At 71.7% G+C, this 894924-nt stretch carries 884 protein-coding genes, 9 tRNA genes, 1 other RNA gene, 7 pseudogenes and 2 riboswitches (2 of these 903 running past the window's edge); of the genes and pseudogenes, 319 read left to right on the top strand and 582 right to left on the bottom strand.

Annotation, left to right across the window (positions count from 1 at the left end; translation table 11 throughout):
- Window positions 1-617, bottom strand: partial view of a lysophospholipid acyltransferase family protein gene (locus tag HNR19_RS07215; RefSeq protein ID WP_343047093.1) — the 5' portion only. It extends 124 nt beyond the left edge of the window; 617 of the gene's 741 nt are visible here — the first part of the coding sequence; it begins with the start codon at window positions 615-617; its stop codon lies off the left edge, out of view.
- Window positions 618-693: 76 nt separating this feature from the next.
- Between HNR19_RS07215 and HNR19_RS07210 the strand changes: the two genes are divergently transcribed.
- Window positions 694-1347, top strand: a complete 654-nt coding sequence (locus tag HNR19_RS07210) for a CofC family guanylyltransferase (RefSeq protein WP_179667278.1) — start codon at window positions 694-696, stop codon at window positions 1345-1347.
- A gap of 54 nt (window positions 1348-1401) precedes the next feature.
- Window positions 1402-1920: a hypothetical protein gene (locus HNR19_RS07205; RefSeq protein ID WP_179667277.1), complete on the top strand. Its 519-nt coding sequence runs from the start codon at window positions 1402-1404 to the stop codon at window positions 1918-1920.
- Between the two features lie 66 nt (window positions 1921-1986).
- Here HNR19_RS07205 and HNR19_RS07200 read toward each other — a convergent pair whose 3' ends face one another.
- The 3 genes from HNR19_RS07200 to leuC all read right to left on the bottom strand — a co-directional run bounded on the left by HNR19_RS07200 (window position 1987) and on the right by leuC (window position 4815).
- Window positions 1987-2607 carry an HU family DNA-binding protein gene (locus tag HNR19_RS07200; protein WP_179667276.1) on the bottom strand — a complete coding sequence of 207 codons (621 nt, stop codon included), beginning with the start codon at window positions 2605-2607 and terminating at the stop codon, window positions 1987-1989.
- A gap of 179 nt (window positions 2608-2786) precedes the next feature.
- On the bottom strand, window positions 2787-3383 hold the full coding sequence (gene leuD, locus HNR19_RS07195) for a 3-isopropylmalate dehydratase small subunit (protein ID WP_179667275.1): 597 nt from the start codon (window positions 3381-3383) through the stop codon (window positions 2787-2789).
- Between the two features lie 13 nt (window positions 3384-3396).
- Window positions 3397-4815 (bottom strand): 3-isopropylmalate dehydratase large subunit, encoded by a 1419-nt coding sequence (gene leuC, locus HNR19_RS07190; RefSeq protein WP_179667274.1) that lies wholly within the window; start codon window positions 4813-4815, stop codon window positions 3397-3399.
- A gap of 101 nt (window positions 4816-4916) precedes the next feature.
- On the opposite strand from leuC, the gene HNR19_RS07185 reads away from it, so the two are divergent.
- Window positions 4917-5639 carry an IclR family transcriptional regulator gene (locus HNR19_RS07185; protein ID WP_028655929.1) on the top strand — a complete coding sequence of 241 codons (723 nt, stop codon included), beginning with the start codon at window positions 4917-4919 and terminating at the stop codon, window positions 5637-5639.
- Window positions 5640-5905: 266 nt separating this feature from the next.
- Here the strand turns inward: HNR19_RS07185 and HNR19_RS07180 are convergent, their stop codons facing one another.
- Window positions 5906-6385, bottom strand: a complete 480-nt coding sequence (locus HNR19_RS07180; RefSeq protein ID WP_179667273.1) for a methylated-DNA--[protein]-cysteine S-methyltransferase — start codon at window positions 6383-6385, stop codon at window positions 5906-5908.
- A complete protein-coding gene (locus HNR19_RS07175) occupies window positions 6385-7845 on the bottom strand; it encodes an AlkA N-terminal domain-containing protein (protein WP_179667272.1) in 1461 nt (486 codons plus the stop codon). The genes HNR19_RS07180 and HNR19_RS07175 overlap by 1 nt, the downstream gene beginning before the upstream one ends.
- A 108-nt stretch (window positions 7846-7953) precedes the next feature.
- Between HNR19_RS07175 and HNR19_RS07170 the strand changes: the two genes are divergently transcribed.
- The gene (locus HNR19_RS07170; protein ID WP_179667271.1) at window positions 7954-8376 is read left to right on the top strand and encodes a hypothetical protein; all 423 of its coding nucleotides are present in this window, start codon (window positions 7954-7956) and stop codon (window positions 8374-8376) included.
- Window positions 8377-8379: 3 nt separating this feature from the next.
- On the opposite strand, the gene HNR19_RS07165 is transcribed toward HNR19_RS07170, so the two are convergent.
- Window positions 8380-9111 (bottom strand): AIM24 family protein, encoded by a 732-nt coding sequence (locus HNR19_RS07165; RefSeq protein ID WP_179667270.1) that lies wholly within the window; start codon window positions 9109-9111, stop codon window positions 8380-8382.
- A 214-nt stretch (window positions 9112-9325) separates the two neighbouring features.
- Between HNR19_RS07165 and HNR19_RS07160 the strand changes: the two genes are divergently transcribed.
- A complete protein-coding gene (locus HNR19_RS07160) occupies window positions 9326-9832 on the top strand; it encodes a hypothetical protein (protein ID WP_179667269.1) in 507 nt (168 codons plus the stop codon).
- A gap of 56 nt (window positions 9833-9888) precedes the next feature.
- Here HNR19_RS07160 and HNR19_RS07155 read toward each other — a convergent pair.
- From HNR19_RS07155 to HNR19_RS07125, 7 genes are all read right to left on the bottom strand, one after another.
- Window positions 9889-9961 (bottom strand) — tRNA-Glu (locus tag HNR19_RS07155).
- 104 nt (window positions 9962-10065) lie between these two features.
- Window positions 10066-10137: transfer RNA gene (locus tag HNR19_RS07150), tRNA-Gln, on the bottom strand.
- A gap of 65 nt (window positions 10138-10202) precedes the next feature.
- Window positions 10203-11150 carry a CPBP family glutamic-type intramembrane protease gene (locus tag HNR19_RS07145; protein ID WP_179667268.1) on the bottom strand — a complete coding sequence of 316 codons (948 nt, stop codon included), beginning with the start codon at window positions 11148-11150 and terminating at the stop codon, window positions 10203-10205.
- Window positions 11137-12594, bottom strand: coding sequence for a glutamate--tRNA ligase (gltX, locus tag HNR19_RS07140; RefSeq protein ID WP_218910505.1), 1458 nt, complete (start codon window positions 12592-12594; stop codon window positions 11137-11139). Before gltX ends, HNR19_RS07145 begins: the two co-directional genes overlap by 14 nt.
- A 60-nt stretch (window positions 12595-12654) precedes the next feature.
- Entirely contained in the window at window positions 12655-13464 is an 810-nt protein-coding gene (locus HNR19_RS07135; protein WP_179667266.1) for a fumarylacetoacetate hydrolase family protein, read from the bottom strand.
- A gap of 48 nt (window positions 13465-13512) precedes the next feature.
- The gene (locus HNR19_RS07130) at window positions 13513-15870 is read right to left on the bottom strand and encodes a CARDB domain-containing protein (RefSeq protein WP_179667265.1); all 2358 of its coding nucleotides are present in this window, start codon (window positions 15868-15870) and stop codon (window positions 13513-13515) included.
- A 92-nt stretch (window positions 15871-15962) separates the two neighbouring features.
- Window positions 15963-18335, bottom strand: a complete 2373-nt coding sequence (locus HNR19_RS07125; RefSeq protein WP_179667264.1) for a CARDB domain-containing protein — start codon at window positions 18333-18335, stop codon at window positions 15963-15965.
- A 187-nt stretch (window positions 18336-18522) separates the two neighbouring features.
- On the opposite strand from HNR19_RS07125, the gene HNR19_RS07120 reads away from it, so the two are divergent.
- Window positions 18523-19425, top strand: a complete 903-nt coding sequence (locus HNR19_RS07120) for a 3-methyladenine DNA glycosylase (protein ID WP_343047092.1) — start codon at window positions 18523-18525, stop codon at window positions 19423-19425.
- 10 nt (window positions 19426-19435) lie between these two features.
- Complete coding sequence (locus HNR19_RS07115; protein WP_179667263.1) at window positions 19436-20947, top strand: FAD-dependent oxidoreductase; 1512 nt, start codon at window positions 19436-19438, stop codon at window positions 20945-20947.
- On the opposite strand, the gene HNR19_RS07110 is transcribed toward HNR19_RS07115, so the two are convergent.
- Both HNR19_RS07110 and zwf read right to left on the bottom strand, forming a co-directional pair.
- A complete protein-coding gene (locus HNR19_RS07110) occupies window positions 20935-22491 on the bottom strand; it encodes an MXAN_6640 family putative metalloprotease (RefSeq protein WP_179667262.1) in 1557 nt (518 codons plus the stop codon). The genes HNR19_RS07115 and HNR19_RS07110 overlap by 13 nt on opposite strands.
- 73 nt (window positions 22492-22564) lie before the next feature.
- Complete coding sequence (gene zwf / locus HNR19_RS07105) at window positions 22565-24010, bottom strand: glucose-6-phosphate dehydrogenase (protein WP_179667261.1); 1446 nt, start codon at window positions 24008-24010, stop codon at window positions 22565-22567.
- Window positions 24011-24157: 147 nt separating this feature from the next.
- Here zwf and HNR19_RS07100 point away from each other — a divergent pair, with 147 nt between their 5' ends.
- A complete protein-coding gene (locus HNR19_RS07100) occupies window positions 24158-24301 on the top strand; it encodes a hypothetical protein (protein ID WP_179667260.1) in 144 nt (47 codons plus the stop codon).
- Here the strand turns inward: HNR19_RS07100 and HNR19_RS07095 are convergent.
- The gene (locus tag HNR19_RS07095) at window positions 24298-24792 is read right to left on the bottom strand and encodes a TetR family transcriptional regulator (RefSeq protein WP_179667259.1); all 495 of its coding nucleotides are present in this window, start codon (window positions 24790-24792) and stop codon (window positions 24298-24300) included. The two genes, HNR19_RS07100 and HNR19_RS07095, sit on opposite strands and share 4 nt — an antisense overlap.
- Before the next feature lie 56 nt (window positions 24793-24848).
- On the opposite strand from HNR19_RS07095, the gene bioB reads away from it, so the two are divergent.
- Genes bioB through bioD form a run of 4 tightly spaced genes read left to right on the top strand, consistent with a single transcriptional unit; the run spans window position 24849 to window position 29115 of the window.
- Window positions 24849-26024 carry a biotin synthase BioB gene (gene bioB, locus HNR19_RS07090; protein ID WP_179667258.1) on the top strand — a complete coding sequence of 392 codons (1176 nt, stop codon included), beginning with the start codon at window positions 24849-24851 and terminating at the stop codon, window positions 26022-26024.
- 4 nt (window positions 26025-26028) lie between these two features.
- The gene (locus HNR19_RS07085) at window positions 26029-27312 is read left to right on the top strand and encodes an adenosylmethionine--8-amino-7-oxononanoate transaminase (RefSeq protein WP_179667257.1); all 1284 of its coding nucleotides are present in this window, start codon (window positions 26029-26031) and stop codon (window positions 27310-27312) included.
- A 7-nt stretch (window positions 27313-27319) separates the two neighbouring features.
- Entirely contained in the window at window positions 27320-28444 is a 1125-nt protein-coding gene (locus HNR19_RS22315; protein WP_218910178.1) for an 8-amino-7-oxononanoate synthase, read from the top strand.
- On the top strand, window positions 28441-29115 hold the full coding sequence (gene bioD, locus HNR19_RS22310; RefSeq protein WP_343047091.1) for a dethiobiotin synthase: 675 nt from the start codon (window positions 28441-28443) through the stop codon (window positions 29113-29115). The genes HNR19_RS22315 and bioD overlap by 4 nt, the downstream gene beginning before the upstream one ends.
- Window positions 29116-29321: 206 nt before the next feature.
- On the opposite strand, the gene HNR19_RS07075 is transcribed toward bioD, so the two are convergent.
- Window positions 29322-30746, bottom strand: a complete 1425-nt coding sequence (locus HNR19_RS07075) for an amidase family protein (RefSeq protein ID WP_179667256.1) — start codon at window positions 30744-30746, stop codon at window positions 29322-29324.
- 24 nt (window positions 30747-30770) lie between these two features.
- Complete coding sequence (locus HNR19_RS07070; RefSeq protein WP_179667255.1) at window positions 30771-31331, bottom strand: NADPH-dependent FMN reductase; 561 nt, start codon at window positions 31329-31331, stop codon at window positions 30771-30773.
- A gap of 75 nt (window positions 31332-31406) precedes the next feature.
- On the opposite strand from HNR19_RS07070, the gene HNR19_RS07065 reads away from it, so the two are divergent.
- Both HNR19_RS07065 and HNR19_RS07060 read left to right on the top strand, forming a co-directional pair.
- Window positions 31407-32024 carry a TetR/AcrR family transcriptional regulator gene (locus HNR19_RS07065; RefSeq protein ID WP_179667254.1) on the top strand — a complete coding sequence of 206 codons (618 nt, stop codon included), beginning with the start codon at window positions 31407-31409 and terminating at the stop codon, window positions 32022-32024.
- 100 nt (window positions 32025-32124) lie between these two features.
- Window positions 32125-34002: a hypothetical protein gene (locus HNR19_RS07060; RefSeq protein WP_179667253.1), complete on the top strand. Its 1878-nt coding sequence runs from the start codon at window positions 32125-32127 to the stop codon at window positions 34000-34002.
- A gap of 20 nt (window positions 34003-34022) precedes the next feature.
- On the opposite strand, the gene cimA is transcribed toward HNR19_RS07060, so the two are convergent.
- Window positions 34023-35636, bottom strand: coding sequence for a citramalate synthase (gene cimA, locus HNR19_RS07055; RefSeq protein WP_179667252.1), 1614 nt, complete (start codon window positions 35634-35636; stop codon window positions 34023-34025).
- 201 nt (window positions 35637-35837) lie between these two features.
- Here cimA and HNR19_RS07050 point away from each other — a divergent pair, with 201 nt between their 5' ends.
- Window positions 35838-36197 carry a hypothetical protein gene (locus HNR19_RS07050; RefSeq protein ID WP_179667251.1) on the top strand — a complete coding sequence of 120 codons (360 nt, stop codon included), beginning with the start codon at window positions 35838-35840 and terminating at the stop codon, window positions 36195-36197.
- Here HNR19_RS07050 and HNR19_RS07045 read toward each other — a convergent pair.
- Entirely contained in the window at window positions 36177-37844 is a 1668-nt protein-coding gene (locus HNR19_RS07045) for a protein kinase domain-containing protein (protein ID WP_179667250.1), read from the bottom strand. The two genes, HNR19_RS07050 and HNR19_RS07045, sit on opposite strands and share 21 nt — an antisense overlap.
- 136 nt (window positions 37845-37980) lie before the next feature.
- Here HNR19_RS07045 and HNR19_RS07040 point away from each other — a divergent pair, with 136 nt between their 5' ends.
- Together HNR19_RS07040 and HNR19_RS07035 are read left to right on the top strand one after the other, a co-directional pair.
- Window positions 37981-38463 carry an SRPBCC domain-containing protein gene (locus HNR19_RS07040; RefSeq protein ID WP_179667249.1) on the top strand — a complete coding sequence of 161 codons (483 nt, stop codon included), beginning with the start codon at window positions 37981-37983 and terminating at the stop codon, window positions 38461-38463.
- Window positions 38460-38807: an ArsR/SmtB family transcription factor gene (locus HNR19_RS07035; protein WP_179667248.1), complete on the top strand. Its 348-nt coding sequence runs from the start codon at window positions 38460-38462 to the stop codon at window positions 38805-38807. The genes HNR19_RS07040 and HNR19_RS07035 overlap by 4 nt, the downstream gene beginning before the upstream one ends.
- Window positions 38808-38815: 8 nt before the next feature.
- Here HNR19_RS07035 and HNR19_RS07030 read toward each other — a convergent pair whose 3' ends face one another.
- Complete coding sequence (locus HNR19_RS07030; RefSeq protein WP_179667247.1) at window positions 38816-39217, bottom strand: MmcQ/YjbR family DNA-binding protein; 402 nt, start codon at window positions 39215-39217, stop codon at window positions 38816-38818.
- Window positions 39218-39285: 68 nt separating this feature from the next.
- Between HNR19_RS07030 and HNR19_RS07025 the strand changes: the two genes are divergently transcribed.
- Both HNR19_RS07025 and HNR19_RS07020 read left to right on the top strand, forming a co-directional pair.
- Complete coding sequence (locus HNR19_RS07025; RefSeq protein WP_179667246.1) at window positions 39286-39918, top strand: SRPBCC family protein; 633 nt, start codon at window positions 39286-39288, stop codon at window positions 39916-39918.
- Window positions 39918-40241 (top strand): ArsR/SmtB family transcription factor, encoded by a 324-nt coding sequence (locus tag HNR19_RS07020; protein WP_179667245.1) that lies wholly within the window; start codon window positions 39918-39920, stop codon window positions 40239-40241. The genes HNR19_RS07025 and HNR19_RS07020 overlap by 1 nt, the downstream gene beginning before the upstream one ends.
- 3 nt (window positions 40242-40244) lie before the next feature.
- On the opposite strand, the gene HNR19_RS07015 is transcribed toward HNR19_RS07020, so the two are convergent.
- The 3 genes from HNR19_RS07015 to HNR19_RS07005 are packed head-to-tail and all read right to left on the bottom strand — an operon-like array spanning window position 40245 to window position 42618.
- Window positions 40245-41324: a branched-chain amino acid aminotransferase gene (locus HNR19_RS07015; protein WP_179667244.1), complete on the bottom strand. Its 1080-nt coding sequence runs from the start codon at window positions 41322-41324 to the stop codon at window positions 40245-40247.
- A 30-nt stretch (window positions 41325-41354) separates the two neighbouring features.
- A complete protein-coding gene (locus tag HNR19_RS07010; protein ID WP_179667243.1) occupies window positions 41355-42455 on the bottom strand; it encodes a 3-isopropylmalate dehydrogenase in 1101 nt (366 codons plus the stop codon).
- A gap of 10 nt (window positions 42456-42465) precedes the next feature.
- Window positions 42466-42618 (bottom strand): hypothetical protein, encoded by a 153-nt coding sequence (locus HNR19_RS07005; protein ID WP_179667242.1) that lies wholly within the window; start codon window positions 42616-42618, stop codon window positions 42466-42468.
- Window positions 42619-42884: 266 nt separating this feature from the next.
- On the opposite strand from HNR19_RS07005, the gene HNR19_RS07000 reads away from it, so the two are divergent.
- On the top strand, window positions 42885-43454 hold the full coding sequence (locus HNR19_RS07000) for a class I SAM-dependent methyltransferase (RefSeq protein ID WP_179667241.1): 570 nt from the start codon (window positions 42885-42887) through the stop codon (window positions 43452-43454).
- 10 nt (window positions 43455-43464) lie between these two features.
- Here HNR19_RS07000 and HNR19_RS06995 read toward each other — a convergent pair whose 3' ends face one another.
- Together HNR19_RS06995 and HNR19_RS06990 are read right to left on the bottom strand one after the other, a co-directional pair.
- Window positions 43465-44022 carry a TetR/AcrR family transcriptional regulator gene (locus tag HNR19_RS06995; protein WP_343047090.1) on the bottom strand — a complete coding sequence of 186 codons (558 nt, stop codon included), beginning with the start codon at window positions 44020-44022 and terminating at the stop codon, window positions 43465-43467.
- A gap of 28 nt (window positions 44023-44050) precedes the next feature.
- Window positions 44051-45037: an LLM class flavin-dependent oxidoreductase gene (locus HNR19_RS06990; protein WP_179667239.1), complete on the bottom strand. Its 987-nt coding sequence runs from the start codon at window positions 45035-45037 to the stop codon at window positions 44051-44053.
- 62 nt (window positions 45038-45099) lie between these two features.
- Here HNR19_RS06990 and HNR19_RS06985 point away from each other — a divergent pair, with 62 nt between their 5' ends.
- Both HNR19_RS06985 and HNR19_RS06980 read left to right on the top strand, forming a co-directional pair.
- Window positions 45100-45828, top strand: coding sequence for an FMN-dependent NADH-azoreductase (locus HNR19_RS06985; RefSeq protein WP_343047089.1), 729 nt, complete (start codon window positions 45100-45102; stop codon window positions 45826-45828).
- Window positions 45828-46151, top strand: coding sequence for a DMT family transporter (locus tag HNR19_RS06980; RefSeq protein WP_179667238.1), 324 nt, complete (start codon window positions 45828-45830; stop codon window positions 46149-46151). The genes HNR19_RS06985 and HNR19_RS06980 overlap by 1 nt, the downstream gene beginning before the upstream one ends.
- A 15-nt stretch (window positions 46152-46166) precedes the next feature.
- On the opposite strand, the gene HNR19_RS06975 is transcribed toward HNR19_RS06980, so the two are convergent.
- From HNR19_RS06975 to yczE, 11 genes are all read right to left on the bottom strand, one after another.
- On the bottom strand, window positions 46167-46955 hold the full coding sequence (locus HNR19_RS06975) for an FHA domain-containing protein (protein ID WP_179667237.1): 789 nt from the start codon (window positions 46953-46955) through the stop codon (window positions 46167-46169).
- Window positions 46956-46960: 5 nt separating this feature from the next.
- Entirely contained in the window at window positions 46961-48244 is a 1284-nt protein-coding gene (locus HNR19_RS06970) for a vWA domain-containing protein (protein ID WP_179667236.1), read from the bottom strand.
- A complete protein-coding gene (locus HNR19_RS06965; RefSeq protein WP_179667235.1) occupies window positions 48237-49484 on the bottom strand; it encodes a zinc-ribbon domain-containing protein in 1248 nt (415 codons plus the stop codon). The genes HNR19_RS06970 and HNR19_RS06965 overlap by 8 nt, the downstream gene beginning before the upstream one ends.
- Entirely contained in the window at window positions 49481-51901 is a 2421-nt protein-coding gene (locus HNR19_RS06960; RefSeq protein WP_179667234.1) for a serine/threonine-protein kinase, read from the bottom strand. The genes HNR19_RS06965 and HNR19_RS06960 overlap by 4 nt, the downstream gene beginning before the upstream one ends.
- Window positions 51898-53010, bottom strand: a complete 1113-nt coding sequence (locus HNR19_RS06955) for a hypothetical protein (protein ID WP_179667233.1) — start codon at window positions 53008-53010, stop codon at window positions 51898-51900. The genes HNR19_RS06960 and HNR19_RS06955 overlap by 4 nt, the downstream gene beginning before the upstream one ends.
- A gap of 7 nt (window positions 53011-53017) precedes the next feature.
- Window positions 53018-54043, bottom strand: coding sequence for a glutamate ABC transporter substrate-binding protein (locus HNR19_RS06950; protein ID WP_179667232.1), 1026 nt, complete (start codon window positions 54041-54043; stop codon window positions 53018-53020).
- Window positions 54040-55194 carry a hypothetical protein gene (locus tag HNR19_RS06945; protein ID WP_179667231.1) on the bottom strand — a complete coding sequence of 385 codons (1155 nt, stop codon included), beginning with the start codon at window positions 55192-55194 and terminating at the stop codon, window positions 54040-54042. Before HNR19_RS06945 ends, HNR19_RS06950 begins: the two co-directional genes overlap by 4 nt.
- Before the next feature lie 155 nt (window positions 55195-55349).
- Window positions 55350-57008, bottom strand: coding sequence for an AAA family ATPase (locus tag HNR19_RS06940; protein ID WP_343047088.1), 1659 nt, complete (start codon window positions 57006-57008; stop codon window positions 55350-55352).
- Window positions 57005-57526: a hypothetical protein gene (locus tag HNR19_RS06935; RefSeq protein ID WP_179667230.1), complete on the bottom strand. Its 522-nt coding sequence runs from the start codon at window positions 57524-57526 to the stop codon at window positions 57005-57007. The genes HNR19_RS06940 and HNR19_RS06935 overlap by 4 nt, the downstream gene beginning before the upstream one ends.
- A gap of 6 nt (window positions 57527-57532) precedes the next feature.
- A complete protein-coding gene (locus tag HNR19_RS06930; RefSeq protein ID WP_179667229.1) occupies window positions 57533-58759 on the bottom strand; it encodes a toxic anion resistance protein in 1227 nt (408 codons plus the stop codon).
- Between the two features lie 43 nt (window positions 58760-58802).
- Window positions 58803-59474 (bottom strand): membrane protein YczE, encoded by a 672-nt coding sequence (yczE, locus tag HNR19_RS06925; RefSeq protein WP_179667228.1) that lies wholly within the window; start codon window positions 59472-59474, stop codon window positions 58803-58805.
- A 61-nt stretch (window positions 59475-59535) separates the two neighbouring features.
- On the opposite strand from yczE, the gene yczR reads away from it, so the two are divergent.
- Window positions 59536-60987: a MocR-like transcription factor YczR gene (yczR, locus tag HNR19_RS06920; protein ID WP_179667227.1), complete on the top strand. Its 1452-nt coding sequence runs from the start codon at window positions 59536-59538 to the stop codon at window positions 60985-60987.
- Window position 60988: 1 nt separating this feature from the next.
- Here the strand turns inward: yczR and HNR19_RS06915 are convergent, their stop codons facing one another.
- Window positions 60989-61891: a glycoside hydrolase family 16 protein gene (locus tag HNR19_RS06915; RefSeq protein WP_179667226.1), complete on the bottom strand. Its 903-nt coding sequence runs from the start codon at window positions 61889-61891 to the stop codon at window positions 60989-60991.
- Between the two features lie 124 nt (window positions 61892-62015).
- Window positions 62016-63605, bottom strand: a complete 1590-nt coding sequence (gene serA, locus HNR19_RS06910; protein WP_179667225.1) for a phosphoglycerate dehydrogenase — start codon at window positions 63603-63605, stop codon at window positions 62016-62018.
- Between the two features lie 156 nt (window positions 63606-63761).
- Here serA and HNR19_RS06905 point away from each other — a divergent pair, with 156 nt between their 5' ends.
- The 5 genes from HNR19_RS06905 to HNR19_RS06885 are packed head-to-tail and all read left to right on the top strand — an operon-like array spanning window position 63762 to window position 67624.
- The gene (locus tag HNR19_RS06905) at window positions 63762-64484 is read left to right on the top strand and encodes a DUF4129 domain-containing protein (RefSeq protein WP_179667224.1); all 723 of its coding nucleotides are present in this window, start codon (window positions 63762-63764) and stop codon (window positions 64482-64484) included.
- Window positions 64484-64840 (top strand): hypothetical protein, encoded by a 357-nt coding sequence (locus HNR19_RS22625; RefSeq protein ID WP_179667223.1) that lies wholly within the window; start codon window positions 64484-64486, stop codon window positions 64838-64840. Before HNR19_RS06905 ends, HNR19_RS22625 begins: the two co-directional genes overlap by 1 nt.
- Window positions 64837-65805, top strand: a complete 969-nt coding sequence (locus HNR19_RS06895; RefSeq protein ID WP_179667222.1) for an AAA family ATPase — start codon at window positions 64837-64839, stop codon at window positions 65803-65805. The genes HNR19_RS22625 and HNR19_RS06895 overlap by 4 nt, the downstream gene beginning before the upstream one ends.
- Entirely contained in the window at window positions 65802-67082 is a 1281-nt protein-coding gene (locus HNR19_RS23460) for a DUF58 domain-containing protein (RefSeq protein WP_179667221.1), read from the top strand. Before HNR19_RS06895 ends, HNR19_RS23460 begins: the two co-directional genes overlap by 4 nt.
- A complete protein-coding gene (locus HNR19_RS06885; protein ID WP_179667220.1) occupies window positions 67079-67624 on the top strand; it encodes a hypothetical protein in 546 nt (181 codons plus the stop codon). Before HNR19_RS23460 ends, HNR19_RS06885 begins: the two co-directional genes overlap by 4 nt.
- 2 nt (window positions 67625-67626) lie before the next feature.
- Here the strand turns inward: HNR19_RS06885 and HNR19_RS06880 are convergent, their stop codons facing one another.
- Window positions 67627-68343: a DsbA family oxidoreductase gene (locus tag HNR19_RS06880; protein WP_179667219.1), complete on the bottom strand. Its 717-nt coding sequence runs from the start codon at window positions 68341-68343 to the stop codon at window positions 67627-67629.
- A 305-nt stretch (window positions 68344-68648) separates the two neighbouring features.
- Between HNR19_RS06880 and HNR19_RS06875 the strand changes: the two genes are divergently transcribed.
- Genes HNR19_RS06875 through HNR19_RS06865 form a run of 3 tightly spaced genes read left to right on the top strand, consistent with a single transcriptional unit; the run spans window position 68649 to window position 70852 of the window.
- A complete protein-coding gene (locus tag HNR19_RS06875; RefSeq protein ID WP_179667218.1) occupies window positions 68649-69548 on the top strand; it encodes an ABC transporter ATP-binding protein in 900 nt (299 codons plus the stop codon).
- Window positions 69545-70369, top strand: a complete 825-nt coding sequence (locus tag HNR19_RS06870) for an ABC transporter permease (RefSeq protein WP_179667217.1) — start codon at window positions 69545-69547, stop codon at window positions 70367-70369. The genes HNR19_RS06875 and HNR19_RS06870 overlap by 4 nt, the downstream gene beginning before the upstream one ends.
- Window positions 70370-70417: 48 nt before the next feature.
- A complete protein-coding gene (locus HNR19_RS06865) occupies window positions 70418-70852 on the top strand; it encodes an EamA family transporter (protein WP_179667216.1) in 435 nt (144 codons plus the stop codon).
- 15 nt (window positions 70853-70867) lie between these two features.
- On the opposite strand, the gene HNR19_RS06860 is transcribed toward HNR19_RS06865, so the two are convergent.
- Window positions 70868-71716, bottom strand: a complete 849-nt coding sequence (locus HNR19_RS06860) for a helix-turn-helix transcriptional regulator (RefSeq protein WP_218910175.1) — start codon at window positions 71714-71716, stop codon at window positions 70868-70870.
- Window positions 71717-71848: 132 nt separating this feature from the next.
- On the opposite strand from HNR19_RS06860, the gene HNR19_RS06855 reads away from it, so the two are divergent.
- The gene (locus HNR19_RS06855; RefSeq protein WP_179667215.1) at window positions 71849-72118 is read left to right on the top strand and encodes a putative antibiotic biosynthesis monooxygenase; all 270 of its coding nucleotides are present in this window, start codon (window positions 71849-71851) and stop codon (window positions 72116-72118) included.
- 122 nt (window positions 72119-72240) lie between these two features.
- On the opposite strand, the gene ilvC is transcribed toward HNR19_RS06855, so the two are convergent.
- From ilvC to HNR19_RS06835, 4 genes are all read right to left on the bottom strand, one after another.
- Complete coding sequence (gene ilvC / locus HNR19_RS06850; protein WP_179667214.1) at window positions 72241-73266, bottom strand: ketol-acid reductoisomerase; 1026 nt, start codon at window positions 73264-73266, stop codon at window positions 72241-72243.
- A gap of 107 nt (window positions 73267-73373) precedes the next feature.
- Complete coding sequence (gene ilvN, locus HNR19_RS06845) at window positions 73374-73916, bottom strand: acetolactate synthase small subunit (protein WP_179667213.1); 543 nt, start codon at window positions 73914-73916, stop codon at window positions 73374-73376.
- Window position 73917: 1 nt separating this feature from the next.
- A complete protein-coding gene (locus tag HNR19_RS06840; protein WP_179667212.1) occupies window positions 73918-75690 on the bottom strand; it encodes an acetolactate synthase large subunit in 1773 nt (590 codons plus the stop codon).
- A gap of 263 nt (window positions 75691-75953) precedes the next feature.
- Window positions 75954-76370 (bottom strand): VOC family protein, encoded by a 417-nt coding sequence (locus HNR19_RS06835; protein WP_179667211.1) that lies wholly within the window; start codon window positions 76368-76370, stop codon window positions 75954-75956.
- A 77-nt stretch (window positions 76371-76447) separates the two neighbouring features.
- Between HNR19_RS06835 and HNR19_RS06830 the strand changes: the two genes are divergently transcribed.
- Entirely contained in the window at window positions 76448-77431 is a 984-nt protein-coding gene (locus HNR19_RS06830) for a GDSL-type esterase/lipase family protein (protein ID WP_179667210.1), read from the top strand.
- Here HNR19_RS06830 and HNR19_RS06825 read toward each other — a convergent pair.
- The 7 genes from HNR19_RS06825 to ilvD all read right to left on the bottom strand — a co-directional run bounded on the left by HNR19_RS06825 (window position 77412) and on the right by ilvD (window position 84289).
- Window positions 77412-78272 (bottom strand): CHAD domain-containing protein, encoded by an 861-nt coding sequence (locus HNR19_RS06825; RefSeq protein ID WP_179667209.1) that lies wholly within the window; start codon window positions 78270-78272, stop codon window positions 77412-77414. The genes HNR19_RS06830 and HNR19_RS06825 overlap by 20 nt on opposite strands.
- 9 nt (window positions 78273-78281) lie before the next feature.
- Entirely contained in the window at window positions 78282-78968 is a 687-nt protein-coding gene (locus HNR19_RS06820; protein WP_179667208.1) for a GNAT family N-acetyltransferase, read from the bottom strand.
- 31 nt (window positions 78969-78999) lie between these two features.
- The gene (locus HNR19_RS06815) at window positions 79000-80367 is read right to left on the bottom strand and encodes an MFS transporter (protein ID WP_179667207.1); all 1368 of its coding nucleotides are present in this window, start codon (window positions 80365-80367) and stop codon (window positions 79000-79002) included.
- A 72-nt stretch (window positions 80368-80439) separates the two neighbouring features.
- Window positions 80440-80721 carry a hypothetical protein gene (locus HNR19_RS06810; protein ID WP_179667206.1) on the bottom strand — a complete coding sequence of 94 codons (282 nt, stop codon included), beginning with the start codon at window positions 80719-80721 and terminating at the stop codon, window positions 80440-80442.
- A gap of 37 nt (window positions 80722-80758) precedes the next feature.
- Window positions 80759-81625 (bottom strand): hypothetical protein, encoded by an 867-nt coding sequence (locus HNR19_RS06805; protein WP_179667205.1) that lies wholly within the window; start codon window positions 81623-81625, stop codon window positions 80759-80761.
- A gap of 2 nt (window positions 81626-81627) precedes the next feature.
- Window positions 81628-82596: a pyridoxamine 5'-phosphate oxidase family protein gene (locus HNR19_RS06800; protein WP_179667204.1), complete on the bottom strand. Its 969-nt coding sequence runs from the start codon at window positions 82594-82596 to the stop codon at window positions 81628-81630.
- A 10-nt stretch (window positions 82597-82606) separates the two neighbouring features.
- The gene (gene ilvD / locus HNR19_RS06795; protein WP_179667203.1) at window positions 82607-84289 is read right to left on the bottom strand and encodes a dihydroxy-acid dehydratase; all 1683 of its coding nucleotides are present in this window, start codon (window positions 84287-84289) and stop codon (window positions 82607-82609) included.
- Window positions 84290-84498: 209 nt separating this feature from the next.
- Here ilvD and HNR19_RS06790 point away from each other — a divergent pair, with 209 nt between their 5' ends.
- Window positions 84499-84810, top strand: a complete 312-nt coding sequence (locus HNR19_RS06790) for a hypothetical protein (protein WP_179667202.1) — start codon at window positions 84499-84501, stop codon at window positions 84808-84810.
- 7 nt (window positions 84811-84817) lie between these two features.
- Here HNR19_RS06790 and HNR19_RS23455 read toward each other — a convergent pair whose 3' ends face one another.
- Complete coding sequence (locus tag HNR19_RS23455) at window positions 84818-87679, bottom strand: AAA family ATPase (protein ID WP_179667201.1); 2862 nt, start codon at window positions 87677-87679, stop codon at window positions 84818-84820.
- A 160-nt stretch (window positions 87680-87839) separates the two neighbouring features.
- Between HNR19_RS23455 and HNR19_RS06780 the strand changes: the two genes are divergently transcribed.
- Window positions 87840-89744, top strand: coding sequence for a fibronectin type III domain-containing protein (locus HNR19_RS06780; RefSeq protein ID WP_179667200.1), 1905 nt, complete (start codon window positions 87840-87842; stop codon window positions 89742-89744).
- Window positions 89745-89798: 54 nt separating this feature from the next.
- Here the strand turns inward: HNR19_RS06780 and HNR19_RS06775 are convergent, their stop codons facing one another.
- Window positions 89799-90890 carry a WD40/YVTN/BNR-like repeat-containing protein gene (locus HNR19_RS06775; protein WP_179667199.1) on the bottom strand — a complete coding sequence of 364 codons (1092 nt, stop codon included), beginning with the start codon at window positions 90888-90890 and terminating at the stop codon, window positions 89799-89801.
- Between the two features lie 74 nt (window positions 90891-90964).
- Here HNR19_RS06775 and HNR19_RS06770 point away from each other — a divergent pair, with 74 nt between their 5' ends.
- The 4 genes from HNR19_RS06770 to HNR19_RS06755 all read left to right on the top strand — a co-directional run bounded on the left by HNR19_RS06770 (window position 90965) and on the right by HNR19_RS06755 (window position 94254).
- Window positions 90965-91837, top strand: a complete 873-nt coding sequence (locus HNR19_RS06770; protein ID WP_343047087.1) for an EamA family transporter — start codon at window positions 90965-90967, stop codon at window positions 91835-91837.
- A gap of 119 nt (window positions 91838-91956) precedes the next feature.
- On the top strand, window positions 91957-92904 hold the full coding sequence (locus HNR19_RS06765) for an alpha/beta fold hydrolase (protein WP_179667198.1): 948 nt from the start codon (window positions 91957-91959) through the stop codon (window positions 92902-92904).
- Entirely contained in the window at window positions 92901-94064 is a 1164-nt protein-coding gene (locus HNR19_RS06760; RefSeq protein WP_343047086.1) for a PQQ-dependent sugar dehydrogenase, read from the top strand. The genes HNR19_RS06765 and HNR19_RS06760 overlap by 4 nt, the downstream gene beginning before the upstream one ends.
- 25 nt (window positions 94065-94089) lie before the next feature.
- Window positions 94090-94254: a hypothetical protein gene (locus tag HNR19_RS06755; protein WP_179667197.1), complete on the top strand. Its 165-nt coding sequence runs from the start codon at window positions 94090-94092 to the stop codon at window positions 94252-94254.
- Window positions 94255-94272: 18 nt separating this feature from the next.
- Here HNR19_RS06755 and HNR19_RS06750 read toward each other — a convergent pair whose 3' ends face one another.
- On the bottom strand, window positions 94273-94518 hold the full coding sequence (locus HNR19_RS06750; RefSeq protein ID WP_179667196.1) for a hypothetical protein: 246 nt from the start codon (window positions 94516-94518) through the stop codon (window positions 94273-94275).
- A 341-nt stretch (window positions 94519-94859) separates the two neighbouring features.
- On the opposite strand from HNR19_RS06750, the gene HNR19_RS06745 reads away from it, so the two are divergent.
- From HNR19_RS06745 to HNR19_RS06735, 3 genes are all read left to right on the top strand, one after another.
- Entirely contained in the window at window positions 94860-95423 is a 564-nt protein-coding gene (locus HNR19_RS06745; protein ID WP_179667195.1) for a hypothetical protein, read from the top strand.
- 12 nt (window positions 95424-95435) lie between these two features.
- Window positions 95436-95768, top strand: coding sequence for a GIY-YIG nuclease family protein (locus HNR19_RS06740; RefSeq protein ID WP_179667194.1), 333 nt, complete (start codon window positions 95436-95438; stop codon window positions 95766-95768).
- 284 nt (window positions 95769-96052) lie between these two features.
- Window positions 96053-96268 carry a hypothetical protein gene (locus HNR19_RS06735; protein ID WP_179667193.1) on the top strand — a complete coding sequence of 72 codons (216 nt, stop codon included), beginning with the start codon at window positions 96053-96055 and terminating at the stop codon, window positions 96266-96268.
- Window positions 96269-96327: 59 nt separating this feature from the next.
- On the opposite strand, the gene HNR19_RS06730 is transcribed toward HNR19_RS06735, so the two are convergent.
- From HNR19_RS06730 to HNR19_RS06650, 17 genes are all read right to left on the bottom strand, one after another.
- Window positions 96328-96705: a VOC family protein gene (locus HNR19_RS06730; protein ID WP_179667192.1), complete on the bottom strand. Its 378-nt coding sequence runs from the start codon at window positions 96703-96705 to the stop codon at window positions 96328-96330.
- Window positions 96706-96714: 9 nt separating this feature from the next.
- Entirely contained in the window at window positions 96715-97719 is a 1005-nt protein-coding gene (gene cobC, locus HNR19_RS06725; protein WP_179667191.1) for an Rv2231c family histidinol phosphate aminotransferase CobC, read from the bottom strand.
- 2 nt (window positions 97720-97721) lie between these two features.
- On the bottom strand, window positions 97722-98297 hold the full coding sequence (cobO, locus tag HNR19_RS06720; RefSeq protein WP_179667190.1) for a cob(I)yrinic acid a,c-diamide adenosyltransferase: 576 nt from the start codon (window positions 98295-98297) through the stop codon (window positions 97722-97724).
- Entirely contained in the window at window positions 98294-99196 is a 903-nt protein-coding gene (locus HNR19_RS06715; RefSeq protein WP_179667189.1) for a cobalamin biosynthesis protein, read from the bottom strand. Before HNR19_RS06715 ends, cobO begins: the two co-directional genes overlap by 4 nt.
- Entirely contained in the window at window positions 99193-99984 is a 792-nt protein-coding gene (locus HNR19_RS06710; protein ID WP_179667188.1) for an ABC transporter ATP-binding protein, read from the bottom strand. The genes HNR19_RS06715 and HNR19_RS06710 overlap by 4 nt, the downstream gene beginning before the upstream one ends.
- Window positions 99981-101069: a FecCD family ABC transporter permease gene (locus tag HNR19_RS06705; RefSeq protein ID WP_218910173.1), complete on the bottom strand. Its 1089-nt coding sequence runs from the start codon at window positions 101067-101069 to the stop codon at window positions 99981-99983. Before HNR19_RS06705 ends, HNR19_RS06710 begins: the two co-directional genes overlap by 4 nt.
- Window positions 101070-101092: 23 nt before the next feature.
- Window positions 101093-102061, bottom strand: coding sequence for an ABC transporter substrate-binding protein (locus HNR19_RS06700; RefSeq protein WP_179667187.1), 969 nt, complete (start codon window positions 102059-102061; stop codon window positions 101093-101095).
- A 75-nt stretch (window positions 102062-102136) separates the two neighbouring features.
- Window positions 102137-102257: riboswitch (cobalamin riboswitch) on the bottom strand.
- 23 nt (window positions 102258-102280) lie between these two features.
- Window positions 102281-103120, bottom strand: a complete 840-nt coding sequence (locus HNR19_RS06695; RefSeq protein ID WP_425490648.1) for an ECF transporter S component — start codon at window positions 103118-103120, stop codon at window positions 102281-102283.
- Window positions 103108-104874: an ABC transporter ATP-binding protein gene (locus HNR19_RS06690; protein WP_179670139.1), complete on the bottom strand. Its 1767-nt coding sequence runs from the start codon at window positions 104872-104874 to the stop codon at window positions 103108-103110. The genes HNR19_RS06695 and HNR19_RS06690 overlap by 13 nt, the downstream gene beginning before the upstream one ends.
- Window positions 104875-104879: 5 nt before the next feature.
- A complete protein-coding gene (locus HNR19_RS06685; RefSeq protein ID WP_343047084.1) occupies window positions 104880-105983 on the bottom strand; it encodes an energy-coupling factor transporter transmembrane component T in 1104 nt (367 codons plus the stop codon).
- Between the two features lie 20 nt (window positions 105984-106003).
- Window positions 106004-106954 (bottom strand): hypothetical protein, encoded by a 951-nt coding sequence (locus HNR19_RS06680; RefSeq protein ID WP_179667186.1) that lies wholly within the window; start codon window positions 106952-106954, stop codon window positions 106004-106006.
- The gene (locus HNR19_RS06675) at window positions 106951-108474 is read right to left on the bottom strand and encodes a prenyltransferase/squalene oxidase repeat-containing protein (protein WP_179667185.1); all 1524 of its coding nucleotides are present in this window, start codon (window positions 108472-108474) and stop codon (window positions 106951-106953) included. The genes HNR19_RS06680 and HNR19_RS06675 overlap by 4 nt, the downstream gene beginning before the upstream one ends.
- Window positions 108475-108733: 259 nt before the next feature.
- Window positions 108734-109525 (bottom strand): NYN domain-containing protein, encoded by a 792-nt coding sequence (locus HNR19_RS06670; protein WP_179667184.1) that lies wholly within the window; start codon window positions 109523-109525, stop codon window positions 108734-108736.
- On the bottom strand, window positions 109525-111027 hold the full coding sequence (gatB, locus tag HNR19_RS06665) for an Asp-tRNA(Asn)/Glu-tRNA(Gln) amidotransferase subunit GatB (protein ID WP_179667183.1): 1503 nt from the start codon (window positions 111025-111027) through the stop codon (window positions 109525-109527). The genes HNR19_RS06670 and gatB overlap by 1 nt, the downstream gene beginning before the upstream one ends.
- On the bottom strand, window positions 111024-112535 hold the full coding sequence (gatA, locus tag HNR19_RS06660; RefSeq protein ID WP_218910487.1) for an Asp-tRNA(Asn)/Glu-tRNA(Gln) amidotransferase subunit GatA: 1512 nt from the start codon (window positions 112533-112535) through the stop codon (window positions 111024-111026). Before gatA ends, gatB begins: the two co-directional genes overlap by 4 nt.
- A gap of 14 nt (window positions 112536-112549) precedes the next feature.
- The gene (gene gatC / locus HNR19_RS06655; RefSeq protein WP_179667181.1) at window positions 112550-112852 is read right to left on the bottom strand and encodes an Asp-tRNA(Asn)/Glu-tRNA(Gln) amidotransferase subunit GatC; all 303 of its coding nucleotides are present in this window, start codon (window positions 112850-112852) and stop codon (window positions 112550-112552) included.
- Window positions 112747-114942: a putative bifunctional diguanylate cyclase/phosphodiesterase gene (locus tag HNR19_RS06650; protein ID WP_179667180.1), complete on the bottom strand. Its 2196-nt coding sequence runs from the start codon at window positions 114940-114942 to the stop codon at window positions 112747-112749. Before HNR19_RS06650 ends, gatC begins: the two co-directional genes overlap by 106 nt.
- A gap of 191 nt (window positions 114943-115133) precedes the next feature.
- Here HNR19_RS06650 and HNR19_RS06645 point away from each other — a divergent pair, with 191 nt between their 5' ends.
- The 11 genes from HNR19_RS06645 to HNR19_RS06595 all read left to right on the top strand — a co-directional run bounded on the left by HNR19_RS06645 (window position 115134) and on the right by HNR19_RS06595 (window position 129440).
- On the top strand, window positions 115134-116642 hold the full coding sequence (locus HNR19_RS06645; protein ID WP_179667179.1) for an amino acid permease: 1509 nt from the start codon (window positions 115134-115136) through the stop codon (window positions 116640-116642).
- Between the two features lie 104 nt (window positions 116643-116746).
- Window positions 116747-117499: a GntR family transcriptional regulator gene (locus HNR19_RS06640; RefSeq protein ID WP_218910172.1), complete on the top strand. Its 753-nt coding sequence runs from the start codon at window positions 116747-116749 to the stop codon at window positions 117497-117499.
- Window positions 117499-117774, top strand: coding sequence for a 4Fe-4S dicluster domain-containing protein (locus tag HNR19_RS06635; protein ID WP_218910171.1), 276 nt, complete (start codon window positions 117499-117501; stop codon window positions 117772-117774). The genes HNR19_RS06640 and HNR19_RS06635 overlap by 1 nt, the downstream gene beginning before the upstream one ends.
- 9 nt (window positions 117775-117783) lie before the next feature.
- Window positions 117784-119208, top strand: a complete 1425-nt coding sequence (locus tag HNR19_RS06630) for an ABC transporter substrate-binding protein (RefSeq protein ID WP_179667177.1) — start codon at window positions 117784-117786, stop codon at window positions 119206-119208.
- Window positions 119205-120086 (top strand): ABC transporter permease subunit, encoded by an 882-nt coding sequence (locus tag HNR19_RS06625; RefSeq protein ID WP_218910170.1) that lies wholly within the window; start codon window positions 119205-119207, stop codon window positions 120084-120086. Before HNR19_RS06630 ends, HNR19_RS06625 begins: the two co-directional genes overlap by 4 nt.
- The gene (locus HNR19_RS06620) at window positions 120083-120871 is read left to right on the top strand and encodes an ATP-binding cassette domain-containing protein (protein WP_179667176.1); all 789 of its coding nucleotides are present in this window, start codon (window positions 120083-120085) and stop codon (window positions 120869-120871) included. Before HNR19_RS06625 ends, HNR19_RS06620 begins: the two co-directional genes overlap by 4 nt.
- Window positions 120868-123567, top strand: a complete 2700-nt coding sequence (locus tag HNR19_RS06615) for a fumarate reductase/succinate dehydrogenase flavoprotein subunit (protein WP_179667175.1) — start codon at window positions 120868-120870, stop codon at window positions 123565-123567. The genes HNR19_RS06620 and HNR19_RS06615 overlap by 4 nt, the downstream gene beginning before the upstream one ends.
- Window positions 123568-123616: 49 nt before the next feature.
- On the top strand, window positions 123617-126397 hold the full coding sequence (locus HNR19_RS06610) for an FAD/NAD(P)-binding protein (protein ID WP_179667174.1): 2781 nt from the start codon (window positions 123617-123619) through the stop codon (window positions 126395-126397).
- Window positions 126398-126467: 70 nt separating this feature from the next.
- Window positions 126468-127646, top strand: coding sequence for a GGDEF domain-containing protein (locus HNR19_RS06605; protein ID WP_218910169.1), 1179 nt, complete (start codon window positions 126468-126470; stop codon window positions 127644-127646).
- A gap of 86 nt (window positions 127647-127732) precedes the next feature.
- Window positions 127733-128263 (top strand): SigE family RNA polymerase sigma factor, encoded by a 531-nt coding sequence (locus tag HNR19_RS06600; protein ID WP_179667172.1) that lies wholly within the window; start codon window positions 127733-127735, stop codon window positions 128261-128263.
- On the top strand, window positions 128256-129440 hold the full coding sequence (locus HNR19_RS06595) for a YncE family protein (protein WP_179667171.1): 1185 nt from the start codon (window positions 128256-128258) through the stop codon (window positions 129438-129440). Before HNR19_RS06600 ends, HNR19_RS06595 begins: the two co-directional genes overlap by 8 nt.
- Window positions 129441-129458: 18 nt before the next feature.
- Here HNR19_RS06595 and HNR19_RS06590 read toward each other — a convergent pair whose 3' ends face one another.
- A complete protein-coding gene (locus tag HNR19_RS06590) occupies window positions 129459-130496 on the bottom strand; it encodes an alpha/beta hydrolase family protein (RefSeq protein ID WP_246304170.1) in 1038 nt (345 codons plus the stop codon).
- A 107-nt stretch (window positions 130497-130603) separates the two neighbouring features.
- Between HNR19_RS06590 and HNR19_RS06585 the strand changes: the two genes are divergently transcribed.
- Complete coding sequence (locus HNR19_RS06585; RefSeq protein ID WP_179667170.1) at window positions 130604-130975, top strand: hypothetical protein; 372 nt, start codon at window positions 130604-130606, stop codon at window positions 130973-130975.
- Between the two features lie 4 nt (window positions 130976-130979).
- Here HNR19_RS06585 and ligA read toward each other — a convergent pair whose 3' ends face one another.
- Window positions 130980-133067, bottom strand: a complete 2088-nt coding sequence (ligA, locus tag HNR19_RS06580) for an NAD-dependent DNA ligase LigA (RefSeq protein WP_246303486.1) — start codon at window positions 133065-133067, stop codon at window positions 130980-130982.
- A 205-nt stretch (window positions 133068-133272) separates the two neighbouring features.
- Here ligA and HNR19_RS06575 point away from each other — a divergent pair, with 205 nt between their 5' ends.
- From HNR19_RS06575 to HNR19_RS06565, 3 genes are all read left to right on the top strand, one after another.
- On the top strand, window positions 133273-133878 hold the full coding sequence (locus HNR19_RS06575) for a TetR/AcrR family transcriptional regulator (protein WP_179667168.1): 606 nt from the start codon (window positions 133273-133275) through the stop codon (window positions 133876-133878).
- 37 nt (window positions 133879-133915) lie between these two features.
- A complete protein-coding gene (locus HNR19_RS06570; protein ID WP_179667167.1) occupies window positions 133916-135529 on the top strand; it encodes an MFS transporter in 1614 nt (537 codons plus the stop codon).
- A gap of 137 nt (window positions 135530-135666) precedes the next feature.
- Window positions 135667-136299 carry an MFS transporter gene (locus HNR19_RS06565; protein ID WP_179667166.1) on the top strand — a complete coding sequence of 211 codons (633 nt, stop codon included), beginning with the start codon at window positions 135667-135669 and terminating at the stop codon, window positions 136297-136299.
- A 153-nt stretch (window positions 136300-136452) separates the two neighbouring features.
- Here HNR19_RS06565 and HNR19_RS06560 read toward each other — a convergent pair whose 3' ends face one another.
- The 8 genes from HNR19_RS06560 to HNR19_RS06525 all read right to left on the bottom strand — a co-directional run bounded on the left by HNR19_RS06560 (window position 136453) and on the right by HNR19_RS06525 (window position 143730).
- Entirely contained in the window at window positions 136453-137001 is a 549-nt protein-coding gene (locus HNR19_RS06560; protein WP_179667165.1) for a type 1 glutamine amidotransferase domain-containing protein, read from the bottom strand.
- A gap of 87 nt (window positions 137002-137088) precedes the next feature.
- On the bottom strand, window positions 137089-137244 hold the full coding sequence (locus HNR19_RS06555; RefSeq protein ID WP_179667164.1) for a hypothetical protein: 156 nt from the start codon (window positions 137242-137244) through the stop codon (window positions 137089-137091).
- An 11-nt stretch (window positions 137245-137255) separates the two neighbouring features.
- Window positions 137256-138275, bottom strand: a complete 1020-nt coding sequence (locus tag HNR19_RS06550) for a uroporphyrinogen decarboxylase/cobalamine-independent methonine synthase family protein (RefSeq protein WP_179667163.1) — start codon at window positions 138273-138275, stop codon at window positions 137256-137258.
- Window positions 138275-139420 (bottom strand): tRNA 2-thiouridine(34) synthase MnmA, encoded by a 1146-nt coding sequence (mnmA, locus tag HNR19_RS06545; RefSeq protein WP_343047083.1) that lies wholly within the window; start codon window positions 139418-139420, stop codon window positions 138275-138277. The genes HNR19_RS06550 and mnmA overlap by 1 nt, the downstream gene beginning before the upstream one ends.
- Before the next feature lie 17 nt (window positions 139421-139437).
- Window positions 139438-140622: a cysteine desulfurase family protein gene (locus tag HNR19_RS06540; RefSeq protein WP_179667162.1), complete on the bottom strand. Its 1185-nt coding sequence runs from the start codon at window positions 140620-140622 to the stop codon at window positions 139438-139440.
- A 57-nt stretch (window positions 140623-140679) separates the two neighbouring features.
- A complete protein-coding gene (locus tag HNR19_RS06535; protein WP_179667161.1) occupies window positions 140680-141507 on the bottom strand; it encodes a carbohydrate ABC transporter permease in 828 nt (275 codons plus the stop codon).
- A gap of 1 nt (window position 141508) precedes the next feature.
- The gene (locus HNR19_RS06530; RefSeq protein ID WP_218910167.1) at window positions 141509-142393 is read right to left on the bottom strand and encodes an ABC transporter permease subunit; all 885 of its coding nucleotides are present in this window, start codon (window positions 142391-142393) and stop codon (window positions 141509-141511) included.
- A gap of 44 nt (window positions 142394-142437) precedes the next feature.
- Entirely contained in the window at window positions 142438-143730 is a 1293-nt protein-coding gene (locus HNR19_RS06525) for an ABC transporter substrate-binding protein (protein WP_179667160.1), read from the bottom strand.
- A gap of 160 nt (window positions 143731-143890) precedes the next feature.
- Between HNR19_RS06525 and HNR19_RS06520 the strand changes: the two genes are divergently transcribed.
- Window positions 143891-144895 carry a LacI family DNA-binding transcriptional regulator gene (locus HNR19_RS06520; protein ID WP_179667159.1) on the top strand — a complete coding sequence of 335 codons (1005 nt, stop codon included), beginning with the start codon at window positions 143891-143893 and terminating at the stop codon, window positions 144893-144895.
- Complete coding sequence (locus HNR19_RS06515; RefSeq protein ID WP_179667158.1) at window positions 144892-147261, top strand: beta-xylosidase/alpha-l-arabinosidase; 2370 nt, start codon at window positions 144892-144894, stop codon at window positions 147259-147261. The genes HNR19_RS06520 and HNR19_RS06515 overlap by 4 nt, the downstream gene beginning before the upstream one ends.
- 15 nt (window positions 147262-147276) lie before the next feature.
- Here HNR19_RS06515 and HNR19_RS06510 read toward each other — a convergent pair whose 3' ends face one another.
- The 9 genes from HNR19_RS06510 to HNR19_RS06470 form a co-directional block, all read right to left on the bottom strand.
- Window positions 147277-148200, bottom strand: coding sequence for an endonuclease/exonuclease/phosphatase family protein (locus HNR19_RS06510; RefSeq protein WP_179667157.1), 924 nt, complete (start codon window positions 148198-148200; stop codon window positions 147277-147279).
- 53 nt (window positions 148201-148253) lie between these two features.
- A complete protein-coding gene (locus tag HNR19_RS06505; protein WP_179667156.1) occupies window positions 148254-148841 on the bottom strand; it encodes a DUF6801 domain-containing protein in 588 nt (195 codons plus the stop codon).
- A 21-nt stretch (window positions 148842-148862) separates the two neighbouring features.
- Window positions 148863-149978 carry a glutamate 5-kinase gene (gene proB / locus HNR19_RS06500; RefSeq protein ID WP_343047082.1) on the bottom strand — a complete coding sequence of 372 codons (1116 nt, stop codon included), beginning with the start codon at window positions 149976-149978 and terminating at the stop codon, window positions 148863-148865.
- On the bottom strand, window positions 149975-151576 hold the full coding sequence (gene obgE / locus HNR19_RS06495; protein WP_179667155.1) for a GTPase ObgE: 1602 nt from the start codon (window positions 151574-151576) through the stop codon (window positions 149975-149977). Before obgE ends, proB begins: the two co-directional genes overlap by 4 nt.
- A 74-nt stretch (window positions 151577-151650) precedes the next feature.
- Window positions 151651-151911, bottom strand: coding sequence for a 50S ribosomal protein L27 (gene rpmA / locus HNR19_RS06490; protein WP_179667154.1), 261 nt, complete (start codon window positions 151909-151911; stop codon window positions 151651-151653).
- 35 nt (window positions 151912-151946) lie between these two features.
- Window positions 151947-152249 (bottom strand): 50S ribosomal protein L21, encoded by a 303-nt coding sequence (gene rplU / locus HNR19_RS06485; RefSeq protein ID WP_179667153.1) that lies wholly within the window; start codon window positions 152247-152249, stop codon window positions 151947-151949.
- A 177-nt stretch (window positions 152250-152426) separates the two neighbouring features.
- Complete coding sequence (locus HNR19_RS06480; RefSeq protein WP_179667152.1) at window positions 152427-155495, bottom strand: Rne/Rng family ribonuclease; 3069 nt, start codon at window positions 155493-155495, stop codon at window positions 152427-152429.
- Window positions 155496-155831: 336 nt separating this feature from the next.
- On the bottom strand, window positions 155832-156542 hold the full coding sequence (locus tag HNR19_RS06475; RefSeq protein WP_343047081.1) for a TIGR03936 family radical SAM-associated protein: 711 nt from the start codon (window positions 156540-156542) through the stop codon (window positions 155832-155834).
- Window positions 156543-156558: 16 nt separating this feature from the next.
- Window positions 156559-157740 (bottom strand): winged helix DNA-binding domain-containing protein, encoded by a 1182-nt coding sequence (locus HNR19_RS06470; RefSeq protein ID WP_179667151.1) that lies wholly within the window; start codon window positions 157738-157740, stop codon window positions 156559-156561.
- Between the two features lie 56 nt (window positions 157741-157796).
- On the opposite strand from HNR19_RS06470, the gene HNR19_RS06465 reads away from it, so the two are divergent.
- On the top strand, window positions 157797-158486 hold the full coding sequence (locus tag HNR19_RS06465; protein ID WP_179667150.1) for a DUF4190 domain-containing protein: 690 nt from the start codon (window positions 157797-157799) through the stop codon (window positions 158484-158486).
- A gap of 9 nt (window positions 158487-158495) precedes the next feature.
- Window positions 158496-159071 (top strand): hypothetical protein, encoded by a 576-nt coding sequence (locus tag HNR19_RS06460; protein ID WP_179667149.1) that lies wholly within the window; start codon window positions 158496-158498, stop codon window positions 159069-159071.
- A gap of 48 nt (window positions 159072-159119) precedes the next feature.
- Here HNR19_RS06460 and HNR19_RS06455 read toward each other — a convergent pair whose 3' ends face one another.
- Entirely contained in the window at window positions 159120-159845 is a 726-nt protein-coding gene (locus HNR19_RS06455; protein ID WP_179667148.1) for a calcium-binding protein, read from the bottom strand.
- Between the two features lie 133 nt (window positions 159846-159978).
- On the opposite strand from HNR19_RS06455, the gene HNR19_RS06450 reads away from it, so the two are divergent.
- The gene (locus HNR19_RS06450) at window positions 159979-160761 is read left to right on the top strand and encodes a hypothetical protein (protein WP_179667147.1); all 783 of its coding nucleotides are present in this window, start codon (window positions 159979-159981) and stop codon (window positions 160759-160761) included.
- 7 nt (window positions 160762-160768) lie between these two features.
- Here the strand turns inward: HNR19_RS06450 and HNR19_RS06445 are convergent, their stop codons facing one another.
- The 5 genes from HNR19_RS06445 to HNR19_RS06425 form a co-directional block, all read right to left on the bottom strand.
- Window positions 160769-161470, bottom strand: coding sequence for a hypothetical protein (locus HNR19_RS06445; protein ID WP_179667146.1), 702 nt, complete (start codon window positions 161468-161470; stop codon window positions 160769-160771).
- Window positions 161467-161637, bottom strand: coding sequence for a hypothetical protein (locus HNR19_RS22305; protein ID WP_218910899.1), 171 nt, complete (start codon window positions 161635-161637; stop codon window positions 161467-161469). Before HNR19_RS22305 ends, HNR19_RS06445 begins: the two co-directional genes overlap by 4 nt.
- A 707-nt stretch (window positions 161638-162344) precedes the next feature.
- Window positions 162345-162824: a GNAT family N-acetyltransferase gene (locus HNR19_RS06435; protein WP_179667145.1), complete on the bottom strand. Its 480-nt coding sequence runs from the start codon at window positions 162822-162824 to the stop codon at window positions 162345-162347.
- Window positions 162821-163381 (bottom strand): AAA family ATPase, encoded by a 561-nt coding sequence (locus HNR19_RS06430; protein WP_179667144.1) that lies wholly within the window; start codon window positions 163379-163381, stop codon window positions 162821-162823. Before HNR19_RS06430 ends, HNR19_RS06435 begins: the two co-directional genes overlap by 4 nt.
- Before the next feature lie 27 nt (window positions 163382-163408).
- A complete protein-coding gene (locus HNR19_RS06425; protein ID WP_179667143.1) occupies window positions 163409-164071 on the bottom strand; it encodes an NADPH-dependent F420 reductase in 663 nt (220 codons plus the stop codon).
- A gap of 64 nt (window positions 164072-164135) precedes the next feature.
- On the opposite strand from HNR19_RS06425, the gene HNR19_RS06420 reads away from it, so the two are divergent.
- The gene (locus HNR19_RS06420; RefSeq protein WP_343047080.1) at window positions 164136-164471 is read left to right on the top strand and encodes a winged helix-turn-helix transcriptional regulator; all 336 of its coding nucleotides are present in this window, start codon (window positions 164136-164138) and stop codon (window positions 164469-164471) included.
- Window positions 164472-164473: 2 nt separating this feature from the next.
- Here the strand turns inward: HNR19_RS06420 and HNR19_RS06415 are convergent, their stop codons facing one another.
- Window positions 164474-166435, bottom strand: a complete 1962-nt coding sequence (locus tag HNR19_RS06415) for a TIGR03960 family B12-binding radical SAM protein (protein WP_179667141.1) — start codon at window positions 166433-166435, stop codon at window positions 164474-164476.
- Window positions 166436-166505: 70 nt separating this feature from the next.
- On the opposite strand from HNR19_RS06415, the gene HNR19_RS06410 reads away from it, so the two are divergent.
- Window positions 166506-167624, top strand: a complete 1119-nt coding sequence (locus HNR19_RS06410) for a calcium:cation antiporter (protein WP_179667140.1) — start codon at window positions 166506-166508, stop codon at window positions 167622-167624.
- Between the two features lie 92 nt (window positions 167625-167716).
- A complete protein-coding gene (locus tag HNR19_RS06405) occupies window positions 167717-168592 on the top strand; it encodes a hypothetical protein (RefSeq protein WP_179667139.1) in 876 nt (291 codons plus the stop codon).
- Window positions 168593-168916: 324 nt separating this feature from the next.
- Here the strand turns inward: HNR19_RS06405 and HNR19_RS06400 are convergent, their stop codons facing one another.
- The 5 genes from HNR19_RS06400 to HNR19_RS06380 all read right to left on the bottom strand — a co-directional run bounded on the left by HNR19_RS06400 (window position 168917) and on the right by HNR19_RS06380 (window position 173741).
- A complete protein-coding gene (locus tag HNR19_RS06400; RefSeq protein WP_179667138.1) occupies window positions 168917-170566 on the bottom strand; it encodes a copper resistance CopC/CopD family protein in 1650 nt (549 codons plus the stop codon).
- Between the two features lie 8 nt (window positions 170567-170574).
- Window positions 170575-171315 carry a YcnI family copper-binding membrane protein gene (locus HNR19_RS06395; RefSeq protein ID WP_179667137.1) on the bottom strand — a complete coding sequence of 247 codons (741 nt, stop codon included), beginning with the start codon at window positions 171313-171315 and terminating at the stop codon, window positions 170575-170577.
- Window positions 171316-171391: 76 nt separating this feature from the next.
- A complete protein-coding gene (locus tag HNR19_RS06390) occupies window positions 171392-171937 on the bottom strand; it encodes a hypothetical protein (protein ID WP_179667136.1) in 546 nt (181 codons plus the stop codon).
- Window positions 171937-172278 (bottom strand): DUF6912 family protein, encoded by a 342-nt coding sequence (locus tag HNR19_RS06385; RefSeq protein WP_179667135.1) that lies wholly within the window; start codon window positions 172276-172278, stop codon window positions 171937-171939. The genes HNR19_RS06390 and HNR19_RS06385 overlap by 1 nt, the downstream gene beginning before the upstream one ends.
- The gene (locus HNR19_RS06380; protein WP_179667134.1) at window positions 172278-173741 is read right to left on the bottom strand and encodes a wax ester/triacylglycerol synthase family O-acyltransferase; all 1464 of its coding nucleotides are present in this window, start codon (window positions 173739-173741) and stop codon (window positions 172278-172280) included. Before HNR19_RS06380 ends, HNR19_RS06385 begins: the two co-directional genes overlap by 1 nt.
- 104 nt (window positions 173742-173845) lie before the next feature.
- Here HNR19_RS06380 and HNR19_RS06375 point away from each other — a divergent pair, with 104 nt between their 5' ends.
- Complete coding sequence (locus HNR19_RS06375; RefSeq protein ID WP_179667133.1) at window positions 173846-174214, top strand: cupredoxin domain-containing protein; 369 nt, start codon at window positions 173846-173848, stop codon at window positions 174212-174214.
- Window positions 174211-175530, top strand: a complete 1320-nt coding sequence (locus HNR19_RS06370; RefSeq protein WP_179667132.1) for a hypothetical protein — start codon at window positions 174211-174213, stop codon at window positions 175528-175530. Before HNR19_RS06375 ends, HNR19_RS06370 begins: the two co-directional genes overlap by 4 nt.
- Here the strand turns inward: HNR19_RS06370 and HNR19_RS06365 are convergent.
- Entirely contained in the window at window positions 175520-176731 is a 1212-nt protein-coding gene (locus HNR19_RS06365; protein ID WP_179667131.1) for a CpaE/TadZ family protein, read from the bottom strand. The two genes, HNR19_RS06370 and HNR19_RS06365, sit on opposite strands and share 11 nt — an antisense overlap.
- Window positions 176732-176736: 5 nt before the next feature.
- Window positions 176737-177405 (bottom strand): flagellar biosynthesis protein FlgA, encoded by a 669-nt coding sequence (locus HNR19_RS06360; protein ID WP_179667130.1) that lies wholly within the window; start codon window positions 177403-177405, stop codon window positions 176737-176739.
- Between the two features lie 100 nt (window positions 177406-177505).
- Between HNR19_RS06360 and HNR19_RS06355 the strand changes: the two genes are divergently transcribed.
- Window positions 177506-177754, top strand: coding sequence for a helix-turn-helix transcriptional regulator (locus tag HNR19_RS06355; RefSeq protein WP_179667129.1), 249 nt, complete (start codon window positions 177506-177508; stop codon window positions 177752-177754).
- Here the strand turns inward: HNR19_RS06355 and HNR19_RS06350 are convergent.
- The 3 genes from HNR19_RS06350 to sigE are packed head-to-tail and all read right to left on the bottom strand — an operon-like array spanning window position 177751 to window position 180179.
- Window positions 177751-179052 carry a trypsin-like peptidase domain-containing protein gene (locus tag HNR19_RS06350; RefSeq protein ID WP_179667128.1) on the bottom strand — a complete coding sequence of 434 codons (1302 nt, stop codon included), beginning with the start codon at window positions 179050-179052 and terminating at the stop codon, window positions 177751-177753. The two genes, HNR19_RS06355 and HNR19_RS06350, sit on opposite strands and share 4 nt — an antisense overlap.
- Before the next feature lie 57 nt (window positions 179053-179109).
- Window positions 179110-179592: an anti-sigma factor gene (locus tag HNR19_RS06345; protein ID WP_179667127.1), complete on the bottom strand. Its 483-nt coding sequence runs from the start codon at window positions 179590-179592 to the stop codon at window positions 179110-179112.
- On the bottom strand, window positions 179580-180179 hold the full coding sequence (gene sigE, locus HNR19_RS06340; RefSeq protein ID WP_179667126.1) for an RNA polymerase sigma factor SigE: 600 nt from the start codon (window positions 180177-180179) through the stop codon (window positions 179580-179582). Before sigE ends, HNR19_RS06345 begins: the two co-directional genes overlap by 13 nt.
- A 178-nt stretch (window positions 180180-180357) precedes the next feature.
- Between sigE and HNR19_RS06335 the strand changes: the two genes are divergently transcribed.
- Window positions 180358-181014, top strand: a complete 657-nt coding sequence (locus HNR19_RS06335; RefSeq protein WP_343047079.1) for an O-methyltransferase — start codon at window positions 180358-180360, stop codon at window positions 181012-181014.
- A gap of 1 nt (window position 181015) precedes the next feature.
- On the opposite strand, the gene HNR19_RS06330 is transcribed toward HNR19_RS06335, so the two are convergent.
- The 9 genes from HNR19_RS06330 to ileS form a co-directional block, all read right to left on the bottom strand.
- On the bottom strand, window positions 181016-181357 hold the full coding sequence (locus tag HNR19_RS06330) for a hypothetical protein (RefSeq protein WP_179667125.1): 342 nt from the start codon (window positions 181355-181357) through the stop codon (window positions 181016-181018).
- A complete protein-coding gene (locus HNR19_RS06325) occupies window positions 181354-182940 on the bottom strand; it encodes a M17 family peptidase N-terminal domain-containing protein (RefSeq protein ID WP_179667124.1) in 1587 nt (528 codons plus the stop codon). Before HNR19_RS06325 ends, HNR19_RS06330 begins: the two co-directional genes overlap by 4 nt.
- Window positions 182937-183104, bottom strand: a complete 168-nt coding sequence (locus HNR19_RS06320) for a DUF3117 domain-containing protein (RefSeq protein ID WP_179667123.1) — start codon at window positions 183102-183104, stop codon at window positions 182937-182939. Before HNR19_RS06320 ends, HNR19_RS06325 begins: the two co-directional genes overlap by 4 nt.
- A gap of 105 nt (window positions 183105-183209) precedes the next feature.
- On the bottom strand, window positions 183210-183473 hold the full coding sequence (locus tag HNR19_RS06315) for a DivIVA domain-containing protein (protein WP_246303485.1): 264 nt from the start codon (window positions 183471-183473) through the stop codon (window positions 183210-183212).
- A 9-nt stretch (window positions 183474-183482) separates the two neighbouring features.
- Entirely contained in the window at window positions 183483-184211 is a 729-nt protein-coding gene (locus HNR19_RS06310) for a TIGR00730 family Rossman fold protein (protein WP_179667122.1), read from the bottom strand.
- Entirely contained in the window at window positions 184208-185299 is a 1092-nt protein-coding gene (dapE, locus tag HNR19_RS06305) for a succinyl-diaminopimelate desuccinylase (protein ID WP_179667121.1), read from the bottom strand. The genes HNR19_RS06310 and dapE overlap by 4 nt, the downstream gene beginning before the upstream one ends.
- Window positions 185300-185307: 8 nt before the next feature.
- Window positions 185308-185616, bottom strand: coding sequence for an AzlD domain-containing protein (locus HNR19_RS06300; protein ID WP_179667120.1), 309 nt, complete (start codon window positions 185614-185616; stop codon window positions 185308-185310).
- Between the two features lie 27 nt (window positions 185617-185643).
- Window positions 185644-186306 carry an AzlC family ABC transporter permease gene (locus HNR19_RS06295; RefSeq protein WP_343047078.1) on the bottom strand — a complete coding sequence of 221 codons (663 nt, stop codon included), beginning with the start codon at window positions 186304-186306 and terminating at the stop codon, window positions 185644-185646.
- Window positions 186303-189506: an isoleucine--tRNA ligase gene (ileS, locus tag HNR19_RS06290; RefSeq protein WP_179667119.1), complete on the bottom strand. Its 3204-nt coding sequence runs from the start codon at window positions 189504-189506 to the stop codon at window positions 186303-186305. The genes HNR19_RS06295 and ileS overlap by 4 nt, the downstream gene beginning before the upstream one ends.
- Before the next feature lie 234 nt (window positions 189507-189740).
- Between ileS and HNR19_RS06285 the strand changes: the two genes are divergently transcribed.
- Both HNR19_RS06285 and HNR19_RS06280 read left to right on the top strand, forming a co-directional pair.
- Entirely contained in the window at window positions 189741-189881 is a 141-nt protein-coding gene (locus tag HNR19_RS06285; RefSeq protein ID WP_179667118.1) for a hypothetical protein, read from the top strand.
- A gap of 57 nt (window positions 189882-189938) precedes the next feature.
- Entirely contained in the window at window positions 189939-190733 is a 795-nt protein-coding gene (locus HNR19_RS06280) for an acyl-CoA thioesterase domain-containing protein (RefSeq protein ID WP_179667117.1), read from the top strand.
- A 7-nt stretch (window positions 190734-190740) separates the two neighbouring features.
- Here HNR19_RS06280 and HNR19_RS06275 read toward each other — a convergent pair whose 3' ends face one another.
- Together HNR19_RS06275 and HNR19_RS06270 are read right to left on the bottom strand one after the other, a co-directional pair.
- Entirely contained in the window at window positions 190741-191499 is a 759-nt protein-coding gene (locus HNR19_RS06275; protein ID WP_179667116.1) for an isocitrate lyase/PEP mutase family protein, read from the bottom strand.
- Window positions 191483-192895, bottom strand: coding sequence for an MFS transporter (locus HNR19_RS06270; protein WP_179667115.1), 1413 nt, complete (start codon window positions 192893-192895; stop codon window positions 191483-191485). The genes HNR19_RS06275 and HNR19_RS06270 overlap by 17 nt, the downstream gene beginning before the upstream one ends.
- 77 nt (window positions 192896-192972) lie before the next feature.
- On the opposite strand from HNR19_RS06270, the gene HNR19_RS22300 reads away from it, so the two are divergent.
- Window positions 192973-193617 (top strand): winged helix-turn-helix transcriptional regulator, encoded by a 645-nt coding sequence (locus HNR19_RS22300; protein ID WP_218910166.1) that lies wholly within the window; start codon window positions 192973-192975, stop codon window positions 193615-193617.
- Here the strand turns inward: HNR19_RS22300 and HNR19_RS06260 are convergent, their stop codons facing one another.
- Entirely contained in the window at window positions 193618-193959 is a 342-nt protein-coding gene (locus HNR19_RS06260) for a winged helix-turn-helix transcriptional regulator (protein ID WP_179667114.1), read from the bottom strand. It abuts the gene before it with no gap.
- Window positions 193960-194042: 83 nt separating this feature from the next.
- On the opposite strand from HNR19_RS06260, the gene HNR19_RS06255 reads away from it, so the two are divergent.
- From HNR19_RS06255 to HNR19_RS06245, 3 genes are all read left to right on the top strand, one after another.
- Complete coding sequence (locus tag HNR19_RS06255; protein WP_281366463.1) at window positions 194043-194957, top strand: NAD(P)-dependent oxidoreductase; 915 nt, start codon at window positions 194043-194045, stop codon at window positions 194955-194957.
- A gap of 75 nt (window positions 194958-195032) precedes the next feature.
- Entirely contained in the window at window positions 195033-195653 is a 621-nt protein-coding gene (locus HNR19_RS06250) for a ClpP family protease (protein ID WP_179667112.1), read from the top strand.
- Window positions 195650-196252, top strand: coding sequence for a ClpP family protease (locus tag HNR19_RS06245; protein WP_179667111.1), 603 nt, complete (start codon window positions 195650-195652; stop codon window positions 196250-196252). The genes HNR19_RS06250 and HNR19_RS06245 overlap by 4 nt, the downstream gene beginning before the upstream one ends.
- A 22-nt stretch (window positions 196253-196274) precedes the next feature.
- Here HNR19_RS06245 and HNR19_RS06240 read toward each other — a convergent pair whose 3' ends face one another.
- Window positions 196275-196589: a helix-turn-helix domain-containing protein gene (locus HNR19_RS06240; protein ID WP_179667110.1), complete on the bottom strand. Its 315-nt coding sequence runs from the start codon at window positions 196587-196589 to the stop codon at window positions 196275-196277.
- A gap of 74 nt (window positions 196590-196663) precedes the next feature.
- Here HNR19_RS06240 and dapD point away from each other — a divergent pair, with 74 nt between their 5' ends.
- Window positions 196664-197620 (top strand): 2,3,4,5-tetrahydropyridine-2,6-dicarboxylate N-succinyltransferase, encoded by a 957-nt coding sequence (dapD, locus tag HNR19_RS06235; protein WP_179667109.1) that lies wholly within the window; start codon window positions 196664-196666, stop codon window positions 197618-197620.
- Window positions 197621-197672: 52 nt separating this feature from the next.
- Complete coding sequence (locus tag HNR19_RS06230) at window positions 197673-198632, top strand: VldE C-terminal domain-containing protein (RefSeq protein ID WP_343047076.1); 960 nt, start codon at window positions 197673-197675, stop codon at window positions 198630-198632.
- A gap of 13 nt (window positions 198633-198645) precedes the next feature.
- On the opposite strand, the gene HNR19_RS06225 is transcribed toward HNR19_RS06230, so the two are convergent.
- The gene (locus HNR19_RS06225) at window positions 198646-200595 is read right to left on the bottom strand and encodes an ATP-binding protein (protein ID WP_179667108.1); all 1950 of its coding nucleotides are present in this window, start codon (window positions 200593-200595) and stop codon (window positions 198646-198648) included.
- Window positions 200596-200654: 59 nt separating this feature from the next.
- Between HNR19_RS06225 and HNR19_RS06220 the strand changes: the two genes are divergently transcribed.
- From HNR19_RS06220 to HNR19_RS06205, 4 genes are all read left to right on the top strand, one after another.
- Window positions 200655-201044 (top strand): cupin domain-containing protein, encoded by a 390-nt coding sequence (locus tag HNR19_RS06220; RefSeq protein ID WP_179667107.1) that lies wholly within the window; start codon window positions 200655-200657, stop codon window positions 201042-201044.
- An 80-nt stretch (window positions 201045-201124) separates the two neighbouring features.
- Window positions 201125-202525, top strand: coding sequence for a hypothetical protein (locus HNR19_RS06215; RefSeq protein WP_179667106.1), 1401 nt, complete (start codon window positions 201125-201127; stop codon window positions 202523-202525).
- A gap of 90 nt (window positions 202526-202615) precedes the next feature.
- Window positions 202616-202990 carry a hypothetical protein gene (locus HNR19_RS06210; protein WP_179667105.1) on the top strand — a complete coding sequence of 125 codons (375 nt, stop codon included), beginning with the start codon at window positions 202616-202618 and terminating at the stop codon, window positions 202988-202990.
- A gap of 107 nt (window positions 202991-203097) precedes the next feature.
- Window positions 203098-203592: a hypothetical protein gene (locus tag HNR19_RS06205; protein WP_179667104.1), complete on the top strand. Its 495-nt coding sequence runs from the start codon at window positions 203098-203100 to the stop codon at window positions 203590-203592.
- A gap of 1 nt (window position 203593) precedes the next feature.
- On the opposite strand, the gene HNR19_RS06200 is transcribed toward HNR19_RS06205, so the two are convergent.
- The 3 genes from HNR19_RS06200 to fdxA are packed head-to-tail and all read right to left on the bottom strand — an operon-like array spanning window position 203594 to window position 205811.
- On the bottom strand, window positions 203594-204352 hold the full coding sequence (locus tag HNR19_RS06200) for a PHB depolymerase family esterase (protein ID WP_179667103.1): 759 nt from the start codon (window positions 204350-204352) through the stop codon (window positions 203594-203596).
- A gap of 35 nt (window positions 204353-204387) precedes the next feature.
- Window positions 204388-205491, bottom strand: coding sequence for a succinyldiaminopimelate transaminase (gene dapC, locus HNR19_RS06195; RefSeq protein WP_218910477.1), 1104 nt, complete (start codon window positions 205489-205491; stop codon window positions 204388-204390).
- Entirely contained in the window at window positions 205488-205811 is a 324-nt protein-coding gene (fdxA, locus tag HNR19_RS06190) for a ferredoxin (protein WP_179667102.1), read from the bottom strand. The genes dapC and fdxA overlap by 4 nt, the downstream gene beginning before the upstream one ends.
- 89 nt (window positions 205812-205900) lie before the next feature.
- Here fdxA and HNR19_RS23450 point away from each other — a divergent pair, with 89 nt between their 5' ends.
- The 3 genes from HNR19_RS23450 to HNR19_RS06175 all read left to right on the top strand — a co-directional run bounded on the left by HNR19_RS23450 (window position 205901) and on the right by HNR19_RS06175 (window position 208241).
- Entirely contained in the window at window positions 205901-206836 is a 936-nt protein-coding gene (locus HNR19_RS23450) for a GNAT family N-acetyltransferase (RefSeq protein WP_179667101.1), read from the top strand.
- A 9-nt stretch (window positions 206837-206845) separates the two neighbouring features.
- The gene (locus HNR19_RS06180; protein WP_179667100.1) at window positions 206846-207691 is read left to right on the top strand and encodes a metal-dependent hydrolase; all 846 of its coding nucleotides are present in this window, start codon (window positions 206846-206848) and stop codon (window positions 207689-207691) included.
- A gap of 124 nt (window positions 207692-207815) precedes the next feature.
- Window positions 207816-208241 carry a hypothetical protein gene (locus tag HNR19_RS06175; protein WP_179667099.1) on the top strand — a complete coding sequence of 142 codons (426 nt, stop codon included), beginning with the start codon at window positions 207816-207818 and terminating at the stop codon, window positions 208239-208241.
- A 151-nt stretch (window positions 208242-208392) separates the two neighbouring features.
- Here HNR19_RS06175 and HNR19_RS06170 read toward each other — a convergent pair whose 3' ends face one another.
- The gene (locus HNR19_RS06170; RefSeq protein WP_179667098.1) at window positions 208393-209829 is read right to left on the bottom strand and encodes an HNH endonuclease signature motif containing protein; all 1437 of its coding nucleotides are present in this window, start codon (window positions 209827-209829) and stop codon (window positions 208393-208395) included.
- Window positions 209830-210294: 465 nt separating this feature from the next.
- Here HNR19_RS06170 and HNR19_RS06165 point away from each other — a divergent pair, with 465 nt between their 5' ends.
- Window positions 210295-211590, top strand: a complete 1296-nt coding sequence (locus HNR19_RS06165; protein ID WP_179670126.1) for an ISL3 family transposase — start codon at window positions 210295-210297, stop codon at window positions 211588-211590.
- Between the two features lie 179 nt (window positions 211591-211769).
- On the opposite strand, the gene HNR19_RS06160 is transcribed toward HNR19_RS06165, so the two are convergent.
- Window positions 211770-212276 (bottom strand): GNAT family N-acetyltransferase, encoded by a 507-nt coding sequence (locus HNR19_RS06160; RefSeq protein WP_179667097.1) that lies wholly within the window; start codon window positions 212274-212276, stop codon window positions 211770-211772.
- The gene (locus HNR19_RS06155; protein ID WP_179667096.1) at window positions 212273-213664 is read right to left on the bottom strand and encodes a cystathionine beta-synthase; all 1392 of its coding nucleotides are present in this window, start codon (window positions 213662-213664) and stop codon (window positions 212273-212275) included. Before HNR19_RS06155 ends, HNR19_RS06160 begins: the two co-directional genes overlap by 4 nt.
- A 60-nt stretch (window positions 213665-213724) precedes the next feature.
- Between HNR19_RS06155 and HNR19_RS06150 the strand changes: the two genes are divergently transcribed.
- Window positions 213725-214765, top strand: a complete 1041-nt coding sequence (locus tag HNR19_RS06150; protein ID WP_179667095.1) for a GDSL-type esterase/lipase family protein — start codon at window positions 213725-213727, stop codon at window positions 214763-214765.
- Window positions 214766-214775: 10 nt separating this feature from the next.
- On the opposite strand, the gene HNR19_RS06145 is transcribed toward HNR19_RS06150, so the two are convergent.
- The 6 genes from HNR19_RS06145 to HNR19_RS06120 form a co-directional block, all read right to left on the bottom strand.
- Window positions 214776-215417: a LuxR C-terminal-related transcriptional regulator gene (locus HNR19_RS06145; RefSeq protein ID WP_179670125.1), complete on the bottom strand. Its 642-nt coding sequence runs from the start codon at window positions 215415-215417 to the stop codon at window positions 214776-214778.
- On the bottom strand, window positions 215414-216637 hold the full coding sequence (locus HNR19_RS06140) for a sensor histidine kinase (protein ID WP_179667094.1): 1224 nt from the start codon (window positions 216635-216637) through the stop codon (window positions 215414-215416). Before HNR19_RS06140 ends, HNR19_RS06145 begins: the two co-directional genes overlap by 4 nt.
- 14 nt (window positions 216638-216651) lie before the next feature.
- Window positions 216652-217986 (bottom strand): FtsX-like permease family protein, encoded by a 1335-nt coding sequence (locus HNR19_RS06135; protein ID WP_179667093.1) that lies wholly within the window; start codon window positions 217984-217986, stop codon window positions 216652-216654.
- The gene (locus tag HNR19_RS06130; protein WP_179667092.1) at window positions 217983-218732 is read right to left on the bottom strand and encodes an ABC transporter ATP-binding protein; all 750 of its coding nucleotides are present in this window, start codon (window positions 218730-218732) and stop codon (window positions 217983-217985) included. The genes HNR19_RS06135 and HNR19_RS06130 overlap by 4 nt, the downstream gene beginning before the upstream one ends.
- Before the next feature lie 175 nt (window positions 218733-218907).
- Entirely contained in the window at window positions 218908-219777 is an 870-nt protein-coding gene (locus tag HNR19_RS06125) for a Bax inhibitor-1/YccA family protein (protein ID WP_179667091.1), read from the bottom strand.
- 118 nt (window positions 219778-219895) lie between these two features.
- Window positions 219896-220615: an SAM-dependent methyltransferase gene (locus HNR19_RS06120; RefSeq protein WP_179667090.1), complete on the bottom strand. Its 720-nt coding sequence runs from the start codon at window positions 220613-220615 to the stop codon at window positions 219896-219898.
- 90 nt (window positions 220616-220705) lie between these two features.
- Here HNR19_RS06120 and HNR19_RS06115 point away from each other — a divergent pair, with 90 nt between their 5' ends.
- Entirely contained in the window at window positions 220706-221890 is a 1185-nt protein-coding gene (locus HNR19_RS06115) for a family 43 glycosylhydrolase (protein ID WP_179667089.1), read from the top strand.
- 11 nt (window positions 221891-221901) lie between these two features.
- Here the strand turns inward: HNR19_RS06115 and HNR19_RS06110 are convergent.
- From HNR19_RS06110 to eno, 8 genes are all read right to left on the bottom strand, one after another.
- Window positions 221902-221975, bottom strand: a tRNA-Leu gene (locus HNR19_RS06110).
- A gap of 18 nt (window positions 221976-221993) precedes the next feature.
- Window positions 221994-222551, bottom strand: coding sequence for a peptide deformylase (locus tag HNR19_RS06105; RefSeq protein WP_218910164.1), 558 nt, complete (start codon window positions 222549-222551; stop codon window positions 221994-221996).
- 26 nt (window positions 222552-222577) lie between these two features.
- Window positions 222578-223102 (bottom strand): glycine cleavage system transcriptional repressor, encoded by a 525-nt coding sequence (locus HNR19_RS06100; protein WP_343047075.1) that lies wholly within the window; start codon window positions 223100-223102, stop codon window positions 222578-222580.
- Between the two features lie 22 nt (window positions 223103-223124).
- Window positions 223125-228497: a DUF7507 domain-containing protein gene (locus HNR19_RS06095; RefSeq protein ID WP_179667087.1), complete on the bottom strand. Its 5373-nt coding sequence runs from the start codon at window positions 228495-228497 to the stop codon at window positions 223125-223127.
- A 102-nt stretch (window positions 228498-228599) separates the two neighbouring features.
- Window positions 228600-229517 (bottom strand): Ppx/GppA phosphatase family protein, encoded by a 918-nt coding sequence (locus tag HNR19_RS06090; protein ID WP_179667086.1) that lies wholly within the window; start codon window positions 229515-229517, stop codon window positions 228600-228602.
- Window positions 229508-230011 (bottom strand): DUF501 domain-containing protein, encoded by a 504-nt coding sequence (locus HNR19_RS06085; protein WP_343047074.1) that lies wholly within the window; start codon window positions 230009-230011, stop codon window positions 229508-229510. The genes HNR19_RS06090 and HNR19_RS06085 overlap by 10 nt, the downstream gene beginning before the upstream one ends.
- Window positions 230012-230015: 4 nt before the next feature.
- Window positions 230016-230585 (bottom strand): FtsB family cell division protein, encoded by a 570-nt coding sequence (locus HNR19_RS06080; protein ID WP_343047073.1) that lies wholly within the window; start codon window positions 230583-230585, stop codon window positions 230016-230018.
- Window positions 230586-231863 carry a phosphopyruvate hydratase gene (gene eno, locus HNR19_RS06075; RefSeq protein WP_179667085.1) on the bottom strand — a complete coding sequence of 426 codons (1278 nt, stop codon included), beginning with the start codon at window positions 231861-231863 and terminating at the stop codon, window positions 230586-230588.
- Window positions 231864-231919: 56 nt separating this feature from the next.
- Between eno and HNR19_RS06070 the strand changes: the two genes are divergently transcribed.
- A complete protein-coding gene (locus HNR19_RS06070) occupies window positions 231920-233044 on the top strand; it encodes an exonuclease/endonuclease/phosphatase family protein (protein WP_179667084.1) in 1125 nt (374 codons plus the stop codon).
- Window positions 233045-233104: 60 nt separating this feature from the next.
- Here the strand turns inward: HNR19_RS06070 and HNR19_RS06065 are convergent, their stop codons facing one another.
- On the bottom strand, window positions 233105-233800 hold the full coding sequence (locus HNR19_RS06065) for a ferritin-like fold-containing protein (RefSeq protein WP_179667083.1): 696 nt from the start codon (window positions 233798-233800) through the stop codon (window positions 233105-233107).
- A 248-nt stretch (window positions 233801-234048) separates the two neighbouring features.
- Here HNR19_RS06065 and HNR19_RS06060 point away from each other — a divergent pair, with 248 nt between their 5' ends.
- On the top strand, window positions 234049-235455 hold the full coding sequence (locus HNR19_RS06060) for a DEAD/DEAH box helicase (RefSeq protein WP_425490645.1): 1407 nt from the start codon (window positions 234049-234051) through the stop codon (window positions 235453-235455).
- 7 nt (window positions 235456-235462) lie between these two features.
- On the opposite strand, the gene HNR19_RS06055 is transcribed toward HNR19_RS06060, so the two are convergent.
- The 3 genes from HNR19_RS06055 to HNR19_RS06045 all read right to left on the bottom strand — a co-directional run bounded on the left by HNR19_RS06055 (window position 235463) and on the right by HNR19_RS06045 (window position 238027).
- Complete coding sequence (locus tag HNR19_RS06055; RefSeq protein WP_179667082.1) at window positions 235463-236323, bottom strand: endonuclease/exonuclease/phosphatase family protein; 861 nt, start codon at window positions 236321-236323, stop codon at window positions 235463-235465.
- A gap of 44 nt (window positions 236324-236367) precedes the next feature.
- Window positions 236368-237153: a L,D-transpeptidase family protein gene (locus HNR19_RS06050; RefSeq protein WP_179667081.1), complete on the bottom strand. Its 786-nt coding sequence runs from the start codon at window positions 237151-237153 to the stop codon at window positions 236368-236370.
- Window positions 237154-237220: 67 nt separating this feature from the next.
- Window positions 237221-238027, bottom strand: coding sequence for a ParA family protein (locus HNR19_RS06045; protein ID WP_179667080.1), 807 nt, complete (start codon window positions 238025-238027; stop codon window positions 237221-237223).
- Window positions 238028-238079: 52 nt separating this feature from the next.
- On the opposite strand from HNR19_RS06045, the gene HNR19_RS06040 reads away from it, so the two are divergent.
- A complete protein-coding gene (locus HNR19_RS06040) occupies window positions 238080-238841 on the top strand; it encodes an SDR family NAD(P)-dependent oxidoreductase (protein WP_179667079.1) in 762 nt (253 codons plus the stop codon).
- 187 nt (window positions 238842-239028) lie between these two features.
- Here the strand turns inward: HNR19_RS06040 and HNR19_RS06035 are convergent, their stop codons facing one another.
- Genes HNR19_RS06035 through HNR19_RS06020 form a run of 4 tightly spaced genes read right to left on the bottom strand, consistent with a single transcriptional unit; the run spans window position 239029 to window position 241816 of the window.
- A complete protein-coding gene (locus tag HNR19_RS06035) occupies window positions 239029-239646 on the bottom strand; it encodes a MarC family protein (RefSeq protein ID WP_179667078.1) in 618 nt (205 codons plus the stop codon).
- On the bottom strand, window positions 239643-240512 hold the full coding sequence (locus HNR19_RS06030) for a PHP domain-containing protein (protein WP_179667077.1): 870 nt from the start codon (window positions 240510-240512) through the stop codon (window positions 239643-239645). The genes HNR19_RS06035 and HNR19_RS06030 overlap by 4 nt, the downstream gene beginning before the upstream one ends.
- Window positions 240513-240547: 35 nt before the next feature.
- Window positions 240548-241189, bottom strand: coding sequence for a DUF6758 family protein (locus HNR19_RS06025; RefSeq protein ID WP_246303483.1), 642 nt, complete (start codon window positions 241187-241189; stop codon window positions 240548-240550).
- A 51-nt stretch (window positions 241190-241240) separates the two neighbouring features.
- Window positions 241241-241816, bottom strand: coding sequence for a histidine phosphatase family protein (locus tag HNR19_RS06020; protein ID WP_179667076.1), 576 nt, complete (start codon window positions 241814-241816; stop codon window positions 241241-241243).
- Between the two features lie 80 nt (window positions 241817-241896).
- On the opposite strand from HNR19_RS06020, the gene HNR19_RS06015 reads away from it, so the two are divergent.
- Entirely contained in the window at window positions 241897-242400 is a 504-nt protein-coding gene (locus HNR19_RS06015) for a DUF6174 domain-containing protein (RefSeq protein ID WP_179667075.1), read from the top strand.
- Here the strand turns inward: HNR19_RS06015 and HNR19_RS06010 are convergent.
- Both HNR19_RS06010 and HNR19_RS06005 read right to left on the bottom strand, forming a co-directional pair.
- The gene (locus HNR19_RS06010) at window positions 242387-243430 is read right to left on the bottom strand and encodes a MaoC/PaaZ C-terminal domain-containing protein (RefSeq protein ID WP_179667074.1); all 1044 of its coding nucleotides are present in this window, start codon (window positions 243428-243430) and stop codon (window positions 242387-242389) included. The two genes, HNR19_RS06015 and HNR19_RS06010, sit on opposite strands and share 14 nt — an antisense overlap.
- Before the next feature lie 22 nt (window positions 243431-243452).
- A complete protein-coding gene (locus HNR19_RS06005) occupies window positions 243453-243641 on the bottom strand; it encodes a DUF5302 domain-containing protein (protein WP_179667073.1) in 189 nt (62 codons plus the stop codon).
- Between the two features lie 130 nt (window positions 243642-243771).
- On the opposite strand from HNR19_RS06005, the gene HNR19_RS06000 reads away from it, so the two are divergent.
- Together HNR19_RS06000 and HNR19_RS05995 are read left to right on the top strand one after the other, a co-directional pair.
- The gene (locus tag HNR19_RS06000; protein WP_179667072.1) at window positions 243772-244986 is read left to right on the top strand and encodes an acyl-CoA dehydrogenase family protein; all 1215 of its coding nucleotides are present in this window, start codon (window positions 243772-243774) and stop codon (window positions 244984-244986) included.
- A 14-nt stretch (window positions 244987-245000) separates the two neighbouring features.
- Window positions 245001-246020, top strand: a complete 1020-nt coding sequence (locus tag HNR19_RS05995; RefSeq protein ID WP_179667071.1) for a hypothetical protein — start codon at window positions 245001-245003, stop codon at window positions 246018-246020.
- Between the two features lie 6 nt (window positions 246021-246026).
- Here HNR19_RS05995 and HNR19_RS05990 read toward each other — a convergent pair whose 3' ends face one another.
- The 9 genes from HNR19_RS05990 to HNR19_RS05950 all read right to left on the bottom strand — a co-directional run bounded on the left by HNR19_RS05990 (window position 246027) and on the right by HNR19_RS05950 (window position 255985).
- Window positions 246027-247040: an endonuclease/exonuclease/phosphatase family protein gene (locus tag HNR19_RS05990; protein WP_179667070.1), complete on the bottom strand. Its 1014-nt coding sequence runs from the start codon at window positions 247038-247040 to the stop codon at window positions 246027-246029.
- Between the two features lie 4 nt (window positions 247041-247044).
- Window positions 247045-248148 carry a hypothetical protein gene (locus HNR19_RS05985; protein WP_179667069.1) on the bottom strand — a complete coding sequence of 368 codons (1104 nt, stop codon included), beginning with the start codon at window positions 248146-248148 and terminating at the stop codon, window positions 247045-247047.
- Window positions 248145-248414: a DUF6752 domain-containing protein gene (locus HNR19_RS05980; RefSeq protein ID WP_179667068.1), complete on the bottom strand. Its 270-nt coding sequence runs from the start codon at window positions 248412-248414 to the stop codon at window positions 248145-248147. Before HNR19_RS05980 ends, HNR19_RS05985 begins: the two co-directional genes overlap by 4 nt.
- A gap of 9 nt (window positions 248415-248423) precedes the next feature.
- Window positions 248424-249998: a LicD family protein gene (locus HNR19_RS05975; protein ID WP_179667067.1), complete on the bottom strand. Its 1575-nt coding sequence runs from the start codon at window positions 249996-249998 to the stop codon at window positions 248424-248426.
- A gap of 19 nt (window positions 249999-250017) precedes the next feature.
- Window positions 250018-250983, bottom strand: a complete 966-nt coding sequence (locus tag HNR19_RS05970) for a glycosyltransferase family 2 protein (RefSeq protein WP_179667066.1) — start codon at window positions 250981-250983, stop codon at window positions 250018-250020.
- Window positions 250980-252044: a hypothetical protein gene (locus HNR19_RS05965; protein WP_179667065.1), complete on the bottom strand. Its 1065-nt coding sequence runs from the start codon at window positions 252042-252044 to the stop codon at window positions 250980-250982. Before HNR19_RS05965 ends, HNR19_RS05970 begins: the two co-directional genes overlap by 4 nt.
- Before the next feature lie 5 nt (window positions 252045-252049).
- A complete protein-coding gene (locus HNR19_RS05960; protein WP_179667064.1) occupies window positions 252050-253960 on the bottom strand; it encodes a hypothetical protein in 1911 nt (636 codons plus the stop codon).
- Between the two features lie 122 nt (window positions 253961-254082).
- Window positions 254083-255486 carry a phospholipase D-like domain-containing protein gene (locus HNR19_RS05955; RefSeq protein ID WP_179667063.1) on the bottom strand — a complete coding sequence of 468 codons (1404 nt, stop codon included), beginning with the start codon at window positions 255484-255486 and terminating at the stop codon, window positions 254083-254085.
- 109 nt (window positions 255487-255595) lie between these two features.
- A complete protein-coding gene (locus tag HNR19_RS05950) occupies window positions 255596-255985 on the bottom strand; it encodes a hypothetical protein (RefSeq protein WP_179667062.1) in 390 nt (129 codons plus the stop codon).
- A gap of 136 nt (window positions 255986-256121) precedes the next feature.
- On the opposite strand from HNR19_RS05950, the gene HNR19_RS05945 reads away from it, so the two are divergent.
- From HNR19_RS05945 to HNR19_RS05930, 4 genes are read left to right on the top strand one after another with little or no spacing between them, the layout of a single operon-like run.
- Window positions 256122-257387, top strand: coding sequence for a magnesium transporter MgtE N-terminal domain-containing protein (locus HNR19_RS05945; protein WP_179667061.1), 1266 nt, complete (start codon window positions 256122-256124; stop codon window positions 257385-257387).
- On the top strand, window positions 257384-257911 hold the full coding sequence (locus tag HNR19_RS05940) for a DUF1003 domain-containing protein (protein WP_179667060.1): 528 nt from the start codon (window positions 257384-257386) through the stop codon (window positions 257909-257911). Before HNR19_RS05945 ends, HNR19_RS05940 begins: the two co-directional genes overlap by 4 nt.
- Before the next feature lie 11 nt (window positions 257912-257922).
- A complete protein-coding gene (locus HNR19_RS05935; RefSeq protein WP_179667059.1) occupies window positions 257923-259098 on the top strand; it encodes a P-loop NTPase in 1176 nt (391 codons plus the stop codon).
- Between the two features lie 31 nt (window positions 259099-259129).
- Window positions 259130-259468, top strand: a complete 339-nt coding sequence (locus tag HNR19_RS05930; RefSeq protein WP_179667058.1) for a sec-independent translocase — start codon at window positions 259130-259132, stop codon at window positions 259466-259468.
- Between the two features lie 3 nt (window positions 259469-259471).
- Here HNR19_RS05930 and HNR19_RS05925 read toward each other — a convergent pair whose 3' ends face one another.
- Both HNR19_RS05925 and HNR19_RS05920 read right to left on the bottom strand, forming a co-directional pair.
- A complete protein-coding gene (locus tag HNR19_RS05925) occupies window positions 259472-260959 on the bottom strand; it encodes a sulfatase family protein (protein ID WP_179667057.1) in 1488 nt (495 codons plus the stop codon).
- Window positions 260960-261064: 105 nt separating this feature from the next.
- Window positions 261065-261601: a hypothetical protein gene (locus HNR19_RS05920; protein WP_179667056.1), complete on the bottom strand. Its 537-nt coding sequence runs from the start codon at window positions 261599-261601 to the stop codon at window positions 261065-261067.
- A 123-nt stretch (window positions 261602-261724) separates the two neighbouring features.
- Between HNR19_RS05920 and HNR19_RS05915 the strand changes: the two genes are divergently transcribed.
- Window positions 261725-262420 (top strand): LysM peptidoglycan-binding domain-containing protein, encoded by a 696-nt coding sequence (locus HNR19_RS05915; RefSeq protein WP_218910163.1) that lies wholly within the window; start codon window positions 261725-261727, stop codon window positions 262418-262420.
- Window positions 262417-262917: an Rv3235 family protein gene (locus tag HNR19_RS05910; protein ID WP_179667055.1), complete on the top strand. Its 501-nt coding sequence runs from the start codon at window positions 262417-262419 to the stop codon at window positions 262915-262917. Before HNR19_RS05915 ends, HNR19_RS05910 begins: the two co-directional genes overlap by 4 nt.
- Here the strand turns inward: HNR19_RS05910 and secA are convergent.
- From secA to HNR19_RS05890, 4 genes are read right to left on the bottom strand one after another with little or no spacing between them, the layout of a single operon-like run.
- A complete protein-coding gene (gene secA / locus HNR19_RS05905) occupies window positions 262914-265793 on the bottom strand; it encodes a preprotein translocase subunit SecA (protein WP_179667054.1) in 2880 nt (959 codons plus the stop codon). The two genes, HNR19_RS05910 and secA, sit on opposite strands and share 4 nt — an antisense overlap.
- Before the next feature lie 30 nt (window positions 265794-265823).
- Window positions 265824-266210, bottom strand: coding sequence for a DUF4233 domain-containing protein (locus HNR19_RS05900; RefSeq protein ID WP_343047072.1), 387 nt, complete (start codon window positions 266208-266210; stop codon window positions 265824-265826).
- Window positions 266207-267553, bottom strand: coding sequence for a bifunctional tetrahydrofolate synthase/dihydrofolate synthase (folC, locus tag HNR19_RS05895; RefSeq protein ID WP_179667053.1), 1347 nt, complete (start codon window positions 267551-267553; stop codon window positions 266207-266209). Before folC ends, HNR19_RS05900 begins: the two co-directional genes overlap by 4 nt.
- The gene (locus HNR19_RS05890) at window positions 267550-268380 is read right to left on the bottom strand and encodes an AraC family transcriptional regulator (RefSeq protein WP_179667052.1); all 831 of its coding nucleotides are present in this window, start codon (window positions 268378-268380) and stop codon (window positions 267550-267552) included. Before HNR19_RS05890 ends, folC begins: the two co-directional genes overlap by 4 nt.
- A gap of 49 nt (window positions 268381-268429) precedes the next feature.
- Here HNR19_RS05890 and HNR19_RS05885 point away from each other — a divergent pair, with 49 nt between their 5' ends.
- Complete coding sequence (locus HNR19_RS05885; RefSeq protein WP_218910162.1) at window positions 268430-268858, top strand: DUF2000 domain-containing protein; 429 nt, start codon at window positions 268430-268432, stop codon at window positions 268856-268858.
- On the opposite strand, the gene HNR19_RS05880 is transcribed toward HNR19_RS05885, so the two are convergent.
- Window positions 268833-269744, bottom strand: a complete 912-nt coding sequence (locus HNR19_RS05880) for a GNAT family N-acetyltransferase (protein WP_179667050.1) — start codon at window positions 269742-269744, stop codon at window positions 268833-268835. The two genes, HNR19_RS05885 and HNR19_RS05880, sit on opposite strands and share 26 nt — an antisense overlap.
- 77 nt (window positions 269745-269821) lie before the next feature.
- Here HNR19_RS05880 and HNR19_RS05875 point away from each other — a divergent pair, with 77 nt between their 5' ends.
- A complete protein-coding gene (locus HNR19_RS05875; protein ID WP_179667049.1) occupies window positions 269822-271081 on the top strand; it encodes an esterase-like activity of phytase family protein in 1260 nt (419 codons plus the stop codon).
- Window positions 271082-271107: 26 nt separating this feature from the next.
- Here HNR19_RS05875 and HNR19_RS05870 read toward each other — a convergent pair whose 3' ends face one another.
- From HNR19_RS05870 to HNR19_RS05845, 6 genes are all read right to left on the bottom strand, one after another.
- On the bottom strand, window positions 271108-271719 hold the full coding sequence (locus HNR19_RS05870) for a LysE family translocator (protein ID WP_179667048.1): 612 nt from the start codon (window positions 271717-271719) through the stop codon (window positions 271108-271110).
- An 11-nt stretch (window positions 271720-271730) separates the two neighbouring features.
- The gene (gene metG / locus HNR19_RS05865) at window positions 271731-273524 is read right to left on the bottom strand and encodes a methionine--tRNA ligase (RefSeq protein ID WP_179667047.1); all 1794 of its coding nucleotides are present in this window, start codon (window positions 273522-273524) and stop codon (window positions 271731-271733) included.
- Window positions 273525-273537: 13 nt separating this feature from the next.
- On the bottom strand, window positions 273538-274749 hold the full coding sequence (locus tag HNR19_RS05860; protein WP_179667046.1) for an N-acetylmuramoyl-L-alanine amidase: 1212 nt from the start codon (window positions 274747-274749) through the stop codon (window positions 273538-273540).
- Between the two features lie 109 nt (window positions 274750-274858).
- Window positions 274859-275383 (bottom strand): TIGR03086 family metal-binding protein, encoded by a 525-nt coding sequence (locus HNR19_RS05855; protein WP_179667045.1) that lies wholly within the window; start codon window positions 275381-275383, stop codon window positions 274859-274861.
- Between the two features lie 22 nt (window positions 275384-275405).
- Window positions 275406-276059: a DsbA family oxidoreductase gene (locus tag HNR19_RS05850; protein WP_179667044.1), complete on the bottom strand. Its 654-nt coding sequence runs from the start codon at window positions 276057-276059 to the stop codon at window positions 275406-275408.
- 47 nt (window positions 276060-276106) lie between these two features.
- Window positions 276107-277765, bottom strand: a complete 1659-nt coding sequence (locus tag HNR19_RS05845) for a CHAP domain-containing protein (protein WP_179667043.1) — start codon at window positions 277763-277765, stop codon at window positions 276107-276109.
- Between the two features lie 188 nt (window positions 277766-277953).
- Here HNR19_RS05845 and pepN point away from each other — a divergent pair, with 188 nt between their 5' ends.
- Entirely contained in the window at window positions 277954-280524 is a 2571-nt protein-coding gene (pepN, locus tag HNR19_RS05840) for an aminopeptidase N (protein WP_179667042.1), read from the top strand.
- 10 nt (window positions 280525-280534) lie between these two features.
- Here the strand turns inward: pepN and HNR19_RS05835 are convergent, their stop codons facing one another.
- Window positions 280535-280978 carry a DUF5130 family protein gene (locus HNR19_RS05835; RefSeq protein ID WP_343047071.1) on the bottom strand — a complete coding sequence of 148 codons (444 nt, stop codon included), beginning with the start codon at window positions 280976-280978 and terminating at the stop codon, window positions 280535-280537.
- The gene (locus HNR19_RS05830) at window positions 280917-281285 is read right to left on the bottom strand and encodes a hypothetical protein (protein WP_179667040.1); all 369 of its coding nucleotides are present in this window, start codon (window positions 281283-281285) and stop codon (window positions 280917-280919) included. Before HNR19_RS05830 ends, HNR19_RS05835 begins: the two co-directional genes overlap by 62 nt.
- 85 nt (window positions 281286-281370) lie before the next feature.
- On the opposite strand from HNR19_RS05830, the gene HNR19_RS05825 reads away from it, so the two are divergent.
- From HNR19_RS05825 to HNR19_RS05810, 4 genes are all read left to right on the top strand, one after another.
- A complete protein-coding gene (locus tag HNR19_RS05825; RefSeq protein WP_179667039.1) occupies window positions 281371-282384 on the top strand; it encodes a mechanosensitive ion channel family protein in 1014 nt (337 codons plus the stop codon).
- A gap of 7 nt (window positions 282385-282391) precedes the next feature.
- Window positions 282392-282775 carry a globin domain-containing protein gene (locus tag HNR19_RS05820; RefSeq protein ID WP_179667038.1) on the top strand — a complete coding sequence of 128 codons (384 nt, stop codon included), beginning with the start codon at window positions 282392-282394 and terminating at the stop codon, window positions 282773-282775.
- Window positions 282776-282868: 93 nt separating this feature from the next.
- A complete protein-coding gene (locus HNR19_RS05815; protein WP_179667037.1) occupies window positions 282869-283564 on the top strand; it encodes a hypothetical protein in 696 nt (231 codons plus the stop codon).
- 149 nt (window positions 283565-283713) lie between these two features.
- A complete protein-coding gene (locus tag HNR19_RS05810; RefSeq protein WP_179667036.1) occupies window positions 283714-284244 on the top strand; it encodes a sigma-70 family RNA polymerase sigma factor in 531 nt (176 codons plus the stop codon).
- A gap of 9 nt (window positions 284245-284253) precedes the next feature.
- Here the strand turns inward: HNR19_RS05810 and HNR19_RS05805 are convergent, their stop codons facing one another.
- Window positions 284254-285150, bottom strand: a complete 897-nt coding sequence (locus HNR19_RS05805) for a thioesterase family protein (RefSeq protein WP_179667035.1) — start codon at window positions 285148-285150, stop codon at window positions 284254-284256.
- A 126-nt stretch (window positions 285151-285276) separates the two neighbouring features.
- Here HNR19_RS05805 and HNR19_RS05800 point away from each other — a divergent pair, with 126 nt between their 5' ends.
- Both HNR19_RS05800 and HNR19_RS05795 read left to right on the top strand, forming a co-directional pair.
- The gene (locus tag HNR19_RS05800) at window positions 285277-286491 is read left to right on the top strand and encodes an acetyl-CoA C-acetyltransferase (protein WP_179667034.1); all 1215 of its coding nucleotides are present in this window, start codon (window positions 285277-285279) and stop codon (window positions 286489-286491) included.
- Between the two features lie 43 nt (window positions 286492-286534).
- Window positions 286535-287065, top strand: coding sequence for a MarR family transcriptional regulator (locus HNR19_RS05795; RefSeq protein WP_179667033.1), 531 nt, complete (start codon window positions 286535-286537; stop codon window positions 287063-287065).
- 27 nt (window positions 287066-287092) lie between these two features.
- On the opposite strand, the gene ettA is transcribed toward HNR19_RS05795, so the two are convergent.
- Window positions 287093-288775 carry an energy-dependent translational throttle protein EttA gene (ettA, locus tag HNR19_RS05790; RefSeq protein WP_179667032.1) on the bottom strand — a complete coding sequence of 561 codons (1683 nt, stop codon included), beginning with the start codon at window positions 288773-288775 and terminating at the stop codon, window positions 287093-287095.
- Window positions 288776-288866: 91 nt separating this feature from the next.
- On the opposite strand from ettA, the gene HNR19_RS05785 reads away from it, so the two are divergent.
- Together HNR19_RS05785 and HNR19_RS05780 are read left to right on the top strand one after the other, a co-directional pair.
- Window positions 288867-289448 (top strand): SigE family RNA polymerase sigma factor, encoded by a 582-nt coding sequence (locus tag HNR19_RS05785; RefSeq protein ID WP_179667031.1) that lies wholly within the window; start codon window positions 288867-288869, stop codon window positions 289446-289448.
- Window positions 289445-290281 (top strand): hypothetical protein, encoded by an 837-nt coding sequence (locus tag HNR19_RS05780; RefSeq protein ID WP_179667030.1) that lies wholly within the window; start codon window positions 289445-289447, stop codon window positions 290279-290281. The genes HNR19_RS05785 and HNR19_RS05780 overlap by 4 nt, the downstream gene beginning before the upstream one ends.
- A 22-nt stretch (window positions 290282-290303) precedes the next feature.
- On the opposite strand, the gene HNR19_RS05775 is transcribed toward HNR19_RS05780, so the two are convergent.
- The 4 genes from HNR19_RS05775 to HNR19_RS05760 all read right to left on the bottom strand — a co-directional run bounded on the left by HNR19_RS05775 (window position 290304) and on the right by HNR19_RS05760 (window position 295437).
- Window positions 290304-290825 (bottom strand): single-stranded DNA-binding protein, encoded by a 522-nt coding sequence (locus HNR19_RS05775; protein ID WP_179667029.1) that lies wholly within the window; start codon window positions 290823-290825, stop codon window positions 290304-290306.
- A gap of 147 nt (window positions 290826-290972) precedes the next feature.
- Entirely contained in the window at window positions 290973-292592 is a 1620-nt protein-coding gene (locus tag HNR19_RS05770; protein WP_343047070.1) for a GTPase, read from the bottom strand.
- Window positions 292589-294319, bottom strand: a complete 1731-nt coding sequence (locus tag HNR19_RS05765) for a dynamin family protein (RefSeq protein ID WP_246303481.1) — start codon at window positions 294317-294319, stop codon at window positions 292589-292591. The genes HNR19_RS05770 and HNR19_RS05765 overlap by 4 nt, the downstream gene beginning before the upstream one ends.
- A complete protein-coding gene (locus HNR19_RS05760; RefSeq protein ID WP_179667028.1) occupies window positions 294316-295437 on the bottom strand; it encodes a PrsW family intramembrane metalloprotease in 1122 nt (373 codons plus the stop codon). Before HNR19_RS05760 ends, HNR19_RS05765 begins: the two co-directional genes overlap by 4 nt.
- Window positions 295438-295507: 70 nt before the next feature.
- Here HNR19_RS05760 and HNR19_RS05755 point away from each other — a divergent pair, with 70 nt between their 5' ends.
- Window positions 295508-296938 carry an aminopeptidase P family protein gene (locus tag HNR19_RS05755; protein ID WP_343047069.1) on the top strand — a complete coding sequence of 477 codons (1431 nt, stop codon included), beginning with the start codon at window positions 295508-295510 and terminating at the stop codon, window positions 296936-296938.
- Here the strand turns inward: HNR19_RS05755 and HNR19_RS05750 are convergent.
- The 3 genes from HNR19_RS05750 to HNR19_RS05740 form a co-directional block, all read right to left on the bottom strand.
- Window positions 296935-298020, bottom strand: a complete 1086-nt coding sequence (locus tag HNR19_RS05750) for a TIGR03857 family LLM class F420-dependent oxidoreductase (protein ID WP_179667027.1) — start codon at window positions 298018-298020, stop codon at window positions 296935-296937. The two genes, HNR19_RS05755 and HNR19_RS05750, sit on opposite strands and share 4 nt — an antisense overlap.
- 204 nt (window positions 298021-298224) lie before the next feature.
- Window positions 298225-299145 carry a hypothetical protein gene (locus HNR19_RS05745; protein WP_179667026.1) on the bottom strand — a complete coding sequence of 307 codons (921 nt, stop codon included), beginning with the start codon at window positions 299143-299145 and terminating at the stop codon, window positions 298225-298227.
- A gap of 80 nt (window positions 299146-299225) precedes the next feature.
- Window positions 299226-299759: a hypothetical protein gene (locus HNR19_RS05740; RefSeq protein ID WP_179667025.1), complete on the bottom strand. Its 534-nt coding sequence runs from the start codon at window positions 299757-299759 to the stop codon at window positions 299226-299228.
- A gap of 56 nt (window positions 299760-299815) precedes the next feature.
- On the opposite strand from HNR19_RS05740, the gene HNR19_RS05735 reads away from it, so the two are divergent.
- Window positions 299816-299891: transfer RNA gene (locus HNR19_RS05735), tRNA-Arg, on the top strand.
- Window positions 299892-299899: 8 nt separating this feature from the next.
- Here the strand turns inward: HNR19_RS05735 and HNR19_RS05730 are convergent.
- The 4 genes from HNR19_RS05730 to HNR19_RS05715 all read right to left on the bottom strand — a co-directional run bounded on the left by HNR19_RS05730 (window position 299900) and on the right by HNR19_RS05715 (window position 303164).
- Window positions 299900-300754: an SDR family oxidoreductase gene (locus HNR19_RS05730; protein WP_179667024.1), complete on the bottom strand. Its 855-nt coding sequence runs from the start codon at window positions 300752-300754 to the stop codon at window positions 299900-299902.
- A gap of 145 nt (window positions 300755-300899) precedes the next feature.
- Window positions 300900-301961, bottom strand: coding sequence for an adenosine deaminase (locus HNR19_RS05725; protein WP_343047068.1), 1062 nt, complete (start codon window positions 301959-301961; stop codon window positions 300900-300902).
- Window positions 301958-302686, bottom strand: coding sequence for a DsbA family protein (locus HNR19_RS05720; RefSeq protein ID WP_179667023.1), 729 nt, complete (start codon window positions 302684-302686; stop codon window positions 301958-301960). The genes HNR19_RS05725 and HNR19_RS05720 overlap by 4 nt, the downstream gene beginning before the upstream one ends.
- Window positions 302679-303164: a MauE/DoxX family redox-associated membrane protein gene (locus HNR19_RS05715; RefSeq protein WP_179667022.1), complete on the bottom strand. Its 486-nt coding sequence runs from the start codon at window positions 303162-303164 to the stop codon at window positions 302679-302681. Before HNR19_RS05715 ends, HNR19_RS05720 begins: the two co-directional genes overlap by 8 nt.
- Window positions 303165-303245: 81 nt before the next feature.
- On the opposite strand from HNR19_RS05715, the gene orn reads away from it, so the two are divergent.
- A complete protein-coding gene (gene orn / locus HNR19_RS05710; RefSeq protein WP_179667021.1) occupies window positions 303246-303884 on the top strand; it encodes an oligoribonuclease in 639 nt (212 codons plus the stop codon).
- A 51-nt stretch (window positions 303885-303935) separates the two neighbouring features.
- Window positions 303936-304011, top strand: a tRNA-His gene (locus HNR19_RS05705).
- A gap of 36 nt (window positions 304012-304047) precedes the next feature.
- Here the strand turns inward: HNR19_RS05705 and HNR19_RS05700 are convergent.
- Window positions 304048-305505, bottom strand: coding sequence for a hypothetical protein (locus tag HNR19_RS05700; protein WP_179667020.1), 1458 nt, complete (start codon window positions 305503-305505; stop codon window positions 304048-304050).
- A gap of 50 nt (window positions 305506-305555) precedes the next feature.
- Here HNR19_RS05700 and HNR19_RS05695 point away from each other — a divergent pair, with 50 nt between their 5' ends.
- Window positions 305556-306440 carry a bifunctional helix-turn-helix transcriptional regulator/GNAT family N-acetyltransferase gene (locus HNR19_RS05695; RefSeq protein WP_179667019.1) on the top strand — a complete coding sequence of 295 codons (885 nt, stop codon included), beginning with the start codon at window positions 305556-305558 and terminating at the stop codon, window positions 306438-306440.
- Here HNR19_RS05695 and HNR19_RS05690 read toward each other — a convergent pair.
- Window positions 306427-308358, bottom strand: a complete 1932-nt coding sequence (locus HNR19_RS05690; RefSeq protein ID WP_179667018.1) for a penicillin acylase family protein — start codon at window positions 308356-308358, stop codon at window positions 306427-306429. The genes HNR19_RS05695 and HNR19_RS05690 overlap by 14 nt on opposite strands.
- A 43-nt stretch (window positions 308359-308401) precedes the next feature.
- On the opposite strand from HNR19_RS05690, the gene HNR19_RS05685 reads away from it, so the two are divergent.
- The 4 genes from HNR19_RS05685 (at window position 308402) to HNR19_RS05670 (ending at window position 312045) form a co-directional block, all read left to right on the top strand.
- Window positions 308402-309982, top strand: a complete 1581-nt coding sequence (locus tag HNR19_RS05685; RefSeq protein WP_179667017.1) for an FAD-dependent oxidoreductase — start codon at window positions 308402-308404, stop codon at window positions 309980-309982.
- Between the two features lie 68 nt (window positions 309983-310050).
- Window positions 310051-310123, top strand: a tRNA-Lys gene (locus HNR19_RS05680).
- Between the two features lie 114 nt (window positions 310124-310237).
- Window positions 310238-311569 carry a TIGR04338 family metallohydrolase gene (locus HNR19_RS05675; protein ID WP_179667016.1) on the top strand — a complete coding sequence of 444 codons (1332 nt, stop codon included), beginning with the start codon at window positions 310238-310240 and terminating at the stop codon, window positions 311567-311569.
- 89 nt (window positions 311570-311658) lie between these two features.
- Window positions 311659-312045, top strand: a complete 387-nt coding sequence (locus tag HNR19_RS05670; protein ID WP_179667015.1) for a hypothetical protein — start codon at window positions 311659-311661, stop codon at window positions 312043-312045.
- A gap of 10 nt (window positions 312046-312055) precedes the next feature.
- On the opposite strand, the gene HNR19_RS05665 is transcribed toward HNR19_RS05670, so the two are convergent.
- From HNR19_RS05665 to HNR19_RS05650, 4 genes are read right to left on the bottom strand one after another with little or no spacing between them, the layout of a single operon-like run.
- A complete protein-coding gene (locus HNR19_RS05665) occupies window positions 312056-313174 on the bottom strand; it encodes a serine hydrolase (RefSeq protein WP_218910161.1) in 1119 nt (372 codons plus the stop codon).
- A complete protein-coding gene (locus tag HNR19_RS22600) occupies window positions 313171-314373 on the bottom strand; it encodes a M12 family metallo-peptidase (RefSeq protein WP_179667014.1) in 1203 nt (400 codons plus the stop codon). The genes HNR19_RS05665 and HNR19_RS22600 overlap by 4 nt, the downstream gene beginning before the upstream one ends.
- Before the next feature lie 30 nt (window positions 314374-314403).
- Window positions 314404-315405 carry a helix-turn-helix transcriptional regulator gene (locus HNR19_RS05655; RefSeq protein WP_179667013.1) on the bottom strand — a complete coding sequence of 334 codons (1002 nt, stop codon included), beginning with the start codon at window positions 315403-315405 and terminating at the stop codon, window positions 314404-314406.
- A complete protein-coding gene (locus HNR19_RS05650; protein WP_179667012.1) occupies window positions 315405-316346 on the bottom strand; it encodes a WYL domain-containing protein in 942 nt (313 codons plus the stop codon). The genes HNR19_RS05655 and HNR19_RS05650 overlap by 1 nt, the downstream gene beginning before the upstream one ends.
- A gap of 83 nt (window positions 316347-316429) precedes the next feature.
- Between HNR19_RS05650 and HNR19_RS22595 the strand changes: the two are divergent.
- Window positions 316430-317761, top strand: a pseudogene (locus HNR19_RS22595) (MFS transporter); the annotation flags it as partial.
- A gap of 16 nt (window positions 317762-317777) precedes the next feature.
- Here HNR19_RS22595 and HNR19_RS05645 read toward each other — a convergent pair.
- Window positions 317778-320219, bottom strand: a complete 2442-nt coding sequence (locus HNR19_RS05645) for a penicillin acylase family protein (RefSeq protein WP_343047067.1) — start codon at window positions 320217-320219, stop codon at window positions 317778-317780.
- Between the two features lie 74 nt (window positions 320220-320293).
- Here HNR19_RS05645 and HNR19_RS05640 point away from each other — a divergent pair, with 74 nt between their 5' ends.
- Window positions 320294-321127, top strand: a complete 834-nt coding sequence (locus HNR19_RS05640; protein ID WP_179667011.1) for an oxygenase MpaB family protein — start codon at window positions 320294-320296, stop codon at window positions 321125-321127.
- On the opposite strand, the gene HNR19_RS05635 is transcribed toward HNR19_RS05640, so the two are convergent.
- Together HNR19_RS05635 and HNR19_RS05630 are read right to left on the bottom strand one after the other, a co-directional pair.
- Window positions 321124-321558, bottom strand: a complete 435-nt coding sequence (locus HNR19_RS05635) for a VOC family protein (RefSeq protein ID WP_179667010.1) — start codon at window positions 321556-321558, stop codon at window positions 321124-321126. The two genes, HNR19_RS05640 and HNR19_RS05635, sit on opposite strands and share 4 nt — an antisense overlap.
- A gap of 19 nt (window positions 321559-321577) precedes the next feature.
- Window positions 321578-321877 (bottom strand): DUF1905 domain-containing protein, encoded by a 300-nt coding sequence (locus tag HNR19_RS05630; RefSeq protein ID WP_179667009.1) that lies wholly within the window; start codon window positions 321875-321877, stop codon window positions 321578-321580.
- Between the two features lie 135 nt (window positions 321878-322012).
- On the opposite strand from HNR19_RS05630, the gene HNR19_RS05625 reads away from it, so the two are divergent.
- The gene (locus HNR19_RS05625) at window positions 322013-322744 is read left to right on the top strand and encodes an SDR family NAD(P)-dependent oxidoreductase (protein ID WP_179667008.1); all 732 of its coding nucleotides are present in this window, start codon (window positions 322013-322015) and stop codon (window positions 322742-322744) included.
- Here the strand turns inward: HNR19_RS05625 and HNR19_RS05620 are convergent.
- The gene (locus HNR19_RS05620) at window positions 322713-323648 is read right to left on the bottom strand and encodes a LysR family transcriptional regulator (RefSeq protein ID WP_179667007.1); all 936 of its coding nucleotides are present in this window, start codon (window positions 323646-323648) and stop codon (window positions 322713-322715) included. The genes HNR19_RS05625 and HNR19_RS05620 overlap by 32 nt on opposite strands.
- 12 nt (window positions 323649-323660) lie before the next feature.
- Here HNR19_RS05620 and HNR19_RS22590 point away from each other — a divergent pair.
- A pseudogene (locus tag HNR19_RS22590) lies at window positions 323661-324575 on the top strand (DMT family transporter); the annotation flags it as partial.
- A gap of 135 nt (window positions 324576-324710) precedes the next feature.
- Here HNR19_RS22590 and HNR19_RS22585 read toward each other — a convergent pair.
- Window positions 324711-325325, bottom strand: coding sequence for a DNA alkylation repair protein (locus HNR19_RS22585; RefSeq protein WP_179667006.1), 615 nt, complete (start codon window positions 325323-325325; stop codon window positions 324711-324713).
- A 166-nt stretch (window positions 325326-325491) separates the two neighbouring features.
- Here HNR19_RS22585 and HNR19_RS05605 point away from each other — a divergent pair, with 166 nt between their 5' ends.
- From HNR19_RS05605 to HNR19_RS05595, 3 genes are all read left to right on the top strand, one after another.
- Window positions 325492-326265 (top strand): CPBP family intramembrane glutamic endopeptidase, encoded by a 774-nt coding sequence (locus HNR19_RS05605; RefSeq protein ID WP_179667005.1) that lies wholly within the window; start codon window positions 325492-325494, stop codon window positions 326263-326265.
- Window positions 326266-326407: 142 nt separating this feature from the next.
- Entirely contained in the window at window positions 326408-327733 is a 1326-nt protein-coding gene (locus HNR19_RS05600) for an HNH endonuclease signature motif containing protein (protein ID WP_179667004.1), read from the top strand.
- A gap of 121 nt (window positions 327734-327854) precedes the next feature.
- Entirely contained in the window at window positions 327855-329102 is a 1248-nt protein-coding gene (locus HNR19_RS05595; protein WP_179667003.1) for a hypothetical protein, read from the top strand.
- On the opposite strand, the gene HNR19_RS05590 is transcribed toward HNR19_RS05595, so the two are convergent.
- The 7 genes from HNR19_RS05590 to HNR19_RS05565 are packed head-to-tail and all read right to left on the bottom strand — an operon-like array spanning window position 329093 to window position 333417.
- Window positions 329093-329422: a GroES family chaperonin gene (locus tag HNR19_RS05590; RefSeq protein ID WP_179667002.1), complete on the bottom strand. Its 330-nt coding sequence runs from the start codon at window positions 329420-329422 to the stop codon at window positions 329093-329095. The genes HNR19_RS05595 and HNR19_RS05590 overlap by 10 nt on opposite strands.
- Before the next feature lie 14 nt (window positions 329423-329436).
- Window positions 329437-329685 (bottom strand): DUF3618 domain-containing protein, encoded by a 249-nt coding sequence (locus HNR19_RS05585; RefSeq protein ID WP_179667001.1) that lies wholly within the window; start codon window positions 329683-329685, stop codon window positions 329437-329439.
- A gap of 9 nt (window positions 329686-329694) precedes the next feature.
- On the bottom strand, window positions 329695-330921 hold the full coding sequence (locus HNR19_RS05580; protein WP_179667000.1) for an MFS transporter: 1227 nt from the start codon (window positions 330919-330921) through the stop codon (window positions 329695-329697).
- Between the two features lie 40 nt (window positions 330922-330961).
- Window positions 330962-331741, bottom strand: coding sequence for an ATP-binding cassette domain-containing protein (locus HNR19_RS05575; RefSeq protein ID WP_179666999.1), 780 nt, complete (start codon window positions 331739-331741; stop codon window positions 330962-330964).
- Window positions 331738-332406 carry a cobalt ECF transporter T component CbiQ gene (gene cbiQ / locus HNR19_RS05570; RefSeq protein ID WP_179666998.1) on the bottom strand — a complete coding sequence of 223 codons (669 nt, stop codon included), beginning with the start codon at window positions 332404-332406 and terminating at the stop codon, window positions 331738-331740. The genes HNR19_RS05575 and cbiQ overlap by 4 nt, the downstream gene beginning before the upstream one ends.
- A 1-nt stretch (window position 332407) precedes the next feature.
- Complete coding sequence (locus HNR19_RS22295) at window positions 332408-332728, bottom strand: PDGLE domain-containing protein (RefSeq protein WP_218910159.1); 321 nt, start codon at window positions 332726-332728, stop codon at window positions 332408-332410.
- On the bottom strand, window positions 332725-333417 hold the full coding sequence (locus HNR19_RS05565) for an energy-coupling factor ABC transporter permease (protein WP_218910158.1): 693 nt from the start codon (window positions 333415-333417) through the stop codon (window positions 332725-332727). The genes HNR19_RS22295 and HNR19_RS05565 overlap by 4 nt, the downstream gene beginning before the upstream one ends.
- Window positions 333418-333499: 82 nt before the next feature.
- Between HNR19_RS05565 and bcp the strand changes: the two genes are divergently transcribed.
- The gene (gene bcp / locus HNR19_RS05560; RefSeq protein ID WP_179666997.1) at window positions 333500-333988 is read left to right on the top strand and encodes a thioredoxin-dependent thiol peroxidase; all 489 of its coding nucleotides are present in this window, start codon (window positions 333500-333502) and stop codon (window positions 333986-333988) included.
- A 22-nt stretch (window positions 333989-334010) separates the two neighbouring features.
- Window positions 334011-334083 (top strand) — tRNA-Leu (locus tag HNR19_RS05555).
- Window position 334084: 1 nt separating this feature from the next.
- Here HNR19_RS05555 and HNR19_RS05550 read toward each other — a convergent pair.
- From HNR19_RS05550 to HNR19_RS05515, 8 genes are all read right to left on the bottom strand, one after another.
- Window positions 334085-334957, bottom strand: coding sequence for a DUF6910 family protein (locus HNR19_RS05550; protein WP_179666996.1), 873 nt, complete (start codon window positions 334955-334957; stop codon window positions 334085-334087).
- A gap of 17 nt (window positions 334958-334974) precedes the next feature.
- Entirely contained in the window at window positions 334975-335589 is a 615-nt protein-coding gene (gene rdgB / locus HNR19_RS05545; RefSeq protein WP_343047066.1) for an RdgB/HAM1 family non-canonical purine NTP pyrophosphatase, read from the bottom strand.
- Entirely contained in the window at window positions 335586-336293 is a 708-nt protein-coding gene (rph, locus tag HNR19_RS05540) for a ribonuclease PH (protein ID WP_179666994.1), read from the bottom strand. Before rph ends, rdgB begins: the two co-directional genes overlap by 4 nt.
- Window positions 336290-337090: a GDSL-type esterase/lipase family protein gene (locus HNR19_RS05535; RefSeq protein ID WP_179666993.1), complete on the bottom strand. Its 801-nt coding sequence runs from the start codon at window positions 337088-337090 to the stop codon at window positions 336290-336292. The genes rph and HNR19_RS05535 overlap by 4 nt, the downstream gene beginning before the upstream one ends.
- Before the next feature lie 81 nt (window positions 337091-337171).
- Window positions 337172-337972, bottom strand: coding sequence for an ABC transporter permease (locus HNR19_RS05530; RefSeq protein WP_179666992.1), 801 nt, complete (start codon window positions 337970-337972; stop codon window positions 337172-337174).
- Window positions 337969-338859, bottom strand: coding sequence for an ABC transporter ATP-binding protein (locus HNR19_RS05525; protein ID WP_179666991.1), 891 nt, complete (start codon window positions 338857-338859; stop codon window positions 337969-337971). The genes HNR19_RS05530 and HNR19_RS05525 overlap by 4 nt, the downstream gene beginning before the upstream one ends.
- A gap of 63 nt (window positions 338860-338922) precedes the next feature.
- Window positions 338923-339696, bottom strand: coding sequence for an ABC transporter permease (locus HNR19_RS05520; protein ID WP_179666990.1), 774 nt, complete (start codon window positions 339694-339696; stop codon window positions 338923-338925).
- The gene (locus HNR19_RS05515; protein ID WP_179666989.1) at window positions 339693-340583 is read right to left on the bottom strand and encodes an ABC transporter ATP-binding protein; all 891 of its coding nucleotides are present in this window, start codon (window positions 340581-340583) and stop codon (window positions 339693-339695) included. Before HNR19_RS05515 ends, HNR19_RS05520 begins: the two co-directional genes overlap by 4 nt.
- A gap of 129 nt (window positions 340584-340712) precedes the next feature.
- Here HNR19_RS05515 and HNR19_RS05510 point away from each other — a divergent pair, with 129 nt between their 5' ends.
- Both HNR19_RS05510 and HNR19_RS05505 read left to right on the top strand, forming a co-directional pair.
- Entirely contained in the window at window positions 340713-341885 is a 1173-nt protein-coding gene (locus HNR19_RS05510) for a sensor histidine kinase (RefSeq protein WP_343047065.1), read from the top strand.
- Window positions 341882-342535 (top strand): response regulator, encoded by a 654-nt coding sequence (locus tag HNR19_RS05505; RefSeq protein ID WP_179666988.1) that lies wholly within the window; start codon window positions 341882-341884, stop codon window positions 342533-342535. The genes HNR19_RS05510 and HNR19_RS05505 overlap by 4 nt, the downstream gene beginning before the upstream one ends.
- Before the next feature lie 4 nt (window positions 342536-342539).
- On the opposite strand, the gene HNR19_RS05500 is transcribed toward HNR19_RS05505, so the two are convergent.
- On the bottom strand, window positions 342540-343301 hold the full coding sequence (locus HNR19_RS05500) for an MBL fold metallo-hydrolase (protein ID WP_218910157.1): 762 nt from the start codon (window positions 343299-343301) through the stop codon (window positions 342540-342542).
- Window positions 343298-344143, bottom strand: coding sequence for a glutamate racemase (gene murI, locus HNR19_RS05495; protein ID WP_343047064.1), 846 nt, complete (start codon window positions 344141-344143; stop codon window positions 343298-343300). The genes HNR19_RS05500 and murI overlap by 4 nt, the downstream gene beginning before the upstream one ends.
- A 77-nt stretch (window positions 344144-344220) precedes the next feature.
- On the opposite strand from murI, the gene HNR19_RS05490 reads away from it, so the two are divergent.
- Complete coding sequence (locus HNR19_RS05490; RefSeq protein ID WP_179666987.1) at window positions 344221-345240, top strand: alkaline phosphatase family protein; 1020 nt, start codon at window positions 344221-344223, stop codon at window positions 345238-345240.
- 9 nt (window positions 345241-345249) lie between these two features.
- Here HNR19_RS05490 and HNR19_RS05485 read toward each other — a convergent pair whose 3' ends face one another.
- The 8 genes from HNR19_RS05485 to HNR19_RS05450 all read right to left on the bottom strand — a co-directional run bounded on the left by HNR19_RS05485 (window position 345250) and on the right by HNR19_RS05450 (window position 353034).
- On the bottom strand, window positions 345250-346686 hold the full coding sequence (locus tag HNR19_RS05485) for a diguanylate cyclase domain-containing protein (RefSeq protein WP_179666986.1): 1437 nt from the start codon (window positions 346684-346686) through the stop codon (window positions 345250-345252).
- Window positions 346683-346838, bottom strand: a complete 156-nt coding sequence (locus HNR19_RS05480; protein ID WP_179666985.1) for a hypothetical protein — start codon at window positions 346836-346838, stop codon at window positions 346683-346685. The genes HNR19_RS05485 and HNR19_RS05480 overlap by 4 nt, the downstream gene beginning before the upstream one ends.
- A gap of 12 nt (window positions 346839-346850) precedes the next feature.
- The gene (locus tag HNR19_RS05475; protein ID WP_179666984.1) at window positions 346851-348221 is read right to left on the bottom strand and encodes a glycosyltransferase family 2 protein; all 1371 of its coding nucleotides are present in this window, start codon (window positions 348219-348221) and stop codon (window positions 346851-346853) included.
- Between the two features lie 101 nt (window positions 348222-348322).
- Window positions 348323-349219, bottom strand: coding sequence for a DUF3152 domain-containing protein (locus tag HNR19_RS05470; protein ID WP_179666983.1), 897 nt, complete (start codon window positions 349217-349219; stop codon window positions 348323-348325).
- A complete protein-coding gene (locus tag HNR19_RS05465; protein WP_179666982.1) occupies window positions 349216-350166 on the bottom strand; it encodes a pyridoxal-phosphate dependent enzyme in 951 nt (316 codons plus the stop codon). Before HNR19_RS05465 ends, HNR19_RS05470 begins: the two co-directional genes overlap by 4 nt.
- 2 nt (window positions 350167-350168) lie before the next feature.
- The gene (locus HNR19_RS05460) at window positions 350169-350441 is read right to left on the bottom strand and encodes a MoaD family protein (RefSeq protein WP_179666981.1); all 273 of its coding nucleotides are present in this window, start codon (window positions 350439-350441) and stop codon (window positions 350169-350171) included.
- Between the two features lie 2 nt (window positions 350442-350443).
- Window positions 350444-350884, bottom strand: coding sequence for a Mov34/MPN/PAD-1 family protein (locus HNR19_RS05455; protein WP_179666980.1), 441 nt, complete (start codon window positions 350882-350884; stop codon window positions 350444-350446).
- 17 nt (window positions 350885-350901) lie between these two features.
- Window positions 350902-353034 (bottom strand): SpoIIE family protein phosphatase, encoded by a 2133-nt coding sequence (locus HNR19_RS05450; protein ID WP_179666979.1) that lies wholly within the window; start codon window positions 353032-353034, stop codon window positions 350902-350904.
- 90 nt (window positions 353035-353124) lie between these two features.
- Here HNR19_RS05450 and HNR19_RS05445 point away from each other — a divergent pair, with 90 nt between their 5' ends.
- Together HNR19_RS05445 and HNR19_RS05440 are read left to right on the top strand one after the other, a co-directional pair.
- Window positions 353125-358836 carry a HAMP domain-containing protein gene (locus tag HNR19_RS05445; protein ID WP_179666978.1) on the top strand — a complete coding sequence of 1904 codons (5712 nt, stop codon included), beginning with the start codon at window positions 353125-353127 and terminating at the stop codon, window positions 358834-358836.
- Window positions 358824-359432, top strand: a complete 609-nt coding sequence (locus HNR19_RS05440) for a response regulator (RefSeq protein WP_218910156.1) — start codon at window positions 358824-358826, stop codon at window positions 359430-359432. The genes HNR19_RS05445 and HNR19_RS05440 overlap by 13 nt, the downstream gene beginning before the upstream one ends.
- 6 nt (window positions 359433-359438) lie before the next feature.
- Here HNR19_RS05440 and HNR19_RS05435 read toward each other — a convergent pair whose 3' ends face one another.
- The 3 genes from HNR19_RS05435 to HNR19_RS05425 all read right to left on the bottom strand — a co-directional run bounded on the left by HNR19_RS05435 (window position 359439) and on the right by HNR19_RS05425 (window position 362832).
- Window positions 359439-360410 (bottom strand): acyl-CoA desaturase, encoded by a 972-nt coding sequence (locus HNR19_RS05435; RefSeq protein ID WP_179666977.1) that lies wholly within the window; start codon window positions 360408-360410, stop codon window positions 359439-359441.
- A 98-nt stretch (window positions 360411-360508) separates the two neighbouring features.
- Complete coding sequence (locus HNR19_RS05430) at window positions 360509-361198, bottom strand: response regulator (RefSeq protein ID WP_179666976.1); 690 nt, start codon at window positions 361196-361198, stop codon at window positions 360509-360511.
- Window positions 361198-362832 carry a sensor histidine kinase gene (locus tag HNR19_RS05425; protein WP_218910155.1) on the bottom strand — a complete coding sequence of 545 codons (1635 nt, stop codon included), beginning with the start codon at window positions 362830-362832 and terminating at the stop codon, window positions 361198-361200. The genes HNR19_RS05430 and HNR19_RS05425 overlap by 1 nt, the downstream gene beginning before the upstream one ends.
- Before the next feature lie 108 nt (window positions 362833-362940).
- Here HNR19_RS05425 and HNR19_RS05420 point away from each other — a divergent pair, with 108 nt between their 5' ends.
- The 4 genes from HNR19_RS05420 to HNR19_RS05405 are packed head-to-tail and all read left to right on the top strand — an operon-like array spanning window position 362941 to window position 366309.
- The gene (locus tag HNR19_RS05420; protein ID WP_179666974.1) at window positions 362941-363939 is read left to right on the top strand and encodes a Bug family tripartite tricarboxylate transporter substrate binding protein; all 999 of its coding nucleotides are present in this window, start codon (window positions 362941-362943) and stop codon (window positions 363937-363939) included.
- Window positions 363936-364418, top strand: coding sequence for a tripartite tricarboxylate transporter TctB family protein (locus HNR19_RS05415; protein WP_179666973.1), 483 nt, complete (start codon window positions 363936-363938; stop codon window positions 364416-364418). The genes HNR19_RS05420 and HNR19_RS05415 overlap by 4 nt, the downstream gene beginning before the upstream one ends.
- Window positions 364418-365926 carry a tripartite tricarboxylate transporter permease gene (locus tag HNR19_RS05410; RefSeq protein ID WP_179666972.1) on the top strand — a complete coding sequence of 503 codons (1509 nt, stop codon included), beginning with the start codon at window positions 364418-364420 and terminating at the stop codon, window positions 365924-365926. The genes HNR19_RS05415 and HNR19_RS05410 overlap by 1 nt, the downstream gene beginning before the upstream one ends.
- Window positions 365923-366309, top strand: coding sequence for a universal stress protein (locus HNR19_RS05405; RefSeq protein WP_179666971.1), 387 nt, complete (start codon window positions 365923-365925; stop codon window positions 366307-366309). Before HNR19_RS05410 ends, HNR19_RS05405 begins: the two co-directional genes overlap by 4 nt.
- Here the strand turns inward: HNR19_RS05405 and HNR19_RS05400 are convergent.
- Together HNR19_RS05400 and clpS are read right to left on the bottom strand one after the other, a co-directional pair.
- Entirely contained in the window at window positions 366299-366883 is a 585-nt protein-coding gene (locus HNR19_RS05400; RefSeq protein WP_179666970.1) for a DUF2017 domain-containing protein, read from the bottom strand. The two genes, HNR19_RS05405 and HNR19_RS05400, sit on opposite strands and share 11 nt — an antisense overlap.
- A 7-nt stretch (window positions 366884-366890) precedes the next feature.
- On the bottom strand, window positions 366891-367199 hold the full coding sequence (gene clpS / locus HNR19_RS05395) for an ATP-dependent Clp protease adapter ClpS (RefSeq protein ID WP_425490639.1): 309 nt from the start codon (window positions 367197-367199) through the stop codon (window positions 366891-366893).
- A gap of 106 nt (window positions 367200-367305) precedes the next feature.
- Between clpS and HNR19_RS05390 the strand changes: the two genes are divergently transcribed.
- Complete coding sequence (locus HNR19_RS05390; protein ID WP_179666969.1) at window positions 367306-367809, top strand: helix-turn-helix domain-containing protein; 504 nt, start codon at window positions 367306-367308, stop codon at window positions 367807-367809.
- Window positions 367806-369053, top strand: a complete 1248-nt coding sequence (locus HNR19_RS05385) for an MFS transporter (protein ID WP_179666968.1) — start codon at window positions 367806-367808, stop codon at window positions 369051-369053. Before HNR19_RS05390 ends, HNR19_RS05385 begins: the two co-directional genes overlap by 4 nt.
- Here HNR19_RS05385 and HNR19_RS05380 read toward each other — a convergent pair.
- The 8 genes from HNR19_RS05380 to HNR19_RS05345 all read right to left on the bottom strand — a co-directional run bounded on the left by HNR19_RS05380 (window position 369025) and on the right by HNR19_RS05345 (window position 376934).
- A complete protein-coding gene (locus tag HNR19_RS05380) occupies window positions 369025-369564 on the bottom strand; it encodes a DUF1697 domain-containing protein (RefSeq protein ID WP_179666967.1) in 540 nt (179 codons plus the stop codon). The genes HNR19_RS05385 and HNR19_RS05380 overlap by 29 nt on opposite strands.
- A complete protein-coding gene (locus tag HNR19_RS05375; protein WP_179666966.1) occupies window positions 369561-371675 on the bottom strand; it encodes a Fe(3+)-hydroxamate ABC transporter permease FhuB in 2115 nt (704 codons plus the stop codon). The genes HNR19_RS05380 and HNR19_RS05375 overlap by 4 nt, the downstream gene beginning before the upstream one ends.
- Complete coding sequence (locus tag HNR19_RS05370) at window positions 371672-372679, bottom strand: iron-siderophore ABC transporter substrate-binding protein (protein WP_218910154.1); 1008 nt, start codon at window positions 372677-372679, stop codon at window positions 371672-371674. The genes HNR19_RS05375 and HNR19_RS05370 overlap by 4 nt, the downstream gene beginning before the upstream one ends.
- A 36-nt stretch (window positions 372680-372715) precedes the next feature.
- Window positions 372716-373561 carry an ABC transporter ATP-binding protein gene (locus HNR19_RS05365; RefSeq protein ID WP_343047063.1) on the bottom strand — a complete coding sequence of 282 codons (846 nt, stop codon included), beginning with the start codon at window positions 373559-373561 and terminating at the stop codon, window positions 372716-372718.
- Window positions 373562-373632: 71 nt separating this feature from the next.
- A complete protein-coding gene (locus HNR19_RS05360; protein WP_179666964.1) occupies window positions 373633-375399 on the bottom strand; it encodes a DEAD/DEAH box helicase family protein in 1767 nt (588 codons plus the stop codon).
- Complete coding sequence (locus HNR19_RS05355) at window positions 375396-375665, bottom strand: DUF3039 domain-containing protein (RefSeq protein ID WP_179666963.1); 270 nt, start codon at window positions 375663-375665, stop codon at window positions 375396-375398. The genes HNR19_RS05360 and HNR19_RS05355 overlap by 4 nt, the downstream gene beginning before the upstream one ends.
- A 76-nt stretch (window positions 375666-375741) precedes the next feature.
- Window positions 375742-376305 carry a YqgE/AlgH family protein gene (locus tag HNR19_RS05350; protein WP_343047062.1) on the bottom strand — a complete coding sequence of 188 codons (564 nt, stop codon included), beginning with the start codon at window positions 376303-376305 and terminating at the stop codon, window positions 375742-375744.
- A 44-nt stretch (window positions 376306-376349) separates the two neighbouring features.
- The gene (locus HNR19_RS05345; RefSeq protein WP_179666962.1) at window positions 376350-376934 is read right to left on the bottom strand and encodes a hypothetical protein; all 585 of its coding nucleotides are present in this window, start codon (window positions 376932-376934) and stop codon (window positions 376350-376352) included.
- Window positions 376935-377074: 140 nt separating this feature from the next.
- On the opposite strand from HNR19_RS05345, the gene HNR19_RS05340 reads away from it, so the two are divergent.
- Window positions 377075-377827: a TetR family transcriptional regulator gene (locus HNR19_RS05340; RefSeq protein WP_179666961.1), complete on the top strand. Its 753-nt coding sequence runs from the start codon at window positions 377075-377077 to the stop codon at window positions 377825-377827.
- On the opposite strand, the gene HNR19_RS05335 is transcribed toward HNR19_RS05340, so the two are convergent.
- Complete coding sequence (locus HNR19_RS05335; RefSeq protein WP_179666960.1) at window positions 377811-378836, bottom strand: DUF3048 domain-containing protein; 1026 nt, start codon at window positions 378834-378836, stop codon at window positions 377811-377813. The genes HNR19_RS05340 and HNR19_RS05335 overlap by 17 nt on opposite strands.
- A gap of 90 nt (window positions 378837-378926) precedes the next feature.
- On the bottom strand, window positions 378927-379697 hold the full coding sequence (locus tag HNR19_RS05330) for an SDR family NAD(P)-dependent oxidoreductase (protein WP_179666959.1): 771 nt from the start codon (window positions 379695-379697) through the stop codon (window positions 378927-378929).
- A 101-nt stretch (window positions 379698-379798) separates the two neighbouring features.
- On the opposite strand from HNR19_RS05330, the gene HNR19_RS05325 reads away from it, so the two are divergent.
- Together HNR19_RS05325 and HNR19_RS05320 are read left to right on the top strand one after the other, a co-directional pair.
- A complete protein-coding gene (locus HNR19_RS05325) occupies window positions 379799-381232 on the top strand; it encodes a DUF1800 family protein (RefSeq protein WP_179666958.1) in 1434 nt (477 codons plus the stop codon).
- Complete coding sequence (locus HNR19_RS05320; protein ID WP_218910152.1) at window positions 381229-382476, top strand: DUF1501 domain-containing protein; 1248 nt, start codon at window positions 381229-381231, stop codon at window positions 382474-382476. The genes HNR19_RS05325 and HNR19_RS05320 overlap by 4 nt, the downstream gene beginning before the upstream one ends.
- Here HNR19_RS05320 and HNR19_RS05315 read toward each other — a convergent pair.
- From HNR19_RS05315 to HNR19_RS05305, 3 genes are read right to left on the bottom strand one after another with little or no spacing between them, the layout of a single operon-like run.
- The gene (locus tag HNR19_RS05315) at window positions 382466-382879 is read right to left on the bottom strand and encodes an HIT family protein (protein ID WP_179666957.1); all 414 of its coding nucleotides are present in this window, start codon (window positions 382877-382879) and stop codon (window positions 382466-382468) included. The genes HNR19_RS05320 and HNR19_RS05315 overlap by 11 nt on opposite strands.
- 29 nt (window positions 382880-382908) lie before the next feature.
- A complete protein-coding gene (locus HNR19_RS05310) occupies window positions 382909-384288 on the bottom strand; it encodes a M15 family metallopeptidase (protein WP_179666956.1) in 1380 nt (459 codons plus the stop codon).
- Window positions 384289-384302: 14 nt separating this feature from the next.
- Entirely contained in the window at window positions 384303-385427 is a 1125-nt protein-coding gene (locus HNR19_RS05305; protein WP_179666955.1) for a glycerophosphodiester phosphodiesterase, read from the bottom strand.
- A 73-nt stretch (window positions 385428-385500) separates the two neighbouring features.
- Between HNR19_RS05305 and HNR19_RS05300 the strand changes: the two genes are divergently transcribed.
- Together HNR19_RS05300 and HNR19_RS05295 are read left to right on the top strand one after the other, a co-directional pair.
- Window positions 385501-386163 carry an SDR family oxidoreductase gene (locus HNR19_RS05300; protein WP_179666954.1) on the top strand — a complete coding sequence of 221 codons (663 nt, stop codon included), beginning with the start codon at window positions 385501-385503 and terminating at the stop codon, window positions 386161-386163.
- Between the two features lie 420 nt (window positions 386164-386583).
- On the top strand, window positions 386584-388005 hold the full coding sequence (locus tag HNR19_RS05295; RefSeq protein ID WP_179666953.1) for an HNH endonuclease signature motif containing protein: 1422 nt from the start codon (window positions 386584-386586) through the stop codon (window positions 388003-388005).
- A gap of 152 nt (window positions 388006-388157) precedes the next feature.
- Here the strand turns inward: HNR19_RS05295 and HNR19_RS05290 are convergent, their stop codons facing one another.
- From HNR19_RS05290 to ftsE, 6 genes are all read right to left on the bottom strand, one after another.
- Window positions 388158-388388 carry a hypothetical protein gene (locus tag HNR19_RS05290; protein WP_179666952.1) on the bottom strand — a complete coding sequence of 77 codons (231 nt, stop codon included), beginning with the start codon at window positions 388386-388388 and terminating at the stop codon, window positions 388158-388160.
- A gap of 77 nt (window positions 388389-388465) precedes the next feature.
- Window positions 388466-388831: a transfer-messenger RNA gene (gene ssrA, locus HNR19_RS05285) on the bottom strand.
- A gap of 54 nt (window positions 388832-388885) precedes the next feature.
- A complete protein-coding gene (gene smpB / locus HNR19_RS05280) occupies window positions 388886-389389 on the bottom strand; it encodes an SsrA-binding protein SmpB (RefSeq protein ID WP_179666951.1) in 504 nt (167 codons plus the stop codon).
- Window positions 389390-389430: 41 nt separating this feature from the next.
- The gene (locus tag HNR19_RS05275) at window positions 389431-390639 is read right to left on the bottom strand and encodes a peptidoglycan DD-metalloendopeptidase family protein (RefSeq protein WP_179666950.1); all 1209 of its coding nucleotides are present in this window, start codon (window positions 390637-390639) and stop codon (window positions 389431-389433) included.
- A gap of 133 nt (window positions 390640-390772) precedes the next feature.
- Window positions 390773-391708: a permease-like cell division protein FtsX gene (gene ftsX / locus HNR19_RS05270; RefSeq protein WP_179666949.1), complete on the bottom strand. Its 936-nt coding sequence runs from the start codon at window positions 391706-391708 to the stop codon at window positions 390773-390775.
- A 55-nt stretch (window positions 391709-391763) separates the two neighbouring features.
- Window positions 391764-392453 (bottom strand): cell division ATP-binding protein FtsE, encoded by a 690-nt coding sequence (gene ftsE / locus HNR19_RS05265; protein ID WP_179666948.1) that lies wholly within the window; start codon window positions 392451-392453, stop codon window positions 391764-391766.
- 51 nt (window positions 392454-392504) lie between these two features.
- On the opposite strand from ftsE, the gene HNR19_RS05260 reads away from it, so the two are divergent.
- Complete coding sequence (locus tag HNR19_RS05260; RefSeq protein ID WP_179666947.1) at window positions 392505-393140, top strand: hypothetical protein; 636 nt, start codon at window positions 392505-392507, stop codon at window positions 393138-393140.
- Window positions 393141-393211: 71 nt separating this feature from the next.
- Window positions 393212-393349: a hypothetical protein gene (locus tag HNR19_RS05255; protein WP_179666946.1), complete on the top strand. Its 138-nt coding sequence runs from the start codon at window positions 393212-393214 to the stop codon at window positions 393347-393349.
- On the opposite strand, the gene prfB is transcribed toward HNR19_RS05255, so the two are convergent.
- Window positions 393346-394464, bottom strand: coding sequence for a peptide chain release factor 2 (prfB, locus tag HNR19_RS05250; RefSeq protein ID WP_179666945.1), 1119 nt, complete (start codon window positions 394462-394464; stop codon window positions 393346-393348). The genes HNR19_RS05255 and prfB overlap by 4 nt on opposite strands.
- 132 nt (window positions 394465-394596) lie before the next feature.
- Here prfB and HNR19_RS05245 point away from each other — a divergent pair, with 132 nt between their 5' ends.
- The gene (locus tag HNR19_RS05245; RefSeq protein ID WP_246303480.1) at window positions 394597-395064 is read left to right on the top strand and encodes an SRPBCC family protein; all 468 of its coding nucleotides are present in this window, start codon (window positions 394597-394599) and stop codon (window positions 395062-395064) included.
- A 26-nt stretch (window positions 395065-395090) separates the two neighbouring features.
- Window positions 395091-395582 carry an SRPBCC family protein gene (locus HNR19_RS05240; protein WP_246303479.1) on the top strand — a complete coding sequence of 164 codons (492 nt, stop codon included), beginning with the start codon at window positions 395091-395093 and terminating at the stop codon, window positions 395580-395582.
- Window positions 395583-395642: 60 nt separating this feature from the next.
- Here HNR19_RS05240 and HNR19_RS05235 read toward each other — a convergent pair whose 3' ends face one another.
- From HNR19_RS05235 to HNR19_RS05155, 17 genes are all read right to left on the bottom strand, one after another.
- Window positions 395643-396077, bottom strand: coding sequence for a pilus assembly protein TadG-related protein (locus tag HNR19_RS05235; RefSeq protein ID WP_343047061.1), 435 nt, complete (start codon window positions 396075-396077; stop codon window positions 395643-395645).
- Window positions 396074-396523: a hypothetical protein gene (locus tag HNR19_RS05230; RefSeq protein WP_179666944.1), complete on the bottom strand. Its 450-nt coding sequence runs from the start codon at window positions 396521-396523 to the stop codon at window positions 396074-396076. The genes HNR19_RS05235 and HNR19_RS05230 overlap by 4 nt, the downstream gene beginning before the upstream one ends.
- A complete protein-coding gene (locus HNR19_RS05225; RefSeq protein WP_179670100.1) occupies window positions 396520-396900 on the bottom strand; it encodes a TadE/TadG family type IV pilus assembly protein in 381 nt (126 codons plus the stop codon). The genes HNR19_RS05230 and HNR19_RS05225 overlap by 4 nt, the downstream gene beginning before the upstream one ends.
- A 5-nt stretch (window positions 396901-396905) precedes the next feature.
- Entirely contained in the window at window positions 396906-397100 is a 195-nt protein-coding gene (locus tag HNR19_RS05220) for a hypothetical protein (RefSeq protein WP_179666943.1), read from the bottom strand.
- 37 nt (window positions 397101-397137) lie between these two features.
- A complete protein-coding gene (locus HNR19_RS05215; RefSeq protein WP_179666942.1) occupies window positions 397138-398079 on the bottom strand; it encodes a type II secretion system F family protein in 942 nt (313 codons plus the stop codon).
- Window positions 398076-398930, bottom strand: coding sequence for a type II secretion system F family protein (locus HNR19_RS05210; protein ID WP_179666941.1), 855 nt, complete (start codon window positions 398928-398930; stop codon window positions 398076-398078). The genes HNR19_RS05215 and HNR19_RS05210 overlap by 4 nt, the downstream gene beginning before the upstream one ends.
- A 10-nt stretch (window positions 398931-398940) precedes the next feature.
- Window positions 398941-400224, bottom strand: coding sequence for a TadA family conjugal transfer-associated ATPase (locus HNR19_RS05205; RefSeq protein ID WP_179666940.1), 1284 nt, complete (start codon window positions 400222-400224; stop codon window positions 398941-398943).
- Between the two features lie 115 nt (window positions 400225-400339).
- Window positions 400340-401761 carry an FGGY-family carbohydrate kinase gene (locus HNR19_RS05200; protein ID WP_179666939.1) on the bottom strand — a complete coding sequence of 474 codons (1422 nt, stop codon included), beginning with the start codon at window positions 401759-401761 and terminating at the stop codon, window positions 400340-400342.
- Complete coding sequence (locus HNR19_RS05195; protein ID WP_179666938.1) at window positions 401758-403284, bottom strand: FAD-binding oxidoreductase; 1527 nt, start codon at window positions 403282-403284, stop codon at window positions 401758-401760. The genes HNR19_RS05200 and HNR19_RS05195 overlap by 4 nt, the downstream gene beginning before the upstream one ends.
- Before the next feature lie 42 nt (window positions 403285-403326).
- On the bottom strand, window positions 403327-404130 hold the full coding sequence (locus tag HNR19_RS05190) for an SDR family oxidoreductase (protein ID WP_179666937.1): 804 nt from the start codon (window positions 404128-404130) through the stop codon (window positions 403327-403329).
- Complete coding sequence (locus HNR19_RS05185) at window positions 404130-405611, bottom strand: aldehyde dehydrogenase family protein (protein WP_179666936.1); 1482 nt, start codon at window positions 405609-405611, stop codon at window positions 404130-404132. The genes HNR19_RS05190 and HNR19_RS05185 overlap by 1 nt, the downstream gene beginning before the upstream one ends.
- Complete coding sequence (locus tag HNR19_RS05180) at window positions 405608-406540, bottom strand: NAD(P)-dependent oxidoreductase (protein WP_179666935.1); 933 nt, start codon at window positions 406538-406540, stop codon at window positions 405608-405610. The genes HNR19_RS05185 and HNR19_RS05180 overlap by 4 nt, the downstream gene beginning before the upstream one ends.
- 20 nt (window positions 406541-406560) lie before the next feature.
- On the bottom strand, window positions 406561-407091 hold the full coding sequence (fae, locus tag HNR19_RS05175) for a formaldehyde-activating enzyme (protein ID WP_179666934.1): 531 nt from the start codon (window positions 407089-407091) through the stop codon (window positions 406561-406563).
- Entirely contained in the window at window positions 407084-408019 is a 936-nt protein-coding gene (locus HNR19_RS05170) for a glycine betaine ABC transporter substrate-binding protein (protein WP_179666933.1), read from the bottom strand. The genes fae and HNR19_RS05170 overlap by 8 nt, the downstream gene beginning before the upstream one ends.
- Before the next feature lie 96 nt (window positions 408020-408115).
- Window positions 408116-408922 carry an ABC transporter permease subunit gene (locus HNR19_RS22580; RefSeq protein WP_218910150.1) on the bottom strand — a complete coding sequence of 269 codons (807 nt, stop codon included), beginning with the start codon at window positions 408920-408922 and terminating at the stop codon, window positions 408116-408118.
- On the bottom strand, window positions 408919-409947 hold the full coding sequence (locus HNR19_RS05160; protein ID WP_343047060.1) for an ABC transporter ATP-binding protein: 1029 nt from the start codon (window positions 409945-409947) through the stop codon (window positions 408919-408921). Before HNR19_RS05160 ends, HNR19_RS22580 begins: the two co-directional genes overlap by 4 nt.
- Entirely contained in the window at window positions 409940-410644 is a 705-nt protein-coding gene (locus tag HNR19_RS05155) for an ABC transporter permease (protein WP_179666932.1), read from the bottom strand. Before HNR19_RS05155 ends, HNR19_RS05160 begins: the two co-directional genes overlap by 8 nt.
- A 111-nt stretch (window positions 410645-410755) precedes the next feature.
- Here HNR19_RS05155 and HNR19_RS05150 point away from each other — a divergent pair, with 111 nt between their 5' ends.
- On the top strand, window positions 410756-411625 hold the full coding sequence (locus tag HNR19_RS05150) for an IclR family transcriptional regulator (protein ID WP_179666931.1): 870 nt from the start codon (window positions 410756-410758) through the stop codon (window positions 411623-411625).
- Here HNR19_RS05150 and HNR19_RS05145 read toward each other — a convergent pair.
- Window positions 411622-412809 carry an epoxide hydrolase family protein gene (locus HNR19_RS05145; RefSeq protein WP_246303478.1) on the bottom strand — a complete coding sequence of 396 codons (1188 nt, stop codon included), beginning with the start codon at window positions 412807-412809 and terminating at the stop codon, window positions 411622-411624. The genes HNR19_RS05150 and HNR19_RS05145 overlap by 4 nt on opposite strands.
- A 36-nt stretch (window positions 412810-412845) precedes the next feature.
- On the opposite strand from HNR19_RS05145, the gene HNR19_RS05140 reads away from it, so the two are divergent.
- Entirely contained in the window at window positions 412846-413328 is a 483-nt protein-coding gene (locus HNR19_RS05140) for a nuclear transport factor 2 family protein (protein ID WP_179666930.1), read from the top strand.
- 104 nt (window positions 413329-413432) lie between these two features.
- Window positions 413433-414314, top strand: coding sequence for an Ig-like domain-containing protein (locus HNR19_RS05135; protein ID WP_179666929.1), 882 nt, complete (start codon window positions 413433-413435; stop codon window positions 414312-414314).
- 338 nt (window positions 414315-414652) lie between these two features.
- Here HNR19_RS05135 and HNR19_RS05130 read toward each other — a convergent pair whose 3' ends face one another.
- Entirely contained in the window at window positions 414653-415402 is a 750-nt protein-coding gene (locus HNR19_RS05130) for an Ig-like domain repeat protein (protein ID WP_179666928.1), read from the bottom strand.
- 241 nt (window positions 415403-415643) lie between these two features.
- On the opposite strand from HNR19_RS05130, the gene HNR19_RS05125 reads away from it, so the two are divergent.
- The 3 genes from HNR19_RS05125 (at window position 415644) to HNR19_RS23445 (ending at window position 423759) form a co-directional block, all read left to right on the top strand.
- Window positions 415644-419396, top strand: a complete 3753-nt coding sequence (locus HNR19_RS05125) for an Ig-like domain repeat protein (protein WP_179666927.1) — start codon at window positions 415644-415646, stop codon at window positions 419394-419396.
- Window positions 419393-422788, top strand: coding sequence for an Ig-like domain repeat protein (locus HNR19_RS05120; RefSeq protein ID WP_179666926.1), 3396 nt, complete (start codon window positions 419393-419395; stop codon window positions 422786-422788). Before HNR19_RS05125 ends, HNR19_RS05120 begins: the two co-directional genes overlap by 4 nt.
- Window positions 422789-422910: 122 nt before the next feature.
- Window positions 422911-423759 (top strand): helix-turn-helix domain-containing protein, encoded by an 849-nt coding sequence (locus HNR19_RS23445; RefSeq protein ID WP_179666925.1) that lies wholly within the window; start codon window positions 422911-422913, stop codon window positions 423757-423759.
- A gap of 129 nt (window positions 423760-423888) precedes the next feature.
- Here HNR19_RS23445 and HNR19_RS05110 read toward each other — a convergent pair whose 3' ends face one another.
- The 13 genes from HNR19_RS05110 to HNR19_RS05050 all read right to left on the bottom strand — a co-directional run bounded on the left by HNR19_RS05110 (window position 423889) and on the right by HNR19_RS05050 (window position 441974).
- Complete coding sequence (locus tag HNR19_RS05110; protein WP_179666924.1) at window positions 423889-424494, bottom strand: nucleoside triphosphate pyrophosphohydrolase; 606 nt, start codon at window positions 424492-424494, stop codon at window positions 423889-423891.
- Window positions 424495-424496: 2 nt separating this feature from the next.
- Window positions 424497-425162, bottom strand: coding sequence for a hypothetical protein (locus tag HNR19_RS05105; protein ID WP_179666923.1), 666 nt, complete (start codon window positions 425160-425162; stop codon window positions 424497-424499).
- Window positions 425159-428722: a transcription-repair coupling factor gene (gene mfd, locus HNR19_RS05100; RefSeq protein WP_179666922.1), complete on the bottom strand. Its 3564-nt coding sequence runs from the start codon at window positions 428720-428722 to the stop codon at window positions 425159-425161. The genes HNR19_RS05105 and mfd overlap by 4 nt, the downstream gene beginning before the upstream one ends.
- A gap of 21 nt (window positions 428723-428743) precedes the next feature.
- Complete coding sequence (locus tag HNR19_RS05095) at window positions 428744-429949, bottom strand: serpin family protein (RefSeq protein WP_179666921.1); 1206 nt, start codon at window positions 429947-429949, stop codon at window positions 428744-428746.
- 147 nt (window positions 429950-430096) lie between these two features.
- Complete coding sequence (locus tag HNR19_RS05090; protein WP_179666920.1) at window positions 430097-430936, bottom strand: phosphate ABC transporter ATP-binding protein; 840 nt, start codon at window positions 430934-430936, stop codon at window positions 430097-430099.
- A 92-nt stretch (window positions 430937-431028) separates the two neighbouring features.
- Window positions 431029-432597: an Ig-like domain repeat protein gene (locus HNR19_RS05085; protein ID WP_179666919.1), complete on the bottom strand. Its 1569-nt coding sequence runs from the start codon at window positions 432595-432597 to the stop codon at window positions 431029-431031.
- Window positions 432598-432658: 61 nt separating this feature from the next.
- The gene (locus tag HNR19_RS05080) at window positions 432659-433690 is read right to left on the bottom strand and encodes a sortase domain-containing protein (RefSeq protein WP_179666918.1); all 1032 of its coding nucleotides are present in this window, start codon (window positions 433688-433690) and stop codon (window positions 432659-432661) included.
- Window positions 433687-436308 (bottom strand): hypothetical protein, encoded by a 2622-nt coding sequence (locus HNR19_RS05075; RefSeq protein WP_179666917.1) that lies wholly within the window; start codon window positions 436306-436308, stop codon window positions 433687-433689. The genes HNR19_RS05080 and HNR19_RS05075 overlap by 4 nt, the downstream gene beginning before the upstream one ends.
- The gene (locus HNR19_RS05070; protein ID WP_179666916.1) at window positions 436308-437948 is read right to left on the bottom strand and encodes a substrate-binding domain-containing protein; all 1641 of its coding nucleotides are present in this window, start codon (window positions 437946-437948) and stop codon (window positions 436308-436310) included. Before HNR19_RS05070 ends, HNR19_RS05075 begins: the two co-directional genes overlap by 1 nt.
- On the bottom strand, window positions 437945-439225 hold the full coding sequence (pstA, locus tag HNR19_RS05065; protein ID WP_179666915.1) for a phosphate ABC transporter permease PstA: 1281 nt from the start codon (window positions 439223-439225) through the stop codon (window positions 437945-437947). The genes HNR19_RS05070 and pstA overlap by 4 nt, the downstream gene beginning before the upstream one ends.
- The gene (gene pstC, locus HNR19_RS05060) at window positions 439222-440235 is read right to left on the bottom strand and encodes a phosphate ABC transporter permease subunit PstC (protein ID WP_246303477.1); all 1014 of its coding nucleotides are present in this window, start codon (window positions 440233-440235) and stop codon (window positions 439222-439224) included. Before pstC ends, pstA begins: the two co-directional genes overlap by 4 nt.
- A 174-nt stretch (window positions 440236-440409) precedes the next feature.
- Window positions 440410-441186, bottom strand: a complete 777-nt coding sequence (locus HNR19_RS05055) for an SIP domain-containing protein (protein WP_179666914.1) — start codon at window positions 441184-441186, stop codon at window positions 440410-440412.
- A 14-nt stretch (window positions 441187-441200) separates the two neighbouring features.
- Window positions 441201-441974: an isoprenyl transferase gene (locus tag HNR19_RS05050; RefSeq protein WP_343047059.1), complete on the bottom strand. Its 774-nt coding sequence runs from the start codon at window positions 441972-441974 to the stop codon at window positions 441201-441203.
- 101 nt (window positions 441975-442075) lie between these two features.
- On the opposite strand from HNR19_RS05050, the gene HNR19_RS05040 reads away from it, so the two are divergent.
- Both HNR19_RS05040 and trhA read left to right on the top strand, forming a co-directional pair.
- Window positions 442076-443380: an AIM24 family protein gene (locus HNR19_RS05040; RefSeq protein WP_246303476.1), complete on the top strand. Its 1305-nt coding sequence runs from the start codon at window positions 442076-442078 to the stop codon at window positions 443378-443380.
- A 14-nt stretch (window positions 443381-443394) separates the two neighbouring features.
- Complete coding sequence (trhA, locus tag HNR19_RS05035; RefSeq protein WP_179666912.1) at window positions 443395-444135, top strand: PAQR family membrane homeostasis protein TrhA; 741 nt, start codon at window positions 443395-443397, stop codon at window positions 444133-444135.
- A 23-nt stretch (window positions 444136-444158) separates the two neighbouring features.
- Here trhA and rlmC read toward each other — a convergent pair whose 3' ends face one another.
- The 12 genes from rlmC to HNR19_RS04975 form a co-directional block, all read right to left on the bottom strand.
- Window positions 444159-445328, bottom strand: a complete 1170-nt coding sequence (gene rlmC, locus HNR19_RS05030) for a 23S rRNA (uracil(747)-C(5))-methyltransferase RlmC (RefSeq protein ID WP_343047058.1) — start codon at window positions 445326-445328, stop codon at window positions 444159-444161.
- A gap of 24 nt (window positions 445329-445352) precedes the next feature.
- Entirely contained in the window at window positions 445353-446345 is a 993-nt protein-coding gene (locus tag HNR19_RS05025) for an electron transfer flavoprotein subunit alpha/FixB family protein (protein WP_179666911.1), read from the bottom strand.
- Window positions 446342-447112, bottom strand: a complete 771-nt coding sequence (locus HNR19_RS05020) for an electron transfer flavoprotein subunit beta/FixA family protein (RefSeq protein WP_179666910.1) — start codon at window positions 447110-447112, stop codon at window positions 446342-446344. The genes HNR19_RS05025 and HNR19_RS05020 overlap by 4 nt, the downstream gene beginning before the upstream one ends.
- Window positions 447112-449643 carry an FAD-dependent oxidoreductase gene (locus HNR19_RS05015; protein WP_179666909.1) on the bottom strand — a complete coding sequence of 844 codons (2532 nt, stop codon included), beginning with the start codon at window positions 449641-449643 and terminating at the stop codon, window positions 447112-447114. The genes HNR19_RS05020 and HNR19_RS05015 overlap by 1 nt, the downstream gene beginning before the upstream one ends.
- Before the next feature lie 148 nt (window positions 449644-449791).
- A complete protein-coding gene (locus tag HNR19_RS05010) occupies window positions 449792-450730 on the bottom strand; it encodes an ABC transporter substrate-binding protein (RefSeq protein WP_343047057.1) in 939 nt (312 codons plus the stop codon).
- Window positions 450731-450816: 86 nt separating this feature from the next.
- Window positions 450817-452820, bottom strand: coding sequence for an ABC transporter permease (locus HNR19_RS05005; protein ID WP_179666908.1), 2004 nt, complete (start codon window positions 452818-452820; stop codon window positions 450817-450819).
- Window positions 452817-453851 carry a betaine/proline/choline family ABC transporter ATP-binding protein gene (locus HNR19_RS05000; protein WP_179666907.1) on the bottom strand — a complete coding sequence of 345 codons (1035 nt, stop codon included), beginning with the start codon at window positions 453849-453851 and terminating at the stop codon, window positions 452817-452819. The genes HNR19_RS05005 and HNR19_RS05000 overlap by 4 nt, the downstream gene beginning before the upstream one ends.
- A complete protein-coding gene (betA, locus tag HNR19_RS04995) occupies window positions 453848-455560 on the bottom strand; it encodes a choline dehydrogenase (protein WP_179666906.1) in 1713 nt (570 codons plus the stop codon). The genes HNR19_RS05000 and betA overlap by 4 nt, the downstream gene beginning before the upstream one ends.
- Before the next feature lie 13 nt (window positions 455561-455573).
- On the bottom strand, window positions 455574-457052 hold the full coding sequence (locus tag HNR19_RS04990; RefSeq protein ID WP_179666905.1) for an aldehyde dehydrogenase family protein: 1479 nt from the start codon (window positions 457050-457052) through the stop codon (window positions 455574-455576).
- Between the two features lie 118 nt (window positions 457053-457170).
- Window positions 457171-457938 carry an IclR family transcriptional regulator gene (locus HNR19_RS04985; protein WP_179666904.1) on the bottom strand — a complete coding sequence of 256 codons (768 nt, stop codon included), beginning with the start codon at window positions 457936-457938 and terminating at the stop codon, window positions 457171-457173.
- 63 nt (window positions 457939-458001) lie between these two features.
- Window positions 458002-458907, bottom strand: a complete 906-nt coding sequence (purU, locus tag HNR19_RS04980; RefSeq protein WP_218910149.1) for a formyltetrahydrofolate deformylase — start codon at window positions 458905-458907, stop codon at window positions 458002-458004.
- A 12-nt stretch (window positions 458908-458919) separates the two neighbouring features.
- Window positions 458920-460359 (bottom strand): trimethylamine methyltransferase family protein, encoded by a 1440-nt coding sequence (locus HNR19_RS04975; RefSeq protein ID WP_179666903.1) that lies wholly within the window; start codon window positions 460357-460359, stop codon window positions 458920-458922.
- 101 nt (window positions 460360-460460) lie between these two features.
- On the opposite strand from HNR19_RS04975, the gene HNR19_RS04970 reads away from it, so the two are divergent.
- The 6 genes from HNR19_RS04970 to HNR19_RS04945 are packed head-to-tail and all read left to right on the top strand — an operon-like array spanning window position 460461 to window position 466183.
- Window positions 460461-461231, top strand: a complete 771-nt coding sequence (locus tag HNR19_RS04970) for an IclR family transcriptional regulator (RefSeq protein WP_179666902.1) — start codon at window positions 460461-460463, stop codon at window positions 461229-461231.
- Window positions 461228-461893: a corrinoid protein gene (locus HNR19_RS04965; RefSeq protein ID WP_179666901.1), complete on the top strand. Its 666-nt coding sequence runs from the start codon at window positions 461228-461230 to the stop codon at window positions 461891-461893. The genes HNR19_RS04970 and HNR19_RS04965 overlap by 4 nt, the downstream gene beginning before the upstream one ends.
- Complete coding sequence (locus tag HNR19_RS04960; RefSeq protein ID WP_179666900.1) at window positions 461893-462768, top strand: dihydropteroate synthase; 876 nt, start codon at window positions 461893-461895, stop codon at window positions 462766-462768. Before HNR19_RS04965 ends, HNR19_RS04960 begins: the two co-directional genes overlap by 1 nt.
- Entirely contained in the window at window positions 462765-464720 is a 1956-nt protein-coding gene (locus HNR19_RS04955) for an ASKHA domain-containing protein (RefSeq protein ID WP_179666899.1), read from the top strand. Before HNR19_RS04960 ends, HNR19_RS04955 begins: the two co-directional genes overlap by 4 nt.
- Window positions 464653-465336 (top strand): DUF1638 domain-containing protein, encoded by a 684-nt coding sequence (locus tag HNR19_RS04950; RefSeq protein WP_179666898.1) that lies wholly within the window; start codon window positions 464653-464655, stop codon window positions 465334-465336. Before HNR19_RS04955 ends, HNR19_RS04950 begins: the two co-directional genes overlap by 68 nt.
- Before the next feature lie 4 nt (window positions 465337-465340).
- Window positions 465341-466183 (top strand): methylenetetrahydrofolate reductase, encoded by an 843-nt coding sequence (locus HNR19_RS04945; RefSeq protein ID WP_179666897.1) that lies wholly within the window; start codon window positions 465341-465343, stop codon window positions 466181-466183.
- A gap of 2 nt (window positions 466184-466185) precedes the next feature.
- Here the strand turns inward: HNR19_RS04945 and HNR19_RS04940 are convergent, their stop codons facing one another.
- Window positions 466186-466830: a UdgX family uracil-DNA binding protein gene (locus tag HNR19_RS04940; protein WP_179666896.1), complete on the bottom strand. Its 645-nt coding sequence runs from the start codon at window positions 466828-466830 to the stop codon at window positions 466186-466188.
- Window positions 466831-466873: 43 nt separating this feature from the next.
- On the opposite strand from HNR19_RS04940, the gene HNR19_RS04935 reads away from it, so the two are divergent.
- Together HNR19_RS04935 and HNR19_RS04930 are read left to right on the top strand one after the other, a co-directional pair.
- Window positions 466874-467626 (top strand): hypothetical protein, encoded by a 753-nt coding sequence (locus tag HNR19_RS04935; protein ID WP_343047056.1) that lies wholly within the window; start codon window positions 466874-466876, stop codon window positions 467624-467626.
- A gap of 86 nt (window positions 467627-467712) precedes the next feature.
- Window positions 467713-468264, top strand: coding sequence for a hypothetical protein (locus tag HNR19_RS04930; RefSeq protein WP_179666894.1), 552 nt, complete (start codon window positions 467713-467715; stop codon window positions 468262-468264).
- 9 nt (window positions 468265-468273) lie between these two features.
- On the opposite strand, the gene HNR19_RS04925 is transcribed toward HNR19_RS04930, so the two are convergent.
- The 3 genes from HNR19_RS04925 to HNR19_RS04915 are packed head-to-tail and all read right to left on the bottom strand — an operon-like array spanning window position 468274 to window position 471969.
- Entirely contained in the window at window positions 468274-469164 is an 891-nt protein-coding gene (locus HNR19_RS04925; protein WP_179666893.1) for a DUF1353 domain-containing protein, read from the bottom strand.
- A gap of 25 nt (window positions 469165-469189) precedes the next feature.
- Window positions 469190-469876, bottom strand: a complete 687-nt coding sequence (locus HNR19_RS23440) for a matrixin family metalloprotease (protein WP_179666892.1) — start codon at window positions 469874-469876, stop codon at window positions 469190-469192.
- On the bottom strand, window positions 469873-471969 hold the full coding sequence (locus HNR19_RS04915) for a thioredoxin domain-containing protein (RefSeq protein WP_179666891.1): 2097 nt from the start codon (window positions 471967-471969) through the stop codon (window positions 469873-469875). The genes HNR19_RS23440 and HNR19_RS04915 overlap by 4 nt, the downstream gene beginning before the upstream one ends.
- A gap of 137 nt (window positions 471970-472106) precedes the next feature.
- Here HNR19_RS04915 and HNR19_RS04910 point away from each other — a divergent pair, with 137 nt between their 5' ends.
- Complete coding sequence (locus HNR19_RS04910; protein ID WP_179666890.1) at window positions 472107-473585, top strand: alpha/beta fold hydrolase; 1479 nt, start codon at window positions 472107-472109, stop codon at window positions 473583-473585.
- A 15-nt stretch (window positions 473586-473600) separates the two neighbouring features.
- Here HNR19_RS04910 and HNR19_RS04905 read toward each other — a convergent pair whose 3' ends face one another.
- From HNR19_RS04905 to HNR19_RS04895, 3 genes are all read right to left on the bottom strand, one after another.
- Window positions 473601-477029: a S8 family serine peptidase gene (locus HNR19_RS04905; RefSeq protein WP_179666889.1), complete on the bottom strand. Its 3429-nt coding sequence runs from the start codon at window positions 477027-477029 to the stop codon at window positions 473601-473603.
- A gap of 92 nt (window positions 477030-477121) precedes the next feature.
- Window positions 477122-478066 carry a helix-turn-helix domain-containing protein gene (locus tag HNR19_RS04900; RefSeq protein ID WP_179666888.1) on the bottom strand — a complete coding sequence of 315 codons (945 nt, stop codon included), beginning with the start codon at window positions 478064-478066 and terminating at the stop codon, window positions 477122-477124.
- A 44-nt stretch (window positions 478067-478110) separates the two neighbouring features.
- A complete protein-coding gene (locus HNR19_RS04895) occupies window positions 478111-479751 on the bottom strand; it encodes a copper resistance CopC/CopD family protein (RefSeq protein ID WP_179670091.1) in 1641 nt (546 codons plus the stop codon).
- A 140-nt stretch (window positions 479752-479891) separates the two neighbouring features.
- Between HNR19_RS04895 and HNR19_RS04890 the strand changes: the two genes are divergently transcribed.
- Entirely contained in the window at window positions 479892-480119 is a 228-nt protein-coding gene (locus HNR19_RS04890) for a tautomerase family protein (RefSeq protein ID WP_179666887.1), read from the top strand.
- A gap of 67 nt (window positions 480120-480186) precedes the next feature.
- Here the strand turns inward: HNR19_RS04890 and HNR19_RS04885 are convergent, their stop codons facing one another.
- The 10 genes from HNR19_RS04885 to kduI all read right to left on the bottom strand — a co-directional run bounded on the left by HNR19_RS04885 (window position 480187) and on the right by kduI (window position 495877).
- Window positions 480187-486246, bottom strand: coding sequence for an Ig-like domain-containing protein (locus tag HNR19_RS04885; protein ID WP_179666886.1), 6060 nt, complete (start codon window positions 486244-486246; stop codon window positions 480187-480189).
- Window positions 486247-486374: 128 nt separating this feature from the next.
- Complete coding sequence (locus HNR19_RS04880; protein WP_179666885.1) at window positions 486375-487427, bottom strand: sugar kinase; 1053 nt, start codon at window positions 487425-487427, stop codon at window positions 486375-486377.
- Between the two features lie 10 nt (window positions 487428-487437).
- On the bottom strand, window positions 487438-488067 hold the full coding sequence (eda, locus tag HNR19_RS04875) for a bifunctional 4-hydroxy-2-oxoglutarate aldolase/2-dehydro-3-deoxy-phosphogluconate aldolase (RefSeq protein ID WP_179666884.1): 630 nt from the start codon (window positions 488065-488067) through the stop codon (window positions 487438-487440).
- On the bottom strand, window positions 488064-489566 hold the full coding sequence (locus HNR19_RS04870) for an aldehyde dehydrogenase family protein (protein ID WP_179666883.1): 1503 nt from the start codon (window positions 489564-489566) through the stop codon (window positions 488064-488066). Before HNR19_RS04870 ends, eda begins: the two co-directional genes overlap by 4 nt.
- A 56-nt stretch (window positions 489567-489622) precedes the next feature.
- Window positions 489623-490618, bottom strand: coding sequence for an ABC transporter permease (locus tag HNR19_RS04865; RefSeq protein ID WP_179666882.1), 996 nt, complete (start codon window positions 490616-490618; stop codon window positions 489623-489625).
- A 2-nt stretch (window positions 490619-490620) separates the two neighbouring features.
- A complete protein-coding gene (locus HNR19_RS04860; RefSeq protein WP_179666881.1) occupies window positions 490621-492138 on the bottom strand; it encodes an ATP-binding cassette domain-containing protein in 1518 nt (505 codons plus the stop codon).
- Window positions 492135-493142, bottom strand: a complete 1008-nt coding sequence (locus HNR19_RS04855; protein WP_246303475.1) for an ABC transporter permease — start codon at window positions 493140-493142, stop codon at window positions 492135-492137. The genes HNR19_RS04860 and HNR19_RS04855 overlap by 4 nt, the downstream gene beginning before the upstream one ends.
- A gap of 2 nt (window positions 493143-493144) precedes the next feature.
- A complete protein-coding gene (locus HNR19_RS04850; protein WP_179666880.1) occupies window positions 493145-494230 on the bottom strand; it encodes a sugar ABC transporter substrate-binding protein in 1086 nt (361 codons plus the stop codon).
- An 88-nt stretch (window positions 494231-494318) separates the two neighbouring features.
- Window positions 494319-495098 carry a 2-dehydro-3-deoxy-D-gluconate 5-dehydrogenase KduD gene (gene kduD, locus HNR19_RS04845; protein ID WP_179666879.1) on the bottom strand — a complete coding sequence of 260 codons (780 nt, stop codon included), beginning with the start codon at window positions 495096-495098 and terminating at the stop codon, window positions 494319-494321.
- Entirely contained in the window at window positions 495095-495877 is a 783-nt protein-coding gene (kduI, locus tag HNR19_RS04840) for a 5-dehydro-4-deoxy-D-glucuronate isomerase (protein ID WP_343047055.1), read from the bottom strand. Before kduI ends, kduD begins: the two co-directional genes overlap by 4 nt.
- A gap of 202 nt (window positions 495878-496079) precedes the next feature.
- On the opposite strand from kduI, the gene HNR19_RS04835 reads away from it, so the two are divergent.
- Window positions 496080-496871 (top strand): IclR family transcriptional regulator, encoded by a 792-nt coding sequence (locus HNR19_RS04835; protein ID WP_179666877.1) that lies wholly within the window; start codon window positions 496080-496082, stop codon window positions 496869-496871.
- Window positions 496872-497041: 170 nt separating this feature from the next.
- On the opposite strand, the gene HNR19_RS04830 is transcribed toward HNR19_RS04835, so the two are convergent.
- From HNR19_RS04830 to HNR19_RS04810, 5 genes and pseudogenes are all read right to left on the bottom strand, one after another.
- A complete protein-coding gene (locus tag HNR19_RS04830; protein ID WP_179666876.1) occupies window positions 497042-497551 on the bottom strand; it encodes a metallophosphoesterase family protein in 510 nt (169 codons plus the stop codon).
- An 8-nt stretch (window positions 497552-497559) separates the two neighbouring features.
- Window positions 497560-498577, bottom strand: a pseudogene (locus HNR19_RS23435) (hypothetical protein).
- 156 nt (window positions 498578-498733) lie between these two features.
- Complete coding sequence (locus tag HNR19_RS04820) at window positions 498734-499096, bottom strand: hypothetical protein (protein WP_179666874.1); 363 nt, start codon at window positions 499094-499096, stop codon at window positions 498734-498736.
- 143 nt (window positions 499097-499239) lie between these two features.
- A complete protein-coding gene (locus HNR19_RS23430) occupies window positions 499240-500649 on the bottom strand; it encodes an ImmA/IrrE family metallo-endopeptidase (RefSeq protein ID WP_179666873.1) in 1410 nt (469 codons plus the stop codon).
- Window positions 500631-501017 carry a hypothetical protein gene (locus HNR19_RS04810; RefSeq protein WP_179666872.1) on the bottom strand — a complete coding sequence of 129 codons (387 nt, stop codon included), beginning with the start codon at window positions 501015-501017 and terminating at the stop codon, window positions 500631-500633. Before HNR19_RS04810 ends, HNR19_RS23430 begins: the two co-directional genes overlap by 19 nt.
- Before the next feature lie 520 nt (window positions 501018-501537).
- Between HNR19_RS04810 and HNR19_RS23710 the strand changes: the two genes are divergently transcribed.
- Window positions 501538-501708: an Imm8 family immunity protein gene (locus HNR19_RS23710; RefSeq protein WP_179670089.1), complete on the top strand. Its 171-nt coding sequence runs from the start codon at window positions 501538-501540 to the stop codon at window positions 501706-501708.
- 119 nt (window positions 501709-501827) lie between these two features.
- Here HNR19_RS23710 and HNR19_RS04800 read toward each other — a convergent pair whose 3' ends face one another.
- Together HNR19_RS04800 and HNR19_RS04795 are read right to left on the bottom strand one after the other, a co-directional pair.
- The gene (locus HNR19_RS04800; RefSeq protein ID WP_179666871.1) at window positions 501828-502676 is read right to left on the bottom strand and encodes a type 1 periplasmic-binding domain-containing protein; all 849 of its coding nucleotides are present in this window, start codon (window positions 502674-502676) and stop codon (window positions 501828-501830) included.
- Window positions 502677-503143: 467 nt separating this feature from the next.
- The gene (locus HNR19_RS04795; protein ID WP_179666870.1) at window positions 503144-503614 is read right to left on the bottom strand and encodes a hypothetical protein; all 471 of its coding nucleotides are present in this window, start codon (window positions 503612-503614) and stop codon (window positions 503144-503146) included.
- A gap of 106 nt (window positions 503615-503720) precedes the next feature.
- Between HNR19_RS04795 and HNR19_RS04790 the strand changes: the two genes are divergently transcribed.
- Entirely contained in the window at window positions 503721-504155 is a 435-nt protein-coding gene (locus HNR19_RS04790; protein ID WP_179666869.1) for a hypothetical protein, read from the top strand.
- A 141-nt stretch (window positions 504156-504296) separates the two neighbouring features.
- Here the strand turns inward: HNR19_RS04790 and HNR19_RS04785 are convergent.
- The 4 genes and pseudogenes from HNR19_RS04785 to HNR19_RS04770 all read right to left on the bottom strand — a co-directional run.
- A pseudogene (locus HNR19_RS04785) lies at window positions 504297-504704 on the bottom strand (nuclear transport factor 2 family protein); the annotation flags it as partial.
- 52 nt (window positions 504705-504756) lie between these two features.
- Window positions 504757-505755, bottom strand: coding sequence for a hypothetical protein (locus HNR19_RS04780; protein WP_179666867.1), 999 nt, complete (start codon window positions 505753-505755; stop codon window positions 504757-504759).
- 376 nt (window positions 505756-506131) lie between these two features.
- Window positions 506132-506434 (bottom strand): annotated as a pseudogene (locus HNR19_RS04775) (hypothetical protein); the annotation flags it as partial.
- Window positions 506319-507203, bottom strand: a complete 885-nt coding sequence (locus tag HNR19_RS04770; RefSeq protein WP_179666866.1) for a hypothetical protein — start codon at window positions 507201-507203, stop codon at window positions 506319-506321. The gene HNR19_RS04770 and the pseudogene HNR19_RS04775, both read right to left, overlap by 116 nt.
- 371 nt (window positions 507204-507574) lie before the next feature.
- Between HNR19_RS04770 and HNR19_RS04765 the strand changes: the two genes are divergently transcribed.
- The gene (locus tag HNR19_RS04765; RefSeq protein WP_179666865.1) at window positions 507575-508339 is read left to right on the top strand and encodes a TIR domain-containing protein; all 765 of its coding nucleotides are present in this window, start codon (window positions 507575-507577) and stop codon (window positions 508337-508339) included.
- A 689-nt stretch (window positions 508340-509028) separates the two neighbouring features.
- Here the strand turns inward: HNR19_RS04765 and HNR19_RS23705 are convergent.
- From HNR19_RS23705 to HNR19_RS04740, 5 genes and pseudogenes are all read right to left on the bottom strand, one after another.
- Window positions 509029-509404: pseudogene (locus tag HNR19_RS23705) on the bottom strand (VOC family protein).
- A gap of 17 nt (window positions 509405-509421) precedes the next feature.
- Window positions 509422-509832, bottom strand: a complete 411-nt coding sequence (locus HNR19_RS04755; protein ID WP_179666864.1) for a nuclear transport factor 2 family protein — start codon at window positions 509830-509832, stop codon at window positions 509422-509424.
- A gap of 6 nt (window positions 509833-509838) precedes the next feature.
- Entirely contained in the window at window positions 509839-510375 is a 537-nt protein-coding gene (locus HNR19_RS04750) for a maltokinase N-terminal cap-like domain-containing protein (RefSeq protein WP_179666863.1), read from the bottom strand.
- A gap of 4 nt (window positions 510376-510379) precedes the next feature.
- Entirely contained in the window at window positions 510380-511186 is an 807-nt protein-coding gene (locus HNR19_RS04745; RefSeq protein ID WP_179666862.1) for an SDR family NAD(P)-dependent oxidoreductase, read from the bottom strand.
- Window positions 511187-511191: 5 nt separating this feature from the next.
- Window positions 511192-511569 carry an MmcQ/YjbR family DNA-binding protein gene (locus HNR19_RS04740; protein ID WP_179666861.1) on the bottom strand — a complete coding sequence of 126 codons (378 nt, stop codon included), beginning with the start codon at window positions 511567-511569 and terminating at the stop codon, window positions 511192-511194.
- Between the two features lie 137 nt (window positions 511570-511706).
- Between HNR19_RS04740 and HNR19_RS22290 the strand changes: the two genes are divergently transcribed.
- From HNR19_RS22290 to HNR19_RS04725, 4 genes are read left to right on the top strand one after another with little or no spacing between them, the layout of a single operon-like run.
- Window positions 511707-513227, top strand: coding sequence for an ABC transporter substrate-binding protein (locus HNR19_RS22290; RefSeq protein ID WP_218910146.1), 1521 nt, complete (start codon window positions 511707-511709; stop codon window positions 513225-513227).
- Complete coding sequence (locus tag HNR19_RS22285; protein WP_218910145.1) at window positions 513224-514177, top strand: ABC transporter permease subunit; 954 nt, start codon at window positions 513224-513226, stop codon at window positions 514175-514177. Before HNR19_RS22290 ends, HNR19_RS22285 begins: the two co-directional genes overlap by 4 nt.
- Window positions 514174-515004, top strand: a complete 831-nt coding sequence (locus HNR19_RS04730; RefSeq protein WP_179666860.1) for an ABC transporter permease — start codon at window positions 514174-514176, stop codon at window positions 515002-515004. Before HNR19_RS22285 ends, HNR19_RS04730 begins: the two co-directional genes overlap by 4 nt.
- Window positions 515001-516419, top strand: coding sequence for an ABC transporter ATP-binding protein (locus tag HNR19_RS04725; protein ID WP_179666859.1), 1419 nt, complete (start codon window positions 515001-515003; stop codon window positions 516417-516419). The genes HNR19_RS04730 and HNR19_RS04725 overlap by 4 nt, the downstream gene beginning before the upstream one ends.
- On the opposite strand, the gene HNR19_RS04720 is transcribed toward HNR19_RS04725, so the two are convergent.
- The gene (locus tag HNR19_RS04720) at window positions 516406-517578 is read right to left on the bottom strand and encodes an ROK family transcriptional regulator (protein WP_343047053.1); all 1173 of its coding nucleotides are present in this window, start codon (window positions 517576-517578) and stop codon (window positions 516406-516408) included. The two genes, HNR19_RS04725 and HNR19_RS04720, sit on opposite strands and share 14 nt — an antisense overlap.
- Before the next feature lie 94 nt (window positions 517579-517672).
- Between HNR19_RS04720 and HNR19_RS04715 the strand changes: the two genes are divergently transcribed.
- The 7 genes from HNR19_RS04715 to HNR19_RS04685 all read left to right on the top strand — a co-directional run bounded on the left by HNR19_RS04715 (window position 517673) and on the right by HNR19_RS04685 (window position 525615).
- Window positions 517673-519175, top strand: coding sequence for an ATP-binding cassette domain-containing protein (locus HNR19_RS04715; protein WP_179666858.1), 1503 nt, complete (start codon window positions 517673-517675; stop codon window positions 519173-519175).
- Window positions 519172-520194, top strand: a complete 1023-nt coding sequence (locus tag HNR19_RS04710) for an ABC transporter permease (RefSeq protein WP_179666857.1) — start codon at window positions 519172-519174, stop codon at window positions 520192-520194. The genes HNR19_RS04715 and HNR19_RS04710 overlap by 4 nt, the downstream gene beginning before the upstream one ends.
- The gene (locus HNR19_RS04705; protein ID WP_218910144.1) at window positions 520191-521294 is read left to right on the top strand and encodes an ABC transporter permease subunit; all 1104 of its coding nucleotides are present in this window, start codon (window positions 520191-520193) and stop codon (window positions 521292-521294) included. The genes HNR19_RS04710 and HNR19_RS04705 overlap by 4 nt, the downstream gene beginning before the upstream one ends.
- Complete coding sequence (locus HNR19_RS04700; RefSeq protein WP_179666856.1) at window positions 521295-522518, top strand: substrate-binding domain-containing protein; 1224 nt, start codon at window positions 521295-521297, stop codon at window positions 522516-522518. It begins immediately after the preceding gene.
- A gap of 88 nt (window positions 522519-522606) precedes the next feature.
- Window positions 522607-523464 (top strand): TIM barrel protein, encoded by an 858-nt coding sequence (locus tag HNR19_RS04695; RefSeq protein WP_179666855.1) that lies wholly within the window; start codon window positions 522607-522609, stop codon window positions 523462-523464.
- On the top strand, window positions 523461-524603 hold the full coding sequence (locus HNR19_RS04690; RefSeq protein ID WP_179666854.1) for a Gfo/Idh/MocA family protein: 1143 nt from the start codon (window positions 523461-523463) through the stop codon (window positions 524601-524603). Before HNR19_RS04695 ends, HNR19_RS04690 begins: the two co-directional genes overlap by 4 nt.
- A gap of 1 nt (window position 524604) precedes the next feature.
- Window positions 524605-525615 carry a sugar phosphate isomerase/epimerase family protein gene (locus HNR19_RS04685; protein ID WP_179666853.1) on the top strand — a complete coding sequence of 337 codons (1011 nt, stop codon included), beginning with the start codon at window positions 524605-524607 and terminating at the stop codon, window positions 525613-525615.
- A 28-nt stretch (window positions 525616-525643) separates the two neighbouring features.
- Here the strand turns inward: HNR19_RS04685 and HNR19_RS04680 are convergent, their stop codons facing one another.
- On the bottom strand, window positions 525644-526885 hold the full coding sequence (locus HNR19_RS04680; protein ID WP_179666852.1) for an oxygenase MpaB family protein: 1242 nt from the start codon (window positions 526883-526885) through the stop codon (window positions 525644-525646).
- A 1-nt stretch (window position 526886) separates the two neighbouring features.
- On the bottom strand, window positions 526887-527828 hold the full coding sequence (locus HNR19_RS04675) for a DUF5995 family protein (protein ID WP_179666851.1): 942 nt from the start codon (window positions 527826-527828) through the stop codon (window positions 526887-526889).
- A 44-nt stretch (window positions 527829-527872) separates the two neighbouring features.
- Between HNR19_RS04675 and HNR19_RS04670 the strand changes: the two genes are divergently transcribed.
- Window positions 527873-528472 carry a TetR/AcrR family transcriptional regulator gene (locus tag HNR19_RS04670; protein WP_343047051.1) on the top strand — a complete coding sequence of 200 codons (600 nt, stop codon included), beginning with the start codon at window positions 527873-527875 and terminating at the stop codon, window positions 528470-528472.
- Here the strand turns inward: HNR19_RS04670 and HNR19_RS04665 are convergent.
- From HNR19_RS04665 to mca, 3 genes are read right to left on the bottom strand one after another with little or no spacing between them, the layout of a single operon-like run.
- A complete protein-coding gene (locus tag HNR19_RS04665) occupies window positions 528453-529100 on the bottom strand; it encodes a LysE family translocator (protein WP_179666850.1) in 648 nt (215 codons plus the stop codon). The two genes, HNR19_RS04670 and HNR19_RS04665, sit on opposite strands and share 20 nt — an antisense overlap.
- Window positions 529101-529103: 3 nt before the next feature.
- Window positions 529104-529376 (bottom strand): hypothetical protein, encoded by a 273-nt coding sequence (locus tag HNR19_RS04660; protein WP_179666849.1) that lies wholly within the window; start codon window positions 529374-529376, stop codon window positions 529104-529106.
- A 4-nt stretch (window positions 529377-529380) separates the two neighbouring features.
- Entirely contained in the window at window positions 529381-530277 is an 897-nt protein-coding gene (mca, locus tag HNR19_RS04655; protein ID WP_179666848.1) for a mycothiol conjugate amidase Mca, read from the bottom strand.
- A 41-nt stretch (window positions 530278-530318) separates the two neighbouring features.
- Between mca and HNR19_RS04650 the strand changes: the two genes are divergently transcribed.
- Together HNR19_RS04650 and greA are read left to right on the top strand one after the other, a co-directional pair.
- Window positions 530319-530723, top strand: a complete 405-nt coding sequence (locus HNR19_RS04650; RefSeq protein WP_179666847.1) for a DUF4307 domain-containing protein — start codon at window positions 530319-530321, stop codon at window positions 530721-530723.
- A gap of 165 nt (window positions 530724-530888) precedes the next feature.
- Window positions 530889-531395 carry a transcription elongation factor GreA gene (greA, locus tag HNR19_RS04645; protein WP_179666846.1) on the top strand — a complete coding sequence of 169 codons (507 nt, stop codon included), beginning with the start codon at window positions 530889-530891 and terminating at the stop codon, window positions 531393-531395.
- A 258-nt stretch (window positions 531396-531653) separates the two neighbouring features.
- Here greA and ilvA read toward each other — a convergent pair whose 3' ends face one another.
- Genes ilvA through HNR19_RS04630 form a run of 3 tightly spaced genes read right to left on the bottom strand, consistent with a single transcriptional unit; the run spans window position 531654 to window position 535403 of the window.
- A complete protein-coding gene (ilvA, locus tag HNR19_RS04640; RefSeq protein WP_179666845.1) occupies window positions 531654-532877 on the bottom strand; it encodes a threonine ammonia-lyase in 1224 nt (407 codons plus the stop codon).
- Window positions 532874-534208 (bottom strand): AI-2E family transporter, encoded by a 1335-nt coding sequence (locus HNR19_RS04635; protein WP_179666844.1) that lies wholly within the window; start codon window positions 534206-534208, stop codon window positions 532874-532876. Before HNR19_RS04635 ends, ilvA begins: the two co-directional genes overlap by 4 nt.
- Window positions 534209-534242: 34 nt before the next feature.
- The gene (locus HNR19_RS04630) at window positions 534243-535403 is read right to left on the bottom strand and encodes a cystathionine gamma-synthase (RefSeq protein WP_179666843.1); all 1161 of its coding nucleotides are present in this window, start codon (window positions 535401-535403) and stop codon (window positions 534243-534245) included.
- A 108-nt stretch (window positions 535404-535511) separates the two neighbouring features.
- On the opposite strand from HNR19_RS04630, the gene msrA reads away from it, so the two are divergent.
- Window positions 535512-536150, top strand: coding sequence for a peptide-methionine (S)-S-oxide reductase MsrA (msrA, locus tag HNR19_RS04625; RefSeq protein WP_179666842.1), 639 nt, complete (start codon window positions 535512-535514; stop codon window positions 536148-536150).
- A 47-nt stretch (window positions 536151-536197) separates the two neighbouring features.
- Here msrA and HNR19_RS04620 read toward each other — a convergent pair whose 3' ends face one another.
- The gene (locus HNR19_RS04620; protein WP_179666841.1) at window positions 536198-537112 is read right to left on the bottom strand and encodes a PDDEXK family nuclease; all 915 of its coding nucleotides are present in this window, start codon (window positions 537110-537112) and stop codon (window positions 536198-536200) included.
- Window positions 537113-537283: 171 nt separating this feature from the next.
- Between HNR19_RS04620 and HNR19_RS04615 the strand changes: the two genes are divergently transcribed.
- A complete protein-coding gene (locus HNR19_RS04615) occupies window positions 537284-538627 on the top strand; it encodes an ABC1 kinase family protein (protein ID WP_179666840.1) in 1344 nt (447 codons plus the stop codon).
- A gap of 4 nt (window positions 538628-538631) precedes the next feature.
- Here the strand turns inward: HNR19_RS04615 and HNR19_RS04610 are convergent, their stop codons facing one another.
- The 5 genes from HNR19_RS04610 to HNR19_RS04590 all read right to left on the bottom strand — a co-directional run bounded on the left by HNR19_RS04610 (window position 538632) and on the right by HNR19_RS04590 (window position 545463).
- The gene (locus HNR19_RS04610) at window positions 538632-539414 is read right to left on the bottom strand and encodes a VOC family protein (protein ID WP_343047050.1); all 783 of its coding nucleotides are present in this window, start codon (window positions 539412-539414) and stop codon (window positions 538632-538634) included.
- 236 nt (window positions 539415-539650) lie between these two features.
- The gene (locus tag HNR19_RS04605; RefSeq protein WP_179666839.1) at window positions 539651-541261 is read right to left on the bottom strand and encodes a YncE family protein; all 1611 of its coding nucleotides are present in this window, start codon (window positions 541259-541261) and stop codon (window positions 539651-539653) included.
- An 84-nt stretch (window positions 541262-541345) separates the two neighbouring features.
- Window positions 541346-543418 carry a vWA domain-containing protein gene (locus tag HNR19_RS04600; RefSeq protein WP_179666838.1) on the bottom strand — a complete coding sequence of 691 codons (2073 nt, stop codon included), beginning with the start codon at window positions 543416-543418 and terminating at the stop codon, window positions 541346-541348.
- A gap of 2 nt (window positions 543419-543420) precedes the next feature.
- Window positions 543421-544833 carry a MoxR family ATPase gene (locus HNR19_RS04595; protein ID WP_179666837.1) on the bottom strand — a complete coding sequence of 471 codons (1413 nt, stop codon included), beginning with the start codon at window positions 544831-544833 and terminating at the stop codon, window positions 543421-543423.
- A gap of 9 nt (window positions 544834-544842) precedes the next feature.
- Window positions 544843-545463: a TetR/AcrR family transcriptional regulator gene (locus tag HNR19_RS04590; protein ID WP_179666836.1), complete on the bottom strand. Its 621-nt coding sequence runs from the start codon at window positions 545461-545463 to the stop codon at window positions 544843-544845.
- Between the two features lie 79 nt (window positions 545464-545542).
- Here HNR19_RS04590 and HNR19_RS04585 point away from each other — a divergent pair, with 79 nt between their 5' ends.
- Both HNR19_RS04585 and HNR19_RS23425 read left to right on the top strand, forming a co-directional pair.
- On the top strand, window positions 545543-546448 hold the full coding sequence (locus tag HNR19_RS04585) for a sterol desaturase family protein (protein ID WP_343047049.1): 906 nt from the start codon (window positions 545543-545545) through the stop codon (window positions 546446-546448).
- A gap of 67 nt (window positions 546449-546515) precedes the next feature.
- The gene (locus HNR19_RS23425; protein WP_179666835.1) at window positions 546516-547343 is read left to right on the top strand and encodes an adenylate/guanylate cyclase domain-containing protein; all 828 of its coding nucleotides are present in this window, start codon (window positions 546516-546518) and stop codon (window positions 547341-547343) included.
- 213 nt (window positions 547344-547556) lie between these two features.
- On the opposite strand, the gene HNR19_RS04575 is transcribed toward HNR19_RS23425, so the two are convergent.
- Window positions 547557-548111: a hypothetical protein gene (locus HNR19_RS04575; protein WP_179666834.1), complete on the bottom strand. Its 555-nt coding sequence runs from the start codon at window positions 548109-548111 to the stop codon at window positions 547557-547559.
- A 488-nt stretch (window positions 548112-548599) separates the two neighbouring features.
- Window positions 548600-551767 carry an Ig-like domain-containing protein gene (locus HNR19_RS04570; protein WP_179666833.1) on the bottom strand — a complete coding sequence of 1056 codons (3168 nt, stop codon included), beginning with the start codon at window positions 551765-551767 and terminating at the stop codon, window positions 548600-548602.
- 444 nt (window positions 551768-552211) lie between these two features.
- On the opposite strand from HNR19_RS04570, the gene HNR19_RS04565 reads away from it, so the two are divergent.
- Window positions 552212-553708, top strand: coding sequence for a hypothetical protein (locus HNR19_RS04565; protein WP_179666832.1), 1497 nt, complete (start codon window positions 552212-552214; stop codon window positions 553706-553708).
- A gap of 183 nt (window positions 553709-553891) precedes the next feature.
- On the opposite strand, the gene HNR19_RS04560 is transcribed toward HNR19_RS04565, so the two are convergent.
- Both HNR19_RS04560 and HNR19_RS04555 read right to left on the bottom strand, forming a co-directional pair.
- Entirely contained in the window at window positions 553892-555076 is a 1185-nt protein-coding gene (locus HNR19_RS04560; protein ID WP_179666831.1) for a lipid-transfer protein, read from the bottom strand.
- Window positions 555073-555510 (bottom strand): Zn-ribbon domain-containing OB-fold protein, encoded by a 438-nt coding sequence (locus tag HNR19_RS04555; protein ID WP_179666830.1) that lies wholly within the window; start codon window positions 555508-555510, stop codon window positions 555073-555075. Before HNR19_RS04555 ends, HNR19_RS04560 begins: the two co-directional genes overlap by 4 nt.
- A 196-nt stretch (window positions 555511-555706) precedes the next feature.
- Between HNR19_RS04555 and HNR19_RS04550 the strand changes: the two genes are divergently transcribed.
- On the top strand, window positions 555707-556282 hold the full coding sequence (locus HNR19_RS04550; protein WP_179666829.1) for a hypothetical protein: 576 nt from the start codon (window positions 555707-555709) through the stop codon (window positions 556280-556282).
- On the opposite strand, the gene HNR19_RS04545 is transcribed toward HNR19_RS04550, so the two are convergent.
- The 5 genes from HNR19_RS04545 to HNR19_RS04525 form a co-directional block, all read right to left on the bottom strand.
- Window positions 556264-556836, bottom strand: a complete 573-nt coding sequence (locus HNR19_RS04545) for a 2'-5' RNA ligase family protein (protein WP_179666828.1) — start codon at window positions 556834-556836, stop codon at window positions 556264-556266. The two genes, HNR19_RS04550 and HNR19_RS04545, sit on opposite strands and share 19 nt — an antisense overlap.
- 108 nt (window positions 556837-556944) lie before the next feature.
- Window positions 556945-558753, bottom strand: coding sequence for a VanW family protein (locus HNR19_RS04540; protein ID WP_179666827.1), 1809 nt, complete (start codon window positions 558751-558753; stop codon window positions 556945-556947).
- 9 nt (window positions 558754-558762) lie between these two features.
- Window positions 558763-559107, bottom strand: coding sequence for a hypothetical protein (locus HNR19_RS04535; RefSeq protein WP_179666826.1), 345 nt, complete (start codon window positions 559105-559107; stop codon window positions 558763-558765).
- A gap of 49 nt (window positions 559108-559156) precedes the next feature.
- Window positions 559157-560065 (bottom strand): N-acetyl-1-D-myo-inositol-2-amino-2-deoxy-alpha-D-glucopyranoside deacetylase, encoded by a 909-nt coding sequence (gene mshB / locus HNR19_RS04530; RefSeq protein ID WP_179666825.1) that lies wholly within the window; start codon window positions 560063-560065, stop codon window positions 559157-559159.
- 106 nt (window positions 560066-560171) lie between these two features.
- On the bottom strand, window positions 560172-560486 hold the full coding sequence (locus HNR19_RS04525; protein WP_179666824.1) for a hypothetical protein: 315 nt from the start codon (window positions 560484-560486) through the stop codon (window positions 560172-560174).
- 25 nt (window positions 560487-560511) lie between these two features.
- Between HNR19_RS04525 and HNR19_RS04520 the strand changes: the two genes are divergently transcribed.
- The 3 genes from HNR19_RS04520 to HNR19_RS04510 all read left to right on the top strand — a co-directional run bounded on the left by HNR19_RS04520 (window position 560512) and on the right by HNR19_RS04510 (window position 562887).
- Entirely contained in the window at window positions 560512-561543 is a 1032-nt protein-coding gene (locus HNR19_RS04520; RefSeq protein ID WP_179666823.1) for a hypothetical protein, read from the top strand.
- 26 nt (window positions 561544-561569) lie between these two features.
- On the top strand, window positions 561570-562037 hold the full coding sequence (locus tag HNR19_RS04515; RefSeq protein WP_179666822.1) for a deaminase: 468 nt from the start codon (window positions 561570-561572) through the stop codon (window positions 562035-562037).
- A gap of 235 nt (window positions 562038-562272) precedes the next feature.
- A complete protein-coding gene (locus HNR19_RS04510; RefSeq protein WP_179666821.1) occupies window positions 562273-562887 on the top strand; it encodes a histone deacetylase in 615 nt (204 codons plus the stop codon).
- A gap of 7 nt (window positions 562888-562894) precedes the next feature.
- On the opposite strand, the gene xdhC is transcribed toward HNR19_RS04510, so the two are convergent.
- Genes xdhC through rnhA form a run of 4 tightly spaced genes read right to left on the bottom strand, consistent with a single transcriptional unit; the run spans window position 562895 to window position 567919 of the window.
- Window positions 562895-563698 (bottom strand): xanthine dehydrogenase accessory protein XdhC, encoded by an 804-nt coding sequence (gene xdhC / locus HNR19_RS04505; protein WP_179666820.1) that lies wholly within the window; start codon window positions 563696-563698, stop codon window positions 562895-562897.
- Complete coding sequence (xdhB, locus tag HNR19_RS04500) at window positions 563695-565986, bottom strand: xanthine dehydrogenase molybdopterin binding subunit (protein WP_179666819.1); 2292 nt, start codon at window positions 565984-565986, stop codon at window positions 563695-563697. The genes xdhC and xdhB overlap by 4 nt, the downstream gene beginning before the upstream one ends.
- A complete protein-coding gene (locus HNR19_RS04495) occupies window positions 565983-567419 on the bottom strand; it encodes a xanthine dehydrogenase small subunit (protein WP_179666818.1) in 1437 nt (478 codons plus the stop codon). The genes xdhB and HNR19_RS04495 overlap by 4 nt, the downstream gene beginning before the upstream one ends.
- Before the next feature lie 44 nt (window positions 567420-567463).
- Entirely contained in the window at window positions 567464-567919 is a 456-nt protein-coding gene (rnhA, locus tag HNR19_RS04490; protein ID WP_179666817.1) for a ribonuclease HI, read from the bottom strand.
- A 109-nt stretch (window positions 567920-568028) separates the two neighbouring features.
- Between rnhA and HNR19_RS04485 the strand changes: the two genes are divergently transcribed.
- The gene (locus HNR19_RS04485; RefSeq protein ID WP_343047048.1) at window positions 568029-568511 is read left to right on the top strand and encodes an SRPBCC family protein; all 483 of its coding nucleotides are present in this window, start codon (window positions 568029-568031) and stop codon (window positions 568509-568511) included.
- Here the strand turns inward: HNR19_RS04485 and HNR19_RS04480 are convergent.
- A complete protein-coding gene (locus HNR19_RS04480) occupies window positions 568498-568956 on the bottom strand; it encodes an SRPBCC family protein (RefSeq protein ID WP_179666815.1) in 459 nt (152 codons plus the stop codon). The two genes, HNR19_RS04485 and HNR19_RS04480, sit on opposite strands and share 14 nt — an antisense overlap.
- Window positions 568957-569021: 65 nt before the next feature.
- Window positions 569022-569477, bottom strand: coding sequence for a methyltransferase family protein (locus HNR19_RS04475; RefSeq protein ID WP_179666814.1), 456 nt, complete (start codon window positions 569475-569477; stop codon window positions 569022-569024).
- Between the two features lie 70 nt (window positions 569478-569547).
- Between HNR19_RS04475 and HNR19_RS04470 the strand changes: the two genes are divergently transcribed.
- Window positions 569548-570045 carry a nucleoside deaminase gene (locus HNR19_RS04470; RefSeq protein WP_343047047.1) on the top strand — a complete coding sequence of 166 codons (498 nt, stop codon included), beginning with the start codon at window positions 569548-569550 and terminating at the stop codon, window positions 570043-570045.
- A 30-nt stretch (window positions 570046-570075) separates the two neighbouring features.
- On the opposite strand, the gene HNR19_RS04465 is transcribed toward HNR19_RS04470, so the two are convergent.
- The 8 genes from HNR19_RS04465 to HNR19_RS04430 all read right to left on the bottom strand — a co-directional run bounded on the left by HNR19_RS04465 (window position 570076) and on the right by HNR19_RS04430 (window position 576086).
- On the bottom strand, window positions 570076-570426 hold the full coding sequence (locus HNR19_RS04465) for a DUF1801 domain-containing protein (protein ID WP_218910143.1): 351 nt from the start codon (window positions 570424-570426) through the stop codon (window positions 570076-570078).
- Between the two features lie 191 nt (window positions 570427-570617).
- Window positions 570618-571055 (bottom strand): GNAT family N-acetyltransferase, encoded by a 438-nt coding sequence (locus HNR19_RS04460; RefSeq protein ID WP_343047046.1) that lies wholly within the window; start codon window positions 571053-571055, stop codon window positions 570618-570620.
- Window positions 571048-571851, bottom strand: coding sequence for an alpha/beta fold hydrolase (locus HNR19_RS04455; protein ID WP_179666810.1), 804 nt, complete (start codon window positions 571849-571851; stop codon window positions 571048-571050). The genes HNR19_RS04460 and HNR19_RS04455 overlap by 8 nt, the downstream gene beginning before the upstream one ends.
- 9 nt (window positions 571852-571860) lie before the next feature.
- Window positions 571861-572934: a redox-regulated ATPase YchF gene (gene ychF, locus HNR19_RS04450; RefSeq protein WP_179666809.1), complete on the bottom strand. Its 1074-nt coding sequence runs from the start codon at window positions 572932-572934 to the stop codon at window positions 571861-571863.
- A gap of 59 nt (window positions 572935-572993) precedes the next feature.
- Entirely contained in the window at window positions 572994-573227 is a 234-nt protein-coding gene (locus tag HNR19_RS04445; RefSeq protein WP_179666808.1) for a hypothetical protein, read from the bottom strand.
- Between the two features lie 122 nt (window positions 573228-573349).
- A complete protein-coding gene (locus HNR19_RS04440; RefSeq protein ID WP_179666807.1) occupies window positions 573350-574168 on the bottom strand; it encodes a M57 family metalloprotease in 819 nt (272 codons plus the stop codon).
- Between the two features lie 77 nt (window positions 574169-574245).
- Window positions 574246-575541 carry an MFS transporter gene (locus tag HNR19_RS04435; RefSeq protein ID WP_179666806.1) on the bottom strand — a complete coding sequence of 432 codons (1296 nt, stop codon included), beginning with the start codon at window positions 575539-575541 and terminating at the stop codon, window positions 574246-574248.
- A complete protein-coding gene (locus HNR19_RS04430; protein WP_179666805.1) occupies window positions 575538-576086 on the bottom strand; it encodes an ArsR/SmtB family transcription factor in 549 nt (182 codons plus the stop codon). The genes HNR19_RS04435 and HNR19_RS04430 overlap by 4 nt, the downstream gene beginning before the upstream one ends.
- 94 nt (window positions 576087-576180) lie before the next feature.
- On the opposite strand from HNR19_RS04430, the gene HNR19_RS04425 reads away from it, so the two are divergent.
- Window positions 576181-576963: an exodeoxyribonuclease III gene (locus tag HNR19_RS04425; RefSeq protein ID WP_179666804.1), complete on the top strand. Its 783-nt coding sequence runs from the start codon at window positions 576181-576183 to the stop codon at window positions 576961-576963.
- 48 nt (window positions 576964-577011) lie between these two features.
- Here the strand turns inward: HNR19_RS04425 and nagB are convergent, their stop codons facing one another.
- The 8 genes from nagB to HNR19_RS04385 all read right to left on the bottom strand — a co-directional run bounded on the left by nagB (window position 577012) and on the right by HNR19_RS04385 (window position 585443).
- A complete protein-coding gene (gene nagB / locus HNR19_RS04420; RefSeq protein ID WP_179666803.1) occupies window positions 577012-577797 on the bottom strand; it encodes a glucosamine-6-phosphate deaminase in 786 nt (261 codons plus the stop codon).
- Window positions 577797-578912, bottom strand: a complete 1116-nt coding sequence (gene nagA / locus HNR19_RS04415; protein ID WP_179666802.1) for an N-acetylglucosamine-6-phosphate deacetylase — start codon at window positions 578910-578912, stop codon at window positions 577797-577799. The genes nagB and nagA overlap by 1 nt, the downstream gene beginning before the upstream one ends.
- Window positions 578909-579820 (bottom strand): ROK family protein, encoded by a 912-nt coding sequence (locus HNR19_RS04410; RefSeq protein WP_343047045.1) that lies wholly within the window; start codon window positions 579818-579820, stop codon window positions 578909-578911. Before HNR19_RS04410 ends, nagA begins: the two co-directional genes overlap by 4 nt.
- Entirely contained in the window at window positions 579808-581226 is a 1419-nt protein-coding gene (locus HNR19_RS04405) for a glycoside hydrolase family 3 N-terminal domain-containing protein (protein ID WP_179666801.1), read from the bottom strand. The genes HNR19_RS04410 and HNR19_RS04405 overlap by 13 nt, the downstream gene beginning before the upstream one ends.
- The gene (locus HNR19_RS04400; protein WP_179666800.1) at window positions 581223-582065 is read right to left on the bottom strand and encodes a carbohydrate ABC transporter permease; all 843 of its coding nucleotides are present in this window, start codon (window positions 582063-582065) and stop codon (window positions 581223-581225) included. The genes HNR19_RS04405 and HNR19_RS04400 overlap by 4 nt, the downstream gene beginning before the upstream one ends.
- 7 nt (window positions 582066-582072) lie before the next feature.
- A complete protein-coding gene (locus HNR19_RS04395) occupies window positions 582073-582975 on the bottom strand; it encodes a carbohydrate ABC transporter permease (RefSeq protein WP_179666799.1) in 903 nt (300 codons plus the stop codon).
- The gene (locus tag HNR19_RS04390; protein ID WP_179666798.1) at window positions 582975-584243 is read right to left on the bottom strand and encodes an extracellular solute-binding protein; all 1269 of its coding nucleotides are present in this window, start codon (window positions 584241-584243) and stop codon (window positions 582975-582977) included. Before HNR19_RS04390 ends, HNR19_RS04395 begins: the two co-directional genes overlap by 1 nt.
- A gap of 75 nt (window positions 584244-584318) precedes the next feature.
- Window positions 584319-585443 (bottom strand): ROK family transcriptional regulator, encoded by a 1125-nt coding sequence (locus HNR19_RS04385; protein ID WP_343047044.1) that lies wholly within the window; start codon window positions 585441-585443, stop codon window positions 584319-584321.
- A 93-nt stretch (window positions 585444-585536) separates the two neighbouring features.
- Between HNR19_RS04385 and HNR19_RS04380 the strand changes: the two genes are divergently transcribed.
- Window positions 585537-585947, top strand: coding sequence for a DUF6542 domain-containing protein (locus HNR19_RS04380; protein ID WP_179666797.1), 411 nt, complete (start codon window positions 585537-585539; stop codon window positions 585945-585947).
- A gap of 3 nt (window positions 585948-585950) precedes the next feature.
- On the opposite strand, the gene HNR19_RS04375 is transcribed toward HNR19_RS04380, so the two are convergent.
- The 39 genes from HNR19_RS04375 to rpsJ form a co-directional block, all read right to left on the bottom strand.
- Window positions 585951-586568, bottom strand: a complete 618-nt coding sequence (locus tag HNR19_RS04375) for an L-threonylcarbamoyladenylate synthase (protein WP_179666796.1) — start codon at window positions 586566-586568, stop codon at window positions 585951-585953.
- Window positions 586569-586587: 19 nt separating this feature from the next.
- Window positions 586588-587589: a 4-hydroxy-3-methylbut-2-enyl diphosphate reductase gene (locus HNR19_RS04370; RefSeq protein WP_179666795.1), complete on the bottom strand. Its 1002-nt coding sequence runs from the start codon at window positions 587587-587589 to the stop codon at window positions 586588-586590.
- A 158-nt stretch (window positions 587590-587747) separates the two neighbouring features.
- Entirely contained in the window at window positions 587748-588407 is a 660-nt protein-coding gene (rplQ, locus tag HNR19_RS04365; protein ID WP_179666794.1) for a 50S ribosomal protein L17, read from the bottom strand.
- Between the two features lie 257 nt (window positions 588408-588664).
- On the bottom strand, window positions 588665-589687 hold the full coding sequence (locus HNR19_RS04360) for a DNA-directed RNA polymerase subunit alpha (RefSeq protein ID WP_179666793.1): 1023 nt from the start codon (window positions 589685-589687) through the stop codon (window positions 588665-588667).
- Between the two features lie 125 nt (window positions 589688-589812).
- The gene (gene rpsD / locus HNR19_RS04355) at window positions 589813-590421 is read right to left on the bottom strand and encodes a 30S ribosomal protein S4 (protein WP_179666792.1); all 609 of its coding nucleotides are present in this window, start codon (window positions 590419-590421) and stop codon (window positions 589813-589815) included.
- 30 nt (window positions 590422-590451) lie between these two features.
- A complete protein-coding gene (gene rpsK, locus HNR19_RS04350; protein WP_179666791.1) occupies window positions 590452-590856 on the bottom strand; it encodes a 30S ribosomal protein S11 in 405 nt (134 codons plus the stop codon).
- Between the two features lie 5 nt (window positions 590857-590861).
- Window positions 590862-591239 (bottom strand): 30S ribosomal protein S13, encoded by a 378-nt coding sequence (gene rpsM / locus HNR19_RS04345; protein ID WP_179666790.1) that lies wholly within the window; start codon window positions 591237-591239, stop codon window positions 590862-590864.
- 180 nt (window positions 591240-591419) lie between these two features.
- Window positions 591420-591533 carry a 50S ribosomal protein L36 gene (gene rpmJ, locus HNR19_RS04340; RefSeq protein ID WP_004008316.1) on the bottom strand — a complete coding sequence of 38 codons (114 nt, stop codon included), beginning with the start codon at window positions 591531-591533 and terminating at the stop codon, window positions 591420-591422.
- Window positions 591534-591578: 45 nt separating this feature from the next.
- Complete coding sequence (gene infA / locus HNR19_RS04335; protein ID WP_028656368.1) at window positions 591579-591800, bottom strand: translation initiation factor IF-1; 222 nt, start codon at window positions 591798-591800, stop codon at window positions 591579-591581.
- A gap of 172 nt (window positions 591801-591972) precedes the next feature.
- Window positions 591973-593028 carry an LLM class flavin-dependent oxidoreductase gene (locus HNR19_RS04330; RefSeq protein ID WP_179666789.1) on the bottom strand — a complete coding sequence of 352 codons (1056 nt, stop codon included), beginning with the start codon at window positions 593026-593028 and terminating at the stop codon, window positions 591973-591975.
- Window positions 593029-593321: 293 nt separating this feature from the next.
- The gene (locus tag HNR19_RS23420) at window positions 593322-595757 is read right to left on the bottom strand and encodes an FHA domain-containing protein (protein WP_179666788.1); all 2436 of its coding nucleotides are present in this window, start codon (window positions 595755-595757) and stop codon (window positions 593322-593324) included.
- 140 nt (window positions 595758-595897) lie between these two features.
- Window positions 595898-596932, bottom strand: coding sequence for a TerC/Alx family metal homeostasis membrane protein (locus HNR19_RS04320; RefSeq protein WP_179666787.1), 1035 nt, complete (start codon window positions 596930-596932; stop codon window positions 595898-595900).
- Window positions 596933-597121: 189 nt separating this feature from the next.
- The gene (locus HNR19_RS04315; RefSeq protein WP_179666786.1) at window positions 597122-597787 is read right to left on the bottom strand and encodes a FadR/GntR family transcriptional regulator; all 666 of its coding nucleotides are present in this window, start codon (window positions 597785-597787) and stop codon (window positions 597122-597124) included.
- A gap of 79 nt (window positions 597788-597866) precedes the next feature.
- Window positions 597867-598463: a 4'-phosphopantetheinyl transferase family protein gene (locus tag HNR19_RS04310; protein WP_179666785.1), complete on the bottom strand. Its 597-nt coding sequence runs from the start codon at window positions 598461-598463 to the stop codon at window positions 597867-597869.
- A complete protein-coding gene (locus HNR19_RS04305) occupies window positions 598460-599548 on the bottom strand; it encodes an isochorismate synthase (RefSeq protein WP_179666784.1) in 1089 nt (362 codons plus the stop codon). Before HNR19_RS04305 ends, HNR19_RS04310 begins: the two co-directional genes overlap by 4 nt.
- Before the next feature lie 27 nt (window positions 599549-599575).
- A complete protein-coding gene (gene map / locus HNR19_RS04300) occupies window positions 599576-600394 on the bottom strand; it encodes a type I methionyl aminopeptidase (protein ID WP_179666783.1) in 819 nt (272 codons plus the stop codon).
- Window positions 600395-600401: 7 nt separating this feature from the next.
- Entirely contained in the window at window positions 600402-600977 is a 576-nt protein-coding gene (locus tag HNR19_RS04295; protein ID WP_179666782.1) for an adenylate kinase, read from the bottom strand.
- A gap of 5 nt (window positions 600978-600982) precedes the next feature.
- Window positions 600983-602296 carry a preprotein translocase subunit SecY gene (gene secY, locus HNR19_RS04290; protein WP_179666781.1) on the bottom strand — a complete coding sequence of 438 codons (1314 nt, stop codon included), beginning with the start codon at window positions 602294-602296 and terminating at the stop codon, window positions 600983-600985.
- A gap of 132 nt (window positions 602297-602428) precedes the next feature.
- Window positions 602429-602869: a 50S ribosomal protein L15 gene (gene rplO, locus HNR19_RS04285; RefSeq protein WP_179666780.1), complete on the bottom strand. Its 441-nt coding sequence runs from the start codon at window positions 602867-602869 to the stop codon at window positions 602429-602431.
- Between the two features lie 5 nt (window positions 602870-602874).
- The gene (gene rpmD / locus HNR19_RS04280) at window positions 602875-603063 is read right to left on the bottom strand and encodes a 50S ribosomal protein L30 (RefSeq protein WP_179666779.1); all 189 of its coding nucleotides are present in this window, start codon (window positions 603061-603063) and stop codon (window positions 602875-602877) included.
- The gene (gene rpsE, locus HNR19_RS04275) at window positions 603063-603701 is read right to left on the bottom strand and encodes a 30S ribosomal protein S5 (protein ID WP_179666778.1); all 639 of its coding nucleotides are present in this window, start codon (window positions 603699-603701) and stop codon (window positions 603063-603065) included. The genes rpmD and rpsE overlap by 1 nt, the downstream gene beginning before the upstream one ends.
- 28 nt (window positions 603702-603729) lie before the next feature.
- On the bottom strand, window positions 603730-604113 hold the full coding sequence (gene rplR / locus HNR19_RS04270; protein WP_179666777.1) for a 50S ribosomal protein L18: 384 nt from the start codon (window positions 604111-604113) through the stop codon (window positions 603730-603732).
- A 2-nt stretch (window positions 604114-604115) separates the two neighbouring features.
- Window positions 604116-604655, bottom strand: coding sequence for a 50S ribosomal protein L6 (gene rplF / locus HNR19_RS04265; protein WP_179666776.1), 540 nt, complete (start codon window positions 604653-604655; stop codon window positions 604116-604118).
- A 30-nt stretch (window positions 604656-604685) separates the two neighbouring features.
- On the bottom strand, window positions 604686-605090 hold the full coding sequence (gene rpsH / locus HNR19_RS04260) for a 30S ribosomal protein S8 (protein WP_179666775.1): 405 nt from the start codon (window positions 605088-605090) through the stop codon (window positions 604686-604688).
- An 88-nt stretch (window positions 605091-605178) separates the two neighbouring features.
- Window positions 605179-605364, bottom strand: a complete 186-nt coding sequence (locus HNR19_RS04255; RefSeq protein WP_010831721.1) for a type Z 30S ribosomal protein S14 — start codon at window positions 605362-605364, stop codon at window positions 605179-605181.
- Between the two features lie 16 nt (window positions 605365-605380).
- Entirely contained in the window at window positions 605381-605959 is a 579-nt protein-coding gene (gene rplE, locus HNR19_RS04250; protein WP_179666774.1) for a 50S ribosomal protein L5, read from the bottom strand.
- Window positions 605960-605967: 8 nt separating this feature from the next.
- On the bottom strand, window positions 605968-606342 hold the full coding sequence (gene rplX, locus HNR19_RS04245) for a 50S ribosomal protein L24 (RefSeq protein ID WP_246303474.1): 375 nt from the start codon (window positions 606340-606342) through the stop codon (window positions 605968-605970).
- Window positions 606342-606710: a 50S ribosomal protein L14 gene (gene rplN, locus HNR19_RS04240; protein WP_179666773.1), complete on the bottom strand. Its 369-nt coding sequence runs from the start codon at window positions 606708-606710 to the stop codon at window positions 606342-606344. Before rplN ends, rplX begins: the two co-directional genes overlap by 1 nt.
- A 67-nt stretch (window positions 606711-606777) precedes the next feature.
- Window positions 606778-607053 (bottom strand): 30S ribosomal protein S17, encoded by a 276-nt coding sequence (rpsQ, locus tag HNR19_RS04235; RefSeq protein ID WP_179666772.1) that lies wholly within the window; start codon window positions 607051-607053, stop codon window positions 606778-606780.
- Window positions 607050-607295 carry a 50S ribosomal protein L29 gene (rpmC, locus tag HNR19_RS04230; protein ID WP_179666771.1) on the bottom strand — a complete coding sequence of 82 codons (246 nt, stop codon included), beginning with the start codon at window positions 607293-607295 and terminating at the stop codon, window positions 607050-607052. The genes rpsQ and rpmC overlap by 4 nt, the downstream gene beginning before the upstream one ends.
- Complete coding sequence (rplP, locus tag HNR19_RS04225; RefSeq protein ID WP_179666770.1) at window positions 607295-607714, bottom strand: 50S ribosomal protein L16; 420 nt, start codon at window positions 607712-607714, stop codon at window positions 607295-607297. The genes rpmC and rplP overlap by 1 nt, the downstream gene beginning before the upstream one ends.
- 3 nt (window positions 607715-607717) lie before the next feature.
- Window positions 607718-608539: a 30S ribosomal protein S3 gene (gene rpsC, locus HNR19_RS04220; protein WP_179666769.1), complete on the bottom strand. Its 822-nt coding sequence runs from the start codon at window positions 608537-608539 to the stop codon at window positions 607718-607720.
- Window positions 608539-608964, bottom strand: coding sequence for a 50S ribosomal protein L22 (gene rplV / locus HNR19_RS04215; protein WP_179666768.1), 426 nt, complete (start codon window positions 608962-608964; stop codon window positions 608539-608541). The genes rpsC and rplV overlap by 1 nt, the downstream gene beginning before the upstream one ends.
- Window positions 608961-609242, bottom strand: coding sequence for a 30S ribosomal protein S19 (gene rpsS / locus HNR19_RS04210; protein ID WP_136594898.1), 282 nt, complete (start codon window positions 609240-609242; stop codon window positions 608961-608963). Before rpsS ends, rplV begins: the two co-directional genes overlap by 4 nt.
- 16 nt (window positions 609243-609258) lie before the next feature.
- Complete coding sequence (gene rplB / locus HNR19_RS04205) at window positions 609259-610095, bottom strand: 50S ribosomal protein L2 (RefSeq protein ID WP_179666767.1); 837 nt, start codon at window positions 610093-610095, stop codon at window positions 609259-609261.
- Entirely contained in the window at window positions 610095-610397 is a 303-nt protein-coding gene (gene rplW, locus HNR19_RS04200; protein ID WP_179666766.1) for a 50S ribosomal protein L23, read from the bottom strand. The genes rplB and rplW overlap by 1 nt, the downstream gene beginning before the upstream one ends.
- Window positions 610394-611017: a 50S ribosomal protein L4 gene (gene rplD, locus HNR19_RS04195; protein ID WP_179666765.1), complete on the bottom strand. Its 624-nt coding sequence runs from the start codon at window positions 611015-611017 to the stop codon at window positions 610394-610396. Before rplD ends, rplW begins: the two co-directional genes overlap by 4 nt.
- A 5-nt stretch (window positions 611018-611022) precedes the next feature.
- Window positions 611023-611673: a 50S ribosomal protein L3 gene (rplC, locus tag HNR19_RS04190; RefSeq protein WP_179666764.1), complete on the bottom strand. Its 651-nt coding sequence runs from the start codon at window positions 611671-611673 to the stop codon at window positions 611023-611025.
- A 19-nt stretch (window positions 611674-611692) separates the two neighbouring features.
- Window positions 611693-612001, bottom strand: coding sequence for a 30S ribosomal protein S10 (rpsJ, locus tag HNR19_RS04185; protein WP_007078637.1), 309 nt, complete (start codon window positions 611999-612001; stop codon window positions 611693-611695).
- A 378-nt stretch (window positions 612002-612379) separates the two neighbouring features.
- Between rpsJ and HNR19_RS04180 the strand changes: the two genes are divergently transcribed.
- The 5 genes from HNR19_RS04180 to HNR19_RS04160 are packed head-to-tail and all read left to right on the top strand — an operon-like array spanning window position 612380 to window position 617553.
- On the top strand, window positions 612380-613492 hold the full coding sequence (locus HNR19_RS04180) for a hypothetical protein (protein WP_179666763.1): 1113 nt from the start codon (window positions 612380-612382) through the stop codon (window positions 613490-613492).
- A complete protein-coding gene (locus HNR19_RS04175; RefSeq protein WP_179666762.1) occupies window positions 613489-614121 on the top strand; it encodes a DUF4129 domain-containing protein in 633 nt (210 codons plus the stop codon). Before HNR19_RS04180 ends, HNR19_RS04175 begins: the two co-directional genes overlap by 4 nt.
- Complete coding sequence (locus HNR19_RS04170; protein WP_179666761.1) at window positions 614118-615257, top strand: DUF4350 domain-containing protein; 1140 nt, start codon at window positions 614118-614120, stop codon at window positions 615255-615257. Before HNR19_RS04175 ends, HNR19_RS04170 begins: the two co-directional genes overlap by 4 nt.
- Window positions 615254-616240, top strand: a complete 987-nt coding sequence (locus HNR19_RS04165; RefSeq protein WP_179666760.1) for an AAA family ATPase — start codon at window positions 615254-615256, stop codon at window positions 616238-616240. Before HNR19_RS04170 ends, HNR19_RS04165 begins: the two co-directional genes overlap by 4 nt.
- 11 nt (window positions 616241-616251) lie before the next feature.
- Window positions 616252-617553: a DUF58 domain-containing protein gene (locus HNR19_RS04160; protein WP_179666759.1), complete on the top strand. Its 1302-nt coding sequence runs from the start codon at window positions 616252-616254 to the stop codon at window positions 617551-617553.
- Window positions 617554-617801: 248 nt separating this feature from the next.
- On the opposite strand, the gene HNR19_RS04155 is transcribed toward HNR19_RS04160, so the two are convergent.
- A complete protein-coding gene (locus HNR19_RS04155; protein ID WP_343047043.1) occupies window positions 617802-618806 on the bottom strand; it encodes a stage II sporulation protein M in 1005 nt (334 codons plus the stop codon).
- A gap of 26 nt (window positions 618807-618832) precedes the next feature.
- Between HNR19_RS04155 and HNR19_RS04150 the strand changes: the two genes are divergently transcribed.
- The 7 genes from HNR19_RS04150 to HNR19_RS04120 are packed head-to-tail and all read left to right on the top strand — an operon-like array spanning window position 618833 to window position 624742.
- A complete protein-coding gene (locus tag HNR19_RS04150; RefSeq protein WP_179666758.1) occupies window positions 618833-619642 on the top strand; it encodes an RDD family protein in 810 nt (269 codons plus the stop codon).
- Window positions 619643-619666: 24 nt separating this feature from the next.
- A complete protein-coding gene (locus HNR19_RS04145; RefSeq protein WP_179666757.1) occupies window positions 619667-620686 on the top strand; it encodes an AAA family ATPase in 1020 nt (339 codons plus the stop codon).
- A gap of 8 nt (window positions 620687-620694) precedes the next feature.
- Complete coding sequence (locus tag HNR19_RS04140; RefSeq protein ID WP_179666756.1) at window positions 620695-621588, top strand: DUF58 domain-containing protein; 894 nt, start codon at window positions 620695-620697, stop codon at window positions 621586-621588.
- Window positions 621572-622069, top strand: a complete 498-nt coding sequence (locus HNR19_RS04135; RefSeq protein WP_179666755.1) for a hypothetical protein — start codon at window positions 621572-621574, stop codon at window positions 622067-622069. Before HNR19_RS04140 ends, HNR19_RS04135 begins: the two co-directional genes overlap by 17 nt.
- A complete protein-coding gene (locus tag HNR19_RS04130; protein WP_179666754.1) occupies window positions 622066-623145 on the top strand; it encodes a vWA domain-containing protein in 1080 nt (359 codons plus the stop codon). Before HNR19_RS04135 ends, HNR19_RS04130 begins: the two co-directional genes overlap by 4 nt.
- A complete protein-coding gene (locus HNR19_RS04125; protein ID WP_179666753.1) occupies window positions 623145-624056 on the top strand; it encodes a vWA domain-containing protein in 912 nt (303 codons plus the stop codon). Before HNR19_RS04130 ends, HNR19_RS04125 begins: the two co-directional genes overlap by 1 nt.
- Window positions 624053-624742 (top strand): hypothetical protein, encoded by a 690-nt coding sequence (locus HNR19_RS04120; protein WP_179666752.1) that lies wholly within the window; start codon window positions 624053-624055, stop codon window positions 624740-624742. Before HNR19_RS04125 ends, HNR19_RS04120 begins: the two co-directional genes overlap by 4 nt.
- Window positions 624743-624755: 13 nt before the next feature.
- Here HNR19_RS04120 and HNR19_RS04115 read toward each other — a convergent pair whose 3' ends face one another.
- From HNR19_RS04115 to HNR19_RS04050, 14 genes are all read right to left on the bottom strand, one after another.
- A complete protein-coding gene (locus HNR19_RS04115) occupies window positions 624756-625547 on the bottom strand; it encodes an SRPBCC family protein (protein ID WP_179666751.1) in 792 nt (263 codons plus the stop codon).
- A 94-nt stretch (window positions 625548-625641) separates the two neighbouring features.
- Entirely contained in the window at window positions 625642-626538 is an 897-nt protein-coding gene (locus HNR19_RS23415; protein WP_179666750.1) for an FAD binding domain-containing protein, read from the bottom strand.
- Window positions 626535-629024 carry a xanthine dehydrogenase family protein molybdopterin-binding subunit gene (locus HNR19_RS04105; RefSeq protein WP_179666749.1) on the bottom strand — a complete coding sequence of 830 codons (2490 nt, stop codon included), beginning with the start codon at window positions 629022-629024 and terminating at the stop codon, window positions 626535-626537. The genes HNR19_RS23415 and HNR19_RS04105 overlap by 4 nt, the downstream gene beginning before the upstream one ends.
- The gene (locus tag HNR19_RS04100) at window positions 629021-629512 is read right to left on the bottom strand and encodes a (2Fe-2S)-binding protein (protein ID WP_179666748.1); all 492 of its coding nucleotides are present in this window, start codon (window positions 629510-629512) and stop codon (window positions 629021-629023) included. Before HNR19_RS04100 ends, HNR19_RS04105 begins: the two co-directional genes overlap by 4 nt.
- Before the next feature lie 44 nt (window positions 629513-629556).
- Window positions 629557-630567, bottom strand: coding sequence for a UDP-glucose 4-epimerase GalE (galE, locus tag HNR19_RS04095; protein WP_179666747.1), 1011 nt, complete (start codon window positions 630565-630567; stop codon window positions 629557-629559).
- A complete protein-coding gene (locus HNR19_RS04090; RefSeq protein ID WP_179666746.1) occupies window positions 630564-631700 on the bottom strand; it encodes a glycosyltransferase in 1137 nt (378 codons plus the stop codon). The genes galE and HNR19_RS04090 overlap by 4 nt, the downstream gene beginning before the upstream one ends.
- Window positions 631697-632521, bottom strand: a complete 825-nt coding sequence (locus tag HNR19_RS04085; protein WP_179666745.1) for a polysaccharide deacetylase family protein — start codon at window positions 632519-632521, stop codon at window positions 631697-631699. Before HNR19_RS04085 ends, HNR19_RS04090 begins: the two co-directional genes overlap by 4 nt.
- Entirely contained in the window at window positions 632518-633999 is a 1482-nt protein-coding gene (locus HNR19_RS23105) for an oligosaccharide flippase family protein (RefSeq protein WP_179666744.1), read from the bottom strand. The genes HNR19_RS04085 and HNR19_RS23105 overlap by 4 nt, the downstream gene beginning before the upstream one ends.
- Complete coding sequence (locus HNR19_RS04075; RefSeq protein ID WP_179666743.1) at window positions 633992-635101, bottom strand: GNAT family N-acetyltransferase; 1110 nt, start codon at window positions 635099-635101, stop codon at window positions 633992-633994. The genes HNR19_RS23105 and HNR19_RS04075 overlap by 8 nt, the downstream gene beginning before the upstream one ends.
- A gap of 81 nt (window positions 635102-635182) precedes the next feature.
- The gene (locus tag HNR19_RS04070) at window positions 635183-636421 is read right to left on the bottom strand and encodes a helix-turn-helix domain-containing protein (RefSeq protein ID WP_179666742.1); all 1239 of its coding nucleotides are present in this window, start codon (window positions 636419-636421) and stop codon (window positions 635183-635185) included.
- A gap of 9 nt (window positions 636422-636430) precedes the next feature.
- Window positions 636431-637690, bottom strand: a complete 1260-nt coding sequence (locus HNR19_RS04065) for an XdhC family protein (protein WP_179666741.1) — start codon at window positions 637688-637690, stop codon at window positions 636431-636433.
- The gene (locus HNR19_RS04060) at window positions 637683-638816 is read right to left on the bottom strand and encodes a vWA domain-containing protein (protein WP_179666740.1); all 1134 of its coding nucleotides are present in this window, start codon (window positions 638814-638816) and stop codon (window positions 637683-637685) included. Before HNR19_RS04060 ends, HNR19_RS04065 begins: the two co-directional genes overlap by 8 nt.
- Window positions 638813-639694: an AAA family ATPase gene (locus HNR19_RS04055; RefSeq protein WP_179666739.1), complete on the bottom strand. Its 882-nt coding sequence runs from the start codon at window positions 639692-639694 to the stop codon at window positions 638813-638815. The genes HNR19_RS04060 and HNR19_RS04055 overlap by 4 nt, the downstream gene beginning before the upstream one ends.
- 58 nt (window positions 639695-639752) lie before the next feature.
- Window positions 639753-640337: a nucleotidyltransferase family protein gene (locus HNR19_RS04050; RefSeq protein ID WP_343047042.1), complete on the bottom strand. Its 585-nt coding sequence runs from the start codon at window positions 640335-640337 to the stop codon at window positions 639753-639755.
- 152 nt (window positions 640338-640489) lie between these two features.
- On the opposite strand from HNR19_RS04050, the gene HNR19_RS04045 reads away from it, so the two are divergent.
- Window positions 640490-640849, top strand: coding sequence for a DUF1801 domain-containing protein (locus HNR19_RS04045; RefSeq protein ID WP_179666737.1), 360 nt, complete (start codon window positions 640490-640492; stop codon window positions 640847-640849).
- A gap of 45 nt (window positions 640850-640894) precedes the next feature.
- On the opposite strand, the gene HNR19_RS04040 is transcribed toward HNR19_RS04045, so the two are convergent.
- From HNR19_RS04040 to HNR19_RS04020, 5 genes are all read right to left on the bottom strand, one after another.
- Window positions 640895-641662: a PDDEXK family nuclease gene (locus tag HNR19_RS04040; protein ID WP_179666736.1), complete on the bottom strand. Its 768-nt coding sequence runs from the start codon at window positions 641660-641662 to the stop codon at window positions 640895-640897.
- 274 nt (window positions 641663-641936) lie between these two features.
- The gene (gene groL, locus HNR19_RS04035) at window positions 641937-643562 is read right to left on the bottom strand and encodes a chaperonin GroEL (RefSeq protein ID WP_179666735.1); all 1626 of its coding nucleotides are present in this window, start codon (window positions 643560-643562) and stop codon (window positions 641937-641939) included.
- A gap of 206 nt (window positions 643563-643768) precedes the next feature.
- A complete protein-coding gene (locus HNR19_RS04030) occupies window positions 643769-645850 on the bottom strand; it encodes a hypothetical protein (RefSeq protein WP_179666734.1) in 2082 nt (693 codons plus the stop codon).
- Window positions 645850-646362: a SigE family RNA polymerase sigma factor gene (locus tag HNR19_RS04025; protein ID WP_179666733.1), complete on the bottom strand. Its 513-nt coding sequence runs from the start codon at window positions 646360-646362 to the stop codon at window positions 645850-645852. The genes HNR19_RS04030 and HNR19_RS04025 overlap by 1 nt, the downstream gene beginning before the upstream one ends.
- A gap of 47 nt (window positions 646363-646409) precedes the next feature.
- On the bottom strand, window positions 646410-647255 hold the full coding sequence (locus tag HNR19_RS04020; protein ID WP_179666732.1) for an ATP-grasp domain-containing protein: 846 nt from the start codon (window positions 647253-647255) through the stop codon (window positions 646410-646412).
- Between the two features lie 67 nt (window positions 647256-647322).
- Between HNR19_RS04020 and HNR19_RS04015 the strand changes: the two genes are divergently transcribed.
- Complete coding sequence (locus HNR19_RS04015; protein ID WP_179666731.1) at window positions 647323-647637, top strand: metalloregulator ArsR/SmtB family transcription factor; 315 nt, start codon at window positions 647323-647325, stop codon at window positions 647635-647637.
- Window positions 647634-648104 (top strand): SRPBCC family protein, encoded by a 471-nt coding sequence (locus tag HNR19_RS04010; protein WP_179666730.1) that lies wholly within the window; start codon window positions 647634-647636, stop codon window positions 648102-648104. The genes HNR19_RS04015 and HNR19_RS04010 overlap by 4 nt, the downstream gene beginning before the upstream one ends.
- A 52-nt stretch (window positions 648105-648156) precedes the next feature.
- Here HNR19_RS04010 and HNR19_RS04005 read toward each other — a convergent pair whose 3' ends face one another.
- The 10 genes from HNR19_RS04005 to HNR19_RS03960 form a co-directional block, all read right to left on the bottom strand.
- Window positions 648157-649875, bottom strand: coding sequence for an alkaline phosphatase D family protein (locus HNR19_RS04005; protein ID WP_179666729.1), 1719 nt, complete (start codon window positions 649873-649875; stop codon window positions 648157-648159).
- 145 nt (window positions 649876-650020) lie between these two features.
- Window positions 650021-651217 carry an FtsX-like permease family protein gene (locus HNR19_RS04000; protein ID WP_179666728.1) on the bottom strand — a complete coding sequence of 399 codons (1197 nt, stop codon included), beginning with the start codon at window positions 651215-651217 and terminating at the stop codon, window positions 650021-650023.
- On the bottom strand, window positions 651214-651912 hold the full coding sequence (locus HNR19_RS03995) for an ABC transporter ATP-binding protein (protein ID WP_179666727.1): 699 nt from the start codon (window positions 651910-651912) through the stop codon (window positions 651214-651216). Before HNR19_RS03995 ends, HNR19_RS04000 begins: the two co-directional genes overlap by 4 nt.
- A complete protein-coding gene (locus HNR19_RS03990) occupies window positions 651909-652991 on the bottom strand; it encodes a peptidoglycan-binding protein (RefSeq protein WP_179666726.1) in 1083 nt (360 codons plus the stop codon). Before HNR19_RS03990 ends, HNR19_RS03995 begins: the two co-directional genes overlap by 4 nt.
- Complete coding sequence (locus HNR19_RS03985; RefSeq protein ID WP_179666725.1) at window positions 652988-653560, bottom strand: hypothetical protein; 573 nt, start codon at window positions 653558-653560, stop codon at window positions 652988-652990. The genes HNR19_RS03990 and HNR19_RS03985 overlap by 4 nt, the downstream gene beginning before the upstream one ends.
- Before the next feature lie 116 nt (window positions 653561-653676).
- Entirely contained in the window at window positions 653677-655131 is a 1455-nt protein-coding gene (locus tag HNR19_RS03980) for an ATP-binding protein (protein WP_179666724.1), read from the bottom strand.
- On the bottom strand, window positions 655128-655829 hold the full coding sequence (locus tag HNR19_RS03975; protein ID WP_179666723.1) for a response regulator: 702 nt from the start codon (window positions 655827-655829) through the stop codon (window positions 655128-655130). The genes HNR19_RS03980 and HNR19_RS03975 overlap by 4 nt, the downstream gene beginning before the upstream one ends.
- 62 nt (window positions 655830-655891) lie before the next feature.
- Window positions 655892-656284, bottom strand: a complete 393-nt coding sequence (locus HNR19_RS23410) for a LuxR C-terminal-related transcriptional regulator (protein WP_179666722.1) — start codon at window positions 656282-656284, stop codon at window positions 655892-655894.
- A 113-nt stretch (window positions 656285-656397) separates the two neighbouring features.
- On the bottom strand, window positions 656398-657189 hold the full coding sequence (locus HNR19_RS03965; RefSeq protein ID WP_179666721.1) for a GDSL-type esterase/lipase family protein: 792 nt from the start codon (window positions 657187-657189) through the stop codon (window positions 656398-656400).
- An 11-nt stretch (window positions 657190-657200) separates the two neighbouring features.
- Window positions 657201-658082 carry an SGNH/GDSL hydrolase family protein gene (locus tag HNR19_RS03960; protein WP_343047040.1) on the bottom strand — a complete coding sequence of 294 codons (882 nt, stop codon included), beginning with the start codon at window positions 658080-658082 and terminating at the stop codon, window positions 657201-657203.
- Between the two features lie 228 nt (window positions 658083-658310).
- On the opposite strand from HNR19_RS03960, the gene HNR19_RS03955 reads away from it, so the two are divergent.
- Window positions 658311-658769, top strand: coding sequence for a hypothetical protein (locus HNR19_RS03955; protein WP_179666720.1), 459 nt, complete (start codon window positions 658311-658313; stop codon window positions 658767-658769).
- Between the two features lie 71 nt (window positions 658770-658840).
- Entirely contained in the window at window positions 658841-660451 is a 1611-nt protein-coding gene (locus HNR19_RS03950; RefSeq protein WP_179666719.1) for an AMP-binding protein, read from the top strand.
- Here the strand turns inward: HNR19_RS03950 and HNR19_RS22520 are convergent.
- The 3 genes from HNR19_RS22520 to thrC are packed head-to-tail and all read right to left on the bottom strand — an operon-like array spanning window position 660448 to window position 662559.
- Window positions 660448-660927, bottom strand: a complete 480-nt coding sequence (locus HNR19_RS22520; RefSeq protein ID WP_179666718.1) for an OsmC family protein — start codon at window positions 660925-660927, stop codon at window positions 660448-660450. The two genes, HNR19_RS03950 and HNR19_RS22520, sit on opposite strands and share 4 nt — an antisense overlap.
- A gap of 20 nt (window positions 660928-660947) precedes the next feature.
- A complete protein-coding gene (locus HNR19_RS03940) occupies window positions 660948-661226 on the bottom strand; it encodes a MoaD/ThiS family protein (RefSeq protein ID WP_179666717.1) in 279 nt (92 codons plus the stop codon).
- A gap of 31 nt (window positions 661227-661257) precedes the next feature.
- Window positions 661258-662559 carry a threonine synthase gene (gene thrC / locus HNR19_RS03935; protein WP_179666716.1) on the bottom strand — a complete coding sequence of 434 codons (1302 nt, stop codon included), beginning with the start codon at window positions 662557-662559 and terminating at the stop codon, window positions 661258-661260.
- A 10-nt stretch (window positions 662560-662569) separates the two neighbouring features.
- Window positions 662570-662710: riboswitch (SAM riboswitch) on the bottom strand.
- Between the two features lie 179 nt (window positions 662711-662889).
- Here thrC and HNR19_RS03930 point away from each other — a divergent pair.
- Window positions 662890-663264 carry a YciI family protein gene (locus HNR19_RS03930; protein ID WP_179666715.1) on the top strand — a complete coding sequence of 125 codons (375 nt, stop codon included), beginning with the start codon at window positions 662890-662892 and terminating at the stop codon, window positions 663262-663264.
- 2 nt (window positions 663265-663266) lie between these two features.
- On the top strand, window positions 663267-664493 hold the full coding sequence (locus tag HNR19_RS03925; RefSeq protein WP_343047039.1) for an RNA polymerase sigma factor: 1227 nt from the start codon (window positions 663267-663269) through the stop codon (window positions 664491-664493).
- 59 nt (window positions 664494-664552) lie between these two features.
- On the opposite strand, the gene otsB is transcribed toward HNR19_RS03925, so the two are convergent.
- The 3 genes from otsB to HNR19_RS03910 all read right to left on the bottom strand — a co-directional run bounded on the left by otsB (window position 664553) and on the right by HNR19_RS03910 (window position 666330).
- Entirely contained in the window at window positions 664553-665401 is an 849-nt protein-coding gene (otsB, locus tag HNR19_RS03920) for a trehalose-phosphatase (RefSeq protein ID WP_179666714.1), read from the bottom strand.
- A gap of 81 nt (window positions 665402-665482) precedes the next feature.
- A complete protein-coding gene (locus tag HNR19_RS03915) occupies window positions 665483-666022 on the bottom strand; it encodes a LytR C-terminal domain-containing protein (protein ID WP_179666713.1) in 540 nt (179 codons plus the stop codon).
- Between the two features lie 5 nt (window positions 666023-666027).
- Window positions 666028-666330: a DUF3263 domain-containing protein gene (locus HNR19_RS03910; protein WP_179666712.1), complete on the bottom strand. Its 303-nt coding sequence runs from the start codon at window positions 666328-666330 to the stop codon at window positions 666028-666030.
- 101 nt (window positions 666331-666431) lie between these two features.
- On the opposite strand from HNR19_RS03910, the gene HNR19_RS03905 reads away from it, so the two are divergent.
- Window positions 666432-667442, top strand: a complete 1011-nt coding sequence (locus HNR19_RS03905; protein ID WP_179666711.1) for a Gfo/Idh/MocA family oxidoreductase — start codon at window positions 666432-666434, stop codon at window positions 667440-667442.
- Between the two features lie 325 nt (window positions 667443-667767).
- Here HNR19_RS03905 and HNR19_RS03900 read toward each other — a convergent pair whose 3' ends face one another.
- Together HNR19_RS03900 and HNR19_RS03895 are read right to left on the bottom strand one after the other, a co-directional pair.
- Window positions 667768-668412 (bottom strand): response regulator, encoded by a 645-nt coding sequence (locus HNR19_RS03900; RefSeq protein WP_179666710.1) that lies wholly within the window; start codon window positions 668410-668412, stop codon window positions 667768-667770.
- On the bottom strand, window positions 668409-669707 hold the full coding sequence (locus HNR19_RS03895; protein ID WP_218910141.1) for a sensor histidine kinase: 1299 nt from the start codon (window positions 669705-669707) through the stop codon (window positions 668409-668411). Before HNR19_RS03895 ends, HNR19_RS03900 begins: the two co-directional genes overlap by 4 nt.
- Before the next feature lie 100 nt (window positions 669708-669807).
- On the opposite strand from HNR19_RS03895, the gene HNR19_RS03890 reads away from it, so the two are divergent.
- Entirely contained in the window at window positions 669808-671241 is a 1434-nt protein-coding gene (locus tag HNR19_RS03890) for an alpha,alpha-trehalose-phosphate synthase (UDP-forming) (RefSeq protein ID WP_425490633.1), read from the top strand.
- 17 nt (window positions 671242-671258) lie between these two features.
- The gene (locus HNR19_RS03885; RefSeq protein ID WP_179666708.1) at window positions 671259-672470 is read left to right on the top strand and encodes an alpha/beta fold hydrolase; all 1212 of its coding nucleotides are present in this window, start codon (window positions 671259-671261) and stop codon (window positions 672468-672470) included.
- 302 nt (window positions 672471-672772) lie between these two features.
- On the opposite strand, the gene HNR19_RS03880 is transcribed toward HNR19_RS03885, so the two are convergent.
- Window positions 672773-673060 (bottom strand): GNAT family N-acetyltransferase, encoded by a 288-nt coding sequence (locus tag HNR19_RS03880; RefSeq protein WP_179666707.1) that lies wholly within the window; start codon window positions 673058-673060, stop codon window positions 672773-672775.
- A gap of 124 nt (window positions 673061-673184) precedes the next feature.
- Here HNR19_RS03880 and HNR19_RS03875 point away from each other — a divergent pair, with 124 nt between their 5' ends.
- Complete coding sequence (locus HNR19_RS03875) at window positions 673185-673859, top strand: uracil-DNA glycosylase (RefSeq protein ID WP_179670074.1); 675 nt, start codon at window positions 673185-673187, stop codon at window positions 673857-673859.
- Between the two features lie 28 nt (window positions 673860-673887).
- Window positions 673888-674670 carry a dioxygenase family protein gene (locus HNR19_RS03870; protein WP_246303473.1) on the top strand — a complete coding sequence of 261 codons (783 nt, stop codon included), beginning with the start codon at window positions 673888-673890 and terminating at the stop codon, window positions 674668-674670.
- 135 nt (window positions 674671-674805) lie between these two features.
- On the opposite strand, the gene HNR19_RS03865 is transcribed toward HNR19_RS03870, so the two are convergent.
- Genes HNR19_RS03865 through HNR19_RS03855 form a run of 3 tightly spaced genes read right to left on the bottom strand, consistent with a single transcriptional unit; the run spans window position 674806 to window position 676706 of the window.
- The gene (locus HNR19_RS03865) at window positions 674806-675747 is read right to left on the bottom strand and encodes a carbohydrate kinase family protein (RefSeq protein ID WP_343047037.1); all 942 of its coding nucleotides are present in this window, start codon (window positions 675745-675747) and stop codon (window positions 674806-674808) included.
- Complete coding sequence (locus tag HNR19_RS03860; protein WP_179666706.1) at window positions 675744-676424, bottom strand: class II aldolase/adducin family protein; 681 nt, start codon at window positions 676422-676424, stop codon at window positions 675744-675746. The genes HNR19_RS03865 and HNR19_RS03860 overlap by 4 nt, the downstream gene beginning before the upstream one ends.
- 9 nt (window positions 676425-676433) lie before the next feature.
- Window positions 676434-676706 (bottom strand): MerR family transcriptional regulator, encoded by a 273-nt coding sequence (locus HNR19_RS03855; RefSeq protein ID WP_179666705.1) that lies wholly within the window; start codon window positions 676704-676706, stop codon window positions 676434-676436.
- Between the two features lie 102 nt (window positions 676707-676808).
- On the opposite strand from HNR19_RS03855, the gene HNR19_RS03850 reads away from it, so the two are divergent.
- Window positions 676809-677252 carry an Hsp20/alpha crystallin family protein gene (locus HNR19_RS03850; protein WP_179666704.1) on the top strand — a complete coding sequence of 148 codons (444 nt, stop codon included), beginning with the start codon at window positions 676809-676811 and terminating at the stop codon, window positions 677250-677252.
- 102 nt (window positions 677253-677354) lie between these two features.
- On the opposite strand, the gene HNR19_RS03845 is transcribed toward HNR19_RS03850, so the two are convergent.
- Together HNR19_RS03845 and HNR19_RS03840 are read right to left on the bottom strand one after the other, a co-directional pair.
- Complete coding sequence (locus tag HNR19_RS03845; protein WP_179666703.1) at window positions 677355-678941, bottom strand: succinic semialdehyde dehydrogenase; 1587 nt, start codon at window positions 678939-678941, stop codon at window positions 677355-677357.
- Window positions 678941-680590: a GMC family oxidoreductase gene (locus HNR19_RS03840; RefSeq protein ID WP_179666702.1), complete on the bottom strand. Its 1650-nt coding sequence runs from the start codon at window positions 680588-680590 to the stop codon at window positions 678941-678943. The genes HNR19_RS03845 and HNR19_RS03840 overlap by 1 nt, the downstream gene beginning before the upstream one ends.
- Before the next feature lie 141 nt (window positions 680591-680731).
- Here HNR19_RS03840 and pdxY point away from each other — a divergent pair, with 141 nt between their 5' ends.
- Window positions 680732-681595, top strand: a complete 864-nt coding sequence (gene pdxY, locus HNR19_RS03835) for a pyridoxal kinase PdxY (protein ID WP_179666701.1) — start codon at window positions 680732-680734, stop codon at window positions 681593-681595.
- A 15-nt stretch (window positions 681596-681610) separates the two neighbouring features.
- On the opposite strand, the gene soxR is transcribed toward pdxY, so the two are convergent.
- Together soxR and HNR19_RS03825 are read right to left on the bottom strand one after the other, a co-directional pair.
- Window positions 681611-682042 carry a redox-sensitive transcriptional activator SoxR gene (soxR, locus tag HNR19_RS03830; protein WP_343047036.1) on the bottom strand — a complete coding sequence of 144 codons (432 nt, stop codon included), beginning with the start codon at window positions 682040-682042 and terminating at the stop codon, window positions 681611-681613.
- A 51-nt stretch (window positions 682043-682093) separates the two neighbouring features.
- Window positions 682094-682166: transfer RNA gene (locus tag HNR19_RS03825), tRNA-Thr, on the bottom strand.
- Between the two features lie 157 nt (window positions 682167-682323).
- On the opposite strand from HNR19_RS03825, the gene HNR19_RS03820 reads away from it, so the two are divergent.
- The 5 genes from HNR19_RS03820 to HNR19_RS03800 are packed head-to-tail and all read left to right on the top strand — an operon-like array spanning window position 682324 to window position 685730.
- Window positions 682324-682524: a hypothetical protein gene (locus tag HNR19_RS03820; protein ID WP_179666699.1), complete on the top strand. Its 201-nt coding sequence runs from the start codon at window positions 682324-682326 to the stop codon at window positions 682522-682524.
- A gap of 25 nt (window positions 682525-682549) precedes the next feature.
- A complete protein-coding gene (locus HNR19_RS03815) occupies window positions 682550-683770 on the top strand; it encodes a DUF4032 domain-containing protein (RefSeq protein ID WP_179666698.1) in 1221 nt (406 codons plus the stop codon).
- 10 nt (window positions 683771-683780) lie between these two features.
- Window positions 683781-684920, top strand: a complete 1140-nt coding sequence (locus HNR19_RS03810; RefSeq protein ID WP_179666697.1) for an ATP-dependent DNA ligase — start codon at window positions 683781-683783, stop codon at window positions 684918-684920.
- A gap of 9 nt (window positions 684921-684929) precedes the next feature.
- On the top strand, window positions 684930-685442 hold the full coding sequence (locus HNR19_RS03805; RefSeq protein WP_179666696.1) for a hypothetical protein: 513 nt from the start codon (window positions 684930-684932) through the stop codon (window positions 685440-685442).
- 30 nt (window positions 685443-685472) lie between these two features.
- Window positions 685473-685730, top strand: a complete 258-nt coding sequence (locus HNR19_RS03800) for a hypothetical protein (protein ID WP_179666695.1) — start codon at window positions 685473-685475, stop codon at window positions 685728-685730.
- On the opposite strand, the gene HNR19_RS03795 is transcribed toward HNR19_RS03800, so the two are convergent.
- Window positions 685727-686287 carry a mycothiol transferase gene (locus HNR19_RS03795; RefSeq protein WP_343047035.1) on the bottom strand — a complete coding sequence of 187 codons (561 nt, stop codon included), beginning with the start codon at window positions 686285-686287 and terminating at the stop codon, window positions 685727-685729. The genes HNR19_RS03800 and HNR19_RS03795 overlap by 4 nt on opposite strands.
- Window positions 686280-687419 carry a DNA polymerase domain-containing protein gene (locus tag HNR19_RS03790; RefSeq protein WP_179666694.1) on the bottom strand — a complete coding sequence of 380 codons (1140 nt, stop codon included), beginning with the start codon at window positions 687417-687419 and terminating at the stop codon, window positions 686280-686282. Before HNR19_RS03790 ends, HNR19_RS03795 begins: the two co-directional genes overlap by 8 nt.
- A 103-nt stretch (window positions 687420-687522) precedes the next feature.
- On the opposite strand from HNR19_RS03790, the gene HNR19_RS03785 reads away from it, so the two are divergent.
- Complete coding sequence (locus tag HNR19_RS03785; RefSeq protein ID WP_179666693.1) at window positions 687523-689175, top strand: hypothetical protein; 1653 nt, start codon at window positions 687523-687525, stop codon at window positions 689173-689175.
- Window positions 689176-689188: 13 nt separating this feature from the next.
- On the top strand, window positions 689189-690502 hold the full coding sequence (locus tag HNR19_RS03780) for a hypothetical protein (protein WP_179666692.1): 1314 nt from the start codon (window positions 689189-689191) through the stop codon (window positions 690500-690502).
- A gap of 65 nt (window positions 690503-690567) precedes the next feature.
- Here HNR19_RS03780 and msrB read toward each other — a convergent pair whose 3' ends face one another.
- The 13 genes from msrB to sfnG all read right to left on the bottom strand — a co-directional run bounded on the left by msrB (window position 690568) and on the right by sfnG (window position 703961).
- Window positions 690568-690969, bottom strand: a complete 402-nt coding sequence (gene msrB, locus HNR19_RS03775) for a peptide-methionine (R)-S-oxide reductase MsrB (protein WP_179666691.1) — start codon at window positions 690967-690969, stop codon at window positions 690568-690570.
- A 27-nt stretch (window positions 690970-690996) separates the two neighbouring features.
- A complete protein-coding gene (locus HNR19_RS03770; protein WP_179666690.1) occupies window positions 690997-691737 on the bottom strand; it encodes a hypothetical protein in 741 nt (246 codons plus the stop codon).
- 50 nt (window positions 691738-691787) lie between these two features.
- A complete protein-coding gene (gene hemQ / locus HNR19_RS03765) occupies window positions 691788-692513 on the bottom strand; it encodes a hydrogen peroxide-dependent heme synthase (RefSeq protein ID WP_179666689.1) in 726 nt (241 codons plus the stop codon).
- A gap of 12 nt (window positions 692514-692525) precedes the next feature.
- Window positions 692526-693215, bottom strand: coding sequence for a response regulator transcription factor (locus HNR19_RS03760; protein WP_179666688.1), 690 nt, complete (start codon window positions 693213-693215; stop codon window positions 692526-692528).
- Window positions 693208-695295, bottom strand: coding sequence for a histidine kinase (locus tag HNR19_RS23405; RefSeq protein WP_179666687.1), 2088 nt, complete (start codon window positions 695293-695295; stop codon window positions 693208-693210). The genes HNR19_RS03760 and HNR19_RS23405 overlap by 8 nt, the downstream gene beginning before the upstream one ends.
- An 87-nt stretch (window positions 695296-695382) precedes the next feature.
- On the bottom strand, window positions 695383-696102 hold the full coding sequence (locus HNR19_RS03750) for a hypothetical protein (protein ID WP_218910139.1): 720 nt from the start codon (window positions 696100-696102) through the stop codon (window positions 695383-695385).
- 365 nt (window positions 696103-696467) lie between these two features.
- Complete coding sequence (gene hemG, locus HNR19_RS03745; protein WP_179666686.1) at window positions 696468-697823, bottom strand: protoporphyrinogen oxidase; 1356 nt, start codon at window positions 697821-697823, stop codon at window positions 696468-696470.
- Between the two features lie 60 nt (window positions 697824-697883).
- The gene (locus HNR19_RS03740; RefSeq protein WP_179666685.1) at window positions 697884-698513 is read right to left on the bottom strand and encodes an AmiS/UreI family transporter; all 630 of its coding nucleotides are present in this window, start codon (window positions 698511-698513) and stop codon (window positions 697884-697886) included.
- Between the two features lie 10 nt (window positions 698514-698523).
- Window positions 698524-699753, bottom strand: coding sequence for an acyl-CoA dehydrogenase family protein (locus HNR19_RS03735; RefSeq protein WP_179666684.1), 1230 nt, complete (start codon window positions 699751-699753; stop codon window positions 698524-698526).
- An 84-nt stretch (window positions 699754-699837) separates the two neighbouring features.
- Window positions 699838-700386 (bottom strand): flavin reductase family protein, encoded by a 549-nt coding sequence (locus HNR19_RS03730; RefSeq protein ID WP_343047034.1) that lies wholly within the window; start codon window positions 700384-700386, stop codon window positions 699838-699840.
- Window positions 700383-701546, bottom strand: a complete 1164-nt coding sequence (locus HNR19_RS03725) for an LLM class flavin-dependent oxidoreductase (RefSeq protein ID WP_179666683.1) — start codon at window positions 701544-701546, stop codon at window positions 700383-700385. The genes HNR19_RS03730 and HNR19_RS03725 overlap by 4 nt, the downstream gene beginning before the upstream one ends.
- Before the next feature lie 10 nt (window positions 701547-701556).
- On the bottom strand, window positions 701557-702828 hold the full coding sequence (locus HNR19_RS03720; RefSeq protein ID WP_179666682.1) for an SfnB family sulfur acquisition oxidoreductase: 1272 nt from the start codon (window positions 702826-702828) through the stop codon (window positions 701557-701559).
- A complete protein-coding gene (gene sfnG / locus HNR19_RS03715; RefSeq protein WP_179666681.1) occupies window positions 702828-703961 on the bottom strand; it encodes a dimethylsulfone monooxygenase SfnG in 1134 nt (377 codons plus the stop codon). The genes HNR19_RS03720 and sfnG overlap by 1 nt, the downstream gene beginning before the upstream one ends.
- A 177-nt stretch (window positions 703962-704138) precedes the next feature.
- On the opposite strand from sfnG, the gene HNR19_RS03710 reads away from it, so the two are divergent.
- A complete protein-coding gene (locus HNR19_RS03710) occupies window positions 704139-705053 on the top strand; it encodes a LysR family transcriptional regulator (protein WP_179666680.1) in 915 nt (304 codons plus the stop codon).
- A gap of 10 nt (window positions 705054-705063) precedes the next feature.
- On the opposite strand, the gene hemE is transcribed toward HNR19_RS03710, so the two are convergent.
- The gene (gene hemE / locus HNR19_RS03705) at window positions 705064-706107 is read right to left on the bottom strand and encodes a uroporphyrinogen decarboxylase (protein ID WP_343047033.1); all 1044 of its coding nucleotides are present in this window, start codon (window positions 706105-706107) and stop codon (window positions 705064-705066) included.
- Between the two features lie 66 nt (window positions 706108-706173).
- On the opposite strand from hemE, the gene HNR19_RS03700 reads away from it, so the two are divergent.
- Window positions 706174-706779, top strand: coding sequence for a DUF3000 domain-containing protein (locus HNR19_RS03700; protein WP_179666679.1), 606 nt, complete (start codon window positions 706174-706176; stop codon window positions 706777-706779).
- Window positions 706776-708191: a ribonuclease D gene (locus HNR19_RS03695; RefSeq protein WP_179666678.1), complete on the top strand. Its 1416-nt coding sequence runs from the start codon at window positions 706776-706778 to the stop codon at window positions 708189-708191. The genes HNR19_RS03700 and HNR19_RS03695 overlap by 4 nt, the downstream gene beginning before the upstream one ends.
- Here HNR19_RS03695 and HNR19_RS03690 read toward each other — a convergent pair.
- The 5 genes from HNR19_RS03690 to HNR19_RS23400 form a co-directional block, all read right to left on the bottom strand.
- Window positions 708083-709555 carry an extracellular solute-binding protein gene (locus HNR19_RS03690; protein ID WP_179666677.1) on the bottom strand — a complete coding sequence of 491 codons (1473 nt, stop codon included), beginning with the start codon at window positions 709553-709555 and terminating at the stop codon, window positions 708083-708085. The two genes, HNR19_RS03695 and HNR19_RS03690, sit on opposite strands and share 109 nt — an antisense overlap.
- A 261-nt stretch (window positions 709556-709816) precedes the next feature.
- Complete coding sequence (locus HNR19_RS03685) at window positions 709817-710410, bottom strand: hypothetical protein (protein ID WP_179666676.1); 594 nt, start codon at window positions 710408-710410, stop codon at window positions 709817-709819.
- A gap of 24 nt (window positions 710411-710434) precedes the next feature.
- Complete coding sequence (gene hrpA / locus HNR19_RS03680) at window positions 710435-714394, bottom strand: ATP-dependent RNA helicase HrpA (protein WP_218910434.1); 3960 nt, start codon at window positions 714392-714394, stop codon at window positions 710435-710437.
- A 3-nt stretch (window positions 714395-714397) separates the two neighbouring features.
- Window positions 714398-715876 carry an Ig-like domain-containing protein gene (locus tag HNR19_RS03675; RefSeq protein ID WP_179666674.1) on the bottom strand — a complete coding sequence of 493 codons (1479 nt, stop codon included), beginning with the start codon at window positions 715874-715876 and terminating at the stop codon, window positions 714398-714400.
- A 47-nt stretch (window positions 715877-715923) separates the two neighbouring features.
- Window positions 715924-717771, bottom strand: a complete 1848-nt coding sequence (locus HNR19_RS23400; RefSeq protein ID WP_179666673.1) for a FlgD immunoglobulin-like domain containing protein — start codon at window positions 717769-717771, stop codon at window positions 715924-715926.
- A 140-nt stretch (window positions 717772-717911) separates the two neighbouring features.
- On the opposite strand from HNR19_RS23400, the gene rocD reads away from it, so the two are divergent.
- Window positions 717912-719147 carry an ornithine--oxo-acid transaminase gene (gene rocD, locus HNR19_RS03665; RefSeq protein WP_179666672.1) on the top strand — a complete coding sequence of 412 codons (1236 nt, stop codon included), beginning with the start codon at window positions 717912-717914 and terminating at the stop codon, window positions 719145-719147.
- 90 nt (window positions 719148-719237) lie between these two features.
- A complete protein-coding gene (locus HNR19_RS03660; protein ID WP_218910138.1) occupies window positions 719238-719450 on the top strand; it encodes a hypothetical protein in 213 nt (70 codons plus the stop codon).
- A 3-nt stretch (window positions 719451-719453) separates the two neighbouring features.
- On the opposite strand, the gene HNR19_RS03655 is transcribed toward HNR19_RS03660, so the two are convergent.
- The 3 genes from HNR19_RS03655 to HNR19_RS03645 form a co-directional block, all read right to left on the bottom strand.
- A complete protein-coding gene (locus HNR19_RS03655; protein ID WP_179666670.1) occupies window positions 719454-720272 on the bottom strand; it encodes a hypothetical protein in 819 nt (272 codons plus the stop codon).
- Window positions 720269-720826, bottom strand: a complete 558-nt coding sequence (locus HNR19_RS03650; RefSeq protein ID WP_179666669.1) for a sigma-70 family RNA polymerase sigma factor — start codon at window positions 720824-720826, stop codon at window positions 720269-720271. The genes HNR19_RS03655 and HNR19_RS03650 overlap by 4 nt, the downstream gene beginning before the upstream one ends.
- An 82-nt stretch (window positions 720827-720908) precedes the next feature.
- Window positions 720909-721511 (bottom strand): TetR/AcrR family transcriptional regulator, encoded by a 603-nt coding sequence (locus tag HNR19_RS03645; protein WP_179666668.1) that lies wholly within the window; start codon window positions 721509-721511, stop codon window positions 720909-720911.
- Window positions 721512-721551: 40 nt separating this feature from the next.
- On the opposite strand from HNR19_RS03645, the gene HNR19_RS03640 reads away from it, so the two are divergent.
- A complete protein-coding gene (locus HNR19_RS03640; RefSeq protein ID WP_179666667.1) occupies window positions 721552-723063 on the top strand; it encodes a flavin-containing monooxygenase in 1512 nt (503 codons plus the stop codon).
- The gene (locus tag HNR19_RS03635) at window positions 723060-723896 is read left to right on the top strand and encodes an SDR family NAD(P)-dependent oxidoreductase (RefSeq protein ID WP_179666666.1); all 837 of its coding nucleotides are present in this window, start codon (window positions 723060-723062) and stop codon (window positions 723894-723896) included. The genes HNR19_RS03640 and HNR19_RS03635 overlap by 4 nt, the downstream gene beginning before the upstream one ends.
- Window position 723897: 1 nt before the next feature.
- Here HNR19_RS03635 and HNR19_RS03630 read toward each other — a convergent pair whose 3' ends face one another.
- Window positions 723898-725289: a threonine/serine exporter family protein gene (locus HNR19_RS03630; RefSeq protein WP_179666665.1), complete on the bottom strand. Its 1392-nt coding sequence runs from the start codon at window positions 725287-725289 to the stop codon at window positions 723898-723900.
- Between the two features lie 38 nt (window positions 725290-725327).
- On the opposite strand from HNR19_RS03630, the gene HNR19_RS03625 reads away from it, so the two are divergent.
- A complete protein-coding gene (locus HNR19_RS03625) occupies window positions 725328-725846 on the top strand; it encodes a DUF402 domain-containing protein (RefSeq protein WP_179666664.1) in 519 nt (172 codons plus the stop codon).
- Here HNR19_RS03625 and HNR19_RS03620 read toward each other — a convergent pair.
- From HNR19_RS03620 to HNR19_RS03610, 3 genes are read right to left on the bottom strand one after another with little or no spacing between them, the layout of a single operon-like run.
- Complete coding sequence (locus HNR19_RS03620; protein WP_179666663.1) at window positions 725833-726189, bottom strand: hypothetical protein; 357 nt, start codon at window positions 726187-726189, stop codon at window positions 725833-725835. The two genes, HNR19_RS03625 and HNR19_RS03620, sit on opposite strands and share 14 nt — an antisense overlap.
- Window positions 726186-727403, bottom strand: coding sequence for a fatty acid desaturase family protein (locus HNR19_RS03615; RefSeq protein ID WP_179666662.1), 1218 nt, complete (start codon window positions 727401-727403; stop codon window positions 726186-726188). Before HNR19_RS03615 ends, HNR19_RS03620 begins: the two co-directional genes overlap by 4 nt.
- A gap of 11 nt (window positions 727404-727414) precedes the next feature.
- A complete protein-coding gene (locus HNR19_RS03610; protein ID WP_179666661.1) occupies window positions 727415-728497 on the bottom strand; it encodes a ferredoxin reductase in 1083 nt (360 codons plus the stop codon).
- 104 nt (window positions 728498-728601) lie between these two features.
- On the opposite strand from HNR19_RS03610, the gene HNR19_RS03605 reads away from it, so the two are divergent.
- Window positions 728602-729696, top strand: coding sequence for an FUSC family protein (locus HNR19_RS03605; RefSeq protein ID WP_343047032.1), 1095 nt, complete (start codon window positions 728602-728604; stop codon window positions 729694-729696).
- 88 nt (window positions 729697-729784) lie between these two features.
- Window positions 729785-730915: a glutamate--cysteine ligase gene (locus tag HNR19_RS03600; RefSeq protein ID WP_179666659.1), complete on the top strand. Its 1131-nt coding sequence runs from the start codon at window positions 729785-729787 to the stop codon at window positions 730913-730915.
- Here HNR19_RS03600 and HNR19_RS03595 read toward each other — a convergent pair.
- Entirely contained in the window at window positions 730912-732054 is a 1143-nt protein-coding gene (locus HNR19_RS03595) for a DNA polymerase IV (RefSeq protein WP_179666658.1), read from the bottom strand. The genes HNR19_RS03600 and HNR19_RS03595 overlap by 4 nt on opposite strands.
- Before the next feature lie 57 nt (window positions 732055-732111).
- Window positions 732112-732522 (bottom strand): hypothetical protein, encoded by a 411-nt coding sequence (locus HNR19_RS03590; protein ID WP_179666657.1) that lies wholly within the window; start codon window positions 732520-732522, stop codon window positions 732112-732114.
- Window positions 732523-732684: 162 nt separating this feature from the next.
- On the opposite strand from HNR19_RS03590, the gene HNR19_RS03585 reads away from it, so the two are divergent.
- The gene (locus HNR19_RS03585) at window positions 732685-734232 is read left to right on the top strand and encodes a WS/DGAT/MGAT family O-acyltransferase (protein WP_343047031.1); all 1548 of its coding nucleotides are present in this window, start codon (window positions 732685-732687) and stop codon (window positions 734230-734232) included.
- Window positions 734233-734524: 292 nt separating this feature from the next.
- Here HNR19_RS03585 and HNR19_RS03580 read toward each other — a convergent pair whose 3' ends face one another.
- A complete protein-coding gene (locus tag HNR19_RS03580; protein ID WP_179666656.1) occupies window positions 734525-735709 on the bottom strand; it encodes a DNA methyltransferase in 1185 nt (394 codons plus the stop codon).
- A 105-nt stretch (window positions 735710-735814) separates the two neighbouring features.
- Here HNR19_RS03580 and HNR19_RS03575 point away from each other — a divergent pair, with 105 nt between their 5' ends.
- Window positions 735815-737071 carry a phosphodiester glycosidase family protein gene (locus tag HNR19_RS03575; RefSeq protein ID WP_179666655.1) on the top strand — a complete coding sequence of 419 codons (1257 nt, stop codon included), beginning with the start codon at window positions 735815-735817 and terminating at the stop codon, window positions 737069-737071.
- Window positions 737072-737081: 10 nt separating this feature from the next.
- On the opposite strand, the gene rimK is transcribed toward HNR19_RS03575, so the two are convergent.
- Window positions 737082-738272, bottom strand: a complete 1191-nt coding sequence (gene rimK, locus HNR19_RS03570; protein WP_179666654.1) for a 30S ribosomal protein S6--L-glutamate ligase — start codon at window positions 738270-738272, stop codon at window positions 737082-737084.
- A gap of 23 nt (window positions 738273-738295) precedes the next feature.
- Between rimK and HNR19_RS03565 the strand changes: the two genes are divergently transcribed.
- Both HNR19_RS03565 and HNR19_RS03560 read left to right on the top strand, forming a co-directional pair.
- On the top strand, window positions 738296-738823 hold the full coding sequence (locus HNR19_RS03565; RefSeq protein WP_179670067.1) for an ATP-dependent zinc protease family protein: 528 nt from the start codon (window positions 738296-738298) through the stop codon (window positions 738821-738823).
- Window positions 738823-739794, top strand: a complete 972-nt coding sequence (locus HNR19_RS03560; protein ID WP_179666653.1) for a succinylglutamate desuccinylase/aspartoacylase family protein — start codon at window positions 738823-738825, stop codon at window positions 739792-739794. Before HNR19_RS03565 ends, HNR19_RS03560 begins: the two co-directional genes overlap by 1 nt.
- On the opposite strand, the gene HNR19_RS03555 is transcribed toward HNR19_RS03560, so the two are convergent.
- Complete coding sequence (locus HNR19_RS03555) at window positions 739791-740261, bottom strand: hypothetical protein (RefSeq protein ID WP_179666652.1); 471 nt, start codon at window positions 740259-740261, stop codon at window positions 739791-739793. The genes HNR19_RS03560 and HNR19_RS03555 overlap by 4 nt on opposite strands.
- 57 nt (window positions 740262-740318) lie before the next feature.
- On the opposite strand from HNR19_RS03555, the gene HNR19_RS03550 reads away from it, so the two are divergent.
- Window positions 740319-740927: a uracil-DNA glycosylase family protein gene (locus HNR19_RS03550; protein ID WP_179666651.1), complete on the top strand. Its 609-nt coding sequence runs from the start codon at window positions 740319-740321 to the stop codon at window positions 740925-740927.
- Here the strand turns inward: HNR19_RS03550 and HNR19_RS03545 are convergent.
- Window positions 740908-741660 (bottom strand): hypothetical protein, encoded by a 753-nt coding sequence (locus HNR19_RS03545; protein WP_179666650.1) that lies wholly within the window; start codon window positions 741658-741660, stop codon window positions 740908-740910. The genes HNR19_RS03550 and HNR19_RS03545 overlap by 20 nt on opposite strands.
- 121 nt (window positions 741661-741781) lie before the next feature.
- On the opposite strand from HNR19_RS03545, the gene HNR19_RS03540 reads away from it, so the two are divergent.
- The gene (locus HNR19_RS03540; protein WP_179666649.1) at window positions 741782-742192 is read left to right on the top strand and encodes a hypothetical protein; all 411 of its coding nucleotides are present in this window, start codon (window positions 741782-741784) and stop codon (window positions 742190-742192) included.
- A gap of 13 nt (window positions 742193-742205) precedes the next feature.
- Window positions 742206-742712 (top strand): hypothetical protein, encoded by a 507-nt coding sequence (locus HNR19_RS03535; protein ID WP_179666648.1) that lies wholly within the window; start codon window positions 742206-742208, stop codon window positions 742710-742712.
- Between the two features lie 68 nt (window positions 742713-742780).
- On the opposite strand, the gene HNR19_RS03530 is transcribed toward HNR19_RS03535, so the two are convergent.
- Window positions 742781-743191 carry a MarR family winged helix-turn-helix transcriptional regulator gene (locus tag HNR19_RS03530; RefSeq protein WP_179666647.1) on the bottom strand — a complete coding sequence of 137 codons (411 nt, stop codon included), beginning with the start codon at window positions 743189-743191 and terminating at the stop codon, window positions 742781-742783.
- Between the two features lie 87 nt (window positions 743192-743278).
- Here HNR19_RS03530 and HNR19_RS03525 point away from each other — a divergent pair, with 87 nt between their 5' ends.
- From HNR19_RS03525 to HNR19_RS03510, 5 genes are all read left to right on the top strand, one after another.
- Complete coding sequence (locus tag HNR19_RS03525; protein WP_218910137.1) at window positions 743279-744736, top strand: MFS transporter; 1458 nt, start codon at window positions 743279-743281, stop codon at window positions 744734-744736.
- A gap of 132 nt (window positions 744737-744868) precedes the next feature.
- Window positions 744869-744997, top strand: a complete 129-nt coding sequence (locus HNR19_RS23100; RefSeq protein ID WP_281366458.1) for a hypothetical protein — start codon at window positions 744869-744871, stop codon at window positions 744995-744997.
- Between the two features lie 106 nt (window positions 744998-745103).
- Window positions 745104-745421: a WhiB family transcriptional regulator gene (locus HNR19_RS03520; RefSeq protein ID WP_179666645.1), complete on the top strand. Its 318-nt coding sequence runs from the start codon at window positions 745104-745106 to the stop codon at window positions 745419-745421.
- A gap of 27 nt (window positions 745422-745448) precedes the next feature.
- The gene (locus HNR19_RS03515) at window positions 745449-745892 is read left to right on the top strand and encodes an HNH endonuclease (protein WP_343047029.1); all 444 of its coding nucleotides are present in this window, start codon (window positions 745449-745451) and stop codon (window positions 745890-745892) included.
- 116 nt (window positions 745893-746008) lie between these two features.
- The gene (locus HNR19_RS03510) at window positions 746009-746425 is read left to right on the top strand and encodes an NUDIX domain-containing protein (RefSeq protein ID WP_179666644.1); all 417 of its coding nucleotides are present in this window, start codon (window positions 746009-746011) and stop codon (window positions 746423-746425) included.
- Here the strand turns inward: HNR19_RS03510 and HNR19_RS03505 are convergent.
- The 4 genes from HNR19_RS03505 to HNR19_RS03490 are packed head-to-tail and all read right to left on the bottom strand — an operon-like array spanning window position 746409 to window position 749548.
- Entirely contained in the window at window positions 746409-746993 is a 585-nt protein-coding gene (locus HNR19_RS03505) for a DNA-3-methyladenine glycosylase (protein ID WP_179666643.1), read from the bottom strand. The two genes, HNR19_RS03510 and HNR19_RS03505, sit on opposite strands and share 17 nt — an antisense overlap.
- A 22-nt stretch (window positions 746994-747015) precedes the next feature.
- Window positions 747016-747564: a hemerythrin domain-containing protein gene (locus HNR19_RS03500; RefSeq protein ID WP_179666642.1), complete on the bottom strand. Its 549-nt coding sequence runs from the start codon at window positions 747562-747564 to the stop codon at window positions 747016-747018.
- Between the two features lie 42 nt (window positions 747565-747606).
- The gene (locus tag HNR19_RS03495; RefSeq protein WP_179666641.1) at window positions 747607-748992 is read right to left on the bottom strand and encodes a GntP family permease; all 1386 of its coding nucleotides are present in this window, start codon (window positions 748990-748992) and stop codon (window positions 747607-747609) included.
- Between the two features lie 22 nt (window positions 748993-749014).
- The gene (locus HNR19_RS03490) at window positions 749015-749548 is read right to left on the bottom strand and encodes a gluconokinase (RefSeq protein ID WP_246303472.1); all 534 of its coding nucleotides are present in this window, start codon (window positions 749546-749548) and stop codon (window positions 749015-749017) included.
- 125 nt (window positions 749549-749673) lie between these two features.
- Here HNR19_RS03490 and HNR19_RS03485 point away from each other — a divergent pair, with 125 nt between their 5' ends.
- The 3 genes from HNR19_RS03485 to HNR19_RS03475 are packed head-to-tail and all read left to right on the top strand — an operon-like array spanning window position 749674 to window position 752335.
- Window positions 749674-750372: a FadR/GntR family transcriptional regulator gene (locus HNR19_RS03485; protein ID WP_179666640.1), complete on the top strand. Its 699-nt coding sequence runs from the start codon at window positions 749674-749676 to the stop codon at window positions 750370-750372.
- Window positions 750369-751658 carry an MFS transporter gene (locus tag HNR19_RS03480; RefSeq protein ID WP_343047027.1) on the top strand — a complete coding sequence of 430 codons (1290 nt, stop codon included), beginning with the start codon at window positions 750369-750371 and terminating at the stop codon, window positions 751656-751658. Before HNR19_RS03485 ends, HNR19_RS03480 begins: the two co-directional genes overlap by 4 nt.
- 59 nt (window positions 751659-751717) lie before the next feature.
- Entirely contained in the window at window positions 751718-752335 is a 618-nt protein-coding gene (locus HNR19_RS03475; protein WP_179666639.1) for a hypothetical protein, read from the top strand.
- Window positions 752336-752348: 13 nt separating this feature from the next.
- Here HNR19_RS03475 and HNR19_RS03470 read toward each other — a convergent pair whose 3' ends face one another.
- A complete protein-coding gene (locus HNR19_RS03470) occupies window positions 752349-753101 on the bottom strand; it encodes a hypothetical protein (RefSeq protein ID WP_179666638.1) in 753 nt (250 codons plus the stop codon).
- A gap of 261 nt (window positions 753102-753362) precedes the next feature.
- Here HNR19_RS03470 and HNR19_RS03465 point away from each other — a divergent pair, with 261 nt between their 5' ends.
- The gene (locus HNR19_RS03465; protein ID WP_179666637.1) at window positions 753363-753743 is read left to right on the top strand and encodes a YciI family protein; all 381 of its coding nucleotides are present in this window, start codon (window positions 753363-753365) and stop codon (window positions 753741-753743) included.
- A gap of 53 nt (window positions 753744-753796) precedes the next feature.
- Window positions 753797-754237 (top strand): hypothetical protein, encoded by a 441-nt coding sequence (locus tag HNR19_RS03460; RefSeq protein ID WP_179666636.1) that lies wholly within the window; start codon window positions 753797-753799, stop codon window positions 754235-754237.
- 52 nt (window positions 754238-754289) lie between these two features.
- Here HNR19_RS03460 and HNR19_RS03455 read toward each other — a convergent pair whose 3' ends face one another.
- The gene (locus HNR19_RS03455; protein WP_179666635.1) at window positions 754290-754691 is read right to left on the bottom strand and encodes a PLDc N-terminal domain-containing protein; all 402 of its coding nucleotides are present in this window, start codon (window positions 754689-754691) and stop codon (window positions 754290-754292) included.
- Between the two features lie 100 nt (window positions 754692-754791).
- On the opposite strand from HNR19_RS03455, the gene HNR19_RS03450 reads away from it, so the two are divergent.
- The 4 genes from HNR19_RS03450 (at window position 754792) to HNR19_RS03435 (ending at window position 757107) form a co-directional block, all read left to right on the top strand.
- Window positions 754792-755166, top strand: coding sequence for a VOC family protein (locus tag HNR19_RS03450; RefSeq protein ID WP_246303471.1), 375 nt, complete (start codon window positions 754792-754794; stop codon window positions 755164-755166).
- Window positions 755167-755231: 65 nt separating this feature from the next.
- Window positions 755232-755756 (top strand): class I SAM-dependent methyltransferase, encoded by a 525-nt coding sequence (locus HNR19_RS03445; RefSeq protein ID WP_218910136.1) that lies wholly within the window; start codon window positions 755232-755234, stop codon window positions 755754-755756.
- Window positions 755757-755770: 14 nt separating this feature from the next.
- A complete protein-coding gene (locus HNR19_RS03440; RefSeq protein ID WP_179666633.1) occupies window positions 755771-756619 on the top strand; it encodes an alpha/beta hydrolase in 849 nt (282 codons plus the stop codon).
- A gap of 23 nt (window positions 756620-756642) precedes the next feature.
- On the top strand, window positions 756643-757107 hold the full coding sequence (locus tag HNR19_RS03435; RefSeq protein ID WP_179666632.1) for an SRPBCC family protein: 465 nt from the start codon (window positions 756643-756645) through the stop codon (window positions 757105-757107).
- Between the two features lie 8 nt (window positions 757108-757115).
- Here the strand turns inward: HNR19_RS03435 and HNR19_RS03430 are convergent, their stop codons facing one another.
- Window positions 757116-757871 (bottom strand): class I SAM-dependent methyltransferase, encoded by a 756-nt coding sequence (locus tag HNR19_RS03430; RefSeq protein ID WP_179666631.1) that lies wholly within the window; start codon window positions 757869-757871, stop codon window positions 757116-757118.
- Window positions 757872-757936: 65 nt separating this feature from the next.
- Between HNR19_RS03430 and HNR19_RS03425 the strand changes: the two genes are divergently transcribed.
- On the top strand, window positions 757937-758968 hold the full coding sequence (locus tag HNR19_RS03425) for a hypothetical protein (RefSeq protein WP_179666630.1): 1032 nt from the start codon (window positions 757937-757939) through the stop codon (window positions 758966-758968).
- A gap of 52 nt (window positions 758969-759020) precedes the next feature.
- On the opposite strand, the gene HNR19_RS03420 is transcribed toward HNR19_RS03425, so the two are convergent.
- The 4 genes from HNR19_RS03420 to HNR19_RS03405 all read right to left on the bottom strand — a co-directional run bounded on the left by HNR19_RS03420 (window position 759021) and on the right by HNR19_RS03405 (window position 761740).
- Window positions 759021-759806, bottom strand: a complete 786-nt coding sequence (locus tag HNR19_RS03420) for a thrombospondin type 3 repeat-containing protein (RefSeq protein WP_179666629.1) — start codon at window positions 759804-759806, stop codon at window positions 759021-759023.
- 115 nt (window positions 759807-759921) lie between these two features.
- The gene (locus HNR19_RS03415; protein WP_179666628.1) at window positions 759922-760860 is read right to left on the bottom strand and encodes an NAD(P)-dependent oxidoreductase; all 939 of its coding nucleotides are present in this window, start codon (window positions 760858-760860) and stop codon (window positions 759922-759924) included.
- A gap of 1 nt (window position 760861) precedes the next feature.
- Window positions 760862-761518 carry a phosphodiesterase gene (locus HNR19_RS03410; RefSeq protein WP_179666627.1) on the bottom strand — a complete coding sequence of 219 codons (657 nt, stop codon included), beginning with the start codon at window positions 761516-761518 and terminating at the stop codon, window positions 760862-760864.
- Window positions 761519-761557: 39 nt separating this feature from the next.
- Entirely contained in the window at window positions 761558-761740 is a 183-nt protein-coding gene (locus HNR19_RS03405; protein WP_179666626.1) for a DUF1918 domain-containing protein, read from the bottom strand.
- 97 nt (window positions 761741-761837) lie between these two features.
- Between HNR19_RS03405 and HNR19_RS03400 the strand changes: the two genes are divergently transcribed.
- Together HNR19_RS03400 and HNR19_RS03395 are read left to right on the top strand one after the other, a co-directional pair.
- Window positions 761838-762230 (top strand): DUF2237 family protein, encoded by a 393-nt coding sequence (locus HNR19_RS03400; RefSeq protein WP_343047026.1) that lies wholly within the window; start codon window positions 761838-761840, stop codon window positions 762228-762230.
- A 10-nt stretch (window positions 762231-762240) separates the two neighbouring features.
- Window positions 762241-762507, top strand: a complete 267-nt coding sequence (locus HNR19_RS03395; protein ID WP_179666624.1) for a DUF4031 domain-containing protein — start codon at window positions 762241-762243, stop codon at window positions 762505-762507.
- A gap of 9 nt (window positions 762508-762516) precedes the next feature.
- On the opposite strand, the gene HNR19_RS03390 is transcribed toward HNR19_RS03395, so the two are convergent.
- Window positions 762517-762960, bottom strand: coding sequence for a TIGR03667 family PPOX class F420-dependent oxidoreductase (locus HNR19_RS03390; protein WP_179666623.1), 444 nt, complete (start codon window positions 762958-762960; stop codon window positions 762517-762519).
- Between the two features lie 128 nt (window positions 762961-763088).
- Between HNR19_RS03390 and HNR19_RS23095 the strand changes: the two genes are divergently transcribed.
- From HNR19_RS23095 to HNR19_RS03380, 3 genes are read left to right on the top strand one after another with little or no spacing between them, the layout of a single operon-like run.
- A complete protein-coding gene (locus HNR19_RS23095) occupies window positions 763089-763214 on the top strand; it encodes a hypothetical protein (protein WP_281366457.1) in 126 nt (41 codons plus the stop codon).
- Window positions 763211-763465 carry a hypothetical protein gene (locus HNR19_RS03385; RefSeq protein ID WP_179666622.1) on the top strand — a complete coding sequence of 85 codons (255 nt, stop codon included), beginning with the start codon at window positions 763211-763213 and terminating at the stop codon, window positions 763463-763465. The genes HNR19_RS23095 and HNR19_RS03385 overlap by 4 nt, the downstream gene beginning before the upstream one ends.
- 39 nt (window positions 763466-763504) lie before the next feature.
- Complete coding sequence (locus HNR19_RS03380) at window positions 763505-764335, top strand: tryptophan 2,3-dioxygenase family protein (protein WP_179666620.1); 831 nt, start codon at window positions 763505-763507, stop codon at window positions 764333-764335.
- Between the two features lie 15 nt (window positions 764336-764350).
- On the opposite strand, the gene HNR19_RS03375 is transcribed toward HNR19_RS03380, so the two are convergent.
- From HNR19_RS03375 to HNR19_RS03365, 3 genes are all read right to left on the bottom strand, one after another.
- Entirely contained in the window at window positions 764351-765049 is a 699-nt protein-coding gene (locus HNR19_RS03375) for a hypothetical protein (protein ID WP_179666618.1), read from the bottom strand.
- 165 nt (window positions 765050-765214) lie between these two features.
- Window positions 765215-766618, bottom strand: coding sequence for a LamG-like jellyroll fold domain-containing protein (locus HNR19_RS03370; RefSeq protein ID WP_179666616.1), 1404 nt, complete (start codon window positions 766616-766618; stop codon window positions 765215-765217).
- Entirely contained in the window at window positions 766597-767202 is a 606-nt protein-coding gene (locus tag HNR19_RS03365) for a hypothetical protein (RefSeq protein WP_179666614.1), read from the bottom strand. Before HNR19_RS03365 ends, HNR19_RS03370 begins: the two co-directional genes overlap by 22 nt.
- A gap of 330 nt (window positions 767203-767532) precedes the next feature.
- Here HNR19_RS03365 and HNR19_RS03360 point away from each other — a divergent pair, with 330 nt between their 5' ends.
- From HNR19_RS03360 to HNR19_RS03350, 3 genes are all read left to right on the top strand, one after another.
- Complete coding sequence (locus tag HNR19_RS03360; protein WP_179666612.1) at window positions 767533-767970, top strand: VOC family protein; 438 nt, start codon at window positions 767533-767535, stop codon at window positions 767968-767970.
- A gap of 326 nt (window positions 767971-768296) precedes the next feature.
- Window positions 768297-768668 carry a hypothetical protein gene (locus tag HNR19_RS03355; protein WP_179666610.1) on the top strand — a complete coding sequence of 124 codons (372 nt, stop codon included), beginning with the start codon at window positions 768297-768299 and terminating at the stop codon, window positions 768666-768668.
- On the top strand, window positions 768653-769159 hold the full coding sequence (locus HNR19_RS03350) for an RNase H family protein (protein ID WP_179666608.1): 507 nt from the start codon (window positions 768653-768655) through the stop codon (window positions 769157-769159). The genes HNR19_RS03355 and HNR19_RS03350 overlap by 16 nt, the downstream gene beginning before the upstream one ends.
- Before the next feature lie 32 nt (window positions 769160-769191).
- Here HNR19_RS03350 and HNR19_RS03345 read toward each other — a convergent pair whose 3' ends face one another.
- Window positions 769192-770025 carry a thermonuclease family protein gene (locus HNR19_RS03345; RefSeq protein WP_246303470.1) on the bottom strand — a complete coding sequence of 278 codons (834 nt, stop codon included), beginning with the start codon at window positions 770023-770025 and terminating at the stop codon, window positions 769192-769194.
- Window positions 770026-770028: 3 nt separating this feature from the next.
- Window positions 770029-770124 (bottom strand): annotated as a pseudogene (locus HNR19_RS23700) (DUF2510 domain-containing protein); the annotation flags it as partial.
- A 377-nt stretch (window positions 770125-770501) separates the two neighbouring features.
- On the opposite strand from HNR19_RS23700, the gene HNR19_RS03340 reads away from it, so the two are divergent.
- From HNR19_RS03340 to HNR19_RS03325, 4 genes are all read left to right on the top strand, one after another.
- Window positions 770502-770575 (top strand) — tRNA-Arg (locus HNR19_RS03340).
- A 31-nt stretch (window positions 770576-770606) separates the two neighbouring features.
- Entirely contained in the window at window positions 770607-771371 is a 765-nt protein-coding gene (locus HNR19_RS03335; protein WP_179666604.1) for an RtcB family protein, read from the top strand.
- Window positions 771262-772470 carry a tyrosine-type recombinase/integrase gene (locus HNR19_RS03330; protein ID WP_179666602.1) on the top strand — a complete coding sequence of 403 codons (1209 nt, stop codon included), beginning with the start codon at window positions 771262-771264 and terminating at the stop codon, window positions 772468-772470. Before HNR19_RS03335 ends, HNR19_RS03330 begins: the two co-directional genes overlap by 110 nt.
- Entirely contained in the window at window positions 772467-774860 is a 2394-nt protein-coding gene (locus tag HNR19_RS03325; RefSeq protein ID WP_179666600.1) for a tyrosine-type recombinase/integrase, read from the top strand. Before HNR19_RS03330 ends, HNR19_RS03325 begins: the two co-directional genes overlap by 4 nt.
- A 221-nt stretch (window positions 774861-775081) precedes the next feature.
- On the opposite strand, the gene HNR19_RS03320 is transcribed toward HNR19_RS03325, so the two are convergent.
- The 3 genes from HNR19_RS03320 to HNR19_RS03310 all read right to left on the bottom strand — a co-directional run bounded on the left by HNR19_RS03320 (window position 775082) and on the right by HNR19_RS03310 (window position 776682).
- Window positions 775082-775327, bottom strand: coding sequence for a DUF7669 domain-containing protein (locus HNR19_RS03320; RefSeq protein WP_179666598.1), 246 nt, complete (start codon window positions 775325-775327; stop codon window positions 775082-775084).
- A gap of 79 nt (window positions 775328-775406) precedes the next feature.
- Window positions 775407-775985, bottom strand: coding sequence for a hypothetical protein (locus HNR19_RS03315; protein ID WP_179666596.1), 579 nt, complete (start codon window positions 775983-775985; stop codon window positions 775407-775409).
- 55 nt (window positions 775986-776040) lie between these two features.
- A complete protein-coding gene (locus HNR19_RS03310) occupies window positions 776041-776682 on the bottom strand; it encodes a DUF7255 family protein (protein WP_179666594.1) in 642 nt (213 codons plus the stop codon).
- A 53-nt stretch (window positions 776683-776735) separates the two neighbouring features.
- Here HNR19_RS03310 and HNR19_RS03305 point away from each other — a divergent pair, with 53 nt between their 5' ends.
- Complete coding sequence (locus HNR19_RS03305; protein WP_179666592.1) at window positions 776736-777758, top strand: hypothetical protein; 1023 nt, start codon at window positions 776736-776738, stop codon at window positions 777756-777758.
- A 42-nt stretch (window positions 777759-777800) separates the two neighbouring features.
- On the opposite strand, the gene HNR19_RS03300 is transcribed toward HNR19_RS03305, so the two are convergent.
- Entirely contained in the window at window positions 777801-779768 is a 1968-nt protein-coding gene (locus HNR19_RS03300; RefSeq protein WP_179666590.1) for a competence protein CoiA family protein, read from the bottom strand.
- A gap of 177 nt (window positions 779769-779945) precedes the next feature.
- Between HNR19_RS03300 and HNR19_RS03295 the strand changes: the two genes are divergently transcribed.
- The gene (locus HNR19_RS03295) at window positions 779946-780359 is read left to right on the top strand and encodes a hypothetical protein (RefSeq protein WP_179666588.1); all 414 of its coding nucleotides are present in this window, start codon (window positions 779946-779948) and stop codon (window positions 780357-780359) included.
- A gap of 79 nt (window positions 780360-780438) precedes the next feature.
- Here the strand turns inward: HNR19_RS03295 and HNR19_RS03290 are convergent, their stop codons facing one another.
- The 5 genes from HNR19_RS03290 to HNR19_RS23695 all read right to left on the bottom strand — a co-directional run bounded on the left by HNR19_RS03290 (window position 780439) and on the right by HNR19_RS23695 (window position 788006).
- A complete protein-coding gene (locus HNR19_RS03290; RefSeq protein ID WP_179666587.1) occupies window positions 780439-782202 on the bottom strand; it encodes an AAA family ATPase in 1764 nt (587 codons plus the stop codon).
- Window positions 782203-782234: 32 nt separating this feature from the next.
- Entirely contained in the window at window positions 782235-784784 is a 2550-nt protein-coding gene (locus tag HNR19_RS03285; protein ID WP_179666586.1) for a DEAD/DEAH box helicase family protein, read from the bottom strand.
- Window positions 784781-786418, bottom strand: a complete 1638-nt coding sequence (locus tag HNR19_RS03280) for a DNA methyltransferase (RefSeq protein WP_218910135.1) — start codon at window positions 786416-786418, stop codon at window positions 784781-784783. The genes HNR19_RS03285 and HNR19_RS03280 overlap by 4 nt, the downstream gene beginning before the upstream one ends.
- A gap of 246 nt (window positions 786419-786664) precedes the next feature.
- Complete coding sequence (locus HNR19_RS03275) at window positions 786665-787750, bottom strand: YDG/SRA domain-containing protein (protein WP_179666585.1); 1086 nt, start codon at window positions 787748-787750, stop codon at window positions 786665-786667.
- A 1-nt stretch (window position 787751) separates the two neighbouring features.
- A complete protein-coding gene (locus tag HNR19_RS23695; RefSeq protein ID WP_425490632.1) occupies window positions 787752-788006 on the bottom strand; it encodes a helix-turn-helix domain-containing protein in 255 nt (84 codons plus the stop codon).
- Between the two features lie 315 nt (window positions 788007-788321).
- Here HNR19_RS23695 and HNR19_RS23390 point away from each other — a divergent pair, with 315 nt between their 5' ends.
- Entirely contained in the window at window positions 788322-789827 is a 1506-nt protein-coding gene (locus HNR19_RS23390; protein WP_179666583.1) for a tyrosine-type recombinase/integrase, read from the top strand.
- Window positions 789824-791098, top strand: a complete 1275-nt coding sequence (locus HNR19_RS03260; protein WP_179666582.1) for a site-specific integrase — start codon at window positions 789824-789826, stop codon at window positions 791096-791098. The genes HNR19_RS23390 and HNR19_RS03260 overlap by 4 nt, the downstream gene beginning before the upstream one ends.
- Window positions 791099-791689: 591 nt before the next feature.
- On the opposite strand, the gene HNR19_RS23690 is transcribed toward HNR19_RS03260, so the two are convergent.
- Window positions 791690-791932 (bottom strand): helix-turn-helix transcriptional regulator, encoded by a 243-nt coding sequence (locus HNR19_RS23690; protein WP_179666581.1) that lies wholly within the window; start codon window positions 791930-791932, stop codon window positions 791690-791692.
- Between the two features lie 151 nt (window positions 791933-792083).
- Between HNR19_RS23690 and HNR19_RS03250 the strand changes: the two genes are divergently transcribed.
- Together HNR19_RS03250 and HNR19_RS23685 are read left to right on the top strand one after the other, a co-directional pair.
- Window positions 792084-792479, top strand: a complete 396-nt coding sequence (locus HNR19_RS03250) for a hypothetical protein (RefSeq protein WP_179666580.1) — start codon at window positions 792084-792086, stop codon at window positions 792477-792479.
- Window positions 792480-792853: 374 nt separating this feature from the next.
- Window positions 792854-793207, top strand: a complete 354-nt coding sequence (locus tag HNR19_RS23685) for an RtcB family protein (RefSeq protein WP_218910134.1) — start codon at window positions 792854-792856, stop codon at window positions 793205-793207.
- Between the two features lie 31 nt (window positions 793208-793238).
- Here the strand turns inward: HNR19_RS23685 and HNR19_RS03240 are convergent, their stop codons facing one another.
- From HNR19_RS03240 to HNR19_RS03230, 3 genes are all read right to left on the bottom strand, one after another.
- The gene (locus HNR19_RS03240) at window positions 793239-796154 is read right to left on the bottom strand and encodes a vitamin B12-dependent ribonucleotide reductase (RefSeq protein WP_179666578.1); all 2916 of its coding nucleotides are present in this window, start codon (window positions 796152-796154) and stop codon (window positions 793239-793241) included.
- 149 nt (window positions 796155-796303) lie between these two features.
- Window positions 796304-796777: a transcriptional regulator NrdR gene (gene nrdR / locus HNR19_RS03235; protein ID WP_179666577.1), complete on the bottom strand. Its 474-nt coding sequence runs from the start codon at window positions 796775-796777 to the stop codon at window positions 796304-796306.
- Between the two features lie 315 nt (window positions 796778-797092).
- Window positions 797093-797692 carry a TetR/AcrR family transcriptional regulator gene (locus HNR19_RS03230; RefSeq protein ID WP_179666576.1) on the bottom strand — a complete coding sequence of 200 codons (600 nt, stop codon included), beginning with the start codon at window positions 797690-797692 and terminating at the stop codon, window positions 797093-797095.
- A 106-nt stretch (window positions 797693-797798) separates the two neighbouring features.
- Between HNR19_RS03230 and HNR19_RS03225 the strand changes: the two genes are divergently transcribed.
- The 5 genes from HNR19_RS03225 to HNR19_RS03205 all read left to right on the top strand — a co-directional run bounded on the left by HNR19_RS03225 (window position 797799) and on the right by HNR19_RS03205 (window position 801256).
- Window positions 797799-798791 carry a hypothetical protein gene (locus tag HNR19_RS03225; RefSeq protein WP_218910133.1) on the top strand — a complete coding sequence of 331 codons (993 nt, stop codon included), beginning with the start codon at window positions 797799-797801 and terminating at the stop codon, window positions 798789-798791.
- A 139-nt stretch (window positions 798792-798930) separates the two neighbouring features.
- Window positions 798931-799431: a hypothetical protein gene (locus HNR19_RS03220; protein WP_179666575.1), complete on the top strand. Its 501-nt coding sequence runs from the start codon at window positions 798931-798933 to the stop codon at window positions 799429-799431.
- A gap of 84 nt (window positions 799432-799515) precedes the next feature.
- The gene (locus HNR19_RS03215) at window positions 799516-799842 is read left to right on the top strand and encodes a hypothetical protein (protein WP_179666574.1); all 327 of its coding nucleotides are present in this window, start codon (window positions 799516-799518) and stop codon (window positions 799840-799842) included.
- A gap of 86 nt (window positions 799843-799928) precedes the next feature.
- A complete protein-coding gene (locus tag HNR19_RS03210) occupies window positions 799929-800495 on the top strand; it encodes a DUF6318 family protein (protein WP_179666573.1) in 567 nt (188 codons plus the stop codon).
- Window positions 800480-801256, top strand: coding sequence for a PKD domain-containing protein (locus HNR19_RS03205; RefSeq protein WP_179666572.1), 777 nt, complete (start codon window positions 800480-800482; stop codon window positions 801254-801256). Before HNR19_RS03210 ends, HNR19_RS03205 begins: the two co-directional genes overlap by 16 nt.
- A 167-nt stretch (window positions 801257-801423) precedes the next feature.
- Here the strand turns inward: HNR19_RS03205 and HNR19_RS03200 are convergent, their stop codons facing one another.
- On the bottom strand, window positions 801424-801786 hold the full coding sequence (locus tag HNR19_RS03200; RefSeq protein WP_179666570.1) for a LysM peptidoglycan-binding domain-containing protein: 363 nt from the start codon (window positions 801784-801786) through the stop codon (window positions 801424-801426).
- 311 nt (window positions 801787-802097) lie between these two features.
- Here HNR19_RS03200 and lexA point away from each other — a divergent pair, with 311 nt between their 5' ends.
- Together lexA and HNR19_RS03190 are read left to right on the top strand one after the other, a co-directional pair.
- Entirely contained in the window at window positions 802098-802808 is a 711-nt protein-coding gene (gene lexA / locus HNR19_RS03195) for a transcriptional repressor LexA (RefSeq protein ID WP_179666568.1), read from the top strand.
- Between the two features lie 55 nt (window positions 802809-802863).
- Entirely contained in the window at window positions 802864-804453 is a 1590-nt protein-coding gene (locus HNR19_RS03190; RefSeq protein ID WP_179666566.1) for an MXAN_6640 family putative metalloprotease, read from the top strand.
- Between the two features lie 32 nt (window positions 804454-804485).
- Here HNR19_RS03190 and HNR19_RS03185 read toward each other — a convergent pair whose 3' ends face one another.
- The 7 genes from HNR19_RS03185 to hflX form a co-directional block, all read right to left on the bottom strand.
- Complete coding sequence (locus HNR19_RS03185; RefSeq protein WP_179666564.1) at window positions 804486-806522, bottom strand: ATP-dependent DNA helicase; 2037 nt, start codon at window positions 806520-806522, stop codon at window positions 804486-804488.
- A gap of 59 nt (window positions 806523-806581) precedes the next feature.
- A complete protein-coding gene (locus tag HNR19_RS03180) occupies window positions 806582-807748 on the bottom strand; it encodes a calcium-binding protein (RefSeq protein WP_179666562.1) in 1167 nt (388 codons plus the stop codon).
- Between the two features lie 52 nt (window positions 807749-807800).
- The gene (locus HNR19_RS03175) at window positions 807801-808472 is read right to left on the bottom strand and encodes a GDSL-type esterase/lipase family protein (protein ID WP_179666560.1); all 672 of its coding nucleotides are present in this window, start codon (window positions 808470-808472) and stop codon (window positions 807801-807803) included.
- A gap of 79 nt (window positions 808473-808551) precedes the next feature.
- Window positions 808552-810075 (bottom strand): DHA2 family efflux MFS transporter permease subunit, encoded by a 1524-nt coding sequence (locus tag HNR19_RS03170; protein WP_179666559.1) that lies wholly within the window; start codon window positions 810073-810075, stop codon window positions 808552-808554.
- Window positions 810024-810566, bottom strand: a complete 543-nt coding sequence (locus tag HNR19_RS03165) for an NADPH-dependent FMN reductase (protein WP_179666557.1) — start codon at window positions 810564-810566, stop codon at window positions 810024-810026. The genes HNR19_RS03170 and HNR19_RS03165 overlap by 52 nt, the downstream gene beginning before the upstream one ends.
- 65 nt (window positions 810567-810631) lie before the next feature.
- Entirely contained in the window at window positions 810632-811408 is a 777-nt protein-coding gene (locus HNR19_RS03160) for a hypothetical protein (RefSeq protein WP_179666555.1), read from the bottom strand.
- 52 nt (window positions 811409-811460) lie between these two features.
- Entirely contained in the window at window positions 811461-813002 is a 1542-nt protein-coding gene (gene hflX, locus HNR19_RS03155) for a GTPase HflX (RefSeq protein WP_179666553.1), read from the bottom strand.
- 162 nt (window positions 813003-813164) lie between these two features.
- Between hflX and HNR19_RS03150 the strand changes: the two genes are divergently transcribed.
- Together HNR19_RS03150 and HNR19_RS03145 are read left to right on the top strand one after the other, a co-directional pair.
- The gene (locus HNR19_RS03150; RefSeq protein ID WP_218910132.1) at window positions 813165-813548 is read left to right on the top strand and encodes a hypothetical protein; all 384 of its coding nucleotides are present in this window, start codon (window positions 813165-813167) and stop codon (window positions 813546-813548) included.
- A gap of 54 nt (window positions 813549-813602) precedes the next feature.
- The gene (locus HNR19_RS03145; RefSeq protein ID WP_179666551.1) at window positions 813603-814256 is read left to right on the top strand and encodes a vWA domain-containing protein; all 654 of its coding nucleotides are present in this window, start codon (window positions 813603-813605) and stop codon (window positions 814254-814256) included.
- A 52-nt stretch (window positions 814257-814308) separates the two neighbouring features.
- Here the strand turns inward: HNR19_RS03145 and HNR19_RS03140 are convergent, their stop codons facing one another.
- Entirely contained in the window at window positions 814309-814674 is a 366-nt protein-coding gene (locus tag HNR19_RS03140; protein WP_179666549.1) for a winged helix-turn-helix transcriptional regulator, read from the bottom strand.
- 99 nt (window positions 814675-814773) lie between these two features.
- Between HNR19_RS03140 and HNR19_RS03135 the strand changes: the two genes are divergently transcribed.
- The gene (locus tag HNR19_RS03135) at window positions 814774-815637 is read left to right on the top strand and encodes an NmrA family NAD(P)-binding protein (protein ID WP_179666547.1); all 864 of its coding nucleotides are present in this window, start codon (window positions 814774-814776) and stop codon (window positions 815635-815637) included.
- A gap of 91 nt (window positions 815638-815728) precedes the next feature.
- Here the strand turns inward: HNR19_RS03135 and HNR19_RS03130 are convergent, their stop codons facing one another.
- The 5 genes from HNR19_RS03130 to HNR19_RS03110 all read right to left on the bottom strand — a co-directional run bounded on the left by HNR19_RS03130 (window position 815729) and on the right by HNR19_RS03110 (window position 822013).
- Window positions 815729-816589, bottom strand: coding sequence for a ThuA domain-containing protein (locus HNR19_RS03130; protein WP_179666545.1), 861 nt, complete (start codon window positions 816587-816589; stop codon window positions 815729-815731).
- Window positions 816590-816591: 2 nt separating this feature from the next.
- Window positions 816592-818298: a GMC family oxidoreductase gene (locus HNR19_RS03125; protein WP_179666543.1), complete on the bottom strand. Its 1707-nt coding sequence runs from the start codon at window positions 818296-818298 to the stop codon at window positions 816592-816594.
- Window positions 818295-819368 carry a gluconate 2-dehydrogenase subunit 3 family protein gene (locus HNR19_RS03120; RefSeq protein ID WP_179666541.1) on the bottom strand — a complete coding sequence of 358 codons (1074 nt, stop codon included), beginning with the start codon at window positions 819366-819368 and terminating at the stop codon, window positions 818295-818297. The genes HNR19_RS03125 and HNR19_RS03120 overlap by 4 nt, the downstream gene beginning before the upstream one ends.
- Before the next feature lie 62 nt (window positions 819369-819430).
- Window positions 819431-821017: an alkaline phosphatase D family protein gene (locus tag HNR19_RS03115; protein ID WP_218910131.1), complete on the bottom strand. Its 1587-nt coding sequence runs from the start codon at window positions 821015-821017 to the stop codon at window positions 819431-819433.
- Window positions 821018-821236: 219 nt separating this feature from the next.
- A complete protein-coding gene (locus HNR19_RS03110; protein ID WP_179666539.1) occupies window positions 821237-822013 on the bottom strand; it encodes an SDR family oxidoreductase in 777 nt (258 codons plus the stop codon).
- A 77-nt stretch (window positions 822014-822090) separates the two neighbouring features.
- Between HNR19_RS03110 and HNR19_RS03105 the strand changes: the two genes are divergently transcribed.
- A complete protein-coding gene (locus tag HNR19_RS03105) occupies window positions 822091-823044 on the top strand; it encodes a DUF4349 domain-containing protein (RefSeq protein ID WP_179666537.1) in 954 nt (317 codons plus the stop codon).
- Here HNR19_RS03105 and dapF read toward each other — a convergent pair.
- The 5 genes from dapF to miaA form a co-directional block, all read right to left on the bottom strand.
- A complete protein-coding gene (gene dapF / locus HNR19_RS03100) occupies window positions 823041-823904 on the bottom strand; it encodes a diaminopimelate epimerase (protein WP_179666535.1) in 864 nt (287 codons plus the stop codon). The genes HNR19_RS03105 and dapF overlap by 4 nt on opposite strands.
- Window positions 823905-823924: 20 nt before the next feature.
- Window positions 823925-825832: a gamma-glutamyltransferase gene (ggt, locus tag HNR19_RS03095; protein WP_179666533.1), complete on the bottom strand. Its 1908-nt coding sequence runs from the start codon at window positions 825830-825832 to the stop codon at window positions 823925-823927.
- A gap of 69 nt (window positions 825833-825901) precedes the next feature.
- Window positions 825902-826465, bottom strand: a complete 564-nt coding sequence (locus tag HNR19_RS03090) for a dihydrofolate reductase family protein (RefSeq protein ID WP_179666531.1) — start codon at window positions 826463-826465, stop codon at window positions 825902-825904.
- Window positions 826462-827382, bottom strand: coding sequence for a helix-turn-helix domain-containing protein (locus HNR19_RS03085; protein WP_179666529.1), 921 nt, complete (start codon window positions 827380-827382; stop codon window positions 826462-826464). Before HNR19_RS03085 ends, HNR19_RS03090 begins: the two co-directional genes overlap by 4 nt.
- A 188-nt stretch (window positions 827383-827570) precedes the next feature.
- The gene (gene miaA, locus HNR19_RS03080) at window positions 827571-828485 is read right to left on the bottom strand and encodes a tRNA (adenosine(37)-N6)-dimethylallyltransferase MiaA (protein ID WP_179666527.1); all 915 of its coding nucleotides are present in this window, start codon (window positions 828483-828485) and stop codon (window positions 827571-827573) included.
- An 81-nt stretch (window positions 828486-828566) separates the two neighbouring features.
- Between miaA and HNR19_RS03075 the strand changes: the two genes are divergently transcribed.
- From HNR19_RS03075 to HNR19_RS03065, 3 genes are all read left to right on the top strand, one after another.
- Complete coding sequence (locus HNR19_RS03075; protein ID WP_179666525.1) at window positions 828567-828764, top strand: Rv0909 family putative TA system antitoxin; 198 nt, start codon at window positions 828567-828569, stop codon at window positions 828762-828764.
- Window positions 828765-828766: 2 nt separating this feature from the next.
- The gene (locus HNR19_RS03070; RefSeq protein ID WP_218910130.1) at window positions 828767-829261 is read left to right on the top strand and encodes an NUDIX hydrolase; all 495 of its coding nucleotides are present in this window, start codon (window positions 828767-828769) and stop codon (window positions 829259-829261) included.
- A gap of 68 nt (window positions 829262-829329) precedes the next feature.
- Window positions 829330-829590 carry a hypothetical protein gene (locus HNR19_RS03065; RefSeq protein WP_179666523.1) on the top strand — a complete coding sequence of 87 codons (261 nt, stop codon included), beginning with the start codon at window positions 829330-829332 and terminating at the stop codon, window positions 829588-829590.
- Window positions 829591-829752: 162 nt separating this feature from the next.
- Here HNR19_RS03065 and HNR19_RS03060 read toward each other — a convergent pair whose 3' ends face one another.
- From HNR19_RS03060 to HNR19_RS03045, 4 genes are all read right to left on the bottom strand, one after another.
- Window positions 829753-830406, bottom strand: a complete 654-nt coding sequence (locus HNR19_RS03060) for a TetR/AcrR family transcriptional regulator (protein ID WP_179666522.1) — start codon at window positions 830404-830406, stop codon at window positions 829753-829755.
- A gap of 68 nt (window positions 830407-830474) precedes the next feature.
- Window positions 830475-831983 (bottom strand): tRNA (N6-isopentenyl adenosine(37)-C2)-methylthiotransferase MiaB, encoded by a 1509-nt coding sequence (gene miaB / locus HNR19_RS03055; RefSeq protein ID WP_179666520.1) that lies wholly within the window; start codon window positions 831981-831983, stop codon window positions 830475-830477.
- Between the two features lie 67 nt (window positions 831984-832050).
- The gene (locus HNR19_RS03050; protein ID WP_179666518.1) at window positions 832051-833181 is read right to left on the bottom strand and encodes a glycerate kinase; all 1131 of its coding nucleotides are present in this window, start codon (window positions 833179-833181) and stop codon (window positions 832051-832053) included.
- Window positions 833178-834209, bottom strand: coding sequence for a substrate-binding domain-containing protein (locus HNR19_RS03045; RefSeq protein WP_179666516.1), 1032 nt, complete (start codon window positions 834207-834209; stop codon window positions 833178-833180). The genes HNR19_RS03050 and HNR19_RS03045 overlap by 4 nt, the downstream gene beginning before the upstream one ends.
- Before the next feature lie 136 nt (window positions 834210-834345).
- On the opposite strand from HNR19_RS03045, the gene HNR19_RS03040 reads away from it, so the two are divergent.
- The 14 genes from HNR19_RS03040 to HNR19_RS02975 all read left to right on the top strand — a co-directional run bounded on the left by HNR19_RS03040 (window position 834346) and on the right by HNR19_RS02975 (window position 848942).
- Entirely contained in the window at window positions 834346-835581 is a 1236-nt protein-coding gene (locus HNR19_RS03040; RefSeq protein WP_179666514.1) for an amino acid ABC transporter substrate-binding protein, read from the top strand.
- Between the two features lie 21 nt (window positions 835582-835602).
- Window positions 835603-836481 (top strand): branched-chain amino acid ABC transporter permease, encoded by an 879-nt coding sequence (locus HNR19_RS03035; RefSeq protein WP_179666513.1) that lies wholly within the window; start codon window positions 835603-835605, stop codon window positions 836479-836481.
- On the top strand, window positions 836465-837601 hold the full coding sequence (locus tag HNR19_RS03030; protein WP_246303468.1) for a branched-chain amino acid ABC transporter permease: 1137 nt from the start codon (window positions 836465-836467) through the stop codon (window positions 837599-837601). Before HNR19_RS03035 ends, HNR19_RS03030 begins: the two co-directional genes overlap by 17 nt.
- On the top strand, window positions 837598-838347 hold the full coding sequence (locus HNR19_RS03025; RefSeq protein WP_179666511.1) for an ABC transporter ATP-binding protein: 750 nt from the start codon (window positions 837598-837600) through the stop codon (window positions 838345-838347). The genes HNR19_RS03030 and HNR19_RS03025 overlap by 4 nt, the downstream gene beginning before the upstream one ends.
- A complete protein-coding gene (locus tag HNR19_RS03020; RefSeq protein WP_179666509.1) occupies window positions 838337-839095 on the top strand; it encodes an ABC transporter ATP-binding protein in 759 nt (252 codons plus the stop codon). Before HNR19_RS03025 ends, HNR19_RS03020 begins: the two co-directional genes overlap by 11 nt.
- Before the next feature lie 55 nt (window positions 839096-839150).
- Window positions 839151-840305 carry a Gfo/Idh/MocA family protein gene (locus tag HNR19_RS03015; RefSeq protein ID WP_218910129.1) on the top strand — a complete coding sequence of 385 codons (1155 nt, stop codon included), beginning with the start codon at window positions 839151-839153 and terminating at the stop codon, window positions 840303-840305.
- Complete coding sequence (locus tag HNR19_RS03010) at window positions 840302-841474, top strand: dihydrodipicolinate synthase family protein (protein WP_179666507.1); 1173 nt, start codon at window positions 840302-840304, stop codon at window positions 841472-841474. The genes HNR19_RS03015 and HNR19_RS03010 overlap by 4 nt, the downstream gene beginning before the upstream one ends.
- Window positions 841471-842379 (top strand): sugar phosphate isomerase/epimerase family protein, encoded by a 909-nt coding sequence (locus HNR19_RS03005; protein ID WP_343047025.1) that lies wholly within the window; start codon window positions 841471-841473, stop codon window positions 842377-842379. Before HNR19_RS03010 ends, HNR19_RS03005 begins: the two co-directional genes overlap by 4 nt.
- A gap of 61 nt (window positions 842380-842440) precedes the next feature.
- Entirely contained in the window at window positions 842441-843148 is a 708-nt protein-coding gene (locus tag HNR19_RS03000) for a hypothetical protein (RefSeq protein ID WP_218910128.1), read from the top strand.
- A 29-nt stretch (window positions 843149-843177) separates the two neighbouring features.
- Window positions 843178-845472: a PQQ-dependent sugar dehydrogenase gene (locus HNR19_RS02995; RefSeq protein ID WP_218910127.1), complete on the top strand. Its 2295-nt coding sequence runs from the start codon at window positions 843178-843180 to the stop codon at window positions 845470-845472.
- Window positions 845473-845651: 179 nt separating this feature from the next.
- Window positions 845652-846398, top strand: coding sequence for an amino acid ABC transporter ATP-binding protein (locus HNR19_RS02990; protein WP_179666505.1), 747 nt, complete (start codon window positions 845652-845654; stop codon window positions 846396-846398).
- A 10-nt stretch (window positions 846399-846408) separates the two neighbouring features.
- Window positions 846409-847296 (top strand): glutamate ABC transporter substrate-binding protein, encoded by an 888-nt coding sequence (locus tag HNR19_RS02985; protein ID WP_179666504.1) that lies wholly within the window; start codon window positions 846409-846411, stop codon window positions 847294-847296.
- Between the two features lie 81 nt (window positions 847297-847377).
- Window positions 847378-848061: an ABC transporter permease subunit gene (locus HNR19_RS02980; protein ID WP_218910126.1), complete on the top strand. Its 684-nt coding sequence runs from the start codon at window positions 847378-847380 to the stop codon at window positions 848059-848061.
- Entirely contained in the window at window positions 848061-848942 is an 882-nt protein-coding gene (locus tag HNR19_RS02975) for an amino acid ABC transporter permease (RefSeq protein WP_179666503.1), read from the top strand. Before HNR19_RS02980 ends, HNR19_RS02975 begins: the two co-directional genes overlap by 1 nt.
- Before the next feature lie 157 nt (window positions 848943-849099).
- On the opposite strand, the gene HNR19_RS02970 is transcribed toward HNR19_RS02975, so the two are convergent.
- Together HNR19_RS02970 and HNR19_RS02965 are read right to left on the bottom strand one after the other, a co-directional pair.
- Window positions 849100-849576, bottom strand: coding sequence for a hotdog fold domain-containing protein (locus HNR19_RS02970; RefSeq protein ID WP_179666502.1), 477 nt, complete (start codon window positions 849574-849576; stop codon window positions 849100-849102).
- 67 nt (window positions 849577-849643) lie between these two features.
- A complete protein-coding gene (locus tag HNR19_RS02965) occupies window positions 849644-851470 on the bottom strand; it encodes a sigma-70 family RNA polymerase sigma factor (RefSeq protein WP_179666501.1) in 1827 nt (608 codons plus the stop codon).
- 226 nt (window positions 851471-851696) lie between these two features.
- Here HNR19_RS02965 and HNR19_RS02960 point away from each other — a divergent pair, with 226 nt between their 5' ends.
- Entirely contained in the window at window positions 851697-852752 is a 1056-nt protein-coding gene (locus HNR19_RS02960) for a hypothetical protein (RefSeq protein ID WP_179666500.1), read from the top strand.
- A 397-nt stretch (window positions 852753-853149) separates the two neighbouring features.
- Here HNR19_RS02960 and HNR19_RS02955 read toward each other — a convergent pair whose 3' ends face one another.
- Together HNR19_RS02955 and HNR19_RS23380 are read right to left on the bottom strand one after the other, a co-directional pair.
- The gene (locus tag HNR19_RS02955; RefSeq protein WP_179666499.1) at window positions 853150-853809 is read right to left on the bottom strand and encodes a response regulator transcription factor; all 660 of its coding nucleotides are present in this window, start codon (window positions 853807-853809) and stop codon (window positions 853150-853152) included.
- On the bottom strand, window positions 853806-855926 hold the full coding sequence (locus tag HNR19_RS23380) for a histidine kinase (protein ID WP_179666498.1): 2121 nt from the start codon (window positions 855924-855926) through the stop codon (window positions 853806-853808). Before HNR19_RS23380 ends, HNR19_RS02955 begins: the two co-directional genes overlap by 4 nt.
- A 190-nt stretch (window positions 855927-856116) precedes the next feature.
- Here HNR19_RS23380 and HNR19_RS02945 point away from each other — a divergent pair, with 190 nt between their 5' ends.
- Complete coding sequence (locus tag HNR19_RS02945; RefSeq protein WP_179666497.1) at window positions 856117-856743, top strand: hypothetical protein; 627 nt, start codon at window positions 856117-856119, stop codon at window positions 856741-856743.
- Window positions 856744-856762: 19 nt separating this feature from the next.
- On the opposite strand, the gene HNR19_RS02940 is transcribed toward HNR19_RS02945, so the two are convergent.
- Together HNR19_RS02940 and HNR19_RS02935 are read right to left on the bottom strand one after the other, a co-directional pair.
- Complete coding sequence (locus HNR19_RS02940; protein WP_179666495.1) at window positions 856763-857554, bottom strand: methyltransferase domain-containing protein; 792 nt, start codon at window positions 857552-857554, stop codon at window positions 856763-856765.
- Complete coding sequence (locus HNR19_RS02935; protein WP_179666494.1) at window positions 857551-858447, bottom strand: alpha/beta fold hydrolase; 897 nt, start codon at window positions 858445-858447, stop codon at window positions 857551-857553. Before HNR19_RS02935 ends, HNR19_RS02940 begins: the two co-directional genes overlap by 4 nt.
- Before the next feature lie 63 nt (window positions 858448-858510).
- Here HNR19_RS02935 and HNR19_RS02930 point away from each other — a divergent pair, with 63 nt between their 5' ends.
- Window positions 858511-859008 carry a MarR family winged helix-turn-helix transcriptional regulator gene (locus HNR19_RS02930; protein WP_179666493.1) on the top strand — a complete coding sequence of 166 codons (498 nt, stop codon included), beginning with the start codon at window positions 858511-858513 and terminating at the stop codon, window positions 859006-859008.
- On the opposite strand, the gene HNR19_RS02925 is transcribed toward HNR19_RS02930, so the two are convergent.
- From HNR19_RS02925 to HNR19_RS02905, 5 genes are all read right to left on the bottom strand, one after another.
- Window positions 859005-859388: a hypothetical protein gene (locus tag HNR19_RS02925; RefSeq protein WP_179666492.1), complete on the bottom strand. Its 384-nt coding sequence runs from the start codon at window positions 859386-859388 to the stop codon at window positions 859005-859007. The two genes, HNR19_RS02930 and HNR19_RS02925, sit on opposite strands and share 4 nt — an antisense overlap.
- A 149-nt stretch (window positions 859389-859537) precedes the next feature.
- A complete protein-coding gene (locus HNR19_RS02920) occupies window positions 859538-861379 on the bottom strand; it encodes an ABC-F family ATP-binding cassette domain-containing protein (protein ID WP_179666491.1) in 1842 nt (613 codons plus the stop codon).
- The gene (locus HNR19_RS02915) at window positions 861376-862323 is read right to left on the bottom strand and encodes a 4-(cytidine 5'-diphospho)-2-C-methyl-D-erythritol kinase (protein WP_246303467.1); all 948 of its coding nucleotides are present in this window, start codon (window positions 862321-862323) and stop codon (window positions 861376-861378) included. The genes HNR19_RS02920 and HNR19_RS02915 overlap by 4 nt, the downstream gene beginning before the upstream one ends.
- Before the next feature lie 42 nt (window positions 862324-862365).
- On the bottom strand, window positions 862366-863232 hold the full coding sequence (rsmA, locus tag HNR19_RS02910) for a 16S rRNA (adenine(1518)-N(6)/adenine(1519)-N(6))-dimethyltransferase RsmA (RefSeq protein WP_179666490.1): 867 nt from the start codon (window positions 863230-863232) through the stop codon (window positions 862366-862368).
- 20 nt (window positions 863233-863252) lie between these two features.
- Entirely contained in the window at window positions 863253-864671 is a 1419-nt protein-coding gene (locus HNR19_RS02905; RefSeq protein WP_179666489.1) for a sulfatase-like hydrolase/transferase, read from the bottom strand.
- A gap of 124 nt (window positions 864672-864795) precedes the next feature.
- On the opposite strand from HNR19_RS02905, the gene HNR19_RS02900 reads away from it, so the two are divergent.
- On the top strand, window positions 864796-865647 hold the full coding sequence (locus tag HNR19_RS02900) for an SUMF1/EgtB/PvdO family nonheme iron enzyme (RefSeq protein WP_343047024.1): 852 nt from the start codon (window positions 864796-864798) through the stop codon (window positions 865645-865647).
- Between the two features lie 60 nt (window positions 865648-865707).
- Here HNR19_RS02900 and HNR19_RS23090 read toward each other — a convergent pair whose 3' ends face one another.
- The 4 genes from HNR19_RS23090 to rsmI form a co-directional block, all read right to left on the bottom strand.
- Window positions 865708-866907, bottom strand: a complete 1200-nt coding sequence (locus HNR19_RS23090) for a resuscitation-promoting factor (RefSeq protein ID WP_343047023.1) — start codon at window positions 866905-866907, stop codon at window positions 865708-865710.
- Window positions 866908-867232: 325 nt separating this feature from the next.
- Window positions 867233-868075 carry a TatD family hydrolase gene (locus HNR19_RS02890; RefSeq protein WP_179666486.1) on the bottom strand — a complete coding sequence of 281 codons (843 nt, stop codon included), beginning with the start codon at window positions 868073-868075 and terminating at the stop codon, window positions 867233-867235.
- Between the two features lie 5 nt (window positions 868076-868080).
- Window positions 868081-868926, bottom strand: coding sequence for an alpha/beta fold hydrolase (locus HNR19_RS02885; protein WP_179666484.1), 846 nt, complete (start codon window positions 868924-868926; stop codon window positions 868081-868083).
- On the bottom strand, window positions 868919-869755 hold the full coding sequence (gene rsmI, locus HNR19_RS02880; protein WP_179666482.1) for a 16S rRNA (cytidine(1402)-2'-O)-methyltransferase: 837 nt from the start codon (window positions 869753-869755) through the stop codon (window positions 868919-868921). The genes HNR19_RS02885 and rsmI overlap by 8 nt, the downstream gene beginning before the upstream one ends.
- A gap of 264 nt (window positions 869756-870019) precedes the next feature.
- Between rsmI and HNR19_RS02875 the strand changes: the two genes are divergently transcribed.
- A complete protein-coding gene (locus HNR19_RS02875; protein ID WP_179666480.1) occupies window positions 870020-871807 on the top strand; it encodes a phospholipid carrier-dependent glycosyltransferase in 1788 nt (595 codons plus the stop codon).
- A gap of 20 nt (window positions 871808-871827) precedes the next feature.
- Here the strand turns inward: HNR19_RS02875 and HNR19_RS02870 are convergent, their stop codons facing one another.
- The 9 genes from HNR19_RS02870 to HNR19_RS02830 all read right to left on the bottom strand — a co-directional run bounded on the left by HNR19_RS02870 (window position 871828) and on the right by HNR19_RS02830 (window position 877806).
- On the bottom strand, window positions 871828-872103 hold the full coding sequence (locus tag HNR19_RS02870; protein WP_179666478.1) for a DUF7218 family protein: 276 nt from the start codon (window positions 872101-872103) through the stop codon (window positions 871828-871830).
- 60 nt (window positions 872104-872163) lie between these two features.
- Window positions 872164-872898: a hypothetical protein gene (locus HNR19_RS02865; protein WP_179666476.1), complete on the bottom strand. Its 735-nt coding sequence runs from the start codon at window positions 872896-872898 to the stop codon at window positions 872164-872166.
- A gap of 1 nt (window position 872899) precedes the next feature.
- The gene (locus HNR19_RS02860) at window positions 872900-874129 is read right to left on the bottom strand and encodes an NRAMP family divalent metal transporter (protein WP_179666475.1); all 1230 of its coding nucleotides are present in this window, start codon (window positions 874127-874129) and stop codon (window positions 872900-872902) included.
- A 7-nt stretch (window positions 874130-874136) separates the two neighbouring features.
- A complete protein-coding gene (locus HNR19_RS02855; protein WP_179666473.1) occupies window positions 874137-874583 on the bottom strand; it encodes a hypothetical protein in 447 nt (148 codons plus the stop codon).
- Window positions 874580-875113 carry a DUF6328 family protein gene (locus tag HNR19_RS02850; RefSeq protein WP_218910125.1) on the bottom strand — a complete coding sequence of 178 codons (534 nt, stop codon included), beginning with the start codon at window positions 875111-875113 and terminating at the stop codon, window positions 874580-874582. The genes HNR19_RS02855 and HNR19_RS02850 overlap by 4 nt, the downstream gene beginning before the upstream one ends.
- The gene (locus tag HNR19_RS02845) at window positions 875110-875334 is read right to left on the bottom strand and encodes a hypothetical protein (RefSeq protein ID WP_179666472.1); all 225 of its coding nucleotides are present in this window, start codon (window positions 875332-875334) and stop codon (window positions 875110-875112) included. Before HNR19_RS02845 ends, HNR19_RS02850 begins: the two co-directional genes overlap by 4 nt.
- Complete coding sequence (locus HNR19_RS02840; protein ID WP_179666470.1) at window positions 875331-875975, bottom strand: methyltransferase; 645 nt, start codon at window positions 875973-875975, stop codon at window positions 875331-875333. Before HNR19_RS02840 ends, HNR19_RS02845 begins: the two co-directional genes overlap by 4 nt.
- Before the next feature lie 97 nt (window positions 875976-876072).
- Window positions 876073-876948 carry an SDR family oxidoreductase gene (locus HNR19_RS02835; protein WP_179666469.1) on the bottom strand — a complete coding sequence of 292 codons (876 nt, stop codon included), beginning with the start codon at window positions 876946-876948 and terminating at the stop codon, window positions 876073-876075.
- Between the two features lie 225 nt (window positions 876949-877173).
- Window positions 877174-877806, bottom strand: coding sequence for a PAS and ANTAR domain-containing protein (locus HNR19_RS02830; RefSeq protein ID WP_179666468.1), 633 nt, complete (start codon window positions 877804-877806; stop codon window positions 877174-877176).
- Window positions 877807-878012: 206 nt separating this feature from the next.
- Here HNR19_RS02830 and HNR19_RS02825 point away from each other — a divergent pair, with 206 nt between their 5' ends.
- The 3 genes from HNR19_RS02825 to HNR19_RS02815 are packed head-to-tail and all read left to right on the top strand — an operon-like array spanning window position 878013 to window position 880392.
- The gene (locus HNR19_RS02825) at window positions 878013-878993 is read left to right on the top strand and encodes an iron-containing redox enzyme family protein (RefSeq protein ID WP_179666466.1); all 981 of its coding nucleotides are present in this window, start codon (window positions 878013-878015) and stop codon (window positions 878991-878993) included.
- Window positions 878990-879214: a CDGSH iron-sulfur domain-containing protein gene (locus HNR19_RS02820; protein WP_343047022.1), complete on the top strand. Its 225-nt coding sequence runs from the start codon at window positions 878990-878992 to the stop codon at window positions 879212-879214. The genes HNR19_RS02825 and HNR19_RS02820 overlap by 4 nt, the downstream gene beginning before the upstream one ends.
- Window positions 879211-880392, top strand: a complete 1182-nt coding sequence (locus HNR19_RS02815) for an alcohol dehydrogenase catalytic domain-containing protein (protein ID WP_179666464.1) — start codon at window positions 879211-879213, stop codon at window positions 880390-880392. Before HNR19_RS02820 ends, HNR19_RS02815 begins: the two co-directional genes overlap by 4 nt.
- A gap of 140 nt (window positions 880393-880532) precedes the next feature.
- On the opposite strand, the gene HNR19_RS02810 is transcribed toward HNR19_RS02815, so the two are convergent.
- From HNR19_RS02810 to HNR19_RS02760, 11 genes are all read right to left on the bottom strand, one after another.
- Window positions 880533-881414 carry a sigma-70 family RNA polymerase sigma factor gene (locus HNR19_RS02810; protein WP_179666463.1) on the bottom strand — a complete coding sequence of 294 codons (882 nt, stop codon included), beginning with the start codon at window positions 881412-881414 and terminating at the stop codon, window positions 880533-880535.
- A 166-nt stretch (window positions 881415-881580) separates the two neighbouring features.
- Complete coding sequence (locus HNR19_RS02805; RefSeq protein ID WP_343047021.1) at window positions 881581-882309, bottom strand: response regulator; 729 nt, start codon at window positions 882307-882309, stop codon at window positions 881581-881583.
- A 127-nt stretch (window positions 882310-882436) separates the two neighbouring features.
- Entirely contained in the window at window positions 882437-882802 is a 366-nt protein-coding gene (locus tag HNR19_RS02800; RefSeq protein ID WP_179666460.1) for a hypothetical protein, read from the bottom strand.
- A gap of 86 nt (window positions 882803-882888) precedes the next feature.
- Window positions 882889-885174, bottom strand: coding sequence for a methyl-accepting chemotaxis protein (locus HNR19_RS02795; protein ID WP_343047020.1), 2286 nt, complete (start codon window positions 885172-885174; stop codon window positions 882889-882891).
- Entirely contained in the window at window positions 885171-885662 is a 492-nt protein-coding gene (locus HNR19_RS02790; protein ID WP_179666459.1) for a chemotaxis protein CheW, read from the bottom strand. The genes HNR19_RS02795 and HNR19_RS02790 overlap by 4 nt, the downstream gene beginning before the upstream one ends.
- On the bottom strand, window positions 885659-888001 hold the full coding sequence (locus HNR19_RS02785; RefSeq protein ID WP_179666458.1) for a chemotaxis protein CheA: 2343 nt from the start codon (window positions 887999-888001) through the stop codon (window positions 885659-885661). The genes HNR19_RS02790 and HNR19_RS02785 overlap by 4 nt, the downstream gene beginning before the upstream one ends.
- 61 nt (window positions 888002-888062) lie before the next feature.
- The gene (gene csrA, locus HNR19_RS02780; RefSeq protein WP_179666456.1) at window positions 888063-888308 is read right to left on the bottom strand and encodes a carbon storage regulator CsrA; all 246 of its coding nucleotides are present in this window, start codon (window positions 888306-888308) and stop codon (window positions 888063-888065) included.
- A gap of 15 nt (window positions 888309-888323) precedes the next feature.
- Window positions 888324-888722, bottom strand: a complete 399-nt coding sequence (fliW, locus tag HNR19_RS02775; protein WP_179666455.1) for a flagellar assembly protein FliW — start codon at window positions 888720-888722, stop codon at window positions 888324-888326.
- A gap of 7 nt (window positions 888723-888729) precedes the next feature.
- On the bottom strand, window positions 888730-889620 hold the full coding sequence (locus tag HNR19_RS02770; RefSeq protein ID WP_179666453.1) for a flagellin N-terminal helical domain-containing protein: 891 nt from the start codon (window positions 889618-889620) through the stop codon (window positions 888730-888732).
- 9 nt (window positions 889621-889629) lie between these two features.
- Window positions 889630-891027, bottom strand: a complete 1398-nt coding sequence (flgK, locus tag HNR19_RS02765; RefSeq protein WP_179666452.1) for a flagellar hook-associated protein FlgK — start codon at window positions 891025-891027, stop codon at window positions 889630-889632.
- On the bottom strand, window positions 891027-891503 hold the full coding sequence (locus HNR19_RS02760; RefSeq protein WP_343047019.1) for a flagellar protein FlgN: 477 nt from the start codon (window positions 891501-891503) through the stop codon (window positions 891027-891029). The genes flgK and HNR19_RS02760 overlap by 1 nt, the downstream gene beginning before the upstream one ends.
- 255 nt (window positions 891504-891758) lie before the next feature.
- Between HNR19_RS02760 and HNR19_RS02755 the strand changes: the two genes are divergently transcribed.
- The 3 genes from HNR19_RS02755 to fliD form a co-directional block, all read left to right on the top strand.
- Entirely contained in the window at window positions 891759-892601 is an 843-nt protein-coding gene (locus HNR19_RS02755) for a sigma-70 family RNA polymerase sigma factor (RefSeq protein ID WP_343047018.1), read from the top strand.
- A gap of 158 nt (window positions 892602-892759) precedes the next feature.
- The gene (locus HNR19_RS02750; RefSeq protein ID WP_179666449.1) at window positions 892760-893548 is read left to right on the top strand and encodes a flagellin N-terminal helical domain-containing protein; all 789 of its coding nucleotides are present in this window, start codon (window positions 892760-892762) and stop codon (window positions 893546-893548) included.
- 135 nt (window positions 893549-893683) lie between these two features.
- Window positions 893684-894924: the 5' portion of a flagellar filament capping protein FliD gene (fliD, locus tag HNR19_RS02745; protein ID WP_179666448.1), read on the top strand. Its footprint extends 88 nt past the window's final position; 1241 of the gene's 1329 nt are visible here — the first part of the coding sequence; its start codon is at window positions 893684-893686; its stop codon lies beyond the right edge, outside the window.

Raw genomic sequence — 894924 nt, 5'->3', positions numbered from 1 at the left:
TCGTTGACGACCTCCGCGGTGCGCGGCTTCGCGGCGAGGTCCGCGAGGTCGACCGGCTCCCCGATGCTCATGGTGATCGGCTTGCGCGGGAAGAGGTGGGGCCGCTTCGTGTACGGCGGCAGGATCTCCTGCGCGCCCCACTGGCCGACCGGGATGACCGGACAACCGGTCTCGAGCGCGATGCGCGCGGCGCCGGACTTGCCGCGCATCGGCCACATGTCGGGGTCTCGGGTGATGGTCGCCTCCGGGTAGACGACGATGAGCTTGCCGGCGCGCACGGCGTCGACGGCGGCCGCATAGGCGCCCGCGCCGCCCGAGGACCTCTCGACCGGGATCTGGCCGGCGCCGTCGAGCAGCCGGCCGAGCAGCTTGTTGCCCCACAGGCCGGACTTCGCCAGGTAGCGCGGCAGCCGGCCGTAGTCGTAGACGACGTGCGCCGCGGTCAGCGGGTCGACGTGCGACAGGTGGTTCATCGCGATGACGCAGCCGCCCGTCTCCGGGATCCGCTCAGGGTGGAGCCAGCGGTGCGTGGTGGTCGCCAGCAGCGTCGGCTTCACGACGAAACCTGCGAGCCAGAAGGCCCATCCGCGCTTCTCACGCATCTTCCGCACCGTCACGGCTGCACAGTACTAGGGCGGTCGGACGTGGGTGACCGGCGCCACGCAGCTCCGGCGGCCCTGACAGAATCGCCGCGTGAGCGCTGCCGGGACGGGTTTCGTCGTCGTCGTCCCGGTGAAGTCGCCCGGTGTCGGCAAGTCCCGTCTCGGCGACCTCGACGGGATCGATCGCAGCCTGCTCGCAGCCGCCTTCGCGACCGACACCGTGGCGGCCTGCCTGCACACCGACGGTGTCGTGGGCGTGCTCGTGGTCACCGAGGACGCCGGCCTGGCCGCGACCCTGACGGCCCTCGGCGCCGACACGTGCGGCGACGGACCGGTGCCGGGCCTCAATCCCGCGTTGCGGCACGGAGCCGCCGTCGCGGCGGGGCGATGGCCCGACGCCGTCCCGGTCGCGCTCCTCGCCGACCTGCCCGCGCTCCGCACCGAGGACCTCGCGGCGGCGTTGGCTCAGATCGCCGGCCGGGCGCGGGATGCGGCGTCGTACGTCGTCGACGCCGACGGCACCGGCACCACGCTCTACGCGGCGCCGCACGACGCGTTCGACCCGCGTTTCGGGGTCGACTCCGCGGCGGCGCACGCTGCCGCCGGTGGGGTCGCGATCGAGGGCGAGCTCCTGACGCTCCGCCGCGACGTCGACGACGTCGGCGCGCTGTGGGCCGCGGCCGAGCTGGGAGTGGGTACGGCGACCCGCACGCTTCTCGGAGGACGCACGCAACCCCGGGTGTAGGCCGTGCGTCCCTCAGGTTGAGCCCACTAATCCGAGCCATCCGAGAGGAACCCCATGCGCCACCCCATCAGACTTCTCGCCACCGTCCTCGCGACACTCCTCGCGTGCGCGGCCCTGACGACGACCACGACGAGCCCCGCCGGGGCCGAGAGCGTCACGCTGTGGGACCCCGCCGGCGACGCCGACGGCTACGACATCACCAAGCTCCGGGTGCGGCACAAGTCGAAGCGGGTCACCTTCGAGCTGCGACAGGACCAGACGCCCTACTGGTACGAGATCCGCGTCGACACACCCGGCCCGAAGAAGACCTACGACTACGTCGTCACGTGGTCGATCTACGGACAGCGCAAGGTCTACGTGCAGACCAAGAAGGACTTCGAGGACGGGGGCAGCAACTACGTCTGCAGGAACAAGACGGCCGAGGTCGCCGACGACAACAGCGTCCTGACGTTCTCGGTCGCCCGGTCCTGCTTCGGGCCGCCGAAGTCCGTCCGCGTCAAGGCGATCGCGTGGGACGACCAGTTCGGCTGGAAGGACCGCACCGGCTGGACCGAGCGGGCAGGAGTCGCCTGAGACCCGAGGAAATGACGACGGGCCGCACTCCTGCTGGAGTGCGGCCCGACGTACGAGACGAAGGCGTCAGGACTTCTTCGCGGTCTTCTTGGCCGGGGCCTTCTTGGCGGGTGCCTTCTTGGCCGGGGCCTTCTTCGCGGGCGCCTTCTTGACCGGAGCCTTCTTCGCAGGCGCCTTCTTCGCGGGCGCCTTCTTCGCAGGCGCCTTCTTCGCAGGGGCCTTCTTCGCGGGCGCCTTCTTGGCCGGAGCCTTCTTCGCAGGCGCCTTCTTGGCCGGAGCCTTCTTCGCCGCGGCCTTCTTGGCGGGAGCCGCCTTCTTGGCCGGAGCGGCGGCCTTCTTCACCGCAGCCGCTGCCTTCTTCGCGGGGGCGGCGGCCTTCTTCGCGGGCTTCGGCAGGGCCGGGAGCTTCTTCGCGCCGGAGATGACGTTCTTCAGGTCGGCGCCGGGAGTGAACTTCGGCACCGCCTTCTTCTTCGTCTTGATGCGCGCACCCGTCTGCGGGTTGCGCACGAAGCGCGGGTTGCGCACGGCCTTCTCGAACGCGCCGAAGCCGGTGATGGCGACCTTCTCACCCTTCGCCACCTGGCGCGTGATGGTGTCGAGCACGGAGTCGAGCGCGTGGGCCGCCGCCTTGCGGTTGCCGTCGAAGCGTGTCGCCAGCTCGTCGATCAACTGAGACTTGTTCACTGCTGTGTCCTTCCGCCAGACCGGCATTCCTGCCGTTCCTGGGCCGGTTCCGGCCGGGCCCACGCCCGGCGCCTTGCTCGGCACGCTAGGCATTCGTGGGCACGGTCACAACGACATCGCCGTGTTTTCCGGGGTTTTTTCGCTCTACGGCGCCGAATTCGACCGATTCGGGTAGCCGATCAGTGCTGGGTGGCCGGCTTCCAGCTCGGACGCGTCGCCTCGTAGGCAGCGATATCCGCCTCGTGACCGAGGGTGATGCCGATGTCGTCGAGGCCCTCGAGCAGCCGCCACCGCGTGTAGTCGTCGATGTCGAAGCTGTCCTCGACAGATCCGTCGGCAGTGCGCACCGTCTTGCTCTCGAGGTCGACGGTGATCTCCCCGCCGGGGTTGTCATCGAGGTAGTCCCACAGTCGCTGCACGACCTTCTCGTCGACCTGGGCGGCGAGAAGCCCGGCCTTGCCGGAGTTGCCGCGGAAGATGTCGGCGAAGCGCGAGGAGATCACTGCCTTGAATCCGTAGTTCTGCAGCGCCCACACGGCGTGCTCGCGGGACGACCCGGTTCCGAAGTCGGGACCGGCGACCAGCACGGTGCCGGCCTTGTAGGCGTCCTGGTTGAGGACGAACTCCGGATCGTTGCGCCAGGCCGCGAACAGGCCGTCCTCGAAACCGGTGCGCGTCACGCGCTTGAGGTAGACGGCCGGGATGATCTGGTCGGTGTCGACGTTGCTGCGCTTCAGCGGGACGCCGACGCCGGTGTGGTGGGTGAACTTGTCCATGTCAGCGGTCCCTTCAGTTCGCGGCCGTGGCCGGCTCGAGGTCGGCGGGCGAGGAGAGCGTGCCGCGGATCGCGGTGGCGGCAGCGACCGGGACGGACACCAGGTGCGTGCGTCCGCCCTTGCCCTGCCGGCCCTCGAAGTTGCGGTTGGAGGTGGACGCGCTGCGCTCGCCGGGCTGGAGGGTGTCGGGGTTCATGCCGAGGCACATCGAGCAGCCCGCGCCGCGCCATTCAGCGCCGGCCTCCTTGAAGACCACGTCGAGACCCTCGTCCTGCGCCTGCATCCGCACCCGCACGGAGCCCGGCACCACGAGCAGTCGCGTGTCCGGGGCGACCTGGTGGCCCTTGATGATCTCGGCGGCGATGCGCAGGTCCTCGATGCGGCCGTTGGTGCACGAGCCGATGAAGACGGTGTCGACCTTGATGTCGCGCATCGGCGTACCGGCCTCGAGACCCATGTAGGTGAGCGCCTTCTCCGCCGCGATGCGGTCGCTGTCCTCCGCGAAGTCCGCGGGGTCCGGGACGTTCGCGGCCAGCGGCACGCCCTGGCCGGGGTTGGTGCCCCAGGTGACGAACGGCGTCACGTCCGCGGCGTCGAGGACGATCTCCTTGTCGAACTCGGCGTCGGCGTCGGTGACGAGCGTCTTCCAGTGGGCGACCGCGGCGTCCCACTCGGCGCCCTTCGGTGCCTCGGGGCGGCCCTCGATGTAGTCGAACGTCGTCTGGTCGGGCGCGATCAGTCCGGCCTTCGCACCCCACTCGATGGACATGTTGCAGATCGTCATCCGGGCCTCCATCGAGAGCTCCTCGATGGCCTGGCCGCGGTACTCGACGATGTAGCCCTGTCCGCCGCCGGTGCCGGTCTTGCTGATCAGCGTCAGGATCAGGTCCTTGGCGGTGACGCCGTCGGGCAGGCTCCCGTTGACGGTCACGGCCATGGTCTTCGGCTTCGCCTGGGGCAGGGTCTGCGTGGCGAGCACGTGCTCGACCTCGGAGGTGCCGATGCCGAACGCGATCGCACCGAACGCACCGTGGGTGCTGGTGTGGCTGTCGCCGCAGACGATCGTCATGCCGGGCTGGGTGAGGCCGAGCTGCGGACCGACGACGTGCACGATGCCCTGCTCGACGTCGCCGAGCGGGTGCAGCCGGACGCCGAACTCCTCGGCGTTCCTGCGCAGGGTGTCGACCTGCGTCTTGCTCACCGGGTCGGCGATCGGCTTGTCCCAGTCGACCGTCGGGACGTTGTGGTCCTCGGTGGCGAGGGTGAGGTCAGGCCGGCGAACGGTGCGGCCGGCGAGGCGCAGGCCGTCGAAGGCCTGCGGGCTGGTGACCTCGTGGATGAGGTGGAGGTCGATGAAGAGAAGGTCCGGCTCCCCCTGGGTCGACCGGACGACGTGCTCGTCCCACACCTTCTCCGCCAGGGTCTTGCCCATGACCTGTTCCTCCTGAATGTGATGGCGTTGCGAGGCCTGTTTGACCTGTGTCACCCACCCTACCTCTTGCATCCCATGATCTGAGACGGCAGTATTGCCATATGGACAACTCGAGCGGCGTGGGCGTGCTGGACAAAGCCGCCCTGGTTCTCACGGCTCTGGAGTCGGGGCCGGCGACACTGGCCGGCCTGGTGGCCGGCACCGGTCTCGCCCGACCGACGGCGCACCGGCTGGCGGTGGCGCTGGAGCACCACCGGCTCGTGGCGCGCGACATGCAGGGTCGCTTCGTGCTCGGGCCGCGCCTCGCCGAGCTCTCCGCCGCTGCCGGCGAGGACCGGCTGCTCGCGACCGCCGGCCCGGTGCTGGCACGGCTGCGCGACATCACCGGCGAGTCCGCCCAGCTCTGGCGGCGCCAGGGCGACCACCGCGTCTGCGTCGCTGCGGCGGAGCGACCCTCCGGCCTGCGCGACACCATCCCGGTCGGCTCGCAGCTCACCATGCGCGCGGGCTCCGCGGCGCAGGTGCTGCTCGCGTGGGACGACCCCGAGCGCATCCACCGCGGCCTCCAGAACGCTGCGTTCTCGGCAGCCGAGCTCTCCGCGATCCGTCGCCGGGGCTGGGCCCAGTCGGTCGGCGAGCGCGAGCAGGGGGTGGCGTCGGTGTCGGCGCCGGTCCGCTCCCCCGGCGGGAAGGTCATCGCCGCCGTGTCGGTCTCCGGTCCGCTCGAGCGGCTCTCGCGCCAGCCCGGTCGCATGCACGCCCCCGCGGTGCTCGCCGCGGCCGAGCGGCTGTCGGAGTCGCTACGGCGGGCGGCCGCTGAATAGTCGAATCGCCCCTCATGGCTGGTCGAATCGCCCCTCATGGCTCGTCGAGCTAGCCCTCATGGCTCGTCGAGCGAGCCCTCATGGCTCGTCGAGCTAGCCCTCATGGCTCGTCGAGATAGCCCTCATGGTCGATCGAGTTACGACGAGTGATTCGGCACGCCACCGCGGGTGACTCGGCGAACCATCGCGGCGGATTCGGCGAGCCATCGCGGCGGATTCGGCGAACCATCGCGGCGGATTCAGCGAACCATCGCGGCGGATTCGACTCAGAAGAGCGCGTCCTGCTCGAGCGACAACAGCAGCTGCTTGCGCTCGAGGCCGCCGGCGTAGCCGGTGAGGGTGCCGTCGGCACCGATGATCCGGTGGCACGGGATCACGATCGGGATCGGGTTGCGGCCGTTGGCGAGGCCGACGGCGCGCGAGGCGGCGTTGGTCATCCCGAGGCGCTTGGCGATCTCGCCGTACGACGCGGTCTCGCCGAACGCGACGCCGCGCAGCTGCTCCCACACCCTTTGTTGGAACGCGCTGCCGACCGGCGCGAGCGGCAGGTCGAAGGTGTCGAGCTCACGAGCGAAGTAGGCGTGCAGCTGGCGCACGGCCTCGACGAGCAGTGGGTGGTCGTCGGAGCGCTCGCCGCGCGGGCGGCCGTCGGCGTCGCGCCACGGCGCGAACTCGATGGCGGTGATCGCACCGTTCTGCTCGATGATCCGCAGGGGTCCTACGGGCGACTCGGTCACGGTCCACATCAGTTCTCATCCTCCAGTGACGTCCACAGGTGCATCAGGGCGTAGGAGCGCCACGGGCTCCATGGTGCTGGGTCGGTGTCGTCGCTCCCCATCCGGGTGAGGGCGTGCCGTACACCGACATCGGTCGGCAGGAACACGTCGGGGTGCCCGAGCGCACGCATCGCGATGTAGTCGGCGGTCCAGGCGCCGATGCCGGGCAGCGTCATCAACCGGCGCCGGGTCTCGTCGCGGTCGACCCCGCGGTCGAGCACCACCTCGCCGTCGGCGAGGGCGGCGCCGAGGGTCGCCAGTGCCCGACCGCGCGCCCGCGGCATCGGCAGCGACTCGGGATCGAGCGTCGCGACGGTCGCCGCGGACGGGAAGAGGTGCGTCAGCCCGGGGATGTCGGTGTCGACGGGGCGACCGTGCTCGGCGACCAGCCGGCCGGCGACGGTGCGCGCACCGGCGACACTGACCTGCTGGCCGAGCACGGCGCGCACGGCGAGCTCGTGGCCGGCGGGATGTCCCGGGACGCGCAGCCCCGGTCGGCGGGCGACGAGCGGGGCGAGGCCCGGATCGGTCGCGAGGTGCTCCCCCACCGGGACGGGATCGCAGTCGGCGTCGAGCAGCCCGCGCACCCGCGCGAGCGCCGCCGACGTGTCGCGCAGGTCCTGGAGCGCGAAGCTCGCGCGGACGAACGCGACGCCGGGCTCGACGAGGTCGTCGAGCTCGAGGCGCACGGTGCCGAAGCCGTGCGGCAGGTCGAGGGTCCGCGCATAGCTGCCCGAACCGTCGTCGCGCACGGACGCGACCTCGACGCCGGCGACCGCGCGATCGGCGAGGAACCGCAGCAGGGCGCGGCCGGCGTACGGCGTGCGCACGGCCAGCCGGAGGTCGACGGCACCCGGCGTGCGGGGGCCGCTCCGACGGCCGCGCAGCTCGGTCGGGCTGGCGTCGTAGACGGCGCGGATCGTGTCGTTGAACTGGCGGACGCTGGCGAAGCCGGCCGCGAACGCGATGTCGGCGAAGCCGAGCTCGGTCGTCTCGACGAGCACCCGGGCGGTCTGCGCCCGCTGTGTGCGCGCGAGGGCCAGCGGTCCGGCGCCGAGCTCGGCGGTCAGCAGCCGGCTGAGGTGGCGCGACGTGTAGCCCAGCCGGACGGCCAGGCCCTCGACGCCCTCGCGGTCGACGACCCCGTCGCTGATCAGTCGCATCGCGCGGCCGGCGACCGTCGCGGCGACGTCCCACTCGGGGCTGCCGGGCGTCGCGTCGGGCAGGCACCGCTTGCACGCCCGGAAGCCGGCGGCCTGGGCGGCGGCCGCGCTGCGGTGGAACGTGACGTTGCGGAGCGCGGGGGTGCGGGCCGGGCAGGACGGGCGGCAGTAGATGCCGGTGGTGCGGACGCCGGTGTAGAAGACGCCGTCGAACCGCCGGTCGCGCGACCGGACGGCCGCGTAGCACGAGTCGACGTCGAGGTTCATGCCCCCCATCCTGTACGACGCCGCCGACAGTCTCTCGCGGGAATCGGACATGACGGTCCGGCCCGCGAGATCCCGCCACGAGGGCCCGCGTTCTGCCACGCTGTCGGCATGCCCGACCCGATCGACATCCTCATCAAGTCGCAGCAGTCCGCCCTCAAGCTGGCGACCGACACCCTGCGCACCGTGAGGGACACGGCCGTCACCGGCGTCACCCAGCCGGACGAGCTGGTGCGGCAGGTCGGCGACCTCGCCGCGGCCGTGGCCGGGATGTCCACCGCGGTCACCGGACTCGCCGCCGCGACCGCGCAGCCGCTGCAGGACTTCATCGTCCGGCAGCGCGAGCTCGCCGACACCGTGGCCACGCTCGCCGAGGCGCAGGCCGAGCTCGCGTCCGTCGTCTCCGCGCTCGCCGACCGTCACGCCGACGCGGTGTCGGCGCTCGAGAAGGTCACCGCACCTGTCTTCGCGGTGGTCGGCACCCAGCCGACCCCGCCGAAGACCCGGGCCGCCAAGAAGGCGGCGAAGAAGTAGCGGTCAGCGCAGCAGGTTGCCGAGCCCGCCGAGCGGGCTCTGCTGCTGCACCTGCTGGCCGGCGTCCTGGGCGCCGCCGAAGCGCATGTTCTCGCTCGGCTGGACGATGACGAAGCCCTGGCCGTTGAACGCGAGCTGGAACTCCTCGCCCGACGTGCGGCCGAACAGCGCCTTCATGCCGATGTCGGCCTTGAGGTTGATCTGCAGGCCCGCCGACCAGCACACCGCGGCGTCGGGGTCGACGAACGTCGGCGCCTCGCCCGCGTTGAGCAGGATCGGGGTGCCGTCGGTGACGATCGCGACCTGGCCGGTGCCGGTGAGCGTGGTGTTGAAGAGACCGCCGGACATCATCCCGGCGCCGCGGACGAGCTGGATGTCGTCCTGGAGGGTGTCGGAGTAGGCGAGGATGTTGGCGCCGTTGCAGGAGATCGAGTCGTTCTCGAGCTCGATGACGTGCACGTCCATGCCGTTCTTGGCGAGGAAGATCTCGCCGGTGCCGGTCATCCGCATGATCGGCAGGCCCTCGCCGGTCACCTTCTGCTTGAGCCACTTGCCGACGCCGCCGGCACCCTGGTGCTCGAAGTTGACGTTGCCCTGGTAGGCGACCATCGAGCCCTGGAGGGCCTTCACGGTGCCCTGCGAGAGCTCGATCTTCATCATCTTCGAGTTCTGCTTGACGAAGTTGCCCGGGCCTTCGACTTCCTGGAGCTCCTGGGCGAAAAGATCACTGCGCATGGGTGACTCATCCTTTGTGGGTAGACCCGAGAGACGTGGCGGCCGACCGGTCCGGTCGGCGTACGGAGACCTGCTTACCCCTTCCTACGTGGCCGCAACCCGCGCCGCTGGAAAACCTGGGGACAAACCGTCCGCGAGGATGAGTCCGTGCGGTGCGACGCAACCTGACCGGCGCCCGCGCGTCTCCCCTGTGCAACCGACACAGGAGGAACCCATGGCGCACATCAGGAGCACCATCAGCGCGGCGCTCGTCGCGATCGTCAGCTGTCTCGCCGTCCTGCTCACCAGCAGCCCGGCCTCGGCCGAGCGCGTGGTGCTCACCGACGGCGCGGGCGAGGGCACCGGATCCGACATCACGGAGGTCGTCGTCCACCACAAGGCCGAGCGGATCAGGTTCAAGGTCGACCTGGCCGCGATGCCCGGTACGTTCGTGACGATGAACCTCGACGTCCCCGACGGCAAGAAGTGGGAGTGGCTCGTCTCGTTCGACAACCTCTCCTCGCGGCTGGTCTACGTCTACCCGCGCGACGGCGGCGCCGACGACTGGACGTGCCGCGAGCGACCCACCATCCAGTACCCGGAGGACGGCGGCGCCGTCTACCGGTTCGCGTTCGCGCGGAGCTGCTTCGACAGCCCGGAGAGCGTGCGCGTGAAGGTCCGCTCGGAGGACCGCGACTCCGGCGACGTCACGCGATGGAGCGACTGGGCGGAGAGCGCCTGACCGCCACCGTCCGAAATCGCAGGAAGCCCGCTCCGAGGAGCGGGCTTCCTGTCTTGTACCCCCGACCGGATTTGAACCGGCGTTACCGCCGTGAGAGGGCGACGTCCTAGGCCGCTAGACGACGGGGGCAACGTGTTGTCCGGCCGTGCGGCCTTCCAACGTGAGAACCTTAGCGACCCTTGGCGATCGGGGCCAAATCGGCCCTTGTTCCCTCGTTTCGCTGCGAGATCTCGCTGGTCTACTAGGACTCGAACCTAGACTAACTGGACCAGAACCAGTCGTGCTGCCAATTACACCATAGACCACTGTGTTACTGCTGTTCGGCTCTCCTCCGCGGCCTCCCGGCCGGTCGGTGAACCGAGGGGAAACATTACCGTCGGGACCCCGGGCCCTCCAAAACGCCCCCCTCCCAGGCGGTCTCCACGCCCCGGCGCCGGGCCGACCACAGGACCAGGCCGAGGAACACGAACGACTGGGTCAGCGTCCCCGGCAACGTCCACCAGGTGCCGCCGTCCGGCGTCAGCGAGGCGTCGAGGTCGCCGAACGCCAGCGCGAGACCGAACGCGGTCCAGTTGTTGAGCACGTGCATCGCGATCCCCGCCTCGAGGCCCCCGGTGAGGATCGTCAAGGCGCCGGCGACCAGCCCGAACGCCAACCGGTCCACGAACACCGGGGCGGACTGGGCGCCGTGCGCCAGCGCGAACAGCAGGGCCGGTACGGCGACCGCGACCGGCGCCGCGAGCCGGCCACCCACCAGGCCGCCGAACGCCTGGGTCAGGTAGCCGCGGAACGCGAACTCCTCCCCCGCGGCCTGCAACGGGGTCAGCAGCACGATCACGAGCACGAAGTCGCGGGTGCGCGCCGACCAGTCGTTGAGCTCGCCGCTGACCTCGGCGCCGGGCTGCTGCGGGAAGAACATCGAGACGACGATCGTGGCGACCAGGGCGACCAGGGACAGGCCGAGGCACACCACGAGCCAGCGCCACCGGACCCGGCCGACGACCGATGCGAGCCAGCCCGGCCGGAGTCCGTGTCCTGCGAACAGCGCGAGCCAGGTGACCGGGATCGCGACCGCCCAGACCAGGTTGAGCGCGGTCAGGCCGGCCGGTGTGACCGGGTCCGTCTCGACGGTGGTGCCCGCCAGGTCGGCGACCACCGCCACCGCCAGCACGACCACGTTCGCGGCGACGTACCCGACGACGACCGTGACGAACAGCGCGAGAGCCGACCAGCCGATCCCCTGGCGGCCGAGCCGGTGCAGCTGGTGGTAGCCGAGCGGCTCCTCCGGTCGCGCGGGCCCGGGGTCAGCCGAGAGCACGCCGGAGCCGACCCAGGCTGCGCTCCCGCCCGAGCAGCTCCATCGACTCGAACAGCGGCGGGCTGATCCGCTTCCCGGTCACCGCCACCCGAACGGCACCGAAGGCGACCCGCGGCTTCAGGCCCATGCCGTCGACCAGCGCGCCCTGCAGGGCCTCCTGGATCGCGGCCGTCGACCAGGTCGCCAGCCCCTCGAGCGCGGCGAGCGACGCGCGGACGACATCCTTGCCCTGCTCGTCGAGCAGCTTCGCGGCGTCGGCCTCGTCGAGCTCGAACGAGTCCTCGTCGACGAACAGGAAGCCCAGCATCGCGGGCGCCTCGCTCAGCTTGTTGATGCGCTCGGAGATGAGGGGCATCGCCAGCTCGAGCAGCTGCGCGTCGGAGTCCGAGACCGGGTCGTGCACGACGCCGGCGGCCTTCAGGTGCGGCAGCACCCGGTGGGTCATGTCGTCGAGGGACAGCAGCCGCATGTGCGAGGCGTTGATGGCCTCGCACTTCTTGAGGTCGAACCGGGCCGGGTTGGGGTTGACGTCGCCGATCTCGAACGCGTCGACCATCTCCTCGACGCTGAACACGTCGCGGTCGGCGGCGATCGCCCAGCCGAGCAGCGCCAGGTAGTTGAGCAGGCCCTCGGGGAGGAAGCCCTGGTCGCGGTAGGCCAGGGCATGCGCCTCGGGGTCGCGCTTCGACAGCTTCTTGTTGCCCTCCCCCATCACGTAGGGCAGGTGGCCGAACTCCGGCGTCGCCTTGGCCACGCCGAGGTCCTTGAGCGCCTCGTAGAGCGCGATCTGGCGCGGCGTCGACGACAGGAGGTCCTCGCCCCGGAGGACGTGGGTGATCTCCATCATCGCGTCGTCGACGGGGTTGACGAGCGTGTAGAGCGGGTCGCCGTTGGCGCGGCAGAGCGCGAAGTCGGGGACGAACTGGGTCTCGAACGAGATCTCGCCGCGCACCAGGTCGTTCCACGTGATGGTGCCGTCGGGCATCCGGAACCGCACGACCGGCCGGCGGTCGGCTGCCTCGAACTCCTCGACCTGGTCCTGGGTGAGCTCGCGGCAGAAGCCGTCGTAGCCCATCACCTTGGAGCCGGACGCCTTGCGGCGCTCCTCGACCTCGGCGTTGGTGCAGTAGCAGTCGTAGGTGTACGACGACGCGCGCAGCCGGTCGAGCGTCTCGACGTAGTAGTCGCTCCGCTCGCTCTGGCGGTACGGCGCGAACGGCCCGCCGACCTCCGGGCCCTCGTCCCACTCGAGCCCGAGCCAGTGCATGAGCTCGATCAGCGCGGCGTAGGACTCCTCGGTGTTGCGCTCCTTGTCGGTGTCCTCGATGCGGAACACGAACGTGCCGCCGGCGCCGTGGCGCTGGTGGTGCCGTGCGAACGCCCAGTTGTAGAGGGCGGTGCGCACGAGACCGACGTGCGGGCTGCCGGTCGGCGAGGGCGCCATCCGGACGCGCACGGGCTTGTCAGAGCTGACCACTGGAGACCACCTTGCTCACTTCTCGGTTCACTTCGCCTTGACGGTGTTGGTGAGCGTGCCGAGCCCCTCGATCGAGACCTCGACCTCGTCACCGACCTGCATGGGACCGACGCCCTCGGGGGTGCCGGTGAGGATGACGTCGCCCGGCAGCAGCGTCATCACGCTGCTGATGCGCTCGATGAGCGTGGGTACGTCGAAGACCATGTCGGCGGTGGTGCCGTCCTGGACGACGTCGCCGTTGAGGAACGTCTGCACCCGGCGGCCGACGCTGAAGTCGTGCGGGTCGAGGTCGGTCTCGATCCACGGGCCGAGCGGGCAGAACGTGTCGAAGCCCTTGGCGCGCGTGAACTGCACGTCGGACCTCTGGAGGTCGCGCGCGGTCACGTCGTTGCCCAGCGTGTAGCCGAAGATGACGTCGGTCGCCTGGGCCGCCGGCACGTCGCGGCAGATCCGGCCGATCACCACGGCGAGCTCGCCCTCGTAGTGCAGGTCCTGGGTCTGGGGCGGGTACGCGATCGCGTCGCCGGGGCCGATCACGCTGGTGTTGGGCTTGAGGAACATGAGCGGCTCGGGCGGCACCTCGCCGCCCATCTCGGCAGCGTGGGCGGCGTAGTTCTTGCCGATCGCGACCACCTTGCTGCGCGGGAGCACCGGCGCCAGCAGGCGTACGTCGTCGATGCGGTGCTGCTTCTCGAGCGGCCGGATGCCGGCATACATCGGGTCGCCCGCGAGCTCGACGATGACCGCGTCGTCGGACAGCTGGCCGTAGTCGTCGAGGTCGCCGGTCACGACGCCGTACGACGGCTCCTCCCCCGTGGTGAACCTTGCGATGCGCACCCGGCGAGCCTATCTGTGAGGCTCACCGGGTGCGCAGCCGCCGTTGCCTCAGGGATGGACCGTCGGCTCCGGCAGGAACGAGAGGTCGATCTCGTCCTTGTAGACCGTGAACTCCGCGTTGCCGCCGGTCGCCTTGACGGTCGGGCCGACCCGCCAGCCGACGTCGGTGATCTGGCCCTGGCTGTCGCTGGTGAGGTAGATCCCGGACTTGAAGCCCGCCTCCACCGGTCCCAGCTTGCCCGCGCCCTTCGAGCCCGCGAAGACGGTGAGCCGTCCGGTCTTGAAGTCGTAGATCACGTCCACGAAGACGTTGAGCAGCGGCAGCACCTCGACCGACAGCTGCTGCTCGACCTTCTCGCAGTTGATCTTGAGCTTCGTGGGCCCGAGCTTGGCGATGAGGGAGAGCTTGTTGCGGCCGCTCTCGAGGCAGTCCGGGGCGTCGGCGGTGGCCGCGTCGGGCGACGTCTCCACCTCGGCCTCGAGCGGGGTCACGCAGAGCCGCTCGTTGACCTTCTCCCACCGGGTCCAGTCGCGAGCCCACTGCACGAGCACGGCGTAGATCTCCTGCTCCTGGGCCTCGATCGCGAGCATGGCGATCCGGTGTGCCTCCTCGTCGAGGATGTTGGCGGCGATCCCGCTCATCCGCTTCGACTCCACCTCGAGCCAGTGGTCGCCGGCCTCCTGGAGGGCGTCGATGTCTTGGACCCACTGGTGGTGCGCCTGGGTGAGCGCCGGGCGGCAGGTCCGGTTCATCTCGGCCTCGTAGCAGGCGCTGAAGTCGGGACGCCCCGCACACAGGTCGCTCGCGTCCTTCGCAAGGACGGCGAACGTGCCGGGGTCGGGCGCCGTCGACGGCATCCAGAACTCGTCGTAGGTCTGCGTGACCTCGTCGAGCTGGTCCCAGAACGCCTGGGCCGCGGCCTCGACGTTGCCCTCGAGGTGCGCGCGGTAGACCATCGTGATCAGGCCCTGCCGACGTTCGATCTCCGCGCGGGTGCGGGCGTCGTCGGTGTCCTGCAGGTGCTGCTCGAGCTGGTTGCGCTCGGTGTTGTTGGCGTCGATCTCGGCGAGGAAGCCCTGGTGGACGCGCAGGTACTCCTCGGTCATGGCCACGCCCTGGGCGGGCGTCTCGGCGATCGGCAGCTGCCGCAGCGGCATGGCCGGACCGTCGGTGACGTCGATCGTCGGCTCCGGCTGCTCGGGGTCCTCGGTCGGCGGCGTGGGCGGCACCGGTTCGTCCGAGCGGACGCGAGCGCGGCGGGCGTAGCGCATCGCCAGCGCGTCCTTGCCCGTGCACGCCTCGACGGTGGCGAGCCCTGCGTCGGCCTCGCGGAGGAGGGGTGCGAGCTGCTTGGCGCCGGTGTACGCCGTGCGCGCGGCGGCGTACTGGCCGGTCAGCACGAGCGCGTGGCCACGGATCGCCAGTGCCGTCGCCTGCTGCGAGACGCCCATCGCCGGCCGGAGGAAGGTGCGGCCGACGGAGGCGTCGAGGAACGCGATCGCCTCGTTGGGCAGGCCGACCGACGCCGCGAGGGCGGCGGCGTTGACCAGGTGGCTGCCGCTGCGTGGATCGAGCCGGTGCGCCCGCAGCAGCGCGGCCAGGGCCAGTCCGGGCGAGCCGGCCGCGACCGCCGTACCGGCGAGGAGCTGGGCTTCCACGGCGGTGTCGGCCTGGCCCGAGGAGGCGACGCGGTCCAGCGCGTCGTTGCCGGCGAGCCCCTTCAGGTGGCTCTCCGCGGACGCGAGCGCGGTGGCGAGGGTGAGCCGCTTCGGAGCGACGGTGACGTCGCAGAACGCCTTGACGTACTGGACCGTGCCCTGCTCGTCCTCGGGCCAGAGCAGGGTGTCGGCGAACTGCTCCATGTGCAGGCCGTCGCTCCCGGCGGCCTCGCGGACCGTCACGGCGCCGGAGGCGGCTGCGCAGTTGTCGCGCTCGTCGCTCTCCTTGACCTGGCCACGGTCGTCGGCGCACGCGAGCACCTGGTAGCGACCGGCCGGCGTGCCGACGGGCACGACGACGGCGTACTGCTTGAGGACGACCTTGCGGCCGCGCCTGACGGCGGGGACGGGCTGCTCGCCCTCGAGTCGTACGTCGAGCAGCGACGACCGTGGGTTGGTCGTGCTCGTGCGACGGTCGGCGAGGCTGCGCTGGACGTCGGTCGAGAGGTAGAAGTGGGTGACGGACGCCTTCGCGTCGGCCTTGCCGCGGTTGACCACCGCGTGGGTGACCTTGATCCGGCCGCCCTCCTCGACGGTGCCGGACGCGGTGACGCCGGTGACCTGGAGGTCGGGCCGGGCCGCTGCGCCGGACGCCGGTGCCGGGACGGCGGCGAGCATCGCCGCGGCGACCGCCGCCGTCGCCAGGGCAGCGACGGCGGCGATCGGGGATCGCTGGGTGGTGTGCATGGTGGTCTCCGTGTTCGTGGCGGTTGCAGGGAGACTCCCGCGGTCCCCTTGGCATCGACTTGGGCGCGACTTGGGTCGTGCCCGGCGCTGGTCTACGGCCTCGTCGACGACGGGGAGGGCATGAACGAGAACGGGACCTCGTCCTTGTCGGCCTCCCACTCGATGACGCCCGCCGTGACCTCGACGCTGCGGCCCACCTTCCAGCCCACGTCGGAGATGTCGCCGTTGCGGTCGGCGGTGACGTAGAGACCCGACTTGAACCCGGCGTCGACGACGCCGAGCGGGTCCCCGACGCTGCCCTTGACGCCCGCCCAGACGGTCATCTTCCCGGTGCGCCACTCGTACTTCACGTCGACGTACAGGTTGATCAGCGGGATGATCTTGGTGGAGAAGCCCTGCTCGATCTCCTCGCAGTTGATCTTCAGCGTCGAGAAGCCCATCGTCACCTTGAACGACAGCTTGTCGAAGGCCTCCTTGCAGGTCTTGCCGGTCGCGCCCGGAGCCGTGGGCGGGTCGGGCCACACCGACGCGGGCTTGGGCTCGACGCAGTGGTCCCGGAAGAGCTTTTCGTAGTGGGTCCACTGCTGGGCCTGCTGCACCAGCCCGGAGTAGATGGCGTTCTCGGTGTCGTCGATCGCGAGCATCACCAGCCGGTGGGCGTCGGGGTTCTCCAGGTTCGCCGCCAGGCCGCTCATGCGCTCGGACATGATCGCGAGCAGCTCGTCGCTGAGCACCTGCAGCTCCTGCATCAGCACGCGCCACTCGCCGTGCTCGTCGTCGAGCGCCGGCCGGCAGCGGATGTTCATCTCGACCTCGAAGCAGTTCTGGGGGCCGCCGCCGGCGCACGCCGCGCGGGCCTGGTCGGCGAAGTCGTCGTAGAGGTACGGCGCCTCGCCGGTGCCGCCGCCCCAGAACGCCTCCTTGTGCTCGACCAGCTCGTCGAGCTTGGCGTCGACTGCCGCCCTGGCCTCCTCGACCACACCCTCGTCCCCGACCGAGTAGACGAGGAACATGATCCCCTTGCGGCGGTCGATCTCGGCCGGCTCGCGGTCGTCGTCGGTGTCGCGCAGGTGCTGCTCCAGCTCGGTCTGCACCTGGTTGCGGTCCTGGATCTCGCCGAGGAGCGAGGCCTGGATGGCGTCGTAGTCGTCGTGCCGCTCCGCGCCGACGTCCGACGTCTGAGGGAGGGGCAGCTGGCGCAGCGCGAGGGCCTGCCCCTTGCTGGTGTCGAGCATCGGGGTCGGTCCCTCCGGGTTCTCCGGCCGGTCCGGGTCCTCCGAGCGCACCCGGCTGCGCCGCGCGAGTCGCATCGCCGCCTGGTTGTCGCCCTCGCAGGCCGCGACCGAGGCGAGACCGGCGTCGGCCTCGCTCAGGATCGGCGCGAGCCGCTGGGCGCCCTGGAACGCGGCCTTGGCCAGCGCGTGCCGGCCGGTCGCCATGAGGGCCTGGCCGCGGGTGACCAGGGAGACCGCCTGCTGGGGGATCCCGGCGACCGGGCGGAGGAAGTTGCGGCCGACGGCCGCGTCCAGGAACGCGATCGCCTCGTTGGGCAGGCCCACGGCGGTGGCGACGCCGGCAGCGTTGACCAGGTGGTCGCCGCTGCGCGGGTCCAACCGGTGCGCCCGCAGCAGGGCGGCGAGCGCCAGTCCGGGCGATCCGCCGACGACCGCGGCGGCCGCCATGTCCTGGGCCTCCTCGGCGGTGTCGGCCTCGCCGGACTGGGCGACCTTCTCCAGCGCGTTGGCGCCGGCCTTGTCCTTCAGGAAGCTCTCGGCGCTGGTGAGCGCCGCGGACAGGGTCAGCCTCTTCACCGGGTAGGCGACGTCGCAGAAGGCCTTCATCCACTGCAGCGAGCTGGTCTCGTCGTCCGGCCAGCGAGCGGTGTCGGCGAACTGCTGGACCCAGAGGTCGTCGCTCCCCGGCGCCTCCTTCACGGTCAGCTGTCCGGAGGCCTTGCAGTTGTCCCGCTCGTCGCTCTCGGCGACGGTCCCGCGGTCATCGGCGCAGGCGAGCACGGTGTAGCGGCCGGGGGGCGTGCCGATCGGCACGACCACGCTCACGGCCGTCGCGCCGACGGACCTGCCGGGCCTGACCGCCTTGACCGGCTTCTCGCCCTGGAGGCGGATGTCGACCAGCGAGCTGCGCGGGTTGGTGGTGCTGGCCCGCCGGTCGGCGAGGCTGCGCTGCACGTCGGTGGTCAGGTAGAAGTGCGAGACAGTGGCCTTCGCAGGGGCCTTGCCTCGGTTGGCGACCGTGTGGCTCACCTTGATCCTGGCGGCCTCGGTGACGGTGGTCTTGTCGACCGCCACCTTGGTCACCTCCAGGTCGGGCTTCGGCGCGGCGGCGGTGGCGGCGGGCACCGCGGCGAGCACGCCGGTTGCGATCGCGGTGGCGACCGCGCCGGCGATCAGGACCCGGGTGGGCCGGGGCCGGCGACGCGCTTTGAGTGGGACTCGGGGGTGCATCGGGGATCTCCTACGGAATCGGGAACGGACCCACCGTCGTCCCCGTCACTTGAGAGCGACTTGTGGCCGACTCAAGCCTCTCGACGCCAGGGCCCGCGCGCTTCCGCCAACGGGACGGACACTGTGGTCCGCAGGGACGAACTGTGCGATTTCCCCGGCCGCCGGGTGCCGGTGCACCCTTGGCTGCGTGGAGACCGTGTCGACCGTGGTGCTGCCCGAGGAGGCCTGGCGTGAGCGCGCCGAGGCGCACCGGGCGCGCGTCGACGCGTACGTCGCTCCGCACCTCGCGCGCCGCGAGGCGAAGGTGAAGCACCCGGTCTTCGACTTCCTCTTCACCTACTACTCCCACCGACCCGCTCAGCTACGGCGGTGGCACCCGGGCTTCGGAGTGGTGCTGACGGGCGCAGAGGAGGAGTACGGCGGCGGCAAGGGCTACGCGCCGGGGCCGGTCACGGTCGCGGCGTCGTATGTCGCTTCACAGCAGCCGCTGATCGCCTCGCTGCACCGGCTCCTCACCGCGACCGCCGGGCGGGCACCGCACTTCGGCTGCTTCGGCCTGCACGAGTGGGCCATGGTCTACCGGCTCGCCGAGGACGAGACCCGCCACGCGGCCTGGCCGCTGCGGCTCGGGCCGGCCGGCACCGACGAGGTCGTCGAGTCGCACCGGATCGCGTGCTCGCACTTCGACGCCTTCCGGTTCTTCACTCCTCCCGCACGGCCGCTCAACACGCTCTCCCCCGGGCGCGACGACCGCCCCGCCTTCGAGCAGCCGGGCTGCTTCCACGCCGGCATGGACCTCTACAAGCACGCGTTCCGGCTCTCGCCGATGATCTGCTCCGATCTGGTGGCCGACTGCTTCGAGCTCGCCTGGGACATTCGGGTCATGGACATGCGCGCGGCGCCGTACGACCTCGCGGACCTCGGGTTCGAACCCGTGCGGATCGAGACACCCGAGGGCAAGCAGGAGTACGTCGCCGCGCAGCGCGACTTCGCCGAGCGGGCCGCGCCGCTACGGCAGCGGCTGATCGCGGAGTGCGAGCGGCTCGGTTCCTACCACGGTCGGATCCCGGGCTCTGCGGCTCCCGCCTAGGCTCGACGACGTGAGTCATCTCCACGACGCGGTCATCGTCGGCGCCGGCTTCGGCGGCATGGGCGCCGCGATCCAGCTGCATCGGCTCGGCTTCGACGACCTGGTGATCCTCGAGCGCGAGGACGACCTCGGCGGCACCTGGCACGTCAATCGCTACCCCGGGCTCGCCGTCGACATCCCGAGCTCGACGTACTCCTACTCCTTCGAGCAGAACCCCTACTGGTCGCGGCTGTTCGCGCCCGGTGCCGAGCTCAAGCGCTACGCCGACCACGTCGCGGACAAGTACGACGTGCGCCGGCACATGCGGTTCGGCGTCACCGTGACCGAGGCCGAGTGGGACGAGGCGAGCGCGACCTGGACGGTCACGACCGCGGCCGGCGAGGAGGTCCGCGGTCGCTACCTGATGACGGCGACCGGCTTCCTGTCGCAGCCCAAGCTGCCCGACATCCCGGGCATCGAGACGTTCCGCGGCACCACGATCCACACCGCGGCGTGGGACGACGACATCGAGCTCACCGGCCAGCGGATCGGCGTCATCGGCACCGGCGCCACGGCCGTCCAGCTGATACCCGAGCTCGCGAAGGTCGCGTCGCACCTGACGGTCTTCCAGCGCACGCCGATCTGGGTCAGCGCGAAGATCGACGGGCCGGTCCCGAAGGCGGTGCAGCGGCTGTTCGCCCGGGTGCCGCTCACGCAGCGGCTGGTGCGAACGGTCGGCACCTCGGTCCTCGAGGTGATGATGGTGGCCGGGGTGCTGCACTTCGCCGACCTGCGCACGGCCAACCGGATCGGCGAGAACGCGTGTCGAGCGCACCTGCGGCGCCAGGTCAGCGACCCCGAGCTCCGCCGCAAGCTGACGCCGACCTACCAGTTCGGGTGCAAGCGGCCGACGTTCTCGAACGACTACTACCCCACCCTCCAGAAGCCGCACGTGCACCTGGAGACCGGCACCATCGACCATGTCGACGAGACCGGCATCGTCACCGCCGACGGAACCCGCGCCGACCTCGACGTGCTGGTGCTCGCCACCGGCTTCGACCTCTGGGAGGCCAACTTCCCGGCGTTCCCGATCGTCGGCCGCGACGGCCGGGAGCTCGGGCGCTTCTGGCGGGAGACGCGTTTCTGCGCCTACGAGGGCGTGGCCGTGCCCGACTTCCCCAACTACGTCTCCCTCAACAGCCCGTACTCCTACTCGGGCCTGTCGTACTTCACGACGATCGAGACCCAGATGCGCCACCTCGACCGGCTGTTCCGCGCGATGCGCGCGCGGGGTGCCGACGTCTTCGAGGTGACGCAGGCGGCGTACGACGGCTTCCTGGAGCGGATGCGCGACCTGCTGGAGCCGTCGGTGTTCAACGCCGGCGACTGCTCGGGCTCGCGCAGCTACTACTTCAACCAGCACGGCGAGGCGACGCTGCTGCGGCCGACCTCGACGGTGGCCGCGTTCCGCGGCGCCGCCCGGTTCCCGCTCGACGACTACGAGCTCCGGACGGCGCCGCGACCCGTCGCTCAGGGACGGTAGGCCACCGGGTCGACCGACTGCCGCAGGTTGTCGTCGAGGGGGTTGCCGCCGTAGCAGGAGTACGGCGTGTCGCCGTCCCAGCAGTCGTTGAGGCGGCCGCTGAGGTTCAGCAGGGTCACCTCCACCGCAGCGACGCTGCTGCTGCTGAACGGCGCAGCGACGGTGGCGTCACCCTGGGCGTTGAGCTTCGCGTATCCGAGGAGGGTGCGCGTGCCGTTCTTCTTGACCACGGTCACCGCCGCGGCCGACCCCTTCGCCTTCGGCGCCAGGTCGAGCTTCAGACGGAGCTTCCAGTTCGACGCACTGAGGTTGCTCGGGCGGTAGCGGACAGTCGACGACGTGAGGTGGTCGAGCGTCTTCGTGTAGGCGCCCGGGTTCTTCGACTTGGACGAGACCGTGACGGACTTGGCCGGCGCCGTCGGGTAATCAGCGCCCTCCTCGTAGATCGCCTCGGGGGCGCGGTTGGCCAAGGAGTAGCCCGCGAAGGCTGCGCTCAGGCTGGTGCCGTGGTCGCCCAGCACTTCCTGCACGGCCTGGAGCGAGAAGCGGTCCGGCCCGCCGACGGACCCGTCCATGCTCTCCAGGAGCTCGCGCACCAGCGTCGGGATCCCGCCCTGCGCGGCGGGGAACCGCTCCGTGAGGTAGCGGAAGAACGTCCAGGCGCCGTACTTGAAGAGACTGCCGTTCTGGTCGCTGTCGAGCGGCGTCGTCGGATGAGCGATCGGTCCCGAGCCGTTGTAGTTGTAGTTGTCGTTGACGTCGTCGTAGAGCTCGTCCTCGGCCCAGGTGGCGGTTGCTTCGAGGATCCAGGAGTCCTCGAACGCGTCATACGCGTACTGCGTCGCGTGGAAGTACTCGTGCGCAGCGGTCACCTGCATGTTCTCCAACGGGGTGTTCGACGGGAACTGGGCCGCGGAGAAGTCGTCGTCGAACGCACAGTAGGCCCACAGGTCCCAGCCGGTCTCCGGGCTTGCCTGCTTGGGGTCGTCCGACGTGCAGTATCCGTAGAGGTTCTGGTCGCCGAGGTCCTCGAGGTAGACGTCGAACTTGGCGTCCCCGCCGGTGGTGCCGTCGGGCAGGGGCTCGCGGTAGCCGGCCGCCACATACTTGTCGCGGATGTCCTGGACGGTCGCCAGCACGTCGTTGACGTCGTACTCCCCGGACCCGATGTCGGCGCCTTGGAGGTGGTGGACGCAGACCTCGGTGTTGCAGGTCTTGACCCACGTGCCGCCCTCGTCGGGCGGGCGAAGCAACACCTCGTCCGCTCGCGCCGCCAGGTCGGCGGGCAGCGAGTCGCGCAGCATCCTGACGTCACGCAGCGCCATCGTGGCGCCCCGCGGGTCCTCGCTCGACGTACCGTCGAGCAGAGCCTCGGCCCGCTCGAGGGTGGCGACCGCGGCCACGCGCTCGGCGCGCTCCATGTCCGACTTGTCCGAGCCGGGATCACCGGCTCCCTTGTCGGCGAAGGCAGGGACGGCGGCAGCGGTGAGCGCGCCGGTCAGCGCGAGTGCGGTCAGGACACGACGGCGTCTGGGGATCGACATGGCCGCATGCTGGCAGCGCGCCTCGGCGCCACGCGTCGCTCTTGCGGATGAAATCCGGCGCCGAAAATTCTGGTCAGGAGCCGAGCGCGTCGGGGTCGCGCCACTGCCGCTCGAACGGCAGCCGCCAGGCGTACGGCGCGATCAGCTGGTGGATCTGGTTGGGACCCCAGCTGCCCTGCCGGTAGGGGCGGACCACCGGCGGGTTCTCGAGCAACGGCTCCGAGACCTCCCACAGGCGCTCGATGCCCTCGGCCGACGTGAACAACGTCTGGTCGCCGCGCGCGGCGTCGTAGATGAGACGCTCGTAGGCCTCGAGCACGGAGCCGGCCCAGTTGGTGTCGGCCATCGCGAACTGCATCGACAGCTTGTCGAGCTTCATGCCCGGGCCCGGCCGCTTGCCGTAGAACGACAGCGACATCTTGGCCTTGTCGGCGAGGTCGAACGTCAGGTGGTCGGGACCGTGGTCGCCGACGCCCGAGCCCTTCGGGAACATCGAGCGGGGCGGCTCCTTGAAGGCGATCGAGATGATGCGGGCGCCCTCGGCCATCCGCTTGCCCGTGCGGAGGTAGAACGGCACCCCGGCCCAGCGCCAGTTGTCGATGAAGCACTTGATGGCGATGAACGTCTCGGTCTCGGACTCTCGCTTCACGCCCTCGATGTCGCGGTAGCCCTGGTACTGCCCGCGCACCACGTTGGCCGGGTCGATCGGCACCATCGACCGGAAGACCTTGTTCTTCTCCTCGTTGATCGCGTCGGGCGACAGCGACGTCGGCGGCTCCATCGCGGTGAACGCGAGCACCTGGAACAGGTGGGTGACGACCATGTCCTTGTAGGCGCCGGTCGACTCGTAGAAGTTGGCGCGCTGGTCGAGCCCGAGCTCCTCGGGCACGTCGATCTGGACGTGGTCGATGTTGTTGCGGTGCCAGATCGGCTCGAACAGGCCGTTGGCGAACCGGAACGCGAGGATGTTCTGGGCCGCCTCCTTCCCGAGGAAGTGGTCGATCCGGTAGATCTGCGACTCGTCGAACGTCTTGTGCAGCTCGGAGTTGAGGTCCTTCGCCGTCGCGAGGTCGACGCCGAACGGCTTCTCCATGATGATCCGGCTGCCCTTGACGAGACCGGCCTCCTCGAGCGTCTTGACGACCGACAGCGCGGCCTTCGGCGGCACGCTCAGGTAGTGCAGGCGGGTGCGCCCGTCGGACTCGCTCTCTGCCTTCTCGACCGCGGCGCGCAGGCCGGCGGCGCCTTCGGAGCCGGGCGCCCAGTGCAGCCGCTTGGCGAACTCCGGCCAGGCCTCCATGTCGCCGTCGTTGCCGGAGAACTCCTTGACCGCCTCGTGCACGAACTCGATGAACGACTCCGTGGTGTGCTCGTCGAGCGAGGTGCCCACGATCTGCAGGTCGGGGATCAGGCCCGACTCCAGCAGGTGCAGCATCCCGGGCAGCAGCTTGCGCCGCGAGAGGTCCCCCGTAGCGCCGAACAGGACCACCGTCACGGGCTTGGTCTTCGACTTGGCCATGTCTTCCACAGTGCCTCCCGGGTGTTACCAGAACAATATCGGCCGGTGACGGGGCGGCGTGCTCCGCGTCACGCCACCGACGAGTGACCTCGATTCAGGTCGGCGCTTCGTGCAGCCGACCCATCGGCCCCGAAGCGGGTGCAGCGGATGATCCACAAGAAGATGGTGGCGAAGGGGCTCGTCAGCGTCTTCGACGACGACCCCTGGTACCGAGGGCTGATGGAGTTCACGACCTGCCTGGGCGGCTTGCCCTGCTTCTGGAGCAAGATCATGGGCATCTGGTGGGCCTAAGGCACACGGGTCCCCAGCCCGGCGAGCACGATCCCGAGACCGAGCGCGAAGTCGGCGCTGTCGTCGTGCACGTGGGACAGGACGAACCGCAGCAGGGTGCGCGCTCCGACGCGGGCGAGGTCGTCACCGGCCCCGCCCCGGCGGAGGGCGTCGGCCATCCGCTCCTGCGGCTCTCGGACGCCGCCGGCGTCGTACACCGCGGTGACGAGCGCCGCGCCGTCCCGGTGGGCGCGCATCCCGTCGCGCAGCTCCACGCAGGTCAGGCGGAGCTCGGCCTCCCACGCGACGATCTCGGTCGCACGCCGGCCGCGCCGGAGGATCTCGTCGGCGACCGCGGCCAGCAGAGCCGCCTTGTTGTCGAAGTGGTGGTAGAGCGCGCTGGCCCGGACGTCGAGCTCGGCGGCCAGGGTGCGCATCGAGAGGGCCGCCAGGCCGTGGGCGTCGAGGGCGTCGATCGCCCGGTCGACGATGTCCGCACGGCGGTAGCGCATCCGCATAGGTTAATCTGAACGCCGTTCAGTTTCGCCGCCGACGTCAGGATGCGCCCATGACCTCGCAGTTCGCTGCCCTCGCCGACCGGATCCTCGATGGTGGGGCCGCCACGCAGGAGGACGCCGTCGCCGTACTCCGAGCCGACGACGTCGCGCTGATGGACGTGGTCGCGGCCGCCGGCCGGCTGCGCCGCGAGCATTTCGGCAACACGGTCAAGGTGAACTACCTGGTGAACCTGAAGTCCGGCCTCTGTCCCGAGAACTGCAACTACTGCTCGCAGGCGCTCGGCTCGCAGGCGCCGATCCTCAAGTACTCGTGGCTGTCGAAGGACGAGACCCTGAAGCAGGCCGGCGCCGGCCTCGCCGGCGGCGCGACCCGCGTCTGCATGGTTTCCTCGGGTCGCGGTCCGTCCGACCGCGACATCGACAAGGTCGTCGAGATGACCGAGGCCCTCAAGGACTCCTACGAGGGCGTCGAGGTGTGCGCCTGCCTCGGGCTTCTCAAGGACGGCCAGGCGGAGCGGCTGAAGGCGGCGGGCGTCGACGCCTACAACCACAACATCAACACGGCCGAGTCCAACCACGACAACATCGTCCAGACGCACACGTACGACGACCGCGTGGACACGATCGGCAAGGCGAAGTCGGCCGGCCTCTCCCCCTGCTCGGGCCTGATCGCCGGGCTCGGCGAGACCGACGAGCAGCTCGTGGAGGCGCTGTTCGCGCTGAAGGAGCTCGACGCCGACTCGATCCCGGTGAACTTCCTGATGCCGTTCGACGGCACGCCGTACGAGAACACCTGGGAGCTCTCCCCCATCCGCTGCGTCAAGATCCTCGCGATGGCGCGCTTCGTGTGCCCCGACAAGGAGATCCGCATCGCCGGCGGCCGGGAGATGCACCTGCGCTCGCTGCAGGCGACCGCGCTGCAGGTGGCCAACTCGATCTTCCTCGGTGACTACCTCACCTCCGAGGGGCAGGACGCGCTGGCCGACCTCGAGATGCTGCGCGACAACGGCTTCACGATCCTCGGCATGGACGCGAGCGCGTTCGACGAGCTGATCGCCGCGCACGAGGCCGGTGTCACCCACCGCGCGCACGCCGCGACGGCGTGCGGCTCCGCCGGGGGCTGTGGCGACGGCTGCGGCGGCGCGTGCGGCTCGGCGGCGGCCGACGAGCACAAGCCGGCCATCCGCCAGCGGGGCGCGGGCACCGAGGTGCCGGCGAACGCGTGAGCGCGTGAGCCGCACCGACCGGGAGGCGCTGCTCGCGCACGACCGCGAGCACCTGTGGCACCCGTACACGTCGATGACCGACCCGACGCCGGTCCGCCTGGTCGACGGAGCGTCGGGCGCGCGCCTGCGCGTCGACGGCGAGTGGGTCGTCGACGGCATGTCCTCGTGGTGGGCGGCGATCCACGGCTACGCCGTACCCGAGCTCGACGCGGCCGTCGCCGCCCAGGTCGCGGACTTCGCCCACGTGATGTTCGGCGGGCTCACCCACGCACCCGCCGTGGAGCTGGGCCGCCAGCTGGTCGAGATCACCCCCGAGCCGCTGGAGCGGGTCTTCCTCGCCGACTCCGGGTCGGTCTCCGTCGAGGTCGCGATGAAGATGGTCCTCCAGCACCAGCGCGGCCTCGGCCGCCCCGAGCGCACCCGGATGCTGACCGTCCGCGGGGGCTACCACGGCGACACCTTCGACTGCATGAGCGTCACCGACCCCGACGGCGGCATGCACTCGATGTGGAAGGGCCTGCTCCCCGAGCAGGTCTTCGGCCCGCAGCCGCCGCGCCACGACGCGCCCGAGGACGAGATCACCGCGTGGGGTACGGCGCTGCGCGCCCTTGCGGCCGAGCACGCGCATGAGCTCGCGGGGATCATCGTGGAGCCGCTGTTGCAGGGCGCCGGCGGCATGCACCCCTACCCGAAGGAGTGCCTCCGCGTCTTCCGCGAGGTCGCCGACGAGCACGGCCTGTTGCTGGTCTTCGACGAGATCGCCACCGGCTTTGGCCGCACCGGCCACCTCTTCGTGAGCGAGCTCGTGACGCCCGACATCGTCTGCCTCGGCAAGGCGCTGACGGGCGGGTACCTGTCGATGGCCGCGGTGCTCACGACCGACGAGGTGGGTCGCGGCATCTCCGCGTCGGAGAGCGGCGTGCTGATGCACGGGCCCACGTTCATGGGCAACCCGTTGGCCTGCTCGGTCGCGCTGGCGAGCATCGACCTGCTGCTCGCCTCGGACTGGACGGGACGGGTCGGCCACATCAACCGTCGGCTCTCCGACGGGCTCGCGCCGCTGCGCGCGCTTCCGGGCGTGGTCGACGTCCGGACGATGGGCGCCGTCGGCGTCGTACAGCTCGACCACCCGGTGGACGTGGTGGCCGCGACGGACGCCGCGATCGCCGCGGGAGTGTGGCTGCGTCCGTTCCGCGACCTGGTCTATACAATGCCTCCTTACATGACGCCCGACGACGACTTGGAGCGGTTGATCGTCGGGGTCGAGCGAGCGGCGACGGCAGGATGAGCTGGGCATGATCTGGGGGGAATGGCTGGCGGCCAAGGCTGCCGACCGCGCCGAGCGCGGGCTGACGCGACGACTGACGCCTCGCGCCGTCGACGACCCGACGATCGACCTGGCGGGCAACGACTACCTCGGCCTGGCCCAGGACGCGGCCGTCCAGATGGCCGCGGCGCACGCGGCACTCACGTGGGGTGCCGGCGCCGGCGCCTCCCGGCTGGTCAGCGGCACGCTCGAGCTGCACGCCGAGCTCGAGCGCGAGCTCGCGTCGTACCTCGGACAGCCCACCGCACTCGTGTTCTCCACCGGCTATCACGCCAACCTCGCCGTGGTCACCGCGCTGGCCGACCCGACCTGCCGGGTGCTCTCCGACGCCCACGTGCACGCCTCGCTGATCGACGGCGTCCGGCTGTCGCGGGCGCGGGTCACCGTCGTGCCGCACAACGACGTCGACGCCGTACGCCGCGGGCTCGGCGAGGCGGCCGAGGCGGGCGAGCGCACCCTCGTGCTCGTCGAGTCGGTCTACTCCGTGCTCGGCGACGCCGCACCCCTGGCGCAGCTCGCCGACCTCTGCGAGGAGCACGACGCACTGCTGGTCGTCGACGAGGCGCACGGCCTCGGCGTGCACGGGCCCGGTCTGGTCGCCTCCAACGGCCTCGCGGGACAGCCCCACGTGCTGGTCACCGCGACGCTCTCGAAATCGCTGGGCAGCCAGGGCGGCGCCGTGGTCGGCCCGTCGACGGTCCGCGAGCACCTGGTCAACCACGCGCGGCCGTTCATCTTCGACACCGCGCTCGCGCCGGCGTCGGCGGCGGCCGCGCTCGCGTCGCTGCGCCTGCTCCGGGAGCGGCCGCAGCTCTCCCACCTGGTGCGACGGCGCGTCGGCGAGCTCGCCGGCGCGCTCGCCGTCGAGGTGCCGGACGGAGCGGTGCTGTCGGTGCCTCTGGGCTCGCCGGAAGCCGCGCTCGCCGCCCAGGCGGCTGCGCTCGAGGCGGGCGTCCGGGTCGGCTGCTTCCGGCCGCCGTCCGTGCCCGACGGGATCTCCCGGCTGCGGGTCACCGCCTCGGCCGGGATCGAGGACGACGACTGGCGCCGTGCCGTCGACGTGCTCCAGCAGGTGGTCAAGGAGCACCGGTGACGGTCACGGTCGTCACCGGCACCGACACCGGGGTCGGCAAGACGATCGCCGTCGCCGCCCTCGCGGCCCGCGCCGTCGCGGCCGGCCGTCGGGTCGCTGTCGTCAAGCCGGTGCAGACCGGCATCGGCGGCGACGAGCCCGACGTCGCCGACGCCACCACCGTGCACCGGCTCACCGGCGTCGACGTCCGTGAATTCACCGCCCTCGACGAACCCCTCGCCCCCGACACCGCCGCCCGCCGGCAGGGCACGACGATCCCGGCGGTGGCCTCCTACGCCGACGAGATCCTGCCGCTTCGCGACGACCACGACGACGTCATCGTCGAGGGCGCCGGCGGGCTGCTGGTCCGGCTCGACACGGACGGCGGCACCTTGGTCGACCTGGTCGACGCCCTCGGCAAGGCCTCGCCGGGCGTCGTCGTCGTGACCCGCGCCGGTCTCGGCACCCTCAATCACACCGAGCTCACCGTCGGTGCGCTCCGCGCGCGCGGCATCGAGCCCGCCGGCTTGGTCATCGGCTCCTGGCCCGAGGCGCCGGGCCTGGCCGAGACCTGCAACCTCGAGGACCTCCCCCGGGTCACCGGCGTCCCCCTGCTCGCCGTACTCCCCGACGGCGTCGGCACCCTCCCCCGCTCCGACTTCCTCTCCTCCGCCCCCGCCTGGTTCCGCTGACCCGTCGAATCCGCCCTCATGGTCAGCCGAGTCGTGCTCCATGGTCAGCCGAGTTGTGCTCCATGGTCAGCCGAGTTGTGCACGATGGTTCGCAGAATGGCGCTCGGGCCGACCCGCGGACCACGAGGGCGGGTTCGCCCCACCATGAGGGCGGATTCGGCCCACCATGAGGGCGGATTCGGCCCACCATGAGGGCGGATTCGGCATCACCAGAGGGGCGGGTGGCGGTCCTTCCAGGGCGCGGCCGCCTCGACCTGGGCGGCGACGGAGAGCAGGACCTCCTCCTCGGCGGGCCGCGCGGCCAGCATCACGCCGACCGGCAGGCCCTCGGGCGTCTGGTGCAACGGCAGGGTGATGGCGGGCATGCCGGTGACGTTCCACGCCGAGGTCCACGGCGTGAAGAGCTTCTGCGCCTCGAAGTCGGCGGCCGGGTCGTCGTCGTTGCGGATCGCGCCGACCGGCAGCGGCGGCTGCGCCAGCGTCGGCGTCAGCACGATGTCGTACGGCGCCAGGGCGACCAGCGCCTCGCCGGCGAAACGTCGCAGCGCGCCGACGGCGAGGCCGAACGCAGGGGCGCTGACCGCCTCGCCGCGCTCCCCCAGCCAACGCGTGAGCGGGCGGAGGAGCTCGCGCTGCGACGGCTGGAGAGGCGTGGTGGACAGCGCCGTCAGCACGGCCCAGCACGTCTCGAACACCGGCACCGCGTCGGCGGGGATCGGCACCGGCACGTCCTCGACGACGTGGCCCAGCGACGACAGCAGACGGCACGCGTCGTCGAAGGCCCGCTGCACCTCGGGGTGCACCTGGGCGTCGGCGATGACCGGGGTGTCGAAGCAGGCGACCCGCAGCCGGCCGGGCTCCCGCGTGGTCGCCTCGAGGAAGGTGCCCGCCGGATCGGGGGCCCAGCTCGGGTCGCCGGCGCGACGCCCCGCCAGCACGTCGAGCAGGGCAGCGGCGTCCGCGACCGTGCGGGCGATCGAGCCGGAGGTCGCGAGGCCGACCGGGTCGCCGTACATCGGGAAGCCGCTGATCCGGCCGCGGGTGGGCTTCAGGCCGACCAGGCCGCAGCACGCGGCGGGGATCCGGATCGAGCCGCCGCCGTCGGACCCGTGGGCGACCGGCACCAGCCCGGCGGCGACCGCAGCGGCGGCCCCGCCCGACGAGCCGCCGGCCATCCGGCGCGGGTCCCAGGGCGTGACGGCGGGTGGGCGGCCCTCCGGCTCGGTGTAGCAGGGCGATCCGAACTCCGGCGTGCTGGTCTTGCCGAGCGACACCAGGCCGGCCTCCTCGATCGACAGCGTGACGGCGTCGGAGACCTCGGGCACGTAGTCGGCGAACACGGGCGAGCCGAACGAGGTCGGCACGCCCTTGGTCAGGTTGAGGTCCTTGATCGCCGTCGGCACGCCCGCCAGCGGCGACGCCCCGTCGCCGACCGGGCCCACCGCCGCGACCGACCGCGCCCGATCGCGCGCCTCGTCGCCCCCCAGGTAGGCGAACGCGCCGGCGACGAAGTCGTCACCGGCGCGCTCGATACGGGCCAGGTAGTGGTCGGTGATCTCGGTGGGGTCGAGCTCACCGGTGCGGATCAACCGGCCCTGCTCGACGGCCGTCAGGTCGTGGATCTCGGTCACGACCCGATCATGCCGGGTCGCGGGTCAGGCAGCGGTGGTCGCGGGCTGGAAGTCGACGAGCTTCACCACGACGTCCTTGAGCTTGGCGTGCAGGTCCGCGTCGGTGGTGACGTCGACGCCGGGGGCCGGGTGCGAGACGGTGATGTCCTCGACGGCCACCGCACCGGCGATGCCGACCGAGCGGGCGGTGTCGGCGTGCGCCCACTTGCCGCCGTACGGCGTGGGGGTGGCGCCGGCGATGCCGACCGGCTTGCCGACGAGCGCGCCGGCGCCGTACGGACGGGAGAGCCAGTCGATGGCGTTGTTGAGGACCGCCGGCATCGTGCCGTTGTACTCCGGGGTCAGGACCAGCACCCGGTCCGCGCGGGCAACCCGCTCGCGGAGGGCGGCGGCGGTCTCCGGCGCGGCCTCGCCGTCGAGGTCCTCGTTGTAGAACGGGACCTGGTCGAGGCCCTCGATGATGTCGAGCTCGACGTGCTCCGGGGTGTCCTGCCGCAGGATCTCGGCGAGCTTGCGGTGGGTCGAGTCGGCACGGAGGCTTCCGACGAGTACGGCGACGCGGGTGGGCGTGGTGGTAGCAGTCATGACCTCCGAAACGGACCGCGGTCCGCTTATATTCCTGCGACCTGCCTCACGTCCTCCCTTACCTTGGGCAGCGCCATGGAATCCCCTCTCCCCCTCGCCGAGACCCGGCAGCTCCCCGTCGTCGGCAGCGAGCGTCCCGAGCGTCGCGATGCCGCGCTCAACCGCGAGACGCTCCTCCGCGCCGCCCACGAGCTGATCGAGGAGCTCGGGGTGCAGGAGGTGACGATGGACGCGGTGGCCCAGCGTGCCGGCGTCGGCAAGGGCACGTTGTTCCGGCGGTTCGGCAGCCGCGGCGGCCTGATGGCGGGCGTGCTCGACCGCTCGGAGCGGCACTGGCAGGAGGCGGTCATCGGCGGACCCCCACCTCTCGGCCCCGGCGCCCCGCCCCTCGAGCGGCTGCTCGCGTTCGGCGAGTCCCGGATGCTGCTCAACCTCCGCCACTTCGAGCTGATCGCGGCGGCGGCCTCGCCCGGCGCCCGCGCCTTCGGCGCCATGTCGTTCACGACCATGCACGTGCGCTACCTGCTGGGCGAGCTCGGCGTCACCGGCGACCTCCCCTACCTGGCCACCGCGCTCGTCGCGCCGCTCGACATCGTCGTGCTCCGCGAGCAGGTCGACAAGGCGGACATCCCGGTGGAGCGGCTGCGCGCCGGTTGGGCGGACCTCGTCACCCGGGTGGCCGCTCGCCCCTGAGCCGCAATCACTAGCAGCGGCGCGCCTTTCGGCCACGGTTGTGCTGCCATTTCCGCAAACCGCCGGTCTAGACGTGCCGTCTCACCTATCGTTCCGACCCGTGCGAGTGCGGCCCATCTTCTCGGTCTTCCTGATGCTCACGACCCTCGCGGTCGTGGCTGTGCTGATGCCTGCGCGGGCCTCCGCCGCCGACCCCGAGGGCCCGTCGCGGGCCGACCGCCGGACGCTGACGATCACCCAGCAGCGGCGCGACGCGGGCATCGTGCCGCGGGAGATCATCGGCGCGAACATGCGCTGGCTCAACACCGCCGACGGCGCCTGGGACCCCAAGCGGAACCGCCTCCGCGCGGACGTCGCCCGGCAGGTGCGCAGGATCGGCATCGGCAGCATCCGCTACCCCGGCGGCACGATCGCGAACGTCTTCAACTTCCGCAACGCCCTGGGCAAGCCGGGCTGCCAGGTCAGTGGCGGGCTGCTGCGGCCGGCGTTCGCCTCGATCTCGCCCGACAAGTCGGAGTACACGATCGGCCGGCACGCGGCGTTCGCCCGGATGGCCGGCGCGGGCACGAACATCATGATCCCGATGATCAACACGACCCCGGCCGACGCGGTCGCCTACGTGAAGGCGATGTCCCAGGCCACGGGGCAGAAGAAGTTCTACGTCGAGGTCGGCAACGAGCCGTTCCTGACGCGCCAGCGCTACTGGCGGGCCAAGCCCCTCGCGACGCGACTCAACGACTACATCCTCGGCGGCACGCGGATGCCGGACGGGATGCCCGGCGACCACAGCGTCTACCCGGTCAACGGCTGCAACCTGATGAAGCCGGCGAAGGCCGTCGGCGGCCCGAACCAGACCTACCGCCCCCGCTACACCCCGATCGCGCCGGGCACGCAGCCCAAGGTGACCGTGGTGACCCAGAGCCGCACCGACGTCTACGAGTACGTGCCGACCTTCAGCACCTGCGGGCTGCTCTCCCCGCAGCGGCGTGAGTACACCATCAGCGCCGACCGGACCCGCATCATCTTCGCTCCCGACCGCGGTCTGCTGTCCTCCTGCCCGCGACCGCCGCGGGGCGCCGAGATCAAGATCAGCTACCAGTCCGGGCGCCACCCCGGCTTCACCGACTTCTTCAACGCGCTGAAGAACATCCCCGGCATCGACGTCGAGGTGTGCAGCTCGTGGGCGAGCGTCGCGTTCGTCGAGCGGATGAACCAGCTCAACCGCGACTACGACTGCATCGCGGTCCACTCCTACGCCAACATCGGCGGCCCGACCCGGGTCAAGATGATGTACAACCAGCTGATGAAGGCGGCCAGGTCGCAGAACGCGCGGTTGGCCTACCTGCGCGACCAGATGCGCAGCTCGCCGTACCCCGGGGCCGAGGACCGCTACTTCAACGTCACCGAGTTCGGCGGCCAGCACAGCAAGCGGCCCGGCCTGCTGCAGTCGACGTTCATGCGCGAGATCGTGCAGGGCATCCACCTGGTCGCCCAGATCAACCAGGGCGTCCGGGTGTCCAACCTGTCCAACTTCCGCGCCATCTTCGAGCACTTCGGCGGCCGGGTCACGCTGTCCGGCCGCGGCTACCTGCTCGGGCTGGTGCGCCACCTCGTCGGCGAGCAGCCGATGATCGCGAAGGGCACGCCGAAGGGCACCTCCGTGGTGGCCACCCGCGACGGGCGCAAGGCATCCCTGCTGGTGGTCAACGCCAGCTGGGACAAGGACCGCAAGACCGCGATCGCGCTCCCGGGCCGCAAGGGAGCGATGTGCGTCGCCGTCCGCACCCTGCGCACGGAGCCGGACGGCTCGACCCGGCCGCGCAACGCGTCGGGCCGCCCGCTCTCGGTCCGCGCGCCGCGGTCGCTGGTGTGGAAGAAGAACGTCGACCGGCTCAGCTACAACTTCCAGTCGCACTCGATCAACCTGCTGACCTTCCGGCCGAAGACCGGGCGCTGCGGCAAGGTCGGCCCGCTCTAGGGACCACCGACTGAGGCGGCTCAGCCGACCTGGTGGCGGAGCAGCCCGTAGGTGAAGCCGTCGACGAGCGCCTCCCACGAGGCCTCGATCACGTTGGCGCCCACCCCCACGGTGACCCACGACGACTCGCCGTCGGAGGTCTCGATCAGCACGCGGGTGATCGCGTCGGTCCCGTGGCCCTGGTCGAGGATCCGCACCTTGAAGTCGATCAGCTCGAACTTCGCGATCGCCGGGTAGGCCTGCACGATCGCCGCACGCAGCGCCTGGTCGAGCGCGTTGACCGGGCCGTTGCCCTCGCCGGTGACGACGTAGCGGACGCCCGCGGCCTGGAGCTTCACCGTCGCCTCGGAGACCGCCTCCTCCCCCGGCACCGCGTGGGTGAGCGTCTCGGTGATGACGCGCCACGACTCGACGTCGAAGTACGACGGCCGCCGGCCCTCGGCCTCCTCGACGAGCAGCAGCTCGAAGGACGCATCGGCCGCCTCGAACGTGTAGCCGCGCGCCTCCATCTCCTTGACCCGCGCGGTGACGCGGCTGACGGTCTCCGGGTCGCCGCTGAGGTCGAAGCCGAGCTCCCTGCCCTTGAGCTCGATCGACGCGCGACCGGCCATCTCGGAGACCAGCAGGCGCATGTCGTTGCCGACGCCCGCGGGGTCCATGTGCTGGTAGAGGTCGGGGTCGATCTTGATGGCGCTGGCGTGCAGGCCGGCCTTGTGCGCGAACGCCGACGTGCCGACGTACGGCTGCCGGGAGGCCGGCGGCACGTTGGTCACCTCGGCGACCGCGTGCGCGATCCGGGTGGCCTCCTGGAGCAGTCCCGGCGGCAGCACCTGCCGGTCCAGCTTGAGCTCGAGGTTGGCCACGACGTTGACCAGGTCGGCGTTGCCCGTGCGCTCGCCGTAGCCGTTGATGCAGCCCTGCACGTGGGTCGCGCCGGCGTCGACGGCGGCGAGGGTGTTGGCCACCGCGCAGCCGGTGTCGTTGTGGCAGTGGATGCCGACCCGCACCCCGGTCGACTGCACGACGTCGTCCACGACGTCGGCGACCCAGCCGGGCAGCATGCCGCCGTTGGTGTCGCAGAGCGCGATCACGTCGGCGCCGGCGTCGTACGCCGTCCGCAGCACCTCGAGCGCGTAGGACCGGTCGAGCCGATAGCCGTCGAAGAAGTGCTCGGCGTCGAGGAAGACCTGTTGGCCCTCCGCGCGGAGGTGGCTGACCGTGTCGCGCACCATGGCGAGGTTCTCGGCGAGCGTGGTGCGCAGCGCCTTCTCGACGTGGCCCACGTGCGACTTCGCGACCAGGGTCACCACGCCCGCGCCGCTGTCGCGCAGCGCGGCCACCTGCGGGTCGTCGGCCGCGGCGACGCCCGCCTTGCGGGTGGCGCCGAACGCCGCGAGCCGCGCGTGCTGGAGGTCGAGCTCCTGCGCCGCACGGCGGAAGAACTCCGTGTCCTTGGGGTTGGCCCCCGGCCACCCGCCCTCGATGTAGCCGACGCCGAGGCCGTCGAGCTGGCGCGCGATCGTCAGCTTGTCCGCGACGGAGAGGTTGAGGCCCTCCTGCTGCGCGCCGTCGCGCAGCGTCGTGTCGTAGACGTGGAAGGCGCCGTGCAGGTCGAGCGCGGGCTGGTCGGTCATCGGTCTTCTCTTCGGCAGTCTGGGTGGGAACGTCCGGGCAAAAGAAAAGCCTCTCGGGTGCGAGAGGCTGCGCGTCGGGCTGGGCTCGACGCGCTAGGTAATGATGATGCTGGTGCTGGACACGGCCCCCATCCTGCCACGACCCGCCCGGCCGGACAGGGGGTCTCGCCATCCGGCGTCCCGCGCGGGCAGGATGCGGCCATGCCGTCGCTCTGGTCGATCCGCTCCCGCAACTCGATGCTCAGCATCGCCTCCAGCGAGTCGTTCATGTCGATCGGGTCGGCCGGCTCGGCCTTCTCCATCGGCTCGGTCGGCTCGTTCGCGTCCGCCGGGTCGCTCGGCTCCTCGATGGCCCTGCTCTCCGTCGGGTCGCACCAGTCCCGGTGGTCGATCGGCTCCGCGCAGTCCGACGGCGTGGTCGGCGGGTTCCAGGAGTCGGCGCGCCCGGCGCCGTCGCTCCTCGGCGCGATCGTCGGTGGCCTGGCCCTCGCCGGACTCGCCTGGTGGGCCGCAGGCGTCGCGATCAGGGCACTGGAGGCGTCACAGGCCGAACGGGCCTGACGCCGCGGGCAGCCACTCGATCCCGCGGCTCGCGACGACCGCGCCGAGCACGACGGCCGCGACGAGCAGCCCGCCGCACAGGGCCGACCACGGCACCCAGCCGCGGCTCAGCGGATGGACCACCCGCGAGAGCGGCCCGCGGAAGCGGCTGCTCGCGATGCCGGTCCACAGCGCGACGCCCAGCGCCGTACCGCCGGTGAAGAGCATCGTCGCGACCCCGGTCGCGAGGGCGTAGCAGATCAGCCCCGCGGCGGCGGCGATGCCGGCGCTCCACAGCACCAGCACGACGGTGCCGGTGATCGCGCGCACCAGGTGCCACGGGCTGGACACGACGAACCCGATCCCGTCGTGCCACTTGGCCCCGCGCGCGACCCGCTTGTGGGCGAGCGACGACGCCGCGAGCGAGCCCGCCCGGAGCAGCCACACGGCGACGAGGACGCCGGCGGCGGTGACGTACGGCGCCGCGGCCGTCGCCGCGCCGAGCAGGATCGCCCCGCACCCGACGGCGACACCGCGGCGCAACCGCTCCGCGAGCGGCGGCCTCGGCGCGACCGGCGGGTAGGGGGCGCCCCACTGCTCGTCCCACTCCTGCCCCAGCCGCTCCATCGCGTGCGCCGGCGGAGCCGGCGGACCGGGCTGGGCGGGACCCAGTGTCGGCGCCGCGGCCGGGAACGGCGCGGCCGGCGGCACCGGGCCGACCTCGGTCTCGAGCACCCGGGTGGGTCGGGCCGGAGGCGGCGGAGGCAGCACCGGTGCGGGCGCACCACCCTGCGCTGCGACCGCCAGCGGGAGCGTGAAGTCGTCGGCGACCGGAGGGTCGGCCACGGGCAGCTCGGGGCGGGTGCTCAGCGGCCGGATCCAGGCGAGGATCTCGTGCAGGCTCGGCCGCTCCAGCGGGTCGGGCGACAGGGCGGCGTCGACCACCTCGCGCAGCGACCCGGTCAGCCCACCGAGGTCGTGTTCGCCGCGGCGGGCGCGGTCCATGATCGCCATCGACGGTCCGCGGCCGTACGGCGCGCGGCCGTTGCCCGCGTAGGCCACCGTCGCCGCCCACGCGTGCACGTCGGACGCGGGCGTGGCGTCGTCGCCGTACAGGATCTCCGGCGCGAGGTAGCCCGGCGTGCCCAGCAGCCAGCCGGTCTGGGTGAGGCGCGGGTCGTCGGCGACGCGCGCGAGCCCGAAGTCGATGAGGATCGGGGTGCGGCCCTCCATCAGCACGTTGGACGGCTTCACGTCGCGGTGGAGCACGCCGGCGGAGTGCACCGCGGCGATCCCCTCGGCCAGGCACCCCGCGAGCCAGTGGAGGTCGCGGTCGGCGATCGGCCCCTCCTCCGCCACGTGGTCGTGAAGAGAGAGGCCCGGGACGTAGCGGGTGACGACGTAGGGCACGTCGGCCCACGGGTCGGCGTCGAGGATCTCGGCGATCCACGGGCTGCGCACCCTCTCGAGGGAGGCCACCTCCCGCGCCAGCCGGGCCCGCGCCTCGTTGTCGCCCACGACGTGCGGGCGCAGCACCTTGAGCGCCACCCGACGGCCGTCGGCCCCGCGGGCGAGGTGGACGATGCCCATGCCGCCCTCGCCGAGCTTGGTGAGCACGGCGTAGTCGCCGACGCGGGTCGGCTGCGCGCTCTGGGGCTGGCTCGTCACGCGCAAAGGCTACCCGCGGAGAGGCCGTCCGAAGCCCAGGCTGCGCCTGAGGCCCGCCGCGTCGCGCAACGCCGGGTTGCGCCGGCGTGCCCGCGTGGGTACCGTCTTCTGCAACCGGCGGTTGCAGGAGGCAGGAATGCGGACAGAGGGCACGGACACCGAGCTCGGCAGCATCGAGCGCGAGCTCTACATCGACGCGGCGCCCGAGGTGGTCTACGAGGTCATCAGCGACCCCGAGCACGTCAAGGAGTGGTGGCCCGACGACGCGGCGTACGACGTCTCCCCCGGCGCGACCGGCACGATCACGTTCGGCGACGTCGCCGACGGCGGCAAGGTCGTCACGCTGACGGTGATCGAGGCGATCCCGCCGCGGTCGTTCACGTTCCGCTGGATCCACGAGGCCGGCGAGGACGCCCGCGAGGGCAACTCGCTGCTCGTGACCTTCGAGCTGGTGCCGACGGGCAGCGGGACCACGGTGCGGTTCAAGGAGACCGGCTTCCGCGAGATGGGCTGGGAGGTCGCGCAGCTCGAGGAGACCTACTTCGACCACACGTCCGGCTGGGACTACTTCCTGCCCAAGCTGGTCGCCTACGCCCCGACCGCGGTCGCGCGGCGATGAGCGCCCAGCCGCGCACCGGGGTCGACGACGAGCTGTGGTCGGCGATCGGCGACCCGACGCGGCGCCGGATGCTCGACCTGCTGCTCAGTGACGGCGTCGGCACGGCGACCTCGCTCAGCGCCCAGCTCCCGGTGACCCGACAGGCGGTGACCAAGCACCTCGCGGTGCTCGACCGCGTCGGCCTCGTCGCCTCCAGCACCGCGGGCCGGGAGCGCCGGTTCCACGTCAACCAGGCCCAGCTCGAGCGGGCGGCCGCCCAGCTCGCCGCCGTCGGCACCGCGTGGGACGCGCGGCTGGCGCGCATCAAGCGGATCGCCGAGGCGGTCGAGCGCCGACAGAAGTAGGCAGGTCCTCAGCCGCGTGCGTCGAGCTCGGCGACCAGCCGCTTCGGCGCGACCCGCCGGTACGACGCATCCGCGAGCTCGGCGATCTCCGCCCAGTCGATGTCGGGCGAGGCCAGGTCGATCGCGCGGCCGCCGTACGGCCCGTAATAGGCGGGCACGAAGAAGCGCGGGTCCTCGTCGATCGCCGGCAGGTCGACGGCGTCGGGGGTGAAGATGAACGCGCTCGGCACCTGCCGGTGCTCCCCCGGCCGCAGCTTCTCGGACCCGCCGAACGCCGCGAAGATCTTGCCCGCGCGAAACGTCGGCCGGCCGTGGCTGATGCGCTCCTCGGCGCCGGGCAGCGCGAGGCAGATCTCCCGGAGCTCGGCGAGACCCGGGTCGTCGTCGCTGAACACGATCGGGTGGGCCATGCGCCCAGTGAACCATCGGCCGCCGACGACGCTGGCTTTATATCAGCGTTGCCTGATATAAAGCAGACATGACCTTCACTCCCGCCGACCACCTGGGCGCGGTCGACCGCGCCCTCTCCACCACGACGCGCGACGGGCAGGAGCTGCGCGTCCTCGTCGTGACCCGCACGTTCGACGCCCCGCCCGACGAGGTGTGGGACGCCCTCACCACGGCCGAGCGGATCGACCGCTGGCTGATGCCCGTCTCCGGCGACCTCCGCCTCGGCGGCCGCTTCCAGCTCGAGGGCAACGCGGGAGGCGAGGTCCTCGCCTGCGAGCCGCCCGAGCGGCTGTCGATCACCTGGGAGTACGACGGCATGAGCTGGGTCGACGCGACGCTGACGCCCGAGGGCGACCGCACGCTGCTCCGGCTCGAGCACTCCGCCCCGGTTCCGCCCGAGATGTGGGAGCAGTTCGGGCCGGGAGCGGTCGGCATCGGCTGGGAGATGATGCTGATGGGCCTCGGCGAGCACCTCGCCGCGCCCGAGTGGAGGCGCCCCGAGTCCCCGGAGGAGATGCCCGACCTGTCGGGCTTCATGGCCGGGAGCAGCGCCGCATGGGGCGAGGCGGACGCGGCCTTCGGCACCGACCCCGAGCAGGCCCGTGCCGCGGCGGCCCGTTGCCTGGCGGCCTACACCGGTGCACCGGACGACGGGGCCTGATGCACGCGTTCGACGTCCTCGGAGACCCGGTCCGCAGGCGGATCCTGGAGCTGCTGGCCGAGGGCGAGCACGCCTCCGGCGAGGTCGTCGCCGTCATCGCCGACGAGTTCGGCATCAGCCAGCCGGCCGTCTCGATGCACCTCCGCGTGCTCCGCGACAGCGGCTTCGCGACCGTGCGCCCCGAGGGCACGCGCCGGATCTACGCGATCGACGCCGCGCCGCTCGCCGAGGTCGACGCGTGGCTGCACCCGTTCCGGCGGTTCTGGGAGCAGCGACTCGACGCACTCGAGACCGAGATCGCGCGGGGACGCCGGTCGCGGTGACGCTCAGACGATGCGGTGCATCCAGCCGAAGGTGTCGTCGGCCCGGCCGAGCTGCACGTCGACGAGCGCCTGGCGGATCCGCATCGTCAGGTCCGTCGACGCGGGCGCCGGCGTCTCGCCGCCGTCCCACTTGAGCGAGCCGACCGGCGTGACCACAGCGGCCGTGCCGCACGCGAAGACCTCGGTGATCCGGCCGCTGGAGACGCCGTCGCGCCACTCGTCGATGCCGAACTTCCGCTCGGTGACGTGGTGGCCCATCTTGCCCGCCAGCTCGATGATCGACGAGCGCGTGATGCCCTCGAGGATGGTGCCGGTCTCGGGCGTGACGATCGAGCCGTCGTCGAACACGAAGTACATGTTCATGCCGCCGAGCTCCTCGACGTACCGGCCCTCCTGAGCGTCGAGGAAGACGACCTGGTCGCAGCCGTTGGCGTAGGCCTCCTGCTGCGCGACGAGCGACGACGCGTAATTGCCGCCCGTCTTGGCGGCGCCCATGCCGCCGCGGCCGGCGCGGGTGTACTCCTCGGTCAGCCACAGCGTCACGGGCTTCACGCCGCCCTTGAAATAGGCGCCGGCGGGGCTGGTGATCACCATGAACGTGACGTGCTCGGCGGGCCGCACGCCGAGGAACTTCTCGGAGGCGAACATGAACGGCCGCACGTAGAGGCTCTTCTCGCCACCCTCGGGATTGCCCGGCACCCACCGCTGGTCGACCTTCACCAGCTCGGTCACGGCCTGGACGAAGTCGTCGGGCTCGAGCACGGGCAGCGCCAGCCGGTGGCTGGAGCGCACCATCCGCTTGGCGTTCTCCTCGGGCCGGAACGACCAGATGGAGCCGTCGTCGTGGCGGTAGGCCTTCATGCCCTCGAAGGTCTCCTGCGCGTAGTGCAGCACGGCCGCCGCCGGGTCGAGCGTGATCGGGCCGTACGGCGTGATCCGCGCCTTGTGCCAGCCGTCGGCCGGCGTCCACTCCACCGTGAACATGTGGTCGCTGAAGTTGGTGCCGAAACCGGGGTTGGACAGGATCTCCGCGAGCCGCGCGTCGTCGGTGGGGTTCGCGGCAAGCGTGGTGGTGATCTCCATGGCGGCCACTTTAGTGGGACTTCCTAGTAATTACAGCCGGGCAGCGATCGCATCGCCGACCTCGGGGGTACGGCGCTGCGCGCCCGGCGTGCGGGCGGCGAGATCCGCGACGACGGCCTCCTCGATGCGGGCCGCCGCCTCGGGGTGACCGAGGTGGTCGAGCAGCAGCGCACCGGAGAGGATCGCGGCGGTGGGGTCGGCGACCAGCTGGCCCGCGATGTCGGGGGCCGAGCCGTGCACCGGCTCGAACATCGACGGCGCGGTGCGGTCGGGGTTGACGTTGCCGGACGCGGCCAGGCCGATGCCGCCGGTGATCGCGGCGGCGAGGTCGGTGACGATGTCGCCGAAGAGGTTGTCGGTGACGATGACGTCGAAGCGCTGGGGGTCGGTCGCGAGGTAGATCATGACCGCGTCGATGTGGCAGTAGTCGGTGGCGACGTCGGGGTGCTCGGCGGCGACCTTCTCGAACAGGCGCCACCACAGCGAGCCGGCGTTGACGAGCACGTTGGTCTTGTGGACCAGGGTGAGCTTCTTCCGCGGCCGGCGCTCGGCTCGGGCGAACGCGTCACGGATGACGCGCTCGACGCCGTACGCCGTGTTGACGGAGACCTCCGTGGCGACCTCGGCCGGCGTGCCGACGCGGAGCGCGCCGCCGTTGCCGGTGTAGGGGCCCTCGGTGCCCTCGCGGACCACGACGAAGTCGACGTCGCCCTTGGCGAGCACGTCCGCGGACAGCGGGGAGACCGCGCCGGGGAAGATCCGCGACGGGCGCAGGTTGACGTAGTGGTCGAGCTCGAACCGCAGCCTGAGCAGCAGGCCGCGCTCGAGGATGCCCGGCGGCAGGTTCGGGTCGTTGGGCTTGCCGCCCACCGCGCCGAGCAGGATGGCGTCGGCCCTGCGGATCTCCTCGAGCACCGAGTCGGGCAGCACCTCGCCGGTCGCCAGGTAGTTCTCGGCGCCCAGGGCGTAGTGGGTCTGCTCGAACTTCAGGCCCTCGGGGGCCGCGACCTCGAGCACCTTCAGCGCCTCGGCCGTGACCTCGGGACCGATGCCGTCGCCGGGGACGACGGCGAGCGCCACGCTCCCCTCTGCCGGGGTGGGACTGGTGCTCGGGGAGGACGTCTCGCTCATACGTCCGACGTTAGTTGTCGTCGGGGCGCAGGTCCGTCGCGTCTCGCAGGTCAGTCCCCTGCTCGAAGGGACCGGCGTCCTGGTGCAGCGGGTGGTCCGGGTCGTGGGCCGCGGGACCCCAGAACGTCGGGGCGGGGGTGCGGGTGAAGGCGGTGGTGCTCATGACGATGTCTCGCTCTCGGGACGGGCTTGTCAACGATTGTCGAGAAGCCCATGCCGGCGATGGTGGAGCAACGCCGCAGACACCGCGGCGAGGTGGCCTCTCTCAGGCCTCGCCGCGGCGTTCGATGGATACTGCGAGAGCAGCGAACGTCCGCATGGTGGGGCAAGCGTACGGCGGCCGCCGGCTCCTGTCGCGGGATTTCCGCAGCGTGTTCGCCATCCGAGATGCAGGTCACCCTGTTTGAACCGCCGGGGAAGACTGCTCTGGTGAGCGCGCCCCCAGACCTGCCTGACGTGGTGAGCCGCGCCTTCGACGTCTCTCGCCGCGCGGGCTACGTGTCGTTCTGCCGCAACGAGACCGGCCGGCTGCTGGCCATGCTGGCCGCGACGCGCAGCGGCATCATGGCCGAGTTCGGCACCGGTTGCGGCGTCGGCACCGCGTGGCTGCGGTCGGGCGTGCGCGACCGCAACGCCCGCATCATCACCGCCGAGCTCGACCCCCGCCTGGCCAAGGCCGCGGCCGAGATCTTCACCGACGACCCGCTCGTCGACGTGCTCGAGGCCGACTGGTCGACGCTGATGGACAAGGGTCCCTACTCGCTGCTCTTCCTCGACTCCGGCGACCCGGAGGCGGTCGCCGTCGACAAGCTCGCCGACCTGCTCGAGCCCGGCGGGATCGTCGTGCTCGACGACTTCTACCCGTGCGAGCTGTGGCCGCCCATCACCGGCGGCCGGGTCGACACCCTCCGCGAGCACTGGCTCACCGACGATCGCTTCACCGCGGTCGAGGTGATGGTCGCGCCCGACTCCTCAGCGATCATCGCCACCCGCCGCTGACCCGGCGGCCTCAGCCCAGCACGCGGTGCGCCATCTCCGCGAGGCTGTCCCGGATGCGCTGCTCGTCGAGCTTCAGCCGCCTGCGCTGGTGCAGGTAGACGTCCGGCGCGATCGGGGCCAGCAGGAGGTCGACCGTCGCCTCGGGGTCCGGAACGGCGCCTCCGCGAAGCAGGGCCAGCACGTGAGCTCGCCAGAAGCCGTAGGCCCCCACGGAGAACCGCTCGTGGCCGACCTCCGTGCCGAGGACGAGGGAGCCGTGCCGCTCGAGCAGGTCGACCATGGCGCCGTAGAACGCGGCCAGGCGATCGCCCGGGGGCGCGCCCGGGCCGAGCGGCGGCTCTCCCCGCATCATCCGTTCCTGCAGCTCGACCTCGTGCTCGCCCAGGAGCGCCGCGGCCACGGAGGCGAGGTCGGGGAACCGTCGGTAGAGCGTGGCCTTGCCGACGCCGGCGGCCTGGGCGATCTGCTCCATCGAGACGTCTGCCGGATCGTGCTCGGAGAAGAGGCGTGCGGCGGCGTCCAGCAGGCGCTCGGTGTTGCGCTGCGCGTCCGCTCGCTGCGCCCTCACATCGCAACCGTAGTGGACGGCCACCCCGTCACCCCTCCGCGACTGCCGGGCCGGCGAGGCTGTCGCTGAGCTGCCGCATGGTCACGGAAAGGCGCTCGGGTGGGAACAGCCAGAGTCCGACACTGTCCGCACCCGCGTCCAGCAGCGCCCCGATCCGCTCCGTCACGGTGTCGGGGTCGCCGGCGACGGCCAGGTCCCTGACCCAGTGGTCGGGCACGGCGTACGCGCCTCCGGTTGCCCGGCGCTCGGCGATCTCCGAAGCCAGGGACGATCGGGTCACGAGCGCGGTGTGTGCCTCCGCGCCGACGAAGAAGCCGACCGCGTCGCGGACCGCGTCCACGGCCCGGCGCTCCTCGTCGTCGACGGCGGCGAGCGCGAACGCGGTGACCCGCGGTACCGGCCGCCCGGCCTCCTGCGCGCCCGAGGCGATGACCCGCTTGGCCCACCGGACGTACGTCGGGCTCGCCAGGACCGAGAGGAGCACCCCGTCCGCCCTCGCGCCCGCGAGCCGCAAGGCCCGCTCGTTCACCGCGCCGATCCACAGCTCCGGGGGGCTCTGCGGAGGGAAGGCGAGCGCGATGTCGTCGAAGTGGTGCTGGCTCGTCGGCGTGTCGACGGCGTCGCCCCGGAGCAGACGTCCCACCGCGTCGTACGTCTCGGCGACCGTGGTGAGCGGTCGGTCCGGCAGGAGACCCATCTGCTCCAGCCAGTGACGGTTGCCTAGTCCGATGGCCGCCCGGGTGCGCCCGGGATGGAGGCGGGCGATGCCCGCGAGCTCCATGGCGAGGACTGCCGGGTGCCGGGTCATCACGCTCGCCAGACCCAGGCCGGCAGGGATCGACGAGGTCGACGACAGCAGCTGCGTCAGACCCGACATCCCGCCGGTGAAGAAGCAGTCCTCGGAGAACCAGAGCTCCCCGAAGCCCAGCTCCTCCGCGAGCCTTGCTCCGCTCGGCAGTGCCTCGGGCGGGGTCAGGCTGCCGAAGACGATTCCGATCTGGTGCAGGTCGACCATGGCGGTTCCTTCGTGTGAGTGGTGACGGCGTCCGTACGACGTCGTCGGGTTCGGAGGAATAAGTGGACGGTGCGTCCACTTATTCCTCCGAACTCACCACCCACCACCCATGCCAAAGGAGCTTGATCGTGCACCTACTTCATCTCGACTCGAGTGCTCGCAGGGATTCCGTCTCCCGTCGCCTGGGGCAGGAGTTCGCCTCGGTCTTCCGGACAGACCCGGGGGCCTCGGTCACGTACCGCGATCTCGCGGCGCAGCCGGTGCCGCACATCACCGAGGGATGGACCCGGATCTGCGACAACCTGCTCCGGGACCAGATCTCCGACCTCTCCGAGCTGCATCGCGGCGCACGCACCACGGAGGAGAGGGCCGCCTGGGCCGTCGTCGAGCCCCTGCTCGCCGAGCTGGTCGCGGCCGACGTCGTGCTCATCTCGGCCCCGATGTACAACTTCGGCATCCCGTCCTCGCTCAAGGCGTGGATCGACCAGGTCACCTTCCCGCGGATGAACCTGGGGCACCGGCGGTTCGTCGTGGCAGCGGCGCAGGGGGGCAGCTACACACCCGGCCGGCCGCGGGCACCGATGGAGCACCACGTCCGGTACCTCTCGGACTTCATCGTGGGTCACTACTCCGTGGAACCGCCGATCTCCGTCGTCGCCGAGCTCAACAACGCGAGGGTCGACCCTGCGCTGGCCCATCTCCAGGAAGCCCACGAGGCCTCGCTCGCGGACGCGATCGCGTCCGCGCGGGCGGCGGCACGGCAGGTCATCCCGCTCGAGGAGGTCCGGTGATGCACAGCTCTTGGTGGTGGCTCCTCGCCGCCGGATTGGTGGAGGTGGCCTGGACCCAGAGCATCAAGCCGACCGACGGTTTCACCAGGCCCGTTCCGACGATCGTCTGCTTCGTGCTCGGCGTCAGTGCGGTGTTCCTCCTCAGCCGGGCCATGGAGGGCCTCCCCGTGGGACTGGCCTACTGCGCCTTCACCGGGATCGGCGCCATCGGCGCGGTCGGGGTCGGTGTCCTCTGGAGCGGCGATCGGCTCTCCGCGGCGCGGTTGATGGGCCTCGCCCTCCTGATCTCAGGGCTGCTCGTCGTGCGGCTGGGCGAGGAGTGAGCCCGGCGGCGCGAATCAGACCTCGCCAGGCGTGGCGCGGCGCAGCACGATCCGCGTCCAGGCACCGAGGTAGACCTTGTCGTCGGGGGCGATCTCGCGCTTCTCCCCCGGCGGGACCGGCTGCTGGGGCAGCGCGCCGGTGGCGCCGCCGACGTACGTGCCGTTGGACGAGCCGAGGTCCTCGACCCACCAGCGCTTGCCGTCGGTCGTGAACTGGCAGTGGCGGCGGCTGATGCCGCTGTCGGTCGCCAGGTCGATGTCGGGGTGGATGTTGCGGCTGCGCGACGTACGCCCGACGAGGATCGACTTCGTCTTCAGCGGCACGACCGTCGGCACGCCGGCAGACGGGAGCGGGTCGTCGCTGTCCTGGTCGGCGTACCAGTCGGGGTCGATCCAGACCTCGGCCACCCACGAGTCCTCCAGCGGCGGCGCGACGGGCGTGGCCGGCTCGTCAGGAGCCGCGGCGGCCTCAGCCGTGGGCGGGTCGTCGGTGCCGGCGGACGGCGTCGTCACCGGCGGGGGCAGGCCGATGTCGAGCGACGACGGCTCGATCGGGCGCGGCATCGTGCCCGTGGTGAAGTCGTAGCCGCACGCCTCGCAGAACAGCGCGTTGGCCGGGTTGGCCGCCTGGCAGTTCGGGCACTCCGACGTGTCCGGCGCCGGCGCGGTCGCCGGGTCCGGCGCCGGCGGCGGCGCGTCGGGCGCGGCCGGCTGTCCCCCGCCACCGGCAGGGATGGGCAGCCCGCAGACGTCGCAGTAGTCGTCGGAGGCGGACTGGTGGCCCGAGGGACAGGTGCTGGTCACGAGACCTAGTTTTCCTTACGGACGCGAGTGGTCTTGGTCGAGGCGGTGTCGAGCGCCATCTCGTCGGCCTTGTCGACGGCCCGCTTGAGCCGCACCGTGCCCTCGGCCTCGCTGTCGATCTCGACGACCTTGCGGAGCTTGCTCGTCGCCTCCTCGTTGCCCGTCTCGGCGGCGAGCTGTACGGCGCGGCCGAGCTTGGTCGTGGCGGTGGCCTCGTCGCCCGCGGCCTTCGCCGCCAGCCCCTCCTGGATCGCGGCCGCGAGCTCGGTCTGCCCTGTGTAGTGGGCGACTTGCTGGTCGATCTTCGCGGTCAGCTCGGAGTTGTTGGACCAGGTCGCCTTGACCAGGCCCTGCGTGACGACGTCGTTGCCGAGGGCGAGCTGCACCCGTGCGGCGAGCTGCTCCTGCCCGATCGCCTTGGCGGCCACCCGGATCGCCACGTGGTAGTCGCGCGACTCGTCGGCCCACGCACCCGTCGGATAGTCGCCCGTGAGCGGGTTGACCGCGACCCGGCGGTCGGTGAGGTCCTCGAGCGTCGGCGCCACCTGGCGCACGAACAGGACCTGCGCGCCCTGCGGCGTCCAGACCCGGAGCGACGCGTCCGCGACCCCGCGCGACATCGCGTTGCGCATGATCTCCTGGAACTGCGCACGCATCTGCTCGGGCCTCGGGATGATGTCGACGGTGCCGAGCAGGGCCTGGGCGATGCGGCGGATCTCGGCGACCTGCCAGTCGGTGCCGGCGCCGCGGCAGTCGCACTGGAAGTAGCCGGTCGCGCGGCGGATCGCCTCGTCGAGCTTGCCGGGGCGCTCGCGGTTCTCGCCATCGGTGAGCAGGAGCGCGTGGCGCTGGGTCACCTCGGGCACCGAGGCGAACAACTGCCCCGCCAGGTCGAGCCAGGTGCTGATCGCCGTACCGCCGCTGCCGACGAAGCGCGAGATCGCCGCGGACGCCTCCTCGCGGACCCGGGTGTCCATGCGCACCATGCCGGGGCCGCTCGACACCGGCGGGTAGGCCAGCATCGCGCGGTCGGCGCCGGCGACGACGGCGAACCAGGTGCCGTCGACGATCTCGGCGAGGGCTGCCTGCGCGGCGTCCTTGGCGGCGGCCATGGTCGCCGGTCCCATCGAGCCGGACGTGTCGACGATGATGATCTCGCCCGCGTCGCCGGACCCGCTCTGGCCGGCGGTGCCGGCTCCCTTGCAGGTGATCGTGACGATCGCGTTGACGTCCGTCCCGCCGTCGGGCAGGAACTCGTTCTGGTAGACGGCGGCGGTGAACTCAGCCATCGGTGGGCGCTCCCTCTCCTGCTGCGGGCCCCGCGGTCGGCGGGGTGTCTGGTGCATTCTGCCCGACCGGCGGAGGCGGCGGCGGGGGTACGTCGGCCGCGGCCGGGGGTGGCGGGGGTACGTCGGCCGCGGCCGGCGGTGGCGGCGGCTCGACCGGCTCGGGCATCGCGCCGACCCGCGCCAGCGCGGCAGTGATGTTGTCGACGCCGCCGCAGCTGTTGGCGAAGTCGACCAGCTTGGCGGCGAGCGCGGTCGGGTCACTCGTGCCGGCCTTGGCGATCTCGTCCTTGAGCGCGCCCGGTTCCGAGGCGTAGTTCCACAGGCCGTCGGAGCACACCAGTACCCAGCCGTCGCCGGAGACGTCGATCGCGCCGGTCATCGGCACGATGTCCTCGGCGTCGCGGCCGAGCCACTTGGTGATCGCGTGCGCCTGCGGACCGGACTCGGCCTCCTTGCGCGGCATGCCGGCGGCGATCTGCGCCTGCGCGATCGAGTCGTCGACCGAGAGCTGCACGCCCGGCGCGTCGTCGGGCAGCCAGTAGGAGCGCGAGTCTCCGATGTTGGCGTAGTGCAGCCGGTTGCCCTCGAGCACCGCGGCGGAGAAGGTGGCGGACGCCGGGTTGGGCGAGTCCGGGTCGGTGACCGCGATGATCGCGGTGTTGGCGGCGGCCGCGGCGTCGTTGAACACCTTCGTGATGGCCGCCGACCTGCTGTCCGGCGTACCCATGCCCGACGGCAGCGGCATCCTCAGCACCTCGCGCGCGGCGCGCGCGCCGGCCAGCGAGGCGACGTCGGAGTCGATCGAGTTGGAGACGCCGTCCATCACGACGAGGACGGCTCGGGAGCCGGGCTCGGGCCCGGCCAGCAGGGCCATCGCGTCCTCGTTGCGGCTCTTGCCGACGCCCTTGTCACAGACCCCGCCGACCCACGACGCCGGGCTCTCCCGGAAGTGGTCGCGCTCGCTGGGCGCCTTGGTGCCGCAGGACATGCAGTAGAGGTCGGGTCCGACCTCTCCCCCGCAGTTCGGGCACGGCCGCCGACCGGGGTCGGGCAACGGGTCGGGCAGGGCGTCGTGGGGCCGCCGGGTGGGCGCGCTGATCGGCGCGTCGCCGAGGGGGTGGTCCTCGACCTGCTCGGGCGGCGTCAGCGGAGCGGGCGCGTCGGCGCCGACCTGGGCACCGCAGTTCTCGCAGAAGCGGGCACCCTCGGCCAGCGCCGTGCCGCAGGAGGGACAGGTCACGTGAGGCTCCAGTTCCGTACGGCGTTCGCCTGGTTGACCAGGTCGACGCGCTCCTTCAGGTCGTTGGTGTCGCGCGCGAGGCTGCGCAGCGCCGCCTCGATGCCGTCGCGGATGCCCGCCTCCGACGCCTGCACCGACCCGATGTGCACGCCGGCCCGGGGCGGGTTGGAGGCGACCACGGGAAGCGCCTCGCTGAGGATCCGCACGGTGAACCGCTGCCGTGTCGGGTTGTCGAGCTGCGCCCGCTCGATCGTGTTCATCGCCTGGTCGAGCACCGTCAGGTCCTGCGCGCTCCCCGCGAGCAGCACCTCCGCCCGCTGCTGGCGACTCTCGATGTAGCCCCGGCTGGTGTTGGGCACGAGGTCGAGCGCGGCGACGGCACCGGTCGTGTCGCCCTGGTCGGCGCGCACCCGCGCCATCCCGAAGGCGGCGGGCGCGACGTACGCCGCATCCGTGGATGCGCAGGTCTGGTAGAGACCCTCGGCGACCTCCGGCAGACCGCCGCGCTCGCACGCGAACGCCAGCGCCAGCTTGGGCGCGAGCTCGCCGGGGACCTGCTGGTAGACCGCGTTGAACGCCGCCTTGGCGGTGTCCCAGTCGGCGACCTGGACGGCGGCGAGGCCCTCACCCCAGAGCGCCCGCCACTCCCAGGGGTCGTCGGCGAGGAGCTTCGCGGCGAACTGTCTCGCGGCGGTGGCGTCGTTGGACTCCAGCGCCGCCTGGATGCGGGCGAGCCACACCTCGGCGGAGTCCTCCGGCGCGGCCGAGAGGTCCTTGAGCCGCTGGACCGGGTCCTCGGCGCCGATCGTCTGGAGCCAGCCGTGCTGCGGGTCGGTGGTGTCGGGGCGCAGCCTGGGCAGCTGGCTCCATTCCGCGATCGGACGCGCGGTCGCGAGCGGCTCGAAGAGGACTGACGCCGCCGACGTGGTCGCCGGTCCCGAACGTCGCCGAGCGACGACCTCGCGGAGCACACCGAGCACCTGGGTACGCAGCTCGTCGACGGAGGCGAACCGGTCGGCCGGGTCGGGAGCGCAGCACTTGCGCACCAGCCAGTAGAGCGAGTCGTACTGCTGGAACAGCGGCGTCGACTCCACCGGTGGCAGGCTGTGCAGGTAGGTGCCTTGGTAGCCGCGGAACTCCATCGTCAGCACCAGCAGGGTGCGGCCGATCGTGTAGATGTCGGACGCGACGCTGGGGCCGACCTCGGCCACCTCGGGCGCCTGGTAGCCGACGGTGCCGTAGATCGCGGAGTCCTGGTCGTCGATGCGGCGCACGCCGCCGAGGTCGATCAGCTTCATCGCGTCGCCGACCTGGATCATGTTGTCGGGCTTGAAGTCGCAGTAGACGAGCCCGAGGTCGTGCAGGTACTGGAACGCGGGCAGCAGCTCCAGGATGTAGGCGAGCGCCTGGTCCACCGGCAGCGGGTCGTAGGCGCCGTTGTTGGCGGCCATCCGCTGCTTGAGGATCTGCTTCAGCGACTTGCCGCCGACGTACTCCATGACGATGTAGCCGGCGCCCTCGTGGGTCACGAAGTTGTAGATCTCGACGATCGCCGGGTGCTCGACCTGGGCCAGGAACTGCTGCTCCGCGATCGCGGCCGCTAGGAGATCGGGGTCGACGGAGTTGAGCAGGCCCTTGAGCACGACCCACCGGTTGGACACGTTGCGGTCGCGCGCGAGGTAGATCCAGCCCATGCCGCCGTGCGCCAGCGCGCCGGCCACCTCGTACTGGTTGGCGACGAGGTCGCCCTGCTTGAGCTTGGCGCTGAACGAGAACTGGGTGCCGCAGTTGGGGCAGAAGCCCTCGCTGCGGCCGGGCTTCCCGTCGATGCTCCGGCCGACCGGCTTGCCGCACTTGGCGCAGCTGCGCTTGTCCTCCGGCACCTGGGCATTGGCCATGATCGCCTTCGCCGCGTCGACCGGCGGGGCCGGCGGCACCGTGGTGAGTCCGGCGCCGAGCCGGGCCGCGCGCATCCGCTGCGAGCCGGTGCGGGTACGCCGGGTCGCGCCGCTGCCGCCCGGAGCCCGCTTCGAGCCGATGGCCGCCGACTGCACGCGGCTGGCGGACGTGGCGACCGAGCCCTCGCCCGAGGAGAGCGGCTGCGCCTCGGCGACGGCAGCAGCCTCCTTGACCCTGGCGCCGGGCACGGCGGGCGACCCGCACAGGTCGCAGTAGCCGTCGAGGATCTTGCCGGTGCACCCGGGCTGCGTGCACGCGGTGCCGTTTGCCACGGGGGCGGCACCTCCGGCGGTTGAGCCTGTCGAAACCCCGGTCGCGGCCGTGCCGACCGCCGCGGTCGGGATGGGGCTCTTCGCCGACGCGGTGCCCTCCGGCGCGGCCATGCCGCACGTGTCGCAGTAGCCGTCGACGATCGTGCCGGTGCAGCCCGGCTGGGTGCAGGTAGCTCCACTGCTCATGACTTGTTGCCTTCCGTCTGGAGCCAGGTCTGGTAGGTCGCCACCATCTGCCGGGCGATCGCCATCGGCGTGGGGCGTCGGTCGAGCACGTCGCGAGCGGCCTTCTCGCTGGCGGCGAGGTCGGGGTGGTCGCCGATGCGCAGGGCGTGCGCCTTCGCGACGTAGGAGTCGAGGAGCGCGACCAGGTCGGTGTGCTCGGCGAGCGCGTCGGCGTACTTGTGCTGCGCGAACTCCAGCGCCTGCGAGACCCGGTCGAGCTTCTCGAGGTAGGGCCCGATCGCGTCCGGCGTCACCGGCACCGGACCGAGCGCCTCGACGTCGGGTACGGCGAACCGCGGCGCCGGCGAGACGGTGGCGACGCAGGTGGCGGCGAGCTTCTCGAGCGCGGCCTCGCGCTGCTCGAGGTCGGCGCGCAGCTCGCGGGCCGAGAGCACCTGGCTGCGCGCGTCGCGGCGACGGGCGTTGCCGACGATCAGGTCGCGCTCGAACATCGTCGCGTCGACCTCGAGCGGCCCGAGCAGGCCGCCGACGTCGGCGCCGCGCTCGGCGCGGTCGGCGATCGAGTCGAGTCGCAGCATCAGCCCGGCGAGCCGGTGCGCCGCGGACTCGCGGGTGCTGGCGGGCTCGAGGCCGACCTGGTCGCGGATCCGCTCGAGCTGGGCCCGCACGTCGCGGATCCGGCCGGCCGTCTCGACCGCGCCGGGCGCGAGCGAGAGAGTCGCGGTGAGCTGCCCGGTGAGCGCGTCGCAGAGCCGGCAGGCCTCGGGCATCGAGACCGCGAGACCACCGGGCATCTGCGCGGCTCCGTCGAGGCGCCCCCACACCAGCGCGGAGATCCGCTCCCGCTCCTGCTGCATCACCCGGCCACCGTCCCAGGTGGCGAAGACCAGCTGGTAGCGGTCGGAGATCGCCTGCCACAGCGCCAGCGCCAGCTGCATGTCGGACGCGACCTCGTTGCCCCGGCCGGCCGCGAGCGCGGTCTGGTCGAGGTCGTCGAGCTCGGCGCGACGGTCGCGCAGCCAGGTGTCCAGCTCGCCGAGGTAGCGCTGGATCGCCGCCGGCTCGAGCGCCTCGCCGAGCCGGCCCGGTGCGATGGGGGCGGTGGTCAAGCCGGGATCACCGCCCGTAGAGGGGCTCAGGCTGGACGGCACCCTCCTCGTTGACGTCCGGACCACCGAGGTAGGGAGCGAGCCACTTGTTGTACGCGGCCTGCCACGAACCGTCGGCGCGCATGTCCTCGAGGACCTGGTTGATGAACGCAGCGAGCTCAATATTCTCCGCATTCACGCCGACGCCGTAGGGCTCGCCGTATTCGCCTCCGAGCTGTGGCTGCACCTCGGGGACGATGGCGTAGGGGTCCTGAGCGGCGAGTCCGGCGAGCACGGTGTCATCACCCGTGATCACGTCGACGTCGCCGTTCTGAAGCTTGACCAGGCAACCGGTGTGGTTGGGAGCCGGCGAGATCACGGCCTCGGGCTCTTCTTCCGCCACGTTGTCGAGGCTTGTGGAACCAGTCGGTGCGCACACCCGAAGCTCGGCGAGGTCGGGCACCTGTGTCTCGTCTTCGACGCCATCACCGTCGGCGTCCACTGGCTCAGCGAGATCCGCGCGGACCAGCACCTTCTGGGTTGCGTGGTAGTACTCCGCCGAGAAGGCGATGTGCTCCCAACGGTCGCAGTTGATCGTCATGTTGCGTACGACCATGTCGAGCTCGCCCTCCTCCAGCAGAGGGATCCGCTGCCCGGCGGTGATGACGCGATACTCGATGTCGCGGCCCGGGTTGAAGTCGTCGCCGAAGATCTCCTCAGCGATCCGGGTCACGATCTCGATGTCGAAACCCTCGATCCGGTTGTTCTTCTCCGGGTTGGCCGCGGCCATCAGATAGGTGTCCGCCGAGACGCCGACCCGGAGCGTCCGGGGTCCGGACCCGTCCCCGATCTCCAGGTCTGCAGGGTCGACTGAGCCGGGTGCGTAGGACCGCTTGTCCGTTTCCACACTGTCCCGCTCGCACAGCAGCGGCGGCGGAGGCGCGGCTGACGAAGGCGCCGGGTCCTCGGGAAGGGGCGTTTCGTCATAACCGCAACCCGACAAGATGAGCGCCAGGGCGCCGAGGACTACGACAGGCCTCGAAATCCTCGTCATGCGTACTCCTTCCGGCGAGCACCGATACCTCGGGCAACCGCAACGGCGGCGACGATGCCGAGCAGCAGTGTGATGGCGGACCCAGCCAGAGCCAGCCCGCGGCCCGACCGCAGCTCGTCGGACGTCTTCGTGCCGTTGGTGTCGACCACCCGCTCGGACGCGTTGTCAAAGGCCTCGAACGCTGCAGTCGACGTGTCAGCCGTCTCGTTGTCGTCCTCGTCGCGCGCGGTTGCCTGGATGACTGCGCTGAACCAGCGGTCCCTCTCGTCGAGCTTCACGATCGCTTCGTGAAAGTCGGCGTATGCCGTCCACTCTTCGTCGGTACTGCCAACGGCCTTCTCAACGACCACTGCGGCCGCCGTGCGCCAGGGCTCCTCGTACAGCTCGCCGGACCCTCGCTTGATCAACCGCAGGCTCTCCAGCGCCTTCGCGTCGTTGCCGGCTGTGCGGGCGATGGCCTGGCGGGTTGCGGTGTCGAGTTCATCGCTCAACAGTGAGTCGTTCTGGCTGTCGCCACGGTAGGCGGCGGCAACGGCGACGAGCGTCACCACGAGCACGATGCCGGCGGCCACCGCGAACCCGACGTTGATGCGCCGGCGGAAGTGCTGAGCAAGCTGGCGGTTGAGCCACCACAGTCCCACCAGGGCGAGAACCCCGAGCAGCAGCAGCCAGATCGGGTGCTGCCCGCCCATCGCGTCCTCGGTGCGTTCGGTGTTGGCGTCGGCAAGGTTCGTGAGGATCGGCATTGCCTCGGCGCGCAGCGCCGCGCTGGCACCGCTCAGGTACTCGGCGCCGACCGGGAAGCCCTGACGGTTGTTGACCCGCGCCTGCGCGACGGCGTCGGTGTAGTCGTTGATCTCGACGATCAGCGCTGCAAGCGCCTCGCGGTCCGCCGGCTGCGCCTTCGCCGCATCGGTGATGTCGGTGAAGACGTCGTTGATCGCGGTGTCGTACTGCTCGCGCTGGTCCGGGTCCTCGAGGCCTCCGACGAGGAAGGCGTTAGTGGCGAGCGCGTCAGCGTGGAGCAGGTTCGACTCGACCGAGCGGATCCGGATGAGCTGCTCGGCATCGTCGGCCGCGCGGCCGTCCGACTGCCACGCGAGGAACTGGAGCAGCGCGCAGACCAGGCCGAAGACGATCGCGATGCTCACGCCGATGAGCTGCCAGCGGTTGAGCAGCGCGGGGGTGTCGACCACGGTGCGGCCGCCGGGCTGAGCGGCGGGGATCACGACGGGCGTGCCGGGGGCGGGCTGCTGGGCAGCGGGAGCCGGGGCGCCGGCCGGGGCCGGTGCGGGAGCGGGCTGACTCACTTGTCCTCCTGGGCCACGGCGTCGGCCTCCTCGGTGGGGGCCGCGTCGTCGGTCTCTGCCTCATCGAACGGTTCGACGGGTACGGCGGGTTCCGCATCGGCAGGAGGAGCCAGCTCGCCGTCCTCGGTGACGACGGGCTCGTCCTCGGCAGACTCGTCCTCGTCGGTCTCCACCACCAGGTCGTCCGGCTCCAGGCTGCGCAGCTGCTCGAGCGTGGGCTCGGCGATCTCGCGCAGGCGCCAGGCGTGGTGGCCGATCGCGGCCTCGAGCACGTTGCGCACGAAGCGCGCGTTGCCGAAGGACGGGCCGCGCTGGACGCCGGCGAGGATCTCGCGGAGGCGGGCGACGACCTCCTCCCCCGCGTCGTAGTCGGCGCCCTTCGCCATGCCGGCGAAGATCTCGGCGAGCTCGTCGTCGGTGTAGTCGGCGAAGTCGATCGTGGTGCGGAAGCGGCTCTCGAGGCCGGGGTTCTCGGAGATGAAGATCGCCATGGGGAGCGGATAGCCGGCGACGATCACGACCAGGTCGTCGCGCTTGTCCTCCATCTCCTTGACGAGGGTGTCGATTGCTTCCTTGCCGTACTGGTCGCCCGAGAGCGAGTAGGCCTCGTCGATGAAGAGAACGCCGCCCTCGGCGGACTTCACGACCTCCGCCGTCTTCTGGGCGGTCTGGCCGAGATAGCCGGCGACCAGCTCGGAGCGGTCGACCTCGACGAGCTGGCCCTTGGACAGCAGGCCGAGCGCCCGGTAGATGCCGGCGACCAGGCGGGCGACGGTGGTCTTGCCGGTGCCGGGATTGCCGTTGAAGACGAGGTGGCGGGTGATCGTGGGCGTCTCGAGACCTGCCTTCTTGCGCAGCCCCTCGACCCGCAGCACCGCGGCCTGGCGGTGGATCTCGGCCTTCACGTTGGCGAGGCCGGTGAGCGCGTCGAGCTCGGCGAGCAGCTCCTCGACGGTCTTGACGGGCTCCTCGGGCTCCGGCTCCTCGGCCGGCTTCTCCGCGGGCTCCTGGGTGGCGGTCTGTACGCCGTCCGTGCCACCGGAAGTTTCGAGGGTCGGCGCTGGCGCGCCTCCCGCCTCAACCACCGGCGGCGTCGGCAAGGCGTCGTTGAGGGCGCGCAGCTGTTGCTGGACCCGCTCCCCCATCGCGCGCACCTGGTCGAGCATCTCGTCGCCGACACCGGGCACCGGTTGGCGGCCAGCCGGTGGTTGAGGTGCGAGGTCGCCCAGCGACCGAGCCTCGAAACCTCCGGCGGCACCCTCCCCCAGCTGTGCAGCAGCGGCCATCGTGGCGGCGCCGACCGCGTCGGGTCCGGGCTGGCCCAGCATGCTGGCGGCGAGGGCGACCTCGCCGAGCGCCTTCGCGTACGCCGGGGCATGCTGCGACTTCTCGAGCGAGAGCTGCGCCATCGACGGGGTCGGGCCGGCGCGGAACCGGTTGCCCCGCTTGGCGGCGAGGAAGAACTCCTCGGCCGAGGTCGCCCGGCCGGTCTGCTCCGACCAGTCGACGAACGCACCCTTGGACCGCTCGGCCACGGTGGCGGCGAGCGCCTCTCCCTCGGCGCGGGCCGCGGCCTCGTCGAGACCCGCGCCCCGCGCGGCTTCCACGAGCGCGTCGAGGGCGCCGCTCAGCGTCGTACCGGATGAGTTCGTCACTGTGGCGTCCCTAGGTTGAGCTCCTGGCCACCGTCGTTGTGGTGGCCGAACTTGGCGTCGAGGAAGCGGCTGTGCGCGATCAGCGCCTGCGCATCGGCCCGGTTGGCCGCGTCGAGGATCTTGTCCATCGTCATGCCCAGCAGGTCGAGGGTCTCGATGAGCAGCACCAACGACGTCTTGTGGCCGTCGATCGGCCGGCTGTCGGCCCACTCGCGCGGCAGCCGCAGGTAGGAGCTCACGGCCTCGGGGAGGTACTCCGTCGCGGTCGCCACGACCGAGTAGCCCTCCTGGCTGCCGAGCCCGAGGTTGCGTATCCGCGGCAGCGTCTGGCTGATGGTGCGTGCGATCCGCACCACGCGCGAGACGACGACGGGCGGCGCGTTGCCCTCGCGGAGCATCGCGTTGACTCGGTTGAGCGCGGCGAGCACGTCCTGCTCCGTCGGAGGCGCAGGTACGACGTACTCCTGGTCGTCGTCCTTGTCGTCACCGAGCCGCTTGAACCACGACTTCAGACCCACCGAAGATCAGCCGATGTCCAGGGTGCCGGCGGCGTTGCGCTGGTCGTGCCTCTGCACGCGGTCGAGGTAGGCACGCGACTTCTGGACCTCCGACTCGAGCACGCCGATGGTCGTCGACATGTTGTCGAGCGCCTTCAGCTTGAACTCGTCGATGGAGTCCATCGTCATGTAGATGTTGTTGAACGCGGCCTGGAGCTGCTCCATGCCGATCGTCGACGACGCGGCCTGCTCCTGGATCGCCGCGGAGTTGTCGCGCAGCATCTCCGACGTCCGCTGGATCATGTTGGACGTCGTCGTGTTCAGCGCGGTGATCTGGTCGAGCACCAGCTTCTGGTTGCCGAGGGCCTGGGCCACGATGACGGCCGTGCGGAGCGCCGAGATCGTGGTGGTCGTGGCGCGGTCGACGCCCTTGATGAGCTCGATGTTGTTCTTGATGATGATGTCGATCGCCAGGTAGGCCTGGATCGAGACCGCGAGCTGGGTGAGCAGGTCCTGGTGCTTCTGGCGGACGTAGAACAGCACGTCCTGCGACATCGTCTTCGCGGCCTCGGGGTCGCTGAGCTCGAGCTCGGCGATCTTCGCCGACAGCTTCGCGTCGAGCTGCTCCGCGACGTAGACGTACTGGTTGAGGCGGCCCATGGTGGCCCAGAGGTTGGTCTTCTCGAGGTTGAGCGCGACGTTGTCCTTGGTCAGCTCGTCCTGACCGCTGCGCAGGCTGTGCAGGATGCCGTTGAGCTGGCTCTGCGCCGACTGGTACTTGCGGAAGTAGTCCTCGATCTTGTCGTTGAACGGGAGCATGTCCCAGAACTTCTTCGCGCCCTTGGCCTGGCCGGGGTCGAGGTCCTCGACGGTACGGCGCAGGTCGAGCAGCGTCTTGCCGACCTTCGAGCCCTGCGCGATGCCGCCCTCCTTGAGCGCGGTCACCGGCTTGTCGAGCATCCGGTTGGACGTCTCGGCCGCCTTGCGGATGTCGTTGTCGCCCATGGTGCGGACGTTCTCGGCCTGCTTGGCGAACTCCGGGCTGCCGACCTTCTGCGTGCTGAGGGCGGTCAGGAAGTTGTCGACCTTCGCGTCGAGCTCGGGCACCATCTCGGGCGCGACCTGGGGCGCCATCTTGGGGGCCTGCGTCTCGATGACGACGGCGGGCGCCTCGGGGGCGGTGAGCGTGAGGACCGGCTCGGGCGGAGCGAGCGGGCTCGGTTCGGGCGCGGCTGCGGAACCATCGGTGGTCATGGACCTGAGACTATCCACCGATACCCGGGTCCACACTCAGGATTCACCCTGAAATGTGCCGGTCTTCCAGGTCCACAAGAAACCACGGGAGCATCAGCTGGGTCAGCGGTCCGATCGCCAGCGCGAACACCACCGTGCCGATGCCGATCGCGCCGCCCAGGACCAGGCCGACCGCGACGACGGTGACCTCGAGCGCGGTGCGCACCAGCCGGATGGACAGCCCGGTACGGCGGTGCAGGCCGGTCATCAGCCCGTCACGCGGCCCGCGGCCGAGCTGGGCGCCGATGTAGACGGCGGTCGCCAGGGCGCACAGCACGACGCCCCCGACCATGAGCGCGACCCGGCCGACGAGCCCGTCGACCGGCCCGAGCAGCCACAGCGTGGCGTCGACCGAGATGCCGACCAGCAGCGCGTTGGCGACGGTGCCGATGCCCGGCACCTCGCGCAGCGGGATCCACGCCACGAGCACCGCGAAGCTCATCAGCACGACGGCCTGACCGAGCGTGATCGGCACATGCTGGATGAAGCCGGAGTGAAGCACGTCCCACGGGGCCAGGCCCAGGTCGCCGCGGAACATCAGCGCGAGGCTCACGCCGTACAGCCAGAGGCCGATGACGAGCTGCGGGAGACGGCGGCCGAGGCGGCCGGCGCGCAGCTGGGCGATCGGGCCGAGGTCGGCGAGGACGGGGGCGGTCGTGGGGACGGTGGTGCTCACCCTCCAAGGATCATCCCGATTGGACTGTTGTGAAATAGCCACTCGTGATCTACTGGACTGCATGAGCGAGGCCATTTCCGCCAGCCGCGTCGCCACTCTTGTGGGCGACTTCGACCGCTCCCCGGCGTACGTCGGCCTGGCCGAGGCGCTGCGCGAGCTGATCGGCGACGGCCGCATCGGCTACGGCACCCGGCTACCGAGCGAGCGCGACCTGACCGCGGCGCTCGGCGTCTCCCGCACCACGGTCACCCGCGCCTACGCGGTGCTCCGTGACTCGGCGTACGCCGAGGCCCGCCAGGGCGCCGGCACGTTCACGCGGCTGCCCGGCGGCCCGACGCGCGCGTACGACCGGGCGCTCTGGCCGACCGACGTCGCCGCCTCGAGCGGGGTGATCGACCTGGTCTGCGCCGCCGCGACCGCTCCCCCGGGCATCGCGGCGGCGTACGCCGAGGCCGTCGAGGAGCTCCCGGCGCTGCTGGGCGGCCACGGCTACTACCCGGCCGGGCTGCCCGCGCTCCAGGCCGCGATCGCCGCGACGTACGACGCCCGCGGCCTGCCGACCCGGCCCGAGCAGATCGTGGTGACCGCCGGCGCCCTCGCCGCGTCGGCGGTCGTCGGCACCGCGCTCGCCGGTCCGCGCGACCGGGTGCTGATGGAGTCGCCGACCTATCCCAACGCCGTGCAGGCGCTCCGGTCCGGCGGCGGCCGCCTGGTGTCGGTGCCGCTCGAGCACGACGGATGGGACCTCGGCGTCGTCGCGGGCGTGCTGCGCCGGCGGAGCCCGCACCTCGTGCACGTGATGCCCGACTTCCACAACCCGACCGGCCTGGTGATGCCGGCCGGGCAGCGCGCCGACTACGCCCGCCTGCTCGCGCGTCACGAGGCGATCGCGGTCGTCGACGAGGCCCACCACGCACTCCGCCTCGACGACGGCGACGACCAGCGCCCGTTCGCCACGTTCGCGAAGGACGCGGTGACCGTCGGCAGCGCGAGCAAGAGCATCTGGGGCGGGCTGCGCCTGGGCTGGATCCGCTCCCCGCTCCCCCTCGTCGACCGGCTCACCCGCGCGCGGGTCGGCCTCGACCTCGGCGCGCCGGTGCTCGAGCAACTGGTGCTCGCCCGGCTCCTCACCCACGGCCTGGACGAGCTGCTCGACGCCCACCTTGCCCGGCTGCGCGAGCAGCGCGACGCGCTGGCCGCGGCCGTCACCCGGGAGCTGCCCGACTGGCGGTTCCGGCTGCCCGCCGGCGGGATGGCACTGTGGTGCGAGCTCCCCACCACCGGCGCGACCGCGCTCTCGGCGGAGGCAGAGCACCACGGCGTGCTGCTCGCGCCGGGGCCGTCGTTCGCGCCCGAGGGCGGCCTCGACCGGTGGCTGCGGATTCCCTACACGGTCGCCCCGTCCGTCCTGGAGGAGGCGGTACGGCGTACCGCCACCGCGTGGCGGGCCGTGACCGAGGGAGCCGGCCGGCCGCCGCGGCCCGCCGGCTCGTCCGGGGTGCTCGTGGCCTGAGCTACCGCCAGACCCGGACGTAGTCGACGCGGGTCGTCGCCGGCAGCGTCGTGCCGGCCACCGGAGCATTGTTGCCGCCGCCCAGGGCCTGGGTCAGGATCACGAAGAACGGGTGGTCGAACGGCTGCGGAGCGGTCAACGGCGCGGCCGGCTTCCACGAGCGGGCGAAGCAGAGCCTGCCGTCGTAGAAGAACCGCATCTGCGTCGGCGTCCACTCGAGCACGTACTTGTGGAACCCGCTCGGCGACTCCACGAAGCAGTTCCACGCGGTGTCGGCGGCAGCGACCCGGCCTTCGTAGTGGAGCGACGGATAGACCTGTCCGGGCGTCTGGGAGAACCACTCGGCCACGTCGATCTCTCCCGAGACCCGGCCGGGGCCGTAGGTGTTGTGGCGGTGGTAGAGCCAGAGGTTGCTGTGCAGGCCGGGCTGCGTGGCGGCCGGGAACGCCGCGCGGAACTCGAACCGACCGTAGGTCTGGTCGAAGCGGTTCCAGGTCATGACGGTGCCGGCGGTGTACTGCGTGGTCCACGACGAGCCGCCTGCGGCGCAGGTGAACGGGGCCGCCTCCTTGCGCACCGTCAGCCGCAGCACACCCAGAGCGACCGACACGTTGCGCGGCGAGTCGACGTGGCACTCGCGGTTGACCTGGAAGCCGCTCAGCGCGGTGGTCTGCACCTTCCACTTGGCCGGGTCGAGCGTCGACCCCTTGAAGTCGTCGCTGAACGTGCACCGCCAGTAGCCGCCGCCGGGCTTGGGGACGGGCGCGCCGCAGGACGGCCCGCTGGTCGCGGCCTCGGTGCCGGCACGGTTGCGGTCGTCGTCGCCGCCGAGCGCGACCGCGCCGACGGCCCCGAGGGCCGTGACGAGAACTGCCGCGATGGTGCCGCCGACGCGCGTGCGCATGGGGATCATTGTCCTGGCAACCTCCGAGTTCGGTCCCAGGCGCGCGCTGGCTCAGCCCCCACGCGAGAAACGGCGCTCCTAGAACAAGTTCTCGCGAGAGGATGCCGTAAGTGCGACTCGGTGTCTAGACCAGATCCACGGCCCGGATCGAGGTCGCGTCGATCGCGGCCTCGATCTCGGCCAGTGTCTCGGCCGGGATCGCCGAGTCGACCGAGAGCGCCACGAGCGCCTCGCCGCCCTCGGTCTCACGGGAGACCTGCATGCCCGCGATGTTGACCTTCGCCTGCCCCAGGATCTGGCCGACGGTGCCGACCATGCCCGGGCGGTCGACGTAGGTGAAGAACGCGAGGTGGTCGGTGGGCTCGATGTCGATGTCGAAGCCGTTGACCTCGACGATCCGCTCGCGCTGGTGGATGCCGACGAGCGTGCCGCTGACCGACACCTGGGTGCCGTCGGCGAGGGTGCCGCGGATGGTGATCAGGTTGCGGTGATCGGGGCTCTCGGCGTCGGTCACCAGGCGGACCGCCGTGCCGCGCTCGGCGGCGAGCAGCGGCGCGTTGACGTAGGACACCTGGTCCTCGACCACGCTGCTGAACACGCCCTTGAGGGCGGCGAGCTCGAGCACCTTGACGTCGAGCTCGGTGATCTCGCCGCGCACCTCGACGTCGAGCTGCTGGGCGACCTCGCCGGCGACGCCGGTGAAGATCTGGCCCAGCTTCTCGGTCAGCGGGATGCCCGGGCGCACGTCCTCGGCGATGACGCCACCCTGGACGTTGACCGCGTCGGGCACAAGCTCGCCCGACAGGGCGAGGCGCACCGACTTGGCGACAGCGATGCCGGCCTTCTCCTGCGCCTCGTCGGTGGACGCGCCGAGGTGCGGGGTGGCGACGACGTTCTCGAGCTCGAACAGCGGGCTGTCGGTGCACGGCTCCTTGGCGAACACGTCGAGGCCGGCGGCCGCGATGCGGCCGGTCTTGAGCGCGTCGTAGAGCGCCGCCTCGTCGACGATGCCGCCGCGCGCCGCGTTGACGAGCACCAGGCTCGGCTTGACCTTCGCTAGCTGGTCGGCGCCGATGAGGCCGACCGTCTCCGGGGTCTTGGGCAGGTGGACCGACATGAAGTCGGCCTCGGCGAGCAGGGTGTCGAGGTCGACGAGGCGCACGCCCATCTGCGCAGCACGGCCGGCCTGCACGTAGGGGTCGTAGGCGATGACGTTCATGCCGAACGCGCTGAGGCGCTGGGCGACGAGGACGCCGATGCGGCCGAGGCCGACGATGCCGACGGTCTTCTCGTAGAGCTCGATGCCGGTGTACTTCGACCGCTTCCACTCGCCGTTCTTGAGCGCGGCGTGGGCGGGGCTGACGTGGCGCGCGGCGGCCAGCATCAGGGCGACGGCCAGCTCCGCGGCCGAGACGATGTTGGAGGTCGGCGCGTTGACGACCATGACGCCCGACTGGGTCGCGGCCTTGACGTCGACGTTGTCGAGGCCGACGCCGGCACGCGCGACCACCTTGAGCCGCTTCGCCGCGGCCAGGGCCTCGGCGTCGACCTTGGTCGCGGACCGCACCAGGATCGCGTCGACGTCGGCGATCGCCGGCAGCAGCTCCGCGCGGTCGGCGCCGTTGCAGTTGCGGATCTCGAAGTCCGGGCCCAGCGCCTCGACGGTGGCGGGGCTCAGCTCTTCGGCGATGAGAACGACAGGGCGGTCAGTCACAGCGGGGTCCTTTGCGTACGACGCGTGCGGGGTGAAGAGGTAACCGAGTGCACGACGCTGTGCCGAGACTCACGCTACCCGACGGCTCGGGTGTTACGAACTCATGAACGCGATTCGGACCTATCTCACAGTGGCCGACCGGGCTAGCGTTCCTTCATGGGGACGTCGTCGTGGACGACTTCGGTGCTGGCCGCGCTGGCGCTGGTCCTCTGCGCGGTCGTCGCGGCCACCTCCGAGCGGCCGCCATGGCCGGTCCTCGAGGCGCCGTCGTCACCGGAGCGGTCGACGCAGCAGGACGACGCGACCGGTGGCTCCGAGGGGCAGGCCGACCGGGGCGAGGAGCGTCCGGCTCCCGACGAAGACAGTGCCGGCGGCGGGGAGCCGGCCACGGCGGGCGGGCTGCTGACCCTCGCCGTCGTGGTGCTCGCCTCGGCACTGGTCGTCGTCGCCGCCCTCCGGCTCCGCCTGGTACGGCGACGCAGCCGGCTCACGCAGCGGGCGGGCCCCCGCACGGGCGCCCGCCCGTCGGTCGCCGAGGCCGACACCGACGAGGACGACCCACTGACGACGGCGCTCGACGCCGGCGTCCGGGCGGTCGGCGAGGGCGTGCCCCGCAACGCGATCGTCCGCGCCTGGCTCCGGCTCGAGGACGGAGTGGTGTCCGAGCACCTCCCGCGTCGGCCCGCGGACACGCCGACCGAGCTGGTCACGCGCGCGCTGACGGCGTACCGCCTGGACGCGGAGGCGATCCACCGCCTGGCCGAGCTCTACGAGGAGGCGCGGTTCTCCGCGCACCCGGTCACCGAGGCGCACCGGCGCGAGGCGGGACGCTGCCTGCACCGGCTGCTCGCGTCCGTCGGGGAGAAGGCGGTGCGGTGATGGTGGTCTGGATCGCGGCTCTGGTGGCGCTCGCCGCGGTGCTCGCGTTCGTGACAGCCGTCAGCCGCTCGGTGCTCGCCCCCGCGTGGCCCGACGAGGCCCCGCTGCAGGTGCGCGAGAGCCGGGCCGTCGACCAGCAGCTGCCCCACCTGGCCCGGCTGGTAGCGGCCGAGGACCCGACCGCCGCGCACCGGATCGTGCGCGAGGTGACCGCCGACCTGCTCGCCGCCGCGCACCTCTCCCCCGCGGACCTGGACCCGCGGGTCGCCGCGTTCCTCGCCGACCCGCCCCTGGCCTCTCCCGCGCGCTACCGCGCCGAGCTGGCCGCCGTGCTGGAGAGGATCGAGCGACTGTGACGACCATCGACTCCGTCACCGCGTCGCGGCGCGCGCGGGAGGTCCTCGACGAGGTGGAGACCGCCGTCGTCGGGAAGCGCGACGCGCTCACCCTCGTCCTCGCCGGCATCCTCGCCGGCGGCCACGTCCTCCTCGAGGACTTCCCGGGGCTCGGCAAGACGCTCGCCGCTCGCTCGTTCGCGCAGACCCTCGGCCTGGAGTTCCGGCGGGCGCAGTTCACCCCCGACCTGCTGCCCGCCGACCTCACCGGCTCGTTCATCTACGACCAGAGCAAGGGCGAGTTCGAGTTCCGCCCGGGGCCGCTGTTCACCGGCCTGCTGCTCGCCGACGAGATCAACCGGACGCCGCCCAAGACGCAGGCCGCGCTCCTCGAGGCGATGCAGGAGCGGCAGGTGACGATCGAGGGCCGCACGTTCGAGCTGGAGCCGCCGTTCCACGTGCTCGCGACGGCCAACCCCATCGAGTACGAGGGCACCTATCCGCTGCCCGAGGCACAGCTGGACCGGTTCCTCCTGCGGGTCGGCTTCGGCTACCCCGACGCCGACGAGGAGTGGGAGGTGCTGCGGCGCCGCCTCGAGCGCCGGCAGGAGGAGCAGACGCTGAGGCAGGTCACCACGCCCGAGGAGCTGCGCGACATCCAGGCGGCCGTCGAGGCGGTGACCGTCGACCCCGACATCGGCCGCTACTGCGTCGCGCTCGCCGGCGCGACCCGCTCCCACCAGCACACGCTCGTCGGCTCGTCGCCGCGCGGCGGGCTCGCGCTGATGCTCGTGGCGAGGGGGTACGCCGTGATCGCCGGCCGCGACTTCGTCGTGCCCGAGGACGTGAAGGCCGTCGCCGTGCCCGCGCTGGCGCATCGGATCACGATCCGCCCCGAGCTCTGGATGACCGAGATCTCAGGACGCACCGTGGTCGAGACGGTCCTCAACCAGGTGCCGGCACCGACCGCGCGGGAGCGGGTGTGAGCTGGCGGGCTACGTACGCCTACCTGCGCGCGGCGATCGTCGGGCTCGGGCTGCTCGTCGTCGGGGTCCTGCTGGGCCGGCCGGACGCGGTGGTGATCGCCGCGCCGCTCGTCGCGGCCGCGATCTGGGCGACCGCCGCCCGACCGAGCGTCGAGCCGGCCGTCTCCGCGCCGGGCGAGTCGCTCACCGTGCACGAGGGCGAGGAGCTCACGTGGCAGGCGGTCGTGACCGGGCTGCCGAGCGGCGGAGTCGTGGCCGCGCTGCACCCGGGCCAGCGGTGGCTCGACGTCGAGCCCGCCGAGGGCGTGCTGGTCGCGGCAGTGGAGGGGACGGCAGCCGCCGAGGCGGCGCTGCGGCCCACCCGGTGGGGCAGGCGCCGCCTCGGCGAGCCCGCGGTCGCCGCCTACGACCCGTGGCTCGCCTGGCGCTCGGGCCCCGTGCTCGCGGAGCCGTTGCGACTGACGGTGCTGCCGGTGACCTCGCCGCTGGAGATGGCGGCACCGGCGCCCCACCCGCGCGGGCTGGTCGGGCCCGAGCGCGCCGCGCGCACGGGCGAGGGCACCGAGTTCGCGAAGGTGCGGCCGTTCGCGCCCGGCGACCGGCTGCGTCGGATCCACTGGCCCGTCTCCGCGCGGACCGGACGGCTGCACGTGACCGCGACGTACGCCGACGAGGACGCGCACGTGGCGATCCTCGTCGACGCGGTCAACGACGTCGGCGAGAGCGCCGGCCTCGGCGGTGTGCACAGCTCGATGGACCTCGCCGTGCGGGCGGCCGCCGTGCTGGCCGAGCACTTCCTGCACCGCGGCGACCGGGTCGGCGTGCGGGTCTTCGGCGCCTGGGGCGTGAGCGTGGTGCCGGCGGCGACGGGCGGCACGCAGCTGCGCCGGATCCTCGACTCGCTCGCGCTCATCGAGCCCGGCACCGCCCGCGGCGAGGCGCCGCTCGCCGCGCGCCAGGGCCTGCGCGCCGGGACGCTCGCGCTGCTGCTGTCGCCGCTGATCGACCCGGCCGCGACCCAGCAGGTCGCGATCCTCAACCGCGCCGGCATCGACGTCGTGGTCATCGACACGCTGCCGCCCGGCGTCGGGGTCGAGGGCGGTACGACGCCGGCGGCGCTGGCGTGGCGGCTGCGGATGCTCCAACGGCGGGTCGAGATGGACCGGCTCGCAGCGCTCGGCGTGCCGTTCGTGCCGTGGGCCGGTGCACACAGCCTCGACCGGGTGCTGCGCGACCTCAGCCAGCGGTCCGCCGTACCCCGGCTGGTGCCGCGATGAGCGGCCTGGTCGTCCAGGACCGGGCGGGGCGGCGGATCGCGACGATCACGGTCGGCCGCACCCTCCTGCACGCGGCGGTCGTGCTGCCCGTGCTCGCGGCGGCGGCCGCGACGTGGGCGTCGTCGCCGGAAGGGGCCCGCGCCGGAGCGCCGCTCTGGCCGGCAGCCGTCCTCGTGGTGCTGGCGCTCGCGTCGGCCGTGGCGCCGGACAGCGGCGCGCCTCTCCTGACGCTCGCCGCGCTGGCCGCGTGGTGGCTGGTGGCTGTCCCCGACCCGGGCGCCGGGGCCACGATGGTCGTGGCCGGCTGCGCCCTTGCCTTCCACCTGGCGACAGCGCTCGCAGCGACCGGTCCGCCGGGCGTGGTGCCGTCGGTCGGTGTCGTCGGGCGCCTGCTGGCCCGGGCGCTGGTGCTGCTCTCAGCCGCGGCCGCGCTGGCAGCGTTGGTGGCGGCGGTCGAGGACCGCGCCGACTCTCCGTCGCTGCTGGTGGCGGCGACGCTGCTGCTCGCCGGGGCTCTGCCCTGGCTGGTCGCGCGCCGCTGAGATCAGATGGGGCAGCCGTCGGGGCCGCAGGCGTCGGCGTCCGCCGCGCCCGGAACGGTCTCGAGCACCGGGTGCGCGGCCGCCCACGCCCGCTCGAGCGCCTGCGCGAACAGCTCGACCGGCTGGGCGCCCGAGATGCCGAACTTCTGGTCGACGACGAAGAACGGCACGCCGGTCGCGCCGTACGCCGCCGCCTGCCGGATGTCGGCCTCGACCGCGTCGGCGTACTCCCTGCCCGACAGCACCTCGTCGACCCGGACCGGGTCGAGCCCGGCGGCGACCGCGACCTCGCGCAGCACGGCGTGGTCGGCGACGTTGCTGGCCTCGCCGAAGTAGGCGTGCAGCAGCGCGTCCTTGAGCACCGCCTGCCGCTCGGGGCCGCTCTCCGCGAGCGCGAGGTGGAGCAGCCGGTGCGCGTCGGCAGTGCCGACGAATGGCGACTCGCTGTGGCGGGTGAAGTCCATGCCCTCCTCGGCGGCGAGCGCGATCACCCGGCCCTGAGCCTCGGCGGCCTGCGCATCGCTCATCCGGTACTTGCGCGACAGCATCTGGCGTGCGGTCTCCGTCGGCTCGGTGGGGGCCGACGGGTCGAGCTGGAACGAGTGGTAGACGACCTCCACCTGGTCGCGGTGGGGGAAGCCGGCGATCGCCTTCTCCAGCCGCTTCTTGCCGATCGAGCACCACGGGCAGACGACGTCGCTCCACACATCGATACGCATGTGCGGCACAACGCCGTGCTCCGCCGGCGTGTTCCTCGGGCGAGCGGCGCCGGGGCTCGAGGGGTTACGGCCGGGCGATTTCGCGACGACGCGCCGGCGCCCCGCCCCCCGCGGCGGCCAGCCCGAGAGCGCCGCCGCGCGGCGGAGCGAGCAAGCCCGGCCGTGGCCCCTCGAGCCCCGGCGCCACACACCCGACCCTCACCTCCACCCCCCGCTCCCCCGAGACAACCTCAGGGGTCACTCAGGGACAGCAAGGGGGACAAGCCCGACGCGCGCGAGGCCCTCCCGCCGCGAGAGTTCTCGTCATGATCACCATCGAGTCACTCACCAAGCGCTACGGCGGCTACACGGCCGTCGACCAGGTCACGTTCTCGGCCGCACCCGGCCGCGTGACCGGCTTCCTGGGCCCCAACGGCGCCGGCAAGTCCACCACCATGCGGATCATGGTCGGCCTCACCCCGGCGTCGTCCGGGACGGCCACCGTGCTCGGCCGCCACTACGCCGACCTGCCCAACCCGGGCCGCGAGGTCGGCGTCCTGCTCGACGCCTCCGCCCAGCACGCGGGCCGCACCGGCCGGGAGATCCTCACCGTGGCCGCCCGCACCATCGGCGTCCCGAAGGACCGCGTCGACGAGATGCTGGCGCGGGTCAGCCTCACTGAGGAGGAGGCCGGCCGCCGGGTGCGCAACTACTCGCTCGGCATGCGGCAGCGCCTCGGCATCGCGACGGCGCTGATCGGCGACCCCGAGGTGCTCATCCTCGACGAGCCGGCCAACGGCCTCGACCCCGCGGGCATCCGCTGGATGCGCGACCTGCTCCGCGGGTTCGCCGACGAGGGCGGCACCGTGCTGCTCTCCTCGCACCTCCTGCACGAGATCGAGGTCATCGCCGACGACATCGTGGTGATCGGCAACGGCCGGATCGTCGCCGAGGGCAGCAAGGACGACCTCCTCGCCTCCGCCGGCACCCTGGTCCGCTCCGACGACCCGGTCGCTCTCGCCGCCGCGCTCACCGCGGCGGGCATCACCACCCACACCGGCGGGGACGGCGCACTCCGCGCCGAGGCCGACGCCGCAGCGGTCGGGCGTACGGCGTTCGCCGCCGGCGTCCCCGTCACCGAGCTCCGGGCGGCCGACGGCGCCGGCCTGGAGGAGATCTTCCTCGAGCTCACCGCCGAGACCCAGCGCGAAGGAGCAGCAGCATGAGCACCACCACCATCCCGGCCACGGCCTCGGGAGCCGCGGTCGCCGTACCGAAGCGGGAGCGGGCGGTCCCCGACCCCATCCCGTTCACCCGGATCCTCGCCGTCGAGCTCCGCAAGATGTTCGACACCCGTGCCGGCTTCTGGCTGATGGCGAGCATCGTCATCTCCTCCGCGATCGCCACCACGATCACGGTGCTGGTCGGCGACCGCGACGAGCTGAGCCTCGACTCGTTCGCAGCGTCCGTCGGCAGCCCGACGTCGATCATCCTGCCGCTGGTCGCCGCGCTGGCGGTGAGCAGCGAGTGGAGCCAGCGCACCGCGCTGACCAGCTTCACCCTGGTGCCGAGCCGCCGCCGGGTCATCGGCGCCAAGCTCGTCAACGTGCTCGCGCTCGGTGCGATCTCGATGCTGGTCGCGCTCGGCATCGGCGCCATCGGCAACCTGGTCGCCGCCGGCATCACCGGCAACGACCCCGTGTGGGACATCCCCGCCTGGAACATCGCGCAGATCGTGCTCGCCAACGAGCTCGGCATGCTCGTCGGGTTCACGCTCGGCCTGCTGTTCCGCAACTCCCCGGCCGCGATCGTCGGCTACTTCGTGTTCAGCCTGGTGCTGCCCGGCCTGTCCGAGGCCCTCGCCTCGGCACAGGACTGGTGGGCCGACAACGCCGCCTGGTTCGACCTCAACCAGACGCGGTTCCTCCTGTTCGACTCCGAGCTCAGCAGCCAGGACTGGGTGCAGCTCGGCCTGACCACCGGTCTGTGGGTGCTGGTCCCGTTCGTCATCGGGCTGCGTCTGGTGATGCGCAGCGAGGTGAAGTAGCCGCTCGACTTGCTCCCCACCACCGGGCCGAGGTGCGACCATCATCCGATGGATCTCACCTCGGCCTGGTGGTTCTGGGCGCTGCTGTCGGCCTTCTTCGCCGCGCTCACGGCAATCTTCGCCAAGGTCGGCGTCAAGGAGATCGACTCCGACGTCGCCACCTTCATCCGCACGATCGTCATCCTGGTGACGCTGGGACTGATCCTGCTGGCCGTCGGCAAGTTCCACTCCCCCGGCGAGATCAGCACCAGGACCTGGCTGTTCCTCGTCCTGTCCGGTCTCGCCACCGGCGCCTCGTGGATCTGCTACTTCCGGGCGCTGAAGGTCGGCGACGCCTCCCTCGTCGCCCCGGTCGACAAGCTGAGTGTCGTGCTCGTCGCGGTCTTCGGCGTCACGTTCCTGTCCGAGCGGCTGTCGGGACTCCAGTGGGTCGGCATCCTGCTCGTCGGCGGCGGCGCCGTACTCCTCGCCGTGACGGGGTAGGACACGCCCTAGGCGTCAGGTCCTGCTCTGCTCGAAGCTCTGGGTGCCGATGACCCGGAGCAGCTCCAGCTTCTCGCGCGCGTCCGTGCCCTCGACCGGGAGGAACGCCCGCACCCGCAGGTCCTCCTCGGGCGTGAAGAGGATCTCGCACGTGAGCTCGACCAGCCCGACCTCCGGGTGCACGATCGACTTCAGCGCGTGCCGGCGTACGGCGACCTCGTGGCGCTCCCAGAGCGCGCGGAACTCCGCGCTCCGCTCGAGGAGGTCGTCCACGAGCTCGTTGACGTCGGCGTCGCCGGCTCGCCTCGCATGGGTCGCGCGCAGGTCGGCGACGTGGGCGGCGGAGTGGATCGGCCAGTGCTCCTCGGGGAACGAGTCCCTGGCCCCTTCGACGGCGAACCACCGCCAGGTGATGTTGCTGTCGCGGCCGCCGCCGGGCTCCCGGTGACCGAGGATCGCGTCGGCGAGGGCGTTCTGCCAGAGCACCTCGTCGATGTCGGTGGCGATCACGAGAGGTACGTCGGTCAGCCGGTCGGCCAGTGCCAGCAGGCCGGGGCTGATGTGCCGCCCCGCGCGTCGGGCGGGTGGTGTCAGGTCGGCCAGGTGGTAGAGGTGGTCGCGCTCGTCGAGGTCCAGGCGCAGCGCCCGCGCGAGGGACGCCACGATCTGCTCCGACGGGTGCGCGCCGCGCTGCTGCTCGAGCCGGGAGTAGTAGTCGGTGGACATCCCGGCGAGCTGGGCGACCTCCTCGCGACGCAGCCCCGGCGCCCGCCGGCGGAATCCGGGCGGCAGCCCGACGTCCTCGGGGCGCAGCCCGTCGCGGCGCCGGCGGAGGAAGTCGGCGAGGCCCGCACGATCGATCATGGCCCCATCATGCGCCGTCCCCCGCTGCTCAGACAGGGACTGCCGGTCCCCGGTTGAGCTGTGCCTTCTCCGCCCGTGCCGGCGCGACGACCGTGGAGGCACCACACCACGAGATCACCCGAGGAGAAGTCGATGAGCACTCTCACCAACACCCCGTCCGGCACCGACCAGCCCACCGCCCCCGCGCCGGTCGGGCCGCCCACCCGGCTGCAGATGGCCGTCATGATCTGGCTCGCGGTCTTCCCGACCCTGACCGTGCTGTCCCTGGTCCTCGGCCCGTGGATCGGCGACATGAACCCGGTCCTGCGCACGTTCGTCCTGGCGACCATCGCCGTACCGACGATCGTGTTCGGCGAGATGCCCTGGCTCCAGCGTGCCCGCGTCTGGCTGCTGACCCGCTGATGCGCGAGTCGGCAGAAGGTCGCACCTGAAATCACGCGAGTCGGCAGAAGTTCGCACGCGCTGTGTGAACTTCTGCCGACTCGGCGCGTCTGCGACGCGAACTTGTGCCGACTCGGCGAGGACTAGCGGGCCGCGGAGCCCTCGGTGTAGTCGTCGTCGGACTGCTTCCAGGAGAAGTGGGCGCGCAGCGCCTTGCCGGTGGCCTCGATCGGGTGACCGGCCTCCTCCTCGCGGAGCTTGTTGAACTCGACGGCGCCGTTGTCCTGGTCGTCGATGAACCGCTGGGCGAACGCACCGGAGGTGATGTCGGCCAGCACCTCCTGCATACGGGCCTTCACCGACGCGTCGATGACGCGCGGGCCGGACACGTAGTCGCCGTACTCGGCCGTGTCGGAGACCGACCAGCGCTGCTTGGCGATGCCGCCCTCCCACATCAGGTCGACGATGAGCTTGAGCTCGTGGAGCACCTCGAAGTAGGCGATCTCAGGCTGGTAGCCGGCCTCGGTCAGGGTCTCGAAGCCCGCCTGCACCAGGTGGGAGACGCCGCCGCAGAGGACCGCCTGCTCACCGAACAGGTCGGTCTCGGTCTCCTCGGTGAACGTGGTCTTGATGACGCCGGCGCGGGTACCGCCGATCGCCTTGGCGTAGGACTTCGCGAGGTCCCAGGCCTGGCCGGAGGCGTCCTGCTCGACCGCGATGATGTCCGGGATGCCGCGGCCGGCGACGTACTCGCGGCGCACCGTGTGGCCGGGGGCCTTCGGGGCGACCATGATCACGTCGACGCCCTCGGGTGCCTTGATGTAGCCGAAGCGGATGTTGAAGCCGTGGCCGAAGACCAGGGTGTCGCCGGCAGCGAGGTGCGGCGCGATGTCGTCGGCGTAGATCTTCCGCTGGTGCTGGTCGGGGGCGAGGATGACGATCACGTCGGCCTCCTCGACAGCCGCCGCGACGGTGAGGACCTTCAGGCCCTGCTCCTCGGCCTTGGCCTTGCTCTTGGAGCCCTCCTTGAGGCCGACGCGCACGTCGACGCCGGAGTCGCGCAGGTTGAGCGCGTGGGCGTGGCCCTGGCTGCCGTAGCCGATCACCGCGACGTGCTTGCCCTGGATCAGGGACAGGTCGGCGTCGTCGTCGTAGAAAATCTCAGCCACTGGGGGCTTCTCCTTCTTCTGGGTTGGATGGTGCCTTGGTTTCGAGGTGGTTCCTGAGGTGCGAGCTTGCGAGCCTCGAAGGGCTCGGCCGCGGGCGGCCTCGCACCTCAACCAGCGGCGTTCGGCGATGGGACGGGGACGGCGACCGGGCGTGCTCGCTCGGAGATCGACCGCGGTCCGCGACCGATGCCGACCATGCCGGACTGCGCGAGCTCGCGGATGCCGAAGGGCTCGAGCACGCGGAGGAAGTCGGCGACCTTGCCTGCGTTGCCGACGACCATGATCGTGATCGCGTCGTTGGCGACGTCGATCACCTTGGCCTTGAAGAGCTGGACGCAGTCGAGCACCTGGCTGCGGGTCTCGGGCGTCGCGCCGACCTTGACCAGGACCAGCTCGCGCTGCACCGAGGCCTCGGGCTCGAGCTCGACGATCTTGATGACCTCGATCAGCTTGTTGAGCTGCTTGGTGACCTGCTCGAGCGGCAGCGACTCGAGGTTGACGACGATCGTCATCCGCGAGATCTCGTCGTGCTCGGTCGGGCCGACCGCCAGCGACTCGATGTTGAAGCCGCGGCGGCTGAACAGGGCCGCGATCCGGGCCAGGACGCCCGGCTTGTCCTCGACCAGGACGGACAGCGTGTGCTTGGACATGTCAGAGGTCGTCCTCGTCGAACTGGGGCGCGAGGTCGCGCGCGTACTTGATGTCGTCGTTGCTGGTGCCGGCGGCGACCATCGGCCAGACCATCGCGTCGCGGTGGACCCGGAAGTCGACGACAACGGGCACGTCGTTGATCTCCATCGCCTTCTGGATGGTGGCGTCGACGTCGTCGGGCGACTCGCACGCCAGCCCCACGCAGCCGTAGGCGTCGGCCAGCTTCACGAAGTCGGGGATCCGCTTCGAGTGCAGGTCGGTGTTGGAGTAGCGCTCGTTGTAGAAGAGCGTCTGCCACTGGCGGACCATGCCGAGCGACTCGTTGTTGATGACCGCGACCTTGATCGGGATGTTGTTGATCGCGCAGGTGGCGAGCTCCTGGTTGGTCATCTGGAAGCAGCCGTCGCCGTCGACCGCCCACACGGTCTGGTCGGGCATCGCGACCTTCGCGCCCATCGCCGCCGGCACGGCGTAGCCCATGGTGCCGAGGCCTCCGGAGTTGAGCCAGGTGTTGGGGCGCTCGTACTTGATGTAGTGGGCAGCCCACATCTGGTGCTGGCCGACGCCGGCGGTGTAGATCGTCTCGGGGCCGGAGATGACGCCCAGCCGCTCGAGCACCTTCTGCGGCGCCAGCGCACCGGAGGGCGGGGTGTCGTAGCCGAGCGGGTAGCTGCCCCTGACCCCCTCGAGGAAGCGGACCCAGCCCTCGTAGTCGCCAGTGTTGCCTGCCTCGGCCTCGGTGCGCAGGGTGGTGATCAGGTCGACCAGCACCTCGCGGACGTCTCCGACGATCGGCACGTCGGCGTGGCGGTTCTTGCCGATCTCGGCCGGGTCGATGTCGGCGTGGATGACCTTGGCCTGCGGGGCGAACGAGTCGAGGTTGCCGGTGACCCGGTCGTCGAACCGCGCGCCCAGGCTGATGATCAGGTCGCTCTTCTGGAGGCCGGCGACGGCCGCGACGGTGCCGTGCATGCCCGGCATGCCGAGGTGCTGCGGGTGGCTGTCGGGAAACGCGCCGCGCGCCATCAGCGTCGTGACCACCGGCATGCCGGTGAGCTCGGCGAGGGCCAGCAGCTCCTTGGACGCACCGCTGCGGATCGTGCCGCCGCCGACGTACAGGACCGGCTTGCGGCTCTCGAGGATCAGCCGGGCGGCCTCGCGGATCTGCTTGGCGTGCGGACGCGTCACCGGGCGGTAGCCCTGGAGCGAGATCTCGGACGGCCAGTCGAACGTGGTGGTGGCCTGGAGCGCCGACTTGGTGACGTCGACGAGCACCGGGCCGGGGCGGCCGGTCGAGGCGATGTGGAACGCCTCGGCGACGGTGCGCGGGATGTCGGCGGGGTCGGTGACCAGGAAGTTGTGCTTGGTGATCGGCATCGTGATGCCGCGGATGTCGGCCTCCTGGAAGGCGTCGGTGCCGATCATCGAGGCGCCGACCTGGCCGGTGACCGCGACCATCGGGACCGAGTCCATGTGCGCGTCGGCGATCGGGGTGACGAGGTTGGTCGCACCGGGGCCCGAGGTCGCCATGCAGACGCCCACGCGACCGGACGCGGCGGCGTACCCCTGCGCGGCGTGGCCGGCACCCTGCTCGTGACGCACCAGGATGTGGCGGATGCTGCTGTCCATCAACGGGTCGTAGGCCGGGAGGATCGCGCCTCCGGGAATCCCGAAGATGTCGGTGACCCCCGCCGCCTCCAGCGACTTGACGAGGCTCTGGGCTCCGGTGACGGAGGCCGAGCCCGCGGACGGGGTGCCCTGCTGCTCGCTCATCGGTTCGTCTCTCTCTCGGTGGTGCCGCGCGGCACTCCCGTACCCGTTGCACCCACAGTGTGGCCCAACAAAAAACCCCTCTGTTGCCGGGCAACGAGGGGTGGACGCGCTGGTCGCTTGAGTCGGTGACTCGCTAGCCGGCGCGCCCGGTGGATACGAGAATCTGCTGACGCATGGCGCTCACCCTACGCGGTCCACGCCCGCGGCGTGCGGCGGGTCCGCCGAACGTCCCGGATCGCGAGACGGCTGTCTCAAAAATGCCGTCAGGGCAGCACGACCTCGCCGATCGGCCCCGGGTTGTAGGCGATCTCCCAGCGGTAGCCGTCGGGGTCGCCGAAGTAGCCGGTGTAGCCGCCCCAGTCGCGGGTCTCCGCGGCGTGGACGGGGTCGGCGCCGGCGGCCTCCGCCGTCGCGAGCACGGCGTCGACCTCGTCGGTCGTGGCGACGTTGTGGGCGAGCGTGAACGGCGCGACGCCCTCCCCGACCGCGATCGGGCCGACCTCGGCCTCGAAGTGGGCGCGGTCCCACAGCGACAGCACCAGGTGCTCCCCCGCCCGGATCATGAGGACCTCGCCGGGCACGTCGAGGTCGGCGGTCCACCCCAGCCCGTCGAGGTAGAAGCGGCGGGTGGCATCGAGGTCGGCGACGGCGAGCGTGACGAAGCTGATCCGCTGGTCCATGGGTCCACCGTGGCACGCGACGCCGACAGGCGTCGTCCACGGGTGTGACGGCGGCCACGTTCGGTCGTTGAGGGAGCGTGCGCACCCCCCGGAAGCTGTTCGTCGCGTTGCCCGCGTTGCTCGCCGCGCTCGTCGCGTCGGTCGCGCTCGCCGCACCGGCCTCGGCGGACGACCGGTCCGGCGCCGGCTTCCGCGAGTACGTCGCCCTCGGCGACTCCTGGTCGGCCGACGTCGTGTTCCTCAACCAGCACGGCGGGCCCGACACCACGCACGCGCCGCTCGACTGCTTCCAGTCACGGGTGAACTACCCGAAGCTGGTGGCCGCAGCGCTGGGCGTGAAGGTCTTCCGCGACGCCACCTGCGGCTCGGCGACGACCGCGCACTTCGCCGGCCCGCAGACGGGCCTTCCGCTCGGCGGGACCAACCCGCCGCAGCTCGACCGCCTGACCCGTCGTACCGACCTGGTCACCGTGGGCATCGGCGGCAACGACGCCGGCATCGCGGCCGCCGCGATGACCTGCATCTCGGTCTCCCCGCTCGGCATCCCTGCCCCGCCGGTGCCGCTGCCCGACCTGCTGCCGCTCATCGACGAGTCGATCCTGCCGCTGGGCGCGTGCAAGGAGCGCTTCACCGCCGGCGGCGTCGACCGGCTGGCCCAGCAGATCCGCGACGCGCAGCCGCTCGTGGTGCGGGCACTGCGCCAGGTCCGCCGCCGCGCGCCCAACGCGCGGGTGCTGCTCGTCAACTACCTCGACGCGATCCCGGAGCGCGGCTGCTGGCCGATCGTCCCGATCACCGACGCCGACATGGGCTACCTCCACGACACGTTCGCGCGTCTCAACCGGATGCTCGCGCGCGCGGCGCGCAACGCCGGCGTCGAGCTCGTCGACACCCACCCGCTCAGCACCGGGCACCACGTCTGCTCGGGCCCGACCAACGCGTACGTCGAGGGCCTCGGCCTGGTGTCGGTCAACGACGTCGCCGTGGGCGTCCCGGCCCATCCGAACTCCGCAGGAGCCCGCGCCCAGGCACAGTCTGTGCTCAGGGCCCTGCGTCCATGACTGCGCGCCGCCGCTCGAGCTCGGCGAGAGCACCGGGGACGTCGCCGAGAGCGGCGGCGGCGCGCTGCTCGGCATGGGCGACGACCTCGAGGTAGGCCGGCGCGTCCGGGCCGGCATCCGGCAGGAGCCCGCGTACGCACTCGGCGAGGAGCAGCGCGTCGCGCTGGTCGCCGAGCAGTGACTGGATGCCCTTGCCGGCCTTGCCGAGCGCGGTCGCGGGCTCGCCGAGGACGTCACCCGGCTCCTTGGTCACCGCGTCCGCGACGTGCCGCAGCCGCCGGGCCGCCTTGCGCAGCGCGTGGCCCGCGTCGGGGTCCGAGAGGTAGTCCGCCTCGCGCGCCAGCGCACGGTCGGCCTGCGCGAGCAGCACCTCCTGCGCGACGACGCGCGCCGGGCGACCGCCGCCGACCACGGTGACCGCCCCCAGCTCGGACAGGCCCGCGATCTCCTCGTGACCGCCCACCCAGGCGACCAGCTTGGCGTGGGCCGTGCGGTGCGCCTCGGCGAGCGGCCCGACCAGTCGCGCGCTCGGACCCGCCCCCAGGCCGACGGCGGCGGCCGCTGCAGCCGCGTCGGCCGCACGCACCTCGAGGTCGCGGGCCCGACCGAGGCGGTCGCCGTACGACGAGAGCTGCGCGCGCACCGCGCCGACCGGACCCGGGTCGAGCAGGCCGCCGAACGCCGCGAGCACGTTGCGAAGCCGCCGCACCTCGGTGCGCAGCTGGTGGACTCCGTCCGGTGCGTCGGCCAGCGCCGCCGGCGTCCGCTCGGCGATCCGGCCGGCCAGGTCGTCCAGCACGACGGGCAGCAGCTCGCCCACGGTCAGGTCCGGCGCCGCCATGGATTCAGGCTAGGGCACCCGGAGCCTGCTCCTCTGCGACCCTTCGGCGTCGAAGTTGCTCGGGTCGAGCCAAGCCTCGTGAGCGGCGCGCACCCGGGGCCACTCGGCGTCGGTCACCGAGAACCAGTCGGTGTCGCGGTTGCGGCCCTTGATCACCATGTGGTTGCGGAACCGGCCCTCGTAGACGAACCCGAGCCGCTCGGCCGCGCGCCGTGACGGCTCGTTGAGGCTGTCGCACTTCCACTCGAAGCGGCGGTAGCCGAGGTCCTCGAACGCGTAGCGCATCAGCAGGTGGACCGCCTCGGTCGCCGCCCGCGTCCGCTGCAGAGTCCGCCCGAAGAGCACGCCCGCGATCTCCACCTGTCCGGTGCGCGGGTCGATGCGCAGGAACGACGCGAACCCCTCGGCGCGCCGGCCCTCCGGCAGGATCGCGAAGGTCAGGTCGGACTCGACCACACCGGCCAGGTGCATCCAGAGGTCGGGCAGCTTGGTCGGCTTCGCGATCGGGCGGTAGGTCCAGAGGGCGTCGTCGTCCTCGCCGCAGGTCGCCGCGAACAGGTCGGCGTAGTGCGCCGACGTCAGCGGCACAACCTTCGCGTAGCGGCCCTCGAGTTCCACCGGCTCGGGCGCGGATCGCGGCTCCCAGCCCGGGACGACGTCGCCGACCTGTTGGCCGTGCTCGTTGACTTCTGGCACGCGGGAAGCCTAGACGCGGGCTCGAGCGAGCTCACGGCGCGGAGGTCCGCGACGCCGCGACGACACCGAGGACGGCACCCGCCGCGGCCAGCGAGAACACGACCAGGAACGGGTCCTGGTCCGCACGCTCCGCCGCGGCGAAGGCCGCGCCCGCGACCGACAGGGCCAGCGCGGCGCCCAGCGAGTCGGCGATCGAGAGCGCCGAGGAGTTGAAGCCGCGGTCCTGGTCAGTCGAGGTCGCCAGCATCGCGACGCCGGTCCGCGGGTAGGCGAAGCCCATCCCTGCGCCGGCCAGGACGTACGCCGCGACGGGCACGACCGCGGACGGGCGGGCGCCGGACTCGAACGCCAGAACCGACCCGGCGAGCCCCGTGAGCGCGAGCAGCACGATCGACGTACCGATCACCATCGCGCGGGAGTGGGACACGCGCTCGCCGAGACGGGCCTGCACCTGGCTCGCGGCCGCCCACACCACGCCGACGCAGGTCAGCGCGATGCCGGCGCGCCCCGCCGAGAGGTCCCAATGCTCCTGGAGCACGTAGACGATGTAGGCCTCGGCGCAGAAGAACATGGCGGCCAGCAGCCCGCGCGTCGCGACCACCGCTGGCAGGCCGCGGGCGGCGACGCGGCTCCCGCGCGGCAGGAGCCGGCCGAGCGCGATCCAGACGACGGCGAGCGCGACGACACCGCCGACGGCGGCGGCACCGCGAGCCGAGCCGGCCAGCTCCAGCGCGAGCACCGCGGCGGCTCCCACGACCGCCCACCACAGACGGGAGTAGCCGCCGGGCTCACCTGCCTCGGCGCGCGGCTCGAGGCGCCGGAGCGCAGGGGCGAGCAGGACCAGCGCGAGAGCGACGAACGCGATCGTCCCGAGGAACACCCACCGCCACGTCCACACGTCGGCGACCAGCGCCGCGAGGCCGGGGCCGAACAGGGACGGCAGCACCCAGGCGGCCGCGAACGACGCGAAGACCGCCGGCTGCAGCGGCGGCGGGTAGACGAGCCCGACGAGGACGTAGAGGCCGACCGTGAGCGCTCCCCCGCCGAGCCCCTGGAGGACCCGGCCGACGAGCAGCATCTCCATCGACGGCGCGAGACCCGCCACCACCAGCCCGGCGGCGAACAGCGCCATCGAGACCAGCAACGGTGCGACGGGTCCGGTGCGGTCGCTCCACATCCCGGCGGCCACCATGCCGACGACGCCGCTCGCCAGCGGGGCTGCGAACGCCAGCGCGTAGAGGTCGAGCCCGTCGAGGTCCCTGGCGACGGTCGGCATCATCGTCGCGACGGCCATCGCCTCGAACGCGACGAACGCGATCAGGCCGAACATCCCGATCGTCGTGGCGACGTACGCCGGCGACAGGATGCGCTCGCGGGAGGCGACGGGCGTCGTGGTCACGCGCTGACGCTAGAACCTCAAGCCCACACGAGGTCAACCAGGTTTCTGAGGGTGCCCGCGGCCGCCGGGCTGCTACGCGTCGCTGGTCTCCAGCGCCTGCCCGACCCGAGGCCGTCCGTCACGCATCGCCGTCGCGGTCCGCACTGCCAGAACGACCCAGCAGCCGACCGCCACAGCCGCGAGCAGCGCCGGGATCCAGTGGTGCAGCAGGGAGGACGCGGCGACCGCGGACGCGAACGCCACCAGGTTGGCGACCACGTCGTAGACCGGGGCGACGAAGCGCCGGTTGGCCACGTGCGCGACCGCCACGAAGAGCCCGCACGCGAACGTCACCGAGAGGAGGAAGCTGACCACCAGGCGATTGTGCGGCCCGCACGCGGGCGTGACCGAATCAGGGACGCACTGCCGGCCCGTCGAAGCCCACGTGCACGTGGTCGCTGTGCGTGAGGTCGGAGAAGTACTGGCTGCCGTCGGCGTCCGGATCGACCGGGCCACCCACCTGGTAGGCACCGGTGTCCGCGGCGATCCCCATGACCCGACGGACCAGGCCCGCCGTGTCGGGGTCGACCACCAGTCGGCCGTCGATGCTCCCGATGTCGTAGGCCTGCCCGTCGGGGTGGTTGCTGCGTCGGTCGGTGCCGAAGACGTTCACCGGGTGCGCCGAGATCAGCACGCTGATGCCGATCCGGTGGTGCTCGGCCACGGCGAGCATCGACCTCAGCACCGGCTCGGCGACCAGTCCGGCGGCGACGTCCTTCCGGCCGGCCCAGGGCAGGTCGATCCGGTCGCTGTCCAGCACCCGGCGAGCCAAGCGCCCCGGCTCTTCCACTGGCGACAGGTCCGCCGCGGGCGTGACCGACGCGGTCCGCCAGCCCTCGGCGGTCTCGCGCAGCCGCACGTCGTACGTCGTGCCGCCGCCCGACCTGAAGTCGGCCTCGACCAGGATGCTTGCCTCGGGCGGGAGGTAGCCGAAGTACTGCGTGTAGGTCACCTGCCGCACCGCGGGCAGGGCCTCGACCGCGCGGGCGGCCACGCGCTTCGCGGCGCCGTCGACCTCGGCGGCGTGCGGCTCGTAACGGGTCGGACGCGGCCGCTCCGGCTCGGCGACGGTCGCGTCGTCGGTGGGCCGGTCCGGGGTCGCTGACGGGCTCGGCGGCTGGGCCGGGTCGTCGTCTCCGGCCGAGGACGAGCACGACGTCAGCCCGACAGGGGCGAACAGGGCGATCGCACCGACCATCAGCCGCGCGCGACGTGTCATCGTCAGACTGCCGCGCGGAGGGCTGCGTCGACCTCGGACGTGATCGGGTCGGTCAGGTCACGGACGAAGACGGCCGTCAGGGTGCCGCCTCCCCGCTCGTCGAGCCGGTCGCGGATCGCGCGCCAGGCGGCGAGGTTCGGGTGCTCGACCTCCGTGCAGGCGGTCGCCGGCGCGAGCGCGGCGATGACCTCGTCGAGCTGCTGCCGTGACATGTCGACCGTCGCGGAGCTGCCGTCGTGCTTCAGCACCGTCGCGAGCATGACCGACGCCAGACCGTGCTTGCCGCCGGGCAGGTTCACGTGCGGGATCTCGCCGTCGACCGCTACCGCCCACGTCACCGGCGCGACCCACCGGTCGATGAACGCCTCGAGCCGGCCCCGGATCGCCGCGAGTCCGTCGAGGGTCGACCACTCCTCGAGCGGGTCGAAGTCGAAGGCGGGCAGGCCGTCGATGCTCGTGCGGTTTTTGCGCCGGCGGTAGTCGGCCGAGCCCTCGACCCCACGGCGGCCGAAGTAGCGCGGCAGCAGGTCGCGCTCGCCCTCGAACGACATGAGCGGTACGCCGTAGCCGCACGCGTCGGAGATCCGCTCGACGTCGACCACGATCACCGCCCGCGCCCCGGGGACGTCGTCGAAGCGCGAGGCGAGCTCGTCGTACTCCTCGTCGTAGATCGTCACCACGCGGCCGGTGCCGTGGAAGCGCACGATGTTGGGCGGGCCCTCGAAGGCGCAGAACATCGCCACGACGCGGCCGTTCTCGCGGATGTGGGCGATCGTCTCGCTGCCGCTGCCGCTCGTGTCGACCCACGCGAACGTGTGGTCGTCGAGCACGCCGAACGTGCCCTTGAGGCCGCGCGGCGACACGTTGACGTGCCCGTCCGCCGCGAGCGGCGAGGTGGCGACGAAGAAGACGTGCTGCTTGTCGACGAACTCGCGGAGCCGACCCGAGATGCTCCCGTAGACCTTGGCCACGCGCGGACGATCAGCCGGTGACGGCGCCGTGGGCGGCCGACTGCACGATCTTGGCGTACTTGCCGAGGACGCCGCGGGTGTACTTCGGCGGGTTCGGCGCCCAGCCCTCCTTGCGCGCCTCGAGCTCCTCCGGCGCGACCTCGACCTCGAGGGTCCGGTTGAGCACGTCGAGCACGATCGGGTCACCGTCCCGGACGAACGCGATCGGCCCGGCGTCGACCGCTTCCGGCGCGATGTGGCCGACGCACAGGCCGGTGGTGCCGCCGGAGAACCGGCCGTCGGTGATCAGGAGCACGTCCTTGCCGAGGCCGGCGCCCTTGATCGCGCCGGTGATGGCGAGCATCTCGCGCATGCCGGGGCCGCCCTTGGGGCCCTCGTAGCGGATGACCACGACGTCGTTCGCGACGATCCGGCCCTCCTCGAGGGCGTCCATCGCGGCGCGCTCGCCGTCGAAGACCCGGGCGGTGCCGCGAAAGACCGTCTCGTCGAAGCCCGCGCTCTTGACGACCGCGCCCTCGGGGGCGAGCGAGCCCTTGAGGATGGTGATACCGCCGGTCTTGTGGATCGGCCGGTCGAGGCTGCGGATGACGTCGTCGTCGAGCGACGGCGGCGCGATCTCCTCGAGGTTCTCGGCCAGCGTCTTGCCGGTCACGGTCAGGCAGTCGCCGTGCATCAGGCCGGCGTCGAGCAGCGCCTTCATCACGACCGGGATGCCGCCGATCTTGTCGACGTCGTTCATGACGTACTTGCCGAACGGCTTGAGGTCGCCGAGGTGCGGCACCTTGTCGCCGACCCGGTTGAAGTCGTCGAGGGTCAGGTCCACCTCGGCCTCACGCGCGATGGCGAGCAGGTGCAGCACCGCGTTGGTCGAGCCGCCGAGGGCCATCACGACCGTGATGGCGTTCTCGAACGCCTCCTTGGTCATGATCTGGCGCGCGGTGATGCCCCGGCGCAGCAGGTTGACGACCGCCTCGCCCGACTTGTGGGCGAACCCGTCGCGGCGGCGGTCGACGGCCGGCGGCGCGGCCGAGCCGGGCAGCGACATGCCGAGCGCCTCGCCGACCGAGGCCATCGTGTTCGCGGTGTACATGCCGCCGCAGGCGCCCTCGCCCGGGCAGATCGCCCGCTCGATGCGGTCGACCTCCTCGCGGGTGATCTTGCCGGCGAGGCAGGCGCCGACAGCCTCGAAGGCGTCGATGATCGTGACGTCGCGGCCGTCGACGTTGCCGGGCATGATCGAGCCGGCGTAGAGGAACACGCTCGCGAGGTCGAGGCGGGCCGCGGCCATGAGCATGCCGGGCAGCGACTTGTCGCAACCGGCGAGCAGCACCGAGCCGTCGAGCCGCTCGGCGTTCATCACGACCTCGACCGAGTCGGCGATCACCTCCCGCGACACCAGCGAGAAGTGCATGCCCTCGTGGCCCATCGAGATGCCGTCGGAAACCGAGATGGTGCCGAACTCCAGCGGGTAGCCCCCGCCGGCGTGCACCCCGTTCTTCACGGCCTTGGCCAGCCGGTCGAGCGAGAGGTTGCAGGGCGTGATCTCGTTCCACGACGAGGCGACGCCGATCTGCGGCTTGGCGAAGTCCTCGTCCCCCATGCCTACCGCGCGGAGCATGCCACGGGCGGCGGCCTTCTCCAGGCCGTCGGTGACGTCGCGCGAGCGGGGCTTGATGTCGGGGGCGTCGGTCATGGCAGGAATCGTATGCGAGCGGGTGAGCGGCGTCGTCGGCGAGGAACGAGACGAGACGCTGGCCGCGAGCGAGCGAGCAGGGCGCGAAGCGCCCCGTCGGGGTAGCCCTGCCGGCCCGGCGCGGTCTCGGCGCCCGAAAATGTTGTTGATCCTTGTATCAGTGTTGTCCACGGATGTACGGCGACCGCGGCCGGCCCCACGCTGGTTCCGTGCCGACACTCCTCATCAGCCTCGACCTCGACCCCGCCCGGTCGGACGAGGTCGTGCGCCTGCTCCGCACCGAGATGGCGCCGTGGATGCGGCACCGCCCCGGCTTCCAGTCCAGCCGTTGGTTCCTCGCCGACGACCACCGCCACTGCACGATCACGGTGGAGTTCGACGACGAGCAGCACGCCACCGACGTCGCCGAGGCGACGCTGGCGCTGCCCGACACCCCGGCCCGGTCGTGGCACGTCGCCCGCTGCGAGGTGGTCGCCGACCTCGACCTGGCGCCGCGGCCCGGCGTACGGATCGACCCGTAGGCGGAGGTCACCCGGCGAACGCGCCCAGGCCGCCACGGTCGGCGGCGCCGGTGCGCTGGAGCAGCCGGGCGACGTGGGTCTCCACCGTGCGGACGGAGAGGAACAGCCGGTCGGCGATCTCCTTGTTGGTGCGGCCCTCGACGACGAGGCGCAGGACGTCGTACTCCCGTGCGGTGACTCCGAGCTGTTGGAGCGCCGCGGGCACCCGGTCTCCTCCCGCCGCCCGACGGGGTACGGCGAAGCCGGCCTCCCGCATCGCTACGCGGGTCGCCGAGGCGGCCTCGGTGAGGCCGAGGTCGACGAAGCCGTCGAGCGCCCGGCGGAACCAGCGCTCCGGCTCGCCCCAGCGGTCGGCAGCGGCGGCACGAGCGACCAACGCCCAGACGCACAGCTCGTGCCAGGGCTCGTCGCCGGGCATCGCACCGGCGGCGTCGGCGAACGTCTGCTCGGCGGTGGCGGCATCACCGGCCCGGCCGGCGGCGACGGCGTCGGCCGCTCCGAGCGCGAACCAGTTGAAGGGCGCGTGCACCTGCGGCCACGCCCGCACCTCGGCCCGCACGGCCTCGCCGTCGTGCAGCACCGTGTCGACCAGCGCGTAGAGCCCGCGCAACGAGAACGGCAGCCCGGGATGGCGCCGCAGCACCTCGTCGGCCGCCGCGAAGTGCGCGTGCGCCTCGTCGTACCTCCCCCGGGCGAGCGCGACCGGCGCCCGCACGTGGCCGGCGACCGACATCTCCACCAGCGGGTCGTCGGCGCCCAGCGCGAGGCCCTCGGCGAGGTCGGCCTCCATCGCGTCGGTGTCACCGAGCAGCCCGTGCGCGTGCGCGCGGAGCACGATGGTGATGGCGAGCTCGGCCTGCCGCAGCCGCCGCATGATCGCGACCGCCCGGTCCAGGCGGGCCAACGCGTCGGCGACGTCCATCAGCCGGATCCGGACGAGCGCGATGTCGAACTCCACCCGCGCCGCGGCCGGGACGGCGCCGATCTCCAGCAGCGCCGCACGGGCAGCCAGCAGCCGGTCGTCGGTCGGGCGGCGCCGGATGATGTCGAGGGAGCCGAGCTGGGCGAGGTTGCGCGCCCGCCACAGCAGCAGGCCATGCCTGTCCGCGATCCGGAAGCCCTCCTCGAAGGCCTCCTCCGACGCGACCACGTCGTGGCCGCGCAGCGCGCGGCCGAGCACCTCCCACGCCTCGCACGCGATCTCGGGGCGGTCCTCGCCGACGGCGGCGAGCGCCGCGCGGGCGCGCTCCCCGGCGAGGTCGTCGTCGAGCCGGCCGAGCGCGATCCGGGCGGCCAGCACGTGACCCAGCGCCGGGTCGTGGTCGGCGCATCCGGCGAGGCGCTCCTCGGCCTCGTCCCAGCGCCCGGCGGCGACGAGGATCCGCACCAGGCGCAGCTGCAGCTCGGCGAGCCGCGCCGGGTCGCTGGCGCTCCCGGTCAGCTGTTCGACGAGCGGCTCGGCCACCTCGAGCGCGGCCTGGGCGTCACCCGCCAGCGCGTGCACGCCGACCTGCGCCTCGCGCACCTCGACGGCGGTCGGGTGGTCGGCAGGGACGAGGTCCGCCGCGCGGGCGAGCGCCTCGCCGGCGCTGACGAGGGCGCCGCGCTCGGTCGCCGCGCGGCCCGCGGCGAGCCAGTGGGTCGCGGCGCGGACGTCCTCGCCCGCCGCCTCGAAGAGCTCGGCCAGCTGCTGGTGCGCCTCGTCGTCGGCAGCACCGACGACGCCGTCGGTGGAGGTGTCGCCGACCGTGCCCGCGATCGCCTCGGCGAGCACTCCCGCCAGCCGCACCCGGTCGGGCGGCAGCACCGACTCCAGCACCGCCTCGCGCGTCAGCGCGTGCCGGAACGCGAACCCGTCGGGCGGCGCGGGTACGACGAACCGCTGGTCCCGCAGCTCGCGCATCGCGGCGGAGAGGCCGCGGCCGTCGAGGCCGAGCGCGGCGCCGACGATGGTCCAGTCGAACTCGGTGCCGAGCATCGCCGCGGCCTCCAGCACGTCCCGCGCCGCCGGGCTCACCGCCTCGAGGCGGCCGGCGACCGAACGCGCGAACGAGCGCGGGACGACGAGCTCGGGCTGCTCCCCCGCCACCCAGGTGTCGTCGCGGCGTACCAGCGCTCCGCTGTCGCGGAGGTCGGCCAGCAGCTCCTCGACGAAGAGCGGGAAGCCCGCCGCGTAGCGCCGCACCAGGTCGGCGACCTCGGCGGGCGGCTCGCCGTCCAGGCATGCGCGCAGCATCGCGGTCACGTCGTCGTCGGCCATCGGCTCGAGGTCGACGACCTCGAGCGCGCCGCGGGCATGGAGGTCGGCGACCAGCTCGGTGACCGCGGCGACGTCGTGCGGCCGGGTGGTCGCGACGACGACGAGCGGCACGTCGCGGATGTTGTCGGCGACGTACTGGAGCACGTTGAGCGTCTCCGGGTCGGCCCAGTGCAGGTCCTCGATCATCAGCAGCGTGCCGCGCCCGCCGATCGCCGTCGCGAGCCGCAGCAGCGCCTCTCCGATCAGCACGACCGACGGCTCTCCGTCGTCGGCCGTCGTGCGGAGCTGGGGCGCCAGCCGGCCGAGAGCCGGGAGGAACGGCGCGAGCGCCGGGTCGTCGGGTACGGCGCCGCCGCGCAACCACGCGAGCAGGGCCTCGCCGAGGGGCCGCAGCGGCACCGGGGTCGCGGCCCGCACCGCCCTGCCGGCGAGGACGGCGAGCCCGCCAGCACGCGCCTCCTCGAGCAGCTCCCCCGCCAGCCGGGACTTGCCCACGCCCGGCTCCCCCCGCACCACCCAGACGCCGCCGCGGCCAGCCGCAGGCAGGGCGAGGGCGTCGCGGAGCCGGGTGAGCTCCTCGTTGCGGGACACGAGGACGGGGCAGCGCACGGTCGGAGGCTAGTCCGTTGACTAGACCGGCGCAGGAGGTTGGCTCGGTGTTGGTTACGTAGCCGTCGCCCTTGGATGCGTGGCGCGCTCGGATGTACGGCGCAGCCGCCGCGGGCAGCGTTGGGGACACCGATCCCGAACCTCCCGAAAGGCCCCACCCATGCGCACGCAGATTCTCGGTACTGCCGCCCTCGCGGCGATCACCGGAGCCGTCACCCTCGGCCTCCCGGCGACCCCCGCACAGGCCGACGCCTGGCAGCCGCTCAAGCCGGTCCCGTTCCCTGCCGGTGTCGCCACCGACCTCACCGTCGCGTCCACCGGACCCGGCGACGCCGTCGCCGCGGCGATCATCGGCGGCGACGTCCACGTCGCCACCGCCAACCACGGCACCTGGACCCACCACACCGTCGTCGCCGACACCGTGGCGACCGGCCTCCAGCTGTCGAGCAACGGCGCCGGCGACACGGTCGTCGCCTGGGTGCAGTCGATCAACGACAAGAACAAGCTGCGCGCGAGCCGCCAGCTCACGCCGGGCAGCTGGTCGGCGCCGCAGACCCTCGTCGGCGACGACCTCCCCGTCGACGGTCTCCCCGACATCGGGGTCGCCGGCAACGGCCGCGTGATCGCGACGACGGCAGTCAGCGGCGGCGACGTCGACCACCAGCTGGTCGTCGTCGAGTGGGCCGAGGGCCAGGCGCCGGGCGAGCCGAAGGTGCTCTCCGCCGCCGACTCGTGGAACCCGTCGCTCGACGTCAACGCCGCCGGCGAGGCGGTCATCGCTGCTCAGTACACCGGCCTCATCGACGACATCGTCGACGTGTACGTCCGCACCCCGGGCCAGGGCTGGGAGCTCTCGCAGAACGCGGGTGCCGACGGCAACCTGGCGTCGTCCGTCGACGTCGCGATGAGCGACAACGGCACGGCGCAGGTCGTCTGGAGCGCCGTGGACGACGGGACCTACCGGATCCAGACCAGCCGGGTGCATGCGGACGGCAACGTCACGAAGGCCGAGGGCTTCCTGTCCCCTGCCGACGAGAGCGCGAGCGATCCCAAGGTCGCGATCGACGCCGACGGGGCCGCCCTCTTCACCTGGGCGGCGTTCAAGAACGGCACCAAGTCCGTCCGCTACGCGACCGCGGCCAACAACGCCGGCCCGGGCACCTCGGTCCTGCTGCCGGGCACGCTCGACGAGGCGGCGGAGCCGACCCCACGCCTGAGCGACCACGGGCTCCGGCTGATCCAGCACCATGGGTCGGGCAAGGTCATGACCAGCTTCCGCACCGGGCCGCAGCTCTTCGACTCGATCACGACCGGCAACGGCTTCGGGCAGCACAACGCGGTCGACGTCGACACCGAGGGCAACGCGGTGATGGTCGGCTACAAGGCCGGCGACAAGGTCTACGCGCGGTTCTTCGACACCGCCGGGCCGCAGGTCGAGCTCACCGGCCCGCAGGGCGCGCAGCAGCTCGTCACGACGTTCCCGGTCAGCTGGACCGCCACCGACTCGCTCACCGCGATCAGCGGTGCGACGATCATCGGCCGGGAGGCGGCGTGGAACAAAACCGCCTTCACGGAGCCCGCCGTCCTGCAGCAGGCCACCGGGTCACCCGTGGACTTCTCCGGTGACCCCGGCACGACGTACTGCCTCGCGGTCCAGGCCAAGGACGCTGCCAACAACACCAGCGCCCGGACGCCCGAGCGGTGCACGACGCTCCCGCTCGACGACACCTCGCTGGTCGGCGGCAACGTCTGGAAGCGACAGAAGGAGGCCGGCCACTACCTCGGCACGGTCACCCGCACCGACCAGAAGGGAGCCGTCCTCACCCGCGGCGGTATCCGGGCCAAGCGCCTCGCGCTGGTGGTGCAGCGGGCGCCGAAGGGTGGCACTCTCCGGGCGACGTTCAGCGGCCAGCTGCTGGGGACCTTCGCGCTCAAGGGCACCGGCAAGCAGAAGCTCCTCACGCTGGCGAAGTTCGGCAAGATCCGCAGCGGGAAGCTGAAGCTGACCGTGGTCAGCGCCGACGGCCGGAAGGTCGCGATCGACGGTCTCGTCGTCGCCAAGTGACTCGCCCCCGCGGGCGGCCGATGTGGGGCGGCCGCTCGCGGGGTGCGACCCTTGCTAGCCCTCGTAGGTGCCGACCTTCACCGACATCACGTCGGGGAGGTCGGCGACGATGTTCCGCCAGGTGACGCCCTCGTCGGCCGACGCCCACACGGTGCCGTTGCGGGCTCCGAGGTAGAGCCCCGCCGGGTCGTGGTCGTCGGCGCACATCGCGTCGCGCATGACCGCGACGTAGAAGGACTCCGGCAGCCCCTCGCCGTACGGCGTCCAGGACTCGCCCGCGTCGTCGGAGCGCCAGACCAACGGCTTGGCGTCGGGCGGGAAGCGGCCGTCGCCCCCGGCCAGCGGGAAGACGTAGATCGTGTCCGGCTTGTGCGGGTGGACCACGATCGGGAAGCCGAAGTCGCTCGGGAGCCCGGCGCCGATGTCGGCCCACGAGCCGCCCTCGTCGTCGGAGCGGTAGACACCGCCGTGGTTTTGGGCGTAGAGCCGCTCGGGGCGGCTCGGGTGCCGGGTCACCTTGTGGACGCACTGCCCGAACTCGGGGTAGCGCTGCTCCTCGGGCAGGAAGTCGGCCCGGATGCCCTGGTTGCGCGGCTCCCACGACATGCCGCCGTCGGTCGTGCGGTAGACGCCTCCGGTCGAGATCGCGGCGGTCACCGACGCCGGGTCGGTCGGGTGCGGCAGCACGGTGTGGAACGCCTGCCCGCCGAAACCCTCGCCCCACTCGGGGCGCTGCGGGTGGTCCCAGAGCCCCTGCTCGAGCGCGAAGGTCTCGCCGCCGTCCTCGGACTTCCAGACCGCTCCGGGCTCGGTGCCGGCCCAGACCACGCCGTCGACGGCGCCGGGCATCAACTGCCAGACGCGCTCGACCGTGGCGTCGGCGCCCTCGGGGAACTTCACGCCCCCGCCCGCGGTCTCCTGCCAGGTCTCGCCGAAGTCGTCGGACCACCGCACCTGCGGGCCCAGCCACATGGACGATGCGCCGGCGAAGATCCGCGGAGTCCCGCCGCCGCGGTTGTCGACGAGGCCGGAGTAGACCTCCTCCATGTTGTGGTGGGGACCGGTGAAGGTCCACTCCTCGCGCCGGTCGTCGGACCGGCCGATCCACTGTCCCTTGCGGGTCCCGACCAACAAGACCGTGCCCATCGAGCACCACCCTTTCCCGTCGTCAGCAGGGCCTGCGTGCGGGCAGGCTCCCGCCCTCTCCCTAGAGTGACCCAGTGCCACCCCAGAAGTCATCGGTCCACCTCGAATCGGTGGTGCTGGTCCTCATCGGGATCGCGTCGGTGCAGCTGGGCGCGGGCATCGCGAAGACGCTCTTCGACGAGATCCCGCCGTCGGCGATCGTGTGGCTGCGCCTCGCGACCAGCACGCTCGTGCTCCTCGTCTGGGCGCGCCCGCGGGTGCGGGGGCGCGACCGGCTCGACTGGCTGACGGTGCTCGGCTTCGGCGTCTGCCTGGGCACGATGAACTGGGCGATCTACCAGTCGTTCTCGCGGATCCCGATCGGCATCGCGGTCACGATCGAGTTCATCGGGCCGCTCCTGATCGCTGCCTTCGGCTTCCGGCGGCCGCGCGACCTGGCGTGGGTCGCGCTCGCCGCGCTCGGCGTCGCGCTCCTCGGCGTCGAGCGCGCCGAGCTGGACCTGGTCGGCGTGGCCTTCGCACTGGTCGCGGGCGCCGGCTGGGCGGGCTACATCCTGCTCAGCGCCCGCACGGGCCAGCGGTGGGAGGGCTTCGACGGCCTCGCCCTCGCCAGCCTGGTCGCGGTCGCCCTGGTCACTCCGGCGCTGCTGACGACCGACGGCACCGACCTCCTCGACGGCCGGATCCTGCTGATCGGCGCAGCCGTCGGGCTGCTCAGCTCCGTCATCCCCTACAGCTGCGAGCTCGTCGCCCTCCGCCGCCTGAAGCCCGCCCTCGTCGGCGTGCTGATGAGCCTCGAGCCCGCCGCGGCCGCGCTCGCGGGCCTCGTCGTGGTGTCCGAGGAGCTCGGCGTGCTGCAGTGGACGGCGATCGCGTGCGTCGTCGCCGCCTCGATCGGCGCCACCCGCGCCACCACCACCCCCGTCGCCGCCCCCGCCCCCGACTGACGAACCGGCACGGTTGGCGGGCCGAACCGGCACAGTTGGCGGGCCGAACGGGCACAGTTGGCGGGCCGAACGGGCACAGTTGGCGGGCCGAGCCGGCGTACTCCGGCACAATCGACGTCATGTCAGTCCCCGCGCCCCGCCCTGCGACGACGCCGAGCGACCTGTCCGAGCAGGTGGGCTACCGCGACATCCTGTCCGACGACGGCACCTACCTGCGGGCCTGGACCAACGATCCCGAGGGCGTGATCGACGGACCCACGGTCGTGCTGTGCAACGGGCTCGGCACCAACCCCTACCTCTGGCCCGCGCTGCTCGACCCCGACTGCGGCGTGCGCGTGGTCTCGTGGAACCACCGTGGCGTCGGCGGGTCCGAGCGGCCCGCCGACAAGCGACACGTCGAGATCGAGCACTTCGTCGAGGACGGCCTGTCCGTGATGGACCACTTCGGCATCGACCGGGCGGTGCTGATGGGCTGGTCGATGGGCGTGAACACGATGTTCGAGCTGGCGACGCGCAACCCGGAGCGGGTGCGTGGCCTGTTCGCGGTCTGCGGCGTCCCCGGCGATACGTTCCGGACGATGCTCGCGCCGTTCCACCTGCCGCACCCGGTGGCCCGACTGCTGACGATCACCGGGTGTCGTGCCGCCCAGCTCGGCGGCTGGGCCGTCACCCCGATCACGACCCGGCTGCCCATCGGGCCGCGGACGATCAACCTGATCAGCCACACCGGCTTCATGTTCCCGGTCGCCGACCCGGTGCAGGCGGCGGTGGGGATCAAGGAGTTCCTGACCACGCCCGTGCAGTGGTACGCCCACCTCGCCCTCGGCACGTCCAAGCACGCACGCGTGTCGCTGAGCGGCATCGAGGCGCCCGCCCGGTTCGTGGCGGCGACGTACGACGTCCTCGCGGGCGCGCGCGACATGGCGACCGCGGCCGAGCGGCTCCGCGACGCCGACTACATCGAGCTGCGCGGATCGCACTTCATCCAGCTCGAGCAGCCCGAGCGGGTGCACGGGCTCCTGCTGGACTTCATCGAGCAGCTCTACGTGCTCGAGGACGCCGGGTGATCTTCCGCCGTACGGCGCCCGCGGCGGCATTGCTCGCGCTCGGCCTCGTCGTTGCTGCCTGCGGCGCCGACGACGACCCGGAGGCGGACCGGCCGTCGCCCACCCGGACGTCGGCGACCGCGACCGGCTCCGGCAGTCCGTCCGATCCGTCGAGCGAGCGGCCGTCCGTCCGTCCCGACGGCGCGCCCGACGTGGTCGCGACCGCCGCGACCGGACTCGACACCCCGTGGGGCCTGGACTTCCTGCCCGGCGGGCGAGCGATCGTCACCGAGCGCGACACCGCACGGGTGCTGCTCATCGACCCGCCCCGCGGCGACGCGCCCGGCGCGGTGGTCGAGGCGGGCACGATCCCGGAGGTCGTCGCCGAGGGCGAGGCAGGCCTGCTCGGCGTGGCGGTCTCCCCCGACTTCGCGGACGACCGTCTCGTCTACTTCTACGTCTGCACTGCCGACGACAACCGGGTCGTGCGCGCCACCCTCGACGGCGACGAGCTCGGCGCTCCCGAGCCGATCCTGACCGGCATCCCCAACGGGTTCATCCACGACGGCGGCCGGCTGGCGTTCGGGCCCGACGGGATGCTCTACGTCTCCACCGGCGAGACCGGCGAGTCGTCGCTCGCGCGCGACCGGTCGTCGTACGCCGGCAAGATCCTGCGGATCACCCCGGACGGCGACGCTGCGCCTGGCAACCCGTTCGGCACCGAGGTCTGGTCGTGGGGCCACCGCAACATCGAGGGCCTCGCGTTCGACGACGCCGATCGGCTCTGGGCCTCGGAGTTCGGGCAGGACGCGTTCGACGAGCTCAACCTGATCCGCAAGGGCGACGACTACGGCTGGCCTGACGTCGAGGGCGAGGGCGGGACGCAGCAGGGGTACGTCGACCCGCAGCTGACCTGGAGCGTCGACGAGGCGTCGCCGGCCGGCCTTGCCTACGCCGGCGGCTATCTCTGGATGGCGGCGCTGCGCGGCGAGCGGCTGTGGCGGATCACGGTCGACGGCGCCAACGCGTCGGAGCCGACGGCGTTCCTCACTGGCGAGCTGGGCCGGCTCCGCACCGTCGAGGTCGCGCCCGACGGCACGCTGTGGCTCACCACCAGCAACAACGACGGCCGGGGCGTGCCGGGGCCGGACGACGACCGGATCCTGGTCCTCGACCCCTAGCGACGGTCATGCATAGGATCTGCCCATGGACCTGGTGATCACGCTCGCGGTCGGGGTGCTCATCCTCGGTGGCCTCTTCTGGCTCGCCGCGCGGATCACCCGAAGCGGCAAGGACCATCCGCTCCCCAACGCCAACGACGGCTTCTTCAACAGCACGCTGCGCCAGGGCGAGGACCGCCCGTTCGACTAGGGAGCTACGCCCTCGGTGCTACGCGCGCCCCGCGTGCGCCTGCATGCCCAGCATCACCCCGAGCGCGATCACGGCGATCAACGACAGCACGCCGCCGAGCCCGAAACCGAGGATGCCGACGAGCATGACGGTCTGGTCGCCGCTCTCCACCGGGCCGGTCGCCTCGTAGTCGGTCCGCGGCGCCGCCAGGACGGCGACGATGCAGCAGACGACCTGGATGGCCAGGCCGGCCACGAGGAGGCCGATGATGCGGTTCGTCGCCATCGGTGAAGAGTAGAGCCTCGCCGGGTCGACCTTCGTCGGAAATATCGGACAGTGTGGCTGCTCGCCGCTTCGGGCGCGGTGCTTGGTTGCTCTACTGCGTGGGTTTCGGGCCGCCTGCGGTCGTCGTTCTGTGGTTGCAGTCATGACGGACACGGGCAGTTGGTGGTTGAGGCCGGCGGCCGTCTCCAGGGTGGTCGAGTAGCCCGAGCCGCTAGGCGAGGGCGTATCGAGACCCACTTCCCGTCCACACGCCGGGATCGAGAATTCCCTGTCCACAGGCGGGTTTCCGGCGTCTGGTTGTGTCGGTCCTCGGTAGTTCAATACGGGTTATGGATCTCGGGATGGCGCCTTTCTTCGACCTCCCGGCCGCACCCGCGGCCGGCGCGGTCGGCGTGCCGTTGACCGAGGCCCCGCTCTCCCGCGCCGACGAACTGCTGAAAGGGATCGCGCAGCGCCGGAGGATCATCACCGACCAGCAGCTCGGCGAGGTCCGCGACATCGCCGAATGGGCAATGCAGCACACCGTCGAAGTCCCGGAGGACGCCTCCACCCTCACCGAACGTGGCTTGGACACCGGGCTGCCGTTAGCGGGTGAGGGTGCGCCGTTGATCTCCGACTTCGCCGTCCTCGAGCTCGACGCCATCCTCTCCCGCGGCATCGACTCGGTCCGCAACTACGTCGGGCAGGTCGTAGAGCTCTCCCACCGCCTCCCCCAGGTCTGGGCCCGCGTCTTGGACGGACACGTCCCGGTGTGGAAGGGCCTGCGGATCGCCGCCTGCACCCGCGACCTGAACCCCGACGCCGTGGGGTTCGTGGATCAGCACCTGGCTCGGTTCGCCGACGGGCCGGTGGTTGAGGTGCGAGGCCGCCCGCGGCCGAGCCTCGAAACCTCCGGCCCCTACTGAGGCCACAGGTCGATGCCCTGGGCCTATCTGCTCGAGTGCGCTGACGGCACCTACTACGCCGGCAGCACCGTCGATCTCGACGCACGGATATGGCAGCACAACCACGACGACGACCTCGGCGCGGCCTACACGCGATCGCGACGCCCAGTGGTGTTGGTGTGGAGCGGCTGGTTCGACCGCATCGAGGATGCTTACGCCTTCGAGAAACAGATCCAGGGCTGGAACCGCCGCAAACGACAAGCCCTCATCAACGGCGAGTGGCACCAGCTCCCAGCGCTGTCCCGCCGCTCCGCTGTACAACGCCGCGACGCCGAGGCCGACCACCCCGACCCGCCATCCCGCTGAGGCCGGAGGTTTCGAGGCTCGGCCGCGGGCGGCCTCGCACCTCAACCACCGGCAACCCCCCGGTCACCGCGGAGCAGGTCCGCGAATGGTGCGCTGCGGCGGGCACCATCATCGTCCGGCCCGTCCTCGACGTCGCCGGCCACGAACCCACCGGCGCTTATGAGATCGCCGAACGCCAAGCCCGCCAAGTCCTGCTCCGCGACCAGACCTGCGTGTACCCGCACTGCAATCGTCCCGCCGAGGCCTGCGACCTGGACCACGCCATCCCCCATACCAAGGGCGGCGTGACCTGTCCGTGCAACCTGGCGCCGGTCTGCCGCGGCCACCACCGGTCGAAAACACACAGGGCCGGCTGGGCGTATCGGGTCCTCGCCCCCGGCGTCTACCACTGGCGCGGCCGCACCGGGCACCAGTGGCTGGTCACCCCCGGCGGCACCTACGCCCTCGACACCCAGCCCTGCCCCGGGCCTGCCAAGCCGACCGACCCGCCCGACGAGTAGCGACCACGCCCCGCACCCCCGCCGACCCCACCATCGGCGGGGACACAGGCATGTGCTGGTCAGTCCACCTCGAGCACGTGCAGGACCTCGATCCGGTTCCCGAACGGGTCATGCGTGTGGAAACGCTCGAAGGTCTCGGCGTTGTGCCGCTGCGACCAGTCGACGCCGTAGCCCAGCGCCTCAAGGTGGGCGGCCAGGCGCTCGAGCTCGGCCGTGGTTTCGACCTCGAGGCCGGGATGGGCCTTCCGCCCCTGCGCGGGCTCGTCGATCCCGAGATGGATCTCGGCGCCGCCCGGGTGCCGGAACCACGCGCCGCCGCGCTTGGCGAGCTCGGCCGGCTTCGGGATCTCCGCGAAGCCGAGGCCGTCGACGAAGAACCGCCGGCCCTCGTCCTCTCCCCCGGCCGCGCACGACAGCTGGACGTGGTGGAAACGCATGCCCGCAGGCTAGCCAGCCGAGACGAGCTCGGTAGCCAGAGCCTCGAGGAACCGATCGCGCGGCTCGCGCTCGGTGGGTACGGCGATCCGCACGTAGGTCCGGTCCAGCCCCGGGAACGTGTGCCCCTTCCGCACCGCCACGCCGTGGCGCAGCAACCGCTCGCGGAGGTCGGCGTACGGCGTGCGTAGCAGCGCGAAGTTGGCCGGTGATGCCCACGTCCGCACCGGCATCGCGTCGAGCGAGGCGAGCAGCTCGGCACGCGCAGCGGATACCAAGGCAGCGCGCTCGCGCCGCTCGGCCTCGGCCGCGCAGACCAGCTCGACGGCCCGGAGCGCCGGCGTGCTCGCGGGCCAGGGCTGGCGCGCGGCGGCGAGGCGCGCGACCAGCGCGCGGTCGCCGAGCAGGTAGCCGACCCGGAGGCCGGCGAGTCCCCAGAGCTTGGTCAGGCTCCGGATGCACACGACGCCCGGCAACCGCGCGCCGTGCAGCCCGCCGGCGTCGGGCAGGAAGTCGGCGAACGCTTCGTCCACGACGACCACGCGACCGGGGCGGCAGAGCGCCGCGACCACGTCGACCGGCTCGAGACGGCCGGTCGGATTGTCGGGACGGCCGAGCACGACCAGGTCCGCGTCGTCCGGGACCGCCGCGGGATCGAGCCCGAAGCCGTCGTCCGGGTCGCGCACGACGCGGTGTACCTCGACGCCGGCCGCGCGCAACGCGGCCTCGGGCGCGGTGAACGAAGGATGCACGCACGCGGCCAGCCGCGGCCGCAGCACGAGGGCGAGCAGCCAGAACGCCTCTGCCGCGCCGTGCAGCACCAGGCACTCGTCGGGTGTTGCGACGTGCCGCGCCGCGATCGCGTCGAGCGCGGCGCCCTGGTCGGGATAGGCGGTCAGGTCGACCCGAGCCAGCGCCTCCTTCAACCAGGGCGGCGTCGCGGCGAGCACGTTGACCGCGAGGTCGACGGCTCCGGGCGGCACCTGCCGATCGCCGTGGTCGAGGAGCGGGTCCATGCTCAGTAGTCGATGCCGCGGCGCGCGCGGACGCCGGACTCGTAGGCGTGCTTGACCTTCCGCATCTCGGTGACCGTGTCCGCGAGGTCGATCAGCGGCTGCGGGGCGTTGCGCCCGGTGCAGAACACCGTCGTGTGCTCCGCCCGCTCGCGGATCGCCTGCCACACCGCGTCCCCGGCGATCCACCCGTAGTTGATCGGGTAGGTGATCTCGTCGAGGACCAGCAGGCGGTAGTCCCCGGACGCGAGCTTCTCCGCCGCCGCCGCCCAGGCCTCGCGCGCGGTGCCCGCCGACCGGTCGAGGTCGTCGGACTCCCAGGTGAAGCCGTCGCCGATCGTCCACCAGTCCACGCCGAGCTTGCGGGCGACCGCCTCCTCGCCGACGCGCCACTTGCCCGACTTCATGAACTGAACGACGCCGACGGGCCACTCACGCGCGACCGCGCGCATGATCGTGCCGAACGCGGCGGTCGACTTGCCCTTGCCGTCGCCGGTGTTGACCAGCACCAGCGACGGCACGTCCCTCCGCTCGCGCTGGGGTTGCGGGCGGCAGACGCTGGGTTCCTGGGTGGCGCTCATGAGGCTCCTTGTCGGGGTGGGCGGGTGAGGACGTCGGCGGCGATGGCGACCACGGCCGCGGCGGTGGCGGCGCGGCGAGCGGCCCGGAGCCCGGCGGCGACGTCGCCGGGCCTCGGGTCGCGCGCGTCCGCGTTGAGCGCGTAGTGGCCGCGCTTGGTCAGGCGTACGTCGAGGCGCAGCGCCAGCGCAGCCATCGGCCACCCCGCGTTGGGCGAGGAGGTACGGCGCGCTTCGCGCCGCAGCCTGCGCCAGCGGGAGGGACCGACGAGCAGCGCCGCTGTCAGTCGCGCGGGCACCAGGTTCAGGAGGTCGTCGGCGCGGGCCGCCACCCTGCCGGCGTGCTCCCAGCGCGGGCTGCGATAGCCCCAGCACGCGTCGGCGGTGTTGGCGAAGCGGTAGAGGGCTGCGGCGGGCAGGCCGCCGACGGCGTACCAGGCGAGGGGCGCGACGAGGGAGTCCGACAGGTTCTCTGCGAGGGACCCGAGGGCCGCGCCGCGGACCTCCTCAGGCGTGAGCCCGTCGGTGTCGCGACTGACGATGCGCCCGAGTGCCTCCCGGCCCGCGGCCGGGTCGCGGTCGACGGCCGCGCCCACGGCCCGCACCTCGGCGAGCAGCATCCGGCCGGAGATCAGCGGCCAGAGCGCGACGCCCCGTAGCATCGCGCCCGCGACGCGACCGCGGCGGGCGGCGCAGCGCTCGACCACCACCGCGGTGGCCACGGCGACCGACGCGCCACCCAGCCAGGCGAGGCCGCCGGTGGCCAGCGCCCGGCCGGGAGGCGCCGCGGGCACGCGTTGCGCCACCAGGTCCAGGTAGCGCCCGGTCCACACCACCGGGTGCGCGCCCACGGGCGGCTCGGCGAAGCCGGCGTCGAGAGCCACCGCCGCCAGCACGCTCACGACGGAGTCCGCACCGGCAGCACCGCCGGCCCGTCCTCGCGGCGGAGGACCTCCACGCGAGCGCCGTACACCTCGGCGAGACGGGCGGGCTCCAGCACCTCCTCGGGTGCACCGTCCGCGACCACGCGGCCGCGGTGCATCAGCAGGATCCGCCGGCCGTAGTGGCCGGCCAGCGTCAGGTCGTGCATCGCCGCGACGACCGTGAGGCCGTCGGCGAGTCGCAACCGGTTGACCAGATCGAGAACGCTCTGCTGGTGACCGATGTCCAGGGCACTGGTGGGCTCGTCGAGCAGCAGCACCCGCGGCTCTTGCACGAGCGCCCGGCCGAGGACCACCCGCTGGAGCTCGCCGCCGGACACGGCCGTCGCCGGGCGGTCGGCAAGTTCCTCCAGCTCGAGCCGGTGCAGGGTGCGGTCGACCGCCTCGCGGTCGCCTAGGCTCTCGGAGCCGAACCGGCCACGGCGCGGCGTGCGGCCGAGCGCGACGAGCTCGCGCACCGAGATGCCTTCCGGCACGACGGGCCGTTGCGGCATCAGCGCCACCGTCCGGGCCATCTCGCGGCGGTGCGCGTGGGCGGGGTCGAGCCCACCCACGGTGATCTCGCCGGTCGCCCGGAGCAGGCCGGCCACGGCAAGGAGGAGCGACGTCTTGCCCGCGCCGTTGGGGCCCACGACCGCGACCCAGTCGCCGGGCTCGACCGCGAGGTCGACCCCCGCCACGACCTCGGCTCCGCCGCGCGTCACGCTGACGCCGCGGCAGGAGATCACGGGCTCGACCCTGCCGCTCATGCCGCACCCCGGTGCCGGCGCAGCACGACGAGGAAGAACGGCGCGCCGACGACGGCGGTGACCACGCCGATCGGCACCTCGGCCGGTTGCAGGGCGGAGCGGGCAACGACGTCGGCGAGCACGAGGAACGCGGCGCCGTACATCATCGCCAGCGGCAGCAGCGTGTGGTGGGCGGCGCCGAACAGCAGCCGCACGGCGTGCGGGACGACGATGCCGACGAAGCCGATCAGCCCGCTGACGCTCACCGCGGCCGCGGTGCCCAGGGTCGCGGCGAGGATCAGCACCAGCCGCACCCGGCCGGGGTTGACGCCGAGGCTGGCCGCCTCGACGTCGCCGACGGCCATCACGTCCAGGGTGCGGCGGTGCACGAGGATCACCGCGCAGGAGACCACCACGTAGGGCAGCGCGACCACCACCTCGGCCCAGCCGTCGGTGGACAGTCGGCCGAGCATCCAGGAGTAGACGGCCATCAGCGAGTCGTCGTACCGCTGCTGGATGAAGTTCTGCACGGCGTTGAAGAATGCGGAGACGGCGACGCCCGCCAGCACGATCACGACCGTGCCGCCGCGGCCGCCGACCGAGGTGCCCAGCAGGTACGTCGCCGCGACCCCCAGCACGCCGCCGGCGAACGCGAGCGGTGGCACGCCCACCGGACCGATCGCGCCGCCGGCGACGATGCCGAGCGTCGCGCCGAGTCCGGCGCCGCTGGAGACGCCGAGCAGGTAGGGGTCGGCGAGCGGGTTGCGGAACACGCCCTGGTACGCGGTGCCCGCCAGCGCCAGCGTGGCGCCGACGAGCACCGCGAGGACCACGCGCGGCAGCCGGATCTCCCAGAGGATCGCCTGCTGCATCTCGCTGAGACCGGAGTCGGCGCGCACCAGCGGCAGCGCGTCGACGAGCTCGAGGAGCACGCCGCGGACGTGCAGTCCGGCGGGCCCGACGAGCGACGACACCAGCACTGCGACGACCACCACGGCGAGCCCGAGCACCAGCTTGAGCAGGCGGGCCGAGGGACGCGTGGCGTACCACCGGATCGCCCGGGCACGCCGGGTCTCCGGCCGCGCCGCCACCATCTCCCCGGCCATCGTCCGCTCCGACTCCCGTCCGCTCAGCCCGCGTCGGCCGGCTGCTCGGCGAGCGTCGCGGCGATCGACTCGGCGAACTCGACCACGCGCGGTCCCCAGCGGCTGGCCACGTCCTCGTTGACCGGGAAGATCCGGTCCTCCTCGACGGCCTCCATCGAGTCCCAGCCGCCCCGGTCGGCGACCTGCTCGGGCGTCACGCCGCAGCACTCGCTGTCGGCGAGGAAGATGAGGTCGGGGTCCTCGGACACGACGAACTCCTCGGAGAGCTGCGGGTAGTCGTCGCCGCCCTTCGCCTCGTCGCCGATGCTCTCGAGGCCGAACAGGCCGTAGATCTGGCCGATGAACGTGTCGCTGGTGACGCTGTAGAGGCTGGGGTCGAGCTCGTGGTAGTAGGTAGTCCCGGCCGCGTCGGGCGCGTCCGCGACCGCCGCCTCCAGGCCCTCCTTCACCTCAGTGGTCAGCTCGTCCGCCTCGTCGGGGTGACCGGTGGCGGCGCCGAGCCGCTCGAACTGGCCGTACATCTCGTCGAGCGTGGTGGCCGCGGGCAGCACCAGCGTCGGCACGCTGACCCGCTCGAGGCCCGCGACGAGGTCACCGGAGTCGCCCGACGTGACCACCAGGTCCGGCTCGTAGCCGAGGATCGCCTCGACGTTGGGCTCGTAGCCGGACAGCTTCGTGACCGGCACGCCCTCCGGGTAGTCGGACTGGTCGTCGACCGCGACGACCTGGTCGCCCGCGCCGAGCTCCCACAGCATCTCCGTCGCGGTGGGGCTGAGGGAGACGATCGAGTCGGGCTGCTCCTCGATGGTGATCTCCTCGCCGTCCGCCTCGGTGCCCGAGAGGACGGAGACCGGGAACGCGTCGTCCCCGGCGGACGAGGCGCCGTCCCCGGCGTCGGCCTCCGACTCCTGACCGCAGGCCGACAGGACCCCCGCGAGGAGCAGGGACGCGAGGGCGGCGGTGCCGGCCCGGCGATGCGAATGCGTGGACATGGTTTCCTTCCCGCTGCTCAGCGGGAACGGCGAACCCGGTCGGGTGCCCCACCCGCTGCTTTCCGCGACAGCGTCTGGTTCAGGACGCCCGCGGCAGGCGGTCCGGCTCGCCGCTCTCCCTCGGGAGGACGGCCTACGGTTGCGGGTCAGCGCCGGACTTGGACCGGCTTCTCCCACCACGGGCGTGATTGATTTGTCGCCGCACCGTACCGCTCGACGTCAGGTGCGCTCGACACGGGCCCGCCTGGCGGAACGCCGGAGCGTCGTCAGCACCGCCGGACCGAGGAGCGCGATGGCCAGCGCGTTGGTGATCGCCCGGCCGGTGTCCCACCCGCCGGTCGACGTCAGGAGCGTGTAGAGCAGGAACCGGTGCAGGTTCTCGAGCAGCGGGGCGCCGGGCACGTAGGACAGCTCGGTGGAGTCCTGTCCGGGCACCTGGATGCCGACGATGAAGGGCCAGCCCCACAGGTTCATGAGCAGGCCGTAGACGTAGGCCGCGAGCACGCCGTACACGACCAGCAGGACGATCTCGGCGCGGCCGCCGACCCGACGCGGTAGGAGCCCCGCACCCATGCCGACCCAGCCGGCGACGAGCATCTGGAACGGCAGCCACGGCCCGACGCCGGCCGTGAGCAGCGCCGAGGCGAAGAGCGACGTGCAGCCGAGCACGAAGCCGAACCCCGGCCCGAACACCCGGCCGCCGAGGATCAGCAGGAAGAACACGAGCTCGATCCCGCTGGTGCCCGCGCTGACGCCGCGCAGCACGGCGTTGATCGCGCTGAGCACGCCGAGGATCGCCAGCACCCGCGCGTCCATGCCGCCCTCGCTGAGCTCGGCGAGCACCACCGCGAGGATGACCGGCAGCAGCGCCAGGAACAGGAACGGCGGGTCCACCCGGTCCCCGCTCCCCGGCTCGAGCACCAGCGGCCACCCGAGCATGATCAGCCCGATCACCGACGCGAGCGCCAGCACCACCGTCGACCGCAGCCCCACCGCCACCGCCACCTGCCCGCCCGCCGAACCGGCAGGGTTGGTCGCACGAACCGTCACGGTTGGCACTCCGAGCCGTCACGGTCGGCGAGCGCCGCCGCGACCTCGTCGACGTGGAGCCACGGCGCGCCGAGCACCTTCGTCACCTGCGGCGCGAACGCCGGTGACTCCGCCACCACCTCGCGCACCGGCCCGGCCGAGACGACCTCACCCTCGGCGAGTACGACGACGCGGTCGGCCACGTGGGCGACGAACTCGACGTCGTGGGTGGCGACGAGCACCGCGCGCTCCCCCTCCGGGTCGGTCGCCAGGTCACGCAGGATGTCGGCCAGCGCGGCCTTCGCGGTGTAGTCCAGGCCGCGCGTCGGCTCGTCGAGCAGCAGCACGGGCGGCCGCGCGGTGAGCACGATCGACACCGCCAGGGCGAGCCGCTGTCCCTCCGACAGGTCGCGCGGGTGGGTGTCCGGTTCGATGCCGGGCGCGAGCCGCTTGAGCAGTCCCGCACACGTGCCGGCGTCCGCGCCGGTCGACGCGTCCGCCGCCTCGCACTCCTCGGCCACGGTCTCGAGGTAGAGCAGGTCGGCCGGGCTCTGCGGCACCATCCCCGTACGGCGCCGCCGCTCCTCCGGCCGCGCCGCGTGCGGGTCGGACCCGTCCACGCGCACCACGCCCGACGTGGCGCCCAGCCGCCCCTGGAGCGTCCACAACAGCGTCGACTTCCCCGACCCGTTGCGCCCCATCAGCGCCGTCACCGTCCCCGCCTCCAACGCCACGTCCACCTCCCGCAGCGCAGGCACCCGCCCATGCATCACCACCACCCCGCGCGCCTCGACCACAGGCCCGACGTGGGCACCGGCGGAGTCGGCGAGGCGCGGGGTGACTTCCCGGCGATTTCGCGACGACGCGCCGGCGCCCCTACCCGCGTCAACCGCAACCCCAGAGCGCCGTAGCGCGGCGGAGCGAGCAAGCCGGGAAGTCACCCCGGGACTCGCCGACTCCGCCGGCGTCGGCGTCTCCAGCTCCCACCCCCGCGCCCACCGCCGAGCCTCCCTCACCGTCAGAGGCAGCGGCTCCCACCCCGCCACCCTCCCCAGCTCCACGATCGGCGGCGCGATCGGCGCGTCAGCGAGCACCGTCGCCGGCTCGCCGACCCGCAGCTTCCCGCCGGCCTCCAGCAGCGCCATCCGGTCGGCGAACGGCACCACCCGCTCAAGGCGGTGCTCGGCCAGCAGCACGCTCACGTCGAGGTCGTGGACGAGCCGGGTGATCGTCGCGAGCACGTCCTCGGCGGCGGTCGGGTCGAGCGCCGACGTCGGCTCGTCGAGCACGAGCAGACGGGGGTGCGTCGTGAGCACGGCACCGATCGCGACCCGCTGTTGCTGGCCTCCGGAGAGGGTCCGCAGGTCGCGGTGCCGCAGGTCGGCGATGCCGAGCAGGTCCAGCGTCTCCTCCACGCGCCGGCGCATCGTCGCGGGCGGCAGCCCCAGCTGCTCCATCCCGAAGGCGAGCTCCTCTTCGGCCGTGTCGGTGACGAACCACGCTGCCGGGTTCTGACCGACGTAGCCCACGGTGTGTGCACGGTCCCGCGCCGGCTGGTCGATCACGGAGCTGCCGTCGATCAGCACCTCGCCGCGGAGCGTGCCGCCGCTGAACGCCGGCACCAGTCCCGCGACCACACCGAGCAGCGTCGACTTGCCGACGCCGGTCGGCCCGGCGAGGACCACGAGCTCGCCGGGGTCGACGGCCAGGTCCACCACGTCGAGGACCCGCCGCGCATCGGGCCCGGCGCCGTACTCGAACGTGACGGAGCGCAGCTCCAGCAGCGGGCTCACGCGGCCACCACCAGCCGCTCGCGGCTCCGCACGGTCAACGGCGGCGGGGCCACCCAGACCGGCACCACACCGCAGAGCACGGAGGCGACGGCGAGCAGGCTCACCTCGGGCACGTCCTGCACGCCGGGGTGCGCGACGGCGTACTCCCACCGCTGCACGGCCCACAGCCCGACCCCGACGAGCACGCCGGAGATCGCAACGACGACCTCGGGGAGCCGCCAGCGATCCGCTCGATAGCGGGTACGGCGCACCCGCCGGCCCGCGACCACGAACCCGAGCACCGCGAGCAGCGACCCGAGCGCGAGCATCGGCCCGGCCAGGAGCCGCGGCGCGCTGGAGTCGAGGAAGGCGTAGGTGCCGACGCAGATGCCGAGAAGGCCCGCGACCATCAGCGCGCCGGTCCCCCGTCGCTGCGCGCGGCTGACGTCACCCGTCCGGCCGTAGCCGCGGGTGTCCATGCCCGCTGCGAGCGCCATCGACCGCTCGAGCGCGTCCTCCAGCACCGGCACCAGCAGCCGCCGCAGCCCGCGCACCCGCGCGAACCGCCCGCCCGGGCCGCCGCGCAGCTGCTGCGCGGCCCGCACGCGACGGGCGCTGTCGGCGAGCTGCGGGAGCACCGTGATCGCGACGACCATCGCGGTGCCGATCTCGTAGAGCGCGGGCGGCAGCGACTTCATCAGCCGCTTGGGGTTCGCCAGGGCGTTGGCGGCGCCGACCGCGAGCAGAAGCGCACCCAGCCGAAGACCCTCGTAGATCGCGGCCAGCAGCTCCTCGCGGCTGAACGGTCCCAGCAGCGAGATCCCCGCCGCCCAGTCGGGCAGCGGGATCTCCGGCATCGTGAACAGGACGTGCCCGGCGTCGTTGCCGCCGAGCAGGATCCGGAACAGCACCCGGACGACGAGGACCACCGCGGCCAGCCACAGGTAGAGCCGGAAGGACCGGGACCACGGCTGGTCGCCGCGGCACGCGTAGACGCACACCGCGGCCACCGCGATCAGCAGCGACAGCACCAGCGGGTTGGTCGTGCTGGACGCACCGGCCGCGAGGCCGATGGCCCAGCACCACCACGCGCCGGGGTGGAGGTCGCGCGGGATCCTCACGGTCTCCTCATCGCTGCTGCTCAGCCGGCCCTTCGCCGGATCAGCGGTACGGCGGCAGCGGCTCCGATCACGAGCACGGCCAGCCCGATCGCGATCCACGTCGGGAGTGACGAGCCCTCCTCGTCGGCCGTCGCCTCCGGGGGCGGTCCCTCGACCAGCTCGCCGACGTCGGTCGTCGGTGTGCTCGGGTCGGTCGGCGATGCCGCCGCGCCGTCTGTCTGCTTGTCCCGGCCCCGCTTGCGGTCCGCCTTGCCGGGCTTGCCGTCGCGCTTCCCGCCGGCGGCGTCGCCGGTCGGGCTCGCGCCGGGGGTCTCGGAGGGGTCGTCGGTCTCGGTCGGCGCGTCGCCGTCGCCCTCCTGGTCGCCGCCGCCGTCACCGCGGGGTCCCCGGTCGCCGCCGGAGCCGCCGTCACCTCCGGAGCCGCCGTCGCCGTTGTCGTCGGGGTCCTCGCTCGGCTCGGGCTCCTGGTGGACTGCCGGCGCGGCGCCGGGCGGCTGGGCCTGGCCGCCGCCCTCGTGCCACGAGAACGCGACCGAGCCACCGTCGGGCACGTCGAGGGTGTTGACGCCCTGGTTGGAGAAGACCCACTTGCCCGATGTTCCGTCGGACCACCACAGGCTCCAGAAGGAGTTGGTGTCGGTGCAGTCGCCGTCGGTGGGCTGGCCCTGGACCTTGCAGACGAACCCGTTCATGCCGTCGGCCTGGCTGTAGGAGATCGAGTAGCCGGCGTCGCCGAACACCTCGCTCGCCGGCCGTCCGCCGCCGTCGGGGTCGCATCCCGCGGTCGCCTGGTTGCCGCCCAGGCCGTTGAAGTCGACCACCGCGGTGACGCCGGTCGTCGATGAGCACATCGCCGCGGCCCGCGCGGGTACGGCGGCCGCCGTACCCGCGGGGACGAGCAGGACACCGGTCGCGGCGGCCAGTGTGGCCGCTGCGACCGGCCCGAGAATCCTGCGCAGCACGTCGATCACCCCACCAGGAAGGACTGGGTCGCGGTGCGGTCGGCGAACTGGCCGACGACCTTGACCTTGTGCGCGCCCGCCTTCCGGCCCACCGGGAACGACGCCCGGAAGGTGCCGTCGGTCGCCGCCTTGCCGCCGGCGACCTTCGCGCCGTCGTAACGGACCACGACGCGCTCACCGGAGTGCAGCCCGCGCACCTCCACCACCTGCTTGCCGCCGCGGCGGACCCGGTCCTTGAGGTCGAACGGCACCCGCTTCGCCGCCAGGACCGCGGTCTCCCCACCAGCACCGTCGTCAGCGGTCGCCGCCGTGACACCGATGAAGCCGGTGCGGTCCGGGACCTGCGCGTTGACCGTCGCCTTGCCATGGGCGTTGCCGCGCACCCAGGTGCGCTTCTTGCCGATCTTGAAGCAGGCACGCTCGCCCTCGCGGAGCCCGCTCACCACGAACCGGTGCGTGCTGCCACCGTCGAGGTACAGCGGGACGCCGAGGCCGAGGTGGTCGGTGTGTTCCGGCAGGAACGTGAGCGCCCCGTAGGCCTGGGCGGTGCTGTTCAGCCAGCTGCCCCGAACGGCGTCCCCGATGCCCTCAGTGGTGCCCTCGTCGTAGCCGTCGCCGTCGAAGGCCACCGCGCCGGACTCGGCGTCGAGCAGCGTCGCGCAGCCGGTGACGGCCGCGGCCTGGTGGTTGCGGATCCACACCGCGGCCTCGCCCGCGATCGCCGTCTCCCCCGCGGCGCCGAGCGCCCAGCCGGCGAGCCCCGAGCTGGGGCCGCTGCTCGTCGTGCCACCGGTGTTGACGCCCCAGTTGCCGAAGCCGCCGTCCGCCCGCTGCTGCGTCTTCATCCACGCAATCGCGCTCTCGACGGCCGGGCCGACAGCCGCGAGCTCGGCGTCGGGAAGGAGCGCGAGCACGGCGAGCGCCGTGCCGTCGATGTCGAGGGTGCCGGCGGCACACGAGGTGTCGAAGCCCCACGCCCCGTTCTCGCACTGTGCCTCGAGCAGGAAGTCCCGAGCCTCCTCCAGTTCCGCGCTGTTCCGGTTCCGGAGCGCGTTCACTGCATAGGCCTGGCTGTAGGGCCACGCCGAGGGCCCGAACTGCCCGGTCGTGTCGTCGACCATCCCGGCGAAGCGGTTGAAGAGGTCGGTCTCCGCCGGCGGGATCGCATCGACCGTGGCGTAGTAGTCCGCCGCCATTGCGACATTGATGGCAGTCCACTGCGACGGCGCCGGGTCCGCCGGCGGCAGGAAGTCCGCCAGGACGCCGTTGAGTCCGTTGGTCAGCGAGGTCAGGACCTCGGCCGGGCCGTCGGTCGCTGCGACCGCGAGGCCGTAGTCGATGGCCTCGCCGGCCTCGTCGCTGGTCAGCGTTGCGAACTCATCGGCGAGCCAGCCGGCGGCGTCAGCCGCCGGGCCGGGATCCGTCGCCGCGTGGGCGGCAGGTGCGGGGGCGACGGCCGTGAGGCCGGCGGCGAGGATCGCGGCGCCGACGGCCGCGGCTCCCGCCCGCTTGAACGAGGGGCTGGACATGCAGTTTTCCTTCCCGCTGCACGCAGCCGGGAAGGTCGATGCCCACCCGCTGCTTTCCGCGACAGCGTTGTGTCAGGACGCTCCGTGCCAGGCGCTCCGGCTCGCTGCGTCGCCCCGAGGGACGCGGCCTACGGTTGCGGGTCAGCGCCGGAATTCGACCGGCTTCCCCCGCCACGGGCGAAGTGAATTTGTCGTCGGCAGGCTACCGCCCGCGGGCGGAACCTGCCGCATCCGTCCGCCGTCCGGGAGGCGGGGCGGCCTAACGCGCCTTCGGATCCCGCACGGCGACCTGCGGCGTGCCCTCGCCACGCAGGTCGAAGAGGTCCATCGCGACGAGGAGCTTGGTCAAGGTCGAATAGCCGTAGTTGCGCCAGTCGAGCGACGACTGGTTGCGGATCTGCGACCCCACCTGGTTGACCAGGGCCCATCCGTCCTCGCCCGCGGCAGCACTGATCGCGTTGCGGATCAGCCCGACGAGCTTGCCGTCCGAGCGGAGCTTGTCGGCGGGCACCTGTCGGCCCGACTTCCGGCCAGCAGCCGCCTTCTTGCCTGCTGCGGCCTTCTTCGCGGCTCCCTTCGGCGGTACGGCGTCCGCCGCCTCCGCGTCCTCGAGCTCCTCGTCGCCCAGCTGCTCGAGCACCGTGAATCGCGTGCACGCGCTCTGGAACGGCGTCGGCGTCTTCTCCCGCCCGTAGCCGTAGACGGCAGCGCCGTGCTCGCGCAGGTAGTGGACGAGCGGCGTGAAGTCGGAGTCGCTCGAGACGATCGCAAACGCGTCCGGACGTCCCGTGTGCAGGAGGTCGACCGCATCGATCGCCAGCGCCATGTCCGAGGCGTTCTTCTGCGTCGTCAGGTCGAACTGCTGCATGGGGCGGATCGCCGAGTCGTGCAGCTCGGCGATCCAGCCCTTGAGCCCCGACTTCGTCCAGTTCCCGTAGGCGCGCCGGATGTTGCACTCGCCGTAGGTCGCGAGGTCGTTGAGGATCAGCCCGATCTTGCTGGCCGGCGCGTTGTCGGCGTCGATGAGCAGCGCGATCCTGGCCCGATCCATCAGCTCAGCTTCTCGAGCACGAGCTCCCGCACCCGGCCGGCGTCGGCCTGGCCGCGCATCTCCTTCATCACGGCGCCGATGAGCGCCCCGGCGGCGGCCACCTTGCCGTCGCGGATCTTCTGCGCGATGTCGGGGTTGGCGGCGATGGCGTTGTCGACGGCGGTCGAGAGCGCGCCGTCGTCGGACACCACCGCGAGACCGCGCTTCTCGACGATCTCGGCCGGGGTGCCCTCGCCGGCGACGAGGCCGTCGAACACCTGGCGGGCAAGCTTGTCGTTGATCGTCTTCGCGTCCACGAGCGACTGCACCTCGGCCACCTGGGCCGGCGTCACACCGACCTCGGCCAGCTCGACGCCGGCGTCGTTGGCGCGCCGCGCCAGCTCGGACAGCCACCACTTGCGGGCGGCCTGCGGGGCCGCGCCCGCGGCAACGGTCTCCTCGACGAGCGCGAGGGCCCCGGCGCCGACGGTGTCGCGCATCTCCAGGTCGGAGAAGCCCCACTCTTGCTGGAGGCGGGCCCGCTTCTGCGTCGGGTTCTCGGGCAGCGTCGCGCGGAGCTCCTCGACCCACTCCCGCGAGGGCGCGACAGGGACCAGGTCGGGCTCGGGGAAGTAGCGGTAGTCCTCGGCGTCGGACTTCTCACGGCCCGACGTGGTGACGCCGGTGTCCTCGTGCCAGTGCCGCGTCTCCTGGAGCACGGCGCCGCCGCCTCCGAGCACGCCGGCGTGGCGCGACATCTCGTAGCGCACCGCGCGCTCGACCGACCGCAGCGAGTTGACGTTCTTGGTCTCGGTGCGGGTGCCGAGCACCCCCGAGCCCTTCGGCGCGAGCGACAGGTTCACGTCGGCGCGGATCGAGCCCTGGTCCATCCGCGCGTCGGAGACGCCGAGTGCGACGATCAGGTCGCGCAGCTGTGCGACGTACGCCCTCGCGACGAGCGGCGCCTTCTCGCCCGCGCCGACGATGGGCCGGGTGACGATCTCGATCAGTGGGATGCCGGCGCGGTTGTAGTCGACGAGCGAGTGGCTGGCGCCGTGGATCCGGCCGGTGGCGCCCCCGATGTGGGTGGACTTGCCGGTGTCCTCCTCCATGTGGGCGCGCTCGATCTCGACGCGGAACGTCTCGCCATCGACGTCGACGTCCATCCACCCGTCGAAGCAGATCGGCTCGTCGTACTGCGAGGTCTGGAAGTTCTTCGGCATGTCCGGGTAGAAGTAGTTCTTCCGCGCGAACCGGCACCACTCCGCGATGTCGCAGTTGAGCGCGAGGCCGATCCGGATCGCTGCCTCCACGGCCTTGCCGTTGACCACCGGCATCGCCCCGGGCAGGCCGAGGCAGGTGGGGCAGACCTGCGCGTTCGGCTCGGCGCCGAACTCGGTCGGGCAGCCGCAGAACATCTTCGTGTTGGTGTTGAGCTCGACGTGGACCTCGAGCCCGAGGGCCGGGTCGTAGGCCTCCACGACCTCGTCGAACGGGATCAGGACGTCAGAGGTGGTGGTCATGCCGAGAGTCCTTCCAGCGCGGGCGCCTGCTCGAGCAGCTGCCCGCCCCACTTGTCGGTCAGGATCGTCTCCAGCGCCGCGCCGACCCGGTAGCAGCGGTCGTCGGCCAGCGCCGGCGCGAGGACCTGGACGCCCACCGGCAGCCCGTCCTCGTCGGCGAGGCCCGCGGGCACCGAGATGCCGGGCACACCAGCGAGGTTGGCCGGGATGGTCGCGAGGTCGTTGAGGTACATCGCCAGCGGGTCGTCGAGCTTCTCGCCCAGCTCGAACGCCGTGGTCGGCGCCGTGGGCGAGACCAGCACGTCGACCTGCTCGTACGCCGCCGCGAAGTCGCGCGAGATCAGCGTGCGCACCTTCTGCGCCTGCCCGTAGTAGGCGTCGTAGTAGCCGCTCGACAGCGCGTAGGTGCCGAGGATGATGCGGCGCTTGACCTCGTCGCCGAACCCGGCGTCGCGGGTGGCCTTCATGACCTCCTCGGCGCTCGGGTCGCCCTCGGGCACGACGCGCAGGCCGTAGCGCATGGCGTCGAACTTCGCGAGGTTGCTCGACGCCTCGGCCGGCAGGATGAGGTAGTACGCCGCGAGCGCGTGCACGAAGGTCGGGCACGAGACCTCGACGACCTCGGCGCCGGCCTTGACCAGCAGGTCGACCGACTCCTGGAAGCGGGTCATCACGCCGGGCTGCCAGCCGTCACCGGACAGCTCGGCGATCACGCCCACCTTGAGGCCGGTCAGGTCACCCGACGCGCCCTCCCGCGCGGCCGCGACGAGAGCCGGGACCGGCTGGTCGACGGACGTCGAGTCGAGCGGGTCGTGGCCGCCGATCAGCTCGTGCAGCAGCGCCGCGTCGAGCACGGTGCGGGTCACCGGGCCCGCCTGGTCGAGCGAGTTGGCCAGCGCCACGAGTCCGTAGCGCGACACCCCGCCGTACGTCGGCTTCACGCCGACCGTGCCGGTGACCGCGCCCGGCTGGCGGATCGAGCCGCCCGTGTCGGTGCCGATCGCGAGGGGGGCCTCGTACGCCGCGACCGCGGCCGCCGACCCGCCGCCGGAGCCGCCGGGGATCCGGCCGAGGTCCCACGGGTTGCGGGTCGGGCCGTAGGCGGAGTGCTCGGTGGAGGATCCCATCGCGAACTCGTCCATGTTGGTCTTGCCGAGGATCGGGAGGCCCGCCTCCTTCAGCCGCCGCACCACCGTCGCGTCGTACGGCGGCACCCAGCCCTCGAGGATCTTGGAGCCGCAGGTGGTGGGCAGGCCGCTGGTGGCGAGCACGTCCTTGACGGCGATCGGCACGCCGTCGAGCGCGTGCGCGGGCGAGCCGGCGGCGCGGCGCGCGTCGGACGCGGCAGCCTGCTCGAGCGCGCCCTCGGCGTCGACGTGGAGGAACGCGTGGACTCCACTCTCGGCCGTGCCGTCGACCGCCGCGATGCGGTCGAGGTGGGCCTGGGTCAGCTCCACGGACGTGGTCTCGCCAGCGGCGAGGGACTCGGCCTGCTCGGCCGCCGTCATCTTGATGAGGAGGCTCACTGCTCGTCCCCCAGGATCCGCGGCACCGAGAACCGCTGCTCGTCGCTGGCGGGCGCGCCCGCGAGCGCCTGCTCGGCGGTCAGCCCAGGCACGACGACGTCCTCGCGGAAGACGTTGGTGAGCGGGACCGGGTGCGACGTCGGCGGCACGTCGTCGTCGGCCACGCCCTGGATCGAGGCGACCGACTCGAGGATCACCGCGAGCTGCGGTGCGAGGTGGTCGAGCTCGGCGTCGTCGAGGTCGATCCGGGCGAGGTCGGCCAGGTGGGCGACGTCGTCACGTGAGATGGGCTCGGGCATGGGGCAATCCTAGGGAGCGCCGTCAGCACCTGGTCCTTCGGCATGCCTCGGCCGTAGCGGAAGCCCTGGACCTCGTCGCAGCCGCGAGCGGTCAGGTAGCTCTCCTGCTCGGCGGTCTCGACGCCCTCGGCGAGCACCTTCATCCCCAGCGCGTGAGCCATGACGATGATCGCGTCGACGATGGCGGCCCGGTCACCGTCGTCGGTGATCTCCTCGACGAACGACCTGTCGATCTTGATCTTGTCGATGGGGAACCGGGTGAGGTACGCGAGGCTCGAGTAGCCCTGCCCGAAGTCGTCGACCACGACGCTGACCCCGAGCTCGCGCACGGCGGAGAGGATCGCGACCGCGTCGCCGACGTCGGCGATCAGGAGGCCCTCGGTGATCTCGACCTCGAGGCTGGCCGGGTCGAGGCCGGAGTCGCGGAGCGCCGCGGTGACCGAGTCGAGCCACTGCTTGCCGCGGAGCTGGCGCGGCGAGACATTGACGGCCAGCCGCAGCGGCCGACCGACTGCGGCGCTGAGCGCCGCGACGTCGGCGCACGCCGTCCGCAGGACCCACTCGCCGAGCTGGATGATCATCCCGCCGTCCTCCGCGACGGGGATGAAGAGGTCGGGCGCCACCGACCCGTGCTCCGGGCTGGTCCAGCGGGCGAGCGCCTCGAAGCCGACGACCTCACCGGACTCCAGGTCGACCTGGGGCTGGTAGACGACGGAGACCTCGCCCCGGCCGAGCGCCTGGCGCAGCGCCGCCGAGAGCGCGATCCGGTCGTTGGTGTCCTCCACCATCCGGGTCTCGAACCACTGCGCGTTGTCGCGCCCCGAGGCCTTGGCCTGGTACATCGCGATGTCCGCGTGCTTGAGGAGGGTGGTGGGGTCGCCCCCGTGCAACGGGTAGACGGCGGCGCCGATGCTGCCGGTCACCGCGAGCTCGTAGCCCTGGACGCTGACCGGAGCGAGCACGGCATCGACGAGCGAGGCGATCCTGGCGGCCAGTGCGGACCGCCGGTCGGTGCGCCCGAGGACGATCACGAACTCGTCGCCGCCCAGTCGCGAGACCAGGTCACCCGGGCCTGCCCACGCCTGCAGGCGGGCGGCCACGTGGAGGAGCAGCTCGTCGCCGATGAGGTGGCCGAGCGAGTCGTTGACCCGCTTGAAGTGGTCGAGGTCGAGGAGCAGCAGGGCGAATCCAGGACCGCCGCGCTCGGCCGCGGCGATCACGTCGTCGAGGTGGCGGGTGAGGAGGAACCGGTTCGGAAGGTTGGTCAACGCGTCGTGGCCGGCGAGGAACTCGGCCCGCGCGCGGGCCTCGATCCGGCGGGTGATGTCGTAGGAGACCACGAGGAAGCCCGCGTGCTCGTCGCCGTCGCCGGGCAGCGGCACGATCGCCTCGCTGACCGGCACCCGCCCACCGTCCTTGCGGCGGTAGGTCCACTCGCTCTCCTCCGTGCTGCCGACCATGCTGCCGACGGCGGCGTGGAGGCCGGCGATGCTCTTGCGCGGCTCCCCGTCGATCTCGGCGACCGCGGCGCCCACGAGCTCGTCGCGGCGGTAGCCCAGGAGCTGCTCGGCCGCCGGGTTGGCGGCGACGATCGTGCCCTCCGGGTCGGTCGCGATGATGCTGAACGGGATCGAGTCGAGGATTGACCGGCGCAGCTGGTCCTCGCGCTCGGCGTCGGCGGCCGCCTGGCCCCTGAGCCGCTCGGTGATGTCGATGACCGACGCGAGCACGAAGTGGCGGCCGTCGAGCTCGATCGGGTTGAGCCCGATCTCGATCGGCATCTCGGAGCCGTCGCGCCGCAGCCCGTAGAGCTCGCGGCCCACGCCCATCCCCCGCCGGTCGGGCGTCGCGAAGAACCCGTCGCGGTAGGCCTGGTGCGCGTGGCGGAACCGGTGCGGAACCAGGTCCTCGACGTGGAGCGCGAGCAGCTCCTCGCGGGCGTAGCCGAACGACCGCTCCGCCTCGGAGTTCACCAGGACGATCCGGCCGCGGTCATTGACCATGATCATCGCGTTGGGCGCGGCCTCGACGATCAGCCGGAGCCGCTGATCGTGGCCGTCGCTACGGGAGGCGTCGTGTCCTTGCTCCATCCACCCTCCCCGGTCGCGCCGCGGCCGGGAGCCGGGACCTTCCGAGGTTAGGTGGACCTCGCCGTCACGGGAACCCGTCTGCGCGAGGTCCGACCGATCGGCCCCGTCCGGGTGGTCCGTTCGGGCCATGTCGCGAGCCATGCCCCAAGATGGGTGCCGTGACCAGAGGACCTCGGGGTACCGGTGACGGCATGAAGCCCCGCCACAGCCTGCTCCGCACGAAGACGGTCGAGCAGTCGATCGCCGAGACCGACGAGCCGGACCACCGGCTCAAGCGCAACCTCGGTGCCCTCGACCTCACCGTGTTCGGCGTGGGGGTGATCATCGGCGCCGGCATCTTCGTCTACACGGGCAGCGTCGCGGCGACGAACGCCGGACCGGCGATCGCGATCTCCTTCGCCATCGCGGGCCTGGCGTGCGCGCTGGCGGCTCTCTGCTACGCCGAGTTCGCCTCGACGGTGCCGGTCGCGGGCAGCGCCTACACGTTCAGCTACGCGACGTTCGGCGAGCTCGTCGCGTGGATCATCGGGTGGGACCTGATGCTGGAGTTCACCGTTGGCGCGGCAGCGCTGGCGACCGGCTTCTCCGGGTATCTCCAGAACGTCCTCGCCGGCACGCCGTTGGAGGTGCCCGCAGCGATCGGGTCGGCCGCCGACGGTGCGGTCGACCTCCCGGCGGTGCTGATCTCGCTCCTTGTGGCCGGCGTCCTGGCCGGCGGCATCAAGCTGTCCAGCCGCGTCAACCAGGTCGTCGTCGCGATCAAGCTCGCCGTCGTCGGGCTCGTGATCGTGCTGGGCATCACCTACATCAAGGCCTCCAACTACACGCCGTTCATCCCGGACAGCATCCCGACCCCGGACAGCGAGGGGTCGTTCTGGAAGACGCCGCTGGTCTCGACGCTGTTCGGCTGGGAGCCCGCGACGTACGGCGTGGCCGGGGTCATCGCGGGGGCCTCGATCGTGTTCTTCGCGTTCATCGGCTTCGACGTGGTCGCCACCACCGCCGAGGAGACGAGGAACCCGCAGCGCAACGTGCCGATCGGCATCCTCGGCTCGCTCGCGATCGTGACGGTGCTCTACATCGCGGTCAGCCTCGTGGTCACCGGCATGCAGAGCTACACCGACATCGACCCCGAGGACGCGGCTCCGCTGGCGACCGCGTTCGACGCCGTCGGCATCACCTGGATCGCCGACGTGATCGCGATCGGCGCCACGATCGGCCTGACCGTGGTCGTCCTGATCCTGATGCTCGGCCAGACCCGGGTCACGTTCGCGATGGCTCGCGACGGGCTGCTCCCCCAGTGGCTCGCCAAGGTCCACCCGCGGCACGGCACGCCGTACCGCGTCACGGCGGTGACCGGCATCGGCGTCGCGCTGCTCTCGGGCTTCGTCGACTTCGCGACTCTGGGCGACCTGGTCAGCATCGGCACCCTGTTCGCCTTCGCGCTCGTCTCGATCGGGGTGCTCGTCCTGCGCCGCACCCGGCCCGACCTGCCCCGCGCGTTCCGCACGCCCGCCGTCGGCGTCGTCGCGACCCTGTCGGTCCTGATGTGCGGCTACCTGATGCTCAACCTCATCGGCGAGACCTGGGTGCGGTTCCTCGTCTGGATGGGCATCGGCCTGCTCGTCTACGCCGTCTACGGCCGCACGCACAGCCGTCTCGTCTCAGGATCCGGGACACCGGAGGTGGCGGAGCGCTGACGGCCCCGCCCGTCTGCGCAGGTCAGGAGCGATTTCCCAGGTTTTCCGGTGGCGCATTAGTTTTGCGGGGCGGCTAACTCTAGTGACTTACTATGGTTACCGCCATGACTCACTCCGAGCTCGTGGCGGACCAGCGGCGCCGGGCCGACCGCGCCCGACAGGTCGCCGACGTCCTGCGGCGCCAGGTCCTCGCCGGCGTCTACGACGACGGCCCCCTCCCCGCCGAACCCGCACTAGTCGCTGAGTTCGGCACGACCCGCAACACGGTTCGAGCGGCCCTCGACCTGTTGCGCGCCGAGGGCCTGGTCGACCGCTGCCCGGGCGTCGGGACCACGGTGGTCAGCCGCAAGCACCACCACGGGCTGGACCGCCTGCTCGGCCTGGCCGAGGTCTTCGACGGCCTCGGCACGGTGCGCAACGAGGTGCGCACGCTCACCGTGACGCGGCCGCCGGCCGCCGTGCGGGACCACCTCCGGCTCGGCCCGGACGACGACGTCGTCTACGTCGAGCGGCTGCGCCACCTCGACGGCGTACCGCTGTCCCTGGACCTCACCTACCTGGTCCCCGACCTCGGCAGCGCGCTCCTGGAGCGCGACCTGGCGGGCAGCGACATCTTCGGCCTGCTCGAGGAGGTCGCCGGCCAACGGCTCGGCCACGCCGATCTCACGGTCGAGGCGGTCAGCGCGGACGCCCACAGCGCCGCGGTGCTCGGCACCCCGCGCCATGCGGCCCTGCTGATGGTCGAGCGGCTGACCCACCTCGAGGACGGCCGACCCGTCGACTTCGAGTTCATCCGCTTCCGCGGCGATCGACTGACGCTGCGGGGCACCACCCGACGCGACCCCCTGGAGGCGTGATGAGCATCCCGACCAAGAAGGCCACGTGCTCCGACGGGACCCAGCAGATCCCGCTCGTCGACCACCGGGCCCAGGTGCCGGTGTCCGTCGACCAGTCCCTGTGCATCGAGGGCTGCAACCTGTGCGTCCAGGTCTGCCCGCTCGACGCGCTCGCGATCGACCCCGAGACCAACAAGGCCTACATGCACGTCGACGAGTGCTGGTACTGCGGCCCGTGCGCGGACCGGTGCCCGACCGGCGCCGTCACCGTCAACATCCCCTACCTGCTGCGCTGAGGAGCCTCCATGAGAATCAACCGACCCGCCCTCGCCGCACTGGCTCTCGGCCTCGTCGCCCCCGGGCTCAGCGCCTGCTCGGTGGCCGGCGCCGACGACGCCGATGACGTGGTGACGATCGGCTACCAGTCGAAGACCATCAACACCGTCACCGCCGGGACCCTGCTGCGGGAGCTCGGCTACTTCGAGGACAAGCTCGAGGAGATCGACCCGGACCTCGAGGTCGACTGGCAGGACTACGACACCGGCGCCCCGATCACCGCCGAGATGCTCGCAGGCAAGATCGACATCGGCTCGATGGGCGACTACCCGCTGCTGATCAACGGCTCGCGGGCCGGCACCGGGGACGACGGGGACTCGATGATCGCCGTCACCGGCTACAACCCGCACGGGGCGCTCAACGGAGTCGTCGTCGGAGCCGACTCCGAGATCGAGTACCTCACCGACCTCGAGGGCAAGTCGATCTCCGCGAGCGTCGGGTCCGCCGGGCACGGCACCCTCGTCCAGGCGCTCGAGGCGGCCGGGATCCACCCCACGAAGGACGTCGCGGTCGAGAACCAGGACCCGCCCGTCGGCGCGTCTTCGCTCCAGGGCGGCTCGGTCGACGCGGTCTCCCAGTTCGTCGCGTGGCCCGGCCTGCTCGCCTTCCGCGACAACGCCCGACTGGTCTACGACGGCGGCCGGCTCGACCTGCCGACCCTGCACGGGACCGTGGTCCGCAACGAGTTCCTCGCGGAGGAGCCGGCGATCGCCCAGGCGTTCGTCGAGGCGCAGGTCGAGGCGACCGACTACCTGCACGACCACCCCCTCGAGGCGGCGGAGATCGTCGCGGAGGAGACCGGGCTCCCGGTGGAGGTGGTCTACCTCTACAACGGCCGCAACGGTGTCTCGACGTTCGACCCGACCATCAACGACGACCAGGTCGCCGCGCTCGAGCACGACCTGCCGTTCCTCGAGTCGATCGGCGTCCTCGAGGACCCGCTCGACCTCGAGGCTTTCGTCGACCCGAGCGTGGTCGAGGAGGTGTACGGCGCCGCGTACGACGCCGAGGTGGCGGACCGGGACAACCCGGCGGCGATCACCGGCACCGACGAGGTCTGCGGCACCGAGGTGACGGACCCGGCGCTCGCCGGTGAGATCTGGGTCGAGGGCGAGGACGACACCCGACCGACCGCGGACCCGGTGTGCCTGCTGCGCAACGCGCAGGCCGTGCTCGCCGACGGTGGCGAGCTTCGCGCGGCGTACGTGCCCGACGCCCTGACCGGCACCCGGTGGTTCGCCGACCGGATGATCTGGCTCCGGGACGGCGACGAGCTCCTGCCGTTCGCGACCCGGGAGTCTGCCGACGACTACGCCGGCGACCACAGTGGCACCCGCGAGCTCACCTGGGACCAGGCGCTCGAGCAGGCCGGCGACCTCGGGGACGCCCGGTGACCGCGGTGGAGGTGGCGGTCGCGGAGGTCGAGCCCGCGGAGGAGACCGGCCAGCTCGTGCCCGCGGCGCCGCCTCGTCGTCGCCGGACGCCTCGTGCGGTCACGGCGCGGCGGTGGGCCGTGCGCCTCGCCTCCGTCGCAACGGCGGTCGGGCTCTGGCACCTGCTCACGGCGCGCGACGTCGAGATGTGGCTCCGCTTCAACCGGCTGCCCGGCCCGGTCGAGGTGTTCGAGGCCTTCCAGGTGCAGCTCGGAAGCTCGCTCTACTACCAGGACCTGGCCCAGAGCGTGGTCCGCATCCTCTCCGGCTTCGCGATCGCCTCGGTCCTCGGCGTAGGGCTGGGCATCCTGCTCGCCCGGTCGCAGTGGGCGTCCGACCTGCTCCAGCCGCTGCTGGAGATCGCCCGCCCGATCCCTGCGATCGCCCTGGTGCCCGTCGCCATCCTCCTGTTCCCGAGCAACGAGCAGGGCATCGTCTTCATCACCGCGACCGCGGCCTTCTTCCCCATCCTCGTGAGCACGCGGCACGCCGTACGGGCGCTGCCGACCGTGTGGGAGGACGCGCTGCTGACGATGGGCGCGGACCGGCGGCACCTGCTCACCTCGGTCGTGCTCCCGGGCATCGTGCCGGGCATCTTCGGAGGCCTCTCGGTCGGCATGGGCGTCGCGTGGATCTGCGTGATCTCGGCCGAGATGATCTCCGGCGACTTCGGCCTCGGCTACCGCACCTGGCAGGCCTACACGATCGTCGACTACCCCAACGTCCTGGTCGGCATGTTGTCGATCGGCGCCATCGGCTGGATCACGTCCGGCTGCGTCGAACTCGTCGGCCGTCGACTGACCCGCTGGCTGTCCTCGGAACAAAGGAGCTCCTCGTGAACCAGCCGACCCCGGCCACCAAGCCGTCCGCCGTCCGCACCGAGGACCTCGCGCTGGGCTACGCCGGCGAGCCGGTCGTCGAGCACCTCGACCTCGACGTCTCCCCCGGCGAGATCCTCGTCGTCCTCGGGCACTCGGGCTGCGGCAAGTCCACGCTGCTGCGGGCGATCGCCGGCCTGGTGCGCCCGATCCGCGGCGAGATCGTCGCCGACGGCCGGACGGTCGAGGGACCGGCGGCCGACCGCGCGCTGGTGTTCCAGGACGACGCCCTCCTCCCCTGGCGGTCCGCCCGTCGCAACGTCGAGCTGCCGCTCGCCGTCCAGGGCGTCCCCCGCCGCGAGCGTCGACGTCGCGCCGAGGAGTGGCTCGCCCGGGTGGGCCTCACCCGCTTCGCCGACCGGCTGCCCGGTCAGCTCTCCGGCGGGATGCGCCAGCGCGTGCAGCTGGCGCGCGCGCTCGCCATCGAGCCCGGACTGATCTGCATGGACGAGCCGTTCGGAGCGCTCGACGCGCAGACCCGGGCCTCGATGCAGCGGCTCCTCATCGAAGCCTGGCGCGCCTCGGGATGCACGGTCGTCTTCGTCACGCACGACGTCGACGAGGCGCTGCTGCTGGCCGACCGCATCGTCGTGCTCGGCCGGCAGGGGATCGTCGGCGAGCACCCGGTGAGCCGTCCCCGCGACCCGGGCGCACCCCCGGGCGCGGAGTTCCGTGCCCGGGTGCTCGCCGACCTGTCGACCACCCGGTCGCTCGCTCCCATCGACGCAGGAAGGGCCGTCGCATGACCACCACGACCATCCCGCCCGTCCACGAGCGCCGCGAGCTGACCTGCGACGTGCTCGTCGTCGGCGGCGGCACCGCCGGCACGATGGCCGCGATCACCGCCGCAGAGGCCGGCGCGAGCGTCGTACTGCTGGAGAAGGCGCACGTGCGGCACTCGGGCGCCCTCGCCATGGGGATGGACGGCGTCAACAACGCGGTCATCCCCGGCAAGGCCAGGCCCGAGGACTACGTCGCCGAGATCACCCGCGCCAACGACGGCATCGTGAACCAGAAGACGGTCTGGCAGACGGCCAGCCGCGGCTTCGACATGGTCAAGCGCCTGGAGAAGTACGGCGTGAAGTTCGAGAAGGACGAGCACAACGAGTACGCCGTCCGGCAGGTCCACCGGTCCGGCAAGTACGTGCTGCCGATGCCCGAGGGCAAGGACGTGAAGAAGGTCCTCTACCGGGTGCTGCGCCAGCGTCACATCCGCGACAAGGTGACGATCGAGAACCGGGTGATGCCCGTGCGCGTGCTGACCGACGGCGGCCGCGCGGTCGGCGCGGTCGGCTTCGACACCCGCTCCGGCGAGTTCGTCACCGTGGCCGCCGGGTCGGTCGTGCTCGCCACGGGCGCGTGCGGCCGCCTGGGACTGCCGGCGAGCGGCTATCTCTACGGCACCTACGAGAACCCGACCAACGCCGGCGACGGCTACGCGATGGCCTACCACGCCGGCGCCGAGCTCAGCGGCATCGAGTGCTTCCAGATCAACCCGCTGATCAAGGACTACAACGGGCCGGCGTGCGCCTACGTCGCCAACCCGTTCGGCGGCTACCAGGTCAACTCCGAGGGCGAGCGGTTCGTCGACTCCGACTACTGGTCGGGACAGATGATGTCGGAGGTCAAGCGGGAGATCGACTCCGCGCGCGGCCCGATCTACCTCAAGCTCAGCCACCTCCCCGACGAGACCCTGACCGAGCTCGAGGGGATCCTGCACCACACCGAGCGCCCGACACGGGGCACGTTCCACGAGGGTCGCGGCCACGACTACCGCACTCACGACGTGGAGATGCACATCTCCGAGATCGGGCTCTGCGGCGGGCACTCCTCCTCCGGGGTGTGGGTGGACGAGAACGCGCAGACCACCGTGCCCGGGCTGTACGCCGCCGGCGACCTGGCGTGCGTGCCGCACAACTACATGATCGGCGCGTTCGTGTTCGGCGAGCTCGCCGGCACGCACGCAGCGGAGCACCACGTGCTCCCGGAGACCCTGCCGGAGGACCAGATCACGGCGGCGCACGAGCTGATCTACGCCCCCCTGCGACGGCCGGACGGTCCGCCGCAGCCCCAGGTGGAGTACAAGCTGCGACGCTTCGTCAACGACTACGTGGCGCCACCCAAGACGGCACGGAAGCTGGAGATCGCGGTCGAGTCGTTCGCCCGGATGGCCGACGACCTCGACGAGATGGGCGCCCGCACGCCGCACGAGCTCATGCGCTGCGCGGAGGTCTCCTTCATCCGCGACTGTGCCGAGCTCGCCGCCCGCGCGTCGATGGTCCGTGAGGAGAGTAGGTGGGGGCTGTACCACGAGCGGGCCGACCTCCCCGAGCGCGACGACGCCAACTGGTTCTTCCACCTCAACGTGCGGCGGCGCGCCGACGGCGCCATGGAGTTCGTCCGGCGTCCGGTCAACGACTACCTCATCCCGGTGCCCGACATCGAGGTGCCGGCACCCGTGGACGTCGGCGTGCTGTCCGTCGTCGAGCCGCAGCAACGGACCCGCGCCGCGCGCCCGTCGGGTGCGGCCGCGGACGCCGAGGCCCCGCGGTCCCCGCGGATCCTCGAGCTCCTCGAGCTCGCCGAGTCGGGTCCCACCGCGGCGGAGCTCGAGCCGTTCCTGACCGACCCGGAGGCGGAGGTCCGCCGTACCGCGGTGACGACGGTGACCGAGGTCGTGCCCGCCGGCACCGGCCTCCTGCTGGCGAAGGCCCTGGTCGACGACGACGAGGACGTACGCCGCGCCGCGGCCACCGCACTGCGCGAGCTGGTCGAGGTGCTGCCCGCCGAGCCGGCGCTCGCCGAGGCGCTCGGGCCGGCCCGGACGAGCGGCGACGCCCTCGTCCGGGCCGTGGTCCTCGATACGCTGAGGGCCCTGGAGCTCGGCGACGCCCCGTTGTTCCGCGAGGCCCTGGGCGACCCCGACCACCGGCCGCGGCTGCAGGCAGTGCGTGGCCTGGTCGCGCACGACGACGTCACAGGGGTGGCCGCCGCCGCCGGAGATCCCGAGCGCGAGGTCCGGGTCGCTGCCGCCCTCGGCCTCGGCCGGCTGGGAGCAGCCGATCCGGAGGGACTGGACGCGCTGGTGCGCCTCGCCGCGGACGACGAGCTGCTCGTCCGCGCGGCGGCTCTCGAGGCGGCGGCAGGCGCTCGCGGCGCCGCCGGTCTCGACCGACGATGCGCCGACGCGCTGGCCGACCCGGCGTGGCAGGTCCGCACCGGGGCGGCGCGCGGCCTCGGCGGCTGTGCCGAGGACATCGCCGTCCCGGCCCTTCTCACCGCGATCGCCGACCCGCATCTCGACGTGCGCAAGGCGGCGGTGATCGCGCTCGCGGGCTGGACGAGCCGGCCGGACGTGCGCGACGCGCTCGAGATCGCGACCAAGGACACCGACGCCGACGTGCGCGGCTATGCCCGGAGGCAGCTTCGCGAGGCTGTATAGTCGCCTAATCCAGTCGACATACTGATCTAGCGAGGATGGAGAGCCCGGCATGAGCCGTTCCGGCCGACGACCACGGATCCTGATCGTCGGTGCCGGAGCTGCCGGCACCCTGACCGCGCTCCACCTCACCCGGGAGGCGAGCCGGCGGTCGACTCCGGTCGAGGTCGTGCTCGTCGACCCCGCCGACCGCTGGGCCCGCGGCACCGCGTTCGGCACCACGGACGACCAGCACCTGCTCAACGTGCCGGCCTCGGGGATGAGCGCGCTCCCGCAGGACCCGAGCCACTTCCTCTCCTGGCGCCAGCGGCGCGGGCTCACCGCCGACGGCTACAGCTTCGTGCCCCGCCGCGACTGGGCGTGCTACCTCGACGACACGCTCGTCGAGGCCCTGCGACAGGCCGAGGGCGAGGTCGCTGTCGACCATCGACGCACGCGTGCGGTCGCCGTACGGCGCGACGAGCGCGGGGCAGCCGTGACGACGGCCGCCGGCGAGGAGATCACGGCCGACGCGGTCGTCGTCGCCACCGGGCTGCCGAGCGCGGGCCACCACTGGGCGCCGCCGAGCCTGCGCGACTCCGCCTTCTACGTCCCCGACCCGTGGGCGCCCGGCGCGCTCGACGTCGTACGGCGCGACCGCGTCGCGCCTCCCGGCGTCCTGCTCGTCGGAGCCGGGCTGACGATGGTCGACGTCGTGCTCACCCTCACGGCGGACGACCGCGCCGACCGGGTGCTGCACGCGGTCTCCCGGAGCGGCCGGCTCCCGCACGCCCACGCTCCGGCGCTGCGGCCGGTCGCGATCCCCGACGTCGCGGAGTGGGGCACCACGCTGGCCGAGATCCGCGCGCACGCCGCCGAGCACGTCGCGGGCGTCCGGCGCACGACCGGCGACTGGCGACCCGCCGTGGACGGGCTCCGGTTCCAGGTCGCCACGCTGTGGGACAGGCTCGACGAGGCCGACCGGGACACGTTCCTGGCCGAGGACGCCGGTGGCTGGAACGTGCTCCGCCACCGGATGGCGCCGTCCTCGGCCGCCGTCGTCGAGGGGCTGCGCGGGAGCGGCCGACTCGCGCTCGGCACCGGGCAGGTGCGCTCGGCGCGGCCGCTCCCGGAGGGCGGCCTCCGCGTGACGGTCGGCGACGGCGGCGCCGAGCGGACGCTGGACGTCGGGTGGGTCGTCAACTGCACCGGCCCCCGTCTCGACGTGCGCACCCTCGGCAACCGCTTCCTCGACGACCTCCTCCGGCCGCGCGACGAGGGTGCCCTCGCCGTCCCGGCGACCGCCGGCATGGGCGTCTGTACGGCGAACGGCCGGTTGGTCGACGAGCACGGCAGCGCTGCGGCGCCGCTGTGGACCCTCGGCGCCCTGCGCCGCGGCGAGCTGTGGGAGTCCACGGCCGTGCCGGAGATCCGCAGCCAGGCGCTCGCGCTCGCCACCGACGTCCTGGACGCCGTCGCCCCGCTCCCCCGCCGCCTCGAGGACGGGCGCTTGGTGCCGGGCACGCACCCGATCGCCCGGCCGCGTGACCCGCTCGGCCTGCCGCTGTCGACCACCGCCGAGGCCGCGGCCGCCTACAACGCCGGCCTGGAGCGGGTGATGCTGCTCAAGTCCGGCGGCGAGGACCTGATCCGCCAGGCCGCCGAGCTCGACCCGGGCTTCGCGCTGGCGCACGCCGCGCTGGCGATGCTCGGCCACGAGGCGGGGGCCGCGGCCGACGTACAGGCGTCCCTCGCCGCGGCCCGCAAGGCGATCCGCAAGCGGGGCGACGACCGCGAGCGAAGCCTGGTCGACGTGGTGGGCCGCCGCGTGCGGGACCCGCGCGGGTCGGGGGCGCGCGCCCTCCGCCGCCACATCGGGGAGCACCCTCGGGACGTGCTGGCCGTCTCCGCAGCGGTCCCGACGATCGCGTTCTCCGGCATCATCGACGTCCAGCGGGAGGCGTGGGAGGTCGTCGAGGGCCTGGCGCCGGCGTACGGCGACCACTGGTGGTACATCTCGCTGCTCGCGTTCACGCGGCAGGACCAGGGCCGGTTCGACGAGGCGGGACTGCTCGCCGAGAGCGCGCTGTCGTGCGAGCCCGCCTCGGGGCACGCCGTCCACGCCCAGACCCACGTGCTCTACGAGACGGGTCAGCACGCGACCGGCCAGGAGTGGCTGGACCACTGGGTCGCCGGCAGCGGGCGGTCGGCCAGCCATCGCGCCCACTTCTCGTGGCACGCCGCGTTGCACGAGCTGGCCCTCGGCGACACCGAGGCCGTGCGTCGCCGCTACTACTCGCAGCTCGCGCCCCCGGCCGTCACCGGCGTGCGCGCGCTCGTCGACACCGCTTCCCTGCTGTGGCGCTGGCAGGTCACGACCACCGCCTGGGACGACACGGAGGTGCCCGTGCCGCCGATCGACCCCGTGCTCGAGGCGATCGGGGACGACCTGCTCGACCGGCCCGGCACGCCCTTCACCGCCCTCCACGCCGCCCTCGCCCACGCCGCCAGCGGCGACCACCGCCGTCTCGCCGCCCTCGCAGCGCGGTGCCGGCGGGCGCGGCAGTCGCCGACCCGCACGGTCGTCGCGCCGTTCTGCGACGCCCTGCTCCAGGCAGGCGACCGCCGGTGGGACGAGGCGGCACAGGGGATCTCCGCCCTGCTACCGCACCTGGTCACGGTCGGCGGGTCGCTCGCCCAGCGGGAGGTGGTGGAGGAGACGCTCCTGCTGTGCCTGCTCAACGCGGGCCGGGCCGCCGAGGCCAGGGCGGTGCTCGACGCGCGTCTCGACCGGCGCCCGTCGCCTCTCGACCGGCAGCGCACCGGCGCGCTCTCCACCCCTGCTCCTGCCTGAGCGAACGCCTCGACCGGTCAGGTCGGGCCGCCCGCGGCCGATGACGGTGGTGAGGAGGAAGGAGACAGCGATGGACACCCTCACCCTGCGGATCGCGTTCGGCGTGGTCGCCCTGTGCGTCCTCGTCCTGTTCTTCGTCGCGACCTACCGCCCGACCCGGTCCGCCTACAGCGGCTGGTGGTGCGTCTCGCTCGCCGTCTTCCTCACCAGCGCGGTGCTCTTCCTGCTCAACGGCACCCCCGTGCAGGTGGTCGCCAACCCCCTCGGCAACGCCTGTGCGGTCTTCGGCGCGACCGGTGTCTGGGCCGCGGCGCGGTCTCTCCGCTCGCTCGAGGTGCCGCGTCGCGCGATGGTCGCCGCGCCAGCGGTCGTGCTCGTCGCGTCGCTGCTCGACGACCCGGCGAACGACGTCTGGACCGGCGGCCCGTTCTTCCTCTCCGGGATGGCGCTGGGCTTCGCCCTGGCGGCGCGCGAGCTCTGGCTGGTGCGCCGGGGAGCCACCCCCGAGGGGGCGAGCGGAAGCCAGCGGAGCGTGGCCGTCGCCTCCCTCTTCGCGATCTCCTCCGTCACCGCCGCGTTCTACGTGCTCCGCGGGGCGATGCTGGTCGCGGTGGGTCCGGAGCACCCCGCGTTCGCCTACGCGTTCGGCTCCCAGGTCACGACCCTGCTCACGATGATGATGCTGGTCGTGGTGACCTTCAGCATGGCGCTGCTCGGCCACGAGCAGCAGACCAGCGAGCTGCGCGTCCGCGCGACGCACGACGGCCTCACCGGGCTGCTCAACCGCGCGACCTTCCTCGAGCACGCCGAGCTCGCCTTCCGCGCTCGGCCCGACGGCGGCACCGAGGGCGCCGTGATGGTCGCCGACCTCGACGGCTTCAAGTCGCTCAACGACGACTTCGGTCACGCCGTCGGCGACCACGCGCTCACGATCTTCGGCACCGCCTGCCGCGAGGTCGTCGGCGACCACGGGGTGGTCGGCCGGCTCGGCGGTGACGAGTTCGCCCTGCTGCTGGCCGACGGCTCCCGCGCTGAGCTGGTCGCCGGTGCGATCAGCCGCCGCTTCCGCGCCGGCATCGACGACGGCCCGCGGACCACGATCAGCTTCGGCATCGCCCAGATCGACCGCGGCATCGGCGTGAGGGACACGATCATCCGGGCCGACGTCGCGCTCTACCAGGCCAAGGCCGCGGGCCGCGACCGCGCGGTGCGCTACGAGCCCACGCGGGTCGAGGCGATCCGGGTCTGACCGACCGCGGCAACCGCTGGATCCTGTTCCCAACCGGACCGCACCCCCACGGCATCTGACAGGGTGACCGAGGAAGGGACGGACGGATGACACGACCACCCACCGACGAGGACTTCGCCGAGCTGGTGCACGCCTGCTGGGCAGGCCTCTACCGAACGGCGTACCTCATGCTGGGCGACGCCGCCGATGCAGAGGACCTCGTCCAGACGGCGCTCGCGAAGACCTACGCCAACTGGCGGAAGGTGCGCAGCCTCGAGGCCGCACCGGGCTACGCCCGCACCACGATGGTCAACACGGCCAGCTCGTGGTTCCGGAAGAAGTCCTGGCGCAACGAGCTGCCCACCGAGACGCTTCCCGACACCGCGCACGCCCCGGGCGCGGCCGATCCGGCCGACCGCCCGACCCTGATGGACGCGCTCGCGCAGCTGCCGCCCCGGCAGCGTGCCGTGATCGTCCTCCGCTACTACGAAGACCTCAGCGTGGCCCAGGTCGCCACCGCCCTCGGGATCACCGACGGCACGGTGAAGAGCCAGACCTCGGCCGCGATCGACCGCCTCCGCGCCCTGCTGGGCGACCCGGAGCTGTCCGCCCTCCCGATCGGAGCGACCAATGCCTGACCTCCGCGAGCTGCTCACCCGTGAGGCCGAGGGCCTCGACGTCCCCGCGCCCCCCACCGGCGACGTGCTCTCCCGCGGCAAGGGCGTACGGCGCCGCCGACGCGTCGTCGCGGGCGCTGCCGCTGTGGCGGCCGCCGCCGTGGTCGGCGGCGCCGCCGTGCTCGGCCTCGGAGGGGGCTCGGACACCGATCTCGACACGGCCGGCATGCCCGAGCCGATGGTGGGGCCGGTGTTCACGGTCGGCACCACGCTCTACTACGGCGACGCGCTCGACACGGCCGAGATCGACGACAAGGCCGTGAAGTCGATCTTCTACACGTCCGCGGGCGTCGTGGTCCGCCACGGTGACAACTCCGCCAGCGACGGCGGCGGCCCCCAGCGGTTCTCCCTGGTCCAGGAGGACGGGAGGGTGACGAGGCTCGACCTGGTCACCGAGGACACGGTGCACGCGACCGACTCCGACCAGCCCTACGTCGCCTACGGCGAGAACGTCGACGGCACCCTCGAGGTGGTCCTCTACGACGTCGCCGCGGACCGCGAGGCGGCGCGGGTCGACGTGGGTCCCACGTCCGAGGGCTGGTTCCCCGTCTCGCTCGACGGCGACACGATCTTCGTGATGAACGGCTACGAGGGCGCGGTGAAGGTCGTTGACTGGCGGACCGGTGACGTCTCGGCGTCCGAGGTCCTCAGCTCGGTGTGGGAGGCCCACGGCGGCTACCTGGGCGACCACGAGGACGACGTGCCGGTCGTCCGCGACGGCCGGACGGGCGAGGTGGTCCTCAGGGGCCCGGCCGGTGGCGGCTACTTCGAGGTGTCCCCCGACGGCCGCTACGCCGGCCTCGTCGACGAGGAGGCGGAGATGGACGGCGAGCAGCCCGGCTACGTCGTCTACGACATCGCGACGGGCAGCTCGGTGACCATCGATGGCATGGCCTTCGACTTCGGCTGGACGCCGGACAGTGACCTGTTCAAGGTCGAGGACGATCTCGTCACGACGTGCGACACGGCGACCGGCAGCTGCACGGAGACCGAGGTCGACCTCCCCGAGGGCGTCGGCGAGATCCCCATGGGCACGACCTGTCGGTCCGTGGTGGGCAAGCCAGGTTCGGTCTGCGACGAGCCGAGCGGGCCGCAGCCGCCCGAGGTCCGGCTGGGCGGCCGCTCCTACGAGTCCTGAGGACCCTGCGGCAGCGCCTCAGCGCAGGTGCTGCCGCAGGAACCGCCCGGTCCGCTCCATGGAGGCGAAGAACTGCGGACCGAAGGCGTGCTCCTCGCCCTCGTAGACCTCGAACGTCACGTCGACTCCTGCCCGTTCCATCAGCCGCGTCGTCTCGTGGCTCCAGCGGATCGGGCAGGAGTCGTCGGACGTCCCGTGGTGGATCAGCACCGGCTCGGTGATCTCGTCGAAGTAGGTCCGCGCGCTGATGCCCTCCCAGAACTCCGGGTTGGCGCGCGGCGCGCCGTACCTCCGCACGATCTCGTCGGCGATCCCCTGCCGGGAAGGGTCGGGAGCGATCCACCGCTCGTAGTTGTCGACGGCGTCGGAGCTGACCGGCGCCCAAACCACCCCGGCGTCGACGAGCCCCGGCTGCGCGGTGAGCACGTTGTAGACGACGCCGCCTCCCATCGAACGGCCGCCGACCGCGACGCGCTCGTCGTCGACCGGGCCGTCCCACCTGCGCAGCGCGCGGACGGCGTTGATCACGTCCTCGGTGTAGCCCATCCGGAGGTCGAGCTCGCCGAGCCGGGTGTCGGACGACCCTGCGTGGTTGCGGTAGTCGACGTGGAGCGCGACGTAGCCCTGGCTCGCGAACCACTCGCGCTCGCGGGTCATCCCCTGGCCGTTCACGTAGTAGTCGGGGTCGATGTAGCCGTGGGCGAGCACGATCGCCGGGAACGGGCCGTCGCCCTTCGGCACCGCGAGCCGACCGGAGATGGTGAGACCGTCGCCGCGGTAGGTGACCTCGTACTGGGTCTGGTCGGCCGTCTCGAGGACGACGGGTCCGAGCCGCAGGCCGCGGCCGTCGTACCGCTGCTCCATCAGCGCGGGGATGCTGACCGGGTGCGGCCGCTCGCTCGGTGCGGAGGTCGGCGACTCCTCGGCCGGGCTGCTCGGCTCCGGCGAGGCCGGCGGCGCGGCGGAGCCGTCGGACGGCGTCGGTACGGCGTCCGGGTCCTCTGTGGCGGTCGTGCACGCCGTCAGCACCAGCCCGAGCACGACGGCCGGAATCATCCGCAGCACGCACCCAGTCTGCACCCGGGTTCCAGCGGCGGAAGCAACCTCCGGGCGTCGCCGCGCGTCCCTGATGCGTGAACCCCAACCGAGAACTAGGTGGAACGATGTCCCGACTGCTTGCCGTCCTCGCCGGCGCGCTGATGTGCCTGACCCTCACGAGCGCCCCCGCCGTCGCCGAGGAGGAGGGCTCGAACCTCACCCGGCGCGCCCACCACTTCGCGAACAAGTGGTTCGCCCACGTGGCGGACGGCGAGTGGGCGTGGGTGCGCCGCAGCACCAACACGCGCAACATCCCGATGAGCCAGGTCAGGAAGTTCGGCGAGATCGAGCTGGACAGCTGCTACAAGCGGCCCGACTTCGGCGGCGAGCCGCAGAAGCCGCACCTGCGCTACTGCTTCGCCGGCGGCGCGGAGTGGAAGGTCATCCGCCTCGACAACGGCTGGCTGCGGATGAAGGACGTCAACTGGTACCACTGATGCGTCAGAGCGCGTCGGCGCCACCCTCGAGCAGCTTCACGAAGCCGGCCTCGTCGAGCACCGGCACGCCGAGCTGCTCGGCCTTGTCGGCCTTCGAGCCCGCGTTGTCACCGACGACGACGTAGTCGGTCTTCTTCGACACCGAACCGGCGGCCTTCCCGCCGCGGGCGAGGATCGCCTCCTTGGCCGAGTCGCGGCTGAAGCCCTCGAGAGAGCCGGTGACAACCACGGTCAGGCCCTCGAGGGTGCGCGGCACGGACTCGTCGCGCTCGTCGGCCATGGCGACACCGGCGGCCTGCCACTTGTCGACGATCTCGTTGTGCCAGTCGACCTTGAACCACTCGATGACGGCCTCAGCGATCGTCGGACCCACGCCCTCGGCGGCGGCCAGCTGCTCCTCGCTGGCGGCGCGGATCGCGTCCATGGACCCGAACTCCGTCGCCAGCGCGCGGGCAGCCGTGGGGCCTACGTGCCGGATGGAGAGCGCCACCAGCACCCGCCACAGCGGGACCTGCTTGCGGGTCTCGAGGTTGCCGAGGAGCCCGACGGCGTTGGCGGTGAGCTGCGGCCCCTCCTCGTTCTTCTTCGGCGCACGGGTGAAGAGCGGCGCCCGCAGCAGGCTCTCCGCGGTGAGGTCGAAGACGTCGCCCTCGTTGACGACGACTCCGGCCTCGACGAGGGCGTAGGCCGCCTCCGACCCGAGGCCCTCGATGTCGAAGGCACCCCGGCTGGCGACGTGGTAGACCCGCTCGAGCACCTGAGCGCGGCAGCTGCGGTGGTTGGGGCACCGGAGGTCCTTGTCGCCCTCCTTCTGCTCGGCGAGCGTGGTGCCGCAGGAGGGACACTCAGTCGGCATCTCCCACTCGGGCAGGCCCTCGGGGCGCAGCGGCAGCACCGGCCCGAGGATCTCGGGGATCACGTCGCCGGCCTTGCGCAGGATCACGGTGTCACCGGGCCGGACGTCCTTGCGCCTCACCTCGTAGGCGTTGTGGAGCGTGGCCCGCTCGACGGTCGAGCCGGCCACCTTGGTGGGCTCCATGACGCCGTACGGCGTGACCCGCCCGGTGCGACCGACGTTGACGCGGATCTCGAGGAGCTTGGTGTTGACCTCCTCGGGCGGGTACTTGTAGGCGATCGCCCAGCGCGGCGCCCGGCTGGTGGAGCCGAGACGACGCTGGAGCGCGATGTCGTCGACCTTGATCACGACGCCGTCGATCTCGTGCTCGGTGACGTCGTGCCGGTGCTCGCCGTAGTGACCGACGAACTCCTTGACCTCGTCGAGCGTGGGCAGCACCCGGACGCGGTCGCTGGTCGGCAGGCCCCACGCGCGCAGCGCGTCGTAGGCGTGTGACTGGGCGACCGGCTCGAATCCCTCGCGCGCGCCGATGCCGTGGCACACCATGCCGAGGTCGCGGCTGGCAGTCACCCGCGGGTCCTTCTGCCGCAGCGAACCGGCTGCGGAGTTGCGGGGGTTGGCGAACATCGGCTTGCCGGCCTCGACCAGCGAGGCGTTGAGCTTGTCGAAGGCCTCGATCGAGAGGAACACCTCGCCGCGCACCTCGACCAGGTCCGGGACAGGGAACTCGTCGGAGGGCGTCAGCCGGTGGGGGATGACGCCGATCGTCTTGACGTTGGGCGTGACGTCCTCTCCCGTGCGCCCGTCGCCGCGGGTGAGCGCGCGGACCAGCCGGCCGCCCTCGTAGAGCAGGTTGATCGCCAGGCCGTCGACCTTGAGCTCGCACAGCAGCGCAGGCTCGCTGACGCCGTCACGGGCGAGCCGTGCGTACCACGAGTCGAGCTCCTCGAACGAGAACGCGTTGTCGAGGCTCTCCATGCGCTGGAGGTGGTCGACCGCGGTGAACTCGGTGGAGAAGGTGCCCCCGACCTTCTGCGTGGGGCTGTCGGGCGTCTGGAGCTCGGGGAACTGCTCCTCCAGCTCGTTGATGCGCCGCCACCTCGCGTCGTACTCGGCGTCGGAGAGGGTCGGCGCGTCGAGCACGAAGTAGCGCCAGCGCGCGTCCTCGATCTCCTCGGCCAGGAGCCGGTGCTCCTCGCGGGCCTCGCTGGTCGCGGTCGTCACCGGGTCGCTCATGAGGGCCATCTTGCCGTCTTCCGCCGACATCGGCGCGCCCGACCCGGCCCGCTGTCGGTGCCGACCGGCAGGGTCTGTCACATCCCCCGGCGCGGCGGTGTCCTATCTGCGAACGGGCGCCGGAAAGGACTTGCACGAAACGAAACAGTTCCGTACTCTCTCTTGAAACGAAACCGTACCGTTCTATCGATCGAGGTGTCTCGCCATGTCCCCGAAGAAGGCCCTGACCGCCGCCGCGTCGCACCTGCGACCCCGCGTCGAGGGCGAGCGGGAGCAGGAGATCCTCGACGCGACGCTCGACGTCCTGGCGGAGTTCGGCTACGACCGGCTCACGATGGACGCCGTCGCCGCGCGGGCCAAGGCGTCGAAGGCGACGCTCTACCGGCGTTGGAGCGACAAGGCGAGCCTCGTCATCGACGCGCTGATGTCCCAGAAGGAACCCAGCACCGTCCCCGACACGGGCTCCCTGCGGGGTGACCTGATCGCCAGCTACTGCGGCATGGGCGGCATGACCGACGAGCACCAGATGGCGGTGCTCGGCAGCGTGATGACCGCCGTCAGCCGTGACCCGGAGTTCGCCGCGGCCTGGCGCCGTGACTTCATCGGGCCGAAGGTCGCGATCAACGACGCGATCTTCGCGAAGGCCGTCGAGCGGGGTGAGATCGCCGAGGACACCGATCTCGACCTGCTCGGGCCCTGTCTGCCGGCGATCGTCCTGCACCGCCTGTTCTTCCTCGGCGAGCACCCCACCGAGGAGTCCATCACCAAGGTCATCGACCAGGTGATCCTCCCTGCCGCCACCCGCGGCTGAGCACCACTCCCCTCCCTCACACCCACGAAGGATTCTCATGACCAACGTCGAATCGCTCGACCCTGCGGACGTGACCGCGTCCGTCGTCGAGCCGCCCGTCGAGAAGGTGCAGCACCCAGGCCTTGCCCTGGTGCTCATCCTCGTCGCGCAGCTGATGGTGGTGCTCGACGCCACCATCGCCAACATCGCGCTCCCCTACATCGGCGCCGACCTCAACATCTCCCAGGCCAACCTGACCTGGATCGTGACCGGCTACGCGCTGGCGTTCGGTGGTCTCCTGCTGCTCGGTGGCCGTCTCGGCGACCTCTACGGCCGCCGTCTCCTGTTCATGACCGGTCTCACGGTGTTCGCCGTGGCCTCCCTCCTGGGTGGCCTCGCCCAGAACGAGGCACTGCTGCTCGGGGCCCGTGGCCTCCAGGGCCTCGGTGCCGCGCTCGCCGCTCCCGCGGCGCTCGCCCTCATCACCACGACGTTCCCGGCGGGCCCGGAGCGCAACCGCGCGATGGCGGCCTACGCCACGATGTCCGGCATCGGCGCCGCGATCGGCCTGATCCTCGGCGGCTGGCTCACCGGCATGGACTCGCCCCTCGGCGTCGACGGATGGCGGCTGACGTTCCTCATCAACGTCCCGATCGGCCTGCTCGCGGCCGCGGCCGCGCCGCGCGTGCTCAAGGAGTCCGAGCGGCACACCGGCTGGCTCGACGTCCCGGGCGCCATCACCGGCACCGTGGGCCTGCTCGGCATCGTCTTCGGCCTCTCGCGGGCCGGCGAGGAGGCCTACGGCTGGGACCACTGGCAGACCATCTCCTCGCTGGTCGTCGGCGCCGTCCTGCTGGTCGTGTTCGTGTTCATCGAGTCGCGGGTCGACCACCCGCTGCTGCCGATGCGGATCTTCGCCAACCGGACCCGGGCGACGAGCTTCGTCGCGATGATGATCGCGCCGGCTGCGATGTTCGCGATGTTCTTCTATCTGAGCCTGTTCATCCAGCAGGTGATGGGCTTCAGCCCGCTCGAGGCCGGCTTCGCGTTCCTGCCGTTCTCGTTCGGGATCGTCATCGGTGCCGGTGTCGCCTCCAACCTGGCCGGTCGGATCGACCCGCGCTACCTGGCGGGCATCGGGACCCTGCTCGCCGCGATCGCGCTGTTCATGTTCTCGCGGATCACGATCGACGACTCCCCGGCCGGCGCTCTGCGCTCCGTCACCGAGGGCTCGGTCAGCACGAGCTACTGGGCCGACGTGTTCCCGTTCGTCGCCCTGATGGCGGTCGGCATGGGCATGGTGTTCGTGCCCCTCACGCTGACGGCCGTGCACCACGTGCAGGCGGAGGACTCGGGCATCGGCTCCGGTGTCCTCAACACGATGCAGCAGGTCGGTGGCGCGCTCGGTCTGGCCACGCTGAGCACCGTGGCGCTGCACTACATCAACGACACCTCCGAGACCGCCGCCGGACCGATCGCCCAGGCGGCGACCGACCCCTCGCTCGTCCAGCAGGCCGTGTTCAACGTGTCGTTCACCGAGGGCGCTACCCATGCGTTCCTGGTGGGCTCGTTCATGATGCTCGCCACTTCGGTGATCATCTGGATCTTCCTCAACGTCAAGCACACCGAGCTGGCGACGGATGGTCCCGAGGGCGGCGTCCACGTGGGCTGATCCCCACCGCGTCACCCGCTGACGGCCCGCGCCCCGACCAGGGGGTGCGGGCCGTCGCACGTCCCGGGTGACTGCGACCCGCGAGTCCGGGTACCGCTCTTGTCGTGCCGTGACACCAACACGAGGAGCTGAGCACCGTGGACATACTGCACCGGCATCATCACAAGGACACCGACGTCGTCACCGAGGACCGCACCGGAACTCACCAGCGTGACGTCGTCCACGAGCGCCGCGCCCACGAGGCGCACGCGCACGAGCGGTTCGGAGGCGTCAACATCGGCGCCGCGTTCGCCGGGTGGCTGGTGGCCATCGCGCTGACCGTGCTGCTGACGAGCATCGTCGGCGCCGTCGCGTCGGCGATCGGTGAGAACACGAACTTCACCCAGTCCGACGCGCAGCGCGAGGCCAACACGATCGGCATCGCCGCCGCGGTCACCCTGGTCGTCGTGATGGCGCTCGCCTACTTCTTCGGCGGGTACGTCGCCGGCCGCATGTCGCGGTTCGACGGCGCGAGGCAGGGCATGGCGGTCTGGGTCATCGGACTGCTGGTCACCATCGTGGCCGTCGTGCTGGGCGTCGTCTTCGGCAACGAGTACAACGTGCTCGACCGGGTCGACCTGCCGCGCATCCCGATCCCGACCGACACCGCGACCTGGGGCGGCGTGATCGCCGGGGTCGCGCTCCTGGTCGTCACCCTGCTCGCCGCACTCGCTGGCGGCAAGGCCGGCCACAGCTACCACAACCGCGTCGACCGGGCGGCCTTCGGCTGACCACCGGAGCTGACCTGTCGACACTGAACGTCAAGGCTGAACGTCGAAGGGGCCGAGTCGGCGCGTGATCACGCGCCGGCTCGGCCCTTCTGGCGCGTGAAGACGAGCCGACTCGGCCCCTCCCACGCGTGAAGACGGGCCGGCTCGGCGTGGTCAGACCCGGGCGGCCTGGAGGGCCCGCTCGACCGCCTGCACGAAGGCGGGGACGTCGTCGGGCTTGCGGCTGGTGATCAGGAAGTCGTCGACCACGACCTCCTCGTCGACCCAGCTGGCGCCCGCGTTGCGGAGGTCGTCGGCAAGGCTTGCCCAGCTCGTGACCCGACGGCCCTCCACCACACCGGCGGAGACCAGGAGCCACGGGCCGTGACAGATCGCCGCGACGGGCTTCCGCTCCGCAGCGACCTTGCGCACGATCGTCTGCGCCTTGTCGTTCATCCGGAGGTGGTCGGCGTTCACGGTCCCGCCCGGCACGATCAGGGCGTCGAGCCGGTCGACGTCGATGTCGGCGAACGAGCCGTCGACCTCGACCTTCTGCGTCGGGTTCACGTCGCCCTCGGCCGCCTGGATCGGCTCACCGTCGGCGGAGTAGACCCGCACCTCGGCACCGCCCTCGCGCAGCATGTCCCTCGGCCCGACCAGCTCGGGTTCCTCGAAGTAGTCCGTCGCGATGATCGCCACGCGCTTGCCGGTCAGGTGGGTCATGGGGTGTCTCCTCAGGGGGTGGTGAGTGTCCCCCGCCCGGTACCCGCCGGCCGCCACGCCAGTCCGCGGACCCGGCCCCGACCCGACTCAGCCCGGAGAGCTCGCGCTGGGCGTCGGCTCCGGTACGTCGAGCTCGGGCGTGCCCTCGTCGGTCACCGCCCAGAACACGAGCGCACCGATGACGGCCAGGGCCACCAGCGCCACGACGACCCCGAAGACGGGCGAGCCCTCCTGTTGGTACATGGGCCCATCCTCTACGAGAAGGCGGCCGCGACCGAGCGGCAGGTCTCCAGGGCGCGGCGCGCCCAGCCCTCGCTGGCAGCGGCGAGTCCGCAGGCCGGGGTGATGACCAGGCGGTCCGCGACCTCGCCGGGGTCGAGGCCGAGCATGTCGAGCCAGCGCTGGACGCGCTCGACGTGCTCCTTGTCGCCGGGCGGCACCGGCGGCTCGGTCGTGGGCACGATGCCGAGCCCGACGCGCAGCCCCGCCTCCAGTGACTCCGCCAGCGCGTCGTGCCCGGACGCGTCGAGGAGGCCGAGGTCGACCATCAGCCCCTGCGCGCCCGCGTCGCGCAGCAGCGCGAGCGGGGCTCCCGCGGCGCAGCAGTGGACCCACGGCTCGGCACCGGCGTCACGGACCGCGGCCAGCAGCTCCTCGACGGCCGCGCTCGCCTCGGGCGGGTGGACCGTGCGGTGCTTGCCGAACCCCGAGGCGGTGGGCACCGCCCCCGCCATCACCGCGGGCAGCGCGGGCTCGTCGACCTGCACCACCAGCCGGTCGACGCCGGACAGGCGGCGCCGTACGTCGCGGACGTGGTCGGCGACGCCGAGGGCGAGTGCCTGGGCCAGCTCGCGCCGGGCGCCGTGGTCGGCGAGCAGCTTGTCGCCCCGCGGTCGTTCGACGGTCGCCGCGAGCGTCCATGGCCCCACCACTTGGATCTTGAAGGCGCCGGCGTAGCCCGTGGCCTGCTCCTCCACGGTGTCGAGGTCCTGGGCGAGCAGGCTCCGGGCGCGACGCTGGTCGAGCGCAGGCGCGCCGGAGGTGCCGGTCAGCCGCCAGCCGGCCGGCTGGAGGTCGGCGTCGAGCTCGGTGACCAGTCCGACGGTGCGGCCGACCATCCCGGCGGTCGCGCCGCGTCCGGGCACCTCGGGCAGGAACGGGAGCCCCGGCTCGTGCGCGCCGAGCTCACCCAGCACGACGCTGAGCGCCTCGTCGAAGGCGCGCTGGTCGGTCCCCGGGAAGGAGCCGACCCCGGTGGAGAGCGGGCCCGGCATCAGACGAGCGCGGCTCGGTCGGTGGCGGTGATGGTCGCCGAGCCGACCACGCGAGTGCCGTCGTAGATCACCGCTGCCTGGCCGGGTGCGATGCCCGACGCGGGATCGATCAGGTCGATCTCCATGGTCTCGTGACGGCCGCGGCCGGCCTCCTCGACCACCGAGGAGACCGACACCACTGCCCGGTGCTCGGCGCCGTGGGCGCGCAGCTGCACGGTGACGCCCGGCCCCTCCAGGCGGCTGCCGTCGGGCAGGGCCGCGCCGCACCAGCGGGGGCGGTCGGCGCGGATGCGGGCGACCGCCAGGTGCTCACGCGGGCCCACGGTCACGGTGCCGGACACCGGCTCGATGTCGAGCACGAACCGCGGCTTGCCGTCCGGAGCCGGTCGTCCGAGCCGCAGGCCCCGGCGCTGGCCGATCGTGAACCCGTAGGTGCCGTCGTGCCGGCCGAGCACCTCGCCCGAGGCCTCGTCGACGATGTCGCCGCCGTGGTTGGGGGCGCGGTCGCCCAGCTTCTCCCGGAGCCAACCGGCGTTGTCACCGTCGGCGACGAAGCAGATGTCGTGGCTGTCCGGCTTGTCGGCGACGAGCAGCCCGCGCGCCGCGGCCTCGCGGCGTACGTCGGACTTCGGCGTGTCGCCGAGCGGGAACAGCGAGTGGCGCAGCTGCCGCTCGTCGAGCACGCCGAGCACGTAGGACTGGTCCTTGCCGCGGTCGACCGCGCGGTGCAGCTCGACGCCCTCGGGGCCGCTCTCGAGCCGCGCGTAGTGGCCGGTGACCACGGCGTCGAAGCCGAGCGCGAGCGCGCGGTCGAGGACGGCGGCGAACTTGATCTTCTCGTTGCACCGCAGGCAGGGGTTGGGCGTCTGGCCGGCCGCGTAGGTGTCCATGAAGTCCTCGACCACGTCCTCGTGGAAGCGGTCGGACATGTCCCAGACGTAGAACGGGATCCCGATCACGTCGGCGGCGCGCCGCGCGTCGTTGGCGTCCTCGATCGTGCAGCAGCCGCGGGCACCGGACCGGTAGGACTTCGGGTTGCGCGAGAGCGCGAGGTGGATGCCGGTCACCTCGTGGCCCGCGTCGACCGCGCGAGCGGCGGCGACGGCGGAGTCGACCCCGCCGGACATCGCAGCAACGACCTTCACGACCTACCTCACGTACCTCAGGCGCGCGCGGCCCGCGCGCGCTCCACGCACGGACCGATCGCCTCGGCGAGAGCGGTCACGTCGGACTCGGTGCTGGTGCGGCCGAGGGTGAAGCGCAGCGAGCTGCGCGCCTCGGCCTCGTCGAAACCCATCGCGAGCAGCACGTGGGAGGGCTGCGGCACGCCCGCCGAGCAGGCCGAGCCGGTGGAGCACTCGATCCCGCGGGCGTCGAGCAGCATCAGCAGCGAGTCGCCCTCGCAGCCGGGGAAGCCGAAGTGGGCATTGCCGGGCAGCCGGTCCACGGGGTCGCCGTTGAGCACGGCGTCGGGCACGACCCGGCGCACCTCGCGCACCAGGTGGTCGCGCAGCTCCGCGAGGTGCACGGCGTGGTCGGCCTGCTCCTTGACGGCGACCTCGACCGCGGCGGCGAAGCCCGCGATGGCCGGCACGTCGAGGGTGCCGCTGCGCACGTCTCGCTCCTGACCGCCGCCGTGCAGGAGCGCGGTGAGGTCGATCTCGCGGCGTACGACGAGTGCGCCCACGCCGCGCGGTCCGCCGACCTTGTGCCCGGAGATCGAGAGCGCGTCGACGCCGGCGGCGGCGAAGTCGACCGACACCGCGCCGAGCGCCTGCACCGCGTCGGAGTGCACCGGGATGCCGTGGGCGGCGGCGATCTCCGCCACCCGGGCCACCGGCTGCGTCGTACCGACCTCGTTGTTGGCCCACATCACCGAGACCAGGCCGACCGAGGCGGGATCGCGCTCGATGGCGGCCGCGAGCGCATCGACGTCGAGCCGGCCGAGCCGGTCGACGGGCAGCAGCTCGAGCTCGGCCTGCTCGTGGTCGCTCAACCAGACCAGCGGGTCGAGCACCGCGTGGTGCTCGACGGACGTCGCGAGCACCCGCCGGCGCGCCGGGTCGGCGTCGCGGCGTGCCCAGTAGAGGCCCTTGAGCGCGAGGTTGTCGGACTCGGTGCCCCCGGACGTGAACACCACCTCGCCGGGCCGGCAGCCGAGAGCGCCGGCGATGGTCTCGCGCGCCTCCTCGACGACCCGGCGGGCGCGCCGACCGGATGCGTGGAGCGAGCTCGGGTTGCCCAGGTCGCCGAGGTGCGCCGTCATCGCCTCGATCGCCGCGGGCACCATCGGGGTGGTCGCGGCGTGGTCGAGGTAGACGGTGGGCACCGTCGGTGCAGCGTTCATCGCGTCTATAGCGTACGGCGCCGACATCCCCGGTCCGAAAGGGAGCCGTCGTGCGTGCTACTTGCCGAAGCCGGCGGTGAGGCCCGAGAGAAGGAACCGGCGGCCCACGAGGTAGACCGCGAAGATCGGCAGCATCGACAGCGCGATCGCCGCCAGCATCCCCGGGACGTTGGTGCCGTACTGGGTCTGGAACTCCGCCAGCCCGAGCGTCAGCGTGCGGTTCTCGGGGCTGTCGATGAGGACCAGGGGGAAGATGTAGCCGTTCCACGCCTGGAGGGCGACGAAGACGGAGACCACCATGATCGGCGGCTTGGCGAGCGGCAGCACCAGCGTGAGCAGCGTCCGCAGGGCCGAGGCCCCGTCGAGCGCCTGCGCCTCGTAGAGCTCGCCGGGGATGTCGCGCAGGCCGTTCACCAGGATCAGCAGCGACATCGGCAGCGCGAACGCCGCGGTCGGCAGGATCACGGCGTAGATCGAGTCGTGCAGCCCGATCTCGCTCATGATCAGGTAGACGGGCACGATCACGGCCTGGGCCGGGATGACCAGGCCCACCAGCATCAGCGTGAACGCGCGGCCGCTGAACCGCGACTTGCTGCGCACGACGGCGTACGCCGCCGGCACCGTGAGCATCAGCACGACCAGGACCGTGCCGAGCGTCACGATCACGTTGTTGACGAAGTAGGTCGGGAAGTTGCCCTCGAACACCTCGCGGTAGTTCTCGAGCGTCAGCGAGTCCGGGAGCCCGAGCGGGTGGCCGTCGCGGAAGTTCGCACGGGTGCGGAGGCTCGCCACGACCAGGAAGTACAGCGGCAGCGCGACGACCGCCAGCCAGGCGAGCGCGCCGAGGAACCCCAGGACGTTGGGCCGGGCACGGGTGGTGGCCATCTCAGAGTCCCTCCTGCTGGCTCTCCATGGACCGGAACCCGGTCACCTTGACCATCGCGAGCGAGAGCAGCGCGCCGAGCAGGACCAGGACCACGGCGATGGTGCTCGCGTAGCCGGCCTCGAAGCCGCGGAAGCCGGTGATGTACATGTGCAGCGGCAGGATCCGGGAGGCCTGGCCCGGTCCCCCGTCGGTCAGCAGCAGCACGGTGTCGAACGTCGTCAGCGAGCCGACGATCATCAGCACCGTCGAGGTGATGACCGTGTAGCGCAGCTGCGGGAGGGTGATCCGGAAGAACTGCTGGATCCTCCCCGCCCCGTCGAGGGTCGCCGCTTCGTAGAGCACGCCCGGGATGGTGCGGGCGGCGCTCTGGTAGAGCAGCGTGTGGAACGGGATGTACTGCCAGGAGACCGCGAACACCACCGTGTAGAGCACGATGTCGGGGTTGCCGAGGAAGTCGAGGTCGCCGATGACGGGCAGCGTGGCGGTCCAGCCGGCGTGGACGTCGAACGAGCGCCTCCAGAGGAGGGCGATCGCGGCCGTCGACATCAGGAGCGGCAGGAAGAACAGCGAGCTGAGCACCGCCCGGTTCTTCTGCGGGCCGGCGGACCAGACCCCGATGAGGAGCGCGATCGGGGTCTGGACCGCCCAGCAGATGCCGCCGATGAGGAACGTCCGCCACAGCGCGTCCCAGGCGTTGGTGTCCTCCCTGAGGCGCTCCCAGTTGTCCGCCCCGGTCCACTGCGGCTCGAACAACGGGTCGTAGTTGGTGAAGCTCAGGTAGAACACCAACCCCAGCGGCAGTACGGCGAAGAGCGCGAAGAACATCACCAGCGGTGCGGCGTACCACCCCGAGGGGCGGACCTCCCGGGACCTGCTCGTCTTCACCCGCTCCAACCTAGGTGGGGACGGTGCCTCCGTGGTGGTGAGGCTCAACTGCCCGCCATCGTGTCGACGAAGCCCTCGGGCGTCTGGTCGCCGAGGAACAGAGCGGTGAGCTGCTCGAGCATGAGCGTGGCCTCGTCCGCCGGCAGGTCCTGGTCCCAGGAGAGCTGGAAGCTCGCCGAGTTGAGCACCAGGTCGTAGAGCCACGTGGCGTGGTCGGCGTTGTCGGTCTCGGCCAGCTTGTCCTCGATGCCGACGACCACCGGCACGTCACCGATCTCGATGAGCTCGTCGACCCACTCGTCGGACGCCATCTGCTCGACGAGGTAGTCCTCCGCCGCCTCGGGGTTGCCCGACGCCTCGGTGACCGAGTAGAGGTTCGCCGGGTTGCCGACCAGGTTGCTCGGGTCGCCCGCGCCGCCCTCGATCGCCGGGAACGGTACGTAGCCGAGGTCGCCGGCCTCGACGAACTCCGGGCTCTCGCCGAGCTGGTTGGTGTACTCCCAGGTGCCCATCAGGTGCATCGCGGCGTCGCCGCTGGCGAGGATCGAGGAGGCGCCGCCCTCGTCATAGCCGACCGAGGCGAACTCGTCGCCGAACCCGCCCGCGTCGATCAGCTCCTCCAGCATCGTGAGCGCCTCGAGCACCTCCGGCTGCTCCCACGCGCCCTCCTCGCCGTCGCGGATCGCCTGGAACACCTCGGGACCGGCCTGCCGGTCGAGGATGTACTCGATCCACATCAGCTCGGTCCACGCCTGCGAGCCGGCCAGCGCGATCGGGGTCACGCCTTCGTCCTGGAACGTCTCCACGAGCGCCATCAGGTCGTCCCAGGTCTGCGGCGGCTCGACGCCGGCGTCCTCGAAGACGGCCTTGTTGTAGTAGAGGACGACGGGCTGCGTGCCCCGAGCGGGGACGCCGTAGTACTTGCCGTCGATGTTGCCCACCTCGAGCACGCTCGGGATGAACTTCTCCTTGAACTCCGGGTTCTCCTCGAACACCGCGGTCAGGTCGCGGACGCTGCCCGCGTCGACGTACTGCTTCAGGTTGCCGCCGCCCCAGTTGAAGAAGATGTCCGGCGCGCTGTCGGACCCGAGGGCCGTGCGCAGCCGCTCCTTGTAGGGGTCGTTGGCGTAGACCTGGAGCTCGGCCTCGACGTCGGAGCCCTCGTTGAAGCGCTCGATCGACGCGGTCTGGACCTCGTTGACGACGCCGTCCTCGAGCGCCCAGATGCGGATGCTGCTCGCGTCACCGGCGCCGCCGTCGTCACCGCACGCCGCGAGGGAGGTGAGCAGGCCGACGCCGATGGCCGCCGCCGTCAGCCGGGTTCGTGTGTTTCGCATCTTCGACACTTCCACTTCTTGTGAGGGGGTCGCGGGTCCGATATGTTTCGCAACCACCGGTGTGATGCGAGTTACTATGGTGCGCAAAATCCGCGCCTGTCAACGGCATCTACGGGCAGATGAGCACCGAAAACTTTCGAGATCCAGGAGGGTCCCCGGAATGGCCTCTCGCGCCGAGAGCCCCGCCACGCTGGCCCGTATCGCGGCCGAGGCGGGAGTGTCCCTGCCGACCGTCTCGAAGGTCGTCAACGGGCGGTCCGACGTCTCGCCGGCCACCCGCAAGCGGGTCCAGGAGCTGCTCGACCGCTACGAGTACCTGCCGGTCCGGCAGCGCAGCCGCCGCCACGACGCGCTCACCGCCGACCTGGTCTTCACCCACCTCGACAGCCCGTGGGCGGTCGAGATCATGCGCGGCGTGATGGAGTCCGGCCTCGACGTCGTGGTGTCCACGATGAAGGACCCGGGCGGTACGCCGTGGTCGGACCGCGTGGCGCGCGCCGGGCGCGGCGGGGCGATCCTGGTGACCAGCCACCTGACCGCCCACGACCGCAAGATCCTCGCCCGCGCCCACCTCCCCCTCGTGCAGATCGACCCGGTCGACCTGCCGTCCCCCGACATGCCCAGCGTCGGCGCCACCAACTGGGCCGGTGGGCTCTCGGCCACCCGGCACCTGATCTCGCTCGGCCACCGCCGGATCGGCATGGTCGGCGGGCCCGAGGACTTCCTGTGCAGCCGGGCCCGCATCGACGGCTACCGCGCGGCGCTCGACGGTGCCGAGATCCCGCACGACCCGACGCTGGTGCGGCACGGCGACTTCCACCACGAGGGCGGCTACCAACAGGCGCTCGAGCTCCTCGAGCGGGAGGATCGCCCCACCGCGATCTTCGCCGGGAGCGACGAGCAGGCGATGGGTGCGATCGAGGCCGCCCGCACGCTCGGGCTCTCCGTGCCCGGCGACGTCAGCATCGTCGGGTTCGACGACCTGCCGGTTGCGCGCTGGGCGTCGCCCCCGCTCACCACCGTCCGCCAGCCGCTGTCCGACATGGGCCGCGAGGCGGGCCGGATGCTGGCCCAGCTGATCCGGGAGGAGTCGCTCGACAACCATCGCGTCGAGCTCGCCACCAGCCTCGTCGTCCGCTCGTCGACCGCGGCGCCCCGCGCATGACCGCCTCGACCGGCACCGTCGCGCCGCGCTGGCGCGACCCCGCCGTACCGCTCCCGGAGCGGGTGGCCGCCCTCGTCGCCGACATGACGCTGGAGGAGAAGCTCGCGCAGCTGGTGGGGGTCTGGGTCGGCATCGAGGAGGGCGAGGACGTCGCCCCCGCCCAGCACGACTTCGCCGAGCCGTTGCCGCCGTGGGACGAGCTGACCCGGCCGGGCCTCGGCCAGCTCACGCGGGTCTTCGGTACGGCGCCGGTGGAGCCGGTCGCGGGCGCCCGCGCGCTGGCGCGCACCCAGGCCGCACTCGTCGCCGGCTCCCGGCTCGGGATCCCCGCCATCGCGCACGAGGAGTCGCTCACCGGGTTCACCGCCTGGCAGGCGACCATCTTCCCGACCCCGCTGGCGTGGGGGGCCGCCTTCGACCCCGAGCTCGTCGGCGAGATCGCCCACGACATCGGTCTCCTCATGCGGTCGGTGGGGATCCACCAGGCGCTCTCCCCCGTCCTCGACGTCAGCCGCGACTCCCGGTGGGGCCGCACCGAGGAGACGATCGGCGAGGACCCCTACCTGGTCGGCACCATCGCCGCCGCCTACACGCGTGGCCTGGAGGCGGCCGGGATCGTAGCGACGCTCAAGCACTTCGCCGGCTACTCGCTCTCCCGCGCCGGCCGCAACCACGCGCCGGTGTCCATCGGCCCCCGCGAGCTCGCCGACGTAGTGCTGCCGCCGTTCGAGATGGGGCTGCGCGAGGGCGGTGCCCGGTCGGTCATGCAGTCCTACTCCGACATCGACGGCGTCCCGCCCGCCGCCGACCCCGCGCTGCTGACCGGGCTGCTGCGGGAGCAGTGGGGCTTCGACGGGGTCGTCGTGTCCGACTACTTCGGCATCTCGTTCCTGGAGACCATGCATGCCGTCGCCGGCAGCCCCGGCGAGGCCGCCGTGCTCGCTCTCCGGGCGGGCGTCGACGTCGAGCTGCCGACCCTGCGCTGCTACGCCGAGCCGCTCGCCGAGCAGGTGCGCGCCCGACCCGAGCTGGAGGCGCTGGTCGACCGTGCTGTCGAGCGGGTGCTCCGCCAGAAGGGCGAGCTCGGCCTGCTCGACGAGGGCTGGGACCCGACCCCCGAGGTGCTGCGGGACAGGGAGCCGGGCGACGACGTCGACGTCGACTTCGACCCACCCGCCCAGCAGGTACGCGCGCGGCAGCTGGCCGAGCGCTCGGTCGTGCTGCTGCACAACCCCGACGGCGCGCTGCCGCTGCGTGCGCCGTCGTCGGTGGCGGTGGTCGGGCCGTGCGCCGACGAGGTGCGGGCGCTCATGGGCTGCTACGCGTTCCCCAACCACGTGCTCCTCCACCACCCGGGCGTGCCGCTCGGCCTGGAGTTCCCGACCCTGCTCGCCGCCCTCCGCGACGAGCTGCCGGGCTCCACGCTGACGGTCGAGCCGGGGTGCCCGGTGTCGGAGGCCGACGAGTCCGGCATCGCTGCGGCGGTCGCTGCTGCGAAGACTGCCGAGCGCTGCATCGCGGTCGTCGGCGACGTCGCCGGCCTCTTCGGCCGCGGCACGTCGGGCGAGGGCTGCGACGCCGAGACCCTCGCCCTCCCGGGCAGCCAGCAGGCGCTGCTCGACGCGCTCCTCGACGCCGGCGTCCGCCCGGTCGTGGTCGTCCTCTCGGGCCGGCCCTACAGCCTCGGTCGCGCGGCCGACGAGGCCGCCGCCGTGGTGCAGGCGTTCTTCGCGGGCCAGGGCGGCGCGGCCGCCGTGGCAGGCGTGCTCAGCGGCCGGGTGAACCCCTCGGGCAGGCTGCCGGTGCAGGTGCCGCGCGGCCCGGGAGGCCAGCCGGCGTCGTACCTCTCCCCGATCCTGGCGGGCCCCACCGAGATCAGCTCGGTCGACCCGTCTCCCCGCTGGCCGTTCGGGCACGGACTGTCGTACACGTCCTTCGAGTACGACGACCTGCGCGTCGACGACCAGCCGGCCGCCGGCGTACGCGAGGTGCCGACCGACGGCGCGGTGCGCGTCGCATGCACCGTGCGCAACACCGGCGACCGGTCGGGCGCGGAGGTCGTCCAGCTCTACCTGCACGACCCGGTGGCCTCCGTGGCGCGCCCGGTGCGGCAGCTGCTCGGCTACGCAAGGGTCGAGCTCGCCGCCGCGGCTGCGGCCCGGGTGGCGTTCGACGTCCACCTCGACCGCACCTCGTTCACAGGCCCCGACCTGCGGCGCATCGTCGAGCCCGGCCGGCTCGAGCTCCAGCTGGCGTCGTCGAGCCGCGAGGTGCGGCTGACCGCCCTTCTCGACGTCGTCGGCGAGATCCGCGAGGTCGGCCACGACCGGGTACTGACCACGCCGGTCACGGTGGAGCCGCTGTAGTCGGCCTCGGGCCGGTCAGTCGCGCTCGGCGACCTCAGCGACCAGGGCCAGGTGGTCCGCGCCGTCGATCTCGGTCGTCTCGGTGCTGAGCGCGGTCAGCCGCTCCCCCACGAGGACGTGGTCGATCGCGACGCTCGTGGGGATCGGGATGCCGCGGAACCCTCCCACCGGCCAGGTGGGCTGCCACCCGGCGCCGACCAGCTCCGCGGCGTCGCGCAGCCCGGTGTCGAGGATCGCCCGGAACGGCGCGTGGTCGTGGCCCGAGTTGAAGTCACCCACCACCAGGTCGGGGTCCTCGGCCTCGATCACCTCCCGGAGCAGCTCCTGCTCCGCACCCCACTCGTCGTGCAGCGGGTACGCCGGGTGCACAGCGATCGTGCGGAGGCCGGCGGTGCTGAGCACCCACGAGTCCGTGCCGGTGGCGATCGGAGCGACGTCGGTGATCGGCGTCCGCGAGAAGACCATGGTGCCGGTCGCGCCGGGCTTCGGCTCGCCGGCGCGATGCGGCAGCAGGTCGCCGATCCCGCCTTCCTCCAGCCGCGCCAGCGCCTCGGCGGTGATCTCCTGGACGAAGAGCAGGTCGACGTCGCGGTCCACCACCTCGCCGAGCACGTCCTCGGTGTCGGCCTGACCCAGCAGGATGTTGGTGGACATCACCGTGAGCCGCGGGGCGCCGTCGGCGGCCGGCGGGGCCGAGCCGACCAGCGAGGGCGCGAGCCACCACAGGTGCAGCGCGAGGCCCGTCACCAGCACGAGGCAAGCCGCAGCCACCGGCCTCCGGCGCGGCCCGACCGTCGCACGCCGTCCCAGCAGGGCCCCGAGGATCGCGAGCGCCGCGACGTACAGCGGGACGCCCCACGGCGCGAACGCCTGGGCGATCGCCAAGTTCTCGTCGCTGCTCCCGATCAGGCGGGCGACGGTCAGAGCGACCGCGGGCAAGGCGAGGAGCGCGGCGACGACGCCCAGCGCCGGCCGGAGGAGCGTTCGCGGGTTCAGCGGACGACGCGGAGCGAGGCGATCTTGGCGGGCGCGCCGGACGCCAGAGCGCACGACATCGTGAAGTCGAGGTCCCCGACGATCGGAACACCGTGGGCGGTCCCGTCGGCGGTGAACGCCTTCGGGACGAGCACGCTGTAGAGACCGGCTCGCCTGAACGTGTGGCCGGAAGCGGTCCCCGTGCCGATGAGCGTCATATCGCCTTCGGCGGGGACCGCCGTCTCGGGTACGACCAGATCGTTGATCGGCTTGACGATCGCCTTCGTACCGCGCTTCTTCAGGCGATAGGTCGCGTCATCGCTGGTGCCCTCGATCGAGTCGACGTCGTTCTCGCGCAGGGTGTCGACGAGGTCCGACGGGACGACGATCGTGACCTCGATCGGGCGCGCGCGAAGTCGCTCCCCGGCCTGCACTCGCTTCGGCAGGCCCACCGAGACGACACCCGCGGCAGTGCCGCCGCCGTAGGCCGACGTGCATGAGTAGGAGGTCTCGTGGTCGTAGTCGACTCCGTGGGCCGGAGGGCCGCCTGCTGCCACGAAGACCGTGGCGAGCAGGGCGAGGACAAGGATCCGCAGGCGCGTCATGCGCGAGATCCTAGGTGGACTTCACAGCAGGACGAGGTCGTCCCGGTGGATGACCTCGCGCTCGTAGGCCGCGCCGAGCTCCTTCTTGAGCTCCTTCGACGAGCGGCCGAGCAGCGCCGGCAGCTCGCCGGCGTCGAAGTTCACCAGGCCCCGGCCCACCGCGACACCGTCGGGCGCGAGCAGGTCGATCGGGTCGCCGGCGGTGAACTCGCCCTTCACGCCGGTGATCCCGGCGGCGAGCAGCGAGGCGCGCCGGTCCACGACGGCGCGTACGGCGCCCGCGTCGAGCGTGACGGCTCCCTTGGACTCCGTCGCGTGACGCAGCCACAGCAGCCGGGTCGGCCGACGCTTGCCGGTGGCGTGGAAGAGCGTCCCGACGGCCTCGCCGGCGAGCGCGGTCGCCGCGTTGGCGGCGGACGTCAGCACGACCGGGATGCCGGACTCGGTGGCGATCGACGCGGCCTCGATCTTGGTGACCATGCCGCCGGTGCCGACGCCGGCCGATCCCGCGGAGCCGATGGAGATGCCGGCGAGGTCCGCCTCGCCGCGCACGTCGCTGACGAGCCTCGCGCCGGCACGGGAGGGCGGTCCGTCGTACAGGCCGTCGACGTCGGACAGCAGGAGCAGCAGGTCGGCGTGCACCAGGTGGGCCACCAGCGCGGCGAGCCTGTCGTTGTCGCCGAAGCGGATCTCGGTGGTGGCGACGGTGTCGTTCTCGTTGACGATCGGCAGCACGCCGAGCTCGAGCAGCTTGGTCACCGTCTGGTGGGCGTTGCGGTAGTGCGAGCGGCGGGTGACGTCGTCGAGCGTCAGGAGGACCTGGCCCGCGACCAGCCCGTGTCGCGCGAGCTCCTCGGTGTAGCGGTGCACGAGCAGGCCCTGGCCCACCGACGCCGCCGCCTGCTGGGCGGCGAGGCCGCGCGGCCGCCGCTTCAGCCCGAGCGGCGCCAGGCCGGCCGCGATCGCTCCGGAGGAGACGAGCACGACCTCGGCGCCGCGCTCCCGGGTCTCCGCGAGCACGTCGACGAGTGCGCTCACGCGGGCGGGATCGATGCCGCCTGCGGCGGTCGTCAGCGAGGACGACCCGACCTTGACGACGACCCGGCGCGCGCCGGTCACGACGTCCCGGCTGGTCACCCCCGGTCCTCCGCGCCGTCGTTCGCGCCGTCCTCCGTGTCCGCTGCCGCCTCCGGGTCGTTCTCGAGCCACGCGTCCTCGTCGGACACGACGTCCGGGTCGTCCTCGGAGCCGATCTCGTACGACTGCGGACCGTACTCGTCGGGCCGGTCGATCCGGCGTGCCACGTCGGCGCGGGTCTCGGTCTCGCTCCGCTCGGGCAGCGCCTCCTGGATCTGCCGACGCCGCTGGGCAGCGGGCCGGTCCTCCTGGAAGCGGAAGTCCTCACCACGACGGGCCAGGTTCTCGGCACCGGCGTCGATGCCGGGCTTGAAGTCGAACACCACGGAGTCGTCGGGGTCGCCGATGAGCACCGCGTCACCCTCCTCAGCCCCGAGCTCGAGCAGGCGGGTCTCGACACCGAGCCGGTTGAGGCGGTCGGCGAGGAAGCCGACGGCCTCGTCGTTGCTGAAGTCGGTCTGCCGCACCCAGCGCTCGGGCTTGGTGCCACGCACCCGCCAGCCGGCGCCGGTCTTGGTCACGGTGAACTCCGGGCCGCCGACGGCCTTGGGCCGGAGCACGATCCGCTCCTCGACCTCGGTCTCCTTCTCGGCGCGGGCGGCCTTCACGATCTCCGCCATCGCGAACGTCAGCTCGCGGGTGCCCTCGCCGGACGCGGCGGAGATCTCGAAGACCCGCAGGCCGCGCTCGCGCAGCTCGTCGACGACCATCGCACCGATCTCACGCCCGTCGGGCACGTCGACCTTGTTGAGGGCCACCAGCCGCGGCCGGTCGTCGAGGCCGCCGTAGCGGTGCAGCTCGTTCTCGATCGTGTCGAGGTCGTCGACCGGGTTGCGCCCCGGCTCGAGGGTCGCGGTGTCGAGCACGTGCACGATCGCCGCGCACCGCTCGATGTGCCGCAGGAAGTCGTGGCCGAGGCCGCGACCCTCGGCCGCGCCCTCGATGAGGCCGGGTACGTCGGCGACGGTGAACGTGACGTCGCCGGCGGTGACCATGCCGAGGTTGGGCACGAGCGTCGTGAACGGGTAGTCGGCGATCTTGGGCCGGGCCCGCGAGATCGACGCGATCAGGCTCGACTTGCCGGCGCTCGGGAAGCCGACCAGGCCGATGTCGGCGACGACCTTGAGCTCGAGCACGATCTCGAGCTCCTCGCCGGGCTCGCCGAGCAGCGCGAAGCCGGGAGCCTTGCGGCTCTTCGACGCCAGCGCCGCGTTGCCGAGGCCCCCGCGCCCGCCCTGCGCGACGACCAGCTCCGCTCCGGGCCCGACCAGGTCGGCGAGGACCTCGCCACCGGGCACGCTGACCACGGTCCCGGACGGGACGGGCAGCACGAGGTCGGCGCCGTGGGCGCCGTTCTTGTGGTCGCCGGCGCCGTGGCCGCCGGACTCCGCCTTGCGCTTGGGGCTGTGGTGGTAGTCGACGAGCGTGGTGACGTCGGGATCGACCCGAAGGATCACCGATCCGCCGGGACCACCGTTGCCGCCGTCGGGGCCGCCGAGCGGCTTGAACTTCTCCCGGTGCACCGACGCGACGCCGTTGCCTCCGCTGCCCGCTGCGACGTGCAGCTGGACGCGGTCGACGAACGTGGGAACAGCCATGGGTTCAGTCTTTCAGGAGAAATGGAAGAAGGGCGTCCCAGAGGGACGCCCTTCCACGAGTCGCTGGGGGAACGTCAGTTGACGTCGCCCGGGACGATGTTGACGACCTTGCGGCCGCGCTTCTTGCCGAACTCGACCGCACCGGGGATCAGCGCGAACAGGGTGTCGTCGCCGCCACGGCCGACGCCGGAACCCGGGTGGAAGTGGGTGCCACGCTGGCGGACGATGATCTCGCCGGCGTTGACGACCTGGCCGCCGTACCGCTTGACGCCGAGCCGCTGGGCGTTGGAGTCGCGGCCGTTCTTGGTGCTAGCTGCACCCTTCTTGTGTGCCATCTGTTCAGTCCTTCAGGTGGAGTGAGCCGCGAGACTCAGAGCGTGATGTCGGTGACCTTGACCTGGGTGTACTTCTGGCGGTGACCCTGGCGCTTCTTGTAACCGGTCTTGTTCTTGTACTTCTGGATGACGATCTTCGGGCCCTTGGTCGCGCCGAGGACCTCGACCGTCACGCCCGCCTTGTCCAGACCGGTCGTGGTGACCTTGTCGCCGTCGACGGTCATGACCACGGGCAGGGTCAAGGTGTCGCCGACCGCCGTGGAGACCTTGTCGATCTCGATGACGTCGCCGACAGCGACCTTCTGCTGCTTCGCGCCTGCGCGCACGATCGCGTACACCGCGGTCTCCTCCGTCTGGTTTCCTTGAGCTTTGGTCTGCGGCACACGACGGTCCGACTCCCGTGAGGGACCCGGACCACGATGCCAGGCAGAAAGGCGCACCGGAGCGCACCGACGTTCAATAGTACGGGCGGGCGCCACCGACAGCAATTCGGCGGCGCCCCGTCCGGGCGCCGATCAGCGCTTGCGGGCGCCCTTCTTCTTGATGGGCACGTGCTCGACGTGAGGCTCCTCGCCCTGGTCCGCCGCGGGTACGGCGTCCGCCGGCTCCTGCGGCGGCTCCGGAGCCGCGTCGGTCGCGCTCTCGGCGGCCGGCGCGGGCGGTCCGGCAGGGCGGCTCGCCGCCCGGCGCCGGGTCCGGGTGACGACGGTCGGCGGGGCGGGCGGGGCCGGCTCCGGGGTCGGCTCGGGCTCCGGGGTCGGCTCGGGCTCGGGCGTCGGCTCGGGCTCGGGAGTCGGCACGGGCTCGGGCGTCGGCACCGGGTCGGGCTCCGGGGTCGGCGGGATGACGCCGGCCTCGGCACCTGCCTCGGCGCCGGCCTCGGGCTTGACGTCCGGCACCTCGGTCTCGGCCTCGACGCTCTCGACCACGTCGGCGACGACCGGCTCGACCTGGCCCTCGGCGCCCTCCTCCTCGGCGGCGGGCGGCTTCGCCATCGCGGCGACGTCCTTCGGCGAGGGGACGGCCTTCGACGCGGCCGGCGCGCCCTGCGAGCCGTTGTCGCCGTCGGACTGGCCCTTGCCCCGACGCCGGCGCGAGCGCCGGGCGTCGTCGTCGTTGCCACTGCCGCCACCGCGCGGTGCGACGGGCAGGTCGTGGACGATCAGGCCCCGGCCCTGGCAGTGCGAGCAGTTCTCGCTGAACGCCTCGAGCAGGCCGGTCCCGATGCGCTTGCGCGTCATCTGGACCAGGCCGAGCGAGGTGACCTCGGCGACCTGGTGACGGGTGCGGTCGCGACCCAGGCACTCGACGAGGCGCCGCAGCACCAGGTCGCGGTTGGACTCGAGCACCATGTCGATGAAGTCGACGACGATGATGCCGCCGATGTCGCGCAGCCGGAGCTGGCGCACGATCTCCTCGGCCGCCTCGAGGTTGTTCTTGGTGACGGTCTCCTCGAGGTTGCCGCCGGAGCCGGTGAACTTGCCGGTGTTGACGTCGACCACCGTCATCGCCTCGGTGCGGTCGATGATCAGCGACCCGCCGGACGGCAGCCAGACCTTGCGGTCGAGGCCCTTGGCGATCTGCTCGTCGACGCGGTAGGCGCCGAACACGTCGGCCCCGCCCTCGGTGTCGAACTTCTCGAGCCGGTCGGCCAGGTCGGGGGCGACCTGCCCGACGTACTCGCTCACGGTGTCCCAGACCTCGTCGCCCTGGATGACGAGCTTGCTGAAGTCCTCGGTGAAGAGGTCGCGGACCACCTTGAGGGTGAGGTCGGGCTCGCCGTAGAGCAGCTGCGGCGCGTTGCCCTTGGCGACCTTCTTCTCGATGTCCTCCCAGCGGGCCTTGAGCCGCTCGACGTCGCGGGTGAGCTCCTCCTCGGAGGCGCCCTCGGCCGCGGTGCGCACGATGACGCCCGCCGACTCGGGGACGATCTCCTTGAGCAGCGACTTCAGGCGGGCCCGCTCGGTGTCGGGCAGCTTGCGGGAGATGCCGCTGGTGGTGCCGTCGGGCACGTAGACGAGGAAGCGTCCGGCCAGGCTGACCTGGCTGGTGAGCCGGGCGCCCTTGTGGCCGATCGGGTCCTTGGTGACCTGCACGAGGATCGGCTGGCCCGACTGGAGCACCGACTCGATCTTGCGCGGGGTGCCCTCCTTGTGGCCCAGCGCCGACCAGTTGACCTCGCCGGCGTAGAGAACGGCGTTGCGGCCCTTGCCGATGTCGACGAACGCGGCCTCCATCGAGGGCAGCACGTTCTGCACGCGGCCGAGGTAGACGTTGCCGATCAGCGACGTCTGCGACTCGCGGGCGACGTAGTGCTCCACGAGCACCTTGTCCTCGAGGACGCCGATCTGGGTGAGGTCCTTGCGCTGCCGGACGACCATCACCCGGTCGACGGACTCGCGGCGGGCGAGGAACTCGGCCTCGCTGACGATGGGCGCGCGGCGCCGGCCGGCCTCGCGGCCCTCGCGGCGGCGCTGCTTCTTGGCCTCGAGCCGCGTCGAGCCGGACACGGCCGTGATCTCGTCCTCGGGCGAGCGCGCCTTGCGCACCCGGGTGACGGTGTTGGGGTCGTCGCCGCCGGAGTCACCGGCCTCGCCCTCGCGACGACGGCGGCGGCGCCGGCGGGACGAGGAGGAGCCGCCCTGGCCCTGCCCGTCGCCGTCGCGCGGATCGCCGTCGGCCTTCTCGTCGTCGGCAGGTACGGCGTCCGCGTCCTCCGCATCACCCTGCTCGCCGTCGGAGCCCTCGTCGTCGGCGTCGTCGCCGTTGTCGGCCCCGCCGTTGCCCGAGCCCGGCTTCCGGCGACGGCGGCCGCCGCGGCGCCGACGGCGCCGGCCGGAGGACGAGCCCCCTCCCTCGCCGCCCTCGCCGGACTCCTCGCCCTGGTCGCCGTCGGCCTGATCGGGCTGGTCGCCCTCGGCCTCGTCGCTGTCCGCGGCGTCGCCCTTGGCCTGCTTCGGCTTCTGGCCGGCCGACTTCTTCTGGCCGCCGGACTTGGGCTTCGGCTTCTCGCCCTGGGTCTCGCCGTCGGACTTCTCCTCGGACTTCTCGCCCTGGACCTTCTCGTCCTCGCCTGCTGCGGCCTTGGCAGCCGCGGCCTTCGGCTTGGACGCCGCCTTCTTCTTCGGCGCGACCTTCTCCGGTGCCTGGAAGAGCGGCAGCGTGCCGCTCGGGGTGGACTCCGCCTCGGTCGCCGCCTCGGTCGGGCTGTCGGTCGGCGTGTCGGTGTCCGACTCGGGAGCCGCCGCCTTCTTGGCAGCCGTCTTCTTGGCCGGCGCGCGCTTGCGGGTCGCCTTCTTGGCCGGGGCCGCGACGGGCGCGGCGGGCGTCTCGACGCCCTCAACGGAGGCAACCGCCTGCGCGGTCTCGTCGGCAGCCGCGGCGTCGGTGGGCTCGGCGGCTGGCGCGGCCTTCTTCTTGGCCGGGGCCTTCTTGGCCGCCGTCTTCTTCGCGGTGGTCTTCTTCGACGCCGCCTTCTTCTTCGGCGCCGGCGCTTCGGCGGTGGGCTGCGCCTCGGGCGCCGGGGAGCCGGTCTCGGGGACGTCGGTCTCGTTGTTGGTGTCGACGGTGCGGTCGTCAGCCATGTGCTGCTCCTCCACCGGAGCGGATGCGCCGGTGTGTCAATGCCGTGCGCGTGGGGAGCACCCGCCCGCAGCGGCTAAGCCTTCGGTGGCACGACACCCTCCGCAATGCGTCACCAGAGGGCGTCCCTCACCTGCCGCGGTCGCTCGGTTGCGTCGCGTCGGGTGGTGGATCACTCTCCGTTGTGCCGGTCCGTCAGTCTCCTGCGGGCCGGCGAGAACGTCGTCGGATCGATCGGCGCGATCTGGTGAGTTCGCGGCCGTGTCGACCTGTGGCGAGTATCGCACAACCGGGTGGAGCGGCCAGCATCCTGCCGGATCCAGCGCGCCCGGCACCGGTCAGGCCAGCGGATCGCCGACCTCGGCCGTCGCCTCGTCGAGCGGCCCCTGGGCGAGCCTGGTGAGCAGAGGGTGGGCCGGCACGTCGAGGCCCGTCACCGACCGGATCCCGCCGAGGACGTCGTCGGGCCGGACGGCCGGCACGGTGTGCCGCAGCACCAGGTCCAGGCTCACCGGGTCGGCGGCCGCCGTACCGAGTCGGACCACGGCCGCCCGGCAGTCGAACGTCCGCATTCCCTTCTTCGTCATCCGCTCGACCTCGACGGACTCGGTGGCGAGGAACGCGTCCACCGCCGCGGCGACGTCGCCCGCGGCGAGGTCGGGCAGGGCGATCTCCCACTCGCTGGCCTGCAACAGGTCGGCGATCGAGCCGCCGGGCGACTCGGCGACAGCGGCGACGTCGAGCCCGTCGGGCAGGGCCGCGTCGAGCTCGCGCCCGACCTCGTCGGGATCGCGTACCTCGGCCAGGCCGAGCTCCAGGTACTCGGCCTCGCTCGCGGCGCCCGTGGGCGACGCCCCGGCGTAGGAGATCCGCGGGTGCGGGTGGAAACCGGAGGAGTAGGCCATCGGCACTGCCGCCCGCACGACGGCGCGCTCGACCGCGCGGCTCACGTCGCGGTGGCTGCTGAAGCGCATCCGGCCGCGCTTGGTGTAGCGGACCCGGAGCCGCTGGACCGGCGGGGCTTGCTGCTCGGGCTGCTGACGACTCACGAGCGTTGATCGTAGGTCAGGGCAGGCGGGCGGACTTCATCTGCGGCGAGGCGTAGACGTTGGTGATGCGCACGCCGTCGAGCCAGGCGGTCAGCCGCTCCGCCTCCGCGGCGAGCGCCCGGCGACCGGCGGCGCCGACGTCGTCGCGCAGCACGGTGTGGACGACGCCGGCGTCGTCCTGGACCCAGCACCCGACGACGCGACCGTCCCACCACGCGGTGTTGCCGGCGTTGCCGTTGGTGTCGAACAGGTACGGCGTGTGTGCGGGGTCGAGGTAGAACCCGCGCTCGCGCCAGCCCATGACCGTGGGGTCGAGCGTCGGGAGGAGCGCCGCCCACGGCTCCACGGGGTCGACCGGGTCGACGTCGTCGGGCAGCACCCACCCCTGGCCGCCACCGTCGAGCCCGACCGCCACCGCGCCGACGTCGGCGAGCGCGCGGCGGACGATGGTCTTGGTCGCCCCCAGCCACCAGACGATGTCGGCCTCGGTGCCCGGCCCGAACGTGCGGAGCCAACGCCGCACCAGCTCGGCGTAGCCGGCGTCGGCGGCCCACGGCTCGTCGAATGTGCCGAGCCAGCGCTCGGTGGAGGTCCACGTCGGCCTGTTGAGCCGCCAGTGGCCGGCGTTGGTCGCCCGGACGACCCGTCCCCGTGCGCCCAGGGTGCCGATCACCCAGCGGCCGATCGGGAACTCGCCGCCCCACTTCTTGTCAACGGTGCCCATGACGAAGCGGCCGTCGAGGACGGGCACCTGAGCTCGCAGCTCGGCGGTGGAGCGCGGGACACCGTCGGCGAGGCACGCGAGGGTCGCCGCGTACGCCTCCGCCGCCCAGGCCTCGGGGTCGTCGGCGAACCCTCCGGCGGTCACGAACTTGATCACCTGCTGGTGCTGCTGGGCGGCGACGCGAGCCGCGGCACTCCCCCACGCCGCGGGCAGCAGGTCGCGGGGGAACACGAAGAGGGTGCGGCGCATCGCGAGCTGCTTCACGAGCGTGCGGTCGTCGTACAGCGCGGCGTCGACGTCGGCCACGGTCACCCCGGGCACCCGCGCCCACAGCGCCAGGTGGACGGTGGCCGCCTCGGTGGCGTGCAGCACGGTCATCGCGGTCGTGGCGGACAGCACGTCGGGGTGGCCGCCGACGAGGCCCGCCCGCCGGGCCAGGCGCGCCCGGCGCTCGTCGTCGTCGATGTGCCGCATGGGTTCATCCTGAAGGAGGCCGCCGACACGCGCCCGCAGGGTCTAGAGTGCGCGCCGTGAGCAATCCCTACGGCCCTCCGGGCGGCGACCAGAACCCCTACGGCCAGCAGCAGCCGCAGTACGGCGCGCCGCAGTACGGCGCCCCCGGCGGCGGTCAGTACGGCGCCCCCGGTGGCGGTCAGGCGTTCGGCTCGGAGCCGACCAAGACCGACGGCCTGTCCATCGCGGCGTTCGTCTCCAGCCTGGTGTGCTGCAGCCCGGTCGCGATCGTGCTGGGGTTCATCGGCCTCTCTCGCACCAAGAACGGGCAGCGCAAGGGTCGCTGGGCGGCCGTGCTCGGCCTGGTCCTCGGCATCATCGGCCTTCTCGCCGGCGCCGCCGTCATCGTCTTCGTCGTCATCCTCGGCAACACCCTGGTCACGCCCGGCAACGCCGAGGTCGGCCAGTGCGTCAACATCGACGAGGAGGACAACACGGTCACGATGACCAAGAAGGAGTGCACGGAGGAGCACGACGGCGAGATCGTCGCGACCACCACGGTCGACGACGACAACCGCGCCGACATCACCGAGCAGATGTCTCTCTTCTGCCAGACGCTGATCGACGAGGAGGACATGGCGACGCTCAACGAGCACCCGGACCTCGAGTACAACGCGGTCCTCGAGGACCCGGACAACGTCGAGAACGGCGACCACCTCGTCTGCTACGTCGAGAGCGAAGAGAAGCTCACCGAGCCGCTCCTCTAGCCACCCGCCATGAACACCCCGTACGGCGACGGCGGCGGCTTCACGCCGTACGAGCCGGCGGGGACGGCCGTCAGCGAGGAACCAGCGCCGGCCGTGCCGACCCGGCACACGGGACGGGCGGTCGCGATCATCATCGGGATCGCGATCGCCGTCGCGGGCATCGGCACGGGCGCCGTCATCGCGTTCGTCGCCGTGGTCGGCTCGGACGGTGACGGCGGCAGCGAGGAGCTCTTCGCCAACGACCTGGAGGCCGGTCAGTGCCTCATCGGCGCGGGACTCGACCTGACGAACGACGACCCGGTCTCCGACATGGAGGTCGTCGACTGCGCCACCTCGCACGACGCCGAGGTGCTCGCGGCCAACGTGCTCGATCGCGAGGAGGCGGCGTCGTACGACATGGACCGCGAGGGCCAGGCCGACGAGTACTGCCGCGACTTCTTCAGTCCCGAGCAGAAGGCGTTGCTGCGCCAGGACGCCTACGGGCTGCTCGCGCTCACCGAGCTCGCCGAGCCGGAGACCGGCGACAAGGTCGCCTGCCTGCTCGTCGACGCGGACGGCGATCCGCTGCGCGGATCGCACGGCTGATCCCACCGCCAGCGTCGGGCACCTGGCCGGTCCCGCTCCTCGGTGCGGTCACACCCAGTCGTCGGCGTCGCAGTCGCGCTCGACCTCGGCGACGCACACGTCGAACTCGTCACCGCCGCCGTCGGCGACGTCCCGGTCGTGCCCGCCGGCGAGGTCGTCATGGCCCGCTCCACCCAGGAGCACGTCGCGGCCCGCGCCACCGTGCGCCGTGTCCTGGCCGGGACCGCCGAAGACCTTGTCCTTCCCGCCCCCGCCCGCGAGGCCCGCGTCGCCGCCCGGCCCGCCGATGAGCACGTCGGCGCCGTCGCCACCGTCGAAGATGTGGCTCCCGTCCTGCCCCTTCATGAGGTCCGCACCCGGGCCGCCGAACACGCCCCATCGGGTGCCCCAGGTGTCCATGTGCTGCGTGCCGCGGAAGCGGATCAGGTCGTCACCGGCACCTCCGCGGATGAAGATGTAGGTCATCCCCGGGAGCGGCTCGTCGTACCCGATCTTGTCGTGGCCCGTCCCGGCGTCGACCCGGCGCGAGCCACAGACGAGGTCGTCGCCCGCGCCGGCGCGCACGATCGTCCGGACCGTCGTGGCGACGATGACGTCGTCACCGGGAGTGCCCTCGAGCTCGCCGTCACCGACGATCGTCGGCTCCTGGCCGAAGCAGCGCGCTGTCCCCTCCTGCCGGACGGCACTGGCATGGCCGTCCGGGGTCGCGGCGAGCGGGCCGCCGGCGGCGAGCAGGGCGACGATGACGCTGGCGGTTGAAAGGGCGCGTGGCATGGGATCCTCCGAGAGGTGGTCGGTCGTGTCCGTCGACGAGTGGACGCACGGACCCACCCGCGGGTTGCTCGGAGCCGGTCTGGTCTACGGTACGTCGCAGCGCCGCTCCGGCCCCCGGCGCCGAGGAGCATCAGTGAGCGACCTGACCCCGCCCGGACCGCCCCAGGACGGCCCGCCCCCGCCACCCCCTCCGCCGCCGGGTCCTCCGCCTCAGAACCCCTTCGCCTCGGCGCCGCCGCCACCCAGCGGCAGCACCGCCGGCGACACCGCGCTCGGCTGGACCGCCTTCGGGCTCGCGGTCGTGTGCTGCATCCCCGTGCTGCCGCTCGTGGCCGCGGTGCTCGCCGTCGTGACGCTCGTGCGCGGGCGGTTCCAGCCGCGGTGGCTCGCGGTGCTGACGCTGGTCCTCGGGCTCGCAGGCACCGTCGGCCAGGTCTTCCTCCTCACCAACGACGACTTCTGGGAGGGCATCCAGGACGGCATCAACGACTCCCTCGAGGAGGAGGCGGAGGACGCCCGCGAGTCGGGCGAGCCGACCCAGATCGCTCCCCTCAAGCTGCGGGAGCACGACTGCTTCAACGACCCGAACATGCGCACGGCCGGCGACGAGGTGATCTACTCCGACACCGTCACGCTGCTGCCGTGCAAGGACGAGCACGACCTCGAGGTCTACGCGACCTTCCAGATCCCCGGTGAGGACTATCCGGGGAAGGCCGCCGTGGACCGGGCCGTCCAGCGGTGCTTCCCCGCGTTCCGCGAGTTCGTGGGCACGTCCTACGCATCGTCGGAGCTCGAGATCTTCTACTACTTCCCGACCTCACGGTCGTGGAAGCTGCTCGGCGACAAGGCCATCACGTGCAGCGTGGGGCACCCGAAGCACCGGGTCCGGGGCAGCCTGGAGGGATCGAAGCGCTGATCGGCCGTCAGCGCTGGGGGACGATGGCCGTCCGGCCCTCCCACGAGCCGTGCTCCGAGAGCGGGCGGAACCGGTAGGTGGCGAACTCGTGGTGGAAGTCGCGGCGCCGCCGTTCGGCCATCGCAGCGGCGTGCCGCTCGGGCTCTGCGACCGCTGATCGACCGCGCACCATCTCCTCCATCTCGCGCACGGTCCGCCAGACCGAGAACGTCGAGATGGTCCGAGGCGGCCGGAAGCCGGCGAGCGCGAGCGTGGTGCCCGGATGGTCGCGCACGAGGCGTTCCACGGGTTTGCCCCACCTGAGGAACCGCGGCACCTCGGGGATCCGCATCCGCGCCACGGTGACGGCGACGACCGGCTCGTCCGGCTCCCAGGCGCCGGCGCGCACCGGCAGGTCGGGCAGCGCCGCAAGGGTCGACCACCGCCGGAGGTACTCCAGCCGAACGTGCCACCCCGCAGCGAGGTGACGACCGAGCGGGTCGTCGGCCAGGAAGCGGTCGACGGCGCCCTCGTCCTGCCACTGCGCGAACATCGCGAGCCGGCGCAGCTGGACCCGGTCCGGCGACACGGTGGGCGCCCCGAGCCGCATGAGCGCGAGGCTCTCCGCGTGGTCGAGGCCCGGGACGCTCGTCGCGGCCGGCGGACGGGACAGCGCGCGCACGCCGACGGCGGCCGGGACCTGGGCCAGGTGGAAGGTGTGGACGGTCACGTCGCTCGCTCCAGCTTGTAGTGCAGCCGCATCGCCCAGGTGGAGCGGAAGCGGATCTCGTGGTCGGTGCGTACGACGCCGGCGCCGTCGACGTACACCCTGAACGTCTCGTGGAGCGGCGCGCGCGACGCGTAGTCGGTGCCGTCCGGTCCGTCGCGGACGACCACGTACGCGCCGTCCGTTCCGAACCACCGGGCGGCGACTCCAGGACGAGCCCGCCGTCGTCGGTGATCGAGGGCCGGAGGAAGACCTGGACGTTGCCCGACTCGAGGGGGAACGCGACGTGCACGCTCGGCCGGTCGGCACCGGGCAGGCGGCGTGCCGAGTAGCTGCCACTGAACACGTGCCGGCCGCTGCTGCGCAGCCTCCGGAGCCACGCGGCCGCCGCCTGTGTGCCCTCGCGGTCCCGGATCAGCGTGATCTCGCTGCCCATGCCGTGCGCGACGTCGAGAGGTCGCATCGGCAGGGCGAGCTGCTCCACCCTCCTGCCGTACAGGCGCGCGACGAGCTCGCCCGCGGGCCAGAACACCGGCGACCAGCCGGTCCACACCTCCATCTGCCAGGCGGCCGTGTGCTCGTAGAAGTCGCGGATCTCCGGACGCAGCCGGGCCGAGTCGAAGCCCGGACCGTCGAGCACGGCCATCGTGGGGAGCAGCCCCGCGGCCGGGCTCCCGTGCTCCAGCCACCCACCCAGCCGCTGGGCCTCGGCCTCCAGCCACGCGTCGCCCACCGTCGCCGTCCGGCTGGTCGGCGCGGCGAGCCACGACTCGTCGCCCTCCAGATCGACCTGGCGACCGGTGACCCGCCAGAGCTTCCGCGAGGCGAGGTCGAGCAAGTGGCTCACGGGCGTGGATTCTGGCACGTCCGCTGTCGGTCAGGGATGCGGTGACGGGCGGACCATCAGGTCGGCGGCCGGCCGGAACCCGAGACGTCCGTAGAACGGGACCGACCGCTCGCTAGGCGCGAGCACGATCCGCGCGAAGCGGTTGCTGTCGGCGTGCTCGACGCACGCAGCGACGAGCTGCGCCCCGATGCCGGCGTTGCGCTGCTCGGCTCGCACGTAGACGTTCGCGACGTACCCCCAGCTGCCCGGCCGGTCGACGGCTCCACCCTGTCCCGGCCACGGCATCCGCTCGAACACGAGCATGTTCAGCATGCCGACCGGCTGCTCGCCGGCGACGGCGAGCCAGGTGATCCGCTGATCGCGCTCCCGGTCGGCCCAGGCTGCGAACCGCTCCTCGAACCCCGGGTCGTCGACCGGCCCGCCGTGGTTCTCCTCGGTCCAGGCCCGCCGTAGGTCGGCGATGAGCAGGTCATCGGCAGGCGCCGCGCGGCGTACGTCGATGCTCGTCACCGGATGATCCTGCCAGCGGCAGCTTCCTCGACCGCGGCGACCACCCGTCCATACGTGACGTCGATGTCGCCGTCCGCGTCCACGTGGATCGCATCCGGCGCACTGGCACTGACCAGTCGCCGCTCCCAGTCCTCGATCGCCGACCCGCCACCGTCCCGGTCGACGACGCCGCGGATCACCGCGTGCAGCGGGTCCGACAGCGACCGACCGTAGAAGCGCTCACCAGCCAGACCCGGGCGAGCGCGAAGCACGAGGTGCACGTAGGAGTGCCCTGCATCGACGGCAGCGGCGCGAAACCTCTCCCGCTCGTCGTCGCGCGCCAGCATCTGAGGAAGTACGACGTCGCGGCCTTCGTCGAGGTGAGCGCCAATCATCGCCAGCGCCACCGGGCGGATGAGCCCGCCCGTTGCCACGAAGTCCTCCCGCCAGCCCCCGATGAAGCACCGGAGCCTGTCAACGTCGCAGTTCAGGACCCCGGGATGCTCGGCGGCGTAGCGCTCGGCGATCGTGCTCTTGCCGACTCCGGGGGCGCCGTTGAGATGGATGAGCGTCGCCACGCAGCCAAGGTAGCGAGTCGCGACAGATCAGCCCGCCTGTCGGAGATCGGGGACCGTCAGGCGTGGGTTGCCGCCCGCCGCGGCGATCCGTGCGACGAACGCCGTCGCTTCCTCGGCTTGCCGAGCGGCATCGAGCCCGCCGACGACGAGGCTCCGCCCCCCGAGCGCCGTGACGGCGCGGCTCACGACCTCCAGCGCCTGCGGGTCGTCCCCACAGAGCGCGACTGTCCGCTCGGGGTCCGGGCTGTCGAGCCACATGTGCCCGGCGTACGTCTGAAGGCCTTTGACCACGAGGGAACCCGGTGCCCAGCGGGCGACCTGCTCGGCGAACGCACCACTCGGCACCAGGTGCCGGCCGGTCCCCCAATCGATCGCATTGGTGGTGTCGACCAACGGCAGCCCGGCGAGCGCACCGTCGGGTGCCCCGACGATCGTCAACGCCTCTTGGACGCCGTCCGGTGACACGGCGAGCACGACGAGATCGTGGGTCGGGACCGACGAAGCCGTGACTGCCGTGGCACCGATCTTCCTCGCCAGATCTGTTGCGCGGTCGAAGGAACGGCCGAAGACGGAGACGGCCTGGCCAGACCTGGCCCAGGCCTCTCCCAGCGTCGAGGCGAGATTGCCGGTGCCGATGAGTGCGATGCGAAGGCTGTCGGTGCGAAGTGTTTTGTTCGACGTGTTGGTCATGCCTGCGACGCTAGGAGAGTTGCTCCTACCGATCCGTAGGAGTCTTCGCGAGAGGATGGCGACCGTGCCCAGTGACGACTGCGTGCCCTTCGGGGCCGACTGCCATGTCCGCCTCGGCGCCGGGTTGATCTCCCACACCTGGGATCCGGTGGTGCTGGCGACGCTGCGCGGCGGCGCTGCACCGCGCCGGGATCTGCTGCGCAGCATCGGCGGCATCAGCGACAAGTCGCTGCACGAGTCGCTCGTCCGTCTCATCGACGCCGGACTCGTGAGCCGTGTTGCCGACAGCGGCTCCACCTACGACCTCACACCGTTGGGGACGTCGTTCGCGACCGGTCCCCTCCTGGCCCTGGCGCGTTGGGCCGAGGAGCACGCTGTCGACCTGGTCGGCGCAGCCTGAGCTCACACCACGCTGAGCGGAAGCAGCTTCTTCCCTGTCGGCCCGACCTGGATCTCCGTGCCCATCTCCGGGCACACGCCACAGTCGTAGCAGGGCGTCCAGCGGCAGTCCTCGACCTCGACGTCGGAGGAGCCGTCGGCGACTGCGAGGGCGTCCTCCCAGTCGGCCCACAGCCAGTCCTTGTCGAGGCCGGAGTCGAGGTGGTCCCAGGGCAGGATCTCGTCGTAGTCGCGCTCACGGGTGGTGAACCACTCGAGGTCGACGCCGGTGCCGGCGAGCGCCTGGTCGGCGGCGACCGTCCACCGCTCGAACGAGAAGTGCTCGCTCCAACCGTCGAAGCGGCCGCCCTCGCGCCAGACCTGCTCGATGATCCGGCCGACGCGGCGGTCGCCGCGGGACAGCAGTCCCTCGACGATGCCGGGCTGGCCGTCGTGGTAGCGGAAGCCGATGGCGCGGCCGTACTTCTTGTCGGCGCGCACGGTCTCGCGGAGCTTGCGCAGCCGCTCGTCGGTGGTCTCGTGGTCGAGCTGCGCGGCCCACTGGAACGGGGTGTGCGGCTTGGGCACGAACCCGCCGATCGACACCGTGCAGCGTATGTCGTTGCGACCGGAGACCTCGCGACCCTTCGCGATCACGCGCTTGGCGAGCTCGGCGATCTGGAGCACGTCGTCGTCGGTCTCGGTGGGCAGGCCGCACATGAAGTAGAGCTTCACCTGGCGCCAGCCGTGGGAGTACGCCGCCGCGACCGTGCGGATCAGGTCGTCCTCGGTGACCATCTTGTTGATGACCTTGCGCATCCGCTCGCTGCCGCCCTCCGGCGCGAACGTCAGGCCGGAGCGCCGCCCGTTGCGGGAGAACTCGTTGGCGAGGGTGATGTTGAAGGCGTCGACCCGGGTCGAGGGCAGCGACAGCGAGACGTTGGAGCCGTCGTAGCGGTCGGCTAGACCCTTGGCGACGTCGCCGATCTCGGTGTGGTCGGCGGAGCTGAGCGAGAGCAGGCCGACCTCCTCGAAGCCGGTCTTCTTGACGCCGTTGTCGACCATCGCGCCGATCGTCTCGATCGAGCGCTCGCGCACCGGGCGGGTGATCATGCCGGCCTGGCAGAAGCGGCAGCCGCGCGTGCAGCCGCGGAAGATCTCGACGGAGAACCGCTCGTGCACGGTCTCGGCGAGCGGCACCAGCGGGTTGCGCGGGTAGGGCCACGCGTCGAGGTCCATCAAGGTGTGCTTGCGGACCCGCTCGGGGGCGTCCGGGTGGTTGGGCACGACCGCCGCGATCGCCCCGCTGTCGTCGTACGACACATCGTAGAAGCGCGGCACGTAGACCGCGCCGGACGCCGCGAGCCGGCGCAGGATCTCGAGCCGGCCACCGGGGCTGCCCTCGCCCTTCCACTCGCGCACGACCTCGGAGATCTTGAGCACGACCTCCTCGCCGTCGCCGAGGACTGCGGCGTCGAGGAAGTCGGCGATCGGCTCGGGGTTGAACGCCGCGTGGCCGCCGGCGAGCACGATCGGGTGATCGTCGGTGCGGTCGACCGCGTGGATCGGGATCCCCGCCAGGTCGAGCGCGTTGAGCAGGTTGGTATAGCCGAGCTCGGTGGAGAAGCTGACGCCGAACAGGTCGAAGGCAGCGACCGGCCGGTGGCCGTCGACGGTGAACTGCGGAATCCCCTCGGCGCGCATGACCTTCTCCATGTCGGGCCACACGGCGTACGTGCGCTCGGCGAGGATCCACGGCCGCTCGTTGAGCACCTCGTAGAGGATCTGCACGCCCTGGTTGGGCAGGCCGACCTCGTAGGCGTCGGGGTACATCAGGGTCCAGCGGACCTCCACGTCGTCCCACGGCTTGCTCACCGAGTTGAGCTCGCCGCCGACGTACTGGATCGGCTTGGACACCGACAGCAGGTGCGGCTCGAGGCGGTCGAAGAGGCTCTCGACGGTCGGCTCGGTGGACAGGGAAGACATGGGTTCAAGGGTACGGCGAGGGGGCCCTCCGGACCGAGTCGGCGACCTCCGCCTCCCTACACTGACGCCCATGAACGCGACCACGTCCGGCCGGTTCGGGTGGACGGTGGTCGCGCCGGTGGTGGCGGCGATCGTCCTTGCGTTCTCCTGGGGCACCCACCCCGGCCCGATCGGCAACACCCTGGTCGGCGTGACCCTGGTCGCTGCCGTGCTGGCCGGTGTCCACCACGCGGAGGTGGTCGCGCACCGGGTGGGCGAGCCGTTCGGGTCGCTGGTGCTGGCGGTCGCGGTCACGGTGATCGAGGTCGCGCTCATCGTCACGCTGATGATCACCGGCAGCGGCGACACCTCGACGCTCGCGCGGGACACCGTGTTCGCGGCGGTGATGATCACCGTCAACGGCATCGTCGGGATCGCTCTCGTCGTCGGCGCCCTGCGCCACCGCCTCGCCGTGTTCAACCCGGAGGGCACCGGATCGGCGCTGGCCACCGTGATCGCGCTGGCCGGCCTCACCCTGGTGGTGCCGACGTTCACGACCAGCGAGTCCGGACCGGTCTTCACCGGCTCGCAGCTGGCGTTCGCCGCCGTCGCCTCCCTCGCGCTGTACGGCGTGTTCGTCTTCACCCAGACCGTCCAGCACCGCGATTTCTTCCTGCCGGTCGCGACCGGCGCCCCCGCCGTGGGCGCGAATCCCGCTGACGCCGACCAGGACAGCCACGCCGACCCACCGACCGATCGCGAGGCGCTGACGAGCGCCGGGCTGCTGCTGGTCGCCCTCGTGTGCGTCGTCGGGCTGGCGAAGGTCGAGTCCTACGCGATCGAGGACGCCGTCGCCGCGATGGGACTCCCCCACGCCGTCGTCGGCGTGGTCATCGCGCTGCTCGTGCTGCTTCCGGAGAGCATCGCGGCCGTCCGCGCGGCGGCCCGCGACCGCGTCCAGATCAGCCTCAACCTCGCCTACGGATCGGCGATGGCGTCGATCGGTCTCACCATCCCGAGCATCGCCGTGGCGTCGATCTGGCTGGACGGCCCGCTCGCCCTCGGTCTCGAGCCGCTCCAGCTGGTGCTGCTGCTCCTGTCGTCGGTCGTCGCGGTGCTCACGGTGGTGCCCGGGCGAGGGAAGCCGCTCAACGGCGCGGTGCACCTCGTGCTGTTCGCCGCGTTCCTGTTCCTGACGGCCGCGCCGTAGCGCGGCCGACGCGCCTCGGACGTCGCCGCGTTGTGATCCGGGGCACGTGCCCCGCTCCTTGCGCCGCGCTGAGGTGCGAGCACACTGGCTGCGTGCCGCGTCGTACCCCCTCCCTGCTCGCCGGACTCCTGGTCCTCGGCCTGGCCGCCGGCTGCTCCGACGAGGAGCCCGCCGCCGACCCCGACCGGATCGTGCTCACCCCGGCGGCCCCCGGTGAGGGTCACACGCACGCGCCCGGCCAGGAGCACGCCGCGGCGGGACCGCTCGGTGACGGCACGACCGAGGTCGCCGGCCGCTACCGGCTCGACGCCACCAGCATCGCGGGCCCGGCGTCGGGCACCCGGCGGCTCGGCTTCCGGATCCTCGGCCCCGACGGCCCGGTGACCGACTTCGAGGAGGAGCAGACCAAGCTCCTGCACCTCTACGTCGTGCGCACCGACCTGTCCGAGTTCCGCCACCTCCACCCCGAGCTCGACGATGACGGCACCTGGTCGACCCGGGTCGACCTCGGGCAGCCCGGGTCCTATCGGGTGATCGCGGAGTTCACGCCCACCGGCTCGCCACGCCCTGTCGTCCTCGGCACCGAGGTCGACGTGCCCGGCACCCCGGCGGGGACGACCGTCCCCACGACCGACGGCGACGACGGGGTGGTGCGGGTGACGTCCGACGGCGACGGCGAGGTCGGCCCCGACGGCCGGCTGCGGCTGGTCGTCAGCGACCTCGACGGCAACCCGCTCCAGCTCGGCAGCTATCTCGGCGCCGCCGCCCACGTGACCGGCTTCCAGGTCGACGGCGACCGGTTCGTGCACGTGCACCCGTACGGCGCGCCGGAGCAGACCGACGAGGGGACGGTCCTGACGTTCCACACGACGTTCGAGGAGCCCGGCGACTACCGGTTCTTCGTGCAGGTGCGGGTGGACGGGTTCCTGCACTCGGTGCCGGTGAAGGTGGCGGTGCGGGCTGGTTGATGCCGTCGGTCGCGGGCGCCGCGGTGGTTGCCCTTCAAGCGGCTGGGCACGACGGTGGGTCGTGTGCCTGAGGCCGTCGAGTGCGGGAGTCGTGTGCCGGAGGGCCTTGTTCTCGCGTGTGTCGTGTGCCCCACGACCCGCATTGCGCCGTTGCTGACGCGGTCGTGTGCCTGAACACCCGTCTCCGCGCGTTCTCGGGCACACGACCGGAGACCTCGCACCCGACCGCGGGCAGGGACCAACCGCGGTGCTCTCTCGTGCCCAGCCGCCTGAACCGCGACCACCGCGGCGCGCACAGCCAAGCACAGCCGCGGCGCAGCGAGCTCACTCCACCTCGACCGTCACCGTGGTGACCGGGTTCTCGAACTCCCCCACCCGCAGGCTCACCTGGACCTCCCACTCCCCCGGCGCCGGGAACGCGACCGCCGCGACGTAGGTGCCCGAAGCCACCGGCACCACGCGCACCGGGCCGAGGTCGACCTCGGCGTTGCGCAGCGAGACCTCCGGCGGCGCGGGGAGGTCGACGGGCTCGCCGGTCCGGTCCTGCACCTGGATCGACAGCCGGCGCTGGCGCCCGGCGGCGTCGTCGAGCAGCGCGAGCACCCGCAGGTCGTCGGCCGTGCCGGTCACGACGCCGGTGTCGGCGGTCGCCGGCGGCGCGCTCGCGTCGCCGGCGGGTGGCCGGCCGGTGAGGAACCCGGTCACCCCGAGCAGCGCCACCAGGAGCACGGCCTCGACCGCGACCGCGCGGCGCACCAGCGCCGACGCTCGCTTGCCGCGCTCGTGCGTGCCTCCCGCCGCGACGGCGGGCACCAGCCGGAGCCGGTTCCACGCGGCGACCGCCACCACGACGACCGCGATGCCGAGCTTCACCAGCAGGAGCCGGCCGTAGGTCGTGTCGACGAGTCCGCTCCAGGAGCCGAGGATCCGCCAGGCCATGAGCACGCCGGACACGACCAGCGCGGCCAGCAAGCCGGCCGCCACGGTCGAGAACCGGCTCACCAACCGCGCCGCCTCATGGGCCCGGCCGCCGAACGACGCGAGCGTGAGCACCAGGCCGACGAGACCGCCGAGCCACACGGCCGCGGCGGAGAGGTGGAGGGCGTCGGTGACGACGAGCAGCGAGACCGGCTCGTAGGCGCGCGTGTGGCCGACGAGAGCCGGCGACCACACCGCGACCGCCGCCCCGAGGTCGCCGACCAGGGACGGGGTCGCGCGCTCGCGCGCGGTCATCGCGACGGCCAGACCCAGCCCGGCCAGCTGCAGCACCAGCACCGTGACCTGGTCGCCCACGAGCGCCATGTCGTACGACGCCGCGTCCCCCAGGCCGCGCAGGCCGATCCCCTGCTGGTAGGCACCTGCGAGCGGCACCCCGAGCGCCGCCGCGGCGACGGCGAGGGCCGCACCGAAGCGCAGCACGAGCAGCAGGCGGCGCCGTACGACCTCGCGGAGCCGGATCCCGCGGGCGGTCCAGCCCAGGAAGACGACGAGGCCCGCGGCCACGAGCAGGCCGAGGTAGCCCAGCGCCTGCACGATCGCGATCGTCGTGCGCAGCCCGCCACCGTCGTCGGCGGTCGGTGTCTGCGGGGGCTGCACGCTCGCGCTCGGCTCGCCGACGTGGAACGTCAACGACCCCGCGATCGGGTGGCCGTCGGAGGAGACGACCCGCCACGTGACGACGTAGGTCCCGTCGTCGAGACCGTCCGGGAGGTCGGCGGTGACGACCGCGTCGCGGGCCGAGGCCTCGGCCTCGACCGGCTCACCCGCGGCGTCGTAGACCAACAGTCCGTCGGCGACCAGCGAGACGCTCTCGTCGAACGTGAACGTCACCTCGCCCGGCGCCTCCGGCAGCACGGCGCCGTCGGCCGGATCGGTGCTGACGAGCGTGGCGTGCGCCGACGCGGGCGCGGCCGTCCCGCCCACCGCGAGCACGGCGAGCAGGACGGCGGCAAGCAGTCGCGCCGGCGCACGCATGGTCATCCTCAGGACGACGTGCGGCCGCTCCGGACGAGCGCCGCGCCGCCGACGACGACGCCTGCGATGCCGGCCACCAGGCCGGCGATCGCCAGGCCGTCCGAGTCACCGGACTCGTCGGACCCCTCGGCGTCCGCGGAGGACCCTGCACCGTCGGAGTCGGTGTCCTCCTCCTCGGTCGCGGTCTCGGCGCCGTGACCGGCGCCGTCGGCTGCCGTCACGGTCAGCGCGGGCGCGGGGCGCTCGAGCTCCTCGGGGTCCTGCCCCTCGGCGGGGGTCTCGACCCAGCCGGTCTCGCCCTGCTCGCACTTCTGCACGACCGGGAAGGTCAGCGTCTCGCCCTCGGCGTCGGGCAGCTGGAGGGACAGCTCGAACGTGTCGCGGTAGCCGTCCGCCAGCGGCGTCCGGGCCGTGTAGACGACCTGGGCGACGCGCTCGGTGACCTCGTTGCCGTGGGCGTCGGTCACCGGCTCGTCGAGCTGCTCGGAGACCTTCTCGACGTCCCACGACGGGTTGCGGGTCGGCGTGACCTGGAGGACCTGCTCGGGCATCGCGATCTCGATCGCGGTGGTCGGCGAGCCCTCGCAGCCGTGGCCCACGCTGAACGTGAGCACGGCGTAGGAGCCGGCCGCCGTGGTGTCGGGAGTGACCGTCACGTGGGCCGAGGCCGGGGCGGCCGCGGTGGCGACGACGATGCCGCCGGCAGCGAGGGTCGGCAGCAGGGCGCGGCGGATGGAGCGGTGGTGCATGGTGGTTCCTTGTCTGTCGGTGTGAGGGTGGGCAGAAGCCACCGCCCGACCGACGGACAGGTGTCTCGGTGCTCGGTCAGGCGGTCGCGCGGGCGGCGACCGGAGGACCGCGCGTCGGCGCGACGGCAGCGAGCAGGCGAGCGACGAGGACGCGGGACGCCTCGACGACAGGGGCCGTCCGCAACGGGACGGCAAGACGGGGCTGGACCCGCCACGACAGGAGTACGGCGACCGCGCGCCGGCGCAGCGCCAGGGCGAGCGCGGTGACCGCGCCCGCGAGCACGTGGGCGGCGAGCATCGACCACGAGAGCCCGAGGACTCCCCCGACCGCCTCGTGCGCGGCGTGGCCGGCGTGCTCGACGGTGAGCGCGACGAGCCACGCGTGCAGCAGGACCTGGACACCGACCAGCGCCGGCACGGCGACGCGCAGGGGCGCCCGGCCCCGCAGCACGAGGCCCGCGGCGCCGTACACCGTCGCGGCGACGGCCAGCAGCCAGCCGCCGCTGGGGAGCTCGCCACCGGCGGCGGTGTGCGCGATCGCGAGGGCGGTCGTCGTCTCGGCGGCGGTGAGGCCGGCGGAGAGCCGCGAGCCGCCGCGCGGGACCTTGCGCAGGACCAGCATCAGCCGGCCCCGGCCAGCAGGTCGCCGACCTCCTGGGTGGCGAACCACGCGAGGTCGTCGTCGGGGTCCGTGAACGGCTCGGTGTCGGCGTGCACCGCGACGACGTCGGCCCAGGCGAGGTCGCCGCCGCCGTCGCCCGCGGTCTCTACGGTGATCACGACCCGGCGCCCGTCACCGGACACCGCCTCGGCCGACAGGTCGGCGGCGGTCATCAGCGCGGCGTACTCGGTCTCCTCGTCGTCCGCGGGCGCCACCACCCGCTCCGTGGCGGCCGGCACCCGGCCGGCGGCGACGTACTCCCCCAGCGTCGCAAGGGTGGCGGGGACGTAGACGCGCGGCATCAGGACTCCGCGCCGTCCGCGGGCTTCTTGGTACGGCGTCGCCCGCGCGGCGCGCGCTGACGGCCGGAGGACGAGGAGTCGAGCAGCTCGTCGAGCGCCTCGCGCAGGCAGATGCCGAGGAGGTCGGCGTCGGGGACCCAGTCGCGATCGGCGGTGATGCCGTAGTAGACGCCGCCGTCGTAGGACGTCACGCCGATGACCAGCGGGTGGCCGGCGACCAGCGGCGGCACCGGGAAGCTGGCCACCATCCGGGCGCCGGCGGCGAAGAGCGGCGCCTGCGGCCCGGGGACGTTGGTGATCGAGAGGTGGTAGCCGCGGCGCAGCTCCTCAGCCGCGACCCGCGATCCGATCGCGTGGAACGTCGTCGGCGCGAAGCCGGCGATGCCGGCGAGCCGGTTGGCGGCGACGCTGCGCCCGGTGTCCTTGTGGGCCTGGAACGAGTACGACACCTGGTGCAGCCGGACGATCGGGCTCGGCTCGCCGACGGGGAGGTCGACGAAGTGCGCGGCGATCTGGCTGCCGAGAGAGGTGGCCTCGAGCTCCTCGTCGATGACCGAGACCGGCACCACCGCGCGCACCTGGCGCATCCCGCCGAGCGACTCGGCGCGCGTCATCAGCCAGGCGCGGAGGCCGCCGGCGATCGTCGCGAGGATGACGTCGTTGATCGTGCCGCCGTGCGTGTCGCGGATCTTGCGGTAGTCGGCGAGCTTCGTGTCGACGGTGACGACCCGCCGCTGCTGGGACAGCGGGCCGCTCATCACCCCGCCGCCCTTGGGGCGGCGGCCGGTCACCGCGCCGAGGAACGCGCGGGCCCGGCGGGTGCGCTCCTCCGCCGTACGGCGCAGCGCGAGAGACGTGCCGCGGGCGGTGTCGAGCACGGCCTCCGGCTGCGTGAGCGTCTCCTGGAGGGCGTCGGCGACGAGCTTCGCGGGCGCGGGCGACTGGCGCGGCGCCCAGTCGTCGGCCTCGAGCTCGCGGGGCGTCGCCGACGCGTCGAGCAGCAGCTGGCCGAGGTCGACGGTGTGCACGCCGTCGACGAGCGCCTGGTGGGTCTTGGACAGGATCGCGACCCGGCCGCCCTGGAGGCCCTCGACGAAGTAGATCTCCCACAGCGGGCGGGTGCGGTCGAGCGGTCGCGAGACGATGCGCGAGACCAGCTCCAGCAGCTGGGCCGACGTGCCGGGCCGTGGCAGCGCCGAGCGCCGCACGTGGAACCCGAGGTCGAAGTTCTCGTCGTCGACCCACACGGGGTTCGCGAGCCGTCCCGGCACGGGCTGCACCCGCTGGCGGTAGCGCGGCACGAACGCGATCCGGTCCTGGATCAGGGAGACGAGGCGCTGGTAGTCGAGGCCGCCGCCGTCGGAGTCGGCACCCTCGAAGATCTCGATCGTCGCGTTGTGACGCGGGGTCTCGGGAGACTCGTCGGTGAGGAACGCCAGATCGCGCGGCCGCACTCGGTCCACGTCGTCCCCACCTTCCCGGCTGTCTTTGTCCCCGTGAGATTCTGACAGAGCGGCCGCTGGGCGCCCCCATCGGTCCGCGCACGCGAAACGAGAGAAGGACCACGTTGAGGACGCACCACCGCGCGACCCTTGCCGGCGCGCTGGCGACCGCCCTGCTGACCGGCCTGACGGCCTGCGGCTCCGACGACGACAACGGCTCCGGCGGCGGCGAGCCGGTGCGCGTCGAGATCACCTTCGCCGACGGCGAGGTGACCCCCGCCGGCGAGCGTGTCGAGGCCGAGGCCGGCGAGCCCATCGACCTCGTCGTCACCGCCGACGAGCCGGGCGCGCTGCACATCCATTCCGACCCCGAGCAGGAGCTCTCCTACCCGGCCGGCGAGAAGACGTTCGAGATCCAGGTCGACCGACCGGGCGTCGTCGACGTGGAGTCCCACGAGCTCGGCGTGGTGATCGTCCAGCTCGAGGTCTCGTGATCGACGCCCACGGGATCGGCGGTCAGAGCGACCTGCCGATCCCCCTCGAGCTCGCCGTCTCCGGGTCGGTGGCCGCGCTGGTGCTGTCGTTCGCGGTGCTCGTGCTGGCCTGGCGCCGGCCGCGGTACGCCGACCCCGCGGCGATCCGCGGGCTGCGGGCACCCGACCTCCTCTCACGACTGGTGCTGGCGCCGTACACGAAGGTCGCGCTGCGGGTCCTCGGTTTCGTGCTCTTCCTCTACACGGCGGCCTGCGCGGTCTTCGGCGTCGACCAGCTGACCAACCCGTTCTTCGGGATCGTCTACATCTGGTGGTGGGTGGGGCTGGTCTTCGCCTCCCTCCTGCTCGGCCCCGTGTGGAAGGCAATCAGCCCGGTCCGCACGATCAACGACCTGCTGCAGCGCCTCAGCGGCGGCGACGGCGACAACGGCATCCGCGCCTACCCGGCATGGCTGGGCTACTGGCCAGCGGCGTTCGGCCTCTACGCGTTCGTCTGGCTCGAGCTCGTCTACGAGCGCAGCGACGAGCTCGCCGACGTGCGCCTGTGGTGCGCGCTGTACGTCGCCGCGATGCTCGTCGGCGGCGCCGTCTTCGGAAGCCGCTTCTACGAGCACGCCGACCCGTTCGAGGTCTACTCCAGCCTCGTCGCGCGGCTGTCGCCCTGGCACGTCGTCGACGGCCGGGTCATGCTCCGCAGCCCGCTCGCCAACCTCGCGTCGACGCCGGCGAAGCCGGGCCTGGTCGCTGTGGTCGCCGTGCTCTTCGGCAGCACGGCGTTCGACTCGTTCAGCGAGTCGCCGTACTGGACCCGCTTCGTCTACGACGCCACGCTGACCGGCAACCAGCTGAACAACATCGCGCTGCTGGTGTTCTGCCTCGCCGCCGGACTGCTGTTCGCCGGCGGCTGCGCGCTGACCGGCGTCGCGGGCGACGTACGGCGCCGCGACCTCCCGCGTCGGCTCGCCCAGTCGATCGTGCCCATCGTCGCCGGCTACATCGTGGCCCACTACCTGACGCTGTTTGTCGACTCCGGGTGGCAGACCCTGGCGCGCGCCAGTGACCCGTTCGGCAAGGGCTGGAACATCCTCGGCACGGCGGGCCTGACGCCGTCGTACTGGTTCTCCTACCACCCGACCCTGCTCGCGACGCTCAAGGTGCTCGCCGTCGTCGTCGGACACGTGACCGCCGCCGTCGCCGCCCACGACCGTGCCCTGGAGGTGCTGCCGAAGCGGCACCAGGTCACCGGCCAGCTGCCGCTGCTGCTGACGATGGTGGCGTTCACCGCGGGTGGGCTCTACCTGCTCTTCAACGCCTGACGCTGCGCGCCGCGGCCGGCGCCCCCGCCATGGCGTCCACCAGCGCGCCGACGGCGCGGGTGAGCGGCGACTCGCCGCCCTCGAGCAGGGTGCGGCCGGCCACCAGGGCCCGGTCGACGGCGGCCTGGTCGTCGGGAAGGAAGTGCACGCCGACGTTGCTGCCGAAGCCGTCGAGCATCGCGGCGACGTCGACCTCTCGCCAGCCCAGCGTCGGCCGCATCCGGTTGACGACGACGCGCAGCCGGGGCGCGGCCAGGACGTCGTGCGCGTCGCTGACCGCCCGGGCGAGCCGCGCCAGCCCGACCGGGTCGGCGGAGCCGACGACGACGATGTCGTCGGCCACCTCGAGCGCCTCGAGGGTCAGGCCGTTGCGCTGGGCGCGGGCACCGAAGTCGGCCGCCGGGTCGTGCTCGAGGCTGAACCCGGTGTCGATGACGACCTGACCGTCGCGACGGGCGACGTCGACGATCTCGGCGAGCGCACCGGGCCGGACCTCCGACCAGCGGTCGGGGCGCGGCAGGCCGGTGACCAGGCGCAACCGGTCGGACAGCCGCCGCTGCACGGTCGGGAAGCGCTCGGCGAGGGTGCCGCCCGCGACCAGCCGGGCGGCGGACAGCAGGCCGGACACCTCGTCGAGGACACCGAGGTGCTGCGCGACCGCACCGCCGTAGGGATCCGCGTCGAGCAGCACGGTGGTGAGCCGGCGCCGGGCGAGCTCTGCGGCGAGCGCGACCGCGATCGTCGTACGACCGGGAGCACCGGCGGGTCCCCAGACAGCGACGACCCGACCAGCAGGTCCGCCGTCATCGGCCATCGCCTCGGTGGCCACCGGGGCTGGCAAGGTCGGCGGCGCGTCGGACATCAGGCCGGTGACGACGTCGGCCACGACGTCCACCCGGTCCTCCTCTAGAACCCCGTCCAGGCCCAGGTGGCCGGCACGGGTCCGCGCGACGTCGGCGTCGGCGGCGACGGCGAGCACGCGGACCCCGTGCCCGTGCAGGTCGGCGACGACCGTCGCGTCGAGCCCCGAGAGCTCAGCGCCGAGCACCGCGACCTGCGCCTGCCCGGCGCTCGCGGTCGCGAGGAGGTCGTCGACGTCGACGCACCGCTTGAGCACGACGACGCCGGGGTGCGCCGTCAGCGCGGCGAGCGCCGCGGACTCCCAGGCGGCACCGGTCGAGACGAGCAGCGCGACGATCATCGGCGTCAGGGCTCGAGGTGGACCGACAGCACCGGGTCGTCCATCGCCCCGACGACCGACTGGAACTCCGCGGCCCGGTCGGCGTCGACGGCGACCACGACCTGCCGGGTGCCGCTGACCGCGAACGTCTCCTCGAGGGCGGGCGCGTCGACCACGGTCACCGAGTCGAGCACCAGCCCGGCCTGCTGGCCCGAGCCGCGGCCGCGCCGGACGCGGTCGTCGGCGTAGACGTCGACGACGGAGCCGGTCGTCACCGCGGGCGGCATGTGGTGCGGCTCGACGGCGAGCGAGACCTGGAGCGTGCCCTGCTCGTCGGCCGGCCCGACGGCCGAGCGGGTCAGCAGCTCCCCCGCGCCGACGCCGTGCCGCAGGACCATGCCCTCGGGCACCGGCTCCGACGCGGCGAAGTAGAGGTCGAGGTCGGCGGGATCGGCGAACCGGACCCGCGTGGTCACCAGCGCGTCGGTGTCGACCGGGGAGCCCGCGCCCTGGTCTCCCGCGAACGCCCAGACCGCGACCGAGTCGTCGGCCGCCGCGAACACGCGGGCGCCGAGCGCGATCGACGCGGTGACCAGCACCACGCCGATCCACAGGCGGGGGTCGCGCCAGCCCGACCTCGCGGTGCGGGTCGCCGGGGGCACCAGGGGCGTGCCCGTCCCGAGATTCCTGGACACGGGCACATCATGACCCGCCGGGGCCGTTCCGTCACCTGTCCATCCACAGGTGGCCGCAGGGCGCTACGGATCCTGGACCGTCGGATGCGACGATGGGCCCATGGTCGAGCAGTCTCCCCGCTTCCTGACCCTGGCCGACGTTGCCGAAGTTCTCAACACCTCCACCGCCCAGGTCTATGCGCTGGTGCGCCGCGGCGAGCTCGTCGCGATCAAGATCGGCGGTCGCGGGCAGTGGCGGGTCGAAGCCTCCAAGCTGGAGGAGTACATCCAGGAGCAGTACACCAAGGCGCGCAAGTTCGTCGAGGCCCACCCGTACCCGGAGAGCGCCGACGAAGACGCAGAGGTCTAACCCACCTCGCCGTCGAGGGTCACCTCGACGGTCCGCTCGTCGCCGTCCCGGTCGACGGTGAACTCGATCTCCTCGCCCGGCTGGTGGCTGCGGATCATCACGATCAGGGCGATGCCGTCGGTGACCCGCTCGCCCTCGACGTGCGTGATGAAGTCGCCCTTCTTCAGGCCGGCGGCCTCGGCGGGCGAGTCCGGCACGACCTCCTCGATCTCGGCGCCCTCACCGTCGGGAGTGCCGCCGACGACGACCTGCGCGCCGATGATCGGGTACTGCGCCTCGCCGGTCTTGAGGATCTGGTCGGCGGTCACGACGACCTGCTCGACCGGGATCGCGAAGCCGACGCCGATGTTGCCGGCCTCGCCGTTGAACGTGCCGCCGCCGTTGGTCGCGATGGCCGAGTTGACCCCCACGACCTGGCCCCGGCGGTCGACGAGCGGGCCCCCGGAGTTGCCCGGGTTGATCGCCGCGTCGGTCTGCACCGCGTTGATGTACGACGACTGGTCCTCGGTGCCGTCGGTGCTGACCGGTCGGCCCAGCGCGCTGACGATGCCCGAGGTGACGGTCGCGCTCAGGCCGAGCGGTGAGCCGATCGCGACGACGGGGTCGCCGACCCGGAGCCGCTCGGAGCGGCCCAGCGAGGCGGGCTTGAGGTCGGTGGCGCCGTCGGCGTAGAGCACGGCGACGTCGTAGACCGGGCTGCGGCCGACGACCTCGGCCTCGTGGTGCTGGCCCTCCTGGTCGACGATCGAGATGGTGCCGCCGTCGGCGTCGGCGTCCGCCACGACGTGGTTGTTGGTGATGATGTGGCCCTTGCGGTCGAGCACGAAGCCCGACCCGGTCGCGCCGGTGCCGTCCTCGAACTCGGCGATGATCTGGACGGTGCTCGGCAGCACCTTGGCCGCGACCTGGGTGACCGAGCCGCCGTCCTCGAGCGGCGGCAGCTGGTCGACGTCCTCCTCGTCGAGCCCGTCGCCGATGGGGCCGGCGGACGTCGAGTCCGAGTCGTCGTCGAACCACTCGGAGTAGCCGGCGGCGCCCGCGACGCCGCCGATGACGCCGACGACGAGCGACAGCGCGGCCACGGCGGGCCAGATCCAACCGGACCGGCGCGGGGACCCGGCCGGTTCCCCGGCGTGCCCGGGCGCGCTCGACGGGGGCGGTCCGACGGGCATCGGGGAGGTCTGCGGAGGTGCGGGCGGCGGGGAGGTCGGCGGGGGCGGCGGCCACTGGTGCTCAGCCGACTGCTCCGAGGGCAGGATCGGCTGGGTCTCGTCGTGCTCGTCGCGCTCGTCGTTCACGGTCACATCATGGCCGATCGGCGGTGAACGCCCGGGGCGGGTCCGGTCGGCAATCGCCTACGGAACGAGCCGCGCGATCCAGGCGGGCACGGCCTCGCGGCCCGGGGTCGAGGCCTGCACCGTGGGCGTCGCCGCCGGGCTGTCGATGCGGGTGACGGGCGGGCGGCGGTCCGCGGGCGGCGAGGAGGCCGGCGCCGTACCGAGCGCGAGGACGCCGAGCATCGCGGCGCCGATGGCACCGCCGCCGAGCACGGCGACGCCCATGCCGCGACGGGCACCGCCCTGGGCGCGCGGGGCCACGAGGTACTGCTCGCCCGGCGTCACGCTGAGCAGCGAGCCCTTGAGGTCCATCGGCGCGGCGCCCGGGTCGCACGACAGGCCGGCGAGGCGGGTCTTGACCCAGCCCTCGCGCTCGACCAGGTCACGGCACGCGTGGCAGGAGTAGACGTGGGCCCACGCCTCCTCCGCCTCCTGGGCGCTCATCTGGCCGTCGAGGAGGGCGCTCACCCGGTTGCCGAGGTGGCCGATCACGAGCGCCACCCCGAGATCAGGGAGGCCCGCGGACCGGTGTAGCGGGTGCGGCCCTCGCCCGGGGCCCGGTGCGCGAGGGCGGTGCGCAGCATGGCGCGGCCGCGGTGGATCCGGGACCGCACGGTGCCGAGCTTGGCGCCGAGGATCTCGGCGATCTCCTCGTAGCTGAGGCCCTCGATGTCGCAGAGCACGACGGCAGCGCGGAAGTCGGGCGGCAGCGCCGCCAGCGCGGCCTCGACGTCGTCGTCGAACGTGCGATCGGCGTACGCCGCCTCGGGCGCCGCCGCGGTGCTGGCCAGCCTGGCCGCGCGCTCGTCGGAGAGCGCGTCGAAGCGGATGCGCTGCTTGCGACGCGCCTGGTCGAGGAAGAGGTTGGTGGTGATCCGGTGCAGCCAGCCCTCGAACGTGCCGGGCGTGTAGGTGTGCAGCGAGCGGAACACGCGCACGAAGACCTCCTGGGTGAGGTCCTCGGCGTCGTGGCGGTTGCCGGTCAGGCGCAGGGCGAGGCGGTAGACGCGGTCGGAGTGCTGCTCGACGATCGTCTGCCAGTCGGGCACCTCAGGCACCGTCTGCTCGCTCGCCGCCTGCTCGCTCATCGCTTCCGTCCTTCTGCCCAATCCCGACGCGACCTTCCTGTGGCTGTGACGCTAGACCCTCTTGCTGAGGGTTCCCTGTGAGAACTCTGAAGGTGCCAACGAACGCCGGAGCCGCGTTGTTCCTGTTCACCGGCCTGTGCTGCCGGGATCAGGGCGCCGGGAGCGTTACCTTGACCCCGTGGCCCTCCCACCGATCAACCCGACCAGCTGGACCTTCGCCGAGACCTACGTCGCCGAGGACGAGGTCCTCGAGGCGGCGCGAGCCCGCGCCGACGAGGTCGGCGTGGCGCCGCTCGGGTCCGGCGCCGGCGCGGCGCTGCGGTTCCTGGCGGCCGCGCTCGAGGCGCGCGCGGTCGTCGAGATCGGCACCGGCACCGGGGTCTCCGGGCTCTGGCTGCTGCGCGGGATGCGGCCCGACGGCGTGCTGACCACGGTCGACGTCGAGGCCGAGCACCAGCGGCTGGCCAAGGAGTCCTTCAAGGAGGACGGCATCGCCCCGCAGCGGGTGCGCACCATCGCGGGCGCGGCGCTCGACGTGCTGCCGCGACTGACCGACGGCCACTACGACCTGGTCTTCGCCGACGGCGACAAGCGCGAGTACGGCGCCTACCTCGACGAGGCGCTGCGGCTGCTCCGCCCCGGTGGCGTGGTGGCGTTCGACAACGCCCTGTGGCACGACCGGGTGGCCGACCCCGCCCAGCGCGACGACGACACCGTCGCGATCCGCGAGCTCGTGCAGCGGGTCAACACCACCGAGGGGCTGGTCCCGGCGCTGCTGCCGGTCGGCGACGGACTGCTCGTCGCCAAGAAGGAGTGGACCCCCGCGTCGGAGTAGGTCACTCCGCGCGCGGAGCGGCGGCGAAGCCCGCCGCGCCCTCGGCGATCGCGACGATCTCGCACGGCTCGATCAGCACCGGCGCACTGCCGATGATCTGCGAGCCGGGCGACTCGGCCGCGACGGCCGTGAAGCTCTCCTGGAACGCCGCCCGCGCAGCGTCGTCGGCGAAGACGTAGCAGCCCTCGAACCACTCGCCCGGCACCATCCGCCAGGTCTTGTAGGAGAGCCCGTCCTGCCCGGTGAAGCGGGCGTGGGACGTCTCGGCGACGTACGTCGCCAAGCGCTCCCCGACGTCCTGCGACGCCTCAGCGAGCGACCAGCGGACGGTGAGACCCCTCATGACGCGATTCCTTCCAGTGGATCGTGAACACCCAGCCAGGTGAGCAGCAGCCGCGAGCCGAAGCCGGACGGGCCCACCGTCCACTCGTGCCACTCCTTCTCGACGTCGCCGACCGAGGCGATGTCGAGGTGCGCCCAGGGCACCCCGTCGCGCTTGCCGCCGGGACGCACAAAGTGCTGCAGGAACAGGGCGGCCACGATCGCGGACGGACCGGGCGCGCCGTTGTCGGCGTCGGCCACCTTCGAGGCGATCTTCTCCTCGTAGCCCGCGAACAGCGGGAACCGCCACACCGGCTCGCCCGCACGGTCACCGGCAGCGCTGAGCGCGGCCGCGAGGCCGTCGTCGGTCGCGAAGAAGCCCCCGACCTGCTGGCCGAGGGCGACCTTCATGCCACCGGTCAGGGTCGCGACGTCGACCACGACGGTCGGGTCGAGCTCGGCGATCGCATAGGCGAGGGCGTCGGCGAGGACCAGCCGCCCCTCGGCGTCGGTGTTGGTGACCTCGGACGTGCGGCCGCCCCAGTGGCGGATCACGTCGCCGGGACGCAGCGCGCTGCCCGAGATCGCGTTCTCCGCGGCCGGCACCAGCCCGGTCACCCGCACCGGGCAGTCGACGTCGGCCAGCGCGGCCATGGTCGCCAGGACCACCGCGCCGCCGGTCATGTCGCGCTTCATGTTGACCATGCTCGGGCCGGGCTTGATCGAGAGACCGCCGGTGTCGAACGTGATCCCCTTGCCGACCAGCACCACGTGGGGCAGCGTCTTGGCCGCGCGGGCCGACAGCCCGGCCGGGATGTAGTCGAGCCGGATCAGCCGCGGCGGCGTCGCCGAGCCGCTCCCGACCGCGATGATCCCGCCGAAGCCCTCGGCGGCGAGGTCGGACTCGTCCCACACCCGGCACTTCAGGCCGGCCGCGGCCGCGATCGCCTCCGCCTGCTCGGCGAGCCACGACGGGTTCTTGAGGTTGGACGGCACGGTCGCGAGCATCCGGGACCGCCACCCGGCGCCGCCCAGTGCGACCGCCCGCTCGAGCAGAGACTGGTCGCCGCCCATGCCCGGCGCCGCGATCACGACACGGGCGACCGGCGTACGGCGGGGGCCGTCGGAGCGCCAGTGGAACTCGAACGACCCCAGCATCGCGCCGGCGACGAACGCCTCGAGCACCTCGGACACGTCGGCGTCGTCACCGACCGCTGACGGCACCGAGGTCGCGACGGCGGCACGGTCGCGCGTCGCCTTCGCCACCGCGGCGCCCGCCCGGCGCACGTCGGTGGGTGAGGCCGCGCCGACACCCACCAGGAGGACGAGCCGGAGGTCGGGGTTGCGGTCCGTGCCGGACGGCACCGGAAGGCTCGCGGTCTCCGCCGTCGCACCGGTCAGCCCGTGCAGCTCCGCGACCGCGAGCAGGTCGACGTCGAGCTCGTCGGCGAGCTCGGCCGCCCCCGGGCCGAGCAGCAGCGGGTCGCCCGGCGCCGGACCGGGCAGGACCGGGATCGCCACCACGTCGGCGCCGACGACCGCGGCGGGAGAGATGTCCCCGAGCGCGAACTCGGGAGGTGAAACCTGTGAGGGGAGCGAGGTCACCCGACGACGTTCTTGAGGGCGTCGCCCAGGTTGCCGGCCTCTTCGGCGTTCAGCTCGACCACCAAGCGGCCCCCACCCTCGAGCGGGACGCGCATGACGATGCCGCGACCTTCCTTGGTGACCTCGAGCGGACCGTCGCCAGTCCGAGGCTTCATCGCCGCCATGCGGCACCCCTCTTTCTACTTCTGAGGTTGTCGTGCGCAGGTGCGCGGAGCCATTATCGCGTATCCCGCCAACGACGCGCAGCCGGTGCGGGCTACCGGTGCGGACTAGTTGCCGCGCTCGCGCTCGGCGAGCTCCGCCGAGAGGCGCTCGAGCAGCGCGTCGACCTCGCTCATCCGGTAGCCGCGGAACGCCAGGGAGAAGCGCACGCGGCGCAGGTCGTCGGCGGCGAGCGGGCGGTCGGCCGGCACCACGGCGTCCGGGCGGTCGTCGTACGCCGGAGCCATCGGCTCGCCGCGTCCGGCCGCCAGCATGGCGATCGCACCCATGGCGAGCACGATCATCACGGCGAAGACCCACATCATCGTCATGGTCGTCGCCTACCCGTGCTCCTCGCGGGCCTTCACCATCAGGTCCACGGCCTCGTCGACGTCGTCGGTGACCGTGAGCATGTCGATGTCGGACTGCTTGATCCGGGCGTCCGAGAGCATCGTGCCCTGCATCCAGTCGAGGAGGCCGGTCCAGTGCTCGGTGCCCATCAGGACGATCGGGAACTGAGTGATCTTGAGGGTCTGCGAGAGCGTCATCGCCTCGAACAGCTCGTCCAGGGTGCCGAGCCCGCCGGGCAGCACGATGTAGCCCTGGGAGTACTTCACGAACATCATCTTGCGGACGAAGAAGTAGCGGAAGTTGAGGCCGAACGACACGTAGTCGTTGAGCTTGGCCTCCCACGGGAGCTCGATCCCGAGGCCGATGCTCTCGCCGCCCGCCTCGAGCGCGCCGCGGTTGGCCGCCTCCATCGCCCCGGGCCCGCCGCCGGTGATGACGGTGAAGCCGGCCTTCGCCAGGGCCGAGCCGACGCGGATGCCGATGTCGTAGGCGGGGTGCTCGGGAGGGATCCGTGCCGACCCGAAGACCGAGATCGCGGGACCGATCTCGGCGAGGTCGTTGAAGCCCTCGACGAACTCGGCCTGGATCTTCAGGACCCGCCACGGGTCGGTGTGGACCCAGTCGGAGTCGCCCCGGCTGTCGAGCAGCCGCTGGTCGGTCGTCGAGCCGACGGGGCGGCCCTTGCTCGGCCGCGGCCCCGGTCCGCTGCGGCGCGTCACGCGCCCGCTCCCGGCGCCTCGAGCCAGGCGCGCAGCTGCCGTTCGCAGCGCTCGATCTGCTCCACGGGCACGTGCTCCTCCTTGGTGTGCGCCAGGCTCGGGTCACCCGGACCATAGTTGACGGCCGGTACGCCGAGGACGGTGAACCGCGCGACGTCCGTCCATCCGAACTTCGGGTTCACGGTGCCGTCCGGGCCGCCGACGGCCTCGACGAACGCCTTCGCGGCCGGCCGGTCGAGGCCCGGCATCGCGCCCGGCGCGGTGTCGGTGACGGTGACGTCGTAGCCGTCGAAGAAGTCGCGGACGTAGGCCAGCGCCTCCGCCTCGCTGCGGTCTGGTGCGAACCGGTAGTTGACGGTGACCACGCACTCGTCGGGGATCACGTTGCCCGCGACCCCGCCGCTGATGAACACCGCGTTGAGCCCCTCGTGGTAGCGGAGCCCGTCGATCTCGGGCTCGCGCGCGACGTAGCTCCGCAGGCGGTCGAGGACGTCGCCGGCGGCGTGGATGGCGTTGACGCCCTTCCAGCTGCGGGCGGAGTGCGCTCGCTCCCCCGTCGTCCGGACCTCCACGCGGAGCGTGCCCTGGCAACCCGCCTCGACGACCGCGTTGGACGGCTCCATCAGGATCGCGAAGTCGGCCTCGAGGAGGTCGGGGTCGGACTCGCTCAGCAGCCGCAGCCCGTTGAGCTCCGACTCGACCTCCTCGGCCTCGTAGAGGACGTAGGTGACGTCGTGGACGGGTGCGGTCAGCGTCGCGGCCAGCTTGAGGATGACCGCGTCGCCGCCCTTCATGTCGCAGGTGCCGAGGCCGTGGAGCAGCCCGGTCGAGGAGTCGAGGCGGCTCGGCAGGTTGTCGTTCACGGGCACGGTGTCGAGGTGGCCGGCGATGACCACCCGGCTGCCGCGGCCGAGCTCGGTGCGGGCGACGAGGGTGTGGCCGCGCCGGGTGACGGTCAGGTGCGGGAGGGCCGCGAGCGCGGACTCGACCGCGTCGGCGATCGCCTGCTCGTCGCGGGAGACCGACTCGATGTCGACGAGCTGCCGGGTCAGGGTGACGACGTCGGTGGACAGGTCGAGGACGGGCATGGCGCCAGTCAACCAGCAAGCCGGGCAAGGGCCGCGACGGCCGCGGCGCCGAACACCACCAGCAGGAACGGCGCCCGCAGGAGCAGCAGCACGACGGCCGCGCCGAGCCCGAGGACCCGGGCATCGACCGTGAGCGACGGTCCGTCGCCGAGCACCTGCACCGCCACGAGCGCTGCGAGCAGTGCGACCGGGATGAGCGCGGCGACCTCGGCGGCAAGGGGGTGGGCCAGCACCCGCTGCGGCACGGACAGGCCGGCCACCTTCAGCAGGTAGCAGCCGACGGCGGTCACGATGATCGCGACCCACAGCCCGGTCATGCGGGCCCCTCGGGAGCCGAGGTGTCCCTACGCCGGAGCAGCAGCCCGACGACGACCGCCACGGCCCCGCCGACGATGACCGGCACCCCCGCCGCCGTCAGGGGCACCAGCCCGATCGCCGTCGCGGCGCCGACGAGGGCCACGAGGCGTTGTGGCCACGCGCTGAGCCGGGGCCACAGGAGCGGCACCGACGGCTGCGTCGAGGCCGTACGTCCGCGGGTCGCCCAGCGCCGTGCCGGCGGCGGCGCCGACCAGCGTCATCAGGTTCCAGAGCACGAAGACGGTCCACCCGGTCAGGTGGAACGCGAGTCGTGACTGCCGGTGGTCGTGCTGTCCCAGGCCCATCGCCGTCGACTCGTCGATCACGACCTGCGCCGCGGCCAGCCGCCGCCAGCCTCGGACCCGCAGCCGCGGCGCCATCGCGAGCCCGTAGAAGAGGTTGCGGCTCCCGAGCAGGAGCGCGGTCGCCGTACCGGCCAACGGCGCGCCGCCCGCCGCGACCACTCCGACGAACGCGAACTGGGACGCGCCGGTGAAGACGAGGAGCGACAGCGCGCACGCCTGCCAGACGTCCAGCCCGGAGGCGGTCGCGACGGCGCCGAAGGACACGCCGTACGCGCCGGTCGCCAGGCCGACGCCGAGCGAGTCGACGACGACCTGGCGGTCCGGCTGGTCCGGGGAGGCGCTCACGCCCTCGCGAGCGACACGGTGGCGAGCTCCCCGTCACCGAGCGGGATCTCGGTGCCGGTCATGTGCTCCTCGACGGCGTACGACGTCGCGAGGGTCTCGCGCGTGATCAGCTGCTCGTGGGCCCGGGCGGCCGCGACCACGGACGCCGTGCCGGCGAGCACCAGGTGGATCCGGTCGGACACGTCGAGGCCGGCGTCCTTGCGTGCCTGCTGCACCGCGCGCACGAGGTCGCGGGCGAGCCCCTCCTCGGCGAGCTCCGGCGTCACCACGGTGTCGAGCACGACGAAGCCGCCACCCGGCAGCATCCCGGTCGCCGCGCCGTCGGCAGCCGAGCCGACGACGGTCTCGAGCGAGTACTCGCCCTCGACGAGGGCGAGGCCGCCCGAGGTCACGGCGCCGTCGGGAGCGACCGACCAGTCACCGGACTTCGAGCCCTTGATCGCCGCCTGCACGTCCTTGCCGAGCCGCGGGCCGGCCGCGCGGGCGTTGACGGTGAGCTTCTGCTCCACGCCGTACGACGCCGCCTCCTCCGAGTCGGCGGCGACCAGGCGCACGGCCTTGACGTTGAGCTCGTCGGCGACGATGCCCGTGTAGGGCTCCAGGGCCGCCGGGTCGTCGACGACGACCGTCAGCGTGGCGAGCGGCAGCCGGTTGCGCAGCTTCGCGGCCTTGCGCAGCGCGGAGGTGGCCGAGCAGACCTCGCGCACCTGGTCCATCGCCGCGACCAGCGTCGCGTCCGCGGGCAGCGCCTCGGCGTCCGGCCAGTCCACGAGGTGCACCGACCGACCGCCGGTGAGTCCGCGCCAGATCTCCTCGGTGGTGAGCGGCAGCAGCGGAGCCACGGCACGGCACACGACGTCGAGCACCGTCGCCAGCGTGTCGAACGCCTCGGTGCGCCCCTCCCAGAAGCGCTCGCGCGAGCGGCGGACGTACCAGTTCGTCAGCACGTCGAGGAAGCCGCGCGTGGTCTCGCACGCGTCGGCGATGGCGTAGTCGTCGAGCTGGGCCGTGAGCTCCTCGACGTACTGCCGCGTCTTGGCGAGCACGTAGCGGTCGAGCGGGTCGTCGGACGTGGCGCCGCCGACGCGGGCGTCGTAGCCCTCGGCGTTCGCGTAGAGCGCCAGGAAGTACCAGGTGTTCCAGAGCGGGATCATCACCTGGCGCACCGCGTCACGGATGCCCTGCTCGGTGACGATCAGGTTGCCGCCGCGCAGGATCGGCGACGCCATGAGGAACCAGCGCATGGCGTCGGCGCCGTCGCGGTCGAAGACCTCACGCACGTCGGGGTAGTTGCGCAGCGACTTCGACATCTTGTTGCCGTCGGAGCCCAGCACGATGCCGTGGCTGATGCAGGACTGGAACGCCGGCCGGTCGAACAGCGCCGACGCCAGGATGTGCATCGTGTAGAACCAGCCGCGGGTCTGCCCGATGTACTCGACGATGAAGTCGCCCGGGAAGTGGTGCTCGAACCACTCGGCGTTCTCGAACGGGTAGTGCACCTGGGCGAAGCTCATCGACCCGGAGTCGAACCACACGTCGAGCACGTCGGCGACGCGGCGCATCGTCGACTTCCCGGTCGGGTCGTCGGGGTTGGGGCGCGTCAGGTCGTCGACCCACGGCCGGTGCAGGTCGGGCTCGCCGTCGGCGTTGAGCGGCAGCCGGCCGAAGTCGCGCTCGATCTCCTCGAACGACCCGTAGACGTCGACCCGCGGGTAGGCGTCGTCGTCGCTCTTCCAGACCGGCACCGGGCTGCCCCAGAAGCGGTTGCGCGTGATGGACCAGTCGCGGGCGTTCTCGAGCCACTTGCCGAACTGGCCGTCCTTGATGTGGTCGGGCACCCAGCGGATCTGCTGGTTGAGCTCGCCCATCCGCTCCTTGAACCTGGTGACCTCGACGAACCACGACGAGACGCCCTTGTAGATCAGGGGCTCGCGGCAGCGCCAGCAGTGCGGGTAGGAGTGGTCGTAGGTCTCTCGCCGCAGCAGCACGGTCCCGGGCGTGACGGACCCGGTGCGCGCCTTCAGGTCGTCGATGATGTGGAGGTTGGCGTCGAAGACCTGCATGCCGGCGTAGTCGTCGACGGGGGCGGTGAAGCGACCGTCCTTGCCCACCGGCATGACGGGCTCGATGCCCTCGCGGTCGGTCACCTCCTTGTCGACCTCACCGAACGCACCCGCGGAGTGGACCAGCCCGGTGCCGTCGGTCGTCGTCACCGCCTCGTCCGCCGCGACGACGCGGAACGCATTCGCGTGCCCGGCGTAGTACGAGAACGGCGGCGCGTAGGTGAGCCCCACCAGCTCGCTGCCCTTGCCACGCCAGACCACGTTGGGCTCCTCGCCGAGCTCGCGGGAGTACGCCGACAGCCGGGCCTCGGCGAGCAGGTGGCGGTCGCCGTACTCCTCGACGACGACGTAGTCGATGTCGGAGCCGACCATCACGGCGAGGTTGCTCGGGAGAGTCCACGGGGTCGTGGTCCAGATCAGCAGCTTGACGCCGGAGAACTGACCCTCGGTCGTGACCTCGAAGCCGACCGTGACCGCGGGGTCCTGCCGCACCTGGTAGACGTCGTCGTCCATCCGGAGCTCGTGGTTGGAGAGCGGCGTCTCGTCGTTCCAGCAGTAGGGCAGGACACGGAAGCCCTCGTAGATGAGGCCCTTGTCGTAGAGGCTCTTGAACGCCCAGAGCACCGACTCCATGAACTCGGGATTCATCGTCCGGTAGTCGTTGTCGAAGTCGACCCAGCGCGCCTGGCGGGTGACGTAGTCGCGCCACTCGCCGGTGTACTTGAGCACCGAGGCCCGGCAGGCGTCGTTGAACCGGTCGATCCCCATCTCGAGGATCTCGTCGGTGGTCTTGATGCCGTTGAGGCGCATCGCCTCGAGCTCGGCCGGCAGCCCGTGGGTGTCCCAGCCGAAGCGGCGCTCGACGCGCTTGCCGCGCATCGTCTGGTAGCGCGGCACGATGTCCTTGACGTAGCCGGTGAGCAGGTGGCCGTAGTGGGGCAGGCCGTTGGCGAACGGCGGGCCGTCGTAGAAGACGAACTCACCTGATCCGTCCGCGCCTGCGTCGCGCATCTCGATGCTCGCGCGGAACGTGTCGTCCTCCGCCCAGAAGGCGAGGATCCGCTCCTCGATCTCCGGGAAGCGCGGGCTCGACGGCACGTTGCCGGACGGGTCGGTGGTGACCTTGGGATAGGTCATCGGGCTGCTCCTGCGAGTGGTCGGGATTCGTCGGTCGGGCTTGTCGAACCCGGGGACGACTCACGCCGCGGTACCACCCCGCTTGCCGACAGCCCGAGGGAGCTGGCGACCACTCGTTGACGGCTGTGACGGGCCTACCCGCCGGGTTCTACTTGCCTCCGCTGGTGCTCGGGCTTTCTTCCCGGGGCTCGCCGCTGATGACGGCTCAGACGCCTGTGGTGCAGAGTCTAGGTCATGGCCGACATGTGGACCGAGCCGGAATCCGACCCGCGTACGCAGGGCAACCCCGAGGGTGAGAAGGCGACCTACGAGGAGTACCTCACCAACTACCGGCTCACGCTGCGGGAGTGCATCGACGGCCGCACCGGCCAGTGACCGGCGCCACCCGTCGCCGGTGATGCAAAACGACCGATCGGTCGGCAAGATGGTGGGGTGAGCTACCTCCTCGACACCGCCGTCGCGTCCGAGCCCCTCGGCGGGGGCGTCCACCGGGTCGTCGTCACCTCGGACTGGGACACCGCCAACAAGACGCCCAACGGCGGCTACATCCTGGCGCTGCTGCAGCACGCGACGATGCTCGAGTCGGCACACCCCGACCCGCTGACGATCGCGATCACGTACTTCCGTCCCGCGCAGCCCGGTCCGGCGGAGGTCCGCGTCCGCGAGGTCCGCAAGGGACGGCGGGTGTCGACGTACGACGCGATCCTCGTGCAGGACGGCAAGGAGGTCGCGCACGCCGTGCTCAGCACCCACGACTGGGACGCCACCGGCACGGCCGAGCACACGCCGCACGCCGCGCCCGGGATCCCCCGACCCGAGGACTGCGGCGACGCCAGTGACCTGGTGCCCGCGGGGATGGTGCCGATCCTCGACCGCTACGTCTACCGCAGCACCGAGCCGCCGGGGTGGCTCGTCGGCAAGCCCACCGGCGTCACCGAGTCGCTCGCGTGGATCCGTGCCAAGGACGAGCGGCCCGTCGACTCCCTGATGGCGGGAGCGATGACCGACGCGTTCCCGCCCGTCACCGCCGAGATCGGCCACCTGGCGTCGGCCACGATCCAGCTCACGGTCCACTACCGCCGCCGGCCGGAGACCCTCTGGGCCCTCGGCCACGTCCGGACCCGGCACGTCATCCACGGCTACCACGACGAGGACGTCGAGCTGTGGGACGAGCAGGGCCGGCTCATCGCGCAGAGCCGCCAGCTGGCGATCCTGGCCGAGGGCTGACGGCCTCCTAGCGGAGCCCCGCGAGGTCCCGTCCGAGGTTGGCGAGGGCGCTCCGGTAGAGCTGCGGGCCGAGCGAGATCCGCGCCACCCCGAGCGCGGCCACGTCGGCGACGGAGCCCTTCCCGAGCGGGAGGCCGCCGTTGACGGGCGCATCGACCTTCTCGACGATCGCGCGCACCGCGTCGGGGTCGGCGCCCGGCGGGAAGACGCAGTCGGCGCCGGCGGCGCGGTAGGCCGTGCCGCGCGCCACCGCATCGCCGAGCTTGTCGTCGTCAGCGAGCGGCGAGCTGGGGAAGAACGAGTCCACCCGGGCGTTGATCACGATCGGCACGCCGGCCCGGTCGGCCGCGGCGCGCATCTGCTCGATGTAGGCAGCGCGCACGTCGGGCGCGACCAGGCCGCCGTTGCGGTGGTCGGAGTCCTCGATGTTGCAGCCGACGACACCGAGGGCGATCAGCCGCTCGACCAGCTCCTCGGGCGGCAGGCCGTAGCCGGCCTCGGCATCGACCGTCACCGGTACGTCGACACTGGCCGCGATCCGTCCGGCGACGCGGAACATCTCGTCGACCGGCGCCCCCTCCCCGTCGTCGTAGCCGAGCACGGCAGCGACCGCGTTGCTGGCCGTGGCGACGACCGGGAACCCGGCGTCGACGACGGCGAGCGCGCTGCCGACGTCCCAGACGTTCGGCAGGACGACGGGGTCGCCCGGCACGTGCAGGGAGCGGAGGATCTCGGCCTTGCGGGCCAGGTCAGCGTGATCGGACATGGTTCTCCTTCGTGGTGGCGGGCTCGGGCGGGGGTTCGGGGGCCATCGTGCGCGCGGCCACCGACACCAGGGCGCCGAGCGCGACGAGGGCGCCGGCGACGACCACCCACCAGCCGACGCGGTACGTCGCCGCGAGCGCCAGGGAGCCGGTGCCGATCGCGGCCACCCAAGCGGCGGTCCCCACGGCGGAGCCGACCTGGCGGAAGACCGTGTAGATGGCGACGCCGGTGGCGAACCGGTGCGGGGGCACGCCCACCAGGGCGAGCGCGAGCAGGTTCGGGATGGCCGTGCCCGCGCCGATACCGGCGAGCAGCGAGCCGGGCAGGAACGTCCAGGCGTACGACGACGTGTCGCCCAGCGTGATCCCGAGGACGAGCGCGCCGGCGGCGAGCGCCGCGGTCCCGGCGAGCGCGAGGCGCAGCGGAGGCACCTTCCCGGCGAGGCGTCCGGCCACGGCCGCGGCCACCGCCGAGACGGCGGGGCCGGGCGCCATCCGCAGGCCGGCCTCGAGGACGTCGTACCCCCGCACCGCCGTCAGGTAGAGGCTGCTGGCCAGGAGCAGCGCGGCGAACGCTCCCCAGAACGCGGCGGTGCCGAGCATCGCGGCGCCGAAGCCGCGTCGGCGGAAGAGGTCGGGCTCCAGGATCGGGTCGGGGTGCCGGCGCGAGCGCAGCGCGAGCAGGGCACCCAGCACGGCCGCCACCAGGACGGCGCCGAGGACCCGAGCGTCCCAGCCCCAGCTCTCGCTCTGCGCGAGCCCGAGGGTGAGCGCCGCGATCGCAGCGGCCAGGGTCGCTGCTCCGACCCAGTCGGTGCGCGTCCCCTGCTCGGCCGGCGACTCGCGGATCACGCGAGCGATCAGCACCAGAGCGACCAGCCCCACGGGCAGGTTGACGAGGAAGATCCAGCGCCAGTCGACCTGCGCGAGGATGCCGCCGAGCGGCGGGCCGGAGGCGGCGCCGGACGCCGCGATCATGCCCCACACCCCGAGCACGGCGGGTCGTTGTCGTTGCTCGAACATCGGGAGCACCGCCCCGAGCGAGTTCGGCGTCGCCAGCGCGGCGCCGACCGCCTGGACCGCGCGCCCGACGAGCAGGACGCCGTACCCCGGCGCGATGCCGGCCAGCAGCGACCCGAGCAGGAACAGACCGAGCCCGGCGGAGAAGACCCGTCGACGCCCGAACCGGTCCCCCAGTCGGCCGGCGGGCACGAGCACCGCGGCGAACAGGATCGCGTAGATCGTGAGGACCCACGAGAGGTCCGCTGCTGACGTCGCCGCGAAGTCCGACCCGATCGCCCCGATCGCGACGTTGACGATGAACAGGTCGAGGATCGTCAGGTAGATCGCCGTGCCCGCGACGGAGAAGGCGAGCCAGGGACGGGGAGCCGCACTCATGACGGCGACCCTAGACCCGTTACTTCGAAAAGCAAAGTGACTTCTTTGATTTCAGCATCAGCCGGTAAGATGACCGCATGACCTCCCGGAGCTACGACGAGAGCTGCGCGCTCGCTCACGGCCTGGATGTCGTCGGCGATCGCTGGGCGCTGCTCGTCATCCGGGAGCTCATGTTCGGGCCGCGCCGCTTCACCGACATCCAAGCCCGGCTCAGCGGCGCCAGCAGCAGCGTCCTCACCGACCGGCTCCAGCAGCTGGTGGCCGCAGGCGTCGCCGACCGCCGCCGCCTGCCCGCCCCGGCGGCGTCCTGGGTCTACGACCTCACCGAGTGGGGCCGCGAGCTCCGTCCGGCCATGCTCGCGCTCGCCGCGTGGGGCCGACGCTCGCCCGGCAGGAACGGCTCGCTCACGACCACCCCCGCCGCGATCGCGATGGCGATCCTGCTCCACTTCGACCCCGCTCGGGCGGACGGTCTCGACGCCGAGGTCGACCTGGACCTCGACGGTGACCGCTTCCGCGCATCGGTGCACGATCGCGCGCTGGAGATCACCGGTCCCCGCGACTCCGCCGCCGCGGCGACCGTCCGCGCGGACGCGTCGTCGATGAAGGCGCTCATCGGTCCTCGGCGCCCGGGCAGCGCGCGGGGGTGGGCGGCGGTGGGCGTCGAGCTCGAGGGAGACCGCGCCCTCGCCGTCAGGCTCCTCGGGACGCTGACGGCCTGACTAGGACGCGTCGGCGCTCGCCCCGCTGAGGACCTCGAGGTGGGCATCGCCCCAGTCGGCCAGGGGCGCGAGTGCCGCGTCGAGCGCCCGCCCGTGCTCGGTCAGGGAGTACTCGACGTGGAGCGGGAACCCCGGCTGCTCACGCCGGCTGACCACGCCGTCGCGCTGGAGCTCCCGGAGCTGGGCGGCCAGGACCTTCTCCGACACCGGCCCGATCTCGCGGCGCAGCGCGCCGAACCGGCGAGGCCCCTGGCCCAGCAGCCACAGGATCGTGGGCTTCCACTTGCTGCCGACGACAGCGAAGGCGACGTTGACCCCGCAGGTCTCGTCCGGGTCCGACATGGTGAGCGCTCCTTACGTGGCGGTACGTGGTGACAACAAAGTGCGTACTGGTCACCGGCCGCGGCCGGTGCCACCTTCGTCGCATGAACCCGACAACCGACCGACCTCATTCCTCCCCCACCTCCCCGCGGCGTGTCGCGGTGCTCGGACTCGGCCCCATGGGCGCGGCGATCGCGCGGTCGCTGAGGACCGCCGGCCACGACGTGGTCGTGTGGAACCGGTCTCCCAAGGACCTCGGGGAGATCGGCCTGGCCGACGCTCCGCTGACGGCCGACCCCGCCGGCGCCGTGCGCGACGCCGACGCCGTGATCGTCTGCGTCCGCGACCACCACGCCAGCCGGGAGCTCCTCGAGCGGCTGGCGCCGGGACTCACCGCGGGCGTGCCGGTCGTCAACGTGTCCACCGGCACGCCGGAGGACGCGGTCGCGTCTGCGGACGCCGCGGCAGCCCTCGGCATCGCCTACGTCACCGGCGCGATCATGGTCCCCACGGCCCTGGTCGGCACCGAGCACCACCTGGTGCTGTGTGCAGGCGGCCAGGACGCCGTGGCCGCGGCCCGCCCCGTGCTGGCGGGTCTCGGTGGCGTGACCGACGTGCTCGGCGAGGACCACGCGGTCCCACCCGCCCTCGACCTGGCGATGCTCGACGTCTTCTTCGCGGGCATGTACGCGTTCCTCCATTCCGCCGCGCTGGTGCGCGCCCACGGCATCGAGCCCTCCGCCTACCTCCCCTACGCCACCGGCATCCTCGAGACCCTCGGCGCGGAGCTGCCGAACCTGGCCCAGGCGTTCGAGCTGCGGAAGTACGACCGCGGCCAGGCGAGCCTCGAGATGTGCCTGCGCGGTCTCGAGCACGTCGTGGCTGCCACCGAGGCCGCCGGGGTGGCCCCGGCGCTGCCGCGACTCGTGCGCGACGTCACGCGCGCACAGATGGAGCGGGCGAAGCCCGGGGTGGACTGGGAGTCCGTCGCCGAGGGCCTCACCGACCCGGCTCGCTGACCGGCCCTGCCGAGGGCAGAACCGCCCACAGCGGAATCGCTTGGGCGCCGGCGTCGTACGGCGGACCGTGGGTGCATGACCACGAACGCACCCGAGCGCCCGCTCGGCATGATCGACGACCAGCTCACCGCGCGGCTGCTCCAGCAGCGCATTATCGTCCTCGGCCAGGAGGTCGACGACCCGATCGCCAACCGCATCTGCGCCGCGCTCCTGCTGCTGTCCGCCGAGGACCCGCACCGCGACATCAGCCTCTACATCAACAGCCCGGGCGGATCGGTGTCCGCGGGTCTCGCGATCTACGACACGATGCGGATGATCCCCAACGACGTCAGCACGCTCGCGATGGGGCTGGCGGCGAGCATGGGCCAGTTCCTGCTCTCCGCCGGCACCCCGGGCAAGCGGTACGCCCTCCCCCACGCGCGGGTGCTGCTGCACCAGGGGTCCGCGGGCATCGGCGGCACCGCCATCGACATCGAGATCCAGGCGGAGAACCTGGAGCACACCAAGAACGTGATGATCGGGCTGATCGCCGAGCACACCGGCCAGCCGGCCGAGAAGGTCGAGAAGGACGCGCTGCGCGACCGCTGGTTCACGGCGGAGGAGGCCAAGGACTACGGCTTCGTCGACGAGATCATCACCACCGTCCCGCAGGTCGGCCCGGCCCGCTCGACCGTCGCGTTCGGGAGCCGGGCATGAGCAGCTACACGATCCCGAGCGTGATCGAGAAGACCCTGCACGGCGAGCGGGCCCTCGACATCTACTCGCGACTGCTCAGCGACCGGATCGTCTACATCGGCACCGAGATCGACGACGGCGTCGCCAACGTGGTGATCGCCCAGCTGCTGCACCTCGAGGCGGACAGCCCCGAGACGCCGATCAACCTCTACCTCAACAGTCCTGGCGGATCGGTCACCGCGATGCTCGGCATCTACGACACGATGCAGTTCGTCCGCGCACCCGTGTCCACGACCTGCATCGGGCAGGCGGCCTCGTCGGCGGCCGTGCTGCTCGCGGCCGGCGCGCCGGGACAGCGGTCGGTGCTGCCGCGGTCGCGGGTGATCCTCCACCAGCCGTCCGGCGGCGGGCAGGGCACGCTCCCCGACCTCGCCGTGCAGGCGAAGGAGATCGTCCGGTTGCGCAGCCAGATGGAGGACGTGCTCGCCCACCACACGGGGCAGACGGTGGAGCGGCTGCGCGAGGACACCGATCGCGACCTCATCCTCGATGCCGAGGGCGCGGTCGCCTACGGCCTCGCCGACGCGGTGCTGGAGAGCCGGAAGCTCGCCGTGGCGTGAGCCCTGGCCGGGAACGAGGCGGTCAGGCGGCGAGGCACACGGGGCCGTCGAGGCGCCGCGAGACCCGCAGGGTCAGCTCGGCCATCCGCAGCCCGAGCGCGCCGGTGACCGCGGACAGCACCTCCGAGCTCGGCTCCTTCAGCCCGCGCTCCACCTCCGACAGGTACTGCACGGAGATCCCGGACGTCCTCGCGACGTCGGACAGCGTCCGGCCGAGCCGGTGGCGCTCCTCCCGGAGCACGTCACCGGCGGCCTCCCGCCACAGGGGCTCGGGCCCCGGCGGCGCCGCCGGTTCGTCGTACGCCGGCCGGTCCGGGAACCTCAGCACGTCACCCATGCCCCGACCGTAGGCGCGTCCGCGACCGCGGCCCAGCGATTCCGCTGCAAGCAGAACGACTACGATCACCGCACGTGACTGCTGCCTGGGGCTACGGCCTGACCACGACAACCCAGACCGCCTCCGACTCCGGGGCCGTCCAGGTGCTCGACACCTGGTTCCCCGCCCCCGCGCTCGGCGCCAAGCCGGCCGACGTGACCGCGCCGGCCGACCTCGGCCTGCTGGAGGGCGCCGACGAGGCGCGCGCCGTACGGCGCAGCGTCACCCTCGTCGAGATCGCCGACCTGTCGGCGGCTCCGGTGGACACCACCGACGCCTGGCTGCGCCTGCACCTGCTGTCGCACCGGCTCGTGCGGCCGCACGAGGTCAACCTCGACGGCCTGTTCGGCCTGCTCACCAACGTCGTGTGGACCAGCGCCGGCCCGTGCGCCGTCGACGGCTTCGAGCTCACCCGCGCCCGGCTCAAGGCGGCCGGCCACACCGTCGCGGTCTACGGCATCGACAAGTTCCCGCGGATGGTCGACTACGTGCTGCCCACCGGCGTCCGGATCGCCGACGCCGACCGGGTGCGGCTCGGCGCGCACCTCGCCGAGGGCACGACCGTGATGCACGAGGGCTTCGTCAACTTCAACGCCGGGACCCTCGGCGCGTCGATGGTCGAGGGCCGGATCAGCGCGGGCGTCGTCGTGGGCGACGGCTCCGACGTCGGCGGCGGCGCGTCGATCATGGGCACGCTGTCGGGCGGCGGCAAGGAGGTCATCTCGATCGGCAAGCGCTGCCTGCTGGGCGCCAACGCCGGGATCGGCATCTCGCTCGGTGACGACTGCGTCGTCGAGGCCGGCTGCTACGTGACCGCGGGCACCAAGGTGACGCTGATCGAGGGCGGCCGGGCTCCGCGGGTGGTCAAGGCGCGCGAGCTGTCCGGCGCGAGCAACGTGCTCTTCCGGCGCAACTCCGTCAGCGGCGCCATCGAGGCGGTGCCGTGGCAGGGCGACGGCATCGCGCTCAACGAGGCGCTGCACGCCAACTGATCGCGCGTTGGCGCGAGTCCCCGGGTCACCACCCCCTCCCCACACTGGAGTCGTGAAGAACAGCACCGCGGCGATCGTCGTCGGCCTGGCCGCGATGGTCATCATCGCGGTGGTCGGCGTTGCCGTGCTGAAGTCTGCCGACGAGATCCTCGACGGCCCCAGCGGCGACTGCACGGTCACGGTCGCCAACCACGACGTGCGGGTCACCGGCGAGCAGGCCGAGAACGCCTCGCTGATCACCGCGATCGCGATCGAGCGCGGGCTCCCGGCGCGCGCGGTGTCGATCGCGCTCGCGACCGCCTACCAGGAGTCCGACCTCTACAACATCGACTACGGCGACCGCGACTCCGTCGGCCTCTTCCAGCAGCGGCCCTCGCAGGGCTGGGGCACGGTCGAGCAGCTGCTCGACCCCGCCTACGCGACGAACGCGTTCTACGACGCGCTCGAGCAGGTCGACGGCTACGAGGGCATGGAGATCACCGTCGCCGCGCAGACGGTGCAGCGCTCCGGCTTCCCGGACGCCTACGCGGACCACGAGGCCGACGCGCGCGCCCTGGCCTCGGCCCTCACCGGCTACTCCCCCGCCACGTTCTCCTGCGACCTCGACGGGGGCGCCCCCTCGGCGGACGAGGCGCTGCTCGACACCGGGCTCACGCCGCGTGCGGACGCCGTACGCCGCGACCTGCTCGACCGGTTCGGCGACCTGGCGCTCGGCGGGTTCGCGCCCGGCGGCGTCACCGACGGCCACATGGAGGGCTCGGCCCACTACGAGGGCCGCGCGGTCGACGTGTTCTTCCGGCCGATCAACGAGGACAACCGCACGCGGGGGTGGGCGCTCGCCCACTACCTGGTCGCCAACGCGGCCCGGCTCGACGTGCGCACGGTCATCTTCGACGACCGGATCTGGGTCGCCGGCCAGGACGGCTGGGAGAACTACGACCCGCCGTCGCGCTCGGGCGACCAGGCGGTGCTCGAGCACCGCGACCACGTGCACGTCGACGTCTTCGGCTGAGCCGCGACGGTCGTCAGCCGGTGACCTTCCACTCCAGCCGGGCGACGGGGTCCGGCTCGTAGCAGCAGCAGGTGCCGGTGCGGACCGTGCGGTCGAGGTGGGCGCCGAGGTCGGGGGCGACCTCGGACAGTCGCGCCAGCGCGTAGCGCAGCGACCGGGTGACGCTCGTCCGGGCGCGCTCCGCGGTACCGCCGGTGGTGCGCGCCCGCCCACCCAGCCCGGCAGCAGCGGTCAGCTCGGCCACGAGGTAGTCGCGGTCGCGCTCGGCGAGGCGCACGCGGGCCTCGTCGTGGTCGGCCTCGGCCTCCGCCAGGTCGGCCTCGACCTCCGCGAGACGACGGCGGTATGACGCCTTCGCCTCGTCGTCGAGCACCGGCAGGCCGGGAGCGACCGCTCCGGCGCCGGCGAGGTCGAGGACGTGGTGCTCGCGGCTTGGCGCGGAGAGGAGCCTGGCGAGGTAGGCGATGCCCTTCAGGTCGGGCAGCACCACGGCCCGGCCGTCGTACCGCACCAGCCAGTGGTCGCCGTCGCGCACCAGCTCCGCCACACCTCCGCTCGCGGCCGGAGCAGCGTCGGGCCGCACGGCCGCGACTCCGAGCCGCTGGTCGACGACCTGCACGGCCAACTCGGCGCCGAACGCCTCGAACCCACGCCGCGCCGCCTGCCACTCGAGCCGCGCCACGTCGGCATTGCCGAGGCGGTGCTGCGCGTCACCCGTGAGCGTGCGCGCGAGCGCGGCGTCGTACGGCGCGTCGAGGTCGATCCAGAGTGCAGCGGCCTCGCGTGCGACGCCGATCGCCCGGTCGGCGTCGCCCGCCAGTAGCGCGGCCCGTGCCTCCGCGAGCCGGACCGTCGCCCGCAGACCGTCGCTCGGGTAGGCCGCATGGACCGCGGCGAGCTCGGCCGCGGCGGTGGCCGCGGTGGCCGCGTCGCCCAGGTGCTCGGCGACCTGCGCCTGTGCCGCGAGCAGGGGCACGGCGCGCAGCCCGCCGAACGGTGGCCGCTCCTTCCACGGCACGTCGGTGGGGTGGCTCAGCTCGGCCCGGATCATCTCGGCGGCCTCGGCCGCCTCTCCCTGGGCGAGCCGGAGCAGCGCGAGCCCCGGTTGAGCACACCACGCACGGGCGTTCGCCTCGAGGAACGCCTCCTCCGCGCCGGCCAGGTCACCACGTCGCAGGCGGATGTTGCCGAGCTCGACCAGCGGCCAGCCGTACTCCCGGCGCATCCACGGGCGCAGCTCGTCGCAGGCCGCGACCGCCTCGGCCTCCGCCGCGGCGGCCGGCCCGGACATCCGGAGCAGCTCGGCGCGGTGCACGCGACAACGGCCGTGCGTGGCGCCGTACGCCGTGCCGTGGCGCCAGCGCTCCATGACCTCCGTCCACGCCCGGGCCAGGTCGTGGCGGCCGAGCCACTGCGCCACACAGATCAGCTCGCAGTAGACGTTGCCGGTGGTCAGCGGGTCGAACTCGCCCGCGGCGAGGGCGACCGCGAGCCGATCGAGCTGGTCGATCGCGTCGTCGACCTCGCCGGCATGGATGGCGAGCCGGGCGGCGGCGACCAGGCCGAGCCCCCGGGCGGGGTCGACGCCGAGCCGGGTGCCGAGCTCGACCGCCTCGCGCGCGGGCGCCGCCGCGCCCTCCGGGTCGCCGGAGAGGATGCGCTCGTACGTGCGGGTGATCGCCAGGATCGCGTGCGCCGGGCCCGTCGGCTCGCTCTCGAGCTGCTGGCGCGCCCGCGTCTCCCACGCGCGCACCGGCGCCATCAGCCCGGTCTCGCACAGCAGGTTGAGCGCGACCAGAGCCGCGGCGAGTGCCGCGTCCGAGCGGCGCCCGGCAGCGACGTGCACGGCGTACAGCTGCTCCCAGGCGGTGAGCGCCGCCTCCATCCGGCCGTCGCGGTAGGCCTCCTCGGCTCGCTCCGCGAGCGCCTCGGGGGACTCCGGATCTGGCAGGGAGCCGGCCATTGTCACAGTGTGACAGCGGATGTCACGCCTCACGGGCAAACCCCGAGAGGAGCACCACCATGCACATCGCCAAGCACGACCTCCCCGTGAAGATGAACGCCCTCGGCGCCGTCGCGCGCCACCTGCCCGACTTCGGTACGGCGCACGGCCCGCTCGCCGCCGAGTACTTCAGCCTCGCCGCGGGGGTCGACATCGCCCCGCTGCTGCGCGGCCTCGACGACGACGTGTGCTTCGCGCCGCACTGGGGCTACGTGCTCGCCGGCCGCGTCGTCGTCACCTTCGCGGACGGCGCCAGCGAGACCGACGTGACCGGAGACGTCTTCCACTGGCCCGCCGGCCACTCGGTCCGGGTCGAGGAGGACGCGGAGCTGGTGCTGTTCAGCCCGGCCGCCGAGCACCTCGCCGTGATGAACCACATGCTCGGCGTCCTCGCCACGGTCCCGTCATGAGCGCGCGGTCACGAATCTGGACCCGCCGGGTATCGATCGTCGACTGGTCGCGTCCGTCCGCGCGAGCAGATCGTCGAAGCATGAAGACCACCCACCGCTCCCGGAGCGCCACGGCGCTCACCCTCGCCATCGGCGCGACGCTCAGCGGCGTCGCGACCGCCGCGCCGGACAACGCGGTCTCTGCGCCCGGCAACCCGCAAGCCATCATCATCGACGCGCCGACCAACGCCGACACGGCGCAGAAGGCCAACCACTACCCGTCGACGACCACCATGTGGGGCATCGACGGGCCGATCACCGACGTCAACGTCGACCTCAACCAGGTGACCCACGGCTTCGGCTCCGACCTCGACATCGTGCTGAAGTCGCCGGCCGGCACCGCGGTGCTGCTGGTGTCGGACTCGTGCGGCGCGGGCCCGGTCATCCAGAACTACTGGACGATCGACGACGAGGCGGCCAGCCAGCTGCCCGGCTCCCAGTGCGCCTCGGGCTCCTGGAAGCCGAGCAACCCCGGCCTCTTCCCGACCCCCGACATCCTCCCCGCCCCGGCGCCCCTGTCGCTCAAGCACAGCCTGTCGGCGTTCAACGGCGAGAACCCGAACGGGACCTGGCAGCTGTTCGTCCACGACGACACCAACCGGTTCCCCAACGGCGCCGACCACGGCGTGGTGCTGCAGGGCTTCCGGGTCATCATCGAGACCGCGAGCCAGTCGATCGTGGTGCCCGCGGACGCGGACGGCGAGGGACCCGCCACGCCGTACCCGCTGACCATCCCGGTGTCGGGAAGGTCCGGCGTGATCGAGGACGTCGCCGTCAACCTGCACGGCATCGGGCACTCCCGCCCCGACGACCTCGACATCCTGCTGGTCGCGCCCGGAGGCCAGAAGATCTGGCTCATGTCCGACGCCTGCGGGCATTTCGCGCCGCCGCTCGGGAAGACCTGGCGCCTCAACGACCGCGACCCGGCGATGTCCGACAACGGCAACTGCAACCTCGGCGGGGCCGGCGGCGGCGGGATCAACTTCGCCCCGACCGCCTACGAGCCCGGCGACGTGATGCCGGCGCCCGCACCGGCCGGGCCGTACTCGACCGGGCTGCTCCGGTCGCTCTACGGCACCAACCCCAACGGGGACTGGAAGGTCTACATCAACGACGACTTCGCCGCGCACTCCGGCTACCTGAGCGACGTCTCCCTGTCGTTCGAGCTCGGCGCACCCGACGCCACCGCTCCCGACACGACGATCACGGCCGGGCCGGCCTCGCCGACGAGGTCCCGCAGCGCGGCGTTCTCGTTCAGCGCGACGGAGAACGGGTCGACGTTCCAGTGCAAGCTCGACGACCGGGCCTGGCGGGCGTGCACCTCGCCTCGCAGCTACGCGCGGCTCGCCCTCGGCCGACACGTCTTCCGGGTGCGGGCGACCGACCTCGCGGGCAACCGCGACGCCACTTCGGCCACCTGGACCTGGCGGATCCGGAATTAGTTCGAGATCGCCAGAACTTTCCTGGCGGCGGCTGCATCACACCTGGCATAAGCGCACACCGCGCTCCAGAACCCCCCGAGAGGAAACGTCATGAACACCATCACCCGCATCGCCGCCACCGTCCTCGCCGCCAGCGCCGCCACCGCGGTCGTCGCCGGCACCGCCACCTCCGCCCACGCCGCCGGCTCCCGGACGACGGTGACCATCCAGGCCGAGGGCACGGACCTGTCCGGCTTCGTCACCAGCAGCAACCCCGCCTGTGTCGAGGGCCGCAAGGTCATCGTCATCAAGCAGGTCGGCAGCCGTGGTGGCGGCGACGACGTGAAGTTCGCGTCCGACACCGCCGACAGCGACGGCAGCTGGAACACCGGCAACACCGGCACCGAGGGCTTCTTCTACGCCAAGGTCAAGGCCACCACCACGTGCGCCCGCGACCTCAGCCCGACGGTCCAGGCCGTCCGCTGACCGATGACCGTCAACCACATCACCCGCCGCGGCCACTAGCGGCACACCCCGGGACCGGGCATCGTGAGATGTCCGGTCTCGGGGCTCTCTCCTGAAGGGACACACCGATGACCTCCCGCCACCCGATCCCCCTCCTCCTCGCCATCGCCGCGACGGCCACCGCCCTCGCCGGCTGCTCCGGCTCCGACGAGCTCTCCCTGGGCACCGCCGCGGAGGTCGACTTCGGCACGGTCGCCGTGACCGACGTGCGCACCGGCTCGACCGACGAGCTCGAGGCCGGCGGCTTCAGCCTCGACCCCGAGGAGCAGGGCCAGCAGGTGTTCTACGTCGACGTGACGTTCGAGAACGAGAGCGACTCCCCCGTGGCCCCGGGCCGCCCGAGCGGCGAGGACGCCGACGAGAACCTGATCAGCCCGCTCGTCGTCATCGACATGGGCGGACCCGCCTTCACCGAGTGCGCCGGGGTGCCCGAGGAGATCGGCGCCGGCGAGACCGTCGAGGCGTGCACCATCCTGATGGCGCCGCAGGGCATCGACCTCGAGCGGATCTCTTACCTGCCGAGCGGCGGTGGGGACTTCATCTACTGGGAGACGGGATTGTGAGTCAGCCGCCGAGGCGGTGGGCCTCGAAGAACTCCCAGATCAGCCCCGTCGCCTCCCGCGGCCACTCGTGGCCCATCCGCGGCAGCTCGTAGACCGCGTGCACCGCCCCGTCGTCGCACTGGGCGATGGAGCGGCGCGCGGGTCCGCCGTACATCCGGATCTCGGCGACCTCCGGCTGCTCGCAGCCGGCGGCCTTCGCCCACGTCCTGTTGGTCGACGGGAAACCGGCGGCCAGGTTGTCGCGGCCGCCCTGGAAGGTGATCAGGGGTACGGCGCGGCGGGGCGAGAAGTCGCTGGGTGGGAGGCCGCTGACGGGTGCGAACGCCGCGATCCGGTCGGGAAGCCGAACGGCCAGGTCGTAGACCAGCGATGCCCCGCGGGAGAACCCGCCCGCGTAGACGCGCCGCGGGTCGACGCCCTCCTCGGCCACCAGGCGGTCGATCAGGTCGCGGAGCGCGCCGATCTCGAGGTAGGGATCGGGGTAGGCGACGACGAAGCCCTCCTCGTCGGCCAGTCGGTTGAAGCGGGTGTCCTGCGCCAGCTGCTCGGGCGCCCCGGGCGTGCCGTGGAAGAGCAGCACCAATGGCCGCTTGCCCTCGCCTCCGGGCGGCACGTGGAGCAGCAGGTCGTCCTCCGCCGCCTCGGTCGCCACGGCGGACGATGGCGACGCGGTCGGGCCGGACTCGCCACCGCTCCCCACCTCCTCGTCCGGAGAGCACGCGACGACCAACAGCAGCCCGATCACCCACAGCCAGCGCACGCGCCGACGGTACCTGCGGACGCGCCCGGACCGCGTCAGATCGCGGAGAGGCGTGCCACCGCGGCGTCGACCCGCTCATCGGTGGCCGTGAACGCGACCCGCACGTGGCTGCTGCCCGCAGCGCCGTAGAACGCGCCGGGGGCGACCAGGATGCCCCGCTCGGCGAGCGAGGCCACGGTGGACCAGCAGTCCTCGCCGCGGGTCGCCCAGAGGTAGAGCGACGCCTCGGAGTGCTCGATCGAGAAGCCCGCGGCCTCGAGGGCGGTGAGCAGCTTGGCCCGTCGTGCGGCGTAGCGCGCGTGCTGCTCCGCGACGTGCTCGTCGTCGTCGAGCGCCGCGATCATCGCGGCCTGCTGGGGAGCGGGCATCTGGAGTCCGAGGTTCTTGCGGACCGCGAGCAGCTCGCCCACGACGGCCGGGTCACCCACGACGAAGGCGCAGCGGTAGCCCGCCAAGTTGGAGCGCTTCGACAGCGAGTGGACCGCGAGGATGCCCTCGGTGCTGCCGCCGCAGATGTCGGGGTGCAGCACGGAGAGGGCCTCCCCCTCCCAGACGCACTCGATGTAGCACTCGTCGGAGATCAGCAGCACGCCGCGCTCGCGGCACCAGTCGACGACCTTCTTCAGGTGGTCCTTCGGCAGCACCCGCCCGGTCGGGTTGGACGGCGAGTTGATCCAGAGGATGCGCGGCGTCTCGGGGCCGAGAGCCGTCAGCGAGTCGGTGGCCACGGCGCGGGCGCCGGCGAGGGCGGCTCCGACCTCGTAGGTCGGATAGGCCAGCTCGGGGTAGGCGACCAGGTCGCCCGGGCCGACGCCGAGGTGCAGCGCCGCGGACGCGATCAGCTCCTTGGAGCCGATCAGCGGCAGCACGTTGCTGATGTCGAGGCCGGTGACGCCGTGGCGGCGCGCCAGCCAGTCGACGACCGCCTGGCGGCTCTCGGGACGCCCGATCGTCAGCGGGTAGCCGGGCGCGTCCGCCGCAGCGCGGAGCGCCTCCTGCACGACCTCCGGCGTCGGGTCGACGGGCGTGCCGACCGACAGGTCGACGATGCCGTCAGCGTGCGCGCGCGCCGTGGCGGCGTACGACGTCAGCTTGTCCCACGGGAAGTCGGGAAGCCGGCCGGAGACGGTCAGCGTCAGTCCTGGTTCTGCGGCGGCAGGGCCGCGATGAACTCGTGGTCCTTGTCGATCTCGCCCATCTTCGCGGCGCCCCCCGGCGAGCCGAGGTCGTCGAAGAAGTGGACGTTGGCGTCGTAGTACTGCTTCCACTCCTCCGGGGTGTCGTCCTCGTAGAAGATCGCCTCGACGGGGCAGACCGGCTCGCACGCACCGCAGTCGACGCACTCGTCGGGGTGGATGTAGAGCATCCGCTTGCCCTCGTAGATGCAGTCGACGGGACACTCGTCGACGCACGCCTTGTCCTTGACGTCGACGCACGGCTGCGAGATGACGTAGGTCATCGTGTGTTCCTCCTGGACCAGGGCTGCGGTACGGGGTGCTCGGGGACACGAAAGCCTTTCGTGTCGGCGGCCAGCCTAGTATCCCGGCCGTGAGCGACGCGCACGACCCTCAGGATCCGGGACGCCACCTCCTCGGCCCGCACGTCGTGGGCCAGCGGGTCGTCGTACGCCGCCTCGTCCGCGGCGAGACCGGACCGACCGGCGGGCCGGCGCTGACCGACCTGCTCGGCGTGTGCGTCGCGTGGGCTGACGGCGTCTGCGTGCTCCACCCCGAGTCGGGCGATCCGGTCACCATCCCGATCGCCGACATCGTCTCCGGCAAGCCGGTGCCGCCCCGCCCGTCTGTGCGGCACCGGGTCTCCGCGCGCGACGCCGAGCTGCACACCGCGTCCCTCTGGGCGACGGTCGAGACGACGCCGCTCGGCGAGTGGCTGCTGCGCACCGACGTCGCCCCCGTGGGCCGGCTCCGCCGGCGGGCGAACTCGTGCCTGGCCTTCGGCGACCCCGGCCTGCCGCACGTCGAGGCGGCGGCCGCCGTACGAGAGTTCTACGACGGCCGCCGGCGGCCGACGTACGTCCAGGTCGAGCTCGGCTCGGCCGAGGAGCAAGCCTTCCGGGACCTCGGCTGGACCGTCGACCCGACGGGGGACGCCGATCTCCGGCTCGCCTCGCTGACCCAGGTACGGCGCCGCCTGCGCGCGGTCGACGGGATGGCCGAGCTCGCGTCGACGGACGGCACCCGCGCGGTCGTCACGGTCGGCGACGGCTCGGCGACGTGGGCGCAAGGCGAGGCGGCGATCGACGGCGACTGGCTCGGGGTGCACGGCGTCGAGGTCGACACCGCGCACCGGCGCCAGGGCCTCGCCACCGCCGTCATGGGCGAGCTCCTCGAGTGGGGCGCGGAGCAGGGCGCCACCACCGTGTGGCTGCACGTCGAGGTCGACAACGCACCCGCGATCGCGCTGTACGACGCGCTCGGGCTGATGCCGCACCACACCTGTCGCTACCTCACCCCTCCGGGCTAGCCTCGACGGATGGACCGCCCGGAACGCGCGCTCCCCGTGCGCCGGATCCGCTTCCGCTACCCCGCAGGGTCGCTCCACCGGCACTACGTCGAGGACGACCTGATGATGAGCCACGTCGTGGCCGTCCTGTCGGCGACGTTCCCACCGGGCGAGGACTTCTTCATCCGGTCGGTGCGGCACTACGCCGGCCAGGTCACCGACCCCGTGCTGCGCGAGCAGGTGCGCGGGTTCATCGGCCAGGAGGCCACGCACGGTCGCGAGCACCGCGAGCTCAACCGGCGGCTCCAGGAGATGGGCTACCCGACCCACCGGGTGAGCCGGTTCGTGAAGGCCTCCCTCGCCTCGGCCACCAAGCGGGCCCCGGCCCGGCTCTGCCTCGCCTACACCGCGGCGCTCGAGCACTACACGGCCACGATCGCGGAGTGCCTCCTCACCAAGCCCGAGGCGCAGCAGCTGCTCGGCGACACCGAGGTGCGCAACATCCTGCTCTGGCACGCCCTCGAGGAGACCGAGCACAAGGCCGTCGCCTTCGACGTCTACCGGACGATCGGCGGCTCGGAGCGCGTACGGCGGCTCGGCTTCGCGATCCAGACCGTCGGGCTGCTCGGCACCGTGCTGATCGCGACGGTCCTCTCCATGCTGCGCGACCGCGCGACGTACAACCCGGTGCGCCTGGCCCGGAGCGTGTGGCGGCTGCGACGGTCGCCCTTCCTGCAGGCCGACGTCAGGCGCAGCCTCGCGGACTACTGGCGCGAGGGGTTCCACCCCTCCGACCATGACAACGAGGAGCTGCTCCGCGTCTGGACCGAGCGCCTGTTCGGTCCCCAGGGATCGCTGGCCGACCACCTGCGCTGACCGGCTCGGCCACGGCACTCGGCGGTTCCTAGATGGGACCGACGCTCCCGGGCGGTCGGGGCGCCCTACGATGCGCTACCTCGAGCGACGGCCGCACGAGATGTTCGGACCGAACGGAGCGCGGATGGGACGTCGCGACAGGTGGGGCCTGCTCACCGCTGGATTGCTGCTCTCGATCGGCACGGCCGCCTGTTCGGCCGAGGATCCCGAGGCGGCCCGAGAGCCCCACTTCGGCGAGCCGCCCGAGTCCCACACGATCGAGGACGTGCCGCTGCCCGCGGAGGCCTTCGCCGGGAACGTCGAGGCGGTCGCGCGCGAATACAGGAAGTGGGAGGTCGAGACGTCGATCGCCGGCTCACGACGCGAGGTGGTCGCGGCTGTCGACGCCGCTCTCACCGAGGCAGGTCTGCAGCGCTTTTGGTTCAGCCGGCGGTGGATGCGAGGCAGGTGGGTGGATGCAGGGGTCGACGTGACCGTCACCTTCGGCGTCGGAAGCTCGAGGTCGACGCTCGTCTCGTACCAGGTCACGGTCGATTCCCAGATGGGCTGATCGACGACTCCTGTAGACCGTCGGCGACGTAGGGGGCGAGCGGCCGGGCTGGACGCGGTTCGGGTCGCGCTCGAGGCCCGCTCCTGGTCGGACCCACGCATGCCCGTGCCCCCGCCGGTGGTGGGGTTCGGCGGGGTGCGGGGCGTGGGAGCTAGTCGGGTGGCGGGTCAGCCGCCTTAACAGGCCCGGGGCAGGGGTGGGTGTCGAGGGTGTAGGTGCCGCCGGGGGTGACCAGCCACTGGTGACCGGTGCGGCCGCGCCAGTAGTAGACCCCGGGCGCGAGCACCCGATACGCCCAGCCGGCCCTATGGGTCTTCAAGCGATGGTGGCCGCGGCAGACCGGGGCCAGGTTGCACGGACACGTCACGCCGCCCTTGGCGTGCGGGATCACGTGGTCGAGGTCGCAGGCCTCGGCGGGACGATTGCAGTGCGGGTACACGCACGTCTGGTCGCGCAGCAGGACTTGGCGGGCTTGGCGTTCGGCGATCTCATACGCGCCGGTGGGTTCGTGGCCGGCGACGTCGAGGACGGGCCGGACGATGATGGTGCCCGCGGCGGCGCACCATTCGCGGACTTGTTCCGCGGTGACCGGTGAGCGGGTGTTGTCCAGCCTGCCGACCGCGTCGAACCCTTCGACGGCGGCTTGGGAGAGGTGGACGGTGAGGTCCACGGTCCGACCGCGCGGGGTGTGCGGCAGGGCCGGCGATGGGGTCTCGTGAGGGCCGTGGCCGGTCTCCTCGACCACCGGGTCGGTGGGGTCGGTGAGGTAGTTGAGGGTGAGGTCGCAGCGGGCCATCTCGCCGAAGGCCATGGCGCGGCGTACGTCGAGGGGTTCGGTGCAGCCGAGCTCGGCGAGCTCGCGGGCGCGGTGGCGCAGGGCTTGTTCGGCGTCGAGGGCATCGGTGAGGTCGACCTCGCCGTGCAGGGGGACGGTGCCGTTGGTGCCGGCGCGGTCGAAGTCGATGTCGAAGTGCCGGGTCTCCGCCGCGGCGGCGCGTCTGGCTTCGGCGAGGTCGGGGTCGAAGCGGGTGATGGCTTCGTCGATGAGGCGTTCGACCTGGGCCCAGGAGCAGGTCGCAGCGAACCGAGCCAGATGCTGATCCACGAACCCCACCGCCTCCACGCCGAGGTCGCGGGTGCAGTCGGCGATCCGCAGGCCCTTCCACACCGGCACGTGGCCGTCCAGGACGCGGGCCCAGATCTGGGGGAGGCGGTGGGAGAGCTCCACGACCTGCCCGACGTAGTTGCGGACTGAGTCGATGCCGCGGGAGAGGATGGCGCCGAGCTCGAGGACGGCGAAGTCGGAGATCAACGGCGCACCCTCACCCGCGAGCGGCAGCCCGGTGTCCAGGCCGCGTTCGGTGAGGGTGGAGGCGTCCTCCGGGACGGCGACGGTGTGTTCGAGGGCCCATTCGGCGATCATCTTGACCTCGCCGAGCATCCGCTCGTTGATGCCGGCGCGGTTGTCCTTGATGTCTCGAAGGAGCTGGTCGGCGCGGGAGAGCGGGGCCTCGGTCAACGGCACGTCGACGGCTCCGGCCGCGGGTGCGGCCGGGAGGTCGAAGAGGGGTGCCGTCCCGAGATCCATACGAGAATTCAAGCACTCGGTTCCGACATCGAGGAACGTCGGGAACCCGCTTGTGGACAGGGGATTCTCGATTCTGGGCTGTGGAGGGGAAGTGGGTCTCGATACGCCCTCGCCTAGCGGCTCGGGCTACTCGACCACCCTGAACACGGCTCCTCGACCACCCTGGAGACGGCTCCTCGATCGTCCTGGATCGGTGGTTTCGAGGCTCGGCCGTGGCCGGCCTCGCACCTCAACCACCGACTACCCGTGTCCGTCGTAACCGCAACCACAGAACGTCGACCGCAGACGGCCTGAAGCCGGCGCAGTAGAGCAACCAAGCACCGCGACCCAAGCGGCGCGCGACCACGTAAATCTGGCTCCAATGACTCTTCCGTGGGTCGCTGATCGCGCCTGAACGACCACACGCCGCTCCCAGCCTAGGTTTCTGGCTTGTCGAAGGTCAGAAACTGCAGAGCGGAGAACGGCGTGCGAAACGCCAGCGTATGGCGCGCCCTGTTGGGCGTCGAGAACACCGTGGTCGAGGACGTCGAGTACGACGAAGAAGCCGAGGTCTTCGTGGCCCATGTCCGGCCGCGGCGCTCAGGCCACGGTCGATGTGGAAGCTGCGGGTCGAGAGCTTCTTGGTACGACCGTGGCGAAGGACGGCGCAGGTGGCGCGGGCTCGACATGGGCATGGTCCCGGTGTTCCTCGAAGCCGGCGCCCCGCGAGTGAACTGCCCCATCCATGGGCCAACGGTGCGGCAGGTCCCGTGGGCTCGGCACGGCGCTGGGCACACCCACACCTTCGACCAGCAGGTCGCTTGGCTGGCCACCCAGTGCTCCAAGACAGCGATCACCCAGCTGATGCGGATCGCCTGGCGCACCGTGGGCGCGATCGTCGCCCGCATTTGGGCCGACACCGCGGCCGGCATCGACGCCTTCGCTGGGCTGCGCCGGATCGGGATTGACGAGATTTCCTACAAGCGTCACCACAAGTACCTGACTGTCGTGGTCGACCACGACACTGGTCGGCTGGTGTGGGCCAGCCCCGGACGAGAACGTGCGACCGTCCATGCCTTCTTCGACGCGCTCGAGGAATCCGGCGAAGGTCGATGTGCCCAGATCACCCACGTCACCGCCGACGGCGCTGAATGGATCGCCGACGTCGTCGGCAAACGATGCCCGAACGCAGTGCGCTGCGCCGACCCCTTCCACGTCGTCGGCTGGGCCACCGACGCCCTGGACGCGGTCCGTCGCGACGCCTGGAACGAAGCGCGGCGAGCCGGTAACAGGAGGAACCGCGGCTGGGCCGACGGGCGTCGTGTCACGGTCGCGACCGGCAATGCCAGGGCGTTGAAGCACGCGCGGTTCGCGCTGTGGAAGAACCCGGAGAACCTCACCGACCGACAGCGGGTGAAACTCGAGTGGATCGCCAAGACCGATCCGCGGCTCTACCGCGCCTACCTGCTCAAAGAGGGCCTGCGGACCGTATTCAAGCTGCAGCCCGACGAGGCCGCTGACGCGCTCGACCGGTGGGTCGCCTGGGCGCGGCGGTCCCGCATCGAATCGTCCGTCCGGCTCCAGTCCCGGATCGTCTACTACCGCACAGAGATCCTGGCCTCGATCGAGCACGGCCTGTCCAACGGCCTCATCGAGTCGGTCAACACCAAGATCCGGCTCATCACCCGCATGGCCTTCGGCTTCAAGTCATCCGACGCGCTCATCGCCCTCGCGATGCTCAACCTCGGCGGCCACCGCCCGGTCCTCCCCGGCCGCCGCTGACCCACGGATCAGTCAGGAGAGCCGTAAATCTGTAAGCCCTGGCAGCGAGGGGTCTCGTGACGGCCGTAGCCGGCCTCCTCGACCACCGGGCAGGGTCTCGTGACGGCCGTGGGCGGCCTCCTCGACCACCGGGAGGGGTCTCGTGACGGCCGTGGACGGCCTCCTCGACCACCGGTGGGCTACTCGACCACCCCGGAACCCAGGGCGGCGAGCGCCTCCCCCGTCAGCCGATACGTGTGCCACTCCTTCATCGGCCGCGCGCCCAGCGCCTCGTAGAACTCGATGGACGGCTTGTTCCAGTCGAGCACGACCCACTCGACCCGCTGGTAGCCCCGCGCGAGGGCGATCCGCGACAGCGCCACGAGGAACGCCTTGCCGAACCCGCTCCCCCGCTGGCCGGGCTCGACGAACAGGTCCTCGAGGTAGATCCCGGGCACACCGGTCCAGGTCGAGTAGGTGCGGAACCACAGCGCGATCCCCACCACCTTGCCGTCGCTCTCGGCCACGAGGCACGACGCCACGGAGTCCTCGCCGAACAGCCACTCGCGCAGCCGCTCGGGTGTGTTCTTCACCGTCTCCGCCGGCTCGCGCTCGTAGTCGGCGAGCTCGCGGATGAGCCGCAGGATGTCGTCAACGTCGTCGGCGGTGGCGACGCGGATGCCGGGCGGCAGCTCGACGGCGGTCATCCGCGGGCGAGGAACGCGAGCAGGTCCTGCCGGGTCAGCACGCCGACCGGCTTCCCGTCCTCCTGCACGAGTACGGCGTCCGCGCCTTCGAGGAGCGCGACGGCATCGCGCGCCTCCTCCGTCGAGCCGATCGTCGGCAGCGGGTCGGACATGTGCTTCTCGACGGCATCGGTGAGCTTGGCCTGCCCGGCGTACAGCGCGTCGAGAAGAGCCCGGTCCGACACCGACCCGGCGACCTCGGCCGCGACGATCGGCGGCTCGGCGCGCACGACGGGCATCTGCGAGACGCCGTACTCCTGGAGGATCGCGATGGCCTCGGCGACGGTCTCGCTCGGGTGGGTGTGCACCAGGTCGGGCAGGGTGCCGGTCTTGCCGCGCAGCACCTCGCCGACCGTCCGGGACGTGGTGGGAGCGCCCGTCGCGAAGCCGTAGGTCGCGAGCCAGTCGTCGTTGAAGACCTTCGTCAGGTAGCCACGGCCGGAGTCGGGCAGCAGCACCACGATCACGGCGTTCTCGCCCTCGGGAGTGCCGTCGAGCTCGCGCGCGAGCTGCGCCGCGGCGAACGCCGCCATGCCGGAGGACCCGCCGACGAGCAGCGCCTGCTCGCGGGCGAGGCGGCGCGTGTAGGCGAACGAGTCGGCGTCGGAGACCTCGATCACCCGGTCGGCGACGTTGCGGTCGTAGGTGTCCGGCCAGAAGTCCTCGCCCACTCCCTCGACGAGATAGGGCCGCCCGGTGCCGCCGGAGTAGACCGAGCCGGCGGGGTCGGCGCCGACCACCTTGACGTCGGGGTTCTGCTCCTTGAGGTACTTCCCGACGCCGCTGATGGTGCCGCCGGTGCCCATCCCGGTCACGAAGTGCGTGATCTTGCCGTCGGTCTGCCGCCAGATCTCGGGCCCGGTCTCCTCGTAGTGCGAGCGCGGGTTGTGCGGGTTGGAGTACTGGTCGGGCTTCCAGGCGCCGGGCTGCGAGGCGAGCTTGTCGGAGACGTTGTAGTAGGAGTCGGGGTGCTCGGGCGGCACCGCCGTCGGGCACACGACGACCTCGGCGCCGTACGCCTTGAGCACGTTGCGCTTGTCCTCGCTCACCTTGTCGGGGCACACGAAGACGCACTTGTAGCCCTTCTGCTGGGCCACCATCGCCAGCCCGACCCCGGTGTTGCCGGAGGTCGGCTCGACGATCGTGCCGCCGGGCTGCAGCTCACCCGACTCCTCGGCGGCCTCGATCATCCGCGAGGCGATGCGGTCCTTCACGGACCCGCCGGGATTGAGGTACTCCACCTTGGCCAGCACGACCGGCCCCTTGCCGCTGGTCCCGAGGACCTCGTCGGAGAGCCGCACGAGCGGGGTGTTGCCGATGAGGTCCAGAAGCGAGTCGACGTACTCCATGCCCTCACCGTAGTGCCCATACCCGCACGACGCCCGAGGCCCGTTCCGTACAGTTACCGCGTGACCAAGGCCGCCGCTGCACGCAAGCTGGCCGCCGCTGCGCTGTACGGCGGCGGCGGGCTCACCGTCGCGGGTGCGGGGCTGTACGGCGTGCTCGTCGGCGAGGCCAAGCTGGCGCGCAAGACCATCGGCCCGGTGCTCGAGGATCCGCCGCCCGACGCCACCGGTTGGTACGGCCGGGGCCGCCCGGGGCCGGCGATCCGGATCGCCCTGCTCGGCGACTCCAGCGCCGCTGGCTACGGCGTCGACCGCGTGGAGGAGACGCCCGGCGCCCTCGTCGCGACCGCGATCTCCGAGCACACCGAGCGCCGCACCTACCTCCGCGAGTTCTGCGTCGTCGGCGCGAAGTCGTCCGACCTCGCTGCCCAGGTCGACCGCGCCCTGCCGATCGAGCCGGAGCTGGCGATCATCCTCATCGGCGGCAACGACGTCACCCACACGGTGCTGCCGTCGCAGTCCGTGCGCCACCTCGCCGAGGGGGTGCGCCGCCTGGTCGCCGCCGGCACCAAGGTGGTCGTCGGCACCTGCCCGGACCTCGGCACCGTGCAGCCGATCGCGCCTCCCCTCAAGCAGGTCGCCCGCGCCTGGTCGCGACGCCTCGCGGCCGCGCAGACGATCGCGGTCATCGAGGAGGGCGCGCGCACGGTCTCGCTCGGGTCGATCCTCGGACCCGAGTTCGCCGCGGCGCCGGCACTGCTGTTCGGACCCGACCAGTTCCATCCGTCCGCCGAGGGCTACCGCGCGCTCGCCAACGTGCTGATCCCGTCGGCGCTGGCCGCGCTCGGCGAGGTGCCCGACGAGGAGGCCGCGCTGGAGGCCTACCGCGGGGAGGGCGTGCTGCCGATCACCCGCGCCGCCGTACGTGCGGTCAACCAGCCGGGCACGGAGCTCGACGGCACCGAGATCGCCGGTCGCCGGGCCGGAGTGCGCGGCCTCTGGGTCGAGCTGCGGCACCGCCGCGGCCGCCGGCAGGTCGAGGGCGAGGCCCCGTCGGCGTCCGAGGCCCCCGAGCCGAGCGACCCGGTCGGCGAGAACGCCTGACCCTGCTCCCCTACTCGCCGTTCAGCCAGGCGAGCACGGCGAGCACGCGCCGGTTGTCGTCGGCGGCCTGCGGGAGGTCGAGCTTGGTGAAGATGCTGTTGGTGTGCTTGCCGACGGCCTTCTCGGTCACGAACATGCGTGCCGCGATGGCGGCGTTGGAGCGGCCCTCGGCCATCAGCGTGAGCACCTCGCGCTCGCGCTCGGTGAGCCGGTCGAGCGGGCGCTCGCGGCGGGTGACCAGGCTCGCGACCACCTCGGGGTCGAGGACGGTGCCGCCCCCGGCGATCTGGCGTGCGGCGGCGAGGAACTCGTCGACGTCGGAGACCCGGTCCTTCAGCAGGTAGCCGACCGCCCCCCGCCCATCGGCCAGCAGGTCGCGGGCGTAGAGCGGCTCGACGTACTGGCTGAGCACGAGGATGGGCAGCGCAGGCCGCCGTGAGCGGGCAGCGACGGCCGCAGCCAGGCCCTCGGTCGTGAACGTCGGAGGCAGCCGTACGTCGGTGACGGCGATGTCGAAGTCGTCGCGCTCGAGCGCGCGCTCGAGGCTCGGCCCGTTGTCGACGGACTCGATCACCTCGATGCCGCCGGCGGCGAGGATCCGCTCGAGCCCGACGCGCAGCAGCGCCTGATCCTCGGCCAGCACTGCCCTCAGGGCGTCGGGCACGGCACCTCCATCGTGATCGTCGTCGGCCCACCCGCGGGGCTGGTGACGGCCAGTGTGCCGTCGAAGGCGCCGAGCCGCTTGTGCACCCCCGTCAGCCCGGACCCGCCGGGGTCGGCGCCGCCCCTGCCGTCGTCACCGACCGCGATCCGCAGCCGCTCGCCGTCGTGGGTCGCGCGCACGAACGCCCGGGTGGCCTGCGCGTGCTTCACGGTGTTGGCGAGGCACTCGGCGACGGCGAAGTAGGCGGCGGACTCGATCGGCGCGGGCAGCCGCGGCACGTCGTCGAACGTCGTGGTCACCGGCAGCGGCAGCCCGATGGTGAGCGCCTCGACGGCGCCCGCCAGCCCCTGGTCGGCGAGCACCGGCGGCAGGATGCCGCGGACGACCGACCGCAGGTCCTCCAGCGCCGACACCGTGGTCTCGCGGGCCTCGCGCAGCAGTGCCGCGGCGGCCTCGGGGTCGGTCGCCATCAGCTTCTCGGCGAGGCCGACGTTCATGCCCACCGCGGCGATCCGCGCCTGCGCGCCGTCGTGGAGGTCGCGCTCGATCCGGCGGATCTCGGCGGCCGAGCTGTCGACCACCTCCGCGCGGCTCTCCTCGACCTCCTCCAGCCGGGCCTCCAGCCGCGACCGGCCGAGGATGCCGCGCTCCGCGAGCGCCCGCGCGCGCACCAGCGCAGGGGTCGTGACCCACCAGACGAACAGCAGCGGCCCGCTGAGCAGGGCCAGCCAGAACCACGCCCAGCTGGTGTCGACGACGAGACCGATCGCGTAGGTCACCGGGCCGGCGACCAGCGCCGCAGGCAGCAGCGAGAGGACGAAACCGCCCGTCGCCGAGAAGCAGAGGAACCCGAAGTCCCGCCACCGCTCGCCGTCCCGCAGCCAGACGAACGGCCGGGCGAGCACCGGCAGGTCGCTGGTGTCGCGGTAGGCGGCGGTGATCTCGTCGTCGAGCAGCAGGCCGCTGACGCGGCGGTGGGCGGTCGTGAGCGCCTGGGTCGCGGGCACGGCGGCGAGCGCGAGCAGGACGCCGACACCGGCCAGCCCGGTGGGAATCGCCACCAGGGTCACGATCGCCAGCGCCAGCGCGGGTACGGCGGCCGCGGCGTACCCGGCCGAGAACACGGTGAGCCGGAGCCGCTCGACGAGCGTGGGCACGTCGAGCGGCTCGGGTCGGAGGCCTCCGATGGGCGCGGACCAGTCGGTCATCGCGTCGAAGTGTGTCATTGGAGGGCGGTCCCGCGAGTGACCTTCTGTACGGCGCCGCGCGCGGAGCCGAGGGTCAGCAGGGCGATCCCGGCCGCGATGAGCGGCGGCAGCCAGAGCTGGCCGTCGGGCACCACGCCCTCGTCCCGCGCGATCGCGAACGGCACGATCGTGGTGAGCGAGGCGAGCAGGCCCACGATGATGCCGACACCCGCGACGATCCCCGCCTCGACGACGATCGAGCCACGGGCCTGGGCCCGGCTCGCACCGGCCAGCCGGAGCCGGCGGAGCTCGGCCCTGCGGTGGGCGATCGCCGCGGCGAACGCGTTGACGACCATGATCGCGGCGAACAGCGAGATCATCCCGGTGACCACGTAGTTGAGCATGTTGATGAGCTCACCGGCCTCCTTCTGCGCCGGGTCGTGCATCGTGCGGTTGTCGATCCCGACCAGCATCAGGGTGCCGACGGCGGCCGAGGTGAGCACGATGACCGGCGCGAGCACGCCGGCGAGCAGGTGCGAGCGACGGACGGCGTTGTGCGCTGCCAGATGTCCGCTCGGCGTCCAGCCCACGAGCGCGACGGCCGGCGCCGCGAGGCGGCGCAGCAGCCAGGGGGCCAGCACCGCGAGGCCGACACCGGCGTAGATCGACGCGGCGCCGGAGGTCGCCATCGCGGCGTACGGGTCCTCGGAGTCGCCGGTCACGGTCACCGTGATCACCGCGGTCACCACGCCGTACGCGGCCAGGAGACCGCCCACGACGATCCGCCACCAGTGCATGCGCCGAGGCTCGAGGTCGGCCTCGCGGAGCGAGGCGAGGGCGGACCCGCGGGTCGCGCGCAGCCCGGCGATCGTCGTCGCGGCCATCGCGGCCAGAAGCACCAGGACCGCCGCGGCGGAGAGCGCGATGAGACCGCCGTCGAAATCGGTGGCGGCGGACACCATCCCGCCCTCGCGCAACAGCGCGAACAGCGCCCGTCCTCCGCCGAGGGCGATGCCGGAGCCCAGCACCGCGGCGACCAGCGACACAGCGAACGACTCGCGCCCGATCAGCCGGCGCACCTGGCGAGGGGTCGCCCCGATCGTCCGCAGCAACCCGGTCTCCGCCGAGCGCTGGGTGGCGGTGATGCCGGCGGTGGACGCGACCGCGTAGAGCACGATCGCCGAGCCCCAGCCACCGACGACGGTGCCCATGATCATCAGGCTCTCGCGGTCGTCGCCGGACGTGTGGAACGCGGTCTCGGCGAGCATGGCGAACGAACCGATGAGCGCCGTGCCGAGGAGCACGGCGAGGAAGGTCGCGGTCGCGGCGGTGGGACGGTGTCGCAGCGAGCGCAGGGCCAGGCCGGTCACGACGTCACCCCGGCGACCAGCTCGTCGAGGTGGGCCATCTGGCCGGCGACGGCCTCGACAGTCGGGTGGTCCATCCGGCCCGCGGCGCGGCCGTCCACGAGGAACACGACGGAGTCGGCGAAGGACGCCGCGACCGGGTCGTGGGTCACCATCACGACCGTCGCGCCGAGCTCCGCGACCACGCTGCGGAGCAGCGCGAGGACCGACTGGGCCGTGTGCGAGTCCAGGGCGCCGGTCGGCTCGTCCGCCAGCACGACGGCCGGGTCGGTGACGAGCGCTCGCGCGATCGCGACCCGCTGCTGCTGGCCTCCGGACAGCTCGCCGGGCATGTGGCCGGCGCGATCGGCGAGCCCGACCCGGTCGAGCAGGTCGGCGACCCGGCGGCGGTCGGGCCGGCGCCCGGCGAGCCGGAGCGGCAACTCGACGTTCTGGCTGGCGGTCAGGTAGGGCATCAGGTGGAAGCCCTGGAAGACGAACCCGATGCGGTCGCGCCGCAGCCGGGTACGGCGGGTCTCGCCGAGGTCGGTGACGTCCTGGCCGTCGACGACGACCCGACCGCTCGTGGGGTCGTCGAGGAGGCCGGCACAGTGCAGGAAGGTGCTCTTGCCGGACCCGGACGGGCCCATCACCGCGGTGAACGTGCCGGCCGCGAAGGTGAGGTCGAGGCCGTCGAGGGCGGTGACCGCGGTCGGGCCCTCGCCGTAGACCCGGGTCAGCCCCTGGACCTCGAGTGCTGGTGTGCGCATGGCGTGTCTCCTGTGTCGGTGTGCTTGGTGCCTCCGACACTTCCGGAGCGCGGGCCCGCTCTCGATGGGCCCAGGCAGCCTCGTGGGGTGGAGTTTTCCCTACCCCACGACGACGCCCGGAGAAATGCCGAAGGGCCCCAGATCGCTCCGGGGCCCCTCGATCAGGTGGGGTCGATCAGTCCTGCTGGAGGATCGCCAGGATCCGGAGCAGGTTGGTGTAGATCCAGACCAGGCTGACGAGCAGGCCGAACGACGCCCGCCACGACTCCCGCTCGGGGAGGCCGTTGCGGATGCCCTGCTCGATGAAGTCGAAGTCGAGGATCAGCATGAACACGCCGAGCACCAGGCCGACGATCGAGAACACCAGGCCGAGGCCGCCGAACTCGAAGAGGCCCAGCTGGCTGCCGAACAGGCCGAGCACGAGCTCCATCAGGCTGAGCGCCACCATGCCGAACATCGCGGCGATCACGAACGTGCGGAACTTCTGCCCGACCTGGATGTTGAAGAACTTGTACGCCGCCAGCGTGCCCGCGAACGCCGCGAACGTGCCGACGACGGCCTGGACGACGATGCCGCCGAAGTCAGCGTTCTCGACGCCGAAGACCGCGTCGTAGAACTTGCTCAGCGCACCGAGCGCGACGCCCTCGGCGACGGCGAAGGCCATCACCAGCGCGGGGCTCACGATCCGCTTGAACGAGTTGACCAGCGACAGGATGAACGCCGCGCCGGAGCCGAGCAGCAGGGCGAGCGTCAGCGTGCCGACGGCCTCCTCGCTCTCGACGGCGGGCGTGAGGATCCAGGTCGCCGCGGCCGTGACGAGCACGATGCCGAGCGTGATGGCGGTGGACTGGACGACCGAGTCGATCGTCATCCGGCCGGTCTTCTGGGCCGGAGGAGCGACCGGGGCGCCGTACTCGTTGACCGGCTGCTGCGGCGCTCCGTAGCCCTGGTAGGGCGCGCCGTTGCCGCCGTAGGTCATGTTGCCGTAGGCGTTGGCTCGGTTGAACTCCTCCGAGCGACTGAACACAGGGTTGTTGCTCCGCATGGTCTCCTCCGAGGCCGAGGTGGCCGCCTCCCTGGCGGCTCACCACCTGCATCCATCCTAGGGATGCTCGTGTCAGGTTCAACGCCCCGACCCCTCGGGACGTTCCCGCGAGTCGCGATCAGCGACGCCGGAGCCGCACCACCGTGTCCTTGACCTCCATCGGCCCGTCCGGCGTCGCCTGCTCGCGGGGCTGCACCTCTGCCACCTCGACCTCCCAGTCGTCGGTCCCGAGCACGTCGGTGACCCGGTCCGGGCCGAAGAGCAGGCCGGGGCCGTGGGACTCGCGGGCTCCCGACTCGACGTCGAACGGGTGGTGCGCGACGACCAGCAACCGCCCGCCGGGCGCGACCGCGGCCGCGATCCGCCGATAGACGCCGGCGAAGTCGGGCTCCGGCACGTGCATGAAGTGCGCGCTGACGAGGTCGAAGCCCGGCCGGCCGTGCGGCTTGCGGGGCGACCGCTCGCCGAGCACGTCGTAGAAGCCGACCTCGACCCGCTCGTCGACCCCCTTCTCGATCGCGTGACGAGCGGTGCGCTCGAGCGCGACCTCGGAGACGTCGACGGCCGTGACCTGCCACCCCTGCTCGGCGAGCCAGATGGCGTCGGCACCCTCGCCACAGCCGACGTCGAGGGCCGTGCCCACCGGGAGGTCGGCGACCTGCTCGACCAGCCGCCGGTTGGGGTTGCCGCTCCACACCCGCTCGCTGCCGCCGTACCGCTCATCCCAGAACTCGGCGGTCAGCGCCTCGCGCTGCTCCTCGAGGGTCGGCTCGTGGTCGTGGTCACGGTGTCCGTGCTGGTGTCCGTGCTGGTGTCCGTGCTGGTGCTGGTGGGCCATGGGAGGAACTCTGCCGGTTCAGGTTGACCTGAAGGCAAGCCCGGGCGGCGTGATTGCCCTACCCTTTTGCCAACGGTGGAAGGGGGAGCCGTGGGAGCACCCGGATCTCGCGTCGGCGTACGACGCGCCGCGGCGTCCGTCGCGATCGCCGCCCTCGGCGTGCTCGCAGCGTGCTCCTCCGACGCCCAGCCGCGCGACGCCGCGCCCCGCGCGGACGCGACGACGAGCGAGGCGCCGCTGATCCCGGCGCCGAGCGACCTGCCGACCGAGCTGCCCGACGACGTGCTGCCGTCCGACGCCCTGTCGACCGAGGACGCGGCCAACCTCGCGGAGCAGGCCGAGCGCATCGCCGGCGAGGTCCCGCCGCAGAGCCGTCCGGCGCCGGTCGACGTCGGCTACGGCGGCGTGTTCGCCGATCCGGACATCGCGTTCCACCAGGGCACCTGGTACGCCGTCGCGACCAACACGGGCGGCGCCAACCTGCCCGTGCTCACCTCCACCGACCTCAGCCACTGGTCGGTCGCGGGCAACGGCCTGCCCGCGATGGCCGGGTGGGTACGCCGCTCCGCCGGCGGGCTGTGGGCGCCGAGCATCGCGCGCGTCGGCGACGGCTGGACCGCTGCCTACTCCGCACCCGGCGGCACCCTGGGCGGCGAGCGGCACAACTGCATCGGCCTCGCCCGCTCCGCCTCCCCCACCGGCCCCTACCAGCCGGTCGGCGAGCCGCTCTGCTACGGCCAGTCGTTGCTCGGCGTCATCGACCCGGACGTGTTCGTCGACGACGACCGGACGCCGTGGCTGCTGTGGAAGTTCTCCGGCATCCGCGGGCAACGGCCCGCCGGGATCTTCATCCGGGAGCTCTCCGCCGACGGCACCGGGTTCGCCGACGGGGCGGAGACCACCGAGCTGCTCACCCGCTCGCTGGCGTGGGAGGGCCGCACGATCGAGAACCCGAGCATGGTGCAGTTCCGCGGCGTCACCTACCTCTTCTACTCCGGGAACTCGTGGAAGACCCCGTCCTACGCCACCGGCTACGCGATCTGTGCCGGCCCCACCGGGCCGTGCGTCCGGCCCGGCGACGGCGCCCCGCTGCTGACCACCGCGAGCACCGGCAAGCTCGGGCCCGGCGGCGCGTCGGCGTTCCGCGACGGCGAGACGCTGCGGCTGCTCTACCACGCCTGGGCGCCCGGCCGGATCGGCTCGCTGCGCGGCCCGCACGTGGCCGGACTGTGGCAGCGGCGCGACGGGACGCTCGAGCTCGTCCACCCGGGCTGAGCCGGCCGAAGTGCCCCCGCTGGGACTCGAACCCAGACTGCAGCGCTTTTAAGGCGCCTTCCTCTGCCGATTGGGATACGGGGGCGTGATCACGAGCATGCCCCTATAAGTAGGTCTGGCGCGGGTAGATGGCGTGCGTGCCGGCGACCCGGTCCAGGAACAACAGCCCCTGGCAGTGGTCGATCTCGTGCTGGAGCGCCCGCGCCTCGAACGCGTCGGTCGCGAACGCGACCCCCTCGCCGGTGCCAGGCAGCTGTCCGCGGACCACGAGGCGGCTCCCCCGCTTCACGTCGCCGGTGAAGTCGGGCACGCTCATGCAGCCCTCGCGTGCCTTGTCGTTGCGGCTCGCCGTGACCACCTCGGCGTTGCAGAGCACGAAGGTGCCGTGCGTCGTACGGGCCTTGGCGTGCTCGGTCACGTCCACGCAGAACACCTGGGCGGCGACACCGACCTGCTGGGCGGCGAGGCCGACGCAGCCGGGGCTGACGCGCATCGTGGCCACCAGGTCGGCCGCCAGCTGCACGGTCTCCGGGGCGACGGGGTCGACCGCGTCGCCGACGGTCGCGAGCACTGGAGCCGGCGCGCGCACGACCTCGAGCACGTTGCCGTCGACGCCGAGGTCGGCCTCGGTCCACGCGGCGACGCGGGCAGAGCCGTCCAACAAGTCCTGCTCGTCGGGGCTGAGGCTCACAGCTCGTCGGCCTCGGCCGGACGCAGCGTGGCCGTCACCCCGACCTGCTCGGCGGCGGCCTTGATCGCGGCCTCCACGGCGGTCGCGTCGCCGTCCGCGGGCAGGTCGAGCTCGGCCACGAGCAGGTAGAGGTCGCCCGCGAGCCGCGTGGTGAGGTCGGTGATGTTGCCGCCGTACGACGCCACCGCGCCCACGACCGTGGAGACGATCCCGGCCCGGTCGCCTCCGTGGACGGTCAGCACCCACGAGCTGCCCGGCGCCGCGTGCTCGGGCCGGTCGGTCACCGGCCGCACAGCCACGTCGAGGTCACCCCCGGCGGTCAGCGGCGCGAGCGCCGCCTCGACCGCGTCGCGCTCGGCGGCCCCGCGACAGAGCAGCATCATCGCGAAGTGCCCGCGCAGCAGCGTCATCGTCGAGTCCTCGATGTTGAGGCCCAGGCCCGCGAGCGCGGCGGTGGTCTCGGCGATGATCCCGGGCCGGTCGTGCCCGAGGACGGTGACGGCGTGGAGGTCGGTGCTCACGAGCCCCATCCTCGCAGGCGCGTCAGCCGCCGAGCGCACCTCCACGCTTGTTGCCCGACGGGTTGCTCGGTCCTGAGTACACGACCGACGGGTCCGACAGTGACGCGACCTCGCGGCCGTCGCGGATACCGCCGTAGTCGGTGTCGACGTGGGCCGGGTCTGACCTGTGCCGGTCGTGGCGCTTGTTCTTGCGGCCCGTCACCTCGTCCTTGTCGGTGAGCCCGTCGTTGTCGGTGTCCCTGTCGACCGGGTTGGTTCGACGCAGCCCGAGCCAGTAGCTCTCGCCGTACTCGGGCCACACGAGGACCCGCTGCCCGATCGAGAAGCCGGCGATCTCGCGATCGTCACGGAGGCCGTCGCGGTCCGTGTCCGCCCGGCACGGGTTGGGACGGACCAGGCCGATCCGCGTGCGCCCGTTGCCGTGCCCGACCTTTGTGTAGACCACCTGGCGCACCCGGATCCCGTCGACCTCGTCGCCGTCGGAGAGGCCGTCGTCGTCGGTGTCGCGGTCGAGCGGGTCGGTCCCGCCGGTGCACGAGCCGGGACCCTCGATCTCCTCGCCGTCGTCGATCTCGTCGTCGTCGGTGTCGGGGTCGTCGGGGTCGGTCCCGTTGTCCTCTTCCTCCTCGTTGGGCACCCCGTCCTTGTCGGGATCGTCGTCGACCAGCGTCTCGGTGCTCGCGTCGTCCTCGACGACCTGGTTGCGGCGCGTCCCGGTCGCGATCGCGTGGTTGACGATGGGGTCACCGGCGTCGACGTCGTCCGCGGTGACCACGTAGGTCGCGGTGAACGTCGCGGACGCACCCGGAGCCAGGACCGCGGGCGGTGCGGGCGTGATGCCCGAGAGGCCAGGCAGCGCGTCGATGACCGTGATGTCGGTCAGGGTCACGTTGCCCGCGTTGGTCACGGTGAGCGTGTAGGTGATCACGTCACCCTCGTCACCCTTCCCGTCGTCATCACGGTCGGTCGTGATGTCGGATGTCTTCACCAGCGACAGCTCCGGCTCGGCGGGCTCGACCGGCACGACCACCTCGTCCGGGGGCGAGGTCAGCGGAGCCCCGTTGGGCTGGGTGCCCGAGGCCGTGGCGACGTTGCGCACCCGGCCGCTGTCCACGTCCGCCTGGGTGACGGTGTACGTCGCCGCGGAGAACTCCTGCCAGGCGCCGGGGGCGAGCGATGCAACTGATGCCGGCGCGATTCCGGTGACCCGCTCATCGGTGACGCTGACGTCCCGCTGGGTCTGGTTGCCGCTGTTGCTGACGACGAAGGAGTAGCTGATCCGCTCGCCGACGTCTGCGTAGCCGTCCCCGTCGGTGTCGTCGAGGTCGGCGGTCTTCACGATCACCAGGCCGCCCGTCGGCAGGGCGATCAGCGTCGTGGCCGTGTCGCTGGCCGGCTCGAGGGTGCCGCGCGCGGGGGTGCCGTCGGCCGTGGCGGTGTTGACGATCGGCTGGCCACCGTCGACGTCCGCCTGCGTCACGACGTACGGCTCGGCCGCGAACGTCTGGCTGTCACCGGGTCCCAGCGTCACGGCGGAGGGAGTGATCCCGGCGACCTTCGGGTCGTCGACCGCGACGTCGTCGATCGTCACGTTGCCGTTGTTGGTCACCGTGAACGAGTAGGTGATCATCTCGCCTGCGTCCGCCCGGCGGTTGTCGTTGGCGTCGACCAGGACAGCGGACTTGTCGATCTGGAGCTGCGGCAACGCCGGAGCGACCGGAGTCCTCGTGGAGTCCTGGACCGGGTCCAGCTCCCCGCGCACCGGGTCACCAGAAGCGATAGCGGTGTTGTCGATCGGGTCGCCCTCGTCGACGTCCGTCTGGGTGACGGTGTAGGTCGCCTGGAACTCCTGGTGGTCGCCGGGCGCGAGGGAAACCGGTCCTGCCGGAGTGATGGCGGACAGGCCGGTCATCTGGTCGTCGACGTCCACACCGTCGACCGTCACGTTGCCCGAGTTGGTGACCAGGAACGTGTAGGTGATCACCTCACCCGCGTCCGCTGCTCCGTTGCCGTCGGTGTCGTCGAGGTCGGCGGTCTTCTCGAGGGTCAGCTCCGGGGCGATGGCAGCCACCGGCGTCTCGGTCGCGTCCGGCGGGCTGGTGACCACTCCGCCGGGCCCGGTGCCGCTCGCGGTCGCAGTGTTGACGATCGCCGCACCAGCCTCGATATCGGCGTCGGTCACCGTGTAGGTCGCGGTGAACTCGGCATCCGTACCGGCCGCGACCATCGCGACCGACGCCGGGTTGATCGCCGACAGCCCCGGCAGGTCGTCGTCGATCGACACGTCCGCCGCCGCGCTCGGGCCGAGGTTGTCGACGGTGAACGTGTAGGTGATGACGTCCCCCGCGTCCGCCACGCCGGTCGTGCCTGCGTCGGTGGTGAGCTCGGCCTCCTTCACCAGCGCGAGCTCGGGGTCGGGCGGCGTGACGGCGAACAGCTCCGCGCACCGTCGGGTGGTGGTGGCCGCGATGGTCTGCGCGCTGCTCACGGTCAGGTTGTTGCAGCTCAGGTCACCGGCCGCCCCGTTGACAGGGTCCGTGGTCAGCACGACGGATCGGGAAGCGCCGATCGGCAGGCTGGCGGCGGTGAGCCGGACGGCGGCCGCTCCCGCAGCGGGAGCGGTCCAGTCACCCGCGCCAGGTGTCCGCGAGGTCGAGTAGCTCAGCACGATCCCCGCACCCACGTCCGTGGAACCCGCGAAGGTCTGGTCGAACTCGGAGCCTCGGCCGTCGCCGTCGTACGGCAGGACGTCGACGGCGACAGCGTTGGTGAGGTTGACGTTCCCGGAGTTCGTCATCGTGACGCGGTACTTGATCTCCTCGTCCGTGGGGAGCGCCACCGGGTCGGTCGGGCCGGCGACGACCCATTCGCAGCCGCTGGGCAGGGCGGGATCCGGGTCGCAGATCTCCTTGGAGACGGTGAAGCCGGGCAGCGCGGTGACGCGCACGTCGGAGGTGCTGTTGGTCCGTGCGAACTCCTCGGTCAGCTTGCTGTCCTGGTCGAGGTCCCCGGCGTCGACGTGAATCACCGTCGATGCCCGGAACTGGTTGTCGTTGAGGAGGTAGCCCTCACCGACAGCGTCGGTCCACGTGCCGCTCGCGTCACCGGCGACGGCCGCGGCGACGGCCTGCACGCCCGCGGGCGCCGTCGGCAGGGGTACGGCGGTGACGCTCATCGAGCCGAAGAAGTCGCGGACCGTCGTGCTCGGCGAAACCGGCCCGGGCCAGGTCGCGATCACGACCTCGCGCTGCACCCCGTCCACGGTGCGGGTGGCGTACTGCAGCTGCACACCCCCGGGTGCGTTGCCGCCCATCACGGCCGACCCCGGCTTGATCGTCCAGCCGGCGGGAGCGACGAACATCAGCTGTGGTGTGATCTGGGTGCCCGGCCATACGTCGTTCGTCGACCCGTTGATGCTCCACGTGACCTCGGTGCCGGGAGCAACGGCGGTGAGCGAGCCGCCGCCCGCGACGACGGGGTTCCCGTCGAACGCGGCAAGGAGGACCGGTGACGGCTTGGTGTACTGGACCGTCCGCACGGCGTCGCCTCTCGGCTCGACGTCCATGGGCGCTCCCGTAAGCGTCCTGATCGGCTGCTCACCCGGGTCGTTGCCGTAGCCCGGATAGGTCATCGTGATGTGAGCGGTGTTGGTGCGCCGCTGGCCGACGAACGGGATCGCGCCGTCGTCGACGGCGTACCGGAAGCTGACGACAGCACCTTCCTGGGTGTTGTCCGTGGGGAGCACCCGGCCGGGTGCGATCGGGTCCGTCGTCGCGGTCGCGCTCGTGAACCACCCGCCGGGCGGCGCGTTCAGCGGCGCGCCGCTGGCGCGGTAGTCGCTGCCGTTGGTGATGTTGCCGTTGCCGTCGACGGCCGACCACTCGATCCTGGCGCCGACGCTGGTCGGGGCTCCCGCCGCCGAGATGCCGGTCGGGGTGATCTGGTTGACCTTGATGTGGTCGTGGACGAGGTCGGGCTCCTCGATCACCGCGACCCCGGGGACGTTGCCGTGGTTGAACGCCGAGACCTGCCAGCTACGCACCACGGGCGGCTCGCCCGGTGCCGGCACGTTGGTCGCGTAGACGGCCGGGTTGCCGCCGAGGTTGCCGTCGCCGAACGCGAACTGCCCCGCGAGGCCGCCGGCGACGCGCTTGTCGACCCCCAGCCCGCCGAACGGCGAGACGCATGCAACCTTCGCGTTCATCTTCTGGCCGTTGATCGTCTTCGTGGTCCGCGCAGGATCCACGTAGGTCACCGACACGTCGAGCGAGCTCTGCACCTCCGCGGTCGGGAAGTTGCAGCCGGTCGCGTCAGCGCCGGGGAACTGCGTACCGTCGAACGTGACCCGGACCGAGCGGGGGTTCCAGAACGCCTGCGAATCCGGGTGTGCTCCGTTGTTCACGCCCGGACCGCCGCTGTTGAAGCCACCGAGCGAGGCGATCCCCCACGTGCCGCGGGCCCCGTACACCGGGTTGGGGTTCGTCCCCTTGGTCCACGTGACCGTGTGGTTGACGTTGTCGATGACCGCCGTCGGGTCGGGGTTCCCCATCAGCGTGACCGCCTCGATCGTCGCCTGGGGCGGCACCTGGTAGGTGATGGTGTAGTTGCCGACCGCGTAGCGATCAGCGCTGCCCGCGACGTTGGAGCCGGGGTTCACGACCATGTTGCCGCCGTTGACGGCGACCTGGAGGTTCACGGGGACGCCCGGGCGGAACGTCCCGCCGGCGGGACCCATCACCGCGGTGGGGCCGTACGGCGCCGCGCCGTTCGGCGAGTCGAGGTGCCAGGTGACATCGGCGGCGTTCGCAGTGACCGGTCCGGTCGCAGTGTCGGAGGAGATCACCGCCGACATGTCGATCGCGAAGCCCTCGGGGTAGAACGATCCGTTCGGGACCTCGCGGTTGGACGTCGACTGGTACCGGTAGGTGACCGCGAACGTGCCGGACGTGCCGGCCGCGAGGTTGCCGAGGCTGACCACCTTGCCGGTCGCGTCGGTGCCGGAGATCGTGCCGCCCGACGACCCGGCTGCGAACGCGTCGTACAGCAGGATGAACTGGCCGCTGGGCAAGAGGCCGAGGGGGTCGGAGGGCGGCGTGGACATCTGCACCCTCGTGTTGTCGCAGGCAACCACGCCGCAGCTGTACTGCACGAGATAGGTGATCCGGTTGTTGGTCGCGTATCCCGCTGGGCCGGCGCCGTTCCGCGCGTCGGTGACGAGCGAGTTGCCGTTGCTCGCGTCGACCGGCGTCATGGTCAGGTTGAGGACGCCGTCGCCCGCGGCCCTGGCCGGCGCGGCGAGGAGCCCTCCGGCACCGGCGAGCAGCACGACGAGGGCGACCAGATGGGCGAGCGCGCGACCGGACAGGGTGGTGGGCCGCATGGGGAACCTGTTCATGGGGGCCTGGTTTCCATGGGGAGCAGTGCCCACAGGAAACATCGATCGCCCGGAAGATGTGACGAATTTGCCGCAACTGGCCCAGACGACCGGGCGAATGGTCTAGACCAGGCTCCAAGCGATGCCGTCGAGGATGTCGGTCTCCGCGACGGTCATCGTCTCCAGCGCCGTACGGCGCAGTATCCGGTCGAGGATCAGGGCGCCGGCGTCGATCACGTCGGCGCGGCCGGGATGCATGTAGCCGAGCGCGCGCCGGTCGGCGACGGTCATCGCGACCAGCTCACCGGCGACCCGGTGCACGTCGGCGACCGCGAGCACCTGCCGGTCGATGCGCGACCGGTCGTAGGCATCGAGCCCCAGCACGCCGGCGGCGATGGTGGTGATCGTGCCGGCGATGCCGACGACGGAGGCGGCGCCGGCCGGGTCGACCGGGCAGGCATCGAGCGCCGCGTCGACGTCGGCGACGCACGCCGCGACTTGGTCCGTGGTCGCCGGGTCGCCGCCGAGGCGGCGCTCGTGCAGCCGCACCGACCCGATGTCCATCGAGTGCGCGGCCGTCGGGCCGCCGCGCGGATCGCCGACGATCAGCTCGGTCGACCCTCCGCCGATGTCGATCACCATCACCGGGTCGGCGAGGTCGTCGGCCAGCCACCGCACGGCGCCGGAGAACGCGAGCCGCGCCTCCTCGTCACCGGTGAGCACCTCCGGCACGATGCCGAGCCGCTCCTTGACGCCCTCGGTGAAGTCGGCGGCATTCTCAGCATCCCGGGTCGCCGACGTCGCACAGAAACGGATCCGGTCCACGCCCGCCTGCTCGATGATCGCGGCGTACTCGTCGATGGCGGCGAACGTCCGCGCCAGCGCCTCCGGCGCGAGCCGGCCGGTCGAGTCGACGCGCTGGCCGAGCCGCACCATCCGGCTCTCCCGGGTGATGCCGGTGGAGCCGTCGGGCGAGGCCTCGAGGTCGCCGACGAGCAGCTTGATCGTGTTGGTGCCGCAGTCGATCGCCGCTACGCGCATGGCCCGGTCGCCCAGAACTCGCCCAGCGCCTCGAGCACCTCGTCTCCCAGGGGGTTGACTCCCGGCCCCTTGGCGAGGGCGTGGGCGGCGAGCACGTGCAGGCACTTGACGCGCACCGGCATGCCGCCGGCCGAGATGCCCTCGATCTCGGGCACGACGGCGCCGACGGCCTCCCCGACGGCGGCGCGGTCGGCGAGGTAGGACTCGTGCGCCGCCCGGTAGGCGGCGGCGAGGTCCTCGTCGGTGGCGAGCCGCTCCTCCATCTCCCGCATCAGGCCGGACGCCTCGAGCGTGCCGATGCGCGAGTTCACCCGCGGGCAGGTGAGGTAGTAGGTCGTCGGGAACGGCGTGCCGTTGGGCAGCCGCGGCTCCGTGGTCACGACGTCCGGGTTGCCGCACGGGCAGCGGTGGCCGATCGCGTGCATGCCGCGCGGGGGCCGCCCGAGCTGGGCCGCGATGGTGGCCTCGTCGGCGGGGGTGACGGGTTCGCTCACAGGCCTACTCTGCACCGGTGTCGGTCAGGTGCTCGCTGGGCGGGGGCGGGATCTTGGTCGGCGGGTTGCCGGCGACCCGGGTCGAGGCCCACAGGTCGTCGATCCAGGTGCGCTCCTCCCCGCTGCCCACGCTGGCGGGGTCGGACAGCTCGGCGGCGGTCCCGAGCGGCTCGCCGTCCTCGCCGATGACGATGAACGGCTCGTCCCCGACGGCGACGTAGCCCAGCTCGCGGGCCCGCTGCGCGACGTACGCGTCGTCCTGCCAGCGCTTCTTCTCGTCCTCGAGCTCCTCGATCGCGGCCTTGCGCTCGGCGATCGTCGCCTCGAGCTCGTCGATGTGGTTGCGCTGCTGGAGGTAGGCGCGCAGGGACGACGCGAACGACACGGCGAGCACGGCCAGGACCAGCACGAGGATCGCGGCACGCCCGGTCAGGCGCGAGCGGCGACGCTCCTCGGCCCGTACGGCGGCGACCGCGGCGACGCGCTCGCGCTGCACCTGCCTGCGCCGGGAGCGGCCGGGGCCGTTGCCCGGCCGCCGCCTGCGGCGCTCGTCAGGTCCTTGCGATCTGCTCACTCACCCATTGAACCGGGGAAAGGCGCCCGATCCGGCATAACGCGCCGCGTCGCCGAGCTCGTCCTCGATCCGGAGCAGCTGGTTGTACTTGGCGACCCGCTCCGACCGTGCGGGCGCGCCGGTCTTGATCTGGCCGCAGTTGGTGGCGACGGCGAGGTCGGCGATCGTCGTGTCCTCGGTCTCGCCCGAGCGGTGGCTCATCATGTTGCGGAAGCCGTTGCGGTGGGCGAGCTCGACGGCGTCGAGGGTCTCGGTGAGCGAGCCGATCTGGTTGACCTTGACCAGCATCGCGTTGGCCTGGCCGCCGCTGATGCCGCGCTGGAGGCGCTCGACGTTGGTGACGAACAGGTCGTCGCCGACGAGCTGGGTCCGCGAGCCGAGCTGGTCGGTGATCGCCTTCCAGCCGTCCCAGTCCTCCTCGTTCAGCGGGTCCTCGATGCTGACGATCGGGTACGACGCGACGAGGTCGGCGTAGTAGGCGATCATCTCGCCGGACGACTTCTTGACGCCCTCGAAGGTGTAGCCGCCGTCCTCAAAGAACTCGGACGCGGCGACGTCGAGCGCCAGCACGATGTCCTTGCCGAGCTCGTAGCCGGCCTTGCCGACGGCCTCGGCGATCAGGTCGAGAGCCGCGCGGTTCGACTCGAGGTCGGGCGCGAAGCCGCCCTCGTCGCCGACGCCGGTGGCGAGGCCGCGGCTCTTCAGCACCGACTTGAGCGCGTGGTAGACCTCGGTGCCCATGCGCAGCGCCTCGCGGAAGCTGGCCGCGCCGATCGGCGCGATCATGAACTCCTGGATGTCGACGTTGGTGTCGGCGTGGGCGCCGCCGTTGAGGATGTTCATCATCGGCACGGGCAGCACGTGGGCGTTGGGCCCGCCGACGTAACGGTAGAGCGGGAGGTCGGCCGAGTCGGCCGCGGCGCGGGCGACCGCGAGGGAGACCCCGAGGATCGCGTTGGCGCCGAGCTTGGCCTTGTTGGGCGTGGCGTCGGCCTCGAGCATGGTCTGGTCGACGAGCCGCTGGTCGGCGGCGTCGAGACCCTCGAGGGCCGGGCCGATGGTCTGGATGACGGCCTCGACGGCCTGCTGCACGCCCTTGCCGGCGTAGCGGTCGCCGCCGTCGCGCAGCTCCACCGCCTCGAACGCGCCGGTGGACGCGCCACTGGGCACCGCGGCCCGGGCGAACGACCCGTCGTCGAGGAGCACCTCGACCTCGACGGTGGGGTTGCCGCGCGAGTCGAGGATCTCGCGGGCTCCGACGGCTTCGATGGCTGCCACTGTCTGCTCCTGGGGAAACCGGGGGTGCTGTCGCACGGCAGCCTAGACTCCACGCCGTGAACGAGCGCCGACCGGGTCCCGAGCAGAATCCGCTTCTGCTCGTCGGCGCGTTCGCGGTGGTCGCCGCCCTGCTGTTCGGCGTGTTCACGCTCGTCGAGCGCGGCGACGAGCCCGAGACGACCGGCACGACCCCCGGCGCGACGTCCGGCGCGACGTCGGCGGCACCGGACGAGGAGGAGTCCGAGCCCCGCGACCTGCGCGGCGACGTCGAGGACATCCAGCCCGGCGAGGCCCTGTCCATGCGGCCCGAGCGCAAGGAGAAGGAGCAGGTCCCGCTCGTCGAGCCCGGCCGCACCGGCCGGGTCGGCACCGGGCTGGCGCTCGGCGACATCCCCGACATCAAGGCGCCGGTGAGCGAGCCGGTGCAGGGCGCCGTGACGACCGCGGTCGCCAACATCCCCAACCGCACGGGCAACTCCGGGTTCGTGTCGTCGCTGCGGGCTCTGACCGGCCCCGGCACGGACTTCGTGATGCTCAACGAGGTCAGCCGCCACAGCAGCGACGGCATCCGGGCGGCCGCCCCCGGCTACGACGTCTACCGCGACCCGGCTCCCGACCGAGGTGCGGGCGGCGCCGGCCAGTCGATGAACAACGTGGTCATGTGGCGGGCCGATCGGTGGCGCCTCGTCGACGGCGGGCGGGTCAAGCTCGTCGAGAACGACCAGGGCTTCCACCACGGGCGCCCGTTCACCTGGGACCGCTACGCCACGTGGGCGATCCTCCAGCGCGACGACCGGGCCGTGGTCTCCGTGATCTCGACGCACATGATGACCAACCCCGGGAAGTACCCGAAGCAGCACGGCAACCCCGGTCTGAGCCGCGCCGGGCAGTACGCCCGCGGCATGGACGTGCTCCTCGCGCTCAGCGACACGCTCGCCCAGTTCGGCCCGGTGATCGTGGGCGGCGACATGAACTCCCACCCCGGCAGCGGCTCGTGGGCGGCGGCGCCGAAGATGCGCGCGGCCGGCTACCAGTACGCCAAGGACGCGGGCGTGATGTACCTGTTCTTCCAGCCGGGCGTCGAGCTCGCCAGTCACCGCCAGGTGCGGGTGGCCTCCGACCACGCCGCGATCGTGTCCGCCCTCGACATGAACGGCAAGGGCCCGACCCCGCTCAGGTAGTCGGCCGTACTCACCTGACGTGCCTGGCGCCCGGCGCAGCCAGGCGGGATGCCAGGTGCGTCAGGGGTCGAGGCCGAGCTCGGCCATCCGCTTGGAGTGGCGCTCGGTGAGCCGCGCGAACATCCGGCCGAGTGCGGCCAGGTCGAGGCCGGGGCGGTCGACGCCGCCGGCGAGCAGGGCGGTGAGGGCGTCGCGGTCGGCGGCGACCCGCTGGGCCTGGGTGAGCGCCTCCCCCATCAGGCGCCGGCCCCAGAGCGCGAGCCGGCCGCCGAGCCGCGGGTCGGCGCCGATGGCCTTGCGCACCCGGTCGACGACGAAGACCGAGTGCTGGGTGTCGTCCATCGCGCTCAGCACGACGTCACGGGTGTCGGGGTCGAGGTAGGCCGCGATCTCGCGGTAGAAGTCGCTCGCGAGCCCGTCGCCGACGTACGCCTTCACCAGGCCCTCGTACCAGTCGGCCGGGGCGGTGTGGGCGTGGAAGCCGTCGATCGCCTCCCGGAACGGCGCCATCGCCTCGAACGGGTCGCCTCCGAAGCTGCGGATCCGGTCGTTCAGCCCGTGCACGTGGCTGAACTCCGCGGACGCCATCGTCGCCAGCGCGAACTTGTCCTCCAGCGTCGGCGCGAGCTTGGCGTCCTCGACGAGGCGCTCGAAGGCCGAGATCTCGCCGTACGCGATCACGCCGAGCAGATCGACGACCGCCTGGCGGTACTCCGGGTCGGTGAACGCGACGGAAGCGTCGAAGGATTCAGCCACGGAGGCAGCGTACCGATACGATGGACCTTGGAAGCGCGGCCCAGCACCTGGCGGGCCCCTCCGTGTATGTGCGCGGCTGAGCTGTCAGCCGCATCGGAGATCGGCTGACAACTCACGAAAGCGACAAGACCCTGTCTACGGAAACCACGACCGAAACCAAGCCCACGTTCCGCGACCTCGGCGTCCACGCCGAGATCTGCGACTCGCTCGAGCGCGCGGGCATCACGACGCCGTTCGCGATCCAGGAGATGACCCTCTCCGTCGCGCTGCTCGGCACCGACCTGATCGGCCAGGCCCGCACGGGCACGGGCAAGACGCTCGCCTTCGGCATCCCGGTGGTGCAGCGCAGCGTCTCCCCGAAGGACCCCGACTACAGCGAGCTGCCCCAGGGAAAGCCGCAGGCGCTGATCGTCGCCCCGACCCGTGAGCTCGCGCTCCAGGTCTCCGGCGACCTCGAGGTCGCGAGCCGCGACCGGGGCCTGCGCGTCCTCACGGTCTACGGCGGCGTCGGCTACGAGCCGCAGCTCGAGGCGCTCGAGACCGGCGTCGACATCGTGGTCGGCACGCCCGGCCGCCTGATCGACCTGGCCAACCGCAAGGCGCTCGACCTCTCCCACGTGCACGCGCTCGTGCTCGACGAGGCCGACGAGATGCTCGACCTCGGGTTCCTCGACGACATCCAGAAGCTGATCCGGATGACCCCGGAGACCCGGCAGACGATGCTGTTCTCGGCCACGATGCCGGCCCCGATCGTCGCGCTGGCCCGCACCTACATGCGCCACCCGATGAACATCCGGGCCGAGTCGTCGTACGAGAACGCGACGGTGCCTGCCACCGCCCAGTTCATCTACCTCGCCCACGACCTCGACAAGCCCGAGATCATCGGCCGCATCCTGCAGGCCGAGGACGTCGGCAAGATGGTCGTCTTCACCCGCACCAAGCGCCAGGCCCAGCGCGTCGCCGACGACCTCGTCGAGCGCGGCTTCAAGGCCAGCCCGCTGCACGGCGACATGGCGCAGGTGGCGCGCGAGAAGGCGCTGACGAAGTTCCGCGAGGACAAGATCCAGGTGCTCGTCGCGACCGACGTCGCCGCCCGCGGCATCGACGTCGCCGGCGTCAGCCACGTCGTCAACTACTCCTGCCCGGAGGACGACAAGACCTACGTCCACCGGATCGGCCGCACCGGCCGCGCCGGCGCCTCCGGCATCGCGATCACGCTGGTCGACGCGACCGACGTGCACCGCTGGAAGATGATCAACAAGGCGCTCGACCTGCCGTTCGACGAGCCGGTCGAGACCTACTCGACGTCGGAGCACCTGTTCCACGACCAGGGCATCCCGCCGGGCACCAAGGGCCGCGTGGTCCCGCCCGCTCCGGTCGAGCGCAAGCCGCGCGAGGACCGTGGCGAGCGGCGCTCGGGCGACCGCCCCGCCGGCACCCGCAACCGCAACCGCACGCGCACCCGCGGCGGTCAGCCCGCCGCGGCCAGTGGTGGCGAGGCCCAGGGCGACGCCGCACCGGCCGCCGACGGCGAGCGTCCCGCCGGCGCCAACCGCAACCGGCGCCGCCGTCGCCGCCGCTCGGGTGGCTCCGGCGGTCAGGGCGGCGATGCACAGGGCACGTCGGCCGAGGCCCAGGCGCCCGCCGACGCGTAGAGGCGGGTCAGCGCCCGTCGGTGTTGAACCACACCTTGCCCAGCAGCATCGGGTGGTCGCTGATGTGGTTGTAGACCTTGCGGTACCTCGAGTAGTCGGTGCCGTTCCAGCTTCCGAGCATCCAGTCGGGGCCGCCGTGGTGGGGCACCGGGCACGGGCGGCGCTTGGTGCCGCCCATCGAGATCTGGTCGGTCTCGCGCGCCATCGTGCGGCAGAACTCGTCGCGCTCGTTCATGTCGCCGAGCACCAGCACCGGGCGACCCTTGTGGCGCTCGAGCTGACGCACCAGGTCGACCTCGCGAGCGGTCGAGATGTCCCGCTCGACCTCGTGCCCCCCGGGCGCGTTGTGGATCGCGACGACGAAGAACGTGCGGTCGGTGCCGCGGTGCTCGAGCTTCACCCACGGGATCGCGCGCTCCTTGCCGAGGAACGGGCGGTAGATCGCGCCCTGGTTCTTGACCCGGAAGTCGCCGGTGTGCCAGGCGACCTGGATGGCGGAGCTGTAGGGGCCGAGCGTGCGACCCGGGAAGAAGCGATAGCGCGGCAGCCGGTCACGCAGGACGCGCAGCTGGTCGCCGGCGACCTCCTGGAACGCGATCACGTTGCGGCGCGTCTGCTGGACCTGGTCGGCCACCCGGTGCGCGCGGTCGAGACCGCCGGAGGCCATGGCGCTGCTGAGGATGTTGAACGACATGACGCGCGCGCCGAAGCCGCGGACGCGCTCCCGCTCCTCGGCCGCGGAGGCCCCGGTGGGCTGGGTCGCGGAGACGAGGGTCAGGGCGAGGCCGAGCGCGATCAGGGGCGCGATCGGGGGCGCGAGCACTGGCGCGAGCAGGGCAGGGCGAAGCTTTCCGAGATTCCCGAGCATGCCCGGCACCCTAGGCAGAGGACCCGGGGCGGCCGCAAATCAGGTCAGGGGGTGACGACGACCGTGGTGCCGACCGGAGCGAAGTCCCACAGTGCGATCGCGTCGGCCTCCGCCTGCCGGATGCAGCCGTGCGAGAGCGGGGTGCCGAGCTGGTCGCGGGTCTGCACGGGCACGCCGTCGTCGACCGGGATCGTGTGGAACCCGATGGCCGCACCCTCGTCGCCGTGGGTGAAGCGCACGAAGTACTCCATCGTGCCGGAGTCGTCGATGCCGACGGCGTAGCGCGAGGTGGAGAAGACCTCGTAGGTGCCGGGGTCGAGGTTGTCGTAGACGCTGCCGGACGCCAGGTAGGTCCGCACGACCGTGCCGTCGTCCTCGACGAGCCACACCCGCTGCTGGGACTCGCTGAAGACCACCCGCCGTCCCTCGCCGGAACCGACCGGCAGCGGCGCCTCCGCGGAGCCGGGATCGTCGGTGGTCTCGGGCTCGGCCTCCTCCTCCGGCTCCCGGGTCGCGTCTGTGGTCGGCCCGCCGGTGTCGCCACGCTGGTCGAGCCGGCCACGGTCCACCGAGTCGCGCGTGCGCTCCTGCGGCGCGTCGCGGGGCCCCTCGGAGGCGGAGTCGGTGTCGGCACCCGGCTCGATGCCGGCGTTGGCGACCGCGAGCTGCGGGTCGCCCTCGGGCATCAGCACGCCGAAGCCGCCGAGCACGGCGACCGCGGTGACCGCAGCGGAGGACAGCGCGACCGCGATCCGCCCGTAGCGCGGCTTGACGACCCCGCGGTGCTGGGGTCCGGGCTCGACGGCCTTGCGGCGGCCGGGCTCGGGCACGCGTCGACGACGACCGGGCGGTTCCGGGCGATGGCGCCCGGGCTGCGGCGGCAGGTGCTTCACCGGCTCATCGCCCGGACCGGGCCAGCAGGTTGCCGGCCACCTCGCGGTAGGCCTGCGCGCCCTTGCTGCTCCTGCTCGTGGCCAGGATCGACCGCCCCGCGGCGGGCGCCTCGGCGAACTTGATGGTCTTCGGGATCGGCGGCTCGATCACGTCGAGGTCGTAGGTCTCGGAGATCGTCTCGAGCACCGTACGGGCGTGGTTGGTGCGGCCGTCGTACAACGTCGGGAGCACGCCCCACACCTCGAGGTCGCGGTTGGTGAACCGGCGGACGTCGTGGACGGTGTCGAGCAGCTGGCCCACCCCGCGGTGGGAGAGCGTCTCGCACTGGAGCGGGATCAGCACGCCCTCCGCCGCCGTGAGCGCGGCGACCGTCAGGACCCCGAGCGACGGCGGGCAGTCGAGGAGGATCCAGTCGTACCGAAGCCCCTTTGCAGCCATGTCGTCGACGACCGCACGCAGCACCTGCTCGCGGCCGGTGCGGGTGAGCAGGTCGGCCTCGGCGCGCGCGAGCTCGATCGTCGCGGGCATCAGGTCGACGCCGTCGTCGGTCTCGAGGATCACCTCGCCCGCCTCCGTGCCCTTGGTGAGCACGTGGTGGACGGACAGCTCGAGGTCCTCGGGGTCGATGCCCAGCGAGAACGTCAAGCAGGCCTGCGGGTCGAGGTCGACGAGGAGCACCTTCTGCCCCTGCTCCGCGAGCGCGGCACCGACCGAAGCGACACTCGTCGTCTTGGCGACGCCACCCTTCTGGTTGGCGACGGCCAGGACGGTGGTGTCGGCGTCGGGGCTCCGCCGGCTGTTCACGCTCATGTCAGAGGTCATCATGCCGTACCCACCACCCCGGTGCGGAAGACTGGGCGGCATGTCGACTGCCTTGGTCACCGGCGCCACCGCCGGCATCGGTCACGAGTTCGCCCGCCAGCTCGCCTCCCGGGGCGACGACCTCGTCCTCGTCGCGCGGGACGAGGCACGTCTGGAGCAGGTCGCGGGCGAGCTGCGGTCGGCGTACGACGTCGCGGCCGAGGTGCTCGTGGCGGACCTCACCGTGCCCGACCAGCTCGCCGTCGTCGAGGCGCGGCTCGCGGACCGCGATCGACCCGTGGACCTGCTCGTCAACAACGCCGGCTTCGGGCTCAAGGAGCGGTTCCTCGACAACCCCATCGACGCCGAGCAGGCCCAGCAGGACGTGCTGGTCCGCGCGGTGCTGCGGCTCAGCCACGCCGCCCTCGGCGGGATGACCGAACGCGGGCGCGGCGGCATCATCAACGTGTCGAGCGTGGCCGCCTTCCTCCCCCGCGGCACCTACTCGGCGGCCAAGGCGTGGGTCAACAGCTTCAGCCGGTGGGCGCACAACGAGTACGGCGACCGCGGCGTGACCGTGATGGCGCTGTGCCCGGGCTTCGTGAAGACCGAGTTCCACCAGCGGCTCGGCGTCGACCGCGACAAGTCGGCTCCGCGGCTGCTGTGGCTCGAGCCCGACCGGCTGGTGCGCGACGCGCTCGCCGACTTCGACAAGGGCAAGCCACTCTCGGTCCCCAGCAAGCGCTACAAGGCCATCGTCGGCGCCACCCGGGTGATCCCGGGGTCGGTCCAACAGCGGTTCCAGTCCTTGGGTCGTAAGTAGCGGCGAGGGGTGCCCGGCATCCGGCTGCGCCGACCGGACCACCTTCCCGGCTTGCTCGCTCCGCCGCGCAGCGGCGCTCTGTGGTCGCGCGCCGCTGTGGTCGGGGCGCCGGCGCGTCGTCGCGAAATCGCCGGGAAGGCGGCCCGCTCGGCTCCGCCGGCTCCCGGGCGCCACGGCCCGCGTCGGGTCAGCCTTCGCCAGCGATGAAGGCCCGCACCGCATCCGCCACCAGCTGCACCGCGATCGCCGAGAGCAGCAGGCCCGCGATCCGGGTGACGAGCAGCACGCCGCTGTCGCGGATGAGCCGCAGGATCGGCAGCGAGTAGCGCATCGCCAGCCACAGCGTGACGTGGACCCCGACGACGCCCAGCGCGACGGCGGCCAGCTCGGGGCCGTCGTCGATCTCCTCGACGAAGAGCATGGTGGCGACGATCGCGCCGGGACCGGCGAGGAGCGGGGTGCCGAGCGGCACGAGCGCGATGTTGGCGTCGGCGTTGGCCGTCGCCATCTCGTCCTCCTTGCCGGTCAACAGCTCGAGGGCGACCAGCAGGAGCAGCAGGCCCCCGGCGCACTGCAGCGCCGGCAGCGAGATGTGCAGGTAGCTCAGGATCTGCTGGCCGAAGAAGGCGAACAGGGTGATCACGAAGAACGACACCGCGACGGCCTGCCATGCCGCCCGGCGCGCGGTCGCGCCGCTGCGTCCGGCGGTCAGTGACAGGAAGATCGGGACCGTGCCGACGGGGTCCATGATCACGAAGAGCGTCACGAAGACCTCGACCACGAGCACGGTGTCGACGAAGCTCATGCAGCGTCCCCGATCACGGTCGTGGAGGAGCCGAGCTCCGCGGCGCGCGCCACGATCCGGCGGTAGGCCTCCGGCGAGGTCGTTTCACAGCCGAGGTCGTGGTCGACCTTGCCGAGGCCGTGGTGGTCGCTCGACCCGGTGACGACCAGCCCGAGGTCGTCGGCCAGGGCGCGCAGCGCCGCCCGCTGGGTCGCGTCGTGGTCGAGGTGGTCGACCTCGATGCCGAACAGCCCGGCGTCGGCGAGCAGCCCGAACGCGGCCGCGTCGAGCACGCCCGCGCTCTCCCGTCCCCAGGGGTGCGCGACGACGGGCACGCCGCCGGCAGCGGTGACCAGCTCGAGCATCGCCACCAGGTCGGCGGCGTAGCGGTCGACGTACGCCGGCCGCCCCGGCCGGAGGAACCGGTCGAACGCCTCCGCACGATCGGTGACGACCCCGAGGCGCACCAGCAGGTCGGCGACGTGCGGGCGGCCGGTGGCCGCGGTGTCACCGGTGATCTCGGCCAGCGCCTCCTCGGTCGCGGGGATCCCCAGCTCCCGGAGTCGCGCGAGCATCGCGGGCACCCGGGCCTCCCGGCCCTCCACGACACGGGCGAGCTCGGTCATCAGGGGCACGTCGTCGCCCGAGGGAAGGTAGGCGAGCAGGTGGACGCCGGACCCGCGGAAGCGGGTGCTGATCTCGATGCCGCGCACCAGCGTGACACCTGCACTGACCGCGGCGGCGGCTGCTTCGTCCCAGCCTGCGGTGGAGTCGTGGTCGGTCAGCGCGACGACGTCCAGGCCTGCGGCAGCCGCGGCGGCCATCACCTCGGCCGGCGGCTGGGTGCCGTCGCTCGCCGAGGAGTGGGTATGGAGGTCGATCCGCACCCTCGAAGGCTAGTGGGAACGAGGCCCGGTCCGGGTCACCACGAGGGGCCGGGGCCGCCGAACGGCAGCGCGAGCAGCTGCGGGCCGGTCGCGGAGACGTCGCGCAGGATCCACTCGTCGCGGAGCAGGAGGATCGCCGACGCCGGCCGGAGCACCAGCCACAGCCAGCGCCCCTGCGCCTCGCCGGCGAGCACCGACCGGTCCCACTCCCCCGGCGACGTGCTGACCGAGACCGGCCACAGGCCGGCGGCATGGGCCTCCAGGCGCACCTTCACCGAGGGCGGGCCGACGCCCACCTCGTCGCCGGGGTCGGAGCGGTCGGTCAGGCCCGCGACCCGGGCGCCGAGGCCGGTGCCGACCTCCTCGCTGACCACGATCACGTCGACCGGGCCGTCGAGCACGCTCGTGCCCGACACACAGGTCATCGTGGCGACGGCGGTGCCGTCCTTCGGCGCGACCGCGGCGAAGTCGGTGACGGTCCAGCCCGGCCCCAGCGGCCACGGCAGGAACGTCGGGAACGAGCCGGCGCGCCCGAGGTGGGCGGCGAACTCGTCGTACGACGAGGTCACCGGCTGCCACAGCGGGACGATCTCCCCGTGCTCGGGACACGCCCAGCCGCCGGTCCCCGTCTCGCCGACGGGGGTCGGGCACCGAGGGCAGCCGACGCGGAGCGACATGCCTGCCACCGTGCTCGCGGACGCGGCCCACGTCAAGCAACCGCGCGGGGGTCAGCTGTTCCAGCGCAGCACCACGGGCGTCTCGCGCTCGAAACCGAGGACCGAGACGGTCGCGGTGTCGAGGCGCAGCAGCCTGCCCTCGGACGGGGCGAGGCCCAGCCAGCGCGCGGCGAGCACCCGCAGCGAGTGCCCGTGGGCGAACACCAGGGTGCGGCCGTCGACGGCCCGCGCTCGCGCGACGACCCGGTCGAGCCGGGTCGCGACCTGGGCGGCGGTCTCGCCTCCGGGCGAGGGGTGCGTCCACACGGTCCAGCCCGGCACCGACGCGCGGATCTCGGGAGTCGTGAGCCCCTCGTAGTCGCCGTACGCCCACTCCACCAGGTCCTCGTCGACCTCGGCGTCCGCGAACCCCGCCAGCTCGGCCGTACGGCGCGCCCGCGCCCGCGGGCTGGTCAGGACCTGCGCGAAGTCCACCTCTGCGAGCCGCTTGCCGGCCGCGACCGCGTCCTGCTCGCCGTCGGCCAGGAGGGGCAGGTCGGTGACGGAGGTGTGCCGGCCCGCCCGGCTCCACTCGGTCGGGCCGTGCCGGACCAGCCAGAGCTCGCTCCCGTGGGTCGCCTCGTGCATGGCACCAGCCTGCCAGTGCGTCGGGACCGAGCGCGCGTCGCTCGCGGAACCGGCCACGATGCGGCATCGTCGTAACCACCATGAAGAACCTGCTCGCCGCCGGCGCCGCCGCCCTCGCCCTGACCGTCCTCGCCGCGTGCGGCGGCGAGGACACCAGCACGGCCGAGGACCCGGTCGACGACCCGACCACGGCGGAGTCGTCGACGCCGGTCGACGGCTCCACGGCTGAGCCGGGCGGCTTCCCCGCATTCGCGCCGGAGGACTACAGCTACGTGCTCGAGGTGATCTGCTACTGCCCGCTGACCGGGCCGGTCGAGGTCACCGTCGAGGGCGGCGAGGTCGCCTCCGCCGTCTACACCAAGGGCGGGCACGGCCTGACCAAGGGCGACGAGGCCCCCGACTTCATGCGCAAGACGATCAACGACGTCATCGACGCGGCCAACGACACCGACGCCGCCGAGGTCGACGTGACCTGGCCGGAGGGCCAGGACTACCCGCGCAGCGTCTCCGTCGACCAGGACAAGCGGATGGTCGACGAGGAGATCACCTACATCGTGCGCCGGGTGCAGGTCAGCGCGGGATGAACGCCCAGTAGTCGAGGTCGAGGAGCACGCCGGCGGCGTACTTCTGCTTGTCGTCCTCGGTGACCTTGAGCGTCATCGACTCGTCGCGCCCCTTGGTCGCGACGAGTCGCAGCCGCAGCGCGGCCACGCCGGGCGCGGTCGTCTCGGCCTTGTCGAGCACCTCCGACCACGCGTAGACCGTGTCGCCGGCGAACGCGGGCGCGACGTGCGAGCCGCCGTTGATCGCCGCGATCAGCTGGGCGTTGGCGAGACCGTTGAACGAGAGCGCGCGGGCCGTCGAGATGACGTGGCCGCCGTAGATCAGCCGGTTGCCGTCGGGTCGAGCCTCGGTGTTGAAGTGCACCTTCGCGGTGTTCTGCCAGAGCCGCGTGGCCAGCATGTGCTCGGCGTCGGTGAAGGTGACGCCGTCGACGTGGTCGATCTTCTCGCCGACCTCGTAGTCGTCGAACCGGTGCGGCTCGCCGGCGGCGGTGAAGTCGTAGGAGCTGAAGTCGAGCCCCTCCGGGACGACGAGGTCCTCGGCCGCGACGACCGGCGCGAGGTCGGGAACGACCGTCTCCGGGGCGGGCGCCTCGGTGTCGCGCTTGTGCACCATCACCCAGCGGCACCAGTCGAGCGCGACCTCGCCGCGCTGGTTGGTGGCCGTGGAGCGGACGTAGACGACGCCCGTCTTCCCGTTGGAGTTCTGCTTGAGGCCGATCACCTCGGAGCTGGTGTGCAGCGTGTCACCGGGCACCACCGGCCGGTGGAACCGGCACTCCGCGTAGCCGAGGTTGGCGACGGCGTTGAGCGAGACGTCGGGCACCGTCTTGCCGAACGCGACGTGGAATGCGATCAGCTCCTCCACCGGCGCCGGGCGCAGGCCGACGGACTCGGCGAACTCCGCCGACGAGGGGATCGCGAACCGCGTCGGGTAGAGGGCGCCGTACAGCGCCCGGTCGCCCTCGGTGATCGTGCGCGGCGTCGCGTGCTCGATCACCTCGCCGACGGTGAAGTCCTCGAAGAAGTTGCCCGCATTCGTCTTGCTCACGGGCCGCCATTCTGCCCGAGCGTCAGGAGCCGCCGCCCCCGGCCTTGCGCCGGTGCATCTTCGGAGCGCCGCCCACCACCTCGGGACCGTGGGCCTTCTCGTGGACCGGGCCGTCCTGGTGGACGCCCTTCTCCTTGTCGTTCTTGCGCTGGAGCGCCTCGCGCATCTTGGCCTTGAGGTCCTCGTTGGTCGAGTCGTTCCCGGCAGCCATGAGCAGTCCCTTCGAGAGCAAGATGTGGTCCACACCACCTTGTCACTCCCGCCCAACGGATCGCGACGGGTTTACGTCGTACTCGCCGGTAGAGTCGGCCCGGTTGTCCCGAAGCGGAAAGAGGAGCGCGATGTCGCGACTGTGCCAGACCGAAGGCCTCAACGAGGACCAGACCGAGATCCTCAAGGCCGTCCGGACGTTCGTCGACGAGCAGATCATCCCGGTCGCCCAGGAGCTCGAGCACGCCGACGAGTACCCGACCGAGATCATCGAGGGCCTCAAGGAGCTCGGCGTCTTCGGCCTGACCATCCCCGAGGAGTACGGCGGCCTCGGCGAGTCGCTGCTGACCTACGCCCTCGTGGTGGAGGAGATCGCGCGCGGCTGGATGAGCGTGTCCGGCGTCATCAACACCCACTTCATCGTGGCCTACATGCTGATGCAGCACGGCACCGAGGACCAGAAGCAGAAGTACCTCCCCCGGATGGCCACCGGCGAGGTCCGCGGCGCGTTCTCGATGTCCGAGCCCGGGCTCGGCTCCGACGTGTCGGCGGTCTCCACCAAGGCGACGGTCTCGCGCCACGAGGCCGACGGGACCGTGGCCGAGTACAGCATCACCGGCCAGAAGATGTGGCTGACCAACGGCGCCACGTCGACGCTGGTCGCGCTGCTCACCAAGACCGACGAGGGCGCCGACTCGGTCTACAAGAACATGACGACCTTCCTCGTCGAGAAGGAAGCCGGCTTCGGCGAGACCGCCCAGGGCGTCACGGTGCCCGGCAAGATCGACAAGATGGGCTACAAGGGCGTCGAGACGACCGAGCTCATCCTCGAGGACCACAAGATCTCCGCCGGCCAGATCCTCGGCGGCGAGCCGGGCAAGGGCTTCTTCCAGATGATGGACGGCGTCGAGGTCGGCCGCGTCAACGTGGCGGCGCGCGCCTGCGGTCTGGCGTGGCGCGGCTTCGAGCTCGGCGTGGCCTACGCCCAGCAGCGCAACACGTTCGGCAAGCCGATCGCCCAGCACCAGGCGATCCTGTTCCGCCTCGCCGACATGGCGACCAAGGTCGAGGTGTCCCACAACATGATGGTGCGCGCCGCGCGCCTGAAGGACACCGGCCAGCGCATGGACGTCGAGGCCGGCATGGCCAAGATGGTCGCCGCCGAGCACGCCAACGAGGTCGTCGAGGACTCCTTCCGGATCCACGGCGGCTACGGCTACTCCAAGGAGTACGAGATCGAGCGGCTGATGCGCGAGGTGAAGTTCATGCTCATCGGCGAGGGCACGTCCGACATCCAGAAGATGATCATCGGCCGCCGCCTCCTCGAGGACTACAAGCTCCGGTAAGGCTGGATCGAGCGATGGCCAAGCGCGTCGTGCTGCACGTCGGCACCATGAAGTCGGGCACCAGCTATCTGCAGGCGATGCTCTTCGCCCAGCAGGAGCGCCTGGCCGCCGCCGGCGTGCTCGTGCCCGGCAAGGTCTGGGGTGACCAGGTCGCCGCCGTGCAGCACGCCATCTCGAAGGGCGGCCCGCGCCACCACTGGGAGGCGATGACGGCGGAGATCAACGCCCACCCGGGCGACGCGGTCATCTCGATGGAGTTCCTCGGCCCGGCGCGGCCGCCCGCCGCCGCCCGCGTGCTCGAGCCGTTCGCCGGCACGCCCGTCGAGATCGTCGTCACCGCACGCGACCTCAACCGCACGCTGGTCTCGCTCTGGCAGGAGACGGTGCAGAACGGCCGCAGCTGGACCTGGGAGGACTACTACGCCGCCGCGCGCGACGCCGCCCCCGGCAGCGACCGCGGCCACGAGGACCGGGCCACCCCTGCCGGCACGTTCTGGCGCCAGCAGCACCTGGTGCGGATCCTCGGCGACTGGGCCGACCGGGTCGGCACCGACAACGTCACGCTGGTGACGCTCCCCCACCCGGGCGCGCCGTCGTCGACGCTGACGGAGCGGTTCGCGGAGGCGACCGGCTTCCCGATCGACCCGAGCCTGCCGGTCCCCCGCGCCAACGAGTCGCTCGGTCTGGCCTCGGCGCTGGTGCTCCGCGAGCTCAACGAGGCGCTCGACGCCCACGACCTGGCCTGGCCGCAGGGTCAGCGGCTCCGCAAGCAGGTGATCGCGAAGACGGCGCTCGCCGCGCTCGCGAAGGAGGAGCCGCGCCTCGGCCTCCAGGTCGCCGACTGGGTGCGCACCCAGACCGAGGCGACGGTCGCCGAGGTGGGCAACCTCGGCGTCCGAGTCGTCGGCGACCTCGCCGACCTCGACCCGGTCGACGTGCCCGGGATCACACCCGCCGAGGTCGACGTGGCGCTGATCGCGCGGGCAGCCCAGACGGCGCTCGCCGCGTCGGTCGTGGACAAGCTAAAGAGCTAAACCCCCTCAGCCGTACAGGTCCCCGCACACCTTCGCGGCCACCCCGTCGACGGCGTACGTCGCCCGCACCGCCCGATGGTCGGAGTTGGTGGCCGGCAGCACGTCGGAGCTGATCGCGGTGATGCCGTCGCCGCCGTGGAGCAGCAGGTCGATGCGGCCGCGCGGGTTGGACGACGGGTGCGTCAGGCCGGAGCCGATGCCGACCGCTCCCCACGTGTCGGTCATGCCCGCTCCCCCGATGATCGTGCTGAGCGGGGTGTCGCCCACCATCGAGTTGAAGTCGCCACCGAGGATCCGCGGCCGGTCGTCGGCGGCGATGATCGGGGCGATCGCCCGCGCCTGAGCGACCTTCAGGTAGTCGATCTTGTTCTGCAGGTGGGTGTTGTAGAGGCTGACCTCCACCCCGTCCACGTCGATCACGGCGTGGAGCAGGCCGCGCTGCTGGCCGCCGGGGCCGTTGGGCAGGTGGGTGTTCTCCGAGCTGAGGATCGGGTAGCGCGAGATGATCGCGGTGCCGTAGAGCCCGCCCCCGTAGTCGACGTTGGCGCCGAACGCGTCGTACCAGCCACCCAGGTTGTCGGCGAGCCAGCCGGCCTGGTCGATCTGGTTGGAGGTGTGCCGGAACTTGTCGACCTCCTGGAGGAGCACGACGTCGGCGCCCGAGTTGGCGATGACGCCGAGGTAGGCGCCGATGCCGCCCCCGATCCGGGCCGACTTGATGTTGTAGGACAGCACGGTGATCTCGGTCTCGACCTGCACGTCCTCGCACACCGGGGCGGGCACCGGCTCGAGGGTGAGCCCCTGCTGGACCTTGGCCTCCGGCTCCGTGGTCGGTGCCGTGGTCGTGGCCGAGGTCGTCGTCTCCGACACGATCGCGGCCGTCGGCTCGGCGTCGCCGCCGCCGGGGTCGACCACCTTGAACAGCCCGAACAGCAGGCCCGCGACGAGGACGAACCCGAGGATCAGGAGCAGCGGGGACTGCTCCGCCGGGGCGCGGTGACTGCCTGCCTGACCTGCCACGTCGTCACCGCCTGACGTCGCGGCCGGTCAGCCGGCGGGCGAGCAGGTGGCGAAGGCGCGGCGGGGCCGGCTGGTGGCGCGCGGCCTCGGCGTCGAGGGTGCGGCGGCGTACCTCCTCGACCAGGCGGGCGTTGAGGCGCACCGACGCCGCCAGGACCTCGGCCTCTGTCACGTCGGAGGGGTGCCGGCGCGGTGGCAGGTCGGCCGGGACCCGCAACCGCTCGGCGTCGCCGACCACGTCGTAGCCGCCGGCTCCGACCAGGTCCAACGCGCGGTCGCCCCGGCGCCGAGCGTCGGCCACCTGGTCGTCGCCCGGCCAGTAGCGCTCGGCACTGTCGGTGACGAGCAGCCCGTCGGCGAGGAAGGTGCGGATCCACCGCGCGCGTTCGCGGGCGCTGCGGACGTCGGTGAGGTGCGCGTTGAGGCGGCGGAGGAGCTCGGCCTCGACGACGCCCATCGAGGCGTTCGGGAACGCGTGCTCGTGGGGTACGGCGTCGGGGTCGACCCCGATCACGCCCGCGAACCGGCGCCACAGCTCGTCGCGCGGGTCCTCGGGCCCGGGCCCGACGATGACGTGCACGCGCTCGTCGGGTACGGCGCCGCGCAGTCGCTCGAGCACCAGCCCGAGGTCGAGCGCGCGCCAGTCCCAGATCTCCCGGGGGTCGTCGGACTCCGACCGTCCGTAGTCCGCCATCGGGGTGGTGCTCTTGTTCTTCAGCGACTCCTGCCAGCTGGAGGTGAACAGGCCGAGCGGCTCGCGAGCGGTGACGACGACGTGCACCTCCGCCGGCGCCAGGTCGTCGACCATCCGCTGCCACTGCTGCGCGCTCGCCGAGCAGAAGAACTCGTGGCTGATGACGGAGGTGCCGGGGTGGGCCGCCACCTGGGCCCGCACGACGTCCCACGCCTCCTCCGCGCCCGGGCCGCGGCGCCGTACGGCGTCGTCACCGCGGACGATGAGCGAGGACAGCAGGTGGTCGCGCTTTTCGCGGCCGGGCACCAGGACGCCGAGCTCGGCCAGCCGCCCCCGGTGCGGCCAGATGATCGACTGCAGGTAGGACGTGCCGGTCTTCGGGAGCCCGATGTGGACGAAGACCTTCTCGCTCATCGCTCGTCGGCGCCGAGCTCGTCGCTGAAGCGTCGCACCAGCTCGTCGACCTTCGCGGTGTCCTGCTGCGCCATGGGCACCAACAGCTCCTGGACGAGGTCGATCACCTCGGCCAGCCTGACGTGCGTCGTCTGGTAGTTGTGCAGCTCCTCCTCCAGCGTCGCGATCCGCTGCTCGAGCTGCTTGAGCCCGACCATCCGCCGGAACGTCCCCGCCAGCAGGTAGCGGCTCCCGGTCAGCTGCTCGTCCTTGTCAGCCTTTGCCATGCTCGTTCCTCACCTCCAGCTCACCGTCATCCGACATCCTCGCGGCTTCGGGTCCCATCCGCCCGTCAGCCACGGCAGCTCGAACCAGTTCGGGTCGAACCAGCTGATGTCCTCGACCGTGCCGCCGTATCGCTCGGCCAGCGCGACGATGTCACGGTGGTCGACCTCCCACACCAGGTCCTCGCGGTCATACTGGCGCGGATCGTCGCTGTCGAAGAACTCGAGGTAGAGACGGCCGCCGCCCCGCAGCACCATCGACGAGAAGCGGAACAGGCCTTCGCGACCGCGGTTGGGCGTCGCGTTGACGAAGTGGCGGGCGAGGACGGCCCGCGGGCCCTCGATCTCCCGCGCGAGCCGCGCGCCCCACGACAGCGAGTGGCGCAGCTCGAGGAAGTTGACCGTGTGCACGGTCAGCGGCCAGCCGTGCACGGCGGCGCGCTCGAGGTGGTGATCGATCGCCTTGAGCGAGTAGTCGAGACCGATCGTCGGGTGACGCTCGCTGGCGAAGAACGAGACGTCCTGCCCCCGCCCGCAGCCGACGTCGATGATCGTCGCGCCGCGCTCGGCGCGGTGGACCAGCCGCGCGATGTGGTGCGGCTTGAGGTAGGGGCGGTCGTTGCGGATCGAGAAGTACCACCGGTCCCAGCGGTTGCGACCCTCGCGGACGCCGCGGAACCAGCGGCCGAGCACGTCCCGCGCCGTCGTCTCCGGGTCGAAGGCGAAGGTCGGGTCGGGCACCCGCCAGCCGGGGCCGTACATCTGCTCCAGCAACCGCTCGGGAGCCGCCGGCGCCGGGAACTCGTGGCCGGCGAGCGTGACCGTCGACCGGGGGGTGATCCACTCCCGCTCGAAGGGGGTGTAGATCTCGCCGAGGAAGGCCAGCCGGTCGCCGTGCCAGAAGCCGCCGAAGATGTCGAGGCCGCGCCGGACCCCGACGGCGTCCTCGACGAAGACCTTGAGGCCGGCGCCGCTGTAGCGCTCGACGTGCATGCCGGCGCGGACCAGCGCGCGCTCGAGCCTGATCGACTCGAGGACGACCTCCACGGGCTGGGTCTTGGAGCTGACGTAGCCGAGGTCGACGTCGTTGTCGTGTCCGATGAACTGGCCCTCGCGCACGGCCCCGAGGAGGGTGCCGTAGGCGAGGAAGCCCTCGAGTCCACGGCTCTCGAGCAGGTCGAGCACGGTGTGGGTGGCGTCGAGCAGTGCCGTCGTCGACTCGGTGTCGGCCTCGAACGGCAGCGAGAGCCGGCCCTTGGAGTCGAGGACGAGCAGCCGACCCTCGCGGTCCTGGACCCGCACCCGGGTGTCGGCGGAGGTGAAGCGGATCTCCTCCTGGGCGAGCACGGTCCGGCCGGGGTCGCGAACCGTCACCTCCGCGGAGCCGTGGAGGAACCGGCGCAGCTGGTCGGGCCACGGCACCGCCCACTCGTCGCGACCCTTGCGGCCGCCCGGGCGCAGGGTCCCCACCTGGTCGGCGCGGAAGGACCAGACGCGGCGCTCGTCGAAGAGCACGTCCAGCGCCTGGTCGGGTCGACCGCTGACCGTGAGCCCGTCCTTGTCGAGCCGGATGATCACCTCGTCCATCGAGGGCACACCTCCCCCCTCATACGAGGTCGGCGAACCGGTGGGGGATCTTCGTGAACGGCCGCTTGTGCATCGCCAGCACCTGGCCGTCCCCGGTCGCCTTCCACATCTCGCCGCGGATCTCGACGATGCTCTCGAGCTTCGACACCTTCGGGCGGAAGCGCATGACCGCGTCGGGGTCGAGGCCCTTGTTGACCTCGGTGAGGATCTCGACCATCGCGTCGCCGGGCTGCTCCCAGCTGGTGCCGGGGGCCCGGTTCTCGTCCTGGTTGAGCGCATGCCGGTTCGCGGCGCTCGCCTTCAGCTGGTCCATGTCGGCGAACTTCATGTGGAACATGATGAGGTCGGGATCGATCTCGTAGGGGCACTTGATGCCGTGCGAGGCCCGGCCCCAGTCGACCCGGCTCCACTTCAGGCTCGGCTTGCACATGAGCGGCACGAACTTCGCGAACTGTCGCTGCCGCAGGAGGGGCTGGTCGAAGCGCAGCGGCGCCTCGCGGGCGAGGTCGTGCACGACGTTGTAGCCCATGACGCCGACGGCGGCGCGCCCCTCGGTGGTGGCGACGAACTCGCGGAGACCGGCGTGCCGGGCGGGGTCGGCGACGACGAACTCGTCTGCATCGGCGAACAGCACTGCGTCGTAGACGTAGAGCAGGCTGTGCGCGAGTCCGTTGAGGATGCCGAGGCGGGAGACCTCGAAGCTGTACTTGCGCAGGTAGGGGTAGCGGAGCACGGTCGCCGGCAGCCCGTCGGTGGACCCGTCGGAGCTGTGGTCGTCGATGACGTAGACGTTCTCGGCACCGAGCTGTCCGGCGTAGTGCTGGGCCCAGCGGCGGATCATCGGGCCCTCGTCGCGGGCCATCGTGATGGCGGCCACCAGCGGCAGCTCACCCGGCTCCCGCTGCCGTACGGCGGCCGCGGCCTCCGCATGGTGTGCGTCGCCGTTGCGGCGGGGACCCCGCTCCCACGGGGTGCGCAGCCTCATCCGTCCGCCTCGCGACGGCCGCGGCCCTGGCGCCGGTGCGCCCGGTCGGACTCTGCCCACGAGTCCAGCGACCGCGCCAGCGCCGAGACGGTGGCGTCGAGGACCTCCGCCTGGGAGACCTTGTCGGCGTGGACACCCTTGACGGGCACGGGGCGCAGGTCGAACAGGTCGCCGACGACACGGTGGCCGGCCTTCTGCAGCCGCTCGATCTGGCTCTCCCCCGCCTTGACGACCCAGGAGGCGTCGAGCCCGAGCTTGGGCTCCTCCTTGCTGCGGAAGACCATGCCGCGCTTGGCGAGCTTGTGCTTGACGTAGGTGTCGTAGATGGGCGGCATCGCGCCGTACTGCTCGTGGTAGGCCTGGTTGAGCCGGAGCAGCACGAGCGCCGAGGTCAGCCCGATCGAGGGGTTGGCGCGGACGTCGAGGTCGTAGCCCTCGGGATCGATGCCAATCGCCTCGCAGAAGCGCCGCCACAGGACGTCCGGGCCGGCACCGGGCTGCGGCAGCGTCACGAGCGTCAACCGGTCGTGGCCGAGGCTCTTGGCCCAGCGGGAGGCGATCTCGGGGATGCCCTGGTGCTTCCAGAAGTTGCGGGCGACCCGGTCGCCGGACTTCCGCTGCCGCACGGAGTCGAGGTACTGCCCCCACGGGGTGACGCCGCCGTTCTGGACGGCCTCGAGCCACATCGCCGGGATGTTGCGCCCGAGATCGCGGCAGGTGAGCACCGCCTCGACGGGGGTGTCGGGGAAGTCGGCGAGGATCTGGGCGATCTTGGCCTCCGACCGCGGTGCCAGGAACTCCATCGAGATGACGGCGGTGCCCTCCCACGCGTCGATCTCGCGGACCAGGCGGCGCCAGGGGCCGTCGTCGGCCAGCGGCGGCTGACCCGGGCCGCCCGCGGCGATCAGGTCGCGCACGGCCGTGACCTGGGCGCGCCACCGGGGGCCCGCGAAGAGCACGCCGCGCTCGGCCATCTGGTCCTTGTGCCGCCCGAGGACGTTCTGCAGGAAGCTGGTTCCCGACTTCATCGAACCCAGGTGCAGGACCAGCCGACTCGCCACGCGCGTCAGGGTACCCGGACGGTCGCCATGGGCACCCAGTGGTCGGTGGTGAGCCGGACCATCGGCGCCTTGCTGAACTGGAAGTTGCTCCAGTCGGTCTTGCGGGAGCCGAAGAGCCAGTCGACGCGCATCAGCCGCGGCGGGCGGCACTCGCCGTCCCTGGTGATCCGGCCTCCGTGCGCCGCCTCGAGCCCGGTGCGGGTGCGCACCTTGCAGAAGATCGTCCGCTTCTCGTTGAAGTCGCCGATGTAGTAGACCGGCAGGCCGGACTCCTCGAGCTCCTTGATCTTCGCGATCTGCTCGCGGACGGCCATGTTGCGCTTGCGCTGCATGTCCCAGCCGGCGTTGTGGATCGCCATCACCCAGAACTCCCGGCCGGTGGCCCGGTCGCGCAGCTTCACGTAGGGCCGTGGCAGCTCCCGCGAGATGAACATGGTCCGGATGACCTTCTTCTTCACCGCCTCGAACCGGGTCTTGTTCCAGAACAGGGTCGACTCGGTGTGCTGCGGGTCCACGGCCGGGTCGGGGAAGGACGCCAGCCGGCCGTCGCCCGCCCGCAGGATCGCCTCGACCTGGCCGCCGGACGCCTCCTGGACCCCGATGACGTCGAGCTTCTGGTTGAAGATCCCCTGCACCATCCACTCCGCGCGCAGCCGGCTCGGCGCGAAGCGGTCGGCGTCGCGGTAGGGCCCGGAGTGGTGCTCGCCGAGGGCGTTGAACGTCGCGATCCGGAACGAGAGGGCGGCGCCGCGCCGGCCCGGCAGCGGGCCGTCGGCGTTCGTGGGCCGGACGTACGCCGTACGGCGGCCCAGCTGGCTGCGCTCGTTGCTGCCCCAGCACACGACGGCGGCGTCGCGCAGGCCGCACGTGTGCAGCCAACCCGCGCTCAGCTCGCGGTAGGTGCCGGGCCGCTGGCGCGGCCTCGTGTAGGAGCCCTGGGTGCCGCCCACCTGGTGGTAGCGGTTGTCGCCCCAGCAGAACGTCTTGCCGGCGGTGTCCAGCAGGCAGCCGCCTCCCTCGAAGACGGAGATCCGGCTCGCCTGGTGGCCGCCCAGGACCGGGGTCGGGCGGTTGCGCGCGTCGCGGGTGCCGTCGCCCACGCCGCCGCGGTCGTTGCGGCCCCAGCAGTGGACGGATCCGTCGCCGCGGCGCGCGCAAGCGCTGGTCCAGCTCATCTCGACCTGCGACCAGCGGGCGTCGCCGCCGATCTTGACCGGGCGGGTGCGGTCGGCCCAGCTGCCGTCGCCCACCTGGCCGAGGAGGTTGCGGCCCCAGCACCACAGGGACCGGTCGTGCTTGATGCCGCAGGTGGTCCAGCCGTCGGTGCGCACGGAGTACCACCGGCCCCGCACGCGGTGGAGCTTCAGGTCCTGCTTCGTGTTGCCCTGACCCAGCTCGCCGTACTGGTTGTCGCCCCAGCAGTAGAGAGCGCCGCCCTCGCGGATGCCGCACGCGTGGAACCAGCCGACGTCGACGGCGCGCCAGTCCCGACCGGGCGCACGGCGCGGGTTGACCCGGACCTCGCGGGTGCCGTCCCCGACCTGGCCGCGGTTGTTGAGCCCCCAGCAGAACAGCCGGCCGGCGTCGCCGCGGATCCCGCAGGTGGTGGCGCCGCCGGCGGCCACCCTGCGCCAGTTGGTGCGGTCACCGACGCGCGTCGGCTCGTCGACCGACTCGGTGCGCTCCCCCGTGCCGACCTGGCCCCAGGTGTTGCGCCCCCAGCAGAAGAGCGAGCCGCCGATGATGCCGCAGGTGTACTCACCTCCCGCCGAGATCCGGTCGTAGCCGGACAGCGCCGGCCCCTTCCGGGCGTAGCGGTCGGCCTCGTCGGCCCCAGCGGGCACGCCCGCAGCGACCGAGAGCACGACGGCGAGGACGGCGGCGAGTGCGGCCGGGACGCGCGCGAGCGAGAACAACGGGGGCCTCCAGACAGATCGGGGAAGAGATCGGTTGGCCGCCATCGATCCTAAGAAGACGAACGCCGGGCGGGCCGCATTCGGCCCACCCGGCGTTTCGTCGCTGCGGTGAGGTGAGAGCGTCAGCCCTGGTGGCCCAGCTCCAGCTCGAGGCCCGCGTAGGGGTTCTCGACACCCTGGCGACGGAGGTACTCCGTCGTCACCAGGCGGCCGCGCGGAGCACCGTTGTAGAGGCCGGTGATCCACTTGCCGTACTTCTTCTCGAGGCTGTTGCGCCGCACGATCATGCCCTGCTCGTCGGAGATCGTGCCGATCGTCGACCAGTTGGCGCTGCCGTTGAAGACGACCCGGGCGCTGCGGTCGCCGCGCCAGTTGCCGCTGATGGTCATCGCCTTCATGTGCAGGTAGTTGTCGTAGGCACCGTCGCCGTCACCGTCGTAGGCGAGGTGGCGGACCGGGACGCCCTGGAGGATGCCCATGACCTCGTTGGTCGACAGCGTGTAGACCATGCGGATGTTGCAACCGCGGTTGTGCAGGTCCTTGATCTTGTGAGCGATCCGCTGCCCGCGGCTGTTCTGGATGACCGCGGAGGCGATGCGGATCGCCGTGCGGCCGCGGATGCCGGCGTCGCGGGCGCCCTTGCACTGCACGTCGTTGAGCATGTCCAGGACCAGGTCCTTTCGACCACCGCGGGGAGCGAACCACGCGAGGGTGTCGCCCTCGCGCACGGTGAACGCAGGAGCCTTGCGGTCCCGTGCGGACTCGCGGAAGATCCGCTGGTAGGCCTCGTAGATCCGGTTCCTGCCGACGGTCGTGAACCAGTCGTTCCACTGGTTGACCGAGGCGGGACCGGTCAGGTTGGCCGAACCCTGCATGACGATCTTGCGGCTGCGGCCGGCCTTGCTGATCGTCACCCACTTGGAGTGCATCGCGCCGCCCTTGCCGCGGCAGGAGTTGCTGCAGGTGCGGGTCCAGCTGCGCATCGCCTTGGGGCGCTTGCGGTTGCCGGCCTTGAGCGCGTCGGTGAGCCGACGGAACTCGTGGTTGACGAGCGTGCGGGCCATGAACACCCGGACGCTCACGCCGCGGCGGTGCGCCGCGATCAGGTCGTTGGTCAGCCCCACGGCGCTGAAGTTCCAGCTCATCACGCGGATCTTCTCGCCCTTGGGGGTGTGCCGCAGTGCGCGGCTGATCTTGTTCTTGATCGGGTACTGCTTGCCGAAGGGGCTGTTGAACGTCACGCCCGGCGCCAGGCGGAACCTCGCCCGGCGGCCGTCGCGGTCGCCCTTCCGGCCATCGCGGTCACCGGACCGGTCGCCCTCGCGGCCGTCGCGGTCCCCCGTCCGGTCGCCCTTGCGGCCGTCGCCGCTCCGGTCCCTGTCCTCGCTCCGCAAGCTCTGGGTGCCGGACTCGTCACGGTCCCGCTCCTCGGTGATCGGCGTCGGTGCGCCTGCCTGGGCCGGAACGGCCAGTGCCGGCGTCGCCAGCACAGCCGCGGTCACCACTGCGGCGACGTACTTCCTCATTGCGTTTCACCACTCCTCGACTCGGCACTCATCGTGTCGCGCGTTCGGGGGGCGACGCGTGCGCGCCGGAGCCGCGGCATGCCTGCGGCAGGTCCCCCATCGGGGTTGATCATGCCAAACAGGACTGCTTGGCCGAACGGTAATGCGAATCCTGGGCAAGACCCTCGGTCTCGTTGACCGGGCCGCCGACCACGGCGTAGAAGAGCTCGTCGTAGGTCACCAGCACCTGACCGGACGAACACATCTGACGGTCGGCCTTGACCGCCGTGTCACCGTCGAGGCACCCCTTGTAGCCCTGCGGCAGGGTGGCCTCGGCGACCCAGACCTCGGCGCACGACGGCCAGTCGGGCACCTCGGTCGTCTCACCCTCGGTGGGCTCCGACGCCGACTGGTCCGGCTCGGCCGACGGGTCCCTCGCGGTCGTCGGCTCGTCGTCGCCGCAGGCGGCGAGCAAGGTCAGGATCGCCGCTGCCAGCGCGGTCCCAGCGGTCCGTCGCACGGTCCCCTCCATCCGGTTCGGGTCATTGCCACACTAAGAGCATGACGTCCTAGACCGTCAATCGGTTGCGTCACGCTCCCCCGGGCGTGGCGCGGGGTGCGCGGCCGGACGGACGTCTCCCACTACCGTTGCCCTCGTGAGTGTCACCCCGTCGCGTGTCTACGCCGCCCGGCTGGTGGGCCTCCCGATCTTCGACCCGCAGGGCGACCAGGTCGGGAAGGTCCGCGACCTCGTCGTCAGCATGCGCAGCGAGTCCGCGCAGCCGCGCGTGCTGGGCATGGTCGCGGAGGTGTTCGGCCGGCGCCGGATCTTCGTGCCGATGACCCGGGTGACCAACATCGACAGCGGGCAGGTCTACACGACCGGCCTCCTCAACATGCGGCGGTTCGAGCAGCGCTCGACCGAGACGCTGGTGATCGGCGAGATGCTCGACCGCACGGTCACCGTGATCAGCAGCGGGGTGTCCGGCACGGTCTACGACGTCGCGATGGAGCGGTCGCGCACCCGCGACTGGGTGCTCAGCCGGGTCGCCATCCGCGAGCCCTCCAAGGCGCTGCGGCGGCGCGGCCAGACCCACGTCGTGGAGTGGAACGACGTGCGCGGACTGGCGCGCACCGACGAGAAGCAGGGCGCGACCCACCTCGTCGAGGCCCTCAACGACATGCGTCCCGCCGACGCGGCGAGCATCCTGCACGACCTCCCCGTCGAGCGGCGGACCGCGGTCGCGCTCGCCCTCGACGACGAGCGCCTGGCCGACGTGCTCGAGGAGCTGCCCGAGGAGGACCAGGTCGGGATCCTCGAGCGGCTCGACTCCGAGCGTGCGGCCGACGTCCTCGAGGAGATGTCGGCCGACGACGCCGCCGACCTCATCGCCGACCTCCCGCCGGAGACGCAGGAGGTGCTCCTGCGGCTGATGGAGCCCGACGAGGCCGAGGACGTCCGCCGGCTGATGAAGTACGTCGAGAACACCGCCGGCGCGATGATGACCCCGGAGCCCGTGATCCTCGGCCCCGACGCCACCGTCGCCGACGCGCTAGCCCACGTGCGCAACCCGGACCTCACCCCGGCGCTCGCGTCGATGGTCTACATCTGCCGTCAGCCGCTGGAGACCCCCACCGGCAAGCTGCTCGGGGTCGCCCACATCCAGCGGCTGCTGCGGGAGCCGCCGTCGTCGCTGGTGGCCGGCGCCGTCGACGACACCCTCGAGCACCTCCGCCCCGAGGCGACGATCGACCAGGTCGCCGCGCACCTCGCGACCTACAACCTGGTCGCCGCGCCCGTCGTCGACGAGGACCGCCGCCTGCTGGGCGCCGTCACGGTCGACGACCTGCTCGACCACATGCTGCCCAACAACTGGCGCGACCGCGCCGCGAGCTCGGGCAACCCGGGGGTGACGCCGTGACCGAGCGTCGCGGGGAGCGGCTCGACACCCCGACCGGCGCCCGCCGGCAGCTCGTCCGCCGCCCGACCTTCAGCTCCGACGCGTTCGGGGTCTTCGCCGAGCAGTTCGCGCGGTTCATGGGCACCGCCACGTTCCTGATCTACATGACCCTGTTCGTGGTGATCTGGGTCGGCTGGAACGCGCTCGCGCCCGAGGACCTGCGCTGGGACGACTACCCGTTCATCTTCCTGACCCTGATGCTGAGCCTGCAGGCGTCGTACGCCGCCCCGCTGATCCTGCTCGCGCAGAACCGGCAGGAGGCGCGCGACCGCGTCATCGCCGAGCAGGACCGGCAGGCCGACGCCCGCGCGCACGCCGACATGGAGTTCCTCGCCCGCGAGGTCGCGTCGCTGCGGATGGCCGTCGGCGAGGTCGCCACCCGCGACTTCCTCCGCTCGGAGCTGCGGGCGCTCCTGTCGGACCTGGAGGAACGCGACGAGTCTCACGCTGACGGCGACGACGGGACGGCAACTCCCGGACCGTAGACTCGGGTGTCGTGAGCACCCCTCCGTCTGTCCCGTCCGTCGACCAGGTCACCGCGGCCCTGGCAACGGTCAACGACCCCGAGATCAAGCGGCCGATCACCGAGCTCGGCATGGTCGACTCCGTGGACGTCGCCGACGACGGCGTCGTCAAGGTCCGGGTGCTGCTCACGGTCGCCGGCTGTCCGCTCAAGGACACGATCAACCGCGACGTGACCGCAGCGGTGAGCGCCCTCGAGGGCGTCACCCGGGTCGACCTCGACCTCGGCGTGATGACGGCCGAGCAGCGCTCCGGCCTGCACGAGACCCTGCGCGGCGGCCAGGCCCAGCGGGAGATCCCGTTCGCGCAGCCCGGCTCCCTGACCAAGGTGTTCGCGATCGCGTCCGGCAAGGGCGGCGTCGGCAAGTCCTCGGTCACCGTCAACCTCGCCCTCGCGCTGGCGCGGGCCGGCCGCAAGGTCGGCATCGTCGACGCCGACATCTACGGCCACTCCGTGCCGGCCATGCTGGGCGTCGCGGACTCCCGGCCCACCCAGGTCGACGACCTGATCATGCCCGTGCCGACCGCGTCGGGCGTCTCCGTCATCTCGATCGGCATGCTCAAGCCGAAGCGCGAGCAGGTCGTCGCCTGGCGCGGCCCGATGCTCGACCGCGCGCTGGTGCAGATGCTGGCCGACGTCTATTGGGGCGACCTCGACGTGCTGCTCCTCGACCTGCCGCCCGGCACCGGCGACATCGCGATCTCGCTCGGCCAGCACCTGCCGGGCGCCGAGGTCGTCGTGGTCACCACTCCGCAGGAGGCGGCCGCGGAGGTCGCCGAGCGGGCCGGCACGATGGCGTCGATGATGCACCAGCGGGTGGTCGGCGTGGTCGAGAACATGAGCTATCTCCCCTGCCCCCACTGCACGCCCGAGGGCAAGGACCACCGGCTGGAGGTCTTCGGCTCCGGCGGCGGCGAGCGCGTCGCCACGACGCTCTCGGCGCGGTTCGGCTACGACGTGCCGCTGCTCGGCCGGATCCCGCTCGACCTGTCCCTCCGCGAGGGCGGCGACGTCGGCAAGCCGATCGTCGACGCGGACCCCACGGCCCCTGCCGCCGAGGCGCTCGCCGACATCGCCGACCGCCTGGCCGGTCGCGGCCGCGGCCTGGCCGGCATGCAGCTCGGCCTCACCCCGAGCAACCGGTTCTAGCGCGGGCCGCGAGGGCCCGTAGGATCACGCCGTGTTCGGAGTCGGCCTGACCGAGCTTGCGGTCATCGCGTTCATCGCGGTGTTGGTCTTCGGCCCCGACAAGCTGCCCGAGCTCGCCAGGCAGGCGGGCCAGCTCCTCCGGCAGGTCCGCCGGTTCGCGACGTCGGCCCGCGACGAGCTGCGCTCCGAGCTCGGTCCCGAGTTCGCCGACCTGGAGCTGCGCGACCTCGACCCCCGGACGATCGTGCGCAAGCACATCGCCGAGGCGATGGCCGAGGACGACCTCGACGACGAGCCGCGGGCGCGGCGGGCCGGTCAGCGTCCGCTCGGCGTGGGCGAGCGGCCGCCGTACGACGTGGACGCGACGTAGCGGTCAGCGCCGCCGGGCCTTCGTCCGCGCGGGCGACTCCGTCGGCCCCGGCACCGGCCCGAACGACTGGTTGCACTCCGCGCCCCGGCAGTCGGCCAGCTCGACCAGGCGCCGGCGCAGCTCCGCCTGCGTGGCGGCGTAGCGCGGGTCGCCGTAGACGTTGTCGAGTGCCCACGGGTCGACCTCGCGGTCGAACAGCAGCCCGACCGAGGGGTCGCCCGGGTGGGTCGCATAGAGGTAGCGGTCGGTCGTGACGCCCCGGTAGCGCCAGCCGTGGTCGGCGTCGCGCTCACCGTCGCCGGCCTGCACCAGCACGGTGTCGCGCTCGGCCAGGGCGGTGGTGTCGAGCAGCGAGAGGCCGTCGGACGGCCGGTCAGCCGACGGCTCGGCGCCCGCCCACTCGAGGATCGTGGCGGCGAGGTCGACCAGGGTCACCGTCTCGTGGTTGGTGGCGCCGGCGGGCACGCCCGGGCCGCGGACCAGCAGCGGGATGTCGAGCGACTCGTCGACCAGGTAGTTCTTGCCGTGCATCCGGTGCTCACCGAGGACGAACCCGTTGTCGGAGGTGAACACGAGGATCGTGTTGTCGAGCTCGCCGGACTCCTCGAGGTCGGTCACCAGCTGCTGGATGCTGTCGTCGACCGAGCGCAGGGCGCGGGCGCGGGCCCGCGCGCGGACGAGCTCGTCCTTCTTGGTGAAGTCGGCCTCGAACAGGTCGCGCGGCAGGTCCGCGACGTCGTCCTCGTAGAACGAGGGCCGGTCCATGAACTCCGGGCGGAGGTCGAGGTACTCGTCGTCGTACCGGGGCTGGGTCGCCGGCTTCTTCACCAGGCCGCCGCTGCGGCCGTGGGGCGCGGTGTGGTTGACGACCATCATGAACGGGTCGTCGCCCGAGAGGTCGTCGACCATCCCGCCGACGCGCTCGGACGTCACGTCGGTGATGTAGCGGTCCTCGTAGACGTCGCCGTCATACCACTCCGAGCGCCAGTAGGCGTAGGTCGTGCCGCCGACGATCGGGTCCCAGGCGTCCCAGCCGGCCGGGCGACCGAGCGACCGTGTGTAGCCGTTGAGGTACTTGCCGTGGTAGCCCGTGCGGTAGCCGGCGAGGTCCAGCCAGCGGCCGATCGTGTCGTCGGGGCGCCGCAGCGCGTCGATCCCGCCGTACGGGCCGAGGTTGTGGCGGACGCCGTTGTTGTGGCCGTACTGGCCGGTGACGAGCTCGGCCCGGGCCGGGCAGCAGATCGGGTGCGGCGAGATCGCGTTGGTGTACGTCGTGCCGCCGCTCGCCAGGAACTGCTGCGTGAACGGCAGGTACTGCATCTCGTCGGTGCGCATGTCGTCGGTGAGGATCACCACGATGTTGGGTCGCACGTCCGCCTCGTCACCCGGCGCCATGCTCGGCACCAGGCCCCGAGTGCTCGCGCCCTGGAGCAGGAGCGCGGTGATCGCGATCAGCACCAGGGCGGCAGGAAGCAGTACCCGCGGTCTCAAGGTCGTCCATCCTCAACTGGTTGGGGACAGGGCGATGAAGGGACCGCCCCGAGAGAGTCGTCCGAGCCCGACCTCGGGTCGGCCGGACTCCCTTCCGATTCTAGGTCAGGCCCGTGACTGGGCCGCAGCCAACGCCGAGAACGCGACGAGAACCACACGGCGCTCCTCGCCCTCGGCCAGCTCGCAGAAGTCGGCGCCGATGCGGCGCAGCGTGCCCTCATGACGGCTGCCGTCGCGGAGGTGCAGCAGGCAGCGCTCGCCGGACTCGGAGATCCGGCGCAACGCGGACCCGAGCCCGAGACGCGTCAACGGGGACCATGCGACCTCCGGGATGGAACGGACCGACGCTCCTTGGACGGCCAGCACCCCGGCGAGGTTCACCACCCAGTCGTGCTCACCGGACGACATCAGCAGCCACGCCGCAGCCACCCGCTCGACGGTGCCGCTGAGCTGTCCGATGCCGTCGACCGTGAGCGTCACCTCGGTCCCGGTGGACGCCATCAGCCGGCTGGCGAGGGTGACCTGCTGGTACTCCGCGCGGCTCCGGTCGGCGATCTCGGCCTCCCGCTCCGCCGCGTAGAGCGCGCCGGCCTCGCCCTCCAGGTCGTCGAACAGCGCGAAGAGCTCGTCCTCCCATCCCATGCCGGTCAGCCAATCACGGTCCGCGCGGCCCGACGCCATCCGGGCCTGTGGAGGACCGATTGACTTCACGCCTCAATGGGCGTTGACTGACGCAAACGGACGCAAACGCAAGGATCTCTCGGGATGTACCACTCCTCGCGCTGGGCGCCGCGTGCTCGCGCAGCGACCCTCTGGACCGCGGTGACCGCCGCCGCGCTCGCCCTGGCGCGCCTTGCCGCGACCACGATCCCCGGCGCGCTGGGCCCCGCTCCGGAGCCGGCCTTCGCCGATCTCCTGGTCGCGGGCAGCGCCGCGGCGGCGGCGTTGGCGACCGGGTGGCTCTGGGTGATCACGACAGCGGTCGCGGTCGACGTGCTGCGGGCGGGCGCCGGAGCTGGAGCGGCAGCCGCCGTCGGTCCCGTACGCCGGGCCCTGCTCGCCGCCTGCGGGGTCGCCGTCCTCGTCGCCGCGCAGCCCGCAGCAGCTGACACCGGGCCGGACGCGCCGGCGCCGGCGGGCTCGCGCGGCGGGCACCCCCTCACGGGGCTGCCGCTGCCCGACCGGGCGACCGGTGGCGACGGCTCGCGGATCGAGGAACGCGACCGCTCGCGGGCTGCGCCGCACCTGACGGCGACCGTCCGGGTGCGGCCCGGCGACTCGCTGTGGGCGATCGCCCGCTCCGCACTGGGGCCCGACGCGACCACCGCCGAGGTCGCCGCGCACTGGCCCCGCCTCTATCGCGCCAACCGCCGCGTGATCGGCGACGACCCCGACCTCATCCACCCCGGCCAGCGGCTCGACGTACCGCCGCGCCCCACACCACCAGGAGGAACCTCATGACCATCGACGCCGAGGGCGACCGGACCCCGGTCCCGGTCGCCACCACCCAGGGCACGCTCGCGCTGGCGCTGCTCCCCCGCAGCGAGCCGCCGGGCCCCGTGACCCGGCCTCGCCCGCGCGGCGCGACCGTCGTGCCCATCGAGCGGCGCCTCCGGCACTCGATCGAGGAGTGGACGCGGCGCTACGCCCAGGCCAGCGTGGAGATCGTCGGCGGCGACCGGCCGGTCTCCCAGCTGCTGCGCTGGAGCTCCCCGGAGGTCTACGCCGACCTGCACCGCCGGGCGCTCCTGGTCGCCCGCGCGGGCGGCCACCAGCCGGGCCTCGGCCGCGTGCAGCAGGTGCGGCCCGTCGTGCACAGCGTGCACACCTGCTTCATCACCCACGACGTGGTCGAGGCCGGCGTCCACGTGCGCTACGGCGCGCGGTCCCGTGCGCTGGCCGCCCGCTTCGAGCGGGTTGACCAGCGCTGGATCTGTACGGCGCTCGACTTCTCCTAGGAGACGCGCGCGGTGGTGCCCGTCGGGCCGCCCGGAGCGCCGTGGCAGCGCTTGTACTTCTTGCCCGAGCCGCAGGGGCAGAGCTGGTTGCGGCCGATGTCGGCGAACTCGTCGTCCGTCTTGCTGGCAGTGGTGCCGGCGACGACCTCCTCGCCGGTCTCGTCCGGCGCCGAGTAGGACAGGTTCTGCGGGACCTTCGGCCGCTCGAGGCCCTTGGCCCGGATCTGCGGCATCGCGCCACCGGCCGGCGGCGGCTCGGCGAAGGCGCCGGCATGGACCGGACCGGCGTGCCGGGAGCCGTCGGCGTGGTAGTGGAACTCCCCCTCGTCCTCGAACTCCGCCTCGAACTCCTCGAGGTCGACGCCGGCCTCGCCGTCCTGCTCCACCTGGACCTCCAGGTTGAACAGGAAGCCGATCGTCTCCTCCTTGATGCCGTCCATCATCGCGGCGAACATGTCGTAGCCCTCGCGCTGGTACTCGACCAGCGGGTCGCGCTGCGAGTAGGCGCGCAGGTAGATGCCCTCGCGGAGGTAGTCCATCTCGTAGAGGTGCTCGCGCCACTTGCGGTCGAGCACGGAGAGCAGGACGCGGCGCTCGAGCTCGCGCATGACCTCCTCGCCGACCTCGGCCTCGCGGGCGTCGTAGGCGGCGTGCGCGTCGGCCTTGAGCTTCTCGATCAGCTCGTCCTTGTGGAGCGACGCGTGCGCGCCGGCGCCGTCGACGATGTCCTTGTGGTCGATGGAGACCGGCCAGAACTGCTTGAGGTCGGTCCACAGCTGGTCGAGGTCCCAGTCCTCGGAGAACTCGTCGAGCGAGCCGGACACGTAGCCGGTGACGACGTCGTCGAGGAAGGTGCGGATCTGCTCCTCGAGGTCGACGCCCTCGAGCACCTCGCGGCGCTCGCCGTAGATCACCTTGCGCTGGCGGTCCATGACGTCGTCGTACTTGAGGACGTTCTTGCGGGACTCGAAGTTCTGCGCCTCGACCTGGCCCTGGGCGTTGGCGATCGCGTTGGTGACCCGCTTGTTCTCGATCGGGACGTCGTCGGGGATCTTGAGCATCAGCAGGACCCGGTCGACCCAGTCGGACTTGAACAGCCGCATGAGCTCGTCCTGCAGCGACAGGTAGAAGCGGGACTCGCCCGGGTCGCCCTGACGGCCCGACCGGCCGCGCAGCTGGTTGTCGATGCGGCGCGACTCGTGGCGCTCGGTGCCGATGACGTACAGACCGCCGAGCTCCTTCACCTCGTCGTGCTCCTCGGCGACCTGCTTGCGCATCCGCTCGACCATCGCCGGCCAGGCGGCGTCGTAGTCCTCGGCAGTGTCGCCGCTGGGCTCGAGGCCCTGCTTGCGCAGCTCCTGGTCGGCGAGGAACTCGTAGGAGCCACCGAGCATGATGTCGGTGCCTCGACCTGCCATGTTGGTCGCGACGGTGACCGCGCCCTTGTGACCGGCGAGGGCGACGATCTTCGCCTCCTCCGCGTGGACCTTCGCGTTGAGGACGCTGTGGGCGACGCCGCGCTTCTTCAGCGCCTGCGAGAGGTACTCGGACTTCTCGACCGACACGGTGCCGACGAGGACCGGCTGGCCCTTCTCGTGGCGGGCGACGATGTCGTCGACGACGGCGTCGTACTTCGCCTCCTCGGTGCGGTAGACGAGGTCGGGCTGGTCCTTGCGGATCATCGGCTTGTTGGTCGGGATCGGGACCACGCCGAGCTTGTAGATCTTGTCGAACTCCGACGCCTCGGTCATGGCCGTGCCGGTCATGCCGGAGAGCTTCTCGTAGAGGCGGAAGTAGTTCTGGAGGGTGACGGTGGCGAGCGTCTGGTACTCCTCGCGGACCTTCACGCCCTCCTTGGCCTCGATCGCCTGGTGCAGGCCGTCGTTGTAGCGGCGACCCGCGAGCATGCGGCCGGTGTGCTCGTCGACGATGAGCACCTCGCCGTCCATGACGACGTACTCCTTGTCGTTGCGGAACAGCTCCTTGGCCTTGATCGAGTTGTGCAGGAACGAGATGAGCGGGGTGTTGGCCGACTCGTAGAGGTTCTCGATGCCGAGGTGGTCCTCGACCTTGGTGATGCCGGCCTCGAGGACGGAGATCGTGCGCTTCTTCTCGTCGACCTCGTAGTCGACGTCGCGGGTGAGCTTGGTGGCGATCTTGGCGAACTCGCCGTACCACTTCACCTCGTCCTGGGTGGGACCGCTGATGATGAGCGGCGTGCGCGCCTCGTCGATGAGGATCGAGTCGACCTCGTCGACGATCGCGAAGTTGTGACCGCGCTGGACGCACTCCTCGAGCGAGGAGGCCATGTTGTCGCGCAGGTAGTCGAAGCCGAGCTCGTTGTTGGTGCCGTAGGTGATGTCGCACGCGTAGGCCTCGCGGCGCGCCGCCGGGCGCATCTGCGGCAGGATCACGCCGACCTCGAGACCGAGGAAGTGGTGGATGCGGCCCATCATCTCGGACTGGAACTTGGCCAGGTAGTCGTTGACCGTGACGACGTGCACGCCCTTGCCCTCGAGGGCGTTGAGGTACGCCGGCAGCGTCGACACGAGGGTCTTGCCCTCACCGGTCTTCATCTCGGCGATGTTGCCGAGGTGGAGCGCGGCGCCACCCATGATCTGCACGTCGTAGTGACGCTGGCCGAGCACGCGCTTGGCGGCCTCACGCACCGTGGCGAACGCCTCGGGCATGATGTCGTCGAGGGTCTCGCCATCAGCGAGGCGCTTGCGGAACTCGTCGGTCATCCCCCGCAGCTCGTCGTCGGACATCGCGACGAAGTCGTCCTCGATCGCGTTGACGGCCTTGGCGATGGCTTCGAGCTGGCGAAGGATCTTTCCCTCGCCGATGCGGAGCAGCTTGTCGATGATGACGGGCACCCCGTCACTCTACCGACGCCGGGCTAGGCGTCAGATTCGCGGCGGCTCATCCTCAGCAGACTCTTGGTTTCGGGCGTGCTCGGCGTACGACGCAGCGCGCTCGCGCTCGATCTTGCGGCCCAGCCAGTAGGCCGTGCCCCAGAGAAGAGCGAAGATCGGCCCGAGCACGAACATGAAGGGCACGACGACGCCGAGCGCGATCGCCGCCACCTGGATCAGGTGGCCCAACCCGTACGCCCACTCGGCCCGGAGCAGGCCGGCGGTCAGGATGCAGAGCAGCGCCAGGCCGAGCCCGATCGGGAGGGCGGTGCCGGGCTCGACGTCGGCGATGGTGATCATCACCGGCGTCGTCAGCCCGAGCGTGATCGCCTCGAGCGTGAGGATCGCCGCGCACATCGACCGCCGGGCGTTGTTCACTTGGGCCCGCCCAGCAGCACGCGGGCCTCGCCGACCGTGACCACCGAGCCCGTGACCAGCACCGCGCCCGAGGACAGCGAGTCGCCGCTGTCGGCCTCGGCCAGCGCGGCCGCCTCCGTGATCGCGTCGATCAGGCGCGGCACCACGGTGACCCGCTCCTCGCCGAAGACCTCGCGGGCGGTCACGGCGAGCTCCTCGGCCGGCATCGCCCGCTCGGTGGCGTTCTGGGTGATCACCACGTGGGTGAGGTGCGGCTCGAACGCCGCGAGCATGCCCTCGTGGTCCTTGTCGGCCATCACCCCGATCACGCCGACGAGCGGGTCGAACCGGAACGAGTCCTCGAGCGCGGCCGCGGTGGCCTCGGCGCCCGCCGGGTTGTGCGCCGCGTCGAGGACGATCGTCGGGCTGCGCCGGACGACCTCGAGCCGGCCGGGCGAGGTGACCTGGGCGAAGGCCTCGCGGACGATGTCGTCACCGATCGGGTGCTCGACGAGCGCCTCCACCGCGGCGAGCGCGAGCGCGGCGTTCTGCGCCTGGTGGGCGCCGTAGAGCGGGAGGAAGACCTCGTCGTAGCGGCCGCGCAGGCCCTGGAGGCTCACCGACTGGCCGCCGACCGCGGGCACCCGGTCGATGACCCCGAACTCCATGCCCTCCCGGGCCACGGTCGCGCCGACCTCGGCGGCCCGGCGGAGGATGACCTCGGCCGCCTCCACGGGCTGCTGGGCCACGATCGCCGTGGCACCCGCCTTGATGATCCCGGCCTTCTCCTCCGCGATCGCTGCTGGCGTGGGCCCGAGGTAGTTGGCGTGGTCAACGGCGATGGGCGTGATCACTGCGACGTCGGCGTCGATGACGTTGGTCGCATCCCAGGAGCCGCCCATCCCGACCTCGACGACCGCGACGTCGATCGGGGCGTCCGCGAACGCGGCGTACGCCATCCCGACGACGGTCTCGAAGAACGACAGGGGGTGCGCCTCGGACTCGTCGACGAGGTGGGTGTACGGCGCGACGTCGTTGAACGCGCGCACGAAGGCCTCGTCGTCGAGCGGCTCGCCGTCGATGCTGATCCGCTCGCTCATCTTCTCGACGTGCGGGCTGGTGAACCGCCCGGTGCGCAGGTCGAGGGAGCGCAGCAGGGTGTCGACCATCCGCGCCGTCGACGTCTTCCCGTTGGTGCCGGTGAGGTGGATCGAGCGGTAGGCCCGCTGCGGGTCGCCGAGCAGCTCGGTGAACGCGAGGATCCGGTCCAGCGACGGCTCCAGCCGGGTCTCGGGCCAGCGCGACAGGAGCGCGTCCTCGGCCTCGGCGAACGTCTGGGCGGGGCGCGCGGCTGACTCACTCATGGCGGCCCGAGTCTACGGCGCACCGCGCATCTGCCCGACGCGGCGTACGCGCCCGGGGTCACGCCGATCAACCGCCGGAAGTGCCGGGTCAGGTGGGACTGGTCGTAGAAGCCGACGCCGACCGCCACCTCGGCGACGGGCTCCCCCGCCAGCAGCCGGCGGCGGGCCCGGTCGAGGCGCAGCCCGGTCAGGTAGCGGTGCGGCGCGACCCCCATCTCGCGACGGAAGGCGCGGACCAGGTGCGTGGGGTGGGCGCCGAGCGTCGCGGCGGCCTCCTCGAGGGTGATCCCGTCGACGACGTGGGCGTCGAGGAGGTCGCGCAGCCGGCGGGCGAGTCCGGGTGCCCGCGGCTCTGGGGCGACCGGGTCGACGCCCGCCAGGTGGCGGGACAGGCGGTCGGTGACGAGCGCCAGCCTGCTCTCCGCCTCGAGCTCGTCTCCGGGTCGCGAGAGCACCCGGTGCACGCGGTCGAGCTCGGCGCGGAGCACGGGGTCGCCCCAGTCGGGCCGGTCGACCGCCCGGCCGGTGCGGGCCGGGTCGATCCGGTCGGCGTCGAGGTAGAGCACCCGCTTGCGGAAGCCGTCGCCGGCTACCGAGCGGCCGTCGTGGGCGACGCCCGGCGGGAGCAGCGTCACCAGCGTGCTGCCGGTCGCGTGCTCGTGCCGTTCGAGGTCGTAGCGGACCGTGCCGGCATCGACCATGAGCACGGTCCAGGTGTCGTGGACGTGCATCGGGTAGGCGTGCCGGGGGAAGTGCGCGTGCAGCACCTCCGCGACGCCGGGCACGTCGGGACGCCAGGCGCGGATCGAGGGCGGGGGCCCGTCCATGTCAGGAACGTACAAGACGCGGCCCGCCCGGCGCCCGACGATCGTGCGCATGAGCGACATCCTGGTCCCCCCGTTCGACGCCAAGATCGCGATCGTCGTCCGCGACGACCTCGAGGTGTGGCAGCGGCTGAACGTCACCGCCTTCCTGGCGAGCGGGATCGCCGCCGAGCACCCCCAGCTCGTGGGCGAGCCCTACGCGGACGCCGACGGGACGGCGTACCTCCGGCTGCTCGGGATGCCGGTCCTCGTCTTCGAGGGTTCGAAGGAGAGCATCGGCGCGGCGCGGGAGCGTGCCGTGCGCCGGACCTTGCCGACCGCGGTCTACACCTCCGACATGTTCCGCACCGGCCACGACGAGGCCAACCGTGAGGTGGTGCGCGCGGTGCCGGGCGCCGACCTCGACCTGGTGGGGCTCGCCGTCTTCGGCCCGAAGAACGCGGTGGACAAGACGCTCAAGGGGTGCGCGCTGCACCGGTGAGCCGGAGCTCGACGGTGTCGACGACGGCGCGGTAGCCGAGCCGTTGGTAGAGCTCGTTCGACACCGGGTTGGCCTGGTCGGTGAACAGGATGACCCGGTGCCCGAGGTCGCGCAGCAGCGCCGAGACGGCGGCCACCGCGGCGCCGCCGTACCCGCGACCGCGGTGCTCCTTCGGCGTGAAGACCGGGCCGACGCGGGCGACGCCGAACGCCGGTGGGTTGGCTCCGGTCAGGTGCAGCGGCCGGTCGGCGTGGTCGACCCAGAACCAGTAGGTGCCGTCGTCGATCTTGCGGTGGACGTCGTCGAGCGTGAAGCTCTCGGGGTCGTGGCCGGTGCCGGGCGCGCGGCCGGCCTGCTCGTCGGCGTCGAGCAGGAACTGGCGGGTCCAGGCCAGCGCGAGGTCGGCCTCCTCCCGCCGCACGCTGCGCAGGTGACCCGGCGGCGGCTCGGGCGCGAGCAGCTCGCCGAGCTCGAACAGCCTCGTGTGCATGCCGACCTCGACCGCGCTGCCCGAGTGGTCGGCGATGCGGGCCATCAGCACGTCGGCAGCCGGGCGGGAGCCGTTGACGCCACCGACCTCCTCGCCGCGGTCGAGGAGAGCGTCGGCGAGCGCCGTCGCGGCGCCGTCCGGCATCGACAGCACGTAGGGCGGGTACGGCGCGAACGGCGCGGTGCGCATCGCGACGCCGACGATGCCCGTGTCGTCGGCGACGGTCGCGAACCAGCAGTACGGCGCCCCGGACCAGGAGTCGGGGTGGGCTGCCTTCCGCTGTGCCACGGTCGCGATCACGGTCGCCTGCACGGGGTCGGCGACGAGCGCGTCGGACGCCTCCGCCAGGAACGCCGCAGGGTCGTCGAAGAACGTCACCTCGAAGCCGTTGCCCATGAGTGAACCCTTCCAGCAGAACCGATGTTCACCAAGCGATTAGTTCGGCGTCACCGGCGAGCGATGGGGTGTCCCCCATGCGCAAGAGCATCGGGCTCGCCGCGATCGCGGCCCTCGCCCTCCCCGTGACCCTCTCCACCTCCGACGCCGTCGCCAAGCCGACGCAGCCCGACCCCGCCGAGGCGACCCTCGTCGGCTGGTCGGCGCTTCCCACCGAGACCTACGTGCCCGGGAGCGCCCCGAGCGGGCACTGGACCACCGGCAACGCCAGCGTGCGGGCGCCGTACCCGGGCCAGCCGGTGCAGGGCTTCTCCGGCACCCACGCGCTGCCCGACGGCACGTTCCTGGTGATGAGCGACAACGGCTTCGGCTCGAAGGCCAACAGCGCCGACTTCGAGCTCGCCGTCCACCGGATCGCTCCCGGCGGCGAGTCCGGGGAGACCACCTACCTGGGGCGCGAGTTCAACCTCAGCGACCCCGAGGGCCACGTCCCGTGGCCCATCTGGCGCGACGGCGGCTGTGACGCCGCGGCGTCGCTCCCCGCGGGCTACACCTGCCCCGAGTCCGACCGGATCCTCACCGGCTGGGACTTCGACCCGGAGTCGATGCAGGTCGCGGCCGACGGCACGTTCTGGTTCGGCGAGGAGTTCGGCCCCTTCCTCCTGCACACCAACGACGAGGGCGAGCTGCTCGAGGCGCCGATCGCGACGCCCGGCGTGCAGTCGCCGTCCAACCCGACCCTCGCGGGCGCGACGCCCAACCTGCCGAACTCCAAGGGCTACGAGGGCATGGCGATCGCCCCCAACGGCAAGGTGCTCTACCCGATGCTCGAGGGCGCCACGACCGACGACGTCGCAGCCGGCCTCGCCAGCGACCTGCGCATCTACAAGGTCGTCAACGGCCGCTTCACCGACACGGTGCTGCGCTACCGGATGGAGTCCCCGGCCCACGCCCTCGGCGACTTCATCATGATCAACGCCCACCAGGCGCTGGTCATCGAGCGCGACAGCCTCCAGGGAGACGCCGCGAGGTTCAAGCGGGTCTACCTCGCCGACCTCGGCGACGACGACGGCGACGGCTACGTCGAGAAGACGCTGCTCGTCGACCTGATGGACGTGCGCAACCCCGAGGGTCTCGGCGGGTTCGGGGAGACGTTCACGTTCCCCTACTTCACCATCGAGGACGTCGAGATCCTCGACGCCGACACCATCGTGGTGATGAACGACAACAACTTCCCCGCCACCGGTGGTCGCGGCGCGACCGTGCCGGACGTCAACGAGTACCTCGAGATCGACCTGTCGGCGCCGCTCAAGGTCAGCCCGAAGCTGCTGCCCTGATCAGCCGACCCGCCGGTCGGCCCGCCTCACCGCGACTCGAAGGCGAGCCGGCCGGCCAGCAGGGCGAACGTCGCGGCGAAGACGCGGCGCATCCAGTCGAGGACCCGCGGCCGCATCAGCACGTGGTCCCGTACGGCGGCCGCGGCGGCGCCGTACGCGGCGAAGACGAGGAACGTCAGCGCCATGAAGACCGCGCTCAGCGCGAGCATGGTCGGCACCGCGTCGCCGCCGGCGGGCACGAACTGCGGCAGGAACGCGAAGAAGAAGATCGTCAGCTTCGGGTTGAGCAGGTTGAGCGTGATGCCGGCGCCGATCACCTTCCAGAAGGACGGCCGCTCCGCGGATCCCTCCTCCACCGAGAGCGCACCCCGGTCGCGCCAGGTCGCCCACGCCATGTAGAGCAGGTAGGCGACACCGGCGTACTTCACGACCGCGAAGGCGACGCCGCTCGCGTGGAGCAGCGCGGCGAGCCCGGTGATCGCCGCCACCAGGTGCGGCACCGTGCCCAGCGTGCAGGCGAACGCCGCGAGGATGCTCGCGCGCGTGCCGCGGGTGAGGCCGGCAGCGATCGTGTAGAGCGCGCCGGTGCCCGGCGTGGCGACGATGACCAGCGACGTGAGCAGGAACGCGAGCGTCATGCCAGCGCAGGCTACCCGCCCAGCCGAGCCAGCTCCTCCTCCACGACCGACGGGTCCAGCTTGGTGAACACCGGAGTGGGCTTGCCGACCTTCGTGCCCGGCTCGACCGGGTGGCGGCGCCACTCGGGGAAGTCGGAGTACTCCCCCGTGATGATCGGGTACGGCGCGCCGCCGTCGAGGTCGTCGACCTCCTCGACGCGCGGCATCGGCGCGAGGTCGCCCGAGCCGCCCAGTGCCTCGTCGACCGCGTTGGCCGAGAACGGGAGGAACGGCGAGAGCACCAGGTTGAGGTCGGCGACGCACTGCGCGGCGACGTGCAGGATCGTGCCCAGCCGCTCCCGCTGGTCGTCGGCCTTCAGCTTCCAGGGCTCGTGGTCGGAGACGTACTTGTTGACCTCGCCGACGGCCCGCATGGCCTCGCCGATCGCCTGCTTGAACCGCCGGCGGCCGATCAGGTCGCCGACGGTGTCGAACGCGGCCTCCGTCGAGGCGAGCACGGCCTCGTCCTCGGGGGTCAGCGCGCCCGCAGCCGGGATCTCGCCGAAGTTCTTGTGGATCAGGCTGGCGGTGCGGTTGACCAGGTTGCCCCAGCCCGCGACGAGCTCGTCGTTGGTGCGCCGCACGAACTCGGCCCAGGTGAAGTCGCTGTCCTGGTTCTCCGGCCCGGCGGCCGCTACGAAGTAGCGGAACGCGTCCACCTGGTAGCGCGAGACGAGGTCGCGGACGTAGATCACGACCTTCTTGGAGGACGAGAACTTCTTGCCCTCCATCGTGAGGTACTCCGAGCTGACGACCTCGGTCGGGAGGTTGAGCTCGCCGTAGCCGCGCGGGCTGCCGCCCTTGTCGCCCTTGCCGTTGTAGGCGAGCAGCTCGGCCGGCCAGATCTGGGAGTGGAACGTGATGTTGTCCTTGCCCATGAAGTAGTAGGACAGCGCCTCCGGGTCGGTCCACCAGTCGCGCCACCGCTCCGGGTCACCGATCCGCCGCGCCCACTCGATGGTGGCGGACAGGTAGCCGATGACCGCGTCGAACCAGACGTAGAGCTTCTTCGTGGGGTTCTCGCGCCATCCGTCGAGCGGGATCGTGATGCCCCAGTCGATGTCGCGCGTCATCGCCCGTGGGCGGATCTCCTCGAGGATGTTCTTGGAGAACCGGATGACGTTGGGCCGCCACGAGCCGTCGGCCTCGCGACCGTCGAGCCACTCGCTGAGCGCCTCGGCGAGCGCAGGCAGGTCGAGGAAGAAGTGTTGGGTCTCGACGAACTCCGGCACCTCGCCGTTGATGCGCGAGCGCGGGTCCTTCAGGTCCTGCGGGTCGAGCTGGTTGCCGCAGTTGTCGCACTGGTCGCCCCGCGCGCCGTCGTAGCCGCAGATCGGGCAGGTGCCCTCGATGTAGCGGTCGGGCAGCGTGCGACCGGTCGACGGGCTGATGGCGCCGTAGGTCGTCTGCTCGAGGAAGTAGCCGTTCTCGTAGACGCCGTGGAACAGCTCCTGCACCACGGCCTCGTGGTTGCGCGTGGTGGTGCGCGTGTAGAGGTCGTAGGTCATGCCGAGGGCCGCGAAGTCCTCGACGATCAGCCGGTGGTTCTTGTCGGCGAGCTCCTGCGGCGACAGGCCGGCCTCGTCGGCGGCGATGAGGATCGGCGTCCCGTGCTCGTCAGAGCCGGACGCCATGACGACGTCGTGCCCCGCCATCCGCATGTACCGACTGAAGACGTCGGCGGGCACGTACACCCCGGCCACGTGGCCGATGTGACGCGGGCCGTTGGCGTACGGCCAGGCGGTGAAGGAGAGGACTCGACTCATGGCCGAATCCTATTCAGCCCTCGTTGAACCGCCGGATCCGCGTGTGCACCCAGCGCCGGATGCGCGGCAGCTCGGCGTAGAGGTGCTTGCCGGGGCACGCCGTGTCGTTGGTGTCGCGGTGCCCGTCGATCACCGGGAGCCACACGGTCTCTCCCGGGGCGTAGTTGTCACTGCCCTGGGACTTGCGCTTGATCGTGTCGCGCGGGCGCAGGTCGTAGGCGTCGACGCGCCACGCCGCCAGCTGCACGATCGCGCGGACGATCTTGTCGTTGGGCCGCTTGACCTCGAAGTTGCCGATCACCGCGACGCCCATCGAGCGATGGTTGAACCCGAGCGTGTGGGCGCCCTTGACGAGCTTGCGGCCGCTGTCCTTGCGGCCGATCCAGATGCGGCCGAACCGGTCGACGAGGAAGTTGTAGCCGAGGTCGGACCAGCCCAGGCCCTTGGTGTGGTAGCGGTACATGCCACGGATCAGGCCCGGCACGTCGCTGCGCGCATAGCTGTTGCTGTTGACCGTGTGGTGGAGGTGGACCTGCTCGAGGTCGCGGTTGACCACCTGGGTGCCGTCGCGCAGCTTCGGGTTCGCGCCCCAGGCCCTGCGCGTCAGCAGACGCGGCTTCGGCGTGCGGTCGCGGTCGCCCGTGGCGGTCCGCGCGACGGTGTCGTCACGCTCCGCCTCGGGTACGGCGACCGCGTCCTCCGCGCGGCGGCCCGGGTCGATCAGCATCAGCACGGGCTGCTGGGCCCAGCCGGTCACCTCGACCTGGAGGGCCTCCGCCCGCCCGACCCACATCGGCTCGGTGCCGCCGCGTGCCCGCCGGCCCTCTGCGGACCCGGTGTCCGGGCCGTCGTGCATCCGCGCGACGGACTCCCAGTCGCTCCACCCGCCCGCGGCGCGGCGTACCCGCACCCGGACGTGGCCCGTGCCCGACGCCCAGGTGACGCCGAGCATCGAGAAGCCGGTGGTCTCGATGACGGCGGTGCGGACGGTGCCCGCGGAGCGGGTCACCCCGGCGTGCTCGGCGAGCGGCAGCTCGGCGGCGCTGACGACGGAGCCGGCGTCACGCCGGAGCCTGACCCGGCCGCCGGACCCCGGCGGTGTGGCGCCCGCCGGCGCGGGCGGGACCGCGGCGGCGACAGCGGGCACGGCGACGGCGCCGGCGATCAGGCGCGCGAGTCGTCGGCGGGACAGCGCAGGCGGGAGCAATGAGTCCGAGATACTCATGGACATCGAGCATGCGCCATCGGAGCAGCCTCGCCGGTTATCTGCGACCGCGTGTTCCCAACTGCCTCACTAGTCACACAAGTCCCACAAGTCACAGGTCACACCGGTCTCACAGCTCCCGGCCCGCGAAGGCCGCCAGCTCCTCGTAGGGACCCGCGCCCGGCGGCGCCGGACGTTCGGCGTCGAACACCTCGCCGCGCATCTCGGGCTTGAGGCTGGCCCGGAGGAAGTCGACCGCGACCCGGGCCACCTCCGGGTCGAGCTCACCGATGGGGCGGCCGAGCGCGGTGGCCAGGTCCCACGTGTGCACGGCGAGCTCCGCGACCTGCATCCCGGCCGGGACCGGCGGGTCACCGTCGAGCTCGTGCCAGTGGTGCGCCAGGTCGTCGGCGTGCGTCCGGAACTCGCCGCCCCATCCCTCGCTCAGCTCGGGCGGGGGCGCGGACCAGTCGGGCTGCTCGCCGCGCATCATCGTCAGGAAGTTGCCGGGCGTCGCCACCAGGTGGGCCGCCAGCGCCCCGACGTTCCAGTCGGTGCAGGGCGTCGGGGCGTCGACGTTGTCGGCGTGGACGTGGTCGAGCACGTCACCCGCCTGGTCGAGAGCATTCACGAGGACCGGCACCAGGGCGTCCATGCCCCCACCGTAGGACGGCGGCTCAGCTGAAGTCGAGGTCTCCGGTCCGCGTGCGCTTCAGCTCGAAGAAGTACGGGAACGACGCGACGGAGACGCAGCCGTCCCACAGCCGGCCGGCCTCCTCGCCGCGCGGGATCCTGGTCAGGACCGGCCCGAAGAACGCGGTGCCGTTGACGGCGATCGTCGGCGTGCCGACGTCGTCGCCGACCTGGTCCATCCCCTCATGGTGGGAGCGGGCGACGGCCTCGTCGTACGACCCGTCGTCCATCGCGTCGACCAGCTCCGGCTCGAGACCGACCTCCTCGAGCACCTCCGCGATCAGCGCCCGGCCGCGGTCCTGCTGCTCGTGCAGCTTGCGGCCCTCGATGTGGATGCGCTGCCCGAACGCGTCGTACATCGGTCGCAGCACCTTGTCGCCGTGCTTCTCGGCGGCGGCGATCAGGACGCGGACCGGGCCCCAGGCGGGCGCGAGCATCGCGCGGTAGTCGTCAGGGATGTCCCGGTCCTGGTTGAGGTAGGCCAGGCTCATCACGTGCCAGTCGACCTCGATGTCGCGGACCTTCTCGACCTCGAGCAGCCAGCGCGAGGTGATCCACGCGAACGGACAGAGGGGGTCGAACCACAGGTCGGCCCTGTTGTTGCCGGTCTCCCGAGCGAGTGCGACGTCAGCAGTCATGTACGTCGCAACCCGCTACCTGCCGACGCGCATTCCCTCCGCGCCGACTACCTGAGGACGCGGACGCTCGTCGTCGCCCGGGCAGCCTCGACCGTCGGCGTCCCGTCGTAGCGAACCCAGACGGTACGGCGGCCGGGCGCCAGGTCGTCCAGGACGACCCGCGCGCGCCCGGCGACCAGCTGGACGGTGCGGGTCTCCTTGGCGACCGTGATCGTCACGCGGCCGTCCACGGCCTCCAGCCCGGGAGCCGTGACGCGCACCCGCACGACCGCGCGGCCACGTCGACCGACCGCGTCGACCGTGGCGGCGGCCCGCGTCGTCACGATGCCCTCGGGCCCCAGGCGAACCGTGCGGGTCGCGTAGTTGCGTCGGGTCAGCGTCACCTGCGCCCGCAGCCGGGCGCCGAGGTCGGCGCCGGTGACCTCGTACGTCGTGCCCGTCGCCCCGGCGATCGGCACGCCGTCGCGCAGCCACTGGTAGGCGGGAGCCGCGTCCGTCGGCCGGTAGGAACCGGGGGTGAGGATCAGCTGCTCGCCCACCTGCGGAGACCCGCTGACGGCGTACTCCTGGTCGAGCTCGATGGCGCCGACGACGACCGGTCCCGCCGGGGCGGAGCGGACGGGCGCGTTCTTGTAGCCCTCGCGGCGCGCGGCGGTGGTCGCCTGGATCGACTTGCCGACCATGGCCTTCGTGAGCGTCAGGGTCGGCCCGTCGGCGCCTTCGAGGATCTCGCCGTCGACGAGCCACCGGTAGACGGTCGTCTGCGGGGCCGGCGACCAGGTGGCCGGTACGGCGCGCAGCGTCTCGTCGACCATCGGCTGCCCCTCGATCGTCGTCGGCTGCTCGACGGCGAACTCACCTGCGGTCACCCGGGCCGTCGGCGCCGACAGCGCCGTCGTGGGGTCGAAGTCCGGCTTGCGGGCGGTGACAGACACCCGGATGTTGGTACCGCGCTGGGCGGCCGTCGGCGTGAACGTCTGCTGGGTGGCTCCGGCGATCTCGACGCCGTCGGCGAGCCACTGGTACTGGAACGTCTCCGCGGACGGCTTCCAGTTGCCGGTCGACGCGCGCAGCTGGGCGCCCACCTGGGGCGTGCCGAAGATGGTCGGGGCGACCTCGTTGGTCATCGCCTTGTCGACGAAGTGGATGAACCCGCTCGGCCACCTGCCGCTGTCGCGGGTAATGCGGCGCCAGTGGAAGTCACCGCTCCAGCTGTCCTCGGAGATGACGATCTCGTCAGCGGACACGACCTTCTCGACGTAGGCCACGTGGCCGCTGGAGCCGATGCCGCCCTCGTAGCGGTCCCACCAGGCGATCGCCCCGACCGCCGGGCGACGGTCGGTGATGTCCGCCATGGCGTGGCCCCAGTTGTAGGCCATGCCGCTCCCGCTCCACGGGCGCTCCTCGGACATCCCCGCCTTGATCATCCGGTACGCCGCGTAGTTGGTGCAGTTGTGCCCGGAGTACATCCGCCAGTACATGCGGCCGCTGCGCGAGCCGTAGCCCGCGTCGGAGTAGCCGGCGTCGCGACACCCGGCGTAGCCGGTGCAGAGGTAGGACGAGCCCATCGCGGCGGGCCGCGAACGGAGGGTCTCACCGCGGTCGGGTGGCTGGTGCGCGATCCCGGTGACCACGAGCAGGGTCGCCATCAGGGCGCTGGACAGCAGCGCGCATCCGTAACCGAGCAGTCGACTCCCCCGGGGCATGGCCAACACCCTGAACCACAACGGGTCCCATTCGCAACAAAAACCCCAAGAAACCCATGCGTCACCGGCGTGTCGCGCTTGACTTTCCGAAGTTACACGTCTGTAGTTCGCCGTCGCGCTCATCCGGAAGGACGAATCCGCTGCCGCCGGTGTCTGACAATCCCCACCCCGGTGACAGGATGATCGGCATGCCCGGAACCAACCTGACCCGCGACGAGGCCACCGCCCGCGCCGCGCTCATCGACGTCACCTCCTACACCGTCGACCTCGACCTCACCCTGGCCGAGCAGGACGGTGTCGAGACGTTCGGCTCGACCACCACGATCGCGTTCACCTGCCGCGAGCCGGCGGCCGAGACCTTCGCCGACCTGGTCGACGCCACCGTCCACGAGGTGACCCTGAACGGGGTCGCCCTCGACCCGGCCGAGGTGTACGCCGACAGCCGCCTCACCCTGACGGGGCTCCAGGCCGACAACACCCTCGTCGTGCGGGCCGACTGCACCTACTCCCACACCGGCGAGGGCCTCCACCACTTCGTCGACCCCGCCGACGGGAGGGTCTACCTCTACTCCCAGTTCGAGGTCCCCGACGCCCGCCGGGTCTTCACGACATTCGAGCAGCCCGACCTCAAGGCGCCGTTCACGTTCAACGTCACCGCGCCCGCCCACTGGAAGGTCGTGTCCAACTCGCCGACGCCGGAGCCGGTGCCGGGCGACAGCGGGTTCGCCACCTGGCACTTCGCGCCCACCAAGCCGATGTCGACGTACATCACGGCGATCGTCGCCGGCGACTACTACGAGGTGCAGGACGTCTACGAGGGCGCGCACGGCGTCATCCCGATCGGCCACTTCTCCCGGCAGTCGCTGAAGGACCAGCTCGACGCCGAGCGCGAGGAGCTGGTCAGCCTCACCCGGCAGAGCTTCGAGTTCTTCGAGCGGGAGTTCGGCTTCCCCTACCCGTTCGGGAAGTACGACCAGCTCTACGTGCCGGAGTACAACATGGCCGGGATGGAGAACGCCGGCACGGTCACCATCCGTGACGAGTACCTCCCGCGGTCGCGCCAGCCGCGCTCGTTCTACGAGTTCCGTTGCTCGGTGATCACCCACGAGATGGCCCACATGTGGTTCGGCGACCTGGTGACCATGAAGTGGTGGGACGACCTCTGGCTCAACGAGTCGTTCGCCGAGTGGGCCTGCTACTGGGCGCAGGTCGAGGCCACGCCGTACAAGGAGGCGTGGACCGGCTTCACCAACGCCCGCAAGCAGACCGGCTACCGGGCCGACGCGCTGCCGAGCACCCACCCGATCGCCACCGACATGGTCGACCTGCACGCGGTCGAGGTGAACTTCGACATGATCACCTACGCCAAGGGCGCGTCGGTGCTCAAGCAGCTGGTCGCCTGGGTTGGGCTCCAGCCGTTCCTCGCCGGTCTCCGGCAGTACTTCCAGGACCACGCCTACGCCAACACCGAGTTCACCGACCTGCTCAGCGCGCTCGAGAAGTCGTCGGGCCGTGAGCTGAGCGGGTGGGCCCAGGAGTGGCTCCAGACCGCCGGCACCAACACGCTGGCACCGGCCTTCGAGGTCGGCGCCGACGGCGCCTACACGTCGTTCGCGGTCACCCAGTCCGCCCCGGCCGACCACCCGACGCTGCGCCGCCACCGGCTCGGCATCGGCCTCTACAACACCAACGCCGAGGGACGTCTCGTGCGCGACGACTACGTCGAGGTCGACGTCGAGGGCGAGCGCACCGAGATCGCCGAGCTGGTCGGGAAGACCCAGCCCGACCTGTTGCTGCTCAACGACGGCGACCTCACCTTCGCCAAGATCCGTCTCGACCCCGCCTCGCTGGCGACGGCGGTCGCCGGGCTGTCCACCATGGACGACTCCCTCGCCCGCGCCCTGATCTGGGGTGCCGCGTGGGACATGACGCGCGACGCCGAGATGCGCGCCACCGACTTCGTCGAGCTCGTGCTGGGCAACATCGGCGCGGAGACCGACTCGTGGGGCGTCAGCCGGATCCCGGTCTACGCCGCCCAGGCGGTCACGGTCTACAGCGCGCCCGCGGGCCGCGCCGCCCTCGCCGGCCAGTGGGAGCGGGGGCTGCGCAAGCTCCTCGAGAACGCCGAGCCCGGCACCGACCACCAGCTGACGTTCGCCCGGTCCTACGCCGCCGCCGCGCACTCCGACGACGCGGCTGCCGACCTCGAGGCGCTCCTCGACGGCACGCTCTCGTTCGAGGGCCTGTCGGTCGACAGCGAGCTGCGGTGGGCGCTGGTCAACAACCTCGCCCGTCTCGGCCGCGCCGACGACGCGCGGATCGACGCCGAGCTCGAGCGGGACAACACGATCACCGGCAAGGAGCACGCGGCGGCCGCACGGGCCGCGATGCCGACCGCTGCGGCGAAGGACCGGGCCTGGCAGCAGGCGATGCTCGATCCCTCGACGCCCAACGAGACCGCGCGCAGCGTCGTGAACTCGTTCATGCGGGCCGGCCAGGAGGAGGTGCTGGCGCCGTACGTCGACCGCTACCTCGCCGACACCGCTGGAGCCATCGACCGGCTCGGGTTCCACCGCGCCTCGGTGGCGCTGGAATTCATCTTCCCCCGGGTCCTCGCCACCGAGGAGACCCTCGCGAAGGTGGACGACTGGCTCGAGAACCACTCCGCGGGCGTCGACCCCGGGGCGCTGCGCTACGTGCGCGAGGGCCGAGCCGACATCGCCAGGTCACTGGCCGCGCAGGCCAAGGACGCGGAGTAGCAGCAGGAGGTCAGGCGCGGGCGTGGTCCGCCAGCAGGCGGATCCCCCGCGTCAGGCCGCCCGCGAGGTCGCCGTCGGCGAAGGAGCGGGTCATCTCCTCGACCGCGAGGGCAGTCTCGTCGTCGGTGAGGTTGCGCCGGACGTAGCCGCCGGTGACGACCTCGACGACGTGCCGCTCGGGGTCGACCATGATCAGGATGCTGCGCGCGGGCGCGACCAGCGTGTTGTGGAGGCTCGTCGCGAAGGCCCGGGCGTCGTCGCCGTCGACCTTGCCGACGTAGACCGAGATCTCGGCGCGGCACAGCTGCTCGGCCGAGCGGATGGTCGCGTCGAGCGCGGCCCGATCCTTCGTGGTCAGCTCCATGCTCACCCCCGCTCCCCCGGGCGATCCGCTACCAGCGGCCGCCGGCGCCGCCGGCCTGCGAGCCCTCGGCGTCGGGCGCGGCGAGCTCACCGGCCGCCTTGCGCGGTCCGCCGAGCCACTGGGAGTCCTGCTCGCCGCCACCCGGCGCGAGCGACTCGCCACGCGCTAGCGACGGCCCGAGCACGAGCGCCGCGACGACCACGAACACGAGCAGCGGCACACCGGCGAACAGCAGGGCCGCGCTGACGAAGTCGACCGGGTCGCTCTCCTCCCACACCGCCGGCGTGCCGGCGGCCGCCGGTCCGGCGAGGACGACGGAGAGCGCGAGCGCGGCCGGCACGGCGATGGCGGCGGCGAGGGCGCGGCGTACGACGGGGCTGGTCCTGGCGCTGGTCACGAGGCGAAGACTATCGGTCGCGGCTCACCACCGGCATCCCGGCCCGACCCGTCCCCGGCGCTCGCCGCTTTGGTTCACTGGAGCAATGCCGATCAACGCCCTCACCCCCGTCCTGACGGCGGCCGCGGCCGCGGAGGAGGCACCGAGCCCCTGCGCCGACGGCGAACGCACCTGCCAGCTGGTCTGGGACTGGACCGGCAACGAACGCCTGGCGAACTGGTCCGACGTCCTCATCGGGAAGCCGCTGGCGATCCTCGGGCTCGTCGTGTTCGGGCTGCTGCTGCGGTGGCTGCTCCACAAGATCATCGGGCGGATCGCCCGCCGGGCCGAGACCGGCGTGCTGGGCGAGCGCGTCGAGTCCGCCGTGACCGCGCGACGCAAGCAGCGCGCGGCGACGATGGCCGGCGTCCTCGGCAGCATCGTCACCGTGATCATCGTCGCGGTGATCGGCACCATGATCCTCAGCGAGCTCGGCGTCAACATCGCGCCGATCATCGCCAGCGCGGGCATCATCGGCCTGGCGCTCGGCTTCGGGGCCCAGTCGCTGGTCCGCGACTTCCTGGCCGGCATCTTCATCTTCATCGAGGACCAGTACGGCGTCGGCGACGTGGTCGACGTCGGCGAGGCCAACGGCACGGTGGAGGCCGTCACGCTGCGGATGACCCGGCTGCGCGACCTCGACGGCACCGTCTGGTACGTCCCCAACGGCGAGATCGTGCGGGTCGGCAACAAGAGCCAGAACTGGTCGCGGGCGGTGGTCGACGTCGGTGTCGGCTACGGCGAGGACCTGATCCGTGTCCAGCAGGTGCTGCGCGAGATCGCGCACGACCTGTGGGAGGACGAGGACTACCGCCACGTGATCATCGAGGAGCCGGAGGTGACCGGCGTCGAGATGCTGAGCCCCGACTCGGTGACGCTGCGCGTGCTCATCAAGACCGCACCGCTCGAGCAGTGGGCCGTCGCCCGGGCGATGCGCCAGCGCATCAAGACCCGCTTCGACCACGAGGGCATCGAGATCCCGTTCGCGCAGCGGGTCGTGTGGCACCGCGACGAGCGGAAGCCCGACCAGTCGCCGACGTCCACCACCGACGCGGGATGATGGTGCGGTGACCGAGGAGCAGTCCTTCTACGACGAGATCGGCGGGTTCGAGACCTTCCGCACGATCGTGGCGACCTTCTACAAGGGCGTGGCCGACGACGAGGTGCTCCGTCCGCTGTATCCCGAGGAGGACCTGGGCCCCGCGGAGGAGCGCTTCCTCCTGTTCCTCGTGCAGTACTGGGGCGGCCCCACGACGTACTCCGACCAGCGCGGTCACCCGCGGCTGCGGATGCGGCACGCCCCGTTCGAGGTCAACCTCGAGGCGCGCGACCGGTGGCTCACCCACTTCCGCGCCGGCCTCGACGCCGTCGACCTCACCCCGGAGCAGGACGCCCGGTTCTGGGAGTACGTCGAGCACGCCGCCAACTTCATGGTCAACACCCCGGGGTGACCGCGACCGCTGTGTGACGCGGACCACGTCGATCCGGGCGAATTCGAGGCGACATGGAAGTAACGCCACGGTCCTCCGGCGACAGGTAGGGGTGTGACGAGCAAGTTCGACAGGAAGCAGCTGCGGGTCGCCCCACCGACCCTCGAGCCCGATCCTGTCCTGCTCGGCCGGCTGGCGGCGCTCAGCGCCGCGTCGACGCCGGCTCCACACACTGCCCGGACGACTGCTGTCCGGCTCCTGGCGGTTGCGGCCTCGGTCGCGGCCATCGGAGCCACGACGTGGGTTGCGGGAGCCCTGCCGGGGATCGACTCACCGGTCGCCCCCGCGGAGCAGCCCACGCACGGACCAGCCACCCCGGGCACCGAAGCGCCGGAAACCCCACACTCCGACGCTTCCACCGCGTCCGGCAGCCCCACGTCCCCGGGGCTGCCGGACGCCACAGACTCCACCGGAGCCCCCGACCAGTCGTCCGGCACCGACGGCGACGCGGACGCCTCCGGGCCGCGGGGCAAGGGCCACGCCGACGGCGACCTCAAGCACGAGGGCAAGCACGACGGTCGCGACGACCGCGGCGACAAGGGCGAGAAGGACACGGGCCCCAGGGACCGTGGCGACGACCGAGGCCCGCAGGGACCGAAGAACGGTCACGACCCAAAAGGCCCCAAGGATGGAAAGGGACCCCGGGGTCCCAAGGAGGGAAAGGGGCCGCGCGGCCCCAAGAACGGCCACGGCCACCAGGAGCACGGCAACGGCCGCGGCCACGGCCATGACCACCACGCGCACGGCTGAGCGCGGGAGTTAGACCAGGAGGCAGCCCACCCCGCAGAATGACGGCGGAACCCGGGACACCGGGTAGCAGTAACGAGACGATGTGCGCTATCGGGACGCACACCACCCGCCCGCCGTCCACCTCCGGGAACAGGAAACGAACACGCTCGGTGACATCCGACGACGACCTCGTCGCCGCGGCGAAACGCGGTGACTCCGAAGCCTGGCGCGAGCTCTACCGAGCACACGCCGGGCGTTTGTTGTTGTGGTTGGAGACCCGGGCGGCGGCTGCCGGCGGCGACTCCGCCGAGGACCTCGCTGCCGCGACCTGGCTGGTCGCCGCCGAGAAGGTGGCCGACTTCGAGGGATCCTCCTCCGACTTCGCCGGCTGGCTCTTCGGCATCGCCCGCAACCACGCCTCCAACGCCCGTCGTCGCGCAGGGCGACGCAACGGGGTGGTGCTCCACGTCGACGAGACGGTGCCCGGGCATGAGTCGGCGCTCGTCGGCGAGGCGTGGGTACGGCACGCGCTGGCGACCCTCCCCGAGCGGGAGCGTGACGTGATCACCTGCCTGGAGGTCCTCGACCTCGACGTCGCGGGCACGGCCCAGGCGCTCGGCATCAGCGCCGTCGCCGTCCGCGTCGCCCGCCACCGCGGACTGAAGAAGCTGCGGGCGCTCCCCCCGCCGGAGAGCTCCTAGATCCAGCTTCTAGGAGACCGGCGCGAGCGGCCTGCCCTCGTGGGCCGCGAGCAGCCGCTCCCGGTAGACCGCGGGCGGCTCCGTCGCCCGCTGGGTCGCGCTGTCGAAGAAGACCATCACCACCCGGGCCCGGGCGAGGACCCGGTCGCCGTCGGCGATCTCCGACTCGATCGTCATCGAGCGGCTGCCGACCCGAGCCACCTGCGACCAGCAGTCGTAGGGGGCGGCCCGGAGCGTGATCGGCGCCAGGTAGTCGACGTCGGCCTGGGCGACGACCGTGTGCACCTCCGGGACCTCGGTCAGCCCGCGACCGAGCGCGGCGAGCAGCCGGATCCGCGCCTCCTGGAAGTACTCGAAGTAGACGACGTTGTTGACGTGGCGGTAGACGTCGACGTCGGAGAACCGGACGTGCACCGGGTAGCGGAGCTCCTCGTTGCGGCGCACGCTGAACGGGGCCGGCCGCTGCAGCGGGGCCGCGTCCTCGACGTACATCTCGAGTGCCGCGCGCTCCTCGGCGCTGAGGCGGCGGGGCCGCTCCTCGTCGAGGCGGTACGGCGCCAGCACCGTCGTCGCGCGGAGGTAGACCGTGCGCTCGCCCTCCGGCGACTCGTGGAACACCTCGTAGGACATCGCGAACGTCGCCGCCCGGAGCGAGGTGACCCAGCACTCGATGAAGACCGGGCGGAACCGGAAGCCGAGCGGCGCCGTGTAGGTCACCTCGTGCCGGATCACGATGATGCCGTCCGCCGGGTCGTCCCCGGCGCCCGTCGCGCCCGACTGCTCGCGGTGCGCGCGGAGCATGTCGAGCCGCGCCTCCTGGAGGTAGTCGACGTACCGCACGTTGTTGACGTGGCCGAGGAGGTCGAGGTCAGCCCACCGGACCGGACAGGCGAAGCGATGCCGCACGCCGTCATCGTTCCACGCGCCGTGGGACTGTCTGCACCGGGTGTGGGATACGACACGACTGCAACACGTTGCAGAGCGGCAGCACTAGGCTGGGCGGCGTTTCCGACCCGCTCGACGAGGAGTGTCATGCCCGAGGCCGTCATCGTTTCCGCCGCCCGTACGCCGATCGGGCGGGCCAACAAGGGGTCCCTCAAGGACTTCCGGCCCGACGACCTCACCGCGCTGATCGCCACCGCGGCCCTCGAGAAGATCCCGGCCCTCGACCCCAACGACGTCGACGACTTCCTGCTCGGCTGCGGCCTCCCCGGCGGCGAGGCCGGCAACAACATGGCCCGCAACGTGACCGCGCTGATGGGCTACGAGATCCCCGGCGCCACGATCACCCGCTACTGCTCCTCGTCGGTGCAGACCACGCGGATGGCGTTCCACGCGATCAAGGCCGGCGAGGGCGACGTCTTCATCTCCGCCGGCGTCGAGACCGTGTCGCGCTTCCAGTTCGGCACGTCCGACCACATCCCCAACACCAAGAACCCGAAGTTCGCCGACGCGCAGAAGCGCACCGAGGACTACGCCCAGGGCGGCAAGGTGTGGCACGACCCGCGCGAGGACGGCCAGCTCCCCGACGTCTACATCGCGATGGGCCAGACGGCCGAGAACGTCGCCTCGATCCGCGGCCTCAAGCGCGAGGACCTCGACCACTTCGGCGTCCGGTCGCAGAACCTCGCCGAGAAGGCGATCGCCGACGGCTTCTGGGAGCGGGAGATCACCCCGGTCACGCTGGCCGACGGCACGGTCGTGACGAAGGACGACGGCCCGCGCGCCGGCGTCACCTACGACGCCGTCTCGCAGCTCCAGCCGGTCTTCCGCCCCGACGGCGTGGTCACCGCCGGCAACTGCTGCCCGCTCAACGACGGCGCGGCGGCGGTCGTGGTCATGTCCGACACCAAGGCCGCCGAGCTCGGACTCACCCCGCTCGCCCGCATCGTGTCCACCGGCGTCAGCGGCCTGTCGCCCGAGATCATGGGCCTCGGTCCGGTCGAGGCCAGCCGCAACGCCCTCAAGTACGCCGGCATGACCATCGACGACATCGACCTGGTCGAGATCAACGAGGCCTTCGCCGCGCAGGTGCTGCCCTCGGCCGAGGACCTGGGCGTCGACATCGACAAGCTCAACGTCAACGGCGGCGCGATCGCCGTCGGGCACCCGTTCGGCATGACCGGCGCCCGGCTCCAGAACACGATGCTCAACTCGCTCGACTGGCACGACAAGAGCACCGGGCTCATCACCATGTGCGTCGGCGGTGGTCAGGGGATGGCCCTCATCCTGGAGCGCCTCAGCTGAGGTGACCCCGACGGGTCGTGGAATCCCGTCCTACACTTCCCGGGTGAGTGAGGACGGCCGGGCGTCGACCCGGGACGCGTGGCGACGCCGCGAGCCGCGCTGGCTCGACAAGGACCAGCAGCGGTCGTGGCGCGCGCTCGTGCTCGGCAGCACGCTGCTGTTCGACCGCCTCGACGAGGACCTCCGCAGCCAGCACGGCATCTCGCTGGTCGAGTACGAGATCCTCGTGCGCCTGTCCGAGTCCGAGGGCGAGCTGCGGATGGCGCGGCTCGCCGACTCGCTCGCCCACAGCCGCAGCCGGGTGACCCACACCGTCAAGCGGATGGAGGCCGACGGCCTGGTCCAGCGCTGCGAGTCGCCCGACGACGGCCGCGGCGTCATCTGCCGGATGACCGACCGCGGCGACCTGCTCCTCCGCAACGTGGCGCCGAGCCACGTCGCGGGCGTGCGCGACTACCTCGTCGACCTCGTCGACGCCGACGACTTCGCGGCACTCGGCCGGGTGATGAACGCGGTCGCCGACCGCCTCATCGGCGACCACCCGGAGCGTGAGCTGCGCGACGACCGGGGCTGACCGGCGGCCTGACCGACGGCCCTTGCCTCAGTCGCGGGTCAGGCGGCGGTGGGTGACCCGGTGCGGACGCGCCGCGTCGGGCCCGAGGCGCTCGACCTTGTTCTCCTCGTAGGAGGCGAAGTTGCCCTCGAACCAGAACCACTCGCCCTCGGCCTCCTCGGTGCCCTCCCAGGCGAGGATGTGGGTCGCGATGCGGTCGAGGAACCACCGGTCGTGCGAGGTGACCACGGCGCAGCCGGGGAAGTCGAGCAGGGCGTCCTCGAGCGAGGACAGCGTCTCGACGTCGAGGTCGTTGGTGGGCTCGTCGAGCAGCAGCATGTTGCCGCCCTGCTTGAGCGTCAGCGCCAGGTTGAGCCGGTTGCGCTCACCGCCGGAGAGGATGCCGGCCTTCTTCTGCTGGTCGGGTCCCTTGAACCCGAACGACGCCACGTAGGCCCGCGAGTTCATCTCGAAGTTGGCGACCTTGATGAAGTCGAGCCCGTCGGACACGACCTCCCACACGTTCTTGTTGGGGTCGATGCCGCCGCGGCTCTGGTCGACGTACGAGATCTTCACCGTCTGGCCGACCTGGAGCTCGCCGGAGTCGGGCTCCTCGCTGCCGGTGATCATCCGGAACAGGGTGGTCTTGCCGACGCCGTTGGGGCCGACGATGCCGACGATGCCGGCGCGCGGCAGGGTGAACGAGATGTCGTTCCACAGCACCCGGTTACCGAACGCCTTGGTGAGGCCCTTCGCCTCGAGCACGACGTCGCCGAGCCGCGGGCCCGGCGGGATGTTGATGTCCGCGGTGTCGATCTTGCGGGCCTTGTCGGCCTCGGCCGCCAGCTCCTCGTAACGCGCGAGGCGGGACTTGGACTTGGTCTGCCGCGCCTTGGCGTTGGAGCGCACCCACTCCAGCTCCTTCTCGAGCATCTTGGCGCGCTTGGCGTCCTTCTGCCCCTCGATCTTGAGGCGCTCCTTCTTGGTCTCCAGGTAGGTGGAGTAGTTGCCCTCGTAGCCGTGGATCGAGCCGCGGTCGACCTCGGCGATCCACTCGGCGACGTTGTCGAGGAAGTAGCGGTCGTGGGTGATCGCCAGGACGGCGCCGGGGTAGCCCTTGAGGTGGCCCTCGAGCCACTGCACCGACTCGGCGTCGAGGTGGTTGGTGGGCTCGTCGAGGAGCAGCAGGTCGGGCTGCTGGAGCAGCAGCTTGCACAGCGCCACCCGACGGCGCTCGCCACCGGAGAGGTTGTCGACGAGGGCGTCGGACGGCGGGCAGCGCAGGGCGTCCATCGCCTGCTCGAGCCGGCTGTCGATATCCCAGGCGCTGTGGTTGTCGAGGTAGGTCTGGAGCTCGCCGGTCTCGGCCATGAGCGCGTCCTGGTCGGCGTCGGGGTCGCCCATCTCCATGTAGGCGTCCTCGAGGCGCTTCATCTTCGCCTTCAGGTCGCCGACGGCCTCCTCGACGTTCTCGAGCACCGTCTTGCCCTCGGTGAGCGGCGGCTCCTGCTGGAGCATGCCGACGGTGGCGTCGGGGTCCTTGATGACGTCGCCGTTGTTGGGCTGGTCGAGACCGGCCATCAGCTTGAGGAGCGACGACTTGCCCGCACCGTTGGGCCCGACGACGCCGATCTTGGCGCCGTGCAGGAACGAGAGCGTGACGTTGTCGAGGACCACCTTGTCGCCGTGGGCCTTGCGCACGTTGCGCAGCGAGAGGACGTACTCAGCCATGCACCCGAGCCTACGGTGAAACCCGCGTGAGACCTCCAGCGGGGTCGTGACGTCTCTACGGTGTCACCACATCCCTCCGACGAGGAGTCACATGAGCCGAAGATCACGGCAGGACGAGGAGTTCTCGGCGTTCGCTGCCGCACGGTCCACCAACCTCTACCGCAACGCCTGGCTGCTCACGACCTCGACCGCTGCCGCTGAGGACCTGCTCCAGTCGACCCTCGCCAAGGTCTACGCGTCGTGGTCCCGGGTCAGCGCCGCCGACGACCCGGTCGCCTACGCCCACGGCGTCCTGATCAAGACGTTCCTCTCCGACAAGCGGCGACGCAGCAGCAGCGAGGTGCCGGTCGCCGACCACGACCTGCGCGTCGACGATCGGTCGGGCCTCGCGCCGACGGACCCCGTCGACCGCATCGTCCTGATGGCTGCCCTGCGCGAGCTCGCTCCGCTGGACCGCGCCGTCGTGGTCCTCCGCTACTGGGAGGACCGCACCGTCGCCGAGACCGCCCGGCTGCTGCACCTGTCGGAGGCGGCCGTCAAGAACCGCAGCCTGCGCTCCCTGCGCGCGCTGCGCGAGCTGCTGACCGACCCGGCCGACGGGGCCGACGAGGCCGAGCCCGGCCGCCGCGTCGCCGCCACCACCGCCCCTCCCACCTCCAGGAGCCACCGATGAACACCCAGCTCGACGACGGCGCCGACGTCCGCGCCACCCTGCACCGCGCCCTGCACGACACCACCGCCCCCGACGTGACGTCCACCGCCATGGCCGCGGGCCGCCGGATCCGGAACCGGCGACGGGGCGCGGTCGCCGCCGGCGGCATCTCCGCGATCGCCGCCGTCGGCGCGCTGACCTTCCCCGCGCTCGGCGGGGGCGGATCGACGGCGCCCGACCCGGTGCCGCTCGGGGGCTCCCCCTCGCAGTCGCCGTCCCACCCCTTCCCGCCCGTCGACGAGGGGTGGTGGAGCATGCCCGCGCCGCGGATGCTCGCCGAGCTCGAGGCCAGGCTCCCGAGCGGGGTGACCAACGCCGACCCCGGGACCGACGCCGAGGAGCGCCGGGGACAACCCGGCAACCTGTGGCTGCACCTCGACGCGCCGACGGGCACCGGAGCGTTCAACCTGCTGCTGCAGCCGCCGATCGCGGAGCTCCCGACCGGCACCAGGACGTGGACCGACGAGAACGGCGAGGAGCACACCAGCGTCGCCGCCGACCCGGTCCCCTACGAGCGGAGGATCGGGTGCAAGCCGGAGTACCTGCGCTGTGAGCTGATCCGCGACGAGGACGGGACCGTGATCGGGGACGTCTCGACCGAGGTCGACGAGGGGACGACCTACCACAACGCCGACCTGGTGCTCCCCGACGGCGGCGCGATCAACGTCTACGTGGCCGACTCCACCGGCGACAAGCCCGGCTACGCACCGCCGACCGCGGACGCTCCCCCGCTGACGTTCGAGCAGGTGCTCGAGCTCGTCCAGGACCCGGTCTGGGTCAGCTATCAGCCCTGATGTGAGGTGACTCCTCCGCGGCTCAGGCCGCGGAGGAGTCTCCCGGGCCCTCGCCGCCGGCGAGGGCGGTCGGCTTCTCCGGCTCGGCACCGGGCGCACGCCAGTCGGCCACGACGTCGACCGCGTCGACCTGGCCGGCCTGGCCGCCGCGCGACACCTGCCCGTTGTCACCGCGCCCGAGGCCCACGGTCTTGACGAAGTTCGAGATCCCCATGGACAGGTCGTGGCCGACGGAGAGCGCCTCGACCTCGAGCGAGACGACGTCCTCGCCCGCCTTGTTCTGCCAGGTGCGCTGCGTCAGCCTGCCGCGCACGATGACCGGGTCGCCCTTGTGGATCGAGCGCACGCAGTGGGCGCCGAGCTGGCGCCAGGCGGTGACGGTGAACCACTGGGTCTCGCCGTTCTCCCAGTCCCCGGTCTGGCGACGGAAGCGTCGCGGGGTGTGGCCGAGCCGGAACTTGGCGAGGCTGACCTCCCCGGCGCTGAACGACTGCGGGTCGTTGCCGACCCATCCCTCGAGCGTGACGATGACGTCGCTGGACATGATCTCTCCTCCGAGTCTCCGGCCGCCGGTGCGGCCGATCGGACGAGAGTCCAGTCGTCGGGCCCGACACGGCGCAGCCGCGGGAGCATCAGCTGTGGAGGAGATCTGCGGACGCGAGCCCTGTGGACGCCAGGTGGCCCGCCGGGCTCACCGCACCGCGCTGGCGATGCCGTTGCGGAAGGTGGTGTAGGACGCCAGCGCCTCACTGGTCGGGGTGACCACCTCCGCCGCGACGGCGGCCGTCACGACCTCGCGGAGCCGGTCGTCTGCCTGCTCGGCGCGGGAGCGGGCGAGGCTGCCCGCCAGGAGCCGGCCGACCACCGCGAGCACCAGTCCCAGGACGAGCGCACCGGCCAGCACCACGGCCGGGAGCGGGAAGCCCGCGACCTCGGTCGGCGAGCCGAGCTCCCCGTCGAGCTGCACGAGGTCGAGCTCGACGTTGGCCCACCACAGCCCGGCGACGACGGCGGCCAGCAACAGCGACCACTGGACGCCCCTCAGCAGGCCGACCCACGCGGGCAGCCGCTCGCTGCCGAGGTCGACCTTCCCGAGGCCGGCGTCGATCCGGTCGCTGAGCTGGTCGAGACGCTCGGTGCCGGCGCGGCGTACGCCGTCGGCCCACGCGGGGGTCAACCCCTCGGTGGCCTCGTCGACGAGCGCGCGGGTCTCGGTGTCGACCGTCGACCGCTGCACCCAGCTGACCTTGGGCCGTCCGTCGAGCGTGAGCTCCGGGTCGCGACGACCGCCGAACAGGGCGAGCGGCGGCCAGGTCGTCGCCCGGGATGCGCGGCGGCGCACGTCGCGCTCGACGGCAGCGACGGTGGTCGGCACACCGGCAGCGCCGGCGACGGCGTCCTCGAGCTCCCGCACGCGCTGGGCCGGGAGCTCGCGGGTGCGGCCCGCGCCGCCCGCCTGCTCCAGCCGTTCGGCGGCCGCGCGCAGGTCGGCCTCCGCGCGCGCGGTCGTCGCCTTCTTCGCCTCGACCCGGCGCACCAGCTCGGCGCGGAGCTCGTCCATGCCGATGCCGGTCTTCGCGCTGACGGCGAGCACCTTCACATCGGGCAGACCGTCGGCGGCGAGGAGGCGGCGTACGTCGTCGACCATCGCCTGACGCCGGTCCTCGGCGATCGTGTCGATGTGGTTGAGGACGACGAGCATGACGTCCTGGTGGGCGGTGAACGGCACGAAGTAGCGGTCGTGGATCGCCGCGTCGGCGTACTTCTGGGGGTCGAGCACCCAGACCAGCAGGTCGGCGAGCTCGACCAGCCGGTCGACCTCGAGGTGGTGGGCGAGCTCGGTCGAGTCGTGGTCGGGCAGGTCCATGAGGACGACGCCGTCGAGCGCACGGTCGTCGTGCCGGGTGTCGAGCATCGACTCGCGCATCGTCTGGTGACGCGGCGGGATGCCGAGCCACTGGAGCACCTCCTCGGCCCCCTCGCTCCCCCACACGCACGCGGTCGCCCACGAGGTGGTCGGGCGGCGGACGCCGGTCGAGGAGAGCTCGAGCCCGGTCAGCGCGTTGAACGTCGACGACTTGCCGGAGCCGGTCGCCCCCGCGATCGCGACGACGGTGTGGGTCGCCGACAGGCGCAGCCGGCCGGCTGCCCGCGAGGCGGTCGCCTCGACCTCGTCGAGGAGCGTCTCGTCGAGCTTGCCGCGCGCGGCGGCGATGGCGGACTCGAGCCCGCTGATCCGCTGCCCGATCGGCGTGCCGCGGGTCGCCAGATCACGCAGCTCGTCAGCCTCGGCGTCCTGGGCCGTCGTCACAAGTGTCCTCCACCATCTCGCTTTGCCGCGGCGAACCGGAGGTCGTCGACCCGGCGCGCAGCCTGGCGCAGCGCGTCGCCCGCCTCGGGCGTCAGCTGCCACTGGTCGGCAGGGGCAAGGTAGCGACTGCGCTCACCCGCGAGCAAAGTCTCGAGCCGCCGCAGCAGACCGGCGCGCGCCGCCTCGGTCATCCGGCTCGCGGCCGCATCGTCGACGACCGTGGCGAGCACCTTGCGACCGAGCAGCGCCGACTCGTCGGTCGTGTCCTCCCCGGCCAGCGTGACCACGGCGAGGGTGACGGCCAGGCCGCGGACGCCGAACGCCAGGAACCGGGCGGTGTTGCGCACCTCGGCGGTCTCGCGCTTGACGATCTCCTGCACCTCGTCGAGCCAGCCGTGCACCTCCAGGGAGGTACGGCGCCGCAGGTCCCGCGAGGCGCGGGTCAGCTCGGCACACGGTCCTCCGGGTGCGACCAGCTTGGCGCCGTAGTCGGTGGTGGCCCAGGCCATCGCGGCCGCGTCGGCGACGCGCTCGGCACGCTCGACGACGAACGTCTCGAGCGTGGTCTCGATCGCCGCGCCGACCCGCTCGGCCTGCTGGGGCTTGCCCTTGATCGCGTTGACGAGCCGCTCGCGGACGAAGCCGACCTTGGCCTCCAGGGAGCGGAGCAGCTCGCCGCTGCCGACGAACTCGCGCCACCGCACCAGCAGGTCGCCGCGCAGCAGGGTGCCGTCCTGGGCGGACATGACGACCTCGTGGACCGCGCCGTCGTACTCCTTGTCGGCGAGGGCGAGCAGCTGGGCGACGGCGTCGACCTGCTCGGCCGCCGCGTCGGCGATCGGGTAGACGCGCCGCGTGATCGTGCGGATCGCCCCCTCGACGGTCTGGCTGACGATCGCGTGCCGCGCGGACGCGTCGTCGGCGAGGGCCTCGAGCCAGCTGCGGATCTCGGCGACGTGACCGCTCGGCAGCAGGCCCTGGTCGTCGACCGGACCCTCGGCGACGCCGAAGAGCGGCGAGTCCTTGAGGCCGCGGGCCGCCATCATCCGGGCGAGGTGCGTCGAGACGGTCGGCACCGAGTCGGCCGGGGTGCGGTCGAGCACCATCGCCACGGCCGTCGAGCGGTCGGCGGCCTGCTTGAGGTACTCCCAGGGCACCTGGTCGGAGTAGCGCGCGGCGGACGTGACGAACAGCCAGAGGTCGGCAGCGGCGAGCAGCTGGCCGGCGAGGATCCGGTTGCGCTCCTCGACCGAGTCGACGTCAGGAGCGTCGAGGATCGCGAGCCCGGGCGGGATCGCGTCGGTCGCGACGAGCTGGATCGAGTCGGGGTCGTTGGTGACGTGGTGCACCCGCTTGAGCTCGGGCAGCAGGCGGTCGGGCCCGAACCACTGAGCGTCGTCGGGGTGGTGGACCAGGACGGGAGACCGCGTGGTCGGGCGCAGCACGCCCGGCGTCGTCACCCGGTGGCCGACGAGCGAGTTGACGAGCGTCGACTTGCCCGCGCCGGTAGAGCCGCCGACGACAGTCAGCAGCGGCGCCTCCAGCGACATCAGCCGCGGGATCACGTAGTCCTCGAGCTGGTCGATGATCGCCTTGCGGGTCTCGCGCAGGGGTACGGCGCCGGGCAGGTCGAGCGGGAGCGGCGCCGCCTGGAGGGCACCGCGCAGCCGCACCGTCTCGGTCAGCATCTTGCCGTCGAGCAGCGGGTCCCGTGCGTGCTTGCTCATCGTTGGGGAACCACCTGTCCGGGAAAGGCGAACCACGGTCGGGCCACCTGGATGCGCGCCACGAGCTCCTGGCCGCGGGCCTGCCAGTCTCGCGGCGGCGTGCCGCGGAGCATGCGGTGGTGCAGGAAGCCGAGCTCGACGGCCGCCTGCTGGAAGTCGACCATCGCCCGCTCGGCGTCGGGGCCGCCGCGCTCGCGCGCGTGGCGGCGGGCGAGCCGGCGGGCGCCGAGATCGACGACCCAGCCGATGTCGGTCGCGGGGATCAGCTCGCGGCGCGCGGCGTCCTGGAGTGCCGCGGTCAGCATCCGCCGTTCGAAGGAGCGGGACCAGACCGCGAGCACGATCAGGCCGACGAAGACCGGGAGCATCAGCACGCCGTAGACGAGGAAGAACGCATCGGTGCCGACGAGCGTCGACCCGTTCCAGATGCCGTGGGCGACGACGGCGCACGCGTAGCCGCCGAGCGGGGCCAGGACGCGAACGGCGCCGCTGCGCGAGCCGACCGCGATCCCGATGCCGATGCCCGTGAAGGCGGTGAACAGCGGGTGGGCGAACGGGCTGATGAGGCAGCGGAGCACGAAGGTGCCGGTGACTCCCTCGATGCCGCCGGGCCCGATGCCGTCGGTGCCGTCGTAGGCGGCGGCGAGGTAGAGGATGTTCTCGGTGAACGCGAAGCCGATGCCGACCATGCCGGCGTAGACGAGGCCGTCGAGGATCCCGTCGAGCTCGGCCCGCCGCCACCAGAGCAGGAGCACCAGGAAGAGGCCCTTGGTCGCCTCCTCGGTCACGGGCGCGACGACGGCGAGGGACTGCTCCTCGGTGACGCCGACGACCAGGCCGCCGACGCCCGAGACCAGGATCGCGGCCGCGGTGGCCACGAACGCGCCCCAGAGCAGGCCGGCGACGAGCATCGACTTCGGCTCCGGCTCGTAGCGGTCGAGCCAGAGGTAGGTCGCGACCAGCGGGCCGACCGGCACGGCCGCGAAGGCGGTCGCGAGCAGCACCGTGCCCGGGGCGCCGGCGAGGGCGAGGAGCCCCAGCATCAGGGCAGCACCGATCAGCACCGCCACGGTCACCACGACCGTGAAGGCGACGCTGTCGCGGCGTACCTGTGGCATGGACGAAAGCCTATCGGTGTGAGTGCTCGAGGCCCGTTTCCCCCTTCGGGCGCGGAGTTAGAGTGGGCGGGTGAGTGACGCAGGCGACACGACCACCGGCCAGGCAGTACCCAAGACCGAGGTGCACGATCCGGCGGCGCCGGAGGCCTACACGGCCTTCATGCGCACCGGGTGGGACGACCGGCCGCGGGAGACCCCTCGCCACGCGATCGCGCCGTGGGCCGCCGAGCGACGCGCCCGGCTGGCGTCCCTGTTCCCCGGCGAGCGGCTGGTGCTGCCCGGCGGCGGGTTCAAGGTCCGCGCGGCCGACACCGACTACCGGTTCCGCTCCGACACCGCCCACACCTACTTCTCCGGCAACCAGACCACCGACGCGACGCTGGTGATCGAGCCCGACGGCGAGGCGGTCCTCTACGCCCGCCCGCGCGCCGGCCGCGACAGCGACGAGTTCTTCCGCGACCGTCAGTACGGCGCCCTGTGGGCCGGGCGTCGTCCGTCGCTCGAGGAGCTCTCCGCCTCCCTCGGCCTGACCGTGCGGCACGTCGACGAGCTCGAGGGCGTCCTCGGGGCCGGCACCAAGACCCGGGTGCACCGCGGCGTCTCCGCGGCCGTCGACCGGCTGCTGCCCGAGGACGAGACCCGCGACACCGAGCTCGCCCGGGTCGTCTCCGAGATGCGCCTGGTCAAGGACGAGTGGGAGCTCGCCGAGCTCCAGGCGGCGTGCGACGCGACCACGCTCGGCTTCGAGGACTCCGTCCAGGAGTGGGACCGGGTGCTCGAGCACGGCGAGCGCTGGCTCGAGGGCACGTTCTTCCGCCGGGCGCGGACGATGGGCAACGACCTCGGCTACGACTCGATCGTCGCCGGCGGCTCCCACGCGACGACGCTGCACTGGATCGACAACACCGGGCCGATCACCCCGGGCGAGCTGGTGCTGCTCGACATGGGCGTCGAGGGCCACAACCTCTACACCGCCGACGTGACCCGGACGCTGCCCGTCTCGGGCACGTTCACCCAGCTGCAGCGCGACCTCTACACGCTCGTCTACGACGCGCAGACCGCCGCCATGGCGGCGCTCGCGCCCGGTGCGCCGTTCCTCGCCGGTCACGACGCCGCGATGGAGGTGCTCGCGCACGGCCTCGACGACCTCGGCCTGCTGCCGGTGCCGGTCGACGAGGCCCTCTCCCCCGACTCCAAGGTCTACGCGCGGTGGACGCTCCACGGCACCAGCCACATGCTCGGCATGGACGTGCACGACTGCGGCCGGGCCGCACCGGAGTCCTACCGCGAGGGCACCCTGGCCGAGGGGATGGTGCTCACCGTCGAGCCGGGCCTGTACTTCCAGGAGGACGACCTGCTCGTCCCGGAGGAGCTGCGCGGCATCGGCATCCGCATCGAGGACGACGTGGTGGTCACCGCTGACGGGATCCGCAACCTGTCGGCAGCCCTCCCCCGGTCGGCCGACGACGTCGAGGAGTGGATGGGCCGCCTGCGCGGCTAGCGCCCCGCCCAGCCGGGATTCGTCGGCAGTCCGGCGAACGCCTGCGGGTCGCGGAGGCCGCGCCAGGCGTCGACCACGGGCGCGAGCTCGGCCGGAGTCGCGCCGTGGAGCACCACGGAGTCGGCGCCGGCGTCGTACTGGTCCTGCACGCGGCGCGCGCACCGCTCGGCGGAGCCCGTCGCGGCGGCGGCGAGCCACTCCTCGGGGAACACCTCGTCGCGGAGTCGGCCAAGCTCCTCGGTGGTGCCGATGGCGTCGAACGCGCCGGGATAGCCCTGCACCAGCGGGTGGTCGCGGAACGCCTGGAGGACCGCGGGGTCCCAGCCGTTGGCGCGCACGAGCACCTCGCCGTACCCCTGGAGGTACGTCGCCAGCCGGCCCACCAGCTTGCGGAGCCGCTGCTCCTCGGGGACCGACTCCTCGACCGTCGCGAGGACCGACCAGACGCGGACGGAGGCCGGGTCGCGGCCCGCCGTCTCGGCGGCGCTCCGGATTCGGCCGACCGCGCGGGCGAGGGTCTCGTCGGTGAGGAACGTGTGGAGCACAACGCCGTCGGCCACCCGGCCCGCCAGGTCGAGGCTGCGGTCGCCGATCGCCATCATCAGCACGGGGATCTTCTCGTCGAAGCCCGCGTCCTGGGACAGGTAGGGATAGTCGCCCGCCGGGCCCGAGTGGGCGAACGCCTCTCCGGCCCACAATCGTCGGTAGATCGAGATCGCGTCGGCCATCTGCGCACCGGTCACCCGCGGCACGCCCATCACGTCGAAGAGCAGGTCGAACCCGCGGCCGAGGCCGAGCGCGTAGCGGCCGCCGGTCAGCCGGTGCAGCGAGGCCGCCATCGTCGCGGTGACCAGCGGATGACGCGTGTTGTGGTTGGTGGCGGCCGTAGCGATCCCGAGCCGTTCGGTCGCCGCCCCCGCGGCGCCCGCGAGGACGGCGGCGTCCTTGACGTTGAACCGCTCGGAGAGGAACACCGAGCCGATGCCCAGGTCCTCGGCCCGCCGCACCTCGTCGAGGAGCTCACGCGGTGAGCTGGTGTGGCCGGCGAGGCCGTAGCAGCCGATCTCGGGGAGGGGTTGCATGCGAGGAGGCTAGTAGAACGTGTTCCAGTTTGGCAGGGATTGGCAGTCGTGTGCCCGAGACCGCGCCGGCGATGGAGTCGTGTGCCCGAGACCGCGTTCAAGGCTCGGTCGTGTGCCTGAGGCCCCCGATCCGGGCCACCGGCAGAGACTCGTGTGCTCGACACCCCGCCCAGGCGAGTCCTGGGGCACACGACCCGACGTCGCTCAGGCCGCGAGACCGTCCTGACGGATACCGAGAGCGATGAGGTCACGCGCGACCTCGCCGGGCTCGTGGCGCAGCTCGTAGGCGGAGCACCGCACAACGGTGCGATCGGGCCGGGTGAGCCGGCGATCACGGCGGAGGTCGGCCGTCCACTGGAGCACCTCCATGTGGAACGAGCCATCGACCTCCAACACCAGGGTCGAGCCGTCCGCCAGTGTCCACTCGCAGTCGGTCCACCGACGGCGGCCGTCGGTATCGACCCGGGAGACCTGCCGAACGGGCGGCGGGAGCTCGTACTCGCGGCACATCCAGGCCACATCGCGCTCAGCGCCCGAGTGGACACCGCCATCGATGTCGGCGAGGAGTCGACGGAAGTCCCTGCTCCGCCTGAGCGGCTTCAGCTGGTCAGCGGCGGCGAGGAAGCGGGCGGCGGTCGACAGTCGTTGCTGTACGGCGGCCGCGATCACGCCGTACCCGGCGCGCATCGTCGCGTCGTATCCCGCCCACAGGAGCAGTGCATGCTCGAGGCTGGCCGACGGGATGCCGGGCTTGGCATCTCGAAGGATCTCGAACGGTCGTCGTGACCGGAAGAACCTGACGCCGGGCACGGGCTCGAAACTGAGCTCGTCGTCGACGAGCACCGTGACCTCGTCGCGCTGCCAACCCTTCAGCCCGTGACGCTCACCCGCCGTCAGCCCGCCCAGCACGCTTCGGGGACCCGCATGGAGCACGCCGAGCCAGGCACGCTGCACGCGGTTGAGCTCCCCTGTGAACGTCGAGACCACTCGAGGCGTCCGCTCGGCCCAGCGCTCCGCCCTGACCTGCCGAGCAACCCGGTCCCAATCGAACCCGAGCGCCGTGAGCTGGCGGCGCGCCACCAAGCCGGCCTGCACCCGTGCCAACTCCGAGATCTGCGGATCCATGCCCTCATCGTGAGCGCTTCACTCACGACGCGTGACCGCTATCCACAGGTGCGCCCCCGCGGGGCCAGGCCAGGCGCGCCCTACGGGGTCAGTTCGATGGTGACCAGCATCTTGCGCGTGGCCACGAGATTCGTGCCGCGGCCCGGGAAGACCGAGTTGACACCGACATGGGTCTCGTGCGTCCGATCGCCGGCAACCGAGGGCGCGAAGAAGCGGACCGTCGCCGAGGCACCGTCGGGCGCGGGCGCCAGCCTCAGCTCACCGGGGCGCACGACCGCGTCGTAGCCGTTCTCGGTGCCGTCCTCGTAGCCGATGCCGGCGGAGACCACGAACGGCCCCTCACCCTTGGTCCGGTACTGGAACGACACCTCGATCACGGCGGCCCGATCACCCTCTCCTGGCGACCGCCAGACCAGCGGATCGGGACCGCCCAGCGACCCGGAGTCACCGTGGTACTCGGCGCTCGGGCCCACCGGATAGAACTGGGCCACGCGCTGCACGGTGGCCGGGTTGCGCTCCTTCGTTGCGACGCCGATCGCGGCAGAGCCCACGAGCACGCCTGAACCAACGAGGAGGAGTACGACGAAGGCCGCGAGGCGACGGCGGGTGAGCATGCTGGACCGTACATCGACACCAGGCGGTCCGCCGGCCGATGCGATAATGAACGCCTGCCTCCGTAGCTCAATGGATAGAGCATCTGGTTTCTACCCAGCTGGTTGCGGGTTCGACTCCTGCCGGGGGCGCCAGAGACGAGTCAGCGCTTGGGCATCCGCGCACCGGTCGTGACCCCGACGACCGCCGCCTTGGCGGAGTCGGGGAACACCCGCGCCATCACGCCGAGCCCGTTCGCCTGGGGGCCGACCAGGTAGCGCGCCCGGGGGCGCGGGCTGAAGAGGGCCTTCTCCATCACCCTCGCCACCCGCTTGGCAGAGACCGCGGTGAGCTTCTGGCGGCGGACGAACTTCGGGATCTTCGCGAGGTGATCCGCGTAGAGCTCGCGGGCCTCGGGCGAGAGCGAGTCGGCGATGGCGTCCATCTCGCCGTGCGCCTTGTCCCAGATCGGCGTCTTGATCGGGCCGGGCTCGACGACCACCACCTTGATCCCCCACGGCGCGAGCTCGGCCCGCCATGACTCGGCGAGGCCCTCGATCGCGTACTTCGACGCCGTGTAGGGGCCCATCAGGGCGATGCCGGCCCGGCCGCTCGCCGAGCCCGTGAACACGACCCGCCCGGTGGCGCGCCGTACCAGCGGGAGGAAGGCCTGGGTCATGCCGACCTGGGCGGTCACGTTGACCTCGAGCTGGCGCCGGATCTCGTCGAGCGGCACGCCCTCGAGCGGCCCGCCGACCGCGATGCCGGCGTTGTTGACGAGCCCGTGCAGCCCTGCCGTCCCGACCGCCTCGTCCACCGTCGCCCGCGCCGCGACCACCTGGTCGACGTCGGTGACGTCGAGCAGCAGCGGTACGACGCCGCGGACCTCCGCGGCGAGGTCGTCCGCGTCGGACTGCTTGCGCACCCCTGCGAAGACCGTGTGCCCGGCATCGACGAGGCGGGCGACCGTGGCCCGCCCGATGCCGGTGGATGCCCCGGTGACGACGATGTTCCCCATGAGTGCACGGTAGGCCGCGGCGCCAACCGTACGGCGCGCCTCCCGGTTGGCGCCCCGCCGAGCGGTTACAAACAGGGTGGCCGAGCGGGGTATGAGTCCGCTCGGCCAACGGATTTCGAGGCTCGGCCGCGAGCGGCCTCGCACCTCAACCAGCGGCGGGCGCCACGTAGGCGTCGATCTCCCCGAGCACCCGCGCCTTCACGTCCTCCGGCGCCCACGACGCCCGCACCCCGGCCCGCGCCAGCTCCGCGACGCCGTCGGTGTCGAGCCCCAGCAGGTCGGCGGCGACGCCGTACTCCTTGTTGAGCGTGGTCCCGAACATCGGCGGGTCGTCGGAGTTGATCGTCACGGTGACGCCGGCCTCGACGAACACCGGCAGCGGGTGCTCCTCCATGCGCGCGACCGCCTTCGTTGCGACGTTCGACGACGGGCACACCTCGAGTGCGACGCCCGTCTCGGCGAGGTGCGCGAGCAGCTCAGGGTCCTCGGCGGCCGAGGTGCCGTGGCCGATGCGCTCCGCCCCGAGGTCGCGCAGCGCCGACCAGATCGTGTCCGGCCCAGTGGTCTCGCCGGCGTGCGGCACCGAGTGCAGGCCGGCCGCGCGCGCCGCGTCGAAGTGCGGCTTGAACTGCGGCCGCGGCACGCCCACCTCGGGTCCGCCGAGACCGAAGGCGACGAGGCCGTCGGTGGGGTGGTCGAGCGCGAAGCGCAGCGTCTCCTCGGCGGCCGGCAGCCCGAACTCGCCGGGGATGTCGTAGATCCAGCGCATCACGATCCCGAAGTCGCGCTCGGCTGCGACGCGCGCGTCCTCGATCGCCTCGCTGTAGGCCTCGATCGCCATCCCGCGGTGGTCGGGGTCGTCGGGGAGGCCGTGCGGGAGCACGGAGGTGTACGGCGTGCAGGTGAGCTCGACGTAGCGCACCGACTGGGCCTCGGCCTGCTCGCGCGCGATCTCGTAGGTGAGGTAGCGGATGTCCTCCGGCGTCTTCACCAGCGCGACGACGGCGAGGTAGACCTCGATGAAGTGCGCGAAGTCGCGGAACTCGAAGAACTTCCGCAGCTCGTCCAGGTCCGAGGGCACGGTGCCCGGGTGCCGGGAGGCGAGCTCGCTCACCATCCGCGGCGACGCGGAGCCGACGTGGTGGACGTGCAGCTCGGCCTTGGGCAGGCCCTGGATGAACGTGGCCAGATCGGCGGGCGCGCTCACTGGACCGCCTCGACCAGCTGGTTCACGAGGTCGTCGATGCTGGAGAAACCCTGGACCTCGTCGCCGTCGAGCACCACCGTCGGGGTCCCGCTGACGCCGGCCTCCTTGGCGGCGGCGGTCGCGTCGTCGACCCAGTCTTCCTGCTCGAGGCCCTCGATCCCGCCCCGGACGGCGTCCTCGTCGGCGCCCGCTTCGACGGCCAGGTCGACGAGCTCGTCGTCGCTGAGGAACTGGTCGGGGTCCTCCGGTGGCTGGTTCTCGAAGAGCAGGTCGTGGTACGCCTTGGCGACCTCCTCGCCCTCCTCCTCGAGCACGACAGCGAACGCGTTGGTGGCGCGCATCGAGTAGTCGCCGATCTGCGACAGCAGCTCGAAGGGTCGGTACTCGACCCGCACCTTGCCCTCCTCCGCGAGTCGCGCGAGCTCCTTGGCGCTCTCCCGCTCGAGCTCCCCGCAGAACGGGCAGAGGAAGTCCTCGTAGATCACGATCTCGTGCGGAGCGTCCTCGGGGCCGATCGCGACGCCGTACTCGGAGTCGCCCGCGGTCGCCGGGTCGTCGGACAGCTGGGAGATCACCACCGACCCCACGACGATCGCGACGATCACCAGCAGCACGCCGCCGATGGTCAGGAGGCGCCGGTTGCGCTCGCGCTTCTGCTGCGCCGCGCGCATCTCGGCGGCCTTGGCGGCGCGCGCCTCGGCCTTGGATATCGGCTTCTCAGCCATCGGTGGAACTCCGTTCTGGAAACAACACGGTGTCGAGGGACAGCCTGGTACGCCGCACCACGACAACGAACAGGGACAGCAGCAGGAGTAAGGCGTCGCGCGCGATCTCCCACGGGTAGTCCGACGTGGCGCCGGGCTCGGCCCCGCCACCTCCGAAGCAGCCGCAGTCGATCTCCATGCCGCGCGCCCACACCGACGCGATGCCGACGATGAACGCGACGAACAGGAGCGCCGAGAGCGCGGCGGCGCCGCGGGTGAGCACCCCCAGCACCAGGGCCAGGCCGACCGCGATCTCGACGGCGGGCAGCGCGAGCCCCACGGGCTCGACCGCCCACGACGGCAGCAGTTCGTAGGCGCGCACGGCAGCGATGCTCGCGTCCGGCTCGGTGACCTTGAGCAGGCCCGCGAACAGCCAGACCCCGCCGGTGACGAGCCGGGCGACGAGGCCACCCCAGGCCAGCACCGACTCCCTCCGCACGGCCCTCACGCTAGGGCATGCTCCTGAGCAGCACCTGAGAGCCGCCGCTCCCCACCACCGGGACGCGTAGGGTGCCGTCTCGTGAGTGAACGCCTGGTGTGGATCGACTGTGAGATGACCGGCCTCGACCTGGTCAACGACGCCCTGATCGAGGTCGCAGCGCTGGTGACCGACTTCGACCTCAACGTGCTGGGCGAGGGCGTCGACATCATCATCAAGCCGCCCGCCGAGTCGCTCGACCAGATGATCGAGTTCGTCCGCACCATGCACGAGAACTCCGGCCTGCTCGACGAGCTCGCCGACGGCGTGACGCTCGAGGAGGCCGAGCAGCAGGTGATGGCCTACATCCGCGAGCACTGCGGGGCCGAGAGCCGGCCGCCGCTGGCGGGCAACACCGTCGCCACCGACCGCGGGTTCCTCGCCCGCGACATGCCCGAGCTCGATGCGTTCCTGCACTACCGCATCGTCGACGTGTCCTCGATCAAGGAGCTCGCGCGCCGCTGGTACCCCCGCGCCTACTTCAGTGCGCCGACCAAGCGGGGCAACCACCGGGCGCTCGCTGACATCCAGGAGAGCATCGAGGAGCTGCGCTACTACCGCGACACGATCTTCGTGCCGCTGCCCGGCCCGGCGTCCGACGCGGCCAAGGAGGCGGCCGCGCGCCACGGCGGCTCCATCACCGGACTGAGCGCCGACACCGATTCTGCGGCCGGCCACTGATACGTCTACACTTCCTTCCGGCCCGAACGCCCCGTGCGTGACGGGTTCATGGTGGGCGTAGCTCAGCTGGTAGAGCATCGCGTTGTGGTCGCGAGGGTCGCGGGTTCAAGCCCCGTCGCTCACCCCAGACGGACGTTGAGGCCGGATCCCTCGGGATCCGGCCTCAGCGCTTCCCGGCGCGATATACGCGCCAGTCGCCCACGACGTGCTCGAGCTGATAGCGGCGCCCCAGCACCCGGTCCGCGCCCGCCGGCTCGAGGCCCCAGGAGTCGACACTCTCCCCCTCGACGACGACCCAGGTCGGGCGGTCGCCGCTCCGGAGCAGCCGCTCGAACCTGACGAGGCCCGGGTCGAGGACCCGCACGGGCAGGCTCCACAGCAGCGGGTAGGGGCTCTCCAGGCCGGCCTCGCGCAGGATCCAGGGCGAGCCGAAGGCGACCACTCCCGTGTCGCCGGGGCGCGCGGACTCACGGAGGTACGCCGCGACGGCCACCTCGTCCTCCGCCGATGGCGACGTGACGCCGGCCGGAACCGCGGTCGCGACGTTCGCCAGGACGGTCGCGGCGGCGCCGTACGCGACGACTCCGACGAGGAGCCGCAGCCGTGTCCGTTCGCGGGCGGCGACGGCCGCCAGCAGGACCAGGCCGGGCACGGTCGCCACCAGGTAGTGCAGCCAGTAGCTCCCGCCCAGCGCGACGGCGACCAGCTCCCACACGACCACGGTGAGGGTGATCGCGCGGAACGCCGGCGGATCGGCGGCGTCCGGCTCCGACGTACGGCGGCCGCGGCTCGTCGCCACCAGCAGCCCCAGCGCGCCGCTGCCTGCGAACGCCAGCACCAGCCCGGCGGCGCGCCCGTCGTTCACCGTCGGCGCCGCCTCCGAGATGACTGCCGCCGCGTCGGCGCGGAATGTGACGACGGCGTGCCAGAGCGCGACGGGGTCGGTGCCCCGGCTCGCGGCCCAGGCGACCGACGCGGCCGTCACCGCGAGACCCGCGGCGGCGACGCAGCCCAACAGCAGGCCGGCACGGCGCCACCGGCCGAGCCGGGCCAGCACGACCGCCGCCATCACGGCGGCCAGGAACACGTCGACGGTGCTCTGCTTCAGCCCGACCGCCACCGCGCCGGCGGCACCCGCGAGCAGCCACCACCGCGCTGCCGATGCCGGCGTCGGCGCGGCCAGGCCCGACAGCAGCGCGACGGTCCCGAGCAGCACCGGCGGCACGGCCAGCAGCTCACCCTTCACCAGGCCGGCCGAGAAGAGCGGCGTGCTGAGGAAGATCGCCGCGACCGCGGCGGCGAGCACCGGCGCGTGCCTCGCCCGCGGTGCGACCAGTCGCCCGAGCCGGGCGGCGAGCAGCACCGCAGCCACGACCGCCAGTCCGCCGATCGCCCGCAGCGCGACAGCACCTCCCAGCCGGTCGGCGAGCTCGAACACGGCGATCAGCAGCGGCGGCCGGTCGACCCAGTAGTCGCCGTAGAGCGAGGTGCCCGGCCGCCACTGCGCCGCGACGACGAGGAACCCGCCCTCGTCGTCGGAAAGCGGCGAGCGCAGCGACGGGACGCGCAGCAGGAGCGCCGCCGCGGCCAGTGCGGCGACGCCGGCGACGTCCTTCCGCATGCCGACGACAATACCGCGACGATCTTGGATTCTCTGACTATAGTCAGAGAATGACCACGACCGAGGTGCTCCGGCGCTTCAACCGCACCTACACCCAGCGGATCGGCGTGCTCGACGAGTCCTTCCTCGGCACCGGTCGCCCGCTCGCGGTCTCCCGCCTGCTGTTCGAGGTCGGGGCCGTCGACGGCGGCACGACGGTGCGCGACCTCCGGAGCCGCCTGGGCCTGGACTCGGCGTACGTCTCGCGCATGCTGCGCCGCCTCGAGCGCGAGGGACTCGTCGAGACCCTGCCCGACCCCGACGACAACCGGCGCCGGATCGTACGGCTCACCGACGCCGGCCTGGCCGAGCGTGCCGAGCTCGACCGCCGCTCCGACGAGCTCGCCGCCCGGCTGGTGGAGCCGCTCACCTCACGGCAGCGGGACCGGCTGGCCGAGGCCCTCGCCACCGCCGACGTGCTGGTCCGCGCGGCCACCGTCGAGCTGCGCGAGGTGCCGCCCGACGACCCGCTCGGCCGCGCGGCGCTCGGGCGCTACCTGGACGAGATCGGCAGCCGCTTCCCGGGCGGCTACCGCCACGACGGACCGGTCGCGGCCGAGCCGGGGTCGACGTACGTCCTCGCGACCAGCGACGGCGAGCCGGTGGCGTACGGCGGGCTGCGCCCCGCGCCGGGCGTCGGCGACGACGCCGTGGAGCTCAAACGGATGTGGGTGCACCCGGGGTGGCGGGGCGCCGGGCTCGGCGGGCGGATGCTGCGGCACCTGGAGGCGATGGCCGCGGCGCGCGGCGCGGCGCGGATCGTCCTCGACACCAACGGCGTGCTGTCCGAGGCGATCGGGATGTACGAGCGGGCCGGCTACGAGGCCGTCGAGCGCTACCCGGGCAGCGACCCGCACGCGACGCACTTCTTCGCCAAGCGGATCACCCCGGCGTGAGCCGCGACCAGTCGGTCACGATCGGTGCCAGCTCGCCCGCCGCCCAGAGCGCGAGCTGGTCGTGGTGGTGCAGGTCGTGCGGGAGCCCGGAGGCCCCGGTGGGCACCACCCATCCACCGGCCTCGCGATCGGCGAGGTCCCAGACGTAGCGCGCGACCGAGCCGCGGCTGCACGCGTCGGTGATCGCTGCGTAGGAGATGCAGCACCGCACACAGTCGGCGTCACCCGACACCGGCAGCGCCGGCACGTCGTCGCGGCCGAGCGCGTGGATCGGCTCCACGACGTGAGTGTCTCCCCAGGTCTCCGGCACGGTGCCCGCGTCGACCTCGGCCAGCGCCTCGCGGGCGAGCGCGAACAGATCGAGCCCGAACGGCGCGGTGCCGGCCACCGCCTCGTTGGCGAGCCGCGGCAGCGACGTGCCGATCCGGTAGGTCGCGTCGAGCCACGGCGCCAGCACGTCCTCGTGGGAGTGCTCCGCCAGCTTCTCGAACACCGGCGCGGCGGCGATCCGCCGTACGAGCGCGGACCGGAAGGCGGCGTAGCGCGCGGCGTCGCCGGAGTCGGCGTCCATCCGGCCGTCCCAGCCGTCGAACGCACCCGGCACCAGCGCCGTCACGACGGGCACGGTCTGGAGCAGCGTGTCGTTGTGGATCCGGACGAACGCCTCGGTGTCGAGACCGTCGGCGCCGTCGAGCAGGGCACGGATCCGCGCCGCGCGCCAGGGCGCGGCGAACACCGAGCCGATGCGCTCGCTCTCGGGGCCGCGCCGCTCGTTGGCCGTCACGACGGTGCCGTCGGCGGGCACCTCGGCGCGGTTGGGCTCCGCGAGCCAGCCGGTCCACTCCCCTGCCTCGTCCCGGACCGGGACCCGGCCGGCGATCCGGTAGCGCACCTGCCCCGCTCGGTCGGCGATCACCGCGTTGTTGACCGGCTCCACCCACCGGTCGAGCGCGGCGTCGACGTCGTCGACGGTGCGGGCGCGCAGGAGCGGGAGGAGCGCGTCGAAGCCGAGGTCGCCCAGCTCCCACGACGACGTGCGGACCGACCAGCCGTCCTGGAAGACCAGGCCCCACGCGGTGCGGTCGACCGCGACCTCGACCGCCTCGCCGTCGCGCACGGCGATCGTCTCGGTGCGGGAGTCGACGACCACGGGAGCCGGCTCCGGACGGACGTCCTGGTAGTCGGCGCACGCGTTGGTGATCGCCCACGCGACCTCGCCGGCATGGGCGAAGTGCTGGACCCCGGGCACGCCGACGAACGAGAAGCCGACCACGTCGAACGGGTCGTCCGGGTCCTCGCACGCGAGCCGCACCTGCTGGTAGACGCCGGGCTGCTCGATGTTGCGGTGCGGGTCGCCGCCGATGAGCGGGAAGCCGCTGGCGGTGCGGGCGCCACCGGCCGCCCACGCGTTGCTCCCCGACGCCGTCGGCTCCTCGCTGGAGAGGAAGCGCGCGTCGGCGCCGAGCACGTCGTCGGCGAGCGCCTTCCAGAGCAGGCCGCCGATGTTGGCGAAGAGCAGGTGCTGGGCGAGGAACGTCGCCAGCGGCATCCACGGCTCCCACGCGCGCGCGCCGACGCCGAGGTCGGCGAGCTCGGGCACGTCGGCCGGGTCGACCGTCTCGAGACCGGCGTTGAGCCCGTCGACGTACGCCGCCAGGAACGCCCGCGTCTCGTCGCCGCACGTGGCGTGCGCGCGCTGCGCGGTCTCGACGGTGCGCATCCGGCGCGAGAAGCGGTCCCACGAGAGCCCGGCCGCGCCGAGCACCTCCGCCGTGGTGCCCGTGGCGCGGCGCCGCAGCCACTCGACCTGCCAGGTGCGGTCGCGCGCGGTGACCTCGCCCTGGAGCCGCGCGAGCGCGGCGACCGACTCGGCGCGCAGGTGCGGGACGCCGTACGCATCGCGGTAGAGGCTCGCCATGCCGCGGGACACTACCGACCCCACGGCGGTCTAGGGTCGGGGTGTGACCTCGAGGAACGAGTACGACGCCGTCGTCGTCGGTGCCGGGCACAACGGACTGACCGCCGCCGCCTACCTGGCGCGAGCCGGACTGTCGGTGCTGGTGCTCGAGCGACTCCCCCACGTGGGCGGCGCCGCGATCTCGACCGAGCCCTTCGCGGGCACGTCGGCGCGGCTCTCGCGCTACTCCTACCTGGTCTCGCTGATGCCCGACCGGATCGTCGCCGACCTCGGCCTGGACCTGCGGCTCGAGAGCCGGACGACCGCGTCCTACACCCCGGTGCTGCGTGACGGGAAGCCCGGCGGACTCCTGGTCGAGCGGGCGGAGGGCGAGGAGACCAGGAAGTCGTTCGAGGAGCTGACGGGCTCGCCCCAGGACTACCGGTCGTGGCGCGACTTCTACAACGACCTGGGCGCGCTCGCCCGGGCGGTCGCGCCGACCTTGCTGGAGCCGCTGCCGCGGACGCCGGACATCCGCGCCCAGGTGCCCCGCCACATCTGGGACGACGTGGTGGAGCGGCCGATCGGCGAGGTGATCGAGCGGCGCTTCGCCGACGACACGGTGCGCGGCATCGTCGCGACCGATGCGCTGATCGGCACGTTCGCGTCCCTGCACGACCCGACCCTGGTGCAGAACCGCTGCTTCCTCTACCACCTCATCGGCAACGGCACCGGCGAGTGGCGGGTGCCCGTGGGCGGCATGGGCGCGGTCACCGACGCCCTCCACCGGGCGGCGACGAAGGCCGGCGCGGAGATCGTCACCGGAGCCGGCGTCAGCGCGATCCGGCCCGGCGCCACCGCGGAGGACGGCGCCGAGGTGGTCTGGCACGACGGGCAGGACGAGCGCGCCGTACGCGCCCGGCACGTCCTGGCCAACGTCGCGCCCTGGGTCCTGCACATCCTGCTCGGCGAGCCCGAGGACGCCGAGGCCAAGCCCGAAGGAGCGCAGCTCAAGATCAACCTGCTGCTCGACCGGCTCCCCCGGCTCAGGTCCGGGGTCGACCCGGCAGTGGCGTTCGCGGGCACCCTGCACCTCGCCGAGGACTACTCCACGCTCGAGGCGGCCTACGTCGCCGCGGCCTCGGGGAAGCTGCCCGATCCGCTGCCCGGCGAGGTCTACTGCCACACGCTGACGGACCCGTCGATCCTCGGCAAGGGCGCCCCGGAGGGCCGGCACACGCTGACCTACTTCGGCCTGCACACGCCGGCGCGGCTCTTCGCCGACGACCCCGAGGCCACGAAGGCGGAGGCCGTACGCCGCGCGCTGGCCTCCCTCGACGCCCACCTGGTCGACCCGATCGAGGACTGCCTGGCGCGCGACGCGGACGGCAACCCGTGCATCGAGGCGAAGATCCCGCAGGACATCGAGGCCGACGTCGCGATGCCCGGCGGCCACATCTTCCACGGCGACCTGGACTGGCCCTGGGTGACCAAGCGGACCCGGCTGGAGACGCCGGCCGAGCGGTGGGGCGTGCAGACCGAGATCGAGAGCGTGCTGCTCTGCGGCTCCGGCGCGCGCCGGGGTGGCGCGGTCTCCGGGATCGCGGGCCACAACGCGGCCCAGGCGGTCCTGGAGTCGAGGTAGCAGGAGTGACCCTCGATTTCGCCGAGTCGTCCTGCCGCTGCTAATGTTTCTCCTCGCGCCCGGCGCTAGCACCCCTAGCTCAATTGGCAGAGCAGCTGACTCTTAATCAGCGGGTTCTCGGTTCGAGTCCGAGGGGGTGTACAGGGTCGAGAGGGTCTCCCACGGGAGGCCCTCTCGTCGTTTTCGCGGCCGTCGGCCCCGTGCCCTGTGGATGACCTCCCCGTCCTGTCGGCCCGGGCGGGCAGACTCGTGGCCATGAGGGATCCCGACCAGCGGGCGGTCTACGCCGCCGAGGACCAGCTGCTCGCCTGGCTCGACGCGACCGACCCCGACCGGCCGACGGTCACGATCGACGGCGAGACCTACGCGCCGGAGGTCGAGCCGCGCTTCACCGACCCGGAGGCCGCGGCGTCGTACGTCGCGAAGGTGCTCGGCCACCTGCGCGAGCACGGGAAGGCCTACGACAGCCGCGAGCAGCTGGACGTGTCCGTGCGACCGCGCAACGGCCGCACCCAGGCCCACTACGAGCCCGACACGCTGACCATCGCGGTGCCGCCGTTCGAGGTCGGCGGCCAGTGGGCGCTGCGCGGCTTGGTGGTGCTCCACGAGATCGCCCACCACCTGTGCGGCGAGCGCGACCACGGCGCCGCGTTCCGCACCACCCACCTCCGGCTGCTGGAGGACATCGGCCAGCCCGTGACCGCCGACCTGCTCCACCTCGCCTACGCGCGCGAGGGCCTCGAGCAGCTCGACCACCGCGCCACCGACGACACCCTCGCCAAGATCGCCAAGCTGCTGCGGCAGGCCGAGGGCACCCGCAACGAGCACGAGCGCGACGCGTTCCTCGCCCGGGCGCAGAGCCTGGCCACGCGCCACTCCGTCGCGCTCGCCGTCGCGCGCGCCCACACCGCCCGGCAGGAGCGCCGCGACCAGCCGGTGTCCGAGCACTACCGCATCGGCGAGCGGGGCAAGCGCGGGCTGGCGCGCTACGTGCGCCTGCTCGTCAACATCGCCCACGCCAACGACCTGCGGTGCACGATCAACAGCGACTCCACCGCAGTGACGATGTACGGCTTCGCCACCGACATCGCCGTCACCCGCGCGCTCTACGAGTCGCTCCTCGTGCAGATGGTCTCCGACTGCGAGCGCTACCTCGCCTCCCCCGACCGCGACACCACGGTCGCGTGGGACCGCAAGGCCCGCAAGTACGTCGAGCGCCCGGTCGCCACGATCACCGCCCGACTCGCCTTCTACGAGGCCTACGGGATCCGCATCGGCGAGCGGCTGCAGGAGGCGCGCGACGCAGCGGTGGCCGCCGCCGTGCAGGGCGAGGAGTCCACGGCGTCCGGTCCGACCGGTCAGCGTGGTCCGTCGGGGTCCGGCTCGACCGCGATCGCCCTGCGGCAGAAGGAGCTCGACGTGCACGACTACTTCGCCGACGCGCTCCGCCGCAACAACATCCGCGGCACCTGGTCGGGCGACCGCCGGTCGGCCATGGACTCGGCGCCGACCGCCGCCCACGAGGGCGATCGGGCCGCGCAACGGGCGCGCCTGGGCGACGAGAAGGCGCTCGGCGAGGCGGGCTGAGCCTGCGCTTGCGACACGCCCGGCGCCACCCGGCGCGCGTATAGCCCTCCGGACACGTGGTTACAGCCCGGGTGAAGGAGGAAGACGCCATGAACGAGTTCCTCGACAACATCCGAGAGTTCGCGGCCGACAACACCGGTTGGCTGCTGCTCGCTGCGGCGATCGTCGTCGCCCTCGTGGTCGTCGCCCTGGTGGTGACCGCGGCCATGAAGAAGAAGCGCGACCTCGACCGTCAGCACGCCCAGGCGATCCGGACGGACGCTGCTCGGAACACGTCCCGGCTCGATGCCAAGGACGCCGACGTCCGGCGCCTCGAGGCGGAGGCGGAGCAGGCCCAGGCCGAGGCCGACCGGCTCGGCGCGGTGGCCAAGGAGCAGCGCGACCGCCTCGACCGCGAGCGCCTCGCGCAGGCGGCGCGACTGGAGGAGGCCGACCGGCTCGACCGCGGCCGGCGCTACGAGGGCGCGCACCGCTGACAGGTGCGCGTCAGTCCTCGACGAGCCGGGCTGCCACTGTCTCGGTCAGCGACGGGCGGAGTCGCTCGAGGCTCCAGCCGTCCTTTGAGCTGCGGGACTGGTTGGTGACCCAGAACAGCCCCGCCCCGCTGTCCGGCAGCCGGGTGAGCTCGGCGTAGGACCACCCGTTGCCCCCGTTGTGCCAGGTGACCGGCCCCAGGGGCGTGTCGGCGACCACCCATCCGTAGGCGTAGCGCGTCTCACCGCCCGGCTGCTCCAGCACCCGAGGGTGGAACAGCTCGGCCTTCGCGCGCTCGTCGAGCACGTCGTCGCCCTCCAGCGCCAGGAGCCACCGGCCCATGTCGTGGGCGGTGGAGAGCAGCCCTCCGTTGCCGCGGAGGTTCCAGTACGGACCGTCGTCGGCCCAGGGATGGTCGTAGGGGCGCCCCTGCGCGCGGTTGCGGGCGTCGTACTCCACCGCGACGTCGGTCTGGTCCCAGTCAGGCAGTACGTAGCCCGTCTGCGACATCCCGGCGGGCCCGAACAGCTCCTCGGCCAGGTATGCCTCGTAGTCCTTGCCGGAGGCCTCCTCGACGATCGCGGCGAGCAGGCTGTAGCCGACGTTGGAGTAGCGGTAGCGCGCACCCGGCCGTGTCACCAGGTCGGCGGCCAGCGCGGCCGAGATCATCTCCTCGCGGTCGAGAGGCTCGTAGTCGTCGCCCAGTGACTCCACCAGGCCGGCCGTGTGGGTCAGCAGCTGGCGGACGGTCACTCCACGCTTGTCCGCCGGCACGTCGGCGAAGAAGTCGCCGAGGGTGTCGGTGACGCTCAGCAGCCCCTGCATCTGGAGCTTGACCACCGCCGCGGCGGTGAACTGCTTGCTCACCGAGCCGATGTCGTAGATGGTGTCGCAGCCGCTCGGCGTGCCCGCCTCGCGGTCGCTCTCGCCCCAGCCCTCGCAGGCCACCACCTCGCCGTCGGCCACGGCGACCAGGCTCCCGCTCGACCCGTCGGGGACGTCGGAGGCCAGGAACACCGGCGGCCGTTCGGCACTCGGCGGCGACGACGCGGGCGGCGGTGCCGGCTCCGCGCCGTCGCACGACGAGAGCAGCAGCACCGCCGCGAGCGCCGCGGCAGCCGGCCTGATCACTTGCGGAAGCGCTGCACCTCGTCGGCCCGCCGGTTGATGACCACGTGGTTGTCGGCCTTGCCGAACCGGCCCGTGCGAGCTCCCTTGAGCTTCACCTTCGGGTTGGAGAAGTAGGGGATCTTGCGGCAGTAGACGCCGGCGTTGGTGCACTTGGTCCAGTACGCCATGACGGTGATCCAGCGGCGGCTGAGGTTGACGTAGCCCCGGGCCGGCAGCTTCGAGGTCGGCTTGAAGCCCGCTGCCGCGTCGTGGTCGGCGCCGAGGTTGTGGCCGAGCTCGTGGGCGGTGCCCTTGGCGCCGAGCGCGCACCTCGCGGTCGTGATCGAGTAGGCGTAGCGGGACGGCGGCCGGAGGTAGCCGTAGCCACAGGCGCCGTTCGGGTCGGCCTTCCACGAGATCATCTGCACCAGGTCGGCGCGCGCACGGTTGCGCCAGCGCGGCACCCGGTCGAACCGCCCGTCACGCTTCCAGAGCGACTTCAGGTTCTTGAGGAGCGAGGCCTCCTTGGACCGGGCGTTCTTGATGCCGACGAGCACGAACCGCGCGTTGATGCGGGAGTTCTTGAAGGCAGTGTTGGCCTGGTTGATGCCGGCCCGGGCCAGCATCTTGATCTTCTTCCGGCCGCCCACGAGGTCCTGGGCCTTCGGCGTGTAGACCATCAGGACCTTGATCCAGCGCGTGCGTCCGGCGGCACCCGCGTCGGTGGCGGGACCGGTGGTCACCGGAGCCTGGACCGGCGGCGTGACGGAGTCGTCGACCTCCTCGTGGGGGACGGTGGGCTGCATGCGGCCGACGTAGTCGTCGCTGCCGTCGTTGCCGCCATCGATCGTGTAGACGCCGTCGGGAAGGTCGACGTCGATCCGCACGCTGCCGTCGGGGCCGACGACGGCGTAGAACCAGCCGCGGTCACCGATCTCGCCCGAGAAGCCCGTGAACTGCGGCTGCTCGTCCCGATAGCCGACCACCGCGGTCGCGGCGCCGCCGGGGAGGTCGAGCGTGAACGCGTCACCGACCTGGGCCGCCCGCAGCACCGCAGCGCTGACGGAGACGTCGGACCCGGTGCCGGCGGCGAGCCGCGGCAGCCCCGGATCGGGGTCGGCCTGGGCCGAGGGTGGGCCTGCGGCGCCGAGCACGGCGGCGACGAGGCAGAGGGTGAGAGCAGAGACGAGGGCGGCGATATGGCGATGTCCGAGGGTCACGAAGCGCACCCTAACCCGGCCCGCCGACAGTCAAACCTGGAGCGAGTGATGGGTCAGCAGCTCCTCGGCCAGCACCGCGCCCGCGGAGTCGAGCGCGGGCGGGTCCACGACGAAGGCCTCCGGCCCCGCGGCGAGCAGCAGCATGCCGACCCGCTGCTCCAACGGCGGCAGGAGGCCGAGCCGCAGCTTCACGACCTCCTCGTCGGCCTGGAGCACCTCGACGTCCTCGGCGTACATGTCGGCCGCCCAGCGCCCGGAGTGCGGCAGCACCACGTCGACCACGGCGCGCTCGCGCTGCTTCGCGAGCCGGCCGGCGAGGTCGTCGGGCAGCTCGAAGGTGTCGTCGAGCACCTCGGCGTCGCGGATGTTGGAGAGCAGGTAGGTGCGCATCTGGCCCTGGTCGTCGATCGGCCCGGCGTCGACCTCCCAGCCGCGGCGCGTCTGGACCAGCCGGTAGGGCTCGATGACCCGCTCCCCCGCGCCCGGCCGCCACGCCCGCGAATAGCTGATCCGCACCCGCCGGCGGGCGGCCTGCGCCTGCTGGAGCGGACCGAGCGGCCGGTTCCACCGCGGGATGTCGGGTACGCCGGCCGCGCCGTCCGCGAGCGGTACGCCCATGGTCGCGGTGAGCACCGCGAGCGCCTCCGCGAGGTCGTCGTTGTCGGGCTCGATGTCGAGCAGCGCCCGCGCGGCGGTGTAGACCAGTGCGAGCTCGGACGCGTCGACGTACTGCACCCCGAGCTCGTCGAGCGGGCGGCCCTCGCTGATGCGCACGATGTCGGCCTGGTTGGGGTCGACGGTGTCGCCGTCGGGGCCGAGGAACTCCAGCACCTCCGGCCGGGTGAGGCCCATCAGCAGGTCGGAGTCGACGTCGGCGGTGTAGTAAGCCATCAGGTCGACCCGCAGCTCGTCGACGGGCACGTCGAGCTCGGCGGCGAGCGTGGCCAGCGGGATGCCGTCGGGCTCGGCGATCAGCCGCTCGAGCACACGCGGCAGGCGGGCGACGCGAGCGACGTACCTGGGCGTCGACATCAGGCACCGCTCCCGTGCCCGGCGAGCTCGCGCAGCTCGGCGATGACCTCGCGCCGCACCTCGTCGGGGCCGAGCAGCGTGACCCGGGTGCCGAGGTCGTAGAGGCGGGTGCGGAACGCCGCCCGGTGGGTGACCAGGTAGCGCAGCACGACGTGGTCCCCCTGCTCCTCGACCGACGCCGGGTCGCCGAGCCAGCGCTGCACGTCGGGCACGTAGTCGGCGGTGGTGCGGAGCTCGACGTCGACGGGCGGGTCGATCTCCCAGCTCATCGGGTGGAGGCCGGGATGGCGCACGGGCGCGGGAGTCTCGGCGGTGCCGGGCGCGTCGGCGTGGACGTCGGACATGCGCGACACCACGAACGCCTTGACGACGCCGTCGGCACCGTCCTCGCGCCCGCGGAGGTACCACCGGCCGTACTGGGCGCTGACCGATACCGGGTGCACGACCCGGGCCGAGCCCTTGTAGTGGAACCGGAGCAGCGAGCGCAGCGAGGTCGCGCGCACCACGGCGTCTAGCGCGTCGTCGCGCGCGGCCACCTCCAGGAGCGGCGCCACGTCATCGGGCTTGGAGGTCTCGGGCAGCCCGAGGCGCCGGACGAGGTCGCCGCGGTCGGCGAGCAGCACGGCCTGCTGGAGGGCGCGCTGCTGCGGCTGGGTCAGCTGGAGCGTGAGCCGGTTGTCGACCGTGGCCATCCGGAAGTGCGCACCCTGGCCGGGACCGGCGACGTTGTCGATCTGCCAGCCCTGCTTGCGCAGGTGGCGGATCTCGCGGGCGAGCTGGTCGGAGGCGTCCTCGCCGGTGAAGCCCGCCACCTCGACGAGCTGCTCGCCGGACATGCCCGCCTTCCCGCGGGCGTGCAGCACCGCGGCGATGCGGACGAGCCGCTCCATCGGGCCACGCTGGTCGCGCCCCGGTCCTCTCGTCGTCACTGCGTCGGCCACGGGCGCAAACCTAGTCGACCCCCTCTAGACTCGGCGCGAGAATATTAGTTGTCATCATCAACCGATTCAGGAAGCCTGGCCCCATGGACACCCGCAGCCGCTCAGCGATCACGTTCGCGGTGCTGGCGGTGTCCGTCTCCGCCTTCGCGCTGCTGCAGTCGCTGATCGTGCCGGTGCTCGCGCAGATCGAGCGCGAGTTCCACACGGACCAGGCGACGGTGACGTGGGTGCTGACCGGCTACCTGCTGTCGGCGTCGATCGCGACGCCGCTGATCGGCCGGATCGGCGACGTCGTCGGGAAGACCCGGATGCTCGTGATCACGCTGGCGGTGCTGTCGGCGGGGTCCGTGGTCGCGGTGCTCGCGCCGAGCATCGGCTGGCTGATCGTCGCGCGCGTCGTGCAGGGCATCGGCGGCGGTGTGCTGCCCCTGGCCTTCGGGATCGCCCGCGACGAGTTCCACGAGCGGATGACGACCGCGCTGAGCGTGCTCGCGTCGCTGACCGCCGTCGGGTTCGGGTTCGGCATCGTCCTGGCGGGCCCGGTCGTCGATCACCTCGGCTTCGACGGCCTGTTCTGGCTGCCCGCGGTCGTGACGGCGGCCGCCGCGCTCGCCACCCTCGCCTTCGTGCCCGAGTCGCCGGTGCGCACCGCGTCGCGACTGCCCGTCGGGCCCGCCGTGCTGCTCGCCATCTGGCTCGCCGCGCTCCTGCTCGCCCTCAGCAAGGGCAACCAGTGGGGCTGGACGTCGCCGCGCGTCCTGGCGCTCCTGGTCACCGCCGCGGTGGTCGCCGCGGCCTGGGTCGCGGTCGAGACGCGGGTGCCGGTGCCGATGATCGACATGCGGATGATGCGCGTGCGCGGCGTGTGGTCGGCCAATGCGGTCGCGGCCTTCGTCGGCTTCGGCATGTACGCCTCGTTCGCGTTCCTCCCCCAGTTCCTTCAGACGCCCGAGTCGTCGGGCTACGGGTTCGGCGCGACCATCAGCGAGTCGGGCTACCTGCTGCTGCCCTCGGCCGTCGCGAGCTTCCTGGTCGGGTTCTGCACCGCTCCGCTGATCCGGAGGTACGGCGCCCGCGCCGTCATCGCCAGCGGCACGCTCGTCATGGCCGCGGCCTACGGCGGCTTCGCGCTGTGGCACGACCAGGCGTGGCAGCTGTTCCTGACCACGACCGTGCAGGGCGTCGGCTCCGGCCTGGCGTTCTCGAGCATCGCCGGCGTGGTGATCTCGGCCGTGCCGGCCGAGCAGACCGGCGTCGCCAGCGGGATGAACGCCAACATCCGCACGATCGGCGGCTCGCTCGGCTCCGCGGTCATGGCCGGCATCGTGACCGCCCACGTGGGCGCGCAGGGCCTGCCGTCCGAGGCGGGCTACACGATCGGCTTCACCGTGCTCGCGGTGGCGATGCTCGGGGCGGCGGCTGCCGCGGTGGCTATCCCGTCACCTGCAGTGTTCGCACCAGGTCCTGCTCGATCTGCGCCGGAGTCCATGCGAACCGCACCCACTTCTCCTGCGAGAACAGCTGGGTCTGGTCCGACGACCACGGCGACGCCGGGTCCTCGTACTGCGAGTAGGTGAGGATCGTCCGGGCGTCGACCACACCGCCGGCGTGGAACGAGACCGCCTGGATGTGCGACGAGCCGTAGGTGATCGGCTTGTAGCGGTCGGTGTTGGTCGTCGCGTTGCGCGACCCGACCGCGTTGGCGTTGCCGGCGTTGTCGCCCTCGCCGCCACCGATCGGGATGGGCGGCGCGCCACGGTCGCCGGCCACCTGGAGGTCGCCCCAGGCGGCGTCGAACGGCACCCCGCGCGAGCGCAGGCTGGCGATCGCGTCCTTCATCGCCTTGACCACGTTGGCGTCGGTCGACTTCAGGCCGCGCGGGGTGTTCAACGGGTCGCTCGCGTTGAAGGGCACCTTCCACGGCGAGGCCGGCAGCCGCCGTACGAACTCCTCGAAGATGTGGGTGCCGACCGAGTCGATGTCGGACCGGCCGTCCCACGCCTTCAGCACGGCACACGCCTGGGTCTCGCCGGTCCTGGCGCAGACGGCGTCGAGGGCGCCGTCTGCGCGCATCACCTCGGCCGCGCGGACGCGGTTGTCGTGCTCGTGGCCCCGGAGGCTGGTGGGCGTCTCCTTGCCACCGCCGGCGAGCCGGTCGATCACGTACTGCGCCACCATCCGGGTGCGCATGGTGCGCACACAGCGCTCGCAGCCGATGATGTCGGGATAGCCCTCGAGCCGGGTGGCCGGGTTCGGCAGCCAGAACGAGTCGTTGGCGTTGTAGACCCAGTCGCGGCGGACGACGTCGGGAAGCCGCTTCGGGCCGAGGATCCCGGGCCGCTGCGCGTCGGCGTCGCTGCCCCACTTGCACAGCCCGTCGGCGAGCGTGCCGTTGAGGCCGGGCAGCCCGGCGACCGACTTCAGCAGCAGGCCGACCGGCGTCGTGCAGAGGTTGCTCTTGTCGTTGGTCAGGTGCGGGACCACGGAGTGGTCGGCGTAGAGCGCGTTGCCGCTGCGGTCGGCGGCGATCGTGTTGACCCACGGCATGCCGCCGCCGGCGTCCTGGCGCCGCAGCAGGTCGCGCACGTCGGTGGCCGACCCCATGTCGAGGAACGTGTCGATGGTGCGCAGGTGCTCGGCGTTGGCGTCGCGGACCGCCCAGAAGCTGATCGGGCTCCAGCCCATGAACTGCGACGGGGAGTCGATGACGTAGCCCTGCGGCGTGCGGTAGAGGTCCTCGGTCACGGTCTCGAGCGCACCGCTCGGCCGGCGCACCGTGACCTCGACGACGCGGCGCTCGGCCTTCTTCACCAGGCCGTTGAGCGAGAGGTACGACGTGCCGGGGCCGACCGTCGTGTACTCGTACGGCGTGAAGCGGTAGGCCGTCGAGACGGTGTGGCTCCACGCCACGTTGTTGTTCCAGCCGATGTTGACCGCGGGCGAGCCGACCAGCGAGGCGCCGGCGACGTCGTACTGGCCGGGGATCGTGAGGTGCTGCTGGGTGAACTTGTAGCGGCCCTGCCACGGGAAGTGCGGGTTGCCGAGGATCATCCCGGAGCCGGTCGACGACGCGTCGCCGCCGATCGCGGTCGCGTTGGAGCCGAAGTCGCTGTCCTGGCCGAGGGAACGGAGCAGCTCCTCGCGCTCGGCGGGGCTGATCTGCGCCAGGGCCTCGTCCACGTCGGCCTTGGTCTTCGGCAGGCTCGGCAGGCCGGGGATCTCCGGCAGGCCCAGGTCGCCGGGGCTCGGTGGCGAGGCGGTCACGATCTCCTTGACGAACACACCGGAGGAGGCGAGCACGTTGGCGAGGTAGACGCCGTACCAGAGATCGAGCGACGTCACGGTCCCCCTCAGCTCGTCGAGGTACGGCGCCGCGGCGCACGCCGGGTCGGAGACCTCGTTGGTCTCGAGCCACTCGTTGACGCCGGCGACGTAGCCGGTGACGAGCTGCTGCGCCCGGGCGGTCGGGCCGGCGGGCGAGGTGAGCAGCTTCTCGACGACCTGCCGGTTGCGGAGGTCGGTGACGAACGCGTCGACCTGGAGGTTGCTCGCGTCCATGCTCACGCCGTCTGCGTAGCGGCCGTCGGGCCCGAGGTAGCGCGACCGGATGCCGCGCGCGGTCAGCAGCGTGTCGGCGAGGTTGCAGATCGCGGCGTCCGCGACGGCGTACCCGCTGCCGAAGCCGAGCGACCCGAAGTCGTCGGCGGTGATGTGCGGGATGCCGTGGCGGGTGATCTTGATCGTGGCCGCGTACTGCGGCTCGGCGCGATCGGGTACGCCGGCCGCGGACCCGGGACCGGCGGACTGGCCGGTCATCAGGCCGGCGACGAGCGCGGCGACGACGGGAAGGGCGAGGACATGGGAGCGACGCACAGAGGTGTAACGCGTTCCACGTGACGGGCGTTACGTGCCGGGGTCCCCGACCTAGGTGGTTGCACAATGGCCAGATGAGCATCCGGGAGCAGTTGGGCGAGGCGCTCTTCCTGCGCGTCGCCGGCCCGGACGGAGCAGTGCACCGGGAGCGGATCCACGGCACGCCGGGACCGCGCTGGTTCGAGCCGGGGAGCCCGATCACCCGGGTCCACGGCGACGCGTCGATGTTCATCGGCGGGATCCGGGCGCTGATGCTCCAGACGCTGCACCCAATGGCCATGCGGGCCGTGTCCGAGCACTCGGGCTTCCGCGGGGACATGTGGGGCCGGCTCGCCCGCACCAGCCGGTTCCTCGCCGTCACCACGTTCGGCACGGCCGACGACGCCGACCGGGCGGTGCGCGCCGTGCGCCGGATCCACGACCGGATCACCGGCATCGGCCCGGACGGTTCGCCGTACGCCGCGAGCGACCCGCACCTGCTGCTGTGGGTGCACGTCGCCGAGATCGACAGCTTCCTCCTCGCGCACCAGACCTACGGCGACCGCCCGCTCGACGCCGCCGAGCGCGATGAGTACGTCGCCCAGGCCGGCGAGGTCGCGCGCCGGCTCGGGGCCGCGGACGTGCCGACGACCGAGGCCGAGCTCCGCGAGGCCCTCGCCGCGTTCCGCCCCGAGCTGCGCGGCAGCCGCGAGGCGCGCGAGGCCGTCCGCTACCTGCTCTTCAAGCCGCCGCTACCGCTCGCCGCGCGGGTGCCGTACGGCGTGCTCACCTCGGCTGCCATCGGGCTGATGCCCGTGTGGACCCGCCCGCACCTGCGGCTGCCCTGGCTGCCGGTCACCGAGCGGACCGTCGTGCGCGGGCTGGGCAATGCCGCCGTCGGCACGATCCGGTGGGCGATGACGCCCTAGTCGAGGCAGAACTCGTTGCCCTCGACGTCCTGCATCACCTGGCACGACTCGTTCTCCTCGTCGGCCTCCATCAGGTAGAGCCGCGTGGCGCCGAGCGCCTCGAGCCGCGTCGCCTCCGCCTCGAGCGCGGCGAGCCGCTCGTCGCCGGTGAGCCCGGTGCCGACCCGGACGTCGAGGTGCAGCCGGTTCTTCACCGTCTTGGACTCGGGCACCCGCTGGAAGAAGAGCCGCGGGCCGATGCCGTTGGGGTCCTGGGCCGCCCAGACCGCGCCCTGCTTCTCGGCGGGGAGGGACGCGTCGAGGGCGTCCCACGACTCGTAGCCCGGGGGCACGGGCGGGTCGACGTACCCGAGCGCCGCCTTCCAGAACTCCGCCACCGCGCGGGGGTTCGCGCAGTCGAAGGTGACCTGGACCGTCCTCACGTCTGCCATGGGGCAAACCCTAGTGCGGTCAGGAGATCCGCTCCTCCAGGCGGACCTCTACGGTGTCGCCGACCTGCTTGCCGATGCGGTCGCGGACCTTCGCGGCGACCGGCAGCATGTGGGTGCCGTCGCCGAGGGCCATGAACGAGGTGGTGAACGGCTCGCCGTCGATGGTGCCGCGGACCTTCACCCGGCCGCGGGTGCCGAAATAGGTGACCGACTCGGGCCACTTCACGCAGGTCCACGCGTCCTCGCTGCCCGTGCTCCTGCAGAGCTGCTCGGTGAAGGTGACGTCCAGCCGGCCGGGGCCGTGGGGTTCGTTGCTCATGACAGGTGGACCCGGCGCCGGTCGGCGATTCATCGCCCCGCGACGCGTCGTCTGATTCCCGCCAGCATCCGCGGGCCCCATCCCGTGGGATGGAGGTGCCGCCGGAGGGGCGGCACGACACCTGAGGAGAAGAACATGAAGATCGCGCTCGTGACCGGCGGCAACCGCGGGATCGGCCTGGCCACTGCCCGTCGACTCGCTCGCGACTGCGGCCAGGTCATCATAACCGCGCGCGACGCGGCGGCCGGCGAGGACGCGGCAGACCGCCTGCAGCGGGAGGGCCACCACGTCACCAGCCTGACGATGGACGTCACCGACGAGACCTCGGTCAAGATCGCGGCCGGGATCGTCGAGGAGAGGTACGGCCACCTCGACGTGCTCGTGAACAACGCGGGGATCCTGCCGGAGGCGACGAACGCCGAGCCCGCCGAGGCCGTCGACCTCGAGATGTTCCGGCGGACGTTCGACACCAACCTGTTCGGCGCGGTCGCGGTGCTCGAGGCGTTCCTGCCGCTGCTCCGGCACAGCGAGGCCGGACGGATCGTCAACATCAGCACGACGATGGGGTCGCTGACCGACCAGACCGACCCGCGGTCGCCGTACTTCTCGCTCGTGGTGCCGGCCTACCAGTCCTCGAAGGCGGCGCTCAACAACGTGACCATCGCGCTCGCCAAGCAGCTGGCCGACACCCCGATCAAGGTGACGTCGGTGTGCCCGGGCTTCGTGCGGACCGGCCTGGCGCCGGCGGCGCAGGACGCGCCGCTCGCTCCGGAGGACGCCGCCGAGGTCGTCCACCGCGCGGCGACGCTGCCCGCGGACGCGGCGTCGGGGACGTTCATCGACGCCGACGGCGTGGTCCCGTGGTGATCCGGGTCGCCTGATTCCGGATCGCGCCCAGCACCGCGTCGAGGGCGGGCGCGTGGGCTCGGTCGCCCGTGATGGCGACGAGCCGGCGCCCGACCTCGGCGCGGGCGACGTCGCGGATCGCCAGCGCCGGGTCGTCCGGCGGGAGCACCAGCGCCGGCAGCAGCGCGACCGCGCCGGCGGACCGGACGAGCGCGAGCTGGACGTCGGCGTCGTTGGACCTGTGCCGCACGTCGGGGTCGAACCCTCCCGCCGAGCGGCACGTGGCGAGCACCAGGGCGTGATGACCGGTGGTGGCCGCGGAGGCGACCCACACGTCGTCGCGCAGGTCCGCGACGTCGACCGTCGTGGCGGTCGCCAGACGATGGCCGGCGGGGAGCACCAGCTTCAGCGGCTCGTCGAGGATCGTCTCGTAGTGCAGTCCCGGCGGCCGGGGGCGTGGGTGGCCCGAGTACTCGTCGCTGATCGAGAGGTGCAGCGTGCCGAGCCGCAGCTCCGGGAGCGCCTCCTCGAGCTCGAGCTCGGTCAGCTCCAGCCGGACGCCCGGATGGGTCTCCTGGAGCTCGGTGAGGACCGGGATCAGCAGGTGGCGGGTCGCTGACTGGAGGCCGCCCGCGCGCACCGTCCCGCGCACGTCGCCGGTCAGGGACTCGAGGTCGGTCTGGGCGGCTTCGGCGGCCGCGAGCATCGTGGCCGCGTGGGCCGCGAGGAGCCTGCCGGCGTCGGTCAGGCGGACGCCGCGCCCGGCCTTCTCCAGCAGCCGCGCGCCGACCTCCTTCTCCAGCAGGGCGAGCTGCTGCGACACCGCGGACGGGGTGTAGCCGAGCGAGGCGGCGACAGCAGCCAGCGTCCCGCGCTCCTCGAGCTCGTGGAGCATGCGGAGACGACGGAGGCCGTGCAGAACCATGTAGAGATCCTAATGAATCAGGCATGTGAATCATCGCTTTATTTGATCGCTCTGTCCGGTCACGCTGGTGACGTGGGTTTCGCACTGGTCCTGCTCTCGGCCGCCTGCTTCGGCGCGATGGCCGTCTTCGGCAAGCTCGCCTACGCCGAGGGCGTCTCGCCGCAGGCGCTGGTGCTGCTGCGGTTCGTCGCGGCCGCGATGCTGCTCGCGGCGCTGTCGGGGGTCCTGGCGGGTCGCCGCAGCCGGCCGGTGATGGCCGGGGTGGCACCCGGCAACCGCGTGCGGCTCGTCGTGACGGCGCTCGCGCTGGGCGCGCTGGGTTATGCAACCCAGGCGTCGCTGTACTTCTCAGCCCTGGAGCGGGTCGACGCCGCCCTGGTCGCCCTGGTGCTCTACACCTACCCGGTGCTGGTGACGCTGGCCGCGGCCGCGCTCGGCCGCGACCGGCTGACGCCGGCCCGGATCGGCGCCCTGGGCCTCGCGACCGGCGGCACGCTGCTGGTCCTGGTCGGCAGCGGCCCGCTCGGCTTCGACACGGTCGGGGTCGCCCTGGCGTTCGGGGCGGCGCTCACCTACACCGTCTACATCCTGGTCGCCGACGACACGGTCCGGCACGTGCCGCCACTGACGCTCACGACGCTGGTGATGATCGGCGCGGCTTGCGCTCTCGCCGTACGCGCTGGGGTGACGGGTGGCGTCGAGCTCGAGACCTCCCTGGCCGGTTGGTTCTGGATCGCCTGCATCGCGATGGTCTCGACGGTGGTCGCCTCGACGGCGTTCTTCGCCGGGCTCCACCTGACCGGGCCGACGAGCGCCTCGATCCTCTCGACCTTCGAGCCGGTGGCTACCGCCGTCCTCGCGAGCATGGTGCTGGGCGAGCACCTGACTCCGCTGCAGGTGTGCGGCGGCTCGTTCGTGCTCGCGTCGGCAGTGCTGGTGCAGGTGCGGTGGAGGCGTGCTCGCCGCGCTCGCACCCACGGGCGTGAGCGTGTCTCACCCGAAAGCGAGACTCGACGAGCACGCAACAGGGAGGTACCCCGTGGCGACGAAAGGACGCAGTCGTCACAGCCTGCGTCGCGCCAGCCGCGCGGCTGGTCGTGGCATGTGGCTCTCGTGCTCCGCCAGGAACGTGAGCAGCTGGGGGCGCATCCGCTCCCCGGCGTGGGCCAGGAAGATCCCGACGGGCTTGTGCACGAGCGGGTCGGCGTCGGCATGCAGCGTGGCCGCGAGCTCGAAACCGGCGAGGACGTCGGCATCGGTGCCATGCCTCACGAACCACAGCGGCGCCGTCATCGCCGTACGCCGGCGTAGTGGGTCGGGCGAGGCCGCGAGATCGTGCAGCAGGTCGTAGGGACCTCCTGCCACGCAGGATCCGACCACCCACGGCGCTGCACGGTCGACCATGTCCCACGCGTCGATCGAGTCGTGATGGCGCAGGTAGGCGTCACGGAGCGCGACATCGCCCGGACGAGCGCGGGCCTGGAAGTCGAGGATGCAGAACGCTGCCATCCGGGCGGCGTACGGCGGCTCGGCCATGAGCTTGTCGACCTCGTCGAGCGGGAGGTCACGGGCCGTCTTCGCGGTGTCGAAGAGGTCGCGCATCCGACGAGGACCCTCGCCGAGCAGCCCGAGGTCCTCCAACGCCGTCATGACCTCGGCGGCGGTCCAGTCACCCATGCCCGGACAGACTCGGGTTGGGGCGTTTCCTCATCGCACTTTCCGCGGCGCGGTGGAGCGCTTCGCCCCGGCGGCGGCATGGGCCCTCACAGTCGGACGACGGTCGTCGCGTCATGGGCAGACTGGTCTGCCACACTCGGGACGCCGACGACCGGAGGGGCGAAGCATGACCGAGGCAACCGCGGACCCCGGCCTGAACCGCTTTGGGCGCTTGGTCGAGCGCGACGACAAGCAGGACTTCCCCTTCTACAACGACCAGCCGGTAGCGATCTCGGGGTCGAGCTGGGTAGCGGTTGTGGTCGCTTGTGCCGCGGGTTTCGCCGTCCTCGCCTCGGTGGGGTTCACTGACGAGCGCGCTGAACTGATCCCTCGGGTCCTGTTCCTCGCCATGCCAGCGGCCGTCTTCGTCTGGGTCGCGCGCGGGCACTGGCGCGTCCTCTTCAAGTCCGTGCGAGCCTCCGACCTCGGAGCCATGGTCGCGTTCTGGATCATCAACCTGGCTGTGAGCGCCCTCGCCGCCTTGCTCGTCTCCGGCGGCGACTTCAATCACCTCAGCGCCAACACCGCCACCGACGACCTCGCGGACGCTGGTGCAGCGCAGATCATCGCCTTCTACGTCGGCACCGGCCTTCAGCTCCTTGGCGAAGAGGTCTTCACGATCCTTCCCTTTCTCGGGCTCCTGTGGTTCCTCACCCAGCGCGGCGCGTCCCGCAAGAAGAGCATCCTCATCGCCTGGCTCGCCACCGCCATCTGGTTTGGTGCCGCCCATCTACCCACCTACGACTGGAACTTCGCGCAAGCCATTCTGGTCATCGGCGCCGCTCGACTCGTTCTCACGCTCGCCTTCATCCGAACGAAGAATCTTTGGGTCAGCTTCGGCGCGCACGTCCTCAACGACTGGACGACCTTCACTCTCGCTCTGATCGCAGCGACCCGCTAGAGAAACCCGGAGCGTTCGCTGCTCGGCATGATCGGGCGGGCTGGGCCACGAAGCACCGGCGCCGCGGTGGACGACGAAACTCATCCACAGACCGGTTCGCTCACCAGTTCGGTTGTCGGCTCTTGGTGATGGAATGGGTGTCATGACGGTGACCGCACTCCCCCAAGCCGACCGGGGCAAGGAGCTCCTCGGGGCGCTGGGTGGTGCGCGGTCTGCGGTGACCGAGGCGTTGGACGTGCCGTTGGAGTCGCTGACCGATCGGCAGGTGGAAGAGGCGGTCACCGAGGCCGCGGCGTTGGAGTCCCAGGCCCAGGCGGTCCGGCTGCGGCTCGCTGCGGAGGCCGAGCGCCGCACCGTCGAGGCCACCGATGCCTCGACCGGCACCGATGCCTGGCTCTCCAAGCTGACCGGCGACCGTCGCGAGCAGCTCAAGGGCGGACTGCTGCTCGCGCGGCTGCTGCAGGAGCGCTACGGCCAGACCCTGACTGCGCTCAACGAGGGTCGCATCCGCCTCGAGCAGGCCAGGATCATCGTCGCCTGCCTGGAGGTCACCGCCGACCAGGTCCTCGAGGCCAACCCGACGTTGCTCACCCAGGCCGAGGAGCTGCTGATCGGCAAGGCCAACGGCATCGGCAACAAGTCCGGCATCCCGATGCCCCCGGTCCGGTTGCGCCGAGAAGCACGGCGCATCTACGCCACCTTGGACACCGAGACCCACCTGGCCCACCTCAAGGCCTCGGTACGTCGCGCGGAGTCGCGGGCCAGGACCAACACGTGGCTCACCATGACCGACATCGACGCCGACACCACCGCCGGCAGGTTCCAGATCCCCAAGCGCCACGGCGCCTGGCTGCGCAGCGTCCTGGAGGCCCTCTCGGCCCCGCGGCGTTACGGACGCGACAAGGCCGGCAACGAGGTCACCGACGACAGCGCCGAGAACCTCGGCTACTACGACATCCTCGGCCTCGCGCTGTGCGAGCTGATCGAGCACCTGCCGAAGGACCACCTGCCCCGCGGCGGCACCACGATGCTGGTCCACCTCCAGCTCGCCGACCTCACCGCCGCGCTTGCCGACGCCGGGTGCGCCACCACCGACGGACTGGTCGACATCTCCGCTGCCGAGGCCCGCCGGATGGCGTGCGAGGCCGGCATCGTGCCGGTCGTCCTCGGCTCCGGTTCCGCGCCGCTCGACCTCGGTCGCACGACCCGACTCCACACCGACAAGCAACGCCAGGCCCTGTCGGTCGTCTACGACTCCTGCGCCATCGCGGGCTGCGAGCGGCCCTTCGCCTGGTGCGAGATCCACCACCTCAGACCCTGGGCCCGCGGCGGCGGCACCGACCTCGACAACGCCATCCCCGTCTGCTGGCACCACCACCGCGCGGCCGAAGACCCCGACTACGAGCTGGTCAGGCACTCGGCGACCGAGTGGATGTTCAAGCGACTCCGGGCGCGGCGCCTGCGCTAGAAGCACTCGACCCGAAGACACCCTCCCGCCGAGACCGCGACGCTGCGACTATGTCGCCATGCGCATGTCGTTCTCGGGGCCGCGGCCCGCAACAGCCCTGGTCGCACTAGCGACCGCTATCGTGCCGCTGGCACCGAGAGCCGCCGACGCCGCGGACCCGGCACCGGTGACGCCTGAGGGTGTCCACGCCGTCGCGGCTGACCAGGCCACGGACGGCGAGGGCGACACCGCCTACGCGTACGTCGCGGACGCGTGGTTCAACCTCCGCATCCGGCGGAGCGGAGGGGCGCTGTCGCCGGTCCTTCCGCTCGCACCGGTCGAGCAGCCGTGGTCCTCCTTCGAGGTCGCGGTCGACCGTGACGGCGACGGTGTGGCCATCTGGGACCAGCGGATCGAGGAGGAGGCGCGGGCGTCGGTCTTCGCGCGGCGCTTCACGGCCGACGGGGAGCTCGGCCCGGTGGTGATGCTGACCCCGGACGACCATTGGGTGGCCGACGCGGAGGTCGCGCTGCGACCCGCCGGTGGCGCCGCGGTCGTCACGTGGAACCGGATCACCGGTGAGGGATACGTCCCTTACGTCCGCACCTTGCGCGGCAGGACGACCCTGGGCCCCGTGCAGAAGGTCGGCCGGGGCCCCGACGCGGACGCCCCGCTGATCGCGATGCATCGCGACGGGCGCGCGACCCTCGTGTGGACGAACTCCGGGGTCAGGGCCCGACGGCTCGAGCTGGACGGCACGCTGTCGCCGTCCCGCGTCGTGCGAGCGCCGGCGACCACCGACGAAGATCTGCAGGTGACGGACCTCGGCATCGACCGGCGGGGCGCGATCACGGCGGCGTGCGAGCGGTACACCCGGGAGCGCACCGACGGCATCCCACCGGTGGTGCTGCACCACCGGGCATGCGTCCTGCGGATCTCGCCACGGCTCGCACTTCTGGGACGGGTCCGCGACCTCTCCCCCGAAGGAGTCGTCATCGACTGGGTCCAGGTCGGCGTGGCTCCGGGCGGTGCCGCGGTCGTGGCCTGGCAGAAGAACTACCGGGCCGGCGTGTGGGCGGTCGCGGTGCGGGCCGACGGCACGCTCGGCGAGCGGGCGCGGGTCTCCAACGGCGCCATCGGCGACATCGCGCTGACCAGTGACGGCGACGGCGTCGTGACGTCCCAGGGCACGACCGATGCAGGCGCGTGGCGGATCCGCGCCACCCTGGTGCGCGACGGCAACCTCGGGCGCACCCGGGTCATCGGCCGGGAGGCCCAGGCAACCGAGTACCTGCGGGCCGCCCTTGCTCCGGGTGGTCGGTACGCCGTGTCGTGGAACGACTACGTGCCGACGTCCCGCACCTGGGTCGCCACCGGGGCCTACAGGTAGAGCCCGGCCGCTTCCTCGCCCAGCCGCTCGGCGGCGACGGCGTGGATGTCGCGCTCGCGCATGACGACGTAGGTCTCGCCCTGCACCTCGACCTCGGCCTTGTCCTCGGGGTCGTAGAGCACCCGGTCACCGGCCTCGACGGCGCGGGCGTGCGGGCCGACGGCGACGACACGCGACCAGGCAAGACGTCGGGCGCCCATCGCCGCGGTCGCGGGGATCACGATGCCGCCCGACGAGCGGCGCTCGCCGGCGTCGCTGTCGGTCTCGCAGAGGATCCGGTCGTGGAGCATCCGGATCGGGGTCTTGTCCGACCCGTCCATCTTCGACACCTGGGTCAGCGGAAGATCTTGCGGAGCACGACGAACGTCGCGACCACGCCGACGACGGCGCCGACGGTCTTCACGATGTTGTCGGTGCGCGGCTGGCCCGACTCGGGGTCGACGTAGACCGCCTTGATCTGGGCGACCTCGCGACTCACGATCGTCTTCGGGTGCGAGCGGTAGAGCAGCTGGTCGATCGTGCCGGCGAGGCGCTCGCGGGTCTCTTCGATCTCGCGCTCGATGTCGGAGGGCTGATTGCTCACCCCGGCAGGCTACCAACTGGTACCGGGGCCCTCTGCGGCGGCGACCGGTAGCCGGCGAACCCGCTCCCGGGCGACCACGAACGCGGCGATCCCGGCCACCGCTCCCACGGCGAACGGCGCCCGCGGTCCGGCCAGGTCCGCGACCTGCGCGGCGATGGGACCGCCAGCCGCCAGGCCACCCAGAAGTACGACGGACAGGGTCGCCATCACCCTGCCGGTCTTGTCCGGCTCCGCGGTCTGCAGCGCGGCGAGCACCGCCGCGATCAGGATCGACCAGGAGAAGCCCACGCCCGCCATGGCCAGGACGGCCACGGGCACAGTCGGAGCGGCGACGATCGCGGCCGACGCCGCGGCCATGCCGAGGCACGCGCGCGGCACGGTGGCCGGCCCGGGCTCGCCGCGGGCGGCGGCGACGGCGGCGCCCAGCAGGCTGCCGGTCGTGGCGGAGGTGAAGGCGGTCCCGAGCAGCGATGCCCCACCGTGCAGCGTCTCGCGGACGAAGATCGGGACCGAAACCTGCACGGAGAACGCGAACGTCGCGATCACGGCCAGCGCGAGCAGCGGGGTCCGGAGGGTTGGCGTCCGCCACACGTACCGCAGTCCCTCGCGCACCTGGCCGGGCGCCCGCGCCAGCTGCGGCGACGGCGACACCCGGATCGTCCAGAGCAGCAGTACGTCGACGAGGAAGGTCGCTGCGTTGACGGCGAACGCGACGGCGGGGTCGAGGGCGCCCGTGAGGGCCGCGCCGACCGCCGAGCCTGCCGTCATCCCGAGCAGCATCGCCACCCCGGTCAGGGCACCGGCGCTCGCCGAGAGCTCCCGCGGCACCAGCATGGGGACCAGCGCTCGCCGGGCCGGGGTGTCGAGCGCGTTCAGCAGGCCCCAGACGGTCGCGAGGACGTAGATCAGCGGCAGGTCCAGAGCACCCGAGGCGGACGCGACGGCGTACGCGATCCCCACACCGCCGAGGCCCGCCTCGGCGGCGATCAGCATCCGCTTGCGGTCGTGCCGGTCGACCAGCACCCCGAACCACGGGCCGAGCAGCAGGCTCGGCGCGAACTGGAGCGCGACGACCCACCCGAGCGCGTGCGGGTCGCGCTCGACGACGACCCACGACAGGGCGACGACCTGCGCCCACGACCCGGTGACCGACGGCAGCTGGCCGACCAGGTAGCGCCGGAACGCCGGCACCTTCAGCGCCGCGACCGCGGGATTGTCGACCCTGGGCTCGCTCATGCCCGGAGGGCGTTCCGCCCGCCCGGAACGATGTTCCCCGTCAGGCGATGGGGCCCGCGTCCTCGCTCACGGCCATCGCCCGCGGGTCGAACCCCCACGGGAGCTCGAGCCGGTGCGCGGCCATCAGCTCAGAGTCGGTGAGCACGTCGTACGTCGCTCCGTCCGCCACCACCCGGCCCTCGCTGAGCACGACCGAGCGCGGGCAGAGCTCCAGCGCGTAGGGCAGGTCGTGGGTCACCATCAGCAGCGTCACGTCGAGGCCGCGGAGGATGTCGGCGAGCTCGCGCCGGGAGGCCGGGTCGAGGTTGGAGGACGGCTCGTCGAGCACGAGGATCTCCGGCTCCATCGCGAGCACCGTGGCGACGGCGACCCGGCGCCGCTGGCCGAAGGAGAGGTGGTGCGGCGGCCGGTCGGCGAAGTCGGCCATGCCGACGAGGTCGAGGGCGAGCATGACGCGGTCCTCGAGCGCCTGTCCCTTCAGTCCGAGGTTCGCGGGACCGAACGCGACGTCGGCGCGGACCGAGCCCATGAACAGCTGGTCGTCGGGGTCCTGGAAGACGATGCCGACGCGGCGCCGTACCTCCAGCAGGTGCTCCTTGGTGATCGGCAGGCCGCTCACCGTCACGGACCCGGCACCGTGCCCGGTGGCGGCGGAGAGGATGCCGTTGAGGTGCAGCACCAGGGTCGTCTTGCCCGCTCCGTTGGGGCCGAGCAGCGCGACCCGCTCCCCTGCGTGCACGTGGAGGTCGACACCGGAGAGCGCCTGGTGGCCGTCGGGATAGGCGTAGGAAAGGCCCTGGACGTCGAGGACGGGAGTCACTGCGGCAGTCTCCCGTCATAGCCGCGGGCCAGCATCGCCAGGTGCACCCGCTCGCCGCGCTCGTAGGAGCGCACGAACAGCGCGCCGAGCGTGCGCGCGAGGGCCGGCCAGTGGCGGGGCGAGCGCGGGTCGGCGCCGCGCGACCGCATCGCGGTCAGCATCCGGCCGAGGTCGGCGGCAACCACGTCGAGGTAGCGCACCATGAACGTCATGATCTGCACGATCAGGTCGGGCAGCCGCAGCCGCTGGAGGCCGCGGACCACGTCGGTCGGCTCCGTCGTCGCGGCCAGGGTCAGCGACGCGAGGACGCCGAGCGTGCCCTTGGCTGCCAGTCCCCACGCGGCGAGCAGCCCCGACTCGGAGAGCCCGATGCCGAGGAAGTCGACCTCCGGCCCCCGCGCCACGAACGGCATCATCGCGGCGAACACGAGGAACGGGACCTCGATCACCGTGCGCTTGAGCACGTAGCCGATCGGCACTCGGCTGGCGAGGATGACGCCGAGCACGAGCAGGAGGTAGCCGCCGAACGCGGGATACCACTCCCGCGGCGTCGCCACCACGCTGATGACGAACGCGAGCAGGACCAGGATCTTCAGGTGCGCCGGGGCACGGTGGACGACGCTGTGGCCGTGGTAGTGCAGGCGGTGCCCGTGCCCGGCTCCCACCTCAGTCGCTCTTGCTGGCCACGTCGAGGCCGGAACCACGGCGCCGTACGGCGTACGCCAGCCCGCCCGCGAGCACCAGCACGATGAGCACGCCGGCGACTCCCGCCAGGCCGCCGCCGAGCCGCTCGTCGTCGACGCCCTTGGTGCCGTAGTCGGCGAACGGGCTGTCGGAGGTGGGGCTGTCCTCGGCGCTACCGATGAAGCCGGTCTTCTCCGCGACGTACTCGAGGCCGTCGGGGTGGGCGCTGGCGTAGTAGCTGCCGACGCCCGCGATCAGCAGCGTGACGACGAGCGCAGCGATCCAGAAGGTGCGCTTGCTCATGCGACCATGCCCTCGGCGGCCGGCGCGGCGAGGGGCGCGCGAGCGAGCTTCCGGGCGCCGTAGACCAGGTCCGGTCGCGACGCGACGACGGCGCTGACGACCAGCCCGGTCACCGCGGCCTCACCGACGCCGATGACCGTGTGCCACCCCAGCATCGCGCTGAGCACCGCGCTCATCGAAACGTCGGCGGTGCCGCCGATCGCAAAGAGGCCCGTGAAGACCGCCGCTGCAACCGGGACGGAGGCGAAGGCCCCCACCGCCGCGGCGACCGGCACCGCCGAGGTGCGCTTGGGCAGCACGACCTGGGCGGCGCGGAAGACGGCGTACCCGACGAAGCAGCCGACCAGCGCCATCAGCGTGATGTTGGTGCCGAGCGCGGTGATGCCGCCGTCGGCCATGAAGAGCGACTGGACGAGCAGCACCACGCTGATGCAGAGCGCCCCCGTCCACGGCCCGACGAGCACGGCGGCCAGTGCGCCGCCGAGGAGGTGACCGCTCGTGCCGGCGCCGACCGGGAAGTTCATCATCTGCCCGGCGAACACGAACGCAGCGACGAGTCCCGCCATCGGGGCCGTCCGGTCGTCGAGCTCGTTGCGCGCCTTGCGCAGCGCGACGGCCACGCCCGCGACGGCGACCGCGCCGGTCGCCACCGAGGTCGGCGCATCGAGGAATCCGTCAGGCACGTGCATGCGGTGTCTCCGGCGTGTAGTTGGATGGTCGGGACGTCATCACCTTATTGCATGCCATTTGCAATAACCACCAGGAGGCACCATGACCGAGGCCAGCCGGCTCAGCGTCGGGGACGCGGCGCCCGACTTCGCCCTGCACGACGACACGGACAACGAGGTCAGCCTCTCCGCCCTGCTGAAGGAGGGCGAGAAGGTGATCGTGTACTTCTACCCCGCCGCGATGACGCCGGGCTGCACGAAGCAGGCCTGCGACTTCACCGACTCCCTCGACGCGCTCCAGGCCGCGGGCTACACGGTCGTCGGCGTCTCCAAGGACAAGCCGGCCAAGCTCGCGAAGTTCCGCGAGCGCGACGGGCTCACGATCACGCTGCTGTCCGACCCGGAGCTCGCGGCGCACAAGGCGTACGGCGCCTACGGCGAGAAGAAGCTCTACGGCAAGGTCGTCGAGGGCGTGATCCGCTCGACGTTCGTCGTCGGCGCCGACGGCAAGGTCGAGGTCGCGCAGTACAACGTGAAGGCGACCGGCCACGTGGCCAAGCTGCGCCGGGACCTGGGCCTGGCCACCGCCTGAACCCACCTAGACTCGGGCAGGCGCGCTCGTAGTCCAACGGCAGAGACAGCGGCTTTAGGTGCCGTCCAGTGTGAGTTCGAATCTCACCGAGCGCACTCAGGCGGACACGCCGAGCGTCAACGCCAGCGACGGCACGGCCGGGTCGTCGACGTCGACGACGGCGAGCAGCCGCACGGCGGCCTCCGATGTGTCGAGCAGCATCAGCCCCTCGACCTTCGCCACGCTCCCCCGCACCGTCGGCAGCGGGGCGGCGTCGACCACCACGTCCGACTCGATCCGTACGAGCGCGGACCCGACGACCGGGCCGTCGTCGCGCGGGTTGGGGCTGTCCTCGGCCGCGGCACTCACGAGAATCGCGCCGTCGGACAAGGCGACCGCGTCGGTCATCGCGAGGCCGACGCCGTCGACCTCGCCGAGGTCGTAGGTCCGCGGCCCGCTCACCGCTCCGGTCGCCGGGTCGAGGTCGACGCTTCCCGACGGGAACCCGGCCGACGGCATCCCTCGGTGGAACCACCGCACGGCGTCGCCGACCACGCAGGCGCCCTCCATGTTGAGGACGTCGGGCGGCACGCCCAGCGCGGAGGCCGCGGCGCCGTACGCCTGCGCCATCTCGGCCACCTCGACCACGGGCTCGCCGTCGACGAGCCGCAGCCACGACCACCGCATCCGGGCGGGCGACGAGCCCGAGCCCAGCATCAGCAGCGCGTCTCCGCCGGGCAGCAAGCAGGCCGCCTCCAGGTCGGGCTTGAGGTGCTTGGTGCCCGACGCCTCCTCGAACTGGTCGAGCCCGGCGACCGGAGGCAGCAGCCGTACGGCGCGCGCGGTCCCGCCGCGGTACCACGCGCCGTGCGTCGCGTCGTCCTGGACGACGACGAATCCGTCGCCGAGCGGCGCCACCGCCGACGCGGCCCGCACCGGAGAGCCGTCGGGGAACCGCAGCTCCTCGACCGCCTCCAGCTGGATGTCCACGGCGCCTCCGGCGGTGCCTAGCCGCGCAGCAGCGCAGCCACCTGCGGAGCGATCACCCGCAGCGCCTTGCCGCGGTGGGAGATCGCGTCCTTGTCGGCGATCGACAGCTCGGCGGTGGTCACCCCGGGCCGGTCGTCGGCCTCGAACAGCACGTCGTAGCCGAAGCCGCCGCTCCCCCGCACCTCGCGGATCACGCGGCCATCCATCCGGCCCTCGACGACCAGCTCCCGGCCGTCGGTGAGGACGAGGGCGACGGCACACATGAAGTACGCCGTCCGCCGCTCGTCGGGCACGTCGGCCAGCTGCGCGAGCAGCAGCTCGTTGTTGCGGTCGTCGCTCTTGGGAGGACCGGACCATCGTGCCGAGAGCACGCCGGGCATTCCGTTGAGGGCGTCGACGCACAGGCCGCTGTCGTCGGCGAGCGTCGGCAGACCGGCCGCCGCCACGCCGGCACGCGCCTTGAGCAGCGCGTTGCCCTCGAACGTCGGCTGGTCCTCGACCGGCTCGTCGTAGGGCTCGACGTCGTCGAGACCGAGCACGGTGACCCCGTCGAGGTGCTCCTCGAGGATCCGCTGCATCTCGGCGAGCTTCTTGGCGTTGCGCGACGCCACCAGCACCCGGGGCCCGGTCACGCGCCCAACGCCTCCTGCTGGAGGCGGGTCAGGTCGGCGCATCCCTTCTCGGCGAGCGACAGCAGCGCGTCGAGCTCGGCCCGGTCGAAGGCGGCGGCCTCGGCGGTGCCCTGCACCTCGACGTACTTGCCCTCGCCCGTCATCACGACGTTCATGTCGGTCTCGGCGCGCACGTCCTCGACGTAGGGCAGGTCGAGCCGCGGGACGCCGTCGATGATGCCGACGCTGATCGCGGCCACGGACCCGGTCAGCGCCTTCTCGACGCCGAGGTGCCGGCACGCGTCGGCGAGGGCGACGTAGGCGCCGGTGATCGCGGCGGTGCGGGTGCCGCCGTCGGCCTGGAGCACGTCGCAGTCGAGCTGGATCGTGTTCTCACCGAGGGCCTTGTAGTCGATCACGGCGCGCAGCGCCCGGCCGATCAGCCGGCTGATCTCGTGGGTGCGGCCGCCGATCCGGCCCTTCACCGACTCACGGTCCGAGCGGGTGTTGGTCGACGCGGGCAGCATCGCGTACTCCGCGGTCACCCAGCCCAGGCCCGAGCCCTTCCGCCAGCGCGGCACGCCCTCGGAGGCCGAGGCGGCACACAGGACCCGGGTCTTGCCGAACTCGATGAGCACCGAGCCCGCGGGGTGGTCCAGCCAGTTGCGGGTGATCTTGATCGGGCGGAGCTCGTCGTCCGCCCGGCCGTCCTCGCGAGAAGTCATGCGAGCACGGTAACGGCCTTCCGCGCCGCCCACGGCCCCAGGTCGCGTGCCCGCCGACCGATCCACGGCGCGCCCTCGTTGACCATCCACGCCATGTCGCGCCGCCAGCTCGGCGGGAAGCCGCCGGCGGGCTCGAGACAGGGCAGCGTGAAGTCGTAGCCTTCGTCGCGCAGCAGCTCGCCGAACGCCCGCGCGAGCGCGCGATGACCGGCCTCCGAGGGGTGGAAGCGGTCGATCGACCAGGACGCGCGCTGGAACAGCTCGGGCCGCCCGGCGAGGTCGAGGCGGAGGCCGCCGTACTGGTCGTGGAGCTCGTCGTACGCCGCGTTGAGCACGTCGATGCGGGCTGTCAGCGCCCGCCGCAGGAAGCGCGGGAGCCCCAGCACTTCGCCGTGGTCGTGGAACCGCACCGTCACCAAGGTGGCGCCGATCGCGTGGAGCGACCCGGCGACGTGGTGCAGGTCGTCGCGCACCCGGACCGGGTCCCACGTCGACCGCAGCGTGTCGTTCACGCCCACCAACAGGGAGGCGATGTCGGGCCGGTGCGCCACGGCGTCGGCGAGCTGCTCTTCGCGCACCACCGCGGTGGTGGCGCCGGAGATCGCCAGGTTGCAGAAGGAGACGTCGTACGACGTCGCGAGCGCGTCGGCGAGCAGCTTGGCCCAGCCCCGCCACGAGCCGCGCTGGCGGTTGACCGCCCGGCCGTGCTCGTCGGGGACGGGATCGCCGATGCCGACCGTGGTGCTGTCGCCGAGGGCGGCGAATCGCAGGTATCGGTTGCCGTGCTGGCTGGTCACGTACCCACACGTTGGCGGGTCGCGGTACGTGCAACCCGCCGGCGGGTGACGTGTCCCGCAACCTTGGGTGACGTGCGGGCGCTACTTCACCTCGGTGCGGAGGATCCGGACGATGCCGAGCACCAGCGGAACCACCATCCAGACCGTGCCCGACACCACGAACTTGCCGATCTCCTCCCCCGTGTCCATCTCCCACTCGATCAGCGGGAACGTGGCGACGCGGAAGTTGATCCACTCGAGCACGTCGGCGAGCGTGTCGTCGATGGCGCCGAGGCCGGCCAGCACGGCGGGCAGCAGGTACCAGTAGCCGAAGTAGATGACGATGGCCGCCGGGGTGTTGAGCAGGAGCGCGGCGAGCGCGAACCCGATCAGCATGTTGCAGAGCTGGATGATCGTGAAGCCGATGAAGAACTCCTTCTCGACCTCCCACTCCGTCAGCTCCGGCTGGACGGCCTCGCAGATGCCGGTCAGCAGGACGGCCAGCAGGCACATGAACGCGAGCGTCACGAGCGCGAGGAGCACCGACACGACCAACTTCGCCAGCACCACCCGGATCCGGCGCGGCTCCAGCGAGAAGCTGACCATCGCACCGCGCTGTGTCCACTCGCTGGTCACCAGCATGATCGCGAGCACCGGCAGCAGGATCGAGGTCAGGAAGCTGGCGGTGACCGCGAAGTCCTCGTAGAAGATCGGCGTCTCCTGGACCAGGGTGGCGACCAGGATGAAGCCCTCGACGAGGGCGACGAGGGACCCGATCGTCACCAGCAGCCAGAAGCCGGCGCGGGTGTCGTAGGACTTTCGCAGCTCGACGAGGACGAGTCGCCAGAACGGGACCGGCGCGGTGCCGGAGACGTCGAGGGTGGGGGCGGCGGGGGCGGTCATCGGGCTGCCACCGCAGTCAGCTCCAGGAACAGGTCTTCAAGGCCGGCGGCGCCGGACCGGAGGTCGGTGAGTACGACGCCCGCGGCCAGCGCGGCGCGCCCGACGACCTCCGTCGTGGCGTGGACCCGGAGTCCCTCGCCGGCCGGCTCGACGAGGACGCCGTTGCGGGCGAGCTCGGTGCCGAGCGCTGGGTTGTCGAGCGAGGTGACCAGGGTGGTGGCCGCGCCGGCCGCGTCCGCGAGCAGCGCCCGCTTGTCGCCCTGCGCGACGATCCGGCCGTTGCCGATGAGGATCATCTCGTCGGCGATCTGCTCGACCTCGTGCAACAGGTGGCTGGAGAGCAGCACCGTGCCGCCCCGGTCGGCGTACCCCTTCAGCAGGCCGCGCATCCACCGGATGCCGGCCGGGTCGAGACCGTTGGCCGGCTCGTCGAGGATCAGCACCGACGGGTCCCCGAGCAGCGCGTGCGCGATCCCGAGCCGCTGCTTCATCCCCAGCGAGTAGTTGCGCAGCCGGCGCCGCGACTCCGCGTCGGTCAGGCCGACGAGCGAGAGCATCTCGTCGACCCGCTTCCTCGGGAGGCCCATCGTCTGGGCGCCGATGCTGAGGATCTCCCGCCCGGTCCGGCCGGCGTGCTGCGCCGAGGCGTCGAGCAGGACCCCGACGTGGCGGCCCGGGTTGGGGATGTCGTGGTAGCGCCGGCCGCCGATCGTGACCTGCCCCCGCGTCGGCGGCGTCAGCCCGACCATCACCCGCATCGAGGTGCTCTTCCCGGCCCCGTTCGGGCCGAGGAAGCCGGTGACGCGCCCCGGATGGGCCACGAAGCTGACGTCGTCGACGGCGGTGAAGGTGCCGTAGGCCTTGGTGAGGCGATCGACCGTGATCATGGGGGCAAGCCTGCCCGATCCACCGCGCCGAAACAGGGAGCGAAGTGTGGAGATCCTGTGCAGCTACTTGAGCTCGGCGCGCAGGATCCGGAACCAGCCGGCCACGAACGGCAGCACGATCCAGATCAGCGAGGTCACGCCGAGCTGGGCGTACATCTCGCCGGTCAGGTCGGTCGCGCCCTCGAACAGCGGCGTCTGCGCAGTGCCGAGGTCGATCCACGGTGCAGCGTCCTCGAGCGCGGAGACGAGGCTGAACACGATTGACGAGGCGATCGGGAGCACGAAGAACGTGACGATCGCGGCGGGCGTGTTGAGCAGCAGCATGCCGTAGGCGAGGCCCTGCATGATCGTGATCAGCTGGAGCAGGAAGAACAGCAGCACCATCTCACCGCCCACGTCGTCCCACGCTCCCGGCGCCCCGGCTGCGACCGTGGCCAGGGTCCCGATGACGACGGCCGCGACGAACGCACCGGCGCCCCAGATCATGGCGCTCACGGTCTTCGCCGCGACGACCCGGCTGCGGGAGGGTTCGAGGGCGAACGTCACCATCGCGGTGCGCTGCGACCACTCGCTGGTGACGAGGAGGATGCCGAGGACCGGCAGCAGGAAGCCCTGCGGCGTGGCCGCGATGCCCATGAAGTTGCTGAACGTGCGCTCGTCCTCGGGAGCCGCGAAGAAGAAGATCGTCATCACGATCGCGGTGATCGCGATGATCGCGCCGAGCAGCCAGCGGCCGGCGCGGGTGTCGACGATCTTGCGGAGCTCGACGGCGACCAGCCGGTCGAACGGCGTGGCCGGGGTGCCGGTCACGTCCAGGGTGATGGTTGCGGCGGTCATCGCGAGGTCTCCTTGGTCAGCTCGATGAACAGGTCTTCCAGTCCGCCACTCGCGTCGCGGAGGTCGGTGAGCACCACACCGGCGGCGAGGGCCGCCTTGCCGACGACCACGGTCTCGGCCTGCACCCGCAGGCCCTGGCCGGCGGCCTCGACGTCGTGGCCGTCAGCGACCAGCTCGCGGGTGAGCGCGTCGTTGTCGAGCGAGGACACCAGGCTGGTGGCTGCCCCGGCCGCGCCGGCGAGGAGCGTCTCCTTGTCGCCCTGCGCGACGATCCGGCCGTTGCCGATGAGGATCATCTCGTCGGCGATGAGCTCGACCTCGTGCAACAGGTGGCTCGAGAGCAGCACGGTGCCGCCCCGGTCGGCGTACCCCTTCAGCAGGCCGCGCATCCACCGGATGCCGGCCGGGTCGAGGCCGTTGGCAGGCTCGTCCAGGATCAGCACCGACGGGTCCCCGAGCAGCGCGTGCGCGATCCCGAGCCGCTGCTTCATCCCCAGCGAGTAGTTGCGGAACCGGCGCTGCGCCTCGCCGTCGGTGAGTCCGACGAGGTGGAGCATCTCGTCGACCCGCTCCTTCGGGAGCCCCATCGTCTGCGCACCGATCGCGAGGATCTCCCGCCCGGTGCGGCCGCCGTGCTGGGCGCCCGCGTCGAGCAGCACGCCCACGTGGCGGCCCGGGTTGGGGATGTCGTGGTAATCCAGGCCGCCGATGGTCACGGAGCCCTTCGTCGGCGGGGTCAGGCCGACCATCACCCGCATGGTGGTGCTCTTCCCGGCGCCGTTCGGTCCGAGGAAGCCGGTGACGCGGCCCGGCCTGGCCACGAAGCTGACGTCGTCGACGGCCGTGTAGCCGCCGTAGACCTTGGTGAGGCGATCGACTGTGATCATGGCTCGAGCCTGCCGATGGCGGAGGCCCGGCACATCGGCCCGGGGCATGGAGCCGCAGCGACCAAAGTAGGGGTACGGCGCGACCACGGGCGCTGCCGACGGACCACCGGCAGGTCCTAGGCTCCCCAGGTGATCCCTGCCGAGCCTGCGACCGCGGCGGCGCCGTACCAGCCGCGCCTGACGTGGTGGAGCCACGTGTGGCGCGACTTCCTGTGCCTCCTGCTCGGGCTCTTCGTCTGGGCGCAGGTGATGGAGCAGCAGGCCGAGGGCGACCACCCGATCCTGTTCTGGGCGGACCTGGTGGTGGGCCTGCTCTGCTTCGTCGCGGTCCACTGGCGACGCCGGTGGCCGTTCGCGATCGCACTGGTGCTGACGCTGCTCACGCCGGTCACCTCGCTCGGCGCCGGACCGACCACGCTGGCCGTGGTGTCGGTCGCGACCTACCGGGTCCGCTGGCAGCTCGCGGTGCTGGGCGTGCTGAACCTGGTGGTGACCTGGGCCTATTACGTCGTGCAGCCCGTGCAGGACGAGGACCCCACCTGGATCGTGGCGTCGTTCACCGTCGTGCTCGTGGCGGGCATGCTCGCCTGGGGCATGTTCATCGGCTCGCGGCGCGAGCTGCTGTGGACGCTCCGCCAGCGGGCGGAGGCCGCCGAGGCCGAGCGGGACCTGCGGGCGGCGCAGGCCCGCGGCAACGAGCGCGCCCGGATCGCGCGGGAGATGCACGACGTGCTGGCCCACCGGATCTCGCAGATCTCCATGCATGCCGGAGCTCTGACCTATCGCGACGACCTCTCCGCGGACGAGATGCGCGCCAGTGCCGCGGTCATCCAGGAGAAGGCACACGAGGCGCTCGACGACCTGCGCGGCGTGCTCGGCGTGCTGCGCGACGAGCAGGGCGCGCGCGGCGCCGTCGTCCCGCAGCCGACGTACGCCGACCTCGGCGCGCTCGTCGACGACGCCCGCGCGGCAGGCGCCACCGTCGAGTACGAGGTCGCTGACCTCGACGGCCTGCCGGACCCCGTGGGGAGGACCGTCTACCGCATCGTGCAGGAAGGCATCACGAACGCGCGCAAGCACGCCCCGGCCGCCGCGGTGCGGATCCGGGTCACCGGGTCGATCGAGGACGGGGTCGAGGTCGTGGTGCGCAACGCACTGGGCTTCGGCCCGACGACCACCCCCGGCTCGGGCCTGGGCCTCGTCGGCCTCACCGAGCGTGCCGAGCTCGCCGGCGGCCGGCTGACCCACGGCACCGAGAACGGGTTCTTCGTGCTCCGGGCGTGGCTACCGTGGTCGCCGTGAGCACGATCCGCGTGGTGGCGGTCGACGACGACCCCCTCGTCCGGTCGGCGCTGTCGCTCATGCTGGGCGGGCAGCCGGACCTCGAGCTCGTCGGCGAGGCCGCCGACGGCGTGGCCGGCGTCGCGCTGGCGCGCGAGCTGCGGCCCGACGTCGTGCTGATGGACATCCGGATGCCGCGCCTCGACGGCCTGTCGGCGACCCGGGAGCTGCACTCGCGCCCCGACCCGCCGCACGTGATCGTGCTGACGACGTTCGACGCCGACGACCAGGTGGTCGGGGCGCTGGCCGCGGGGGCGGACGGCTTCCTGCTCAAGGACACCCCGCCCGCCGACATCGTCGCGGCGATCCGGCGGGTCGCCGACGGCGAGCCAATGCTGTCGCCGTCGGTCACCCGCACGCTGATCGACCGGGTCCGGGCCGGAGGCGAGGACCGCTCCGCCGAGGCGAAGACCCGGCTCGCGCGGTTGACCGACCGCGAGCTCGACGTCGCCCTCGCGGTCGGCCGCGGCCTCTCCAACGCCGAGATCGCGGGCGAGCTCCACCTCTCGGTGCCGACCGTGAAGGCGCACGTCTCGCGACTGTTCGACAAGCTCGGTGCGACCAACCGCGTGCAGATCGCCATCTGCGTCCACGACGCCGGGCTCGTGTGAGCGGTCAGACCTCGTAGACGGCGCCCGCGGCCGCGAGCTCGAGCGGACCGTCGTAGGCCGACTTGGCCTCGGCGAGGATCGCCCCGGCGTCGTGCCACGGCGGCACGTGCGTCACGATCAGCCGCTTCGCGCCGGCGTTGGCAGCCGCCTCGCCCGCCTCGACCCCGGTCAGGTGCAGGCTCGGCGGGTTGTCGTCACCGTGCCGGAACGACGCCTCGCAGAGGAACAGGTCGGCGTCGGCCGCCACGTCGAGCAGCGCCGGCGTGGGGCCGGTGTCGCCGCTGTAGGCGACCGTCACGCCGTCGACGGTGACGCGCATCGCGAACGCCTCGACGGGGTGGTCGACGGGGAACGACTCGACCGCGAACGGCCCGACCCGGAACGGGTCGCTGTAGCGGTGGAAGTCGAACTCCTCGTTCATGCCCGGCTCGCGCGGCAGGTCGTAGGCCTTGGCCAGCCGGCGGGAGGTGCGCTTGGGCCCCCAGACCGGGATCTTGGGCTGGCTCCCGGACGGGTGGTACTTCCGCAGGACGTAGTAGCTGGTCATGTCGACGCAGTGGTCGGCGTGCAGGTGGCTGATCAGCACCGCGTCGACGGCGAGCGGGTCGACGTACCGCTGGAGCTGGCCGAGCGCGCCGTTGCCCATGTCGAGGACCAGGTTCCACGTGCGGCCCTCGTGCTCGGCCTGGAGCAGGTAGCAGCTGGCGGCCGAGTCGGGCCCCGGGTAGGAGCCCGAGCAGCCGACGACCGTCACCTTCACCGTCATGCGAGCCCTCCCGCGAACTGGGCGGCGGCGGCCATCTCCGGGCCGAGGAACCGGCGGCCGATCGTCTCGAACTCGGCGGGCGAGCCGGTGGTGGCGAAGGTGTACGACGGGTCCCCGCCCGGGCGCATCAGCCCGGTGTCGGCCAGCATGCGGTAGACGTCCTTCGCGCACTCCTCGGCACTGCTGACGAGGGTCACGTCGTCACCCATCACGTAGGACACGATGCCGGTCAGCAGCGGGTAGTGGGTGCACCCGAGGATCAGCGTGTCGACGCCGAGCTCGGTCAGCGGGTCGAGGTACTCGTGCGCCACGGCCAGCAGCTCGTCGCCGCCGGTGATGCCCTCCTCGACGAAGTCGACGAACCTCGGGCAGGCGCGGGTGGTCAGCTCCAGCTGCGGGGCCGCAGCGAACGCGTCGTCGTAGGCCATCGACTCGGCGGTCGCCCGGGTGCAGATGACGCCGATGCGGCCGTTGCGGGTGGCCGCCACCGCGCGGCGGACGGCCGGGTAGATCACCTCGACGACCGGTACGTCGTAGCGCTCGCGGGCGTCGCGGAGCATCGCGGCGCTGGCCGAGTTGCACGCGATGACCAGCGCCTTCACGCCCTGGGTCACGAGGTGGTCGAGGCACTCGAGTGCGTACTCGCGGACCTCGCCGATCGGCTTCGGGCCGTAGGGCTGGCGGGCGGTGTCGCCGACGTACGTGATCGACTCGTGCGGCAGCTGGTCGATGACGGACCGGGCGACCGTGAGGCCGCCGAAACCGGAGTCGAAGATGCCGATGGGGGCGTCCACGTCGGCGCGTACGCCGGAGGGGACGACGGTCGGATCAAGCCTCGGCACCCGGCCAGCCTAAGTGTTCACCGCCGCGTCGGTCCCCATTGCGGGACGCAGATCACGTCCCGGTTAACGTGGCGGCGATGAACACCAAGCGGTTGAGCATGCTCGGGATGGCCCTGACCGCGGTGCTGGCGGCCGGCACTATCGACGCCACCCGAGCGGACGAGCCACCCGCGGCGAGCGCGCCGCAGGTGGACCGCACGCAGGTGCTGGCGATCTCGCTCGACGGTCTCAATCCCGCGGCGATCCGGGAGCTCGGCCGCGAGCGCACCCCGACGCTGCACCGCCTGCTCCGGCACGGCGCCGGCACGCTCAACGCCCGCACCCAGGTCGAGCAGACGGTGACCCTGCCCAACCACACCAGCATGGTCACCGGGCGGCGGATCTCGGCAGAGCACAACGGGCACGGGGTCACCTGGAACGAGGACCTCCCCGGCACGACGGTGCACGAGGCCGCCGGCGAGGTCGTCGGCTCGGTGTTCACGGCGGTCCACAACGCGGGCGGCCGGACCGCCCTGTTCTCGACGAAGGCCAAGTTCTCCCTCTTCGACCGGTCGTGGCCCGACTCGGTCAACCGCAGCGTCATCAAGGAGGGCCGCGACGCCGCGCTGGTGCGCGCCGCCCGGCGCGACCTGGTCGCACGCGAGCGGTCGTTCCGCTTCCTGCACCTCGGGCTCGCCGACGCCACCGGCCACGCGCATGGCTGGATGAGCAAGGAGTACCTCGCGGCCGTCGAGAGCCTCGACCACCTCGTCGGGACCCTGCTGCGCACGATCACCAAGCACGACTCGCTGAAGCGGACGGTCGTGGTGCTGACCGCCGACCACGGCGGGGTGCCCGGCACCAAGAACCACACGGACACCCGCAAGCGCGCCAACTACCGGGTCCCGTTCGTGATCTGGGGCGCGGGCGTCAGCCACGGCGACCTCTACGAGATGAACCCGACGTACGCCGACCCCGGCAAGGAGCAGGTCGGGTTCAAGGGCACGCAGCCGATCCGCAACGGCGACGTCGCCAACCTCGCCGCCGACCTGCTCGGGATCCCGGCCGTCTCGGAGAGCCTCTGGAACGCCGACCAGGCGCTCACCTGGCGCGACTGACGCGCTGGCTCAGACCGCGGCCGCGCTGCCCTGCTCCGCGGCGTCGAAGACCTCGTAGCGCGAGCGACCGTGGTCCTTGGCGGCGTAGAGGGCGGCGTCGGCGCGCCGCAGCACGTCGCGCACGCTGCCGTCGCGCCCGTCGGCGAGGGTCACCCCGACGCTGGCCGTCACCATCAACGGCTCGCCGTCGACGTCGAAGGGCTCGTCCATCCGGTGCACGACACGGGAGGCGATGCTCCGGGCATGGTCGATGTCCGCGACGGCCGGGCAGACCATCACGAACTCGTCCCCGCCCAGGCGGGCGACCGTGTCGTGCGCCCGCGCGAGTCCGGAGAGCCGGTCGGCGAAGAGCCGCAGCACGCGGTCCCCGCCGTCGTGGCCGCGGGTGTCGTTGATCTGCTTGAAGCGGTCGAGGTCGATGTAGAGGATCGCCATCCTGAGGCCGGAGCGCCGCGCCTCGGCGAGACCGGCCTCGATCCGGTCACCCACCAGGGTGCGGTTGGGCAGCCCGGTCAGCTGGTCGTGCAGGGCCAGGTCGACCAGGCGCGCCTCGGCCGCCTGGCTGCGCCGCAGAGCACGCGCGCGGTCCCGCTCCCCGAGTGCCAGGACGAGCCCGACCAGCACCAGCACGACGATCAGCACCTGGGCGACGAGGACCCGGACCTGGATGTCGTCGATCTCCGCGAACTGTCCGCCCCCACGCACGGTGACGAAGACGACGAGCAGGCCTTGCGCGCCCGCGAGGACGCTCACGATCGACGGGCCGCAGCGCATGGCCACGGCCACCGTGAGCGGGACCAGCAGGAACAGCACGGGCATCGGCAGCGCCATCACGCCCACCGACGTGGCACTCGCCGCGACGACGAGACCGACCCGCTCGACCGACGAGGCCGGGCCACCCGACCGGTGAAGCCGCGGGATCGCGAGCAGCGTGACCACCCCGACGAAGGTGCTGACCGCGTTGCGAGCGCCGATCAGCACCATGCCGTCGACGAAGGACCCGCCGAGACGCAGCTCGGTGAGCGCACCGCCGACCACGGACCCGACGAGCGCAGCGGACAGCGCGGCCGTCGCCAGCGCACCGATGTCGCGCAGCTGGTCGGGAGGCCGGGGCGTGCGCCAGCCGAACGCGGCGAGCACCGCGACGGCAGTCGCCGCGTGGAGAGCGTTGACCCCGCCGAAGAGCAGCCCGGTGAGCACCGAGCCGTCCGAGAACGGGTTGATGAGCCCGTTGACGGTCACGAGGACGGCCAGCGCGACGACGCGGAGCGGGATCCCCCGGGTGCTGAGCAACCAGACCGTCGACACCGCGGCCGCCGGCCAGGCGAGCGAGAACTCCGACCCGCCGACGCGGGTCTCCCGCCCGAGGAGCACGGCGGCGCCGTACGCCACCGCCCAGCCGACCATGACCGCGGCCGCGAGCAAGCGCTCCGACCGCGCCGTCACAGAGGGCCGTCCGGGTGGATGCTGCGGGTCTCGGCGCGCCGGTAGGGGCGCGGCAGCCAGTCCGCCGGGTACAGCTTGGGAAGGATCTTCGCGATCGCGAGCGCGCCGTAGGCGACGGTGTTGATCGCGACGAAGGTGCTCAGGGTCTCCATGTCATCTCCCCGTCAGCCTCCCAGCACCGCGCCGCGGTCGGTCACGACGACGTGCTTCCAGTGCGCCTGACGGCGCATCGAGATGTCCCACACACCCTTGAGGTAGACCACGTCGAGGAACATCGCGTAGCAGAGCTCCGGGATGAGGAGTACGCCGAGAACGCGTGCCCGCCAGCCGCCCGCCCAGACGCTCACCACCCGCTCGAGCGTGAAGAGCGCACCGACGCCGAGCCAGAACGGGAACCAGGTCCAGGAGTCGCGGTACACCGCCATGACCACGAGCAGCCCCAGGTAGGTGGCGAGCGCGATCACGCCGTACCCGATCCCGAGCTGTTGGACCCAGTAGCGGAACGTCGTCGGCCGCATGCCGTAGGCGGCCAGGTTCTCCAGCGCGCCGCGCTGCCAGCGCAGCCGCTGGGCCCACAGGGCCTGCCAGGTCGGCATCACCTCGGTGACGACGGTGCACTCTGCGGGCGAGATGGTCAGGGCGCCGAGGGACTTCAACGCCAGCGTGAGCTCGTTGTCCTCGGTCAGCACGGCGGTGTCGTAGACGTCGCCAGGCACGCCGGGGATGGTCCGGCCCCGCTCGGCGGCGACCGCCCGGAGCGCCCGCGGCCGGAACAGCGAGGCGGTTCCGGTGAGCACGAACAGCCGGCCGCGGCGTCGCCTCAGGTCGCGCGCGTAGCGGGTGTACTCGTTGCGCTGGAACTGCCCGAGCAGGCCCGAGCCCTCCTCGCCGTAGAACAGGCCGCCGATGGCCATCAGCCCGCGGTCCGCGGTCGCGCGGCGGACGGCTCCTTCGAGGAAGCCCGCGTCGAGCGTGGTGTCGGCGTCCATCACGAGCACCAGGTCGTTGTCGCCCAGGCCGGGCAGCACCTGACGGAGTGCCTGGTTGAGCGCGCCCGCCTTCTTGTGCACGTTGTCGACGGTCTCGATCACGTCCACGCCCGCGCGACGGGCGATGTCGACGGTGCCGTCGGTGCAGTTGTCCGCCACGACGACCACCCGTCGGGGCCGGTGCGACTGGCCGAGGAGGGACTCCAGCGTCGCTGCGAGGCACGCCTCCTCGTTGTGCGCGGGGATGAGGGCGGTGACGGTGACCGGCCCGGCGTACACGCCCCGGGTCTCGGCCATGACGACCTTGGGCGCCAGCGGCATGTGGCGGGGATCGAGGCTGCGGCGGGCGTGCGTGGCGATGCGCCGCTCGACCCAGCCGACCACAGCGGCGACGAGGAGCGAGAAGCCGGCGGCGAGGAGGAGACCCTTCGTCAGCGACGTGGGCGTGGGGTCGCCGGAGACGCCGATCGCCCATCCGAGCAATGCGGCAGCAAGCACTGCGGTGCCGAAGACGACGACGCCCACGGCCCGCTGGAACTTCCCCATCCGGCCCTCCTCCCGTCGGAAGGATAGGGCCGGTCAGCGGACCGGAGCGGGCGCTGGGACCGAACCTGCCCGAAGGGTGACCGCTGCCTGGTCAGGAATGACTACTCGACGTCGACGAGGCGCTGCTGGCGGTGCGCCACCCGGCCGGCGCGGAGCTCGGCCAGGGTCGGCCATGGGTTGAACCGGCAGCCGTCGGTGCCCTTCGACTGCTGCATCATCACCGGGGCCGGCGCGCCGCGGCCGGGGCAGGACGCGTGGCCGAAGCCGAGCCAGTGGCCGGTCTCGTGGTTGACGACCATGTGGCGGTAGGCGCGACGGCCGAGCGGGCCGTTGTTCCACGCCGGTGACGCCCAGCGCCAGCGGTCGCGGTTGATGATCACGTTGCGACCGACGCGGCACGACCAGTAGGCACTGCACCCGGAGGAGAACGAGGGCACCAGGTGGGCCGCGGAGATCCAGAGCGTGAACGCGCCACCGCGGGCCACGCGGTGGAACGCCACTCCCCTGCCGCGCCAGCCGCGTGGGTCGTCGTAGGTCTGCTGTGCAAGGCGCTTGAACTGCTGCACGCCGGAGCTGAAGTCGCCCTTGACGCGCACGGAGTAGTTGACCGTACGCCGCACCGGCACCCGGTGCAGGGCGCGGCCGACGCCGACCCGCACGGTGGTCGCCCGGTGCTCGGGTGCGTGGACGGTGACGCGCACGGCGAGCCGGCGGCCCACGTCGCGCGGCCGGATCTCGTAGCGGAAGCCGGTCTCGCCTCGGATCGGACGGCCGTCGCGCAGCCACTCGTAGTCGGCCCGCGACGGGCCCGGGCGCCAGCGGCCGCGGACCGCCTCGAGGGTGCGTCCGTAGCGGGGCACGCCCTTGACGTGCGGCTCGCGCAGCATGGTGAGCGGCGGCTTCTCCTCGTCGTCGCCGCGGACCGCGGTGGACGGCGCGGCGAGGAGCGTGCCGGCGAGCAGCGCCGGCAGGAGAAGGCCGAGGACTCGTGGCCTCATGCCCAGAGCTGGCCTTCGAGGCGATCCTCGGCCTCGTCGATCGTGCCCTCGTAGGCGCCGGTCGAGAGGTACTTCCAGCCGCCGTCGGCGACGACGAACGCGATGTCGGCCGGCTCGCCCGCCTTCACGGCCTTGGCGGCCTGGCCGAGCGCGGCGTGCAGGATCGCGCCGGTCGAGACGCCGGCGAAGATGCCCTCCATCTCGAGCAGCTCGCGCACGCGACGTACGGCGTCACGCGGGCCGACGGAGAACCGGGAGTCGATCAGCGTCTCGTCGTAGAGCTCGGGCACGAAGCCCTCGTCGAGGTTGCGCAGGCCGTAGACGAGCTCGCCGTACCGCGGCTCGGCCGCGACGATCCTCACGTCGGGCTTGGCCTTGCGGAAGAACCGGGAGACCCCCATCAGCGTGCCTGTCGTGCCGAGACCGGCGACGAAGTGGGTGATCGAGGGCAGGTCGGCGAGGATCTCGGGTCCGGTGCCCTCCTCGTGCGCCAGGGCGTTGGCGTCGTTGCCGTACTGGTAGAGCATCACCCAGTCCGGGTGCTCCGCCGCGATCTGCTTGGCGACGCGCACCGCCTCGTTGGATCCGCCGGCGGCTGGCGAGGAGACGATCTCGGCGCCCCACATCCGCAGCAGCTGGCGCCGCTCCTCGGATGTGTTCTCGGGCATCACGAACACGCACCGGTAGCCCTTGAGCTTGGCCGCCATCGCGATCGAGATGCCGGTGTTGCCGGACGTCGGCTCGAGGATCGTGCAGCCGGGACGCAGCGTGCCGTCCTTCTCGGCCTCCTCGACCATCCGCAGGGCCGGGCGGTCCTTGATCGAGCCGGTCGGGTTGCGGTCCTCGAGCTTCGCCCAGAGCCGTACGTCGGGAGCGGGCGACAACTGCGGGAGGCCGACCAGCGGCGTGCCGCCGACCGACGCGAGCAGGTTGTCGAACCGGGCCACGATCAGCCTCCGGCGACTGCCGGGAGCACGACCACCTGGTCGCCGTCGCTGAGCGAGGCGTCGAGGCCGCCGAGGAAGCGGACGTCCTCGTCGTTGACGTAGATGTTGACGAACCGGCGCAGGTCGCCGTTCTCGATCAGGCGGTCCTTGAGGCCGGGGTGGTTGGCCTCGAGCGAGTCGATGAGCGCGCTGAGGCTGTCGCCCTCGCCGTCGACGGCCTTCTCGCCGCCGGTGTAGGTGCGCAGGATGGTGGGGATCCGGACCTCGATGGCCATGGCTACGACTCGCTCCTCGTCAGACTGGGCACGACGCTGACCTCTTCCTCGGTCACGGCGCCGTCGATGATTCGATAGGACCTGAACTCCACGGGACCCTCGTTATTCCCGTGCTCACGCGTGCTGACCAGCACGTAGTGCGCTCCCGGCTCGCTGGCCAGGTTGATGTCGGTCACACTCGGGTAGGCCTCGGTGGCCGTGTGCGAGTGGTAGACGACGACCGGCTCCTCGTCGCGGTCCCACAGCTCCTTGTAGAGCTCGAGCAGCTCGGTGGAGTCGAACTCGTAGAACGTGGGGCTGCCTGCGGCGTTTACCATCTCGATCACGCGCTCGGCGCGGTCGCTGCCCTCCGGGCCCGCGACGATGCCGCAGGCCTCGACGGGGTGGTCCCGCTTCGCGTGGGCGACGATGGCGTCGTACGTCGCCTGGTCGATGGTCAGCACCCGTCCAGACTAGGGCGTCAGCCGTTGCCGCCACTCCCCAGGTCGAGCACCAAGACCGCGATGTCGTCCTCGCTCGGCGCGCCGGCGAAGTCGGTCGCCGCGCGCCTGATGCGATCCGCGGCACCCTGGGCGGTGAGCGGGACCGACGCTGCCAGCTCCGCCTCGACCCCCTCGTCGTCGAACATGCGGTCGCCGGAGCGGCGCTCGAGGACCCCGTCGGTCACCGTCACCAGTCGCGAGCCCCGGGGCAGCCGGAGCTCCTCCTCGGCGTAGTCGACCCGGTCGAGGACCCCGAGCAGCGCCTGTGGGCGGCCCACCCGGCTCACGACGCCGTCGCGCACCAGGAACGGCGGCGGGTGGCCCGCACAGACCAGCCTGACCTGGTACCAGCTGCGCGCGCCGGCCTCGAGCGTCCCGCACACGAGCGTCAGGAACCGGCCGCGCTCGCCCTCCTCGTTGATGGCGTCGTTGAGCCGCTCGAGCGTGGGGCCGATCGCGAAGCCCGAGCGGAGCATCGCGCGGATCGTGTGGCGGGCGAGGCCCGTGACAGCGGCCGCCTCGGGACCGCCGCCGCAGACGTCGCCGACGACGAAGCACCACCGCCCCGCCCCTGCGGGGAAGACGTCGTAGAAGTCGCCGCCCACGGTGTTGTGCACGCCCGCCGGCTCGAAGCTGACACCGAGGTCGACGCCCGGCAGCCGGGGCATGGTCGGCGGCAGCAGGCTCCGCTGCAGCGTCCGCCCGATGCTGGCCAGCTCGGTGTGAGCGCGCGCGTTGTCGATCGCGAGGGCGGCGCGGGTCGCGAACGCCTCGGCGACGGTCCGCAGCTCGCCGCGGAGGGGCCCGTCCTTCTCCTCGCGACCGAGCACGAGCCACGCCACCACGCGGCCCCGCGCCTCGAGCGGGAGCGTCGCGACGTGGCCGGTGAGCACCGGGTCGCCCGGCTCGGGCTCCATCGCGGGCGCGATCCGCTCCAGGGCGTCGCGCAGGGCGTCGAGGCGGCGCTCGTCCGCGTGCCACACGTTCTCCAGCCGGCGTACGCCGCGGTCGTCGACGGTCTGGATGGCGCACCACGTCGCGAGCCGGGGCACGACGATCTGGCCGATCATCGTGATGGTCGTGGCCGGGTCGAGCGAGGAGGACAGCAGCACCCCCGCGTCGGAGAGGAAGCTGAGCCAGCCGCGCCGCTCGCGCTCGGCGGCGCGCAGGCGAGCCCGCTCCACGGCCGAGCCCACCCAGTCGGCGGCACGCTGGAGCTGGGCGGCGTCCCCGTCGGTGAAGCCGCTGACCCGTTCGGAGAGCACCACCAGCGCGCCGACGACCCGTCCCTCGTACGCGACGGGGGCGACCACCAGCGAGCGCAGCGACGACCCGGCGACGAGCGGCGCCGGCGTCCGGTCCAGGTCCTCGACCAGCACCGGCAGGAACGACGACCGCCGTCCCGGCGCCCCGACCTCCCCGCGGGCGACCGCTCGTCCCACGAGGTCGGGCGGGAGACCGCTGGTCGCGCGGACCGTGTAGTGCTCGTCGAGGCCGTGCGCGAGCAGGAGGTACGCCGCGTCCGCGGCCAGCCGCTCGCGGGCCTGCTCGACCACCAGCCGCAGCAGGTCCTCGAGGTCGAGCCGGCTCACGGCCTCCCCCCGCAGGCCCAGCGGGTCCAGGTGCGCGGCACCGTAGGTGGCGCCGTTGCCGGTGGGCGGCGCAACCAGGCCGGCCGGCGGGTCCGTGCGCAGGTCGCCGTCCGGCGGTGCGTCGGCGACCTCGCTCGCGAAGAGCGCCCAGACCCGCTTCGACGTGGGCAGGTACTCCACGCCCCACGCTGCGGCGAGCGAGGCGGTGATGAGCAGGCCGCGACCGCGCTCGTCCGCGCCGGTGCTCGGGTCCACCCCCATCCGCAGCATCCGGGTCGGGTGCAGGTCCTCGACGCCGAGCCGGACACCGCCAGGTGCCGTCCGCAGCTCGAGGGTGGCCTCGGTGCCGGCGTGCATGACCGCGTTGGTGACGAGCTCGCTCACCACCAGGAGGGCGTCGTCCGCCACATCGTCGGCTCCCCACTCGGACAAGGTGGCGCGTGCGAAACGCCGCGCCGCGGACACGGACTCGGGCGCGGGCGAGAAGGTCCGGACCGAGCGCCGGTTCGAGTCACCCATGGCTGTGCAGATTCTGCACCCATTTCGTCCTGTCGCACCCCGCGGGTTTGGTGCGAGACTGCGTCAACCCACGCCTGCTCGGAGGACGCCATGACCCCACCGGCACCCAGCTCCACCACCAGCCCCGCCGGAGCGTCGGCGTCACTCGGTGACGACCCCGCGTTCCGGACCGTGCGCGACGCCCTGACGGCCCTTCGCGACGGTAACTTCACCAAGCGGGTCTCGGTCGAGGCCGGCAGCCCGCTCGGCGAGCTCGCCGCGCTCTACAACGAGGTCGCCGAGCGCCAGCTCCACCTCGCCTCCGAGCTCAACCGGGTCCGCCGGCTCGCGGGGCGCGACGGTCGACACGAGGAGCGGCTGTCCCCGGGGATCGGTCTCGGAGGCTGGAGCAAGGCGATCGACGACGCCAACGGCCTGGTCGACGACCTCGCCCGCCCGACTGCGGAGGTCGCGCGCGTGGTCGCCGCGGTCTCGTCCGGCGACCTGACGCAGCGGATGGAGGTGCGTCACCACAGCGCCCCGCTCCGGGGGGAGCCGCTGCTGGTCGCGAAGAGCGTCAACGGCCTGGTCGCGCAGCTGTCGACGATCGCCGACGAGATCACCCGGGTCGCCCGAGAGGTCGGCACCGAGGGCAAGCTCGGCGGCCAGGCGAAGGTCCGCAGCACCAGCGGCAGCTGGCGCGACCTGATCGACGCGGTGAACACGATGTCGTCGCGGCTCACCGCCCAGGTGCGCGACATCGCCGAGGTGACGACGGCGGTCGCCAACGGCGACCTCTCCCGGACCGTCACCATCGAGGTGTCCGGCGAGATGGCGCAGCTCAAGAACACCGTCGACCGGATGGTGCTCCAGCTGTCGTCGTTCGCGGCCGAGGTGACACGCGTCGCCCGCGAGGTCGGCACCGACGGGCGGCTCGGCGGCCAGGCCGACGTGCGCGGCGTCTCCGGCACCTGGCGCGACCTCACCGACTCGGTCAACACCATGGCGTCCAACCTGACCAGCCAGGTGCGCGGCATCTCGTCGGTCGCCAAGGCCGTCGCCCGCGGCGACCTCAGCCAGCAGATCACGGTGACCGCGCGCGGCGAGGTCGCCGAGCTGGCCGAGACGCTGAACTCGATGACGGCGACGCTCCAGACGTTCGCCGACGAGGTCACCCGCGTCGCCCGCGAGGTCGGCACCGAGGGGATCCTCGGCGGCCAGGCCGAGGTGCCCGGCGTCGCCGGCCGGTGGAAGGACCTCACCGACTCGGTGAACTCGATGGCCTCCAACCTGACCAACCAGGTGCGCGACATCGCACAGGTCACCACCGCGGTCGCGGGCGGCGACCTGAGCCAGAAGATCACCGTCGACGTCAAGGGCGAGCTGTCCGAGCTGAAGACGACGGTCAACACGATGGTCGACCAGCTCTCGGCATTCGCCGCGGAGGTCACCCGCGTTGCGCGCGAGGTCGGCAGCGACGGCATCCTCGGGGGCCAGGCCGACGTGCCGGGGGTCGCCGGCACGTGGAAGGACCTCACCGACTCGGTGAACTCGATGGCCTCCAACCTGACCAACCAGGTGCGCAACATCGCGCAGGTCACCACGTCCGTCGCGCGCGGCGACCTGAGCCAGAAGATCACCGTCGACGTGCGCGGCGAGCTGGCGGAGCTCAAGACCACCGTCAACACGATGGTCGACCAGCTGTCCTCGTTCGCCGACGAGGTCACCCGCGTGGCCCGCGAGGTCGGCAGCGAGGGACGGCTGGGCGGCCAGGCCGCGGTGCCCGGCGTCTCCGGCACCTGGCGCGACCTGACCGACTCCGTGAACTTCATGGCCGGCACGCTCACCGCGCAGGTCCGCAACATCGCCGAGGTGACGACCGCTGTGGCGCGTGGCGACCTGACCCGCACGATCACCGTCGACGCCCGCGGCGAGATCCTCGAGCTCAAGAGCACCATCAACACGATGGTCGACCAGCTGTCCTCCTTCGCCGACGAGGTCACCCGCGTCGCCCGCGAGGTCGGCACCGAGGGCCGCCTCGGCGGCCAGGCGGACGTGCACGACGTCTCGGGCACGTGGAAGGACCTCACGGAGAACGTGAACCTGATGGCGGCCAACCTGACGTCGCAGGTCCGCAACATCGCCGAGGTGACGACCGCGGTCGCGAGCGGCGACCTGACCCGCAAGATCACCGTCGACGCCCGCGGCGAGATCCTCGAGCTCAAGAGCACGGTCAACACGATGGTCGACCAGCTCGGGTCGTTCGCCGACGAGGTCACCCGCGTCGCCCGCGAGGTCGGGACCGAGGGCATGCTGGGCGGCCAGGCGCGGGTGCCCGGCGTCGCCGGCACGTGGCGCGACCTCACCCTGTCGGTGAACTCGATGGCGTCGAACCTGACCAACCAGGTGCGCAGCATCGCCGACGTGTCCACGGCCGTGGCCAGCGGCGACCTGAGCAAGAAGATCTCGATCGAGGCCCGTGGCGAGGTGGCGGCCCTCGCCAGCACGATCAACGCGATGGTCGACACCCTGCGCGCGTTCGCCGACGAGGTGACCCGCGTGGCCCGCGAGGTGGGCACCGAGGGCAGCCTGGGCGGCCAGGCCCACGTGCGCGGCGTGGCCGGCACCTGGAAGGACCTCACCGACTCGGTGAACTCGATGGCCTCCAACCTGACCAGCCAGGTCCGCAACATCGCTCAGGTCACCACGGCGGTCGCCCGCGGTGACCTGAGCCAGAAGATCACCGTCGACGCCCGCGGCGAGATCCTCGAGCTCAAGACCACCGTCAACCGGATGGTCGACCAGCTGTCGTCGTTCGCCGACGAGGTCACCCGCGTAGCGCGCGAGGTCGGCACCGAGGGCAAGCTCGGTGGCCAGGCCGAGGTGGCCGATGTCAGCGGCACCTGGCGGATGCTCACCGAGAACGTCAACCAGCTGGCGAGCACACTCACCACCCAGCTCCGCGCGATCGCCGAGGTGTCGACCGCGGTGACCCAGGGCGACCTCAGCCAGCAGATCACCGTCGACGCCGAGGGCGAGGTCGCCGAGCTCAAGGACAACCTCAACGAGATGATCGACAACCTGCGCGAGACGACGCGGGCCAACGAGGACCAGGACTGGCTCAAGACCAACCTCGCGAAGTTCACCGGCCACATGCAGGGCGGCCGCGACCTGCTCGAGGTGACCCGGCTGATCGTCGGCGAGCTGACGCCGCTGGTCAGCGCGCAGCAGGGCTCGTTCTTCCTCAGCGACGTCGACGCCGACGGCGAGGTCACCCTCCGGCGCATCGCCTCCTACGGGTTCCGCCGCAACAAGGACGTGCCCGACTCGTTCGGGCCCGGCGAGGGGCTCGTCGGCCAGGCCTTGGTCGACCGGAAGCCGATCGTGGTCGAGGACGTGCCGGTCGGCTTCCTCACGATCACCTCCGGGCTCGGCCGCGCCACGCCGGCGACGATCGCCGTACTGCCGGTGCTCTTCGAGGGTCAGGTCCTCGGCGTCGTCGAGCTCGCCTCGTTCCGTCGCTTCAGCCCCGTCCACCTCCAGTTCCTCGAGCAGCTGGTCGAGATCATCGGCGTGTCCCTCAACGCGATCATCGCCAGCTCGCGGACCGAGGAGCTGCTCGTCGAGTCCCAGCGGCTGGCGACCGAGCTCCAGGACAAGTCGGTCGAGCTCCAGCGGCAGCAGGAGGAGCTGCAGCAGACCAACGCCGAGCTGGAGGAGAAGGCGCGGCTGCTCGCCGACCAGAACCGGGCGATCGAGATCAAGAACCTCGAGATCGAGGACGCGCGACGCGGCCTCGAGGACCGCGCCGAGCAGCTGGCGCTCTCGTCGCGCTACAAGTCCGAGTTCCTCGCCAACATGTCCCACGAGCTGCGGACGCCGCTGAACTCGCTGCTGATCCTGGCCAAGCTGCTCTCCGACAACGTCGACGGCAACCTCAACCCGCGCCAGGTCGAGTACTGCCAGACGATTCACGGGGCCGGCACCGACCTGCTCCAGCTGATCAACGACATCCTCGACCTCTCCAAGGTCGAGGCCGGCAAGATGGACGTGCACGTCGCCGACGTGTCGGTCCCGGCGGTGGTCGAGTACGTCGAGGCGACCTTCCGCCCGCTGACCGCGGAGAAGGACCTCCAGTTCACGGTGACGGTCGCCGACGACGTGCCCCGCACACTCGAGTCGGACCAGCACCGGCTCCAGCAGGTGCTGCGCAACCTGCTCTCCAACGCGGTGAAGTTCACCGAGACGGGTGCCGTCCAGCTCCTCATCCGCACGGCGGAGGGCGAGCACTTCAACACCCCGACGCTCACCCAGGCCGACCAGGTGCTCGCGTTCACGGTCGTCGACACCGGCATCGGCATCCCGGCCGAGAAGCTGCGGGTGATCTTCGAGGCCTTCCAGCAGGCGGACGGCACGATCAGCCGGAAGTTCGGCGGCACCGGGCTCGGCCTGTCCATCAGCCGCGAGGTCGCCCGGCTGATCGGCGGCGAGATCCACGCCGAGAGCCAGCCCGGCAAGGGCAGCTCGTTCACGCTGTACGTGCCGCGCGGCTACGCCGGCATGGCCTCGTCGGGTCGCCCGACCGTCGAGCTCGAGACCGTGCCCGCGGAGCCCACGGCCGACCGGGTCGTGGTGCTCGCCGTCGCCGACCCGGAGGTGCGCAAGCAGGCGTCGGAGGCGATCACGGCGCAGGACGGGTTCTCCGTGGTCGACATCGCCGAGGCCGACGAGGCGCTGCTGGCGGCGCGCCGCCTCTCCCCCGTCGGCATGGTCGTGGACCTCGGCCTCGAGCTTCCCGACGGCGGTCTGCTGCTCGACCGGCTCAAGCGGCACCACGACACCCGGCACGTCCCCGCCCTGGCGGTGGCGGCGGGTGGCGTCGAGGAGGACGTCCGCGCGGGTCGGCTGGCGGGTGCGATCGACGTGATCACGACGCCGGAGGACCAGGCCGCACTCGCCCGCTCGGTGGCCACGCTTGCCGGGTTCGTCGACCGGCCGAGCCGGACGGTGCTCGTCGTCTCCGACTCGGACGGTTCTGGCGACGGCGACGGCGACAAGCCCGGCGCGGGAGCGGCGCTGGCCGCGCTGTTCGCCGCGGTCGACGACGTGGAGGCAGTCCTGACGGAGTCCGTCGAGGAGGCGCTCGGCGAGCTGACGAAGAGGACCGTGGACTGCGTCGTCGTCGACCTGCCCGCCACCGAGGGCGGCCTGGAGCTGATCCGCCGCATCCGTGCCCGCAAGCGCGGCCGGCTGACCCCGGTCGTCGTCCATGCCCCGGACACGGTCACCGACGCGCAGCGAGCGCGGCTCGACCGGTACGCCGCGTCGATGGTGCTCCAGGTCCGCAGCGGTCTCGACGAGGTGCTCGAGGACGTCACCCGCTACCTCCACCGCAACGACGTCGAGATGCCGTCGCCTGCGGGCGGTCGCGAGAGTCACGACGGGCAGCAGTTCGCGGGCAGGCGGATCCTCATCGTCGACGACGACGTGCGCAACGTCTTCGCGCTGACGAGCGCCCTCGAACGGCACGGCATCGACGTGCTGTACGCCGAGAGCGGCGAGACCGGCATCGAGACCCTGCAGCGGGAGCCCGACATCGACCTGGTGCTGATGGACATCATGATGCCCGGCATGGACGGCCTGACCGCGATGCGCCGGATCCGGGAGATCCCGCGCTTCCGGTCGCTCCCGGTGATCGCGCTCACCGCGAAGGCCATGACCGGCGACCGGGAGGACAGCCTGGCCGCGGGCGCGTCGGAATATGTGACGAAACCCGTCGACGTCGCCGCGCTGCTGGCACTCTTCCGGGTATGGCTCACATGAGCGACGCCGCGCGCATCCTGCTCGTCGACGATCGCCCCGAGAACCTGCTCGCCCTCGAGGCGATCCTGGGCTCTCTCGACCAGATCCTGGTGCGCGCGAGCTCGGGCGAGGAGGCGCTCCGGGCGCTGCTCCGCGACGACTACGCGTTGATCCTCCTCGACGCGCAGATGCCCGGCATGGACGGCTTCGAGACCGCCACCCGGATCAAGGCGCGCGAGCGCACCCGCGACGTACCGATCATCTTCCTGACCGCCGTCGACCGGGACGCCCACTTCGCCTACCGGGGCTACGCGGCGGGTGCCGCCGACTACATCTCCAAGCCGTTCGACCCGTGGCTGCTGCGGGCCAAGGTCCAGGTGTTCATCGACCTGTGGCGGGCCGGCGAGCGGCTCGTCGCGCAGACCGAGCTCCTGCGGCGCCAGCTCGAGGAGCGCACCGGCCAGGTCGACGTGGTGTCGGAGCTCCAGATCCGGCTGGCAGACGTGGAGGACGCCGTGGGGTCGCTCGCCGCGGCGAACGGCGACGAGCGCGCGCGGGAGCGGCTCGACCGTCGCCTGCGGGAGCTGCGCCGGGCGATCGACGCGCTCGGCGGCTGACTCGGATCAGGCCGCTGTGCCGACCGACTTGGCCGCGGCGCCGGCCGACTTGGCGGCGATCCGCTCCGGGGTCGGCCAGCGCACGTCGCGCACCCAGCCGAGCTTCTCGAGGATCCAGATGATGCGCGCGGAGGTGTCGAACTGCCACCGCTTGACGCCGTGGCGGGCGCTGGTCGGGTCGGCGTGGTGAAGGTTGTGCCAGGACTCGCCGCCGGACGGGATCGCGAGCCACCAGACGTTGCCGGAGAAGTCCCGCGACGTGAACGGGCGCTCGCCCAGCGTGTGGCAGATCGAGTTGATCGACCAGGTCACGTGGTGGATCAGGCCGATCCGGACGATCGTCCCCCAGAAGAACGCGGTCAGCGCGCCCTGCCACGACCAGGTCACGAGCCCGCCGAGCAGCGGCGGCAGGAACAACGAGAGCAGCACCCACAGCCAGAAGGTGCGCGAGATGCGCACCAGGTCGCGGTCCTTCATCAGGTCGGGCGCGTACTTGTGCTGCGGGGTCTGCTCGGGGTCGAAGAGCCAGCCGACGTGGGCCCAGACGAAGCCCTTGGTGAGGCCGCGCAGGGTGTTGCCGTAGCGCCAGGGCGAGTGCGGGTCGCCGTCGCGGTCGGAGAACTTGTGGTGCTTGCGGTGGTCGGCGACCCAGCGGACGACGGGGCCCTCGATCGCCATGGAGCCCAGGATCGCGAGCACGATCTTGACCGCACGGTTGGGCTTGAACGACTTGTGCGTGAAGAGCCGGTGGAAGCCGACGGTGACGCCGTGCAGGGTGAGGCCGTACATCACGAACGTGATCGCGACGTCGCTCCAGCCGAGCCAACCGCCCCACGCCACGGGGACCGCCGCGACGATCGCCGCGAACGGCACGATGATGAACAGCGCCAGCGCGAGCTGCTCCCACCGCGACTGGGTGTCGCCACCCATCGTGGCGCGCGGAAGAGGGTCGACCTTCGCCTGTTCGGCCGTGCTCATGTGTTCCCCCGTGGGCTCGTCGGTCGGTGAGGCAAGCCTAATGGAGCGCTAGGTACCCCGACAGGGCGCCCGTCAGCCGGTCTCGCGGCGCGATCGGCTCATCGCAGGCGGTAGCGCCGCTCCGGCCGGCCGGCGCCGCCGTACTGGAGGCGCACCTCGGCCGCGCCGGTGTCGACGAGGTGCTCGAGGTAGCGCCGGGCGGTCACCCGGGACAGCCCGACCGCCTCGGCCGTCTCCGTCGCGGAGATCTCGCCTCGGTCGCGGGCGGCCGCGAGGACGAGCGCCGCGGTCTCGGGGCTCAGCCCCTTCGGCAGCTCGGGAGGTACGGCGCCGCCGGCCGACCGCAGGCCGAAGACCTGGTCGATCGTCGACTGGTCGACGTCCTCCCCCGACCCGCCCGCGGCCGGAGCCAGGCTGGCCAGCGCCTCGGCGACCCGCTGCAACCGGTCGGCGAGGTCGGCGTACTCGAACGGCTTGACGAGGTACTGCAGCGCCCCACCGTGCAGGGCGGCGCGCACGGCCTCGGCACCCCGCTCCGCGGTCACCATCACCACCGCGACGTCGCGGCCCTCGCGGCGCAGCCGGCTCAGGATCTCGAGCCCCGAGATGTCGGGCAGGTGGACGTCGAGGAGCAGGAGGTCGGGCTCGAGGGTCTCGACGAGGTCGAGCGCCTCGGCGCCGGTGCGGGCCGTGCCGACCACGTCGAAGCCCGGCGTCTGCTCGACGAAGCGGGCGTGGATCCGGGCCACCATGAAGTCGTCGTCGACGACGAGCACCCCGATGGACATCAGGCGCCATCCTCCCGCTCGTCGAGCGGCAGCACCACCAGGAACTCCGCGCCGCGCTCGCCGTCCTGCCGGTCGGCATTGCGCGTCAGGGTGACCTCGCCACCCCGCTGAGCGCAGATGAGCCGCACCAGCGCCAGCCCGAGGCCGCGTCCGGTCAGCGGCTCCGGCTTGGTGGAGAAGCCGCGGACGAACACCTTCTCGGCGAGCTCGTCGGGGACGCCGGGCCCGTTGTCGCGCACGCGGACGTGGAGCTCCCGGCCGTCGACGAAGAGCCACACCTCGACCAGCGCGTCGGGGTGACCGGCGCACGCGTCGACGGCGTTGTCGACGAGGTTGCCGAGGATCGTGGTCAGGTCGGCGACCTGGGCGTCCGCGAGCCGTGGCAGCGACGACCCCGGGTCGAGCTCGAGAGCGACCCCGCGCTCCTCGGCGACGGCGTCCTTGGCGAGGAGCAGCGCCACCAGGGCGGGATCGGCGATCCGCTGGGAGACATGCGCGGCCACCTCCGCCCGGTGCCGGGTGAGGGTGCCGACGAGGTTCGCCACCTCGTCGTACTCCCCCAGCTGCACGAGCCCGGAGATCGTGTGCAGCCGGTTGTCGAACTCGTGGGTCTGCGCCCGCAGCGTGTCGGTGATCGACAGGTTCGAGCTGAGCTGGCTCTGCAGCGAGACCAGCTCCGTGCGGTCGCGCAGCGTGGTCACGGTGCCGATCCCGCGACCGTCGGAGGACGCCTCGCCGCGGTTGAACACGACCACGCGCGTGCCGACCAGCGCGATCGCGTCCCTGACCTCGGCGCCCTCGCCGGTCAGCAGGTCGACGACGTGAGGTTCCAGGCCGAGCTCGTCGACCGGACGGCCGACCGGGTCCGGCACCCGCTCGAGGCCGAGCGTCGCGCGAGCGGCGTCGTTCATCGCGGTCACCCGGCCGTCGGTGCCGACACCCACGACACCCTCGCGGATCGCGTGGAGCAGCGCCTCGCGGTGGTCGGCCAGCCGCGCCAGCTCGGCCGTGCCGAGCCCGCGGGTGCTGCGACGCACCATCCGCGCGACCACCCAGGTGCCGGCCAGGCCGAGCAGGGCTCCGATGCCGAGGTAGAGAGCCAGGTACGGCGCCGCGCCCGTCACCTGGTCGGCGACCGAGGGATAGGGCTCCTCCGCCGCGACGATGCCCAGCAGCGAGCCGTCCTTCGCGGAGATGATCGGCGCGTGCGCGGCGATGGCGCGCTCGCCGTCGGGCTCGACGTCACCGGTCCAGCCGCGGCCCTCGAGCGCGTCGCTCTCGCCGAGGTCGGCCGGCTTGCCGACCCGGCTCGGGTCGGTCGCCCCCAGGACGGTCCCGTCCGGCGACACGACCATCACGTCGGTCGCGCCGTACAGGGTCACCCCGACGTCGATGTACGGCGCCAGGGCGCGGGCGAGCGTGTCCGGGTCCTCGTTGCTCGTCCGCGCGTCCCTGAGCGCGACGCGGACATCCGGAAGGGCGGCGACGTACTCCGCGGACGACCGCAGCTGCCGGCCGCTCTCGTCCGCGAAGTCGGCGTTGGACTGCCGCACGCTGAGGAACCCGATCGCCACAAGGAGCACGGCGATCACCGCGAGCTGGAGAGCCAGCACCTTGCCGGCCAGCGACCACAAGGACCACAACCTCCTTTGCCTCCGCAAGCGTGACGGCCGCCACACCCGGCGGCCATGCTCGCACGGACCGATCCCGTGACACCTGTCACCCGAACCCGGGAGGAACGCATGACCCCGAGCCGCCATCATGGGCGCCTCGTCGTCGCTGTGCTCGTCGCCCTGGCTCTCGCCTCCGTCGCCGCCGGCTGCGGCGTCACGCGCGGCGGCGACGACCCCAACAACCGCCGGCTGCGGATGATGATCCCCAACAGCCCCGGTGGCGGCTACGACCTGACCGGGCGCGCCGCCGTCAACGCGCTCGAGGGCAACGAGCTCACCGGACGCTTCGAGATCACCAACGTGCTCGGCGCCAGCGGCACGGTCGCGATGCAGCGGCTCGCCAACGAGGAGGGCGCCGACGACCTGGTGATGACCATGGGCCTCGGCGTCGTGGGGGCGGTCTACACCAACAAGTCCGACGCGGTCGTCTCCGACATGACGCCGATCGCACGGCTGGTCGAGGAGCAGGAGGGCATCCTGGTGCCCGCCGACTCGCCCTTCGAGACGATCGACGACCTGGTCGCCGCCTGGAAGAAGGACCCCGGCGCGGTCACCATCGGCGGCGGCTCGTCCGCGGGTGGGCCCGACCACCTGTTCCCGATGCAGCTCGCCGCCGAGCTCGGCATCGATCCCGTCGACGTCAACTACATCTCCTACGACGGCGGCGGCCCCCTGACGACCGCGCTGCTCGGCGAGAAGATCCAGGTCGGCATGTCCGGCCTCGGCGAGTTCGAGGGCCAGATCGAGGACGGCTCGCTCCGGGTCCTCGCGGTGTCCGGCGCCGAGCGGCTGGACACGGTCGAGGACGTCCCTACGCTCACCGAGTCGGGGATCGACCTCGTGTTCACCAACTGGCGCGGCGTCCTCGCACCGCCGGGGATCTCCGACACCCAGCGCGACTACCTCACCGACCTCTTCACCGAGATGCACGAGACCGACGAGTGGCAGGCGGCTCTCGAGGACAACGGCTGGACCGACAACTTCGCCACCGGCGAGGAGTTCGAGCAGTTCCTCGTCGAGCAGGACACCCGCGTCAAAGACACCCTCGAGGAGCTGGGACTGACATGACCATCGATCGAAGCCAGTACCTGCTCGCGGCGTTCCTCGTCGCGGTCGGCGGCTACGTCCTCTACGACGCCAGCACCCTGGAGAAGGGCTTCGCCGACCAGCCGGTGCAGCCCTACGCGGTCCCGAACGTCGTCGGCGCGGTGCTCGTCGTCCTCGGCGTGCTGCTCGCGATCGCGACCGCCCGCGGCGACGTGCCGGAGGCCGAGGAGGGAGAGGACGTCGACCTCACGCAGGGCACGGACCTGCGCACGGTCGGGCTGCTCGCACTCGTGCTCGTCGCCAACATCGCCCTGATCGACTGGCTCGGCTGGGCGATCACCGGGGCGATCCTCTTCACCGGGGTCGCCGCCGTGCTGGGCAGCCGCACGCACGTGCGGGACCTCGCGATCGGGACCGCCCTGTCGGTCGGCTCCTGGTACTTCTTCTACGTCGCGCTCGGGATCCCGATCCCGGCCGGCATCCTGGACGGAGTCCTCTGATGGACATGCTGCTCGACGGTTTCCAGACCGCCCTCACGCCGGGGAACCTGCTCTTCGCCGCGCTCGGCGTGCTGCTCGGCACAGCGGTCGGCGTGCTGCCCGGCATCGGCCCCGCGATGACCCTCGCGCTCCTCCTGCCGGTCGCGCTCACCATGGGCCCCGACAGCGCGATCATCATGTTCGCCGGCATCTACTACGGCGGGATGTACGGCGGCTCGACCACCTCCATCCTGCTCAACACGCCCGGCGAGTCCTCCTCCGTGGTGACCGCGATCGAGGGCAACAAGATGGCCAAGTCCGGCCGCGCCGCCCAGGCGCTCGCGACGGCCGCGATCGGGTCGTTCATCGCCGGCACGATCGGCACCGTCCTGCTGTGGGTCCTGATCCCGTCGGTCGCCGACGTGGTGGTCAAGCTCGGCGCCCCGTCGTACTTCGCGATCATGCTGCTCGCCCTGTTCGCGGTCAGCGCCGTCCTCGGGTCGTCCAAGCTCCGCGGCTTCATCGCGCTCTTCCTCGGCCTGGCGATCGGCCTGATCGGCACGACGACCGGCCAGGCGCGGCTGACCTTCGACCAGCCGCTGCTGGCCGACGGCATCGACATCGTCGTGGTCGCGGTCGCGGTCTTCGCGATCGGCGAGGCCCTGTGGGTGGCCGCCCACCTGCGCCGCAAGCCCCTGGAGATCATCCCGGTCGGCCAGCCGTGGATGGGCCGGGACGACTGGCGCCGGTCGTGGAAGCCGTGGCTGCGCGGCACGGCGTACGGGTTCCCGTTCGGCGCGCTGCCCGCCGGCGGCGCCGAGGTGCCGACCGTCCTGTCCTACATCACCGAGAAGAAGCTCAGCCGGCACCCGGAGGAGTTCGGCAAGGGCGCGATCGAGGGCGTCGCGGGCCCCGAGGCGGCCAACAACGCCTCGGCGGCCGGCACCATGCTGCCGCTGCTCACCCTCGGCCTGCCGACGACGGCCACCGCGGCGATCATCCTGGTCGCCATCCAGAGCTTCGGCATGCAGCCCGGGCCGCTGCTCATGGAGAACGAGCCCGACCTGGTCTGGGCGCTGCTCGCGAGCCTGGTCATCGCGAACACGCTGCTGCTCGTGATCAACCTGCCGATGGCGCCGCTGTGGGCGAAGGTGCTGCAGATCCCGCGGCCCTACCTGTACGCGGGGATCCTGTTCTTCGCCACGCTCGGCGCCTACAGCGTGAACTTCCAGGCGTTCGACGCCGCGCTGCTCCTGGTGCTCGGCGTGCTCGGGTTCGCGATGCGCAGGTTCGGCATCCCGGTGCTGCCGCTCATCGTGGGCGTGATCCTCGGCCCGAAGGTCGAGGAGCAGCTGACCCAGGCGCTGGCGCTGTCCGGCGGCGAGGTCAGCACCTTGTGGAGCGAGCCGGTCGCGGTCGTCGTGTACGTCGTGATGGCCGTGCTCCTGCTGGCGGTCATCGCCACCGCGTTCCGCCGGCCGGCGCCCGCCGCCGAGCACCACGACGAGAAGGAGCTGGTCGAGCGATGAGCGTCGTCGCCGCCTACACGCCGGACGAGTACGGCAAGGCCGTGCTCCACCACGCCTCGGCCGCCGCCCGTACGGCGTCGACGCGGCTGGTCGTCGTCAACGCCACCCGGGGCGACGCCTACGTCGACCGCCGCTTCGCGGGCGACGCCGACGTCGAGGCCGTCCGCGCGGCCCTGGTCGCCGAGGGGCTCGACGTCGCGCTCCGCCACGACGTGGTGCCCGACGTCGCCGCCGCGGTGCTCGCCGCCGCGGAGGAGGAGCAGGCCGAGCTCGTCGTGGTCGGCGTCCGCCACCGCACGCCGGTCGGCAAGCTGCTGCTCGGCAGCGTCGCCCAGCGGGTGATCCTCGAGGCGAGGTGCCCGGTGCTGGCCGTCAAGCCGTGACGGCGTGGACGAGGGTCTCCTGGAGGAAGCCGAGCCACTCGTAGATGCGGTGGGCCTGGCCGCGCGGGTCCTCGTCGGGCAGGGAGTACCAGTAGTCCTCGTCGCCCTCCTCGACGCCGAGCCTGGTGGCGAGGGCCAGCCGGAGGTCGGTGAGCGCGCGCATCCAGACCTCGGCCGTCTCGCGGTCGAGCTCGACGTCGATCATCAGCTCCTCGTCGCCCGGCTCGGCGGGGAGGCCGGCGTCCTCGAGCGTGTCGATGACGGTGGCCGCCGCGCGGGCCTTGCCATCGCGCAACGTGCCCTCGGTGAAGCGCCGGAATTCCCCGGCCGCCTCGTCGTCGCCGCGGTAGGCGTCGGGGAACAGGCGGGCGAGGACCGGGTCGTCGGGTGCCGTCGTGGGGCCGGTGAAGTCGAGCAGCGCCTCGAGCGGGTCGCCGGCGCTGCTCGGCGCCGCGGCCTCGTTGCGCAGCAGCTCGACGAGCTGCGCGGCCAGCGAGCGCACCAGGTCGGCCTCGAACGCGGTGAACGTCGCGAAGACGTGCTTGCTCCGGCGGTGCCGGACGAATCCCGTCATGGACGCGTCACTCGCTCTTCGAGAGGGTGGCCCACAGGCCGTACTCGTGCATGGCCTGGACGTCGCGCTCCATCTCCTCGCGGGTGCCGTTGCTGACCACGGACTTCCCGTCCTCGTGCACCTCCATCATCAGCTTCTCCGCCTTCTTCCTCGAGTAGCCGAAGTGCTTCTGGAAGACGTAGGTGACGTAGGACATCAGGTTGACCGGGTCGTTCCACACGACGGTCACCCACGGTGTGTCGGCGAGGGTGATCTCGTCCGGGGTGAGGTCCTCCTCGACTCCCGGATCCACCTCGACAGGGCTCGCGGTCGTCACGATCCACATCGTGGCACACGCGACCACCAAAGAACTCTTTGACAGTCGACGTGGTCCGTGATCTACTCCCCAACATCTCTTGGAGAGTACGGCGAGAGGCGCACCCATGACGGACGAGATCACCTCCCTGCGCGCGAGCGCGCACCCGCTGCGGCTGCGCATGCTCTCCCTGCTGACGAGCGACGCGATGAGCGCGGCGGAGGTCGCGCGCGAGCTCGACATCGCGCACGCCAGCGCGTCGTACCACCTCCGCGTGCTCCACGACGCCGACCTGATCACGGTCGATGCCGAGGAGCGGATCCGCGGCGGCGTCGCGAAGCGCTACCGCTACCACCACGGGCGCGACGAGCCCGCCACCAGCGCCGAGGACCTCGAGGGACAGGTGCAGGCGATGGCGCAGGAGCTGCTGCGCCGGTTCCGGCAGCGGACCAAGGGCAAGGGCAGCTTCACCGACGCCGAGCTCTGGGTGACGCCCGCGGTCTGGGACGAGGTGCTCGAGCGGGTGGTGGAGACCTCCCACCACCTGCACGCAGCCGCGCAGCGCCCGCGCACCGAGGGCACGATCCCGGTCAACCTCACCATCGCCGCCTTCCGGATGGCCGCCCGATGAGCGGGCCCGCCCTCGCGCCTCTGCGCGACCGCCGGTTCCGGTGGTACTTCGCCTCGCGGGCCGTCGACCTGCTCGGCGACATGATGGGGCACATCGCGCTCGCGTTCGCGGTCCTCGAGGTGAGCGACTCCCCCAGCGCGCTCGGCATCGTGCTCGCGGCGCGCAGCATCCCTGAGGTGGTGTTCCTCCTGCTCGGCGGCGTGCTCGCCGACCGGTTCGGCCGCACCGTGATCATCCAGCTCAGCAACGTGACGGCCGGCACCACGGCGCTCGCGATCGCGGCCCTGGTACTGACGGAGAGCGCGGAGATCTGGCACCTCGCCGCCCTGACCGCGGTCAACGGCGTCGCCGCGGCCGCCAACCAGCCGGCGCTGGCCGGCCTGCTGCCGCAACTGGCGCCCGAGGGGGCGCTCCAGCCCGCCAACGTCCTCAACGGGCTGCTGCGCAACATCTCGCTGGTCATCGCGCCGGCGCTCGGCGGCGTGCTCGTCGTCGGTGTCGGCGCCGGCTGGGCGATCGCCATCAACGGCCTCACCTACTTCGTGGCCGCCGCCCTGCTGCTGCCGATCAAGCTGCCGCCGCCGGCGCCCCGCGACGGCGACAGCATCCTGGGCGACCTCCGCACCGGGTGGACCTTCTTCCGCACGACGACCTGGCTGTGGGTGATCGTGCTCGCCTTCGGCGCGCTCAACGCTCTCCAGAGCGGCGGGTTCAGCACGCTCGGACCGCCACTGGCGAAGTCGTCCGAGATCGGCGTGCACGGCTGGGCGCTGATCGTGTCGGCCGGAGCGGTCGGCCTCGTCTGCTGCTCGCTGTTCTTCCTCCGGGTCGCCCTGCGGCGCCCGCTGCTGTGGGGGATGCTCGGCTGCGCGCTCTTCTCGACGCAGCTGATCGCCCTCGGCACGACGACCGAGCTGTGGGTCCTGCTGCCGGCGGCGTTCCTGGCCGGCGCCGGCATCGAGGTCTTCGGCCTCGGCTGGGAGCTGTCCATGCAGGAGCACGTGCCGCGCGACATGCTCTCGCGCGTCTACTCCTACGACATGCTCGGCTCGTTCATCGCGATCCCCGTCGGCCAGCTCGCGTTCGGCCCGCTCGGCGCGGAGTTCGGGCTGCAGAACATGATCCTGCTCGCCGGGCTCGGCTACCTGACGATCTCGCTGCTGACGCTGACGTCGTCGTCGGTGCGCGGCCTGCGCAGGGCGGACCCGGTGGCCGTCAGCACCACTTCTCAGCAAGGGTCCTGACGACGTTGAGGTTGCGGTTGGTCGCCACCACCCCGAGCGCCTTCTCGACGCCGTAGGGGTCGACGGCACCGGGCTGGTAGCCCGCGCCGAACAGAAGGTGCGTCACGCGCCCGCTCACCACGACCTCGTCGACCGCCCGGTCGCGCTCGAGGAGCGCCGCGACCCGGTCGGCCTCCGGCTCGGACTTCATCAGGTAGAGGTAGTGCCGCTCGAGCGGGCCGCGCTCCTCGCTGAGCCGCACCGCCTCGTCGGCGATCGCGGCCAGCTCGGAGGCGGAGAACACGATCGTCGGCACCGCGAAGCCCGCGCGGTCGGCGTACGCCGTCTCCAGGGCCTGCTCGATCCGCGCCCGCGAGCGCATCGCGGTGTCGAGCCGCACGTTGCCGGTGTTGATGTGCGTGGCGACGCCCGTGAAGCCCGCGCCCTCCGTGGCCGCGACGATGTCGGCCTTGGGGAACTTGCGGTTGGGGCCGAGGTTGATCGCCCGCAGGAACGCGACGTACGTCGTCATGCTCGCGATCTTGCCAGCAGGTACACGAAGTACGGCGCGCCGATCAGCGCGACCACGAGGCCCGCCGGGACCTGCGCCGGGGCGATCACCGTCCGGCCCACCAGGTCGGCGACGCCGAGCAGCACCGCGCCGAGCAGCACCGCCACCGGGATCACCCGGACGTGGCGGCCGCCGACGAGGGCACGCGCGGCGTGGGGCGCGACCAGCCCGACGAAGCCGACCACTCCGACAGCCGAGACGCACAGCGCCGCGAGCACCGCCGCCACCAGCAGGACGAGCAGGCGCACCTTCTCCAGACCGACCCCGACCAGGCGGGGCGTGTCCTCATCCAGGGCGAGCAGGTCGAGCTCCCGGCGCACGACCCACGTCAGCGGGACCGCGACCGCGACGGCGATCGCGACCGGCAGCACCTGCTCCCAGGTGCGGCCGTAGGTCGTGCCCGACATCCAGGTGTAGATGCGCGGGGTGTCCCACGGGTTCGACCGGACGAGCAGGTAGGTCACCAGCGCCATCGCGCCGTACCAGAAGCCGATCCCGATCAGCACGAGCCGGTCGGCGTCGAGGCCGTTGCGCCAGGCGAGGCCGTAGACGAGCGCGAACGCAACCAGCGCGCCGACGACCGCCGCGACGAGCACGGCGGTGGGGCTGGGCACCTCGGTGGCGCCGCGGGTCACGATGAGGACCGCGCCGACGCCGGCGCCGCCGGTGATGCCGAGGATGCCCGGCTCGGCGAGCGGGTTGCGGCAGGTCGCCTGCACCAGCGTGCCCGACAGGGCGAGCCCGGCTCCAGCGAGCAGCGCGGCCGCGACGCGCGGCGCCCTCTCGTCGAGCACGAACTGCAGCCACACGGGCGCGTCGCCGGTCAGGTAGAGGGACAGGTCGCCCGCGCGGAGCCAGCTGTCGCCGGCCATCATGCCGACGACGCCGGCGGCCGCCGCGGCGACGAGGCAGACCACGAGGACGAGGGCGAAGCGCGCCCTCCCCCGAGCGGGCATCCCGGTGCCCGGCGGCTGCCGGGTCGGGCCGGCGTCGCGGCCCTGGCGCGCGAGGACGATGAGCACCACCGCGCCGAGGAGCGTGGTCGTGACGCCGGTCGGGATCGAGATCGCCTCGTCCGCGCCGATGGCCGCGCCCAGCAGGGCGTCGGCACCGATGACGATGACGGCACCGGTCAGACCGGCGGCGGGCAGCAGCACCACGTGGCGGTGGAACGCCGGCACCAGGCGGCCGAGGAGGCGCGCGATCACAGGCGCGCAGAGGCCGACGAAGCCGATCGGCCCGGCGACGGTGACGGCCGCGGCGATCAGCAGCACGGCGAGGACCGTGCCCATCACGCGCGTGGAGCGGACGGGTACGCCGAGCACGCCCGCCGTGTCGTCGCCGAGCCCGAGCAGGTCGAACCTGCGCGACAAGAGCAGGCCGGCCGCCGTGCACACGACGACGATGGGCGCCGCCTGCCAGAACGCGGTCAGTCCCAGCTGGTTGAGCGAGCCGCTGCCCCACGCGAAGAGGCTCGTGGTCTCCTCGCGGAACAGGATGAGCAGGGTCGAGGTGCCGGCCTGCAGCGCGAGCGCGACCGCGGAGCCGGCCAGGATCAGCCGGGTGGTGGACGTGCCGGCGCCGCCGGAGAGGGCCAGCACGACCGCCGCGGCGGCGATGCCGCCGGCGAACGCTGTGAGCCCGGAGGCCCACAGCGGGAGGGAGATGCCGAACGCCGCGACCACGGTGACGGCGAAGTAGGCGCCGCCGGTGACGCCCAGCGTGTCGGGCGAGGCCATCGCGTTGCGCGCGAGCGACTGGAGCAGCGCGCCCGCGACACCGAGGGCGAAGCCGACCGCGATCCCGGCCGCGGCGCGCGGGATCCGCGAGCCGACGAGGATGTCGCGGGTGCCGACGGGCGTGGCGTCGGAGGCGTCGTCGCCGGTCAGCAGCCCGAGCAGGTCGCCCAGGCCGACGCCCGAGGTGCCCTGCGTGACGTGCCACCCGGCCAGCAGCACGACCGCGGCGACCAGCAGCAGCAGTGCGCCGCCGGCGCCGACGACGCCGACCGCGCCGACCCGACCGACGACGGGGGCGTCGTCGGTCGAGGTCGGCGTGGCTGTCTGGGTCACTGGGTCACGATCTCCACGTACGCGTCGATCACCTGCTGGGCCGAGCGCGGGCCACCGAACGTCCAGATGTGCTCCGGGAAGGCGTGGGCACGTCCCTCCTCGACGGCCGGCGACGACGTCCAGATCTTGTTCTGCTGCATCTTCTGGAGGAAGCCGGACTCGTCCTCGGTGCCGGTGTAGAACCAGGTGGCGTCGCCGTACTCGGAGAGGCCCTCGAGGTCGGTCTGGCCGAGGCCGTACGCCGGGTCCACCTCGCCGTCGTAGGCGTTGGTGAGGCCGATCGCCTCACCGAGCTCGCCCATCAGCGAGCCCTGGCCGAACGGGCGGATCGCGACGTTGCCGCCCTGCACCCAGCCGTCGAAGTAGACGAAGTCGGTGACCTCGCTGCCCTCGACCTGCTCCTTGCCCTCCTCGACGGCGGCGTCGAACTCCTCGAGCACGACATCGGCGCGGTCCTCGCGGCCGGTGGCCTGCGCGATCAGCTCGAAGGTGTCCTTCATCTGGCCGATCGGGTCGGCGGCGTCCGCACCCTTGGTGGCGAGCACCGGGACGTCGTACTCCTCGAGCGTCTTGATGATCTCGTCGTCGGGCGTGTAGGCCTCGATGATCACCAGGTCCGGGTTGGTCTTGTAGAGCGCCTCGAGGTTCGGCTCGCCGCGCGTGCCGACGTCCTCGACGCCCTCGGGGAGCTCCTCGGAGGAGTTCCACAGCTCGAAGCCGGCGGCGTCGGCGACGGCGACCGGGCTGAGGCAGAGGGAGAGCACGTCCTCGGTCTGCTGCCACTCGAGGACGGCGACCCGCTCGGCGGGCTGCTCCAGCTCCACCTTGCGGCCGAAGGCGTCGGTCAGGCTGACCGGCCCCGTCGAGGTCTCGACGTCGGAGCAGTCGGCGGAGTCGTTGGCGACCGGAGTGGTGTCGCTGCCGGCGGGCTCGGTCGTGCCACAGGCGGTCAGCGTGGCCACACCGGCCAGGCCGAGGGCAGCGGCGATCGATCGGGTCTTCATCGGGTTCCTCGTCATTCCATTGATGGCGACGGCGCGTCAGTCACGCCGGCGGTGGTGCTTGCCCCGGGGCTCGACGCGGACGCGCCCGGTCTCGGGGTCCTCCGTCGAGACGATCGGGAGCCCGTAGACCTCGGAGAGGTGGTCCGCGGTCAGGACCTCGGCGGGCGCGCCGGCGGCGCGGACCCGTCCCTGGTGGAGCAGGACGACCTCGTCGGCCACGCTCGCCGCGTGGTTGAGGTCGTGGAGGACGACGCCGAGCGCCGTCCCGTGGTGGTCCGCGAGGTCGCGGACCAGATCGAGGGTCTCGACCTGGTAGCGCAGGTCGAGATGGTTGGTCGGCTCGTCGAGCAGCAGCACGCCGGTGTCCTGCGCGAGGCAGGACGCCAGCCAGACCCGCTGGAGCTCGCCGCCGGAGAGCTGGTCGACGGGCCGCGAGGCCATCGACGCGACGCCGGTGACGTCGAGGGCGTGGTCGATCGCGGCGCGGTCGGCGTCGGTCAGCGGCGCGAACCGGCGCCGGTGCGGGTGGCGCCCGAACGCGACCACGTCGCGCACCTCGAGCCCCGACGGGTGCGGGCGCGACTGCGAGAGCAGGGTGACCCGGCGCGCGAACTCCTTGGCGCTCAGCGGCGCGGCGTCCTCGAGGTCCCCTCCGGTGCCGCCCACGCGCACCGAGCCCGCGTCGATCCGGTGCAGGCGCGCGAGCGAGCGGAGCACCGTGGACTTGCCGCTGCCGTTGGGGCCGATGAGGGCGGTGACCCGGCCGGCCCGGAGCTCGACGGAGACGCCGTGGACCACGGTCGCCCGGGGGTAGCCGAGGACGAGGTCCTGGCCCTGCAGGGCTCCGCGCAGCGCTCTGGGCAGCGTCTCGGTCGTCGTCACGAGAGCGGAGCCTAGCCTAAGTTAGGCCTGCCTCACTTGTGGCCTGGGTCACCGCCGCCGGGACGGTACTCCTAGGACGACTTGCGCATCGCCCACTCGCGGATCCGGTCGATCCGCAGCTGGAGCTGGGCCGCGTTGGCGACCGCGGCCGCGGGGCCCCCGCACTCCTTGCGCAGAGCCGAGTGGATGACGCCGTGCGGCTGGTTGGTGCGGTGGTGCCAGGCGCCGACGAGCCCGTTGAGCTCCCGCCGCAGGACGGCGAGCTGCTCGTGGGTCGCGACCTCGGCGACGGTGTCGGGGGCCCGCTCCGTCTCGGAGGTACGGCGCCGCGCCTTCGCGCGGGAGTCCTGCCGCTGGCGCAGGAGCTCCTTCATCTGGTCAGGCTCGAGCAGGCCCGGGATGCCGAGGAAGTCCATCTCCTCGTCCGACCCGACGTGCACCTCGCCCTCGTGGCCGAACTGGGCACCGTCGTAGAGGGCGTGGTCGAAGCGCGCCTCGGAGCCGAGCGCCTCGAACGGCAGTGCCTCCATCTCGGCCGACGCGGCCTCCCCCGCCTGCGCCTGCGCCAGCAGGTCGTCCTCGGCGGCGAAGATGTCGTCCTCGTCCTTGACCGGCCGGCCGAGGGCGTGGTCGCGCTCGAGCTCGAGCTCGGCGGCGAAGCCGAGCAGGTTCGGGACCGACGGCAGGAAGACCGACGCGATCTCGCCGCGGGTCCGGGCGCGCACGAAGCGACCCACGGCCTGCGCGAAGAACAGCGGCGTCGAGGTCGTCGTGGCCCACACGCCGACCGAGAGGCGCGGCACGTCCACGCCCTCCGACACCATCCGGACCGCGACCATCCAGCGGCTGTCGTCGTCGCTGAACTGGGAGATCTTCTTCGACGCCGCCTTCTCGTCCGACAGCACGACGGTCGGCGACTCGCCGGTGATCGCCTTCAGCGTCTTGGCGTAGGACCGCGCGGAGTCCTGGTCGGTCGCGATCACGAGTCCGCCCGCGTCGGGCACGTGGCGGCGTACCTCCGACAGCCGCTTGTCGGCCGCGGCCAGCACCGACGGGATCCAGGACCCGGCGGGGTCGAGCGCGGTGCGGAGCGCCTGGTTGGTCAGGTCCTTCGTGAGCGGCTCGCCGAGCGTGGCCGCGACCTCGTCACCGGCCCGGGTGCGCCACTGCATGCTGCCGGAGTAGGCGAGGAAGAGGACCGGCCGGACGACGTGGTCGGCGAGGGCCTCGGCGTAGCCGTAGGTGTAGTCGGCGACCGACCGCTTCACGCCGTCGGGCCCCGGCGCGTAGGTCACGAACGGGATCGGGTTCACGTCGGACCGGAAGGGCGTGCCGGTGAGGGCTAGCCGGCGCGCAGCGGGCTCGAAGGCCTCGCGCACGCCCTCGCCCCACGACAGCGCGTCGCCGGCGTGGTGGATCTCGTCGAGGATGACCAGCGTCTTGAACCGCTCGGTGCGGATGCGCATCGCGAGCGGGTTGACCGCGACGCCGGCGTAGGTCACCGCGACGCCGACGTAGTCGCTGGAGATCTTCCCGCTGCCCGCGGAGTACGTGGGGTCGATCGGCAGGCCGGCCCGCGCCGCGGCCTCGGCCCACTGCTGCTTGAGGTGCTCCGTGGGGGCGACGATGATCAGTCGGTCGACGACCCGCCGGCCGAGCAGCTCGGCGGCGACCGTCAGCGCGAAGGTCGTCTTGCCGGCGCCGGGCGTCGCGACCGCGAGGAAGTCACGCGGGGAACGGTCGAGGTAGTCGCGCAGGGCCGCCGACTGCCAGGCACGCAGGGACGGTGCTGTCCCCCATGCTGCTCGCTCGGGCCACGCGGGTCCGAGCGACTTCACTCGTCGGAGCCGCTGTCGCCGGGAACGTCGGAGAGGCCCTCCCAGATCTCCTTGCACTCCGGGCACACCGGGAACTTCTCCGGCGCCCGGCTCGGCACCCAGACCTTGCCGCACAGGGCGCGCACGGGCGTGCCCATCACCATCGCCTCGGTGAGCTTGTCCTTCTCCACGTAGTGGGAGAAACGCTCGTGGTCACCGTCGTCGGTCGGGACCGTCCGCCGGTCTTCACGGACGTCCGTGTCGGTCGAGAATCCGATGGTGGTCACGAGAAGGGAGTCTACGCGGCTCGCCGGTGGTTGAGGTGCGAGGCCGCCCGCGGCCGAGCCTCGAAACCTCCGGCGCTCAGTTCAGGTCAGGGTCGGAGGGCCGAGTGCTGTGGAAGGCCAGGTCACCCGGTTGCCTTCGCATCACGTCCCGCCACAAGTCCTGCGTGTCGTGGCGGAACACGTCCTCGACGAGCGCGGGGACGACGTACCACGCGCCCTCGGCGATCTCGTCGTCGAGCTGCGCCGCGCCCCAGCCGGCGTACCCGGCGAAGATGCGGAGCCGGTCGACGGTGCCCTCGACGAGCTCGGTCGGCGTGTCGAGGTCCAGCAGGCCCAGCCGGTCGAGGATCGCCTGGAACCCGACCGTGCCCTCGACCCCGGGCGTCGCCAGCGCCACGGCCAGGGCACCGTCGGTCGAGACCGGCCCGCCCTGGAAGAGGACCTCGGGCTCCTCGACGACGTCGCCCCACTCCCCCAGGACCTCGGACACGGGCAGCGCGCTCGGCCGGTTGAGGACGACGCCGAGCGCCCCCTCGGGGTTGACGTCGAGGAGCAGCACGACGCTGTCGACGAAGTTGGGGTCCAGCAGCGTCGGGGCAGCGACGAGCAGCATGCCGGGCTCGGGACGGACGGGACTCACCCCGCCATCATCCCCCAGCCGCCGAAGGGACGCAGCAGCGCGCGTCAGGCAGCGACCACGGCGCGCAGGCGGTCGAGCAGGCTGAGCCGCTTGGGCTCCTCCTCACGGTCCGCCGGCGCGACGACGAACGTCGCGACGCCCTGGTGCAGGTTGCGGCCGTGCTGCTCGATCTCGGCGCCGACCCACGCGGCGTTCGCGTCTCCGAGCGCCGACTGCCCCGCCATGACGGCGAGGAAGTAGTGCTCCTTGGCCGTGGCCGTCGCGATGGCGCTGGCCATCGCGTCGTCGACGGGGTGGTCGCGGTAGTGGTCGATGATCGCGCGGACGCCGGGCAGCTCGTCGGCCGTCTGCTTCCAGGCGAGCGCCACCCGGGCGCGGAGGTCCATCGGCTGGACGCTGAGGACCTGCTCGATGTTGCCGCCGAGGCGGGTGTGCCACTTCAGCTGCAGCGCGCCGAGGAGGTCGAGCTCGTCGCGGAACGTCTCGGAAACGCCTTCGACGTCCAGGGGCAGGATGCCGTCCCGGCGGACGTTGGCGGTGTTGATCACGGCGCGGAGGGTCTCGCCCCGGTTGTGGTAGGCCTTCCAGTTCATGGTCAGCTCCTTCTCGTGGAGCGGCCGTCGGTCCACCCGAGTGGGATACCGGGCCATTCCCGGAGCATCCGACATACCGCGAGTACGTACTTCGAGTATGGGCCAGACCCTCGGTACGCCAAACCCTGCGACATGGTGATCCCGCCCACGTGATGACCGCCACTTATGCTGGCGGCGTGGCGAAGGCGTCGGTCTCGAAACTGGTCCCCAAGGTGCCCAAGGTGCCGAGCGTCTCCGGCGCCACCCGACGGGCCGCCTACACCGCCTCCACCAAGCGTGCGCTGACCGACGTCGCCGAGGAGCTCTTCACCGAGCACGGGTACGCCGCCGCGTCCCTCGACGCGATCGTCGCCGGCGCCCGGGTCACCAAGGGCGCGCTCTACCACCACTTCTCCGGCAAGCAGGCGCTGTTCGAGGCGGTCTTCGAGCGCGTGGAGAGCGACGCCGCCAAGCGCATCCAGAAGGCGCTGCGCGGCTCCAAGGACCCGTGGCAGAAGGCGATCGCGGGCCTGCGGTCGTTCCTCGAGGTCGTCCAGGAGCCGCGCTACCGCCGGATCGTCATCCAGGAGGGCCCGGCGGTGCTCGGCTACGAGCGCTTCCGGGAGCAGGAGGAGCGCTCGACGTTCGCCAACGTGCTCGACATCGTCCGCTCGGTGCTCGAGGCGGGCGACTGGGCGCTCGACGAGCAGATGCTCCAGACGTTCGCCCGGATCTTCTTTGGGGCGATGTCCTCCGCAGGCGAGTCGGTCGCCACGTCCGACGACCCGGCGGCCGCGGCCGAGCGCGTCGAGAACGCGATCGGCTTCCTCCTCGCCGGGGTCCAGGCCCTGGTCGAGACCGGGGTCGCGGTGCCCAACGCGTTCCTGACGGGCGAGATCGAGCTCCCGGACCCCGACGTGGAGGAGGAGCCGCCTACTTCTGGTAGGTGACCGAGCCGTTCTTGGCGTCGACCGGCACCAGCTCGATCCAGACCCGGCCCGCGGGCACGGTCAGCTCGCCGTCGCGCGTCGAGAGCGAGATCGCGTCCTCCAGGCCGTCCTTGGTCCAGGTGCCCTCGACGACCTTGCCGTCGTGGAACAGCTGCGCCTGGCCCTCGCCCTCGAACAGCGTCTCGGGCACGGGGTTGCCGGCGGGGTCGAGGTAGCCGGCGTCGCCGACGTCGACCCGCAGCACGAGCACGGAGTCGGCCGGGAACTCCTCGCCCTCGGCGGCGTAGGTGTTCTGGTTGACGTAGGTGCCGTTCTCGAACGTCCAGTTGGTCGCGTGCGAGCCGAAGTCGGCGGTCAGGCTGGTGGCCGGCTTGCCCTTCGGCAGGTCCGCGGCCGTGCCCCACGGCAGGTAGTCGTCGGGACGGGCGGCCTCGCCGGCCTGGGCCTTCGCGACCGCGGAGAGGTCGGCGAACAGGTTGTAGGGGGCGCTGCGGGTGTCGTCGCGGCGGAAGCCTTCCGAGCCCTCGCTGACCAGCGGGATGCCGGCCTCCTTCAGCCGCCCGAGGGTCACCTGGGCGCCGCCGGACGTGACGAGCGTGCCGTCGGCCGGCGAGACGATGCCGATGTCGCTGGCGCGCACCGAGCGCACCGGGCCGACGACGCCGGGGATGTCGGAATAGTAGAACGCGGCGAGGCGGGTGATGCCGCCCTCGACGAGCTCCTCCACGACCAGGTCGGCGCTGCCGAGGCCCTCCTGCGGCGCGCTGGCCTCGGTGTTGTCCATCTTGACGACGAGCACCGGGTGGTCCTGCTCGGCGCCCTCGTCGGCGGGGAGGCCGGTGAGCGGCCAGGTGGCCGGCTCCTCGGCCTCGGGAGCGTCGACCGCCTCCTGGGGGTCGGCTCCTGGCTCCTCCTCGCCCCCGCAGGCGGCGAGGCCCAGGCTCAGGACGGTGAGGCCGGCGAAGGCGCCGGCAGTCACGCGGAACGAACGACGGTGGGTGGTGCGCACGAATGAACTCCGAGTCGTTGTCGAGCAATCTGGTCGACTTCGAGTATCGCAGCCCGGCCTGAGGACGTGTGGGACCCCGTCCACCACGTGTCAGGTGCCGAGAGAAATGCCACCGTCGACGTAGAGGGTCTGGCCGGTGATGTACGACGCCTCGTCGCTGGCGAGGAAGCAGACGGCGGCGGCGATGTCCTCCGGGTGGCCGACCCGCTTGACCGGGTTGGCCTCGGCGTTGAGCCGGCGGAACTCCTCCACGTCCATCTTCAGCCGGGCCGCGGTGGCGTCGGTCATCTCGGTGGCGATGAAGCCGGGCGCGACGGCGTTGACGTTGATCCCGAACGGGCCGAGCTCGATGCCGAGGGTGCGGGTGAAGCCCTGGAGGCCCATCTTCGCCGCGGAGTAGTTGGCCTGGCCGCGGTTGCCCAGCGCAGAGATGCTGGAGGTGTTGACGATCTTGCCGTACTTCTGGGCGACGAAGTGCTTCTGGGCGGTCTGCGACATGAGGAAGGCGCCCTTGAGGTGCACGTCCATGACCATGTCCCAGTCCTGGTCGGTCATCTTGAAGAGCAGGTTGTCACGGGTCACGCCCGCGTTGTTGACGAGGATGTGGATGCCGCCCAGCTCGGCGACCGTGCGCTCGATCGCGGCCTCGACCGACGCGCGGTCGGCGACGTTGCATCCGATGCCCACGGCCTTCGCGCCGTCGACGACCGGGAGCTTGGCGGCGGCCTCGGCGGCGGCGGCCTCGTCGAGGTCGATGATCGCGACCGACGCGCCCTCCTCGGCGAGCTTGGTGGCGGTGCCGAAACCGATGCCGCGGGCGGCGCCGGTGACCACGGCGACGCGTCCGTCGAAACGACCCATGACTGATCCTCTCGGTGTGGGAGTGCGGCCCCGAGCCTAGAGCCACTTATCGTGGTCGAATCACGCAGGTCCGGGCGCAGCCGGCCGAACAGGACGTCAACGTGACTGCCATCCTCAACCCCGTCGACCGGCACCTGGTGTCCCGGTTCACATTCGGCTGCACGCCCGCGCTCACCCGCGACGTACGGCGCCTCGGGCGCACCGCGTGGTTCGAGCAGCAGCTGCGCCCCTGGAAGGTCGCCGACACCGAGGCCACCGCCACCCGTGCCTGGTGGCCCGACCTCGACCGCGCTCCGCAGGACCTGTGGCAGCGCCAGATCACGGGCGTCCGGCCAGGCTGGCAGGTCACCGCGGACTACGCCGGCTGGGTGCTGACCCGCCGCATCCACTCGCGCCGCCAGGTCTACGAGGTGATGACCGCGTTCTGGGAGAACCACCTCCACGTCCCCTACGACAGCGACGGTTGGGTGTGGCGGATGGACTACGGCTCGCTCATCCGGCGGCACGCCCTCGGCCGGTTCGACGAGCTCCTCGTCGAGGCGATCACGCACCCGGCGATGCTGATCTGGCTCGACGGCGTCCGCTCGACCAAGGCCGCCCCCAACGAGAACCTCGGCCGCGAGCTGCTCGAGCTGTTCACCGTCGGCGTCGGCAACCACACCGAGGCCGACGTCAAGGACGCCGCGAAGATCCTCACCGGGTGGCGGGTCGACATGTGGGACACCTGGGAGCCGTTCTACGAGCACGAGGTCCACCACGTCGGGCCGGTCCGGGTCGGCGACTTCCACCACGCCAACGCCGACCCCGACGGCCGGGCCGTCACCCACGCGCTGCTCCGGCACCTCGCCCGGCACCCCGACACCGCCCGGCACCTCGCCCGCAAGCTGGTCACCAAGTTCGTGCGCGACGACCCGCCCGCCGCGCTCGTACGCCGGCTGGCGCGCACCTACCTCGAGCACGACACCGCGATCAAGCCGGTGCTGCGCGAGCTGATCGCCTCGCCCGAGTTCGCGGCGTCGGCCGGTCTCAAGCTCCGCGACCCCGAGGAGGACGTGGTCGCGACCTACCGCGCCCTGGGCGCCCGGCTCGAGCGTCCCGCCGACGACGACGCCGCGACCCGGTCGCTCCTCTGGCAGACCGGGCTCCTCGGCTCCCAGCTCGGCAGCTGGCCGCGACCTGACGGGCTGCCGCTCACCGGCACGCCGTGGGCGACCACGCTGCGCGCCCTGGCCGCGGCCGACTTCCACCGCACGGTGGCCAACCAGTGGTGGCCGTCGGAGGACCACCAGATCAGCTATCCGTCGCTGCGCTCGTGGGTCCCGCGCTACCCGATCCGGCTCGACAAGCTCGTCGACGAGGTGTGCCGGCGGCTGCTCGGCCGCCCGGCCACCTCGGCCCTCGTCGCTGCGGCCTGCCTCGCCGTCGACCTGCCCGGGACCGAGGTGATCCGCGACGACGACCACCCGCTGGTGCAGTGGGAGATGGGCACCCTGCTGACCGCGCTCCTCGACTCCCCCGAGCACTACTTCCGATGAAGGGCACCCCGATGGACGACTGCGGTTGCGACGAGCTCGCCCGGCTGAGCAGGCGCGGGCTGCTGCGCGGCGCGGTCGCGGCCGGTGGCGCCGCGGCGGTGTTCGGCTCGACGGTCGTCACCCGCGCGCCGTCGCTCGCGGCGCCCGGCGACGACTGGTGCCTGGTGGTGCTGTCGCTGCGCGGCGCGGCCGACGGGCTGTCGATGGTGGTGCCGCACGGCGACCCGGTCTACTACCAGGCCCGCCCGCGGCTCGCCGTACCCGCCGACCGGCTGGTGGCCAAGGATGCGATGTTCGGCCTTCACCCCGCCCTCGGCGCGCTGCAACCGTTGTGGACCTCGGGCCGGCTCGCGGCGGTGCACGCCACCGGGCTGCCGGTCGCCAACCGGTCGCACTTCTCGGCCATGGAGCAGGTGGAGGACGCCGCGCCCGGCTCGGCGACCCGCAGCGGCTGGCTCAACCGGCTGCTCGGGACCGACGGCCGGGGCACGGCACTGGAGGGCGTCGCCGTGGGGTCCCTGCCGACCTCGTTGTACGGCGCCCAGCCGGTGCTCGCCCTGTCGAGGGTCGACGAGGTCGGTGTCGCGGGCGCGCAGACGCTCGACCCCTCCGACCCGCGACTCGCGTCGCTGCGCAAGGCATGGCGCGGGAACGACACCGAGATGGGCGGCGCCATGCGAGCCGCGATCGACACGGTGCGTGCGTTCCAGCCCGCCCGGCAGGCCGCCGACCACACCGACGCCTACCCCGACAGCGACCTGGGCCGCGCCCTGGCCGACGTCGCCCGGGTCGTGCGCGGCGACGTCGGGGCGCAGGTCTTCACCGTCGACCACGGCGACTGGGACATGCACGTCGGTCTCGGCCGGCCCGACTCCGGCTGGATGTACGACAACAACAAGGACCTGGCCGAGTGCGTCGCCGCGTTCTTCACCGACCTCGGCGCGCTCGGCGACAAGGTCACCCTCCTGACGATCAGCGAGTTCGGCCGCCGCACCGTCGAGAACTCCGCCCAGGGGCTCGACCACGGCTGGGGCAACGTAATGCTGCTGGCCGGAGCCGGCGTGCGCGGCGGGCAGTACTACGGCACCTGGCCCGGTCTCACGCTCGGCGGCGACGGCGACCTGACAGTCACCACCGACTACCGAAGCGTGCTCGCCGAGGTCGTCACGAAGCGGACGGGGCGGTCGGTCGCCGAGGTGTTCCCCGGCTTCGCGCCGGAGCCGATCGGGGTCGTCACCGCGTGAGCGCTTTCCGCAGGCGCGCCGCGTAGTCGGCGGGCTCGCCGGCGGCGTACTTGGTGCGCGGCCAGAAGAAGCCGCGGAGCCCGTCGCCCTTGGTGCGGGGCACCACGTGCAGGTGCAGATGGGGCACCGACTGGCTCACCACGTTGTTGATCGCGACGAAGCTGCCCTGCGCCCCGAGGCCGTCGACCATCGCCGTCGCCAGTCGCTGGGCGGCCGCGAGGAACCCGTCCCGCAGCCCGGCCGGGAGGTCGGGCAGCGTCACGACGTGGTCGCGCGGCACCAGCAGCACGTGCCCCTTGAACACGGGCCGGGTGTCGAGGAAGGCGACCAGGTCGTCCTCCTCGAGCACCACGTCGGCCGGCGTCGCCCCGGCGACGATCGAGCAGAACACGCACTCCGCCATGGCCCGAACGGTACCGACGCGGTCGTTGGTCAGTCGCAGTGCTGCGTGCAGCCCGGCACGCGGATCAGGCGTCCGCCGGGCGGTACGGCGTCGAAGTGCTGGGTGTCGCCGAGGCCGTAGGTCCAGCGCAGGCCGTGGTTGGTCATGATCCGCACCACCGCGTGCGAGCGTGACCGCCAGGCCACCCGCGGGTGCGAGTGGGACTGCCACCACGTGTTGGGCACGAGGCCCTGCGCCGAGCGGTAGGGGTTCTCCCAGGTGTTGACGTCGAGCGAGCGCCCGTAGGAGTGCGGGGACCGTACGCCGGGCCGACCGACCACGTCGCGGCAGTTGAACGCGGAGGTGTTGCCCGCGTTCATCGACGCGTAGTCGTCGCCGCCGCGCACGCGGGAGGACCACCCGAAGTGGTCGACGCGGTACATCGAGCGCAGCGGCAGCTTCTCGCGGTACATCGCCGCCAGCGCACGCGACATCTGGCCGACGACGCTCGCCGCCGCGACGAGCTCGCCCCGGCGGCGATAGCCCTGGTAGTCCCAGTAGTTGATGCGCAGCAGCCGCAGGCCGGCGCGGCCCACCGGGCAGCCGCGGTGCCAGGTGATGCCGGTCATGTGGTTCCAGACCTTGGTGGGGATGCGGGTGATCTGCGGGTTCGGCCCGCGGCCCCGGGCATGGGCCTGCGGCTTCAGGTGCCGGCGCGGTGACGGCGCAGCCGCGGGCAGGCTCACCGGCACGCCCGGAGGCAGGTTGTCGAGGAAGTGGGTGCGGCTGGTGTCGCGCTCGACCCACGGCAGCCCGACCGACCGCGCGCGCCAGTGGGAGTCCTCGCGCGGCGAGACCCGCGTCGCGGCGCGGCCCTCGGCATTGGTGCGCAGCTTCGCCACGAGCTTCCACTCGCCGCGGGTGATCCGCTTCTCGAGCCGTACGACGCCGCGCGCGACCGGCTCGCCCTCCCCCGTCGTCCACCGGACGCCGATTCGGGCCGAGCGCTCGTCGACGAACTCGCGCGGGGCGTCGATGGTGACCTTGCCGTTGCGCTTGCGGATCGGCAGCCGGTAGCGGGTCGTCTCCGGGTCGTGGGTGGCGTCGCCGGCGTACGTCGCCCGCACGAGGTTGTTGCCGGGCTCCTTGCGCACCAGCACCGGTTGGGTGGCACGCCCCTCGGTGTCGGTCGTCACGGTGCCGATCGCGGTCCACGCGCCGTCGAGGCGCCGCTCCAGGGTGACCGGTGCCGCGGGCACCGGGTCACCCTGGGAGACGACCCTGATCGCGAGGGTGGCGTCGTTGCCGGCGTACGCCGGGTCCGCCGAGAGGACCAGCGACGTCGGCGCTGCGGCCTGCGACTGTCCGACCGGCAGCACAGCACCGCCGGCCGCTGCGAGGACGAGGACGACGAACCCGAGAACGCGCATGCGTCCCAGTTCTACTAGAACGCGTCGCGCGCGGCGACCCCCAGATCCGGGTGGTCGGTGAAGAACGCGTCCACGCCCGCGTCGAGGTAGGCGTGGACCTCGCAGGCCAGGTCACCGATCGCGATCGGGTCGGCGCCGACGCGGCACTCGGTGGGCAGGTTCTTGTTCTCGGCGCGCATCGTCCAGATGACGACGGGCAGGCCGGCCTTGTGCGCGGTCGCGACGACGCCGGTCGGCTCGCCGAGCTCGCCGGTGGCGGTCCGCGGGATCACCCAGAGCTTGTACGGCGAGAGCCAGTCGGCGTACTTCGAGATCCGCTTGATGCCCTTCTTCGTGAGCATCGACTCGTAGGTCACGCCGGAGCCCGCGAGGTCGGCCGGGCCGCCCGACCCGTCGAGCAGCTGGACCAGCGGCGCGTCGGTCATGCCGTTGAGGTCCTTGAGGTTGGTGACCTCGAAGGACTGGATCGCGACGGCGCTGTCGGCCTCGTCGAGGTCGAACTCGGCGAGCGTCTCGACGAGCGGCTCCTCCATCGAGAGCCCGATCGAGTCGAAGTAGGTGGAGTGCTTGAGCTCTGGAGCGACGCCGATGGTGCGGCCGGTCTCGGCCTCGAGCTCGTCGACGAGCGTGAGCACCTCCTCCAGGGTGGGCACCTCGTAGAGCCCGTTGTACTGGGTGTTCTGCGGCCGGTCGGCGGGGATCCGCTCCTCGGCGCGGAGGGTCTTCAGCTCGGCGAGCGTGAAGTCCTCGGTGAACCAGCCGGTGAACTGCCGCCCGTCGATGGTCTTGGTCTTCTTGCGGTCGGCGAACTCGGGGTGCGCCTCGACGTCAGTGGTGCCGCTGATCTCGTTCTCGTGGCGGGCGACGAGGACGCCGTCCTTGGTCGAGACCAGGTCGGGCTCGATGTAGTCGGCGCCCTGCTCGACGCCGAGCTCGTACGCCGCCAGCGTGTGCTCGGGGCGGTAGCCGGAGGCTCCGCGGTGGGCGAACACGAGCGGCTCCTCGAGCTGCTCGACCGGGATCGAGGCCGGGGTGCCGGGGTCGGCGGACGCCGGGGCGAGGCCCGGCGCGACGGCGACGGCGGACAGGGCGGTGGCGGCCACGAGGGCGCGCCGGTACGGGGAGATGGACCGAGTCATGGGCGCTACCCGACCAGCCGATGGTGACCGCTGACTGAGCGGACGATGAACAGCGGACCCGTACGTTGGGCGCATGCGGATCGCCGTCGTCGGAGGCAGCGGGAAGATCGCCCGGCTGCTGCACCCCCTGCTCGTCGAGGCCGGCCACCAGCCGGTGGCGCTGGTGCGCAGGGAGGAGCAGCGGGCCGCGCTCGAGGCGTCCGGCGCGGAGGTGCGACTGCTCGACATCGAGCGGTCGGACGCGGCCGACTTCGCGAAGGCGTTCGCCGGCTGCGACGCCGTCGTGTTCAGCGCCGGCGGCGGTCCCGACGGCAACATCGAACGCAAGCGCACGGTCGACCTCGAGGGCTCGCTGAAGTCCATCGATGCCGCCCGCCAGGTCGGGATCCGGCGCTTCGTCCAGGTCTCGGCGATCAACGTCGACGACCCGGTGTCGCCCGCGGCGGGCGAGGTGTGGGCGGCGTACGTCGCCGCCAAGCGCGACTCCGACATCGCCCTGCGCGGGAGCGGGCTGGACTGGACGATCATCCGACCGGGCCGGCTCACCGACGACCCGGCGACGGGCCTGGTCGCCCTGGGGCCGGACGTGGCCCGTGGTGACATCACCCGCGCCGACGTGGCGGCGGTGCTCGCCGCCGTGATCGACCGCGACGACACCGTCGGCCACCAGTGGAACCTCGTGGGCGGCGACACCCCGGTCGCCGAGGCACTAGCCGACGCAGTCGCGCGGGCCTAGGGAGCAGGCCCTGCTTAGGGGCCCGGGCGTCACGAGACCTCACGGTCTGGGGCTTACAGATTACGTGGTTGCTCGCCGCTTGGGTCGCGGTGCTTGGTTGCTCTACTGCGTCGGTTCCAGGCCGTCTGCGGTCGTCGGTCTGTGGTCACGGTACGACGGGCACGGCAATCGGTGGTTGAGGTGCGAGGCCGGCCACGGCCGAGCCTCGAAACCACCGATCCAGGGTGGTCGAGTAGCCGTGTTCAGGGTGGTCGAGTAGCCGTGTTCAGGGTGGTCGAGTAGCCCGAGCCGCTAGGTGAGGGCGTATCGAGACCCACCTCCCGTCCACAGGCAATGATCGAGAATTCCCTGTCCACAGGCGGGTTTCCGACGTTTCGCGATGTCGGAACCCAGTGCTTGAATTCTCGTATGGATCTCGGGATGGCACCCCTCTTCGACCTCCCGGCCGCACCCGCGGCCGGAGCGGTCGACGTGCCGTTGACCGAGACCCCGCTGGCACGCGCCGACCAGCTCCTTCGAGACATCAAGGACAACCGCGCCGGCATCAACGAACGGATGCTCGGCGAGGTCAAGATGATCGCCGAATGGGCCCTCGAACACACCGTCGCCGTCCCGGAGGACGCCTCCACCCTCACCGAACGAGGCCTGGACACCGGGCTCCCGCTCGCGGGTGAGGGCGCACCGTTGATCTCCGACTTCGCCGTCCTCGAGCTCGGCGCCATCCTCGCCCGCGGCATCGACTCGGTCCGCAACTACGTCGGCCAGGTCGTGGAGCTCTCCCACCGCCTCCCCCAGGTCTGGGCCCGGGTGTTGGACGGACACGTCCCGACCTGGAAGGGCCTGCGGATCGCCGACTGCACCCGTGACCTCGGCGTCGAGGCGGTGGGGTTCGTGGATCAGCACCTGGCTCGGTTCGCTACGACCTGCTCCTGGGCCCAGGTCGAACGCCTCATCGACGAAGCCATCACCCGCTTCGACCCCGCGTTGGCCGAGGAACGCCGCAAGCAGGCGGCGGAGACCCGGCACTTCGACATCGACTTCGACCGCGCCGGCACCAACGGCACCGTCCCGCTGCACGGCGAGGTCGACCTCGCCGATGCCCTCGACGCCGAACAAGCACTGCGCCACCGCGCCCGCGAGCTCGCCGAGCTCGGCTGCACCGAGTCCCTCGACGTACGCCGCGCCATGGCCTTCGGCGAGATGGCCCGCTGCGACCTCACCCTCAACTACCTCGCCGAAGCCGACCAAGATCCGGTGGTCGAGGAGACCGGCCATGGCCGTCACGAGACCCCATCGGCGGCCCTTGCGCACACCCCGCGGGGGCGGACCGTGGACCTGACGGTCCACCTCTCCCAGGCCGCCGTCGAAGGCATCACCCCCGCCGGCGCGGTGGGCCGACTCGACAACACCCACACCCCGGTCACCGCGGAGCAGATCCGCGAATGGTGCGCCGCTGCGGGCACCATCATCGTCCGGCCCGTCCTCGACGTCGCCGGCCACGAACCCACCGGCGCCTACGAGATCGCCGAACGCCAAGCCCGACAGGTCCTGCTCCGCGACCAGACCTGCATCTTCCCCGGCTGCGGGAGACCCGCCGAGGCCTGCGACCTCGACCACGTGATCCCGCACGCCAAAGGCGGTGTCACCTGTCCATGCAATCTCGCGCCGGTCTGCCGCGGACACCACCGGGTGAAGACCCATCACGGATGGACGTACTGGGTCCTCGCCCCCGGCGTCTACTACTGGCGCGGCCGCACCGGTCACCAGTGGCTGGTCACCCCCGGCGGCACCTACGCCCTCGACACCCAACCCTGCCCCGGCAGCGACCCGCCGCCCGAGTAGCTGTCCCGCCCCGCACCCGCCGAACCCCACCACCGGCGGGCCGTCGGCATGCACAGGGTGATTGCCGACGCCTGGGCTGACGTCCGTCGCGGCACCGCTCCCGCGGCCCTGGCCACCGCCGAAGCCTGGGCCTTCGGCGAACCGGGCGCCTCCTAGCGGCGCCCACCACGGTTGCGGGGGTGGTTGCGCGCCGTGCGCTCGTTGCCGAACTTGTAGGAGCCGGTCCAGCGCGCCATCACGACCTGGTCGTCGCCCGAGGCGACCTCGTCGATGAAGCGGGCCGCCCGCGCGCCGCGCACCGTGGTGGCCTCGCGCCCCCGGTGGCTGATGACGACAGTGCCGTCAGCCCGCCGCTGAAAGCTGAACCCGGAGGGTGGGGGCACGTTCGGCTCACCTCGCGGCCGTTTGACAGGGCGGACAGAAACGGCCGTCGCGGTGGTCCGCGACGGCCGGTCATCTGAAGTGGAGCTGGCGGGAATCGAACCCGCGTCCTCGAGCGTCGAACCAGGTCTTCTCCGGGTGCAGTCAGTGGTGTCGTTTTATCGGCCCCGGCGCTCGCACTGACACGTCGCCGACAGGCCTAGTCAGGAAATAGTCCCGATCGACCCTCCTGACGTGGTCGATCAGCAAGTCTCCTAGGCGACGCCAGGTTCAGGGACGGAGACGGATGCCCTGACTGACGCTTCGATCACCGCTCAGGCGGCGAGAGCGAAGGACTGCTTGTTGTCGGCAGTTATTGGTTTCCAGCGATCGTTTACGAGATGACGCTGGCTCCTCGACCCGCTTCCCCTGGAACTAACGTCCCAAGTCGAAACCGATCAGCCCCTCTTGAGTTGTGCTGTCACCAGTCTACGGGTGACGTGCGGATGAACGCACTTCGTCAGTCGCGCATTCCCTTGAGCCGCCGCCCCACCTCGACCTGCTTCTCGCGGTCCGCCTCGCGGCTGGCGATCGACTGCCGCTTGTCCCAGGTCTTCTTGCCCTTGGCGAGCCCGATCTCGACCTTGGCGCGGCCCTTGACGAAGTAGATCGACAGCGGGATGACCGTGAAGCCCTTCTCGCTGGTCTTGCGCTCGATCTTGTCGATCTCGACCCGGTTGAGCAGCAGCTTGCGCTTGCGGCGGGCGGCGTGGTTGGTCCAGGTGCCCTGGGCGTACTCGGGGATGTGGACGCCGTGCAGCCACGCCTCTCCCCCGTCGATGTCGACGAACCCGTCGACGAGGCTGGCGCGGCCGAGCCGCAGCGACTTCACCTCGGTGCCCTGGAGCACCATGCCGGCCTCGAAGGTGTCCTCGATGAGGTAGTCGTGGCGCGCCTTCTTGTTGGACGCGACGACCTTGTGGTCGACCGCTCCGGGAGGGGTCTTCGCCTTCGACTTGCTCATCCCACCATTCTCTCAGCGGCGGGCAACCGGGTTTACGGCGGCTACATGTAACTCATCGGATCGACCGGGTTGCCGTTGCGCAGCACGGTGAAGTGCAGGTGGCAGCCGGTCGACCAGCCCGTCGAGCCGACGTACCCGACGACGTCGCCGCGGCCGACCCGGGCGCCCTCGCCGACGTTGTAGCTCGACAGGTGGTTGTAGACCAGCGTGATGTTGTTGCCGTTGACGCGGCCGACGTAGAGGTAGAGGCGGTTTCCGTAGACCTCGTCGAAATAGGTGTTGACGACGGTGCCGCCGGCCCCGGCCCACAGCTGCGCGCCGCACGGGGCGCCGAAGTCGGTGCCGTCGTGGAGGCCCCAATAGCCGTAGATCGGGTGGCGGCGATAGCCGTACGGCGAGGTGACCGGGCCTGCGACCGGCACCTGGAGGAAGCCGTTGAGGTTGCCCTGGAAGTTGCCGCCGCCGTTGAGCTGGCTGAGCTCGTCGCGGATCCGCGCCTCGCGCTCTTCGAGCCGCCGGAGCGCATCGCGGTCGTTGGCGCGGGCCCGCAGCGCTGCCTGGCGTGCCCGCTTCGACTGGGTCACGAGTACGTCGACGCGGGCCTTGGTGTCGCGCGCCTGAGTGACGAGTGTCTTCACGCGCTCGAGGTTCTCCTGGGCCTGGACCTTCTTGCGCTCGACGAGGTCGCGGGCGGCCTCGATCTCCTCCTTGCGGTCCTGGAGCGCCTCCTCGGCCGCTTCCAGCGCCTCGAGCGCCTGGTGCTCGCGGCCGACGACCATGTCGCCCGCGACCTCGTTGACGAGGATCTCCTCCACCGAGCCGGAGTCGAGGTAGGAGCTGACCAGCTCGAGCGCCGGGTTGCCGTCGGTCGCCATGCCGAGGACGGTGTCCTTGACCGCGCGGGTCTGCTCGGCGACCTCCTCCCGCGCGAGCCGCAGCTCCTCGGCGGCCTGGTCGAGCCGGCGCTCGGCAGCGGCGAGCTCCTTCTTCAGCCGCTCGGCCAGGGCGCGCGCACGGTCGAGCTGCTTGCGCACCCGGACGAGCGCGGCCCGCGCGGCGCGCAGCTCGGCCTGGGCTCGCTCGAGCCGCTGGGTCGCCTGTGCGACCTCCTTGCTCGCGTGCTCGAGCTCGTGCTCGGCGTGGTCGATGTCGTTCTGGACCTGGCGCTGCTCCTGACGGAGCTTGTCCTCCTCGTCGGCCCGTGCGTCGGGGGCCGCGGCGCCGTACATCGCGATGCTGCCGACCAGCACCGCCGCGAGCCAGGCTCGCGAGGGACGTGCGGACAGGGGACGGGAAGCGCTGGGGAAGGAGCGCACAGTCAAGACCTTCGTTGATCGGGGAAGCGTCCGGGGAAGAGGACGCAACGACCGTATCCGCGAGGACTCAGACTTTGATGTATTTCCGCGTCAGCAGGAGTGTCGGGATCACCGTCAGCGCGGGCCCGACCAGCGCGATGCCCGGTGGCACCAGGCCGATGAGGGTCTGGACGTAGTCGGTCCAGTCGATCCAGGGGAGGAACGTGACGCTCTCCTCCAACCCGCGGTTGACGCCGAACTCCTGCACCAGCGCCAGCGCACCGGCCGCGAGACCGACGCCGACGATCGCCGTCACCAGCGCCTCCAGGAGGAACGGGAGCGCGATGTAGAGGGTGGACGCGCCGACCAGGCGCATGATGCCGATCTCGCGGCGCCGCGCCAGGGCGGCGAGGCGGATGGTGTTCGCGACGAGGAGCAGCGCCGCGAGCAGCAGGAAGCCGGAGGCGACCCAGGAGCCGTACTTGAGGACGGTCATGATGCCGAAGATCTGGCCGAGCGCGTCGCGCTGGTCGCCGATCCCGCGCACGCCGTCGAGGCCCTTCACCGCGCTGATGATGCCGTCGGCCTCGTTCGGGTCCTTGAGGGTGACCCAGTAGCCGGCCGGCCAGTCGGCCACGGTGATGACCGGGTCGGGGCCCTCGAAGACCTCCTCGGAGTAGAGCTCCTGCGCCTTCTCGTAGCCCTCCTCCTTCGACTGGTAGTCGTAGCCGTCGACCTCGGGGCTGCCCTCGATCTCCGCCTCGATGCGCTGCATCTGGGCCTCGGTGACCTCGCCGCCCGCACAGTTGGGGTTGTCGCTCGGGTCGTCCTCGACGCAGAGGCTGACCAGGATCTGGAGCTCGTTGCCCAGCACCTCGGCGGTCTTGTCGGCCTGCCGCTGGAACATCAGGCCGCAGCCTGCCAGCGTCAGGGACACGAAGATCGTGAGGATGACCGCGAGGTGCATCGAGAGGTTGCGACGCAGGCCGGTGCGGAGCTCACTGAAGACATAGCGCAACTGCATGGTGGTGGGACTCTCCTGGGTCAGTCGGTCCGGTGGGGCGGGCGGCTGGCCGCGGTCAGTGCTGGAAGCCGTAGGCGCCCGCGGCCTCGTCGCGGACGACCTTGCCGTGCTCGAGCTCGATGACGCGCTTGCGGAACTGGTCGACGATGCCGTGGTCGTGGGTGGCCATCACGACGGTGGTGCCGGAGGAGTTGATGTCCTCGAGCAGGTTCATGATCCCGACGGAGGTGGCCGGGTCGAGGTTTCCGGTGGGCTCGTCGGCGATGAGGATCATCGGCCGGTTGACGTAGGCGCGGGCGACCGCCACCCGCTGCTGCTCACCACCGGACAGCTCGTCGGGCAGGCGGGCGGCCTTGTCGCTGAGGCCGACCAGCTCGAGGGTCTCGGGGACCAGGCGGTTGATGTCCTTGCGGGACTTGCCGATCACCTGGAGCGCGAACGCGACGTTCTCGCTCACGGTCTTGTTGGGGAGCAGCCGGAAGTCCTGGAACACGGTGCCGATCTGGCGGCGCAGCCGGGGCACCTTCCAGCCGGCCATCCGGTTGATCTCCTTGCCGGCCACGTAGACGCGGCCGGTCGTCGGCCGGAGCTCGCGCAGGACCAGCCGCAGGGCGGTCGACTTGCCGGAACCGGACTGGCCCACGAGGTAGACGAACTCGCCCTTGTCGATGTCGATCGTCACCTGGTCGAGCGCGGCGCGGCCGGGGCCGGCGTACTTCTTGGTGACCTTCTCGAAGCGAATCACCGACCAGACGGTACGCGAACCACCTGTACGGAGCCCAACTATGGTGTCGGCGTGCCCGTGGCCGTCCGTGCGATCTTCATCGCAATTCTCCTCACCGCGCTGCCTCTGGCGGCCGGTGTGTGGGTGGCCGGCGACGAGACCGACGACACACCGACCGGCCCGGCGCCGTACGACTCGACGGCGCTGAAGGACTACGACACCTCGACCGTCTCGATCACCCGGGCCGGCTTCTGCGAGCGGGTCGCCCCCGAGGCAGTGTCCGAGGCGCTCGGCGCCGAGGCGACCGACGAGGAGTCCTACGGCAACGGCGACCCGACCGAGCTGGTGCCGAAGGAGGTCGACGTGGCGCACGAGTACGGCTGCACGTACGTCGCCGCCGACGGCGCCGAGGCGCGGGCCTGGGTGTTCGCTCCCCCGGTGACCGCCGACCGGGCCGGCGAGCTGGTGCGGGCCGCCGAGGAGACCGCCGGCTGTGAGAAGCAGCCCGGCTCCGAGGCGTACGGCGCCCCGTCGGTCACCCTGGTGTGCGACGACCGGCAGCGCCGCATCGCGACCTACCGCGGGCTGTTCGGCGACGCCTGGCTCTCGTGCAGCCTCGGGCTGCCCGGCCGGCCGGGCGACAGGGAGCTGCTCGACCGCACCGGTCGCTGGTGCGTCGCTGCCGCGGAGGCGGCGAGCGCCACCTAGCCCCGTGGCGATACCTGCGTTACTCTAGTTATTCACTAGGTTTTGAACACCTGTGGATGACGGAGGCGGCGATGGCGCTGCGATGGCCCTGGCGCACGGGGATGGTCGTGATCGCCCTGTGCCTCCTGGGAAGCGGCGACTGGAGCGCCGCGGTCGCCGCGGTGGTCGCGTTCCTCAGCGCTGAAGTGGTCTTCGACGCGGTTCTCTAGTTCGCGTCGGCCTTCTCGGCGCCGCGGCGCCACCGGATGCCGGCCTCGAGGAACCCGTCGATGTCGCCGTCGAACACGGGCTGCGGGTTGCCGGTCTCGTAGCCGGTGCGCAGGTCCTTGACGATCTGGTAGGGGTTCAGCACGTAGTTGCGCATCTGGTCGCCCCAGCTCGCGGCGACGTCGCCCTTGAGGTCCTTCTTGAGGGCGGCCTCCTCGGCCTTCTTCTTCGCGAGCAGCTTGGCCTTGAGGACGATCATCGCGGCGGCCTTGTTCTGCAGCTGCGACTTCTCGTTCTGGCAGGAGACGACGATGCCGGTCGGGATGTGGGTCAGCCGAACCGCGGAGTCGGTGGTGTTGACCGACTGGCCACCCGGGCCGCCGGAGCGGAAGACGTCGACGCGGACGTCGTTCTCGTCGACCTCGATCTCGTCGGTCTCCTCGAGCTGGGGCACGACCTCGACGGCGGCGAAGCTGGTCTGGCGCCGGCCCTGGTTGTCGAACGGGCTGATCCGCACCAGACGGTGGGTGCCGACCTCGACCGACAGCGTGCCGTAGGCGTAGGGCGCGCGGATCGCGAACTCGGCCGACTTGATGCCGGCCTCCTCGGCGTAGGAGACGTCGAAGACCTCGACGGGATACTTGTTGCGCTCGGCCCAGCGGGTGTACATCCGCATCAGCATCTCGGCGAAGTCGGCGGCGTCGACGCCGCCCGCGCCGGCGCGGATCGTCACGATCGCCTCGCGCTCGTCGTACTCCCCGGAGAGCAAGGTGCGGACCTCGAGCGCCTCGACGGCCTTCTTGATGCGGCCCAGCTCGGCCTCGGACTCGGCGAGCGAGTCGGCGTCGCCCTCCTCGGTGGCGAGCTCGACCATCAGCTCCAGGTCGTCGACCCGGCCCTGGAGCGCCTCGAACCGCTCGACCTGGCCCTGGAGCGCGGACAGCCGGCCGGTGACCTTGGTCGCGTTGGCCTGGTCGTCCCACAGGTCCGGGGCGGCCACCTGGACGCCGAGGTCCTCGATCTCGCGCTGCATCGCGGGCAGGTCGAGGACCTGCTCGATGGTGCTCATCGTCGCGCGGAGCTGCTTGATCTCGGTGTCGTACTCGGGGCCTGCCACAACGGTCAAGCGTACGGCGTGGGCGTGCACGGGGGCGAACCGCCGAACCTAGAGCAACCATCGGTTGCATTTGGTGCCGCCGAGGACTACGGTCATGTGCAACCAATGGTTGCTAACTGATCGGAGATCGACATGGAGATGCGTACCAGCACCGCCCGCACCGGTCGCGGCTACACGACGTCGTACGTCGTGGAGCAGTCGCCGGCGGAGGTCTACGCCGCCGTCCTCGACGTCCCCGCCTGGTGGACCGGCGAGATCGACGGGGGCACCGACGAGGTGGGGGCCGAGTTCACCTACCGGCACCCGCCCCAGCACTACAGCCGCCAGCGGGTCGAGGTGCTCGAGCCCGAGCGCAGGATCGTCTGGCGGGTGACCGAGAGCCACCTGTCGTTCGTGTCCGACCCCGAGGAGTGGACCGGCAGCGAGATCGTCTTCGACATCGCCGCCGTGCCCGACGGGACCGAGCTCCGCTTCACGCACGTGGGCCTGGTGGCCGACGTCGAGTGCTACGACGCGTGCTCCACCGCGTGGCTGCACTACGTCAACGCGAGCCTGCGCAGCCTGATCACGACGGGCGCTGGCCTGCCCGACCCGTGGTGACGACCGACAACCGAACCAGCCAGAAGTTGAACGAGCAGAAGGAGAAGAACGAGATGGTGGACATCCTGCACCGCGTGGGCGCGGTCGCGCCCCGCGAGAAGGTCTACGACGCCCTGACGACGATCGAGGGCGTGGCGGGCTGGTGGTCGAAGGACGCCGAGGGCGATCCGGGCACCGTCGGCGAGATGATCCGATTCGGGTTCGAGCCGGGATCGGCGGTGGCGGCGGACGCCACCTTCCGGATCAAGGTGCTCGAGACGAAGCGCGACGAGCTCGTGCGGTGGGAGGTGGTCGAGGGGCCGCCCGAGTGGATCGGCACGGAGCTCCGCTTCGACATCGCGCAGGAGGACGAGTACGCGATCGTCCGGTTCGGCCACCTGGGCTGGAAGGAGCCGGGGGCGTTCATGGCGCACTGCAGCACCAAGTGGGCGATCTTCATGATGAGCCTGAAGCAGCTCGCCGAGACGGGCACGGGCGCGCCGGCGCCGGTCGACGTCCAGATCAGCAACTGGCACTGAGCGGCGTCCGGTGGTTGAGGTGCGAGGCCGCCCGCGGCCGAGCCTCGAAACCTCCGGACGTCACTCCGGCCGGACCACGGCCGATCCGGTCGACGAGACCGTCGCGGCTCCCGGGCCGCCGGGGACGGTGAACGGCAGGTCGACCGACGAGGTCAGCGTGACCACGACCGTGTCGCCCGTGACCCGCACCGATGCCCGCAGGCCGCCGTGGTCGCCGTACGCACCGGAGCTGCGGAGGTAGTCGCCCACGGCGGCCCGGGCGGCACCGACGCTGAGGTCGAGGTCGCCGTGGCCGAGGCCGTCGCCGTAGACCTCGGTGCCCTCGGCGGCCATGTCGGCGCCGTAGAGCGCGGCGCCGTCGGCGAGGTTGTCGAGGCCCTGCCGCTCGAGGAACGCGACGCTCGCGTCGACCACGACGGCGACGACCCCGAGCAGCACGATGCCGAAGCCGATGATCATCACCGACACCGAGCCACGCTCGTCCCGGCGCCTCACGGCGCTGCCTCGATCTCGCGGTAGCGGCCGACCGGGACGGTGTGGGTCGCGTCGAGGGAGAACGTCGGCTGGCCGCCACCCAGCGCGTCCGGCAGCAGCGGCAGCACCACCCGCGACTCGATGCGGACGGTGATCACCGAGGTGCCGGCGTGGCAGTCCCGCGGGTACGGCGTGCAGGTGATCCGCACGTCGAGCGGTGCGTCGCCCAGGCCCTGGTCGGCCAGCGCCTGCCGGGCGACGGCCTCGGCGCGCTGCCGGCCGCTCGCGTCGTCGGGCGCGAGGGCGTAGGCACGGCCGGCGGCGCGCGCGGCGGCCGTGACGCCGAACGACCCGCGCTGCACCTCGAAGACCGACACCACGATCCACACGAGCGGCACGAGCAGGAGCAGCCCGAGCCAGATCAGCTCGATCGACGCACTCCCCCGCTCGTCCGGCCGGCGGCTCACGGGACCTCCTCGACGGCCCGGCCCGTGACGGACAGCGCGACGCCGGGTCCGCCGAGCCCGAGCGCGGGCACCTCGGCGCGCACCGTGATGGCGATGCCCGGCTGCCCGTCGATCGTGATCGGGCGCGCACTGACGTGCTGGGCGTAGGTGCCGGCCAGCGCCGCGTCGATCTGGCTGCGGGTCAGCGCGACGCCGTCGCCGGGACCACGGTCCACGGTCGCGGCCAGGCGAGCGCCCTCCGAGGCCGCCGCTGCGAGGGTCGCGCGCACGTGCATCACCAGGCCGACCTGGATGATGCCGAGCACCAGCGGCACCAGGACCACCATCACCAGCACGAAGTCGACGACGGCGGACCCGCGCTGGTCGCGCAGGCGCATCGCGCTCACTTCACGGAGTTGAGCGCGTTCCTGAGCATGCCGCTGAGCTCGGGACGCAGGATGCCGGTCAGGAGCGCCACCACCCCCGCCGTCATCACCGTCACCATCACCCAGCCCGGCACGTCACCCCGGTCGTCGCGCCGGACGGGCGGGTGCACGAGCCACCACAGCTGGAGCAGGGATCGGGTGATCGGTTCCATGGGTCGTTCCTTCCGAGAGGGTGCAGCGCGTGACATGTCAGGGGGCGGTGAGGGAGAGCCCGATCCAGCCGGGCCAGAAGGCGAAGAGCACGGTCACCGGCAGCACGAGGAACACGACCGGGACCATCATCAGCACCTCCTTGCGGGAGGCCTCCTCGATCAGCTCGCGGCGGCCGGACTCGCGTACGTCGGCCGCCTGCGCGTGCAGCACGTCGGTGAGCGGGGTGCCGCGGTCGACCGCGACCGCGACGCCGTGGGCGAACCGGGCGACGACGGGCACACCGGTGGTCGCCGCCAGTCGGTCGAAGGCGTCGGACACCGGCTCACCGGTGCGGATCGCCGCCAGCACCGCGCCGAGGTCGTCGGAGAGCGCGCCGCCGCTGCGGCGCACGACGCGGTCGAGCGCGGCCACGGGCCCCTCCCCTGCCGCGACGGCCAGGGCCAGCAGCTCGGCGATGGTCGGGAACTCCGCGACGATCGCCCGCTCGCGGCGCCGTACCTGCGTGCTGAGGTGGTGGTCGCGGAGCAGCACGCCGAGCACGAGCGCGACCAGGCAGACGGCGACGGCGGACACCGGGTTGAGCGGTCGCGACCACGACCAGAGCAGCGCCCACCCGGCGGCGAGGGCGAAGCCGGCGATGCCCCAGATCACCTGCTCGACGCGGAACTCGTGCACGGTGCGGTCGAGTCCGGCGCGGGCCAGCCTGCGGCGGACCGACGGCGCCCCGCCGAGCACCCGCTCGACCGCGTCACCGGCCGACGAGAGCGTCGGCGCGAAGAGGTCGCGGAGCGGGGATCCCGTGGTGACAGGTGTACGGCGCCCGCGGCTCGTCGTACCGAGGTCACGCACGTAGGGCAGGACCCGCGCCTCGAGGCTGGGCCGGCGCAGCGCCACCGCGCGGGTGACGACGAGCAGCAGCCCGAGGGCCGCGAGCCCGGCGAGGAGCCCGCCCCACCACGCCATCGGCAGCGCGCTCATGCCAGCAACCGCCGTTCGGCGGGCAGCCGGCCGATGCGCATCATCACCCGATAGGCGAGGACGCAGACGCCGGCACCGATCAGCAGGATCACGACGCCGGTGGCGGAGCGGTAGCGGCCGATGACCTCCGGCTGCGCACTCATCAGGAGCAGCACGAGCCAGGGGGCGGCGACCGCGAGCCGGGCGGCGTTGACGGCCCACGACTGGCGCGCCTCGAGCTCGGCGCGCGTCCGCTGGTCGTCGCGGAGGTAGCCGGACAGGTTGCGCAGGAGCCGGCCCAGCTCGCCGCCGCCGACCTCGCGGGCCACGCGCAGGCCCTCGATGACCCGATCGCCGACCGGGTCGGCGAGACGCTCCTTGAGCCGGTCGAGGCAGTCGCCGAACCGCCCGGTCACCTGGTAGTCGAGCGCGAACGCGTCGAACGCCTCGCGCAGCGGCTCGGGTCCGCGCTCGGCCAGGGCCGCCACCGCGTCGGGCAGGGACATCCCGGCCCGCACCGCGGAGGCGAGGTCGTCAACGGCCTCCGGCCAGACCTCCGCAAACTCGCGACGACGACGGCGGATGCGCCCGTTGACCATCGCGACCGGCAGGTAGGAGGCAAGCGCGCCGAGGACGACCGCGATCGGCGGAGTGCCGGTGACGACCAGCAGCGCGGCTGCGACCACGAGCCCAACGACAACGCAGAGCAGCGCGAGCACCCGCGGGCTGGTGCTGGTCATGCCGGCCTCGGCGAGGCGGCGCTCCCACCGGCCGACCCGGCGACCGACGGGGACCGGCGGACGCGGCCACGCGAACGCCGACCAGACGAGCAGCAGCCCGACCCCGAGGAGCAGTCCGACCAGCGCGCCCATCTGATGCCTGCTACTCGGCCTCGTGGAGGAGCCGGCGCACGTCGATGCCGATCCGCTCGAAGTTGCCGATGCGCGGCGGCATCCCGATCCCTCGCCGCAGCTCGCCGTCGCGGGACTCGAAGACCGGCTCGGTCTCGATGATCTCGCCCTCCATCCGGCCCGGCACGGCGACGATCTCGGTCACCCGGCGGGCGCCGCGCGGGTCGAGCGCGAGGTGCACCACGAGGTCGACGCTCGCTGCAACCGTCGGCACCACGAATCGCGCCGAGATGTTCTCCCCGGCCAGCAACGGCAGCGTGCACGCCTTGGTCAGCGCTTCCCGCGCACTGTTGGCGTGGATGGTGCACATGCCGGGGACGCCGGAGTTGAGGGCGAGCAGCAGGTCGAGGCACTCCTCGGCGCGCACCTCGCCCACGAGGATCCGGCTCGGCCGCATCCGGAGCGACTCCTTGACCAGGTCGCGCAGCCGCACCTCGCCCGTGCCCTCGAGGCCGACCTGTCGCGTCTGCAGCGGCACCCAGTCGGGGTGCGGGAAGCGCAGCTCGAAGACCTCCTCGGCCGAGATCACCCGCTCGCTGCCGGGGATCGCGGCCGCCAGGCAGTTGAGGAGCGTCGTCTTGCCGGCGCCGGTGCCGCCCGCGACGAGGACGTTGAGCCCGGCCCGCACCGACGCCTCGAGGAACAGCGCCGCCGACGGGGTGAGGGTGCCCAGGTCGACGAGCTCGGAGAGCCGGGCGGCGCGCACCACGAACTTGCGGATGTTGACGGCGGAGGAGCCACGGCTGATGCCCTGGAGCACCACGTGCAGCCGGTGGCCCTGCGGCAGCATCGCATCGACGAACGGACGGGAGAGGTCGACCCGGCGGCCGGTGGTCTTGAGCATCCGCTCGACGAGCTCGTTGACCTGCACCTCGGAGAGGACCAGGTTGGTGAGCTCGTGCCGGCCGTTGCGGGCGACGAACACCCGGTCGGGCGAGTTGATCCACACCTCCTCGACCGTCGGGTCGTCGAGCAGCGGTTGCAGCGCCCCGAACCCGGCCACTCGCGCCACGAGCTCGGCCACGACACCGTCGGGATCGCCGACCGGCGCCACCACACCGGTGAGGCTTCGCTCGTCGTGGTCGCGCACCAGCTGCTCGGCGATACGGCGTACGGCGGGCACCTCGCGCTGCGGGTCGATGCCCTCGCGTCGTACGGCGGACCGCAGCGCCTCGTCGAGCTGGGCGACCACGTCGGCCGGCGGCGCCGCGGGCGCGATCGGGCCCCCGGTGGGCACGGGCTGGAGCAGAGCCATGCGGGTCTCCCGAGATGAGCTGCGGTGGCTGCCTGAAACCTAAGCGAGAAGACGCCGTCTGCGCGAGTGCCAGTTCTGGACCTGTGGATCAGCCCACCCCGGACGACGCGGCGACTCAGGTCGCGAGACGCTGGAAGAGCGGGTCGGTGAACGCGTTGATGCTGGCGTAGGCCGGAAGGATCTCGGCGTAGCTCGCGGCGGCCGGACCCGGCTCGATGATCTCGCCGGGTCGCACCATCCCGCGGACTGCGGAGCCGAACGTGGGATAGGTGCCGTTGCCGACCGCAGCGCAGATCGCGGCGCCGAGCCCCGCCGCGTCGGCGACGGCCGACCGCTCCACCGTCCGTCCGAACACGTCCGCCGCGATCTGGCACATCAAGGCCGACCGGGAGCCGCCGCCGGAGAGCACGAGGCGGCCGGGCGTGGTGCCCAGCGCGGCCTCCATCGCGGCGGTGTGACCGCGCATGGTCATCAGGATGCCCTCGAGCACGGACCGGTGCAGGTGCGCGGCCTGGTGCGACCCCTCGAGACCGAGGATCACGCCGCGCCGGTACGGCGCGTGGCCGGGTGCCAGCCAGTCCGGCAGCGTCATCAGTCCGCCGCAGCCGGGCGGGACGTTGCGGGCACCCTCCTCGAGCCATTGCTGCACGGCGGCGACGTCCGTGGCGTCGGGTGCGGCGGCCGAGACCAGCTGTTGCAGCCAGGTCACCGTCCACATGCCCCGTCGGATGCCGACGCTCTCGTACAGGTAGCGACCAGGGACCGCGGCGGCGTTGATCCAGAAGCGCTCGTCGTCGCCGGCGACGTGCCGCTCGCCCACCGTCATCGAGGCGATGTAGGTCCCGAGCGACAGCAGGACCGCACCAGGCTCGACGAGACCCGAGCCGAGCGCCTCGACGGCCTTGTCGTTCCCGGTCGCGTAGACAGGCAGTCCGACCGGGATGCCCGTGGGCCCCGCCGCTTCAGGGGTGACGTGACCAAGCAGCCCGCCCGGGTCGACCAGCTCGGGAAGGAGGTCGAGCGCAATCCCGGTCCGGGTCACCTCGTCGGGGTCCTGCGACCACTGCCGGGTGCGAGGATCGATCGGCCACATCCCCTGATAGCTGGCCGCGCTGTCGCGGCGCTCGCCGGTCAGGCGAACGGCCAGGTAGCCGCCGGCGCTGGCGACGAGCGACGTACCGTCCGGCACGTCCGCGAGCGGGCGGGAGACGCGCGCGTCCATCCAGCTCAGAACCGGCTCGACCAGCCTGCCGTCGACGCCGATCAGGCTCCGGCAGAACCGGATGCCGCACAGGCCGACGGCGACGATCGCGGCCGGGTCACCGCCGGCCGCTACGAGGCGAACGAGGACCTCCCGCGTCGCCGCCACCAGCGTGTCCCACAGGTCGTCGTCGGGGTGGACGGCCTCCCCGTCCGGCCCCAGCTCGTACGGGCGCAGCGGTACGGCGGCCGCGGCGACCACCGTGCCGAACTGGTCGACGACCGACGCCTTGGTGCTCTGCGAGCCCCCGTCGATCGCGAGGAACAGGTCGGTCACCTGACCCCTACCGTGTCGAGCTCTGCGACCTCGTCGAGCACGTCGAGCACCGCCCCGCCGTTCTCATCGAGCGGGTAGACGGTGCCGGGATTCATCACGTTGCCCGGGTCGAACGCGCGCTTGAGGCCCGCCAGCAGGTGGTAGGCGCTGCCGTGCTCCTCCTGCACCCACGGCGTGCGGTACTTTCCCACGCCGTGGTGGTGCACCATCGAGCCACCGAGGCGCAGCGCCTCCTCGACGATGATCGCGTTGAGCGGCACGTGGTACTCCGCGATCTCTTCGCGCGGCTCGCAACGAATCGCATAGTCGTAGACGAAGTAGAGATTGGTGCCCGTCTGGTACGAGTGCGACGAGTGCGCGCCCAGCAGCGTGAGGTCCTCGGCGCGCGGGAACGTCGTGCGGATCCGCGTCATCACGGACTCGTACAGCTGGGCCGTGCGCGACCAGTCGACCGACACCTCCGTGGTGTAGCCGAGGTGGGAGGTACTCAGCATGTCGCTCTTCTCGGCGTCGATCTTGTCCTGGCCCCAGTTGAGGTGCGCGAGCCAGTCGCGGATGCGCTCCCCCGGGACGGCGGTGTGCTCGGCCCCGGCGGCGGCCTCCTCAATCGCGGCGGAGGTCGCGGCGGCCAGTCGCTCGGGGCCCTCGGCGGTCAGGACGACCAGGTTCTGGTCCATCGGGTGGTCGGGGAAGTGCTGGCGGGCGTCCTCCGGGGAGTACAGCCGGGCGACGGCCGGGCGATAGCCGGTCGTGACGACCTCCCGCAGCAGGCGCACGCCGTCGGCGAAGTCGGGGACGAGGAAGCCGTGGTAGCGGGTGCTCTCGGGATAGAAGCGGAACACCTTGACGGTCACCTCGGTGATGAAGGCGAGCGAGCCCTCGTTGCCGATGAGGACGTGGCGGATGTCGGGTCCGGCCGCGCGCCGGGGCACGTTCTTGATGCGTACGACCCGGCCACCCGGCAGCACGGCCTCGAGCCCGACGACCATGTCCTCGATCGCGCCGTACAGCGTGGAAAACTGTCCGATCGAGCGGGTGGCGACCAGTCCGCCCATCTGCGCGATGGGCTTGGACTGCGGCGAGTGGCCGGTGGTGAGAGCCCGCTCGCGCAGATGGTCCTCGAGCCGCTGGAGGGGGACGCCGCACTGGACCGTGACCATCATGTTCTCCTCGTCGACCCGGACGATCTCGTCCATCCGCGAGCCGTCGAGGACGATCGCGTCCTCGACGACCACCTCGAGGCCGCCCTCGGTGCTGGTCCCGCCGGTGCGCGGGACAACGGCGATGCGATGTCGCGCGGCGAGCTCCAGGAGGGACGCGGCCTGCTCGGTGGAGGCGGGGTAGGCGATCGCCGCCGGGAAGGGGCCGTCGAAGATGCCGTGCACGGCGGTGTACTTGCGGAAGCGGTCGACGCTGCCAGCGCGGAGGTGCTCGTCGGTGGTGTCGACCTGATCGGGGCCGAGCAGGTCGGTGACGGCAGCGACGACCTCGGCGCGGCTCAGGGCGGAACGGGAGGCGACCATGGGAGTCCTTCGGGAGTCGTGGAGGGGTCGGTGGGGAGCGCGTCAGCGCACGAGGTAGCCGCCGTCGACGACGAGCGTGTGCCCGTTGACGTAGTCGGAGGCCGGGGAGGCCAGGAACACCAGCGCACCCATGAGGTCGGCCGGGTCGCCCCACCGGGCGGCGGGGATGTGCTCGACGATGCGGCGGCTGGCGTCGTCGTCGGTGCGCGTGGCCGAGGTGATGGCGGTTGCGAAGTAACCGGGCGCGATCGCGTTGACCTGCACGTTGTGCGCGGCAAGCTCGTCGCAGTAGGCCTTGGTCAGGCCGACGATGCCGGCCTTCGTAGCGGCGTACGCCGGGGACTGGCGGCCGCCGAGGAACGAGAAGAGCGACGCGATGTTGATGATCTTGCCGCCGCCCTGGCGCCTCATCTGGGTCGCCGCGGCGTGGGAGGCCTCGAACGCCGCCGTCATGTTGACCGCGACCATCGGGTCCCACTGCGTGCGGTCGAAGTCCTCGACGTCGGCGAGCAGGCAGATGCCGGCGGAGTTGACGAGGATGTCGACCCCGCCGAGCTCCTCGACGCAGCGCCGCACCGCCTCGGCGGGTGTGCCGGGCTGGGTCAGGTCGGCCTCCATGCTCACGTAGCGCCGACCGTGACCGGTCACCAGCTCAGCGGTGACCCCGTCGTCGGGGGTGATGCTTGGGACGAACACGTCGGCCCCGGCGCCGGCGAGTGCGGCCGAGAACGCATGCCCCAGGCCGGTGTTGCCTCCGGTCACGATGGCGCGGCGACCGGCGAGCGAGAAGGCGGAGAGGCCGAAGCCGCGGACGGCGTCGACCGCCGGGGCGTGCTGCTGGGTCATCACTGTGCTCCTTCGCTGGCAAACGGGTCGCGGATGCCGATGTAGACGGTCTCGAGGTACTCCTCGATGCCCTCGGCACCGCCCTCGCGGCCGAGGCCGGAAGCCTTGACACCACCGAAAGGCGCGGCGGGGTTGGACACGACGCCGGTGTTGATGCCGAGCATCCCGGCCTCTACCTGCTCGGTGATCCGCAGCGCGCGGTCGAGGTCGCGGGTGAACAGGAAGGCGACGAGCCCGTACTCGGTGGCGTTCGCGGCGCGCACGGCCTCGGCGTCGTCGTCGAACACCATGATCGGCGCGACGGGGCCGAAGATCTCCTCACCGGCGATCGCCATGTCGGGGCGTACGTCGGCCAGCACCGTGGGCGGGTAGAACCACCCGCGGCCCTCCGGCACGCTGCCCCCGGTCACGACGGTGGCGCCTGCCGCAACGGCGTCGTCGACCAGGCCGGCCACCTTGGCGCGGGACCGCTCGTCGATGAGCGGGCCGAGCGTGGTGTCCGGCTCGGTGCCGGCGCCCACGACGAACTCTCCCATCCGCGCGGCGAGCCGCTTCGTGAAGTCGGCGGCGACGCTGCGGTGCACGAGCATCCGGTTGGCCGCGACGCAGGCCTCGCCGCCGTTGCGCATCTTCGCGGCGACGGCACCCTCGACCGCCTCGTCGAGGTCGGCGTCCTCGCAGACGATGAACGGCGCGTTCCCGCCGAGCTCCATCGACACCTTGAGGACCCGCTCCGACGCGGCGGCCATGAGCCGGCGCCCCACCGGCGTGGAGCCGGTGAACGACAGCTTGCGGAGCCGGTCATCGGCCAGCAGGGGCTGGATGGTCGTCGACGGGTCGGAGGTGGTGACGACGTTGAGCACTCCAGGCGGGAGCCCCGCCTCGGTCAGGACGTTGGTGAGCAGCAACGTGGTGAGCGGCGTGAGCTCGGCCGGCTTGAGCACCATGGTGCAGCCCGCCGCGATCGCCGGTGCGACCTTGCGGGTGGCCATCGCGATCGGGAAGTTCCACGGCGTGATCAGCAGCGACGGGCCGACCGGCCGCTTGCGGACCAGGAGCCGGTTGCCCCCGTCGGGGGCGGTCGCGTAGCGGCCGCCGATCCGCGGCGCCTCCTCGCTGAACCAGCGCAGGAACTCAGCTCCGTAAGCGACCTCGGCCCGGCTCTCGGCGAGGGGCTTGCCCATCTCGAGCGTGATCAGCAGGGCGAACTCGTCGGCCCGCTGCGTCACCAGCTCGAAGGCGCGGCGGAGGATCTCGGCCCGGGCGCGCGGAGCGGTCCGTCCCCACTCGGCCTGCGCGCGATGGGCGGCGTCGAGGGCCGCGACCGCGTCGCCGGGTGAGGCGTCCGCGACCGCCGCCAGCGGCTCCGCGGTGGCGGGGTCTGCCACCTCGAAGACCCGGCCGTCCTCGGCCGGTCGCCACGTGCCGTCGACGTGCAACCCGGTGGGGAGCGTGCCGAGCAATCGGTCCCTGCTGGTCACGCGCTGATCCGTCCCGTCTCGAGTCGGAGACTGGTGCCGAGCAGGTCCTCGTAGAGCCGGAAGGGCGTCATCTCCCCCGCACGGTCGCCGTAGGTCGCGCGGGCCCGGCGGTAGACCTGCTCGACGACGGCAGACACCTCGACCGGGATCCCGACCGCGGCGGCCACCTCGGTCGAGAGGCCGAGGTCCTTGCAGGCCAGTGCGATCGCGAAGCCCTCGTCGTAGTCGCCGTGCTCGAGGATCGAGAGCAGGTCATGCTCGAGGAAGTTGCTGTTGGCCGGGCTCGCGATGAGCGCGTCGCGCAGGACGCCGAGGTCGACCCCGGCCTTGACGCCCACCGCCAGCACCTCGGCGGTCGCGACCAGGTGGGAGAACCACAGCTGGTTGATCATCAGCTTCACCGCGTAGCCGGCGCCGTGCGGCCCGACGTGCAGGATCCGCTCCGGGTCGCCCATGGCCTCGAACACCGGTCGCAGGCGCTGCACCTGGTCGGGGTCGCCGCCGATGAAGATCTGCAGCCGGCCGGCGGCCGCCCCGACCGACATGCCACTGACCGGAGCGTCGAGGATCGCGATCCCGCGGCCGGCCGCACGGCGGCGCACGTCGTCGGCGATGCTCGGGACCGAGGTGGACATGTCGATCCAGGTGCCGCCGTCGGGCAGTCCGGCGAGGACGCCCGCTGGGCCGTTGATCACCTCGTTGACGACCGCCGGGGTGGGCAGCATGGTGATCACCGTGCCGGTGGCGGCGGCGAGCTCGGCCGGTGAGTCCGCGGCCTGCGCACCGAGGCTGACGTACTCGTCGAGCACCTCGGGCCGAGCGTCGTGAACCACGAGCTCGAAGCCGGCTCGCAGAAGGTTGCGGCTCATCCCCGAGCCCATGGATCCGAGGCCGATGAAGCCGATGCGGGTAGGCGTGGCGTCCTGCATGGTGGGTGCTGCTCCTGGGGTCAGGCCGTGCCGGTGGCGACGGTCGGGGGCGTGTAGAACGGGTTGTGGAGGTCTTCGCGGGCGGCGAGCACCTCCTCGACAGTCGGCAGGAGGCGCGCGCCGTTGGCGAGCGACGTCCGGGTCGCTTCGCGGTTGTTGCGGAAGACCTCGTCGGCGTCATGGGCGGCCGGGTCGACCCAGACGGCAGCGATCAGCACCACCTCGTCCAGGTCGATGCCGTCGAGGAGGCCGTCGGCGACCGCGTCGGTAACGCCGGCGGCGACGCCCGCCTGGGCGGGACCCCAGATCAGGCGGCCGTGTACATCGCCCTGCGGCGCCGACTTGCTGACGAAGAGCGTGGCCGGCTTGGCGGGCACGCCCGGCTTCACCACGGTCACGAAGGGGACGTGTCCGGCGCTGGGGGTCGCGAGGGCCGTGGCCCAGGCGGCACCTGCCGGGCCGCTCCGGGCACCGAGCACCGTGTTCAGGTGCGCGGCGTTGGGGCCTGAGCCGACGAACGACTCCCCCACCTGGAAGGCCGGGTCAGCCATCGATGAGCCCCTCCTCGATGAGGAAGTCGATCGCGATGTCCTCGGGGTCCTCGCCGTCGACGTCGGCCTTCGCGTTGAGCTCCTGCATCTTCTCGGTGGTCAGCAGCGGCGACACCTCGGCGATGACGTCGGCGATCTCGGGGTGCTCCTCGAGCACGTCGGCGTCCAGCGTCAGACCGCCCTGGTAGACGGGGAAGAAGCTCTGGTCGTCCTCCATGACGGTCAGGTCGAGGGCGGGGATCCGGCCGTCGGTCGAGAACACCTCGCCGAAGTTGCAGTCGGTGCCCTCCTGGGTAGCGGTGTAGATGACGCCGGTGTCCAGCATGGTGACGCTGTCGTCGGTGACGTCGAACCCGTACGCCTCGGTCAGGCCCGGCCACCCGTCGTCGCGGGTGCTGAACTCGCTCTCGATGCAGAAGGTCTGCTCGGACTCGGGCAGGCCGGCGACGTCGCTCAAAGTGCTGACGCCCAGCTCCTCCGCCTTGTCGGTCCGTACGGCAAACGCGTAGGTGTTGTTGAACGGCGCCGGGTCGAGCCAGGCGATCCCGTTCTCCGCGTCGGCCTCCTTGACCGCCTGGAACTGCTTCTCGGGATCGGTGATCGGCTTGGTCTGCTTGTTGTAGGTGATCCAGGAGGTGCCGGTGTACTCCCAGTAGCCGATGAAGTCGCCGTTCTCGAGCGCCTGGCGGACATTGGCGGAGCCGACGAGCTGGGTGTTGACCTCGACGTCGGCGCCGTGGGCGTTCAGCAGCTCGCCGGTGATGTGGGCGAGGATGTACTGCTCGGAGAAGTCCTTGGAGCCGATGGTGCCGGTCAGGCCTTCGAGCTCGTCTCCCTCGCTGCCGGAGCCGCCGGCGGAGCCGCCGCACGCGGAGGTGAGGGCCAGGACGCTGAGGGTGACGAGGGCGGGGACGAGCGGTTTCTTCATGGCGATTCCTTCGGGTGGTGGGTGGAGCGGAGGTCGGTGTGGGCAGGCTCGGCCTGGCCACCGAGGAACGGAGGTGGCCGGTCGTGCCGAGGCGGGTCAGAGGCCGCGAGGTCGGGCGAGCTCCTCGACGATCCCGGCGAGCCAGTCGATGAGGATCGCGATGGCGGCCACCAGCACGGACCCCACGATGAGCACGGGGTAGCGCTGGAGCTTCAGGCCGTTCACGATCATGTCCCCGAGACCGCCGGCGTTGATGAACGTCGCGATCGTCGCGACGCCGACGGCGAAGACCAGTGAGGTGCGCAGGCCAGCGAGAATCACCGGCGACGCGAGGGGCAGCTCGATGCTGCGTAGCACCTGCCATCGCGTCATGCCCATCCCGCGCGCCGCCTCACGGGTCGGCGCGTCGACCTCGCCGAGGCCGGTCAGCGTGTTGCGCAGCACCGGGAGGAAGGAGTAGGCGACCAGCGCGACGATGGCGGTGGTGAAGCCGGTCTTCCAGATGATGGCCAGCAGGATGACGACGCCGACGGCCGGCGTCGCCTGCCCGATGTTGGCGAGCCCGAGCACGACGGCCCGCAGCACCCGCGAGCGCGCCTGATGGATGAGGATCCCGGCCGGGATGGCCAGGAGCGCGACGAGCGCGGCGGCGGCGAAGGACAGCTCGAGGTGCTCGCGCACCCGCGCCACGAGGTAGTCGCGGTTGAGGGTGCGCTGCTCGATGGAGTCCAGCTCGTTCGACTGCACCCAAGCCCAGAGCACGACGAGCGCGACCAGCACGAGGATCGGCGGGATCACCAGGTGCCAGCGCGAGGTACCGCTGCGCGGCGCGGCGAGCACCACCTGCTGGCTGGTGGCGTCGGCGGCGGTATCGACCGGGGCCGGCGTGCCGATGGCCGTCACGGGACCGGCACCTCGGAGCGCCCCGTGGCCGTCAGCGCCGCCGAGATGTCGGCGTGACCGAGCGTGCCGAGGACCCGGCCGTCGCTCTCGACCACATCGAGACCGGCGGCGCCTGTGCGCACCAGCTGGTCGAGCGCGTCGCGGAGAGTGTCGTCGGCGGCGACGCGGGGAAGCCCGCGCGCCGGGTCGGCGCTGGTGAGGCTGGCCGCGGTGACCGGCAGCAGGCCGAGCCGCTTGAGCGTTGCGCCGCCACCGATGAACGAGGCGACATACTCGTTGGCCGGCGCCGCGAGAATCGCGCCGGGGGTGTCGAACTGTTCGATGCGGCTGCGCTCGCTCAGGACCGCGATCCGGTCGCCGAGCCGAACGGCCTCGTCGAAGTCGTGCGTGACGAAGATGATCGTCTTGCCGATGTCCGCCTGCAGCCGCAGGAACTCGGCCTGCAGCTTCTCGCGAGTGATCGGGTCGGTCGCGCCGAACGGCTCGTCCATCAGCATCACCGGCGGGTCCGCGGCAAGCGCCCGGGCGACACCGGCGCGCTGCTGCTGGCCACCTGAGAGCTGGCGCGGGTAGCGACCGGCGAAGACCGCGGGGTCCAGCTGGACAGTCTCCAGCAGCTCCGTGACCCGCTCGGCGATGCGCTTCTTCGGCCACTTGAGCAGTCGCGGCACCGTGGCGATGTTGTCGGCGATCGTCATGTGCGGGAACAGACCGATCTGCTGGATGACATAACCAACGTGGCGGCGCAGGTCGTCGGGCGGCAGCTGCAGGACGTTGCGGCCATCGATGCGGATGGAGCCGGAGGAGGGCTCGATGATCCGGTTGACCATCTTCATCGTGGTGGTCTTGCCGCACCCGCTGGGCCCGACCAGGACGACGAGCTCGCCGGGCTCGATGGACATGGAGAAGTCCTCCACGGCTGCCGCGGGCTGGCCGGGGTAGACCTTCGACACGGCATCGAGCTCGATGCTGACGCCGCCCGAGCTCGAGGCGGATGACGAGAACATGTTGCTGTGGTCAGACACGGAGGCCCCTCGGTGTGGTGAATCGGGCGATGAGGACGAAGGCGGCGTCGACCACGAGGGCCAGGACGATGACGCCGACGGTGCCCGTGAGCGCGTAGTTCAAGGCATTGAGCGAGCCCAGCGAGGACAGGCCCTTGAAGATGTACTGTCCGAGTCCGGGTCCGGCGACGTAGGCGCCGATCGCCGCGATGCCGATCGCCAGCTGGGCCGCGACGCGAATGCCGGTGAGGATGATCGGCCATGCCATCGGAAGCTGGACGCGGAGCAGGACGCCGGCGCGACTCATGCCCATCCCGCGGGCCGACTCGAGCACGTGAGCAGGCACCTCGCGCAGGCCGGTCACGGTGTTGCGGACGATCGGCAGCATCGAGTAGGCGACCAGGGCGGTGACGGTGGGCCCCCAGCCGAGGCCGAAAAGCGGGCTGAGGATCGCCATCAGCGCGAGCGACGGGATCGTGAGGATGATCGCCGTGGTCGACACGGCGAGGTTGCGACCGATCGGCCGATTCCAGACGAGGAGCGCGAGTGCCACGCTGACGACGGTCGCGATGCTGACCGACAAGGCGACGACCGTGAGGTGGTCGACCAGCATCTGCTGGATGTCGTCGGACCGCCGGTCGAGGAACTCGCCTAGCCCGTCGAGCCCGCGCAACCCGCCGGTGTCGGCGGCCGACGCGGTCGTGACCGATCCGTTCATGTCACCTCCCAGTGATGGCCGTCACAGTTGGACGACAGAGACGATCGCAGACCACTTTCGGCTGGCACAACATGGGTTGGCAATATGGCAATCGCCTCCTACGCTGCTGGGATGAGCGACGACCCGACCCCCTCCGCCCCGTCGTCGAACCGGCGCAACGCGACGGGGCTCGCGCGGGACATCGCGATGATCGAGGTGCTGGCCGGACCCGAGGCGCTGCGGGAGGGCGGGCTCGGAGTGCTCCGCGTGGCCGAGCTGCTCGGCCGCGACAAGGCCACCGTCTCCCGGGCGCTCGCGACCCTCGCTGACTCCGGCCTACTGCGGCGCGACCCCGAACGCCTGACCTACTCGGTGGGGCCGCGGCTCTTTGCTCTCGCCGCGCAGACCCAGGAGTCCGCGCTCACGCAGCGCGCGCGCCCAGTGCTCCGGCAGATGGCTGCGGCGACCCGCGAGACGACCCATCTCTGCGTGCTACGCGGAGGAAACGTGCTGACTCTCGCCAGCGAGCTGAGCCCCCAGGTCGTCGGAACAGCGAGCTGGGCGGGGACGACCACCGCGGCCTGGCGCACACCGTCCGGCCGGGCGTTGCTGAGCGACTGGGACCGCGCGTCCGTCGACGCCTGGTACCGCGCGCACGGCCACGATGCCGCTCTCCTGCACCCGCACGAGTCACCGATGCCGGGCACCTTCCGCCTGCTAGCGGAGCCGGAGCCGGACCGTCTCCTCGTGCACGACATCGAAACCCTCCATTCCGAGCTGGACCGCATCCGGCAGCGGGGGTACGCCGTGTCCGACGCCGAGCTCGAGGACGGAGTGGTCGCCGCCTCGGCGCCCGTCCGCGACGCGTCCGGCCAGATCGTGGCCGCCCTCAACATCAGCGCGCCGAAATCACGCCTCGGTGGCCGGTTGGACGAGCTGGGCAACTACGTGGCCAGGTGCTCGCAAGCACTCTCGGCCGACCTGGGCCGGACCTCCCTCTAGGGATCCGCGCGATATCGGCGGTGGAGCGTGGCGAAGAAGTCGCGGACATCTGCGACGAGGGCTTGTGGTCGCTCGAGCGCCGCGAAGTGCCCACCCCGGTCATGCTCGCGCCATTGGACGATGTTCGGGAACCGCCGCTCCGCCCACCGCCGGGACGCCCGCGGCACCTCGCGGGGGAAGATCGCTCCCGCGACGGGCACGTCGATCACGGAGGGCACGTCCTCGGTGAAGATGCGGTGGATCTCCTCGAAGCTCTCCCAGTACAGCCGGCCCGACGACGCCGCGGTGCCGGTCACCCAGTAGATCGTGAGGTCGTCGAGGATCGTGTCGCGGTCGATGACGTCGTAGAGGTCGCCGTCGTGGTCGGTCCACGACCAGAACTTCTCGAGGATCCAGGCGCACAGGCCCGCGGGCGAGTCGGTGAGGCCGTAGGCCGCGGTCTGCGGCCGCGTGGCGTGCATCGCCGAGTACGCCGAGCCGGTGGCGTTGGCGGTCTCCAGGTCCGCCAGCGCCGCGCGCTCCTGGGCGGTGAGGTCGTCGAAGGTGGCCGGGTCGGGAGCGGCCAACGGCGGGACGAGGCACAGCCCCAGCACCCGGTCGGGGAACTGCTCGCCGAGCGAGGCCGAGACGCTCGTGCCCCAGTCACTGCCCACCGCACCGAACCGCTCGTAGCCCAGCGCGGTCATCAGCTCGGCCCACGCACGAGCGATCCGCTCGATCCCCCACCCGGGCGCCTGCGGCTGGCTGCTGAACCCGTAGCCGGGCAGGGACGGGATGACGACGTGGAAGGCGTCCTCGGCGCTGCCGCTCGCGGGGTCGACCAGCTCGTCGACGAGCCCGACGTACTCCACGAACGAGCCCGGCCAGCCGTGGGTGAGGACGATCGGCGTCGCGTCGGGATGCCGGGAGCGCACGTGGACGCAGTGGATGTCGAGGTCGTCGATGCGGACAAGGCGCTGCGGGAGGGAGTTCAGCCGTTCCTCGCGCTCGCGCCAGTCGTAGCCGCTCGCCCAGTAGTCGCACATGTCCTGCACGACCGCGAGCGGGATGCCCTGGCTCCAGTCCTCGACCGTCTCCCGCCGCGGCCAGCGGGCCTCGCGCAGCCGCCGACGCAGGTCGTCGAGCACCTCGTCGTCGACCCGGATGGTGAAGTCGCGGACCCAGGGCTTGGACTGCATCGACATCGCCCGACAGCCTAGAACACGTTCTAGGCTGTCGCCATGGACCTCGTCGCGATCGAAGAGATCAAACGTCTGAAGTACCGCTACTTCCGGACCCTCGACCTGAAGCTGTGGGAGGAGTTCGGCGACTGCCTCACCGATGACGTGAGCGCGCGGTACGGCACCCAGGCCATGGCCGAGCCGCTCCACTACGACAACCGCGCGGACGTCGTGGAGTTCATGACCTCCAACCTGGGGCCGGGGATCATCACCATCCACGTCGCCAACCACCCCGAGATCGACGTCGACGGCGACACCGCGAGCGGTTCCTGGGCCTTCGAGGACACCGTGATCGTGCCGGACTTCAAGGTCACGATCCGCGGCGGCGGCTACTACCGCGACACCTACCGGAAGGACCCGGACGGGGCGTGGCGGATCGCCTCGACCGCGTACGACCGCATCTACGAGGCGATGACCTCCCTGGAGGACACCCCGAGCTTCAAGCTGATCGCCAATCGCTGGGACCCCGCGCTCGAGCACTGACCTGCCGGGCCGGCGCCGCACGTGTGCAAGGATCCGGCAGTGACGGCCGTCACGGGAGGGTGATCGGCCGTCGCGCCAACAACCAAACACGGGAGGGAACCCCTATGACCTTGCGTCATTCTGCTCGCGCGCGCCTGCGCACGGTGGCCGCAGGCACCGTCCTCGGCCTCGCGGCCGCGTCCGCCTCGATCGTCGGTACGGCGCCGTCGGCCTCGGCCGCGACGCTGAGCTTCGACTGCACCTTGCCGCTCCTCGGGGTGCAGACGTTCAGCGTCGACATCTCGCACTCGGCGCCGTCGCAGCTGCCGACCGGCTCGACCACGACGCCCGATGTCACCGCGGTGCTCAACATCCCGGCCGGCATCGCCGACGCGATGCGCACGTTCCTCAGCGTCGAGGAGGTCGCGGGCACGATCCAGTCCGCCGTCTCCGTCGACGGGGTCACCCAGGCGGTCCCGCTCACGATCCCTCGCACCGACGGCGGTGACGCCGGCGAGCCCGCCGTGCTCACGGCGACCGGCGCGCTGGCGCCGATCACCGGCGGCGACCCGGGCGACGTGATCGAGGTGGTCGCGGGCAACCAGGACGTCGCGATGACGCTGTACAACGCCGCCGGCGAGGGCACTCCGTTCGCGGTGCCGTGCACCCCGACGGCCGGCCAGGACCTGGCCATGGGCACGATCAGCGTGGTCAAGGCCGGCTCCAGCACGAAGGTCGCGGCGTCGTACAGCGCCAAGCGCGACAAGGTGACCGGCACCGCGACGGTCAAGGCGAGCAACGGCATCGCCACGACCGGCCAGGTGAAGTTCATCCTGAAGAAGGGCACGAAGACCCTCAAGACGGTGACCAGGGCGCTGCGCAACGGCAAGGCGACCGCGTCGTTCCTGCGGGTCAAGAAGGCGGGCGCCTACACCCTGGTCGCCCAGTACGCCGGGTCCGACCGGGTGAAGGCATCGTCGGGCAAGGACGGCTTCCGGGTGCGCTGACGCGCCCGGTCGTCTGCTGACGGCGAGCGGCCCCGGACACCCCGGGGCCGCTCGTCGGTTCCGTAGGTCAGTAGTCCGTGCCATTGCGTTCCCACCGCGTCCGTGACACTGTCGAGGGAGGAGCGCGTCAAGCAGTCGGCGTCCTGCCCACTTCTCGCGGCCCTTGTCGGACTTGGCACCTCTCTCAGTCCCGCGATCGAATCCCGTCACCCGGGACGAATGCGAGGACTCATGCACGACACCGGACCCGTTTGGGTCAAGCTGCGCCACCGCGACCCGGCGCCTGGCGTGGTGATCCGCTGGACGGAACGTCACGGCCTCCCGTGGGCCGACGTCACCTACGAGATGAACGGACGCTTCAGGGCCGAGCGGTTGCCCTGGATGGCGCTGCGCGCGCGGCGGACCCGCGGCACCCACGTCTCCCGGGGCGAACCGACCACGACGACCGCGTAGACGACGCGCGCCCGGCGCAGGAGCGAGCTTCCGCCGTACCTGACCACGACCTTCTTCTCCCCGGTCGATCGGAACGGCGGCAGCCGGAGCGTCGCGCGCCCACCCTGGATCGCGGCGCTGCGCGACCCCGCGCCCTTGGCCGACAGCGTCACGACACCGCTGCGCGGCACCCCGTCGTTGTTGAGGATCTCCACGACCGCGGTCACCCGGTCCTCGCCGACCGCGAGCCGGCGCGGGGTGACGATCGCCCACACGAACACCCGGCCGCGCCTCACCTTCAGCGCGGCGGTGTCGGTCCCGCTGGGCACCGTGGCATCGCCGCCGTAGGACACCGTCAGCTCGTACGGCGTGGTGTGCGGGGGCAGCGCGCGTGCCGGGATCTCGATGACCGCCCTCCCGTCCTCCAGGTCCCCGGAGCCGAGCACCCGGTCGCCGAGGCTCGCCGTCACCTCGCCCGTCGGCGTCGCGCCGTCCGCAGCGACGGTCACGCGGATCCGGCCGACCTTGCCGTAGTCGACCCACGCGTCCGCGGCGGTCACCACTGCCGTTGCCTGCTCCCCCGCCCGCGCCGCGCCGGGCGTGAGCAGGACGGCGCTCAGCAGCACCATGACCAGCGCGCGTCGGACCGTCCTCACCTGAGGAGTATCAGGCGGAGGCGGGCCGAAGATCTGACGAACGAGAACCGATTCTGCAATTTCTGGTGTGTCACCCGTCACGGAGTGCTTGTATTCGATCCGCGCGGTCCCGTGTCCGCATCTCGGGGCACTTCCCATGGCTCCAGGGACGGACAACCGAAGAATGCTCCCTCTTCAGTCGACCCCTTCGTCGACCCCTGACAGGCGCGCCCTGCGCACACTGTGGACCGGCCGGCTGAGCGTGCTCACGCTGCTCGCGGCTGCGCTCGCCTTGGTCGCGACGGCCTCGCCCGCGCGCGCCGTACAGGCATCGGGGGACGACGTCCCCGTCTGGTCGACCGGCTGGTCGTGGACCTACCAGACGACGTTCCGGTACGTCGGCGCCGACGCCGACGTGACGCTCAACGAGACCGTCACCTACACCGTGGCCGGCGCCCAGAGCTTCAACGGGCAGGACGCCTACCGCCTCAACATCTCCGGCACCATCACGGGCGGCAGCGGCTCGGCGCAGGTCGACGGCGTCGGCAACGTGTCGCTCAGCAACTTCTCCGGGACCGTGTCCGGCACCAAGTACGTGCGCCGCTCCGACCTGGCGATGCTCCAGGAGACCCAGGCCCAGCACCTCAACGGCACCGCGAAGCTCGGGTTCATCTCGACCGGTATCACCGCCGACATCGACCTCCAGATGACGCCGCAGGGCGGCTGGCGCGCGCTGGTGTTCCCGCTCGACGCCGGCCAGACCTGGCAGAACAACGTCGCGGTCGACTACGACGGCGGCTTCAGCTACGAGGCGGGCTCGCTGGCCAGCGGCGCGGACACCTTCGACGGCACGTTCAGCATGAACGCCCCGTCGTCGGTCACCAACGCGACGATCTCGGCCGCCGGCGGGTCGGTGAGCACCCGGCGCGTCCACTCCCAGGACGGCGACACCGTCAACACCCACTGGTACTCCCCCGGTCACCGCAACGACGCCCGCGAGCTGCTCCAGCTCCCCCTCGACGGTGCGACGCTGACGCTCGACCGCACGCTCTCGTCGGCGTCGACGCCGGCGCCCGCCACCACCCTCACCGCGACGATCACGCCGTCCCTGACCTGCGCGGGTGACCAGGTCACGATCGCCGGCCGGCTCAGCACCGGCCAGTCCGGCGTACCCGTCACCGTCAGGGCCGACGGCATCGGCACCGTGAACGCGGCCACCACCACGGGCGGCAACTACACGGCGAACCTCACCGCTCCTGCCGCCGGCGACGGCAAGTCCAAGACCGGTGCGCGCGGCAGCTGGGGCGTCCTCGTCAGCGCGGGCGGCGCCACCGCGGCCACCACGCTCGTCGTCACGCCGCAGAACTGCACGACCCTGACCTACGACGGCGCGACCGCCGCCCCGCAGGGAGGCACGGCCACCGTCAGCGCGACGCTCACCGACCTGACCGGCGGCAGCACGGCCGGCCGGACCGTCACGTTCACGCTCTCCGGAGGCGCCACCGTCTCCGCCTCGACCAACGCCGCCGGCGTGGCCCAGACCCAGATCCCGGTGGCCGGTCCGCCGCGCGACGCGACGATCACGGCATCGTTCGCCGCCGCCGGCAACCTGGTCGCGGCCTCGGACTCCAGCCCGTTCGCGGTCGGCACCATCCCGACGACGACCACGGTCGCGGCCACCCCGCCGGTGGTCACCGTCGGCGACCCGGTCCGCTTCACCGCCGAGGTGGCCGCCGTGCACGGCGCCAAGCCCGGCGGCACGGTGCAGTTCCAGGTCGACGGCGCCGACTTCGGCAGCGCGGTCGCGCTGGCCGACGGCTCCGCCACCAGCCCCAACCTCTCCACGCTCGGGCTCGGCTTCCACGAGGTCGTCGCCGTCTACAACGGCACCGCCGACCACTCGCCGAGCACGTCGGCCGCGTTCACCTTCCGCGTGCGGCCGCCGCTGCTGGCGACCACGACCAGCTCCACGGTGGAGCCGTCGACCGCCGTCGCGGGACAGCCGGTGACGCTCTCCGCGACGGTCGGCACAACGTCCGGCACCCCGACCGGCGAGGTGGTGTTCACGGCCGGCGCGACCGAGCTGGGGCGCGCCGCCGTCGGGTCCGACGGCAAGGCGGCCCTGACCCTCGAGGACGTCCCGGTCGGGAGCCACCAGGTCGTGGCCACCTACTCCGGTGACGACGTGTACGGCGCCAGCGCCGCGCCGCCGCGCGGGCTCACCGTCGAGAAGGCCGACGTCTCCGTGTCCCTCGAGAGCTCCGACGCGACCACGGTGACCGGGGAGGCCGTCAGCTTCACCGCGTCGGTCGCCGTGCAGGCCCCGGGGGGCGGCACGCCCGGCGGCTCGGTCCAGCTCGAGATCGACGGCGCACCCGTCGGGGCGCCCGTCGAGCTGACGGACGGCTCGGCCGTCTTCGGCCCGATCACCTCGCTCGGCGCCGGCTCGCACGTCGTGTCCGCCGCGTACGCCGGCAGCGCCCGCTACCAGGGCGGCTCCGACCAGGTCGACCAGACCGTCGAGAAGGCGTCGACGTCGACCACGGTGCTCGCGACGCCGTCGCCGTCGCTCGAGGAGCAGCCGGTCGAGCTGATCGCGTCGGTGGTCGCCGACGCGCCGGGGTCGGGAGCCCCGACCGGCACCGTCACGTTCCTCGCGGACGGTGATCCGATCGGCTCCGCCCCGCTCGCGAACGGCCAGGCGCGGCTCGAGGTCTCCGACCTCGCGCCCGGCGACTACCAGGTCGCCGCCGAGTTCGCCGGCGACGCCGACTACCTCGCCAGCGAGTCCGAGCCGGTGAGCCACACGGTCCTCGCCGGCACCGCGGTGGTCGCCACGACCCTGGCGCTCTCCTCCAGCGAGAACCCCTCGACGTACGGCGGCCTGATCACGTTCACCGCCGACGTCGACGCGGCCGACGACAGCGCTCCCGCCGGCGCGGTGCAGTTCTCCGTGGACGGCCAGGACATCGGCGACCCGGTGCCCGTCGGCCCGGGCGGCATCGCCGAGAGCCCCGCCCTCGCGTCGCCGGACCCCGGCGACCACACGGTGATCGCGGCGTTCGTGCCGGAGGTCGGGTTCTCCGGGAGCGGCGACCTGCTCACGCAGACCGTCGAGGCCGCCCCCGTCACCGTCGAGCTGGTGCCGTCGGACGCCGACGCCCAGGTCGGCGACGAGGTGTCGTTCTCGGCGACCGTCGAGTCGACGGTCACCGGCACGGGGACCCCGACCGGTTGGGTCCAGTTCTCGGTGGACGGCGTCCCGCTCGGCCGTGCCGTCGAGCTCGTCGACGGCACGGCCGGCAGCGAGGTCGTCGACGACCTCACGCCCGGCGACCACACCGTCACCGCGATCTACTCCGGCGACCTCCACTTCGCACCGCAGGTCGCCACGACGACCCAGTCGGTCCACCGCGTCGCCACCACGACCACCCTCGAGGTCGCCGACGCGTCGGTGACGTACGGCGACGCGGTCGAGGTCACGGCCACGGTCACGCCCGAGCACGGTGACCTCGGCGCTCCCGGCGGCACGGTCGACATCGTGGACGGGGACGACGTCATCGCCACCGTGCCGGTCGCGGCCGACGGCACCGCCGGCGTCGCGACCGCGACCCTCACCGGTCTCGGAGCCGGCAGCCACCAGCTGCGGGCGGTCTACTCGGGTGACGACGAGTTCGACCCGAGCTCGTCGGACGACACCACCGTCACCGTCGGCAAGCTGGCGACGACGCTCACCCCGCAGGCCGCGCTGGTGTCCGTCAGTCCGCTGGGGCTCCCCCTCGGGCAGCTCAAGGTCACGCTGACCGCGGGCGGCGACCCGCTCGCGGGCGCCGCGATCGAGTTCAAGGTCGGCACCAAGGTCGTCTGCCAGGCGACCACCGACGCCCGCGGGGTGGCGGCCTGCAACGCCGCCTCGCAGATCCTCGGCCTCGTGCTCAACGGCGGCTACACGGCGTCGTACGCGGGTGATGCCGACCACCTGGCCACCACCGTCAAGGGAGGCATCCTCAAGTGAACGCCCTGCGCAGACTGATCTCCTCGTTCGCAGTGCTCGGCCTGGTCGTCGGGCTGGTGGCGCTGGTCGCCGGGTCGTCGGCGGCCGACATCACGGCGCCGGCCGACGGGGCGGTGCTCCGTGGCAACGCGACCCTCTCCGCGAGCGGTGCCAGCGACGGCACCCTGTGCGCACGGGCCGACAGCCCGCGGACCACGCTCCAGCTGATCAACTCCGGCGGTGGCGTCGTGTTCGAGAGCGTGCAGGGCGGCACCGGCGCGAAGAACGCGACGATCGACACCCACAACTACCCGAACGGCAGCTACACCGCCCGCGCGATCGAGCGCAACCGGTCGGGCTTCGTGCTGTGCAACAACAACACCCGGACCACCAACCGCTCGGTGACGATCGACAACATCACCCAGATCGCCTACTCGGGCGCGACCGAGGGACCGCAGAACACCTCGGTCACCGTCCGGGCGACGCTCACCGACCCCCACCTGTCCTCGTCGGTGCTTCCGAACCGCACGGTCACGTTCTCGCTCTCCGGCGGGACGTCGGTGACCGGGACGACGAACGGCAACGGCGTCGCGACCGCGACGCTCCCGATCTCGGGCCCGCCGCGGACGGCCACGGTGACCGCGTCCTTCGCGCAGACCACCCACTACAAGGGATCGGCCGACTCGACCACGTTCGTCGTCGGCAAGAACCCGACGACCACGACGGTCGTGCAGCCGGAGTCCGTCGTGCACGGCCAGCCGACGAGCTTCACCGCGCAGGTCGCGCCGGTCAACGGCACCAGCAACCCGGGCGGCACGGTCCAGTTCACGGTCGACGGCCAGAGCCTCGGAGCGCCGGTCGCGGTCGCGAACGGCACGGCCGTCTCCCCCACCACGAGCACGCTGAGCACGGGCAGCCACACCATCGGCGCGTCCTACAGCGGCGACGGCAACCTGCTGGCGAGCACGGCCTCGACCAGGACGCTGTCGGTCGGCAAGGCCCAGACGACGACCGCCCTCGCGAGCTCCGGATCACCCACCGTCACCGGTGAGCCGGTGACGTTCACCGCGACCGTCGCGGTGGTCGCTCCCGGCGGCGACGACCTCGCAGGCGGCGTGCAGTTCGACGTCGACGGCGAGCCCTACGGCACCGCCGTACCGCTCGACGGTGACACCGCCGAGCTGACCATCAGCAACCTCAAGCCGGGCAACCACCAGGTCAAGGCGACCTACAACGGCAACGCCGACTTCGCCTCGAGCAGCTCTGCGGAGACGACGCACGGCGTCAACCGCGCGGAGACCACGGTCGGCCTCCAGACGTCCAACCCGGACGCGGTGGCCGGCGAGCCGCTGACGTTCACCGCCGAGGTGGACGTGGTCGGGCCCGGCGCGGGCAACCCGACGGGCGTCGTCCAGTTCGCGTCCGACGGCGTGCCGATCGGCGACCCGGTGCCGGTCAACAACGGCGCGGCGACGTCCCCGCCGACCGGCCTCGACGCCGGCGCGCACGTGATCACCGCCGACTACCAGGGCGACGCCGACTTCGCGGGCAACACCGCCCAGCTGACCCAGGAGGTCGCGGCGGCGCACACCACGACGACGGTGACGACCTCGCCGAACCCCTCGGTCGTCGGCCAGCCGGTCACGGTCCGCGCGGTCGTCGCCCCGGTGGCGCCGGCCCGCGGCACCCCTAGCGGCGCCGTCCAGTTCACGATCGACGGCGAGCCCGGCGCGTTCGCGACCCTCGAGGACGGGGCGGGCCAGATCGTGCTCTCCGACCTCGGTCGGGGCAGCCACGAGATCACGGCGAAGTACTTCAGCGCCGACCCGAACTTCGTCACCAGCACGTCGGACCCGGCGTCCCACACGGTCAACAAGGCCGCGACGAAGACGACCGTCGAGAGCTCGGCGCCGACCTCGGTGTTCGGGCAGCCCGTGACGTTCACCGCCTCGGTCGCGGTCGTCGCCCCGGGCGCCGGCTCGCCGTCCGGCACGGTGACGTTCACCAACGGGTCGACCGTGCTCGGCACCTCTCCGGTGAGCTCGGCCACCGGCTTCCAGGCGTCGATCACCACCGACGCGTTGCCGGTCGGGCAGCACGCGGTCGTCGCGACCTACGAGGGCGACGACAGCTTCGTCGCGAGCTCCGGCTCGGTCGCCCAGCGGGTGCAGCGCGCCCAGACCACCACGTTGGTCACCTCGTCGGTGAACCCGTCGCAGTCGGGCCAGAGCGTGCGGTTCACCGCGGCGATCAGCCCGGTCGCGCCCGGCGCCGGCGACCCGGGCGGCACCGTCCGGTTCACCGTCAACGGGGCCAACCTCGGCGGCGCCGTGGAGGTCGTCGACGGCGAGGCGACCAGCGCCGCGTTCACCTCGCTGTCGCCGGGCACCTACCGGATCGAGGCGACCTACAGCGGTGACCCGCGCTTCGTCGCCAGCACGGGCAGCCTCGACCAGGGCAACGGCCAGCACGTCACCAAGGGCCAGACGTCGATGACGCTCGAGTCCGCCACGCCGTTCGCGGCGTACGGCGACCCGGTGGCGTTCACCGCCACGGTCACCGCGGTCGCGCCGGCGACGGGGCGCCCGAGCGGAGCCGTCCAGTTCTGGGACGGCGGTGTCCTCCTGGGCGCGGTCGGCCTGACTGCGGCCGGGCCGGGACAGGCGACCGCCTCGTTCGTGACCACGTCGCTGGGCGCCGGGGAGCACGAGGTCCGGGCGACGTACGTCGGGAACTTCAACTTCGAGGGCAACACGGCGACCACGTCGCAGTACGTCGGCACGGTGCCGACGGTCGTCGGGGTGGAGTCGGACACCAACCCGGCGACCTTCGGCGACGACGTGACGCTGACGGCGGTGGTCAACCGGGCGCTCCCGGCCGCGGGGACCCCGGGCGGCACGGTGACGTTCCGCTCCGGTGACGAGGTCCTCGGCACGGCGGACGTGGAGTCGGTCGACGGCCGTCGCCAGGCATCGCTCACGGTGTCGTCGCTCGCCGCGGGGGCCCACGAGGTGACGGCGTCCTACTCGGGTGACGAAGCGTTCGCGCCGGCGGACTCCGCGCCGTACCTCCAGCAGGTCGGCCGGGCCGGGTCGAGCCTCGAGGCCGACGTCGCCTACATCACCCTCGGCGACAACATCGGGCGCGTCCGGGCGACGCTGACCGGCCTCGGCGGTGCGCCGATCGCCGGCGAGCGGCTGGTGTTCACCGCGACCCACCCCGTGTCCGGCTTCGTGATCGAGATCTGCGAGGCGCCGCCGACGGCTGCGGACGGCTCCACCTCGTGCGTCGCGGACACGATGCTGCCGGCCTTCACGATCGACATCGAGGGCTACGACGTGCGGTTCGAGGGCAACGACAGCTACCTGCCGGCCACCGACCGCGCGACGTGGACGGTGCGACAGAACCAGTAACCGGGAGGGGAGCGCCCCCCAGGGCTGCCTTGGAGGGCAGGCACGGGGCGCCGTGCACCGCAGGGATAGCGGGCACGGCGCCCCTTGTCCTCCTCGTGTCGATCGGGTGAGGTGTGCGCATGGTGAGTGACAGGGAGGCGCTGGCCGAGGTCCTCGACGAGGCGCGCCGGTCGGCGCGGTGGCGGCGCCTGCCGATGGTCCATGCCGACACCCTCGCCACGACTGCGGACCTGGTGGCGACGGGCGCGCCCGAGAGCTACGCCGGCCTCCACCGGCTGATCTCCGACCACGGGCACCAGCGGATCGCGCTCTTCCAGGGCTGGCTGCGGGGACTGCTCGGCGACCACGCGCACGCCCGCGTCGAGACCGCCCTGATCTATCGCATCGGCGACGAGGAGCACGTCCGTGGCCGGCTGACGGCGGCCGGTACCGACGACTCGGCCGCCACCGACATCGCGGCGAACTGCTACAGCCTGATGTTCTGGCTCCTGCTGCGCGACATCGAGCTGGTCACGCCGCTGACCGACCTGCCGGACCCCGACGGGTTCCACGACCTGATCCGGCGCGGGACGGTCGAGCAGTGGCGGGCCGCGCTCGCCCCCGTGGCCGCGCACCCGTGGGACCCCCGCGGGGAGGAGCTCGCCGCGCTGGCCGACGACGCCGGTCTCCCGGTGGTGGCCGACTCGCTGCGAGCGTGCCAGCGTGTCTACCAGCTGCTGCGGGAGGACGACGAGCGGCGGGCGGTCGCCGACGAGATCAGGCGGCGGGTCAAGCTCAGCGGACTGACCCAGAAGGCGTTCGCGGCGTACGTCGGCACCTCGCCCTCACGCCTGTCGACCTACGTCAGCGGCCGGGTGACGCCGTCGGCCGCGATGCTGCTGCGGATCCAGCGGGCATCGGAGGTGCTGGCCGCGCGTGATCCCGCGCAGCTGCCGGGACCGCCGGAGGGCTACCGGCCCCACATCCAGTAGCCCTCCGACCCCGAGCGTCCCGCCCCGCAGAGCCGACGGAGCACGCGGTCCAGGAGGTGGACCGGATCGGAGCACGTCGAACGATGGCACCGCTCGCGGTCGGGCGCCACGCCAAGGCCGCAGGCGTTATCAGATCCGGCGACGTACGGCGTCCCGCAGCGCCTGCTCGGGGTCGGTGCCCGTGGCGCGGGCCTCCGCCACGAGGGCGAGCAGGCGGTCGCCGAGGTCGTCGGAGTCGGGATCGACGTCGGCCGCCCGACCGTCGCGGGCGAGCCGGTCGAGCACCTTGTCGGCGTACAGGAGCGCCGGCAGGGTCGGCGGGAGGCCCTCGACGGGTGAGGTGCGCTGCTTCTCCTGGGCCTTGATCTGCTCCCAGACCTCGGTGACCGACTCGACGTCCTCCGCGGCGCCGTCGCCGAACACGTGCGGGTTGCGGCGCACCATCTTCGCGGTGATGTCGGAGGCGATGTCGTCGAGGTCGAATTCCCCCGCCTGCTCGGCGATGACCGCATGGAACACCACCTGGAGCAGCAGGTCGCCCAGCTCCTCGCGCAGGTGCGCGGTGTCGCCGGTGTCGATGGCCTCGAGGGTCTCGTGGGTCTCCTCGAGCAGGTAGCGCGCGAGCGAGCGGTGGGTCTGCTCCTGCTTCCACGGGCACTCGGCCCGCAGGCGGCGCATCACCTCGACGAACGCCGCGACGGCGTCCGTCCCCGAGCCGTCCGGCCCGTCGGTCATGCCTACGGGGCGAGCGGCGGCGCGGCGGGCGCCGTACCGCGGCGGCCACAGAGCTGGCTGTCGGGCAGCGCCTCGACCTGCTCCGGGTCGAGCTGCTCGGCCGTGCCGACCAGGGCCTCGGAGCTGACCGCGACGGAGGTCTGGCGGTCGGCCCGCTCGATCGCGCCCTCGGTGTCGAGGTCGAAGCGCGGGTTGATCGTCACGTCGACCTCGCTCGTGTCGAGCATGCCCTCCTCGTCGCCGACCTCCGGGACCGCGGCCTGGAGGTACTGGATCGCGTCGATGTAGGTGCGCACCGCCTCCTGCTCCTCCTCGGAGAACTCGTCCCAGCCGGGGATGCTGGCGTAGTCGGCGGGCTGCACGTCGAGCGAGACGTCCTGCTGCTCGACCAGCGCGCGGGCGACCTCTGCACTCGCCCACTGGGCGACGACGCTGGTCTGCACGATCGCGCGCGAGGTCGCCTGCGACGTCGGGTCGTTCTCCAGCGACGAGCAGATGGCGTCGGTCAAAACGTCGACCTGCTCGAGGTCGAGCGTGGCGTCCTCGACCTCGGCGGCGACGCCCGGCGCGGGCGGCTCGCCACCGACGATGTTGTCGGCTCCACAACCGGTCGCGAGGATCGCGACGCCGGCGACGGCAGAGGCGAGGGAGAGCTTCACTCGGGTCACGCTGGCTCCTGTGCTGGTGGATCGATGACGCTGTCGATGACGAGGCGGGCCCATTCAAGCAGGGCGATCCCCTCGAGCGGACGCCCCGTCGCACCCGGCGTGCCGGGGCGCGGCACGAGGATCGACTCGGCCTGCGCCTTGACGATCGACTTGGGGAACAGCCGCTGCAGCCGGATGGTGCGCGACTCCGGCAGGGTGACCGGCGCGAACCGCACGTTCTTGCCGACGGTCGTGACCTCCTTGACGCCCGCCTGGCGCACCCGGGCACGGAAGCGCGCGACCAGCTGGAGCGCCGCCACGGCCTCCGGCGGCTCGCCGTACCGGTCCTCCAGCTCCTCGGCGATCTCGTCGACATCCGAGCCGGTGCGGACCTCGGCCAGCCTCTTGTACATCTCCAGGCGCAGCCTTTCGCTGGGGATGTAGTCGTGCGGCAGGTGCGCCTCGACCGGCAGCTCGATGCGCACCTCCTCCAGCTGCTCGGGCGCGCCGCCGTCGCTGCGGAAGTCGCGCACGGCCTCGCCGACCAGGCGGACGTAGAGGTCGAAGCCGACGTCGGCGATGTGGCCGGACTGCTCGCCGCCGAGCAGGTTGCCGGCGCCGCGGATCTCGAGGTCCTTCATCGCGATCGCCATGCCGCCGCCGAGGTCGGAGTGCTGGGCCAGCGTCGCGAGCCGCTCGTGGGCGGTCTCGGTGAGCGGCTTCTCGGTCGGGTACAGGAAGTAGGCATAGGCGCGCTCGCGGGACCGGCCGACGCGGCCGCGCAGCTGGTGCAGCTGCGAGAGGCCGAGGGTGTCGGCGCGCTCGATGATCATCGTGTTGGCGTTGGACACGTCGAGGCCCGACTCCACGATCGTCGTGCAGACGAGCACGTCGAAGCGCTTCTCCCAGAAGTCGAGCATCACCTGCTCGAGCTGGTGCTCGCCCATCTGGCCGTGAGCGGTCGCGACCCGGGCCTCGGGCACCAGCTCGCGGAGCTTGGCCGCCGCCTTCTCGATCGAGTTCACGCGGTTGTGGATGTAGAAGACCTGGCCGTCGCGCAGCAGCTCGCGGCGTACGGCGGCCACGACCTGCCGGTCCTCGTAACCGCCGACGTACGTCAGCACCGGGTGCCGCTCCTCGGGCGGCGTGGTGATCGTCGACATCTCACGGATGCCGGTGATCGCCATCTCCAGGGTCCGCGGGATGGGCGTCGCACTCATCGACAGCACGTCGACGGAGGTGCGCAGCCGCTTCATCGCCTCCTTGTGCTCGACGCCGAAGCGCTGCTCCTCGTCGACGATGATCAGGCCGAGGTCCTTGAACTTGATGTCGGGATTGAAGAGCCGGTGGGTGCCGACCACGACGTCGACGGTGCCGTCGGCGAGGCCGGCGATCACCTCCGCGGCCTCCTTGTCCGTCTGGAAGCGGCTCAACCCCTTGAGCACGACCGGGAAACCGCTCATCCGCTCGGTGAACGTCGACAGGTGCTGGCTCACGAGCAGCGTCGTCGGCACCAGCACCGCGACCTGCTTGCCGTCCTGCACCGCCTTGAACGCCGCCCGCACCGCGATCTCGGTCTTGCCGTAGCCGACGTCGCCGCAGATCAGCCGGTCCATCGGGACCGTGCGCTCCATGTCGCGCTTGACCTCGTCGACGGTGGTCAGCTGGTCGGGCGTCTCGTGGAACGGGAACGCGTCCTCGAGCTCGCGCTGCCACGGGCTGTCGGGCCCGAACGCGTGGCCCTTGGTGGCCTGGCGGGCGGCGTACAGCTTGATCAGCTCGGCGGCGATCTCGCGGACGGCCTTGCGGGCGCGGTTCTTGCGCTTGGTCCAGTCCGCGCCGCCGAGCCGGTCGAGGCTCGGCTGCTCGCCGCCGACGTACCGCGTCACCTGGTCGAGGGCGTCGGCCGGCACGAACAGTCGGTCCGGCGGCGCGCCGCGCTTGCTGGCGCCGTACTCCAGCACCAGGTAGTCGCGCGTGGCGCCGTGCACCTCGCGCTGCTTCATCTCGACGAAACGGCCGACGCCGTGCTGCTCGTGCACGACGTAGTCGCCGGGCTTGAGCTCGAGCGGGTCGATCTGGCGCTTGCGACGGGTCGGCATCGCCCGCATGTCGCGGGTCGAGGCCTTCTGCCCGACGATGTCCTCGCCGGTGAGCACGACCAGCTTGCGCGCGTCGTCGACGATGCCGTGGGCGAGGTTGCCGCAGGTGATCGTGACGACGTCCTTGTCCGGTACGGCGCCGGCGGGCAGGCCGTCCACGAGCCGCGCCGGGACGTCGTGCTCGCCGAGCGCCTCGACCATGCGCTCGGCCGGGCCGTGGCCGGCATGCACGACGACGACGGCGTAGCCGTCGGCCCGCCAGTTCGCGATCTCGGCGAACGCCTTCTCCACGTCGCCGCGGTAGGCGGGCGCCGGGGCGGCACGCACCTGACGTTCTGGCTGAGAATCCGTCGAAGAATCAGCCAGTTCGTCAGGTACGTCGAGCCCGAACGGGCTGAACGTCCACCACGACTGGCCGCGCTCCAGCGCGTGGCTCCGCACGTCGGCGAGCTCGCGGTAGGACGCGGCCTGGAGGTCGATCGGCGCGGTGCCGCCGGAGGCAGCGGCGGCCCACGAGGCGCCGAGGAACTCCTCCGACGTCGCGACCAGGTCGTGGGCGCGCGCCCGGGCGCGCTCGGGGTCGAGGACGACGATCTGGGTGTCGCCGGCCAGCAGGTCGACGAGCAGCTCGAGGTCGTCGACCAGCGCGGGGATCAGCGCCTCCATGCCCTCGACGGCGATGCCCTGCGCCAGCTTGTCGGTGATCTCGAGCAGCTCGGGGTGCCGGCGCCCGAGCTCGGCCGCGCGCTCGCGGACCTCGGGCGTGAGCAGCAGCTCGCGGCACGGCGGCGCCCAGAGCCGGTCGAGCTTGGCGATCGTCCGCTGGTCGGCGACCGCGAAGGAGCGGATCTCCTCGACCTCCTCGCCCCAGAACTCCACCCGGACCGGGTGCTCCTCGGTCGGCGGGAACACGTCGACGATGCCGCCGCGGACCGCGAACTCGCCGCGCTTCTCGACCAGGTCGACGCGGGTGTAGGCGGCGTCGACCAGCCCGGCCACGACGGCATCGAGCTCCGACTCTCCCCCGACCTCGAGCTCGACGGGTGCGAGGTCGCCGAGACCCTTGACCTGGGGCTGGAGCACCGAACGCACCGGCGCGACGACCACCCTGAGCGGCCCGGTGCTCGCGTCGTCGCCCGGGTGGCAGAGGCGGCGGAGCACCGCGAGCCTGCGGCCCACCGTGTCGCTGCGCGGGCTGAGCCGCTCGTGCGGAAGCGTCTCCCAGCTCGGGTAGTAGCCGATCGTCGCGGGGTCGATGAAGTCGCCCAGCTCGGTGACCAGCTGCTCGGCGTCGCGGGTGGTCGCGGTGACCACGAGCAGCGGCCGCGCGGTGCGGGCGAGCCCCGCGACGACGAACGGGCGCAGCGGCTCGGGCCCGGTCAGCTCGTGGGTCGGCAGGCGTCCGCCCGCCGCGTCCTCGATCGCCGAGCTGAGGGCCGGGTCGGCGAGGACGAGGTCGGCGAGACCGGCGAGAGACACGAAGTGAGAGGTTACCTGCGCCTACCCGACGGCGCCGACCCCGGGATCGGTCACCCGGCCGAGGAAGAGCGGGGTGCCGTGCTCGACGTCGTGAATGACGAACAGGAACGGCCGGTCGACGTGGAACGGGACCGTGACGGGCATCGCGGTGGTCTCCATCACGACCGCGGTGGCGGCGGCCGCCTCGGTGCCGTGCTCGTCGACGGCGACGAAGCCCTGGTGCACGACCTCGCCGATGCGGAGGTCGAGGTCCTCGTCGGTCATCGGCCGGAAGTCCGCGTCGGAGCCGAAGGCCGACGGCATGCCGAGACTCCCGAGGATGCCGGCCAGCTGGGCGTTGCTGCGGAACGTCCAGCGCGGCAGCCGCAGGTCGAGCGTCGTGCCACGTCCGCCGGCCAGCATCTGCGGCAGGCCGCCGCGGACCACCTCCTGCTCGACGTCGGCCAGCCGGCCCTCGTCGGGCAGCACCACGGTCATCGCGAGCGTGCCGCCGGCGTACGGGATCCGGGCGGCCTGCCAGCCGTCGCCGCGCGTCAGCGCGCCGTACGGGCTGCCGCTCATCATCGGGACCCGGGTCGTGCCGCCGTCGGTCAGGTGGAACGTGCCGTCGCGCGTGGACGACGGCTCGAACGGCTTCTCCCAGGGCGCTTTGAGGTAGATCGCGTTGACGAGCACGAGCCGGGTCGCCGCGTCGAGGACGCCGCGGGCGATGAGGTCGCGGATCCGGTCGTGGGTGCGCCCGGCGACCCAGTCGTTGATGAGGACGCGCGCGTCCTCCGCGGCGCCCTCGAAGTCGACGGTGCGCACCGCGGCGCCGTACTCACGGGCGAGGGTGTCGAGGAAGGCCTTCTCCCAGCCGACGCCCCGCTGGCCGAAGAGCTGGTTGGCGGTGTCGAGCGCGATCTCCTTGCCGTCGCGGTGCGGCACCGGCCCCGCGAGCCCCTCGACGTACGTCGTCAGCGCGTTGAGCCCGCCGTGGAACCGGTCGTCGGCGCCGAGCACGTCCCGCATCTCCCGGGCCGTGTGGCCGCCGGCGCCGGTGAGCGTCATCCCGAGCGCGGCCACCACGGAGTACGGCGAGACCACGAGGTTACCGTCCGCCGGCAGCTCGCCGTAGAGATCGCCGGCGAAGCCGTGCATCGCGGCGACGACGCCAGGGATCGCGGCCCGGTCCCCCTCGGAGCGGGCCGTGTCGGAGCCGGCCAGGTCGACCTCGCCTTGCGCCATCGTGTGTCCTCCGCTCGTCTCGTCGCCACAGGACACCAGAGCAGGGGCGGCGACCGCCAGTACGGCGAGTCGGAGCGCGTCGCGTCGCGAGATCATGCCCAGCAGACGTCCCTGACCGCCCGACGGTTCCGTCGCCGCCCCGGCCGCTCAGCCGAACCGGCCGTTGACGTAGTCGGCGGTGCGGGAGTCCTGCGGGTTCTCGAACATCGCGCGGGTGTCGCCGTGCTCCACGATGACACCCGGGGTCCGGTGCGAGGCGAGGAAGAACGCGCACTGATCGGAGACGCGCGCCGCCTGCTGCATGTTGTGGGTGACGATCACGATCGTCACCTCCTGCGCCAGCTCGACCATGGTCTCCTCGATCACCCGGGTCGAGGTGGGGTCGAGGGCCGAGCACGGCTCGTCCATCAGCAGCACCCGCGGCCTGACCGCCAGGGACCGCGCGATGCAGAGCCGCTGCTGCTGCCCGCCCGACAGGCCGCCGCCGGGGGCGTCGAGGCGGTCCTTCACCTCGTTCCAGAGACCGCCCTTCGTGAGGCACGACTCGACGAGGTCCGCCTTGTCGCTCTTGCGCATCTTGGTGCCGGTGAGCTTGAGGCCGGCCAGGACGTTCTCCCGGATCGACATCGCGGGGAACGGGTTGGGCTTCTGGAACACCATGCCGATCGCGCGGCGGGCGTCGATCAGCCGCTTGCCCGGGTCGTAGATGTCCTCGCCGTCGAGCAGGACCTCGCCCGCCAGCTTCGCCGACGGCACCAGCTCGTGCATCCGGTTGAGGATGCGCAGGAACGTCGACTTGCCGCAGCCGGAGGGCCCGATCAGCGCGGTGATCCCGCCGGCCGGCATCGTGAGGGACACCCGGTCGAGCACCTGGTGGCTGCCGAACCAGGCAGTGATCTCCCGCGCCTCGAGCTCGGCGAGGCTCGCCGGCGCGGGCGCGTCGACCGAGGTCGGTGCGGGCAGTGGTGGGGGCGGAAGGGCAGTCATCAAGCAGTTCTTTCGTGATGCAGGGCCGAACCCGGGTGGCCGTCGAAGTGCGGCCACCCGGGTCCGAGGTCAGCGCGCGGGTGCGCGCGGACTCACTTCTGGGTGATGGTGAAGGACTTCGTCGCCTTCACCCCGTTCTTGTCCCCGGCCCAGCTGATGGTCAGGCTGTTCTTGCCCTTCGCGAGCTTGACCAGCGTGATCGTGACCTTGCCGTTGCTGAGCGTGCCGGAGCCGACAGTCTTGGCGCCCTTCTTGACGACGACCTTGCCGGTCGCCTTGGCGCTGATGCCGGCCAGCGTCACGGTGACGGTGCCCTTGGCGCGCGCGCCCTTCTTGACCGCCGACGGGAACGACTCGGCGATCGTCGCCGAGGTCTTCACGGTGACGACGGCGGGCGTCGCGTCCGAGGACTCGACGAAGTCGGTGTCCTCGGCCGGGACGAACGTCGCGGTGTAGGAGTGCTTGCCGGGGGCGACGCCGGTCAGGTTGAGCGTGGCGACGCCACCGACGAGCGGAGCGGAGCCGACCTTGGTCTCACCCTCGAAGAAGTCGACGGTGCCCTGCGCGGTCGGGGACGACGCGACGGTCGCCTTGAGCGTCGCCTTCTTCGCCCCCGGGCTGGTGCCGGCGACCGACGTGGTGGTCTCGATCGGCTCCGCCGGGAGGTTGAGGGTGAAGTTCGTCGCCGACGACTGGCCGACCTGGCCGCAGACGCCGCCGTCGCCGGGCCGGGCGAGCTGGCCGAAGCCGGCCTCGTTGATCAGGTCGGTGGCGGCGTCGGAGCAGAAGAAGCCCGCGCTGCCGAAGACGGCCTGGACCTTGGCGCTGGCCGCGTCGGCCTGGCGGACCACGTTGTAGAGCGCACGGTCGGCGTTCCAGCCGCCGTTGGCCGTGGTGGAGAGGAGCCGGAGCGTGCCCGGGGTGAGGCCGGCGCGGCCGACCGAGAAGGGTGCGATCGCGTTGGCGTTGCCCTTGATCGGGTCGTCCTCGTGCTCCTGGACCTCCTGGACCCCGGCGGCCAGGACGACGTCGACGCCGGCGTTCATCTTCTTCAGCTCGCCGATGAAGAAGGACCGGGTGCCCGAGCCGCTCTGCGGGATCATCGGCACGATCGTGCCGGCGCTGCCGCCGACCTCGTTCCAGTTGGTGATGTCGCCCTTGTAGATGCTCACGATCTGGGCGGGCGTCAGCTTCACGGGGGCGTTGGACGCGACGTTCGCCGAGACCGCCATCTGGAGCGAGTCGAGGGCGAACGGGATGGCCTGCAGGCCCGCGGCCTTCTCGGCGTCGTTGAGGCCCGAGGACGACCGCGCGTAGTCGATGTCGGCGTTGTCCCCGGCGCCGTAGAGCAGGCTCTTGCCCGCGCCCGACCCGTTCGGCCGATTGATGTCGCCGCTCGGCAGGGGGATCTGCCCACCGCCCAGCGCCTGGAACGTCGCCACCCGGTAGCCGGCGCCCGGGTTGGCCGCGTTGTAGGCGTCGGCCAGCAGCTTGACCGCGTGCTGGCTGGTGTCCGACCCCACGCCGATGAGGTCGTTGGCGACGGGCGTGAACGTCGTGTCGTCGGGCAGCGTCTCAGCGTGCGCCGGCGCGGCCGACCACACTGCCGTCGCGGCGAGGGCGCCGGCGAGGACACCCATCAGCGTCTTGCGTACGAACATCTGTCTCTTCTTCCTCGGGATTGGTCGTGCGATGTGTTCAGTTGTCGGTTGAGCGGTCGGGTCAGATCAGGTTGGGGAGCAGCCGCATCGCGGTGTCCGTCGTGCCCCAGGCGAGAGCCACCGCCACCGGTGCGGCGACGACCCACACCAGCGCGGCCGACCAGCGCTCGCGCGCGGCGATGATGGCGACGGTCAGCGCCGTCAGGAGGGCGAGGCAGAGGCAGAGCATCGGGAGCGCCGTCGTGCCGCGTGCCAGCGCCTCCTCCGACTCGGGCACCGTCGGCGGCACGCCGCCGGGCGCGCCGAACCCCTCCGTCGCCTCGGCGTCGACGTAGACGGTCTCGCCCGGGGTGAGGGCGGCGAGCCGGCCACCGCCCACGGTGCTCACCAGCGTCAGTCGGGCGACACCGTCACCCCGGGGCGGCGGCAGAGGATCGCCGTCCCGTCGTACGCCGAGCACGTAGAACGTGAGCTCGCCCTGGGCCATCACGACGTCGATCGGGTCGCCGTTGTCGAGCAGCCCGATGTCGGCGAACGGCGCGCCGTACGTCGTGGAGCGGCCGTAGACGAGCGAGGTGCCGACCTGGCCCGGCAGCACCGTGTTGCGCTTGTGACCGGGACCCGCGAAGAGATCTCCGGCCGCGGTGCCCTCGACCACGACCTCCTCGACGTCCAGGGTCGGGAGCCGGAGCAGGGCCACCGGCTCGCCGGCGTCGACGACGGGTCCGACGGGCGCGGTCAGCCCGGCGAGCTGGGTGCGGAACTCGCGGTACAGCAGGTCCTGGTCGCGGGCGTGCGACACGTTGCCGAAGAACAGCAGGTGGACGACCATCCAGCCGCAGACGATCGCCAGGATGGCGCTCGACGTCGAGAGGACCGCTGCGCTCCCCTGCGGCTCCGGGCGCGGCGCCCGCGGCGGCCGCCGGGCCTGCCACGCGACGACCGCGCGACGACGACGTTCGAACCACGAGCCCGCCGCGCGGGCCCAGCCGATCGGCCGGTCGAGCGCGCTGGGTCGCCTGCGCGCGCCGGGTGCGGCCGGCGCGGGCGGGGGCGGCGGTGGGGGCGGCGGTGGGGCGGTGGGTGCGCTCACGGGCGGCCCGACCCGACGAAACGGGAGACGACCGAGCTGGCCGCGGCCAACAGGCCGATGATCATCAGCACGGGCAGCAGGGACCTGCCCATGTTGGAGCTCTCGGCGCTGGTGGGCGTCGTGGGCGCGGCCTCGGCCTGGTCGGGGTTGACGGGGTCGTCCTCGTCCGGTGAGCCGTCGTTCTCCGGGTCCCCGGTCTCCGGGTCCACCGGCGTCGTCGGTGTGTCGTCCTGGTCCGGCGAGCCGTCGTCGGGATCGTCGGGGCCGGCCTGGGCCTCGATCGCGTCGGCCGTCCGCTGCGCCTGGCGCCACAGCTTCGCGGTCACGCCGGTCTTGCGGATCGGCAGGTAGCCGGCGGGCAGGAAGCCGTTGCCGCGGCCGGGGCGCTGGCCCTCGGTCGTCGCGATCCGGATGAAGGAGGCGACGTCGTCGGCCTGCTCCTGCTCGAGGTTCTGCAGGCGCGCGACGGTCGAGACGATCATCGTCCCCGGATAGGCGTTGCCGGCCCGCGCCGCACGCCCCGCGTCGACGACGTACGGGCCGTACTCGTCGCCCTTCTCGCCGACCTGCTGAGCGACGCGGACCGCGGCCGCGAACGACTCCTCCGACGGCTCGACGTACGTGCCGTTCGAGGTCTCCAGCGCCGCCTCGTGCAGGCCGTAGCGCTCGGCGTCGCCCGAGCTCGCCAGCCCGAGCAGGAACCGCGCCCCGAACGACTGCCGGTCGACGCGCCCGATCTTGAACACCGGCGGGCTCTCCGGGTCGACCGAGAGGTCGCGCTCGCACCGGGTCGCGGTGTAGGGCCAGGCGTCGATCAGCGCGTCGGCGATCTTGCGCATCGTGGTGACCGGCGCCGCCAGCAGGTTGAAGTAGACCGCCGGGTTGGCCTTGCGGCACTCCTGCTCCGTCTCGGGGACGTACTCGTCGAGCAGTGGCCACTCGTCGCGCGGCAGCTCGATCCTCTTGTACGCCGGGTTGACCTTCATGCCCCACGGGTCGGGCTTGCCGTTGATGAACGCCATCGCCTCCTTGTCGCTGGCGACGTACGTCGTCAGCTGGCGGATGACGTCGGCGGAGTTGGCCAGCGAGATCAGGTTGGCGCCGGCCTCCTGGGAGATCTGGCTGAGCCCCGGGTTGAGCTTGATGAACTCGGGATCGTTCATGATCGCCAGCGGGTTGTCCCCGATGCCCGGGTGCCCGCGGCCGAGGTCGGAGCCGAGATAGCTCTGCGTGATGAGCTTCGCGATCAGGCGCGGGTTGAGCCGCAGGTCGGTGAACTCCCCCGCGTTGCCGGGCCGGTCGATGACGTAGCCGACGCTGAAGCCGGTGACCGCCGTCGGCGCGTAGCCGACGGGATCGGAGCCGGTGCGCTTGTGCTCGGCCGCGACGAAGGCCGCCGGGCCGCCGCCGGTCTCCATCAGGTTCCAGCCGGTCTGGTCGGGCATCTGGTTGAGCTGGAACTTGAAGCGCTTCTTGTTCAGGCAGTAGGCCGGCGCCCACTGGAGCGCGGCCTGTGCCATCAGCTCGGAGCCGTAGAAGCCGGTCGGCGGGCGCTGGTCGAGCACCTCGCACGCGTCGGGCGGGAGGCCGAAGTCGATCGGGATGCTGAACCGGTTGCGCCAGTTGGACTCGCTCCACCACAGCTCGGGCGACACGGCCTGGTCGACGCCGAGCCCGGCGAAGTTGCTGCTGCCGGGCGGGAACTGCCCGTACTTCCGGCAGCCCTTGTCGACCTCGGTCATCGGATGCTGCGGCTGGGCGCAGCTGATGCCGACGATGGGCACGACGACGATCGAGCAGGCCACCTTGTAGGAGCAGCCGAGCGACTCGTTCTCGACCGCGGAGCGGACCTCGAACTGGACCTCCCCGCGGCCGTTCTCGTCGCTGAACGCCGCCATCTCTGCCGGCGGCATCGCCGAGTCGACGGCAGCCTCGGGCGCGATCTCGTCCGCGTTGCAGAACGGGTAGACGGTGCCGTTGGCGGCTCGGAACGGCGTGATGTGCGTGGCCCAGCCGAGCTCGGGGTGCTCGACGTTGGGGCACTCCTCGCTCGGGAACGGCTCCATCCCGCTGATCAGCTCACGGTCCGCGGGGTCGGCGTAGTGGTCGACGGTCCACGTGGCGTTCGCGCCGGAGGCGATCAGCACCGACCGCTGGGTGACGGCGGAGGTCCAGCAGGTCTCCCGGGACAGGCGCTTCCGCGGCGGCAGCTTCGGGTCGTCGAGACCTCGGCACTGCAGGACGACGACCGGGTACTCCTGGGCGAGACCCTTCGGCCCGTACGGGTCGTTGGACCGCCCGCCGCTCGGCGGCGCACCGGTCCACGAGACCTCCACCCGCTCGCGCCCGCGGAGGTCTGTCAGGCCGTCGGCCGTGACCGTCATGTCGTACGACGACACGGGCTGCTCGACGCCGTGAGCGTCGACGACAACGCGGCCGATCGTCTTGGTAGCGCGGTAGCTGTCCTTGACCGGCGCCGCAGCGGCGAGCACCGCGGCGGACCGGCGCTCGGGCGCGTCGGGTGCCGACACGGCCGACCCGACCGAGACGCCCGGCAGCAGCGTCAGGGCGGCGAGGACGACGAGCGCAAGCCCTCCGGCGAGTCTGCGGGCGCCCATCACCGGCCACCCTGTCCGGGTGCGGCGCCCGACGCCGAGCGGCGGCGCCGTACGAACGAGACGAAGAGACCGGGCACGAGCACCAGCGCCGCGAGCTCGGCGACCGCGAGCCAGCCGAACGTCCGGCTGTCGCCCGGGCGGTCCTCGACGAGCGTGGAGGTGGCGTAGGCGGCCTCGCCGGTGGTGCCCGAGTCGCCAGGGGCGATCGGTTCACCGGTCTCGGGATCGATCTCGGTGCCGCCCGTGCCGTCGTCCGGCCCGGTGCCGCCGTCGTCCGGTCCCGCCGGGCCGGAGCCGTCGGGGTCCTCACCCTCGCCGCCCGGGTCGTTGTTGCCGGTGTCGGTGCCGCACGGGCCCTGGCCGATCTTGTCGCACTCCGGCGGCATCGGCGCCTGCTCGGCGAGCAGGTTGCGGTTCGGGTTCTTGCCGTCGAACGTCGGATTGTTGCAGCTCCGCACGTCGCGGTCGGTGAGGTCGACGCCGTTGTCGGCCTGCTTGAGCTTGGCGACCTGCTGGAACCCGGCCTGCACCAGGTTGAGCGGCAGCGGTGAGTAGCCGTAGGGCCCGGCCGCGGTCTGCCCCGAGCACAGTGAGTAGTAGATGAAGTCGGCCAGCGTCTGCCGCTTCGACGTGGTCATCCGCTGGTCGTCGGCGCCGGTCGGGATGAGCATGTAGGAGTACGACGAGATCGGGTAGGCCCGCGGATCGGGGTGCCGGTAGACGCCGTCGAGGATCTGGGTCAGGTAGTCCTGCGACCCCTTGTTCTGGTTGATCTGCGCCCTGGTGAGCGCGACCGCCGTGTTCCACTGCGTCGGCTCGACGAAGTAACCGGCCTTGTTGAGGACCTTGACCACCGGGTAGTCGGCGTTGACCGGGTAGGCGTACTCGACATAGCCGATGTAGCCGTTGCCAGCCGAGCTCTTGATCGTGTTCATGACCTGGTCCGAGCCCGCCTGCGAGGTCATCCGGGTGCCATCCTTCACCGGGTAGTAGGACGTCAGGCCGGACTGACCGAAGTAAGGCCGCCAGATCGACGGGTACTCCTTGTCCATCCAGGTCGTCAGCTGGGCCGTCGTGCCGGAGCCGTCGGCCCGCACCACCGGCGTGATCGCGAGGTCGGGGAACTCCCGGCCGTTGTTGTCCTCGGTGATCTGCGGGTCGTTCCAGTTGGTGATCTTGTTGGTGAAGATCTTCGCGAGAGTCTCGCCCGAGAGCCTCAGGTTGCGCACCTGCTCGTTGCCGATCTTGAGCTGATAGCTGAACGCGGTGCCACCGGCGACGATCGGCAGGTACGCGAAGTCGCGGCCGTTGGAGGTGTCGGCGTTCCCGTTCTCGTCGACACCTTGGTACGGGATCTCGGAGATGGCGAAGTCCACGCTGTTCTGCGCGAAGTCCTTGCGGCCCTTCGTCGAGCCGCCGCCGGTGTAGACGACCGACATGCCGTTGGCGTCGACGTCGGCGATCCACTTCTGCACGATCAGCTCCGACCATGTGGAGCCCGTGCCCTCGATCGTCGCGTAGGGCACGCGGGCGGCGCCCGGGTCGGCACGGTTGGCGGCGGTGGCGGTGCCGGCGAGACCGGCGATCACGCACAGGCCGGCGAGGAGGACGAACGCCGTACGGCGCGCGCGGGTGTTCATGTGGTGCTCCGGGTCGCTGGAGTCGGGGTGGGCGGGGAGGGTGCGGGGCGGCGCACCTTGCGGGAGAGCGAGGCGGGCAGGCGGCGGATGCCCGCGACGAGCCCGGACACCCGCTGGGTCAGCGGTGGCCGGTTCCGGTTGCTGCGCGGCCGCGCCACGAGGCGCGCGATGACGAAGAGCGCCAGGACGAGGATCATCAGGACCACGGCCGCGCCGAAGGCACGCTGGATCGAGTTGGGTTCACCGCTCCGGACGTTGGTGTAGATGTAGAGCGGCAGCGAGTTCATCGCTCCCTCGGTGGGGTTGGTCACCAGGAACGTCGCGGCCCCTGAGGTGAGCAGCACGGGACTCGTCTCGCCGACGCCCCGCGCGACGCCGAGGATCACGGCGGTCGCGAGGCCCGGTCGGGCCGTGGGGAGCACGACGTGCCAGACGGTCCGCCAGCGGCTGGCGCCGAGCGCCAGGCTCGCCTCCCGGAGCGTGCCCGGAACGACCCGGAGCACCACATCGGCGGCGCGGGCGATGATCGGCAGCATCATCACGCCGATGGCGAGGCCGGCGGCGAAACCGGAGCGCGGGAAGCCGAGGGTCAGGATGACCACCGCGTAGATGAACAGCCCCGCAACGATCGACGGGAGCGCCGTCATGGCCTCGACAACGGTCCGGACGACGCGGGCGAACCGGCCACCCACCTCGGTCATGAAGACCGCCGTCCCGATCCCCAGGGGCAGCGTGATCAGCAGCGCGATGGTGAGCTGGATGGCCGACCCCGTGATCGCGTGGAGCACCCCGCCCTGGGCGAGGGGGGCCTTGGGCTCGACGCCGGCCATGTCATCGGTGAAGAAGTTCAGCTCGGTGAGCGGACGCCACCCGCGCAGGAAGACGAAGACGATCGTGGACACCAGCGCGATGCCCACGACCAGGGCCCCGGTCGTGATGACGGCACCGGCGACCCGGTCCTTCACCTCGACCGCGGTGCCCGTCATCGAGGTGAGCACAGCGGTCATCACGACGCCGGCGACGAAGAAGACCACGAGGAACCACGGCAGGCCGTCGAGCGGGAGGAAGCGCTGCGTGACGAGCCAGGCGATGCCGAGCGCGGAGGCCCAGGCGCCGAGCCGGACGAAGCGCTCGTCGGCGTTCATGCCCCCGAGGGCGGGCCGCGGCACCGGCGGGGGCGCCGCGGCGTTCCGCGCCGGGAGGTACGTCGTCGGCTTGACGGCACGCAGTGTGGTGGCGTGCCCGGCGGTGGTGCGCTCGTCGGCGACGGTGCTCATGCGTCGGCGTCCGCTCCGGAGCGGCTGCGGTTGACCACCACTGCCGCCGCCGTGTTGACCGCGAGGGTCAGCAGGAACAGGACGAACCCGGCCGCGAGCAGCGCCGAGAGCTGGGACGGGCTCGCGTCGCCGAACCGGACGGCGATCAGCGAGCTGACCGAGTTGGTCCCGGTCTCGAGCACGTTCCACTTGATCTCGAAGACCGGGGCGATGATCAGGACGACCGCGATGGTCTCGCCGAGCGCGCGGCCGAGACCGAGCATGGTGCCGCCGATGATGCCGCCGCGGCCGAAGGGCAGCACGACCGAGCGGATCACTCCCCACTTGGTCGCGCCGAGCGCGAGAGCGGCCTCCCGCTCCCCGGGCGGCGTCTGCGAGAAGACCTGGCGCATGACCGCGCACGCCATCGGCATCACCATCATCGCGACCGCGATACCGGCACAGAAGGCGCTGGCGACGTACCGCCCGGCGTCCGGGACGGCCGCGTCCGGATCGGTCCCGCGGACCTCGAAGAACGGCACCCACTCGAACGTGCCCTGCAGCCAGAACGCGAACTCTCCTGCGTGCGGCATGATCAGGAAGAAGCCCCAGAGGCCGTAGACGATCGACGGGATCGCCGCCATCAGGTCGACGAGCGAGACGAGGGCGGCCTTGATCTTCGCCGGGGCGTACTCGCTGATGTAGAGCGCTGTGAGCACGGCCAGGGGGAACGCGATGGACATCGCGACCAGCGCGATGGAGACGGTGCCGACGAGGACGCCGCCGATGCCGAGGAGGTTCTCCTCGGGCTTCCACTCCGCCCGGTAGAGGAACCCGAGCCCGTAGTTCTTGAGGGTCGGGACCGCCTGCCACGCGAGGAAGATGCCGACGCCGCCGGTGATGACGAGCACCGATGCCCCGATCGCCCGGGAGACGTGCACGAACACCGCGTCCGCGCCGGTCGCGCGACGGGAGATCCGTCGCGGAGCGACCTCGGGCGCGCCGGGATCGACGACGGGCAGAGTGGTCAACGCTAGCTTCCTCAAACGTTGCCGCCCGAGCGCGGCGAGACAGCCGACCGGGCGGATGCCCGGTCGTCAGGAACTATCAGCGTCGTGGCCTACCGACCGGGGTGTCCTCGGTGAACGCGGCCGGAACGTCGGGCGTGCAGATCCCGCGGGAAGGACTAGACCAGGTCCGGCGGGTCAGCCGGCCTCGGCCGCGGCCAGGGCCGCCTTCCACTCGCGGAACTCCTCCTCGGTGCGGCCGTCGCGCCAGTAGCCGGAGATGGAGACGTCGTCGCGTGGCACCGCGCGCTCGGTGAGCAGGTAGGGCCGGACCTCGTGCATGATGACCTGCGCCTCACCGTGGACGAACGCGTGCACCCGGCCCTCGCGCCACGGCAGCGCGCGTACGGCGTCCGCGAGCCCCCGCCGCCCGGCGGAGGACCCGTTGCTGGTGCCGCTGTGGTGGATCCAGGTGACCTCGACGCCCGCGGGCGCCGGCAGCGGCTGCTCGTGGGCGGGGGTGTCGACCTCGAGGACGGCGTACCCGACCGCGTCGGCGGGGAGCGCGGCGAGCGACTGCCGGATCGCCGGCAGCGCGGCCTCGTCGCCGGCGAACAGGTGCCAGTCGGCCGTCGGGTCGGGCGCGTAGGCGCCGCCCGGGCCGCGGACGTGGATCGTGTCGCCGGGCTGGGCAGTCGACGCCCACGGGCCGGCGATGCCGGAGGTGCCGTGGACGACGAAGTCGATCTTCATGGTCCCGGCGGCGACGTCGGGGTCGACCGCGGTATAGGTGCGCAGCGTGGGTCGGCCGCCGCGCTCGAGCTCGGCGACGTCGCCGAAGACGAGCTTCACGTAGCGGTCGGTGAAGGTGCTGTCCGCGAACTTGGCGAGGTCGCCCTCGAAGTGGAGCCGCACCATCCCGGGGCTGAGCCGCTCGGAGCGGGTGACGGTCAGGAGGGTGATCGGCTTGCTCACGAAGGGCAGCCTAACTACGACCCGAAGCGCCTCTCCCTGTGGGCGTAGGCGCGAATGGCGCGCAGGAAGTCGACCCGGCGGAAGTCGGGCCAGTAGGCGTCGCAGAAGTAGAACTCCGACTTCGCGCTCTGCCAGAGGAGGAAGCCGCCGAGGCGCTGCTCCCCCGACGTTCGGATCACCAGGTCGGGGTCGGGCTGGCCCTTGGTGTAGAGGTGGTCGGCGATGTGCTCGACGTCGATGATCTGCGCGAGCTCCTCGAGCGAGGTGCCCCGGCTGGCGTGCTCGTTGAGCAGGGAGCGCACGGCGTCGGCGATCTCGCGGCGGCCGCCGTAGCCGACGGCGACGTTGACGAGCATCCCCTCGACCTCGGCGGTGCGCTCGGCGGCGCTCTTGAGCCGCTCGGCGGTCGAGGCGGGCAGCAGGTCGAGCGCCCCCACCGGGTTGAGCCGCCAGCGACCGGTGTCGGCGAGCGAGTCGACGGCGTCGCCGATGATCTCGAGCAGCGGCTCGAGCTCCCGCGCGGGCCGGTTGAGGTTGTCGGTCGACAGCAGCCAGAGGGTGACGACCTCGATGCCGATCTCGTCGCACCACGTCAGCAGCGGCTCGATGTTGGCGGCACCCGCGCGGTGGCCGTGGGCGGTGTCGCGCCCGACCGCCTTCGCCCAACGGCGGTTGCCGTCGAGCATCACCCCGACGTGCTTGGGCAGGTTGCCGGGCATCCGGCGGAGCATCCGGGCCTCGTAGGCGGGGTAGAGCACCCGTCGTACGCCTTGCTTCCAGTCCGCCACGTCCACGATCGTAACCACCCTTCCCCCCGGTTGGTTGGTGCTGCGACGATGGGGCCCCGACGCCGCGTCGTGAGCAAACGTCCAGAGGAAGAGGTACGACGATGACCGCCGCTGCATGGCACCCGGACCCCACCGGTCAGCACGAGCTCCGCTACTGGGACGGGTCCCAGTGGACCGAGCACGTCTCCGACGGCGGCGTCGTCTCCACCGCTCCCCTGCAGCCGCCGGCGCAGCCTGAGAGCCAGCACGACGCCTCGGCCGGCAGCGGCGAGGCCTCGCCCTTCTCCGAGGACAGCTCCGACGCGACGATGCGCGCCGGCGGCGACCCGCTGACCGACCCGTACTCGGAGAGCTCGTCCGCCGACGAGTCGGCTCCCTCGGTGTTCGACGCGCCCGCCGACGAGACGCCCGCGGACGAGCAGCCGGCCGACGACCCGTTCGCCGCGACCCGCGTCGTGCCGCAGCAGCAGGTGGAGGAGCAGGCCGCGGAGGAGCAGGCCGCAGAGGAGCAGGCCGCGGAGGAGCCCGCCGCGCAGGCCCCGTCGTACGAGTCCAGCGCCCCGACCTACGAGGCCGGCCCGTCCTCCTACGAGGCGACCCCGCCCGCGTTCGGCGGCGCGCCGCCGGCGTACACGCCCGAGCAGCAGCCGCTCCCCGCCCACGACCCCTACGCCCAGCAGCCGCCGATGGGGCAGCCCCACGTCGGCGGCCCGTCGGCGTACGGCGACGCGTTCGGCGGCATCACCGGCGACCTGATCGACGGCCGCTACAGCGAGGTCGGCGACACCCCCGGCCCGTCGCTCCAGAACAGCAAGATGCTCAAGGTGCGGATCAACGAGCCGTTCATGGCGCGGCAGGGCTCGATGGTCGCCTACCAGGGCAACGTCAACTTCGCCTACCAGGGCGGCGGCGCCGCGAAGTTCCTCAAGAAGGCCGTCACCGGCGAGGGCCTCTCGCTGATGCGCGTCGAGGGCCAGGGCGACGTCTTCCTCGCCGACATCGCGGCCAACGTGCACATCCTGCACCTCAACAACAGCGGCCTGTCGGTCAACGGCAAGAACATCCTCGCGTTCTCCGCCAACCTCCAGTGGAACATCGAGCGGGTCAAGGGCGGCAGCATCGCCGCGGGCGGGCTGTTCAACACCACGCTGCGCGGCACCGGCTGGGTCGCCATCACCACCGACGGCGACCCGGTGGTCCTCAACGCACAGGAGGCGCCGACCTTCGCCGACGCCAACGCGCTCGTCGCCTGGTCCGTCCAGCTGCAGACCGGCATCAAGTCGTCGTTCACCGCCGGCGCGCTGATCGGACGTGGCTCGGGCGAAGCCTTCCAGGTCACGTTCAACGGTCCCGGCTTCGTGATCGTCCAGCCGTCCGAGGGCGTGCCGCCCGTCCCGACCGCCTGAGGTACCGCCTGACGATGAACCAGTCGCTCAAGCACGGCACCGAGGCCGTGCGCTCGGGGTTCGACGCCATCGGCGACCAGATCAGCGACAAGCTGGCGGAGGTCAAGCCCAAGCTGCGTGGCTGGCTGCACCTCGTCAGCACGCCGCTGATCCTGGCCGCCGGCATCGTCCTGATCGTGCTGTCGCCGACGGCGACGACGCGCATCGGGTCGGCGCTGTACGTCGGGAGCGCGCTGCTGCTGTTCGGGACCTCCGCGGTCTACCACCGCGGCACCTGGTCACCGAAGGTGTGGCTGATCCTCAACCGGTGGGATCACTCGAACATCTTCCTGCTGATCGCCGGGTCCTACACACCGTTCGCGTTGATCCTGCTCGACGGCACGTCCCAGGTCGTGCTGCTGGCGACGGTGTGGACCGGAGCGCTGCTCGGGATCTTCATGAAGCTCTTCTGGCGCTCTGCACCCCGCTGGCTCTCCGCGCCGATCTACATCGCGCTCGGCTGGGCCGCGGTGTTCTTCATCCCGGCGTTCTTCGACGGCGCGGTGGCCCTCGGGGTCGGCATCGGCGTCGCCACGTTCGTGATGATCGTGGTCGGCGGGGCCCTCTACACGTTCGGCGGCCTCGTCTACGGCCTCCAGTGGCCCGACCCGTCGCCGCGGTGGTTCGGGTTCCACGAGGTGTTCCACACGTTCACGATCTTCGCGTTCGTGGCGCACTACGTCGGCGTCTCGCTGGCGACGTACTCGCTGCGGTAGGCAGTCGTAGGAGTCAGAGTGGTCTATAGGTCACTCTGAGTCCTACGACTCAGCAGCATCAGCGTCTCCGTGTGCGCCGTCTGCGGGAACATGTCGAACACCTGCCCCCGCGCCGGCGCGTAGGACCGCATCACCGCGAGGTCGCGCGCGAGCGTGTCGGGGTTGCAGCTGGAGTAGAGCACGTGCGGCACGCCGGAGTCCTCGAGCCAGCCAGCAAGCTGAGCACCGAGGCCGCGCCGCGGCGGGTTCACGATCACCAGCTCAGGCCGCGCCTCGGCCGCTGAGGAGAGGGCGTACACCGTCGCGTCGCCTGCCTCGAACCGCAGGTCCTGCGCGGACAGTCCCGCATCGTCGCACCCACGCTCTGCCGAGGCGATCGCCTCCGCGCTGAGCTCGACGCCGGTCACCGTCCGCCCCGGCCGGGCGACGTGCAGCGCGAACCCGCCGACGCCGCAATAGAGGTCCCACGCCGTTGCCGGAGCGATCTCGTCCACCCACGCCCGCGCCTGCCGGTAGAGAGCGGCCGCGATCGCGGTGTTGGTCTGGAAGAAGCTGCGGGGGCCCAGGTGCAGCGTGACGTCGTTGACCTCGATCGGGAGCGTCGCCTGCTCGGTCAGCACGATCTCGCGCTCGCCCTCGATGACCGCCTTGTGCTCGGGCTGCACGTTGATCGTGACGACCCGCAAGCCGGGCAACGCCGACAGCAGGGACGGCAGGTGCTTGCGGATGCGCGCCTCGGCCTCCCGCGACCGCAGCACCCACCGCACCATCAGCGCGCCCGCCGGCGACTCCGTGACCAGCACGTGTTTGAGCTCGCCCGCTCGCGCGGCCACGTCGTACGGCGCGAGCGCGGCCCGCGTCACGAACGCAGCCAGCTCGGGGAGCGCGGCTACGATCCCGGGCGTGTGCAGCGCGCAGTCGCGCAGGTCCACTCCCCCGCCGGCGGCGTCGAGGATCCCGAGCGTCGGCCGGTCCACGGTCCCGGCCACGACCATCTTCGCCTTGGTGCGGAAGCCCTCGGGCGCGCTGGCGACGGCAGGCAGCCATTCCGGCTCGGGCCGGCCGTCGAGGACGGCGGTCACCGCGTCACGGGTGACCCGGCCCTTGCGCGCGAGCTGGTCGGCGTACGGCGTCTCGATCCACGCGCACGACCGGCACTCGCCGGAGGTGAAGTGGTGGCAGTCGAGCAGCACCGACGAATCGTAGACGCGGGGAGGTCAGCCGGCCGAACGCCGGCGGCGTATCTCCTCGTTGATGGCCGGCACGACCTCGTGCAGGTCGCCGATGACGGCGTAGTGGGCCTTCGTCACCATCGGGGCCTCGGCGTCGGTGTTGACCGCGAGGATCGTCTTCGCCGTCGCACAGCCGGCCCAGTGCTGGATGGCGCCGGAGATCCCGCACGCGACGTAGAGGTCAGGTGAGATCCGGCTCCCCGTCTGGCCGACCTGCTCGTGGTGCGGCCGCCAGCCCAGGCTGGTGACCACGCGCGAGACCCCGAGCGAGGCGTCGAGCAGCTCGGTCAGCTCGAGCAGGTCGCCGAACCCGTCGGCGCTGCCCGCGCCGCGACCGGCGCCGACGACCACCCGGGCGGACTTCAGGCCGCCGGACAGATCGGGCGGTGGCGGCTCCGAGGAGACCACCCGCGCGACGAGGTCGGCCGCGCCGACCTCGGGGCTCGAGGCCACCAGGTTGCCGGCGGCCGGCGTCTCGGCGGGCAGGGCCTCCACCGCGTGGCCGGCGACCGTGAAGACCGCCGGACGCTCGTCGAGCACCATCTCCTCCAGCGCCGATCCCCCGACGACCTGGCGGGTGACCGTGAACGGCGCGAGGCCCTCGAACGCGACCACGTTGGCCGCCATCGCGACGCCGGTCCGCGCCGCGACGTGGGCGAGCACCTCCATCCCGCGCGGCGTGCCGGCGGCGCTCACGACGACGGCTCCGGTCGCCTGACGCACGCCCTGCACGGCCGCCGCCCAGGCCGCGCCGCCGTACGACGCGAACGCCTCGCCGGTCGCGTGGTGCACGTCGCGGACGCCGTACGACGCCAGCTGGCTCGCGAGCTGCTCCGGCGAGCAGGCGAGCTCGCCGATCGCGACCGCGTCGATCGGCACGCCACCGCCCTCGGCCGACAGCCTGCGCAGGAACGTGATGGTCTCGCAGGAGACCTCGACCGCGCCGTTGGCGTCGGTCTCGACCAGGACCAGGATCATCGGAGGACCCCCAGCTTCTCGAAGAGGTCGACGACAGCCGGGGCAGCGTCCGCGCCCTTGCCGAGGACCTGCACGTCGCTGGGCTGGGGCGGCGGCAGGAGCAGCCGCTTCCGCTTTGAGCCGCGAGGCTCCGCGGCAGGCGTGCGCTGCTCGATCTCGACCTTCTTGGCCTTCATCCGGCCGGGAACCGTCGGATAGCGCGGCTCGACGCCGCCCTCGAGGACCGTCACCACGGCGGGCAGCGACACCCGGTAGGTCTCGCGCCCGTCGGGGCTCTTGACCCGGGCGACCACCGCGTCGTCCTCGACTTCGACGAGCGCCGCCCCGTTGACCACCGGCCGGCCCAGCTCGTAGGCCAGCCGGATGCCGACCTGGAAGTCGCCGCTGTCGGCGGCGTCGTTGCCGAGCAGGACCAGGTCGTGCGGGCGGCCCTCCGCCTCGTGCGCGCGGACCACGGCCGCAAGCTCACGCGCCACATCGGCGGGCCCGAACGCCGCCGGGTCGGCCTCGACGTGGGTCGCCGCCGTGCAGCCCACCGCGAGCGCGGCGCGCAGCTGCTCGACCGCCTCGGGCTCGCCGAGCGTCGCCACGGTGGCCGTGCCGCCAGTCGCCGAGGCGATCTGCACCGCCAGCTCGACCGCGCACTCCTCGTGGTTGCTCATCGTGTAGCCGGCGAACCGCCCGTCGACGGACTGGCCGTCGTCGGTGAGCACGACCTCGCCGGAGGAGTCGACGACCCGCTTCACGCAGACGAGTACGTCGACCATCAGCGGATCCGCTCGTTGGCGGGGTCGAGCAGCGGGGTGGCGTCGACCGAGCGGACCGTGACCGGGTAGAGCTCCTCCATGTAGGACACCGCGAGCTCGGTGCCGATGACGGCCTGCTCCGGCGGCAGGTAGGCCATCAGCACGTGCTTGCCGAGCGACGGGGCGGAGCCGGCGGTCGTGACGTAGGGGTGGTGGCCGTGGCCGTCGGTGAGCGTGCCGCCGCCGCGCGTCAGGATCGGCTCGCCGCCGAGCATGTAGCGCTTCTCCCCCGACGCCGACGTGTGGTCCTCGACGGTCAGGGTGCACAGCACGGTCTTCGGCGCCTCCTCCCGCTGCCGGAGGTAGGCCTCCTTGCCGACGAAGTCGGCCGCCTTGACCTTCGGCCGCTGCATGCCGGCCTCGACGATCGAGCGCTCGGCGTCGAGCTCGAAGCCGTAGGCGCGGTAGCCCTTCTCGATACGGCCGGTGGTGCCGTAGACGCCGATGCCGACGGGACGGGCCCCGTGCGCGGCGCCGGCGTCGAGCAGGGTGTCCCACAGCTCCGCGGCGTCGTCCATGGCGACGTAGAGCTCCCAGCCGAGCTCGCCGACGTAGGAGATGCGGGACGCCAGCACGGTCACGCCGCCGACCTGGATCTCGCGGCAGGTGAGGAACCCGAAGCCCTCGTCGGAGACGTCGTCGGACGTGAGCGAGGCGAGGATGTCGCGTGCGCGCGGTCCCCAGAGACCGATCGTCGAGACGGCGTCGGTGACGTCGGTCAGCGTCGTGGTGCCGTCGTTGACGAGCGCCAGCTGGTCGGCGAACGTCTTCCGGTCCACCGGGCCGTGCGCACCACCGGTGACCACCCGGAAGTGGTCCTCGTCCAGCCGCATCACGGTCAGGTCGGAGAGGAAGCCGCCGGCCGCGTTGAGCACCGGCGTGTAGACGACCTTCCCGACCGCGACGTTGCACTGCGCGACGCACGTGCGCTGCACGGCGTCGAGGGCCGCCGGCCCGACGATGTCGATGACCTGGAACGCCGACAGGTCGATGACACCTGCCGCCTCGCGCATCCGCAGGTGCTCGGCGTTGATGATCGGGCTCCACCAGCGGGCGTCCCACTCGTGCGTGCGCGGCATGACCGCGTCGCCGTACACGTCGAGCAGGTCGGCGTTCGACTCGTACCAGTGCGGCCGCTCCCAGCCTGCGGTCTCGAAGAAGAACGCGCCGAGCTTCTTCTGCGACTCGTGCATGGGCGAGAGCCGCTGGTCACGGTCGGACTCGTACTGCTCGGCCGGGTGCACGATGCCGTAGGTCTTGATGAACGACTCGGTTGTACGGCGCCGCGTGTGCTCGCGCCGCTTCTGATGGTCGTGGAACCGGGCGATGTCGCTGTGGCTGAGGTCGATCTCGGAGTAGCCGTGGGTCATCCACTCCGCGACCGCCCGGCCGACGCCCGGGCCCTCCTTGATCCAGACCGCCGAGGCCGTCCAGAGGCCCTTCACGTCGCTCTCCCCCAGGATCGGCGCACCGTCGCAGGTGAGCGAGAGCAGGCCGTTGATCGCGTAGCGCATCTCGGCGCCCTCGGCCCCGAGCAGCTCGGGCATCAGCTCGTAGGCCTGCTCGAGCTGCGGGTCGAAGTCGTCGGACGTGAACGGCATCTCGGTCGGCGACAGCTTGGCCTGCTCGAGCGAGGGGATGTCCTCGGGCTCGTGCAGGATCGCGCGGTGCGCGTAGGAGCCGACCTCCATGTCGGCGCCGTGCTGGCGCTCGTAGCAGAACGTGTCCATGTCGCGCACGATCGGGAACGAGATCTCGCCCTCGCGCTCGGTCAGCTGCGGGCACGGGCCGACGCTGATCATCTGGTGCACGGCGGGTGTCAGCGGGATGCTGATGCCGGCCATGTCGCCCAGCTTGGGGCTCCACACGCCGGTCGCGATCACGACGTGCTCGGCCTCGATGTCGCCCGCGTCGGTGCGCACGCGGGTGATCCGCCGGCGACCGTCGGCGCCCTCCTCGGTGTCCATGCCCAGCACCTCGACGTTGGGTACGACGGTCAACGCACCCGCGTCGACCGCGCCCTCGCGCATGATCGTGCCCGCGCGCAGCGAGTCGACCACGCCGACGCTCGGGGTCCAGAAGGCACCGATGAACTGGTCGGTCTCGATGAAGGGCACCTTCTCCTTCACGAACTCCGGCGAGACCAGCTCGGCCTCGATCCCCCAGGCCTTGGCGCTCGACATGCGCCTTCGCAGCTCCTCCATCCGCGCTGGCGTGCGCGCGAGCTCGAAGCCGCCGGACTCCGTGAAGACGCCGAGCTCCTTGTACTGCCGCATTGAGTCGAGCGTCAGGTCCGTGATCTCCCGGGAGTGGTCGACCGGGAAGATGAAGTTCGACGCGTGACCGGTCGAGCCGCCCGGGTTCGGGAGCGGCCCCTGGTCGATCTGCACCATGTCGCGCCACCCGAGGCGCGCCAGGTGGTGCACGAGGCTGTTGCCGACGATGCCGGCTCCGATGACGACGACGCGGGCCGAGCTGGGGACGGTGGCCATGGGCGGACTTCTTCCTGTCACGGTGTTGCGTTATATGCAACGGAGTGCGTTATGCGAGACAACTCTAGAATCACCCGCGCCCGGCCGGGAGTCAATGCCCCGACCGGGCGCGAATGAGAATTCCGGGGACGAGCCGGAGGGCGTCAGGTCACTGCGGCAGCCAGGCGTCGACGACGTCCTGGTTGTCCTCCACCCACTGCGCGGCGGCGTCCTCGGGCGACATGCCGTCCTCCGAGATGTACTTCGCGACGGTGTTCTGGTCGTCGTTGGTCCACTCGAAGTTCTGGACCAGCTCGACGCCGGGACCGCCCTCCTCGACCCACGAGGTCGAGCCGATCTTCTTCAGCACGGTCTCGGGGTAGTCGCAGTCGACCTCGGCCGGGTCGTCCTGGCAGCCCTCCTCGTACGGCGGCAGCGCGACCCGCTCGAGCGGGATCTCGGCGAACAGCCATTGCGGCTCGTAGAAGTAGCCGATCAGGAACTCCTTGTTCTCCTCGGCCTGCTGGAAGGCGGTGATGCTCGCCGCCTCGCTGCCGGAGAAGACCACCTCGAAGTCGAGGCCGAGGTTGCTGATGATCGCCTCGTCGAACTGCACGTACGACGGGTCCGCGCCGAGGAACTGGCCCTTGTCACCGGTCTCGGAGGTGGCGAACTCCTCGGCGAAGTCGTTGAGGTTCTTGTAGTCAAGGACCTCCGGGTGCTCCTCGGCCAGCCACGGCGGGACGAACCAGCCGATGATGCCCACGTTGCCCTGCGGGCCGAGGTCCATCGCGCTGCCGTCGCCCTGCTCGGCGAAGAACTTCTTCTCCAGGTCCGGGTGGCCCCAGTCCTCGATGATCACGTCGACCTCGCCGGTGCCGAAGCCCTGCCAGGCGACGTCCTCCTTGATGTCCTTGTAGTTGACCTTGCAGCCGAGCTGCTCCTCGGCGACGTGGCCGACGACGTAGGCGCTCGCCTCGTAGCCCACCCACGGGTTCACGGCCATGTTGATCTCGCCGCAGTCGCCGAGCTCCGCGGCCTGCGACTCGTTGGCCTCGGTCTCGTCGTCGATCGAGCTCTCGCCGCAGGCGGTGAGCACGAGCGCCACGCACGCCGCAACCGAGGTGAGGCCTGCTGCCCTTCTTGTGTGTCGCACTGTGATTCTCCTTGGTTGTTGGTGTTGCGCGTGCACTGCTACCGAGACGTCTTGTCTGCCGCCCCCCGTGCGATCCGGTCGACCATGATCCCGAGCAGCACGATGCTGATGCCGGCTGCGGCGCCGAAGCCCCACTCCTCCGAGCGGGCGAACCCGAGCACCACGTCGTAGCCCAGCCCGCCCGCGCCGACCAGGCCGCCGATGACCGCCATCGCCAGCACGTAGAGCAGACCCTGGTTGGCCGCCAGCACCAGGTGGCCGCGCGCCATCGGCAGCTGGACCTTGGTGATCTCCTGCCAGGTCGTGGAGCCCGTCGAGCGGGTCGCTTCGAGCGTCGAGGCGGAGACACCCTTCACCCCGTCGGCCACGAGCTTGATCGCGACGGGTGCCGCATAGACGACGCCAGCGACGATCGCACTGAACCGGGTCGTGCCGAAGAGCGCCAGCACCGGGATCATGTAGACGAACGGCGGGATGGTCTGGCCGGTGTCGAGGAGCGGCCGCAGCACGAGGTCCATCTTCGGACTGCGGGCCATCCACACACCGAAGACGAGGGCGAGCACCATGACCAGGACGGTGCCGACCAGCGTCATGTTGAGGGTGATCATCGCGTCGTTCCACAGCCCGAAGTAGAGAAGCCCGGCGACGCACACCACGGTCGGGAGCAACGCGCGGAGGCCGCCGAGCACGAAGGCCAGGCCGAGAAGCGCCGCCGCGACCAGCCACCAGGGCGACTCGGCGAGGAGCGACTCCAGCGGGTTGAGAAGGACGGCGCTGATCAGGTCCTTGAAGCCCTGGGTGACGTCGCGGAACACGTCGGTGAACCAGTCGAAGAAGTCGTTGACGAGATCTGCGAGGCGCGTCCGCCAGCCGGTCTCCTCGAACTCAGCCGCCCACGGGTATTGGCGCGACAGATAGAGGCAGACGATGACCGGCACCGCGGCCACGGCCAGGACGATCCGCCGACGCCTCAGGTCGACGCCGCCGCGGGCAGCACGTTCGCTGTACTCACTGGCCGCTGTCGTTGTGCGGTCGAGCATGATGGCGATCACCACGATCAGCGCACCGGGCACGAAGCCACCGCCGGTGTCGACGGTCTTCAGGCTGTCGAGCACGTCCTGCCCGGCTCCCGGACCATCGATGAACGCCGCGATGGTCGCCATCGACAACGCGGCCAGGATCGTCTGGTTGAGCCCGACCACGATCGTCCGGCGCGCCATCGGCAGCTGCACCTTGGTCAGTCGCTGCCAGCGGGTCTGCCCCGCCGAGTCGGTGGCCTCGATCGTCGTCTCTGAGACGGTGCGGATCCCGTGGCCCGCGACCCTGATGATCGGCGGTAGCGCGTAGAGCAGGGTGCAGACCACTGCGCCCGACGCGCCGATGCCGAAGAACAGCGCCACCGGGGCCAGGTAGACGAAGGTCGGCATCGTCTGGAAGATGTCGAGCGCTGTCGTCATCACCGAGTGGACCACCCGGTTGCCGGTGCCGAGGAGGACCGCGAGCGGCAGACCGATCAGCACCGACACGCCGACGGCGACGAAGGTCACGATCAAGAGGTCGATCGCACCTGACCAGTAGTCGAAGACGCCGAAGGACAGGAACGACAGGGCGACGAGGATGGCGATCCGCCAACCCGCGATGGCAAGCCCGATCCACGTCGCGACCGCGGTGACGCCCAACCACCCGACCTCGGGCACCGGCCGCGGGAAGTTCTCGACGGAGATCATCCGTTGCAGCCAGTCGACGAACGAGTTGAACCAGCCGCCGATCTCGTAGGTGAGCTGGATGATCGGGTTGCTGTCGCGGCTCGCGAGCACGTCGTCACGGAATCCCGCGAGCGCGTCGTGGACAGAGGTGCGCTCGCGACCAGCCAGCTCGAGCGTGTCGTTGCCCTTGGTGACCGCCCAGATGACGATCCAGAGCCCGATGATGCCGAGCGCCCACAGCCAGCGCGAGGACAGCAGCGGCGGTCGCGGCTTCTCGACCGGCGGCCGTTCCTCCGGCTCTGCGGCGTCAGGCCGCTCAGGCGCCAGGGTGCTCATGCGTGCGCCTCTTCCTCCGCGACGACGACCCGCAGGATCGCGTCGTCGTCGACGATGCCGATGACCCGCTCGTCACCGTCGACGACGCGGACCGGGTGGTCGGAGGCGAGGGCGGCCTGCGCCGCCTGGCGCACGATCGTGTCCGAGCCCATGACGGGTCCGTCCATCGAGTCGCCGGGCTTCGGGTCGCGCATCACCCACTTCAGGGTGAGGACGTGCGAGCGCGGCACCTCGGAGACGAAGTCGCGCACGTAGTCGTCGGCCGGAGCGCCGACGACCTCGTCCGGTGCGCCGATCTGCACGATCTCGCCGTCGCGCATGATCAGGATCCGGTCACCGAGCTTGAGCGCCTCCTGCAGGTCGTGGGTGATGAAGACCATCGTCTTGCCGAGCTCGCGGTGCAGCCGGATGACCTCGTTCTGCATGTCGCGCCGGATCAGCGGGTCGAGGGCCGAGAACGGCTCGTCGAACAGCAGGATGCTCGGGTCGTTGGCGAGGGCGCGTGCGAGCCCCACCCGCTGCTGCATGCCCCCGGAGAGCTGGTCGGGATAGGACTTCTCGAAGCCGTCGAGGCCGACGAGCGACACGACCTCCGCGGCCTTGGCTCGGCGCTCCTTCTTGCCGATCCCGCGGACCTCCAGGCCGTAGGCGACGTTGTCGATCACCTGTCGGTGCGGGAGCAGCCCGAAGTGCTGGAACACCATGGAGACCTTGCTGCGGCGCAGCTCGCGCAGCTCCGCCTCCGAGGCCGACGTGACGTCGGTGCCGTCGATGTTGACCTTGCCCGCGGTCGGCTCGATCAGCCGGGTCAGGCAGCGGACGAGCGTCGACTTGCCCGAGCCGGAGAGGCCCATGACCACGAACACCTCGCCGGGCGCCACGTCGAAGGACACGTCCTTGACGCCGGCGACGCAGCCGGTCTTCGCCTTGAGCTCGGCGCGCGGGAGGTCCGCGTCCGGCGTACCGATGATCTTGTCCGCTCGCGGCCCGAAGATCTTCCAGAGACCGTCGACTGACAGGGCTGCCGTCATGGCGCCTTCCCTTCGTCTGGGCTGGTGCCGTTGCGCGGGTCACCCGGCGGGTACAACGGCATGCCGTCCCGATAGCGGTAGTAAGGCACGTCCGCGGGCGGAAGCGGCGTATTTCCGGCGATCAGGTCGGCGGCCTTCTCGGCCACCATCATCACCGGCGCGTAGATGTTGCCGTTCGTGACGAACGGGAAGACCGAGGCGTCGACCACCCGCAGCCCCTCGGTGCCGTGCACCTTCATCGTGGCCGGGTCGACCACCGACATCTCGTCGACGCCCATCTTCGCGGTGCACGAGGGGTGCAGCGCGGTCTCGGCGTCCTTGCGCACCCACTCCAGGATCTCCTCGTCAGTCTCGACCGACGGGCCGGGCGAGATCTCGCCGTCGTTGTACGGCGCGAAGGCGGGCTGGTTGAGGATGTCGCGCGCCACCCGGATGGCCTCGACCCACTCCTTGCGGTCGGTGGGCGTGGACAGGTAGTTGAACCGGATCGACGGGTGCTGCCGCGGGTCGCGGGACTTGATCCGCACCCAGCCGCGGGTGTCGGCGTACATGGGCCCGATGTGCACCTGGTAGCCGTGACCCTCGACGGGCGAGGTGCCGTCGTACCTGATCGCGATCGGCAGGAAGTGGAACATCAGGTTGGGGTAGTCGACGTCGTCGTTGCTGCGCGCGAACCCGCCGCCCTCGAAGTGGTTGGTGGCGCCGAGCCCCTTGCGCTGGAAGAGCCACTGGTAGGCGATCTTCGGACGCTGGTGCCAGGCCAGGCCGGGCGCGATCGAGACCGGCTGCTTCGACGCGTACTGGATGTAGACCTCGAGGTGGTCCTGGAGGTTCTCCCCCACGCCGGGCAGGTGGTGGACGACGGGGACCCCGTGCTTCTTGAGCAGCGCCTCGTCGCCGACACCGGAGAGCTGGAGCAGCTGTGGGGTGTTGATCGCGCCACCGCAGAGGATCACCTCGCCGGCGTCGACGCTGTGCCGGCGACGGGCGCGCTCGTAGTCGACCCCGACGGCGCGCTTTCCCTCGAACCGCACCTTGGTCACCAGCGTGAGCGTCCGGACCGTGAGGTTCTTCCGGTGTCGGACCGGGTGCAGGTAGGCGCGCGCGGCGGAGTAGCGGCGCCCGCGGTAGACGTTGCGGTCGAACTTGGCGAACCCCTCCTGCCGGTAGCCGTTGACGTCGTCGGTGAGGTGGTAGCCGGCCTCGACCGTCGCCTTGAAGAACGCGTCGAACAGCGGGTTGGTCGCCGGGCCGCGCTCGAGCTTGAGCGGGCCGTCTCCCCCGCGCCACTCGTCGGCGCCGGCGAGGCAGCTCTCCATCTTCTTGAAGTAGGGCAGGCAGTGGAGGTAGTCCCACTCCTTCATCCCCGGCTCGGCGCCCCAGCGCTCGTAGTCGAGCGGGTTGCCGCGCTGGAAGATCATGCCGTTGATGCTGCTGGAGCCGCCGAGGACCTTGCCGCGGGCATGGAACACGCGGCGGCCGCCGAGGTCGGGCTCCGGGTCCGACTCGTACTTCCAGTCGTAGAACCGGCTGCCGATCGGGAACGGGAGCGCCGCGGGCATGTGGATGAACGGGTCGATCCGGTAGTCCGACCGTCCCGCCTCCAGCACCAGGACGGACGTGCCCGGGTCTGCCGAGAGGCGGTTGGCCAGGGCGCACCCCGCGGATCCCCCGCCCACGATGACGTAGTCGTACCGTTCCGCACCCATTGCCTCGTCCCGTCTACCCGGCGAACCAGCGCTGCTCGGCGGGCCGGATGTTGTGCCACACGTGCTTGGTCTCGCGGTACTCGTCCAGCCCGGCGAGCCCGAGCTCACGGCCGACGCCGGACTGCTTGTAGCCGCCCCACTCGGCCTGCGGCACGTAGGGGTGGTAGTCGTTGATCCAGACCGTCCCCATGCGCAGCCGGCCGGCGACCCGCTGCGCCTTGCCGGCGTCCTGGGTCCACACCGCGCCCGCCAAGCCGTAGATCGAGTCGTTGGCCGTGGCGACGGCGTCGTCCTCGCCGGTGAACGTCTCGACGGTCAGCACCGGTCCGAACGACTCGTCCTGGGTCACCGACATGTCACTGGTGCAGCGGTCGAGGATCGTCGGCAGGTAGTAGTAGCCGTCGGCGAGCTCGGGCTGCTCGGTTGCGTCGGGGCGCTTCCCGCCGCAGCGGAGGACGGCGCCCTCGGCGATCCCGGCGGCGACGTACGCCTCGACCTTGTCGCGGTGGCCCGCGCTGGTGAGCGGCCCGGTCTCGGCCTTCTCGTCGAACGGTCCGCCGAGCCGGATCCGTCCGGCCCGCTCGACGAGCGCGTCGACGAACCGGTCGTGGATCGACTCCTCGACGAGCAGCCGCGCACCCGCGGAGCAGACCTGGCCGGAGTGCAGGAAGACCGCCGTCAGCGCGTAGTCGAGGGCGACTTCGAGGTCGGCGTCGGCGAAGACGATGTTGGGGTTCTTGCCGCCGAGCTCGAGCGCGACCTTCTTCACCGTGGGGGCCGCGGCGGCCGCGATCGCACGGCCGGTCGCCAGCCCGCCGGTGAACGACACCAGGTCGACCCGCGGGTCCTCCGAGAGGGGCGCGCCCGCCTCGGGTCCCGCGCCGAGGACCAGGTTGCCGACCCCGGCCGGAAGCCCGGCCTCCTCGAGCAGACGCATCAGGTGGATCGCGGTGTGCGGCGTGAGCTCGCTCGGCTTGAGCACGAACGTGTTGCCCGCGGCCAGGCAGGGAGCGACCTTCCAGGAGACCTGGAGCAGCGGGTAGTTCCACGGCGAGATCAGGCCGCAGACGCCGATCGGCTCGTGGACGATGCGGCTGACGACGTCGGCGTTGCCCGTGTCGACCACGCGCCCGGCGTCCTCGGCGGCGACACGACCGTAGTAGCGGAACACCGACACGATGTCGTCGACGTCGTACTCGGACTCCACGAGCCGCTTGCCGGTGTCGAGCGACTCCATCCGCGCGACCGCGTCCTTGTCGCGCTCGAGCAGGTCGGCGACGCGCAGCAGCAGGTCACCGCGCTCGCGCGCCGACGTGTGCGGCCACGGCCCCTCGTGGAAGGCGCGGTGGGCAGCGGCGATCGCCTCGGCGGTGTCCTCGGCAGTAGCCTCGTCGACCTCGGCCACCAGCGTGCCGTCGGCGGGGCAGCGGATCTCACGCCGACCACCGGCGGCGGCAGCGCGCCACCGTCCGTCGACATAGAGATCCGGCACGGGCACTCCCCGCTTCCTGTTGCGCACTACGCATCGGAGTTCTTCAAGCGCAACGTGTGACTGTGTGAAGAATGCTGCGCTCCGGTGCGCGCGTCAAGGACCGCGGGGCGACCGTGACCTAACGTTGACCCCAGCCGAGCCGGTGGGAGACCTCCTCGGCGGCGGCCACCACCGCCCGGATGATCTCGTCGACGCGGTCGCCGTTCACCCGGAAGCTCGGCCCGGAAACGCTCATCGACGCGACGACGTCGCCGTGCACGTTGCGGATCGGCGCGGCCGCGGCGGTGAGACCGACCTCGAGCTCGTCGATGGCGAGGGCGTAGCCCTGCTCCCGCACCCGCTCGAGCTCGGCTCGCAGCTTGCCCTTCGACGTGATCGTCGCCGGGGTGTACGCCGCCAGGCGGGACAACGTGGCGTCGAGGCGCTGCTTGTCGAGCCCGCTGAGCAGCACCTTGCCGTTGCTGGTCGCGTGCAGCGGGATGTGCTGGCCCACCCAGTTGTGGGGCTGGAGCGCGGAGGACCCCGCGATCTGGTCCAGGTAGAGCGCCGAGTGCTCCGACAGCACCGCGATGTTGACGGTCTCTCCGGTGTCCGACGCGAGCTGGCGGGTCACCGGCCGCGCCTCCTGCACGAGGTCGAGCCGGGCCGTGGTCGCGCCGGCCAGGCGAAGGAGGCCGACCCCGAGGCGGTACTTGCCGCGGTCCTCGGTCTGCTCGACGAGCCGGTGCGCCTCGAGCGTCGCGACCAGCCGGAACGCCGTGCTCTTGTGCACGCCGAGCTCGCCGGCGATCTCGGTGACGCCGGCCTCGCCGTGCCGGGCGAGCTGCTCGAGGATCGTCAGCGCGCGATCGACCGACTGCACCCCCGCACCGTCAGCGTTGCTCATGGCGCAACCGTAACCGGTGGTTGAGGTGCGAGGAGCGCTAGCGACGAGCCTCGAAACCTCCGGCTATCGGAAGACGACCGTGCGGTGTCCGTTGAGCAGCACTCTCGACTCCGCGTGCCACCGCACGGCCCGGGAGAGCACCTGCGCCTCGACGTCACGGCCGGCGGTGACGAGCTGCTGCTGGTTGAAGCCGTGGTCGACGCGCACCACGTCCTGCTCGATGATCGGCCCCTCGTCGAGGTCGGCGGTCACGTAGTGCGCCGTGGCTCCGACCAGCTTCACGCCGCGGTCGAACGCCTGGTGGTAGGGCTTGGCGCCCTTGAAGCTCGGCAGGAACGAGTGGTGGATGTTGATGGCGCGCCCGGACAGCTCTGAGCACAGCTGGTCGGAGAGCACCTGCATGTAGCGGGCGAGCACGACGAGGTGGATGTCGTGCTTCTCGACCAGCTCTCGCAGTCGGTCCTCGGCCTGCGGCTTGGTCTCCGGGGTGACCGGGACGTGCTCGAACTCCAGCCCGTGCGCCCTCACCAGCGGCTCGGCGTCGAGGTGGTTGGACACCACCACCGGGATCTCGATCTGGAGCGAGCCGGTGCTGTAGCGGAACAGCAGGTCGTTGAGGCAGTGCAGGTGCTTGGACACCATGATCAGCGTCCGGTACGGCGCCCGCGCCTCCCAGAGCTCGAAGGTCATGTCGAACCGCCGCGCGACGTCGGCGAAGTCGCTGCGCAGCGACTCGGCCGTCACCTGCTCCGCACCCTCTCCCTGGACCAGGAAGTCGAGGCGCATGAAGAACCGGCCGGTCAGCTGGTCGCCGAACTGCTGGCTCTCCACGATGTTGCCGCCGTGGCCGACGAGGAAGGACGAGACGGCGTGCACGACGCCGGGCCGGTCGGGACACGTCAGGACCAGCACGAAGTCGCCGGAGGGCGCCGTGGCGCGGGGCGTCAGCTCGGTGGTGGCGAACGACATGGCGCGCCTCTCTCAGTCGCCGAGCTCGGCGCGGCGGCGGACGACGTACTCCTCGAGCTCCTGGCGGATCGCGTCGTCGAGCGGCGGCGGCTCGTAGTCGGTCAGCCGCTGCTTGTAGATCTCGCCGGCCCGGGTCAGCGCGTCCTTGCCGCCGTTGCGCAGCCATCGCTCGTAGTTGTCCGACGACGACAGCATCGGCCGGTAGAAGCAGGTGCGGAACCGCTCCATCGTGTGCATCGCGCCGAGAAAGTGCCCGCCGTGGCCGACCTCCTCGTGCGCGCCGAACGCCATCGACTCCTCGTCGATCTCCAGCGGCGTGAATTCGACCTGGAGCATCTGGAGGATCTCGGCGTCGACGATGAACTTCTCGTAGCCCGCGACCAGGCCGCCCTCGAGCCACCCGGCGGAGTGCATGACCCAGTTGGCGCCGGCGAGGAAGGTCGGCAGCATCGTCATCAGCGCCTCGTAGCCGGCCTGCGCGTCGGCGACCTGCGAGGACGTGAGCCCGCCACCGGTGCGGAACGGCAGCCCGAAGTGACGCGCGATCTGTCCGGTGCAGAGCAGGCCGATGCCGGACTCGGGCGTGCCGAACGTCGGCGAGCCCGACTGCATGTCGATGTTGGAGAGGAACGACCCGAAGATCACCGGCGTGCCGGGCCGGATCAGCTGGGACAGGGCGATGCCCGAGAGCGCCTCGACGATCTGCTGCACCAGCGCCGCCGGGATCGTCACCGGCGACATCGCGCCCATCAGGATGAACGGGGTGAGCACCACCGGCTGCCCGGCGCCGGAGTACTCGAACTGCGCCTCGAGCATCCGGTCGTCCCACCGCAGCGGCGAGTTGCAGTTGATCAGCGAGATCGTCGCCGGCGTCTCCTCGATCGCCTCCCGGGACCCGAACAGGATCGACGTCATCGCCAGGGTGTCGGCGGCGTTGGCCCCTGAGACGACGTTGCCCATGTAGACCTTGTCGGTCAGCGTCTGGAGCGCGTAGGTCATGTCGAGGTGCCGGCTGTCGAGCGGGGTGTCGTTGGGCTCGCAGATCACGCCGCCGGCCGAGTCGAGCACCGGGAACGACTGGGCGAGCCGGGTGAAGTTCCGGAAGTCGTCCATCGTCGCGTCGCGGCGTACGTCGCCCTCGCGCACGAACGGAGGGCCGTAGACGGCGCCGAACGCCATCGAGTCACCGCCGATGTGGATGTTGTGCTCGGGGTTGCGGGCCTGCACGTCGAACTCCCCCGGCGCCTTGGCCACCTGCTCCAGCACGAAGTCGGGGTCGAGGAAGACCGTGCGGTCCTCCACCCGCTGCCCCGCCTTGCGGAAGAGGTCCAGCGCCCGGTCGTCCATGAACTCGACGCCGATCTCGGTCATCAGCTTGCGCCAGCCCTTGTCGAGCGTGGCCATCGCGTCCGCCGAGAGGATCTCGTAGCGGGGCATCCGGTTCTGGAACATCGAGCGGCCTCCTTGACCTCGGGGTCTTCCGCATCCTAGCCTCACTTTATGGAAGCGAGGTTCCACATCATGGAACATCGCGACGAGGAACGGAACCCCCGATGAGCAACCAGGCGAACACCGGCACCCAGGCGGTCGACCGCGCCGCGCTGCTGGTCGCCACGGTGGTCCGCGCCGACGAGCCGCTGACCTTCGGCGCCCTCCAGGAGGAGTGCGGCCTGCCGAAGTCCACGACCTCCCGGATGCTCACGGCGCTCGAGCGCACCGAGCTGATCGAGCGCAACGAGGCGGGGTCGTACGTCGCCGGCCCCCTCTTCTGGCTGTACGCCGCCCGCCACGACCCGTGGGAGGAGCTGGTGCGGCTCGCGCGGCCCGCGATGGAGAAGGTCGGCGCCGAGACCGGCGAGACCGTGCACCTGGCCGTCGCCCGCGGCGACCGCGTCGTGCAGGTCGCACAGGTCGACTCGACGTACCTGCTGGGCAGCCGCGACTGGACCGCCGTCGACGTGCCCGCCCACATGTCCGCGCTGGGCAAGGTGATGCTCGCGTTCGACGCGCTCGAAGCGCCCGACGGGCCGCTCGAGCAGCAGACGGAGCACACCATCGTCGATCCCGGCGCGCTGCGCCGCGAGCTGGCCCAGGTCGCCCGCCGCGGCTGGGCCAGCACGATCGACGAGCTGGAGATCGGACTCACCGGTGTGGCCGCGCCGGTGCGGGGCGTCACGGGTGACGTCGTCGCGGCTCTGGGCGTCTCGGGGCCGAGCCAGCGGCTGGCCGACCGGCGCGACGAGCTCGGCCGACTGTTGAACGAGCGGACGGAGCAGCTGTCCGGGCTGCTCCGGCGCAAGACCCCCAAGGAGGGCGTGGCATGACTCCCGAAGAGATCCTTCAGGGCCTGTACGACGAGACGCTGGTCGGCAACGCCCCGCGGGTGCTCGAGCTCACCGAGGAGGGCCTCGCCCTCTCCATGGAGCCCCAGACGCTGTTGTTCGACGCGCTCATCCCCTCGCTGGAGGAGGTCGGCGCCCGGTTCGAGCGCGGCGACTTCTTCGTGCCCGAGATGCTGATCGCCGGCCGGGCGATGGCCGGTGCGATGGAGCGGCTGCGCCCGCTGCTCGCCGAGACCGGCGTGCAGACCATCGGCAAGTTCCTGATGGGCACCGTCAAGGGCGACGTCCACGACATCGGCAAGAACCTCGTCAACATCATGCTCGAGGGCGCCGGCTTCGAGGTGATCGACCTCGGCGTGCAGGTCGCGCCGGAGAAGTTCGTCTCCGCGATCGAGGAGCACCAGCCCGACATCGTCGGCTTCTCCGCGTTCCTCACCACGACGATGCCGATGTTCAAGGCCAACATGAACGCGCTCGAGAAGGCCGGGATGCGCAGCGACGTGATCGTGATGGTGGGCGGAGCGCCGGTCACCCAGGAGTACGCCGACGCCGTCGGCGCCGACGGCTACGCCGCCGACGCCTCGCAGACGGTCAAGCGCGCGAAGGCGCTGCTCGACGAGAAGCGCGCGAAGGTCCCTGCGTGATGGCCGCCGAGCACCTCGAGACCGTCCTCCGGTCCGCGACCAAGGAGGTCGTGATCGGTCACGACCGCCGGTTCTGCCTGATCGGCGAGCGGATCAACCCGACCGGCCGCCGGATCTTCCAGGAGCAGCTCCGCGAGGGCGACATGTCCGCGATCGAGCGCGACGTGAAGGCCCAGGTGGAGGGCGGCGCCGACGTGCTCGACGTCAACATGGGCGTCCCGCTCACCGACGAGCCCGAGCTGCTCGCCCGGGCGATCAAGCTGGTCCAGAGCCTGACCGACCTGCCGATCTGCATCGACTCGTCCGTGGTCGAGGCGCTCGAGGCCGGGCTCGCGGTCTACGAGGGCCGCGCGCTGGTCAACTCGGTGACCGCCGAGGACGACCGGCTCGAGCTGATCCTCCCCCTGGTCAAGAAGTACGACGCCGCGATCATCGCGCTGCCCAACGACCACGACGAGATCCCGATGGAGGTCGAGAAGCGGGTCGACCTGACGCGCAAGATCGTCGAGGTCGCCACCAAGGACTACGGCATCGCCGCCGCGGACATCGTCATCGACCCGCTCGCGATGCCGATCGGCGCCGACACGACGACGTCGCTGGTGACGCTGGAGACCATGCGGCGGATCCGCGACGAGTTCGGCGTCAACATGACCTGCGGCGCCTCCAACACCTCGTTCGGGATGCCCGACCGGCACACCCTCGGCGCCGCCTGGCTGCCGATGGCGATGACCGCCGGGCTGACCAGCGCCATCATGGACACCCGCACCCCGCAGATCGTCGAGGCCGTCAAGGCGGCCGACGTCTTCCTCAACCACGACGAGTGGGGGATGGCGTGGATCGCGGCGCACCGGGCGAAGGCGGCCGAATCGGCATGAGCTCGTCGGCCGACGACGACGTCCCCGAGGTCGACCTCGACGCGGTCCGGCGGGAGGGACTGCTCGCGCCGCCGGGCGCCGGCCCGGTCGCCCACGACGGCGCCGGCCGCGTCTCCCTCCGCTTCACCGTGCTCGACCCCGACCCCGAGCGGACGACGCAGCGGGAGGTCCGGGTGCCGCCCGGCGTCCCGGTGTTCGACGCCGCGTCGTGGAACGGCATCGCGATCGACTCGACGTGCGGCGGCCACGGCACCTGTCACAAGTGCAAGGTGCGCGTGGAGGGCAGCACCCCCATCACCCGCCACGACGTCAAGACGTTCACCCGCGAGCAGCTCGACGACGGCTGGCGGCTCGCGTGCCTCGTGCAGGCCACGCGGGACCTCGCCGTCGACGTACCTCCGCTGACGACGCGGCCGAAGGCGGCGACGGTCGGCGTCGGCAGACAGGTGATCCTGCGCCCGGCTGTCCAGAAGAGGTACGTCGAGCTCGACGAGCCGAGCCTCGCCGACCAGCGTCCCGACATCGACCGCCTGCTCGCGGCGATCGACGACCTGGAGCCGGTGCCCGACCTGCACGTGCTGCGGCGGCTGCCGACGGTGCTGCGCGCAGCAGACTTCAAGGTGACCGCCGTGATCGTGGACGAGGCGCTCGTCGACGTCGAGCCCGGCGACACGACCGACGTCCGCTACGCGATCGCCTACGACCTCGGCACCACCACCGTCGTCGCCACGCTGCTCGACCTCGCGCTCGGGACGCCCGTGGCGGTCGCGTCGATGCTCAACAAGCAGCAGCCGTTCGGCGGTGACGTGATCACCCGCATCAGCGCGACGATGATGGACCCCGAGACGCTGCCGCGGCTCCAGCAGGCGGCGAGCGCGACCCTCGCCGAGCTCGCGGCGCAGGTCTGTGCCGAGGGCGAGGTCGACCCGCGGCACGTCTACGAGGTCGCCGTCGCCGGCAACGCCACCATGACTGCGCTGGTGCTCGGCATCGACCCGGAGCCGCTCGGGGTCGCGCCGTTCGTGATGGCGACGTCGCAGCCGGCCGCGGTGCTCGCCACCGACGTCGGGCTCGACCTCCACCCGCGGGCGCGGGTCGCGTTCTTCCCCGCGCTCGGTGCCTACGTCGGCGGCGACATCGTCGCCGGCATGCTGGCGACCGGCATGGACCGCGACAAGCGGGTCCGCCTGTTCATCGACGTCGGCACCAACTGTGAGATCGTCGTCAGCGACGGCGACCGGATCCTCTCCACCGCCGCGCCCGCCGGCCCGGCCTTCGAGGGCGGGGCGATCAAGTGCGGCATGCGGGCCGCCGACGGCGCGATCGAGGTCGTCCGGCTGGGCGACGACGTCCAGCTCGGCGTGATCGGCGACGTCGAGCCCAAGGGCCTGTGCGGGTCGGGGCTCGTCGACGCCGTCGCCGAGCTGGCGAAGGTCGGCCTGCTCGACGGCACCGGCCGCTTCGTCCCCGACGCCCAGGCGCCGACCATCGCGCCCGCGCTCGCCGACCGGCTGACCCGGATCGGCGAGGAGCGGGTGTTCGTGCTGCACCGGCCGCACGCCGACGCCCCACCCGAGGAGTGCGTCGTCCTCTCGCAGCGCGACGTCCGCGAGCTCCAGTTCGCGAAGGCCGCGATCTCCACCGGGTGGACCCTGCTGCTCGAGGAGCTCGGCCTCGAGCACAAGGACGTGCAGCAGGTGCTGATGGCCGGCTCGTTCGGGAGCTACATCTCCCCCGCCTCGGCGGTGCGGATCGGGCTGGTGCCGAAGCTCCCGGTGCTGCGGATCGTCTCGGCCGGCAACGTCGCCGGCGAGGGCGCGAAGATGGCGCTGCTCTCCATCCGCGAGCGCGCCGGGGCCGAAGCGCTGCTGGAGGAGGTGACCTATGTCGAGCTCTCCGACCGTGCTGACTTCAACGACCGCTTCGTCGAGCAGCTCGGGTTCGGCGGCTGAGGCCCACGACCGGCTCGCGCTGATCGCGTGCGGCGCGCTCGCCCAGCCCGCCGCCGAGGTCGCCGCACGACGCGGGTGGGCGGTCGACGTACACCCGCTGCCGCCGCTGCTGCACAACCAGCCGCACCTGATCGCCGACGAGGTGCGGTGCCTGGCCACCAGCCTCCAGGTCGCCGGCCACCGGGTGGCGATCGGGTACGCCGACTGCGGCACCTACGGCGCGCTCGACGACGTGTGCCGCGAGCTCGGCGTGGACCGCCTGCCGGGCCTGCACTGCTACGACGTCTACGGCGGGGCAGAGCGGATCGCGCGGTTCTTCGAGGACCAGCCCGGCACCTACGTCCTCACCGACTTCCTGGTGCGGTCCTTCAGCCGCACCGTCGTCCGCGAGCTCGGCCTGGACCGCTACCCGGAGCTGCGCGACGACTACTTCGGGTCCTACACGCGGGCGGTCTGGCTCGCGCAGGAACCCGACGACGAGCTGTGCCGCCTCGCCGAGGAGGCGGCGGCCACGATCGGCCTGCCGCTGACCGTCGTCGAGACCGGCCATGCCGGTCTCGAGGAGGCGCTCGGCGCCCTGGTCGACGGCTCGGTCGGCGCAGCGGGACGGGGGTAGGGACATGCGGAGCAAGGAACGCGCGACGGTCCGGCGCCTGCTGACCAACGCCCGCTACGAGGTGCTGCCCACCAAGACCATCGAGGCGAAGGTGCTCGAGTCGGTGCCGACGAGCGTCCCGGTGACCGTCACCGCCTCGCCGTCGATGGGGCTGGAGCGCACGATCGAGACCGCCGAGAGCTTCGCGGCGCAGGGCTACACCGTCGTCCCGCACCTCGCCGCGCGGATGGTGCACGGCCGCACCGAGCTCGAGGAGCTCGCAACGCGGCTGGGCGCCGCCGGCATCACCAGCGTCTTCGTGCCCGGCGGCGACGCCGATCCGGTCGGGGACTACAAGGACGCGCTCAGCATGCTCGAGGACCTGACGGCGATCGGGTCGCCGTTCGCCCACGTGGGGGTGACCGGCTATCCCGAGAGCCACCCGACGATCCACGACGACCTGACCGTGCAGTCGATGTGGGACAAGCGCCGCCACGCCACCCACATCGTCAGCAACCTGACGTTCGACGCCGCCGTCATCAAGGACTGGCTGCAGCGGATGCGGCTGCGCGGGATCGGCCTCCCCCTCCTGCTGGGCGTGCCGGGTCCGGTCGAGCGGACCAAGCTGCTGAGCATGGCGACCAAGATCGGGGTCGGCGACTCCACCCGCTTCCTCGCCAAGCAGAAGGGCCTGATGGCCCGACTCGTGGCGCCCGGCGGGTTCACCGGCGAGTCGTTCCTCGAGAAGGCTGCCCCCACGGTCGGCGAGCCCGAGATGAACGTGAGCGGCCTGCACGTCTACACGTTCAACCAGGTCGCCGAGACCGAGGCCTGGCGGCAGGACTGGCTGAAGCGACTCGAGGGCTGAGGCTAGAGCCGCTCCGCGGCCACCTTCAGGTCGGCGACGAGCTCGTCGTACGCCGCGGCGCGGTCGTCGGTGCGCAGCACCGATGACGGATGGGTGGTCGGCAGCACCCAGTCGGGCGGGTGCGCGACCGGGAACGACTCCGGCCAGTCGATCGCCCGGCCCCGGCTCTCGCCGACCTTGAACGACGACCCGTAGACCGCCTTCCCGGCGGTGCCGCCGAGGATCACGACGCCGGTCGGCCGCACCAGGTCGAGCTCGGCCACGAGCCACGGGCTGCACGCCTGGACGTGTCCGCGCGCCGGCGACTTGTGGATCCGCTGCTTGCCGCGCGTGCCCGACCAGCGGAAGTGCTTGACGACGTTGGTGCGGAAGACCGACGACGGGTCGATGCCGGCGTCGTCGAGGGCGCGGTCGAGCAGCTTGCCGGCCGGACCGACGAACGGCTCGCCCTCCTGGTCCTCGCGGTCCCCGGGCTGCTCGCCGAGGAGCACGAGCGGCGCCTTCGGGTCGCCATCGCCCATCACCCCCTGGGTCGCGTCGCGGTAGAGCTCGCAACCGTGGCACGCCTGCACCGCCTCGCGCAGGCGCGGCAGCGTCGGCCGGTCGGGCACCCACTCCTCGGCTCCGGGTCGGTCGGGCTTGTCCATGCGTACGGCGGTACCCGGCTTCCGTTCGGTCTACGCTGCCGCCGTGGCGACCTCCCTGGAGAAGCTCCGCGCCGAGCCGGTGCTCGAGACCGTGCACCGGCTCCAGGAGCGCGTCGCCGCCCGCTTTCCCAGCCGCGGCCTCACCCACGTCGCCGGCGAGCTGGTCGCCCTCGTCGAGGAGGTCGCCGCCAGTCCGGTCACCTCGCGCGGGCGGCTGCACGCCGTACGGTTCGTGGCGCAGGTGCTGATCGCGGTGGTGCTCGCGGCCGCGGGCTACCTGTTCATCACCGCGGTGCGCGACGCCGTCGCCGACGGGCCCGACCAGGGCTTCGAGTGGCTGCCGCTGGTCGAGAACGCGATCAACGACCTGGTCTTCGCCTCGATCGCCATCTGGTTCCTCCACTCCATGCCCGAGCGGCTCCAGCGGCAGCAGGCCCTCGCGCTGCTCCACCGAATGCGGTCGATGGCCCACATCATCGACATGCACCAGCTGACGAAGGACCCCGAGCGGCTGCGGGCGTCGTTCGAACCGACCGACAAGAGCCCCGCCCCGATGGCGCTGACGCCGGCCGAGCTCGAGCACTACCTCGACTACTGCTCGGAGATGCTGAGCCTGGTGTCGAAGACAGCCGCGCTCTGCGCCGAGGAGTCGCAGGACGCCGTCGTCCTCGACACGGTCAGCACGATCGAGACGCTGACGGTCGGCATGTCGCGCAAGATCTGGCAGAAGATCGAGATCCTCAACGCGACCCGGCGCGAGCTGGAGCAGGAGCAGCCGGGGCCGCGTCCAGCCTGACCGCAATGCAACCTTCCCTGCCCCAGCGGCGTCTCTTGTCCGCTGACCCGCCAGGGCAGACCACCGACGAAAGAGAAGAGAAGGACATGCGCATCATCGCCTCCGCCGCCGCTGCCCTGTCGGCCGCCGCCCTGACCATCGGCCTCGCCGGCCCGGCCAACGCCGACCTCTACGGCATCGACGACCCGCAGGACACCAACCACGGCTCCGACATCCTCGCGATGTCGTTCCGCAACGGCATGGACAACATCCACATCACGACCCACCACCTCGGGCTGCGCCGGGACCCGAAGACCGGGTCGGGCGGGTCGTTCTTCATCGACACCGACCGCCACGACAAGGGCCCGGAGTACGTGCTCTCGGGCGGATTCTTCGCGGGCACAGACTACGCCCTGGTCGAGACCGAGGGCTTCGACGTCGCCAAGTGGGGCGACCGGGTCGACGGCGACTACTCCATGCGCGTGAACTACAAGAAGGAGCGCGTCCACGTCGTCATCTCCCGCGCCGCCCTGGACAACCCGGCGAAGGTCCGCGTCGCGGTCCGCGCCTCCGGCACCCGCACGGACGGCACGAGCAAGGGCCTGACCGACTGGGTCGGCAAGCGCCGCACGTTCACCCCCTGGATCCAGCAGGGGTGACCCCGCGGGTCAGGACGATCCGACCAGCAACACGGTGAGGACCGCGAACGCGGCGACGACCAGGCCGCTCGTCACGAGCACCGCCATCGGTCGTCGCCGCGCGACCCACTCCACGGCCTGGTAGCCGAGGGTGATCGCGCCGAGCAGCACCGTCGCGTGCAGCAGTACGGCGAGCGCGACCCCCGTGATCGCGCCCGCGATCCAGAAGCGCCCCCACGTCGCCGCGAGCAGCAGCGGGATCACGATCGCCCCGGCGAGGCCGCCGACCAGCTCCAGGGCGAACGACCGCGACTCTCCCATCCAGGGCAGCCAGGCGACCACGTCGGCGAGGTCAAGGGTGGCGACCACGCCGAGCGCGGCGATGACGACCAGCGTGCCGAGCGCGGTGAGCGCGTAGCGCAGGTGCTGGCCGCGCGACCACTCCTCCGAGCCGTCCTTGATCGTCCCGAGGGTCACGGCCGACCAGACCAGCCAGCGGCGACCGGTCGCCGTACCGCTGTCGCGCATGGCCCGCCGGAACACCTCGTCGGCGGCGACCCGGTCGATGTGCTGGCCGCGGTAGAGCTGCGGCCGGAGCCGGTCGTGGACGAGCGCGTCATGCACCAGCGCCGGCGCGAGGTGCTTGCCCGTCTTGGGCACCAGCCAGGTGAAGATCGCGGGCACCGAGGCGAGGTCGGTGCGGAAGTGACCCAGCACGTCGGGCACCAGGAAGATCCCGTGCACCTCGTCCTCGTAGGCCAGGCGGCGCTCCATGGCCCACCGCTCGGTGCCGGTCGAGTCGTCGCGCTCGAGCACGATCCGCGGTCGCCGGTCGCGGTCGGGGTCCTCGACGTCGGTGCCGCCGTCGAAGAAGTTGCCGGGATGAGCGGCCGGGTGGAGGTCCATGCCACCGAGGCGCATGGCGTGAGTATCCCGCGATACCCCGTCAGAAGCAGCGACCCTCGCCGAGCCGCACCAGGCCCTCGCGGTCGCCGGGCCCGAAGTCGCGCACGAAGGTGCCGTCGGCATACATGAGCTCGTCGCGATCGGACACGTGGTCGAGCCCGACCAGGTGGCCGAGCTCGTGGAGCAGCACGCCTCGCGCGACGTCGGAGTCGAGGTCCGCGTCGAGGTCGGTGTCGAGGGTGACCGAGCCGGTGACGTAGCGCTGCCGGCCGCCGCCCATGCCGATGGCGGTCGCGCCGCCGACCCCGACGACGTCGCCGTCGAGGTCGGGCACCTCGTCCTCGTCGGCCCAGGCGATCAGGACCGGCGCGTGACCGAACGCCCCGGAGTCGACCAGCGAGCTCGGGCGGCGGTCGGTGCTGCCGTCGTAGACGAATTGGAGCCCGGTGAGCGCAGACACCTCGTCGACCGCCTCGGCGACGAAGTCCTCCGCGTCGTCCGGTCCGCCCTCGGGGTTGACCTGGTAGCGGATCTCCTGACAGGGGTCCCAGGCGACCGGTTCGCCGGGCCTGCCCGGCTGGTGCTGGAGAAAGGCGTGCTCACCGCCGACTCCGACGTCGGCCGGCGATCCGAGCAACCGGTCGATGTCGCTGAGGACGAGGACGCCGGAGAACGCGAGGAGGCTGACGGCCAGGACCACGCCCCAGACCGCGCGCCCCCTGCTCACCCGGCGCCCCGGAGGGCGTCGGGGTCGGTCACCGGGCGCTCGCAGACGAAGCCACGGCAGACGTACGCCGCGGGTGCGCCGTCGACGGGGGTGCGGCCCATCAGCAGGGGGATGTCGTCGCGCGCGTCGTCGGCCACGACGACGACCGCGCCGGGGATCTGCCGCGCCTCGGCCACGAGCGCGTCACGCTCCGGTCCGGCCGGACCGACGACGGCGATCTCGAGCGGGCCGTCGAGCATGGTCTGGGCGGCCGCGAGCGACCAGCCCGCGAAGCGCGGGGCCTTCTCCATCAGCTGGCCGACCGTCGCGAGCGCCGCCTCGGCAGCGCTGCGGTAGCGCCCCTCGCCGGTCAGCGCGTGGGCGACGACCAGTGCGTGCACCGTCGAGCTCAGGCCGCTCGGCGACGCGTTGTCGCCGGCGTCGCGGGGCCGCGTGACGAGCGGCTCGGCCTCGCGATGGGTGTCGAAGAACCCGCCGTCGCTGGCCCCGAAGCCCGCGATCGCCTCGTCGAGCAGCGACGTGGCGAGCCGGAGCCAGCGGGCGTCACCGGTCGCCTGCACGAGCGAGAGCAGGCCCGACGCCACGCACCCGTAGTCCTCGAGCACCCCGTCGTGGCGGCCGGCCACGCCGTCGCGCGAGACCCGCAGGAGCCGGCTCCCGTGGCTGCCGGGCACCACGTGGACCCGCTCGATCAGCTCCGCCGCGGTGACCGCCGCGGCGACGTACGACGGCTCGCCTAGGAGCGTGCCCGCGTCGCACAAGCCGCTGATGGCGAGGCCGTTCCACGCGGCGACGACCTTGTCGTCGCGGGCGGGCCGCGGCCGGAGCTCGCGGGCGTCGAGCAGCCGCGCGCGGACCTCCGAGAGCCGCGCCTGCTCGCCGGGCTTGGTCGGGAAGTCGCGCAGCTGGAGCGTGGAGGTGCCGTGCTCGAACGTGCCCTCCTCGGTGACACCGAAGACCTTCGCGGCCCACGCCCCGCGGTCGTGGCCGAGCGCCTCGACCAGCTGCTCCGGCGTCCAGACGTAGAACGCGCCCTCCTCCTGCTTCCCCGTCACCGGGTGCGCGCTGTCGGCGTCGAGCGCGGACGCGAACCCGCCCTCCGCCGTGAGCAGCTCGCGGAGCATGAAGTCCGCCGTCTCCCGCGCGATGCGGCCCCCGAGGGTGGTCGAGTAGTCCGAGCCGCTAGGCGAGGACATATCGAGACCGTCGAGACGCGCGTAGAGGCCCAGCAGCAGGGCGTTGTCGTAGAGCATCTTCTCGAAGTGGGGCACCACCCATTCCCGGTCGACCGCGTAGCGCGCGAACCCGCCGCCCACCTGGTCGTACATGCCGCTGCCCGCCATCGCAGCCGCCGTCCGCACCAGCATCTCCCCCGCCCGCTCGACTGCCGGTGGTTGAGGTGCGAGGCCGCCCGCGGCCGAGCCTCGAAACCTCCGGCCCGCGTACCGACGCAGGAACTCCAGCACCATCGAGGGCGGGAACTTCGGAGCACCGCCGAACCCGCCCGCGGTCGCGTCGTACTCCCGCTCCAGCAGCAGCACCGCGCCCTCGAGCACGGAGGCGTCGACCGCGCGGCCGCCACCGAGCCCGCCGCCCGCCGCCTCGAGGTGCTGGCGCACGGTCGCCGCGACACCGCGCACCTCCTCGCCGCGGTCGCGCCACGCGTCGCTGAGTGCCTGCAGCACCTGCGTGAACGCCGGCTGCCCGTGCCGCGGCTGGTCGGGGAAGTAGGTGCCGGCGAAGAACGGGTTGCCGTCGTGGTCGAGCACGCAGGTCATCGGCCAGCCGCCGTGCCCGGTCATCGCCGTGGTCGCCTGCATGTAGACCGCGTCGACGTCGGGCCGCTCCTCGCGGTCGACCTTCACGTTGACGAAGTGCTCGTTCATGTACGCCGCGGTCGCCTCGTCCTCGAACGACTCGTGCGCCATCACGTGGCACCAGTGGCAGGCGGCGTAGCCCACCGACAGCAGCACGGGCACGTTGCGCTCGCGGGCCTCGGCGAACGCCTCCTCGCCCCACTCCCACCAGTCGACGGGGTTGTCGGCGTGCTGGAGGAGGTAGGGGCTGGTCGCGGACGCCAGGCGGTTGGCCATCAGGCACTACTCCGATCCCGTGATGCTGCCGAAGGAGACATCCCCTAATGATACAGCGCGGGTTGACCCATTAGGTCGCTCGCTGTATAACTCCAGAGCCGAGATTCTAATGGTCAATCCTTCGAAAGGCGTTAGTCATGCCCGTTTCCGTCCCTCCCGAGATCCGCCACCTCGCCGTCGAGGTCGACGGTGTCAACGTCTTCTATCGCGAGGTGGGGCCGCCCGAAGCGCCCACGCTGCTCCTCCTCCACGGCTTTCCGTCGGGATCGCACCAGTTCCGGCGCCTGCTCGACGCACTCGGTCACGATTATCGACTCGTCGCCCCCGACCTGCCGGGATTCGGCAACACCGAGGTCCCCGACGGCTACCGGTTCTCGTTCGACTCGCTGGCCGCGACGATCGAGGGCTTCATCACCTCACTCGACCTCGCGCCGTGCGCGTTGTACGTCTTCGACTTCGGTGGCCCGGTGGCGATGCGGATCGCGACCCGGCACCCGGAGTGGTTCACCGCGCTGGTCGTGCAGAACGCCAACGTCTCCGAGGACGGCCTGACCGACATCGCTCGTGCGATGATCGCCAACCAGCCCGGCCTCCCCGGGGCCGAGGACCGGGTGCGGCAGATCCTCGAGCTGGCCGCCACGCGCGGGCAGTACCTCGAGGGGGCTGCAGATCCCGCGCTCGTAGCGCCGGACGGCTGGCTGCTCGACCAGTGGCACCTGGAGCTGCCCGGGCGCAAGCAGGCTCAGGTCGACCTGGCCTTCGACTACGCCAGCAACGTGGCGCGCTACCCCGAGTGGCAGGACTGGCTGCGGCGGGTCCAGCCGCCCACGCTCGTCCTCTGGGGACGACACGACCCCTTCTTCGGACCCGCCGGAGCAGAGGCGTACGCCGCGCACGTCCCCGATGCCGAGGTCCACCTCCTCGACACCGGCCACTTCGCCCTCGAGGAGTCCCTGCCGGTGGCCGTCCCGCTGATCGACGCCTTTCTCGCGAAGCACCTGGGCCCCCCGACGCCACTGCGCCTGGCGGTCGTGGGAGGGCACGGCCGCATCGGATCGGTAGTCGCGGACGAAGCCACCAGCCGGGGCCATCGGGTCGCACGGCTGGGCAGCGCCGACCTCGACGCCACCGACCCCGAGTCGTGGCGGGGCGGGCTTTCCGACTACGACGCCGTCGTGCTCGCCGTGAAGGGCCCCGACCGCACGGTGGAGCGCGCCGTGGGCGCGGCGCTCAAGGGCCTGGGGGACGCGAGTGGCCCCCGACTGGTCGTCGTCGGGGGCGGAGGCAGTCTCCGCGCGCCGAACGGCGAGCGGTTCGTCGACCTCCCGGGGTTCCCACGCGAGTATCTCGAGACGGCCAGAGACCAGGCGACGGCGCTCGACCTCATCGCCGGCTCCGGGACCGAGGTGCCGTGGACCTACGTGAGCCCGCCGCCGAAGGATCTCGTCGCCGGGCCGGCCAGCGGGCATCACCACCTTCAGGCCCGCGACACACCGCTCCTCGACGGAGAGGGTCGACCGCGTGCCACTGTCGGCGACCTCGCTGCCGCTGTCGTCGACCTCGCCCAGGGCCGACACTTCCTGGGCGAACGGGTCGCGGTCGCGACGCTGGAGTGACGACGCTTCGTGGCGTCAGCGCAGGTCCACCAACCGCCACACCCTCTGGTCGATGGTGTTGCCGTCGACGTCGGTCGCCCGCAGCCGGACGCTGACGTGGTCGCCCCGCCGCAGGTCGCGGCCTCTCACCTTCGCAGCGAAGGTATTGGCGCCGGTGCGGCGTACGGCAGCGTGGGCCCACGTCCTTCCGCCGTTGGTCGACCACTGGAGCCGCGCCGACGTGATCCGCTTCCTGGCGTCGGCGCCGGGCAGGTGGCCGATGCGGAGGTGGAAGCGCAGGTCCTTGCCGCAGCGCGCCCGGTTCAGGAGGTCCACCGACGGTCCGTAGTCGACGTCGAGGATCGGCAGCGTCGCCCCCGCCGCGTTCGGGTCCGGCTCCTCCGACCGGAACGTCCACGCCGATCGCGTCCGACTGCCGCCGACGAGGCGCACGTCGCCCACCAGCCGGTAGGCGGTGCGCCGGGGCGCGACGTCGAAGTACCCGAACGTGCCGCGGGTCCTGCCGACCAGCTCACCACGGGCGTACAGCGCCGTGGTCGCCGCCGCCACCTTCCCCGCATCGATCGGGCCGTCACGCGGTCCGTCGCTGAACCCCTGGGCGACCAGCATCCCGAACGAGTCGTGGAACGCGTTCCCAGCAGCAGGAGCGACGTGGAGCCCGCGTCGGAAGTGTCGTTGGACGCGGTCCCCCGGCTTGAAGGCGCTCGACTCTCCCTCGAACAACCGCTGCTGGCCCTCGCCGAGCCAGTGCGAGTCGTAGGTCCACCGGACCCCGGAGCCGGTGGTCACCAGCACGGTCTCCGTGCCGGGCGCGGGCACTTCGCGGCGGTGGACGAGCTCGACCGTGCCCGGACTTCCGGCCACCAGCCCGCGGAGCACGGTCTCGCCCCGCTCGGCGGCGTAGTAGTGCTCACGCACCTCCGCCAGGTCGGCGACGTCGCGGGGGCCGAGGACCCGAGCGTCCGGGTCGGGGAGGCTGGTGTCGGTGAAGACGAGCTCGTAGCCGTCGGGCGTATGCGCCGTACGGCGCCCCTGCGGCTCGAGGCGCCACCTGGTGGCGGCGTTGAACACGCCCGTGGACACGTCCGCGGCGGGAGCGATGAAGACCCGGCCGGCGAGCACCTCCTCGATCGGCGGCGCGATCGCATCGCCGAGTCCCGGACCGCCGTTCGGCGTCACTGCGTTCCAGTTCACGGAGACCTCGGTGGCGCGGGTCGCCTGCCCGCGTACGACGGGTGCCCGCAGCGGCTCGCCGTCCCGTGCGTCGATCGTCAACGCGGTGTCGCCGTCCACCTCGAGGGCCGGCTCACCCACGACCGTGGTCGTGGTGCCGCCCGCCTCCTCGGTGGTGACGACCGCGACGGCGCTGTAGGTCCCGGGGGCGACCCGGAGCCGGGCTTCGCCGCTCTCGTCGAGCGCGGCGTCGTAGGACTGGCCGGTCGTGGTGTTCAGCAACGGCACCACGCCGCCGGCGTACGGCGCCCCACCGCGGTCGACGACGGACAGGTCGAGCCAGAAGCGCTCGGGCTCGTCCACGGCCGCGAACGGCAGCCTGAGCGTGGACCCGTCATCACCGTCCAGCTGCACGACCCCGTGCCAGAACCCGTCGGAGACCGCGCCGGCGTCGAAGGTGACGTCCACGGTGGCCGTAGCGCCGGGGGCGACGGTCACCGACGCGGGGCTGACCGTGAGGCCAGCCTCGGGCCCCGGCTCGACCTCCCCGGCGCCGCGTGGCGACACGAGCTCGTCCGAGGCCGTGTAGGTCCGCGCGGTCGCCGTCGTGTTGGTGAGCTCGACGGTCGTGGTCATCGGGTCCTCGTGCGGGTGGAGCGACGCGCCGGGACTGAGGTCGCTGGGGGCAGCGGTCGTCCCGAGGTCGATGAGATGCTCCAGCGCGAGCCGGCCGGCGCCCGACCCCCACGGCTCGGTCGTGGGGTCGACGCTGGTGGTGACGGCGGCCTTCACCTGCTCCCACGTCCAGTCGGGGTGCTGCTGCATCGCGAGCGCCGCAGCCCCGGCGACCAGGGGCGTCGCCATCGAGGTGCCGCTCTCCAGCACGTAGAGGTCGCCTTCACGGGCGCCCGCCAGGGCGCCGGGGATGTCGACGCCGGGAGCGACGAGGTCGGGCTTCGCGCGGTAGGTGCCCCGGGTCGGCCCCTGCGCCGAGAACCCGGGCCGCCCGTCCTGCGGGTCGGCCGCGCCGACGGTCAGGGCCGAGGCGGAGATCCCGGGGGACGACACGGTCTCGGGCACCCAGCCGTTCCAGCCGCCGTTCCCGGCGGCGACCACGAACAGCGTCCCGGAGCCGGCCGACAGGGCGTCGAGCGCCTGCACCACCGGGTCGTCGTCGATGCCTGCGTTGGCGGCGAGGCTCATGTTCACGATGTCCGCGTCCTGCTCGACGGCCCACTCCATCCCGGCGATCACCCACGAGAGCTGACCCTCCCCCAGGTCTCCGAGCACCTTGCCGTTGAGCAGGCGGGCGGCCGGCGCGATGCCCTGGAGAGCGCCGTCGCTCCCGGCGCCGGTGCCGGCGAGCAGGCTGGCCACGTGGGTGCCGTGGCCCTTCACGTCGTCGGGTGACGGGGCGTCGGTGAAGTTCTGCTCCGCCACCACCTGGCCGGTCAGTGCCGGATGACCCTTGTCGATGCCGGTGTCGAGCACGGCAACCCTGACGCCGGTTCCGTCCAGCCCTTCCGCCCAGGCCTCCGGGGCGCCGATCTGGGTGAGGTACGGCTCCGGCTCGGCCGGGGCCACCCCAGAGGTGAGCACCGCAGCTGGGCTCGGAAGGGTCCGCGGCGTCCGGGCGGCACCGACCCGGGCGTCGAGCCAGATGCGGTCGATGCCGCCTAGTTCGTCGGCCGCCATCGTCCCGGTGACGCGGCCGGGCCGGGCGGCCAGGGCGGCCAGGTCGTCGCCGAACCGCTCGGCGCGGTCCTTGTCGAGCTCGACCGCCGTCGATCGGATGCTGTCCAGCGCGATCTCCGGCTCGAGCGCCGGGTTCGCGGACTGGAGCGTCCGTACGCCGGCCGCCCGGTGCACGATCAGCGGGATCGTCGCCGAGCCCGCGTCGTCGTACCCCATCGCCGCGAGGCCGGCCACGTCGAACAGCGCGCGATCCAGCACGTGCGGCACCAGGTCGCGCACCTCGTGCGGCACGACCTCGATCCGCGCCCCGTCGCGGCGTACCTCGAAGTCCCCGGCGGGGAGACGGACGCTGGGCGCCCCGGATGCATCGGGGACGAGCGTGACCTGGTCGCCGGTGATCAGGGTGACCGTCGTCGGGCCGGCCAGGGCGCGCGGGGCGGCGGGTGGGCCGCTCCGGAGCGAGGGGGCGGGGCCGGGCGCCGCCGACGAGGACGACGGGAGGGCACCGAGGGTGAGGACGACCAGAAGCAGGGCGGCCGCGGCCGGCAGGACACGGCCTCGCGGAACGGAGCGCATGACGGGATCCTGTGCCCCGGCGAGGCGCGACGCCACCCGCAGGGCTGGCGAGATACGGACATGTCGTGTTTCAGCCAGAGGCTGCCGGAGGTTCAGGTGGTGTTGTGCTTGCGTCGTTCGGCGTAGGCGCCGGCCTGGAACCGGGTCTGCGCTCCCGACTGCTCCATGAGCCGGGCGACCCGGCGGCCCACGGTCCGGGTGCTCACGCCGAGCCGTCGCGCGATCGCGTCGTCCTTCATGCCGGCCGCGAGCATCGTGATCAACCGGGCGTCGAGCTCGTCGTCCTCCTGCCGCACGATCGGCAGGGCCTGCTCCCAGAGCAGCTCGAACATCCGGACCAGCGCGTCGAGCAGGGCGCTGCTGTGCACGACCAGGGCGCTGTCGACCTCGTCGTGGCCGGCGAGAGGCAGGAGGGCCTGTCGTCGGTCGCCGATCGCGAGCTTCATCGGCAGGTCGGGGTGGATCCGGGACCGCTCCCCGGCGTCCGCCGCGGAGTGGGCCTCGTCGACGGCACGAGGCAGCTGCAGGGAGTCGGGTGAGTAGATGCCGCGTACGACGACGCCGGCGGCCAGGAGGCCCCGGACCGTTCGGTCCGCCTCGTCCGGACGACTGGCGTACGGCGGCCGGTCGAGCACGAGCAGCTCGGACTCGGTGGCGTGCATCAATTGGGCGAACCGCGCGGCGATCGACTCCTGCCCGACCACGACCTCGACCAGTCGCTCCGGCCGATAGCGGTCCGGCGCCGGCATCTCGGCCGCCCACTCCCGAGCGGCCTCGCGCAGCCGGTCGAGATCGGCGCGACGCCGGGAGACCAGCACGTCGATGGCGACGTCCGGCGACACGGGGCGCCAGCACGCCGGCTCCCGCGAGGTGCGCGTGACGAGACCCGCCGCCTCGAGCCGCAGCATCCCGGTCACGAGCTCGTCGGCGCCTCGGCCGAGCCGGCACGCCAGGGCGTCGAGGTCGAGGTCGGGCTCCCGCAGCATCACCCGGTAGAGCTCCTCGTCCGTGGCACTCAGACCGATGAGCTCGAGCACTCGCTCTCCTTGACCGACGACCGACATGTCAGATGTCGGACAGGCTAGCCCGCGCTTCCGACAGGGATCTCCAGCGTCGTCACCGGGTTCTCGAACTCGCTGACCCGCAGCGACACCTGGAGCTCCCAGGTGCCGGGCGAGGGGAAGACGACGTCGGCGGCGTAGGCGCCGGGCCCGATGTTGCGGAGCTCGATCGCGCCGAGGTCGACCTCGCCGGCCTCGAGCCGGGCGCGGGGCGCCTCGAAGCCCTCGAAGGGCTCGCCGGTGGCGTCGGTCATGGTGAGGGTGACGTTGCTCGGGCCGGTCACCGCCGGCGCCACGGTCGCCTCGAGCTCGATGCCACCCAGCCTGCCGACCACGGTCGCCGTCCCTGCTGCCGCCGCCGACGGGTCGTCCTCTGGACTGCGGTCGACGAGCATGCCGGTGACCAGCAGGAGCCCGACCAGAGCCACCGCCTCGGCGGCGGCAGTGCGGACGACGATCGTCGCGCGGTCGCGGCGCTCACGGCGTCGCGGTGCCTGTCGCATCGCCGGCAGCAGGCGGAACCGGTTCCACGCGGCGAACGCGACGGCGGCCGCCGCGATGGCGATCTTCACGAGGAGCAGCTGGCCGTAGGCGGTCTCGAACAGCCCGCTCCAGGAGCCGACGATCCGCCAGGCGAGGACGGACCCGGTCGCGACCAGCACGGCGACGAGGCCGGCGGCGACGGTCGAGAAGCGGGCGAGGGTCTCCCCCGCCAGCGTCCCGCGCCCCGCGAGGTCGGACAGCACGAGCAGGAGGGCGACCAGGCCGCCGAGCCAGACGCTCCCGGCGGCCAGGTGCAGCATGTCGACGGCGACCACCAGCCACTCCGGCGTCTCGGCGCGGGTGTGCCCGGTCAGGGCCGGAGCGCACCCGGCCACGACGACGGCGCCGAGAACGCCGGCGCCTCGCGCCCGAGTGGGCTCGCCGTTCCCGAGCATCGCGACGGCGACGAGGAGCCCCGCCACGACGGCGGCGGGTACGGCGTACTCCGTCGTCGAGAGGGCCGACCACGCCGAGCCGTCGCCGAGCGAGCCGGCGTCGCCGCCGACCTGGTAGACCACCGTCAGCGGCAGCCCCACCAGCCAGGCGAGGCCGGCGACCGCGGCGCCGAGCCGCGTGGCGGAGACCAGCCGCTGCCGCGACGTCGCTGCGTCCCGGTGTCGCGGCAGGAAGAGGAGCGCGAACACCACCAGTCCGCTCGTCGCGAGCAGGCCGGCGTAGCCCACCCACCGGACGACGCTGAGCAGCACGGGGGCGTCGTCGGTGTCGGCGGCGGTCACGGGCGGCGCCTGGACGCTCGGGCTCGGCGCGCCGACGGAGAAGCTCAGCGACCCGCTGACCGGGTGGCCGTCCTCCGAGAGCACGCGCCACACGACGACCAGCGTCCCGTCGCCGACCGCTTCGTCGAGCGTGGCCTCGAGCACCGCGTCGCGGACCGACGTCGTCGCGTCCACCGACTCGCCCGCGGCGTCGAAGACCTGCACGCTGTCGGGTACGGCGGCGACCGCCTCGCTGAACGTGAACCGGATCTGCTCGGGCGCGCTCGCGAGGACCGCACCCTCCGCCGGGTCGGTGCGCACCAGCGAGGCGTGCGCGTCAGCCGGCGGAGCGAGCCCGAGGACCGCGACGACGGCGAGGAGCGCGACGGCGAGCGGCCTCATGATCACCGGTCGACTGAACCAACACCACGAACTCTTGTCAAGTATGTGAACTCAGTCCCGAAACGCGTACTCTTGGTTCACATCGTCGAACCCAGGTCGCTCATGTGGAACTCCGGGCGGCCGCCCGAGAGGAGAAACCCATGCCCAACATCACCGTCGAGCTGCTCAGCGGCCGCACGCTCGAGCAGCGACGCGAGTTCGCGAAGGCCGTGGCCGACAGCGCCGTCGAGATCCTCGGCGCCCGTCGCCAGGACGTCCGGATGGTCTTCAGCGAGATCACCCCCGACATCGTGGCCAACGGTGGTGTCCTCGCGAGCGAGGACGAGAGCCGCGCCGGCGTCGTCGCGTCGCTCGCCGACAAGAGCTGACCCGCCTGGTCGCAGCGCGTACGCCAACGGGGCCCGGAGGAGATCCTCCGGGCCCCGTTCGCATCTGCTAGCGCCTCACCCTGATGGTGATCGCGTCGCTGACCCTCGTCGCCACCTCGCTGCCGAGGTAGGCGACCCGGACCGTGAGCTCGCCCGCCTTCTTGGCCTTCGGCAGGAGGAAGACGGCGCGGCCGTCCTCGAGCTCGCGGGTGAGGGTCCGGCCGCCCTTGAGCGTCACCCGGACCTGCCCGGTCACCTCGACGTCACCGGCGGCCAGGGAGACCCGGACCGTCGCGCGGTCGCCCCGGTCGATCACCTCCGGACCCTTGACCGTCATCGTCGGCGTGACCTTCTTGACCGTGACCAGCACGACCGTCGAGGACGGTGCGTGGCCGTCGTCGCCTGCGTAGCGCAGGGTCAGCAGGTGCATCCCGGGCTCGAGGGACTGCGCGGCCAGCTCGATCTCGGCCTCTCCCCCGTCCAGCTCGCCGGAGGCGAGCACGCGCCTGCCGTCGAGGACCTCGACCTCACCCGTCGCCGTGTCCGGCGTGACGACCGCGCTGATCGTGCCCACCTGCCCGTAGGTGATGGCGAACGCCGAGCCGTCGATGGTCGTGTCCGTCGGCGGTGTGGCCGTGTCGTCCACGATCACCGTCACCGTCGCCGGCGCGGAGGCCACCGTCCCGTCGTGGGCGCGGTAGGTGAACGTGTCCATCCCCGAGTACCCGTCGTCGGGCGTGTAGGAGAAGGACCCGTCGTCCTCGAGCGACACCTGCCCGTGCGCGGGCTGCGTGACACCGGTCGTCGTCAGCGGGTCGCCGTCGACGTCGATGTCGTTGCCCAGGACGCCCGGCGCGGTGACCGCCAGCTCCGTCCCCTCGTCGGTGAGGTAGACGTCACCGACCGCGATCGGGGCGGAGTTGGGCTCCTCGACCCGGTCGACCACGACCGTCACCCTCGCCGGCGCCGACGGGTCGGTCCCGTCGTCGGCCTTGTAGGTGAACACGTCGAGCCCGACGAAGCCGGCGTCCGGTGTGTAGGTGAGCGATCCGTCGGCGTTGACGGTCACCTCCCCATGCGCGGGCTGCGTGGCGCCGGCGGCCGTCAGCGGGTCGCCGTCGGCGTCCACGTCGTTGGCCAGTACGCCGGGCGCGGGCACCGTGAGCGCCCGCCCCTCGTCGGTGACGTAGACGTCGTCGCCGGCGACCGGTGGGCTGTTCTCGGCCACGACCTCCTCGACGGTGATCGTCACCGTCGCGGCCGCCGAGTCCGCCGTACCGTCGTTCGCCTTGTAGGTGAACGTGTCGGTGCCGGAGAAGCCCGCGTCGGGCGTGTAGGTGAACGACCCGTTGGCGTTGACGGTCACCTCGCCGTTGGCCGGCTGGGTCGCACCGGTGGCCGTCAGCGGGTCGCTGTCGGCGTCGGTGTCGTTGCCGAGCACGCCGGGCGCCGCGACCGTCAGGGCCTGGCCCTCGTCGGTGCTGTAGGAGTCGGCGGTCGCCACCGGGGCGGCGTTGACCGGCGGGCCCTCGAACAGCTCGCCCACCTCCTCGGCCGACAGCTCGTAGGCATACATCCGGAAGTCGTCGACCAGCCCGTCGAACCGGCCGTCGGGCCAGCTCGTGCCGCCGATCATGTTGGCCGTGGTCTGGCCGTCGACACCGACGTCACCGAGGTCGATCGTGAAGTCGGTCCGGGTGCCCATCAGTTCACCGTCGAAGTAGATCTTCCCGGTGGTGCCGCTCATCGTGAACACCACGTGCGTCCACTGGTTCAGTGGCACGTCCTTGCCGGGACCGAGCACCAGGCGCTCCTGCGTCGGGTTGCCCGGCTCCTTGAACGTCGCCGCGAACCCGGTGTTGCCGGCCGTCTGCGTCGACGACTGGAGCAGGAAGAACGTGTCGGTGCTGCTGCCGATCTGGAGGTGCGGCACCCAGTTGGGCAGCGTGTCGGGGCGGACCCAGAGGGACACGCTGAACTGGTCGTCGATGCCGGCGTCGATGTTGTCCGGCAGCTCCACCTGGTTGCCGCTGCTCGACGGCCCGCCGGGCAGGGACACGGCGGGGCCGTACTTCCCTGAGGTGGACCAGCCGACCGTCCCGCCCAGCGTCGCCGGGCCGACCGAGGGGTCGCTGCCGGTGTTGGCGGCGGTGGTCCCGGTGCCCTCGTCGAACTTGTAGTGGATCGGCACGCCCTCGCCCGGCGGCGGGCGCTCGACGGTGTGGGTGACCGTCGCGCTGGAGTCGCGCCAGCCGTCGGCCGCCACGAACCTGACCTCGATCTCGTGGGCGCCCGGGGTCACCGAGGTGAGGTCGGGGAACGTCGCGGTGCCCTCGGTCAGGTCGACCGTCGCGCCGACGCTGTTGCCGTCGACCCAGAGCGATGCGGTGCCCTCGGCGGGCTGGCCGTCCTCGCCGTCGACCGACGCCGAGACCGTGAGCGGCTCGCCGAACGGCGAGGGCGACGCGGGCTCGACCGTGACGGTCGTCGTCGTGCGCAGGGCCGATCCCTCGGCGTACAGCCCGGCGATGTCGTCGGCGCTGAGGGCGCTGGTGTAGGCCCGGACGTCGTCCATCTTCCCGTCGTACGCCGGGTCCGGGTAGCCGTTGCGACCCAGCCAGTTGTTGGCCGTCGGGCCGATGTCGGCCATGTCGATCGTCAGGTCGTTCCTGGTCGCGATCGGCTCGCCGTTCAGGTAGAGGGTGCCGGTGGCGCCGCTCCGTGTGAACGCGACGTGGTTCCACTGCCCGGCCGTGACGTCCTTGGTCGGGCTGGCGTAGACGCGCTCCTGGAGCGGTGAGCCCTTGGCCTTGAACGTCGCCGCCAGGCCGGTGTTGCCGTTCGCCTGCGTCTGCATCTGGATCTGGAAGAAGCTGCCGGCGTCTCCCAGGCCGTCGCCGATGTGGAACAGGCCGATCCAGTTCGCCTTCGTGTCGGGGCGCACCCAGAACGAGGTGGTGAAGTCGGTCTCGCCCTGGAGCAGGTTGTCCGGCAGGTCGACCGCGTTGGCGTTGGAGCCGCCCGGCAGGTCGATCGCCGAGCCGAACACGCCGTCGGCCGACCAGCCCGTCGCGCCGGTGAGGGTGGCGGCCCCGACGGATTCGTCGGCGCCGGTGTTGGCGGCCGTCGTGCCCTCGCCCTCCTCGAACGCGTAGTGGACGGGTACGTCGGACACGCCGGGGTCGGCGCCGACGACGACGAGGTCGTCGATCACCAGGCCGGCGCCCGTGCCGGGCCCGGTGATGCTCAGGGTCTCCGAGCGCGCGGACGCGGTGAACGTGCCGACATAGGTCTCGAACGGGACCACGTTGCTGTTGTCCGCGGCGGTCGCCGTGATCGCGGTGTCCAGCGACCCGACGGCCAGCTGCGCCGTACCGTCACCGGCGCCGGAGGCCGCGCGGCTGTCACGGGCGTAGCGCAGGGAGACGCGGTAGTCGCGCCCCGGGTCGAGGCCGCGCAGGGTGCGCTCGATCGCACCGTCGTTGCCGAGGGCGAGGTGATAGCCGGTCAGGCCGAGCCCGCCCATGCCCGCGGACGCGCCGCGGACCATCTGGACGTCACTGGTGATCTCCCACGGAGCCATCCGGCCGCTGCCCGGCGCGAGGTCGATGACCATCGGCGGGTTGGCCGAGCGCCACTCGGCGGGCAGCCGCGGGTACTCGAACTGGTCGACGACCTGCGGGGTGCGGTCGTCCATCTCGACCTCGGGGTCGATGTCGAGGATCTTCGCCACCGACGGTGTGCCGTCCTCGTCGAACACGAACAGCATGTAGGCGCCCGGAGGTGCGTAGGTGCCGTCCTGCGGCGCGGTGATCGACACCGTGCCCGAGCCCGGGGTCTGCGTGAACTCCAGGTCCTGGAAGTTCTGGTCGTTGTTGAACCCGTGGGTCACCGAGCCGTTGCGGACCAGCGTGACGCGGGAGACGTCGGTCGACGTGGAGATGTCGAACGTGCCGTTGTAGCCGATCTTGCCCGGCGCCGCGGTGATCTCCGGACGCACGGCCGGCTGGTCGCCGTCGAAGAGGTACGACGGGGAGTAGTACTCGACGTCGGTGTAGTTGCGCGGACCGGGCGCACCGCCGCCGCCGATCATCACGCGGCCGTCGGGCAGGAGCAGCGCGGTGGAGTGGTAGAGCCGGGCGTGCTCGTAGGGCACCTCGACGGTCGTCCACTCGCCCGTGTCCGGGTCCCAGATCTCCGGCGTGGTGACGTAGCCGCCGTTGCCGTTGTTGTCGCGGCTGCCGCCGGTGACGAGCACGTCGCCGTCGGGCAGCACGGTCGCGGTCGCCCAGTGGCGCTGGAACTCCATCGGCTCGGTGGCCTCGATGACCGGGTTCGCCGTACCGCCGGTGATGTCGACGGTGAAGCCGGCGCGGGCCCCGGCGGGGCCGCCGCCGTTGGCCCACCAGCCGCCGCCGACCTGGAGGATCTTGCCCGGCCGGTACATCGCGGCCGTGGAGGTGGCGCCGACCGGGTTGCCGAGGCTGCCCTGGTTGGAGATGTTGGCGGGCAGGGTCCCGCGCAGGGTCAGCTCACCGTCTCCGCTCGGGTCGAGCTCGTACATCTGGGTGCCGGTGATGTTGAACAGGTTGCCGCTGCCCGGCGCGACGAAGGCGCGCGGATACCACCAGCGGTTCTCGTCCTGGCCCTCGTGGTCGGCGCCGCCGTCGCCGTACGCGACGGAGCTCTTGGCGCCCTCGAGCAGCTTCCAGCCGGAGCCCTCGTCGGGGGTGCGGATCTCGGGCGTCAGCACGCCGGGACCGCCCGGGCCGCCGCGGAGGCTGCCGCCCTGCACGACCACGCTGCCGTCGGGCATCGTGGTGCCGGTCGGGTACCAGCGCGGGTAGTTCATCGGCGCCTCGTTCTGCATGCCGTCGCGGCGGTTGTAGCTGGTCACGCCGATCGCCGCGTCGTTGGGCGCGTTGCCTCCCAGGCCGTCGTCACCGCCGACCGTCAGCGTGTCGCCGGTGGCCGGGCTCTGCACCTGCATCGAGCAGAAGAGATCGGTGTAGGTGTGGTTCTCGTGCAGGCCGTCGTGCAGGTTCTGGAGAGTCCGCGGCACAGACGGGTCCCAGACGTCGAACTCCATCTGGCCGCCCTGGGAGATGCAGCTGTTGCCGGTCCAGTCGAACGGGGTGCCGTCGGTGCAGCCGGACGAGACACTGCCGAAGGACTGCACCTCGCCGTCGGCGGTGAGCGCCATGTTGATGGGCATCAGCGGCCACGGGGTGACGCCGCTCCAGGCGCCGTGCTGGTCCTTGGCCGGCGGCGAGCAGTCGGCCGGGAGGAGGCCAGCGGCGTAGGCGAGGCCGTTGCGCATCTGGGTGCGGATCACCGGCTCGGAGTACGCCGTGCCCTCGTGGCCCATGCCGGTGTACCAGGACCGGCCCGCGTCGATCTCCTGGCACCAGGTGATCGGGTGGGAGGAGCCCTGGCGGCCCATGCCGTACGACGACTCGTCGGCCTCGAGCAGGGTGCGCACGTTGGGCGCGGGGTTGACGGTCCAGTCGTACCACTCGTCGCTGCGGGTGAAGTCGGACGGGAGGCCGGCGGTCAGCGGGTGCGACGCGTCGGAGACGACGACCCGGCCCGGGCGGACCGCGGGGTTCTCCGGGTGGCCCTCCGACATCGCGCCGACCAGGCGCCGGTAGAACGGGTTGACGTCGTGCTCGCTCTGGCCGACGGACCACCCGGCGTAGTGCATGCCCATGTAGCCGCCGCCGCCGCGGATGTAGGCCTCGAGCGCGGAGCGCTGGGCCTGGTCGAACAGCACGCCACCGGTCTGGGCGAACACGACCGCGTCCATCGTCGCGAGGTTCTCGGTGGTGAACGCCGCCGCGTTCTCGGTCTCCTGGACCTCGAGCGTCTGGCCGTACTCGGTCGCGAGGTCGGCGGCGAGCTCGTTGACCGCCTGCCGCGCCTGCACGTGCGAGGCGTGGAAGTTGGGCTTGTAGAAGAGCAGCACTCGGAGGACGTCGTCGTCGGCCGCCGCGGCCGGCGCGGCGGTCGCGCCGAGGATCACCGGCAGCGCGACGACCAGCGCTGCCAGGAGCGCGACGAGGTGGGCGAGCGATCGGCGGGACCGCCGGGCGACTCGGCTGCGGACTGACCTGCGCGGCACGTTCATCTTCAAATCCCTTTGGCTCGGGCGAGGCGATCTCCGGCACCGTATGACGCCGGTCACACCGTTATCAAGAACTATGTCCAGATTTGTGAACCATTTGGATATCTGGTTCACGTATCTGAACCTCGGAACTAGCGGCGGACGCCGGCGGTGCCGCCGTCGGCCAGGGCTCGGACCTCGGCGAGGGTCGCCATCGAGGCGTCGCCCGGGGTCGTCATGGCGAGGGCGCCGTGGGCCGCACCGAGCTCCACCGCGGCGGCGAGGTCCTCCCCGTGCAACAGGCCGTAGAGCAGGCCGGAGGCGAACCCGTCGCCGCCGCCGACGCGGTCGAGGACCGCGAGGTGGTCGCGGGCGGTCGAGGTCACGACCCCCGTTCCGGGCGACCAGGCGACCCCCTGCCAGTCGTTGTCGCTGGCGGAGTGCACGGTGCGCCGTGTCGACGCGATGACCTCCAGCCACGGCATCCGCTCGGCGAGTGCCGGCGCCGCGGTCGCGAAGTCCTGGGCAGGCTCGGCGGAGAAGTCCGAGGCGTTGCCGATGAGTACGTCGACGTGCGGTGCGAGCCTGAGGTTGACCTCGCGAGCGCTCTCCGGCCCGCCGCGGTCCACCCAGAGGCTGGGGCGGTAGTTGGTGTCGTAGGAGACGACCGTGCCGTGCCGGTGGGCCGCCGCCATCGCCTCCTCCGCCACGTCCGCGGAGTGCTCCGAGAGGCCGGCGAACACCCCGCCGGTGTGGAGCCAACGCACACCGCGGCGACCGAAGAGGTCGTCCCAGTCCACGGCGCCGGGCGGCAGGTTGCTGATCGCCGTACCGGCGCGGTCGGAGACGCCGAGCGCGGCGCGGACGCCGAACCCGCGCTCGGTGAAGTTGATCCCGTTCCGGGCACGCCGGCCGATGCCGTCGAACGGCACCCACTGGATGAGCGAGGTGTCGACGCCGCCCTGGCGGACCAGGCCCTCGATCAGGCGGCCCACCTCGTTGTCGACCAGGGCGGTGACGGCGCTCGCGCGGAGCCCGAACACGCTGCTCAGGGCACGCGCGACGTTGTACTCGCCGCCGCCCTCCCACACGTCGAAGCGCCGGGCGGTGCGGATCCGCTGCTCCCCCGGGTCCAGGCGGAGCATCACCTCGCCCAGCGCGACGACGTCGAAGTCGCACTCGCCGGCGGGCCGGATCTCGATCATGGTGCCGTCCTCACGGGCTCGGGGGGAGCCGGGCGACGGTCTCCGCGCAGAGCGCGGCCACCTCGTCCCAGCGCCCCTGCCGGACCAGGTCCGGCGGGACCATCCAGCTGCCGCCGACGGCGAGCACCGGGGGCAGGTCCAGGTAGGCGGCGGCGGAGTCGGCGGCGATGCCACCGGTCGGCACGAACCGCACGTCCGGGAACGCCGCCGACAGCGCCTTCAGCATCCCCACTCCCCCGCACTGCTCGGCGGGGAAGAACTTCACGGTGCCGACCCCGAGCTCCAGCGCCCGCATGATCTCGGTGGCCGTGCTCGTGCCCGGCAGCACCGGCATCCCGATCTCCTGGCAGCGCCGTACGACGTCGGCGCTGAGGCCGGGCGAGACGACGAAGCGGGCGCCGCAGTCGTGGGCGATATCGACCTGGTCGGGCGTGAGCACCGTGCCCGCGCCCACCAGCAGGTCGCCGCGCTCCGCCAACGTCCGCAGCGCGTCGGGTGCCGCCGCGGTCCGGAACGTCACCTCGGCCACCGGCAGGCCGCCGGAGGCTAGAGCCGCACCGAGGTCGCCGGCTGATCCGGCGTCGTGCAGTACGACGACCGGGACGACCCGGTGCGGCTCCAGAACGTGGGCTCCGGTCATCGCAGCTCGGCGATGACCGTCTTGAGCTCGGTGTAGTCGTCGAGGCCGAACGAGCCGAGCTCACGGCCCCATCCGGACTGCTTGTAGCCACCGCGCGGCAGGGTGACGTCGTCGGCGTGCCAAGTGTTGAGCCACACCGTGCCGGCGCGGAGCTTGCCGCCCACGCGGTGGGCCGTGCCGAGGTCCTTGGACCACACGCCGGCGGCGAGACCGTAGACGGTGTTGTTGGCCGCGGCGACGACCTCGTCCTCGGTGTCGAACGGGATGGCGGTGATGACGGGGCCGAAGATCTCGTCGGTCTGCACGGCCATGTCCTCGGTGACGTCGGTGATGAGCGTCGGGGAGAAGAAGTAGCCGCGGTCCTTGGCCGGGTCGGGGCTGCCGGCGGTCAGGGTCGCGCCGTCGGCGACGGCGCCGCGGACGTAGCCCATCACCTTCTCGTGCTGCTCCTGGGAGACCAGCGGGCCCATCGTCGTGGCGGGGTCGAACGCGTCGCCGACGGTGATCGCCTTCGCCGCCGCGGCGACGCCCTCGACCACCTGGTCGAAGACCCCGCGCTGCACGTAGAGGCGCGAGCCGTTGACGCAGCACTGGCCCTCGTTGAAGTAGCCGGCGAGGGCCGCGCCCGCGATCGCCGCGTCGAGGTCGGCGTCGTCGAAGATGATGTTGGGCGCCTTGCCGCCGAGCTCGAGCGAGACCTTCTTCAGGTTCTTCGAGGCGCCGGCCGCGATCTTCTTGCCGACCTCGGTGCTGCCGGTGAAGGCGACCTTGTCGACGCCGGCGTGGTCGACCAGCGCGGCGCCCGCGTCGCCGTACCCGGGCAGCACGTTGACGACGCCTGCGGGCACGCCGGCCTCGAGCAGCAGCTCACCGAGCCGGAGCGCGGTCAGCGGCGTCTGCTCGGCGGGCTTGAGCACCACCGTGTTGCCAGCGGTGATCGCCGGGATGACCTTGAAGCAGGCCATGGTCAGCGGGAAGTTCCACGGCACGATGCCGGCGACGACGCCGATCGGCTCGCGCCGGGTGTAGGCGTGGAAGTCGCGCCCGGGCACCGACATCGGGATCGTGGTGCCCTCCATCTTGGTGGCCCACCCGGCGAAGTAGCGGAACAGCTCGGCGGCCACGCCCACGTCGCCGCGGGCGGACGCGAGGCTCTTGCCGTTGTCGAGCGACTCGAGCTGGGCGAACTCCTCGGCGCGCTCGTCGATGAGGTCGCCGATGCGCCACAGCAGGTGCGAGCGCTCGCGCGGGCTCATCTTCGACCACGGCGAGCCGGCCTCGAACGCGGTGCGCGCGGCCTTCACGGCGCGGTCCACGTCGGTGGCAGACGCCTGGGAGACCCGGACCAGCTCCTCCTCGCTGGACGGGTTGATGGTGCCGAACGTCTTGCCGTCGGCGGCGTCGACCCAGTCGCCGGCGATCAGCAGCTGCTTGGGCGAGGAGAGGAAGGAGCGGACGGCGGGGAGGAGGGCGGCATCGTTGCTGACGGTGGTGGTCATGGTGTCTGTGTCTTCCTTGGCGTTCGTACGTCGGGGGGCGTCGGGATCGGGGTCGGCTACTTGATGGTCAGCACCTTCGAGCGGTCGAGGGTCAGGGCGACGGCGGCGACGATGATCGCGCCGTAGAGGATCTGCTCGTACGCCGACGGCACGCCCACGATCGGGAGCCCCACGCGCAGGAGCGTGACGACGAGGGCGCCGGCGAGGCTGCGCCAGAGGCTGCCGTGGCCGCCGGTGATCGCGGTGCCGCCGACGACGATGGCGGCGACGGCGGGCAGCAGCAGGTTGTCGGCCATGGTCGGGCTGCCGCTGAAGTTGCGCGAGACGAGCATGATCGCGGCGAGGCCGGCACACGCGCCCGAGACGGTGAATGCGCCCACCTTGACCAGGTCGACCGGCGTGCCGGCGAGACGGGCGGCGGACTCGGAGTAGCCGGTCGCGGTGATCCAGCTCTGGAGCGGCGTGGCCCGCAGCACCAGCGCGATCACGGCGACCACGACGATCGCGACCGCGAACGCCACGGGGACGTAGCCGGCGACGTACATCGAGAGCCAGGAGGTGGCGTCGCGGTCGGCCACCCGCACCGGCCCGGCGTCGGAGACGACGAGGGCGACGGCGGAGAAGATGCTCATCCCGCCGAGCGTCACGATGAACGACGGGATCCGCAGCACCACGTGGGCGATGCCCTGCACGGCACCGAAGGCGCCCGCGACCGCGATCACGGCAGGGGTCGTCAGCGTGCCGAGGTCCGGCAGCCACAGCGCGAAGAAGACCGTCGAGAGCGACGCCAGGGCCGCGATGGACAGGTCGATGCCGCCGCAGAGCACGACCAGCGTCGCGCCCGCGGCGAGCACGATCAGCGGCGACGAGGTCCGCGCCGCGGCGGTCAGGCTGCGCTGGGTCAGGAAGTCCGGGTCGACGATGGTGAGCGCCGCGAGCAGCGCCACCAGCGCGATGACCGGCATGAACGACGTGAGCCGCTGCCGGACGGTCGGGGCGCCCGGGCCGGCGCCGACCGCCACGTCGGGCGTGGCGATGACGGGGGTCGTCATTCTCAGACCATCTCCTTGACGAGGTCGAGGGGCGTCGGCTTGTCGCCCGAGGGGCAGCCGACCTCGGTGGTCACCCGGCCGTCACTCATCACGATGATCCGGTCGGCCATGCCGATCGCCTCCTCGAGGCTGTCGGCGAGGAGGACGGTGGCGACGCCGGTCTTCGCGAGCTCGCGCATCAGCCGGTAGACCTCCGAGCGGGCGCCGATGTCGAGGCCGCGGGTCGGGTGGTCGAGCAGCAGCAGCCGGATGTCGCCGCCCACCAGCCAGCGCGCCAGCACGACCTTCTGCTGGTTGCCGCCGGAGAGCCGCTGGATCGCGGTGCCCCGGTGCGGCGTACGGATCGACAGTCGCTCGATCCAGCGGTCGACGACGTTGGCCTGCTTCTTGGGCGACACCAGCGGGCCGGAGCAGCGGGCCTTCTGCTTGGTGAGGGTCATGTTCTCGGCGACGGACATCGGCCCGACCATGCCCTCGATCTTGCGCTCGGCCGGCACGTAGCCGATGCCGGCGGCGCACGCGGCGCGGGTGTTGGACAGGTCGAGCTTCTTGCCGTCGAGCGTGACCTCGCCCGCGGTCGTCGGCTCGGCGCCGAACAGCGCGCGGCAGACGTCCTCGCGGCCGGAGCCGTGGACGCCGACGATGCCGACGATCTCGCCGGCGCGCACGTCGAGGTCGACGTCGCTGAACGTCTTGCCCGACAGGCCGCGCACCTCGAGCATCGGCCGCAGCGGCTCGTCGGGCCGCTGCGCGGCCGTGTCGTGGTAGTGGTCCTCCGACCCGGTCGACCCGATCATCATCCGGTGCAGGTCGGCCGGCACCGCGCTCGAAGCATCGACCTCACCGACCGACTGGCCGCCGCGGAGCACCGCGACCCGGTCGCACACGTCGAGCACCTCGTCGAGACGGTGGGAGACGAAGACGACCGAGGCGAACTCGCGGAGGCGGCGCACCTGGCGGAAGAGGGTCTCGATCTCCTTCGACTCGAGCACCGAGGTCGGCTCGTCGAGGATGATCACCGGCGGGTGCTGGCTGCGCTGCTCGATGCGCAGCACCTTCGCGATCTCGACCATCTGCCGCTCGGCGAAGGAGAGCGAGTCGGTGCGCGCCAGCGGGTCGATGTCGGAGCCGATCTTGTCGAGCTGCTCCTGCGCCATCCGTCGCATCGCTTCCCAGCGGTAGACGCCGCGCCGTACGCCCGGACCCTCGGAGCCGAGCACGATGTTCTCGGCGGCGGTGAGGTTGGGCACGAGCGACTGCTCCTGGAACACCATGCCGATGCCGTGGTCGGCGGCGTCGACGACGCTGCGCAGCCGCACCCGCTCGCCGCGCACGAAGATGTCGCCAGCGTCGGGCTTCACGAGGCCGACGAGCGCCTTCAGCAGGGTCGACTTCCCGGCGCCGTTCTCGCCGGCGAGGCCGAGCACCTCGTGCTGGCGCACGACCAGGTCGACGCCGTCGAGGGCCTTGACGCCCGGGTAGTGCTTGACGAGGCCCTTGACCTCCAGCGCGATGCTCACTTGACCACCTGGTTCCTGCGACGTTGTGGGAGTACGGCGGCCGCGACCGCCGCGACGACGATCAGGCCCTGGACGCCGCCCTGCCAGTAGGGGCTCACGCCGATCTGCACGAGACCGTTGGTCAGCACCATGATCACGAGCACGCCGACAGCGGAGTGCAGTACGCCGCCGCGGCCGCCGGTGAGCAGGGTGCCGCCCACGACGGCGGCCGTGATCGCCGAGAAGTCGTAGCCGTCGCCGGCCTGCACCAGGCCGGCACCGAGCTGGCTGGTCACCATGACGCCGCCGAGGCCGTAGAACGCACCGGCCAGCGTGAAGACGGCGACCTTGTAGGGGGCGACGTTGACGCCGGAGAGCGACAGCACCTCCTCGGCGCCGCCGATGGCGAAGGCGTAGCGACCGAGCCGGGTGTAGCGCTGGATCAGCCAGCCCACGAGCACGCAGGCCACGGCGATCCAGGTGAGGTAGGAGAACCCGAGGAACCGGTCGACGGCCCAGCTCTCCAGCATCCCGTCGGTGATGTTGGGCTGCACGCCGTTGAAGAGCAGCGTCGCGATGCCGAGGCCGATGGCCGACGCACCGAGCGTCGTCATGAACGACGGCACCTTCAGCAGCACCAGCGCGAGGCCGCTGAGGCAACCGAGACCGGCGGCCAGCAGGATCGCCACCAGCACGCCGATCAGCCCGAGGTCGTTGTCGTTGCGGTTGTTGGCGACCAGGAGCGCGACCGCGATGGCGGAGGCGCCCATGACGCCGGGTGCGGAGAGGTCGATCGACCCCATCATCAGCACGAACGTGATGCCGCAGGTGACGACGGCCAGGACCGCGGCGGCGTCCATGATGTTCTGAACGTTGTCGAAGGTGCGGAACTCCGAGCTCAGCACCGCGAACACCAGGAAGATCACGACCAGGGCGATCGGGGGCCCGGCGTCCCGGAGGGACAACCCCCGCCGAGGACGGGGGCGCGCCGAAGCGACGTCGACGTCCTCGGCAGGGGTGGTCATGGTCACGACAGGGGACCCACTGCGCGGTCGAAGACGTTGTCGCACTCGAAGTCGGCCGGGTCGGTCTCCGGCGTCGTGAACTCGGCGACGTTGTCCTCGGTGATCAGGAACTGCTCGGCGTAGAAGGCCCGGTGCTCCTCGTCGATCTCGTCGACGTCGATCTCGCCGATCGCGGCGCAGTAGCCGATGGCGAGGCCGACGCCGCCCTGCCAGGGGCCGTCGCTGGAGACGGTGGCGGTCATGCTGCCGTCCTGGATCGCGGTGAGCGCGTCGGGCACGGCGTCGATGCCGACGACGGCGACCTCACCCTCCCGGCCGGCCTGCTGGAGCGCCTCGAGCGCGCCGAGCGCCATGTCGTCGTTGGCCGCCCAGATGCCCTTGATGTCGTCGCCGTGCTTGGTGAGCAGGGTCTTGGTGACCTCGAGCGCCTCGGCCCGCGAGAAGTTCGCGGTCTGGTCGTCGAGCAGCGTCATGCCGGTGTTCTCGGCGAGCGACTCCTCGAGGCCGGCGAACCGGTCCTTGGCCGCCGCGGTGTCGAGCACGCCCTGGAGCGCGATGATGCCGCCCTCGCCGCCGATCGCCTCGGCCAGCGCGTCGCCGATCTGCTTGCCCGACTCCACGCCGTTGTAGGTGATGTGGCTGACCCAGTAGTCGTAGTCGGCGGGGTTCATGTCGGCCGGCTTGTTCCACTGGGTGACCAGGTAGGCCCCGGCCTCCTCGGCGCCCTCGACGATCGGCGGGGTGTCGGAGTCGCCGTTGGGCAGGATGTTCATGACCAGGCACTCGGTGTCGCCGGCGAGGCGCTGCGCGATCTGGTCCTGCTGCTTGGTGGAGTCGCCGTCGTAGGTGAGCCGCTCCTGGGTCAGCCCGACGGACTCGGCGAACGCGTCGCCGCCGTCGAGCCAGGCCGCCTCGTAGGGGTTGGACTCGTTGCGGACCTGTCCGAGCAGCTGGACGTCGGAGGGGTCGCAGCCGCCCGCCGCGTCGTCGCCCCCGGAGCCGGTGGCGCTCTCGCTGCAGGCGGTGAACGCGAGGGCCGCCAGGGACAAGCCGATCAGGGCGGAGGCGGGTCGGGTCATGCGGGTCATCATCGATCCTCGATTCTTGGTGCCAGGGGACTTCCGGCGGTGTGGGGTGATGGGTTTGTACGGCGCCCCGAGCGGCGTTGCGGGTGGTTCATCGGGCCATCCATCCGCCGTCGACGACGAGGACGTGCCCGTTGACGTAGTCGGCGGCGGCCGAGCTGAGGAACACCGCGGCGCCGGCGATGTCCTGGGGGTCGCCCCAGCGACCGGCGGGGATGCGCTCGAGGATCGACCGCGAGCGGTCGGCGTCGGCGCGCAGGGGCGCGGTGTTGTCGGTGGCGATGTAGCCGGGGGCGATGGCGTTGACCTGCACGCCGCGCGGCGCCCACTCATTGGCCAGCGCCTTGGTGACGCCCGCGACGGCGTGCTTGCTGGCGGCGTACGACGCCACCCGCAGGCCGCCCTGGAAGGACAGCAGGCTGGCGATGCTGACGATCTTGCCGTGGCCGCGCTCGACCATGGGCCGGCCGAACGCCTGGCACAGGAAGAACAGCCCGGTCAGGTTGGTGTCGACGACCCGGCTCCACGCTTCTTCGGTGACCGCGACGGCGTCCTCGCGGTCGATGATCCCGGCGTTGTTGACCAGGATGTCGACCTGGCGGTCGCGGGTCACCTCGGCGGCGACCCTTTCGACGGCGCCGAGGTCGGCCACGTCGAGGTCGACGACCTCGACGTCGCGTCCGAGCTCGCGGATCGCCTTCTCGGTCGCCGTCTGGCTGCCGGGGCGGCCCAGCAGCACGAGGTCGGCGCCCGCCTCGGCGAGGCCGATCGCCACCGCCTGCCCGAGGCCGCGACCGGCCCCGGTCACGGCCGCGCACCGGCCCGTGAGGTCGAAGGGCGACGTACGCCCTGCGCCAGGCGTGTGGGTCACAGGTCCTCCAGCGGCACGGGCGCCAGGTCGGTGTAGGCGTTGTTCTCGCCGGCCATCGCCCAGATGAAGGCGTAGGAGCCGGTGCCGGCGCCGGCGTGGATCGACCACGGCGGCGAGATCACGGCCTCGCGGTTCTTGACGACGAGGTGGCGGGTGGCGCCGGGCTTGCCGAGGAAGTGGAAGACCCGGTCGTCCTCGGCGAGGTCGACGTAGAGGTAGACCTCGGTGCGGCGGTCGTGGAGGTGCGGCGGCATCGTGTTCCAGACCGAGCCGTTGGCGATCACGGTGACGCCGAACTGAAGGTTGGCGGTCCGGAGCTTCTCGCCCCACGCGTAGCGGAAGAGCTGCCGCTCGCTGGCCCCATCGGTCGAGCCGATGTTCATGGGCTCGACGTCCGCGTGCTTGAGGGGGGTCGTCGGGAAGTCGGCGGTCGCGGGCGCGGACACGAAGTAGAACGCGGCCTCCGGGCCGGCGAACGCGACCTCCGAGCCGCGGGCGACGTACAGCCCGTCGAGGTGGCCGAGCTCGAACTTCTCGCCGTCGACGACGACGTGGCCCTCGCCGCCGACGTTGATCACGCCGAGCTCGCGGCGCTCGAGGTGCGACGTCACGCCGAGCACCTCCTCCCAGGCGGGGAGGTCGAGCTGGCCGGAGCCGGGGAGGGCGCCGCCGATGAGCATCCGGTCGTCGTGGGTGTAGGTGGCGCGGACCTCGCCCTCGTGGAAGAGGTCGTCGATGAGGAAGTCGTCGCGCAGGTCCACAGCGCGGGCGGTCTCCACGCTCGTCGGCGATGTCGAATAGCGGACCTGGATCACTGGGCGAACTCCCTCGATTTCGTGAACTGCGTTCATCTATGTGAACCAGGACCGTACACGTGACCCCCGTCACGGTCAAGAGGTTGAACGTCGTCCATATATGTGGACTCTTGGCTCGAATAGGTCACAATGTGGGCACACCACTCGCTCGACCAGAGGGACGCTGATGCCAGCAGCAGCAACGAAGACCGCGGACGGCGCCGCGGGGCCGGTCAAGTCAGCCGCGCGCGCCCTCGACCTGCTCGACGAGATCGCGGCCAACGGACCCGGCACCCAGCTCCAGCTGTCGACCCGGCTCAACATCCCGAAGAGCAGCCTGCACGCGCTGCTGCGCACGATGACGTCGCGGGGCTGGCTGCAGACCGACCCGACCGGCAGCGTCTACCAGCTCGGCATCCACTCGCTCGTCGTCAGCTCGGCCTACCTCGCCGCCGACCCCGTGCTCGCGCGCGCGGCCGGCGTCATCGAGGAGATCGCCGGCGCCACCGAGGAGACCGTCAACCTCGGCCGGCTGGCCGGATCCGACGTCATCTACACGGCGAAGCGCGAGTCCGTGCACCCGCTGCGCATGCACTCCCCCGTCGGCAGGCGGCTGCCGGCGTACTCCACGGCGCTGGGGCGGGCGATCCTCGCCGAGCACCCCGCCGACGAGCGCGCCGCGCTCGTGCCCGACCACATCGCGCCCATCACCGACCGCACGCTGACCGACCGCGACGAGGTGCTGGGAGTCATCGACCAGGCCGAGAAGCTGGGCTACGCCGCCGAGAGCGACGAGTCCTGCGTCGGCGTGCGCTGCTTCGGCGTCGCGCTGCCCTTCGCGAACCCGGTGGTCGACGGCATCAGCGTCGCCGTGCCGATCACGCGCCTCGGTGGCAACCGCGAGGACCACATCATCGAGACGCTGCTCAGCGTGAAGGCGCGGCTGCAGGCCGACCACAGCAACCGGTTCGTGCGCTGAGTCCTGGCTCCGTTAGTGCCTATCTTGGCTTCGTGACGGGCAGTGGCGGTCGACCGGCGCGGGTCAGGGACCCGCACAAGTCGGGCCCCCGGCAAGCGCCAGGGCTGACGACTGCGCCGGGACCCGTGCTCGTTCGCTCGCGCGGAGATTCGGAGACCGCTCGCGGCGGTCTAGAGCCGCGGCGGCAGCCGATGTAGGACGACGTCTCTGAGCTCACCCTTGTCGGCCGTCGCGGTCATGTAGGTGCAGTGCGGCTGGCGTCGCCGGTCGGTTGGAGAGCCGGGGTTGAGCAGCCGCAAGCCCGACGAGGTGACCGTGTCCCACGGGATGTGGCTGTGTCCGAAGACGAGCGCGTCGAGGTCGGCGTAGGCGCGGCTCATCCGCTCCTCGCGGTCCTTGGCCTGCCCGGTCTCGTGGACCACCCCTACGCGGACGCCCTCCACCTCGACTCTCGCTACCTCAGGTAGCCGGTAGCGCAGCTCGCCGTGATCGTTGTTGCCCCAGCACGCAACGAGGCGGTCGGACCGCGCCTCGAGCTCGCCGAGGAGACGTACGTCGACCCAGTCACCCGCGTGGATCACGACGTCCGCCACCTCCACCGCGCGCCACACCTCCGGCGGCAGGTCACGAGCGCGTTTCGGCACATGCGTGTCCGCCAGGAGCAGGAGTCGGGTGGCCATCAGCTCAGTCAAGCGCACGCGGGTCCGCGCATCGAAAGCGGCGGAATGATGCGATGAGGGGACAGGTCACCCAGCGACAAGGACGTACCGTCGTCGCATTCGTTGTGCCCACCCGGATAGCGTGGCTTGCTCCTCACACGCATCAAAGAAGTCCTATGGCTCCAGAAGTCCACGCTCACCGGAAGATCGTGCCCTTTGATGGCGTCTACGACCCTCCTAGCCTGCATGTCGTCAGCGCGAGCAAGCACCACAGCCATGGCGTGGTCGATGCCGCTACCGCCGCGGACACCACGACGCCGCACGGAGTCCGTCAGCATCACGGAGCGCAAGAACTGACTGCATCCATCTGCGACGAGCTGGTCGGTGGCGCCTTTCGACAGACCCAATGCAGCGAGGTGTTCTTGATACCTGCCGTAGTCGACCTTCTTGACTGAAAACGTGTCGATGTACTTCTCTTCAACGGTCAATAGGTGCGAGTCACCGGTGCCGAGGACTTGGTGAGTTGCGATGTCGAACCCGGAGCGATCGCCCCGTGTGTAGATCCATGGGTGGCGCCCACTCGGCCTCGATTCCATCCAAATGTGTGTGTGTGTCATCAGGTAGTGCCTCGAACCGATCGATGTCGACGTCGGCGAGCATGCCAAGGACAGACGCCGCTGCGTCGCGGTGACGACGGAGCTCGCCGGCGATGCTGAACGCGATGGGCTGACTCGAGAGGAGATTTCGAAAGAGGCGGTCCTGCTCCGCGAGGCCGCCCGTAGCGGCCAGTTGTTCGCAGCGAACCTTCGGGTACTCGATCGCGGCCGGCGACATGAGATTCGGGCCAGCCGTCTCGACGCGCTGCCCCTTCCACTCCTCAGCAGGGCAACTAGCGATGGTGGCGTACCGCCTTCTGGCGCCCGGATGTGTCGGTGGACCTGGTGGCCAGCCATCCAGCTCCTCAGTGCGCCAACGTGCTTGGTGGGCGCGATGCGCGGCGACAACGGCGCTGCGATCCTTCGGGGTAGCGGCGTCCTCGGCGGTCACCTTTGGCAACGTAGTCCAGGGCAGCCGACCAGTGAACCTGATTCTGGAACGCAGGGCACGCGGCGGTTTGACGCACCCGCCATCGCTCGTGCGTCAGACCCTCGGCAAACAGCGCATGGCGGCGCTCCCACGCCGTTCTACGGCGAACAGCAGGTGTCACATCGTGCGCGACAGATTCTTGATCCCTTCAGCGGCCTCGGGCGTAAGTTCGAAGATGACGTAGTCACTCGTCCCGTCGCCCCGATCGAACTCGAGTCGGAGCATCTTCGTCCGCCCCAGACTGCTCATGTGACTTACCTCCATTCGCGAAGACGTCAAGACGGGCGGTAGATCCTCGCCCATCAAGAGCGGCGCACGGGCATCCATCTGGTCGTCCCAGACCCACCGAGCGCCAGCGTCCATATTAGCCTTGTGTTCGGTGCAGACGATGGCTTCAAGACGTAGCTGGTGCTCTCCGCTGACATCGACGATCTCGGCACCTTCCGAGGTGCATCGGAGAACGTTGCAGGTAGCGGCCATACTTCGATCAAACCACGAAGGTCGTCGGGGCGGCGCGGCAACGACATGCGGGCCTCGCATTGCAGCCGTCTGCCGTTGCCGACAGGCGGCGGAAAGACGCAGCCATGAGACGTGCGAACCGACCCGTGTCGCACGACAGGAGCTCAGTACTCCCAAGCTCTGCTGACAAGAGTTCGTAGATACCCGCGCACGTCGTCTGCGACTGGAAGTCCAGAATTCTTGACCTGCCAAGCAACGACTTCTCTGCTTGCGCCGTAGCGCCAACTGATGGCCTGCACCCGATCCTGCGCTTCATCTTCGTCAGACACATCGACGAAGGCGCGTCCGGCAATTTCTCGAGGAAGGAGGAGTTCGGCGGCAAAGGCGTTGGCGCGCTTCTCGACCGATTCGTTGATCCGACCGCCAAAGACTTCGGCAGCGGGCAGTGCCGAGTTGCGATCGACAAGTAGATGGCAAATTTCATGCGCAAGGCTCGCGTTAACGCCACGGGGCCCTTGGGAATGTCGACCGACCGAGTTAATGAGAACGCCTGGCCCGTGGGACGTACCCCACGCGGCGACCGCATCGATTTGGGACGTTTGAAGGTCCACCTGACCTTGATGGATACCCATGGTTGTTAACCATGCCCGTGGGTCGAATGGCTCTTCTGGGGCGAGGCCCATGAGTGCTCTGAACGCACTCGCGTACTGGTAGCCCTCTTCGTGGGGCGTCGCCACGGAGGGAGCCACATCGTTTCCGAGGAGTCGCTCGGTCACCTCGTTGATGGGGTTCATGTCCACCAACGGGATGGATTCAAGACTGTCGAGCACGCGGTCGATCACCGATGCGGACAGGCCGGAGACCATCTTGGCAGCTGCGTACACCTCGCTACGTGGCAAATCCTCAAGTCGCGAGTCATGCAGCGAGGTCCGGTCGGCGACGCGAGTCGCAGCGGAACCAGCAAGTCCGGCAATCTGCACAAGCTCCTCAGTTCGGAGCTGCGCCCGAGCGGTCCATGAGGCGAGCGCACGCGAACCCCGTTCATCTATGTCATCAGTCTGGCTCAGCCGTTTACTGATTTCGTCGCCAAGCTGCTCGAGCGCGGCGCGAGTGCGCTCCCACGGCTCCTGGACGTGTGCGTCCGGGGTCAGAATGTGACCGATCAAGCCCTCGCGCCAGACGACCAACGATGATGACCAGGCGCCATTCAGGCCAGCAGCAAGGTCATGCACGTCCAGGAAGTCCCAAAGCGCTTCTTTCTTGTCTTCGGCGGCCTGCCCAATGAAGCGATCAAGATCGGTGCTCGTCGCGAAGTCATAAGTGACTGGAAGGCCGTCTTCGCCGAGGAGCCACTTCCACGAGAGCGCAAGCCATTCCAAAAGGTCGATCCAGTTCCATTCGAAGTCCGTGACCCAGGCGGAGTTAGGTGCAACGGTTGCCGTCAGCCGTCCCGTCGTGACGGCTGAAGCGACTTGGCCGCGGGCGGTGGGGCTGACCGAGCTGACTGCTTGGTGGAGGGGCCAGTCGAAGCGTGCGCGCAGCGCACTGCCTGTGTTCATGCTTTGCTCAGCCACTTCGACACCTCCTTCTCGCTGCCGTCCCGCTTCGCTAGTTCCATGATCGCATCGCGGACCTCCCTGCGATCCTTGAACTTCTCTCGTAGCTCAGGGAACCCGTGGTACGAGACCCCAGGATTCGTCGGAGTCGCCCGGTAGACCACGCCGTCCAGGACCGCGTAGATCCGTTCGGGATAGTCGGCTGTCCAACCTCGACGCGGGCGGTACTCGTATCCTGAGTTGAGCGCGGCTTCTGCACGCGCAACCGTCATGGAGCTAGGGCACTTGCCAACCGTTACGCCGTTGACCTCAACGAACCCGGGTTCATCACGGTCCCATTGATGCTTGCGGCGCGGTGTCTCATCCCGCTCGTACTTCCAGGTCAAGTTTGAGGGCTCCCGATTCAGGTCACAACGTCGAAGAACTGTACCGCTGCCCGCCAGCACTCCTGGCTGCGCGATCGGTCCGCGACGCGGGTCTAGGCGACTTGGAGGAAACGGATCAGCTCGCGCCAGGCCGTCCGTGGCTCCTGGTCTCGTCGCTTTGGCGTCTGGGGTCCGCGGCTGGAGAAGCTGGCCGAGCCACCCCCAGTCACTCCGACGGCCACAGGCGACTGCGTCCCGCGAGGCGGCGATGTGACGCACCTCGAACTGCCCGGTCAACGGCATGGCCGGGCGCCGCGGCGGCCGATGAGTGCGCTTTCGTGCTGGAGGATTGCGGCATGCGAGCCGTTCTAGAGGGCCTCAACCTGAAACCCGACCCCTCGACGCTTCACAACGACTCCGCGGACTTCGCGCTACCCGCTCAGATGATCGTCGGTCCTCCCGTCACACCTGGAGAGGAGTCGTTCGACATCACTGTCTGCACGCCGGAGCGGCTGGCCAAGGCGTGTAGCCAGGTGGCGGCATCCACGACGCTCGGCACCATCTCGTCGTCAACTTCGAGACGTTCGACCTTCGGGCGCGCCGTTCGTGGCTATCGGCGAGGGTACAGAAGGTCGAGGCCGAGACCTGGTCCCAGGTCAGCGAGCGACTCGGACGCTTCGCCTACTGGGAGTTCGAGGACTACCGCGCCTGACCGCACATCCGCCGTGACCAGCCGCCTCCCGGAGACGGGCGGGCGGCGAAAGCACGCTCCTACACTTGCGGCTCGGAGCCTGGCGGCCATGACGCGCCACTCTTCTAGGTAGGGAGGAGTCACGAGGTCGGCAGTTGGTCGTCCGCCAACTTCCGCCGCTTCACAACAGAAAGCTCAGGAAATCGCCGCGCGGCGGATTCGGCCAAGGGCTCGCTGAATCCGTGCACGACGAGTCGCTTTTGTGAGGCGGCGTGCTGCAGGCGTTCGCCGACGGAGGAAATGTCACTGAAGGACATAAGCCCGCCAACAAAGACGTGCACCGCATCGCAAGCCTCGAACGCCACTTCCCATCCAGGCACAAGATCGGAGCTCCGGATGGCGCATGGCTGATTAGGTCCCGCACTGCCGACGTCGATTAGACGAATCGTGGCGACGGCCCCGTTGTGGGTGTAGGCCACGGTCAAGGAGTCTCCGAGCACAGAGTGCAGGTGGAGCATTGCCTCCGCACCGCCGTCCCCACTCTCCATGGAGAGGCTATTTGGGTTGAAGTCGCATCCCACGTAGACCAAGTCGATTCGGAAGCCACGCGCACGCAGGTGAACGCCGTCGGCCCCGCCGTGTTCGACGGCATTCAGCACCAATTCGTACAGCGCCATGCGAATCGCGTCGTAAGCATCGCCAGGCCAGAGCCACTGAGCTCCGGTGTCGCTCATGAAGTCTGCGACAAACCGATGCACGATAGGTCTGTCCGTCGCGTCACCTAGCCATGCCGTATGGCGGATGAGGGCCCGCGGCTCAGGCGGCTCAGTCTGCAGTCCGCGCGCAGCGTAGGCACGCTGGCGCGCGCGACGTTTCCATCGGTGCAGGAGAGCCTCGGGGAAACGCTTCTCGTCGACGTCGATCTCGCGAGCGTGGACGTTGCACAGCCAGATGCCGTTTGCTGCGGACTTGCGTACCGCCGGATCCATCTTGCTGCGCCATCGTGCGAAACCCTCGGCTGCAGCCGATATGTGGGCTGCCTGTCCCACCTTGCCCTCGCCAACCCGAGTGTCTCCAGCAGCGTGCGTTGGTGCGAGGCAGGACGGATTCGCACACCGATAGCCAGCCTCCGCAGCTAGTTCCGCCTTCACAGCCTCGTTGAACTCTGCCGCAGCCCGCCCTCGACCTTTCTGACTTGCCACCATCTGAAGATACGACGGAACGGGACCACGTGCGCAGATCGGTCCTCAACTCACTAGGTGTCGGGGCTGCCTGACGACCGCCGCACATTCCTCGGGAGCGATTTCCGGGACCTCGGCAGGCGGCACGCGGTGGGCGCGGTAGATCATCGCTGGACGCTAATCAGCAGGATGCCGAACGAGTTCAGCCACCTTGCGTATGGAACGGAACGTTTGCAACGACCACTACTTGTGACCGCGATCGACGTAGGTCCCAGTTATCGGCCCTCGACCTCGTCTATCAGTCGGTCGGCGATTTCGCGAGCTTCCAAACTCAAGTCGCGCAACTCGCTAGCGAGCGCTCGCAGCTGCGTGCCGTCAAAGTGCTGCGCCTGCCACATTCGAGATTGCCTGTCGGGTTTGAAAGTGACAAAGGACTTGCCGTCGACGATGCCGCGGAGATCAGTCCAGTATCCGTGAACCACACGATGCCGGGCCTGGAGAGGTTGCGCGATTCGTGTCAGCAGATCGAGCGAGCGAGCGCTCCACCACTCGGCGGGCCGGGCCTTAGCCTCTGTCTCGATATGCGCTTGCACTTGGGCCAAGGGAAGGCCGTGGGTTATCTCGCGCGCAGCGTCACCGCCGCCGAGAGCGCCGTACGCGATGGACGTCAGTGCCTGCTCCAAGACCGCGCCCGGCACGACGACTCGGCCGACCTCTTCGTACAGATCGTCTAAAGAGTCCGTCATCGAACAACCGTGCTTTCCTCGGTGGTATTTTCGCGACTAGTCTCGAACATCCCGCCCCGTACGACAAAGCGCATATGGGTGCTGTGATGCATGGCAGGCTTACCTCGTGGCCCAGTACCCGCACGTGACGCTGCCCTCTGACAAGAGCGCGCGCATCTCTGTGCTGCTTCCCTGGAACCCCAACCGGCGCGGCTATGACCTGCTCGAGGACATGCTTGGTCTTAGTCGTCGGGGTGCTGTGCTGTACGACAAGCCGGTGTTCAAGGTGGCGCGCCATTACAGTGCCAAGTTGATCCAGGCACTGGCAGTGCGCTACGGCCAGGTTGAGGTCACGCAATGCGGCAACGTCACTGAGACTTGCGTTGCCCCGTGCTGGGGTGCCAAGCGCCGGACGTGGCCGGACTGCACCTGCGCCTGCCTGGGCGAGAACCACGGCAGCGGTAGCCCGCTGGACCACGTCGTCGGCGACGGCAATCTCAGCGTCCGGCACACCCCGGCCGAGCGCACGCTCTGGGTATCCGCCGGCGAAGAGTGGATCTAACTGCGGGGCCCTTCTCGCCTGGGCCGGCCACTGTCAACTGACAGAGGCGGCCGTCGGTCGTCGTGGAGGGCTCGTCCTCGGCGAGGGTGAAGCCGAGGACGGAGACGAAGAAGTCGATCGCGCGGTCCTAGTCGTCGACGATCAGCGACACCAGGTCGAGGCGCACCGTGACGAGGCGTCGCTGCCGGCGAGCTGAGCCGCCATCTCGACGATCCCGTCGAAGCGGGCGCCCATCGCGGCGGCGAGCGCCTCGGCCGCGCGCAGGGGGCGGACCATCACCCTCAGGTCGGTGATCAGGCCGCGGTCGTCGTACTCCAGGAAGTCGCAGCCGGTGAGCGACAGCTCGCCCGCCTTCGCCTCGAAGACGAGCGCGTGGCCGGCGTCGTCGTGGAGCTCGCGGACAGAGCGGAAGTCCTCGAACACCTCGATCACGTTGGCGAGGATCGCCGTCACGATCGGATTGCCCTCGCGGGGCTTGTGGGCGACCGGGCTGCGCAAGACCACGTCGGCGGCGAGAAGCGCGGTCATCGCGTCGAGGTCACGCGCCTCGACCGCAGCGTCGAAGTCGAAGCGGCCACGCCGCTGGCGCTAGGCTAAGCCGCTATTGCCAGGGCCACCAGGGGTCGGACCGCGCGGCCTCGAGCGACTCGAAGAGCTCGGTGCCGCCCGCCGTCGTCGACTGCACCGACACGAGCCGCGCGACCGACGCCGAGTTCCTGCCACTCGCCGAGGGCAGGCCGAGCACTCGGTTGAGGACGAGGTCCATGACCGGGTTGCCGCAGCCACTCGCCGCCGGGACCGCGAACGAGGTGTCGAGGAAGTCGGCGCCGAACCCGTAGATGTCACCGGTCACCGCGAAGCCGTTGTCGTCCGGGATGGCCTGGTGGTACGTCGCCGGGCCACTTGCGTTGAGCCGCAGCATCACGGGCCTCGCGTTCGAGCCGATGTAGCAGTTCGGCCCGAGCGCCGGGCTCACCAGCCGGAGCTTGATCGGGAGGTTGAGCGCCGGCCCACCGTTGATGACGCCGGAGAGCCGGAACTGCGACGGGGTGCCCGCCGGTTCGACGCGGACGCTCAGGACCTTGTCCAGGCCGACCTGGTCGGCAATGTCCAAGCAGAGCCCGTAGAGCCCGTCCCGGACGGGGAACGGACCGGAGCCTCCCAGCAGCCCGCACAACGACTGGAGCAGGAACGGCGACACCAGGCTCTCCGTGCCCGTGATCCACATGTCCGTCGAGATCGGCGTCGCGGAGGGCACGGCCGTGTTGTTGTCAGGGCTGGGCCCGAAGACGCCGAACTCCGACCTGATCGAGCCGCCCCCTCTCAGCTTGAGGTTCCCGATCTTCAGCTGGTCGAGCTGACTGCCGTAGGAGAACTGGACACACGCCGTGTAGTTGCCCGGTGGGCTCGCCAGGATCGCCGGGTGATCGACTGGGCAGTTCGCGTGGAGCGGCCAGTTGCCGTACCCCGTCGCCGCAACCTCCGCGGACGTCTCCGTTTCCGCCGCCTCCACCGTCGCCGGCCGGGCGGCCAGGCAGAGCGCCGTCACCGCGACCACGGCCGTCGCGAGGCCGGCAGCCTTGCGCGAAATCGTCCCCATGTTGCCCACCTCTGCTGACCTCAGGTTGTAGCCATCTCGTCAGCCCCCGCGAGGTGACGCTAACACGCAGAGACGTCGGCGGCCCCGGTGTTGCGGAGCAGCAGATTCCAGCGCTGACGCCGGTCTGACCGACGCCCAACCCGACCGAGTGACAGGAGGGAAGCTCGTCCGGCGCGCCCGTTCGGTCCCGGTCGCTCGAGGACCGGCGCGGCCCTACACCCGTGGCGGCAGCCGGTGGAGGACGGCGTCTCTCAGCGCACCCCTGTCGGCCCTCGCAGTCACGTAGGTGCAGTGCGGCTGGCGCCGGCGGTCGGTCGGAGAGCCCGGGGTTGAGCAGCCGCAAGCCCGTCGAAGTGACCGTGTCCCAGGGGATATGACTGTGGCCGAAGACAAGCACGTCGAGGTCGGAGTAGGCGCCGCTCATTCGCTCCTCGCGACCCTTGGCCTGTCCGGTCCCGTGCACCACCCGCACGCGGACACCCTCCACCTCGACTCGGGCGACCGCGGGTAGCCGTTCGCTCAGCTCGCCGTGGTCGTTGTTGCAGGGCAGGGACGATGGTCGGCTACCGCTTGCGCTGTTTCGGCTTCGGTTTCTTCTTGCTCTTGGACTTGTTTCGGGGGCGCCTCGGAGGCGGAGGCTTGGGCCGATCGGGATGGGAAAAGGTCGCTTCCGGGTCATGAGGGGGCAGTTCTCCGGGCTCCAACGTCTCGCAGATCTGGCGGTACTCCTTGGCGAGGGTCTCGAACCCCATCAGCGTCGGGTAGTGGTACGCGTAGAAGCGATCGGAGTACCACTGGTACAGGGGGTCAACGACCTCGGCGTATTCGTCCACGACCTTGGAAAGGCTCACCTCCGACGTCTGCTCCATGTACTGAATCGCGCCAGGTGTCCACCATGACCTGTACCGGTTGAGCATCGTTCCTGTGTCGCAATAGACGTCGAACCGCTGTTTGCCCTTGCGGAACCTGAAAGCGGCGCCCATCGTGAAGACGCCACGGTGAAGGGCGACATTTCGTGATCGGTGCACGAAGGCCACCACTGCATGCGGCTTGATCAACTCGTCGATCTTCTGCACGTATTCGGCATGCAGGTCCTCGGACTGCTCCTTAAACAGCTCTCGCATGTGGTCAGCGACCGTTACGGCCGAGGCAACGTAATTGTGCCAGTGCCGGCCCATCTCCACGAAGAACTCGCGGGTGCCGTCCTCGTCGTTCCAGGCCACCTCGTTGCCCATCATGAACAGCCGAAACCCCAGGTCATCGTGGTTGAGGGCGTCCATCGCCGACAGGAGATGGTCGGCGTTACGGACGTACCATTCGCGAGCCCGGTCCATCTCCTCCATCTGCTGCACGGCCCGTAGCGCAGGGTGCTGCTCCAGAATCGCCTCGATCTCGATCTTTCGCGCTTGCAGAACCGACTCGGCCTCGCCCGACTCCTTCTCGGTCATAGGGCAACCTTCGCAGACACGGCCCGGTCCGACCGAAGTCGCTTCTTCGCAGAGACGACGTGGCGCACTACAGATTTGTCGCCGCTTCGCATCACCATGTACGCCAGGTAGTCACGACAGCGGGATTCATGTGGAGAGAGAGGAGGACCGGATGCCCGAGCCGATCATCGGATGACTCACCCAGGCAGGATGCGCTGGGTGGGGTTGCAGGCTGCTGTGGGTCATCTCGGCATCGCCCCCTTCCGGAACTCCGGACCTGGCGGCTGATGACCTAGGAGTGGCGCGACGCACAGGAGGCGAAGGCAGCGGCGCTGGAATCGGCGAGGAAGCAGCCCGCCTCGGGCGACGACGTCGCCCCATAGGGTGTCATTGTGACTGCCTCCCCCAACGCTCTGCCGGCGTTGTTCATCGGGTCCTCGACAGAGGGGCTGATCGTCGTCCGGAACCTCCAGCGAGAGTTGGAAGATCACAACATCTGCCGGGTGGAGGCATGGAACCGGGGCATCTTCGAGCCGTCGAGTTTCACCCTCGAGGCGCTGCAGAGCGCGGCAGACCGGGCCGACTATGCCGTCCTAATTGCCACGCCAGACGATGTGACGCGCATTCGCGACGTGGAGCACCGGACGATGCGAGACAACGTCCTGTTTGAGTTCGGGCTGTTCATAGGAGCCATCGGGCGCAATCGCACGTACCTCCTCGCACCCAACGGGGCTGACCTGCGTTTCCCATCCGACCTGAGCGGCTTGACGCAACTGCGTTACAACCCGCCAGCTGACCCGCGCGATCTCCAAGCAGCTTTGAATGGGGCCGCACTCGACATCGAGAACCAGATACGTCTGCACGGATGGCGGCCGCGAACGAGCATGGCCGATGGTCAGGCCGCCTCGGTCAGAACACCCCTGGACCTGGAGATTGACATGCTCTGCGCCAACGCTCAAGCGCAGGGATGGACTGTGAGGACAAACAGCCCGACCACTCTTCGCCTGAGGAGCCCTCGTGGTCGGAACTACACGATGACCAAGACCACACCTGACTTGACGCGAGCCAATCTCCGGCACTTCGCAGCCAAGCTCCGCGCTGGCGGCCTCCGAGTCAACTACAGCGTGCGTCGCGATGTGCCGTCCTCACCACTGTAGAAGGCGTGTCCCCCCGGCAAGGGCTGTTCCTTGACGGTCCTGGCCACCGGGGGGACGGCGCTCCAACTCGGGCAACTACCGAGGGCACTACCTTCTAGGGGTGTATTGCCGCGCCTCGGCTGCGCCCGCAGATCCGCTGATCGTCAGGGCATCGCGCCCATCGGCCTCCACCTGGGAAAGCCAACCAGCTCCCTGCGGACTCGCAGCAACGCAAAGTCTATCTGCAAGCCGACTCGCTCGTCATCGATGAGCACATGGACGGACTTCGCCGCTCTACCTTGGTCTATAAAGGTCGCGCACTCCCTCGTCCTCGTCGCGATGGCGATCTTGCAGATGGACCAGGAGGCCGGCAGCCGCCTGTGGGCTACGCGCTGTCCCAAGGAGTCCGGCGCTCGTTCCAGCGTGCTCTACCCCAGTTGGATCGCATGTAGGCAGAAGACTGGCTGGACGACCATTGGGAGAGCATGACGCGGATACATGCCACTTGGCGAGCCCCGCGCGGACTCAGCCCTGGCGGAGCCCGGTGAACCATGACCTCGACCATAGGTTCGGGTAGATCTGAAACGAACGACAGCTCGTTAACCACATTGGAACCTAGCGGTCCGTACGCGAACGGCGAGGAAGATATTGAGTCGGCGACGATGCCGTGCGTCATTCTGGGCGGTTGACAGGACCCGGCCGCCCTCCAGCTACGACGACAGCAGATCCCAGAGGTTCCCCCACGGGTCGCGGAACACGCTGACCTGCCCGTACGCCTCTCTTCGGGCAGGGCGAATGACCTCGCACCCGGCGCCAGTGATCCGGTCCAAGGTCGCGTCGAAGTCGTCCACCCGCAGGAACAGCCCGACCCGGCCCGGCGAACTGCTGACCCACGGCGGCCTTCTGCTCGGTCCCGTCCGCACGAGCGAGCACGATCCCGGTCCCGCCGTCCTCCGGCCGCACGACGACCCAGCGCTTCGGGCGGCCGTCGGTGGTCGTGGAGGGCTCGTCCTCGGCGAGGGTGAAGCCGAGGACGGAGACGAAGAAGTCGACCGCGGGGTCGTAGTCGTCGACGATCAGCGACACCAGGTCGAGGCGCACGGTCAGTGCGCGTCGCTGCCCGCGAGCTGCGCGGCCATCTCGACGATCCCGTCGAAGCGGGCGCCCATCGCGGCGGCGAGCGCCTCGGCCGCGCGCAGGGGGCGGACCATGACCATCAGGTCGGTGATCAGGCCGCGGTCGTCGTACTCGAGGAAGTCGCAGCCGGTGAGCGACAGGTCGCCCACCTTCGCCTCGAAGACGAGCGCGTGGCCGGCGTCGTCGTGGAGCTCGCGGACGTAGCGGAAGTCCTCGAAGACCTCGATCACGTTGGCGAGGATCGCGGCCACGATCGGCCTGCCCTCGTAGGGCTTGTGGGCGACCGGGCTGCGGAAGACCACGTCGTCGGCGAGGAGCGCGGTCATCGCGTCGAGGTCGCGCGCCTCGACGGCGGCGCGGAAGTCGGGGGTCGGCATCGGCGCTCAGCCCAGGCCGGCGACGACGGCCTCGCCGCCGTCCCAGCTCGCCTGGAGCCGCGGACCCACCACGTCAACGGGCGCGGCGTCGAGGTCGGTCGCGATGGTGAGCGACGCGAGGTCGTCGACGGGCTCGCCGTCCAGCACCGACAGGCGGATCGACGGCTCGCGTACGGCGACCTGCTTGTCACCGTCGTAGAGCTCGAGCGACGCCTGGGTCTGCTCGCGCAGGAGGGCGCGGCGGAAGCAGCCGACCGCGACCGGGTCGGCGAGGCCGTCGTAGATCCAGCGGTCGCCGAGCTCGGAGTGCTCCATCGTCGTCACCAGGTGCGACTCGGCCCCTTCGAGCGGCGCTCCGCGATAGGTGAGTACGACGTGCCGCGTGGCGCCATCCTTCGCGACGACGAACGCCTCGATGCCGACCTCGCCGTCGGGGTCGTCGAAGCGGTAGGTGCCGAGCACGTCGACGGGACCGCCGCAGATCTGCTCGAGGATCTCGGTCTTCGTCGGCTTGATGGTCGCGGTGCTGTAGATCGTCGCCATGGGGTCAGACTGCCTCAGGTGCGAGGCGCTTCGCCATCGCCCTCTTCACGAGTCGGATCGCGGCCCGGGGCGCCACCTTGATCGCGAGGCTCATCAGCTGGGCGTCGCGGCCCACGTGGATGTGCAGCCGATCCCGCTGGATGCCGTCGACGATGATGCGCGCGGCCTTCTCCGGTGAGGTCATCGGCACCTTGGCGTCGTCCTCGCTCGCGACCGGCTGGTCGACGCCGGAGTTGGCGGTGATCTGGGTGTTGATCGCGCCCGGGAAGACGACGGACACCCGCACGCCGGTGTCGAGCAGCTCGGCGTACAGGCCCTCGGAGAGCAGCTTGACCGCCGCCTTGCTGGCGCCGTAGATCGACTGGCCGGGGAACGGGAAGAACCCGCCCATGCTGGACACGTTGACCAGGTGCGCCTCCGGCCGGCCGATGAGCCGCGGCAGGAACGCACGGCTCATCCGGAGCGTGCCGTTGAAGTTGATCTCCATGACCCGCTCGATGTCGTCGTCGGCGAGGTCGATCACGGGCACGAACGGCTGGATGATGCCGGCGTTGTTGATCAGGCCGTCGATCGCTCCGTGAGCGGCCTCGACCTCGTCGGGCAGGGCGGCGACGGCGTCGCGGTCGGTGATGTCGACGACGTGGGTCGTGAGCCGGGTGGTGTCGACGAGCTCCGCCGTACCGGCGAGACCGGCCTCGCTGCGGTCGACCGCCGCGACCCGGCCGCCGCGGGCGATGAGCTCGCGCACCAGCTCGCGCCCCATGCCGCTGCCGGCGCCCGTGACGACCCAGACCTTGCCCACCACCAACATGCGGCTCAGCCTGTCACACCGGGTCGCTCCACCTGCTCGGCCAGCCGCTGCGGCGCCTGGATGCAGAACGAGTCGGTGAGCAGCTCGGCGAGCTCGTCCCAGTCGGTGTCGTCGTCGAGGAGCATGCCGACCGAGTTGCCACCCCAGCCGTTGCGGAAGTACGGCGCGCCCATGTGCTCGAACGCGATCACCTCGTCGGGCTCGGCGCGGAACGTGATGCGGAACAGCTGGTCCTCTCCCCCGAAGACGTGCGCCACCGTCGCCGAGCCGACCCGCCAGCTGACGCCGGTCCACGGCACGTATTCGCGGCACTCGGGGAAGCGGCTCATGATCCGCCGCAGCCGCTCCACCCAGGCCAGCGGCACGTCCGGTCGATCCACCACGGCCCCGAGTGTGCCGCACACCACGGACACCCGTCCGTGCCGCCGGCTCGACTTTTGAGAACGGTTCTCATTATCTTCCTCGCATCACTCCCCGAGGAAGGTTCGAGATGCGTAGGTATCGGCGCGCAGGCGCAGCAGTGACAGTGGCGATGGTGCTCGGGCTGGCCCCGGGCTGCTCGGCGCCGGCCGAGCCCGGAGGCGGGTCCGACACCCTCCGGATCGTCGGCCCGTTCGAGATCCACAGCCTCGAGCCGACGGCGACCAGCGGGTTCTTCACCCGGCTCGAGGTCGCCGAGACCCTCGTCACCGCCGACGTCGAGGGCGAGCTCGTCCCCGGGCTCGCCGCCGAATGGTCGTCCTCGCGCGGTGGCCGGTCGTGGACGTTCGAGCTCGTCGAGGGCGCCACCTTCCACGACGGCACGCCGGTCACCCCGGACGCCGCCGTCGCCGCCCTCGAGACCGCCCGCTCCGACGAGGCGAGCCCGCTCGCGACCATCCCCGTCGAGCAGATCGTGGCCACGGAGACGGGCGTCCGCTTCGACCTCACCGAGCGCTACCTCACGCTCCCGGCGGTGCTCACGCACTACAGCGCGATGATCCTGGCGCCGGCGTCGTACGACGAGGACGGCCACGTCACCGAGCTGATCGGGTCCGGCCCCTACCGGATCGAGCACGTCGAGCTCCCCGGCTCGATCGAGGTCGAGCGGTACGACGACTGGCGCGGCACGCCGCCCGAGGTCGAGCACATCAGCTTCCAGACGGTGACCCGCCCGGAGTCGCGGGCGCTGATGGCCAGCAGCGACCAGGCCGACGTCGTGTTCCACCTCGAGCCCGCGGGCCGCGAGCGCGTCGAGGGCACCGACGGCGTCAGCCTGGTGTCGTCGCTCCAGCCGCGGACGATCATGCTCAAGGTCAACGGCGAGCACCCGGTGCTCGGCGACCCGGACGTACGCCGTGCGCTGAGCATGGGTCTCGACCGCGAAGCGATGGCCGAGGCCGTGCTGCGCGAGGAGGAGCTCGCCGCGACCCAGCTGATGCCGCCGTCGCTCACCACCTGGCACCAGCCCGACCTCGAACCGCTGGCGCACGACGCCGCGGCGGCGCGGGAGGTCCTGGAGTCGGCCGGGTGGTCCGAGGGCGAGGATGGCTTCCTGGAGAAGGACGGCGAGCGCCTGCGGCTGAACCTGCTCACCTACCCCGACCGGCCCGAGCTGCCCGCGCTCGCGACCGCGATCCAGGCCTCCCTCAAGGAGGTCGGCGTCGACATCGACGTGGAGGTCGCCAACTCCAGCGAGGTGCCGCTGCGGCACGCGGACGGCAGCCTCGAGCTCGCCCTCGTCGCCCGGCACTTCGCGCTCGTGTCCGACCCGCTCGTCACCGTCGCCGACACGTTCGCGCCCGCCGGCTCCGACTGGGGCGTCGACGGCTGGTCCGACCCGCGCATGAGCCGCGCCGTCGACGAGCTCCTCGGGGGCCCGGCGGAGGAGCGCGCGGCCGAGCTCCGGACCACCGTCACCACGATCGCGCAGGAGGAGCTGCCGCTCATCCCCGTCGCCTGGTATCGCATGAACGCCGCCGTCACCGACCGGATCGAGGGGTTCGTCATGGACCCGCTCGAGACGTCGTGGCACCTGTCGAGTGTCGAGTGGGCGTCGTGAGCCTGGGCCGCCTGCTCGCCGGCCGGGCGCTCCAGGCCGTCGGCGTCGCCGTGGTGGTGTCGGCCCTCTGCTTCCTGGTCGTGCTCCGGCTGCCGGGCGACATCGCCTACCGGATCGCCGCCGGCCGCTACGGCTACGACCTCGTCGACGCCCAGGCCGCGGACGGCATCCGCGCCGAGCTCGGCCTCGACGACCCCGCCTGGCAGCGCTTCGGACAGTGGCTCTCCGACCTCGTCCGCCTCGACTTCGGCGACTCGCTCGTCACGCACCGCCCGGTGCTCCAGGAGGTCGGCTACTACCTGGCCGGCACGCTCCAGCTCGCGGGCGCCGCGCTGCTCCTCGCGATTGTGATCGGCGGCGCGGCGGGCACGCTCGCGGCGCAGCGCCCGGGCGGCGTGGTCGACCGGGTCACCGACGTGTGGATCGCAACCGTGCGCGCGCTGCCGCCGTTCCTGCTCGGGCTCCTGCTCGTCCTCCTACTGTCCGTCCATCTCGGCCTCCTCCCGGCCGTCGGACACGGAGGCTCGACGACGATCGTGCTCCCGGCGGTGACCCTCGCGATCGGTCTCTCGGGGCTGATCGCGCGGGTCACCCGGGACGCGGTCGTGGAGGTGCGCGGCTCCGACTACGTGCGGTTCGCCCGCACCAAGGGCCTGACCGAGCGCCTGGTGCTGGCGCGCCACGTCGCCCGCAACGCCGCGACTCTCGTGGTCCCCTACCTCGGGGTCCAGGCCGTGGTGCTGGTCGAGGGCGTCGTGGTGGTCGAGAGCCTCTTCTCCTGGCAGGGCCTGGGTCACGCGCTCGTGCACGCCGTGTTCTGGCGCGACATCCCCGTCCTCCAGGCCAGCGCGCTCGTCCTCGCCCTGCTCATCGTCGCGGTCAACACGCTGGTGGACGTCGCCGTCCTCTGGCTCGACCCGCGGCCGCGGCGGTCGGAGGTGGCGGCATGACCGCGATCCTCGATCTCGCGCCCACGACACAACGCCGCGGACGTCGTACGGCGGGACTGGCGCGGCGCCTGTGTGCCGGCGTCCTCGTCGCGCTCGTGCTGTTCGCGCTGGTCGGGCCGTTCGTGCTGGGCGACCCGGCGGCGCAGTCGCTCGACCGGTTCCTCGAGGCGCCGTCACTCGCGGAGCCGTTGGGCCGCGACGACTACGGCCGCAGCGTGGTCTCCCGGCTGGCGCACGCCACCCGGCTCTCCCTCGTGCTCGCGGCGCTCTGCGTCGCGACCGCGCTGGTGATCGGTACGGCGAGCGGCGTGCTGGCCGCCTGGCGGGGCGGGTGGGTCGACGCCGTCCTGCGGTCGGTGTCCGAGGTGTTCGTCGCCCTCCCCGCGCTGCTCATCGTGCTGCTCGTCGCCGCACTGTCCGACGGCGACCTGTGGACGCTCTACGTCGGGCTCGCGGTGGCGCAGTGGGTCGAGTACTTCCGGGTGGTCCGGGCCCGCGCCGCGCTGGTGCTCGGCTCGCCGGCTGTCGAGGTGGCGGGGTTGCTCCGGCTCGGGCCGTGGCACGTCGTCCGGCGGCACCTCTGGCCCGAGCTGCGGCCCGCGCTGACCACGCTTGCGTCGCTCGGCATGGTCACCTCGATCCTCGCCATGTCCACCCTCGGGTTCGTGAAGGTCGGGCTGGAGCCGCCGCGCGCGGAGCTCGGCCTGATGATCACCGAGTCCTTCCCCTACTACGACGTCGCGCCCTGGATGTCGCTCGCACCGGTCGCGGTCCTCTTCCTGCTGACCGTGTGCTTCCTCGGGCTGCGCCGGACGGAGGACGCATGAACGGCCTGACCATCGAACGCCTCGTGGTGCGCAGCGGCGGGCGCGTGCTCGTCGACGTCGCCGACCTCACCGCGGCGCCCGGCCAGCCGCTGACCATCGTCGGGGAGAGCGGCTCGGGCAAGTCGCTGCTCGCCCACGCGGTGATGGGGACGATCGCGCCCGAGCTCGAGGTGACCGGCGCGCTGACGGTCGGCAGCACCCGCTTCGACCTCGCCGACCGCCGGGCCCGCCGTACGGCGTGGGGACGGGAGCTCGCGCTGCTGCCGCAGGAGCCGATGCTCGCCCTCGACCCGACGATGCGGGTGCGCGACCAGGTCGCCGAGGGCGTGCTGGACCACCCGCCGCGCGACCGGCGCTCGGCCGCCCTCGCCGAGACCGCCCTCGCGCGGGTGGGGCTGCGCGACGCCGCGCGGTCGTTCCCGCACACGCTGTCCGGCGGCATGGCGCAGCGGGTGGCGTACGCCGCGACGACCGTGGGCGGCGCCCGGGTGCTCCTCGTCGACGAGCCGTCGAAGGGCCTCGACGCGGCTGCGGTGGACCGGCTGGCGGACCTGCTGGCCGACCACGTCGACGGCGACGCCGTGCTGCTGACGATCACCCACGACCTGCGCCTTGCGCGCCGGCTGGGCGGCGAGGTGCTGGTCATGCAGGACGCGTCGGTCGTGGAGCGCGGGCCGGCCGCGACGGTGCTGCAGACCCCGCAGCACGACTACACGCGGCGCCTCCTCGCGGCCGAGCCCGCCCGCTGGCGGTTCCCCTGGATGAGAGAGACCGCTCCCCCGGCCGACGGCGAGCCGGTGCTGTCGGCCACCGCCCTCTCCAAGTCGTACGGCGACCGCACGCTCTTCGAGGACGTCGCGATCGAGGTGCGCGCCGGCGAGCGCTGGGCCATCAGCGGACCGAGCGGCGTCGGCAAGACGACGCTCGGCAACGTGCTGCTGCGGCTGACCCGGCCCGACCGCGGCACGGTCCACCACGGACCGTCCCTCACCCCCGGGCGGGTGCAGAAGCTCTACCAGGAGCCGGCCTTGTCGTTCCCGCGCCGGGTCGCGCTCGGAACAGCGATCGGCGACACGCTGCGGCGGCACGACGTACCGGCCGGACGCTTCAGCCGCCTGCTGGAGCGCGTGGCGATCCCGGAGGAGCTGCTCGCGCGGCGGCCCGGGCAGGTGTCGGGCGGGGAGCTGCAACGGCTGGCGATCGTCCGCGCGATGGTCACCGGGCCCGCGCTCCTGCTGGCCGACGAGGCGACGTCGCGGCTCGACCTCGTCACCCAGGAGGTGACGACCGACTGCCTGATGACCGAGCTCGCGGAGACCGACTGCGCGCTGCTGCTGGTGACCCACGACGAGGACCTGATCGGCGCCGTCGCCGACCACCGGCTCGGCCTGGAGGAGCTCGTCAGCCGCCCGTAGCCGCGACCGCCGAGGCCTCCACCGCCCGGTCGATCGACTCCGGCGACAGCACGTGGCCGATGGCGAGCGCGGCGGCGCCGATCACGCCGGCGCGCTCGCCGGCGCGCGAGGTGGCGATGTGGAGGTGCTCGGTGGCGAGCGGCAGCGACCGGAGGTAGACGATCTCGCGGATCCCCGCGATCAGGCTCTCCCCCGCGGCCGCGAGCGCTCCGCCGATCACGATCACGGACGGGTTGACGAGGTTGACCAGCGCGGCGAGCACCTCGCCGAGGTCGCGGCCGGACTGGCGCACGGCCTTGACCGCCTCGGGGTCGCCGGCGCGCACCAGGCGGACCACGTCGGCGTCGGCCGCGACCTCGACACCGGCGGCGCGGATCGCGTCGGCCAGCGCCGGGACGGCCGCGATCGCCTCGAGGCAGCCGAGGTTGCCGCAGCGGCACGTGACGTCGGCGCCGCGCGGCACGTAGATGTGGCCGAGGTCGCCGGCGGTGCCCTGGGCGCCGCGCTGGAGCGTGCCGCCCGAAATGATGCCGGCGCCGATGCCGGTGCCGACCTTGATGAACACCAGGTCGGTCACGTCGCGCAGGTGGGCGTGCTGCTCGCCGAGGGCCATGATGTTGACGTCGTTGTCGACCAGCACCGGCACGTCGAACGCGCGCTGCACGTGGCCGGGCACGTCGTAGCGGTCCCACCCGGGCATGATCGGCGGGTTGATCGCGCGGCCGGTCGAGTGCTCGACCGGCCCGGGCAGGCCGATGCCGATCGCGGCGAGCTCGCCGGCAGAGCGACCCTGGTCGGCGAGCAGGTCGCGGACCGTCCGCTCCGCCCAGCCGAGGACCTTCTTCGGCCCCGACGCGATGTCGAGCCGCTGGGTCCGCTCGGCCAGGATCTGCCCGTCGAGGTCGGCCAGCGCGGCCGAGGCGTGCGTGGCCCCGAGGTCGATGCCCACGACGACCCGGGCGCCGGGGTTGAACGCCAGCAGCGACGGCGGCCGGCCGCCCGTGGAGACGCCGCCGAACGGCACCACCAGGCCCAGCCGCACCAGCGCGTCGAGCCGCGCGGAGATCGTGGAGCGGGCCAGGCCGGTGAGCTCGGCGAGCTGGGCCCGGGTGCGCGGCTGACCGTCCCGGAGGAGGTCGAACACGTCGCTGGCTCGCACGAGCAGGAGTCAACCACGGGGACTTTGGCACGTGCAACAAACAACTTTTGCCAGGCTCTCGACAGAAGTGTGTGACCCGTGCCACTCTGGCGTCGTGCCGCTCCAGACCGACACGATCCCCCTCCGCGCCCGGGGCCTGACCAAGGCCTTCCACGGCCACACCGTGCTCGCCGACGTCGACCTCGACCTGCGCGCGGGGCAGGTGCACGGCCTGGTCGGCGAGAACGGCGCGGGCAAGTCCACGCTGATGAAGGTGCTCGCCGGCGTGCACGTCGCCGACGGCGGCACCGTCGAGCTCGACGGCCGCGAGGTGACGTTCCACCACCCCGTCCAGGCCCAGCACGCCGGCGTGTCCACGGTGTTCCAGGAGTTCAACCTGCTCCCCGAGCGCACCGTCGCGGAGAACATCTGGCTCGGCCGCGAGCCGCGCCGCCGCGGCCTCGTCGACGTCGACCGCATGCAGCGCGACACCCAGGCGCTCCTCGACGACCTCGGCGTCACCGGCCTCCGGCCCGGGCAGCGGGTGCGCACCCTGTCGGTCGCCGAGCAGCAGATCGTCGAGATCGCCAAGGCGATCAGCTTCGACGCGCGGATCATCTCGATGGACGAGCCGACCGCTGCGCTCGCCGACCACGAGGTCGCGCTCCTCTACAAGATCATCCGCGGGCTGACCGCGCGCGGCGTCGCGATCCTCTACGTCTCCCACCGGCTGCGCGAGATCTTCGACCTCTGCGACACGATCACCGTGCTCAAGGACGGCCGCCAGGTCGCCACCCGGCCCGCGGCCGAGCTCGACGACGCCGAGCTGGTGCGGCTCATGGTCGGCCGCTCGATGACGTCGTTCTTCCCCGGCCCCGTCGAGGGCACCGAGGTCGGCGAGCCGCGGCTGGAGGTCACCGGCGCCGGCAACGGGTACGTCGACGACATCTCCCTCACGCTGCGCGCCGGCGAGATCGTCGGGGTGGCCGGCCTCCAGGGGTCCGGCCGCACCGAGCTGATGGAGGCGCTGTTCGGCGTCCAGCCGTTCACCCGCGGCACAGTCGTGGTCGACGGCAAGGAGGTCCGGCTGCGGTCTGCCCGCGGCGCCGTACGCGCCGGGCTCGCGCTGGTCACCGAGGACCGCAAGGCCACCGGCCTCGCGCTCAACCAGACCATCCTCGACAACGTGCTCGGCCCGGTGCGCGCGGTCTTCCCGCGGCGCACCGGCGCCGCCCGCCGCGAGGCCCCCGGCCTCCTGTCCAACCTCCAGGTCGCGGCGCGGGCGCTCGACCAGGAGGTGCAGTTCCTCTCCGGCGGCAACCAGCAGAAGGTCGTGCTCGCGCGGTGGCTCGCCACCGAGCCGCGCGTGGTGCTCATGGACGAGCCGACCCGTGGCATCGACGTCGGGGCCAAGCACGCGATCTACGAGCTGATGCGGGTGCTCGCCGCCGCCGGCGTCGCCGTACTGATGGTCTCCAGCGAGCTGCCCGAGGTGATCGGCATGGCCGACCGCATCCTGGTGATGCGCGACGGCCGCCTCGCCGGCGAGCTGCCCGCCGGCTCGTCGGAGGAGACCGTCCTCCAGCTCGCCACGGGAGCCCGGGAGGTGGCGCGATGAGGGGCCTCGCGGAGCGGTTCGGCCGGCTCACGTCGACCGGGCTGGTGCTCGCCGTCCTCGTCGTCGCGATCGTCCTCGGGGCGATCCTCACCGCCACCGAGGGCCGCAACTTCTTCAGCCTCGGCAACGTGTCCGCGATCCTGGTGGCCACCAGCGTGCTGGGCTTCGTCGCCATCGGGCAGACGCTCGTGATCCTCACCGGCAGCATCGACCTGTCGGTGTCCTACGTGGTCAGCCTGACCACGGTGCTCGCCGCCACGACGATGGACGGGTCGTCGGGCAACGTCGTGCCCGCCGTGCTGCTGGTCCTCGCGGTCGCCGCGGCGATCGGGTTCGTCAACGGGGCGGTCGTCAGCTTCCTGCACGTGCACGGCTTCATCGCCACGCTCGGCATGGGGCTGATCATCAGCGGCTACCTCGCCGTCAACTACGCCGGGCCCACCGGCGACGCCCCGCGCTCGTTCGCGCTGATCGGCGCCACCCGGATCGGCCCGGTGCCGCTGCCGGTCCTGATCATGCTCGGCTGCGCGCTGCTGATGATCCTGATGCTGCGCCGCACCCGCGTCGGCCACCAGGTCTACGCCGTCGGCGGCAACCCGCAGGTGGCGCGCCTGTCCGGCGTGCGCACGTCGGTGCCGGTCATCACCGCCCACGTCCTGTGCTCGATGCTCACGGCGCTCGCCGGCCTGCTGCTGGTCGCGCGGACCCAGGTGGGCAACCCGACCGCAGGCACGCAGGGGCAGTACGACCTGATGTCGATCGCGGCGGTGGTGCTCGGCGGCACCCTGCTCGCCGGCGGCAAGGGCAACATCACCGGCACCCTCGCCGGCGTCGCGATCTTCGCGGTGATGGACAACGTGATGGCCGCGCTCCAGACCGACCCGTTCCTGCGCGACGCGATCCGCGGCGCGGTGATCGTCGCCGCGGTCGCGGTCTACGCCCGCCGCGAGATCGACCGCCGGCCGGCCCGGTTCGAACGGCCGGGCGTGCTCGACGCCGCCCTCCAGGAGGCGAAGTGACCGACAGCCAGGTGACCGAGACCCGTACGACGGCGCCGCTCCCCTACCACGCGCACGGGCTGGGGGCGCGGGCCCTCGCGGTGCTCGCCACGCCCGGGGGCGCCGTGCTCGTGCTGGCGATCGCGCTGCTGCTGGCGACGATCGCGGCCAACCCCAACTTCGGCGACCCGGGCGTGCTCATCCGTTTCCTCGGCCGTACGGCGCCGATCGCGATCGTGGCGCTGGGTCAGTACTACGTCATCGTGTCCGGCGAGTTCGACCTCTCGATGGGGGCCGTCATCGCCGCGCAGGTGGTGATCGCCGGCAACTTCATCGGCGAGGACGAGAGCCGGATCATCCCCGGCCTGGTGCTGATGCTTTTGCTCGGCGTGGGCATCGGCGTCGTCAACGGCCTGGTCACCACACTCCTCCAGGTGCCGAGCTTCATCACCACGCTCGCGATGATGCTGGCGCTGGGCGGCCTCGTCGACTACCTCTCCGGTGGCGCCGCGACCGGCAACCCGCCCGACAAGTTCCGCGAGATCGGGCGCGGGGCGATCGAGGACGTGCCGGTCGTCGACGTCATCCCCTATCCGCTGATCATCCTCACCGTCCTGTGCGTCGCCGCCGCCTGGCTGATGCGCCGCCCGTTCGGGCGCACGCTCATCGCCGTCGGCGACAACCCCGACGCCGCCGCCGTCTCGGGCGCCCGCGTGTGGCGCGTGAAGACGCAGGCGTTCGTGCTCTCGTCGCTGGCGTCGACCGTCGCCGGGATCCTGCTCGTCGGCTACGCCGGCGTGCACCCGTCCGTCGGCCAGGGCTACGAGTTCATGGCAATCACGGCGGTCGTGCTCGGCGGCGTCGTGCTCGGCGGCGGCCGCGGTTGGGTGCTCTCGGCGGTGGCCGGCGCGTTCGCGCTCGAGCTGCTCTTCACCCTGCTCACCGCGCTCGAGATCGAGTCCACGTGGAGGGACAGCGTGCAGGGGCTGATCATCATCGCCGCGCTCGCCGTCTCGGCCCGCGCCTGGACCCTGGGCCGCGGCCGCCGTACCTCCCCTCCCCCCAAGACAGCTGACCGACCCACAGAGCCCACCCCGGGCACGAACATTGGAGAGAACTGAATGCGCAAGTCACCTTTCAGGGGCGTGCTCGCGGGGGCGGCCATGCTGGCCGTGCTCACGGCGTGCTCGACCGACGACTCCGTCGACAACCCGGACACCGCGGACGATCCCGCGAGCACCGAGGAGTCGGAGGAGGGCAGCAGCGACGAGTGGTTCGTGCAGGCGGACTACGACGAGCAGATGCAGCAGATGGACGCCACCTTCGAGGGCAACCCCGAGGAGCCGTGGCTGCAGTACATCGACGGCCCGATGACCGACACCTCGGAGTGGAAGAGCCAGGAGGCGCAGAAGGTCTGCTTCGCCAACGCCTCGATCTCCAACCCGTGGCGCCAGACCGGCTGGATCACGATGAACCAGCAGCTCGAGGTGCTCCAGGACAGCGGCGTGATCTCCGAGATGGAGACCCGCGACGCCGGTGACGACGACAACACCCAGATCGCCGACATCGACTACTTCATCGACCAGGGCAACTGCGACGTCTTCATCATCTCGCCGAACTCGACGGCAGCCCTCACCCCCGCGGTGGAGCGCGCCTGCGAGACCGGCAAGCCCGTGATCGTCTTCGACCGCGGCGTCAACACCGACTGCCCGACCACGTTCATCCACCCGATCGGTGGCTACGCGTGGGGCATCGCGACCGCCAACTTCCTCGTCGAGAACCTCGAGGAGGGCGACCGCGTCATCGCGCTGCGGATCCTGCCCGGCGTCGACGTGCTCGAGACCCGCTGGGCCGCGGCCGAGCGGATCTTCGAGGAGAACGGCATCGAGGCGACCGACCACTTCACCGGCGCCGACCCGGCGGAGATCAAGAAGATCATCACCGACGCGCTCGTGCAGGGCGACGTCGCCGGCGTGTGGATGGACGCCGGTGACGGCGCCGTCGCCGCCATCGAGGCGTTCGAGGACCAGGGCGTCGACTACCCGGTGATGACCGGCGAGGACGAGATGAGCTTCCTCCGCAAGTGGGAGGAGACCGGGCTCACCGGCCTGGCGCCCGTCTACTCCAACTTCCAGTGGCGCACCCCGCTGCTCGCCGTCGAGAAGATCGTCAAGGGCGAGGAGATCCCGACCGAGTGGGTGCTCCCGCAGGAGCCGATCACCGAGGAGGAGCGGGCGGCGTACCTCGAGGCCAACGACGGCATGCCCGACGGCCACTACGCGAAGTTCGGCGGCGAGGACCTGCCGGGCTACCCGGAGGTCTGGCAGGAGCGGCAGATCCCGTAACCCTGCCGCGCCACACGCCCGTCGCTGGTCGAGCAGGGCTCTCCCCTGCTCGACCAGCGACGACCTCGACCACCAGAAAGGGCCCGCCGTGCGACCCATCGGCGTCAACACCTGGGTGTGGACCTCGCCCCTGGCCGACGCGAACCTGCCGGGGCTGCTGCGCGACATCCGCGCGCTCGGCTTCGACGCGGTCGAGCTGCCGCTGGAGAACCCCGGCGACATCGACCCCGACCTCGCTGCCGCCGCGCTCGCCGAGACCGGCCTCGCGCCGTACGTCGTCGGCGCGATGGCGCCCGGCCGCGACCTGGTCGCGACCGACGCCGACTGCGTGGCCGCCACCCAGGACTACCTGAAGGCCTGCGTGGACCTCGCCGCCGCGATCGGCGCCCCGGCCGTGTGCGGACCCTTCTACGCGCAGACCGGCCGGGTCTGGCGGCTCGCTCCCGAGGAGCGCGCGGCCGCCTACGCCGAGTGGCGCGCCAACCTCGCGCCGGTCGTCGACCACGCGGGCGAGCGCGGCGTGCGGATCGGCATCGAGCCGCTCAACCGCTACGAGACCTCCCTCGTCAACACCGTCGACCAGGCGCTCGAGGCGCTCGGGCCGCTGCTCGGCCCTGCCCTCGGCCTGGCGCTGGACACCTACCACCTCAACATCGAGGAGCGCTCGAGCGCGGACGCCGTACGGCGCACCGGCGAGCACCTGGTGCACGTGCAGGTGTGCGGCAGCGACCGCGGCGCGCCCGGCGGCGACCAGACCGACTGGGACGCGCTGCTCGCGGCCCTCGACGAGGTCGGCTACGACGGCCCGCTGGTCATCGAGAGCTTCACCCCCGACAACGCGGCGATCGCGGTCGCCGCGTCCATCTGGCGGCCGCTCGCCGCCTCCCCCGACGCCCTCGCCACCGAGGGACTGGCGTTCCTGCGCCAGACAGGAGCACAGCGATGACCCGCGAACCTCTCGGGGTGGCCGTGATCGGCTACTCGTTCATGGGCAAGGCCCACTCCAACGCCTGGCGCAACGTGCGCGCCTTCTACCCCGGCGTCCCCGCCGTGCGGCAGCAGGTGCTGGTCGGGCGCGACGAAGCGGCCGTCAAGGAGGCCGCGTCCCACTACGGCTGGGCGGAGTCCGCGACCGACTGGCGCAGCGTGATCGAGCGCGACGACGTCGACGTGGTCGACGTCTGCACGCCGGGCGACAGCCACGCCGAGATCACCCTCGCCGCCCTGGCCGCCGGCAAGCACGTGCTCGTCGAGAAGCCGCTCAGCAACACGGTCGCCGAGTCCGAGGCGATGCTCGCCGCCGCGCGCGAGGCCGAGGCCCGCGGGGTGCGGGCGATGATCGGCTTCAACTACCGCCGGGTGCCGGCGCTCGCGCTGACACGACAGCTGATCGCGGACGGCCGGATCGGCGCGGTGCGCCAGGTGCGGGCGGCGTACCTCCAGGACTGGCTGGCCGACGCCGACGCGCCGATGACGTGGCGACTGCGCAAGGAGCAGGCGGGCAGCGGCGTGCTCGGCGACCTCGGCTCGCACGTGGTCGACCAGCTGCACTACCTGCTCGGCGACCCGGTCGTCGCGGCGTCGGGCCACCTACGCACGTTCGTGCCGGAGCGCACCGGTCCGCAGGGACGAGAGCCGGTCACCGTCGACGACGCCGCGTGGGCCACGCTCGAGACCGGCTCCGGCGTGGTCGCGAGCGTCGAGGTGAGCCGGATGGCCACCGGTCGCAAGAACGGCCTCACCCTCGAGGTGTACGGCGACCGCGGCTCGGTCGCGTTCGATCTCGAGCGCCTCAACGAGCTCATGGTCCTCGACCGGCCCGACGACGTTGCGGCCGGCGCCCGCCGGGTGCTCGTCACCGAGACGGACCACCCGTGGCTCTCGGCCTGGTGGCCGCCGGGGCACGTGCTGGGATGGGACCACACGTTCACCAGCCAGGCCGCCGATTTCCTGACCGCGATCGCCGAGGGCACCAGCCCGCAGCCGTCGTTCGCCGACGGGCTCGCGGTGCAGCGGGTGCTCGCCGCGATCGAGCAGTCGGCCGGCGACGACGGCCGGCGGGTCGCCGTACGAGAAGGAGCATGAGATGGGCAAGCGCTTCACGCTGTTCACCGGCCAGTGGGTCGACCTGACGCTCGAGGAGGTCGCGCGGCACGCGGCGGAGTGGGGCTACGACGGGCTCGAGATCGCCGTCTCCGGCGAGCACCTCGACGCCTGGCGCGTGGACGAGGACGGCTACGTCGAGGAGCGGCTCGCGCTGCTGGAGCGCTACGGCCTGAAGTGCTGGGCGATCTCCAACCACCTGACGGGGCAGGCGATCTGCGACGACCCGATCGACTTCCGGCACCAGGCGATCGTGCGCGACCGCGTGTGGGGCGACGGCGACCCCGAGGGCGTGCGGCAGCGCGCCGCCGAGGAGATGAAGCTGACCGCGCGGCTCGCGCGGAAGATGGGCGTCGACGTCGTCGTCGGCTTCACCGGCTCGTCGGTCTGGCAGTACGTCGCGATGTTCCCTCCCGTGCCGGCCGAGCGCATCGACCGCGGCTACCAGGACTTCGCCGACCGGTGGCACCCGATCCTCGACGTGTTCGCCGAGGAGGGCGTGCGGTTCGCGCACGAGGTGCACCCCTCGGAGATCGCCTACGACTACTGGTCCACGGTGAAGACCCTCGAGGCGATCGACCACCGGCCGGAGTTCGGCATCAACTGGGACCCCAGCCACATGATGTGGCAGGGCCTCGACCCGGTCGCGTTCATCACCGACTTCGCCGACCGGATCTACCACGTCGACTGCAAGGACACCCGGATGCGGATGGGCGGCGGCCGCAACGGCATCCTCTCCTCGCACCTGCCGTGGGGCGACCAGCACCGCGGCTGGGACTTCGTGTCCACCGGCCGCGGCGACGTGCCGTGGGAGGACTCCTTCCGGGCGCTCGCCGCGATCGGGTACGACGGACCGGTGTCGGTCGAGTGGGAGGACGCAGGGATGGACCGCCTGCACGGCGCCCCGGAGGCGCTGGAGTTCCTGCGCCGGTTCGACTACGACCCGCCGGCCGCGTCGTTCGACGCTGCCTTCTCCAAGCAGAGCGAGCAGTAGCCGCTCCGGCTCGTCATCCGCTGCGCCGTCAGGCGCGCAACTGGCCCACGTCCTCGGCCTCGTCGCCGAAGTAGCTGTCGAGGATCCGCTGGCTGACCCGCGCGCCCCAGCGGTCCATCCGCTCCCGGCCCCACCGCGTGCGGTTGAGCACGCCGTACCGCCACAGGTTGAGGCCCGCGACGTACGCGTGCGCCCAGGGAGGCCGCAGCGGCAGCCCGAGCTCGCGCATGCTGGTCGGTCCGAGGAACACGGTGAGCATGCTGAGCAGCCGCTCCTGCTCCCACTTCGCGCGCAGCCCCTGGAGCCCGGCCGGCCACCCGGGGTAGGTGCGGTCGGCCTGCGCCTCGACGACGGCCTGGGCGAGCTGCGGGCCGGCATCGGTGATGTCGGACTGGGCGAGCAGCACGTGATAGCTGATGCGGTGGCGCTCCCTCTCGCTGTCGACGAGGAAGTCGTCGTCGACGCCCATCAGGTAGCCGATCCACTTCCACTGGTGCATGACCGCCCGTGACTCGGCGCGGGTCACCCGGGCGCCGAGGGCGCGCGACCCGATGAGCAGCACGCCGTCGAAGAGCCCGAGCGTCGACGCGAGGTCGGCCTGGTTGATGGGGAGGCCCCACCGCTCGGTGTCCCACGTGTCGGCGAACTCGGCGTTGACGAGTGCGTGCATCGCCCGCACGTGCAGGGTGAGCCGCCACGCCTCGCCCCCAGGCTCGAGCGCGCCCGGCTGCCCGAGCGTGATCGCCCACTTCTGGGTCTCGGCGAGGCGGCGCCGGGTCATGTCGCCGGTGAGTCCGCCGGTGGCGACGAGCAGGTCGGTCGGGCCGCCGAAGCGGTAGCCGCCGACGAGGGAGAGCTGGGTGAGCACGTCGGCCGCGTTCTGGCCGAGCCGGTTGTAGACCCGGGCGCCCTCCTCGACGAGGTCCCACTCGACCCAGTCGGGCACCTCGGTGTTGGTGCGGATGAAGTCGGCGAGGGCCGGAGGTGCGTCCGGTACGGCGTCGAGGCCCTCGTGCAGCGCGGTGCGCAGCTGTCGCAGGGTCACCTTGCCGGGGTCGCCTGCTCGCGTTCGGATCGCTTCCGCGAGCCGTCCGCCGAGCTCGTCGCGCTCGGTCATCGCGCGGCCGATGCGCTGCATCAGCTCCTCGTCGACCTCGCGGACCCGGCCGAAGATGCGGAGCGGACGACCCATCCGGGCCGCGCGCGCCTCGCCCTCGCGAAAGCGGGTGGGGAAGGTCCGCGCGGGGCGGTCGATCTCTGCGGCGGTCATGTCAGCCCTCCAGTCCGTGCTCGGCGCACCACGCGTTGCGGCGCTCGGGTCGCGCGGTGAAGAACTGCCGGATCAGCAGCGCCTGCGTCGCGGCGTACGTCTCGATCTCGGTCTGCACCAGCCGCAGCTGGAGCGGCGTCCGGGCGAGGGCCAGGGCTTCCGCGTTGCGCCACACGATCTCGCGCCAGCCGCGCATGATCACGCCGGCGACCGTCTCCTCGAGCGTGCCGACGTCGATGTCGTCGAACGTCGGGTCGAAGCGCCGCGCCTCCTCGGCGAACACGGGCGCGTAGAGCGAGTCGAGGCGCTTGTTGTAGCGCAGGTGGTCGGCCCGGTGGCTGGTGCCGTCGGGGGCGGTGAGCCCGGCCTCGGCGAGGACGTAGGGGAAGTCGCGGTTGATGTGGGCGTTCATCGCGAGCAGGAAGTTGCCCAGGCCGCTCATCTTCTGGTCGTCCTCGGCCTGGAGCGCGATCCGCCAGGCCGCCGGGATGCCGGTACGCCGGCCGCTCTCCCACCGGCTGGTCACGTCGAAGTAGAGCTCGGCGAAGATCGTGTCGACGCGGTTGAGCCACTGCGCGTCCTCGAAGTAGCCCGAGCGCACGGCGTCGCGCACGTTCTCGGTCACCCGCAGGTAGGCCAGCGAGAAGACCGCGCTGTGCGAGCACGAGGCCGCGAGCCGCTCGAGCCGCGGCTCCATCCGGGCGATGACCTCGTCGATGCACTCGTCGCCGCCGGACCGGCAGAGGTCGCCGGCGTAGTCGGCGCCGGGCACCGGCAGCGGCGGCAGCAGGCCGTTGACCAGGTCGAGCGGCGGCAGCACGATGCCGCGCACCGGGTCGGGGTCGGGCGGCACCGGATCGGCGTGGGCGGACGGGCTCGGCGAGAGCACCGCCACGAGGGCGACGACCCCGCCGAGCGCCGCCCGGATCGAAGGGAGAACCATGCCCCGAACCTAACGCGAGTCATCACTCGCATACCATTCGCGTTGTGCGCAAGACACCCCGCCAGGCCCGCTCCCGCCAGATGGTCGACCGGATCGTCGCGGCCGGCCGCGACGTGCTCGTGTCCGACGGCTACGACGCGTTCTCGACCAATCGGGTCGCCGCGGCCGCCGGCGTGAGCCCGGGGTCGGTCTACCAGTACTTCCCGGACAAGGCGGCGATCGTCGACGTCGTCGTCGACCGCTACTGGGACGACGTCGCCGAGAAGGTCGCCGCGGCCCTGGCCGACCGGATCGGCACGTTCGGCCCGGCCATGGTGCGCGACACCGCGGACGCCCTGATCGCCGCGCTCGAGGACGACCCGGCGGTGTTGCGCGTCGTCGCCGAGGAGCTGCCGATCTCGCGCAACCGCGACCGGCTCACCGTGCTGGAGCGCCGGGTGCGCGACCTGGTCGCGACGTTCCTCGCCGCCCGCCCCGAGACCAGCCACCGCCCCGACCCGGCCGTGACCGCGTGGGTCGTGGTGATCGCGCTCGAGCAGCTCGCCGTGCGCTGGGTGCTCGACCAGCCGCCGGTCACGCGCGACCAGCTGGTCGAGGAGATCCTCGCGCTGGTGAGCGGATACCTCAGCTTCGGTGACCGGTGAGGGCCATCCCGACACCGAGCCCGATCATCGACGTACCACCGACGGCGCCGAGGGCGCTGCCCCGCTTCGGGGAGCCGGCGAACCAGTCCCTCGCGCGACCCGCGGCGAGCGCCCACACGGAGTCGCACAGCAGGCCGAGCACGACCGCGGCGGAGCCCAGCACGAACATCTGCGCCGGCACCGAGTGCCAGAAGCCGTCGAGGTCACGGTCGACGAACGGCGGCAGCAGCGCCGCGAAGATCATGAACGCCTTCGGGTTGGTGACGCCCACGATGAAGCCCTGCCGCACCGCGGTGCGCCAGGTCAGCGGCGTCCGCCCGTCGGGGTGGAGCTGCAGCTCGCGTCGGTGCCGGAACGCCTGGATGCCGAGCCACACAAGGTAGGCGGCGCCGGCGAGCTTGATGACGGTGAACACCAGGATCGACTGCGCCACCACCGCGCCCAGGCCGACGGCCACGAGCACCATGACGAGGAAGAGGCCGGCGGTGTTGCCGACGACCGTCGCGAGCGCGACCCGCTGGCCGTAGGCGACGGCCCGGCCGACGGTGAACACGACGCTCGGCCCGGGGATGACGATGAGGACCAGCGCGGCCAGGCCGAAGCCGAGCAGCTGGTCCATGCCGACCATGGCTCAGTCGCTCTTCTCGGTCGGCTCGACCGTGCTGCCGGTGCTGCTGGTGCTGCCCCCGGTGCCGGTGGCGGTGGCGCCGCGCGTCGGCTTGTGGTCGTAGAGACCCTCGTCCTCCGCCTTGTCCGCCTTGCGCAGCGACCGCACGAGGAAGAACGCGATCACGACGACGGCGAGGATCAGCCCGACGAACACGGCGAAGCCGGTCCAGCCGGCGACGACGTCGTTGGCCTCCGGCGCATCCTCGGTGGCACGGACGATCAGGGGGACGAACATGCCCTCAGTCTCCCACCTCGGCCGTGATGCCGGCGAAGAGGTCGTCCTCGGGCAGTGTGCTCTCCACGTGGCTGGTCACCAGCTCGTAGTCCTCGGTGGGCCACACCTTCTGCTGGAGCTCGCGCGGGATCTGGAACCAGAACCCGTCCGGGTCGATCTGCGTCGCGTGCGCGAGCAGGGCCTGGTCGCGCACGCCGAAGTACTCGGCGCACGGCACCTTCGTGGTCACCCGCTTCTCCCAGTCGGGCTCGCGCTTCCACTCCTTGAGCCGCTCGGTGTACGGCGACTCCAGCTCGTGCTCGAGCATCGCCTCGTGGAGCGCGGTGATCTTCTCGTAGCTCCAGCTGTGGTGGTAGTAGAGCTTGCTGACCTGCCACGCCTCCCCCAGCTCCGGGGCGTACGTCGGGTCCGACGCCTTCTCGAACGCGTAGACCGACACCTGGTGGCACATGATGTGGTCGGGGTGCGGATAGCCGCCGCGCTCGTCGTACGTCGTCATCACGTGGGGCTTGAAGCTGCGCACCAGCCGGATCAGCGGCGCGGCCGCCTCCTCCAGCGGCACCAGCGCGAAGCAGCCCTCGGGCAGCGGCGGCTTGTTGCCCTCCTCGTCGGGCTCCGGCCAGCCGGAGTCGACGAAGCCGAGCCAGTCCTGCGTGACGCCGAGGATGTCGCGCGCGCGCTCCATCTCCTGGCGCCGGATCTCGTGGATGTTCTCAAGGATGCCGGGCCGGTCCATCTTCGGGTTCAGGATCGAGCCGCGCTCGCCGCCGGTGCACGTCACGACGTGGACGTCGACGCCCTCGGCGACGTACTTCGCCGTCGATGCCGCACCCTTGCTCGACTCGTCGTCGGGGTGGGCGTGGACGTGCATGAGGCGCAGGCCGGCGCGGCTCGTGGGCATGCCCGGGAGTCTATTGAGATGCGCCATGGGAGCATGAACCGGTGAGCGCATCGACCGATTCCCAGCGGTACGGCGCCCCGTCGCCGGTGCGGCGCAGGATCGTCGTCGGAGCGGCCGTCGTCGTGGCCGTGCTGTTCGGCGGCTGGCTCGCCTGGACCGCCCTCTTCCACGCCGACCCCGCCGTGTCGTCGGAGCTGCTCACCTGGGACCAGGTCGACGACCACGAGACGACCGCCGTGGTCCGGGTGACCTACGGCGACGGCTGGGTCGACGCCGACTGCACCGTGCGCGCGATCTCGGAGGACAAGGCCATCGTCGGCGAGGTCTCCTTCACCCCCGTGGAGGGCGAGGGTCCCGACCACGAGGTCAGCATCAACACCGAGCGCCGGCCCACCGCCGTCGAGCTCGTCGGATGCACCACCGAGGGCCAGCCGCGACCCCGGTGACCCCGGCCTGACCTGCGAAAACCCGAAGAATCCACCTCCCGGTCACAAGATTGTTAGACTTGCCTGTCTGCCGCCTTGGGGTCACTCCCCCGGGCGGTCGATTTGCTAGTACCCCCGTCGACAGGCCGTCTCGGGCCCGTCTGAAGCTAGGTAGGAGTAGTTGCGATGACGCAGACCGGAACGAACCAGGACACGATCTGGCTCACCCAGGACGCGTACGACAAGCTCCAGGCTGAGCTCGCCGACCTCGAGGGTCCGCAGATGGCCGAGATCATCGCGCGCATCAGCGCCGCCCGCGACGAGGGCGACCTCAAGGAGAACGGCGGCTACCACGCCGCCCGCGACGAGCAGGGCCGCATCAAGGGCCGCATCGACCAGCTCAAGGACATGCTGCGCCGCGCCGAGGTCGGCGAGACGCCCCCGGACGACGGCGTCGTCGAGCCCGGCATGGTCGTCACCTTCAAGTTCGAGGGCGACGACGACGACGAGGCCGAGACCTTCCTCCTCCTCGGCGCCCGCGAGGTCGAGCCCGAGGGCCTGAAGGTCTACACCCCCCAGGCCCCCCTCGGCGCCGCCATCAACGGCCACAAGCGCGGCGAGACCGTCACCTACGAGGTCAACGGCAAGCCCCAGACTGTCGTCATCCTCGACGCCAAGCCCTACACCGGCTGACCCCCAGCCAGCGCTCGCGACCGGCGCCACCCGGCGGAGTGCGCGGGCTCCGTGACACAGGGCGGAGCCGGGCGGTGACGTGCCGGCGATTTCGCGACGACGCGCCGGCGCCCCGCGCCCAGCGGCGCGCAACCACAGAGCGCCGCAGCGCGGCGGAGCGAGCAAGCCGGAACGGCACCGCCCGGCGCAGCCGGGTGCCACGGCAGGCCGCGCACGGCGTAGCCGGGTGTCGCCGGTCCGACAGGATGCCGGCGACACTTACCCCCGCTCGACCACCGTGTACCCACACTCCCGCAACCGCGCCAACACCGCCTCCGTGTGCGGCTCCCCCCGCGTCTCCAGCTGCAGATGCACGTCCACCTCACCCAGCCGCAGCGTCGGCGACACCCGCTCGTGCATGACCTCGATGACGTTGGCCCCCGCCGCACCCACCTCGGCGAGCAGCTCGGCCAGGCCCCCGGGTGAGTCACGCAGGGTGACCTCGAGCCGCAGGTAGCGCCGCGCCGCGCTGAGACCGTGCTGGATCACCTTGCCCAGCAGCAGCGGGTCGACGTTGCCTCCCGACAGCATCACGACGACGGGCCCCGGCAGCTCGCACGTCGCCTCGCCCAGCACGACGTCACGCAGCAGCGCGACCCCGGCCGCACCCGCCGGCTCAACGACGAGCTTCTCCCGCTCGACCAGGCCGACGATCGCCCGCGACAGCGACTCCTCGGAGACGGTGTGGATCTCGTCGACGTGGTCGCGCACCAGCTGGAACGTCAGGTCCCCCGGCTGACCGACCGCGATGCCGTCGGCCATCGTCGACATCTCCGGCAGCCGGATCGGGTGGCCCGCGGCCATCGACGGCGGGAACGCCGCGGCCGCGGCCGCCTGCACCCCCACCACCCGCGTCCCCGGCCGGCGCTCCTTCACCGCGAGAGCGACGCCCGCGAGCAGGCCGCCGCCACCGGTCGGCACGACCACGGTCGCGGCGTCCGGCAGGTCCTCGATGATCTCGAGGCCGGCGGTGCCCTGCCCCGCGACGATGTCGGGGTGGTCGAAGGGGTGCACGAACACGGCGCCGGTCTCGTCGGCGTGCTGGCGGGCGGCGCCGAGTGCGTCCTCGAGGGTCCGTCCGTGGAAGACGACCTCGGCGCCGTACCCCCGGGTGGCGCGCTCCTTGGGGATCGGCGCGCCGTCGGGCATGAAGATGGTGGCCGCGATGCCGGCCTGCTGCGCGGCGAGCGCCACGCCCTGCGCGTGGTTGCCGGCGGACGCGGCCACGACGCCGCGTGACCGCTCCTCCTCGGTGAGCCGCGCGATCCGCACCGCGGCGCCGCGCGCCTTGAACGACCCGGTGCGCTGGAGGTTCTCGCACTTCAGCCACACCGGGAGGTCCAGTTCCGAGCTGAGCCAGCGCGACTCCACCAGCGGCGTCCGTACGGCGACGGCGTCGACCAGCCCGCGGACGGACTCGATCTCGGGCAGGCCGATCGTCACGAGGTGACCTCCTCTGCGCCGGGGGGCTCCAGCCCCTGCTCGGCCTCGTCGGGGATGCCGTCGTCGTCCTCGTCGACGGTCGGCTCGGTGACGGAGCTCGACAGCTCCGCGAGGTGCAGCACGACGGCGTTGGCGGCGGCGGCCAGCGGCACCGCCACCAGCGCGCCGACGATGCCGGCGACGAGCACGCCGCCGGCCAGGGCGACGATCACGCCGAGCGGGTGGAGCCGGACCCAGCGCCCCAGTAGGAACGGCTGGAGGATGTGGCCCTCGAGCTGCTGCACGCCGATCAGCACGGCCAGCATGATCAGCGCGGTGACCGGGCCCTGGTCGACGAGCGCGACCAGCACGGCGACGATGCCCGCGATCGTCGCACCGATCAGCGGGATGAACGCGCCCAGGAACACAAGCACGCCGATCGCCAGCACGAACGGCACGTCGAGGATCGCGGCACCGATCATCACCCCGACCGCGTCGACCATCGCGACGATCACCGTCGCGCGCACGAACTGGACCAGCGAGACCCACGCGACCCGTCCGGAGCTGTCGACCCGCTCGCGGGCGGCGCGCGGCGCGAGCCGCACCAGCCAGCCCCAGATCCGGTCGCCGTCGGCGAGGAAGAAGTACGTCGCGAACAGGGCGATGAAGAACCCGGCGACGACGTGCCCGATCGCCGTACCGAACTCGGTCACGCGGCTGACGACCTCACCGTCCTGCGTCTGCTCGGTGATCATCTCCTGAGCGCGCTCGATGGCGTCGTTGATCTGCGAGTCGCTCGCGTTGAGCGGGCCGTCGCGCAGCCACTCGCGGATCTCGTCGAGCCCCTGCACCGTCGAGTTGGCGAGGTCCTCGGCGCCGCTCGCGACCTGCTGCCCGGCGAACGTCAGCAGCGCCCCCACCACGGCGAAGCCGCTGAGCACCACGAGCAACGCGGCCAGCCCGCGCGGGACGCCGATCCGCTGCACGCCCGCCACGAACGGCGCGGCAAGCGCGCTCACGAGCAGCGCCACCGCGAGCGGGATCGTGACGACCGCGAAGTAGCCGACCAGCCACATCAGCAGGTACGACGCGCCCGCGATCACCAGCAGGCGCCACCCCCACGCAGCGGCCAGGTCGAGTCCCACCGGTACGTCGGCGCGGCCCACCTTGGACGGCCCGGTCGCGATCGGCCCCGGCTCCGCCCGGCGCTCCTCACGGGCGTCGGCCAGCACCTGGACGAACCGGTGAATCAGGCTCTCCTCGCTGTCGCGGCGCCACCGTCGGGCGTGGTGGGACTCCTCGGCCGCCGGCTCGGCCTCCGGCTCGACCGGCGGCGGGTCCTCGGGGGTCATGCACGCAGGCTAGTGGCCGACCGGTGGTCGTGCCTCACCCGAGCGCGTTGGCCAGGTCGGCGATCAGGTCGTCGGCGGTCTCGATGCCGACGCTGAGCCGGACCAGGTCGGCCGGCACCTCGAGGTCGGTGCCCGCGACGCTGGCGTGCGTCATCCGGCCCGGGTGCTCGATCAGCGACTCCACGCCGCCGAGCGACTCACCGAGCGTGAACACCTCGGCCCGCTCGCACACCTTGAGCGCGGCGTCCTCGCCGCCGGTGCAGCGGAACGAGATCATCCCGCCGAATCGCTTCATCTGGCGCTGCGCGACCTCGTGGCCGGGGTGCGACTCCAGTCCGGGGTAGATCACGGTGCCGACGGCCGGGTGCGACGTCAGGAAGTCGACGACCTTCTCGGCGTTGTCGCAGTGGCGGTCCATCCGCACGCCGAGCGTCTTGATGCCGCGGTGGGTGAGGAAGCTGTCGAACGGGCCGGGCACCGCGCCCATCGCGTTCTGGTGGAAGCCGACCTTGTCGGCGACCTCGAGGTCGCGCACGACGAGCGCGCCGCCCACCACGTCGGAATGCCCGCCGACGTACTTGGTGGTCGAGTGGACCACGACGTCGACGCCGAGCGTCAGCGGCTGCTGGAGGTACGGCGACGCGAACGTGTTGTCGACGACCAGCAGGGCGCCCGCGTCGTGGGCGACCCCCGCCAGCGCCTCGATGTCGCCGATGTTGAGCAGCGGGTTGGTGGGCGTCTCGAGCCACACGAGCTTGGTCTGGCCGGGACGGATCGCGGCGCGCACCGCGTCGACGTCGTCGACCGGCGCCGGGCTGTGGGCGAGGCCCCAGGCCTGCTCGACCTTGTCGAAGAGCCGGAAGGTGCCGCCGTAGGCGTCGTCGGGGATCACCACGTGGTCGCCCGGCCGGCACAGCGCGCGGACCAGCGTGTCCTCAGCGGCCAGGCCGGAGGCGAACGCGAAGCCGCGCTCCCCCTCCTCCAGGGCCGCGAGCGCGCCCTCGAGCGCGGTGCGCGTCGGGTTGGCGCTGCGGCTGTACTCGTAGCCGCCGCGCAGCCCGCCGACGCCGTCCTGCTTGTAGGTCGAGGTCGCGTAGATGGGCGGGATCACCGCGCCGGTGGTGGGATCCGGGTCGTAGCCCGCATGGATGGCGCGGGTCTCGAAGCCGGTCTTGTGCTGTCGCTCCTGGCTCACCCTTCCGACCCTACTCACGCCCCGCCCGCGTCGGTGGTTGAGGTGCGACGAGCGCAGCGAGGAGCCTCGAAACCTCCGACACCTTGCGCACCCGGAGACAATGGAGGCATGTTCGCCAGCCGCAAGACCGAGATGGTCGACGCCGAGCACGCCCTGCCCGGCCGCGCCGCTCCCGCCTTCCCCCTGCCCGAGCGCCACGAGGTGCTCGGCACCCCCCTCGTGACCGACGAGGTCCCCGACGGCATGGAGGTCGCCGTCTTCGGTCTCGGCTGCTTCTGGGGCGCCGAAGAGATCTACTGGCAGACGCCCGGCGTCTGGTCTACCTCGGTGGGCTACGCGGGTGGCATCTCGCCGAACCCGACCTACGAGGAGGTCTGCACCGGTCGCACCGGCCACACCGAGGCCGTGCGCATCGTGTTCGACCCGGCCCAGGTGTCCTACGCCGACCTGGTGAAGAAGTTCTTCGAGGTCCACGACCCGACCCAGGGCATGCGTCAGGGCAACGACATCGGCACGCAGTATCGCTCCGCGATCTACTACACGACGCCCGAGCAGGAGCAGGCCGCGCGCGAGCTCACCAAGATCTACGGCGACGAGATCAGTCGGCGCGGCTACGGCGAGATCACCACCGAGATCGAGCCGGCGGGCGAGTACTACTACGCGGAGCCGGTGCACCAGCAGTACCTCCACAAGGTGCCCAACGGCTATCGCTGCCACGCCAACACGGGGATCCCCTTCCCCGCGTGAGGTCGTAGGAGTGAGAGTGACCTATAGACCACTCTGACTCCTACGACTCAGGCGGCGGGGACGCCGAGGAGGCGCAGATCGCGGGCGACGACGTCCGGCTGGTCGCGAAGCTCACGCGTCGTGCAGCGGACGACCAAGCGGTCGGGCGCCGTGAGCGCCCGCTGGCGCGCAAGATCGTCCTCCCAGTGCTCGACCTCCATGTGGAAGCCGCCATCGACCTCCAGCACGAGGACGCGCCCGTCCTCCAGCCGCCACTCGCAGTCGGTGAACCGCAGTCGGCCTGACGCGTCACGCCGGCGGACCTGTCGGTCGGGCAGCCGGAGGCCGAACTCCCGGCACATCCGGCGGACGTCGATCTCACCGACGGACTGCGCGCCGCCCGCGATGTCGGTCAACGACAGGCGGAACCTCGCCGCTCCCTTGATCGGCTGCAACCGCTCCAACCAAGCCAGCAAGTCCTCGGGCGTCGTCAACCGTTGCTGAACCACCGCCGCGAGCACGCCCTCCGCGGTCCGGACCGACCGCTGGCGCGAGGCGAAGAGCAGGACGGCGGGCTCGAGCCGGCACACAGGGAGCCCGCCCCACGGGCGTCGGAGCGCGGGCAGCGGCCGCCGCGTCTTCACGAACTCGACTCCTTCGTAGCCCGCGCCCACCTTCGCGTCCTTGTCGATCAACACGGAGACGTGGTCGCGGTGCCAGTTGCGAAGGCCCGCGACCTCGGCGGCCGTGAGCTCGCCGACCACGGCGTCGCGACCGGCGTGGAGCACGCCGAGCCACATCAGCTGCTCGCGGGTCAGCGGACCCGTCGTGGTTCCGATGACCACCGGCGTGAGCTCGACCCAACGTCCCGTCGCGATGCGATGCCGGATCGCCCAGCGGTCGATGCCCAGCTCCGCCAGCTGAGCGCGCGTGATCAGGCCGCACTGAGCCGTCGCCAACGCGTTCCAGTCCGCCCGAGCCATGCCAACAGGATGGATCACACCGGCCGCTCGCGTGCCGGCCCTCCACAGGCGGCAGGTCGTAGGAGTGAGAGTGACCTATAGACCACTCTGGCTCCTACGACCTCCGCCACGGATCGACACCTACCGCTGACATTCACTGTGCGGTCACCATCGACCCGGGACAATGTGCCCATGGCGGATCTCCCCCGCAAGGCTGCGGCACGCACGGCCCGGCTGGCGGCTCTTCCCTTGGGCTACGCCGGCCGGACCGCGGTCGGGTTCGGCAAGCGGCTCGGCGGGGCGCCGGCCGAGGCGGTGATGTCGGAGGTCCAGCAGCGCACCGCGGAGCAGCTCTTCCGCACGCTCGGTGAGCTCAAGGGCGGCGCGATGAAGTTCGGGCAGGCGCTGTCGGTGCTCGAGGCCGCGCTCCCGGAGGAGATGGCGGCGCCGTACCGCGAGCAGCTGACCAAGCTCCAGGACTCCGCGCCGCCGATGCCCACGCAGACCGTGCGCGACGTGCTCGCCGAGGACCTCGGCGACGACTGGCGCGACCAGCTTGTCTGGCTCGACGGCGCGCCGACCGCGGCCGCGTCGATCGGCCAGGTCCACCGCGGTCGGTGGTACGACGGCCGCGACGTCGCCGTGAAGGTGCAGTATCCGGACGCCGGCGCGGCGCTCGAGTCCGACCTCAAGACGCTCGCCCGCGCGGCCCGCGCGATCGGCCCCCTGATCCCCGGGGTCGACATGAAGCCGCTGGTCGAGGAGATACAGGCCCGCGCGGTGGAGGAGCTCGACTACCTGCTCGAGGCCGAGGCGCAGCGGGAGTTCGCCGCCACCTTCCGCGACGACCCCGACATCGTCGTGCCCGACGTCGTCGACGTCGGCAGAAGGGTGCTGGTCACCGAGTGGCTCGACTCCGCCGGCTCGCTGGCCACCGTCATCGCCGACGGCACGCGCGAGGAGCGCGACCACTACGGCGAGCTGTTCGCGCGGTTCCTCTTCTCCGGCCCGTCTCGCACCGGCCTGCTCCACGCCGATCCGCACCCCGGCAACTACCGCGTGATCCCCAACGACGACGGCAGCCCCGGCCGACTCGGCGTGCTCGACTACGGCGCGATCGCGCGGCTGCCCGAGCGCGGCCTGCCCGCGCCGCTCGGCCGGATCGTCCGGCTCTGTGCCGACGGCGACGCCGACGCGGTGATGGAGGGCCTGCGGGCCGAGGGCTTCGTGAAGGACCGGATCCGGATCGATCCCGAGCAGGTGATGGACTACCTCGGGCCGTTCGCCGAGCCGACCAGGGTCGAGCGCTTCCGGTTCTCCCGCGAGTGGATGCGCGAGCAGTTCCAGCGGCTCAACAACCCGAAGGACCCCGCCTACACGGTCACGATCAAGCTCAACCTGCCGCCGTCGTACCTCCTCATCCACCGCACCACGGTGGGCGGCGTGGGCGTGATGAGCCAGCTCGAGGCCGAGGCGCCGTTCCGCGCGCTGATGGAGGAGTTCCTCCCCGGCTTCGCGCCGAGCGCTCCGGCCTGAGCGCTCAGGTGAGCTGTCCGGTCACCGGGTGGCGGTCGGTGATGCAGTAGGCCCGGCCGAACGGGTCGCTGAGCACGGTCCACACCTGGCGGACGTCACGCACCTCGGCACCGAGCGCGACGTGACGCTCGGTCTCGGCGGCCCGATCAGTCGTCGCCCAGTCGAGGTGGGCCCGGGTGCGGTCGCCGGCGTCGTCGGCGCCGAGCCGCTGGAACAGCAGCCGCAGCGGGAAGCCGTCGGGGCGCTCCAATGAGCAGAAGTCCGTCGACACCGCGGACGCGCGCTCGGGCCATCCGGTCAGCGCCGCCCAGAACGCGCGCTCGGTGTCGAAGCGGTCGTGGGGTACGTCGATGCACACCTGGTCGAGGAGCGACTCGTGCCCGGTGGGCCAGGCGGTCGCACGCGGGCGGGCCGACTCGCCGTTGCCGACGAAGCAGAGCTCGAAGCCTCCGGGCGAGGTGAGCACGACGTACCCGTCCTCCGCGTGGTCGGCGACCTCGCTCGCGCCGAGCGTGACCGCGTGGGCGGCGGCGGCGCGCAGGTCGGCGACGTGGAGGTCGAGGTGGATGCGGTCGTTGCCCAGGCGCAGCCGCTGGACGCGGAGGAACGCGTCGCCCTCCGGCGGCTCGAGGGTCGCGAACTCCCCCGCCGTGCCCCGCACCGGGCTCAGCCCGTAGCCGGTGAGCGCCGACCAGAACGAGGCGCCCTCCGCGAGGTGCCCGGGCGCGAAGTCCAGGAACGCGGTCATCCAGAGCGGCCGGGAGACGGGGTCACGGTGCGTGCTCACGCCTAAGACGCTACGGCCTCTTGATGCTTGACCATCGGCTAGTTGAAAGAAACTGCACGGGTGTGACCGCGACCACCAAAGTCATCCCCGTCGGGTGACGACGAAGAACGGCTCCCCACGCCGCGTCCGACGCCCGACCGCGGAGGGCTCATCGAAGCCGCTGCCGTGCGGTCCGCCGGGATACTTCCCACTCCCCGGAGGGCCGCACGGCGGTCTGCGCCCGCTCGGACGAGGGGCTACTTGATGAACCGGAAGACCTTCCGGTCGTCCTCGCCGTCGTTGTAGTAGGCGTTCGCCCGCACCGTGGCCTGCAGGCTCCAGGTGCGCCCGACGTAGGAGGCGTCTCCCGGGAAGATGACCCGGAAGCGCCCGGGCCCGCTCTGGCGGGCGCACACGTCACCGGCGATGCGCCACCTGCCCTCGCGTCGCACCCACAGGATCACCTTGACGCACGCACCCGGCGCCGCCGGGCGGACGGTTCCCGCGAGCACCACGCGTGCGTCCGACCGGTAGACCGCCACCCCGCGCTCGACCCGGACCTCCCCGCGGAGGCCGGACCGGACCCGCGGATCCACCGAGATCCTGCCGTAGGTCGCCGACGACGGCAGCGTGTCGGCGTCGCCCTTGAAGACCACGTGGATCTGCATCGTCTGGGTCGCGCGGACGGTGCCGGAGAAGCGACCGTCGGGCCCGACGGTGAGGGTCCTGAGGAGCTGGTCCTGGCTGGTCCTGGTACGCCGGTAGACGAGCACCTCCCGGCTGGACGAGTCGGCGACCAGCCTCCCGCTGAAGCGGATGTCCGTGCCCGCGTCGACGCTCCGGCTCCGGAACGGCCCCTTCACGATGCGGCTCTCCCGCCCCGCCCGGACCCGGACGAGGTACGGCGCCCTCGCGGCACGGGGCGGATCGACCGCGACGTACGCGTGCACGCCCCCGAACGCCAGGCCCGCAGGGAAGATCTCACCGGCCCGCGCGGCCGTCACGTCGCCGTACCAGCGCCCGTCCGGCTCGTAGAAGCTCACGGCCCTGCCCCCAGCGACTGCCACGAGGCCGTCGGCGCGGGACGCCACGGACGGCGTCCCGTAGGCGGATCGGTAGTCCAGGTCGTCCAGCGTGCCCAGGTCGTACCACCCGACGTCGTGGTTGGCGAGCGCGACCCAGATCCGCTCCTCGCCGGGGACGACGGCCATGTCGACGACCTCGCCGAACGGCCGGGCGTGGGTCGCGATCGTCGTGACGGCCGGTGCGGGTCCGTCCCCGATCTCCAGCAGCTCGAGAGCGGGGTCGCCCTTGATCCCCGCCACGACCAGTCGGCCGGCGGGCGCGCGCGTGACGTGCGCGAGGCGCCTGCTGCTGACCTCGGTCGTGGCGCCCGTGGCGGGATCGACGGCGGTGAGGCCGGGCGTGGCCTCGCAGTCGGACGCGACCCAGAGCGTCCCGGCGGCCAGAGCGACGTCCTGCGCGCACGCGCTCACCGACGACGCGACGTCCCGGACCTCGAGGGTGGCCGTGTCGACCGCGACGACGTCGGCCTCTCCGTTGCCCGCGACGTAGAGCGTGTCGCCGTCCAGCACCATCGCCCGCGCCCGGGTCGGCAGCGTGATCGTCCGCGCGCGGGTGAGCGCGGAGCTCGCCACAACGAGCTGGGTGCTGCCTTGCGCGACGAAGACCCGGCCGCTCGCGTCGTCCACGACCAGGTCGGCGTAGCCGGTCAGCTCGACGTGACCGGCACGTACGGCGGCCGGGCGCGACGGCGTCCGGTCGGGCTTCGCCGTCGCTGGTGCGACGGGTGCGAGTGAGCCGGCCACCGAGATGGCGAGAGCCGAGATGAGGGCACGACGAAGCAACGGATTACTCCCGAGATCACGCAGCGGACGCCGCAATCTATCGGGAACGGGCCGCGTTGGTGATGCGACGCGACGAAGTCCGGCTCAGCCGACCCAGAACCCGCGTCCGCCGAACCACTCGTCGTAGGAGCCCGGGCCGCCGCGGCCGCGCGGACCGCGCGAGCCCAGGTAGGACCCGACCACGGCGGCACCGAGGTCGTCGGCCTCGGGCGCGATGACCGAGCCGTCGACCCGGCGCGCCATCGAGTCGATGAACCGCGCCAGACCGGGGTCCTCGCCGAGGCGGAAGAACGTGGTCTGCGCGCCGAGCCGGCGCGCGTTGTCGAGCTCGCGTACGGCGAGCGCGATCGTCAGCGGGTGCGGCGGATAGCTGAAGAACACCTCGCCGTCGGGCTCGAGGTGGGACGTCGGCTCACCGTCGGTGACGATCAGCAGCACCGGCTGGGCGGTCGGGTGCTTGCGGAAGTGGCGGTTGGCGAGCAGCAGCGCGTGGTGGAGGTTGGTGCCCTTCGCCCAGCGGGCGTCGAGCGCGGTGAGCCGCTCGATCTCCATGGTCTCGGCGTGCCGGCCGAAGCCGATCAGCTCGAGCTGGTCACCACGGAAGCGGGTGCCGATCAGCGTGTGCAGCGCCAGCGCGGTGCGCTTCATCGGCACCCAGCGCCCGTCCATCGCCATCGAGAAGCTGGTGTCGACGCAGAGCGCGACCGCCGCCTGGGTGCGGGCCTCGGTCTCCTGCACCTCGATGTCCTCGACCGACAGGCGCACACGAGGCCCGGAGGTTTCGAGGCTCGGCCGCGGGCGGCCTCGCACCTCAACCACCGGGCCCTGCTCACCCGCCTCCCTCAGCACCGCGTTGGTGATCGTCCGCGGGATGTCCCACGGCTCGGTGTCGCCGAACGCCCACGGCCGGCTGGCGCCCGACAGGTCCCCCGCCGCCCCGGCCTGGCGCAGCTCGCGCTGACCCTGCCGGCCGCTCATCCGCTGCGCGACGTCGCGCAGCAGCGCCTTCCCGAGCTGGCGCATCGCCTTGGGCGTCAGCCGCAGCTCACCGTCGAATCCGCGCTCCATCGCCCCCGAGCGGCGCAGCGCCTGCTCGAGCTCCTGGAGCCGGCGGGCGTCGACGGCGGCCTGGTCGCCCAGCTGCCGCGCGAGCTTGTCGAGGTCGACGTCGTCGAGCCGCGCGCCGCCGTACGACTGCGAGAGCTGGTCGGAGAGCTGGTCGAGGTCGGCGAGGTCCTGGAGCACGCCGGTGCCGTCGCCGAGGCCGAGCCCCTCGTCGCCGCCGAACCGTTCGGAGCCCGACCAGTCCTCCCCCGGCCGCAGCGCCTGGAGGTTGCCGTCGAGCCGGTTGAGCTGGTCCATCAGCGCCGGCGACCCGAACGCCTGCGCGGAGAGCTGCATCAGCTCCTGCCGCTGCTCGGGCGTCATCGAGTTGAGCATCCGCTGGGCCGCCGCTGCGCGCTGCGCCATGGCGTCGATGAGCTCGTCGACGTTGCGCGGGTTCTCCGGGAAGAACTCGCCGTGCTTGGCCATGAAGTCGTCGAAGTCCTGCTGGGTGTCCTCGCCGCGCGCGTGCTTCTCCAGCAGGTCGTTGAGGTCGGTCAGCATCTCGTTGATCGCCGCGCGGTCCTCGTCGGTGGCGTTCTCGAGCGCCTGCTTCATGCCGGCGAAGCGCTGGTCGAGGAGCTCGCGGCCGAGCAGGTCCTTGATCTGCTCGTACGCCGCCCGGGCCTCACTGCTCTGCCAGTCGTAGTCGGCGAGCTCGGTGACCGCCGCGGCCGGTGAGTCGGGAAGGTTGTCCATCCGCATCTCGCGGAACGCCCGGTCGGCGTCATCCATCATCGCGTCGCGCGCGAGCTGCTTGCGCTCCTCCAGCACCGCGGTGTCGAGCAGCTCCTTGACCTGGTTGAGCGTGCCGTCGAGGTTGTGCCGCTGGAGCAGCTCGCGGCGCCGCTCCGCCACCTGGCGGGCGAGGTCGTCGAGCCCGGCCCGGTCGTCACCGCCGCGTCGCAGGAACTCCTGCATCGCCCGCTCCGGGCTGTAGCCCGCCATCACGTCCTCGCCGATCGCGTCGAGCGCCTCGGCGATGTCGACGGGCGGCGCGAGCGGGTCGCCGCCCTCGTAGCGGCGGTAGCGGGAGCGGTGGGTGTCAGCCATGGTCAGCCGTAGACCGTCTCGGAGCCGTCGCTGTCCTTGCCGATCTTGCGCGCGAGGAAGAGGCCCTCGAGAGCGAGCTCGATCGCGCAGGCGCGCTGGCCGTCGTTGTCGCCGCCGTTGTCGGGGTACAGGCGGTTGCAGATGTCGTCGTAGAGCTCCGACTCCCCCAGCACCGGCAGTCCGGCCAGTACGTCGCGCGCGGTGACCGACTCGCCGGTCGTCACCATCGCACCGCCCTCGATCGCGTCGACCAGCAGCGCGAAGTCGAGACCGCGGAAGTGGGCCCGGACGACCTCGGCGGTCGCCGTACGCAGCAGGTGGGTGAGGATCTCCTGTTCCCGTCCCTCCTCGCCGCTCTCGAACTCGATCTTCCCGCCGAGCACGTCGACGGCGGCCTCGAGGTCGACGACCCGCGCGACGGCGTGGTCCTCGCCCTTGACCGTCGCGCGGCGCAGCGCGGCGGCGGCGATCGTCTCGGCGCCGGCGATCGCGAATCGCGCGGAGACACCGGACCGCTGGTCGACGGCCGAGGACTCCCGCAGGTTGCGGGTGAACCGCGCGAGCACCTCGAGCAGCGGCTCGGGCACGTCGGCGACGAGGTGCGCCTCCTGCCGGATGACGGCCATCTCGGCCTCGAGCTCGCGCGGGTAGTGGGTGCGGATCTCCGCGCCGAAGCGGTCCTTCAGCGGCGTGATGATGCGGCCGCGGTTGGTGTAGTCCTCGGGGTTCGCCGACGCCACGACGAGCACGTCGAGCGGCAGCCGCAGCACGTAGCCGCGGATCTGGATGTCGCGCTCCTCCATCACGTTGAGCATCGCGACCTGGATCCGCTCGGCGAGGTCGGGCAGCTCGTTGATCGCGACGATCCCCCGGTGGGACCGCGGGATCAGGCCGAAGTGGATGGTCTCGGGGTCACCGAGCGACCGGCCCTCGGCGACCTTCATCGGGTCGACGTCGCCGATCAGGTCGGCGACGGAGGTGTCGGGCGTCGCGAGCTTCTCGGAGTAGCGCTCCGACCGGTGCCGCCACGAGATCCGCAGGTCGTCGCCGTACGTCGCGACCGCGGCCACCGACGCGGCGGTGACCGGCTCGTAGGGGTGCTCGCCGAGCTCGGAGCCGGAGATGATCGGCGTCCACTCGTCGAGCAGGCCGACCAGGGTCCGCAGCAGCCGGGTCTTGCCCTGGCCGCGCTCGCCGAGGAGCACGACGTCGTGGCCCGCGAGCAGCGCGCGCTCGAGCTGCGGGACGACGGTGTCCTCGAAGCCGTGCAGCCCTGGCCAGGGGTCCTCGCCGGCCGCCAGCTTGGCGAGCAGGTTGTCGCGCAGCTCCGTGCGCAGCGGCCGGTGCACATGGCCGGACGCACGCAGCTCGCCGAGGGTGGAGATCGTGGGGGCAGTCGTGGCAGCGACAGTCACGCACCCACGCTACTCAGCAGGACCGAATACCGCAGCGAACAATCGCTCGCACCGCGCGCTCATCGCCTCCGGCGACTCCTCCGGATGGTCGATCCACCACGTCACCAGCGCGTCGAAGACGCTGGTCCAGACCGCGATCATGGCGTCGAGGTCGGTGGCGTCGTCGTCGCCCGCGATCCGCATCAGCTCACCCACGCCGTCGGCGGCGAACGCCGCCATCCGGTTGCGGTAGGTGGTCAGCACGGCCTCGACCGCCGGATCGCCGGGCAGGGTCGGGTCGTTGAGCAGTCGCCAGGCCCACGGCTGCGGCTCCAGCACCGCGAAGATCCCGTCGAGCGTCACCAACGCTCGGGCGAGGCCGACCTCGCCGAGCGCCGCCGTCCGGCCGATCTCGTCGGCGACCAGCGCGGCCGCCCGCTCGAGACAGGCCGTCAGCAACCCGTCCTTGGAGCCGAAGTAGTTGTAGATGAGCGGCTTGGAGATCCCCGCCCGCTCCGCGATCTCCCCCACAGCCGCGAGCGCGAAGCCACGCTCGGCGAAGACCGCGCCGGCGACGTCGAGGATCTGCGCCTCGCGGTCGGCCCGGGCGACGCCCTTGGTGCCGGAGCGGCGGGCGGGCGCGGTCGTCATACGCCGAACTCTAGCGCGGGATATGACTTCGTGGTAACTTACCCCGAAGTCATATCCACCCTCGCCGCGGGAGAAGCACGTGCACGACCTGCTCGACCCGATGAAGAACCCGGTGACCTACGCGATCCCGTTCTTCATCCTCACGATCCTGCTCGAGCTCGCGGCGCTGAAGTGGCTCGACCATGACGACAACGCGGCCGGGGCGGCCCGCCAGCTCAAGGGCTACCACCGCCCCGACTCCCGCACGAGCCTGCTGATGGGCCTCGGCTCGATCGTCTTCCTGACGCTGCTCAAGCTCGCCGGGTTCTTCGGCTACCTCTGGCTCTACGACAACGTCGCGCCGTTCCACCTCGACACGAGCGCCTGGTGGTACTGGCCGGCCGTCATCCTCGGGCTCGACCTCTTCTACTACTGGCAGCACCGGTTCGTGCACCGCGTCAACGTCGGCTGGGCCGCGCACCAGGCGCACCACTCCAGCGAGTACATGAACTTCACGACCGCGCTGCGGCAGAAGTGGAACCCGTGGTTCGAGCTGCTCTTCTGGATCCCGCTGCCGCTGCTCGGCTTCGCGCCGTGGACGCTCTACGTCGCGTTCGGCTTCAACCTGATCTACCAGTTCTTCGTGCACACCGAGACGATCGAGCGGCTGCCGCGACCGATCGAGTTCGTCTTCAACACTCCGTCGCACCACCGCGTCCACCACGGCTCCGACCCGGAGTACCTCGACACCAACTACGGCGGCATCCTCATCATCTGGGACCGGCTCTTCGGCTCGTTCACGCCCGAGAGGCAGCGGCCGACGTACGGCCTCACCAAGCCGGTGAACACCTACAACCTGATCAAGCTCGAGTACGGCGACTACGCCAAGATCGTCCGCAACGTCCGCCATGCCTCGAGCTGGCGCGAGCGGCTGGGCTACCTGTTCGGCCCTCCGGGCTGGGAGCCGTCTCCGCTGCCGGTGGTTGAGGTGCGAGGTGCCCCCTAGGTTGGTCGAGTAGCCCGAGCCGCTAGGCGAGGGCGTATCGAGACCCGATGACCACTAAAGTTCCCATGTGACCGTGGTTCTGAGCGTCGTCTGCGTCGCGCTGGTCGCGGTCGTGGCCGCGCTGGTCGCGGTCGTACGCCGGCTCCAGGCCGACCTGGCGGCGAGCGACGCCCGCGCCGCGCAGCTCGAGGCCGACCTCGACGCGGCGCTGCGCCCCCGGCCGCCGACCTCGACGACCGAGCGCTACCTGCGACGCGTGGTGCGCACCGCGAGCAAGGTGCGCACCGAGGGGCTCACCGGCCTGCTCCAGTCCACGATCGACGACCTCCAGTCGTGGGCCGGCAGCGAGCGCGCGGACATCCTCAACATGGCGGCCGCTGACGGCACGGTGACCCTGTTCTTCTCCGACATCGAGGGGTCGACGTCGCTCAACCACCAGGTCGGCGACAAGGCCTGGGTGCGGGTGCTCGCCGCGCACGACGCCATCCTGCGGGCGCGGATCGGGCAGTACCGCGGGCAGGTGGTCAAGACCGCCGGCGACGGGTTCATGGTCGCGTTCCGCGACGCCGAGGCCGCCTGCCGCGCGGCTCTCGCCGTGCAACAGGACCTGCGACGGCCGACCGACCTGACCCTGCGCAAGCACGGCATCCGCGTGCGGATCGGCGTGAACACCGGACAGGTGGTGGCCAAGGAGGGCGACTACTTCGGCCGCAACGTCGCGATAGCCGCGCGCGTGGCCGATCTCGCCGCGGGCGGCCAGGTGCTCGCGGGCGACGCCGTACGGGAGGCCCTCGAGGACGACGCGGCCGTCGAGCTCAGGGACCCCGAGGTGGTCGAGCTGAAGGGCCTGCCGGGCGAGCACACCGTCTGGCGCGTCGCACCAGCCGGTGGTTGAGGTGCGAGGAGCGCTAGCGACGAGCCTCGAAACCTCCGGCTTGCCGTAAAAAGGACACGGTCCGGGCCAACTCTCCTGTCGCTGCGAGATGACTGGTCCGGACCGCGCCGCCTGTATTCCACCATGAGTACCCGCGACGCCGCGCCACAACCCGCCTACTGGGGCGCGCCCGGGTAAAAACGGTTCACAATCGCACGAATCATCGGATGATGGTCACTTCTTGTCGCGGCTCTCCACGGTCAGCGCGATGAGCTGCTCGGCGAGCCCGGGCACGTCCTCGGCGCCGGCATCGGCGGGAGCGACCGCGCTGATCGCGTAGCGGTACTCACCGCCGTTGTCGAGGTAGCCCACTTGGATGTTCAGCTCGTCGTCGCTCCACGCGGCATAGCCGTAGCCGTCGACGGCGAGCTCCTCGTAGTTCGCGTACTGGTCCTCGTACGACTTGCGCGTCTGCTCGAACGTCTCGTTGTCGGCGGCGGCGTTCTGCGAGACGGAGATGCGCGCCGGGCCCTTCTTCACCACGAACGTGCAGTTGTCCTTGGCGAGGAAGTTGAGGCCGGTCGCCTTGACGAGGGCCTTGGCCCCGAACGGGCAGTTCGGGTCGGTGTCGCTCGGCTCGTCCGGGCCGGCGATGGCGGTCGGGTCCCCGATCTCGCCGCCGTCGACGGTGTCGTCACCGCCGCCCTCGTCGTCACCACCGCACGCAGCGAGGAGTGGAGAAGCAACGAGAAGGGCGGCCAGGGAGAGGGCCGGGAGTCGAGTACGCATGAGAGAACCGTAGGTAAGGCGCGGCGTGCTCGTGGCCGATTCAGGCAACGCTCAGCGAACTCATATCCGCCGCCAATCGAAGGGCCAGTGTGCCGGTGGTCGAGGTGCGACAACGCCGGTGGTTGAGGTGCGAGGCGGCCGGTGGTTGAGGTGCGAGGCGGCCGGTGGTTGAGGTGCGAGGCGGGCCGGTGGTTGAGGTGCGAGGAGCGCTAGCGACGAGCCTCGAAACCTCCGGCCCAAGCTCGAAAAATGCGGAAGCGGTCCGGACCAAGTCATCTCGCAGCGACAGGAGAGTTGGCCCGGACCGCGTCCGGAGGCACCAGATCGTTCTCACCCCCGAGCCGGGCGCCTGGTGCGGTGCGCCCAGGGTGGTCGGAGGGATCTAGCGATCAGTTGGGATCGAGAGATCCGTCAGATTCAAGAATGGTTGGTGCTGGGGTAGCGATCCGTCCGGGCGGCCGAGTCCACCCGGACGGATCACCGTTGCCTCAGCGGCGGTTCAGGACCTTGGACGTGGCAGCCTTCGTCAGGTCCGTGGCCGGGATCATCACGCGGTACTTCGTGACCTTGTTGCCGTTCAGGTCACGCACCGAGAAGCGAGCCTTGCCGTCGGAGTCGAGGGTCTTGCCCTTGTCACCGACCGTCTTCCACTCGCCGTCCACCTTGCGCTGCAGCTTCACCGAGAGACCGGTGAGGTCCGCGTCCGAGGTGGCGGTGACGTTGATGATGTCCCGCTTCTTGTTCTCCGAGTTGAGACCGGAGATGTTGACGTTGACCTTGCAGGGCTCCGAGACAACCACGGTGCTCTGGTCGGAGACAACGCCCTCAGTCGCCGGGTCACCGTCGTAGGTGACGGTGTCGCGGACCACCGCGGTGACGGTGTCGGAGGTGCAGTTCTCCTCGACCTCGAACACGTACTGCGCGACGCCGTCCTCGTCGGTGACGACCGGGGTCTCCGTGTCGGGGTCACCGGTGCGGACGAAGTCGACCCGCAGGCCCTCGAGCGGGTTGCCCTCGGAGTCCAGAGCCGTGAGGGTCGCCGTGACCGGCTGGCCCGCCACGACCGGGTTGGCCGGCGAGGTGGTCAGGGTGTAAGTGGCACCCTCGTCCTCGCCGATCTTACCGGCGTACCAGGACTGGTCGAACGAGGTCTCGACGACCTTCTTCACCGGGTTGCCTGCGGCGTTGTAGACCTCGGTGAAGTCCGTGCTCAGACCCGAGTTCGTCGAGTTGGTGAGACCGCCAGAGACCTCGGCCGTGAAGGTGTACTCACCCTCGCCGTCGGGGATCAGGTCGCCGTTGGTGTCGACGCTGAAGACCGCGAGGTCACCGCCGTTGTCCAGGTCGGACGGCGTGGTGACGCCACCGACGGAGCAGGTGTCGTCGTCACCCAGGATGTCCGGGCACTCCGCGGTGACCTCAACACCCTTGGCCGGGTTGCCGTACTGGTCCTTGGCGAAGATGTCGAACAGCACGGCCTTGTCGAGCCGCTGGTTCTCCGGCTGCCCCGGCGTGCGGACGATGGTGATCTCGCTCGCGTTGATCGGGTTGGACGAATCCCACTCGACCGAGTCGTCGGCCGACAGGCCGTCGACGTCGGCGGAGACAACGGCGTCGGTCAGCCCGTCGTCGTCGAAGCCGCTGTCGCGACCGATCGTGGTGCGGAACGTGGCGTCACCGTTGTTGTTGGTGCTGACGGTGATCGTCGAGCCCAGCGAGTCGTCGCGGGTCGGGACGTAGTTGCCCTCCACCGGGTCGAGGAAGCTGCTGAGACCCGCACCCAGGAAGAACGCGCCGTTCTGCGCGGTCTCCGGGGTGTCGAGCGACAGCTCGATCTGGACGCCGGCGAGGTTGTCACCGAACGCGTCCTCGAGGTGGACGGTGCCGAGCTCACGCGTGCCCGCGGGGCCAGCAGTCTCGGAGTCGTACTCGATCTCCAGCACGGCGCCGTTCGGGACCTGGTCGGTCACGAAGTCGAAGCCGTGGTGCACGTCGACGCCACCCCAGTTGCCGATGCCCGGCGCGTTGGCGGAGCCGGTACCGGCCTCGCCGCCGACCTCAGGAGTACCGGAGTTCCCGATGTCCTCGACGTCGACCGAGAAGGAGCCGTTCGCACCCGTGGTGACCGGGTCCGCGCTGATGATGTTGGCATCAGCCATCGAGGTGTTGCCGTCCTCGTCGTACTCGGTGCCCGTGTTGTAGTGGAAGTCCACACGGCGGCCCGGGAGACCCGTGCCGTCCTCGAGCACCAGGTTGCCGTTGCCCGTCGCGACCGTGCCGGCCGGGGCGATGACCTTGCCGTCACCGTCGGGGTCGACCCACTCGATGGTGGCCTCGCCGGCCTTGACCGTGAGCACCTTGCGCGACGAGACCGGGTGACCGGTGCCGCCGTCGCTCAGCGACGCCCACAGCTCGTAGGTACCGGACTCGAGGTTGCCCTCGGGGAAGTCCGAGCCGACCGCGAACGGCACGTCGTAGAGGCCGTTGGCGTCGTTGGTCACGACGTGGCTGTCGCCGTCCTCGGGCTCGATGCTCGGGTCGAACGGGAGCATCTTCCAGAAGTAGGTCAGGTCCTGGGTGCCCGGGTCGTCGAAGTTGGCGCCCGTCTGGTCCTTGACCTGCACCTGGATGTCGGTGGCGAGGTCGTACTCGTCGAAGTCGAACGCCGGACCGTCGTTGCTCGAGCCCACGAGGTCGGCAGAGAAGCCCTGGCCCACCTGGAGGTCGAACTTGATGTCGCCGACGCCCGGGTCGTAGGTGACCTGGGAGTTGGTCTGGTTGACGATCCAGGAGACGGAGCCGTCGTTTGCGTTCTGCTCCGCGGCAAACACGAGCTGGCCGCTCGCGTTGGTCTCGCCCCGCGGGATGAACGTGCCGTCCACCACGTGGTCAGACGCCACCTCGGCGCCGGCGATCGGCTTGCCGTTCTGGTCGAGCACGGTCACCGTGACCTGCACGTTCTGGTTCGGGTCAGCCGGGTTGGCCGGGCTGCCGACCGCGGTGATCGTCGTCGGGACCTGCTGGTAGAGCGTGTAGGCCTCGCCGTCGTCGGTGCCCGACGCGTTCACCGCGCGCAGCTGGACCTCGTCGGGGGCGTTGTAGGTGTAGACACCGTCGATGTCGAGGATGCCGCGGAAGTTCGGGCCCGCCAGCGCGCCGGTGCTCGCCACGTTGGCGCCATTGGCGTCTACCAGCGAGACGACAGTGTTGCCCGCCGACGCGGTGCCGGTGACGATGACGTTGTCGTCGTTGACGTCGATCGGCGACCGGTAGACACCGAGCGCGGAGCCCGGGGTCAGCGCCGAGGTCTCGTCGGTGTTGTTGACCGCGAGCGCCGCCGACTGGTCGATGTTCTGGCTGTTGTCGATACTCGAGTGACCGTTGGCCCGGACGAGGACACCGGCGGCCGGGAGGGCGAAGCCGGGGGTCCACTCGATGCTGTAGGCACCGTCGTCGTTCGGCGCGGCCAGCGGCCCGCCGATGTTGGTCCAGGTCGCACCGGCGTCGGTGGAGAACTGGAACCGGAGCGAGTCGATGTCCGACGTCGCGATCGCCGAGAGGCTGATCGACGAGTTGGTGCCGTCGTTCTTGGTCGAGGCGAGAGCGCCCGACGGGGTGACGAGCACGACCTCACGGTCGGTGTACGCCGTATCCATCTCGCTCTCGATCGTGGTTGCGCTGGCTGCGAGTGGGAGTCCCACTGCAGCCATGGCGGACACGGCGAGTACCGCCAGTCCGCGCCTCTTGCCGCTGCTGTTCATCGCATTCCTTTCGGTTTCCCCTGATAGGCGCGGGTGGCTCTGGGTGTCCCCGGTCGCTGCTGCGCGCCGCCTGGCCTCATGACGAGGCACCGTCCTGGGACCTTGGTCCCAGCGGTTCGCGGCGATCCTTCGCGTGTCCGTCAGGTAAAGACCATTTCTTGCAAGTTTCGAGAAGTCGCTGAATCAAACGTGCGCAGCGGTGTGTCATAAGGCTCGCTAGTGCCCGAGACCATGGACAGAGAGGGAGACGGCGTGGGGATACCACGCAGCAGTGGCGACCGTCGCTCCCGCGGTCGACCACAGAGGCTGCCGCACGACGCCTCCCTTATTGCGGGCGACGTGTACGAGGGAAACAAGCGGCTGGCGTGGCTGCTCGCCACCACCCGCCTCCTCGGTCCCCAGACCCGCGGCCTCAGCCGCGCCGAGTTCGTCGCTCCGATGAAGGAGCTGGGCGTCCGCATCGACTCCAGCCGCATCTCCCGCTGGGAGTCGGGCCTCGAGTACATCTCGCCCCAGCTGGTCGAGGCCTACGAGAAGGTCGCGGGCCTCCGGCCGGCCCAGATCGGCGCGGTGCGGCGTACCCTCGCCCGCGACGGGCACCTGATCACCCGACCGGCCGAGCGCGCCGGCGCCACGAGCGATCCGGGCGTCATCGACGAGCTGCTCGACGGCCTGGAGTCACAGCGGATCCGCGGCGACCAGTGGATCCGGCTCTCCGACCAGCTGCGCAGCTATCAGAGCGTCTACCTGCAGCGCCGGATCTGGCAGGACCTCACCGACCACCTGGTCGACGAGCTCGCGCGTACGGCGAGCATCCCCTACCTCGCGCGCTACGAGGCCGCAGCGGCGCTGATGAACGCACCGCAGGCACAGCCGTACCTGACCAAGAGCGTGGGTCGCTACGTGCTCGACCCGGAGACCCGGGTGATCACGCCCGTGCTCCAGGTGCTCACCGAGATCGCCGACCCGGCGGCCAGCGACCTGGTGCTGCGGCTGATGACCGCGCCCAGCGCGAAGCTGCGCAGCAGCGCCGCCATCGCGGCGTCGGCGATGATCCGGCGCGGCAACCTGGCCCCCGACCACAAGGTCCTCGAGGTCCACGTCGGCCACGAGCTCGTGCGCGGCGGGCGCCCGTCGGTGGTCGTCCTCGACCTGGCGTCGCGGCTCACCGACGACCAGTTCGAGCGGGTGCTGCGGTCGGCCACGGACGACGTCACCCGCACCACGCTCCGGCAGGCGCGCTCCAACTGGGAGCTGGTCGACTCCGAGCAGGCGCGGATCTTCTCCGACCACATCGGGCTGCACGCCGAGCTGCTGTGCGCCCGCAACTCGGCGGACCCCGACCAGATGCTCAGCCGCCTGGTGCGCGAGGCGCTCTTCCACGTCCACCGCAGCCGACGGCACCTCGCGTCGTCACTGATCCTCGCCAGCCCGTATGCGACCGCGGTCGGCGAGGTCGTGCTGCGGCTGACCAACCACGCCGACGACCGGCTCGCCTCGCTGTGCTGGTCGATGGTCGCCCGGATGACCGCGGTGATCAGCGCGACCGCGCTGGCGGAGCGGCTCGACGAGGAGGCGCGGCCCGAGCTGCGCACGCGAGCCGCCGCCGCGCTGATGTGGGTCGGCGGCGACCTGCCCGACGCCGCCGTACGCACGCTGGTCAGCACCGTCGAGGACCACGAGACGGCGCCCGACGCCGCGCGCGCCGCGATCCTCGCGCTCGGGCTCGCCGACCGCAGGGACGAGCTCAACCAGCTGCTCGTGAAGTGCCCCGACGACCTGCGCCGCCTGATCCAGTGGGCGTGCGAGCGCGGGCCGGCGGTGGCCGAGGACTGAGGGTCTCGATACGCCTCGGCCCCAGGGGGCCTCGGCTACTCGACCAACCTAGCGAGACACGACTCGGCCCCAGGGGGCCGGAGGTTTCGAGGCTCCTCGCTGCGCTCGTCGCACCTCAACCACCGGCAGTCGGTGGTTGAGGTGCGAGGCCGCCCGCGGCCGAGCCTCGAAACCTCCGACTGCTCAGCGGGTGAGGATCACCGAAGAGCCGTGGCCGAACAGGCCCTGGTTGGCGGTGATGCCGACGCGGGCACCCTCGACCTGGCGGCCGTCGGCCTGGCCGCGCAGCTGCCACACCAGCTCGCACACCTGGGCGATCGCCTGCGCGGGCACGGCCTCGCCGAAGCAGGCCAGGCCGCCGCTGGGGTTGACCGGGATCCGGCCGCCGATCGCGGTATCCCCCGCGCGCAGCAGCACCTCGGCCTCGCCGCGCTTGCAGAGACCGAGGTCCTCGATCCAGTCGAGCTCGAGCGCCGTGGACAGGTCGTAGACCTCGGCGACGTCGACGTCGTCGGGGGCGAGGCCGGCCTCCTCGTAGGCGGCGTGCGCGATCGACTCCTTGAACGTGCGCTCCGGCGCACCCGTCACCGCCGACGAGTCGGTGGCGAGCAGCGGCATGTCGATGACGGTGTTGGGGAACGTCGGCGTCACCGTCGAGACCGCGGAAACCCGCACGGGTGTGGCGATCCCGTGCTCGCGGGCGAACTTCTCGGAGGTGAGCACGACGGCCGCGGCGCCGTCGGAGGTCGCGCAGATGTCGAGCAGGTGGAGCGGGTCGGACACGACCGCGGAGCTCAGTACGTCGTCGACGCTGACCTCCTTGCGGTAGCGCGCGTTGGGGTTGCTCAGCCCGTGCTGGGCGTTCTTGACCTTCACCCTCGCGAAGTCCTCGGCCGTCGCGCCGTAGAGGTCCATCCGACGGCGCGCGTAGAGCGCGAAGTAGGCCGGGTTGGTCATGCCGAGCAGCCGGAAGCGCAGCCAGTCGGGGTCGTCCCACCGCTCCCCCGCGTTGGGCGCGAGGAAGCCCTTGGGCGTGGTGTCGGCTCCGACGACCACCGCCACGTCGGACATCCCGGCCAGGATCCGCGCCCGCGCGGTGTCGATCGCCTGGGCGCCGGTCGCGCACGCGGCGTACGACGTGGCGATGCGTGCGCCGTTCCAGCCGAGAGCCTGCGCGAACGTCGAGCCCGCGACGTAGCCGGCGTAGCCGTTGCGCACCGTCTCGCCGCCGACGACGAGGTCGACATCGGTCCACGGGATGCCGGCGTCGGCGAGCGCCGCGCGGGCCGCGTGCACGCCGTACTCGACGAAGTTGCGGCCCCACTTGCCCCACGGGTGCATGCCCGCGCCGGCGACGACGACGCTCATGAGGCCACCGGACGCCAGCGCCAGATGGTGCGGTCTCCCGCGTCGTCGGCGTAGAGCGTCTCGACGACGAGCTCGACCTCGTCGCCGACCGAGAGGTCCGCGACGCCGTAGCCCTGCGCGACCTGGCCGAGCACGACGATGCCCTCGGGCAGCTCGACGGCAGCAAGGGCGAACGGCTCGAACGGGTCGGTGGTCGGGACGTACGGCGGCGGCGGCTGGTACTGCGCGTCGGTGTAGGACCACACCCGGCCGGTGCGCGAGAGCGGCACCGACTCGTGCCGGTCGCCGGCGCACGCGGGGTTGCGGCAGAAGGCCTGCTCCGCGGTCGGCGGGAACACCAGGTTGCCGCAGGCGGTGCACCGGCTCCCCATCAACGCCGGGGCGTCGCCGGTGGTGAACCACCCCTCCACCGCCGGGCTCGTGGACACGGACATCCGTCACCTCACCGAAAACTAGAACGTGTTCTCATCGTAGCCGATGGGGTCTCGATACGCCTCGGCCCCAGGGGGCCTCGGCTACTCGACCAACCTGCTGGGCTCCTCGACCAACCTGCTGGGCTCCTCGACCAACCTGGCTGGCCTGGTCGGCAACATCCGGCGAGAAGGACGGATCTGGCCTACTGTCCGGGCTGTGAGTGACTGGCTGCCCGAGCCGCCGGAGGTCGAGCCCCGCGCCGAACGGGCGGCGCCGAAGCCGCCGTCGGTGCGCAACATCGTGATCACCCTGGTGTGCATCACCCTGCTGGGCGTCTGCCTGGCGTGGGCATTCCTCTCGATGCGCGCGGTGATGGGGGTCGGCGGCAGCTGCGCCAGCGGCGGGCCATACGAGATCGCGACGCCGTGCCCCGACGGGAGCTGGCTCATCGCGATCGCCATCCCGGTCCTGATCATCGCCGCGATGTCCGGGTCGGGCTTCGCGTCGACGATCGGCGCGCCCAACCAGCTGTTCGTGATGTGGGCGGTGCTCTTCGGGGCACTCGGCTGGAACTTCTTCGAGTTCGCGTTCGAGGACGGGGTCTCGATCTCGTTCCTGGTCTGCGGGGTGCTCTTCTGGGGCATGGCGCTGCCCGCCTGGTGGGGCATCGGCGTCGCCTTCGTGAAGCTGCTCCGCAACGAGCCGCGCCAGCTCGGCTGGTGGGCGGCGTACGCCGTGCTGCTCGCCTGCGGCGCGTTCCTCGGGCTGGCGGTCTACGTCCTGGCCTCGTGACCCGCGGGGTCGGGCTCGATCGGGATGTAGCGGGCTTCCTCGCTGACGTCGGCCCCGCGCACCCAGCGGGTGCGGACGAGCGAGACGCCCTCGGCGAGCCAGAGGTCGCTGGCCCAACGGGTGCCGGCCAGAGTCACCCGCTCCGCGAGCAGGGGCCGCCCGGCGGACGGGTCGACCCGCGCGATGACGATCTCGGGACGGAAGACGCGGCGGTCGACGTACAGCCGCTCACGCTCGGCGATCTTGGGAACCGCCCGCGCCAGGGCGCGCACCTGGTCGACGTCGCCGTTGAGCGGCACCGCGACGTCGCCGCCGTCGAGGAGCCGCGGGGGCTCGAAGCCGAGTGTGGCGACCGGCGTCCCGGCCAGGCCGGTGGCCAGTGCGCCGGCGAGCCCGGGGACCTGGTCGGGCGTCAGGTTGCCGAAGCGCGCGAGGAGCACGTACATCTCCTCGGGCGCTACCGGGGCGATCCCGATCGCGGACAGGCGTGCGGCGAGGACGCGCAGCTGCTCGAGCACCGCTTCGGGTGGCAGCAGCGCCGTGGACACCATCACCGAGATCGACCTCCCCTGGACGTCTGCCGATCGGCAGGCGGCGGGGAGATCTGAGGCGATGGGTCTCGATACGCCCGGGCCCCAGGGGGCCCGGGCTACTCGACCAGCCTAGTTGTCGTTGTCCGGCTTCGGCGGTGGGCCGCAGACGACGGTGTCGGCCGCCGTGTAGGAGGTGTGGAACTTCTCGGTGTGGTGGATCTCGTCCTCGCCGTGCTCGCGGAAGATCCGGGTCACGTCGACGTCGAAGCCCGACCACCCGGTGTTGGGCTCGCAGTCCGGCGTCGTGAGGTGGCGGGTGGCCGGCGCGCGGTAGTTGTAGCGCTCCGACTTCGTGGCCTCGATGTCCCAGACCTTGGTGGAGTACATCTCCACGTGGACCTCGCCCTGCGCGGAGCCGTCGCTCGGCACGACCCAGGAGTGGATGAGCACGCCGTAGTCGGTGTCGTTCTGGAAGCGCAGGTCGAGCGTCGGCCACGCCACGGTCGCCTCGCGGCCCTCGGGGTAGCGGTCGATGTAGAACGAGTGCGGCTTGTGCTCGATGTCCTTGAGGCCGGCGAAGAACATCGCGTTGAACGTGGTGGTCGCCATCTGCGAGACGCCGCCGCCGTAGTCCTTGACCAGGATGCCGCCCTGGATCGTGTAGCCGATCGTGAAGCCGTTCTCGGCGGTGCGCTCGCCGACGGTGTCGTTGAGCGAGAACGTCTCGCCGGGCTTGAGCACGGTGCCGTCGATCAGCTCGGCCGCGCGGCCGATGTTGACGTTGCGGTACTCGGCGTAGGGGTAGTAGGTCGTGAACTCCGAGACCTTCTCCTTGATGCCGAGGTCCTTGGCCTCCTGCGTGGTGAAGTCGGCCTCGACGACCTCGGCCTTGACCTTGCCCTCGCGCTCGCCCTCAGGGGCGGCGAGGAGATCGGTGAAGACGGAGACGACGTCCTCGATCTCGTACTCGACGCCGGGCTTGGCCGGGACGACCTTCGGCTTGCCGTTGACGAGCTCGACGGTCGCGTCGACCGGCTTGCCCTCGGCCGTCGCGCCCTTGACCAGGTCGTTGAGCGTCTTCTCGTCGATCTTCGGCACGAGCACGCCGTTGTCGGGCACCATCGACAGCGCCGGGGCGTAGTCCTTGGGCTGGAGGCGGATCTTGTTGTCGCCGAAGACGAGCACCACCGAGCGCGACATCGCCGGGTTGGCGAACTCGTCGAGCGCCGCCTGGATGTCGGCGTCGTCGATGTCGGGCTGCGCCTCCTCGACGGCGAGCTCGGCGGAGTCCTCCTCGCCGAGGTAGGCCGCGACGATCGCGTCCTCGGCGGCGTCGAGGTCGACGGCCTCGCCCGGCACCGGGTCGACGGTCTTGACGCCGTTGCGGGTGAACGTGACCTTGCCGTCCTTCGGGGGCGTGCCGAGGCCCTCGCTCAGAGCGCTGAGCTGCTCGTCGAGGCGCTCCTCGTCGATGTCGACGACGGCCTCGACGTCGTCGCCGCCGGTGAAGTAGTCCCACTGGCGGGCCGGGCTCCAGCTCTGGCCGGCGCCCGCCTCGTCGACGGAGGCCTCGTAGTCGACGCCCAGGCCGATCTCGGACGGCGTCACCTCGTCGGACTTCTCACCGGACGCGGCCTCGACGGTCACGGTGATGGGCTGCTCGGCGCGGTCGCCGAAGGCCTGCTCGAGCTCCTCGATCGCCGCGTCGCGGGTGAGCCCGCCGACGTCGACGCCCGAGATCGTGGTGCCGCGCGGCACCTTGTCACCGGCCATGCCGTACGCCGCGGCGTAGCCGCCGCCGACGAGCAGCAGGAGGACGAGCACGACCAGGATGACGATCCAGCCACCCGGCCGCTCGCGCTTGGTCTTGCCGGCCTGGCCCGGGGCCGGAGGCTGGTCCGGCGGGGGCGGGTCGGTCGGCGCGTCCCAGAAAGTCACCTGGGCATCCTAGGTATCCGGTGCGGTCGCGTCGGAATTGTCGGAATGATCCCGAATGCCGACCATCGACGCCATCAGCACCACGACCGTGGCCCCGAGCAGCACGTAGCCGCGCGCGTCGGCGGCGATCAGGTAGTCGCCCTCCGGACGCTCGGGGGTGGCCAGCCCGACGACGATCGCCCAGCCGGCGCCGTACGGCAGCCGCAGCCACCAGCCGCCCGGCAGGGCGACGAGCGTCGCCACGGTCGCGGCCAGCGCGACCGGGAGCCCCCACCAGTGACCGTGCACCAGCACGGCCGCGAGGCCCGTCGCCGCGCCGCCGACCAGGCAGGCGAGGGCGACGAGGATCCTCATGTCGCAACCGGTGGTCGAGGAGGCGCCTCAGCGCCGTCACGAGACCCCGTCACGCGATCCCGGCGAACAGGTCGGTCTCCCGGCCCTCCGGTCCGACCGGCCCCAGCTCGCCCTTCACGAGGCGGAACTGCTCGAGGCCGAGCGCCGCGGAGCCCTGGTTGTTGGACAGCGCGAAGAACGGTCCGTCGGTCGTGATCTGGGTGGCGTGCGCCTTGAGCGCGGCCATCTTCTGCTCGCCGTAGTCGCCGGCGTCGACCTCGGTGGTGATGTCGGCGTCGGGCACGAACATCGGCGGCAGCGGGCCGTCGGGGTCCCAGCTCTCGAACGCGGTGTCGTCGCCCGCCTCGCGCAGCGCGCGGAGGCCCTCGCGCATCCGGCCCTCGGAGATGCCGCCCCAGTAGATCTTCGCGACGTCCCACGCCTCGCCGAGGTCGCGTCGGTACGACGGAGCAGCGGCCAGCTGCGCGCCGTACATCGCGACGCGGTGGGCCTGGATGTGGTCGGGGTGGCCGTAGCCGCCGAACTGGTCGTAGGTCACCAGCACCTGCGGCCGCACCTCGCGGATCACCTCGACCAGGTGGGTCGCGGCCTCGGTGAGGTCGGCGCGCCAGAACGCGTTGTCGTGGATGTCGTCGGCGGCGATCGCGTGGCCGTCGTCGTGCCACTGCATGCCGGAGTCGCGGTAGCGGCCGAAGCCGCCGAGGAAGCGGTGGTCGGTCACGCCGAGCGCCGCCATCGCCGCGTCGAGCTCGCCGCGGCGGTGCTCGCCGAGCTTGTCCTCGCGGTCGGCGGCGAGGTGCTCGAGCTCGGGGACCAGGATCTCCCCCATCTCGCCGGCGGTGCAGGTCACGAGCGTGACCCCGCGCCCCTCGGCGACGTACTTGGCCATCGTCGCGCCCTGGCCGATCGACTCGTCGTCGGGGTGGGCGTGGACGAGGAGGAGGCGCAGGTCGGGCATGGGTCGAGCGTATCGGGGGGCTCGATGGGTCTCGATACGCCGGAGCCCCAGGGGGCTCCGGCTACTCGACCACCCTGGCTGTCGCTACTCGACCACCTGGGTATCGCTAGTCGACCGCCCTGGGTTGGCGCTTGATCCGCTTGGGCTGGTCGGGAAGCGGGACACCCGGGCTGGTCGAGTAGTTCGAGCCGCTGGGCGAGGACGTGTCGAGACCGTCGTCCTCGTCCAGCCATCCGTCGTAGGTCTCGACGAGCATCTCCAGCTGGATCGCCGGCGCGTCGGTGACGACGGCCCACGGGTGGTCCTCGTCGTCGTCCTCCCCCGCCAGACGCTCCCGGACGACGACGGCGTCGAAGCCGCCGCGGGTGAGGGCGAGCGCGGCCGACCGCGCGTCGTCCTCGTCGAAGAAGATCCCCCTCACTCCGGTGAGGCTACTCTGGTCCGCCGTGACCGGCCTCCACCTCACCCGCACCGAGGAGAACGTCGCCGAGATCGACGCTCTGGCGGCACTTCTGGCCGACCACGGCGGCGGCCGGGTCGGGGTCGAAGGAGTGCTGGCCGACCTGCCGCGGCGGGTACGCCGTACCTATGCGCCGCACCCGCGGCTGCTCGGGCGGAAGGTCGCGCGTGCCCTCACCTGGGACGCCACCGACCGCCGCGACCCCAATTGGTGGCCGCAGGGCATCTCGAGCTCGGTGCGCACGTCGGTGACCCGCGACGTGCTCGCGGTGTCGTGGTACGCCAAGAACGACCACGGCTCGCGGGTCAGCTTCGTCGACCTGGCGAGCCGCCGCTATCAGCACGTCCTGCTCGCCGAGCCGACGATGACCGACGGCAGTCCCGGCCTGAAGCCGCTGAAGGTGCACGCCGGCGGCATCGTCTGGCACGGCCCCTACCTGCACGTCGCGGCCACCGGCCGCGGGTTCTTCACGTGCCGGCTCGACGACCTGCTGCGGGTGACCGACGGCTCGGGGCTCGAGACCCACGGACACCGCTATGTCCTGCCGGTGCGGTTCGCCTACAAGGCCCGCACCGACGAGGGCGTCGAGAAGCTGCGCTACTCCTTCCTCACCCTCGACCGCTCGACCGAGCCGCCGTCCCTGGTGGCCGGCGAGTACGGCTCCGCCCAGCAGACCCGGCGCCTCGCGCGCATCCCGACCGATCCCGAGACCGGCCTGCTCGCCACGGACCAGGACGGCTACTCCCGCCCGGCCGTCGACGAGCGCGGCCAGGTGCGGATGCAGGGCGCGGCGGTGGCGGAGGGCGTCTACTACCTGACCGCCTCGCAGGGGCACTGGAACCCGGGCACGGTCTACGTCGGGACCCCGGGCGAGTTCCGCGCCGTCCGCTGGGCGACGCCGCCCGGTCCGGAGGACCTGGTGTGGTGGCCGGCGACCGACCTGCTGTGGTCGGTGACCGAGCATCCCCGGCGCCGCTGGATCTTCGCGATGCGGCGCGGGTCGTTCGATTCCCGCTAGCGAGCGCCCGTGCGTAGGCTGCGCGCGTGAACGACACGACCTGGCTGGCCCGCGCGATCGAGCTCGCCTCGATCAACGTCACCGAGGGCGGCGGCCCGTTCGGTGCCGTGATCGTGCGCGACGGCGAGGAGGTCGCCGACGGCCAGAACCGGGTGACCCGCGACCTCGACCCGACCGCGCACGCCGAGGTCGTCGCGATCCGCGCCGCCGCGAAGGCGGTCGGCGACTTCTCGCTCGCCGGCTGCACCCTCTACAGCTCCTGCGAGCCGTGCCCGATGTGCATGGCCTCGGCGCTATGGGCGCGGGTCGACCGCGTGGTCTACGCCGCCGACCGCGACGACGCGGCGCGGGCCGGCTTCGACGACGGCGACTTCTACTCGCTGTTCGACAGGCCCCGGTCGGAGTGGGGGCTCAGGGTCGAGGCGCAGCGGCTCGCGAGCGCGGCCGAGCCGTTCGAGGCGTGGCTCGCCGACGCGGAGCGTACGGCGTACTGAACCTGCGCGTGAGCGAGGGCGTCAGCTGCGGGCGATCAGGAGCTTGAGCCGGTAGATGAAGCCGAGGATCTGCTCCCGCAGATCCGTCCCCAAAGCCACATGACCGCTCATCGTGATGCTCCTCTCGCGGCGCAGCACCGCGCCGGTGCAGCGCCAGTACCCAGTTAGACGCTCCCCAAGCCGCAATGGTTGCTCGATGTGCGTCTGACTTCGTCCCTTGTCATCATGGAGAGGGATGGGACACGAAGTCTGGTACGCCTCCTACGGCTCGAACATGTGCCGTGACCGCCTCCTCGCCTACCTCCTCGGAGGCCGGCCGGAGGGCGCACGCCGCTCGTACGTCGGCTCCCGCACGCCCGAGGAGCCGGTCGACGACATCACGCTCGAACTGCCGGGGCGCCTCTACTTCGCCGGCGCGTCTCCGACGTGGGGCGGCGGCGTCGCGTTCTACGACCACGACGAGCCCGGGCCGACGGCGGCCCGCGCCTACCGGATCACGACCGGCCAGTTCGCCGACATCGCGGCCCAGGAGATGCACCGGCTCCCCGAGCCCGGCGACCCGATCGAGGAGGTCATCGTCGGCGGGCTGGAGACCGGCCGGCACGAAGCGGGCCCGGGGCACTACGAGACGCTGATCGAGGTCGGCCGCCACGACGGCCTGCCGATCCTCACGTTCACCGCCCCGCACGGCTACGACGCCGTGCCCCACACCGAGCCCAGTGCGCCGTACCGCGCGATGCTGGCGCAGGGCCTGCGCGAGTCCCGCGACTGGAGCGACGAGCGGATCGACGCCTACCTCTCCGCCGCCGCCGCGTCGGCCGGGACGGGCGCGCGGCGAGACGTGGGATAACACTGAGCTACCCCACGCGTGTGCGCGCGAGCTCCAGCAGCTCGGTGACGGCGGCCAGGGCGATCGCGGCCGGTGCCTTCGAGCCCGGGGCGCCGATCGGCGTGCGCACCCGGTCGATCGCCTCAGCAGCGTGCCCGAGGTCGGCGAGCTTGCCGCGGAAGCGGGCCCACTTCGCGGTGGAGCCGATCAGCCCGATGCTGGCGGGTACGCCGGACCGCAGGAGCGCGTCGAGCACGGCCAGATCCTCGGCGTGGTCGTGGGTGAGCACCAGGACGTGCGTGCCGACGGGCAGGTCGGCGACCACGAGCTCCGGCAGCACCGGCACCTCGTGCACGTGCACGTCGGCGGGGCCGGTGCGCAGCACGTCCAGCCGGTCGGCGCCGAGCTGCTCGGCGCGCGAGTCCACGAGGTGGAGCTCCAGCTCGTGGCGGCTCAGCAGCAGCGCGATCTCGTAGCCGACGTGCCCCATCCCGAACACCGCCACGGCAGGCCGCACGCCGAACGACTCGAGCAGCAGCGTCACCTCGCCGCCGCAGCACTGCACGCCGTGCTCGGCCGGAGTCCTGTCCGACAGCGCCTGCGTGAGCTGCTCCGGCGCCGTCGCCCCGTCGACGAGGAGGTCCCGGGCGCGCCGTACGGCCAGCTCCTCGAGGTTGCCGCCGCCGACGCTGCCGACCACCGCGTCCTCGGTGACGACCATCTTCGCGCCGGCGTCACGCGGCGCGTGGCCGCGCACGCCGGTCACGGTGACGAGCACCGCGGGCACCCGCCGCTCACGGCAGTCCTGGAGCGCGCGCAGCCAGTCGGTCATCGCTCGGACCCGCCCTCGGTCGCGGCGGCCCGGATCGCCCAGAAGACCGCCTCCGGCGTCGCCGGCGACGCGAGGTCCACCGACCGCCTGGCCCCGGCGGGCGCGAACGCCGCAATCGCCTCGCGGATCGCCTCGCGCACCGAGAACGCCAGCATCAGCGGCGGCTCGCCGACGGCCTTCGACCCGTAGACGACACCGTCCTCGGTGGCGCGGTCGAGCAGTGTCACCCGCATCTCGTGCGGCATCTCCGACAGGCTCGGCAGCTTGTACGTCGACGCGGCCTGCGTCGCGAGCCGGCCGCGGCCCGGTCCGTCAGAGGTGTCCCAGCGGAGGTCCTCGAGGGTGAGCCAGCCGACGCCCTGGAGGAAGCCGCCCTCGATCTGCCCGATGTCGATCAGCGGCGAGAGGCTGTCGCCGACGTCGTGGACGATGTCGACGCGGCGGACCTCGTAGGCGCCGGTGTAGCCGTCGACCTCCACCTCGGCGGCGGCGACGCCGTACGCGAAGTACTTGAAGGGCTCGCCACGCATCGCCGCCGTGTCCCACCACAGGCCCTCGGTGCGGTAGAAACCGGCGGCCCAGAGCTGGATCCGGTCGAAGTACGCCGTCCGCACCACCTCGTCCCACGACGCGTTGGGACCGAGCCGCTCGCGGACCGGCTCGAGTCGCGCGAGGATCTGCTCGCCGGCGTCCTTGACCGCACCGCCGTTGAGGTCTGCGCCGGAGCTGGCCGCCGTCGCCGACGTGTTCGGCACCTTGTCGGTGCGGGTCGGCGCGAGCCGGACCCGGTCGATCGGCACCCGCAGCGCCGTCGCAGCGACCTGGAGCATCTTCGTGTGCAGGCCCTGGCCCATCTCGGTGCCGCCGTGGTTGATGAGCACCGAGCCGTCGCGGTAGACGTGCACGAGCGCGCCCGCCTGGTTGAACGCGGTGAAGTTGAAGGAGATGCCGAACTTCACCGGCGTGACCACCAGACCCCGCTTGCGACGGGGGTTCTGGGCGTTGAACCCGGCGACCTCGTCACGTCGGGTGGCGAGCTCCGCGGTGTCGACGACCTGGTCCCACGCGCGCTCCAGGCGGTCGGCGTGCCGGACCACCTGGCCGTACGGCGTCTCCTGCCCGTCGGCGTAGAGGTTGCGCCGGCGGAGGTCCACCGGGTCGATCCCGAGCAGCGGCGCGCAGCGGCCGAGGATGTCCTCGATCACGAGCATCCCCTGCGGCCCGCCGAACCCGCGGAACGCGGTCTGCGAGGTCTTATGGGTCTGCGCGATCCGGCCGTCGACGCGCAGGTGCGGGATCCAGTACGCGTTGTCGACGTGGCACAGCGCGCGCGAGAGCACCGGCTCGGACAGGTCGAGGCTCCAGCCGCCGTCGGAGGTGAGCGTCGCCTCGAGCGCCTGGAGGCGGCCGTCGCCGTCGAACCCGACCCGCCAGGTCGCGTGGAAGCCGTGCCGCTTGCCGGTCATCGTCATGTCCTGCTGGCGGGTGAGCCGCACCCGCACCGGGCGGCCGGTGAGGCGCGCGCCGAGGGCCGCGATCGCGGCGTACCCGTGCGGCTGCATCTCCTTGCCGCCGAAGCCGCCGCCCATCCGCAGGCACTGCACGGTCACCTGGTGGCTGGAGAGGCCGAGCACGTGGGCGACGATCTCCTGCGTCTCGGTGGGGTGCTGGGTGCTCGACTGGACGAACACCTGCCCGTCGTCGTCGACGGTGGCCAGCGCGGCGTGGGTCTCGAGGTAGAAGTGCTCCTGCCCGGCCATCTCGAACTCACCGCTGAACACGTGCGCGGCGCCGGCCATCGCCTCCTCGACGTCGCCGCGCTCGAGGCGCGGCCGGAGGCCCTGGAAGCTCTCCGCCGCGATCGCCTCCGGCAGCGTCAGGATCGCGGGCAGGGGCTCGTAGTCGACCTCGACCGCGAGCGCCCCGAGCCGCGCGGCCTCGAGCGTCTCGCCGAGCACCCACGCAACTGCGTGGCCGTGATACATCACCTCGTCGGGGAAGAGCGGCTCGTCGTGCTTGGTGCCCGCGTCGTTGACGCCGGGGACGTCGACGGCGCTCAGGACCCGCACCACACCGGGGGTTTCTGCCGCCCGGGTCGCGTCGGGCCTGACGACGCGCGCGTGCGCGTGCGGGGCCTGCACCGGGTGCGCGTGCAGCAGCCCGGGGGTCCGGACGGCGACGTCGTCGGTGTAGAGCGCGCGGCCGGTCACGTGGAGCGACGCCGCCTCGTGCGGCCGGATCTCGCCGACCTCGGCGGAGGTCGGGCGCCTCGCGAGCGGTGTGCTCATGGTTCCTCCCGGCGGTTGAGGTGCGAGGCCGCCTGCGGCCGAGCCTCGAAACCCTCATACAGGCGCACCAGAGACTGCTCCAGCATCGCGGCGCGGTAGCCCGCGCTGGCGCGGTGGTCGTCGAGCGGCGTGCCGGCGCGCCCCAGGACCGCCGCGGCCTCCGCCACCACGTCGGCCTCCCACCGGTTGCGCGTGAGCAGCCGCTCCGCCTCGGTCGCGCGGATCGGCGTCGCTGCGACCCCGCCGAGCCCGATCACGGCACGGCGGACCCGGCCGTCGGCCACGTCGAGCGCGAACGCGACGGCCACCGACGAGATGTCGTCGAAGCGCCGCTTGGCGATCTTGTGGAACGCCGTGAGCTGCGCGAGCGGCAGCGGGATCCGCACCGCCCGGATCAGCTCGTCGGCCGCGCGCCCGGTCTGGCGGTAGCCGGTGAAGTAGCCCTTGAGCGGCACCACCCGCTCCCCCGCCGCCGAGGCGAGGACCACGTCCGCCTGCAGCGCGAGCAGCGCGGGCGCCAGGTCGCCGATCGGCGAGGCGGTGCCGAGGTTGCCGCCGATCGTGGCGCCGTTGCGGATCAGGCGCGACGCGAACTGCGGGAACACCTCGTCCAGAAGCGGTACGGCGCCCGCGAGCCGGCGCTCGAGCTCGCTCAGCGTCACGGCGGCGCCGAGCTCGACGTACGTCCCGGTCCGGGAGACCTCCCGCAGCTCCGGCAGCCGGTCGATCGCGACGCGGAGCGCCGGCCGGTCGCCGCGCAGGTTGGCCTCGACCCCGAGGTCGGTCGACCCGGCGACCGCGACAGCGCCGGGCTCGGCGAGCAGGTCGAGCGCCTCGGCGAGGTTGCCGGGCCGCGCGAATCCGGCGGTCCGCACGGGAGCGGCCGCCGGCGGCGCGACGGCGGTGCGGGTCGCGAGGGCGTCGTCGCCGTCGGGCGTGCCCAGCGCCGCCGCGGCCTCGACGATCGGGCGGTAGCCCGTGCAGCGGCAGAGGTTGCCGCTCAGCGCGTGCCGGTCGAACTCGCCAGCCCGACGGCCGGGCCGGTAGTACTCCGCCGCCATCGAGCACACGAAGCCAGGGGTGCAGTAGCCGCACTGGGAGCCGCCGCGGACCGCCATCTCGCGCTGCACCGGGTGCAGGGCGTCGGGCGCGCCCAGCCCCTCGGCGGTCACGACGTCCTGGCCGGCGAGGGTCGCGGCCGGCAGCAGGCAGGAGTTGATCGCCGTCCACTCGGTCTCGGCGTCGACGCCGGGCCGGGCGACGAGCACCGAGCACGCGCCGCACTCCCCCTCCGCGCAGCCCTCCTTGGCTCCGGTCAGCCCGAGCCCGCGCAGCCAGTCGAGCGCGGTGGTCTCCGGCCGCGCCGTGTCGAGCGACCGCAGCTCGCCGTTGACCCAGGCATCGGGGAGCCCGCTGCCACTCCCGTTCTCCATCCCGCAACCCTACGGCCGCGACGCCGCGGATGAGACCTGAAAAGTCAGGCGGGAGTGAGGCCCATCGCCTCGCGCATGCCGCGGGTGGCGAGCTGGTCGGCGAGCTCGTTGTCGGCCACGCCGGCGTGACCCTTCACCCAGAACCACTCCACCTGGTGCTGCGCGCACGCGGCGCTGAGCCGCTGCCAGAGGTCGACGTTCTTGACCGGCTGCTTGGCCGCGGTCCGCCAGCCGTTGCGCTGCCACCCGGCGACCCACTTCGTGATGCCGTTGCGCACGTAGGTGCTGTCGGTGTGGATCTGCACGACGCACGGCCGGGTGAGCGTCTCCATCGCCATGATCGGCGCGGTCAGCTCCATCCGGTTGTTCGTCGTCGACTCCGCCTCGCCGCCGCACAGCTCGAGGACGTGGTCGCCGTACCGCAGCACGGCTCCCCACCCGCCGGGCCCCGGGTTCGGCGTACAGCCGCCGTCGGTGTGGATCACGACGGGCGACGGCATGGCGCGATCGTACGACGCCGCTTCCGCCCCTTCCGCGCCGCCGCGCGCGGCGCTAGGGTCGGTCGCATCAAGCAATACGACCGATCGAACGCATAGATTGGGGAGGCCCGTGAACGAGGTCCCGGACATCGACGTCAGCGTCGAGATCGACGCACCCGCCGAGCAGGTGTGGGCGCTGGTCAGCGACCTCGCCCGGATGGCCGACTGGAGCCCGCAGGTGGTGTCGACCCGCATCAAGGGGGACGGCGGGATCGCGCTCGGGACCCGGTTCACCAACCTCAACCAGCAGGGCGAGATGCAGTGGGTGACGCACGCCGAGATCGTCCGGTACGAGCCCGGACGCGAGCTCGAATTCCGGATCGAGGAGAACTGGGCGGTGTGGAGCTTCACCCTCGAGCCCACGCCGGCCGGCACCCGCGTGCACCAGCGCCGGCACGCGCCCGACGGCATCTCCGACCTCTCCCGCGACCTCACCGAGGGCTTCCTCGGCGGCCAGGAGGCGTTCACGGGCGTGCTGCGTGACGGCATGACCGAGACGCTCGCCCGGCTCAAGGCCGAGGCCGAGGCGGCGGCGGGCGTCAGCCCGCGTTGAGCTCCTCGACGCGCGCGGCGAGCCGGTCGACCGAGGCCTGGAGCCGGTCGGCGGTGGTACGCCGCGCGCGATCCAGCCGCGTCTCGTCGCGCAGGTTGGTCCAGTCGTAGGTGTGCGTCACGCGCGTGGTCGTCTCGTCCACGGGCTCGAGCTCCCAGCGCCACAGGTGGCCCGGCGGGTCGGCGTCCTGCGGCGAGGGCAGCCACGCGATGCGCCGGCCCTCCTCGAACTCCACGACGTGGTTGTCGCGCACGTTGCCGCCGGAGTTGGTCATCACGAACACGTCGCCGACGGCCGTGACCCGCTGGCCCGGCTCGGCGTGGTCGAGGTTGTCGTTTCCGTCCCACGCCGGCTGCAGCGCGGGGTCCGCGATCTGCTCGAACACCTCGGCTGCGGGAGCGGCGACGACGCCGCTGGCGGACACGATCCGCTGCTCGTTCTCCATGACGACAACTCAACTCCCGCCGGGGCCGCGCCGCAACCGTTCGGTGCGCCGCGATCGGAGCGGGATCAGCCGAGCCCGGGCAGCCTGAGCCAGCGCGGCACGGCGGCGCGGTAGTCGTCGTACGCCGCGCCGAAGTTGGCGCGCATCGCCGCCTCCTCCGCGGGGATCTGCGTGCGGTCGATGACCGCCACGAACGCGGCGACCGGCAGCGGTGTCAGCCACCCGCCCCGGTGGATCGCGTGCGCGGCGAGCAGGCCCGCCATGCCGACGTACATCGGGTTGCGCGTGAGACGGAACGGCCCGCCGTCGACCAGCGCCGTCGCCCTGTCGGGCTCGAGCGGGTTGACGGTTGTCTTGTGCTTGATGAAGGCGAGGTCGGCGCCGGCGAGGAGGGCGACCGAGCCCGCTGCGACTGCGCCTGCCGCGGCCTTCCGCAGCGCGCCGGCGTCCTTCTCCGGCGCGAGGAGGTGCTGGGCGATGCCGCCGGCGACGGCGTACAGCGGCGGCGGGACGACGGGCATGGCTCGATCGTACGGCGCTGCCGGCTCGCCGACGCCCGGGCGGCGGAGCCCGGTGGCTAGTGTCGTGCGCGTGGAGCCCACCGAGAACGACCTGCCGCACCTCCGCCGCTGCGTGGAGCTCGCCGCCGAGGCGCTGGAGGCCGGGGACGATCCGTTCGGTTCGGTCCTGGTGGACAGCGGCGGGGCCGTCGTCGCCGAGGACCGCAACCGCGAGACCTCGACCGGCGACCCCACCGCCCACCCCGAGCTCGCCCTCGCACGCTGGGCCGCCCTCAACCTGACCGCCGAGGACCGCGCCGGCGCGACGATCTACACCTCCGGCGAGCACTGCCCGATGTGTGCGGCGGCGCAGGGCTGGGCCGGCGTCGGACGCGTCGCCTACGTCGCGTCGAGCGCGCAGCTCACCGAGTGGCGCGACGGGTGGGGACTGCCGCCCTCGCCACTCGCCCCGCTGTCGCTGCGCGACGTCGTCCCCGGCATCGAGGTCGCCGGCCCGGCGCCGGACCTGGTCGACGAGATCCGCGCGCTGCACGAGGCGTCATACCTCCGGAGGTCCGGGCGGGCCTGAGCGTTCCTCGGGCCGCCCGGACCGACCCGGTCAGCCGATAGCGGCGCGCACGATCTCGGCGACCCGCTTCTCGGTCACGTCGTCGAGCTCCTCGAAGTACCAGGCTGCGGGCATCAGGAGCCCGTCCTCGCCCCCGGCCGGCGTGAACGCGGCCTTCTCGCTCACGCCGAGGCTCATCCGCTCGTCGTGCCGGAAGAACACGAGGACCGGGCTGCTCGCCGACAGGGCATAGCCCGGCATGCCGTACCAGATGCGCGGCTTGAGCTCGGGTGCGGCAGCGACGATCACCTCGTGCATGCGCTGCATGACCCGGCGCGCGGGCTCGTCCATCCCGGCGATCTTGTCGAGGACCTGCTGGAGGTTCTTGTCGTCCTTGGTCACGACCGATGTCCTTTCGTCAGCCGGCGTCGATGCCGGCACCATGAGTTGGTGCGCCCGTAGGCGCAGCACCCCATCCGGACATGTCCTGACGATTCAGGCCTCTCCGCAATGATTCAGGCGATCGGTCGCCTGGGAGCGCAGCGGGTGGCGGGTCGGGCCGCCACGCCGGTCACGCTAACACGCGGCTCCGGTCACGATCCCGGCTCGGGTGCGAGCAGCTTGCGGTAGAAGACCGCGGACTCGTCGAAGCCGAGCCTCTCGTAGAACGGGCCGGCTCGCCGGGTCGCGAGCGCGACGTACGCCGCCCCCTCGGCCGCGGCCCGGCCCTCTGCCGCCGACATGAGCGCCCGGCCGACGCCGCGGCCGCGGACGCTCTCCTGCACCATCAGCTCCTCGACCCACACGACCGGGGCGTTGGCGAACAGGGTCTGGTGGAGGTGCGCGACCAGGTAGCCGACGATGCCGCCGGGCTCGACCGCACCGAGCGCCAGCGAGTCCTCGGCTGTGAGCAGCGCAGCGTAGGACGCGGAGAACCGCGGGCGCTCGGGCGTGAACGAGGTCGCGAAGTCGCGGGCCAGCTCCCAGACCGCGGCCTCGTCCTCGGGCCGGAGCGGGCGGATCTCAGGCACGCGCATCGCCGCAGGCGCGCGACCACACCCGCAACGCGGCCTCGACCTGCTCGGGCTGCTCGAGGTGGACGTTGTGTCCGGCGTTGTCGAGGGCGAGGTACGTCGCGCGGGGGTAGTGCGCGAGCAGGTCGAACTGGTCCTCGTAGCCGACGATGTGGTCCTGCCGGCCGGTGACGACCAGCACCGGCCCTGCGAACGGAGGAGCTCCCGACTCGGGCGCACGCGTGAGGAAGTAGCGCTGCGACAGCCGCTCCATCGCGTCCGGATCGGCGGCGCGGATGCCCGGCAGCGCGTGCCTTCGGAACGCCTCCCACGAGGCCCCGACCTGGCGCACCGCGACGCCGGTGAACTCGTCACGATCGGCGGGCGGTAGGGAGCGGAGCAGGTCGTCGTCACGTTCCGCGACCACCTGTGCGGGGCGCCTGCGCCGGGCGGCGTCGGGGTCGACGACCGGAGCGATGAGTGCCGCGCCCAACACCTGGCTCCCGAGCTGGGCAATCACGTGGCGGGCGAGCAGGCCTCCGAGGGAGCTTGCGAGCAGCCCGAACGACCGCGACCCGACGAGGCCCCGGACGGTGCCGACCACCCAGTCCGCGAGCTCCGGTAGTCCGCCGATCCCGTCCAGCGGCGGCGTACCGCCGAATCCGGGGAGGTCGAGGTAGATCCGCTCCCACCGACCGGTGTCGGCCAGGCAGTCGTCGAGCGCGAGCAGCAACCGGTGGTCGACCCCGTTGCCGTGGATCGCGATCAGGGGCACTCCCTCGCCCCTCCGGACGAGGTTCGGTGGCGTGCTCACTTCATCCCGCTAGACGTTGAACCGGAACTCGACGACGTCGCCGTCCTGCATGACGTAGTCCTTGCCCTCCATCCGGACCTTGCCGGCCTCCCGGGCCTTGGTCATCGCGCCGGCGGCGACCAGGTCGTCGTACGACACGATCTCGGCCTTGATGAAGCCCTTCTGGAAGTCGGTGTGGATGACGCCGGCGGCCTCGGGCGCGGTGGCGCCCTTGGGGATCGTCCAGGCGCGCGTCTCCTTGGGCCCCGCCGTCAGGTAGGTCTGGAGGCCGAGGGTGTCGAAGCCCACCCGGGCCAGCACCTCGAGGCCGGGCTCGGTGACGCCGGCCTCCGCGAGGAACTCGCGGGCCTCCTCGTCGTCGAGCTCGACCAGCTCGGCCTCGAACTTCGCGTCGAGGAAGATCGCCTCGGCGGGCGCGACCAGCTCGCGCATCTGGGACTTCAGCGCCTCGTCGCTGAGCTCGTCGGCGTCGCAGTTGAAGACGTAGATGAACGGCTTGGCCGTCAGCAGCGAGAGCTCGCGGAGGAGCGAGCGGTCGATCGAGGTGGCGATGATCGGCGTACCCGCCTCGAGCGCCGCCTTGGCCTCCTGGGCGGCGGCGAGGTTGGCGGCGAGGCCCTTGACCTTGCGCGCCTCCTTCTCCAGCCGCACGACCGCCTTCTCGACGGTCTCGAGGTCGGCGAGGATCAGCTCGGTCTGGATCGTGGAGATGTCGTTGCCGGGGTTGACCTCCCCGTCGACGTGGGTGACGTCCTCGTCGCGGAACACGCGCGTCACCTGGCAGATCGCGGCCGACTCGCGGATGTGGCTGAGGAACTTGTTGCCCAATCCCTCGCCCTGCGATGCGCCCCGGACGATGCCGGCGATGTCGACGAACTCGACGGTGGCGGGCAGGATCCGCTCCGACCCGAAGATCTCCGCGAGCTTGGGAAGCCGGTCGTCAGGGACGCCCACGACGCCGACGTTCGGCTCGATGGTGGCGAACGGGTAGTTCGCCGCGAGCACGTCGTTCTTGGTCAGCGCGTTGAAGAGCGTCGACTTGCCCGCGTTGGGGAGACCGACGATGCCGATGGTGAGTGCCACGGGGGGCGAGTCTAGGGGCGCCCGCAGCGGCGCCGTGAATCAGCGGTGCGCGCGTGAGCTCACTCGACGCGGCGCTCGACGACCTGCTTCTCCTCGGTCTGGGTGGTGCCGTCGGCGTCCTCGGTCTCGCGGGTGATCACCTCGCGACGCTTGAGCCGCGACCGGGCCACGAACGCGAGCCCGCCGAGCATGAGGATCAGGCCGAGCACCCGCACGTCCAGCCAGGACGACTCCGCCTTGAGCGCGAACGTGAAGATCGCGCCGACGATGATGAGGACGATTCCCGGGGCCATGCCGTCGGCGGTACCCACCCGGACCGTCGCGATCCATCGACTCGGTCACAGCGAGGGCGGAAGGGCGAGGGCCCTCCCGCCGAGAGGTGGCGGGAGGGCCCTCCTTGGGGAGGTGCGAAGGGTCAGGACCCGTAGAGCGCGCGCACGCCGGCGGCGTCAGAGGCCTGGAACTCCAGGTCGTCCGAGCTGCCGTTGCACTGGGGGTAGTGCATGATCGACGCGGCGTCGTACGGCGTCAGCGGCCGCCAGTTGTTGTCCTCGAAGCAGGTGCCGGACTCGGGGCGGGTGTGCTCGTGCCGGAAGCCCAGGGTGTGGCCGAGCTCGTGGGCGATGATGTCGCCGGGCTCCCAGTTGCCCGAGCTCCAGATCGAGTTGTCAACGAGCACGTTGCGCGAGCGCTTCGGCGTGCTCGGGAAGAACGCGCGGGCGATGTACTGGCTGGTGTTGACCGGCTCGACAGAGAACAGGATCGACGAGTTCCGGGTGTTGCAGTTCGCGTCGTGGGCGGGGACGTAGACGAAGTCGACCGCCGAGGAGGCGTTCTCCCACAGCGCGGCGCCGGCGGCGAAGGCGGAGACCATCCGCGCGTGGTCGGAGCCGAACTTGGTGCTGACGCAGTACGTCAGGTTGCCGACCTGCGAGGCGCTCCACTTGTCGTCGCGGCCGTTGACCGTGTTGACGATCAGGCCCTCCTCGTCGGCGTGCTTGGCCGTGGCGACCATCGAGTCGTAGAACTGCCGCAGGCCGCCGTGGCTGCTGATCGGCTCGTCGCCGTTCACGATGTACTGGCCGTCGGTGTCCTGGTAGGTCGACGCGGCGAACTCCTTGTAGGTAGGCACCTCGCCGTCGCCCTGCGCGGCGCCGGCAGTGGTGGCGCCGGCGACGGCGAGGCCGAGTCCCGCTACGGCCGCTGAGATCTTCGCGATCCGGGATCGATTCATGGAATTCCTTTCCGAGAAGGGCGTGGGGCTGGGTAATCGAACCGCTCCCCCGCCCGTCGGACAACAGATCGTCCGGCTCAGAAATCGGAACGCTGACGCGCTGCAGATATCTGCGGGTCCACGTCGTCGGGCGCGGCCTCAGCCGGCGCTGGGACCGGTGCCCCGAGCGAGCGCACTCCGGGGCGGGCGAGGAAGAGCACCATCACGACCACCATCGCGCCGCCGTACACGGCGAACGGGACGGGCGTCGGCGAGGCCGCGGCCAGGCCGCCGAACCCCGCCATCGCCGCCGGAATGAGCACGTCGTCGCCGAGCGCCAGGATCGACGCCATCCGACCGACGTAGGACTCGTGGACGACCGCGAGGAAGAGCCCGCCCAGCGCGACCGACGCGGCGCCCGCCGTGATGCCGATGACGGCGCAGGCGCCGATCAGCACTCCCCGGCCTCCGACGCCGAGGGCGACGACGGCGGCGCCCTGCACCACGAGGAGCCCGAAGCCCCAGACCGCGAGACGCACGGGCTGCCGGCGCGCCAGGATCAACGACCCCGCGGCAGCGGACAGCGCGACCACGGCCTCGGCGACGCCGAGCAGGTGCGCACCCCAGCCCGCCTCGCTGGCCCGCAGCGCGACGCCCAGCGCGAGGGCAGGACCGACCACCAGGTTGAGCCCGGACAGCGCCAGCACCAGGCTCCGCACCGTCGGCTCGTCCCGGAGGTGCTGGAAGCCGGCTCGGAGCCCGGCCAGGACCGAACCGCTCGGGTCGCGCGCCAACGGGTAGCGCGGCCGCAGGAGCAGGAGGTAAGCGCCCATGGCCAGGAACGTCGCGGCGTCGACAGCAGCGCTGGCGCCCAGGCCGCCGACGCCCACGACGACGCCGCCGAGCGCGGCTCCGAGCATGGTGCCGATCCGCTGCGCCGTCTGGGAGAGGCCGGCGTACGCCGGGAGGTCGTCGCGTCGCACGAGCTGGCGCGGAACGGTGGCCGCGCAGGGGTCGTAGAGCGCGTCGGCGACACCGAACGTCACCGCGACGACGACGAGCAGCGGGATCGGCGCTGTACCCAGCAGGTCCACGAGCCCGACTCCCAGCAGCACGCCCGCGCGCACCGCGTTGGTCACCCTCATCACGCGGAGCGCGTCGCAGCGGTCGGCGACCACCCCGCCGTACAGGAGGACAAGCGCGCGGGGCACGGTGCCCGCCGCGACCACCAGGCCGGCGACCGCCGGAGAGGCGAGCTCGACGGCGGTCCAGGCAAGAGCGACGGTCCAGAACGCGTCGCCGGCCCGGGAGACGGCGGACGCGACCACGTAGCCGTGGACCAGCCGGTCGCGGGCGAAGGGCGGGGCGCCGTCGAGGGCGCTCGGCGCGCTCACGGACGGGTGGGGAACGCGTGCAGGAAGAGGAACACCGGCTCGCGCTCCTGCCCGTCGTCACGGTCGATCTCGGAGGACCACTCGGCGGCGGTCTCCAGCAGCCTGCGGCCGAGCTCCTTCAGCTCGGCGGCGGTGGCGACCGTCCCGAGGTCCGAGGAGGTCGCGGCCTCCCGCCACTCCTGCGACGAGTCGTCCGCTCGACGCATCCATTCGGCGAGCTTGCGAAGCTGGTGGTCGATGTTGGCGCGCTGCGCGGCCCGAGCCGTCATCCGGTCCACGACCGTGGCGAAGTCGTCGACCGACCACGAGATCGAGGAGCTCTCGAGGCGCCACCAGCTCGTCCGCCGGTCGTGGGCGAGCTCGGGCACCCGGGCGACGACGTCCTGCCGTTCGAGGACCCGCAGGTGGTGGCTGATGCTGCCGACCTGCTGGCCGAGCGCATCGGCCAGGGCGCCGACCTGGGCCGGCCCGTTGACGCCGAGGTAGTCGATGATCCTGCGCCGGGTCGGGTGATGGATCGCACGGATCTTGTCGATGCTGGGCATGCGGCGACCGTCGCAGGACGCGGTCGGTTCCACAAGAGTTCTTGTACATCTCCCGCCGGCCCGACCGCACCCGTCGCCGCGTAGGGTCTCGGTCGTGCGGATCGCGACTTGGAACGTCAACTCCCTGCGCTCCCGGATCGACCGCGTCGAGGCGTTCCTCGAGCGGCACGACATCGACGTGCTCGCGCTCCAGGAGACCAAGGCGCGCGAGGACCAGCTGCCGCTGATGGGCATCCAGGCAGCGGGCTACGAGATCGCCGCCGTCGGGCACAGCCAGTGGAACGGGGTGGCGATCCTGAGCCGGGTCGGGCTGGACGACGTCGAGGTCGGCTTCCCGGGCATGCCGGGCTGGGGCGACCCGGTCGCCGCGGAGGCCCGCGCGGTGGGCGCGACCTGCGGGGGCGTCCGCCTCTGGAGCCTGTACATCCCCAACGGGCGCAAGCCCGACGACCCGCACTACGTCTACAAGCTCGACTGGCTCCAGCGGCTGCGCGAGGCGGCGGCCGCCTGGCAGGACGCGCCGACCGCGCTGGTCGGCGACTGGAACATCTGCCCCACCGACGACGACGTCTTCGACGTCACGCAGTTCAAGAACTCCACGCACGTGACCCCGCCGGAGCGGGCGGCGTTCCAGGCGTTCCTCGACGAGGGCTGGAGCGAGGTCACCCGCAAGCACGCGCCGGGCTACACCTACTGGGACTACTACCGGCAGCGCTTCGAGCGCGACCGTGGGCTGAAGATCGACTTCGTGCTCGGCTCCCCCGGCTTCGCGGAGCGGGTCACCAGCGCGTTCATCGACCGCGACGAGCGCGACCCCACGGTGTTCAGCGGCGCGCCGTCGGACCATGCGCCGGTGGTGGTGGACCTCTCCGACTGAGTCGTAGGAGTGAGAGTGACCTATAGACCACTCTCACTCCTACGACCCTCACAGCCGCTGCCAGTCCGGCTTCCCCGCGTAGACCTCGCGGTAGTGCTCACGGCCGGCCAGCCCGGCCGCGGCGGCGTCGTCGGCGAGCACCGTGACGTGCGGGTGCAGCTGGAGCACCGAGGCCGGGCACTGCGCGGTGAGCGGCCCTTCGACGGCGGCGGCGAGCGCGGCCGCCTTGCCGGCGCCGGTGGCGAGCAGCAGCAGGTGGCGGGCCCGCAGGATGGTGCCGAGTCCCTGGGTCAGCACGTGGCGCGGCACCTCGTCGACCGAGCCGAAGAAGCGGGCGTTGTCGCGCCGGGTCTCCTCGGTCAGCGTCTTGATCCGGGTGAGCGACCCCAGCGAGGAGCCGGGCTCGTTGAACGCGAGATGGCCGTCGGAGCCGATGCCCAGGACCTGGAGGTCGACGCCGCCCGCCGCGGCGAGCTCCTCCTCGTAGCGGGCGCCCGCCGTGGGGAGCCCGTCCGGTGACGGGTCCGGTCCGTGCACCCGCTCGGGGGCGATCCCGAGCGGGTCGGTGAGCTCGCGGGCGATCGTCGCGCGATAGCTCTCGGGATGGCCTGGCGGCAGCCCGACGTACTCGTCGAGGGTGAAGCAGCGGACCTCGTCGTACGACGGGCCGGTGCCGCTGCGGTGCCGCCGGACCAGCTCCTCGTACGTCGGCAGCGGCGTCGATCCCGTGGCCAGACCGAGCACCGCGCCGGGGCGCTGGCGGACGAGCGCCTCGATGGTGTCGGCGGCCAGGGCGGCGACGTCGTCGGCGGTGGCGAGCGGGACGACCTCCATCAGCGTGCCTCGTGCACGAGCTCGCCGCCGATGACCGTGGCGACGACCTCGAGGTCGGGCGTGACGATGGTGAGGTCGCCGCGGGCGTCCTCCCTCAGGCGTCCCCGCGAGGCGTCGCCGAGCAGGTCGGCCGGCGTCGCGGTGCAGGTGCCCACCGCCTCGGCGAGGCTGCAGCCGGTGGCGTTCCGCAGCTCACCGAGGCACTGGGAGAGCGAGGCGGCGGAGCCCGCGAGGGTGCCGTCGGCGAGCCGGACGGTGCCGTCGCTGACGACCACGTGCTGGTCGCCCAGCCTGCTCTCGCCGTCGGGCAGCCCGAGGGCAGCCGTGCAGTCGGTCACCGAGAGGAAGCGATCGGGCCCGAGGGCGGACCAGTACGCGGCGAGCGTGGCCGGGTGCAGGTGGTGGCCGTCGGCGATGACGCCCGCGACGAGCCGACGGTCGCCCAGCGCGACGCCGACCGGCCCGGGCTCGCGGCCGCCGAGCGGCGGCATCGCGTTGCCGAGGTGGGTCAGCGCGCGGGCACCGCGATCGACGGCTGCCGCCACGGTCGCGGCGTCGGCCTCGGTGTGGCCGACCGAGACGACGACCCCCTGGCGGACGAGCTGCTCGACGACGTCGAGCGCCCCGGGCAGCTCCGGGGCGAGGGTCGCCATCGCGACGCCCGCCTCGCGCGACCAGCGCGCGACGAGGTCCGGGGACGGCGGCCGGAGCCACTGCTCCGGATGGGCGCCCTTCCGCGCGGCGGCGATCATCGGTCCCTCGAGGTGGAGACCCAGCGGCTGGGCGCCGGTCCACCCCGGCGGCGGGCCCGAGCGGAACGACGCCAGGGCCCACGCGCGGTTGGCGGGGTCGGAGGTGATGACGGTCGGCAGGAACGCGGTCACGCCGTACCGAGGAAGAAGGGCGGCGGCCTCCCAGAGGCGCTCGGGCTCCAGCGTCACGTCGATGCCGGCGACGCCGTTGACCTGGAGGTCGATGAGCCCGGGCAGGACGACCAGCCCGCTGGCGTCGTACGTCGGTCCAGAGCCGGACGACGCGATCCGGCCGTCGGCGATGACGACGTCGCGAGCGACGCCGTCGGCGGTCGTGGCGCCGCGCACCACGAGGTCGCTCATCGCGGCTCCTCGGCGAGCAGGGCGGCGCCGAGCGCCGCGACCGGGACGTCGAGCGGGACCAGCTCGAGCCGGCCGGGCAGGTCGAGCGACCGGAGGAACGGGGAGTCCGCCGCCTGCTCCGCCAGCGCGTGGGCCACGGCCACGCGGAGCCGGTCGCCGACCTGGGCGACGCCGCCGCCGAGGACCACGGTCTCGGGGTCGACCGTGAGCGCGACGACCCGCACCGCGTCGGCGACCCGGGCCGCGAACTCGTCACGTACGGCGACCGCGCGGAGATCGCCGTCGGCCGCGGCGTCGAAGACCGCCTGCGCGGGCGGCGTGCCGGTCACCGGCCAGGCCTCGGCGATCGCCGAGCCCGACGCCGCCGTCTCGAGGCAGCCGACCTGGCCGCACTGGCACTTGCGGCCGGCGGGGTCGACCGGGATGTGCCCGATCTCGCCGGCGGCCCCGCGGACGCCGCGCCGCAGCCGGCCGTCGAGGATCGAGGCCGCGGCCAAGCCGGTGCCGAGGCTGAGGTAGACGAGGTCGTCGTGTCCGGTGATCTTCGCGACGCCGAGTGCCGCGGCGTTGACGTCGTTGTCGACCGCGACCTTCGCGCCGACGCGCGCGGCGAGCAGGTCGCCGATCGGGAACCACTCGGCGTCGACGCCCAGGTTCACCGCGTGCTTGAGCGCACCGCGGCCGGCGTCGACCAGTCCGGGGATGCCGACCCCGACCGTGCCGTCGAGGGCCTCGCCTGTCCGGCGGCGGAGCTCGGCGACGACCGAGGCCGCGGCGGCCACGACCTCCTCGCCCCCCACCGGCGTGGTCGCGAGCACCTCGGCGAGCACGTCGCCGTCGGGCGTCGCCGCGACGCCGAGCATCTTCGTGGCCCCGATGTCGAGCCCCACCATGGTCACCGGGTCCACCCCGCCTCTCCGAGAAGTCGTACGACGGCAGCCGCCGCCGGTCGCGAGAAGCCCCGCGTGCAGATGCGAGCGACGCCGCTCTCCCGCCAGCCGGTCCGCGGTCCGGGCCAGCCCCACTCGACCACGACCGACGGCGCCCGCAGGCCCGCGAGGGTGTCGGTCACGTCGGGGTAGCGGTGCGCGTCGCGCACCTGGACGACGAGCGGCCCCTCCGGCAGCGGCTCGCCGGGCGCGAGCAGCAGGTCGGGCTCCAACCCCCACGGTCCCTCGCCCACGGCGATGTTCGCCGGCGTACCAATGCTGACCACCCGCGCCCCGCGCAGGTCGCCGAGCTCGCCCTCGACGAGGAACGCCTGGCGGGCCGCATCCGTAAAGATCGACGCGTCCGGTGGTTGAGGTGCGAGGCGCTCCAGCGCCGAGCCCCGAAACCTCCGGACGGCCCCGACCCGCGCAGCGGCCTCCACCAGCCGGGCCTCGGGCAGGCGCCCCTCGCGTACGGCGGCGACCACAGCGGCCTGGACCTCCCGCACGAGGGATGCGTCCTTGTCAGGGCCGATGCACAGCAGGTCGCAGCCGGCGGCAAGGGCGAGCACGGCGGCCTCGGGGATGCCGCGCTCGGCGGACGCGCCGGCCATGTCGAGGGCGTCGCTCACGATCGCGCCGGAGAACCCGAGGTCGTCGCGCAGCACCGACAGCACCGGTCGGCTGAACGTCGCGGGCAGTGTCGGGTCGATCGCCGGGACCACGATGTGCGACGTCATGACGGCGGCGGCGCCCGCCTCCACCGCGGCGAGGAACGGCAGCAGCTCGCGCCCGTCGAGCACCGAGCGCTCGGCCTCGACGACCGGCAGAGCCAGGTGGCTGTCCTGCGCGGTGTCGCCATGACCCGGGAAGTGCTTCACGCAGGCCGCGACGCCCTGCGCCTGCAGGCCGGTCAGCCAGGCCGCGACGTGCCGCCCGACCACGCCGGCCGAGGATCCGAAGCTGCGCGTCCCGATCACCGGGTTGGCGGCGTTGCTGTTGACGTCGGCGACCGGGCCGAGGTCGAGGTCAATCCCGACCGCTGCGAGCTCCGCACCGACGACACCACCGGCCGCCTCGGTCAGGGACAGGTCGTCGACAGCCCCGAGAGCCGCCGCCCCCAGCACCGGGCTGCCGTCAGCCACGTGCAGCCGGGTGACGTCGCCGCCCTCCTCGTCGATGCCGACCAGCGCGTCGGCGCGGGCGCCCCGCACCGCCGCCACCAGTCCTGCGACGTCCTCGACCCGGCCGGTCAGGTTCGACCCGAACAGGCAGACCCCGCCGAGCCCCTCTCCCAGCAGGTCCGCCCAGCCCCCGGGCAGGGAGGGGCCGCGGAACGACGGGAGCAGCACCCTCAGCGCGAGCTCCTCCAGGCGAGTCGTCATCCCTTCACCGCCCCGGCGGTCAGCCCGGAGACCATCCGCCGCTGCACGATGAGGAAGAACACGATCACCGGGATCGTGATCAGCGTCGACGACGCCATGATCGCGCCCCAGTCGACGCCGCGGCTGCGCGACTCGGAGAAGCCGACGAGCCACACCGGCAGCGTCTCCTTCGCCGGGTCGGTCATCACCACGAGCGCGAGCGTGAACTCGTTCCACGCCTGGATGAACCCGAAGACGCCGGTCGCGACGAGCCCCGGCGCCAGGAGCGGCAGGGTGACGCGGAAGAACGCCTGCAGCCGCGAGCAGCCGTCCATCATCGCCGCCTCCTCGAGCTCGCGCGGCACGCCGTCGACGAAGCCGCGCAGCGTCCAGACCGTGAACGGCAGGACCGCGGCGACGTACACCAGCGTCAGCCCGAGCACGGAGTTGAGAAGGCTCATCCCCTCGAGCATCTTGTACTGGCTGATGAACAGCCCCTCGGCGGGGATCATCTGGATCAGCAGCAGGGTGAGGATGAACGACTTCCGCCCGCGGAAGCGGAACCGACTCACCGCCACCGCCGCCAGAAACGCGAACAGCAGCGCGACCAGGACCGTCAGCAGCGTCACCGAGAGGCTCGTCATCAGAGCGTCGCCGAACGTGCCGCCGCCGAAGACCCGCCCGTAGTTGTCATTGGTGCCGCCGAAGGGGAACCAGGTCGGCTCCGGGTTGCGGATCTTGTTGCGCGGCAGGAACGACCGGCTGACCATCCAGTACACCGGGAACAGGCAGCCGAGCAGCACCAGGATCCCCACCACGTCGGCGAAGAGCCGCACCGGCCTTGACGTACGGCGTGCCATCAGCGGGTCACTGCTCCTCTTCCTGCTTCAGCATCATCCGGACGTACGGCGCCGTCAGCACCACCGTGAGCGCGAGCATGAACATCGCGGCCGCGGCGGCCGTGCCGAAGTCGCCGCCCTTGATGCCGAGCGTGTAGATGTAGGTGCCGAGCAGGTTGGTGTCGCGCGAGACACCGCCGGCCCGCTGCAGCGTGTAGATCTGGGTGAAGACGCGCAGGTCCCAGATCACCTGGAGCAGCAGCACGACGAGCAGCACCGGGCGGATCGACGGCAGCACCACGTGGCGGAACCGCTGCCAGGCGCCGGCGCCGTCGATCTCCGCCGCCTCGAGCACGTCGTCGGGCACCTGGGTGAGCGCGGCGTACAGCGTGAACGCGACGAACGGCACGCTCATCCAGACCACGACGAGCGTCGCGACGGCGTAGAACGAGAGCGGCTCGATCAGCCAGGAGTGGCCCTGGAAGTCGCCGCCCAACCGGGTGAGCAGCCAGTTCACGACGCCGTACTCGGTGTCGAACGCGAACTGCCACACGATCATGACGGCGACCACCGGCATCGCCCAGGCGAGGAGCAGCCCGCACTGGGTGGCGATCCGCACCCACGAGGTCATCCGCTTCATCAGGACCGCGAGCCCCAGCCCGAGCAGGAACGTCAGCCCGGCGTTGACGAAGCAGAACAGGACGGTCCGGAGGACGACCTTCCAGAGGTAGGGGTCGCCCACCATCTCGGAGTAGTTCTTCAGGCCGACCCACTCGGGCGGCTGCCCGAACTGCTGGGCGAGCCCGAACTCCTGCATCGACAGGAAGACCTGCCGGACCAGCGGATAGCCGAGGGCCAGGACGAGGAGGCCGGTGGCCGGCAGGACCAGCCCGAGCGGCAGCGCCGTACCGCGCCTCCCCGTCCTCGCCATCAGTTGAGCTCTTCAGTGATCTGCTCGTCGGCCTCGGCGGCGAGCTCGGCGACGTCCCCGCCCTGGGCGATCTGGCTGAAGAGGTCCTCGAGCACGCGGGTGCCCTCGACGCTTGCCCAGTTGGCGGCGGCCGGCGTGAGCTTGGCGTTGGAGGCGGCCTCGATCGTGGCCTGGGCGAACTCGTCGTCACCGAGCAGCGTCGCGAGCGACTGCTTGGCCGGCGTGAGCCCGTTCTCCGCGAGGATGCCCTGGTAGTCGTCGCTCAGCATCAGGCCGACGACCTCGCGGGCCAGGTCCTGGTTGGGCGACTGGGCGGCCACCGCGATGTCCGAGCCGCCGAGCAGCACCGGGGCCGGCTCGCCGTCGGAGCCGGGCAGAGCGAACACGCCGATGTTCTTCTCCATCTTGGGGCATCCCGCCTCGGGGTCCATCAGCATGCCGTAGACCCAACCGGGGCGGGACATCATGCCGATCTGGTCGGCGCAGAACGGCGTGACCGGGTCGGCCTCGTTGGCGTCGGCCGGGGCGCCGGACGCCTGCTCGAAGAGCGTCTGCACCGTCGTCAGGCCCTCGATGGACTCAGGCGCGGAGAGGTTGCCCTTCCAGCCGTCGCCGTCCTCGACGGCGAAGTCGCCGCCGGCATCCCACAGGAACGCGGCGCCGTCGCGCCAGTCCTGGCCGGGCAGCCAATAGCCCGAGAAGTCCGGCGCCGGGTTGTCCTCCTTGAGCGTGATGGCCGCGTCGATGAACTCGTCCATCGTCGTCGGCACCTCGAGGCCGGAGGCCTCGAAGAGGTCCTTGCGGTAGAAGACGTACGTCGAGCCCGCGTAGTAGGGCACCGCGTAGGTCTTGCCGTCGACGGTCGCCGCCTCCACGAAGCCCGGCAGGAGGTCGTCGCCGCCGTACTCCTCGAGGTCGTCGGTCAGGTCGCTGAACGCGCCGGCGGTCGTGAACGTCGGCGCCTGGGTGTTGCCGACCTCGACGACGTCGGGGGTCTGCTCGGACGAGGACAGCGCGGTGGTGAGGCGCTCGACGAGGCCCTCCCACTCCTGCTCCTCGATGGTGAGGGTGGAGCCGGGGTGCTCCTCCTCGAACGTCTCTTTCAGCCAGTCCCGCGCAGCCTGCGGGGTGTCGGCACCGTTGAGCCAGACGACCAGGTCCGCCTCCTTGGGGCCGCCGCCGGACGAGTCGCCGTCGTCGTCGGACCCACAGGCGGCGGTCATGCCCAGGAGGGCGGTGACGGCAGCCGCGGCCAGTGTCTTCTTCATGCGCACCGTTGGTTCCTCATTCCTTGACCGGTCGCGGGCCCGCGCACGGGACCGCGTTGGGGGTGTGCCGGGTGGTCACGAGACCCCCAGCTCGCCGGCGAGGACCAGACCGGTCGCACCGACGAGGACTCCGTCGTCGCCGAGCCCCGAGGCCCGCACGACGAAGTGCTCCGCTGAGACCGGCATGACCCGGTCGCGGACGGCGAGGACGGCGCCCTGCGCGAGCGGCTCGACCAGGTCGAGCGGTCCGCTGAGCACCACCTCACCGAGATTGAGGGTGGCGACGACGGGCGCGAGCGTCGCGCCGAGCCGCTCACCGGCGTCGGCCAGTACGGCGGCCGCGTCGCCCGCGGCGATCCGCTGCCGCAGCCGCGGCACCGACAGGTAGGTCTCCAGGCAGCCGCGCCGCCCGCACGCGCACTGCTCGCCGCCGGCGTCGACCTGCACGTGGCCGATCTCGCCGGCCGCGCCGCCGTGGCCGTGCAGCACCCGCCCGCCCAGGACGACACCGGCGCCGACACCTGTGCTCAGCCGGAGCAGCATCAGGCCGCCCTCGTCGCCGCCGCCGAACGTGTACTCCCCCATGACCGCGGTGTTGGCGTCGTTGGCGACGTAGACGGGCTGGTCGACGACGGCGCCGAGCACCTCGGCGAGCTTCACGTCCTGCCAGCCGAGGTTGGGCGCGTCGAGCACCACGCCGTCGGCGCTGACGACACCCGGCGTCGCCACGCCCACCCCGAGCAGCGGGCGGGTCGAGCGCCGGGCCAGGTCGTCGGCGAACGTGCGGACCAGCGCGACCGCGTCGTCGCCGCGCCGCCCCTCGAGCGGCCGGGCGTCGCGCGTGACGACCTCACCGGTGAGCGTGAGCACCGCGCCCACGACCTGGTCGTCGACCGAGAGGTCGATGGCGAGGACGTGCTTGGCGTCGGGCACCAGGCCGACCAGACGCGGCGGCTTGCCGACCCGGCTCTCGACCGGGGCGCCGAGCTCGGCGACCATCCCCTCCTCGAGCAGCTCCGCGACCAGCTCGGAGACCGTGACCCGGGTCAGGCCACTGCTGCGGGCCAGGTCGGCGCGGCTGGCCGGGCCCTCGGCGAAGAGGTGCTGGAGCAGCATCGAGCGGTGGTGCCGGCGGGAGTCGGCGCGGTGCAGCTTGGTCCGGTCGCGCAGCGGGCGGTCGGTGGGGGTGCGCCAGGTCACATTTGTTAGTTCAGCATACTTACAAACCGCCTGTCCAGCATTTCCGGCGTGCCGTTCCGATCGGGCTGCGGGACAGACCTAGCGTGGGAGGCGATGAACACCCACACCGGCAGGGCGCCGACGATCTGGGAGGAGGGCCGTGAGCCTGGCCATGCGGTGGCCTCGCTCACGGTGGCGGTGCTGCTCACCGCCACCGTCGTCGACGTGCTGCTGTCGCGCTCCCTGGGCCTGGTGTTCGACCTGACCTTCGTCACCGCGTGCGTGTTCGCCGCCCTCGCCGTACGACCCACCGACTTCTTCGCGGTCGGCGTGCTCCCGCCGCTGGCGATGCTGGGCGCGGTCGTGCTGCTCGCGATCACCGAGCCCGAGACCGTCGCCCACCCCGCCGACGGGGCGGTGCAGGCGACGATCTCCGGCCTCTCGGCCCACAGCGTGGCGTTGGTGGCGGGCTACCTGCTCTGCCTCGGCGTGCTCGCCGTACGCCGCCAGGTCGGCGGACGCTAAGGGTCAGAACCGGTCGGGATCTCCTGCACCGCGCCGGATGACCTCCGGGGCGCCCTCGGACCAGTCGACCACGGTCGTCGGCTCGGCGGGGGTCTCCCCCGCCTCGACCACGATGTCGACGACGTGGTCGAGCTCCTCCTTGATCTCCCAGCCCATCGTGCGCGGCTCGGTCTCGCCCGGCAGGATCAGCGAGCTCGACAGCAGCGGCTCGCCCAGCAGGTCGAGGAGGTCGCGGACGAGGGGGTGGTCGGGGATGCGGACGCCGACCGTGCGCTTCTTGGGGTGCATGAGGCGCCGCGGCACCTCGGGCATCGCCGGCAGGATGAACGTGTAGGGCCCCGGGGTGACCGACCGGATCGTCCGGAACGCCGCGTTGTCGACGTGGACCAGCTGGCCCAGCTGGCTGAAGTCGCGGCACACCAGCGTGAAGTGGTGGCGGTCGTCGAGCCCGCGGATCTTGAGGATCCGGTCGCGGCCGTCACGGTTGCCCACCCGGCAGCCGAGCGCGTAGCCGGAGTCGGTCGGGTAGGCGATCAGGGCGTCGTCGTGGAGCGCGTCGACGACCTGCTGCAGCAGCCGCGGCTGCGGGTTGTCGGGGTGGACGTCGAGGTAGCGCGCCATCGGACGTGGTCTGGGCGGGTCAGGCCCGGCCGGCGGCCCTCAGGTCGCGGTAGAGCTCCTTGGGCAGCGAGAAGCTGAGGGTCTCCTCGGCGGTCTGCACGGCGCGGGCGTCGGGGTAGCCTCGCTCCGCGAGGTAGCCGAGCACGCCCTGCACCAGGTCGTCGGGCACCGAGGCGCCCGAGGTCACGCTGACCGTCTCGACGCCGTCGAGCCAGGCCTCGTCGATCTCGGAGGCGTCGTCGACGCGGTACGACGACTTCGCCCCCGCCTCGAGCGCGACCTCGACGAGCCGCACCGAGTTGGAGGAGTTGGCCGACCCGACGACGATCACCAGGTCGGCGTCGTGGCCGATCTCCTTGACCGCGACCTGGCGGTTCTGGGTGGCGTAGCAGATGTCGTCGCTGGGCGGGTCCTCGAGCTGCGGGAACTTCGCGCGCAGCCGGCGCACGGTCTCCATCGTCTCGTCGACGCTCAGCGTGGTCTGCGAGAGCCAGGCGAGCTTGGCGTCGGCGGGGAACTCGAGGCGGTCGACGTCGTCGGGGTGCTCGACGAGCACGGTCTGCTCGGGGGCCTCCCCCGCCGTACCCTCGACCTCCTCGTGACCGGCGTGACCGATCAGCAGGATCGTGTAGCCCTCGCGCGCGAAGCGCACGGCCTCGCGGTGCACCTTGGTCACCAGGGGGCAGGTCGCGTCGATGGTCTTGAGCGAGCGCTCCTCGGCCTGGGCGTGGACCGCCGGCGAGACGCCGTGGGCGGAGAACACGACCGTGGCGCCCTCGGGCACCTCGTCGAGCTCCTCGACGAAGATCGCGCCGCGCGCCTCGAGCGTGGAGACCACGTGCTTGTTGTGCACGATCTGCTTGCGCACGTAGACCGGCGCGCCGTAGAGGTCGAGCGCCTGCTCAACCGTCACCACGGCGCGGTCGACGCCGGCGCAGTAGCCCCGCGGGTCCGCCAGCAGGACACGGCGCTCCGCCTCCTCGGCGGAGACGAAGTGCGGCGTACCGAGGTCGATGCTCATGCCCACCAGTCTACGGGCGGTGCTCCCCCGCCCCTGAATCGCCGAGTCGGATCATCTTCACGCCCAGGAGGCGCCCACCCGGCGCGAAGTCACGCGAAAAACAGGCCGAGTCGGCCCGTGATCACGGGCCGACTCGGCACAGAACTACACAGGCGGGATCAGGCCTTGTCGGAGTCCTCGGCGGTCTCCTCGGCGCTCTCCTCGGTGGCCTCGGCGGTCTCCTCGGCGGGAGCCTCCTCGGCAGCCTCGGCCTCGTCGGTGGCGTCCGCGGTGGACTCCGCCTCGGCGGTCTCGACGTCGGTCGCCTCGGTGGAGACGACCTCGGTCTCGCCGGCCTCGTTGGTGGCCTCGACCTCGGCCGGGGCGTCCTCGGCGTCCTTGGTCACCTCGACCGGGGCGGGAGCCTCGGTCTTGGTCTCCTTGGCCGTGGCCGGCTTCGGGTTGTAGGCCTCGGTCACGATCTCGATGACGGCCATCGGCGCGTTGTCGCCGTGGCGCGGACCGATCTTGGTGATCCGGGTGTAGCCGCCGGGACGCTCCGCGAAGGTCGGGGCGATCTCGGTGAAGAGGTGGTGCACGACGCCCTTGTCGGTGATGGCCTTGAGGACCTCACGACGGTTGTGCAGCGGGTTCTCACCCAGGTGCGCCTTCTTCGCCTTGGTGATCAGCTTCTCGGCGTAGGGACGCAGCGTGCGCGCCTTGGCCTCGGTCGTGGTGATCCGACCGTGCTCGAAGAGCTGGGTGGCCATGTTGCGCAGGATGAGCCGCTGGTGGGCCGGGCTGCCGCCGAGGCGGGGGCCCTTCTTGGGCTTGGGCATTTCTCTCTCTCAATCTCTCCGGCCGTGTCAGGCACCGGAGTAGTCCGGCCGTATCAGGTACCGGGTTCGGTTAGGTGATGGTGCTGCGTTGCGTGGTGCTGCTGTGTCTTGCCGCCGAGCAGCCTGGCACCGAGACTGCCTCGACTGCGGGCTGGGCGGGTCGCCGGCGGCGAAGCCGCCCGGTGATCGTCCGCGGGGCGGAGCTTGCGGAGCCCCGCGCGGCGGTCACCGGAGCGACCCGACCGGCCACATCGGACTCAGTACTGCTCGTCCTCGACGAAGGCGGTGTCGTCGCCCTCGTCGTCGCCGTACGCGGCCAGGGCGGCGTGCGGGTCGAAGCCGGGCGCGCTGTCCTTGAGGGACAGGCCCATCTCGACCAGCTTGGCCTTGACCTCGTCGATCGACTTCGCACCGAAGTTGCGGATGTCGAGCAGGTCCTGCTCCGAGCGGCTGATGAGCTCACCCACGGTGTGGATGCCCTCGCGCTTGAGGCAGTTGTAGGAGCGGACGGTCAGCTGGAGGTCCTCGACCGGCAGGGCCAGGTCGGCGGCGAGCTGCTCGTCGACGGGCGACGGGCCGATGTCGATGCCCTCGGCCTCGACGTTGAGCTCGCGGGCCAGGCCGAACAGTTCGACCAGCGTCTTGCCGGCCGACGCGATGGCGTCGCGCGGCAGGATCGACGGCTTGGTCTCGACGTCGATGATCAGCTTGTCGAAGTCGGTGCGCTGCTCGACACGGGTGGCCTCGACCTTGTAGGTCACCTTGAGGACCGGGCTGTAGATCGAGTCGACCGGGATCCGGCCGATCTCGTTGTCCGCGCCCTTGTTCTGGACGGCGGAGACGTAGCCGCGGCCACGCTCGACGACGAGCTCCATCTCGAGCTTGGCGTTGTCGGCCAGGGTGGCGATCTTCAGGTCGGGGTTGTGGACCTCGACACCGGCCGGGGGCGCGATGTCGGCGGCCGTGACGTCACCGGCACCCGACTTGCGCAGGTACATGGTGACGGGCTCGTCGTGCTCGGAGGAGACGACGAGGCCCTTCAGGTTGAGGATGATCTCCGGGACGTCCTCCTTGACACCCTCCACGGTCGAGAACTCGTGGAGGACGCTGTCGATCTTGATGCTCGTGACCGAGGCACCGGGGATCGAGGAGAGGAGGGTACGACGCAGGGAGTTGCCGAGCGTGTAGCCGAAGCCGGGCTCCAGCGGCTCGATGACGAACCGCGACCGGAACTGGTCGACGACGTCCTCCGACAGGGCGGGGCGCTGTGCAATGAGCACTGTGTTCTTTTCCTTTCCGGACCGACCGCTATATGAGGGTCCAGACGTGGTGCTGGTGTTGGAGAAGAGATGTTGCGACGGGACGCCGGGGCCGGCCGTGGAGCGCCACCCCCGGCGTCACCACGTCACTTCTTGGAGTAGTACTCCACGATGAGCTGCTCCTGGACCGGGATGTCGATCTGCTCCCGGACCGGCAGCTGGTGCACCAGGACGCGCATCCGCGACGGCAGGGCCTCGAGCCACGCCGGCACGACCCGCTCGCCGTGGGTCTCCCGGGCGACGATGAACGGCGTCATCTCGAGCGACTTCTCGCGCACGTCGATGATGTCGTACTGCGACACCTGGAAGGACGGGATGTCGACCTTCTGGCCGTTCACCAGGAAGTGGCCGTGGACCACGAGCTGGCGCGCGTGGCGACGGGTCCGGGCGAAACCGGCGCGGTAGACGACGTTGTCGAGGCGGCACTCCAGCAGCTGGAGGAGGTTGTCGCCGGTCTTGCCCTGGCGACGAGCGGCCTCCTCGTAGTAGCGGTGGAACTGCTTCTCCATGACGCCGTAGGTGAAGCGGGCCTTCTGCTTCTCCTGCAGCTGGTTGCGGTACTCGCTCTCCTTGATCCGCGCGCGGCCGTGCTGGCCCGGCGGGTAGGGGCGCTTCTCGAAGGCGGCGTCGCCCCCGATGAGGTCGACACCGAGACGGCGCGACTTCTTGGTGATGGGACCGGTGTAACGGGCCATTTCCTTAGCCTCTCTTTCTCAGTGTCGGGGTCAGACGCGCCGGCGCTTGGGCGGGCGGCAACCGTTGTGCGGGGTGGGGGTGACGTCCTGGATGGTGCCGACCTCGAGGCCGATCGCACCCAGGGACCGGATCGCCGTCTCGCGGCCCGAGCCCGGGCCCTTGACGAAGACGTCGATCTTCTTCATGCCGTGGTCCATCGCCCGGCGACCGGCGGCCTCAGCGGCCATCTGCGCGGCGTACGGGGTGGACTTGCGCGAGCCCTTGAAGCCGACGGTGCCGGCAGAGGCCCACGAGATCACCGCACCAGTGGGGTCGGTGATCGTGACGATCGTGTTGTTGAACGTGCTCTTGATGTGGGCCTCGCCCTGAGCGACGTTCTTCTTCTCCTTGCGGCGCACCTTCTTCGCGGCGCCGGCGCGAGCCTTGGGGGGCATCTAGATCACTTCGCCTTCTTCTTGCCGGCAACGGTGCGCTTCGGGCCCTTGCGGGTGCGCGCGTTGGTCTTGGTGCGCTGACCGCGGACCGGAAGGCCCATGCGGTGGCGACGTCCCTGGTAGCTGCCGATCTCGATCTTGCGACGGATGTCGGCCTGCACCTCGCGGCGCAGGTCACCCTCGATCTTGATCCCGGCGGACTCGATCGCGTCGCGGAGCTTGACCAGCTCCTCGTCGCCGAGCTCGTGGACGCGGAGGTTCGGGTTGACCCCGGTGACAGCGAGCAGCTGCTGGCTGCTGGTACGGCCGATGCCGTAGATGTAGGTAAGAGCGACCTCGATGCGCTTGTCGCGCGGCAGGTCGACTCCGACGAGGCGTGCCATGTCTGGCGTTTCTCCTTGGATTCACGGTGGTGTGGTCGTGATGCGTCTTTCCGGCGGTTGAGGTGCGAGCTTGCGAGCCTCGAAACCCCGGGAAGCTCCGGCCATCCGTTCCGGAGGTGGTCAGTCCTTCTCAGGACCTAGCGATCACGTGGTGTCGTATTCAGTTGTGCGACGAGAACTTCAGCCCTGGCGCTGCTTGTGGCGCGGGTTCTCGCAGATCACCATGACGCGGCCGTGGCGACGGATCACCTTGCACTTGTCACAGATCGGCTTGACGCTCGGGTTGACCTTCATGAGTCAGCCCTTTCTTGCTCGTGGTTGGCACCAGTGAGCGATGGCTCACTTGTAGCGGTAGACGATCCGTCCGCGGGACAGGTCGTACGGCGAAAGCTCCACCACGACCCGGTCCTCGGGGAGGATCCGGATGTAGTGCTGGCGCATCTTCCCGCTGATGTGAGCGAGGACCTTGTGGCCGTTGCTCAGCTCCACGCGGAACATCGCGTTAGGAAGGGCCTCCACAACGGAGCCCTCCATCTCGATGACGCCTTCTTTCTTCGCCATGCCGTCCTTCGGGTTGGGGTATCTTCCGGTGACCCGGGAACCTCCGCGACCGGTCGCCTGGGCGACACGCACACGGTGGACCTCGTGAAGTCCGTGCACCACGACACAGACCCACGTTGGGCCGACACGCCAGTTTAGTCCGATCGATTCACGATCTCCCAATCGGCGACGCTCAGCGGACGAGCAGCTCCAGGGTTCGCACGCGTCCGGGGGCCGCCGCCGGGTCGGTCCCGACGTACGCGCCGGCGACCGGGTGCACCATCACCTCGTCCACGCCGTACGACGCCGCGAGCCCCTCGATCTCGGCGCGCGCCGCGCCGGGGTCTCCCACGACCCAGCGGCGCCGCATCGCCTCCAGCAGGTCGTCGTGGCCGGGCGGCAGCCCGTCGGCCACCCGCTTCTCGGCCTCCTCCACGTGCGGCTGCGGCGCGAGCGGCTGCCCGGTGCGCAGCGCCAGCATCTGGAGCAGCTGCGGCAGCGCGAGCCGTTCGGCCTCCTCGGCGGTCTCGGCGACCGCGGCGTTGACCGTCAGGAAGGTGCGCGGCTCGGAGAGCTCCGGCGAGGGCTGGAAGCTGCTGCGGTAGAGCTCCAGCGCCTCGGCGGTGCCGGACCCGGAGAAGTGGTGGGCGAAGACGTACGGCATTCCCTTCTCCGCGGCCAGCCGCGCGGAGTAGTCGGAGGAGCCCAGCAGCCAGATCGTGGGCACCGACCGCGCCGACGGCGTCGCCTTCAGCACGTGGGTGCGCCCCCGCAGGTCGAGCCCGACCCCCGTCGGCTCCATCATCGCGAGCACGTTGTCGACGTACTCCGGGAACCGGTTGACCGCCTCGTCCGACACTCCACCGGCACCGTGGCGCAGCGCCCAGCTCGTCACCGGGTCGGTGCCCGGCGCCCGGCCGATCCCGAGGTCGATCCGCCCCGGGTACGCCGCCTCGAGCAGCGCGAACTGCTCGGCGACCACCAACGGCGCGTGGTTCGGCAGCATCACGCCGCCCGACCCCACCCGGATCCGCTCCGTCGCCCCCGCCACCATCGAGATCAGCACCGGCGGGTTCGTCGCCGCCACCGCCGGCATGTTGTGGTGCTCAGCAAGCCAGTACCGCGTGTACCCGAGCCGGTCAGCGGTCCGCGCCAGCTCCAGCGACGCCGCAATCGCGTCACCGCTGCCCTGGTCGGCGCGCACCGGCACCAGGTCGAGCACCGACAGGGCGAGATCAGAGGAAGACATCACCTATCCCCAAGACACTCCCCCGCCCCCACATTCCCGACCCACCCACATTCCCGGAGCCGCCCGACAAGCGAGCGCGACCAGCGAGCGGCGCCGGTACGCCGCCCCCGGCCGGCGTCCGGACGCGACCGGTGCCCTCCGGGCGATTTCGCGACGACGCGCCGGCGCCCCACCCCCAGCGGCGCGCAACCAAGAGAGCGCCGCAGCGCGGCGGAGCGACCAAGCCCGGAGGGCGCCGGTCGTGGCCGGAGGCCACCCTTCGGCGGGGTACCGGCGCCGAACGAGGGCCGCGCTCACTTGTCGGAAGTGGCGCTCCGCCGTACCAGCAACAGGCCCGCGCCCAACGCCAGCAGACACAGGATCCCCAGCACGAACATGTCCATGAAGTAGTGCCCCGCCCCATCGAGCGCGATCCAGTCCTCGGTCTCCCGGTCGTTCTGGCCCCGCACCAGCCCCATCGCCGACGCGCTCGCCGCATACGCCCACCGCGACGGCGACAGCCACGCGATCTGCTCCAGGAGCGGCCGCCCGGCGATCGCAAACAGCGACCCGGAGAGCACCAGCTGCACCATGATCACGCCGACCAGCGTGGGCATCGTCTGCTCGGTGCTCGTCACGAGCGCGGAGAGCGCCAGGCCGACCACGGCCATCGTGAACGACAGCGTCGCGATCGTCAGCGCCACCCGCGTCCCGCCGAGGGACCCGTCAGGTCCCGGCAGGCCCACGGTCGCGATGAACGTGACGACGACGCCTTGGAGGAACGCCGCGGCGCCCAGGACGAAGACCTTGCTGGCGAAGTAGACGGCGGGCGAGAGGCCGACGGCGTACTCCCGCCGGAAGATCGGCCGCTCTCCGACCAGCTCACGGATGGCTATCGCCGTGCCCATCAGGCAGGCGGCGACGATCAGCACGATCAGCCGCTGCGTCGGCTCGCCCTGGTCGAACACCGCGGGCACGATCGTGCCGTCCGGCCGCTGGCACCGGCCGGGGCCGAGCCGCTGGAGGCCCTCCGGGCAGAACCGCGACGCGTCGAGCGAGAGCCCGTTGTCGCCCGGCACCAGCCGGCTCAGCCCGCCGAGGATCAGCGGGAGCAGGAGCAGCATCCCGAGCAGCAGCTTGTCGGCGACGACGACGGCGGCGTTGCGGGCCACCAGGGTGCCGAACTGGCGGCCGAGGGACTGCCGTGGCGGAGCGGGTACGGCGGCCGCGGCCGCTGGGAGCGAGGCGGTGTCGACGGAGCGCGCCGGCGCCGGGATCCGCTGCCAGAGGTCGGGGTCGTCGAGCAGGTCGAACACCTGCGGGTAGGTCGAGCAGCCGAAGTGCTCGAGGACGCCGGCGGGCGGGCCGAAGTAGGCGATCCGGCCGCCGGGGGCGAGCACCATCACGTTGTCGCAGACGTCGAGGGCGAGCACCGAGTGGGTGACGACCATGACGACGCGGCCGTCGTCGGCCAGGGTGCGCAGCTGCTTCATGACCTCGAGGTCGAGCCCCGGGTCGAGCCCGGACGTCGGCTCGTCGAGGAAGAGCAGCGGCGGCGCGGTGAGCAGCTCGGTGGCGATCGAGACGCGCTTCTTCTGGCCGCCCGAGAGCTGGGTGCCGATCCGGTTGTTGAGCCGCTCGGTGAGCTGGAGCTGCTGCGCGACCGTCTGCACCCGGGCGTCGCGCTCCTGGGCGGTGGTGTCGGGAGGCAGCCGGAGCTTGGCGGCGTAGCCGAGCGCCTGCTTGACCTTCAGCTGCGGGTGCTGGATGTCCTGCTGCGGCACCAGCCCGATCTGGAAGCGGAGCTGGTCGTAGTGGGCGTAGAGGTCGTGGCCCTGCCAGATCACCCGGCCGTGGGTCGCGGGACGGAGGCCGGTGAGGGCGCCGAGCATGGTCGACTTGCCGGCGCCGGACGGGCCGATGACCGCGGTCAGGCTGGACGGGCCGAGCTGGAACGACGCGTTCTGGAGCAGCTGCCGGCCGTCGGGCAGCACGGTGCTGAGCCCGTCGGCGTACAGCGTGAACTCGTGCTGGGTCGCCGAGGCGAGGAGCTGGCCGCCGTCCCACCGGAACGTCTGGTTGCCGACGATCACCTCGGCGCCGACCTCCAGCTCGATCGAGCCCTCCAGCCGCTGGCCGTTGACGAACGTGCCGTTGAAGCTGCCGAGGTCGTGGAGCACGGCGGGCCCGTGCGGGCCGGCCGGGTCGAGCCGGGCGTGCCGCCGGCTGACGAGCGGGTCGTCGAGCACGATGTCGTTGCCGTGGTCGCGGCCGATGGTCAGGCTCCGGCCGGCCTGCACCTGGGCCGGGAGGAAGACCGACGTGCCGTGCGCGAGCTGGCCCGGCGGCACGACGGACTGCGGCTGCCACGCGTCCGCGGCCGGCGCGCCGGTGGGCAGCTGCGGCGGCGGCAGCTGGCGCCACCAGTCGTTGTCGGCCGGGGCCTGCGGCGCAGCCGAGACCGGGAGCGCCGCGACGACCACCGGCTCGCCGTCCGGGCGGCCCAGCCGCAGGTCGACCGGCGCCGGGCCCAGCGGTAGGCGCGTGATGCGCCGCCCCTGGACGAACGTGCCGTTGCTGCTGGCGTCGACGACGACCCAGGCGCCGGCCTCGCGCTGCACGATGACGTGGTGGCGGGACGCCCTGGCGTCCCCCACCGTCACGTCGCAGTCGAGCTCGCGGCCGATGACGACGCGGTCACCGTCGAACGTCCGGGACGTGCCCGCCCACTGCACCTGGAGTCGGTCCACAGTTCCTCGCGTCGCTGATAGGTCCCACCCGCCACCCCGCGGGCGCGTGGGTGGGGAGCATTCGGTCGCCCAACCCTAAGCGACGCTGCCGCGCACCTCTTCCTCCCTCCGGACGGATCGCCCGGAGGGAGGAAGCTGGATCAGCTCCGCCAGTCGGAGCCGGGCGTCTCGTCGACGTCGGCCATGACCTCGTCGACCGTGTCCGCCTCCTCGTTGCGCGTCCTCCAGAGGCTCGCGACGGCGGTGAGGATCAGCGTCGTGATGATCACCCCGAGGCTCAGCAACGAGGAGATCTCCGGGACGCTCACGTGGTGGCCGTCGTTGATGAACGACAGCTCGTTCTCGTGCAGGGCGTGCAGCACGAGCTTCACGCCGATGAACGCCAGGATGAACGCGAGCCCGAAGGACAGGTAGACGAGCTTCTTGAGCAGGCCGCCGAGCAGGAAGTAGAGCTGGCGCAGCCCCATCAGCGCGAACACGTTGGCCGTGAACACCAGGTAGGGCTCCTGGGTGATGCCGAAGATCGCCGGGATCGAGTCGAGCGCGAACAGGATGTCGGTGAAGCCGAGCGCGATGATCACGATCAGGATCGGCGAGAACACCCGGACACCGTTCTCGTGGTACCAGAGCTTCAGCCCGTGGTACGCCGTGCCGGTGCGCAGGTGGGTCTGCGCGAACTTCACGATCGCGTTGTCCTCGGGGTGCTCCTCCTCGTGCGTCATGTGGCTGCGGACGAGGTTGACCGCGGTGTAGACGAGGAACGCGCCGAAGATGTAGAAGACCCAGCTGAAGTTCTCGATCAGCGTGTAGCCGAGCGCGATGAAGATGCCGCGGAAGATCAGGGCCAGCACGATGCCGACCATCAGCGCTTCCTGCTGGTACTTCCTCGGGACCTTCAACGCCGCCATCAAGATGATGAAGACGAACAGGTTGTCGATCGACAGGCTGTACTCGGTCAGCCAGCCGGCGTAGAACTCGATGCCGTAGTCCTGGCCGTGGTAGGACCAGGTCCACACGCCGAACGCGACGGCCGCGCCGATGTAGACCGAGAGCGCGATCGCGCACTCCTTGAGCGTCGGCTCGTGCGGGTCACGTGCGATGACGATGACGTCGAAGATGAGCACGCCGACGGTGACGGCGATGGTGATGGCCCATTCCAGGGTCGTTACTTCCACAGAGATTCCTTCGTTCGGGGGGTCGGTCGATCCCCCGAGGTCTCTTCCGTCGCCGCTCGTCTCTCAGCTCGGCGACCTGCGGGCCCGGACCGGCCCCGTGGTGCCTGGCCGGTCGTGCTGACGACCCCGCAGCGTAGGAATACTCCCCTCGCGGTCGCTCCCACCCTAGCGAGATCCGGCCGCCGCCCGTTACTCGGCGGGCCTGACGAGATCGTGACAGGCGTGCTCGGCCGCCAGCGAGACCGCCGCGAGCAGGTTGCGCGTGCGGAGCGCCGCGATCAGTGCGGCGTGCTCGTCGAGGCTCGCCTGGACGCTCTTCGCCAGGCGTACGGCGCCCGCGTCCTCGATGCTGGTGCCGTCGTCCATGGCCCGCCGGAGCGCGGCCGAGAGGCCGTTGTAGAGCTCGGCCAGGACCAGGTTCTCCCCGATGTCGATGACGACGGCGTGGAAGCGGCCCGGTGCGCCGTCGCCCGCCAGCTCTGCCTCGTGCGCCTCCTGCACGCGGTCGAGCGCCTCGTCGGTCGCCCGCAGGACGGCGAGCTCCGCTGCCTGGATCTCGAGCATCCGGCGGATGTGCAGGACGTCGACCCACGAGTGCTCGGCGGCGAAGTCGGCGAGCACGCCGCGCACCGGCCCCAGCGACCGGACGAACGTGCCGCGCCCCGGCGACGGCTCGAGCATGCCGAGGTAGGCCAGGCTCCGCACCGCCTCGCGGATCGTGCTGCGGCCGACGCCGAGCTCCTCGGCGAGCTCGCCCTCGGTCGGGATCTTGCCGTTGACGGGCCACCGGCCGGCCATGATGTCGGCCTTCAGCCGCTGCACGGTCTGCTGTGCCCGCAGGCTGCCCATCGCCATGGACCGAGTGTAGGTACGGACGGCGTCGCCGACGGCGACCTCGATGTCTGAGACACGCCGTCCCCGGCGCGGGATTCTGCTAGGGAGCCGCGGGCGACAGGCGCACCCAGGACCCCGCGGCGTCGGCGGGCGCCTCGGCCCAGTCCCGCAGCCGCGCGTCCGTGAGCGCGTCCAGCCGGGCGGCGTCGTCGATCGAGCCCACGCCCGCCTTGACCAGGGCCTCCTTGCGAGCCCAAAGCACCGCGAACGCGCGGGTCGGGTCGCCCTGGTCGGCCACCCAGGCCTGCTCGGCGGCGGACAGCACCCGGCGCGGTACGCCGGCGCTGACCTCGCGCACCTGCTCCACGTCGATCCCGCAGGGCGCGTCGGACGCCATCGCGGCCACCCACCCCCGCGTGTGGCTCAGGCTCACGTGCACGTCGGGCGCGCCGACGACGTACGGCCGGCCGTGGTCGGTCAGCCGGCACTCGGGGCACTCCTGCGCGAGCTCGACGTCGGCGGCGTCGCCGCCGACCAGCTCGGCGACACAGAGCCGGACCAGGCGGTGGGCGGCCCGGTAGGACCGGCGGTCGCGCTCCGCGCGCAGCCGGTCGTGGCGCGCCTGCTCGGTCGCGGTGAGGCGGAGTGCGGGGCCGGCCAGCGCCTCGTCGACGGCGAGGAACCGGACGACGGTCATGGGAGGCCGGTGACCCGGGCCATGGTGGCGAGCTTGGCGCCGGTCTCGGCGACCTCCGAGGCCGGGTCGGAGCCGGCGACGATGCCGGCGCCCGCGAAGAGCCGCAGCCGCGGCCCGTCGATGGTGGCGGCGCGGATCGTCACCGCGAACTCGCCGTCGCCGTCGCCGTCGACCCAGCCGACGAACCCGGCGAAGTAGTCGCGCAGGTCGCCCTCGAGGGCCGTGATCATCGCGGCCGCCTCGGCCGTCGGCACGCCGCCGACGGCAGGCGTGGGATGCAGGAGCTGGGCGAGGCGCAGCGCGCTGGGCCCCGTCTCCGGGTCGGCGAGCCGGGCCGTGATCGGCGAGGCGAGGTGCCAGACCGTGTCGGTGGAGAGCAGGGTCGGGGCGGCGGCAACGTCGACGTCGACACAGACCTCCTTGAGGGTGCGGACGATCGCGTCGACGACGAACGCGTGCTCGGCGAGGTCCTTCGCCGAGAGGAGCAGGGCCTCGGCCCGCCGCGCGTCCTCGTCGGGGTCGTCGCTGTGCGGCACCGACCCGGCGAGGGGCGTGCAGGCGATCTGGTCACCCTCGCGCCGCACCAGCAGCTCGGGGCTCGCCCCGACCAGGACCTCGGTGGCACCTTCGAGCGGCACCGAGAAGACGTAGCGGCCCGGCCGGGTCACCAGGAGGCGGTCGATGATCTCCGACGGCACGAGCGGCGGGTCGCTGATCACGTCGAGGCAGCGGCCGAGCACGACCTTGCGCAGCGGGCCCTCGGCGATCCGCTCGACGGCCTCGCGCACCATCGCGGCGTACTCGTCGGGCGTCGGGAACTCACGCACCTCGTAGGTGCGCTCCGGCTCCTCGCCCGCCGTCCGCACCAGCGGCCGCTCGGAGCCGGTGACCTGGTGGAGGATCCCCGGCGCGCCGGGCGCGAACGACAGCGCCCCGATCGCCCGCTCCCCCGGCTCCAGCGCGGCCACGACCTCGTCGGCCCACGCGGCCGAGGAGCCGTCCGGCGTGTGCCAGGTGCGCACGACGCGGTCGGCGACGTACGCCTGGTCGCCCGAGGCGAAGAGAAGGGGCCGGTCCGCGCTCACGAGACAGACGGTACGCCGCACCGCCGCCTAGGCGGTCGCCGGGCCGCCGTACAGGTCCCCGAGACGCGCGGCGCCGCCGTCGAGGGCGGTGAGCACCCAGACGCCGTTGTCGGTCAGCGCGAAGGTGTGCTCGAAGTGCGCGGCCCAGCTACCGTCGCTGGTGAGAACGGTCCACTCGTCGTCGGCGAGGTCGGTGTCGGAGGTGCCGAGGGTGATCATCGGCTCCACCGCGAGGGCGAGGCCGCGCTTGAGCCGGGGGCCACGGCCGGGCTTGCCGTAGTTGGGCACGTCGGGGTCGAGGTGCATGGCCGAGCCGATGCCGTGGCCGGTGTAGCCCTCGGTGATGCCGTAGGCGCCCTGCTCGCGGACGTAGGACTCGATCGCGTGCGAGATGTCGCCGACCCGGCCGCCGAGCCGCACGGCAGCGAGCCCGCGCCACAGCGCCTCCTCGGTCACCCGCAGCAGCTCGGCGACCTCGGGAGCGATCTCCCCGACCGGCACCGTGATCGCGGCGTCGCCGTGCCAGCCGTCGACGATCGCGCCGCAGTCGATCGAGATGACGTCGCCCTCGCGCAGCACCCGGTCACCCGGGATGCCGTGGACGACCTCGTCGTTGACCGACGCGCAGATCGACGCGGGGAACGGCGGCTCGCCGTAGCCCAGGAACGACGGCGTCGCCCCCTGGCTGCGGATGTGCTCCTCCGCGATCCGGTCGAGCTCGCCCGTGGTGATCCCGGGGCGCACGGCGTCGCGGAGCAGCTCGAGGGTCCGGCCGACCACCAGGCCGGCCTCGCGCATGACGAGGACCTGCTCCGGTGTCTTGATCTCCAGACGCGCGAACGCCACGCGCCGGCTACGACTCGGGGATCTGGTCGATGACGTCGAAGATCCGCTTCGTGACGTCCTCGACGTCGCCGAGGCCGTCGATCTCGTGCACGAGGCCGCGCTTCTTGTAGACGTCGATCAGCGGGGCGGTCTCCTCCGCGAACAGCTCCTGCCGCCGCCGGATGACGTCCTCGGTGTCGTCGGCGCGACCCTCGATCTGGGCGCGCTGCAGCAGCCGCTGCACGACCTCGTCCTGGTCGACCGTCAGCACGATGACCGCGTCAAGCCGGTGGCCCGTGTGCGCGATCATCCCGTCGAGCTCCTCGACCTGGGCCAGGGTGCGCGGGTAGCCGTCGAGCAGGAAGCCGGGCTCGGCGTCGGGCTCGTCGATGCGGTTGCGCACCATGAGGTTGGTGACCTCGTCGGGCACGTACTCGCCGGCGTCCATGTACTTCTTCGCCTCGACGCCGAGCGGGGTGCCCTGCGAGACGTTGGCACGGAAGATGTCGCCGGTCGAGATCGCCGGGATGCCGCAGTGCTCTGCGACGAACTTCGCCTGGGTGCCCTTGCCCGCGCCGGGCGGGCCCATGATCAGCAGCCTCATATCGATTACCGCAGGAATCCTTCGTAGTTGCGCTGCTGGAGCTGGCTCTCGATCTGCTTCACCGTGTCGAGCGCGACGCCGACCATGATCAGGATCGACGTGCCTCCGAACGGGAAGCTCTGGTTGGCGTCGATCAGCACGATCGCGATCAGCGGGATGAGCGAGATCAGACCCAGGTAGAGAGCGCCCGGCAGCGTGATGCGGGACAGGACGTAGGACAGGTAGTCCTGGGTCGGCTTGCCCGCCCGGATCCCGGGGATGAAGCCGCCGTACTTCTTCATGTTGTCGGCCACCTCGACTGGGTTGAAGGTGATCGACACGTAGAAGTAGGTGAAGAAGATGATGAGCAGGAAGTATGTCGCCATGTAGAGCGGGTGGTCGCCGGTCACGAAATAATCTGAGACCCACTTGACCCAGGCGGCGTCGCTGGTCGCGTTGAACTGCACCGCCATCGCCGGCAGGTAGAGCAGCGACGAGGCGAAGATGACCGGGATGATGCCCGCCTGGTTGACCTTGAGCGGGATGTACGTCGAGCTGCCGCCGAACATCTTCCGACCGACCATGCGGCGGGCGTACTGCACCGGGATCCGGCGCTGCGACTGCTCGATGAAGATGACGCCGGCGACGATGACCATGCCGATGGCGATGACGACGCCGAAGGTCCACCAGCCCTGGCTCTTGCCGACCTGCCAGAGGGCAGCCGGGAAGGTCGCGACGACCTGGCAGAAGATCAGGATGGACATGCCGTTGCCGATGCCGCGCTCGGTGATCAGCTCACCGAGCCACATGATCACGGCGGTGCCGGCGGTCATGGTGACGACCAGGATGAGGAACGTCTTGGTGTCGTCGCTGTGCAGCAGCGGGTACTGCGTCGGGTCACAGCCCTGGAGCAGGTTGCCCGAGCGCGCGAGCGCGACGATGCCGGTCGCCTGGAGCACGGCCAGGCCCAGCGTGAGGTAGCGGGTGTACTGCGTGATCTTCGTCTGGCCGGCCTGGCCCTCCTTCTTGAGGGCCTCCAGCCGCGGGATCACGACGACGAGCAGCTGCAGGATGATGCTCGCGGTGATGTAGGGCATGATGCCCAGCGCGAAGATCGTGAGCTGGAGCAGCGCCCCGCCGGAGAACAGGTTGATCAGGTTGTAGATCCCGGCGCTCTCGCCCTCCTGGGCGATGTTGATGCACTCCTGCACGTTGTAGACGTGCACGCCAGGTGCGGGGATCTGCGAGCCGGCCCGGAAGATCACGATGATGCCCAGGACGAACAGCAGCTTGCGCCGCAGGTCCGGGGTCCGGAAGGCGTTCACGAACGCGCTGAGCACAGGATCCTCTTCTCACTTTCACGGGCCGGACGGCCGCGGGGAAGCCTAACAGGGGGTACCCGACGAGGTAGCGGGACCGGGATGCGCGAAGGGCGCGACGGCCTCACGGCCGACGCGCCCTCCACGTGGACATCACAGGACGGTGACAGTGCCGCCCGCGCCCTCGATCTTCTCCTTGGCGGAGGACGAGAACGCATTCGCGCTGACCGAGACCTTGACGGTCAGGTCGCCCTGGCCGAGCACCTTGACGGGCTCGCCCTTGCGGACCGCACCACGGGCCACCAGCGTCTCGGGGGTGACGTCGCCACCCTCCGGGAACAGGCTGCTGATCCGGTCGAGGTTGACGACCTGGTAGGTCACCTTGAACGGGTTCTTGAAGCCCTTGAGCTTCGGCAGCCGCATGTGGATCGGCATCTGGCCACCCTCGAAGGCGACCGGGACCTGGTTGCGGGCCTTGGTGCCCTTGGTACCGCGACCGGCGGTCTTTCCCTTGGAGCCCTCACCGCGACCCACGCGGGTCTTGGCGGTCTTGGCGCCGGGTGCCGGACGCAGGTGATGAAGCTTGAGAGCCATCAGACTCACTCCTCTCCGACGACCTCGACCGTCACAAGGTGACGGACGGTGTGGACCATGCCCCGGATCTCGGGACGGTCCTCCTTGACGACGACGTCGCCGATCTTCTTCAGGCCGAGGGTGCGCAGCGTCTCGCGCTGGTTGGCCTTCCGACCGATCGCCGACTTCTTCTGCTGGACCTTGAGCTGAGCCATCAGGAGCTCACCCCTGCAGCTGCCTTGGCCGCGGCGGCGGCCTCGGCCTCGCCCTCGGCCTTCGCCTTGAGCAGCGCCGCCGGGGCGACGTCCTCGACCGCGAGGCCACGGCGGGCCGCCACGCTCTCGGGCTGCTCGAGCATCTGCAGCGCCGTCACGGTCGCGTGCACGATGTTGATCTGGTTGGACGAGCCCAGCGACTTGCTGAGCACGTCGTGGATGCCGGCGCACTCGAGCACCGCACGCACCGGGCCACCGGCGATGACACCGGTACCGGGCGCGGCCGGGCGCAGGAACACGACGCCGGCAGCCTTCTCGCCCTGGACGGGGTGCGGGATCGTGCCCTGGACGCGGGGGACGCGGAAGAAGTTCTTCTTCGCCTCCTCGACGCCCTTGGCGATCGCCGCCGGGACTTCCTTGGCCTTGCCGTAGCCGACGCCGACCAGACCGTCGCCGTCGCCGACGACCACGAGGGCGGTGAAGCTGAAGCGACGACCACCCTTCACGACCTTGGCGACGCGGTTGATCGCGACGACGCGCTCGACGTACTGGCTCTTGTCGCCACCGCCGCGACGGTCGTCACGACCGCCTCCGCGGCGGTCGCCGCCCGAACGCTGTCCGCGCTGGGGTCCACTCATCTGTCTGTCTCCCTGGTTCTTTTCGCGGTCAGAAGCTCAGGCCGCCCTCGCGGGCGCCATCAGCAAGGGCCGCGATGCGGCCGTGGTACTTGTTGCCGGCGCGGTCGAACACGACCGCCTCGACACCGATCTCCTTGGCCCGGGCAGCGACGAGCTCGCCGACCTTCTTCGCCTTGGCGGTCTTGTCGCCCTCGGTGGAGCGCACGTCGCCCTCCATGGTCGAGGCCGACGCGAGCGTCTTGCCCACCAGGTCGTCGACGACCTGGACGGTGATGTGCTTGGTCGAGCGGGTGACGACCATGCGCGGGCGCTCGGGCGTGCCCGAGATGTTCTTCCGACCGCGGATCTGACGGCGCAGGCGCGACTTCGCGCGCGCCGAGAGGTGCCGCTGGTGCTTGAGGGTGATCGCCATGGTCACTTACCAGCCTTTCCGACCTTGCGACGGATGTGCTCGCCGGCGTACCGGACGCCCTTGCCCTTGTAGGGCTCGGGCTTGCGGAGCTTGCGGATGTTGGCCGCGACCTCACCGACGAGCTGCTTGTCGATGCCGGCCACGCCGAGCTTGGTCGGACCCTCGACGGCGAAGGTGATGCCCTCGGGAGCGTCGAAGATGATCGGGTGCGAGTAGCCGAGCTGGAACTCCAGCTGGGTGGGGCCCTTGGACAGGACGCGGTAACCGACGCCCACGATCTCGAGCTTCTTCTCGTAGCCCTCGGTCACGCCCACGACCATGTTGTTGATCAGGGTGCGGGTCAGGCCGTGGAGCGACTTGCTGATCCGCTCATCGTCGGGACGCTGGACGTCGAGGACGCCCTCGCCCTGGCTGACGGTGATCGGCGCGGCCACGGTGTGGCTCAGGGTGCCCTTGGGCCCCTTGACCGTCACCTGCTGGCCGTCGAGCGTCACGTCCACGCCGGCCGGGACCGGGACGGGGAGCTTGCCAATGCGCGACATGCTTGTGTTTCTCCTTCTCGGTCTCGGGGGTTACCAGACGTAGGCGAGGACTTCCCCACCCACGCCCTTCTGGCCCGCCTGGCGGTCGGTGAGCAGACCCTGGCTCGTCGAGATGATCGCGACGCCCAGGCCGCCGAGCACCTTCGGGAGGCCGGTGTGCTTGGCGTAGACACGCAGGCCCGGCTTGCTGATGCGGCGGACGCCGGCGATCGAGCGCTCACGGTTGCGGCCGTACTTGAGGGTGATCGTCAGCGTCTTGCCGACGCCGTTCTCGTTGTCGGCGACCTCGAAGGAGGTGATGTAGCCCTCCTGCTTGAGGATCTCGGCGACGCCCTGCTTCAGCTTGCTGTACGGCATGGCCACGGCGTCGTGGTACGCCTGGTTGGCGTTGCGCAGACGGGTCAGCATGTCTGCGATCGGGTCGGTCATCGTCATGATGCGTGGTTTCTCTCTCTGCTGTGGTTTCCGTCCGCTCTCCGGCGGATCGGACCTTCAGCTGGTTGATTCGGTGGTTAGGCCTGGGTCACCAGGAGGACTTGGTGACGCCCGGCAGCTCGCCGCGGTGGGCCATCTCCCGCAGGCAGATCCGGCAGAGGCCGAACTTGCGGTAGACCGCCTTCGGGCGACCGCAGCGCTGGCAACGGGTGTAGCCGCGCACCGCGAACTTCGGCTTGCGGGCCGCCTTGACCTTCAGTGAAGTCTTAGCCATCTCTACTTCTCCCTGCTCAGCGCTCTGCGAAGGGGAACCCGAGCTGCTTCAGCAGCGCGCGCCCCTGCTCGTCGTTGGTCGCCGTGGTGACGATCGTGATGTCCATGCCCCGCTGGCGGTCGACCTTGTCCTGGTCGATCTCGTGGAACATGACCTGCTCGGTCAGGCCGAACGTGTAGTTGCCGCGGCCGTCGAACTGCTTCGGCGACAGGCCCCGGAAGTCGCGGATGCGCGGAAGGGCGAGCGACAGCAGCCGGTCGAGGAACTCCCACATCCGGTCACCGCGCAGCGTGACGTGCGCACCGATCGGCATGCCCTCGCGCAGCTTGAACTGGGCGATCGACTTGCGGGCCTTGGTCACGGCCGGCTTCTGGCCGGTGATCACGGTGAGGTCGCGGATCGCGCCCTCGATCAGCTTCGAGTCGCGCGCGGCCTCGCCGACGCCCATGTTGACCACGATCTTGGTCAGGCCGGGCACCTGCATGACGTTGGCGATCTCGAAGTCGGACTTCAGCGCCGGGAGGATCTCCTCGCGGTACTTGGTCTTCAGCCGAGGGGTCGGGACCTCGGTAAGGGTTGCAGTGGTCTCGGTCATCGGATTCCTCAGATTTCCTTACCGGTCTTGCGCGAGATGCGGACGCTGCGCGTCGACGTGTACTCCGAGCCGTCGGGGCGGCGCTTGGTGACCTCGACGCGCTTGTGCGCGATGCGGGTCACGCCGTCGCCCTCGACGAGCATCACGTTGGAGACGTGGATGGGCGCCTCGGTCGTGATGATGCCGCCGGTGTTGCCGGCGCGACCGCCCTGGTCGATGGCCTTGGTGTGCTTTTTGATGCGGTTGACGCCCTCGACGATCACGCGCTGCTCCTCGCGGAGCACGCGGATGACCTTGCCCTCGGCGCCCTTGTCCTTGCCGGCGATGACCTTGACGGTGTCGCCCTTCTTGATGGCGAGCTTCGGCATCTTGCGGTTGGTCATCACAGCACCTCCGGCGCGAGCGAGATGATCTTCATGAACTTCTTCTCGCGCAGCTCGCGGCCCACGGGGCCGAAGATGCGCGTGCCGCGCGGCTCGCCGTCGGACTTGAGGATCACGGCGGCGTTCTCGTCGAAGCGGATGTAGGAACCGTCGGGACGGCGGCGCTCCTTGACCGTGCGGACGATGACGGCCTTGACGACGTCACCCTTCTTCACGTTGCCGCCGGGGATCGCGTCCTTGACGGTGGCGACGATGGTGTCGCCGATGCCGGCGTAGCGACGGCCGGAGCCGCCGAGCACGCGGATGCAGAGGATCTCCTTCGCACCGGTGTTGTCGGCGACCTTGAGTCGCGACTCCTGCTGAATCATCGATTTCTCCTGGTTGTCGTGCCGGTTCTCCCCGCCTCAGGGACGGGAAGCCTGGCCGAACGGGTGGTTACTTCGCGCGCTCGAGGATCTCGACGACGCGCCAGCGCTTGGTGGCCGACAGCGGGCGGGTCTCCATGATCAGGACCCGGTCGCCGATGCCACAGTCGTTGGCCTCGTCGTGGGCCTTGAGGCGCGTGTTCTTGCGCATGACCTTGCCGTAGAGGGCGTGCTTGACGCGGTCCTCGACCGACACGACGACGGTCTTGTCCATCTTGTCGCTGACGACCAGGCCCTCACGGGTCTTGCGCGCGTTGCGGACCGAGCCGGTGTTCTGCTCGCTCATGCGGTCTCCTCGTTGCTCTCCGCGCCCGGCGCGGTCCGGATGCCGAGCTCGCGCTCGCGCACCACGGTGTAGATCCGGGCGATGTCCTTCTTGACCGTGCGCAACCGGCCGTGGCTCTCCAGCTGGCCGGTGGCCGCCTGGAAGCGCAGGTTGAACAGCTCCTCCTTGGCCTCGCGCAGCTTGGCCTCGAGGTCGACGTTGTTGAGCTCATCCAGTTCGTGAGCGCGAGTGGCGTTGGCCATCAGAACTCACCAGCCTCTCGGGTGACGAAGCGGCACTTCATGGGCAGCTTGTGCATCGCGCGGCGCATCGCCTCGCGGGCGGTGACCTCGTCGACGCCGGACAGCTCGAACATGACGCGGCCGGGCTTGACGTTGGCGACCCACCACTCGGGCGAGCCCTTACCGGAACCCATCCGGGTCTCGGCGGGCTTCTTGGTGAGCGGGCGGTCCGGGTAGATGTTGATCCAGACCTTGCCGCCACGCTTGATGTGACGGGTCATGGCGATACGAGCGGACTCGATCTGCCGGTTGGTGACGTAGTGGCCCTCGATCGCCTGGATCCCGAAGTCACCGAACGCGAGCTTCGTGCCACCCTTCGCCGCACCCCGACGCTTCGGGTGGTGCTGCTTGCGGTGCTTGACGCGACGCGGCATCAACATGGGTCAGCTCTCCTGGTTCTCAGCCGGGGCAGCCGAGGTGGCCTCAGCCGGAGCCTCCGCAGCGGGAGCCTCGGTGGCCGGAGCCTCGGTGCGGGCACCGCGCGAGCCACGGCTCGGGCGGTCGCCACCACGGGACGGACGGCCGCTGCGGCCGGGGACACCGGCGCGGGCAGCCTGCTGGGCCTGGCGCTCGGCACGGGTGCCGGCGACCTCGCCCTTGTAGATCCAGACCTTCACGCCGATGCGGCCGAAGGTCGTGCGGGCCTCGTAGAAGCCGTAGTCGATGTCGGCACGCAGCGTGTGCAGCGGGACGCGGCCCTCGCGGTAGAACTCGGTGCGCGACATCTCGGCGCCGTTGAGGCGGCCGGAGCACTGGATCCGGATGCCCTTGGCACCGGAGCGCATCGAGGTCTGCATGGCCTTGCGCATCGCGCGGCGGAACTGGACGCGACCCGACAGCTGCTCGGCGACACCCTGGGCGACGAGCTGAGCGTCGATCTCGGGGTTCTTGACCTCGAGGATGTTGAGCTGGACCTGCTTGCCGGTCAGCTTCTCGAGCTCGCCGCGGATGCGGTCGGCCTCGGCGCCGCGGCGGCCGATGACGATGCCCGGACGCGCGGTGTGGATGTCGACGCGGACCCGGTCGCGGGTGCGCTCGATCTCGACCTTCGCGATGCCGGCGCGCTCCATGCCCTTGGACAGGAGCTTGCGGATCGCGACGTCCTCACCGACGTACGACTTGTACAGCTTGTCGGCGTACCAACGCGACTTGTGGTCGGTGGAGATGCCGAGACGGAAGCCGTTCGGGTTGATCTTCTGACCCATCAGTTCTTCCCCTTCTTCGCAGCCTCGACGACGTCGGCCGGCTGGACCACGAGCGTGATGTGGCTGGTCCGCTTGTTGATGCGGGTCGCCCGGCCCTGGGCACGGGGACGCCACCGCTTCATGGTCGGGCCCTCGTCGACGCGGCCAGCCGCCACGACGAGGTCGCCCGCGTTGAGGCCCTCGGTCGTCTCGGCGTTGGCCACGGCGCTCTCGAGCACCTTGTAGACGGTCTGCGCGGCCGACTGCGGCGCGAACTGCAGCAGCGTCAGCGCCTCGTCGACGGGCAGGCCGCGGACGAGGTCGACGACGCGGCGCGCCTTCATCGGCGTGATCCGCTGGAAGCGGGCGGTCGCGAACGCACCGGGCTGGTCGCCCAGGAGCGACTCGCGGCGGGCGCTGGTGCGCCGGCGGTCAGTGGTGGTCATCGACGACGTCCCTTCCGGTCTTCCTTGACGTGTCCGCGGTAGGTGCGGGTCGGGGCGAACTCGCCCAGCTTGTGGCCGACCATCGAGTCGCTGATGAAGACCGGCACGTGCTTGCGACCGTCGTGCACCGCGATCGTGTGGCCGATCATCGCCGGGACGATCATCGAGCGGCGCGACCAGGTCTTGATGACGTTGTGGGAACCCTTCTCGTTCTCGGCGTCCACCTTCTTCATGAGGTGGTCGTCGACGAAGGGACCCTTCTTCAGGCTGCGAGGCATCTCAGTTCTTCCCTACTCAGCGCTTGTTCTTGCCGGTCTTGCGACGACGGATGATCTGGCTGTCCGAGGCCTTGCGCTTGCGCGTACGGCCCTCGGGCTTGCCCCACGGCGAGACCGGGTGGCGACCACCGGAGGTCTTGCCCTCACCACCACCGTGCGGGTGGTCGACCGGGTTCATGACGACACCGCGGACGGTCGGGCGCTTGCCCTTCCACCGCATGCGGCCGGCCTTGCCCCAGTTGATGTTGGACTGCTCGGCGTTGCCGACCTCGCCGACGGTGGCGCGGCAGCGCACGTCGACGAACCGCATCTCGCCCGAGGGCAGGCGCAGCGTGGCGCGGCTTCCCTCACGGGCGACCAGCTGGGCGCTGTTGCCGGCCGAGCGGGCCAGCTTGGCACCGCCGCCGGGGCGCAGCTCGACGCAGTGGATCGTCGTGCCGACGGGGATGTTGCGCAGCGGCAGGTTGTTGCCCGGCTTGATGTCGGCGCCGACACCGGCCTCGACGGTCATGCCCTGCGACAGGTCCTTCGGCGCGATGATGTAGCGCTTCTCGCCGTCGGCGTAGTGCAGCAGCGCGATGCGCGCGGTGCGGTTGGGGTCGTACTCGATGTGAGCGACCTTGGCCGGCACGCCGTCCTTGTCGTAGCGACGGAAGTCGATGATCCGGTAGGCCCGCTTGTGGCCGCCGCCCTGGTGCCGGGTGGTGATCCGGCCCTGGTTGTTGCGGCCGCCCTTCTTGGGCAGCGGACGGGTCAGCGACTTCTCCGGGGTGGTCCGGGTGATCTCGACGAAGTCGGCCACCGAGGAGCCACGACGGCCCGGGGTGGTCGGCTTGTACTTACGGATAGCCATCAGGCCTGCCCTCCGAAGATGTCGATGCGGTGACCCTCGGCCAGGCTGACGATCGCGCGCTTGGTGTCCTTGCGCTTGCCGATGCCGTAGCGGGTCCGGCGGGTCTTGCCCGGCCGGTTGAGGGTGTTCACCGAGGTGACCTTGACGTTGAACACCTTCTCGACCGCGATCTTGATCTCGGTCTTGTTGGCGTCCGGGTGCACCAGGAACGTGTACTTGTTGGCGTCGAGGAGGCTGTAGCTCTTCTCCGACACGACCGGCGCGATCAGGATGTCGCGGTGGTCCTTGTGCAGGGTGCTCACTGGTCGCCCTCCTTCTTGCCGTAGGCGGTGCCGCTGACGAACGCGTCGTAGGCGCCCTTGCTGAACACGACGTCGTCGCTGGCGAGGACGTCGTAGGTGTTGAGCTGGTCGACGGCGACGAGGTGGACCTCGGGCGCGTTGCGCAGCGACAGCCAGGTGACGGTGTCGGTGCGCTCGAGCACGACGAGGAAGTTGCGACGGTCGCTGAGCTCGAGGAGCGCGGCGAGGGCAGCCTTCGTCGACGGCTTGTCGGCGGAGATCAGGGCCTCGACGACGTGGATCCGCTCGTTGCGCGCCCGGTCGGAGAGGGCACCGCGCAGGGCGGCGGCCTTCATCTTCTTGGGGGTGCGCTGGCTGTAGTCGCGCGGCTGCGGGCCGTGGACGACGCCACCGCCGGCGAACTGCGGCGCGCGGGTCGAGCCCTGGCGGGCGCGGCCGGTGCCCTTCTGCTTGTAGGGCTTGCGGCCACCGCCGCGGACGTCGCCGCGGGTCTTGGTGGCGTGCGTGCCCTGGCGGGCAGCGGCCTGCTGCGCGACGACGACCTGGTGGATCAGCGGGACGTTGAGCTCAACGTCGAAGATCTCGGCCGGGAAGTCGACCTTGACGGTCTTGGTAGCCATGGTTATCAGCCCTTCTTCGCAGCCGTGCGGAGGACGACGACGCCACCCTTGGGACCGGGAACCGCGCCCTTGACGAGGATCAGGCCCTTCTCCACGTCGACGGCGTGGACGGTGACGTTCTGGGTGGTGACGGTGTCGCTACCCATGCGGCCGGCCATGCGCAGGCCCTTGAACACGCGACCCGGGGTGGCGCAGGCGCCGATCGAGCCGGGCTTGCGGTGGTTGCGGTGCGCACCGTGGGAGGCGCTCACGCCGGCGAAGCCGTGACGCTTCATGACACCGGCGAAGCCCTTGCCCTTGCTGGTGCCGGTGACGTCGATCTGCTCGCCGGCCTCGAAGGTGTCGACCGGGATCTCGGCGCCGATCTCGTAGCTGGCGGCGTCGGCGGTGCGGATCTCGACCACGTGGCGGCGCGGCGTGGTGCCGGCCTTCGCGAAGTGGCCCGCGGCAGGCTTGTTGACCTTGCGGCCCTCGATCTCGCCGTAGCCGATCTGGACGGCGTTGTAGCCGTCGGGCTGGGGCTGGCGGACCTGGGTCACGACGTTGGTGGTGGCCTCGATGACGGTCACCGGCACGACACGGTTGTTGTCGTCCCACAGCTGGGTCATGCCCAGCTTGGTGCCGAGCAGGCCCTTGACGTTGCGTTCGATGGTCATGTCTCGATCAACTTTCCGATCAGAGCTTGATCTCGATGTCGACACCGGCCGGGAGGTCGAGCCGCATGAGGCTGTCGACGGTCTTCGGGGTGGGGTCGATGATGTCGATGAGGCGCTTGTGCGTGCGCATCTCGAAGTGCTCGCGGGAGTCCTTGTACTTGTGCGGCGAGCGGATGACGCAGAAGACGTTCTTCTCGGTCGGCAGCGGCACCGGGCCGGCGACCTTCGCACCCGTACGGGTGACGGTGTCAACGATCTTCCGCGCCGAGGTGTCGATCACCTCGTGGTCATAGGCCTTGAGCCTGATGCGGATCTTCTGTCCCGCCATAGGTCTCTCTCGTCCTTCTTCTGGTCCGCGTCCACTGGTGGGGACGTCCTCCGGTTGAGTCGGTCCCGCCCTGCTGCTCACCTCACCGCTCCCGACCCCCGAGGTCGGGCGTGTCGCGCCTGTTTTGGCACACACGTCCGCCCTTGCAGGCCTGGTGCTTTGTTGTGAGGCACCCGACGGTTCGTCGGGCTGATCGCGTCTCCGGGGTCCGGGCACTTCAGCACCACCGACCACGGTCAGGGAGCAGCACCGGGGGCGCTGCTCGGGAGACGCGATTCAGTAGTCAAGATGTGCCGCACCCCGGCGATCACGCCGGAGCAACCGGACTATCTTGGCATCCATCCGCGAACAGGTCCAAATCAGCGACGAAGGAGTGCGATGACCGCAGGTCCACCGCACCACTACCCGCCACCCGGCGCTCCCCCGCCGGAGGACCCACCGGCCAGCATCGCACCCGCACCGCCCGGGGCGCCGTACGCCCCGGCGCAGGCGCCCGCCGTACCGCGGACGGCGCAGGGCTGGCAGCACCTCGGCGGGGCCTTCCACCGCCCGGGCGCGATCCCGCTCCGGCCGCTCACGCTGGGGTCGATGTACGACGGAGCGTTCCGCATCATCCGCTACAACCCGAAGGCGACCGTCGGCGCCGCGGTGCTGGTCACCGCCGTCGCGATGCTCATCCCCGTGATCGTCACCGTGCTGGTGACGTTCGTCGGCGGGGTGACCGTCGACCTCACCGCCGAGTCGTCGTCGGAGGACCTGTCGACCGGCGAGGCCGTGGGCCTGCTGTCGGCGTACGGCTCGCTGATCTTCTCCTCGGTGCTGTCGTGGATCGGGCTGACGCTGGTGACGGCGATGATGACGAAGGTCGTCCACGCCGCGGCGGTCGGCCGCAAGCTCACGCTCGACCAGGCGTGGGCGTCGACCCGCGGCAAGCGGTGGCGCGCGCTGGGCCTCGCCGCGCTGGTGAGCCTGACGCTGCTCGTGATCTGGGCCGGCTGGGGGCTGCTGCTCGCGCTGGTCATCATCGCCACCGAGTCGGTGCTGGCGTCGGTGCTGTGGGGCATCGCGAGCTTCCTCGGCTGCGCCGCGCTGATGGTGTGGAGCTGGATCAAGCTGTTCTACCTGCCGGTGCCGGCGCTGATCCTCGAGGACGTCGGCGTGTTCGGGGCGATCGGCCGCGGCCGCCGCCTGACCGAGCGCCAGTTCTGGCGCACGTTCGGGATCGCTCTGCTCACCTACCTGATCGGGACGTTCGCCGGTGGGCTGCTGTCCGCGCCGGTCTCGATCGCCGCGCAGGTGCTGGTCTTCGTGTTCCCCGAGCAGTCGCTGCTCGTGCTGTTCGTCGGCCAGTCGATCGCGTCCGTCGTGCAGAACGCGTTCGTGGCGCCGTTCCTCGCCGCGGTCACCACGCTCCAGTACGTCGACCTGCGCATGCGCAAGGAGGCCTACGACGTCGAGCTGATGCGGGAGGCAGGGCTGCTGCCGCAGTGAGCCTCCCGCCGTCGTACCTCCTCCTCGACCCGCCGCTGGACCCCAGCGGCGACGATGCGCGCTCGTCCCTGCGACGGGAGCTGGCGCGGCCGGAGTACCACGACACCGACCTGCTCCAGCGGCTCCGGGACTGGCTCGTCCGCTTCTTCGACGACGGCGTCCAGTCGGTCAGCGACCTGTCGGGGGTCCCCGCGTTCCTGCTCCTGCTGCTGCTCGTGGGGCTGCTGGTCGCGATCGGCACCCTCGTCTCGCGGGCCCGGCGCACGACCCGGGTGCGTGACCGCTCGGCGCCCGCGCTGACCGACGAGACGATCACCGCCGCGCAGCTGCGCGCCCGCGCCGAGGCGGCGCTGGCGGAGGGCCGCTACGACGATGCGCTCCTCGACGCGTTCCGCGCGCTCGCCGTACGACAGGTGGAGAGCGACCGGATCGAGGACCTGCCGCAGGCGACCGCGCACGAGCTGGCGGCCTCCCTCGGGAGCGCGTTCGCGGGGCACCGCGAGCGGATCGAGCAGGCGGCCGACACGTTCGACGCCGTGCTGTACGGCGACCGGCCGGCGACGCGGGAGCAGGCGAGCGCCGTGCTCGCCCTCGACGCGGAGCTGTCCGGGCGGGCGGTGCGCCGATGACGGCCACCGCGACGGAGCCGCTGCGGCCGGCGAGGCTGTGGCAGCGCTACCGCTGGCCGATCGTGGTCGGCGTCTGCTTCGTGCTGGCCGTGGGCGTCGCGCTGTGGACCGGAGGTGGCGACGACGAGTACGGCGGCGACCTCGACCCGCGCAACACCGGGCCCGAGGGGGCCCAGGCCGTCGCCAAGGTGCTCGACGGGGAGGGCGTCGACGTCACGATCGTGCGCTCCGCCGACGAGCTGGCTGATGCGGAGGTCGACGCCTCGACGACCGTGCTGGTGACCGGCGCCGAGAGCCTCGCGAGCTCGACCGTCCGGCACCTGCGGCGCGAGGCGGGCGAGGCCCGGCTCGTGCTGGCGGACCCGCCGTCGTACGTCATCGACGAGATCGAGGAGCTCGACACCCGCATCTCCGGCGACGTCGACGACGTCGCGGCCGACTGCGGCGACCCGCTCTACGACGGGCTGGCCCTGACGGTCGACACCGCGACGGCCTACGAGCGCGAGGGCTGCTTCCCCACCGACGACGGGCACCTCCTGGTGACCGGCGGCTCGGGCACGGTCTACCTCGGGGCCGCCGAGGCGCTGACCAACGACCAGGTGCTCCGCGGCGACAACGCCGCGGTCGTGCTGCGGCTGCTCGGGCAGGAGGAGCGCCTGGTCTGGTACGTCCCGTCCCTGGAGGACACCGTCGACGGCGAGGCCGTGTCGCTCTCGGCGCTGCTGCCGCGCTGGATCGGCCCGGGGCTCTGGATGGCGGCGCTCGCGCTGGTCGCGCTGGTGCTGTGGCGCTACCGCCGGCTCGGGCCGCTGTCCACCGAGCCGCTGCCGGTCGTGGTGCGCGCCGTCGAGACCGCCCGCAGCCGCGGCCGGATGTATCGCAAGGGCGGCGACCGCGCCCACGCTGCCACCGCGCTGCGGACCGCGGCCCGCCGCCGCCTCGCCGAGCGGCTCGCGCTCGGCCGGCAGGCGTCGGAGGACGCCGTGATCGACGCGGTGGCCGCACGCCTGGACCGGCGGCGCGAGGACGTCGCCGTACGCCTGTCCGACGCGGGCCCCGTGCCCGACACCGATGCCCGCCTGGTCCACCTGGCCCAGGAGCTGTCCGAGCTGATCAGAGAGGTCCCCCGCGGATGACCGAGATCCCACCGCCCCCGCCGAGCAGTCCCCCCGTCGACGCGCGCGAGCGGCTGCTCGCCGTACGGCACGAGGTCGCGAAGGCGGTCGTCGGGCAGGACGCCGCCGTGTCGGGCCTCCTGGTGGCGCTGCTGTGCGGCGGGCACGTGCTGATGGAGGGCGTGCCCGGCACCGCCAAGACGCTGCTGGTGCGCACGCTCGCGGCGTCCCTGTCGGTGGAGACGCGGCGGGTGCAGTTCACCCCGGACCTGATGCCGGGCGACATCACCGGCTCGCTGGTGATCGACAACAAGGCGGGCGAGCTGTCGTTCCGGGAGGGGCCGGTCTTCACCAACCTGCTGCTCGCCGACGAGATCAACCGGACGCCCCCGAAGACGCAGTCGGCGCTGCTGGAGGCGATGGAGGAGGGCCAGGTGTCGGCCGACGGCGTCACCCGGCCGCTGCCGCGCCCGTTCCTCGTCGCGGCGACGCAGAACCCGGTCGAGTACGAGGGCACCTACCCGCTGCCCGAGGCGCAGCTCGACCGGTTCCTGCTCAAGGTCGTGCTGCCGGTGCCGCCGCGGTCCGACGAGATTGCGATCCTCAGCCGCCACGCGAGCGGATTCGACCCGCGCGACGTCGCCGGTGCCGGGGTGCGACCGGTGGCGAGCGCCGCCGACATCGAGGCCGGCCAGGCCGCGGTGAAGAAGGTCCAGGTGTCGGAGGAGGTCGCGACCTACATCGTCGACATCGCCCGCGCCACCCGCGACTCCCCTTCGCTCTCGCTCGGCGTCAGCCCGCGCGGCGCGACCGCGCTGTTGCGCGCCGCCCGCGCGTGGGCGTGGCTGTCGGGGCGCGACTTCGTGACCCCCGACGACGTCAAGGCGCTCGCCCACGCCGCCCTCGTCCACCGCCTCGGCCTCCGCCCGGAGGCTGAGCTCGAGGGCGTCGACGTGGCCGCCGTCCTCTCCTCCGCGCTCGGCTCCGTGCCGGTCCCGCGCTAGCGCCGGCGCTGATGGCGATCTCCGGCCGGGTCCCGCTGCTGCTCCTCCTGGGGGTGGGGGCGGTCTACCTGCGCCCGAGCGGCGGCACGGTCGGGTTGTGGCTGCTGGCGGTGCTGCTCTTCACCGGCCTCGACCTGCTGCTCGCCGGCCCGACCGGCGGTGCCGGCCTACTGCGCAAGGACGCGGGCGCCGTACGACTCGGGGACGGGGCGGAGTCGGTGCTCACTGTGAGCAACGAGGGCCGCCGGACGCTGCGCCTCCAGGTGCGCGACGCGTGGCAGCCGTCGGCGGGCGCCACCGGCAACCGGCACCGGCTCCGGCTCACCGCGGGCGACCGCCGGATCCTGCGTACGCCGCTGCTCCCCCGTCGTCGCGGCGACCTGCGCGCCGACGGGGTCACCGTCCGGTCGTGGGGCCCGCTCGGGCTCGCCGCCCGTCAGCGCACCTACGACTTGGCGGGCACCGTGCGGGCGCTGCCTCCGTTCGAGTCCCGCAAGCACCTGCCGTCGCGGCTCGCCCGGCTGCGCGAGCTCGACGGCCGCGCGGCCGTGCGGGTCCGCGGGCAGGGCACCGAGTTCGACTCGCTGCGGGAGTACGTGCGCGGCGACGACATACGCTCGATCGACTGGCGCGCGTCCGCGCGCAGCGCCCACGTCGTCGTCCGCACCTGGCAGCCCGAGCGCGACCGTCGCGTGGTGCTGGTCCTCGACACGTCACGTACGGCGGCCGGACGGGTGGGCTCCGGCGACGGCGTACCCCGGCTGGACGCGGCGATGGACTCCGCGCTGCTCCTCGCCGCCCTCGCCTCGAGGGCCGGGGACCGGGTCGACCTCGTCGCGGGCGACCGGCGGGTGCGCACCCGGTTGCGCCTGGCCGGGAGCCGCGATGTCGCCGCCCGCCTCCAGGACGCGATGGCCGACCTCGACCCGGTGCTCGTCGAGGCGGACTGGGACGCGCTCGCCGGCGCGGTCCACGACCTCGGCCGCCGCCGGTCGCTGCTGGTGCTGCTCACGCCGCTCGAGCCGACGTCGGTGCTCCAGGGCCTGGTGCCGGTGCTCCCGTCGCTCACCCGCCACCACCGCGTGGTGCTCGCGTCGGTCCGCGACCCCGAGCTGAGCCGCCTCGCCGAGGCCCGCGACTCGATCGACGAGGTCTACGACGCCGCCGCCGCCGAGCAGGAGCTGCGCCGGCGGGCCTGGACCGGCGACGTCCTCCGCAAGCTCGGCGTCGACGTACTCGAGGCCGACGCGGAGTCGCTCCCGCCGGTGCTCGCCGACCACTACCTCGCGCTGAAGGCGGCCGGCCAGCTCTAGCCGAATCCGCCCCCATGGTCCGCCGAATCCGCCCCCCATGGTCCGCCGAGTTCGACCTGATGGTCGCTCAAGGCTCTCCGTCTCGCGGTGAGCCGGACCGGACAAACCGTCGAGCACAACTCGGCGGACCACGGGGCCCGATTCGGCGCACCATCGAGCACAACTCGGCAGACCATGAGGCCCGATTCGGCGGACCATGAGGCTGGACTCGGCGGACCATGAGGCTGGACTCGGCGAGCCATCGACGGTCAGGCCTGGGTGGCGACCCGGTCCTCGAGGAGGTCGTCGGCGATGTCGCCGGTCGCGCCCGAGCGGGAGGCAGCACGGCCGACGACGAAGACGTAGGCGAAGAACACCAGCTCGGCGGTGACGCCGATCGCGATCCGGGCCCAGGTCGGCAGCGGCGACGGTGTCACGAACGCCTCGATGATGCCGCTGACGAGCAGCACCACGACCAGGCCCATGGCGACGGTGATCGCCGTGCGACCCGCGTGCGCGATCGAGGCGCCGCGGGTCAGCCCGCCGGGCTCGATCCAGGACCAGAACAGGCGCAGGCCGACGCCGGCCGCCACGAACACGGCAGTGAGCTCGAGCAGGCCGTGCGGGAGGATCAGCCCCCAGAACAGGTCGCCCCGGTCGTAGCGGGTCATGATCGCGCCGACCACGGCGAGGTTGGCGATGTTGTTGAAGAGCAGGTAGAGCACCGGCAGGCCGAGGATGCCGAGCGCGATGCACAGCGCGCTGACCCAGGCGTTGTTGACCCACACCTGGGTGGCGAACGAACCGGCGGCGTGCTCGCTGTAGTAGTTCTCGAAGTCGTTCTTCACGAGGGCGTCGATCTCCGACTGCGAGAGCAGCGACTGCTCGACCTCGGGGTGGTCGCCGAGCCACCACATCATCACCGCGAGCACGACGACGTTGCCGGCGAAGCACCCCAGCCACCACCAGCGCAGGCGATACAGCGCCGCCGGGAACTGGTGGGTGAAGAACCGGCCGAACGCCTGCCACCGGGTGACGCGGGTGCCGAGCATCGCCACGCGCGCCCGGCCGAGCAGCGAGGACAGGTAGGACACCAGCTGCGCGTCGGGAGCCGACGTGCGGATCACCGACAGGTCGGTCGCGGCCTGCTGGTACCGGTCGACCAGCTCGTCACTGGTCGCGCCGGTACGGCGCCGTTCGCGGAGCAGCTCCTCGAGCCGCGCCCACTCGTGGGAGTGCGCGGCCACGTAGGCGTCGATGTCGATCCGCGGCACGGGCTCACCGTAATACCCTTGCCCCGATGTCAGCCGCCGAGTTCGCCACGCTCACCGAGGACGACCTCGTCACGGGCGAGGGCGTGGCACTCGACCTGCCCGCAGCGTCCCTCGGCACCCGGCTGGTCTCGGGCCTGATCGACCTGCTGGTGACCCTGGTCGGCGGCTTCATCACGTTCTTCGTGCTGCTGACGGCGACCGTCCAGACCGACGAGGCCCTGCTCTGGGCGGCCTACGTGCTCGGCATGGTCCTCGTCTTCGTCGTCTTCCCGGCGACCCTCGAGACGCTCACCCGCGGCCGCTCGGTCGGCAAGCTCGCGATGGGGCTGCGCACGGTGCGCGACGACGGCGGCCCGATCAGCTTCCACCACGCGGTGGTGCGCGCGCTCATCGGCTTCGTCGAGATCTACGCGTTCTCGGGCGCGCCCGCATTCTTCTCGATGCTGCTGAGCCGGCGCGGCAAGCGGCTCGGCGACTACGCCGCGGGCACGTACGTCGTCCGCGACCGCGTCACCCTGCAGCTGCCGCACCCGCCCGAGATGCCCCGCCAGCTCGCGGCGTGGGCGGCCCACGCCGACATCGCCTCCCTCCCGACCGGGCTCGCGCTCGCCGTACGCCAGTTCCTCGGGCGGCTGCCCGGGCTCGACCGTCCCACCCGCGACCGGCTCGGCGGCGCCCTGCTCGCCGACGTGCTTCAGTACGTCGCACCGCGGCCGATGGGCAACGAGCCACCCGAGCTCGTGCTGGCCGCCGTCATCGCCGAGCGCCGCAAGCGCGACCTCGCCCGACTTCGCCGCGACGCGGCCACCCGTGACCGGCTCACCGCCGGGATCTGAGCAGGAACCGATGAGGAGCACACGATGAGCACGACCACGCCCGCGACCGCGGCCAACCCGCTGACCGCCGACGAGCTCGCGCGCGCGACCGACGCGATCGACCGGGTGTCCGCCGCGTTCGACAGCCGGGTCGTCGGCCAGGACCGGCTGCGCACCGCCCTCCTCGTCAGCCTGCTCGCCGAGGGACACGTCTTGATGGAGAGCGTTCCCGGCCTCGCGAAGACCCTGTCGGCGTCGACCCTGGCGCAGGCGGTCGACGCCCGCTTCTCGCGCATCCAGTGCACGCCCGACCTGCTGCCGAGCGACATCATCGGCACCCAGGTCTACGACCCGCGCACGCACGAGTTCGAGACCCAGCTCGGCCCGGTCCACGCCAACCTGGTGCTGCTCGACGAGATCAACCGCGCCAGCGCCAAGACCCAGTCGGCGCTGCTCGAGGCGATGCAGGAGCAGCAGACGTCGATCGCCGGCACGATCCACCGGCTGCCGACGCCGTTCCTCGTGCTCGCGACGCAGAACCCGATCGACCACGAGGGCACCTACGTGCTCCCCCACGCCCAGATGGACCGGTTCCTGCTCAAGGAGATCGTCGACTACCCGGCCGAGGCCGACGAGATCGCGGTGCTCGACCTGATCGACGACGGCACGCTCGGCCAGCACCAGCAGCCGGTCGCGCCGGTCATCTCGACCGCCGACGTCATCGACCTCCAGTCGCTCGTCCGGCGCGTCTACGTCGACCCGGCGATCAAGAAGTACGTCGTGTCCGTCATCCGCGCCACCCGCGGGGGCGCGCAGGTGCTCGGCGCCAAGCTCGCGCCGTACGTCGAGATCGGTGCCAGCCCGCGCGGCACGATCGCGTTCTTCCAGGCCGCCCGCGCGATGGCGGTGCTCCAGGGCCGTCACTACGTGATCCCCGAGGACGTGCGCGAGCTGCGCTACAGCGTGCTGCGGCACCGGATCCACCTGAGCTTCGAGGCGCTCGCGGACCGGGTGGCCCCGGAGACCATCATCGACGCGGTCTTCCGCGCAGTCCCCACGCCGTGAGCTGATCGGTGGCCCACCTGACCCGGGTCAAGTCCCGGCTCTCGATCCACGCGCACCGCAAGGTGCGCGGCCTGCTCCAGGGCGAGTACGCCGCGGTCCAGACCGGGCGCGGCATCGACTTCAACGACCTCCGCGAGTACGTCCGCGGCGACGACGTGAAGGACATCGACTGGAAGGCGTCGGCGCGCACCCGCAGCCTGCTGGTCAAGAGGTACGTCGCCGAGCGCAAGCACACGATCCTGCTGTGCGTCAGCACCGGGCGGAGCATGGCCGCGATGAACGACGCCCGCGTCGCCAAGCGCGACCTCGCGGTGCTGGTCGCGGGCATGGTCGGCTACCTCGCCGTGGAGCACAAGGACTTGGTGGCGCTGGTGCACGGCCACGCCGCCGACCAGCACGTGCGCCCGCCGGGCGGCGGCGAGCTGCACCTCGAGCGGCTGCTCGCCGAGGTGCACGACACGACCACCCCCGACGCCCCGGCCGCCGACCTCACCGCGGTCCTGCGGTACGCCGCCCGCGCCGTGCGCCGCCGCACGATCCTGCTGGTCGTCGCCGACGAGCGGGAGATCTCGCGCGACCTCGCCGACGCGCTCAAGCGGCTCACGGTCCAGCACGAGGTGCTGTTCGTGACGATCGGCGACCTCGACCCGACGAGCGTCCCGGAGGACGACGGGGCAGGCCGCCTCGTCGACATCGACTCCGGCAGCGCCGTACCCGACTGGATCCGCGGCGACACCGTGCTCCAGGAGGAGTACGCCGCACTGGTGCGCGCCGAGGAGGCCGACCGCCGGCGTCGGCTCGACCAGCTCGGCATCGTCCACGAGCACGTGCACGACGGCGACTCCGCCGTCGCCGCCGTCTTCCGCCTGCTGGAGAGGCACCGTCATGCTGTCCGCAGGTGACGTCCCACTGCCGGAGGAGTTCACCGGGCCGGTCGACTACGCGGGCACCTGGCTGACGCTCGCGCTGATCGGCCTCGCCCTGGTCGCGGCCTACTACGTCGCGGCGTGGGCGCTCACCCGGCCGCGCGCCGACGAGCCCGCGGCGCCGCCGGTGACGACGGCCCGCGGCCGGCACCTGTCGCGGATCGACTCGATCGAGGACGACGTGCGCAGCGGGCGCATCGAGCCCCGGCTGGCCCACCAGCAGCTCAGCGGCCTGGTGCGCGGCTACGTCGAGGAGGTCAGCGACCTCCCGGCCCGCACGATGACGCTCGCCGACCTCCGCGCCCGCGCGCCCCGCCAGCTCGCCGACGCGATCGCGGTGATGTATCCGCCCGAGTTCGCGCCCGACGACCCCGACGGCGCGAGCCGCGAGGCCGCTCGCGCCGCCTTCGAGCGCGCCGTCGACGACGCCCGCACGGTGGTGGCGTCATGGGGATGAACTGGACCACCCTCGAGTCCACGTTCGCGCAGACCTGGCTGATGCTGCTGCTGACGACGCTCGTCGTCATCGTCGTGATCGCCGCGCGGGTACGCCGCCCGCGGCCTCCGGCCAACACGACGTACGTCGCGCACGTCGCCCGCCTGCAGGCGCTCCCCCGCTACCGCGCCCTGATCGCCCGGCGCCAGAACCTCGCGATGCTGGCGACCGTCGCCACCCTCGGGACCTGCCTCGGCGGCATCATCCTCGCCGGGCGGCTGCAGGAGACGCGCAGCAGCGACAGCAACGCGCGCACCCGCGACATCGTGCTGTGCCTCGACGCCTCCGGCTCGATGAGCCAGGTCAACGCGAGCGTGATCGCGGAGTTCCAGGAGATCGTCGACGGGCTCGCGGGCGAGCGGATCGGCATGACGATCTGGGACGGCCGGTCGATCTCGATCTTCCCGCTCACCGACGACTACGAGTTCGTCAGCGATGAGCTCTACCGCGCGCAGCGGGCGTTCAAGACCGAGGACTGGAGCTACACGGTCGGCACCGGCTTCGCCAGCGCCGTGTCGCAGATCGGCGACGGGCTCGTCTCCTGCGTGCAGCGCTTCGACCGGCTCGACGAGGACCGCGGGCGCGCCATCGTGCTGGCGTCCGACAACCAGCCCGCCGGCGAGGGCATCTTCACGCTGCGCCAGGCCCAGCGGTACGCCGTCGAGCGCGACGTCGTGGTGCACGCCGTCGCGGCGCCGCACACGAACGAGAAGCCCGAGAAGGCGGCCGAGTTCGAGCAGGTGGTCGCCGCGACCGGCGGCACCTACCACCTGCTCGGCGACGAGGGGTCCGCCGGCGAGGTCGTCGACGCGATCAACGAGCTCGAGGCCGAGAAGATCGACAAGCCCCCGGTGATCGAGGTCGTCGACCGCGCGGGCCCGGGACGCCTGGTCGCCGGCGTCGGCGGCGGCGTTCTCGTCCTCGTCTGGGCCGCGCAGGCGGCGGCCTGGCTCCAGGGCCGGCGGGCGACCCCGGCGGCGCGCGCCGAGCGCGCGACCGAGGCCGTCCCCAAGCTGGAGCTGAAGGTGAGGTCGTGATGCCGGTCCTCACCATCGTGCGCCGCGTCCTGATCGCCGCCACCCTCGTGGTGATCCTTCTCGTGCCGCTGCGGGGCGGGAACGCGCCGGTCGTGACCAAGGGCTCCGACATCGACGTCCTCGTCGTCGTCGACACCACCCGCTCGATGGCGGCGCTCGACTACGGCGACGGCGAGCCACGGTGGAACGGCGTCGAGCAGGACCTGCCGGCGCTCGCCGAGGCGCTGCCCGGCGCCCGGTTCGGGCTGCTCACCTACGGCGCCGACGCCGACCTCGTGCTGCCGTTCACCACCGACACGGCGGCGTTCACCTCCGCGGTCGAGACCACGTTCGTGGAGTCGGTCTTCTTCTCCGCCGGCTCCCGCATCGACCGGCCCGTCTACGAGGTCACCACGACGTTGGAGCGGGCCGCGGAGCTCGACCCCGACCGGCGCCGGTTCGTGGTCTTCGTCAGCGACGGCGAGGACACCGACGAGGGCCAGCCGGCGCCGTACGACGAGGTCGGCGACCTGATCGCGGGGGGCGCGGTGCTCGGCTACGGCACCGAGGAGGGTGCGCGGATGCCCGAGGCCGACGACATGAGCACCGACCAGGGCTACGTCTACGACTACCAGGAGCTCACGGACGCCATCTCGCGCGCGGACCCCGAGAACCTGGCCGACCTCGCCGACGAGCTCGACGTCGACTACGTGCACCGCACGACCCCGGGCGGCATGGACGAGGTCGCCGCGGACTTCCGGTCGACGCCCAGCAACGACGGCACCTCCGGCAGCGGCCAGCGCGACCTGGTCTGGATCGCCGGCCTGGTGCTGGTGCTGCTGCTGCTCTGGGAACTCTACGTCGCTGCGCGCGCCTGGACCCTGGCGTCCGAGGCGCTGCGCGCCGTGCCGGGACAGGGCGGCCCGCGATGAGCCGCGAGGCGCTGCGCAAGCGGCTGTTCGTCGCTGGGGCGCTGCCCGCGGTGCTCGTCCTCGCCTACCTGCTCAAGGTGACGCTGATGCTGTCGCACAACGGCGACGGCCGTGAGCGCTTCGCGCAGGAGGCGTACGGCGCCGCCGCCGACGAGCTGGAGGCCAACCAGTCCCTCGACCTCTTCGAGTCCTGGATCACCGCGTTTGACGAGGGCGCCGCCCGGCACGCGGCCGGCGAGCTCGACACGGCGATCGCGCTCTACACCGACGCGCTCGACGGCGTGCCGGCCGAGCAGGAGTGCCTCGTGCGGATCAACCTCGCGCTCGCCCACGAGGCGGCCGGCGGTGAGCTGATGACCCAGAAGCGGCCCGACCGCGACGCCGCCGAGACGGCCTGGCAGGCGGGCGTCGACGCGCTCGCCGCCGGCGGCTGCCCGGACGACGCCCCGGGCGGCGCCGAGCAGACCGCCGACGCGAAGGCCGTCGACGACCGGCTGCAGAAGCTGCTGGACCAGGAGAAGGACAAGAAGGACGACGAGAAGAAGGAGCCGGAGAAGGAGGACGAGCCGCAGCCGCCCAGCCCCGAGGAGAAGAAGCTCGACCGCCGCAACGCCGCCGGCCAGACCGAGCGCAACAACGAGCGCCAGCAGCAGGGCGAGGCCGGCCTCCGGGGGCCGACCTGGTGACGGGCTCTAGCCGTCAGCCCCTGCGGCGAACCCGCCGTACCAGCCACCTGACGACCAGCAGGCCGACCACGCCCAGCGCCGCCTGCTTGCCATAGGACTTCAGCAGCACCGGCAGCACCGCGCTGCCCAGGTCGAGCGCGTCGTCCTCGTCCCGTGCGGAGGACGCCGGAGCGGAGCCCACTGTGGCGGACGAGGAGACGGAGCCGGCCGGGCGATTCGGCGACGACGCGCCGGCGCCCTGACCACCGTCGGCCTCGACCACCGAGCGCCGCTGCGCGGCGGAGCCGGCAAGCCCGGACGGCTCCGTCTCCTCGTCCGCTGCGTCCGATGGGCTCCGGTCCGAGACGGCCGACTCCTCACCCAACCGCTGCTCCAGGCAGGCGACGAACTGCCCGAGCAGCTTGTCCGAAACGTCCTGCATCACCCCGCGCCCGAACTGCGCCGGCTTGCCGGTGATCGCCAGGTCGGTGACGACCTCCACCACCGTGCAGCCGCCCGACCCGTTCGGCGCCGTCATCGACAGGGTGACGTCGGCGCCGGCGGTGCCGTTGCCGCGCTTGTCGCGTCCCTTCGCGGCGACGACGAACCGGTGCGCGGCGTCGTCGCGCTCGGTGAACGTGCCCGAGCCGGTGTAGACGAGGGCGATCGGGCCGAGCTTGACCTTGCAGGTGCCCTCGAACGTGTCCCCCTCCGCCGAGGTGACCTGGGCTCCCGGGAAGCACTCCGCGAGCGCGGCGATGTCCTGGAAGTGCGCCCAGGTCTCCTCGACCGGCGTGGGCACGGTGAAGGTGTGCGTGAGCTCCATGCGTTCGAGGCTATGCGATCGAGTGAGTGGACCAGCGCCGGCGAGGAACGAGCCGAAGCGCTGGCCGCGAGCGAGTGAGCAAGGCGCGAAGCGCCTAGGCGGGGCCGGGAGTGGCGGAGCCCGGGACCTGGGTGCCGTTGCGCCCGGCGGCCTTCAGCACCGCGCGCCGCGTGAGCACCGTCGCCAGGTGGCGCCGGTAGTCGGCGTCGCCGTTGAGGTCGCTCGGCGGGCTGGTGCCCGCGGCGGCGTGCGCCGCGGCGGCCCCGACGGCCTCCTCCGTGGCCGGCTGCCCGACCAGAGCCTCCTCCACCGCGGTCGCCCGCACCGGCGTGCTGCCCATGTTGGTGAGCCCGATCCGCGCCTCGCCGATGGTGTCGCCGTCCATCCGGACCGTCGCCCCGACCGCGACGATCGGCCACTGGTGCACGACCCGCACGAACTTCTCGTAGTGCGCGCCCCAGCCGGGCCGCTTCGGCACCCGCACCTCGACCAGGATCTCGTCGTCGGAGATCGCGGTCTCGAACAGGTCGACGAAGAACTCGTCGGCCGGCACCGTCCGGGTGCCGCCCGGGCCCTGCACGACGAACGTCGCCCCGAGCGCCAGGGCCGGCCCGCCCAGGTCGCCGGCCGGGTCCGCGTGCGCGAGCGAGCCGCCGAACGTCCCGCGGTGGCGCACCTGCGCGTCGGCGAGCTGCGTCGTCGCCTTCGTCAGCAGCAGCGCGTGCTCGTGGACGAGCGGGTCGTGCAGCACCTCGTCGTGGGTGGTCATCGCGCCGATCGCGAGGTGGTCGTCGCCGTCGCGGATGCCGCGCAGGGCGGGGATCCGGCCGAGGTCGATCACCCACTCGGGCGCGTTGAGCCGCATCCGCAGCACGGGCAGCAGGCTCTGGCCTCCGGCCAGGATCTTCGCCTCGTCACCGTGCTGCGCGAGCGCGGCGAGCGCGGCCTCGACGGTCTCCGGGGCGACGTACTCGAATGCTGCGGGGGTCACTGGGCACCTCCGGTGGTCCGGTCGACGGTGCCTTCGGTGCCCGTCGACGGGTCGAAGTGCGGCATCGCCGCACCAGTCGTCTCGTCCGCGCCGTCACCGGCGTGGATGGCCCGCCACACCCGTTCGGGCGTGCACGGCATGGCGATGTCGGTGACGCCGCGATCGCGCACGGCGTCGACGATCGCGTTGACCACGGCGGGCGTCGACGCGATCGTCCCGGCCTCGCCGACCCCCTTCGTCCCGAGCGTGTTGGTGGTGCTCGGCGAGGTGGTGTGGTCGATGTCGAAGCTGATCGTGTCGGCGGCGGTCGGCAGGAGGTAGTCGACGAAGGAGCCGCTCACGAGCGTCCCGGAGTCGTCGTACACCGCCTCCTCCCAGAGCGCCTGGGCGATGCCCTGCACCAGGCCGCCGTGGACCTGGCCGGCGACGATCAGCGGGTTGATGATGTTGCCGATGTCGTCGACCGCGACGTACTTGCGCATCTTCACCGCGCCGGTCTCGGTGTCGACCTCCATGGCGCACAGGTGGGTGCCGTGCGGGAAGGAGAAGTTGACCGGGTCGTACGTCGCCGCGGCGTCGAGGTTGGGCTCGACGCCGTCGGGCAGGTCGTGCGCCGCCCAGGACGCCGTCGCGACCTCCTGGATCGTCACGCCCTGGTCGGTGCCCCGCACCTGGAGCCGGCCGCCGGAGAACTCGAGGTCGTCGACCGACGCCTCGAGCATGTGGGCGGCGATGGGCTTTGCCCGCTCGACCACCTTGTCGGCGGCCCGGACCAGCGCCTCCCCGCCCACGACCAGCGACCGCGACCCGTAGGTGTCGAGTCCGCGCACCGACACCTGCGTGTCGCCGTGCAGCACCTCGACGTCCTCGAACGGTACGCCGAGCCGGTCGGCGACGATCTGCGACCAGGCCGTCTCGTGGCCCTGGCCGTGGGCGGAGGCACCCGTGATCACCTCGACCTTGCCGGTCGGCAGCATCCGGATCTCGGCGTGCTCCCACCCGCCGGCGCCGTAGTTGAGCTGGCCGAGCACCCGCGACGGCGCCAGGCCGCACATCTCGGTGAACGTCGAGATGCCGATCCCCAGCTGGACCGGGTCGCCGCTCTCACGGCGCCGCCGCTGCTCGGCGCGCAGCTCGTCGTAGCCGAACATCTCCTTGGCCCGCTCGGTCGCGGCCTCGTAGTTGCCGGAGTCGTAGGTCATGCCGGCGACCGTGGTGAACGGGAACTCCTCCGGCTTGATCCAGTTCATCGCCCGCAGCTCGAGCGGATCCATGTCGAGCTCGGCCGCGAGCTCGTTCATCAGGCGCTCGATGGCGTACGTCGCCTCCGGGCGACCCGCGCCGCGGTAGGCGTCGACCCAGGTCTTGTTGGTGAGCACCTGCGTGGTCGTGAACCGGTAGGCGTCGAACTTGTAGATCGAGTTGAACATCCAGGCGCCGAGCACCGGCACGCCGCCGCCGACGATCGCGATGTAGGAGCCCATGTCCGCGAGCAGGTCGACCTTCAGGCCGGTGACCCGGCCCTCCTTGGTGGCGGCGAGCGTGAGCCGCTGCCACTGGTCGCGCCCGTGGTGGCCGGACATCAGGCTCTCGCTGCGGGTCTCGGTGTACTTCGCGGGCTTGCCGGTCCGCTTGGCCGCGAGGAACGTCAGCCACTCCTCGGGCGTGGTCTGGAGCTTGCCGCCGAAGCCGCCGCCGACGTCGGGGGCGATCCACCGGATCTTCGACTCCGGGGTGCCGGTCGTCGCCGCGAGCAGGAAGCGCGCGATGTGCGGGATCTGCGTCGAGGACCAGATCGTGTACTGCTCCCCCGTCGGGTCGACGACCGTCGACCGCGGCTCCATGAACGCCGGGATCAGCCGCTGCTGGCGGTACTCCCGCTCGATCACGATGCCGCTCTCGCGGGCGGTGGCGATGGCCTCGTCGACGTTGCCGCCGGTGCCGGCCTCCGCCGAGTCCAGGCTCCAGACCGAGGAGATGTTGGTACCTAGGTCGGGGTGCGCGAGCACCTTGTCCTCGGCGGCCTCCTTGAGGTCGATCGCGGGCGGCAGCTCCTCGTAGTCGACCTCGACGAGCTCGGCCGCATCGCGGGCCTCGGCCGCCGTACGGGCGACGACGACGGCGACGATCTCGCCGGCGAACGACACCCGGTCGACCGGCATCGGCAGGTGGTCGGGCGCCTTCTGCTCGGCGCTGAGCGGCCAGGCGTTGGCGATCACGCCCTGCACCTCGGCGACCTCGCGGCCGGTGAACACGTCGACCACGTTGACCGCGCTCTTCGCGGCGCTGGTGTCGATGTTGGTGATCCTCGCGTGGGCGAACGGGCTGCGCACCATCGCGAGGTGGAGCATGCCCGGGAGCGTGATGTTGTCGGTCCAGCGGGTGCGACCGGTGATGAGGCGCTGGTCCTCCTTGCGGCGGCGGTCGCGACCGATCTCGTTGGCCGGCGCCTCGGCGACGCCGGTCTCGTTCTCGGTGGTGGTCATGCCCCGACCCCCTCCGGGTGCTGGCCGGACGTCGCCTCGGCCGCGTGCTGCACTGCCTTGACGATGTTGTGGTAGCCGGTGCAGCGGCAGAGGTTGCCCTCGAGGCCGTGCCGGATGGCCTCCTCCGAGGGCTGCGGGTTGCCGTTGAGCAGGTCGATGGTCTGCATGATCATCCCCGGCGTGCAGAAGCCGCACTGGAGACCGTGGCACTCGCGGAAGGCCTCCTGCACGGGGTGCAGGTCGCCGTCCTTGGCCAGGCCCTCGACGGTGGTGACCTCGCCGCCGTCGGCCTGGACGGCGAGGACGTTGCACGACTTCACGCTGCTGCCGTTGAGATGCACGGTGCACGCGCCGCAGTTGCTGGTGTCGCAGCCGATGACGGTGCCGGTCTTGCCGAGGCGCTCCCGGAGGTACTGCACGAGCAGCATCCGGGGTTCGACGTCGTCGGCCACCTGCTGGCCGTCGACGGTGAGGCTGATGCGGGTCATGACGCTCCCTGAGGGGTCGAGGGAAATCTGTGACCCCGCTCACGCTAGGGAGCGCCGGTTGGCGGATGGTTGGACCCGGCGACGGCCGCCTCCCAGGCCGAGCCGACGATCTCCCGCAGGCCCCGCTTGGCGTCCCACCCCACGACGTCGCGGATCCGCGCCACGTCGGCGACGACCGAGGCCGGGTCGCCCGGCCGGCGGTCGACAGGAAGCGGTACGACGTCCGCGCCGGATGCCTCGCCGACCGCGGCGAGCACCTCGAGCACCGAGGAGCCGGCGCCGGTGCCGACGTTGAAGACCGGGTCGGTCCGCTCCGCGGCGTCGCCCGCGCTCGCGGCCAGGTGCTCCAGCACGGCGAGGTGGGCGTCGGCGAGGTCGGCCACGTGCACGTAGTCGCGGACGCAGGTGCCGTCGGCCGTGGCGTAGTCGGTGCCGAACACCGGCACCCCCTCGCCACGGCGGACCCGGTCGATGGCGATCGAGACCAGGTTCTGCACCGTCGGGTCGCCGAGGTCGGACCAGCCGGCGCCGGCGACGTTGAAGTAGCGCAGCGCGGCCCACGACAGGCCCCACGCACGCTCGGCGTTGCGGCACATCCACTCCCCGACGAGCTTGGTCTCCCCGTAGGGGCTCATCGGCGCGCAGGTCGCTCCCTCGCCGACCGGTCGACCGTCGGTCGCGGCGGCGCCGTACACCGCCGCCGAGGAGGAGAACACCAGCCGTGAGACGTCGGCGCTCTCCATCGCCCGGAGCACGGCGAGCAGCCCGCCGACGTTCTGCTCGTAGTACCAGGCGGGGCGCGCGACCGACTCGCCCACGTCCTTCTTGGCGGCGAAGTGGACCACCCCGGTCACGCCGTGCTCGCGCATCAGCTCGGCAAGGGGGTACGACGCCGCGGCCAGCGAGAGGTCGGCCCGGACCATGCGGGCATGGTCGACGCGGTCGGCCCGGCCGGTGCTGAGGTCGTCGACCACGACCACGTCGCCCCGTTGCAGGAGCAGTCGGACCACGTGGGCGCCGATGTAGCCGGCCCCGCCGGTCACCAGGATCGTCATCGCGGGAGCCCGTCGTGGACCGCGCGGCGCAGGGCCGCGTCGACGAGCTGGTCGGGCACGGCGCCGGTGACGCGGCGCTCCCGCAACGCCTCGTCGTACGTCGCCGCGTACGCGTCGAGCATCGGCGCGAGGTGGAAGCGCTGGGCGACGAGCTCGCGGCCCCGCAGACCGAGCCGCCGCCGGGCGACCGGGTCGGTCGTGAGGTCGATGAGCGCAACGGCGAGCGCGTCGGCGGAGCCCGGCTCGACCAGCCGCACGCCATCGCCGAGGGTCTCGAGCACGCCGCCGACGCGCGAGACGACCACGGGCAGACCGAGGCTCATCGCCTCCAGCAGGCTGATCGGCAGGCCCTCCCAGTCGGTCGGGAGGACGAGGAAGTCCGCGGCGGCCAGCAGCCAGTCGGCGTCGGTCCGCTCGCCGAGGAGCCGGATGTCACCGGTGCCCTGTGCGACCTGGCGCTCGACCGCGCCGCGGGTCGGGCCGTCGCCGGCGAGCAGCAGGACCGAGCCGGCGGGGAGCCGCTCCCACGCCCGGACGAGGAGGTCGTGCCGCTTCTGGGTCGCGAGCCGCGCCAGGCACAGCCCGACCACGGCGCCGGGCGCGATGCCGAGCCGCAGCCGGGCCTGCTCGCGGTCGCGCCGCGGCGGGGGCGTCACGGCGTTCTCGATCACGCTCACCCGCGCGGCCGGAAAGCCGTGCTCGACGAGGCCGTCGGCGACGTGGAGCGAGACGGCGACGACGTGGTCGCTGGTGCGCCGCAGGAGCCGCGCCCCGGTCGCCAGCTCGCCGTCGGGAACGCCGTGCAGGGTCGTCACCACGGGGGCCGAGCCACCGACGGCCAGGCGGGCGACGACGGCGGCCTTGACGTTGTGGGCGTGCACGACGTCGGGCGCCCAGCCGCGCCGCAGCCGGCGGAGCGCCCGGACCGAGCTCGTCAGGTCGACGGCGCGGCGGCTGTCGAGCCGCACGGCATGGTGCGGTACGCCGGCCGCCACCACCTCGTCGGCGCGGAAACCCCCGGCGCTCGCGATCCGGACCTCGTGGCCGCGCCGCCGGGCGTCGACGGCGAGCGTGGTCGCGACCACCTCTGCGCCACCGGCGCCGAGCACCGGGATCACGGACAACAGCCTCACCACTGCGGCTCCTTCCGGTTGCGCCGGCGCTCGATCGCCCGCATCCACGTGAACGCCCCGTCGAGCTGCCGCCGCACGTCGCGGGGGCGGTCGAAGGCGAAGGCCCGCCGCAGCGACACCGGGTCGTGCCCGGGTGAGTTCCGGCCGCGCTCGGTGGTGATCGCGATCTCGTAGCCGGCCGCCTCGACCTGGTCGCGGATCCGCTCGTCCCACCCGCCCATCGGGTAGGCGAAGGAGGTGACCGGGCGGCCGAGCAGGTCCTCGAGCGTGGCTCGCGACCGCACGAGCTCGTCGGCGACCTGCTGCGGCCGGAGGCCGGGCAGCCACCGGTGGGTGGCGGTGTGCGAGCCGATGTCGAGGCCCTCGGCGGCTGCGTCGCAGAGCGCGGCGGCCGTCGCGAGCCGGGTCAGGTCGCTGTCCGGCCGGTGCCGGTGGTCCCAGGGGAAGCGGCCGCCGCGCAGCACGTAGTCGCTGACCGCGAAGAGCGTCGCGGGCAGGCCCCGGCGGCGCAGCTCGGGCCACGCCTGCTCGACCACGCTCGCGTAGCCGTCGTCGAACGTCAGCGCGACCGCCCGATCGGGCAGCCGCCCGGCGGCGAGCAGCCGGTAGGCCTCGTCGAGCGGGAGCACGGTCGCGCCCCACTCCTCGAGGACGTCGAGGTGACGGGCGAAGTCCTCCGGCGTGGTGGTCAGTCCGTCGCGGGCGTCGCCGATGCGGTGCCAGCCGACGAGGGTCAGCGTCCCGGACCCACCCGAGAGGGCGGTCGTCGCCCGCACCGCCGGCTGGACCAGCGCGGCCGCCAGCCTGGTCGTGGTCCTCATGCCCGCCCCCGCACGACGCGCGACACCGCGGTGGCCACGGCCGCCGACCGGCCCGGCACGAGCAGCACGACCGGGACGGCGTACGCCGCCGCGGCCGCCGAGCCGACCAGCAGCAGTCCGGACAACGAGGTGCGGGTGTCGGGCCACACCACCTGCGGGACGACCGCGACCCCGGCCATCAGGAACACGCCGAACCCGGCCGGGGCGAGCCGCCCGAGCAGCGCACCCCACTCGATCCCCGGCACTCGGCGCCCGACGACGGCGAGCGCGGCGACGAGGGTCACCGCTGCCGCAGCGGCCTGGCCGACGGCCACCATCGTGATCCCGTCGTTGACGACCGCGACGAGCAGCCCGACCAGGACGACCAGGTGCACCGCGTTGAGGAGGAACGTGTCGCGCGTGCGGTCCACGGCGTTGAGGGTGACCAGGCACAGGTGCAGGGCGCTGAGCGTCATCCCGTAGAGCGCCAGCCAGCGCAGTGCGGGCACCGCCGGCTCCCACTGCTCGCCGAGCAGGCCCAGGTGGGGCGCCAGCAGGACGATGCCGGCGTAGAGCGGCAGCACCAGGGTGTGGAGCACCACGGCGCTGTCGACCACCGCGCGCGCGAGGTCGCGCCCGGCCAACCGGCACAGGTGGGCGAACGCGGCGCCGCCGATGACGATCCCGATCAGCAGGTAGGGCATGTAGGCCAGCCGGAACGCCATCGAGTAGGCGCCGAGCGCGGACGCGCCGAGCTCGTGCGCGACGACGAGGTAGTCGACGTTGAGCATCAGCAGGGTGAGGAGGTTGGCGGCGGCGAGGTGCCCGCCGTACCGGACCAGGCCGGCGATGTCGTCGCGGCTCCAGCCCGGCCGGACCGGCGCGCGCATGCACCAGAGCAGGACCATCACGAGGGAGACCTGCATCAGCTGGCCGTAGACGAGGGAGAACGCACCGTGCCCGGTCGCCGCGAGCGACACCGACAGCACCGCGCCGGCGACCGCGCCGACCATGTCGGGGAGCACCCGGCGCCGGAACGCCAGCGACCTCCGCAGCAGTTCCTGGCTCACCCCCGAGACCGCGGTGAACGGCAGGCAGAGGATCAGGCCGCGGATGACGTCGGTGCCGAGGTCGCCGGTGTTGAGCACGTGCGACATCCCGGGGGCGAGGAGCCACACGGCCGCGGTGATCGTCACTGCGAGCCCGAGCGCGACCGTGAGAGCGCTGCGCGCCGCACGCTCGGCGTCCCCACGCCAGTGCACGAGCGCCGTGCTGCTGCCGAGGTCGGTGATCACGCCCGTCACGTTGAGGACCAGGGCGCCGACGGCGAGCACCCCGATCGCCGAGGGGGCGAGCATCGCGGCGAGCAGCAGGAGCACTGCCGTCTGCGCCGACTTCACGATCGCCGCGCCGGCACCGAGCCAGCCCGCGCCGCGCACCAGGCTGCCGGTGACCGGCTCGGCCGGCGCCTCCGCGGTGCTCGCTCCCGCGTCAGTCATCGAGGCCCCGGCTCCGGAGGCGGCGTACGGCGGCTCCCGCCGCGCGCCGCGCGCGCTCGGCGACCACGACCAGGCGCAGCACCAGCCGGGCGCCCGGGCCGTGGGCGGCCCGGGCCCGCACCACCGCGCGAGCCTCGGACGCGAACGACAGCTTGTAGGGCTCGGCACCGCGCAGCAGGTCGAGCTCGGTCAGCCCGTCGCGGCACGCGTCCTCGATCGCGGCGGCGTAGAGGAGGTTGCCGACGTCGGCGTGGTCCGGCTCGAGCCGGCGGGCGATCTGGTACGTCGACAGCCGGCCGCCGGTCGTGAAGCTCAGCAGCACCCCGCACCGGGCGCCGTCCCGCTCGGCGACGTGGATCCGCACCTCCCCCGCGCTCGTCCCGGCGAGCACGGCGCGCCGGATCTGCGGCGACCACCGCAGCAGTGGACGCCGGTCGCGGCGGACCGCGTGCAGCGACCACAGGTCGTCGAGCCCGCCGGCGACCTCGGCGTCGGGCAGCCGACGGAAGACGGTGCCGGCGCGCTCCGCGCGGCGCTGCTTCTTCCCCGTCCGCTTGGCGAACGTCCGGGTGCGGGCCCGGTAGTAGTCGGCCGGGTCTGCGGGCAGCGGCTCCCACGGCCCGAGGTCGGTGGTCGTGAGCGCGGCGCCGGGCAGCGCGTCGACCACCCGCGCGCGCTCGTGGAGCCCGTCGAGGTCGACCACCCGGTTGCCCGGCCGGGTGAACCAGTCGCGCAGCGCGGCGACGACGTCGTCCGCGCGACCCGGCTCGGCCACGAGGTCGATGTGGTCGGGGCACAGCCGCCCGGCGCCGAGCGCGGTGTAGACCGGCACACCGAGCCGCCGGCTGCGCCGTACGGCCAGGCCGCCGAGCAGCCGGTCGTCCTCGAGCACGAGCAGGTAGCGCGCGTTCCGGTCGGCGACGGCCGTCAGCCACCACGACTTGAGGAAGGGGCTGGCCAGGGGCGCGCCGTCGGCGAGCCGGTCCCAGTCGCCGGCCCGGTCGAGCGACCTCGCCTCGCGCACCGTCGGGCGGGGGCGCGCGGGGGGCGTCGTGGGCGGGACCGCGGGCGCGGCGGGGGCCGCGGGTGCGGACGGGAGCATGCCCTACCAGTGCGCGACGGGCCCGCCCTGATCCAACGAGGGGCCGAAATGGAGACGCCGGCGTCTCAGGCCGGGTCGGTCTCAGCCGCGGGCGACGGCGAGGCGACCCTTCAGCAGGGGCACCGCGGGGTGGGAGCGGCCGCCGATCGGTCGCAGCCGGTCGAGGCAGACCTCGAGCACCTCGGCGTCGTAGGGCGCCAGCTCGCTGTAGTGGATGACCGCGTCGGGCTGCGGGTCGGCGAGCAAGGCCTCGCGCACGGCGACGGCGACGTACTCGCCCATCTCGACGAGCGCCGGGCTGTTGGTGCCGGGCAGGAGGTCGCCGCCGTAGGCGTCGAGTGCCGGGCCGACCTGGCCGCGGCGCAGGAGGGCGAGCACGTGGTCGACGTCGGTGGCGACGGGCATCAGCAACCGGTAGGGGCGCGACGCGAGCTGGCCGCCGAGGGCGTGGCGCAGGTGGGAGACCTCGGCCTTGAGCGTCGAGAAGGTGACGGCCTGGTCGCCGTAGAGGTGGGCGTGCAGCTGCTCGAGCGACAGGCCCTCCGGGTGGAGCGCGAGCAGCGCCAGCACCTCGGTCTGGCGGCGGGTGAGCAGCAGCCGCTGCCCGTCGAGGCGGGCTTCGGCGGTGCCGAGCAGCGTCATCACCAGGCCGGGGTCGGCGGTCTCCTCGACGGCGCCGACGTACTGCTGGGTGCGCGGCATCGCGCCCTCGACCAGCCGGGCCAGGACCCGCGCGGTCGCGAGGCCGATCGGGTGGGTGCGGTCCCAGGTCGTCGACAGGTCGATGACGCCGAGCTTGGCGCCGGTGACCGGGTCGTGCAGGGGCGCCGCCCAGCAGACCCAGTTGTGCACGATCGACGCGTAGTGCTCGGCGCTGAACACCATCGACGGCTGGGCGTCGCGGTTGGCGAGGTCGAGGGCGTTGGTGCCGACCGAGCGGTCGTCCCACCGGCCGCCGGGCACGAAGTTGACGGTCTCGGCCTTGCGACGCATGACGCGGCCGCCGTACGTCCAGAGGATCCGGGTCTGCGCATCGGTCACCGCGACGACGAGGTCACCGTCCTCGGCCGTACGGCGCAGCTCCTCCTCGACCCGCTCGACCGCGAGCTGGAGCGGGGAGTCGCGCCAGACCGAGCGGGTCTCCGACTCGTCGGCGAGCGGCGCCGCCTCGACCGTGGTCAGGACCGCCGACTCCGAGCGGGTCCAGCTGCGCAGGATCTCGGGCCGCACCAGCCGGTCGACGCCGTCGGTGTGCTCGACGAACGACGTCCAGGCGCGGACCGCCTCCAACCGCCGGGCCTGCAGCTCTGCGCGCGCCATGCGGACAGACTAGGTCGCCGCGTGACGGGCGTCACGCCTCTGCTGGTGGTTGAGGTGCGAGGCCGCCCGCGGCCGAGCCTCGAAACCTCCGGTGTCGTCGCGGTGGATCCGCCCATCCGTCTGCGCCAGGGGCTCCCCGCTGCCGCCCCAGCGGCCGGCGATGATCTCGGCGGCGATCGAGATCGCCGTCTCCTCGGGCGTGCGCGCGCCGAGGTCGAGTCCGATCGGGCTCGACATCCGCGCGATCTCCTCGGCGGTCAGGCCGGCCTCCTTGAGCCGCAGCTCCCGATCCTCGTGCGTGCGGCGCGAGCCCATCGCGCCGACGTAGCCGACCCCGGGCAGCCGGAGCGCCACCTCGAGGAGGGGTACGTCGAACTTGGGGTCGTGCGTGAGCACGGTGATCACCGTGCGGCGGTCGATGCGCCCGGCCTCCTGCTCGGCGGCGAGGTAGCGGTGCGGCCACTCGACGACGACCTCGTCGGCGTCGGGGAACCGGGTGTTGGTCGCGAACACGGGCCGGGCGTCGCACACCGTGACGTGGTAGCCGAGGAAGGCCCCGACCCGCGCCACCGCCGCGGCGAAGTCGATCGCGCCGAACACGAGCATCCGCGGCTTCGGCGCGAACGCCCACACGAAGACCCGCATCCCCTCGCCGCGCCGCTCGCCGTCGGGTCCGTAGGTCAGCGTGCCGCTGTGCCCGGACGCGAGCAGGCCGAGCGCGTCGTCGCGGACGGCGTCGTCGATCCGCTCCGACCCGAGCCCGCCGCTGGTTGAGGTGCGAAGGCCACTTCGTTCAGACCTCCCAGGGCCGAGCCTCGAAACCTGCGGCGCCTCCGGCCGCACGAACATCCGCCGCCCGACCCGCTCGGGGTCCGGGTGCTCGACGACGGTGGCCACGGCGATCGGCTCGCCCCGCTCGAGCTCGGCCGCGACGTCGCCGAGCCAGGGCATCGTCTCGCGGCTCACCTGCTCGACGTAGACGTCCAGGATCCCGCCGCAGGTGAGGCCGACGGCGTAGGCGTCGTCGTCGCTCACGCCGTACCGCTGGAGGACCGGAGAGCCGGTGCCGGCGACCTCCTGCGCGAGGTCGTAGACCGCGCCCTCGACGCAGCCGCCCGAGACCGAGCCGACCGCGGTGCCGTCCGGGCCGACGAGCATCGAGGCGCCCGGCGGTCGCGGCGCGGAACGGAACGTCGCGACGACCGTGCCCATGCCGACGGTCTCCCCCGCCTCCCACCAGCGCAGCAGGTCAGGCAGCACCTCACGCATGCTCGATCACCTCCATGAGCTCGGCGTACGTCGCCAGCGAGTGCCCGGCGACGAACGCGTCGACGTGCGGGAGCACGGCGAGCACGCCCCGCTGGAGGGGCTGGTAGCCGTCCTTGCCGCGATGCGGGTTCAGCCAGACGACGCGGTGCGCGAGCCGGTGCAGCCGGGCGACCTGCTCGGCGAGCAGGTCGGGGTCGCCGCGCTCCCACCCGTCGGAGCAGATCACCACGACCGCGCCGCGCGCGCGGTCGCGGTGGCGGTCGACGAACGCCCGCAGCGTCTCGCCCAGCCGGGTGCCACCCGACCAGTCCGGCACGACGGCGCCGGCCGCGACGAGCGCGCGCTCCGGGTCGCGCTGGCGGAGGGCGCGGGTCACGTGGGTGAGGCGGGTACCGACCGTGAACACCTCGACCACCCGGTTGGTCGAGTAGCCGGTTCGCGCTAGCGAGCCGGCGTATCGAGACCCGGTGGTCATCCGGTGCGCCAGCCTGAGCAGCGGGTCGGCGTACCCGCTCATCGACCCGGAGACGTCGACGAGCAGCACCACCCGCCGGCTCCGGGTGCCGCGCCGCCGGCGGTGGATCTTCGCGGGCTCGCCCATCCGGCGCAGGCTGGCGCGCAGCGTGCGCGACGCGTCGACGCGGCCGCGGGGCGCAGGCACGGCCCGCAGGGCACGCCGCCGCGGCGCCGGCGTGCGCAGCGACTCGAACAGCGCCGCGAGACGGCGGCGCTCGGCCGCGGAGAGCCCCGCGACGTCGCGGTGGCGCAGCACCTCCTCGGCGCTCGCCGCGGCGCGCACCCGGTCGCCGTCGCTGGCACCGTCCCCCTCCTCGTCGGCGAGGTCGACCATCGGCTGCGAGCTCACCCGCGGCTCCACCCGCCCGGTCGGTGCCGGCAGCGGGTCGCCGCTGAACCACTCCCGGAACACCTGGTCGTGGCGCACGAGGTCGTCGGGGCAGCCGCACAGCGTGGCGCGACCGGCGGCGTACGTCGCCGCGGGGTCGTCGAGCCCGGCGAGCGCGACGGCGTCGAGGTAGGCGCGCGTGCGATCGGCGGTCACCGGTACGCCGGCCGCCCGGAGCGCGCGGGCGAAGCCGAGCAGGATCTCGTCGGCGTCGCCGCTCATGGTGTCAGCATCCGGTCGAGCGCAGCCCGCACCCGGTCGGCGTCCTCGCGGTACTTCACCAGCGCGCCGATGGTCGCGGCGGCGACTTCGAGGTCGAGGTCGTCGGTGCCGAGGTGGTGCAGCGCCCGCGCCCAGTCGAGGGTCTCGGCGATCCCGGGCGGCTTGAGCAGGTCGCCGCCGTCGCGCAACTGCTGCACGACACCCACCACCTGGCGCGCCAGCGCGGCGCTCACCTGCGGCGCGCGGGACCGGACGATCGCGACCTCGCGGTCGAGACCCGGGTGGTCGATCCAGTGGTAGAGGCAGCGCCGCTTCAGCGCGTCGTGCAGCTCGCGGGTGCGGTTGGACGTGAGCACCACGGTGGGCGGCACCGCCGCCTGCACGGTGCCGAGCTCGGGGATGGTCACCTGGTAGGTCGACAGCACCTCGAGCAGGAAGGCCTCGAACTCGTCGTCCGCCCGGTCGATCTCGTCCACGAGCAGCACCGCCGGCGCCTGCTGGAGCGCGGCGAGCACCGGCCGGGCGAGGAGGAACCGCTCGTCGTACAGGCTCTTCTCCGCCTCGGCGACGTCGGGCGCCTCCCCCGCCGGCGCGACCGCCTCGAGCGCGCGCAGGTGCAGGATCTGCCGCGGGAAGTCCCAGTCGTAGAGCGCCTGGGTCGCGTCGATCCCCTCGTAGCACTGGAGCCGGATCAGCGGCAGCTCGAGCGCCTCGGCGACCGCCTCCGCCAACGCGGTCTTGCCCGTGCCGGGCTCACCCTCGAGGAGGAGCGGCCGCCGCATCTCGAGCGCCAGGAACAGCACCGTGGACAGGGCGTCGTCGCTGAGGTAGCCGGTGCGCTCGAGGCGCTGCGCGAGCTCGCCGACGCGCGGGTCCATGGGCCCAGGCTAGGCCCGGGTCGTTGGCCCGCGGTTGGTTCGGCGCCGGGCGGGGCGGTCAGTGAAGACTGTCGACGTCGGCCCCGGTCGCGAGGTCGCCGCACTCGACGTCGATGACCCGGTGCGTGCGGAGATATCCCCGGGCGCCCTGGTCGCCGATGGCGTCGGCGAAGACCCCGGCCCAGTGGTCCCTGCCGATCAGCACCGGGTGGCCCGGCTTCCCGTCGTACGTCGCCCGCGCCAGCCCGCCCGGGTGGTCGCCCTCGATCGCGACGAGCCTGCCGACGACCTCGGCGGTGACGTCGGGCAGGTCGACGAGGTGGAGCATCGCCGCCGTCGCACGTGTCTCGCCGAGCGCCGTGAGCCCGGCGTGCAGCGACAGCGAGATGCCGAGCTGCCAGTCCGGGGCGACCACCCAGTCGACCTGCGCGATCTCCGACGGGCCTCCCGGCAGGCCGTCCGCCAGGATCCGCTCCGCCTCGTCCGCGCGCGCCCCGAGCACCACGGTCACCCCGTCACAGCCCCCGTCGATCAGCACCTGCACCGATCGCAGCAGCCACGAGCCGCGGTCGTCGTACACCAGCGCCTTCGGCTTCCCCATCCGCGTGCCCGCCCCCGCCGCCAGCAGCAGTCCTCGGATCACCCCGCCATCCTGCCGGACGGGGAGACCAAACGATGCGGATGGGACCCCACCATCATCACGCGCCGCGTCCCGTCCCAGCGGCACCACGATCGGTCGCGATGAATCCCGCGGCTTGGGCTGGTCCACCTGGCAACCGACCATCGGAGGACGCCATGGCCACCACCGACATCGACATCGACGAGTACGTCAGCACCAAGGTGCTGGAGCAGCACCGCGACACGGTCACCCGGCTCCGCGCTCTGATGAGAAAGCACGCCCCTGAGGCACGCGAAGCCATCATGTACGGCTCACTCGCCTGGAGACAGGACAAGGTCCTCGCGATCACCAGCGTCAGCAAGGCCCAGGTGACCTTCGCCTTCGAGCGCGGCGCCCAGTTCGAGGACGCCCACGGCCTCCTCGACGGCGTCGGCAAGAAGACCCGCCACGTCAAGCTGAAGACCGCCGGTGCGATCAATGAGTCCGCGCTCGCCGACTACATCGCGCAGGCCGTCCGCCTCGACCAGGGCGGCTGACGCCGGGCCGGGAGACCAAACGGTGCGGGTGGGACCCCAATCGCATCACTGGTAGCCCGGAGTCTCATCCGCACCGCCATCGGTCTGCGCTGCGACGGCCTCGACCAAGACCTCGCGAACGTACGCCGGCCGCAGCATCACGTCGTCCCAGGTGAACCGCAGCACGAGCCATCCGTGGACGACGAAGGCGTTGTAGCGGCGCGTGTCGGCCACCAGTCCCTCGCGGGTCCCGTGCCAAGCGAACGAGTCCGCCTCGATCGCCATGCGCAGCCTCACGTCGACCAGATCGGGCGTGCCGATGAAGTCTTCGCCACCGATCGGCACCTGTGGCTCGACGCAGAGTCCCGGCACGCTGATGCAGATGGCCCGCAGCGCCGACTCGAACACGTTGGCGGCCCGCCGGTCGGCATGACGTACGACGCGCCGCACCATCACCGAGCCGGGCCCCTTGGCCGTCGCGGCGAGCCTGCACAGCTCGTCCTCGGGGAAGCCGTGGCGCAGCGCCGAGTCCGCGACGCAGAGCCCGGCGGGAAAGGCGAGCCATCGGAGGCAGTCGATGACCGTGCGTGGCTTCGTCGTGATCGCGCCGTCGACCTGGTCCGGCGCGAGGTTCATCCTCCGGACCTGCACCGCCGACAGGTCGATCCCCTTGAGGCGCCGATGACGCGGGATCGTGATCTGGGGGCGGAAGGGGATCGCGCGCACCTCCCACTCCAGTGCCATTGCCGCGCTGACCCGGCACACGACGCCGCCGTACCGATCGGCCGCCTCGCGCGCAGCCGCCACGTGGGCTCGGCGGTCCTCGTCGTACATGTCGAAGACCATCGGGTCGGCCGGCAACGCGCCGCGACCGGCGCCGGAACGGCTGTGGACCGCCGGCCGGCCGCCGCGCCTTGTGCGGATCTGGCGGACCGAATGTGGTGCACCTGGGACTGGTGGGACGAGGTACGCCGGGGGTGGCCCCACGCGCGCCGTTTGGTCTCCCCGCCGAGAGCGCCAGTCCGGCAGCGACAACGACACAGGGCCCCTCGCCGGAGCGAGGGGCCCTGTGGGTGGTTCAGCTCGGCGGCTGACTCCGATCCGAGGATCAGAAGTCCATGCCGCCCATGCCGCCGGTCGGGTCGCCCGCGGGGGGGGCCTTCTCCGGCTTGTCGGCCACGACGGCCTCGGTGGTGAGGAACAGCGCGGCGATCGACGCGGCGTTCTGCAGCGCCGAGCGGGTCACCTTGGCCGGGTCGATGATGCCCTCGGCGATCATGTCGACGTACTCGCCGGTGGCCGCGTTGAGGCCGTGACCGGCCTGCAGGTTGCGGACCTTCTCCGACACGACGCCGCCCTCGAGACCGGCGTTGACCGCGATCTGCTTCAGCGGGGCCTCGGTGGCGAGGCGCACGATGGCCGCGCCCGTGGCCTCGTCGCCCTCGAGCTCGAGCTTGCCGAACGCGCCCTCGGCGGCCTGCAGCAGCGCGACGCCACCACCGGCGACGATGCCCTCCTCGACGGCAGCCTTCGCGTTGCGGACGGCGTCCTCGATGCGGTGCTTGCGCTCCTTGAGCTCGACCTCGGTGGCCGCGCCGACCTTGATGACGGCCACGCCGCCGGCCAGCTTGGCGAGGCGCTCCTGGAGCTTCTCGCGGTCGTAGTCGGAGTCCGACTTCTCGATCTCGGCGCGGATCTGGTTGACCCGACCCTCGATCTGGGCCTGGTCGCCGGCGCCCTCGACGATGGTGGTCTCGTCCTTGGTGATGACGACCTTGCGGGCCTGGCCGAGCAGCTCGAGACCGGCGGTCTCCAGCTTGAGGCCGACCTCCTCGGAGATGACCTGGCCACCGGTCAGGATCGCGATGTCCTGCAGCATGGCCTTGCGGCGGTCGCCGAAGCCCGGGGCCTTGACGGCGACGGACTTGAACGTGCCGCGGATCTTGTTGACGACCAGCGTGGAGAGGGCCTCGCCGTCGACGTCCTCGGCGATGATGACGAGCGGCTTGCCCGACTGCATGACCTTCTCGAGCAGGGGCAGCAGGTCCTTGACGTTGCTGACCTTGGAGTTGGCGATGAGGACGTAGGGGTCCTCGAGCACGGTCTCCATGCGCTCCGGGTCGGTGACGAAGTACGCCGAGATGTAGCCCTTGTCGAAGCGCATACCCTCGGTGAGCTCCAGGTCGAGGCCGAACGTGTTCGACTCCTCGACCGTGATCACGCCCTCCTTGCCGACCTTGTCCATCGCCTCGGCGATGATCTCGCCGACGGTGGCGTCAGCGGCGGAGATGGACGCGGTGGAGGCGATCTGCTCCTTGGTCTCGATCTCCTTCGCCATGCCGAGCAGCTGCTCGGACACGGCGGCGACGGCGGCCTCGATGCCCCGCTTCAGGCCCATCGGGTTGGCACCCGCGGCCACGTTGCGCAGGCCCTCGCGGACCATCGCCTGCGCGAGGACGGTCGCGGTCGTCGTACCGTCACCGGCGACGTCGTCCGTCTTCTTCGCGACCTCCTTGACCAGCTCGGCGCCGATCTTCTCGTAGGGGTCCTCGAGCTCGATCTCCTTGGCGATGGAGACACCGTCGTTGGTGATCGTGGGGGCACCCCACTTCTTCTCCAGCACGACGTTGCGGCCCTTGGGGCCGAGGGTGACCTTGACGGCGTCGGCGAGGGTGTTCATCCCTCGCTCGAGACCGCGCCGGGCCTCCTCGTTGAAAGCAATCAGCTTCGGCATAACTCCTGCGATTCCTTCGCAATCGAGTTGTGGACAGCCCGGATCGTCGCCCGCGACGGACGGCCAGACCGAACCGGCGAACCCTTCTCGCCGACGCTGCTGACCTCGACTCCCCGGACCGGGGGTCATTGTCACTCTCGATAGGAGAGTGCCAACGTCATGTTTAGCACTCGACCCTTGCGAGTGCAAGGAGGGGTGCCTGCCGGTCACCGGATCGCGGCGACCCATCCCTCGCCCAGGACCTCACTGACCCGGAACAGTCGCGACGTGCCGACGTCCCACGCGAGCAGGCGCTGGCCGCTGTCGCTCGCCGAGGAGAGGAGCAGCGTGTCGTCGTCGATCCAGCTCAGGGCGAGGCAGCAGCCCTTGGGCCTCACGTCGCGCGTGCCAGCGCCGAAGTCGAGCGCCAGCACCGACCGGTCCGTCCCCAGGCTGGCCACGATCGCCTGCGGGTTGCTCACCGTGCCGCCGCGAACCGGGCCCCGCAGGAACGCCGCCTGCGCGACGGAGTCCGGCGCCGAGACGGTCGGGCCGAACGGCTGGTCACCGGGCGCCGACCACGGCTGCACCCAGTCCACGTCGGCGGCGACCGCCTCGCCGTCGAGGCCGTAGATGGTGCCGGCCGAGGACTCGCCCAGCCGGATCGGGACCCAGATCTCGTCCTCGCCCGACCACCGCGCGCCCTCGGCCAGCCAGTCGGGAGTGTCGATGGTGGTCCACTCGCCCGTGAGGAAGTCGCGAACCTCGAGCGAGCTCTCCTGGATGAAGAACGCGTAGCGGCCGTCCGGCGACAGCCCGTACGACGACACCGGCGAGCGCACGTTGCCGCCCTCGTCGGCGACCCGCTCGAGCCTGGAGGTGTCGACGCGTACGACGCGGCCGGTGACCGTGAGGACGAACGCCTCGTTGCGCCTGCCGCCGAACAGGCCGAGCACCGGTTGCCCGATCTCACCGCCTGTCGCCGTCGACAGGTCGATCTCGGCCGGCAGCGGGGAGTCCGGCAGCAGCGGCAGGTCCGCCTCGTCGGCGGGCGAGGGCGCCCACCAGACGGGCGCGCCCGCATAGGTCCCGCCCGGGGTGGCCTGCGGCGCAGCGTCGTCCGAGGCGTCCGATCCGTCCGGCTGGGCGGCACCGGCGAGGTCCGCGAAGGACCCCACGTAGGACTCCTCCCCCGGCGTCCAGCCGCGGATGTCGCTCACCCGGAAGACGTCAGCGGTGCCGACGCGCCAGGCCAGGATCCGCGCTTCCGCGTGGCGCGACTCGAAGAGGACGGTGTCGGCGTCGAGCCAGCCGACGGGTGGGCAGCACTGGAGCCAGCGGCCGGCGTCTGTGCCGCTCCGGGCGAACGCGAGCAGAGCCTCCGGACGGTTGAGACCGCCCCCGCCGAGCGCGTCGACCGCCGAGGCAGGCGGAGCGTCGGGCACGTCGACCGGCCCCTCGAGGAACATTCCGCGAGCACCGTCGCTCCCCGTCCGGGCGACCGGGCCGTACGCGTCGTCGCCGGACTTCGGAGCGCGATATCCCACCTGCCCGTCCGACGCACCCACCGGTTCGCCGGTCGGCGCGTGGTCGAACCAACCGGAATCACTCGAGAGCACCGGAGCACTGAGCAGGCCGTCGTCGGTCCAGTAGGCGTTGGGCGCCGCGCCCGGGCGCATGTCGATCTTGGTGAACACGGCCTGCTCGAAGTCGTAGACCTCCAGCGACCGGTCCTGGGCGAAGAACGCGTATCGCCCGTCCGGCGAGAGGCTCTCCGCCGTCACCGGCGGCGACTCGTTGCCTCCCTCGTCAGTGACCGGCGGGAAGCCGACGTCGAGCGAGTACGACGTCCCGTCCGCGCCCACGACCACCACTCGTCCGGGCTCGTCGCCCCACACCTGGAACAGAGCGACAGCGCGAACACCCGCCGGCACCGGCGGTGCTCCCGCGGAGAGGTCGATCTCTGCAGGGAGGCCGCTCCCGACCACCTCCGGTAGGGCCTCCTCATCCTCGGTCGACGGCGCCCACCACACCGGCACCCCGCCGTAGCTCCCCGCGCGCTCGGCCACCGGCACCGGCCCCGTGTTCGTCGGGCTCGTCGCCGGTGGCGGCGCCGGCTCGTCTCCCCCGCCGGTCGCGACGACCGTGCCGGCACCGACGACCGCGACCACCGCGACGACGACGCCAGCGACGGTCCACCGGCGGCGCCGTACGTCCGACGCCCGGGCCAGTGCGCCGCCGACGAGGTCGACGGGTGGCAGGTCGGCGACCCGCTCCTCCAGCAGGTCCTGCAGTCGCTGCTCGGACATCAGTACTCCTCCCGCAGCAGGTCGGCGAGCTCCGGCGCGGCCTCGCGGAGGCGGCGCAGGGCGAGGTGGGTCTGGCTCTTGACGGTGCCGACGGTGACGCCGAGCACCTCGGCGGTGTCGCGCTCGGACAGGTCGTCGTAGTAGCGCAACACGACCACGGCGCGCTGCCGCGGCGTCAGCGCGGCGAGGGCGCGGTCGAGCAGCATCCGGCGGTCGGCGGCCGTGGCGATGTCGGGTACGTCGGGTCCGCGCGGGATGTCGGCGACCACCTCGTTGCGGCGCTTGCGCCACCACGAGATGTTGTCGCGGACGATGATCTGCCGCGCGTAGGCCTCGGGGCTACCGTCGGCCAGCCGCCGCCACCGCAGCGCGACCTTCGCGAGCGCCTCCTGCACCAGGTCCTCGGCGCGGTGGTGGTCGCCGGTGAGCAGCACGGCCGTGCGCAGCAGCGCGAGCTGCCGGTCGCCCGCCCAGCGCCGGAACGCCTCCTCGGCGCTCTCACCATCGGTCACACCCCATCAACGCACACCGAGGGCGCGAGGTTGGAGGGTTCGGCGGACTATCGGAGCCGCTGCGCCACCATGTCGGCGAAGAGCCCGGTGTTGTCCGGGGCGATGTCGAGGTAGAGGCCGGGCTCGATCAGCTCGAGCTCGCTGACCACCCACTGCCCCTCCCACTCCATCAGGTCGGCGCGCGCGTAGGCGAGGTCGGCGTCGAGCAGCGCGGCGGCCTCGCGGACCGCTGCACCGGCGACCTCCGCACGGACGGGATCGAGGTCCACCGGACGGCTCGAGCCGCCGTACTGCTCGTGCACCCGGACCTCATCCGCGGCGGCCCGCTTGTCCACCTGTGCGACGGCGCGGCCGTCCAGGACGAAGACCGACGACTCGCCGCTCGTGCGGACCGACGCCACGAGCGGCTGCACGATCCACGGACCGGTCGTCAGCCCCTCCAGTCGCGGATCGGACGCGGACTCCGCGACGACGACACCGACGCCACCGGCCCCGGTGCGCGGCTTGACGACCACCGTGCCCCACCGCCCGAGGGCGTCCCGGAGGCCCGGCACCAGCGTCCGGTCGTCGAGCAGCCCGGTCGGTACGACGGGCGTGGTGAGCTCGCCCAGGTAGGCCTTGTCGGCGTTCCACGCGAACACCTCCGCCCCGTTGAGCAGCGCGGTGCTCTTGTCGACCGCCCGCGCCCAGTCGAGGAACTCGGGCAGTCGCCGGTGGTAGTCCCACGTGGAGCGGACGGCGACCAGGTCGGCCGCTGCCCAATCGACGCTCGGGTCGTCCCAGCAGACCCAGCGCGCGTCGACGCCGCGGTCCGCGAGTGCAGCGACGAGCGCGGCACCGCCGTACTCGCCGTCGGGGAGGAGGTTGAACGTGGCAAGCAGGACCGAAGGCATGAGAGGAGCCTAGGGAGTGGCCAGAACCGCCCTTGACGGCGACTCTGTAAGTGATAACTTACGGTTCGTGACGACTTACGCAGTGGACCCGTGGGTCGCGCTCGGCGACCCGAGCCGCAAGCGGATCTTCGAGTACGTCGCCGCGCGCCCCCGATCGGTCGCCGAGATCGCCAGCGAGCTGCCGATCAGCCGCCCCGCCGTCTCCCAGCACCTCAAGGTGCTGCGCGACGCCCGCCTCGTGCTGGTGCACGCCGAGGGCACGCGCCGCATCCACCGCGTCGACCCCGACGGGTTGCGCCGCCTCCGCGCGGACCTCGACGCGTTCTGGGGCCAGGCCCTCGACACCTTCAAGCAGATCGCCGAAGAGGAGAACGACTCATGACCACCACCCCCACCGACACCACCGTCCGCCGCGAGATCACCGTCGCCGTACCGGTCGAGCGAGCCTTCGCCGTGTTCACCGAACGCTTCGGCGACATCAAGCCGCGCGAGCACAACATCATGGAGAGCCCGATCGTCGAGACGGTGCTCGAGCCCCGCGTGGGCGGCCACATCTACGACCGCGCCGAGGACGGCTCGGAGTGCCGCTGGTCCCGGGTCCTCGCGTTCGAGCCACCGCACCGGCTGGTGTTCTCCTGGGACATCGACCTCCAGTGGAGCCTCGAGACCGACCCGGAGAAGTGCAGCGAGGTCGAGGTGAGCTTCGAGCCCGAGGGCGACGGCACGCGCGTCGTCCTGGAGCACCGCCACCTCGACCGCCACGGCGAGGGCTGGGCCAGCATGAGCGCGGGCGTCGGCGACGAGGCCGGCTGGCCGCTCTACCTGGAGCGGTTCGCCGCCCTCGTCTGAGTCGTAGGAGTGAGAGTGACCTATAGGCCACTCTCACTCCTACGACTTCGGCTCAGCGCCCCGCCCGCGCCCTCCGTACGTCGAGCTCGGCCTCCGACTTCTCGGTCGCGCTGCGGCGCCGGCCCACGACCGCGCCCTCGCTCGCGAGCTGCACGCCGGGGACGCCGTTCTCGACGACCCAGGTGGCGCGCGTCGAGACCGGCGCGTCGGGGCGGGTGACGTACGGGATCACCCGGTAGTCGCTGCGCCACTCCTCGCGGGTCACCTTGCAGCGGACGTAGCCGCGCTGGGAGTTGAAGAACTTCAGGTGCGGGTTGGCGGCGAGCAGGTTCTCACCGCCCGGCGTCATGTCGGCGCCGTCGCCGCCGCTCGTGATCGACGTGCCGACGAACTCGCTGCCCACGACCGGCGACGAGGGGTCGTCGTAGTCGAGGAGCAGGTTGCTCGCGTAGTTCTGGTGCCGGTCGCCGGTGATCACGACGAGGTTGTCGACGCCGCGGTCGCGGGCCCCGCCGAGGATCCGCTCGCGGTTGGCGACGTAGCCGTCCCACGGGTCCATGAAGAGCAGCTTGCCGTCGGTCGCGTCCTGGTCGGTCTCCGCCATCGGCGCCTGGTTGGCCAGCACCTGCCACCGGGCCCGCGACCGCGCGAAGTTGTCGAGCAGCCACTTCTCCTGCGCCAGGCCCATCATCGACTTCGAGGGGTCGGTGCTCTCCGGGCCGGGCACGTCGCTGCCGTCGCCGTACGGCTGGTCGTCGCGGTACTGCCGGGTGTCCAGGACGTTGAAGTCGAGCAGGGTGCCGTAGGACAGCTTGCGGTAGATCTGCATGTCGGCGCCGCTCGGCACCGAGCCGGCGCGGAACGGCAGGTTCTCGTAGTAGGCCTGGAACGCGGCGGTACGGCGCGGCATCCACAGCTCGCCCTGGCTCTGGCTGGACGCCTCGGGGATCTCGTCCGCCCAGTTGTTCTCGACCTCGTGGTCGTCGGGCGTGACGACGAACGGCGCCGACGCGTGCGCGGCCATCAGGTTCGGGTCGCTCTTGTAGAGGCCGTACTGGAGCCGGTAGCGAGCCAGGTCGGTGGTCTCGCCCGCGAACTCCGGGCCCATCGGCTGGTTGCGTGCGCCGCCGGTGGCGTTGATGCCGTACTCGTAGAGGTAGTCGCCGAGGTGGACGACCAGGTCCAGATCCTCGTTCGCCAGGTGGCCGTAGGCGGTGTAGAAGCCCTGGTCCCAGCGGGCGCAGCTGGCGAACGCGAACGACACGGCCGCGTTGCGGGCGTCGAGCGAGGGCGCCGTCCTCGTGCGGCCGACCGGGCTGATGTGGCCGCCGACCCGGAACCGGAAGTAGTAGACGGTCGAGGGGCGCAGGCCCCACACCTCCGGGTGCACCGAGTGACCGAGCGCGGGCGTGGCCGTGACGGCGCCGCGCTTCACGACCCGGCGGAAGCGCTCGTCCTCGGCGACCTCGTAGGCGACGCCGACCGGCCGGGGCGGCATCCCGCCGGAGCCGTCGGCGGCGAGCGGGTCGGTGGCCAGCCGGGTCCAGAGCACGACCGAGTTGGGCAGCGGGTCGCCGGACGCGACCCCGAGCGTGAACGGGTAGTCGCGGGCGGCGGTGCGGGCGGCAGCCGAGCGGACGGCCGCGGCCTCGCCGGGGATGGCGCCGGTGCCGAGGAGTACGGCGGCCGCGCCGGCGCCGCCGACGAAGCCGCGGCGCCCGATGGCGGCCTTCGCGGCCGGGCCGGCCGAGCGCGTGGGGGATGCGGACATGACTCATCAACCTCCGAGATGGGCGAGAGCGGGATGGGGGCGCGGACCACCCTCGCCGCGGAGGTTGAACGTGACCGGACCACGAAGCGACGAGTCGTGCGGGTGAGAGTGACCGATAGGCCACGCTCACCCGCACGACCCACCCTCACCCGGCGCGCAGCGCCTCGGTGGGCGACATCCGGGCGGCCCGGGCCGCGGGATAGACGCCCGCGAGCACCCCGATCGCGACCGCCGCGAGCAGGCCGTAGCCGACGGCCTCGGGCGGCAGCGAGAACGTCAGGCCGTTCCAGTCGGTGTAGCCCCAGGTGACGCCGGCACCGCCGAGCACGCCGAGGACGCCACCGCCGATCGACAGCAGTACGGCCTCGACGAGGAACTGCACGCGCACGTGGCCACGGGTCGCGCCGAGCGCGCGACGCAGCCCGATCTCGCCGCGTCGCTCGAGGACGGACATCACCATCACGTTGGCGGTGCCCACCGCGCCCACGATCAGAGCGACCGCGCCGAGTCCGAGGAAGAGCGAGGTGAACGCGTCCTCGGCGGCGGCCTTGGCCTCCAGCGCGTCGGAGGGGCGGGACACGTCGACGTTCTCGGGCGCCTCGGGGTTGGCCTGCGCCGAGAGCACCGACGCGACGTCCTCCACCACGTCGGGATCGGTCCGGACGTAGAGCCGCGTCGGCGCGAGGTCGTCCTCGACGCAGGCCTCGGCGGCGCCGTACCCCACGAGGACCGAGCGGTCGAGGTCGGGCGCGAGCGGGAGCTCGTCCATGATCCCGACCACGAGCCACGACCGGCCATCGATCCACACCGACGTGCTGCCGTCGACCTCGGTGATGCCGAGCCGCTCGGCGGCGACCGCGCCGAGGACGGCGGTCGGGTAGGCGCCGATCGCGTCGTCGAGGAACCTGCCCTGCGCCATGGTCCCGGCCAGCGCGTCGAGCGTGGTCGGCTCGGCCGCCTTGAGCGAGATCCCGTTGGTCTCGTCGGGGTCGGCGAGCGCGCTGCGCAGTGCCGACTCGGACAGGTCGGTGACCATGGCGACCGACTCCACCGGCGCGATGTTGCGTACGCCGGCCGCGGCCGTGTCGGGGAGCGTGGTGTCGTCGCCGAGCCCGAAGCCCTCGCCGGACTCCGCCTGGAGCAGGTTGGTGCCGAGCGCGTCGAGCTGGTCGAGCAGGTCGGCCTGCGACGACCGCGAGATGCCGAGCACGCTCACCACGGTCGCGACACCGATCGCGATGCCGAGCGCGGACAGCACGCTGCGCACCTTCCGCGACCGGAGCGCGACGCCGCCGACCCGCGCCTGGTCGACGAGGCCGACCCGCGACCGCAGCCGGCTCACCGCAACCCCCCGGCACCGGGCGCGACGGCCGTGTCCGCGTTGATCAGGCCGTCCCGGATCTCGACCCGGCGCTGCATGGCGGCGGCCACCTCGTGCTCGTGGGTGATCACGACGATCGTGGTGCCCTCCGCGTGGAGCTCGTCGAGCAGCCCGAGCACCTCGGCCCCGGAGTGGCTGTCGAGGTTGCCGGTGGGCTCGTCGGCGAACACGATCGCCGGGCGGTTGAGCAGCGCCCGCGCGATCGCCACCCGCTGGCGCTCGCCTCCCGACATCAGCCGCGGGTCGTGCTCGAGCCGGTGACCCAGGCCGACCCGGCGCAGGGCCTCGCGGGCCCGCTGGGTGCGCTCCCTGCGCCGTACCCCCCGGTAGAGCAGGCCCTGCGCGACGTTGTCCGTCGCGCTCACGCCGTCGAGCAGGTGGAAGGACTGGAACACGAAGCCGATCCGGTGCGAGCGCAGGCCGGCGAGCTCGGCCTCGGACATCCCGGACGTGTCGCGGCCGTCGATGACCACCGTGCCCGAGGTCGGCCGGTCGAGCGTGCCGATGATGTGCAGCAGCGTCGACTTCCCCGAGCCGGACGGCCCGACGACGGCAACCTGCTCGCCGCGCTCCACCGTCAGCGAGACCCCGTGCAGCACCTCGAGGTCGCCGTAGCTCTTGCGCACGTCTCGTACGTCGAGGACGGGCGCGCTCATTCCGGCACCACCACCGTGTCGCCGACGGCGAGGCCGTCGATGATCTCGACGTAGCCGTCGGCGTAGAGGCCCGGCTCGACCGCGGTCAGCACCGGGTCGCCGGACCCCTCGACGAGCTCCACGGCGAAGCCGCCCTCGGCGAGCGCGACCAGGGCGGTGACCGGCACGGCGACGACGTCCTTCTTGGTGTCGCGCGCGAGGTCGACGCTCACGGTCGCGACGTCGAGGTCGGCGACCTTCTTCGACTCCTCGACGGCGAGCTCGACCGGGATCGTCGACGTCTCGGTGCCGTCCGCCGCCGTGGTGGTCTCGACCTCGCCGACCGACGACACCGTCGCCCTGATGGTCGCGCCGTCCGGCAGCGTGACCGTGGCCTTCGCGCCGACGTTGGCGAGCGACTCGTCCGAGGGCTCGAGGTCGACGTTGACCACGCGGTCCAGCGCCGAGGCGCTGTAGAGCTCCGTGGTCGTGCCGAGCACCAGCTGCTGCCCGACGGTGGCGGTGTGTGCGCCGACCCGCAGGGCGTCCTCGACGACCACGAAGTCGGCGGGGCTGGCGATCCCGTCCTCGTCGACGCCGAGGTCCTCCTGGAGGTCGAGCAGCGCCGACTCGGTGTACCAGGTGAACTCCTTGTTGACGGTGCCCGGGTCGTAGCCGAGGCGGGCGAGGTTGCGCTCGAGCTGGCGCACGTCCTTGCCGTCCTCGACCCCCTCGTAGAGGTCGCGCCACATCGGCAGGTCGCCCAGCAGCACGACCACGGGCAGGTCGTCGACGCGGTAGGCGACGTCGCCGCGGCGGAGCACGCTCGCCTCCTCGGGCAGCTCGGTCACGGTGCCCTCGCCGTTGGCGGTGACCGTGATCGAGTCCGCGTACTCCAGCGTGCCGCTCACCCGCTCCGCGTCGACGAGGTCGCGCCGTTCGGCGGTCGCGGTCGCGCCCGTCGTGGTCTCCGCGCCGTCGTCGGCCGAGGCGCCGCCCTCGCGCTGCCAGAGGTACGCCGTGCCGCCGGCCACCGCGAGCGCGAGCAGCACCACGCCGAGCAGCAGGCGGCGTACGCGCGGGACCGAGAACACGGTCACGGCCGCATCTCCTCACCCATGCCGACCTCGTCCATGCAGGTCTCCTGGGCCTCGCGGAAGGTGGGGTCCTCGGGGTCGACGCCCTCCGGCGGGCCGAAGCGGACCATGCCGTCGTCGAACTCCGGGTCAGGCATGTCGATGCCGTTGTCGCGCATGCACTCGGCGAAGTCGAGCAGCCGGTCCTGCATCTCCGACTCGTCCTCGGGCGACAACTGGCCGCCGAAGTCGGGCTGGAGGTCTTCGCACGCCTCCTGGGCCTTCTCGAGCGTCGCCTGGTCGGGCATCTCGCCCTCGCCATCGCCGGCGCGGAACTGGAGGCGACCGTCCTCGTCCACCTCCGGATCGGGCATGTCGACGCCGTTGTCGCGCATGCACTGCGCGAACTCGAGCGCCTGCTCCTCGGCCGACTTCTCGTCGCCACCGTCGCCGCCGCTGTCCCCGCCGTCGTCGCCGGCTGCCCCGTCGTCGAGGCTCGCCACGCCGTCGGTCCCGTCGTCCTCCGACCCGCACGCGGTGGCGGTGAACAGCAGCAAGGCGGCCACGCACAGCGCCGCACCCAGTCGTCTCATCATCTTCTGGCCTTCCGTCGCGGGCACCTCGTTGCCCGGGTGACGGCGACGCTAGGAACCGGGCTCGTGAGCCGAGCCAAGGAAGTCTGAGAGCTTCGTGAGGGCTGCCTGTGGAGTCAGCGCGCGGGGACGGCAACCGGGGCGCCGACGGGGGCTCCGACCGTGAACCCGACCTCGCTCCCGCCTCCGGCGCGGGGCCGGAAGAACGCGGCACCTCCGTGCCGCTCCGCGACGTCGGCCACGATCGCGAGCCCGAGGCCGGAGCCCGGCAGCTCGCGCGCACCGGCCGACCGCCAGAACCGCTCGAACGCCGCCGCCCGCTCCTCCGCGGGGAGGCCCGGCCCGCGGTCGCTGACCGTGACCGCCTGGTCGCGGACCGAGAGCCCGACCGGGCCGTCGGAGAACTTCAGGGCGTTGTCGAGCAGGTTCACCACCGCGCGCTCCAGCGCCGCCGGGTCGCCGGCGACCGGCGAACCCGGCGCGACGTCGATGTCCAGCCGTCGCGCGGGATCGCGCCGCTGGGCGCGGTCGACGGCACGCAGGGCGACCTCGTCCAGCCGGACCGGTACGACGGCGTCGGCCGCTCCCCCGCGTGCGATCTCGCCGAGCTCGGCGACGAGGTCGGTCAGCTCCTCCACCTGCCCGAGCACGGCGCGTCCGACGCGGCGGCGCTCCTCCGGCGACAGCGGCCGACCGCGGTCGTCGGCCCGCATCAGCCACTCGACGTGGGTGCGGAGGCTGGTGACCGGGGTGCGCAGCTCGTGGCTGGCGTCGACGACGAGCTGCTGCTGGCGCGCGCGGGACGCCGCGAGCCGGGTGGTCATCGCGTTGAACGCGGTCGTGAGGCGGGCGACCTCGTCGCGCGGCGCGCCGCCGGCCGCGGCGTCGTACGTCAGCGGGACCGAGAGGTCGTCGGTCGCCGCGACGTGCTCGGCGGCGTCGGCCACCCGCTCCACCGGCCGCAGGGTGGTGCGAGCGACGTACCACCCGGTGAGCGCGGCGAGGAGGACGCCGAGGCCGGAGGCGAGCCCGAGGATCCAGGCGAGCCGGTCGAGCGTCGTGTTGACCTCCTGGAGCGACCGCACCGTCTGCACGGCCGTGCCGTCCTCGAGCGGGCGGGTCAGCACGCGTACGTCGTCGCCGTTGCTGTCGACCGCGTCCCGCAGCACCTGCCCGCTGCCGTCGACGGCGACGGCGAGCTCGTCGGCCGTCGGCTGGAGGATCGGCGTCTCGCGGCCGGGGCTGCAGACCTCGCCACCCGGCAGGATCACCTGCACGTTGGCGATGAGCCGTTCCTCCTCCGCGGCGAGGGGGACATCCTGGCAGAGCCGCGCGGCCAGGTCGGCCGGCAGCTCGACCCGGGTGGCGCCGGGCGGCTCCGCCGACCCGTCGAGCTGCACGCTGCGCACCATCGTCGGCAGCCCGAGCGACGCGTCGATCTGGGCGCGCAGCGTCTCGCGGGCCGCGACCCACGCGACCACGCTCGCGGCGACGATACCGAGGGCGACCACAGCGGCGCAGAGGAGCGCCAGGCGGGAGCGGATCGTCAGCCGCCGCACCAGCGACTTCACACCGGCTCCCGCAGCACGTAGCCCACGCCGCGCACGTTGTGCAGCAGCCGGCTGCCACCGTCGATCTCGGTCTTGCGCCGCAGGTAGCCGACGAACACGTCCAGGGTGTTGGAGCCGGAGTCGAAGTCGAGGCCCCACACCTCGCGGAGGATCAGCCGGCGCTCGAGGACCCGCCGCGGGTTCTGGAGGAACAGCTCGAGCAGGTCGAACTCGGTGCGGGTGAGCTCGAGCGGCCGCCCGTCGCGCGTCGCCTCGCGCGACGCCGGGTCGAGCACCACCCCGCCGTACCGCAGCACCGGGTCCACTGGCCCCCTCCGGCGGCGGAGGAGGGCGCGGAGCCGGGCGAGGAGCTCCTCGAGCGCGAACGGCTTCACCAGGTAGTCGTCGGCGCCGGCGTCCAGCCCGAGCACCCGGTCGTCGGTGCCGTCGCGGGCGGTCAGCAGCAGGATCGGTACGTCGAGCGCGCGCGAGCGGATCCGCCGGCAGACCTCGAGCCCGCCGATGTGCGGCATGCCGACGTCGAGCACGACGAGGTCGGGGACCGCGTCGGCGATGGCGCCGAGTGCCGCGCCGCCGTCGGCGGCGGTGACCACGTCATAGCCCTCGAAGGACAGGCCGCCGGCCAGGCTGCCGCGGACGTCGGGCTCGTCGTCGACGACGAGGATCCGGGCGCCCGCAGGACGCGGCTCGTGGTTCACCGGACCAGGGTGCCCGCCGATCCTGAGAGGAGATGAAGAGCAGCCCGAGCCTCAAGCCAGGATCACGCGCCGCGGCGTTTGTGGGCGGGGCACTCGACGAAGCCCGAGCGGAACGCCATCACGACCAGCTGCACCCGGTCGCGGGCGCACAGCTTGCCGAGGAGGCGGGCGACGTGGCTCTTGACGGTGGCGATCGAGATGAACAGCTCGGCGGCGATCTCGGCATTGCTCAGGCCGCGCGCCACGCACCGCAGGACCTCCTGCTCACGGCGCGAGAGCAGCTCGGCCCAGGCCGGGCCGGCGGGGTCGGGAGCGGGGAGGGTCGTCGGCGCCGGCGTGGCCGGGGCGGGCATCGGGCCGGGCGCCGGGACGGAGCGGAGGATGCCGTGGCGGGTCCGCACCGTCGGGATCGGCCGGTGGGTCGGGGGGTTCCGGGGGCAGGGCATCAGGCTCATGGGACGACCGTGCCGGGCCGGCCGTCCCGGGCGGCAGGGGCAGGAGTCCCGACCTGGCCGCGGGATTTGTCCCGAGTCGCGCGTTGCGTCCTGCGACGGGGTCGCAACGGGGCTCAGCCCGCAGGACGGATCGGACCACCACGAGCGTCGATCGCCCGCAGGGCGGCGGGCACCATCGCCCGCGCGGTGCGCTGGTAGCCCAGGGAGCTCGGGTGGAAGCGGTCCAGCGCGAACATCTCCTCCGGGTGCGCCAGGAAGAACGGCCCGACCACGCGAGCGAGGTCGACGACCTCGACGCCGAGCGGCGCGACCGCGCGCGCCTGGGCGGCGGCGACCTGGCGGGAGGCGATCGAGGCGAGCGTGCGCAGCGGCTGCGGCACCTGCTTGAGCGCGCCGAGGTCGGGGCAGGTGCCGACGACCACCGCCGCTCCCCGCTCCTGGAGGCTCCGCACGCAGGCGGCGAGGTTGCGGCCGCTCTCCTCGGCCGGCACCCGGTGGAGCACGTCGTTGCCGCCGACGACCACGATCGCGAGGTCGGGCCGGTAGGCCGGGCCGAAGTGGGCCAGCTGCCCGGCGAGGTCGCGCGACTCGGCACCGATCCGCGCGACGGTGCGCAGCCGGACCGGCCGCCTCGCGTGCCGCGCGACCCGGCGGGCGACCCGGGCGCCGACGGTGTGCGACGGGAGGGTCGCGCCGAGGCCGGCCGCCACTGAGTCGCCGACCACGACGATGCGGAGCAGCTCGCGCTGGTAGCGGTCGCCGTACCGCCCGTCGGCATTGGGCGCCGCCCAGCCGAGCGGCGTCCCGGTGATGCTGCGCGTGTAGGCGACCTGCCGCTCGATCAGGGCCTTGCCGCCGGCGACCACGCCGTACGTCGCGGCCGCGCCCGCCGCGAGGGCGAGCACGACGCGTCTCCTCACGCGGAGGGGTCCGCGATCTGCTCGCCGGTCTCGGCCTCGATCACGTCCGGATCGGGCTCCACGACCTGGGGCGCGTGGTGGCCGAACGGTACGCTCTCGTGCTCGCCGAGCGCGGTCAGCAGCGAGGGCAGCAGCGCCTTGGCGGTGCGCTTGTAGCCGAGCGCGCTCGGGTGGAACCGGTCGAGGCTGAACATCTCGTCGGGGTTGGTGATGAAGAACGGTCCGACCACGCGGGCGAGGGACACCGCATGCGCTCCGTTCCGTACGGCGGCCGCAGCCTGCGCGGTGGCGAGCTGGCGCGACATCCGCGAGCCGAGCGAGCGCAGGGGCTGCGGGACCGGGCGCAGCGCGCCGAGGTCGGGGCAGGTGCCGACGACGACCTCGGCACCGAGCTCGCGCAGCCGCACGATCGCGTCCTCGAGGTGCTTGACCGACGTCGAGACCGGCACCCGATGGGTCACGTCGTTGCCGCCGACGACGATGACCGCCAGGTCGGGCCGGTAGCCCGCCGGGAGCCCGTCCAGCTGGCCGGCGAGGGCCGACGACTCGGAGCCCACGACCGCGGTCGTGCGCAGCCGCACCGACCGCTGGAGCTCCTTCGCGAGCCCGCGGGCGAGCCGCCCGCCGAGCGTGTCCTTGGGCCGCTCGGCACCGAGACCGGCCGCGATCGAGTCGCCGAGCACGACGAGGTCGAGGCGGTCGCCGTACGACTTCTTCCAGGTGCGGGACGCGTCGATCGCGTCCTCACCCAGCGGCTTCCCGATCCGCCGGCGCGCGATCGCCGCCTGCCGTCGCAGCAGCTCACGGGTGCCGCCGGCCGTCAGGCTGATCGCCCCCACCACGGCCGCGCCCCCGATCATCGTGCGCTTGCGGATCACGTGATGTTTGAACCAGACCCACCTGAACGGACCGTGGCGGCGCGGTGGCGTGTTCGTGTCGCGGATACGCGCGTTCCGGCGGCTTGGCTCACGTACAGTCCCGCCGTGCTGAAGACCCGTACGGCGGCTGTCGTTCTCGCTGCCTGCCTCGTCGCGGCTTGCTCGTCACTCGACCGCGGCGAGCCGGGTGGAGCCGACGAAGCACGAGTCCCCGACGGGTACCGGCTCGTGGAGACGGACGAGACCCGGCTCCAGATGGCCGTGCCTGAGCACTGGCAGACCATCACGCCGGAGCGCCACGCCGAGCTGATGCGTGACTACACGAACCTCAGCACGGAGCAGGCCGAGCGCGAGGCGGCGGCCACGGATCACGTCGCCCATGCGCTCGGCGGCAACCTCGTCGTGCGCCCAGAGCCTCAGCTGGACCGGGTTCCGACGACGTCGACGCTCCGGAACGACTTCATGATCACCACCCGGGGCACGCGGCAGTTGCGCCACTCTGCCTACGTCGACACCGCGGTCGGCCCCGGCCTCGTCGGGGAGTTCGCCTTCAAGGGAGGCTACGCCGCGATGCTCTTCGTCGCCCCCGAGGCCGGGGTGACATCGATCCACCTCGACACGGGCAGCCGGTTGCTCACTCGCGAATACCTCGATGTCTTGCTCGAGACGCTCGCCGAGGTCGACTGACCGGGTTCCCATCGAACCGCGACTTGCCGTCGGCACTGGCGAGAACATGTTCTAGCGGTCACCATGTCCGTGTGACCCAGACCACGGCGAACCCCGACGCTGCGACCCCGGCCCCGGCCCGACCGCTGAACCTCGCCGACGTCATCGAGGTGATGGCCGACGCGATCCCCGAGCGCGCCGCCGTCTTCACGATGGCCCGGACGTACTCCTACGCGGAGGTCGACGAGCGCGCCTCCCGGCTCGCCAACCACCTGCTCGGCCTCGGCATCGCGCCGGGCGACCATGTCGCCGTGCACGCCTCCAACCGCATCGAGTGGGTCGACGCGCTCTACGCGTGCCTCAAGATCCGTGCGGTGCCGATCAACGTCAACTACAAGTACCTCCACGACGAGCTCGCCTACCTCTACGACAACGCCGACTGCGTCGCCGCGATCATCGCGCCGGAGCACGTCGACGCCGTACGGGAGCTGGGCCTCCCCGACCTGCGACACCTGGTCGTGCTCAACGAGGAGTACGACGCCGCGCTGGCCGCCGCGTCGGCGCAACGGCCGGACGTGGGCCGGTCGGGCGACGACTCCTACGTGCTCTACACCGGCGGCACCACCGGCAACCCCAAGGGCGTGGTGTGGCGCAACGAGGACCTGATCCTCGCGGCGCTCAACGCGGCGCGGTACGGCGCTCCTGTCGAGTCGGTCGAGGCGCTCGGCCGGGAGGCGGCGGCCAACGAGAACCCGATGACGCTCCTCGCGTGCGGGCCGATGATGCACGGCGGCAGCCAGTGGATCCTGGGCAACGGCCACGTCGCCGGCTACACCGTGGCGCTCTACACCGAGCCGTCGTTCGACGCCGCCAAGATCCTCGACCTCGTGCAGGCCGCCGGCGTCAACTCGCTGACGTTCCTCGGCGACGCGATGGGCCGTCCGGTCGCGGAGGCGATCCTCGCCGAGCCCGACCGCTGGGACCTGTCCTCCCTGGCGGCGGTCTCCAACGGGGCGGCGCCGCTGTCCGACGGGGTGCGCGCCGAGATCCGACGGGCCCTGCCGGGCCGCTTCATCCTCGACACCTACGGCGCCTCCGAGTCCGGCGCGACCGCGTCGCGGGTCGACGAGGGCACGGACGGGCCGGTCGGGGCGCCGCGGTTCACGCCGGGCCCCGACGTCATGGTGTTCACGCCGGACCTCCGGCCGGCCGCCGTCGGCGAGGAGGGCCTGCTGGGCCGCTCGGGACCGATGCCGCAGGGCTACTACAAGGACCCGGTCAAGACCGCCGCCACGTTCAAGGAGATCGACGGCAAGCGCTGGACCATCCCCGGCGACGCGGCCCGGCTCGAGGAGGACGGGATGATCTCGTTGCTCGGCCGCGGCTCGGTCTGCATCAACACCGGCGGCGAGAAGGTCCACCCGGAGGAGGTCGAGTCGGTGTTGCTACGCCACGACGACGTCTTCGACGCCGCGGTCATCGGCACGCCCCACGAGCGGTGGGGGCAGCAGGTGACCGCCCTCGTCGAGCGACGGGAGGGGTCGCCGGTGTCGGCGGACGACCTGCGCGACCACTGCCGCGCGCTGATCGCCAACTACAAGGTGCCCAAGGAGGTGCTATTCGTCGACCGGGTCCCGCGGACGGCGGTCAGCAAGGTCGACTACGCCGCCAGCGCGGCCCTGGCGGTGGAGCTGCTCTCCTAGGACTCCTGGTCGCCGGCGACCAGGATCGTCGGCTCGTGGCGCACCGGGAAGTTGACCGACTGCGCGATGAAGCAGTTCGCGCTCGCCTCGTGGTGGATCTCCCGGGCGAGCCCGACGTGCGCGGGATCGGCGATCGTGACCTGTGGCCGGAGCAGCACGTCGGTGAAGCGGCCGCCCTGGCCGACCTGCGCCATGGTGCCGACCGGGCTGTCCTCGTAGGCGAGCACCGTGATCCCGTGGTTGACCGCCGAGTGCAGGTAGGACAGCAGGTGGCACTGCCCCAGCGCCGCCACCAACAGCTCCTCGGGGTTCCACCGGTCGGCATCGCCCCGGAACGTCGGGTCGGCCGACCCCAGCAGGTCGGGCTTGCCGTCGGCGTGCAGCAGCACCTGACGCCCGTAGTCGCGGTAGCCGCTGGTCCCGGTGCCCCGGTTGCCCTGCCAGGTGAGCTCGAGCGCGTAGTGGTGGTCGGTCACCCGGCCATTGTGGCGCTTGCTCAGCAGCCGCCGGCGACGGCCGGGATCACCGAGACCTTGGTGCCGTCGGGGGTCGGCGTGGCGAGGTCCTGCTGGAAGCGCACGTCGTCCTCGCCGACGTACACGTTGACGAAGCGGCGCAGCTTGCCGTCCTCGTCGACGATCCGGCCCTTGATCCCGGCGAAGTTGGCGTCGAGGTCGTCGAGCACCTCGCTCAGGGTCGCGCCGTTGGCGGTGACCTCGGAGTCGCCGCCGGTGTAGGTGCGGAGGATGGTGGGGATCCGGACGCTGACGCTCATGCTGTTGTCGTTCCTCTGTTCTGTGGTGTTCTCAGATGCCGGTGGCCTTGAAGGCGTCGTATGTGGGCGCGATCGTGGCGCGGGGGGCGACCTGGTCGGAGATCGCGTCGAGGGTCTTCAGGCCGTGGCCGGTGTTGATCACGACCGTCTCGAGCGACGGGTCGAGCTGGCCGGTCTCGACGAGCTTCTTCAGGACGCCGACCGTCGTGCCGCCGGCCGTCTCGGTGAAGACGCCCTCGGTGCGGGCGAGCAGCACGATCGCCTCGCGCACCTCGTCGTCGGTGATGTCCTCGACGGCACCGCCGGTCTGGCGGCAGATGTCGAGCACGTAGATGCCGTCGGCGGGGTTGCCGATCGCGAGGCTCTTGGCGATGGTGTCGGGCTTGACCGGGCGGATCGCGTCGGTGCCGGCCTTGTAGGCGACCGAGACCGGCGAGCAGCCGGTGGCCTGAGCGCCGTACACCTTGTAGGGCTTGTCCTCGACGAGGCCGACCTTGATCAGCTCCTGGAACGCCTTGTGCACCTTGGTCAGCTGCGAGCCGGACGCGACGGGGATGACGATCTGGTCGGGCAGCCGCCAGCCGAGCTGCTCGGCGATCTCGTAGCCCAGCGTCTTGGAGCCCTCGGCGTAGTAGGGACGGACGTTGACGTTGACGAACGCCCAGCCGTCCTCCTCGCCGGCGATCTCCGAGGCGAGCTTGTTGACGTCGTCGTAGTTGCCGTCGACGGCGACGAGGTTCTCGGTGTAGATCGCGGAGTTGACCTGCTTCGGCTTCTCCAGGTTGCTCGGGATGAAGACGACGGTCTTGATCCCGGCCCGGGCGCCGGCGGCGGCGACCGCGTTGGCGAGGTTGCCGGTGGAAGGGCAGGCGAAGACCTTGGCGTCGAGCTCGCGCGCGGCCGAGAGGGCGCAGGCGACGACCCGGTCCTTGAAGGAGTTGGTCGGGTTGGTGGAGTCGTCCTTCACCCACAGGTTGGTGATGCCGAGCTCGCGGCCGAGGTTTTCGGCCTTGAGGAGCCGGGTGAAGCCGGGCTCCATGTTCGGGCTCTGCTCGATGTCGGACGGCACCGGGAGCAGCGCCTTGTAGCGCCAGATGTTGCGCGGACCGGCCTCGATCTCCTCGCGGGTGACCTCGGGGAACTCGTAGGCGATCTCGAGCGGGCCGAAGCACTCCGGACACGCGTAGAACGGGCCGAGGTCGACCCGGTGGCCGCACTCACGACAGGACAGCGCGACGGCGTGGCCGAACGCGCCCTCCCGCAGGCCGGACGTGGCCGTGCTCGTCGCTGGGGTGTCGATGGTGCCGGTCTCGTCGGTCACGACGGCGCTCATGGGATCCTCCTTCTCATCTGTCCCGTCACGTCCGTCGTGCGGGCCGGATTTGGCACCGTCTCCACGACTGCCGCCGCATCTGCGCGGCAGGAGGCTCGTGGCGGTTGCCGGGACTTCAACGGGCCGTTCCCTCAGTCCCTCTGGATGAGCAGTCGTCAACCTATCGGCAGCCTGGTCGCGCACCGAATCGAGGTCCCGACATTCGAGACCGGTGTCCAGGATGCGGACATTTGTCGGATCTGTCGTTGAAACGTTCCGCCGCTGTCGATCCGGCGCCGGGTCGCGCGTCATCCCGGTGACAGACCGACCAGCAACAGGAAGGATCGCAGCATGACCACCACGTACGTCGTACTGCTGCCCGGCGACGAAGGCGCCTGGGAGCGCGCGACCCCGGAGGAGCAAGCAGCCGTGTTCGCGCGGCACGAGGAGTTCAGCCGGGCTCTCGCCGAGCGGGGCCACAACGTCACCGGCGGCGCGGAGCTCACCCACTCCCGCACCACCCGCAAGGTCGCGCGCGACGCGGCCGGGCAGCTCGTGGTGACCGACGGCCCCTACGCCGAGACCGTCGAGCAGCTGAGCGGCTTCTACGTCGTCGAGTCCGACGACCTCGACGACCTGGTCCAGGTCTCCGCCATCCTCGCCGACCCCGGCGGCCCGCCGGTCGAGGTGCGGGCGGCGGTCGACCACAGCGGGGACGCCGGCTGACGGTGGACCCGCAGGCGGCGCTCGCCGCAGCCCTGCACGACGAGTGGGGCCGGCTGCTGGCCCTGCTCGTCGCGCGGTTCCGCCGGCTCGACCTCGCCGAGGACGGCCTCGCCGAGGCTTTCGAGGCGGCGGCACGCACCTGGCCGGACGCGGGCGTGCCGGCCAACCCGGCGGCCTGGTTGTTGACCACTGCCCGGCGCCGCGTGCTCGACCGCCTGCGCAGCGAGGAGGTGCTCGCCCGGCGGATGCCGCTGCTCGCTGTCGAGGCCGGGCTCACCGCGGAGGCGCAGCGCGTCATGGCTGACCCGGGCGACGAGCTGGTCGACGAGCGACTCCGACTCGTGCTGCTGTGCGCCCACCCCCAGCTTTCGCGCGAGGCCGCGGCGGCACTCACGCTCCGGATGGTGCTCGGTGTGTCGACCGACGACATCGCCCGGCTGTTCCTCCAGTCGGGGCCGACGATGGCGGCGCGCCTCACCCGCGCCCGTAAGCGGATCGCGGGCGAGCGGTTCGCCGTACCGTCCGCGGGGGAGCTGCCCGGCCGCGTCGCCGCGGTCGCCGACGTCGCCTACCTGGCGTTCACCGCGGGCTACGCGCCGGGCTCCGGGCCGGACGTGCTCCGCGCAGAGCTCGCCGGGGAGGCGATCCGGCTGGTGCGCGTCCTGCGCTCGCTCCTGCCGTACGACGACCCGGAGCTCACCGCGCTGCTGGCGCTGATGCTGCTCCAGCACTCGCGTCGCGACGCGCGCGTCCGCGACGGCTGCATGGTGCTGCTGCCCGACCAGGACCGGTCGCTGTGGCGGCACGACGAGATCGAGGAGGCGCTCGCGCTGCTGCGGCCGCTGACCGACCGGCCCGCGGCGCCGTACCTCCTCCAGGCGCTGATCGCGTCGGAGCACGCGATATCCGCGTTCACCGGTGCGACGGCGTGGGACCGGATCGTCGCGCGCTACGACGAGCTGCTCGCGCTCGGCGACTCCCCGGTCGTGCGGCTCAACCGCGCGGTCGCGCTCGCCGAGGCGTCGGGGCCGGAGGCCGGGCTGGCCGCGCTCGCGGGCGTCGCGATGCGCGGTCACCGCCTGCCGGCCGCGCGGGCCGAGCTGCTCGCGCGAACCGGGGCGACGGAGGAGGCGCGGGCGTCGTACGAGGCCGCCATCGCGCTGTGCGGCAACAAGGCCGAGCGGTCCCACCTGGTGGCTCGTCGCGCGCTGCTCGACCCCGGATCCTGACGTCTCGCGCCCCGAAGTGTGCCGGTTCGCGCCCCGAAGTGTGCCGGTTCGGCGCGGCGTCAGGCGGCGCGGGCCTCGCGGGCGTCGGCGGTGAGCTGGCGGAGCAGGCCGAGCACGCCCTCGGGGCCGTGGACGACGACGTCGGCGAGCGGGATCAGGGCGCTCTCCTCCGAGGACGCCGAGCAGACGCGCAGGGTGGCGAGGCCCTCCTTCTCGAGGTCGGCGACCGCCTCGAACGCCTCGATGTCGCCGAGGTCGTCGCCGGCGAAGACGAACCCCTGCGCGTCGAGGTCGGCGGCGAGCCGGTCGACGACCATGCCCTTGTGGGCGCCGGCGGAGCGCACCTCGATCACGTTGCGGCCGGGTTCGATGACCAGGCCGTGCCGGACCGCCAGCTGCGACATCGGCTCGAGGAGCTCCTTGAAGGTCGCCTCGGGGTCGTCGAGCCGGCGGGTGTGGACGGCGACCGCCAGTCCCTTGTCCTCGACGAAGGCGTCGGCGGCGCCGGCCTGCCGCAGCACCCGCGGGAGGTCGCGCTCGAACGTCGCGAGCCCGCGTGGCGGTCGGGGTCCGACGATGCGGCGGTTGCCGGAGCTCCAGCGCTCGTTGCCGTACTGGCCGAAGAGGAACAGCTCCTTGCCGGCGGCCTGGATCGCGTCGCCGACCTCCTCGAGCCCGCCGAGGTCGAGCGCCTGGCGCGCGGGGCGGCCGGTGATCACCGCGATCGCGGCGACCTCGGCGGCGAGGTCGACGAGCGTGTCGCTGGCGTCGGGGTGGATGTGGGCCCGGGTCGGGTCGTCGACGATCGGGGCGAGGGTGCCGTCGAAGTCGAGCCCGACGACGGTGCGCGACGCCGCGCGGACGACGGCCGCGTAGCGATGCTCACCCTCGAGCGACGAGAACTCCACGCTCCCAGCCAATCATGGGACGCAACAGCGCAGGTGGCCGGCGGGTGAAATCCGCCGACGGCTGGTCGCAGTGGCCGAGCGTCAGCCGACCTCGCCGGTGAGGATCAGCGTGAGGTTCTCGGTGCTCATGTCGCTGTCGAGGTCGGCGGGCATCACCCGCTGCACGCCGAGGTCGAGAGCCAACTGGCGACCCTCGCGCTTCATGCCCTCGGGGTAGTAGACGGTGGTCGCCGGGATCGTGCCGTACCAGTTGTCGGCGATCAGGGCGTTCCACCCGATCTCGTCGACCTGGGCCAGCACCTCGGAGGCGAGCCCGGCGATGGTGGTGTTGTTGAAGACGTTGACGCCGACCGTCGCCTTGTCGATGGGCGGCTTCGGCTTCTTCGTCTCCTCCTCCGTCGGCTCGTCGGTGGCCTCGGTCTCGTCGTCGGTCGACTCGGTGGAGTCGCCGTCGGAGGAGGGGGTGTCGGACGCGGTCGTGATCTCGCGCTCGGTCGGCTCGGCGTCGCGGGTGGCGAAGTAGGCCACCGCGGCGACCGCCAGCACCAGGATGCTGAAGAGGATCACCGGCGAGGGCAGCACCGCCCCGCGCTGGTCGCTGCGTCGGCTCGTGCCGGCCATGGCGCTCAGATCTCGAAGCCGAGGCGCCGCGCCGAGCGCTGGCGCTGCCGCTGCGAGCGGAGGCGGCGGAGACGACGGACGAGCAGCGGGTCGGCCTCGAGCGCCTCGGGCCGGTCGATCAGGGCGTTGAGGACCTGGTAGTAGCGCGTGGAGCTCATGTCGAACTTCTCGCGGACGGCGGTCTCCTTGGCGCCGGCGTACTTCCACCACTGGCGCTCGAACTCGAGGATCTCGCGGTCACGAACGCTGAGCTCGGCCGCAGGCGAGGCCTCGGCCGCGTGGGCCTGACTGCTTCGCTGGGTCTCCATGCTCACATCTCCCCCTGGTCGACGTACGTTCTCCACCACTGTAGACGGCGAATCACACGGGTGTCATTCCCACGCCGAAACTGGTCGATAGGGTTCCCGTCGTGACCCAGCCCCCAGTGCGATGGGGCGTCCTCGCCCCCGGCGCCATCGCCGCCCTGTTCGCGAGCGACCTCGCCCTCGTTCCCGGCGCCGAGCTGGCCGCCGTCGGCTCCCGCGACCTGGCGCGCGCGACCGCGTTCGCGAAGGAGTACGGCGGCCGCGACACCCGCGCCTACTCCTCCTACGAGGAGGTCGTGGCCGACCCCGGCGTCGACGTGGTCTACGTCGCCTCGCCCCACGCCCTCCACCTCGAGCAGGCGCTGCTGGCGATCGAGCACGGCAAGCCGGTCCTCTGCGAGAAGCCGCTCACGCTCGACCGCGCGACGTCGGAGCAGCTCATCACGACCGCGCGCGACGCCGGCGTCTTACTCATGGAGGCGATGTGGATGGCGTGCAGCCCGGTCATCCGCGACCTCGCCGACCGGCTCCGCGCCGGCGACTTCGGCACGCCCCGCCACCTCTCCGCCGACCTGAGCTTCCACTTCGTCACCGAGCCCGACCACCGGCTCCGCAACCCCGCCCTCGGCGGCGGCGCCCTGCTCGACGTCGGCATCTACCCCCTGACGTTCGCCCACCTGATGCTCGGCGAGGCCCTCGACCTCCGCGCGGTCGCCGTCCTCGACACGGTCCCCGAAGGCGTCTCCCCCCGACCAGTGGTCGACCTCGACGTCTCGATCGCCGGCCGCTACCCCGGCGACACCCTCGCCGACCTCGCCGCCGGCTTCACCTCCCACTCCCCCATCACCGCCTGCATCCGCACCGACGAGGGCTGGATCGAGGTGCCCACCGAGTTCCACCACCCCACCCACTTCACGTTCCACCGCCCCGACCACGACCCGGTCCGCTTCGACCCGCCCGTCCCCCGCATCGGCGAGGGCTACGGCAACGAGGCCGTCGAGGTCGCCCGCTGCCTCCACGAGGGCCTGCTCGAGTCACCCCTCGTCCCCCACACCCAGACCCTCACGATCATGGGCCAGCTCGACGACCTCCGCGCCCAGGTCGGCAGCGGGTAGGTCTCGTGACGGCCCTGGCGGGCCTCCTCGACCAACAGCCCACAATCCCCGCGGCCTCGTCCACCAACAGCCAACGGCGGGTCCCCGGGCCGGTCGCTCGACCCACCTCGCTCCCGGCGATTTCGCGACGACGCGCCGGCGCCCCAACCACCGCGGCGCCCAGCAACCGAGCGCCGCAGCGCGGCGGAGCGAGCAAGCCGGGAGCGAGGTGGGGCGAGCGACCGGCACGGGTACGAGCGCGGCGGAGCGACCAAGCCGGGAGCGGGGCCGGCCGGGCGGCCGTCCCTGCCCACCGCCTAGCACCCCGGCAACACTGGAAAAACGCTCAGCCAGCAGCCAAAAATCGAACCACGGCCAACACCCGACGATGCGCACTGTCGTCATCCGGCGCCAGGTCCAGCTTCGCGAAGATCCGCTGCGTGTGCTTCTCGACCGCACCCAAGGTCACGACCAACGCCTCCGCGATCGACGCGTTCGACCGCCCCTCCGCCATCAAGGTCATCACCTCCCGCTCCCGCGGCGTGAGCCGCGCGATCGGGTCGGCCCGCCGGTTCATGAGCTGCCGCACCACGAGCGGGTCCAGCGCCGTACCTCCCGCGGCAACGGCCTCGACCGCCCCGAGGAACTCCCGCACCTCGGTGACCCGGTCCTTGAGCAGGTAACCCACCCCCTGCTCGCCGGTCGCGAGCAGCTCGTCGGCGTACGACACCTCGACGTACTGCGACAGCACGAGCAGCCGCGCCTCCGGCCACTCGGTGCGTACGGCGACCGCGGCCCGCAGCCCCTCGTCGGTGTGCGAGGGCGGCATCCGTACGTCGACGACGGCGAGGTCGGGCCGCTGCTCCAGCGTCGCCGCGACCAGCGCGGGCCCGTCGCCGACCGCGCCGACGATCTCGTGGCCGGCCTCGGCGAGCAGCAGCTGCAGGCCCTCCCGCAGCAGCACCGAGTCGTCGGCAAGGACGATCCTCACGTCAAGGGCACCTCGGCGATCACCCGCGTCGGGCCGCCCTCCGGCGAGATCACCTGGAGCGCGCCGCCCACCCCGGCGAGGCGCTCCTGCAGCCCGGCGAGCCCGTGACCCGGCGCGACCCGCGCGCCGCCCCGGCCGTCGTCCTCGACCACGACCGTGAGCCAGCCGCCGGCGACGACTACGTCGACGGACGCCTGCGTCGCACCGCCGTGCTTGGCGACGTTCGTCAGCGCCTCGGAGACCACGAAGTAGGCGACGGTCTCGAGCGCCTCGTCCATCCGCGGCGGGAGGGAGGCGTTCAGCCGCACGGGGAACGACTGGCCGTCGGACATCTCGCGGAGAGCGACGGCGAGGCCGCGGTCGACGAGCAACGGCGGCGCGATGCCGCGCGACAGCGCCCGCAGCTCCTCGACGGCGTCACGTGCCTGGTCGAGCGCGGCGTCGAGCGTGGCGGCCGCCCGGTCGGGGTCCTCGTGGACCTGGCTGCGCGCCCGGCCGAGGTCCATCCCCAGCCGGATCAGCCGCTGCTGCGGTCCGTCATGGATGTCGCGCTCGAGCTTGCGCAGCGACGCAGCCTCCGCGCGGTGCGCCGACTCGCGCCGCCCCTCCGACTCCGCAAGCCGCTCGACCATCTCGACGCGGCTGCACAGCAGCACCCGCGAGACCGACGCGGAGGCCGCCGCGGCGAGCCGCACCGCCAATGGCAGCGTCAGCAGCGCGACGACCCCGATGCCGAGGAGCAGCACCGACTCGGCGTCGCGGCCCTCGCCCAGGCCGATCAGCCCGGAGAGGGTGACGTTGTCCTGCGGGTCGTAGGGGATGTAGCGCTGCCAGAACCAGTAGGTGAGCCCGCCGCCCGCCGTCGCCCACCAGGAGACGGTGAGGACGAACGCGAAGACCCCGGTGGCCAGCGACAGCAGGCACCACAGGATGTCCAGCCACGACTGCACGTCGCGCAGGGGCGTGAGCAGCTGCCGCACCCTGCCGTCCTCCGGCTCCGCGCGGTTGTAGCGCGGGAACGGCGTGGCGACGCCGTGCATCGACCGCAGCCGGATCCGCTCCACCGACGCGAACCCGCGGGCGACGTACGCCGTGCCGAGCAGGATCGCCAGGCCCAGGCCCGCGACGACGAGGGTGCCGAGCCCCGCGGCCAGGCCGGCGACCACGAGCGAGAAGGCGGGTACGGCGAGCAGCAGCGCGGTGAACGAGTAGGCGCTGTCGAGCAGCGTCCGGCGCACCAGCGACGGCCGGTCGTCGTACGTAGTCGCCACGGGGAGAAGCATCGTCTGGGTCATGTCGTCGACGCTAGGGATTTGGAAACCGGGTAACTATCCAGCCAGCCCGACACCTTCGCCGGGCGCCGCAACGACCGGACCGAAGACTAAGGTGGACAACGTGGGCAATGACCTCGTGATCGTGGCCAATCGTCTCCCCGTCGACCGCGTCACGCTGCCCAACGGAGAGACGGGCTGGCGCCGCTCGCCCGGCGGGCTGGTCGCCGCGATCGAGCCGGTGATGCGCACCCACGGCGGGGGTGTGTGGATCGGCTGGCCCGGCGGCACCGACCAGAAGCTGAAGCCTTTCGAGGAGGACGGCCTCGCCCTGGTGCCGCTGTCGATGACCCAGGACGAGATCGAGGGTCACTACGAGGGATTCGCCAACGGCACCCTGTGGCCGCTCTACCACGACCTCGTGGCCAAGCCCGAGTTCCACCGGGAGTGGTGGGACGAGTACGTCAAGGTCAACCGGCGCTTCGCCGAGAAGGCCGCCGACCTCGCCGCCAAGAACGCGACCGTGTGGGTGCACGACTACCAGCTCCAGCTGGTGCCGCAGTACCTCCGCGAGCTGCGCCCCGACCTGCGGATCGGCTTCTACCTGCACATCCCGTTCCCGCCGGCGGAGCTGTTCCAGCAGCTGCCGTGGCGCCGGCAGCTGCTCGAGGGCCTGCTCGGCGCCGACCTGGTCGGGTTCCAGCTGCCCGGCGCGGCGCAGAACTTCGTGCGCCTGGTGCGGCAGCGGGTCGGCCACAAGACCCACCGCGACCTGGTCTACCTCCCCGACGGCCGGGTGGTCCGCGCGGCCGCGTTCCCCATCTCGATCGACGCCGCCGGCTTCGAGGACCTCGCCAACTCCGACCAGGTCGTCGAGCGGGCGAAGGCGCTGCGCGAGGCGCTCGGCAGCCCGCGCACGATCTTCCTCGGCATCGACCGCCTCGACTACACCAAGGGGATCTACGCGCGCCTCCGCGCGTTCGGCGAGCTGATCCGCGACGGGCACTTCGACGTCGAGGACGCCGTGTTCGTGCAGGTGGCGGTGCCCTCCCGCGAGCAGGTCGAGCAGTACCGGCTGCTCCGCGACGAGATCGAGCGCCTGGTCGGCCGCCTCAACGGCGACCTCGGCCGCATCGGCCGCCCGGCGATCAGCTACCTGCACACGTCGTACCCCCGCGAGGAAATGGCCGCGCTCTACCGGGCCGCCGACATCATGGTCGTCACGCCGTACCGCGACGGCATGAACCTCGTCGCCAAGGAGTACGTCGCGTGCCGCGTCGAGGACGACGGCGCGCTGGTGCTGTCGGAGTTCGCCGGCGCCGCCGACGAGCTGCGGCAGGCGTGGCTGGTCAACCCCTACGACATCAACGGCATGAAGACGGCGCTGCTCGAGGCCTACCAGGCCGAGCCCAAGGAGCTCACCCGCCGGATGCGCGCCATGCGCAAGCAGATCCGCCAGCACGACGTGAAGGCGTGGGCCAGCAGCTTCATGACCGAGCTCGAGGACCAGGTGCACACCGACCACCAGAAGGTCGTCCGCCCCGCGAACCGCTCCTGAGCATTACCCTGCGGGACATGGCACTGGTCCCGCTCCGCTCGCTCCCCGGCGCCGGTCTGGTCCCCGGACCCGATCGCGTGGTCGCGGCGGCGAGCAACGTCGGCCACAAGGTGCTGTACGGCGGGCTCGCCGACCTGCGTCCGATGCCGCGCACGCTCATCGACGACGGCACCCTGCGCGAGGTCTACCACTACCGCCCTTCCGGGACCGTCAAGGAGACCGGCGACCCGGTCCTGCTCGTGACCCCGCTCGCCGCGCCGGCGATCTGCTACGACCTGCGCCGCGGGTGCTCCCTCGTCGAGCACTTCGTCACCGGAGGGCGGCCGACGTACCTCGTGGAGTACGGCGAGGTCTCCTTCCGCGACCGCAACCTCGGCATCGAGCACTGGATCGACGAGGTGGTGCCGAGCGCGATCCGGGCCGCCTCGGAGCACGCCGGCGGCCGTCCCGTGCACGTGATCGGCTGGAGCCTCGGCGGCATCTTCGCGCTGCTCGCGACCGCCGACTCCACCGACCTGCCGATCGCGTCGTTGACCGTCGTCGGCTCGCCGATCGACGTCAGCCAGGTGCCGCTCGTGGCGCCGCTGCGGCCGCTGCTCAACTGGTTCAACGGCAAGGGCCCGATCACCAAGGGCTACCAGCTGCTCGGCGGCGCTCCGAAGCCCGTGGTGCGGTGGGCGTTCCAGCTGTCGTCGTTCCAGAAGATGGTGACCAAGCCGCTGGCGCTGGCGACCCACATCGACGACACCGAGTTCCTCGCCCAGATCGAGGCGGTCGACCGGTTCACCGACAACATGATCGCCTACCCCGGCCGCACGTTCGGCCAGCTCTACCACCGGTTCGCGAAGGGCAACCAGCTCGCGACCGGTGTCTTCGAGCTCGACGACCGCACGATCGACCTGGCCGAGGTGAAGGTGCCGGTGCTGGTGTTCGGCGGCTCGACCGACGGGATCGCGCCGGTCGGTGCTGTCCGGGCCGTCGTACCGCTGCTGACCGGGGCTCCCGCGGTCCGGTTCGAGATCGTGCCGGGCGGGCACCTCGGGATGCTGACCGGCCGGGCGGCGCGGCACACGACGTGGCCGGTGATGGACGAGTGGATCGCCGAGTGGTCGACCGACGAGCCGGCCGCGGCCGAGCCGAAGGCCACGCCGGAGTCGACGACCCGGATCGGCACCAACCGCAAGCGCAAGCACGGCTCAGCCGCCTCGCGGGCGCTGGGCGCGAAGTAGAGAGGTCGCCTAGTCACAAGTGACTAGGCAACGTCGGACTCTTGCCCGATCCCGGGAGGGTCCCGGCCTTCGTAGATTTCTCTCACCGACGCGGAACCACGGCAGGAGACTGGAGGGAGCCCCTCCGGGACCGGCGCCCCCGACTGGGTGGCCGCCGCCGGCGGACCAGAGAGTGCCGTGGTCCGCGTCGGATTCAGCATGCCGCTGGATTGCGCATTGGCGACGCCCCTGGGAGGGAGAGGGGCGTCGCTACTGCATTTTCTCCGGTGGTCGAGGAGGCGCCCAGCGCCGTCACGAGACCCTCAGGCGAGCAGGTCCTGGTAGTCGGGGTGCTTGTCGATCCAGCTCTTGATGAACGGGCAGGTGGCGAGCACCTTGAGCCCCTCGGACCGGGTCTGGTCGAGCGCAGCCCGCGCCAGCCGGCCGCCGATCCCCTGGCCCTCGAACTCGTCCTTGACCACGGTGTGGTTGAAGTCGCGGACGCCGTCGCCGGGCACGTACTGCGCGAAGCCCGCCAGGCGCCCGTCCTCGGTCGTGATCTCGAAGCGGTTGCGGTCGGGGTTGTTGGTCACGGTCGGCTCGCTGCTCATGCCTCAGAACCTACTGGCTGGCCGAACTGGCACACCTCGGGGCGCGAACTGGCAGACCTCGGCGTTCGAGATGGCAGGGTTCGGGGTTGTGAGCACGCTCCAAGGACTCGTGGACAAGGGACTGATGGCACCCGACTGGGCGGAGGCGCTCGCGCCGGTCGAGGACCGGGTGGCGGCGATGGGCCGCTTCCTCCGCGCCGAGCTCGCGGCCGGGCGGCCCTACCTGCCGGCGGGCGACGACGTCTTCCGTGCGTTCCGGCGACCGCTGGCCGACGTGCGGGTGCTGGTGGTGGGGCAGGACCCGTACCCCACTCCGGGGCACCCGATCGGCCTGTGCTTCGCGGTCGACCCGGCCGTGCGGCCGCTCCCCAAGAGCCTGGTCAACATCTACCGCGAGCTCGCGGAGGACGCGGGCGTCGTACCTCCGGAGCACGGCGACCTGTCCGCGTGGACCGAGCAGGGCGTGATGCTGCTCAACCGGGTGCTGACCGTCCGGCCCGGCTCCCCCGCGTCGCACCGCGGCCAGGGCTGGGAGCACGTGACAGCGTGCGCGATCCAGGCCCTGGTACGGCGGGCCGAGGCCGGCGCGCCGATGGCCGCGGTCCTGTGGGGGCGCGACGCGCAGACACTGGTGCCGCACCTCGGCCCGATCCCGTACGTCGAGTCCGCGCACCCGTCGCCGCTGTCGGCGCACCGCGGGTTCTTCGGGTCGCGGCCGTTCAGCAGGGTCAACCAGCTGCTGGGCGAGCGCGGCGGCGCTCCGGTCGACTGGACCCTGCCGCCCGTGGACGGGGAATGAAGTTGAATCTTCAACGGTTCTAATCGGCATGGAGACCTACGACGGCCGCATGCCTGCGCTCTACATCGGTCACGGTGCGCCGCCCCTGCTCGACGACCCGATCTGGTCGGGCCAGCTCGCAGCGTGGGCGCAGGACCTGCCGCGGCCGAAGGCGATCCTGATCGTGAGCGCCCACTGGGAGTCCGCGCCGGTCTCGCTCAGCGCGAGCGGCGCCGAGCTGGTCTACGACTTCGGCGGCTTCGACCCGAAGTACTACCGGATGACCTACCGCACCCCCGACGCCACCGCGCTCGCCGAGCGGATCGCGGCGACGATGCCCGACACCGAGCCGGTGCACCAGCACGTCTCGCGCGGCCTCGACCACGGGGCGTGGGTGCCGCTGCGGATCATGTATCCCGAGGCCGACATCCCCGTGCTCCAGATGTCGCTGCCCACCCACGACCCGGAGCGGCTGCTGCGGCTCGGCGAGCGGCTCCGGCCGCTTCGCGACGAGGGCGTCCTCATCATCGGGTCGGGCTTCCTCACCCACGGGCTGCCGTTCCTCCGCGACTTCCGCATCGAGGCCGACGCGCCCGGCTGGTCGCGCGACTTCGACGCGTGGGCGGCCGAGGCGCTGAGCGCCGGCGACGTCGACACGCTGGCGGCGTACAGCACGAAGGCCCCGGGCATGCCCTACGCCCACCCGACCGTCGAGCACTACAGCCCGCTGTTCGTCACGCTCGGCGCGGCGACCGACCCCGGCACCCCCGGCCTCCAGGTCATCGACGGCTTCTGGATGGGCCTCTCGAAGCGCTCCCTGCAAGTCGCCTGACGCGAGTCGGCCCGTCTTCACGTCTGTAGGGCACCGAGTCGGCCGGTCTTCACGCGTGTAGGGCGCCGAGTCGGCCAGTGATCACGCGCCGACTCGGTCCCTCTCACGCGTGACCTTCTGCCGACTCGGCCCCGCTCAGGCGCGAACTTCTGCCGACTCGGCGAACGACAGGACCACGTCCAGGTCGTAGGTCCCGTGGTCGGTGCCGACGCCCTGAGCGACCTGCGCGGCCGTCGCGCAGCCGAGCCGGGCCGCGGCCTCGAGGTCGTGGCCGAGCGACAGGCCGCGAAGGAAGCCCGCCGAGAACGCGTCGCCGCAGCCGGTGGTGTCGACGACGCCGATCTCGTACGCCGGAACCGCGGCGACCGTGTCGGCGGTGACCACCAGCGCGCCCTTGGCGCCGTGGGTGACGGCGACGCAGCCGGCGCCGGCGTCGACGAGCGCGCGGGCGCCCTCCTCGAGCGAGGCAGCTCCGGTGAAGCCGAGCACCTGCTCGTCGTTGGGCAGCAGGTAGTCGGTGTGCGGCAGGCAGTCGGCGATCCACGCGAGCAGGTCCGGGTCGCCCGGCGCGAGCACGTCGACCGACGTCACGCAGCCCATCTCCCGCGCCTGCGCGAGCAGCTCTCCGGCCGCCGGACCGCCGAGGAACTCCGGCCCGCCCAGGTGCACGTGGGTCAGGCCCGGCACCGACGCCAGGTCGATGTCGTCGAGGGTGAGGCTGCCGTTGGCGCCGACGACGTGCCACGCCGGCCGGTCGCCGTTGGGCCGCACCGGGAGGACCGAGGCCGACGTCTGCTGGTCGGTACGGCGCACGAGGCGGCTCGTGTCGAGGCCCTCGCGCTGGAGCAGCCCGACGAGGGCGTCCCCGATCGGGTCGTCGCCGACGGCCCCGATGGAGTGGACGTCCGCGCCGAGCCGGCCGAGGACCACGCCGGTGCCCCCGGCAGTGCCGGCGGGCGACATCCGGATCGTGTCGACGAGCGCCCCGTCGGAGCCCTCGGGGATCGACTCCACCCGCAGCACGTGGGTGTCGAGCACGTGGACGCCCACGACGGCGATGGTCATCTTCTCGGTCACGGGGTCTCCTCCGCCGGTCGGGTGGTGCCGTAGCGGCGAGCGATCGCGGCCTCGATGACGGCCGCCTGCTGCGCGTCGTCGAGCACGCGCGGGGTGCCGATCCGGGCGGCGTTGACGTAGAGCCGGCAGCACCACTCGAGGAGCAGCGCCGCGTCCACGGCCTTGTCGAGGGCGGCGCCCGTGGTCACTGCGCCGTGGTTGGCCATCAGCGCGGCGGCGCGGCCCTCCAGGGCGGCGGCGACGCCGCCCGCGAGCTCGGTCGTGCCGAAGGTGGCGTACGGCGCCACCCGGACGCTGCCGCCGAGCAGCAGCTGCTGGTAGTGCAGGACGGGCAGCTCGTCGAGCACGCACGCCACGGCGGTGGCGTACGGCGCGTGGGTGTGCACCACGGCGCCCGTCGCGGCGGTCGCGTACGCCGCCTGGTGCAGCTCGAGCTCCGAGGTGGGCGCCAGCTCTCCGGCGACCACTGCGCCCGTGGCGTCGACGACCGAGACGTGCTCCGGCCCGCAGTCGGCGAGCACCACCCCGGTCGCCGTCACGGCGATCAGGTCGGAGCCGGCGATCCGGACGCTCACGTTGCCCGCCGTACCGATCAGAAGGCCCTCGGCCGCGAGGCGCCGAGCAGCGTCGGCGACGGCTCCGCGCGCGGCGTCGTACGCGGTGCTGCCGTCGGTCACGCAGGCACCCTAGCGGCGAGCGAGCTTGCGGCGCAGGCGGTCGACCTCGTCCTCCAGCTCGAGCACACGACGGATGCCGGCGAGGTTGAGGCCTTCGGCGAGCAGGTCGCGGACGCGGTGAAGGCGCTCGACGTCGCGCGGGCTGTAGAGGCGCGTGCCGCCCGGGCTGCGATCGGGCTCGACCAGCCCGCGGCGCTCGTAGACGCGCAGGTTCTGGATCTCCATCGACACCATCTCGGCGGCCACCGAGATGGCGAAGACGCCGCGGTTCTCGTCGGACATCCGGTCACCTCCTCGACTCCGATCCTACTTGATTCTCCGGAACAGATTATCTATAACGGTTGTTGCAGATCGTGTCCCGACAACTCCACCGAGGAGGAAACCATGTTGCTGCGTTCTACTGACCCGTTCCGCGACTTCGACCGCATCACCCAGCAGCTGCTGGGCTCCGGCTGGGGCACGACCAACCGCCCCGCCGTGATGCCGATGGACGCGTGGCGCGAGGGCGACAAGTTCGTCATCGAGTTCGACCTCCCGGGCGTCAACCCGGAGACGATCGACCTCGACGTCGAGCGCAACGTGCTCACCGTCAAGGCCGAGCGCGTCGCCGGCAACGGTGACTGGCAGAAGCTCGCGTCGGAGCGGGTGCACGGCCAGTTCAGCCGCCAGCTCGTCCTGGGCGACAACCTCGACCTCGAGCGGATCGAGGCCGGCTACGACTCCGGCGTGCTGCGGCTCGTCGTACCCGTCGCCGAGAAGGCCAAGCCGCGGAAGATCCAGATCGCGGGCGTCGAGCCCACCCAGAAGACGGAGGCCATCGAGGCCTGACCCGCCTGATCACGCATCAGGTGTCCTCTTCGCCGAGTCGGCGCGTGATCACGCGCCGACTCGGGCCATTCGGGGCGAGAAGATGAGCCGACTCGGCCCGGATCAGCGGATGCGGAGCTTCTTCATCAGCTTGAGGGAGCTCAGCATCTGCTTCACGTAGGCGTCGTAGTCCTGGCCGGGGCGGGCGCCGAGCACCTGCTTCTTCAGCACCGCGACGTTCTTGACGTCGGTGTACTTCAGCAGGCCCTGGTCGCCGTGGCGCGCGCCGACGCCGGAGTTCTTCACGCCGCCCGACGGGGTGCCCTTGGAGGCGTACGCCGTGGCGAGGCCGTCGTTGATGTTGACGTTGCCGGACTCGATCCGCGCGGCCACCGCCTCGGCGCGGGCGATGTCGCCCGACCAGACCGAGGCGTTGAGGCCGTAGTCGGTGTCGTTGGCCAGGTGGACCGCCTCGTCCACCGTGCGGTAGCGGTGCAGCGCCACGACCGGACCGAACGTCTCCGTCTGCCCGGCGAGCATGTCCTTCGTGACGCCCTCGAGCACGGTCGGCTCGAAGAACGCGGGGCCGATCTCGGGCCGCTCCCGGCCGCCGGTGCGCACGGTCGCGCCCTTCGCCACGGCGTCGGCGACGTGGGACGCGACGCGGTCCTTGTGGTCGACGGAGACGAGAGACCCGATCTCGGGGCCGAAGTCGTATGCGGCGCCGATCTTCAGCCCCTCAGCCGCCTTCACGAACGCGGCGGACAGCTCGTCGTAGCGCGAGTCGGGCAGGTAGATCCGCTCGATGTGCATGCAGATCTGACCGGTGTTGCCGAACACCGCGAAGACCGAGGACTGGACCCACTCCTCGACGCCCGCCTCGTCGAGGTCGTCGAGCACGATCATCGGGTTCTTGCCGCCGAGCTCCAGGCAACAGCCGATCAGGTTGCGGCCGGCCCGCTCGCCGATGACCCGACCGGTCGCGGTCGAGCCGGTGAACATGATGTAGTCCGCGTTGTCGATCAGCGTCGGCCCGACATCGGGGCCCTCGCCGCACACGACCTGGAACAGGCCCTTGGGCAGGCCCGCCTCCTCGAGCAGCGAGATGCCGTAGAGCGGCGAGAGCGCCGTCTTGTTGTCGGGCTTCACCACGACCGCGTTGCCCGCCATCAGCGCCGGGATCGCGTCGGACAGTCCGGTGGCGAACGGGAAGTTCCACGGGGCGATGATCCCGACGACGCCCTTGGGGACGTGCACCTCGGTCGAGGTGGACAGGAACGGGATCGGGCCGCCGCGCGTCTTCGGCTTGAGCAGCGACGGGGCGCGCTTGAGGTAGTGGCTGATGATCATCGGCGGGTCGCAGGTCTCCTCGACCGCCATCCGCCGGTTCTTCCCGCTCTCGACCTGGATGAGGTCGGCGGTCGTCAGGGCGTTGTCGACGAGCAGCGTGTGGGCGCGCTCGAAGACCTCGAGCCGCTTCTTCACCGACCACTGCGACCACAGCTTCTGGGCCGCACGTGCCTCGTGGAAGGCACGCTCGATGTCGGTCGGCGTCGATTGCGGCAGCTCGACGAGCACCTCGCCGGTGTAGACCTCGGCCAGCTTCCACGTGGCGCCGCTCGAGCCCGGGACCCGGGCGACGAGCCGCTCGAGCAGCTCGTCGGTCACCGACGCCGGCCGCCGCAGCGCCGTACCGCCCGTTGCCGTCATCAGGCCCTGCCGAGGATGAAGTCGACCGCGCGCTCGCCGATCATGTAGCACGGCGCGTTGGTGTTGCCGCCCGTGATCGACGGCATGATCGAGGCGTCCGCGACGCGCAGCCCCTCGATGCCGCGCACCTTCAGGTCCGGGCCGACGACCGCGCGCTCGTCGACGCCCATCCGGCAGGTGCCGACGCCGTGGTAGACCGACGTCGACCGCTGCTTGAGGGCGTCGCGCAGCGCCTGCCCGGTCAACCCGGGGTCGGGGTGGATGGCACCCTTGACCGCGCCGCCGAACGCGGCGGCACGCATGATCTCGCGGATCATCTCGGTGCCCTCGGCGAGCACGGACACGTCGTCGGGCTCGCGGAAGTAGCCGTAGTCGATGAGCGGCGCGGCGAGCGGGTCGCTCGACGCGAGGCGCAGGGTGCCACGGCTGCGCGGGTAGATCAGGGTCGAGAACACCGTCATCGACGGCCGTGGGTCGACCTCGTGCCGCACCGGGGCGTCCTGGTTGGGCGTGGGGTAGGACCACGGCAGCATGTGCAGCTGCAGGTCCGGCGGGCCGTCACCGGCGTACGACGTCCGCACGAAGCCGACCGACTCGAACACCGAGTTGGCGAGGAACGAGCCGCCCCGGGTCTTCTCCCTCACCAGGCCCTTGCCGAAGTAGATCGGCGTGCCGCGGTGGGTGACCGACGGGACGTGGAACGTCAGCGGGTGGAAGAGGTGGTCGTGCAGGTTGTCGCCCACCGGCAGGTCGGCGATGCACTCGATGCCGACGGACGCGAGGTGGTCGGGGTGGCCGATGCCGGAGAGCATCAGCAGCTGGGGGCTGCCGATGAACCCGGAGGAGACGATGACCTCCTTGCCGGCCCGGATGAAGCGCCGTGTCGTGGCGACCTTGCCGGCCTTGTCGAGGTCGGCGACCTCGACGCCGGTGGCGCGGCCGTTCTCGACGACGACCTTCGTGGCCTGCACGCGGGTCTGCACCTCGAGGGTGCGCGGTGCGAGGTGGTGGACGTAGCCGCGGGAGGAGGAGTACCGCAGGCCGCCGGAGGCGTTCTGCTGCATCCGGGCGATGCCCTCCTGCTCGGCGGCGTTGTAGTCGTCGAGGATCTTCACGCCGAGGGTGTCGGCGGTCGCCTGGATGAACTGGGCGGTGGCTTCCTGCGGCGTCTTGCTGCGGGTGATCTTGATCGGCCCGCCGGCGCCGCGGTAGTCGTTCTCGCCGTCCTCGAAGTCCTCGTAGCGCTTGAACGCGGGGTTGACGTCGTCGGCCGACCAGCCGGTGTTGCCCTCGGCGGCCCACGAGTCGTAGTTGGCGCGGTTGCCGCGCACGTAGACCATGCCGTTGACCGAGCTCGAGCCGCCGAGCACCTTGCCGCGGGGAGCCGGCATCCTGCGGCCGTCCATGTTCTCCTGCGGCACGGAGTAGAAGCCCCAGTCGTTGAGCTTCTTCAGCTTCGGCTCGGCGTGCATCGGGCCGATCATCCCGGGGAGCTTTGTCAGCAGCTGCTGGTCGGTCTTGCCCGCCTCGAGCAGGATCACGCTGGCGCCCGACTCGGCCAGGCGGCCGGCGATGATCGAGCCGGAGCTGCCGGAGCCGACCACGACGTAGTCGGCCTCGTTGCTGTGGTGCGGGCGCCTTCGGGCCATGTCCATCCCCTTCGATGTGCAGCGGTCGAGCAACTGTAACGCGTTCTAGTTTCTTCACGAAAGGGTTTCATGTTTGCCGGTGGTTGAGGTGCGACGAGCGCAGCGAGGAGCCTCGAAACCTCCGGCTGCGACGATGGGCTCATGCGCATCCTGTCGATCCAGTCCTCGGTCGCCTACGGCCACGTCGGCAACTCCGCGGCGGTCTTCCCGCTGCAGCGCCTCGGGCACGAGGTCTGGCCGGTGCTCACGGTCCACTTCTCCAACCACACGGGGTACGGCGCCTGGCGCGGGCCGCTGCTCGACCCGGCCGACGTGCGCGAGGTGATCGACGGGATCGACGACCGCGGCGTGCTCGGCACCGCGGACGCGGTCCTCTCCGGCTACCAGGGCGACCCGGCCGTCGGCGCGGTCATCCTCGACGCGGTCGCGCGGGTCAAGGCGGCCAACCCGGACGCCGTCTACTGCTGCGACCCGGTGATGGGCGACGTCGGCCGCGGCATGTTCGTGCGGCCCGGGATCCCGGAGTTCATGCGCGACGAGGTCGTGCCGAGGGCGGACCTGATCACGCCCAACCACTTCGAGCTCGACTTCCTCGCCGGCACTACGACCACCACCGAGGCCGAGGTCCTCGCCGCCGTCGACGCGGTGCGGGCCCGCGGGCCGCGGCAGGTCCTGGTCACGTCGGTCCGCTACGACGACCCCGGCTGGGAGGGCGAGGAGGAGCTGCTGGAGATGATTGCGGTCTCCGACGACGGCGCGTGGTCGGTGACCACTCCCCTGCTGCCGATCGCGCCGAACGGCGGGGGCGACATCACCGCGGCGCTCTACCTCGCGCACCTGCTCGACAGCGGCTCGCCGGCCGTCGCCTTGGAGCGTACGGCGGGCTCGGTCTTCGCGGTGCTGGAGGCGACGCTCGCCGCGGGCACGCGCGAGCTCCAGATCGTCGGCGCACAGGACGCGATCGCCGTACCGCCGACGCGGTTCGCGGCGCGGCAGCTGCGCTGACCGAAGAGCTCCGACTCAGGGCTCGAGCAGCACCGCGCCGGTGCCGTGCTCGGCCGCGACGTCGCCGGGGTTGCTCAACGCGCAGCTCTTCATGCTGAGGCAGCCGCAGCCGATGCAGCTGTCGAGGCGCGCGCGGAGCAGCTCGATCCGGCGGATCTGCTCGTCGAGACGCGGCCGCCACTCGCGGCTGATGCGGTGCCAGTCGGACTTCGTCGGCGTGCGGTTGTCGGGGAGGGTGCGCAGCGCCTCGCCGACCTCCGTCAGCGAGAGCCCGACGCGCTGGGCCGCCCGGATGAACGCCACCCGGCGCAGCGTCGACTGCTCGTAGCGGCGCTGGTTGCCGGTGGTGCGGGTCGAGTGGATCAGGCCCTCGGACTCGTAGAACCGGATCGCGCTCGGCGCGACGCCGGAGCGCTCGGACAGCTGGCCGATGGTCAGGAGGGTCACGTCGCGATGATGGCGCGTCGCGCGCCGTACTTCAAGGAAACTTGAGGTCGGAGCCGGTGACAGGAGTCGAACCCGCGACATCCTCATTACAAGTGAGGCGCTCTACCAACTGAGCTACACCGGCGTGCACCCGCGGGCGCCCGCCAATGTTAGTCAGCCCACGCCCTGCCGCCCGAACCGGCGACCGCCGTATCCGTTGTCCGGACCTCGGTTGGCCATCCCCGGCAGGATCGGGCACGATGCCGGAGGTCCGCACGATCCGCCATTCGGGAGGCTCCCTCGTGTCCGCAACGAAGCAGTACAGCCGTCGCCTGTTCCTGACCTACCAGGAGCTGATCGAGCGTCCCAGCGGCCGCCGCGACCTCGAGAAGGCGGTTCGGGACTACGCAGCCGCCAACAAGGGCGTCGACCTCGAGCAGCCGATGACGTTCCGGCAGTGGTTCGCCGAGAACAGGCCGTCGCGGGCGGCGCACGCGCGGTAGGTGCCCGGCGGCGTAAGTTGCCGCTATGGCGCTGCACGTCGTCGCCAGCAGACCCGACCCGGCGCTGCTGACGCTGCCCTGGTCCTCCTCGCTGGCGGAGTGGCCGGAGCCTCCGGTCGTCCGGCTGCCGCGCGGCCTGTCGCGCCACGTGGTCCGGATCATCCAGGTCGAGCGCCAGACGCTCGTCGCCAAGGAGACCGAGGAGGCGATCGCCTTCCGGGAGTACCGCATGCTGCGCGAGCTGCGCCAGCGCGGGCTGCCGACGGTCACCGCCAAGGGCGTGGTCACCGGCCGCACCGACATCGACGGCGACGAGCTCCCGGCGACGCTGCTCACCGAGCACCTGCACTTCTCGCTGCCCTACCGCTCGCTCTTCCAGCAGGGCCTGGGCGCTGAGCGGCTGCCTAACCTCATCGACGCGATGGTGGTGCTCCTCGTCCGCCTGCACCTCGCCGGCTTCTACTGGGGCGACGTGTCGCTGTCCAACGTCCTCTTCCGGCGCGACGCGGGCGGCTTCGCGGCGTACCTCGTGGACGCCGAGACCGGCGAGCTGACGCCGACCCTGTCCGACCGGATGCGCGAGCACGACATCACCATCGCGCGCGAGAACGTCTTCGCCGAGCTGATGGACCTCCAGGCCTCGGCCGAGCTCGATGCCGAGGTGCCGGGCCACGAGATCATCGACATGCTCGAGGAGCGCTACCGCGCGCTGTGGGCCGACCTCACCGCGGTCGAGGAGTTCGAGTCGGGCGAGATGTGGCGGATCGAGAAGCGCATCGAGCGGCTCAACGACCTCGGCTTCGACGTCGACGAGCTCGACATCGTCACCGAGGGCAGCGCCACCGGCGGCGAGGGCGGCCGCGTGCGTATCCAGCCCAAGGTGGTCGAGGCCGGCCACCATCGGCGCGAGCTGTCGGCGCTCACCGGGCTGGACGTCGAGGACGCCCAGGCGCGGCGGCTGCTCAACGACATCGCCGCATTCACCGCGCACCACGGCCTCGGCGACCTCGACCGCACGGTGGTCGCCAACCGGTGGCTGCTCGAGGTCTACGAGCCGCTGACGGCGATGGTGCCGCCCGAGGCGCGCGCCAAGCTGGAGCCGGCCGAGTTCTTCCACGAGGTGCTCGTGCACCGGTGGTACCTCTCCGAGCAGGCCGGGCACGAGGTCGACATCTTCAAGTCCGCGGCCGACTACATCGAGCGGATCCTGCCGACGCGGCCCGATGATTCGCGGGCGGGTCACTAGTCTCACTCGCGTGGACCTGCCCGTGATGCCGCCCGTCCAGCCGATGCTCGCCAAGGCCGTGAAGGGCGTGCCCGACCCGGCGAAGTTCGACCCCGACGGGGTGTACGGCGGCCGCGGCCTGTCGTTCGAGCCGAAGTGGGACGGCTTCCGCTGCATCCTGTTCAAGGACGGTGACGAGGTCGAGCTCGCGAGCCGCAACACCAAGCCCCTGACCCGCTACTTCCCCGAGCTCGTGGCCGCCGCGCGGGAGCAGCTGCCCTCTCGGTGCGTGCTCGACGGCGAGATCTTCGTGGCGCTGCCGACCGACGGTCGCGACCGGCTTCAGTTCGAGGTGCTCCAGGAGCGGATCCACCCCGCCGAGAGCCGCATCAACCTGCTCGCCGAGCAGACGCCGGCCAGCTTCGTGGCGTTCGACCTCCTGGCCCTCGACGACCGCTCCTTCGTCGACAAGCCCTTCGCCGTACGGCGTGCCGCCCTCGAGGAGGCGCTCGCCGACCTGCCGCCCGACGGGCCCTGCCACCTCACCCGCACCAGCACCGACCCGGCCGTCGCCGAGGAGTGGTTCCACACGTTCGAGGGCGCCGGCCTCGACGGCGTGGTCGCCAAGCCGCTCGCGGCGCCGTACCAGCCCAACGCCCGCACCATGCTGAAGATCAAGCACGAGCGCACCGCCGACGTGGTGCTCGCCGGCTATCGCGAGCACAAGACGAGCACGCCGGAGCGTCCGCTGATCGGCAGCCTGCTGCTCGGGTTGTACGTCGGGGACGACCTGCACCACATCGGCGTCTCGGCGAGCTTCACCGAGGCGCGGCGGGCCGAGCTGTGGGAGGAGCTGCAGCCGCTGGTGTGCCCGATCGAGGACCATCCGTGGGGCAAGTGGCAGGAGTTCCTGGTCGCCAACCCGGGGCGCCAGCCGGGCACCCAGAGCCGGTGGAGCCAGGGCAAGGACCTGTCGTTCACGCCGCTGCGGCCCGAGCGCGTGCTCGAGGTGAAGTACGACGCGATGGAGGGCAGCCGGTTCCGCCACACCGCGCACTTCAAGCGCTGGCGCGAGGACCGTGACCCGCGCTCCTGCGGCTACGAGCAGCTCGAGCAACCGGTGAATTACGACTTGGCCGACGTGCTGGGACCGGGGGCTGCCGAGGGGTAATACTGGAACATGGGCACAGAGCTCCAGGAACGGTACGACGTGGTCCTCCTGGTCGAGCAGGCGCTCACCGCCGCCGACGCCGCCCAGGTGCGGGCGCTGCACGAGTCGCTCGATGCCGTGGTGGTCTACCACGTGCTGCTGCCGATGGCCGACGCCGCTGCCGCGGTCGAGGCGTCCCTCGGGGTGATGGGCGGCGCCGACCTGATGGCCCCCGCGGTCACGCCGAGCACGGCCGAGATCGAGGCCATGCGCGAGGAGAACCGCGAGCGCGCCGAGCGCGAGCTTGCTGCCACCGTCGCCGCTCTCGAGGCCACCGGCGCGACCGTCGGCGAGGGCACGATCGTCGCCGGCCCGCCGGTCGACGCGCTGATCGCGAAAGTCGGCGAGGTCTCCGGCTCCGAGGCCATCGTCCTGACCCGGCCGCACGTCGTCGCCGAGTTCTTCCACGTCGACTGGACCTCCCGCGCCCGCCGCAAGCTGGGCGTGCCGGTCCTCCACCTGCTCGAGCACGAGCCGGCATAACCCGCCGGGCACGGGCGGCGTTGTGGTGACATGTCCTCCGCGCTCGACGTACGCCTCTACGAGACGGCCGCCGCGGCGCCCGGCATCTGCAGCCACGACCAGGACCTGATCGTCGACCTCTGCATCGACGCCGTCGCCATCGCGCTGGACGTGGACGTCTCCCACCGTGGCCGCACCGCCCGCAGCGCCGTACAGCTGCTGCTCGCGGAGGCGGTGCCGCACCTGCCGGCGGACAACCGGGGTGAGCTCGCGCGGCTGTGCGAGCTGGTGGTCGTGCGCGGGCTCTAGGCGCTCGCGGAGAGCTCGACCACGATGTCGAGGTGCCCGGCGTGCCGGGCGTACTCGGCGAGCACGTGGAAGCAGATCCACTCCAGGGTGGGTGGGTCGTCGCTGAAGCGGCCGCCGGTCGAGCCCACGGCGTCGAGGGGGTACGACGCCAGGATCTCGCGGGTGCGGGCCCCGATCGCGTCGAGCCGGCCCGCGAGCTGCTCGGCGGTGACCTCGTCGGCGACCTGCCACCGCGCTGCCGGGCGGGTGTCGTCGGAGTCGTCGGAGTGCCACGGCTCGTCGACGTTCCAGTCGCCCCACGGCTCCGCGACCTGCTCAGCGAGGAACCCGTAGACGAACCAGCGCTGCTCCATGTGCAGCACGTGCGAGAGCAGCTCGATCGGCGTCCAGCCCGACGGCACGAGCGCGGCCCGTTGCTGCTCGGGCGTGAGTCCGAGCACGCCGTCGACGAGCTCGGAGCGCACCCAGTCGAGGTAGTCGGCCCAGCGCTGCGAACCAGCGGCGCCCGCCTTGGTCGGCTCGGCGCCGTTGCGCGCCATCCGCTGGTCGTCACTCACCGCCGGCCTCCTCGGGATGGAGGTCGCGCCAGCGCGGCCGCTCCGGCCGGTCGCCACCGACCCAGTTGCCCTGCTCGTCCCAGTGGTCCTCGCGCTTCTTCGACGGCTGCACCCGGGGCGGCTCGCCCGGCATCTTCGGGTAGTCGGGCGGGAAGTTGAGCTCGCCGCCCGGCAGCTCCTCCCAGAGCCGCAGCAGCGGCTCGAGCGAGAACGCCTCGTCGTCGATGGTCGCCCACGGGTCGCCGTTGGCGAGCCGGTCGGGCACGGTGAACAGGTTGAACTCGCGCGGGTCCTTCACCTCGGCGAGCTCCTCCCAGGTCATCGGCGTCGACACCGGGGCGCCGGGCAGCGGCCGCAGGGAGTAGGCCGAGGCGATCGTGCGGTCGCGGTTGTTCTGGTTGTAGTCGACGAAGATCCGCTCGCCGCGCTCCTCCTTCCACCAGGCCGTGGTGACGCCGCCGTCGCGACGCTCGAGCTCCCGGCCGAAACCGATCGCGGCGTGCCGCACGTCCTCGAAGGTCCACCGCGGCTCGATCCGCACGTAGATGTGGACGCCACGGTTGCCGGACGTCTTCGGGTAGCCGCGGATCCCGAGCTCCTCGAGCAGCTCGCGCGCCACCCCGGCGACGCGCACGGCGTCGGCGAACGTCGTGCCCGGCTGGGGGTCGAGGTCGATCCGCAGCTCGTCGGGGTGGTCGACGTCGTCGCGCCGCACCGGCCAGGGGTGGAAGACGATGGTGCCCATGTGCGCGCACCACACCGGGACGGCGATCTCGGTCGGGCAGATCTCCTCCGCCCTGCGCCCGGACGGGAACGTGATCTCCACGGACTCGAGGTAGTCGGGAGCGCCCTTCGGGACGCGCTTCTGGTAGAACGCCTCGGCGTCCTTGTCCTGCGGCCCGGTGGCCAGCTTGAAGCCCTCCCGTACGCCGGACGGCCACCTCTCGAGAGCGGTCGGCCGGTGCCGCAGCGCGCGCATCAGCCCGTCGCCGACGGCGGCGACGTACTCCGCCACCATCAGCTTGGTCACCTCGGGCGTGCGGTCGGTCGCCTCGTAGATGACGCGGTCGGGGCTCGAGACCCGCACGGAGCGGTCGCCCGCCTGGACCTCGGCTGCCGGGGTCTTCGCCATGCCGCTCAAACTAGCCGACCGCCGCACGTATCAGGCCGCGCTGCCGGCACTCCTCACGGGTTGAGGGACTCCCCCTCATCCATCCCCCCAGAGGAGAACAGCTATGGCTCCACTGACGCTGCACCCGACGAAGACGTCGGTACGACGGCGCTGTCAACGGCTCCTGCGATTCACCATGCTCGCGCTGCTCGGCGGCGCGACCCTCACCGCGGTGGCGACCACCTCGCCCGCCTCCGGCGAGACCCCGACGAACGTGCGCATCGTGATCGAGCGGGTCGAAGAGCGTGGGTGCACCGACACCCTCGACGGCTCCGACTTCTACTCGCGCATCACGATCAACGGCGTCGACCACGACTTCGGCGAGATCGAGGACGAGGACGAGATCTCGCCCAACTGGGTGGCGGAGGAGGTCGTCGACGCCGACGTCACCACCTCGGTCCCGATCAGGGTCAAGATCCACGACTCGGACGGCTTCCTGAACTTCGGTGACGACGCCTGCGACCTCACCGCCCCGGGCGGCGACGACCTGGAGCTCACCGTCGGGATCGACCCTGTCGCAGGCTGCTCGGTCTCCGGTCACGTCAGCGGCGCCTGCGACTCGACGTTCACGACCACCGGCGGCGGTGGCGAGAGTGTCTTCGTCCGGTTCCGGGTGGAGGTCGACCAGGACGCGCCGCCGCAGACCGCCGACGACGCCCTCGTCCGTTGCCTGCACTCCCCGCTGTGGCCCAAGCCCGGCGACGACGTGACGATCACGGTCGAGGCCCTGGATCCGGCGCTCAACGTCGGCGACACCGTCACCGACGACTCGAACAACCCCAACCCGCCGCCGGCCCTCGTGAACCGCGCGGTGACGGCGGACCGGCTCGAGATCTGGGTCAACGACAAGGACGCCCCGGACAAGGTCGCGACCACGACCACCAGCACTACGTACACGATCAACGACATCAACGCCGGCGACCTCGTGTACTCGTGCAAGGTCGCGACCGGTGACGAGGAGAGCTTCACCGGGTGGCGCCGGACCCGGGTCGGCGCTCCGGCTCAGGGCGAGGCGATCCCCGTGGTGCTCACGGGCGGGCGCGCCAACCGGGTCGACGTCGTCCTCGTGCCCGACGGCGACAACTTCACCGGTGCCGGCGACGCCGCCTTCCAGACGGCCATGGAGAGCCTGATCAAGGGGTCCTACTACGGCGAGGGCTTCTTCCTCGCGCGGCAGCAGGGCTTCAACTTCTGGCTCGCGAACACCACCGGCGATGCCGAGCGGGTCCCGGACCCGACACCGGCCGACCCCGCCAACACCAGGTGCGTGCTCACCGCCCCCGCCAACTGGGGCGACAGCTACACGTGGGCCGACACCGGCGCGCTGATGCACACGGACGTCTTCCGTGACTGTGCATCGAACGGGCTGTTCTCGGCAGAGCCGGCCTCGCTGGGAACCACGTTGCACGAGACCGGACACGCCCCGTTCGGGCTTCCGGACGAGTACTGCGGTCCCTGTGACGGCGGCTACTGGGAGAACACCCCCAACGCGACGATGTGGGACACGCTGGCGGAGTGCCAGGCCGACGCGCCGAGCCTCGGCCGGGTGGCGAGCGACTGCCGCCAGATCACGGACGTCGACCCGCCTAACCGGATGTTCTGGACCTCCGAGCCGGACATCACGGACCTGATGAACTCCGACCGGCACCCCCCGCAGGCCGGCGACATCCGCCGGATCGACTGGTACTTCACCGAGTGCCTCGACGGCTCGTGCTGAAAGGAGAAATGACATGAACACGCGAATCCACAGGAAGCACCTCGCCGTCGCCACTGGCCTCGCCGCCGTGGCCGCGATCGCCACGACCGCCGTCAGTGCAGCCAGCGGTCCGCAGCCCCTGGCTGCCGACCCCGGCCCGTTCGACGGCACGAACCCCGCCAACGCATCGATCCCGACCTACGACTACGACGACCCCTCCCGGTCGTTCGTCGTCCAGGCCCACTTCGGCATGCACGGCGCCACAGTGAACGATGTCAGCGTGGGGATGGGGCGGTCGCGCTCCCACCTCGGTGACCCGTCGCTCCTGGAGCTGCGGCTCCGGAGCGCGACGGACGCACCGCTGGGGTCGATCGACGCCTGGGACCCCCGGTGGGTGTTCGAGGAGACCGCCGGAGGCGGGGAGCGGATGGAGATCCGTCCGGGCCCCGGCATGCTGATCACGCCGTTCGACGCGGACGCCGAGTCGATGGTCGTCTATGACGTCGAGGCGGGCGAGGCGCTCACCACGGTCGACCTCGCTCCCGCGATCCGGGAGTACTGCCTCGACCACCCCGAGGACGCCCAGTGCGTCTCGGCCGACCTCGCCGTCACGGCGAGCGAGGCCACCGGCACCGGGTTCAGCGTGGTCGGGGAGACGACGCAGGTCGAGGTCGCGACCACGGTCGAGAACCTCGGCCCGGACGGTCCCGTCGACGGGGTCGTCGACGAGGTCGTCACGGCTCCCGCCGGCGTCACGGTGACACCGACGGGCTCCACGTGGGACGCGGACGGCCTCGCCGTCGGCGCACCGCGCGAGCACGCGTCGTCGTACGACGTCACGTGCGAGGAGCCCGGCGTGCACACCGTGACCGTCGAGTCGACCATCGAGCCCGCTTTGGCGAAGGTCGCGGACCCGGACGCGTCCAACAACGCAGGCACGGCCGAGCTCGAGATCGAGTGCGCGATCCCGGTGAAGCTGGACATCAAGCCCGGCTCGGACCGCAACCCGGTCAACGTCAACGAGGCCACCATCCCGATGGCGGTGCTCACGACGGAGGCCGGCGAGTTCGGGCTGCCGCTGGCGTTCGACGCGACCACCGTCAAGGTGGCCGGGCTGCGGATCGGCGACCGCGACGCCCTGGTGACGTCGGCGAGCGGCGTCCCGGAGCGGCACGGCAAGGTGCACCTCGAGGACGTCACCCCGAAGGACGGCGACGTCGACGCGATGCTCCACGCGGCCGGCCGGGAGATCCCGGTCACCGCGAGCACGACGGAGCTGTGCGTGCGGGGTACGACGACGTCGGGCCTGAGCTTCTTCGGGTGCGACGTGGTGGACGTGGTGCCCTGACCTGACACCACACGACGTGGGCGCCGGCGGTCGAGAGGCCGCCGGCGTCTGCGCGCCGCCGGCGGCTACTGGTCGGCCGGCTCCAACGTGAGGGAGATCGAGTTGATGCAGTAGCGGTCACCGGTCGGGGTGCCGTAGCCGTCGGGGAAGACGTGCCCGAGGTGCGACCCGCAGTTGGCGCAGCGGACCTCGACCCGCTTCATGCCGTGGGAGTTGTCCTCGAGGTACTCGATCGTGTCGCTGATCGGCTGGTAGAAGCTCGGCCAGCCGCAGCCGGAGTGGAACTTGGTGTCGGACTCGAAGAGCTTGGCCTGGCACGCCTTGCAGCGGTAGACGCCCTTGGTCTCGGTGTCGGTGTACTCGCCGGTGAACGCGCGCTCGGTGCCCGCCTGGCGCAGCACCTGGTACTCCTCGGGCGAGAGCTCGGCCCGCCACTGCTCGTCGGTCTTCTCGACGTTGTACGTCATGCCACGAGCCTACTCAGCCACGCCAGGTCAGGTCGCGTCCGTCGGCATCGGTAGCGGCTTGACCAAGTGCTTGGGTGGCGCCTCCACCTCGACCGGCTCGCCCCACTCGCTGATCCGGAAATCGACCCGATAGGTCTCCACCCAGGTCGTGATCCGGTGCAGAAGGTGCGTGTCGTCGAGCCACATCCGGTAGACGACGTTGGGCACCTGCTCGGGCTCGATCCTCAATTGCTCCGCGAGGAACTCGTCGGACATCGTGACGTCGTACTGGTGCGCCTTCCCGTAGTCGACGTTGAACGCACCGCCGTACTCGAGCGACTCCATCCCCGAGGCGAAGTCCCTCGCCATCGTCAGCGGCTGACCCATCTCGATGTCCGCGAGCATCTGCGCGGCAAGCTCGTCGGGGAACTGGAAGAACGTGCGTTGCCCCTTGTCACGGACGTAGACCTCGCCGTCCAGCCCGAGCATCGTGACCACGTCGCCCGCCTCGTCGACCGTGCTCCTGAACGAGAACTCACCGTCGTCCTCGAACCGGATCCGGATGTCCATCGACATATCGTCGGACGTCATCTCAGCGCGGTAGGTGTCGAAACGCGTCGACGAGTCCACCACGGCCATCGCGAAGGCGTTCTCGGACAGCGGCACATAGACGTCCTGCGCCACCCGGGTCCCGGACACCGGTCGATCGATGACGCCACAACCGACGGTCGCAGAGGCGCAGCACAGCGTGAGGGCGGTCAGGGCGACCGCTCGGGCCACCCGAGACATGTGCAGATCCTAGGTCCGACGACTGCCGGGCGCCGGAGATTCGTCAGACCTCAGGGCAGCCGCTCGGCCAGCTCCGCGACCTCGACCCGGGCGCCGGTGTAGAACGGCACCTCCTCGCGCACGTGGCGGCGGGTCTCCGAGCCGCGCAGGTGCCGCATCAGGTCGACGATCCGGGTGAGGTCGTCGGCCTCGAAGGCCAGCATCCACTCGTAGTCGCCGAGGGCGAAGCTGGGCACGGTGTTGGCCCGCACGTCGGGGTAGTCGCGCGCCATCTGGCCGTGCTCGGCGAGCAAGCGGCGGCGCTCGGACTCCTCGAGGAGGTACCACTCGTAGGACCGCACGAACGGGTAGACCGCGACGTACCGGTGGGCGCGCTCGTCGGCGAGGAACGCCGGCAGGTGGCTGCGGTTGAACTCGGCCGGCCGGTGCAGCGCCATCTGCGACCAGACAGGGGTCAGCCGGGCGCCCAGGGCGGTACGGCGCAGCCGGCTGTAGGCCACCTGGAGCGCGTCGGACGTGGGGGCGTGCCACCAGATCATGAGGTCGGCGTCGGCGCGCAGGCCCGCGACGTCGTACAGGCCCCGGACGACGACGTCCTCCGCGGCGAGGTCGGCGAGCAGCTGCTCGACCTCCTCGGCCTCGCTCTTGCGCGCGACGTCGTCGCCGCCGAACGCCCGCTCGAGCCTGAACACCGACCACATCGTGAAGCGGATCGTGTCGTTGAGCTCGTTGATCTTCGCCGCGTTCGACTTGATGTGGGCCTGGGGGTCGCTCATGCCCTCCATTGTCTACGACCGCCCGTACCCCGCTTCCCTCGCCTTCACGATCGCGTCGGCGCGGCCGGTGGCGTGCAGCTTGGCGTAGATCGAGGAGACGGTGTTGCGCACGGTCTTGTTGGAGACGTAGAGCTCGCCGGCGATGTCGTCGTTGGACCGGCCTGCGGCGATCATCTCGAGCACCGACCGCTCGCGCTCGGTGAGGTCGGGGAACGGCTCGACCTCCTCCACGGGAGCTGCGGAGGCGCCGGAGAAGAACGCCGCGACCTTGGCGGCGAGCGAGGCACCGAACACCATGCCGCCGGCGGCCGCCGTACGGATCGCGCTCTCGACCTCGGGCGCGCCGGACCCCTTGAGCAGGTAGCCGCTGGCCCCGGCGCGCATGGCCGACAGGATGGTGTCGTCGTCCTCGTTCATCGTCAGCATCACCACCCGCAGGCCGGGCGTCCGGCCGGTGAGGAACCGGGTCGCCTCGATGCCGTCGAGCTGCGGCATCTGGATGTCCATCACGACGACGTCCGGCGCGGTCTCCCCCACCACGTGCAGCGCCTCCCGGCCGTCGGCGGCGGAGCCGACCACCTCGATGCCGTCGAGGGCGCCGAGCAGGGCGGCGAGCCCGTCGCGGACGATCTGGTGGTCGTCGACGACGACCACCCGGATCGGTGGGACGGCAGTCTCGCGCGGGGCGGAAGGCTCAGTCATGGTCGCCTCGGGTTCCGGTGAGGAGGGGCAGTCGGGCGCGGACGACGGTGCCGCCGTCCGGTGGGCAGAGGACCTCGGAGCTGCCGCCGAGCTCGGCGGCCCGCTCGCGGAGGCCGACCAGGCCGACGCCGGCCTGGCGGTCGGCGCTGATGCCGACACCGTCGTCGGCGAGCTCGACGAGCAGGTTGTCGTCGTCGAGCTCGAGCCGCAGCCGCGCGACCTCGGCCTGCGCGTGGCGGGCCACGTTGGTGAGCGCCTCGCCGACGATCCGGTACGCGGCCACCTCGACCGCGGCGGGCAGCCTGCCGTCGAGCTCGGGCGCGTCGACGGCGAGCGGTACGTCGAGCCGGTCTGCCTGCTGCTTGAGCGCCCCGACGAGGCCGCGGTCGTCGAGGGCGGGCGGGCGCAGGTCGTGCACGAGGCGCCGTACGTCGGCCACGATCCCCTGCACGTGCTCGGTGATCCCCGAGAGCTGATCGCGGGCGGCGGCGGGGTCGGCGTCGACGGCCATCCGGGCCGCCTCGAGCTGGAAGACGACGCCGCTGAGGGCGGGGCCGAGACCGTCGTGCAGGTCCCGGCGGATCCGGCGCCGCTCCTCCTCACGGGCGGTCACCAGCCGCTCGCGGCTGTGCTGCACCTCCTCGGCGAGCTGGCCGGTGCGCGCGGCGACGGCGGCCTGGCGCACGAGGTCGCCGAGCAGCTGCTCGTCGCGGGCGCTGAGCCGGCTGCGGACGCCGCGGGCGGGCAGGACCAGCCGGCCCACCTGCGCGCCGCGGTAGGTGATGGGCAGGGTGCGGACGGCGGCGGGGCGCTCGCCGAACGTGGTGACGGTGCGGTCGCCGCTGCTCCAGTCGACCTCGAGGCTGACGAAGCGGACGCCGAACGCGGAGGCGACCGCCTGCGCGACGGCGGCGAGCTGCTCGCGCGGGTCGTCGGTCGTCTCGAGCGTCGAGGAGAGACCGGCGAGCGCGTCGTAGGGGTTGTCGCGCTCTCCGAGCATGCGGCGCCGTACGAACGCGGACAGGCGCTGCCGCAGCGGGCCGTAGAGCACCACCGCGACCAGGAGCACCACCGCGACGACCTGCGCCTGGGTGAGGTCGTCGTCGAGCACCAGGGTCAGCGCCGCGAGCACGACCACGTCGGCGGCGACCAGGGCCGCGAGCACGACGGTCAGGACGACCGTGCGACCGAGCAGGTCCTCGATCGGGACGAGCTGCGGCCGGACGACCCCGACCGTCATCGCCGCGCCGGGGAGAACCAGCGCGACGAAGCTGCCGAAGAAGTCGGTGCCGGGGATGGGGAGCACGGTCATGGTGACGAGCTCGAACGCCACGATCACCACGGTGGCCCACGCGAGCCAGCGCATCCGGTCGCGCGTGATGCCGCGGGAGCGGCGGTAGCGCACGATGATGAGCACGAGCCCGGTGATGAACGACGCGTAGAGGCCGCCGACGACGATCGGCTGCGCCGTCTCGGCGATGCCGGACAGCGCGTCGATCGAGGTCGGGTCGATGTCGACGGAGCGCGGCAGCCGCTTGTCGTCCTCCACCTGCGGCTCGAACGGCATGACGAGCAGCGCGAGGCACGCGAGGACGCCGAGGCCCAGCGACATCCGGGCGACGATCCCGTGCCAGCCCGGCAGCAGGCGGCCGCTCGGGAAGACCAGCAGCACGGCCGCGATCCACACCGACAGGAACGACCCGAACCGGTCGAGGAACCAGACCGCGAACGTCATGCCGGGCCACACGCCCTCGTCGGTGACGCCCGCCCGGATGTAGGACTGGGCGAGGCCGTCGAGCGACCAGAAGACGCCGAGGCCGCCGAGCAGCCAGCCGAAGATGTGCGCCGTCCGGCCGAGGAGGATCGGTACGGCAAGGCCGGCCAGGAAGACGCCGTTGAACGTGAACGGCCAGCCGGGCTCGGTCACGTAGCGGGAGCCGGGGCCGTCGGCCGGGGCGATCGCGTCGAGCGCGACGGACGCCGCGAACAGCAGCGCGCAGACGACGGCGAGCGCCCACGCCGCGGCAGGCCGGCCCGGGGCTCCCGGCGCCGGCTCGTCGGACACGGGGGCGACTTGCACCGGCACAGTGTGCAGCCGACCCGGCCCTCTCGGGGCCGGATCGGCTGCAAGTGGTGGTGTCACAGGTCGGTCACGAAGGTCACACGGTCACGCGCGGCCGCGGAACGCCTTGTCGCCGACGAGGAAGCCGAGAGAGACCACGACCAGGCCGACCGGGCCGGTGAAGCCGGCCATGTACTGCAGCGGGGAAATGCCGAGCAGCAGGGTCAGGCCGCCACCGAGGAGGCCGACCAGGCCGAGCCACTTCGCGACGGCGCCGGCACGCGAGGCGAGGAAGAGGACGATGCCGGACAGGCCGAGCAGACCCCAGATCCACGGGATGGTGCCGATCCAGTGGTTGTAGAACACCAGCGCCTCGTCGACCACGATCTCGCCGTCGGCCGCGGCGAAGATGAACTCGGTGTCGAGGCCGGTGCCGAGCACCACCACGATGGCGGTGCCGAACAGGCCGCTGAACCCGATCATCGGCAGCGTGCTGTCGGCGGGCAGCGACGCGCGCAGGCGGCGGTAGAGGCCGGCGGCGAACACGATCATGAGGACCGCGCTGACCATGCCGAGCACGTGGAACGCGAGCATCTGGGGCACGAAGTCGCCCATCTTGTCGGCGATCGCCGCGGCGTCCCGGTCGAGCGACTCGTCGTAGACGGCGCTCACGGCCAGCGAGCTGGCGATCGCGCCCGCTCCGGCGATCCCGGCGACGAGGCCGGCGAGCGCCCAGCGGGTCGACGGCTGCGCCTGGGCCGGCGCTCCCGGCGCGGGCGGCAGGTCGCTGCGGACCGGGTTGTGGTGGACGGTGTGGGTGGTCATCGGTGCGTTCCTCTCGGGGATGGGGTGCTGCGATGACCAGACGGTGCCGGGCCCGGCGTCCCGGGCAGCAGGGACAGGACGGCACACCTGCCGGGACAGGCCGAGTTGTACCTCGTGGTCCGCCGAGTTGGACCTCGTGGTCCGCCGAGTTGTACGCCGTGGTCCGCCGAGTTGTACGCCGTGGTCCGTCGAGTTGTACGCCGTGGTCCGTCGAGTTGTACGCCGTGGTCCGTCGAGTTGTACGCCGTGGTCCGTCGAGTTGTACGCCGTGGTCCGTCGAGTTGTGCGGGGTGGATCCGGCACTTGTCCGCGCCATCACCGACAACTCGGCGGACCATCACCGACAACTCGGCGAACCATCAGATTCAACTCGCGTCGATGGAGGCGGCGGCGCGCTGACCGCTGGCGACGCAGGCGGCGATGCCGACCCCGTCGTACGCCGCCCCGCAGACCTCCAGGGCGGGGACCTGGTCGATCGCGGCGCGGATGCGGGCGACGCGGTCGACGTGGCCGACGGCGTACTGCGGGAGCCCGCCGCCCCAGCGCTGCACGACCGCGTCGACGGGAGTCGCGCGGAGCCCGGTGGCCTCGGCCAGGTCGGCGAGGGACACGCCGATCAGCTCGTCGTCGGCCACCTGGAGGCTCTCGGCCTCGCCGCGGCGGCCCAGGGAGCTGCGCAGGACCAGCAGGTCATCGGCGGCCCCGGCCGCGCGGACCCAATCCCACTTCGCGAACGAGAACGTGGCTGCCTTGACCCGGCGGCGGTCGACCGGCGGCACGAGGAACCCGGACGCGCCGACGTCGAGCGCGTCGCCCGCGTCGGCGACCCGGAAGGCGAAGGTCACGAGCGCGGTCGAGGCGTAGTCGAGGGTGGCCAGCTCGCTGGCGGCGGCCGGCGCGATCTCGCCCAGCAGCCGGGCGGTGGCCGGCGCGGGTGTCGCCAGGACGACGGCGTCGACCTGCTCGCCGTCGACGTCCCAACCGGCGGCGGGGCGCTGCAGGCGCCGCACGAAGACCCCGGTGCGCACCTCGACCCGACCGGTGGCCGCGAGCGTCTCGGCGATCCGCTCGGGCAGCTGCCACATGCCGCCCGCGATGCCGGCGAAGACCGGGGAGGCCGCGCTCCCGGGGTCGGGCAGCGCCGGCGCCTGCGCCGTGATCGACCCGCGCGCGGCCATGGTGACCAGCTGCGGGATCGCGGCCCGTGCGGAGATCTCTCGGGCGTGGCCGGCGTAGACCCCGCCGAGCAGCGGCTCCACGAGCCGGTCGGTGACCTCCGGGCCGTAGCGGTCGTCGACCAACGCCCCGACGGAGACGTCGTCGTCGAGCTCGGAGGCCGGCAGGTCGGGCTCGCGGCGCGCCCGCTCCAGCCCCTCGGGCGAGAGCACCCCGCTGTCGGCCAGCTGGTCGAGGTCGAGCGGCGCCCCCATCAGCGTGCGCGGCAGCGGCCTCAGCGCTCCCCTGGTCCAGATCCGCGACGACGCCCCGGACGGATGCGTCACCGGCAGGGCGAGGTCTCCGGCCAGCGCGACGCCCTCGGGGCGCCGGTTGACCATCGCCTCGGCGCCGACGTCGACGGTGATCCCGGCGACCTCGCCCCGACGGAGCTTGCCGCCGACCCGGTCGGTCGCCTCCAGCACGAGCACGTCGTGACCGGCGGCCGCGAGGTCCCGCGCAGCGACCAGTCCGCTGATGCCCCCACCGACGACGACCGCACGCACCTGCTCAGGATGGCAGAGGTGGGCCCGCTCCCCACGCGAGCCCACCTCTGGTTCGCGGGATCAGGCGGCCACGGGCGCGGCCACCTCGCTCGGCCGGTCGACCGGGGCCTGCAGCGACCGCAGGGCGATCGGTACGACGACCGCGGCCGATGCCACGATCGAGGCCACGATCGACCACTCCGGCACGCTGCCCCACTCCCCGAGCAGGATGACGAACCCCGGCACCGTGCAGGTCGTGAACGACTGGATGAGCGTGAGCCACCCGGCAGCGGTCGTCAGCCGTTCGACACCCAGGGCGAGCACCACCCAGAAGACGGCCCACAGGACCGACCACTGCAGCCAGAGCAGTCCGGTCGCGAGGTCGTCGAACCGCACGATGTTGACGACGCCGAAGCCGGCTGCCATCACGGCGACCCAGGCCGAGTACCAGCCCAGCCCGTCGGCGGCGTACCCCTTGAGGTTGCCGATCCCGACGTAGAGGTAGGTGAACCCGAACAGGAAGATCCCGGCCGCCGAGAGGATCTCGTCGGGCGTCTCAGCCGTCGCGATCAGGTAGAACGGGATCGCCGTCTGCAGGCCGCCGACGAACAGGTTGAAGACGCCGGCACTTTTGGCGTCGACCTTGCCGAGGAAGAGCAGTCCGTTCACGAACAGCACGGCCCCGACGAACAACAGTCCAACTGTGGACACCGTCGCCTCCTCAGAAGTAGGCGTTCGCCGGGAACGGCGTGCCGTGGACGAAGTTGGCGCCGAGCGACGAGGCCTTGAGGAACGTCGGGTTGTGCGTCGAGATCGTGCGCACGTTGCGCCAGTGCCGGTCGAGGTTGTACGCCGCCTGGGTGGCCGACGTGCCGCCGACGTCGAAGAGGCGCGCCGCCGTGGCATACGAGAACCGGTCGACGGCTACCTTCGCCTCCGCGGCGGCACGCTGCGCCGCCGCCGCCTCGTCCTTGCCGGGCACCCCGTCGACGACCGAGTCGGCCGCGACCTGGAGCGCCTCGGCCGCACGCAGGACGATCGCCTCCGCGGCGAACGCGTCGGCCGCGATCTCGCCGACGACCTGCAGCACCTGCGGGTCCTCGGCCGGGCTCTGCGGCGCGTTGGCGTGGCTGTAGTTGCGCGCCCTCCGCTTGACCAGCGCGACCGCATCGTTGCGGACGTTGCGGAGGATCCCGGCCGTGACCGCCTGGAGGAAGAGCTGGAGGAACGCGCCCTGGTAGCCCGGCACGGGCTCGCCGTCGGGTTCTCCGAGGTCGAAGAACTCCTCCTCGGCGACCCGCACGTCCTGGAGGTGGGTAGTGCCCGTCCCGGTCAGCCGCTGTCCGAAGCCGTCCCAGTCGTCGAGGATCGAGACGCCCTCGCGGTCGACGGGGATGACCGCGCCGGCGATCCGGCCCTCGGGGGCTGCGGCCCAGATCTGGGTGTAGTCGGAGTAGATGCTGCCGGTCGAGTAGTACTTGGTGCCGTTGAGGCGGTAGCCGCCGGCCGGGTCCGGGGTGAACGCGGTGTCGAAGTACAGCCCGACCGGTCGCTTGCTCTGCTCGCTGAACCCGTTGCCGACGAAGAGGTCCTTGCCCGCGAGCTCCAGGAGCCGCGTGCGGAACGCCGGGTCGTCGGCACCCTGCAGGTGCTGCTCGACGAACCAGTAGTGGGTGCGGAGGATGTGCGGCACGCTGGAGTCGGCCTCCGCGAGGTCGATGAGCGCGGAGAACAGCTCGGGGATGCTCAGGCCCGCTCCCCCGTCCTTGACGGGCAGCCGGAGCCGGCCGGTCCCGGCCTCCTTGAGCCAGCCGATGACCTCGTGGGGTGGGGTCTTGTCGCGCTCGCGCTCCGAGGCGCCCTCGGCGATCCGGTCGAGCAGGGCGCGCCACTCGGGCGTCCCGGGCCGGGTCACCGGGGTGACCCGCGTGGGGCTGGTGTCTGTGGTCATGGACTCTCCTTGTGATGGGTGGTGGGACTGGTGCCCGGCGGCCGACCGGGTGCGTGGCCGGCCGCCGGAGTCGAGGTCGGGTGGTCAGCGGTGGAGCCGACCGAAGCCCGAACGGTGGAACACGAGCGGCGACGAGGCCGATCGCGGCTCGTCGGGGTGATCGACGGCGTGCAGCTCGAGCAGCACGATCGTGTGGTCGCCGGCCTCGACCTCGCGGTAGATCGTGCAGTCGAACCGGGCCAGGCCGTCGTCCACGGTCACCGCGCCGGCGGACGAGACCGAGAACGGCACCCCGTCGAACCGGTGGGCGACCGGCCCGGCGAGCTGCCGGCAGACGTCGCCGTGGTGGTCGGCAAGGATCGTGACGCCGAGGTGGTCGGCGCGGCGGAGGTCCGGCCAGGTCTTGGACGTCGTCGCGATCGAGAACGACACCAGTGGCGGGTCGAGGCTGACCGAGGTGAACGAGCTGGCGGCGAGCCCGACGGGCCGGCCGTCCACCTCGGCGGCGACGGCGACGACACCGCTCGGGAACACGCCGAACGCCTGCCGGAGGGCACCGGGGTCGAGGTCCTGGTTGGTGGCGAACGCGCCGGCGAGCAGGCCGGTCTGCTGGATCAGGGCTGGTGTGCTCACGAGGCGGCCTTCCCGGCGGTCGCGAACGGGACCGCGGCGTTGTGGTGTCGGTCGGGGCGCTCGTCCTTCCAGAGTCCCCGGTCGGCGAGGATCGGGAGGACGCCCTCGCCGAACCAGTACGCCCCCTCCAGGTGCGGATAGGCCGACAGCACGAACTCCTCGATGCCCAGCTCGGCGTACTCCTGGATCCGGTCGGCGACCTGCTCGTGGCTGCCGACGAGCGCCGTGCCGGCGCCGCCGCGGACCAGACCGACGCCCGCCCACACGTTCGGATAGACCTCGAGGTCGTCGGTGCTGCCGCCGTGCAGCGCGAGCATCCGCCGCTGGCCCTCCGACTCGCTGCGACGCAGGCCTTCCTGCACGCGCTTGATCGCGTCGGCGGGGATCTGGCTGAGCAGCCGGTCCGCCTCGGACCACGCGGCCTCCGGGGTGTCCCTGGTGATCGTGTGCATCCGGATGCCGAAGCGGATCGGGCGCGCGTCCCTGCCCTCCGCGTCGGCGAGCTCGCGGATCCACGCGATCTTCCTGGCGACCGCCTCGGGCGGCTCGCCCCAGGTGAGGTAGACGTCGGCGTGCCTCGCCGCCACGGTTCCGGCGGCCGGCGAGGAGCCTCCGAAGTAGATGTCCGGCACGGGATCGGGGACCTGGTCGAGCGACGCAGCCTCGACCTTCAGGAACTCGCCGTCGAAGTCGACGGTCTCCCGGGCCCAGAGCCGCCGCACGATCTCGAGGAACTCGTCGCACCGGCGGTAGCGGGCGTCCTTGTCCTGGAAGTCGCCGAACATCCGCTGCTCGTGCGGCTCGCCGCCGGTGACGACGTTGAGCAGCAGGCGCCCACCCGTCAGGTTCTGGAAGGTGCCGGCCATCTGCGCGGCGAGGAACGGGGAGACCAGACCGGGCCGGAACGCGACGAGGAACTTCAGCCGGTCCGACGTCTGGCTGAGCATCGCTGTCGACAGCCAGGCGTCCTCGCACCACGCCCCGGTCGGGGTGAGCGCGGCCTCGAAGCCGTTGTCCTCGGCCGCTCGCGCCACCTGGGTCAGGTAGGGGACGTCGCCCGGGCGGCCTGCACGGCCGGGCGTGAGGCCGTGGCCACCGCCGACGACGTGCCTCCCGTCGCCACCGTTGGTGGGCAGGAACCAGTGGAACTTCAGGGACATCGCAACCTTCCTAGAGTTGTCCGTTGTTGGGCGGGAGGGTGCCGTCGACCGCGTAGCGACCGAGGTGCTGCACCTTCCATGCCGCGGGGTCGTGCAGGGTGTGCGTGCGGGCGTTGCGCCAGTGGCGGTCGAGCGCCAACCCGGCGAGCGCCGAGCGGGTGCCGCACACCTCGAAGAGCCGACTTCCGGCGTCGAGGGAGGCAGCGGTGGTGGCGGCGCGCGCCGCGGCGACCGCGAGGCTCGCCTCCGCGGCTGCCTCCGCGGTGAGACCCGCCCCGGCCGCGGAGGCCCGGTCGACCGCGCGTCCGGCCTCGGCGACGAGCGCCTCGGCGGCGCGCGTCTGGAGCTCCAGCTCGCCGAACGCGTGCACGACGAGCGGATCGTCGGCGGCGCGCTCGACGCCGGCGTCGGGGTAGGGGCGGCTCCTCGTGGTGACGAACTCCGCGGCGTCGGCGAGCGCCGCCCGCGCGATGCCCGCGTCGATCGCCGCGTGCAGCAGCTGGGCGAACGCGCCGTAGACCTGCGGCCGCTCGAACGTCAGGTGGTACGGCGTCAGCCGGTCGGCCGGGACGCGCACGCCCTCGAGGAGCACCCTGCCGGACGCCGTGGTCCGCTGACCGACGCCGTCCCAGTCGTCGACGACCGTGACGCCCTCGGCGTGCCGCTCGATCCAGGCGACGTGCAACGGTCCGTTCTCGCCGAGGTGGGCGAGCACCGGGATCCAGTGCGCGAACAACGCCCCGGTCGCGTAGCCCTTCTCCCCGTCGAGCAGCCACTCGCGCGCCGTACCGCCGGAGCCCGTCGGTCCGACCGGGCGGAGTGTCGTGGCGTGCTCCCGGAGGTGCCGGCTCTTGATCTCCGACTGAGCGTTGCCGAACCGCTTGCCGCGGAGCACTTCTGCGAAGAGGAACGCCTGCTGGTCGGCGGTGCCCTGCTGGCGCAGCGCGTTGACGTAGACGAAGTGGCTGTGCGGGATCTGGGCGACGTTGGGGTCGCCCGCCGCGAGGTGGCGCACCACCTCGGCCAGGGTCGCGGCGCCGAGGCCCGCCCCGCCGTGCTCGCGGGGGACGGTCACCGCCAGCAGTCCGGAGGCCGACAGCTCGTCGAGCTGCTCGGTCGGCAGGACCCGGTACCGGTCCCGCTCCCCCGCTCCGGTCGCGAGCCGCGCGCCGACGTCCCGGGCGACGGCGACCGCTTCGGTGGCGGTCAGCACCGGTACCCGTCCGGCCTGGCCGAGCGACGGTCGCCGGGCGACCTCCTCGACCACCGATCGCGACGTCATCAGACCCGCTCCAGCTCCGCGGCCTCGAGCTCGCGGACGAGGGGCAGGATCTCGCGGCCGAAGTACTCGACGTCCTCGTGGTAGTGGAGGAACCCGAGGAGAAAGAGGTTCACGCCCAGCTTCTTGTACTCGATCATCCGGGTGGCGATCTGCTCGGGCGTGCCGATCAGTCCGGTGCGGAAGCCGTCGTTGTACTGGACCAGGTCGGCGAACTCCGAGTCCTGCCACATGCCCTTCTTGTCGCCGGTCGACTGGCCGGCCTGCTTGACCGCCGCCCCGAAGCCCTCAACGGCCTCGCGGTCGGCCTTGTCGACGATCTCCCGCAGCACGTCGCGGGCGGCGGCCTCGGTGTCGCGGCCGATCAGGAACCCGTTGACCCCGAACTTCACGATGCGGCCGTGGACCGTCGCTACGTCGGTGACGTCCCGGATCTGCTCGTGGATGCCCTCGGGGGTGTTGCCGTTGGCGAAGTACCAGTCGGTCACCCGACCCCCCATCCCGCGCGCGTCCGTGGAGTTGCCGCCCATGAAGATCTCGGGGTGCGGCCGTGAGTCGGTGATGACCGGCTTCGGCTTCAGGTCGAAGTCGTGCAGGTTGTAGAAGTCGCCGTTGAACTCGGCGTTGTCCGATGTCCAGATCTCCCGGACATAGCGGATGAACTCCTCGGACCGGCGGTAACGCTCGCCGTGCTCGAGCCACGGCTCGCCGAGCTTGGTGAACTCGTCCTTGAACCAGCCCGACACCACGTTGATCGCCATCCGCCCGCCGGTGATCTGGTCGGCCGTGGCGATCCACTTGGCGAGGACGCCCGGCTGCCACAGGCCCGGGTGGATCGCTGCGATCACCTTCAGGCGCTCGGTCGCGAGCGTGAGCGCGAGGCTGAAGGCCGTCGACTCGTGCTGGTAGGCGGCGCCGTACGACGCTATGTAGCGCACCTGCGACAGCGCGTAGTCGAAGCCGTTGTTCTCGGCCAGCTGGGCGAGCTTGACGTTGTAGTCGTAGCCCCAGTCGGTGCGCTGCTCGATCTTGCTGACCACCAGGCCGCCGCTGACGTTAGGCACCCAGTAGGCGAACTTGAGGGGCTCGTGGAACGACGGTCCGTACGACGCGCGGTCGCTTCCTGCACTGCTCATGGAATGTCTCCCGGTCTGATCGAGGCGTTCTGCTAACGTTTGTCTACAGAGTTACTTGTCTTTGGCGCACGGGCAAGGACGCGAAGTGCAGGAGTCGCAGACGGAGACATCGGCGGCCCCTTTCACGGGCGGCCGACCACCACTCCGGGCACCCTGACCCCCGAACGGAACGAAGAAATGCGGATCGAACAGCTGCAGTACCTCACCGCCGTGACGCAGCACGGCTCCCTACGCAGAGCGAGCGAGAAGCTCCACATCTCGCAGCCGGCGCTCAGCGAGGCCGTCACCAAGCTCGAGCGCGAGCTCCGCGTCACCCTGCTCGACCGGCGCCGGTCCGGCGCGAAGATCAGCCGCGAGGGGCGCGACCTGCTGCCCTACATGGTCGAGGTCCTTGCCGCCGTCGACCGGCTCCGCATCGCCGCCGGCGACCAGCGGACGGACAGCAGGTTGATCCGCCTCGGCACGGTCCACGCGGCCACCTCGACGCTCCTGGTGCCGGCGGTCCGGGCCTTCCAGGACCGCCTGCCCGGCACGACCGTCGAGGTGCTGACGTTGCAACAGGCGCAGATCGACGAGGGGCTGGCCGAGGGTTCGCTCGACCTCGGCCTCGTCAACGTGCTGGACGGGGACGACGCACCGATCGACCTGGTCGGGACCGACCTGATCGTCGGCCGGCCCGTAGCGGTGCTCCCCGCCGGGCATCCCCTCACTGCGCAGACCCACGTCAGCGTCGAGGACCTCCGACCGGAGCGGTTCGTGATGATGCGCGCGGGCTATCTCATGCACCGTTACGTGCACCGGATCTTCGGTGCGCAGCCACCCCTTGCCTGCCACCACACCGACGGCGCCGAGATGGGGAAGGCGCTGGTCGCCGAGGGTCTCGGCGTGACCGTGCTTCCCGACTACAGCGTGCTCGGCGACCCGCTGGAGCGTGCCGGGCTGATCGAGGCGCGTCCGATCGCGGGCGACCAGACCGTGGTCAACCTCGTGCTGCGGCAGCGCAAGTCGCTGCAGACCCCGCTGCCGGTCCGCGACCTGCACAACACGCTCGTCGCGCTCGCGGGCGAGTACCAGGCGGCGCGGGCGAGCTGAGCCCCGGCGTTCAGTCGAGCGGGTAGGACTGCACGAACTCCGTCAGCCGCGCGAGCTGGTCGGGGTCGGTCGACGGAATGACGCCGTGGCCGAGGTTGAACACGTGGCCCTTGGCGGCGCGCCCGGCCTCGATGATCTCGGCAGCCCGGGACGTCATCACGTCGGTCGGCGCCAACACCAGCGTCGGGTCGAGATTGCCCTGGACGCCGCGGTCACCCACCAGCGCGATCGCCTGGTCGAGCGGGGTGCGCCAGTCGACGCCCACGACGTCGGCGCCGGCGCGGCCCATCAGGCCGAGCAGGTTGGAGGTGCCGACACCGAAGTGGATGCGCGGTACGCCGAGCTCGCCCATCCGCTCGAGCACCCGCGCCGAGTGCGGCCGCACGTAGCGCCCGTAGTCGGCCGGCGTCAGCGCGCCCGCCCAGGAGTCGAAGAGCTGGATCGCGGACGCGCCGGCCGCCACCTCGACCTCGAGGAACGCTGCGGAGATGCCCGCGATCTTCTGCATCAGCGCGTCCCACACGTCGGGGGCGCCGAACATCATCGCCTTGGTCTTCGCGTGCTCCTTCGACGGGCCGCCCTCCACGAGGTACGACGCCACGGTGAACGGCGCGCCGGCGAAGCCGATGAGCGGCGTACCGCCGTTGACGCTCGCGAGCTCGCCGGTGAGGGTCGAGACCGCCTCGGTGATGTACGGGACGTGCTCGGGGGTGAGGTCCGGGATCGCCTCCACGTCGGCGAGCGTGCGGACGGGCGAGGCCACGACCGGCCCGACGCCCGGCACGATGTCGAGGTCCACGCCGACCGCCTTGAGCGGCAGCACGATGTCGGAGAAGAAGATCGCCGCGTCGACGCCGTAGCGGCGGACGGGCTGGAGCGTGATCTCGACGATCAGCTCCGGGGTGGCGCACGCGTCGAGCATCGCGACGCCCTCGCGCACCTTGAGGTACTCGGGCAGCGAGCGGCCCGCCTGCCGCATGAACCACACCGGCGTGTGCGGCACCTGCTCCCCCCGGAGGGCCTTCAGGAACGCGCTCTGACTGAGGTCACCCACGCCTCCCAGCCTCTCAGGCGGCGCGCCTGAACCTCAAAACCGGGCCGTTGGACCTAATCTGACCTCATGGTGGCCCGGGAGGAGACGCACCAGGGAGCCGGCGTGCCCCCTGAGTTCGCCGCTGCCGTGGCCAGCCTCCGCGAGGCGGTCCTCCGCCCCGAGGTGTACTGCGAGGAGATGCCCGCGCCGCAGCGGATCGCACCCCACGCCACGGCCCTCTCCGCGGACGTGACCGTCGACGGCGAGGACGTCGCCACCGGCCGGATCGTGGTGCTCCACGACCCCGCGGGCAACGCCGCCTGGGACGGCACCTTCCGGTGCGTCGCCTACTGCCGCGCCGAGATCGAGGGCGACCTGGCCACCGATCCGCTGCTCACCGACGTCGGCTGGACCTGGCTGACCGACGCCCTCGAGGCCCACGGGGCCGAGTACGGCGCGATCTCGGGCACCGTGACCCGGGTGCAGACCGAGAGCTACGGCAGCATGTCCGACGACGGCGGTTCCGCCCAGCTGGAGATCCGCGCGTCCTGGACGCCCCACGACGTGCCCGACCTCGCTCGCCACGTCGAGGCGTGGGGCGAGCTCCTCTGCACGGCGGGCGGCATGGAGCCGGTGCCCGACGGGGTCGCGGTGATGCCGTCCCGGCGAGGTCAGCGGGGCGCCGGAAGTTGACGCAGGACCCGAGCCCCACGGACGCCGACACCGCGGTCGACGTCGAGGCCGAGACGGCGCCCGAGGTCGAGCTGCTCCGGCTCGCCGACGGCCTCCCCCCGGTCATCGAGACCGCGGAGGCGCTGGCCGACTACTGCGCGGCGCTGGCTGCCGGGACCGGTCCGGTCGCGATCGACGCCGAGCGCGCCTCGGGCTACCGCTACTCCAACCGCGCCTACCTGATCCAGGTACGCCGCAACGGCGCCGGCACCGCGCTCATCGACCCGATCCCGCTCGAGTCGCTCGCCCCGCTGCAGGAGGCGATCGGCGACGCCGAGTGGATCCTGCACGCCGCGACGCAGGACCTGCCCTGCCTCGCCGACGTCGGGCTGCGCCCGGCCGCGCTCTTCGACACCGAGCTCGCCGGCCGGCTGCTCAACTACCCCCGCGTCGGACTGGCGACCCTGGTCGAGACGCTCCTGGGCGTGCAGATGCTCAAGGAGCACTCCGCCGTGGACTGGTCGACCCGCCCGCTTCCCGCGCCCTGGCTGGAGTACGCCGCCCTCGACGTCGAGGTGCTGGTCGAGCTGCGCGAGCTGCTCGCGTCGCAGCTGGTCGAAGCCGGCAAGGACGACTGGGCGCGGCAGGAGTTCGAGCACCTGCGGGGCTTCGAGGTGACCCCGCGCGTGGACGCGTGGCGCCGTACCTCGGGGCTGCACAAGGTGCGCGGCCGCCGGGCCCTCGGCGCGGTCAAGGCGCTCTGGGAGACGCGGGACCGGATCGCCCGCGAGCGCGACGTCACCCCCGGCCGCCTGATCCCCGACTCGGCGATCGTCGCGGCCGCCACCGCGCTGCCCACCGACCGCGGTGCCCTGATGTCGACCCAGGGCTTCCACGGCCGGGGCGCGTCGCGCTACGCGAAGGAGTGGCTGGCGGCGATCCGCGAGGCCGTCGACGCCGACGAGGCCGACCTGCCGACCCGGGTGACCCGGGGCGACGGCCCGCCGTCCCCGCGCGCCTGGGCCGAGAAGGACCCGGTCGCGGCCCGTCGCCTCGAGCTGGCGCGGGCGTCGGTGACCGAGATCGCGGCGGCCAACGACCTCCCGGTCGAGAACCTGCTGACCCCGGACACCGTACGACGCGCGATGTGGACCCCGCCCTCGACCCGCGACCCGGTCGCGTTGCTGGAGGCGCTGATCGACCAGCTGCGGGCGCTCGGCGCCCGCTCGTGGCAGGTCGGCCTGACCGCCGCGGCGCTGGCCCAGGCCGTCCTCGACGCCGAGGCCGAGAAGGACACCCTGGTCCGCCCGAGCCGGGGCCGGCGTCAGTCCGAGGAGTCCGGCACCGTCGTCGAGACGTCGTCGTCGGACGAGTCCGAGGAGTCCGGCGGGTCGAGCGCGTCGTCGGACGGGGTCTCCGACTCCTCCACGTAGTCGGGATCGAGCACCGCCCGCGACATCTCGTCGATGAGGTCGAGCTGCGCGTCGAGGTCGTCGAGCACCGGCTGGCTCAGCAGGGCGGCGATCGAGGCGCCGACGTGGGCCTGGAGCCGCGTCCAGTCGACGCTGAGCGGCAGCGCCTGGATCGAGCGGCGGGTCGAGGTGAACACCGCCGCGTTGTCGGGCTGCTGGCCGGGCTGGAGGAACGGCTCGGTGAGCGCGACGCTGAGGTTGGTCGGTACGACGGACCCGGTCGAGGTCAGCTCGGCGACGGCGTCGTCGCTGACCAGCGTGACGAGGAAGTCGGCCGCCTGCCCGACCCGGTCGCGGGCGCCGGCCGTCACGCACACGCCGTTGAGCTCGCCGAGCGTCGCCGCCGAGCCGAGCACCGGCATCGGCATCACGTCGAAGCGGAGATCCTCGGTCTGCCGGAAGATCGGGGTGAGGTCGCGGTAGCCGGCGATCATGCCGAGCTTGCCGGCCTGGAACCACTCCAGCGGCGAGCGCTGCTCGAGCTGCTGGTCGGTCAGCGTCAGGTGCGGGTCGCGGAGGACCTCGAGGGTCTCGCGCATCGCGCCCGACGCGTCGTCGTCGCCGAGGGCGAGCGACGTCGGCTCGGCCTCGTCGTCGAACAGGTGGCCCGCGCCGGAGTAGATGAACGGCGCGAGGCCGGTCAGGGTCGGCGCGATGTGGACGCCCTTCGCGTGGTTGCGCGGCCGGCTGGCGAACTCGGCCGCGGCACGGAAGTCCTCGAGCGTCCAGCTCGTGCGCTCCTCGTTGGGCACGGGGAGCTCGCGCTCCTCCATCCGGTCGAAGTCGATGAGGTCGGTGTTGTAGTAGATGACCATCGGCGACGCCGTGTAGGGCATGCACTGGAGGTCGTCCTCGGCCGAGAACGAGATCACCGCGTCGCGCGAGAAGCCGTCGCTGGTGTGCACGTCGCGGGCGTCGAGCAGGTCCTGCAGCGGCTGGTTGCGGCCGGCCGCCATCGTCTCGGGCAGGTCCTGGTGCCGGATCAGGAAGAGGTCGGGCTCCACCTCGCCCGCGTCGATCGCGTCCTGGAGGGCCTGCGGGTCGTCGTACGCCTCGATCGTCACGTCGACGGTCGTCGACTTGTCGTTGTAGTCGTCGACGACGCGCTGATAGGCCGCGACCTCCGCCTCGGTGCCCCAGACCGCGAACACGAGGGTGCTCATCGGGGTCGCGCTGGTCGACGCCGTCGCGGTCGGGCCGGGGCCGGGGCCGTCGTCGTCCGTGGTGTCGGCCTCGCCCCACACGAGCATGCCGACCACCACCGCGACGGCCACTACGAGTACGACGGTCCACGTGCGCCAGGTCAGTCGTCCGTCGTTCGCCATGGTCCGGACACCTTACCGACAGGCCCGAGACCGAGATGAACGAGCACGCCGGACCGGGAGCGCCTCACGGCGCGTGGCCGCTCTAGGCGGCTAATTTTGGGACCCGGGGCTGCCGCAGCCCGGCGTGCTCGACCCCCAACGTTACTAGGCGGTCGCGAGCGAGGGAGCGAAGCGACCGATGCCGCGAGCCGACTCGGCAGAAACGCACCGGAGGAGCGAAGCGGGGGAGGGCGTATTCTGCCGCGTCGGCGAGCGAGCGCCTCAGCCCAGGCGGCTGGCGAGCTCGAGGTGGCCCGCGGCCTCCAGCTGCTCGCCGAGCACGAGCATCCGCCGTACGCCGTCGCCGGTGCCGGGCAGCGACGCCCGCCCCGTGGCGACCACGCGCGCGAAGGCCGCGGCCCGGAACAGCACGTCGGCGAAGTCGCCGCCGGTGATGCCGCGCAGCACCTCGTCGATCATCGACCGCAGCTCGTCGGGTCCCGGCGGGTCGGCGACCCCGGCGACCACCCGGGCGAACTCGGCGGCGTGCCGGCCGGCGTCGTACTCCCGGGCGACGGTCGCCGGGTCGGCGTGGACCCACGACCGCAGCAGGTAGAGCCGCCACAGGCAGCCGGCCAAGGACTCGGCCGGCGCCGCGGACCACAGCTCGGCGATCGCCTCGATGCCCTCGGTGTCGGCCAGGTGCACGATCCGCTCGGCGACGGCGGCGTCGCCCTCGTCGCGCGCGCCCCTCACCAGCAGCGCCGCGGCCCGGTCGGCGGCCTCGCTCACCAGCGCCGGGTCGCTCCCGCCGACGAAGTCGTCGAAGAAGTCGCCGGTGCGGGGCGAGGGCTTGTGGTGAGGGCGCTCAGACATCCCACCCAGACTACGACCGGACGTTCAGCGGAGCTGGTCGAACGCCTTCAGGATCCGCACGTCGCTGACCTTGCCGTCGGTCCCGAGCTCCGGCGCCCACAGCGAGACCCGGAACTCCTCGAGCATCCACCGCACCTGCCGGAGCCCGGCCGACGGCGGGCGGCCGGCGGGCAGCGCGGCGATCCGCTGCAGGTAGGCCTCCTGGAGCGGCTGCACCCGGTCGAGGCGCTGCTGGTCCCGCGGTACGGCGGAGCCGCCCTCGTCGAGCTGGGTACGGCGGCGCCGCATCGCGTCGAGGTAGACCGGGTAGCGGCGCAGCCTCTGCGCCCCCGCCTCCCCGACGAAGCCGTCGTGCACGAGCCGCCCGAGCTGGCCCTGGAGGTCGGTGAGCGCGGGCAGCAGCCGCATGTCGGCCCGGCCACCGAGCACCTTGTCGGTCGCACGCCAGGCGTCGAGCGCCCGCAGCAGGTCACCGAGCGTGGCGCGCACCGCGGCGGGCGCGTCGGCCCGCACGCGCGCGAGCAGCGCGTCGTACTCCTTCTCGGTGCGGACCGGTCCCGCCGCGTCGAGCGCGTCCATCACGACGGCGCGCAGGCAGTCGGCGACGAGCGCGTCGACGGAGGCGTACGGCGTGCCGGCGAGCCCGAGCTTCTCCTGCATCGAGAGGCCCTCCACGACACCCTTGAGGGGCGCCGACCCGAGCGCGATCAGCAAGAGGCGCGCGACGCCGAGCCGGTGCCGCGCGTCGCGCTCGTCCGCCGACCCGAAGACACCGAGCCCGACTGTCGCGCCCTCGTCGTCGAGACCGGGGTAGGCCGCGACCTCGTGGCCTGCGCGGGTCCAGGTGCCGGTCTCGGCGATGTCGCCGAACACCCACGCCGTCTCGCCGGTGCGCGCGAGCCCGCTGTCCGTGGCGACCTCCGCCATGGCCTGCTCGAACCGCGGCCGCAGCGGCGCCTTCAGCGCGTCCAGGTCCTTGCCACGGCCCTGCTCCTTGCCGTGGTCGTCGACGACGCGGTAGGTCGGCCGCAGGTGCGGCGGCAGGGCGTCGATGCCCCACGCATCGCGCGGCACGTGCACCCCCGTCGTCGAGCGCAGGTAGCGCTCGAGCGCGTCGAGGAGCGGCTCCTCCCCCGGCGGCACGTTGGCGAGGAACTCGCGCGCCGTGTTGGGCGCCGGCACGAAGTTGACCCGCAGCTGCTTGGGCAGGCTGCGCAGCAGCTCGGTGACCAGCTCCTCGCGCAGGCCCGGTACCAGCCAGGAGAAGTCGTCGTCCTCGACCCGGTTGAGCGTGCCGACCGGGATGTCGATGGTGATCCCGTCATCGACCGCGCCGGGCTCGAAGTGGTAGCCGATGCTGAACGTCAGGCCCTCGTCGGCGCTGCCGCCGACCCGCCAGCGCTCCGGATAGTCGGCCTCGGTCACCTCGGCCGCGCGGTCGTGCGTCAGCATCGCCGGGTCGAACGTCAGCAGCTCGGGGTCGTCGCGCCGGGCCTGCTTCCACCACTGGTCGAAGTGCGCGCCGCTGACGACGTCCCGCCCGACCCGGTCGTCGTAGAACTCGAACAGCGTGTGCTCGTCGACCACCAGGTCGCGCCGCCGCGCGCGGTGCTCGAGCTCCTCGGCCTGCTCCAGCAACTTGCGGTTGCGGTGGAAGAAGTCGTGGCGGGTCGACCACTCGCCGTACACCAGCGCGTGCCGGATGAAGATCTCGCGCGACAGCTCGCGGTCGACCTTCCCGTAGGAGACGACCCGGTCGGCGACGAGCGGTACGCCGTACAGCGTCACCCGCTCGTGCGCCTGCACCTGCTGACGCTTCCGCGACCAGTGCGGCTCGCTGTAGGTCCGCTTCACGAGGTGGGCGCCGATGCGCTCGGCCCACTCCGGCTTGATCTCGGCGTTCTGCCGCGCCCACAGCCGGCCGGTCTCCACCAGTTCGGCGGCCATCAGGAACTGCGGGTTCTTCCGCGCCAGGCCGCTGCCGGGGAAGATCGCGAACTTCGCTCCGCGGGCGCCGAGGTACTCCCGCGGCCCCGGCCTGCGGTCGCGGCCCTTCGCCCCGGGCTTGCCACCGGTGGTTGAGCCTGTCGAAACCCGCTCCTCCAGAGCGCCGATGTGGCTCAGGAGACCGGACAACAGCGCCTGGTGGATCCCGTCCGCGTCAGGGTCGCCGCGACCCTTCTCGATCCGGATCCCGACCTCCTTGCACACCTGCCGCACCTGTGCCTCGAGCTCCTGCCACTCCCGGACGCGCAGGTAGTGGAGGTACTCGCGCTTGCACATCCGGCGGAACGCGCTGCCCGACAGGTCGCGCTGCTGCTCGCGCAGGTAGCGCCACAGGTTGAGCCAGGTGAGGAAGTCCGACCCCTCGGCCTTGAACCGGGCGTGCGCCTGGTCGGCCTTGGCCTGCTCGGCCGGCTGGTCGGCGCCGGGCCGCTCGCGCGGGTCCTGCACCGAGAGCGCGGAGACGATGACGAGCACGTCGCGCACGCACCCGAGGCGCTCGGCCTCGATCAGCATCCGCCCCAGCCGCGGGTCGACCGGCAGCCGCGCGAGCCGTTGCCCGACCTTCGTCAGCCGCCGAGTTGTACCTCGTGGTTCGCCGAATCGGCCGCCATGGTCCTTCGAGTTGGCCGCGATAGCTCCGAGCTCCTCGAGCAGCTGCTCGCCGGCCTGCACGTTGCGCCGATCGGGCGGCTCGACGAACGGGAACCGGCCGATGTCGCCGAGCCCGAGGGAGGTCATCTGGAGGATGACGGAGGCGAGGTTGGTGCGCAGGATCTCCGGGTCGGTGAACTCCGGCCGCGACTCGAAGTCCTCCTCGGAGTAGAGGCGGATCGCGATGCCGGCCGCGACGCGCCCGCACCGACCGGAGCGCTGGCTCGCGGACGCCTGGCTGATCGGCTCGATGGGGAGGCGCTGCACCTTCGTGCGGGCGGAGTAGCGCGAGATGCGCGCGACGCCCGTGTCGACGACGTACCTGATCCCCGGCACGGTCAGCGACGTCTCGGCCACGTTGGTCGCGAGCACGACCCGGCGGCGCGAGTTCTTCGCCGGCGCGAAGACCCGGTGCTGCTCGGCCGCGGACAGGCGCGAGTAGAGAGGCAGTACGTCGACTCCGCGCGGGTTGCGCTCGTCGGCGGCGAGCGGCGCCAGCGCCTCTGCGGTGTCGCGGATCTCTCGCTCGCCCGGCAGGAAGACGAGTACGTCGCCCGCGCCCTCGGCGGAGAGCTCCTTGACCGCGTCGACGATCGCCTCGGTCTGGTCCCGGACGATCGGCTCGCCCTCCTCGTCGGCCTCCGGCAGCTCGACGAGCGGGCGGTAGCGGACCTCGACCGGGTAGGTGCGGCCCGAGACCTCGATGATCGGCGCGGGCTTGCCGTCGCCGTCGGAGAAGTGCTCGGCGAACCGCTCCGGATCGATCGTCGCGGACGTGATGACGAGCTTGAGGTCGGGCCGCTTCGGCAGCAGCTGCTTGAGGTAGCCGAGCAGGAAGTCGATGTTGAGGCTGCGCTCGTGCGCCTCGTCGATGATGATCGTGTCGTAGCGGCGCAGCATCCGGTCGCGCTGGAGCTCCGCAAGCAGGATGCCGTCGGTCATCAGCTTCACGCGGCTGGCCTTCGACGTACGGTCGGTGAACCGCACCTGGTAGCCGACGGTCTCCCCCAGCTCGGTCTCGAGCTCCTCAGCGATCCGCTCCGCCACCGCCCGCGCGGCGATCCGCCGCGGCTGCGTGTGCCCGATCATCCGCGGCCGGCCCTTGTCGTCGGGCGTCCCGCGGCCCAGCTCCAGGCAGATCTTCGGCAACTGCGTGGTCTTCCCGGACCCGGTCTCGCCGGCGACGATCACGACCTGGTGGTCACGGATCGCCTTCGCGATGTCGTCGCGGCGGGCGCTGACCGGGAGGTCGGGCGGGTAGGTGATGTTCACAGCCCGCCCATTGTCCCCGGCGGGGGTGAGCGCCGACCAATCGTTATCGGGCAGCGGTCACTCGAGGACGTGGTAGGTCGATTCGACGATAAACTTCCGGATGTCGTACCTCGCCCGGCCCTCGACCATGGCCGTCCACTCGAAGATGGCGCCCTCGCGGGGGAACCCACCGCCCCAGCGCCAGGCGCCGCGGTACGTGCCGTACTCACTCCCTGCCCGGAAGTCGTCTCCCTCGTGGGAGACACGAAGGCCCGACCGCGGCCGGGTCCGCGCTGCGGCGCCGACGACGGAAAGGCGGAGAAGACCGCGCTCGTCGTAGAACGAGTCGGGGAGCGCGACCCGATGGAACACCGTGACTTGGCTCCACCGGCCGTCGGGGCACGCCATCGTATCGAGACCCATCGAGCCCGGCCACGCCGCGCGCGCTGGCCGTCGCAACCGGCCACAGTTCTCGACTTCGCGCCGCACGATCGTGTCTGCCGGGGCGAAACTGCGACGCCACACCTTCTCGACGACTCGGGCATCGTCGATGGTGATCTGCGAGGTCGCAACCGCCTGGTTGCCTGCGAGATCGCGAACGACGGCCTCGATCGTGTACACGCCGGCCGGCACGACCACCCAGTCGGACGTGACGCCCCTCCACTCGTCGCCAGCGGTGAACAGCGCGTCGACGACCTCACCTGTTGCGTCACGCACCGTGGCGTCCACGATCCGCAGCTCTTCGTGCGACGACACGGGGACGAGCCGGATCGAGTCGAGATAGCTGTCCATGGCGGGGAAGAAGGTGTCCCCCGCTACCCAGTTGTCTCCCTCCTTCACCTGGGTGGTGAGGTCCGCATGGATCGACTCGTCCCACGTGAAGGTGCGAGGGCCCAGCTCGCCCACCAGCTCGCCGAACGACGGGTGATCAATGCGCGCAGAGAGGGCCAGCTGGTACGAATGTCCATCCTCGAGAGCAGGCTGGCTTCCGATTGCTGGGAGGTCGAAGTAGTAGTCCTTCATCAGGTCTTCGTGGGTCGCCTCGGCCACAACCACCGCCCCGTCCCGGATCTCCCAATGGACGTCGGCAGTAGTGCGCGGAAAGAGAATGGGATCGGTGGCCAAGAACGACAGCTGTGACGAGGGACCCAGTCTCGAGCGGGCATCCATTCGCAGATCCAGCTTGTTCCAGACAGAGACGACCGTGGCCGACACCAGCTGACAAGAGTTGGCGTCGACGACCTCGGTCGGACACCAGTACGCGTAGAGCTCGACGTGGTCGTTCACCATGGAGCCGGGGAAGTCGACCAGATGATCGCCGGGGGCGGGCACCCGCTCCGGGTACTCCCCGTTGAGCTGCAGGAACATCGCACCTGAGTCCCACTGCATGTTGACGATGTACTCGGTCGTGTCGGGGTTGAACGCGGTGATCTCCGGCCAGGTGACGGTGACCTCGCCCTCCGCAGACGCCGGTGGGGCGACGTACGCGAGCACGCCGAGGACGAGGCTCGCGAGCGCCACGGCGATCGGGGCCAGGCGAGTCAGGCGAATCTTCACGGGCGTGCTCCTGTCACAGACGTCATAACGGCGGGCCGAGCGGGCGGTCACTCCAGGACGTCGTACTCGACCTCGATGACGAAGCGGCGGACGTCGTACCGGCTTCCCTGACGAGCCCGGATTCCCCAGGTGAGGTATCGACCGTCCCTTCCTTCGAACGTTCGCGGACGAATTGGCGTCCAATGGCCGACATGGGGCCCGGTGTTGCCGTCGATACCTCTCACGTAGGTCACTTGGTCCGGATCGCCTTCGGCGTAGTGCTCCAGAAGCAACTGGGACCGCTTCTCGAGTCGCGACTTCCCGCCGACGACCGTGATTCGCGAGTTCCCGTAAGTGCCCGTGAACGAGTCCGGCAGCTTCACGCGGTGTCTCGTGCCGATGGAGTACAACGCGTCGGCGCGGCAGGCCTCCGGCGTGTAGTAGCCAACGGACTCTGGCCACTCGGCACGCGCGGGCCGCACCAGGCGGCCGCAGCCGACGCGGTCGCGCGCGAACCGCGACTCATCGACGCCGACCGGGATGCGCAAGGTCTTCTGTACGATCGCCCGGTCCGAGACGCGGACGACCCGCTCGTGGGTCGAGACGTTGCCCACCGCGTCCGTTATCGAGACCTCGGCGACGTATTCACCCTCCGGCACGGTCGCGCCCGCATCGTCTCGCCCGTCCCACGCGATCCGCAGGCCGTCCGGAAGACGCGTCGCCTCCCCATCGAAGACCACCGCACCTCGGACGTCACGGATCACTACGTCCATCGCCACACTCTCGGTGGATCTCGAGCTGCGGAACTCGAACGTGTCGAGATATCCATCCGTGGCGGGAAAGAACTCGTCGACTCCCTCAACGAACGCACAACACGCGCCAGTTGTCGGTATGGAGAGGTTCTGTGAGTCCCAGCGGATCGGCACGGTGTCCAATCCGGTGAGTCGGCCGAATGCTTCGGTGTCTGCCGCTACGGATACCTGGACCTCGTACTCGCGGCCGTCCACGAGCTGAGGCAGGGCTCCGAGGGCCGGAAGAGGCTCCCCACGGTGGAAGGTGCTCGAGCCGTCGGCTACGACCTCGCCCTGATCGAGCACCTGCCAAGTCGCCTCGATCGGATCATCGATCGGGGTCGCGACTTGGACGGGGAACGACTTGGTCGGGCCCCATGCCTTCACCGCCGTCACGCCGAAGTCGATGTCCAACGCGCGCCACACGCCGATGTTGAGCCGCTGTCCGAGCGTGGTGCAGTACTCGGACTCGAACACCGCCCCTGGGCACCAGGCGATCGCGAGGTCCCACGTGTCGCCGGCTCCTTCCACCGGAAGGTCGACGGCATAAGGCCCTGGCACGTGGATCTCGTCGTACCGCCCGAAATCTCCGTGGCCCCCGTACCTGTGGAACAGGAATAGTGACCCACGGCCGTCCCATTCGATCTTCGGCACGTAGGAGCCCGTGTCGGGATTGAAGCCAGTGATCTCGGGCCAGTCGACCGAGACCACGCTCGGCTCGATCGGGCCGGTAGGCGACCTCGCGACGTCGAGCAGGGGCGAGTCAGCGACCTTCACGCATTGGTGATTCAAGCCCGCGGCGGTACAGAGGAAGACCGAGAGCTTCAGCCACCCGCTCTGGTCGTGGACCGGGAAGTCGATGACCCTTGGACCCGGCGACGTGATCTCGTCCAAGAACGTTCGATGCTCACCGTGGCTCTGTAGCCACAGCGTCCCAGTGCCATCCCACTGCACGTCGATGACGTAGTCAGTGGTGTCCGGGTTAAACGCGGTGATCTCCGGCCAGGTGACGGTCACCTCGCCCTCCGCCGAGGCCGGCGGGGCGAGGGCGGCGAGGCCACTGAGGACGAGGCTGAAGAAGGTGGCGACGAGCACCAAGGCGCGCGTCGTCGTACGGCTGTTCACGGGTGGGAGCTCCTGTCGCCGAGCCAGACAACGGAAACGTAAAGGAAAGTCCGCGCCGTCGATGTACGAATGGGCCAAGCCGTGCGTTACCGTGGTTGCCAGATTGTCAGACAATCCCGGAGACGGAACGAGGAGGCGACATGAGCACGACGGCCGACGGCCTGGGCACGACCCCGAGCATGGGCACGCCCGACGAGGTGGCGCGCGCGGAGGCGCGCACGGCGCACAACTACCACCCGCTGCCGGTCGTGGTCGCCCACGCCGAGGGGGCGTGGATGACCGACATCGAGGGTCGCCGCTACCTCGACCTGCTCGCCGGCTACTCCGCGCTCAACTTCGGCCACAGCCACCCGCGGCTGATCGGTGCCGCGAAGGCCCAGCTCGACCAGCTCACGCTGACCAGCCGCGCGTTCATCCACGACAAGTTCGCGGACTTCTGCGCCGGGCTCGGCGACCTGTGCGGGAAGGAGCTGGTGCTCCCGATGAACACCGGCGCCGAGGCCGTCGAGACCGCCATCAAGGTCAGCCGCAAGTGGGGCTACGACGTCAAGGGCGTCGGCGCCGACCGCGCCCGCATCGTCGTCGCGGCCGGCAACTTCCACGGCCGCACGACCACCATCGTGGGCTTCTCCGACGACCCCGACGCGCGTGACGGCTTCGGCCCGTTCGCGCCCGGCTTCGACACGGTGCCGTACGGCGACGCCGTGGCCCTCGAGGCCGCGATCACCCCCGACACGGTGGCCGTGCTCGTCGAGCCGATCCAGGGCGAGGGCGGCGTGCTGATCCCGCCGGCCGGCTACCTGCGCGCCGTGCGCGAGATCTGCACCCGCAACAACGTCCTCTTCGTCGCCGACGAGATCCAGGCGGGCCTGGGCCGCACCGGCCGCACGTTCGCCTGCGACCACGAGGAGGTCGTGCCCGACCTCTACGTCCTCGGCAAGGCGCTCGGCGGCGGCATCGTCCCGGTGTCCGCGGTCGTGGGCAACAAGGACGTGCTCGGGGTGCTCAAGCCGGGCCAGCACGGCTCGACGTTCGGCGGCAACCCGCTCGCCTGCGCCGTCGGCTCCGAGGTCGTCGCGATGCTCGCGACCGGCGAGTTCCAGACCCGCGGCGCCGAGCTGGAGCTGGTGCTCCGCGAACGCCTCGAGGCACTGATCGGCAAGGGCGTCGTCGCCACCCGGGTCCGCGGTCTGTGGGCCGGCGTCGACATCGACCCCGCCCTCGGCACCGGTCGCGAGGTCTGCGAGGGGCTGATGGCGCGCGGCGTGCTCGCCAAGGACACGCACGGCTCCACGATCCGGCTCGCTCCCCCGCTGGTGATCTCGGCCGACGACCTCAACTGGGGTCTCGACCAGCTCGCCGCGGTGCTCGCCTGACCCCGCACGGGATGTGCCCCGGGTGACCGGGGTACCTCCCGGACAGCCGGTCGAGTCGGGCGCTCGGCCGGCGTCCAGGAGGTGGACGTCATGGCGAGAGGCGGCGGGATCATCGGCGCACTCGTGGTCATCTGGCTGCTGATCGGGGTGCTCGCCGCGTTCCAGCGGGACTACTTCAGCGACAACCGAGAGGTGTCGTGCAAGACGTTCGGCGACACGGCACTGACGATCGTCGCGGGACCGCTCAACTACTTCGGGGTGAACCCGAAGGTCGAGTGCAAGACTCCGCAGCCCTCGAAGTAGTCGTCAGGGCAGCTTCAGGGCGGGGTCCGCGGCGGTCTCGACCAGCTCGGCCACGCCGAACGGGAACGCGTCGATCGGCTCGAGCGAGTTGTTGCCGAACAACAGGTTGGCGTCGATCGCGACGGTGAGCCCGTCGTCGCGGACCACCTGCACGGCGAAGCCCCCGTCGTATTGCACCTGCTCGGCCGAGGCGATGCCGGCGACGTCGACAGGCAGCCGTCGCCATCCGCCGTGGGCCATGTGCACCTGCGTCAGGTCGCCGCCCGTGGAGACCTCGACCTGCACCATGCCCAGGCCGCTCGCGCCGGGCGTCGCCCAGCCGACCTTCGTGCCGAGAGCCGTCAGGCTGCAGGCGGACCCGGAGCTCTGCACGTTGCTCGCCTTGCGCTCGAGGTGCTCGCCCCTCGGGTCGAGATGGGCGGCGAGGACGTCGCGGAAGCCCTGCACCACCGGCAGCTGCTCCCGGTAGTCCGCCATCTGCTGCCGCATCGACTGCCCCATCATCCGCCGCGCGCTGCCGGGCGCCTCGCTCTCGCAGGCCTCCTCGGTCGGCGCGGACGTGGTCGGGGCGGCCTGCGTCTCGGACGCGACGGTCTCGCCGACGGACCCCGAGCCGGATCCGGCGGGCTCCGCCTCGCCCGGGCCGGAGCCGCGCAGCGCGGTGACGCCGTACGCCGCTCCGCCGACCACCGCCACGACAGCCGCGGCTGCGACGGGGGCGATCCACCGCCGCCCCCGGTCGTCGCTCGTGATCGCCTCCATCAGCTCGGCGCGCCGCCGCGCCCGCGCGCTGTCGCTCAGTCGTCCCTCGGGGATCGTCATGACTCGCTCCTGTCCGTCTCCATGAGTTGTGCGAGCCGCGCCCGGGAGCGCGAGAGCCTGCTGCGGACGGTGCCGACAGGGATGTCGAGTGCGACCGAGACCTGCTGGTAGCTCAGCCCCTCCCACGCGACGAGCGTCAGGATCTGCCGGTCGCGGTGGGACAGCCCGGCGGCCGCGTCGAGCAGCGTCGCCATCCGGCGCTCGTCGTCGACCCTCTCGGCGACGTCGTCGGCGTGGTCGGCCTCGTCCAGCGCCACCGCGCGCAGGCGTCCGCGCAGGGCGCCCTGGCGGCGCGCGGAGCGCAGGTGGTTGCGGCACACGTTGGCCGCGACGCCGTACAGCCACGGCAGCAGGTCGCCGTCGTGGGCCGCGGCCCGCGCCCGGATCCGCCACACCTCGAGGAACGTGGTCGCCATCGCGTCCTCGGCGACCACCCACGACGCGGTGCGCCGGAAGCAGAAGGTGTAGACGCGGTCGGCGTAGCGGTCGAAGACCTCGCCCATCGCCTCGCGGTCGCCCGCGCGCAGCCGTGCGGCCAGGTCCGGGTCGGTCACCTCCGCCGCCTCGTCGGTCCCGAGCTCACTCGCCGTCACACCCCTTCATGTCCGGCGCCGGCGGTCGGGTTCCCTCCCAGCGTCAGAGAATCTCGATCATCGCAGGGAGCGAGCCGGCGAGGACGCGCAGCAGCTCGTCGCGGCTCATGACCGTCGGGTCGGCGCACCACGTCAACGTGAGCTCCTCCGCCATCGCCTGCCAGGCGCGCACCAGCGTCCGGTTGGCCGGGGTGTCGGGGAGCAGCTCGCCCGCGGGGTCCTCGGCGAAGAAGCGCTCGGCGAGCGCCGCGAACGTCGTGTCGTAGATCGCGCGCAGCGCCTCGTTGCCGCCCGCGGCGGCCCGCACCAACGAGCTGTAGCCCGCCCGGTTGGCCGCGACGTAGTCGACGTACGCCGCCATCGACGCGAGGAGCCGCTCCAGCTGGTCGCCCTCGGCGGGCGGCTCCGTCTGCGCGTAGAGGTCGTCGGCCGCGCGCTGCACGACCGCCTCGTAGAAGCCCTGCTTGCCGCCGAAGTAGTGGTAGAGCAGGCCACGCGAGATCCCCGCGGCCTCGGCGAGCCGGTCGATCGACAGCTCCTCGAGCGAGCGGGTCGCGAGCATCTGGACGCCCAGGTCGAGCAGCTGCTCCCGGCGCTGCTCGGGGGTCAGCCGGATGCGCGGCGTGGTCACGGTCACGTCACCCATTCTATTGACACATATTCAATAGCCGCAATACCGTCGTGCCATGGCCAAGAAGACCACCACCGGGCGCCCCGTCGAGGTCGACCACCTGATCATCGGCGCGGGCTTCGCCGGCCTCTGCGCGGCGATCAAGCTGCAGGAGGCGGGCGAGCGCGACTTCGTCGTCGTCGAGAAGGACACCGAGGTCGGCGGCACCTGGCACGCCAACACCTACCCGGGCGCGGCGTGCGACGTGCCGAGCCACCTCTACTCGTTCTCGTTCGCGCTCAACCCGGACTGGACCTCGCACTACTCCCCCCAGCCGGAGATCAAGGCCTACATCGACAAGGTCGCCGCCCGGTCCGGCGTGCTCGACCGGGTCGTGCTCGACACCGCCGTCCTCGACGCGACCTGGGACGACGCCGCCCAGCGGTGGCAGGTGCAGACCACCAACGGCACGTACGCCGCCCGCACCGTCGTCGCCGGCGCCGGCGGGCTGTCGGAGCCGCGGATGCCCGACATCGACGGCATCGACTCCTTCCAGGGCGAGATCTTCCACTCGGCCCGCTGGAACCACGACGTCGACCTGACCGGCAAGCGGGTGGCGGTCATCGGCACCGGCGCGTCCGCGATCCAGATCGTGCCCGAGCTCCAGAAGATCGTCGGCCACCTCGACGTCTACCAGCGCACGCCCAACTGGATCATCCCGCGCAACGAGCACAAGTACACCGACTGGCAGAAGACGCTGTTCCGCCGGGTGCCGCTCGCCCAGCGTGCCTACCGGGCCTTCATCTACGCGACCCTCGAGTCCCGCGCGCCCGCGTTCACCCGCTTCCCGAACCTGATGAAGGTCGTCGAGGGCCAGGTGAAGGGCAGCATCGCCAAGGCGATCAAGGACCCCGAGCTCCGGGCGAAGGTCACGCCCGACTACCGCGCCGGCTGCAAGCGGATCCTCATCTCCAACGCGTGGTATCCCGCGCTCGCCCAGGACAACGTCGACCTCGTCACCGAGCCCATCAGCAAGGTCACCGCCGACGCGGTCGTCACCGCTGACGGCACCGAGCGGCCGATCGACGTACTCGTCGTGGCGACCGGTTTCTACGTCACCGAGCCGCCGATCGCCCAGCACATCACCGGCCGCGACGGCCGCACGCTGGCCGAGGTCTGGGACGAGGCCGGGATGGCCGCCTACAAGGGCACGACCATCCACGGCTTCCCCAACCTGTTCCAGGTCGTCGGCCCCAACACGGCCCTCGGCCACTCCTCGATGATCTTCATCATCGAGTCCCAGATCCGCTACGTCGTCGAGGCGGTCAAGGCGATGCGCCGTGACGGCCTCGCGACCGTCGAGCCGACGGCCGAGGCGCAGGCCGAGTGGACCCAGCGGATGCGGGAGCGGATGGAGCCGACCGTCTGGCAGACCGGCGGCTGCGCCTCGTGGTACCTCGACAAGTTCGGCCACAACACCACGCTGTGGCCGGGCCAAACGTTCATGTTCCGCCAGCACCTGTCCCGTTTCGACGCCGACCGATACGACGTCACGCCGCTCACCACGAAGGAGCCCGTTTCCGCATGAAGACCCTCAAGGACAAGGTCGTCGTCATCACCGGTGCCGGGTCCGGCATCGGCCGCGCACTGGCCGTCGAGTGCGCCAACCGCGGCTCGCTCCTCGCCCTCGCCGACATCGACGAGGCCGGCCTCGCCGAGACCGTCGAGCTCGTGAAGCAGACGGGCGCAGAGGTCCGCTCCGACCGGCTCGATGTCGCCGACAGGGCGGCCTTCACGGCGTACGCCGCGGCGGTCGCCGAGCAGTTCGGCCGCGTCAACGTGGTGATCAACAACGCGGGGGTGGCGCTCGCGGGCGACGTCGCCGACCTGTCCTACGAGGACATGGAGTGGATCGTCGGCATCAACTTCTGGGGCGTCGTCCACGGCACCAAGGAGTTCCTGCCGCACCTGATCGAGTCGGGCGACGGCCACGTCGTCAACCTCTCCTCGCTGTTCGGCCTGGTGTCGATGCCTGGCCAGAGCGCCTACAACGCGACCAAGTACGCCGTCCGCGGGTTCACCGAGGCGCTGCGCGAGGAGATGATCATCGCCGGCCACAAGGTCGGGGTCACCTCCGTGCACCCCGGCGGCATCAAGACCGCCATCGCCCGCAACGCGCGCGTCTCCGACAAGGAGGACAAGCGCGCGACCGCCGAGCTCTTCGACAAGAAGCTCGCGCGGATGACGCCGGAGAAGGCCGCGCAGATCATCGTCCGCGGCATCCTCAAGAACCAGGCCCGGGTGCTCGTCGGCATCGACGCCCACGTGCTGCACCACTTCGCCAAGGTCACCGGCTCGCGCTACCAGGACGTCGTCGCGCTGGTGTCCAAGAACGTGCTGCCGGGCAAGAAGGTCGTCTGAGCTAGTCGCCTGATGCCGGGCGGTCCGACGTACGGCGGCGCCGCCACCCGTCGCGCACCTTGGTGCGGGTGACGCCGACCAGGCGCGGGCCGGCGAGCCGGTTCTCGACCCGGCGGGCCTCCCGCTTGACGGGCTGGGCGACGTACTCGCCGAGGATCACGCCGGCAGCGAGAGCGATCGCAACCGAGATCGCGGTGACGAGGGCGAAGAGGCCGGCGCCGACGGCCGGGTTGTCCTCCGCGCTCAGCAGCGAGAGGCCTCGGTAGATCGAGAGTCCCGGCAGCAGCGGCACGATGGCGGGCACCACGACGACCAGCGGGGGCACCCGGAGCCGCCCGGAGACCGTGTAGCTCACCAGGCCGACCGCGAACGCCGCCGCGCCCGTCGACCAGGGGCGGCCGAAGTCCTGTTGGGCGACGACCTCGGTCACCACGAGCGCGACCGCCGCCAGCAGCCCGATCGGGACCAGCGTGCGCAGGGGTGCGTACGACGCGAATGCGAACGCCGCGGCGCCGACGCCGGCACCGACCGCGGCGACGCTGACCCCGACGAGGTCGGTCCGGGCCGGTTCGAGTGCCGGCAGCTCGAAGCCGACGGTCGCGGCCAGGCTCAGGCCGCCGGTGACGCCGGCGATGATCCCGGCCGTCGCGAGGATCGCCTCGAGCAGGCGCGCCACCCCGGTGACGTAGAAGCCGGACAACGCGTCCTGGATGGCTCCCATGAAGCCGATCCCGGCGAGCAGCATGATGATGTTCGCGCTGACCACGAGAGAGGCGTCGAGGTGCACCACCGGCTCGGCGACCCGGGTCCCCACGGCCGCTAGGACCGTCGCGATGGCACCACCGGCGATCTGCTGGTAGAAGAACGGCACCCGCCTCTTGGTCATCGCGTGCTGCGAACGGTCGATGGCGACCGCCGCGACGAACGCGACCGCGATCACCGCCGCCGTACCACCCAGCTGGAGGCCGATGCCGGCGCACATCACGCCCCAGCCAACGGTCGCCGCCCACCGGTGCCGGGCATGCCCCGAGGACACGATCCGCGCGATCCGCGCCCGGGCATCGGTCAGCTCGACCCGGCCGGCGACCACGTCGCGCACCAGGTGGTCGACCCGGGTCAGGTCCTCGTAGTCGATCTCGCGCTGGTTCACCGAGCGGATCTGGAGGACCGGCGGGTCGTCCGGCAGCGTCTGCACACTCATCGCCAGCGAAGTGAACGTGACGTCGACCTGGGGATTGCGCACGCCGAGCGACTGGGCCACCGCGCGCATCGTCGCCGTCACGTCCGCCGCACCGGCTCCCGAGGAGAGCAGCACCTCGCCCACGCGCAGGCAGAAGTCCAGGGTCTGCGCGAGCTGGCGCGCATCGGGCGCGTCGGGACGGGAATCCGGCATGGAGCCGATGTTTCCAGACTTCTGGTAGACAGCGGCGGGTGGAATCCGGTGCTGCGATCCGTGTCGAGATGACCAAGTGGGGCGACCGTCCGCACTGGGAGTACGACGGCGTCTACCTGGGTAGCGACGAACACGGCGAGTGGCTCGGATTCCCCGTCGGCACGCACTATCGACGCCCCGGACTGGACTTCGTCGCGACGTTCGACGGGGTGACCCTCGTGCCCGCCGGCGGGGCAGCGCACCTGGCGGCGTTCAACGACGAGCGTGCCAAGGCCGCGGTCTATGTGGACATGACCACACCGGCCGCGTGGGAGGGCCACGTGCTGCGCTCGGTCGACCTCGACCTCGACGTCGTGAAGCTGCAGGACGGCACCGTCTACCTCGACGACGAGGACGAGTTCGCCGAGCACCGCGTCGCCTACGGCTATCCCGACGACGTGGTCGCGATGGCGGAGGCATCGGCCGCGTCCGTCCTCGCCGCCGTCACCCAGGGCGCGGCGCCGTACGACGGCAGCGCGGAGCGCTGGCTCGGGGAGCTCGCGCTCAGGCGTCGCTGAGGAGCGAGTTCGGCTGGAACGTCGGCCGTCGGTCGACGTCCTCCCGCTGCGGCCGCACGAACTCGAAACCCGCCGTCGCGACCGCCTCCCAGGACGGGTCGGAGCCCGGCGCGCGGAGCAGGTCGTCGGCGCAGCCGGCGTGGAGCGGCGGCACGTGGAAGGCGTTGCGCGCCCGCTCCTCCGGGGTGCCGACGAACACCAGCGGCCGGCCGAGCGGGTCGGCGCACACCGCACAGATGCGGCTCAGCGCGCACTGGGTGACCTTCCTCGGGACCAGTGCCCCGAGGTCGTCGCCGTCGGCCTCCCAGGCGAACGGGCCGGTCATGCCCAGCGGCGTCCTCACGCGCGGGCCTCCGAGTGCGAGCGGGACCACCCTCCGAGCTCAGTACGGCGCGAGGGCCGCTCGTCGTCCCCGCGCCGCTTGCGGTCGCGCGACGGCGACGGCGGCTCGGGCTGGTCGGTGTCGGTCCAGGAGTTCGGAAGCGACAGCTTGAGGATCGTGCGCAGCGCCTGGCCGTACTGCTTGTAGAGCGGCCCGGTCGTGTACGGGATGTCGTACTTCTCGCAGAGCTGCCGCACCCGCACCGAGATCTCGGCGTACCGGTTGCTCGGCAGGTCCGGGAACAGGTGGTGCTCGATCTGGAAGCCGAGGTTGCCGGACAGGATGTGCAGCAGCGGCCCGCCCTTGAAGTTGGCGGCGCCGAGGATCTGGCGGAGGTACCACTCCGAGCGGCTCTCGTCCTCGATCTCCTCCTCGGTGAAGTGGAGCGCTCCGTCGGGGAAGTGACCGCAGAAGATGATCACGTAGGCCCACAGGTTGCGGATGATGTTGGACGACGCGTTGGCGGCGAGCACCGTCTTCCACTGCTTGCCGGCGAGCGCGGGATAGACGACGTAGTCCTTCAGGATCTGGTTGCGGCCCTTGCGGAAGATCTGCTTGAGCTGCCGCTTCATCTCCTTGGGGTCCTTCTCGCCCTTGCGGATCCGCTCGATGTCGAGGTCGTGGAGGGCGACGCCCCACTCGAAGAGGGTGGCGAGCAGGCTGTTGTAGATCGGCTGGCCGAGGTTGTACGGCGTCCACTTCTGCTCGCGGGCCAGCCGCATGATCCCGTAGCCGATGTCGTTGTCGTAGCCCAGCACGTTGGTGAACTGGTGGTGGATGTAGTTGTGCGAGTGCTTCCACTGCTCGGCCGGCTGCGCGGTGTCCCACTCCCAGTTGGAGGAGTGGATCTCGGGATCGTTCATCCAGTCCCACTGGCCGTGCATCACGTTGTGGCCGATCTCCATGTTCTCGAGGATCTTGTGGAGCGCCAGGAACGCGACGCCGAGCCCGATCGCGGGCTTGCGGGTCTGCTTGAACTGCGTGCCGGTGAGCAGCGTGATCCGTCCGGCCGCGGCCAGCCCGCGCTGGATCTTGATGAGCCGGTTGATGTACGCCGCGTCGCTCGCGCCGCGCGACTCCTCGATGTCGGCGCGGATCTGGTCGAGCTCGCGGCCGATCTGGTCCACCTCCTCCTCGGTGAGGTGCACGTACTCCTTCACGTCCGAGATCGCCATTTCTGCTCCAATCAGATGTCGAGCGTGCAGTCGCCCACGGCGGCGGTCACGCAGGTCTGTACGGGTTCGTTGGTGCCGTCGTACTCGTCGCCGTTGCGCAGGTCGCGCACCTTGCCCTCGACGAGCGTGAGGGTGCAGGTGTGGCAGATGCCCATCCGGCAGCCGTACGGCATGCCGACGCCGGCCTGCTCCCCCGCCTCGAGCACGGTCGTCGCGCCGTCGGCGTCGATCGACTTGCCCGAGGTGCGGAACGTGATCGTGCCGCCCTCGCCCCCCTCGCCGCCGAGCTCGAGGGAGAACCGCTCGAGGTGCAGGTGCTCCTCGAGCCCCTGCTGCTCGTAGTGATCGGTGATCGCGTCCAGCATCGGGGCGGGCCCGCACGCGTAGGTCTCGCGCTCCCGCCAGTCCGGGCAGACCCGGTCGAGACCGTCCGGCGCCGCGAGGTCGAGCATCCCGTCGATGTCGGTGTGCAGCCGGTGGATCGTGAGCCGCTCGTGCTTCGCCTCGAGGTGGTCGAGCTCGTCGCGGAAGATCATCCGCTCCTCGGTCGGCGAGGAGTAGTGCATGACGACGTCGGGCATCGTGCCGCGCCGGTCGAGCGTGCGCAGCATCGCCATGACCGGCGTGACCCCGCTGCCTCCGACGAGGAACAGCATCCGCTGGGGCGGCGGGTCAGGCAGGACGAAGTCGCCCTCCGGAAGGGCCAACCGGACGATCGTGCCCGGCTCCACGCCGTTGACGAGGTGACTGGAGAGCAGCCCCTCCGGCATCGCCCGCACGGTGATCGCGATCGTGCCGCGGCTCCGCTTCGGCGGTGAGCTGACCGAGTAGGAGCGCCACTGGAACCGGCCCTCGACCTGCACCCCGATGCCGACGTACTGCCCCGGCCGGTGGTCGTAGCGCCAGCCCCAGCCGGGCCGGATCACCAGCGTCGCGGCGTCCTCGGTCTCCGGGATCACCTGCTCGATGCGCCCGCGCAGCTCGCGCGCGCTCCACAGCGGGTTGAGCAGGCGCAGGTAGTCGTCGGGGTGCAGCGGCGTGGTGAGCTTGGAGGCGGACCGCCGCACCCGTTCCCACGGGATCGTGCTAGCCATGCGGTCCAGAGAACAACCGTGCACCGAACAGTTCAAGACGTATGTCGGCCGCGGGGTGGGGTACGACGCCCGCTCGTCGTGCACGGCCGTGGGAGCATGTGCCCGTGGAGGCGCCGCTCGACCGGATGTGGGAGCGGAGCAGGCTGTCGGTCCGCCAGCGGGTGGAGCGGTGGCGCAGCAAGCTGTTCGCCGTCGTGCAGTGCGCCGTGGCCGCAGGCGTGGCCTGGTGGGTCGCCGCCGACCTGCTCGACCACGACACCCCGTTCTTCGCGCCGATCGCGGCCGTGGTGTGCCTCGGCACGTCGTACGGCCAGCGGATGCGGCGGGTCGTCGAGGTCACCCTGGGCGTCGCGATCGGGGTGCTCGTCGCCGACGCGCTGGTCGTCTGGCTCGGTCAGGGCGCGTGGCAGCTGTCCCTGATCGTGGCGCTCGCGATGTCAACCGCCCTGCTGCTCGACGCCGGGGTGCTGTTCGTGACCCAGGCGGCAGTGCAGTCGATCATCGTCGCCACCCTGCTCCCGGGGCCGGGCGCTGCCTTCACCCGCTGGACCGACGCGCTGATCGGCGGCGCGGTCGCCCTCGTGGCCGCGGCGATCGTGCCGGCGGCCCCGCTGCGGCGGCCGCGTGAGCAGGCCGCCGCGGTGGCCCGCAAGATCGCCGAGCTGCTGCGCGCCGCCAGCCACGTGATGCTCGACGGCGACACCGACGTCGCCCTGGACCTGCTCGCCGACGCGCGGGCGACCGACCGGATGATCCGCGAGCTCCAGGGCGCCGCGTCGGAGGGGATGTCGGTCGTGACGTCGTCACCGTTCCGGGCCCGGCACCGTGAGCCGCTGCGCCGGATGGCCGAGCTGGTCGACCCGCTCGACCGATCCTTGCGCAGCACCCGCGTGCTGGTGCGGCAGACGGCTGTCGCGGCGTACCGCCGCCGCGAAGTGCCGACGGCGTACGCCGACCTCGCCGCCGACCTGGCGCTCGCCGTGGAGGGCATCGCCGACGAGCTCGCGGCCAACCGCCAGCCGGTCGCCGCGCGCGACCACGTGCTCGAGGTCGGTCAGGCCACCGGCCTCGTCGAGCGCTCCTCGGAGCTCCAGGGCGACGCGATCCTGGCCCAGCTGCGCTCGATCGTCGTCGACCTGCTGCTGGTGACCGGGATGGGCCAGCTCGAGGCGACCGACGCGCTGCCTCCTCCCCGGTAGGGGCCGAGTCGGCGCGTGATCACGGGCCGACTCGGCGGCTCGCAGGCGTGAAGACCAGCCGACTGGGCGAGTGTGGAACGCTGGACGCGTGCGGATCGACTTCCACGGGTCACCACGGCCGACGCTCGGGGTGGAGTGGGAGTTCGCGCTGGTCGACCGGCGCACCCGCGACCTGCGCAACGACGCCGAGCACCTCTTCGCCCGCGCCAAGGCGCGGATGCCCGACCCCTCGCGCCTGCACAAGGAGCTGCTGCGCAACACGGTCGAGGTCGTGACCGGCGTCTGCGACACCGTGGGCGACGCGATGGACGACCTCCGTACGGCGCTGCGCTATGTCACCCCGGCGTGCGACGAGCTCGACCTCGACCTGTACGGCGGCGGCACCCACCCGTTCGCGAAGTGGGACGTCCAGCAGCTCACCGAGGGGCACCGCTACGCGGAGCTGATCAACCGCACCCAGTGGTGGGGCCGCCAGATGCTGATCTGGGGCGTCCACGTGCACGTCGGGATGCCCGAGAAGGCGCGGGTGATGCCGGTGCTCTCGGCGCTGCTCACCTACTACCCGCACCTCCAGGCGCTGTCGGCCTCCTCGCCGATCTGGGCGGGCGTCGACACCGGCTACGCCTCCAACCGGGCGCTGATGTTCCAGCAGCTGCCGACCGCCGGGCTCCCGTTCCAGTTCCAGACCTGGGAGGAGTACGAGTCGTTCGCCCACGACCAGCTCACCACCGGCGTGATCGACGAGCTCTCCGAGATCCGCTGGGACGTCCGGCCCGCGGTCAAGCACGGCACCCTCGAGAACCGCGTGTGCGACGGCGTCTCCACCTTCGCCGAGATGGGCGCACTGGTCGCGCTGATGCACTGCCTCGTCATCTGGCTCGACGAGCGGGCGGCCGCCGGCGAGACGCTGCCGACCATGCCGCCCTGGCACGTGCAGGAGAACAAGTGGCGGGCCGCCCGCTACGGCGTCGACGCCATCGTCATCCTCGACGCCGCGTCCAACGAGCGGCTCGTCACCGACGACCTCGCCGACCTCGTCCCGCAGCTGATGCCCGTCGCCGAGCGGCTCGGCTGCCCCGAGGAGCTCGCGTCCGTGCTCACGATCGCCGAGCGCGGCGCGTCGTACCAGCGCCAGCGCGCGGTCGCCGAGCGCACGAACGGCGACCTGGTCGCGGTGGTCGACTCCGTGGTCCGGGAGCTGCGCGCCGACCTGGGCTAGTTGTCGGAGGTGGGGTCGACCATCTCCAGGCGTACGCCGAGCAGCCGGACCGGCCGGTCCTTGTCGACCCGGTCGAGCAGCGCGACGGCCTCGCGCGCCAGCGTGTCCGGGTCGAGCGTGGGCTCGGGCAGCTTGTGGATGCGGGTGAACGTGAGGAACGGGCGGAACCTGATCTTCAGCCCGACCCTGGTCACCAGGCGGCCCTCGGCCCGCACGTCCTCCACCACGCGCAGCGCGATCCGCCGGGTCTCGGCCTCGACGTCGGCCCAGTCGGTGAGGTCGGCCTGGAACGTCTCCTCGCGGCCGTGCCCGCGCGCGACGTAGGGGGTGGCATCGACCGGGCTGGTGTCGACACCCCGGCCCAGCCGTCGCAGCCACGGACCGGTCGTCGGTCCGATCGCCGCAGCGAGCATCTCCACGTCGGAGCGGGCCAGGTCGTCGACGGTGGCGATGCCGAGCCCGGCGAGTCGCTCGGCGGTCTTCTTGCCGATGCCCCACAGCGCCGAGGTCGGGCGCTCGCCCATCTCGGCGAACCACGTGTCGTGGCCGATCCGGTAGACGCCCTGCCCGGTGGTCGCCACGTGCGACTCCGGGGTGCGCTCCGGCGCCGCCGCGCCGCTCACCTTGCGCTTGGCGAAGCCGGTCGCGAGCTTGGCCTGGAGCTTGTTGTCGCCGATGCCCACCGCCGAGGTGAGCCCCGTCGCCTCGCGAACGGCCTCGCGGATCTCCTCGGCGAACAGCGCCGGGTCGCCCAGCTCGCCCGCGTCGGCCTCGGGCGCGGCCGCGACGAACGCCTCGTCCCAGCCGAGCACCTCGACGACGACGGGCGCGCCACCCCAGACCAGTCCCCGGACCACACCCATCACCTCGGCCGACGCGGCGTCGTAGGCGTCCTTGTCGACGGGGAGGAAGACGGCGTCGGGACACTTGCGGACCGCGATCCGCAGCGGCATCCCCGAGCCGACGCCCTTCTCGCGGGCCTCGTAGGACGCGGTGGCGACCACCCCGCGCTCGGTGGGGTCGCCCCGTCCGCCCACGATGACCGGGCGCCCGGCGAGCTCGGGCCGCCGCCGTACCTCGACCGCGGCGATGAACTGGTCGAGGTCGACGTGCAGCACCCAGCCGCCGGGACCATCCATGGGCCGATGGTGGCATGAGCCTTGGTCTCGAGGCTCGGGCCTGGCGGCCCTCGCACATCAACCAGCGGCACCGCCCTCGTCGGACGAGGCGTCGCGGAGCTTGGCCTTGAAGTAGCGGATCGTCCACTGCATCGAGGCCAGGTCGTGGTACCAGGTGCGGACCTCGGTGCGGCAGCGCACCCGCTCGATCACCCGGTCGTACTCGCCGCACTCCGCGGCCGCCTCGCTGTCGGTCGGCGGGAACTCGGCGGTCCCGTCGAGGTAGTGGACGCCGAAGCCGTTGGCGGCGTCGCCCGTGACCTTGACGATCGTCTTGGGGTGCGGCGCCTGCTGCGTCGGCGCCTGCAGGCGGCCGCCGGGCCCGCCGGTCTCGTCGGCGTCGGCCACGCCCGCGACCAGGCCACCGAGCAGCGCCACACCGATGACGGCGGCCAGCAGGCCGGTGATGCGCATTTGGATCTTCTTCACGTTCACTCCCGAGGGTCGGTCCGCGGCGGCCTCTCCGACGCGGCGAGCCGAACGTAGGAAGACGGCACGACGCCACGCCGCCGTACGCGACCCGCCTGTGCACACACGTGCCGAAAGTCGAATCTGTGGACGGTTGGTGGTCCGGACGGGCAAGGTGTGACCGTGGTCTCCGCTCCTCACCTCCTCCCCGGCAAGCCGATCGACCCGAGCTCGGCGGCGTTCCTGCTGGCCGAGAACCGCAACATGCCGATGCACGTCGGCGGGCTCCAGCTCTTCACCAAGCCCGAGGGAGCGGGGCCCGACTTCGTGCGCGAGATGTTCGAGTCGATGCGCGACACCACCGAGATCGCGCCGCTCTTCCTGAAGCACCCCTACCGCTCGGCGCGCACCGCCGGCCAGCTGGTCTGGCGCCCCGACGAGAACTTCGACGCCGAGCACCACGTCCGCCACAGCGCCCTCCCCCAGCCCGGCCGGGTCCGCGAGCTGCTGGACCTCTGCGGCCGCCTCCACTCCACCCGGCTGGCGTGGGAGCGCCCGCTCTGGGAGTCCCACATCATCGAGGGCCTCGCCGACGGCCGCGTCGCGATGTACACCAAGATCCACCACGGCCTGGTCGACGGCGTCTCCGCGATGCGCCTGCTCCAGAAGGTGCTCACCACCGACCCCGACCGCCGCGGCATGGGCGCCCCCTGGTCCGCGGAGGCCGCGCGCAAGCCCCGCCGGAAGAAGGAGGACGGCCCGACCATCGTCGACGCTGTCACCGGCGCCGTCGAGGCCGCCGCCGGCGCGGCGGGCGCGGTGAGCGAGGCCGCAGGCTCAGCCGCGGGGGCAGCCGCGGAGGCAGCGGCCGGAGCCGCTCGCAGCCTCCCCGACATCCCCGCCGACGCCCTTCGCACGGCGCTCTCGATCAGCGCCGACGCCGCCGGCATGCCCGGCGCCCTGGTGCGCACGCTGCGCCGCGGCATCAAGAACGAGACGTCGTCGGTGTCGCTCTACGCGCCGCGCACGATCTTCAACCAGAAGATCACCGGCTCCCGCCGTTTCGCCGCCCAGGACTGGCCGGTCGACCGGCTCCGCGGCATCGGCAAGGCGACGGGCACGACGATCAACGACGTGGTGCTCGCCATGACGAGCGGCGCGATCCGCTCCTACCTCGACGAGATGGACGCGCTCCCCGACACCTCGCTCGTCGCGATGGTGCCGGTCGGTCTCAAGGCCAAGGAGTCCCATGTCGCCTCGGCCGACGGCGGCAACGCGGTCGGCTCGGTGATGGTGCGGATGGCGACCGACAAGGACGACCCCGCCGACCGCCTCAAGACCATCCACCGCTCGATGCTCGACGGCAAGGAGGCCCTCTCCACGATGACGCCGGCGCAGATCATCGCCATGAGCGCCGTCGGCCTCGCCCCCGCGATCGTCGCCCCCGTCCTCCGCATGCAGGGCATCGTGAAGCCCCCGTTCAACCTGATCATCAGCAACGTCCCCGGCCCCCGCACCACCCACTACTGGAACGGCGCCCGCCTCGAGGGCAACTACCCCCTCTCGATCCCCATCAACGGCATGGCCCTCAACATCACCTGCACCTCCTACGACGGCAAGATGGCCTTCGGCCTCACCGGCTGCCGCCGTACCGTCCCCCACCTCCAGCGCCTCCTCACCCACCTCGACACCGAGCTCACCTCGCTCGAGAAGGCCGCCGGGGTCTCGTGACGGCCGCAGGCGGCCTCCTCGACCACCAGGCACAACGGGTCTCGTGACGGCCGCAGGCGGCCTCCTCGACCACCACCAGCCGGCGTGAGCTGACGCGGCGTCCCGGCCGGCGGAGCGGGCGGTCCCTCCGGGCGATTTCGCGACGACGCGCCGGCGCCCCGACCACCGCGGCGGCCAGCCGAAGAGCGCCGTAGCGCGGCGGAGCGAGCAAGCCCGGAGGGACCGCCGGCGCAGCCGGCCGGGACGTCGCGCCACATCAGGGCTCGGCTTCCCCAACCAGCGCCGCCCCACCTCACAGCTCGGCGAACCCACCCCCGACAACATCAGCCACCGCCCGCAACCGAGCCCGCGTCACATCGGCCACCGTCCGATATCCCGCCCGATCGGCATCCGATCCCACCCGCACCGGCTCCGCATGGTTCACCGACAGGCAGGTACGCCGCCCGCCGTCCTCCGCATTGGCCAGCGCGACCGCGTGCCCCGTGGTGCCGCTCCCCGCGAAGTAGTCGAGCACCCGCGCGTCCGCGGGCATCGTGTCGAGGATCCGCCGTACCAGCCCGGTCGGCTTCGGCGACTCGAAGACCTTCCCGACCAGCGCCTTGACCTCGGCCACCGCAGTGTCGGTCGAGCCGATCTCCTCGGCGAGCCAGATGGTGCGCAGCTTCTTGCGGCGACCGCGGCCGTCGTGGGTGACGTCGCGCCAGTCCCGCTGGTAGACGTCGGCCCGGCGGCCGGTGACTCCCTCGACCCACCGGCAGACCAGGTCACCGGGCCGCTCCTCGATCCGCGGCCGCGACCATCGCCAGACGGCCGGCGCACCGTCGCCGAACACCGGCTTGATCTCGACCGCACCGTCGAACGGGTCCACGCGGACCTCGCCGGTCTCGGGCGACCCCCAGATCGCGAAGTGCAGCGTCGGAGCCGTCACCGGGTTGAACTTCTTGTTGGTGTTGCGCAGCGGCAGCCGGCGGTAGCGCCGCCCGTCGTCGGCCACCAGCGGGAAGTCCGACTCCACCACGGTCGCCGGCGACGACGCGTCGAGCACACAGCGCGCGGCGTCGCGCGCATAGGCCAGCACGTACTCGTGCGACGTCGCGAACCCGCGTCCGAGCTGGCGCCCCTTGGCGTTGAGGTTCACGACGATCTGCGCGAGCAGGTTCGCTTCGCCGTACACCTCGTCCATCAGCAGCCGCAGGTAGGGCATCTCGTTGTCGTCGATGCTGACGAAGATCGCGCCGGACTCCGCGAGCACTCGCCGCCCCGCCTCGAGCCGCGGCCGCATCATCTCGACCCAGGCCGCGTGCCGGCCCGCGCCACCCGAGCCCCGCGGGCCGCGCACGTCGTCGTGGTAGGCGAACGCGCTGCCCGTGTTGTAGGGCGGGTCGATGTAGATCAGGTCGAACGAACCGGGCTCCAGGCGTGCGAGGACGTCGAGGTTGTCGCCCTCCGCGAACACGTTGGTCGGCCGGTCCTGCACGAACTCATCATGCTCGACCCAGGCCGGCCGAAGTCACATAGGTAACACCTGCCACGCCGGTAGAAACCCCCGATCCCGGAGATTTCTTTGCTTAGCCTGGAATTCATGCGTTACTTCCCCGCGCTACTGCTCAGCCTCGCCCTCGCGTTGACCGGCGGCCTGATGGGTCCCGCCTCCGCCGAGAGGGGCGAGCCCGCCGACCCCGACAACCCGCGCACCTGGCAGACCTCGGACCAGATCCCCGGACGGATCGCCCCCGACGTCGAGGTCACGCGAGCGCTCGAGGACACCCTCGAGCGCGAGTGGTGGTACGACGCCGCGCCCGGCGTGCGGGTGGCGAAATGGGTCGACCGCGGCCCGCGCGGACGGGTGCGGTTCTTCGTGGTGCGCACCTGGTGGGACCACAAGGGCGTGTCGGTCGACTACGCCCACCCGCCGAAGGTGAAGCCGACCGAGCCGCTGAGCACGATGCTGCGCCGTACGCCCGACGTGGTCGCGGGCATCAACGGCGACTTCTTCGACATCGGCGACACCGGCGCGCCGCTCGGCCTGGGCCGCGCACGGGGCGAAGGCCTCATCAACGGCATCGACTACGGCTGGAACTCGGCGTTCTGGATGAACCGCAAGACCGGGGCGCCGCAGATCGACCTGCTGCACATGAAGGCCGTCGTCAAGGGCCGCGACCTCACGATCACCAACTTCAACTCGCCGCAGGTGAAGCCCAACGGCATCGGCATCTACGGCAACCGCTGGGGCGGCGCGTCCGGCAAGCGCTGGGTCGACGGCTACACCCGCTACGCGCGAGCGGTCCACGTCATCAACGGCAAGGTCGTGTCCAACAGCACCGAGCTGCCGTGGGGCGAATTCAAGGGCTACTACCTCGTCGCCCGCGGCGAGAAGCAGCGCCGCCAGCTGCGCCGGCTCCACATCGGCAGCGAGGTCTCGACCCGCGCCTGGCTGCCGGAGAGCCCGTCGATGGCGATCACCGGCAACGCGATCCTGCTCAAGGACCGCAAGCTCCAGGTCACCGACGACGGCGAGATGCACCCGCGGACGGCCGTCGGCATCGACCGCGACAAGAAGCAGGTGCTGTTCATCGTCGCCGACGGCCGCGCCCGGCTGAGCCGCGGCTACACGATGGTCGAGCTCGCCCGGCTGATGCGCCACATGGGCGCCGAGGACGCGCTCAATCTCGACGGCGGCGGCTCCTCGACGCTGATCACCCGCAAGGACGGCGCGCTCTCGGTGCGCAACGTGCCGTCCGACGGGGCGGAGCGCTACATCGCCAACGGCCTCCAGGTCACCTACACCGCGCCGCCGAAGCGCGGCAAGAAGGGCAAGCAGGGCAAGCGCGACCGCTGACCCGCGGCGCCTACTCCTCGTGGATCGGCTGCCGCGGCAGCTTCTTCACGCGCGAGCGGCGCTTCGGGCGGGTCGGGATCATGCCGCGCATCTCCTCGAGCTTGCCCCAGCACAGCAGCCGGTCCTCGGCCTCGAGGGTGTGGCGCGGGCCCGGGTTGGGGATCACCCGCACGCCGCGGTGCAGCGTCAGCACGGTGATGTCACGGTCGCGCAGCCCGGAGTCGCCCAGCGTCTTGCCGACGAACGACCCGTCGCCGTGCACCACGATCTCGGCGACGCCGTACCCGGTCGAGACGGCGAGCCGCTCGCGCACGTCGATGTGCGGGAACGCGACCTGGTTGTCGATGTGGTCGATGATCGCGCCGGCGACGTCGAGGTTGGTCGCCGTCTCGATGCCCTCGAGGCCGGGTGAGGAGTTGACCTCCATCACCAGCGGGCCGTCGTCGCCCTCGAGCATGTCGACACCGGCGACCTTGAGCCCCATGATCTGGGACGCGCGCACCGCGACCTCCTCGAACGCCGGGTCGAGGTCGACCTTCTCGACGCTGCCGCCCCGGTGGACGTTGGAGCGGAACTCGTCGCCCTTCGCCGTACGGCGCATCGCCGCGACGACCCGGTCCCCCACGACCAGCGCCCGGATGTCGCGGCCCTTGCTCTCCTTCACGAACGACTGGATGAGCACGTTCTGGCGGGTGCTCTGGAGGGTCTCGATGATCGCCTCGGCGACCTTCAGGCCGGGCGCGAGGATGACGCCGATGCCCTGCGTGCCCTCGAGCAGCTTGATCACGACCGGCGCGCCACCCACACGCTCGATCGCGGGGATCACGTCGGCGCGGTCGCGCACGAACGTCGTCGCCGGCATCGGCACATTGTGGCGCGACAGGATCTGCATCGCGCGGAGCTTGTCGCGCGAGTTGCTGATGCCGCTCGCGGTGTTGGGCGTGTAGACGTCCATCTGCTCGAACTGCCGCACCACCGCCGTGCCGTAGTAGGTGATCGAGTTGCCGATCCGCGGGATCACGGCGTCGTATTGCGAGAGCGTCCTGCCGCGGTACTGCAGGTCCGGCTCGTCGCCCGACAGGTCGATCCCGAAGCGCAGCGTGTTGAGCACCTTGACGTTGTGGCCGCGGTCGATGGCGGCGGTGCGCAGCCGCTGCGTGCTGTAGCTGCGCGGGGCGCGCGAGAGGATCGCCAGCTTCACGTGGGGTCAGGCTCCTAGGGGTGATGCTGCACGCCGAGAAGAGGGCGGCCTGCTTGGATGGGGTCGTGCCTCGCTCCCATCTAACCAGCGTCGCCGGGTGGCGCGAGTGGGTGAGTCTGCCCGAGCTGGGGATCGACTGGATCAAGGCCAAGCTCGACACCGGCGCCCGCTCCTCGGCGCTGCACGCGTTCGACATCGAGGAGATCGAGCGTGACGGGAAGCGCTGGGTGCGGTTCGAGATCCACCCGTGGCAGCGGTCGTCCGCCGACTCGGTCGTCGCGGAGCTGCCCGTCCTCGACGTGCGCAGCGTGAAGAGCTCGACCGGCCACGTGCAGGAGCGGTACGTCGTGCTGCTCGACCTGCGCATCGGCGACCGGGTCGTGACCACCGAGGTCTCGCTGACCCGCCGCGACGAGATGGGCTTCCGCCTGCTCGTCGGGCGCGAGGCGCTCCGCCAGGGCTTCCTGGTCGACTCGCGGCGCTCCTACCTCGGCGGCCGGCCGAAGCAGTCCGTACGGCGCCGCAACCGCGCCGGTGGGATGGACGACTGATGGCGCGTGCGCGCGGGCGCGAGTCCTTCGCGATCGGCAACGTGCGGGTGCGCGCCGGGTCGACCAAGGCCGTCGAGCTCCCGATCACCCGCCTGGTGACGGGCGGCGACGTCAGCCTGCCCGTGCAGGTCGTGCACGGGCGCGAGCCGGGCCCGGTCGTCTGGGTCAACGCCGCGATCCACGGCGACGAGGTGCTCGGCGTCGAGATCATCCGGCAGGTGCTGGCGGCACTGTCGCCCCGCACGCTCCGCGGAACGCTGGTCGCCGTACCCGTGGTCAACGTGCTCGGCTTCATGGCCGGCAGCCGCTACCTCCCCGACCGGCGCGACCTCAACCGGTCGTTCCCGGGCTCGCCCCGCGGGTCGCTCGCGAGCCGCATCGCGCACCTCTTCATGACCGAGGTCGTCGCCAAGTGCGAGGTCGGGCTCGACCTGCACACCGGCGCCGACCGGAGGCCCAACCTGCCGCAGGTCCGGGCAGACCTCGACGACCCGCGGACCCGTGAGCTGGCCGAGGCGTTCGGCGCCCCGGTGATGCTCAACGCCAGCGTCCGCGACGGCTCGCTGCGCCAGGCGGCGCGCGAGACCGGCGCCGCCGTGCTCCTCTACGAGGGCGGCGAGGCCTCCCGCTTCGACGAGGAGCCGATCGTCGCCGGCGTGTCCGGCGTGCTGCGGGTCCTCGCCGCGCTCGGGATGGTCGACCGGCCCGATGACGAGCCCGCGCCGGTCAGCAAGGTCGCGCGCCGCAGCGGCTGGGTGCGGGCCCGCAGCACCGGCATCCTGCACCTCGAGGTCGAGCTCGGCGCGTACGTCGAGGCCGGCCGCCGGATCGGCGGGCTCTCCGACACGTTCGGTCGCCGGGTGCGGCTCGTGCACGCCGACCGGTCGGGCATCGTCGTGGGCCTCACCCACGCCCCGATCGTCAACGCCGGCGACGCGATCGTGCACATCGCCGAGATCGACGACGCCTAGCTCAACGGCACCGGCACGGTCACGATGGCGACCGCGGTGATCGCGACCGCGCACGCCTCGACCGGGTCCTTGACCTTGGCCGGGTGCACCAGCCAGGTGTCGTCCTGCTCGCCCTCGGTGATCGTCGCCGACGGCGGCACGTCGCACCCGACGCTGATCACCGCGGCGCCGACGTGGGTGTCCGGGTCCTCGTCGTAGCGCCGGTAGGCCGTGCCGATCTCGAACCGGATCGTGCTCTCGCCGAGCTCGGTGCCGAACTGCTCGACGTAGCGGTCGAGGTCCTTCGGCCCGCGGAACACCGTCACCATCTCCTCGACGGAGCCGCCCGCCGCGGACCCGGTGACGATCTCGACGACCTCCGGGTCGGCGCGCTCCACCGGGTCGCCCTCCCAGCTCACGTTGTCGCCGCAGCCGGCCAGCACGGTGGCGGCCGCTGCGAGAGCGAGAGCGGCGGGGAGCGTCCTCATGGTGGATCGGACGGTACTCCGCGCCGGCGCGTTCCGCCGGGATGCGAGGCTTCCCCCGTGACCAGCCCGCAGCGCCGTACCTTCACCCGGGCGGAGCTCGAGTCGTTCCGCGACGCCGAGGTGCCCGACCTGCTGCCGACCGAGCCGCACCACGACCTGCGGCTGCTCTTCGTCGGCATCAACCCGGGGCTGTGGACCGCGGCGACGCAGACCCACTTCGCCCACCCGGGCAACCGCTTCTACCCGGCGCTGCTGCGGGCGGGCGTCATCGACGAGCCGATCGACCCCGCCAACGGGATGACCGACGCCGACCGCGACCGGCTCCGGGAGCGCGGCATCGGCATCACCAACATCGTCCGCCGCGCGACCGCGAAGGCCTCCGAGCTCACCAACGACGAGCTCCGCGAGGGTGGCGCGCGGCTCACCGAGCTGGTGTCCGTACGGCGACCGCGGGTGGTCGCGGTGGCCGGCATCACCGCCTACCGCGCGGCGTTCGGGTTCCCCAAGGCCGTCCCCGGCCGGCAGCCTGCCGACCTCGCCGGCGCCGAGCTGTGGGTGGTGCCGAACCCCTCCGGCCTCAACGCGCACGAGACGGCCGAGACGCTCGCCGAGGCCTACGCCGCGGTCGGGCGCGCGGCGGGCGTCGTCACCACTTGTTCCGACTGACCTCGTTGCCCTCGAGGTCGAAGGAGATGTAGCCGCCCTCGCTGTACTCGTTGTTGACGTGCGCGTCGTACAGACCGCCGGTGGGCGTGTCGGGGTCGACGATGATGTAGCAGTCCCCGGGGTCCTCCACGAGCTTGCGCGCCTTGGCGCAGAACCCGTCGAAGAGACTGCCGTCGAGCTCGGTCAGGTCGATCGTCTTGCCGCTGTCGGTGCTGTTGCCGCCCCAGTCGGCGAGGCTGCCGTCCCACGAGTAGGACTCGTAGCGCTGCCCGCTGCCGCCGTCGACGTGCAGGTCGACGTAGGCGCGATCGGGATAGAACGTCGCGTCGAAGACCTCGCTGGTCCCGTGCTCCTCGCGGAGGTCGGCGACCAGCTCGTCGAGCGCCTCCTGGCTGTGCATGTCGCGTCCGCCACCGCCGCCGAAGCTGACCCCGTCGCCGTCGGCCAGGAAGAAGATGCCGACGCCGGCCGCCACAGCCACCCCGGCGACGCCTCCGACGATGCCGACGAGCATGCCGACGCTCCGGCCGGCCGCCGCGGACGCCGCGATCAGCGGGGGCACCGACGAGCTCGACGACGCGTGCGGGTCGCCGTACGGCACGAAGGGCGCCTCCCCGATGCTCGGGGGCGTGTCCGGCTTGGTCTTCGCCTCGGGGGTGTCGGGCCGGATCTTCTCGCCCGGCTCGTCACCGGGTACGTCGTACTGGCGCCACGACGGGGGCTTCTCGGACATGGGGGAAAGGTAGTGCCGTCAGCCGGGTCCCGGGGCGATCCTGCAATTTCATGTCGGTCTCATCCGTGCCGACCTATCGTCGGCGCGAGGCAGCCGTCCGGCCGCCGGAAACGAGACGACGATGGGTTTCTTCAGCAAGGCGAAGAAGGCGGCTCAGGACGCCGCCCAGCAGGCGCAGCAGGCGATGAACCAGGGCGGCCAGCCGCCGCAGGGTCAGGCCGGCGACGGCTACGTCCACGTCCAGGGCGCGGGCCCGGTCGACCCCGCCGCGTTCGGCGGCCCCTCGACGGCCCCGGTCGCCGAGAACGACCCGATCTGGGAGCCGATCAACGGCATCTCCCTCCAGGACTACGCCGACCTGGCCAAGGACTGCCAGGCCCGCGGCGTCAACGACGAGGCCGGGATGATCACGGTCGCGCAGGAGAAGGGCTGGGACCCCGCCGACACCAAGGCCGCGCTCGACGGCTGGGTGGCGCGGATGGGCCAGTCCCAGGCCGTCGGCCAGCAGTTCCGCCGCTTCCTCGGCTACTAGAAGGGCGCCGTTCATGGGCATGTTCAAGGACTGGAAGCGGATGAACGACGCCAACAACCAGTACCTGGCGTCGCAGGGCAAGCGCACCGGCTACTTCGGCCAGCTCGCCGACATCCCTCGCAACATGAACGAGGCCGCGAACAACACCGAGATCGGCCTCAAGATGGTGCGCCACTCGCAGCTCGTCAACGGCGCCGGCATCCCGGCCCTCGTGACGATCGAGGGCGTCTGGGAGGTCGGCAACTACGCCAACATGTCGCCGGTCTTCCGCATCCAGGGCCGGGTGGAGCGCGAGGACGGCGTCGAGCCGTACGGCGCCGTGTTCGACGAGGTGGTCGCCGACATGAGCCGCGGCCGGATGCAGCCCGGCGCCCAGCTCGCGGTGGCGGTCGACCCGCAGAACCCGACCGACATGGCGATCAACTGGATCAAGACGGGCCAGCTGCCGATGCCGGAGGGCGCGACGCCGCCTCCCGGATCGCCCGGCGCGCGTCAGGAGCCGGGCGCCAGCCCCTCCTGAGTCGCGTCACCGCGACTCGACCCTAGGCTTCCACCCTCCCGCGACCTGCCGCGGGAGGGTGGCTGCTGTCAGGTCCAGGTCTGCTCGAGCACCGCGCGGTGGGTCGGCCGCGCCTGCTCGGCGACCTTGCGACCCGCGTCGGTGAGACACACGAAGATCGCGCGCCGGTCGTTGGTGCACATGTCGCGGCGCACGAGCCCGTCCTCCTCCAGGCGCGCGACCGCGCGGGAGAGAGCCGACTGGCTGAGGTAGATGTCGGAGGCCAGGTCGGACATCCGGTACTTGCCCTTCTCGCCGTCGACGAGACGGTCGAGGATCTCGAACTCGCTCAGCCCGAGACCGTGCTCGTTCTGCAACGACTTCTCCAGCGCACAGCCGATCCGGGCGTGCCGGTCGAGCAGCGTCCGCCACTCGTCGACGCGTTGGTCAGCGCGCTCGCCCGACCCACTGTCGGCGGTCGCTGATACGCGCGGAGGCATGTCTCGGATGGTAGCCGAGGCGTTACGATCATGCAAACACATTATTTGCTCTTGCATTCAATGCACGCGCATGGAATCGTATCCGCCATGTCATCTACCCTCCACGTCACCGGCACGGGCTGGTCCGCCCGTGTCTGGGCGCTGCTCATCACCCTGTGCATCGTCCTTTTCCTCGATGGCCTCGACGTCTCCATGATCGGCGTCGCGCTCCCGTCGATCGGCGCCGAGCTCGGCCTCGGCACCGCGTCCCTCCAGTGGCTCATCAGCGGTTACATCCTCGGCTACGGCGGGCTCCTCCTCCTCGGCGGACGCACCGCCGACCTGCTCGGCCGGCGCAAGGTGTTCCTGATCGCGCTGGCGGTGTTCGCGCTCGCGTCGCTGCTCGGCGGCCTCGTCAACAACGGGACGCTGCTGATCGTGACCCGCTTCATCAAGGGCCTCGCCGCGGCGTTCACCGCCCCGACCGGCCTGTCGATCATCGCCACCAACTTCGCCGAGGGCCCCGCCCGCAACAAGGCGCTGTCGATCTACACCGTCTTCGGCGCCGGCGGCTACTCCATGGGCCTGGTCTTCGGCGGGCTGCTGACCAACGTCGGCTGGCGCTGGACGATCCTGCTCCCCGTCCCGGTCGCGCTCGCGGCGCTCGCGGCGGCGTACGTCCTGCTCCCGAAGGACAAGCCGGCCGACGAGGGCGGGCACGATCTTCTCGGCGCGGCGCTGTCGACGGCCGGCATGCTGTTGCTCGTCTACACGGTGGTCTCCGCACCGGAGGCCGGCTGGGCGTCCGCCCGCACCCTGGGCTCGTTCGTCGGTGTCGCCGTGCTCCTCGCCGCGTTCCTCGCCTGGGAGCGCCGGGTGGCCCACCCGCTGGTCCGGCTCGGCATCCTCAAGACCCCCACCCTGCTGCGGGCGTGCCTCGCCATCGTCGCGATGGCCGGGTCCTACTTCAGCTGGCAGTTCATCGTGACGCTCTACCTGCAGGACGCGATCGGCTGGTCGCCGCTGCGGCTAGCGCTCGCGCTGCTGCCGGTGGGCCTGATGGTCACCCTGTCGGCGCTGTTCTCCGACCGGCTGGTCGAGCGCTTCGGCACCGGGAAGATCATCGCGACCACGCTCACCGTGATGGCCGTGGGCTACTTCCTTTTCCTGCGGCTCGACACCAGCCCGTCGTACCCGGCGGTCATCCTGCCGGCCGTGCTGCTGATCGGCGTCGGCTGGATCGGGTTCCCCGCGGTCAACATCCAGGCCACCAGCGGGATCCGCGACGAGGAGCAGGGCCTCGCGGCCGGCGTGCTGCAGACCTCGATGCAGGTCGGGCCCGCGATCCTGCTGGCCATCACCTCGGCCATGATCGCGTCCGGGATGCCGGCCGAGCCGACCCCCGCAGGGCTGCTCGACGCCTACCGCCCGGGCCTCGTCTTCGCGGCCGTCATCGCCAGCGTCGGCGCGCTGATCGCCCTGGTCGCCGTGCTCCCGCGCGGCGGTCTGCAGCCGGAGATCGTTGAGGAGGAGGGCGGGCTCGAGCCCGCCGCGCAGGCCGCCTGACGATCGCGGCAGAAACTCGCTAGGACCGACGGGTCCGTGCGGCTTACCCTTCGGTGGTCCGCACGGACCCGTCCGTGCGCCACCACCCCGACACCACCACGCCGAGCAGATCAGGCACAGAAGGAGCAGACAGTGGATCAGCGCCACTGCCCGTCGTACGCGAACCGCAGCGCGGTCCGCGTGCTCGGTGCTGCCGTCGAAGAGCCCAAGGGCTACGAGGGCGGGACCTGGCTGATCGCTGTGGAGCGGCCGTTGGAGTAGGTGCACAGGCACCGGTTTCCACCGGGCCGCTCCGCGTGCGCCACAGGCCACCGGGGCGGCCCGGACTCATTTTTCCACCCACACGACACCCCAGGAGGTGAAGACGATGAAGATGCAGAAGACCATCCACGAGGACAAGTTCGAGACCAAGGGCGTGACCATCGCCTTCACGGCCCCGACCCCGCTCGACCCCGGCCTGGCCTGGGCGTGCGCCGACCACCCGGACCCGGAGCTCTTCCACCCGGTGGACGACGCCGCACTGGCGGCGGCGCAGGAGCTCTGCGCCGCCTGCCCCGTGCGCGAGCTGTGCCTCGAGCTCGGCCAGCGCCGGGACGAGTTCGGCGTCTGGGGTGGCGTGCTGCTCGAGAGCGGCAAGCCGCTCGCTGCCGTCCGGAAGCCCGGCCGGCCCAAGAAGGTCGCCTGACATGAGACCAGGAAGGAGGTGTCAGCGGTGACCCACGTGATCCTGCTGAACGCCTCCTACGAGGCGCTCGGCACGGTGACGTTCCAGCACGCGGTGCGGATGCTGTTCCGCCAGGTCGCCACGGTCGAGGAGGCCCACGGCGACCGGATGATCGGACCGCACCCGTGGCCGCGCGTGATCCGGCTGGTGCGGTACGTCGCCGCCAAGTGGATGTACCGCACCGCCGGCTACACGCGGCGCGGCGTACTGGTCCGCGACCGGCACCGGTGCGCCTACTGCGGCGGCCGCGCGACGACCGTCGACCACGTCCTCCCCGCCTCCCGGGGCGGTGGCTGGACGTGGGAGAACACGGTCGCCGCGTGCTCCCGCTGCAACAGCCGCAAGGCCGACCGCACGCCGGTGGAGGCCGGCATGCGGCTGCGGTCCGCGCCGTACGCGCCGACGCGGGCGCAGCTGGCGGCGCTGATGTGAGGGTCTCGATATGTTCGGGCGCCAGGGCGCCCGAACTACTCGACGAGCCTGGGATCAGGTTGGTCGAGTAGCCGGTTCGCGCTAGCGAGCCGGCGTATCGAGACCCAACTGGAAGGATGGGCCGGGTGCAGACGGTCGTGGGCGGGCTCATCATCGACCAGAGCACGGTGCTCGCCGCCCGACGGCGCGCCGGGGCGCTCGCCGGCCTGTGGGAGTTCCCCGGCGGCAAGGTCGAGCCCGGGGAGACGCCGGAGGACGCCCTCCGCAGGGAGCTGCACGAGGAGCTCGCGCTCGAGGTCGAGGTGGGCGCCGAGCTGTCGGCGCCGGGCGGAGCGTGGCCGATCTCGGAGGCCTACGAGCTCCGCCTGTTCCTCGCCCGGATCGTCACCGGCACACCCGGGCCGGGGCCCGACCACGACGCGGTGCGGTGGCTGGCGGCCGACCAACTGGCGGACGTCGAGTGGCTGCCGTCGGACACCCAGGCACTGCCCGCCGTCCGCCGGCTGATCGGTGGTCCTAGTCGACCAACCTGATGGCCGGGGCCCGCGGGCTCCGCCGGTATGCCGACACGCTCGGCTCACCGGCGAGCCAGAACCGCCACGCGACGTCGGCGGCCTTCGACACCCCGACCCGCGGGCCGGCCACGATCTCACCGGGGTCGGCCACGGCCGGGCCGAGGCGGACGCCCTCGCCGTCCTCGGCCAGCAGTTCGGTGCCGAGGTCGTCGAGCGTGATGCCGAGCGCCTGCGCGAGGTTGCCGGGGCCGGAGGCCAGCCGGTGGTCGGGCACCGGCCCGCGCCGGGCCCGCGCCAGGTCGACGCCCTCGACGACCTCCCCCGCCCGCACCAGCACCGCCGCGCCCTGCTCGGTCGGGCCGGTGACGACGTTGGCGCAGAAGTGGATGCCGTAGGAGCGGTAGACGTAGAGCCGCCAGGCCGGGCCGTACATGATCTCCGAGCGCGGGGTGCGCGTGAACGCGTGCGACGCCGGGTCGGCGCTGCCGCCGTACGCCTCCACCTCGGTGATGCGTACGGCGACGCCGTGACCCGTCAGCGTGCGCCCGAGCAGGCCACGCGCCTCCGTCTCCACGTCCTCCGTCATGGCGAAACCGTAGAGACCCCCTCTAGTCGTCGGAGAGCAGGCCTTCCCGGTCGGCCTCGGCCACGATGCGTCGCACGTTGTCGACGCTCCCGCAGCCCCGGTCGATCAGCTCGTTGCGGCGCGCGGCCCACTTCGCCCCCAGATCGGCGCGGACCCGCTCGCCCACGCTCTCGCGCGCCGGGCTGATGATGGTGATCTCCTCCTCGGCGATGTGATGGGCGATCAGGTTGCTGAGCTTCTCGACCGCGTCGTCGAACGCCTGGGTGTCGGTGCCCTTGAGCTCGAGCACGTGGAGCAGTGCCTGGTTGCCCTCGGCGTGCTCCTCGTGCCCGTGCTCGACCTCGTCCTGACCGATCTCGGTCGCCTTCTTCCGCAGCACCGGATAGACGAGCTCCTCCTCGGCCTCACCGTGGGCGATCAGGGCGTCCGCGAACGCACGGCGTACGGCGTCGCGGTCCTGCGTGGTGTCGCGCAGCTGCGCCAGGAGCCGCTCGAAGCGCCGGTGGTCGTCACTGATGAGGTCGAGGACGTCGCCCTCCGTGGGGCGTCCGAGATCGATCGGGTCGGGCATGACCCGCCAGTACCCGGCGGGTCGCGCCCCAACCCCGAGCGGTCAGATGAACAGGTCGAGCGCCATCACGAAGACCAGGCCGGACACGGACAGCAGCGTCTCCATCGCCGACCAGGTCTTGAGGGTCTGGCCGACGGTCATCCCGAAGTACTCCTTCACGAGCCAGAAGCCGGCGTCGTTGACGTGGGAGAAGAACACCGAGCCGGCGCCGATCGCGAGCACCATCAGCGACACCTCGCCGTTGGAGAGCGACGCGGTCAACGGGGCCAGCAGACCCGAGGCGGTGACGGTGGCGACGGTCGCGGAGCCCGTCGCCAGGCGGATGAGCACGGCGACGAACCAGGCGAGCACGAGCACCGAGATGTCGCTGTCGGCGACCCACTCGGCGACCAGGGTGCCGATGCCGGTGTCGACGAGGGACTGCTTGAAGCCGCCGCCGGCGGACACGATGAGCAGGATGCCCGCGACGCCGGGGAGCGAGGACTCCAGCGACTTCATCACGCCCTGGTTGCCCATCTTCGCGCCGCCGCCGAGCGTGAACATCGCGACCACGACGGCGATCAGCAGGGCGATGAGCGGCGTACCGAGCACGTCGAGGGTACGGCGCAGCGGGTCGGTCTCGTCGTCGATGAAGATGTCGGCGAGCGCTTTGCCCATCATCAGCACGACCGGCAGCAGCACCGAGGCGAGGGTGACGGCGAAGGAGGGGCGGTGCTCCATCGTGTCGGCGTCGCGGGCCTCGAACCGGTCGGGCACGGCGACCTCGACGTAGCGGCCGACCCGGCCGAAGACCGGCCCGGCGAGCACGATCGTCGGGATCGCGACGGCGACGCCGAGCGCGAGGGTCAGGCCGAGGTCGGCACTCAGGTAGTCGATCGCGGTCAGCGGGCCCGGGTGCGGCGGCACCAGGCCGTGCATCGCCGAGAGCCCGGCCAGGGCGGGGATGCCGATCGTCACCAGCGACTGACCCGACCGGCGGGCCACGAGGTAGATGACCGGCATCAGCAGCACCAGGCCGATCTCGAAGAACATCGGCAGTCCGATGATCGCGCCGACCAGCGCCATCGCCCACGGCAGGGCGCGCGGCGAGGCCAGGCCGACGATCGTGTCGACGATCTCGTCGGCACCGCCGCTGTCGGCGAGCAGCTTGCCGAACATCGCACCGAGCGCGATCAGGATGCCGACGCCGGCGGCGGTCGACCCGAAGCCCGCGGTGAAGCTCGCCAGCGCGGCCTCGACGTCGACCCCGGCGACCACGCCGACGGTGATCGCGCCGGCGGTCAGCGCGAGGAACGGGTGCAGCTTCGCCGCGATGATCAGCGCGACGATGACGCCGATGCCGATCAGGGCAGCGGCGACGAGCCGGCCGTCGGAGGCGACGGGCTCGACCAGGTCGGTGCCTGCAGCCAGGACGTTGAGCGATGACATGGGTTTCCTTCCCGAGAGAGGATCAGCGCGCCGAGCCGGCGCGGTCGACGTACTCCTGGACGACGGCGTCGACCGACTGGTCGACGTCGATGACGAGGCCCGGCTCGTCGGGCCCGAGCGGCTCCAGCGTCGCGAACTGCGACGCGAGCAGAGCCGGCGGCATGAAGTGGCCGGGTCGGCTGGCCTGGCGGCGCGCGATGACCTCGCGCGAGCCGTCGAGGTGGACGAACCGGGCACGCGGGGCGTGGCCGACGAGCTGGGTGCGGTACTTGCGCTTCAGCGCCGAGCAGCTGATCACGCCGCCCCGCTCGTCGTGCTCGGCGAGCCACTCGCCGATCGCCTCGAGCCACGGGAAGCGGTCGTCGTCGTCGAGCGCCTCGCCGGCGGTCATCTTCGCGATGTTGGCCGGCGGGTGGAAGTCGTCGGCGTCGGCGAAGGGCACGCCGAGGCGCTGCGCGAGCGCCGCACCGATCGTGGACTTGCCCGAGCCGGAGACGCCCATGACCACGAGCAAGGGGGCCGGGGCGGTGCCGCTGCCGTCGACGCTCTGCGTCATCGTTGCTCCTGTCCGATCGCGGCACCCGGTTGTGCCGGCCGTCACAGTCTGTGCTCAATAATCTGATTATTGCAACCCCATGATCGGTATTAGTCTGATTTTTGTCCGCCGAGCGAGGAGGTCCGATGGCACGCAGGGCACTGCACGACGACGTCCTCGACGCGCTCGGCCGCCGCATCGTCGAGGGCACCCTCGCGCCCGGCGCGGTCCTCACGCTCGACGGCGTCGACACGACGTACGACGTCAGCCGGTCGGTGTCGCGGGAGGCGGTGCGCGTGCTCGAGGCGCTGGGGATGGTGGCGTCCCGACGCCGGGTCGGGGTGACCGTCCTCCCCCGCCGCTCGTGGAACGTCTTCGACCCGCGCGTGATCCGGTGGCGGCTCGACTCCGCCGACCGCGTCGAGCAGCTGCGCACCCTCGGCGAGCTGCGCGGCGGCTTCGAGCCGGTGGCCGCGGGGTTCGCGGCGGAGCGCGCGACGCCGGACCAGGCGGCGCGGCTGACCACGCTCGCGAGCGACATGGTGGCGCACGGCCGCGCCGGTGACCTGGAGGCGTTCCTCGAGGCCGACATCGCGTTCCACGCCACGCTGCTCGAGGCGTCCGGCAACGAGATGATCGCCGCGCTCGGCGGCCTCGTCGCCGAGGTGCTCGCCGGCCGCACCCACCACGACCTGATGCCCGACCACCCGAAGCAGGAGGCCGTCGACCTCCATGTGCGGGTCGCGGCCGCCGTACGCGCGGGAGACCCGGGAGCCGCCCGTACGGCGATGCAGGCGATCATCGACGAGGCGACCGAGGCCGTGACCGAGGCGGGCGACGCGTGACCGCACCGCCGACCACTCCGCGTCGCGCCTGGCTGGTGTGGGGCGTCGCCCTGGCCGTCTACGTGCTCGCGGTCTTCCACCGCTCGAGCCTCGCCGTCGCCGGCCTCGCCGCGACCGAGCGGTTCGACCTGTCGGCGAGCCAGCTCGGCACGTTCGCCGTGCTCCAGCTGCTGGTCTACGCCGGCCTCCAGATCCCGGTCGGGCTGCTGATCGACCGGTTCGGGCCGCGGGCGGTGATGACGACCGGGATCGTGACGTTCAGCATCGGCCAGACGGCCTTCGCGCTCGCGTCGAGCTATCCCGAGGCGCTGCTCGCCCGGGTCCTCGTCGGCACCGGTGACGCGATGACGTTCATCTGCGTGCTGCGGCTGGTGAACAGCTGGTTCGCGCCGCGCACGATCCCGCTGGTGACCCAGCTGACCGGCAGCTCCGGCCAGGTCGGCGCGATCATCGCCGCGGTGCCGATGACCTGGGCGCTCGGCGAGCTCGGCTGGACCACCGCCTACCTGGTCGCCGCGGGCGCCGGGCCGGTGCTGCTGGCGGCCCTGCTGCTGGTCGTGCACGACACCCCGCAGCACCGCCACCTGCCGGGGCAGCCGATGTCGCGGCAGGCCCTGGTGGCGAGCCTGCGTGCCTCCTGGTCGCAGCCCGGCACCCGGCTCGGCTTCTGGATCCACTTCTCGACGCCGTTCAGCGCGCACGTGCTCGCGCTGCTGTGGGGCTTCCCGTTCCTCGTCGTCAGCGAGGGGCTGTCGGACACCGCGGCGGGCACCCTGCTCAGCCTGATCGTCGTCGCGACCGTGGCGTCGGGCCCGGTGCTCGGCTGGGTCGTCGGCAACCACCCGTGGCACCGCTCGAGCGTCGCTCTCGGCACGGTCGCCGCTACCGCCGCGACCTGGACCGTCGTCCTGGCCTGGCCCGGCCACGCCCCGCTCTGGCTGCTGGTGCTGCTCGTCGTCGTCTGCGGCTGCGCCGGCCCGACCTCGATGATCGGCTTCGACGTGGGCCGCACGAGCAACCCCCCGGAGCGGATGGCGAGCGCCAGCGGCATCATCAACCAGGGCGGGTTCGTGGCCGCGCTGGTCGCGGTGGCCGCGATCGGCGTGGTGCTCGACCTGATGACGGCGGGCGCGGCGACGTACACCCCGGACGCCTTCCGCGCGGCGATGAGCGTGCAGTACCTGCTCTGGGCGTTCGGCGCCCTCCAGATCTGGCGCTACCGGCAGCGGGTACGGCGCCTGCTGGGCCGCGAGGTCGTCGAGGGCGGCTCGACGATGATCGGCTGACGATCTTGTCGTCGGCCGTTTACCCACCCGGCCGCGTCTCGCAGTAACGTCCGACCTTGATGGACACCGAGACCGGCCCTGCTTCCGCGGACAACCTCGTCGCAGCCGTCATCGACCTCCGGGCGGAGGGCTACGACGTAGCGCGGCCCCAGCCCGGCGTGCTGCTGGTCGAGGGCGAGTTCAAGAACCCGGAGCGGGTGGCGCTCCAGGCCGCCGGCCGGGCCGCGGACACCTCGCTCGGCGTGTGGGCGATCAGCGCCGACAACGACTGGACGCTCGTCGCGTGGAACCGTCCCGACCTGGTGACGATCACCCAGCGCGGCGCGGGCCCTCAGCGCTGGCGCCACCGCCGCCTCCCGGACCGCTGGAACCCCGACGCGCAGCAGATCCTCCAGGGCGGCCCGACCGTCCACGAGATCAGCTCGACGCCGAAATTCCGCGCTACCGAGGCCGCACGCGCCGTGCTCGAGGGGATCGGCATCGACGACCCGGTGCCGCCGGGCTGGGAGCCGCCGCCGCCGGCGCCCGAGCCCGCCGCGGTGCCGGCGCGCAAGCCGGCGCGGCCGCGCGCGGCGCCGAAGCCGAAGGCGCCCGCGAAGCCCGAGCCGGTCGCGAAGATCTGCCCGACCTGCTTCATGGCGCTGCCGGCGACGGGGATCTGCGACAACTGCGGCTGAGCGCCCGCAGCTCCTAGTCCGGCGTCTGTCGCCGGATGAGTTCGCCGTCCGCATCGAGCTCGACGCGGACGAGTCCCTCCGGGCCGGTCGCACTGGCCGTGATCACCGGAGCGGACTCACCGGCCGGCACGGCGACGGTGACGATCCAGGTCGTCGCCGGCCGGGCGAGGCGGCGCGCCTCCCGCCCCGCCTGGCCGATCGCCCGCAGGTCGATGCCGTCGAGGTCGAAGGCAAGGCCGGGGTCGCCCTCCAAGGAGCCGGGCCTCAGCCGTCCTCCCCGCCAGACATAGCTGGTCATGCCAGGGCCGTCGCCCGCCACCAGCACGGTGATCGCGTCCTCGGCCACGGTCAGGTGGGAGACCGTGGTGGAGCCCAGCTGTCGCCGCAGCAGGCGCTCGAGCCGTTCGAGGCTGCGCACGTCGAGCATCTCGGCCTGGGTGTGGACCTCCACCGCCTCCTGCGTGTGCAGGGAGTCGTCGAACACGTTCGGGATCGACAGCATGCCCAACGTCCCGACCGCCAGCGTGCCGGCGAGCAACCGGAACTTCTTCCCGGCCGAGTAGGTGTTCCAGCCACGGCCTCCCGGGAGCGGGCGCGCGGGGACCGGGTCCTCGACGTACCGCACGGGCGGCACCGGCCAGAGCGGCGGCGGGGTCGGGACCGCGCCGGTCGGGTCCGTCGGGTCCTCGCCCCGCGGCTCGGGCTCCGGGGACTCGGGCGGCTCATAGGCCCGCCACGCCCGGTCGTCCCCTGAGCCGCTGTTCACGCGCACACGGTAAGCGTTCCCCGCCCCAGGGAGGCCCGAACTCGTCCTCCGGAGCGATTTCTGCCTATTTCGCTGTGCCCCCGGCGGTAGGGCGACGTAGCCTCGGGGCGCTCCCCAACTCGACATCGGACACGCAGATGACCATCCAGCAGCGCAGCCTCGACGCGCGCCGCCCCGCGGCCCGTGCGCTGCGGCCTGCCCGGGTGAAGCTGATCCTCGAGGTCGAGTACCGCCGGGCGCAACGGGAACTGAGGTCGGACCATGCCCCGCGATCCCAACGTTCCTGACGAGTTCGAGGTCTACACGGTCGTCGTGCTGCGACGTCCCGACGACGCGCCGGACCTGTCCGAGGAGGAGCTCGACGAGCTCCAGTCGCGCCACCTCGCCTATCGCGCCGGGCTGCGCGACCAGGGCCTGCTCGTCGCCAACGGGCCGTTCCTCCGGCAGAGCGACGAGTCCTACCGCGGGATGTCGATCTTCGCGTGCGACCCGGTGCGCGCAGCAGAGCTCTCCGACGGCGACCCGTCGGTGATCGCCGGGCGCCTCGCCTACGACGTCATGGAGTGGTGGGTCGCCTCCGGCACGCTCGGGTTCCCGCAGGCCGGCGGCCCGGTCGGCGACCGACGGTCGTTGCCCGACTGACGGTCCATTTCCGGCACTACCCGCGGCGGCCGCGGCGGTGCCACCATCGCTGCATGACCGAGACCCCGCGGCAGCAGGAGTCGATCCCGATGCGGATCGTCATCAACCTGCTCGTGGCGGTCATCCTCGTGATCCCCATCGTCCTGGTGGGGGCGGGCGGCTGGCTGCTGTGGCAGCGCCAGACCGGCGAACGGGTCGAGGCGGAGGTGCTCGGGTGCGACTTCGACATCGGCTACAAGCGATCCACCCAGCACTGCACCGCGCGGTGGACCGTCGACGGTGTCGACTACACCGGCCCCATCCAGGGATCCGGCGACCAGGAGGTCGGCGAGACCGTCGAGGCGACGCTCCGGGACGGCGAGCTCTACAGCCGCTCGCTGACGCTCCCGCTGATCCTCATCGGTCTCGGCCTGCCGTTCTGCGCGTTCCCGGTGCTGTGGGTGAGGAGCAAGCTGCGCCGTACGCCGGAGACGCCGCCGACGCCCGTGGGATGAGCAGCGTCGTCCGGTGGGATCTCAGCCACCTGACGACTGATATCCCACCCGATCACGCAGGGTCGGGATCGCCGTCCTCGGCCTTCTTGCGCTCCTGGGCCTCGCGCTCGGCGCGCTGCTTCGCCTCGTAGGCCTTGCGCTGCTGCTCCGCGCGCTCACGCACCTGCCGCAGGAACTCCTCGTCCTTCTCCGGGTCGGCCGCCGCGAAGCGCCCGCGCCGCTCGTACTCCGGGAAGCTCGGCGCCGCACCCTCGCCGCGGGTCAGCGGTCGGACCTCGGTCGGCCGGCCGAGGATCAGCCACGCCAGCGACCCGATCAGCGGGAACAGCAGCACGATGAAGATCCACACGGTCTTGCCGAGGTGGCGGGCCTCTCCGTCGCGGGAGGTGATGACGTCCACGAGGCAGTAGATCCAGAGGACCAGGATGACGAGGCCGGGCAGGAAGCGGATCACGCAGGCATTGTGACCTGCGCGAGCGGCTCCCGTGGCCCATTCGGTACGACGCCGCCAGCACCGGTGGACACGGCCGCCGAGCGGGCGCACGATGGGACCGATGCCTATCTCCGTGCGCTACCTGGTCGACGACGTCGAGGAGGCCGTCCGGTTCTACACCGACGACCTCGGCTTCGAGCTGCGCGAGCAGCACCCCCCGGCGATCGCGATCGTGTCCAAGGACGGCCTGACGCTCTGGCTCGCCGGCCCGCCCTCCTCGGCGGCGCGGCCGATGCCCGACGGCAGCACGCCCGAGCCCGGCGGCTGGAACCGGTTCGTGCTCGAGGTCGACGACCTGGCCGCGCTCGTCGACGCGCTGCGCGACAACGGGGTGCCGTTCCGCAACGAGATCGTCGAGGGCCCCGGCGGGCAGCAGATCCTCGTCGAGGACCCGTCGGGCAACGTGATCGAGCTCTTCGAGCGGGCGGCGCGCTGAGGACCGACGACGGCGCGCGGTGGACGCCGTACAACGACGCCCAGGCGACCCGGCCGGCGCGCGCGTTGTGCACCCAGCTGCTCGAGCTGGCAGGGCACGGCCGCGGGCGCAAGGCGCTCGACCTCGGCGCCGGAGCGGGCGTCGAGACGCGCGCCCTGGCGGCGCACGGCTGGCGCGTCCTCGCTGTCGACCTCGATCCCCGGCTCCCGGGGCGGATCGCCGACCTGGTGCGCGGCGGGCGGGTCGCTGCGGTCGTCGGCGACCTGCGCGACGTCAGCCTCCCGTCCGCTGAGCTGGTGCACAGCAGCCTGGTTCTGTCGTTCACCGGGCCCGCTGACTTCCCCGCCGTGTGGGCGCGGATCCGCGGCTGCCTGCTTCCCGGCGGCCGGCTGGGTGTCGACTTCTTCGGCCCGCGGGACGGCTGGGCCGACGTACCGTCGCTGACGATCCTCGACCGGCCGCAGGTCGAGGAGCTGGTCGCCGGCATGGACGACGTCCGGGTCGACGAGGAGGAGTGGGATGGGCCGTCGTACGGCGGTGACGCGAAGCACTGGCATGTGATCCAGGTGCTGGCCCGGCAGCCCGGCTGACCGATGATGGAGCGATGGGCACGCTGGCAGCGCACCGCCGTCGCCTGCTGCGCGCGCTCGCCGTGCTCGTCGCACTCGGAGGGTTGGTGCTCGGTGTGCTCTGGTTGCTCCAGCGCCAGCTGATCTACTTCCCGGACACCGCGCCCGTCCCGCCGGCCGCTTCGGTCCTCGAGGGCGGCCGGGACATCACCCTGCACACCGAGGACGGGCTCGACCTCGACGCCTGGTTCGCGCCGCCCCGACCCGCCGCTGGCGAGGACGACCGCGACCTGGCGGTGCTCGTGGCGCCCGGCAACGGCGGCAACCGCCTCAGCCGGGCGGGCTTCGCGGAGGAGCTCACCCGCCGCGGTTTCTCCGTGCTGCTGCTGGACTACCGCGGCTACGGCGGCAACCCGGGCAGCCCGACCGAGGAGGGACTGCTGCACGACGCGCTGGCAGCGACCGACGCACTCGACGGTCTCGGCTTTCCGCCCGAACGCACCATCTACTTCGGCGAGTCCCTCGGCACCGGTGTCGTCGCCGCACTGCAGGACCAGCGTCCGCCGGCCGGCGTGGTGCTCCGGTCGCCCTTCCCCGAGCTCGCGGCGGTCGGTTCCCACCATTACCCCTGGCTGCCGGTGCGCCTGCTCCTGCGCGACAGGTTCCCGGTGGTCGAGCACCTCGCCACGAGCGACGTGCCCGTCACCGTCGTGTACGGGGACCGCGACTCGATCGTGCCCACCGGGCTGAGCGCCGAGGTGGCCGACGAGGCGCCCGCGCTGGTCGAGCGCGTGGTCATCGAGGGTGCCGACCACAACGACCCGGTGATGTTCGGGCCGCGGGTGGCCGACGCGGTTGCGCGACTGGCGGACCGGGTCGGCTGAGGCGCGCCGCTAGGGTGCGAGGCATGCAGGGATCCGTGACCGTCCACATGGCCGCTCCGCCGAAGGTCGTCTGGGACCTCGTCAGCGACGTCACCCGCATCGGCGAGTTCAGCCCCGAGACGTTCGAGGCCGAGTGGGTCGACGGCGCGACCGGGCCCGCGCTGGGCGCGCACTTCCGCGGCCACGTGAAGCGCAACGGCGTCGGCCCGGTCTACTGGACGAGCTGCAAGGTGACCTCGTGCGAGCCGGAGCGCGACTTCGGGTTCTCGGTCTACGCCGCGGGTGCGCGCGTGAACAACTGGCGCTACCAGCTCGAGCCGACCGACGACGGCGGCACCGACGTCACCGAGTCGTTCCGGCTCGAGCCGCGCGGCGTGCTGCGGCTCTACTGGGCGGTCATGGGCAAGCTGCGCGGTCGCACCAACGAGCGCGGCATGCGCGAGACGCTCGAGCGGATCAAGGCGGTCGCGGAGGCAGACGCGCGCTGAGCCCCGGCTCAGGCGAGGCCGACGGCGTACCAGGCCGTCGCCGTCAGGCTGAAGGCGCCGTCGGGCAGCTCGGCCCGCGCGTAGGCCTCGGCGCCGGCCCGCTCCTCCGGCGTCATCGTCGCCATCGCGTCCGCGATCGGCCCGGCGCCTCCGCTGACCGAGGCCCAGAAGTCGCCGAAGTCGTCGTACGGCGCCGCGACCGTCATCTCGCCGTCGGCCACGACGTCCATGCCCGCCTGCTCGATGAGCTCGCGGAGCTCGCCCTTCTCGGTGCCCACCAAGGGCGGGTGCGGGTCGGCGTCCGGCCGCACCGAGGTGATCGCCCGCGACGCGAGGTCGAGCATCTGGTGACGCGGCACGTGCCAGAAGCAGATCGCCACCAGGCTGCCGGGCCGGGTCACCCGGCGCATCTCGGCGACGCCACGTGCCGGGTCGCGCATGAACCCGACGACGAGGCACGAGAGCGCGGCGTCGAACGCGTGGTCGTCCCACGGCAGCGCCTCGCCGCCGCCCTCCCGGACGTCCGCGCCCGGCACCCGCTCACGGCAGGCGGCGACGAACGGGGCGCTCGGATCGATGGCGGCAACGCGCTCCCCTCCGACGCGCGCGGCGAGCTCGACCGTCAGGCCGCCGGGACCGCAGCCGACGTCGACGACCCGCATCCCACGCTCCACGTGCGCCGCGTCGGCCATGAGCGGCGCGAGGCCGGCGGTGTAGCGGCCCATGAACCTGTCGTAGCGATCGCCGGGAACGTCGAAGCCCATCGCCCCACGGTGGCACCGAACCGCGGCGGCGTCACCGTTCCTGCAAGCACCGATAACGTCGCGCCATGGCTTCCCGCACCACCGGCGACCCGTCCCTCGCCCAGCAGCTGCTCAACCTCCAGGTCCGCCACCACCTCGAGCAGCTCGACGAGGAGCACCTGGCGGCCACGGTGTCCGGCCTCGCCGACGACCTGCTCGCGGCGTCGGGCAGCCGGCCGATCGCCGACCTCGTCGACCCGGAGGCGGTCAAGCCGATCGTGCGCCGAGCCCTCGCGACCGGCCCCGGCAGCGCCGCGGTCGGCAGCATCGTCGAGCTCGCGGTCGACGTACTCCTGGCCGGGCCGCCCGAGCCTTATCCGCTCGGTGACCTCGTCGACCGCGAGCGGGTCGAGACGTTGGTCGACGAGCTGCTGGCGCTGCACCCGCTCGTCGAGCGGTCGCTGGGACGGTTGAGCAAGAGCCCGCTCGTCGGCACCGTCGCGTCCCGGTTCATGGGCCGGGTGGTCGGCGAGGTGCTCCAGGCCAACAAGGCGGTCGCCGACAAGGTGCCGGGGCTCGGCACGCTGATGTCGTTCGGCACCAGCGCCGCGTCGCGGGTCGTCGGCGCGGCGGACAAGCAGTTCGAGGGCCTGATCGGCGACACGGTCGGCAAGGGCGGCGCGTTCGCCGTACGGCGGCTCAACGCGATCCTGATCGAGACGCTGAAGGACCCGACCACCCGTGAGGCGGTGCTCCAGGTGTGGGACCTCGCGTCGGCGGAGCAGGTCCGCGGGCTGGGCGACCGCACCAGCCGGGAGGAGCTGTCCGGCGTGGTCGACGCGGTCCACTCCCTGGTGGTCGACGTCGCCGCCACCGAGCACGCGGCCCGTCTCGCCAACGCGCTGGTGGACGCGTTCTTCGACCACTTCGGCGGCTACACGCCGGAGGAGCTGCTCGACGAGCTCGACATCGATCGCGACGAGGTGGTGGCCGACCTGGTGCGGATCGCGCCGGGCGTCGTCGCGGCGCTCCGCGAGAGCGGCGACCTCGAGCGGGTCATCCGGGATCGGCTCGCGCCGTTCTACGACTCGGCCGAGGTGCGGGCGCTCCTCGGCTGATGACGAAGGGCCCGGCCACCTGCGGTGACCGGCCCTCCCTGGTGCTTGTCGCTCAGACGACGTCGTCGAACGGGTTGAGCGGGTCGGTGCCGTCGGCGACCTCGTCGCCGTCGCTCGCGCCGCCGCCGTCGGTGTCGGCGAGCGTCGCGTCGGTGCCGAGCGCCTCCTCCTCGTCGTCGCTGAGGCCGTCGAGGTCGGTGTCGGTCTCGGTGGGCTCCTCGGGCTCCTCCGGGGTCTCGAGCGCCTCGAGGGCGGCCTCGGCGTCGGCCAGGTGGGCGAACACGGAGGCGAGGTCGGACTTCGCCGAGCGGGCGGTGATCAGCACGGCCTCGGCGACCGCGGCGTCGAGCGCGGCGTCCACGTCGACCGAGCCACCGAGGTCGTCGGCGTCGGCGTCGATCTCGGCCGCCTTTCGCAGCGCGTTGGTCACGATGCGGTAGTTCTCCGGTCGGACACCGCGCAGGTCGTCGCGCAGCGCCTTGAAGTCGAAGCCGGGCGTGGCGGCCCGCACGGTGGTGAGCGTCTCCGCGAGCGCGGCGCGGTCGGCGGCGGCGTTGTCGAGGACGGCCGACTTCACGTCGACGTCGTTGACCGGGACCAGCCGGCCGACCCGCGACTCGACGACGGCCTTGGCGACCTGGGCGTCGAGACGAGCGACCTGCTTGAGCGCGTGGCGCTGGTCGTTCGCGAACTTCCGGTCACCCTTCGGGGGCTTGGCGACCGAGTGGTCGGGCTTGCCGCCGCCGTGGTCCGGGCGGGCGGTGGCGGCGGGCGCGCTGATGCCGAGGGCGACGGCAGCGGCGAGCGCGGCCGCTGCGGCCCGAGTGGTGTTCTTCATGCCGAGGCTTCCTTCGATTGACCGGAGACGACGCCTGGTGGTCGTCAGGAAGATCTGTTCGGCCGCCGCGTCTCCGACCTGAGGAGGACGGACGGGCGATGTCGGCCGGCCGGCGTCAGGCCGTGCTGCGCGACCCTGGCTCGACCACCACGTTGCGCGGCTGCTGCCCCGCTCGCAGCGCGGCGATCTGCTCCCTCACCAGCCGCACCACGCGTGGCAGCATCGCGCTGGTGTGGCCACCGACGTGGGGGGTGAGCAGCACGTCGTCGAGCCGCCACAGCGGATGGTCGGACGGCAGCGGCTCGGGGTCCACGACGTCGAGGGCCGCACGCACCCGTCCTTCGCGGACGGCCGTCACCAGGTCGTCGGTCCGTACGACGGCGCCGCGCGCGACGTTGACGAGCAGCGCACCGCGGCGCATCCGGTCGAGGAACCCCGCGTCGACCATCCCGCGGGTGCCCTCGGTCAGCGGCACTGCCAGCACGACGATGTCGGCGGTCGGCAGCAGGTCGTCGAGCTCGTCGATCCCGTGGATCGTGCCGTCCTGATCGGCCCGCGCGGTGCTCGCGACCCGGACGAGGTCGACCTCGAACGGGCGCAGCCGGTCGACGATCGCGCGGCCCACGCCGCCCTGGCCCACCACGAGCACCTTCGAGTCGGCGAGCGCCCGGTTGCGCTCGTGGGACCACTCGCCGCGGTCCTGGGCGCGCACGTAGGCCGGGATCTGCCGCTGGCTCGCGATGATCAGCCCGACCGCGAGCTCGGCGGTCGACGCCTCGTGGATGCCGGCGCCGTTGGCGAACCGCACGTGCGGCGGCAGCGCGTCGAGCACGCCGTCGTAGCCGATCGACTGGCTCTGCGCGAGCTGCACCCGCACGCCGTCCAAGCGGCCGAGCACCGACGGCCCCGACATGTAGGGCACGACCACGAGGTCGATGGCCTCGCGAGGAGCCGGCGACCCGAAGTCCCAGAGCAGGAGGTCGATCCCGGCGGTGTCCGCGAGCGCGGACCTCAGCTCCTCGGTGGGCACACTGACGACGAGATCGCGATCCACGTCAGACAGTGTCCCCCGGCTCTCCACGGTGCGTGCGCGCGGTGGCGTAGGAGCGCTCGCGGAGCCGCTCGACCCAGCCGTACTGCTCGAGCCCCGGCGGTCGGTTGACCACGGGGTCGAACGACACCGCGGCGGGCACCTCGAGCGGCTCCCCCACGACCAGCCGTCCGAACGGCCGCCAGGCCTTGCCGACCGGTGCCCAGCTCAGGTCGTAGCCGTCGTCGGTGCCCCGCGCGCCGAGCACGACCGGCCCGGCGTCGGTCCGGTAGGGCAGCAGGGTGGTCAGCGGCCGCGCGGGCGACCACCGGGGCACGAGCACGTGCCGGGTCACCGGGTCCCAGCCGGTGCTCGCGAACAGCAGGTCGGCGTCACCCCACTGCCCCTTGATGCGCAGCGCGAGGCCGTGGAAGTCGGGCAGCGCGTCGGGCAGGCCGATCGCGCGGGAGACGCGGACGACCACGTCGTCCTCGGCAGGCTCGTCGAGCCACGTGACGCCCGACGGCGTCGCCTGCCCGGGCCGCAGGAGGCGACCGGCGTACAGCTGGCCCTCGGGGTGGAGCGGCTTGGCGGCGGCGCGCACGTGAGAAAGGCCGGCGGTGGCAGCGGCGAGGGCGCGGCCGCCCGCCTCGGCGACTGCGGCGGTCAGGGAGCTCGGCATCACGGGTCGGTACCCGCTCGGCCGGCGGCGAGCCGGTCGCTACCGCGGCACGACGTGCGCGTCGGGCCCGGGGAAGACCAGGCCCTCGTGGCCGTCGGTCCAGCGGACGACGTACGGCGGGGCGCCGTCGCTCCCCCGCACCTCGACGACCTCACCCTCGCGGCGCGGGTCGCCCACCTTGTGGCCCTCGACCAGGAGCCGGTCTCCGATGTTGGCGTGCATCTGGCCTCCTCAGCGCTCACCTCCACCGTGCTCCTCCGCACGCGGTCAGGCAAGGGGTGGCCGCGTCGTCGTGCGGATTTCTGGCAGGCTCGTCCCCGTGAGCGAACGCAACGTCCTCGGCGGTGAGCTCGAGCCCTGCGGCACCGACCCGATGACCGGCTACTACCGCGACGGCACCTGCACCTGCGGCCCGGCCGACGTCGGCCGGCACGCGGTCTGCGCGGTGATGACCGAGGAGTTCCTCGCCCACCAGAAGGCCGTCGGCAACGACCTGTCGACGCCGCGCCCCGAGTGGGACTTCCCCGGCCTCAGCCCCGGCGACCGGTGGTGCGTGGTCGCCGCCCGCTGGCTCCAGGCGTTCGCGGACGGCGTCGCCGCGCCGGTGGTGCTCGCCTCCACCAACGAGGCCGCGCTCGACCTGATCCCGCTCGAGGTGCTGGAGGGGCACTCGGTCGACGTGCCTGACGACCCCGGCGGGCTCACCACGTGACGGCGCGCCGATGACGATCCTCGTCGACCCGCCGCTGGTCCCCTCCCGCGGGCGGATGTGGTCGCACCTCGCGTCCGACACGTCGTACGACGAGCTGCACGCGTTCGCCGCGGACCTCGGCGTGCCGGCGCGGGCCTTCGAGCGCGACCACTACGACATCCCCGAGGAGCTGTACGACGCCGCGGTCGCCCTGGGCGCGACGCCGGTGTCGAGCCGCGAGCTGGTGGCGCGGCTGGTCGAGGCCGGACTACGCCGGCGAAAGCCGCGCCCGGCCTGATCTTAGCTGCTAGGCGAGGACCCGCGCCGGCGTGATCACGATCGGCACCGAGAACATCGCGGCGAACTCGGCTGCGGAGCCGAAGAGCGCGCCGATCCGCTCGGCGTACTTCGCGAGGTAGTCGGGGTTCTGGTCGGCCGGCGGCACGTCCTCGTCGAGCGAGGCCACGCCCTCGACCCGGATCGGGTCGCGGCCGATGTCGGTGACGTCGAGCGCGAGCGCGACCCTCGGGTTGGCGCGCAGGTTGCGGAGCTTGGCCTTGCCGGCGCGGGTGTAGGTCAGCACGGTGCCGTCGGCACGCCAGAGGAACCAGACCGGCACGGTGTGCGGCTGGCCGTCGGGGTCGACCGTCGCCAGCCACGAGATGAGGTTGTGCTGGAGCCTGCCCTCGACGTGGGCGCGGCGCTCGGGCGTGAGGTCGGCGGCGGTGTCGAGTCCGGGGGTCTGTGACATGGGCGCGACCCTATGGCCGCGGTCCGACAGCGCTCCGCCGGACTCGCGCGAACCTTTCTGGCCGGATCGGCATCGGACGTATCAGCAGGGCGGATCACCGCTCCGCACACCAGGAAGGAGTGACCCCGATGTCCGTGCCCCGCGCCGCCGTACCGCTCATCGCGGTGCTGCCTGCCTACCTCACCGGCGTTGCCGTCGGGACTGCCATCGGCCGCGCCCACAACTCCGGCCGACGCCTCCAGGCGCGGTCATGAGCACCCACGCGCTGGCGCTCGCCCGCCGCGTGACCGGCGAGGTCCGCCGGGTCGGACGACACTTCCTGTCCGCCGACCTCGTCGGCCGGCTCGCCGAGACCCGGGACTGGCACGTCGTCCAGGACCCCTACCTCGACGCGTTCCTGTCCTGCGCCCTCGACCGGCACGACGGTCGCTTCTGGAACCGCACCTACCTCTTCCTGCCGCTGCTCGAGGTGATCATGGCCGAGCACGACCTCGAGCCGGCGTAGGTCGCCCAGCTGCTCGCCGCCGACGTCGTCCGGCACGAGGTGGGCGCGGCGCAGCGCCGTACCGAGATCTCGCCGCTCGGCCGTCCCGACCCGCGCACGCTGCGCACCCGGGTGCGGCACGCCCTGCGGTTCATGGCGCCCGGCGTGGACCTCGCCGCGCCGACGAAGACCCACCTGCCGACCCCGGCGCCACAGATCCGCGACTGGCTGGAGCTGACCGTGCAGCCGGTGTCGACCGTGCACGACGAGCACTTCTTCATCCGCGCGCTCCAGGCGCACGAGATGGCCTTCACCGCGATGAACCGCGACCTGCGCGACGCGATCGCGGCGATCCGCGCGCGGGACCTCGACCTGGCCGCGAGCCTATTGGACGAGGTCGTCGCGTTCATGGACCGCAACGCGTCGCTGTTCCGGATGGTCGCCACCATGCGGCCTGAGGCGTTCCACGCGTTCCGCCAGTTCACCGACGGCGCCAGCGCCATCCAGTCCGAGCAGTACAAGCGCTTCGAGGGCCTTTGCGGTACGCCGCCCGCGGCGCGTCTCGCGTCGCCGGCCTTCGCCAGCGTGCCCGCCGTGCGCGCGGAGATCCTCGCCGGGCAGGACACGCTGACCGACGCCTACCGCGAGGCCGTTGGTCGCGGACGGCGGCCGAGGCAGCTCGCTGCGATCGCCGACCTGATCCAGTCGCTCGAGGCGAGCCACCGGCGCTGGAAGACCACCCACGTCACCCTGGCCTCGCGGATGCTCGGCGACGCCCGCGGCTCCGGCCACACGTCCGGCGTCGACTACCTGCGGACCTGGGTCGACCACCGGCTGTTCTGGCAGCTGCCCGAGCTCGCCGGCGTCGACGGCGCGCGCCGGTCGGCGTGAGCGGGCCGCTTCGCGTCAGCCGCCGCGCCGTACCCGGATGGTCACCGGGTCGGACTTCGACGGCCGGACGCCCTGGAGGTCGTGGGCGAACGCGCGGAGGTCGAAGCTGTTGCGCTTGAGCCAGACCAGTTCCCAGACAACCGCGCCGTTGTCGTTGACGAAGTAGGAGTTGTCCATGTTGCGCCACGGCCCGTCGCCCCGCCGTTGCAGCCGGATGTAGCCCCAGTCGGCGGGACCCCACTTCCCACCCGGGCGCTCCTGGATCGTCCGCGCCCGGACCGTCACGCGCTCGCGGGGGTGCGGCGTCGGGTCGGAGACCGTGATCCGGGTGCGGCTCCGGGAGATGCGCATGTGGAAGCTCTTCGAGGCCGGCGCGAACGAGTGGATGTCATCGGCGCTGTCGACCCAGTAGCCGTCGATGCGGATCTGGTAGTCGCCCGCCGGGTGCGCGTTGAGGCAGAAGGTCCAGCGCGTCGTCGCGGTGCCCGACGACGTGCCCGTCCGAGTCAGCACGCCCCGGTCCTCGCCGTCGGTGTCGTAGAGGCGCACGTTGACCACCCACTCCTTGGCGCTGGACGGCACCGAGACCGCGACCCTGGCGGGGTGCTCGGCGCAGTTGCGGAAGAGGATCCCGTCGGCCACCTTGATCGTCGCGCTCGCCGCGTGGGCGGGCGCCGGCACGCCGAGGGCGACCGCCACCCCGCTGAGTCCCATGGCCGCGACCGCCAGCCACCGACGGATTCTTCCCGTTGTCCTCATTCGCTCCACTCCCCTGTGCTCGGGCGCTCGCCCCATGCGCGCGCCGCGGCGGTCCACCCGCCACGTGGAGTATCCACGCGCTGGCGAGGCGTTCGGTTGCCCGGTGGCCGGAGACCGCGCTCAGCGCGCGGCGTAGTGGGCAGCGACGCGGGCGCCGCTGAGCGGGCTGAGGTAGACGGCGGCGTTGTCCACGTGCCCGTCGAACCCCGCGGCGACCGAGGTGCCCGGGCCCGACAGGGTCCCGGCGCCGATCCGCCACCAGCCGGTGTAGTAGCTGGTGCGGGAGGTGGAGTCGCTGGCGACAGGAGCGCCGTCGACGTACACCGTGGAGACCTGGTGCGAGCCCTGGTTGTTCGCCACCAGGACCGCGTGGTGCCAGCGCCCGTCGTTGTAGGACCGAGCGCTCTGGATGGTCTTGACGGTGGGGGCGTCCCACGCGCCGTAGACGAGACGCCCACTCGGTGTCATCGCGAGCTGGCGGTCGTTGGTGCCGGAGCGGGCGTCGCGGCTGCTCTCGAAGCCCATCAGCGGGCCACCCCGGGTCGTGGTCGTCCGGAACCAGACCTCCAGCGTGAACGTGTCGGGCGCACCGATCGCAGGAGTGTCGGAGACGACGCGGCCGGCCGTCCCGAGGTGGACGGAGTAGCCGTGGTTGTTGGGGAGGCCACCTGGTGTGCGGTGGGCCCCGATGCTCGTGAACCGGCCGGTGCGGCCGTTGCCGCTGCTGTCCGCGGCCCAGGTGCCCTGCTCCTCGTCGAGCAGGTGCAGGAGGTAGGGGCGGTCCGCGAGCACGGCGCTGACGTAGGGCTGGCGGAAGTGGCCGACGGTCCAGGAGTTGGAGCCGGTGCTCGTCGTGCCGGTGAACGTGGCGACTGCTGCCGTCGCGGCCAGGACAAGGGTCAGGCTGACGCCGATCGCGGCGGCGACGGCGAGCGGCCGGCGTCGCTTGTGGCGGCGACGCGGGCGGCTGGGGTCGCTCGCCAGCACGAATGCGGCGATGGTGAGCGACAGCCACAGCGCGAAGGCGAGGAGCTCACCGTTCTGGAGCCACGCCAGCGGCAGCCCGGCGTACGGCGCCAGCAGCACCCCGCGTGCCTCGAACGCGTCGCGCGGCACGGGGGTGGTGTCCGGCAGCGGATTGGCGTCGCCGGCGGTGGTGTAGGTGCCGTCGTCGAGGTCGGCGATGACCCGGTGGACCAGGAGCTGTCCGTCGTCGGCCGCCGGGTTCTCGAAGACCATGACCCGGCCGATGTCGGGCGGCGTGTCCTCGGGCAGCGGCTGCGCCACCACGATGTCGCCCACGGCGATGCTGGGCTCCATCGATCCGGTGCGGACGGCGTACGACGACCACCCGAGCACCAGCGGAGCGAGGGCGACAGCCACGAGCACCAGGAGCGACGCCCGATAGGCCCTGCTCGCGACGAGCAGGGCCAGCCGGGGCCACGACAGCGTCGCGGCCGTGGCGTCGGCCATCACGGTCCGGGTCGGCGTACGGCGGGGGGTCAGCTGGCCTGGAGCTCCCACTGCATGTCGATGCCCGCGCGGTCGCCCTGGAGGTCGTCGACCTGCGCCTGGGTCAGGCCGGTGGTGTCGAACTCCCAGGTGAGCTCGTAGGTGCGGGTCGACGTGCCGGCCGGGACGCTCCAACCCCCTATGGCGTTGGCGTAGGAGTTCGCGCCCGCGAACATCGTGAGCGGGACGTCGCTCACGACCGTCGAGTGGACGGCGAATCCGGCGCAGGAGTCGAAGTCGCCGCCCTGGCCCTCGCGGATCGTGACGAGGATGTGGTCGGCAAGCACCTTCGAGGAGAAGCTCGGGTTCACCGCGTAGCCCTTCACGGTGCCGGGCACCGAGGCGTTCGCCGTGATGGTGATGCACTTGGTGTCGGTGTCGCCCGGCAGCATGTTCTCGACCTGGAAGCGCGAGGCGCCCTTGTCGTCGTCGGTGAGCGCGACCGAGCCGGTCGACCACTCGTTGCCGGAGTTGCGGGTCTGGCCGGTGAAGGCGGCGTACGACGCCTGCCAGACGAGGGCGCCGGCGGCGACGACGGCGACCGGGGTGGCGCACGCGGCGGCGATCTTGGCGGTGCGCTTCGACGGAACGTTCACGGATGTCTCCCTGCTTCGGCCCGGGTGCGGGCGCGTGGGTGTGAGCCGTGCGGCGAGCTGTCCTCGTCATACGGCGGGTGTCTGACGCGCGGTCGCGTGGCTCGGAGAGCGGGTGTGGAGCACCGATAAGGCCCGACCGGGCGATGTCCCCATCGTGCGCAGCCTCGCACCGTCGCACCTGCAGAACAGCCAACGTGGGCACGATCACGGACCAGTTCCGTCCGTCAGGGCAGCCCGGGATAGTCCCGATGGGCTAGGCCGATGTCGAGAACGGCGTCCCGGGACCGTCCCCGTGGTGAAAGCAACGCAACGACACAGAAGGTGGATCCCATGTCCCACATCACGCGTTTCGACCACATCGGCATCACGGTCGCGGACCTCGACGCCGCGACCGCGTTCTTCACCAAGCTCGGCCTCGAGGTCGAGGGCACCGGCTCGGTCGAGGGCGAGTTCATCGAGGCTGTCTGCGCCATCCCCGGCGCGAAGTGCAACATCGTCATGCTGAAGTCGCCCGACGGCTACAACCTCGAGCTTGCGTCCTTCGTCCGGCCCGCCCACACGCCCGGATCGCCGGACGCACTGGCCAACGAGCTCGGCCTGCGCAACGTGTCCTTCGAGGTCGAGGACATCCAGGCGGCCGTGGACGCCTGCGCCGAGGACGGCTACGGGCTCGTGGGCAGGATCGGCGAGTACCAGGGCGCCGTGAAGATGGCCTACGTCCGCGGCCCCGAGGGCATCGTCGTCTCGCTGTTCCAGCGCCTCGGCTGAGGGAATCTCGGGCCAGTGGTCGAGGTGTGAGCCCGCCCACGGCCGACGCCGCCGGTGGTCGAGATGCGAGGCCGCTCGAGTGCGACACCGCCGGTGGTCGAGGTGCGAGGCCGCTCGAGTGCGACACCGCCGGTGGTTGAGGTGCGAGGCCGCCCGCGGCCGAGCCTCGAAACCTCCGGCCCCAGGTTGGTCGAGTAGCCCGGGCCCCCTGGGGCCCGGGCGTATCGAGACCCTCGCCCCACCGTTTGTGCCGGACCTCTCTCCTAACGTGCTCCTCCCAACGCTGACTCGGCAGCGACGTCCTTGATCAATGAAGGAGAGACGTCGTGAAGTACTTGATGGGCATCCTGGTCGCAGCCCTCGTGGTCGTCGGGGCGGTCGCCGTACCCACCGCCTCGGCTCAGGCGGCGGCTGTCGCCGCTCGTGGGTGCGTGACCTACCGCGAGGCGAGCCGCACCCTCGACAACAGCTACCAGTCGATCGTCGAGATCCAGCGCGGCTTCGGCACCAAGGGCGTAGTCGCAGATCGCGTCGGCAAGACCATGTGGAAGGCCTACCGCCCCTGCCGCCGGCCGCGGCAGATGTTCGTCCACCTGATCTACGTCAAGCGCGCCGGCAAGTGGAAGTCGATGTACTGGGTCTACTCGCTGATCGGCCCGGCCTACCGCACCCACTCCGGCACGTGGGGCCACCGCTGACCGTGTGTGACCGCATCGTCGCCGCGACCGACGGCTCCTGCAGCCTGAAAGCGATGGGCATGGCGTGGGTGACTGCCGGTGGGCTCTATGAGACATCCGCGGTGACAGGCGGCCCCCGCAGTTCGTTGGGCGCCGAGCTACTCGCGATCCGGATGGCTGCCACCGCGTTCGAAGTCGACCAGCCGCTCCTCCTGCTGGTCGACTCGCGTGAGGCGATCGAGATCTGCCGCCACTGCCGACTCGGGAGCGGCGGGGTCGGTCTTCGCGCGCCGGCCTCGACGATCGCCAACCAGCTACGCGACATCCTCCGTGGCCGCGACATCAGGGTCGAGTGGGTCAAGGCCCACAACGGTCACCCCCTCAACCACGCAGCCGACCGCCTCGCCAACGCTGCGCGTCGCGCCGAGGAGCGCGGTCAGACCCAGGGGGTGACGAACCGGACGTACGCCTCGATCATCTCGGGCCTGCGCCGCGCGAGCGCGGCCGCCTGACTGGCGCGCGTCCGCCGGCTCTCCGTAGTCCCTCAGTCTCCGCCGCAGGCTTGGCCGTCGCCGTCAGCGTCCAGGCCGTGCGGATCGGAGCCGTGGACCGTCACCGGGCCAGTGTCCGCGCAGTCCAGGTCCGGCGGATACAGCGGCACGCACGGCGAGTAGCTCGGGTCACAATTGCCGCCCCCGCCGGTGTCGGCGAAGTTCTTGGGCTCTGGCGGCGGCGCGCACGTGATGTCGGCCGACCGGCGGTCCGCCGCGATATAGGCGTCCTCCCGCGGATGCCGGCCGTAGCCATCACGCGAGTCATAGCGCGCAGTCGCCAATCCATCGCGGATCAGGCGGTAGCCCGCGTCCATGGCGCCGATGTCGACGTATCGCAGCAGCCGGTCGTACTGGTCGCGATCCTCATCCGACTCCCCCAACGTGACCGCCTGGCCGCCGACCAGCTCCCGCAGCCGCGAAGCAGACTCCTCGAACCCGCACTCCCCGACCTCTGGGGTGTCGATGCCGACGAGCCGCACGGTCTCGCCGTTGCCGAGCTCGAGCGTGTCGCCGTCGACGATGTGCACGACGAGGTACTCGCGCTCGACGTCGGGCTCCGGCGACTTCGGGGTCTTGTCTCGGTCGCTGGGTTCCTCGGTCTCCTCGGGCGTCGGCTCCTCGGCAACCGCTGGCTCCGCTTCGTCAGATTGATCGTCGTTCTCAGCGTCGGGTTGCCAGTCCTGGTCGGCGCTAGCTGCCTCGTCCCCGGTGTCCGGCTCCCCGTCACTAACCGCACCGATGACGCCGAAGAACAAGACGGTGGCCGCCACAGCGGTGATCACCTTGTGCCGCGCGAACCAGTTCCCGTTGCCGGCTTTCGCCAAGGGGGCAGCGACCTGGTCCGTCCACGCTGTCCCGTTCCAATAGCGCAGGTGACCAGGCGTTCCATAGGGATCGGGGTGCCAACCCGGCGGCGGATTCACCCGTGCTCCCCGGAGGGAAGACGTCTAGACATGCGGCGACGCTACGTCCGCCTCGGCCTGCGAGGTGACGGAACGAAAGAAGATGATCCGAACTGACTACGGGCACCTACCGAAACTCGTTAGGACCAGTGTCCTGCGACTGCCTATGGTCGTCAGGCCATCCAGAGACGCGAACTACGAGGACGACCGATGCCCAGCCAGCCCAGGCGCCAGCCGAGCCGCACCGCGGCCCGCGCCCTGCGCACTGCTCGCCTGGCGCTCGAGTACCGACGGGCCCGCCGCGACCTTCCTCGGTCCGCGAGCCCCTCGATCGGCTGACCAGGCTGGTCGAGTAGCCGGAGCGCCCTGGCGCTCGGGCGTATCGAGACCCCACCCGCACCCTCTTAGCTCAGCTGGACAGAGCGCCGCACTACGAATGCGGAGGCCGCAGGTTCGACTCCTGCAGGGGGTACTGGATCACCCATGCCCGAAGGAGGCAGACGATGGACACCATGGAGACCGACGCACTTCCCGTGCGCCTGCCCGGCGCGCAGGCCGAGACCCTCATGTGGGCGCGGGTCGAGGACATCGAGCAGGCCGCCCTCGACCAGCTGCGCAACATCTCGCGACTGCCCTGGGTCGAGGGCGTCCGCGTGATGCCCGACGTCCACCTCGGCAAGGGCGCGACCGTCGGCTCGGTCGTCGCGATGCGCAACGCCGTGTCGCCGGCCGCCGTGGGCGTCGACATCGGCTGCGGCATGCAGGCGGTGCGCACGAGCCTGACCACCGCCGACCTTCCCGACGACCTCCGCTCCCTGCGCTTCGCAGTCGAGAAGGCCATCCCGGTCGGGTTCGCCGCGCACAAGTCCGCGCCGGACGTGAACCGGCTCAAGCTCAACCACGGCCGCTTCGCGGGCTGGGACCGGTTCTGGGGCCGCTTCGGCGAGCTCCACGACAACGTCCAGGACCGCGAGCGCAAGGCGAAGCAGCAGATGGGTTCCCTCGGCGGGGGCAACCACTTCATCGAGCTCACGTCCGACGAGAACGACCAGGTCTGGCTGATGCTGCACTCGGGCAGCCGCAACATTGGCATGTTAACCGGACTATCCCGGCGTGTCGCGACCACCAAGAAGGAGGCCAGCGCAGAGGCTGAGGGACATGCCTGCTGCCCACGACGAGATCGTCAGGGACCTCGCTGGTCTGGCACTCCCCGACCTCGGCGAGGTCGTCGCAAGCACCATCCCACCGTGGGACCTGCTGCTTCCTGACACGCGAGCGACGAACATCTGTCGCTCCTTCCTTCGGGAAGTCCATTCACGTAGTGCGGATCGGACGGTTCGTTCCTACGCGTATGACCTGCAGCGCTGGTTCCGATTCCTTGCGGCAGTCGAGGTCAACTGGGAGGACGCCACCTCCACAGAAGTAGCGGACTTCTTCGTGTGGATGAAGCACGCCAAAAAGGGCAACGGAAATCAGAACCCAAAGAAGAGGGATCCGCGCATTTCACGCAACGCGATTACCGGCAAGGCGTACGTCGGGGAGTCCTTCGCGAAATCCACGATGGATCATAACGAGACGGTGCTCTTTCTCTTCTATGAGTTCTTACGGCGGAAGGGCCGAGTTCTCTACAACCCCGTCCTTCGTGGTGCGCCGGAGGATGGGCGCAGCCACGCGCACCACAACCCTCTGCAGAAGCGCCGACGAAGTCGCCAGCCGAGCAATCGACAGGGCAGTCGACCCAAGCGACTCCCTCGGAGCATGCCCGACGAGCACTTTGAGGCTTTCTTCGATGCGCTCGGAAACGACCGGGACCGCGCCTTGGTGTCCATGTACGTGAGCAGCGGCGCGCGGCCAAGTGAGGTGCTCAACCTCGACGTAGGCGACATCAATCTGCCCGACGGCATCATCACCGTGATTCGGAAGGGCGGGACGGTGCAAGACGTACCGATCTCCTCAGACGCCGTCACCTGGTACCGCATCTACCAAGGCAGCGCCGGGCGCAACAACCCGAGTCACCCGGCTTGGATGACGTTGCGAGGGGAGCCGAGGCGCTTGAGCCCGGACGCCCTCCGGGCGATGTTCAAACGGGCGAACCGGAAGAACGGCACCAACTGGACGCCGCACGACCTACGCCACACCGCCGCTACGAGGATGCTGGCGCAGGGAACGCCCGAACGGACGGTGCAGGAAATCCTCGGCCACGCGACTCTAGAGACGCTGGATGTCTACACGGTGCCAAGACTCGACGACATGGTCGCCGCTGTGCGTGCGACCCGCGACCGTGCAACCGATCCCACCCCAGCAGCCACGCCGCTTCCTTACGACGCCGATGACATGGACATCCTGTTCGGAGGAACGGATCGATGACACAGGCAGCAGTCGCCGCGCGTCGCGTTGCTCGTGGCGGGCCTGGCGACACGGTCAGTCGATCCAGCACGCAGACCGACTACGAGGGACTGCTCAGGAGTCACGACAGTCCTGATACTTGGGCCGCAAACACGGCAACAATCGCGGAACTCGAAGCGAGTGCACGCTCACTGGTCCGCGGCCTCAGCAACGAATCCCAGCGCATCCCAGGTCTACGGCGCATATTGAACCACCTCGATGAGCAGCCTGGTGACACCTGGCAGGAGCGATGGGTCGCTGCCGGTCATGAGGACGACCACAAGCGCTGGACCGCGATCGCCGGGGCGAAGCAGGTGACGACACACGGGCTACACATGCTGCTCGTGCTCGGCGTGGTCAGGCCGAGTTACGCATGGCTGAAGGCGAACCAGTTCAAGACTTGGTTCCACATCCTGTCGCTGCGTGACAACACGGGCTACCAGCAACTGGAGGCTGCGTTCGAGCACTTCGGAAAGAGCCTTTACGACAACCGCGCTGCCGTCGTTGTCATGGCCCACATCGCCTGCCGTACGGGCAAGGGACCAGCCGACATCACCGGCAACGACCTTCTCGCGTACCAGCGCGCCATGCGCGGTCTGAGGGAACAGGGCATCAAGGTCAAGGTCAACGGGGTGCACCACGCGTGGGACTGCCTCCGCGAGATGGGGACGCTCGATCACCCGGCCGAGACGCTGCGCCTCGCCCAGTTGCGGGGGCAACTGACCGTCACCGAGTTGGTCGACCGACACGAGGTCGCCTCAAAGCGCGTCCGCGAATGCCTGATCCGTTACCTGCGCGCACGCGAGGGCCGCCTGGATTACTCGTCGCTGCAGAGCCTTGTAGCGGCTCTGTGCGGGCTGTTCTGGCGTGACATCGAGATCCACCACCCCGGTGCCGATTCACTCGCTATCGACGACGAAACCGCTGAGGCTTGGAAGCGACGCCTCGCCGTCAAGAGGGACGGCAGCGAGCGCCGCGGCCGGTTCAACGTCATGATGCAGGTACGAGCGATGTACCTCGACATCGCCACCTGGGCGTTGACCGACTCCTACTGGGTCCAGTGGGTCGCGCCGTCGCCGATCAACGAAGCGGACGTCGCCGCGAACGGCAAGCAGCAGCGGGAGTCCAAAGCACGTTCACACCAGCGCACGCGCGAGCGAGCCCCGGAGGTCGACCGCCTGCTGCGGGCCACGGAAGACCGCCTGCGCCTGGCTTCGGGGTGGCTCGCGGACATGGAGCCGCTCCCGCTCGGCACGGTCGTTGAGTTCGACGGCGTCAAGTGCCAACGGATTGGAACGTCGTCGGTGATTCTCCGCCCGTTGGACTCGTTGTCGCAGAAGGACTACATCAACCTGACCGCCCGCGAGGAGGAGGCGTTCTGGGCATGGGCAACCGTGCATCTCCTCCATCAGACGGGCCTACGAATCGAGGAACTACTCGAACTCGACCAGTTCTCGATCCAACGGTTCAAGCACCCAAAGACCGGTGAGGTGATCCCGCTCCTTCACGTCTACCCGTCGAAGGGCGGCTCCGAGCGGCTGTTGGCGGCCTCGCCGGAACTCGTGCACGTCCTCGCTCGCATCGTCCACCGGTTGCGCCGACCGGACGGCACCCTGCCCTTGACCGTCAGGTATGACACCCACGAAAAGAAGCCGCTTCCTCCCGCCCCGTTGCTGTTCCAGCGACGTCGTGCCCGATGGAACGCGATCTCGTACCAGTACATCTACGGCGTGATGGATAAGGCGGGCGAGTGGGCCGGGCTTGTGACTGCGGGCGGGGAGCCGCTCAGGTTCCGCCCGCACGATCTGCGGAGGATCTTCGCTACGGACGCTCAGAGCAGCGGGGTTCCCATCCACGTCATCGCGGCGCTCCTGGGGCACGAATCCATCGAGACGACGGCGGTCTACGCAGCGGTGTACTCCGAAGACGTCATCCGCGCACACAACAACTTCATCGCCCGCCGTCGCGCAGTCACCCCGCAGCCGGATCAACGCGACATCACCGACGAGGAGTGGGACGCTTTCCAGCAGCACTTCGTCGAGCGCAAGTTGAGTCTGGGCTCCTGCGGCCGTGCCTGGGGGTCGCCCTGCGCGCACGAACACGCGTGCATTCGATGCAGCCTTCTGCGCCCCGACCCCGAGGCACTGGACCGATTCATCGATATCCGTGACAACCTCGGGGCCCGGATCCAGGAGGCAAAGGACAACGGCTGGCTCGGCGAGGTCGAAGGGTTAGAGGTCTCGCTGCTGGCCACGCAGGACAAGATCCAGCGCATGACGCCCCTCGCGGACCGGCCCGAAGAACCGACCTACCTCGGTCTTCCACCAATCGGCTCTGCGACGTCGATCGGCGCGAACTATAAAGGTCTATAAAGGGCCAAGAAGAACGACGAACTCGGTGGGAGGAGACTGGACACCGAAGCCCCGTTCGAGGCGACCCCCCGTTCCTCGCAATCGAACTCCCAGGACGGAGCGGCTCGTCTGGCGAAGGTCAGATCCCTCCCGCTGCCTCGATCCGGTCACTTGCTCCTGGGGGCCTTCAGGAGGCGCACGAGGTTGGTTGTATCTGCTCGCGTGCGGCACCGATGCATCTCTTAGGACTCTCGGTTGAGGCGATACCTGCCGTCGCCGAGGCTGTAGAGGTCGTCGTAGGTGACGGCGTGATGGTTCGGAGCGTTGGCACACATGCGTGACGTCACGTGAGTACGGATCGTCGATTCGGCATAGCGTCTGCCGCTTCGACGGACGTCGGTGATGACCTCAGCGAGAGTGAAGGTGCGGTCTGACGATCGGTTGGCGAGCCGGTTCGCTGCGGCGAGGATGTCGTCCCTTGCGGTCATGCCACCGGAGGGTACGCCTCTGCTGTTCCGTCTTGGCAGAATCGCATCCCTGGTTGCCGCCGAGCACAACGACGGGCGGTCAGTCGTCGACTCGCGGGTCCCAGATGACTTCACCTCGACGGTCAGGTGGGTCGATGAGGATGACGCCCGCCTCGCGGAGGTGGCCCGGCGAACTCCTTGGTTTGCGGATGCGCTGGTCGAGCCAGTCGCGGATCACATCCGTTGGGTCGGCGTTGGGCTTGCAGTGGAGTCCGCGCATCATCAGGTCCACCCGTCGGCCCTCGTGCTCCTGATGCCACTTCTGCCATTGGGCGAGTTGGCGGGGCGAGCGGGCTTTCGCGAAGTCGTACCGCTGACGGCCGAGGTCGGAGGGACCGAAGTCGACGTGTCGGGTGCGCCGGTCTGCCGGAAACCGGTCCTCGCCGGGAGGCAACGCGAAGAAGGACCACACATCCAGGTCCTTCACCCCGTTCCGGCGGTCCAGATAGTGCAGGCCACCGCCCTGCGCGAGCACGACCGCAACCAGCCGCCCCCTGTACTCGGGGCGGCGCTCGTAGAACACCTCACGGTCGGCGGCGGCGATCTTCGACAGCCGAGCCAGGTGCCGCTTCGTGAGCGGCACCTTCGACCGTGCCGACCGCGCGGCAGTGGTTGCCATGCACCCCATGGTGCCGCCACTTCACGTTTGGGTCTCCCGCTACGCGGTTCGTGTGTCAGGCGACGTGGGTGCGGATCGTGAGGAGGTGCTGGACCGCTCCGACCGCCGTGGGGTCGGGTCGGCGGAGGAGCCTCTCCAATGTGGCTCCCGTGTCGAGCGTGTCGTGCACGCTGATCCGGGCAAGGCGACGGTCATCGAGGACGTCCTTGACGCTGTCGTAGAACGCGCGTTGCCGCCAACGCGGTGCGCCGTTGCCGGTGAAGTCGCCGGGCCTGGATGGGTCGCCGAAGAAGCGGGCGGCTGAGGGGTTGGTCCACCGCTGTCCGGTGCCCCAGCCGGGGAGCAGTCGGGCTTCGTGCTGTTCGCAGTAGGTCAGGTAGTTAGTTGCCCAGGGCAGATCGAGGTCATTGGCCGCGGTCAGGGTTTCGGCGCGGTAGCGGTTGAAGTGTTGCTCCTCGTCCAGTTCGACCAACAAGAGACCGTCGGGGGTCTGGAAGGCGAGGTCCCAGCCGCCTGGCCGGATCCGGTCGAAGTGCTCGACGTTGCCTCCCAGCACGTCGTAGAACGTCCGTATGCGGGACTGTGTCGCGGTTGGCAGGTCAGCCAGCCGTGGGAGGCGGGGTGGCGTCCCCTGTTCCCAGCCTGCGCCGGTGAGCAGGGCGGCGAGTGCTCTGACTCGGGCTCCCGTGGCGACCATGACGTCGAAGGTATCTGAGGTCCGCACGGCTAGCGCCGGGCATGATGGCGTGCGTGAAGCAGTTCGGAGTCCTGATGGCGATCGCTGCGGTGGCGATGGCTGTTGTCATGGGGGCCGGGTCGCTGTTCTCCGACGACGACAGTGCGCCTACGGGTGCGACATCGAACAGCCCGGAACCATCCACTGCTGACACGAGTTCCGCCGCTCCGACGTCCTCTTCATCGTCACCGTCGCCGACTCTGACGGAGACGCCCACACCGACGACTCCCTGGGGAGAGTTGCTGGAGGACGGGGCAGACGACGAACTGCTGGAGCCTGATGAGGTGGACGGTCTTCCCGAGGGGTATTGGCCTTCCCCCGGCTCGGATGAGTACACAGACGAGGAGTACGAGAGGGTGCTGCGGCGCGACATCGCGGCCTACCTGCTGCGAGTCCGCCACGAGGCGCCACGTGTGGCTGACCGTCTGGCGTACGCGTTGCCGTCGGTCCCGGTGGGATGGTGCTCAGTGGTCGCTCCGCGATGGACATGGACCGAGTTCCAACAGAACGCAAGCGAGAACGTGAAGAGCGCTGCCTTGTTGGCGGACCTCCTGAAGGTGCCCTACGAGCCGTTGTTGCCTGCTGACCAGACGCGGCTCATGCGGTTCGCGGTGGGCGAGGCCGCCCGCTGGTTCTGCCCGGAGAACCGACTGAACCTGTCCGAACCTGTGGAGGATCCGGACGTGGAGGACGCGGCAGAGTTCCCAACACGGGACGTCTACCACCTGCAGGAGTTGCAGCGGGAGGGCTACGCGGTGTCGCCAGCGGACTCCTACCGGGCACGGACCGCCACCGAGTTCGAGATCGAACTGGCGTTCCAGTCTGCACTGGTGGGCGTCGGGGATGTACCGACCGAACTGGGGTGTGACACGGTTCGGTACCTCTCACGCCGGGACAACGATGTGCGGGACACCGCCGAGAACATCTGGGAGTTGAGTCCGTCGAGAGACGACCGGCTCTGGGACGTCTGGGAGCACCAAACGCTGGTCTACTTGATTGAGGAAGAGCGCCGTGCCTGCATCGACGGTCGACTGTGATGGCGCGGAGGCACCGTATCGGCCTAGGTGCGATGAGCCGAGTTAGAACAGGGGGGCTGTTTGCCCGGGCGATTCTGGAGGCGCTGACCGGGGCGCCGGGAGACGAAGCCGTGTCTCTTGGCGCGCGTGGTCCTCGATGACGGTGAAGACGGGGTTCTCGCCTTTCACGATGTCGTCGGCCACGCGTTCGAGGTACCCGCGAGACATCAGGTTCGCGACGTACTCGCGGACCGCTTCGGCGGGGGTGTGCGCGGGGATGGCATGGACTCCGTGGCGAGCGAGTGTCTCGACGACGTCGCTGAGCGTGAATCTGCTGCCGCTGGGCATCCGATAGATGTGGGTCATGTAGACGTGCATCCGCCATTGGGCTCGGTATGCGTCGACCTCGTTGGCGTGAAGTCCGCCCGGCCAGGTGATGGCGGCGGGGATGTCCTTCCCGAAGAGCACCCGAAGTGCGTCGTAGTCGGCAGACAGGTGCCACCGGCGTTCGCGCTCGGCGGCTGCCTTGTCGGCGGCTTCTCGCTGAGCGATGCGTTCCCGTTCTGCGGCATCGGCGGCTGCACGCCGCTCCCGTGCGCGACGTGCTTCGACGCGGGCTTGCTCCTGACGTCGCTGTTCCTTCTCTCGTGCCGACGCAGTCTCGCGCTGTCGAGGGCTGATTGTTGGTGGTTGACGTGTCGTTGCGAGCACGGTGATGTCGCCGTACATGTGATCGGTGACCTCGGCACCGATGTCCACGTAACCGTGGTATTCGAGATGGGCGATGAATCCTTGGATCGCTGCGGCACGGAACCTGCCCTGGTGGTGCAGTTCGATCTGTGCGCGGGCGAGCATCTGGTAGACCTCGCGGACCTTGAAGGTCGATCCGATCGGCTTTGAGTCGACGAAGTGGGCGAACACGAGGCAGTGCCAGCGTTCGTGGCTGGCCCAGACCCCGTGGTCGCCGTCCAGTTCCTCAGCGAGGAAGCCGGGGACGCGGCCCCAACGGTCGAGGCACCGTTGCCGGAACGGATCCTTGGTCCACGCCTCGGCACGCTCGCGTCGCTTCCGCAGCCGGTACTGGTCACGGTCGGCGGGCGTGAAGGACTGGCTCACCAATCCTCGTTCAGCCGCTTGGCGGGCGTACTCCTCGTGGAGACGCGCCGCCTCCCCATCGCGTAGCCGTTGTGCCTCCGCGCGCTCGACTGCGCGGCGGCGTTCCTCGTTAGCCAGCCTTACCTGCTCCGCCTCGGCAGCGAGGATCAGCCTCATCGCGGGCGTGACAATGCCGAGTCGATGGTCGAGGTCGCAGTCATCGAGAGCGTCGAGACGAAGCCACACATCGTCGTGCCAGTCATTTGGGCGGCAGGTGAATGCGCGGTCGCCTGCGATCGTGCCGATCTGCCGGGTCACCGGGTTGACCACCAGGACGTAGCGTCCGGCGTCCGCCCAAGCGCCAGCCAGCGGAGACAGCCGGACCGCCGCGATCTCCACTCCCTCGTCGCTCGTGAACGTCTCGCGGTGACGTAACCGGGTGTGCCCGAGCAGCCACACGCACGCGACCTTCTCGCGGTCGTAGTCGGCCTGCTTGCGCTCCCAGTCGGCGACCAGAAAGTTCTTGTACTCGACCTCGAACGCCGTCTTCGCCCTGTCGGGCCAGGTCACCATCACGTCGGCGCGCCGGTACAGGGCGGTCGAGGGTTCCTTGAGTGAGACCATCTCCTCTTCGACGGCAGCGCCGCCGGGCGCTTGCAGCGCAGCCCAGGCGGCGAGCATGGCCTTCGCACCGAGGTGCGCCTCGCTCTCTCCGTCAGAGACGTGTGGCGTGCCGTTCGGGTGCCAGAAGTGGTCGCGCTTCGATCCACCCCGCGTCGAGATCACTGAGTCGCACCCCGGGAACGGACAGCGCCACTCGCTCCGCGCGGTCTCCCGTAGGGCGTCAGCCAGCCCGACGTCGATGTACCGGGGCTCTCGGCTCGCGCGGTCAACCGCCCAGACCTGCGCCTTCTCGCGATCGAGGAACTCCCTCATCGCGGAACGGTCGTGGAAAGCCGACATGCACGGAGTATCGGCTCCGGGACCGACACTTGTGAGCCAGTTCGACCTGTCGGGCCTCCCTAGTCGACGGGCGAGCGCAGGCGTGGCACTCGGTCGGAAGCAGTGACGCGTGGTCCTCTTCGGCGGCTTCCTCGTTTCGAGGTTGCGTCGGTGATTCACCTGCACAATGTGGCCGTGCATCTAGAACCAGACCGCGCTTGGGCTCGTGATGACGTGCCCGCTGGTCCGTACCTCCACGGCAGTCGCAAGCGGTACGAGCAGGGAGACCACCTGCTCACGGACGTCGTCAGCACGATGCCGGGCGAGGAGGACGACCGTCGCATGTGCTTCGCGACGGTCTCGTTAGATGAAGCGCTCGATTGGGCCTACCGTCGGGGCATCCGCCACGGCGGAGACACCCTGTACGTCTACGAGGTAGAGATGGAGGATCCACAGGTGGACGTCAACGCGCATCCTCTCGGCTCGGAGGGCCCAGTGACCTCCGTCATGAGCCCAAGGGGTCGAGTGGTGCGTGTGGCGCACGAGGTTCCTGTCACGGAGTATCCGCACGCATTCCTTGGATGATCCGCCGTCGTCGAACGGCATCGCGTGTGTTTGAACCCCGCCGGGCAACCCGGCCAGCGTCCCTCATCTGCTGTCGCGGTTACGCGCCCTCGGAGGACTCGGCGGTGTACGCGCTGGGGTTCGCCTGGGAGATGAACTCGTGGAGGCGGCGAATCTCGCGACGTAGATCGTCGGGAAGCGGCGTTTCATCTGTCCACCGTTCGATGACCCTGTGTGCCACCTTGACTTTGTCGATGGTGGCTCGCCTGCTGTCCGTCTTACGGCGCGCATCTAGGGGGTCGTCCCACTTCGTTGCTGGAGGCCGGTACCGCGCGTGCGGGTGTGCGGCAGCGACGGCCTCCGTGAGAAGGTCGGCAGGGACGTAGTTCTCGATGGTTCGGCATGCGGTGACCCACGCGTGCCCAGGCCGATCTGGGGCGTCAAACTCGTCACGGACTCGAACCTTGTTGGCATCGAGTTTGTCGCCCTTCGGCCGGGTCTTGTCGCTGTCGATCACGATCATCGAGTGCCGGTTGAGGCGTCGAAGCGAGATGAGGTCGTTGACGGTTTCGTCATCCAGAGGGTCGTGTCCGGTGAGATGGCTGCGGTTGCTGCCCCCGTAGAACATGATCGAGTAGTGGATTCCCTCCACGAACAGCGTGTCGGGGGCGTAGAGCCGCAGCCAATGGTTGATGTAGGTCCGATCGGACGGCCCCTCAACCCAGACGATGGCGTTAGCCTGCATGATGTCGGAGGGCCGGTATCCAAGGTCGGCACAGATGTCGGCGAACTGGTGGGTCGTGGTCGCTGGGGCAGGGACGCTCCCGGACGTGTCCTTGCGGACATGGATGACGCTGGCACGCTCGTAGTCGAGCATGTGGGCCGAGTGCGTCGCGATGATGTACTGGTTCGTTGTGTTCTCCGTCAGGTAACGCACGAACTTCCGCTGCAGCAGGGGGTGGAGGTTCACCTCGGGTTCCTCGATGCAAACAAGCGAGTTGTCGATCAGGGTGGCGGCGGCAGCCATGATGACGGCCTGGTGGATGCCGGTACCGAGGTCGCCGAGCGGCAGGACCATGCCGTCTTGGTGCACCATGATGTAGTCACGTCGTGACGGGACCTCGATCCGGACTGTGGGGTCTTCTAGGACCGTCTGGAGGAATCGATTGATCTGGCGGAACTTCTCTTCCTTCGATCGTTCCCGCACGTCTGGGTTCTGGTGGTCGGCCAGCGTCTCGATGAGGTTGCGTCCGCTGTAGTCACTCTCGTCCGAACCGGACGTGACCTGCCGGAACGCGTGAATGATTTGTACCGGTGGCGGCTCGAATGGGAAGAGGTGATCGACAATCGCCTTGATGTTGTCCGCCGGACTCCCTCCAGAGGTTGAGAAGAGACCCTGCCTGAGATTGGTGAGGTTGACCTTGCCGGTGGCGGCTTCGTCGAAGGAAGCCATCCATTCGGGGTCAACTTGCCACGGGGCCGTGACAGGTTGGTCGCCCCTGAACGTCTGCTGTCGATCGCCCTGGCTGCGAACGACCCAGAAGAGATCGCCATTGACGAGAGGATGGAACGGCGCGAGGGACAGAAACGCGTCGGTCCGATTCTTGGCCTGTCCGACCCAGCCCTCGTAGGAGTCTTGGTCGAGCCGGTACCCGATGGCCACCTTCAGCGGCTCCCCGCCCGCACGAGGTTCGTCCTCCCAGCCACGGCGAGGCGACTGCGAACGCATGTAGCGTTCGAGAAATCGGATGACGTTCGACTTGCCCACATTGTTCTGTCCCGCCAACAGCGTCACCTTGCCGAGCGGGCTGAACCACCGAAGATCGGGCATCGATCGGTAGCCGCCAATGCCCAACCCGTGCATGCGGATGTATCGATCAGGCGTTCCGTTTGGGTTCACTGGAATGCCTGCCCGCCATTCTTGAGCCCTGCCCAGGATCCGGCGGCGGCGATGACGGATTCGGAGGCGAGGAGGTAGGCCCAGCGTTGGTGGACGGCGGGGTCGCCGTTGACGGTGCGGACCCATTCGGCTGCTGCGTCTCGCTTGGCGATCACGGTGGTCGACGTCATCTCTGAGTCGGCCTTGCCCTCGATGACCCAGTGGGTGTTCTGGTCGTCGATGACGATGAAGTCGGGCTCGTAGACCTTCTGGATAGCACCCATGAGGTAGGTGACACGGAGCGGCACCGACTCGTCGATGCGGATCCACGCCTTGACCGCTGGGTCCTTCTCAAACGTCGTGGCGAGGAGGAACTCGGTGGAGTATGCGTCGAAGGAGCTGATCTCGTAGACGGACTTCTCCCAGCCCGTGTACGGGTAGTGCCGTTCGAAGTCGGCTCGGACGGTGACGATGTGCCGGTCAGCGGGCGGGCGCGTCTCGGTTCTGGTGGGCGGATCGGGCCAGCGCACGAGGTCAACCTTGCGGACCTCGCGGGCGGGGCTAGAGGTCTGTTGGCTGCTGATCCATTCGACCAGTCGCGCGGTGGCGAGCCTGCCGTGTTCGGCGCGCCAAGGGGTCTGCTCGGTGACATTCGCCCCCCGCAGGAACGCCTGTGCGACGGCTGTAGCGGCGTTCATCTCGGCGACGGTGGAGGCGACGGCGTTGGACTGCATCAGCCGCCCTACGAGGTCGGACTCGATGGTGCCTAACGGGATCCGGTCCTGGGTGGCGACGACGGCACCGTCCGCGTCGTGGATGACGACGTGCGCCGCTCCTGATTCGTCACGTTCGGCGTCGAGAGCCTTGCGAGTGAGGGTAGGTGCGTTGTCGTGGGAGAACTGCATGCCAAGGGCCTCGACGGCGTTGAGCGGCACCTGGGTCAGGGAGAACGGGTCGCGCTGCCAGGAGGTGACGACCTGCGGGATGAACAGGGGCGATCCGACACCGGAGGGCGTACGCGGGTTCAGCGTGCGGGCGAGGATCGCGTTCGCTGATTCGGCAGTAGCGACTCTCGCGTCGAGGGTGGACAGGGTGATCCCGGTGTGCGTCGAGGGAAGGGCGTCTGTGGGCTCGTCTGCTTCGAAGAGCGCGAACTGGTCAGGGTCGGTCGCTGCGGGACCGGGGAGCCGGATCTCGACCTCGGAGACCGGTTCGTTGTCGACGGTCTCGAACGTGAGGGGCAGTTCATCGGTGGTTGCCACCGAGGTGCCCGTCGCGTGACGGCCCTTGGTTGGGTTCACGACGGCCCTTGCCTGCTGGGCACGTTCGCCGAGGGTCTCCTCAAGGAGCACCTTGGCTTGCCGCAGGAGGGTCGCGAAGGAGTCGTGGGACAGCACTTCGACGGTGTCGAGCATGGGATTGCCGGTACGTTCGCCGAACGGGAGCCGGAGGCCGCGTCCGAGGATCTGCTCGGTCAGGAGCGACGATTCGAGGGACCGGACGGAGGAGACGACGTAGATGTTCTTGACGTCCCAGCCTTCTTTGAGCATCGACACGGAGACGACGACGCGGATCTTGGAGTCGGGGTTCTCAAGGGTGTCGAGGAGCCGGAGCGTCTCGTCGGGCTCCTCGCTGGTGACGACGAGGATCTGGTCCCGGTCGCCGAGCATGTCGGGCCCTGCCAGGAGGTCGGCGTACTCATTGGCTTCGTCGATGGTCGACGTGACCAGGAACATCACGGGTTCGCTGTAGGGCTTCTTGGTAGCCCGACAGTAAGAACGCATGGCCTCGCGCTTGGCGTCGAGAAGGGTGAGCCCGTCCGCCATCTGGGTGCGCTTGTCCTTGATGCCGTCGGCACGGGAAACGAGGACCGGGATCTTGACGTACCCGTCGGCGATGGCGTGCGCGAGCGGGTAGTGGAAGACGCGCTTGTTGAGGGTCTTGGGGTCAGGGGTGGCGGTCAGTCCGACGAGCGCCATCGGCTCCATGTCGTCGATAGCGGACTGGAACTTCTTGGCGTTGCCGGAGTAGTAGACGTGGTGCTCGTCGGCGATGACAACGAGGTCGTCGGCAGCGGTGAGGTAGTCGTATAGCGCCTGTCCGAGGGTCTCGTGCGCTCGGTGGGCGCGGCGTGCGTCGTTGGTGTTGGGGCGCAGCAGGGACTGGACGGTGAAGACGAAGACCTTGAACCGGTTGTCGTCTTCGAGTGCGGCTCCGACCTCTCCTCGTTCAAGCGAATCGAGGGTGATGACAAGCGGGTTGCACTGGAGGCCGCGCAGGTACTTTCGATGCCCTGGCGTCAGGTTGTCCACTGTCTTGCGTTGGATCGTGGAGCCGGGCGTCACGATGACGACGTTGCGAACACCGGACATGTACAGGTAGTCCAACAGTCCACCGGCGATGTAGGTCTTGCCGACACCCGTGGCGAGGTCGGCAATGAACTCCGCACCGTGGTCGGATTCGTCGAGGGCACGGGCGAGCGCGTCGAGGGCCTCCTCGTTGGGGAGGCGAAGGTTCAGCGTGTGCGAGATCCCTTCGACGAGCGCCTCGTCGTACTCGACCGTCACTTCGCTCCTCCTTCGGACAATCGACGCTTGAACCGTTTCGTTGCTTCGGTCAGCAAGTCGCGCGGCGCCTTCTTGATGCGGGATCCCCTCGACAGTTGGGCCAGGAGTTCTTCTGCACCGGGCAGGACCACCTGGGCGACGATGGTGACCCTCTCCTTACCGGACAACCGGCCCACTACATGTCGGACCTCCTCTTCGCCGACGGCTCCGTCGAACACGGCGAGCCGCATCCGACCCCGTGAACCGGCGAACAAGCCATCCGGTGCCCATTCGAATCCGAGTTGACCGGCGACCGCGCGGGCGAAACGTCCGTTAGTCGCCCACTCGGCGAGCATCACCCCATGCGGGGTGACCTCATACATGGAGGGCGCGACGTTGACGGAGCGGAACCCTCCTCCGCCCGTCCAGCCGACATCCATAGAGATGCCACCCTGGTCCTCACCCTTGACGACCATCTCCAACCGGGGGCGGGTGAACCGCTCGACAGTCTCGGGAAGGATCTCGCTGGTGACCCAGCGGCGGCGCATCTTGTGTGCCACGGCTGCCGTCGTTCCGGAGCCGCCGAAGCAGTCGAGAACGACATCGCCCGGCTGAGAGCCCAAGTAGATGACCCTTTCGAGGAGGCGCTCGGGCTTGGGTGTGGAGAACGGCTCCTGTCCGGCGAACAGCCGCTTAATTTCGTCCTTGGCAGTCTGGGAGTGCCCGACTTCGGCGAACATCCACAGCGTTTGCGGCACCCGCCCGCGCACGTCAGTGAGGAATCTCTTCAGCGCTGGGACGTTGGCCCCGTCCTTGCCCCACCAGATGCGGTTATCGTCGTCGAGTTCACGAAGCCGGTCCTCCGACACCCGCCAGTACCGGCCCGGCGGCGGGCCGTCGACGACACGGCCCGATGGGGTGGTGATCGGGTACCGCCCCAGCGAGTAGGGCTTGTTGGCGACGAGGTCACCGGCCTTCCATGGGCCGCGGGGATCGTTGTCCGGGTTCGTGTAGGCAGCATCCATTCCGGCCGTGCGGGGCAGGTCGTTGGGTCGCCATGCCTCGGCGTTGTTGGCGTAGATGAGGATGTAGTCCTGGTCGACCGACAGGTGCCGGGCCGAGGCTTTCGGGCTATACACCTTTTGCCAAACAACGGTGGCGATGAAGTTGCTGGCCCCGAACACCTCGTCCATAAGCATCCGCATGCGATGCACTTCGGCGTCGTCCAGGTGGATCCAGATCGACCCGTCGGTCGTGAGGAGTTCCTTGGCGAGCAGCAGCCGGTCGCGCATGAACGACAACCACGTGGAGTGCTCCATCCAGTCGTCGTAGTGCGAGAACGTCTGCCCCGTATTGAAAGGCGGGTCGATATAGATGAGTCGGACCTTGCCGCGATATTCGCGCCGGTATTCCGGAACTTCGCACAACCCCCGCAGCATGTCGAGGCTATCTCCGGTGAACAACAGATTCCCGGCGTACGGATTCGCCTCGTCAACCTCTCCGAAGGAACCGGTGACGTCGGTCAGCCGGACCTCAGATGCAGCCGGATGGGTGCGCTCAACCCAGACAGGCTTTCCGGTGGAGTCCTTCGGGACTAGTAGAAACTGGTCCTTGCCCGGCCATACGAGTTCGAGCCGTGGGGCACGAGAAGCCACCGAGCCTGCCTCCTGAGTCGTGTCTATCGGTCGGCCGACGTGCCGCCACCGAGATGGTCGGCGCGCCCTGCCACGCGCTCACTTTAGGCAGCCGGGTCTCCTGCGTCAGACGAACGGTCACGACAACTGGGACAAGGGCTCCGAAGATCCGTCCGAATGCAGCCACACCGTCGGGAGTTCCGCGAACCTCGCTTCCTCGCCCGCCAGCAGGTTCACCCGCTCCTGATCCGGGTGATCCGCCTGGGCTCAAGAGAACCCGTGAAGTCTGCGGTGGTAGGCGAGGTTCGCTGGGTTCAGCAGGTGCTTTCGGCTGTCGACGTTGAGAGGCCCTACCGGACTGCCGTCCCGTTCGTAGACGAATAGGTTGTTTGCGATGTGTAGGCCACCGCGGTCGAACATGACGTGGTGGTTGGGGCAGAGACACAGCATGTTGTTGACTTTGTCGGCGCCGTTATGCGGTTCCCCGATCGGGCGAATGTGAGCGCCCTCGCTGTAGGGACCGCCTGCGAGGCTGATCCGGATGTGGCACACCTGGCAACGGTCGCCGTAGAGGGCCTTAACGGCCCTCGACACCGAGGAGTCTCGCTGCTTGCGATACACCATCGACACGGTGGTCCCCGGAGTCTCGTTGCCTTCGGGCAAACCTTCCTGTCCGGTCTGCGAGGACGTGCCATCGGCGTCCTCGGCGCGTGGCGGTGTGGCTGGTGGAAGTGGCGAGCGCGAGTCATCGCGCAGACGGCGAACTCGATCGCCGCGGCCAGTGGGCGGCTGGCGTCGGTCGGGCCGCTTGCGGCTCCAACGCATGACGGTGGGCAGGTCCTGTCCTGGATAGTCCGACATGTCGACCCAGGCCAGTGCTTCCTCTGGGCTTAGTTGCACCATGAGGAAGCGGCACACGGTGAAACCGTCTGCACCGGGTTCGGTCCAATAGTCGTCGACCCAGTACAGGCCGTCGTAGCGGTAGCCGGTCGCGGGCGCGTAGATGTCTGCGCCGTTGCCGCGAAGAACGCGGACGGGCCAGTTGTGATTGTGGGAGTAGACCAGGGCCGCGTTGTCGCGGTCGTCGAGCGACTGGTTCGCGATCTGGCGGCCGGTCTTGCGATCGCGTCCCCCTTGGCCGGTGTAGAGGATCCAGTCTCCGTGGTCGATGTCGTCGACGTAGCCACCAGAGGGGCAAATGGCTCCTGCCCCGGGTTGATCGATGCGGGCGTCGATGCCTCTTCCCGATTGGGTATGGACGTGCTTCTCCATGGCCTCACGACGTGAGTCGTACATGGTGCCGACCGGCTGACCGGGGTACTCGCCGATGGTGAGCGGCCGCTTGGAAGCCATGTCACAAGCCCGCTTCCGCAAGCAGCGATCCAACCGTCGTACTGAGGGCGGCCGCAACGACGTGCAGCGTCCCCAGCGTGGGGTTGGCGGTTCCGGCCTCAAGTCGACGGACCATCTGCACGGAAATGCCTGCCCGCGCAGCGACGTCCTCCTGCGTAAGGCGAGCCATCTCACGCCTTGCGCGCAAGGTCGCCGCGAGCGTCTCGGCCAGGGGCGGAGGCAGCGGCTGGTGTGTCCCAGTCTTTACTTGTGGCACATGCAGAGGGTTGTCAACACGTATGCCACAGACGAGAACATAAATGTTCTATTCGGCTCTCGACGCCACGGCTCCACGTGGGTAGAGTCGACTGCGCCGAGCGACCCGGAGCGGCGTGGAAGGCGAGCCGGTTCGCCCGGTGACCAGAGCCGGGTTGCAGCGGTTCGAGTGGAAACCGTCAGCGCACCGTAAGCAGGTGGCCCGTGTGGCAAGTGGCCCGAGCCCTAGTGACAGGGGGCTCGGGCCAGCATCTGACGCCGTCGACGCGAATGACTCCCGCGGGCTGGCGGTGCGATCCAGGTGTCGGATGACTTGGTGGAGCAGTTTCACTTGGACAACACTTCCGGGATCGGTTCCGACGAGGAGCCCGTAGACCTCGCGTCGCGCATGCGCGCGGCAAGGGTCCAGGCATTTCTAAGTCCAGAGTCAGCACATCAACCCGAGAACGACCTCGACGCGCTGCTCCTGAGGACTGCACAAATCCATGTCCAGGCCGTGACCGAGAAGACGCGCGCCGCGTACGCACGGCGGTGGGCGAAGTTTGAAGCGTGGTGCGGAGAGAACGGCTTCACTGCCTTGCCAGCCACGGCTGAGGTCCTGATGCTCTACCTCGCCTCGGCGGTCGGCGAGAACGGCGCATCACTCAACACGCTGCGTGGATGGGCCGCCGCCGTCAGGCGGATCCACGAAGAGGCAGGGCTTTCATCTCCGACCTCCGATCCCGCCATGCGGTTGTTTCTTCGTGGGTTAAGCAAGCAGGTGACGCCTCGTGAGAGGCCGAAGCAGATCTCTGCCCTGAGGATCAACGGGTTGCGTGAGGTCGTCAGGACGATCGATGCGCGCTCGCGTGATGTGCGGGAGGTCCGGGATCGGGCTGTTCTAGGTGTCCTCGAAGCGGGCGGGATCGTGAACCGGATGAGGGCCCTGGACTGGTCGGAGGTCCACTTCGCGGCCGAGGAGGTCCTCGTGACGTTGCTGCCAGTCGAGCGCACAAGCGTGACGCCGGTGGTCGTGCGGGTTGTCGGACGTCCCCAAGACCGCGCCGCCTGTCCAGTGGCTGCATTGGCGGCATGGCGCGAACTGTCGCCAACTGTTGACGACAGCGGCCCCGTCTTTACAACGGTCGTAGGCGAGCAGGCTACGGACAAGCGACTTGGGCTCCGCGAGATTCATCGGATCCGCGCAACCCGTCTCGACGCTCTGGCAGCCGATGGGCACAAGGCGTCCTATGCCGATGCCATGAGGCTCATGGCCCAAGGTCGAACGATCGATCTACGAGACAAGGCACTGCTGTTGGTCGGATTCGCCGGAGCCCACCGCCGAGGCGAGATTGCCGACCTGTCTTGGAACGACATCACGCCGCGTGACGGCGAGGGCCTCGTGATCCACCTCAATCGATCAAAGACAGATCAGATGGGCCGTGGTGCGAGAGTCGGCATCCCGTACGGGCGCAACCCACTGACATGTCCAGTGACCGCGCTCGCCGAGTGGAGCAACCGAGTTGAGCAGCAACTGGGTCGGATCGACCCCGAGTGGCCGGTCTTCCCGGGTGTCACTCGCGCGGGGCGAATCGGCACAAAGCCCCTGTCACCAGAGGCGTTGACGGTGATGATCCGAAGGCGTGCACGCGCCGCCGGACTGCAGGGCCATTGGGGCGGTCGATCGCTGCGGGCCGGATTCATCTCCAGCGCCGCGGATCTTGAGATTCCGTTGGAGAAGATCGCCGCGCAGAGCCGCCACGTCACACTGGAGTCGCTCGCTAAGTACATCCGACGTGCTGACCCGTTTAGGGGCTCAGCGGCCGGAAAGGTCGGCCTGTGACGGCCGAGACCACCCCGCACGTCGAGCGCGGAGTCAGCGAAGCGCGGGCCGTCCGCGCGGAGAACCTCCTTGCCGAGTGGCAACGCTTCCTCGCAGTGATGCAGGTTCCCGCTGATACCAGCGGGATCCTTCTGTATCTCACGTTTCTCCGCGAAGGCGAGCGTCTCCCCACCCGCCAGATCGATAGCCGCTTGTCCTACATCGATCTTGCCCAAAGGATGCGCGGACAGGAACCGTTCCGGAAGTCACGAGACGTTCAGACGTTCATGCGCGGACTCGCGAAGGCTGATCCTCTCGGGCACACAGTGCCCGCCTCGGATCCGATGTACCGCGAGATCGTGGATGCCGTCATCGACGCGGTGATGCGGCCCGACGCAGAGCAGCAGGCGGCGATTGCGGCTGTCCTGTTGCAGGACCGGTTGCGTTGTGGTGTCGCCGGACTCATCCGCCTGCACTGGCGCGACGTCACCCTGCGCCGCGGCTCGGTGAGCATTCAGTGTCCTTCTCCGCCCGGCTCGCGAGGCAAGCCTCAAACATCCAAGCAAGTCACCATCGAATCGATTGGTGGACCTATGTGCCCGGTGGCCGCGCTGCACCGGTGGCACGAACAAGGAGGGCGCCCGAGTGACCGCGTCTTCCCGACACTTCACAAAAGCGGCCGAGGCAAACTCCGCGCCGCCCTGGTCACCCTGCGCCGTACCGGGGACGTCTTCACTGCCGTTAGCCAAGCATCGACAGCGCCGCGCCAATTGCGTGCCCGTGCACTGTTGCTCCTCGCCTATGGCGCCGCACTCACCAGCCAGGAAGCGCGGCATCTCGCTGTCGGCGACATCGAAGTGGTGCCTGAAGGGCTCGTGCTCCGAGTAGAAGGCCGTTCGTACCCGTCACTCTTGCGACAGGATCCTGGAATGCCGGGCTGCCCTTTACTCGCGTGGCAGGAATGGTTCGCTGTACTGAAACAGGCCGACCTGGCAGAGCCCGACCGGCCAGCGTTCACGCGCCTCCAACAAGGGAACCCGGGCGGCGAGCCGATGAGCCAATCGGGGATCAATGACGTAGTGAAGTGGGCCGCAGCAGCAGCCGGGTTCACACGTGATCATTACTCGTTCAGTTCATTGCGCTGGGGCGCCATCCGCACCGCATTTAGAGCGGACGTGCCGCTCCACAGCGTCGCCCATCTGACAGGACTCAAAGCGTTCGACGGACTCGCTCGACACCACCGCCGCGAACAGATCGTGCGCCGGTCCGTCGCAGGGCAACTCGGCCTGTGAACCATCCGGTGGCTCGCTGGTCCGCAATACTGGCGAGCGAGGCCCTGCGCAGGTCTCCACGCCGAACGGGCCCACGCAGGCGGGCGCGCACACCGCAGGACGGTCCACATCCGAGCACCACTCACTGGAGTTAGCAGAAATGTGTCACGCGCCCTTTGGATCTAGTCATACCCCCGAGCGGCCAGGCTGGGTGGTCGGCTTCATGGATCGCGTCGTGGTACACGGCACCTCCTGCGCCACCCGCACGGAGGGTGATGGCATCGACCACGGTTTGCGCTGCGCCGAAGCCGGTTGCACGAGCCAATTCGTGTGTCCTGGATGCGGCAACTGGCAAATCGAGGTGCCTGTCTCGAAGTCCCCGTGGTTCCTCTTCAGCGCCAATCTCGCGTCAGCCGAACACCGTGCAGATTGCCCCGCCTTCGACATGCTCGCCGGGCTCATGGGGGCTCGGTCCGTGGAGTCGTGAGCGCTGAAGGCGGACTACCGCGGACCCACTCGAACGGATCTAAGTCACGGTCATGGCCAAGTCCAGCCGGGCACCGGACTCTCACGAGGCAGGCCACCATCGGACCCGGCTATCCGTAGAAGACCTCAATCGACGAGCAGAGAGCAGGCGGACCGATCGAGTGCGTCGGCGAGGGCGTACACCGTCGCGAGTGTTGGATTCGCTACGCCACGCTCTATGCGCCGGACATGCTCGGAGGTCAGGCCGGATGCCAGCGCGAGTCCTTCCTGCGTGAGGCCAGCCAGATGACGAGCCTCACGGACGTTCGCGGCAAGTCCCTCCGTACGGCCAGCCGAGAGTCGGATGTGACCGCGACGCGTGCTCGACATGGTGCGACACACGGTGCTTTGCGGTCAGTTCGAAGACCAGGACATATATGTTTGGTTGGTCGCACCCACGCCCCGCGGAGAGTGTCCCGTGACTGAGGATTTGTCGAAGTCGAAGTGCTCCTGCTGGCGATTGCCAACGGACGATGGGCGAGTGCTCCCCTTGCGATTCGCGTGCGAGCACGACGAGGTTCGCGTCAGCCTGCGTGACGGGCATACTGTCCAAGGGTTCTCGCATGGCGCGGACTGGTGGGAGACCCCCACGGGACCCGAGGTCTACTTCGAGATCGAACCCGACGGCGCGGAGCCGACCATCACTGTCCAAGCGGACGTGGTCACGGTCACCCCAGTTGGTGGATACATCGACCGCGCGACGTTCCTGACCGCGATCGACCGGCTTATCGATGAGTTGAAGGTCAGCGGACAAACTGAATACGTCCGCCTCGTAGTCGCCGATCACGAGACAGTCGAAGTCGCCGTGACATGGAACGTCCATCCGTGCGCGCCCCCTGCGCGGCCGCACACCGCCGTCCACTCAGTCCGGGCGTAGAAGGGCACTACTGCCGTTGGCCCATTGGACGGAAATGTCGAAACTAATGAAGGTTCAAGTCGGTCCTGCCGAAGTCCAGAACATGACAAACAGCGTTGACTCCCCATCCGCTCCGGCCACCGTCCAGTTCCCCCCTGTGCCGCTCGTGAGTGGGAACCAATTGACAGCCGCCGACGGCTCAACTCACGCCGTCGACTCGGTCGTTGTGGTGCTAACCAGCAGCGACGGCGCCAAGGTCGAAGTCACGCTCGAATATCGCCTCGGTGGTTGGTGGGTTTAGCCGACCTGTTGGTAGGGGGTTCCACGACTCGCAGGTCCGCCAGACGCGATGCCATCGCGCACGATCTGTCCGCGCTCGCCTGGGCGACCCAGCCATGTCGTCCAGATGGAGACCTGACCCGGCCTCAGGCAGCAAACTCGTCCGGTCCGACGAAGAGCCGTTTCGCCTGCGGGCAGGCCCACCAACAGTTGGCCCGGCGGCCCGAAGGTCCGGAGAAGGCAAGGAGCTCGCAGAGCGCCACATCTACGAGGCCAAGGGTCTGGAGCACAACCTCGGCCTGCCCGACCGCGACCTGGCAGTGTTCCTGTCCGGCACCCCGCAGATGGAGGCCTACCTCCGCGACCTCTACTGGGCGCAGGAGTACGCCGCCCGCAACCGCGCGGTGATGGATGGACCCTGCGGTCGTCGTTGCCGCAACACGACAACGGGGAGGATCTCAGTCGCATGATGACTGAGATCCTCCCCGTTGTTTCGCTCTATCAGCTGCAGCCGCTGGTGCTGCCGCAGCCCTCGCAGACATAGCAGCTGCCGGCGGGCCGCATCTTCGTGCCGCAGGTCATGCAGAGCGGGCTGTCGACGGCGTGGCCGGTGATCTGCTCGAGGAGCTCGGCCGACGTGTGGGCGACCTTGGGCTCGACCTTGGGGGCGCCGGCGAGGGGGTCCTCGTCCGCGTCGGAGGTCTCGTGACGGCCGTGAACGGCCTCCTCGACCACCGTGGCAGCCTCGACCACCGGTGCCGATGCGGTGGGCTTCTCGACGAGCTCGGCGGCGGAGCCGGTCTCCTCGATGGGCTCGTAGGAGCCGGTCTCGAGGTGGCGCTGGCGCTCCTCGGCGGAGTAGATGCCGAGCATCGACCGCTCCTCGAAGGACAGATAGTCCAGGGCGAGGCGGCGGAAGATGTAGTCCATGATCGACTGGCTCATCCGCACGTCGGGGTCGTCGGTGAGGCCGGCCGGCTCAAAGCGCAGGTTGGTGAACTTCGAGACGTAGGTCTCGAGCGGCACGCCGTACTGGAGGCCGATCGACACCGCGATCGAGAAGGCGTCCATCACACCGGCCAGGGTCGAGCCCTGCTTACCGAGCTTGAGGAAGATCTCGCCGAGCGAGCCGTCCTCGTGGGCACCCGAGGTCATGTAGCCCTCGGCGCCGCCGACGGTGAACGACGTGGTCAGTGAGCGGCGGGCCTTCGGCAGGCGCTTGCGGGTCGGGGCGTAGACGACCTTCTCCACGACCTTCTCGACGACCTCGGCCGCCTCAGCGTCGGCGGCGTCCTTCTTGGCCTTGCCGCCGCCGTCGGCGAGCGGCTGGCCGACCTTGCAGTTGTCGCGGTAGACGGCGGTCGCCTTGAGGCCGAGCTTCCACGACTGGAGGTAGATGTCCTCGATCTCCTCGACCGTGGCCGTCTCCGGAAGGTTGACCGTCTTCGAGATCGCCCCAGAGAGGAACGGCTGGCAGGCGGCCATCATCTTCACGTGGCCCATCGGCTTGAGGGCCCGCTCACCCATCGCGGTGTCGAAGACCTCGTAGTGCTCGGTCTTCAGGCCGGGGGCGTCGACGACGTGGCCGTGCTCGGCGATGTAGGCGACGATCGCCTCGATCTTCTCCTCGTCGTAGCCGAGCTTCTTGAGCGCCCGTGGGATCGTCTGGTTGACGATCTGCATGGAGCCGCCGCCGACGAGCTTCTTGAACTTCACGAGCGAGAAGTCGGGCTCGATGCCGGTGGTGTCGCAGTCCATCATGAAGCCGATGGTGCCGGTGGGCGCGAGCACGGAGGCCTGCGCGTTACGGAAGCCGTTGACCTTGCCGAGCTCGACGACCTGCGCCCACTCCTTGGTCGCGGCCTTGTGGACCTCGGTGTCGGCGACGTGGAGCGGACGGACGGTGTCATTGGCCGCCTGGTGCTTGCGCATGACCCGGTTGTGGGCCTCCGCGTTGCGGGCGTAGCCGGCGTAGGGGCCGACGATCGCGGCGAGCTCCGCCGAGCGGCGGTACGACGTACCGGTCATCAGCGACGTGATGGTCGCGGCCATGGCGCGGCCGCCGTCGGAGTCGTAGCCCAGGCCCATCGCCATCAGCAGCGCGCCGAGGTTGGCGTAGCCGATGCCGAGCTGGCGGTAGTCGCGGGTGGTCTCGCCGATCGGCTCGGTCGGGAAGTCGGCGAAGCAGATCGAGATGTCCATCGCGGTGATGATCAGCTCGACGGCCTTGGTGAAAAGCTCGGCGTCGAAGGTGTCGTCGTCCTTGAGGAACTTCAGCAGGTTGAGCGACGCCAGGTTGCACGAGGAGTTGTCGAGCGACATGTACTCCGAGCACGGGTTGGACGCCGTGATCCGGCCGGTCTCGGGGTTGGTGTGCCAGTCGTTGATCGTGTCGTCGTACTGAAGACCCGGGTCGGCGCAGGCCCACGCGGCCTCGCTGATCTTGCGGAACAGCGTGCGGGCGTCGACGGTCTCGATGACCTCGCCGGTCTTGCGGGCGCGGAGGCCGAACTCGGTGCCGTCCTCGACCGCGCGCATGAACTCGTCGGTGACGCGCACGGAGTTGTTGGCGTTCTGGTACTGGACCGAGGTGATGTCCTTGCCGCCGAGGTCCATGTCGAAGCCGGCGTCGCGGAGGGCGCGGATCTTGTCCTCCTCGCGCCACTTGGTCTCGACGAACTCCTCGATGTCGGGGTGGTCGACGTCCAGCACGACCATCTTGGCCGCGCGGCGCGTGGCGCCGCCCGACTTGATGGTGCCCGCGGACGCGTCGGCGCCGCGCATGAAGGAGACCGGGCCGCTCGCCGTGCCGCCGGAGGACAGGAGCTCCTTGGAGGAGCGGATGCGGGAGAGGTTGAGGCCGGCGCCGGAGCCGCCCTTGAAGATGAAGCCCTCTTCCTTGTACCAGTTGAGGATCGAGTCCATCGAGTCGTCGACCGAGAGGATGAAGCAGGCGCTGACCTGCTGCGGCGACTGGGTGCCGACGTTGAACCAAACGGGCGAGTTGAACGAGAAGTACTGGTGCGCAAGCAGCCAGGTGAGCTCGTGCTCGAACACCTCCGCGTCGGCGTCGGTGTCGAAGTAGCCGTTGGCGATGCCCGCCTCGACGTACTTGCCGACGACCCGGTCGATCAGCTGCTTGAGACCGGTCTCGCGCTCGGGGGTGCCGACGGCGCCGCGGAAGTACTTCGTCGTCACGATGGTCGACGCGTTGACCGACCAGAAGTCGGGGAACTCCACGCCGCGCTGCTCGAAGACGGTCTCGCCGGTCTTCCAGTTGGTCTGGACGACGTCGCGCCGCTCCCAGGTGAGCTCGTCGTAGGGGTGAACACCCTCGGTGCTGAAGATGCGCTCGATCTTCAGGCCCTTGCCCGCGCTCTTGGCGCCGGCTGCGGTCGGGTTGGCGGTCTCGGTCATCTGGCGTGATCCCCCTGCTGGATGCGGTCGGCGTTGATTTCAGTGTTGCTCGTGGTGCCGACATCGCGTCGGGACCGGCTCCCTGCACACGGGAGCGACGTTTGGGTGCCCGGCAGGCCGCTTCCCCACGACCTGCCGGGCAGTCTGTGTCAGCCCGAGGAGGCTGATGGCTGGAGATCGCGCTCAGCCCGGAGGAGGGCGATCTCGGACTCGAAGTCGTCGGCGGACTCGAAGCCGCGGTAGACGCTCGCGAAACGGAGGTAGGCCACCTCGTCGAGCGCGCGCAGCGGCGCCAGGATCGCCAGGCCCACCTCGTGGGCGGCGATCTCCGGGCTGCCGGCGAGCCGGAGCTGGTCTTCGACGACCTGGCCCAGCCGGGCCAGCGCGTCCTCGTCGACCGGGCGGCCCTTGCAGGCCTTCCGGACGCCGGACACGGCCTTGTCACGGTTGAACGGCTCGGTCGCACCCGAGCGCTTGAGGACGGTCAGCTGCATGAGCTCGACGGTGGTGAACCGCTTCTCGCAGTCGACGCACATCCGGCGACGGCGGATCGAGCAGCCGTCGTCGGCGACGCGCGAGTCGAGGACCTTGGTGTCGTTGTGCTTGCAGTAGGGGCAGTGCATCCCGACGACCCTCCCTCGCGCATGACTGAGTAGACCCTCTGGCGGGCCGACTACTGTGGATATCCAGCAGTCTTCTGTGCACTCTCCGGGGTCCTGCTGTGGACTAGATGTGGAGAACTACACCGTTGTAACTACTAGATGTAGTGGTAACCGTACGCCCCTGCCACCAGGGGTGCAAGTGGTGGGGTCGACGAGTTTTCATCCGGGTCGTACGGCGGCGCGTTTGCGCAGGTCAAGTGGCAGATGGGACTCATGTGACACGGCGTGTCGTACGGCGCCGCGGGCGTGTCGCGCGGGAGGCGGGATGCCCGAGGGTCAGCGCAGGAGGGCCGCGAGGCCGGAGGTGTAGCGCTCGGGCGAGACGTCGCTGCCGAGCACGATCCGGAACAGCATGAAGCCGGGGACCATGGCCATCAGCGTCTCGGCGACCGACTCGACCTCGCCGGCGCCCGCGTCGACGTACCCGGCCTCGATCGCGCGGCCGGCGTACGAGATCCAGGCCTGGCGGATCCGCCCCGCCTCGCCGGACAGCAGCTGCTGGATCTCGGGGTCGCGCCCGGCCTCCGCCCAGGCTTGGACCGAGAGGCGCGGGATCTCGACGCCGAGCTCATCACTCATCTCGAGCAGGCGGCGCAGGACGGTCGTGACCGCCTCGACGGGCGGCACGACGTCGTCCGCTGCCGCGAGCTCGTCGACCGTGTCGGCGATGCCGGACACCGCGGTCTCGGCGATGGCGCGGATCAGGTCCTGCTTGCTGCGGAAGTAGAGGTAGACCGCGCCGGCGGAGAGCCCGGACTCGCGGATCACCGAGCCCATCGTCGTCTTGTGGAACCCCTCGGCCGCGACGCAGCGCAGGGCCGCCCGCAGGATCTGGTCGCGGCGCGCGGCGCGGTGCTCCTCGGTCACCTTCGGCATGGCGGCGAGCCTAACAGAAAAACGAATGACCGTTCTTGACAAGTTAGCGGCGGCGGGAGCACCATCGAGTTATCGCGAACGGTCATTCGTTTTTAAGGAGCTCGCCGTGGCCACCACCGACGTCCACCCCACCTCCCCCGAGTCCGGCACCGCGCACGGCTGGCGCCCCGTCGTCGGCGCCGCGCTCGGCCTCACGACCCTGCTCACGCTCCTTCTCGCCGCCTTCACCTGGCCGCCGAGCGAGCTCGAGCCGCGGTCGCTGCCGCTCGTGATCGCCGCCCCCGCCGAGCAGGCCGGTCAGGTCGAGGGCATGCTCGCCGCGCAGGCCGGGGAGGACGCGTTCGACGTGTCGGTGGTCGGCGACCGCGAGGCGGCCGTCGAGGCGATCGAGGACCGGGAGGCGTACGGCGCGATCGTGGCCGGGCCCGACGGGATGGAGCTCCTGACCTCGTCTGCGGCCAGCCCGACCGTGGCGCAGCTGCTCACCCAGAGCGTCTCCGGGGAGGCACCCGACGGCTCCGCCGCACCTGCGCCCGTCGTCACCGACGTCGTGCCCACGTCCGACGACGACCCGCGCGGGAGCGTCTTCAACGCCGGCGCGCTCCCCCTCGCCATCGGCGGGATCATGGTGGGCGCGGTGACGTCGATGGCGCTGCGCAGCACCCGCGAGCGACTGGTCGCCGTGCTCGGCGTGGGCGTGGCCGGCGGGCTCGCGCTGACCGGCGTGCTCCAGGGCTGGCTGGGCGCGATCGAGGGGAGCTACTGGGCCAACGCGGGCGTCGTCACCCTCGGCATCCTCGCCGTCGCGCTCCCGATCATCGGCCTCCGCCACTTGATCGGCCCCGCGGCCATCGGCGTCGTCGCCGCCCTGATCCTGCTCGTCGGCAATCCCCTGTCCGGCGTCACCTCGGCCCCCGAGCTGCTCCCGCTCGGCTGGCTCGGCCAGCTGCTGCCGCCGGGCGCCACCGGATCGGCGCTTCGCGGCACGGCGTACTTCGACGGCGCGGGCGTCGGGCTCCCGCTGGTGGTGCTCGCCTGCTGGGCGGCACTCGGCCTGGCTCTGGCGCTGGTGCCGCGCCGGGAGCCCGCCGCGGCGTAGGGGGTCGCAGCGGGGTCTCAATCTTTGCCATTCGGCGGGTTTCCGCGCCCTCGGGCAGGGGATCGTCTGGCTCGCTGTATCAGCGCGCTCGGGGCGCACTCCTTGATCAGCAGAATCCCCCTTTTCCGAGGAGCCCCCGATGACCATCAAGCGACCCCTGCGCCTGGCCGTGGCCGGCGCCGTACTGGCCCTTCCGCTCGCGTTCACGGCCTGTGGCGAGATCGCCGAGAACGCTGCCGAGGACGCCCTCCGCGAGGAGGGCATCGACGCGGACCTCGACAACGGCCAGATCGAGATCGACACCACCGACGGCGGCGTCGTCACCGGCAAGCTCCCCAAGGGCTTCCCCAAGTCCGTCCCGGTGATCGACGGCGAGATCCTCGCTGGCACCTACACCAAGAACCCGGACACCTGGAACGCCACGGTGAAGGTCGATGAGCCGGGCGGCGACAAGGAGGCGCCGTACGACTCCGCCGCTGCCGACCTGGTGGACGCCGGGTTCGAGGTCGTGACCGACAAGATGGACAACGGGACGGCGATCGTCGGCGACTACCAAGGCGACGGCTTCCTGGTGAACCTCGCCGTCACCGACTCCGCCGGTCAGGGCATCGTCGTGAACTACCTGGTCACCGTGCCGTAGCCACCACCCAGCCGCTGCGGGACCCGACGCGCCAATCGTCGGGTCCCGCACATTTCTTGCACCCGCATCAGACAGAATGGCGCGGTGAGTGGGAAGCGCGCGGGAGCGAAGCAGAAGACGGGGTTCAAGCCCGTACTGCTCCTGCTTGCGCTCGGCATCACCGCGTGCGTCGTCGCGTGGGGCTACCTGGTGTGGTCCGCGATCGACTTCGGGTCCGCCGCCCGCCAAGACGGCGAGACCGAGGCCTGGTGGTATCTCGGCATCTCCGCCTTCGGCGCCGTCGCCTGCCTCTTCCTGGGGCTGATGCTGATCGTGCGGTTCTCGCGGACCATCGGCTGGACCCACGCGCCGGACCCCAAGCCGAAGAAGATCGTCGGTACGGCGAAGGGCGGCAAGCGCGCCGCTCGCTGATCGGCTCTCCACAGGTCACTTTCTGAGCCTTGGCGGGGGCCGCGCGGTGGGAGTAGTTTCCGAGCATCCTCATCTCGGGAGGTCCCATGACGCGATGGGTCACCGCCGCCCTGCTCTCCGGCGCCCTCGCCCTGACTGCCTGCGAGGCCGAGCCCGCGGAGCCGGCCGAGCCTTCGAGCTCGGCGCCGGCGTCGAGCGAGCCCACCTCGGCCGCTCCGACGACGGAGCCGACCGGGCCGGTGGAGCCGACGTTGCCACCGGAGGCGGAGGCGAACACGAAGGCGGGGGCGGAGGCGTTCGTTCAGTACTGGTGGGAACTGGTCAACTACGCAACGGCGACCGGTGACACGGCCGCTTTGCGCGGAGTGTTCGGGCCCGCGTGTGCGAGCTGTGACGCGGCAACAAGCGCGATCGAGAACGTCTACGCGAACGGGGGACGCATCACCGGTCGCGGGTATCGCATCGAGAGTTCGAAGATCGTTTCCGAACCCGGCGGAGCGTGGGCGATCACGGCGGACCTTTCGGTCGGCAGGCAGGCCGTCCGTGGCGCAGGCGAACTCAACCAGGTTTACCCAGCGGGGACGAAGTCGCACGTGATGTTCGTCGAGTTCGTACGGGAGCGGTGGCAGGTGGCGACGTGGACGCACGATTGATCGTGGCGAGCGCGGCGCTGACGATCCTGTTCTCATCGGCGCCAGCCGCAGCGGATGTCGACGTCGATCCAGGCGACGGCTTTTTCGGACTCGAGGGCGAATCGGAAATGCCGGGCGACCCCGGCGACGCCGACAACGCAGGTGACGATGGCGGCGCGCTACCTGAGGGCGAGTACCACCACGGCCCAATGTGCAACGGCGGGGCCTGCGCACCAGAGTTTGTTTGCCCGGACGGGTCCTACGCCTACCGCGAGTGGATCGAAGCGCCCGACGGCGAAACCCTCTGGGACTACCTCTATTGCCCCGGCGACGTTGTCTTCCAGGGCCCAACGCCGGGCATGATCGCCCAAGCGTTCCGGCGCATCCCGCTGCCGGCCTCCCCCCTGATCATCGAGCCACCCGACGGCCGCACGCTGGTCAACTTCGAGACGAACTTCTACACGGAGAAGGAGCGGCTGTTCCGCAGCGTCACGCTCCTCGGCCAGCGCGTCGACCTGCGGATCGACGTGCACTCCTACACCTGGCACTTCGATGACGGCGAGAAGCTCCGCACCAGCGACCCGGGCGCGCCGTACCCGAAGCTCCAGATCACCCACAACTACCTGCAGGCCGGCGCCTACCGGCCGCGGCTCGACACCACCTACGTCGCCGACTATCGGGTCAACGGAGGCGCCTGGCAGACCGTGCCGGGCTCGGTGACGATCGAGGGCTCGCCCGAGTCGCTCCGGGCCGTCGAGGCGCGGCCGATCCTCACCGGCTGACGGGCTACTCGACCACCCTGGGAAAGTTGCGAGGGGCGGGACCGTGCGCGGTCCCGCCCCTCGTCTTCCCCTGGGCCCCGGGCGAGGGCCCGTCGTCCGCCGGGGTCGAGGTGGCAGACGAAGCAAGTGCCTTGGTTTCGAGGCTCGGCGCTGGGGCGCCTCGCACCTCAACCAGCGGCAGGCAGCGGGACGCGCAGCTCCTGGCCGGCGTAGACCATGCTCGAGTCGAGCGAGTTGAGGTCGCGGATCTCGTCGACCATCGCGCCGACGTTGCCGTCGACGGCGGCGTCGGCCGCGATGTCCCAGAGGGTGTCACCCGGGTCGACCGTGACGACCTCGACCTCGGCGACGCCCTGCTCCTGGGTCGCGGTCGACCCGGCGGCCAGCCACAGGCCGGCGCCGAAGGCGAGCGCGAGCCCGAGCAGGAAGATCGTCAGCCGGCCGCGGCGGGTCAGTCGCACCTGCGAGGCGGGGCGGACCCGGCTGGCGGGGCGGAGCTGAAGCGTCGGGGCGATAGTCGTGGTGCTCATCGGGTGACCTCCGGGGGAAGCGGCCCTGACGGTCAGGACCTCGGATCTGTCGTGCGTTGGTCTGAGTCCACCGACCGGGTCCGACACAATCCGGAGAGCCTGTCGATCAGACGTTCGATCGAACGCATGTACGACGGTAGATCACGTGTTCGAACGAATCAAGGACCTGTTCGAAGATTTGTTCGACGGCGTGTCGGGGTCTCGACACGCCGGCTCGCCAGGGCGAGCCGGCTACTCGACCACCCTGGACCCGACACGCCCGGTTCGAACACGTGTTTGAAGTCGTGCGTGATCCGCGTTACCGTCAGGCCATGGCGAAGAAAGTCAGCGAGCTTCCCGACGGTCCCCCCGACGCGACCGGCCTGACCCCGCGCCAGCAGCGGGTTCTCGCCACGATCAAGGACAGCATCGAGGAGCGGGGATACCCGCCCAGCATGCGTGAGATCGGCTCCGCCGTCGGCCTCACCAGCACCTCGAGCGTCGCCCACCAGCTCCGCGTGCTCGAGGAGAAGGGCTACCTCAAGCGCGACCCCAACCGGCCCCGCGCCCTCGAGGTGTTCCTGCCCGAGATCATGGCCGCGCGCCGCTCGATCTCCGCCGGCGAGGAGTCGTCCGTCGACGAGACCGGCATCGGCGACGTGGCCCCCGCCGCCACCAACGTCCCAGTCGTCGGCCGGATCGCGGCCGGTGGCCCGATCCTCGCCGAGGAGCGCATCGAGGACGTCTTCCCCCTGCCCAAACAGCTCGTCGGCGACGGCCAGCTGTTCCTCCTCGAGGTCAGCGGCGAGTCGATGATCGACGCGGCCATCTGCCACGGCGACTACGTCGTGATCCGCCAGCAGAACACCGCCGAGAACGGCGAGATCGTCGCCGCGATGATCGACGGCGAGGCGACGGTCAAGACGTTCCAGCGCAAGGACGGCCAGGTCTGGCTGCTCCCCCACAACCCGGCGTTCGAGCCGATCGACGGCACCCACGCGACGATCCTCGGGAAGGTCACCGCCGTACTTCGGCGCGTGTGAGCAGCAGGGCGTAGGGTCGGCCGGGTCCTCGGTCCACGACCCGGAAGGCCGCCTGATGCCACGTCGCAGCCACCCGCTGCTCCGCGCTCTCCTGCTCCTGTGCACGCTGGGGCTGATCGTCCCCGCGCTCGCCAGCCCCGGAAGCGCGACGCCCACGCCTGCTGCGACCACCCTTGCGGCGGAGCCGGACCCCGACGCCAACCCCCACCGCGCGCAGCGCGCGATCGAGGCGCTCGAGCGGGTCCAGGACCTGCTCGCCGGGGAAGGCAAGAACGGCGCTCGCTCACTCACCCTTGAGCTCCGCGACCTCGCGCTCCTCCGAGGTCAATTGACAGGCGTGCAGCGGGCGCAGGCGAATCAGCTACTCGCGCGGCCGCTGCGGCCGAGCAAGTCGCAACGCAAGTGCTCGTCCGTCATCTGCGTGCACTGGCAGACGAAGCGGCAGAGCGAGCGGCACGGAGTCAGGAGTCTCAAGTACGTCCGCAACGTTCTACGGACCATGACGGCGGTCCACAAGAAGTACATCGCCGCCGGTTATCGCAGGCCGTTCCGCGATGGACGACGCGGCGGCAATTCAAAGCCCGACGTGTACCTGGGCGACATCGGCGCGAACAACCTGTATGGGTACTGCACGACCGACGATCCTCGTCCGCCGAAGCACGGCGGTACGTGGGGCTTCTGCGTTCTCGACAACGACTACAGCAGTGAGCAGTTTCCGGCCCATACGCCGCTCGAAAATATGAAGGTGACCGCGGCGCACGAGTACTTCCACAACGTCCAGTTCGCTCACGATTACGGCGAGGACGCCTGGTTCATGGAGGCCACCGCGACCTGGGCGGAGGACGAGGTCTACGACCACATCAACGACAACGCCTTCTATCTGCCACACGGCCCGATCTCCAACCCGCTCACGTCGCTCGACACGTTCGCATACGACGGGCTGTTCCATTACGGCACCTGGATCTTCATCCGCTACCTCACCGACCGCTACGGCACCAAGGTCGCGGGCATGGACGACCTGGTGCTGGACATGTGGAACGGCGCGACCGGCAAGGACCGGGCGAAGTACTCCCTCGCCTCCGTCGTGCAGACGCTCCAGGCCAACGGCACCACCCTGGAGGCCGAGTACGCGAAGTTCGCCGCGGGCAACCGCCAGCCGTCGCGGACCTACCCGCAGGAGTACCAAGAGGTCGCGGCCGACCCGGAGAACAAGGACGGCTACCCGCGGACGCCGCTGGTCGACCAGTTCTCGCTCGCGCCGGACGCGACGCAGGGCTTCGGGCGCTCCTACGACCACCTCACCGCGCGCACCGTCCGCTACGTGCCGACAGACGAGACTGGCCCTCTGTCGATGCTCAACCTGACGTTCGACCTCGCCGATACCCCGTCCGGTGGCCACGCGGTCATCGTCACCAAGCCGGTGAGTGGTGCGCAGACGCAGACCCTCGTCACCGCAGACGGAGCGGCCGCGCCGATCCCGTTCGACGTCGCGGCGACCAAATGGGTCGAGGTCACGATCGTCAACGGAAGCAGTCGGTTCGACTGTTGGAACGGTTCGAACTACCCCATGCCGGACTACAGCTGCATGGGCGATTCGCGCGACGACGGCGTTATGCAGAAGGTGAGCGCGGCGGTCACGCCGTAGGTCTCGGCACGCCCGGGCCCGACCGGCCCGGGCTACCCGACCTTGCCCGCTAGCCGCTTGAGCGCCTGGCGGACCACCTGCGGGTCGGTGGTGGACCACATCGGCGGCAGGCTCGCCTTGAGGAACGATCCGTAGCGCGCGGTGACCAGCCGCGGATCGAGTACGGCGACCACGCCGCGGTCGGTGTGCGTACGGATCAGGCGGCCGGCCCCCTGCGCCAGGAGCAGCGCGGCATGGGTGGCGGCGACCTGCATGAAGCCGTTGCCGCCCGCCTGGTCGGCCGCGCGCTGCCGGGCGCTCATCAGCGGGTCGTCGGGACGCGGGAACGGGATCCGGTCGATGAGCACCAGCTGGCAGGTGTCGCCCGGGACGTCGAGGCCCTGCCACAGGCCGAGGGTGCCGAACAGGCAGGTGTGCGGGTCGGCGACGAACTGCCGCGCGAGCTCGGGCAGCTGCGCGTCGCCCTGAGCGAGCGTCGTCAGGTGCGGCAGCCGAGCGCGCACCTCCTCCGCGGCGGCCTCGGCGGCCCGCCGGCTGCTGAACAACCCGAGGGTGCGGCCCTCCGCGGCGTCGACCAGCTCCACGATCTCGTCGAGCTGGGCCTTGCCCAGGCCGTCGCGGCCGGGCTGCGGCAGGTGGCGGGCGACGTACAGGATCGCCTGCTTGCCGTAGTCGAACGGGCTGCCCACGTCGAGGCCGATCCAGGGCTCGGCGTCGGCGCCGTTCTCTGCCGACTCGGACCCCGAACTGTGCCCGTTCGCGCCCCGAAGTGTGCCGGTTCGGCGTTCACTCGGCTTGAGGCCGACGGAGGTGGCGATCACGTTGAAGTCGCCGCCGAGCATGAGAGTGGCCGAGGTCATCACCACGGTCTTGTCGGCGAGCAGCTTGTCGCGCATCTGGCCCCACACCTGGAGCGGAGCGATGCACAGGTGGGGTGGGAGGCGCTCGGTGCCCTCGGTGAGCCACATGACGTCCGTGTCGGCGTTGGCCGCCATCCGCTCGGCGGTGGCGAAGACCTCCTGCACCATGCCCTTGGCCTGGGTCAGGCCGGCGTCGGGCGATCCGGAGTCGCCGCCGTCGCCCTTCGGGAACGCCGAGACGCAGGCACGGGCGGCGTCGCGCACCAGCACCAGCGCGTCAGCGAGCTCCTCGGGGACGCTGAGCAGCCGACCCGACGAGGTTTCGCCGATGGCCGCGCGCAGCGCGTCGCCGGCGTCGGCCAGGTCGTCGGCCTCCTTGCCGTCGACGTGGCGCGCGGCGCGCCGGGCGGCGCGGTCGACCTCCGAGGCCCAGAGCTCGTCGGTCGCGGCCTGGGTGACCCGGGCGGTGAGCTCGTGCGCCTCGTCGATGACCACCGCGTCGTACTCCGGGATCATCGGGATCCCCTCGATCGCGTCGATCGCGAGCAGCGAGTGGTTGGTGACGATGAGGTGGGACTTCTGGGCCTTCTCGCGCGCCCGCTCGGCGAAGCACTCGTCGCCGTAGGGACACTTCGCCGCGCCCAGGCACTCGCGCGCGGAGACGCTGACCTGGCGCCACTCCTTCTCGGTATGGCGAGGGGCGGCGTCCTTCTCCCCCGCACCGTCGACGTCGAGCTGGCCCTCGGCCCACTCGCGCAGCTCGAGCACCTTCTTGCCCATCGAGCCCATCGCCTGCTCGGCCTGGATCAGCTCGCCCTGGTCGTCGGGCGCTCCCTCGCGGATCCGGTGCAGGCAGGCGTAGTTGGAGCGGCCCTTGAGGACGGCGTACGACGCGTCGACGCCCGGCGTGGAGCCGACGGCGTTGACCAGCCGCGGGATGTCGCGCTCGACCAGCTGGTGCTGGAGGGCGAGCGTGGCCGTGGCGACGACGACCCGGCGGTCGTGGAGCAGCGCGGGCACGAGGTAGCCGAGCGACTTGCCGGTGCCGGTGCCGGCCTGGACGAGCAGATGCTGGTGGCCGGCGAACGCCGACGCGACGGCCTCGGCCATCTGCACCTGACCGGCCCGCTCCTGACCGCCGAGCGCTCCGACCGCGGTCGCGAGCAGCTCCCGGACCGGGCTGGACTCAGGGGCGTCGGGCTCGGGCACCCGAGAACCCTAGCCGCGGGCCACGACAGTCGCGTGACCCCTCCACAGGGCCGCGGTGGTCAGCGCTCGCAGGCCTGGAGGACGTCCTTGCCCTTGCCCCCGCGGCAGGTGTCGCGGCCGCGCTCACCGATGAGCAGGTCGTCGCCGGCGCGGCCGGCGAGGCTGTCGTTGCCGGCCATCCCGATGAGCACGTCGTCTAGGCCCGATCCCAGCAGCACGTCGCGGTAGATCGACCCGTAGAGCTGCTCCGCGCCCGAGATCGTGTCAGTGCCTGCGCCGATGGTGTCCTGCGGACCCGTGAGCCGCAGGTCGACGACGACGCCGCCCTCGGCGTCGAGGTAGAACAGCGCGTCATCGCCGAGTCCGGCGTGGATGGTGTCATCGCCGAGGCCGCCGTAGAGGACGTCGTCGCTGCTCCCCGCGCCGACGGTGTCGTCACCGGGCCCTCCCTCGACATGGTTGCGGCCCCGGGCGCCCCAGACGTAGTCGTTGCCCGAGCCGCCGAACACCGCGTCGTTGTTGCGGCGGCCGTCGACGCGGTCGTTGCCGGGGCCGCCGTTGATCATGTCGTTGGCGAAGCCGCCGTCGACCCGGTCGTCGCCGCCGAGGCCGTGGACCTCGTCGGCGCCATCTCCGGCCTCGACGTCGTTGGCGTCGTCGCTGCCGTGGATCACGTCGTTGAAGCGGGTGGCCTGCACGTCCTCGACGCCGGCGAGCGTGTCGGTGCCGACGTTGCCGCCGTTGGCCTGCGGGGTGGCCAGCGCGAGGTCGAGGGTGATCCCCACGTTCGCGCCGCCGTACCGCACGATGTCGACGTCCGCGCCACCGTCCAGCCGGTCGTTGCCGACCCCGCCCGTCAGGTCGTCCTCGCCGGTGTCGCCATAGATCTCGTCGTGGGCGTTGCCGCCGTCAATGGTGTCGTTGCCCTCGCCGGCCCGGACCTCGTCGTTGCCGGGGCCCGGCAGGAGCACGTCGTCGCCGCCCTCACCGCAGATCAGGTCGTTGCCGCTGCCGGCCTCGACCTCGTCGGCACCGGGGGTGCCGAGGATGACGTCGGCGTCGGGCCGGTTCGGGTTCGGGTGCGTCGGCTGGTTGAGGTCGATGGTGACCTCCTCGCCGTCGCACAGCGGCACACCGGCGTAGGCCGGCGGCGCGGACAGGGTGAGGGAGGCGAGACCGAGAGCCAGGCTGCTCACGAGGACGGGGAGGGAGCGCTGGGAGAGCATCTCCCCATCCTCGCCCCCGCGACCCGCGGTGTCACCGGTTCGACCAGACCGGTCAGTCCGTCAGGCCGGCCACCGCGCCGGCGACGACGTCGCCGAACATCCGGTGTCCCTCGGCCGTGAGGTGCAGCCGGTCGGGCAGGTAGGGCAGCTCGAGGTCGCGCATCGGGAGGTAGGCCGTGCCGTGCTCCTCGGCGAGGCGGGCGAGCACCGCGTCCACGTTCGGTACGGCGTCCGCGCGCTCGGGTGCGTTCGGCGGGCCGACGACCAGCACGCTGCGGTCGCCGACCTCCTTCATGAGCCGGTCGAAGCCGCTCTCGAGCTCGGCGACCGGCTGGTCGAAGTCGTTGAGCCCGCCCTGGACGACCACGAGCCCGGTGTCGTCGCGGACGGCGGTCTGGGCGCGGGTCGCGAAGTCGGCGCCCGGGCAGCCGCTCGCGGCGTACGAGAACCCGGAGCCGGAGAACCCGTCGACGCGCACCCGGCCGGGCAGCCGGGTCGGCCAGCTCTCGGCGGGCTTCACGCCCAGTCCCACCGAGTAGGAGTCGCCGATGACCAGGGTCTCCGGGCCCGATCCCGTCACCAGTTCCCTCCGCTCGTCGGCCGCAGCAGCGCGCTCCCGGCACCCGTCGCCGCCCGCGCCGGCGCGGCCGGACACCAACAGGAGCACCGACGCCACCACGGCGGCCAGCACCGCCATCGCGACCAGTTTGCCCCGGACTCTCACGCGCTGATGGTGCAGGGCGAGGGTGACCCCTGTCCGAGGAACGGCCGAACTGTTGCCGAAGTCGCAGCCGAGGCCCGAGTCACCGACGGCGCAGGAACACCACCGCCACCACGAACGACGTCACCATCATCCCGATCGGCAGGAGGAAGGCCACCTGGATGGCGTCCGCGACGGCCGGGGCCGCCGCCAGGCGCTCCGCCGCCGGCAGCGTCTGGAGGGCGCCGAGCTCGCCCTCCGTCGCCAGACCCGGCAGGCGGCTGGCGAGCGCGCCGGCGAGGACGACGGCGACGGCGGCGGTCGTGACCGACGTGGCCAGCTGGTTGAGGACGTTGATCATGGTGCTGCCCGACGGGATGTCGGGGTCGGCCAGGTGCCGGGTCGCCGTCGTGATCGTGGGCAGCATGCTGGCGCCCGCTCCGCCGGCGCCGAGCATCAGCGCCGGCACCAGCTGCCAGTACGACGCGCCGGCGGACAGCTGCACGGCGAACGCGACGTACCCGGCCACGGCGAGGGCGATCCCGGTGCCGATGACCCGCAGCGGTGGGAGCCGGTCGACGAGGCGTCCGGACACCTGGATCGTGATCCCGGCGACGACGGCCTGCGGCATCATCAGGAGGCCCGCGGCCGTGGCGCTCTCGCCGCGGGCCACTTGGTAGTAGAGCGGCACCAGGAGCAGCGTCGAGAAGTAGCCGCCGGCGAACAGCAGCAGGACGAGCGCTCCCCCGCCGGTCAGCCGCTGGCCGAGGAGCCGCACCCGCAGCAGGGGGTGCGGCACCCGCAGGGCGTGGGCGGCGAACAGCGCGAGGAGGAGCAGGCCGGCGAGCAGCGCCGCGAGCACCGGCGGACGGAGCGGGTCGCCCTCGGCCAACGACGTGCCGAGCACCAGCAGGACCATCGCGGGCGGGAGCAGGAGGAGGCCGCGCCGGTCGAGGCCGGCCGTGGTGTCGACCGCGGTCCGCGGGAGGTTCCGTGCGGCCAGGGCGAGCGCGAGCAGCCCAATCGGCAGGTTGACCAGGAAGATCCACCGCCAGGACAGTGCATCCATCAGCCAGCCGCCGAGCGGCGGGCCGAAGACCGGTCCCACGAGGATCGGCAGACCCAGCAGCGACATCACCCTGCCACGGTCGTCGGGGGCAGCCGTCCGGAGCGCCAGCGTCATCGCCGCCGGCATGACGAACCCGCCGCCCATGCCCTGGAGCACGCGGAACGCGATCATGCTGCCCGCGTCCCAGGAGAAGGCCACCAGGACGGAGGCGAAGGTGAAGAGGCCCACGGCTGTGAGGAAGACGGCGCGAGCGCCGTACCTCCCGATCGCCCAGGCAGCCGACGGGATCACCGCCGCGAGCGCGAGCGTGTATCCGGTGGTGACCCATTGGATCACCGGCAGCGGGGCACCCGTTTCCTGCGAGAGCCGGGCGAGTGCAACGGCGACGACGGTGACGTCGAGGGGGATCATCACCGTGCCGGCGATGACGGTCAGCGCGACGACGGTCGCGGCGCGGCGCGGGGCTTCGGCGCCGGCGGTCGGCGCCGGCGTGGTCAGGCCGGCCATCAGGCGGCGTACGGCGAGCGCGTCCGGGCCTCGGCGAGCGCTGCGGCCCACCAGGCGAGGCGGTCGACGAGGATCTTGGCCGCGGCCTCGGCGGAGGCGGGAGGAGCGAGCCGGCCTTCGCCGTCGAGGTGCTCCCAGATCATCGGCAGGCTGACCGTGTCGCGGAGCGTCGCGGCGTGCAGCTCCGCGAACACCCCACGCAGGTGCTCGATGGCGCGGAGGCCGCCGGAGAAGGCGCCGTACGACACGAACGTCACCGGCTTCGCGTGCCAGACGGCGCCGTGCGCGTCGATCAGCTCCTTGAGCGGCGCGGGAAAGCTGTGGTTGTACTCGGGCGTGACGACGACGTACCCGTCGGCGCGATCGAGCCGGGAGCCGTGCTCGGCGGGATCCGCGGACGCTGCCGGGTCGATCAGGTCGACCACGAGGTCGCCGTGCTGTTCCAGGTGCGGGGTGATCCAGTCGGCGACCGCCGGGCCGAGCCGGCCGGGCCTGGTGGAGCCGAGGATCACCGCGATCGTGAGAGGCTTCGTAGTGGTCATGCCCCTAGCGTTCAAGTTAAACCAAACTTGAAGTCAAGCCCGATCTTCGAATGTGACGGAAACGCCTATTCGCAGGCGGTACGCCGGTCGCGGCCCTGCCCGCCACGGCAGTCATCGGTGCCGTCGCCGCCGTACAGCCGGTCGTTGCCCATCAGCCCCAGCAACCCGTCGTCACCGGTGCCGCCCCAGATCGCGTCGTCACCCTCGTTGCCGGTCAAGCCGTCGTCGCCACCCCGGCCGTCGAGCAGGTCCGCACCGCGGCCACCGTGGAGCTGGTTCTCGGCCGTGTTGCCACGCAGCACGTCGTCGAACGGCGAGCCGAGCACCACCTTGACGTCCTCGATCGTGTCCATTCCCTGCCCCGTGTCCTGCGGTCGAGCGATCGCGAGGTCGACGGTCACGCGCGCCGTAGCGGTGTCGAACGCCACCAGGTCCGCCCGGTCTCCGCCGTCGACGACGTCGTCGCCCGGCCCGGGCCGGAGCTCGTCACTGGCGATCGAGCCGTCCAGGAGGTCGTCACCGCGTCCACCGACGAGGTCGTCGGCGCCGGCCATCCCGAAGATCCGGTCGTGGCCGGCCTCACCCGCGACGTCGTCGCGGTCGTCGCCGGCGCAGATGACGTCCTCACCACCACCGGCGCGGATGTCGTCCTCCCCCGGCGTGCCGAGGATGACGTCGGACTCCGGGCGATCGGGGTCCTCGTGGCCGGGGTCGTTGAGGTCGATGGTCACGGCCTGGCCGTCGCACTCGAGCTGCTGGGCGTGGACGGCAGGGGGCGTCGCGACGGCAGTCGCGCAGGCGAGGGCCAGCGCGGCGCCGTACCGGAGGAGAGAGGTGGTCACGTCTGGTGGACGCACGACCGGACCCGAGGTTGCGCCGGAGGTTTCGAGCCGGCTACACGGAGTACGACGCCAGCTCGCCCGCGAGCGCCTCGGTGGCGCGGCCGACGATCCGGGTGCCGTCGGCGGTGTGCTCGAGCTTGTCGATCTCACCGTCGCGGTGGATCCGGTCGACGAGGTCGCCGCGGGCGTAGGGCACCAGCGCGTCGAACTCGAACGACGGCCGCGGGAGGTCGGCCTCGATGGCGGCGATCGCGTCGGCGATGCCCTCGCCGGTGCGGGCGGACACCGCGACCGAGTGGGGCTCGCGCTGCTTGAGCCGGGCGACGACCATCGGGTCGGCGACGTCGGTCTTGTTGATCACGACGAGCTCGGGGACCTGGCCCGCGCCGATCTCGGCGAGCACCTCGCGCACCGCGGACAGCTGGCCCTCGGGGTCGGGGTGCGAGCCGTCGACGACGTGGACGATCAGGTCGGCGTCGCCGACCTCCTCCAGCGTCGACCGGAACGCCTCGACCAGCTGGTGCGGCAGGTGGCGCACGAAGCCGACCGTGTCGGACATCGTGTAGACGCGGCCGTCCTTGGTCTGGGTGCGGCGGGTGGTCGGGTCGAGCGTCGCGAACAGCGCGTCCTCGACGAGCACGCCCGCGCCGGTGAGCCGGTTGAGCAGGCTGGACTTGCCGGCGTTGGTGTAGCCGGCGATCGCCACCGACGGCACCTCGTTGCGGCGGCGCTCCTGGCGCATCGTGGCGCGGGTGCCGCGGGTCGCCTTCAGCTCGCGGCGGAGCTTGGCGATGCGGTCGTTGATGCGGCGACGGTCGGTCTCGATCTTGGTCTCACCGGGACCGCGGCCACCGATACCGGCGCCGCCGGCGACCCGGCCACCGACCTGGCGGGAGAGGTTGCCACCCCAGCCGCGCAGGCGCTGCTTCATGTAGTTGAGCTGCGCGAGCTCGACCTGCGCCTTGCCCTCCTTGGACTTCGCGTGCTGGGCGAAGATGTCGAGGATCAGCGCCGTGCGGTCGACGACCTTGACCTTGACCTTGTCCTCGAGGTTCCTCAGCTGGCTCGGCGCAAGCTCGCCGTCGCAGATGACGGTGTCGGCGCCGGTGGCCTGCACGATCTCGCGGATCGCGTCGACCTTGCCGCGGCCGACGTACGTCGCCGGGTCGGGCGACTGCCGGCGCTGGTAGACCGCCTCGAGCACCTCGGAGCCGGCGGTCTCGGCGAGCAGCGCGAGCTCGGCCATGGAGTTCTCGGCGTCGGTGACCGTGCCCTCGGTCCATACGCCCACGAGGACAACGCGCTCGAGCCGGAGCTGGCGGTACTCGACCTCGGTGATGTCCTCGAGCTCGGTGCGCAGCCCGGCGACGCGGCGGAGCTGGTGGCGCTCGGCGAGGTCGAGCGACCCGGTGGTCTCCTCGGGGTCGTCGCCGTCGGGGCTCAGGTAGCCGGACTCCCAGTCGTCGGAGTCCGCATCGTCGAGATCGGTGTCGACGTCGTCGATCTGGTCGAGGTCGTCACCGTCCTCGAGATCCCAGGCCGCGGTTCGGGCCAGCTCGGCCTCAAGGGAGAAGTCTTCTGCGTGGTTCGTCATATACCGATCAAGCGTAGGTCTGTGTTGTCACTAGTGCGAACGGGTTTCGCGGCCGGGATGTTCCTCCGGAGGTTTCGAGGCTCCTCGCTGCGCTCGTCGCACCTCAACCACCGGAGGGCCGCACTAGTTGCGTGTCCGCAGTTTCTGCGTATTCTCGATCGCATGGACCAGGACAGTGCCAAGCTCGCCGCCGTACGACGGGCGCTCGACGAGGCGGCGGAGAAGGATTCCGTCGGGGCCCTCCCCTACCTTCGGGAGGCGGCCGACCGGCTCGCCGATCTCATCGACGAGGCGATGGCGGCCGCCGTGCTCACCGAGGGCGCGTCGCTGCGGGCAGCCGGCGCGCAGGCCGGGCTGACGGAGAACGCCGTCGGGCCGCGCCTCGCCCGCACCCCCGCGCTGGCGGCGTACGCCGACGAGCGCGGCCGGGTCACGGCAGCCGGCGTCGAGCGGGCGAAGTACGACCTGGAGCAGGGACAGCCGCGGCAACCGGCCGCGGCCCCCGCACCGATGCGGTTCCGACCGCGTCGGCCCTCGTCATCGTGACGAGGGGTTGAGCAGGGGACGGACCGGGAGGCCCGCCCCCGGAACGGAGTGACGATGACGCGAGCGGACCTCACCCACCTGTACTTCCTCCTCGACCGGAGCGGGTCGATGCAGTCGATCAAGTCCGACATCGAGGGCGGCTTCGCCGCGTTCGTCGACGAGCAGCGCAAGGTCGCCGGCGAGTGCCGGGTGACGCTGGCGCAGTTCGACGACGAGTACGACGTCGTCTACTCCTCCCGCCCGCTGGCCGACGTACCGCCGCTCGACCTGCGGCCGCGCAACATGACCGCGCTCCACGACGCGATGGGTCGGCTGATCGGCTCGGCCGGCGACGAGCTGGCGCGGCTGCCGGAGGACGAGCGCCCCGGCACGGTGATCGTCGCGATCATGACCGACGGTCTCGAGAACGCCAGCAAGGAGTGGGACGGCCCGCGCATCAAGGCGCTCGTCGAGCAGCAGACGAAGGAGTGGTCCTGGCAGTTCCTCTACATGGGCGCCGACCAGGACGCCGTCGAGGTCGGCTCGTCGCTCGGCGTCGCCGCGGCCGCATCGGTGACCTACGGGCGGGGCAAGAGCCGCGAGGCGATGGCGATGGCGGGCGGCAAGCTCGGCGCCTACCGCGCCGCGAAGGCCGCCGCGCCTGCCGGCGCGCCCGCGCCCGCGATGGCCGCGTTCACCGACGAGGAGCGGGCCGAACTGGCCGACTGAGCGGGGTGAGCGAGTCGTAGGAGTGAGAGTGATCTAGAGGTCACTCTCACTCCTACGACCCGAGGATCTCGTCGGCGTTCGCGTTGATCCAGGACATCAGCGGGAGCAGGTGACCGGCGAGCTCCTGGCCGAGCGAGGTCAGGGAGTACTCCACGTGCGGCGGGACGACCTGCCTGGCCTCGCGGCGCACGAGGCCGTCGGCCTCGAGCTGACGCAGCGTCTGGGCCAGCATCTTCTCGCTGATGCCGTCGGCGCGTTGGCGCAGCTCACTCCACCGCAGCACATCGGTGTCGGCGAGCGACGCGATCACCAACGGTGCCCACTTGCTCATCACGTGGTCGAGCACCGTGCGCGTGGGGCAGCCGGCGGTGAATGCCTGGTCGGCGAAGATGCGGTGGATCTGCTTACTTCCCTTCATGTATGTACCTTACTCCAAAGTGGGTACTAACCCCTGGGAAGTTAGCGAGGATGCTGCCCGTTGGCAGGTGTGACAGCACCGCCAACGGAAGGAAGCACCATGACCGTCGTCCTCGTTACCGGCGCCAGCGGACACCTCGGCCGCCTCGTCGTCGATGCACTCCTCGAGCGCGGCAAGCCCGCCGGCGACATCGTCGCGACCGCGCGCGACCTCGACGCGATCGCCGACCTGGCCGCCCGCGGCGTCCAGACCCGCCGCGCCGACTACACCGACCCGGCGTCGCTCGACGCCGCGTTCGCCGGGGTCGACCGCCTCCTGCTCGTGTCCTCGAGCGCCGTGGGGTCCCGGGTCGAGCAGCACGCCAACGTCGTCGACGCTGCGAGCCGGGCCGGCGTCGACCTCGTCGCCTACACGAGCATCGCGAACGCCGACACGGGCGGGCTCGCCCTGGCCGCCGAGCACCTCGAGACGGAACGCCTGCTCAGAGAGAGGGGCGTGCCGACCGTGCTGCTGCGCAACGGGTGGTACGTCGAGAACTACACCGAGAACCTCGACCCGGTGCTCGCGACCGGTTCCGTCGTCGGCAGTGCGGGCGGCGGCAAGGTGAGCGCTGCCGCCCGGCGCGACTACGCGGAGGCCGCAGCCGCCGTACTGCTGGCGGACGACCAGCCGGGGAAGGTCTACGAGCTGGGCGGCGACGTGCCGTTCACGCTCGCCGAGCTTGCCGCCACGCTGGCGGAGGCCACGGGCCGCGAGATCGGCTATCGCGACCTCACGATCGAGGAGCACACGGCCACGCTCGAGTCGGCGGGCGTGCCGGCGCCGTACGCCGCACTCCTCGTCGACTCCGACCAAGGCATCGGCCGGGGCGCACTGCACGTCGACGGTGGTGACCTCTCGCGGTTGATCGGTCGACCGACCACGTCGCTCACCGAGGCCGTGAGAGCGGCCGTCGCCGGCTGAGGGGTCTCGTGACGGCGCTAGCGCGCCTCCTCGACCAACGGGACCTGGGTCTCGTGACGGCCGTAAACGGCCTCCTCGACCACCGGTCGCGCTACACCGGCAGGCGCGACCGCCCGTGCCGGCTCACCCGCAGCAGCCCGCCGAGCAGGTGCTGTCGGTAGGCGGGGTTGGAGTAGAGCGCGGGGATGTGGCCGAGCGCGGTGTACCAGGAGAGCCCGTTGCCGACCGGGCGCTGCCAGCACATCGGGTGGTCGCCCATCCGGCCGCTGACGAACGTCGGGAGGTACGGCGGCGACGCCGAGGGGATCCAGCTGGTGTTGGGGTCCTGGAGGTAGGTCTTCTCGTCGATGCTCAGCAGCACCTGCGCGGTGCCGCGCACGCTGGTCTTGAACGAGTAGTACTCCTCGGTCGGGATCGTCCACCGCTCGGGCAGGTGGGCGGTCGAGACGTGGGTCGCCGACTCCCGCACGAGCGTGGCCCGCTGGTTGAGCAGCGGGTGGCACAGGAAGCGGCCGCCGGAGAGCAGCTCGGTGTAGAACGGCCAGTCGTACTCGGTGTCGGCGGCGGCGTGGACGCCCATCCACCCGCCGCCGGCAGTCACGAAGTCCTGGAGCGCCGCGCGCCCCGGGTCGGTCAGCACGTTGCCCGTGGTGTTGGCGAACACCACAGCGGTCAGCGTCCGCAGCTGCTCGGGCGTGAAGAACGCCGGGTCCTCGGTGGCGACGACCTCGATGCCGTTCGCGGCGCCGAGCTCCTTCAGCGTCGCGATCGCGACCGTGATCGAGTTGTGCCGGAAGCCCGCCGTACGGGTGAAGACCACGACGCGGTGGGGGCGGCGAGCGACCTCGTCCGCGAAGACGGGTCCGGCCGCGGTGGCGAGCGCGGCGGCGCCGGACGCACCGGCAAGGCCGAGGAAGCCGCGGCGTCCGACGTTGCGGTGGGTCAGGCTCATCGTCACTCTCCCGGGTTGGTCGCGAGCCCGCGCGCGATGCGCCACGCGTTGGCCATGATCGTCAGGGTCGGGTTGAAGCCGGGGTACGTCGGCCAGGTCGAGGCGTCCGCGACGTACACGTTGTCGGCGTCGTGGAGCCGGCCGGACGGCGCGCAGACCGAGGTGCTCGGATCGGTGCCCATCCGCGCCGTACCGGCCAGGTGGGCGGTGTAGGTCGCGCCCTTGTTGAGGATCGGGTAGGGCAGGATCAGCGCTCCGGTCGCGCCCGGTGCGAGCAGGTGCATCGCCTCGAGCCGGGCGCCGAGGTAGACCGACCCGGCGATCTCGTGCAGGTGCGGCGAGTAGGTGATCCGCGCGGCCGGCGTGCCGTGCAGGTCCCGCATGTCCGGGTCGAGGTCGACCCGGTTGTCGGCCTGCGGCAGGTCCTGCTGCACCAGCTGCGAGCCGACGATGCCGGTGTGGGTGCCGACCTTGAGCACCTGTTTCAGCGGCAGGCCGTAGCCGAGGTAGGCGCCCAGCATCTTGGCCAGCTGGAGCGGCGCGGAGCCGCCGCCCACCTGGATCACGCCACCGACGATGTAGGGCAACCCGAGCGCCTTGACCTCCGGGCCCGTGAACGGGCCCATCAGGTCGTCGACGGCGTACGACGACGACTGCGAGCGCAGCGGGCTCATGTCGTAGGGGTAGACGCTCGCGCCCTGGGTGAAGTTGTGGAACATCAGGTTGCGGCCGACCTGGTCGGAGGAGTTGCCGAGGCCGGTCGGGTGGTTGCCGTCGGCCGAGAGCAGCAGCAGCCGGGCCGTGTTGATGGGGCTGCCGGCGACGACGACCGTCGACGCCGGGACCTGTCTCCGCTCCCCCGTCACCGTGCGGTACTCGACCGCGACCGCGCGCCGCCCGTCGCCGGACATCCTGATCCGGTCGACGAAGGCGCGCGCGATCACCCGCACCCGTCCCGTGCGCAGGGCCGGGTTGAGGAACGAGACCAGCGCGTCGCCGCGCGCGTTGATCGGGCACCCGAAGCCCGAGCACATGCCGCACGAGTTGCACGCCGGGCGGCCGTCGAACGTCTCGGAGTTCACCGCCGCCGGGAACGGGTACGGCGACCAGCCGAGCAGGCGTGCCGCCTGGGCGAGCATCGTGGCGGACTTCGCGGCCGGATTGGGCGGCATCACGAACCCACCGGTGCGCGGCGCCTGCTCCAGGGTGCGCGCGGGCATCGCCGACAGGTCGCCCTGCACGCCGACCCGCTGTTCGACGAGGTCGTAGAACGGCGCGAGGTCGTCGTAGGAGATCGGCCAGTCGGCGACCTGCGCGCCGCCGACCGGGCCGTGGTCGGACAGCATGCTGAAGTCCTGCTTCCAGAACCGCGGCGTCTTCGCGTTGTAGTGCAGCGAGGTGCCGCCCACCGCCGCCCCGAGCTGGCCGAACGAGCCGCTCGCGGTGCGGGCGACGCCGTTCTTGGCGTCGGTCTGGGTCCGGGTCGTGTAGGGCTCGAGGATCGGGTCGGGGAAGCCGTAGTTGCGCGCGCCCTTGAGCTCGTCGCTGCCGTACGTCGTCCCGAGCTCGCTGCTCGGGACCTCGCCGAGCCCCGGGCGCAGGTTCTTGCCGCGCTCGAGGATGGTCACGTCCCAGCCCTCGTTGGCGAGCTCCCAAGCGACGACGGAGCCGGCCGCGCCGGACCCGATGACGACGGCCTCGCGACTCATTCCGCACCTCCGCGGGCCTCGGCCGCCAGCTCGGCGGCGCGGCGGTGGAGGTCGGCCATCCGGCGGCTCTGCTCCGAGCCCGCGTTCTTCAGCGGCGCGAGCAGCTCGGCCAGCGCCTCCCGGAGCGCGCCGTTGTCGTCGCCGGCCGCGGTCAGGCCGGCGAGCCCTTCAGTCGTTGCCAGCGGGAACGCGGGCGCGGCCGCCGCGGCGGCGCGCGGCAGCTCCGCCGTACCCCCGGCCAGGGCGGTGAACAGCGCGGAGACGGTGTCGGTCAGGTTGCCGAGCAGCGGGGCGACCGTGGCGTCGAGCAGGTCGCCCAGCGACGGCGGGAGCAGCGGGAGCATCTCGGGCTCGGGGTCCTCGACCTCCTCGCGCGTGTAACCCCGCGGCTGCACGTCGCCGTCGAAGTCGACGGCCTGCCACCCGCGCAGGGCGCGGTTGCCGCCGTACTCGGGGGCGGCGAAGAAGAACTCGAGCGTGTGGGTCACCGCGAGGTCGCGCATCGCGGCGATGTCGGGGTTGCTGGTGGTGCGGAGTGCCAGGTCGCGCACCAGGCCCGGAAGCAGCGCGAACGTCGGGCTCGACTTCCGCAGCGCCGCGAGGCCGCGCTGGTAGACCTGCTGGAAGCCGTCGACGCCGGGCGCGCCCTCGATCCGCAGCCGCCAGGCCTTCTCCTCGTAGGCATCGAGCGGCAGGAAGTCGTCGAACTGGTTGACCGGGTGCCCGCCGCGGTCCGAGAACGGGCCGCCGGCGAAGATCCGCGGCGGGTCGCTGCGGAACGCGGCGAGCAGCGCGTCGATCGCCTCGTGGCACCCCGCCTGTACGGCGCCCGCGACCAGGTCCTCGGGCGGACCCGGCACGACGCGGTCCACGACCGCGGCGAGCAGCTTGCGGTCGGCGTCGGACAGGAAGCGCGGCAGGTCGTCGCCGAGCGCGACCGCGATCGCGCCACCGGCCGAGGCAAACACCCCCAGGCCGGCGCCCGCGGCCGCACCCCGCAGCACGTTGCGCCTGGACAGGGAAAGGTCGATCGGGCGGGTGCCACCGCCGTGGGGGGACGGCTCGGCCACAGGCAACTCCGTTCGGGATGGTTGCCTGCGTCAACGACGAAATGAGATGTAGGTCACGTGACCTACGAGGCCGGCTCGAGGGTCCTCCGCCACAGCGCCGCGCCGCTTCCGTCGTGCAGGGTGACCGTCAGCTCGCCCGCGGCGGAGAGCTGGAGGTGCCCGAAGTACTGGTTCTTCGACGTCGGCGCGATGTCGAGCCTGCCGACCTCGTCCTCGCCCTGGGAGAACACGACCTCGGGCCCGAACGTCTTGTCCAGGTCGGCGTCCTTGGTCCAGAACGGCGATGCGGCGACCGGGCCGGAGATGAACTCCCAGAACGGCTCGAAGTCGGTGAAGCTCGCCCGCTCCGGGGAGTAGTGGTACGCCGCGGTGTAGTGGACGTCGGCGGTCAGCCACACGACGTTCCTGATGTCGTGGTGCTTGATCGCCGCCAGGATCCGGGCGAGCTCCGGCTCGCGGCCGATCGGGCGGCCGTCCTCGCCGTTGGCGTAGCCGTCGAGGTCGGTGACCCGGTTGGTCGGCGCCGAGAGCGGCATGTCGGCGACGATCACCTTCCAGGTCGCGGTCGACGTGCGCAGCGACTCGATCAGCCACCGCTCCTGGTCGCGGCCGAGCAGCCCGGCCTGCACCCGCTGGTGGGCGACCGACGGGTCGGTGTCGCCGTTGGGGCCGCGCCAGCTGCGCATGTCGAGGCAGAACAGGTCGAGGTGCTGGCCGCGCGGGACCTTGCGGTAGAGCCGGGTCGCCACGAATCCGTCGCCGTCGGCAGGCACCATCCGCTGCACGGGGACCGGCTGGTACTCCTGCCACGCGCGGCGTCCGCGTACGGCGAGGACGTCGGCCCGGCGCTCGTCGTACCGCCAATCGGTGATCACCTCGCCGGGCCACCAGTTGTTGCACGTCTCGTGGTCGTCCCACATCGCCACCGTGGGGACCTTCGCGTAGAACGCACGCACGTTGTCGTCGCGCAGCGGGTAGGCGTGGCGGCCTCGGAACTCGGTGAGCGTCTCCGACACCTTCACCACCGCGTCGGTGAGGTCGTTGTGCCAGGTGGAGCCGTCCTCGAGCGCGACCGTCTCGGTCATCGGCTCGTCGGCGTAGATCGTGTCGCCGGCGTGGATGAAGAGGTCGGGCTTGAGCCGGAGCATGGCGCGGTAGGTCCACAGCCCGCCGCGGGCGCGGTCGATGCCCCAGCCCTGGCCGCAGGTGTCGCCGCTCCAGACGATCGACTGCGCCGCGGCGTGGATCGGCGCGGTCGAGAAACTGAGGTCGGTGGGCGCGCTCCGCGATCCGTCGGGGCTCTCGAACCAGACGCGGGCGTCGTACTCCCGGCCGGGCGCGAGCCCCTGGAGGTGGATCCGCTGGGTCAGGTCGGTCTCGGGCGTCGCCCACCGGCCCTTGACCACGCGGCTGCGGCCACCGCTGGTGAGCCGGACCATCATCCGGCCCTCCTTGGGCGCCTTCGACCACACCACGGCGGAACTGGTGGTGACTTCGCCGCTCCGGGCGCCGGTGACGATCTCGTCGTCGCGCCGGATCAGGCTCGGGCCGAGGAGCGCCGCCGCCGGGACGAAGCCGGCGGACAGGCCGCCGACGATGGTGGAGCGCCTGCCGAGCCGCAGCTCCCCTGTGCTGTCGAACAACGCCACAGGTCCACAGGAAATCGACGCCTGGCGACCGGCTTCCGATGCTGGACGGAATGTCGAGTGAACGGCGTCTGGCCGCCAAGCAAGCGCGCACCGATACGGCCTCGACTGCGGGACGGCAGCGTGTCGCCCGCCGCGAAGCGGCATCGGACGTGAAGCGCGGGGCGAGCTTGCGAGTCCCCGCGCGAGCGGTCGATGGCGACGCGCTGCCGTCCAATCCAACTACCGTGGAGGCATGCGGATGCCGCCGTCGACGCGGATGACCTCGCCGTTCATGTAGGAGTTGGTGAGGCACTCGATGACCATCGAGGCGAGCTCGTCGGGGGTGCCGAGGCGCTTGGGGAACAGCACGTTCTGGCCGAGGTTGGCCTTGAACGCCTCGGCCGCCTCGCCCTCGCCGTAGATCGGGGTGTCGATGAGGCCGGGGGCCACGGTGTTGAGGCGGATGCCCGCCGCGGCGAGGTCGCGCGCGACGGGGAGGGTCATGCCGACGACGCCGCCCTTGGACGCGGAGTACGACGCCTGGCCGATCTGGCCGTCGAACGCGGCGACGCTCGCCATGTTGACGATGGCACCGCGGCAGCCGTCGGCGTCGCCCTCGTTCTGGCTCATCGCCGTCGCGGCCTGCCGCACCATGTCGAACGTGCCGATCAGGTTGATCGCCACGACCTTGGTGAACGCCTCCAGCGAGTGGGCCGACTCGACGGTGCCGTCGCGGCCGATCGTGCGCTGGGCCCAGCCGATGCCGGCGGAGTTGACGACCGCGCGCAGCGGGGCGATGTCGGCGGCGGCCTTGACCGCGCCCGCGATCTGCTCGGTGTTGGTGACATCGACCTGGGCGAAGACGCCCTTGATCTCGGCGGCGAGGGCCTCGCCCTTGTCGGCCTGGAGGTCGGCGACCACGACGGTCGCGCCGCGGGCGGCGAGCTGGCGGGCGCAGGCGGCGCCGATGCCCGACGCGCCGCCGGTGACGATGGCAGAGGATCCGGTGAGTTCCATGCGCCGCACCATAGCGACCGTTATCGGAACGTGTTCTTAGTGGGGAACCCGTCGCGGACGGAGCCCGTCCCTCTCCCATGACCTCCCCGTCGTCACTCCCCCGGTTCCTGTCCTCACGTCGTACGGCGGCCGCGGCCTCCGCGGCGGCGCTCTTCGCTCTGGCGGCGTGCTCCGGCGCCGGCGGCTCCGGCGGCGACGAGTCGTCGGCCGACGCCGGCGGCTCCCTCGCCGGCGACGTCCCGATGTCGGAGCAGGATGGCGACCTGAGCGCGGCCCGCAACGGGCTCGTCGCCGAGGACGCAGCCGGCGCACCGAAGGAAGCCCCCGACGTGGAGAAGGCGATCATCTCCACCGGCAACGTCGCGCTGGAGAGCAAGGACGTCGAGAAGGCGGCGTTCGACGTGCAGCAGGTGGTCGACGAGCACGGCGGCGAGATCACCGACCACAAGACCAGCACCGACGACGAGGGCGAGGTCCGGCACGCGCGGATGGTGATCCGGGTGCCGGCGGAGAAGTTCCATGCCGCGTTCGCCGACCTGGAGCAGGCCGCCGACCTGACGTCGTCGAGCTCGACGTCCGAGGACGTCACCACCCAGGTCATCGACAACCAGGTGCGGATCCGCGCGCAGCGGCGCAGCATCCAGCGCATCGAGGTGCTCCTCGACCGCGCGCAGAGCATCCGCGACATCATGTCGATCGAGACCCAGCTGACCCGTCGCCAGGCCGACCTCGACTCCCTCGAGCAGCGCCAGGCCTACCTGCAGGACCAGACCTCGATGTCCACCATCACCGTCTCGATCGAGCGCACGGCCGAGGAGCCGAGGACCGAGAAGGAGGAGGACGAGAGCGGCTTCGTCGCCGGCCTCTCCGACGGGTGGGACGGGCTCAAGGCGTTCGGCACCTGGACCGGTGAGCGCGCCGGCAACCTCCTGCCGTTCGCCGGCATCGGCCTGCTGATCGGCGTGCCGACGTGGCTGCTCGTGCGCGGCGCCGTACGACGCCGGCCGAAGGCGCCGGCCGCGACCAGCTAGAGCGCCGTCGTCCCCGACGCGACCAGCACGGCGGGGCCGGTCATCAGGATCCGGTCGTCGTCGGTCCAGGTCACCGAGAGGGTGCCGCCCGGCAGGTCGATGCGGTACGGCGTGCCGCGGCCCGCGTCGTCGGCGAGGGCCGTCGCGACCATCACCGCGCAGGCGCCGGTCCCGCAGGAGCGGGTCTCGCCGGCGCCGCGCTCGTGGACGCGCATCGCCACGTGGGCCGGCCCGCGCCGTACGACGAACTCGACGTTGACCCCGTCGGGGTAGACGCCCTCGTCGTGGAGCGGGGCGTCGTGGAGCGGGCCGACGTCGGCCAGCGACGCGCCCTCGTCGAGGAAGACCACCGCGTGCGGGTTGCCCATGCTGATGTGGACGGCCGGCCAGGTGCGCTTCTCGCCCTCGACGACGACCGAGACGTCGGAGGAACCGAAGACCTCGGGAGCCCCCATGTCAGCGGTGATCTTGCCGTCGGCCGCACCACCTGCGAATGTCAGCGTCTTCACGCCGCCGCGGGTTGCGACGGGCACCGGGCGGGTCGGGTCGACGAGGCCCTCGCGCGCGAGGTAGCGCCCGAACACCCGCACCCCGTTGCCGCACATCTCCGACAGCGACCCGTCGTGGTTGCGGTAGTCCATGAACCACTCGGCGCCCTGGCCGCGCCCCGCCTCGATCGCGTCGACGCGGATGACGCGCAGCACGCCGTCTCCCCCGATGCCGGCACGGCGGTCGCAGAGCGCCCGCACCCGCTCGGCCGACAGCTCGCCGTGCACGGACCCGTCGGGGTCGGGCAGCACCACGAAGTCGTTCTCGGTGCCGTGCCCCTTGAGGAACGGGTACGGCGCAGCGGTGGTCACTCGTCAAGGGTAGGTGAGGGTCAACCGAGGGGGCGGATGGCCATCGCCGAGCCGCCACCGCGCCGGGTCGGCTCGGCGACCGCAGTCATCCGGCCCTTGGCACCGATCCCGATCGCGGCGACCGCGCCGATCTCGGACGCGCTGGTGCCGGGCGCCCCGGCCACCACGAGGGTGTGCCCGTAGGCCTCGAGCGCGGCGCCGTACGCGTCGATGAACGCCTGCTCCGCGACCACGTTGGCGGTGTTGCGCTGCGTCGCGCGCGGCGCGGCGACCGCCCTGGGCAAGGACATCCCGAGGTCGAGACGGTTCATCAGCACCTGGAGGACGGTGGTGATGATCGTCGAGCCGCCCGGGGAGCCGAGCGCGAGCACCGGCTTGCCGTCATTTAGCACGATCGTCGGCGACATCGAGCTGCGCGGCCGCTTCCCGGGCTGGATCCGGTTGGGGTCGTCCTCGTCGTAGACGGTCGTGAAGTCGGTCAGCTCGTTGTTGAGGATGAAGCCGCGGTCGGGCACGACGATGCCCGATCCGCCCGTCTGCTCGATCGTCAGCGTGTAGGCGACCACGTTGCCCCACCGGTCGGCGGTGGTCAGGTGGGTCGTCGACCGGCCCTGGTTGTCGTCGGTGACGGCAGCGCCCGAGGCCGCCGGGCACTCCCCGTCGTAGGACGTGACGTCGCCGGGCGCGACCGGCTTCGGCGCCGCCGCATCGGGGTCGAGGTTGCAGGCGCGCTCGGCCGCGTAGTCGTCGTCGAGCAGGGCGCGCGTCGGTACGTCGACGTACGCCGGGTCGCCGACGTACGCCGCTCGGTCAGCGAACGCGAGCGCGGTCGCCTCGAGGTAGTGGTGGAGCGCCTGCTCCGGGGCCATCGACGACAGGTCGTACTGCTCGAGGATGTTGAGCGACTCCCCGACGGTGGTGCCGCCCGAGGACGACGGCGCCATGCCGTAGACGTCGTGCCCGCGGTAGGAGATGCGCGTCGGCCGCTGCCGGAGCGCTTCGTAGGCCGCGAGGTCAGCGCGCGTCATGCTGCCCGGCGGGACCGGGAGGTCGGTCGCACCGCTGACCGGAGGCCTCTGCACGGTGCGGGCGATCTCGGCTCCGAGCCGACCCTCGTAGAGCCAGTCGACGCCCTTGCGGCCGAGCTGACGGTAGGTCCGGGCGAGGTCGGGGTTGCGGAACCGGCTGCCGACGGCGGGCACGCCGTGGCGCAGCAGCAGGTCGGCCGACGAGGTGAACGTGCGGAAGCGCTCGGCGTTCTCCTGCGTCTGGAGGCGGAACGTCTCGTCGACGACGAACCCGCTCTGGGCGAGGTCGGCCGCCGGGGCGAGCGCGCGCCTGAGCGACAGCGTGCCCCAGCGGTCGAGCGCCTCGTCCCAGGTGGCCGGGGTGCCGGGCACGCCGACGGAGACGCCGCTCGTGACGAGCTCGGGTGAGAACCGGTAGGGCTGACCGGTCTCGGGGTTGATGAACGCGTCGGGCTGCATCGCGGCCGGGGCGGTCTCGCGACCGTCGATGGTCGCGACCCGGCCGGTGCGGGCGTTGTAGACGACGAAGTAGCCACCACCGCCGATGCCCGCGCTGTAGGGCTCGGTCACGCCGAGCGCCGCCGCGGTCGCCACGGCCGCATCGATGGCGTTGCCGCCGTCGCGCAGCACCTCGAGGCCGATCCGCGACGCGTCGGGGTCGACCGAGCTGACGGCGCCCCCGCGGCCGACGGCGACCGGGGCCTTGGGTGGCGGGTCGGCGGCCGGGGTGGCGGGCGGGGTCTCGTGACGGCCGTAAACGGCCTCCTCGACCACCGGGGCCGCGGCCTCCTCGACCACCGGGGTGGCCGCGGAGCTGCCGGGGCCCGCGCCGAGCAGCGAGGCGAGAAGGGTGAGGGCGCCAGCCGCTGCGGGCGCGGTCGATCGAGCAAGGCGATACATGGGGGTCCTCCCGAGATGAGGGTGACCCCCACCTTGCACCCAGGGTGGTTGATCCGTCGAGAGGCCGGGTCAGGTGTCGCTGGCCTTGTCCTCCGTCAGCGGGCCGACGACGCGGTAGCGGGAGGCGACGAACGCCTGGTTCTGCGCGGTCTCGAGGAGCTCGAGGTCGAGCCGGCGCGGGAAGATCTGCCGTCCCGCGCCGAGCACCACCGGTGCGACGTACACGACGACCTCGTCGAGCAGCCCGGCGTCGGCAAAGCTGCCGGCGAGCTCTCCCCCGCCGACGACCCACAGGTCCTTGCCGCCGGCGGCGGCGACCATGTCCTCGTAGACCGGGCGTACGTCGCCGGACGCGAACCGCACGTCGGCGCCGTCGGTCGTCGGCGGCTTCAGGTCGCGGGTGGTCATCACCCACGCGGGCATCGTGTAGGACCACTTGCCGTCCTCGTGGCGCATCACCCACTCGTAGGTGGTCGAGCCCATGACGATCGCGCCGATGTCCTTGATGAAGTCGTCGTAGTTGAGGGCGCCGCCCTGGTCGTTGGGCTGGCGCAGCAGCCAGTCGAGCGAGTCGTCGGGGTCGGCGATGAAGCCGTCGAGCGTGGTGGCGGTGTAGTAGGTCAGCTTCGTCATCGGGCGTCCTCTCCGGGGGTCTCGCCGCGCAGCTCGCGCAGCCAGTTGATCGGGTCTCCTTGGTCTGTCTCGACGCCGGTCGCGCGCAACATCTGCCGCACCAGCTGGCGACGGTGGGCCGCGTAGGTCAGCACGTGCGCGACCACGCTGCTCATCACGAAGCTCTCCGGCGGGTCGCACAGCGCGTCGACCAGCCGGTCGTCCCACGCGCCGCGGCGGTCGAGGTCACGGACGAACGCGAGCCAGCGGGCGGCGACGTCGTCGTGCCGGTCGCGGAGCGCGCCGGGGTCGGGGTCGGCCGGGTGCTCCGGGAAGTCGCCTCCCTCGATCGCGGCCAGCCACACCTCCTTGGTGAACACGTGGTGCTCGAGGGTCTTGGCGATGGAGGAGTCCTCGCCGTCCCAGCGGAGCACGGTGTGGCCGGCGAAGTGCTCGTGGCGGTAGTCCTCGTCGCTCAGTCCCTTCGCGACGTCGATCAGGTGCCGGGTGTCGTCCAGGTCGTGCTGCACGAGCTGCTCGGTCAGTGGGTTCATCGTCTGCTCCGTCGAGTGCACCCACAGCGACATCGGCGGGTGGAAGTGGATCCCGTTGGGGGCGGGCAGCCAGTGGCTGCCGGCGGGCGTGCTCGGGGTGTGCCCGAACGCCCTGCTGAACGCACGGCTGAACCCCTCGACCGACTCGTAGCCGGCCTCCCACGCGGCGTCGGTGACGGTGCCGCCCTCGCGCAGGCGCCACGCCGCACGCTCGAGCATCACCCGCCGCCGCATGGCGACCGGCGCCTCGCCCGCGCCGCGGGAGAGCAGCCGGTTGAAGTGGTACGGCGAGGTGTACGCGTCGCCGGCCATGTCCCCGAGCGTGCGGTTGTCCTCGTCGAGCACCGCGTCGAGGAGCTCGCGAAGTCGGTCGCGGGAGGTCATGGACTCAGTGTGGCCCGCCTCCGGCCGGGGCCGCTTGACCGTTCTTGCTCGGTGGAGGGGTCTCGATACGTCCTCGCCTAGCGGCTCGGACTACTCGACCAACCTGCGGGAGTCTCGACAAGCCGTGACAGGTTGGTCGAGTAGCCGGAGCCCCCTGGGGCTCCGGCGTATCGAGACCCCACCGGTGGCTACTCGACCACCCCGATGGCGGCGAGGGCGTGCTCGACCCGGTCGGGGTCGTCGTGGCGGACCCAGGTGATCCGCGGGTCGTTGCGCCACCACGCGAGCTGGCGCCGGGCGAAGCGCCGGGTGGCGATCACGGTCCGCTCGCGCGCCTCGTCGAGGGTCAGCTCGCCGGCGAGGTGCGCCATCACCTGCTGGTAGCCGATCGCCCGGCCCGCGGTGCGACCGTCGGCGAGCCCGACGTCGAGCAGGCGCCGCACCTCGTCGACGAAGCCCGCCTCGAACATCTCGTCCACGCGCTGCGCGATGCGCGACTCGAGGAGATCGCGGTCGATGCTGATCCCCACCTGCACGGTGCGCGGGTCGGCGTACACCTGCTCGGGCAGGCGGGCGCTGAACGGCATGCCGGTGATCTCGATGACCTCGAGCGCGCGCACGACGCGGCGCCCGTTCTCGACCTCGATCCGCTCGGCGGAGACGGGGTCGAGCTCGGCCAGCCGGCGGTGCAGTACGGCGCTGCCGACCTCTGCCAGCTCGGCCTCGAGCCGCGCGCGCACCTCCTGGTCCGTGCCGGGGAAGTCGAAGCGGTCGACGATCGCGCGGGTGTAGAGCGCCGACCCGCCGACGAGCACCGGCGTCGCGCCGCGGGCGCGGAGCTCGGCGATCTTCGCGCGGGCCCAGCCCTGGAACTCCGCGACCGTCGCCGGCTCGGTGACGTCGAGGAGGTCGAGCAGGTGGTGCGGGATGCCGCGCCGCTCGGCGGGCGGCAGCTTCGCCGTACCGATGTCCATGCCGCGGTAGATCTGCATCGCGTCGGTGTTGACGATCTCGCCGCCCAGGCGCTCCGCGAGGTCGAGCGACAACGCCGTCTTGCCCGCGGCCGTCGGGCCGACGAGCGCGACGATCGGCGGGACGGTCATGGCCCCCAGTCTCCCAACGGCAATAGGGTGTCGCGTGAGCGGCCCACCGGGGTCGCCGCCACCAGCAAGGGGGAACTTCTCGTGGGATTTCTCGATGACGCCAAGGACAAGCTGGCCGACGCCGTCGACAGCCAGGGCGACAAGATCGGCGACGGCCTCGACAAGGCCGGCGACCTGATCGGCGACAAGACCGGTCTCGGCGACAAGGTCGACGTCGGCGTCGACAAGGCCAAGGACGCGCTCGACGGTCTCGACGGCAAGAACGACGACATCAGCTGAGCTTGTCGATCCACGACCCCGCTACCGGCAAGCTCCGGTTCGCGATCGTCCCCGCCGCGTACGTCTTCCTGCTGAGGGAGTCGCACGCCGGCGGGGACGCCGCCACCGAGGTGCTGCTCCAGCTCCGGCGCGGCACCGGCTACATGGACGAGCACTGGGCGGCCGCTGGCGCCGGCCACGTCGAGCGCGGCGAGACCGCCGAGGACGCCGCCCGTCGCGAGTGCCGCGAGGAGATCGCGGTCGACGACCTCGACCTCCGCTTCGCCACCGCCATGCAGCGCACCGCCCGCGACCTGCCGATCGACGAGCGGGTCGACTTCTTCTTCACCGCCCGCGGCTGGTCGGGCGAGCCGCGCATCGTCGAGCCGGCCAAGTGCGCCGACCTGCGCTGGTTCCGGCTGGATGACCTGCCCGACCCGGTCGTGCCGCACGAGCTGGTCGTGCTCGAGGGACTCCGGGCGGGCACCCTCCCACCACTGACGCACTTCGGCTTCTGACCGCGCCACAGCCGGTTGCGATCCGGCCGAGTGGCTACCTCTTGTCCAGGACGTGAGGAAGGGGAGCGATGAGCGACGAGACGAAGCGGCCGACCCCGACGGTCGAGCCGCCCCAGCCACCACCGGGCGGCCCGAACGCGATCGGCGGCGTCGGCGGTGACGGCGCGGCGACGGCCGGCGACCATCCCTTGCCGCGCGACTTGGTGCCGGCGACCGAGCCACCGGTACCGGACGACGTGCAGGAAGAGCTCGAGGAGACCGAGGACACCGACACCCAGGCGACCAAGGGTGAGGCGGAGCCGAGGCCGGACGAGGAGTCGCCGGCCTGATCCCGGCCTCAACGGCCGGTGCCGATTAGGTGCGAGGTCGCAGGTGGTTGCGGTTCAGACGGCTGGGCACGAGAGAGGCCGCTTGGGCTCGGTCGCCGCGCTCGGGCGGCGGGTTTCCTGCCTTGACTGACGTCAGTCAAGGCACATCACGCGGCGTGACCGTCAGCCGGCCCGCGCGCGACCAACCGCGACGCTCCCTCGTCTCTGCTGCTTGAACCGTGAGTACCGCGGCGCAGCCGGCCGCACGGACTGCAACCGCCGCGCCACCACCCGCCGAGCCACGTCGAGGGAGACATCCGGCACCAGAGCCGCCAGCCCCAGCCGCAGGCCGTCAACCAACGCGCACAGCTCGGTGACGTCATCGTCGTCCGGATACGCACGCATCCACGTGCTCAGTCGATGCCGCGTCATCTCCCGCTCCTCCGACTGCACCGCCGACACCGCGGCGGCGGGGTCGGGGTTGCCGGCGGCAGCCTCTCCGCGCGCAAGCTCGGCCAGGCCCGACCAGACTCGGACACCGAGCACTTCGTCGTCCGTCGCGGGCAGGGCGGGCATCGGTGGGTCCTCCGCCCATGCTGCCCGGGTCCAGGCCAACCACCGGTCGCCGTACGTGAGCACGGTCAGCTGCAGAAAGCGGTGGCGCGCGCCCGCCGGGTCGGCGAGGCGCTGGCTCAGCGACTGCTTGGTCACGCCCATCCAGCGCGCGACCGCCGCGAGGTTGAGGCCGGCGGCACCGCGCTCGGCCAGGACTGCGACGGCGCCGTCCGCGAGGATGTCTTCGAGGCCGGGGGCATCGGGGCGCAGGAACGGGGACACCCCGACAGGCTGGCACCCAGGTGAACCCGGCGTACCCGCCCTCCACAGGCGGGCCGGCAGTCCAGGGGCTAGCCGCAGACCGGGGCGTCCGGCAGCGGAGCCGGGACGCCGACGGCCGGCATGCCGAGCCCGACGGCGGAAGGGGTCGGCTCCGCGGTGCGGCGCTCCCACGCGTCGCCGGAGCGGGTACGGCGGACGTCGAGCACGTCGCCGTCCGCCTCGAGGTAGTGGGGCGCGCCGCGAGTGATCCGGACGGTGACCATGTCGCCGGGGCGCACGCCGTTGGTTGAGGTGCGAGGCGCCCCAGCGCCGAGCCTCGAAACCCCGCCGGCGTTGAAGTGCACCAGCCGGTTGTCCGGCGCCCGGCCCGACATCCGTCCGGTGCCGGCGTCCTTGCGGCCCTCGCCCTCGGAGACGAGGAGCTCGAGCACGCGGCCCTCCTGGGCGCGGTTCTCGTCCCAGGAGACCTGGTTCTGGAGGTCCACCAGCCGCTGGTAGCGGTCCTTCACGACCTCCGGCGGCACCTGGTCGTCGAGCACGGCGGCCGGGGTGCCGGGGCGCTTGGAGTACTGGAACGTGAACGCGCCGGAGAACCGCGCCGCGCGCACGACGTCGAGCGTCGCCTGGAAGTCCTCCTCGGTCTCGCCGGGGAAGCCGACGATGATGTCGGTGGTGATCGCCGCGTCGGGCATCGCCGCGCGGACCCGGTCGATGATGCCGAGGAACTTCGACTGCCGGTAGGAGCGGCGCATCGCCTTGAGCACGCGGTCGGAGCCCGACTGGAGCGGCATGTGCAGCGACGGCATCACGTTGGGGGTCTCGGCCATCGCGGCGATCACGTCGTCGGTGAACTCCGCCGGGTGGGGCGAGGTGAACCGCACCCGCTCCAGGCCGTCGATCTCGCCGCACGCCCGGAGCAGCTTGGAGAACGCCTGGCGGTCGCCGAACTCCACGCCGTAGCTGTTGACGTTCTGCCCCAGCAGCGTGATCTCCGAGACGCCCTCGGCGACCAGCGCCTCGATCTCGGCGAGGATCTCCCCCGGCCGGCGGTCCTTCTCCTTGCCGCGCAGGCTCGGCACGATGCAGAACGTGCAGGTGTTGTTGCAGCCGACCGACACCGACACCCAGGCGGCGTACGCCGACTCGCGCTTGGTCGGCAGCGTCGACGGGAACACCTCGAGCGACTCGAGGATCTCGACCTGCGCCTCCTCCTGCACGCGGGCGCGCTCCAGCAGGACCGGCAGCGAGCCGATGTTGTGGGTGCCGAACACGACGTCGACCCAGGGCGCCTTGCTCGTGATCGTGGCGCGGTCCTTCTGCGCGAGGCAGCCGCCGACGGCGATCTGCATCCCCGGCCGCTTCGCCTTGATCGGCGCGAGGTGCCCGAGGTTGCCGTAGAGCTTGTTGTCCGCGTTCTCACGAACGGCGCAGGTGTTGAACACGACGACGTCGGCCTGCTCCCCTTCGGGAGCGGCGACGTACCCCGCCTCCTCGAGCAGCCCGCCGAGGCGCTCGGAGTCGTGGACGTTCATCTGGCACCCGTAGGTGCGGACCTCGTACGTGCGTGCGGTGCTCATGACGGGAAAAGGGTACGGCGCGGCGCCGCGCCCGCCCGAATCCCAGCGGAAGTCGCCCGCGCCGCGGTCAGGACAGGTGCCGTCCCGCGATCCGCTCCCCGAGCCGCTCCAGGATGGGCGCCGGCTCCCGGATGCAGGTGGCGACGTCCGGCTCCACCTCGGTCAGCGCGTACGCCGCGGCGATGCCCGCCCCGTGCAGGGCGGCGTCGTCGAGCGAGAGCTGGCCGCACACCGCAACGACCTCGGCACCGGCGGCGCGCGCCCGCGTGGAGACTCCGATCGGCGCCTTGCCGTTGAGGCTCTGCTCGTCGAGCGCGCCTTCGCCCGTGACCACGAGGTCGCACCCGGCGACCGCCTCGTCGAAGCCGACCAGGTCGAGCACGAGGTCGATGCCGGGACGCAGCTCCGCGCCGAGGACGGCGAGCGCCGCGAACCCGACGCCGCCGGCCGCTCCTGCCCCGGCGGCGTCCCGGAGATCCTGCCCGGTGGTGGCGCCGACGACGTCGGCCCACCGCGCCAGGGCGTCCTCGAGCCGCGCGACGTCGGCCGGGCCGGCGCCCTTCTGCGGGCCGTAGACAGCAGCGGCGCCGCGCGCCCCGAGCAGCGGGTTGTCCACGTCGCAGGCCACGACGACCCGCGCCTCGCGGAGACCCGGGTGCAGCCCAGCGAGGTCCAGGTCGGCGACGTCGGCCAACGCGGCGCCCCCGTCGGCGATCGGCGTACCGTCCGCCCCGAGCGCGCGGGCGCCCAGCGCGGCCAGCATCCCGCTGCCTCCGTCGGTGCTGGCGCTGCCGCCGATGCCGATGACGATCTCGCGGCAGCCGGCCTCGAGTGCCGCCGCGACGGCGTCGCCGAGCCCGCGCGACGAGGCGGTCAGCGGCGCGAGGGCGTCGGGAGGCAGCAGCGCGAGCCCGCACGCGTCGGCCATCTCGACGACCGCGGTGTCACCGCTCCGCGCGAAGGCAGACAGGTGCGGCTCACCGGTCGGCCCGGCCACCTCGACCGGCACCCGTTCGAACCCGCCGGCGAGGGCGGCGGCGAGCGTGCCGTCGCCGCCGTCGGCCACCGGCAGGCAGCGGACGACGGCCCCGGGCGCCACGCGCCCGATGCCGAGCGCCACCGCCGCCGCGACGTCCGCGGCATCCAGCGAGCCCTTGAACTTGTCCGGTGCGACCAGCACCCGCGGCGCGGCCGTCATGCCGGGGGCGGCCCGGAGGAGTCGCGGACGACCAGCTCGTGCCCGGTCGTACGGCGCCGCGGCCTGCCGGCGGGCGGCTTCAGCGCCAGCTCGAGCGCGAGCGCGCCCATCTCGCTCATCGGGAGCCGGATCGTGGTCAGGGACGGCGCCAGGTCCTGGGCCACCGCGACGTCGTCGAAACCGGTCACCGAGATCCGCTCCGGCACCGCGATGCCGCGGGACCGGAGCGCCGACAGCACCCCGATCGCCATGTCGTCGTTGAGTGCGAGCACCGCGGTCACGTCGGGATGATCGGCCAAGATCCGCTCGGCGGCAACCTTCCCGCCCTCGCGGGTGAACGCCACCTCGACGACCGGCACGTCCGCGAAGTCGAGTCCCTCGGCCGCGAACGCCTCGGCGACGCCGGCGAGGCGGTCGGCGATCGTGGTCAGTCCCTGCCAGCCGGTGGCGACGGCGATGCGCCGGTGACCGAGTCCCAGCAGGTGCTCGGCGACGGCGCGACCGCCGGCGACGTTGTCGGGCAGGACGGCGTCGACGCCGAGGTGGTGGCGGCCGATCACCGCCACCCGGCCGCCCGCCTCACGGTAGGCCTGGAGGTCCGTGCGGGCCGCGTTCTGGAGGGCGGGATCGACGAATCCCGACCCGGCCACGACGATCGCCCCGACGCGGTTGGCCACGAGCGTCCGGATCTGGTCCAGCTCGCGCTCGGGGTCGCGCCCGGTGTGGCAGATCTGCACGGTGAGTCCCTCGTCGGCGCCGACGCGGAGCACGCCGCTCGCGATCTCGGCGAAGTAGGGGTCCCCGATCTCGTGCACCACGAGGCCGACGGACCGCGAGGTCCCCGCGGCGAGGCTGCGCGCGTGCAGGTTGGCCACATAGCCCATCTGGCGGGCCACCTCGCGCACGCGCTCGGCCACCGACTCGCTCACTCCGGGCGCTCCGGACAGGCTGCGTGAAGCCGTCGCGATCGACACACCCGCTGCGGTCGCGACGTCCTGCAGCCGCAGCGCCCCTCCCTGCTTCGACACGGCGACGGCCCCCTTCCCCGTGGTCCTGGATGTCCGGAAGTGACCCTTGCCACATCCGAGCGGTCGTGCTTAGAGTAGCCGAAAGCGCTTACGAAAGCGCTTACGCCCCACCGGCCGTACCTCCACGAGGAGTGTCATGAAGTTCCCGAGCAGCCTCCGTCTCTCCGCCCTCGCGCTCGTCAGCAGCCTCGCCCTCACCGGCTGCATCGACAGCGGCGGCGGGGAGAGCGACGCAGAAGACGACGACACGATCCGCATCGGCATCTCGCTGCCGCTGACCGGCGACTACGCCGAGCCCGGCAAGGGCATCCAGCGCGGCTACGAGGCCTGGGCCGCGTGGACCAACGAGAACGGCGGCCTGCTCGGCAAGCAGGTGGAGCTGGAGATCCTGGACGACCAGTCCAGCGCCGAGCGGGTCGCGCAGGACTACGAGCGGCTGATCAACCAGGACGGCGTCGACCTCATCGTCGGCCCGTTCTCCACCCGCCTCGTGATCCCGGCGGCGCAGGTCGCCCAGGACTACGGCTTCGTGTTCATCGAGCCCGCCGGCGCGGCGCCCGAGGTCTTCGAGCAGGGCTTCGAGAACCTCTTCTACGCGGCGCCGGCCGTGGCCGACGACCACTACAACCACCTCGCGGACTACATCGAGCAGATGCCGGCCAACGAGCGGCCCAAGACCGTCGCGGTCGCGTCGATGGACGACCCGTTCGCCATGGGCACGGCCTACGGCCTGCGCGACAAGCTCGACGAGATGGGCATCCGGATCGTCGTCGACGAGGTCTACCCGCCCAACACCACCAACTTCGACAGCATCGCGGCCAAGATCGCCGACAGCAACGCCGACATGGTGATCGGCGGCACGCAGTACCAGGACGCCGTCAACCTGATCCTCGCCCTCCAGCAGCTCGACTACCAGCCGAAGATGGCCGCGTTCTCGACGGCTCCCACCGAGCCCGAGTTCGAGAAGGCGATCGGCGGCAAGACCGAGGGCATCCTCGCCCCCACCGGCTACACGCCGCAGGCGGAGTACCCGTCCAACCAGGAGTTCGTCGAGTTCTACACCGACACCTACGGCGAGGCGCCGTCGGAGGACCAGGCCAACGCCTGGACGACCGGCCAGGTGCTCGCCGCCGCCGTCGAGGCCGCCGACTGCGCGGAGTCCGCGCTCGAGGACCCCGAGTGCCACCAGACGATGATCGACTGGCTGCACGAGAACGAGGTCGAGACCGTGGTCGGCCCGCTGTCGTGGGACGAGGCCGGTCGGCCGCAGAGCGCCCACATGGTCCAGCAGTGGATCGACGGCGAGATCCGGATCGTGCTCCCCGAGGAGCAGGCCGAGGCCGACCTGATCGCTGACAAGCCCGCCTGGTGACCCGGAAGGTCTGAGCTCTCCATGTCCCTGCTCCTCCAGAGCATCGTCCTCGGCCTGCTGCTGGGAGGGCTCTACGCCCTCCTGGCCGCCGGCCTGACCCTCTACTTCGGCGTGATGCGGGTGGTGATGATCGCCCACTCGGCGTTCCTGATCCTCGCCGCCTACCTCGCCTGGTACTTCAACACCGAGACCGGGCTCGACCCGCTGCTGTCGCTCGTCATCACCGTCCCGCTGTTCTTCCTCGTGGGCGTCGGCATGCAGCGGCTGCTCATCAGCCGGCTCCGCCCGGCGACGCTCACGATGATGTCGGTGCTGCTGACGTTCGCGATCGCGCTGGTGATCGAGGGCCTGCTCGGCTACATCTGGTCCGGCAGCCAGCGCCGGATCCGGCTGCCCTACGGCGGCAGCGACATCGAGATCCTCGGCGCCAACATCGCCGTGGTGAAGCTGATCGCGTTCGGTCTCGCGGCCGCGTCGCTCGTCGCGCTCTTCCTGCTCCTGACGAAGACGCGCTTCGGCCAGGCGCTCCGCGCGACGATCCAGCACCCGGAGGCGGCCGAGCTGCTCGGCATCAACACCGACCGGGTGGCCGGCTACGGCTTCGGTCTCGGGCTCGCCACGGCGGCCATCGGCGGCACCGCGCTGTCGCTGGACGCGACGATCTACCCCTCGCTGCACTGGCACTGGATCGGCCCGCTGATGGCGATCATCGTCGTCGGCGGCCTCGGCAGCATCCCCGGCGCCGCGATCGCGGCCATGGTCCTCGGCCTGAGCCAGAGCCTGCTCCAGATCGAGCTCGGCACGACCTGGGCCCAGACCTGCTTCTACCTCGCCCTGTTCCTGACCCTGATGGTGCGCCCCCAGGGATTCTTCGGAGGTCGTCTTGCCCAGCGCTTCTGACACCGTCACCCCGGCGACTGCTGCGACGCAGCGACGCTCCGGCGGCGCCGCGATCGTGCTCAAGCTCGCCGGCGTGGTCGTCCTCGCGGCAGCCGTGCTCTCGTTCCCGTCGATCGCCGCGAACCCGTTCATCCTGTCCGTCGGCGTCGTGATCATGAGCTACGCCGTCCTGGCCACCGGCTGGAACTTCATGGGCGGGTTCACCGGCTACATGTCGCTCGGCCACGCGGCGTACGCCGGACTCGGCGGCTACGCGACCGGGCTGCTGATCCTCGAGGTCGACATGAATCCGTGGGTCGCGCTGGCGCTCGGAGGTCTCATCACGGCGGCGATCGCCGTGCCGATCGGCATCGCGAGCCTGCGCGTGCGCGGCGCGTCGTTCGTGATCGTCTCGATCGCGTTCGTGCTGATCCTGCTGCTCGTCTTCCAGTCCTGGGCGAGCTTCACCGGCGGGTCCAACGGCCTTCGGGTTCCGCGTCCGTGGGGGCCGGAGGTGCTCCGGCCGGAGCAGCACGAACGCTTCTTCTACCTGTTCACCGCGCTCCTCGCCGTCGCGCTGCTCGTGTGGTGGCTCATCGACCGCTCGCGCTTCGGCATCGGCCTCAAGGCGATCCGCGAGGACGAGGACAAGGCCCAGGCGCTCGGCGTACCGACCTTCGGCTACAAGCTGGTCGCGTTCGTGCTGTCGGCGTTCGTCACCGCCCTCGGCGGGGGCCTCTACGCGCTGTGGTTCGGCTACCTCGACCCCGTCTTCCAGTTCTCGATCCTCGGCGGCGCCTACATGGTGCTGATGAGCCTGCTCGGCGGCGTCCGCAGCCTGTTCGGCCCGCTGCTGGGAGCCGTGATCGTCGGCTACGCCGTGGAGTTCTTCAAGGCGGAGTACGGCGACTCGCAGTTCCACCTCACCGCCACAGGCCTGCTCCTCGCCGTCGTCGTCCTGTTCATGCCGGACGGCATCCTCCCCGCGGCCGCCGGGCTGGTGAAGCGGTTCCGGCCGCAGTCCTCGTCGATCCGCGAGGTGACCGCGGCCGAGCTCGCCGAGCAGCGCCGCGCCGCCCAGGGCGGCGACCAGTCCGCCGGCGGCACCCACCGCCGCGTCACCGAAGGAGCGCGCTCATGACCGCGACCGCGACCGTCACCGGGCTCGAGACCCGCGGCCTCGCCAAGGCGTTCGGCGGCGTCCGCGCCGTCGACGGTGCCGACGTCACGTTCCACCACGGCAAGGTCAACGCGCTGATCGGGCCCAACGGCTCCGGCAAGACGACGTTCTTCAACTGCGTCACCGGCATGATCAAGCCCGACACCGGGACGGTGACGTACGACGGCCGCGACATCACGGGCAAGGCACCGCACCGGATCGCGCGCGCCGGGATCGGGCGCAGCTTCCAGCTCTGCCGGATCTTCCCGCGGATGACCGTCCTGGAGAACGTGCTGGCGGCGGTGCGGCCGCCGAGCGTCCCGCTGCTGCTGGCGTCCGCGCGCCACAAGGGCGACATCGACCGCGCCCGCGAGCTGCTCACCCGGGTCGGGATCGAGCACCTCGAGTCGGTCGAGGCCCGCGACCTGTCCTACGGGCAGCAGAAGCTGCTCGAGCTGGCCGGCGTGCTGATGGCAGACCCCGAGACGATCATGCTCGACGAGCCGGCGGGCGGCGTGAACCCCGCCCTCATCGACCGGATCGCCGGACTGGTCCGCTCGCTCAACGCGGAGGGCCGCACGTTCATCGTGGTCGAGCACAACATGGACCTGGTCATGAGCCTCTCCGACCACGTCGTGGTGTTCGACCGCGGCCGCCCCATCTGCGAGGGCCCGCCCTCGGTCGTTCAGAACGACCCCCGAGTCCTGGAGGCCTACCTTGGCATCTGAGTACCTGCTCGAGCTCGACGACATCGAGGCCGGCTACGGCCGGGCGGCCCTGGTGCTGCGCGGCCTGACCGTCAAGGTGCCGCCCGGCACCGTGGTCTGCCTCGTGGGCCCCAACGGCGCGGGCAAGTCCACCGTGCTGAAGGTCGCCAGCGGGATGCTGAAGCCGCGCGCCGGCACCATCCGCGTCTGCGGCGAGGACGTGACGTCCCACGGTCCGCAGAAGATGCTCGCCGCGGGCCTCTCCCACGTGCTCCAGGGCCACAGCGTCTTCAAGGAGATGTCGGTCGAGGAGAACGTCATGCTCGGCGCCTACACCGTCAAGGACAAGGCCGAGATCGCCGACCGAGTGGCGTTCGTCAAGGAGCTGTTCCCCGTGGTCGCCGAGCGCTGGAAGGCGCTCGCCGGCGCCCTGTCCGGCGGCCAGCAGAAGCAGGTCGAGTTCGCGCGGTCGCTGATGGTCAGCCCGCGGGTCGTCCTGCTCGACGAGCCGTCGATGGGCCTGGACCCCAAGGCCACCGAGACCGTCTTCCAGCAGGTGGTGCGGATGCGCGACGCCGGCACCGCGGTGCTGCTCGTGGAGCAGAACGCCCGCCGTGCCCTGGAGACCGCCGACCTCGGCTGCGTGCTCGACCTCGGCCGCGTGCACATCTCCGGGCCCGCCAACGACCTCCTGCACGACCCGCAGCTCGCCGAGCTCTACCTCGGCGGCCGGCCCAAGGCCGCCGCCGCACCGACCCCGTCCGATTGAACGTCCGACCGACGTCCGACCGCCCCGACAGACCTCCGCACCCCTCGAGGACCTCATGCCAGACACGACCTACCGCATCCTGATGAACGGCGTCACCGGCCGGATGGGATACCGCCAGCACCTGCTCCGCTCGATCCTCGCGATCCGCGACGACGGCGGGGTCGCGCTCCCCGACGGGAGCCGGTTGCAGGTGGAGCCGGTCCTGCTCGGCCGCAACGCCGACAAGCTGGCGCGGATGGCCGACGAGCACGACATCGCCGAGTGGTCGACCGACCTCGACGCCGCCCTCGCCGACGACCCGGCGCCGATCTACTTCGACGCCCAGGTGACCAGCGAGCGCAAGAAGGCGATCCTCAAGGCCGCCGCGGCCGGCAAGCACGTCTTCACCGAGAAGCCGATCGCCGAGTCCGTCGACGAGGGCCTGGAGCTGGTGGCGGCCGCGGAGCGGCACGGCATCATCAACGGCGTCGTCCACGACAAGCTCTACCTGCCGGGGCTGATGAAGCTCAAGCGGCTCGTCGACGGCGGGTTCTTCGGGCGGATCCTGTCCGTTCGCGGGGAGTTCGGCTACTGGGTGTTCGAGGGCGACTACCTGCCCGCGCAGCGCCCGAGCTGGAACTACCGCGCCCAGGACGGCGGCGGGATGGTCCTCGACATGTTCTGCCACTGGAACTACGTGCTGGAGAACCTCTTCGGACGGGTCGAGGCGGTCACCGCGAAGGCGGTCACCCACATCCCCGAGCGGTGGGACGAGAAGGGCGAGCGCTACGACGCGACCGCCGACGACGCGGCGTACGCCATCTTCGAGCTGGCGGGCGGGATCATCGCCCAGGTCAACTCCTCGTGGGCGGTCCGGGTGGAGCGCAAGGAGCTCGTCGAGTTCCAGGTCGACGGGACCCACGGCTCCGCCGTCGCCGGGCTGTTCGGCTGCCGGGTGCAGCCGCGCGAGCTCACCCCGATGCCGGTGTGGAACCCCGACGTCCCGACCTCGGAGGACTTCCGCGCCCAGTGGAGCGAGGTGCCCGACAACCGCACGTTCGGCAACGGCTTCCGCGCGCAGTGGGAGGAGTTCCTGATCGACGTCCACCACGGCCGGCCGCACCCGTTCGACTTCGCCGCAGGCGTCCGCGGACTCGAGCTCGTGGACGCCGGGCTGCGCTCCTCCGCCGAGGGCCGCCGGGTCGAGATGCCCGCCCGGGCGACGTCATGACGGTCCTCACCGACCGGGACGTCCGGATCCCGGGAGCCGACGGGCGCTGGGAGGTCGTGCGCCTCCACGAGCCGCGCGCCTGGACCGAGCACCCCGCGCCGTTCCGCAGCCGCGTCGCGTTCGCCGCGGCCCATGTGGTGGCCGACCCGCTCGGCGAGAACGTGCCCGGTGCACCCGCGGTCGTCGACTGGGACGCGACGCTCGGCTTCCGGCGCCACCTGTTCCGCTACGGGTTCGGCGTCGCCGAGGCGATGGACACCGCGCAGCGCAACATGGGCCTCGACTGGCCCGCGGTCCAGGAGCTCGTACGCCGCAGCGCGCACCAGGCCGAGGAGCTCGGTGCCCGGATCGCGTCCGGCGCCGGCACCGACCACCGCGACCGGCTCGCCACCCCGGCCGACGTGCGCGAGGCCTACCTCGAGCAGGTCGGCTTCGTGGAGTCCACCGGGTCGCAGGTCATCGTGATGGCCTCGCGCCAGCTCGCCGCGGTCGCGGCCGGTCCCGACGACTACCTCGCGGTCTACGACGCCGTGCTCGGCCAGGTGCGTGAGCCGGTGATCCTGCACTGGCTCGGGGAGATGTTCGACCCGCAGCTGCGCGGCTACTGGGGATCGACCGACGTCGCGGCGGCGACCGCCACCTTCCTCGACCTGGTCGCGGCGCACGCCGACAAGGTCGACGGCGTCAAGGTGTCACTGCTCTCCGCCGACCACGAGACCGGCCTGCGCGCCGCCCTTCCCGACGGCGTGCGGCTCTACACCGGCGACGACTTCAACTACCCCCAGCTCATCCGCGGTGACGGCACCCACCACTCCGACGCGCTCCTCGGCGCGTTCGCCGCCGTCGCGCCGGCGGCGTCCGCCGCACTGGCCGCGCTCGACGCGGGCGACCTGGCGGCGTACGACGCGGAGATGGCGCCCACACTGCCGCTCTCGCGGCACGTGTTCGAGGCGCCGACGTGGCACTACAAGACCGGGATCGCGTTCCTGTCGTGGCTCTGCGGACACCAGCCGGGGTTCACGATGGTCGGCGGCCTCCAGTCCGCGCGCAGCGTGGTCCACCTCGGCCGGCTGCTCGCGCTGGCGAACGACGCACGCCTCCTCCCCGACCCCGACCTCGCGGCGCACCGGCTCGGCGTGTGGCTCGAGGGCGCAGGGGTGCGGCCGTGACCGTGCAGGAGCGCGCCGCGCTCGACGTCCCGTCAGCAGCCCCGGCCCGGGTGCCCACGCCCGCGCCCGGGGACGCCCGGCTGGCGCGGCTCTCGCTCAACCAGAAGACCGTCGACCGGTGGTCGCTGAAGGAGGCGGTCGAGGGCTGCGTCGCTCACGGGATCCCGGCGCTCGGGGTGTGGCGGGAGCCGCTCCAGGAGGCCGGTCTCGACGACGCGGTGCGGATGATCGGCGACGCCGGGTTGCGCGTGTCGTCGCTGTGCCGTGGCGGGTTCTTCACCGGGGCCGACCCGGTCGAGCAGCGCCGGCGGCACGACGACAACGTCCGTGCGCTCGACGAGGCCGCCGCGCTCGGCGCCCCGTGCCTGGTGCTGGTGCCGGGCGGTCTGCCGGAGGGTGACCGCGATCTCGCCGGCGCCCGCGGCCGCGCGGCCGCCGCGATCGAGGCGCTGGTCCCCCACGCCCTCGACGTCGGCGTCCGGCTCGCCATCGAGCCGATGCACCCGATCTTCGCCGCCGACCGCGGCGTGGTGTCGACCCTGGCCCAGGCCCTCGACATCGCGGACCCGCTCCCGCCGGAGGCCGTGGGCGTCGTCGTCGACACGTTCCACGTCTGGTGGGAGCCCGGCGTGGAGGAGCAGATCGCCCGCGCCGGCGGCCGGATCGCGAGCTTTCAGGTCTGCGAGTGGATCACCCCGCTCCCGCCGGACGCCCTGCTCTCCCGCGGGATGATGGGCGACGGCCACATCGACTTCGCCCACCTCTCCCGGTGCGTGGCGGCCGCGGGCTACCGCGGCGACGTCGAGGTGGAGATCTTCAACGCCGACGTCTGGTCGGCCGACGGCGACGCCGTGCTCGACACGATCGCCCGCCGCTACGTCGAGCTCGTGGAGCCGTTCGCCTAGGCGATCGCCGGGCGCCCCCTGACTGCACCGCACCGCACCCACTCGGAAAGGTCGTGAGCACATGCAGCACCCACCTCGTCGGCGGCGATTCCTCGCGCTGGCCGTCAGTGCCGGTCTCGGGGCGGCACTGACGGTCGCGCCGCCCGGCACCGCCGCGCAGGACCCGGCGGCGCCGTACGTCATCGTCACCGCCGCGCCCACCCCGGAGCACTGGGACCCGCTCCACGACGACCTGTGGTCGTTCGAGCACGGCCAGGTCGTGCTCACCCGGGCGGGCACCAACCCCGGTCCCCCGCGGCGGCCGTTCGAGTACGCCGTCGTGACCAAGGGGCCCGAGCTCGGCTCGGTCAGCGTCTCCGCGGAGGTGCGCATCGACGAGCCCGTCACCGTCAACAACCGCGACGTGATCATCGTCTGGAACTACCAGTCGCCCACGCGCTTCTACTACGCCCACGTGTCGCAGGACAACACGATCTACCCGCACAACGGGATCTTCGTGGTCGACAACGCCGACCGGCGCCGGATCGACGACCAGTGGAACGGGTCCGTCGGCGCACCGCCGGCGATCACCGACGCCGAGTGGCACGACGTCCGCGTCGACTACGACGCGGAGACCGGCGAGATCGGCGTGTACGTCGACGGCGCCGCCGAGCCCCTGATGACCGCCACCGACACCACGTTCTCCGGTGGCCGGGTCGGCTTCGGGTCCTTCGACAACTTCGGCCGCACGCGGCACTTCTCAGCGAGGGGCATCCCCGCCTCCTCCTGATCCCCACCCTCGGAAAGGAACCCCTCTCCATGCGCACCACCACCCGGTGGCTGGCTGCTGCCGCGGGCACGATGCTCGCGGTGACGCTCGCCCCGCTCTCCCCCTCGGCAACGGCCGACGACCACTACGACACCCCCATCACCGATCCGCTCCCGCCGTCGCAGTCGCCGACGCAGTCCACCCTCGGGCTGGTCCTCGAGGAGTACGCACAGCTGCCCGAGACCAAGCCCAACGGCCCGTGGACCGACGGCCGGATCGGCACGCGGCACAACCGCATCAACTACATCGGCGAGGTCCCGGACGGGTCCGGACGGATGTACGTCCCGGACCTCAACGGCCCGATGTACCTGCTCGACGGCGAGGAGCAGCACGTCTACCTCGACTTCCGGGAGCGGTTCCCGAACTTCATGTCGTGGCGCGGCATGGGGACCGGTGCCGGCTTCATGACGTTCCACCCCGAGTTCGAGACCAACGGCAAGCTCTACACGGTCCACTCCGAGACCCCGAACGCGCCGGGCGAGTCGACGTACCCGCCCCAGCCCAACGGGTCCAGCGCCGTGCAGAGCGTGGTGACCGAGTGGACCGCCGACGACCCCTCGGCCAACACGTTCAGCGGCACCAGCCGGGAGATCTTCCGCTTCCGCTTCAGCGGACAGATCCACGCGGTCCAGCAGATCGACTTCAACCCGACCGCGCAGCCCGGGGACGAGGACTACGGCCTGCTCTACCTGGCGGTCGGCGACGGCGGCATCGGCGTCAGCACCTCGGTGCCCCAGGACATGGACACCCCGGCCGGCAAGATCCTGCGCATCGACCCGCTGGGGGACGACGCACCCAACGGCCAGTACGGCATCCCGCCGACCAACCCGTTCGTCGACGAGCCCGGCGCGCTGGGCGAGATCTACGCCGTCGGCATGCGCGACCCGCACCGCTTCAGCTGGGACGCGGGCGGTGACCACCGGATGCTGATGGGCCACATCGGCCAGCACGCGATCGAGGGCATCTACGACGTCGACGCCGGCGACAACTACGGCTGGCCGATCATCGAGGGCCGGCTCGCCTACCGCAACCAGAACCAGTGCTACCTCTACCCGCTGACCCCGGAGATGGAGGCCGCCGGCTACGACTACCCGGTCACGTCGTACGACCACGACCCGCCGGCCAACTGGCCCTGCAACTCCGACTCCGGTCACGCGGTGTCGGGCGGCATCGTGCACCGCGGCGACCTCCGCGGGCTCCGGGGCAAGTACGTCTTCGCCGACCTCGTCGAGGGACGGGTGTTCTACAGCGACCTCGAGGAGATGGACGACGACGCCGCCACCGAGGCTCCGGTCAAGGAGCTCTCGCTCTACGACACCGAGGGCAACCTGATGCGGATGCCCGACTTCGTCGGTGACGGGCGGATCGACCTGCGCTTCGGCTTCGACTCCGACCAGACGATGTACCTGCTCGCGAAGGCCAACGGCAAGATCTGGAAGGTCGTCGACACCAAGCGGGCGCCCGTGCACCCGGAGGTCGAGCCGTCGATCGCCGACGACCTGGTCGCGGCGTACGACTTCGAGCACCCGTTCGCGGCCAACGACGGCTACGAGGAGGACCGCGGTCTCTCCCGCACGCTGATCCGCCTGGTCAACGGCGGCGAGCGGATGCGCGTCGACGACGGCGCCTACCCGGGCAGCCTCAACGCGCTCCAGATCCACAGCGCGGCCGAGTCTCCGACGGGGACCGCGTGGAAGGCCGGCGTCTGGGACGCCACGGGGGCCGACTCGCTGCGCGCGTTCAACGGCGCCGAGGGCATCACGGTGATGGGCTGGGTCAAGATGACCGGCCAGAACCCGACCGCCGGCTACAACGCGATCGGCCTGGCCGGCGTGCTCTCGGGCAACTCCGACGGCCACGGCGTCCGCGCCCTGCTCGAGCTGATCCAGGTCAACGGCGAGCTGCGGCTGGTCGCGCTCGGCCGGCGCATCGACACCGGTGCGTCGCAGACGTTCGCAGCCCAGCAGGACTGGCGGGAGCTGCTGCCGCAGGGCGAGTGGGTCCACCTGGCCGCGACGTTCGACTACACGACCGGCGAGATGGCGCTCTACCGCAACGGTGAGCCGATCGAGGGCTTCTACACCAACCCGAACGACCCGTGGCAGGTCGACGGCACCGGCACCAGCGCGACCGACCCGCGGGGTATCAAGATCGGCGGATCGTTCCCGCAGGACGGCACCGAGCGCAACCCGTGCAACTGCCGCATGGACGCGCTGATGTTCCTCGACACCGACCTGCGCCCCTCGGAGGTGGAGCGCCAGTACGAGCAGTTCTTCAAGGAGTGACGCGCTCGTTGGTCTCGTGACGGCCCTAGCGGGCCTCCTCGACCATCGAGCTCCGGCCGGGGTCCCGCCAGCAGGCGGGGCCCCGGTCGTCGTACGAGGTGGAACTGCTTGTCACGGAGAGGTCACGGCCGGGCGTGTGGTCTGGCCCACGTGGTCTGGACCGGTCTAGGGTCACCCGCATGACGTCGCAGTCTGACCTGGTCACGCTCGAGGGCGTCCAGAAGTGGTACGGCGACCTGCACGTGCTGCAGGACATCAACCTCTCGATCCAGCGCGGCGAGGTGCTCGTCGTGATCGGGCCCTCGGGATCCGGAAAGTCGACGCTCTGCCGCACGATCAACCGGCTCGAGACGATCGACGAGGGCACGATCCTCGTCGACGGCCAGCCGCTCCCCCAGGAGGGCAAGGCGCTCGCCGCCCACCGGGCCGACGTCGGCATGGTCTTCCAGAGCTTCAACCTCTTCGCCCACAAGACGATCCTCGAGAACGTCACGCTCGGACCGATCAAGGTCCGCAAGCAGCCGAAGGCCGAGGCGGAGCAGAAGGCCAAGGAGCTGCTCGACCGCGTCGGGGTGGGGCACCAGGCCGCGAAGTACCCCGCGCAGCTCTCCGGCGGCCAGCAGCAGCGGGTGGCGATCGCCCGCGCGCTCGCGATGGACCCCAAGGTGATGCTCTTCGACGAGCCGACCTCCGCGCTCGACCCGGAGATGATCAAGGAGGTCCTTGACGTCATGGTCGACCTCGCCGAGCGCGGGATGACGATGATCGTGGTGACCCACGAGATGGGGTTCGCCCGCACGGCGGCCAACCGCGTGGTCTTCATGGCCGACGGCGCCATCGTCGAGGAGGCCGAGCCCGAGACGTTCTTCACGAATCCCCAGAGCGATCGAGCCAAGGACTTCCTCGGCAAGATCCTCAAACACTAAGGAGAGAGTTATGCGACCGATGAAGTTCCGGGCTGCGGCCGCAGTCCTGCTTGCAGCCAGTGCCCTCGCGGCCTGCGGCGATGCAGGGTCCGACGACGAGGGCCGTGACGTCAGCGCAGAGGAGGACTGCGACGGCAAGTTCGAGGACGGGTCGGCCATGGCCGACTGGTCGGAGTCGGGCTCGATCCGGATCGGACACAAGACCGACCAGCCGGGCGTCGGCTTCCAGGGAGCGACCGACGACGTGCCCAGCGGGTTCGACATCGAGATGGCGAAGATCCTGATCGCCGACCTGTGCATCGACCCCGACAGCGACGACGTCAAGTGGATCGAGACGATCTCCGACAACCGCGAGCCCTTCCTCCAGTCCGACAAGGTCGACCTGGTGCTCGCGTCGTACTCGATCACGGACGAGCGTCGCGCCATCGTCGGACAGGCGGGCCCCTACATGATCACCGGCCAGCAGGTCCTCGTGCCTAGCGACAGCGACGTCGAGAGCATCGACGACCTCAAGGGCGAGGAGGTCTGCTCGGTGACGGGCTCGACGTCGCTCGAGAACGTCAACGCCGCCGGCGCCAAGGGCGTCGGCGCCGACGACTACTCCGAGTGCGCGGAGAAGGTGCTCGACGGCACCTACCCGGCGATGTCGACCGACGGCACGATCCTCGCCGGCCTCGCGGCCCAGAACGAGGGTGAGCTGAAGGTCGTCGGCGAGGAGTTCTCCGAGGAGCGCATCGGCGTCGGCTACCAGAAGGAGGAGGCCGAGGTCTGCGAGTGGATCAACGGCGTCCTCGAGGAGTCGTTCGAGGACGGCTCGTGGGAGGACGCCTTCGAGACCACGCTCGGCCCCTCGGGCGTCGAGACCCCGGAGGCACCGGAGCTCGACCCCTGTCAGTGATCTAGCTCGTACGGCGGGCGGGGCCGGCCCGCAGGCAAGCGGACCGGCCCCGCCCTCACTCTTCGCGTGGAAAGGGCTGCGGTGGAAGCGATCTTCGACAACTTCGACGCCGTGCTGAAGGGGTTCGGATACACGCTGTTCCTCTTCCTCGTGTGCGCTGTGGTGTCGCTGGTGCTCGGCACGATCCTCGTTGCGATGCGCGTCGGACCGATCGCCGTCCTGAGCAGGGCCGCCGCCGTCTATGTCACCCTGGTGCGCAACACCCCGCTCGTGATGGTGTTCTTCTTCTTCCACTTCGCGGGCCCGAAGATCGGCATCAACTTCAACTGGGTCGACGTTCACGTCGGTGGGTTCGACTTCACCTCTGCGTTCTCCACCGCCGTGGTGGCACTCAGTCTCTACACCTCGACGTTCGTCTGCGAGGCCCTGCGCTCCGGGGTCAACTCGGTGCCCCTGGGCCAAGCGGAAGCGGCTCGCGCTATCGGGCTGCCCTTCACCGGCACGATGACCGAGGTCGTGCTTCCGCAGGCGTTCCGAGCGTCGGTGCCGCCGCTCGCCAGCACCCTGATCGCGATGCTCAAGAACACCTCTGTCGCGGGCGTCTTCTACCTGGCCGAGGCCCTCGCCACGATGCGCGGCTTCACCAAGGACTACGCCGACCAGCGCTGGGGGATCCTGATCTCCTTCGCCATCGGCTACATCATCCTGGTCGAGGTCGTATCGCTGATCGCTCACCGCATGGAACGACGCTGGAGGATCGCCTGATGGCCGGCAGTGTGCTGTTCGACGCCCCGGGGCCCGTCACGCGGGCCAGGCACCGCGTCTACACGTTGGTCGCCTCGGTCGCCATCCTCGCCGTCATCGCCTTCGCGGTCTGGCGGCTTCAGGCGGACGGTCAGTTCGAGTACGACCTGTGGGAGGTGTTCTTCACCCCCGACTACCTGTCCGCGATCCTCGAAGGCGTCCTGATCACGGTGTCGATGGCCGTGTTCGCCGTCATCGGTGCGGTCCTGATGGGTCTGGTGCTGGGCGTCGCGAAGCTCTCCGACCACCCGGTCATCCGCTGGCCGGCCTGGGCCGTCGTCGAGTTCTTTCGCGCGATGCCCGTGCTGCTGCTGATGACGTTCTTCTTCTTCGCGTACTTCATCAGCGTCGAACGCGAGGTGCTGTTCATCCCCGAGGAGTCGTGGGGCGGGTTCCTCTCGGTCATCGTCGCGCTGACGCTCTACAACGGTGCGGTCCTCGCGGAGGTGTTCCGCGCGGGCGTGAACGCAGTTCCCAAGGGGCAGGCCGAGGCGGCGTACGCCATCGGCATGCGCAAGACCCAGGTCATGACCACGATCCTGCTGCCGCAGGCGATCAAGATCATGCTGCCGGCGATCATCAGTCAGATGGTCGTGGCGCTGAAGGACACCAGCCTCGGTTACGCCGTCGCGGCCCCCGGTCTCACCTACATCGGCAACCAGATCATGCTGGAGTTCCGCAACCACGTGCCGACGGTGCTCGTCATCGCCACGATCTACGTGATCCTGAACCTCGTCCTCACGTGGCTCGCCACCTTGGTGCAGAAGCGCTTGGTCGGCGAGAAGAAGCCGCTGGAGGTGCCGATGGTCGGCGAGGCCAACACCGGAGGAACCCCCCTCTGACGGAAAACGGGTACCGCGGTCGTCTCACGGGGGCGGAGACGACCGCGGCACGACCGCGTCCTGTGGGGATGAGCGGCACGTCCGATACTGCGGCCAAACGCCGGATCGCGTGGGGTTTCTTTCAGACAAATGCCGGGTTTGCCCCGGATGGATCAGGTCAGCCCTTCGGCGTCACCCAGAGGCGGATCTCGCCCTCGATCACGACCGTGCCGTCGTCGCGGACACCGCGGACCCGGACCGGCAGGTCGCCCTCAGCGGTGTCCCACTGCTCCTGGTCGGTCTCGGCGATGCAGGTGATGTCGCTGGTCGCCTTCGCCGTGTAGCTGACCTCCATGCCCTTGGGGATCCACCGCTTGTCCGCAGGGATCGTCACCTCCGCGAGCGCGCCCATCGCGGCCTCGAGGCCGTTGCACAGCGCGATGGCGTGCACGGTGCCGATGTGGTTCTGCACGCTGCGGCGCTTGGGGATCACCAGCTCGACGTGGTTGGCCTCGACCACGGTGAAGCGCGGGTGGATGGTGGCGAAGTACGGCGCCTTCTGCGCGAACCCGATCGCGAAGACCCGCTTGCCCACGGTGTTGCCGATGACCGGGACACCGGTGGTGACGTCCCACAGCTTCTGGACCATGCTCATGACGGCGACATTACTCGTGAGTAACCAAGGCGGGCAAGGCCGGTTGGGTCACACCGCGCGCGTGCGCTCAGCCCGTCGGGTCCCCCGTGACCTCGTGCGCGCCGCCGATTTGCTTGCCGTCGTCACGGAAGGTGGCGGTCCCGTTGGGGGACGCGGCTGACAGCGACCGGTGGGCCTGGAGCTCGAGAGTTGGCGGCGACGAGCCGGTGTAGTGGAAGCCGCAGACCAAGGGGGTCCCCGCCGGCACCACGCCGCCGTGCGAGCACGACCAGCCGGCGCCGGGACCGCTGTCGATCTCGACCTGGTTGTCGAACACGAAGACGACCTGGACGTCGCGGACGGGGCCGTCGTCGACGGCGACCTCCGCTCTCAGGTTCCACCGGTGGCTCGGCGGGGCGAGGACGGCGAGCAGGTCGTCCAGCAACCGGCCGGAGGGGTTGACCCGCGTCGAGGTGACGCTCACCAGCCTCCCGCAGGCGAAGCGGTCGCCGAGGTCACCGGCGAAGGTGCGCTGCGCCCCGTCGGCGATCACGTAGTCGGGCCGGGCCGAGGCGACGACCTTCCAGCGGCCCTCCCGCCCGTTGCCGGTGACCAGCTCGTAGGTCACCCCCTCGGTGGTGGCCATCTCGAGGTTGCCGTCGGTCGCGCACTGCGTGATCGGCGTGGCGGTGGGCGCCTCCGGCACCACCTTCTCGTCGGCCGGCGGCTCGCTGGTGTCGGGGTCGGACGGGTCGGTGGGATCGGTCGGGTCGGTGGGATCGTCCGGGGGCTCGGTGGGCTCGGTGTCGTCGACCGGGTCGTCGACCGGGGTCGGCTCGGGCTCGGGCTCCTGGCTGGGCTCGGGCTTCGGGGCGCCCGACGGTGCCGGGTCGGCCGGGTCGGGGACGTCGGCGACCTCGGTCGCGCCAGCGGACGGCGGGGGCTCGGCTTCCGGCTTGTCGTCGCCCGAGCGCAGCGCCAGGGCACTGGCAGCGACCGCGCCGACCACCACCACCGAGGCGGCGGCCACCGCGATGCCGGTCGTCGCCCCTCCTCCGCCGCCCGCGCCGCCGGATGCTCCGCCGGACGCGCCGGCTGCACCCGCGCCCCCGGCCGCGGCCGCGCCGCCGAGCCAGAGCAGGCCCTTGCCTGCGCCGGGAAGGGCGAGGAGCAGGACGGCCGGGAGGACGTAGCCGGCGAGCTTCTGGTTGACGGCACTGACGGAGAGGTAGGCGGCGCTGCAGCGGTCGCAGGCGTCGAGGTGGGCGTCGAACTTCTGCTCCGCCCGGGCGCCGAGGTCGCCGCGCGCGTGCTGGCTCATGCGCTGGTGGGCCCACTGACAGTCCTGGGCCGCGGGGGCCGGACCCGCGTGGTGGTCGAGGTAGGCACGCTTGAGCCCCTCGCGGGCACGGTGCGCCAAGGACGAGACCGCCCCGGGCCGCATGTCGAGGATCTCCGCGACCTCGGCGGGCTTGCGCCCCTCGACCTCGACGTGCCACAGCACCTTCTGCCAGCTCTCCGGCAGGCTCGACAGCGCGTCGACCGCGACCGTCTCGTCGAGGCCCTCGACCATCTCCTCCGGCGCGGGCTCGGCATCGTCGAGCAGCCAGGGCTGGTCGGAGACCGGCGCCTCGGTCGTGGCCCGGAGGCCGTCGCGGTAGCCGTTGCGGATGGTGACGTGCAGGTAGGAGCGGAAGTTGTCGGTCGGGCCGCCGCCCGACCGGAGAGCGGAGAGCACGCGGGCGAACGACTCGGCGACGAGCTCGTCGGCCTGGTCGGTGCCGACGAGGATCCGGGCGAGGTTGCGGGCGCCGTCGAGGTGGGCGCGGTAGAGCTCCTCGTAGGCGGCGCTGTCGCCGGCACGGGCGAGCGCGAGCAGCTGCTCGTCGCCCTCACCGGGCACGTGCTCAGCCACCGCCGGACCCCCCGATCCTGTGCCGCGGACGCCGTACGACGCCCGTTGTTCGCCTTCCACAACGCGCGGGGACGCTCCCCGTGACGTCCTGATCCTGCCTCAGACGAGGAAATCCGGGAAATTCCAGGATTTCTTCGAAAACCGCGTGATGTTCGCGTGCCGCCTCCGTCCGGATAGGTGCCTGGCTCGCCAAGAGCAACCGATCCACACGTCGAGAGGGGAAGCGATGAGCATCGCGGTCCTGGTCCCGAGCGACCTGACGGCCGTGCCCGCGGCCGTCGTCGAGCTACGTCCGCGCGTTGTCGCCCGGAGGGTGGCCGCGCTGCGGCAGCACCTCGTCGAGCGACGTGACGCCGAGCCGCAGCACGCGAGGCTCCTCGACATCATCCGCGAGGTGCTCGATCGCTGGGAGGACGTCGCCGACGCCGACCTGCACGTCTGGGAGCGCTACCTCGGCCTGCTCGAGGAGCACGCGCAGGCCCCGCACGCCACCGCCGCGTGCGCCGCGACCGCGAACCTCGTGGGGCTCGGGCTGTTCGCCGCCCCGCGCGACTACCTGGCGCTGGCCGACCTCGCCGAGATGCTCGGCCACGAGCGGCTCGCGCGCATCCAGCACCGGTACGGCGTACCGCTGGAGTCCCATCCGGGGCTGCAGCTCACGACCGAGGCGCTGCGCAGCATGCTCGCCGAGGGGCTCCACGAGCGGCTGGCCCGGCACCCGCTGACCCTGGGCCGGCTCGAGGCGATCGACAACGCCTGCCTGCGCGCGGCCCATGCGCTGCTGCTCCAGGGCATCGATCGCGACTGGTCCGTGCCCGTGCTCGACTCCATCGACGAACTCGTCGACATCGCCGAGAACGGCACGATCGTCGAGTGGCGCCACCACATGGCGATGGTCACCGCGAGCGCCTGGGCGCCGTACACCGGGCGGCTCGTGGAGATCGCCGCCGAGTCCGGCCACCCGCACGCCGCGGCGGTGATCGCCGCGATCATCGACCTCTGCCGCGACCAGTCCGCCACCGAGGGTGATCCGGTCGCCCACGATATGGCGCCGCTGGCCGCGCTGAGCGGCGCGCCGGACACCGAGGTCGCGCGCTGGGCCGGGGCGGACGCCCCGCGCCCTGCCTACCGGCGGAAGTGGGCGCCGTCGCGCCGCATGCGGCGCGCGTCCGAGCAGGCGGCGGCCATGGTCGCCGAGCGCCGCGCCCAGCGGGAGGCGGCTGCGCGCCGCAAGAACCTGCGGTCGATCCCTGGCGGTAGGTCCCGCCGGGCGGCCGTTTGAAAGCTGCCGGGGCACCTGCGGGTGTCGTTCCGAGGCGTCTGGGGGGCGCCACGGGTCGACACGGGGGCGGGTCCCGAGACGTCTGGGGGGCGTCACGGGACCGGCACCGATCCAACGCAGCGTGATCTCTCCGCGGTCCACGGGGGTGGCCGCGGATCGGTCCTGGGTCTCCCAGGTGCCCCGGTGGTCCGCGTCACGAGGGAGGTGCCCGGCTCCGCGAGGAGCCGGGCGCGACGCCGGGAACGACGTCCGGCCGGGTCTACGGGGCCGGCCGGGCGTCGTTCCCTCTTGTCTGCCCGACGAACCGGCACGGTTGGCGGGTCGAACCGGCACGGTTGGGGGGACGAACCGGCACGGTTGGCGCGACGAACCGGCACGGTTGGCGGCACGAGCCGGCTCACCGCCGCTGGCCGCGCCCGAGCCCCGCGTCCCGAGCCCGGACGATCGCCTCGGCCCGGTCGGCGACCTGGAGCTTGGCGAACACGTTGGACACGTTGTTGCGGACGGTCTTGGGGGCGAGATACAGCCGCGCGGCGATCTCGCCGTTCGACATCCCCGCCGCGATCAGGTCGAGGACCTCGTGCTCGCGCGTGGTCAGCTCGGGGAACACCACTCCCGGCCGGCGCCCGGTGGCGAGCTCGGCGAAGTGTCGCGTCACGCGAGCGGCCAGCGCCGGGCCGAAGATCACCTCGCCGTTGGCGACCGCCGCGATGGCACGGAGGATGTCGTCCTGGTCGGCGCCCTTGACGAGATAGCCGCGAGCGCCGGCCAGCATCGCCGCGAACACGCTCTCCTCGTCCTCGTGCATGGTCAGCACGAGCACGGCCGGCGGGTCGCCCACCGCCACGATCTGGCGGGTCGCCTCGATGCCGTCGAGGCCCGGCATCTGCACGTCCATCACCACGACGTCGGGCCGCAGCTCCGCCGTACGCGCGACCGCTTCGCGACCGTCTGCGGCGGTGCCGACGACGTCGACCGCCCCGGTCGACGCCAGCATCATCCTCAGCCCGTCGCGGTAGACCGGGTGGTCGTCGGCGATCAGCACGCGCGGCGTCATGCGGCTCCCCTGCTCGTGGTCTCGAGGTCGCCGACCCGGACCGAGGTCCTCGGGACGATCGCGCGGACCCGGGTGCCGCCGCCCGCGCGGGGCTCGACCGAGCAGGATCCGCCGAGCTCCTCGGCACGCTCGCGCATCGAGACCAGTCCGCACCCGACGCGCGCACCGGCAGGTACGCCGTTGCCGTCGTCGTCGACGACCAGGCCGACGGTGTCGGCGGCCGCGTCGACGGTGACGGTGCAGACGGCGGCGTCGGCGTGCCGGACCACGTTGGCGAGGGCCTCGCCGGCGATCCGGTAGATCGCCACCTCGACGGCCGCTGGGAGCTCTCCGACGTCGCCCGACGCAACGACCCGGACGCTGAGCCCCGGCCCGCTGAGCCGCGCGGCCTGCTGCTCGATCGCGCCGAGCAGTCCGTACTGGTCGATCGCGGGCGGCCGCAGGTCGTGCACCACGCGGCGCACCTCGGCCAGCAGACCGGTCAGGTCGTGGCCCACGTCCTCGAGCGCGCGGTCGGCCTCGTCCGGCTGGTGCCGTGCGAGGTTGCGGGCGGCCCGGACCTTCAGCCCTGCCGCCGCCAGGGTCGGACCCAGCCCGTCGTGCAGCTCCCGACGCAGCCGCCGCCGCTCCTCCGCGATGCCGGTGACCAGCTGCTCGCGGCTGCGCTGGAGCTCCTCCGTCAGCGCGGTCGCCCGCGCCGCCGCAGCGGCCTGGCGCACCACGTCGGCGAGGAGGCGCTGGTCGGCCTCGGACCGGCGGGACCCCGGGCGGGGCACCAGCAGCAGTCGGCCGATCGGGACGTCGCGGTAGCCGAACGGCAGCACGACCACGTCGGAGCGCGGGCTGCCCACCTCGACGCTGACGGTCGTCCCGTCGGGGCGGTCCAGCTCGACCCGGACGTACGGCGAGCCGAACGCCGCCGCGACTCCGCGCGCGGTCGCCTGGAGCAGCTCGTCCGGGCCCGGCGACTCCTCGAGCCGGCGGGCCAGCGCGGAGACCACGGCGTACGGCTCGTCCCGTCCGGTCAGCAGCCGGTCGGCCAGCCGTTGGAGGCGCACGCGCAACGGGGAGTACAGAACCGCCACCACGCCGGCGGCCGCGACGCCCGCGACGCGCTCCTCGACGACCGCATCGACGGCGACGAACACGAGCAGGTCGATGCCGACGACGGCGGCGGCCAGCGCGCCGTACATGAGGCTGCGTCCGGCCACCAGATCGATGTCGTAGAGCCGGTAGCGGGTCACCGCCACGAGGACAGCGCCCGACAGCAGGGCGTTCTCGGCGGCGAAGAGGAGCTCGCTGACCCACGTGCCGTTGCCGGCGGTGTCGAGCAGCGCGGTCGACGTCATGGCCAGCACGAGGGCGAGCACGTTCCCGAGCCCCGCGAGCAGCATCCAGCGCAGCTGGGCGCGCAGCTCGGCGTCCGCGCCGCGGAAGCGACTGATGAAGACCGCCGCGCCACAGAGAAGGGACACGAGCGCACCGACCTGGAAGACCGCCGGGCCGATGGCCGTCCAGAGGTCGAGCAGCGCCGCGGGCTGCCACAGGTCGATGCCGCGCTCGTCCACGCCGCTCGGCACCGGCCCGCCTTCGGCGAACGCGCGCCACGGGAGCAGCAGGATGTGGAGCACGCCCACCGCCATCGCGACGAGGGCGACGATGCCCGGCACCCGCCAGCGCCCCTGGGGCAGACGACCTGTCGGGAACAGCACCAGCAGCGCCGGGATCACCACGTGGATGATCGGCCCGAACCGCGACCCGGTGAACACGAAGAACGTGGTCAGCGGGAGCTCGCCGTCGTGGGCGAGGATGGACCAGGGGCCGTAGACCGCGCCGAACGCCGCCAGCACCGAGCTGGCGCCGGCGAGCACCAGCAGCCACGCGAGCCAGTGCCGCGGCAACCGCAGCGCGAGCACCGCGCCGGGAAGGAGCAGGGTGAGCCCGGCGAGCGCGGAGCCCCAGAAGAGCCAGTCGAGAGGGAACGGCACCGGACCCTCGGGGACCTGCGGGTACAGCACGAAGGCCGCGACAGTCAGGCCGACGCCGCCCACGGCCGTCGCGACCGCGACGGCCCGGAGGGCGCGGTCCGATCGCGCGGGTGGAGGGGCCGGATGCACCCGCCAACGGTGGCACGACCGGCCCGTCGCGGTCTCGGGATCGGTGTCCTTGGTTCCCGGGACAGGGTGTCCCGCCGCCCGCGGCGCGAAGGGACCGCCGGGCGGACCCTGCTCCCTGGGCGCCCGGGACCGCGCACGGCGACCGTGGATCCGGGACGGCACGGTGCCGTCGGTCAGGAGTCGAGAAGTCATGAGCATCCGCGTGGAACGCAGCGAGGTCCACCCATCAGTCCCCGCCGCCGGGCACGGCCCGTCGAGGGCCCACGCCGTCGCGGCGGGCATCCTGCTCGTCGGGGGCCCGCTCCTCTGGGCGTCGTCGTTCCTCGCGATGCCCGACCTCGGCGACGACGAGGTCTACGCCTACGACATGGTCACCTCGGTGTTCTTCCTGCTCGCCCTGGCGGCCCTCGCGAGCGTCGCCCGCGCGGCACGCGCGACCGGCAGCGGCAAGGGGCGCTGGCTCCCGATCGTGCCGATCGCGCTCGCGCCCTTCGGCATCGCGAGCAGCCTGGGCACCCTGCCCTACGAGACGTACGACGCCGCGCCCACCTGGGTAGCGGTGACGGATCCCGCGTGGCCGCTCACGCAGCTCGCGATGCTGGTCTGCGCCGTCGCGATCGTCCGCGTCGGCCGCTGGCGCGGTCCGCTGCGCTGGCTCCCGCTCGCCGGCGCGCTGTGGCTCCCGGTCGTCGGCGCCGCCCAGGCCGCGCTCGGGGAGGACGGGATGGCCGTGGTTTTCACGATCTGGATGGCGGGGACGTACGCCGCGATCGGCGCCCTGCTCTGCGTGCGCCCGGACGCCGCACGGGCGCGCTGAGCGCCGTGCGGCCGCGGCCTCAGTGGGAAGCCGGCCTGGTCGCCACGACGAAGACCCGGCGGAACGGGAGCACCACGCCGTGGCCGCTGTCCGGGTACGCCGCCCGCAGCCTGCGCTTGAGCTCCTCCTCGAACGCGGGCCGGAGGTCGTCGGGAAGCGCCTGGAGGGTGGGCCGGGCGCCGGTGCCCGACACCCAGGTGAACACCGGGTCGGGGTCGACGGCCGTGTCGAGGATGTGCAGGTAGGTCGTCTCCCACGCGTCGACCTCGCAGCCGAGCCCCTGCAACGCGCGGAGGTACGGCGCCGCGCCGTGCGCGGCGGGCACGGCGACGTCACGGGTGTGCGGCGCGTAGGGCTCCTCGGCGGCGAGCTCGGCGCGGATGACGTGGCTGGGCTCGTCGAAGTTGCCGGGCACCTGGAACGCGAGGGTGCCGCCGGGCGCGACCCTGTCGACGAGGGCCGGCAGCAGGTCGAGGTGGCCGGGCACCCACTGGAGCGTCGCGTTGGAGACCAGCACGTCGACCGGTTCGTCGGCCGCAGCCGCCCACGCGCGCAGGTCGGCGACCCGGAAGTCGATGCCGGGCACGTCGCGGGTGGCGCGCTCGATCATCTCGGGCGAGCTGTCGACGCCCTCCACCCGTGCGGCCGGCCACCGCTGCGCGAGCAGTGCCGTCAGGTTGCCGGGGCCGCAGCCGAGGTCGACGACGCGCCGCGGGTCGTCCGCACGGACGCGCGCGACCAGCTCGACGAACGGGCGGCCGCGCTCGTCGGCGTACGCCAGGTAGCGCTGCGGGTCCCAACGGTGGGTCATCTCGCCTCCAGGAAGGCGAGGACCCGCTCGGCGACCTCGTCGGGCTGCTCGAGCTGGAGGAAGTGACCGGCGCGCTCGACCACGGCGACCTCGGCGTCGGGCGGGAGGTGGTCGGCGGCGCGCGCGGCCCAGCGTGGGTCGAGGCAGCCGTCGTCGGCTCCGTGGAGGTAGAGCAGCGGGACGCGGGGCCGGCCCACCCAGTCCCTCGCGAGATCGCGGTAGCGGGCGGGGATCCGCCACTGCCGCGGCTGCGCGCGGTAGTAGCCGATCGCGGCGCTGCGCCGCGACTCGTCGGGCAGTGCTTCGGCCAGGTGCGCGAGGTCGGCCGCGGCGTCGTACCCCGGGGACCATCGGCGCCACAGGTGGGCGACCAGCCGCTCGAAGCTCCGCTCGGGGAGCACCGGCAGCTGGTTGAAGAGGATGTACCAGCTGTTGGCGGCCTGCCGCGGCAGGATCCGCGCCCAGGCGCCGAGGTCGGCACGGGTCGGGTTCATCGACGGGATCGGCGGCACCGCCATGGCGACGACCCGCGCGTAGGGACTGCGGGCGGTCGCGGCGAGGCCGTTGGCGGTGATCGCTCCCCAGTCGTGCCCCACCAGCACCGCCCGGCCGTCGCCGCCGAGCGCGGCATGGAGGTCGATCGCGTCGGCCATCAGCGCCGGCACGTGATAGCTGCCGTCGGTAGGCAGACCCGATGGCGCGTAGCCGCGGGTGAACGGCGCCGCCACGCGGTAGCCCGCGGCGGCGAGCGCCGGACCGAGGTGGCGCCAGGTGTGCGCGGTGTCGGGGAAGCCGTGGAGAAGCACGGCGAGCGGGCGGTCGCGGTCGTCGATCTCGCCCCAGGTGAGGCTGGTCAGGCTGACGGCGTCGAGGTTCGTCGTGCGCTGGTCCACGGGTCCACCCTAGGACGTCTTATCTTGATGTCAAGATTCTTGAGGGTCCGATAGGGTGCCGCCATGTCCAGAGGGCGCGACGAGGTCGACGAGCTGCTCGAGGCCTGGGCGCGCGAGCGCGGCGACCTCGACCTCGGGCCGGTCGCCGTCTTCAGCCGGATCTCGCGGCTCGCCCACCACGTCGACCGCGCCCGCCGGCAGGCGTTCTCGGCGCACCGGATCGAGCCGTGGGAGTTCGACGTGCTCGCCGCGCTGCGGAGGGCGGGCGCGCCGTACGAGCTCTCGCCGGGGCGGCTGCTGCGCGAGACCCTGGTGACGAGCGGCACCATGACCAACCGCGTCGACCGGCTCACGGCCCGGGGGCTCGTCGAGCGGCACCCCGACCCGGCCGATCGCCGCGGCGTGCTGGTGCGGCTGACACCGGAGGGCAAGGAGGCGGTCGACGGCGCCTTCGCCGCGTTGCTCGACGCCGAGCGCGACCTGCTCGCCGACCTCTCCCCCGCCGACCAGAGGAAGATGGCCGACCTGCTCCGGCGGCTGCTGCTGCCGTTCGCGGACTAGGGCCGGCGCTCGACGCGGTGCAGGTCGCCGATGGCGGCCGACAGCTGGGCGCGTACCCGGCGCAGGTCCTCGAGGGCCTGCTGGACACCGGCGACGGCGCGGACGACGTCCTCCGCGTGCGCGATCGCGGTGTCGGCGTGCCGCATCCCGTCGGCGAGCACGCGCGCGGCCTCGTGCCGCGCGGCCGCGACGGTGGCGGCTGCCGCGGCGCGCCCCTCCTCCTCGGCCTGGAGCGCGATGTCGCCCGCGCGGGCGATGAGCAGCTCGGCGTCGTGGATGGCACGCTGCCGGACCTGTGCGGCGTGCGCTCGGTCGAGCTCGGCCTCGCGGCGGAGCTCGCTGGGCAGGGGGTGATACGCGTCGGGTCGCCCAGACGCCATGACCGTCCTCCTCGATGGGGGCGAGGGGTGCAGTGGGAAGTGCGCCGGGCGTGCGGGAGCGTCACCCGGAACCCGGCCAACCTAGGCGGGATCCGCCCGGGTCGCACGCTTTTGCACAGGTCGGCGACGTTCGCGGGCGCTGGGGCGAGCTATTCGAGCACCTCGGCGGCCTCGAGCCACTCGAGCTCGGCCGCCTCCTTCTCCTCGTGCACCTCGGCCAGCTCGGCCGCCAGCTCGGTGAGCCGCTCGGGGTCGGTGGCGGCGGCCGCGATCGCCTCGGTGAGCTCGGCCTCGCGGGCCGCCAGGCGCTCCAGCTGCTTGTCCAGGCGGGCGAGCGCCTTCCTCGCCGTACGCTCCTCGGCCGAGCCGGGCTTCGCCTTGGGCGCTTGCGCGACGCCACGCTGATCGGGTTTCGACGCGTGCGTCGCGACCTCGTCCCTCGGTCGCGGCACTTGCTCAACCTCGTCTCGCGACGCAGCTCGCTCGTTCCTCGCGACCTGCTGCTCGCTTGACCTGCGCTCGAGGTACTCGTCGACCCCGCGGGGGAGCATGGAGATCTGGCCGTCGCCGAGGAGGGCCCACACGGAGTCGGTGACGCGCTCGAGGAAGTAGCGGTCGTGGGAGACGACGACGAGGGTGCCGGGCCAGCCGTCGAGGAAGTCCTCGAGTACGTTGAGGGTCTCGATGTCGAGGTCGTTGGTCGGCTCGTCGAGGAGCAGCACGTTGGGCTCGGTCAGCAGCAGCCGCAAAAGCTGGAAGCGGCGGCGCTCGCCGCCGGAGAGGTCGCCGAGGCGGGCGGTGAGCTTGTCGCCGGTGAACCCGAAGCGCTCCAACATCGACGTCGCGGTGATCTCGCCGTCCGCGGTCTTCGTGACCCTCCGGATCGACTCGACCGTGGCGAGCACCCGCGCCTCGGGGTCCTCGAAGCCGACCTGCTGCGACAGGTGCTGGAGTACGACGGTGCGCCCGTGCCGCACCTTCCCGTGCTGGGGCGCGAGCTCGCCGGCGAGCAGGCCCAGCACCGACGACTTGCCGGCGCCGTTGACGCCGACGATCCCCACCCGGTCGCCCGGGCCGAGCCGCCAGGTCGCGTGGTCGAGGAGCACGCGCTCGCCGCGGGCGAAGTCGACGTCCTCGACGTCGATCACGTCCTTGCCGAGCCGCTGCGTCGCGAACCGCTGCAGCTCGAGCCGGTCGCGCGGCGGCGGGACGTCCTCGATGAGCTGGTTGGCGGCGTCGATGCGGAACTTCGGCTTCGACGTGCGGGCCGGGGCGCCGCGGCGCAGCCAGGCGAGCTCCTTGCGCACCAGGTTCTGCCGCCGCACCTCCGAGGCCGCTGCCTGGCGCTGCCGCTCGGCCTTGGCGAGGACGAACGCCGCGTAGCCGCCCTCGTAGGCGTCGACCACGCCGTCGTGCACCTCCCAGGTCTGCTGGCACACGGCGTCGAGGAACCACCGGTCGTGGGTGACCACGACGAGTGCGGACGGCCGCGCCGCGAGGTGGGCCGCGAGCCAGGCGACCGCCTCGACGTCGAGGTGGTTGGTCGGCTCGTCGAGGATGATCAGGTCGTGCTCGCCGAGCAGCAGCGCGGCGAGCCCGCAGCGGCGCCGCTCGCCACCCGAGAGCCCGGCGACCGACCGGTCGAGGTCGACCCCGGCCAGCAGCACGTCGACGATCTCGCGCAGCCGCGCGTCGGCCGCCCACTCGTGGTCGGCCATCCCCCGGAGCACGACCTCACGGACGGTGTGGGTGTCGGCGAAGTCGTCGCTCTGGCGCAGGAACCCGACGAGCAGGCCACGCTCCCGGGAGACGCGGCCGGCGTCGACCGGCTCCTCCCCCGTCATGATCCGCAGCAGCGTGGACTTCCCGTCACCGTTGCGGCCGACGATGCCGATCCGCTCCCCCGCCCCGACACCGAGGGAGACGTCGGTCAGGAGCGGGCGGACGCCGTACGACTTGGAGACCTTCTCGAGGTTCAGGAGGTTGCTCATTCGTACTCCACCACGTGCGCACCGGCGACCGGGCCGTTGACGACCGTCACCCGGTCGAAGCCGCGCTCGGCCAGCCGGGCGGCGATGTCGCGCGCGTCGACGGCGTCGGTGGCAGCGCCGAGGAGGGTCGGGCCCGACCCGGACAGGAGTACGGCGGACGCGCCGCACTGCAGGATCGCCTCGGCCTTCCGCTCGAGGTCCTGGCGCAGGTCGAACGCGGCGTCCTCGAGGTCGTTGCGCACCAGGACCGCCATGGTGGCGCCGGCCTCGCCGCGCCGCAGTATCTGGAAGCGCGCCGGATCGATCGCGATGTCGTCGACGGCGTACTCCCCCAGGTCGAACGCGGCGTAGACCGACGCTGTCGAGAGCCCGACCTCGTCGAAGACGACGACCCACCACCAGGTGCCGTTGTCCTCGACCGGCGTGACGACCTCGCCGCGGCCGGTGCCGTGGGCGGTGCCGCCGACCAGCGCGAACGGGACGTCGGAGCCGAGCGTCGCGGCGATCGCGAGCAGGTCGTCGTCACTCGTCTCCAAGTTCCAGAGCCGGTCGAGCGCGACCATGGTGGCCGCGGCGTCGGCGGAGCCGCCGGCCATGCCGCCCGCGACCGGGATGCCCTTGGCGATCTCGATCGCGGCGGCGCGGTCGACCCCGTGGTGCGCGACGAGCGCCTTGCCGGCCCGGATCGCGATGTTGTCCTCGTCGTCCGGCACTCCGGAGAGGTCGACCTGCGGACCCTCCGCGACGGTGGACACGGACCACTCGTCGGCGCTGGTCACGGTGACGTCGTCGTAGAGCGAGACCGCCTGGAACAGCGTCTCCAGAGGGTGGAAACCGTCGGGCCGCACCCGGCCGACGCCGAGGTAGAGGTTGATCTTGGCGGGCGCGCGGACCGTCACCGACAGCGGATCGGGCAGGGGTACGGCGGCGCTCATCAGGTGCATCCTGCCAGGGTTTCGAGGCTCGGCCGCGGGCGGCCTCGCACCTCAACCAGCGGCGAGGGCCTCCGCGATCTTCACGAACCGGTGGATGTCGAGCGACTCCCCGCGCGCCAGCGGGTCGACGCCGGCGGCGACCAGCGCGGCCTCCGCCGCCTCGCCCGAGCCGGCCAGTCCGCGCAGCGCTCCCCGCAGGGCCTTGCGGCGCTGGGCGAACGCCGCGTCGATGACCGCGAACACCGCCTCGCGGGACACCGCGGTCGTCGGCGGCACCCTCCGCGTCCAGGCGACCAGCCCGGAGTCGACGTTGGGCGCCGGCCAGAAGACGTTGCGCCCGATCGCGCCGGCGCGCCGGACGTCGGCGTACCAGGCGGCCTTGACCGACGGGACGCCGTACACCTTGGAGCCGGGAGGGGCCGCGAGCCGGTCGGCGACCTCCGACTGCACCATCACGAGGCCGTGCTCGAGCGAGGGCAGCAGCGCCATCAGGTGCAGCAGCACCGGCACGGAGACGTTGTAGGGCAGGTTCGCCACCAGCGCGGTCGGCGGCGGACCGGGGACCTCGGTGACCCGCAGGGCGTCGGCCGGTACGACGCGCACGCGGCCCGTGTGGTCGGGGGCGAACTCGGCGATCGTCCCCGGGAGCGCGTCGGCGAGGAGCGGGTCGAGCTCGATCGCGGTCACCTCGGCGCCGGCCTCGAGCAGTGCGAGCGTCAGCGAGCCCAGGCCCGGGCCGACCTCGAGCACCACCTCACCGTCGCGCACGCCCGACTCACGGACGATCCGCCGCACCGTGTTGGCGTCGATCACGAAGTTCTGGCCGCGCTGCTTCGTCGGCCGGATGCCGAACCTGTCGGCAAGGGAACGGACCTCCGCCGGCCCGAGAAGCCTCGGGCCGGCGGAAGCGTCAGTCATGGGGGCGAGGCTATCGGCCCTCAGGCGGGATAGGGCAGCAGCGTCCGGTCCACCTCGTCCCAGGCCTGGCGCAGCGCCGCGAGGTCGTCGGGGCGCCGGGTGGCGAGGTCGGCCTGCTCCCGCACGTCGGCGGCAAGGTCGTAGAGGCGCTCGGTGCCGCCCTGTCGGACGTACTTGAGGTCGCCCCGCCGGAGGGCGCGGCCGCTCCGGGTGCGCCAGAAGAGGTCGCGCTCCGCGACCGACTCGCCGTCGAAGAGGTGCGGGACCAGGCTGGTGCCGTCGAGCGGGTACGCCGGGTCGGGGGTCGCGCCGCCGAGCTCGAGAAGGGTCGCGGTCCAGTCGGTCGTGTAGACGGGGGTGTCGTCGACCTGCCTCCGCGGGATCCGGTCGGGCCACGACAGGATCGTCGGCACCCGGATGCCGCCCTCGCTGACGCTCGCCTTGTTGCCGCTGAGCGGCCAGTTGTACGAGAAGCGCTCGCCGCCGTTGTCGCTGGCGAAGAGGACGAGCGTGTCCTTCTCCTGACCGCTCCGCCTGAGCTCGTCGAGGACCCGCCCGATCGCGGCGTCGAGGTTCTCGACCATCTCCGTGTACTTCTCGATCGAGCCGCCGTCGTAGTGGAAGAGCGCATTGGTCTGGCCCGCCTTGAGCCGTGCGGTGAGGTCGTCGCTGACCGCCTTGTCGCCCGGGCCCTCCCACGGCCAGTGCGGTGAGGTGAAGTTGAGGTTGAGCAGCCAGGGCGCGGCCTGGCGGGCGCCCCGCCGTACGACCTCGACGGCCTTGTCGCGCACGATGTCGGTGTAGTAGCGGGGGTCCTCGACCTCTTCCTCGCCGTCGAACAGGTCGTGTTCACCACTCGGCGACAGCTTGCTGAAGTAGTCCACGCCGCCGGAGTAGTTGCCGTAGAAGGTGTCCCAGCCGGACTTGAGGGGCGAGAACCACGGCAGGAAGCCGCCGTGCCACTTGCCCACCATGTGCGTGGAGTAGCCGGCCTGCTTGAGCAGCGACGCGAGGGTCGGGTGCTCCGGCGGGATGCCGTTGGCGGGACTCGGGTTGCCGATCGGCTCCTGGAGGCCGCCCGGGGTGCGCCCGGGATGGCGACCGGTGTAGAGGGCGATCCGCGTGGGCGAGCAGACGGCCCCGGCGGAGTAGCCCTGGGTGAACCGCAGGCCGGACGCGGCCAGCCGGTCCAGGTGGGGTGTCTTGATGTGCGGGGACCCGTAGACGCCGAGGTCGGCGTACCCGAGGTCGTCGGCGAAGATCACCAGGATGTTGGGGCGCGGGCGGGGGCCCTTGCGCGCGATCGCTCGGAACGGCTGCTCCGCCGCCGCGGGCTCGGCGGCGCGGACGGCGGCGGCTGCACCGACGGCTCCGACGGCGGCTCCTGCCAGGGTCCGGCGGGTGACCCGGGGGGTGCGGGTGGGGGACGAGTGGGGCATGGGTGCTCTCTATTCAGACGAAGTCGACTAGAACAGTGCACATACTAGAGTCGCGGTCGACGAGAGCGGGAGGTGCGTGGTGAGCCGAAGTGCCGCGGCGATGAAAGGTGCGAGGGGCATCCTCGTGCGAGGGGGTCCGACGACGATCGGGAGCGAGGACCACTACCCCGAGGAGCGACCGGTGCGACGCGTCGCGGTCGCCGACCTCTGGGTGGACGAGCACCCCGTGACGAATGCGGAGTTCGGCCGCTTCGTCAAGGACAGCGGCCACGTCACCGTGGCCGAGCGGCCGCCGGCGCCGCTGCCGGGCGAGCGCGTCGAGGACCTCGAGCCCGGCTCCCTGGTGTTCGCGCCACCGCCGGGGCCGGTGCCCCTCGACGACTGGCGGCGTTGGTGGGCCTGGGTTCCCGGCGCCGACTGGCGCCACCCCGGCGGCCCGGGCACCGGGCTGCACGGCAAGGAACGGCACCCGGTGGTGCACGTCGCCCGCGCCGACGCGGAGGCCTACGCCGCGTGGGCGGGCAAGCGACTTGCGGAGGAGCCGGAATGGGAGCATGCCGCACGCGGGGGGACCACGACGACGTTCCCCTGGGGCGAGGAGCTCGAGCCGCGCGGCCGCCCGATGGCCAACACGTTCCGCGGCGACTTCCCCTGGCGCCACGACGACGCGGCCGGCGCCGGCACGACTCCTGTCGGGCGCTACCGGACGAACGGCTTCGGCCTGGTCGACATGATCGGCAACGTCTGGGAGTGGACGGCGTCGGCGTGGACCGAGGACCACGCCGTGCGCCTGCTCAGCAGCTGTTGCGCGCCCGCGGTCGGCCCGGCGGCGGAGGAGCCACGGGCGGTGACCAAGGGCGGCTCACACCTGTGCGCGCCGACCTACTGCCGTCGCTACCGGCCGAGCGCTCGCCAGGGCCAGGCGCTGTCGAGCACGACGTCGCACCTCGGCTTCCGGTGCGTGCGCGACGCCTGACGCGCTCCCACGAGGAGCGCGCCAGGCGTCGGTCGCGATCAGCCAGAAGGCTGTGCGGTCTTACTGGGGCAGGCCGAGCTGGGCCGAGCAGTGCGGCCAGGAGCCGTAGCCACCGGTCGCGGCACGGACCTTCTCGGCGATCGCGATCTGCGTCTCGCGGCTCTGCTCGTGCGGCATGCCGGGGCCGCCGTACGCCTGCCACGTCGACAGCGAGAACTGCAGGCCGCCGTAGTAGCCGTTGCCGGTGTTGATCGCCCAGTTGCCGCCGGACTCGCACTGCGCGAGGGCGTCCCAGACGGTGCCGCCGGAGGCGTAGTTGGTGGTCGGCTCCTCCTTGGTGCCGACCTCGACGATCTCGGCCACCGCGGGGTCGATGACCTTCTCGCGGAGGACAACGCGCTTGACCAGGTCGCCGTTCTCGAACACGAGGCGGTAGGTGACGTCGCGGACGCCGGACGCGCCCTCGCGGACGACCGTCTCGGTGCCCTCGTACTCGGAGTCGTCCTCGCGGGTGATGGTGTCCAGCGAGTAGTCCTCGCGCTTCACGCGCTTGCGCTCGACCTCGATGTCGGTGAAGACGACGGTGTCGCCGTCCTTCAGCTCGGCACCCAGCCCGGGCTTGACCTCGTCGTGCTTGTCGACCTTCACGTCGAGCCGCTCGAGCAGCTCACGGACGGTGAGAACGGCGAGCTCGCGGGTGTCGGCCTTGGCGCCGGCGATCTCGAGGGTGAGCTTCTTCGGGGTGACGGCCTCGATCTCGCCGCCGTCGCGGCTGATCGTCATGCTGCGGCTCGTGACGAGTCGCGCGTCACCCTGGAGGCGGGCGATCTGGCTGACCGCGGCCTCGACGTCGGTGGCGGTGATCCAGTGGGTCGTCGTCTTGCCGTCGACGGTCACCTCGACCGGACGGCCGTAGCGGACCGCGATCTGGTCGCCGTCGACGACCGGCTCGTCCAGCTCGGGCTGCACGAGGTCGTGCTCGCCGATCTCGATGCCCTCGGCGTCGAGGATCTCGCCGACGGTGTCGCCGAGAGCGGAGACCTCGCGCTCCTCGCCGTCGACCGACAGCGTCACGGAGGTGCTCATCGACTGATATCCGTACGTCGCCCCGGCGACCGCCAGGATGACCACGACGGTGGTCGCGACCAGCGCCGTACGGCTGCGGGCGACCTTGCCGAGAAGGAGTGCGACCCGCGCCTTCAGCGAAGGCTTGTCAGGGGTCGTCAGGGACTGGGTCTGGGTGTCCTCATGAAGCGACACGATTCTCCGAACGTCGTGCTCCCCGGGCCTCGGAAGCCGGCCCCTCACGCGCGAGAGAGCGTCCCGCCGTACCTCATACGTACGGCGGCGACCGCTACCCCCAGAACCTCTCGCGAGGGCTCATCCGGCGGCTGTAGCACGCCTCCGGACGCCGGCTGGATTCGTTCCCGATCCCGGCCATCAGTCATCCACCAGACCCTGTTCTCACCCCGAAATGCAACTCGGCGGGCCCTTTCCGCGCCGGGAACGTGGCCCGTTTCACGCGCTGAGCGCCTCACGAGTCACATGAGTCACATGGTCGCGCTAACTGGCAGCTAGCGCGTTGTCACCAGGCGCCGCCGAACGCCGCCTCGGTGTTCGCGTCGATCGCCGCGCACAGCTCGCCCAGGTCGGCGCCGCGCTCCTCGGCCATCCGACGGACGGTCAGCGGCACCAGGTAGGAGGCGTTGACCTGCCCGCGATGGGGCGTCGGGGTGAGGTACGGCGCGTCCGTCTCGACGAGGATCCGGTCGACCGGAGCGACGCGCAGCGCCTCGCGCTGCGGCTCGGCGTTCTTGAACGTGATCGTGCCGGCGAAGGAGAGGTGCGCGCCCCGGTCGAGGCAGGCCCGGGCGAAGGCGGCGTCGCCGGAGAAGCAGTGCATCACCCACCGGTCGGGCGCGCCCTCGCTGTCGATCACCTCGAGCACCTCGTCGTGGGTGTCGCGGTCGTGGATGACCAGGGTCTTGCCGAGCCGCTTCGCGAGATCGACGTGCCACCGGAACGACTCCACCTGCGCCGCCCGGCCCTCCTCACCCGTGTGGAAGGCATCGAGCCCGGTCTCCCCGACCGCCCGCACCTTGTCGTGCGCGGCGGCCAACGACTCGATCTCCGCCCAGGCCTCCTCCAGCCGGCCGGCCGCGGCGAGGCGAGGCGCCTCGTTCGGGTGCAGCGCGACGCCGGCCACCAGCTCCGGGTGCTCCTGCGCGGCCGCGACCGCCCACCGCGCCCCTCGAAGGTCGCACCCGATCTGCACGATCCGGCGTACGCCGACCGCGGCCGCGGCGTCGATCGCCTCCCGCGCGTCCCACGCCGCGCGGTCGCGGTCGCGGCTGATGTCGAGGTGACAGTGGTTGTCGACGACCGGGTGCGGCAGCGGCTCGGGGACGGGCGGGTGGCCCTCGGGCATCACCGTCAGATCGCCTCGCCGCGCACGCGCTCGAGGATCGCGTCCGCGAGCTCGTCGGGCGCCTGGCCGGGGATCCAGTGCGAGACGCCCTGGAGCACGACCAGCTCGAACGGCGCGTCGACCCACTTCTCGGTGTGCTCGGGAGCCCACCGGCCGAGGGCGACGTCGTCGGTGCTCCACACCAGCGTGGTCGGCACCGTGACCTTCTTCCGCGCGCGCTTGAAGTCGTTGAACGGAAGCGCGCGGTACCAGTTCAGCGCGGTCGGGAGAGCCCCCGCCTCGATGACGTCGGTGCGCACGTGCGCGGCCTCCTCGGCCGTCATCCCGCCCATCCGCATGAAGCGGTCGAGCCACCTCGAGCCCACGGCCTCCGGGAGGAGGGGCAGCTGGAACGCCAGCATGTACCAGGACTTCAGGCCCTGCGACGACCGCAACCACGAGTCGACGAACGCGGCGGGGTGCGCGACGGAGACGGCGGTCAGCGTCCGCACCGCTCCCGGGTGCTCCATCGCGGTCCACCACGCGTTGGCGGCACCCCAGTCGTGACCGACCACGTGCGCGCTTCCGCCGACGACGTCGATGAGCGCCTTCACGTCCGCCACCAGCTCGTCCTGCACGTAGTCGCGCCGCCGCTTGGGTCGCGCCCCCGGCGCGTAGCCGCGCTGGTCCAGCGCCAGCGTGCGGTAGCCGGCGCCGGTGAGGATCGGCACCACGTGCCGCCACGACGTCGCGCGCTCGGGGAAGCCGTGCAGCAGGACGATCGGCTCGCCGTCGATCGGGCCCTCGTCGAGGACCCCGAGGGTGAGGCCATCACGTTCGACGGTCTCGAGCCGCCCGGTCGTGTCAGCCATCGACGTGCACCACCTGGTAGACCTCCCGCTTCGGCAGCCCGGCCGCGACGGCGACCTGGGCGATGGCTTCCTTGCGTCTCATGCCGTCCTCCTCCAGCGCGGCGACGGCCGCACGCAGGCTCTCGGGGTCGCTGCTCACCGTAGGGCCTGCCGGTGCGCCGCTCACCACGAGGGTCACCTCGCCGCGCACCCCCTCCTCGGCCCAGGCGGCCAGCTCGGCCAGCCCGCCGCGCCGTACCTCCTCGTGCGTCTTGGTCAGCTCCCGGCACACCGCGGCAGGACGGTCCCCGCCCAGCGCCCCGGCCATCGCGCCCAGCGCGGCCGCCGTACGGTGCGGGGCCTCGAAGAACACCATCGTCCGCGGCTCCCGTGCGAGCTCGGCCAGCCGCCGCGCCCGCTCCCCCGCCTTGCGCGGCAGGAAGCCCTCGAAGCAGAACCGGTCCACTGGCAGCCCCGACACCGCAAGCGCCGTCAGTACGGCGCTGGGCCCCGGCACCGCAGTGACGCGGATGCCCCGCTCCACCGCCGCGGCCACGACCCGGTAGCCGGGGTCCGACACGCTCGGCATCCCGGCATCCGTCACCAGCACGACGCGTTGCCCCGACTCGAGCGCCTCCACCAGCACCGGCGTCCGTGCCGTCTCGTTCCCCTCGAAGTACGACACCACCCGCCCCGGGACCTCGATCCCCAGGTCGGTGACGAGCCGCTTGAACCGCCGCGTGTCCTCGGCCGCCACCACGTCGGCCGCGCCCAGCTCCTCGGCCAGCCTCGGCGGCGCATCCCCCGCCTGCCCGATCGGCGTCGCCGCCAGCACCAACACGCCCGCCATGAGCCGATCATCGCAGCAACTTCGGCCACGACGCGTGCGGGCTACGTCGGCCTCACACCGCGGCCCGTGCGGGACCTGGACGTCCTTCCCTGCGATTTCGCGACGACGCGCCGGCGCCCCGACCCAGCGGCGAGCGAGCACCGAGCGCCGCAGCGCGGCGGAGCGAGCAAGCCGGGAAGGACGGCCAGGGCCCGGGCGGGCCCAGGCAAGCCGACGCAGCCAGCGCACCACCCGCGCACCTCACCGCCCGTACAGTTCAACCTCGTGACCGTCGAGCGCACCAGCGGGCTCTCCCGCACCGCCGACGGCCGCGTCGTCCCCACCGCCGTCGAGCGCGCCCGCGGCGCCCTCGCCGGCCTCGGCCGCCAGGAGCGCCTCGTCGGCTGGCTCGCCCCCCTCGCGCTGACCCTGCTGGCCTTCGGCCTGCGCATCCACCACCTCGGCTCGCCGAACCGGTTCGCGTTCGACGAGACCTACTACGCCAAGGACGCCTGGTCGCTCCTCCAGAACGGCTTCATCCAGGACCACCTCGAGGACGCCGACGGCAACCCGAAGACCGAGATCGACGCCGACATCGTGGCCGGCCACACCGACAACCTGTGGACCGGCGACCCGTCGCTAGCCGTGCACCCCGACGTCGGCAAGTGGCTGATCGCGCTCGGCGAGCGGGCGTTCGGCATGGACCCGTTCGGGTGGCGGATCGCGTCGGCCGTCGTCGGCGCGCTGATGGTCCTCGTGATGTGCCGCCTGGTCCGGCGGATGACCGGATCGACGCTCTACGGCTGCATCGCCGGCCTGCTGCTGATGCTCGACGGGCTGCACCTGGTGCTCTCCCGGCTCGCCCTCCTCGACATCTTCCTGGCGTTCTTCATCCTCTGCGGGGTGCACTGCGTCGTCGCCGACCGGGACTGGTTCCGGAGGAGGCTGGCCAGGAACGCCGAGTCGGCTCATCTTCACGCGCCCGACGGTGACGACCAGCCGACTCGGCAGCGCTGGCGCGTGAAGATGAGCCGACTCGGCGGGGTGGTGCTCCTCCGGCCGTGGCTGGTGGCGGGAGGTGTCTGCTGGGGGCTGGCGATCGGCACCAAGTGGGCGGCGCTCTACCCGCTCGCGGCGTTCGGGATCCTGGTCTGGCTGTGGAGCGCGGGGGCGCGTCGGTCGTTCGGCGTCCGGTGGCCCGTGCTCAAGAGCGCGGTGGCCGACGGCATCCCGGCGTTCGTGCACCTCGTCGTGCTCGCCGGCATCGTCTACGTCGCGTCGTGGAGCGGTTGGCTGGCACACGTCGGGGAGTACGAGGAGCACCTCAGCTCGACGCAGTACACGCGCTACACCGGCCACGGCCACTGCGCCGAGGACGACGACTCCTACGTCGCGACCGACCTCGACGACGACAAGAGATGGCCGACAGCCGACGAGCCCGATGCGAGCGGCCCCGCGGAGGCGTGGCAGTCGCTGCGGTCGCTCTGGTACTACCACCAGGACGTCTACACGTTCCACACCGAGTTCCTGGACTGCTCCGAGCACACCTACCAGTCCAAGCCGTCGAGCTGGCTGCTGCTCAACCGGCCGGTCGGCGTCGCGGTCACCAACGACATCCAGCCCGGCACCGACGGCTGCGACGCGCCCCAGGGCAGCGACTGCATCCGCCAGGTGCTGCTCCTCGGGACGCCCACGATCTGGTGGGGCGGCACCCTCGCGCTGATCTTCGCCGTCGTGATGTGGGTCGGCGCGCGCGACTGGAGGTACGGCGCCGCGGTGGTCGGTGCGCTGTCGACCTGGCTGCCGTGGACGATCAACGACGACCGGCCGATCTTCCTCTTCTACGCGTCGGCGATCCTGCCGTTCGTCGTCATCGCCCTGACGCTGACGATCGCGACCTTGATCGGGCCCTCGCGCGACCCGAGCCCGCGCCGCACGATCGGCGTCGTCGTGGGCGGCGCGTTCGTCGTGCTCACCCTGGTGAACTTCGCGTGGTTCTGGCCGATCTGGACCAACGGGCTGCTCACCAACAGCGAGTGGCTGGACCGGATCTGGTTCTCGCGCTGGGTCTGACGCCGGCGTCCGAAGAGGCCTCAGTGGTTGCGCAGCGCTGAGATGAGCTCGTCCTTGCGCATCTTGGAGCGGCCCTCGATGCCGATCTCGCCGGCACGCTTGCGCAGCTTGTCGACCGACCAGTCGTCGTAGTCGCCGGCCTTGCCGCCCCGGCGGGAGACGGCCTCGCCCTCGGCCGCCTTCGCGTTGGCGATGCGCGCGGCCTTCTCCTTGCTGGCGCCGTCGTCGCGCAGGGCCTCGTAGGTCTCGGGGTCCTTGACGCTGGGGCCGGGGTCCCTTCTCTTCTTCGCCGGCATCGCGTCCTCCTCCGGGTCGGATCACCCGGAGCGGTACCCGGCCCCCACCGCGGCAGACGATCAGTCTAGGAGCGGCCGCACCTCTGCACCCGCGCCGACCCGCACCTCACCCTGCTCCCAGTCGATGGCGACCTCCGGGCCGAGCTCGACGAGGCGCGTGTGCCGGTGCAGGTGACGCACCGCGGTCGCTACCAGCCACGGGCCCTGCTCCCGCCGCCGGTCGTAGCCCAGCAGCGAGCCGGGCCGTCCGTGCCCGACCACCAGCGAGACCACACGGTGCCGCCCCGGTTGGTCGGGCGGCGCGGTCAGGTGCGCGTCGAGGACGTGCAGGACGTCGCCGTCGGCGGGCACCACGCGCATCGCGAGCAGCGTGCCGAGGCGGCGCCGTACCGGCGCGTCGGCCGGGTCCGCCCGGCGGCGCAGCAGCCCGTCCCGCTCGACGTCGAGGTGAACCTCGCTCGTCACGTCGTCGACCCGGTCCATGTCGATCACCAGGGGCACGTCGCGGTCGGCGCGCGAGGTGCCCGACTGCACGTAGCGCTCCATCAGCCAGGCGCCGAGGCGACCGCCGAACCGCGGCAGCAGCGCCGGCGTGCCGACCAGCAGCCCGGTCGGCACCAGGCCGCCGTCGGGGTCCTCGGTCAGCTCGACGTCGCTGACCTTCGCGACGTGGCGACCGTCGACGTCGACCACCTGCCGGTCCAGCAGGTGCAGCGCGGCGTCGTACTCCGTGTCCGGCCACGGCTCGGTCGGGCCGCGGTGCGGCGGCGGCTGGTAGCCGTGCTCCCGGCTCATCTCACTGCCCCATCTTCGTGATGATCATCAGCGGGATCGCGGCGACCGACGCCAGGCAGACAAGCCCGAGGTAGAGCACGCCGAGGGTGTTCGCGAACCGGCCGTTGACGTGCCGGCCCAGGTAGTCGGGGTCGTTGGCGACGACGAGGATCGGGAAGTAGGTCAGCGGCAGCGCCACCGCCGAGAAGACCACGGAGAACTCGGTCACCAGGATGGGGTCCACCGCGGTCATCAGCACCCCCGCGGCCACGACGACGCACACGACGAGGCTGATGTGGAATCCCGCCGCCTCCTGCGGGCGGACGTACTTGCCCCACTGGTAGCCGAAGTACTGCGCAAGGCTGTAGCCCGCCGACAGCCCGGTCTCGCACGCCGCTCCGAACGTCGCTGCGACGAACCCGACGACGGCCACCGCGAGGCCGATCTTCCCGAGCGCGACCGCAACGGGCAGCCCGACCTGGCCCAGGGTCGCGACCTCGATCCCGGCCGGGAGGAACACCACCGCGGCGGAGCCGGCGATGAACAGCGACAGCAGCCCGCCGAGCGGGAACCCGATGAAGACGTTGGCGCGCATCACGCCCAGGTCCTTGTCGGACCACCGCTCCTCGACGCCGCCGCTGGAGAAGAAGAACACCTCGTACGGCGTCATCGCGGCACCGAAGAGAGCGACGCCGATGTAGGCGTACACGAGCCAGTTCTCCCCCACCGGCTTGTCCGCGGTGACCAGGTCGTGGCCCAGGCTCATCCAGTCCGGCTGGAGCTGCCACAGCGCGACGCCGAACACGAGCAGCGCCAGCCCGAGCATGCCGAGCACGTTCTCCATCGCCGAGAACTTCGCGCGCCAGAGCACCGCCCAGACGAGCACCGCGACGAGCGGCACCCAGGCCAGGTGGTGCACCGAGGTGACCAGCTGGAGAGCGAGCGCCACGCCACCGATCTCGGCGACGAACGTCAGGAAGGTGACGGCCAGGGAGCCGACCAAGTTGAGGAAGCCGACCCGCGGGCCGAGCCGCTCCCGCACCAGGTCGAACGTCGCCCGGTGGCTGACCGTCGCGATCCGGCCCGACATCTCGGCGAACACGCAGATGCCGACCACGCCCACGATCACGACCCAGCCGAGGGACAGGCCGAACCGGGCGCCGACCTGGGCGTTGGTGACCAGGTCCCCGATGTCGACGAAGCCGCCGATGGCGCTGAGGATGCCGAGGAAGACGGCGAAGTACTTCTTCATCGGGCGCTCACAGCCGCCCCGCCGCGCGCTCGAGAGCCGAGACGGTGTCGCGCAGCTGGCGCAGCAGCGCCTCGTCGATGTCGCCGGCGACGACGGCCACCCGGGCTGCGCGTACGGCGTCCGCGGCGTCGCCGAGGATCGTCAGCAGCTGCTCCGCACGCTCGCGCAGGCCGGGTGGGGGCTGGACGGACGCGAGCGACTCCTCCGCGGTGGCGACCTGCCTCTCGACCTCGCTCGTCACGGTGACGGCGTACGCGTCCCACACCTCGTCGTCCCGTGCCGCCGCGACCGTGAGCCGCGCCGTCGCCACCTCACCGGCTGCGTCCGTCAGTGACGTCCGGGCGATCTCGTTCCAGCCCTTCTCGCCGGGCTCGGAGACGGTGCAGCCGGTGGACGCAACAAGAGCGAGCAGCAGTGCGGCCGCGCCGGTCCGTCGGCCGCGGCGCGGGATCACCCGCCGTCGCCGGGCGACGCCGGGTTCCGGCCACCTCCGAGCTGGGGAACCACGAACCACAGCAGCGAGAATGCCACCAGCGCGGCCGCCCCCGCGATCAGGCCCGCGGTGAGCCCCACGACGACGTCGAACACGAGCAGCACCACCGTCGACGACACCAGCCCGAGGCCCGCGAGGCCCACCCGCGCGCACACGTTCGCCGCAGCGACGAGCCACTCACGTTGCCGCTGCCGGAACAGGACCCGGTGGAACGCCACCGGCGCCACGATCAGGGCGGTCGTGAGCACCGAGCCCACCAGCACGCCGAGGTAGATGTTGTGCTCGCGCGGCTCGAGGTCGGTGAACCGCTGGCTGAACGGGACCGTCAGCAGGAACCCGGTGAGGATCTGCACACCGGTCTGCATGACGCGCAGCTCCTGGAGCAGCTCGTTCCAGTTGCGCGTGATCTGCTCGGGCGGGCGTTTCCCCCCGGATGCCGGGTCGCCGCTCGACGCCGGGTCTCCGCGGGACGCCGCGTCGCCGTCGGTCATGGCTCGACGCCGTCGTCCGCCTCGGGGTGGCTGACGCCGGGGTCGGGCGACTTCATGTCGGTGCCGCCGTCGGCGATCGCCTCGGTGTCGGGGTCGTCGGGCTCGTACTCCTCCGGGTCGGGCCGGTCGTCCGGCAGGGACCGGATCTCCGGCGCGAGCTCGTCGTCCGGTGGTACGTCGACCCCGTCGGCCTGGTCGGGTCGGTTGCCTGCGTCGCTCATCGCCTTCCCTCCTCGCTGTCGTCGGGCCCCACGTGCAGGAGCAGCCCACCCGGGCGGCAGTCGCGGACGTCGGTGACGGCGCGCCCCGACGCGTGCCCGTCCAGCCACTCGGTCACCTGCTCGGCCTGCTGCGGCACACCCACCTGGAGCAGGAGATGCCCCTCCGGCAGCAGCTGCCGGAGGCTGGTGTCGAGGCACTCCAGGATCATGTCGAAGCCGTCGGCGCCGCCGTCGACGGCGAGCACGGGGTCGTCGGGATATTGCGCGACCGTGCCGGTCGGCAGCCACGGAGGGTCGGCGATCACCAGGCCGAACCTCTCGTCGGGGCGGAGCGCCGAGCGGAGCGCAGCGCTGCGCACGTCGGCCGAGATGCCGGCCCGCTCCGCGTTCCTCCGGGCGTACGACGCCGCGACCGGGTCGCGGTCGACCTGCACGAGGTCCCGGCCGGTGAGCTGCGCTGCGAGCAGCCCGATGTGGCCGGCGCCGCAGCACAGCTCGAGGATCGGGCCGTCGGGGGCGTCCTCCGCCAGCTCGGCCGCCCAGCGGCTCTGCTGTGCGGTCCACGGCCGAGGACGGAGCACCCGACGGTCCCAGCGGATGTCGAGACCGGCGAAGTCGATGGCCTCTTCGGGAGCTTCCATCCGGGCCGCGCTGTTCATGCCCGGGAATTACCCAGGCGTGGTTCCGGCATCCGGGAGCCGCAGGGGCGCCGTCCGTGAGCGTCGTCGCACCCGACGGTCAGAAGACCGGCTTGCCGCCGGTCACGCCCAGCACCGTCCCCGAGACGTACGACGCATCGGCCGGCGAGGCGAGGAAGACGAACGCGGGGGCCACCTCCGCGGGCTGGCCGGCCCGGCCGAGCGGCGTGTCGTCGCCGAACTTCTCGATCTTCTCCGGCTCCTGGGTCGCCGGCTGGAGCGGCGTCCAGATCGGCCCCGGCGCCACCGCGTTGACCCGGATCCCGTCCTGCCCGACCTGCGCGGCGAGGTTGACCGTGAAGTTGTTGATGGCCGCCTTCGTCGCCGCGTAGTCGAGCAGCGTGGTGGACGGCTCGTACGCCTGGATCGAGGTGTTGTTGATGATGCAGCCGGGCCGCTTGCGCAGGTGCGGCACCGCGGCCCGTGAGAGCCACAGGAGCGCGTAGAGGTTGGTCTTGAACGTGCGGTCGATCCGCTCGTCGTCGAGCTCCTCCAGGGAGTGGTCGCGCGCCATCTGGTAGCCGGCGTTGTTGACGAGGATGTCGAGCGCCCCGAGACCCTCGACGGTCTGCTCGACCGCTCGGTCGCACGCGGCACGGTCGCAGAGGTCGAGCGCCATCGGCAGCGGGGTGCGGCCCGCGTTGCGGACCAGGTTCGCCGTCTCCTCGGCGTCGGGCTCCTCCTCCGGGAGGTAGGTGAACGCGACGTCGGCGCCCTCCCGCGCGTAGGCGATCGCGACAGCACGTCCGATGCCGGAGTCGCCGCCGGTCACCAGGGCGACCTGGCCCTCGAGCCGGCCGTGGCCGACATAGCTCTTCTCGCCGTGGTCGGGCTGGGGCCGCATCTCCTCGGTCAGACCCGGCGGCTCCTGCTGCTGGGCGGGGAACCCGCCTCCTTGGCTCTGGTCAGTGCTCATGCAGGAGGCGATACCCGGTGGGTGCCGGTCCAGCCGGTCGACGGATGCCCTCCGCGGGGCCGGGTACCGCTGGTCTCGACGGCCCCCACGACGGAAGGACACCGAGATGAGCACGCCGCACGCCCCCCGAGCACTCCTCGTGACCGGATTCGTGGTCCTGCTGGTCACGGTGCTGGCCGTGCTCCTCCTGATCGGAGCCGTCGAGCTCTGAGCCTCGACGCGTTCCTAGTGCCGGTGCGCGGTCAGGTCGTCGAGCAGCGCGTCGAGCAGTCGCCGCAGTCCGGGGTGGCTCACATGGCCTTCGCGGGCGACCGCCAGCAGGCGGTCGGCGATGTCACGCACCTTGACGTTGCGGTTGCGCGACCACCACTTGAGCATCGCGAACGCCGCATCGGCGTCGAGACCGTAGCCCAGCATCAGCACGCCCTTGGCCTGCTCGATGGTGTCGCGGGCGGCGGCTGAGGCTGCCACGGCCGCATCGGCGGCCGCGTTCGACTCCGCGGTGAACTCGGGCGTCAGGTCGAGGTAGTAGCCGACCAGCCGCTCGACACGCCCCCCGACGGCTTCGCCCTCGCCGACCAGCACGACGCGGCGCTCGGTCTCGCGGGTGCGGATCCGGTAGTAGATGTTGAACGGCTCGCCCGTCGCGATCGCGTCCTGCAGGGTCCCCTCGACCTTCGCCCGGTCGCTCTCGTGCTTGTGCTGGAGGAAGAGGGCCGTCGTGGGCTCGACCTCACCCGGCTCGTAGCCGTGGATCGCGAAGACGTCCTCGTCCCACTCCCAGCGGTCGTCGCCCACGTGGTAGACGAACCGGCCGGCCTGGCGATCGAGCTCGGCGGACGCTCCTGCGCGCTCCATCGGTGGCCCCCTTCGTCGTACCCGTGCTCACGTATGCGGCGGGTGCCCCCGGGTACCGATCGGCCCACTGGGAAGCCCCGGTCGAACGGCCGGTTCCCGACGTCGGGAGCAACTTATCCCGAACCCCTCGCGCACAGGATAGGCAGGTCCGCCGAGTGAAAACTCCCTCCCCCTGCGGCCCGCTCAGCGCCGCCGTCGTCAGTGCCATGACCACGACGTCCGGCGCTGCTCCGCGGCACGCTCCGAGCCGCAGCGACGCGGTGCGGGTCGTCGACCCGCTGACCGACCGCGACTTCCAGCTCGCGCTGTGGATGCTCTACGAGCTGCACTACCGCGGGTTCGACGACGTCGACCCCGAGCTCGAGTGGGACCCCCTGATGATCTCGTCGCGCTCGATGCTCGAGGGGCTCTTCGAGAGGGCGGTCCGCACGTTCGTCGGGCTCCACCCCGGCCACGCGCTCGACGGCAGCACCGACGGGCCGGCGACCAGCGCCGCGGTGGTCGACGAGCTCGTCGCGATGACGTCGTCGGACGTCATCTCCGACCTCGCGTCCTTCCTGCAGCGCAAGGCGAGCGAGGACCAATTCCGGCACTACCTGGCCCAGCGCGCGGTCTACCACCTGCGCGAGTCCGACCCCCAGAGCTTCGTGCTCCCCCGCCTCGACGGCGCGGCCAAGGCGGCGCTCGCCGGCCTCCAGTTCGACGAGTACGGCGCCGGGCGGGCCGACCGCCTGCACGCCACGCTCTACGCCACGGCGCTCGAGAGCCTCGGGATGTCGAGCGACGTCGCGGCGTACGTCGACGACGTCGACGCGACCGCGCTGGCCTCGGTCAACCTGATGTCGCTCTTCGCGCTCAACCGGCGGCTCCGGGGCGCGGCCCTGGGCCACCTGGCCGCGTTCGAGGCGACCAGCTCGGTGCCGTGCCGGATGATCGCCCAGGGCGCGCGCCGGCTCGGGCTCCCCGAGGCGGTTGCGGACTACTACGACGAGCACGTCGAGGCCGACTCGGTGCACGAGCAGGTGGCGATCAGGGAGATCTGCGGCTCGCTGGTCGCCGACGACGCCGGCCTGGCGACCGACGTCCTCTTCGGCGCGGCCGCGTGCCTGGCGGTCGACGGGCTGGCGGGCGACGTGCTCCTCCGCCGGTGGCGCGAGCAGCCCGCCGCGGTCGAGGCCGCGTCGTGACCGCCGAGCCTGCCGCTGCCGTCACCGCTCAGCTGTGCCCCGGGGGCCCGATGCTCCTGCGCGGCGCCAGCGAGGTGATCGACGAGGACGGCGTCGCCCACCCCGTCGGGCGTCCGACCGTCGCGGTCTGCCTCTGCGGTCGCTCCCAGCGCAAGCCATGGTGCGACAGCACGCACAAGCTCACCCAGAAGGTCGGTCCCGACAGCAGGAGGAAGCGATGAAGGCAGTCACCTGGCAGGGCAAGAAGACCATGGCGGTCGAGGAGGTGCCGGACCCGCGGATCGAGCACCCCACCGACGCCGTCATCAAGGTGACCTCCACGGGCCTGTGCGGATCGGACCTCCACCTCTACGACCCGCTCTCCCCGTTCATGTCGCCCGGCGACATCGTCGGGCACGAGGCGATGGGGATCGTCGAGGAGGTCGGCAGCGAGGTCACCGCCATCGCTCCCGGCGACCGGGTCGTCGTCCCGTTCAACATCAGCTGCGGCGGCTGCTGGATGTGTGACCAGGGCCTGTTCAGCCAGTGCGAGACGACGCAGAACACCGAGCACGGCACCGGTGCCAGCCTGTTCGGGTACAGCAAGCTCTACGGCCAGGTGCCCGGCGGGCAGGCGGAGCTGCTCCGCGTCCCGTTCGCCAACGTGATGCCCATCAAGGTGCCCCACGGCCCGCCGGACGACCGCTTCGTCTTCCTCTCCGACGTGCTGCCGACGGCCTGGCAGGCGGTCGAGTACGCCGGCGTGGGCGCCGACCAGACGTTGCTGGTGCTCGGCGCCGGCCCGATCGGCGACATGGCGGCCCGGATCGCGCTGAGGCGCGGCCGCCGGGTGATGGTGGTCGACCCGGTCCCGGAGCGGCTGGCTCGGGTCGCGGCGTACGGTGCCGAGGCGCTCGGCGACGACACGCCCGCCGCCGTCGTCACGGCCGTGCGCGACGCGACCTCGGGGCGCGGCGCCGACGCGGTCATCGACGCGGTCGGCATGGAGGCCCACGGCTCGCCGTTCGCCGAGTCGGTGGCCAAGTTCGTCGGGCTGCTGCCCGACGCCGTGAGCGAGCCGCTGATGCGCAGCGCGGGCGTCGACCGGCTCGCGGCGCTGCACCTGGCGCTGGACGCCGTACGCCGGGGCGGCACGGTCTCCGTCAGCGGCGTCTACGGCGGGGCGATGGATCCGCTGCCGATGATGGAGATGTTCGACAAGCAGATACAGCTCCGCATGGGCCAGGCCAACGTGCTCCGCTGGTCCGACGACATCCTGGCGCTGCTCCTCGAGGACGAGGACGTGCTCGGCGTCGAGTCGTTCGCGACGCACCACCTGCCGCTCGACGCCGCGCCGGACGCCTACCGCGACTTCCGCAGCAAGGCCGACGGCATGGTGAAGGTCGTCTTCCAGCCCTGAGCTGCCGACCCGCCGCGAAAAGACCACCAGCTCCGCCTGCTCCCCATGAGGAAGCCGGCGGAGCCGGTGGGTGGTGGGGGCCGGGACCTCCCGGGAGCGTGGTGCGTAACCTCTCCCGTGCGCCGGGTCCGTCCCCTCGGTCAGGCGGCCAGCACCTCCGGGCGGCCGATGTTGCGGCGCAGGTCGCGCAGGATCCGCTGGAGGAGCCGCGAGACCTGGACCTGGGTCACGCCGAGCTCGTCGGCGATCTGCTGCTGCGTCTTCTGCTCGTAGAACCGCATCCGCAGGATCTCGCGGTCGCGGGGACGCAGCCGACGGCAGGCCGGCGCGAGCACAGCGACGGCCTCGCTCCGGTCGTAGCCGGCGTCGAGCGTCGGCAGGCGGTCGATCCAGGCGGTGTCGGCGCCCGGGCCGGGTGCCTCGTCGAGCGAGGCGGGGCTCGCGCAGTCACGCGAGTCGATCGCCTCGATGACCTCCTCGACGGAGCAGTCCAGCTCGGAGGCGAGCTCGCTGGGTCGCGGAGCACGCCCGAGGCGCTGGGTCAGCTCCTCCTCGGCCACGGCGATGCGCGGCCGCAGCTCCTGGATCCGACGCGGGGGCCGCACCGTCCAGGTGGAGTCGCGGAAGTAGCGCTTGAGCTCCCCGAGCACGCTGGGGACCACGAAGACCAGCAGGTCCTCGCCGCGGTCGGGCTTGAAGCTCCGCACGGCCCGCGTCAGGGCGAGGTAGGCGACCTGCTCGAGCTCCTCGATCGGTTGGCCGCGGTTGCGGTAGCGGCCGGCGAGCGCGGCAGCGACCGGCAGGTTGAGCACGATCACCTCGTCGAGGAGGCGCTCCCGCTCGGGGCACTCCTCCAGGTCGTGGGCACGCGCGAGCAGCTCGGCCGTGAGGCGCTTGCGCTCCTCGGGCGGAACCTGCGGCGCAGTGGTGACCGGGATCCCGGTATCGAACGGATCAGACGGATCGGACGATGCTTCGGGATTCTTCGTTGCAGGGGTCTTGCTGAGTAGGGCAGTGGACACGTGTCGTCGCTCCCAAATTGGAGTAACGGTCGTGGCGGTGGGCTTGGCCACGGGTGTTGCGTTCCACAGACCAAACTACCCCTGTCCGCGAATTGCACAACCCACGAGTTGTCGCAATGCGCGGAAATGTTGTCGCAGATGCCCTATAAGCCCTACCGTGCGCCGGTCAGCCGGCGGTGCGGTCGAGCTGGATGTCGACGGTCGACTGCCGCAGCAGCTCCGGCGTCCGCGGGTTGATGGCGACGGCCCCGCCGCTGCGGACGCGGTTGGCGAGCAGCGCCACCTGGGTGCGGTGCTCGAGACGAAGGCGTGCGAGCAGCCCGGTGACGTGGTTCTTCACCGTCTTCTCGGCCAGGAACAGCCGCTCCGCGATCTGGCGGTTGGTGAGGCCCTCGCCGATGAGGTAGAAGATCTTGCTCTGCTGCGGCGTCAGGTCGCTGACCAGCTGCAGGGACCACTGGTGGAACTCCACCTGCTGCATCACGCGGGACGCGACGGCGGGGTCGATGAGCGAGTGACCGCCGGCGACGAGCCGCACCCCGCTGATCAGGTTGTTGCCCTCGATCTGCTTGAGGACGTAGCCGGACGCGCCGGCCAGGATCGCGGCCGAGACCGCGTCGTCGTCGTCGTAGCTCGTCAGGACCAGGCCCTTGATGTCCGGGTCGACCGCGCGCATCTCGCGGCAGATGTCGATGCCGGTGCCGTCGGGGAGGTGCGCGTCCAGCACCACGACGTCGGGTCGGAGGCGGAGGATCTCGGGGAGGGCGGCGGTGGCGGTGCCCGCCTGGCCGACGACCGTGATGTCGCCCTCGGCCTCGAGCAGGCTGTTGATGCCGCGCCGGACGATCTCGTGGTCGTCGACGAGGTACACGCGGATGGGAGGTGTGTGTGGCACCCGCACAGTCTCAGGAAGGACGGGGTGCGTACGGGACGGAATCCCGCAGGGGTGACCGAAGGATTTCCGGCGCATCACCCGAAAGGACTAGGTGCGGTCCCGAAAGGTCCGCCGCCCCGGTTGTCTGCTAGCGCCGGGCGGTCTCTCCGAGGAACTCCTGGAGCGCCCGCTCGCGCCGCCGCAGCTCGCCGAGCAGGTCCATCAGCTGGCGGGCGCTGACGTGGCCGTCGTCGTCCGGCCCCGACGGGGCCAGCCACTCGGCCGCCTCGTCGGCGGTGATCCGGGTGCCGAGCTCGAGCCGGTAGACCGTGTCCTCGAGCTCGAAGTGGATGTCGGCGACGGTCGCGGTGAAGTCGGCGCCGTCGGCCGGGTCGTGGACCACCACGTACTCCCCCGGCTCCAGGCCGCGGCTCAGCCCGCTGGCGACGTGGCTCACCGCCAGCGACCGGCTCCGGCGGCTGAACGGGCTCAGCCCGACGACGACTCGCTCCATGACTACCCCTTTCGAGACGTTCCTGTCTCGAAGGGGACAACGCGTTACCTCACCTGCGAGTAATGGGACCAAGGTCCCGATTTCCGCTACAGGTCGAACCTGCCGACGAGGTCTTTCAGCTGTCCGGCCATGCCGGTCAGGTCGGTGGCGGACCGCAGCGTGTTCTCGGCGCCCTCGCGGGTGTCGGACGCGGCCGCGGCGACCTGGGTGACGTCCTCCGCGATCCCGTTGGCGCCGGCAGCGGCCTCGGTCACCGAGCGGGCGATCTCGTTCGTGGTGGCGGTCTGCTCCTCCACGGCCGACGCGATCGTCGTCTGGATGTCGTTGATCTTCGCGATGACCTCGCTGATCCGGCTGATCGCCGAGACGGCGCCGCTGGTGTCGCTCTGGATCGCCTCGATCTTCTGGCTGATGTCCTCGGTCGCCTTGGCGGTCTCCTTGGCGAGCTCCTTGACCTCGTTCGCCACGACCGCGAAGCCCTTGCCGGCGTCGCCTGCACGGGCGGCCTCGATGGTGGCGTTGAGCGCCAGCAGGTTGGTCTGCTGAGCGATCGAGGTGATCACCTTGATGACCTGGCCGATCTCGGCCGACGACTCGCCGAGGGACGCGACCGTGGTCTGGGCCCCGCCCGCCACGGTCACCGCGTCGGTGGCGACGGTCGCGGCCTCGGTGGCGTTCTTCGCGATCTCGCGGATGCTGGCCGTCATCTCCTCGGCGGCCGTGGCGACGGTCTGGATGGACGCCGACACCTGCACCGACGCGGTGGAGGCGGACGCCGCCCGGTCGGAGGTCAGGCTGGCGCCGTCGCCCATGCCCCGCGACAGTGCCGTCAGCTCGTCGGCCGCGCCGGACAGCGTCTCCGCCGTACGGCTGATGTCGCCGAGGCTGGTGCGCATCGTGTCGAGGAGCGTCCGCAGCGCGGAGGCGACCTGGCCGACCGCGTCGTCGCCCTGGATGTCGATCTCGCGGGTCAGGTCGCCCGCCGCGGCGGCGGTGACCACCTCGAGGATCTGCTCGACCTTCGCCTTGAGCTGCTCGGCGGCCTCGCGCTCGGCCGACGCCTTCTCGATGCGCTCGACGGCGGCGGACACGAGCCGACCGACGGTGCGCAGCGCGTCGAGCCGCTCCGGCGTCGGGTCCAAGGTCTCCGTCGCGAAGAAGTCCATGGTGCCGCGGACCTCGCCACCGACGATGATCGGGAAGCAGACGCCCGACTTGACCCCGACCCGCTGGGCGACGGGCGCGCGGACGCAGTCGCTCATCTCGCCGATGTCGCGGGTGAAGTAGAGGTCACGCTGCGCCCAGGCCCGGCCGGACAGGCCGACGCCCTCGGCGAACGACGCCTCCAGGGTGACCCGGCGGAACTCCGGGCCGGCGTCCCCTGACTCGCGGTCGAACTTGAGCTTCTTGTCGGCCGCGTCGACCTGCCAGAACGAGCCGTACGCCCAGCCGAACTCGCCACGGACCGTGTCCAGGGCGACCTGGACGGCGCTCTCGACGGTGTCGACAGTCGCGAGGCTGGAGAGGATCTGGTTCACGGCGGTCGTGTCGGCGGCCGACTCGGCGCGCTCGCGCTCGAGCCGCAGCGTGTCGGTGATGACGTCCCACGTCGCCATCGCCCCGATGTAGTTGCCGTCCTTGTCGGTGATCGGGCTCACCAGCAGGTCGAGGACCTCGGGGCCGACGTTGATGTTCGCCCGGCGGGGAAGGTTCGACGCATCCGACAGCAGCCCACGCTGGTAGCTCGGGGTCTTGTGGAAGATGTCGAGGCTGGAGCCGACGACGTCCTTGGCCTTCACCGGGAGGTGCTGCTCCAGCCCGGTCAGCGTCCTCAGCGAGGCCGGGTTCATGTAGGTGATGACGAGGTCGCGGTCCGCGAACATCATGTTCGTCGGCGAGTTGTCCATCATCGAGCGCACCTGGGCCATCTCGGTCTCGAGCCGGACCTTCTCGGTGACGACGTCCCAGGTGGCCATCGCCCCTACGTAGACGCCGTGCTCATCGCGGATCGGCGACACCAGCAGGTCGAGCACCTCCGGGCCCACCTGGATGTTGGCGCGGCGCGGCAGGTTGTCAGCATCGGCGAGGATCCCGCGCTGGTAGCCGGGGTCCTTGTGGAAGATGTCGAGGCTGGCGCCCACGACGTCCTTCGCCTTCACCGGAAGGTGCTCCTCCAGCGCCGTCAGGGTCTCGAGCGACGCCGGGTTCATGTAGGTGATGACGAGGTCGCGGTCCGCGAACATCATGTTCGTCGGCGAGTTCTCCATCATCGAGAAGTACGGCGGCTCCGGCTGAGCCGCGGGCGTCGTTTCGGGAGACGGCGCCGGGACGGCGTCCGTACGGGTCCTGCGGACGTTGTCGAGAAGGGTCACGGGGTGCCTCCGGTGGTGGTGTCCGCGTCACGTTGCGGAAGGTCGAGGGCGCGGTCCACGTCGAGGACGAGCAGGATCGCGTCGGGAAGGGGTCGCACGCCCTGGACCACCGCGCTGACGGTGGCGGGCATGTTGGACGGGGCGGACTCGGGGACGACCCCGCTCTGCTCGCCCGTGTCGATGACGTCGCCGATGTCGTCGACGAGGAAGCTGACGACCTCGCCGCCCGACCGGACGATCACGTTCATCGGGAGGCGGTCGGCGGGCCGGGCGGGCAGCCCGAGCCGCACCCGCAGGTCCACCGCCGTCACGATCTGGCCGCGCAGGTTGATCAGGCCGCGGACGGCGTCGTGCGCCTTCGGCACGGGCGTCATCGGCTGGTGCCGGAGCACCTCCTGCACCTCGTCGACGGCCACGCCGAAGAAGAGGTCGTCGACCCAGAACGTGCAGAACTGCTCGGTGCCGGCCAGCGTCGCTGCGGTGCTCATGCGACCACCCCGGACCGGGCGATGACGACGTCGAGGTCGACGAGGTCGGTGACCTTGTCCTGGACCACGGCCGAGCCGATGACGCCGGCGCGGCTGCCGACCTCGGACCGCACGGCCACCGTCTCGACCACGTCGACGACGCGGTCGATCACGATGCCGACGGCGTGGTGCTGGCCGCCCTCGGCGACCTCGTGCACCACGACCGAGACCTGGCCGTCGGTACGACTCGTGCTCGCGGTGTCCGCGAGACCGATCGCGGGGGCCAGCCGCACGAGGGGCAGCAGCCCGTCGCGGTACTGGACGACCTCAGCCGTGCCGGACCTCTCCACCCGCTCGGCGGGGAACTCCTCGAGCCTCGCCACCGCTGCCAGCGGGAGCGCGGCGCGCCGGCCGCCCGCGACCTCGAGCACCAGCAGCGCGGTCGCGTCCGGGTCGCTGTCGGCGCGGGCGTCCGCGGCGTCCACGGCCGAGGCGCCGATGTCGAGCGCCTGGGTGATGCCGGGCACGTCGAGGATGAGGGCCACCCGGCCGTCGCCCATGATGGTGGCGCCGGCGTACATCGGGAGGTTCTTGAGCTGGCGGCCGATCGGCTTCACCACGATCTCCTGGGTGTCGTGGACCTCCGAGACGCAGAGGCCGAACCGGACGTCGTCGCTCTGGAGGACGACGACCGTGAGGGCGTCGCCCGCGGGCTCGGTGCCGCCGAGAGCGCTGGCGAGGTGGACGAGCGGCAGCAGCCGCCCGCGGAGCCGGAGCACGGGAGCACCGTCCAGCCGCTCGACCTGGCGGTCGAGGTCGTCGCCGTCGATGCGCACCAGCTCGACCAGGTTGGCCTGCGGGATCGCGTAGCGCTCCCCGCCCTCGCCCACGACCAGCGCGGGGATGATCGCGAGGGTGAGCGGGATGCGGACCCGGCAGGTCGTGCCGCGGCCGGGCTCGGACTGCACGTCGACGGAGCCGCCGATGCGTTCGATGTTGGTGCGGACGACGTCCATGCCGACGCCGCGCCCGGAGACGTTGGTGACCTCGGCGGCGGTCGAGAACCCGGGCCGGAAGATCAGGCCGAGCACGTCGCGGCTGTCCATCCGGGCGACCTGCTCACGGGTGACGACCCCGCGCTCGACCGCGACGGCGGCGATCTTCTCCGGGTCGATGCCCTTGCCGTCGTCGGTGATCTCGACGACGACCTGGCCGGACTCGTGGAACGCGCGCAGCAGCAGGGTGCCCTTGCGGGCCTTGCCGGCAGCCTCGCGCACGTCGGGCGGCTCGATGCCGTGGTCGAGGGAGTTGCGGACGAGGTGGGTCAGCGGGTCCTTGATCGCCTCGAGCAGGCTGCGGTCGAGCTCGGTCTCGTGGCCCTCCATCGAGAGCTCGACCTCGCGGCCGAGCTGGTGGGAGAGGTCGCGCACGACCCGCGGCATCTTCGACCAGACCTGACCGATCGGCTGCATGCGGGTCTGCATCACCGACTCCTGGAGCTCGCTCGCGACCAGGTCCAGACGCTGGCTGGCGCGGATCAGCTCGACGTCCTCGCCGCCGCCGGTGCGCTGCAGGATCTGGTTGCGGGTCAGCACGAGCTCGCCGACGAGCTGGACGAGGTTGTCGAGCAGGTCGACGTCGACGCGCACGGAGGCGTCGACGACGGTACGCCGCTCGGTGGGCTCCTCCTCGGCGGAGGCGGGCTGCTCCGTCCCCTCGGCCCGGACGGGTGCCGGGGCGGGTGCCGTCTCCGGCTGGGGTGCCGACGGCACCACGACCTCCCCGCCCGGGGACACGTCCGGGAGGGCCGTGGTGTCGTCGGCGGCACGGGTGGCGCTCTCGGCCGGTGCGGCCTTCTTGGCCGCGGCCTTCTTGGCCGGCGCCTTCTTGGCAGGCGCCTTCTTGGCAGGCGCCTTCGCCGCGGGCGGCTCCTCGGCCGGCGCCGCCTCGACCGGGGCCGGAGCCGGCTCGCCGGCGAGCAGCCGGTCGATCTCGGCGACGACCGGCGCGACGTCGATCGACGGGTCGGCGTCGGAGCCGGTCCGCTCGATCGCCCCGAGCAGGCTGCGGACGGTGTCGACCATCCGCAGCAGCGACTCGGCGACGTCGAGCGTCATCTCACGCTCGCCGTCGCGCAGCCGTGACAGCAGCGTCTCGCCGACGTGGGTCAGCTGCTCCAGCCGCCCGAAGGCGAGGAACCCGCTGGTGCCCTTGATGGTGTGGATCGTGCGGAAGATGCTCGACAGCAGCTCCCGTGACCCGGGTTGCTGCTCGAGCTCGACCAGGTCCCGGTCGAGCTGGTCGAGATTCTCGTGGGACTCCACGAGAAACTCCGCGATGATCTCGGCATCCTCGTCCATGCACTCTCCTTCTCCGACCGGTTCATCGGCGGAGGTGGCACGGCCCTGAGGACTCCGGGTGCTACTGAGAGCGGCCCTTCAGCGCCTCGGAGAGGGAGGCGACGGCGGTCTCGCTGGGCGATGCGGCGGTGGCGTTGGCGTCGGCGAGCTGCTCGAGCAGCTCGGCCCGGTGGACGCGCACCGACCTCGGCGCGTCGATGCCGACGCGGACCACGTCGCCCCGCACCTCGAGCACGGTGACCGTGACCTGTTCGGCGCCGTCGCCGATGACGATGGACTCGCCGACACGGCGGGAGAGGACCAGCACGAGAGCGAGGTTACGTCAGGCCATCAGGGGCGCGGCGAGCGGCAGGTCCGGGTCGTCGAGGACGACCTGGCACGCGCGCCGCGTCCCGGTGTTGATCACCAGCGGCGCCCGCAGGTTGACGGTGGTGTCGGCGAGGCTCGCGCCGGCGTGCACGACGAGCAGCACGAGGACGTCGGACGCGTCGCCGATCTCGAGGTCGGTCACGACGTCGTCGCTGATCTCGGGGGCGTAGTCGGGGTAGAACGGGCTGGGTGGCACCACCACGAACTGGAGGTCCTCCCGCTCGAGCGACCGGAACGCCATCAGCACGCCGTCGTCGTCGAGCCGGACCAGGGCGAACCGCTGGTCGTGCGGGAAGCCAGGCAGCGGGTGCGCCAGCTCGATCACGGGGATGTCCGCTGCGACGGTGCTCATCCCTGGATCATCTCAGGAAGTCCACCAGGCTGGGCTGGAGGACGCGCGAGGTCGCAGCGAGCGACGCCTGGTACGCGACCTCGGCGAGCTGGAGCTCGACGGTGGTGGCGGCGAGGTCGGCGTTCTCGAGGACGCTCAGGTCGTTGCTGAGCGCGAGCTCGGCGTCGGTCGCGGCCTGCACCGCCTTGTCGACCCGCTCGTAGATCGCGCCGGCGGCCGTCCGCGCGGAGACGACCGTGTCGATGCGCGTGGTGAGCTGCTGGATCGCGGTGGACACCGCGGCGTTGTCGCCCGTGCGGAGCGCGGTGGAGAGCGCGTCGAGCTCGGCGAACACCGAGGTGGCGCCGGTGCCGAACACGTCGAGACCGTCGACGTCGACCTTGACGAGGACGCCGTCCGCGATCCGCCGGTTCACGTCGCCGACGGTGCCGACGTAGGTGCCGGCGTCGTCGTACGCCCGGTCGCCGCTCGTGATCCCGCCGAAGACCGGGCGGTCGAGGTAGGTGGCGTTCGCCGAGCCGACGATGCCCTGGCGCAGCACCTCGACCTCGGTGGCGAGGGCGTCCCGCGCCACCTGGTTGAGCGCGCCGGAGTTGGCGCCGGCGAGCGCGAGGTCCCGGGCCTTGCGGACCGAGTCGGTGACCTGACCGAGGGTGGAGTCGATCTGGGTGAGCCAGCCGAGCCCGTCCTGGGCGTTGCGCGCGTACTGCTCCTGGTTGCCGATCGCCGTCCGGACCCGCATCGCGGCGGTGGTGTCGGTCGGGTTGTCGGAGGGCCGGTTGAGCACCCGGCCGGTCGTGAGCTGCTCCTGGACCCGGGCGAGCCGGGCGAGCCCGCCCTGCACCGAGTCGAGGGAGCCCTGGGTGAGCATCCGCTGGGTGACGCGTCCGATGGTCATGGCAGTCCCCTATCGGCCCACGAGGCCGGTGCGGTTGATGAGGGTGTCGAGCACCTCGTCGAGGGTGGTCATCAGACGAGCGGCGGCCTCGTAGGCGCGCTGCGACGTCATCATCGCGACGGTCTCCTCGTCGAGGTTGACCCCCGCCTGCTGCTCCCACGCGTCGTCGACCGAGCCGGCGAGCGCGGCCTGGTTCGCCGTACGGCGCTGCAGCGCGGCGACCTCGGTGCCGAACGTGTTGACCAACCGCTGGTAGGACTCCTCCACCTGACCGGCCTCGCCGAGCGCGTCGGCGTTGCCGCCGTCACGGGCGCCCGCGACGCCCGAGGCGGCGACGAGAGCCGGGTCGGTGATCGCCACGGCGAGCGAGCCCGCCGGCGCGGTCGGGTCGAAGGCGAAGAAGTCGCCGCCGGCCACGCCGGCGGAGTCGAAGCCGGCGCGGTGCTGGCCGTTGACCGCGGTCGCCAGCTCGAGCGCGACAGCGTTCAGCCCGGCGCGGTAGGTCGGCAGCGTGTCGCTGAGCAGCTCGACGACGGCGCCGGTCTCCCCACCCAGGCCGGCGGCCGGGACGACGGCGCTGCCGCCGCCGAGGGAGATCTCGAGCACGATCGGCCCGCCGTCGGCACTGCCGTCGGGGAGGACGCCGCCCGTGACCGCCAGGGTGCCGGCGGTGTCGCCGGTGACCAGCGCCTGGCCCGCCACCGAGACGTCGTACATGCCGTCGGGCCGGACCGTGACCGACGCCCCGGTCAGCTCGGCCAGGCGCAGCGCGAGGCTGTCGCGGGAGTCGCGCAGGGTCGACGCGTCGGTGCCGTTGATCTCGAGCCCGAGGATGGTCTGGTTGAGCGCCGCCAGGTCGGTCGCAGCGGTGTTGACCTCGCTGACCGCGGACAGCAGGTGGACCCGCTGGTCCGCCTCCTCGCCCGTGACGTTCGTGTACTGGTTGTGCAGCGCGAGCGCGAGCGTGGAGCCGCGGCCGATCACCTGCTGGCGGGCGGCGTCGCTGCCGGGGTTGTTGGCGAGGTCCGACCAGGACTTGCGGAAGTCGATGAGTGCCTGGCTCACGCCGTCGGGGCCGGGCTCGCCGATGCCGTTCTCCAGCCGCTGGAGGACGGTCTGGCTGGTCTGGAGGTAGGTCAGGGCGCCGTGCTCGCGCCGGACGCGGGCGTCGAGGAGGCCGTCGACCATCCGCTCCATGCCGGCGACCCGCACCCCGTCGCCGTGGCCGCCGTACCGCGACCAGAGGGCCGGGACCTCGGGTCCGCCCAGCGCCTCGGCCTGCACGCGGCGCCGTACGTAGCCCTCGGTCGCGGCGTTGGAGATGTTGTTGCTCGCGACGTCGAGCGCGACCGCGTTGTAGCGGATCGCCGACAGCGCGGACTGGACCGACCCGAAGGACCCCGCCATCACAGCGCCTGGTCGACGAGTCGGGTGCGGGCTCCGACGACCGCGGAGCCCGACGGGGTGTAGCCCTCGGTGACGCCGCCACCCATGGCGAGCAGCGTCTCCTGGGCGGCGCGGTAGCCGGCCGACAGCAGCTCCTTGTTCTCCTCGGAGAGCTCGGCGATCTCGCGAGCGAGCGCGATCAACGCGTCGCGGTGCTCGATGAGGATCGCGCGCCAGGGCTCGGGCGCGGCCTCGGCGAGCGCACCGAGCGAGGGGTTGGGCTCCAGGCCCAGCTCCTCAGCGGCCGCGTCGGCGGCGACGGCGCGCATCAGCTCCGACTCGCGCATCGTGCTCAGGACGTCCTCGATCTCGCGGGTCGCCTGGTTGAGCCAGCGGGTCCGGCCGCTGGCGAGCAGCACACGCTCGACCTCGAGCTTGAAGGAGAGCAGCTCGAGCAGCTCGCGCTCCCGCCACAGGATCTGCGACAGCCTGTCCACTGGGCTTCCTCCCGGAAATGCACCCCGCGGTCCGGGGCTCTTGCCGTTGTCCATCGCCCGGGAAACATCCGACCTGAGGGATCGGCACCGAATCTCCTGGCATTCCATCCCGCTGCCGGTCAACGCCCTCTAGTCAATTCGGACCGCGACCAATTAGGACCTAACGGGACCAGGGTCCCGACTTTGCTGGGACCAGGGCCCGACTCCCCCGAAAGGCCCCGAACGGTCGTTGACGCGCAGGCAGCGTTCCGGCTCGTGACCAGCACTTCTTCCCCCGCCGCGGACCTCGACGCCCTCATCACCAGCCACATGCCGCTGGTCGGCCACATCGTCCGCGAGACGATGGGCCGCGTCCCCTCGCACGTGAGCCGGGACGACCTCACCTCGGCGGGCTTCACCGCCCTGGTGCAGGCGGCCCGGGCGTACGACGCAGAGCGCGGCGTGCCGTTCGAGCGGTACGCCGCCACCCGCATCCGCGGCGCCGTGCTGGACGAGCTGCGGTCCATCGACTGGGCCTCCCGCTCGGTGCGCCGCCGGGCCCGGGACCTGTCCGAGACCCGCAGCGCGCTCGCCAACGCGCTCGGCCGGACCCCGACCAACGCCGAGGTCGCCCGCGCCGCCGGCATCTCCGAGGAGGAGGTCGTCGCCAACGACGACGACGTCGCCCGCGCCCAGGTGCTCTCGCTGCACGCGCCGGCCGCCGCGTCGATCGACGACCTGCTGCCCACCCGCGCGCCGTCGCCCGAGGAGGTCGTCGAGCACGAGGAGCGGCTGGCCTACCTGCGGGAAGCGGTGGAGGAGCTGCCCGAGCGGCTCCAGAAGGTCGTCCGCGAGTACTTCTTCGACGAGCGGCCGATGGCCGACATCGCGGCCGAGCTCGACGTCACCGACTCGCGCATCTCCCAGATGCGCGCCGAGGCGCTGGTGCTGCTGCGCGACGCGCTCAACCACGCGCTCGAGCCGTCGCTGGTCAAGCAGACCGGCAAGGCCGGCGGCGTCGCCCAGCGTCGCCGCGAGGCCTACTTCGCCGCCGTGGCCGCCCGTCACGCCGAGGCGACCCGCCGCCCTGCCGTGCGCGGCCTGGGCGCGGTCGGCTGAGTCCCGACACGCCCGAGCCCCGGGGCTCGGGCGACTCGACCACCGAAAGCCTCCAAAACCTCTCAGGCCGTGACGGCCGCCACCGATCAACACCCCGACGGACGCCCACGGACGGGCATCCGGGAACACACAGGACCTGAATCCAGGAGGGAACCATCATGGGTCTTCGCATCAACCAGAACATCGACGCCGTCAACGCGTACCGCAACCTGTCGGTCACGCAGGGCCAGATGTCCAAGTCGCTCGAGAAGCTGTCGAGCGGCTTCCGCATCAACCGCGCCGCGGACGACGCCGCCGGTCTCGCCATCTCCGAGGGCCTGCGCTCGCAGGTCGGCGGCCTCAAGGTGGGCGTCCGCAACGCCCAGGACGGCGTCTCGGTCGCACAGACCGCTGAAGGTGCGCTCACCGAGGTCCACTCCATGCTGCAGCGCATGAACGACCTCGCCGTGCAGTACAACAACGGCACGCAGAACACCGAGTCGCAGGCCGCGCTCTCGGCCGAGTTCACCGCGCTCCACTCCGAGATCGAGCGGATCGAGGCGAACACGAAGTTCAACGGCGTCTCGCTGTTCGCGGGCGCTGCGCTGACGTTCCAGGTCGGCTACGACGCCGCCGACGAGATCGACATCTCCGCCACCGCCCTGGCCGCGATCGACGTCTCCGCCGCCGTCATCACCGACAGCTCGACGGTCCAGTCCGCGATCACCACCATCTCGACCCAGCGCGCCGAGCTCGGTGCGGTGCAGAACCGGTTCGAGCACACGATCAACAGCGTGAACGTCGCGATCGAGAACCTCTCGGCGTCGGAGTCCCGGATCCGCGACACCGACATGGCGCAGGAGATGATGAACTTCACCCGTTCGCAGATCCTGTCCCAGGCCGGCACCGCGATGCTCGCGCAGGCGAAGTCCGCCCCGCAGAGCGTCCTGCAGCTGCTGCAGGGCTGATCCCGTACGGCGGCCGCGTGACCCGCGGAGCGCCGTACGACTGAGCACCGGGTGCCGGTGGGACCCCCGTCCTACCGGCACCCGGACTCGTTTCCCCACCCCATCCCTGGACATCCCTGGACGGAAGGAGCCGGCATGGCGAGCGCGATCGTCAGCGGCCTGGCGAGCGGGCTGGACACCGCGACCATCATCAACCAGCTCATGCAGCTGGAAGCCGTGTCGCAGACCAAGCTCAAGACCCGGGTCACCCAGGAGCAGAGCGGTGTCACCGCGCTGCAGCAGCTCAACACCCGGCTCGCGTCGCTCGCCGAGGCGGCCAAGAAGCTCGCCGACGTCACCACGGGCACCGGCCCCTGGTCCTCCCTGAAGGCGACGTCCACGAACACCGCGGTCACCGTGACCGCGACCACCAGCGCCGCGCCCGGCACCTTCTCGGTGACCGTCGGCCAGCCGGCGCTCACCCACCGTCTCTCCTTCGCGGACTCCCTCGCCGCCACCGACGCTGTCGGCGCCGCGACGCTCACCGCGAAGGACGGCACCGAGATCGCCATCGCCGGCGGCTCGCTGAAGGACTTCGCCGCCGCGATCAACGCGGCGGACGCGGGCGTCCGCGCCACCCTGGTCAAGGTCGGCAACGACGGCACCGCCGACCAGTACCGGCTCCTCGTCGAGTCCACCACCACCGGCGCTGCCGAGGACTTCCAGCTCACCGCCGCCGACGGGTCGCCGCTCCTGGGGGGAGCGGCGGTCCGAGCGGGCCAGGACGCCACCATCGACATCGGCGGCATCGCTGCCAGCTCCAGCACGAACACGTTCGCCGACGTGGTGCCCGGCGTGACGATCACGCTCGCTCCCGGCGCCACCGGGGCGGCCGACGTCGCGATCACCCGGGACGCCGGCGCGCGGTCCGCTGCGGTGAAGTCGCTCGTCACCGACATCAACCAGATCCTCGAGTCGATCCGCACCACCACCGCGGTCAACGGCAAGGACCCCAGCAAGGCCGGGGTCCTGGCGGGCGACAGCACCGTCCGCACCGTCGCGTCGCGCCTGGTCGAGAGCATCTACCCGGCGACCGGCTCGCTGGCGCCGTACGGCATCGAGGTCGACCGCTACGGCAAGCTCGTGTTCAACGAGGAGAAGTTCGCGGCGGCGTACACGTCCGATCCCGACGCGGTGACCGCGGCCTTCACCGGCGCCGGCGGCTTCGCCTCCCGCGTCGAGGCCGTCGCCAAGACCGCCAGCGACCGGTTCACCGGGTCGATCACGACCAACATCGACGGCCGCGCCAAGGGCATCGACCGCCTCAACGACAGCATCGCGCAGTGGGACACCCGGCTCGCCCTGCGCCGGCAGACGCTGGAGCGCCAGTACACCGC

It is taken from the genome of Nocardioides thalensis (assembly GCF_013410655.1).
GTDB classification, from domain to species: Bacteria; Actinomycetota; Actinomycetes; order Propionibacteriales; family Nocardioidaceae; genus Nocardioides; species Nocardioides thalensis.
The sequence above is the reverse complement of the archived record's forward strand: the minus strand, read 5'-3'. Positions and strand labels throughout refer to the sequence as shown.

What these genes read in the sequence shown, in the direction of transcription:
- HNR19_RS07205 (WP_179667277.1), top strand. Translation starts at nt 1,402, where the DNA reads ATGCGCCACCCCATCAGACTTCTCGCCACCGTCCTCGCGACACTCCTC.
- leuD (WP_179667275.1), bottom strand. Translation starts at nt 3,383, where the DNA reads ATGGACAAGTTCACCCACCACACCGGCGTCGGCGTCCCGCTGAAGCGC.
- leuC (WP_179667274.1), bottom strand. Translation starts at nt 4,815, where the DNA reads ATGGGCAAGACCCTGGCGGAGAAGGTGTGGGACGAGCACGTCGTCCGG.
- HNR19_RS07185 (WP_028655929.1), top strand. Translation starts at nt 4,917, where the DNA reads ATGGACAACTCGAGCGGCGTGGGCGTGCTGGACAAAGCCGCCCTGGTT.
- HNR19_RS07180 (WP_179667273.1), bottom strand. Translation starts at nt 6,385, where the DNA reads ATGTGGACCGTGACCGAGTCGCCCGTAGGACCCCTGCGGATCATCGAG.
- HNR19_RS07175 (WP_179667272.1), bottom strand. Translation starts at nt 7,845, where the DNA reads ATGAACCTCGACGTCGACTCGTGCTACGCGGCCGTCCGGTCGCGCGAC.
- HNR19_RS07170 (WP_179667271.1), top strand. Translation starts at nt 7,954, where the DNA reads ATGCCCGACCCGATCGACATCCTCATCAAGTCGCAGCAGTCCGCCCTC.
- HNR19_RS07165 (WP_179667270.1), bottom strand. Translation starts at nt 9,111, where the DNA reads ATGCGCAGTGATCTTTTCGCCCAGGAGCTCCAGGAAGTCGAAGGCCCG.
- HNR19_RS07160 (WP_179667269.1), top strand. Translation starts at nt 9,326, where the DNA reads ATGGCGCACATCAGGAGCACCATCAGCGCGGCGCTCGTCGCGATCGTC.
- gltX (WP_218910505.1), bottom strand. Translation starts at nt 12,594, where the DNA reads ATGGCGCCCTCGCCGACCGGCAGCCCGCACGTCGGTCTCGTGCGCACC.
- HNR19_RS07130 (WP_179667265.1), bottom strand. Translation starts at nt 15,870, where the DNA reads ATGCACACCACCCAGCGATCCCCGATCGCCGCCGTCGCTGCCCTGGCG.
- HNR19_RS07125 (WP_179667264.1), bottom strand. Translation starts at nt 18,335, where the DNA reads ATGCACCCCCGAGTCCCACTCAAAGCGCGTCGCCGGCCCCGGCCCACC.
- HNR19_RS07110 (WP_179667262.1), bottom strand. Translation starts at nt 22,491, where the DNA reads ATGTCGATCCCCAGACGCCGTCGTGTCCTGACCGCACTCGCGCTGACC.
- zwf (WP_179667261.1), bottom strand. Translation starts at nt 24,010, where the DNA reads ATGGCCAAGTCGAAGACCAAGCCCGTGACGGTGGTCCTGTTCGGCGCT.
- HNR19_RS07100 (WP_179667260.1), top strand. Translation starts at nt 24,158, where the DNA reads ATGATCCACAAGAAGATGGTGGCGAAGGGGCTCGTCAGCGTCTTCGAC.
- HNR19_RS07095 (WP_179667259.1), bottom strand. Translation starts at nt 24,792, where the DNA reads ATGCGCTACCGCCGTGCGGACATCGTCGACCGGGCGATCGACGCCCTC.
- bioB (WP_179667258.1), top strand. Translation starts at nt 24,849, where the DNA reads ATGACCTCGCAGTTCGCTGCCCTCGCCGACCGGATCCTCGATGGTGGG.
- HNR19_RS22315 (WP_218910178.1), top strand. Translation starts at nt 27,320, where the DNA reads ATGATCTGGGGGGAATGGCTGGCGGCCAAGGCTGCCGACCGCGCCGAG.
- HNR19_RS07070 (WP_179667255.1), bottom strand. Translation starts at nt 31,331, where the DNA reads ATGACTGCTACCACCACGCCCACCCGCGTCGCCGTACTCGTCGGAAGC.
- HNR19_RS07065 (WP_179667254.1), top strand. Translation starts at nt 31,407, where the DNA reads ATGGAATCCCCTCTCCCCCTCGCCGAGACCCGGCAGCTCCCCGTCGTC.
- cimA (WP_179667252.1), bottom strand. Translation starts at nt 35,636, where the DNA reads ATGACCGACCAGCCCGCGCTCGACCTGCACGGCGCCTTCCACGTCTAC.
- HNR19_RS07050 (WP_179667251.1), top strand. Translation starts at nt 35,838, where the DNA reads ATGCCGTCGCTCTGGTCGATCCGCTCCCGCAACTCGATGCTCAGCATC.
- HNR19_RS07040 (WP_179667249.1), top strand. Translation starts at nt 37,981, where the DNA reads ATGCGGACAGAGGGCACGGACACCGAGCTCGGCAGCATCGAGCGCGAG.
- HNR19_RS07035 (WP_179667248.1), top strand. Translation starts at nt 38,460, where the DNA reads ATGAGCGCCCAGCCGCGCACCGGGGTCGACGACGAGCTGTGGTCGGCG.
- HNR19_RS07030 (WP_179667247.1), bottom strand. Translation starts at nt 39,217, where the DNA reads ATGGCCCACCCGATCGTGTTCAGCGACGACGACCCGGGTCTCGCCGAG.
- HNR19_RS07025 (WP_179667246.1), top strand. Translation starts at nt 39,286, where the DNA reads ATGACCTTCACTCCCGCCGACCACCTGGGCGCGGTCGACCGCGCCCTC.
- HNR19_RS07020 (WP_179667245.1), top strand. Translation starts at nt 39,918, where the DNA reads ATGCACGCGTTCGACGTCCTCGGAGACCCGGTCCGCAGGCGGATCCTG.
- HNR19_RS07015 (WP_179667244.1), bottom strand. Translation starts at nt 41,324, where the DNA reads ATGGAGATCACCACCACGCTTGCCGCGAACCCCACCGACGACGCGCGG.
- HNR19_RS07010 (WP_179667243.1), bottom strand. Translation starts at nt 42,455, where the DNA reads ATGAGCGAGACGTCCTCCCCGAGCACCAGTCCCACCCCGGCAGAGGGG.
- HNR19_RS07005 (WP_179667242.1), bottom strand. Translation starts at nt 42,618, where the DNA reads ATGAGCACCACCGCCTTCACCCGCACCCCCGCCCCGACGTTCTGGGGT.
- HNR19_RS06990 (WP_179667239.1), bottom strand. Translation starts at nt 45,037, where the DNA reads ATGGTCGACCTGCACCAGATCGGAATCGTCTTCGGCAGCCTGACCCCG.
- HNR19_RS06980 (WP_179667238.1), top strand. Translation starts at nt 45,828, where the DNA reads ATGCACAGCTCTTGGTGGTGGCTCCTCGCCGCCGGATTGGTGGAGGTG.
- HNR19_RS06970 (WP_179667236.1), bottom strand. Translation starts at nt 48,244, where the DNA reads ATGGCTGAGTTCACCGCCGCCGTCTACCAGAACGAGTTCCTGCCCGAC.
- HNR19_RS06960 (WP_179667234.1), bottom strand. Translation starts at nt 51,901, where the DNA reads ATGAGCAGTGGAGCTACCTGCACCCAGCCGGGCTGCACCGGCACGATC.
- HNR19_RS06950 (WP_179667232.1), bottom strand. Translation starts at nt 54,043, where the DNA reads ATGACGAGGATTTCGAGGCCTGTCGTAGTCCTCGGCGCCCTGGCGCTC.
- HNR19_RS06930 (WP_179667229.1), bottom strand. Translation starts at nt 58,759, where the DNA reads ATGACCACCGATGGTTCCGCAGCCGCGCCCGAACCGAGCCCGCTCGCT.
- yczR (WP_179667227.1), top strand. Translation starts at nt 59,536, where the DNA reads ATGAGCGAGGCCATTTCCGCCAGCCGCGTCGCCACTCTTGTGGGCGAC.
- HNR19_RS06915 (WP_179667226.1), bottom strand. Translation starts at nt 61,891, where the DNA reads ATGCGCACGCGCGTCGGCGGCACCATCGCGGCAGTTCTCGTCACGGCC.
- HNR19_RS06905 (WP_179667224.1), top strand. Translation starts at nt 63,762, where the DNA reads ATGGGGACGTCGTCGTGGACGACTTCGGTGCTGGCCGCGCTGGCGCTG.
- HNR19_RS22625 (WP_179667223.1), top strand. Translation starts at nt 64,484, where the DNA reads ATGGTGGTCTGGATCGCGGCTCTGGTGGCGCTCGCCGCGGTGCTCGCG.
- HNR19_RS06885 (WP_179667220.1), top strand. Translation starts at nt 67,079, where the DNA reads ATGAGCGGCCTGGTCGTCCAGGACCGGGCGGGGCGGCGGATCGCGACG.
- HNR19_RS06880 (WP_179667219.1), bottom strand. Translation starts at nt 68,343, where the DNA reads ATGCGTATCGATGTGTGGAGCGACGTCGTCTGCCCGTGGTGCTCGATC.
- HNR19_RS06875 (WP_179667218.1), top strand. Translation starts at nt 68,649, where the DNA reads ATGATCACCATCGAGTCACTCACCAAGCGCTACGGCGGCTACACGGCC.
- HNR19_RS06870 (WP_179667217.1), top strand. Translation starts at nt 69,545, where the DNA reads ATGAGCACCACCACCATCCCGGCCACGGCCTCGGGAGCCGCGGTCGCC.
- HNR19_RS06865 (WP_179667216.1), top strand. Translation starts at nt 70,418, where the DNA reads ATGGATCTCACCTCGGCCTGGTGGTTCTGGGCGCTGCTGTCGGCCTTC.
- HNR19_RS06860 (WP_218910175.1), bottom strand. Translation starts at nt 71,716, where the DNA reads ATGATCGATCGTGCGGGCCTCGCCGACTTCCTCCGCCGGCGCCGCGAC.
- HNR19_RS06855 (WP_179667215.1), top strand. Translation starts at nt 71,849, where the DNA reads ATGAGCACTCTCACCAACACCCCGTCCGGCACCGACCAGCCCACCGCC.
- ilvN (WP_179667213.1), bottom strand. Translation starts at nt 73,916, where the DNA reads ATGTCCAAGCACACGCTGTCCGTCCTGGTCGAGGACAAGCCGGGCGTC.
- HNR19_RS06840 (WP_179667212.1), bottom strand. Translation starts at nt 75,690, where the DNA reads ATGAGCGAGCAGCAGGGCACCCCGTCCGCGGGCTCGGCCTCCGTCACC.
- HNR19_RS06835 (WP_179667211.1), bottom strand. Translation starts at nt 76,370, where the DNA reads ATGGACCAGCGGATCAGCTTCGTCACGCTCGCCGTCGCCGACCTCGAT.
- HNR19_RS06825 (WP_179667209.1), bottom strand. Translation starts at nt 78,272, where the DNA reads ATGGCGGCGCCGGACCTGACCGTGGGCGAGCTGCTGCCCGTCGTGCTG.
- HNR19_RS06805 (WP_179667205.1), bottom strand. Translation starts at nt 81,625, where the DNA reads ATGACACGTCGCGCGCGGCTGATGGTCGGTGCGATCGCCCTGTTCGCC.
- ilvD (WP_179667203.1), bottom strand. Translation starts at nt 84,289, where the DNA reads ATGACCGACGCCCCCGACATCAAGCCCCGCTCGCGCGACGTCACCGAC.
- HNR19_RS06780 (WP_179667200.1), top strand. Translation starts at nt 87,840, where the DNA reads ATGCGCACGCAGATTCTCGGTACTGCCGCCCTCGCGGCGATCACCGGA.
- HNR19_RS06775 (WP_179667199.1), bottom strand. Translation starts at nt 90,890, where the DNA reads ATGGGCACGGTCTTGTTGGTCGGGACCCGCAAGGGACAGTGGATCGGC.
- HNR19_RS06765 (WP_179667198.1), top strand. Translation starts at nt 91,957, where the DNA reads ATGTCAGTCCCCGCGCCCCGCCCTGCGACGACGCCGAGCGACCTGTCC.
- HNR19_RS06755 (WP_179667197.1), top strand. Translation starts at nt 94,090, where the DNA reads ATGGACCTGGTGATCACGCTCGCGGTCGGGGTGCTCATCCTCGGTGGC.
- HNR19_RS06750 (WP_179667196.1), bottom strand. Translation starts at nt 94,518, where the DNA reads ATGGCGACGAACCGCATCATCGGCCTCCTCGTGGCCGGCCTGGCCATC.
- HNR19_RS06745 (WP_179667195.1), top strand. Translation starts at nt 94,860, where the DNA reads ATGGCGCCTTTCTTCGACCTCCCGGCCGCACCCGCGGCCGGCGCGGTC.
- HNR19_RS06740 (WP_179667194.1), top strand. Translation starts at nt 95,436, where the DNA reads ATGCCCTGGGCCTATCTGCTCGAGTGCGCTGACGGCACCTACTACGCC.
- HNR19_RS06730 (WP_179667192.1), bottom strand. Translation starts at nt 96,705, where the DNA reads ATGCGTTTCCACCACGTCCAGCTGTCGTGCGCGGCCGGGGGAGAGGAC.
- cobC (WP_179667191.1), bottom strand. Translation starts at nt 97,719, where the DNA reads ATGGACCCGCTCCTCGACCACGGCGATCGGCAGGTGCCGCCCGGAGCC.
- cobO (WP_179667190.1), bottom strand. Translation starts at nt 98,297, where the DNA reads ATGAGCGCCACCCAGGAACCCAGCGTCTGCCGCCCGCAACCCCAGCGC.
- HNR19_RS06710 (WP_179667188.1), bottom strand. Translation starts at nt 99,984, where the DNA reads ATGAGCGGCAGGGTCGAGCCCGTGATCTCCTGCCGCGGCGTCAGCGTG.
- HNR19_RS06705 (WP_218910173.1), bottom strand. Translation starts at nt 101,069, where the DNA reads ATGGCCGGGGAGATGGTGGCGGCGCGGCCGGAGACCCGGCGTGCCCGG.
- HNR19_RS06700 (WP_179667187.1), bottom strand. Translation starts at nt 102,061, where the DNA reads ATGTCCACGCATTCGCATCGCCGGGCCGGCACCGCCGCCCTCGCGTCC.
- HNR19_RS06675 (WP_179667185.1), bottom strand. Translation starts at nt 108,474, where the DNA reads ATGTCCAGCCCCTCGTTCAAGCGGGCGGGAGCCGCGGCCGTCGGCGCC.
- HNR19_RS06670 (WP_179667184.1), bottom strand. Translation starts at nt 109,525, where the DNA reads ATGGATCGGGCCAGGATCGCGCTGCTCATCGACGCCGACAACGCGCCG.
- gatB (WP_179667183.1), bottom strand. Translation starts at nt 111,027, where the DNA reads ATGACCACCACCTCTGACGTCCTGATCCCGTTCGACGAGGTCGTGGAG.
- gatA (WP_218910487.1), bottom strand. Translation starts at nt 112,535, where the DNA reads ATGACGGCGGCCGAGCAGGCCGAGTCCCTCGCCGCTGGCGAGACCACG.
- gatC (WP_179667181.1), bottom strand. Translation starts at nt 112,852, where the DNA reads ATGCCCGAGCCCATCTCACGTGACGACGTCGCCCACCTGGCCGACCTC.
- HNR19_RS06650 (WP_179667180.1), bottom strand. Translation starts at nt 114,942, where the DNA reads ATGGAGCAAGGACACGACGCCTCCCGTAGCGACGGCCACGATCAGCGG.
- HNR19_RS06645 (WP_179667179.1), top strand. Translation starts at nt 115,134, where the DNA reads ATGAAGCCCCGCCACAGCCTGCTCCGCACGAAGACGGTCGAGCAGTCG.
- HNR19_RS06640 (WP_218910172.1), top strand. Translation starts at nt 116,747, where the DNA reads ATGACTCACTCCGAGCTCGTGGCGGACCAGCGGCGCCGGGCCGACCGC.
- HNR19_RS06635 (WP_218910171.1), top strand. Translation starts at nt 117,499, where the DNA reads ATGAGCATCCCGACCAAGAAGGCCACGTGCTCCGACGGGACCCAGCAG.
- HNR19_RS06630 (WP_179667177.1), top strand. Translation starts at nt 117,784, where the DNA reads ATGAGAATCAACCGACCCGCCCTCGCCGCACTGGCTCTCGGCCTCGTC.
- HNR19_RS06615 (WP_179667175.1), top strand. Translation starts at nt 120,868, where the DNA reads ATGACCACCACGACCATCCCGCCCGTCCACGAGCGCCGCGAGCTGACC.
- HNR19_RS06610 (WP_179667174.1), top strand. Translation starts at nt 123,617, where the DNA reads ATGAGCCGTTCCGGCCGACGACCACGGATCCTGATCGTCGGTGCCGGA.
- HNR19_RS06605 (WP_218910169.1), top strand. Translation starts at nt 126,468, where the DNA reads ATGGACACCCTCACCCTGCGGATCGCGTTCGGCGTGGTCGCCCTGTGC.
- HNR19_RS06600 (WP_179667172.1), top strand. Translation starts at nt 127,733, where the DNA reads ATGACACGACCACCCACCGACGAGGACTTCGCCGAGCTGGTGCACGCC.
- HNR19_RS06595 (WP_179667171.1), top strand. Translation starts at nt 128,256, where the DNA reads ATGCCTGACCTCCGCGAGCTGCTCACCCGTGAGGCCGAGGGCCTCGAC.
- HNR19_RS06590 (WP_246304170.1), bottom strand. Translation starts at nt 130,496, where the DNA reads ATGATTCCGGCCGTCGTGCTCGGGCTGGTGCTGACGGCGTGCACGACC.
- HNR19_RS06585 (WP_179667170.1), top strand. Translation starts at nt 130,604, where the DNA reads ATGTCCCGACTGCTTGCCGTCCTCGCCGGCGCGCTGATGTGCCTGACC.
- ligA (WP_246303486.1), bottom strand. Translation starts at nt 133,067, where the DNA reads ATGAGCGACCCGGTGACGACCGCGACCAGCGAGGCCCGCGAGGAGCAC.
- HNR19_RS06575 (WP_179667168.1), top strand. Translation starts at nt 133,273, where the DNA reads ATGTCCCCGAAGAAGGCCCTGACCGCCGCCGCGTCGCACCTGCGACCC.
- HNR19_RS06570 (WP_179667167.1), top strand. Translation starts at nt 133,916, where the DNA reads ATGACCAACGTCGAATCGCTCGACCCTGCGGACGTGACCGCGTCCGTC.
- HNR19_RS06560 (WP_179667165.1), bottom strand. Translation starts at nt 137,001, where the DNA reads ATGACCCACCTGACCGGCAAGCGCGTGGCGATCATCGCGACGGACTAC.
- HNR19_RS06555 (WP_179667164.1), bottom strand. Translation starts at nt 137,244, where the DNA reads ATGTACCAACAGGAGGGCTCGCCCGTCTTCGGGGTCGTCGTGGCGCTG.
- HNR19_RS06550 (WP_179667163.1), bottom strand. Translation starts at nt 138,275, where the DNA reads ATGCCGGGCCCGCTCTCCACCGGGGTCGGCTCCTTCCCGGGGACCGAC.
- HNR19_RS06540 (WP_179667162.1), bottom strand. Translation starts at nt 140,622, where the DNA reads ATGAACGCTGCACCGACGGTGCCCACCGTCTACCTCGACCACGCCGCG.
- HNR19_RS06535 (WP_179667161.1), bottom strand. Translation starts at nt 141,507, where the DNA reads ATGGCCACCACCCGTGCCCGGCCCAACGTCCTGGGGTTCCTCGGCGCG.
- HNR19_RS06525 (WP_179667160.1), bottom strand. Translation starts at nt 143,730, where the DNA reads ATGCGAAACACACGAACCCGGCTGACGGCGGCGGCCATCGGCGTCGGC.
- HNR19_RS06520 (WP_179667159.1), top strand. Translation starts at nt 143,891, where the DNA reads ATGGCCTCTCGCGCCGAGAGCCCCGCCACGCTGGCCCGTATCGCGGCC.
- HNR19_RS06515 (WP_179667158.1), top strand. Translation starts at nt 144,892, where the DNA reads ATGACCGCCTCGACCGGCACCGTCGCGCCGCGCTGGCGCGACCCCGCC.
- HNR19_RS06505 (WP_179667156.1), bottom strand. Translation starts at nt 148,841, where the DNA reads ATGACGCGCCTGCGGATCCTTGTCCTCGCCCTGCTCGCCACGGTCTTC.
- obgE (WP_179667155.1), bottom strand. Translation starts at nt 151,576, where the DNA reads ATGGCTGTTCCCACGTTCGTCGACCGCGTCCAGCTGCACGTCGCAGCG.
- rpmA (WP_179667154.1), bottom strand. Translation starts at nt 151,911, where the DNA reads ATGGCACACAAGAAGGGTGCAGCTAGCACCAAGAACGGCCGCGACTCC.
- HNR19_RS06480 (WP_179667152.1), bottom strand. Translation starts at nt 155,495, where the DNA reads ATGGCTGACGACCGCACCGTCGACACCAACAACGAGACCGACGTCCCC.
- HNR19_RS06470 (WP_179667151.1), bottom strand. Translation starts at nt 157,740, where the DNA reads ATGCGGCACATCGACGACGACGAGCGCCGGGCGCGCCTGGCCCGGCGG.
- HNR19_RS06460 (WP_179667149.1), top strand. Translation starts at nt 158,496, where the DNA reads ATGAACACCCCGTACGGCGACGGCGGCGGCTTCACGCCGTACGAGCCG.
- HNR19_RS06455 (WP_179667148.1), bottom strand. Translation starts at nt 159,845, where the DNA reads ATGCCACGCGCCCTTTCAACCGCCAGCGTCATCGTCGCCCTGCTCGCC.
- HNR19_RS06425 (WP_179667143.1), bottom strand. Translation starts at nt 164,071, where the DNA reads ATGACCAACACGTCGAACAAAACACTTCGCACCGACAGCCTTCGCATC.
- HNR19_RS06415 (WP_179667141.1), bottom strand. Translation starts at nt 166,435, where the DNA reads ATGTCTTCCCTGTCCACCGAGCCGACCGTCGAGAGCCTCTTCGACCGC.
- HNR19_RS06410 (WP_179667140.1), top strand. Translation starts at nt 166,506, where the DNA reads ATGAACGCGACCACGTCCGGCCGGTTCGGGTGGACGGTGGTCGCGCCG.
- HNR19_RS06400 (WP_179667138.1), bottom strand. Translation starts at nt 170,566, where the DNA reads ATGCGTGCGCCGGCGCGACTGCTTGCCGCCGTCCTGCTCGCCGTGCTC.
- HNR19_RS06395 (WP_179667137.1), bottom strand. Translation starts at nt 171,315, where the DNA reads ATGCACCACCGCTCCATCCGCCGCGCCCTGCTGCCGACCCTCGCTGCC.
- HNR19_RS06390 (WP_179667136.1), bottom strand. Translation starts at nt 171,937, where the DNA reads ATGCTGGTCCTGCGCAAGGTCCCGCGCGGCGGCTCGCGGCTCTCCGCC.
- HNR19_RS06385 (WP_179667135.1), bottom strand. Translation starts at nt 172,278, where the DNA reads ATGCCGCGCGTCTACGTCCCCGCCACCCTTGCGACGCTGGGGGAGTAC.
- HNR19_RS06365 (WP_179667131.1), bottom strand. Translation starts at nt 176,731, where the DNA reads ATGATCGTCGCGCTGCTCGTCTCGACCGGTGCCGCCTGGGAGTCCGCG.
- HNR19_RS06355 (WP_179667129.1), top strand. Translation starts at nt 177,506, where the DNA reads ATGGTCGAGCAGTCTCCCCGCTTCCTGACCCTGGCCGACGTTGCCGAA.
- sigE (WP_179667126.1), bottom strand. Translation starts at nt 180,179, where the DNA reads ATGAGCGAGCAGGCGGCGAGCGAGCAGACGGTGCCTGAGGTGCCCGAC.
- HNR19_RS06330 (WP_179667125.1), bottom strand. Translation starts at nt 181,357, where the DNA reads ATGAGGGGTCTCACCGTCCGCTGGTCGCTCGCTGAGGCGTCGCAGGAC.
- HNR19_RS06320 (WP_179667123.1), bottom strand. Translation starts at nt 183,104, where the DNA reads ATGGCGGCGATGAAGCCTCGGACTGGCGACGGTCCGCTCGAGGTCACC.
- HNR19_RS06315 (WP_246303485.1), bottom strand. Translation starts at nt 183,473, where the DNA reads ATGACGATGATGTGGGTCTTCGCCGTGATGATCGTGCTCGCCATGGGT.
- dapE (WP_179667121.1), bottom strand. Translation starts at nt 185,299, where the DNA reads ATGCCCGTCCTCGACCTGTCCACCGACGTCGTCACCCTGACCCGGCAG.
- HNR19_RS06300 (WP_179667120.1), bottom strand. Translation starts at nt 185,616, where the DNA reads ATGACCGGGCTGTGGGTCGCGATCATCGTGACCGCCGTCGGCTGCTAC.
- ileS (WP_179667119.1), bottom strand. Translation starts at nt 189,506, where the DNA reads ATGACCTATCCCAAGGTCACCACCGACCCGTCCGGCAACGTGCCGTCG.
- HNR19_RS06285 (WP_179667118.1), top strand. Translation starts at nt 189,741, where the DNA reads ATGGCCGACATGTGGACCGAGCCGGAATCCGACCCGCGTACGCAGGGC.
- HNR19_RS06275 (WP_179667116.1), bottom strand. Translation starts at nt 191,499, where the DNA reads ATGTCCGATCACGCTGACCTGGCCCGCAAGGCCGAGATCCTCCGCTCC.
- HNR19_RS06270 (WP_179667115.1), bottom strand. Translation starts at nt 192,895, where the DNA reads ATGAGTGCGGCTCCCCGTCCCTGGCTCGCCTTCTCCGTCGCGGGCACG.
- HNR19_RS22300 (WP_218910166.1), top strand. Translation starts at nt 192,973, where the DNA reads ATGACCTCCCGGAGCTACGACGAGAGCTGCGCGCTCGCTCACGGCCTG.
- HNR19_RS06260 (WP_179667114.1), bottom strand. Translation starts at nt 193,959, where the DNA reads ATGTCGGACCCGGACGAGACCTGCGGGGTCAACGTCGCCTTCGCTGTC.
- HNR19_RS06255 (WP_281366463.1), top strand. Translation starts at nt 194,043, where the DNA reads ATGAACCCGACAACCGACCGACCTCATTCCTCCCCCACCTCCCCGCGG.
- HNR19_RS06250 (WP_179667112.1), top strand. Translation starts at nt 195,033, where the DNA reads ATGACCACGAACGCACCCGAGCGCCCGCTCGGCATGATCGACGACCAG.
- HNR19_RS06245 (WP_179667111.1), top strand. Translation starts at nt 195,650, where the DNA reads ATGAGCAGCTACACGATCCCGAGCGTGATCGAGAAGACCCTGCACGGC.
- HNR19_RS06240 (WP_179667110.1), bottom strand. Translation starts at nt 196,589, where the DNA reads ATGGGTGACGTGCTGAGGTTCCCGGACCGGCCGGCGTACGACGAACCG.
- HNR19_RS06225 (WP_179667108.1), bottom strand. Translation starts at nt 200,595, where the DNA reads ATGGCCGGCTCCCTGCCAGATCCGGAGTCCCCCGAGGCGCTCGCGGAG.
- HNR19_RS06220 (WP_179667107.1), top strand. Translation starts at nt 200,655, where the DNA reads ATGCACATCGCCAAGCACGACCTCCCCGTGAAGATGAACGCCCTCGGC.
- HNR19_RS06215 (WP_179667106.1), top strand. Translation starts at nt 201,125, where the DNA reads ATGAAGACCACCCACCGCTCCCGGAGCGCCACGGCGCTCACCCTCGCC.
- HNR19_RS06210 (WP_179667105.1), top strand. Translation starts at nt 202,616, where the DNA reads ATGAACACCATCACCCGCATCGCCGCCACCGTCCTCGCCGCCAGCGCC.
- HNR19_RS06205 (WP_179667104.1), top strand. Translation starts at nt 203,098, where the DNA reads ATGACCTCCCGCCACCCGATCCCCCTCCTCCTCGCCATCGCCGCGACG.
- fdxA (WP_179667102.1), bottom strand. Translation starts at nt 205,811, where the DNA reads ATGACCTACGTCATCTCGCAGCCGTGCGTCGACGTCAAGGACAAGGCG.
- HNR19_RS06180 (WP_179667100.1), top strand. Translation starts at nt 206,846, where the DNA reads ATGGACCGCCCGGAACGCGCGCTCCCCGTGCGCCGGATCCGCTTCCGC.
- HNR19_RS06175 (WP_179667099.1), top strand. Translation starts at nt 207,816, where the DNA reads ATGGGACGTCGCGACAGGTGGGGCCTGCTCACCGCTGGATTGCTGCTC.
- HNR19_RS06170 (WP_179667098.1), bottom strand. Translation starts at nt 209,829, where the DNA reads ATGGATCTCGGGACGGCACCCCTCTTCGACCTCCCGGCCGCACCCGCG.
- HNR19_RS06160 (WP_179667097.1), bottom strand. Translation starts at nt 212,276, where the DNA reads ATGACCGCCGTCGAGCTGCCGCCCGGCATCCGCGTCGCCACCGCCGAC.
- HNR19_RS06155 (WP_179667096.1), bottom strand. Translation starts at nt 213,664, where the DNA reads ATGGAGTACGTCGACTCGCTTCTGGACCTCATCGGCAACACCCCGCTC.
- HNR19_RS06140 (WP_179667094.1), bottom strand. Translation starts at nt 216,637, where the DNA reads ATGACCGACTGGTCCGCGCCCATCGGAGGCCTCCGACCCGAGCCGCTC.
- HNR19_RS06130 (WP_179667092.1), bottom strand. Translation starts at nt 218,732, where the DNA reads ATGCGCACACCAGCACTCGAGGTCCAGGGGCTGACCCGGGTCTACGGC.
- HNR19_RS06125 (WP_179667091.1), bottom strand. Translation starts at nt 219,777, where the DNA reads ATGCGGAGCAACAACCCTGTGTTCAGTCGCTCGGAGGAGTTCAACCGA.
- HNR19_RS06120 (WP_179667090.1), bottom strand. Translation starts at nt 220,615, where the DNA reads ATGGCCCACCAGCACCAGCACGGACACCAGCACGGACACCAGCACGGA.
- HNR19_RS06095 (WP_179667087.1), bottom strand. Translation starts at nt 228,497, where the DNA reads ATGAACAGGTTCCCCATGCGGCCCACCACCCTGTCCGGTCGCGCGCTC.
- HNR19_RS06090 (WP_179667086.1), bottom strand. Translation starts at nt 229,517, where the DNA reads ATGCGCGTAGCGGCGATCGACTGCGGCACCAACACGATCAAGCTGCTC.
- HNR19_RS06060 (WP_425490645.1), top strand. Translation starts at nt 234,049, where the DNA reads ATGACCCTCTCCGTCGCGCTGCTCGGCACCGACCTGATCGGCCAGGCC.
- HNR19_RS06055 (WP_179667082.1), bottom strand. Translation starts at nt 236,323, where the DNA reads ATGCTCGGGAATCTCGGAAAGCTTCGCCCTGCCCTGCTCGCGCCAGTG.
- HNR19_RS06045 (WP_179667080.1), bottom strand. Translation starts at nt 238,027, where the DNA reads ATGAGCGTGAACAGCCGGCGGAGCCCCGACGCCGACACCACCGTCCTG.
- HNR19_RS06040 (WP_179667079.1), top strand. Translation starts at nt 238,080, where the DNA reads ATGTCGACTGCCTTGGTCACCGGCGCCACCGCCGGCATCGGTCACGAG.
- HNR19_RS06035 (WP_179667078.1), bottom strand. Translation starts at nt 239,646, where the DNA reads ATGAGCTTCGTCGACACCGTGCTCGTGGTCGAGGTCTTCGTGACGCTC.
- HNR19_RS06025 (WP_246303483.1), bottom strand. Translation starts at nt 241,189, where the DNA reads ATGTCGCTCCGCGTCGGCTGCCCTCGGTGCCCGACCCCCGTCGGCGAG.
- HNR19_RS06020 (WP_179667076.1), bottom strand. Translation starts at nt 241,816, where the DNA reads ATGCACGAGGCGACCCACGGGAGCGAGCTCTGGCTGGTCCGGCACGGC.
- HNR19_RS06015 (WP_179667075.1), top strand. Translation starts at nt 241,897, where the DNA reads ATGAAGAACCTGCTCGCCGCCGGCGCCGCCGCCCTCGCCCTGACCGTC.
- HNR19_RS06005 (WP_179667073.1), bottom strand. Translation starts at nt 243,641, where the DNA reads ATGGCTGCCGGGAACGACTCGACCAACGAGGACCTCAAGGCCAAGATG.
- HNR19_RS06000 (WP_179667072.1), top strand. Translation starts at nt 243,772, where the DNA reads ATGTCGCGACTGTGCCAGACCGAAGGCCTCAACGAGGACCAGACCGAG.
- HNR19_RS05995 (WP_179667071.1), top strand. Translation starts at nt 245,001, where the DNA reads ATGGCCAAGCGCGTCGTGCTGCACGTCGGCACCATGAAGTCGGGCACC.
- HNR19_RS05985 (WP_179667069.1), bottom strand. Translation starts at nt 248,148, where the DNA reads ATGAGCGAGAAGGTCTTCGTCCACATCGGGCTCCCGAAGACCGGCACG.
- HNR19_RS05980 (WP_179667068.1), bottom strand. Translation starts at nt 248,414, where the DNA reads ATGGCAAAGGCTGACAAGGACGAGCAGCTGACCGGGAGCCGCTACCTG.
- HNR19_RS05975 (WP_179667067.1), bottom strand. Translation starts at nt 249,998, where the DNA reads ATGGACGAGGTGATCATCCGGCTCGACAAGGACGGGCTCACGGTCAGC.
- HNR19_RS05970 (WP_179667066.1), bottom strand. Translation starts at nt 250,983, where the DNA reads ATGAGGCTGCGCACCCCGTGGGAGCGGGGTCCCCGCCGCAACGGCGAC.
- HNR19_RS05955 (WP_179667063.1), bottom strand. Translation starts at nt 255,486, where the DNA reads ATGAGGAAGTACGTCGCCGCAGTGGTGACCGCGGCTGTGCTGGCGACG.
- HNR19_RS05920 (WP_179667056.1), bottom strand. Translation starts at nt 261,601, where the DNA reads ATGGGATGGGAGGACGAGCTCTTCGCGCTGTTCGACGACCTGGAGGGC.
- HNR19_RS05915 (WP_218910163.1), top strand. Translation starts at nt 261,725, where the DNA reads ATGTACCACTCCTCGCGCTGGGCGCCGCGTGCTCGCGCAGCGACCCTC.
- HNR19_RS05910 (WP_179667055.1), top strand. Translation starts at nt 262,417, where the DNA reads ATGACCATCGACGCCGAGGGCGACCGGACCCCGGTCCCGGTCGCCACC.
- folC (WP_179667053.1), bottom strand. Translation starts at nt 267,553, where the DNA reads ATGAGTGAGTCAGCCGCGCGCCCCGCCCAGACGTTCGCCGAGGCCGAG.
- HNR19_RS05890 (WP_179667052.1), bottom strand. Translation starts at nt 268,380, where the DNA reads ATGGACGGGCCCCCGCCCTCGATCCGCGCCTGGCGTCCCGACGTGCCC.
- HNR19_RS05885 (WP_218910162.1), top strand. Translation starts at nt 268,430, where the DNA reads ATGAGCGACATCCTGGTCCCCCCGTTCGACGCCAAGATCGCGATCGTC.
- HNR19_RS05880 (WP_179667050.1), bottom strand. Translation starts at nt 269,744, where the DNA reads ATGGGCAACGGCTTCGAGGTGACGTTCTTCGACGACCCTGCGGCGTTC.
- HNR19_RS05875 (WP_179667049.1), top strand. Translation starts at nt 269,822, where the DNA reads ATGCGCAAGAGCATCGGGCTCGCCGCGATCGCGGCCCTCGCCCTCCCC.
- HNR19_RS05870 (WP_179667048.1), bottom strand. Translation starts at nt 271,719, where the DNA reads ATGACGCTCGCGTTCCTGCTCACGTCGCTGGTCATCGTCGCCACGCCG.
- metG (WP_179667047.1), bottom strand. Translation starts at nt 273,524, where the DNA reads ATGAGTCGAGTCCTCTCCTTCACCGCCTGGCCGTACGCCAACGGCCCG.
- HNR19_RS05860 (WP_179667046.1), bottom strand. Translation starts at nt 274,749, where the DNA reads ATGAGTATCTCGGACTCATTGCTCCCGCCTGCGCTGTCCCGCCGACGA.
- HNR19_RS05855 (WP_179667045.1), bottom strand. Translation starts at nt 275,383, where the DNA reads ATGGACGCCCTGGTGCCGGTCCTCGTGAATGCTCTCGACCAGGCGGGT.
- HNR19_RS05850 (WP_179667044.1), bottom strand. Translation starts at nt 276,059, where the DNA reads ATGACTGCTGACGTCGCACTCGCTCGGGAGACCGGCAACAACAGGGCC.
- HNR19_RS05845 (WP_179667043.1), bottom strand. Translation starts at nt 277,765, where the DNA reads ATGCCCCGGGGGAGTCGACTGCTCGGTTACGGATGCGCGCTGCTGTCC.
- pepN (WP_179667042.1), top strand. Translation starts at nt 277,954, where the DNA reads ATGCCCGGAACCAACCTGACCCGCGACGAGGCCACCGCCCGCGCCGCG.
- HNR19_RS05825 (WP_179667039.1), top strand. Translation starts at nt 281,371, where the DNA reads ATGCCGATCAACGCCCTCACCCCCGTCCTGACGGCGGCCGCGGCCGCG.
- HNR19_RS05800 (WP_179667034.1), top strand. Translation starts at nt 285,277, where the DNA reads ATGCCCGAGGCCGTCATCGTTTCCGCCGCCCGTACGCCGATCGGGCGG.
- ettA (WP_179667032.1), bottom strand. Translation starts at nt 288,775, where the DNA reads ATGGCTGAGTACGTCCTCTCGCTGCGCAACGTGCGCAAGGCCCACGGC.
- HNR19_RS05785 (WP_179667031.1), top strand. Translation starts at nt 288,867, where the DNA reads ATGAGCCGAAGATCACGGCAGGACGAGGAGTTCTCGGCGTTCGCTGCC.
- HNR19_RS05780 (WP_179667030.1), top strand. Translation starts at nt 289,445, where the DNA reads ATGAACACCCAGCTCGACGACGGCGCCGACGTCCGCGCCACCCTGCAC.
- HNR19_RS05775 (WP_179667029.1), bottom strand. Translation starts at nt 290,825, where the DNA reads ATGTCCAGCGACGTCATCGTCACGCTCGAGGGATGGGTCGGCAACGAC.
- HNR19_RS05765 (WP_246303481.1), bottom strand. Translation starts at nt 294,319, where the DNA reads ATGAGCAAGCACGCACGGGACCCGCTGCTCGACGGCAAGATGCTGACC.
- HNR19_RS05760 (WP_179667028.1), bottom strand. Translation starts at nt 295,437, where the DNA reads ATGCCACAGGTACGCCGCGACAGCGTCGCCTTCACGGTCGTGGTGACC.
- HNR19_RS05750 (WP_179667027.1), bottom strand. Translation starts at nt 298,020, where the DNA reads ATGCAACCCCTCCCCGAGATCGGCTGCTACGGCCTCGCCGGCCACACC.
- HNR19_RS05745 (WP_179667026.1), bottom strand. Translation starts at nt 299,145, where the DNA reads ATGGATCCGCAGATCTCGGAGTTGGCACGGGTGCAGGCCGGCTTGGTG.
- HNR19_RS05740 (WP_179667025.1), bottom strand. Translation starts at nt 299,759, where the DNA reads ATGCTCACCCGCCGTCGCCTCGCGGCCTTCGTCGTACTCCTCCTCGTT.
- HNR19_RS05730 (WP_179667024.1), bottom strand. Translation starts at nt 300,754, where the DNA reads ATGGGGAACATCGTCGTCACCGGGGCATCCACCGGCATCGGGCGGGCC.
- HNR19_RS05720 (WP_179667023.1), bottom strand. Translation starts at nt 302,686, where the DNA reads ATGGCTGAGAAGCCGATATCCAAGGCCGAGGCGCGCGCCGCCAAGGCC.
- HNR19_RS05700 (WP_179667020.1), bottom strand. Translation starts at nt 305,505, where the DNA reads ATGCGGAAGGACGTCGCCGGCGTCGCCGCACTGGCCGCGGCGGCGCTC.
- HNR19_RS05695 (WP_179667019.1), top strand. Translation starts at nt 305,556, where the DNA reads ATGACCACGACCGAGGTGCTCCGGCGCTTCAACCGCACCTACACCCAG.
- HNR19_RS05690 (WP_179667018.1), bottom strand. Translation starts at nt 308,358, where the DNA reads ATGGCGAGCCTCTACCGCGATGCGTACGGCGTCCCGCACCTGCGCGCC.
- HNR19_RS05675 (WP_179667016.1), top strand. Translation starts at nt 310,238, where the DNA reads ATGAGGGATCCCGACCAGCGGGCGGTCTACGCCGCCGAGGACCAGCTG.
- HNR19_RS05670 (WP_179667015.1), top strand. Translation starts at nt 311,659, where the DNA reads ATGAACGAGTTCCTCGACAACATCCGAGAGTTCGCGGCCGACAACACC.
- HNR19_RS05655 (WP_179667013.1), bottom strand. Translation starts at nt 315,405, where the DNA reads ATGTCGACGCCCAGGTACGTCGCTCGCGTCGCCCGCCTGCCGCGTGTG.
- HNR19_RS05640 (WP_179667011.1), top strand. Translation starts at nt 320,294, where the DNA reads ATGAGCATCCGGGAGCAGTTGGGCGAGGCGCTCTTCCTGCGCGTCGCC.
- HNR19_RS05635 (WP_179667010.1), bottom strand. Translation starts at nt 321,558, where the DNA reads ATGGCAGACGTGAGGACGGTCCAGGTCACCTTCGACTGCGCGAACCCC.
- HNR19_RS05630 (WP_179667009.1), bottom strand. Translation starts at nt 321,877, where the DNA reads ATGAGCAACGAACCCCACGGCCCCGGCCGGCTGGACGTCACCTTCACC.
- HNR19_RS05625 (WP_179667008.1), top strand. Translation starts at nt 322,013, where the DNA reads ATGAAGATCGCGCTCGTGACCGGCGGCAACCGCGGGATCGGCCTGGCC.
- HNR19_RS05620 (WP_179667007.1), bottom strand. Translation starts at nt 323,648, where the DNA reads ATGGTTCTGCACGGCCTCCGTCGTCTCCGCATGCTCCACGAGCTCGAG.
- HNR19_RS22585 (WP_179667006.1), bottom strand. Translation starts at nt 325,325, where the DNA reads ATGGGTGACTGGACCGCCGCCGAGGTCATGACGGCGTTGGAGGACCTC.
- HNR19_RS05605 (WP_179667005.1), top strand. Translation starts at nt 325,492, where the DNA reads ATGACCGAGGCAACCGCGGACCCCGGCCTGAACCGCTTTGGGCGCTTG.
- HNR19_RS05600 (WP_179667004.1), top strand. Translation starts at nt 326,408, where the DNA reads ATGACGGTGACCGCACTCCCCCAAGCCGACCGGGGCAAGGAGCTCCTC.
- HNR19_RS05590 (WP_179667002.1), bottom strand. Translation starts at nt 329,422, where the DNA reads ATGGACGGGTCGGACAAGACCCCGATCCGGATGCTCCACGACCGGATC.
- HNR19_RS05580 (WP_179667000.1), bottom strand. Translation starts at nt 330,921, where the DNA reads ATGAGCGAGCCCAGGGTCGACAATCCCGCGGTCGCGGCGCTGAAGGTG.
- HNR19_RS22295 (WP_218910159.1), bottom strand. Translation starts at nt 332,728, where the DNA reads ATGAGCAAGCGCACCTTCTGGATCGCTGCGCTCGTCGTCACGCTGCTG.
- HNR19_RS05565 (WP_218910158.1), bottom strand. Translation starts at nt 333,417, where the DNA reads ATGCACGTGCCTGACGGATTCCTCGATGCGCCGACCTCGGTGGCGACC.
- bcp (WP_179666997.1), top strand. Translation starts at nt 333,500, where the DNA reads ATGACCGAGGCCAGCCGGCTCAGCGTCGGGGACGCGGCGCCCGACTTC.
- rph (WP_179666994.1), bottom strand. Translation starts at nt 336,293, where the DNA reads ATGACTTCTCGCGAGGACGGCCGGGCGGACGACGAGCTCCGCCCGATC.
- HNR19_RS05530 (WP_179666992.1), bottom strand. Translation starts at nt 337,972, where the DNA reads ATGACCGCCCCCGCCGCCCCCACCCTCGACGTCTCCGGCACCGCGCCG.
- HNR19_RS05525 (WP_179666991.1), bottom strand. Translation starts at nt 338,859, where the DNA reads ATGATCACGGTCGATCGCCTCACCAAGGCCTACGGCACCTTCACCGCC.
- HNR19_RS05520 (WP_179666990.1), bottom strand. Translation starts at nt 339,696, where the DNA reads ATGACCGCCGCAACCATCACCCTGGACGTGACCGGCACCCCGGCCACG.
- HNR19_RS05515 (WP_179666989.1), bottom strand. Translation starts at nt 340,583, where the DNA reads ATGATCACAGTCGATCGCCTCACCAAGGTCTACGGCGGCTACACGGCC.
- HNR19_RS05500 (WP_218910157.1), bottom strand. Translation starts at nt 343,301, where the DNA reads ATGACGGTGAAGGTGACGGTCGTCGGCTGCTCGGGCTCCTACCCGGGG.
- HNR19_RS05490 (WP_179666987.1), top strand. Translation starts at nt 344,221, where the DNA reads ATGAACACCAAGCGGTTGAGCATGCTCGGGATGGCCCTGACCGCGGTG.
- HNR19_RS05480 (WP_179666985.1), bottom strand. Translation starts at nt 346,838, where the DNA reads ATGGAGACCCTGAGCACCTTCGTCGCGATCAACACCGTCGCCTACGGC.
- HNR19_RS05475 (WP_179666984.1), bottom strand. Translation starts at nt 348,221, where the DNA reads ATGGGGAAGTTCCAGCGGGCCGTGGGCGTCGTCGTCTTCGGCACCGCA.
- HNR19_RS05470 (WP_179666983.1), bottom strand. Translation starts at nt 349,219, where the DNA reads ATGAGGCCACGAGTCCTCGGCCTTCTCCTGCCGGCGCTGCTCGCCGGC.
- HNR19_RS05460 (WP_179666981.1), bottom strand. Translation starts at nt 350,441, where the DNA reads ATGGCCATCGAGGTCCGGATCCCCACCATCCTGCGCACCTACACCGGC.
- HNR19_RS05450 (WP_179666979.1), bottom strand. Translation starts at nt 353,034, where the DNA reads ATGGGTGACTCGAACCGGCGCTCGGTCCGGACCTTCTCGCCCGCGCCC.
- HNR19_RS05445 (WP_179666978.1), top strand. Translation starts at nt 353,125, where the DNA reads ATGACCCCACCGGCACCCAGCTCCACCACCAGCCCCGCCGGAGCGTCG.
- HNR19_RS05440 (WP_218910156.1), top strand. Translation starts at nt 358,824, where the DNA reads ATGGCTCACATGAGCGACGCCGCGCGCATCCTGCTCGTCGACGATCGC.
- HNR19_RS05435 (WP_179666977.1), bottom strand. Translation starts at nt 360,410, where the DNA reads ATGAGCACGGCCGAACAGGCGAAGGTCGACCCTCTTCCGCGCGCCACG.
- HNR19_RS05430 (WP_179666976.1), bottom strand. Translation starts at nt 361,198, where the DNA reads ATGTCCATCGGGGTGCTCGTCGTCGACGACGACTTCATGGTGGCCCGG.
- HNR19_RS05420 (WP_179666974.1), top strand. Translation starts at nt 362,941, where the DNA reads ATGACCCCGAGCCGCCATCATGGGCGCCTCGTCGTCGCTGTGCTCGTC.
- HNR19_RS05415 (WP_179666973.1), top strand. Translation starts at nt 363,936, where the DNA reads ATGACCATCGATCGAAGCCAGTACCTGCTCGCGGCGTTCCTCGTCGCG.
- HNR19_RS05410 (WP_179666972.1), top strand. Translation starts at nt 364,418, where the DNA reads ATGGACATGCTGCTCGACGGTTTCCAGACCGCCCTCACGCCGGGGAAC.
- HNR19_RS05405 (WP_179666971.1), top strand. Translation starts at nt 365,923, where the DNA reads ATGAGCGTCGTCGCCGCCTACACGCCGGACGAGTACGGCAAGGCCGTG.
- HNR19_RS05400 (WP_179666970.1), bottom strand. Translation starts at nt 366,883, where the DNA reads ATGACGGGATTCGTCCGGCACCGCCGGAGCAAGCACGTCTTCGCGACG.
- HNR19_RS05390 (WP_179666969.1), top strand. Translation starts at nt 367,306, where the DNA reads ATGACGGACGAGATCACCTCCCTGCGCGCGAGCGCGCACCCGCTGCGG.
- HNR19_RS05385 (WP_179666968.1), top strand. Translation starts at nt 367,806, where the DNA reads ATGAGCGGGCCCGCCCTCGCGCCTCTGCGCGACCGCCGGTTCCGGTGG.
- HNR19_RS05380 (WP_179666967.1), bottom strand. Translation starts at nt 369,564, where the DNA reads ATGACGACGTACGTCGCGTTCCTGCGGGCGATCAACCTCGGCCCCAAC.
- HNR19_RS05370 (WP_218910154.1), bottom strand. Translation starts at nt 372,679, where the DNA reads ATGAAGACCCGATCGATCGCCGCTGCCCTCGGCCTGGCCGGTGTGGCC.
- HNR19_RS05330 (WP_179666959.1), bottom strand. Translation starts at nt 379,697, where the DNA reads ATGGGTCGTTTCGACGGACGCGTCGCCGTGGTCACCGGCGCCGCCCGC.
- HNR19_RS05320 (WP_218910152.1), top strand. Translation starts at nt 381,229, where the DNA reads ATGAAGGGCACCCCGATGGACGACTGCGGTTGCGACGAGCTCGCCCGG.
- HNR19_RS05315 (WP_179666957.1), bottom strand. Translation starts at nt 382,879, where the DNA reads ATGGCGGAGTGCGTGTTCTGCTCGATCGTCGCCGGGGCGACGCCGGCC.
- HNR19_RS05310 (WP_179666956.1), bottom strand. Translation starts at nt 384,288, where the DNA reads ATGCGCGTTCTCGGGTTCGTCGTCCTCGTCCTCGCAGCGGCCGGCGGT.
- HNR19_RS05305 (WP_179666955.1), bottom strand. Translation starts at nt 385,427, where the DNA reads ATGACTCGGTCCATCTCCCCGTACCGGCGCGCCCTCGTGGCCGCCACC.
- HNR19_RS05300 (WP_179666954.1), top strand. Translation starts at nt 385,501, where the DNA reads ATGCGGATCGCCGTCGTCGGAGGCAGCGGGAAGATCGCCCGGCTGCTG.
- HNR19_RS05295 (WP_179666953.1), top strand. Translation starts at nt 386,584, where the DNA reads ATGGCACCCCTCTTCGACCTCCCGGCCGCACCCGCGGCCGGAGCGGTC.
- smpB (WP_179666951.1), bottom strand. Translation starts at nt 389,389, where the DNA reads ATGAGCAAGTCGAAGGCGAAGACCCCTCCCGGAGCGGTCGACCACAAG.
- ftsX (WP_179666949.1), bottom strand. Translation starts at nt 391,708, where the DNA reads ATGCAGTTGCGCTATGTCTTCAGTGAGCTCCGCACCGGCCTGCGTCGC.
- HNR19_RS05255 (WP_179666946.1), top strand. Translation starts at nt 393,212, where the DNA reads ATGGCGCTGCGATGGCCCTGGCGCACGGGGATGGTCGTGATCGCCCTG.
- HNR19_RS05245 (WP_246303480.1), top strand. Translation starts at nt 394,597, where the DNA reads ATGGAGATGCGTACCAGCACCGCCCGCACCGGTCGCGGCTACACGACG.
- HNR19_RS05225 (WP_179670100.1), bottom strand. Translation starts at nt 396,900, where the DNA reads ATGCGCCTGCGCGACCAGCGCGGGTCCGCCGTCGTCGACTTCGTGCTG.
- HNR19_RS05220 (WP_179666943.1), bottom strand. Translation starts at nt 397,100, where the DNA reads ATGGAACCGATCACCCGATCCCTGCTCCAGCTGTGGTGGCTCGTGCAC.
- HNR19_RS05215 (WP_179666942.1), bottom strand. Translation starts at nt 398,079, where the DNA reads ATGAGCGCGCTGCCGATGGCGTGGTGGGGCGGGCTCCTCGCCGGGCTC.
- HNR19_RS05210 (WP_179666941.1), bottom strand. Translation starts at nt 398,930, where the DNA reads ATGGGCGCGCTGGTCGGACTGCTCCTCGGGGTCGGGCTGCTGCTCGTC.
- HNR19_RS05205 (WP_179666940.1), bottom strand. Translation starts at nt 400,224, where the DNA reads ATGGCTCTGCTCCAGCCCGTGCCCACCGGGGGCCCGATCGCGCCCGCG.
- HNR19_RS05195 (WP_179666938.1), bottom strand. Translation starts at nt 403,284, where the DNA reads ATGGTCGCCTCCCGTTCCGCCCTGAGCCGCGCCGAGGTCGTCGCTGCC.
- HNR19_RS05190 (WP_179666937.1), bottom strand. Translation starts at nt 404,130, where the DNA reads ATGACCCAGCAGCACGCCCCGGCGGTCGACGCCGTCCGCGGCTTCGGC.
- HNR19_RS05180 (WP_179666935.1), bottom strand. Translation starts at nt 406,540, where the DNA reads ATGCAGGACGCCACGCCTACCCGCATCGGCTTCATCGGCCTCGGATCC.
- fae (WP_179666934.1), bottom strand. Translation starts at nt 407,091, where the DNA reads ATGGCTGACCCGGCCTTCCAGGTGGGGGAGTCGTTCGTCGGCTCAGGC.
- HNR19_RS05170 (WP_179666933.1), bottom strand. Translation starts at nt 408,019, where the DNA reads ATGAAGAAACCGCTCGTCCCCGCCCTCGTCACCCTCAGCGTCCTGGCC.
- HNR19_RS05155 (WP_179666932.1), bottom strand. Translation starts at nt 410,644, where the DNA reads ATGAACGGATCGGTCACGACCGCGTCGGCCGCCGACACCGGCGGGTTG.
- HNR19_RS05150 (WP_179666931.1), top strand. Translation starts at nt 410,756, where the DNA reads ATGAGCGACGACCCGACCCCCTCCGCCCCGTCGTCGAACCGGCGCAAC.
- HNR19_RS05145 (WP_246303478.1), bottom strand. Translation starts at nt 412,809, where the DNA reads ATGTCGATGCAGTCCAAGCCCTGGGTCCGCGACTTCACCATCCGGGTC.
- HNR19_RS05140 (WP_179666930.1), top strand. Translation starts at nt 412,846, where the DNA reads ATGGACCTCGTCGCGATCGAAGAGATCAAACGTCTGAAGTACCGCTAC.
- HNR19_RS05135 (WP_179666929.1), top strand. Translation starts at nt 413,433, where the DNA reads ATGACCTTGCGTCATTCTGCTCGCGCGCGCCTGCGCACGGTGGCCGCA.
- HNR19_RS05110 (WP_179666924.1), bottom strand. Translation starts at nt 424,494, where the DNA reads ATGACCGACGGGCCGGACGGCTCGGGGACGGACGCCGTCGCGGCGTTC.
- HNR19_RS05095 (WP_179666921.1), bottom strand. Translation starts at nt 429,949, where the DNA reads ATGGCGCAAGGCGAGGTCGACCTGGCCGGCTCCGACACGGCCCGCTCC.
- HNR19_RS05090 (WP_179666920.1), bottom strand. Translation starts at nt 430,936, where the DNA reads ATGACTGCCCTTCCGCCCCCACCACTGCCCGCACCGACCTCGGTCGAC.
- HNR19_RS05085 (WP_179666919.1), bottom strand. Translation starts at nt 432,597, where the DNA reads ATGTTCGTACGCAAGACGCTGATGGGTGTCCTCGCCGGCGCCCTCGCC.
- HNR19_RS05075 (WP_179666917.1), bottom strand. Translation starts at nt 436,308, where the DNA reads ATGGGCGCCCGCAGACTCGCCGGAGGGCTTGCGCTCGTCGTCCTCGCC.
- HNR19_RS05070 (WP_179666916.1), bottom strand. Translation starts at nt 437,948, where the DNA reads ATGAACACCCGCGCGCGCCGTACGGCGTTCGTCCTCCTCGCCGGCCTG.
- pstA (WP_179666915.1), bottom strand. Translation starts at nt 439,225, where the DNA reads ATGAGCACCGTCGCCGACGAGCGCACCACCGCCGGGCACGCCACCACA.
- HNR19_RS05040 (WP_246303476.1), top strand. Translation starts at nt 442,076, where the DNA reads ATGACCGCCGCTGCATGGCACCCGGACCCCACCGGTCAGCACGAGCTC.
- trhA (WP_179666912.1), top strand. Translation starts at nt 443,395, where the DNA reads ATGAACCAGTCGCTCAAGCACGGCACCGAGGCCGTGCGCTCGGGGTTC.
- HNR19_RS05025 (WP_179666911.1), bottom strand. Translation starts at nt 446,345, where the DNA reads ATGATCCTGGTCCTGGTCGAGACCGACGCCAACGGCGCGGTCGAGGTC.
- HNR19_RS05020 (WP_179666910.1), bottom strand. Translation starts at nt 447,112, where the DNA reads ATGGTCGACGTACTCGTCTGCGTGAAGCGGGTCGTCGACTCCTCCGGC.
- HNR19_RS05015 (WP_179666909.1), bottom strand. Translation starts at nt 449,643, where the DNA reads ATGGCCACCGTCCCCAGCTCGGCCCGCGTCGTCGTCATCGGAGCCGGC.
- HNR19_RS05005 (WP_179666908.1), bottom strand. Translation starts at nt 452,820, where the DNA reads ATGAGCACCCTGGCGCCTGAGCGGCCTGACGCCGCAGAGCCGGAGGAA.
- HNR19_RS05000 (WP_179666907.1), bottom strand. Translation starts at nt 453,851, where the DNA reads ATGACGGCAGCCCTGTCAGTCGACGGTCTCTGGAAGATCTTCGGGCCG.
- betA (WP_179666906.1), bottom strand. Translation starts at nt 455,560, where the DNA reads ATGGGTGCGGAACGGTACGACTACGTCATCGTGGGCGGGGGATCCGCG.
- HNR19_RS04985 (WP_179666904.1), bottom strand. Translation starts at nt 457,938, where the DNA reads ATGAGCAACGCTGACGGTGCGGGGGTGCAGTCGGTCGATCGCGCGCTG.
- purU (WP_218910149.1), bottom strand. Translation starts at nt 458,907, where the DNA reads ATGTCGTTCGCCACCACCGAGCTGACGCCCCGCGCCACGGCGCCCTCC.
- HNR19_RS04975 (WP_179666903.1), bottom strand. Translation starts at nt 460,359, where the DNA reads ATGTTCCAGAACCGGATGCCCCGCTACGAGATCCTCTCGGCGGACGCG.
- HNR19_RS04970 (WP_179666902.1), top strand. Translation starts at nt 460,461, where the DNA reads ATGAGCAACCAGGCGAACACCGGCACCCAGGCGGTCGACCGCGCCGCG.
- HNR19_RS04965 (WP_179666901.1), top strand. Translation starts at nt 461,228, where the DNA reads ATGACTCCCGAAGAGATCCTTCAGGGCCTGTACGACGAGACGCTGGTC.
- HNR19_RS04960 (WP_179666900.1), top strand. Translation starts at nt 461,893, where the DNA reads ATGGCCGCCGAGCACCTCGAGACCGTCCTCCGGTCCGCGACCAAGGAG.
- HNR19_RS04955 (WP_179666899.1), top strand. Translation starts at nt 462,765, where the DNA reads ATGAGCTCGTCGGCCGACGACGACGTCCCCGAGGTCGACCTCGACGCG.
- HNR19_RS04950 (WP_179666898.1), top strand. Translation starts at nt 464,653, where the DNA reads ATGTCGAGCTCTCCGACCGTGCTGACTTCAACGACCGCTTCGTCGAGC.
- HNR19_RS04945 (WP_179666897.1), top strand. Translation starts at nt 465,341, where the DNA reads ATGCGGAGCAAGGAACGCGCGACGGTCCGGCGCCTGCTGACCAACGCC.
- HNR19_RS04940 (WP_179666896.1), bottom strand. Translation starts at nt 466,830, where the DNA reads ATGGACAAGCCCGACCGACCCGGAGCCGAGGAGTGGGTGCCCGACCGG.
- HNR19_RS04930 (WP_179666894.1), top strand. Translation starts at nt 467,713, where the DNA reads ATGCGCATCATCGCCTCCGCCGCCGCTGCCCTGTCGGCCGCCGCCCTG.
- HNR19_RS04925 (WP_179666893.1), bottom strand. Translation starts at nt 469,164, where the DNA reads ATGCGCCTCGGTGGCATGGACCTCCACCCGGCCGCTCATCCCGGCAAC.
- HNR19_RS04915 (WP_179666891.1), bottom strand. Translation starts at nt 471,969, where the DNA reads ATGGCCAACCGCCTGGCGTCCGCGACCAGCCCCTACCTCCTCCAGCAC.
- HNR19_RS04910 (WP_179666890.1), top strand. Translation starts at nt 472,107, where the DNA reads ATGCCCGTTTCCGTCCCTCCCGAGATCCGCCACCTCGCCGTCGAGGTC.
- HNR19_RS04905 (WP_179666889.1), bottom strand. Translation starts at nt 477,029, where the DNA reads ATGCGCTCCGTTCCGCGAGGCCGTGTCCTGCCGGCCGCGGCCGCCCTG.
- HNR19_RS04895 (WP_179670091.1), bottom strand. Translation starts at nt 479,751, where the DNA reads ATGAGGCCGCTCGCCGTCGCGCTCCTCGCCGTCGTCGCGGTCCTCGGG.
- HNR19_RS04890 (WP_179666887.1), top strand. Translation starts at nt 479,892, where the DNA reads ATGCCCAACATCACCGTCGAGCTGCTCAGCGGCCGCACGCTCGAGCAG.
- HNR19_RS04885 (WP_179666886.1), bottom strand. Translation starts at nt 486,246, where the DNA reads ATGAACGTGCCGCGCAGGTCAGTCCGCAGCCGAGTCGCCCGGCGGTCC.
- HNR19_RS04880 (WP_179666885.1), bottom strand. Translation starts at nt 487,427, where the DNA reads ATGATCGAGATCCGGCCCGCCGGCGAGTGCGACTTCGACGTCGTCGCG.
- eda (WP_179666884.1), bottom strand. Translation starts at nt 488,067, where the DNA reads ATGACCGGAGCCCACGTTCTGGAGCCGCACCGGGTCGTCCCGGTCGTC.
- HNR19_RS04870 (WP_179666883.1), bottom strand. Translation starts at nt 489,566, where the DNA reads ATGACCACCACCGTCAGCAACGATGCCGCCCTCCTCCCCGCCGTCCGC.
- HNR19_RS04865 (WP_179666882.1), bottom strand. Translation starts at nt 490,618, where the DNA reads ATGACGACCCCCGTCATCGCCACGCCCGACGTGGCGGTCGGCGCCGGC.
- HNR19_RS04855 (WP_246303475.1), bottom strand. Translation starts at nt 493,142, where the DNA reads ATGACCACCCCTGCCGAGGACGTCGACGTCGCTTCGGCGCGCCCCCGT.
- HNR19_RS04850 (WP_179666880.1), bottom strand. Translation starts at nt 494,230, where the DNA reads ATGACCCGCATGACCCGACCCGCCTCCGCCCTGATCGGCTTGTCCCTG.
- HNR19_RS04835 (WP_179666877.1), top strand. Translation starts at nt 496,080, where the DNA reads ATGCCAGCAGCAGCAACGAAGACCGCGGACGGCGCCGCGGGGCCGGTC.
- HNR19_RS04830 (WP_179666876.1), bottom strand. Translation starts at nt 497,551, where the DNA reads ATGGCCACCCGACTCCTGCTCCTGGCGGACACGCATGTGCCGAAACGC.
- HNR19_RS04820 (WP_179666874.1), bottom strand. Translation starts at nt 499,096, where the DNA reads ATGGCCGCTACCTGCAACGTTCTCCGATGCACCTCGGAAGGTGCCGAG.
- HNR19_RS04800 (WP_179666871.1), bottom strand. Translation starts at nt 502,676, where the DNA reads ATGGATCCGGCGGTACGCAAGTCCGCAGCAAACGGCATCTGGCTGTGC.
- HNR19_RS04795 (WP_179666870.1), bottom strand. Translation starts at nt 503,614, where the DNA reads ATGACGGACTCTTTAGACGATCTGTACGAAGAGGTCGGCCGAGTCGTC.
- HNR19_RS04780 (WP_179666867.1), bottom strand. Translation starts at nt 505,755, where the DNA reads ATGGGGACGATTTCGCGCAAGGCTGCCGGCCTCGCGACGGCCGTGGTC.
- HNR19_RS04770 (WP_179666866.1), bottom strand. Translation starts at nt 507,203, where the DNA reads ATGACCGAGAAGGAGTCGGGCGAGGCCGAGTCGGTTCTGCAAGCGCGA.
- HNR19_RS04755 (WP_179666864.1), bottom strand. Translation starts at nt 509,832, where the DNA reads ATGCCGACCCCCGACTTCCGCGCCGCCGTCGAGGCGCGCGACCTCGAC.
- HNR19_RS04750 (WP_179666863.1), bottom strand. Translation starts at nt 510,375, where the DNA reads ATGGCGACGATCTACAGCACCGCGACCATCAAGCCGACGAAGACCGAG.
- HNR19_RS04745 (WP_179666862.1), bottom strand. Translation starts at nt 511,186, where the DNA reads ATGTTGGTGGTGGGCAAGGTCTGGGTCGTCACGGGCGCCGGCAGCGGC.
- HNR19_RS04730 (WP_179666860.1), top strand. Translation starts at nt 514,174, where the DNA reads ATGACCGCGATCCTCGATCTCGCGCCCACGACACAACGCCGCGGACGT.
- HNR19_RS04725 (WP_179666859.1), top strand. Translation starts at nt 515,001, where the DNA reads ATGAACGGCCTGACCATCGAACGCCTCGTGGTGCGCAGCGGCGGGCGC.
- HNR19_RS04710 (WP_179666857.1), top strand. Translation starts at nt 519,172, where the DNA reads ATGAGGGGCCTCGCGGAGCGGTTCGGCCGGCTCACGTCGACCGGGCTG.
- HNR19_RS04700 (WP_179666856.1), top strand. Translation starts at nt 521,295, where the DNA reads ATGCGCAAGTCACCTTTCAGGGGCGTGCTCGCGGGGGCGGCCATGCTG.
- HNR19_RS04690 (WP_179666854.1), top strand. Translation starts at nt 523,461, where the DNA reads ATGACCCGCGAACCTCTCGGGGTGGCCGTGATCGGCTACTCGTTCATG.
- HNR19_RS04685 (WP_179666853.1), top strand. Translation starts at nt 524,605, where the DNA reads ATGGGCAAGCGCTTCACGCTGTTCACCGGCCAGTGGGTCGACCTGACG.
- HNR19_RS04680 (WP_179666852.1), bottom strand. Translation starts at nt 526,885, where the DNA reads ATGACCGCCGCAGAGATCGACCGCCCCGCGCGGACCTTCCCCACCCGC.
- HNR19_RS04675 (WP_179666851.1), bottom strand. Translation starts at nt 527,828, where the DNA reads ATGGTTCTCCCTTCGATCCGGGCGGCGCTCGGCGGGGTCGTCGCCCTC.
- HNR19_RS04665 (WP_179666850.1), bottom strand. Translation starts at nt 529,100, where the DNA reads ATGGTCGGCATGGACCAGCTGCTCGGCTTCGGCCTGGCCGCGCTGGTC.
- HNR19_RS04660 (WP_179666849.1), bottom strand. Translation starts at nt 529,376, where the DNA reads ATGTTCGTCCCCCTGATCGTCCGTGCCACCGAGGATGCGCCGGAGGCC.
- mca (WP_179666848.1), bottom strand. Translation starts at nt 530,277, where the DNA reads ATGCCCACGAGCCGCGCCGGCCTGCGCCTCATGCACGTCCACGCCCAC.
- greA (WP_179666846.1), top strand. Translation starts at nt 530,889, where the DNA reads ATGACGCAGACCGGAACGAACCAGGACACGATCTGGCTCACCCAGGAC.
- HNR19_RS04635 (WP_179666844.1), bottom strand. Translation starts at nt 534,208, where the DNA reads ATGACCCCCGAGGACCCGCCGCCGGTCGAGCCGGAGGCCGAGCCGGCG.
- msrA (WP_179666842.1), top strand. Translation starts at nt 535,512, where the DNA reads ATGTTCGCCAGCCGCAAGACCGAGATGGTCGACGCCGAGCACGCCCTG.
- HNR19_RS04620 (WP_179666841.1), bottom strand. Translation starts at nt 537,112, where the DNA reads ATGGCTCGGGCGGACTGGAACGCGTTGGCGACGGCTCAGTGCGGCCTG.
- HNR19_RS04615 (WP_179666840.1), top strand. Translation starts at nt 537,284, where the DNA reads ATGGCGGATCTCCCCCGCAAGGCTGCGGCACGCACGGCCCGGCTGGCG.
- HNR19_RS04600 (WP_179666838.1), bottom strand. Translation starts at nt 543,418, where the DNA reads ATGGCTGACACCCACCGCTCCCGCTACCGCCGCTACGAGGGCGGCGAC.
- HNR19_RS04590 (WP_179666836.1), bottom strand. Translation starts at nt 545,463, where the DNA reads ATGACGACCGCGCCCGCCCGCCGCTCCGGCACCAAGGGCGTCGCCCGG.
- HNR19_RS04575 (WP_179666834.1), bottom strand. Translation starts at nt 548,111, where the DNA reads ATGCGTACTCGACTCCCGGCCCTCTCCCTGGCCGCCCTTCTCGTTGCT.
- HNR19_RS04570 (WP_179666833.1), bottom strand. Translation starts at nt 551,767, where the DNA reads ATGGATACGGCGTACACCGACCGTGAGGTCGTGCTCGTCACCCCGTCG.
- HNR19_RS04560 (WP_179666831.1), bottom strand. Translation starts at nt 555,076, where the DNA reads ATGAGCGTCGTCGTCGCCGGCGCGGGCATGCACCCGTGGGGCAAGTGG.
- HNR19_RS04555 (WP_179666830.1), bottom strand. Translation starts at nt 555,510, where the DNA reads ATGTCCGTGTCCACGAGCCCGGCGGTGGAGGGGTGGTTCACCACCGGC.
- HNR19_RS04535 (WP_179666826.1), bottom strand. Translation starts at nt 559,107, where the DNA reads ATGAGGATCCTCGTCGCCCTCGCCTGCCTGGTCGGCGGCGCGGCGACG.
- mshB (WP_179666825.1), bottom strand. Translation starts at nt 560,065, where the DNA reads ATGCCCGACCTGCGCCTCCTCCTCGTCCACGCCCACCCCGACGACGAG.
- HNR19_RS04510 (WP_179666821.1), top strand. Translation starts at nt 562,273, where the DNA reads ATGGGACACGAAGTCTGGTACGCCTCCTACGGCTCGAACATGTGCCGT.
- xdhC (WP_179666820.1), bottom strand. Translation starts at nt 563,698, where the DNA reads ATGACCGACTGGCTGCGCGCGCTCCAGGACTGCCGTGAGCGGCGGGTG.
- xdhB (WP_179666819.1), bottom strand. Translation starts at nt 565,986, where the DNA reads ATGAGCACACCGCTCGCGAGGCGCCCGACCTCCGCCGAGGTCGGCGAG.
- HNR19_RS04495 (WP_179666818.1), bottom strand. Translation starts at nt 567,419, where the DNA reads ATGGAGAACGGGAGTGGCAGCGGGCTCCCCGATGCCTGGGTCAACGGC.
- rnhA (WP_179666817.1), bottom strand. Translation starts at nt 567,919, where the DNA reads ATGCCGTCGCCCGTCGTGATCCACACCGACGGCGGCTGTACGCCGAAC.
- HNR19_RS04480 (WP_179666815.1), bottom strand. Translation starts at nt 568,956, where the DNA reads ATGGAGAACGAGCAGCGGATCGTGTCCGCCAGCGGCGTCGTCGCCGCT.
- HNR19_RS04475 (WP_179666814.1), bottom strand. Translation starts at nt 569,477, where the DNA reads ATGCCCGTCGTCCCGCCGCCGCTGTACGCCGTCGCCGGCGGCATCGCC.
- HNR19_RS04445 (WP_179666808.1), bottom strand. Translation starts at nt 573,227, where the DNA reads ATGGCCCCGGGAATCGTCCTCATCATCGTCGGCGCGATCTTCACGTTC.
- HNR19_RS04440 (WP_179666807.1), bottom strand. Translation starts at nt 574,168, where the DNA reads ATGAATCGATCCCGGATCGCGAAGATCTCAGCGGCCGTAGCGGGACTC.
- HNR19_RS04430 (WP_179666805.1), bottom strand. Translation starts at nt 576,086, where the DNA reads ATGCCCAGCATCGACAAGATCCGTGCGATCCATCACCCGACCCGGCGC.
- nagB (WP_179666803.1), bottom strand. Translation starts at nt 577,797, where the DNA reads ATGGAGGTCGTCCCGCTCGCCACCGCCGACGACGTCGCCGCCCTGGCC.
- nagA (WP_179666802.1), bottom strand. Translation starts at nt 578,912, where the DNA reads ATGAGCGACCTCGTGGTGCGCGGCGCCACGACCGCCGACGGCGTCGCT.
- HNR19_RS04405 (WP_179666801.1), bottom strand. Translation starts at nt 581,226, where the DNA reads ATGACGACTCGCCTGGAGGAGCTCGCGCTGAGGGTGCTGCTCCCGTCG.
- HNR19_RS04400 (WP_179666800.1), bottom strand. Translation starts at nt 582,065, where the DNA reads ATGGCACGCCGTACGTCAAGGCCGGTGCGGCTCTTCGCCGACGTGGTG.
- HNR19_RS04395 (WP_179666799.1), bottom strand. Translation starts at nt 582,975, where the DNA reads ATGGCGAGGACGGGGAGGCGCGGTACGGCGCTGCCGCTCGGGCTGGTC.
- HNR19_RS04390 (WP_179666798.1), bottom strand. Translation starts at nt 584,243, where the DNA reads ATGAAGAAGACACTGGCCGCGGCTGCCGTCACCGCCCTCCTGGGCATG.
- HNR19_RS04380 (WP_179666797.1), top strand. Translation starts at nt 585,537, where the DNA reads ATGAACACCCACACCGGCAGGGCGCCGACGATCTGGGAGGAGGGCCGT.
- HNR19_RS04375 (WP_179666796.1), bottom strand. Translation starts at nt 586,568, where the DNA reads ATGGCGCGCTACCTCGACGTCCACCCCGACAACCCGCAGCCGCGGCTG.
- HNR19_RS04370 (WP_179666795.1), bottom strand. Translation starts at nt 587,589, where the DNA reads ATGAGCATCGACCTCGGTACGCCGCACTTCGTCTCCGCCGAGGAGGCG.
- rplQ (WP_179666794.1), bottom strand. Translation starts at nt 588,407, where the DNA reads ATGCCCAAGCCCAAGAAGGGCCCCCGCCTCGGCGGCAGCCCGGCCCAC.
- rpsD (WP_179666792.1), bottom strand. Translation starts at nt 590,421, where the DNA reads ATGGCCCGTTACACCGGTCCCATCACCAAGAAGTCGCGCCGTCTCGGT.
- rpsK (WP_179666791.1), bottom strand. Translation starts at nt 590,856, where the DNA reads ATGCCCCCCAAGGCTCGCGCCGGCGCCGCGAAGAAGGTGCGCCGCAAG.
- rpsM (WP_179666790.1), bottom strand. Translation starts at nt 591,239, where the DNA reads ATGGCACGCCTCGTCGGAGTCGACCTGCCGCGCGACAAGCGCATCGAG.
- rpmJ (WP_004008316.1), bottom strand. Translation starts at nt 591,533, where the DNA reads ATGAAGGTCAACCCGAGCGTCAAGCCGATCTGTGACAAGTGCAAGGTG.
- infA (WP_028656368.1), bottom strand. Translation starts at nt 591,800, where the DNA reads ATGGCGAAGAAAGAAGGCGTCATCGAGATGGAGGGCTCCGTTGTGGAG.
- HNR19_RS04330 (WP_179666789.1), bottom strand. Translation starts at nt 593,028, where the DNA reads ATGTCTTCCTCTGATCTCGCCCTGTCGGTGCTCGACCTGGTGCCGGTG.
- HNR19_RS04315 (WP_179666786.1), bottom strand. Translation starts at nt 597,787, where the DNA reads ATGGCGATGGGCAGCCTGCGGGCACAGCAGACCGTGCAGCGGCTGAAG.
- HNR19_RS04310 (WP_179666785.1), bottom strand. Translation starts at nt 598,463, where the DNA reads ATGACCGTCGTCCGGTTCCTCGCCGTCGACGAGGCGCTGGCCGGCCCC.
- HNR19_RS04295 (WP_179666782.1), bottom strand. Translation starts at nt 600,977, where the DNA reads ATGAGGCTGCTGATCATGGGCCCGCCCGGCGCGGGCAAGGGCACCCAG.
- rplO (WP_179666780.1), bottom strand. Translation starts at nt 602,869, where the DNA reads ATGGCTCTCAAGCTTCATCACCTGCGTCCGGCACCCGGCGCCAAGACC.
- rpmD (WP_179666779.1), bottom strand. Translation starts at nt 603,063, where the DNA reads ATGGCTCAGCTCAAGGTCCAGCAGAAGAAGTCGGCGATCGGTCGGAAG.
- rpsE (WP_179666778.1), bottom strand. Translation starts at nt 603,701, where the DNA reads ATGAGTGGACCCCAGCGCGGACAGCGTTCGGGCGGCGACCGCCGCGGA.
- rplR (WP_179666777.1), bottom strand. Translation starts at nt 604,113, where the DNA reads ATGGCGATCACCCTCAAGCACCAGCGGCACCTCTCGGCGCGCGCGAAG.
- rplF (WP_179666776.1), bottom strand. Translation starts at nt 604,655, where the DNA reads ATGTCGCGCATTGGCAAGCTCCCCGTCCCGGTCCCGGCCGGCGTGGAC.
- rpsH (WP_179666775.1), bottom strand. Translation starts at nt 605,090, where the DNA reads ATGACGATGACCGACCCGATCGCAGACATGCTGACCCGTCTGCGCAAC.
- HNR19_RS04255 (WP_010831721.1), bottom strand. Translation starts at nt 605,364, where the DNA reads ATGGCTAAGACTTCACTGAAGGTCAAGGCGGCCCGCAAGCCGAAGTTC.
- rplE (WP_179666774.1), bottom strand. Translation starts at nt 605,959, where the DNA reads ATGACCGAGACCACTGCAACCCTTACCGAGGTCCCGACCCCTCGGCTG.
- rplX (WP_246303474.1), bottom strand. Translation starts at nt 606,342, where the DNA reads ATGACCAACCGCAAGATGCCGAAGCTCGCCATCAAGAAGGGCGACACC.
- rplN (WP_179666773.1), bottom strand. Translation starts at nt 606,710, where the DNA reads ATGATTCAGCAGGAGTCGCGACTCAAGGTCGCCGACAACACCGGTGCG.
- rpsQ (WP_179666772.1), bottom strand. Translation starts at nt 607,053, where the DNA reads ATGAGCGAGCAGAACACCGGCTCGGTCCGCAACGCGCGCAAGACCCGT.
- rpmC (WP_179666771.1), bottom strand. Translation starts at nt 607,295, where the DNA reads ATGGCCAACGCCACTCGCGCTCACGAACTGGATGAGCTCAACAACGTC.
- rplP (WP_179666770.1), bottom strand. Translation starts at nt 607,714, where the DNA reads ATGTTGATGCCGCGTCGCGTCAAGCACCGCAAGCAGCACCACCCGAAG.
- rpsC (WP_179666769.1), bottom strand. Translation starts at nt 608,539, where the DNA reads ATGGGTCAGAAGATCAACCCGAACGGCTTCCGTCTCGGCATCTCCACC.
- rplV (WP_179666768.1), bottom strand. Translation starts at nt 608,964, where the DNA reads ATGACCACCACTGACCGCCGGCGCACCAGCGCCCGCCGCGAGTCGCTC.
- rpsS (WP_136594898.1), bottom strand. Translation starts at nt 609,242, where the DNA reads ATGCCTCGCAGCCTGAAGAAGGGTCCCTTCGTCGACGACCACCTCATG.
- rplB (WP_179666767.1), bottom strand. Translation starts at nt 610,095, where the DNA reads ATGGCTATCCGTAAGTACAAGCCGACCACCCCGGGCCGTCGTGGCTCC.
- rplD (WP_179666765.1), bottom strand. Translation starts at nt 611,017, where the DNA reads ATGGCTACCAAGACCGTCAAGGTCGACTTCCCGGCCGAGATCTTCGAC.
- rplC (WP_179666764.1), bottom strand. Translation starts at nt 611,673, where the DNA reads ATGACCATCGAACGCAACGTCAAGGGCCTGCTCGGCACCAAGCTGGGC.
- rpsJ (WP_007078637.1), bottom strand. Translation starts at nt 612,001, where the DNA reads ATGGCGGGACAGAAGATCCGCATCAGGCTCAAGGCCTATGACCACGAG.
- HNR19_RS04180 (WP_179666763.1), top strand. Translation starts at nt 612,380, where the DNA reads ATGACCGCAGGTCCACCGCACCACTACCCGCCACCCGGCGCTCCCCCG.
- HNR19_RS04170 (WP_179666761.1), top strand. Translation starts at nt 614,118, where the DNA reads ATGACGGCCACCGCGACGGAGCCGCTGCGGCCGGCGAGGCTGTGGCAG.
- HNR19_RS04165 (WP_179666760.1), top strand. Translation starts at nt 615,254, where the DNA reads ATGACCGAGATCCCACCGCCCCCGCCGAGCAGTCCCCCCGTCGACGCG.
- HNR19_RS04160 (WP_179666759.1), top strand. Translation starts at nt 616,252, where the DNA reads ATGGCGATCTCCGGCCGGGTCCCGCTGCTGCTCCTCCTGGGGGTGGGG.
- HNR19_RS04150 (WP_179666758.1), top strand. Translation starts at nt 618,833, where the DNA reads ATGTCAGCCGCCGAGTTCGCCACGCTCACCGAGGACGACCTCGTCACG.
- HNR19_RS04145 (WP_179666757.1), top strand. Translation starts at nt 619,667, where the DNA reads ATGAGCACGACCACGCCCGCGACCGCGGCCAACCCGCTGACCGCCGAC.
- HNR19_RS04135 (WP_179666755.1), top strand. Translation starts at nt 621,572, where the DNA reads ATGCTGTCCGCAGGTGACGTCCCACTGCCGGAGGAGTTCACCGGGCCG.
- HNR19_RS04130 (WP_179666754.1), top strand. Translation starts at nt 622,066, where the DNA reads ATGAACTGGACCACCCTCGAGTCCACGTTCGCGCAGACCTGGCTGATG.
- HNR19_RS04125 (WP_179666753.1), top strand. Translation starts at nt 623,145, where the DNA reads ATGCCGGTCCTCACCATCGTGCGCCGCGTCCTGATCGCCGCCACCCTC.
- HNR19_RS04120 (WP_179666752.1), top strand. Translation starts at nt 624,053, where the DNA reads ATGAGCCGCGAGGCGCTGCGCAAGCGGCTGTTCGTCGCTGGGGCGCTG.
- HNR19_RS04115 (WP_179666751.1), bottom strand. Translation starts at nt 625,547, where the DNA reads ATGGAGCTCACGCACACCTTCACCGTGCCCACGCCGGTCGAGGAGACC.
- HNR19_RS04105 (WP_179666749.1), bottom strand. Translation starts at nt 629,024, where the DNA reads ATGACCACCACCGAGAACGAGACCGGCGTCGCCGAGGCGCCGGCCAAC.
- HNR19_RS04100 (WP_179666748.1), bottom strand. Translation starts at nt 629,512, where the DNA reads ATGACCCGCATCAGCCTCACCGTCGACGGCCAGCAGGTGGCCGACGAC.
- galE (WP_179666747.1), bottom strand. Translation starts at nt 630,567, where the DNA reads ATGACGATCCTGGTGACCGGCGGGGCCGGCTACATCGGCGCCCACGTG.
- HNR19_RS04085 (WP_179666745.1), bottom strand. Translation starts at nt 632,521, where the DNA reads ATGAGGACCACGACCAGGCTGGCGGCCGCGCTGGTCCAGCCGGCGGTG.
- HNR19_RS23105 (WP_179666744.1), bottom strand. Translation starts at nt 633,999, where the DNA reads ATGACTGACGCGGGAGCGAGCACCGCGGAGGCGCCGGCCGAGCCGGTC.
- HNR19_RS04075 (WP_179666743.1), bottom strand. Translation starts at nt 635,101, where the DNA reads ATGCTCCCGTCCGCACCCGCGGCCCCCGCCGCGCCCGCGGTCCCGCCC.
- HNR19_RS04070 (WP_179666742.1), bottom strand. Translation starts at nt 636,421, where the DNA reads ATGGCGCGCGCAGAGCTGCAGGCCCGGCGGTTGGAGGCGGTCCGCGCC.
- HNR19_RS04065 (WP_179666741.1), bottom strand. Translation starts at nt 637,690, where the DNA reads ATGCGTGAGGTGCTGCCTGACCTGCTGCGCTGGTGGGAGGCGGGGGAG.
- HNR19_RS04060 (WP_179666740.1), bottom strand. Translation starts at nt 638,816, where the DNA reads ATGAGCGGCGACGCCGACGAGATCCTGCTCGGCTTCGCCCGCGCGCTC.
- HNR19_RS04055 (WP_179666739.1), bottom strand. Translation starts at nt 639,694, where the DNA reads ATGGACCCGCGCGTCGGCGAGCTCGCGCAGCGCCTCGAGCGCACCGGC.
- HNR19_RS04045 (WP_179666737.1), top strand. Translation starts at nt 640,490, where the DNA reads ATGGCCACCACCGACATCGACATCGACGAGTACGTCAGCACCAAGGTG.
- HNR19_RS04040 (WP_179666736.1), bottom strand. Translation starts at nt 641,662, where the DNA reads ATGTACGACGAGGACCGCCGAGCCCACGTGGCGGCTGCGCGCGAGGCG.
- groL (WP_179666735.1), bottom strand. Translation starts at nt 643,562, where the DNA reads ATGCCGAAGCTGATTGCTTTCAACGAGGAGGCCCGGCGCGGTCTCGAG.
- HNR19_RS04030 (WP_179666734.1), bottom strand. Translation starts at nt 645,850, where the DNA reads ATGTCCGAGCAGCGACTGCAGGACCTGCTGGAGGAGCGGGTCGCCGAC.
- HNR19_RS04020 (WP_179666732.1), bottom strand. Translation starts at nt 647,255, where the DNA reads ATGCCTTCGGTCCTGCTTGCCACGTTCAACCTCCTCCCCGACGGCGAG.
- HNR19_RS04010 (WP_179666730.1), top strand. Translation starts at nt 647,634, where the DNA reads ATGACCACCACCCCCACCGACACCACCGTCCGCCGCGAGATCACCGTC.
- HNR19_RS04005 (WP_179666729.1), bottom strand. Translation starts at nt 649,875, where the DNA reads ATGTCCGCATCCCCCACGCGCTCGGCCGGCCCGGCCGCGAAGGCCGCC.
- HNR19_RS03995 (WP_179666727.1), bottom strand. Translation starts at nt 651,912, where the DNA reads ATGAGCGCGCCCGTCCTCGACGTACGAGACGTGCGCAAGAGCTACGGC.
- HNR19_RS03985 (WP_179666725.1), bottom strand. Translation starts at nt 653,560, where the DNA reads ATGAGACGACTGGGTGCGGCGCTGTGCGTGGCCGCCTTGCTGCTGTTC.
- HNR19_RS23410 (WP_179666722.1), bottom strand. Translation starts at nt 656,284, where the DNA reads ATGAGCCTGATGCCCTGCCCCCGGAACCCCCCGACCCACCGGCCGATC.
- HNR19_RS03940 (WP_179666717.1), bottom strand. Translation starts at nt 661,226, where the DNA reads ATGAGCGTCAGCGTCCGGATCCCCACCATCCTCCGCACCTACACCGGC.
- thrC (WP_179666716.1), bottom strand. Translation starts at nt 662,559, where the DNA reads ATGAGCGCCGTCGTGACCGACGAGACCGGCACCATCGACACCCCAGCG.
- HNR19_RS03930 (WP_179666715.1), top strand. Translation starts at nt 662,890, where the DNA reads ATGACCACCACGTACGTCGTACTGCTGCCCGGCGACGAAGGCGCCTGG.
- HNR19_RS03915 (WP_179666713.1), bottom strand. Translation starts at nt 666,022, where the DNA reads ATGGCCGGCACGAGCCGACGCAGCGACCAGCGCGGGGCGGTGCTGCCC.
- HNR19_RS03910 (WP_179666712.1), bottom strand. Translation starts at nt 666,330, where the DNA reads ATGGAGACCCAGCGAAGCAGTCAGGCCCACGCGGCCGAGGCCTCGCCT.
- HNR19_RS03895 (WP_218910141.1), bottom strand. Translation starts at nt 669,707, where the DNA reads ATGACCCAGACGATGCTTCTCCCCGTGGCGACTACGTACGACGACCGG.
- HNR19_RS03885 (WP_179666708.1), top strand. Translation starts at nt 671,259, where the DNA reads ATGGCACTGGTCCCGCTCCGCTCGCTCCCCGGCGCCGGTCTGGTCCCC.
- HNR19_RS03880 (WP_179666707.1), bottom strand. Translation starts at nt 673,060, where the DNA reads ATGAGCAGCGAGCCGACCGTGACCAACAACCCCGACCGCAACCGCTTC.
- HNR19_RS03875 (WP_179670074.1), top strand. Translation starts at nt 673,185, where the DNA reads ATGGCACCCGACTGGGCGGAGGCGCTCGCGCCGGTCGAGGACCGGGTG.
- HNR19_RS03870 (WP_246303473.1), top strand. Translation starts at nt 673,888, where the DNA reads ATGGAGACCTACGACGGCCGCATGCCTGCGCTCTACATCGGTCACGGT.
- HNR19_RS03855 (WP_179666705.1), bottom strand. Translation starts at nt 676,706, where the DNA reads ATGTCCGACGAGAACCGCGGCGTCTTCGCCATCTCGGTGGCCGCCGAG.
- HNR19_RS03850 (WP_179666704.1), top strand. Translation starts at nt 676,809, where the DNA reads ATGTTGCTGCGTTCTACTGACCCGTTCCGCGACTTCGACCGCATCACC.
- HNR19_RS03845 (WP_179666703.1), bottom strand. Translation starts at nt 678,941, where the DNA reads ATGACGGCAACGGGCGGTACGGCGCTGCGGCGGCCGGCGTCGGTGACC.
- HNR19_RS03840 (WP_179666702.1), bottom strand. Translation starts at nt 680,590, where the DNA reads ATGGCCCGAAGGCGCCCGCACCACAGCAACGAGGCCGACTACGTCGTG.
- pdxY (WP_179666701.1), top strand. Translation starts at nt 680,732, where the DNA reads ATGCGCATCCTGTCGATCCAGTCCTCGGTCGCCTACGGCCACGTCGGC.
- HNR19_RS03815 (WP_179666698.1), top strand. Translation starts at nt 682,550, where the DNA reads ATGGCGCTGCACGTCGTCGCCAGCAGACCCGACCCGGCGCTGCTGACG.
- HNR19_RS03805 (WP_179666696.1), top strand. Translation starts at nt 684,930, where the DNA reads ATGGGCACAGAGCTCCAGGAACGGTACGACGTGGTCCTCCTGGTCGAG.
- HNR19_RS03800 (WP_179666695.1), top strand. Translation starts at nt 685,473, where the DNA reads ATGTCCTCCGCGCTCGACGTACGCCTCTACGAGACGGCCGCCGCGGCG.
- HNR19_RS03790 (WP_179666694.1), bottom strand. Translation starts at nt 687,419, where the DNA reads ATGGCGAAGACCCCGGCAGCCGAGGTCCAGGCGGGCGACCGCTCCGTG.
- HNR19_RS03785 (WP_179666693.1), top strand. Translation starts at nt 687,523, where the DNA reads ATGGCTCCACTGACGCTGCACCCGACGAAGACGTCGGTACGACGGCGC.
- HNR19_RS03780 (WP_179666692.1), top strand. Translation starts at nt 689,189, where the DNA reads ATGAACACGCGAATCCACAGGAAGCACCTCGCCGTCGCCACTGGCCTC.
- msrB (WP_179666691.1), bottom strand. Translation starts at nt 690,969, where the DNA reads ATGACGTACAACGTCGAGAAGACCGACGAGCAGTGGCGGGCCGAGCTC.
- HNR19_RS03770 (WP_179666690.1), bottom strand. Translation starts at nt 691,737, where the DNA reads ATGTCTCGGGTGGCCCGAGCGGTCGCCCTGACCGCCCTCACGCTGTGC.
- hemQ (WP_179666689.1), bottom strand. Translation starts at nt 692,513, where the DNA reads ATGAGCGACCCCCAGGCCCACATCAAGTCGAACGCGGCGAAGATCAAC.
- HNR19_RS03760 (WP_179666688.1), bottom strand. Translation starts at nt 693,215, where the DNA reads ATGACTGAGCCTTCCGCCCCGCGCGAGACTGCCGTCCCACCGATCCGG.
- HNR19_RS03750 (WP_218910139.1), bottom strand. Translation starts at nt 696,102, where the DNA reads ATGACCACCCACACCGTCCACCACAACCCGGTCCGCAGCGACCTGCCG.
- HNR19_RS03735 (WP_179666684.1), bottom strand. Translation starts at nt 699,753, where the DNA reads ATGACCACAGACACCAGCCCCACGCGGGTCACCCCGGTGACCCGGCCC.
- HNR19_RS03725 (WP_179666683.1), bottom strand. Translation starts at nt 701,546, where the DNA reads ATGTCCCTGAAGTTCCACTGGTTCCTGCCCACCAACGGTGGCGACGGG.
- HNR19_RS03720 (WP_179666682.1), bottom strand. Translation starts at nt 702,828, where the DNA reads ATGACGTCGCGATCGGTGGTCGAGGAGGTCGCCCGGCGACCGTCGCTC.
- sfnG (WP_179666681.1), bottom strand. Translation starts at nt 703,961, where the DNA reads ATGAGCAGTGCAGGAAGCGACCGCGCGTCGTACGGACCGTCGTTCCAC.
- HNR19_RS03710 (WP_179666680.1), top strand. Translation starts at nt 704,139, where the DNA reads ATGCGGATCGAACAGCTGCAGTACCTCACCGCCGTGACGCAGCACGGC.
- HNR19_RS03700 (WP_179666679.1), top strand. Translation starts at nt 706,174, where the DNA reads ATGGTGGCCCGGGAGGAGACGCACCAGGGAGCCGGCGTGCCCCCTGAG.
- HNR19_RS03690 (WP_179666677.1), bottom strand. Translation starts at nt 709,555, where the DNA reads ATGGCGAACGACGGACGACTGACCTGGCGCACGTGGACCGTCGTACTC.
- HNR19_RS03685 (WP_179666676.1), bottom strand. Translation starts at nt 710,410, where the DNA reads ATGTCTGAGCGCCCTCACCACAAGCCCTCGCCCCGCACCGGCGACTTC.
- rocD (WP_179666672.1), top strand. Translation starts at nt 717,912, where the DNA reads ATGAGCACGACGGCCGACGGCCTGGGCACGACCCCGAGCATGGGCACG.
- HNR19_RS03660 (WP_218910138.1), top strand. Translation starts at nt 719,238, where the DNA reads ATGGCGAGAGGCGGCGGGATCATCGGCGCACTCGTGGTCATCTGGCTG.
- HNR19_RS03655 (WP_179666670.1), bottom strand. Translation starts at nt 720,272, where the DNA reads ATGACGATCCCCGAGGGACGACTGAGCGACAGCGCGCGGGCGCGGCGG.
- HNR19_RS03645 (WP_179666668.1), bottom strand. Translation starts at nt 721,511, where the DNA reads ATGGGTGACGTGACCGTGACCACGCCGCGCATCCGGCTGACCCCCGAG.
- HNR19_RS03640 (WP_179666667.1), top strand. Translation starts at nt 721,552, where the DNA reads ATGGCCAAGAAGACCACCACCGGGCGCCCCGTCGAGGTCGACCACCTG.
- HNR19_RS03635 (WP_179666666.1), top strand. Translation starts at nt 723,060, where the DNA reads ATGAAGACCCTCAAGGACAAGGTCGTCGTCATCACCGGTGCCGGGTCC.
- HNR19_RS03630 (WP_179666665.1), bottom strand. Translation starts at nt 725,289, where the DNA reads ATGCCGGATTCCCGTCCCGACGCGCCCGATGCGCGCCAGCTCGCGCAG.
- HNR19_RS03615 (WP_179666662.1), bottom strand. Translation starts at nt 727,403, where the DNA reads ATGGCGATCTCGGACGTGAAGGAGTACGTGCACCTCACCGAGGAGGAG.
- HNR19_RS03610 (WP_179666661.1), bottom strand. Translation starts at nt 728,497, where the DNA reads ATGGCTAGCACGATCCCGTGGGAACGGGTGCGGCGGTCCGCCTCCAAG.
- HNR19_RS03595 (WP_179666658.1), bottom strand. Translation starts at nt 732,054, where the DNA reads ATGGATGGTCCCGGCGGCTGGGTGCTGCACGTCGACCTCGACCAGTTC.
- HNR19_RS03575 (WP_179666655.1), top strand. Translation starts at nt 735,815, where the DNA reads ATGCGTTACTTCCCCGCGCTACTGCTCAGCCTCGCCCTCGCGTTGACC.
- HNR19_RS03565 (WP_179670067.1), top strand. Translation starts at nt 738,296, where the DNA reads ATGCTGCACGCCGAGAAGAGGGCGGCCTGCTTGGATGGGGTCGTGCCT.
- HNR19_RS03560 (WP_179666653.1), top strand. Translation starts at nt 738,823, where the DNA reads ATGGCGCGTGCGCGCGGGCGCGAGTCCTTCGCGATCGGCAACGTGCGG.
- HNR19_RS03555 (WP_179666652.1), bottom strand. Translation starts at nt 740,261, where the DNA reads ATGAGGACGCTCCCCGCCGCTCTCGCTCTCGCAGCGGCCGCCACCGTG.
- HNR19_RS03545 (WP_179666650.1), bottom strand. Translation starts at nt 741,660, where the DNA reads ATGTCCGAGAAGCCCCCGTCGTGGCGCCAGTACGACGTACCCGGTGAC.
- HNR19_RS03540 (WP_179666649.1), top strand. Translation starts at nt 741,782, where the DNA reads ATGGGTTTCTTCAGCAAGGCGAAGAAGGCGGCTCAGGACGCCGCCCAG.
- HNR19_RS03535 (WP_179666648.1), top strand. Translation starts at nt 742,206, where the DNA reads ATGGGCATGTTCAAGGACTGGAAGCGGATGAACGACGCCAACAACCAG.
- HNR19_RS03530 (WP_179666647.1), bottom strand. Translation starts at nt 743,191, where the DNA reads ATGCCTCCGCGCGTATCAGCGACCGCCGACAGTGGGTCGGGCGAGCGC.
- HNR19_RS03525 (WP_218910137.1), top strand. Translation starts at nt 743,279, where the DNA reads ATGTCATCTACCCTCCACGTCACCGGCACGGGCTGGTCCGCCCGTGTC.
- HNR19_RS03520 (WP_179666645.1), top strand. Translation starts at nt 745,104, where the DNA reads ATGAAGATGCAGAAGACCATCCACGAGGACAAGTTCGAGACCAAGGGC.
- HNR19_RS03510 (WP_179666644.1), top strand. Translation starts at nt 746,009, where the DNA reads ATGGGCCGGGTGCAGACGGTCGTGGGCGGGCTCATCATCGACCAGAGC.
- HNR19_RS03505 (WP_179666643.1), bottom strand. Translation starts at nt 746,993, where the DNA reads ATGACGGAGGACGTGGAGACGGAGGCGCGTGGCCTGCTCGGGCGCACG.
- HNR19_RS03500 (WP_179666642.1), bottom strand. Translation starts at nt 747,564, where the DNA reads ATGCCCGACCCGATCGATCTCGGACGCCCCACGGAGGGCGACGTCCTC.
- HNR19_RS03495 (WP_179666641.1), bottom strand. Translation starts at nt 748,992, where the DNA reads ATGTCATCGCTCAACGTCCTGGCTGCAGGCACCGACCTGGTCGAGCCC.
- HNR19_RS03490 (WP_246303472.1), bottom strand. Translation starts at nt 749,548, where the DNA reads ATGACGCAGAGCGTCGACGGCAGCGGCACCGCCCCGGCCCCCTTGCTC.
- HNR19_RS03485 (WP_179666640.1), top strand. Translation starts at nt 749,674, where the DNA reads ATGGCACGCAGGGCACTGCACGACGACGTCCTCGACGCGCTCGGCCGC.
- HNR19_RS03475 (WP_179666639.1), top strand. Translation starts at nt 751,718, where the DNA reads ATGGACACCGAGACCGGCCCTGCTTCCGCGGACAACCTCGTCGCAGCC.
- HNR19_RS03465 (WP_179666637.1), top strand. Translation starts at nt 753,363, where the DNA reads ATGCCCCGCGATCCCAACGTTCCTGACGAGTTCGAGGTCTACACGGTC.
- HNR19_RS03460 (WP_179666636.1), top strand. Translation starts at nt 753,797, where the DNA reads ATGACCGAGACCCCGCGGCAGCAGGAGTCGATCCCGATGCGGATCGTC.
- HNR19_RS03450 (WP_246303471.1), top strand. Translation starts at nt 754,792, where the DNA reads ATGCCTATCTCCGTGCGCTACCTGGTCGACGACGTCGAGGAGGCCGTC.
- HNR19_RS03440 (WP_179666633.1), top strand. Translation starts at nt 755,771, where the DNA reads ATGGGCACGCTGGCAGCGCACCGCCGTCGCCTGCTGCGCGCGCTCGCC.
- HNR19_RS03435 (WP_179666632.1), top strand. Translation starts at nt 756,643, where the DNA reads ATGCAGGGATCCGTGACCGTCCACATGGCCGCTCCGCCGAAGGTCGTC.
- HNR19_RS03430 (WP_179666631.1), bottom strand. Translation starts at nt 757,871, where the DNA reads ATGGGCTTCGACGTTCCCGGCGATCGCTACGACAGGTTCATGGGCCGC.
- HNR19_RS03425 (WP_179666630.1), top strand. Translation starts at nt 757,937, where the DNA reads ATGGCTTCCCGCACCACCGGCGACCCGTCCCTCGCCCAGCAGCTGCTC.
- HNR19_RS03420 (WP_179666629.1), bottom strand. Translation starts at nt 759,806, where the DNA reads ATGAAGAACACCACTCGGGCCGCAGCGGCCGCGCTCGCCGCTGCCGTC.
- HNR19_RS03410 (WP_179666627.1), bottom strand. Translation starts at nt 761,518, where the DNA reads ATGCCGAGCTCCCTGACCGCCGCAGTCGCCGAGGCGGGCGGCCGCGCC.
- HNR19_RS03405 (WP_179666626.1), bottom strand. Translation starts at nt 761,740, where the DNA reads ATGCACGCCAACATCGGAGACCGGCTCCTGGTCGAGGGCCACAAGGTG.
- HNR19_RS03395 (WP_179666624.1), top strand. Translation starts at nt 762,241, where the DNA reads ATGACGATCCTCGTCGACCCGCCGCTGGTCCCCTCCCGCGGGCGGATG.
- HNR19_RS03390 (WP_179666623.1), bottom strand. Translation starts at nt 762,960, where the DNA reads ATGTCACAGACCCCCGGACTCGACACCGCCGCCGACCTCACGCCCGAG.
- HNR19_RS23095 (WP_281366457.1), top strand. Translation starts at nt 763,089, where the DNA reads ATGTCCGTGCCCCGCGCCGCCGTACCGCTCATCGCGGTGCTGCCTGCC.
- HNR19_RS03385 (WP_179666622.1), top strand. Translation starts at nt 763,211, where the DNA reads ATGAGCACCCACGCGCTGGCGCTCGCCCGCCGCGTGACCGGCGAGGTC.
- HNR19_RS03375 (WP_179666618.1), bottom strand. Translation starts at nt 765,049, where the DNA reads ATGGGACTCAGCGGGGTGGCGGTCGCCCTCGGCGTGCCGGCGCCCGCC.
- HNR19_RS03360 (WP_179666612.1), top strand. Translation starts at nt 767,533, where the DNA reads ATGTCCCACATCACGCGTTTCGACCACATCGGCATCACGGTCGCGGAC.
- HNR19_RS03335 (WP_179666604.1), top strand. Translation starts at nt 770,607, where the DNA reads ATGGACACCATGGAGACCGACGCACTTCCCGTGCGCCTGCCCGGCGCG.
- HNR19_RS03330 (WP_179666602.1), top strand. Translation starts at nt 771,262, where the DNA reads ATGCCTGCTGCCCACGACGAGATCGTCAGGGACCTCGCTGGTCTGGCA.
- HNR19_RS03325 (WP_179666600.1), top strand. Translation starts at nt 772,467, where the DNA reads ATGACACAGGCAGCAGTCGCCGCGCGTCGCGTTGCTCGTGGCGGGCCT.
- HNR19_RS03320 (WP_179666598.1), bottom strand. Translation starts at nt 775,327, where the DNA reads ATGACCGCAAGGGACGACATCCTCGCCGCAGCGAACCGGCTCGCCAAC.
- HNR19_RS03315 (WP_179666596.1), bottom strand. Translation starts at nt 775,985, where the DNA reads ATGGCAACCACTGCCGCGCGGTCGGCACGGTCGAAGGTGCCGCTCACG.
- HNR19_RS03310 (WP_179666594.1), bottom strand. Translation starts at nt 776,682, where the DNA reads ATGGTCGCCACGGGAGCCCGAGTCAGAGCACTCGCCGCCCTGCTCACC.
- HNR19_RS03300 (WP_179666590.1), bottom strand. Translation starts at nt 779,768, where the DNA reads ATGAGGGAGTTCCTCGATCGCGAGAAGGCGCAGGTCTGGGCGGTTGAC.
- HNR19_RS03290 (WP_179666587.1), bottom strand. Translation starts at nt 782,202, where the DNA reads ATGCACGGGTTGGGCATTGGCGGCTACCGATCGATGCCCGATCTTCGG.
- HNR19_RS03275 (WP_179666585.1), bottom strand. Translation starts at nt 787,750, where the DNA reads ATGGCTTCCAAGCGGCCGCTCACCATCGGCGAGTACCCCGGTCAGCCG.
- HNR19_RS23690 (WP_179666581.1), bottom strand. Translation starts at nt 791,932, where the DNA reads ATGTCGAGCACGCGTCGCGGTCACATCCGACTCTCGGCTGGCCGTACG.
- HNR19_RS23685 (WP_218910134.1), top strand. Translation starts at nt 792,854, where the DNA reads ATGTCGTCCAGATGGAGACCTGACCCGGCCTCAGGCAGCAAACTCGTC.
- HNR19_RS03240 (WP_179666578.1), bottom strand. Translation starts at nt 796,154, where the DNA reads ATGACCGAGACCGCCAACCCGACCGCAGCCGGCGCCAAGAGCGCGGGC.
- nrdR (WP_179666577.1), bottom strand. Translation starts at nt 796,777, where the DNA reads ATGCACTGCCCCTACTGCAAGCACAACGACACCAAGGTCCTCGACTCG.
- HNR19_RS03230 (WP_179666576.1), bottom strand. Translation starts at nt 797,692, where the DNA reads ATGCCGAAGGTGACCGAGGAGCACCGCGCCGCGCGCCGCGACCAGATC.
- HNR19_RS03220 (WP_179666575.1), top strand. Translation starts at nt 798,931, where the DNA reads ATGACCATCAAGCGACCCCTGCGCCTGGCCGTGGCCGGCGCCGTACTG.
- HNR19_RS03210 (WP_179666573.1), top strand. Translation starts at nt 799,929, where the DNA reads ATGACGCGATGGGTCACCGCCGCCCTGCTCTCCGGCGCCCTCGCCCTG.
- HNR19_RS03200 (WP_179666570.1), bottom strand. Translation starts at nt 801,786, where the DNA reads ATGAGCACCACGACTATCGCCCCGACGCTTCAGCTCCGCCCCGCCAGC.
- lexA (WP_179666568.1), top strand. Translation starts at nt 802,098, where the DNA reads ATGGCGAAGAAAGTCAGCGAGCTTCCCGACGGTCCCCCCGACGCGACC.
- HNR19_RS03190 (WP_179666566.1), top strand. Translation starts at nt 802,864, where the DNA reads ATGCCACGTCGCAGCCACCCGCTGCTCCGCGCTCTCCTGCTCCTGTGC.
- HNR19_RS03180 (WP_179666562.1), bottom strand. Translation starts at nt 807,748, where the DNA reads ATGCTCTCCCAGCGCTCCCTCCCCGTCCTCGTGAGCAGCCTGGCTCTC.
- HNR19_RS03165 (WP_179666557.1), bottom strand. Translation starts at nt 810,566, where the DNA reads ATGACCACTACGAAGCCTCTCACGATCGCGGTGATCCTCGGCTCCACC.
- hflX (WP_179666553.1), bottom strand. Translation starts at nt 813,002, where the DNA reads ATGACGAACCACGCAGAAGACTTCTCCCTTGAGGCCGAGCTGGCCCGA.
- HNR19_RS03150 (WP_218910132.1), top strand. Translation starts at nt 813,165, where the DNA reads ATGGACCAGGACAGTGCCAAGCTCGCCGCCGTACGACGGGCGCTCGAC.
- HNR19_RS03145 (WP_179666551.1), top strand. Translation starts at nt 813,603, where the DNA reads ATGACGCGAGCGGACCTCACCCACCTGTACTTCCTCCTCGACCGGAGC.
- HNR19_RS03140 (WP_179666549.1), bottom strand. Translation starts at nt 814,674, where the DNA reads ATGAAGGGAAGTAAGCAGATCCACCGCATCTTCGCCGACCAGGCATTC.
- HNR19_RS03135 (WP_179666547.1), top strand. Translation starts at nt 814,774, where the DNA reads ATGACCGTCGTCCTCGTTACCGGCGCCAGCGGACACCTCGGCCGCCTC.
- HNR19_RS03130 (WP_179666545.1), bottom strand. Translation starts at nt 816,589, where the DNA reads ATGAGCCTGACCCACCGCAACGTCGGACGCCGCGGCTTCCTCGGCCTT.
- HNR19_RS03125 (WP_179666543.1), bottom strand. Translation starts at nt 818,298, where the DNA reads ATGAGTCGCGAGGCCGTCGTCATCGGGTCCGGCGCGGCCGGCTCCGTC.
- HNR19_RS03110 (WP_179666539.1), bottom strand. Translation starts at nt 822,013, where the DNA reads ATGGAACTCACCGGATCCTCTGCCATCGTCACCGGCGGCGCGTCGGGC.
- HNR19_RS03105 (WP_179666537.1), top strand. Translation starts at nt 822,091, where the DNA reads ATGACCTCCCCGTCGTCACTCCCCCGGTTCCTGTCCTCACGTCGTACG.
- ggt (WP_179666533.1), bottom strand. Translation starts at nt 825,832, where the DNA reads ATGTATCGCCTTGCTCGATCGACCGCGCCCGCAGCGGCTGGCGCCCTC.
- HNR19_RS03090 (WP_179666531.1), bottom strand. Translation starts at nt 826,465, where the DNA reads ATGACGAAGCTGACCTACTACACCGCCACCACGCTCGACGGCTTCATC.
- HNR19_RS03085 (WP_179666529.1), bottom strand. Translation starts at nt 827,382, where the DNA reads ATGACCTCCCGCGACCGACTTCGCGAGCTCCTCGACGCGGTGCTCGAC.
- miaA (WP_179666527.1), bottom strand. Translation starts at nt 828,485, where the DNA reads ATGACCGTCCCGCCGATCGTCGCGCTCGTCGGCCCGACGGCCGCGGGC.
- HNR19_RS03065 (WP_179666523.1), top strand. Translation starts at nt 829,330, where the DNA reads ATGAGCGACGAGACGAAGCGGCCGACCCCGACGGTCGAGCCGCCCCAG.
- miaB (WP_179666520.1), bottom strand. Translation starts at nt 831,983, where the DNA reads ATGAGCACCGCACGCACGTACGAGGTCCGCACCTACGGGTGCCAGATG.
- HNR19_RS03050 (WP_179666518.1), bottom strand. Translation starts at nt 833,181, where the DNA reads ATGACGGCCGCGCCGCGGGTGCTGGTCGCACCGGACAAGTTCAAGGGC.
- HNR19_RS03040 (WP_179666514.1), top strand. Translation starts at nt 834,346, where the DNA reads ATGAAGTTCCCGAGCAGCCTCCGTCTCTCCGCCCTCGCGCTCGTCAGC.
- HNR19_RS03035 (WP_179666513.1), top strand. Translation starts at nt 835,603, where the DNA reads ATGTCCCTGCTCCTCCAGAGCATCGTCCTCGGCCTGCTGCTGGGAGGG.
- HNR19_RS03025 (WP_179666511.1), top strand. Translation starts at nt 837,598, where the DNA reads ATGACCGCGACCGCGACCGTCACCGGGCTCGAGACCCGCGGCCTCGCC.
- HNR19_RS03015 (WP_218910129.1), top strand. Translation starts at nt 839,151, where the DNA reads ATGCCAGACACGACCTACCGCATCCTGATGAACGGCGTCACCGGCCGG.
- HNR19_RS03010 (WP_179666507.1), top strand. Translation starts at nt 840,302, where the DNA reads ATGACGGTCCTCACCGACCGGGACGTCCGGATCCCGGGAGCCGACGGG.
- HNR19_RS03000 (WP_218910128.1), top strand. Translation starts at nt 842,441, where the DNA reads ATGCAGCACCCACCTCGTCGGCGGCGATTCCTCGCGCTGGCCGTCAGT.
- HNR19_RS02995 (WP_218910127.1), top strand. Translation starts at nt 843,178, where the DNA reads ATGCGCACCACCACCCGGTGGCTGGCTGCTGCCGCGGGCACGATGCTC.
- HNR19_RS02990 (WP_179666505.1), top strand. Translation starts at nt 845,652, where the DNA reads ATGACGTCGCAGTCTGACCTGGTCACGCTCGAGGGCGTCCAGAAGTGG.
- HNR19_RS02985 (WP_179666504.1), top strand. Translation starts at nt 846,409, where the DNA reads ATGCGACCGATGAAGTTCCGGGCTGCGGCCGCAGTCCTGCTTGCAGCC.
- HNR19_RS02975 (WP_179666503.1), top strand. Translation starts at nt 848,061, where the DNA reads ATGGCCGGCAGTGTGCTGTTCGACGCCCCGGGGCCCGTCACGCGGGCC.
- HNR19_RS02970 (WP_179666502.1), bottom strand. Translation starts at nt 849,576, where the DNA reads ATGAGCATGGTCCAGAAGCTGTGGGACGTCACCACCGGTGTCCCGGTC.
- HNR19_RS02960 (WP_179666500.1), top strand. Translation starts at nt 851,697, where the DNA reads ATGAGCATCGCGGTCCTGGTCCCGAGCGACCTGACGGCCGTGCCCGCG.
- HNR19_RS02955 (WP_179666499.1), bottom strand. Translation starts at nt 853,809, where the DNA reads ATGACGCCGCGCGTGCTGATCGCCGACGACCACCCGGTCTACCGCGAC.
- HNR19_RS02945 (WP_179666497.1), top strand. Translation starts at nt 856,117, where the DNA reads ATGAGCATCCGCGTGGAACGCAGCGAGGTCCACCCATCAGTCCCCGCC.
- HNR19_RS02940 (WP_179666495.1), bottom strand. Translation starts at nt 857,554, where the DNA reads ATGACCCACCGTTGGGACCCGCAGCGCTACCTGGCGTACGCCGACGAG.
- HNR19_RS02930 (WP_179666493.1), top strand. Translation starts at nt 858,511, where the DNA reads ATGTCCAGAGGGCGCGACGAGGTCGACGAGCTGCTCGAGGCCTGGGCG.
- HNR19_RS02925 (WP_179666492.1), bottom strand. Translation starts at nt 859,388, where the DNA reads ATGGCGTCTGGGCGACCCGACGCGTATCACCCCCTGCCCAGCGAGCTC.
- HNR19_RS02920 (WP_179666491.1), bottom strand. Translation starts at nt 861,379, where the DNA reads ATGAGCAACCTCCTGAACCTCGAGAAGGTCTCCAAGTCGTACGGCGTC.
- HNR19_RS02915 (WP_246303467.1), bottom strand. Translation starts at nt 862,323, where the DNA reads ATGCACCTGATGAGCGCCGCCGTACCCCTGCCCGATCCGCTGTCGGTG.
- rsmA (WP_179666490.1), bottom strand. Translation starts at nt 863,232, where the DNA reads ATGACTGACGCTTCCGCCGGCCCGAGGCTTCTCGGGCCGGCGGAGGTC.
- HNR19_RS02905 (WP_179666489.1), bottom strand. Translation starts at nt 864,671, where the DNA reads ATGCCCCACTCGTCCCCCACCCGCACCCCCCGGGTCACCCGCCGGACC.
- HNR19_RS02890 (WP_179666486.1), bottom strand. Translation starts at nt 868,075, where the DNA reads ATGCCCGAGGGCCACCCGCCCGTCCCCGAGCCGCTGCCGCACCCGGTC.
- HNR19_RS02885 (WP_179666484.1), bottom strand. Translation starts at nt 868,926, where the DNA reads ATGGCTGACACGACCGGGCGGCTCGAGACCGTCGAACGTGATGGCCTC.
- rsmI (WP_179666482.1), bottom strand. Translation starts at nt 869,755, where the DNA reads ATGGCGGGCGTGTTGGTGCTGGCGGCGACGCCGATCGGGCAGGCGGGG.
- HNR19_RS02870 (WP_179666478.1), bottom strand. Translation starts at nt 872,103, where the DNA reads ATGCCGGCGAAGAAGAGAAGGGACCCCGGCCCCAGCGTCAAGGACCCC.
- HNR19_RS02865 (WP_179666476.1), bottom strand. Translation starts at nt 872,898, where the DNA reads ATGAGCCGGGAGCACGGCTACCAGCCGCCGCCGCACCGCGGCCCGACC.
- HNR19_RS02860 (WP_179666475.1), bottom strand. Translation starts at nt 874,129, where the DNA reads ATGAAGAAGTACTTCGCCGTCTTCCTCGGCATCCTCAGCGCCATCGGC.
- HNR19_RS02850 (WP_218910125.1), bottom strand. Translation starts at nt 875,113, where the DNA reads ATGACCGACGGCGACGCGGCGTCCCGCGGAGACCCGGCGTCGAGCGGC.
- HNR19_RS02845 (WP_179666472.1), bottom strand. Translation starts at nt 875,334, where the DNA reads ATGAGCGACGCAGGCAACCGACCCGACCAGGCCGACGGGGTCGACGTA.
- HNR19_RS02840 (WP_179666470.1), bottom strand. Translation starts at nt 875,975, where the DNA reads ATGGAAGCTCCCGAAGAGGCCATCGACTTCGCCGGTCTCGACATCCGC.
- HNR19_RS02835 (WP_179666469.1), bottom strand. Translation starts at nt 876,948, where the DNA reads ATGAGCACTGACCAGAGCCAAGGAGGCGGGTTCCCCGCCCAGCAGCAG.
- HNR19_RS02830 (WP_179666468.1), bottom strand. Translation starts at nt 877,806, where the DNA reads ATGGAGCGCGCAGGAGCGTCCGCCGAGCTCGATCGCCAGGCCGGCCGG.
- HNR19_RS02825 (WP_179666466.1), top strand. Translation starts at nt 878,013, where the DNA reads ATGACCACGACGTCCGGCGCTGCTCCGCGGCACGCTCCGAGCCGCAGC.
- HNR19_RS02815 (WP_179666464.1), top strand. Translation starts at nt 879,211, where the DNA reads ATGAAGGCAGTCACCTGGCAGGGCAAGAAGACCATGGCGGTCGAGGAG.
- HNR19_RS02800 (WP_179666460.1), bottom strand. Translation starts at nt 882,802, where the DNA reads ATGGAGCGAGTCGTCGTCGGGCTGAGCCCGTTCAGCCGCCGGAGCCGG.
- HNR19_RS02790 (WP_179666459.1), bottom strand. Translation starts at nt 885,662, where the DNA reads ATGAGCACCGCAGCGACGCTGGCCGGCACCGAGCAGTTCTGCACGTTC.
- HNR19_RS02785 (WP_179666458.1), bottom strand. Translation starts at nt 888,001, where the DNA reads ATGGACGAGGATGCCGAGATCATCGCGGAGTTTCTCGTGGAGTCCCAC.
- fliW (WP_179666455.1), bottom strand. Translation starts at nt 888,722, where the DNA reads ATGAGCACCGTCGCAGCGGACATCCCCGTGATCGAGCTGGCGCACCCG.
- HNR19_RS02770 (WP_179666453.1), bottom strand. Translation starts at nt 889,620, where the DNA reads ATGACCATCGGACGCGTCACCCAGCGGATGCTCACCCAGGGCTCCCTC.
- flgK (WP_179666452.1), bottom strand. Translation starts at nt 891,027, where the DNA reads ATGGCGGGGTCCTTCGGGTCGGTCCAGTCCGCGCTGTCGGCGATCCGC.
- HNR19_RS02750 (WP_179666449.1), top strand. Translation starts at nt 892,760, where the DNA reads ATGGGTCTTCGCATCAACCAGAACATCGACGCCGTCAACGCGTACCGC.